The following is a 905320-nucleotide window of genomic DNA, read 5'->3' as shown; positions in this document are numbered from 1 at the left end:
CCCCGCGCCGAACATCGTCGAGCTCGAACCGCTGATCGCCGCCTTCGGCGCCATGTCGCGCCAGCTCACGCAGCGCGAGATGGCACTGCGCGACGCCAACAGCCGGCTCTCCACCTTGGCGAGCCTCGATCCGCTGACCGCGGTCGCCAATCGGCGGGCCTTCGACCAGAAGCTCGAGGCGCACTGGAACGGCAAGGCGCCGCGCATCGCGCTGCTGATGATCGATGTCGACAACTTCAAGGAATTCAACGACCACTATGGCCATGGCGAGGGCGATACGTGCCTGCGCCGCATTGCCGCCTCGCTCGGCGCGGCGGTGCGCGGCTCCGATCTCGTCGCCCGGCTTGGCGGCGAGGAGTTCGCCGTGCTGATGCCGGGCAGCGACCTCACCGTTGCCGAGGAGGTGGCGACCCGCCTTCGCTTCGCTGTCGAGACCCTCGACATCCGCCACGCCAGCGCGCCCGGCGGGCGCGTCACCGTGAGCGTCGGCGTTGCCGCCTGCTGGCTCGACCAGGGCTACACGGAGGCCGATCTGCTCGACGCCGCCGACAAGGCGCTCTATGCGGCCAAGCACGCCGGACGCAACACCGTCCGCTCGGGCAACATGGTGCGTACCGCGCTCGACGACACCCGGCCGGCACGCTCGGCATGAGAGCGGCACGCACGGTTCGCCGACGGCGGCGAACGCCTTGGCACGGCTGACCTCCAAGGTTGACCTGACCTTCGAGTTCGTGTCCTAGTCCGCCGCAAATCGACAGGCTTTATTAGAAAACCGATGAGCACCGAGCGTTACAATGCCCGCGAGGCCGAGCCCCGCTGGCGCAAGGTCTGGGACGACCGCGGCATCTTCCGCACCCGCAATGAGGACGCGCGTCCCAAATATTATGTGCTCGAGATGTTCCCCTACCCGTCGGGGCGCATCCATATCGGCCATGGCCGCAACTATGTGATGGGCGACGTCGTCGCCCGCTTCAAGCGGATGAAGGGCTTCAATGTCCTGCACCCGATGGGCTGGGACGCCTTCGGCCTGCCGGCCGAGAACGCCGCCATCGAGCGCAAGTCGCATCCGCGCGAATGGACCTACGAGAACATCGAAACCATGCGCGAGCAGCTCAAGCTGCTCGGCCTCTCGCTCGACTGGTCGCGCGAGATCGCGACCTGCGACCCCTCCTATTATGGCGAGCAGCAGCGCATCTTCCTGCAGCTGATGAAAGCCGGCTTCGTCTATCGCAAGGAGAGCGAGGTCAATTGGGATCCGGTCGACAACACCGTGCTCGCCAATGAGCAGGTGATCGACGGCCGCGGCTGGCGCTCGGGCGCGCTGGTGGAGCGCCGCAAGCTGGCGCAGTGGTTCTTCCGCATCACCGCGCTCGCCAAGGAGCTGCTGGACGGCCTCGACACGCTGGAGCGCTGGCCGGACAAGGTGCGGCTGATGCAGCGCAACTGGATCGGCCGCTCCGAGGGCCTGCACGTCCGCTTCGGCATCGAGAACCCGCCGGTGGGCGGGCCGAACGAAATCAAGGTCTATACGACGCGGCCGGACACGCTGTTCGGCGCCTCCTTCATTGCGCTGTCGCCGGGCCATCCGCTGGCCGAGCAGCTCGCGCAGCGCTCATCCGCGCTCGGCGCCTTCATCGAGGAGTGCCGGCGTGGGGGCACCTCGACCGCCGAGATCGAGACCCAGGAGAAGATGGGCTTCGACACCGGGCTCAAGGTGCGCCACCCGCTCGGCGGGCCGCATCTGCCGGTCTATGTCGCCAATTTCGTGCTGATGGAATACGGCACCGGCGCCATTTTCGGCTGCCCGGCGCACGACCAGCGCGACCTCGACTTCGCCCGCAAATACGGCCTGCCGGTCACCCCCGTGGTGTTGCCGCCAGGCGCAGACCCGGCCGTCTTCGAGGTCGGCAATATCGCCTATGATGGCGAGGGCACGCTGGTTCATTCCGGCTTCCTGAACGGGCTGTCGATTCCGGACGCCAAGGAAGCGGTGGCGGTACGCCTGGAGAAGGAACCGCTCGGCAATGAGCCGGTCGGCGAGCGTGCGGTGAATTACCGTCTGCGCGACTGGGGCATTTCCCGCCAGCGCTACTGGGGCTGCCCGATCCCGGTGATCCATTGCGAGGCCTGCGGCATCCAGCCGGTGCCGGAAGCCGAACTGCCGGTGCGCCTGCCGGACGACGTCTCCTTCGATGCGCCCGGCAACCCGCTGGACCGCCACCCGACCTGGAAGCATGTCGCCTGCCCGCATTGCGGCGGCGCGGCGGTGCGCGAAACCGACACCATGGACACCTTCGTGGATTCGTCCTGGTATTTCGCCCGCTTCGCCTCCGAGCCGGGCGAGGCGCCGCTCTCCAAGGAAGCCGCCGACAAGTGGCTGCCGGTCGACCAGTATATTGGCGGCATCGAGCACGCTATCCTGCATCTGCTCTATTCGCGCTTCTTCATCCGTGCGCTCAGCACGGTCGGCCGGCTGTCGCTGGAGGAGCCGTTCGCGGGCCTGTTCACGCAAGGCATGATCGTCCACGAGACCTACAAGGACGAGGGCGGCCGCTGGCTGTTCCCCGAAGAGGTGGAGCGGCGCGACGACGGCAGCGCGGTGAAAATCGGCACCAATGAGCCGGTGACGATCGGCGCGCCCGAAAAGATGTCGAAGTCGAAGAAGAACGTGGTGCCGCCGGAGACCGTCGCCGACACTTACGGCGTCGATTGCGCGCGCTGGTTCATGCTCTCCGACACCCCGCCCGAGCGTGACCGCGAATGGACCAGCGCCGGCATCGAGGGCGCCTGGCGCTTCCAGCAGCGCATCTGGCGGCTCATCAATGAGGCCGTCGAGCTGGTGCCGGATGCAGAGCCGACGCACCCCGATGCTTTCGGAGCCGAATCGACCGCGCTGCGCCGCGCCGCCCATACGCTGGCCGCTGAAGTCGAAAGCGACATTGAGCGCCTGCATTTCAACAAGGCGGTCTCACGGGTGCACAGTTTCGTCACTGTGTTCGGCGATGCGCTGGTTGCCGCACGCAATGGCGAGCCGGTGGCCGATCTCGCCTTCGCGGTGCGCGAGGCCGCGCAATTCCTGGCGCTCGCCATCGCGCCCATGGTGCCGCACCTCGCCGAGGAATGCTGGGCTGCGCTCGGCAAGGCCGGCCTCGTCAGCCAGGCCGGCTGGCCCGGCATTGAGCCGGCGCTGCTCGCGGCCGACACCGTTACGCTGCCGATTCAGATCAACGGCAAGCGTCGCGCCGACATCACCGTGCCCGTCGCCGCCACCCCTGCCGAGGTCGAGAACGCGGTGCTCGCGCTCGATGCAGTGGTGAAGGCACTCGACGGACGCGCCCCGAAGCGTATCATCGTGGTTCCTCAGAGGATCGTGAATGTCGTCGCTTGACCGCCGCCCTTCCCGTCCGGCCGCCAGTCGCCGGCGTTTTCTCGGCTTTGCCGGAGCTGGCCTTCTGGCGCTCGCTTCGGCCGGCTGCTTCCAGCCCATGTATGCCGAGAGCACGCCGGGCGGTGGGCCCGGCCTGCGCGACAAGCTCGGCGACGTCGAAGTGGTGTTCGCCGACGGCCGCCTCGGCAATGAGGTGCGCAACGACCTGATCTTCGAGCTCACCGGCGGCTCGGGCAATCCCTCGGGCGCACCCTATCGCCTGGTGATGCGCGTCACCGACAACACCGCAGCCGCCATTGTCGATCCAGTCAGCGGCCTTCCGGAGGTCGAGCTGGTCTCGGTCGACGTCAATTGGCAGCTGTTCGAGGCCGGTGGCGACGAGAAGAACAAGAAGCCGCTCACCCAGGGCAACGCCTTCGGCAAGGCCTCGATCGACAGCGGCTATCAGCGATTCGCGCGCGCCCGCGCGATTCGCGACGCGCAGAACCGTTCCGCCCGCGTCGCCGCCGAAACCATTCGCGGCCAGCTCGCTTCCTGGTTCATGACCCGGACCCCGAAGAGCTGAGCTGGTAGATGACAGCGGTCCGGCCGGCGGAGGTCGATGCCGTCCTCTCCCGCATCGATCCGCTGCGGCCGGTGATCCTGCTCTATGGCCCGGATTCCGGCCTGGTGCGCGAGCGCGCCCAGACCTATCTCAAGCGCGCGCTTGCGGGCACGGATGATCCGTTCGGCCTCATCCGCCTCGATGGCGACGAACTCGCCGGCAATCCGGTCCGGCTGATCGAGGAAGCGTCCACCGTGGCGCTGTTCGGCGGGCGGCGGGTGGTCTCGCTCCGGGTCGGCGGCAAGAACATCGTTCCGGCGCTGGAGCCGGTGCTGGCGTCGCCGCCCTCGGACGCGATCATCGTCATCGAAGCCGGCGACCTCAAGAAGGGCGCGCCGCTGCGTTCGCTCGGCGAATCCTCGCCCCGGGTCGCTGCCATCGCCTGCTATGCCGACACCGATCGAGACGTGGCACGCCTCATCGACACCATGGTCGCGGAGGCCGGATTGTCGATCGAGCGCGATGCCCGCACCGACCTCATGGCGCTGCTCGGCGGCGACCGGCTCGCCTCGCGCGGCGAGATCGCCAAGCTGATCCTCTATGCGACCGGCGATACGCGGATTACCGGCGCTCATGTGCGCGCCATTGTCGGCGACGCCTCGAACCTCGCGCTCGACGATATTTCCGACGCTGCCTTGGCGGGGAATGGGCGCGATGCCGCAAGCGCCTTCGCCAAGGCGATGGGCGAAGGCATCCGCCCCGATGCCGTGCTCGGCGCCACCAGCCGCGCCGCCCAGGGGCTGCATATGCTGCGGCTGAATGTCGAGAATGGCGGCAGTATCGAGCGCGCCATCGAGAGCGCGCGTCCGGCCATCCATTTCCGTCGCCGGCCGCTGGTGGAAGCGGCGCTGCGCAACTGGACCGCGGCGCGGTTGGCGAACGCGTTCGTGACGCTTGACGAGGCCCTGTTGGCGGCCCGGCGCAACGCTGGGCTAGCACCTGCGATCGCCGAGCGGGCCCTGCTCAGCCTCGCCTCTGCGGCACGGCGAGGGTGAGGAATTGGTGGACCGTCATCCTGAGGCGCGAGCGCCAGCGAGCCTCGAAGGATGCTGAAGCAGAAGACGGCCATCGGGACGGACATCCTTCGAGGCTCGGGCGACGCCCGAGCACCTCAGGATGACGTTACACCTCGAGCCGAGATAGATTGTTGCGTAGGCGAATCTATTTCTTAGCCGGCTGCGAGGCGCCGACAGACCTCTTCGAGCTGATCCAAAGAGGAATAGCGGATGCGGATTTCGCCGCCATCGCCTTCATGGCGCAGGGCGACCGCAAGGCCCAGCGCGTCAGACAGCCGCCGCTCCAGAGCGCGGGTATCGGCGTCGAGCTCCATCTTCGGCTTGCGCGGCTTGCCTTCGGCCCTCGCCTTGGCGACAGTCAGTTCCTGGGCCAGCGCTTCGACCGCGCGTACATTCATGCCGCGCTCGACAATGGCGTGCGCCAGTGTCTCAGGGTCCTCCTGGGTAAGCAGCGCGCGGGCGTGGCCGGCGGAGAGCCGGCCATCGGCAAGATAGGCCTTCACCGGCTCGGGCAGCTTCAGAAGCCGCGTCGTATTGGCGACATGGCTGCGGCTCTTGCCGATGATGCGCGCCACTTCATGCTGCGAATAGCCGAACTGGTCGGCCAGCATCTGGTAGCCCGCTGCCTCTTCCAGCGGGTTGAGGTCGGCGCGCTGCACGTTCTCGATGATCGCGATCTCCAGCGCCTGGCGGTCATCGACCTCGACGACGACGATCGGCACCTCGTGCAGGCCGGCGATCTGTGCGGCGCGCCAGCGGCGCTCACCGGCAACGATCTCATAGGCATCGCGCGCATCTTCAACGACACGCACCACGATCGGCTGGATGATGCCGCGCTCGCGGACCGAATTCGCGAGCTCCGCGAGTTCCTCATCGCCGAAGGTCCGGCGCGGATTGCGCGGGTTCGGCCGGAGGAACGCCGCGGGAACCTTGCGCTGACCGCCGCGCGGCTTCTCGGCAACAGCGCTCTCCGCGCCGACATCGCCAATCAACGCTGCGAGCCCGCGGCCTAGCCGGGAGCGCCCACCATCATCCGCCATTGCCATTGGTGATTCTCCCTATGCTGCGCGCAGGCTGCGTTCGCGCTGGATGATTTCGGATGCGAGACGGAGATAGGCCTGCGATCCGACGCACTTCAAATCGTACAGCAGCACCGGTTTACCGTAGGACGGCGCCTCGGACACCCGGACATTGCGCGGAATGATCGTCTCATAGACCTTGTCGCCCATGAATTGACGAACATCGGCAACCACTTGAGCCGACAGATTGTTGCGCGCATCGAACATGGTGAGGACGATGCCGTGGATGGTCAGCTCGGGATTCAACGTCGTGCGCACCTGGTCGACGGTCTTGATCAGTTGCGAAAGCCCCTCGAGCGCGAAGAACTCGCACTGCAGCGGCACCAGAATGGCGTTCGCCGCCGCCATGGCGTTGATGGTGATGAGATTCAGCGACGGCGGGCAATCGATCAGCACATAGGAGTAGCGAACGGAATCGTTTCGCTCTTGAATCGAAGACTCGTCCTGATTGAGGACTCGAATGGCGTTGCGCAGCCGGAACGGCCGATCCCTGGCAGTGGCGATTTCCAGTTCGAGCCCGGAGAGATCCATGGTCGAAGCCGCGATATGCAGCCGCGGCACCGCAGTCTCCAGCACGGCGTCGCGCAGCTTGGCTTCGCCGGTCAGTACGTCATAGGTCGAGATCCGCCGGCTGGCGCGATCAATGCCGAGACCGGTCGACGCATTGCCCTGCGGATCGAGATCGACGATCAGCACCGTCTCGCCGATCGCGGCCAAGGCGGTACCGAGATTAATGGCAGTGGTGGTCTTGCCGACGCCACCCTTCTGGTTGGCGAGTGCCAGTACACGCGGCACGCTGGCCGGCGAGGAAGACAGCTCTGTCATGGCGTCCGTCCTGGGTGAGACCGAAGATGTGAAGCGGCTTCAGTGACGATCCGCTCGGCCCGGCGCACGATCAGCACGCGCCCGCTCCGGTCCGTTCGGCTTTCAACAACCGAGGCATCGACATTCCAAGATTTAGTTGCCTCGGTCAATTCGTTATCAACATCTTGTCCTTTGAGAAAAAGCCCGAGTGCGCCCTGCGCAATGAATGGCTCGGCCAGCGGCAACAACTTCGGCAATGGCGCAAGCGCGCGGGCCGACACCACCTCGACCCCGGCAGCGATCCGCGGCCCCACCTGCTCGATACGAGCCGGCAACACCGTGACAGGAAGTTCGACGATCCGCGCCGCCTCACGCAGGAATGCGGCCTTGCGGGTGTCGCTCTCGACCAATGTCACGTCGGCGTCCGGCAGGTCCGCCAATACGGCCGCGACTACCAATCCGGGGAAGCCGCCGCCGCTGCCGAGATCGACCCAGCGCCTCACCTCCCCGGCCAGCGGGACGAGCTGAAGCGAATCCGCGACGTGGCGGGTCCAGAGCTGCGGCAAGGTCGCAGGCGCTACCAGATTGATGGTGCGCTGCCACTTCTCCAGCAACGCGACGATGGCGTCGAGCCGACCTCCTGTTTCACGTGAAACAGGACACAGCGCGAGAGCATGTTCCCGATCGGACGAATCAGTCGGTGAGATCATGCAACATGTATAACGCAGAACACTCACGCGCGCTCGCGCGCGAGAGGAACTGGCCTGCGTGATTAACGCGCTTTGCGGGCGTGCGCCGCGATGAGCGCCAGGGCCGCCGGCGTCATCCCATCGATGCGTCCAGCCTGGCCGATGGAACGGGGGCGAATCGAATCCAGCTTCGCCTTGATCTCATTGGAGATTCCGCTCATGGCCCGATAGTCCAGCGCGTCCGGCAATTCGGCGCCTTCGTCCCGCCGGTAGGAAGCGATGTCAGCCTGCTGCCGATCAAGATACACCGCATATTTGGCGTCGATCTCGACCTGCTCGCCAATGCTGCCCCGAATCTCCGCCGATTCCGGCCAGATGCGGACGATGTCGGCCCAGCCAAGATGCGGATAGGACAACAGGTCGAAGGCGCTGCGCCGTTGCCCGTCGCGATTCAGAACGAGCCCGAACCGATCGCCTTCGCTCGGGGTGATCGACACCGAACTGGCCCAGGCCCGCGCCGCATCCAGCGCCGTCCGCTTCGCGTCGAACCTGCCGGCCCGCTCCGCTCCGACGCAGCCGAGCGCTGCTCCGCGCTCGGTCAGGCGCTGGTCCGCATTGTCAGCACGGAGCGACAGCCGGTACTCGGCCCGCGAGGTGAACATGCGATAGGGCTCGCTCACGCCGCGCGTTACCAGATCGTCGATCATGACGCCGATATAGGCCTCGGCCCGATCGAAGGTGATGCCATCCGCCGCGCCCGCCCGGCGCGCCGCATTCAGTCCGGCGACGAGGCCCTGGGCAGCCGCCTCCTCATAGCCGGTGGTGCCGTTGATCTGGCCGGCCAGGAACAGGCCGGGCGCGCGCTTCAATTCCAGCGTCGGCTCAAGCTCGCGCGGATCGACATGGTCGTACTCGATGGCATAGCCCGGTCGCAACATGGCCACCCGCTCCAGCCCGGGGATGGTCGCCAGCAGCGCCAGCTGTACATCCTCCGGAAGCGAGGTGGAGATGCCGTTCGGATAGACCGTCGGATCGTCCAACCCTTCCGGCTCCAGGAAAATCTGGTGTCCGTCGCGCTCGCCGAAGCGGACGATCTTGTCCTCGATGGACGGGCAATAGCGCGGGCCGATGCTCTGGATGTTTCCGGAGTACATCGCCGAGCGGCCGATATTGGCACGGATCACGGCGTGGGTTTCCGGCGTAGTCCGGGTTACGCCGCACGAGATCTGGGGCGTGGTGATCCGCTCGGTCAGGGTCGAGAACGGCTCCGGCGGCTCGTCGCCGGGCTGCATCTCCAGGCTGGCCCAGTCGATGGTGCGCCCGTCGAGCCGAGGCGGCGTGCCGGTCTTCAGGCGGCCGAGCTGCACGCCGAGCCGTTCCAGCGTGGTGGAGAGCCCGAGTGCCGGCTTCTCGCCCATGCGCCCGGCCGGCGTCTGCTTGTCGCCGATGTGGATGAGCCCGCGCAGAAAGGTCCCGGTGGTCAGCACCACGGCGCCAGCCGCCAGCTCGCGTCCGTCGAGCAGCCGGACGCCCGCGGCGCTGCCGTCGCTTAGCACCAGATCGTCCGCCTCGCCTTCGACGACGAACAGGTTCGGCTGCGAATCGATCGCCGCCTGCATCGCCGCGGCGTAGAGCTTGCGGTCGGCCTGGGCGCGCGGGCCGCGCACCGCCGGCCCCTTGCGACGGTTCAGCACGCGGAACTGGATGCCGCCGGCGTCGGCGACGCGGCCCATTAGCCCGTCCAGCGCATCGACCTCACGTACCAGATGGCCCTTGCCGAGCCCGCCGATTGCCGGATTGCAGGACATGGCGCCGATGGTGGCGCGCTTATGGGTGACGAGTGCGGTGCGTGCGCCGAGCCGCGCCGCGGCCGCCGCGGCCTCGCAGCCAGCATGGCCGCCGCCGACCACGATCACGTCAAAGGAGAGAGCCACATCGTCCATGGAAGTCGCGCCTGTCGGGATGAGGCATCTCGAAACCCCCTTTCGCGGCCGGCGTCAAGTTGGCCGGGTTAGGCGAGGGTGATTCACGTGAAACAATGGCAATCAGAACCACGTCATCCTGAGAGCCTGATAGAAAATTCGGCGCGATACCGGAACCACCTCATCCTGAGGTGCTCGGGCAAAGCCCGAGCCTCGAAGGATGCTCGTTTGCGGGCACAGGCGCTCTGTTTCAGCATCCTTCGAGGCCGCCTGCGGCGGCACCTCAGGATGAGGTCGTCTATTTTGAGTCAGGCTCTGAGGCGCCGCGAAGCGGCCTCGAAGGATGCCCACCCCGGATGGGGGCCCACTGCTTCAACATCCTTAGGCTCGCTACCGCTCGCGCCTCAGGATGACGTTCTAGCCGGCCAGGCGCTGTTTCACGTGAAACGCGGCGCTCTCACTTCCCAATGCAGAACTCACGAAACACCACGTCGAGCAGATCGTCGGTATCGATCCGCCCGGTAATCCGCCCGATGGCATGGGCGGCGCGGCGCAGTTCCTCAGCCAGCAGTTCGTCGCTCAAGCCATCCCAGGCCGCAAGTGCCTCCGCGAGATGCCCGGCCGCCTCCCCTGCCGCAGCACGATGCCGCTCCCGGATCAGCACCGGATGTTCCGCACCAGCGACGCGCGCCGCGGTCCATTCCGTCAGCGAATCGATGAGCGCCGGAATGCCCACGCCCGTCTTGGCGGAAAGGCTGAGCGTGCAGTTCGCCCAGATTGGGTGGCTCGGCACTGGCGCCCTCGCTGCGTCGCTCTTGTTCGAAACCAGCCACAGCGCCGCGCCCTCGCTCGCCAGCATGTCCGGGTGCGTGCCGGGCGCCGGACCGGCCGACGCATCATGCACCCACAGCACCAGATCGGCCCGCGCAATGCGCTCACGCGCGCGGCGGATGCCCTCGGCCTCGACCACACCCGACGCCTCACGTAGACCGGCGGTGTCGATCAGCGCCACTCGATGCCCGGCGAGGTCGAGCGCCACCTCAAGCACGTCCCGCGTGGTGCCCGGCTCATCGGAGACGATGGCGACGTCCCGCGCCGCCAGCGCATTCATCAGCGAGGACTTGCCGGCGTTCGGCAGGCCGGCAATGGCGATGGTCGCGCCCTCGCGCAGCAGTCCGCCGCGGCGATCGGCGAGTGCGGCCGTGAGTTCGGCGTGCAGCACCTCGACCTCTGGCCGCGCCGCCGCGCGGGTCTCCGCCGGAATGTCGTCCTCATCCGGAAAGTCGATGCCGGCCTCGATCAGCGCCATGGCGCGAACGAGGCGAGCTCGCCACTGCTCGGCGCGCTGACCGAGATGGCCAAAGGCGTGGGCAAAGGCGAGACGGCGCTGGCCCTCGGTGTCGGCGGCGATCAGATCGGCCAGGCCCTCCACAGCGCTGAGGTCCATGCGGCCATTGAGGAAGCCGCGCCGGGTGAACTCGCCAGCGTCCGCCGGCCGCACGCCGGGCACCGCTAACAGCGCGCCGAGCACGGCGGCGACCACGGCACGGCCGCCGTGGATCTGGAACTCCGCCATGTCCTCACCGGTCGCCGAGGCGGGCGCGGGGAACCACAGCACTAGCCCTTCATCGAGCCGCTCGAGGCTCGAAGGGTGCCGCAGCTTCGCCAGCAAGGCGCGGCGCGGCTCGGGCAGCTTGCCCGCGAGCGCCCGCACCGCCTCCCCCGCCTGCGGGCCGGAAACGCGGATCACCGCCACCGCGGCGCGGCCCGAACCCGTCGAGACCGCGGCAATGGTGTCGGGTGAATTCCCGCTTTGCTGATGTGCACGCACCCGCTACGCCCTATCTAACCGCCATATTCCGCTATCCGCGCCAGGAGCCGCCCTTGCCCAACCGCCTGAAGGACGCCGCCAGCCCCTATTTGCTCCAGCACAAGGACAATCCGGTCGACTGGTGGCAATGGGGCCCGGAGGCCTTTGCCGAGGCCCGCGCCAGCGGACGGCCGGTGCTGCTTTCCATCGGCTACGCCGCCTGCCATTGGTGCCATGTCATGGCCCATGAGAGCTTCGAGGACACCGAGACCGCCGCCGTGATGAACGAGCTTTTCGTGAACATCAAGGTGGATCGCGAGGAGCGGCCGGAGGTCGACCAGATCTACATGTCCGCGCTCCAGCATCTAGGTGTGCAGGGCGGCTGGCCGATGACCATGTTCCTTGACGACGAGGGCGCGCCGTTCTGGGGCGGCACCTATTTCCCGAAAGAGGCCCGCTACGGCCAGCCGGCCTTCACCGATGTGCTCGCCACCATGGCCCGGGTCTATGCCGAGCGCGACCCGCGCATCATCCAGAACCGCGCCGCCATCCTCGCCAAGCTGACCGAGAAGGCGCGGCCCGCAGGCAAGGTCACGATCGGGCTCAATGAGCTCGACGACGTCGCCTCCCGCATTTACGGCATCATGGATCCCGAGCATGGTGGGCTGAGGGGCGCCCCGAAATTCCCCAATACGCCGTTCCTGGAATTGCTGTGGCGCGCCCACGAGCGGCGCCCGCGCGAGACGTTCCGCAACGCCGTGCTCGATGCGCTGCACGGCATGAGCGAGGGCGGCATCTACGACCACATCGGTGGCGGCTATGCCCGCTACTCGGTCGATGAGCGCTGGCTGGTGCCGCACTTCGAGAAGATGCTCTACGACAATGCCCAGCTGCTGGAATTGCTGGCACTGGCCTTCAACGCCACTGGCGCTCCCCTCTTCCGCGAGCGCGCCGAGGAGACGGTCGGTTGGCTGCTGCGAGAGATGGTGACGGAGGATGGCGCCTTTGCCGCCAGCCTCGACGCCGATTCCGAAGGCCATGAGGGCCGCTATTATGTCTGGACGCTGAAGGAAATTCTCGCCGCGCTCGGCGCGGAGGATGCCGAGTTCTTCGCCCGCCACTACGACATCCAGCCCTTCGGCAATTGGGAGGGCGTTTCGATCCCGAATCGACTGATGCCCAAGGAGCGCACCGGCGCTGAGGAGATCCGCCTCGCCATGCTGCGCGACAAGCTCCTGAAAGTCCGCGAGGCACGCGTCCGGCCTGGGCTCGACGACAAGGTGCTGGCCGACTGGAACGGGCTGATGATCGCCGCTCTGGCCGACGCCGCGATGCGGCTGGATCGGCCGGAATGGCTGGGGCCGGCCAAGCGCGCCTTCCGTTTCATCGCCGAATCGATGACGCGTGGAGACAATGCCGAGCGCCTCGGCCATAGCTCGCGGGACGGCCGGCTGGTGTTTCCGGGCCTGTCATCGGACTACGCGGCCATGATCCGGGCAGCGCTGGCGCTGCACCAGGCGACCAATGAGACCGACTATCTCAACCTTGCCGTCAAATGGAGCGCATCGCTGGAGGCCCACCACTCCCATCCGGAGGGCGGCTACTTCTTCACGGCGGATGATGCGGAGGGGCTGATCCTGCGCCCGGATTCGACTATCGACGATGCCGTCACCAATCCGAATGCCCTCGCCGCCCGCAATCTGATGCGGCTCGCCGTGGTGACTGGCGACGATGCCTATCTCGCCCGGCTTGATCACCTGTTCGACGGCCTGCTGCCGCGGGTGGCGCCAACCCTCTACAGCCATGCCGGCCTGCTGAACGCGCTCGACACCCGCCTGCGCGCGCCGCAGATCGTCGTGGTCGGTCCGCAAGGCGAGGCCGCCGACGCGCTGCTGGCGGCGTCCTTCCGCCTGCCGCGGGTCGATGTCGTGGTGCAGCGGGTCAGCAATCCCGCGGCGCTCCCCTCGGGCCACCCTGCCCGGGAGAAGGCCGAGGCGGTGGCCGGCGTCGCCGCCTTCGTCTGCGAAGGCACGGTGTGCTCGCTGCCGGTTACGGAACCGAATCGGCTACTCGAAGTGGCGACGTCGGGCTTGGTGTGACGTCACCCCCTGCTCGAACATCGTCGTCCCGGTCCCACGGGTCTTGCCTTAGGCAAGCCCGAGGACAGGCTCCGGCGAAGCCACCGAGCCGGGATCGGCGCCGCTGAAGAGCGTTTGCGCGATCCCGGACCGGCCTCGCGGCCGTCCGGGATGACGTCTCGAAGAGTGGGGACAAGCCTGTGGAAAACTTCGGCATAAAATCACCCGAACCTCACAGCGCCCCGCAAATGGCCCGTGGAGTCACAAGCGCCCTTTCAGGCATCTATCCTCGTCTGACGCCTTAAATCGCCGTCCCGAGTCAATTGTGGGGACCGATATTTCGCAGGCGAATCGAACTAAGAGACTCGCGCTGGTTGCATTGGTGGACGTGACCTCGATGATAAGACGGCTACCTTACTTCGAATCACGTGAACGCATCGCCAATCGTCGCCACGCGGTAATTACTAACGGCACCATCACGGCACCCGATGTCCATAGATAGGCTTGGGCGACGTAGCCTGGACCAAGCTCATTCCTGATTGCAGGACCGAGAGCCGGGTCGTTCAGTTCGACCAAAATTCCGAACGAGGCAACGGAGGCGAACGCGGCCACAACTAGCGGCAGCCACCAGCGCAGCATGCCCGCGCCCCAACTTAGGCAAGCCACCACGACCGCATAAACCCAGAATATCTCCGGAGCAGATTGCTTGTCCGCAACCTCACCCATCGCCAGCGTTGATCCGGAGAATAAGAGAGCAAGGGCAAGTGCGAGTGCGAGTTGTCTGGCCATCGGCCGCTACCCGAACTAACGAAGTCTGGCCATGCGAATATTCGCGAACATCAGCGGCACGACGACCAGCAGCGCACTGCACAGATCGGCCTGAAGTATGTAGCCGGCTCCAAGTTCATCACGAACGGCCGGACCAATGATTGGATCGCCCAGCTCGGCGATCAGCTCGGAGGCGAGGAACGCCACCGGAGCCCAGATCAGCAGCGGCAGCCACCAGCGGCGGCACGCCATCACCCAGCTCATGCCCGCCACGGCGATGACGGCGAGCCATAGCGCCCCGCTCGCCGGCTCCCGATCGGAGACGCCGGCGGCAGCGGGCGCGGCCGAGACGAGCCACGCAGCAAGGATCATCAACATGAACCGCCGCGCGCCCATCCCGCATGCCTCATGTGTTCATGGAGTCGAAGAAGTCGCCATTCGTCTTGGTCTGGCGCAATTTGTCGAGCAGGAACTCGATAGCGTCAACCGTGCCCATCGGATTGAGGATGCGCCGCAACACATACATCTTCTTCAGCACGTCGCTCGGTACCAGCAGCTCCTCCTTGCGGGTGCCGGAGCGGGTGATGTCGATCGCCGGGAACACGCGCTTGTCGGAGACCTTGCGGTCGAGGATGACTTCGGAGTTACCTGTGCCCTTGAACTCCTCGAAGATCACTTCGTCCATGCGCGAGCCGGTCTCGATCAGCGCGGTCGCGATGATGGTCAGCGAGCCGCCCTCCTCGATATTGCGCGCCGCACCGAAGAAGCGCTTGGGGCGCTGCAGGGCGTTGGCATCGACACCGCCGGTCAACACCTTGCCGGAGGACGGCACCACGGTGTTGTAGGCGCGCCCGAGACGGGTGATCGAATCCAGCAAAATGACGACATCGCGCTTGTGCTCGACCAGGCGCTTGGCCTTCTCGATCACCATCTCCGCGACCTGGACGTGGCGGGCGGCCGGCTCGTCGAAGGTGGAGGAGACCACCTCGCCCTTCACCGAGCGCTGCATGTCGGTGACTTCCTCCGGCCGCTCGTCGATGAGCAGCACGATGAGGTAGCACTCCGGGTGATTCGTGGTGATGGACTGCGCGATGTTCTGCAGCAGCACGGTCTTGCCGGTGCGCGGCGGGGCGACGATGAGGCCGCGCTGGCCTTTGCCGATCGGCGCCACGATATCGATGATCCGCGCCGAGAAATCCTTGCGGGTCGGGTCTTCGAGCTCGAGCTTCAGCCGCTCGTCGGGATAGAGCGGCGTGAGGTTGTCGAAATTGATCTTGTGCCGGATTTTCTCCGGGTCTTCGAAATTGATGGTGTTGACCTTGAGCAGGGCGAAGTAGCGCTCGCCATCCTTCGGCGAGCGGATCTGCCCTTCGACGGTGTCGCCGGTGCGCAGGCCGAAGCGGCGAATCTGCGACGGCGAGACATAGATGTCGTCCGGCCCCGGCAAATAATTCGCATCGGGCGAGCGCAGGAAGCCGAACCCGTCGGACAGGATCTCGACCACGCCCTCGCCGATGATGTCGGTCTCGCGGGCGGCAAGCTGTTTCAATATGGCGAACATCAGCTCCTGCTTGCGCAGCGTGCTGGCATTCTCGACCTCAAGCTCTTCGGCAAAAACCAGAAGTTCGGCCGGATTCTTGGACTTGAGGTCCTGAAGTTTCATTTCCCCCATGGGGAAGCCTCGGAAGTTGGGAGAGCGTAAAGGTGGACCTCTAGCGGGCACCCGGACGCGTCAGGAGAAAGGAAGGCGCTGGTCTGCGGAGCGGCACCGGTTTCGTCCGGAACCCGTCCGGCGCACGCGCCGGTGTCTGGAGCGACATCAGGCAGGTCTGTGCGTCAGCCAGCTTGGTGGAAGGCATCGGCAACATAGGCAAAGCAGCGAGTCGGCGCAAGCCCACCGGAAATGTTTAGAAAGGCTTCACCACGACCAGGATGACGATGCCTATCATCAGCACCGTCGGCACCTCGTTGGCGATGCGGTAGAAGCGCGCGGAGCGGGTATTCCGGTCGAGCTGGAAGTCGCGCACCCGGGCGGTGAGGAAACCGTGCACGGCGCTCATCGCCAGCACCAGCAGGAATTTCACGTGAAACCAGCCGGATAGATACCAGCCGCCATCCCAGGCGAGATAGAGCCCGGCCAGCCAGGTGACGCCCATCGCCGGATTGATGATGGCCTTGAGCAGCCGCTGTTCCATCACCTTGAAGGTCTCGGACTGCGGCGAGCCCGGCGGCGCCTCGCAATGATAGACCATCAGCCGCGGCAGATAGAGCATCCCCGCCATCCAGGAGATGACCGCGAGGATGTGCAGCGCCTTGATCCATTCATAGAGCACGGCTCAGCCCCGCAACCGTTTCAGCATGTGCTCGACATGGGAGATCGGGGTTTCCGGACGGATGCCGTGGCCGAGATTGAAGATATGGGCAGCGCCGCGGAAATCGTCGAGGACGCGGTCTATCCCCTGATCGAGCGCCCGGCCACCGGCAATCAGTCGCAGCGGATCGAGATTGCCCTGCAGCGCCACCCGGGCACCAAGGGCCGAGCGCACCGCCCGGCGATCCACGGTCCAGTCGAGCCCGATCGCATCGACGCCCGCCTCATTGACCAGCGCCGTCAGCCCGGGAAGCGTCGCCCCCTTGGGAAAGCCGATCACCTTGGCATCGGGGATTTTCACCCGCACCGCGCGGACGATCCGGGCGATCGGCTGGACGCTCCAGCGCACGAACTCTTCGGGGCTGAGCACGCCGGCCCAGCTGTCGAAGATCTGCACCGCGTCGGCTCCAGCCTTGAGCTGGCCGATCAGATAGGCGCTGGAGGTCTCGACCAGCCGATCGATCAGCGCCTCGAAGAAGATGGGATCGCGCATCATGGCAAGCCGCGCCGGCGCCTGGTCGTCGCTGCCGCGGCCGGCGATCATGTAGGTCGCCACCGTCCAGGGCGCACCGCAGAAGCCCAGCAGCGCGGTCTCCTTCGGCAAGTCCGCGCGGATTCGGGCCACCGCCTCATAGACCTTGCCGACCTTGGCGGGATCCAGCTCGGTGGCGAGGCGGCCGAGATCATCCACGGTCCCGGTGGTGGAAAGCCTTGGCCCCTCGCCGGCCTCGAAGCGCAGCTCGCAGCCCAGCGCATGAGGAACCACGAGGATGTCCGAGAACAGGATCGCCGCATCGAAGCCGAAGCGGCGGATCGGCTGCAACGTCACCTCGGTGGCAAAGTCCGGCGTGTAGCACAGCGTCAGGAAATCGCCGGCCTTCTCGCGCAGCGCCCGATACTCCGGGAGGTAGCGCCCGGCCTGGCGCATCATCCAGACGGGAACCCTCACAGGCACATGGCCGTTGAGGGCCTGGAGCAATGGATTCTCACCCACCCGGAGGCCGGCTTTCTCCTGGTCCTGCGGGAAGCCATCCCCCGGTCTCTTCATCTTTTATAAATCTCTTTCAATGAGAGTCTTTTGAGTCTGTGCCTGCGAATTAGCCGGGTTACGCCGATCCGGCAACCAATCCCCAGCCTGTCCTTTCGCGCGCCCCGCGCTGGGCGGGGAATCTCAATTCCTTAACAAGACGTTACCAGGCCGGCTCGGCTTCTCCCCTGCATTCACGCACAGCCCTTCCACGCCATCCCCAACCGGGTCGCCTGTGGAGGGAAAATGCCACTATCCCCAGCCCGCCCTTGCCAGCCGGGCGATGCCGTGGCTTTTTCGCACCTCTGTACACAGGCCTGTGGATGACCGGCGTGAGCGATGCCGCCCGCACTGCGGAAAGCTATTTCCATCTCCATCTCGTCTCGGATTCGACCGGCGAGACGCTGATCAGCGTCGGCCGCGCCGCCGCGGCGCAGTACAGCCATGTGAAGCCGATCGAGCACATCTATCCGCTGATCCGCACCCAGAAGCAGCTCGACAAGGTGATCGGCGATATCGAGGCCTATCCCGGCATGGTGCTCTATACGATCACCGATATCGAGCTGCGCGAGCGGCTGAAGCTCTATTGCCAGCGCAACGGCGTGCCGGTGCTCTCGGTATTGGCTCCGGTGGTGCGGCTGTTCCAGGCCTATCTCGGCGGTACCCCGACCCCGCGCGTCGGCGGCCAGCACCAGCTCGACGGCGATTATTTTCGCCGTATCGATGCGATGAACTACACGGTGATGCACGATGACGGCCAGCACACGGACGGGCTCGAGGAAGCCGACGTCGTGCTGCTCGGCATCTCCCGTTCGTCCAAGACCCCGACCAGCATCTATCTCGCCAATCGCGGCATCAAGACCGCCAATATTCCGCTGGTGCCCAACATGCCGGTACCGCCCGGGCTGCCGCTGTTGAAGCGACCGCTCATCGTCGGGCTGGTGGCGAGCGCCGAGCGGGTGGTGGAGATCCGCCGCAACCGCCTGCTCGGGCTGAACGCGGTGCAGCCGAACGACGCCTATATCGACCGCGAGGCGGTGGCCGAGGAGATCGCCTTCTCCCGCCGGCTCTGCGCACGCAATGACTGGCCGGTGATCGACGTCACCCGGCGCTCCATCGAGGAAACCGCGGCGGCAATCATCGGCCTGTTGCAGGAGCACCGTCGCAAGGCCGCGGAAGCCGACTGATGACCCACCCGGTAAATCCGCTCTGGCGCGGCACTGCGCCGCTCCTCCTGGCCTCGAAGAGCGCGGCGCGGCGGGCACTGCTGGAAGCCGCGAAGCTGCCGTTCGAGATCCTCGGCGTCGAGGTCGACGAGCGCGCGGTCGAAGCCGAGGCCCCCGAGGACGGGCCGGATGGTGTCGCCCGGCGGCTGGCGCGGGAGAAGGCGCTGGCCGGCAGCCGCCTGCGGCCGGATGCGCTGGTGATTGGCGCGGACCAGACGCTGGCACTCGGCAGCGAGAGCTTCCACAAGCCGGTGGATCGGGACGCGGCGAGGGCCCAACTCGCTCGTCTCGCCGGCCGCACCCATGCGCTGCATTCCGCCGTGGCGCTGGCCCGTGACGGCGCGATCGTGTTTGACACGGTAGAAGCGGCGCACCTCACCATGCGGCCGTTGCAACCATCGAGCCTGGACGCTTATCTCGATGCCGCCGGCGACGCGGTGCTGGGCAGCGTCGGCGGCTACCAGCTCGAAGGGCTGGGCATCCATCTGTTCGAGCGGATCGAGGGGGCGCATTCCGTGATCCTCGGCCTGCCGCTGCTGCCTCTGCTCGGCTTCCTCCGCAGGGAAAGCGTACTGCTGTGAAAGGTGTGCTGCCGTGATTCGCCGCGCCTGCGTCATCGGCCATCCCGTCGCCCATTCCCGCTCGCCGCTGGTCCATGGCTATTGGCTGGCGCAGCACGGCATTGACGGCTCATACGGCCTCGAGGACGTGGCACCGGAGGCGATCGACGGCTTTCTCAACACCTTGAGCGATCGGGGCTATGTCGGCGCCAATGTCACCGTGCCGCACAAGGAAGCCGCCTTCCGTGCCGCCGCGGAGCTGGACAAGGACGCCGCCGCCCTCGGCGCGGTGAACACGCTCTGGTACGAGGCCGGCCGGCTGCACGGCGCCAATACCGATGTCTATGGCTTCCTTGCCAATCTCGATGCCGGCGAGCCGGAATGGCAGCGCGCGCTCGGCGAGGCGGTGGTGCTCGGCGCCGGCGGTGCGGCGCGTGGCATCATTCACGGGCTGCTCGGCCGCGGCGTCGATCGTATCGCGGTGGCCAACCGCACCTTCGAGCGCGCCGAGGCGCTGCGCGCGCAGTTCGGGCCGAAGGTCGTGCCGGTACAATGGCGCGACATGCCCGGCTGGCTGAACAGCACAAGGTTGCTGATCAACACCACCTCGCTCGGCATGAAGGGCCAGCCGCCGCTCGATATCGACTTGTCCCTGGTCTCGCCCGACGCGGTGGTGACGGATGCGGTTTATGTGCCGCTGGAAACGCCGCTTTTGCGTGCCGCCAAGGCCCGCGGCATCGCCACCATTGATGGGCTCGGCATGCTGCTGCACCAGGCGGTGCCGGGCTTCGAGCGCTGGTTCGGGGTGCGGCCGAAGGTGACGCCGGAGCTTCGCGCCCTCGTCGTCGCCGACCTCGCGGCCAAAGGCCAACTCGTGTGACGGCGAAACTCCCGTTCCGGCTCGGCCTGACCGGCTCCATCGGCATGGGCAAATCGACCACCGCCGGCCTGTTCCGCGAACTCGGGGTGCCTGTGCACGATGCCGACGCCGCGGTCCACGAGATTTACGGTGCGGAGGGTGTCGCTCCGGTCGAAGCCGCCTTTGCCGGCGTTGCGGTCGAGGGCCGCATCGATCGCGGCCTTCTCGGCGCCCGCGTGCTCGGCGATGACACGGCGATGAAACGCCTTGAAACCATCGTGCATCCGCTCGTGCGGGCGCGGGAGGTTGCCTTTCTGGAACAGGCGCGGCGCGACGGCGCGCCCATCGCCGTGCTGGACATCCCGCTGCTCTATGAGACCGGAGCCGAGGGCAGGGTCGACGCCGTCGTTGTGGTCTCGGCGCCGGAATCTGTGCAGCGCGAGCGGGTTCTTGCCCGTCCGGGCATGACGGAAGGAAAATTCGCGGCGATTCTGTCGCGGCAAGTGCCCGATTCGGAAAAGCGCCGCCGGGCCGATCATGTCATCGATACCAGCCGCGGCCTGGACGCGGCACGCGCGCAGGTGGCGGCGCTGCTGAAGCAGCTGGCGAAGGATTAGGACGGCAATGCGCGAGATCGTGCTCGATACCGAGACCACCGGCCTCGATCCGCTGCGCGGCGATCGGCTGGTGGAGATCGGCTGCGTCGAGATGCTGAACCGCATCCCCACCGGCCAGAACTACCACGTCTATATCAACCCCGAACGCGACATGCCGATCGAGGCGTTCAACGTTCACGGGCTTTCCGCCGAATTCCTGTCCGACAAGCCGCTGTTCGCGGCGGTGGCGGACGAATTCCTCGCTTTCATCGCGGATTCGCAGCTCGTCATCCACAACGCGTCGTTCGATATCGGCTTCATCAATGCCGAGCTCACCCGTCTCGGCCGCACCGTGCTCGGCTTCGATCGCGTGGTCGACACGTTGGCGTTGGCGCGCCGCCGCCATCCCGGCGGGTCGAACCGGCTGGATGATCTGTGCGCGCGCTACGGCATCGACCTGTCGCGCCGCACCAAGCACGGCGCGCTGCTCGATTCCGAATTGCTGGCGGATGTCTATGCGGAGCTGGCCGGCGGCCGCCAGGCGGCGCTCATCCTCGACTCGGCCGAAGTGAACGCGGCGCGGCAGGCGGGCAACGCCTCGGTACGCCAGCGTCCGGTACCGCTTCCGCCACGCATCTCGGCGGTGGAAGCCGCCGCCCATGCCGCCTTCGTGGCGAGCCTGGGCGAGGGGGCGCTGTGGCGGGCGTACGAAGCGACGGAGCCGGGGGCTGCTGCTGCGGGCTGAACGGCTTCGAAGACCAGAATGAACCACGTCATCCCGAGAGCCTGACTCAGAATTCAACGATGGCAGGTAAAGTGGGCCATTCCCACGTCATGGCCGGCCTTGTGCCGGCCATCTCGGCCCGTGATGTGCTATCCGGAATCGAGATCCCCGGCGCAAGGCCGGGGATGGAGGTCGTTCCGGAAGTTTTCGGTCAGACCCCGAGGGCGAGGCTCGTCCGTCCCTTAAGGGAAAGACTCAGGAGCTGAGCACCGAAGCGGCCGGGGCCTGCTGCGCCATGCGCTGGCGATAGAGCGAGACGAAATCGACCGGATCGATCATCAGCGGCGGGAAACCGCCATTGCGGACGGTGTCAGCGACGATCTGCCGCGCGAACGGAAACAGCATGCGCGGGCACTCGATCATGACGAAGGCGTGCAGCGTTTCCTGCGCCACGTTCTGGGCGCGGAAGATGCCGGCATAGAGCAGTTCGACCGCGAACAGCAGCTTGCCCTGGGTCTCCGCCTTGGCGTCGATCTTCAGCTCGACCTCGAACTCGCCTTCCTTTACCGGACGGGCGTTGACGTTGATCTGGATGTTGATCTGCGGCTGGCCGGACGGTGCGAGCGAGGCCGGAGCACCCGGATTCTCAAACGAAAGATCCTTGGTGTACTGGGCGACGACGTGCAGCGTCGGCATGGCCGTCGCGTTTGCGGCGTTGTCGGTCTCGGTCATTTTAGTCTCCGTTGTCCGCCGTTTGGCGTCGTTCTTCGTGATCGCTTCTTCAGCGCGAGCCGGCGGGCGCCCGGCATGTGGTGAGGCGGCGTGCTGCTATCACGCTTGGGTGTTCCTGCCAAGGCGAGGGACCGGGCCTACTTGCGTTGCGGCGCTTGGCGCGCGGCGTCGCGATGCACTAGTCTCCTTGAGAAATCCATGATTTCGCCTTCACCACGTGATGACGCTGCGGCACAGACGGGCTGGCGAAATCCCGGCGACGGCGTACATAGGATAGGGTGGATGCGTGCAACGCCTTGCGGCAGCGCGTATCGACGGTAACGGCAAACGTGCACGGGGCAGGCGCCTGGCGCCGCATTCCGTGACGAACCACGGCATAGAGCGACGTGTTCGATATTTATACGATCATATTCCTGGCCTTGGCCGTGTTCATTTTCATGCGGCTGCGCAGCGTGCTGGGGCAGCGTACCGGGCGCGAACGGCCGCCCTATGATCCCTATTCGCGGCAGGATCCGGCCAAGGCGCCGGCCGGCACCGATGGGCGCTCGGACAAGGTGGTGAATTTCCCCGAGCGGCCCGGCGAGGCCGTGACCGCGCCGTCAGGACCGGTCGAGGCCGACGCCGACGAGCCGGCCACGCCGCGCTGGTCGGGCGTGGCCGATATCGGCTCGGCGGTGGCCAATGGCCTCGACGCCATCGCCGCCCAGGAGCACGGCTTTGATGTGCAGCATTTCCTTACCGGCGCCCGCTCGGCCTATGAGATGATCGTGCTGGCCTTCGCCAATGGCGACCGCCGCGCTTTGAAGGATCTGCTGGCGAAGGACGTCTATGACGGCTTCTCCGCCGCCATTACCGAGCGCGAGACCCGCGGCGAGACGATGGAGACCCGCTTCGTCGCCATCGACAAGGCAGACATCATCGACGCGCAGGTGAAGGCCCGTACGGCCCAGATCACGGTGCGCTTCGTCTCGCAGCTCATCTCGGTGACGCGCAATGCCGGCGGCGAGGTCACCGACGGCGATCCCGAGACCGTGGCCGACGTCACCGATGTCTGGACCTTCTCGCGGGATCTCGGTGCGCGCGATCCCAATTGGAAGCTGGTCGCCACCGAAGCGGCGGCGTGAGAGAATGCGGGGGTGGACGCATTTCACGCTACCCTCGCCCGCCTTCTCCTTGCAGCCGCCCTGGTGCTCGCGCCAAGCGTGAGCCTGCCGCTCGGCGGGGCTGACGGCGCCCTCGCCAAACCGATTTCCCGCACGCATGAGACGCCGCTGCGGCCGCGTGGGTATGTTGGCCGGGCTAAAACGGGCCAAGCAGCAGCAAGGCCCACGCACCGATCCGCCCACATTGCCACGAAACCCGCCCGCACCGCCGCCGCTCATCTCTTCCGCATGCCGGAGGCGGCGCTGGAGCCGACGGACTATGCCGCGCTGGACGGCTGGGCCGCGGACGACCACGTCGCCGCCCTCGCCACCTTTCGCAAAAGCTGCGTGCCGATCCGGCAAGGTCGCGACCCCGTCCGTCCCGGGCGGCCGGTCTTCGGCGCGTTGCGGGCGATCTGCGCCCGCGCCCACAAGCTGCCGGCAAAGCCGGACGAGGCGGCGGCGCGGCACTTCTTCGAGACCGAGTTCCGCCCTGTCCTGATCTCGGCGGTGGATGCCCGGCATGGCTTCCTCACCGGCTATTACGAGCCCGAAGTCGAGGGCTCGCGCCAGCGCACCGAGGAATACCAGAGCCCGCTCTATCGCCGCCCGCCCGATCTCATCATTCGCTCGCCGAAGAAGGGTTCCCCCTCGAACAAGGGCGAGGCGTTCCGCCGCGATGGCAAGAACCTCGTGCCCTATTACGACCGTGCCGCGATCGAGGATGGCGCGCTCAAGGATCGCGGGCTGGAACTCGCCTGGATCAAGGACCCGGTCGACGCCTTCTTTGCCCATATACAGGGCTCGGTTCGGGTACGCCTGCCCGACGGCGATGTGCTGCGGCTGAACTATGACGGCCATAATGGCCAGACCTACACGCCGATCGGCCGTTTCCTGGTCGATCAGGGCATCGTGCCACGCGAAAAGATCTCGATGGACGCCATCCGTGCCTATATTTCGGCAAACCCCGAAGCCGGGAAGGCACTGATGCGGCAGAATAAATCCTATGTCTTCTTCCGCATCGCGAAGGAACTGTCGAAGGACGACGGCGCCGTCGGGGCGCAGGGCCTGCCATTGACCGCGGGGCGTTCGATCGCGGTCGACCGGGCGCTCCATGTCTATGGCACGCCCTTCTATATCGACGCCAAGCTGCCGATCGACAGCGAGGCGCCGGTAACGCCGTTCCAGAGGCTGATGATCGCGCAGGATACCGGATCGGCCATTGTCGGGCCGGCGCGCGCCGACATCTTTTTCGGCGCCGGCAAGGAGGCCGGCTCCATCGCCGGCCGCATGCAGAATCCCGGCCGCTTCGCCATGCTGCTGCCGCGCGCGCTCGATCCGTCGAAGGCGCCGCCGCCGCCCTTGCCGCTTGCCCGCCCGGCGGACGCGCCGAGAGCGCCTGTAACCGCACCCGAGACCACCGCACCTCCGGCCGCCACACCCGGGACCACGCCCGAGGCCGCGGCGGGCGCGACGCCATGACCGCGGATGGCAATCCCGGTGGCCGGCGCCGGCGGCGGGCGCTCGATGCCGAGGAGCGTGCACTGTGGCAGCATGTGACGCGCTCGATCCGCCCGCTGCATCCCGACGAGCCGACATTGGTGCCGGAGCTACCGCCCGATCCGGAGCCCGCTGCCAAGCCGGGAAAGCCCGCACCGGCGCCGGTCGTCGCCAAGCCGGCAGCGCCACCTGGACCGCCGCCGCTGGCACCGATCGAACCCAAATTGCGCCGCCGGCTCTCCCGCGGCTCCGAGGTCGATGCCCGGCTCGATCTGCACGGCCTGACGCAGGCGGTGGCGCACCGCCGGCTGCACACTTTCCTGCTCGGGGCGCAGGGTGCCGGCCATGTGTTGGTGCTGGTCATCACCGGCAAGGGCGCGGCCAGCGACCAGGGCTTTGCGCTGTCCGGCGAAGGCGGGCGCGGCGTATTGCGCCGCCTGGTGCCGCAATGGCTGGCGGCGCCGGAGATGCGCACTTTGGTGGTGGGTTTCGAGACCGCCGCGCGCGGCCATGGCGGCGAAGGCGCGCTCTATGTGCGGGTGCGCCGTACGCGGGAGCCACGCAGATGACTCCGTTCGGCCGCCGCATGCGCGAGATGCGCGCCGAGCGTGGCGTGACGCTCAAGCAGATGGCGGAAGGCGTCGGGGTCTCCGCTGCTTATCTCTCGGCACTGGAGCACGGCAAGCGCGGCCAACCGACCTTCATCATGCTTCAGCGCATCATGGCCTATTTCAACGTGATCTGGGACGACGCCGAGGCGCTGCGCGCGCTGGCTGAATTGTCCGATCCGCGCGTCGTGGTCGACACCGCAGGCCTCACCCCGGAAGCCACCGAACTTGCCAATCTCCTCGCCCGCGAGATCGCTACCCTGCCGCCGGAAGCGGTGGCCGAATTGCTGGGACGGCTGAAGATATTGCGTCGGCCGGGATGATTTATGATATTAGATCATAGTAGGTGATATATCGGAGCTGGCCATGCCGCGTAGTTTTACCCTTGGCGAGCATTTCGAGCTTTTCATCGATGATCAGCTCGCGAGCGGGCGGTTTAACAACGCAAGCGAAGTGGTCCGCGCCGGATTACGGCTGCTCGAAGAGCAGCATGATCTGCATCGTTTGAAGGTGGAGGATATTCGCCGCTCGATCGCAGAGAGCCGTCAGTCCGGCCGGACAATACCGGCAGACGAGATGTTCGAGCGCCTCGAAGCCCGGATCAGGCGGTTGGAAGATTGAGGTGGCGGCTCGTTGCGCTTTCGCCGCCGCGGCCGAGGTAGACCTCACCGAAATTGCGCTCTTCATCGCGACCGATACCCCGCGGCGAGCACTCACTTTTGTCGCGGAAATCCGCGAGCGCTGCCAAGCCATTGCCGAGCAGCCGGCGGCTTGTCGCTTGCGTGAGGAATATGGCGCGGGCGTTCGCGTGGCCGTGCACGGCCGCTATCTCATCTTCTACGCTGAGCGGGACGAAGCCGTGGTGATCGAACGCATCCTGCACAGCGCCCGTCACCTCGACTGGGTCCAACTCTGAGAAAGGAGATCGTCCCCTACAGGATGAACCGGCTGAGATCCGCGTTCTTGGCGAGGTCGGCGACTCGCTCGCGCACATAGGCGCCGTCGATGGTCACGCCTTCGCCGGAACGGTCCGGCGCGGTGAAGGAGAGTTCGTCCAGCACCCGCTCGATCACCGTCTGCAGGCGACGCGCGCCGATATTCTCGACGCTGGCATTCACCTCCACCGCAATGTCGGCAAGCGCCTCGACCGCGTCCTCGGTGATGGTGAGGCTCACGCCCTCGGTCGCCATCAGCGCCACCGACTGCTTGACCAGGCTCGCCTCGGTCTCGGTGAGGATGCGCTTGAAGTCCTCGCGGGTCAGCGGCTCCAGTTCGACCCGGATCGGCAGGCGGCCCTGCAATTCCGGCAGCAGGTCGGAGGGCTTGGAGACATGGAAGGCGCCGGAGGCGATGAACAATATGTGGTCGGTCTTTACCGCGCCATGCTTGGTCGAGACCGTGGTGCCCTCGATCAGCGGCAGCAGGTCGCGCTGCACGCCCTCGCGGGAGACGTCGGCGCCGGAGCGGCCTTCGCGGCCGGCGATCTTGTCGATCTCATCGAGGAAGACGATGCCGTTCTCCTCCACCGCGCGGATCGCTTCCTGCACGATGGCATCCTGGTCGATCAGCTTGTCGGCTTCTTCCGACAGCAGCAGCGGATGGGCGTCCTTCACGCTGACGCGCCGCGGCTTGGAGCGTCCGCCAAACGCCTTGCCGAGCATGTCGCCGAGCGAGATGGCGCCCATCTGCGCTCCCGGCATGCCGGGGATCTCGAACATCGACATGCCCTGCGCGCCCGTTGAGCTTATTTCGACCTCGATCTCCTTGTCGTCGAGCAGGCCGTCGCGCAGCTTCTTGCGGAAACTCTCCCGCGTTCCGGGCGAGGCGGTTGAGCCGACCAGGGCGTCCAGCACTCGCTCCTCGGCGGCGAGATGGGCGCGGGCCTCGACATCCTTGCGCTTGGCGTCGCGCACCAGGCCGATGCCGATCTCGACGAGATCGCGCACGATCTGCTCGACATCGCGGCCGACATAGCCGACCTCGGTGAATTTGGTGGCTTCCACCTTGAGGAAGGGCGCGCCGGCGAGGCGGGCGAGGCGGCGCGAGATCTCGGTCTTGCCGACGCCGGTGGGGCCGATCATCAGGATGTTCTTCGGCAGCACCTCTTCGCGCAGCTGGCCTTCCAGCTGCTGGCGGCGCCAGCGGTTGCGCAGCGCGATGGCGACCGCGCGCTTGGCCTTGTGCTGGCCGACGATGTAGCGGTCGAGCTCGGAAACGATCTCGCGGGGGGAGAAATTGGTCATGTCGATGATGCGATTCGGGTCGTGGAAAGGACGGTCGGATTCGGCAGCCGGCGCGCCAGGCCGGCCGGCAGCATGGCGAGCACGGCGCGCCGCAGCGGATGCCAGAGCGCGCTGAGCAGTAGGATGAAGGCGCCGAGCACCAATATGGTCAGCGGCGTCGAGCTGCCGGCCACACCGCTGTCGCGCACCAGCGCGGCGAAGGCGATGCCAGCATAGGCAAGGCCGGACACCAGAAGCGCGCGCCGGTCGACCAGCACCGCGACCAGGCCGAGCACGGCGAAGGTGGCGAGCATCGGCCAGGCAGCGGTGCCGGTTGCGCCCGGCGTGCCGTCTGCCCAGACGAAGCCCTGGATCAGCGGATGCACGATCAGCGGCGCTGCCAGCAGATGCAGCCAGAAGGCGATGTCGGTGCGCCGCGTCAGCCGCTGCGGATCGCTGATGTCGAAACTCATGGCGAGCGCGAACACGGCGAGGCCGCAGGCCAGCAGCAATGGCGAGATGATGGTCTCGGCAAGGCCCGGATCCAGCGCGCCGACGAGGCCGATGACCACGGTGACCAGCGCCGCGGCGCCGGCGGCCGGGGTAATCGGCACGCGGAAGCGCCAATAATGCAGCGCCACGGCGGCAAAGGTGCCGAGGCCGGCGATCACCACCGCCATCGAGCCGCTGATCTCCGGCAGCATGGGCAGCACCAGCGCCATTCGCCCCGCGCCTTCGGTGAGCGGATCGGCGAAGCTCGCGCACAGGAAGAACACCGACACCGCGAAGACGATGAGCAGCACGATGCTCGGCAGCGCCATGCGCTGGCGGCGGGTGAAGAACTCGGCAAGCAGCCACGCCGCCGCCGCCATGATCGCCCACACGCCGGTGGCCTCGAACTGCCGTTCGGCGAAATAGCTGAGCGCGCCGAGGAACAGCGCGAGCCCGATGGTGACGAAGATGTCGCCGAAGCCGCTGATGAAGCGCAACCGCTCATCATCGTCGGGCAAAACTTGGGCAAGCGGCGCAGCGACCGGCGCCAGCTCCGCCTCCAGCGCGCGCAGCCTCTCCGCCTGGTCGGGCGTGAGGACGCCGCGCTCGGTGGCGGCGAGGAGCGTGCGCTCGGAGATCACCCGCGGGATCGTCACCCGATCGTCTCCACCACGATGTTGCTGTTGGTATAGATGCAGATGTCCGCGGCAATGCCGAGGCTCTTGCGCACGATCGCCTCGGCATCCTGGCCGCTATCGGACAGCGCGCGGGCGGCGGCGAGCGCATAGCCGCCGCCGGAACCGATGGCGGCGATGCCGCCTTCCGGTTCCAGCACGTCGCCAGTACCGGTGAGCACCAGGGTGATGCTGGCGTCGGCGACGATCATCATCGCCTCCAGCCGGCGCAGATAGCGATCGGTACGCCAGTCCTTGGCGAGTTCGACCGCGGCGCGCTGCAACTGGCCGGGATATTGTTCGAGCTTGGCTTCCAGCCGCTCGAACAGCGTGAATGCATCCGCGGTGGCGCCGGCAAAGCCGCCGATGACGTCGCCACGACCCAGCCGGCGCACCTTGCGGGCATTGGACTTCATCACCGTATTGCCGAGCGTCACCTGGCCGTCGCCGCCAATGGCGACGCGGCTGCCGGAGCGCACCGAGACGATGGTGGTGCCGTAAATGGTGTCGGGGGCGTGGGACATTATGGGCTCCGGTCGAGAGCCCTTACTTAGGCGGTCGCCGCGTGTGTGCAACCAATATCACGCCGGCGCCTGTACCGGGGCGGAGGCGAGCCGCAGCGCCGGGACCAGCCCGGTGAGGATCAGCACGCCGCCCAGCGCAAGGAAGACATCGCTCGACAACACGGTGAGCAGGCTGGTCAGCAGCCCGGCGAGCAGCACGGAAAGCGCGACGCCGGCATTGCCGATGCCCAGCGCCCAGCCGCGCTCGGTCTCGTCCACCGAAGAGGAGATCGCCGCCAGCAGCGTGATGAAGGCGAGGATGTTGCTCATGGTCGAGAGCATGGCGAGCGCCACCTGGCCGAAAGCGGGCACCGGCAGCGCGCTCGCCATGGTGAACAGCCCGCACAGCGCGAGGCCGGTCAGCGTCACCGCGCGGTCGTTGCCGAGCCTGCCCCGCACATAGGCGAAGCCCCAGGCCGAGGAGATGGCGCAGCCAATGCCCATCGCCATCGAGAACAGGCCGAGCTGAGCGGTCGAGAAGCCGTAGGAGCGCTGCATCTCGATGAGGATGAAGGTGTAGTAGATCAGGAAACCGAGCTGGAACAGGAAGAAGGACGCCACCGGCGCGATCACCGCCGGCCGGTCCTTGATGCGCGCCAGCAGCCGGAACGGCTGCTTCCAGTCGAGCCTGAATGCGCGCCTCGCGCTGTCGCCGCTGAAGTTCGCGGTGCGCAGCGCGACCAGCGTGACGAGGCAGAGCACCAGCGCCAAAGCGAGCGGCAGGCGGAAATCCCAATGCCCGAGCAGGCCGCCGACCGCCGGTCCGGCCACCATGCCGAGCGTATTGACCAGGATGATCTGCGCCATGGCGGCGCTGCGCTGGTCGGGGGCGGCATGGTCGATGACCGAGGCCTGCGCGATCGGCGCGGTACCGGCCATCAGCCCGCAGAGCAGCCGACCGGCAAAGAACAGCCAGAGGTGCGAGAGCTCCAGCGCCGACCACATCAGCCCGTAGCCGGCCGCGAGCCCCGCCATGCAGATCATCAGCGTGCGGCGCCGGCCGAGCGCGTCCGACAGGTCGCCGAGCAGCGAGGCGCCGAAGAACATGCCGATCGGAAACAGCGAAAACGCCAGCGACAGCAAGGTGTCGCGGGCGGCCGGCGAATAGGCGCGGACGATCCAGTCGCTCTCGAACAGCCCGACGATCAAGGGATACATCAGGCCGAACGAGAAGATGTCGATGAACACGGCGAGGAACAGCGGCAGTCGCGAGCGCAAGGTGGCGATGTCCATCCGCAGGGCTCCGGGAGATATGGTGCGAAGACGCGTGCGCCGCGGCGCGATGATACGGCTTTCCGCTAGGTGCGCCAGCGGCTTGATGCGGCGCAACCGGCCATATGGCGCGGCGCCGCCATTGCTGCTAAGACGCCGGCCTTCGGGAGCTTTTCACATGCGCACGGCCGAAATCACCCGCGCCACCAAGGAAACGCAGATCCGCCTCTCCGTCGACCTCGACGGTACGGGGAAGGCGTCGATCGCGACCGGTGTCGGCTTCTTCGATCATATGCTCGACCTTCTTGCCCGCCATGCGCGCTTCGATTTGAAGGTGGAAGCCACGGGCGACCTGCATATCGACTTCCACCACACGGTGGAGGATGTCGGCATCGCGCTCGGCCAGGCGGTGAAGACGGCGCTCGGCGACATGCGCGGCATCACCCGCTATGCCAGCCTGCATCTGCCGATGGACGAGACGCTGACCCGTGTCGCGCTCGACATTTCCGGCCGGCCCTTCCTGGTGTTCCGCACCGAGTTCGCGGTGGCGAAGATCGGCGAGTTCGATACCGAGCTGGTGCGCGAATTCTTCCAGGCCTTCGCGATCAATGCCGGGCTGACGCTGCATGTCGAGACTCTGTACGGCGCCAATGCGCACCATATAGCAGAGAGCTGCTTCAAGGGTCTGGCGAGGGCGCTGCGCGCCGCGGTCGCGATCGATCCGGCAGCGGCGGGGGAGATCCCCTCCACCAAGGGCAGCCTCGGCGGCTGAAGGCGAGGACATCATGGCGGTCTGGACGGTGTTCGAGCCGGATGAGGCGAAGGACGGTGCGGCCCCGACGCTCGCCCAATGGGCGGAGCGCGTCGTGTTCGTGCGCGAGAAATTCTCCTGGCTGTCGATCCTGTTCGCGCCGCTGGTGCTGCTGCGCTATCGGCTCTGGCTGGCGCTCATCGTCTATATCGTGCTGCAGGGCCTGATCGGCTTCGCGCTCAATGCGCTGGAACTCGACGGTCCCGCCGGCCTGCTGTTCCTGCTGCCGAATTTGCTGGTGGCGTTGATGTTGTCGGACCTGCGCCGTGCCAAGCTCAGCTGGCGTGGCTATGAGGAGCTTGGCGCCGTGGTGGCGCCCGACCGGGAGTCCGCCGAGCGGCGCTTCTTCGAGGGCTGGCTGTCCACTACCCCGACTGCGGCGAGCGCCATCGCCTTCAGCGCCCCGATACAGGCACCTACCGGCACGACCTCGATGGCGCCAAATCCGGTGCTGGGGCTGTTTCCGGAGGCGCGCGGACGATGAGCGGCGGCAATGTGGTGCTGATCGATTACGGCTCCGGCAATCTCCACTCCGCCGGCAAGGCGCTGGAGCGCGCGGCGCGTGAGAGCGGCACCGGCCAGCGGATCCTCGTCACCAGCGATCCGGACGCGGTGCGCACCGCCGAGCGCGTGGTGCTGCCCGGCGTCGGCGCCTATGCCGATTGCCGCCGCGGCCTCGACGCCGTGCCCGGCATGGTGGAGGCGCTCAATGAGGTCGTCCGGGAAAAGGGACGGCCCTTCCTCGGCATCTGCGTCGGCCTCCAGCTGATGGCGACCCGCGGGCTGGAGCATGGCGTCACCAATGGCCTCGACTGGATTCCCGGCGACGTCGTCAAGCTGGCGCCAGACGACGCCTCGCTGAAGATCCCGCATATGGGCTGGAATTCGCTGGAGGCGCGCCGCCCTCACAAGCTGCTCGACGGCATCCCGACCGGCGAAGCCGGTCTCGACGCCTATTTCGTGCACTCCTACCACCTGGCGGCGTCCGACGATGCCGACATCGTGGCGGTGAGCGAATATGGCCAGCCGGTCACCGCCATGGTGGCGCGCGACAATCTCGCCGGCACCCAGTTCCACCCCGAGAAGAGCCAGACGCTCGGTCTCGCTCTGCTCGCCAATTTCCTGAGGTGGACGCCATGATCCTGTTCCCGGCCATCGACCTGAAGGAAGGCAAGTGCGTGCGCCTGCAGCAGGGCGACATGGCACGCGCCACCATCTTCAACCACGATCCCGCCCAGCAGGCCGGGCTCTTCGAATCGCAGGGCTTCCGCTATCTGCACATCGTCGATCTCGACGGCGCCTTCGCCGGCAAGCCGGTGAACGGCGAAGCGGTGGACCGCATTCTCGAATCCGTGGCAATGCCGGTGCAGCTCGGCGGCGGCATACGCGACATGGCGACCGTCGAGGGCTGGCTGTCCAAGGGTGTCACGCGTGTCATCCTCGGCACCGCGGCGGTCCGCGATCCCGAATTCGTCAAGAACGCGGCGATGCACCATCCCGGCCGCGTCGCCGTCGGCCTCGATGCCAGGGATGGCCGCGTCGCCGTGCAAGGCTGGGCCGAGAGCTCGGACCTTGAGGCGCTGGAACTCGCCAAGCGCTTCGAGGATGTCGGCGTCGCCGCCATCATCTATACCGACATCGCCCGCGACGGCCTGCTCAAGGGCCTCAATCTCGAGGCCACCATCGCGCTTGCGGAGGGCGTGTCGATCCCGGTGATCGCCTCCGGCGGCCTGGCCTCGCTCGATGATGTGCGTGCGCTGCTTGAACCCCGCGCCGCCGGGCTGGAAGGCGCCATCACCGGGCGTGCGCTCTATGACGGCCGGCTCGACGCCCGCGCAGCTCTGTCGCTGATCGCCGGGCTGCCGCTATGAGCGAGAATGAGATGGTGCAGGAATCTCGGCTTAAAGTGCGCGTCATACCGTGCCTCGACGTCAAGGACGGCCGAGTCGTCAAGGGCGTGCGCTTCGTCGATCTGCGCGACGCCGGCGATCCGGTGGAGGCGGCGAAGGCCTATGATGCCGCCGGCGCCGATGAACTCTGCTTCCTCGACATCACCGCCAGCCATGAGGCGCGCGGCACGCTGATCGATGTCGTCAGCCGCACCGCCGAGCAATGCTTCATGCCGCTCACTGTCGGCGGCGGGGTGCGCACGGTGGAGGACATCCGCGCGCTGCTGAACGCCGGTGCCGACAAGGTCTCGATCAACACCGCCGCTGTCTCCAATCGGCAGTTCGTGCGCGAGGCGGCGGAAAAGTTCGGCGAGCAGTGCATCGTCGTCGCCATCGATGCCAAGAAGGTCTCCGCGCCAGGCGAAGAAGACCGCTGGGAGATCTTCACCCATGGCGGGCGTAACCGCACCGGCCTCGATGCGGTGGAGTATGCCCGCGAAGTGGTGGCGCTCGGCGCCGGCGAGATCCTGCTGACCTCGATGGACCGCGACGGCACCGGCGAGGGCTTCGACCTCGCTTTGACCCGCGCCATATCCGACGCCGTGCCGGTGCCGGTGATCGCCTCCGGCGGCGTCGGCACGCTCGATCATCTGGTGGATGGCATCAGGGAAGGCCGCGCCTCGGCGGTGCTTGCCGCCTCGATCTTCCATTTCGGCACCTTCACCGTTGGTGCCGCCAAGCAGCGCCTCGCCGAGGCCGGCCTGCCGGTGCGCCGCAGCGTCGAGGCCGGCCGATGAGCAAATCGCGTTTCACCCTCGACGATCTGGCGGCCTCCATTGCCGCCCGCGCGAGCGGCGGAGGCAAGCCGTCCTATACGCGCAGCCTGCTCGACAAGGGCGTTGCCAAATGCGCCCAGAAGCTCGGCGAGGAGGCGGTTGAGACCGCGCTCGCCGCGGTCGCCGGCGACAGCAAGGCGGTCGTCGGGGAAGCTGCCGACCTGCTTTTCCACCTGCTGGTGGTGCTGAAAGCAAGGGACATACCGCTTGACGAGGTTTATGCCGAATTGGCACGGCGCACAGCGCAATCCGGCATTGAGGAAAAGGCATCGCGCCCGGCGGGCTGAACCTCCTATATTGTCGTGCTGAGCCGGCTGCGCATGGCGGAAAATCGTGGTATACGGTCGACCAACGCCGGGCAACTCCAAGACCCGGGCGATCGGGTGAGGACTGCGCTTATGGAGATGAAGGTCGATCCGGGGCTGTCGCCCTTTCGCAATTTCACGCGCGAGGAATGGGCGGCGTTGCGTGCCGACACGCCGCAGCCGCTGCGCGACGACGAGATTGCGCGCCTGCAGGGTCTCAATGACCGGCTTCATATCGCCGAAGTCGTCGAGATCTATCTGCCGCTCTCGCGCCTGCTGTCGATCTATGTCGGTGCCGAGCAGCGTCTCTATCGACAGATGCAGAAATTCCTCGGCCCCGAGGAAGGCGGCAAGATGCCCTACATCATCGGCGTCGCCGGCTCGGTCGCGGTCGGCAAGTCGACCACCTCGCGCGTGCTCCAGGCGCTGCTGGCCCGCTGGCCGAACACGCCGAAAGTGTCGCTGGTGACGACGGACGGCTTCCTGCTGCCCAATGCGGTGCTGGAACGCGAAGGCCTGATGAGCCGCAAGGGCTTTCCCGAGAGCTACGACGTTCCGACGCTGCTGCGCTTTCTCACCGATGTGAAGGCCGGGCGCCGCCCGGTGCGCGGCCCGGTCTATAGCCACTTCAATTACGACGTGATGCCCAACGAGACGGTCGAGGTCGACCAGCCCGACATCCTTATTGTCGAGGGGCTGAACGTGCTGCAGACCAGCCGCCCGCCCAAGGACGGCAAGGGCATACCGTTCGTCTCCGACTTCTTCGACTTCAAGATTTATATCGATGCCGACGAGGCGATCCTCGAGCGCTGGTATGTCGAGCGCTTCATGCGGCTGCGCGAGACCGCGTTCCGCGACCCCAAAGCTTATTTCCACCGCTATTCGGGCATCACCGACGAGGAGGCGGACGCCACCGCCAAGTCGATCTGGCGCAGCATCAATCTGGTCAATCTGCGCGAGAACATACTGCCCACCCGCCAGCGTGCCGACCTCATCTTGCACAAGGGCGGCGATCACGAGGTCGAGGCGGTGGCGCTCAGGAAATTGTGAGCGGGCAAATGGCGGCCGCGATCGAGATCGCCCCGGGCTGCCTGTGGTGGTCGGGCTGGCTCGACCGCCTGGGGCAGGAGGCGCTCGTCGCCGAACTGCGCGCGCTGCTCGCCGAGGCACCGCTCTTCACCCCGCGCATGCCGAAGACCGGCAAGGCGTTTTCGGTGCGCATGTCGAATTGCGGTCCGCTCGGCTGGGTTTCGGACGAGACCGGCTATCGCTACCAGGAAACCCACCCGGAAACCGGCCAGCCCTGGCCGCCCATGCCGCCGGTGCTCCGCGAGGCCTGGCGGATGCTGGCCGCCGATGCCCCGGAGGCGGAAGCCTGCCTCATCAACTGGTATGGCGAGGGCGCCCGCATGGGGCTGCACCAGGATCGTGACGAGCTGGAATTCGCCGCCCCGGTTCTGTCGCTTTCTCTCGGTGATACTGCGGTGTTTCGTATCGGCGGCACTTCGCGGCGCGATCCGACCCGTTCCATCCGCCTCGAATCCGGGGATGCCCTGCTGCTCTCCGGCTTGAGCCGGCTCGCCTTTCACGGTGTCGATCGGATCGTGCCCGGCAGCTCGACCTTGCTGAATGGGCCTGGGCGCATCAATTTGACACTACGGCGCGTGCATCCGATTGATCGTGCCCTTGAAAATTGAGGAAACGGCATGTTGAGACTTTTTGCGGGCCTGATGGTCGGGCTCTGCCTCATTTTGCCGGCGCATGCCGCCGATCCGGTCTTCGCCAGGGGCGGCTCGGTTGGCCTGGTGCCGCCCGCCGGCATGATTCCGAGCGAAATGGTGCAGGGCTTCGAGGATCGCGGCGCGCGTGCGTCCATCCTCATCGCCGAAATGCCGCCGCCGGCCTATCAGGAGGTGCGGGACAGCTTTTCCAACGCCGCAGCGCTGGCGAAGCAGGGCGTGACCATCGAGAAGCGCCGCGATGTCGAGCTCGCTGGCGGCGTCAAGGGCCAGCTGCTCTCCGGCTTCCAGAGCGTTGGCACATTGGCGCTGCGCAAATGGATCCTGCTGGCGGCCGGCGACGGCACCACCGCTCTCGTCACCGCGCAGCTTCCCGACGAGGCGAGCGCACGCTATCCGGACGCGGCCATCGAGCAGGCCTTGCTCAGCGTGGTGTTCCGTCCGCCGCCGACCACCGAGGAATTGCTGGCCAAATTGCCCTTCCGTGTCTCGCCGCTGGAAGGCTATCGCATCGTGAAGGTGCTCGGCGGTTCCGCGGTACTGCTGACCAAGGGTCCGAACGATGTGCTTGACGGCGCCGACCAGCCTTATTTCGTCGCCGCTTACGGCATGGGCGACGTGCGCGATGATGAGCGGCCGAGCTTCGCGCGGCGCGCCGTCGCCTCGGTGCCGGGCGTGCGCGAGATCAGGCTGGAGCGTGGCGGCCCGCTGCGCATCGCCGGCCAGCCGGGCTTCGAGATCATCGCCAAGGGCGAGGACGTCAAGACCGGCAAGCCAGTGAAGCTGGCGCAATGGATCAGCTTCGGCCGCAGCGGCTATGTCCGCATGATCGGCGTCGCCGCCGCCGAGGGCTTCGACACCGACTTCACAGCCATGCGGGCGCTGCGCGACGGCGTCGAGCCGAGATAAGACGGTTAGGTCGCTTCAGAGCCTGACCGAAAACTTCCAGAATGACCGTCATCCCCGGCCTTGTGCCGGGGATCTCGATCCCGGACAGCGCGTCAGAGGCCGAGATGGCCGGCACAAGGCCGGCCATGACAGGGGAAATGGACCGCTCACCTGCCCGTCGTCGAATTTTGAGTCAGGCTCTCAAGCCGCGTCCGTCTTGTCCGCGGAAGCCTCGGGCGCGGCCTTCGGGCCGCCTTTGGCGACGCCGACCAGCGCCGGCCGCAGCACGCGCCCGCCAATGGTGTAGCCGGGCTGCACCACCTGCACGATGGTGCCCGACGGTACCTCGGGGTTAGGCACCTCGAACATTGCCTGGTGCAGGTTCGGATCGAACTTGGTGCCCTCGGCCTCAATCTTGGCGACGCCGTGCTTGGTCAGCGTCTGCGTCAGCGCCCGGGACGTCAGGTCGATACCGTCCAGCACCGTCTTCAGCGTGCCATCGGCGGTCTCGCGCGCATCGGCGTCGATGGCACCGAGCGCCCGCTCGAAATCATCGGCGACGGTCAGCACGTCGCGGGCGAAATTGGCGATGCCATAGACCTTGGCGTCAGCCACTTCGCGCTCGGCGCGGCGGCGCACATTGTCGGCCTCGGCGAAGGCGCGCAGGAACTTGTCCTTCAGGCTCGCCACTTCCGCGTCGAGCCGCTCTTTCTCGGCGAGCAGCGCGCTGATGGCGTCCTCGGCGGTCGGCTCGGCCTCTTCCGAGGCCGCCGCGTTGGCAGCGATATCAGCCTCTTCCGCCGGATTGCGGTTGTCGTCGCTCATCGGAACCTCATTGGAAAATTGTTGCGGTGACCCGGTCGGGGTTCTCGCCGCACGCCCGCCATATCGGGTCAGGTTGAGGAAAAATCAAGCTGCATCGGCGCCCGGGTCGCCCAGAACGCGGCTGACGACGCGGGCGGTGAAGTCCACCATAGGTACGATACGGGCATAATTCAGCCGCGTCGGCCCGATGACGCCGAGCACGCCGACCACTCGTCCCTGCCCGTCGCGATAGGGCGCGACGATGGTGGAGGAGCCGGACAGCGAGAACAGCTTGTTCTCCGAGCCGATGAAGATGCGCAGCGCCTGCGCCTCCTCGGCGCGGCCCAGCAATTCCGCCACTTCCTGCTTGGATTCGAGGTCGTCGAACAAAAGGCGGATGCGCTCCAGATCCTCGATCGCCCTGAGGTCGTGCAGCAGCTTGGCCTGTCCGCGCACGATCAGCCGGCGCTCCGCCTTGTCGCCGCCGGACCAGCTGGCGAGCCCCGCCGCGACCACACGCGCGGTGATCTCGTCGAGTTCAGCGCGATGGGCGGCGAGCACCTTGTCCACCTCGGTCCGCAGATCCTCCAGCGTGCGCCCGCGGGTGCGGGCATTGAGGAAATTGGTTGCCTCCATCAGCGCCGAGGCCGGCAGGCCGGGCGGCAGCGGTACCAGCCGGTTCTCCACCTCGCCATCTTCGGCTACCAGGATCAGCAGCGCGCGTGAGGGATCGAGCGGCACGAACTCGATATGCTTGAGACGCACGTCGGTCTTGGTGGCGGTGACGACGCCCGCCCCGCGCGACAGGCCGGAGAGCATCGCCGAGGCTTCCGCCAGCACGCCGTCCACGGTCTTGCCGCGGGCGGCGGCGCGCACCTGCGCCTCGATGGAATTGCGCTCATCCTCGGCGATGTCGCCGATCTCCAGCAGCGCGTCGACGAAGAAGCGCAGGCCGCGTTCGGTCGGCAGCCGGCCGGCGCTGGTGTGCGGCGCGAAGATGAGGCCGGCAGCCTCCAGGTCCGCCATCACGTTGCGCACCGATGCCGGCGACAGCGTCATCGGGATGATGCGCGAGATGTTGCGCGACCCTGCCGGCTCCCCGGTGGCGAGATAGGTCTCGACGATCTGCCGGAAGATTTCTCGTGAACGTTCGTCGAGCCGGGCGAGCTCCGGGGCGCGCGCGGCGATTAGGGGGTCGAGAGCCATGATTCAGGCCGCCTTTCGATCTCCTCTATATTCGGCCAATGCGGCGGCGGTTCAAGCTGCCATTCCAAACGTCCTCAACCCTCGGTGCCGAGCAGCCGCAAGCCGGCAACAGCGACCACGATCATGGCGATGCAGGCAAGCCGCGCCGGGGATAGCGAGTCGCCGAACAATACGACGCCGAGCAGCGTGATGCCGGCCGAGCCGATACCGGTCCAGATGGCATAGGCAATGCCGGCCGGCAGCTCGCGCATGGCCAGGGTCAGCAGGAACACGCTGGCGAGCGCCGCGACGACACCGATGACGCTCGGCCCCAGCCGGGTCCAGCCCTCGGCATATTTGAGCGCCAGTGCCATCACGATCTCGACGATGCTGGCCAGCGCCAGGAACACCCAGGCCATCGACCCCTCCTTGCTTGGTTCGGCGCCACTATCGATTTATCATATGCTTCAAACAATTAGGCACCTTCAGGTAACCATGAAGCCAGCACCTGCGAGCCCATCGCCTCTGGACAACGACGCGCTCGTCCCGCCGCGGACCGGGAATGTCTATGACGCCAATTGCACCGCTCGCCATGCGCTGGAGCTGATCTCCGGCAAATGGGCGATGCTGATCCTTCCGGCGCTGGCCGACGGGCCGGTGCGCAATGGCGAACTGCTCCGCCGCATCGGCGGTATCTCGCAGAAGATGCTGACCCAGACGCTGAAGGAGCTGGAGCGCAACGGGCTGGTGATTCGCTGCGATCTCCAGATCATGCCGCTGCATGTCGAATATGAGCTGAGCCCGCTCGGCGCTTCGCTGAGCGATGCGCTCGTGGTGCTCGACCGCTGGGCCGAGCGGCACGGCGACGAGCTGGACGCTGCCCGCGAGCGCTTTGATGCCGGACCAAATCCCGGGTAACGCGCACCCGGCCAGCTTCCACGACTTGCGCCCCTTGCGGCCCACCTTGCGACGCACGTACAAGGGCAGCCGAACAACAAGGAGAAAAGCCATGCGCCCGTCCCGCCGTGCCGCCGACGAGATGCGCGCCGTCAGCTTCGAGCGCGGCGTGCTGCGCCATGCCGAGGGCTCGTGCCTGGTCAAGTTCGGCGAGACCCATGTGCTGGTCGCAGCGACGCTGGAAGAGCGCCTGCCGCCATGGCTGAAGGGCCAGGGCCGCGGCTGGGTGACGGCCGAATACGGCATGCTGCCGCGCGCCACCCATGAGCGTACCCGCCGCGAAGTCACCGCCGGCAAGCCGTCCGGCCGCACCCAGGAGATCCAGCGGCTGATCGGCCGTTCGCTCCGCGCGGTGGTGGACCTGGAGAAGCTCGGCGAGCGCCAGATCACGGTGGATTGCGACGTCATCCAGGCCGATGGCGGCACCCGCACCGCCTCCGTGACCGGTGCCTGGATCGCGCTGCACGATTGCCTCAGCTGGATGAAGGCACGCGGCATGATCCCGGCGCTGCCGCTGCGCGACAATCTTGCCGCCGTCTCCTGCGGCATCGTCGAGGGCGAAGCCCGGCTCGATCTCGACTACGCCGAGGATTCGCAGGCTGAGACCGACGTGAACTTCGTCATGACCGGCTCCGGCGGCTTCGTCGAGGTGCAGGGCACCGCGGAGAAGACGCCCTTCACCGAGGAAGAGTTCAACACCATGCTCGGCCTCGCCCGCAAGGGTGTCGGCAAGCTGGTAGATCTGCAGAAGCTGGCGGTGGCCTGAGCATGGGCGAGCACCGCCGTCTCCAGGGCAAGGTCGTCATCGCGACCCACAATCCCGGCAAGCTCGAGGAGATGCGTGGCCTGCTCGCGCCTTATGGCGTCGATGCGGTGTCCGCTGGCGAGCTCGATCTGCCGGAGCCGGACGAGACCGGGCTCACTTTCGCCGAGAACGCCCGCATCAAGGCCAATTCCGCCGCGCGGCTGGCGGGATTGCCGGCATTCGCCGACGATTCCGGTCTCTGCGTCGATGCGCTCGGTGGTGCCCCCGGCCTGCTCACCGCGCGCTGGGCGGGACCGGAGAAGGACTTTGCCGCGGCCATGGCCAAGGTCGAGGAAGGCTTGAGGGAAGCTGAAGGGACGCTTCCCGAGCAGCGCCGCGCTTACTTCATCTCCGCGCTCTGCCTTGCCTGGCCGGACGGCCATGCGGAGGATTTCGAGGGCGTGGTCGAAGGCACGCTGGTCTGGCCGCCGCGCGGTCCGGCTGGTTTCGGCTATGACCCGATGTTCCAGCCGGATGGGCAACCTGAAAACAATCCGCGTACCTTCGGCGAGATGACCGGCGCCGAGAAGCACGGATTGCCGCCGCTCGGCCGTGGCCTGTCGCACCGTGCCCGGGCCTTCATGGCGCTGGCCGAAGCCTGCCTCGGGGCGGACTTCCCGGAGGCCGATATTGGCTGATGCGATGACGTTGGAACGGCCGCCTTCAAGCCCGCCGCCGCCGCTCGATCCCGGCTTCGGCGTCTATGTGCATTGGCCGTTCTGCCTCGCCAAATGCCCCTATTGCGACTTCAATTCGCATGTCCGGCATTCCCCGCCCGACCAGGCGCGCTTCATCGCCGCCTTCAGGGCGGAGATCGCCAATGTGCGCGAGCGTATCGGCCAGCGCCGCACCGCCAGCGTGTTCTTCGGCGGCGGCACGCCCTCGTTGATGGAGCCGGCGACGGTCGGCGCGATACTCGATGCCGTCAATGAGGCCTGGCCGCTCGATGCCCGTGCCGAGGTGACGCTGGAGGCCAATCCCACCAGTGTCGAGGCCGGCCGCTTCCGCGGCTACCGCGCTGCCGGCGTCAACCGCGTCTCGCTCGGCGTGCAGGCGCTGGACGATGCCTCGCTGAAATCGCTGGGCCGCATGCATACCGCCGACGAGGCGCTGGCCGCGGTGGCGGTGGCGCGCGGCGCGTTCGAGCGGGTCTCGTTCGACCTGATCTATGCCCGCCCGAACCAGACGCCGGATGCGTGGCGCGCCGAGTTGCTGAAAGCGATCTCGGAAGGCTGCGAGCATCTCTCGCTCTACCAGCTCACCATCGAGGAGGGCACGCCCTTCGAGATGCTGTTCCGCGCCGGCAAGCTGAAGATTCCGGACGAAGACGTCGCCCGCGCGCTGTGGGACGTGACGCAGGAGACCACCCGCGAGGCCGGGCTGCCAGCCTATGAGATCTCCAACCACGCCCGTCCCGGCGCCGAGAGCCGGCATAACCTTGTTTATTGGCGCTATGGCGAATATGCCGGCATCGGCCCCGGCGCCCATGGCCGGCTCGATACCCCGGAGGGTCGCCGCGCCACCGCGGTGGAGCGCGGCCCGGAGGCCTGGCTCGGCCTGGTCGAAGCGCAGGGCCACGGCATCATCGTCGATGAGGGGCTGAGCCGGATGGAGCAGTCCGACGAGTATCTGCTGATGGGCCTGCGCCTCGCGGAGGGCATCGACCGCCACCGCTTCGCCCGGCTCTCGGGCCGCGATTTCGAGCCGGCTCGCGTCGCCGCGCTGCTGGCGGAGCGCATGATCGAGGAACTCCCCGACGGCCGCCTGCGCGTTACCCCGCAGGGCTTCCCGGTGCTCGACGCCATCGTCGCCGATCTGGCGGCTTAGTTTCCGAGTGTCATCCCGGCCGGAGGCGAAGCCGTAGAGCCGGGATCGCATGAAGTCCCGCGCATCACCTTCCTACGATCCCGGATATTGCCTGCGGCAATTCCGGGATGACGACATATGGGGAATCTAGAGCCCCGCCCCGGCACCAAAGCTCCTTGGCGCCGGCTCCAGCACGCGGGCGCCGCCGGGCTGCAGCTGCATGATGGCGAGGCCGCGCTGGTTGGTGCCGTCGCTCTTGAAGCGGAAGATGCCGTCGACGCCCGAGAAGCCTGCCGGGCTCTGGATCGCCTGGTCGGTGATGCCCATCGGGCCCTGAGACTTCACGATTGCTACCATCAGCGACACCGCATCGTGCGCCAGCGCCGCTGTGCGCGCCGGCTCGCGGCCATAGCGCGTGCGGTAGCGCTGGGCGAAGGCGCGGAAGCCGGCGGGATCCGGCGCCGCATAGATGCCGCCCGAGAGCGAGGGCGAGGCGGCCATCCTCGGGTCGTCCCACAGTCCGGTGCCCATCAGCTGCATGCGCTTGAGATCGACCCCGGCCGCGGTAAGCGCTTGCGCCAGCTGCGGCACCACGTCCGCGGCGTCGGGCAGGAAGACGGCATCCGCGGCCTGCGCCGCCGCGGCGAGGCGGCGCGCGGCATCGGCATAATTCGGCTTGTCGGTGGCGTAGCGCTCGATGCCGACGATGCGCCCGCCGGCCGCCGGTACCGCCTCGCGGAAGGCGGCCTCCACCACCGAGCCGTAGGCGTTTTCCGGCAGCAGCGCGATGAAGGAACGCTTGCCGCGGGCGGCGGCGAAGCGCACCACGCGCTCGACATCGGTCTCGGGGAGGAAGCTGAGCAGATAGACTCCCTGCGTCGCCACATTGGTGTCGGTGGAGAAGCCGACCAGCGGCAGGCTGCGCGAGCGTGCCACCTGCCCCGCCGCGGCGACGGTGTGGGCGAACAGCGGCCCGATGATCGCCCGGGCGCCCTCGTCCACCGCCTGCTGGGCTGCGGCCTGCGCGCCCTGTGAATTGCCGCCGTCATCCTTGACGATGATCCGTATGTCGGCGCCGCCGCTCTCTTCCATCGCCATCTCGGCGGCATTGCGCAGCGCCTGCGCCGCCAGGGCGGCATTGCCGGAAGCGCCGAGCGGCAGGATCAGCGTGACCGGGGTGCTCCCGGTGCCAATGACATTGGCCGGCTGCTGCTGCGCGAGCGGCTGCTCCGGTGGCAAGGCCGCGGTGGGCGGCGCATCGGAAACGCCGCCGCCGCAGGCCGCGAGCAGCGTGCACGCAATCGCCAGCGCACCGCCGCGCAGCGTGCGACCGAAGGACGGAAGACCGAATATGCTCATCGCCAATGCCTGCCTGCGCCTTCGGCACCTCTGCCCTTTTAGGCTGCCGCGCGCCGTGATGCCACCTCGCAGCTGCGCCGGATTCTTAAAATTTGCCGACATATCCACCCGTTCCGCATCCTGGCGGCACATGACGGCAGCGTTGAGGGGCCTTACAGTGACGGCATCATGAAAGACCCTGCGTCCCCGCCACGCTCCCGCATCTTCCGCCTCGCCGGGCAAGCCCTCCCCGCACCTCGCCTGCAACCGGGCCTGCACGTGGTGGCGACGCCGATCGGCAATCTCGGCGATGTCACGGTGCGCGCGCTGGAGACGCTGGCCGGCGCCGATCTCGTCGCCTGCGAGGACACCCGCATCACCCACCGGCTGATGGAGCGTTACGGCATCGAGACGCCGCTGACCGCCTATCACGACCATAATGCCGAGAGCGCCCGCCCACGGCTGCTGGCCCTGCTCGCCGATGGCGGCACGCTGGCGCTGGTGTCGGATGCCGGCACGCCTTTGGTGTCCGATCCCGGCTTCAAGCTGGTGCGCGCGGCGATCGAGGCCGGGCATCGCGTGGTGCCGATTCCCGGCGCCTCGGCCAGCCTCGCCGCCCTGGTGGCGGCGGGACTGCCGACCGACCGCTTCTTCTTCGAGGGCTTCCTGCCGGCGAAGGGCGGCGCCCGCCGCAGCCGCATCGCCGAATTGCGCGGGCTCGACGCCACGCTGGTGCTCTATGAGACCGGCCCGCGCCTGGCGGAAAGCCTCGCCGATCTCGCCGCCGGCCTTGGTTCCCGCGCTGCCGCGGTGTGCCGCGAACTGACCAAGACCTTCGAGGAGATCAGGCGTGGCCCGCTCGATGCGCTGGCGGCGCATTATGACGAGGCGGGCGCGCCGAAAGGCGAGATCGTGCTGGTGGTCAGCGGCCCGACCGAGGAGGAGGCGAGTGACGCCGACGTCGAGGAGGCGCTGCGCCGCGCGCTGGCAACGCTCTCGCTGAAGGACGCGGCGAGCGCGGTCGCCGCCGCCACCGGCCGGCCGCGGCGCGAAATCTATGCCCTCGCGCTTACTTTGGAGCGCACGAGTGGTGACTGAAGCCCGCCGCGCCGCCTTCACCCGCGGAGTCGATGCCGAAGCCACCGCCTCGGCGCTGCTGGTTTCCAAGGGCTTCAGCATCGTGGCGACGCGGGTGCGCACGCCGCGCGGCGAGATCGATTTGGTGGCGCGGTGCGAATCGCTGCTGCTGTTCGTCGAGGTGAAGGCCCGCGCCCGCATCGACACCGCCGCCGAATCCATCCTGCCGAGGCAAAGGCGGCGCATTGTGGAAGCGGCGGAGATTTTCCTCGCCCGGCATCCCGAATATGCCGGTCTCGACATGCGGCTCGACGTGGTGCTGGTCGCGCCTGGTCGTCCCCCGGTGCACCTAGCCGGTGCGTTCGAGGCGGAATGAGCGGCAACGGCTTGCCATGGCGCTTCGCATCACGAGCCATTAATTACGACGAACATCCGCCGCACGATTTTCCGAGAGCTGACGCGCCATGAGCCTGAACGTCGCCGTCCAGATGGACCCGATCGACCGCATCAATATTGCCGGCGATTCGACCTTCGCGATGCTGCTGGAAGCGCAGGCCCGCGGCCACACGCTTTCCTATTATACCACCGATCGCCTCGCCATGCGCGACGGCAACGTCTTCGCCACCGTCGAGCCGCTTCAGGTGCGTGACGTCAAGGGGGACCATTTCACCCTCGGCGCACCCGAGCGCGTGGCGCTGGAGACGTTCGACGTAATCCTGATGCGGCAGGATCCGCCGTTCGACATGAACTATGTCACCGCGACGCATCTCTTGGAGCGCGTGCATCCGAAGACCCTGGTGGTGAATGATCCCATCCATGTGCGCAACGCGCCGGAGAAGATCTTCGTCACCGAATTCCCTGATCTGATGCCGCCGACGCTGATCACCCGCGACCTCCAGGAGATCAAGGCATTCCGTGACGAGCAGGGCGATATCGTCGCCAAGCCGCTCTATGGCAATGGCGGCGCTGCGGTGTTCCGCCTCACCCGCGACGACCTCAATTTCGGCTCGCTCTATGACCTGTTCGCCACCACCTTCCGCGAACCCTGGGTGATCCAGCGCTTCCTCCCGGAGGTGAAGGCCGGCGACAAGCGCATCATCCTGGTCGACGGCATCTTTGCCGGCGCGGTGAACCGGGTGCCGAGCGAGGGCGATCTGCGCTCCAACATGGTGCGCGGCGGCGCGGCGCGGGAGACCGACCTGACATCGCGCGAGCGCGAGATCTGCGAGCGGCTCGGGCCCTCGCTGCGTGAAAAGGGGCTGCTCTTCACCGGCATCGATGTGATCGACGGCAATCTTACCGAGATCAACGTCACCTCGCCGACCGGCATCCGCGCCATCCGCCGGCTCGGCGGGCCGGACATCGCGGCGCTGATCTGGGACGCCATCGAGGCGAAGCGCGGCTGAAGTTCTGGGCTGAAACGCAAAAACGCCGCCGCCCGGCCGGGCAGCGGCGCCATTTTATTGCGGACCGGCAGCGGCGTCAGTGGACGCTGACCGTCTCCAGCTCGTTCTGCATCGCGCTCGCCAGCGCCGCCTCGCGGCTGTCGGTGAGCATGATCGGGGTGCCGTCGGCAGCGTGCAGCGTGAAAAGCTCGAGGCCGGGCGCGATATGCGGCGCCTGCGGGAACATCTCGGCTACGTCTTCCGAGCGGATCGAGCGCACATAGGCGATCTTGCCGCCGCCGAGGCTCGCAAATGCCTCCTCCGAAAGGGGAGCCGGCGCTGCGCCGACACTGCTGGTGACTTCGAATTCATTTCTCATGGTCCGCGACTCCTTGTGTAGCGGTCGAGACCGGTTGGTGCACCCTCACTCATCGGTCGCAATGACGATACGCTTGACGACCCGTTCCGGTTCCGGCCGTGCCAGGTCCACTGACAGCAGCCCGTTACGGAGATCGGCGCCCAGCACCTGCATCCCGTCGGCCAGCACGAAAGTCCGCTGGAACTGGCGGGCGGCGATGCCGCGATGGAGGTAGGTGCGGCCCGGTTCCTCGGCCTGACGGCCACGGATCACCAGCTCCTTCTCCTCCAGCGTCACCTCCAGCTGCTCGCGGGTGAAGCCCGCGACGGCCAAGGTGATGCGCAGCCGCTCCGGTTGCCCGGCCGCGGCAATGCGTTCGACATTGTAGGGCGGATAGCCGTCCGAGCCTTTGACAACCCGGTCGAGCGCCCGCTCGACCTCGTCAAAGCCGAGCAGAAAGGGGCTCGACAGCGAGGGTATACGCGACATGGTCCCAAAGTCCTTGTGAAGCGACTTTGCATTTCCGGGGCCCTTGGGAGGCACCCCTTCGCATCAGGATATGGGTATCGCAGAGGTCCGCGCAAGTTGGGTCGCCCCTGCGGCCGGCGCAGGGCTCGCAGGTCAGGGGCGCGTATTACGCAGCGTGGCGTTCGGCATTGACGCCGAAATGCTCCACGTAGCGCGGATTGATGCGCTCGATCGGCAGCACAATGAAGACGTCGGTGGTGCCGAACTGGCGGTCGATCACCGCGCCCTGGCCGATCTGCGCTCCGAGGCGCAAATAGCCCTTGATGAGCGGCGGCAATTCGTGGAGCGCGGCCTTGACGTCGATCGCCTCCTTGGCGAGCCGATCCATCCTTGTGCCCCGCCCTGGCAGCGCCGGGGCGCTCCATTCCGCGTCGGTCGGGGCATAATGGTGCAGGAAGGCGAGCGGGCGGGCGAGCGCGTCCGGATCGACACCCTCGAGGCTGGCGCAGCCGAACATCACGTCGATGCCGTGGTGGCGGGCATAGGCCCATACTCCGGCCCACAACAGTTCCACCGTGCGCTTGGTGCGGTAGGGGGCAAGCACGCAGGAGCGGCCCAGCTCCATGAAGCGGCGGCCGGCGTGGCGCGCCAGCATCGGGCCGATATCGAACTCGTCAGCCGTGTAGAAGCCGCCATGCCGCGCGGCGATGTCATGGCGCAGCAGGCGGTAGGTGCCGACTACCTTGGGCTCGTAGCGGCCGAGCACGACGCGGCCGGCATCATGGTCCAGCACCAGTACATGGTCGCAAATGGCGTCGAAGGCATCGAAGTCGCGTCGCGCCAGGCGCGCTGCCGCGGCCGGCGTCGCCGACATCTCCTCGTAGAACACCTCGTAGCGCAGCCGCTGGGCGCGGCGCACTTCGGCGGCGGTGCGGGCGAGGCGGACCTCCAGCGAGCCGATGCGGCCGAGCGTGAGCGGCCCGCCGGGCGTGCGGCTCTCGCGGTGGCGCACCCCGGAATAGGAGCGCAGCGCCGGGATGATGCGGGCCGGCTTGAAGCCGTCGGCAAACTTGCCGGCGAGCTTCGGGCCGAGCTTGTTCGGGCGGAACACCAGCGGCGCCAGCACCGGATTGGCGAGCATCTGGCGCATCAGCTTGGCGGCGGGTCCGGACGAACGCATGGCCGGCGGCGGCACGTCTATTGTATCGCCGGCTAAGTGTTGATCCATGACCGCGCCCTTCAGAACTGCTGCTGTCCTATGAACCCGCAAAGAATCATATTTGTCCGACGCGTATGTGACACCGGAAAACTTGTCCGCAACGCAGTTTGGGCGAGAAATACATCGCGTACCCGGCGGTCGGTCCACACTGTCACATTCTGCGCCGCATTGCCACGGCCCGCGATGCCACAAGCCGGCGATGCATGAAACAGCTTAGCCGTGCCAAGCGCCGAATCGCATGATGCTGATAGCTATATAATTATATTCTCCGGGCCCGGCGCCCGGGCCAGCCCTCACGCCGCGGCCATCATCCGGTCGGCGCTGGCGCGATAGGCGAGGGCTTCGGCGAGATAGGGACGACCGAGCGATTCCGCCCCGGCGAGATCGGCGAGGGTGCGTGCCACCCGCAGCACGCGGTGATAGCCGCGGGCCGAAAGGTGCATGATCCGCGCCGCCTCGGTCAGCAGCCGGGTGCCTGCCTCGTCCGGCGATGCGATCTCCTCCAGCATCGGCCCGGAGGCCTGGGCATTGGTGGAAAGGTCCGGGCGGCCGAGCGCGGTGAAGCGTTCCTGCTGCAGCTGGCGCGCCTGTGCCACCCGCGCGGCGACGCTTGCGCTGCTCTCGGAAGGTGCGCGGCGCACCAGGTCGCTCGCCGCGACCCCCGGCACCTGGAGATGCAGGTCGATGCGGTCGAGGAACGGCCCGGAGAGCCGCGCCTGATACTCGCTGGCGCACCGCGCGCCGCGCCGGCAGGAAAAGCCCGGCTCGCCGGCCCGCCCGCAGCGGCACGGATTCATCGCCGCCACCAGCTGGAAGCGCGCGGGATAGGCCACGCGGTGGTTGGCGCGGGCGATCACGGCTTCGCCGGCCTCCAGAGGCTGGCGCAGCGAATCCAGCACGGCGGGCTGGAATTCCGGCAATTCGTCTAGGAACAGCACGCCATTATGCGCCAGCGAGACCTCGCCGGGCTTGGCCCTTATCCCGCCGCCGACCATTGCCGCCATGCTGGCGGAATGGTGCGGGGCACGGAATGGCCGTCGGCTGGTCAAGGCGCCGCCGTGCAGCGTGCCGGCGACCGACGCGATCATCGAGACTTCGAGCAACTCGGCTGGGGAGAGCGGCGGCAGGATCGAGGGCAGGCGCTGCGCCAGCATCGACTTGCCGGCCCCGGGCGGACCGATGAAGAGGAGATTGTGGCGCCCGGCCGCGGCGATCTCCAAAGCGCGCCGCGCGGTCTCCTGGCCCCGGACGTCGGCGAGGTCGGGCAGGGCAGGGCCCTCGCCTTCGATCCGCGGCACCGGGCGGGACAGGATCTGCCTCCCGGAGAAATGATTGACCAGCTGGATCAGCGAGGTCGGTGCCAGCACCGGCATGTCGGGGCTGGCCCAGGCCGCTTCCGCGCCGCAGGCCGCCGGGCAGATCAGGCCGTGGCCGCGTGCATTGGCGCCGATTGCCGCCGGCAGCACGCCGGCCACCGGGGCGAGCTCGCCGTCGAGGGCCAGTTCACCGACCACGGTGAAGCCGTGGAGCGCGTCCGCCGGTATGGCGCCGATCGCCGCCATCAGCCCGAGCGCGATCGGCAAATCGTAATGGCTGCCTTCCTTCGGCAGGTCGGCGGGGGCGAGATTGACAGTGATGCGCTTGGCCGGCAGCGCGAGGCCGGAGGCGATCAGCGCCGCGCGCACCCGCTCCTTGGCCTCCGTCACCGCCTTGTCGGCAAGGCCGACGAGGTTGAAGGCGGGTAGGCCTGAGGTCACCTGCACCTGCACGTCGACCGGCCGGGCCTCGACACCCTCGAACGCCACCGTCGCCACACGCTGCACCATCGACGCCCCCCGGCGATCTCGCCTGCCCCCCGTTACCGCAGCGTCCGGGAACGCCCCGGATCTGTCAAGAACATATTGCGAACATCGAGGTTTGGGGCGCTCGATAGAATTCTTCTATCATGAGACGAAACCACTGAATTGATTCTGTTTTCCAAAAGGATCAATGTTCCGCTTGGAAAACTTTAAAAGAAGGCCGGAGAGAAATGCCGCATTACGAACCCTGGAGCGAGGCCCGCGGGCGCGCGGTGATCGACGAGTTCGTCGGTCTCGAAGGCCCGCTGATGCCGATGCTTCATGCGGTGCAGGAGACCTTCGGCTATGTGCCGGAGGCCGTGGTGCCGATGCTGGCCGAGACGTTGAACGTGTCGCGCGCCGAAGTCCATGGCGTGGTTACGTTTTATCATGATTTCCGGCATGAGCCGGCGGGTCGCCGGGTGCTCAAGCTGTGCCGCGCCGAAGCCTGCCAGGCCGCCGGCGGCGATGCGCTGGCCGAGCATGCCGAGCACAGGCTCGGCTGCCATCTCGGCGAGACCACCGCGGATGGCCGCGTCACCATCGAGCCGATCTATTGCCTCGGCCTGTGCGCCACCGCGCCTTCCGCCATGCTGGACGGCCGCATCGTCGGCCGTCTGACCGAACGGCGCCTCGACGCCCTGATCGCGGAGGCGCAGTCGTGAGCACCCGTATCTACGTTCCCATCGACGCCGCCGCCGTCGCCTGTGGCGCCGACGAGGTCGCTTCCGCCATCGAGGCTGCAGCGCTGGCGCGGAACGTTCCGGTCGAGATCGTGCGCAACGGTTCGCGCGGCATGCTCTGGCTGGAGCCGATGATCGAGGTCGTCACGAGCGAGGGCCGTATCGCCTACGGCCCGGTGAGCGAAGACGATGTCGAGGGCCTGTTCAACGCCGGCTTCCTTGATGGTGGCGCCCACGCGCTGCGCATCGGCAAGCCGGAGGAACATCCCTTCCTCGCCAGGCAGACCCGGCTCACCTTCGCCCGCTGCGGCATCATCGATCCCGCCTCGCTGACGGATTATCGTGCCCATGGCGGCTATAAGGGCCTGGAGCGCGCCATTGCGCTCGGTTCCACCGACATCATCGAGGAAGTCCGCAAGTCCGGCCTGCGCGGCCGCGGCGGCGCAGGCTTTCCGACCGCCATCAAGTGGAAGACGGTGGCGGACACCAAGGGCGACCAGAAATACATCGTCTGCAATGCCGACGAGGGCGATAGTGGCACCTTCGCCGACCGCATGATCATGGAAGGCGACCCCTTCCAGCTGATCGAGGGCATGACCATTGCCGGCGTCGCGGTCGGCGCCACCAAGGGCTATGTCTACACCCGCTCGGAATATCCGCATGCGATTCGCGCGATGGAGAAGGCGATCAAGGTCGCTCGCGCCGCCGGCATGCTGGGCAAGAACATTCTTGGCTCGCCCTACAGCTACGACATGGAAGTGCGCATGGGCGCCGGCGCCTATGTCTGCGGCGAGGAGACGGCGCTGCTCGACAGCCTGGAAGGCAAGCGCGGCGTGGTGCGCGCCAAGCCGCCGCTGCCGGCGCACAAGGGTCTGTTCCAGAAGCCGACCGTCATCAACAATGTGCTCTCGCTCACCGCGATCCCGCACATTCTCGCCGACGGCGCGCAGAAATACGCCGATTTCGGCATGGGTCGCTCGCGCGGCACCATGCCGATCCAGATCGCCGGCAATGTGCGTTATGGCGGCCTGTTCGAGACCGCCTTCGGCATCCCGCTCGGCGAACTCATCAACGACATTGGCGGCGGCACCGCGTCCGGCCGTCCGGTGAAGGCGGCCCAGGTCGGTGGCCCGCTCGGCGCCTATGTGCCGACCTGGCAGTTCGACCTGCCGTTCGATTATGAGGCCTTTGCGGCCAAGGACGCGCTGATCGGCCATGGCGGCATCGTGGTGTTCGATGACCGCGCCGACATGGCCAAGATGGCGCGTTTCGCCATGGAATTCTGCTCGGTCGAGAGCTGCGGCAAGTGCACGCCGTGCCGCATCGGCTCGACCCGCGGCGTCGAGGTCATCGACCGCATCATGGCGAACGAGCAGCGCGAGAAGAACCTCGAGGTGCTCACCGACCTCTGCCACACCATGAAGCTTGGATCTCTTTGCGCGCTCGGGGGTTTCACCCCATATCCGGTGATGAGCGCGCTGACCCACTTCCCTGAAGATTTCGGCGCGACGCCGCGCCTCGAAGCCGCCGAGTGAGAAGGACGCAGCTAGATGTCTCTCGTTCATGAGATCGACTACGGCACGCCAGCGCCGAAGACCGACAAGACGGTGACGCTGACCATTGACGGCGTCGAGATCAGCGTCGCCGAGGGTACCTCCATCATGCGCGCGGCGATGGAGATGGGGACACAGATCCCCAAGCTCTGCGCCACCGACATGCTGGATGCGTTCGGCTCCTGCCGCATCTGCCTCGTCGAGATCGAAGGCCGTGCCGGTACGCCGGCCTCCTGCACCACGCCGGTCGGCCCCGGCATGAAGGTGCACACCCAGACCGAGCGGCTGAAGCAGCTGCGCAAGGGGGTGATGGAGCTCTATATCTCCGACCACCCGCTGGACTGCCTGACCTGCGCCGCCAATGGCGACTGTGAACTGCAGGACATGGCCGGCGCGGTCGGCCTGCGCGAAGTGCGCTACGGCATGGAGGGCGCGAACCACTTCGCCCCGAAGTCCGAGCTGACGCTGCCGAAGGACGAGTCCAACCCCTATTTCACCTATGACCCGGCGAAGTGCATCGTCTGCAATCGCTGCGTCCGCGCCTGCGAGGAAGTCCAGGGCACCTTCGCGCTGACCATTTCCGGCCGTGGCTTCGACAGCCGCGTCTCGGCCGGCCAGTCGGAAGCCTTCCTCACCTCCGAGTGCGTGTCCTGCGGCGCCTGCGTCCAGGCTTGCCCGACCGCGACGCTCGCCGAGAAGAAGCTGATCGAAATCGGCCAGCCCGAGCATTCGGTGGTCACCACCTGCGCCTATTGCGGCGTCGGCTGTACCTTCAAGGCGGAAATGCGCGGCCAGGAAATGGTGCGCATGGTGCCGTGGAAGGACGGCAAGGCCAATCGCGGCCATTCTTGCGTCAAGGGCCGCTTCGCCTGGGGCTATGCGACCCATCAGGATCGCATCACCAAGCCGATGATCCGCGCCAGCATCAATGATCCGTGGCGCGAAGTGTCGTGGGACGAGGCGATTTCCTACACCGCTTCCGAACTGAAGCGCATCCAGGACACCTATGGCCGCAAGGCGGTGGGCGGCATCACCTCCTCGCGTTGTACCAACGAGGAAGCCTATCTCGTCCAGAAGCTGATCCGCGCCGGCTTCGGCACCAACAATGTCGATACCTGCGCCCGTGTCTGCCACTCGCCGACCGGTTACGGCCTGAACCAGGCGTTTGGTACCTCGGCCGGCACCCAGGACTTCGATTCGGTCGAGGACTCGGACGTCATCCTCGTCATCGGCGCCAACCCGACCGACGGCCACCCGGTGTTCGGCTCGCGCATGAAGAAGCGCCTGCGCCAGGGCGCCAAGCTGATCGTGGTCGATCCGCGCCGCATCGATCTGGTGAAGTCGGCCCACATCAAGGCGGACTACCACCTGCCGCTGCAGCCCGGCACCAATGTCGCGGTCGTCACCGCGCTGGCCCATGTCGTCGTCACCGAGGGCCTGGTCAACGAGCAGTACGTGCGCGAGCGCTGCGACTGGGAAGAGTTCCAGGATTGGGCCGAGTTCGTCGCCGAGCCGCGCCACTCGCCGGAAGAAGTCGAGAAGCTCTCCGGCGTGCCGGCCGAGCTGATTCGCGGCGCTGCCCGGCTCTATGCCACCGGCGGCAATGGCGCGATCTATTACGGCCTCGGCGTCACCGAGCACTCGCAGGGCTCCACCACCGTGATGGCGATCGCCAACCTCGCCATGGCGACCGGCAATATCGGCCGCCGCGGCGTCGGCGTGAACCCGCTGCGCGGCCAGAACAATGTGCAGGGCTCGTGCGACATGGGCTCGTTCCCGCACGAACTGCCGGGCTACCGCCACATCTCCGACGACGCCACCCGCGCCACCTTCGAGGCGATGTGGGGCCGCCCGCTCGATGCCGAGCCCGGCCTGCGCATCCCCAACATGCTGGACGCGGCCGTCGACGGCACCTTCAAGGCGATCTACATCCAGGGCGAGGACATCCTGCAGTCCGACCCGGACACCAAGCATGTCTCCGCCGGCCTCGCCGCGATGGAGCTGGTGATCGTGCAGGACCTGTTCCTGAACGAGACCGCGAACTATGCCCACGTCTTCCTGCCGGGCTGCACCTTCCTTGAGAAGGACGGCACCTTCACCAATGCCGAGCGCCGCATCCAGCTGGTTCGCAAGGTGATGGCGCCGAAGAGCACCTATGGCGACTGGGAGGGCACCCAGCTGCTCGCCCGGGCGATCGGCCTCGACTGGAACTACACCCACCCCTCGCAGATCATGGACGAGATCGCCGCGCTCACCCCGAGCTTCGCCGGCGTGTCGTTCAAGAAGCTCGACGAGCTGGGCTCGGTGCAGTGGCCGTGCAACGACGCCAACCCGGAAGGTGTGCCGATCATGCACATCAACGGCTTCGCCCGCGGCAAGGGCAAGTTCGTGGTGACCGAGTATGTGGCGACCGACGAGCGCTCCGGCGCCCGCTTCCCGCTGCTGCTCACCACCGGCCGCATCCTCAGCCACTACAATGTCGGCGCCCAGACCCGCCGCACCGCCAATGTCGCCTGGCATCCGGAGGATCTCCTCGAGATCCATCCGCACGATGCCGAGCAGCGCGGCGTGCGCGATGGCGACTGGGTGCGGATCGACAGCCGCGCCGGCTCGACCACGCTGCGCGCGGAGATCACCGATCGCGTGGCGCCGGGCGTGGTCTACACCACCTTCCACCACCCGACGACGCAGGCCAATGTCGTGACCACCGACTTCTCGGACTGGGCCACCAACTGCCCCGAGTTCAAGGTCACGGCGGTCCAGGTCGCGCGCTCCAACGGTCCGTCGCAGTGGCAGGAAGAGTATGATGCCTTCGCCCGCCAGAGCCGGCGCATCGCCGTCGAAGCGGCGGAGTGATCAGGCGTCGGCCATGATACCGCCCGTCCGGCGCGTTTCCCGCCTTGCCTGCACCGATGGTTTGGTGCAGGCGGGCGAGCGTGCCATCCCCGAGGAAACGCCGGTCGCTCTCGTCCATAATGGCTCGACCTATGCCGTGATGATGGCGACCCCGGCCGACCTCGAGGATTTCGGCGTCGGCTTCAGTCTCACCGAAGGTGTCATCGGCAAGCCCGAGGATGTGCTCTCGCTCGAGACGCTGGAGTTCGACGACGGCGTCGAGATCCGCATGTGGCTGGACGAGGAGCGAGCCGGCCAGATGGTGGCGCGTCGCCGTCAGATCGCCGGCCCCACTGGCTGCGGCCTGTGCGGCGTCGAAAGCCTGGAGCTCGCGGTGAAGCCGGCCCGGCAGGTCGGTGAGGGGCGCAGCTTCACGTCCACCGAGATATCGCGGGCCATCGCCGCGCTGCGTCCGGCGCAGGTGCTCAACCACGAGACCCGTGCCGTCCACGCCGCCGCCTTCTGGGAGCCGCAGGCGGGGCTGATCGCGGTGCGCGAGGATGTCGGCCGGCACAATGCGCTCGACAAGCTGGTCGGGCACCTTGCCCGCACGGGGCGCGATGCCACCGGCGGCATCGTGCTGCTGACCAGCCGCGTCTCTATCGAGATGGTGCAGAAGACCGCGATTGCCGGCGCCACGGTGCTGGTCGCGGTCTCCGCGCCGACGGCGCTGGCGGTGCGCACCGCGGAGGCCGCCGGCGTCACCCTGGTCGCCGTCGCCCGCGACGACGGCTTCGAGATCTTTACCCACCCGCACCGCATTGCGACCGGGGCAGCACTTCAGGAGACCGTACCCCATGTCGCATAATTCGATGGCCCGCCTCGTCTATATGGCCAATCAGATCGGCAAGTTCTTCGGCTCCCAGAAGCACGGCCGCGTCGAGGGCATCGCCAAGCACATCAAGGCATTCTGGGATCCGCGCATGCGCGCCCAGATGGAGAACCACCTCAATGCGACCGGCGGCGAGGGCCTCGACCCGCTGGTGCTGGAAGCGCTGAAGTCGCTGCCACCGGTGTCGCGCACGGATGTGCTGGTCGCCCCGGAGCAGCCGCTGCACCATTGAAATTCTTGATCGATGCCATCCCGGCCGGATGCCCGCAGGGCGTAGAGCCGGGATGACGGCATCCTTGGCTGCCGCCTCGCCGAAGCCGTCATAAACAAAAGCACTATTCGTCTTTTCCGTTCAGCGGATACCATTATTCCGCCGCGTCCCCACGTTACCCGGCGCACGGGGCAAGTTTCGGACGGGAGACAGCGGGCAATGCAGCACGGCGAGGACATCGGCTTCCTGTTCTCCGCCCTCTCCTTCCTCGCCGCCGCCGTCGGCGCCGTCATTGTCAGCAAACGCCTCGGCCTCTCGCCCATCATCGGCTATCTGTTCGTCGGCATCATCATCGGGCCGTTCGGGCTCGGCGTGTTCCGCGATCCGCACCGCGTCTTCACGCTTGCTGAAATCGGCATCGTGATGCTGCTGTTCGTCATCGGGCTGGAGATGCAGCTCTCGCGCATCTTCGCCCTTCGCTTCGCCATTTTCGGACTGGGGACGGGACAGCTCTTCCTGAGCGGCCTCGGCATCGGCGTCCTGGTCTATTATGGCGGCGAGAATTTCGACTGGCGTGCCTCCACCATTGCCGGCCTTGCCCTGGCGCTGTCCGCGACCTCGATCGCGCTGCAACTGCTGGGTGAACGCAACGGCCTCTCCCAGCCCTACGGCCAGCGCGCCTTCGCCGTGCTGCTGTTCCAGGACATCGCCGTGGTGCCGTTGCTCGCGGTGCTGCCGCTGCTGGCCACCAACGGCAATGGCGACACGCATACGCTGCTCGGGGATCTCACCCATGTCGGCCTGATCGCCGTGGCCATCACCGTGGTGGTGCTGATCGGGCGCTATGTGCTCACCCCGCTGTTCCGCCTGCTGGCACAAAGCGGCGCACGCGAGGCAATGACCGCCGCCGCCCTGCTGGTGGTGCTCGGCGCCGGGACGCTGATGCTCGAGGTCGGCATGTCGATGGCGCTCGGCGCCTTCCTGGCCGGCGTCGTGCTGTCGGAATCGAGCTTCCGCCACGAGATCGAGGCCAATATCGACGCCTTTCGCGGCCTGCTGCTGGCGCTGTTCTTCATGAGCGTCGGCATGGCGGTCGATCTCAATGTGGTGATCGAGAACGCCCCCCGCCTGATCGGCGCGACGCTGCTGGTCACGCTCGCCAAGGCGGCGTTCGTCTGGGCGGTGTTCCGCGTGAACTGCAAGACCGAGGCGGAGGCGATACGCTCGGCGTCGGTGCTGACCCCGGCCGGCGAATTCTCCTTCGTGCTGTTCCCGCTCGGCCTGTCGCTCGGCCTGCTCACCCAGCACCAGACCGACATGCTGGTCGCGGTCGCGGTGATGACCATGCTGCTCGGCCCGCCGGTGGCCGCGCTCGGCGAGCGCCTGGCGCGCCGGCTCGACGTGCCGGCTGAGGAGCCCGACGCGGAGGAGGACTTCTCCGGTGCCAATGGCTCGGTGCTGGTGGTCGGCTTCGGCCGCTTCGGCCAGATCGTCTCGCAATGCCTGCTGGCGCAGGGCATGGAAGTGACCATCATCGACAATGACGTCGAGATGATCCAGAGCGCCGGGCGCTTCGGCTTCCGCATCTATTATGGCGACGGCACCCGGCTCGACGTGCTGCGTGCCGCCGGTGCCGAGCGGGCGCGGGTCATCGCCATCTGCGTCGACCGCCGCGAGACCACCGACCGCATCGTCGACATTCTCACTACCAATGTGCCGGACGCCCGGCTGCATGTCCGCTCCTATGATCGGGTCCACACCCTCGCCTTGCAGGCCAAGGGCGTGGATTACGAGATCCGCGAGACCTTCGAATCCGCGCTTGCCTTCGGGCTGGCGACGCTGCGCGCTGCCGAGGTCGATGCCGAGACTGCGGAAAGCGTCGTCGCCGAGGTGCGGGTGCGCGACCGCGAGCGGCTGCTGCGCCAGGCGGTCGAGGGCATCGATGCGATCCCCGGACGCACGGTGGAGCCGGAGCCGCTCACCTCGCCGGCCAAGACCGCCCGCCCGCTCAACCCCGAAGCCGAGGACGTGCTGGGCCACGAGACGGAATTCTCATCCTGACACCCCATATAAAGGGCGGGCACAGCCGGGAGGACGAGCATGGCGGAAGACATCGAGATGGCGGTCGGCCTGCCGGGCGCGGTGCATCGCGTGGTCATCGTCGGCGGCGGCTTTGGCGGGTTGCAATGCGCGCTCGACCTGAAGGGCGCGCCGGTCCACATCACGCTGATCGACCGCCGCAACCATCATCTGTTCCAGCCGCTGCTCTATCAGGTGGCGACCACCTCGCTCGCCACCTCCGAGATCGCCTGGCCGATCCGCAGCCTGCTGCGCAACCGGCCGGACGTCGAGACCCTGCTCGCCACCGTGACCGGCATCGACGCCGCCGCGCACCGCGTGCTGCTCGATGGCGGCGACAGCGTGCCCTATGACACGTTGGTGCTCGCCACCGGCGCGCGCCACGCCTATTTCGGCCATGACGAGTGGGAGCCCTTCGCCCCGGGCCTGAAGACGCTGGAGGACGCCACCACGGTGCGCCGCCGGCTGCTGCTGGCCTTCGAGCGGGCCGAGCGGACCAAAGACCCCGAGGAACGCCAGGCGCTGCTCACCTTCGTCATCATCGGCGGCGGGCCCACCGGGGTGGAACTCGCCGGCACCATCGCCGAGCTGGCGCACGAGAATCTGCGCGGCGACTTCCGTCATATCGACACCCGTGATTCCCGCGTCGTGCTGGTCGAGGCCGGCCCGCGCATCCTGCCGGCGTTCACCGAGGACCTCTCGGCCTATGCCAAGACCGCGCTGGAAAAGCTCGGGGTCACCGTCGAGCTCGGGCATCCGGTCACCGAATGCAGCGATGCCGGCGTGATGTTCGCGGGCCAGTGGCTGAAGGCGCGGACCATATTGTGGGCCGCGGGGGTCCAGGCCTCGCCCGCCGCGCAATGGCTGGGCGCGCCGGCCGATCGCGTCGGCCGGGTGCTGGTGGCGCCGGACCTCACCGCGCCGGGCCACCCGGATATCTTCGTCGTCGGTGATACGGCAATGGTGAATGCCCCGGATGGCACGCCGGTGCCGGGCATCGCGCCCGCCGCCAAGCAGCAGGGCGGCTTCGTGGCGCGCACCATCCGCGCCCGGCTCGCCAAGGAGGCGTCGCCGGGCGCGTTCCACTATGTCCATTCCGGCAGCCTTGCCACCATCGGCAAGCGGGCGGCGGTGGTCGATTTCGGCTGGCTGAAGCTCACCGGCTGGCCGGCCTGGTGGCTGTGGGGCCTCGCCCACATCTATTTCCTGATCGGCGTGCGCAACCGGCTCGCGGTGGCGCTGAGCTGGCTGTGGATCTATCTGCGCGGCCAGCGCAGCGCCCGCCTCATCACCCAGGGCGATGCCAGTGGCGAAGCTTTAGCAAAGGACTAGAGCCCTTTCCGTTCGGATGGAAACATCCGAACGACAGATGAGTGCTCTCGATTCAATAGACTGGAGCAATTCCTCTTCGATCAGATGATTCCATCTGATCGGGAAATGCTCTAGCGAAGCTGTAGCAAAGCGAGAGCCTTGCCACGGCATTGCCATGGCAAGGCTTGAGCAAGGCCGCCTGCGCTGAACGGTCAGAACAGCTGGCGGAACACCACGAACAGCGTGAACGAGAGCGCCATAGCCGCCGGCAGGGTCAGCACCCAGGCCAGCGCCAGGTTGCGCACCGTGGACCATTGCAGGCCGGAGCGGTTCGCCGCCATGGTGCCGGCGACGCCGGACGACAGCACATGGGTGGTGGAGACCGGCAGGCCCAGATAATCGGCGCCGCCGATCGTCACCATCGCCACCAGTTCGGCCGCCGCGCCCTGGCCATAGGTCAGATGCGTCTTGCCGATCTTCTCGCCGACGGTGATGACGATGCGCTTCCAGCCGACCATGGTGCCGAGACCGAGCGCCAGCGCGATGGCCACCTTCACCCAGAGTGGGATGAACTTGGTCGCGTTGTCGACGGCCGCATGATAGTCGGTGACCACCTTCAGGTCGGCGGTGTCCATCGGCAGCAGCTTCTTCTTGTCGATCAGCTTCAGGGCCTCGCCGATCAGATAGATGTCGTTGCGGGTGTTGGCGACGAGGTCGGTCGGCAGCTGCTCGACGGTAGGATAGGGCGCGATGGTCGCGTCGGTGGCGGCGATGAACTTTTCCAGCGCCACCGTGGTGTCGTCCGACCAGCTCTTGGTGCGTACCGCGGCGCCGACCACGGCCTTGGGATCGGTGACCGTCACGTCCGGCTTCTCATACTTTGTCAGCGTCTGCACCACCGCGGCCGAGGCGGTCTTGTACTGTTCGAGATAATTGATGTCCGGCGTGCGGTTGAGCGCGAAGGCGGTGGGCACCACGCCGATCAGGATCAGCATGATGAGGCCCATGCCCTTCTGGCCGTCATTCGAGCCATGGGCGAAGCTCACCCCGGTGCAGGTGAAGATGAGCAGGGAGCGGATCCACAGCGGCGGCGGCGCGGCACCCTTCGGGGCCTCATAGAGCTGCTTGTTGCGGATCACCAGCTTCATGGCGAGCAGCAGCAGGCCCGCACCGACAAAGCCGACGATCGGCGAGATCAGCAGCGACAGGCCGACATTGGTGGCCTGGGACCAGTCGACGCCGGAGGTGGCCGATCCCGCCGGAGCGAGGAACTGGTTGGCGAGGCCGACGCCGATGATCGAGCCGATCAGCGTATGCGAGCTTGAGGCCGGCAGTCCGAGATACCAGGTGCCGAGGTTCCACAGGATCGCCGCGACCAGCAGCGCGAACACCATGGCGAGGCCGGCGCCGGAGCCGACCTGCAGGATCAATTCGACCGGCAGCAGCGAGATGATGCCGAAGGCGACGGCGCCGCTCGCGGTGAGCACGCCGAGGAAATTGAAGAAGCCCGACCAGATCACCGCCAGTTCGGCCGGCATCGAGTGGGTGTAGATGACGGTCGCCACCGCATTGGCGGTGTCGTGGAAGCCGTTCACGAATTCGAAGCCGAGCGCGATCAGCAGTGCGAGCCCGAGCAGGATCCACGGCACCTGCTTGGCCTCGGTGAGATCCTGGCTCAGCGCGTAGCCGACATAGATCAGGCCGCCGATCACGATGGCGCCGAACAGTGGAAGGAACCACTTTGCGCTGGCGTTCGGCCGATGGAGCGGATGATCCGTGTGCGGGATCTCGATATTACTTGACGTTACGTCAGCCATGGAGGCAGCCCTCGCTGATCAATTGCAAGGGCGACGCTATGAGCCGGCAGTGAAGCTGAGGTGACAGGCAGAAACGCGTCGCATGCGGCCGCAACTACCTTGAGCCGGCCACGGGAATACCAGCACGGCCAAGGAAGCGCTGCTCAAGCTTGCGCGTCAATGGAGCGGGGGATCGCCGGGAGGGGCTTCATGGCTGGCGAGCACTGCCGGGAATTCGAGGGTGGAAACCGAGCAGGACTGGTCGCTGAGGAGCCAACTTGCCACGTTCTGGCTCATGCCGCAGGTGGCGAGACGGGGACCGTCCGGGCCGGACAGGCAGACGCGCTCGCCATGCTGGTAATCATGGCCTCGCGCCCGGCAGGTGCAATCAGCGGCCGCTGCCGCCAGGCTGATCAGCAGGAAAACAAGCGCGAGCCCAGCGATTTCGCTGCCGCGTGCCGCGGAGCGTCGGTAGTCATGATGGGCGTCATGCGCCCGTGAGTCCGAGGAGCGCGCCATGCTCCGAGCGTAGCACGATTACGCAACATTATGGAGTCGCGTCCACGCGCCCCGTGGAGGCTCCTGGTACCCGTTCCGAAGCGGCTGCAACACAGCAGCCGACGTTACTGCCTTGCGGCGCTCAAGTCGTGGATCGCGCGATCAAGACGGCAGCCAGCAACAACACCACTACGGTCCCAAAGGCGAGATACTGGATGGCTAACATGTGTTCGCCTCCCGAGGGGGCGCCCATATCGAGAGGGCGCCTAGCCGATACATGACGGCGGCTCCGGAGGTCCAACAACCGGAGACCGCCGCCTGCCAAGACCCGCCCCCCGGCTATGCCCTGGCGTTCCGACATTGCGACGTCCACGAGGCTGAGGCTGTGATGGCAGTCACAGTTTTCACGCGCGCCGTGCCGATTTGGCCGGTGCGCATGACTTGACGCTATCCCTGTGAGGGCATTCGGACGGCGCACGACGCAATGGCGCAAGCGCAGTATTCGAAGCACCGCCGCTCAGAACGAGGAGGCGCGTGCCTCGGTCAGACGCGCCGCCGCGGCTTCCTTCTCGCCTATCGCCTGCCTGGTCAGGAACGTGACCGCGAGTGCAGCCACCACCGAGAGGCCGCCGCACAGGACGAGGGCGATTTTGAAGTCACCCGTCATGTTGACCAGATAGCCGGTGACGATCGGCCCGATGATGCCGAAGGACACGCCGCCAAGGGTGAAGAAGGCATAGGCGCGGCCGACATCGCCGGTGGTGCGTACCCGGTCATTGGTCAGCGCGAAATTCATGGACTGGGCGAAGGTGTTGAAGGTCAGCGAAATGGTGAGAACGACCATCGCCAGGGAGATCGAGCCGACATAAGGCGTCAGCACGATCAATGCGGACAGGATGGCGCCGAGCGCGACCGCATAGCGCCGCTTGCCTTCATGGAGCGCGGTGGTGTCGAACACCCGGTCGGCCACGCCACTCAGTATGATGCTCAGGACGGCGCTCAGGCCGAAGGGGAGCGCCGTATAGGCGCCCGCCTGCAGCACGGTCAGGCCATAGGAGGCCTGGAGGAAACCAGGCAGCCAGGCGAGGAAGAAATACGAGGTGTAGTTCACGCAGCCCTGGGTGAGGGCAAGGCCCCACATGGTCGGCGTCGTCAGCAGCAAGCCGCGATAGCCGATGGAGGTGCCGGCCTTTGCCTCCGGCTCGGCATCCCGCTCCGCCAGGATCTTCGCGCGTTCCGCCTCGGCGAGCCAGCGGGCCCGCTCCGGCGGGCGATAGAACGGCACCCAGATGGCGACCCAGACGAGGCCCATGGCGCCGGTCACCACGAAGGCCGAGCGCCACCCATGCTCGGTGATGAGCCAGGCGACGAGCGGCGAGCCGAGTGCTGGCCCCGCATTGGTTCCCGCATACCAGATGGCGGTGGCGATGCCGCGCTCGCGGCGCGGCGTCCATTCGCGGATCGCCCGGTGGGCACAGGGATTGGCGGCCGATTCGAACAGGCCGAGGCCGAGCCGCGTCAGCAGCAAGGTGAAGTAGGAAACGGCCGCTCCGCCCAGCGCCTGGCAGATCGACCACATGGTCGCCGCGATCGCCCCGGTCCGCTGCGCGCCGAACCGATCGGTGGCGGCGCCCGCCGGCAGCAGCACGACCGCATAGAGCCAGAGATAGGACGAGAAGAGATAGCCGAGCGCGACCGGGCTCAAGCCCATCTCCTTCGCAACGCTGCTCCCGGCAATCGCCATCGTGACGCGGTCGAGGGAGTAGATGCTCAGGAAGACGAACAGCAAGATATAGATGAGGTATCGCTTATTGTTCTTCATGATGCTCGATCTCTACCAAGGCCAATGCCGATTCATTGCCGCTTCGGTATTGATGGGAAAATTCCCCTGAGGCCCATCGAGTGCCTTGGCCGACGTCAAGACGTGCATCCGCCGACAGCTGAGCGCGTCCAGGCAATCGTAGTTTTAGAATTATAAATAGTGGCCGGCGGAGAATCCTGTCAATTCGCCTTGGCACACTTGCGCGCGGATTCCGGCCCCGACGTCATCGCCGTGAACGCCTTACGTAACGGCACTTTGCGACCTGCCGGCGATCGCAGGGGAATGCTGTTGACAGGTCTATAACCAATCCGGATAGTGACCTTAACAGCCTGGCCAAAGAGGCTGAGCACATGAGGGCGGGGCAACGCATCCCGCCCGATCCGGGAGGTTTGCCAATGGAGCGCGGTCCCTCGCGTCGGACCTGTCTTGCCGGGCTGGCGGCTGGCGTCCTTGCGATGCCATATGTCCGGCGAGCGCATGCCGCGGACCCGATCCAGCTGAAATTCGCCACGGCGGATACCGCGCAGGACAGATCCTATCTGGTCGGGGAGCGCTTCGGCGCGGAAATCGCCGAGAAGACCGGCGGCAAATACCGCGTCCAGATGTATGTCGGCGGGGCGCTCGGCAGCACCGTGAATATCGGCAGCAGCTTGCAGACCGGTATCGTCGACTGCGCCATCCTGACATCGGGATATATGGAAAGCCTGGTGCCGACCGTTCAGGTCATCGACCTTCCGTTCATCTTCAAGGATGAGGCGAGCGTCACCAGGATACTGGACGGCGAGGTCGGCAAGCAGTTGCTCGCCGACATGGAGCCCAAGGGCATTATCGGCCTCTCATGGGGCTGGTACGGCTGGCGCCAGCTTGAGGTCCGCGATCGTGCGGTCAAGACGCCCGACGACATGCGTGGTCTCAAGATCCGGATCCAGCCGGGGCCGGTATTCGCCGCGATGTTCAAGCAGCTCGGCGCCATCCCCATCGTGCTCGACGGCAGCGAGGTCTACCTCGCTTTGTCGCAACGGACCGTCGATGCCGTCGACTTCCCCGTGCCGACGGCGGTGACCTTCAAGGCCTATGAAGTCACCAACAAGCTTGCGCTGACCAGGCACGTCTATAATGCCGGCGCGCTGATGGCCAGCAAGGCGCTCTGGGGACGCCTGTCGCCGGCCGAGCGGGACATCTTCAAGGCGGCAGCCGTCAACGTGCAGCCATTCTGGCGGCAGACCGTCGCCGAAGCTTCCACCAGCGGGCTGGAATTCCTCAAGGCGCACGGCATGGAAGCGACGGAGACGGATTTCCCCGCTTTCCGCGCCAAGATGGAGCCGGTGTTCGCGCAGTTCCGACCGAAGTATCAGGCGCTGTTCGACAAGATCATGGCGCAGCAATGAGCTGAGGCGTCCCCCGTCTTCAATACCGGCTGCCGGACCGTTCCGATCCGTTCGGAGCCATGGCGCATCTTCGACATGACACCTCGGGCACCGTCGGCGGGACCAGACACCATGCATGCACCCACCGCTGAGGTTGGACGGGCTGGCCCGGTCCTGCTGCTCGATCGTGCCCTCGACATCGTGGTCGGGACGGCGTTGCTCGGCGAGCTCCTCGTCGTTATTGGCAATGTGCTCGGCCGCACCTTCTTCGACCTGCCGCTGCTCTGGAGCGACGAGGTCGCCACGCTCGCGCTGTCGACGATCGCCTTCATCGGCGGTGCCGTCGCCTATCGCCGCGATGCCCATATTTCCGTGCGCACGATCGTCAATGCCTTGCCGGAGAGCGCGCAATCCGTCGTGCTTGCCGCCGCCGACTGGCTGGTCTTGGGGCTCGCGCTCGTCAGCCTCTATTTTTCGATCGGGCTCGTGCAGACGCGCTGGGAGGAATTGACGCCGATCATCGAGATGCGGGGCGCCTGGTTTGCCGTGCCGCTGACCATCGGCATGACGGCCCTTGCCATCTACGCCGTCGTCCGGCTGTCCGAGCAGCCGCGGAAAGCCGTGCTGGCGGCACTCGCGGTACTCGTCGTCCTCGTAGTGCCGCTCGTGCTGTTCGGGCTTCTTGCCGAGGCGCCGCTCGCAAACAATGCCGCCATCACCGTGGCATTGCTGGTCGTGCTCGCGACCGTGCTGCTCGGTCTTCCGGTCGGCTTCGCCCTCATTCTCGGCACCATGCTCTTCCTGCACATCGGCACTTATGTGCCGCTGGTGGCGGTGCCCCAGAACATGGTGGACGGCGTCGGGCGCTTCGTGCTGCTCGCTTTGCCGTTCTTCATCTTCGCCGGATTCATCATGGAGGGCGGCGGTATCTCGCGCCGCCTGGTCGTGCTGATAGCCGCACTGGTGGGGCGCCTGCGCGGCGGCCTCATGCAGGTGATGGTCGTCAGCATGTACATCGTGTCCGGCATCTCCGGCTCGAAGGCCGCCGACGTCGCCGCGGTGGGCCTCGTCATGCGCGACATGCTGGACGAGGAAGGCTATGACCGCTCGGAAGCGGCCGCCGTGCTCGCGGCATCGGCCGCCATGGGGGAATGCATCCCGCCGAGCCTCGCCATGCTGGTGCTCGGCTCCGTCACCTCGCTGTCGATCGGCGCCCTGTTCGCAGCCGGGCTGGTGCCCGCGGCGGTGATCGCGCTTTGCCTCATGGCGCTCATCTATGTCCGCGCCGCCAAGTTCCAGACCAGGGAACACGGCACCTGGAACTGGCCGCTGATCCGCCGGCTGGCACTGCGGGCGATCATCCCGTTCTCGATGCCTGCCTTGCTTTTCGCTGGCATCTTCAGCGGTTTCGCCACGCCGACCGAGATTTCGGCGTTCGCCGTGGCCTACGGCCTCGCCATTGCCGTGCTGCTCTATCGCGAGGTCAATCTGCGGCAGTTCGGCCGCATGATCGTCGAGGCCTCGACCGTGTCGGCGATGGTGCTATTCACGCTGGCCGCAGCGCAGACTTTCTCGTGGGTGCTTTCCGCGGCGCAGCTGCCGCATTCGCTGGCCGCCATCGTGGCGACCTGGCACGACGATCCCGCTCTATTCATGCTGGCGTCGATTGCCGCGGTAGTGATCCTCGGCTCCCTGCTGGAGGGACTGCCGGCGTTGCTGATCCTGGCGCCGCTGCTGCTGCCGCTGGCGCCCAATCTCGGGATCGACCCGCTCCATTATGGAATCGTGCTGCTGGTGGCGATGGGGATCGGTGCCTTCCTCCCGCCGCTTGGCGTTGGCTTCTACATTGCCTGCGCCGTCACCCGCGCCCCGGTCGACCGCGCATCGGCGATCATGGTCCCCTATGTGCTCATCCTGCTGGCCGGCTTGCTGCTGGTCACCTTCGTGCCGTGGTTCACGCTTTCCGTCCCGCAGCTTCTAGGCTTCGGCAACTGACCGGGTGAGGAGCAACGGCTTCGGCTTCGGCACAGCGCACATCAAGATTGCCAGGGCACCTTATTGCCGAGCGCGCTGCCAGACCTCGCTGCCGCAAAGAATCATCATGAAGCAGCCTTCCAGCCTCAACCCATTTTCGTTCAGGCTTATGGTGCCAGCGTATCTTTTGCCGCTTTCCACGTCGATGATATCGCCCTTCCAGGTGTCGTTGCCAACGGGTTTGGCGCCATCGACTATGAGCTTGCCTATGGTGTCAGTGTCCGACTTGTCGTCTACTGTAACGATCTTGCCGCACAGATTTCCTCCGCAGTCATAAAAGTCCACGGTTGTCTCGGAGGATGGTCGCGTGAATTTCCCAAGATCGGCGGCTTCCGATCTCGCGCACATTGCCATAGTGAAGAGAACGATTCCGACCGTGCGAGTCCGATGAGCCATTGGCGCCTCCACCTTCCATGTAGAGGCATAATACCGAGCCTCGCCCGACTCCCCTAATCGGGAGTTGATACGGCCGTATGACCTTGCAGAAAGCGTCGTGCACCGCCGATGTCTATCGGAATCGTCACCGCAGCCAGAGCTGCGATGACGCCAGTATGCTCCGTCGTCTGGTCAGGGCGGAAACCTCGCCCCGTTCGCTTTGAAACTAGAGATCAGGGTGAAGATCACGGACGGGGCTCGACCGCTCCAGAAGCGTGGCGATATTCAGTGCCGTCGATTCCGCAAACCACGAGGTAACGATCTGGACGCCGATCGGAAGTCCGTCGCGGCTGGTTCCGAAGCGCATCGACAAGGCCGGCATACCGGTCAGGTTGAACGGTGAGGTCGCACTCATCACGTGAAAGGGCGATACTGTTTCGCCATCAACCACGAGATCATTGAGGCCATGCTTCGTTGCCGGGAACGGCGTCACCGGGCAAAGCAAGGCATCATAACGTTGAAAATACGCGACAAAACTGTCGCGGAGCCGCTCCACTGCCTGCTCCGCGGCGACGAAGTCATCGATCGACGTGTCGGGGGTGCCGAAGATCGCTCTGACATGATGGAAGACCTCGGCCTCGTGGCCTGCCGTGATCTTCTCGAACTCCGATCGCGTTTCCATCTGCTGGAGTTTCCAAAAGATGCCGACGCCATCGGTCTCCTTCAGGATCGGCAGATGCACTTCTTCGACTTGGCAGCCTGCGCCACTCAGCGCCTCGGCCGCTGCCTTCACGGTCGCGACCACTTCCGGGTCGACAGGCCCGAAGAAGCCGGGGGCGGCCAGCCAGCCAACACGAAACGGTCGGTTCGACTCTGCCTCTACGCCTTCATCGAGGCTGACCGATGCGGTGGAAAAGCCATCGGCGCCGTCGGGTCCTGCAAGCAGATGATAGGCAAGCGCCACGTCGCGGACGGAGCGCGCCATTGGTCCAACATGCCAAAAGCGGCGCGGTACACGGGGCCAGTGCCCCGTCATCGGCAAGCGGCCGTGCGTGGCCTTGAAGCCGACAACCCCGGTGTGCGCGGCCGGGCCGCGCAACGAAATAGCCACGTCGCTGCCTAGGCCAAGTGGCGACATGCCGGCGGCTATCGCGGCAGATTCGCCGCCGCTCGATCCGCCAGGGGTGTAGTCGAGATTCCAGGGGTTGTTCGTCCGGCCAGTCAGGAGATTGTCGGTCTCGACGGAGTAGGAGAATTCCGGCGTGTTCGTCTTTGCGATGAGGATGCCGCCAGCTGCCTTCAACCGAGCCACGACGGTGGCATCGGCGTCGGCGACGCGCCCCTTGAAGATCGGAGAGCCGCGCTGCGTCAGCACGCCGGCTGTGTCGAGGGCATCTTTGGCAGTGAACGGAACGCCGTGGAGAGGCCCGACTTTCGTGCCGGATCTGACCGCCGCCTCGGCCCTCTTGGCGACGTCTATCGCGTCGTCAGCCAACGCCACGATAGCGTTTATCTTGGGATTCACCTCGGCGATGCGATCCAGATGGGCCTGTACGACCTCGACGGGGGAAAGCTCCCGACTGCCGATCAGCTTGGCGAGGCGGCTGGCCTCCATGCGCGTAATGTTTTCAGTCATGCTCCAACCTCGTGTGTGTGGTGTCAGTCATGGAACTAACTAACGTTTGGTAGGGAAAAACCTAAGGGCTTTAAATTCGGCAGTCAATCCCCTAACTAACGACTGTTAGAATCAACGTGAGATCACCCGCATGAGTGAAAACGCGAGGGAAGCGATCCTGGAGGCGGCGCGGCGCACGGCGCAGGCGCACGGCTATGTGGGATTAAACATCCGCGATATCGGCGCGCAGGCTGGGATCAAGGCGGCCAGCATCTACTACCATTTTCCTGGCAAGGCCGAGTTGGGCGCAGCGGTAGCGAAGCGCTACTGGGAAGTGACGGCCGCGAATCTCGAAGCTCTTTCAGCGGCGATCAGCGATCCGGTCAAAGTGCTCCAGGCCTATCCCGGCCTCTTCCGCCGATCGCTGGAGGAAGACAATCGGATGTGCCTCTGCGGCTTCATGGCTGCCGAGTATGACGACCTGCCGGACGCAGTGAAGATCGAGGTGCAGACCTTTGCCGATGTCAACGTGGCCTGGCTCACGCGGATGCTCTCCGCAACGTCCCTTCCTGCAAGCCAATGTGAGGCAAGGGCTCGCGCGATCTTCGCGGCCGTTGGTGGCGCGCAGTTGATGGCCCGAAGCCGCGCGGACGTGAGTCTTTTCGACGAGTTGATCGACAATTTCCGTACGGCCGGCCTGATTCCTGGTTGAGAGCATGAAGTGGCACTAGGGCGCTCCGTGCGGGCCCGACTGGCCGGCCTCTAGAGCCCTTTCCGTTCGGATGGAACATCCGAACGATAAGAAAGTGCTCTAGATTCAATAAGCTGGAGCAATTCCTCTTCGATCAGATGATTCCATCTGATCGGGAAATGCTTTAGCAAGATCCGGCGCGTCCGCGCATTCGCGACGGTCGGCGGGCCATAGGCGACGTCGCAAGCGTCCGGCGGGGTGAGCACGCGCGCCGAGAACGCTTCCATCGGCAAACCGAAGATGCCCTCCATTTGCGCGCGCCGAGCGTGCACGACTTCGGCCGCGGTCCGGCACCCGCAATTCGCGCTCGCGAGTGCAGCGATCGCCCGGAGTGATCCGCGCCATAGCCGCCGATCCAGAGACATGCCACTGCTGCATGTTTTCTGGATCGGCGGACGCGAGCTCCCGCTCAGTCGCAGTCACGCGTTGGAGAAGCGCCGGAGGCTGATGGAGGCGTGGGCGGAGTTCATTGAGGGCGCCGATACTCCATGGCAACCCTCACTTCAGCGACAAAGCCAGTCCGCTCAAATCGAGGCTGACGATTACGCCCTTTTGCTCACCACCCAGCTCCAAAATGGCGCCGTTCTGGTTAGTTAGGACGATGACTTGCGCGCCCCTTCCAAGGGCGGCGCCGGCACCGCCCTGGGCATAGACCCCAGAAATGTCGGACGGGCGTCGGATATTTCTGACCCTTCCACGAAATCGGGTCTCTGAAGCGCCGAAGGTGAAGCCATAACTCAGCCCCCCGATCGACAGCGGATATTTGCGGCCCTGAAACGTCAGCACGCCGTCTCCGGCTGATCCGCCGACCACGAACCCGGCCTTGAAGATACGCAGGCTGATAGAGCCGTCAGCGGCACTCGCCATTGATACCGCGCCGAACAGCATTGCCAATGCGAGGAGTCCGCCCTTTAGTCCCGACAAAACTTTCATCGACGATACCTTCCAAACCAAAGCGATGTGCCACGTTGCCCATCGTCAGACGACGTTCACTCTGGCGATTCGTTGCTCAACAATCAACCGCGAGACTGAACGCATCCAGGGCATCGCCGGGCCAGAAGCCTGCCGATCAAAATTCAAGGCCAAAAAATAGGCTAGTCGCATAGGAGAGCCCACCTGCCCACGCCGCGCGTTGGGGGGCTCTCGGGGGCGCCCGAAACCTGAATAGTGTCGATGCTTTGGGATTATGAATTGGTGGAGCCAGGCGGAATCGAACCGCCGACCTCTTGAATGCCATTCAAGCGCTCTCCCAACTGAGCTATGGCCCCACCGGGGGTCGCCGGACGGCGCGAGAGGGAAACCGAGGTTTCGCGTCGCGGCCTGGGACTTTCGTCCGGCTGATCGCTCAGGGGCATCGCCCCGGAGCGGAACGGTCGTAAAGCACATGGGGCGGAAGACTGCAAGCCTCGTCTTGACCAGAAGTCTCGTTTTGCCGGTTACCCGGTTCCGTCCCCATGCCGCAGGCAAAATCCCGTCAGGCCGCGATGGCCCGACGGGAAAAGCGAAAGCTCACGGCTCCAGGCTCACGGCTCTTCGTCGTCCTCGATGCCGTCGCCGATCAGGTCGGTGACGTCGTCGTCGCCGTCCTCATCCTCTTCGAGGAAGGTATCCTCGTCGTCACTCTCGACCTCGTCCTCGACATCGATATCGTCGTCCGGCAGCGCCGCGGTCTTGGTGCTGCTGGCGGCCTCGTCGTCGGCGTCCTCCAGCGAGACGAGTTCGATATCGGCAGTCTCCTCCGGCTCGACATCGGGAGCCGCTGCGACCGGGGCGGCGCGGGCGGCTTCGCTGCTGCGCGAGGAGCGGGAGGCGACCGGCGCTGCGATCGGCACGATCTGCCCGGTATAGGGCGAAATCACCGGATCCTTGTTCAGATCGTAGAATTTGCGGCCCGTCACGGGGCAAATGCGCTTGGTGCCAAGTTCTGGCTTCGCCACTGGCTTTGACCTCGGGAAATGGCTGTGAAAAAGGGTCGCTCCGGATGAACTAAGCTTGTGGCAGAGTCAAGGCCGGAATTGCACGTCGTGACGGCGCTAACACCCCTATGCTAGAGAGCGCCGTTCCGCTCACGCCGAGGCCGCTTTCATGTCCCAGTCCGCCACCGCCAGCCATCATGGCGCCGCCCCTGCCGTTCCGGCGAACGCCAGCGCGACCGGGCCGCTCAAGGGTCGCGTGCGCGTTCCGGGCGACAAGTCGGTGTCGCATCGCGCTCTGATCTTCGGCGCACTTGCCATCGGCGAGACCCGTATCTCCGGCCTGCTGGAAGGCGAGGACGTGCTGAACACCGCGAAAGCCTGCGCCGCTCTGGGTGCGCAGGTGGAGCGGGTTGGCGACGGCGCATGGCGGGTCAACGGCGTCGGCATCGGCGGCCTGCGCACACCCGACGCGCCGCTCGATTTCGGCAATTCCGGCACCGGCGCCCGGCTGATGATGGGCATGGTCGCCGGCAACCCGATCACCGCCACCTTCGATGGCGATGCGAGCCTGCGCCGCCGGCCGATGAAGCGCATCCTCGATCCGCTCGCCATGATGGGCGTGCAGGTGGTCGAGGCCGCCGAGGGTGGGCGGCTGCCGGTCACCCTGAAGGGCCCGCGCGATCTCGCCCCTATCGCCTATGAGAGCCCGGTCGCATCGGCGCAGATCAAGTCGGCGGTGCTGCTCGCCGGGTTGGGGGCGCCGGGCGAGACCAGCGTCACTGAGAAGGAGGCGAGCCGCGATCATACCGAGCGCATGCTCACCCATTTCGGCGCCGAGGTCCGGGTCGAGCCATTCGGCACCCATGGCCGCCGCGTCACCTTGAGGGGCAGGCCGGAATTGAAGCCGGCGCCGATCCATGTGCCGGCCGATCCGTCCTCCGCCGCCTTCCCGCTGGTGGCGGCGCTGGTCGTGCCGGGCTCGGACGTGATCATCGAAGGCGTGATGATGAACCCGCTGCGCACCGGCCTGCTCACCACGCTGCGCGAGATGGGCGGCGATATCGAGGTGCTGGACGAGCGTACCGAGGGCGGCGAGAGCGTCGGCGACCTGCGGGTGCGCGGCTCCGCGCTGAGGGGTGTCGAGGTGCCGCCGGAGCGGGCGCCCTCCATGATCGACGAATATCCGGTGCTGGCCGTGGCGGCGTCCTTCGCGCAGGGCACGACGCGGATGCGCGGTCTCTCCGAATTGCGGGTGAAGGAATCCGACCGCCTCGCCGCCGTCGCCGACGGCCTCGGCGTGAACGGCGTCACATATTTCATCGAGGGTGACGACTTGATCGTCGAAGGAATCGGACGCGTCGCCGGCGGCGGTCTCGTCGCCACCCATATGGATCACCGCATCGCCATGAGCTTCCTGGTCATGGGGCTGGCTGCCGAGAAGCAGGTAGCGATCGATGACATCACCTTCGTCGCCACCAGCTTCCCGGCGTTCGTGCCACTGATGCGCGGCCTCGGCGCGGGCATCGAGGTCGCATGATCGTCGCCATTGACGGTCCCGCCGCCTCCGGCAAGGGCACGCTGGCGCGCCGGATAGCGGCGGATTACGCCTTGCCGCATCTCGACACCGGCCTGCTCTATCGTGCGGTCGGCGCCGCGCGGCTCGCCGCCGGCGGCGATCTCGGTGATGTCTCGGCCGCCGTGGCGGTGGCGCGCACGCTCGATCTGGCGAAATTCACCGAGGAAGCGCTGAAGGCCGGTCCGGTCGGCGAGGCGGCCTCACGCGTTGCCGCGATCCCCGAAGTGCGGTCGGCGCTCTTGAAGCTCCAGCAGGATTTCGCCCGCCAGCCCGGCGGCGCGGTGCTCGATGGGCGCGATATCGGCACGGTGATCGCCCCCGATGCCGAGGTGAAGATCTTCGTCACCGCGACGCCGGAAGCGCGCGCCGAGCGGCGCCTGCGTGAGCTTCTGGATCGCGGCGAGACCGTGACGTTTGACGACGTGCTGGCCGACATCAGGCGCCGCGATGAGCGCGATGCCGGGCGTGGCGCCGCGCCCTTGAAGCAGGCGCCCGATGCGGTGGTGCTCGACAATACCCTGCTGGACAAGGATCAGAGTTGGCTGGTGGCGGTCGCCATCGTCGAGCGCCGCCGTGCGGAGACTGGCACATGAGCGATGAGGATGACCGGCTCGCGCGCGGCCAAGCGCGGCTGAAGGAGATCACCGGCCAGAGCGGCGAGAAGGTGATGGAGGCGATGGCCGAGATCGCCCCGGATTTCGCCCGCTATATCTTCGAGTTCGGCTATGGCGATATCTATTCCCGTCCCGGCCTCGATCTGCGCACGCGAATGCTGGCGACGGTGGCCGGCCTCGTCGCGCTCGGCCATGCCGAGCGCGAGCTGGAAGTGCATATCGGCTCGGCGCTGAATGTCGGGGCGAGCCGCGACGAGGTGGTGGAGGTCATCATGCAGATGGCGCTCTATGCCGGTTTCCCCGCCGCGCTCGACGCCCTCTACATCGCCAAGCGCGTCTTCACCGCGCGCGGGCTGATGCCGGACGCGAAGTAAACCCGGCATGCGGACCATCCTCGTCATCGGTATCGGCGCCGGCAATCCGGACCATATGACGGTCCAGGCGATTGCCGCGCTGAACCGGGCTGAGGTACTCTTCTTCCTCGACAAGGGCGAGCAGGCCGCGGACCTGATCCGGTTGCGCGAGGAGATCTGCACGCGGTTCATCGAGAAGCCGGGCTATCGCATCGTGCGTGCCGACAGCCCGAAGCGCGACGCTGCGCGCCAGGACTACAGGGCCGGCGTCACCGAGTGGCACGATGCGCGGGCCGAGCTCTATGCCCGGCTGATGGCGGACGAACTCGGCGAGGACGGCGTCGGCGCCTTCCTGGTCTGGGGCGACCCCTCACTCTATGACAGCACGCTGCGCATCCTCGATCAGGTCCACGCCGCCGACACGGTTCCCTTCGAGGTCGAGGTGATCCCCGGCGTCTCGGCGCTCCACGCGCTGACCGCCGCGCACCGCATCCCGCTCAACGCCATTGGCGAGCCGGTGCTGGTGACCACCGGCCGCCGGCTTGCCGAGGGCTTTCCGGAGGATTTCAGCACCATCGCCGTGCTGCTCGATGACGGCACCGGCCTCGCCAGCGTGCTGGAGCGCGAGCTCGAAATCCATTGGGGCGCCTATCTCGGCACGCCCGACCAGATGCTGCGCGCCGGGCCGGTCCAGGAGATCGGCGGCGCCATACTGGAAGACCGCCGCGCCGCCCGCCTCCGCAAGGGCTGGATCATGGATACCTACCTGTTGCGCCGGCGGCTTCCCATATAGGGAAGGTCCCGCACGTCCAATTGAACCCGCCGGCGGCCTCAAGGCCCCGCAAAGCGGCTCGGATGCTTGCTCAGGGCGGGCGCTTGCGCTATTGCAGCGCTCGTTCTGGCCACCATCTCACTGGTGACGGCCGATCGGGAGGGCCGGAAGTGCGGTAGACCGCGCTTCCGATGCTGGGAGGCCAGCCCCCCGTGACCGTCATCCGGTGCCGGACACCCGCGACAGCGCAGCCTTCGTTCAGGCCGGCGCCGCCGCAAGCTTAAGACGCACATCTCGATCGACACGGCCACAGCGCCGGGTCCGGCTTTGCTGGATCGCGCCGGGAACGCCAGAACCCGGCGCCCGTGGAGTTCCGAGATTTCATCAACCCCGTGCCGGCGCAATCCACTGGCTGCCAGGAGCTTAAATGTCCGTAACTCAAACCGCCTTCAATCCGAGCCGTGATGATTTCGCCGCGATGCTGGAAGCCAGCTTCGGCGATTCCGAGCTGATGGAAGGTTCCGTCGTAAAGGGCATCGTCGTTGCCATCGAGAAGGACCTCGCCATCATCGATATCGGTCTGAAGACCGAGGGTCGTGTGGCGCTGCGTGAATTCTCCGGCCCCGGCCGTGACTCGGCCCTGAAGGTCGGCGACGAAGTCGAAGTCTATCTCGAGCGTGTCGAGAACGCGCTCGGCGAAGCCGTGCTGTCGCGCGACAAGGCCCGCCGCGAAGAGAGCTGGGTCCGCCTCGAAAAGGCGTTCAATGCCCAGGAGAAGGTCACCGGCGTGATCTTCAACCAGGTGAAGGGCGGCTTCACCGTCGATCTCGACGGCGCCGTGGCGTTCCTGCCGCGCTCGCAGGTCGATATCCGCCCGATCCGCGACGTCGGCCCGCTGATGCACAATCCGCAGCCGTTCCAGATCCTCAAGATGGATCGCCGCCGCGGCAACATCGTCGTTTCCCGCCGTACCGTGCTGGAAGAGACCCGCGCCGAGCAGCGCCACGAGCTGGTGCAGAACCTCGAAGAGGGTCAGGTCATTGACGGCGTCGTCAAGAACATCACCGACTACGGTGCGTTCGTCGACCTCGGCGGCATTGACGGCCTGCTGCACGTCACCGACATCGCCTGGCGCCGCGTCAACCACCCGACCGAGGTGCTGAACATCGGCCAGACGGTGAAGGTCAAGATCATCAAGATCAACCACGAGACCCACCGCATCTCGCTCGGCATGAAGCAGCTGCTCGGCGATCCGTGGGAGGGCATCGAGGCCAAGTACCCGGTCAATGCCCGCTTCAAGGGCCGCGTGACCAACATCACCGACTACGGCGCGTTCGTGGAACTGGAGCCGGGCATCGAAGGCCTGATCCACGTCTCCGAGATGAGCTGGACCAAGAAGAACGTCCACCCCGGCAAGATCGTCTCCACCTCGCAGGAGGTTGAGGTCGCGATCCTCGAGGTGGATCCCGTCAAGCGCCGCATCTCGCTGGGCCTCAAGCAGACCCTGCAGAATCCGTGGGAAGCCTTCGCCGAGAAGTATCCGGCGGGCGCCACCGTGGAAGGCGAGGTCAAGAACAAGACCGAGTTCGGTCTGTTCCTCGGCCTCGACGGCGATGTGGACGGCATGGTCCATCTCTCCGACCTCGACTGGAACCGTCCGGGCGAGCAGGTCATCGACGAGTTCAAGAAGGGCGACATCATCAAGGCGGTGGTGCTCGACGTCGATGTCGAGAAGGAGCGCATCTCGCTCGGCGTGAAGCAGCTGGCTGGCGACCCCTTCGCCGATGCCGGCGAGCTGAAGAAGGGCGCGATCGTCACCTGCGAAGTCACCGACGTGAAGGACGGCGGCGTCGAGGTGAAGATCATCGGCACCGACATGTCGACCTTCGTGAAGCGTTCCGAGCTCGCTCGCGACCGCGGCGACCAGCGCCCCGAGCGCTTCGCCGTCGGCGAGAAGTTCGACGCCCGCGTCACCTTGTTCGACCGCAAGGCCCGCAAGGTCCAGGTGTCGATCAAGGCGCTGGAGATCGCCGAGGAGAAGGAAGCCGTGGCGCAGTTCGGGTCGTCCGACTCGGGCGCCTCGCTCGGCGACATCCTCGGCGCCGCGCTCAAGAAGGCGACCGAAAAGGCCGAGTGATCGCTCTCGCGATCCTCTAGTCTCTATCGGATACGGAACGGCCGGCGCGCGAGCGCCGGCCGTTTTGTTTTGTGGGGTCGGTACTCAAAGCCACGTCATCCTGAGGCGCGAGCAGCGCGAGCCTCGAAGGATGCTCAAGCAGAAGACGACGTTCCGGTGGGCATCTTCCAGGCTCGGGCTTTGCCGAGCACCTCAGGATGACGTGGCTCGGTCAAAAGGTAGCCTCAACCCAACTCCGCCCATCCCGACAATTCCCGACGCACCACCGCCTCCAGCACCTTGATGCCGTCGGCGGTGTCGTTCAGGCACGGGATGAAGTGGAATTTCTCGCCGCCATTGTGGTGAAAGATCTCGGCGTTCTCGCCGGCGATCTCCTCCAGCGTCTCCAGGCAATCGGCGACGAAGCCGGGGGTGATCACCGCCATGCGCTTCACCCCGGACTTCGCCAGCGCTTCGACTGTCTTGTCGGTATAGGGCTGGAGCCACTCCGCCTTGCCGAAGCGGGACTGGAAGGTCAGCTTGAGCCGTCCTTCCGGCCAGCCGAGCCGCTCGTTCAGCAGCCGCACCGTCTGGTAGCAATAGCAGTGATAGGGATCGCCCTTGTCGAAATACTCCTTCGGTATGCCGTGGAAGGAGGCGAGCACGATCTCCGGTTCCCAGTCGAGCGCGGAGAGCCCGCGTTCGATCGAGTTGGCCAGCGCCTCGATATAGGCGGGCTCGGCGGGCCAATGCGGCGCCACGCGCAGAAAAGGCTGCCAGCGCATGGTCTTCAGCGCGTCGAACGCCTTGTCGCACACCGTTGCCGAAGTCGCGGCGGCATATTGCGGATAGAGCGGCACCAGCAGGATGCGATCGCAGCCCTGGCTTTGCAGCGCTTCGAGCCGCGCCGGGATCGAAGGATTGCCGTAGCGCATCGCCCAGTCGAAGACGAGGCGGGGGTCCTTCGGGCCGAGGCTGGCTGCGAGCTTGTCCGATTGCGAGCGGGTAATGGTGCGCAGCGGCCCCTCATTGCGCTCGCGGTTCCAGATGGTGTCGTAATCCTTGCCCTTGGCCTGCGGTCGCCGGGACAGGATGATGACGTTCAAGACGAACCACCACAGCGCGCGATTCACCTCGATGACGCGCCGGTCGGAGAGGAATTCCTTCAGAAAGCGCCGCATCGACCAATAGTCGGTGGCGTCCGGCGTGCCGAGATTGACGATCAGCACGCCGATCTTGCCGGAAGCAACCGGCGGGTGGCCCGCCGGGAGATGCCCGTCCGCGGACGGTGTCCGCGGCGGCATTGTCGTCTGGTCCATGTAAGCCTCAGCCTGTACCTGTCGGCCAAGCATATAGGCTCCTTGCAGGCTCGGGCCTACACCTTGCGACAGTTACTCGCGGCGCTCACCGCACCAGAACGTTGCGGAACTGCCAGGGGTCGGAGGTGTCGATATCCTCCGGGAACAGGCCCGGGCGGTTATCGAGTGGCGTCCAGTCGGTGTAATAGCCCTTCATTGGACCGAGATAGGGCCTCTGCACGTCGAGGCAGCGGCGGAAATCCATCTCGTCGGCTTCGACGATGCCGGCGTCCGGATTCTCCAGCGCCCACACCATGCCGGCCAGCACGGCGGAGGACACCTGCATTCCGGTGGCATTCTGGTAGGGCGCAAGTTCGCGGGTCTCGACGATGTCGAGCTGCGAGCCGTACCAATAGGCGTTCTTGGCGTGGCCATAGAGCAGCACGCCGAGTTCGTCCTTGCCGTCGACGATCTCCTTCTCGGTCAGGATTTTCCAGGAACCCTGCATCCGGCCCTCGGCGCCGAACATCTCGTGCACCGACAGCACGGCGTCGTTCGAGGGGTGATAGGCGTAGTGGCAGGTCGGGCGATAGACCGCCGCCTCGCCTTCGCGCACGGTGAAAAAGTCGGCGATCGAGATCGCCTCATTGTGCGTCACCAGGAAGCCGAACTGCGCGCCCGGTGTCGGGCACCAGGTGCGCACGCGCGTGTTGGCGCCGGCCTGCAGCAGATAGATCGCGGCGCCGCAGCCGGCGTCATGGGTGCGGCCATTCTCCGGCATCCAGGTCTCGTGCGTGCCCCAGCCGAGCTCGGCCGGCTGCAGGCCTTCGGACACGAAGCCCTCGACCGACCAGGTGTTGACGAACACGCCCATCGCCTTCGGATCGCGGGCGCGCTGGGTGTCGCGTTCGGCGATGTGGATGCCCTTCACGCCGGCCTTCTGCATCAGCGCGGCCCAGCCCTCGCGGCTGGTCGGCTCTTCGAAGGCGAGGCCGATATCCTTGGCGACGTCGATGAGCGCCTGCTTGACGAACCAGGACACCATGCCCGGATTGGCGCCGCAGCAGGAAATCGCGGTCGGGCCGCCCGGATTGGCGCGCTTGGCGGCGAGCATGCCCTCGCGCAGCGCATAATTGGAGCGCGCGGCGGGGCCGGCCGACTTGTCGAAATAGAAGCCGAGCCACGGCTCGATGACGGTGTCGATATAGAGCGCCCCAAGCTCGCGGGCGAGTTCCATGATGGCGACCGACGAGGTGTCGACCGAGAGATTGACGATGAAGCCGCGCCCGCCGCCCTCGGTGAGCAGCGCGGTCAGCATTTCGCGGTAGTTCTCACGGGTGACCGACTGCTGCATGAAGCGGATGCCGCGTTCATCGAGCAGCGCCCGATCCTTGTCCACCGGGTCGATCACCGTGAAGCGCGCCTTGTCGAAGGTGAAATGCCGTTCGATGAGCGGGAGCGTGCCGCGTCCGATCGAGCCGAAGCCGATCATCACGATGGGACCATCAATATGGGCGTAGACCGGCCAATCGGTCATTCTATGGAACCTCCTAGGGTTTCGAGGGTAGAAATACAGTCCACAAAGTACCGGCACGGCTATAACGGCCAGCAGCGAACGATGCGGGGGAGAGCGTGCCGCGTCAACCGTGACGTGCGCGTGACGTTAATGCTGCGCGGGTCGAGGGGGCGCGTGCCTTCTACGATGCAACGCACGGTCACGCAAGTACCGCCCGGATGAATTCAGTCGCTCGCCATGAGAATATGGCTGCGCACCAGCGGATAGACTTGGGATTGCCAGCGCCTGCCGCTGAACACGCCGTAATGACCGACGCCGGCCTGCATGTGGTGGCGCTTGCGGTGCGGGCGCAGGCCGGAACAGATGTCCTGCGCCGCCACCGTCTGGCCGACCGCGCAGATGTCGTCGCGCTCGCCTTCCACGGTGAGCAGGGCGGTGCGGCGGATGGCGCGGAAATCCAGCGTATCGCCGCGATAGGTCAGTACCCCGCGCGGCAGGTCGTGTTCCTGGAACACGATGCGGATGGTCTCAAGGTAGAATTCGGCGGCGAGGTCCAGCACCGCGAAATATTCGTCGTAGAAGGTCTTCGAGGTCTGCGCCTTAGCGGTCTCGCCGGAGGCGAGGTTCTCGAACAATTCGACATGCGCCTTCATGTGCCGTTCGAGATTCATGCCCATGAAGGCGGCGACCTGCACGAAGCCGGGATAGACCCGCCGCCCGGCGCCGGCGAAACCGGCCGGCACGGTCGAGATCAGGTTGCGCTCGAACCAGTCGAGCGGCTTCGAGGTGGCGAACTCGTTGACCGTGGTCGGATTGATGCGGGTGTCCACCGGGCCCGCCATCAGCGTCATGCTGTGCGGCTGGGCCGGATTGTCGTCCCGTGCCATCACCGCGGCGGCGGCGAGCACCTGCACGCAGGGCTGGCACACCGCGAGCACATGGGCGCCTTCGCCGATGGCCTCCAGGAACTGGATGATGTGCGCGACATAATCGTCGAAGCCGAACGGCCCGCTGGAAAGTGGCACGTCGCGGGCATTGTGCCAGTCGGTGATGTAGACGTCGTGATCCGGCAGCAGCGTCCTCACCGTGCCGTGCAGCAGCGTCGCGAAATGGCCAGAGAGCGGCGCCACCACCAGCACGCGCGGCTGCGGCTGGTCGACATCCTTCCGGAAGTGCAGCAGCGAGCCGAACGTGGCCTTGAGGCTGACTTCCTCGACAACGTCCACCAGCCGGTTGCCGACCTCGACCGCATCGATGGCGAAGGCCGGCCGGACGTGGCTGAGGCCGGCGCGCTCCACCATTTCGAGGCCGGCGGCGATGTTGCGCAGGAAAGGCGTGTCGCCGAAGCCGTTGAACCCGATATCCATCATGCGCCGCGACATGCGCGCCATCTGGCGCACCGGATCCATCAGGTCGGCCTGCGCCTGGTAGGCGGCATAGATCATGTGATGTCGCCCGTCAGGGTATGGCGAGCGGCCAGGAGCGACCGGGAAGCGGATACCGTGAAAATCGAACTTAATGCATTTCCATTGTTTGCGCGATAACACCAAGGCGCGGCGCACAAAGTCTTTTTTGGTCGGGGACCGGCGATGCGATGCCGACTGTCACGACAGGTGGCACGAACTGTGATTGCACAGAGCTCGCCCACATCCCGCCTTCGCGAACAGGAATCCCCGACCATGCGTGCCCCGAGCTCGAAATCCAAGCCGGCATCATCCAGGCCGGCGTCCGGAGCGGGGACGAAATCCGATGCGAACTCGTCAGCCAAGGCACCTCCGCCGAAAGCGCCCGCAGCGAAAGCTCTTGCGACGAAGGCTGTCAAAACTGCCGCTCCCACAAAACCCGCTGCGCCCAGATCCGCTGCGTCTAAGCCGGCAAAGGCCCCGGCCGCTCCGCCGAAGGCGACGCTCACCCTGAGTAGCAAGAACTATTCCTCGTGGTCGCTGCGCGGCTGGCTGCTGTGCCGCATGGCCGGCCTCGACTTCGCCGAGAAGCAGCTTTCCGCCGACGATCCCTCGATCCGCGCCGAGCTGCTGCTGCAATCCTCGTCCTTCCTGGTGCCCTGCCTGGAACATGAGGGGATGCGCATCTGGGACACGCTGGCGATCGCCGAGTACCTGCACGAGCTGGCACCGGAGGCCGGGCTGCTGCCCAAGGACAAGGCAGCACGTGCCCATTGCCGCTCCATTTGCGGCGAGATGCATTCCGGCTTCGCCAATCTGCGCTCGGCGTTGCCGATGAACATCAAGGCCCAGCACCCCGGCTTCAAGGTGTGGACCGGGGCGCAGGCCGACATCGACCGCATCCTCGCCATCTGGCGCCAATGCCTGAAGACCTATGGCGGGCCCTACCTGTTCGGCGCCATGTCGATGGCGGACGCGATGTACGCTCCGGTCTGCTCGCGCTTCACCACCTATGACGTGAAGCTCGACCCGGCGACCAAGGCCTATTGCAAGCTGGTGCTGTCGCATCCGGCGATCATGGAATGGAGCGCGGCGGCGAAGGTCGAGCCGGACGAGCTGGAGGAGCTCGACGTCGAGTTCTGAGTGCGCCTGTTAACCGTGTCCCCTTGACCGCGCGCTCTGCCGGGGGCACGAAACCTTCGCATGCGCGCACTTCTCGCCCCGCTCCTCCTGATTCTCCTGCTGGCGCCGGCCCGCGCGCAGCAGGCGGAAGGCGCTGCGCCGCCTTACGATACCGACATGATGCACCTCGCCGAGGTGCTCGGCGCGCTGCATTATCTGCGCCCGCTCTGCGGGGCGAGCGAAGGCAATCGCTGGCGCGACGAGATGCAGGGCCTGATCGAGGCCGAGGCGCCTTCCGACGCGCGGCGCGCGCAACTGGTGGCCAGCTTCAATCGCGGTTATTCGAGCTATGCGCAGGTCTATCGGGCCTGCACCCCTTCGGCGCGACTTGCCAGCGCGCGCTACCTCGATGAGGGCGCCAAGCTTTCCCGCGACATCGCGACGCGCTACGGAAGCAATTGATTCAACGTCTAAGCGTCTTTACGTCGAATTCGCGCCTTGATGTTAACCTTCTCTCAAAACTTGGACCGACCGGCCGCTCGGTCGTGCTATGTTTTGATTCGGCACGTCAGCGGCGGCGTGCGGAGGTATGCAGTGTCGAACGTTCCCGACCCGCTCCATTTCGATGGTGAAACCGACCAGGTGCTGGAAGACGAGCGTCATGCCGCGCTCGCCTATCTGGATGAAGCCTGGAACGAGGCGGTCTATGACGGTCTCGATGAAGATTGCCTTGCCCAGGCGGCGCTGTTCACGGCGATCCGCTCGCTGGTCGCCACCTATGGCGAAGAGGCCGCGGCGGGCTTTGCCGAGCGCCTCGCCGGCCGCATCCGCGCCGGCGAATACACGGTGCCGCTGAACCGGCAGTGATCCGGGTTTTGTCTAACGCTGACTGCCAATGAATCCGTCATGCCCGGGCTTGTCCCGGGCATCCTCGTTCTTGACGATGGAGCAACCGTGGACGGCCGGGACAAGCCCGGCCATGACTGCGTCGTTGCAGGCAATCCCGGATACGGCCTTGCGGCCGCTCCGGGATGACGCTGATTAATTCGGATAACGCCTTCAGCGCTGGCCGAACATCGATGCGATCTGGCTGAGATTCGGCAGCTGGCCGTTTGGCGTCATCTTGTCGACTACGCCAGGCAGCACTTGCGAGAGTTGCTGGAGCAGTTCCTGCTCGCTCATGCCGGCGCGCTTGGCGAGATCGCTGATGGTCTGCTGGCCGAGTGCCGAGCCGAGTTGGCCCGGCTGCACCGGCTTGTTCTGCCCGGTGCTGACCCAGCTGTCGGCGGCATCGGCGAGGCCGCCATTCTTCAGCTTGTCGAGCAGGCCGCCAAGGCCGCCGAGCAGGCCGCCATCGGGCGTCGCGCTCGGCGTCTCAGCGGGCGGCAGCGGTTGCGGGTTGAGGGAAGCTTGGTCGGGCTCGCTCTTGCCGGCCAGCATCTTGCTGACGAGGAGAGCGCCGAGCGCGATCATGATCGGTTTGGCGATGTTTCCGCCGGGTACGGCGTCGTCGAACAGTCCCATTATGGCCTCCCGAGGCTGGGCTGAGCGCTATTCAGGCAAGCGAAACGTGGGCCTGCCGCGACAATTTGGCAAGGTGCCATAGCGGGCGTATCGTTACCGCGGTGTTCTCGAATCAAGGCGAGGGGCCTCGCACGGGAGACATCGGCAAAACGCCGGAGTGCCGGCGAGGAGAGGGAACGTCATGTCGGTTATCGCTTGGATTATCCTGGGCCTTATTGCCGGGTGGCTCGGCAGCAAGATCGTCAACAAATCCGGTCAGGGAATGCTGCTCGACATCGTGCTCGGCATCGTCGGCGCCGTCGTCGGCGGCGTCCTGTTCAACTTCTTCGGCGCTGCCGGGGTCACCGGCCTCAACATCTACAGCCTGATTGTCGCGGTGATCGGCGCCGTGATCGTGCTGTGGATTTATCACCAGCTCAGCGGCCGCCGCGCGCTCTGAACGCTTCGGAATATCCTCGCAAACGAAAAGCGCGGCCGGGGCATCCCGACCGCGCTTTCAAATCTGACAAATCCGGCCGGAAAGGCCGGCGATCCCGCCTCAGCGGCCCGGAGCGACCGTCTTCGGCTTGGAGGGGAGCAGACCTTCGCGCTGGGCGCGCTTGCGAGCCAGCTTGCGGGCGCGGCGCACGGCCTCGGCCTGCTCGCGGGCACGCTTCTCGGACGGCTTCTCGTAATGGCCGCGTAGCTTCATCTCGCGGAAGATGCCTTCGCGCTGCATCTTCTTCTTGAGAGCCTTGAGGGCCTGGTCGACATTGTTGTCCCGGACGAGAACCTGCACGTGTGTCCCTCTTTCGAGCGTCGCTTCGAGAGCGTCTGCGTTGATGACAGAGACAAGCGGGGACGCTGAGGCGCCGACGACCGACTTGCCGAGGTGTGCGCAGATAGCAGAAGCACCGCGCCTTGTCCACAGCACGGCGCCAATGATCGCGCCGTTTTGAGTCGTTTGCGGCGACCGTTCCTATTCCGTACCGGGGATCGCGATCACCTCGGCTTCCGCCGAGACGCGGCGGAAGCCATAGGCTTCCTGATATTCCGGGGAACGGTAGCAGGCCAGCGCGGTCTCATGGTCCTTGAAGGCCAGCACCACGTTGCGCGAGCGGGCCGGGCCCTGCACCGCCTCGTGCCTGCCGCCGCGCACCAGGAACCAGCCGCGATACTTCTCGATGGCGATGGCATCGGCCGCGACATAGGACTTGTAGGTCTCCATGTCGTGGACGTCGATGCGCATGATCCAGTAGGCGGTGCCCGGCCCGCTGGCCGGCCCCTCGATCACGCTTGCCGCCGGCTGCGCGCCCTCATAGCCCTCGATGATGAGATGCTCGCCGGTGGATACCGGCAGGCGCTTTACGTAAGCCGCCTGGTATTCCGGGGAATGGAAACAGGCCAGCGCGGTGTCGTAATCCTTGAACTCGACCAGGACATTGCGGCTGCGCGAGGTGCCTTCCAGCGTCTCGAACGCGCCGCCACGCACCAGGAAACGCCCGCCGAACGCGGCGATCGCAGGACCTGCACCCTCCGCATAAGGCTTGTATGCCTCGGCGTCCGACACATCGAGGCGGGCGATCCAGTATCCCTTGGCCATGGTTTCCTGCCGTTCTTCTCGGTTTCAGGGCGTGGCGAGCGCTGCCGCGATCTCCGCCTGCACTGCCCGCGCCGCGCCGGCCGGGTCCGGCGAGGCGACGATGGGCCGGCCGACGACAAGATGGTCCGCGCCCGCCTTGATGGCCGCGGCGGGCGTCGCGATGCGCTTCTGGTCGCCCGCGGCGCTCCCTTCGGGGCGCACGCCCGGCGTCACGATGGCGGGGCGCGCTCCGATGATGCCGCGGACCATCGCCGCGTCGGTCGGGGCGCAGACAATGCCGTCAATGCCGATGTCGCGCGCCTGGCTCACGCGCCGATGCACCGTGTCCGAGACGCCGGCGGCGTAGCTGGCTTCCGCAAGGTCGGCATCGTCATAGGAGGTCAGCACGGTGACGGCGAGAATGCGCAGCGGGCTCGCGCCCTTGCCTTCCATCGCCGCCCGCATGGTCTGCGGATAGGCATGCACGGTAGCGAAGCTGGCGCCGAGCGCGGCGAGGCTGGCGACGCCGCGGGCCACGGTGTTGCCGATATCGTGCAGCTTGAAGTCGATGAAGACCTTCTTGCCCTCGCCGATCAGCTCGCGAGCGAAGCCGAGCCCTCCGGCGAAGCCCAGCTCATAGCCGATCTTGTAGAAGCTCACCGTGTGGCCAAGCCGGGAGACGACGTCCTCGGCCGCACGCAGCGAGGAGAGGTCGAGGGCGACGATCAGCCGGTCGCGCGGGTCGGTCGGGGCAGGGCTCACCACTTCGCCTCTCAAGCGCCGAGAATCCTCATGCGCGCACAATCCTCAGGCGCGCACAATCTTCATGCGCGCAACCCGGCGCGCAGCGCGGAGAGGTCGATAAGCTTCTTGAGCACGCCGCGCAACCGCGCGGTCTGCTTGTCGTCCTTGAAATTGCCGGCCTCGTCGAACGCCTGCGAAGCGTTGGCGACCATGGCCTGCTCGCCGAGGACGAGGCAATTGAGCCCCAGTGCGAGGCTCTGGCGCAGCATCTGCGAGGCACGATAGCCGCCGAGCGCGCCCGGCGAGGTGCAGCCGATGGCCCAGGCGGGGCCGCCAAAGGCATCGCCTTCGCCGCCGCGCACCCGGCTCGCCCAGTCGATGGCGTTCTTGAGCAGAGGCGGCACGCCGGCATTGTATTCCGGAGTGACGATGAACACGCCGTCCGCCGCCGCGAGCTGGTCGCGCAGGCGCCTGGCGTTCTCGGGCACGCCGTCGCGGGCCTCGAGATCCCCGTCATAGATCGGCAGCGGATAGTCGGCGAGCGAGAGATGCACCGGCTCGGCTTCGAGCAGCGCGATTTCCTTCGCCGCCAGGGCGGAGAGAGCGGCCGAATAGGAGCCTGTGCGAATCGAGCCGGCGAAGGTGACGATCTTCGGTGCGCGCATTGGTTTCCGTTCAGCCGTGGGATTTGGCGGAACGATAGACCCAAACCCGCGCCGGCGGGAGGTTCAACCACACGCGCGGGCTGACATGTGCGCTCATGCGCTCCGGCGACAGCGGCATCGGCGAGACCACCGCATAGGTGAACTGGATGAAGGGTGCGTTCGGCCGCGACAGGCTGAAGGCCTGGTCCAGCAGGTCGTGCCGCATCGCCACCGACTTGGTGAACAGCGGCAGGCTGGAGACCACGGCGATGGCCGGGCTTGAAAGCGAGCCGTTCAGCGTCTTCGCCATGTTGTAGGCATCGCCGCGGATCACGGTGGCGCCAGGGAAGCGCGCCTTGAGCATGTTGCAGAATTCGGGGTTGTACTCGATCAGCACCAGCCGCTCGGGAGCGACGCCGCGCGCCACCAGCGCCGCCGTCACCGGCCCGGTGCCCGGTCCGATCTCGATCACCGGCCCGTCATGCGCCGGATCGACATAGCCGGCCATGGTCCGTGCCAGTGCTCGGCCGCTGGGCGAGACAGCGCCGGTTCGCAACGGATCCTGGAGCCAGGAGCCGAGGAAGCGAACCTCGTCGGGAGCGGACTTCTTGGCGGAGCGGTTCTTGGCGAGAGCGTGCAGCATGCCGTTCGGATTCCTTCGGTCCGGCCGGGCGGACCTTCGCGATTAGACGGAAGCAGCGGGACGGGTCAAGCGCCGGGCGACGCGGCGCGCGAATCTGCGCCGATTTGCCTTAAGCGTTCGCAGTGACGGTTCGATAACAAGGAGCGGGCAAACATCGTCTCGTCGCTTCATGCAAGCCCTGCTCCGGGTCATTCCGCCTCGCCGGCGAAGAAGTCCTTCACCTTGGCGAAGAATCCGGCCGACTCGGGATGCGTGTTGGTCGAGCATTCCTTGTCGAATTCGGCGAGCAATTCGCGCTGACGTCGGGTGAGGTTCTGCGGCGTCTCCACCACCACCTGCACATACATGTCGCCGCTGTTGCGGGTGCGCAGCACCGGCATGCCCTTGCCGGCAAGGCGGAAGCGCTTGCCGGACTGGGTGCCTTCCGGAACTTTCACCTTGGTCTTGTCGCCATCGATGGTCGGCACCTCGAAAGTGCCGCCGAGCGCCGCGGTGACCATGGAGATCGGCACCCGGCAGAACAGGTCGGCGCCGTCGCGCTGGAAGAACTCATGCGGCGCGATCGAGAGGAAGATGTAGAGGTCGCCCGGCGGGCCGCCGCGGGCGCCGGCTTCGCCCTCATTGGCGAGGCGGATGCGGGTGCCGTCCTCGACGCCGGGCGGAATGGTGACCTGCAGCGTGCGCTCGCGCGTCGTGCGCCCGGCGCCGGCGCAGGCCGGACAGGGATCCTCGATCACCTGGCCGCGGCCCTGGCAGGTCGGGCAGGTGCGTTCCAGCGTGAAGAAGCCCTGCGCATGGCGAATGCGCCCGGAGCCCTGGCAGGTGCGGCAGGCGGTCGGCTGCGTGCCGACCTTGGCACCGGTGCCCGAGCAGGTCTCGCAGGTGACGGAGGTCGGCAGCTTGAGCGTCGCGTCCTTGCCCTCGAACGCGTCCTCCAGCGTGATTTCCATGTTGTAGCGCAGGTCCGCGCCGCGCTCTCGGCCACCGCCACCACGGCCGCCGCGCCCGCGGGCACCACCCATGCCGAACAGATCATCAAAGATGTCGGAGAAGGTGGAGGCGAAATCGGCGCCGAAGCCCGGTCCGCCGGCCGCGCCATTGCCATTTTCGAAGGCGGCATGGCCGTAGCGGTCATAGGCGGCGCGCTTCTGCCCGTCCTTCAGGATGTCATAGGCCTCGCTGAGCTCCTTGAACCGCAGCTCCGCCTGCGCATCGCCCGGATTCTTGTCCGGATGCCACTTCATGGCGAGCTTGCGGTAGGACGATTTCAGCTCGCCGTCGGTGACCGTGCGGGAGACTTCGAGGATTTCGTAATAGTCGCGCTTGGACATCGCGGGTGCGCGGCTCCAGGTTCAGTGGCAAGCGGGTGCCAAGGGCATCGACGGTAGCATTTCGTGTGCCATTCCGCGGCCGGGCCTACCGGCCATCCACAGCAACCCGCCGTCAAACGGGATGCCCGGGACCAGCCCGGGCATCGTTCTTCCTAGTAAGGCGAAGCGGTCACGCCGACTTCTTCTTGTCGTCGTCGACCTCGGTGAACTCGGCGTCCACCACGTCGTCCTTCGGCGCCGCGCCGCCTTCCTCGCCACCGGACTGCGCGGCGTACATCGCCTCGCCCAGCTTGAGGGAGGCCTGCATCAGCGTGTTGGTCTTGGCAGAGATGGCTTCCGCGTCATCGCCGTCGAGCACACTCTTGAGATCGGTCAGCGCCGTCTCGATCGCCGCCTTCTCGGTGGCGCCGACCTTGTCGCCATGCTCGCCCAGCGACTTCTCGGTCGAATGGACCAGAGCCTCGGCGTGGTTCTTGGCCTCCGCCAGCGCGCGACGCTTCTTGTCTTCCGCGGCGTGGGCCTCGGCGTCCTTCACCATCTTGTCGATGTCGGTGTCGGACAGGCCACCGGAGGCCTGGATGCGGATCTGCTGCTCCTTGCCGGTGCCCTTGTCCTTGGCGGTGACATTGACGATGCCGTTGGCGTCGATGTCGAAGGCGACCTCGACCTGCGGCACGCCACGCGGCGCCGGCGGGATGCCGACGAGGTCGAACTGGCCGAGGATCTTGTTGTCCGCTGCCATTTCGCGCTCGCCCTGGAACACCCGGATGGTGACCGCGGTCTGGCCGTCTTCCGCCGTCGAGAACACCTGGCTCTTCTTGGTCGGGATGGTGGTGTTGCGGTCGATCAGGCGGGTGAACACGCCGCCCAGCGTCTCGATGCCAAGCGAGAGCGGGGTTACGTCGAGCAGCAGCACGTCCTTGACGTCGCCCTGCAGCACACCGGCCTGGATCGCGGCGCCGATGGCGACCACTTCATCCGGGTTGACGCCCTTGTGGGGCTCCTTGCCGAAGAACTGCTTCACCACTTCCTGGACCTTGGGCATGCGGGTCATGCCGCCGACCAGCACCACTTCGTCGATCTGCCCGGCCGAGAGGCCGGCATCCTTGAGCGCCTTGCGGCAGGGCTCGACGGTGCGCTGGATCAGGTCGTCCACCAGCGCCTCGAACTTGGCGCGGGTGAGCTTCATGGTCAGATGCTTCGGCCCGGAGGCGTCGGCGGTGATGAAGGGCAGGTTGATTTCGGTCTGGGTCGCGCTCGACAGCTCGATCTTGGCCTTCTCGGACGCCTCCTTGAGGCGCTGGAGGGCCAGCTTGTCGTTGCGCAGGTCGATGCCCTGCTCCTTCTTGAACTCGTCGGCGAGGTAGTTGACGAGCCGCATGTCGAAGTCTTCGCCACCCAGGAAGGTGTCGCCATTGGTGGACTTCACCTCGAACACGCCGTCGCCGATCTCCAGGATCGAGACGTCGAAGGTGCCGCCGCCGAGATCATAGACCGCGATCACGCCGGCCGACTTCTTCTCGAGGCCGTAGGCGAGCGCAGCGGCGGTCGGCTCGTTGATGATGCGCAGCACTTCGAGGCCGGCGATCCGGCCGGCGTCCTTGGTGGCCTGGCGCTGGGCATCGTTGAAATAGGCCGGAACGGTGATGACCGCCTTGTCGACCTTGGCGCCGAGATAGGCCTCCGCGGTCTCCTTCATCTTCTGCAGCGTGAAGGCGGAGATCTGCGAGGGCGAATAGGGCTTGCCGTCCGCCTCGACCCAGGCGTCGCCGTTCGGCGCCTTCACGATCTTGTAGGGGACGAGCTTCTTGTCCTTCTCGACCATCGGGTCGTCATAGCGGCGGCCGATCAGGCGCTTCACCGCGAAGAAGGTACGCTCGGGATTGGTCACCGCCTGGCGCTTGGCCGGCTGGCCGACGAGACGCTCGCCATCTTCGGTGAAGGCGACGATGGAGGGCGTGGTACGCGCGCCTTCCGCGTTCTCGATCACTTTCGGGGTGGAACCTTCCATCACCGCAACACAGCTATTGGTCGTGCCGAGGTCGATGCCGATGACTTTGGACATATGTTTCTCCTTCCGGCAGGCCGGCCGGGCCTTAATTCTAAGCACCCGAGACGTACGGTGATGGCTCTTCGCCGCCCGTCCCCCGGACCGGCCCCCAAACAAACGGGGTACGACGCTATTCACGCCGTTCGCGCCGGATATAGGGGCAGCCCACAGACGCCGCAAGACATTAGCAGCCACGAAGTGCAGCAGCATTGTCACGGCGCAAACGTAATGGACATGCCGTCCCGAAGGCCGGCGCGGCGCCGGCTGGGCGGTCGCCGCGCGTCGGGACGTCAGGCCGGCTGGGCGGAGGCGAGGCTGAAGCGCGCGGCCAGCGCCCCGAGAACCGGGATCTGGGCGGCCAGCTCGCGCCAGTGGCGCGGGTTCAGCTCCATGATGGCGATGGTTTCCGGCGGGAAATGGCAGGCCTTCGCCAGGGCGTCCCAGTCGATCGAGCCCCAGCCGATCGGAAGGTGCAGGTCGCCCTCGCCGAACGCTACCGCTTCGGCCGGATCGAAGGTCCACATCTCGGTCGGGCGGCCGAACGAATCGTGCAGGTGCAGATGCACCGCGTGCGGCGCCAGCGCGGCGATCTCGGCCAGCGGATCGAGCCGGTTCTCGGCGCAGCGTATGTAAGCGTGGCTGAAATCGAGCGTCGCCTTCACCGCCTTGTGGTCGATGGCCTCGAGCTCGCCGGCCAGCTTGGACGGGGTGGCGGTCTCGCGCGTACCGCCGAAACGGAACACATTCTCGACGCACAGCGTCACGCCGAGGCCGGCGGCGATGTCGCCGGCGCGTTGGAGGGCGTCGCGCTGACGCGAATAGGCGACCTCGAAATCATCGTGCTGATCGCGCACCATGCCGGTGTGCATGACAAGGTGGCCGGCGCCGATCGCACCGCTGATCTCGATGGCGGCCTTGAGAACGGCTTCGTGCCGGCCGAGACGCTCGGGAATATCCATCAGGTTGATCGAGAGCGGGCCGTGCACCGTATAGTCGAGCGCACGTCCGGCAAGCGCTCGGCGGAGGTCGGCGACCCGGTCGTCCAGCAGCGTGCCGCCGACGATGAGATGCCACGCATAGACCGGCAGCTCCACCACATTGACGCCGAGAGCTTCGGCTTCGTCGAGGGCTGGCCCGAGATCGTCGAATTCAGGGCTGCCTTCGCGCAGCGAGTAGCCGGTGGCGCGGACTGCGGAGACCGGGGCGTGCATCAGCATGCGGGGCGTCCTTTCGTGTGGTGTGACCAAGCGCTCGCCGTTTGGAGGGGTTTCTCCAAACGACGGATAACGCTCTTGATTCAACAGGTTGGAGCGTATTTGGAACGCGAGAGCTTGCCGACCCTGCGCTGCCTGCTCCAGGCGCGACGACGAAATTGCGCCCGCAATATGCCACAAGTGTTAAGTCGCGCCGACCCGCCGGAGGTTGCATGCCCTTGCGGGCGTGCACCGTTCCGGCGTCGACCTATTTTTCCGGATCGACCGAGCTGATCCAGCCGTGCCCGGCGCCTTCCGCATCCATGACGATGGCGATGCGCCCGATGCCCGGCACGTCAAAGGCCGGACGAATGACGCGCCCGCCGGCGGCGGCGACGCCCTTCAGCCGCTCGTCAATATCGTCCACCTCGATATAAGGCAGCCAGTGGCTGGGGATGCCGTCGAAATCCGGGCTGCGCAGCGGGAAGATGCCGCCGACCATCTCGCCATCCATCTTGGCGATCCAATAGGTGCCGGTGGGCATCGGCATGGCATCGAAGCTCCAGCCCAGCGTCTCGCCATAGAAGCTTTTTGCCGCCTCGGCGTCCCAGCTATTGAGCTCGTTCCAAACGAAGGATCCGTGCTTCGGCATGGCGGGTCTCCCTGTCCCTACGGCACTTTAAGTGCCGCAGCCCATTATAGCGCGGCTATAGGTCAGCTTGGCGACGGTTGCCCCCTGTTCGTGCCGCGATGGCTTGCGATGTCCGGCGAACCGCACTAGACCGGACGAACTGACCGAGACTTTGCCAGACCGGACTTGCCGCCTGTGTGCGGCCCTCAACGTCCCGAGCGATGCAGCTTCACCATCATCTCTTCTGTCCGCATTCGCGTTTCGTGCGTCTCGCCTTTGGCGAGTACGGAATGGAACCCGCCCTCGTAGAGGAGCGGGTCTGGGAGCGCCGTCCGGACTTCCTCGCCCTCGACCCCGCCGGGGCGACGCCGGTCGTCGTCGAGGACCACGGCCTCGCCGTGCCGGGCGCGACCATCATCGCCGAATATCTCGACGAGACCCGGGGCCTCGCGCTCGGCGACCGCCGGCTGCTCCCCGAGGACCTGCGCGACCGCATCGAGGTGCGCCGGTTGGAGGCCTGGTTCAACGGCAAGTTCTTCGCTGAAGTGTCAGAACCGCTGGTGCGCGAGAAGGTCTATAAGCGCTATATGAACCGCGAGCAGGGCGGCGGCCCGCCGGACATGGCAGCCATCCGCGCGGCGCGCGCCAATATCCGCTATCATCTGCATTACATTGGCTGGCTTCTCAAGGCGCGGAACTGGATCGCCGGCGACCGGCTCTCTTATGCCGATCTCGCCGCCGCGGCCCATATCTCCTGCGCCGACTATCTGGGCGACGTGCCGTGGGACGAGGACGAGACGGCGAAGATCTGGTACGCGCGCATCAAGTCGCGCCCGTCCTTCCGTCCACTGCTGGCGGTGACCATGGCGGGCATGCCCCCGGCCGCGACCTACGCCGACCTCGACTTCTAGATTCTTCCGCCGCGAAAACCCTGCTCGCCGACCTCGCCCGCGAGGAGGGCTTTGACGCGTTCGGCGTCGCCGCCCCGCATTCCATCCCTGAAGCCGCGCCACGCCTCGCCCAATGGATCGGCGAGGGTGCCTATGGCGACATGGACTGGATGCCGCAGACCATGGAGCGCCGCTCCTCGCCCGCGTCGCTGTGGCCCGAAGTCGGCGCGGTCGCCATGCTCGGCCTGAACTACGGCCCGGACGAGGATCCGCGCGAGGTGCTGGCGCAGCGCGGACGCGGTGCGATTTCGGTCTATGCCCGCGGCGACGATTATCACGAGCTCATCAAGGGCAAGCTGAAGCGCATCGCCTCGCGCTTCGTTCCCAGGGCCGGCGGCGACATCAAGGTGTTCGTCGACACCGCGCCCTTGATGGAGAAGCCGTTGGCGCAGGCCGCCGGGCTCGGCTGGCAGGGCAAGCACACCAATCTGGTCGCGCGCGAGCGCGGCTCCTGGCTGCTGCTCGGCGCCATCGCCACCACGCTGCCGCTGCCGACCGATGCGCCGGAGATCGACCATTGCGGCTCCTGCCGCGCCTGCCTCGATGCCTGCCCGACCGCGGCGTTTCCCGCGCCCTACCAGCTCGACGCGCGGCGCTGCATCTCCTACCTCACCATCGAGCACAAGGGCCCGATCCCGCACCAGTTCCGCGAAGCCATGGGCAACCGCATCTATGGCTGCGACGATTGTCTCGCCGCCTGCCCGTGGAACAAGTTCGCTGCGCTCGGCCGGGAGGCCCGGCTCGCCGCCCGCGACGAGAACCGCGCGCCGCCACTTGCCGAACTGGCGCGGCTGGATGACGCCGCCTTCCGCGTCCGCTTCACCAAAAGCCCGATCAAGCGCACCGGACGTATCCGTTTCCTGCGCAACGTGCTGATCGCCATCGGCAATTCGGGCACCGCGGCGCTGGCCCCGGAGGTGCTGCGCCTTCTCGGCGACGAGCACGCGCTGATCCGCGGTGCTGCGGTGTGGGCGCTCTCCCGGCTGGTCGACTGGGAGGCCTTTGCCGAGCTGCGCGCCCTCCATCTTCCCGTTGAGACGGACGAGAGCGTGCGCGCCGAGTGGCGCACCGCCTCGGGCCACGCATGAGAAGCCTGCTTTGCCTCGGCCTCGGCTATTGTGCGTCGCGGTTCATCGAGCTGCATGGCGCGGGCTTTGACCGGCGCCTTGCGACCTCGCGGACCGGGGCGGCGAAGGGCGGCAATGTCGAGATGCTGCGCGTCGGCTCGCCCGAGCTTGAGGGAGCTGCACGCACCGCGGACGTCGTGCTGATCTCGGCCCCGCCCGGCGAGAGCGGCGATCCCTTCCTCGGCCCGCTCGGCGAGGCGATCGCGGTCGGCAGCGGGCCGCTCATCTATCTCTCCACCATCGGCGTTTATGGCAACAGCGACGGCGCCTGGATCGACGAGACCGCGCCGCTCCAGGCCACGGCTCCGCGGGGCCGCCGCCGTATCGAGGCCGAGGCCGGCTGGCAGGAACTCGGCAAGCAGGCCGGCCGGCCGGTAACGGTGCTGCGGCTCGGCGGCATCTATGGCCCCGGCCGCAACGCACTGGCCGACATCGCGGATGGCGACGCCCGCTGCATCGTCCGCGAAGGCCAGATGTTCAACCGCATCCATGTCGACGACATCGCCGGTGCGATCCTCGCCGCCGCCACACGCGGCCATGACGGCGCGGTGAACGTGGTCGACGACGAGCCCGCCGAGGCCTGCGCCCCGGTGCGCTTCGCGGCAATGCTGCTCGGCGCGGAACCGCCGCCGGCGGTGCCGTTCGACGAGGCCGCCCCGCTCATGTCGGCGATGGCGCGATCCTTCTGGGCCGATAATCGCCGCGTGCGCAACCTGCGGCTGAAGCACGAACTGGGGGTGGCGCTGCGCTACCCGAGCTATCGCGAGGGCCTGACGGCGCTGTTCGAGGCCGGCGAGGGGCGTTCCGCCTAGCCCCGTCCCCGCGCGCTCCGCGTCGGCAGCACCTGGCGTTGCAGCCAGTTGGAGATCTCCCGAACCCGTTCCGCCTTGATGCGGATGCTGTCGCCAATGCCGTGGCGCCACGACAGCCGCTGGTCGGCGGGGTTCGCCTCCAGCGCCTCGAGGTCGGCAACGAAACCGTCGCGCTCGGTGATATCGGCAAAGAAGCCTTCCTCGAACACCGCATCGCCGATGCGCCGGACGATCGCCGCCATTTCGCGGAACGGGTATTCGGGATGGTACTGCACGCCCCACGCGACCGTGTGCCCGCGCCGTATCTCCAGCGCCTGCACGCCGCTATGGCCGTTGGTGGCGAGGAGTTCGGCCCCGGCGGGCACGGTTTCCACCTCATCGAGATGGACGGTCATCGCCTCGAACACCGTCGGCTTGCCGGTATAGAGCGCATGCGTGCTGCCGGCCGGGGTGAGGCGGATGCGCCGGCCGAAGCCGAGCTCGCGCCCGCGCGGATTCTTCCGCACCGTGCCGCCCGCCGCCACGGTCAGCACCTGGAGGCCCCAGCAACTGCCGAACAGCGGTGTGCCGGAGGCAAAGCCGGCGCGGATCAGCTCGATCTGCCGCCCGATCTCCGGTCCGCCATTATAGATGTTGAGCGAGGAGCCGGTGATGGCGATGCCGTCATAGGTTTCGAGCCCGACGCCATCGGGCAGATTGGCGCCGACGTCGGCCGGATAGCAGATATCGACCGTGGCGCCCGGCAGCAATTCGCGCAGCAGGCGCGAATAGCCCTCGCTCGGCGCCTCGCCGCCGAAATTGGTATGGCGCGCTCGCGCCGCGGCGGTGTTGCCTTCGACGACGAGGAGACGTGGGGGAGAATTGTGCGTGCTCGGCATGGCGGATCGTGAAAGACCAATGGCTTTCTATGCCATGGGTTCCGCAAGCGGCAAAGCCGGGCAGACACCTAGGCTGGCGGCGCGAAGGCGCGCAGGAACTGAGCCACCGTATGCTCCACCACATGGTCGACGCACTGGCCGGGAGGCGCCGGCGCGCCGCCGAACAGCATGGGCATCACGATCGGCGCGTGGCAGCCGATCAGGAATTGCCATGCCGCCAGCTCGGGATCCTCGATGGCAAGTTCCCCGCTCTCGATCCTGGCTTCCAGCCAGCAGGAAAGCCGCTGCACCCCGACCTCGAGCCCGGCCGAGAGGAAAGCTTTCGAAATCTCCGGAAACTTCTCGCCGACCGCGATCACGATGCGCACCGTGGCGATGTGCTCGGGACGGATCATCGCCTCGATATAGCTGCGTCCCGCGGTGATCAGCGCCGCCTTGAGGTCGCCGTCGCCGGTGCCGAGCACCAGGGTGCGCTCGGCGGTCTGTGCACATTCCTCGTGCACCAGTGCCGCGAACAGATCCTGCTTGGAGCCGAAATAGACATAGAGCGTGCCCTTGGAGACACCGGCGGCGCGAGCAATGTCGCCCATGCTGGCGGCATCGAAGCCGCGGGCCAGAAATACCTCACGCGCTCCTGCCAGAACCTGCCGGCGCTTCTCCGGGTCGTGACCTCCGACCCCCGGCTCTTCTGACGCTATGTAATGGACAACTGTCATGAATCGGCACTGACTCGTCGTACAACGAAGGGATGTTAATTGGAGTGATGCGTGGCGACGGGAAAACTACTCGCCTAGTCTAAACTGGCGCAGTCGGGGGTGATTGCCAAATGCCAAAGCGGCGGGTCTCACCATTTTTTGACCGAACCGTTCGGTTCAGTCTTGAATGTGCACGTCGAAAATTCTATCTAGGAGCTACACCGTCTGGTCGGAATTCGGAAGGCCCCCGCAAGCCTCTGGATATTACCCGGTCGATGGTAGAGGGAGGGGAGTTACATCCGCCCCCCAACTCCCCTCCCTCGTTTCTCTACCGCCAACTTGCGGCCGGCACCCCTTGCGGGGGCCGGAGATATGGGCCTCTCGCATCATTCGAACCTGCGACGCAGCGCGTCACTTGGCGGATCGTCGATCGAAGGCTATTGATGCGGCCGCTCCTTGTCCGGCGTTTCCCGAGCACCGCATGCTCTTGAAGGCCCCCCGCTGTGTTTTACCGTCAACTCGCGGGCCCTCGGCCTGCGGGCGTGCGGATGATCGGTCCGTGGCTTGCATCGGCGGACGCGCCCGCCCCGCCGTTGCGCGGGCGGCATCGGAACCCTCATGACGGAACGCCTCTCCAGGGCTCGTGCCCGCAGCTTGCCCTTCGCCGCAGAGGTCGCCGCTCTTGGCGTCGTCTTCGGCGACATCGGTACCAGCCCGCTTTATGCGTTCCGCCAGGGCCTGCTCGCGGTCGGCGCCGAGACCTTCACCGCGGAAGACGTGCTCGGCCTGCTCTCGCTCATCACCTGGGCGGTGATTCTCTCGGTCACGCTGAAATACGTGACGCTCGTGCTGCGCGCCGACAATGACGGCGAAGGCGGCATCCTCGCGCTGGTGACGCTGCTCGATCTGCACCGCAGCGCGGCCGGCGGCCGACTCTGGCTGCTGATCGCCGGCCTGATCGGCGCCGCCATGCTGATCGGCGACGGCGTGCTCACCCCGGCGATCTCGGTGCTCTCCGCGATCGAGGGTCTCGAAGTGGTGGCCCCGGCGCTCGACCACTGGATCGTCGCCGTCACGGTGCTGGTGATTCTCGCCGTGTTCTTCTCCCAGCAGGCCGGCACCGAGAAGATCGGCGCGCTCTACGGGCCGATCATGCTGATCTGGTTCGTGGCGCTGGGCGGCATCGGGCTCTACGGCATCGTCCAGGCGCCGCAGGTGCTGCTGGCGGCCGATCCGCGCCATGGCATCCATCTGCTGATCGCCCATCCCTGGCTGTCCGGCGCCATACTCGGCGCCACCTTCCTCGCCATCACCGGCGGCGAGGCGCTCTATGCCGATCTCGGCCATTTCGGCCGCCCGACCATCGCCCGGGCGTGGCTGTGCGTCGCCATGCCGGCGCTGCTGCTGAACTATTACGGCCAGGGCGCCACCGTGCTGGTGAACCGCGATGCGGTGCGCAATCCGTTCTACGACCTGTCGCCTGACATCATCGACGTGCCGCTGCTGTTCCTCGCCGCGGCGGCGACCATCATCGCTTCGCAGGCCATCATCACCGGCGTGTTCTCGCTGGCCAAGCAGGCCATCGAGCTCGGCTATCTGCCGCCGATGCGGATACGCTACACCAGCGAACACAACGACCAGCACATCTATGTCGGCCGGCTGAACTGGATGCTGATGCTGGCCTGCATCGCCGTGGTGGTGTCGTTCGGCTCCTCCGATCGCCTCGCCTCGGCCTATGGCATCGCGGTCGCCATGGCGATGGTCGCCACCACCATATTGTTCGTCGCCTATGTCCGGCGCAGCTGGAACTGGCCGTTGCCGGCGCTGATCGGCCTTGCCGGCGGGCTGGCGGCGATCGACGTCTCCTTCGCGCTGTCCAACCTCACCAAGTTGCACGATGGCGGCTGGCTGCCGGTGATGATCGCCGGCATCGTGCTCACCGTCATGGTGAGCTGGCGCCGCGGGCTGGAAGCGCTCGTCATCCAGCAGCGCCGCTTCACCGAGCCACTGGACGAGTTCATCTCCCGCGGGCGGCCGGCGAACTGCGCGACCAGCCCGCGCACCGCGATCTTCCTGTCACGCGCCGGGGCGATGACCCCGGTGGCGCTGAGCCGCCTCGCCGGGCTGATGGATGTGCGGTTCTCCAAGGCGGTCATCGTCTCGGTGTGGATCGCCTCCCGCCCGCGCGTGCAGATGGACGACCGGGTGCGCGTCACCGTGCTCGATCCCTCCCATGTCCGCGTCGATGTCCGTTTCGGCTATATGCAGCAGATCGACGTGCCGGCGGTGCTCGGCCCCGCTCTGCATGCGCAAGGGGTGGATCCGGACGAGGCGATCTACCTGATCGGCCATGAGCGCATCGTGCCGCCGGAGGAGATCAAGTCGCTCCGCGACGTGCTCGCCCACCTCTTCGCCTTCCTCGCCCGCAACGCCGAGCGCTCGGTCGACCGCTTCGGCCTGCCACGCCCTCGCACCATCGAGATCGGCTATCCGGTGCGCTTGTGAGCTTCCCCTGCGGTTTTGCGTTGCGGCAGTCACGCCGCTGCCTTGATGTGCGCGGACAAGACCCCCGCCCACGCCCCATGAAGCGCGCTGCGGACCTCGTCACGCGATTGCGGCGGGTTCGCCGGTTTCGAAACGTCAACGGGTCTGGTACGGGTGCCAGCGATGTGGCCTTGTTGCAGGGCTCGTCGAAATCATGGACGCATCGATGAATGCTTTGAAGGCGGTTGGCCATTTCCTGCGCGAGCGTGTCGGCTGGCACGGCCTCGGCGTGCTGGCCAGCCTCGCCATCATCGCCTTCGCCGCCACCGTGCTCTACGAGATGCTGCGCAACATCCATCCCGGCGAGGTGCTCGATGCGCTGACCGGGACGGCGCCATGGCGCATCGCGCTCGCCGGGCTGTTCGTGGCCTGCGCCTACTTCACCCTCACCTTCTATGATTGGTTCGCGCTGCGCACCATCGGCAAGCCGCATGTGCCGTACCGCACCGCCGCGCTCGCCTCCTTCACCTCCTATGCCATCGGCCACAATATCGGCTTCTCCGCCTTCACCGGTGGGACGGTGCGCTACCGCATCTATTCGGCCTATGGCCTCGGCGCGATCGACGTCGCCAAGCTGTGCTTCGTCACCGGCCTGACTTTCTGGCTCGGCAACATCACCATCCTCGGCCTCGGCATCACCATCGAGCCTTCGGCGGCGAGCGCGGTCGACCAGTTGCCGGCGCTCGCCAACCGGCTGATCGGCGTGGCGCTGCTGGTGGCGCTCGCCGGCTATATCGTGTGGGTCGGCCTCAAGCCGCGCCGCATCGGCGTCGGCGAGGGCCATTGGACGGTGACGCTGCCCGGCTGGCGGCTGACGCTGCTGCAGATCCTGATCGGCATCGTCGATCTCACCTTCTGCGCGGCAGCGATGTACGTCCTGATGCCGCAAATGCCCTTCATCGATCCGATTGCGCTCGGCGTCGTCTTCATCTCGGCGACGCTGCTCGGCTTCGCCAGCCATGCGCCGGGCGGGCTCGGCGTATTCGACGCCGCGATGCTGGTGGCGCTGCCGCAGTTCGAGAAGGAACCGTTGCTCGGTGCGCTGCTGCTTCTGCGCCTGCTCTATTATGTGACGCCGTTCGCGCTGGCGCTGATCGCCCTCGGCGTGCGCGAACTGCTGCTCAGCCGGCGCCACGCTGTTCCCGTGCCGGAACCCGAAGTTTCTCCCGAGCCGCTCGCCGCGATGCCGGTGATCGAGCCGGAGGCGGAACAAGAGATCGAGCCGCACCGCGCCGCGAGCTGAGAGGTCGACCGATAAATCCAGAATCGCCCGTCATCCCCGGCCTCGTGCCGGGGATCTCGATTCCGGACAGGGCGTCAGAGCCGAGATGGCGGGGACGAACCCGGCCATGACGTGAAATGGACGGCTTCTCCTGCCACGGCCGAAACCGCAGGTTACACGCTCTGAGACCGGGATCGCGGAACTACCGTCCCAGTCCCGGGATCATGCCCTGCATGCTCCGCGGCACCTTGGTGATCTTGACGCCCTTGGGTACTTCGAACAGCGCCGGATCCTGCGGGCCCCGCGCCAGCTCGATCACCTCGAACACCACTTGCTCCTTGCCGTTCACCGTTGCCTTCGCCCGCATCACGATGCCGTCCGGCGTGATGCACGCCTCCACCGGGTCGGAGCCGACCTTCTCGCTGGTGCGCCACAATTCGCAGGCCTCGCCGGCCACGGTGTCGTTGCCGAAGCGCGCGCCGTCCGCCGGCAGGTCGGTGAAGGAGAAATCCTCCGGCAGCTCCATCTCGAGCGCCACCTTGTCCATGCCGGGCAGCGCGGTGAGCATCACCATGCGCTTCTTCTTCGGGTCGATCAGCCCGGTCATGGCGCCGGATGAGCCGGCGGCGCCGACCTCGACCCGCATCCGCCCATTGCCGTGCGCGACCTTCATCCGCGTTCCGGTGGCAGGCGTGCGTGCCGTCGCCGCATAGTCGACCGAAGGCCGCGGCAGCGGGTCGGCGCAGGCCGGAGCGAGCGCCGCCACCATGGCAGCAACCCCCAGCGCGATTGCCGGGGAGAGGTCGGAACGCAGCATGTCTTGCCCCCGCAAGTCTTATCCGCAGCGGCAAGTCCTGCTTGCACGCGCGGCCGTTCAGGCCGTCGGGCGTGTGAGGAGCTCCCGACCGTCGAGCACGATGGCGGGGTCCGGCACGCCAATCACCGTGTCGTCGCGCCCATCATACGGCAGATGCGAGAGAATGTGGCGTATCGTGCCGAGCCGGGCGCGCATTTTGTCGTTGGCGAGGATCGCAGTCCACGGCACCGGCTCGTGCGTCGCCGCGATCATCGCGTCGCGGGCGTTCGAGATCGCCTGCCAGCGCGCCGGCGCCGAGAAATCGACCGGCGAGAGCTTCCAGCGCTTCAGCGGATCCAGCTTGCGGGCGAACAGCCGCTTGAGCTGCATCTCGCGGCCGATATCGAGCCAGAGCTTGAACAGCCGGATGCCGTCATCGGCCAGCATCTTCTCGAATACCGGCACCTGTTCGAGGAAATCCGCGGTCTGCTGCGGCGTGCAGAAGCCCATGACCGGCTCGACTACGGCACGATTATACCAGGAGCGGTCGAAGATCACGATTTCGCCGCGGCTCGGCATGTGCGCGACATAGCGCTGGAAATACCATTGCCCGGCCTCGAGCTCGGTGGGCTTGGAGAGCGCGACGACGCGCACCGAACGTGGATTGAGGTGCTGCGTCAGCCGGTGGATGGTGCCGCCCTTGCCCGCGGCATCGCGGCCCTCGAATACGAGCGCCACCCGCTCGCCCTTGTCGCGCACCCAGCTCTGCAGCTTCAGGAGCTCGATCTGCAGCCCCAGCAGGTCCTTCTCGTAGGTCTTGCGCTTCGGCCGGTCGGCGTAAGGGTAGCCGCCGCTGCGATAGGCGCGCGCCTCGATCAGCGGATCGAGCGCCGGCGCATCGAAAGAGAAACTGGCGAGCGCGTTTGCCAATGCGGTGTCGGAGGTGGCGCCGTCGATTTTACCGCCGGGCTTGCCGCCGGTTTTACCGCCGATCTTGCCGCCCTTGCCGGATTTTTCCCCCGATTTGAACTTCTCCGGCTTCTTCTTCGTCATATGGAAGCCTCGCAACGTGGCCGATAAGGGAGGGTGAGGCCCTTTCCGTCCGGATGATTCGACCCGAACGACAGAAAGTGCTCTCGGTTCAAAACGCTGGAGCATGTCCTTTTCGCAAAGGCATTCAACTTTTGCGGAACATGCTCTAGCAGCCGCGCTGCTGCTTCGGAAGCCGGCTTCATAACGCCGGCGGGGCCGATATGGTCCGCGGCGTAGATTGCAGTTAAGGAAAGATGTCCCCGGGAAACGCCAATGGCCCTGCGCGATTCGAGCCCGCTTGCTGACGACACCATGATCGAGAGACTGGTGGCGGCGCGCTGGGTGCTCGCCGCCGGCCTGCTCGGCCTGTTCATCGTCGTCAGCTCCGGCGGGCTCAATGTCGTGCCGGCCATGCTGCTTGGCGCGCTGCTGGTAGCCGCCGCCGCGGTGCCGAACCGGCGCCGGCCGGTCGCCGCGGCGCTGGCCCGGTTCGGCGGCGAGATACGGGCCCCGGTAGCACCGGTTGCCGTCGAGGGGCGGCTGGTCTCGCTGGTGCGCGCATTGCCCGAGGCCGCCTTGCTGCTGGATACCGCCGGCACCGTGCTCGCCGCCAACCAGCTGGCGGCGCAGACGGTTTCCAGCGTGAAGATCGGCGATCCGGTGTCGTTCGCGGTGCGCGTGCCAGAAGTGCTGGAGGCGGTACGTGCGGCAGGTTCGGGCGGTGGGCCGCGCCAGGTCGAGTTCGCGGAGCGGGTGCCGCTCGACCGTGCGATCCAGGCCGACATCGTTCCGGTGCGTTTCGCCGGCCAGGAAGGCGGCCCGCCCGACGTGATCCTGCTCATCTTCCACGACATGACGCAGCAGCGCCGTGTCGAGCAGATGCGGGTCGATTTCATCGCCAATGCCAGCCACGAGTTGCGCACGCCGCTGGCCTCGCTCTCCGGCTTCATCGAGACCCTGCAGGGCCCGGCGCGCAACGACGCGCAGGCGCGCGAGCGCTTCCTCAAGATCATGGCGGCGCAGGCACGGCGCATGTCGCGCCTGATCGAGGACCTGCTCTCGCTGTCGCGTATCGAATTGAACGCGCATATGCGCCCGGAGGCCGAGATCGACCTCGTCGCCGTGGTCGGCCATGTCCGCGACACGCTCGCCCCGCTGGCCCGCGAGCGCGACGTCGAAGTCGGCTTCGAGACGCCGGGCCGGCCGATGATGGTGCGGGGCGATCGCGACGAATTGATCCGGGTATTTGAAAATCTCGTCGAAAACGCTTTGAAATATGGCGGGTCGGGTGGACGGATCGAAATCCGCCTTGCCTTCGAAGCTTCCGATGCGGTAGCGTCCGTGCGTGACTTCGGCCCGGGCATCGCCCCTGAGCATCTGCCCCGCCTTACCGAGCGTTTCTACCGGGTCGACACCGCGCATTCGCGTGAGCAGGGCGGCACCGGCCTCGGCCTCGCCATCGTCAAGCACATAGTGGCACGCCACCGCGGCCGAATGGGCATTGAAAGCGTTCCCGGGGAAGGCGCGACATTTACTGTCCGCCTGGCAGTAATCGCGTCCGGCACACGCTAATTATCTACTAAAATCAACAATCTGACGTGTCATCCGGATGTCATCCGGAAGTCATAGAACCTTGGCGCCGGGCCGTTAAGAGTCCGTTGTGAAGCTTTTTCCGTCGCCTCCGGCCACGCCCGGAACGCAACCGGACACACGAGCTAAGGAGAAGACCCTTGAAATTCGCCAATATTCTCGGCGCTGCCGCGATCGCGGTTGGCAGCCTCGTCTCGGGCGGCGCTTTCGCTGCCGACATCAATGGCGCTGGCGCGTCTTTCCCCGCGCCCGTCTACCAGGCCTGGGCCGCCGGTTATAAGGCGAAGTCGGGCACCGGCATGAACTATCAGTCGATCGGTTCCGGCGGTGGCCAGAACCAGATCGTCAACCGCACCGTCGATTTCGGCGCGTCGGACGCCCCGATGGCTGACGACAAGCTCGCCAGCAACAACCTGCTGCAGTTCCCGACCGTGATCGGTTCGGTCGTCGCGATCGTGAACCTCGAGGGCATCGAGAGCGGCCAGCTGAAGCTCTCCGGCCCGGTGCTTGCCGAAATCTACCAGGGCAAGATCACCAAGTGGAACGACCCCAAGATCGCCGAGCTGAACAAGGGCGTGAAGCTCCCTGAGCTCGCCATCGTCCCGGTCTACCGTTCGGACTCCTCGGGCACCTCCTTCGTGTTCACCTCCTACCTCGCTGCCGCCAGCGCGGACTGGAAGTCGAACGTCGGCGCCGCCACCTCCGTGCAGTGGCCGACCGGCGCGGGCGCCAAGGGCAATGAAGGCATTGCCGGCACCGTGAAGAACACCAAGGGCGCCATCGGCTTCGTCGAGTACGTCTACGCCGCCGCCAACAAGCTGACCACCACCGACCTGATCAACAAGGCCGGCAAGGCCGTGAAGCCGACCGAAGCCGCCTTCATGGCCGCCGCCTCGGCCGCTGACTGGAAGAACGCGAAGAACTTCGCCGCTTCCATGATCGACACCGCCGGCGAGACCGCCTGGCCGATCGTCTCCGCCACCTACATCCTGCTGCCGAAGAACCCGTCCAACGCCGCGCAGTCGGCCGAGGCCATCAAGTTCTTCGACTGGGCGTACGGCAAGGAAGGCGACGAGATCGCCGAGAAGCTGCACTACATCGCGCTGCCGGACTCCGTCGTCGAGGACGTCCGCAAGGCGTGGAAGGCCGAAGTGAAGGCCGACGGCAAGGCCGTCTGGACAAACTGATCAAGACTCGAAGGGCGGCTGGCGCTTCGGCGCGGCCGCCCTTTATTCCTGTCTGATAGGTGCCTGATCGCGTTGCGTGCGTACGAGCGTGCCTGTGAGTGCCTGAAGTTGTTGAGGGTGCCCTGCTCGCCGGGGTGTTGATCGCGGTTACCGGCTGAGGCCGAAGGAATTTTCAAATGGACGCCACTTTGGGCGGAAGTTCCGCCGACACGGCGCTGGTCACGAGCCACAAGCCGACCGGAAAGATCAGCGATCCGATCTTCGTCGGCCTGCTCTGGGCGAGCGGCATTGCCGTTCTGCTCATTCTCGGCCTCATCATCGCGATGCTGTTCGAGGGCGGCCTGCCCGCGCTCCGCGAGTTCGGCATTTCCTTCCTGTGGTCCACGTCGTGGAATCCGGTCACCGAGAAGTTCGGCGCCGGCGTCATGGTGTTCGGCACGCTGCTCAGCGCCATCATCGCCGTCATCGTCGCGCTGCCGCTGTCCTTCGGCATCGCCTTCTTCCTCACCGAGATCGCGCCCGGCCCGCTCCGCCGCCCGATCGGCGTCGCCATCCAGCTGCTCGCCGCCGTGCCCTCCATCATCTACGGCATGTGGGGCTTCTTCGTCGTGGTGCCGCTGATCGCCGCCTACGTCCAGCCGCCGCTGATCGAGTGGCTCGGCCCGATCCCGGTGCTCGGCGCGCTGTTCCAGGGCCCGCCGCTCGGCGCCGGCATGCTCACCGCCGGCCTGATCCTGGCGCTGATGATCCTGCCCTTCATCACCGCGATGTTCGTCGAGGTGCTGGAATCGGTGCCGCCCATGCTGAAGGAATCCGCCTTCGGCGTCGGCGCCACCACCTTCGAGGTCTATCGCAACGTCTCGGTGCCCTATGGCAACACCGCCATGGTCGGCGCGGTGATGCTCGGCCTCGGCCGCGCGCTGGGCGAGACCATGGCCGTCACCTTCGTCATCGGTAACGCCACCCGCATGTCGGCCTCGCTGTTCGCGCCGGGTGCCACCATCGCCTCGACCATCGCCAACGAGTTTCCTGAAGCGTCGATGGGCTCGCTGAAGCTGCAGTCGCTGCTCCAGCTCGGCTTCATCCTGTTCGTCATCTCGTTCATCGTGCTTGCGCTGTCGCGCATGCTGGTGCGCTCGAAGATCAAGGGCTGATCGTCATGGCATCGCTCGCTGCCCGCCGCGCCACCGACTTCACCGTGAAGGCCATCTCCACCGGCTTCGCCGTGCTGTCCCTCGTCATGCTCGCCTGGATCCTGTGGACCCTCTTGTCCCGCGGCCTCCCGGCGCTCGGCCCGCACGTCTTCACCCAGATCACCGCGCCTCCCGGCGCCGGCGGCGGCCTCCTGAATGCCATCGTCGGCTCGCTGATCCAGATCGTCATCGCGCTCTTGATCGGCACCCCGATCGGCCTGATGTGCGGCACCTTTCTTGCCGAGAACGGCAGGGGAACCCGGATCGCCGGCGTGGTGCGCTTCGTCAATGACGTGCTGCTCTCGGCGCCCTCGATCCTGATCGGCCTGTTCGTCTATCAGCTGCTGGTCGTGCCGTTCGGCGGCTTCTCCGGCTGGGCCGGCTCGATCGCACTGGCCATCCTGGTCATCCCGGTGGTGGTGCGCACCACCGAGGACATGCTGAACCTGGTGCCGATCGGCCTGCGCGAGGCAGCCTTCGCGCTCGGCGCGCCGCAATGGAAGGTCGTGACCATGGTGACCTGGCGCGCGGCGCGCGCCGGCATCACCACCGGCATCCTGCTCGCGCTCGCCCGCGCCGCCGGCGAGACCGCGCCGCTGCTCTTCACCTCGCTCGGCAATAACGGCTGGTCGATCGACCTGTCGCGGCCTATGGCCAGCCTGCCGATCGCCATCTATCAATACGCCGCCAGCCCGTTCGACGATTGGGTCGCCCTCGCCTGGGCCGGCGCGCTGATCATCACCGTTGGGGTGTTGACCCTCAACATCCTCTCCCGCCTTGTCCTGGCGAAGATGAAGTGAGCCGGCCATGAACTTTGCACCCGACACCTCCCTCGACATCGCCGCCGCCGTCAACCGCGCCAACGTCGTCGGCTCCGCCGCGACCAAGCTCAAGGTCGAGAAGCTGAATTTCTACTACGGCGACAACCACGCGCTGAAGAACATCAATTTCGAGATTCCCGAGAAGCGGGTTACCGCGATGATCGGGCCGTCGGGCTGCGGCAAGTCCACGCTGCTGCGCATCTTCAACCGCATGTATGCGCTCTATCCGGGCCAGCGCGCCGAAGGCAAGATCAGCTTCGACGGCGTCGACCTGCTCGGCAAGAACCTCGATTCCACCGTGGTGCGCTCGCGCATCGGCATGGTGTTCCAGAAGCCGACGCCGTTCCCGATGTCGATCTACGACAACATCGCCTTCGGCGTGAAGCTGCATGAGAGCCTCGGCAAGGCGGCGATGGACGAGCGCGTCGAATGGTGCTTGCGCAAGGCCGCCATCTGGGAGGAGACCAAGGACCGTCTCCACACTTCCGCCCTCGGCATGTCGGGCGGCCAGCAGCAGCGCCTGTGCATCGCCCGCACCATCGCGGTGAAGCCGGAAGTCATCCTGCTCGACGAGCCGACCTCGGCGCTCGACCCGATCTCGACCTCCAAGATCGAGGACCTGATCGACGAGCTGAAGCAGGACTTCACCATCGTCATCGTGACGCACAACATGCAGCAGGCCGCCCGCTGCGCCGACCTCACCTCCTTCTTCTATCTCGGCGAGCTGATCGAGGTCGGCCCGTCCAACGAGATCTTCACCAATCCGCGCGAGCAGCGCACCCGCGACTACATCACCGGCCGCTTCGGCTGATGCCGGGCGACGTGAGAGGCTTGACCCATGACTGAGCATATCGTCTCGTCCTTCGACGCGGACCTGAAGGATCTTGGCCGCAAGGTCGTGGAGATGGGCGGCCAGGCGGAGCGGCTGGTGGCCGATTCCGTGCAGGCGCTCGTCAAGCGCGACGCCGAGCTGGCGCAGAAGGTCATCGTGCTCGACGGTCCGGTGGACCTGCTGCAGCGCGAGATCGAGGAGAAGGCCATCCTCACCATCGCCCGCCGCCAGCCGCTCGCGCACGATCTGCGCGAGATCGTCGCCGCCATGCGCGTCGCCAACGACCTCGAGCGCATCGGCGACCTCGCCAAGAACACCGGCAAGCGCGTCCTCGCGCTGACCGGCGAGTTCCATCCGCAGAAGCTGGTGCGCGGCGTGGAGCATATGTCGGGCATGGTGCTGGAGCAGCTGAAAGAGGTGCTCGACGCCTATGCCAGCCGCGACGACGCCCGCGCGCTCCAGGTGTGGAAGCGCGACGGCGAGATCGACATTCTCTACACCTCGCTGTTCCGCGAACTCCTCACCTATATGATGGAAGACCCGCGCAACATCTCGCTGTGCACGCATCTGCTGTTCTGCGCCAAGAACATCGAGCGTATCGGCGACCACGCCACCAACATCGCCGAGACGGTGCATTATCTGGTGACTGGCCAGCTTCCCGCCGAGGAACGCCCGAAGCAGGACACCACCAGCATCACCAGCGTGGCGTTCCCTGCTTGATCTGAGCGGAAAGACGGGTCATGCCGACCAACATACTGATCGTGGAGGATGAGGAGCCCCTCACCCTCCTTCTTCGCTACAATCTGGAATCCGAGGGCTACGCGGTCGAAAGCGTCGGGCGTGGCGATGAGGCCGAGACCCGGCTGCGCGAAAGCGTACCGGATCTCGTCATCCTCGACTGGATGCTGCCGGGCCTGTCCGGCATCGAGCTCTGCCGGCGCCTGCGCGCCCGGCCGGAGACCGAGCGCATGCCGGTGCTGATGCTCACCGCCCGCGGCGAGGAGACCGAGCGGGTGCGCGGCCTCGCCACCGGCGCCGATGACTATGTGGTGAAGCCGTTCTCGGTGCCGGAGCTGATCGCCCGCGTGCGGGCGCTGCTGCGCCGCGCCAAGCCGGACCACATCGCCACCCTGCTGCGCGCCGGCGACATCGAGCTCGATCGCGAGACCAAGCGGGTCTACCGCGCGGGACGCGAGCTGCATCTTGGCCCGACCGAGTTCCGCCTGCTGGAGTTCCTGATGCAGTCGCCCGGCCGCGTCTTCACCCGCGAGCAATTGCTCGACGGCGTGTGGGGCCAGGACGTCTATATCGACGAGCGCACCGTGGACGTGCATGTCGGGCGCCTGCGCAAGGCTCTGAATCGCCCGCGCCAGCCCGACCCGATCCGCACCGTCCGCGGCTCCGGCTACTCATTCAACGAGATGTTCGCCCGCGCGCACTGAGCGGGCGTCACCCATCGCTGATGGCGATTGCGCGTCCCGGGCGGACGCTGCGTCACGTGTTCACCGCACATTCAGGCCGTCCACTCCACCCCTTCGCTGGGTCGATACCTAGCGGGGGACCGATGCAGCGCCTTTCCACCGACGACGTGCCGCGCCGGGACCGGCTCGCCTTCGTGCATGACTTTGTCGGCCGCCACGCCGCCGGCATGGAATTCAGTCCCCTGGACCCCGAGAATTTCCGCGTCGAGCTCGCGGCATTCCAGCTGCCCGGCAATGTGCTGGTCGCCGAGGCCAGCTATTCCCCGGTCGCCGGCACCCGCACCCGCGAAATGCTGAATGACGGGCGCGACGCCTATCAGCTGATGATCCACACCACGGAGCATGAGGCCTCGGTCGAGGGCCGCGCCGCGGTGAAGATCGCGCCCGGCGCCCTGATGATCATCGATCAGAGCGCGCACAATTCCTGCCGCCTCCCCGAGACCCGCCTGAAAGTGGTCAATCTCGACCGGACCCGGCTGAAGAAACTGGTGCCGCGCATCGATGAGCGGCCCTGCTACTTCCTCCCCGAGGCGACATCCGGCATGAACCTGTTTGCCGGCTATTCAGACCTGCTCCGCCGCACGCCGCCGCAAGGCGAGAGGGCCGGCCGCGTCGCGGCGGATCATCTTTATGATCTGGTGGCGCTGCTGCTCGACGCCGCCGTTCCAGGCGGCGGCGCCCGCAACATGCGCGGCGTCGGTGCGGCCCGGCTCGAACTGGTGAAGCGGCACATGCGCGCCCGGCTCGGTGATCCCGGCCTCGGCATCGAAGTGGTGGCGCGCCGCCAGGGCATCACCCCGCGCTACATCCAGCGCCTGTTCGAGGCGGAGGGCGCGAGCTTCTCCGAGTTCCTGCGCGACTGCCGGCTGGATTTCGCCTTCCGGCTGCTCGACGCGCCGGACGGCGGGCGCACCATTGCGGCGATTGCGTTCGAGGCGGGATTCAGCGACCTCTCCAGTTTCAACCGCGCCTTCCGCCGCCGCTACGCCATGACCCCCTCGCAGGTACGCGCCGAGGCGATGCACCGGCGTTTTTGAGAGGCGGGTTCAGAGTTCGCTTGAGCCGACTTGGCCCGCTCCATACGCCCTCATGCCCGGGCTTGACCCGGGTACCCAGACTTCGACGAGGTGCGTGCGGCTTCGCTGGATCCCCGGATCAAGTCCGGGGATGAGGGCTGTTCTCAGTTTTCCGCTCATCCCGACCCGCCTGTTCGCCCCCTGCATAGTTCGTTCGCCGGGCGCCGAGACGCTCAACGTTCTGCCGTCGTAGGCATCGCATCGTCGGACGGCGGGCCGCAGGCGCGCCGCGTGGCTGGGTCGGCACCAACCACCGCGGAGGCGGAAGAAAACGACATGAAGGCATGGATACTTCTCGCGCTCGGCCTCGCCACGGCCGCGTGCAACCAGACGCTCGGCACCGCCACAGCGCGCCAATCGAACCCGGAAAGCGCGGCGGCAGCGCCCACAGAAAGCGATGCTGCGTCAGTCAAAGGGTCGGCCACGGGCTCGAAAGCCTCCGCTCAGTCGGCAAAGCAGATCGTAGCAGTGCAATCCGCTGCCCAGCGCTGCGCCGACGCCGCGCAGGAGATGGCGAACAAGCAGACCCAGGCGGCGATGCTCGGGGGTGCGCTCTCCATGGTCGGAGGCTTTGGCGGCATGGCCGGGCAGGGCGGCGCCATCGCCGCGCAGGCGGCTTCGGTCGGCGGTTCGGTCATCCAGTCGCAGGCCGGCGCGCAGGCTCAGGCCGCCATGGCACAGGAGTGCCGCTGATGCGCCGCGCACTCCTGATGATGAAACTCTTGCCGCTGTTCGCCCTGCTGCTCGCCTCGCCGGCCTCCGCACTGACCGCGCAGGAGGCCGGCAAGGTGGTAGGGCTGATCGAGAAGCTGCAACCGAGCTTCGGCACGCTCGCCTATCACGACGAGGTTGCCGACGATTGGTATGAGCGCGACGAGGTCGGGCAGGGTCTCATTGCCCGCGAGGGCTTCAGCAAGGCGAGCTGGAGGACGGCGCTCGACGCCACCATGCGCGGCTATCTCGCCGGCATTCCGCAGAGCGAGATCGATGCGCTGTTCGCCGAGTTGCGCCAGAGATTGGCCAGGAGCCCGAAGATGACCGCCACGCAGAAGAGCGCGGTGGAGAGCTTCGTCGCGGAGGAATATGGCGAGCTGAAACAGCTGCGCACGGAGGGTGCGCCCTATGAGGCCGTGGTGCGGCCCTTCGCGGTTCGGCTGCGTCGCCTGCTGCCCGAGCGCCTCGCTGACGAGTAAGGCGCGAAGCGGATACCGGGCTCGCCCCGGTATCTCGCGTCAATTACTCCACGCCCGCCGGGGCACTGTTGGATTTCTTGTTCGGCCAGTTATTGGAGAGGATGAAGTCGGAGATGCGCGGCGCGATCTCGGAGCGGAAGCGCGAGCCGTTGAACACGCCATAATGCCCCACCGCCGGCTGGAGATAATGCACCCGCTTCTCTTCCGGGATGTTGACGCACAGCCGCTGCGCCGCCTCGGTCTGGCCGACGCCGGAAATGTCGTCATTCTCGCCTTCGACGGTGAGCAGCGCGACATTGCGGATCTTCGAGGGATCGACCGGCAGTCCGCGATGCGTCATGCGGCCGAGCGGCAGATCGTGGCGGATGAACACCGTCTCGATGGTCTGCAGATAGAACTCGGCGGAGAGGTCCATCACCGCCAGATATTCGTCATAGAATTCACGGTGCTTCTCGGCGGAATCGCCGTCGCCCTTCACCAGATGGCGGAACATGTCGGAATGCGCCTGGAGATGCCGCTCCAGGTTCATCGAGACGAAGCCATGGAGCTGCAGGAAGCCGGGATAGACCTGGCGCATCACGCCGGGATGCGGAAACGGCACCGACGTGATGACGTTGCGGCGGAACCAGTCGAGCCCGCGATCGATGGCGACGTCGTTCACGATAGTCGGGCTTTCGCGGGTGTCGATCGGGCCGCCCATCAGCACCATCGAGGCCGGGACGTGCGGGTCGTCCTCCGCCTCCATGCGCGCCACGGCGGCGAGCACCGGCACCGCCGGCTGGCACACCGCCATCACATGCACGCCGCCGCCGAGGCGGTGCAGCATGCTGATGACGTAGTCGATATAGTCGTCGAGATCGAACCGCCCCTCCGTGAGCGGCACCATCTTGGCGTCGACCCAATCGGTGACATAGACGTCGTGGTTCGCCAGCATCGTGCGCACCGTGCCGCGCAGCAGCGTGGCGTAGTGGCCGGACATCGGCGCCACGATCAGCAGTTTCGGCTGCGGCCGGCGCGGCGCGTGCTCGAACACCCGCTCGAAATGCAGCAGCCGGCAGAACGGGCGTTCCCACGCCGCGCTCACCCGTACCGGAACCTGCGTCGCGCCCACGGTGACGCTGTCGATGCCCCAGTCCGGCTTGCCGTAGCGCCGGGTGGCGCGCTCGAACAATTCGCACCAGGCAGCGGCCGACTTGCCGAGCTGAGTGTGCGCCAGCGGATTGACCGGGTTGCGGTAATACAGCCGGCCGGCATCGGCCAGCGCGCGATAGGGGTTCAGCGCCGCCTGCCCCATCTCGAACATCCAGTAGAGCGGGCGTGACAATGCCGATGCCGCCTCGATCGAGGGATCCGGCAATTCATCGGCATGCAATGCGTTGCCGAACACTCCGATTGCCATCTGCGGCTCCACTCCCGTCGCCGGCGCGTCCCGTCGCCAAGCTTGTGCGTTGCAACATAGATAAGCGCTTGGTGCGGCGCGTCAACGCATGCCTGCATTATGGCTAGGCGATAGCGGGCCGACATGCCTGTTCTTGCGCCAGTGCAGCCCGGCACGAGGCCCTTCCCAACCGCTCGCGCGCGTTCTAACGCTTCTTCATGCTGTTCTCGCTCGACCGCCCCATTGGCGAACGTTTCTTCGGCCTCCGGCTCGATACGCTGGTGCGGCTGCGTTGGCTTGCCGTCGCCGGGCAGACGCTCGCCATCATCGTGGTGCAGCTGCTGCTCGGTTTCTCGCTGCCGATCGGCGCCTGCCTTGCCGTGGTCGCGCTCTCCGCCTGGCTCAACCTCGCGCTACGGCTGCGCAATCCCGGCGCGCGCCGGCTGTCGGATGGCGAGGCGGCGTGGCTGCTGGCCTATGACATATTGCAGCTGGCCGCGCTGCTGTTCCTCACCGGCGGCCTCGCCAATCCGTTCGCGCTGCTGTTCCTCGCCCCGGTGCTGATCTCGGCGACCGCGCTGTCGCCGCGCACCACCATATTGCTCGGCCTGCTGGCGGGGCTGTGCGCCGCCATTGTCGGGCTTTGGCAGATGCCGCTGCCCTGGGCGGCGCATGATGCGCTGGGCGCCGCTCCCCAACTGCCGCCGCTCTATCTCGCCGGCATCTGGTGCGCGCTGGCGCTCGCCATCGCCTTCATCGGCGTGCATGCGTGGCGCGTCGCCGAGGAGACCCGCGAACTGTCCGAGGCGCTGGCCGCCACCGAGCTGGTGCTGGCGCGCGAGCAGCATCTCTCCGCGCTGGACGGCCTCGCCGCCGCCGCCGCGCACGAGCTCGGCACCCCGCTCGCCACCATCACCGTCGTCGTCAAGGAACTTGGCCGATCGCTGCCGGCCGAGAGCCCGATGAGCGAGGACATCAAGCTCTTGTCCGAGCAGGTTGACCGCTGCCGGGCGATCCTGCGCACGCTCACCTCGCTCGACGCCGGCGACGCCCCGTTCGACCGCATGCCGATCTCGCACATCATCGAGGATGTGGTCGCCCCGCACCGCAATTTCGGCATCAATATCGCCATCGCGCTGCCGACCGGCGGGTCCGAGCCGGTGATCGCGCGCAATCCCGGCCTGCTCTACGGGCTCGGCAACATCGTCGAGAACGCCGTCGATTTCGCTGCCACCCGGGTCGAGATCGTCGCCAGCTGGACCGACCGCGAGGTCGTCATCACCGTCACCGATGACGGCCCCGGCTTCCCGCCCGAGCTGATCGACCGCATCGGCGCGCCCTATGTGACCAGCCGCGGCCGCCACCGCTGGCGCAAGGGCGGCGATGGCGACGGTGATGGCGACGGTGATGGGCTCGGCCTCGGCGTGTTCATCGCCAAGACCTTGCTGGAGCGCTCCGGCGCCGAGCTCGGCTTCCTGAACCGCGTCGCCCCCGCCCATGGCGCCGAGGTGAGCGTGCGCTGGCCGCGTGCGCTGATCGACATCTCCGACGGGCGCGAGCGGGCGCGGACCATCGACGCCGCATGATCGCGATTTCGGCCCGATCGCACGCTGTTGATGCGGTTTCGGGTTCGCTGCGCGCGCTTGACGCATGGACTCTTTGCGGGAACTTTGCGTGCTCCGTCGCGGGATAGTAGTCTGCGACGAATGTTGAGGCCGTTTCGCGCGTCCCCCACGGGGCGCATCGTCCGGCCAAGGAAGATACGCCATGCTCGACGCCACCTCCGATACCGCCGACCGCTCGCTGCTGATCGTCGATGACGATCGGCCCTTCCTCCAGCGCCTCGCCCGCGCCATGGAATCCCGCGGCTTCGTCGTCACCACCGCCGAGACCGTGGCCGACGGCCTCGCCCGCGTCGAAGGCGGCGCGCCGGCCTATGCGGTGGTGGACATGCGGCTTGGCGACGGAAACGGGCTCGACGTCATCTCCGCCTTGAAGCGCCGCCGTCCCGAAGCGCGCGGCATCATCCTCACGGGCTACGGCAACATCGCCACCGCGGTGAATGCGGTGAAGATGGGCGCGGTCGATTATCTGGCGAAGCCGGCGGACGCCGACGACATCTGCGCCGCCTTGAACGCGCAGGGCGACTACAAGCCGCAGCTCCCCGAGAACCCGATGTCGGCGGACCGGGTGCGTTGGGAGCATATCCAGCGCGTCTATGAATTGTGTGGGCGCAATGTCTCCGAGACTGCGCGCCGCCTCAGCATGCACCGCCGCACGCTGCAACGCATCCTCGCAAAGCGCGCGCCGCGTTAGTCGGCGCCAGGCGAGCATCCTTCGAGGCCCGGCTTTGCCGGGCGCCTCAGGATGAGGTCGCTTTTTAAATGAACCTCATCCTGAGGTGCGAGCGCCAGCGAGCCTCGAAGGATGCTCGCGCCGAGCTACCTCAAACCCTGAGCCCGTTCTCTTCCGCCAGCTCCTTCAGCGAGCGTTCCGGGCGCGCGCCCATATGGCTGATCACCTCGGCCGCGCACAGCGCGCCGAGCCGCAGCGACTCCTCCGGGGAGAAACCGCGGGCGTGGCCGTGCAGATAGCCGGCGGCGAACAGGTCGCCGGCGCCGGTGGTATCGACGACGCTGGCCACCGGGAACACCGGCACCGCAAATGTCTCGGGACCCGCAACGGTGAGCGCCCCGTTCTCGCTGCGCGTCACCACGGCGCGCTTCACGTCCTGGCGGAGCACCGCGAGGGCGGTGTCGAAATCCGCGGTCTGGTAGAGCGACTTCAGCTCGGTCTCATTGGCGAACAACAGGTCCACCGTGCCCTCGCGCATCAATCCGAGGAATTCGGCGCGGTAGCGGTCGACACAGAACGCGTCGGAGAGCGTCAGCGCTACAGTCCGCCCCGCCTTGTGGGCGATGCCGGCAGCCTTGAGGAAAGCCTGCTTCGCCGGCGGCGGATCCCACAGATAGCCTTCGAGATAGGTCACCGCCGCGCTAGCCACCAGCGCCTCGTCGAAATCGTCGGGCACGAGATTCTGCGCCGCGCCGAGATAGGTGTTCATGGTGCGCTCGCCATCGGGCGTCACCAGGATCAGGCAGCGCGCCGTCGCCGGGCCGGTCGCCGCCGCGACGGTGGGAAAGCGCACGCCGGCCGCCTCGATGTCATGGTCGAAGATCAGGCCGAGCGCGTCGTCCTTAACCTTGCCGATGAATCCGGCGCGTCCGCCGAGCGAGGCGACACCCGCCATGCTGTTCGCCGCCGAGCCGCCGGAGATCTCGATGCCCGGCCCCATGGCGGCATAGATCGTCTCCGCCTGCGTCTCGTCGATCAGCGTCATGCCGCCCTTGCGCATGCCGTGGCGGATGAGGAAGTCGTCCTCGGTGCGGGCAAGGACATCGACGATGGCATTGCCGAAGCCGAGCACGTCGAGTTGGGGTGCGCTCACGAGCGGGCCTTTCTTTACTGCCGGGGTGCTGCGACGCGGTAGCAGAGCGGGACAGGCCTCGCAACGCTTCCGGCCGTCACCCGGTCAGGTTAAATATGACCCGCCCATGAGCCCCGCCCCTGAAGCCCCGTTCCGTCATGCCTCGACCGTGGCCGGCCTGACGCTCGCCTCCCGCGTGCTCGGCTTTGTGCGCGACGCCGCGGTCGCCGCCTTGTTCGGCGCCGGCGCGGTGGCGGATGCGGCGGTGGCCGGCCTCGCCGTGCCGCAGCTGGCCCGTCGCCTCCTCAGCGAGGGCGCGCTTAATGCCGCGGTGGTCCCCGGCCTGCTCGATGCCGAGCGCGAGGCGGGAATCGCAGAGGCGCGTGCCCGCGCCGCTGCCGCTCTGGCGCTCATCACCGCCGCGGCCAGCCTGCTTGCCATCGTCATGACGGTGTTGATGCCGCTGGTCATCGCTCTGCTGGCGCCCGGCTTCGATTGGGACGGCGAACGCGCCGCCGGTGCCGTGCTGGTCGGCCGGCTCGCCGTGGTCTGCCTGCCCTTGATGGCGGCGGCCGGCGTGCTGGCGGCGATCGCCAACGCGTCCGGCCGCGCGACCATGCCCGCCTTCGCCCCGGTGCTGAGCAACATCGCCGTGCTTCTCGTGCTCGGCGTAGTGTTCCTGGTGCCGGAGAGCCGTGCACTCGCCTGGCTGGCCGCGGCGAGCGTCGCCGGCGCCCTGGCGCAGCTCGCCTTGATGATCGGCGCGGTCAATGGCAGCCGGTTCGCGCCTTCTGGCGTATCTGGGCAAGCGCTGCGCGCCGCGCTCGGTGCCGCCTGGCCGATGCTTGTCCAATCCGGGCCTTCCTTGCTGGCGGCGGCGCTGCCGCAGCTGCGTTTCCTGGTGGCGGGCGCCGCGGCATCCGGCACGGTCGGAGGCGTCGCCGCGCTGTTCTACGCCGGCCGGCTGATCGAACTGCCGCTCGGCGTGGTCGGCGCCAGCGCCGGTGCGGTGCTGCTGCCCTTGCTGGCGGCGCAGGCGCGCTCGACCCCCGGCAATGCCGGTGCCCGCGCGGCCGAGGCGGCGCTGGCGCTGACCTTGCCGGCCGGCCTCGGGCTGATGGTGCTGGCCGAGCCGATCGTGGTGGTGCTGTTCAAGCGCGGCGCCTTCGATGCCGATGCGGTGGCCGCAACGTCCTATGTGCTGGCTCTGCTTGCGCTCGCATTGCCGGTGCAGGCAGTGGAGAAGATCCTCGCCGCCATCGCCTTCGCCCATGGCGAGGGCCGCCTTGCCACGCGTGCCGGCCTCGCCGCACTGGCGGCCGGCGGCGTTGCTGGTTTCGCACTGGCGGGTCCGCTTGGTGTTGCGGGGCCGGCGCTCGGCATCCTCGTCTCCAGCGCGGTCGGGCTGGCGGGACTGACGCTCGGCCTCGCGCGGCGTGGCCTCCTGAGGCTGGATGGCGCGGTGCGCCGCCGCCTGCCGCGCCTCGCGCTCGCCGCGCTCGCCATGACGGTGGCGGTCATGGGCGCGGCCTGGCTGCTGTCGGACGCACTTGCCGCGCACGGCTTAGCCGGCCTCGCCGCGCTTGCCGGCTGCGTGGTGTTCGGCGTCGCCATCTATGCCGGCGCCGCCCAGCTTTCCGGCGCGCTCGACCTGACGGCGTTGCGCCGCTGAAGGCCGGCACCGGATGCCATCACACCTTGCCGCGCCGGCTTGTGCATGTCATAGCGCCCGCGCTTCGGCGAACTGAGGAACGGCATAAATGGCATTCCAGCAGCGGGTCTTCTCCGGCGTGCAGCCGACGGGCAATCTGCATCTCGGCAATTATCTTGGCGCCATCAAGCGCTTCGTCGAGCTGCAGGCGAGCTATGACTGCCTGTATTGCGTGGTCGATCTGCATGCCATCACCGTCTGGCAGGATCCGGTCGAGCTGAAGAAGCAGATTCGCGAGGTCACGGCTGCCTTCATCGCCGCCGGCATCGACCCGACACGCCACATCGTCTTCAACCAGAGCCAGGTCGCCGAGCACGCCGAGCTCGCCTGGGTGTTCAATTGCGTCGCCCGCCTCGGCTGGCTGAACCGCATGACCCAGTTCAAGGAGAAGGCCGGCAAGGATCGCGAGAACGCCTCGGTCGGGCTCTATGCCTATCCGAACCTGATGGCGGCCGACATCCTGGTCTATCGCGCCACCCATGTGCCGGTGGGCGAGGACCAGAAGCAGCATCTGGAGCTGACCCGCGACATCGCGCAGAAGTTCAACAATGACTTCGCACCCTCCATCGCCGCGGCCGGCTTCGGCGAGGCGTTCTTCCCGCTCACCGAGCCGCTGATCGGCGGCCCGGCGGCGCGGGTGATGAGCCTGCGCGACGGCACCAAGAAGATGTCGAAGTCCGACCCGTCGGATCTCTCGCGCATCAATCTCACCGACGATGCCGACGCCATCGCCTCCAAGGTGCGCCGGGCCAAGACCGATCCGGAGCCGCTGCCCTCCGAGGCGGAAGGGCTGGCGGGACGGCCGGAGGCGGAGAATCTGGTCGGGATCTATGCCGCCCTCGCCGGCAGCACGAAGGCCGAGGTGCTGGGCGAGTTCGGCGGCGGGCAGTTCTCCACCTTCAAGGCGGCGCTGGTCGATCTGGCGGTGGCCAAACTCGGCCCGATCGGCGGCGAGATGAAGCGCCTGGTGGACGATCCCGTCCATATCGACGCCGTGCTGCGCGACGGCGCCGACCGCGCCCGCGTGATCGCGGCCGAGACCATGACCCATGTGAAGGATATTGTCGGCCTGGTGCGGTAGCGCAGGAACCCATCGTCATCCCGGACGGCCGTCAGGCCGAGCCGGGATCGCGCAAACGTGGGAGAGCGATCCCGGCTCTCCGGCTGTGCCTGCGGCCGGGATGACGCCACTATCCTTGGATCGCTGGCGATCCTCGCCCCATATCGAGTGGACCGTCTCGTCAACGAGGCTGTCGCCATGTCGAAGCCCAGACTGGCCCTGTTAACGATCGTCAGCACCCTCGCCTATCTCGCGCTTCCGATCCTCGGCTGGGGCGGTATCGCGCCGTTCTTCGCCGGTCCGGCGCGGATCGCGCTCACCTTGGTGCTGTTCGTGTTCGCACTCGCGGCGCTGTTCACGCAAGGCAATCTCAGCACCGGCGTGCGCGAAGACCGTTCCAATCGCTGGGTGCTCGCGACCTTTGGCGTGCTCGGCCTGCTGGCCGGCTGGATTCCTGCCTATATGGACCGCCTTGATGTGTGGACGCTCGACGGCGACACCATGCGCTGGTTCGGTGTCCTGCTGTTCGCGGTCGGCGGTGCGCTCAGGCTCTCGCCGGTCTTCGTGCTCGGCCACCGCTTCAGTGGCCTGGTGGCGATCCAGCCCGGGCATAGGCTGGTCACCGGAGGCATCTATGGCGTCATCCGCCATCCCAGCTATCTCGGTTTCCTCATCGGCTCGCTCGGCTGGGCGCTCGCCTTCCGCTCCATCGCCGGGGTGGTGCTCGTAGTGCTGATGATCGTGCCGATCATCGGGCGCATCCGCGCCGAGGAGTCTTTATTGCGCTCGGAGTTCGGCACCGCGTACGACGCCTATCGCGCCCGCACCTCCCGGCTGATTCCGGGCCTTTATTGAGGCCGGGCATGTCGTCGCGCTGTTATGATAGAAATGCCCGGGACACCCAGGAGCAGCCATGCCGCGCAGGCGCCAGAGCCATGAGCCGGGCCACCGCCGCAAATTCCTGGTGGTGATCGATGACACCCCGGAATGCGACCGCGCGGTCTATTACGCCGCGCGCCGCGCCGCCCGCACCGGCGGCAGCGTCGTGATGATCGCCGTGCTGGAGCTTGCCGACGTGCAGAGCCAATGGTTCGGCGTCGCCGGGCTGATGCGTGCCGAGGCCACCGACCAGGCGCGCGGACGGCTTGATCATTTCGCCGCCCGTGCCCGCGGCGTCGCCGGCGTGGATACCGAGAGCGTGGTCCGGGAGGGCCGCATCGCCGAGGAGATCGTCCATCTGATCGAGGCCGACGAGGACATCGCCATATTGGTGCTGGCTTCGGGCACCGGCAATGAAGGGCCTGGGCCGCTGGTCTCGGCGCTGGCGCATGGCGCCTGGGCCGGGCTTGCGGTGCCGATCACCATCGTGCCCGGCGCGCTGTCGGACGGCGAGATCGACGCGCTGGCGTGACCGCCAGGCCACTTCCCTCGCGCCCCGCTGGAGCTTATCTAAGGAGAAACCCGTTTTCGGGTGAAAGCCATGCCACCGGGGCCTTGACCCCCGGCCGGAAGGAGAAGACCCGAGATGTTCATCCAGACAGAAGCCACCCCGAATCCCGCCACGCTGAAGTTCCTGCCGGGCCGTACCGTGCTGGGCAACGGCACCTTTGAGGCGCGCGATGCCGGGGAAGCCGTGCGTTCGCCGCTGGCGGCCCGGCTGTTCGAGATCCCCGGCGTCACCGGCGTCTTCTTTGGCTCGGACTTTGTCACCGTGACCAAGGGCGCGGGCGAATGGCCTCACCTCAAGCCCGCCATCCTCGGCGTCATCATGGAGCACTTCGTCTCCGGCCATGCCGTGCTCGGCGAGGAGCATGAGGAGGCCGTGGACGACGCCTTCTTCGAGGCGAAGGATGCCGGGCTGGTCGATACCATCCGCGAACTGATCGATACCCGGGTCCGCCCGGCGGTAGCCAATGATGGCGGCGACATCACCTTCCGTGGCTACAAGGACGGCGTTGTGTTCCTTGCCATGAAGGGTTCGTGCTCGGGCTGCCCGTCCTCGACCGCGACGCTGAAGAACGGCATCGAGAACCTGCTGCGCCATTTCGTGCCGGATGTGACCGAGGTTCGCCCGGTCTGACGCATCGATCAGGCTGAGGTACTCTTTAGCCTGACGTACCGGTCGCTGGCGACTTCTCCGTCCGCCCGATCCATTGCATGGTGGATCGGGGGAGGAATTTTCTTCGCATGTTGATTCTCGCCATAGATACGGCGCTCGAGGCCTGTTCCGCGGCCTTGCACGATGTTGCGACCGACGAGACGCTTGCCGCCGAGCGGCTGCCGATGGCGCGCGGCCATGCCGAGGCGCTGGTGCCGCTGGTGCAGCGGCTGATGCTGCAGGCCGGCAAGGAGTTCAGCGAAATCAGTGCCTTCGCCGTCACTGTGGGGCCGGGCAGCTTCACCGGCCTCAGGGTTGGGCTGTCCGCCGCGCGCGGCTTCGGCCTCGCCACCGGGCGCCCGGTGATCGGCATATCGACGCTGGCGACGCTTGCCGCCCCGCTGCTCGGCAGCGATGACGCGGTGCCCGCGGTCGCCGCCATCGATGCCCGCCACGGAAATCTCTACATCCAGATGTTCGGTGCCGGCGGCCGGGTGCTGATCAGCGCCCGCGCGGTCGGCATCAAGGAGGCGGCGCGGGCAGTGGCGATCGGCCCGGTGCGTATCGCCGGATCGGGTGCGGCGCTGCTGGCGGAGAGCTGGCCGGCCGGCGAGCCGGCGCCGCTGCTGGTCGATGTCAACGCGACGCCGGATGCGATCTGGCTGGCGCGCCTCGCCTCGGTGGCCGATCCCGCCCGTTCCAAGCCGCGCCCGCTCTATCTGCGCGGTCCCGATGCCCGTCCGCAGGATGCCGCGCGCATCGCCCGGCGATGAAGGCCCTCATCGCGCAATGGTTCGGCGCCAAGGAGCCGGTGCTGCGGACCGCGACCAGCGCCGATGCCGCAGCGCTCGCGCTCGTGCACGCCTCGGCATTCCATATCGCCTGGGACGCCGCGGAGTTCGAGCGCCTGCTGGCCGACCGGCTGAGCCGGGCCTTGGTTGCGACGGATGGTCCCGGCGGGGCGCCGATCGGCTTCATACTGGTGCGCGGCGTGAAGCCGGAGACCGAGATCCTCTCCGTCGCCGTGGTGCCGCGCCGGCGCGGGCATGGCCTCGCGCGGCGCCTGCTCGAGCGCCAGCTCGGCCAGCTCGCCGCGGAGGGGTTCACCACGGTTTTCCTAGAGGTTGAGGAAGGCAACGCACCCGCGCGCCGGCTCTATGATCGCAACGGATTCGCGGAAGTGGGTCGCCGCGCCGGCTATTACCGCACCGCGTCGGGAACGCCGGCAACAGCGTTGGTCATGCGGCGGGACATCGCCTAGTAATAAGTTGCCCCTGACCGGCCCCGTGCGTCATAAGGCTGGCTTTGGAAGGGATGAGGCGGCATGAACGACAAGCCGACCGCGATCGAAGAAGCCTGCATGACCCGCGGCCTGCGCATGACCGATCAGCGCCGGGTGATCGCGCGCGTCATCACCGACGCACAGGACCATCCCGACGTCGAGGAACTGCACCGTCGCGCCGCGGCCGTGGACGACCGCATCTCGATTTCCACCGTCTACCGCACCGTGAAGCTGTTCGAGGATGCCGGCATCATCGAGCGCCACGATTTCCGCGACGGCCGCTCGCGCTACGAGCCGGTGCCGGACGAGCATCACGACCATCTGATCGATATGCGCAGCGGCACCGTGGTCGAGTTCCGCTCCGAGGAGATCGAGCAGCTCCAGGAAGAGATCGCCCGCAAGCTCGGCTTCCGCCTGGTCGGGCACCGGCTGGAGCTCTACGGCGTGCCGCTCGACAGGAAAAAGGACTGATTCGTGAGGGCAGGGCCTCCATGAGGGCTTGGCTGGTGCTGGTGCCGGTGGTGCTGGTCACCGTCATCGGCATACCGCTGCAATGGCTCTCGGTTGCCTTGAAGCTGCCGAGCCGGCGCTGGATCCCGCTGGTCTATCATCGGCTGCTCCTCGGGATGATCGGCGTGCGGGTACGCACGGTGGGCGAGCCCGCCTCCGTCCGGCCGCTCATCCTGGTCTCCAACCACGCGTCCTGGCTCGATATTCCCGTGCTCGGCTCTCGGGTTCCGCTCGGCTTCATCGCCAAGAGCGAGGTCGCCGGCTGGCCGGGCATCGGGCTGCTGGCGAAGCTCCAGCGTACCGTCTTCGTCGACCGCGGCAGCCGCAATGCCACCGGCAAGGTGAATGAGGCGATTGCCGCGCGGCTGCGCGACGGCGATCCGGTGGTGCTGTTCGCCGAAGGCACTTCCAGCGACGGCAATCGGGTATTGCCGTTCCGCTCGGCCCTGCTCGGCGCGACCCGCGACGCCTATGGCAGCGGCGCGCCGGCCGGCGTCCAGCCGCTCGCCATCGCCTATGTCGGCCTCGACGGCGTGCCGCTTGGCCGCGCCCGGCGCCCGATGGTGGCCTGGTACGGCGACATGGACCTGGCGCCGCACCTCTTCACCATCCTGCGGCGCGGCGGCGTCGATGTGGAGGTGCATTTCGCCGCGCCATTGACCGGCCCGGACCGCAAGGCGCTCACCACCGAGGCGCACCGGCAATCGCGCGCCATGCTGTCGAGGGCTCTGAGCGGAAGGCCGGCATAAAACCTTTGCGCCGCCTTGCGTGCATTCCCTTTTCGGCGGAATCCGGTTAAACACGGATTCAGGCGTGGCCAAGGAGACGTAGACGATCTCGACCCGGGAACGAACGGCGATTTGCGCGGACGCCTTCACGAAGGCGTCGCAGCCGCGCGCCAGATTCTCACATGGGTCCTGCCGGACGCATCAGCTGTTCCGGCATGGGTCGATCGAAGCGCGATGAGCGAACCCCGCAAGCTGTACGTAAAGTCCTTCGGTTGCCAGATGAACGTCTATGACGCCCAGCGCATGACGGACACGCTGGCGCGCGAGGGCTATGTCGAGACCAATTCGGCCGAAGACGCTGACCTGGTCATCCTCAACACCTGCCACATTCGCGAGAAGGCCGCCGAGAAGGTCTATTCCGAGCTCGGCCGCCTGCGGAAACAGCAGGAGGAGCAGGGCCGCAAGACCATGGTCGCGGTGGCCGGCTGCGTCGCCCAGGCCGAAGGCGCCGAGATCGTCAAGCGCGCCCGCGTCGTCGACCTCGTGGTCGGCCCGCAAAGCTATCACCGCCTGCCGGAGCTCATCGCCAGCGCCGAGCAGAAGCGCGGCGTGGTGGAGACCGAGTTCCCGGTCGAGGACAAGTTCGACTTCCTCGCCCCGCCGACCCGGCAAGCCATCGCCAGGCGCGGGCCTACCGCCTTCGTCACCGTGCAGGAAGGCTGCGACAAGTTCTGCACCTTCTGCGTGGTGCCCTATACCCGCGGCGCCGAGGTCTCGCGCCCGATCGCCAAGATCGTCGAGGAAGTGGCGCGGCTCGCCGATGGCGGGGTGCGCGAGGTCACGCTGATCGGGCAGAACGTCAATGCCTATCATGGCCTTGACGAGCGCGGCCGACCAGCCGGGCTCGCCGAGCTGGTGCGCCGCATCGCCGCCATCGAAGGCATTGCCCGGGTGCGCTACACCACCAGCCATCCGCGCGACATGGATGACGAGCTGATCGCCGCCCATCGCGACATGCCGGCGCTGATGCCCTACCTGCACCTGCCGGTGCAGTCCGGCTCCAACCGCCTGCTGGCGGCGATGAACCGCAAGCATGACCGCGAGCTCTATTTCGAGATCGTCGAGCGGGTGCGTGCAGTGCGGCCGGACATCGCCTTCTCGTCCGATTTCATCGTCGGCTTCCCCGGCGAGACCGACGAGGATTTCGCCGACACCATGGATCTGGTGGAGAAGGTCGGCTTTGCCGGCGCCTTCTCCTTCAAGTACAGCCCGCGCCCCGGCACCCCGGCGGCGACGCATGCGGACCAGATCCCCGAAGCGGTGATGAACGAGCGCATTTATGCGCTCCAGGCCTTGCTGGAGCGGCAGAAGGCGTCGTTCGACGAGGCCTGCCGCGGCAGGCGCTTCGACATATTGCTGGAAAAACCCGGTCGGCTGCCGGGTCAAATTATCGGGCGCTCGCCCTATCTTCAGTCCGTTGTGGTGCTGGCACCGCGCGAGGCCATCGGCACGCTGGCGCGTGTCGAGATCCGCGAAGTCAGCACCAGGAGCCTTGCCGGCGAGGTGCTGGGAGGCGAGTTCTTTGCAGGTGGCGCCGCGGCCAGCGCGGCCCATGTCATGCGAGAGGAGAAGGTGGAGGCTTGAGCGTGCGTCGACCTGGGTCCGATTCCGACCGGCCGCTTGTGGCCGCGCGTGCCTCCGCGTCCTCCAGTTCTGCGTCTTCTTCCAGCCCCAGCCCGTCTTCCACAGCGAGCTGGATGACCCCGGCCTCCGGGGCGCCGGCGCAGATCGTGCTCGCTTTCGACGACAACCGGCTCGCCAGCCTGCTGTTCGGCCATTACGGCCAGAACCTCGCGCTGATCGAGCGCCGGCTCGACGTCGTCGCCGAGCAGCGGGGCAACCATGTCACCATCGAGGGCGCGCGCGAGGCCTGCGACCAGGCCCGTCATGTGCTGGAAACGCTCTATGCCCGTCTCAAGAAGGGCGGCGAGCTTGCCACCGGCGATGTCGAGGGGGTGATCCGCGAGGCGGCTTCGCAGGGCTTCCTGTTCGACTTCGACCCCGCGGCCCGCAAGCAGAGCTTCGACGAGATCCAGCTGCGGCGCCGCCCGGTGCGCGCTCGCACCGCGGCGCAGGATGCCTATATCCGCGCCTTGAAGCGCCACACGCTAGTGTTCGGCGTCGGCCCGGCCGGTACCGGCAAGACATGGCTGGCGGTGGCTTATGCCGTGCACCTGCTGGAGCGCCGCGCGGTCGACCGCATCATCCTGTCTCGCCCGGCGGTCGAGGCCGGCGAGCGGCTCGGCTTCCTGCCCGGCGACATGAAGGAGAAGGTCGATCCGTATCTGCGCCCGATCTATGACGCGCTGCACGATCTGATGGACAAGGCCTTCGTCGAGCGCGCGCTGGCGTCCGGCGAGATCGAGATCGCGCCGCTGGCCTTCATGCGCGGGCGCACGCTGGCCAATGCCTGCGTCATCCTCGACGAGGCGCAGAATACCACCTCGATGCAGATGAAGATGTTCCTCACCCGCCTGGGCGAGAATTCGCATATGATCGTCACCGGCGATCCGAGCCAGATCGACTTGCCGCCCGGCCAGAAGTCCGGCCTGGCCGAGGCCGTCGACCTGCTCGGCAATGTCGAGGGCGTCGAGGTCTGCCATTTCACTGCGGCGGACGTGGTGCGCCACGAACTGGTCGGACGCATCGTCGCCGCCTACGAAAAGCAGGGCCAGACGCAGGCCCAGGGAAACGTCAAGACATGAGCGATGGCAGTACCATCGAGGTGGATGTGCTGGTGGAGGCCGACGCCTGGTCGGGCCTGCCGGCCGCCGCCGAGCTGATCGAAGTCGCGGTTGCCGCGGCCTGCCGTTCCGCCGGAACCGATCTGCCGGAGGAAGCCGAGATCGCGGTGATGCTCACCGACGATGAGGGCATCCGCGCGCTGAACCGCGATTGGCGCGGCAAGGACAAGGCCACCAATGTGCTGTCCTTCCCCTCGCCCACGGTGGCGCGCGAGGGCGGCGATCCCCATCTCGGCGACATCGCCATCGCCTATGAGACCATGGCGCGCGAGGCGGCAAGCGAAGCCAAGCCGCTCGCCAACCATCTGGTCCATCTTGCCGTGCACGGCACGCTGCATCTCCTCGGCCACGACCATGAGGAACCCGGCGAGGCCGAGGCGATGGAAGCGCTGGAGCGCTCCGTGCTGGCGGGTCTCGGCGTGCCGGACCCCTATGCCGAAACCGACCCCGTTCTTTGAACCGAACCATTAGAGACATGTCCGATCCTGCCCACTCCCCTTCGCCGACGCCGACCGAAAGTTCTGGTTCGGCCGACGAACCACGATCTTCCGAGACTCGATCTCCTGAGCCGCGCGGCGGCGGCCTGCTGGACCGCTTGCGCGGCCTGATCGGCGGCTGGCGCTCCTCCGGCTCGCTGCGCACCGACCTCGCGGAGGTGCTGGCCTCCACCAGCGTCGACGCCACCGCTGACCTGTCGGTGACCGAGCGGGCGATGTTGAAGAACATCCTCGATCTGCGCGAATTGCGCGTCGGCGACGTCATGGTGCCGCGCGCCGATATCATCGCGGTGCAGAAGGACGTCGTGCTCGGCGAATTGCTGGCGGTGTTCGCCGATGCCGGCCATTCCCGCCTGGTGGTCTATGACGACACGCTCGACGACCCGGTCGGCATGGTCCATATCCGCGACCTCGTCGCCCATCTCACCCAGCGCGCCATGACGCCGCGCAGAAGGGAAGCGACGCAGGAAGCGACACACGAGGCGGGGACACCGGACGAGCCGGTCCGCGCCGAGGCCAAGGGGCTGCTGCCGGCCTTCAATCTCAAGGCCATCGATCTCGGCGCCTCGCTCGGCTCCGCCAAGCTGATCCGCCGTCTGCTGTTCGTGCCGCCCTCCATGCCGTCGATCGAGCTGCTCGCCAGCATGCAGGCGAGCCGCATCCATCTCGCGCTGGTCATCGATGAATATGGCGGCACCGACGGCATCGTCTCGATGGAGGATCTCGTCGAGGAGATCGTCGGCGACATCGAGGATGAGCATGACGACGAGGAAATGCCGCTGATCGCCAAGCAGGCCGACGGCAGCTACATCGCCGACGCCCGCGCCGGGCTCGAGGAGGTGGCGGAAGAGGTCGATCCGGCCTTCGCCATGGGCGAGGAGGCCGAGGAGGTCGACACGCTCGGCGGCTTGCTGGTCACGCTCGCCGGTCGCGTGCCGGTACGCGGCGAGATCGTCGCCGGCCCTGGTGCCTTCGAGATCGAGGTGCTGGACGCCGATCCCCGCCGGGTGAAGCGGCTGCGCATCGTTCCCGCCCGCGAGGGCACGCGGCCGATGCGCCGTCCCGAGCATGGCGGCACGCCGCCGGCGCGCGGCAGCCTTCCGCCGCCTGCCGAGCAGCAGAGCGGGCCGCGCCCGGTGCTGCGTGATCCGGACGCCGCGTGAGCGCCGCCCGGACTGTCGCGCGCATTCTTCTTCCGAAACATCCGCCGAGACCCGTGCCACCCATGCCGGTGACGCTTCCCGACCGCATCATGCTCGCGACCGGCTGGCGGCGGCTGGCGCTCGCCTTCCTGGCCGGTGCGCTGTCCGCGCTCGCCATGCCGCCGTTCGGCGTGTGGCCGCTGCTGGCGCTGACCTTGCCGGTACTCGTGCTGCTGATCGACGGCGCGGCGATCGCCGGGGGACGCGGCTATTGGGGCGCCTTCACCGCCGGCTGGTGGTTCGGCTTCGGCTATCTGGTCGTGGGCCTGTGGTGGATCGGCGAGGCCTTCCTGGTGCAGGCCGATGCCTTCGCCTGGATGATCCCGTTCGCCATCCTCGGCCTGCCGGCCTATCTCGCCATCCATGTCGGCCTCGGCTGCGTGCTTGCCCGCGCGCTCTGGAGCGAGGGGCCGTGGCGCATCCTGGCGCTGGCGGCCGGCTTGGCTGCCGCCGATTGGCTGCGCGGCATCGCGCTGACCGGCTTTCCCTGGAACAGCTTCGGCTATGCGCTGGCCAATAATCTCGAGCTTGCCCAGGCTGCCTCGCTGTTCGGCCTGTGGGGGCTGAGCCTTATCACGGTCGCGGTGCTAGCAAGCCCGGTGACGCTGCTTGCCGTTCGTTCAAGCAAACGCGTCCGCTGCATTCCGCCACTGATCGGTGTCCTCGTGCTGGCGGGCATGTGGGGCTTCGGCGCCTGGCGGCTGGCGGATACCGAGGTCGGCACGGTGCCCGGCGTCAAGCTGCGCATCATGCAGCCGGACCTGCCGCAGGATCAGAAATTCCGCTACGACGCGCGGCAAACCGTCGTCGACCTCTATCTCAAGACCAGCGTCGAGCAGGGCGGGCTGGCCGGCGTCACCCATCTGTTCTGGCCGGAATCGGCCTTCCCCTTCTTCCTCGAGCGCGAGCCGGACGTGCTGCTGCGCATCGCCGACCTGCTGCCGCCGGGAGCGGTGCTGGTCACCGGCGCCGCGCGTGCTGCCCCGCCTGATCCCGGCCGTACCGGGGCGAAGGTCTATAACAGCCTGCGGGCCATCGGTTCGGATGGCGCCATCCTCGCGACTGCCGACAAGGTCCATCTGGTGCCGTTCGGCGAATACCTGCCGTTCCAGCCGCTGCTGGAGAGCCTCGGCATCGAGCAATTGACGCGGGTGCGCGGCGGTTTCGCGGCTGCGACGGAGCGCCATGCCTTCGCCATTCCCGGATTGCCCAACGCGGCGCCGCTGATCTGCTACGAGGCGATCTTCCCGGGCAACGTGCTCCCGGTGGATGGGCCGCGGCCCGGCTTCCTGCTCAATGCCAGCAACGATGCCTGGTTCGGCCTGACGCCGGGCCCCCACCAGCATTTCGAGCAAGCGAGGCTGCGTGCCGTAGAGGAAGGTCTGCCGCTCGTGCGTGCCACCAATAACGGCATTTCTGCAATCGTCGATCCGGTGGGCCGAATCACCGGTCTGCTACCTCTGGGTGTGCGCGGGGTCCTCGACGGCGCGCTGCCGACTGCGCTGCCTGCAACCTTCTACGGTACATGGGGCAATAGTGTACCGCTATTGATGATAATTCTCACTATTGCCCTCGCGTTTACAATGCGTTGCACGGATACACGCAGAAGTTGATCGACGGTCCCGTACGCATTCCATAGACTATCCAAGGGCTGGGCGTCGCTTCGCCTCTCTGCAAAAGAGAGGGAGGTATTTTTTTACTTGCGAACGGGGAAGTCTATGACGTCCATAACCAAGAAGTCTCCCAATCCGATTGATAAGCACGTCGGAAGCCGAGTGCGTATGCGACGCATGATGGTCAGCATGAGCCAGGAGAAGTTGGGAGAAAATCTCGGGATTACCTTCCAGCAGATCCAGAAATACGAGAAAGGTACCAATAGAATTGGTGCCAGCCGCTTGCAGCATATCTCCAATGTCTTGGGCGTGCCGGTAGCGTTCTTTTTCGAAGGCGCCCCTTCCGGATCGCCCGCGACCGGCTTCTCCGAGGACTCGTCGCCGGCCTATGTGTCCGACTTCCTCGCGACCTCCGAGGGTCTCGCCTTGACGCGCGCCTTCACCCGCATCTCCGATGCCAAGGTGCGCCGCCGTATCGTCGATCTCGTCGAGGCGCTGGTCAACGAAACCCCGGCTTCCTAGAGCCTTCACGCAAGAGTCGGCCGGCTTTTGCGTTCGGACACGCCTTCGTGCATCGAAGCGAGGGCGCTCCCCATCGTTCGGATGGTTCCATCCGAACGCAAAGGGCGTTCGCAAGGCCGCTTCGTGTTTTCCGGCATTAACCCCTGGGGCCTGCCATCGCCGGTGACGACCGGCGTGGCGGACGTGGCGTTCGTTTTTCCGAACAAATTCGTCGGTCCGATCTTGACCCGCAACCCGGCCCTTGCCAGAACGGCGGCCGGGGATCTTGGCGCTGGATCGGGCGCTCGCCCCGGTCGGTTTATTGGAGCGACGTCACGTGTCCCGTCAGGCTTATCTGTTCACCAGCGAATCCGTTTCCGAAGGTCATCCGGACAAGGTCTGCGACCGCATCTCCGATGAGGTGGTCGACGCCTTCTTCCGCCACGGCCCCGAATATGGCTGGGATCCGAGCAATCTGCGCGTCGCCTGCGAGACCCTCGCCACCACCAATCGCGTGGTGATCGCGGGCGAGACCCGCGGTCCCTCCGCCATCACCCGGGATTTCATCAAGCACGTCGCCCGGCTCGCGATCAAGGATATCGGCTACGAGCAGGAGGGCTTCCATTGGGAGACCGCGGATATCGACGTGTTCCTGCATGCGCAGTCGGTCGACATCGCGCAGGGCGTCGATTCCGGCCATAACAAGGACGAGGGTGCCGGCGACCAGGGCATCATGTTCGGCTATGCCTGCCGCGAGACCCCGGAGCTGATGCCGGCGCCGATATATTACGCCCACAAGATCCTGAAGCTGCTGGCCAATGCCCGCCACTCCGGCGAGAGCACCGTGCTCGGCCCCGATGCCAAGAGCCAGGTGACCGTCCGTTACGAAGGCGGCAAGCCGGTGGAGGTCACGCAACTCGTGCTTTCCACCCAGCACCTCGACGCCGATCTGTCGTCGCACGACGTGCAGTCCATCGTTGAGCCCTATATTCGCGAGGCGCTGCCCGAGGGCTGGATCACCCCTTCGACCATCTGGCACGTCAACCCCACCGGCAAGTTCGTCATTGGCGGGCCGGATGGCGATTGCGGCCTCACCGGGCGCAAGATCATCGTCGACACTTACGGCGGCGCGGCGCCGCATGGCGGCGGCGCCTTCTCCGGCAAGGATCCGACCAAGGTCGACCGCTCGGCCGCCTATGCCGCGCGCTATCTCGCAAAGAACGTGGTGGCGGCGGGCCTTGCCCAGCGCTGCGCCATCCAGCTCGCCTACGCCATCGGCGTGTCCGACCCGCTCGCGGTCTATGTCGATCTCTACGGCAGCGGCGAAGTCGACGAGGCGAAGCTGGAGAAGGTGCTGCGCGAGGTGATGAACCTGCGCCCGCGCGGCATTCGCGAGCATCTCCAGCTCAACAAGCCGATCTATGCCCGCACCTCGGCCTATGGCCATTTCGGCCGCACCCCGGAAGCCGATGGCGGCTTCTCCTGGGAGCGCACCGACCTCGCCGACACCCTCCGTTCGGCGATGAGCTGAACGGCCGCCAAGCTTGCCGGATAGAGCTCCGGTCGCTAAGCGGGGCGGATGAAGATCCGTCCCGAGCCTGACATGACCACAGACGTCCGACCGAAGCCGACGCACGAGGGCGCTTTCTATGGCCGGCGCCGCGGCAAGACGCTGCGCTCGATTCCGGCCGGCCATATCGCGCACGATTTGCCGGCCTTCGCGCTCGATCCGGCGGCTCTGCCGGCCGACCTCGCCACACTGTTCCCATTGCCGGTGCGCGCGCTCAGGCTGGAGATCGGCTTTGGCGGCGGCGAACATCTCGTTGCCGAGGCGCAGCGTCACCCGGACGTCGGCTATATCGGCGCGGAGGCCTTCCTCAATGGCCTCGCCAAGGCGACGGCAGCGGTCGCCACCCTCGGGCTGCCGAACATCCGGCTCTATGGCGACGACGTGGTGCCGCTGCTGGACCGTCTCCCCACCGCCGCGTTCGAGCGCGTCGACCTGCTCTATCCCGATCCCTGGCCGAAGCGCCGGCACTGGAAGCGCCGCTTCGTGCGGCCCGACAATCTCGATCGCCTCGCCCGGCTGCTGAAGGCCGGCGGGCATTTTCGCTTCGCCACCGACATTGACGAATACGGCGCCTGGACGCTGCGCCATCTCGCGGCCGATCCGCGTTTCCAATGGCGCGCGCGCCGCGCCGCCGATTGGCTGACACCGTGGGAAGGCTGGCCCGGTACGCGCTACGAGGCCAAGGCGAAGCAGGCCGGCCGTATACCCTGTTACTATGAGTTCCAACGCATCTAAATACCGTGTGCTATTGTCGGAACCGCGTAGGTCGCGGTGCGTTATCCGCGGCAACGGGACCTTAGGAGCGACACATGGCCGAACCGAGCGCGCAGGATGATTTCGCCAAGCTGACCGCGGATCTCGCGACGCTACGTGCCGATGTCGCCAAGCTTGCCGAGACGCTCGCCGCCGTGGCACGCAGCGAAAGCGAGGCGATGGGTGCGGCGGTACGCGACCGGGTGCGGACACGTGCCGCGCAGGCCAGCGCCACCGCCACCGGACTGCTCGATGAAGGCGCCGCCGCGCTCGATGACGCCAAGGCCCGCGCCCAGTCGCTCGGCAATGACGTGACTGCGGCGATCGAGCGCAATCCGCTCGGCGCGGTCGCTGCCGCGCTCGGCATCGGTTTCCTGGTCGGGCTGCTGACCCGGGGTCGCGACTGATGTTCCATTTCCTGCTCGGCCTCGCCGGAGTCGAGCTGCGCGACACCGCTCGCCGCGCGGCGACGACGGCAATCCTGTTTGCGCTCGGCGCCTTGCTGCTGATGATTGCAGTGGTCGGAGTGCTGGCCGCGATCTTCTTCGCGCTGGCGGAGCGCTATGATCCCATAATCGCCGCCTTGCTGGTGGCGGCCATGGCGTTCGTCGTCGCGACCCTATTCCTCATCGTGGGCTATTTGCGGCTGAAGCGCCCGACGCGGCGCCGCGCTCTGCCGCTCGGCGGTCTTGTTCCGCCCGCGGCACCCCTGGCGGCGATGGCACCCGGCGCGGTGCCGCCACCCCGACCCAGGGCGCCGGTGAGCGGCAAGATTCTGGTGGGCGTCGCGGCCGGCGCCGCACTGCTCGGCCTTATTCTTGGCCGACGCATCTGACATCCTCCTGATTCTGGCGCTCCCCGAATCGTGCGCGCTGCACTGCACGCTCCTGCTGTGTCGCGTCCTTGCGGGCGCGTGGAAAAAGGCCCAATGTCGCGGGCCGGGTAGGGTGCAGGCCGCCGCTGGAGGTTTCGAATTTGACGTTTCGTCGTTTGCCGCTGCGGCGGCCCGCTGCCGCCGCGTTCGCCGCATTGCTGGCCTTTGGTGCCGGCGCTCCCGCCTTTGCCGAAGCGCCGCCCGCGAGCGTCATCGCCCGCACCTCGCCCGCCGGCAATTATCTCGCCGCCCGTCTTGCCGGAGCTGAGCGCGACACCGCCGCTGCCGCCGCCTATTATCGCGCGCTGGTGCGTGTGTTCCCGCGCAATGGCGAGATATTGGAGCGCGCCTTCCTGACGCTGCTCGCCGATGGCTCGATCGACGAAGCCGTGCCGCTGGCCAAGCGCATCGTCGAGATCGACCCCGAGCACCGGCTTTCCCGGCTGGTACTGGGCATCGCCGCGATCAAGGCGAAGAAATACACCACGGCCCGCAGCAATCTGCGTCGCGCCGGCCAGGGCGCCATCTCCGAGATGAGCGCCACGCTGCTGGTCGCGTGGACCCAGTTCGGCGCCGGCGACGCGAAGGGTGGCGTCGCCACCATCGACGCGCTGCAGGGCCCGGAATGGTACGCCGCCTTCAAGGATTTCCATGCCGGCCTGATCCTCGACGCCTCCGGCTCCCGCAAGGACGCCGGCAAGCGGCTGGAAGAGGCGCTGAAGATCGATTCGCGCACGCTGCGCGTGGTCGATGCCTATGCCCGCTGGGCCGCCCGCAACGGCGACAAGAAGCTCGCCATCGCCACCTATGAGCAGTTCGACAAGGTGTTGCCGAACGATCCGCTGGTGGAACGCTCCATTTCCGAGATCGAAGCCGGCAAGACGCTGCCGCCGCTCGCCGGCAACCCGTCGCAGGGCGCCGCGGAAGCGCTCTACGGCCTCGGCGCGGCCCTCGGCCGGCAGGGGGGCGAGGATCTGGCCTTGGTCTATCTCCAGCTCGCCCGCTGGCTCGACCCTTCGCACCCGCTTATCGAGATCACCCTCGCCGACCTCTTCGAGAACATGAAGAAGTATGACGAGGCCATCGCGCTGTTCCGCAGCGTGCCGGCGAACTCGCCCCTGAAGGCCAGCGCCGAGATCCAGCTCGGCCTTGCGCTGGAGCGCTCCGACCGCTTCGGGGAGGCCCGCACGGCGCTCGAAGCCGTGGTGGCAAAGAACCCGAAAGACCTCCAGGCGCTCTCCGCGCTTGGCGAGGTGCTGCGCGCCAACGAGAAATATGCCGAGGCCGCCGAGGTCTATACCAAGGCGATCAACCTGCTGCAGGCGCCGACCGCCTCGAACTGGGATCTCTTCTTCTCCCGCGGCACCTCCTATGAGCGCACCAAGCAGTGGGCGAAGTCCGAGGCCGACCTGAAGAAGGCGCTGGAGCTGCGCCCCGACACGCCGGCGGTGATGAATTATCTCGGCTATAGCTGGGTCGACCAGGGCGTGAATCTCGACGACGGCCTGGATCTGATCCGCAAGGCGGTGACGCTGCGCCCGGATGACGGCTACTACATCGACAGCCTCGGCTGGGCCTATTACCGGCTGAAGCGCTACGACGACGCGGTGCGCGAGCTTGAGCGCGCGGTCGAGCTGAAGCCGGACGAGGCGGTCATCAACGACCATCTCGGCGACGCCTACTGGCAGGTCGGCCGCCGGCTCGAGGCGCGGTTCAAGTGGAACCACGCCCGCGACATGAAGCCGGACGCCGTCGAACTCGCCAAGATCGAGCGCAAGATCGCTGTCGGCCTCGACGAGGCTGAGAAGACCACTCCCGAGCAGCCGGCCATGGCGCCGACCGCGCAGAAGCAGGACGGCGGCTGATCGCTGCCTACTCCCCGCGGCCGTCATCCCGGCCGCAGGCGAAGCCGGAGAGCCGGGATCGCGTGACGTTCGAGAACGATTCCGCGATCCCGGATATCGCCTGCGGCCATTCCGGCATGACGCTGTTGGAAGTGCGAGCCGGATAAAGGTTTGCTGAAGCCCTGCTTCAGCCGGCATTCAGCAATGCCACGGCATTGCTCGCTCGCAGGAGGGGCCGCCCGGCCCTGTCGGACCATCGTCCGGCGGGGTGCGCCGATGACGGGCATCGCGGCCGCTGACATATGGGCGAGTTTGCCAGTCTTCTACTGATCATAGCCTTCATACTGTTGTTCGGCGTGCGCCGCCGCGTGAAGCAGCTGGAAGCGCGCATCGCGCTGCTGGAGCGCGCGCAGACCGGCGAAGCGCTCGCCGAGGCCACGCCCGCCCCGGCGCCGATGCCGGTGGAAAAGCCGGCCGGGCTTTCTGTCTTCGCCCCCAAGGATGAAGAAGAGCCGGTCGTGGCACCTTCGCCCGTCTCGCCGCCTCCCGAAATCCCGCACGTCGAGCCGGTGCCCGCCGGTCCCGGCCGGCTGGCCGGCTTCGAGGAGCGTTTCGGTGCGCTCTGGACCGTCTGGCTGGGCGGCATCGCGCTCGCGCTCGGCGGCATCTTCCTGGTGCGCTACGCCATCGAGGCCGATCTCATCGGCCCTGGCGCCCGGCTATCGTTGGGCGGGCTGCTGGCCGCGGCCCTGGTCGGCGCCGGCGAGTGGCTGCGCCGCAAGGGCACCCCTGGCCTCGTCGCGCTACCTTTCGCCGATGTCCCGGCGATGCTGACCGCCGCCGGCACCTCGACCGCCTATGCCGTCATCTATGCCGCCTATGAGCTCTATGACCTGCTGCCGCCCGGCGTCGCCTTCCTGCTGCTGGGCGCGGTCGCCGTCGCCTCGATGGTGGCGGCGCTGCTGCACGGGCCGATGCTCGCCGCGCTCGGCCTCGTTGCCGCCGGCGTCGCGCCGCTGCTGGTCTCGACCGATGAGCCCAGCGCATGGGGCCTTGCGGTCTATATCGCCGTCGTCGCCGCCGCGGCGATCGGCGTCGCCCGCGCCCGGCTCTGGGCCTGGCTGGCGGCGCTGGCGATCGTGGGCACCATCCTGTGGGGCCTCGTCCTGCTGGTCCTGACCGATGGCTCCGGCGACGCCGCCGCGCCCGGCTTCCTTGCCGCCGCCCTGATGGCGTTGACCGGCGGTTTGCTGGTGCCCGGCCTGTTCCGTGGCCCTCCCGCGGGCGAAGCGCCGCGGCCGGACTGGGTCTCGGCGCTCGCCGTCGCCGGCGCGCTCGGCCTCGCTGCCTTGCTCACCGTTGCAGTCGACCAGTCGACGCCGTCGCTCATCCTGTTCGCCGTGCTCGCCTTTGCCGCGGTGGCCATGGCCTGGCGCGCGGAAGCGGCCAGCCACGCGCCGCTGATCCTCGCTCCGGCCAGTGCCTTCGTGCTCGCCGCCTGGGATGTGCTGGCGCAAGGCGGCACTACGGTGGCGCAGCCGGGCGCCATGGAAGGCGTCGTCGCCGGTCCGCCGGTGCTGGCACTCGGTGGCTTCATCGCCTTTGGTGTCGGCCTCGGCGCGCTGCTCGGCGTATCGGGCTTCCTCGGTGCCCGCCGCGCGGAACGCCTGCTGCCGGCGCTCGCCTGGAGCGCCGCCGCAGTGATCGGCCCGCTGCTGCTGCTGATCGCCGCCTATTGGCGGCTCACCGGCTTCGGCATCAGCTATGGCTCGGCTCTGGCCGCGCTGGCGCTCGCCGCGCTGGGCACGCTGGCCGTCGATCGCCTCGCCGGACGCGAAGGCCCGAGCGAGCACGCCGCCACGGTGTTCGCCGCCGGCAGCGTCGCAGCTCTGGCGCTCGGCATGACCATGGCGCTGGAGCGCGGCTGGCTCACCGTCGGTCTGGCGCTGGCGAGCCTTGGCATCGCCTGGATCGCGAGTGCACGGCCGCTGCCCGGGCTGCGTCAGCTCTCGGCGCTCGTCGGCATTGCCGTGCTTGGCCGGGTGATGTGGGACCCGACCATTGCCGGCGGCAATCCCGGCCCGACGCCGGTGTTCAACTGGCTGCTGTGGGGCTATGGCGTGCCGGCGCTCGCCTTCGCGGTGGCGGCATGGAAGCTGGGTGGAGCGGACTGGGCCCGGCGAACCCATGAGAGCCTCGCGCTCGTCTTCGCCGTGCTACTGGCGGTGACCGAGATCCGCCACGCCGTCCAGGGCAACCTGATCGGACCGGAACCCGGCCTTGCCGAGATCGGCGGCTATCTCTGTGTGGCGCTGGCTTATGCCATCGGCCTGGAGCGGCTGCGGCGGGTAAGCACCAGCCCGGTCTATGAGATCGGCTCGCTCGCCGTATTCGCGGGGGCCGTGCTGCTCGGTTTATCGGTGCTCGGCTTCGCCAATCCGGTGGCGACCGGCGACCTCATCGAGGGGCGGTTCGTCAATCTGCTGCTGCTGGCCTATGCCGCGCCGGCGCTGCTCGCCTTCGCCCTCAATCGGGTGACGCGCGAGACCCGCCCGCTTTGGCACTATCGGGCTTCAGGCGCGCTCGCCCTGGTGCTGGCGTTTGCCTATGTGACGCTGAGCGTGCGCCGGTCCTTCACCGGGCCGGACCTTGCTTCGGCCGATATTGGCGGCGGCGAGCTCTATGCCTATTCCGCGGTCTGGCTCGGCTTCGGCATCGCGCTGCTGGTTGCCGGCCTGTTGTCCGGCTCGCGCGAACTCAGGCTCGCCTCGGCCTGCATCGTGATGCTGACCATCCTCAAGGTGTTCCTGTGGGATATGTCGGATCTCGAGGGCGTGCTGCGGGCGCTGTCCTTCATCGGGCTCGGCTTGGTGCTGGTCGGCATTGGCTGGCTCTACCAGCACCTGCTGCTCAGGCCGTTAAACGCGGAAAGGGGGCAGCCTTAGGCTGCCCCCTCGGGATCACGCCGTGACGGGACGGCCGACGAACAGCAGAGGGCGTGAGCGCAGCGCGAAGGCGCCGTCGCCAAGCAGCCAGAGCGCGAAGGACGCGGCGATCAGGAAGGCGGGATATTCCCAGCCGCCGCCGGCGGTCGAGAACAGCCAGCCATTGGGGATGTGTACGCTCATCGCGCCGGCCATCACCGGGATCAGCAGCAGCGCGACATGGCGGGCATAGACGCCGAGCAGGATGAGGATGCCGCCGATGATCTCGGCAAGGACGACTGGCCAGGCGAGCGCCTCCGGCAGGCCCTGGCTGCCGAGGAAGCCGGCAAAGCCGGGCATGGTGAAGACGATGTACTTCAGCAGTGCGTGGGAGATCCACATGGCGCCGAGGGCGACGCGCAGGACGAAGATGCCGTAGGGAGCGGTGCGGGTGTCGAGCATGGCGGTTGTTCCAATGGCCGGTCTGGCGGTTGCGTTGATGTCCGGCCGATGGATCCGATGCGTGGGGCGCCATCTGCCGCTTGGGTAGGGGCAGAAATACCGGCGCCGGGTGCGCAATGCGATAGGGAAAGAAACCAAAGAAACCTTGCAGAAATGCAATCTATCAACGCGACCTCATCCTGAGGTGCTCGGGTGCAGCCCGAGCCTCGAAGGATGCTGAAGCAGAAGATGGCGCACCGAGGCGAGCATCCTTCGAGGCCCGGCTAACGCCGGGCACCTCAGGATGAGGTTCGTCCCATTGGAAGGGGACAGATCAGTTCGCGAAGTCGACCGATGCGGTCGTGGTCTCGGCCTTGCCGCGGCGCTGGGCCAGCTTGGCGCGGCCCGCGCCGCCGCGCTCGAAGGTGCACGACATCTTGTCGAAGCCGGCGAGGCTGCCGCGGAAGCTGGTTGCGCTGATCTTCTCGACCTCGAAGCACGGCTGGAAAGCGACGCCCTTCAGCTTGGCGCAGACCGCCGGGCCCTTGGTGAGCAGCGTGCCGGCGGGCAGCGTCACGTAACGCGTGTTGCCCTGGCCGCGAATCTGGACGGTGCCGGCGACCGAGCCGTCGGGAAGGATGCGGCCGGCGCCGACCGTGCCTTCATAGCATTTGTACGTGAAGGTGCGCCCCATGACGAAGCTCTTCGCAGCGTCGGGGGTCAGCGTCTCGGCCGAAGCCGGAGCGGTGATGGCGGCCACTGTCAGCGCGGCGCAAGCGGCAAGCAGAGCTGAGTTGCGGTGCATATCCAATCCCGTCGATCCCATAGCCTCTACGATGCGCTGCGAAAGGCCGCCCTTGTCAAGCAAAGCGCGGCTGTCCACCGGCCAAGGGCGGCATGCTGCCGCGGCCCTGTGGCCTCACTGCAACGCCCTCACCCATCGAAGCACCGCCATGGTGCGACACAGTTGGTTAACGGACGGGAAATGGAAAAAAGCCGCGGGCGGTATTCACGCCGCCTGCGGACGCGCCACCGGGCGCTCGACGATGGGCAGGTTGATCGCCGCCGAGGCGAAGCTCAGCGCCACCGCCAGCCACCAGACGAAGTCATAGGAGCCGAGCCGCTCATAGAGCAGGCCGCCGAGCCACACGCCGAGGAAGCCGCCGACCTGGTGGCTGAAGAAGGCAAAGCCATAGAGCATGGCGAGATAGCGGGTGCCGAACATCAGCATCACCAGGCCCGACGTCGGCGGCACGGTGGAGAGCCACAACAGGCCGAGCACGATGCCGAAGCCGATCGACGTGACTGGCGAGGCCGGCAGCAGCACGAAGGCGGCGATCGCGATACCGCGGGCGAAATAGATGGCGGCGAGCAGCCAGCGCTTCGGCATGCGCATCGACATCCACCCCGCCGAGAGCGAGCCGACCATATTGGCGAGCCCGATCACCGCCAGCGTCCAGCCGCCGACCGTCACCGACAGGCCGCGATCGGTGAGATAGGCGGGCAGGTGGGTGGTGACGAAGGCGAGCTGGAAGCCGCAGGTGAAGAAGCCCAGCACCAGAAGGATATAGCTCGGATGGCGGAGCGCCTCTCCGAGCGCCTCGCCGATCGACTGCTGTGGTCCATTGGCCCGCGAAGTGGCGGCCGCCGGATTGGCCAGCGCGAAGGCGAACGGCATCACCAGCAGCATGGCGATGCCGAATATGGTCAGGGTCTCCTGCCAGCCGATGGTACCGATCAGCCCCGCGGCCAGCGGCGGGAACAGGAACTGGCCGAACGAGCCGGCGGCAGTGCCGGCGCCGAAGGCGAGCGGACGCCAGCGCTCCGGCAGCAGCTTGCCGAAGGCGGCGAGCACGATGTTGAACGAGCAGCCGGAGAGCCCGAAGCCGACCATCACGCCGGCGGACAGATGCAGCGTTCCCGGCGTCGACGCGTAGGCCATCGCCACCAGCCCGAGCGCATAGAGCAGCGCGCCGACGCACAGCACCCGGACGATGCCGAAACGGTCCGCCACCGCGCCCGCGAACGGCGTGCCGACGCCCCAGAGCAGGTTCTGGATGGCAATGGCGAGCCCGAACGTATCACGGCCCCAGCCATATTCATGGGTCATCGGCAGCAGGAAGATGCCGGAGGAGGCCCGCGGCCCGAAGGTCAGCATGGCGATCATGCAGCCGCACAGCACCACGAAGAGCGGCGCGCGGGCGGCGAGGCTGGGGCGCGGGGCGGGAGCGGATGGGGCGCTTGCAGGCATCGTGACCTCAGGGTGCGGGCGGCGGTTCGACCGAACACTGGCCGGTAAGATGCGGACAGCTACCCGCATCCGCGAACCTATCGTTGCGACAGCACGAGGTGAAACGAATTTTCCTGCGGCTCATCATTCGCGCCGCTGATGGATCACGCGCAGTCGGGCACTTCCCAATAGGGCGGGTCGCCGAACGCGTCGCGCAGGCATTGGGCGAAGGCGCGCAGCTTGGTCGAAGGGTGCCTTCCCTCCGGATGGGCGACATAGATGGATTCCGGCTCCGCCGCGACGCCGATATCGATGATGGCGAGTTCGCCGGCGCGGATCGCCGGGCCGCAGATGAAGGTCGGCAGCAAGGCGATGCCGAGGCCGGCGACCGCGGCGTCGCGCATCATGTCGCCATTGTTCACCCTGAGCGACGCGCGCCCGCGCACGATGATGGTGGCGTCCGGCCCCTGGAAGCGCCAGTCGGCGGCGCCGCGATTGGTGTAGAAGATGCCGGCATGGGCATCCAGCTCTCCGATCTCCTCGGGCGTGCCGTGGCGTTCCAGATAGGCCGGCGCGGCGACCAGCAGCCGGCGCGAGGGCGCAAGGCGCCACGCCGTCAGCCGCGAATCCTGGATCGGTCCGTGCCTCACCACTGCATCATAGCCATCCGCCGCGGCATCGATGCGCCGGTCGTCGAGGTCGAGCGAGAGCTCGACGCGCGGATGCCGGGCGAGGAAGGGGTAGAGCGCCGGGCCGAGATGCAGGCGTCCGAAGGTGACCGGCGCGGAGATGCGCAACGGCCCCGACAGCGTGCCGCGCCGCTCGGTCATCTCGGCCGAGGCTTCCTCGACATCGCGCACGATGCGCGCCGCGCGCTCGAGAAACGCGGCGCCGTCCTCGGTGAGCGTCAGCTTGCGGGTGGTGCGATGGACGAGGCTCGCGCCCAGGCTGCGTTCCAGCTCGGCCAGCCGCTCGCTGACCACGGATTTCGAAAGTCGCAGCCGCCGCGCCGCTTCGCTGATCGAGCCGCCTTCAGTGATGGCGACGAAAGCTGCGATACCGTCGAGCTTCATCATTGTTCGGAAGTCCCGGATAGCAGTTCCGCTATCTCAAGGCTAATCCGCACGAAGCGGCAGCGCCATACTTCCCGGCATGCAAGATCGCAATGCCAATCATGGAGTACTCATCGTGGATAGGCTCAAGGGCAAAAGGACCCTCATCACCGGCGGTACCAGCGGCATCGGCCTGGAAACCGCGCGGCAGTTTCTCATCGAGGGCGCTCGCGTGGCTGTCACCGGCACCAATCCCGATACCATCGCCAGCGCCCGCGCCGAATTGGGGAGCGACGTACTGGTGATCCAGGCGGATGCCGGCGACGTCGCCGCGCAGGCCCATATTGCCGGCGAAGTCGGCAGGGCGTTCGGTGGGCTTGATGCGGTATTCGTCAATGCCGGCATTGCCGCACTCAAGCCGATCGAGCAATGGAACGAGGCCGATTACGATCGCTCCTTCGCCATCAATGTGAAGGGCCCGTTCTTCCTGGTGCAGGCGCTGCTGCCGCTGCTTGCCAATCCGTCCTCGATCGTGCTGAACACCTCGATCAACGCCCGCATCGGCATGCCGAATTCGAGCGTCTATGCAGCGTCGAAGGGTGCGCTCTCCACCTTCATCCGCACGCTGTCCGGCGAACTGATCGGGCGCGGCATCCGCGTCAATGCAGTCAGCCCCGGCCCGATCGCGACGCCGCTCTATTCCAAGTTCGGCATGAGCGAGGAGCAGGCGAAGGCGACCGCCGCGGCCATCAAGAGCCAGATCCCTGCCGGGCGCTTCGGCGAGCCGAGCGAAGTGGCGAAGGCGGTGGTGTTCCTCGCCTCGGACGAGTCGGCCTTTACCGTCGGCAGCGAGCTCGTCATCGACGGCGGCATGAGCAATCTGTGAGTCTCAGGCCCATGAACGTCATCCCGGACGCGCCAAAGGCGCGAGCCGGGATCGCGGGAAGATACTGGCGCGCGATCCCGGCTCTTCGCCCTGCGGGCTACGGCCGGGATGACGACTTCATGGATAGCTCAGGGCATCACCACCGTCATGTAGGGCGCGGTCGCCTTGCCCTGGGCGCCGACCATGGCCGGGGCCTGGTGGGAGATCGGCTTCAGGCTCTTGAGATAGGTGGCAAGGGCGCTGGCATCGGCGTTATTCAGCTTGCCATAGCTGTGATACGGCATCACCGGCACCAGCATGCGCCCGTCCGGCCGCTCGCCGGTGCGCACCGCCTTGATGATGTCCGCCTCGCTCCATTTGCCGAGGCCGGTCTCATTGTCCGGGGTGAGGTTCGGCGGATAGAAGATGCCGAGGCCGGGGATCTGGAAGCCGACCGTCGAGCCGGCGACGTACATCGCCGGATCCGGCTTGCCGATCAGCGCGCCGGTGGTGTGGCAACCGCCGCAGTCCATGATGTTGGCGAGATATTCGCCGCGCTTCACCTTGGCGGCATCGGCATCGGCGGCGGCGAGCGGCGAGGCCGCGAGGCTGAGCGCAAGGGTTGCGCAGGCAAGAAGCAGTGTCCGCATGATGGGAACTTTCCGAAACAGGTTCCGACCCTGATCAGGGAGCGTGCGCAGATAGCGCGCCGAACCTGTACGATTCCTGTACGGACTGGAATCGTTCTCAGAAGACTTTCGAAAAGATTCTCAGGCGACGCGTACCCGGCCTCGGCTCAGCCGAACGTCAGCTCGAACGGCACGCCCTCGAAGGCCAGGTGCCCGGTGCCGATCGCAGCGATGGCGGCATTCATCCGGCCGCGGCGTCCCAGCGCGTTGTCGGCAAGCGAGACCAGCAGCGCGTTCGGCGTGGCGCTCGGCGAGGCGGCACGCAGCCGCTGCGCGATCTCCAGCTCGGAGGCGTCGGGGTTGAGCGCGCAGGCGGCGATGTAGGCGCTCGCGGTGGAACGGCTGATGCCGGCATAGCAATGCACCACCAAAGGCGCCTGCCGCGGCCAGCGCCGCACGAAGCCGAGAATGCCCGCCACATGCTCGGCGGCGGGGTGGATCAGGCCGTCCTGCGGCGCGGTGATGTCGTTGATGCCGACGAACAGATGGTCCTGCGGCAGGATCGCCGCCGGGCGCACCACCTCGGTGCCGAGATTGATGACGCTGAGCAGATGCCGCGCGCCGGTCGCCTCGACCGTCGCCTCGATCTTGGAGAGCGGACAGACATGGATCATGGCGTATCTCCTTTGGGCATCCTTCGAGGCTCGCTACGCTCGCACCTCAGGATGACGTTGTTCTTATTGGACCAGTTCTTATTGGATCAGGAGCGACCTACGTCATGCTGAGGTGCCGGCCGCAGGCCAGCCTCGAAGCACGCAGGCGCCTTCCTCACGGACACAGCTCCCGGAACCGGGCGAGAAAGCGGCCGGAGGCTTCGTCCGCGCTCCAGGGAGCAAGATGGTCGCGCTCGGCGGCGGCTTCCAGCGGGAGGGGCTGGCCGAAGAATTTCTTCGCCTCGTTAATCTCGAAGCCGGCGAGCCGGGTCGCCTCCAGGAAGGCGCTGGCGCGATCCGCCGCCTTGACCAGCTTGACCAGCTCCGCAGGCCACACCGGCGGCAGGCCGAAGCGCAGGCTCACCGCGGCCAGCAGGCGGGCCTCGACTACCTTGTAGTCGCCGCCCAGCACCGCCTTGAACGGGCTGATCATGTCGCCGATCACATATTCCGGGGCGTCGTGCAGCAGCATGGCGAGCCGCCAGCGGCGGTCGAGATCGACGCCGCGGATCTGCGCCTGCCGCTTGGCGATGAACTCCACCAGCACCGAATGCTGCGCCACCGAGAACACGTTCGGCCCGCTGGTCTGGCCGTTCCAGCGCGCGACGCGGGCAAGGCCATGGGCGATGTCCTCGATCTCGATGTCGAGCGGCGAGGGGTCGAGCAGATCGAGCCGGCGGCCGGACAGCATCCGTTGCCAGGCGCGCGCATGCCCGCGCACAGGCGTCACCCGGAAAGTCATTTGCCGGCCCCGGCATATTTGCCGTGGCGGTGGCAGTCGACGACATGGTCGTCCACCATGCCGACCGCCTGCATGAAGGCGTAGACGATGGTCGGGCCGACGAAATTGAAGCCGCGCGTCTTCAGCTCCTTCGACATGGCGACGGCGCTCGGCGAGGTGACGCGCGGTGGATCGCCCTCGGCCACGCGATTATCGACCGGCGCGCCGCCATTGATGTCCCACAGCAGCTTCGAGAAGCCGGGGCCCTTCTCCATGATGTCGAGAAAGACCTGCGCCGAGCGCACCGTCGAGACCACCTTGGAGCGGTTGCGCACGATGCCGGGGTCCTGCATCAGCGCCTCGACCTTGTCGGGGCCGTAGCGCGCGATCACTTCCGGCTCGAAGCCGTCAAAGGCGCGGCGGAAATTGTCCCGCTTGCGCAATATGGTGATCCAGGCGAGCCCGGCCTGGAAGCCGTCGAGGATCAGCTTCTCGAACAGCGCCCGGTCGTCATACTCCGGCACGCCCCATTCCTCGTCATGATAGGCGACATAGAGCGGATCGGTGCCGCACCAGGCGCAGCGCGTCACGCCGTCTTCATGCCGATGAAACTTCACGCCGCGCTCTCCGTGCCGGGGATGACGAAATCGGCCCAGTCGAGGGGCTCCGGCACCAGCGCGGCGCCGTCCGCCTCGATGGCGTGGCCGGCGGCCCGGGCATCGGCAATGCGGTCGAGCCGCACCAGCCCGAGCGCGCGGCCATCGACGCCCGATCCCACGCGGCCCATGATCTTGCCACCCGAAATGATCTCGGTGCCCGGCGGCGGCGGCGCGCCGCACACCGCGAACGGGATGATGCGGGTGCGCGCCGTGCCGCGATGCTGCATGCGGCTGACGATCTCCTGGCCGACGTAGCAGCCTTTGGCGAAGTCGATGCCGTGAAGCTGGTCCATGTCCGCCTCGTGCGGGAAGGCGTCGCCATAGAGGAAGTCCTGCCCGCCCTCCGGCACGCCGAGCTTCACGCGGTGCGCCTGCCATTCGGCCTCCGGCACCATCACGATATGAGCGGCCTCGGCGGCCGGGAGGACGAAGCGGCGCCCAAGCGCCGACAGCCGCGGATCGTCATAGGCGAAGGTGTCGACCAGCGGCTCCGCCCCGCCCCAGGCGACAGCGATGGCGAGATCGTCCAGCGTGCCGAGCTCGACCTTGGCGCGCAGCTTGTAGAGCCGCAGCCGCTTCATCAGCTCGGGTACGGTGCCGCGCGCCACATCGAGCCGGAAGCCGCCCTCGGTGGCGACCACGATCATGTCGGCGACGATCTTGCCCTGCGGCGTCAGCAACGCGGAATAACGCGCCTCGCCGGGGAGGGCGGGCACGTTCGAGGTGAGGAGATTGTCGAGGAAGTGCGTGGCGTCCGGCCCGGCGACCCGAGCCACCGCCCGTCCTTCGAGAATCGCGATCGGCATAAGCTCATCCTTGCCAGTCCGTGTGCCGAGACGTAAAGCGCAGAGGCCTTGGCCGCAAGGCATCAAGCGCGTGGGGGAGCCATGTCCGATACCTTCGACCTCGTCCTCAAGGGCGGCATTGTGGTGAACCAGGACGGCGAGGGCGCCCGCGACGTCGGCGTCATCGACGGCCGCATCGCCGGCATCGGCTCCTTCGGGCGTGAGCAGGCGGGCGAGGTGATCGACTGCACCGGCCTGCACATATTGCCCGGCGTCATCGACACCCAGGTGCATTTCCGCGAGCCGGGGCTCGAGCACAAGGAAGACCTCGAATCGGGTTCGCGCGCCGCGGTGATGGGCGGGGTGACGGCAGTGTTCGAGATGCCGAACACCAATCCGCTCACCACCTCCGGCGACGCGCTTGCCGACAAGGTGAAGCGCGCGACCGGCCGCATGCATTGCGACTTCGCCTTCTTTGTCGGCGGCACGCACGACAATGTGAAGGACCTGCCCGAGCTGGAAATGCTGCCCGGCGCCGCCGGCATCAAGGTGTTCATCGGCTCCTCCACCGGCTCGCTGCTGGTGGCCGACGATCCCGGGGTGAAGGCGATATTGCAGGTGATCCGTCGTCGGGCCTCGTTCCATTGCGAGCACGAGCCGCGGCTCGATGAGCGCCGCGGCCTGCGGGTGCCTGGGGACGCCTCCTCGCACCCGGTGTGGCGCGACGAGGTCGCGGCGCTCACCGCGACGCATCGGCTGGTGAGCCTGGCCAAGGAGGTCGGCAAGCGCGTCCACGTGCTGCACGTCACCTCTGCCGAGGAGATGGAATATCTGCGCAACGTCAAGGATGTGGCGACGGTGGAAGTCACCCCGCACCATCTCACCATGGATGCATCCTGGTACCAACGCCTCGGCACGCTGGTGCAGATGAACCCGCCGGTGCGCGAGGCGCGCCACCGTGACGCGATCTGGCGCGGGCTGGCTGAGGGCGTCGTCGACGTGCTCGGCTCCGACCATGCGCCGCACACGCTGGAAGAAAAGCAGAAGCCCTATCCCGACAGCCCCTCCGGCATGACGGGGGTGCAGACGCTGGTCCCGATCATGCTCGATCACGTGGCGGCGGGACGGTTGTCGCTGGCGCGCTTCGTCGATTTGTCGAGCGCGGGGCCGGCGCGCATCTTCAACATCGCTACCAAGGGCCGGATCGCCGTCGGCTATGACGCCGACTTCACCGTGGTCGACCTGAAGCGCCGCGAGACCATCCGCAACGAGTGGATCGCCTCCAAGGCGGGCTGGACGCCTTATGACGGGGTGGAAGTCACCGGCTGGCCGGTTGGTACCTTTGTGCGTGGCCAGAAGGTGATGTGGCAGGGCGAGCTGACGGCGCCGTCCAAGGGCACGCCGGTGCGCTTCATGGAGGCGCTTCAGCCGTCTTCGTAAACCACGTCATCCTGATTTCTTAACGACGTCATCCTGAGGTGCCCGGCGCTAGCCGGGCCTCGAAGGATGCTCGCCTCCGATGACCGCTACCCTGCTTCAACATCCTTCGAGGCTCGCTGACGCGAGCACCTCAGGATGAGGGCGTGTTGGGATTCTCGGGATACGTGACCTCCGCTAGGTAAAGCCCCGCTGCCGGCGCCATCGGGCCGCAGCGGGTGCGGTCCCTCGCTTCCAGGGCAGCCGACACATCGTCCGGCGTCCAGCCGCCCTCGCCGACCTTCACCAGCGTGCCGACCATCGAGCGCACCTGATGATGCAGGAAAGAGCGCGCTTCGGCATGGATGCGCACCTCGTCCCCGAAGCTGTCGTGACTGAGACGCTCGACATCGAGCCGGTCCAGCGTCTTCTCCGGCGAGGCGGCCTGGCATTCGGCGGCTCGAAAGGTGGTGAAGTCGTGCCGGCCGACGAGGCGCTGCGCCGCTTCGTGCATGGCCTCCGCATCGAGTGGGCGCGGCACCTTCCAGGCGTGGTCGCGATCCAGCGCGAGGTCGGCGCGCCGGCTGATCACCCGGTAGAAATAGCGCCGGCCGGTAGCGGAGAAGCGGGCATGGAAATCGTCGGCCGCCGCTTCCGCAGCCAGTATCGCCACCGGATGCGGGCGCAAATGCGCGTTGAGCGCGTCGCGCACCGTGTCGGGGCGCCATTCCTTCGCAAGCTCGATATGGGCGACTTGCCCGGTGGCGTGCACCCCGGCATCAGTGCGCCCGGCACCCTGCACATGCACGCGCTCCCCTGAGAAGCGCTCCACCGCATCCGCCAGCAGCCCTTGCACGGACAAGCCCGCGGCCTGGAACTGCCAGCCGACGAAGGGCGTGCCGTCATATTCGATGGTGAGCTTGTAGCGGGGCATGGTGGCTCTGTAGCGTCATCGCGGCGGGGCGTCACTCTGCTTGAGCATCCTTCGAGGCCCGGCCGCGCCGGGCACCTCAGGATGAGGTCGTGTTTACAAGAACAACCTCATCCTGAGGCGCGAGCGCCAGCGAGCCTCGAAGGATGCTGAAACAGCGGCCGATTGCCTATCTCGCGCACGATTCCTTAACCCTGCCGCCCCGGCCGCCTTGCGCGCAGCACCATTCCGCGCCAGAAACAGCGATATTAGATGAAAATTCGAACTATCGCGGGCCACCCCATGCCGCAGACCCAGCACCAGGCTTCGCGCGTCGACTGGGTCGACATGGCCAAGGGCTTCTGCATCGTCTTCGTGGTGATGATGCACTCCACCCTCGGCGTGCAGGAGGCGGCCGGGCAGACCGGCTTCATGGATTATGTGGTGGCCTTCGCGCGGCCATTCCGCATGCCGGACTTCTTCCTGATCTCGGGCCTGTTCCTCGCTCGCGTCATCGATCGCGACTGGCGCACCTATCTCGACCGCAAGGTGGTGCATTTCGCGTATTTCTACGTGATCTGGTTCAGCATCCAGTTCATCTTCAAGGCGCCGGGCATGGCAGCCGAGCACGGCGCGGGCGCGTTGCCCGGCCTCTATCTGCTCGGCTTCATCGAGCCGTTCGGCACGCTGTGGTTCATCTATCTGCTGCCGATCTTCTTCGTGGTCACCAAGGCGACGCGGGCGCTGCCCCCAGTGCTGATCTGGCTTGTGGCCGCCGCGCTGGAGATCGCGACCGTCGAGACCGGCTGGACCGTGATCGACGAGTTCTGCGAGCGCTTCGTGTTCTTCTATACCGGCTACCTCTTCGCCCGTTACGCCTTCGCGCTGGCGTCCGGGGCGCAGCGCGTGCCGCTGCTCGGCCTCGCCGGGCTGCTGGCCTGGGGCCTGGTCAATGGCTTCCTGGTGTTCGCCGGCTATGCGCAGCTGCCCGTCGTCTCGCTGCTGCTAGGCCTCGTCGGCGCCGGCGCGGTCATCACGCTGAGCGCGCTGATGGCCAAGGTCGGCGCCAATGGCGGCGTCTTCAGCTGGCTGGAATATGCCGGGCGCAATTCCATCGTGATCTATCTCGCCTTCTTCCTGCCGATGGCGGTCACTCGCGCCGTGCTGCTGAAGACCGGCCTGATCGAGGATATCGGCGTCGTTTCGCTCATCGTCACCGCGGTCGGCGTGGTGACGCCACTGATCTTCCACGCTTTGGTGCGCAGCACGGCGCTGCGCTTCCTGTTCGTGCGTCCCGAGCGCTTCAAGATCGAACGCCGGCCAAATGCCGCGCTCGCCCCGGCGGAGTAGCGGCGCCTTGTTCCCTCCCCCGCAAGCGGGAGAGGGAGTAGAGACGTGCGGGAGAACTGCGCTTGCCCCCGGCTACCGGCTTCGGGCATCGTGCGCGCCCGAACCGGATGCCCGCAATGCCCGAGCACGACCCCCTCGAAGCCGGCGACCATGTCGTCCTGATTGACGGCTCCGCCTATATCTTCCGCGCCTATCACGCGCTGCCGCCGCTGACCCGCACCTCGGACAAGTTGCCGATCGGCGCGGTCGCCGGCTTCTGCAACATGCTGTGGAAGCTGGTGCGGGCGCAGGGCTTCACGCCGGCACCGACCCACCTCGCCGTGGTGTTCGACAAGTCCGAGCAGACCTTTCGCAAGGATATCTACCCGCTCTATAAGGCGCAGCGCCCCGACCTGCCGGAAGACCTCATCCCGCAATTCCCGCTGATCCGCGAGGCGACGCGGGCGTTCGACCTCGCCTGCGTCGAGCAGGACGGTTACGAGGCCGACGACCTGATGGCGACCTATGCCGAGCAGGCCAAGGCCAAGGGCGCGCTCGTCACCATCATCTCCTCCGACAAGGACCTGATGCAGCTCGTCGATGAGCGGGTGCGCATGTACGATCCGATGAAGGACAAGCCGATCGGCACCGCCGAGGTGTTCGAGAAGTTCGGCGTGGCACCCGACAAGGTGATCGACGTGCAATCGCTGGCCGGCGACAGCGTCGACAATGTGCCGGGCGTGCCGGGCATCGGCGTCAAGACCGCGGCGCAGCTGCTCGCCGAATATGGCGACCTCGATACGCTGCTCGCCCGTGCCGAGGAGATCAAGCAGCCCAAGCGTCGGGAAAGTCTCGTCAATTTTGCCGACCAGGCGCGGCTGTCGCGCGAACTGGTGACGCTGAAGCGCGACGTCGCGCTGGACGTCCCACTCGCCGACATCGCGGTGGTGGACCCCGAGGCCAGGCGCCTCGTCGCCTTCCTGAAGGCGATGGAGTTCACCACCCTGACGCGCCGTGTCGGCGAGGCCTATGGCATCGAGATCGGCGAGATCGAGGCGGATCCGAAGCTGAAGGCGGGGGCTTCGCCCGACGGCGTCATCCTCGGGCTTGTCCCGGAGCCGCACGAATCGGGAGCGCTGCCGACCGTGGATGGCGCTGCGGCCGAGGAGCCCAGCCTCACCCCGCAATCCCTCGCCACCGCGCGGGTGCTCGAAGCCACCAACACCCCGGTCGACCGCTCGAAATACGAGACCGTCACCACGCTCGCCCGCCTCAACGAGTGGATTGCCCGCGCCTTTGATCTCGGCCATGTCGCGCTCGACACCGAGACCACCGGCCTCGACGCCATGGCGGTCGACCTGGTGGGCGTCTCGCTGGCCACGGCGCCGAACGAGGCCTGCTACATCCCGCTTGCTCATCGGGGCGGCGGCGACGGCCTGTTTGCCGAAGGGTTGCTGCCGGACCAGATCCCGATCCGCGACGCGCTGGCGGCGCTGAAGCCGCTGCTGGAAGACCCTTCCGTACTGAAGATCGGCCAGAACCTCAAATATGACTGGCTGATCCTGATGCGCCACGGCATCGATGTCGCGCCCTATGACGACACCATGCTGCTGTCCTATGTGCTCGATGCGGGGGCCTCGCCGCACGGCATGGACCCGCTCTCCGAGCGCTGGCTGAAGCACACCCCGATCAAGTACGAGGAGGTCTGCGGCAAGGGCAAGGGCCAGATCTGCTTCGACCAGGCCGCCATCGACAAGGCCACCGCCTATGCCGCCGAGGATGCCGACGTCACGCTGCGGCTGTGGCTGGTGCTGAAGGCACGCCTCGTCGCCGAGGGCAAGGTGAGCGTCTATGAGACGCTGGAGCGCCCGCTGGTCGCCGTGCTCGGCAATATGGAGCGCCGCGGCGTCTCCATCGACCGCCAGATGCTCTCGCGGCTCTCGGGCGAGTTCGCGCAGGGCATGGCGCGGCTCGAGGCCGAGATCAGCGATATGGCCGGCGAGACCTTCAATCCCGGCTCGCCCAAGCAGCTCGGCGATATCCTGTTCGGCAAGATGCAGCTTCCCGGCGGGCGCAAGACCCCGACCGGTGCCTGGTCGACCGGCGCCGACGTGCTGGACGAATTGGCGGAGCAGGGCCATGCGCTGCCGCGCCGCATCCTCGACTGGCGCCAGCTGCAGAAGCTGAAATCGACCTACACGGATGCTTTGCCGACTTATGTGAACAAGGAGACCGGCCGCGTCCACACCAGCTTCGCACTGGCGGCGACCACCACCGGCCGGCTGTCCTCGTCCGAGCCGAACCTCCAGAACATCCCGGTGCGCACCGAGGAAGGCCGCAAGATCCGCCGCGCCTTCATCGCCCAGCCCGGCTACCGGCTGGTCTCGGCCGACTATTCGCAGATCGAATTGCGGCTGCTGGCCGAGATCGCCGATACGCCCTCGCTGCGCCAGGCGTTCCAGGATGGGCTCGACATCCACGCCATGACGGCGTCGGAAATGTTCGGCGTGCCGATCGAGGGCATGCCCGGCGAGGTGCGCCGGCGGGCGAAAGCCATCAATTTCGGCATCATCTACGGCATCTCGGCCTTCGGCCTCGCCAATCAGCTCTCGATCCCGCGCGAAGAAGCCGGCGCCTATATCAAGCGTTATTTCGAGCGCTTCCCCGGCATCCGCGGCTATATGGACGAGACCCGCGCCTTCGCCCGCGCCCATGGTTATGTCGAGACACTGTTCGGCCGGCGCTGCCACTATCCCGATATCAACGCCAAGAACCCTTCGATCCGCGCCTTCAATGAGCGCGCCTCGATCAATGCGCGGCTTCAGGGCACCGCGGCCGACATCATCCGCCGCGCCATGGCGCGCATGGATGCGGCGCTGTCAAAGGCGAAGCTCAATGCCCGCATGCTGCTGCAGGTGCATGACGAACTGATCTTCGAGGTGCCGGAAAGCGAGATCGAGGCGACGCTCCCGGTGATCACCGCCACCATGGAGCAGGCGCCGATGCCGGCGGTCGCGCTGCGCGTACCCTTGAAGGTGGACGCGCGGGCGGCGGATAATTGGGAAGAGGCGCATTAATGAACGCCCCGGAAGACCGTCATGGCCGGCCTTGTGCCGGCCATCTCGATTCCCGATGCTCTGTCAGTAATCGAGATCCTCGGCACGAGGCCGAGGATGACGTCGTTCCAGCCTGAGCGGGCGTTAAGCCTCACTCCGCGACGAGTTCCACCGGGATGTTGCCGCGGGTCGCCTTGGAATAGGGGCACATCTGGTGCGCCGCCTCGAGCACTTCCTCGGTCTGCTCCTTACTCAGCTTCGGCGCCTTGAGCGAGAGCTTCACGCTGAGCCCGAAGCCGCCATCCACCTTGCCGAGCGAGGCGGCGACCGTCACGGCGGAATCCGTCACGTCGAGGCCCTTCTGCTTGCCGACGGCTTCCACTGCCGAACCGAAGCAGGCGGCATAGCCGGTGGCGAACAGGTGCTCCGGGGTAGTTTTGCCCGGCTCCAGTACGCCGTTCTTGGGGAAGCCGAGATTGACCGAGACCGAGCCGTCGCTGGTCTGCGAGTGGCCATTGCGGCCGCCGATTGCAGTGGCGGTGCCGGTGAAAAGCGTTTCGAAGGACATGGACGTCTCCTGATGATGCGCATCGGTGCGCGGTTACTCTGGCAGCCGAGCCTAAAGATGGTGCGACGGCGGCGATGGGCAATGCATGCCCGCCTCAGCAAAGAGTCGAGTTTCAGGAGGGTACGCTACGGTGAGGTAATCGGCGCCGGTGCTGCCTGCGCACGTCGCCGCCCTCTTATGCGCACGCGCCTCTTGTGCATCGCAGCGGACCGTGGCACTTCGCCTCCATGTCCGCGAACCCTGCTCCGAACATGCCGCCGCTGCCGCCGATCGTGCGCTCCTTCGCCGCGCTCGCGCCGCGCTACGATCTCGTGCTGTGCGACATCTGGGGCGTGCTGCACAATGGCATGAAGGGCTCGGCCGCTGCCGCCGATGCGCTGGTGCGCGCCCGCACGGCCGGCACCACCGTCGTGCTGGTGTCCAATGCGCCGCGGCCGAAGGACGGCGTTGCCAGGATCCTCGACGGCTTCGACATCCCCCGGAACGCCTATGACGACATCGTCACCTCGGGCGATGTCACCACCTCCCTGCTGCGCGGCCGCCGCGGGGTGAAGCTGCATCATCTCGGCCCTGACCGCGACCTCGGCATCTATGAAGGGCTTGGCGTCGTATTGACCGGGCTCGACGAGGCCGAGCTGATCGTCTGCACCGGCCTGTTCGACGACACCACCGAGACGCCCGACAGCTACAGGACGACGCTGGCCGCCGCGAAGGCGCGGGACCTGCCCTTCATCTGCGCCAATCCCGATATTGTGGTGGAGCGTGGCGGCGATCTCATCTGGTGCGCCGGCGCCATTGCCGAAGCCTATGCCGAGCGTGGCGGCAAGGTGGTGTATTGCGGTAAGCCGCATCCGCCGGTCTATGAGGCCGCCTTCGAGGTCGCCCGCGGTTTGCGCGGCACGGGCATCGACAAATCCCGCATCCTCGCCATTGGCGACGCGCTGCGCACCGACCTCGCCGGGGCGCTGGGCGCCGGTATCGACTGCCTGTTCGTCGCCGCCGGCATCCATGCCGGCGAACTCGGCCTCGCCCATGGCGACGAGGTGAATCCCGCCGCGCTGGCCAGCCTGTTCGAGGACGGCCCGGGCCTGCCGGTCGCGGTGACCACTCGTCTGGCCTGGTGAGCGCTTGACCCGCGCCGCGTGGCGCGCGAGGTTTCCCGCCCCTTCAGCGTCCCCGACCCATGAATAGTCGCCCACTCCGCACCGCTCCATTCACCGTCCTCGCCGGCGACACCCCGGTACCGGACGAATTGCGTGGCGCCGTGGTCGCCATCGGCAATTTCGACGGCGTGCATCGCGGCCATCGCGCGGTGATCAGCACCGCCATCGAGCAGGCCCACTCGCTCGGTTGCCCGGCGCTCGCCCTGACCTTCGAACCGCACCCGCGCGCCTTCTTCCGGCCGGAGGAGCCGCTGTTCCGCCTGACGCCGCAGCCGATGAAGCTCAAGCGGCTCGAGGAGACCGGGCTCGACGGCGCCGTGGTGCTGGCGTTCGATGCGGCGCTGGCCGCCAAGGACGCCGAGGCGTTCGTGCGCGACATCCTGGTCGAGCGGCTGGGCGTGCGCATGATCGTCGCCGGCTTCGATTTCCATTTCGGCAAGGCGCGCGGCGGCTCGCCGATCTTCCTGCGCGAGGCCGGCAAGCGGCATGGCTTTGCGGTTGAGATCGTGCCGCCCTTGCTTGATGAGGGCGCGCAGATCTCGTCCTCGGCCATTCGCGCCGCGCTGGCGCAGGGCCGCGTCGAGCAGGCCGCGGACATGCTGGGTGCGCCGTTCGCGGTCGAGGCCGAGGTGGTGCATGGCGACAAGCGCGGCCGTGACCTCGGCTATCCCACCGCGAACATGGTGCTCGATCCCTCGATCGCGCTCGCCCACGGCATCTATGCGGTCACCGCCGAGTTCGATGGCGTGGTGCATCCGGCGGTCGCCAGCTTCGGCCGCCGCCCGACCTTCGATGGCGGCGCCCCGAAGCTGGAAGTGTTCGTGTTCGACTATTCCGGCGACCTTTATGGCAAGACGCTGCGCGTCGCCTTCCGCGCCTATCTTCGCCCCGAATTGAAGTTTGACGGCCTCGATGCGCTGATCGCGCAGATGGACAAGGACAGCGCCCAGGCGCGGGCGATTTTGGGGGCGTGAGCAGGGCGTTCTGCGTGAGCATCCTTCGAGGCCCGGCTGACGCCGGGCGCCCCGCAGTTGGCCGTTGGCCAACTGCTAGGGATGACGTCGCTTTTGTAACCACGTCATCCTGAGGTGCGAGCGAAGCGAGCCTCGAAGGATGCCTAAGCGTGCCCTCTCGCAAAAACCCTGCCCTTGCACCCCTCTTCCGCTGCGCTTAAACCTCGCGGCAAGTGAAGGAGCGCGCAATGACGAGCCGAAACAGCGACGGTGGAACTCTGGACGAAGCGGGCACCCCGCCCGTCGTGCATGATTATTCCCCGACCCTGTTCCTGCCGCAGACCGATTTCCCGATGCGCGCCGGCCTGCCGCAGCGCGAGCCGGAGCTATTGGCGCGCTGGGCGCGGATCGATCTTTACCAGCAGCAGCGCAAGGCCGGCGCCGGCCGCGCCCGCTTCGTGCTGCACGACGGCCCGCCCTACGCCAATGGCAACATCCATATCGGCCATGCGCTCAACAAGATCCTGAAGGACGTCGTGGTGCGCTCGCAAGGCGCGCTCGGCCATGATTCCAACTACGTCCCCGGCTGGGACTGCCACGGCCTGCCGATCGAATGGAAGATCGAGGAGCAGTACCGCGCCAAGGGCCGCAACAAGGACGAGGTGCCGGTCGTCGAGTTTCGCCAGGAATGCCGGGTCTTCGCCCAGCATTGGCTCGACGTGCAGCGCGAGGAGTTCAAGCGGCTCGGCGTCGAGGGCGACTGGGCGCATCCTTACGCGACGATGAGCTTCGACGCCGAGGCGCAGATCGCCCGCGAGATCATGAAGTTCGCCGCCAACGGCCTGCTCTATCGCGGCTCCAAGCCGGTGATGTGGTCGGTGGTGGAGCGCACCGCGCTGGCCGAGGCCGAGGTCGAGTATCACGACCACACCTCGACCACGATCTTCGTGAAGTTCCCGGTCACCGGCTATCGCGAGTGCAATTCGACCCATGGCGGCGATCCCGCCGGCCTCCAGGCGCCGGAAGCCGCCGACGACATCCATCTGTTCCCGTCCTATGAGGGCGCTTCGATCGTCATCTGGACGACCACGCCCTGGACCATCCCCGGCAACCGGGCCATCGCCTTCTCGCCGAACGTCACCTATGGCGTCTATGAGGTGACCGAGGCGCCGCACGACAATTGGGCCAAGGTCGGCGAGCATTTCATCCTCGCCGACAAGCTGGCGGCCGACGTGTTCAAGGCCGCACGCGTCGCCGCCTTCGAGCGCCGCGCCGATGTCGATCCGACGCATCTCGTCTGTGCGCATCCGTTGCGCGGCGTCGACGGTGCCAACGGCTATTTCGATTTCCCGGTACCGGTGGTGGCGGGCGACTTCGTCACCGACGACACCGGCACCGGCTTCGTCCACATGGCGCCGGGCCACGGTGCCGACGACTTCAACCTCTATATGTCCGCGCGTCTCGGCGAGGTGCCGCACACCGTCGGCCCGGACGGGCGCTATTACGACCATGTCGCGCTGTTTGCCGGTCACCGGGTGATGGACGACAAGGGCAAGGACGGTGACGCCAACGACGTCGTCATCAAGGCCCTGGTCGCCGCCGACAAGATCATCGCCCGAGGCCGGCTGAAGCATCAGTACCCGCACTCATGGCGTTCCAAGGCGCCGATCGTGTTCCGCAACACGCCGCAATGGTTCATCGCGATGGACAAGGACATCGCGGCGACCGATGGCTCGACCACGCCCGGCGACACGCTGCGCGCGCGGGCACTCGGCGGCATTGCCGGCGTCGACTGGGTGCCGGAGACCGGGCGCAACCGCATCAATGGCATGATCGAGAACCGCCCGGACTGGGTGGTCTCGCGCCAGCGCGCCTGGGGCGTGCCGATCGCCGTGTTCGTCAAGGACAAGGGCGACGGCACGGTCGAGATCCTGCGCGACGACAAGGTGAACCAGCGCATTGCCGATGCCTTTGCCACCGAGGGCGCCGACGCCTGGTACAAGGACGGCGCTGCCCAGCGCTTCCTCGGCAATGACTATTCGGCGGAGGAGTGGAAGAAGGTCGACGACATCCTCGATGTCTGGTTCGATTCCGGCTCCACCCACGCCTTCACGCTGGAGGTCCGCGAGGATCTCAAGGTCGAGCGCGCCTTCGCTGGCGGGCCGGACCGGGTGATGTATCTGGAAGGCTCGGACCAGCATCGCGGCTGGTTCCATTCCTCGCTGCTGGAAAGTTGCGGCACCCGCGGCCGCCCGCCTTACGACGTGGTGCTGACCCACGGCTTCGTGCTCGACGAGGACGGGCGCAAGATGTCGAAGTCGCTCGGCAACGTGGTGGCGCCGCAGGAAGTCATCAAGAATTCCGGCGCCGACATTCTCCGCCTGTGGGTCTGCGCCTCCGACTATGCCGATGACCTTCGCATCGGCCCGGAAATCCTCAAGACCACGGTCGAGACCTATCGCAAGCTGCGCAACACGCTGCGCTGGCTGCTCGGCTCGCTGCACCATTATCGCGACAGCGAGCGCATCGCCTATGCGCAGATGCCGGCGCTGGAGCGCATGGTGCTGCACCGGGTGCACGAGCTCGACCGGCAGGTGCGCGAGGCCTATGCCACCTTCGATTTCAAGCGGGTGAACGCGGCGCTGACCGCCTTCATGACGGCCGAGCTCTCCGCCTTCTATTTCGACGTCCGCAAGGACGCGCTGTATTGCGATCCGATCTCCTCGCAGACGCGCCGCGCCTGCCTCACCGTGCTCGACGAGGTGTTCCGCCGCCTCGTGATCTGGCTGGCGCCGATCCTGCCCTTCACCGCAGAAGAGACCTGGCTCGCCCGCTACCCCTCGGAAGACGGTTCGGTGCACCTCGAGACCTTCCCCGACACGCCGGCGAAATGGCGCGACGAGGCGCTGGCCGACGAGTGGCGCAAGATCCGCAATGTGCGCCGCGTCGTGCTCGGCGCGCTGGAGGTCGAGCGCGCCGCCAAGCGCATCGGATCCAGCCTGGAGGCTGCCCCGGTCATCCATGTCTCGGACCCGGCCTTGTTCGCAGCGGTGAGCGCGGTCGATCTCGCCGAGGTCTGCATCACCTCCGACGCGCATCTGATGCCGGACGAGGGGCCTGCGGACGCTTTCCGGCTCGACGAGGTGCCCGGCGTCGCCGTGGTGCCGGCGCGGGCGGAAGGGCGCAAATGCGCCCGTTCCTGGAAGATCTCGCCGCTGGTCGGCACTGATCCGGACTATCCGGACGTGACGCCGCGCGACGCGCAGGCACTGCGCGAGCTTGCCGCGGCGAAGTTCGTCGGCAAGCGCGGCGCGGCGGAGTAGAGCGCGCGTGAAGCTGATCGGACCGCTGACCGGCTTCGGCACCAGCATCGCGACGAGCGTGCTGGTGATCGACCAGTGCACCAAGCTCTTCGTGCTGCATACGGTCGATTTCGGCGCGGATGGGCTGGTGCGCGTCACCCCGTTCATGGACCTGGTGCAGACCTGGAACACCGGGGTCAGCTACGGCCTGTTCCCGCAAGGCGTCGATGGCTGGTGGATCCTCGGCGGGCTGAAGCTTATCGCCGCCATCGCCTTCTTCATCTGGCTGGCACAGGTCTGGCGTCCGATCGAGGCAATGGCGCTCGGCCTCCTGATCGGCGGCGCGCTCGGCAACGCCATCGATCGCGCGCTCTATGGCGCGGTGTTCGACTTCGTGTCGCTGCACGCCTTCGGCTACCGCTGGTATGTGTTCAATGTGGCGGATATCGCCATCGTTGTCGGTGTGGTGCTGCTTCTGTATGATTCCATGTTGGGCCGCGCCGTAAAATCGCCGCCCTCGAGTGAAAGCTGATGCGCACGTTCGGCAGGAGAACTGTGACGTGATGATGAGACATGCCCTGAGCCGCCGCTTCGCGCGGCCGCATCGCCTGGCGCTTTTCACCGCTGCCCTCCTTGTCGCCGGCGGAGCCGCCCTCCCGGCACAGGCGCAGCAAACGGACGACGGTGACAACAAGAGCCTCACCGAGAGCCTGCTCACCGGCTTCGGCCTGGTCGCCCCGACCCCGCCGGATATCGATTATCGCGAGCGCGCGCCGCTCGTGGTGCCACAGAACGCCGACGTGCTGCCGCCGCCGATGGACGATTCGCTCGCCGCCAATCCGGCCTGGCCGAAGGACGCCGAGGAAGTCGCCCGCCAGAAGCAGGCAGCGGCCGACGCCAAGGTGACCAAGCAGCATTCCCGCTATGACGGCATCGACCCGAGGCCCCTGAAGCCCGGCGAGGTCGCGGGCGGCAAGAGCAGCGGGCGCGTCGCTTCACAGCAAGGCAGCGGTTTTGGACTGAAGGACAGCGACCAGCACATCTCGCCCAGCCAGATGGAATTCAAGGGCTGGGGCAATATCTTCAACGCCGGCGGCGAAAAGCCCCTCGTCTTCAACGGCGAACCGGACCGCGAGTCGCTGACACAGCCGCCCCCGGGCTACCAGACCCCGGCACCCAATGCGGTCTATGGCACGGTCGAGAAGAAGAACGAGGGGTGGAAGCTGCCGAGCTGGTTCGACCGCACGACTCCGAAGAACTGAGCCGAAGAACTGAACGGATCGAACCCCTGATCGGCGGGCGTTTGCCCTCTCGCCTGCCCTCTGCGCCCGTTGCCCGGCTCACATGACGGTGATGCCGGCACGCGGTGCCATCGCGCAATGGCGGCATCGTGGCTACATTGCCGACCAACGCCGCCGCCCTTTCCCCGCTGCGACTGGAAATCTGGTGACTGGAAAATTTATGCCCGCCCTCATGCTGATCGCCGCCGCCGGTGCCGCCACGCTTGCCCCGCCGCGCCCCGCGCAGGCCGCCGACGCCTCCGAATTCACGCTGGCGAACGGGCTGCAGGTGGTGGTGGTGCCGGATCACCGCACGCCGGTGGTGACCCACATGGTCTGGTATCGCGTCGGCTCGGCGGATGAGCAGCCCGGCAAGTCCGGCATTGCCCATTTCCTCGAGCATCTGATGTTCAAGGGCACCGACAAGCATCCGGCCGGGGAGTTCTCGCAGGTCGTCGCCAAGCTCGGCGGCCAGGAGAACGCCTTCACCTCGCAGGACTACACCGCCTATTTCCAGCGCGTCGCCAAGGAGCATCTCGCGACCGTGATGGGCTTCGAGGCCGACCGCATGACCGGCCTCGTGCTCACCGACGACGTCGTGCTGCCCGAGCGCGACGTGGTGCTGGAGGAGCGCCGCATGCGCACCGACAATGATCCGGGCTCGCAGCTCTCGGAGGCCGCGCAGGCGGCGATGTACACCAACCACCCCTACGGCCACCCGATCATCGGCTGGGAAGACGAGATAAAGGGCCTCAATCGCGGCGACGCGCTGGCCTTCTATCGCCGCTTCTACACGCCGAACAACGCCATCCTCGTGGTGGCCGGCGACGTCACCGAAGGTGAGGTGCGCAAGCTGGCGGAAGAGACCTATGGCAAGGTGCAGCGCACCGCCGAGCCCGGCCCGCGGGTGCGGCCGACCGAGCCGGAGCCGCGTGCACAGCGCCGGGTGACGCTGACCGACGCCCGCGTCGCGCAGCCGAGCCTGTCGCGCACCTATCTCGTTCCTCCCTACCGCACCAACAAGAAGGACAGCGCCGCGCTCGACGTGCTGGCTCAGATCCTCGGCGGTGGCTCGACCGGCCGGCTCTATCGCGGCCTGGTGGTCGACAAGGGCCTCGCCGCGGGCGCCAGCGCCTGGTATCAGAGCACGGCGCTTGACGATACCCGCTTCGGGTTCTCGGCCAGCCCGCGTCCCGGCGTCAGCCTCGATACGCTGGAGCAGGGGCTCGACACGGTGATCGCCACCATCGCTGCCGATGGCGTCGACGCCGCCGAGCTGGAGCGCGCCAAGACCCGCCTGGTCGCCGAATCGGTCTATGCGCAGGACAATCAGGCGACGCTGGCCCGCATCTATGGCGCCGCGCTCACCACCGGCACCACCGTCCAGGACGTGAAGAACTGGCCGGACGAGGTGAAGGCGGTCACCGCCGACGAGGTGCGCGACGTGGCGCGCCGCTATCTGCTGCCGGCCCGTGCCGTCACCGGCTATCTCGCCAAGCCGGCCGCGGACGCGGCGAGCGATCCGGCTATGCCGGCTGCCGCGGTGGCGCCGGAGAAGCGCTCGTGAGCGGCGCCGCTGCCGGCTTGCCGCATGCCATTCGCTACCTTGCCCTCTTTTTTGCACTGCCGATCCTCATGACCATTGCACTCCTTAACGTCCCGCCCGCCCAGTCCGAGACGACGCGCATCCAGCGCGTGGTCAGTCCGGGCGGCATCGAGGCCTGGCTGGTGCATGACACCACGCTGCCGCTGGTGGCGATCGAGATCGCGTTTGTCGGCGGCTCGGCGCAGGATCCCGCCGACGCGCCCGGCGTCGCCAGCCTGATGTCCTCGCTGCTCGACGAGGGCGCCGGCGAGTTCGATTCGCATGCCTTCCAGGACAAGCTGGCCGAAAAAGCCATCGAGCTGCGTTTCGACGCCTCGCGCGACACCCTGAACGGCTCGCTGCGCACGCTGTCGGAGAACCTCGATCCGGCTCTTGAACTGCTGCGCCTTTCCGTGACCTCGCCGCGCTTCGACGACGAGGCGGTGGAGCGCATCCGCCAGTCACAGCTTGCCGTGCTGCGCCGCCGCTCGACCGATCCGTCGAGCCTTGCCAGCCTCGGCTGGTCGGCGCGCGCGTTCCCGAACCACCCATACGGGCGCCCGGTCGACGGCACGCTGGCCAGCATTCCCGCCATCACCCGGGCCGATCTCGCGGCGTTCGCCAAGCGGGTGATCGCGAAGGACAACCTCAAGATCGCGGTGGTCGGCGACATCACGCCGGAGCAGCTTGGCGCTGCGCTCGACCGCACCTTTGGCGCGCTGCCGGCCAAGGCGCAGCTGACCCCGGTGCCGGAAGTGGTGCCGCAGGGGCTCGGCTCCATCGTGGTGAAGGAACTGAACGTGCCGCAGGCCTCCATCGTGTTCGGCGGCATCGGCCTCAAGCGCAACGACCCGGACTTCATCCCGGCATTCGTGCTGAACCACATGCTCGGCGGCAGCGCCTTCTCCTCGCGCCTGTTCCGCGAAGTGCGCGAGAAGCGTGGCCTGGCCTATTCGGTTTATAGCCAGCTGGCGCCGCTGGACCATGCCGGGCTGCTGCTCGGGGGCACCGCGACCAAGAATGACCGCGCCGCCGAATCGATCGAGCTGATCCGCGCCGAATATCTGAAGCTCCTGACCGACGGGCCGAGTGAGGAAGAGCTGGCGGACGCCAAGAGCTACCTGATCGGCAGCTTCGCGCTGCGCTTCGACAGTTCCGCCAAGGTCGCGTCGCAGCTGCTGCAGATCCAGCTTGACGATCTCGGCATTGATTATATCGACGTGCGCAACAAGCTGGTGGCGGCGGTGACGCTGGCCGACATCAAGCGTGTCGCCGGCCGCTTCGCCAAGGACCCCGCGCTGCTGTTCAGCGTGGTAGGGCGTCCGGCCGGTATCAGCCCGACGGCCAACTGATTGTTGGCAACCGGCGCGGTGCTGGTGCGCGGCGGGCCGCCATACTCCCGCCCGCGTCGCCGGGCTGTTATAAGGACTTTCGAAGCAACGGGGAAAGGTCCGCCCCTAGGGAGCGCCGGCTCGGTCGGTGGCGGGAGCGGAACGGGGAGTTTGCGTATGACGAACGCCAAACGCGCGTCCGCGCGGCGCAGGGCTGCGGCCACTGGCATCACCATGATTGGCCTGCTGCTTGCCGGCTGCGGCGGCGGGATCGGTGGCGGCAGCGATGTCGGACCGCTCGGCGGCGGCAATGCCGACGGCCAGGGCAATTTCGGCTCCACGATGCAGACCACCACGGTGGCGGCGTCGGCCCCGCAGGACGACAGCTCCCTTAATTGCCCGAAGGTCGAGGTGCGCGGCGGCGCCGCCGCCTGGCAGATCACCGACAAGACCGACGGCGCCCTGCGCTACCAGGCGACGCTCGGCCGCTTCTCCCGCGAATGCCGCTTCACCAGTCCCGAGATGACGATGCGCATCGGCATACAGGGCCGGGTGCTGATGGGCCCGAAGGGCGCCGCGGGCCTCGTCAATGTGCCGATCCGCCTTGCCGTGGTCGAGGAAGGTCCGGCGCCGAAGCCGGTCTGGACGAGGCTCTACATGGTGCCGGTGACGATCGGCGCCGAGGTGATGCAGGTCGACTTCTCCATGGTGGCCGAGGAGCCGAGCTTCCCGAAGCCGGATGCGGCGACGCTGGAACGCTATGTCGTCTATGTCGGCTTCGATTCGCAGGCCGCCGAAGTTGCGGAGAAGCCGAAGCCCAGGCAGGCCAAGCCGAAGCCGGTCGCCGCCGCGCCCGCGTCCGCACCGGCGGCGCAGGCCGCTCCCGCCGCGGCGCCGCGGCCTTCCCAGTCGGCGAACAATGCGCCGATCTACGGCACGCCGCAGCAGCCGGCGCCGCGTGCGGCCGCGCCTCCGGCTACACACAATACCAGCGGCCAGTGGATCGGCACGCAACCGCCCTCAACCGGCGGCTTCATGACGCCGACGCAGTAAGCCGGGCTCAGTCGTCGGGGTGGCCGCGCCGCACCCGGCGCACGCCGAGCCAGATGAAGAACGCCACCACCGGCACCGCGATCGCGGTAGCGAGGCCGGTGTCGATATGCAGGCCGGCTTCCTCCAGCCGGCTGTGCAGCCCTTCCAGCACGTGGCTGAACAGGCTGACGACGTAATAGGTGATGGCCGCCACCGAGAGCCCTTCGACCGTCTGCTGCAGGCGCAGCTGCATGCGGGCACGGGCATTCATGCTGGTGAGCAGGTCGCGATTCTGCTGCTCCAGCTCGACATCGACCCGGGTGCGCAAGAGGTTGGCCGCGCTGGTCAGCTTCACCGAGAGATTGGCCTGGCGCTGCTCGATGCCCTGGCAGGTGCGCATCGCCGGCTGCATGCGCCGGGCGAGGAATTGCGCGAAGGTCGGGAAACCCGGCACCGGCCGCTCGCCGATGGTCTTCAGCCGTAGATTGACGATCTCCTCATAGGCGCGAGCGGCGCCGAAGCGAAACAGCGAGGCGGCGGCATCGGCCTCCAGTTCGGCCGCGAGTGCGGTGAGGTTCTCCAGCAGCTTGTGATTGGCGGCGAGCCCTTCGGTGTTCTTCATCGTCTCGGTCAGCGCCGAGAGCCGCCCCTCGATCTGCGCCACGGTCGGCGCCAGGCGCTGCGCTTCCGGCAGGCCGAGCAAAGCGAGGGTACGGTAGGTCTCGACCTCCAGCACGCGCTGCACCAGCGCGCCGGCGGCTTCCGGCGTCATGCCGCGATCGCGCACCAATATGCGCACGAAGCCCGCGGCGTCCGGCTGGAAGTCGGTGGCGATCTCCGCCATGCCGTCCTCGACATCGGAGCGCGCCAGGCTCGCCCGGTCGAACAGCCGGTCGAGCGGGAGCGCGTCGGCGGTGTCGGTGACGAGATGCAGGTCGACCGCGACCAATAGCGGCCCCGGCTGCGGCACCTCGGCCAGCGTCGCGGCGAGGCTCGCCGAGGCCGGATGGAACGGCAGCCCGCCTTCGATGATGTCCTCGGCCGGCAGCTCCCAGGTGTAGGTGGTGAATTCGGCGTGGCGCTCCCAGCGCAGCGTTGCGCCGCCGAACGACACGCGGTGCTGCTTGGCTCCCGAGGCCGGCCCAGGCTGGCCGCGCGCCGCGCACAGCGCCTTGAAGGCGGCGCGGTCGGCCAGCGCCTGCTCGCGATCGACGATGAAGGCGACATGGAGGATGCGCGCCGGCGTCGCCACAGGGGCGAAGGGCCGGGCATGCAGTTCGCCCAGCACCGCGGCGCGCAGCGGATGGGCCCGGAGCCCGCCGGCATTGCCGGCGATATAGCCGGTCGGCAGCTCGTCGGCTGCTTCCGCCGCTTCAGTGGCGATCCTGGCGAGCGCGCCGGCGCTCGTCTCGACCTCGGCGAAGGGATTCATCGATACTCTCTGGGGAACCTCGAACGGGGGCAGTCGGTTGCATGCGGGCACGGCGCTTTCAAGTCCCGGAAACCGGGGGCCAGTATCCGCTGGCAAGCCTTACCTTGCGACGCTGTTGCGGAAAAGCATCAAGCCCCGCGGCATCTTGGGAGCAAAGAAAAATCCAGTTGCCAGGACAGGGCGGTGCGAGGGATGAAGACTGTTGTGTTACATGGGGTTTGGACATGATGCGGGCTGCGCGTGGCTGGTTTGTCCTTTTTGTTGCGGCGTGTCTCCTCGGCTTTGCCGGCCCGGCCGCGGCACAGTCCAAATCGCCGCCGCCGCGCGTGTATCTGCTGCGCGGTCTCGCCAATGTCTTCTCGCTCGGCATGGACGACCTTACCGCCAAGCTGAATGCCCGCGGCATCAAGGCGACGGTGCATCCCTATACCGAATGGCAGACGCTGGCCCGCTATGCGGCCGAGCAATCGGCGGCGACCGGAGGCAAGCAGATGGCGCCGGTCATCATCATCGGCCATTCGCTTGGCGCCGACGCCGCGGTCTATATGGCCAATCGCGTCACCGAGCTTGGCGCTCCGGTGCCCCTCGTCGTTACCTTCGATCCGGTGACCCCGACGACCGCCTCCTCGAAGATCGGCAAGGTGGTGAATTATTACCAGGCCGGTGGTTCCGGCAAGCCGGTGTCGGGCGCTCGGGTTTCCAATGTCGACCTGACCAACTCCGGTGCGCTGACGCATCTCAACATCGACAAGTCCGCCAACCTGCATGAGCAGGTGATTGCCATGATCGTGAAGGGGACGCCGCGGCCGGCGGTGGCCCGCAAGCCGAAGCCGAAGCCGGCGTCCGCCCCGGCCGACGCGGCTGCCGCCGCCAGCACGACCACGACCGGCTCCATCGCGGCCCCCGCGCCGGCCACGACGGCCTCGGCTCCTGCGGCGCCGGAAGCTGCGCCGCCCACGCCGGCCGCCGCCACAGCGCCGACCGCAGAAGCCAAGCCTGCGTCACCGATGTGATTCGGGTGTCCTGAGCGTCTGATCGATCGTCATGGCCGGGCTCGTCCCGGCCATTTTCGTTTGCGGACTTATGGCGGCTCCACCGCGACCACGCGGAAGGTGTGCATGTCGCCGTCCTCGTCGCGCAGCGAGACATATTCGCCGGGCGCGAAGGCGTGATCGCCGAACCGGTAGCCGGCCTCGTCATCGTCGACCGCGCCCTGGTCATAGTCGAACACCCAGGTGGCGCCGCGCGCGCCGCCGGCCCGATGCACCAGATAGCCGCGCTCCGGCCGCTCATTGCCCCAGAAGCGGCGTACCGTGCATTCGCCGCGCGCCTCCCGCCATGCCGCAAGGTCGATATGCCCGGCCTCATCGAGCGGCGCGACGAACTCATAGCCGTGTCGCGCGCTCCCGTCCGGGAACGCCTTGGAACGAGCCAGATTGAGGCGGATGCGCCTCAGCATGGCGGTAGCGACGTGGTTGGCGGCGGTTGCCATGGCGGTCTCCTCATCGGGGTCTCTTTCGCACCCTCTAGCAATGAGGTGAGTGCCGCTTTGATCCGGCGCAAGACCGCATGTGCGCAGGGTTTCGCTGGTGGCGGCAAAAAAGTGCAAAAAAATCGCGCCGCCCCATGAACCTTTTCCCCCGACGTCGCGACCAATGAGTGTACGGGGCGCAATGACGCGGTCCCCGGAACCTCCAAGGGAGAACGTCAATGTCCAATATTTCCAAGACCCTGCGCATCGCCATCGCCGCCGTTGCCCTCGGCACCGCCGGCTTCGCCGCGAGCGCTGTCTCCACCGCCGGCAATGCCTCCGCCTGGGAAGGCCCCAAGGATTTCAAGAACAATGGCGGCAAGGGCGGTGGCGGCGGTGCCTGGAAGAACCCGAAGGGTGGCCATCACGGCCATCATGGCGGCCACGGCGGCTGGGGCCCGGGTTTCGGCTATGGCTACGGTGCCGGCCTCGTGCTCGGAGCCACCATGCCGATCATCGTCGATGCTCCCGACTGCTACGTCGTCTACCAGAAGAAGTTCATCCCCGGCGTCGGCAAGGTGAAGCAGAAGGTCACGGTGTGCGACTGAATGTGGCCGGGTCGGCCCATGCTTCACGCCTCACACTCCCGATCGCCGATGTTTTCCGGCAGGGCGAGTATAGCGCTCTCCCTGCCGGCGGGCTCCGCCCCACGGCGGCTTGACCTTGCGGCTCCCGCGCCTGAGGCTTCACGGCGCGGAACAAGGGCGGGCGACGCGGTGGTGGAGGCTGGGTTTCTGGCGGCGGATCAGGATTTCCTCCTGATCGATCGCATCGCCAAGGGCGACAAGCTCGCCATGAAGGCATTGTTCGCGCGCCATGAGGTGCGCGTCTTCCGTTTTGCGCTGCGTTTGGTGCGCCGTGAGGACGTTGCCGAGGACATCGTCGCCGACACCTTCCTCGATGCCTGGCGGCAGGCGCCGTCTTTCGAGCGGCGCTCCTCGGTCTCGACCTGGCTGATGGCCATTGCCCGCTTCAAGGCGCTGTCGGAACTGCGCAAGCGCGGCGAGGCAGCGCTCGACGAGGAAGCGGCGGAGGCCATCGAGGACGAGGCCGACACGCCGGAAGTGATCGCACAGAAGAAGGACAAAAGCGCGGTGCTGCGCACCTGCATCGACCGGCTTTCGCCGGAGCATCGCGAAGTGATCGATCTGGTCTATTATCACGACCGGTCGATCGAGGAGGTGAGCCGCATTGTCGGCGCGCCGGAAAATACGGTGAAGACCCGCATGTTCCATGCCCGGAAAAGGCTTTCGGAACTGGCGCGGCTCGCCGGCATCGACAGGGGTTGGCCATGAACACCGCAGACCGCGACGACCGCGCGCCCGGCGAGATCGAGGCGCTGCTGCCCTGGTACGCCGCCGGCACGCTCGCTCCCGAGGAGACGCGCCGCGTCGAGGCGGCGCTCGATCGCGATCCGGAGCTTGCCTCCCATCTCGCCCGTATCCATGAGGAGCGCGACGCCTCGATCCGCTCCGCCGAGGCACTCGGCCTGCCGTCCTCCCGCTCCGCCGCGAAGTTCTTTGCCGCGCTCGATGCCGAGCCGGCGCGGGCGATGGCGGCGAACCCGGCTGTCGGCATGCTGCACCGGGCCGGCGAATGGCTGGCGGCATTGCGTCCGCAGACTTTGGCGCTTGCCGCCGGCGCCGCCATGCTGGCGCTGGTGGTACAAGGCGGCTTCATCACGGGTGAATTGATGCGCGGCGGCGGGAGCTATTCCACCGCCAGCGGTGGTGATCTCGCGGCCGGCGCCTATGTGCTGGTCGCCTTCCAGCCCGAGGCCCGCGCTGCGCAGATCGGCACGCTGCTGCAGAGCATATCCGGCCATATCGTCGACGGCCCCTATCCGGGCGGCCTGTTCAAGATTCGCATCGGCGCTGCGGACATGCCGGCGGCGGAGCGTAGCGCGATGCTCGCCCGGCTGAAGGATGCTGCCGACGTGGTGCGCCTGGCAACGCCGGCGCAATAGGAGGGCGATGTCATGCGACGCCTGCCCTCTCTCTCGGCCCAGATTGCCGCCTGCGGGCTCCTGGCGGCCCTGTTCGCTTCGCCGGCCGCGGCGCAGCGAACCTATATGCCGTCGGGCCCATCGGACGGTTATGGCGGTTCCTCGACGGGCCGGGTGCCGGATCGCACGCCCGAGCGCTATCCAGAACCGCGCCGCCCGCGCCCGCAGGGCTATCCGGGCGGCGGCTTTCCAGGTCCCGGCATCGGCATCATCGTGGCGCCGCCGATCTATGACGCCCCGCCGCTACGCGTCATCTATGAGGATGCCGAGCCGGCGCCCTCGCGTCCCGCGCGCAAGCCCGATAAGCAAAAACAGAAGCAGAAGCCCGCAGTGGCGAAGAAGCCGCCGCCCGCCAGCCCACCTCCCGCCAAACCCGCGACCACCGCGCGCCCGGCCGCGCCGCCACCGCCGGTCCGGGCCGTGGCCGCGCCCGACTATGTGCCGGACGAGGTGGTGTTCGAGCTGAAGCCGGACATCTCCGAGGCCGAGATCGCCGGCGTGCTGCGCCGCTTCGCGCTGACACCGCTGGCGCGCTACGATCTCGCGCTGCTCGGCACCAGCATCCAGCATGCCCGCATCCCGCGCGGCAGCGCGGTGCCGACGGTGGTGCGCCAGCTCGCCGCCGATCCGCGCGTGGCGAGCGCGCAGCCCAATCTCGTCTTCGACGGCCAGGCCGACGAGGCCGTGGCCCCCGTCGCCGGCCGGCCCGAACTCGCCGGCGCGCAATATGCGCCGGATCGCATGAAGATCCCCGAGGCGCACCGGCTGGCCGAAGGCAGGGATGTGCTGGTGGCAGTGATCGATTCGGCGGTCGATCCGGCCCATCCCGAGCTGGCCGATGCGCTGATCGATCCGGACGCCAAGGTAAAGCCGCACACCCACGGCACCGGCATGGCAGGCGCCATCGCCGCGCATGTGAAACTGGTCGGCATCGCCCCCGAGGCGCGGCTCCTCGCGCTCGACGCGCTGAGATACGACACGACCGGCGCGGCCAAGGGCACCAGCATCGACATCATCACCGCGCTCGACATGGCGGGCAAGCGCGGTGCCCGCGTGGTCAATCTCAGCTTTGCCGGCCCGCGCGACGAATTGATGGCCCGCGCGCTGCGCGCACTCCGGCTGCGCGGTGCGGTGCTGGTCGCCGCGGCCGGCAATGAGGGGCCGAAGGCCAAGCCGCTGTTCCCCGCCGCCCATCCCGACGTCATCGCCGTGACCGCGACCGGACCGGACGACGCGCTCTACGCACAAGCCAATATCGGCGCGCAGATTGCGATTGCCGCGCCGGGGGTCGAGGTGATGGTGCCGGCGCCCGGCGGCGCCTATCAGGTGTTGTCCGGCACCTCGCTGGCGAGCGCCCATGTCTCCGGCGTCGCCGCCTTGATGCTGCAGGGCCATCCGGAGCTGACGCCGGCCCAGGTGCGCGAGGCGCTGGTGCGCACGGCGCGCGATCTCGGCAAGCCGGGACGCGACGATCTCTATGGCGCCGGCCTGATCGACGCCGCGGCGGCGGTGGCCGCGGCAAGCGAGGCGGCCGCCACAACACCTGCCGCTGCGTCGCCCGAAGCGGCCGCCATTCGTTGATGGTCTAAAAATTTTACCATGGAGATGGCGCGCGCTTTTCCCTAGAATGCCTTCAAAGACCACTCGGGGAGGAAGCCATGTCCGGGCTCGCCATGCCGGAGCCGGATGCCGGCGTATTGTCGCGCCGCGCCGAGATCATCACGGCGCTCCGCGCCATCGTGCCGGGCGAAGGCGTGATCGACGCCGAGCTGGAAATGCGGCCTTACGAGTCCGACGGGCTCACCGCCTACAAGCAATTGCCACTTGCCGTGGTGCTGCCCTCCGACACCGCCCAGGTCTCGAAGGTGCTCGCCTATTGCCACGAGCATGGGATCCGCGTGGTACCGCGCGGCGCCGGCACCTCGCTCTCCGGCGGCGCACTGCCGCTGAAGGACGCGATCCTGCTCGGCATGGGCAAGTTCAACCGCATCCTCGACATCGATTTCGACAATCGCACGGTGACCGCCCAGCCCGGCGTCACCAATCTCGGCATCACCACCGCGGTCACTGAAAACGGCTTCTATTATGCGCCCGACCCGTCTTCGCAGATCGCCTGCACCATTGGCGGCAATGTCGCGGAGAATTCCGGGGGCGTGCACTGCCTGAAATACGGCCTCACCACCAATAATGTGATGGGCGTCGAGATGGTGCTGATCACCGGCGAGGTGATCCGCCTCGGCGGCAAGCATCTCGATTCCGGTGGGCTGGACCTGCTCGGCCTCATTGTCGGCTCGGAAGGGCTGCTCGGCGTCGTCACCGAGGTGACGGTACGCATCCTCAAGAAGCCGGAGACCGCGCGGGCGGTGCTGATCGGCTTCCCGTCCTCGGAGTCCGCGGGCGAATGCGTTGCCCGCATCATCGGCGCCGGCATCATTCCCGGCGGCATGGAGATGATGGACAAGCTCGCCATTCAGGCGGCGGAAGCCTTCGTCAAGGTCGGCTATCCGCTCGATGTCGGGGCGCTGCTGATCGTCGAGCTGGATGGGCCGGAAGCCGAGGTGAACCACCTGATCGAGCGCGTCGCCGAGATCGCCAACGGCCTGGGCTGCATGACGCTGCGGGCTTCGACCAGCGAGGAGGAACGCGTCGCCTTCTGGGCCGGGCGCAAGGCGGCGTTCCCGGCGGTTGGCCGCATCTCGCCGGATTATTACTGCATGGACGGCACCATTCCCCGCAAGGCGCTGCCGCGGGTGCTGTGGCGCATGGAGCAGCTCTCCGCACAGTACGGCCTCGCCTGCGCCAATGTCTTCCACGCCGGCGACGGCAATCTGCACCCGCTCATCCTCTATGACGCCAACAAGCCGGGCGAGCTGGAAGCGGCGGAATCCTTCGGCCAGGACATTTTGCGGCTGTGCGTCGAGGTCGGCGGCGTGCTCACCGGCGAGCATGGCGTCGGCGTCGAGAAGCGCGATCTGATGCCGACCATGTTCAATGATGCCGATCTCGCCCATCAGCAGCGGCTGAAATGCGCCTTCGATCCCGGCTCCCTGCTCAATCCCGGCAAGATGTTCCCGGTGCTGCATCGCTGTGCCGAGCTCGGCCGCATGCATGTCAGCCGTGGCCAGGTGCCGTTTCCCGATATTCCGCGGTTCTGATGGGATGTTGTTCAGGCGAGCCATGGCGGAAGGCATCGTCGGCGGGCGGGTCACGCTGGCATTCAGGCGCTGGAAGCGGGCGGCGGTGAAGCCCGGTGCGCGCCTGCGTACGATGGCTGGCGTCGTCGAGATCGTCGATGTCACGCCGATCGCCGAGGCCGCGGTGTCCGAGCACGATGCACCGGCCGCGGGCTTCGCCTCGCGCGCTGCGCTGCTGGCCTCACTCGGCAGCCCCGACGGCACACTGTTCCGCATCGCCCTGCGCTTCGCCGGTGAGGATCCGCGCGCGTCGCTGCGCGAGCAAGCCGGTGACGTCGACGCGGTGGCCGAGCATCTCGCCCGGCTCGACGGCGCGAGTCGGCGCGGGCCGTGGACCCATGCGGCGCTGCGTCTCATCGGCTCACGCCCCGGCACCCGCGCTGCGGAGCTCGCCGCCGGGCTCGGGCGCGAGACGCTCGCCTTCAAGCGCGATGTCCGCAAGCTGAAGGAGCTCGGCCTGACGGAGAGCCTCGATATCGGCTACCGGCTTTCGCCGCGCGGCCACGCGTATCTGACGGAACATGATTTCCATAAGCCGGGGGGCTGCCGATGACCACGCTACTCGTGAAGAACGCCCATGTGCTCGTCACTATGGACGGGGCGCGCCGCGAGATTTCCGGCGGCGGACTGTTCGCTCGCGATGGCCTGATCGAGCAGGTAGGGCCGAGCGAGACCTTGCCGGCAAGCGCCGACCAGGTGATCGACCTCGCCGGCCATGTGGTGCTGCCGGGGCTGGTGAACTGCCATCACCACCTTGACCAAACCCTGACTCGCAACCTGCCGGTGGCGCAGAACATCAATCTGTTCCGCTGGCTGAAGGCGCACTACCGGCTCTGGGCGGCGCGCACGCCGGAGGCCTCGCGCACTTCGACGCTGGTCGGCCTCGCGGAGCTGGCCTTGTCCGGCTGCACCACCGCCTTCGACCATGCCTATGTGTTCCGCAATGGCTGCAAGGTCGACGACCAGATCGCCGCCGCCCGCGAGATCGGCGTGCGCTTCATGGTTTCGCGTGGCTCGATGTCGCTCGGCCAGTCGCGCGGCGGCCTGCCGCCGGACGATTGCGTGGAGAATGAGGATGACATTCTCGCCGACAGCGAGCGGGTGATAGGCGCCTATCACGACGCGAAGCCCGGCTCGATGCTGCAGATCGCGCTGGCGCCCTGCTCGCCCTTCTCGGTCTCCGCCGAACTGATGCGCGAGAGCGCGACGATTGCCCGCCGCCATGGCGTGCGCCTGCACACCCACCTCGCCGAGACCATCGATGAGGAGCGCTACACGCTGGAGCGCTTCGGCAAGCGGCCGGTCGACTATATGGACGAGCTCGGCTGGCTCGGCGACGATGTGTGGTTCGCCCACGCGATCCATATCAACCCGCACGAGATCGGATGTTTCGCCGGCGCAGGAGTCGGCGTCTGCCATTGCCCTTCCTCGAACATGCGCCTCGCCTCCGGTATCGCCCCGGTGAAGGCGTATCGCGCCGCCGGGGTAAAGGTCGGCATCGGCGTCGACGGCTCCGCCAGCAATGATGGCAACCACATGCTCGGCGAGGTCCGCCAGGCCCTGCTGCTGGCGCGGCTGAAGATGAGCCTGCGCCCGCCCGAGGGGCCGGACACCACGCTCTCCACCTCCGATCCGTCACGCGACGGCGAATGGATGACCGCCCGCGAGGCGCTGGAGCTGGCGACTTTGGGCGGCGCCGCGGTGCTGGGGCGCAGCGACATCGGCTCGCTCGAGCCCGGCAAGTGCGCCGACTTCTTCGCCGTCCGGCTCGATCATGTCGGCTATGCCGGCGGCCTTGCCGACCCGGTCGCGGCGACGCTGTTCTGCGCGCCGCAGGCGGCGGCCTGGACCGTGGTCGGCGGCCGTCCGGTGGTGGCCAATGGCGAGATCGTGACCATCGATTTGCCGGCGGTGGTGGCCGAGCACAACAGGCACGCGGCACGCATCGCCGCGCTTGCGGAGTGATTCCATGACTGATCGCCTGCGGCCGCGTGACGAGGCCGAACTTGTGGAAGTCGTGCGCTGGGCCGTCTCGGAAGGGCGCACGCTGGAGGTCGCCGGGGCCGGCTCGAAGCGCACGCTCGGCCGGCACATCCAGACCGACGCCACGCTCGATCTCTCCGCGCTCAGCGGCGTCACGCTCTATGAGCCGGAGGAACTGGTGCTCTCCGCCCGTGCCGGCACGCCGCTGATCGAGATCGAGGCGCAGCTCAAGGAGGCTAGGCAGATGCTGGCCTTCGAGCCGATGGATTTCGGTCCGCTGCTCGGCGGGCCGCGCGGTGCCGGCACGCTCGGCGGGCTGATGGCCTGCAACCTCGCCGGCCCGCGCCGTCCCAGCGCGGGCGCCGCCCGCGACCATGCGCTCGGCCTGCGCGCGGTCTCGGGGCGCGGCGAGGCGTTCAAGGCCGGCGGGCGGGTGGTGAAGAACGTCACCGGCTATGATCTGCCGCGCGGCCTCTCCGGCTCCTACGGCACGCTCGCCGCCTATACCGAGCTGACCATCAAGGTGCTGCCGCGGCCGGAGACGGCGCAGACATTGCTCATCCTCGGCCTCGACGATGCCACCGCGGCCAAGGCGATGAGTGCGGCGGTCGGTTCCTATTACGACGTCTCCGGAGCCGCGCACCTGCCGGCCGATATCGCCGCGCGAGTGCCGGCGGTGGCAGCCGTCGGGCGGGCGGTCACCGCGCTGCGGCTCGAGGGCGTGCCGCCGTCGATCCGGCACCGGCGGGCGAAGCTGGAAGCGCTGCTCGGTCCGTTTGGCGCCTTGAGTGCGCTGGAGGCGGAGACATCGGAGTTGTTCTGGATGGCGGTGCGGGATGTGCTGCCGTTCGCGGATGGTGTGACCAAGCCCGTGTGGCGCGTCTCGACCGCGCCGATGCAGGGTGCCGCGATCGGGGCGGCGGCACGCAATGTCGGCGGCACGGCCTTCTATGATTGGGCCGGCGGCCTGGTCTGGATCGAGCTGCCGGACGCCGAGCCGCGTGCCGAGCTGATCCGCGCGGCCGTGAGGGCGTCGGGGGGCCACGCCACCTTGATCCGCGCCAGCGCCGACCGCCGCGCCGCCACCGAGGTGTTCCAGCCGCTCGATCCCATCACCGGCGCGCTGGTGCGCCGGATGAAGGAGAGCTTCGATCCGAGCCGGGTGCTGAACCCGGGTCGCATGTATGCGGGGATGTGAGCCATGCAGACCAATTTCACCCTCGCCCAGCTCGCCGATCCGAACGTCGCCGATGCCGACCAGATCCTGCGGGCCTGCGTGCATTGCGGCTTCTGCACCGCCACTTGCCCGACCTATGTGCTGCTCGGCGACGAGCTGGATTCGCCACGCGGGCGCATCTACCTCATCAAGGACATGCTGGAGAATGATCGCCCGGCGACGCAGGAAGTGGTGAAGCACATCGATCGCTGCCTCTCCTGCCTGTCGTGCATGACGACTTGTCCGTCGGGGGTGCACTACATGCACCTGGTCGACCACGCCCGCGACCATATCGAGACGACCTATCGCCGCCCGCTCGCTGACCGGCTGATGCGTGGGCTGCTGGCGAATGTGCTGCCGCATCGGGGCCGCTTCCGCCTCGCTCTGGCGGGAGCGATGCTGGCGCGGCCCTTCGCCGGCCTGTTCGAGGGCGTGGCCGCCTTGAAGCCGCTCGCCACCATGCTGAAGCTCGCCCCGGCGCGCCCCGTGACCCGCTCGGCGGGCGAGGGCGTGCGTCGCTTCGCGCCAATCGGCCAGCGCCGCGCCCGCGTCGCCATGCTGGACGGCTGCGCCCAGCCGGTGCTGCGCCCGCAAATCGACGAAGCCGCCATCCGGCTGCTCACCCGCATGGGTGTCGAGGTGCTGCGTCCGCAAGGCGCAGGGTGCTGCGGCTCGCTTACCCATCACATGGGCAAGGAAGACCACGCGCTCGCCAATGCCCGCGCCAATGTCGACGCCTGGTCACGCGAGATCGAGGGTGAGGGGCTGGACGCGATCATCATCACCACCTCCGGCTGCGGCACCACGATCAAGGATTACGGCCATATGCTGCGGCTCGACCCGGCCTATGCCGAGCGCGCCGCCCGGGTCTCGGCGCTGGCGAAGGACATCAGCGAGTTCCTGGTCGAGCGCGGCCTGCCGGCGCCGGTGATCGCGAGCGGGCGCCGTGTCGCCTATCACGCCGCCTGCTCGCTGCAGCATGGCCAGAAGGTGCGCACCGCGCCGAAGGCCTTGTTGAACGCGGCCGGCTTCACCGTGCTGGAGCCGGCGGAAGGGCATTTGTGCTGCGGCTCGGCCGGCACCTACAACATCCTCCAGCCGGAGATCGCCGGGAAACTGCGCGAGCGCAAGGTGGCGAACATCGAGCGTACCGCGCCCGAGATCATCGCCACCGGCAATATCGGCTGCATCACCCAGATCGGCGGCGGAACGGCTATTCCCATCCTGCATACCGTCGAATTGCTGGATTGGGCGACGGGTGGGCCGAAGCCGGATATTGTGCCGGAAGCCAGCCCGCTCGCCGCCTGATCCACTGGAACTCCTGCAATGCCGCTTCCTCGCCTGCTCGTATTGTCGCTCGGCGGCACCATCACCATGACCGGGAGCGGGCCGGGCGGCATCCAGCCGAAGCTCGGCGCCGCCGATCTCGTCGCCACCGTACCGGCGCTGGCCGGCATCGCCGAGATCGAGGCACGCTCTCCCTTTCGGGTGGGTAGTTCGTCGCTGAGCATCGAGAATGTCGCGACCGTTGCGGGCGAAATCCGTGCGGGATTCAATGAGGGGTTTGACGCCGCCATCGTCATCCAGGGCACCGACACCATCGAGGAGACGGCGTTCGCGCTCGATTTGCTGGTCGATGATGAGCGCCCGGTGGTGGTGATCGGCGCCATGCGCGGGGCCGAGGCGCCGGGTGCCGACGGGCCGGCCAATCTCTACGCCGCCGCGCTCGTCGCCACGAGCGCTGAGGCGCGAGGGCTCGGCACGCTGGTGGTGCTGAACGACGAGATCCACGCCGCCCGCTTCGTGCGCAAGGCGCACACCGCGCTGACCTCGACCTTCGTCTCGCCCTTCCTCGGCCCGCTCGGGCTGGTGGTGGAAGGTCGCGCGCGGTTCCTCGTGCGGGTGGCGCCGACGCCGAAGCTCGCGCTTCCCGCGGACGCCGCATTGCCGCCGGTCGCGCTCTTGAAGTTCGCCATGGGCGATGATGGCCGCCTCGCCCGCGCTTTGCCTGCTCTCGGTTTCAAGGGCGCGGTGCTGGAAGGCATGGGCGCCGGCCATGTGCCGGGCACCGTTGCCGAACTCGCCGGCGAACTGGCGGCGGCGATGCCGGTGGTACTGGCGAGCCGTACTCTTGGCGGACCGGTCTTCACCCGGACCTATGGCTATCCCGGCTCGGAGATCGACCTCGTCAGTCGCGGGCTCATCCCCGCCGGCTTCCTGCAAGGCCCGAAGGCGCGATTGCTGCTGACCTTCGCCCTTGCCGCGGGGCTTGATAGCGCGGGCGTCGGGCAGGCGTTCGCGCCCTACCAATAGGGGCTTACGAACTGCCGATGAAGATGCCGGTGAACAGCACCAGCAGGCCGCCCAACACCACCTGCACGATGGCCGAGGTGAACGGCGTCTCCATGTAGCGCCAGCGCACATAGGCGATGGCGGCGAGCTCGAAGGCGACCACCACGCCGGCGACCGCCGTCGCCGTCCAGAAATGCGGGATCAGATAGGGCAGCGTGTGGCCGAGCCCGCCCACCGCCGTCATGACGCCGCAGGCGATGCCGCGCGGCCACGGGCTGCCGCGGCCGGTGATCTCGCCGTCGTCGGACAGCGCCTCGGTAAGTCCCATGCTGATGCCGGCGCCGAGCGAAGCGGCGAGGCCGACCAGGAAGGCGGCCCAGCTGTTCTGCGTGGCGAAGGCGGCGGCGAAGATCGGCGCCAGCGTCGAGATCGAGCCGTCGATCAGGCCGGCGAGCCCCGGCTGCACGATCTGCAGGACGAAGAGGCGATGCGCCGTGGCGTCCTCGTCCCGCTTCACCTCGCCGGTGATGATCTGCTGGCCAAGCTGGGCCGCAAGGTCCTCATGCTTCTTCTCCACCTCGGCGAGGTCGGCGAGCAGCTTGCGGACATCGGTGTCATGGGCGCGTTCGGCGGCCTTGGCGTAGAAGCTCGCCGCCTCCAGTTCCATGAACTCGGCTTGCCGCCGCACGGCGTCGATGCGCAGCGTGTCGAGCAGCCAGATCGGATTGCGCTTGAAGAAGCCCTTCACGTCCTGCCGTGTGATGTAGGGCAATTCGGTGCCGAACTTCCTCGTATAGAGGTCGAACAGGCTGTGGCGATGGCCGTGCTCTTCCTCCGCCATGCGCTCGAACAGCGCCGCCGAGGCGGGATAGTCGGCCCTCAACCGGCCGGCGAACTGCAGATAGATGCGGGCGTCCTCCTCCTCATTGGAGATGGCGAGGGCGAGGACTTCCGCTTCGGTGAGGTCGGCAAGGCGCTTCATTAGCGAGGCTCACGGCATTCAGATTAGAATTATTCTAATCATGAGTGTCGGGGCCTGTCGAGCCGCCTTTCGGCGGAAGCGGTATGCGAAAGAGCGTCGCCCCGCTTGAGCATCCTTCGAGGCCCGGCTTCGCCGGGCACCTCAGGATGAGGTTCATCTGAAAACCACCTCATCCTGAGGTGCGAGCGCAGCGAGCCTCGAAGGATGTTCACGCAAAATGTCGACCAAAACGAAACGGGGCGCCCGAAGGCGCCCCGCTCGTTCAATCCGTAGCTGCGATGCCGATTACTCGGCGGCGCCGGCCTCGGTGGCTTCCGCCGACTTGGTCTTGGCCTCGAGGTCCTCGCCGGTTTCCTGGTCGACGACCTTCATCGACAGGCGGGTCTTGCCGCGCTCGTCGAAGCCGAGCAGCTTCACCTTCACCTTGTCGCCTTCCTTGACGACGTCGGAGGTCTTGCCCACGCGCTCCTTGGTGAGCTGCGAAATGTGGACCAGGCCATCCTTGGCGCCGAAGAAGTTCACGAAGGCGCCGAAATCGACCACCTTCACGACGGTGCCGTCATAGATCTGGCCGATCTCCGGCTCGGAGGCGATCGACTTGATCCAGTTCAGTGCCGCCTTGATCGACTCGCCCGAAGCCGAGGCCACCTTCACGGTGCCGTCGTCCTCGATATTGATCTTGGCGCCGGTCTTCTCGACGATCTCGCGGATCACCTTGCCGCCCGACCCGATGACTTCGCGGATCTTGTCGACCGGGATCTGGATCACCTCGATGCGCGGGGCATGCTCGCCGAGCTCGGCGCGGGCGCCGGACAGCGCCTTGCTCATCTCGCCGAGGATGTGCAAGCGGCCGTCCTTCGCCTGGGTGAGGGCGACCTTCATGATCTCTTCGGTGATGCCGGCGATCTTGATGTCCATCTGCAGCGCGGTGACGCCCTTGTCGGTGCCCGCAACCTTGAAGTCCATGTCGCCGAGATGATCCTCGTCGCCGAGGATGTCGGAGAGCACCGCGAACTTCTCACCCTCGAGGATGAGGCCCATTGCGATGCCCGCCACCGGGCGGCGCAGCGGCACGCCGGCATCCATCAGCGCCAGCGAGGTGCCGCAGACCGTCGCCATGGAGGAGGAGCCGTTCGACTCCAGGATCTCCGAGACCGCGCGCAGCGTGTAGGGGAACTCGTGCTGCGGCGGCAGCACCGGGCGAAGGGCGCGCCAGGCGAGCTTGCCGTGGCCGATTTCGCGGCGGCCGGGCGAGCCCATGCGGCCGGTCTCGCCGACCGAGAAGGGCGGGAAGTTGTAGTGCAGCAGGAAGCGCTCCTTGTAGGTGCCTTCCAGGCTGTCGATGAACTGCTCGTCCTCGCCGGTGCCGAGAGTGGCGACCACCAGGGCCTGCGTCTCGCCGCGAGTGAACAGCGCCGAGCCGTGGGTGCGCGGCAGCACGCCGGCTTCCGCCACGATCGGGCGGACGGTCTTGGTGTCGCGGCCGTCGATGCGGATCCCATCGTCGAGGATGGTCCAGCGTACGATCTTGGCTTCGAGTTCCTTCAGCACCTCGGACAGGGTCTGCCCGTCCGGCACATCCTTGCCCTCGGCGGCGAGCGCAGCGTAGTGCTCCTTGGCCTTGGCCTTGGCGGCGCCGACGGCGTCGTAGCGATCCTGCTTGCGGGCGATCTTGTAGGCGGCGCGCAGATCGGCCTCGATCAGGCCGCGCAGCTCGGTCTCCAGCGCCGAATGATCCGGCGCCTGGAAGTCGCGAGGCTCCTTGGCGGCCTTCTCGGCGAGACGGATGATGGCGTCGATCACCGGCTGGAAGTGGCGGTGGCCGAACATCACCGAGCCGAGCATGACCTCCTCGGGGAGTTCCTTGGCTTCGGATTCGACCATCAGCACGGCGTCGGCGGTGCCGGCGACCACGAGTTCCAGCGACGAATCCTTCAACTCGTCGACGGTCGGGTTCAGCACATACTCATTGTCGATGAAGCCGACCCGGGCGGCGCCGACCGGGCCCATGAAGGGCACGCCGGAGAGCGTGAGCGCGGCGGAGGCGGCGACCATGGAGACGATGTCGGGGTCGTTCTCGAGGTCGTGCGAGAGGACGGTGATGACGACCTGGGTGTCGTTCTTGTACCCATCCGGGAACAGCGGGCGGATCGGGCGGTCGATCAGGCGGGAGACCAGCGTCTCCTTCTCCGACGGCCGGCCTTCGCGCTTGAAATAGCCGCCGGGAATGCGCCCCGCAGCATAGGCCTTTTCCTGGTAATTGACGGTGAGCGGGAAGAAGTCCTGGCCCGCCTTCGGCGCCTTGGCCGAAACCACGGTGGCGAGCACGGTGGTGTCGCCGTATTTCGCGAGCACGGCGCCATCCGCCTGGCGCGCCATCTTGCCGGTCTCGAGGGTGAGCGTGCGCCCGCCCCAGTCGAGTTCCTCGCGGTGAATGTCGAACATGTCTGTCTCTGGCTTTCCGAAGCGGAGGCCATGGGCAAGACGGCGAGAGGCTGCATGGTCCGGGGCGTTCCGGGTGTCAGCCTCCGGCGATCCTGCCATGGCCGCCGCTTCTAATCGGACGCGGCGAGCCCCATGCCCGCCGCTCGTATGGTCTTCGCGCACCGGACCATCCGATGCGCGTATCAGGTGGGCCTCAGGCCCATGCAATACGGGCGGGCGGAGGCTTTTGCCCCCGGCCCGCCCGGTAATATGATCAGCGGCGGATGCCCAGCCGCCCGATCAGGCTCTTGTAGCGCGCTTCCTCGGTCTTCTTGAGATAGTCGAGGAGACCGCGGCGCGCGGAAACCATCTTGAGCAGGCCACGGCGCGAATGGTTGTCCTTGGCGTGGCCCTTGAAGTGCTCGGTCAGGTTGGAAATGCGCTCGGTGAGGATCGCAACCTGGACTTCGGCGGAGCCGGTATCGCCCGGCTTGGTAGCATACTCGGTGATGAGCGCCTGCTTGCGCTCGGCAGTGATCGACATCGGGCATCCTTTCTGGTTCAGGGTCTCAGATGAGCGAACGCCCGTTAGGGCCACGTTCGCCCCCGCGCTTCGGCCGGGCCGGGATGTCGTCCAGCACGGTCGAAATAGCTAAGGGTCGCGCGGACGGCAGGTCCGCAACGCGCGGGCAACATACACGAAAACGCCAGTATGGCTAGCGGCGTGTATGCAATGCGATTCTAACCCCCTCTCCCCAACGGGAGAGGGAAATGAAGAATTCACCCCACCGCCCCCGAATGGAAGATGCGGCGCGGATGAACTTCGCCGCCTTCCCCTTCGCCGAGCGCCACCAGCCGGCCCGACGCCATCACCGCGACGAAGCCCTCGATGATCGGCGCGTCGCGCCCGCGCAGGATGATGCTCTGTCCGCGGGCGAGCCGCGCGGCGTCGGCCGGGCTGACACGCAAGGCGGGCAGCGTCTCCAGGCCGATGCCGACCGGACGCAGCGCCTCCATCGGCGCGGCGTCGCCATTGGCCTCGGAGGTGGCGCGCAGTGCATCGAGCGGCACCAGCAACGTCTCCTCGAAGGTGCCGACGCAGGTGCGGCGCAGCGCCGAGATATGGCCGCGCGAGCCGAGAACCCGGCCGAGGTCGCGGGCGATGGAACGCACATAGGTGCCCTTGCCGCATTCCGCCTCGAACACCGCATGGTCGTCGTCCGGCATCGCCACGAGCTCAAGCCGATGGACGATGACAGTGCGCGGCGCGAGCTCGACGACGATACCCTCGCGGGCAAGGTCATAGGCGCGCTCGCCATTGATCTTCAGCGCCGAATAGGCCGGCGGCGTCTGCTGGATCTCGCCGCGGAAGGCACCGAGCGCATCGAGGATCGCCTCGCGCGTCGGGCGCACCTCGGAGGTCGCGACCGGCTTGCCCTCGGCGTCGTCGGTATCGGTCTCGACGCCGAAGCGCACGGTGAAGCGGTAGACCTTGCGGCTGTCCATCACGAACGGCACGGTCTTGGTCGCCTCGCCGAGCGCGATCGGCAGGCAGCCGGAGGCGAGCGGATCGAGCGTGCCGGCATGGCCGGCCTTCTTGGCCGAGAACAGCCATTTCACCGCCCCGACCGCCTGGGTCGAGGTCATGCCGACCGGCTTGTCGAGCAGCACCCAGCCATCGATGTCGCGCTTCGGGCGGCGCTTCTTCTCGGGCGGGCGGGCCTCGATCGCCTCAGCAGGCGCATTCATTCGTCGTCTCCGTCGTTCTTGTCGTCGAGATTGTTCTTGTCGTCGAGGTCGCGGGCAACGTCCGGCGAGCGCAGCAGCGCATCGATGCGCGCCCCCTCGTCGAACGAAGTGTCGAGGCGGAAACGAAGTTCCGGAATGAATTTCAGCTCGAGGCGACGGCCGACCTCGCCGCGCAGCGGCTTGGCATTGGCTTCCAAGGCCGCGACCACCTTTTTCTCGTCCTTGCCACCAAGCGGCATGACGTAACAGGTCGCGATCTTGAGATCCGGGCTCATCCGCACTTCGGGTACGGTGATGAGCGTCTTGCCGAGCGCCGGGTCCGCGTGGTCGCCCCGCGCCAGCACCTCGGCCAGCGCATGGCGCACCAGCTCGCCGACGCGCAACTGGCGCTGCGAGGGACCGGTGGCGGCAGCGGTGTGGGAACCGCGTTTCATGTCGAATATCCTTTCTTATTATCGTTCCCGGGCACCCGCGCCAGCGGCGTGGGCGCCCGCGCTTCCCGCGCCGCTTCATCGGCGACGACGGAGAAGCGCAGCATCTCGTCGTAATTGGCGAAGGCGCGAAGCGGCACGATGATCGCCTGCGTTGGTGCGGTCATCAGGAAGACGTGCTCATCGCCGCGCACCACGGAGCGGATCGCATCCCAGCCATGAGCGCGATGGCCGGCGTCGTCGCTGATGCGCACGCCGGCCGAATTGGCGAGGAGGCGGGTTTCGCCGGGCGACACGCTGGCGAGCCGCACGGCGCGCGCCAGCGCAAGCTTGCGGAACAGCGTCATCAGGATCGCGAGCACGATTACTGCGCTCGCGGTCACGCCGTAGCGCGTCCATTCATTCGCCAGGCCCAGTGCAGCGCCGCCCGCGGTGTCCTTTGCCATATCGATGAGTACGGCGACAGCCACCAGCGGCGCGAGGTAGAGCAGCTTGCGAATGCCGCTCAGCGTGTGCGCACAGGTCTGGAAGGCGCCGATGTCGGCGCGCTCCAGGCTGTAGCGCAGATCATAGCTGCCGCCGGCGGCGGTGTTCGAAGGCATCGGACCTAAACCGTTGCTGCACCCCGCCGGTTGCCCGGCGTGGCGGATGATGTTGTCCGAGCGGAAGAGTCATCACCGAGCCCGCCGGGATACCGGCGGGCTTCAGGGTCATCCCGACAAACGTGGCGTCAGAAGAACGGCTGCACGTCGGCACTGGATGTCGCGTCGCGCGGGCTCGGACCGCGCGGGCGCGTCACATTCCTGATGGCGCGAGAATCGCGCGCCATCCCGTCGGAAGAGGCTTCAACTCACAGCGTACGCTGCACCACCTCGACGCGGTAGCACTCGATCACGTCGCCGGCGCGCATGTCCTGGTAGTTCTCGAAGGACATGCCGCACTCCTGGCCGGCCTGCACCACGTTCACCGCATCCTTGAAGCGGTTCAGCGTGGCGAGCTTGCCTTCGTGGATCACGACGTTGTCGCGGATCAGGCGGACATGCTGGCCGCGCTCCACCGTACCGTCGGTGACGCGGCAGCCGGCGACCTTGCCGACCTTCGACACGGCGAAGATCTCGAGGATCACCGCGTTGCCCAGCATGGTCTCGCGCTTCACCGGGGCGAGCAGGCCGCCCATCGCCAGCTTCACGTCATCCACGAGGTCGTAGATGATGTTGTAGTAGCGGATCTCGATGCCGGCGCGCTCGGCCGCCTCGCGGGCTTCCTTGTTGGCGCGGACATTGAAGGCGATGATCGCCGCGCCCGCCGTCTCGGCAAGCGTGATGTCGCTCTCGTTCACGCCGCCGGCGCCGGAATGGATGATCCGGGCCTGCACCTCGTCGGTGCCGAGCTTCTCCAGCGAGGAGATGATCGCTTCCACCGAACCCGACACGTCGCCCTTGATGATGAGCGGGAATTCCTTCCGCCCGGCCGTCTTGGCCTGGCTCATCATCTGCTCCAGCGAGCCGCGGACGGTGGCGGAACGGGCCGCCGCCTTCTCGCGCTTCTGGCGCTGGCGATAGTCGGTGACCTCGCGGGCGCGGGCTTCGCTCTCGACCACCGCAAGACGGTCGCCCGCCTCCGGCGTGCCGTTGAAGCCGAGCACCTCGACCGGGAAGGACGGGCCGGCGGATTCCACCGGCGCGCCGGTGTCGGAGATCAGCGCGCGGACACGGCCCCATTCGGCGCCGGCCACCACGATGTCGCCGCCATGCAGCGTGCCGCGCTGCACCAGCACGGTCGCCACCGGACCACGGCCGCGGTCGAGCTTGGCCTCGATCACGGTGCCTTCGGCGTCGCGATCCGGGTTGGCCTTCAGGTCGAGCACTTCCGACTGCAGGCTGATGAGTTCCAGCAGCTTGTCGAGATTGGTGTGCGCCTTGGCGGAGACCTCGACTTCGAGGGTCTCGCCGCCGAGGCTTTCCACCTGCACTTCGTACTGCAGCAGCTCGGTGCGCACGCGCTCGGGCTTCGCGTCCGGCTTGTCGATCTTGTTGATGGCGACGATCAGCGGCACCTTCGCCGCGCGGGCGTGGTTGATGGCCTCGACGGTCTGCGGCATCACGCCGTCGTCCGCCGCCACCACCAGCACCACGATGTCCGTCACCTTCGCGCCGCGGGCGCGCATCGCGGTGAACGCGGCGTGGCCGGGCGTGTCGATGAAGGTGATCTTGCCGCCGAGCGGCGAGGTGACCTGATAGGCGCCGATGTGCTGGGTGATGCCGCCGGCCTCGCCGGAGACGACATTCGCCTTGCGGATGGCGTCGAGCAGCGAGGTCTTGCCGTGGTCGACATGGCCCATGATGGTCACGACCGGCGGGCGCGATTCCAGCGTCTCCGGCGCGTCGGGGGTGTCGAACAGGCCCTCTTCGACGTCGGATTCGGCAACGCGGCGCACGCTGTGGCCGAGTTCCTCGGCGATCAGCTGGGCGGTGTCGGCGTCGATCACGTCGGTGATCTTCACCATCTGGCCCTGGCGCATCAGCAGGCGGATGACGTCGACCGCGCGCTCCGCCATGCGGTTGGCGAGTTCCTGGATCGAGATCGTCTCTGGGACGATGACCTCGCGGGCGATCTTTTCCTTTACCTCGGCCTGCCGATGGCCGCTCATGCGCTGGTTGCGGCGACGGTACGAGGCGAGCGAGCGCTGGCGCTCGTCGTCACCGGACAGCGCGGTGACGAGCGTCAGGCGGCCGCGATTCTTCTCCGCGCCGACGGCCGGACGGGTCGGCTTCGGCGGGGGAGCGGGACGCGCCGGAGCGCCACCGGGCCCGCGACGAACGGGACGGCGTTCCTCCTCCTCGGATTCCATGGACGCTGCGCTGCGCGGCGTGGCGACCCGCGGTGCGCCGACGACGGCCGGCGCATTGCCGGGAGCCGGCTGCGGCGCACGGGCTGCCGGGGCACCCGGCGCGGCGGCAGCGGCCGCCGGCTGCTGCGGGGCATCGTCGCCGAAGCGCTTGCGCGCCTCCTGCTCGGACTTGCGCTTGGCCTCTTCCTCGAAGGCGCGGCGGGCTTCTTCCTCGCGCTTGCGAGCCTCGGCGGCCTCGCGCTCGATCTTTTCGCGGGCTTCGCGCTCGGCGCGGCGGCGGGCTTCCTCTTCCGCGATGCGGCGTTCCTCAGCCTCGCGGACGCGGGCATCCTGGAGCGCGGCGGTGCGGGCGCGGGCCTCTTCCTCGGTCAGCGAACGCAGCACGACGCCGCCGGGGCGCGAGCCGGAGGGAGCCGGGCGCGGGCCGGAGATGTTGGCCCCGGGCGATTGCACGGTGCGGTTCGGCGGCGGGGCCGGGGCGCGCGCAGGTGCGGCCGCTGCCGAAGGAGCGGCAGCAGCACGCGTCGGCTGGGCCGAGGGCACAGCGGCGGGGCGCGCGGCCTGGGCAGCAGCGGGGCGCGTGGCCTGGGATGTGGCGGCCTGGGATGCCGTGGCCTGGGGCGCGGCGGCGGGAGCGCTCGGCGCACTCGCGACCGGCGGCCTGGGCTTGTCGCCCGCGCTCACGCCAGTAGGCACACCTGTCCCGGCGCCCGGACCGATTTCCCGGCGCTTTACTTTCTCCACCACGACGGACTTGGACCGCCCATGGCTGAAGCTCTGGCGGACGACGCCCTGCTCAACAGGCCGCTTGAGCGTGAGGGTCTTGCCACCCTGGCCGACCCCTTGACCAACGCCCATCGTCTTCTCGCCTGGATTCTTCGTATCGGTCATTCGGTATCCGTTCCTGAGCATCCGCGCCTCATGCGGGGATGCATCAACCCTGCGCGCCAGCTTGCTTATCCGGCCCGCCAGCGCTCGAGCCTTCTGGTGCGCGAGACAAAGCCCGCGCTCGTTCCGTGCGCGAGCAGCGCAGCATGTACCACATTTGCCCGGCCAAGCGCCAAGTCCAATTGCGCTCCGTCGAGACACCGCACGCGTGTGATTTCGCGGCCCGTGTCCGCGCCGACACGGCGCGCCAGGGAGTCGAGCTTCGACACCCCGTCGGCCTTGGCATCGGCTGCGTGCAGCAGCACGGAAACCTCGCCCCCCTGGAGGGCTTCCGTCACTTTCATATTGCCCGCCACCAGCTTGCCCGCCTTGTTGGCGAGCGCGAGAGCAGCGAGCGCGTCCTTCTCCAGCAGGCCTTCCACCAGATCGGGAAGACCCGCATCCGGCGCCTTGGCCTTGCCCTTGAAGGCACGGCCAAAGGCCTTCTTCTTGATTGCGTCGGTAACGGCGGACCGGGTCGCGGTGACCCAGGCGCCGCGGCCCGGCAATCTGGCGGCGAGGTCCGGCACCAGCGTGCCGTCCGGCGCCACCACGAAGCGCAGCAATTCGTCGACCGGCTTCACGTCCCGCGTGGCGATGCACAGGCGCGTGACGACGCCGCGGCCGGTGCCGGGTCCGGCATCGGTCTCGTCATCCATCATCGCCTCGTCGCGCACCGCCAGCATGCCGGTCGTCGTCTCCTTTAGCCCTGTTGCTCGGCTTCGTCGCCGAGCGTCTCCTCGCCGGCCGGGCCGGCAAGGTCTTCCTCGGTGATCCAGCCGGCCTTGACGCGGGCCCGCATGACCAGCGCTTCGGCCTCCTCGCGGGAAAGCCCGAAGCCTTCCAGCGCACCGGCGATGCGGATGGTCTCGCCATCCTTGCGCTCGGTCCAGCCGATGAGGTCATCGGTGGCGCAGCCCGCGAGGTCCTCGATCGTCTTGATGTCGTTCTCGCCGAACGCGACCAGCATCGGCGAGGTGACGCCCTCGACCTCGCGAAGTTCGTCCTCGACGCCCAGCGCGCGGCGGCGCTCGTCATAATCCGCTTCGATCCGGGCAAGATAGTTCTGCGCCCGGTTCTGCAGCTCCTGCGCGGTATCTTCGTCGAAGCCTTCGATGCTCGACAGCTCGTTGAGCGGCACATAGGCCAGCTCTTCGACGGTGGCGAAGCCTTCGGAGGCCAGCAACTGGCCCATCATCTCGTCGAGGTCGAGGGCCTCGGCGAACATCTTGGTACGCTCGGCGAATTCCTTCTGCCGCCGCTCGCTCTCTTCCGCCTCGGTCATGATGTCGATGTCCCAGCCGGTAAGCTGGGAGGCGAGGCGCACATTCTGGCCGCGGCGGCCGATGGCGAGAGACAATTGGGCATCCGGGACCACGACTTCAATACGCTCGCGGTCCTCGTCGAGCACCACCTTCACGACTTCCGCCGGGGCCAGCGCATTGACGATGAAGGTTGCAACGTCCGGCGACCACGGGATGATGTCGATCTTCTCGCCCTGCAGCTCGTTCACCACAGCCTGCACGCGCGAGCCGCGCATGCCGACGCAGGCGCCGACCGGATCGACCGAGGAATCGCGCGAGACCACGGCGATCTTGGCGCGCGAGCCGGGGTCGCGGGCGACCGCGCGGATCTCGACGATGCCGTCATAGATTTCCGGCACTTCCTGCGCGAACAGCTTCGCCATGAACTGCGGATGGGTGCGCGACAGGAAGATCTGCGGGCCGCGCGGCTCGCGGCGCACGTCATAGACATAGGCGCGGATACGGTCGCCGGTCTTGAAGATTTCGCGCGGCAGCAGCTCGTCACGGCGCAGCGAGCCTTCGCCGCGGCCGAGATCGACGACGACGTTGCCGTATTCGACGCGCTTCACCGCGCCGTTCACGATCTCGCCGATGCGGTCCTTGTACTCGTCATACTGACGGTCACGCTCGGCCTCGCGCACCTTCTGCACGATGACCTGCTTGGCCGACTGCGCAGCGATGCGGCCGAAATCGAACGGCGGCAGCGTGTCGGCGATGGAATCGCCGATCTGCGCGGCCGGGTTCAGCCGGCGGGCGCCGGGCAGATCGATCTCGATGGCGGAATTCTCGACCTGCTCGACTACCAGCAGATGGCGCGCGAGACGCAGTTCGCCGGTGCGCGGATTGATTTCCGCATGGATGTCGGTCTCGGCGCCATAGCGAGAGCGCGCCGCTTTCGCGATCGCGTCTTCCATGGCGGCGATGACGATGCCCCGGTCAATCGACTTCTCACGGGCGACCGCATCGGCGATCTGGAGCAGTTCGAGCCGGTTTGCGCTGACGACAGCCATCAGTGCGTCTCCTTCGCGGTGGATTTCCGGCCAGGTTTGCCGGGCGGATTCTTGGTGGGCGAATTCTTGTTTGCGTGCTTGGCGACGGGCTTGCCGGCCCACGGACTCTTCGCGTCCTTCTTCACCGGCATCTTCTTCGGCGGCAGGATGCGGACGGCGATTTCCTCGCCCGCTTCCTCGGTGCCGCTTTCGTCGTCGCTATCGTCCTCGTCGTCGCCTTCGCGCAGCGCCTTGTCGCGCCGCAATGCTTCGCGGATCAGCGCATCGGTCATGACGAGACGCGCTTCGCCGATATCGGCGATCGGCAGCCGGAAGGTGTCGGGCGCATCGGCCGGCGCGTCCGAGATGCGCACGATGGCGTGGCCGTCCTCGGCGCCGAGCAGCAGGCCGCGGAAGCGCTTGCGGCCATCGAACGGTATCGCCATCTCGATTTTCACCTCGTGGCCGGACCAGCGCAGGAAGTCGCTGAACCGCATCAAGGGCCGGTCGATGCCGGGCGAGGACATTTCGAGATGGTAGGCGCCGGAGATCGGATCCTCGACATCGAGCACCGGGGAGATGGCGCGGCTCGACGCCTCGCACTCGTCGATGCCGAAGCTGCCGTCCGGCCGCTCGGCCATGATCTGCAAGGTGATGCCGTCGCGGCCCGAAAGACGCACCCGCACCAGCCGGAAGCCGAGGCCGTTCAACACCGGCTCGACAATGGCGGCGACACGCGCCGCCGGGCCCGCCTCGGTGATGAGGCGCGGCTCGTCCAGAGTGGCATCTATGGTTGCGGCGACGTTGGTCTCGGTCATGGTCCCCGTTCGGCAGAAGCGGCCGAATGCAAAAAGAGCGGGCCCCGGCGTCGGAACCCACTCTCAATTCGACCTTTTCAGATCGCTATGAGATATGAAGGATGCGTGGCTTATATAGCGAAATCGCTGTTTCGCGCAAGCCGTGATACTTGCGGCGCCGCGGCATGGATCGCATAAGCGCGTGATGTCGCTCTCCCTCCCGCTTTCCGTCGGTGCCGCAGCACTCCATGAGCGCGCACCCGCCAAGGTGAATCTCAGCCTCCGCGTGCTCGGCCGGCGCGCCGACGGCTATCATGAACTCGTCAGCCTCGTCGCCTTTGCCGGTACCGGCGACCGGCTGTCGCTCGAGCCGGGTCCATTGGGCCTGACGGTGGGTGGGCCGAACGCGGCGGAGGCCGGTGCGGAGGCGGACAATCTCGTGCTGCGCGCCGCGACCGCGCTGGCCGCGAAGGTGCCGGGGCTGGCGAGCGGGCATTTCCATCTGGTGAAGCATTTGCCGGTAGCGGCCGGGCTTGGCGGCGGCTCGGCGGATGCGGCGGCGGCGCTGCGGCTGCTGGCGCGGCTGAACGGACTCGCTGCCGACGATCCGCGGCTGCGCGAAGCGGCGCTGGAAACCGGTTCGGACATTCCCGCCTGCCTCAATGGCACCGCCTGCCTGATGACCGGGCGCGGCGAGGGCGTCGCTCCGGTGACGCTGCCGCGGTTCGGCATGGTGCTGGTCAATCCGCGCGTGCCGGTCTCCACTGCCGCGGTGTTCCGGCTGCTGGCGCTGCAGCCCGGTGAGGTGCGCGCCTCGGTGCCGGGCCCGCCGCCGGCAGATCGCGGCGAACTGCTGGCCTTTCTCCAGGGCGAGCCCAACGACCTCGAACCGCCCGCCCACCGTCTTGCCCCGGTATTGGCGGACGTGGCGGGTGCGCTGGAGGCGACACCCGGCCATCGCCTCGTCCGCATGTCCGGCTCGGGCGCCACCATGTTCGCGCTCTATGATGATTGCCGCGCCGCGGCCCGCGCCGCCAGGCTGGTGAAGGCGACGTATCCCGTATGGTGGGTGAAGCCGACCGTACTGGGATGAGCATTCACCGATGACCACGCCGCTCGCTTTCGTGCTCGCCGCTTTTGCCGAGATCGCCGGCTGCTTCGCCTTCTGGGCGGTGGTGCGCAACGGCGCCTCCGCACTCTGGCTGGCGCCGGGCGTGGCGAGCCTCATCGCCTTCGCCTGGCTGCTCACCTTCGTCGATGCGCAAGCCGCCGGCCGCGCCTTCGCCGCCTATGGCGGGGTCTATGTCGCGGCGTCGCTCGCCTGGCTGTGGGCGGTGGAAGGCTTCCGGCCGGACCGCTGGGACCTGATCGGTGGGGTGATCTGCGTTGTGGGTGCAGCCGTCGTGGTGTTCGGGCCGCGCGGGTAGACACTCCAATTGGCCGTCATCCCGAACAATCAGCCGTCATCCCGGACGCGCCGCAGGCGCGAGCCGGGATCGCGTGCAGAATAAGGTGCGCACTTTCGTCACGCGATCCCGGCTCTGCGGCTTCGCCTTCGGCCGGGATGACAGCGAAGTGCTACCGCGCCCGCGCCACGCAGAAATCTACCACGTCGAGCAGTGCGCTCTTCGCCGGCCCGTCGGGGAACAGGCCGAGCGCGTCCTTGGCGATGGCGCCGTAATGCCGGGCGCGGTCGACGGTGTCGGTCAACGCCCTGTGCCGGGCGAGCAATTCCATGGCGTGCTCCAGATCGCCGTCGGTGATCTCGCCCTCCTCGAGACAGCGCTTCCAGAAGGTGCGCTCCTCGTCGCCGCCGCGGCGGAACGCCAGCACGATCGGCAGCGTGATCTTGCCCTCGCGGAAATCGTCGCCGACATTCTTGCCGAGCTTGGCGCGCGAGCCACCATAATCCAGCGCATCGTCGACCAGCTGGAAGGCGATGCCGAGATTCATGCCATAGCTGCGGCAGGCGGCCTGCTCGGCCTTGCTCAACCCGCCGATCACCGGCCCGACCTCGGAGGCGGCGCCGAACAGCTCGGCGGTCTTGCCGCGGATCACGGCGAGATATTCGTCCTCGGTGGTCGCGGTGTTCTTGGCCGCGGCGAGCTGGGCGACCTCGCCCTCGGCGATCACCACGGCGGCGGTGGAGAGGATGTCGAGAGCACGCATGCTGCCCACCTCGACCATCATGCGGAATGCCTGGCCGAGCAGGAAGTCGCCGACCAGCACGCTCGCCTCGTTGCCCCACAGCATGCGGGCGGCGAGCTTGCCGCGGCGCATCTCGCTGTCGTCGACCACGTCGTCATGCAGCAGCGTCGCGGTGTGCATGAACTCGACCGCGGCGGCGAGCTTCACGTCGCCATCGCCCTGATAGGCGGCGAGCTCGGCGGTGGCGAGGGTGAGCATCGGGCGCAGCCGCTTGCCGCCGGAGGAAATCAGATGATTCGCCACCTCCGGGATCATCGTCACCTCCGAGCCGGTGCGCGACAGGATCAGCGCATTGACGCGTTCCATGTCGGCGCGGACGAGCTCGATGATGCCCTCCAGCGAGGGTTCGGCGATGGGATCGAAGGGCAGGACGACGGCCACGGGGATTTCCTCGACATATTGGCGAGGCGCGTGCCCGGGGGCAGTACGCCTGCGGGCGCACCATAAGGAGGAGTGCGCACGCACATCAAGGGGGGCGGGCCGGCGGCGGGATGCTCAGGCGGTTGCGGAGCGAAGTTGCTGCGCCACTGTGGCTTTATCCTCGCGCCCGGTGCTTGTGCGTGACATGATGCACGCATGCGTGAACTGCTGCGCACCAATGACCTCGTCCTGATCTCCGCGGTGGAGGCGCTGCTGAAGGCCGCGCGCATTCCCCATTATGTCGCGGACGGCCATATGAGCGCGCTCGAAGGCTCGATCGGCCTGCTGCCGCGACGGCTCATGGTGGAGGAGGATTATCTGCGCCGCGCCCGCGACCTGCTCGCCGAGGCGGGCCTCGGCCACGTGCTGGCGGACTGACACCTCCTTGACCGGCGAAACTCCCGATATCACCGACGACGCCGTGCTCGGCGGGCGGCTGCGCCTGCTGCAGCCGGCCAAGGGCCACCGTGTCGGCCATGATGCGCTGCTGCTGGCCGCCAGCGTGCCGGTGGAGGCGCGCCACGCGATCGATCTCGGCGCCGGCGTCGGCTCCGCCGGCCTTGCGCTGGCGGCACGGGTACCGGAAGCGCGGGTCGTGCTGGTGGAGATCGACCCGGCCATTGCCGCGTTGGCGCGTCAGAACGCCGCCCGGCAGCAGCCGGACCTCAGTGGGCGCATCGAGGTGGTGACAGCGGATGTGGCATTGCTCGGCCGTGCCTCGGGGCCGGCCGCGCCTGCGATGGGCAGCGCCGATACGGTGCTGATGAACCCGCCCTTCAATGATCCCGCCCGCCACCGGGTCTCGCCGTACGAGCGGCGGGCGCGCGCCCATATGGGTGCCGATGCCGTGCTGGAGGAATGGGTGCGCGCCGCCGATCGCTTGCTGGGTGCCGCCGGCCGGCTCTGCCTGATCCATCGGCCGGAAGCGCTGGAGGCGGTGCTGGCCGCTCTCAAGGGCCGCTTCGGCGCGGCGGCGATCCGCCCGGTGCATCCCTTGCCCGATGCGCCGGCGATCCGCATCCTCATCACCGCGCTGAAGGGTCGCCGCACCCCGCCGAGCCTGTTGCCCGGCTTGGTGCTGGCCGACGCATCGGGCCGCCCGAGCGAGGCGGCGGAGCGGGTATTGCGCGGCGGGGAGGGGATTTAGCCCTTCGGCCGCTCCGGAATGATGAAAACAGGCGCCGGTGCTTGAGGATGGTCCCGCGCCGGCCTATTTCTGCTTGTATGTCCGAACCTTCCCTCCTCATGAAGCTTCGCCGCAGCGTCGAGCCGCTGCTTCCCGTCCGCATGCGCGCCGGCACCGCCATCGTTCCGGTGGTGCGGCTGCACGGCGCCATCGGCATGGCGACGCCGTTCCGGCCCGGCATCACCTTCGCCAATGTGGCGAAGACGCTGGACCGCGCCTTCGCGGTGAAGGGCGCCAAGGCGGTGGCGCTGGTGATCAATTCGCCCGGCGGCTCGCCGGTGCAGTCCCATCTCGTCTACAAGCGCATCCGCCTGCTGGCCGAGGAGAAGAAGCTCCCGGTCATCGCCTTTGTCGAGGATGTCGCGGCTTCCGGCGGCTACATGCTGGCCTGCGCGGCCGACGAGATCGTGGCCGATCCGTTCTCGATCATCGGCTCGATCGGCGTGGTCAGCGCCGGTTTCGGCTTCGACAAGGCGATCGAGAAGCTCGGCATCGACCGGCGCGTCTACACCGCCGGCGAGCGCAAGGTGATCCTCGATCCGTTCCAGCCCGAAAAGCCCGACGACATCAAGAAGCTGAAGACGCTGCAGCGCGAGATCCATGCGCGTTTCGTCGATCTGGTGAAGGAACGGCGTGGTTCGGTGCTGGTCGGTCCCGAGAAAGCCGTGTTCTCCGGCGAATTCTGGGCGGCCGGGCAGGCGCTGGAATACGGACTGATCGACGCCACGGGCGAACTTCGGACGCATCTGAAGGCACGCTATGGCGACAAGGTCGTCACTCCGCTGGTCGCGTCCGGCGGCGGCCTGTTTGGCCGGCGCACGCCGGGCGTCATGGGCCTCGACCCGGTCGGGTTGGGGGCCGGCGCCGCTGACGGGCTGGTCGCCGCCGCCGAGGAACGTGCCTTGTGGAGCCGCTACGGACTTTAGGGATCGGAGAAAATGCCGCCTTTCATCATCGTCGCCATCGGGGCCATCGGCGCCGCTGCCCTGGCGAGGCTGCTCTCGCGGGAATCCCGCCGCATCAATGCAGAGCTTGACGAAGCCCGCCGCGGCACCGGCACGGTAGAGCAACGCAGCGGACAACAGACCCTGAGGCGCGATCCGGCGACGGGTGAATACCGCCCCGGCGGCTCCTGAAATCTCGCGCTGAACTCTCGGAATCTTACCGCGAATTCATTTGGTTCGCCTGTTATTCCAGTCTAACCAACTCATTACGCGGGATTGTGCGCGAAGGGCTGGGGTCATGCTGCAACGGGCTGAAGGCGGTTGGGACGAGACGACGGCGCTGCGTCCACGCCGGCGGCGCTGGCCCTATGCGCTGCTGCTCGCCGCCCTCGCCGCGGGCGCTGGCTTCTATGTCTACCAGCGCGCCGAGCGGGCGCCGTCGACGCCCGCATTCGAGACCGCGGCGGTGGAACTCGGCGACATCGAGACCAGCGTCACCGCCATCGCCAACATGCAGCCGAAGACCTATGTCGATGTCGGCACCCAGGTCTCCGGCCAGCTGCGCACCATCAAGCCGGATGTCGGCGACCTGGTGAAGAAGGATGACCTGCTCGCCGAGATCGACCCCACCGTCTACCAGACCCGCGTTGCCGGCGATCGCGCCAGCCTCGACAATCTGCGCGCCCAACTGGCGCAGGCGCAGGCGCAACTCACTCTCGACAAGCTGCGTAACGACCGCGCCCAGCAGCTCCTCAAGAACCAGACCGGCAGCAAGGATGCAGCGGATGCAGCGGATGCCACCGAGCGGATCAGCGAAGCCAAGATCGATGCCCTGAAGGCGCAGATCGCGCAGACCCAGGCGACGCTCGACGGCGACGTCGCCAATCTTGGCTACACCAAGATCTATGCGCCGATGGACGGTACCGTGGTCTCGATCACCGCCCGCGAAGGCCAGACGCTGAACGCCAACCAGAGCGCGCCCATCGTACTGCGCATTGCCGACCTCGAGACCATGACCGTGACCGCGCAGGTCGCGGAAGGCGATATTCCGAGGATCAAGGTCGGCACCCAGGCCTATTTCTCGACGCTCGGCCTGCCGGACCGGCGCTGGGATGGCACGGTGCGCCAGATCGAGCCGACGCCGACCATCGTCAACGACGTGGTGCTCTACAACGTCCTGATCGACGTGCCGAACGACGACCTGACGCTGATGACCAACATGACGGCGCAGGTGTTCTTCCGGCTCGGCGAGGCCAAGAGCGTGATGCTGGTGCCGACGCCGGCGCTACGGCCCGGCCGCAATGGCGGGCACACCGTGCGCGTCGTTACCGAGACCGGCGCGGTCGAGCCGCGGCGGGTGCGTACCGGCCTCTCCAACCGCTCGATGACGCAGGTGCTCGACGGCCTCAAGGTCGGCGACCGCGTCATCACCGGCAATGGCCCGGCCGGCGGCGAGGGTGGCCGCCCGCAGGGCCGCCCGCCCATGATGCCGCGCCTCGGCTGAGCGGCGACGCCATGAGCGAGATCGCACTCCGCAACGAGACCGCCGCGACAGGCGCCCCCAGCCTGCGCCCGATCGTCGAGCTGGAGGATGTCAGCCGCATCTATCCAAACGGCGAGACCGTGGTGCGCGCGCTCGACCGGGTGACGCTGTCGATCATGCCGGGCGAGTTCATCGCCATTGTCGGCCAGTCCGGCTCCGGCAAGTCGACGTTGATGAACATCGTTGGCTGCCTCGACCGGCCGACGTCCGGCCGCTACCGCGTCGGCGGCACCGATGTCGCGGATCTCGATTCCGACCAGCTTGCCGCATTGCGCTGCTCGACCTTCGGCTTCGTGTTCCAGCGCTATAATCTGCTGCCGACGCTGACCGCCGCCGAGAATGTCGAGATCCCCGCAATCTATGCCGGCGCCAGCAAGGATGATCGCTCGACCCGGGCGCATCGCCTGCTGGCCCGGCTAGGCCTCGGCGATCGCACCGAGCACCGGCCCGGCCAGCTCTCCGGCGGCCAGCAGCAGCGGGTTTCCATCGCCCGCGCGCTGATGAACGCCGCCCCGGTCATCCTCGCCGACGAGCCGACCGGCGCGCTCGACAGCCACAGCGGCGAGGAAGTGCTGGCGCTGCTCACCGAGCTGAACGCCGAAGGCCACACCGTCATCCTCATCACCCACGACGCCGATGTCGCCGCCCATGCACGGCGCATCGTGCGCTTCCAGGACGGGCGCATCGTCGAGGATGAGCGGCGCGTCCCCGAGCCGCCGCGCGCCAGCCTGAAGGCGGTCGGCGGCCTCGGGCGGGGCGGCCTCGCGCGCTTCCTGCCCGATCTCGCCGAGGCGGTGAAGATGGCGTTCTCCTCGATGCACGCCAACATCTTCCGCACTGCGCTGACATTGCTCGGCATCGTCATCGGCGTCGCTTCGGTCATCACCATGCTGGCGGTGGGCGATGGCGGCAAGGCGCAGGTGCTGGAGCGCATCTCGCAAATCGGCACCAACCTGCTGATCGTGCGCCCCGGCGCCGCCGGCATCCGCACCAGCGGCGACAATGCCACGCTGCTGCCGGAGGATTCCGACGCGCTCGCGGTTATTCCCGGCATCGCCGCCATCGCGCCGGAGCGCAGCGGGCGCTACACGCTGCGCTTCGGATCGGAGGATTATTTCACCTCGGTCACCGGCACCGCCGCCGACTATCTCGAATCGCGGGATTGGCCGCTGGCGAGCGGCGTGATGTTCACTGCCGACGATGTAAAGGCCTATGCCCCCGTGGTGGTGCTGGGCCAGACCGTGGTGCGCAACCTGTTCGGCGAAGGCGCCAACCCGGTCGGCAAATATATCCTCATCAAGAACGTGCCCTATGAGGTGATCGGCATTTTGTCCGGCAAGGGCGCCAACGCCTTCGGTCAGGACCAGGACGACACCGCGCTGATCCCGCTCTCCACCGGCTTCATGCGGGTGTTCGGCCGCCGCTTCCTCAACTCGCTGACCGTGAAGGTCGAGAACGCCGACGACATCCCGGCCATCGAGGCCAAGATCACCCGCATCATCGCGGACCGCCACCAGGCCGAGGATTTCCAGGTGCGCAACACCGCGCAGTTCCTCGAGACCGCGGTGGCGACGCAGAACACGCTGACCATCGTGCTCGGCTGCGTCGCCGCGATCTCGCTGCTGGTCGCCGGCATCGGGGTGATGAACATCATGCTGGTGAGCGTCACCGAGCGAACCCGGGAGATCGGCATCCGCATGGCCACCGGCGCGCGCGTCGCCAACATCATGCTGCAGTTCAACACCGAGGCGCTGGTGGTGTGCGGCGTCGGCGGCGCGGTCGGTGTCGCGCTCGGCCTCGGCGCGGCGCTGGGTTTGCAGGCGCTCGGCGTCAATGTGCTGCTCTCGCTGCTGCCGCCGCTGCTCGCCTTTGCCTGCGCCTTCCTCACCGGGCTGATCTTCGGCTACCTGCCGGCCCGCAAGGCCGCGGGTCTCGATCCGGTGGTGGCGCTGGCCTACGAGTAGGACAGGCCTCGCCAGGTCATCGCCCCCTTGCCCCATCCGTCCCGACCCGTTAGGCGAAAGGCGGGGATTGGGGAGACTTCGCCCATGAAGGTACTTTTGCTCGGTTCGGGCGGCCGCGAGCACGCGCTCGCCTGGAAGCTGGCGCAGAGCCCGCGGCTGACCACGCTGTTCGCGCTCCCCGGCAATCCCGGCATCGCCAGATATGCGCGCTGTCTTGAGGGCATCCCGCTCACCGATCACGATGCCATCGTCACCGTCTGCGGCGCCGAAGATATTGACCTTGTCGTGGTCGGCCCCGAGGCGCCCTTGGTCGACGGCATTGCCGACCGGCTGACCGCCGAGGGCATTCCGGTGTTCGGGCCGAAGCAGGTCGCCGCCCAGCTGGAGGGCTCCAAGCTCTTCACCAAGGAGCTGTGCAAGGCGCACAATATCCCCACCGCCGCATTCGGCCGCTTTGCCGAGCCGGCCGGTGCCCGTGCCTTCATCGAGGCGCAGGGCGCACCCATCGTGCTGAAGGCCGACGGACTGATGGCCGGTAAGGGCGTCATCGTCGCCATGACGCTGGATGAGGCGCTGGCCGCGGTGGACGAGGTGTTCGCCATGGGCGTGCCCGGCACCGAGATCCTGATCGAGGAATTCCTGGAAGGCGAGGAGGTCAGCTTCTTCTGCCTGGTCGATGGCGAGACCGTGCTGCCGTTCGGCTCGGCGCAGGACCACAAGCGCGCCTTCGACGGCGACCAGGGGCCGAACACCGGCGGCATGGGCGCCTATTCGCCGGCGCCGGTCTTCACTCCCGAGATCGAGCGCCGCACCCTCGCCGAGATCGTGAAGCCCACTGCCCGCGCCTTGGCCGATGCCGAGGCGGAGTTCCGCGGCGTGCTGTTCGCCGGGCTGATGATCACCTCGGCCGGCCCCAAGCTGATCGAATACAATGTCCGCTTCGGCGATCCGGAATGCCAGGTGCTGCTGCGCCGGCTCGACGGTGACCTGCTGGCGCTGCTGGAGGCCACCGCGAACGGCCGCCTCGCCGGCCATGATGTCACCTTCCGCGACGATGCGGCGCTTGCCATCGTCATGGCGACGCGCGGCTATCCCGGCGACTACGGCAAGGGTTCGGTCATTGCCGGCCTCGACGAGGCCGACGCGGTGGAAGGCGTCACCGTCTTCCACGCCGGCACCCGACTGATCGGAGACCGGCTGACGGCGCATGGTGGGCGGGTGCTGAACATCACCGCGCTCGGCACCGACGTGCGCGAGGCCCGCGCGCGGGCCTATGAGGCGGTGTCGCTGATCGACTGGCCGGAGGGCTTCTGCCGCACCGATATCGCCTGGCGGGCGCTGAAGCTCTGAAGCTCTGAAGCTCTGAATCTTCCGCAACGGCAGCAATGCCGCGGAATTTAAGGCGAGTTTACCCCTCGCATCGCCGCGTCCGCATACCCAGATAAAGGCCGTCTTCAAACAATTGCCGTGGTGTTCTGGCTAAGGTGCCGCCATGGACGACGTCCCCCATCATGTTCACGAACGCCGCCGGTATCCCCGGCCGCCGGCGCCTGCGCCGACGCCCCCGCGTTCATATCCCAGCGTCGCCATTGCCCTCGGTTCGGGCGGCGCGCGGGGGCTTGCGCACATATTGGTGCTGGAAGCGCTCGACGAACTGGGCGTGCGCCCGACCGCCATTGCCGGCGCCTCGATCGGCTCGCTGGTCGGCGCGGTCTATGCGGCGGGCATGCCGGCGCGTGATCTCCATGCCATGGTGCTGTCGCTGCTGCACAATCGCGGCGAGGTGATGAAGCGCCTGTTCGCCGCCCGGGTCGGGCGCATCGCCGATCTGTTCGGCGGGCTCGGCAATCCGGTGCTGCTCGATGCCGAGCTGTTCGTCGAGGGTTTCCTGCCCGACATCGTGCCCGCGACCTTCGAGGAACTGGCCATCCCGCTCCAGGTGGTGGCGACCGATTATTGGGATCGCGGGGAGGCGGTGTTCGACAGCGGCGCCATCCGTCCGGCGCTCGCCGCCTCCGTCGCCATTCCCGGGCTGATCCGCCCGGTGCCGCATGGCGAGCGCGTGCTGGTCGATGGCGGCGCGGTCAATCCGCTGCCCTTCGACCTCCTGCGCGCCAAGGCCGACATCGTGATCGCGGTCGACATCACCGGCGGCCATGCCGGCGAGACCGGCGGCGTGCCGATGCCGTTCGACGTGATGTTCGGGACATTGCAGATCATGGCGAGCAGCATTGTCGGCGAGAAGCTCAAGGCCGGCGCTCCGGACATCCTCATCCGCCCGAACGTCGACGCCTTCCGCGTGCTCGATTTCTTCCGCGCCACCGCCATCCTCAAGGCCTCCGCGCCAGTGAAGGACGAGGTAAAGCGGCGGATGGAGGCGGTGCTGGGGTGAGACGCAAGCACGAGCATCCTTCGAGGCTCGCTGGCGCTCGCACCTCAGGATGACGTTGTTCTTATCGAGTAAAACACCACACGTCATGCTGAGGTGCTGCCCGTCAGGGCAGCCTCGAAGCACGCAGGCCTACCGCCGCTCCCCGAAGAACCCCCGCAGCAGTTCCGCCGCTTCGCTCTCCCTTATCCCACCATAGATTTCCGGCCGATGGTGGCAGGTGGCTTGCGCGAAGAAGCGCACGCCGCTCTCCACTGCGCCGCCCTTGGGATCGGGCGCGCCATAATAGAGCCGGCGCAGCCGTGCCCAGGCCATCGCCCCGGCGCACATGGTGCACGGCTCCAGCGTGACGTAGAGGTCGCAATCGGAGAGCCGGTCGGTTCCGAGCCTCAAAGCCCCGGCACGGATCACCAGCATCTCGGCATGGGCGGTCGGATCGGCATGTTCGCGGGTGCGGTTGCCATTGGCCGCCAGCACCACTGCGTCCCGCACCAGCACCGCGCCGATCGGCACCTCGCCGCGCGCAGCAGCCTGCCGCGCCTCGTCAAAGGCGAGCCCCATGAAATCCGGCCTTGCACCCTTTTGCGTCAAAGGCTCGCCTCGCCCTTCGGGACGTGTTAGCACCGCGGCCCAAATACGGAACGCTCCCCATGCCCAAAAAGCCCCCGCCCCGCAAGGACCAGAACCGCGTGCCGCGCGCACCGCGCAATCTCGCGCCGGCCGAGCCGCGCGAGGCGGAGCGCGTTGCCAAGGTGGTCGCCCGTGCCGGGCTCGGCTCGCGCCGGGAGATCGAGGAGTGGATCGGGGAGGGGCGTGTCGCGGTAAATGGCGAGGTGCTGGAGACCCCGGCGCGGACGGTGACGGCCGAGGACGTCATCACCGTCGATGGCAAGCCGATCCCGGCCAAGGAGCGCACGCGGCTCTATTTGTACCACAAGCCCAAGGGCGTGGTGACGACCAATTATGACCCGGAAGGCCGCCCGACACTGTTCGAGATCCTGCCCGAAGGCCTGCCGCGGCTGGTCTCGGTCGGCCGGCTCGATCTCAATACCGAAGGGCTGATCCTGCTCACCAATGATGGCGGCCTCGCCCGCATATTGGAGCTGCCGGAGACCGGCTGGCTGCGCCGCTACCGCGTCCGCGCCAAGGGCGACATCACCCAGGACAAGCTCGACGCGCTGATCAAGGGCGTCACCGTGGAGGGCGTGCATTACGGCCCGATCGAGGCGGTGCTCGACCGCGTGCAGGGCTCGAATGTCTGGATGACGCTGGCGCTGCGCGAAGGCAAGAACCGCGAAGTGCGCAATGTGCTGTCCGACCTCGGCCTGCAGGTGAACCGGCTGATCCGGCTCTCCTACGGCCCGTTCCAGCTGGCCGAGATCGCGCAGGGCGCGGTCGAGGAGGTGCGCACCCGCGTGCTCTCCGACCAGATCGGTCCCGAACTCGCCGGCGCGGCCGGCGCCGACTTCACGGGCCCGGTGTTCGACTATGCCGCCGCCGAGGAGGAAGAGCGCCCGGTCCGCCCGAAGGCCAAGGCGCCCGACGGCGAGGATCGCCATCGCCGCCGCCCGATCTCGACCGCGCCGTCCGAGGACAGGACGGTGAGCGCGGGCATATTGAGCGACCGCAAGGGCCGTAAATTCCTGGTGCAGCGCGTGCGTTCCAATGAGCCGGAGCACCCTGCCGAGGAGGAGCGCCCCGCCCGCGCGCCGCGCCGTGAACGCGAAGGCGGCGAGCGCAGCTTCCGCCCGCGCGGCGACCGTCCCGCAGCCGACCGTCCGGCAGGTGATCGCCCGCCGCGTCGCGAGCGTCCCGAGGGCGATCGTCCGTTCCGTGCTCGTCCCGAGGGTGATCGTCCGGCCCGTTCGGGCTCTGGCGAAGATCGCCAGTTCCGTCCGCGAACTGAGCGCCCGGAAGGTGACCGCCCGCCGCGTCGCGAGCGTCCCGAGGGCGATCGTCCGTTCCGCCCGCGCACCGAGCGCCCGGAAGGCGACCGTCCGGCGCGTCCGCGTTCCAGCGAAGACCGTCCGTTCCGCCCGCGCACCGAGCGACCGGAAGGGGACCGCCCGCCGCGCCGCGAACGGCCCGAGGGGGATCGTCCGTTCCGTGCTCGTCCCGAGGGCGATCGTCCCGCGCGTCCGCGTTCCAGCGAGGAGCGTCCGTTTCGTCCGCGCACCGAGCGTCCGGAAGGCGACCGCCCGCCGCGTCGCGAACGGCCCGAGGGGGATCGTCCGTTCCGTCCTCGTCCCGAAGGCGACCGGTCCGCGCGTCCGCGTTCCAGCGAGGAGCGTCCGTTTCGTCCGCGCACCGAGCGTCCGGAAGGCGACCGCCCGCCGCGCCGCGAGCGTCCCGAGGGGGACCGCCCGTTCCGGCCTCGTCCAGAAGGTGATCACTCGCTGCGTCGCGAACGTCCGGAGGGGGACCGTCCGTTCCGTTCGCGCACCGAGCGTCCGGAAGGCGACCGCCCGCCGCGTCGCGAGCGCCCCGAGGGCGAGCGCCCGTTCCGCTCCCGATCCGAAGGTGACCGTCCGTTCCGCCCGCGCACCGAGCGCCCGGAAGGGGATCGTCCGCCGCGTCGTGAGCGTCCCGAGGGAGATCGTCCCTTCCGCCCCCGGTCCGAGCGCCCTCAAGGCGATCGCCCGCCGCGTCACGACCGGCCCGAGGGCGACCGTCCGCCGCGTCGCGATCGCCCGGAAGGCGACAAGCCGTTCCGCCCGCGCACCGAGCGCTCCGGCGGCACGTCAGGCGAGCGACCCTATACCGGGCGCGTGAAGTCCGAACGGCCGCGCACGCCCGGCGGCGGCAAGCCGTTTGGCGGAAAACCTGCTGGCGGCAAGAGCTTTGGCGGCAAGCCGGCCGGCGGGAAGACCTTTGGTGGCAAGCCTGCAGGGGGCAAGCCCACCGGCGGCAAGCCTGCTTTCGACAAGCCGCGCGGGCCCGGCAAACCCGGTGGCTCGCGTCCCGGCGGCCCGCGCGGCCCCAAGCCGCGCGGCTGAGCGATAGGCGATGCGCATCGTCGGCGGGCGCTTCCGCGGGCGGACCTTGAAGTCCCCCGCCTCCAACGCCACCCGTCCGACCACGGACCGGCTGCGCGAGGCGCTGTTCAACGTGCTCGCCCATGCCTATGGCGATCCGGCCGACGGCGCGCGGGTACTGGACCTGTTCGCCGGCACCGGTGCGCTCGGCCTGGAGGCGCTGTCTCGCGGCGCCCGCTTCGCCTTGTTCGTCGAGGAGGCGGCGGAAGCCCGCGGGCTGATCCGCGCCAATGTCGAGGCGCTCGGCGTCGGCGGCGTGACCAGGCTGTTCCGCCGCGACGCCACGCGGCTCGGTCCGGTCGAGACCAATGGTGTTTTCGATCTCGTCTTCTGCGACCCGCCTTACGGCAAAGGTCTCGCAGAGCGGGCGCTCATCGGCGCCCGCGATGGCGGCTGGCTGGCGCCCGGGGCGCTGGTGCTGGTCGAAGAGTCGGTGGAAGCCGCGTTCAAGGCGCCGGACGGCTTCGAGGAAACCGAGCGTCGCCGCTACGACACCACCGAGGTGACGTTCCTGCGTCTCATCTGACAACATGTCGTCATCCCGGAACGACCCTAGGCCGCATCCGGGATCGCGCAAACGCTCTTCACCGGCACGCGATCCCGGCTCTTCGCCGAGCCTGTGCTCGGGCTTGCGAAAGGCAAGACCCGTGGGCTACGGCCGGGATGACGTCGTGAGGAGGGAGGAATTAGTGCCCTCCCACTTCCTCCACGGCCGCGACCAGCCGTTCCAGATCCTCCGGGCGCGACAGGCGGTGGTCGCCGTCCTTGATCAGCGTCAGCACCACATCATCCTCGGCGAGGCAGGAGGACAGCCGCACCGCGTGCTGCCACGGCACGTCCGGATCGGCGACGCCCTGGAGGATGCGCACCGGACAGCCCACCGCGAACGGCGTACCGAGCACGAGGTTGGCCCGTCCATCCTCGATCAGGCCGCGGGTGACCGGCTGCGGCGGGCCATATTGCGAGTGGCGATACCAAACCCCCTCGGTGAGGATGGTGTTGCGGACATCCTCGGGCATTGCCTTCCACATCAGCTCTTCGGTGAAGTCCGGCGCCGGGGCGATCAGCACCAGCGCAGCAAGGCGCTTGCTTTTCTTTCGCTTTGCCAGCGCCTTCGCCATCAGCAGCGAGATCCAGCCGCCCATCGAGGAGCCGACCACGATCTGCGGGCCCTTGGTGAAGGCCTCGAGCACCGCCAGCGCTTCCTCGGCCCAGCGCGAGATGGTGCCGTCTTCGAAACGCGCCCCGCTCTCGCCATGGCCGGAATAATCGAAGCGCACCACTTGGCGTCCTGCCCTCACGCCCCACTCGGCCAGCGCTTCCGCCTTGGTACCGCGCATGTCGGAGAGGAAGCCGCCGCACCACAGCACGCCGGGCTTGCGCACCGTCGAGACGCCCTCGGTGACGCGCACCGCGATCCGGCGCTCATCCGCGCCAACGGTCAGGAATTGCGGGGAGGCGTCTGTCATCCTAGCGTTGTCTCCGTCTACTTCGGGTGATTCGCGTTCCTCGCGCGCGCCAGACCGCGCGCTGTTGCGTCCAGTACAGGGTCATGACCCGGGCGAACAGGCAGCGTCGCAAATGAATGCGTCATTTCCTCCCACGGCCGGCAGCGCCATCTCATCCGCGGAGCATCCGCTCCACGGCATGCTCAAGGGCCGCGTCATCCTGCAAGTGGTGCCGGATCTCGACCTCGCATCCGGTGTCGAGGACGATGTGCTCGATGTCGCCGGCGCGCTGGTCGCGGTCGGCGCCCGCGCCATCATTGCCGGTCCCGCCGGCACGCTGGTCGGCGAACTGCAGGCGCGCGGCGCCGAATGGCTGCATCTGCCGACCGAGGATGCCGGCATCGGCCGCACTCTGGCGAATGTGCGCCGCTTGCGGAACATCGTCCGCACCGAGCGGGTCGCCCTGGTGCATGCGCGCTCGCGCGCCCCGGCCTGGAGCGCCTGGCTTGCCACCCACGGCCCCTTCAATCGCAATCGCGGCGTGCCGCTGGTCACCACCTATTCCGGTCCCTATTCGGAGCAGGGCCGCCTGTCGCGCGCCTATAATGGCATCATGGCGAAGGGCGAGGCGGTGATCGCCTCCTCGCAATTCGCCGCGACGCTGCTCGCGCGCCGTCATCCGGAGGCGGCTGAGCGCATCTGCGTGGTGCCGCGTGGCGTCGCGCCGGAGGAGTTCGATCCCGAGGCCGTGCCGCTGCTGCGCATCGCCCGCCAGCGCCATGCCTGGGACGTGCGGGCGGAGGAGCGCATCGTGCTGCTGCCCGGCCGCCTCACACCGTGGAAGGGCCATCTGGTGCTGATCGAGGCGTTCCGGCGACTTGTCGTCCGGCTCGACGAACTCGGCGCGGCGCCGGTGCGGCTGGTGATGGCCGGCGAGGCCAAGCCGGGTGCACACTATCTCCAGCACCTGGCCCGCCGGCTGGAGGCGGTGGGCCTTGCCGAGCAGGCGGTGGTCACCGAGGCGCCTGAGCATTGGCCGGCGGCCTTGATGGCGGCGGACGTGGTGGTGATGCCCTCCACCGAACCGGAAGCCTTTGCCCGCTCCGCGCTGGAGGTGCTGGCGCTGGGCCGGCCGCTGGTGGTGAGCGACCATGGCGCGCTGCGCGAGGTGGTGCGGGTGCCGCCCGAGGCGGCGACCGGCTGGCGCGTGCCGCCCGGCGATCCCGCCGAGCTCGCCCGCGCGCTGCACCAGGCGTTGGAGCGAAGCCCGGAGGAGCGCGAGGCCATGGCGCGGCGTGCGCGGCGCGATGTCGAATTGCGGTTCTCGCGCCGGCAAGAGGTGGCGGCGACGCTCTCGGCCTATGCCCGAGCGGTCACCGGCACCGCCCCGGCCGGGGTTCCGGCGGTGGCCCGCATCCAGATTCTGGATGGCTGACGATCTGGCCAGTTGACAATCTGACGACGATTGGGCAGCGCGCCGTTGACTTCCGATGAGTTTATCACGATGTTCTGCAACCGTTTCACGCGCGCACGATCCCGCGCCCGCCACCGGTCCCGCCCGAGGGTGCCCCGTGAAACGAACCCGAAACGTCAGAGGAGAAGACCGCCATTCGACGCCCTATGAGATCCGTCGCGCCGGAGAAGGAAGGCCCGCGCGTCAACGAAGATATCCGCATCCGTGAAGTCCAGCTCATCGACCAGGACGGCCAGAATCTCGGCGTCGTCCCGACGCGAGATGCCATCCTGCGTGCCCAGGAAGCTGGCCTCGACCTCGTCGAGATTGCCCCGAATTCCGCGCCGCCTGTCTGCAAGATCCTCGATTATGGCCGGTTCAAGTACCAGAACCAAAAGAAGGCCAATGAGGCGCGCAAGAAGCAGCACGTCGTCGAGATCAAGGAAATCAAGCTGCGTCCCGGCATCGACTCGCACGATTACGACGTGAAGATGAAGTCGATCCACCGCTTCTTCGAGGAAGGCGACAAGGTGAAGGTCACCCTGCGCTTCCGCGGCCGCGAGATGGCGCATCAAGAGCTCGGCTTCAAGCTGCTGAACAAGGTGCGCGATGAGCTGACCACCATCGCCAAGGTCGAATCCGAGCCGCAGCTCGAAGGCCGGCAGATGGTCATGGTGCTGGCGCCGCGCTGATTTTTCATGCCGTCGTGAACGGGGTTCCCGCTCACGACGGCCGGAAATTCCGCTAGAGCATTTCCCGATCAGATGGAATCATCTGACCGAAGAGGAATTGCTCCAGCTTATTGAATCTAGAGCACTCATCTGTCGTTCGGACGTTTCCATCCGAACGGAAAGGGCTCTAGGCTGGTGGACGCGTCGAAATCCTCTGGGGGAGTGGCATGCGTTCGAACCGGTCCATGCCCGGCGGCACGGTGATCCCGGAGCTTGCCTATCCCGAAGTCGCCGAGGCCGCTGTATGGCTGTGCGAAGCGTTCGGCTTCACGGTGCGCCTTGCCATTGCCGATCATCGCATCCAGCTCAATGTCGGCGACGGCGCCGTCGTCCTCACCAGGCTTGCGAACGATGTGTCGCTTGAGGCGGTGGTGAGTGGCCACGCCGTCATGGTGCGGGTCGAGGATACTGACGCCCATCACGCGCGCGCCCGACAGGCCGGCGCGGTGATCATCGGTCCGCCAGCGGATTTCCCTTATGGCGAGCGGCAATACACCGTTGCGGATCTGGTCGGCCGCCGCTGGACCTTCTCCCAATCCATCGCCGACGTCGCGCCGGAAGAATGGGGCGGCATGTCCGGCGAGTTCTGGGGCTGAAGCCCGGCTACTCCAGCGTATTCCCGTTTTCTGCCAGCACGGCGCCCGCCAGGTACAGCGAGCCCGCAATCAGCACGCGCGGCGGCGGGGCCACCGGGTAATCCCTGAGCCCATCCAGCGCCTCGCCGACGCTGGCCGCCGTGGAGGCGGCAAGGCCCTGCGCGGCGCCGGCGGCGGCAACTGTCTCCGGCGGCTGGCCCTTGTGCTCGCCCGGCACCGGCACCGCGATCAGCTCGCGCGCCAGCCCGGCGAAGGGTGCGAGGAAAGCCCCGGCGTCCTTGGTGCCGAGCATGCCGACGATCAGCACCAGCGGGCGCGGCGCGCGCTCCTCGATATCGGCGAGCGCGGCGGCGAGCGCCTGCCCGCCGGCCGCATTGTGCCCGCCATCGAGCCAGACATCGGCGCCTTCAGGGGCTCGCGCCACCAGCGTGCCGTGGCCGAGCCGCTGCAGCCGCGCGGGCCATTCCGCCGCGCGTACCCCTTCCTCGAAAGCACGGACCGGCAGTTTCAATCCCGCCATCCGCAGTGCCGCGACCGCGAGGCCGGCATTCTCGATCTGGTGCGGGCCGATCAGGCGCGGGCGCGGCAGATCGAGCAGGCCGTTCTCGTCGGCGACGATCAGCCGGCCGCCTTCCTCATGCGCCTGGAACTGCTCGCCCATGATGGTGAGCGACGCACCGACGCGCGCCGCTTGTCGCTCGATGGCACGCAAGGCCTCGCGGGGTTGCCGGCCGAGCACGGCCGGCACGCCGCGCTTCAGGATGCCGGCCTTCTCGACGGCGATGGCGGCGATTGTGTCACCGAGAAATTCGACATGGTCGATCGAGACCGGGGTGATGACGGTGGTGAGCGGCCGCTCGATCACATTGGTGGCGTCGAGCCGCCCGCCGAGGCCGACCTCCAGCAGCAGCACGTCCGCCGGCTCCTCGGCGAACAGCAGGAAGGCCGCGGCCGTGGTGATCTCGAAGAAGGTGATCGGCGCGCCGTCATTGGCTTTCTCGACGCGGTCGAGCGCTTCCGCCAGGCGCGGCTCGTCGACCAGCCGCCCGGCGAGGCGGATGCGCTCATTGAAGCGCACCAGATGCGGGGAGGTGTAGACGTGGACGCGCTTGCCGGCGGCTTCCAGCACCGCGCGCATGAAGGCGACGGTCGAGCCCTTGCCATTGGTGCCGGCGACATGGATCACCGGCGGCACGCGGCGTTCGGGATGGTCGAGCCGCTCCAGCAGCCGCCACATCCGATCGAGCGAGAGGTCGATCAGCTTCGGATGCAGCGCCAGCAGGCGCTCCAGTATGATGTCCGTGGTCCGCGGCTCGCCTGAGCCGGACGGGCCGGATGCGGCCGGCACGGCCATGCGCTGATCCCCTGCAAGTTAGAGCACCATCTTATCGCGGATGATTCTATCCGCGATAAGATGGTGCTCTAGATTCAATGAGCTGGAGCATGTTCTCATCGCAAAAGTCTCCAACTTTTGCGGAACATCCTCTACTGCGCGGCCACGGCGGCCGGTGCCGGGAGCGCGGCCGTCTCGGGCACGACCGGCTCGGTATGCGGCGTCTCGGTGGTGACGACCGCCGGCTGCGGCACGCGCATCAGCAGGCGGCAAAGCCGTGCCAGCGTGGCGCGCATGTCGTGGCGGTGCACCACCATGTCGACCATGCCGTGGTCGCGCAGATATTCGGCGCGCTGGAAGCCCTCGGGCAGCTTCTCGCGGATGGTCTGCTCGATGACGCGCGGGCCGGCAAAGCCGATCAGCGCGCCCGGCTCGGCGATCTGGATGTCGCCCAGCATGGCGTAGGAGGCCGTGATGCCGCCGGTGGTCGGGTTGGTGAGAACGACAATATAAGGAAGTTTCGCCTCGCGCAGTTCCTGCACCGCGCAGGTGGTGCGCGGCATCTGCATCAGCGAGAGGATGCCTTCCTGCATGCGCATCCCGCCGCCGCACGCGAAGATGATGAAGGGCGTGCCGCGCGAGGCGGCGGTCTCGAGCCCGGTGACGACGGCCTCGCCGGCCGCCATGCCGAGCGAGCCGCCCATGAAGCCGAAATCCTGCACCGCGACGGTCACCGCGAGGCCGTCGAGCTTGCCATAGCCGACCTTCACCGCGTCCTGCGCGCCGGTCTTGGCGCGTGCGTCCTTCAGCCGGTCGACATAGCGCTTTTCATCGCGGAATTTCAGCGGATCGGCGGCCACCGAAGGCAGCGCGACGTCGTACCATTTGCCGCCGTCGAAGACCGAGCGTAGCCGCGCCATCGGCTCCATGCGCATGTGATAGCCGGAACCCGGTATCACATGGAGATTGGCTTCGAGATCCTTGTGGAACACCATCTGCCCGGTCTCCGGGCATTTCACCCAGAGATTTTCCGGCACTTCCCGGCGGTTCAGGAAGCTGTTGATCTTCGGGCGGACGACGTTGGAGATCCAGTTCAAGGCAGTGCTCCCGGCCGGACGCGCCGCTCGCGCGCCCGCCTCATTTAGTCCTGCCGCTACTCCGCGGCAACCTTGCGGGCGTCGGCAACCGCATCGGCCAGCGAGCGCACCAGCGTGGTGACGCACGGCACCGACAACTCGGTCGCCCGGCCCTCTTCGTCGAGGCTGGCGCGCATCACGTCGATCAGGGCCGAGCCGACCACCACGCCGTCCGCATTCTGCGCGATCGCCGCGGCCTGGGCCGGGGTCCTCACGCCGAAGCCGACCGCAACCGGCAGCGGCGTGTGACGCTTGATGCGGGCGACGGCGGCGGCCACGAGGTCCGGCTGCGGGGTCGCCGCGCCGGTGATACCGGTGATCGAGACGTAATAGACAAAGCCCGCCGTGTTCGCGAGCACCGCCGGCAGGCGCTTGTCGTCGGTGGTCGGGGTGGCGAGGCGGATGAAGGCGAGCCCGGCGTCCAGCGCCGGCAGGCACAATTCGGTGTCTTCTTCCGGCGGCAGGTCGACGACGATCAGCCCGTCGACCCCGGCCTCGCGGGCGTCGACGAGGAAGCGATCGACGCCATAGATGTAGATCGGATTGTAATAGCCCATCAGCACGATGGGCGTGGCGTCGTCTTCCTCGCGGAAGGCGCGCACCATGGCCAGTGTCTTCGCCAGCGTCTGGCCCGCCTTCAGCGCGCGCAAGCCTGCCGCCTGGATCGCCGGACCGTCAGCCATCGGGTCGGTGAACGGCACGCCGAGCTCGATGACGTCGGCTCCGGCCGCCGGCAGCGCCCGCAGCAGTTCGAGCGAGGTGTCGTAGTCGGGATCGCCGGCGGTGGTGAAGGTGACCAGCGCGGCGCGGCCCTGGTCGGCGCAGGCGCGGAAGCGGGCGTCGAGGCGAGTGGTGGTGGTCATGCACGGCTCCCGAGGATTTCGGCGACCTGGGGAATGTCCTTGTCGCCGCGCCCGGAGAGCGAGACCACCATCACATGGTCCTTCGGCAGCGTTGGGGCGATCTCCATCACCTTGGCGATGGCATGCGCCGGCTCCAGCGCCGGGATGATGCCCTCGAGCCGGGACAGCAACTGGAAGGCGGCGAGCGCCTCCTCGTCGGTCGCGGAGATGTAGTTCACCCGGCCGATATCGTGCAGCCAGGAGTGCTCCGGCCCGATGCCTGGATAGTCGAGGCCGGCCGAGATGGAATGCGCCTCGGCGATCTGGCCGTCATCGTCCATTAGCAAATAGGTGCGGTTGCCGTGCAGCACGCCCGGGCGACCGCCGGTCAGCGAGGCGGCGTGGAGGCCCGAGGAAATGCCATGCCCGGCCGCCTCGACGCCGTAGATCGCCACTTCCGGATCGTCGAGGAAGGGGTGGAACAGCCCCATGGCATTGGAGCCGCCGCCGATGCAGGCGATCAGGCTGTCAGGGAGCCGGCCTTCGGCTTCCAGTATCTGCAGGCGGGTCTCGTTGCCGATCACCGACTGGAAGTCGCGCACCATGCCCGGATAGGGATGCGGGCCGGCCACCGTGCCGATGCAGTAGAAGGTCGAATGGACATTGGTGACCCAGTCGCGGAGCGCCTCGTTCATGGCGTCCTTGAGGGTCTTGGAGCCCGACTGCACCGGCACCACGGTGGCGCCGAGCATCTGCATGCGGAACACGTTCGGCGCCTGCCGGGCGACGTCGACCGCGCCCATATAGACCACGCATTCGAGGCCGTAGCGCGCGCAGAGCGTCGCGGTGGCGACGCCGTGCTGGCCGGCGCCGGTCTCGGCGATGATCCGCTGCTTGCCCATGCGGCGGGCGAGCAGGATCTGGCCGAGCACATTGTTCACCTTGTGCGAGCCGGTGTGGTTCAGCTCCTCGCGCTTCAGATAGATGCGCGCGCCACCGAGATGCTCGGTCAGCCGCTCGGCGAAATAGAGCGGGCTGGGGCGGCCGACATAATGCTTCAGCCCGGCGTCCATCTCCGCCTTGTAGGCCGGGTCCGCCTTGGCTTCCTTGTAGGCGGCCTCCAGGTCGAGGATCAGCGGCATCAGCGTCTCGGCGACGAAGCGTCCGCCGAAAATGCCGAAATGCCCGCTCTCGTCGGGGCCGGTGCGGAAGGAATTCGGTGCGTTCACGAATGGGCACTCATCTCTTTGGCCGAAGCCTCGGCAGGGTCGGTTTCGCGGCGAGCCTCACAGATGGCGGCCCGCGCGGCTTGAATGAAGGCGACGATCCGTGCCGGATCCTTCACGCCGGGCGCGCTCTCCACACCCGACGATACGTCGACCGCCCGCGCCCGCGTCAGCCTGATGGCCTCGCCGACATTCTCAGGGGTCAGGCCGCCTGAGAGCATGAAGGGCTTGGCGAGGTCAAGCGGAGCATCGGAGTTCGCGATCAGGTTCCAGTCGAACACCAGGCCATTGCCACCGGGATGCCTGGCGCCGGCCGGCGCCTTGGCATCGAGCAGCAGCCGGTCGGCAACCGGGGCATAGAGCGGCACGCGGGCGATGTCTGCCGGCCCGGCAACACCGATCGCCTTCATCACCGGAATGCCGAAGCGCGCGCGGATCTGCGCGACGCGCTCCGGGCTCTCCTCGCCATGGAGCTGGAACACGTCCGGCTTGACCTCACGCGCGATGGCTTCGAGGAGGGCGTCGTCGGCATCGACGCTCAAGGCCGCAACGCCGGCCTTGCCGCGCGCATGCTCCGTCAGCGCCGCGCCGGTGGCGAGATCGATATTGCGCGGGCTCTTCGGGAAGAAGACCACGCCGACCAAATCCGCACCCGCCCCGAGCGCGGCATCGAGCGCGTCGAAGGTCTTCAGGCCGCAGATCTTGATCTCGATGGCCACCTTAGCCGTCTCCTCGGAAAACGCGACCTAGCACGAATTTGGGGCAGGAAGCGAGCAGGCACGTGCCTCGGCGCCCCGGACCCATGGCCGGCGCGAGCCGGCCGCGCCGCACCCAGGCCGAACCTCTCGCGCCGCCTCGCCGTCACCCGTTCGCCAGCTGCCTGCCGGTCGCCGCGCGTGTGGAACGGTGCTGCAGCCACAACAGCAGGAAGCCGAAGAGCGGGATGACGATGTCCATATAGAAGATGACGCCGGCATTGCCCGGCGCGAAATTGTGTTCCGTCACCATCTGGTACACATGCCCCGCCGCGGCGCCCAGCGTGAACACGCTCGGACCGAGGATGGCGGCAAGGCGCAGATCGAAGCTTCGGAACGCCGCGAGGAAGCCGACGACGGCAAAGCCAAGGCTTGCCGTCCCTACTTCGAGCTGGAACGGGCTATCGGCCCAGCCGATGAAGGCGGCCGACATCTTCCCGAAGAACGCATGCATGACGAAATTGTAGAAATTCCCGACGCCGATGACCCAGAACACGTGCCAGGCAAGCAGCTTTTCGATGATGAGCGGCGTGCCGACCGGTTTTTCTGCCCGGGCGATGGCGGCGAGCGCGAACAGCAGGCCGATGACCAGGAAGGTGAACGAATAATTCGATACGATGAAGACGATCGCGGCCTCGATGACGCTTCTCATGTTCGTCCCCGTTCGGGTTGTCCCGGCGCTGTCCTGATGCTGAATATAGTACCATTGAATGTGAGCGCCGTGATCAGCCAGAAACGTTGCGGTCTCCACGCGGGCAGGCGCGACCCGGCGACCGCTCAACAAAGCGACGGGCGCATGGCAGTGTGCCAGCATCCCACCTCATCCCTGCTACGTGAGTGAGCCCGTGCCCGATCTCGACCTTGTCGTGAAGGAAATCGCCGAGGAGATGCGCCAGCGTCCCGACCGCGGCGAGGTCGCGACCTATATTCCCGAATTGGCGCGGGCCGATGCCAATGCCTTCGGTCTCGCAGTCATCGATGCCGACGGCAATGTCGCGCTGGGCGGTGACGCCGAGACGCCGTTCTCGATCCAGAGCATCTCCAAGGTCTTCACCCTGACGCTGGCGCTCGGCAAGGCCGGCGACCGGCTATGGCAGCGGGTCGGCCGCGAGCCGTCCGGCAGCGCCTTCAACTCCATCATCCAGCTGGAGTATGAGCACGGCATCCCGCGCAACCCGTTCATCAATGCCGGCGCCATCGCGGTGACCGACCTGATCCTGTCGGGCCACCAGCCGCGCGAGGCGCTGGGCGAGATATTGCGCTTCCTGCAGTTCCTCGCCGATGACGAGACCATCGCGATCGACGAGGCGGTGGCCGCCTCCGAGCGCCGTACCGGCTTCCGCAATGCGGCGCTGGCCAATTACATGAAGTCGTTCGGCGTGCTGGAAAACCCCGTGGACTTCACGCTCGGCGTCTATTTCCACCATTGCGCCATCGCCATGTCGTGCCGGCAGCTCGCCATGGCCGGACGTTTCCTCGCCCATCAGGGCCGCAACCCCACCACCGGGCGCTCCGTCGTCGTTCCGGAGCGGGCCCGGCGCATCAATGCGGTGATGCTCACCTGCGGCCATTATGACGGCTCCGGAGAGTTCGCCTACCGGGTCGGCCTGCCGGGCAAGAGCGGGGTGGGCGGGGGCATATTGGCGATCGCGCCGGGCAAGGCGTCGATCGCGGTGTGGTCGCCGGGGCTGGACGCCTCAGGCAATTCCCATCTCGGCCGCATCGCACTCGAAGCGCTGACAAAACGGCTGGGCTGGTCGATTTTCGGTGCTTAGGTAATGGGCCGCGTGATTCGGCATGCATCGCAATTGTACATATTTTCGGCACATCGCTGCGGCGCACCGCAAAAGCAAAGAGGGCCGGGCTGTGGGCGCCGGCCCTCTCATTTATGCATGGCTGTGCTGCAGGCGTCCGTTTTGCGAATCATCGGGCAGCTGCGCGCGAACTAGCGCTTGGTCGGACGCTCGGCGTCCCGCACGGCCTCTTCATGATACCAGCTGCCGCCGAATGCAGCGTCGGCAAAGCGCGGCGCGACAGGCGCGGCAGCGCTCTTGGGGTCTTCGCGACGGCTGATGAGGCCGGCCCGGCCACCCTTGGGGAATTCGTAAATCTTGGCGCTGCCGCCATAGGAAGTCATAGTCATCGTCTGTATCTCCGTTGAATGCTGCGCGTTCACGCGTCAGCCCTTAACGTCGATATAGCACGTTTTGCTCCCGCTTTGCGCAGATTGCCTCATTTAAAATCACATGCTGCCTACAATATCAGCATGTCTCTCCATGCTTCTTTGGCTAGCATTCTTGCCCGTGACTAATCGTTGCTGTCGACGTCTGCTGCATTGCACACGCTCCATGGGCTTTCCGAACCGTCGCCTTGTTGCGCGCCCTTGTGGAATTCGGAACGCCGGGGCCGCACGCGGTTCAGCGGTGCCGATGGCACGGTAAATGCTTCCAAGGCTTCAGCCGGTGGCGGCCGGACACGCATCAGGTTTTTCCAGAGTTCGCGTCATCAGCTTATGAGAGACCCGCAATGACAAAGTACAAGCTTGAGTACATATGGCTGGACGGCTACACGCCCGTCCCCAATCTGCGTGGCAAGACGCAGATCAAGGAATTTGCCGAGTTCCCGACGCTCGATCAGCTGCCGCTCTGGGGCTTTGACGGCTCCTCGACCATGCAGGCCGAAGGCCGCAGCTCGGATTGCGTGCTGAAGCCCGTCGCCGTCTATCCGGATCCGGCCCGCACCAATGGCGCGCTGGTGATGTGCGAAGTCATGATGCCGGATGGCGTCACGCCGCATGCTTCCAACAAGCGCGCCACCATCCTCGATGACGAGGGCGCCTGGTTCGGCTTCGAGCAGGAATATTTCTTCTACAAGGACGGCCGCCCGCTCGGCTTCCCGACCGCCGGCTATCCCGCCCCGCAGGGCCCGTACTACACCGGCGTCGGCTACTCGAACGTCGGCGACGTCGCCCGCAAGATCGTCGAGGAGCATCTCGACCTTTGCCTCGCCGCCGGCATCAACCATGAAGGCATCAATGCCGAAGTGGCGAAGGGCCAGTGGGAATTCCAGATCTTCGGCAAGGGCTCCAAGAAGGCCGCCGACGAGGTGTGGATGGCGCGCTACCTGCTGCAGCGCCTGACCGAGAAGTACGGCATCGACATCGAGTATCACTGCAAGCCGCTCGGCGACACCGACTGGAACGGCTCCGGCATGCACGCCAATTTCTCGACCTCCTATATGCGCGAAGTCGGCGGCAAGGAGTATTTCGAGAAGCTGATGGCGGCGTTCGCGGAGAACCTCGACGACCACATCTCGGTCTATGGCCCGGACAACCATCTGCGCCTGACCGGCAAGCATGAAACGGCGCCGTGGAACAAGTTCAGCTACGGCGTCGCCGATCGCGGCGCCTCGATCCGCGTCCCGCACAGCTTCATCCGCAATGACTATAAGGGCTATCTCGAGGATCGCCGCCCGAACTCCCAGGGCGACCCCTACGCCATCGCCTCGCAGATCCTGAAGACCATCTCGACCGTGTCGGTCGCTGCCGCAGCGGCTGCGTGACAGGTGACAAGGACCCCGGCATCGGCTTGGCCGATGCCGGGGTTTTCTTTTGGGGCTGATACGCCCGCTGCGCCTGGCTTGAGCACCATTTGACGCTCGCCGCGCCTTCTTCTTCCGCCCCCAAACCACTCGTCATCCCGGCCGCAGCGAAGCGGAGAGCCGGGATCGCGTGAAGTCCCTGCATCACACCTTCCCGCGATCCCGGATCGGCCTGCGGCCGTCCGGGATGACGGCGTGGTGGAAGGGACCGTGGCGCCGCCCGAGCATTATCCGAAGCCGCCTGTGGCGGACCTCGGCGATGATGCACGCGCCGACTCCCCCTTCCGTCGCGACAATCTTCATGTTAGACAGCTCTAATTGTGAAATATCTTATTTCACACAATAATTCAGATGAATTGCCCCTGGAGATCACCATGCGCCTGTCGCGCCGCCACCTCCTTGCCGCCGCTGCCCTCACCCCCGTACTCGCTGCCGGCTTCACCCCTGGCATCGCCTTCGCGGCCGACCAGCCGGGCTCGATCCTCAACGCCTCGTACGACGTCGCCCGGGAAGTGTTCGAGGCCATCAACAAGAAGTTCGAGCCGGCCTACAAGGCCAAGAGCGGCAAGGACATCAAGGTGAACCAGAGCCACGCCGGCACCTCCAAGCAGGCACGCTCCATCGTCGAGGGGCTGGAGGCGGACGTCGTTACCTTCAACCAGATCACCGACATCACCTTCCTGGTCGACAAGGGTTATGTCGCCAAGGACTGGCAGACCCGGCTGCCGAATGCCGGCTCGCCCTGGTACTCCTTCCCGGCCTTTCTGGTGCGCAAGGGCAACCCCAAGGGCGTGAAGGACTGGGACGATCTGGTCCGTGACGACGTCAAGCTGGTCTTCCCCAATCCGAAGACCTCGGGCAATGCGCGCTACACCTATCTCGCCGCCTATGCCTTCGCGCTCGACAAGTTCAAGGGCGACGAGGCCAAGGCCGACGCCTTCGCCAAGAAGCTGCTGTCGAACGTCGTGGTGTTCGACACCGGCGGGCGCGGCTCGACCACCACCTTTGTCGAGCGTGAGCAGGGCGACGTGCTCATCACCTTCGAATCCGAGGTGCTGGGCGTGCGCGATGCCTATAAGGACAAGGACTTCGTGGTCGTGGTGCCGCCGGTGAGCCTGCTCGCCGAATTCCCCGCCGCGGTGGTCGACAAGGTGGTCGACAAGCGCGGCTCGCGTCAGGTCGCGACCGACTATCTGAACTGGCTCTATTCGCCGGAAGGCCAGACCATCGCCGCCGAGTTCAACAACCGCGTGGTCGACCAGAAGGTCGCCGACCAGTTCAAGGCGAAGTTCGCGCCGGTGAAGCTGGTGAAGGTCGAGGACGTGCTCGGCGGCTGGGACAAGGTGCAGAAGGTGCACTTCGCCTCCGGCGGCAAGCTCGAGACCCTGTTCGTCGCGCCGTGAACTCCGCGGACTAAATACCGTCGGAAGGTGACGCGCCGCCGCGTCGACGCTATAGGGGACGAGGTTTGCCGTCCTCACGCCGTCATGGCCGGGCTTGTCCCGGCCATCTCGATTCCGGGGAGAGCGATCGTTCGTCAGTAGCCGAGATCCCCGGGACAAGCCCGGGGATGACGGGTTGGTAGTTGCCCCGCCCGGGGCGCCCGTGCAGGAGCCCGTTCGTTGAGCCGCGTCATACCGGGCTTCCCGCTCTCCCTCGGCATCACACTGCTCTATCTCAGCCTGATCGTGCTGCTGCCGCTCGGCGCGCTGGTCTGGCAGGCGCTCGGCATCGGCTTCGAGCGCTACATCGCGATCATCACTGGCGCCCGCACGCTCTCCGCCTTCCAGATCACCTTCGGCACCGCCTTCGCCGCCACCGCCTTCAACGCGGTCTATGGCCTCGCTCTGGCCTGGGTGCTGGTGCGTTATGAATTCCCCGGCAAGCGCCTGCTCGACGCGTTGGTCGACGTGCCGTTCGCACTGCCGACCGCGGTGGCCGGCCTCTCGCTCTCCGCTTTGTTCGCCTCTAATGGCTGGTTCGGCGCGCCGCTGGCAGCGTGGGGCATCAAGGTCGCCTACACCCCGCTCGGCATCGCCTGCGCCATGGCCTTCACCAGCCTGCCTTTCGTGGTGCGCACGGTGCAGCCGGTGCTGGAGGATCTGGCCGCCGATGTCGAGGAGGCGGCGGCGACGCTCGGGGCCTCGGACCTGCGCATCTTCCTGAAGGTGATCTTCCCGGCGATCTTCCCGGCCTTCCTCACCGGCTGCGCGCTCGGCTTCGCCCGCTCGCTCGGCGAGTTCGGCGCCATCATCTTCATAGCCGGCAATCTGCCGCTGAAGACCGAGGTGCTCTCGCTGCTGACCTTCATCCGCATCGAGGAATATGACTACCCCGCAGCCGCCGCCATCGCCGCCACGCTGCTCGGCATCGCCTTCCTGCTGCTGATCGCGGTGAACCTGATCCAGGCCTGGCAGGAGCGTCACACCAGCGGGGCGGGAGAGGACTGATGGCGACCGAGCCGAAGCCGCAACCTCATTCCAAGCCGACCCGCCGTGTCGGCGATGGGCCGTTCGCCCGGATTGTGATCATGGGCGGGGTGTTTGTGCTCACCGCGCTGGTGCTGGTGGCGCCGCTCGCCGCGATTTTCGCCGAGGCGTTCCGCCATGGGCAGGCGGCTTATTTCGCCGCCTTCGCGGCGCCCGATACGCAGTACGCCATCCTGCTGTCGCTGTTCACGGCGTTGGTCGTGGTGCCGATCAATATCGGCTTCGGCATCGCCGCGGCCTGGGCGATCGCCAAGTTCCATTTCACCGGCCGCAATCTGCTGCTGGCGCTGGTCGAACTGCCCTTCTCGATCTCGCCGATCATTGCCGGTGTCGCCTATCTGTTCGTCTATGGCGCGCAGGGCCTGCTCGGGCCGTGGCTGGAAGCCTACGACATCAAGATCATGTTCGCGGTGCCCGCCATCGTGCTGGCGAGCCTGTTTGTCACTGCGCCGTTCGTCGCCCGCGAATTGATCCCGCTGATGATCGCGCAGGGCTCGGAGGAGGAGGAAGCCGCGGTAACGCTGGGTGCCGGCGGCTGGCGCATCCTGCGGCTGGTGACGCTGCCCAATGTCCGCTTCGCGCTTCTCTATGGCGCGGCGCTCTGCAATGCCCGGGTGATGGGCGAGTTCGGCGCCGTCTCGGTGGTCTCCGGCAACATACGCGGCCAGACCAACACCCTGCCGCTGCAGATCGAGTTGCTCTACCAGGACAACAACGCCGTCGCCGCCTTCGCGGTCGCGACGCTGCTGACGCTGGTGGCGCTGGTGACCCTCATCGCCAAGGCCATCATCGAGCGCATGGATGCGGCGCGGGCGAAGATTTCAGGCGGCGCGCGGCATTAATTCCCTCAACGTGCCGTCATCCCGGACGGCCGCAGGCCGATCCGGGATCGCGTGACGTTTGGAGGTCGACCAATACTTCCCTCTCCCCATTGGGGAGAGGTGGCCCGCGAAGCGGGTCGGTGAGGGGGAGCACGGTTGCGGAGCGTTGAAGACCCCTCACCCCAACCCTCTCCCCGACGGGGAGAGGGAGCGGCTCAGGCTGCTTCCAGTCTCTTCCAGACCAGCTCGGCCGCGGCGAGATCCTCGATCGCGGTGCCGACCGACTTGAACAGCGTGATCTCGTCCGGTGAGCCGCGCAGCGGCGCCTTGCCGGCGGCGAGCTCGAACAGGTCACCCTGCACATCTTCGGCGCGCAACAGCCCGTTGGCGATGGGGATGACGATGTCGCCACCTTCCTTCAGCGCGCCACCGCGGGTGTCGACAAAGATGCGCGACCGGCGGATCGCCTCGTCATCGGCCTCGCGCATGGTCGGGGTGAAGCCGCCCACTAGGTCGACATGCTGGCCGGGTTTCAGGAATCGGCCTTGCACCAGCGGCGCCGGCGACAGCGTCGCCGAGGTGACGATGTCGGCCCACCCGATCGCCTCCCCGCGATCGGACGTGGCGGACGCATCCAGCCCGTCGGCGCGCAGCTTGGCGGCCATCGCCTCGGCCCGCTCGATCGTGCGGTTCCACACCCGGATTTCCCGGATCGGGCGCACGCTGGCATGGGCGCGGGCCACATAGGGCGCCAGCGCCCCCGCACCGATGACGGCGAGCCTGGTCGAATCCGGCCGCGCGAGGTAGCGCGCGGCGAGCGCGGAGGCCGCCGCGGTCCGCCACAGTGTCAGCACGCGGGCATCGAGCACCGCGAGCGGCACGCCGGTGGCGCCGGAGTTCAGGATGTAAAGGCCATTGATGGTGTCGAGCCCGCGCGCCGCATTGCCGGGCGCGACGGTGACCAGCTTGGTCCCCTGGACATCCTGGTCGGTGCCCTCATTGGTCCAGGCCGGCATCAGCAGCAGCGTTGCGTCGCCGTCGGGCCGCGCCATGGTGTGATGATGGCGCACCGGCGTCACGATGGGGCGACGGAAGGCGGCTTCCAGCGCGTCGATCAGCGTCGGAAAGTCGAGCAGGCCGGCGATCTCGGCCCCGGAGACGAAGCGCATCGCCGGCTATGCCGCCGAGCGCCGGTCGGTCAGCGACGGCATATTGGCATTGTTTGCCGCCGGCAGGCCGGGACGCGTCGGTGCGGAGGCTGCGACGATGGCACGCAGTTCGCTGGCCTGCGCATTGGCGCGGCGCGCCTCGCGGCCGGCCTCGCGCGCGGCGCGCCGGAAGCGGCCCTGCTTCACCCACACCGCCGTGCCGCCGAGCAGCACGCCGAGGATCAGCGAGGCAAAGATGAGGACGAACAGCGGCACATGGACCGAAAGTGCGGCATCGCGCGCGAACGGATCGAGCACGAGGGAAACGTCGTGCCGGTTGGCCACGGCAAGGGCGATGAGGCCGAGCGAGACCGGGAGCACGATGAGGACCAGCAAGATCCGACGAAGCACGCTTAACTCCTGCAATTCCGACTCACGCGAGCCGCTTTCCAGACCAGGCTATTCGAGGTCCTCGCCATCATTGAGGCGCTCGCGCATTTCCTTGCCGGTCTTGAAATAGGGTACCGCCTTGCCGTCGACCGCGACATGGGCACCGGTACGCGGATTGCGGCCGGTGCGCGCCGGGCGCGCCTTCACCGAGAAAGCGCCGAAGCCACGCAGTTCGACACGGTCGCCCCGCGCCAGCGCCGCGACGATCTCGTCGAGGATAGCGTTGACGATATTCTCGACGTCGCGCTGGTAGAGATGCGGATTCGCTTCCGCGATCCGCTGGACCAGTTCAGACTTGATCATCGACGCCCCGCCCCCCTTGACGATCGGCTCGTCGTACAAAAAAACATCATATATTCGAGGCTTTTGACCTAACTAACCACCGGGGCGAGGGTGCCAGAGGGCCAGTAGACCGTCAAGGCGGGCCTGCCCCATCATGCTACCTGCGGTGTCGATGACGAGGCGAGAAAGCGTCTCAAAACCCATGGCCGTGAGCACCGAGGCCGCGGCACCACGCAACCAGCCGATTTCGTCGCCCGCCCGGCGGGTGCGCCAGTCCCGTATGGGAAGGTCCTCGGAGACGTCCTTGTTCTTGGCGAGCCAGGCGCGCGCCGTGCGCTCGTCGCCGATCTCGTCGATGAGCTTCATCGGCAGTGCCTGATGGGCGGTGAAGACGCGCCCGTCCGATGCGCTCGCCAGCGCGTCGCCGGAGATGTCGCGCCGCGTCGCCACCAGGCCCTTGAACCAGTCATAGCTGTCGACCACCAGCGCCTCGATCGCGGCGCGGGCTTCCGGGCTGGTCGGCGTGAAGCCGTTCGGCGCCGCCTTGAGCGGGCTCGACTTGATCTCCTCGACGCTGACGCCGACGGTCTTCAAGAGGTCGGTGAAGTTCGGATACTGGAACAGCACGCCGATCGAGCCGACCAGAGCGTTGCGCGGCGCGACGATATGCTCGGTCCCCAGCGCGGCGATATAGGCGCCGGAGGCGGCGAGCCCCTCGACCACGGCGACCACCGGCTTCTTCTCGTTGAGCCGGCGCAGTCCGTCATAGAGCGCCTCCGAGCCGGTGACGGTGCCGCCGGGGCTGTCGATGGTAACGATCACCGCCCGCGCGCCCGACTTGCCGATCTCGTCGAGCAGATCGAGCCGCTCGCGTTCGTTGCGGATCAGTCCGCCAATAGTGATGCGGGCGACATGGGCCGAAGATTTCGGCAGGAAATCATCGCCCGCCCACCACACGCCGAGGCCGGCAACGCCGCCGACCAGCACGAGGGCGGCAAGGCCCCGCCAGAAGGCGAGCTTGCGTCTCAGGCGCCGGCGATCGACAAGCTGGTCGATCTCGATCGGGCTGTTCGCGGGCGCCATGGCGGCCTCCATTGCAGATATACCGGGGGCAGTTAAGCCGGGCTTTGTGGCGGCGCAAGTGCGCACAAAGACGCCCAAGGGTCCTTTGGAGGGTGGCTCAGCCGTTGTGCTTGTCGAGGAAGGCCTCGATCGACAGCGTGCGGAAGTCCTCCAGCGCGGCGCGCAGGCGGGCATGATCCCAGTCCCACCAGCCGAGCGCCATCAACCGCTCGGCGATGGCATTGGGGAAGCGCTGGCGCACCGGCTTGCCCGGCACGCCGGCGATGATGGTGTAGGGCGGAACGTCCTTGGTCACCACGGCGCCGGCGGCGATCACCGCGCCGTCCCCGATGCGCCGGCCCGGCAGCACGATGGCGCCATGGCCGATCCACACATCGTGGCCGATGACGACGTCGTGCGCGCGGCGCCAGGCGAAGAAGCTTTCCTCGTCCTCGGCATCGTCGAAATAGGCCGAGGCGCGATAGGTGAAATGCGCCTGGCTGGCGCGCTCCATCGGATGATTGCCGGGATTGATCCGCGTCATCGCGGCGATGGAGGTGAACTTGCCGATGCGGGTGTACGCGATGTCGGAATCGTTCACCACGTAGGAATAGTCACCCAGCTCGACCTCGAGCAGCTGGGTGCGGGCGCCGACCTCGGTGTAGCGGCCGAGGCGGCAGCGCCTCACGTCCGCGGTCGGCTCGATGAAGGGCTCGACCCCGAGCTTTCCCATGCTTCACGCTCCGAACGGATAGCGGGCGATGAGGCGGAACGGGCCCTCATCCTGCCGGTAGAGCGCGATCTCCGAGACGATGAGCGAGCCGTCGGCGCCGCTCAGCGCGAAATGCTCGCGCAGCTCGGCCTCGGCGAGGCCGCGCATCTCCTCGTCGAGCGCGCCGGTCAGCGTCATGTGGAAACGGAAATCCTCGAGCACGTAGGGGTAGCCCCAGCGCACCAGATTGTCGCGCTGGCGTTCGCTGAGCGGGGCGCGCAGCCGGCGCTCGATCTCGGTCTCGCTCAACGGAGCGCGGAAATCGTCAAAGGCGGAGACGCAGCCCGCCGCCAGCCGGTCGAGTGCCGTGCAGGGCTGCACGGTCTTGAGCGCCAGGAAGCGGCCGATCGCGGTTACCGCCATGCCGGCGCAGGCGAAGCGGGCGCGCTCTTGCGCAAAGCGCGCGCAGGCGGCGTCGAGTTCCTTGACGGTGCGGCCGGGCACTAGACGGAATGGCGCCTTCAGCGTGCCGTGGAAGCCGTATTTGCGCGGCTCGGCGGTGATGCTCCGCCAGGTCTCGGCATCGAAGCGGCGGAGCGCGGGCGGCGATGACGCTTCGCCGGTCTCGACGTCGAGGCCGAGCACGGAGCAGCCGAAGCGCCACAGCGCGCTCGCCGCCGGCGGCGCGAAATAGACCGCATAGCGCGGCTCGCTGGCACTCATCAGGAGACGCGCCGCCCGCTCAGCGTGACCTCGCGCACCACGGCGGTGCCGTCGAGGTCGTGGAAGCGCACCAGGTCGGCGCGCAGGCCCGGCTCCAGCCGGCCGCGATCGGCAAGGCCGGCGAGTGCGGCGGGATGCGCGGTGACCAGCGCCAGCGCCGCGGGAAGGGTAAGGCCGGGCGAGGTGACGCCGGAACCGCGGGTCAGGGCCAGTGCCGCCTGCAAAAGGCTAGCCGGCACATAATCGGAGGCGAGGGTGTCGAGCAGGCCTTCGCCGGCCAGCTCGCGCATCGAGACGCCGCCGGAATGCGAGCCGCCGCGCACCACGTTCGGAGCGCCGCCCACCGTGGCGAGACCAGCGTGTTTGGCGGCACGCGCGGCCTCGACCGTGGTTGGGAATTCCGAGATGGTGCAGCCGGCGGTCACCGCCTCGGTGACGTGCTCGGGCGTGGTGTCGTCATGGCTCGCCAGCACGATGTGGGAATCGGCGAACAGCGCGACCATGCGGTCGAAATTGCCGGCCACCGCGGCGCGGCCGCGCTCGATGCGGTCCTGCACCTCGCGGTCGAGATCGGCGCCGCCCTTGCCGATGCCGGAGAGATAGATCTTGAGGTGCTCGACATTGCGCCATTGCCGGGCGCCGGGCGTGTGGTCCATCAGTGAGGCGATGCCGAGCGTGGCGCGGCTGAACGCGGTATCGACCAGTTCGGATAGCGCCGGGTCGGTCAATTCGCAGCGAAGATGGATGCGGTGGTCGACGCGGAACAGCGGCCGGCCCTGCTCCACGGCGTCGAGCATCACCTCATAGAGGGCGCGGCGATCGGCCTTGGACTGGTCGAAGCCGCCGGCGCAGATGGCGTCGAACACCGTGGTGATACCGGAGGCGGCGACCTGCGCGTCATGGGCCAGCGCGGCGGCGCGGGCATCCGGCCAGATCACCTTGGGCCGCGGCACGAAATGGCCTTCGAGAGCATCGGTATGCAGGTCGACCAGGCCGGGCGCCAGGTAGGCGCCCTCGCAATCCACCGCCTGGGCGAGATGCGAGCGGCCTTCGTCCACGGCGCGGATGATCCCGCCATCATGGACCAGCGTGCCCTCGACGACGGTGTCGGAGAGCACCAGTCGGGCATTGGTGAGGATGGTTTCCATCGGCGCGGCGTCTCGCATGTTCGTGTGACCGTTCGATGAAAAGCCCGGCCGCAGCTTTGCCATAGCCGAGCCATGGTTGGGCTGTGGCAAGGCTAGAGCCCGGCTGCGCCGCCATCGGCACGCGGGTCATGCGCGCCTTCTACACCGCCCCGCGGATGGATCACCACCGCCCCGGCATGGCCCATGGTATCGGAGAACGGCTCGTTCAAAACTTCGACATCGTGGCCGACGCGGGCGAGATCGTCGACCAGCGCCGAATCGAAGCGCGGTTCGAGCCGCAGGCTGACCACGTCCGAGCCCCAGGTCCGGCCAAGCACCCAGCGCGGCCGCTCGATCGCCTCGCCGAGCGGCACGCCGAACCTGGCATAGCGGGTGAGGACAGCGGCATTGGTCTGCGGCTGGCCCTCGCCGCCCATGCAGCCGAAGGCGACGACGCGCCCGTCCTTCAGCTCCGCCATGCAGGGATTGAGGGTATGGAACGGCCGCCGGCCGGGCTCCAGCGGATTGGCCGCAGCCGGGTCCAGCGAGAAGCTGGAGCCGCGATTCTGCATCAGGATGCCGGTCGAGGGCAGCACCACACCCGAGCCGAACTCCCAGAAGATCGACTGGATATAGGAGACGGCGAGCCCGCTCTTGTCCGCCGCGCCCAGCCAGATGGTGTCGCCGCGCCTGGCCGGCTGCGGCCATGGCAGCGCGCGACGCATGTCGATGCGCGAGGCCTCGCGCTCCAGCGCCTCGGGAGCGAGGAAGGCCATCGGGTCGTGCTTCAGCCGGTCATGGTCGGTGACCACCTTGTCGCGCACCAGGAAGGCGCGCTTGATCGCCTCGATCAGGCCATGGATGTGGCCGAAGCTCTCGGCGTGGTTGACGCCGAGCTTGTCGAAAATGCCGAGGATCATCAGCGTCGCCAGCCCCTGGGTCGGCGGCGGCGAGGACCACACCCGCATGTCCGAGAGCTTCACCACCAGCGGCTCGCGCTTCACCGCGCGATAGGCTTCGAGATCGGCGCGGGTGACCGGGCTGTCGAGGCGCTCGAGATCGGCGGCGATCTCGCGGCCGACATCGCCGCGGTAATAATCGTCCAGCCCGGCACGGGCCAGCTGTTCCAGCGTCTCGGCGAGGCGCGGGAAACGCTGGATGGTGCCGGCCTCAGGCGCCTTGCCGTCATTCAGGAAGGTCTCGGCGAAACCTGGCACGTCCTTCAATTCCGCGAGCTTGTCGGTCGTCAGTTGCTGCTGCGAGCGCGACACCGGCGCACCGTTGCGGGCGTGATGGATCGCCGGCTCCAGCATGCGGCTCGCCGGCAGGCGGCCGCCGAAGGCCTTCGCGGCCTCCATGGCGAGCGCCCATCCCGCCACTTGCCCGGGCACGGTGAGCGCGGCGAGCGGCCCGCGTGTCGGAATGGTATCGTAGCCGGCATCAAGATAGCGCTGGCGGGTCGCCCTGGCACCCGCATAGCCGCAGGCTTCGATGTAATGCACCCGGCCTGAGGGCTCGCGGATCAGCCAGAAGCCGTCGCCGCCCATATGCGTCATGTGCGGATAGACGACGGGGATGGTCATCGCCGCGGCGAGCGCCGCCTCTATGGCGTTGCCGCCTTCCTCCAACACCGCGCGGCCAGCTTCGACGGCGAGGGCATGCGGGGCCGCCACGACGCCGGTTCCGGCGCGAAAACTCTCTTGAGCCAAGGCGGCATTCCTCAAGGTAAGACAGGCCGGCTTGACCCGCAGGGCGCGGCATAGCAGTTTGCGCGCCACGATTTAAGCCGAGACAGAGAATGATGAGCAGTCCCGTCACCCGCACCAGGCGCATCCGCTGGGACCATGTCACCACGGTCGTCAGCGCCGCGATCCTGTTGGGCGCCGAACTGATCGGCGCTGGCCTTGCTGCCGGATGGGCGCTTGCCGCCCTGTTCGAGGCGAGTTGGGAATGGGAGCTCGCCTTCGAAGGCGTGTTCGCCGCGCTCGCCGTCTATGGCATCTACCGCTTCGTGGTGCGCGCCAAGCAGGTCGAGCCCTTCACCGAAGCCTGAGCTGCGTCGCGGCATCCGCGACATCAGCATTTGTGAAAATAGCGATAGGTGTCCGGCGCGCGCATCCAGATGAAGTCGTGCGTCAGCCCGCCATGCTGCGCGATCCACGCCTTGATGTCCGGCGCGTAGCCTTGCTCCAGCGTCGCGGTGGCTTGGGGCTTGTTGGCGAGGTGGAAGCCGAAACTGGCTTGCGGCGTCACTCAGATCTTCTGCCGCGCAATGTGCCCGAGCAACACCGTGCAGGCCGACTGGCACGGCCCGATGATGCGCACATCCACGCCGCGCGTGGCATAAGCCGCCCAGCGCGCATCATAGGCCATGACGCTGCCGCCATGATTGTCGCTGACGTCGATGGTCTCGGCCCACGCCGGGATGGCGGCGAGGGCGAGAAGCGAAGCGAGAAGGATTGTGATCTTGCGCATTGTGTGTCCCCCCAATGGGGCGCGCATTGAAATCCCGCCGCTTGGTAGCGTCCACACACATGGCGGATAGCTGCCTCAGCGGCAGCGCATCGGCTGCAGGGCTAAAATTTGAGAACGGCGCATGACAACCAGCGAGGTCAATCGGCTTACCGCACTGATTGAGGCAGCTTTCGCTCATCGGAAAATGCCGCCATGGGTCTTGTATCACCTGATGCCCTGGCACGACGGCGACGATGATGAGGCGTTGGCATTCACCGGAACGACGTGGCGCGAGGTGACCGTTGAGCATTGGAGAGAGCGTACGGTGGCTCCGTACTTTTTCAACGGCCAGGCGTTCTGCTATTATCTACCAAGTTTGCTTACACTGAGCCTGCAGGAGCCATATCCATATCTTTTGGCATTCGGGAGCGTTCTCTTTTTGCTTCAGCGGTCTGATCCGAACCTGTGGGACGATTATTTCCTAGGGAATATCGGGCAGTTGACCCACGCGGAGATCGCGGCGTTCCAGGCGCTTCTGGTCCACCTGTCGGGCTGCGGACTCGAGGTTCAGGCTGATCTCGACCGTGCGTTCACCACTCTCGAATTGCTCAAAAGACGAGCCAAATCCTGAGCCGGGGCGTGTTTCGCCGGTCACGAAATCCGGCGGTATGCAAAATTCCCCGAAACCTTCTTGCATATGAAGGTGATTAGTCCTACATCACGCCTTGCCCAATATTCGCACGTGCCTGTGGTCGCGTGCCGATCGGCGGAAGTCCGGACAAGAGGCCGGAAAGTCGCCAGAGAAGATCGGTAGCCGGAGGCGAAACCGGCGCACCTCGCTCTCAGCGGGGAACGTGACTTGAAGCAACGACGTAGCGGGCTTTTTTGGTCTCTGCCGACCCTCCAAAGGTCGTCGAAACTGAAGAGGCACTACTTCTTGCCGGGCGTGCGGAAAGGGTAACTCCCAATCCAAGCGAAGGCGACGATCGAACGAGAGCGCTCTCCACACGCGCTCACGAACGTATCGCTGCCACGGCTCCTATCAGCCAGTCGCAAGACTGGCAGGGCGGATGCGAACTCTCGCCACGAACGCGGCCCTATGGCGTCGCGGGCGGGTGATTGCATCCATGGGTCGAAGCTTCGGGTCTGTGGGAGAACGCCATGACCGACCGTATTCGCGAATTCCTTCGCAACCGACGTGAGGATGGTCCTTGCGTCGTCGTCGATCTGGACGTTGTCCGTTCCAATTATTCCGCGCTGGCGCATGCGCTGCCGGACACCCGCGTGTTCTATGCCGTGAAGGCGAACCCGGCGCCGGAAGTTCTGTCGCTGCTTGCCGAGCTCGGCTCGTGCTTCGACTGCGCGTCGGTCGCCGAGATCGAGATGGCGATGGCCGCCGGCGCGAGCCCGGACCGCATCTCCTTCGGCAACACCATCAAGAAGGAGCGCGACATCGAGCGCGCCTTCCGGCTGGGCGTTCGCCTGTTCTCCGTCGACTGCAAGGCTGAGGTCGAGAAGATCGCCCGCGTCGCTCATGGCGCCAAGATCTTCTGCCGCATCCTGTGCGACGGCGCCGGCGCCGAGTGGCCGCTGTCCCGCAAGTTCGGCTGCGTGCCCGAAATGGCCGCGGACGTGCTGGAGCATGGCCATCGCCTGGGCCTGCATGCCTATGGCATCTCGTTCCATGTCGGTTCGCAGCAGAAGAATGTCGAAGCGTGGGATTCGGCGCTCGCCTCCGCCTCGGCGATCTTCCGCGAGTGCGCCGAGCGCGGCATCCAGCTCTCGCTCGTCAATCTCGGCGGCGGCTTCCCGGCTCGCTACCTGCAGGACGTGCCGGCGGCCGAAGCCTATGGCGAGGCGATCTTCCGCGCGCTCAGCCGGCACTTCGGCAACGCGATCCCGGACACCATCATCGAGCCGGGCCGCGGCATGGTTGGCGCGGCGGGCGTGATCGAGGCCGAGGTCGTGCTGATCTCGAAGAAGTCCGAGGATGACCCGGTGCGCTGGGTCTATCTCGACATCGGCAAGTTCGGCGGCCTCGCCGAGACCATGGAAGAGGCGATCCGTTACCCGATCCGCACCCCGCGGGACGGCGACGACGTGGAGCCCTGCGTGCTCGCCGGCCCGACCTGCGACAGCGCCGACGTCATGTACGAGAAGACCCCGGTAATGCTGCCGGTGTCCCTCGCCATCGGCGACAAGTTGCTGATCGAGGCCACCGGCGCCTACACCACCACCTATTCGGCGGTGGCGTTCAACGGCTTCGACCCGCTCCGATCCTATGTGATCTGAGCGGCGGACGGCTCCCTCCCCTCCCTCATGGCCGGGAATTGACCCGGCCGACTGGCGCGCCACGGCGCGATCCGGCCCCTCGGGACGACACCCGGGGATGAGGGAGAAGGGCGGGGACCAGTGGCCGCATGGACTTCCACAATTCCCTTTCCTCTTTTTCCCGCACTGCGGGTTTTTGAGGCCGCCATGGACTTCGCTCGCACCACCCCCGCCATCACCCTCGAGACCAGCGCCGACGTCGCCCAGCGCGAGACGCTGCTCGACCTCGCCTTCGGCCGCGCCGCGCGCTTCGCCAAGACCTCGGAGCGTCTGCGCGAAGGTCGTTTGCCGGCTGATGGCTTGTCCCTTGCCGCGCACGGCCCCGATGGCCGTCTGGTCGGCACGGTGCGGCTGTGGCACGTGACGGCCGGCCCGGCGCGTCCGGCGCTGCTGCTCGGCCCGCTGGCGGTGCACCCGTGGTTCCGCGACCGCGGCCTCGGCAAGGCGTTCATGACGACCGCGATCAACGAGGCCGCGCGCCTCGGCCATGGCGCCATCATGCTGGTTGGCGACGCGCCCTATTATGAGCGCTTCGGCTTCTCCACCGGGCTCACCGAAGGCCTGTGGATGCCCGGCGCCTTCGAGCGCAGCCGCTTCCTCGGGCTGGAGCTGAAGCCTGGTGCGCTTGCCGGCGCCCGCGGCCTCGTCAGCCCGACCGGCGGCGAGATCGCCGCGCCGAGCCTCCCGGAGTTGATCGCCCGCGAGGCCGCGTCGGAGTTCCGCCGCTCGGCGTGACCCCACCCGGCGGTTGCCGTCACAATCGTGCATGCTCTGATCGCGAAAGCTCTTCAGCTTTCGCGGGACATGCGTGCGGCGGCCGCCACCATGCCGGCGAGGCCCTCGGTCATGGGTTCCTGCGTGAGCGTGTCGGGATCGAACCATCCCACCGCCTGCGCTTCCGGACCGATTGCGGCCTCGCCGGCGCGCCATTCTGCCGCGTGGCAGACCACGACGAAATGCGTGGTCAGGTTGCCGTCGGCGTCGCGATGGATGATGTCCAGCGCGCCGGCGACGCCGATGATCGCGCATGCGACGCCGACCTCCTCCATCACCTCGCGGGCCGCAGCGTCGGCGAGCGCCTCCCCCGGTTCGACCCGCCCGCCGGGCAGGGTCCACAGCCCGCGGCCGAGCTTGGCGCCGCGCTGCGCCAGCAGCACCTTGCCGTCGCGAAACACGGCGGCGCTGACGGCGAGAACCGGACGAATGGTGGGACGGATTGGGGAGGTCGGCATTCGAGGTCGCTCCGGTGAATCGGCGCTTCAATCTAGTCGGTAGCGCCGCCCGCGTGATGCCGCAATCGAGGCTAGGCTGCCTTCATTGAGCTGGAGGATGGCATGGCGTCGATACGGAACGGATTCGCGGGCGCGGGCGCTGTCGCGGCGATCGCGGCCATCGCGCTTTCCCCGGCGTTTGCCGCCGGCCCGCAGCCGGTGCCGCGCAACCAGGCACCGCCGCTGCGCCCGGCTCCCGGCCCGTGCCACAGCTACGGCGCGGGCTATGTGCGGATCGAAGGCTCGGACACCTGCATCAAGACCGGCGCCTCGGTAACGACCGATGCGTACAGCGCCGGCAGCTCGTCAAGCGTGTCCGGCAGCGCCATCGCCCCGGCGCTGCGGTCGAAGTGAAACACCCTTCGCGTCTACACATGTCGTCATCCCGGCCGCAGCCCACGGGTCTTGCCTTTGGCAAGCCCGAGGACAGGCTCCGCGGAGAGCTGGGATCGCTGCCCGATGTTTGCGCGATCCAGGATACGGCCTGACGGCCGTTCCGGGATGACGTCTGGGGGATTAACGCCCGAACGTCGCGAAATAGCGGTCCAGTATGCCGCGATAGACGCGGGTGACGGCGCGCAGCTCCTCGACCGGCACCGCCTCGTCGGTCTGGTGCATGCTGCTACCGACCAGGCCGAACTCGATCACCGGGCAATAATCCTTGATGAAGCGCGCGTCCGAGGTGCCGCCGGTGGTGGAGAGCTCGGGCTTGCGCCCGGTCGCGGCCTCGATCGCGGCGGTCACCAGATCGACGAACTCGCCCGGCGCGGTCAGGAAGCTGTCGCTGGAGCGCTCGACGAAATCGACCGACCAATGCACCTCATTGCCGGCCGCGGTGCGCAGCCGGCGCTCGATCTCCGCCCTTAGCGTGGCCGGCATCCACAGCGCGTTGAAGCGGACATTGAAGCGCGCGATGGCCTCCGCCGGGATGACGTTGTAGGCCGGATTGCCGACATCCACAGTCACCACTTCCAGGTTCGAGGCCTGGAAATGTGCGGTGCCTGCATCGAGCGGGTCGGCCATCAGCGCACTCAGCAGCCGCACCATGCCGCGGATCGGGTTCTCCGCGAGGTGGGGATAGCCGACATGGCCCTGCTTGCCGTGCACGGTGAGCGTGCCGGACAGCGAGCCGCGCCGACCGATCTTCACCATGTCGCCGAGCGCCGCGCGGCTTGAGGGCTCGCCGAGCACGCAATGGTCGATGCGCTCGTCGCGGTCGGCGAGCCAGCGCAGCAGCTTCTCGGTACCGTTGATCGCCGGTCCTTCCTCGTCACCGGTGATGAGGAAGGAGATCGAGCCCGGCAATTCTTCGCCCTGCTCGGCGGCGAAATAGAGCGCCGCCGCGGCCATGGCAGCCACGCCGCCCTTCATGTCGACCGCACCACGACCATGCAGCCGGCCGTCCTGGAGCGCGCCCTCGAAGGGCGGGAAGCGCCAGCGCGTCTCATCACCCGGCGGCACCACGTCGGTATGGCCGGCGAAGCAGAAATTCGGCCCCTTGGTGCCGAACCGGGCATAGAGGTTCTCGACATCCGGCGTGTCGGGCGAGGTGAGCTTCACCCGATGCACCGAGAACCCGGCATTGCCCAGCAGGTCCGCCAGATAGGTCAGCGCGCCGCCTTCTTCCGGAGTGACCGAAGGGCAGCGGATCAAGGCACGGGCGATGTCGACGGGATCGGCCGCCATGGCGGACCTCCTCAGTCCCTCAGGAGATCGTTGATCGAGGTCTTGGAACGGGTCTGTTCGTCGACGCGCTTCACGATCACCGCGCAATAAAGCGAGGGACCGGGGGTGCCGTCGGGCAGCGGCTTGCCGGGCAACGAACCGGGCACCACCACCGAATAGGCCGGCACCTCGCCGATGAAGACTTCGCCGGTGGCGCGATCGACGATCTTGGTGGTGGCGGAAATGAACACGCCCATGGAGAGCACCGCGCCGCGGCGCACGATCACGCCTTCGACCACTTCCGAGCGGGCGCCGACGAAGCAATCATCTTCGATGATCACCGGACCGGCCTGCAGCGGCTCCAGTACGCCGCCAATGCCGACGCCGCCGGACAGGTGCACATGCTTGCCGATCTGCGCGCAGCTGCCGACGGTGGCCCAGGTGTCGACCATGGTGCCCTCGCCGACATGGGCGCCGAGATTTACGAAGGACGGCATCAGCACCACGTTCGGCGCGATATAGGCCGAGCGGCGCACAATGGAGCCCGGCACGGCGCGGAAGCCGGCGGCACGAAACTCGCTCTCCCCCCAACCGGCAAACTTCGACGGCACCTTGTCCCACCAGTCGGCGCCACCAGGACCACCGGGAATCGCGCCCATGTCATTGAGGCGGAAGGAGAGCAGCACCGCCTTCTTGAGCCACTGATTGACGGTCCAGTTGCCGTCGCCATCCGGCTCGGCGACACGGACTTCGCCGGAATCGAGCAGGCGCAGCGCCTCGTTCACCGCATGGCGCACCGCGCCGCCGGTCTCGAAATTGATCTCGGCGCGCTTCTCGAACGCATCCTCGATGGTGGCCTGCAACTCGCTCGACATGGACGGCTTCTCCCGATTTCGGGACGGACTTGTCCGGAAGCAAAGGCTTTCTGTCAATCGCCGAGATCGGCGGAAACGCGCACCAGGAAGGCGGTCAGGTCATCGGTGACATGGTCGATATGGTGGGCGTCGCGGCCCTCATGCTCCCACGCCTCGCGGTCGGCTGGGCTGACGCCGAGGCCCGGCGGCACCACCAGCACAGTGCGCATGCCGAGATGCGCGGGCACTTCGAGGTTGCGGGCGAGGTCCTCGAACATGGCGGCGCGGCCGGCGTCGACGCCATGGGCCTTGAGGAAGCGCCGATAGGCCTCCTCGTGCGGCTTGGGATGGAATTCGGCCGCGACGATGTCGTGCACGTCGGCGAAATGCTCGGAAATGCCGAGCTTGGCCAGCACCGCATCGGCATGGGCGCGCGAACCGTTGGTGTAGACCAGCTTGCGGCCCGGCAGCGTGCCGATGGCGGCGCCGAGCGCGGGCGCCGGCTCCAGTTCGCTGAGGTCGATGGCATGGGCTTCGGCGAGGAAATCGTCCGGGTCCATGCCGTGCTCGATCATCAGCCCGCGCAACGAGGTGCCGTAGCGCCGGTAATAATCCTTCTGCAGCGCGAAGGCCTCGTCGAGCGAGAGTTTCAGGTAGCGGGAGATATAGGCGCGCATCCGCACATCGATCTGCCGCCACAGATCGAGGCCGGGCGGATAGAGCGTATTGTCGAGATCGAACACCCAGGTCTCGATATGGGCGAAGCCGGGCGGGGAGGCGGGGGCTGATGAGGACATGCGGCTCTTCTAGGCTTTCCAGCTCGGGCCGTCATCCCGGAACGGCCGTCAGGTCGTATCCGGGATCGCGAAAACGTTCTTCACCTTCGTGCGATCCCGGCTCTTCGGCCGGGATGACGCTACGTGGAGGCGGGGTCAAGGAGTGAACCGCACGGTCGCCCCGCCCGCCTTCGACAGCGCCACCGGGGCGAAGCCGGTCTCATCGAAGCCGCGCGCCTTGCAGTCGGCATGGTCGCGGATCTCGAAGCGATTGGCGCGGGTGCACAGCATCTTGTCCCCGGCCCAGACCAGCGGCGTGCCATCCGGCTTCTTGACCGGCGCGCCGTGGCCGTCGACCGCGGCGCCATGACTGAACAGCTTGCCGGGACGGTCCTCGTCCTGATCGGGGCGCAGGCAGCGACCGGGATCGATCCGCCACCAGCCGCTGGCGACGATGCCGGCCTTCTCCTCGCGGGCAATCGCGGCCATCACCGCGTATGGCGTGTCGTTACACCAGGTCAGGCCGGTGCCTTCGCCGGCGCGCAGCGCGTCGAGCATGCGGGTGGTCAGCCCGCTCTCGGCCGCCTGCGGGCCGAGCTTGCGATCGTCGAGGAACGCGGCGAGCGCGGCTTCGGTCTTGGCCCCGGTGGTGCCGTCGATCGGGCCGGGATCATAGCCGAGCAGATCGAGCAGCCGCTGCACCGCGGCGAGGCGGGCCTGCTCGTCGCTGTATTCGGCTTTCTCGGCGAGGTGCAGGGCAAGCTCGTCGCCGTCGCCGCTCGGCTTCACCTCGGTGAAGGGCAGGCTGGTCTGACCCTCGCCGGTGCACGCCTCCGCCTGCGTGACGAGAAAGTCGCCGGTGCCGGTGCAGAGCGGCACGCCATCGGTCCCGGTCATGGCGACCGAGCCATAGAGCGGCAATGCGCGGGCATGGAGATAGAGATGGTCGGCCGAAACCTCGCCGCGCAGCACGGTCCGGCAGGAACCGGGCTCGATCTGGAACCAGCCGCGCGTCGCCTTCACCCCGCTCTGCTCGATGCCGAGCGCGGCCTCCGCGACGTAGGAGGTGTGGTTGCAGATGGCGAGGTCGGCGGAGGCGGGGGAGGCGACCGCAACGAAGGCAAAAGTGGCGAGCATCACTGCCGTCAAGCGGCGCCAAAAGCCCTCTCCCTGAGGGAGAGGGTTGGGTGAGGGGTTCGGGCTTACACGTTGAACGTGGTCCCCCTCACCCCACCCCTCTCCCGTCAAAGTCGGATGTATCCGACTTTGACCTCTTGGAGTGCTGAACTCGGCAACAGCCGAGTTCAGTCGGGGAGAGGGGGCAAGGTCAGGCTCAACGCCGGATGAGGGTGCCGGCGCCATGGTCGGTGAGCAGCTCCAGCAGCACCGCGTGCGGCACCTTGCCGTCGAGGATGACGACGCCTTCGACACCCTGCTCCAGCGCATAGATGCAGGTCTCGAGCTTCGGGATCATGCCGCCCGAGACGGTGCCGTCGGCGATCAGCCGGCGCGCCTCGGTGATGGTCAGCTCGGGGATGAGCTGCTTGTTCTTGTCGAGTACGCCCGGCACGTCGGTGAGCAGCAGCAGGCGCTTTGCCCCGAGCGCGCCGGCAATGGCGCCGGCAAAGGTATCGGCGTTCACATTGAAGGTGCCGCCTCCCTCGCCGGTGGCGACCGGGGCCAGCACCGGGATCAGCTCGCGGCCGAGGATCTGGTCAAGCACCGTGGTGTCGACCTTGGACGGCTCGCCGACGAAGCCGAGATCGACCACCCGCTCGATATTGGAGTCCGGGTCGATCACCGATCGCGTCGCCTTGGTGGCGACCACCATGTTGCCGTCCTTGCCGGACAGGCCCAGCGCCTTGCCGCCGGCCTCATTGATGAAGCCGACCAGCGCCTTGTTGATGGAGCCGGCCAGCACCATCTCGACGATCTCGACGGTGGCCTTGTCGGTGACGCGCAGGCCGGCAGCGAATTCGGACTTGATGCCGAGCTTTTCCAGCATCTTGCCGATCTGCGGGCCGCCGCCATGGACCACCACCGGGTTCACGCCGGACTGCTCGAGCAGCACGATGTCCTTGGCGAAATCGCGCGCCACATGCTCGTCGCCCATGGCGTGGCCGCCATATTTCACCACGACGATGGTGTCGTCATAACGCTGCATGTGCGGCAGCGCCTGCACCAGCACGCGCGCCTGGGCGTGGACGTCGGTGATCTCGGCTTCAGATCTCGGCGATTCGGTCATGTAGCGATCCGTTGGCGGGCCGACGAAACCGCCGGGCAGGGCCCTTCTAGAGCATGATGCCGAAAAGTGGGAAGCGGTTTTCGGACGACATCATGCTCCAGCTTTATTGACGAGATCACGCTTGTAAGCGTGATCTTGCCGATTTGCATGACCCTTCTCAATCGCCGCTTCTATCCGGCGTCGCGCGATCCGTGGCATAAGCCCGGGCCATGAGCGTGACCCCGCAGTCCGGCGCGACCCCGCACCTCGCCGCCCGCTTCGTCGAAGGCTCGATGATGCGCCACGTCGCCGTGATGGCGGCCACCGGCTCCATCGGGCTGATCGCGGTCTTCGTCGTCGACCTGCTGAACCTGTTCTACATCTCGCTGCTCGGCGAGGCGGAACTGGCGGCCGCCATCGGCTATGCCGGCACGCTGATGTTCTTCACCACCGCTGTCGGCATCGGCGTGATGATCGCCGGCTCCGCCGTGGTCTCGCGTGCCATCGGCGCCGGGCGGCAGGAGGATGGGCGGCGGCTCTCCACCTCCGCCATCATCTATATGGTGCTCGCCACCGCTGCGATGTCGGTGCTCGCCATCGCCGTGCTCGGTCCGCTGCTGCGGCTGCTCGGCGCCAGCGGGCGCACGCTGGAGATCGCGCATGATTTCCTGCTGGTGGTGCTGCCCTCGACGCCGCTGCTCGGCATCGGCATGGCGGCATCCGGCGTGCTGCGCGCCATTGGCGATGCCCGCCGCTCGATGTGGGTGACGCTCGGCGGCGGGCTTGTTACCGCGGTGCTCGATCCGCTGCTGATCCTCGGGCTGGGCATGGGTGTCGAGGGTGCCGCCATCGTCTCGGTGGTTTCGCGCTGCGTCATGGCGGCCTACGGGCTCTATGCGGTGGTGCGCATCCATGACCTCGCCGCCCGCCCGAGCTTGAAGGCATTCCTCGGTGACATCCGCCCGCTTTCCGCCATCGCGGTGCCGGCGATCCTGACCAATGTCGCCACCCCGGTCGGCAACGCCTACATCACCTTCGCGCTGGCGACCCATGGCGATACCGCGGTCGCCGCCTGGGCGGTGATCGGCCGGGTGATCCCGGTCGCCTTCGGGCCGCTGTTCGCGCTGACCGGCGCCATCGGGCCGATCATCGGCCAGAATGTCGGCGCCGGCCGCTTCGAGCGGGTGCGCATGGCGCTGATGGACAGCCTGAAGCTCACGCTCATCTATGTCGGCACCATGTGGGCAGTGCTGGCGCTCGCTCGCCACCTCATCGCGCAGTCCTTTGGCCTGTCGGGCGAAGGCGTCGACCTCGTCGCCTTCTTCTGTCTGTTCGCGGCGGGCAGCTTCATCTTCCTGGGTGCGTTGTTCGTGGCCAATGCGGCGTTCAACAATCTCGGCGCGCCGCTGCTCTCCACCGTGTTCAACTGGGGCCGCGCTACGCTCGGCACCATCCCCTTCGTCTGGCTCGGCGGGCGGATGGCCGGGGCAGAGGGCGTGCTGGCCGGGCAGGCGCTCGGGGCGGTCGCCTTCGGCGTACTGGCGCTCATCTTCGCCTTCCGGCTGGTCGGGCGGCTGGCCAGCGGCTATCGCCCGCCGCCCTGCGAGCCGGTGGTGGCCGGCACCGAACTTCCCGCGCTTTCCCGCGCGGAAGACGCCACTGCCATCGAGCCGTAACAGGATTCGTGACCAATCAAGGCGTTCGGCGTAATGTTCGCGCAGCCGGACGCAGATCCGCCGGGAATGGCCCATCAGGCGAGGAACGCCATGAACTATCTCCAGGACATTCTGGCCCAGGCCCAGCAGGGCCAGGCGATCGACAATCTTGCCCGCAGCTACGGCATCTCATCCGAACAGGCGCAGCAGGCGGTAGAGGCCGTGCTGCCGGCCTTTGCCGTTGGCCTGCAACGCAGCACGCAGACGCCGCAGAACTTTGCCGAGCTGCTCGGCACGATGTCGCGCAATCCCTATGGGCAGGCGTTCAGCGATCCCTCCGCCGGCTTCGGCGAGGATACCCGCGTGCAGGGCAATGACGCGCTCGCCGCCATGTTCGGCTCGCCGGATGTCAGCCGCGCCGTGGCGGTGCAGGCTTCCGCGGCGAGCGGCATCAGCTCGGCGCTGCTGAAGCAGATGCTGCCCGCCATCGCCGCTCTGGTGCTTGGCGGCCTGATGAAAGGCGGCTCCGGCGGAACCGCAAACGCCGGGGCTGGCGGCGGCGGCCTTGGTGGCGGGCTCGGTGACCTGCTCGGCGGCATCCTGGGCGGCGGTGCTGCCGGTGCCGGCACACAGGCCCCGCAGCAGCGTCCGTCCGGCTCGGGCAATCCGCTGGAAGATCTGCTCGGCGGCATTCTCGGCGGCGGCGCCGGTAATGCAGGTGGCGGCACGCAGGCGCCGCAGCAGCGTCCGTCCGGCTCGGGCAATCCGCTCGAAGACCTGCTCGGTGGCATTCTTGGCGGTGGTGCCGGTGGCGGTGCGGGCAGTGGAACGCAGATGCCGCAGCAGCGGCCGTCCGGTTCGGGCAATCCGCTCGACGATCTGCTTGGCGGTATTCTCGGCGGCGGTGCCCCGCAGCAGCGCGGCGCCGGTCCCGACCAGGATGCCGGCCCCGATCCGTTCGGCAGGGGCCAGGCGCCGTCTCCCGGTCAGGCCCGCCCGGGCGCCGGCAATGATCCGCTGGGCGACCTGCTCGGCGGCATATTGGGCGGCATGTTCGGTGGCGGCGGTCCCGGTGGTGGTGCCGGTGGCCCGGCTCAAGGCGGCGGCAGCGCCGGCGGCGGCACCGCGCAGGATCCGCGCCTGCAGCAGTTCCAGGACATATTCGACCAGTTCACCGACAAGAATCCGCGGCGCTAGGTCCAACACCCTCGGGCTTGCAATGGTCGCCGCGTGAACGACATCTCCCGCGAGCATCTGGCGTCGCGATTGCGAGCGGTCGCGGCGCGGGATCAGGCGGCCTTGCGCGAGGTGTATGAACTTACCTCGGCGAAGCTTTTCGGCGTGTGCCTGCGTATCTTGGCCACGCGCGAGGAGGCCGAGGACGTGTTGCAGGAAGTCTATGTGAACGTGTGGAACCGGGCGGCGAGCTTCGATCCCGCCCGCTCCAGCCCGATCACCTGGCTCGCCGCGATCGCCCGCAACAAGGCGATCGACCGCCTGCGCGCGCTTGGCCCCCGTGCCGCCGATCGGCCGCTTCCGGAAGATGACAGCATCGCCGACGGGGCGATGGATGCGTTGTCCCGGCTCGAGGATAGCGAGCAGCACCAGCGCCTGCGCGCCTGCCTCGACGACCTGGAGCCGCGCACCAGGAGCGCCATCGTCGAGGCCTTCTATGGCGGCGAGACCTATGATGCACTGGCGCAGCGCGGCAATGTGCCGTTGAGCACCATGAAGACCTGGATACGCCGCGGCCTGATCGCACTTCGGGGGTGTCTGGACCGATGAGCGATCTTCCCCCGCGCCCCCCGCCTGACGACGGCAACGAGGACATGCTCGCCGCCGAGTATGCGCTCGGCGTGCTCGATACCGATGCGCGCCGGCGCGCCGAACAGTTGCTGCGCGAGCATCCCGGCTTCGCCCGTGCGGTTGCGGTTTGGCAGGAACGTCTCGGGCCGCTCGCGGACACCATCGAGCCGGTGCCGCCACCGAGCCATGTCTGGTCGCGCATCGCGGCGCAGACCCGCCGGAACCGTGCCGTTCGCGCCACGCGACAGGAGGCCGGCAGCGATTTCTGGCGCTGGCTGAGCTATGGCTCGTTGGCGCTGGCCGCCGCCAGCCTCGCCGCGGCGATCTTCTTCGCCTATCCGCGCGGGCCGACGCCAGTTCAGGTCGCCGCCTTGTCGTCGCAGGACGGCCGCTCGCACTTCACCGCGGTCATCGATGTCGCGGGTAGCGAAGCGACACTGGTGCCGCAATCGGCGTGGACCGCGCCCGGCCGTGTTCCCGAGCTCTGGCTGGTGCCGGCGAGCGGCGCCCCGGTCTCCATCGGCGTGTTCGATCCCGCGCAGACGCGCCGGATCGCGGTGCCGCGCTCGGTCATCGACGCTATTCGCGCAGATAGCACGCTCGCAATCTCGGTCGAGCCGCCCGGCGGCTCGCCGACCGGCCAGCCGACCGGGCCGGTCATTGCCGCCGGCAAGGTCCAGATTCTCTAGTTCTGGGAAAAATCGGCGGCCCTGCGTCTTTCGCCGAAACCCTCCGTATCTCCCCGTGACCATGCATCGTCGCATGGCCTGCAACAGGGAGACGTTCGATGAAGATGTCGATCTCGAAGCTCATGGTTTCCGCCGCCATCGCAGGCACCCTCATTGTCGCGCCGGCTTTTGCCGCGACCTCGGTGATCGTCGGCGGCGCGCCGATGATGTCGAACATGAAGATCCCGGAGAATGCCTCGAAGGCCCAGAACCTGACCACGCTCGTCGCTGCCGTCAAAGCCGCCGGCCTCGTCGACACCCTCAACGGCAAGGGTCCGTTCACCGTGTTCGCGCCGACCAATGCGGCGTTCGACAAGCTGCCGGCAGGCACCGTCGACAAGCTGGTGCAGCCCGACATGAAGAAGCAGCTGACCCACATCCTGACCTATCACGTGGTGGCGGGCCGGCTGACGGCGGCGGACCTCAAGGCCGATGCGATGAAGCATGGCGGCACCGCCAAGCTGAAGACCGTCGCCGGTGATACGCTCACCGTCGAGGAGAAGATGGGCAAGTGGGTGGTGGTGGACGAGGGCGGCCACACCGCCATCATCCAGACCGCCGACGTGCTGCAGTCGAACGGCGTGGTCCATGTCATCGACACCGTGCTGATGCCGACCATGTAGTTGAGTCAGAGCAGCCCGAGACCACCCAGCGCACCGCCCAGCGCGAGCATCCATAGGGGATTGATCCGGGTGACGGACAGCGTGACGGCGGCCACCACCGTCACCGCTACCGCCACCCAGCTGCGCGCGGCGGCTTCCGCCAGCAGGAAGCCGCCCGCCGTGATCAGCCCGACGGTGAGCGGCACCAGGCCCGCCTGCACGACGCGGCGCCAGCGGGCATGGCGGAAGCGGTGCCATACGCCGCCGGCAAAATAGGCGAGCACGCAGGTTGGCACGCACATCGCCAGCGTCGTCGCTGCCGCGCCGGCAGCACCGGCGACGTGCCAGCCGATCAGCGTCACCACCAATATGTTCGGGCCAGGGGCCGCCTGCGCGATGGCGAAGGTCTGCGCGAACTGCGCATCGGTCATCCAGCCGGCGACCTCGACCACTTGCCGGTGCATCTCCGGCAGCACCGCATTGGCGCCGCCAACCGCCAGCAGCGACAGCAGCAGGAAATGCAAAGCGAGCGAGCCGACGGGATTGCTGTCCGGGCTCACGGCCAGATCCTCATGGCCAGATCCTCACGGCAACGCCCTCCAGGCCAGCACCACCGAGAGTGGCGCCAGCACCAGCATCACCCAGGGCAGCGGAAAGCCGATCAGCGCCACGCCGGCGAAGGCGGCGAGCGTGATCCCCCAGGTGCGCAGCGTCGGATGGCGCCACATCGGCTCGGCGATGCGCACCACCATGGAGATGATCAGCCCGGCCGCGGCCGCCGCGAAGCCGGCGACCACGCCGCCCAGCGCTTTCACATCGGCGTAGTAGTTGAAGACGATGCCAAGGATGATGACCATGATCGCCGGCACCAGGGTCAGGCCGAGCACCGCCGAGATCGATCCCGCCGGCCCCCGGAAGCGGCTGCCCAGCACCACGGCGAAATTGGTGATGTTCGGTCCGGGCAGGAACTGCGACAGCGACAGCAGCTCGATGAACTCTTCCTCGTTGATCCATTTGTAGCGCTCGACCATCGCGCGGCGGGTGATCGGCAGCACACCGCCGAACGCGATCACGCCAATGGAGAGGAAGCCGACGAACAGCTCGGCGAGGCCAGGATCTGGCCGGTCCGGCTGCGGCGGCTTGGGTTGCGGAGCTGTCATGGAGCGCGAGGCTGGCCGGTCGGGAAGGCGGGAGGAGACAGGCCCCTATAGATCACAGGTGCGTGCTTGGGAACGTGCCTGGCGCGAAGAGGTGCGCGGCACTTTTGGCATGACGGATGGGGCGTTTATGATGCGGGGATGACCGATACCGTGCTCATCATCCCGCTCGACGGCCGCCAGTCGGACGCCGCCCGCGCCATCCAGCGCGGGGCCATGCGCTATCTCGCGGCGTTGGGGCTGTTCGGGGTGTCCGAGCTCTCGCTCGCCTCGGGCCGGCGTGCCGACATCACCGCCATCGATGCCAAGGGCGAGATCTGGATCATCGAGATCAAGTCCTCGGTGATCGATTTCCGCACCGACCGCAAATGGCACGAGTACCGCCAGCATTGCGACCGGCTGTTCTTCGCGGTGGCGCCGGATTTCCCGGTGGAGATATTGCCGGAGGACACCGGCCTGCTGCTCGCCGATGCCTTCGGCGCCGCGCTGATACGCGAGGCGCCGCGCCATCCGCTCCCCGCCCACGTGCGCCGGGCGATGACGCTGCACCTCGCCCGCACCGCGTCGTTGCGCCTGCAGGCGGCCATGGATCCCGAGAGCCTGCTGCCACGCGATCTCTGACAGGGAAAAGCCGAAGCTGCAGTCGGTCTCTCCCTCTCCCCGTTGGGGAGAGGGCTGGGGTGAGGGGTCTTCGCCGCTCCGCAATGGTGCGCCCCCTCACCCCACCGGGGAGAGGGAAATAACGAGTCGGCCTCTTTGAGAGGGTCGATCTCCGACGGGGAAAAGCCGGGTGCGCGGCTTGAGCCGGGCCTCCGTCTCTGCCAGCGTCCCGCCCATGGACGCCTCGCTCAAATCGCCGCTCGCGGACGTCTCGGCCCCGGCCGAGCGCGTCACGCCGATGATGGCCCAGTATCTCGAGATCAAGACCGCCAATCCGGACAGCCTGCTGTTCTACCGGATGGGCGATTTCTATGAATTGTTCTTCGAGGATGCCGAACGGGCGTCCCGCACCCTCGGCATCGTGCTCACCAAGCGCGGCAAGCACCAGGGCGAGGACATCAAGATGTGCGGCGTGCCGGTGGAGCGCGCCGAGGAATATCTGCACAAGCTGATCGCCGCCGGCCACCGTGTCGCGGTGTGCGAGCAGTTGGAAGACCCCGCCGAGGCGAAGAAGCGCGGCGGAAAAAGCGTGGTGCGCCGCGACGTCACGCGCCTCGTTACGCCCGGCACCCTCACCGAGGACGCGCTGCTGGACGCTCGGCGCGAGAACGTGCTGGCGGCGCTAGCCCGGCTACGCGGCAGCGAGCCGGACGGAGCCGTCTATGCGCTGGCCTTCGCCGATATCTCCACCGGCTCGTTCCGCGTGCTGGAAACCGACGCAAGGCGGCTTGCCGCCGATCTCGCGCGCATCGAGCCGGCGGAATTGCTGGTCGCCGACCAGCTCTATGACGATCCCGACCTCCGCGAATTGTGGCGCAGCCTGCCGGCAGTGACGCCGCTGCCTAAGGAGAGCTTCGACGGGGCGGGCGCCGAGCGGCGGCTCTCCGGCTTCTTCGAGGTGGCGACGCTCGACGCCTTCGGCAGCTTCTCGCGCCCGGAGCTGGTCGCGGCCGCCGCCGTGGTCGCCTATGTCGAGCGCACCCAGCTCGGCCATCGCCCGCCTTTGGTGCCACCGGTGCGCGAGGCCGGTGCTGACATCATGGTGATCGACGCCGCAACGCGGGTGAACCTCGAGATCCTGCGCACCACCACCGGCGAGCGCACCGGCAGCCTGATCGCCAGCATCGACCGCACCGCGACCTCGGCGGGCGCGCGCCTGCTCGGCCGCCGCCTCGCCGAGCCGCTGACCGCCCCGGCGCTGATCGACCGCCGGCTCGATGCCGTCGCCCATCTGGTCGAGAATGCCGAATTGCGGGCACGCCTGCGCGGACATCTCGCCGGCGCGCCGGACCTCTCCCGTGCGCTCACCCGCATCGTGCTCGGCCGCGCCGGGCCGCGCGATCTCGCCGCCATTGGCCGCGGCCTCAAGGAAGGCACAGAGGTCGCCCGCCTGATCCGCATTGCCGCCTCTCCGGAAGAATTGGAGATGGCGGCTGCGGCACTGGCGGCGGTCGATGATGCATTGCCGGCTCTGCTTGGCTCCGCGCTCGCCGACGAGCTCCCTGCCTATCGCCGCGACGGCGGCTTCGTGCGGACCGGCTTCGATGCCGATCTCGACGCCACCCGCGCGCTGCGCGACGAAAGCCGGCGCGTGGTGGCGGCGCTGGAGCGGCGCTATGTCGAGGAGACCGGCGTCCGCACCTTGAAGATCCGGCACAATGCCGTGCTCGGCTATTTCGTCGAGGTCTCGGCGGCAAATGCCGACCGGCTGCGCGAGCCGCCTTTTGCTTCCATCTTCGTGCATCGCCAGACCATGGCGGGCGCGATGCGCTTCACCAGCGTCGAGCTCGGCGAGCTGGAGGCCAGGATCGCCAGCGCCGGCGAGCGCTCGCTCGCTCTGGAGCAGGCGATCTTCGATCGGCTGGCGGCCGAGGTGACCAATGCCGGCATGAGCATCCGCACTGCGGCCGAAGCGCTGGCTGCGATCGATGTCGCCGCCGGGCTGGCGACGCTGGCGATCGAGCAGAATTATGTGCGCCCGGAGATTGATGGCGGGCTCGCCTTTGCCATCGACGGTGGCCGCCATCCGGTGGTCGAGCAGGCGCTGCGCCGCGACGGCGGCCCGTTCGTCGCCAATGATTGCAACCTGTCGCCTCCGGAGCGGGAAAAAGCCGGTCGCATCTGGCTGGTCACTGGCCCGAACATGGCGGGTAAATCGACCTTCCTGCGCCAGAACGCGCTGATAGCCATCCTCGCCCAGGCCGGCAGCTTCGTGCCGGCACGCGCCGCCAGGCTCGGCGTGGTCGACCGGCTGTTCTCCCGCGTCGGCGCGGCGGACGATCTCGCGCGCGGGCGCTCGACCTTCATGGTGGAGATGGTCGAGACCGCCGCCATCCTCAACCAGGCGACCGAGCGCTCGCTGGTCATACTGGACGAGATCGGCCGCGGCACCGCGACTTTTGACGGCCTCTCCATCGCCTGGGCCAGCCTCGAGCATCTGCACGAGACGAACCGCTGCCGGGGGCTGTTCGCCACGCATTTCCACGAGCTGACCGCGCTGTCGCAGCGCTGCCGGCGCCTCGTCAACGCGACGGTGAAGGTGAAGGAGTGGGAAGGCGAGGTGATCTTCCTGCACGAAGTCGTGCCGGGCGCCGCCGACCGCTCCTACGGCATCCAGGTGGCGAAGCTCGCCGGCCTGCCGGCCCCAGTGGTGGAGCGGGCGAAGGCGGTGCTGGCCGAGCTGGAATCCACCGAGCGCAGCGCGCCTACCCGGCGCATCCTCGACGACCTGCCGCTGTTCGCGGCCTTGAGCCGTCCCGCGCCGGCACCGGCAAAGGCCGATCCGGCGGCGGAGGCGGTGAAGACGGCGCTGGCGGAGATCGATCCCGACGAGATGACGCCGCGCGAGGCGCTGGAGGCGCTCTATCGGCTGAAGGCGGCGGCGCGGGGCGGGTAAGAGATCAACACTTAAGAGGTCATCCCGGCCGAAGCGGAGCTGAGCGCCGGGATTGTTCGCCATTTTGGGTGCCGGCTAAGAGGCGCACCCGGACTTCATTCGCGATCCCGGATATGGCCTGCGGCCATTCCGGGATGACGGCTTCAAGTGGACCGGATGCGGCTCACACCCGCGCGGCGCGGGCGTGGGTGCGGCGACGGTCCTGCACCGGCTGATAGGCGATGCGGGAGTGGTAGGCGCAATAGGGCAGGCCGATCTTGGTGTGGCTGCCGCAATAGAAGAAATCCGGCTTGCCGGGATCGCCCACCGGCCAGCGGCAGGTGAACTCGGTAAGGTCGAGAATGGTGCAGCGGTCGGCCATCGGAATGACGTTGGCGACCGGATCCGGCAGGTCTTCCGGCTCCTGCTCGATCACCGGGTGATACACCGGGGCGAGCGCGGTATTGCCGTGGACCATCGGACGCGGGCGCGCTTCGGTGACCGGGCGGGGCTTGCGCGGGCGGGGCGCAGGCGAGGAAACCGTCTTGGCGCGGCCCGACAGGCCGAGGCGGTGCACCTTGCCGATTACCGCGTTGCGGGTGATGGAGCCGAGCTCAGCCGCAATCTGGCTTGCCGAAAGTCCCTCAGCCCAAAGCTTTTTCAGGAGTTCGACGCGCTCGTCGGTCCAGTTCATCATGTGCCTCCTTCGTGTTCGAGGCGGAATCCCTCACCCGCGCCAAATCGGTGACCCGACTGGCTCAACGCCGCCAACGCTACAGGGAGATATCCGCCGCACGAGATGTCGTATCTGACGAGACGGAGGCTACAATAGGAGCGGACTCCCGGCGAGATGCGTTCCCTATGAAAGCACCGTTTTCCCCAATTGAGAGTCCCCGCTGCAACACTTCGATGCTACCGCCGTACCATGGCTGAATCCGTTACCGCGCGATGCGCGCGACGCGGCGGTTGACCCGCCGGGCCGATCCGATAAAATTCCGGCCATAAGGGTGCCGCCCCCAGCAAGGGCGGCACGTTTCGTTTTGGACCCAGCAATGCCTCATCGAGGCAGTCGCGCCGGAAAGACCGGAGGGGAATGTGATCGACCCCATCCTGCCGACCTATAATCGGATTGACCTCGTGTTCGAGCGCGGCGAAGGCGCCTGGCTCATCACGGAGGACGGCGAGCGATATCTCGACTTCACCGCCGGCATCGCGGTGAACGTGCTCGGCCATGCGCACCCCTATCTGGTGGCGGCGCTCACCGAACAGGCCGGCAAGCTCTGGCACACCTCGAACCTGTTCCGCATGGAAGGCGGCGAGAAGCTGGCCAGGCGGCTGATCGCGGCCACCTTCGCCGACACCATGTTCTTCACCAATTCGGGCGCCGAGGCGCTGGAATGCGCGATCAAGATGGCGCGCAAGTACCAGTACGCCAACGGCCAGCCCGAGCGTAACCGCATCATCACCTTCGAGGGCGCCTTCCACGGCCGCACGCTGGCGACCATCGCCGCCGGCGGCAATGCGAAGTATCTGGAGGGCTTCGGCCCGGCGATGCCCGGCTTCGATCAGGTGCCGTTCGGCGACCTGGAGGCGGTGAAGGCCGCCATCACGCCGGAGACCGGCGCCATCCTGATCGAGCCGGTGCAGGGCGAAGGCGGCGTGCGTGGCGCGTCCTGGCAGTTCCTGCGCGATTTGCGCGCGCTCTGCGACGAGCACGGCCTGCTGCTGGTACTCGACGAGGTGCAGTGCGGCGTCGGGCGCACCGGCAAGCTGTTCGCCTATGAGTGGGCCGGCATCGAGCCGGACATCATGGCGGTCGCCAAGGGCATTGGTGGCGGCTTCCCGGTCGGCGCCTGCCTCGCCACCGAAGAGGCGGCCAAGGGCATGACCGCCGGCACCCATGGCTCGACCTATGGCGGCAACCCGCTCGCCATGAGCGTCGCCAACGCCGTGCTCGACGTCGTGCTGGAAGACGGTTTCCTCGACAAGGTGCTGGCCACCGCCTCGCGGCTGCGCCAGCGCCTCGCCGAGCTGAAGGACCGCCACCCGGCGGTGATCGCCGAAGTGCGCGGCGAGGGCCTGCTGCTCGGCCTGCGCACGCTGGTGCCGAACATGGAGCTGGTCGCCGCCATGCGCGAGGAGCACATGCTGGTGCCGTCCGCGGCCGACAATGTGGTCCGCCTCTTGCCTCCCCTGAACATCGGCGAGGCCGAGATCGAGGCGGCGTTCACCCGCATCGACGCTGCCTGCGCGAAGATCGAAGCCGGATTGAAGGCGGACGCCGTGAAGGGGGCCGCGGCATGAATGATATGGGTAACGGCAATGGCGGCGGCGGAGCCCACGGGCTCCGGCACTTCCTCGATATCGACCAGGTGTCGTCGGGCGAACTGCGTCATCTGATCGACCTGTCGCGCGACCTCAAGAGCCGCCGCAAGGCGGTGGCGGCGGAGAAGCCGTTCGCCGGCAAGGTGCTGGCCATGGTGTTCGAGCAGCCCTCGACCCGCACCCGCATCTCCTTCGACGTGGCGATGCGCCAGCTCGGCGGCGAGACCATCATGCTCACCGGCGCCGAGATGCAGCTCGGCCGCGGCGAGACCATCGCCGACACCGCGCGGGTGCTCTCGCGCTATGTCGACGCCATCATGATCCGCATCCTCGATCACGATGCACTGGCCGAACTTGCCGCCAATGCCACCGTGCCGGTGATCAACGGCCTGACGCGGCTCTCGCATCCGTGCCAGATCATGGCCGACGTCATGACCTTCGAGGAGCACAAGGGGCCGATCCGGGGGCGCACCGTCGCCTGGACCGGTGATTCCAACAATGTGCTGGCCTCCTGGATCCACGCCGCGCAGCGCTTCGACTTCGCGCTCAACGTTGCCACCCCGCCGGAGCTGGCGCCGCGCGCACCGCTGATCGACTGGGTGCGCCGCAGCGGCGCGCGGGTGACATTCGGCGCCGATGCGGAAGCGGCGGTCGAAGGCGTGGATTGCGTCGTCACCGACACCTGGGTGTCGATGGGCGACGAGGAGGCCGAGCGCCGCCACAATCTCTTGAAGCCGTATCAGGTTAACGGCGCTTTGATGAAGCGCGCGGCGCCCGGCGCCATCTTCATGCATTGCCTGCCCGCCCATCGCGGCGAGGAAGTCACCGACGAGGTGATGGACGGCCCGCAATCGGTGGTGTTCGACGAGGCGGAGAACCGGCTGCACGCGCAGAAGGGCATCCTCGCCTGGTGTCTGGAGAATGCGGGGGCCTAGATGGTCCCATCGATTGCCGTCATCCCCGGCCTTGTGCCGGGGATCTCGATGCGAAAGGCGCAGGATTACTGACGCGCCGGCGGAATCGAGATGGCCGGGACAAGCCCGGCCATGACGTTATGACGGATCGCAGGGGCTGTGCAGGCAGCCCTCGCGCATCGCAATTGGCGCACCTATATGGGCGGGCGACATGACATCACAGACCTCCCCCGCCCGCTCGCCCCGTCCCGACGTTGTCGATGACCGGGTGACGCCCTTCCACGTGGACGCGCTCGACGTGCGCGGCCGCATCGTACGGCTCGGGCCCTCGCTCGACGCTGTGCTGGCCCATCACAAATACCCGCCGGCGGTGAAGCGCCTGCTCGGCGAGGCGGTGGCGCTGACTGTGCTGCTCGGCTCGACGCTGAAGATCGACGGCCGCTTCATTCTGCAGACCCGCACCGACGGGCCCGTGGATTTGCTTGTGGTCGATTTCACCGCGCCCTCCAGCGTGCGCGCCTATGCCCGCTTCGATGCCGAGCAATTGGCGGCGCTGCCCGAGCGCACTGACAGCGGCGCGCTGCTCGGCCGCGGCCATCTCGCCATGACCATCGACCAGGGCGTCCAGCTCAATCGCTACCAGGGCGTCGTGGCGCTGGAGGGCGGTGGGCTGGAGGAAGCCGCGCACCAGTATTTCCGCCAGTCCGAGCAGATCCCGACCAAGGTCCGACTTGCGGTCGCCGAGGAGGTGCATGCCGGCGGTGCCGCCTCCTCCTGGCGGGCTGGCGGCTTGATGGTGCAGTTCCTGCCGACCGAGGGCGGGCGCATCCGCACCGTCGATCTCGATCCTGGCGACGCCCCGGAAGGCACCGAACTGCCCGAGGTCACCGAGGACGACGCCTGGATGGAGGCGCAGTCGCTGGTCGGCACCGTCGAGGATGTCGAGCTGGTCGACGTCGATCTCTCCAGCGAGCGGCTGCTCTACCGGCTGTTCCACGAGCGCGGCGTGCGGGTCTTCGAGCCCGAGCCGATGGAAGCCCGCTGCTCCTGCTCGCGCGAGCGCGTCATGAACGTGCTGGCAAGCTTCCCGCAGGAAGAGCGTGCCGAACTGGTCGAGGACGGCAAGGTCACCGTCACCTGCGAGTTCTGCGGGCGCGGGTACGAGTTCAAGGCTGAAGAGGTTGTGGGGGCAAACTAGCCCTCGCACTCCACAATCACGCCCTTCAGGAACCGCTCGCACGCCCGCAGCTGCGCCACGTCGATGAACTCGTCCGGCTTGTGGGCCTGGTCGATCGAGCCGGGGCCGCACACCACGGTGGGTATGCCCTGCGCCTGGAAGTGGCCGCCTTCTGTGCCGTAGGCGACCGTGTAGGTCTGGTTCTGGCCGGCCAGCCGCAAGGCGAGTGTCTCTGCTTCCGAGCCGGGCTCGGGGGCGAGCGGGGGGACCTTGTAGGTGAAGTCGGTGACGATGGAGGCCTCCGGCGCCGTGGCGCGCAGTTTCGGCAATACGGTCGCGTTGGCGAAAGCCATGAAGCGCGCCACCAGCGCGTCCTCGTCGAAGCCGGGCAGGCCGCGCACGTTCCAGCGCACCTTGCATTCGCGCGGCACGATGTTGCTCGCCGTGCCACCGTCGATCATCACCACCTGCACCGTGGAACTTGCCGGGCTGAAGCGGCCGGACGGGTCTCCGAGCTCGATCAGCTCGGCGCGGTAGCGGTCCAGTTCGCCGATCAGCTCGGCCGCGGCGAAGATGGCGTTGGCGCCGAGTTGCGGCATGGAGGAATGCGCCTCGCGGCCGGTCACCGTGGTGACGTAGCCGATGCCGGACTTGTGGGCGTCGACCACCTTCATCAGGGTCGGCTCGCCGACGATGCAGGCTCTCGGCTTCGGCAGGTCGACGCCGAGCCGCCGCACCGCGGGCACCACGCCGGTGCAGCCGAGTTCCTCGTCATAGGAGACGATAAGGTGGAGCGGGGTGGCGAGTTTTGCCGCCACCATGTCCGGCACCAGAGCGAGGCAGGCGGCGACGAAGCCCTTCATGTCGCAGGAGCCGCGGCCGTAGAGCCGCTCGCCCTTCGGCGTCAAAGTGAAGGGATCGGTGGTCCAGGGCTGGCCGTCGACCGGCACCACGTCGGAATGGCCTGAGAGGCAGATACCTGAACGATCGGACGGACCGATGGTGGCGAACAGGCTGGCCTTGTTGCCTTCCTCGTTCGGGATCAGCGTGCTGGCGACGCCGTACGCCTCCAGATAGTCGCGCACAAAGCCGATCAGCGGCAGGTTCGAATTGCGGCTGGTGGTGTCGAAGGCGACCAGATGCGCCAGGATTTCCTCGGTGCTGGTGCGAGCTTCGAGCATGAACATTCCCCTCTAGAGAGGAACACCATAAGGGCACGCCGAGGCTCGTCCAGCGCTCCTTTCAGCGCACCCAGAAACGCGGCAGGAACAGCACCAGCACGGTGAAGAGTTCGAGGCGCCCGAGCAACATGCCGAAGGACAGCAGCCAGATCACATGGTCCGGCAGCGCCGAGAAGTTCATTGCGGGCCCGATCACCTGGCCGATCCCCGGACCGACATTGGCGACTGCGGTGACGGCCGCGGAGAACGAGGTAGCGAGGTCGAAGCCGAGCGCGTTCACCGCGATGCCGATCGCCATGAAGCAGGTGAGATAGAGGAAGACGAAGGAAAGCACCGACGTCACCACCTCGTCGGAAATCGGCGCGCCGCCATAGCGCACCGGGAACACGCCGCGCGGATAGACGATCCGCTTCATGTGCTGCACCAGCGCCGAGCCGACAATGGCGAGGCGGAAGGTTTTCAGGCCGCCGGCGGTGGAGCCGGTGCAGGCGCCGAGGAACAGCAGGATGAAATAGAGCGCGTCGGTCGGTGGGCCCCAATTCGTATAGTCGACCGTGACGAAGCCGGTGGTCGACATGATGGAGACGACATTGAACAGCGCCCAGCGCAGCGCCGTCTCGCCATGAGCGATGCCGCCGCGTACCTCCTCGAAAAAGCCGATGAAGGTGAAGGCGGCGACCAGGCAGAAGAACAGCCGGACCTCGGTATTGGCGACGAGGCGCGAGAAATCGCCTGCCAGTACGCGGACATAGAGCACGAAGGGCAGCGAGCCGGCGAGCATGAAGACGATCGCCGCATAGTCCACCGCCGCACTCTTGAAATAGCCGAGCGAGGCGTCGTGGGTGGAGAAGCCGCCGGTCGAGATGGTCGACATGGCGTGCGCTACCGCATCGAACGCGCTCATGCCGCAGAACATGTAGGTGATGGCGCAGAGCAGCGAGAGCACGAGATAGGTGCCGAGTATGCTCTTGGCCATCTGCGCGGCGCGCGGCAGCAGCTTCTCCGACTTTTCTGAGGATTCCGAGCGGAACAGCTGCATGCCACCGACCTGCAGCATCGGCAGGAAGGCGATGGCGAGCACGATGATCCCGATGCCGCCATACCAGTGCAGGAAGGCGCGCCAGATCAGCACGCCGGGCGGGCGGGTGTCGAGGTTCGAGACCACGGTGGCGCCGGTGGTGGTGAGCCCGCTCATCGCCTCGAAATAGGCGTCGGTGAAAGTGAGGTGGGTCTGCGCCCACATGAAGGGGATGGCGGCAAAGCCCGAGAGCACCACCCAGCTCAGCGTGGTGAGCAGGAAGGCCTGGCGCAAATCGAGTTTTTCCACCGCGCCGGAGCGCCCGGAGAGCCAGAGCGACAGCCCGACGAAGACGGTGACGGCGGCCGAGCCAACATAGACGATGAAGTCCGGCTGCCCGGCGACGAGGTCGACCAGCGCCGGTATCATCATCGTGGTGCCGAGAATGGCGAGCAGGACGCCGAGCACGGCGGCGATCGGGCGGAGATCGATCACGGTCTGTCCGGCATCGCGCGTTCGGCTACGGGGTTCTCGGCAAAAAGGGGCTGGCGAGAGGCGGCTGGGGAAGTGTGCGGCGACCATAGCCGCTTCGCTTCTGGCGCGGAAGGGAGCGGCGGCCTCTCCGGCCGCGTCATCCCATTCTGGTCGTCAGCCCGGACGACGCGAAGCGTCGAGCCGGGATCGCAGGAAGGTGAAGAGCGTTTGCGCGATCCCGGCTCGGCCTGCGGCCGTCCGGGCTGACGGCTAGGTGACGGCAAGCTCTTTCAGTTCAGCGTCCGCGTCGCGTCCGGCAGGTCGAGCGAGAAAGCGGGCACCTCGGCGGAGAAGATCTCGCCGCCCTCGGTCACCAGCGAATAGGAGCCTTCCATGATGCCGGTCGAGGTCGGCAGCGGCACGCCGCTGGTATATTCGAAATGCGCGCCGGGCGGCAGGATCGGCTGCTCGCCGACCACGCCGGCGCCGCGCACCTCCTGCACCCGGCCGAGCGCATCGGTGATCAGCCAGTGCCGGCTCTTGAGCTGCACCGTCTCGGCGCCGAGATTCACGATCTCGACCGTATAGGCCCAGAAATACTGGCTGCGATCGGGATCCGAACGCTCCGGCGCGAAGCGCGGCGTGACGGTTACCTGAACGCCTCTGGTGGTCGCCCGATACATGCCGCCTCCTGCACTCGCCGCCGCCTCGGCAGTGAAGGGCTTTTGCGCGGCGAGGGCAAGGCGGCGAATCCCCACGGCGATTTGCACGCGGTCAAAATCCCCCACGCCGTCATGGCCGGCCTTGTGCCGGCCATCTCGGTTCCCGATGCGCTGTCCGGAATCGAGATCCCCGGGACGAGCCCGGGGATGACGGTTGTGAGGGACGTATAGGCTGCCTTCACACCGCCTTGAGCGCGCCGGCGAGGTCTTCCGCAAGGTCCTCGACATGCTCCAGCCCGACCGAGAGCCGCACCATGCCGTCGGTGATCCCCATCTCGGCTCGTGCATCCGGGGTGAAGCGCTGGTGGGTCGTGGTCGCCGGGTGGGTGACCAGGCTCTTGGCGTCGCCGAGATTGTTGGAGATGCGAGCAATGCGCAGCGCGTTGAGGAAACGGAACGCGCCGGCCTTGCCACCCTCCACCTCGAAGGTCACCAGCGTGCCGCCGCCCAGCATCTGCTTGCGGGCGAGCGCCGATTGTGGGTGATCGTCGCGGAACGGGTAGATCACCTTGGTGATCTTGGCCGCGACGGCCAGCCGGTCGGCGAGGTTGGCCGCGCTTGCCTGCGAACGTTCGATCCGCAGCGGCAGCGTCTCCAACCCCTTCAGCATCACCCAGGCATTGAAGGGCGATACTGAAGGACCGGTCTGGCGCAGGAAGGTCTGCAAATGGTCGGTGAGGAATTGCTGTGAGCACAGCACCGCGCCGGCGAGGCAGCGGCCCTGGCCGTCAATGTGCTTGGTCGCGGAATAGACCACGATGTCGGCGCCGAGCGTCAGCGGGCTCTGCAGCATCGGGGTAGCGAACACATTATCGACGATCAGCTTCGCGCCGGCCGCCTTCGAGATCGCGGCGACGCCGGCAATGTCGATGATCTCCAGCGTCGGATTGGTCGGGCTCTCCAGGAAGAACACCTTGGTCTCCGGCCGCACCGCCGCCTGCCAGGACGCGAGATCGGTGCCGTCGACCAGTGTCGAGGCGACGCCGAAGCGCGGCAGCAGCTCCTCGACCACATAGCGGCAGGAGCCGAACAGCGCGCGCGCCGCCACTACATGGTCGCCGGCCTTGAGCTGGCAGAGCAGCGCGGCGGTCACCGCCGCCATGCCGGAGGCGGTGGCGCGGGCCACCTCGGCGCCTTCCAGCAGCGCGAGGCGGGTCTCGAACATCGAGACCGTCGGATTGGAGTAGCGCGTATAGATGAAGCCGGGATCTTCGCCCTTGAAGCGCGCTTCCGCCTGCTCGGCGCTGTCATAGACATAGCCCTGCGTCAGGTACATCGCCTCCGCGGTCTCGCCATAGGGCGAGCGCAAGATGCCGCCATGGACCAGGCGGGTATCGGGACGCAGCGCGGCGATATCGGCGGGGGAAAGCTTCTCGGAATTGGACTCTGCGGTCATGGGCGGCTCCGGTGGGCGCATACAGGCCGGAGCTATCGCGCATGTGCTGCGCCGCCCCGACCTTTTAGCATCCTTGTTTAGCGTGGCGGCAAGCCGGTCGGCTCAAATTGACCACGTATGGCCGGGGATTACTCCCGGGCGCGCCTTGGCGTCAAGAGCCGCGTCCGTTAAACCGAACGACATTGGACGTTTAGGAGATCGGGCATGGCCGGGGCGATCCCCGAAGCGGTGCTGCCGCAGACGGGCGAGGGCATCTTGCCCGGTCATGCGATCGAGGCGCTCGCCGGACGCGGCGCGATCCGCACCGTGCGCCCGTTCGATGCCGACCAGGTGCAGCCGGCGAGCCTCGACCTGCGCCTCGGCGCCGTGGCCTGGCGCATCCGCGCCAGCTTCCTGCCCGGCCCCGGCGTGAGCGTTGCCCAGCGGCTGGACCAGCTTGCCTTGCATCAGCTCGATCTCAGCAAGGGCGAAGTGCTGGAGACTGGCTGCGTCTATCTGGTCGAGCTCCAGGAGGCGCTGGCGCTGACGCCCGATATCGCCGCCTCCGCCAATCCGAAAAGCTCCACCGGCCGGCTCGACATCTTCACCCGGGTGATTGCCGACCGTACCCGCGCCTTCGATGTCATACCGGCTGGCTATAATGGTCCGCTCTACCTTGAGATCAGCCCGCGCACCTTCCCGATCCTGGTGCGCGAGGGCTCGCGGCTGTCGCAGATTCGCTTCCGCCGCGGCGACGCCCGGCTCGACGAGGCCGCGCTCGGCGCACTGAACCGGCGCGAGCGGCTGGTCGATGGCGCGAGCGCCGACGTGTTGGGGGGCGGCATTGCGGTCAGCGTCGATCTCTCGGGCGACGGTTTCGGCGGCCTGCTCGGCTTCCGCGCCAAGCGCCATACCGGACTGATCGATGTCGACGCCCGCGCCGCCTGCGATGTCGAGGATTATTGGGAGCCGTTGGCGACACGCGGCCGGCGCGAACTCATCCTCGATCCCGATGCCTTCTACATCCTGGCTTCGAAGGAGGCGGTGCATGTGCCGCCCGACCATGCGGCGGAGATGGTGCCGTTCGACCCGCTGGTCGGCGAATTCCGGGTGCATTACGCCGGCTTCTTCGATCCCGGCTTCGGCCATGAGGCGGCCGGCGGGCGCGGCGCCCGCGCAGTGCTGGAGGTGCGCTCGCGCGAGGTGCCGTTCATCCTGGAGGACGGCCAGATCGTCGGGCGCCTGGTCTATGAGCGCATGCTGGAGCGCCCGCGCGTGCTCTATGGCGAGGGACTCGGCTCGAACTACCAGGCCCAGGGCCTGAAGCTTTCCAAGCATTTCAAGGCGTGGCGTTGACAGTTAAGTCCGTCATCCCGGCCGGAGGCGAAGCCGCAGAGCCGGGATCGCGTGACGGGAGTGCGCCCGGATTCCGCGGACGATCCCGGATCGGCCTCCGGCCGTCCGGGATGACGACCGGATTTAAGGTGTCAGTCTCGCCCCGGCCGCAGCACGGCCATGAGCCGGGTGCGCACGCCTTGCGGCAGCGCGAGATAGGTGGCCTTCACCAGCGGGCGCAGCATCTGGTCCCACAGATGGACCCGGGCGCGGCCCTTGAGGCTCACCGGCACTGCGTAATCCTGCACCTCGGTGACGCCGCTGGCCCAGGTCAGCTTGTACGGCATCACCGGCACCAGCAGGTCGACGGTTGAAAGCCCGCGGGCAAAGCCGGTCTCGATCACGTTCTTCAGATGCAGCTTGCCCGGGCTCTCCTCGCCCATGGTGAAGTCGCGGCTCGCCACGAAGGCGTAATAGCGCCCACCATGGACGAAACCCCATTGCTCGGCGATCGGCGTGCCATTGTGAGTGAGCGACATGGCGAGCAGTTCGAGGTCGCTATCCACCAGCGACAGGCAGAAATCGAGGAAGTTCTGGTCCTGGAAGGCGCGCGAGGTGAGCCCCTGGTCTTCCAGCCGCTGCGCCCGGCCGAGCACGGTGCGCCCGATCACGCCCATCGTTTCGATGTGGTTCGCTGCCACGCTGTGCTCCACCGGGCCGCTGCGCTCCAGCCGGTTGCGGGCGTTGCGCATGTTCTTGCGGGTCTTCGCCTTCACCGTGGCGTGGTATTCGGCGAAGTCCTCGAAGCTGGAGAGCGCAACGAACGGGGCGCCGGCACTCGCGCCGGTGCGCACATGGCGAGGTGGCAGGCCCTGGCGCAGCGCGCTGTCCTCGCGCACCTTGAGCAGCGAGACCACGTCGCAGCGCGCCTCGCGCACCGCCGCCGCCAGCATCTCGCGCACCGCTTCCGCCGGATCGACATCAGGCGCCAGCAGCACGTCGGAATATTGCTGGAAGCCGTCGCCGAGCGCGACCAGCAGCGTGCAGCCCTGCGCGCGCACCCGCTCCAGCGGCAGCACGCCCTTCAATTCGCCGTCGCGGCGCAGCGTGACGATGAAAGGGTCGAACCCGGTATCGCGCCGGCCTGAGAAATCGAACACCGCGCGGCACCAGCCGACGCTCTGGAACAGCACGGCGTGGGCGGAGCCTGCCTCAAGCGCAGCCCATTCCGGTGCGACCGCCTCGAACGCCTCGCGCGAACGCACGAGGCGTGCGGCCAACCGCGAGCCATCGGTGCGCGCGCCAGTGACGCTCGCGGGCGCGGAATGGAACTCGGCGGCGAAGCTCATCTCGGCGGTGCCTTACTTCACGAAGGCGTAGGAGGGGATGTCGCGGATGCTGTCGGGAAGGCCGGGCGCGACGCGGAAATCCACCTCGTAGCGCTTCTGCTTCTGCGGGTTCAGCGGCGAGAACTTCACCGCGCCGGCGAGCGCCAGCTTGCCGTAATAGCCCAGCCCTTCGGTGCCCTGCGACAGCGGCGCGGTGGTGCCGGTGACCTTGCGGATGATGCCATTGGCATAGTTCACCGCATAGGAGCGACGCAGCTCGTCGGTCCAGTGCTCGGTGGTGAAGGAGACATTCAGCACATTCTCGTTCACCACGCGGTGCGGGCCGTTGAGCGGCCAGTGCAGCATGGTGCCGGGGGTGAGCTCATAGATGGTGGCGAACTCGTCGAACCACGGTTCGAACGGCATGTCGGTCTCGCGCAGTTCGCCGAGGATCAGCCGCTCCAGAGCCGGCTGCGAGATGAAGGGTGCGCCCGCCGGATAGACATAGAGCTTCTTGGCGCCGCGCACTTGCCAGAGCGTCTGGCCGGGCACGTCGGAATGATACTTCACCGAGACGCCGGGCGAGGAGATCAGCAGTGTCAGCCGGCGCTTGTAGGTCTTGAGCCCCGGCACATGGGCCTCGAACTCGGCATAGATGTCGTCGACCAGCTTGCCGTAGGACGGGTCGAGCCGGTCGGGCGCGGTGAGGTTGATCCAGATATTGCCGTCGCGCACCGCGTCCAGCACCTCGCGGCCGGCAAGGTCCTTGATCTCGCCTTCGCGGCGCCGCGGCGGATTGCCGGGGGTCTTCTGGCTGTAATTGACGTGATAGGCATCGCGCGGCGCGCTCTCGATCAGGCGGGCGAGCGCGTCGTCGGTAAACAGCGGCGATTCCGCCAGCCGATGGTTGAGCTGTAGCGCATGCCGGCCGAACAGCTTGGCGTGATGGTCCTGCCAGTTGGTGATGATCGCGGCCACATCGGCCTCCCGTAACGTTCCAAGCCGTACGCTATACGATGTAGAGAATTTATCTCGAAATTCGAACTAAAGAAATGTTTAACGGAAATTTGACGGTTGCATGACCGCAGCCGGTATAATTTCACCGTTAGCCAGCCGGTGGATCGCGCCCCTCGACGAAAGCGCGGATCAGATGGTGGGCGATCGCCATCGGCACTGGCGCGACGAGGCCGTCCGGATGGGTGCGGGCGAGCATGAGCGCCGCCTCCTCGCGGCTGAACCAGCGGGCGCCTTCCAGCTCGTTGGCGTCGATGGTGATATCGCGCGAGAGCGCCTGCGCCTGCATGCCGATCATGATCGACATCGGGAACGGCCAGGGTTGGGAGGCGAGATAACGCACCGCGCCGGTCTCGATGGCAGCCTCTTCCTTGACTTCGCGACGCACCGCGGCCTCGAAGGTCTCGCCCGGCTCGACGAAGCCGGCGAGCGCCGACCACATGCCGGGCGCGAAGCGCGGCGAGCGGCCAAGCAGGCAATCGTCGCCATCGGTCACCAGCATGATGACCACCGGGTCGGTGCGCGGGAAATGCTGGGCGCCGCAATTCGGGCAATCGCGCCGCCAGCCGCCTTCACCGACCGCGAGCCGCTCGCCGCAATTCGAGCAGAAGGTGCGCCGTGCATGCCAGGCCAGCATCGCCTTGCCGGTGGCAAGCAGGCCGAGCTGGTCCGGCGGTATCAGGGCCTCCACTGCGAGGCTGCGCAGGTCGGTAAGCAGAAGGTCGTCGCGCTCAGTCAGTTGCGCGAGCGCCGCGGCATGCAGCGGCAAGGCGAAGCGCGGCGCGCCACCCGTCGCGAGGCCGAGCAGGCAGGCCTCGTCGGTGCGCCCGCCATAGCCGGCGGCAACCTCGAGGTCGAACAGCGCGTCGAGCGCGGAGTGCTTCGCAAGCACCATGGTGTCGCCGGCCATGAGGCAGGCTTTCGCCCCGGGGTGGCGCAGGAAGGCCGGGGTCTCGCCGCGCCGCTCGCTGGCGCGGTCGAGATCGAAGCCAGTATAGCCGAGGTGCGGCCAGTCACCGAGGGTGCCCGTTGCCATCACGCCAATCCGAAGCCGGCGCGCAGCCGGGTGATGAGGGTGTCGGCGGTGGCGGGGTCATAGGAGGCGGCGGCCCCAATGCCCCAGACCGGCTTCGGCCAGGCCGGATCGTCCTCGAAGCGGGCGATGACATGGACATGAAGCTGGCGCACGGCATTGCCCAGAGCGGCGACGTTCAGCTTGTAGGGCGAAGTCAGCTCGCGCAGCACGCGGGAAGCCTGCCGGATCTCGGCATTCATCGTCACCGCGTCGGCGTCGGAAAGGTCGACCAGGTCCGCGAGGCCGGCGCGCTTCGGCACCAGGATCAGCCACGGGAAGCGGGCGTCATCCATCAGCCGGACGGTGGAAAGCGTGAGCTCGCCGACCGCAAAGGTGTCGTCGTCGAGGCGGGGATCGAGGATGAAAGCGGGGTCTGGCATAAGGCGGGTTCCGGCGGGCGGCTAGCTATAGACCACGCCGGACTTCTTGGCACCGTTCAAAAACAGGTGGTCACATGCAGATGTCATCCCGGCCCCACGGGTCTTGCCTCCGGCAAGCCCGAGGGCAGGCTCCGCGAAGCGGAGAGCCGGGATCGTACGAAGATGAAGAGCGTTTGCGCGATCCCGGATCGGCCTGCGGCCGTTCGGGATGATGTCCAGTTTGGATGACATTGGACAAACGCCGCCGGCCCTTGCGTCGCGTCCCGGATCATCCGATATAGGGGCCGGGAGGTTGGCGGTGGACGAGCCACTCGCCAACCGGGTCAGGTCCGGAAGGAAGCAGCCCCAACGAGCCCGTCTCGGGTCGCATGTCAGCCTCCCACCCTATTCCCGAGCCATGGATGCGCGATGAGCGAGGGCGCCGCTCCTGATGACGACGCCCCCGGGTTTGCATTGCCCGGGCTGGATGTGCCGGCAATCGCCGCTCCCTATCGCGTGCTCGCCCGCAAATACCGTCCGCAGAGCTTCGATGACCTGATCGGCCAGGAAGCGATGGTGCGCACGCTGAAGAACGCGTTCGCCTCCAACCGCATCGCGCAGGCCTATATCCTCACCGGCGTGCGCGGCGTCGGCAAGACCACCACCGCCCGCATCCTCGCCCGCGCTTTGAACTATGAGCCGCCGGAAGGCGGGGGCGCCCCCACGCTCGATATGCCGGTGCTCGGCCGGCACTGCCGTGACATCATCGAGAGCCGCCATGTCGACGTCCAGGAGATGGACGCCGCCTCCAATACCGGCATCGGCGACATTCGCGAGATCATCGAGGCGGCGCGCTACAAGCCGGTCCTGGCGCGCTACAAGGTCTTCATCATCGACGAAGTGCACATGCTCTCCACGGCGGCCTTCAACGGGCTCTTGAAGACGCTCGAAGAGCCGCCCGAGCATGTGAAGTTCATCTTCGCCACCACCGAGATCCGCAAGGTTCCGGTGACTGTGCTGTCGCGGTGCCAGCGCTTCGATCTGCGCCGGGTCGATGCCGGCGTGCTCGCCGGGCATCTGCGCACGATCTGCGAAGCGGAGCATGTGAGCGTCGCGCCCGAGGCACTCGGCCTCGTCGCCCGCGCCGCCGAGGGCTCGGTGCGCGACGCGCTTTCGCTGCTCGACCAGGCGATCGCGCACGGTAGTGGTACCGTGCATGCTGACGAGGTGCGTTCGCTGCTCGGCCTTGCCGACAAGGCCCGCGTCATCGACCTGTTCGAAGCGCTGATGAAGGGCGATATCGGCGCCGCGCTGACCGAGCTGCGCGAGCAATATGACGCCGGTGCCGATCCGGCGGTGGCGATCTCCGACCTCGCCGAATTCACCCATTTCGTCACGCGGCTGAAGATCATCCCGGAGACCGCCACCGATCCCTCGCTGATCGAGGCCGAGCGGGTGCGTGGCGCGGATTTCGCGTCCAGGCTTTCCATGCGCGTGCTGGCGCGGGCCTGGCAGATGCTGACCAAGGGCCTCGCCGAGGTGCAGCAGGCGGCCAAACCCATGCAGGCGGCGGAGATGGTGCTGGTGCGCCTCGCCTACGCCGCCGATCTGCCGACGCCGGACGAAGCGCTGCGTCGTCTGAAGGAAGATGCATCGAACGGCGAGGGCACACCATCCGCACAGCGCCCGGCACCGCCGTCCGGCCCGAGCGCCTCCAGTGGTGGCGGGGCGCGTCTCGCCTTGGCGACGCAGAATTCGGCGCCGCGGCCGCAGCCGGTCGAACGCGCGCCGGAGCCGGTGCCCGCCGGTCCCAGGCTCTCCACCATGGTCGACCTCGCGGCGCTGGCCTCCGCGCAGCGCGATCTCAGGATGAAGCACGCCATCGAGAACCAGATGCGTCCCGTTGCCTTCGAGGAAGGGCGGATCGAGATCGCGCTGGTGCCTGGCGCCTCGCCGGCGCTGGTGCAGGAGCTGCAGAACAAGATCTCCAACTGGACCGGCCGGCGCTGGCTGATCGCGCTGTCGCAGCAGGAGCCGGCCGAGCCGACGCTGGCCGAGCAGAAGGACGCCGAGCACGCCTCGATGATGACCGGCGTGCGCGCCGATCCGCTGGTCGCCGCGGTGCTGGAGCGCTTTCCGGGCGCTTCCATCGTCGATGTGCGCACCCGGCTCAGTGAGGAAGCGGCGCCGGAGATGTCGCCGGAAGAGTATGAAGGGCTGGTCGCCGCGCTCAATGAAGGGCCGGGACCGGACGACGAGATCGAGTTCTAGAAGTTAAAGAGGACGTTCCATGAAAGACCTTCTCGGCATGATGTCCAAGCTGAAGGACATGCAGGCGCGCATGGAGCAGCTTCAGAACGAGCTGGAGGCGACCGAGGTCGAAGGCGTCTCCGGCGCCGGCATGGTCAAGGTGACGCTGACCGCCAAGGGTTCGCTGAAGGGCCTCTCCATCGATCCGAGCCTGCTCAATCCAGACGAAGCGGAGATACTGGAAGACCTGATCATCGCCGCCCACGCCGACGCCCGCACCAAGGGCGACCGGCTGATCCAGGAGAAGACCCAGGCGCTGACCGCCGGCCTGCCGATCCCACCGGGCATGAAGCTGTTCTGATCGACTTCCCTCTCCCGCAAGCGGGAGAGGGAGTCGGTCGCGATCGCGGGCGGCTTCCACAATCCCACAAGGAACGAGCATGAGCGCCGACATCGTCATCCGCCCGATCGAAGCCGACCAGCAATCGTCATGGCTGCCGCTCTGGCGCGGCTACCAGGCGTTCTACAAGGTCGACATTCCCGACGACGTCTCGGCGGTGACCTGGGCACGCCTGCTGGATGCTGGCGAGCCGGTGCATGGTGCGTTGGCGTGGCAGGGTGAGCGGGCCGTCGGCCTTGTCCACTACATCTTCCACCGCTCGACCTGGATGGCGGAGAATTATTGCTACCTGAACGATCTCTTCGTCTATCCCGAGGTGCGCGGCGGCGGCATCGGCCGCGCGCTGATCGAGCATGTCTATGCCGCGGCGCAGGCGAAGGGAACCAGGCGCGTCTATTGGCTGACGCATGAGACCAATTCGACCGCGATCAAGCTCTATGAGCAGGTCGCGCAGCGTCCCGGCTTCGTCCAGTTCTACCGGATCCTTCCGTGACGACGTCATCTCGGACGGCTGAAGGCCGATCCGGGATCGCGCAAACATCGGGGAGCGATCCCGGCTCTCCGGCTACGCCTGCGGCCGGGATGATGATGCATTGACTGCGGCCAGCACCGCCTGAGTGATCCGCTCCGCGTGCCGCATCAGCGGGCCCTCCAGGCGCCCGTAAAGCACGAACACCGCCGGCTGCACCACGCAGCCGAGCGCCAGCGCGCTGGCGAGCGCGACGTCCTGCTCCGGCACCTCGCCGCGCGCGATGCCCTCGCGCAGCAACCCCGCCAGCGCTTCCACCACATTCTCGGCCGGCTCGATCGGCACCGCGCCGAGATGGTCGTGCTGGCTGATGAGCAGATAGGCGAACAGCGCCGGCTCGGCGTCGAACAGGGAGCAGGCATGCTCGGCCACGGCGCGAATGCGGCCGGCAAAGTCCGGCACCACGCGCGCCACCTCATCGATGCCACGCGCGAGCTCGGCATAGCGGCCGAGGAACAGCTCGCGCGCCAGCGCCTCCTTGGAGACGAAATGGCGGTAGAGTGCGCCTTCCGCCACGCCGACCGCCTGGGCGATATCGCGCACCGAAGTGCCGTGAACGCCTTTCGAGGCGAACAGCCGCAACGCTTCCGTCTCGATGCGCGCGCGCGTCTCGGTGCCGTCGCGGCCCCGGCGGACGACTGCCGGGCGGCTCATGACGCCGCCCCCGCCGCCGTTGTCGCCCGGGCGGTGATGATCTCCATGGCGAGCCGCCGCGCCGCCATGAAGTCGACCTTGCCGGAGCCGAGCAGCGGCAGCGCATCCATCGGCAGTATTTCCGCCGGGATCATCAATTCGGTGGCGCCGAGCTCGCGGAAATGCGCCTGCAGCGCCGCGCGGTTGAGGTCCGACGCGGTGGTCATCAAAACAAGCCGCTCGCCCTTGCGCGCGTCCGGCACCGCCACCGTGACATGCTCGGCATCGGGACGCAGCGTGCCGACCATGGCGTCGACAGCGGCGAGCGAGACCATCTCGCCGGCGATCTTGGCGAAGCGCTTCACCCGGCCGCGAATGCCGACGAAGCCCTCGCCATCGATGGCGACGATGTCGCCAGTGTCGTGCCAGCCGCCCTCGGGCTTCTCGATCACACCCGGCGCCTCGGTGCGCAGATAGCCGAGCATGATGTTCGGCCCGCGCACATGCAGCTTGCCGGCATCCTCGATGCCCGGCATCGGCTCGAGCCTGAGCTCGATGCCCGGCAGCATGCGGCCGACCGTGCCGGCGCGGTTGAACATCGGCGTGTTCACCGCCAGTACCGGCGAGCATTCGGTGACGCCATAGCCCTCCAGGATGCGGTGGCCGAACTTCTCCATCCACACCCGGCGCGTTTCCGCCTTCACCGGCTCGGCGCCGGCGACGACGAAGCGCAGCGAGCGGAAGTCATAGGGGTTCGCCGTGCGGGCATAGCCCATCAGGAAGGTGTCGGTGCCGAAGATGGCGGTGGCATTGGTGCCGTAGACCAGCTCCGGAATGATCCGGTAGTGCAGCGGGGACGGGTAGAGGAAGGTCTTGGTGCCGGAGACCAGCGGCAGCACCAAGCCGCCGGTCAGCCCGAACGAATGGAACACCGGCAGCACGTTGAAGATGATGTCGGCCGGCGAGAAATCGATCCGCGCCGCCACCTGCGCGACGTTTGCGAGCAGATTGCGATGCGAGAGCACGACGCCCTTCGGCGTGCCCTCCGAGCCGGAGGTGAACAGCACAAAGGCGGGATCGTCCGGCGTCGCGGTGGTCGGCGCCTTCGCCGGTAGCATCGCCTTCAGCTTGTCCATGGTGCCGACGCCGGCGCGGATGTCCTCGGTCAGCAGGATGCGGACATGCTTGGAAAGCTCCGCCACCTCGTCTTCGAGCCGCGCCTTCTCGATGAAGGCCTTCGAGGCGATGACGGTCCGGATCTGCGCAGCCTTGCAGGCCGCGACGAGGTTCGCGGCGCCGGCGGTGTAGTTCAGCATCGCCGGCACCCGGCCATGGCGATGCAGGCCGAGCAGCACCACGGCGACGCCGGCGGCGTTCGGCAGCAGTACGCCGACGGTCTCGCCGGGTTGCGTCACCGCCGCCAGCTTTTCGCCCAGCACCTTGGTGCCCAGCAGCAGCTTGCGATAGGTGAGCCTGGTGCCCAGCGGATCCTCGACGATCATCCGGCCCTTGCCGAGGCGCTCCGCTGTCTCCTCCACTGCGTGATAGAGCGTGGTGGCGGTGTGGCTGGTCTCGAACACGAGATCGCTCATCACGTCATAGAGCGCTGCGCCTGCCGCCTGCCGGCGCTTGCGGCCGAACAGGTCCGGGTCGACCTCCAGCTTCACCGGCGGCAGGATGGTGACGTGTACCTTGGGGAACCAGCGCTTGCGGGTCTGGTCCGGCGAGAGGCGGGAGAACGGCGTCTGCTCCAGCCCCTCGATACGCACCGGGATGACCTCGGCCTCCGCCTTGTCGGCGATCATCGCCGAGCCGTCATAGATCTTCATGATCGAGCCGGTGACGGTGATGCGCCCCTCCGGAAAGATGACCAGCGGATTGCCTTCCTTCACCAGCTTGATGAGGTCGCGCGTCGCCAAAGGCCGCGTCGGGTCGAGCGGGAAGGCGCGTACCAGCTTGAGGAACGGCTTCACCCACCAGCGCTGCGCGATCCAGGAATCGATGGCGAAGATCGGATCGTTATCGAGCAGCGCCATCACCAGCGGCGCGTCGAGGAAGCTCACATGGTTGATGGCGATCACGGTGCGCGGCCCGGCGGTCTTCAGGTGCTCGGCGCCCTTCACCTCGACGCGGAACGCCACACGGAAGATCAGCTTGATCAGGTCGCGCAGCACCTGGCCCTGGAAGGCGTGGCCGACCAGCAGCGCGACGAAGAGGCACGCCACGCCGATCAGCGCCACCAGCGCCGGCGCCTTGAAGCCGGCGACCTGCAGCACGCCGATGATCACCGCGCCGCTCACCATGAAGGCGGCGTTCAGCACATTATTGCCGGCTATGACGCGGGCACGCTGTTCCTCGCCGGCCTCGCTCTGCACATAGGCGAAGGTCGGCACCACGAACATGCCGCCGGCCGCTGCCAGCCCGATCAGGCCAATGAAGGCGTGGATGCCGAGGCCGGAGGTGAGGAACTGATACCAGCCGATCGGAGCCGGGCCGGGGGTGACGTTCCACATCACCAGCCCGAAATAGATGGCGAACAGACCCATCATCACGCCGGCGAACGGCACCAGCGCCAATATGATGCGCCCTTCGGAGAGCCGCGCCGCCAAGGTCGAGCCGATGGCGACGCCGACCGTGAACAGCACCAGGAACAGCGTGACCACGCTCTCCGCGCCACCGATGTCTTCCTTCACCAGCGTGGGCAGCAGCGAGAGCACCACCGCGCCCACCAGCCAGAACCAGCTCACCACCAGAGAGCCGACCCAGGTCGGGCGATTGGCCTTGAGCTCCTTGAGCAGCGCCGTAGTGCCGCGCACGATGTTGAAGTCGATCCTCAGCTCGGGCGCCCGCTCGCCGGTGCGCGGAATCTGCCGCGCCGCGATCCAACTGATGACGCCGAACACGAAGGTGAGGCCGGCCACCGCCCAATTGCTCCACTCGGCAATGGCGATGCCGCCGCCGACCGTGCCGGCGAGGATGGCGAGGAAGGTCGCGGTCTCCACCAGCGCATTGCCGGCGACCAGTTCGTTCTTGGCGAGATGGTCCGGCAGGATGCCGTATTTCAGCGGCCCGAACAGTGCGCCGAGCGTGCCCATCAGGAACAGCGCGGTGAGCAGCACCGGGAGCGAATGCAGCGTGAAGCCGACGCTCGCCAGCAGCACCACCCAGATCTCGGTGAACTTCAGCCGCTTGGCGATCACCGCCTTGTCGTAGCGGTCCGCCAGCTCGCCACCCAGGCTGGAGAACAGGAAGAAGGGCAGGATGAACAGCCCGCCGGCGGCGGTGACCAGTGCCCCGCCATGCTCCTCGCCGAGCTGGTAGAGGATAAGTAGAGCCAGCGCGTTCTTCACGAAATTGTCGTTGAAGGCGCTGAAAAACTGGCACCAGAACAGCGGCGCGAAGCGCCTCGTGGACATCAGCCGCGTGAACATCGGGGTTCGTTTCCTCGTCTCCGGGTGCCGACCCGGATGATTATGTAAGTGAACGATCACTCACATAATATGCGGCGCCTGTCAATAGGTCGTGCAGTTCGACGCGCGTACCTAGCGGGAACTTGCGCGCCGGCCCGTCGACACTTACACGAAGCATGGTTAAGGCCGGGACGAGCCTGAGGGATGAGCGACGCATGATCCGTTTCCTGGTGCGCTTTATCGGACTGTGGCTGCTCGCCGGTGGTTTCGTCGCCTTCGTGGTCGACGGTACACGCTCCATCGCCTCGTCCGATATCGTGATGACGCCGCTCGGCGAGGCCTGGTTCGCCACCAATGAGGCGAGCCTCGGCCACTTCCAGACCCTGGTCGAGACGCACCTCTCGCCGGAGATCTGGGAACGCTTCATGGTCCCGCTGCTGATGGCGCCGCTCGCTGCCGTGCTCGGCGGGCTCGGCTTCATCCTGCTGCTGCTCGGCCGCACGCGCGAGGTGCGCGAGCCGTCCTTGCGCGCATAAGCATACCTTTGCAGGTGGGCAGAGCCCGGCTTGCGCCCGCGCCTTCTGGCGACGAGGGGTGCGGATGCTTACATTGGGGCCATCCAAAGCGAGGGATACCTGATGTTCTTCTTCAAGAAAAATCTCGAGCTTCCCACCACTGAGACCGCCCTTGCCGGTCGCGCGACGCCGTTGCGCACGGCGGAGCGGCATTTCGTGAATGGCCATCCGTTGAAGGGGCCGTACCCCGAGGGCTTCAAGACCGCGATCTTCGCGCTCGGCTGCTTCTGGGGTGCCGAGCGGCGCTTCTGGCAGACCAGGGGCGTATGGGCGACCGCGGTCGGCTACATCAACGGCCCGACGCCGAACCCGACCTATGAAGAGGTGTGCTCGGGCCGCACCGGCCACACCGAGGCGGTTCTGGTGGTCTATGACCCCTCCGTCATCACCTATGACGAACTGCTGAAAGTGTTCTGGGAAAGCCATAATCCGACCCAGGGCATGCAGCAGGGCAATGATGTCGGCACCCAGTACCGTTCGGGGATCTATGTCGCCAATGATGCCCAGCGCGAGGTGGCCGAGCGTTCGAAGGCTTCCTTCGAGGCGGCCTTGAAGGCGAAGGGCTTCCCGGCGATCACCACCGAAATCGTGCAGGCCCCGGAATTCTATTTCGCCGAGGACTACCACCAGCAGTATCTCGCCAAGAATCCGAACGGCTATTGCGGCCTTGGCGGCGTCGGCGTGACCTGCCCGATCGGAGAGGGCGTCGGCGCCTGAATCTCTCCTAACGTAAGACAATGCGAGGGGCGCGGTCATCCGCGCCCCTTTTTCGCACCTCGAAACCGGCCCGTTTTGCCGCAGCGGCGTGTCGTCCGGCTATTGCCTGCCGCAGCGCATCATGGCACCCATCGCAGGATTGGACGTGCACGGGCTGGCCATGGAAAAAATTATCGTACGCTTCATCCTCATCAGCCGCTGGATCATGGCGCCGTTCTATTTCGGCCTCGTCATCGCGCTGGCGGTGGTGCTCTTCAAGTTCGGTGCCGAACTCCTCCACTTCGTCCTTCACGCTTATGATTCGAGCGAGACCGACGTCATCCTCGGCATACTGGCGCTGATCGATCTCACTTTTACCGGCAGCCTGGTCGTCATCGTCATCTTCTCCGGCTACGAGAATTTTGTCTCCAAGATCGACGTCGAGGGCCATGCCAACTGGCCGGAGTGGATGACCAAGGTCGATTTCGCCGGACTGAAGCAGAAGCTGCTCGCTTCCATCGTCGCCATCTCCGCCATCGCGCTGCTGAAGGCGTTCATGAGCATCGACAAGGGCGGCATCGACGAGAAGGTGCTGTACTGGATGGTGGTCATCCACATTGTCTTCGTCGTCTCCGGCGTGGTGCTGGCCTGGACTGACAAGATTGCCGACAAGGGCAATCACTGAGTCTGGAGCCAGCTTGTCGCGCTCATCCCCGCCGCCCGCTCCCGGTGGCGAGGCGGCGATGCAGGCGGTGGGTGCCGACCTCGATCAGCGCGCGATATCGCAGGCGCGCATCCGTTGCAGTGCCGGCATCGGTGATCGCGGCTTCCTGGAGCTCCGCGAGCAGACGCGGATCCGGGATGCGGGGCACCAGCGCGTAATCCGGCAGCATTTTCTCCACCAGCATGACGATATCGATCGGGCTCAGCCCCTCGATGCCGTGCGCAGCGACATCCATCTGATAGGAACGCCGCTCGCGGGATAGTGCTTCCCACGGCTCCAGCAGCGGGAAGCACCGTTGCGCGAAGCGGTGCGAGGCGATGGCGACGCGTTCGATCAGTCGCGCGGGGAGCATGAACGCCTCCGTCGATTAAGCAGGCCAAATTGTCGTTCGGAGCGGCGGCGCGCATGCCCGCCGGATCGGCGCGAGGCGCCCTTCAGGCTTGTTTTTGCAAACGAATCATCTGTTCCCGATTCTATGACGCTCTGATTCCCTAGGGGTGAGAATCGGCTGGAAATGGTTTGTTGCCGCTTAAATCAATCATTAAAATTTTAGCGACCTTTGAGATAATTCCTTACCATCCACCGCCGTCGCGCAAAAAATGCCGCGCTCGCTTAATCACGTCATAGCTGTGGCTAATTCCTCATTCATCACATATATCGCGTGATTAAGAGTGCCCACTTGATGCGGCACGCGATTTGCGTTTCCTGAATGGTGACGCAGCAAGGAATCCGAAATGACGCAGGACAGGGGGCCGATTGAGCATGACGGCGAGCGCATGGCGCCGCTGGCGCGCCTGCCGCTGTTCTTCGCGCTGGAAGGACGCAGGGTGGTGCTCGCCGGCGGTTCCGCGGCCGCCGCCTGGAAGGCCGAGCTGTTGCTCGCTGCCGGCGCCGCGCTGGAGCTTTATGCCAGTGAGATGGTGGCGGAGATAGCGGCCCTCGCGGATAGCCCGCCCGGCGGGCAACTCACCATCCATCACCGCGAATGGGCAGCGGACGATCTTGATGGCGCGGCGATCGCCATCGGCGCCATCGAGGATGACGCGGAGGGCGCGCGCTTTGCCGCCGCTGCCCGCGCGCATGGCGTGCCGGTGAACGTGGTCGATAAGCCGGCCTTCTGCGACTTCGCCTTCGGTGCCATCGTCAATCGCTCGCCACTGGTGGTCGGCATCTCCACCGACGGCGCCGCCCCGGTATTCGGGCAGGCGGTGCGCGCCAAGATCGAGGCAATCATCCCGCAGGGCTTCAAGGCCTGGGCCGAGGCGGCGCGGCAGTGGCGGCCGGCGGTCTCGGCGCTCGGCCTCTCCCATCATGGCCGCCGCCGCTTCTGGGAGCGCTTCACCGCCCGTGCGCTGGAAGCACCCAATGACGAGCCGGCGGATGGCTTGCGCGCCTCGCTCATCGCCCAGGCCGAGCTCGAGCAGCGCGGGCCGGAGCATGGCAGCATCGCGCTGGTGGGCGCCGGGCCCGGCGATCCGGAATTGCTGACACTAAAGGCGGTGCGGCTGCTGCAGGCCGCCGACGTCGTGCTCTATGACGACCTTGTCGCGCCCCTGGTTCTCGATGTCGCCCGGCGCGAGGCGAAGAAGATGCTGGTCGGCAAGACCGGCTATCGCCCCTCCTGCAAGCAGGACGACATCAATGCGCTGATGGTCGGCCTCGCCAGGCAGGGCAAGCGCGTGGTGCGGCTGAAGGGCGGCGATCCGCTGATCTTCGGCCGGGCCGGCGAGGAGATCACGGCCGCGCGCAATGCCGGCATTCCGGTCGAGATCGTGCCCGGCATCTCCTCGGCGCAGGGCGCGGCGAGCCGGCTCGGCGTCTCGCTCACCCATCGCGACCATGCGCGCCGGCTGCAATTCATCACAGCCCATGCCCGCGACGGCAAGCTGCCGCGCGACCTCGACTGGGGCGCGCTGGCCGATCCCGCCGCCACCACGGTCGTCTATATGCCGCAGCGTACCTGGGCTGAGCTTGCCGGCAAGGCGATGGCCGCCGGACTGGGTGCCGAAGTGCCGGCGCTCGCCGTGTTCTCGGCCACCCGTCCCGAGGAGCGGCGCGTCGCCGCCACCGTGGGCACGCTGGCGCAAGCGCTGGCGCGGGCGGTAGAACAGGGCGCCAGCGGGCCGTGCCTCATCCTGTTCGGCCATGCTATCGGCGAAGCCGCCGAATATGCTGAGGCTCAGCCGAGCCGGGCTTCCAGCTTCTCGTAGAGCGGGTTTTCCGCCGCGAACACATAGTCGAGCGGGCCGACCGAGACGCTGGCCGCGCCCTTTTCGCGCAGATACACGGCAAGGCCGTGCAGCGTGTCCGGTGGGCAATGCAGCGTCACCATGCCGGACGAGGTCGGCGCGCCGAACGGCGCCGTGCAACGAAAGCGCTGCACCGCCTCCTCGATCATCGCCGCATCGCAGCCGGCAAAGCGGCTTTTCACTTCGCGCATCGTCGCCGCGCGCTTGGCGGCGGTGACGCGGTCGAGCAGCGCCCGCGCCGCCGCCCGCGCGGCCTCGTTCCAGTCGGCCCCGAGCGAGGCGACGAGGTTTGCTTCCGAGCGCAGCATCACGCCGTCATCAACCACCTTCAGCGCATTCGCCGAAAGCGTCGCCCCGGTGGTGGTGATGTCGACGATCAGCTCCGCGGTGCCGGCCGCCGGCGTGCCTTCTGTGGCGCCGAGGCTCTCGACGATGCGGTAATCGACAATGCCGTGGCGCTCGAAGAAGCCGCGAGTGAGGTTGAGATACTTGGTGGCGACGCGCATGCGCCGGCCGCGGCTGGCGTGGAAATGCGTAGCCACATCATCGAGGTCGCGCATGGTGCGCACATCGATCCAGGCCTGCGGCACCGCCACCACCACATTGGCGAAGCCGAAGCCGAGTCCTTCCACCAGCAGCACCTTGGCGTCGGCGTCGGGAATGGTCTCGCGGACCAGATCCTCGCCGGTGACGCCGAGATGCACCGCGCCCGAGGCGAGCTGGCTGGCGATCTCCGAGGCCGACAAATAGGCGATCTCGACCTCCGGCAGGCCGGACAGCGCGCCGCGATACTCGCGCGCGCCGCGCGACTGCGTCAGCGCCATGCCGGCGCGAGCGAAGAAGGCGGAGGCATTCTCCTGCAGGCGGCCCTTGGAGGGAACGGCGACGATCAGCGCGCTCATCGTGCGGCCTCCGATGCCGTCGCTTGCAGCCCATCGAGCCGTGCTGGCCATACCGCGAAGCCGACCGCCGGGATCGGCGCAGGGGCGCCGAGGCGGGCGAGCAGCCCGTCATAGCGCCCGCCGCCGACCAGCGGGGCCGGGGCGCCATCGGCGTGCAGTTCGAACACCATGCCGGTGTAGTAATCGAGCGGGCGGCCGAAGGCGCTGGCAAAGCGCAGCCTCTCCACCTCGACGCCCTGGGCGGCAAGGAAATTGGTGCGCTGCTCGAAGGCGTCGAGTGCGGCCGCGAGATCGAGACCGGCATCCGCCGCCAGGGTCCGCAACGCGCTCGCCGCGCTGTCCGGATCGCCCTCGACGGCGAGGTAGCGCTCCAGCACGTCGACCTTTTCCGCCGGCAGTCCCTCGGCATCGCCCGAGGCGGCCTGTTCGAGGAAGCGTTCGGCAATCTCCGAGACGGTGCGCCCGCCCACCGTCGATATGCCGGCTATGGAGAGCAAATCGGTCACCAGCGCGTGGGCTGCCTCGGGGTCGGAGCCGGCAAGCGCCGAGAGCACGCCGGCATGGGCGGAGACACCGCCGGCTTCCGGGCGCTGCTTCAGGGCGGCGAGATCGGCGCCGAGACTGCCGGAGCGGGCGAAATCCTTGACCAGGCGCCGCTTCCACCCCGGCGGGAGAGCGAGCGCGCCGAGCAGCGCGGCGAACAGCCCGGCATCGCCGAGCCGTACCACCGGGCTGGTGACGCCCCACAGCGCCGCAGTTTCAAGGGCGAGGGCGAGGATCTCCGCATCTGCGGCTTCGCGGTCGGCGCGGCCGAAAGATTCAATGCCGGCCTGGAGGAATTCGCCGCTGGGCTCGCTGGAGCGGAACACCGGGCCGAGATAGCAGAAATCGCGCGGGCGTTCGGTGCCCTGCTCCAGATAGAGCCGGCACACCGGCAGCGTGATGTCGGGCCTGAGGCACAATTCGCGGCCGTTCGCATCGGTGGTGAGGTACATCAGCCGGCGCATTTCCTCGCCGGACAGGTCGAGGAACGGATCGGCCGGCTGCAGCACCGGCGGCGCGACATGCGTGAAGCCGGCGCGCGCATAGAGCGCCAGCATCACGTCGAGACGCGGGGCTTCGGTCTTCAGGTCACGCACATCGGTCACGCGGGTTGTCCGTTCAATCGCCGCGCGCTTCTAGCAAAGCCCCCGCGTGCGGTCCATGCGGCGGTGCGGACATGGTTTCAAGGCGTCGCTCTGCGTGGGCATCCTTCGAGGCTCGCTGCGCTCGCACCTCAGGATGACGTAGTCTTATAAACGCGACGTCATCCTGAGGCGCCCGGCAAGGCCGGGCCTCGAAGGATGTTCAAGCAGAACGGACTCACCCGATCCCGTGCCGCGCCAGCACCTCGCGGACCTTCTCGACCAGCTCGGTCTCCTTGCACGTGAACTGGGCCGGGCGGACCTCGACCCATTCGGCGCGGTCGGTGATGGCCGCGGCCGCCTTGGCGCCCTCGATCAGGTCCTTGATCTGCACCTCGCCGGCCTCGCGCTCATTGGAGCCCTGGATGACGACGCAGGGGCTGTTGCGGCGGTCGGCATATTTGAACTGGTTGCCGAGATTCTTCGGGTTGCCGAGATACATCTCGGCGCGGATGCCGGCTTCGCGCAGCGCCCTGGCGAGGCCCATATAGCGGGCCGTCTGGTCCCGATCCATCACCAGCACCACGACCGGACCGTATTCCTTGGCGCCGCCCTGCTTGCCGAGCGCGGCAAGTGCGGCGGCGAGCCGCGAGACGCCGATGGAGAAGCCGGTCGCCGGCACCGGCTCGGAACGGAAGCGTCCGACCAGCCCGTCATAGCGCCCGCCGCCGCCGACCGAGCCGAAGCGCACCGGGCGGCCATCCTCGTCCTTCACCTCGAAGGTCAATTCGGCCTCGAACACCGGGCCGGTATAATATTCCAGGCCGCGTACTACGGACGGGTCGATGCGCACGCGGTCGGAATAGCCGGCGGCCTCGATGTAGCTGGCGATCTCGCCAAGCTCATTCATGCCCTGCAGGAACGAGTCGTTCGAGACCAGCGCCGCCGCCGCACCGACATCGCCGCCCGAGAGTTCGATGCGCGCGCCGCCATCCCCGCCGCCGCGCAGCGTGTCGAGCACGATCGCGGTCTGCTTCTCGTCGAGCCCGGCGCCCTTGGTGAAGTCGCCGCTCTCATCCTTGCGGCCGGGGCCGAGCAGCAGGCGCACGCCGTTGAGCCCGAACTTGTCGAACTTGTCGATGGCGCGCAGCACGGTGAGCCGGCGGCCGGCATTCTCGTCGCCGCCGAGGCCGATGGCCTCCATCACGCCGTCCAGCACCTTGCGGTTATTGACCTTCACCACATAGTCGCCGCGCGCAATGCCGAGCGCCTCCAGCGTGTCGGCCGCCATCATGCAGATCTCGGCATCGGCCGCGACCGAGGGCGCGCCGACGGTGTCGGCGTCGAACTGCATGAACTGGCGGAAGCGGCCGGGGCCGGGCTTCTCATTGCGGAACACCCAGCCCGCCCGATAGGAGCGGAAGGGCTTGGCCAGCCGTTCGAAATTCTCCGCCACATGGCGTGCCAGCGGAGCGGTGAGGTCGTAGCGCAGCGACAGCCACTGCTCGTCATCGTCCTGGAAGGAGAACACGCCCTCGTTCGGGCGGTCCTGGTCGGGCAGGAACTTCCCGAGCGCGTCGGTATATTCGATGAACGGCGTCTCCAGCGCCTCGAAGCCGTAGCGCTCATAGACCTGCCGGATGGTCTCCATCATGGCGCGGGTGGCGGCGAGCTCGCTCGGAGCCCGATCGGCGAGGCCGCGCGGCAGGCGGGCTTTGAGCTTGTTGATCTTGTCGTTGGCCATTGGCGCCATTCCTTGCAGTGATTGGCGCGGGTTTAGAGGACGGCGCGGGGCGCGGCAACCTTCAGGGCTTTGCGCCCGCAGCCAGCCGGGCCTCGATGGCGTCGAGCACCGGGAGGAGATCGGCCACGGTGTCGATCACATAATGCGCGCCGGCGCGGAACAGCTTGTCGTTTGCCCTGGCGCGGACGTCCGCCAGTTCGGCCGGCGAAAGCGCGTCAAGTTCGGTCCTGGAGTAGCCCGCGGCATTGCCGGAGAGCGCGAGGCCCACCGTCCATGTGCCGGCGGCCAGCCCCTCGGCGATGCCGGGCTCTGTGTCGTCGAGCTTCACGCAGGCCTCGGGCGGCCACGCCCCGATATCGGCGAAAGTGCGGTACATCATCAGCGGCGTGGGGCGCCCCGCCGCGAGGTCGCCGGCGCACACGACATTGTCCGGCGCATAGCCGGCGCTCGCCGCCAGCGGCATCAGGCGCTCCATGATCGGGCGGGTATAGCCGGTGGTAGAGCCGATCTTCATGCCGCGCCGGCGGGCTTCAGTGACCACGTCCAGCAGGCCGGGAATGAGGTCGGCATGCTGCGGGATGACCTCGACGTTCAGCGGCTCGAAGATGGCGAGCACATGGTCGATGTCGGCCTCGGTCGGCGCCGCGCCATGGGCGGCGACCCAGCGCGCGGAAATGGCAGGTTCGCGCATCAGGCTGGCGACATGGTCGCGCTTCGGCAGGCCCATTGGGCCGCGGGCTTCCTTGATCGAGATGGTGACGCCGACGCGTGAGAACGCCTCGACGAAAGCGCCCATCGGCGCCCGCGAGCCGAAATCGACCGCCGTGCCGGCCCAGTCGAGGATGAGCGCTTTCAGCATCTTTGTTTCGTCCTTCTAGCAACCTCATCCTGAGGTGCGAGCGAAGCGAGCCTCGAAGGATGTTCATCTGGGCTGGCATCCTTCGAGGCCGGCCTGCGGCCGGCACCTCAGGATGAGGGGCTCTTTAAGGGTCGAAGCACTTCAATCGAACAGCTCCGCCACCGCCTCCTCGGCGATGGCGAAGCCGGTGGAGGCGCCGGTGCCGCTCGTCACCATGACGAGGCGGATGGTCTCGTCCGGCCGGTCGATGAAGGCGAGCCGGTCCGGCGCCGAGGCGTAGGTGCCGGTCCAACGTTCCAGCACCCGCGCCGGGCGGCCGTCGAAGGTCGCGGCGTATTCGTCGAGGATGAGGTCGTCGACCGTCTCCGGCGCGAACGGGTCGGGCGTCGCCGCATAATGATGGCTGTCGCCGACCACCAGCGAGCCGTCCGCCGACTGCACCACGATGAGATGCACGCCATTGGCCAGATGCTCGGCCTGCTCGGCGGCAAGCCGCGCCTTCAGCGGTTCGGCCTCGGGGAGTTCAGCATAGCCGAGATAGCGGCCGAGCGAGAGATCGGTCATCACCGAGCCGGGCAGCGTTCCCACCGCCGGATCGGCCACGCGCATCATGTGCAGCTTACAGCGGGTCACCCCATAGGCGGCGATGCGATCCTCGAACAGCGTGTGGAAATCATCGCCCGGCGCCACCACGATGCGCGCGGCGCGGATGGTGCCGGACGAGGTACGCACCGTGCCGGGCGCGACGCCGAGCACCGCGGTCTCGCGGCGGAATTCGATGCTTTTAGCCTCATGGAGCCAGCGCGCCAGCTTCGGGATCGCCTCGCGCGATTCCACCCGCATGTCGTGCGGGCTCCAGAGAGCACCCGCCAGTTGCGTGCCGAGCGCCGGCAACCGGGCGCGCGCCGCTTCCGCGTCCAGCACTTCGCAGCCTTCGCCCATCTCGGTCTTGGCGAAGGCGTCGAGCACCGTCATCGCCTCGGGCCGGCGCACCGCGACCATGAGCCCGCGATGCACCACCTCGATGCCGGCCTCGGGCGCGATCTCCGCCCAGATGTCGCGCGAGCGCATGGCGCGGCGCCAGCATTCGCCGCGCTGCTGGCCGGTGACGGTGATGAAGCCGAAATTGCGGATCGACGCGCCGTTGGCCTGCGCATCGCGATCGATGACCACGACCTTGAGGCCGCGCCGGCTCGCCGCCAGCGCATGGCCGAGCCCGACCACGCCGGCCCCGACAATGGCGAGATCGTAGCTGTCGGGCATGAGAGGCATCCCGCTGGAGGACTATGCAAGGCTCATAGCCGGTTCGCCCGGCGTGCGCCACAGGACCAATTGCCTTTGCAGGGACAATTGCCTTTGACCGTGAGGGCTGCTGTTCTCGGCTCTCCCGCCACAGGTGATCCCATGACCGAACTGCGCACGCTCTATCCGCCGATCGAGCCCTATGAGACCGGCATGCTCGATGTCGGCGACGGGCACCGCATCTACTATGAGCGCTGCGGCACGCCGGGCGGAAAGCCCGCAGTGTTCCTGCACGGCGGACCGGGCGCCGGCGCCTCGCCCGATCATCGGCGCCAGTTCGACCCGGCGCTCTACGACATATTGCTGTTCGACCAGCGCGGTTGCGGGCGCTCCACCCCCTATGCCGGGCTGGAGGCCAACACCACCTGGCATCTCGTCGCCGATATCGAGCGGCTGCGCGAACTGGCCGGCGCCGAGAAATGGCTGGTGTTCGGCGGCTCCTGGGGCTCGACGCTGGCGCTGGCTTATGCGCAGACCCACCCCGAGCGGGTCAGCGAACTGGTGGTGCGTGGCATCTACACCGTCACCCGGGCGGAACTCGCCTGGTACTATCAGTTCGGCGTCTCCGAGATGTTCCCGGACAAATGGGAGCGGTTTCTGGCCCCGATTCCGGAGGATGAACGCGGCGACCTGATCGCCGCCTATCGCCGCCGGCTTACGGGTGATGATGAAGCCCTCCGGATCGAGGCCGCCAAGGCATGGAGCTTGTGGGAGGGCGAGACCATCACGCTGCTGCCCAGCGAGGAAATGTCCGCGCATCATGCAGACGCGCACTACGCGATCGCCTTCGCCCGGGTCGAGAACCATTATTTCACCCATGCCTGCTGGCTGGACGAGGGCCAGCTGCTGCGCGACGCGCACCGGCTCAGCGGCATTCCCGGCACCATCGTGCATGGCCGCTACGACATGCCGTGCCCGGCGCGCTACGCCTGGGAACTGCACAAGGTCTGGCCGCGGGCGGATTTTCACCTGATCGAAGGCGCCGGCCACGCCTTCTCCGAGCCGGGCATACGCGATGCGCTGATCCGGGCGACGGATCGGTTCGCGGGGAAGGACTGAGAGAGCTACCGCGCCGCGGCTTCCGCCGGCAGGCCGAGCGAGGCGAGATCGGTGCGCACCCGCTTGGCGATGGTCGGATCGGGGAAGAATCGGGCGATCATCGCGTCGGTATCGGTGCCCCAGGCCGGCGCCAGCAGCACCAGGCGGCGCAGGTCGGCGCGCGCTGCGTCGTCCTCGCCGGAGAGCTTGCCGGCCAGCGCCCGCGCCAGCAGGCCCGGCGCATAGCCCTCGCCCATCAGATGGTCGGCGGCGGCCGAGGCGGCGGCGACGTCGCTGCGCAGATAGGCGGCGATCACCCGGTGATAATCCACCCAGGGCGGTGCGCCGGGCGCCGTGCTGTGGGCGCTCGCCAGCAGCGCCTCGCCGCGCTCGATGTCGCCGAAGGCGATCAGCCGGCCGCCGACATCGGCGATGACGTCGACATCATAGGGGTTGAGCTCGATCGCCGCGTCGCCGGCGGAAATCGCCTGGCCGCGCTCGCCGCGGAAGAAGTGCACATCCATCAGCACGCGCCGCGCATAGGCGCTGGTCGGCGCCAGTTCGACCGCCTGCTCGGCCTCGGTCAGCGCCCGGTTCAGCGCCGGGGTCGGCGCGCCGGCGGGTGCGCCGGTGCGCATCTCGTCGAGATAGAGCTCGGCCAGCAGCGCGTGGCCCAGCGCGAAGGTGTCGTCGGCGGCGAGCGCACGCTCCAGGCATTCGCGGGCGGTGGCATGTTCGGCCGGGGCATAGCTGCGCCAATAGCCATAGGCCAGCAGCACGCAGCCATAGGGCCCGGCGGCATTCACCCCGCCGCCGGCGGCGGTGCGGGCGCGGGCCCGCGCCTGGATGATGCCATAGGGTTCGGCGATGGCCGACATGATGTCGCGCACCAGCGCCACCTCGGTGCCGGTGGGATCGCCGCGCTTCAGGCTTTCGAACTCGCGGGACCAGACGATGGTGCCGTCGCACACGTCGGAAAGCCGCAGCAGCACCGAGACCGAGCCGTCCTCATGGTTCTCGACCAGCCCGCCGAGCGAGAAGGCGGAGGAAGCCGCGGCGTTGCCGCAATCCTGCGCCGGGCGGGCGTCCGGGGTCGCCAGCACGTCGACCAGGTCGAAGCGGGCGAGGGCGTCGCGCACCCGTACTTCCAGCGCGCGGGGGTCGAATTCGGGGGGACCGCTGGCATTGGCCGGCGTCGGGGTGCCGGTGGCCTCGAAGGTGCGCACCTCGACCATCGGGATGCCGAGCCGGTTGGCGCGCTCCACCGGGTGCGGCTCGGGAGCCGCGATCAATGCCCGCCAGCCGAGCGGATCCAGCGCTTCCATCACCCCACCGGCGGCGACCGCGAGGATGAGCAGCGCGAACAGCGCAATGAGCGGCCAGCGCGGCCGCCAGCGATCAGCAGCGGGCGTGGCGGCGGGCGCGTCGGCGGGGATATCATCCGCGCCCGGCGTCAGGGTCGGCGCCAGACCCGGCGCAACGCCGGCACCCTCGCGGCGCGAGCGGAACTGCGGCACGTAGCTGCCGCGCGGCACCATGATCTCGATATCGTCACCCGCGCCGGCGCCGGCGTAGTAGCGCTCCAGCGCCCGGCGCAGCCGCGTTGCCTCGACGCGCACGATCGGATCGGCCTGCGGATCGAAGGACGGATCGCGCCCCAGCGCCTCGACCGCGATGGTGTAGCCCTTGATGGCGTCCTGCCGGCCGTCCAGCGTCGCCTCGACGACGAAGCGCAATATGTTGGAGAGCTGCGGCGAAGGACGCAGTTCGTCGGCCTCCAGCACCCGCGCCAGCGCCTCGCGCACCACCTCGGCGGTGACGCCGGGCGGCAGGGGCTGAGATTCCGCCGGCCCGTTACCGAGCGGCTCGATGACGACGCTGTCCGACACTCGCGGATCCTGCTTCGCGCCTTCCCGCGCCCGGACGGCGTGAAAAGGGAGATGACGTTGGGTGACTGTAGCACGCTTGCGGCGAGTTGATGGCGGCGCGGGGGCAGGAACGTCAAGTCCGACGTCGGACGCGACGTCAAGGGGCAGAAACGAACGCGATCACTTCATCACATTTTCTCGTGAGGCGGTTGTTGCTGGTTTATTGTACATGACCAGAAACGCAGCTGTTGCGGGCCGTGCATTGGCCCGCCGGCGCTATCGACCCGCGCGAGACCGCCGTACCCGACCGGAGACCCCGATGTCCCTCGCCTATGATCACGACGTCACCGCCGCCGCCGCTCCGAACGACCTTGAAGCCTTCTGGATGGGGTTCACCGCGAACCGGGCCTTCAAGCGCCGCCCGCGCATGATCTCGCGCGCCAAGGACATGCACTATTACACGCCGGAAGGCCGGCCGGTGCTGGACGCCGCCGCCGGCCTGTGGTGCGCCAATGCCGGCCACAACCGCGATCCCATCGTGCAGGCGATCCAGAAGCAGGCCGCCGAGCTCGATTTCGCCCCGACCTTCCAGTACGGCCATCCGAACGCCTTCAAGGCCGCCTCGCGTATCGCCGAGCTGGCGCCGGGCGATCTCGACCATGTGTTCTTCTGCAATTCCGGCTCGGAAGCCGGCGACACCGCGCTGAAGATGGCGCTCGCCTATCATGCGGTGCGCGGCAACGGCACCCGTACCCGGCTGATCGGCCGCGAGCGCGGCTATCACGGGGTCGGCTTCGGCGGCATCTCGGTCGGCGGCATCTCGCCGAACCGCCGCTTCTTTGGCGGCCTGCTGCCCGGCACCGATCACCTGCCGCACACCTATGACCGCGAGAAGCAGGCCTTCTCCAAGGGCGAGCCGGAATGGGGCGCCGAGCGCGCCGACGCGCTGGAGAGCATCGTCGCGCTGCACGATCCGCAGACCATCGCCGCGGTGATCGTCGAGCCGATGGCCGGCTCCACCGGCGTGCTGCCGCCGCCCAAGGGCTATCTGCAGCGGCTGCGCCAGATCTGCGACAAGTACGGCATCCTCTTGATCTTCGACGAAGTCATCACCGGCTTCGGCCGCCTCGGCTATCCCTTCGCCGCCGAGCGCTACGGCGTGGTGCCGGACATGATCACCTTCGCCAAGGGGGTCACTTCCGGTTCGGTGCCGATGGGCGGCGTGATCGCGCGCAAGCACGTGCATGACGCCTTCATGAACGGCCCCGACCACGTCATCGAGTTCTTCCACGGCTACACCTATTCGGCGCATCCGCTGGCCTGCGCCGCCTCCCTGGCGACGCTCGACCTCTATCGCCAGGAAGGCCTGTTCGAGCGCGCCCGCGCGCTGGAGCCGGCCTGGGCCGATGCCATGATGTCGCTGAAGGGCAAGCCGGGGATTCTCGATATCCGCACGCTGGGCCTGGTCGCGGCATTCGACATGGCCTCGCGCCCCGACGCCGTCGGCAAGCGCGGCTATGAGGCGATGGAGACCGCCTTCCACGACGAGGGCATGATGATCCGCGTGACCGGCGACACCATCGCCGTGACCCCGCCGCTCATCATCTCCGAGAGCCAGATCGGCGAAATCGTCGAGAAGATCGGCCGCACCATCGATTCGGTGATGTGAAAAGACGTTCGACTTGAAGTGAACCACGTCATCCTGAGGTGCGAGCAACAGCGAGCCTCGAAGGATGCTGAAGCAGAAGACGGCCGTCGGGGATGGGTATCCTTCGAGGCCGCTTCGCGGCACCTCAGGATGACGTGGTTCTGGACTTGAGAGCGCCTTGCCGCGACGACTGGTCATCGGCCACACAGGCCGCTAAGCCTCGCGCATGCCGCTGCCCGACCTTCCGCCCCTCCCGATCGACGACGTCCTGCCGGAACTGACCGGGACCTTGCGCGCGCGCTCATCCGCGGTCCTCGTTGCCCCGCCCGGCGCCGGCAAGACCACGCGGGTGCCGTTGGCGCTGCTGGACGAGCCTTGGGCCGTGGGGCGCCGCATCCTTGTGCTGGAGCCGCGCCGGCTCGCCGCCCGCGCCTCGGCCGAGCGCATGGCGAAAACGCTCGGCGAAGCGGCCGGGCAGACCGTCGGCTATCGCACCCGCCTCGGCTCGAAGATCGGCCGCGCCACCCGCATCGAGGTCATCACCGAGGGCATCTTCACCCGCATGGTGCTCGACGATCCCGAGCTGTCCGGGGTCGCCGCCGTGCTGTTCGACGAGTTCCACGAGCGCGGCCTCGATGCCGATCTCGGCCTTGCGCTTGCCCTCGATGCTCAAGGAGCGCTGCGCGAGGATTTGCGGCTTCTCGTGATGTCGGCGACGCTCGACGGCGCCCGCGTCGCGCGCCTGATGGGGGAAGCCCCGGTGATCGAGAGCCTGGGTCGCGCCTTTCCGGTCGAGACCCGCTATCTCGGCCGCGATCCGCGCGCGCCGATCGATCGGCAGATGGCGAACGCCGTGCTGCGCGCGCTTGGCGAGGAGAGCGGCTCGATCCTCGCCTTCCTGCCCGGCGCCGGCGAGATACGACGCACCGAGACGCTGCTGCGCGAGGCGGTGCGCGATCCGGCGGTCGAGATCGCCCCGCTCTACGGCACGCTGGACGCCCGCGAGCAGGACCGCGCCATCGCTCCCGCAGCGAAGGGCATGCGCAAGGTGGTGCTCGCCACCTCCATTGCCGAGACCAGCCTCACCATCGAGGGCGTGCGCCTCGTGGTCGATTGCGGCCTTGCCCGCGTGCCGCGCTTCGAGCCGGGCGTCGGGCTGACGCGGTTGGAGACGGTGCGGGTCTCGCGTGCCTCTGCCGACCAGCGCCGGGGCCGCGCCGGGCGCACCGAGCCGGGCGTGTGCTGGCGGCTGTGGAACGAGGCGGAGACGGTGAGCCTGCCGGCTTTCGCAACGCCGGAGATCCTCGCCGCCGACCTTTCCCGCCTGGTGCTCGACCTCGCGGTGTGGGGCGTTGGCGACCCACTGAGCCTCGCTTTCCTCGATCCGCCGCCCACCGCCGCTTTGGCCGAGGCGCGAGCCTTGCTGCATGCGCTCGGCGCGCTCGACGCGGAGGGGCGGCCGACCGAGGCGGGACGGCTGATGGCCCGCCTGCCGCTGGAGCCGCGCCTTGCCTGCATGGTGGTGGAGGGTGCGAGGCGCGGTGCCGGGCGGCTTGCCGCCGAGATCGCGGCCGTCGTCTCCGAGCGCGGGCTCGGAGGCGATGGCGTCGATCTCATGCACCGGCTCGGCGACTTCGCCCGCGACCGCTCCCGCCGCGCCGAAGAGGTGCGCCGTCTTGTCGCGCGGTGGGCCGACGAGGCGGAACGAGCCGTACGCGCCTCGTCGGACGAGGCACCGTCGCCCGCCTTGCTGCTGTCATCCGCCTTCCCGGACCGCGTCGCGCGGGCCCGCGGCGACGGGCGGCGCTTCGTGCTGGCCAATGGCCGCGGCGCCGCGGTCGAGCCCTCATCCTCGCTTGCCCGTGCCCGTTTTCTCGCCGTGGCCGAACTCACCGGCGTCGCCGAGGAGGCACGCGTCCTGCTCGCTGCCGAACTGACACTGCCGGAGATCGAGGCCGAGTTCGGCGACCGCATCAGCGAGGGCGTCGAGACGGCGTTCGATCCTGCCGCCGGAGCGGTACGGGCGCGCCATGTGCGCCGGCTCGGCGCCCTGGTGCTCGGCGAGCGCACCGCTCCGGTCGAGCCGGGACCGGAGACCGCCCGCGCGCTCGCCCGTGGCGCCGCGCTGCGCGGCATCGCCCGGCTGCCCTTCTCGGCCGCACAAGCGCAATGGCTCGACCGCGTGCGCTTCCTCCATGCCAGCGCCCCCGACATCTGGCCGGACCTTTCCGAGGCGCGTCTTGTCGAGACCGCGGAGGAGTGGCTGGCGCCGGCGCTCGACGGCCTCACCAGCCTTGGCGCCATCGATGCCGGCGTGCTCGGCAATGCGCTGCAGTCGCTGCTCCCCTGGGAGCTGGCGCGCCGCATCGAGGAGGAGGCGCCGACCCATTTCGAGGTGCCGACCGGTTCGCGCCTGCCGATCGACTACGCGGCCGAGGGCGGGCCGACTTTGGCGGTACGGGTGCAGGAACTGTTCGGCCTTGGTGTCCATCCCGCCATTGCCGCGGGCCGGGTGCCGCTGGTGCTGGCGCTGCTTTCGCCCGCGCATCGGCCGATCCAGCTGACGCGTGATTTGCCGGCCTTCTGGCGCGGCTCATGGCGTGACGTGCGCGCCGACATGCGCGGCCGCTATCCCAGGCATCCCTGGCCGGAGGATCCGGCAAGCGCCGAGCCGACACGTCGTGCCAAGCCGCGCGGGACGTGAGGCTTTCACCTCGCTCGACTGGTCGTGATCCCGGCCGCAGCGAAGCGTAGAGCCGGGATCGCGTGAAGTCCCGCTCGGCACCTTCCTGCGATCCCGGATCGGCCTGCGGCCGTCCGGAATGAGGGCTGCATCAAGGTGAACTTTCTGCGGTTCGTGCAAGCAAGCCTTCACCTCGAGCGGGTAAGGTCCGGGCATGCTCCGGTCTGTCCTGTTGCTCGCCGCGGTGGCGATGGCGATCGCCTATTTCGCCCCACAGTATCTCGATTTCGCTGGCCGCGAGCCGGCGCGCGCTGCCACGAGCGCGTCGCCGCGCGGGGCGTTGGACAATGATGAAGGTGGGACCGGTCGCCGCTTCCGCATCGCCGCCGATCCGAGCGGCCATTTCCTGGTCGACGCTTTGATCGATGGCCGCAATGTCGATGTGCTGGTCGATACCGGGGCGACCGCTGTGGCGCTGCGCTACGAGGATGCGCGTGCGATGGGGCTGATCCGCCCGTCCGACGATTTCGATGCCCGCGTCTCCACGGCCAACGGCATGGCCCGCGCCAAGAAGGTGCGGCTGTCGCGGGTACGGGTCGGGACCATCACGGTGAGCGACGTCGATGCGCTGGTGACCGAACCGGGCGCGCTCGGCGTCAACCTGCTCGGCATGAGCTTCCTGCGCCGCCTCGCCCGCTTCGAGGTCAGCGGCGGCACGCTGCTGCTGGAGCGCTAGAGCCCTTTCCGTTCGGATGAAAACATCCGAACGACAAGAAAGTGCTCTAGATTCAATAAGCTGGAGCAATTCCTCTTCGATCAGATGATTCCATCTGATCGGGAAATGCTCGAGCGCATGTTCCGCAAAAGTTAGAAGACTTTTGCGATAAGAACATGCGCCAAAGTACAACTCAGCAGCTCACATAGCACACGGTGTTCTGCGTGCGCGGGCGCATATAGGACTGCTCGCCGAGATTGACGGTGGCGGTGTCGAATACGGTGCGGAACAGCGTCGTGTAGTCGTAGCTGGCGCTCGCCGAGATCAGCGAGGCACCATTGACCGCGAGCCCGGTCGGCAGCGAGACCACCGACCCCGCGGCGAGCGGGCCGGTACCGGCGGCGCTGGAGCTGCAATTGCCGTTCAAGAAGACGCGGGTCCAGCCGATGGTCGACTTGCCGGTGGCGGAGGTCACGATGCTGGAGATGGTGATGTTCAGCGTCCCGGTCGGAAATGGCGCGAGCATTGCCAGCGTGCCCTTGCACACCGTGGTGAGCTTGGTCTCGCTGATCGCGGCGCTCTCGCGCGCCACAAGGTCGGCGGCTACGCGCGAAGCGAGGCTCACCTTGCGGTCGGCGCCGATCACCCGCGTCAGCTCGACGCCGCCGAGATAGAGCACCACCATCACCGGGGCGATGAGCGCGAATTCGACGGCGGCAACGCCGCGCGTATCGTGCCGAAGCCGGCTAAAAATCTTTGGCAAAGCGCGGCGGGTCATTGATAGGGCTCGTTCCTGAACACCATGGTCGCCGTCTCCAGCGTGGATCCGTCAGCCTGGTTGCTGAGATCGAGCCCGAAATTCTTGGTCACCGAGGCGACCAGTCCTGCCCATTTGTAATAGACCCGCACCATGACGATGCTGTCAGGGCCGCCGGCGTCGAACTTGAATCCGGAAGGGTCGAGATTTCCTTCCTTCATCGGTGTCGTCACGCTGGTGTCGTAGGCGTCGAGCACCTGGACATCGACATAGACCTTGCCGGAACAGTCGATGAAGGACGGCAGCGTGTTGCACACCGCGGTCTTGAAGGTGTCCTTGTTCATCTTCTGCGTCTGTGCCTGGCCGGTGAGGATCAGCCGGCTGGCATCGATCGTCGCGGTCTCTATGAGCTGGCTCGAGAGCATGGTGAAGGCGGTCTCGAATATGGCGAACAGCAGCGCGAAGAAGATCGGCCCCACCATGGCGAACTCGACGGCGGTAACGCCCTCGCATGCGCGCCCGAACCGCGCGATCGTGCGCGGCAAAGGAACGGGCAAGGCGAATCTCATCGTGGCAGCCTGTCTGGGAAATGACGGACGCGGGGTCTCGCGTCGGAGCGCCGGCCGGGCTCCGCTATCGTGTTTAAGCCAGGCGGCTTGATGATCGGTTGCGGGCGATGCGGAAAAGCCGAACGGGCCGCTCAGGAATTCATTAACCATTGCTGCCGGCGCGCAGCAGGCTATTTCTGCCCGGACAGCGCGTTGCGGTCATTGATCTGCTTCACCGCGGGATCGAACACCTCCGGCGCGTCGCCCGCCGTCACCGTCGGCTCGCACACCGGCGCGCAATCGAGAGTCTGGCGCCCGCCGGTCGGGCCGCGATAGACAGTGACGATCTCGCTGCCGCGCTGCACCACCGCGACCTCATGTTCCATCAGCACCGTGCCGCGGGAATCCAGCGCGATCAGATTGGTGCGCCCGAAGCTCTTGCCGGTGATCACCAGCAAGCCACCCGCCTGGAGCGTGGCATCGGCGATGGCGGGATTGCCGATGACGAGGGTGGCGACGCCGTCCGGCAGCTTCAAAAGCCGCGCCTGGTTCATGGCAACGGAAAGATCCTGCGCTGCGGCGGGCGAAGCGATGAGGAGCAGCGCTGCGGCAAGCGTGGCGCGCCGCCGCGCGCGAAGATCGCGGGAGGAAATGGTCAACACGGCGGGTGTCCCAATATGGTTTCAGCGCTATTTCGGCACGGAAATGGTGAAGATCGCGCTAACGCCAGGCGCGCCGTTAACCATATGGCGTGGCCTCGATCCATGTAGCGGGAGAGGTGGCTGAATGGGGAGCGGGCGCCAAGCATTTGCAGCAGCTACAATTGAAGTAATTTCAACGCTTTTGTTTCAGGATTCTTTAACCAGACATTGGCGGCGGTGTCGTTTAGGAGATTGCGTGATGCGATTTAACTTCAAAGAAAGAGCTGTTCTCTAGGTTCGCCACATCACCGAGCGGGCGCCGGCACAACGAACGCACGACGGTCGAGTGCAAAACAGTGGATCCAGGAGAATTCCAAATGAAGAACCTTTTCAGCCGTTTCGCGAAGGACGAGTCCGGCGCGACCGCCATTGAATACGGCCTCATCGCCGCGGGCATTGCCGTGATCATCGTCGCCGCCGTGCAGCTCACCGGTACCAATCTCGATGCCACCTTCGACAAGATCGCGAAGGCTGTTAATGGTGAAGCCGTTAACTGATCGGCCTGATAGGCAGCGCTATAGAAAGGGCCCCGATCCGGGGCCTTTTTTATTCATGTTGGAATTACAGAGAGATTCGAGATGCTGCTCGCCCAAGTCCTGGTTCTCGGGTTTTTTCCCGCCGCCATGGCCTATGCTGCCGCAAGCGACCTTCTCACTATGACCATCTCCAATAAGCTCTCGATCGCGCTGGTCCTGGGCTTCTACGTCGTCGCCCTGCTGCTGGGCATGCCGGCCACCGCCATCGGCATCCACAGCGCGGCTGGGTTCGTGGTGTTGGCGGTTTCGTTCTCGATGTTCGCGGCGGGCTGGATCGGTGGCGGCGACGCCAAGCTGGTGGCGGCGATCGCACTCTGGCTCGGCTTCGATCAGCTGATGTCCTATCTCATCCTCGCCAGCATCTTCGGCGGAATTCTTACGTTTACCCTGCTCGCGGTGCGGCGCTATGCGCTGCCGATCGCCCTCCAGGAACAGCAATGGGCCGTGCGCCTGCATGCCCCGGGCGCCGGAGTACCGTATGGCATTGCGCTCGCCGCGGCCGCGCTCATCACCTATCCACACGGCGCGGTGATGAAGGCCCTTGCTCATCTCGCGCTGTGACGCGGGCTGCAAAGCATTAACCACAGGACACGGCCCGCTTCTCGCCTCCGTTGCTTTTAACCTGTGGTCAATACGTCCGGCTCTAACGTCAAATCACAATAGATCTGTCTGAAGACAGACGTATTCACAGATGAGCGCAAGCAGAGGATTCGTGATGAGACACATGGCTCATCGGCGCCGGAGCGCCGTCGCCCGCCGCACGCAGGAAACCGGCCTGGAATATGGCCTGATCGCCGCGGCTCTCGCCATCGCTATCGTAACCGTGGTCGCCGGGCTCGGCGCTCGCTATGGCGGCCTCGGGGCGCCGGCCCCGGTCGGCATGGAGCGTGTGGTAGCCCGCTGAGTCGCGACCGGCCGCAGCATTCTCGAAAATCTGCGGCCGACCATTCCCTCCATTACCATTAGTTTCGAAATAGATACTCGTCGTTAACCATGAATTGACGTTTGCCTGCTCGAATGGCGTCAAGGCCGAAACGGCCGCTGGACCGCTGTGGGAGCCGTCATTTCATGAAAGCCGCGCGCATTGTCGTGCTGATGATTGCCATAGGCGCCGGAGGCGTCGCCTATGTGCTGTCGCGCGGCCGCCCGGCACCTGCCCCGACCCCGGCTCCCGTCGCAAAATCCATCGACACGGTCGATATCCTCGTCGCCAAACGCGACATCGGGGTAGGCCAGAGGCTCGTCGCTGACGATCTTGGCTGGCAGAACTGGCCGCTCGCCGCGGCCGGCGACGGGATGATCCGCCAATCCAGTCGGCCGGATGCCGTCAAGGACTTCACCGGTGCGGTGGCGCGCGGCACCTTCACCGGCGGCGAGCCGATCCGCGAGCAGAAGCTGATCCGCGCCGATGGCTCCGGCTTCATGTCCGCCATCCTGCCCGAGGGCATGCGCGCGGTGTCCGCCGAAGTGGCGGAGGAAAAGCGCGCCGGCGGCTTCGTGCTGCCGAATGACCGCGTCGACGTCATGCTGACGCGCACCGATCCGGAATCGCAGAAGAACGGCACCGGTCTCGTCACCGAGACCATCCTCACCAATGTGCGGGTGCTCGCCATCGGCCAGGTGATCGAGGACAAGGAAGGCCAGCGCTCGGTCGCCGGCAAGGCGACGGCAACGCTGGAGCTCAGCCCGCGCCAGTCGGAGATCCTCGCCTCGGCTAGCGAGAACGGCACCCTCTCGCTGGCGCTGCGCAGCCTCGCCGATTCGTCGCCCAGTGCCCCGGGTTCGCCGGAGCGCGAAGCGAATTCCCTCAACATCGTGCGCTACGGCGTGCCTTCCATCGCCACCACACGATGAGGACGGAACACATGCGGCTCCGCTCCCGAAAGGATCGCGCGCTCGGCGCCTGGCGCCGTTCGGCTTTCATCGGTCTCCTTGCCATATCGGCCTGCGCCGGCATTGTGCCGCCGGTGCACGCCGCCGATCCGGCCTATGGCGACTATGCCGGCACGCCGGGGCGCTCCAAGGTACTGCCCATCGGCATCGGCAAGTCGGTAGTGATCGACCTGCCGCGCGAGATCAAGGACGTGCTGGTGGCGAATCCCGCCATCGCCAATGCCGTCGTGCGCTCGGCACGCCGCGCCTATCTGATCGGCGTCGCCCCGGGCCAGACCAGTATCGTCTTCTTCGACGCCGAGGGCCGGCAGATCGTCGGCTATGATGTCGAGGTCGGGCGCGACGGCACCGGCATGAAGGCGGCGCTCGCCAAGATCATTCCCACCGCTTCGGTCAGCGTCGATGTCGTCAATGACAGCGTGGTGCTGTCCGGCCAGGTGGCCAATGCCGGCGAGGCGCAGACCATTGTCGATGCCGCCGCCAAGCTGGTCGGCGATCCCAACAAGGTGGTGAATGGCCTCACCATCCGCGACAAGGAGCAGGTGTTGCTCAAGGTCTCGGTCGCGGAAGTGAACCGCACCGTCATCAAGCAACTCGGCGTCGACTGGAACGCGGAGAACCTCAACATCGGTGGCATGGTGTTCACTGCTGCGACCGGCTTCCCGTTCCCGGTGAACGGCGATCTTGGCTCAGTGATCGGCGGCGACCGCGTCAAGAACATCACCGTGCCGGATTATGGCGGCGATGCCGGGAAGATGCTCAATGCACGTGACTCGATCGGTGCGACGGTCAAGGCGCTGGAGCAGACCGGCATCTTTCGTACCTTGGCAGAGCCGACGCTCACCGCAATCTCCGGCGAATCCGCCGAGTTCCTCGCCGGTGGTGAGTTCCCTTATACGGTATGTTCGGCAGCCGATGGCGGCTATACCTGCAGCACCGAGTTCAAGCCGTTCGGCGTGAACCTGAAATTCACCCCCGTGGTGCTTTCCTCCGGTCGCATCAGCCTGCGCGTCTCCACCGAAGTCAGCGAGATCGACCCCACCATCTCGCCGACCCGCGTCATCACCAACGGCACCACCACCATCTCCAACAGCACACCGGCGCTCGCGGTACGGCGCGCCACCTCGACCATCGAACTGCCCTCCGGCGGCTCGATGGCGATGGCCGGCATGATCCAGAACAAGACCCGCCAGACTGTCTCCGGTCTGCCCGGCCTGCTGAGCCTCCCGGTGCTCGGCACGCTGTTCAAGAGCCGTGACTACCAGCGCGGCGAGACCGAGCTGGTGATCCTGGTCACGCCCTATCTCGCCAAGCCGGTGGCTACCAGCCAGCTCGCCCGTCCGGATGATGGCTTCGCCGATCCGTCCGACCCGTCCACAATATTTCTTAGCCGGCTGAATCGTATCTATGGCGTGCCGGGCACCACGGCGGACCCCAGAAGATTCGAGGGCCGCTATGGCTTCATCATCGATTGAGGGCAGGCAGATCATGACCGCATCCGCCGTCCTCCGCCGCCTCGCTCTCCCATTACCCGTGCTGGCCGCGCTGCTCGCTGGCGCCTGCACGCCGCAGCTCGCCGATCGCGACATCACCGGCTCGATCTCGTCCGACTACCGCGTCAACCATCCGATCCGCATGGTGGAAGGCGACCGCTCGATCGACATCTTCGTCGGCTCCGGCCGCGGCGGGCTGATGCCGGAGCAGCGGGCGCAGGTCGGCGCGTTCGCCTCCGCCTGGCGGCGCGAGAGCTCGGGCGTGCTGTTCATCGAAGTGCCGGCCGGCACCCCGAACGAGCTTGCGGCGCGCTCGACCGCCAAGGAGATCCGCAGCGTGCTCGCCGCCTATGGCGTACCGGCCAGCACCATCCAGATGCGGGTGGCGCAGCTTGGCGGGATTGCCAGCGACCTGCCGCCGATCCGGCTCTCTTATGCGCTGGTCCAGGCCAGGGTCGACCAATGCGGCCTGTGGCCGGACGATCTCGGGCCGACCGCGGCCCGCTCCACCTTCGAGAACCGGCCCTATTACAATTTTGGCTGTGCCAGCCAGCAGAACTTCGCTGCCATGGTCGCCAATCCCGAGGACCTGGTGCAGCCACGTCCCGAGACACCGCCCATGGCGGCGCGACGGCAGGTGGTGCTCGACAAGTACCGCCAGGGCCAGGACCCTTCGACCCAGTACGAAGAGGGCCAGGCGAAGGTCGATTCCAGCAATGTCGGTTCGCAGTGAGGCCGGCATGATGGCACCCTCGCACTCGACCGCCACCGCCGAGCAGATGGCGCAGCGCGCCAGCGTGCGGGCGGCCGAGACCAATCTCGCCATCCATGTGCCGCCGCTGCCGCGGGTCTCGGTCCAGGCCTTCTGCGAGAGCCCGGCGATCGCGGGCGCAGTGCAGGCGGCGGGCAGCGACCGCCGCATGGCGCGCGCCAATCTCAAGCTGCAGATGGGCGGGCTCACCGCTGCCGAGGAAGCCTATCGCCACGCCTCGACCCCGAACGTGATCCTGATCGAGAGCCCGGCGACCCGCGAAGCGTTGTTCTCCGGGCTCGAACGGCTCGCCCAGCATTGCGACCACGGCACCAAGGTGGTGGTGATCGGCCGGCAGAACGACATCATGCTCTATCGCGAGCTGATCCGCCGCGGCGTCTCCGACTATCTGATCGAGCCGGTGGAGCCGCTCGACATCGTCGCCGCGCTTTCGGGCCTCTATGCGACGCCGGATGCCGAGCCGCTCGGGCGCACGCTGGCGGTGTATGGCGCCAAGGGCGGCGTCGGCGCCTCCACCATCGCCCACAATGTCGCTTTCGCCATTGCCCGGCATTTCGACATGGAGACGGTGATCGCCGATCTCGATCTGCCGTTCGGCACCGCGGGCCTCGACTTCAACCAGGATCCCCCGCAGGGCACCGCCGACGCCGTGCTGTCGCCGGAGCGCGTCGATGCCGCCTTCGTCGAACGCCTGCTGTCGAAATGCGCCGACCGCCTCAGCTTGCTGGCGGCGCCGGCGACGCTGGAGCGAACCTACGATCTCACCCCTGAAGCCTTCGATCCGCTGCTCGACGTGCTGCGCGCCGCCGCGCCGATGATCGTGCTCGACGTGCCGCATGTGTGGAACGCCTGGTCGCGCCACGCTTTGCTTGGCGCCGACGAGGTGCTGATCGTCGCCGCGCCCGACCTCGCCAATCTGCGCAATGCCAAGAACCTGATGGACCTGATGCGCACCGCGCGGCCGAATGACAAGCCGCCGCGCTATGTGCTGAACCAGGTCGGCCTCGCCAAGCGCCCGGAGATCCGCGCCGGCGATTTTGCCAAGGCGCTCGCCGCCGAGCCGCTGGCCGTGCTGCCGTTCGAGGCGGCGCTGTTCGGCACCGCGGCCAATAATGGCCAGATGATCGCCGAGGTGAATGCCGGCCACAAGGCGGTGGAGTCCTTCCGCGCCATCGCCCGCTCCGTCACCGGGCGGATCGACCAGCGCGGCAGCAGTGGCTCCATGATCGCGCCGCTGATCGCGCGGCTGCGCAGGAAATAGGGGCGCGGACGCGATGTTCGGCAAGCGAGGCACGAGCGGAGGGGCCCTACCGGTCAGCAGACCCACTGCGACGCCGCAGGTCGCCCCGCCGCGCGACCCGGCCGCCCCGGTACCGGGAGCCTATGCGTCGGCGCCCGCCGCCTATGTCTCGGCGTCGGCCCCGCCACCGCCGCCGCGGCGCTCGGACGGTTTCTACGAGACCAAGAGCCAGATCTTCGGCGCGCTGATCGAGGCCATCGACCTCACCCAGCTGGCCCGGCTCGACGCGGCTTCCGCGCGCGAGGAAATCCGCGACATCATCAACGAGATCATCGCGATCAAGAACATCGTGATGTCGATCTCCGAGCAGGAGGAACTGCTCGAGGACATCTGCAACGACGTGCTCGGCTATGGTCCGCTCGAGCCGCTGCTGGCGCGCGACGACATTGCCGACATCATGGTGAACGGCGCCGACACCGTTTACATCGAGGTGCAGGGCAAGATCGAGCGCAGCCATGTCCGGTTTCGCGACAATCAGCAGCTGCTCAATATCTGCCAGCGCATCGTCAGCCAGATCGGTCGCCGCGTCGATGAATCGAGCCCGATCTGCGACGCCCGCCTGCCGGACGGCTCGCGCGTCAACGTCATCGCCCCGCCGCTCTCCATCGACGGACCGACGCTGACCATCCGCAAGTTCAAGCGCGACAAGCTGACCCTCGACCAGCTGGAACGCTTCGGCTCGATCTCGCCGGAAGGCGCCGAGGTGCTGAAGATCATCGGCCGCTGCCGGGTCAATACGTTGATCTCCGGCGGCACCGGTTCCGGCAAGACCACGCTGCTCAACTGTCTCACCCGCTATATTGACGACGACGAGCGCGTCATCACCTGCGAGGACGCCGCGGAATTGCAGCTCCAGCAGCCGCATGTGGTGCGGTTGGAAACGCGGCCACCGAACCTCGAAGGCGAGGGCCAGGTGACGATGCGCGATCTGGTGCGAAACTGCCTGCGCATGCGGCCCGAGCGCATCATCGTCGGCGAGGTGCGCGGACCCGAGGCATTCGACCTCTTGCAGGCGATGAACACCGGCCATGACGGCTCGATGGGCACGTTGCACGCCAACTCGCCGCGCGAGGCGATGTCGCGTCTTGAATCCATGATCACCATGGGCGGCTTCGCGCTGCCCTCGCGCACGCTGCGCGAGATGATTGTCTCCTCCATCGACATCATCGTGCAGGCGGCGCGCCTGCGCGACGGCTCGCGCCGCATCACCCACATCACCGAGGTGCTGGGGATGGAGGGCGACGTCATCATCACCCAGGACCTGTTCGTCTACGAGATGCTCGGCGAGGACGCCCACGGCCGAATCCTCGGCCGTCATCGTTCGACCGGCATCGGCCGGCCGCGCTTCTGGGACCGCGCCAGATATTATGGCGAGGATGTGCGGCTGGCGAAGGCGCTCGACGCCGCCGAGCTCGCCGAGCCGATACGGAGCTGAGCGCCATGGAGGGGCTCTGGGTTCCGCTGCTCGCCACGCTCGCTGCCGGCGGCCTCGCCTATGTCTTCATCTTCCCGCTGCTCTCCGGGGAGCGGGCGGCCGAGCGGCGCATGCGCGACGTCGCCATGACCGACGCCGTGGTGCGCCGGACCAAGCGCGGCGCGCCTGATCCTGCTGTCACGCGCCGCCAGCAGGTCGAGGAATCGCTGAAGGAGCTCGATGCGCGGCGCCGCAATGCGCGCCGACCGCCGCTGCAGGTGCGCATCACCCAGGCCGGGCTGACCTGGAGCCGTCAGCGCTTCCTCATCATCAGCGTGGTGCTCGGCATCCTCGCTCTGCTGCTGGCCGTCATCTTCCGCTGGCCGATCTATCTCGCCCTCGGTGTGGGCTTCGTCGCCGGCTTCGGCCTGCCGCGCTGGCTGCTGAACTGGCTGAAGAAGCGGCGCGAGCAGAAATTCCTGCGTGAATTCCCCAATGCGGTGGATGTCATCGTGCGGGGCGTGAAATCCGGCCTGCCGCTCGGCGACTGCATCCGCGTCGTCGCCTCCGAATCCCAGGAGCCGGTGCGCGGCGAATTCCGCCACATCGTCGAGACCCAGGCGCTCGGCATTCCGCTGTCCGATGCCTGCGCCCGGCTGTTCGAGCGCGTGCCACTCGCCGAGACCAGCTTCTTCACCATCGTCGTGTCGATCCAGGCGAAGTCCGGCGGCAATCTTTCCGAGACGCTCGGCAATCTCTCCCGCGTGCTGCGCGAGCGGCGGAAGATGCAGGAGAAGATCCAGGCGATGAGCATGGAGGCCAAGGCTTCCGCCGCCATCATCGGCTCGCTGCCGATCGCGGTGATGCTGCTCGTCTATCTCTCGACGCCGTCCTACATCGCGCTCTTGTGGACCGAGCCGCTCGGCCGGTTGATGCTCGCAGGATCAGCGTTCTGGATGTTCACCGGCATCCTCGTGATGCGCAAGATGATCAATTTCGACTTCTGAGCATGACGCCGAAAACATCATGCTCTCCTTCGCAGTAGTCTAGGCGCCACCCATGGTCGATGCGATCATCGATAAGCTGCACGACGTCCAGTTCATGGCGACGCTGTTCACCATGATCGCGGCGGTGGCGACGGTGTTCACCTTCGCCATGCCCTATCTGTCGGATGATCTCGAGAAGCGCATGCGCACCGTCGCCATCGAGCGCGACCGTATCCGCGCCCGGGAGCGTGAGCGCCTCGCCCGCGGCCAGGAGAAGATCGAGCTGCGCAAGGCGCCTAAGGCCTACATGCAGCAGGCAGTGGAGCAACTGAACCTGCGCAAATGGCTGGGCGAGGAGCATGTCCGCCTCACCTTGATGAAGGCGGGCTATCGGGGGCAGAGCCCCTATGTCGTCTATCTGTTCTTCCGCATGGTGGTGCCGATCGCGCTGATCCTGGTGTCGGCGCTCTATCTCTTCGTGCTGGCGCCGCCGGATTATCCGGCCATCATGCGGCTCGGCGCCGTCATCTTCGCCGCGTATCTCGGCCTCAAGGCGCCGGACCTGTTCCTCGCCAACAAGATCCAGCGCCGGCAATTCTCCATCCGCCGGGCCTTCCCGGATGCGCTGGACCTGATGCTGATCTGCGTCGAATCCGGCATGTCGATCGAGACCGCCTTCCAGCGGGTGAGCAAGGAGATCGGCGCGCAGTCGGTCGATCTCGCCGAGGAACTGACGCTGGCGACTGCCGAGCTGTCGTTCCTGCCGGATCGCCGGCAAGCCTATGAGAATCTCGCGCAGCGCGTTGACCTCGAAGGGGTGAGGGCAGTGTGCACCGCGCTGATCCAGTCTGAGCGCTACGGCACCCCGCTTGGCCAGACGCTACGCGTGCTGGCGCAGGAGAATCGCGACCTGCGCATGAGCGCGGCGGAGAAGAAGGCGGCTGCGCTGCCGCCTCAGCTCACCGTGCCGATGATCCTGTTCTTCCTGCCGGTACTGTTCATCGTCATTCTCGGCCCGGCGGCCATCAAGCTGATGGCCATTCGCTGACGGATGTCACCCGGCGACCGGTGCCCTGCGGCGCGCCGGGACGGCGCGCGAGACCAGCAATTTGTCGATGCGTCGCCCATCCATGTCCACCACCTCGAAGCGCCAGCCATTGGTCTCGAACGCGGTGCCCTCCTGCGGCAGCGACTTCAGCACATTGAGCGCGAAGCCGGCTGCGGTGTGGAACCCGGCGTCGCTCGGAATGCGGATGGCGAGCAGGTCGGCGAGTTCGTCGGTCGGCGTGGCGCCGGCGACCAGATAGGAACCGTCGGCGCGCTCCACCACATGCGGGCCGGGGTGGCCCTCCTCGCTGAGGATCACCGTGCCGGCAATGGCGTCGAGCAGGTCCGCCGGGGTCAGCACCCCGACCATCGAGCCGTACTCATCGACCACCAGCGCAAGCGGGGAGGCGGCGTTGCGCAGCACCTTCATGGCGTCGAGCGCGCCCGCCGTCTCCACCAGCACTGCGGCCGGCTTGACGAACTGGCGGGGGTCGGGCGTAGCGCCGTCGAGATAGGCTTCCAGCAGGTCGCGTATGTCTATGACGCCGATGGATTCCTCCGGCGTGCCCTCACAGGCCGGCATGCGGGTGTGCTTGGTCTCGCGGATGGTACGGCGGACGTCGTCCGGATCGTCGGTGAGGTCGATCCAGTCGACGTCGGTGCGCGGCGTCATCACCGCGCGCACCGGCCGGTCGGCCAGGCGCATCACGCCGGCGATCATGCGGCGCTCGTCGGGATCGATGACGCCGGCGGTCTCGGCCTCGGCGACGATGGCGCGGATCTCCTCGTCGGTGACGTTGTTGGCCTGGTCGGCGTTCGGGTCGCCAAGCAGGCGCAGCACCAGGCGGGTCGAGATGTCGAGCGCCCATACCGCGGGTGCGGAGATCCGGGAGAGCACCACCATCGCCGGCGCTACCAGGATGGCGAGCTTCTCCGGGCTCTGCAGAGCCAGGCGCTTCGGGATCAGTTCACCGACGATGAGCGAGAAATAGGTGATGGCGGCGACCACCAAGACGTAACCGGCACCCTGGGCGACGCTTGGGGAGAGGCCCTGCGTCTGCAGCCAGTTGCCCAGCGATTCGCCGAGCGTGGCGCCGGAGAAGGCGCCGGCGAGGATGCCGATCAGCGTGATGCCGATCTGCACGGTGGAGAGGAACCGCCCGGGATCGGCGGCGAGCCCGAGCGCGGCGCGGGCGCCCTTCGAGCCCTGGTCGGCGCGCGCACGCAGCCGCGCCGGGCGCGAGGAGACGACCGATAATTCGGCCATGGCAAGGACGCCGTTCACGAGAACGAGCAGGACGACGACGGCGATTTCGAACAGCGGCATCTAGGGTCGCAAGCAGCCTCAATATCCGCCACCTTTAGCACGGCTGCGCGGTTTGGCGATGCGCGCCATTGCCGCCTATACATGATGAGTAACGTGGCCCGCGGTTTGACGCTTCCCCGCAACCCGCCTAGAACGCGGCGATCCCGCCTCTGCTTGCCGCTGGAACGCCATGTCCCACAACACGTTCGGCCATTTGTTCCGCGTTACCAGCTTCGGCGAAAGCCACGGTCCGGCAATCGGCGGCGTCATCGATGGCTGCCCGCCGAACATCGCCTTCCGGCTGGAGGATATGCAGGGCGCGCTCGACAAGCGACGGCCCGGCCAGTCGCGCTTCACCACCCAGCGCCGCGAGCCGGACGAGGTGAAGATTCTGTCCGGCGTGCTGCCGGGCGAGGACGGATTGTTCATCACCACCGGCACGCCGATCGCCTTCCTGATCGAGAATGTCGACCAGCGCTCCAAGGATTATTCCGAGATCGCGGCGAGCTATCGCCCCGGCCATGCCGATTACGCCTATGACGTGAAATACGGCATTCGCGACTATCGTGGCGGCGGGCGTTCCTCGGCGCGCGAGACCGCGATCCGCGTCGCCGCCGGCGCCATCGCCCGCAAGGTGCTGCCCGAGGTCACCGTGCGCGGCGCGCTGGTGCGCATGGGCGAGATCGCCATTGATCGCGGCAAATGGGACTGGGACGAGATCGACCGCAATCCCTTCTTCTGCCCGGACGCCGAAGCCGCGGCAAAGATGGAGCCCTATCTCGACGGCATCCGCAAGGCCGGCTCCTCGGTCGGCGCGGTGATCGAGGTGGTGGCCGAGGGCGTGCCGCCCGGCCTCGGCGCGCCGATCTATGGCAAGCTCGATTCCGATCTCGCCGCAGCACTGATGAGCATCAATGCGGTGAAGGGCGTCGAGATCGGCGAGGGCTTCGAGGCCGCGACGCTGACCGGCGAAGCCAATGCCGACGAGATGCGCATGGGCAATGACGGCCGCCCGATCTTCCTCGCCAATCATGCCGGCGGCATTCTCGGTGGCATCTCCACCGGCCAGCCGGTGGTGGCGCGCTTCGCGGTGAAGCCGACCTCCTCCATCCTCAACCCGCGCCGCACCGTGACGCGCTATGGCGAGGACGCCGAGATCGTCACCAAGGGGCGCCACGACCCGTGCGTCGGCATCCGCGCCGTGCCGGTCGGCGAGGCCATGGTGGCTTGCGTGCTGGCCGACCACCTGCTGCGCCAACGCGGCCAGGTCGGTGAGCCGGTGGCGTGGCCGTTCTCCAGGTAATTCCAGGCGTCATCCCGGACGGCCGCAGGCCGATCCGGGATCGCAGGAAGGTGCCGAGCGGGACTTCACGCGATCCCGGCTCTCGCTCCGCTCGGCCGGGATGACGTCTTTCGGCGGCATTGCGCCTCGGCATTTTCAGCATTGCTGAAAACATTTCGCGCCTTCATTGCCGCCGAAGGCGCGCCCTTCTATACTCCTTCGTATGAAGCTTACGGATTGGCTCCGCTCCACCGGCACTACGCGCAGCGCGTTCGCACGCGCGGCGGGCTTGTCGCCGGCCAGCATCACCGCGCTGTGCAAGGACGAGCCGGCCTGGGTATCGCGCGAGGCTGCCGCGCGCATCGCCACCGCAACCGACGGCGCCGTCACCCCTAACGACTTCCTCGGGCTTGAGGGCTTGGGCCTCGAAATCCAGAAGGTGAAGACCATGAACGACACCATTCGCTCCCGCATCGACGCGGCGATCGAGGCTTTCGCGCAGGGTGAGATGCTGGTCGTCACCGATGATGACGACCGCGAGAATGAAGGCGACCTCATCGTCGCCGCGCAGTTCGCCACGCCCGAGAAGCTTGCCTTCATCGTGCGCCACACCTCCGGTATCGTCTGCACCCCGCTCACCGCCGAGCACGCGCGGCGCCTCAGGCTCTCGCCGATGGTGACCGAGAATGATGCGCCGCATTCCACCGCCTTCACCGTCTCGGTGGATTATCGCCACGGCACCACCACCGGCATCTCGGCCGAGGACCGCACCGCTACCGTGCGCGGCCTCGCCAATCCGAATGCCGGCGCCGCCGATTTCGTCCGTCCAGGCCATATCTTCCCGCTGATCGCCCGTGAGGGCGGGGTGCTGATGCGCTCCGGCCATACCGAGGCCGCGGTTGATCTCTGCCGGCTGGCCAACCTCGAGCCGGTCGGCGTCATTTGCGAGCTGGTCAATGATGACGGCACGGTGATGCGCGGGCCGCGGGTTGCTGATTTCGCGAGCACCCATGGCCTCAGGCGCATTTCGGTCGCCGACCTCATCGCCTATCGCCAGGCGCGCGAGAAGCTGGTCACCCGCGCCGCCGAATTCGACGCCCCGACCGCGGTCGGCGAGATGCACGCCATTTCCTATGTCACGCCGTTCGATCCGGTGAACCATCTCGCTCTGGTGCATGGCCGCATCGGCGACGGGCGCGACGTGCTGGTCCGGCTGCATCGCGCCGATCCGATCGGCGACGTCTTCACCGGTGGCAACGCCATTCGCTGCTCGCTGGAGCGTATCAAGGCGGAGGGCCGGGGCGTGCTGGTCTATCTGCGCGACGGCACCTCCGGTGTGCCGGCCACCGCGCTCGGCGACAAGACCGATTCAGCCAAGCTGCGCGACGAGAACTGGCGCGAGGTCGGCCTCGGCGCGCAGATCCTGAAGGACCTCGGCATTTCCTCGATCCGCCTCATCGCTTCGCGGACCCGCACCTATGTCGGCCTTGCCGGTTTCGGCATCGAGATTACCGGCACCGAGCCGCTGGACGTCTGACGCTACCCCATATCGGGGTAGTGTAGATCACGCGATCGGCACGTGCTGCCTGCAATTTCGGCTTCTGGCGACTCGGAGCCCGTGCCACCATCGTCGCAGACGGGTCCCCGACACGTCGGGGTTCCGTCCGAGACGGAGGTCGCGATGGTGCGCATGCGCATGCGGCCTGCTGGAACCCTGTTCCTCCAGGCTGTGCTCTCGGCTCTGATTCTGGCCCTCTGGGCCGCCATCGTTCCGGCCGGAGCGGCGGATGAACAGGTGGATGTCGAGCTGGTGCTCGCGGTCGACGTCTCCTACTCGATGGACCTCGACGAACTGGCGCTGCAGCGCGAGGGCTATATCGGCGCCGTCACCTCGCCCGAATTCCTCAATGCCTTGAAACTCGGGCCGAACGGCCGCGTCGCGCTGGCCTATATGGAATGGGCCGGTGTCGACGAGCAGAAGCTGGTGGTCGACTGGACCATCGTCGATGGCCCGGCCAGCGCCGCCCGTTTCGCCACCGCCATCCAGGAAGCGCCGCTGCGCCGCGTCTATCGCACCTCAATATCCGGGGCGATGAATTTCGGCGCCGCGCTGTTCGACAATAACGGCATACGGGGCCTGCGCCGCGTCATCGACATATCGGGCGACGGCACCAACAACCAGGGGCCATTGGTGGAGCCGACCCGCGATGGCCTCGTCTCGCGCGGCATCACCATCAACGGCCTGCCATTGCTCCTGAAGGAGCCGGCCGGCTCGATGCTCGATATCGAACAGCTCGATGTCTATTACGAGGATTGCGTGATCGGCGGGCCGGGCGCCTTCGTCATCCCGATCCGCGCCAAGCATGAATTCGCCGATGCCATCAAGACCAAGCTGGTTTTGGAAGTCGCTGGCGTGAAGCCGCCGCCGCACGTCATGGTGCTGCCGGCGGTAAGCCCGCCGCGCATCTCCTGCACCATCGGCGAGCGCATGTGGATGGACCGCTGGGGGAATTAGTTCTCCCCCCTCGCTACCGGGTGGTCATCCCGGCCGTCCGGGATGACGATGCTGGGAGGGAGACGCCGAGCGCCCTACCTCCGGAACACCCCCACCATCTCGACATGCGCCGAGTACAGGAACTGGTCGATCGGCGTCACGCTCTCCAGCCGATAGCCGCCCGCCGCCAGCAGCGCGGCGTCGCGGGCGAACGTCACCGGATCGCATGACACCCCCACCACCAGCGGCACCTTGCTCGCCGCCAATTGCTGCGCCTGCGCTTCCGCACCCTGGCGCGGCGGATCGAACACCACGGCGTCGAACGCCTTCAGCTCCAGCGGCAGCAAGGGCCGGCGGAACAGGTCGCGTGCTTCGGGCGTGACCGGCTTCAGCCCGGCCACGCCGCGCACCGCGCGGCCCAGCGCCTCCACTGCCGCCTCATTGCCCTCGACCGCTGTCACCCGCGCGGTCTCGGCGAGCCGCAGCGCAAAGGTACCGACGCCGCTGAACAGGTCAGCGACGCGGCCCGCTTTCCCTACCGCTTCGACCACGTGGCGAGCCAGTACGTGCTCGCCCTCGAGCGTGGCCTGAAGGAACGAGCCTGGTGGCAGCACGACCCTGGCGCGGCCCATCGTCACCATCGGCGACTCGCGCTGCAGCACGAGCTCGCCGTGGCGCGTCAGCCGGGCGAGGCGGTGCTGTCCGGCCACCTCCGCCAGCATCGCGATACGATTCGGCTTCAACGGACCGCTGCCGCGCACATCCATGTCGAGCCCGGTCTCGGTCGCGGTTACTTGCAGGTCCAGCGGCTTGGCGAGCGGGGCGAGCACGCCGGCGACCGCCCAGGCGGCTGGCAGCGCGCCCTTGAGCGCCGGCGCCAGGATCGGACAGGCGTCGATCGGCACGATGGCGTGGCTGCGCCGCCCGGCGAAGCCGACCGTGAGCACGTCGCGTCCCGGCCTGGCGCTGCCGCCGGTGCCGCGGGCATGGAAAGTAACGCGCCGCCGCCCCTCGCCATGCGCCGGGACAAGTTCGCCCACCGGCGCATCGAGCCCGGCGCGGGCCAGCGCCTCGAACACGAGGCCGCGCTTCCAGGCACGATAGGGCGCTGCGCTCCAATGCTGGAAGGCACAGCCGCCGCACGCCCCGACATGGCGGCAGCCGGGCTCGATCCGCTCGACGCTGGGCACGACGACATGCAGCAGCCGCCCGCGCTCGCCCTCGCGCTCGATCTCGACCTGTTCGCCGGGCAGCGCGAGCGGCACGAACACCGGCCCCTCCGGCGTCTCGGCAATGCCGTCGCCGCGATGCCCGAGCCGATCGATGCTGACGGCAATGGTGCTCCTTTGCGGAAGACTCATGCCGTGTGCCATGCCGTATTATGCATTCGCCTAATAATCAGGTGTGACAATTTATCATCTCGATTGTGACGTTATGCGCATTGCTTCGAATCAGCGTAGTATTCGTGCGGCTGATTCCCATTTTTAAAACGGACAGCCATATTTACTTAGCACGCGCACATAATAATAAGTCGCGAAGCGCACGCAAAGGGGGAAAGGGATGTCGCTTATCTCTGCGCTTGCCATCAGTATCGGCCTACTCGGAGGATTGGCCACCTGGCTGTTCCTCGGACCTCTTGCCGGCGGTCTGCAGATCTGGGCCGCTTTCATCGCTTGGGCCTGCTTCTTTCACTGTGGGGGGAAGGAAGCCGGCCTCAAGGCAACCATCATGGCGAATGTCGCCGGCTGCATCATGGCGGGGCTCACACTCCTCGCGGTGAGCCGCGGCGGCATGGGCAGCAGCCTCGGTCTGCCGCTCTGGGCCGGCATCTGCGTCGGTGTCGGCGTCCTGGTCATGATCATGCTGGCGAATATGCCGGCCTTCGCCGCCATTCCGGCGCTGGTCTACGGCTTTGCCGCCACTGCCGGCTATGCACTGCTGACCGCTGACGGCCTCGCCATGCTCACCTCGGCGTCGCTGGGCAATCCGGTAGTGACGATCGCGCTCTCCATGATCGTCGGCGCCGTGCTCGGCTATGTCTCCGAAAAGGTCGCGGCTGCGCTGCTCGGCAATGCCGGGCAGGCTCGCCGCCACGCCTGACGCCAGGCCGCCTGACACTGGTTGCTCCTGCGACCTCATCATGTCGCCGCAGCCGCCACGATCAGAGTCTCCACATTGCCGTCGCCGCCCGCGATTGGGGACGGCAATGTGTGGAGCGTTCGCCACCCGAGCTGGGCCAGGCACCCCGCCACGGCCGCCACGGCGCCGGCTCGGGCGGCGGCGTCCTTCACGATGCCGCCTTTGGACAATTTATCCCTGCCGACCTCGAATTGCGGCTTGACCAGCGCCACCAGCACCGCGCCCGGTGCAGCATGGGCTAGCGCGGCAGGCAGCACCTGCGCGAGGCCGATGAAGCTGACATCGATGGTGATGATGTCGGCAGTGGGGATGGCGCCCACCGGCAAGGTACGGATATCGGTTTCCTCCAGCGAGACCACGGCGGGATTGGTGCGCAGGCGAGCATGGAGCTGGCCGCGCCCGACATCGACCGCGTGGACCCGCTTCGCGCCGCGCGCCAGCAGCACCTCGGTGAAGCCGCCGGTAGAGGCGCCGACATCCAGCGCCTCCTTGGTAGTAACGTCGATGCCGGCGGCGTCGAGCGCCGCTTCCAGCTTCACGCCGCCGCGCGAGACCCAGCGGAAGGCCTCCTCGGCATCCAGCGTGGCATCGACGGCGAGCATGTCGGACGCGCGCGCAACCGTGCGCCCGCCGGCGCGCACCAGGCCGGCCTCGATGGCCGCCTGGGCCCGCGCGCGGCTCTCGAACAGCCCGCGTTCGACCAGAAGACGGTCGGCACGCAGCCGTTTCGCGCTCCGGTCATCATCCCGCCCGCGTTCTGTCACAATCGGTCACCACCCATTCATCACCTGCACGGCACTATGCGGCCGTCTTCCCATAGCTAATCCCGCCGAGGCGCCCCGTTAAGCCATGCGTCGCTTGTCGAACTTTGTGCGCCTTGCGTTCCTGCTGCTCGCCGTCGGCGCGCTGGCAGCATCGCCGGCCGATGCGGCCTCCAAGAAGGAGGCCAAGGCGAAGGCGAAGCTGGAGGCGAAAGCCAAGGCTGATGCCAAGGCCAAGGCGGACGCCGCCAAGGCCGACACCAGGCCCAAGCCCCCGCCCGGCATCTGGAGCTATGGCCGCGACGACGAGGCCTTCGTGCTGCAATACGGCGTCGCCAAGGCGCCGGCGCCGTTCCTCGTTGCCACTTGCCGGCCCGGCTCCGGCCTGTTCCAGATCGTTGCCGAGCTCTCTCCGCCCAAGGCCCAGGCCGGCGACGCGGTGCGCCTCACCCTCGGCAATGGCAAGACCGTGGTCGAGTTCGCCGCCAGCACCTTCCCGTCCGTGACCGAGGGCCGGCGCGCCGTCGAGGCGCAGGTGAAGCTGGAGCCCAAGCTGATCGAGGTGTTCAAGGTCGGCGACCAGCTCAGGGTGACGGTGCCCGGCGCCAGCGAGACCCTCCCCATGATCTCGGCGCAGAAGCGCCTGCCGGCCTTCGAGGCCGGCTGCCTGAAGGCGAAGATCCTGCCGTCCTCGGTGAAGTGATCGCTCTAGCTTCAATAAGCTGGAGCAATTCCTCTTCGACCAGATGATTCCATCTGATCGGGAAATGCTCTAGCCGCTCAGCAGCGCCGCCTGGACGTCCGCTTCGGCGCGGCCGAGCGCGCCAAGCACGCCGGCGACGATGCTGCGCGCATCGAGCCCGGCGGCGGCGAGCTGCACGGCCGGTGAATCATGTTCCAGGAAGCGGTCCGGCAGGGTGAGGGTGCGCACCTTCAGCCCGCGATCGAAGGCGCCGACCTCGGCGAGCAGCCCCAGCACCTGGCTGCCGAAGCCGCCGGAGGCGCCTTCTTCCACCGTCACCAGCACCTCATGCTCGCGAGCGAGGCGCAGGACCAGTTCGCGATCGAGCGGCTTGACGAAGCGCGCATCGGCCACCGTGGTGGAAAGCCCAAAGCCGGCGAGCTGGTCGGCGGCGGTGAGGCATTCCGCCAGCCTGGTGCCGAGCGAGAGCAACGCCACCGCCGCGCCCTCGCGCACCACGCGGCCCTTGCCGATCGGCAGCACCGAACCACGCGCCGGGCGCTCGACGCCAACACCCTCGCCGCGCGGATAGCGGAAGGCGATGGGGCCTTCATCATAGGCGGCGGCCGTGGCCACCATATGCACCAGCTCCGCCTCATTGGCCGGCGCCATCACCACCATGCCCGGCAGGCAGGCCAGCATCGGCAGGTCGAAGCCGCCGACATGGGTGGCGCCGTCCGCTCCGACCAGCCCGGCGCGGTCGAGCGCGAAGCGGACCGGGAGATTCTGGATCACCACGTCATGGACGATCTGGTCATAGGCGCGCTGCAGGAAGGTTGAATAGATGGCGCAGAACGGCTTGTAGCCTTCGGTGGCGAGGCCGGCGGCGAAGGTCACGGCGTGCTGCTCGGCAATGCCGACATCGAAGGTGCGGGTCGGAAACGCCTCGCCGAACAGATCGAGCCCGGTGCCGGCCGGCATGGCGGCATTGATGGCGACGATCTTGTCGTCGTGCCGCGCTTCCTCGATCAGCGCGTCGGCGAACACCCGCGTATAGGTCGGGGCGTTGGAAACGGCCTTCTTCTGCGCGCCGGTGGCGACGTCGAAGCGCTGCACGCCATGATATTTGTCGGCCGAGGCTTCCGCCGGCGGATAGCCCTTGCCCTTCTGGGTGACGACATGGACCAGGATCGGCCCGGTCTGCATGTCGCGCACATTGCACAGCACCGGGAGCAGATGGTCGAGATTATGGCCGTCGATCGGGCCGACATAATAGAAGCCGAGTTCTTCGAACAGCGTGCCGCCGGTCCAGAAGCCGCGGGCATATTCCTCGGCGCGGGCCGCCTTCTGGCCGAAGAATTTCGGCAGGTTGCCGGCGAGCTGCTTCGCCGTCTCGCGCAGCGTGCGGTAGGTCGGCCCGGAGATCAGCCGGGCCAGATAGGCCGACATGGCGCCGACCGGCGGCGCGATCGACATGTCATTGTCGTTGAGGATGACGATGAGGCGGGAATCCATCGCCCCGGCATTGTTCATCGCCTCATAGGCCATGCCGGCCGACATGGCGCCGTCGCCGATGACGCAGACCACGTTGCGCTTCGCAGACCCTTCGCCACCATCGAGATCGCGGGCCACCGCCATGCCGAGCCCGGCGGAGATCGAGGTCGAGGAATGCCCGGCACCGAACGGGTCGTATTCGCTCTCCGCCCGGTTGGTGAAGCCGGAAAGCCCGCCGCCCTGGCGCAGCGTGCGGATGCGCTCGCGGCGCCCGGTGAGGATCTTGTGCGGGTAGCTCTGGTGACCGACATCCCAGACCAGCCGGTCGTACGGGGTATCGAACACGTAGTGCAGGGCGAGCGTCAATTCGACCACGCCGAGCCCGGCGCCGAGATGCCCGCCGGTGACGGAGACGGCGTCGATGGTCTCGGCGCGCAACTCCGCGGCCAGCTCGCCCAGGCGTTCCTCGGGCAGGCGGCGCAGGTCGGCCGGTGCATGGACAGTGTCGAGAAGCGGGGTCGAGGGGCGGGTCAAGGACGTCTCCGATGCGGTGCACGGCCGGAAGGCCGCGCACCCGCGCCTGTGCAGAGCGTGGAAGACTGCACGTCCTCTGGGATACACAATGGCAAGGAAGCGCGCAACGCACCGGGATTCAGCCCTTTGGCACGCAACGGCATGGCGGTACCGGAACGGCGCCGGATTGGCGCAACAGATGTGGAGAGAGCCCCCGCCTGTGCGGCCCGGCATTGGCGCGCATGGCGTGCATCCGCTAGAACCACGCAATGAAGGGCGAAGCCGGGAGCGAAGCGAGGAATGACAGCACGGCGCCGGCGCGCCGTCTGATGTTGTTCATGCCCGGCCATGACCCGACCGACATGGACTACCATTACGGCCGCTTCGTCTATCAGGCCGGCAAGTTCGCCAAGCTGTGGTCGTTCGATGTCCGAGTGTCGGAGCGTCTCGATGATGGCACGCTTGAAGGCGAGATGGGTCCCTCGGCGCGCTGGCGCGTGACCGCCTCCGGGCCGAACTGGCAGCGCGAGACCGATTACGAGATCCTGCGCTGGGACGATATCGTCGTCGCGCTCGACGAGCGGCCGAATCCGGTGCGGCTGGGGCGCGGCTTCTACGCGCTGAGCGACTTCTTCTTCACCGGCACGGCATGGCGCTACCTGAAGGCCTGCGTGCGCTACGGCCTGTTCTTCTTCTTCCCCTATCTCATCACCGGCCTGTTCGCCGGGGTGGCATGGCTCGCCGGCTGGCTGGCAATGCTTGGGCTCGGCTATGGCCTGGCTACGCCATGGCCAGAGATCGGCGGCGTGCTGGTGGGGATCGGCGTGTTCTTCGCGCTGTTCCACCAGCCCGGGCGGCGCTGGCGGCTGCACCAGGCGCTCGATGACTGGGATCTTGCCCGCAACTACATGTACGGCCGGACCCCGACGGTGGATGCCCGGCTCGATCGGCTCGGGGAATTGCTGGTGCAGCGCGTCGCCAGCAAGCGCTATGACGAGATCGTCCTGGTCGGCCACAGCCTGGGGGCGACGCTGGTGCTCAGGGTGATCGGCCGCGCGCTCGATCTCGACCCGAAGCTGTGCGAGCGCGGCACGCGCATCTGCCTGCTCACCTGCGGCGCCACCATTCCCAAGCTCGCTTTGCATCCCTCGGGCGGGCGGGTGCGGGCGGAGGCGGCGCGGCTGTCGAACCTGCCGGGCCTCGCCTGGGCGGAATACCAGGCGCGGCACGACGCCATCAATTTCCACAAATTCCACCCCGTGCTGCTGCGTCGCACCGGCTTCGACCGCCGCTTCAGCCTCGACGGACCGCGCCCGCTGCTGCGCGATGCCAACATCAAGCATATGGTCATGCGGGAGAATTTCCGCCGGCACCGCTGGAGCCCGATGCGCATCCACTACCAGTTCATGCTGGCGAACGAGAAGCGTGCTTCCTACGACTATTTCATGATCGCGCTCGGCCCGGTGCCGTTCGCCGTGCTCGCCACCGACAAGGACGGTGCGATAAACCGCTTCACGCCCGACGGCCGCCTGCTGTCCGTCGCGCCGTTCGAACCACAGCCTCCCACCTCCGCAGCCCTGGACGCCGCATGAATCTCCTTATCGCCACCAAGATCGTCTGGGCCATCGGCGTCGTTGGCTGGTACGCCATACGTTTCCCGTTCGAGCGCCGGGTGAAGCGCGAGCGGGTGGTGGATGCCCGCGACCGGCTGCGCGAGCGCATATTGCTGTTCTGCTCGACCATGGGGCTCGGCATTATTCCCGGCATCTGGGTGTTCACCGGCTTCCCGAAATCCGCCAACTACCCGTTCTCGATCGCGCAGCTGGTGCTCGGGGCGCTGGTGTTCGGCTTCTCGCTCTGGCTGTTCCGCCGCACCCACAAGGACCTCGGCAAGAACTGGTCGGTGACGCTGGAGATCAAGGACAAGCACAAGCTCATCACCGGTGGCGTCTACCGCTATGTGCGCCACCCGATGTATTCCGCCTTCTTCCTGTGGGCGCTGGCGCAGCTGATCCTGATCCCTAACTGGATCGCCGGACCGGCCGGCTTCATCGGCTTCGGCATATTGTTCGCGTTCCGCGTCGGACGCGAAGAAGGCATGATGCTCGACACGTTCGGCGAGGAATACCGCGCCTATAGCGCGCGCACCGCGCGCATCGTGCCGGGGATATTCTGAGAAGGGGCGGGCATGCTGGAACTGAGGCCGAGCTGCGAGTGCTGCGACCGCGACCTGCCGGCTGACAGCCCCGACGCCATGATCTGCACCTTTGAATGCACCTTCTGCGCGACGTGCGCCGCCGAGGTGCTGGATGGGATCTGCCCGAACTGCTCCGGCGAACTGGTCCGCCGGCCGATACGCCCGGCGGTCGCGCTGGCGCGCAATCCCGCTTCCACCGAGCGGGTGTTCAACCCCGCTTGCCGCGAGCGCCTCGCCGGTTGAGAGCTTCTTGCGCGCCGCGCAACCGCGCGCCGGCGAACGCGCTTCCGGCGATGCCGGTGCAGAGCGCCGACCATTCGCAGCCCGCGTAGGCCTGGCGCGTGGCGTTGGCGGCGAAGCCTGACCGCATGAGCCGAACCAATGCGGCGTCAAGTGCCAGTGTCATGCCGGAGGCAAGCGGTCGTTCGAGCAGCATCGCGACATCGTCCATCGCCTGCCGGTCGCGCTCGACGATGCTGGCATTGAGGCAATGGTGGCCATCAGCCAGCATCGGGGCGCAGATGTCGTCCGGGCCCTCGACCAATTGCACGTTCTCGCCGGCATTCAGCCGGGCGACGACCACGTCGTAATTGGTGGTGAAGGCCGGCGTATAACCCTTGCCGACATAAGTGAGCAGGCACAGCAGATGATGGGCGCGCAGCCGGACGGTCACGGCGAGCGCTGCCGCTCACTCGCCATCCAGCGGCACGGTGCCGGCCGGCTTGCCGTCGGCACTGAGCGTGATCTTCTCGACGCGGGCCTCGGCGTCTTTCAGCAGTGCGTCGCACCGCGCCTTCAGGGCTTCACCACGCTGATAGAGCGTGATCGATTCCTCCAGCGGGACATTGCCGCTTTCCAGCTTGCCGACGATTGTCTCGAGCTCGGCCAGCGCCTTCTCGAAGCTCAGCGTCTTCACATCCGAAGCGTCGGTCATCATGCTCTCCCGCCTCACCCGCGCATCAGCGCCATGACATGCGCCGACGCCGAGCGGGCCAGTCCTTCGAGGTCATAGCCGCCTTCCAGCACCGAGACCAGCCGGCCGCCCGCGTGCTTTTCAGCGAGGTCCATCAGCTTCTTCGTCACCCACGTATAATCGTCCTCGAGCAGGTTGAGGTTCGCCAGCGGGTCGCGGGTGTGGGCATCGAAGCCGGCGGAGATGATCAGGAGTTCCGGCCCGAACGCCTCCAGCCGCGGCAATATGCGGTCCTCGAAGGCCTGCTTGAAGCGCTCGCCACCGTCGCCGGCGCGCAGCGGAGCATTGACGATATTGTCCGAGAGGCCGCGCTCGCCGACCGATCCGGTGCCGGGGAACAGCGGCATCTCATGGGTCGAGGCGTACATCACGGTCGGGTCGTTCCAGAAGATCTCCTGCGTGCCATTGCCGTGGTGCACGTCGAAATCGACGATGGCGACGCGGCCGATGCCGTGCACCTTCTGCGCATGGCGGGCGGCGATGGCGACATTGTTGAACAGGCAGAAGCCCATCGGGGTGCGGGTCTCGGCATGGTGTCCGGGCGGGCGCATGGCGACGAAGGCGTTCTTCGCCCTGCCGGCCAGCACCTCGTCGACCGCCAGTACCGAGCCGCCGACGCCGCGCCAGATCGCCTCGCCGGTGCCGGGGGACATCACGGTGTCGCCGTCGATGCGCACCAGGCCCTCTTCCGGCATCGCCTCGTCGAGCGCGGCGACATAATCCTCCGGATGGACGCGGACGATGTCCTCGCGCGCACCCATTGGCGCCTGCTCGCGGGCGAGGGTGGCGAACTGCTCCTGCTCGAACACCCGGTTCAGCGCCCGCACGCGGTCCGGCCGTTCCGGATGGCCCGGCGGTGTCAGGTGGTTGAGGCTGGCATCATGGGCAATCAGCAGGGTCGACATCAGGGCAGTCCTCGTCGGCGGTGCCTTTGGGCGTGGCAGCTCATGGTCTTATAGGGTTGCGGTGCACGATATGCCACGTTTGGCCGCAGCCGCTCGGGGATTTTTGAGGGCCGCCTTGACCCCGCCGCGGCGGGCGCCTATCGAGCCGCGCTTCAACGGGGATCGCCGATGGCCGCGATGGCGCAGACACGGATCGGGACACGGCTGGTGCCGGCGGATGCTGCGGGCATCCATGAGGCCGCGCGCCTGCTGCGCGCCGGCGGCCTCGTCGCGTTGCCGACCGAGACGGTCTACGGCCTCGCCTGCGACGCCACCGATCCGCGCGCCGTGGCGCGGCTCTATGCCGCGAAGGGGCGGCCCTCGTTCAATCCGCTGATCGCCCATGTGCCGGACCTTGCCGCGGCGCGGCGCATCGGCGTCTTCAGCGCCGAGGCGGAAGCACTCGCCGCCCGCTTCTGGCCTGGGCCGCTCACACTGGTGGTGCCGGCGCGCGAAGGCGCGGTCTGCGATCTCGCCCGTGCCGGGCTTTCGACGCTTGCCATCCGCGTGCCGGCGCATCCTGTCGCCCGCGCGGTGCTGGAGGCGGCGGGGCGGCCGATCGCGGCTCCGAGCGCCAATCGCTCCGGCCATGTCTCGCCGACCAGCGCCGACCACGTGATGGCCGATCTCGACGGACTGATCGAACTGGTGCTGGACGCCGGGGCGAGTGCGGTCGGCATCGAATCGACCATTCTCGATTGCTCCGGTGAGCGCACCATTCTGCTGCGGCCGGGCGGCCTTGCCCGTGGGCCGATCGAGGCGGCTTTGGGCCATGTGCTGGCCCGCCGGACGACACACAAGGGCGCCGCCGGGGAGGCCCCGATCGCTCCGGGCATGCTGGCCTCGCATTATGCGCCGTCCGTCCCGGTGCGGCTCGATGCCGCCGAGGTGCGGCCCGGCGAAGCGCTGCTCGGCTTTGCCGGCGCCCGCCCGGCGGGGAGCGAAGCTGCGGTCGCCGTTCTCGACCTCAGCCCGACCGGCGATCTGGTCGAGGCGGCGGCGAACCTGTTCGCGCACCTGCGTGCGCTGGACGCCCCCGGTGTCACCGGCATCGCGGTGGCGCCGATCCCGCATGAGGGGCTCGGCGAGGCGATCCGCGACCGGCTCAATCGCGCCGCCGCGCCACGCTGATTTTCCGACTCATCTCCATTGTGTCGTCATCCCGGACGGCCGTCAGGCCGATCCGGGATCGCGCAAACGCACTTCATCGTCACGCGATCCCGGCTCTCCGCTGACGTTGTTATTGAACGGTAATTCCGCTTTGCTTGCCCCGTCGAATCCCTTTCGCCGACACGGTTCGGCCATGCCGACGCCCTCTCGTTAACCCGCCCGCAAGGTTAATGCGCGACAACCAAGATGTCCGGCATTCGAGGCATTGCCTGTGATCGGCAAGCCACGGTCCGGATCATGTGTGTCCTGTTGCGTAGGCGTTGCGTCCATGCGTGTCTCACGTCGGCGTCGGCGGCACGGCGTCCTGTTTGGCTCATTGGTGCTGCTGATCGCCGGCGCGAGTACCAGCGTCGGCTATCAGGACTTCGCCGGCCTCCTCGCCCACCGACCTGAAGTTACCGAGCGCGCCCGCATCTTCGTGGTGGGCAGTTCGCTCACATCGCTGAAGACCGCGACCTTTGCCTGGCCGGCGCCGCAGGAGGGCCCGCTCGGCGCCGCCATCCCCGAGCCGCCGCGCGTGCCGCTGGCGGTCAGCGTCAATCGCGACGCCAAGGCCGACCGGCTGCCGCTCGCGCTCGCCGCCCGCCCCGTCGATCCCTCGCCAGGCACCAATAGCGCGGGCCCGGCCTCAGTAGCCGCGGGTAGCGGCACGGCCGGCATCGGGACCGATCCTGCCGAGGCCAGCGACGCCGAGGTCGCGGCAATCGAGGCCGGCGATCCCACCGGCGACGCCTCCGAATATGATGACTTCGCCCAGGACAATGGTGAGGAACCGGGCGCCGGGGCACCGGCGCCCGCCGGCGACGAGGCGGTCGCCATGCTGCCGGGCGACGTGGTCGATATAGGGGGCGCGCCGGAGACACGGACCGCCGCCGCAACACCACCTGCGCCTGCCTCGGCAGCTGCGCCGCCCGCGCGGCCGATCTATCACGAGACCGCCTTCATCTTCGGCGCCGATCCCACGGCCTTGCCGCCGCAGCCCTTCCATTATCTCGACGATGGCGGCATCAGCGTCGCCGCCAAGGGCGAGGTGACCGGCGAGGACGCAACCCCGTCCAGTCCGGCGGAGCGGCTTGGCCTCGAGGGCAAGCGCCGGGCTAGGGCGGAGAAGTGTCTCGCCGAGGCGGTCTATTTCGAGAGCCGCGGCGAGCCCGAGCGGGGCCAGGTGGCGGTGGCGCAAGTGGTGATGAACCGGGTGTTCTCGGGCTATTACCCGGCCGATGTGTGCCGCGCGGTCTACCAGAACGCCAACCGCAAGCTGGCCTGCCAGTTCACCTTCGCCTGCGACAATATCCGCGATGTCGTCACCGAGCCGGAATTGTGGAAGCAGGCGACCCGCATCGCGGCCGACATGCTCGACGGCAAGGTATGGGACGAAAAGGTCGGTAAGGCGACGCACTACCACGCCCAGTCGGTGCATCCGCGCTGGGTCCGCGAGATGCGCAAGCTCGACCGCATCGGGGAGCATACGTTCTACCGGCCGAGGCGCTGGGACAGCTGAGGCGCTTTTGAGCGGTGCTCTGCTTGAGCCTCCTTCGAGGCTCGCTGTGCTCGCACCTGAGGATGACGTGGTTCATATAAAGCGTCATCCTGAGGCGCCCGGCAAAGCCGGGCCTCGAAGGATGCTGAAGCAGTGCGCAGCCCCGCCCGGCAGCGCCAACAGCCCAAAACAAAAATGCCCGGCTCTCGCCGGGCATTCGAAACGTCGGACCCGTGGGTCGATCTCAGTTCAGCTTCGCCTTCACGTCGCGCACCGCTGCGTCGAGCAGGCGGTCGGCGGTCTGGCCCACCACCTGCGCCTTGAGCAGGCCCTCGGCGGCGGTCGCCGCGACTTCGGCAGCGGCGGCACGCACATCGGCGACGGCCTGTGCCTCGGCCTGGGCGATCTTCTGCTCGGCCATCTTGGTGCGGCGGGCGATCATGTCTTCCAGCTTGGTCTTGGCCTCGGTGGCGAGACGCTCGGCCTCAAGCTTGGCGGTGGTGACGATGGCCTCGGCCTCCGCCTCGGCCTCACGCTGGCGGCGCTGATATTCGGCGACCAGCTTCTGCGCTTCCTCGCGCAGCCGGCGGGCCTCTTCCAGCTCGGTACGGATGCGATCGCCGCGGGAATCCAGCGAGCGGAGGATGCCCGAGAAGGCGCCGGCCTTGGCCAGGATGGCCATGAAGATGACGAAGGCGACGGCGACCCAGAGTTCTGCGCTACCCATATCGCGGCCCTCAGCTCTTGATCGCGGTGTCGACCGCGGCTTCCACCGCGTGCGCGGCCGGCGCTTCGCCGACCAGCTCATTGACGATGGCGCCGGCGGCGTCGATGGCGATGCCACGGACATTGGACATCGCCGCATCCTTGGTCGCGGAGATCTGTGCTTCCGCCGCCGACAGCTTGGCGGACAGCTCGGATTCCAGCGACTTGCGCTTGGTCTCGGCCTCGGCTGCGAGCTTGTCGCGGGTCTCGCCGGCAATGCCCTGGGCCTTGCCGCGAGCGCTGGCGAGCGCCTTCTCATAGGCTGCGGCAGCGGCTTCGCTCTCGGCGGTGAGGCGCGCGGCCTCTTCCCGGTCGTCGGCGACGCGGTCGTGCCGCTCTTCCAGGATATTGGCGATGCGCGGCAGCGCGATGCGGCTCATCAGCAGATAGAGCGCGCCGAAGGCGATGGCGAACCAGATCAGCTGCGAGGGGAAGGTATGGGCATCGAACGGCGGGAAGCTCGAACCGTGCGCTTCTTCGCCCGGCGTCCCGATCTCGACGCCATGGACGACGCCGCCGGCTTCATGCGCGCCGGCCTCGGTGCCGACACCCGCACCGGGTGCCGGGACTTCCGCCTGGGCGATGATGTAGGTGACGGCCGGACCGCTGGTCTCGGACATGGTTCAGGCTTCCTCGGGTTCGATCCGCTGCGTAGAAAGATGAGGGCGGGACCGGATGCACCGGTCCCGCGCCGTACATCAGGCCACGAACAGCAGGACGAGCGCGACGACGAGCGAGAAGATGCCGAGACCTTCCGCAAGCGCCGCACCGATGAAGGCGCGGGCGAACTGGCCGTCGGCGGCCGACGGGTTGCGCAGCGCACCGGAGAGGAAGTTGCCGAAGATGTTGCCGACGCCCATGGCGGCAAGGCCCATGCCGAGGCAGGCGATACCGGCGCCGAGGAACTTGGCGGCTTCCGCTTCCATGATCTTCTCCTGTTGAATTCGACTTGATTGGTTGAAGGACTGGTTGGTTTCCCGCGAGCGCGCCGATCAGTGGCCCGGATGCAGCGCGTCGTTGAGATAGATGCAGGTCAGCACCGCGAAAACGTAAGCCTGCAGGGCAGCGACCAGGAACTCGAGCGCGGTAAGCGCGACGACCATGAAGAGCGGCAGCGTCGCCCCAAGGGTGCCAAGCACGCCGCCGGCGCTCATCATCACTATGAAGCCGGCGAACACCTTCAGGGCGATGTGGCCGGCCAGCATGTTGGCGAAGAGGCGCAGCGAGAGGCTGATCGGGCGCGAGAGGAAGGAGATGACCTCGATCACGACCATGAAGGGCAGCAGGAAGGCCGGTACGCCCGACGGCACGAACAGATGCAGGAAGTGGGTGCCGTGGCGCACGAAGCCGTAAATGATGACGGTGCCGATGACGATGGCGGCGAGCGCGGCGGTCACGATGATGTGGCTGGTGACCGTGAAGGTATAGGGGATCAGCCCGATGAAGTTCGACATCAGGACGAAGATGAAGAGCGAAAACACCAGCGGGAAGAACTTCATGCCGTCATTGCCGGCGGTGGTTCGTATCGTCGAGGCCACGAATTCGTAGCTCATCTCCGCCAGCGACTGCAGGCGGCCCGGCACCAGAGTGCGGCCGCGGGTGGCGAAGGTGAGAAAGAAAAACACCAGGGCGACGATGCCCAGCATGAAGGCGGCGGAATTGGTGAAGGCGAGCTGCACGCCGCCCGGCGCCCCCAGATCCACGATCTTGATGATCTCGAATTGATGGATCGGATCGATCTCGGTCGCCATCGCCGGTCGCTGCCCTTGTCACGACGCCCGTTGCAGGCGCCTTCCCCGTGTCAATCCCGCGCCGCCCGCGCGGCGGCGCCGTCCCGAATTCCGTGGCGGTACTGGCCGTAAGGCCGCACTGCGCTTTCTATGCACCGCCTTGCGGCGGGTGGTTTAGGCCCCGCCTTGCGGCGGTTTCTTGCGCCCGGTCTCGCCGGCGGCGCGCATCATGTTCATGATGCCGGCGCCGAAGCCGAGCAACAGGAGCACGATCATCGCCCAGGGCGTGGTGCCGAGGACCCGGTCGATAGCCCAGCCCAGCCCAGCCCCGACCAGCACTCCGGCGACGAACTCGCTCCCAAGGCGGAAGGCGAGGGTCATCCCGGCCGTGGCCGACGTCTTGTTTGGTCCCGCCGCGGCTGCGGCGTCTTCCGCCTGCTGCTCCGAGCGCACCTTCCTGACGGCGGCGTCGAGAGTTTTCAGGCGGTTGGCAAGTTCGGCGTCGGTGGCTTGCCGAGGCTGCCCGCCGTCTTGGCCGTCCGTCGGTTTGCGGTCGTCCATGATTGCGTTCGGCCCTGACCGGAGATGAGCTTCCCCAAAACCCCGAAACCGCGCCGCACCATAGTGATCGGCCCTAGGGGTGTCAAGGATGTGATCGTTAGTGTCAACCCATTGTAGTTACAAGACAAAATCATGACGCGGACGCTCTGTCGCAGGCGCTTTTGAGCCGGTCCGGCACCAAGGGAAGGCATTCTGGCATGCCAGGGCGACGCTGCCGTGGCGCGATTGCCGCGCGCCACACGGGCACCGCCGTTCCCAGGGCTTGACGTTAGGGATGGTCCTTTATATAGATGAATAGCAATATAGATGAATGGCGATATTAAAATGACCCCTGCCGCCGCGCCGCTCGATCGCGTCTTCGCCGCGCTCGCCGACCCCACCCGTCGGGCCATTCTCGCCCGGCTGGCTGAGGGCGAGGCGACGGTGAACGAACTGGTCGCCCCCTTTGCGCTGAGCCAGCCGACCATCTCCAAGCACCTCAAGGTGCTGGAAGGCGCCGGCCTGGTCGCACGCGGCCGCAGTGCGCAGTTCCGCCCGGTGCGGCTGGATGCCGCCCCGCTGCAGGAGGCCGCCGGCTGGCTCGGCGGCTATCGCCGCTTCTGGGAGACCAGCCTCGACCAGCTCGACGCCTATGTTCAGGAGATGAAGGAGAGAGAACGCCATGGAAGCGACGGCACTGACCGCGAATAAGACGACAATATCGGAGGCCGACCGCGAGGTCGTCATCACCCGCGTCTTCGACGCCCCGGCGCGCCTGCTGTTCGCCGCGTTCAGCAAACCGGAGCATCTGATGAGGTGGTTCGGCCCGGGCGAATATCCGCTGAGCCTGTGCGAGGTGGATTTTCGCGTCGGCGGGCGTTTCCGCTTTGCCATGACCGGCCCGAGCGGCGTGCAGGAGCCCCCGTTCGGCGGCGCATATCGCGAGATCGTGCCGAACCGGAAGATCGTCTTCGACAATGGCTTCCTGGCCGAAGGCGCCGGTCGGATGGTGGTGACCGTCACTTTCGAGGAAGCTGGTGATCGGACCACGATGAAGGTTCGCACCGTGTTCGACAGCGCCGAGTCCTATGATTTCCACGTGAACCAGGGCTTCGCCCAGGGTTTCGGCATCGCGCTGGACCAGCTCGCGGCGCATCTGGCGCAGGTGCAGGCGTAGGCTTCCGACGATGCGTCATCCCGGAATGGCCGCCAGGCCATATCCGGGATCGCGCAAACGCTCTCCACTTTCATGCGATCCCGGCTCTACGGCTTCGCCTTCGGCCGGGATGACGCCTTTTGAAAGGGCAGGTGACGACTGGCGTGCCTACTTCTCCATCCCGGCGTCACGGGCGGCGAGCATGCCCACTGCCGACCAGTCGATGCTCTCGCCATAGATGGCGCGCAAATTGAGCAGGCGGTCGCGCAGCAGGCTCGCCACCGGCATAGGCACTTGCAGCGTCTCCGCCGCCGCCAGCACCAGGCGGATGTCCTTCTGCGCCAGCGGCGCGGTGAAGCCGGCCGGCTCGAAGGCGCGGTCCGCGATCAGCGTGCCATAGGTCTTGTAGACCGGTGCGCCGAACAGCGTGGAGGTGAGGAACTCCAGATACTGGTGCGGATCGATGCCATCCTTGCCCACCAGCGCCATGGCCTCGCCCAGCGTCTCGATCACGCAGGCGATGAGAAAATTGCCGGAGACTTTCACCAGGTTCGCCGCGCTCGGCTTGTCGGAGAGCGTGAAGGTGCGCTGACCGATCGCCGCGAAGATCGGCCCGGCATCGGCGATCGCGCCCGCTTCGCCGGCGGCGGCAACGAAGAGCTGCCCGGTGGCTGCAGCCGGCGGGCGGCCGAACACCGGGGCTGCCACATAGCGCTGGCCGGCCTTGGCATGGTCGGCGGTCAACCGTTCCGACAACGCCACGCTGATGGTGCTGCACGAGATATGGAGCGCGCCCTTTGGCAGCGCCGCCAGGATGCCGTCCGTGCCGTAGACCACCGTCTCCAGCGCGGAATCCTCCGCCACCATGGTGACGACGGCATTGCCCGTGGAAGCGTCTGCGGGTGTCGCGGCAAGGCGGGCACCTTGCGCCACCAGCGGCTCTGCACGGGCCGGCGAGCGATTATAGACGCTCACCTCATGGCCGGCGCCGATGAGCCGCCCCGCCATGCCCGCACCCATCTGTCCGAGCCCGATGAAGCCTATCCGCATGTCCGATCCTCCACAGTGAGTGCCTGGCCGAGCTCATTCCTGACGTTAGAACCACGTCATCCTGAGGTGCTCGGGCGCAGCCCGAGCCTCGAAGGATGTTCATCATCAATGGCCATTGCTCTGCTTCAACATCCTTCGAGGCTCGCTGCGCTCGCGCCTCAGGATGACATGGTGGGGCAGGATAGCGCCGTCAGCTCGCTTCGAGGAAGCGCTCGGCGGTGGCGAGGTCGACCGAGACCAGCTTGGAGACGCCGCGCTCGGCCATGGTGACGCCGAACAGCCGGTTCATCCGGCTCATGGTGATCGGATTGTGGGTGATGGTGACGAAGCGCGTCTCGGTGAGGCGGCGCATTTCGTCCAGCAGATTGCAGAAGCGTTCGACATTGGCGTCGTCGAGCGGCGCGTCGACCTCGTCGAGCACACAGATCGGCGAGGGGTTGGTGAGGAACACCGCGAAGATCAGCGCCATGGCGGTCAGCGCCTGCTCGCCGCCGGAGAGCAGCGAGAGCGATTGCGGCTTCTTGCCGGGCGGCTTGGCGATGATGTCGAGGCCGGCTTCCAGCGGATCCTCGGAATCGGTGAGCACCAATTGGGCCTCGCCGCCGCCGAACAGCGTGCCGAACAACTGGCGGAAATGCCCGTCGACGATGATGAAGGAGGCTTGCAGCCGCTCGCGCGCCTCGCGATTGAGCGAGGTGATACCCTGGCGCAGCCGCTTGATCGCCTCGGTGAGGTCGTCGCGCTCGCCGGTGAGACCGGCCTGCTGGGTCTCGACCTCGCCAAGCTCCTCCTCGGCGCGCAGGTTCACCGCGCCGAGCCGTTCGCGCTCGCGCTTCAGCCGGTCGAGTTCGGCTTCTACGGCTACGGGGTCGGGTAACGGCGCGGCCGGATCGAGCGCGGCGGTCTCGCGGGCGAGGTCCGGCGGGCCGTCCAGCATTTCGGCAATGGCGTTGATGAGGTCGGTCCGGCGCTGGCGTGAGCCTTCGAGCCGGGCTTCGGTGCGCGCCGCCTCCTCGCGGGCGCTGGCGAGCCCGTCCAGCGCCGCGCGCGCCGTCTTGTCGGCATTGGCCTGCGCGGTTTCGGCGGCTGCGAGCCGGTCGGCCGCGACGCGGCGCACCTCCTCGGCCTTGGCAGTCTCGTTGAGCAGGTTGCGGCGGCGGGCGGCGAAGGCGTCGGGCGCTTCCTCCAGCTCGGCGCGCTCGATCGCGGCTTCCTCGCGCCGCGTCTCGATGGCGGCGAGCCGTTCGCCGGTGCCGCCGGCGCGAGCCTCCCAGGAGGCACGCTCGGCGGCGATGGCCTGCAGGCGCCGGACACGCTGCTCGCGCTCGCGCATCAGCCCGTCGGCGGCGGCGCGCGCCTCCGCCAGCGCCGCCCGCTCCTGCGCCACGCGGGTGCGGATGGCGGCGAGCACTCTCTCCTCGTCGGCCGCCGGCGGCAGCGCTTCCAGCGCGGCTTCGGCTTCGACCTGCCGCGCGGCGGCGGTCTCCAGCTCCTCCTCCATCCGCGCGCGGGTATCGGCGAGGGCGGCGAGCCGGGCGACCTCCTCGGCGGCGGCGCGCTCGATATGGGACAGTTCGTTGCGCGCCTGTTCGGAAGCGCGGGCGGCACCACGGCGTGCCTCGCGGGCGGCATTCTCGCGGGAGCCGGAAGCACGCAGCGCGGCTTCCGCCGCTTCGACGCCCTTCCGGGCGCTCGCCACCCCGGCGCGGGCGGCGGCGAGCTCGGCCTCGACATCGGCCAGCCGGTTGCGCTCGGCGAGCCGGCGGGCAGCCGCGGTCGGCGCATCGGCAGCGGCGTGGAAGCCATCCCAGCGCCACAGATCGCCCTCGCGGGACACCAGCCGCTGGCCGGGCCTGAGCAAGGGGGCGAGGCGCGAGCCCTCAGTACGGGTGACGACACCGATCTGGTTGAGACGGCGCGCCAGCGCCGCCGGCGCCTGCACCGAGGCGGCGAGCGGCTCGGCGCCTTCGGGCAGCGTCGGGTCGTCGGCGTGCGGCACGCCATCACCCCAATGCACCGGGGCCGCCGCGTCGGCCGGGGCGTCGAGATCGTCGCCCAATGCCGCGCCGAGCGCCGCCTCGAAGCCGCGGGCGACGCGAATGGCGTCGATCACCGGCGGCCATTTCTTGGTGCCGACATCGAGCAGCTTGGCCAGGGTGCGCGCCTCGGCCTCGAAGCGCTGCACGGCTTTCTCGGCCTCCGCCAGCGGGCGGCGCGACTGGTCGAGCCCGGCACGGGCCTCACTATGGGCGGCCTCGGCTTCCATCGCCGATGCCTCGGCGGCCTCGAGCCGCTCCTGGGCGATCTCGGCGGCCTCGCGGCGGCGCGCCAGCTCGGCGGTGTTGCCGCCGGCTTCCAGCACGCGCTGCTGCTCGGCGATTGCCGCCAGCTCGCGCTGGAAGCGGGTGACGCGGCCGGTCTCCTCGCGCAGCGTGCGCTCCAGCGCGCCGCGCCGGGCGATGCGTTCGGCGCCGGTCGAGGTGGCATCGGCGAAGGCGCGCTCGGAAGCCACCAGCGCTTCGCTCGCCTCATCGCGGCGAACGCTGGCGTCCTCCTCGGCGATGCCGGCGTCCTGCTGGGCGAGGTCGAGTTCCTCGGCTTCCGCGGCGAGTCGATCGAGCACCGAGGAGGCGTCGGCGGCGAGCGCACGCTCGCGCTCCATGTCGCCGCCGAGCTGGGCAAGGCGGCGATCCAGCTCCTCGCGCCGCGCGCTGGCGCGGGCCTCGTCACGGTCGAGTTCGCCCCGGGCCAGAGTGAGGCGCTGCAAGGCCGCCGCTGCCACGGCGTCCCGTTCGCGCAGGCCAGGCAGCTCGTGCGCGGCGAGCGCCGCAAGCCGGTTCGTCTCGGCCTGGGCACGAGTGCGCTCGGCCACTTCGCGTACCGCGAGGTCGAGCGCTTTCTCGGCTTCCGCCAGCGCGCCGGAGGCTTCCACCCAGCGCAGCCAGAGCAGCGTCGCCTCGGCCTTGCGGATGTCGCCGGAGAGCACGCGATAGCGCACCGCCTGGCGCGATTGGCGGCGCAATGCGTCAAGCTGGGTGCCGATCTGGCCGATGACGTCTTCAAGTCGAGCGAGGTTGGTCTCGGCGGCGCGCAGCCGCATCTCCGCCTCGTTGCGGCGGGCGTGCAGGCCGGCAACGCCGGCGGCCTCCTCGAGGATGCGCCGGCGCGCGGAGGGTTTGGCGCCGATCAACTCGCCGATCTGGCCCTGGCGCACCATGGCCGGCGAGCGCGAGCCGGAGGAGGCGTCGGCAAACAATATCTGCACGTCGCGGGCGCGCACCTCGCGGCCATTGATGCGATAGGCCGAGCCGGATTCGCGCTCGATGCGGCGCGAGATCTCCAGCAGGTCGGAATCGTTGAAGACGGCGGGGGCGTTGCGATCGAGATTGTCGACGGTGAGCACCACTTCGGCGTGGTTGCGCGCGGGGCGGGTGGTCGAGCCGCCGAAGATGACGTCGTCCATGCCTTCGGCGCGCATCGCCTTGTGCGAATTCTCGCCCATCACCCAGCGCATCGCCTCGACGAGATTCGACTTGCCGCAGCCGTTCGGGCCCACAATGCCGGTGAGGCCGGGCTCGATCAGCATTTCGGTCGGCTCGACGAAGGTCTTGAAGCCGGTAAGGCGCAGGCGGGTGAACTTCATGGCACCGAGCGTGACGCTCCTTAACCACAAGTTCAAGTGGGGAGCGGCCCGTGATCCACGAGATGTTGCGCGAACCCTAGGTCAGAACACCCTTCGCCCGATGCGGTCCAGCCCCAGCGCCACCATGGCGAAGGCGCAACCGACCGCGACGTCGACGAGGCGGGCCTGCATGTCCGCCTCGGCCTGGCCGACCGAGCCGGCGACCAACTCCAGCAGCAGCATGATGAAGGCGGTGAGCACCGCCATCCCGAGCGCGCCGTGCACCTGCTGCGCCGGCCAGCGCAGCAGCGCCGCCACCAGCATGCCGACGAGCAGACTCCAATGCCCAAGTCCCATCTGATCGGTGACGAGCCCGTAGCCGAGCGCACAGGCGATGCCGAGCACGGTGCCCGCCAGCATCTCGAAGATCAGCCGGCCACTCGACAGCACGTCGGCGCGCAGCACGATGACGATGGCGATCATGGCCCAATAGGGCCGGTGCAGCCCTGCCCCGGCACTGGTGAGATAGGCCAGCGGCACCGCGATGGCGACGGCGCCGGCGAAGATCCAGCGCTCGCGCATGGTGGCGCGTAGCTTGTGCATGATCTCGCCGAGGTCCGGGGCGCTCGACATGCGCATCACGCCGATCGACAGGTCCCATGCCAGCGAGACACACCAGCCGAACAGCGCAGCGAGCACGGTGACACCGACCTCCAGCCTGCCCAGCGGCAGATAGAGGCCGCCGACCGCCAGTGTGAAGCAAAGGAAGCGTGCCGCCATGGCGGCACGGTCGGACAGGCTCTCGACAAGCGCGTAGATCGCCCCGGCAAGCGCGAAGCCCAGCACGATGAGGATCGGGTGGCCCGCGAACAGCGTGCCGAGCCCGGCGCCGACGATAATCACCAGCGCGGCGCCGGCGAACCAGCGCAGGCGCAGGCCGGGCGATCCGCCGGGGTCGAGCCCGTAGGCCAGGATCGAAGTGATCATCGCATAGATCAGCCAGGGCGCGATGCCGAGCACGAGGCCGGCAACCACAGGCCCCATGATGGCGAGCGTGAAGCGCACCGAGCGCGCGATGATCTCGTCGCCATGCAGCGCGGCGGTGTCGAAACGCGGGGCCGGGGCCGGCGGATTGCTCTGGTCGTCCAAGGCGAGGCTCCGGATTGATGTCGCTCGGGCGCGGGCAAACGCGGTAACTTTACCCGGTCTTTACCGTGAGCGACGGAGATTGTGGATGAGTTCCGTTGCGTCCCCTTTGTTGCGTACAAGCGTCGGGTCCGGTCCCATGAAAGTCATCCGTAACGTGGAATCCCTGAGGATTCCGCGCGCCTCCCGCGGTTCGTCCGCTGCCGGCCCCGAACTGCCGCTCGACACCGTGCTGCGCGGCGACTGCGTGGCCGAACTCTCCAAGCTGCCGGCGCAATCGGTCGACCTGGTCTTCGCCGACCCGCCTTACAATCTCCAGCTTCAGGGCGAGTTGCGCCGCCCCGACGACAGCCGGGTTGATGCGGTCGATGATGCCTGGGACAAGTTCGAGAGCTTCGAGGCCTATGACGCCTTCACCCGCGCCTGGCTGCTGGCGGTGCGCCGCGTGCTGAAGCCGACCGGCACGATGTGGGTGATCGGCTCCTACCACAACATCTTCCGCGTCGGCTCGATGCTGCAGGACCTGAATTTCTGGATCCTCAACGACATCGTCTGGCGCAAGACCAATCCGATGCCGAATTTCCGCGGCCGGCGCTTCACCAATGCGCACGAGACACTGATCTGGGCGGCGCGCGAGCCCGGCGGCAAGGGGTACACCTTCAATTATGAAGGGCTGAAGGCCGGCAATGACGATGTGCAGATGCGCTCCGACTGGCTGTTCCCGATCTGCTCGGGCGGTGAGCGGCTGAAGGATGGCGAGGGCCGCAAGGCGCACCCGACGCAAAAGCCGGAAGCGCTGCTGGCCCGCATCCTGATGGCGTCCTCGAAGCCCGGCGACGTGGTGCTGGACCCGTTCTTCGGCTCCGGTACCACCGGGGCGGTGGCCAAGCGCCTGCGCCGCCATTTCATCGGCATCGAGCGCGACGGCGATTATTTCGAGGCGGCGAAGGCCCGCATCGCGGCGATCGAGCCGCTGCCCGAGGCGGCGCTGCTGCCGGCGCCCTCGGCCCGCGAGGCGCCGCGCGTCGCCTTCTCGTCGCTGGTGGAGCGTGGCCTGGTCTCCGCAGGCACGCTGCTTACCGATGCCAAGAGCCGTAGCCGCGCCATGGTGCGCGCCGACGGCACGCTGTCGCTGGAGACTGCGCCGGGGCTGGGGCAGGTGGCCTCGATCCACCGCGCCGGCGCCATCGCCCAGGGGCTGGAGGCGTGCAATGGCTGGACCTATTGGCATATCGAGACCGGCAGCGGCCTGATGCCGATCGACCAGCTGCGCGCCGTGGTGCGCTCTGAGATGGCGATGGCGGCGGAGTAGGGTTCTCCGCTTGCGAAAGGCCATCTGCATGAACATCCTTCGAGGCTCGCCTTGCGAGCACCTCAGGATGACGTCGCTTTTATAACCACGTCATCCCTAGCAGTTGGCCAAATGGCCAACTGCGGGGGTGCCGCCATAGCGGCCTCGAAGGATGCTGAAGCAGAGCAACTCCATGATCACCCTCTACGAACAGGCCACCTCCGGCAATTGCTACAAGGTGCGGCTGGTGTTGACCCATACCGGCCGGCCGTTCCGCCGCGTCGAGGTCTCGGCGCGCGACGGCTCGACCCGCAGCGCCGAATTTCTCCAGCGCAACCCGATCGGCAAGGTGCCCACCGTCGAACTCGATGACGGCCGCCCGCTCGGCGAATCCAATGCGATCATGCTGCATTTCGCCGAGGGTTCGCCGCTGCTGCCGAGCGACGCCTATGATCGCGCCAAGGTCTATGAGTGGCTGTTCTTCGAGCAATACAGCCATGAGCCGATGATCGCGGTGCGCCGGGCGCTGTTCCTGTATGAGGAGCGGCGGCACCTCGCCACGCCGGAACGCCTCGCGCAATTGCTGGAAGGTGGCGACAAGGCGCTGAACGTGATGGAAGGGCGGCTCGCCGCCGCGCATTGGCTGGCCGGCAACGCCTTCTCCATCGCCGACATCGCGCTCTACGCCTATACCCACACCGCCGAGGAGGGCGGCTACGATCTCTCGGCATTCCCGGCGGTGCAGGCCTGGCTCGGCCGGGTCGCGCGGGTGCCGGGGCATGTGCCGCTGGAGGCGTAAGCTAGATCCGCGCCAGCACCTTGCGCATTACGCTCGGAAACGCCTCGTCGTCGATCCCGCGCACCGGCACCCAGCGATGCCCGGCCGGTGCTGCCGTGCCCGCGGGCACATCCGCCCGCCACACCGACAGCTCCAGCGCGAAATGGCTGAACACATGGGTGACGGGCGTGTTGAGCGCCGTCCACGCCGTCTTCAAGGGGGCATGCCGCGTGGGGTCCGCAGGCAGTGTCTCCTCCCAGGGAGTCGAGGGCACCTCGGTCATGCCGCCCAGCAGCCCTTCCATCGGCCGCGAGCGCGCCAGCACCGCGCCGTCCGCCCGCACGGCGAGGAAGGCGACGCCGCGCCGGGTCGGCCGCGCCACTTTCGCGAGCTTCACCGGATAGCGCTCCGGCTCGCCTGCCGCCCGCGCCGCGCAAACGTCGTTCCACGGGCAGAGCGCGCAGGCGGGCTTGCGCGGCGTGCAGATGGTGGCGCCGAGATCCATCATCGCCTGCGCGAAGTCGCCATAGCGGGCATCGGGGAGTAGCGTCTCGGCGAGCGCGCGCAGCCGCGGCCTGGCCTTGGGCAATGGTTCATCGACGGCGAACAGCCGGGAGACCACGCGTTCCCAATTGCCGTCGACCGGCGCCGCCCGCTGCTCGAAGGCGATGGAGGCGATGGCGGCAGCCGTATAGGGACCGATGCCGGGCAGCGCGATCAGTTCCTCGACACTCATCGGGAAGCGCCCGGCAAAGCCCTCCGCCACCGCCTTGGCACCGGCATGGAGGTTGCGGGCGCGGGCATAGTAGCCGAGGCCGGCCCAAGCCGAGAGCACCTCACTGAGCGGGGCATTGGCCAGCGCTTCGACGCTCGGCCAGCGGGCGAGGAAATTGGCGAAATAGGGCGCCACCGCCGCGACCGTGGTCTGCTGAAGCATGATCTCGGACAGGAACACCCGGTACGGATCCTGCCGCTCGCCGGGTGGCGCCCGCCAGGGCAGGCGGCGGCGATGGCGGTCGTACCATGCCAGCAGCCGCGCCGGGTCGGGCCGACCCCGCGTGCCGGCCTTGTCGTCCTCGACAGCCTTTCCGGCGGCGACGCCGGCTGCTAGCCTCACACTCGATTGTCGTGCCAAACCGCGCTCTCCCGGCGCCAAGGTGGCGGCCTCCCGCCCCACCCGCAAGCCGGCTTCGAGGGCTGCGCACAGGAACCAGATGCGCAAGCCATATGCCGCCCTGCCGCTTGCCGACCTGATCGGCGCCACCATCGCCGAGAGCTGCGCCCGCCGCGGCCTCGCCTCGGTGGAGATCGTCACCCATTGGGCGGACATTGTCGGCGACGCCTTGGCCGCGCGCGCCTTGCCAAGCCGGCTGGCCTGGCCCTCGCGCCCGGATTCCGACGAGCCGGGCGTGCTGCATGTGCGTGTCGAGGGCGCCTATGCCATTGAATTGCAGCACGATGCGCCGATCGTGATCGAGCGTATCAACCGTTATTTCGGCTGGCGTTGCGTCGCCCGGCTGGCGCTGCGCCAGGGGCCGGTGACGAGCGCCCGTCCGCGCCGCAAGGTGCGCCAGGAGCCGGATGCCGCCGCGCTGGCGGCGGTGGCGGAGCGGCTCGGCCCGTTCGAGGACGAGGCGCTGGCCGCTTCGCTGGCCCGGCTCGGCGCGCTGGTGCGGCGCGACACAAGCGCGCGCAAGCGCGGAGGCGGCGCCTGATCCATCACGCAGCGGTGACGACGGGCCACCTCGCCGCACCGTTGCCATGATCGCGCGGTCGCTGTACGCGCTACGTCAATCACAGCGCGCGCTGCGCCAGGCCCCGGAGACCGTTCATGCTCGACCGCCGCCGTTTCCTCGAAGGGGTTGGAGCCGCCGCCCTGACCGCGGCTGCCCTGCTCGCGCTGGCGAGCCCGGGCGGGCTCGGCAATTCGCCGATCGCCTTCATCGGCAGGGCTGAAGCGCAGACGGTGAGCGCGGACAAGCTGATGGCGCCCGGCCCGCTGCCGGACATCGTGCTCGGCAAGGCGGACGCGCCCGTCACCATCGTCGAATATGCCTCGATGACCTGCGGCCACTGCGCCCATTTCCACACCACCACCTTTCCGGTGCTGAAGGAAAAATACATCGACACCGGCAAGGTGAAGCTGATCCTGCGCGAGTTCCCGCTCGACATCGTCGCCAAGGCCGCCTTCATGGTCGCGCGCTGCTCGGGGGACGCGAAATATTATCCGCTGGTCTCGACCCTGTTCGAGACCCAGAAGGACTGGGCGTTCGGCAATAATCCGGCGCAGGCTTTGCTAGCGGTGGCCAAGCAGAGCGGCATGACGGAGGAGCAGTTCAACGCCTGTCTGTCCGACACCAAGCTCGCCGGCGAGATCGACCAGCAGGCCAAGCGCGGCGCGGAACTCGGCGTCGATGCCACGCCGACCTTCTTCATCAATGGCAAGAAGATCAGCGGCGCGCTGAGCCCCGAGGACCTCGCCAAGGAAGTCGACCCGCTGCTGGGTTCGAACTGAGCCTGCGTTGCTCTAAAGGCACCACCTTTCCGCCCTCATGGCCGGGCTTGACCCGGCCACCCGGACTTCGACCGGGTGGATGCGGCGTGGCTGGGTCCCCGGGTCAAGCCCGGGGATGAGGTCAACTGGGAATTACGAATGAGCCTCCCAGCCGGCCCGCTCGTTCGAGTGGGCTTCGTCAGTTGATGGCCGCGCCTTCATCGGCGGCAACCGGCGCTGCACCGGTGAGGGCTGGATGATCGAGATATTGGTCATCGAATAGGGGATGAGCTGGTCGATCAGCTGCTCCGGCGCCTCGACGCTCGCGACATGGGCACGGGCGATGAAGCAATCCTCCCCGGTGACGCGGTCGCATTCGACCACCTCCGGAATGTCCCGCAGGATCTCCGCCACCTTCTGCAACTGGCCGGGGATCGGCCGGATGCGAAGCCACGCCGCGAGCGGCAGGCCGAGCGCCTCGGGTTGATCTTGACGGTATAGCCCTCGATCACTCCCGCTTCCTGCAGCCGCCTGATCCTTTCGGATACGCTCGGCGATGAGAGGCCGACGAGACGGGCCAGATCGAACTGGTGCTCGCCGGCATCGCTGTCGGGGTGTGCTCATCGGTCATCCCCTACATCTCCGACCAGCTCGCCATGTCTCGGTTGCCGCGCGCCACCTTCGCGCTCTTCCTGGCGATCCTGCCGGCAACCGCGACCGTGATAGCGGCGATCGTGCTGGCGCAGATTCCGACGGCGAAGGGTGTGCTGGTGTGGCCCTGGTCATGGCCGTCGTCGCGATTCACTCGCCGCCGAAGGTGCGGCCGGACGCAGACGACTTGTCCGAAGCTCCCCGACAGGCCTGACGGACCTCTTCCCGGGGCAAGCAATCTCACCTCAGGCCGAGCCGCCGCCTTGAGCGGTCGGTCTCGCAGCCCGGCCGGTGGCGCCTGGTTGCGTCCCATGCGCTCTCTAAAGTTGTGCCAGATAACATAGACAATCTGTAGGCGTTCAACTGCGTGCGCGCCCATCTCCGGCCACTCGCCATCCGTACCGCGATGCCGAGACGGAACATCACCGCAGCCCGCACCTGTTCTCCGGCTATTCAGATAAGCCGAGTTGATAGTTCAGTGATTTAAGTAAAATTTAATAATTGTTAAAATTTTCCGAAAATTTTAACAATCGGGCATCGGCCAAATCGAGTGATTCGGTACGCCGCGCCTCCGGGAAAGGCGCGCCAGGGGGGATGGCGATGGCAGACCAGAAAGTGACGTCGACCAAGCAATCGGAAGGCGCGCAGCGGCCGGGGAGCGTCGACGGATCGGCGCAGTTCCAGGCGGCGCGGGGGGCGGCGCCGCGCACCGATACGATGACCATCGTGCTGCACTGGGTCACCGCCATCGGCATGGTGACAAGCCTCGTCACCGGGCTGCGCATCGCCGCCGACAATCCGCGTGCCGTGGTGTCGAAATGGTTCGAGCCGATCCTGCCGCAGGGCGAGATCTGGACCGTGCATTTCGCCGCCGGGCTGGCGCTGTTCTTCTGCGTCACCGCCTATGCGCTCTATATGACGCGCAGCGGCCTCGCCAACCGGGTCTCACCGAAGCGGGTGCAGGTCTTCATGATGACCAACGCGGCGAAGCTGCGCTGGAACGCTTTCAACGTCTCGATGAACTGGATGTTCTACGCTCTGGTCGCGGTGCTCACCGTGACCGGCGTGATGCTATACATCGGCTATGGCGGCTGGATCGTCACCATCCACAACGCCGCCGCTTTCGGCACCATCTTCTATCTGCTGGCCCATCTGGTCGGGCATTTTGGCTATGGCGGGCTGCCGCAATGGCTGCGGGTGTTCCGCCCGTCGCGTCTCGCCCGCACCGCCGCCACCCGCCGCTGGCCGATCCTGGTCGGCACCCTCGCCGGCGTTGCGGTCGCCATCGGCCTGGTGACGCTCGATTTCGGCACCCGCGACCATCTGGTCATCGGCAAGGTCGACCAGCCGCCGAAGCTCGACGGTGTGCTGGATGATCCGGCATGGAAGAATGCCAAGGTCGTCTCGGTACGCACCCAGCAGGGCGAGAATCTCGCCGGCGGCTCGGGCGAATCCACCGTCGAGATCCGCGCGGTCCATGATGACAAGAACGTCTATTTCGCCTTCCGCTGGGAAGATCCGACCCGCTCGCTGCGCCGCTTGCCGCTGATCAAGAAGGACGATGGCTGGCACCTCGTGCAGGACGATGCCGACATCGCCGATGTGAAGCTGTTCTACGAGGACAAGCTCGCCATCCTGTTCTCGACCTCGGACGCCTTCGGCGGCGGCGGCTCGACCCATATGGGTCCGAAGCCATTGGCCGATAAGCCGGCACCGCTGCACAAGCGCGGCTACCACTACACCGAGGGCGACATTGCCGACCTCTGGCAATGGAAGGCGGCCCGCGGCGGCCATCTCGGCATGCTGGATGACCAGTATTTCGGCCCGCCGCGTCCGGCGACGGAAGCCGAGAATGCCGGCACCGCCCGCCACCAGGCCGGCTATTGGAATGATCCCGGCCGTGCCTTCTATGTCTACAATTTCAAGGCCCAGCCGCCCGGCGGCTATCGCGGCACCGTCGACCTGCTGCGCCTGCCGACCGACTGGAAGGCGACCGAGGCCAAGCTTGGCAAGATCGACCTCTCGCCCGAGGCCATCGACCCCGAGGGCGCGCAATGGTGGATGACCGAGGCCGAGACCGCGCCCTATTCCAAGGAACTCGATGCCACGATTCCCGTCGGCGCCGTGCTGCCCGGCGTGCTCATCATGGGCAATTACGAGGGCGACCGCGCGCAGGTGCACGGCACGCCGAAATGGGCGGACGGCCACTGGACGCTGGAGGTCACCCGGGCGCTGACCACCGGCTCGGAATTCGACCAGGACTTCGTGCCGGGCCGCCCGCTCTATATGTGGGTCTCGGTCTTCGACCATAACCAGACCCGCCACACCCGGCATGTCCGCCCGGTGGTCGTCGAGCTCGACTGAGCGAGGCGGCCGCATGAGCGGGGTGAAGTGCCGGCTGACCATCAATGGCCGGTCCGTCGAGGCCGCCCCCGGCACCACGCTGGTCGATGCCGGGCTGGGCGGGCGCATATTGGTGCCGCACGACTGCCTCACCGGCCAGTGCGAGACCTGCCGGGTGCGCGTTCTCTCGGGCAGCGTCGACGATCGCGGCACCCGCATCGCCGACACCGTTCTGGCCTGCCAGGCGACGCTGACCGGGGACGTGGCGATCGCCTATGACGAAGTGCCGCCGGTGCTGCGCGTCGGCGCCACGGTGAGCGCGATGCACGCGCTCGCCCCGGACATCGCCGAGGTGGTGCTGGCGCTGAATGCGCCTCTGGAGATGCTGCCGGGACAGTACCTCAATGTCCGCTTCGCCGGCTTCCCCGGCCGCGACTACAGCCCGGCACCGGATCTCGACGGCGGCTACGATCCCGGCGAGGCGCGCCTGCATGTGCGCCTGCTGCCGGGCGGCATCGTCTCCGGCGCCATCGGCCGCGCCATCCGCCCCGGCCACAAGGCGCAGATACGCGGCCCGCTCGGCGCTGCCTTCCTGCGCCCGGGGGCGGGGCCACTGATCCTGATCGGCGGCGGCACCGGCTTCGCGCCGGTCTGGTCGGTGGCGCGGGCCGCACGGCTCGGCCAGCCGGGTCGCGACCTGTTCCTCGTCACCGGCATGCGCCGGCGCGAGGAGGTCTATATGGAAAGCGCGCTCGACTGGCTGGTCGACCATGGCGCCCTCGAGGCCTTCGCCACCGTGGAGGAGGATCCCGGCAACCGCTTCCGCCCCGGCCGGCCGACGCATTACCTGCCATCGCTCGGGGTCGACGACACCGTCATCGTCGCCGGCGCGGCCGGCCTCGTCGAGGCGGTGCGCCGCAAGGCTGTGGCGGTGGGCGCGCGGGTCCATGCCGATCCGTTCGTCGCCAGCCGCGAGACGCTGTCCATGGTCGGGCGGCTGATGCAGTCGCTGCGCGGCGGGGCGCCGGCCGAGAGCATCCTGTCGCCGCGCCCGCGCGGGGCCGTTGCAGAGACCGGGCCGCTGCCTGGCGGCCGGCGCTACGAGCCTTCGGCCGAGCCCGCCGAACGTCGCCCGGCGGCGACGGGGCGGCGCGCCGGCGAGGGGGGCAGCTGAAACTCATTCCGTCATCCCGGAATGGCCGTCAGGCCGTATCCGGGATCGCGTGACGCTTGAGCTTGGCCCAGCAACCAGAACTGCCTCATTCCCGGGCTTGACCGGGGGACCCAGCCTATCCGCATGCACCCTGCCGAAGTCTGGATCCCCGGGTCAAGCCTGGGGATGAGGGTGGAAAGGGTGGGTTCCTACGTCGTCACCTCGCGCAGGAACGACTTCACGGTGATGTCGAGCCGGCGGGCCTCGTCGGCCATGTCGGTCGCCTGGTCGACCACCTTCTGCGCGGAGCTGCGGGCTTCCTCGATGGTCGCCTTCAGCCGGCGCAGGCTGGCGGCGACATTCACGCTGCCGCCGGCGGCAGCGGTGATGCCGTCCGCTATGTCGCGGGTGGCGCGGTCCTGGCGCTCCACCGCGCTCGCGATCGCCCGCGCCTCCTCTAGCAGCGTGCCGAAGGTCTGGGAAACGCCGTATATGGCGTTCGAGGTCTCGTCCGCGGTGTCGCGTATGCCGACGGCGCAGGAGCCGATGTCGAGCACCACGCCGTCCATGCGCGCCGCGAGTGCGTTGAGGTCGGCGACCATCGGCGCGAAACCGGCGCCCTGCGTGCCGGCGCGGCTCGCCTGCATGGTGGCGTTGAGTGCGATCACGTTGATGCGCCGCGCGGCATCCTCGAACGAGCCGGAGAGCTCCGCGACGCCCTCGGTCAGGCCGGCGAGTCGGCGCAGCGAGGAGCCGGCGGCCTCGGTGACATTGGCATCGGCGGCGAGCGCGGCGCTGCGCAGATGGGACACGGTCTCGGCGAGCGAGGCGTTCAACCGCTCGGTCGCCTGCTGCACGGTGGCGACGCCTTGCAGCGTGCTCTCGGAGACGAAGGTCGCCTCCGCCGCCTCGCCCTCGGCGACCGCCGAGACCCGGGCCAGTTCGTGCGCGGTCTCGTCCATGCTCTCGGCGCAATCGCCGACGGTGAGCAGCACCGAGCGCATCACCCGGTCGAAGCGGGTGATCGCGGATTCCAGTTCCTCGCGGCGCTGGCGCACCACATTGGCGTCGGCGACGTCGGCACGCAGTTGGTCGCGCTCTTCCATCGAGTGCTGCAGCGACACCACCGCGCGGGCGATGTCGCCGATCTCGTCGGATCGGTCCTGCCCGTCGACATGGGCCTTCCAGTCGCCGCGCGAGACCGCCCGCACCGCCTCGGTAATGATCTCCAGCGGCCGGGTGATGCGGCGCGAGGCGATCAGCATGATCAGCGCGAACAGGGCAAGCGAACTCACCGCCGCCAGCAGCAGCCATGAAGTCAGCGACTTGCCCTCGCGCTGGCCGACCCGCACCAGCTCGTCGCGCAAGGCGTGCAGTTCGCCGAGCGGCGTCAGCGCGCAGATGCGGTAATCCTCGTACATCGCGACGCAGCGCGCCCAGTAGCGCCCATCGCCGGTGCGCAGCAGGTCGGTCCCCGCGACCGTCTCGATGGTGGCATCGGGGTCGTTGATGCCGGCGACGGAGATGGTCTTCCCCTGATACTGGACGATGAGGCCGGCACCTTCGAGCCGGGAGAATTCGGCGAGTGTCTCCTCGCGCGGCCGCAGCACCCGATGGGTGACGATCGCCGCCGAGACGTCGCCGAAATCGTCGAACAGCGGATCGACGGTGACGAACACCATGGCGGCGCGCTGCTTCGAGCCGAATGCGGTCGCAGTGCGCTGGTCGAAGGCCAGCACGCGGCGCAGATTGCGCGGCGCCTTGCGATCATTGTTCTGCAGCAGCGGCAGGATGTCGTCCGCGATCGGCAGCAGGTTCAGCGCCTCGTTCGCCGCCAGCAGGTCGACGTCGCCGCTATGGGCGCCGACGACGCGCAGCTTGGGATCGATCACCAGCACGCCGTCAAGGTCCAGCGCGCCGATGCTGCGGCCGAGCGACTCGCTCATGGCGACGATGTTGTTGCTGGAGACCGCCTCGGCGATATCAGCCCGCTGGGCAAGGCTTTCCACCAGCCGGCCCATGGTGTTGAACATCATCTGCACGCGGGCGCGGGCGAGGCGGGCCTCGCCGTCCAGCTTCTGCGTGATCCGCGTCTCCGACAGGCGCGTGAGTTCCTCCGCCTGCCGTTCCAGCCCGAGATCGAGCCGCCACACGGCCAGGGCGACGAAGCCGGCAAAGGCGATCGTCGCCGTCGCCACGACGGCGAGGATCAGGCGGGCGCTGAGGGAAGCAAGACGAAGCACGGGGATAACGCTCACTCTGCGGCCGGGACGCCGCCCATCGAGCTTAGCAAGGTGCGGGCCTTGGCGCTCTTGGCGAAGCTCACGAAACTCTGTGCCGCCGGTGTGACGGTCGATTTCTTGTAGGCGAGCGCGAGCACCACGGCGGAGGGATAGCCGGCATCGGTCGGTGCCCGGCCGTCGATGCGCAGCACGGAGAGGCCGTCGCCGAGCGCGCTGGTGAACGGACCGAAGCCGATGGCGCCATCCACCGTGCGCACCGTGTCGACGCTTTCCTGCGTCGTGGTGGCGGTCTTGGACTTCTCGGTGAGGACAAGGTCCTTCCAGCCCGGCATGCTCTGGCGCAGCACCTGCAGGGTGCTGTCATGGTCCTCGCGGCGGACCACTTTCACGCGCAGGTCGGCGCCGCCGAGGTCCTTCCAATTGGTGATATCACCGCGATAGATCCGCAGCAGCTGTTCGCTGGTGACGCCGGTGACGCCGGCCGAGGGGTTGACGTAGAACGCCGACGGCAGCAGTACGACGGGCTCGGCGATGATGCCGAGTGACTTCTCGGTATCGTTCAGCGGACGGGCGATGCGCGCCAGCACCTCTTTGTCGCTGCCGATCGCCGCCAGCCCGCCGCCGGAGCCGATGCTCGGCGGCACCAGGATGACGGTCTCAGGGTGGTCCGCGGTGAAGGCCGCGCCGATTGCGCGCAGCAGCTCGATGCCGTCGCCCGTGCCCACAATCGGAAGTTCATCCGCCCACGCCCCGCGGAGCCCCGGCACCGTGGCCAGCACAACCGCGAGTACGCATGTCCAACGCTTCATGACATCAGCCTCCTTTGTTCTTTGAGGCGACGATCTAGGTCGCAACTACGTAACGGAGCATGAAGACCAGGGTGCCGATGCTTCGTTCCGCGTGGGATGGTTTGAGATTTATTAACCCGCATGCCACAAAATAACGAAATGACGAGAGAGTCCGGTTACTTTCGGCACGGCATCCCGGCGGCCGATCTCGATGAATCTGGATCTGCGCGATCCAAATTCGTGATCGATTCCACCGGGCTGGAGCATCATGCGCCGGCCCGGTGCCGCGCCTATGTCGCGTCTCATCTCAAGGGGTTTGCGGAGCGCCGTCCGTGACCGGCCTTGCCGTGGCGTTCGCCATGCTCGGCGTCGCCGTGCTCGCCGTGGCATATCTGCATGCCCGCGCCCGCGCCGCCACCGCGATGGCGGAAGCCCGGCATGCCCGCCTCGCCATCGAGGCGCTTCCCAACGGCATCATCCTATGCCGTGGGTTGCAGATCGTCGAATTCAACAGCGCCTTCCGGACCATTGCCGGTATCGACCGCGAGGCCGGCGGCGATCTCCTCGTCACCAGGCTGCTCGCCGACCGCGGCGCCATCGACCGGCTGTTGAGCGGCGATGAGGTAAAGCTGGAGACCGAATTGGTGCGCCCCGACGGCGCCCTGCACCGCGTCGCGATCGCCGCGCGGCCCTTCGATGTCGGCGGTGGCTCCGGCCATCTGCTGGTGGTCGACGACATTCACGACCGCGAGGACGCCGACCACCGTATCAGTTTCCTCGCCCATCATGATGCGCTGACGCGCCTGCCGAACCGTGAGGTGCTGCGCGCGCGGCTCGATGCCGCCATCGCCCGCTGCGATGAAACCGGCTCGCTGTGCGCGGTGCTGTGGATCGATCTCGACCACTTCAAGGAAGTGAACGACCTCAAGGGCCACACGGTCGGCGACCGCCTGCTGTGCTATGTCGCCGACAAGCTGCGCTTCGAGGTCCCTTCGGACGGCCTGGTGGCGCGGGTCGGCGGCGATGAGTTCGTCGTGCTGTGCGAGAACATCGCGGATGCCAGCGAGGTGAAGCTGATCGCCCAGCAATTGCGGCGCCGGCTCAACCGGCCATTCCTGTTCGAGGAGCAATTGGTGCCGGTCGGCGCCTCGATCGGCGTCGCGGTCTATCCGCGGGACGCCGCCAGCGCCGAGGAATTGCTGCACAATGCCGACCTTGCGCTTTATCGCGCCAAGGCGGAAGGACGCGGGCGCAGCCGCCATTTCTCCTCCGCGCTCGGCGAGGAGATCGCCCGGCGTTCCAACCTAGCCCAGCAGATCGACGGCGCCATCACTGACGGCCAGATCGAAACCTGGTTCCAGCCGGTGGTCGACGCCCGCACCGGCACAATCAGCGCCTTCGAGGCGCTGGCACGCTGGCCGCATCCCGACTACGGCATGGTGGGGCCGCTCGAATTCATCCGTATCGCCGAGGAGACCGGTGCCATTCCGGCGCTGACCGACCTGGTGATCCGCAATTCCATCAAGGCGGCCGCCAATTGGCCCCAGCACGTGCGGGTCGCCGTCAATGTCTCGCCGAGCCAGATCAACAGCGAACTGGTCGACCAGGTGCGCACCCTCATCCAGGCCAGCGGCTTCGATCCGCGCCGGCTGGAGCTGGAAGTCACCGAGGATGTGCTGATCAAGGATTTCGACCAGGCCTCCAGCATGTTCGCGCGACTGCGCGCGCTCGGCGTGACGGTGGCGATGGACGATTTCGGCGCCGGCTACACCTCGATCTCCAATCTGCGGCAGCTCAATTTCGACCGCATCAAGATCGATCGCATCTTCACCTCGGACCTGCCCAACCACCGGCGCTCGGTCGCCATCGTGCGCGGCATTGTCGGCCTCGCCCGGCACCTCGACCTCCGGGTGACGGTGGAAGGGGTCGAGACCGCCGAGCAGGTCGCCTTCCTGCGCGGCCTCGGTTGCGACGAACTGCAGGGCTTCCTGTTCTCGCGCCCGCTCCCGGCCGCCGAATTCGCCGATGTCGCGGATTGGCGCCACTCGAGCTTTGCCGCGCCGCTGCCGCGCCAGATGATCAATGCGGTCGACGCCGCCGAATAGCGCGCGCAATAGCGGCCTGTGATAGGAGAGCATAGCCCTCTCGTCCCCGGAAGCCGCCCTTGCGCATCCATCTGGTCAATCCCAACACCACCGTCTCGATGACCGACAAGATCGCCGCCGCCGCCCGCGCGGTGGCGCGGCCCGGCAGCGAGATCCTGGCCCGCACCTCGGCGATGGGGCCGGCCTCGATCGAGGGCTATTATGATGACGCCCTGGCGCTGCCCGGCCTGCTCGCAGCTATTGCCGAGGCCGAAAGCGACGGTGTCGACGGCCACGTCATCGCCTGCTTCGACGATACCGGCCTGGAGGCCGCGCGGACGCTGGCGCGCGGGCCGGTGGTCGGCATCGGCGAGGCCGGCTTCCATTTCGCCAGCCTGATCGCCCATCGCTTCGCCGTGGTGACGACGCTCTCGCGCTCGATCCCGGTGATCGAAGCCAACCTGGTGCGCTATGGCCTCGACCGGCGCTGCTGCGCGGTGCGGGCCTCCGAGGTGGCGGTGCTGGAGCTGGAGGACGCTGCCTCCGGCGCGCGCGGACGCATCTCGGCGGAGATTGCGCGCTCGGTGGCGAAGGACGGTGCGGAGGCGGTGGTGCTCGGCTGCGCCGGCATGGCCGACCTTGCCCGCGCACTCACCGAGGAACACGGCGTGCCCGTGATCGACGGCGTGGCGAGCGCGGTGACGCTGGTCGAGGCGCTCGTCAGCACCGGCCTCGTCACTTCCAAGCACGGCGCCTATGCGGCGCCGCGGCCCAAGGCCTACACCGGCCTGCTCAAGGATTTCGCGCCACGCGAAAGTTAGCTCAGCCGAGCTTCTTCAGCAGCTCGATGATCTGCCGGCGCTCTTCGGCACTGAGCGGCGCCAGCGTTGCCTCGGAGATGTCGGCCGCGACTTCGACCGCGGCATTCGCCACCGCACGGCCCTGTTCGGTGAGCGCGACCGCTCGCCGACGGCGGTCATAGGGATCGTCGGTGGCGACCACGAAGCCGCGTGCGCCGAGCCGGTCGACAATGCCCTTGATGGTGGCGGCATCGAGGAAGACCAGCCGGCCGAGCTTGTTCTGCGAGCAGGGGCCGACCTCGCGCAGCTTGGCCAGCGTCGCGAATTGCGGCGGCGTGAGCCCCTCGATCATGCGCGTGGCGAAGATCGCGGTGTGGCGCTGGCTGGCGACGCGCATCAGGAACCCGATCTGCTCGTCGAGCATATAGGGCGGCCGTCCGGACGCCTTAGTCTCGAAGAGTTCAGTCGGGCCGTCGGTCGCCATGAATACACCCCCAGGTCGTCTAATGGACTATACCATTATACATGAAGCGTAAGGCAACAGTTTTCGCCACCCCTTTACGATAGCCTACTAGACTGACAGGTAATCATGCATTGCATCAGGCGAATTGCGCAGTGCACTCATCGTCCCGCTCCAGCGCAACTCGCCATGTTCTATCACATAAGCACGATCGCAAATCATTTCGCAGAATTGGAAATTCTGTTCGCATAAAAGAATTGACAAGCCTTTCTTCTTCAACGCGGCGATTGCCAGCGCAAGCTGCTCGACGACGACCGGGGCAACGCCTTCCGACGGCTCGTCCAGCAACACCAATAGCGGGTTGCCCATCAGCGTGCGCGCCACTGTGAGCATCTGCTGCTCACCGCCCGACATATGATCACCCCGGCGGTCCAGCATGCCTGCCAGATTGGGAAACAGTTCGAGCAGCCGCTCCTGCGTCCAGGCCGGCGCCGGGCGCCCGTCGGGGAGCAGGCGCGGTATCTGGCGGCCGATATCGAGATTCTCCCGTACCGTGAGATCCGTGAAGATGCGCCGATCCTCCGGCACGTAGCCGAGGCCGAGACGCGCGATGGTGTGGGTCTGCGCCCGCGCGATGTTCGTGCCGGCAAAGCCGAGGCGCCGCGCACGGCGGGCGACGAGGCCCATGATCGCCTTGAGCGCGGTCGACTTGCCGGCGCCGTTGCGGCCCAGCAGCGCCACCGCCTCGCCCTCGCCGACGCTCACCGACAGCCCGAACAGCACCTGCGCCGCGCCATACCAGGCATCGAGCGCCTCGATCTCCAGCAGCGGCGTGGTGTTCGGCATCGCCGGCTTGAACGGGGCGGTCATGGCACGCCCTCGGTCATGGTGCCGAGATAGGCGGCGCGCACCGCCGGATCGGCTCGGACCTCCTCGACCGTGCCGTTGGCGATGATCCGCCCGCGCGCCAGCACCACGACCCGATCGGCATGGGCGAAGACCACGTCCATCGAATGCTCGGTGAACAGCACGGCGAGCTTGCGCTCGACCGTCAGCTGCTTCACCAGCGCGATCATGGCGCCGCGCTCGCTTGCCCCCATGCCGGCGGTCGGCTCGTCCATCAGCAGCAGGGAAGGCTCGCCGGCGAGGGCGATGGCGAGTTCCAGCCGCTTCACGTCGCCATAGGCCAGCGCCGCGGCGGGCCGCTCGGCCGCCGCCTCCATGCCGACCTGGGCGAGGCAGGCGAGCGCCCGCTCGCGATGCAGGCCGCTGGCCAGCCGGTGCACCGCGAAGACCTGCCGCGCCGCGGCGATCATCGCCATCTGCACGTTCTCCAGCACCGTCATCGAGCCGAACACCGCGGCGATCTGGAAGGTGCGCCCGACGCCGCGCCGGGCGATGCGGCGCGGCGATCGGCCGGTAATGTCGCGCTTGTTGAGCAGCACGGTGCCGGAATCCGGACGCAGCTGGCCGTTTATGATGTTGAAGCAGGTGGATTTGCCGGCGCCGTTCGGCCCGATCAGCGCCAGGAACTCGCCGGCCGCGACCTCGAAGCTGACATCGTCGAGCGCCTGCACGCCGCCATAGGATTTCGTCAGGGAACGGATGGAGAGGACGCTCACGGCAATCCCCGTCGGCGCAGGCCGCCCATCAGGCCGCCGGGAAACAGCAGCACCATCACCAGGATGAGCCCGCCGAGCAGTGCCCGCCAATAATCGGTCTCGCGCATCACCGTATCCTGCAGCAGGGTGAAGGCGGTGGCGCCGAGGATCGGCCCGGAGGGGCTGTACACCCCGCCGAGCAGCACCATGACGAGGCCATCGATCGAGCGCCCGACCGAGATCGCCTCCGGCGAGATAGAGCCCTTGGCGAAGGCGAACAGGGCACCGGCAATGCCGCAGACCGCCCCGGCAAAGCCGAACGCGAACCATTGCACGCGGCCGGTGGCGATGCCGATCGCCTCAGCGCGCAGGGCCGAGTCCCGTGCCGCGCGCAAGGCGAGGCCGAACGGCGAGAACAGCATCCGTCGCAGCAGCACGAGCCCGGCGACTACCAGCGCCAACGTGAAGAGATAGAAGCCGGGCCGGCTGTCCAGCGGCCAGCCGGGCCAGATGCCGAACAGGCCGTTCGAGCCGCCGGTGACCTCTTCCCATTGATAGACCGTCGCCCACACGATCTGCGCGAAGGCCAGCGTCAGCATGGCAAGATAGACCCCGGACAGCCGGACGCAGAACCAGCCGAACAGCAGCGCCCCGGCACCGGCCACGCCGACGCCGAGCGCCATGGCCGGCAAGGTCGCGGCACTGAGCGTGCTCGCCGCATAGGCCGCGCCATAGGCCCCGAGGCCGAAATAGGCAGCGTGGCCGAACGAGTGCATGCCGCCGGGACCCATGACGAAATGCAGCGAGGCGGCGAACAGCACCGCGATCAGCACGTCGGTCGCCAGCACGGGGAGATAGCTCCAGAAGAGGCCGGTGAGCGGCAGCACGATGAGCACGCCGACCAGTATCGCCATGGCGTTGCGGGCGAGCGTCGACATCGGCCGCAGCGGCGGCTCGATGCCGGCGAAGCGCGGGCGAACGCTCGATTGCGGCCGGCCGAACAGGCCGTGCGGGCGAACGATCAGCACCACCGCCATCACCAGGAACTCGGCGACCAGAGTCAGCTTCGACATGTTGAAGCTGAAGCCGGCGATCTCGACCGTGCCGAGCGCGATGCACAGCGCCTTCACCTCGGCCACCAGCAGCGCGGCGACATAGGCGCCGGGGATCGAGCCCATGCCGCCGACCACGACGACGACGAAGGCATCGCCCAGCACCGCCAGATCAAGGCCGAGGCTCGCCGGCTCGCGGGCGAGCTGGAGCGCGCCGCCAAGGCCGGCGAGACCGGCGCCGAGCGCGAACACCGCGGTGAACAAGAGCGCTTCGTTCACCCCGAGCGCGGCGACCATCTCGCGGTCCTGCGTCGCTGCCCGCACCAGCCGGCCGAAGCGGGAGCGCTTCATCAGCACATGCAGCGCGATGAGGATGACGGGGCCGATCGCGGCGAGGAAGATGTCGTAGCTCGGCATGTTGCGGCCGAGCAATTCGACCGATCCCTTCAGGCCGGGCGCGCGGGGCCCCAGAATGTCCTCCGGACCGAACAGCCAGAGCACGGTGTCGTTCAGCACCAGCAGCAGCCCGAAGGTGGCGAGCAACTGGTAGAGCTCCGGCGCCCGATAGACCCGCCGCAGCAGCAGGAATTCCACCGCGGTGCCGAGCAGCGCGACCAGCAAGGCGGCGATGATGATGCCAGGCCAATAGCCGAGGCCCCCGGCCACCCAGCCGGCGAGATAAAGCCCGATCATGTAGAAGGAGCCGTGCGCGAGATTCACGATCCGCGTCACGCCGAAGATGATGGACAGCCCCGCCGCCACCAGGAACAGGCCGGACGCCGAGGCGAAGCCGTTCACCGCCTGAAAGACCAGCGCCTCGACCGACATCGCCGCCCCCGCTCGCCTGCCCCGCTAGCCGCCCCCGCAGCCGAATCAATCCGCCGGTCGCAGCTTTGATACCTCGGCGTCGGAAGGTAGCACGCTCGCCCCGTCGACATATTTGGCATCGATCATGATGCCGGCGCCGTCCTTCAGGCCGAGCTTGCCGACAAAGGCACCCATGGTCGCCTGGTGGTCGCTGGCGCGGTACTCGAACGGTCCGAATGGCCCGGTAAGTTTCAGCCCCTTGAAGGCCTCGACCAGTTTCTCGGTGTCGGTGCTGCCGGCCTTGGCGATGCCGGCGGCGGCGGACTTGATGGTGGTGTAGCCGACCACGGAGCCGAGCCGCGGATAGTCGTCATATTTCTTCCGGTAGGCGTCGAGGAAGGCCTGGTGCTCGGGTGTCGCGATCGACTGCCAGGGATAGCCGGTGACCACCCAGCCTTGCGGCGTCTCGTCCTTCAGCGGGTCGAGATATTCCGGCTCGCCGGACAGCAGACTGACGACAAAGACGCCGTCGAGCGCGCCGCGGGTCGTCGCCTCGCGCACGAACTTGGCGAGGTCCGGCCCGAACTCGACATTGAAGATGGCGTCCGGCTTGGCGTCGGCGATGGCCTGCACCACCGGGCCGGCATCGAGCTTGCCGAGCGGGGTCGCCTGCTCGGCAACGAACTCGACATCGGGCTGCGCCGCCTTCAGCTTGGCCTTGAAGGTCTCGGCGGCCGACTGGCCATATTCATAGTTCGGATAGACGATCGCCCAGCGCTTCTTGTTGGCGGCGATGGCCTCGGGCAGCAGCATCGCCACCTGCATATAGGTCGAGGCGCGCAGCCGGAAGGTGTAGCGATTGCCGTCCTCCCAGGTGATCTTGTCGGTCAGCGGCTCGGCGGCGAGGAAGAACACCTTGCGATTGGCGGCATAGCCGGAGACCGCGAGACCGATATGGGAGAGGAAGGTGCCGGCGATCAGGTCGACCTTCTCGCGCGTCACCAGATCCTCGGCGACGCGGATGGCATCGCCCGGATTGCCGCCGTCATCGCGCGAGATCAGCTCCAGCGGCCGCCCATTGACGCCGCCCGCAGCATTGATCTCCTCGACCGCCAGTTCCATGCCTTTTCGGTATGGGTCCAGGAAGGCCGGCTGCGCCTTGTAGCTGTTCAGCTCGCCGATGCGGATCGGCTCGACGGCGCCGGCCGGCAGCGCGAACAAGGTGAACGCCAGTGCCGCGGCAAGACGGCGCCTGGAGGGAAGGGACAGCATCGCGGCACCTCGTCTTCGAGCCGGATAGAGGGGATCGCAAAGGAAACTATCGCCTCGGCGAGGGGCGTCCACCGATTTCGTGCGAAAAGGCGCAGCCTAGAGCCCTATCCGCTGGGATGGAATCATCCGAGCGAAAGATAGTGCTCTAGAGTCAACAGCTTGGAGCATGTTCTGATCGCAAAAGTCTTCCAACTTTTGCGGAACATGCTCTAAGGACCGATCTCCACCTCGGGCTCGTGCACTGCTTTTGCCTTGGTGCCGCCTGAGACCAGCATGGCGCCGCCGACGATAAGCGTGGCGCCGAGCAGGGTGCCCAGCGTCGGAATCTCCGCAAAGACCAGAAAGCCGATCGCCACTGCCCAGACGAAGGCGGTGTATTCGAACACGCCGAGCCGGCTGGCATCGGCCCGGCCATAGGCCCAGGCCATGCACAGGTGGCCGCATGAGCCGAGGATGCCGATGAACAGGAAGACGAGGAGCTCGACGCCGCTCGGCATGGTGAACTGCGTCGCCGCCACCGGAGCCAGCAGCAGGCCCGCAAGGGCGTTCTGCAGCAGCACGATGGTGGTGATGGGATCGCGCGACGCGCGGCTCTTCAGCGCCACCATGGAGAGCGCGTAGGAGACCGAGGAGACCAGTGCCGCGGCGATGCCAGGCACCGAGGCGCCGCCCGCGGTGTCGAGCCGGTCCCACAGCACCACCAGCACGCCGGCGAAGCCGAGCCCGAGCGCGAAGACGATCTGGCCTCCCGGCCGCTCGTGCAGCAGCAGCGCCGCGAACAGCGCGATGAAGATCGGCGAGGTGAAGGAGAGCGTGAGCGCCACCGCCAGCGGCAGCGTCATGATCGAATAGAAGAAGGTGACGCTCGTCACCGCGACTACGACGGAACGCCAGGCGTGCGGCTTGAAGGTCGCAAGGTTCGGCCAGGGCGTGCGCGCGGCGCGGAAGATGGCGAAGGCTATAGTGGCGCCGAACGCATAGCGCAGTGCCGCCACCTGGAAGGTGGAATGATTGGCGCCGACGAACTTCACCAGTCCGTCCATCACCGAAAGCAGCCCGATCCCCGCCACGGCACTGGCGGCGGGCCCAAAACGCGAGGGGAGCATGGCTTAGCGCGCTCCCGGCAGGCTGAGGCGGTATGGGTATTCGAAACTGTTGGAGATGTCGTTGAGCGGCCGCGAGCCGGGCAGGCGCTGGAAGCCGTGACGCTCATAGAAGCGATGGGCGTCGAGGAAGCGGGTGTCGGTGAACAGCCGCACGGCGCTTGCGCTACGCTCCCGGGCGAAGCCGAGCACATGGTCCAGCAGCGCACGGGCAAGGCCCCGCCCGCGCATCTCGCGGGCGACATAGAGCTTGAACAGTTCGACCGTGCCGGCGTCTTCGGTGGGGGCGCAGGCGATGGAGCCGACGATGCCCCCATCATGCTCGGCGACCCATATGGCGCCGCCTTTGTCCTGGAAATGCGTGGCGATGGCGTCGAGTTCAGGGAATTCGGCGGCGCGGTCGAACAGGCAGCCCTCATATTCGGCAAAGCAGCCTGAAATGAGCACGGCAAGCCCGTCACCGTCGGCATCGGTGGCTGGGCGTATCGTCAGGTCGGTCACGAGAAACTCCGTCCGCGGTGGCGGCGGCACGCAGGGATTGAGGCGGGATTGGTCGATGTCGCGGCGGGGCGGACTATGTTCGCACCGGAACCGGGCGTAAAGCTTCTACATCATGTCGCGCGCGCTTTAAATCTTGCCGGTTTTGCGCGCCGCTGGCGTGTGTTCCCCTTGGGTTGCGTGTCTTCCATGCCGCGCATGGGCGCCAGCCTATTGAATCCGAGCACTTTCTTGTCGTTCGCATGGTTCCATGCGAGCGCAAACGGCTCTAGGGTTGATGCTTGCCGGCATGGATACTCGCCGGCTTGCCGCCCGCGCTGTCCACCCGCCTGCCTGCGTTCCGTCTGTCCGGAGTTCCCGATGACCCCTCCCCCTCGCTTTGGGCGCATCCTTGTTGCCGGCACGCTTGCCGGTCTTCTCGCCGCCTGCGCCGGCCAGCAGCCGCGCGCGGTGACGCCCGCCGCGCCGCAATACTCATCGCCGATCACGGCGGACCAGGTGGTGGGCAAATGGGGCCTCGCCGCCTATCACCGCCCGGACGATGCCGGCCGCACCGAGGCGCAGGCCCGCCAGGGCTGCCGCCAGCCTTACGTCATCAATCGCGGCCAGTCCGGCGGCTTCATGATGTACCTCGCCGACCAGTCGCAGCCCTCCGAGGTGGTGTCGAAGCAGATCCCGCCGGGCCCGACCTTCATCGGCCTGCCGGAAGATGCACCGGGTTCGGAGAGCGACCGCGAGGTGCTGCGTTTCGACGGCAACATCATGGTGCTGAGGTGGGTCGACAAGGAAGTCGCCGGCCGCTACGGCACCATGGTCTATGTGCGCTGCCCGAGCTGATCGGGTAGCCACGTAACGGGGAATTAACCACTGCGCGCGGAAGCGCGCCGGCGTTTACCGGCTTCTCAGCGGCGCGTGCACAGATGGCGGAACTCTTTTCGGGAGCTCGGTCATGCTTCTTCCTCGCCTTTGCGCAGCCGCGCTGCTCGCCGTGCTGGCTTCTCCCGCCGGCGCCCAGATCTATCCGAACGGCGGCTATCCGGATTTCGCCCGGCCCGGCTATGGCTATGTCCCGCTGGCACCCGCGCCCCGCGCCGATCTCGGCGGCGGCTTCATCGAATATATGGTGACCGGCCGCGAGTCGCGCCGGCGCGTCGATCCCGCCAACACCGATCCCAACGCCTATGGGCTGCCGCGCTCCGCCTATCAGCGCGCATGGCGGGAGCAGGATTCCGGGCGCGAGCAGGATCGCGCCGCCACCGGCTGGCAGCCGCGCTCGGGCTATGCCTATCCGCCGGATGCCGGAAGCGGCCGCCGCGTCGTCGCGGTGCCGCGCAACGGCTATGAGGCCGCGGCCTATTCGCCGGGCGGGGAGACCTACAAGCCCGAGCCGCAAGCGATCGACGGCCATCAGCGCCGCGAGGTGGTGAGCTACATGACCGACGCCGCGCCCGGTTCGATCGTCATCGATACCGGCGAGCGCTACCTCTATCTGGTGATGGAGGGCGGCAAGGCCATGCGCTACGGCGTCGGCGTCGGCAAGGAAGGCTTCGAGTGGAGCGGCACCGAGAAGATCAGCCGCAAGCGCGAATGGCCGGACTGGCGCCCACCGGAGGAGATGCTGGCGCGCCGCCCCGATCTGCCGCGCTATATGCCGGGCGGGCCGGACAACCCGCTTGGCGCGCGCGCCATGTATCTTGGCGACACGCTGTACCGCATCCACGGCTCCAACGAGCCGGATACCATTGGCCGGGCGGTTTCCTCCGGCTGCATCCGCATGCGCAATGAGGACGTCATGGACCTCTATGAGCGGGTGCCGGTGGGCACCACGGTGCGGGTGATCTGAAGGGAGAGCGCGGCACGCGATCCCGGATCGGGCCGATGGCCCGTCCGGGATGACGTCACTGGTTTGGCCGATCAGGCCCAGCTGTCGTCGGAATCGCCGCCGTCGAAATCGCTGTCAGAGTCGTCGGAATCGTCCGACGCGACATCGTCCTCGTAGGGGAACGGGTCCGCCTGGTCGTTGCCGGCACCGGTGTCCGCGGCCGCGGTCTTGTCGTCGGCACCGCTCTTGTCGTCCTTGGAGCTGTCGCCCCAGGGATTGCTCCAGAAGCTGCCGCTGTCACCCGAGCCGGCATCGGTCTTGTCGGTGGCATCCGCAGCCGGCGTCGCCGCAGCAGCGGTCTCGGCGGCCTTGGCCTCGCCGAACGGGCTGCCGGAGCCGCCCATCATCGATTTGATGCCGTCGAACAGCAGCGCGCCGCCGGCGACGCCCGCCGCCGTGGTCAGGGCGGACGACAGGAAGCCGCCGCCACCCATGCCGCCGCCGAAGCGGCCCGTGGGCGGCTGCTGGCCGAAGCCTTGCTGACCCTGCGGGAAGCCTTGCTGGCCGTATCCTTGCTGGCCGTATCCCGGCTGGCCCTGCTGGTAGGCCTGCTGGCCATAACCCGGCTGCTGGCCGGGATTGTCATAGCCGACGGGGCGCTGGCCGGCGGTCGGCACCGAGGTGCCGCGCGAGCCGCCGAGCAGGCCGCCAAGGAAGGAGCCGCGCTCCTCCTGCGGGGGCGGCTGGCGCACCTGCGCTTCCAGTTCCTCGATGCGGGCGTTTGCCGCCTGCAGCGCATGGTCCTGCACCAGCACGGTCTGCGCCAGCACATAAGGAGCGTGCGGCGCATCGCGCAGCCGCTGGGCGATAAGGGCTTCGGCCTCGGGATCGCGCGGGGCGTTCTCCACGCTGCGCATGCGGTCGAACAGGCCGTCTATGAGGGCGCGTTCCTCGGCGTTCATGGCTCTCGCTCCATGGTTGTCGTGAGGGCGATATGACGAGCCGAACATGGCACGGTAAGAGCGCCCCCTTATGAAATTTTCGTAAGGTCAGTGCTGCTGACCCGCCTCGTCCATGGGTGGGGATCGGGATTGGCGTGCCGCGCGGCTCTCCGCTATGGTCCGCGCCGCCGACGCATCGTTGCGAAAACCTGCTGACCTTCGAGAGAGAACATGGCCGAAGCCGACCCGACCGCGACTGCTGCCGATACCCATTTCGGCTTCCGCAGCGTGCCGCTCGGCGACAAGCAGCGCCTGGTCGATGAGGTGTTCCATTCGGTCGCCCGCCGCTACGACCTGATGAACGACCTGATGTCGGCGGGCCTGCACCGGGTGTGGAAGGACGCGCTGGTCTCCAAGCTCCGCCCGCCCAAGGGCGACCGTCCGTTCCGCCTGCTTGATGTTGCCGGCGGCACCGGCGACGTCTCGTTCCGCACCGTGGAAGCCGGCGGGCCGAATGTCACCGCGGTGGTGGCCGACATCAATGCCGAGATGCTCAGTGTCGGGCGCGAGCGCGCTGAGAAGCGCGGGCTGGCGGACCGGGTAGAGTTCGTCGAGGCCAATGCCGAGGACCTGCCTCATCCCGACAAGTCATTCGATGCCGCGACCATCGCATTCGGCATCCGCAACGTGCCGCGCATGGAACTGGCGCTGGCCGGCATGCGCCGCGTGCTGAAGCCGGGTGGGCGCTGCCTCATACTGGAATTCTCCCGCGTCGACGTCCCCGGCCTAGACGCCATCTATGATGCCTATTCCTTCCGCGTCATCCCCGGCCTCGGCCGGCTGGTGACGGGGGACGCCGAATCCTACCGCTACCTCGTCGAATCGATCCGCAACTTCCCGCCGCCGGAAGTCTTTGCCGACCTCATGCGCAAGGCCGGGTTCGCCCGGGTCGGCTACACGCCGATGACCGGCGGCATCGTCGCATTGCATTCCGGCGTGCGGATCTGAGGGCGTAGCTTGGGCACCCCACTTGGAGATGCGCTGCGGCTCGCCCGCGCCGGATTCGTGTTCGCCCGCGAGGGCGTGCTGGCGCGGCTCGATCCCGCCGGCCTGCCCCCCGGCGCCGCGCCGGCCTTCAAGCTCGCGCGGCTGATCGAGCGGCGCCACGCCGGCACCGGCGCGGCGCGGGTCTCCGCCGCCCTGACTCGGCTCGGCCCGTCCTATGTGAAGCTCGGCCAGTTCCTGGCGACCCGGCCGGACGTGGTCGGCCCGCAACTCGCCAAGGACCTCGAGACGCTCCAGGACCGCATGCCGCCCTTCGCGCAGGGCGTGGCCGAGGAGACCATTGCCCGCAACTTCGACCGGCCTGCCGGGGAGGTCTATGCCAGCCTCGGCCCGCCGATCGCCGCCGCCTCGATCGCGCAGGTGCACAAGGGCGAGACCTTCGACGAAGGCGTTCGGCGTGCGGTGGCGGTGAAGGTGCTGCGGCCGGACGTGCAGCGCCGCTTCCACACCGATCTCGCGGCCTTCTATCGTGCCGCCCATATCGGCGAGAAGGCGTCGCCGGAAGGCCGCCGGCTGCGGCTCGTCGCTATCGTCGACACGCTCGCCCGCTCGGTGGCGATGGAGATGGACTTGCGCCTCGAGGCGGCGGCGCTGTCCGAACTCGCCCAGAACACCGAGGGTGAGGCCGATTTCCGGGTGCCAGCGGTCGATTGGGACCGCACCGGGCGCGAGGTGCTGACCACCGAGTGGATCGACGGCATCAAGCTGAACGATCTCGACGCGCTGCGCGCCGCCGGCCACGATCTGCCGACGCTGGGGCGCATCGTCATGCAGTCCTTCCTGCGCCACGCGCTGCGCGACGGCTTCTTCCATGCCGACATGCACCCGGGGAACCTGTTCGTCGATGCCGAGGGCCGGCTGGTGGCGGTCGATTGCGGCATCATGGGCCGGCTCGGCCACAAGGAGCGGCGCTTCCTCGCCGAGATCCTGTTCGGCTTCATCAGCCGCAACTGGCGGCGCACCGCTGAAGTGCATTTCGAGGCCGGCTATGTGCCGCCGCACCATTCCATCGACGATTTCGCGCAGGCGATCCGCGCCATCGGCGAGCCGATCCATTCGCGCCGCGCCGACCAGATCTCGATGGCCAAGCTGCTGACGCTGCTGTTCGAGGTGACGTCGCTGTTCGACATGAAGACCCGGCCGGAACTGCTGCTGCTGCAGAAGACCATGGTGGTGGTGGAGGGCGTCGCCCGCACGCTCGACCCGCATCTCGACATGTGGAAGACCGCCGAGCCGGTGGTGCGCACCTGGATCGAGCGCAATCTTGGCCCTGCCGGACGCATCGAGGATGTCGCAGGCGGCCTCGCCGCGGTGGCGCGCAGCGTCAACGCGCTGCCCGAGCTGATCGCGCAGGGCCAGCGCATCGCCGCCCAGCTCGATGCCGCGACCCGCGACGGGCTGGCACTGGCGCCGGAATCGGTGGAAGCCATCGGCCGCGCGGAAGGCCGCGGCAATCGCTGGGGCACGATCGCGCTCTGGGTGATCGCCGGGCTACTGGCGTGGTGGGTGTTGCGTTAAACGCGTGTGTATAAAGTGAGTACGCCGCCGTACGCGGCGATGGTGATGAGGATCACTCATGCTGGCCGGCAAGCGCATCCTGCTCGTCATCGGCGGCGGTATCGCCGCTTATAAGAGCCTCGATCTGATCCGCCGGCTCAAGGAGCGCGGCGCCTCGGTGCGCGTGGTGATGACCAGCGCCGCACAGCACTTCGTCACCCCGCTCGCCGCCGGCGCGCTGGCCCATACAAAGGTCTTCACCGAATTATTCGACCGCGAGGCCGAGCAGGATGTCGGTCATATCCGCCTGTCCCGCGAGGCGGATCTCATCATCGTCGCGCCCGCCACCGCTGATCTGATGGCGAAGATGGCGAACGGGCTCGCCGATGATCTCGCCAGCGCCGTGTTGCTGGCGACCGACAAGCCGGTGCTGGTCGCCCCCGCCATGAACCCGTTGATGTGGAGCCATCCGGCGACAAAGCGCAATGTCGCCCGGCTCACGGTCGACGGCATCGCCTTCATCGGTCCGAATGCCGGCGCCATGGCCGAGCGCGGCGAGGATGGGCCGGGCCGCATGGCCGAGCCGACCGAGATCGCCGACGCCGCGGAGCGTCTGCTCGCCGGCGGCGAGCGCCCGCTGGCCGGCCGGCGCCTGCTGGTCACTTCCGGCCCGACCCATGAGCCGATCGATCCGGTGCGCTACATCGCCAATCGCTCCTCCGGCAAGCAGGGCCACGCCATTGCCGCGGCCGCGGCAAGCGCCGGCGCCCACGTCACGCTGGTCAGTGGGCCGGTGAACCTGCCCGACCCTGCCGGCGTCGAGGTTCGGCGCGTCGAGACCGCGCGGCAGATGCTGGCCGCGGTCGAAGGCGCGCTGCCGGTTGACGCAGCCGTCTTCGCCGCCGCGGTGGCGGACTGGCGAACGGCCGGCGAGGCGGGCCAGAAGATGAAGAAGGATGGCGGCGGGCTGCCGGAACTGACCCTTGTCGAGAATCCGGACATCCTCGCGACCGTGGCAAGGCTCGGCAATCGCCGGCCGCGCCTCGTCGTCGGCTTCGCCGCCGAGACCCAGAACGTCGTCGCCTATGCGCAGGCCAAGCGGGCGCGCAAGGGCTGCGACTGGATCGTCGCCAATGACGTGTCGAAGGGCAGTGGCATCGCCGGCGGGGTAATGGGGGCCGACGAGAACGCCGTGCAACTCATCACTGCCGATGGCGTGGAGGACTGGCCAACCGCCTCCAAGACAGAGGTGGCGCGCCGCCTCGTCGCCCGCATCGCCGACACGCTTGGAGCTACCTCGTGAGTTTGACCGTTCCTGTCGTCCGCCTCGATCACGGCGCCGATCTGCCTCTGCCGGACTACGCTACCGCAGGCGCCGCCGGCCTCGACCTGATGGCGGCGCTGCCCGAGGCCGAGCCGCTGACGCTGCCCCCGCTCGGCCGCGCCGCGGTGCCGACCGGGCTCGCGATCGCGCTGCCGGACGGTTTCGAGGCGCAGGTGCGCCCGCGTTCCGGCCTCGCGCTGAAGAACGGCCTCACCGTGCTGAACGCGCCGGGCACGGTCGACGCCGACTATCGCGGTGAGATCAAGGTGATTCTCGTCAATCTCGGCTCCGAGCCGGTGACGCTGGCGCGCGGCCAGCGCATCGCCCAGCTGGTGGTGGCTCCGGTCACCCGCGTTTCGCTCATCGAATCCGGTGATTTGCAAAAAACAACACGGGGGAGCGGTGGATTCGGCTCGACGGGTCTCGACGGCGGCGTCGGATCGCGCTAGCCAAGACGCATGCCCCGTCTGTCCGACAAGAGCCTGCTCGCCATTGCGGCCGTCGTCGACGTCGCGCTTCACGCGCGCGGCACGCCCGTCGCTGCCAAGGCACTCGCCGCCCGGCACGAATTGCCGCCCCGCCATCTCGAGCCCGTGCTGCAGGCGCTGGTGCATGCCGGCGTGCTGAAGGGCGTGCGTGGTCCACGCGGCGGCTACGAGTTGGCCCGCGAACGGCGGCGCATCACCGTCGCCGATGTGGTGCGGGTGGTGGAACAGGATGCCGAGGACGCGATCGGCAATTTCCCGCCCATCGTCCGCGAGATCGTGCAGCCGGCGGTCGCCGAGGCGGAGCGCGGCTTCGAGGTGGCGCTGGACGGCGTTACCATCGAAGAGCTGTGCCGTACCGCCGCCCAGGACGGCGCCAGGCGCGGCTTGCCGGAAGGCATAGATTTCACCATCTAGATTTGTTGATAATCTCGTTTCTCGACGTCTCGACGTGGATATGGTAGGCACGCTGCCGACGAGAATAATCGTTCCGGTCCGCCGGACACGTTGGAGATATCCATGGCCGAGCCCGCATTGAAGCCTGCCGTCCCCGCCGCCAATGTGGGGCGCGGGCGCGTCTACAACTCCATCACCGAAACCATCGGCGACACCCCGCTGGTGCAGCTCAACCGCCTGCCGCAGCAGCGCGGGGTTCACGCCCGCATCCTCGCCAAGCTGGAGTTCTTCAACCCCATCGGCAGCGTGAAGGACCGCATCGGCGTCTCGATGATCGAGGCGATGGAAGAGGCCGGCGTGCTGAAGCCGACCACAGTGCTGGTCGAGCCCACCTCCGGCAATACCGGTATCGCGCTTGCCTTCGTGGCGGCATCGCGGGGCTACCGGCTGATCCTGGTCATGCCGGAATCGATGTCGGTGGAACGCCGCAAGATGCTGGCGCTGCTGGGTGCCGAGCTGGTGCTGACGCCGGCGGCGCAGGGCATGCGCGGCGCGGTGGCCAAGGCCGAGGAACTGGTGAAGGAATTGCCCGACGCCATCATCCCGCAGCAGTTCAGCAATCCGGCGAACCCCGCCGTCCACCGCCGCACCACGGCGGAGGAGATCTGGAACGACACCGACGGCGCGGTCGACGTGGTGGTCTCCGGTGTCGGCACCGGCGGTACCATCACGGGCGTCGGCCAGGTGCTCAAGGCCCGCAAGCCCGGCCTGCGCATGGTCGCTGTGGAGCCCGAGGACAGCCCGGTGCTGTCCGGCGGCCAGCCCGGTCCGCACAAGATCCAGGGCATCGGCGCCGGCTTCGTGCCGGAGGTGCTGGACCGCTCGGTGATCGACGAGGTGGTCACCGTCGGCAACCAGACCGCTTTCGAGACCGCCCGCGCGGTGGCACGGCTGGAAGGCATTCCGGTCGGGATCTCCTCGGGCGCGGCGCTCGCCGCCGCCTTCGAGGTCGGCGCGCGCCCGGAAATGGCCGGCAAGACCATCGTTGTCATCATTCCGTCCTTCGCCGAACGCTATCTGTCGACCGCGCTGTTCGAAGGGCTCTGATCGCCTCTTCCAGGATCGCCCCTTCTAGGCTTGGACCCCCTTCGGTAAAGTCAAGACTGATTCGCGCCGGCGGGAGCTTCCCGGCCCCGCTTGCGCATCGGTGACTGGGGCGAGGGGGAACCGGGGCGATATGGCGCGACCGGCCGGGATGAGGGGTGCGCGGGACGCCGCACGAGCGGGGCGGCCGGCGGGCCGCCTTCCGGCCGTGCTATGCCGTGCCTCGCGCCACGCCACAATGGCGCTGTCGCTGCTGGGCGCCGGTATCGCGCCGGCCCATGCGCAGAATTCCGTCCAGGACATGCTTTCCGGCGCGGCGATGTCGCTGGGCGCGCTCGATCGCGGCGCGCTGATCGCCTTTGCGCTGTTCGTCGGCGTCATCGCCTTCGCCACCACCACTGCCATCGTCCATGTCCGCTACCGCATGGGCGCGTCGCGGCGCGAGGCGGCGACGCTGAGCGAGATCGCCCGGCTTGAGGCGCAGATCGAGGAAGGCCGCGCGCTGCTGCTGGCCGAGCCGCAGATCATCGTGGTGTGGCGCGATCCCGGCGCCGACCCGGAGATCATTGGCAATACCGCCGCCTTCACCGGCGTGGTCGCGCCATCCCGCCTGCTCGCTTTCGGCGCCTGGCTGGCGCCATCCTCGGCGCGCGAGGCCGACGAGGCGGTGGACCGGCTGCGCCGGCGCGGCGTGGCGCTCTCGCTGTCGCTCGTCACCCACGATGGCCGGCATGTCGAGGCGGAAGGCCGCCCGGTCGGCAGCGCCGTGGTGCTGCGGCTGCGCGAGGTGACCGGCGTGCGCGGGGATCTTGCCCGGCTGATCGAGGCGCATCGCCGGCTGGAAGCGGATTCCGCGGCGCTGCGGACGCTGCTGGAGGCGTTGCCCGCTCCGGCCTGGGTGCGCGGCAGTGACGGCCGCCTCGCCTGGGGCAACGCCGCCTATGTCCATGCGGTGGAGGCCCGCGACGTCGCGGATGCCGGCACCCGGGCGCTCAGCCTGCTCGACGCGCCGACCCGGCAGGCAGCGGGCAAGGCGCAGGAGACGGGCCACGCCTTCTCGCAGCGCCTGCCCGTGGTGGTCGCCGGCAAGCGGCGCATGCTCGACGTGCTGGAGGTCGCCGTCGGCGGCAGCTCCGCCGGCATTGCGCTCGACGCCACCGAGACCGAAGCGGTACGCGCCGAGCTCGCCGCGGTGATCGGCGCGCACCGGCGCACGCTGGATCATCTCTCCACCGCGGTGGCGATCTTCGACCGCGACCGCCGGCTCGCCTTCCACAATGCCGCCTATGCCCGCCTGTTCGAGCTCGACCCGGCCTTCCTCGACGACCGGCCGACCGACGGCGCGGTGCTCGACCGGCTGCGTGCGGCGCGCCGGCTCCCCGAACAGGCGGATTTCCGGGCCTGGCGCGAGGAATTGCACGAGGCCTATCGCGCCATCGAGCCGCGCGAGCATTGGTGGCATCTGCCGGGCGGGCGCACGCTGCGTGTCGTCACCGCGCCGAACCCCGAAGGCGGCGTCACCTATCTCGCCGACGAAGTGACCGAACGGCTCGCGCTGGAGAGCCGGTACAACGCGCTCACCCGCATCCGCAGCGAGACGCTGGATGCGCTCGCCGAGGCGGTGGCGGTGTTCCACAGCGACGGCCGGCTCGATCTGTTCAATTCCGCCTTCCTCGATCTGTGGCGGCTGCAGCCGATGGCACTGAAGGAGCGCCCGCACATCGATGCCGTGGTGGCGCTGTGTCGGCCGCTCGGCGCCGACCCGCAGCTCTGGACCACGCTGCGCGCTGCGGTGACGACGATCGAGGACCGCCGCCCCAGCAATTTCCGCATGGAGCGCACCGACGGCACCATTCTCGACGGCTCGACCCAGCCATTGCCGGATGGTGGTACGCTGGTGACGTTCCGAAATGTCACCGACACCGTCCATGTCGAGCGCGTGCTGGTGGAGCGCAACGAGGCGCTGGTAGCGGCTGACCACCTCAAGAGCACCTTTGTCAGCCATGTCTCCTATGAGCTGCGCTCGCCGCTCACCACCATCATCGGCTTCGCCCAGCTGCTCGACGATTCCGGCATCGGCGGGTTGAACGAGAAGCAGCGCGCTTATGTGAGCCACATCACCGAATCCAGCGCCGCGCTGCTCGCCATCATCAACGACATCCTCGATCTCGCCACCATCGACGCCGGCGCGATGACGCTCGACCTCGCCGAGGTTGACGCCCGCGCCGTCATGGAAGGCGCCGCCGAGGGCGTACGCGATCGCCTGGCCGAGGGCGGGGTGAAGCTCGCCATCCAGGCGCCGCAGGGCCCGGGCGACTTCCGGGCGGACGCCAAACGGGTGCGGCAGATCCTCTATAATCTGCTCTCCAATGCGGTCGGCTTCGCGCCCACCGGCTCGACGGTGACGCTCGCCGCGGAGCGTCTGAACGGCACCATGCTGTTCCGCGTGCGCGACGAGGGGCCGGGCATCTCGCCCGAGCTCGGTACCCGGGTGTTCGACCGTTTCGAGAGCCACACCAACGGCTCGCGCCATCGCGGTGTCGGGCTGGGGCTTTCCATCGTGCGCTCGCTTATGGCACTGCACGGCGGCACCGTGGCCATCGAGCCGGCACCGGGCGGCGGCACGCTGGTGACGTGTCGCTTCCCGCTCGACGGCGGCGGGCAATAGGAAGGCGGGCGGGATGAACGAAGCCGCAACCGTGAACGTGACCAGCTGGGACGTCGTGTTGCCCGACGAGGGGGCGACGTCGCGCCTCGCCATGGACCTCGCCAGCATGCTGATGCCCGGCGACATGGTGGCGCTGTCCGGCGAGCTCGGCACCGGCAAGACCACCATCGCCCGCGCGCTGGTGCGCGAGATCGCCGCCGACGAGCGGCTCGACGTGCCGAGCCCGACCTTCACCATTCTCCAGCTCTATGAGCTGCCGCGCGCCCGGCTGGTGCATGCCGATCTTTACCGCGTCGCCGATCCGTCCGAGCTCGAGGAGATCGGCTGGGACGAGTTGCGCGACGGCGCCATCACGCTGGTGGAATGGCCGGATCGCGCCGGCGGCGCGGCGCTGGCGCCGGACCGGCTCGACATATCGCTCTCCATGCCGCCGGGCGCGGCGCCGACAGTGCGGCGCGTCCGCCTCATCGGCCATGGCCGACTGGCAACCGCCTTGATGCGGATGCGGGCGACGCGGGCGCTGATCGACCTCGCCGGCTTCGGCCCCGCCCGCCGCCGGCATCTGCAGGGCGACGCTTCTTCGCGCACCTATGAGCGCCTGGTCGGCACGAGGCGCACCGCCGTGCTGATGGATGCGCCGCGCCGACCGGACGGCCCCCCGGTGCGCGACGGCCTGCCCTACAGCGCCATCGCCCACCTCGCCGAGGATGTCCGTCCCTTCGTTGCCATGGCGAGGGGCCTGAAGGCGCGCGGCTTCTCGGCGCCGGTCGTGAACGCCGCCGACCTCGAGGCCGGTTTGCTGGTGATCGAGGATTTCGGCACCGGAGCGGTGGTGGAGGGCACCCCGCCGGCCCCGGTGGCGGAGCGCTACGAGGCGGCGACCGACGTGCTGGCGGCGCTGCACAGGCTCGATTTGCCGGCTACGCTCCCGGTGGCGCCGAATATCGAGCATACGCTGCCACCCTATGACATCGGCGCCTTCCTCATCGAGGCCGAACTGCTGGTCGACTGGTATCTGCCGCACCAGGGCCTGCCGCCGACCTCGCCCGAGCAGCGCGAGCTGTTCCGTTCGCTCTGGACGGAAGCGCTCAGCGGCCCGATGGCGATGAAGCCGGTCTGGACGCTGCGCGACTTCCATTCGCCGAACCTGATGTGGCTGCCCGAGCGCGAAGGGCTGGCCCGTGTCGGCCTGCTCGATTTCCAGGACGCGCTGATGGGCCCGCCGGCCTATGACCTGGTCTCGCTGGCGCAGGATGCCCGGATCGATGTGCCGGAGGAACTGGAGCTTTCGCTGGTCGGGCGCTACGCCAAGGCGCGCCGCGAGGCCGACCCGCATTTCGATGTCCGCGGTTTTGCGGGAAGCTACGCCATACTCGGCGCCCAGCGCGCCACCAAGATCCTCGGTATCTTCGCCCGGCTCGATAAGCGCGACCGCAAGCCGCATTATCTGCGCCACATGCCGCGCATCTGGAGCTATCTCGACCGTTGCCTTGCCTTCCCCGATCTGGCCGGATTGAAGGCGTGGTATGAGACGCATGTACCACCGCCGAGCCTGCCGACCCCCAGCCTGACCTCGCCGGACATGTCGCCGAATCTGCCACCGCCGACCCTGTCACCGCCGGATCCGCCGGAGCCGGAGCCTGGTTCCCCGCCCGCCGAACCGGCGGGTGAGGCCGCTTCGGCACCATCGTCAACCCCAGAGACCTCGGCAAGCTGATGAGCCCGATCCGATCCGCCATGGTGCTGGCTGCCGGTATCGGCACCCGCATGCGCCCGCTCACCGACACCCGGCCGAAGCCGATGGTCGAGGTTGGCGGCCGTGCGCTGATCGACCATGTGCTCAATCGGCTGGCGGAGGCCGATATCGACACCGCGGTGGTGAATCTGCACCACCATGCCGACCTCATGGAGCGCCATCTGCGCCAGCGTAGGGGGCCCCCTGATATCGTGTTCTCCGACGAACGCGACGCGCTGCTGGAGACCGGGGGCGGCATTCGCCGCGCACTGCCGCTGCTCGGCCCCGCGCCTTTCATCTCGATCAATGCCGACACTATCTGGATCGAAGGCATCCGCCCCAATCTCCCGACCTTGATCGACGGCTTCGATCCGGAGCGGATGGACGGGCTGCTGCTGCTCGCCCCCACCTCGGCCTCGATCGGCTATGACGGGCGCGGCGATTTCGTCATGGATGGCCAGGGCGCGCTGACCTTCCGCGGCGAGCGCAGCGTCGCCCCCTTCGTCTATGCCGGAGCCGCAGTGCTGCGGCCCGAGCTATTCGACGATTCCCCGGAAGGTCCGTTCTCGCTCACCTACCTGTTCCGGCGGGCGGCGGAGGAAGGCCGCCTGTTCGGGCTGCGGCTGGAGGGCGTGTGGATGCATGTCGGCACCCCGGAAGCCATTGCCGAGGCGGAAGAGGCGATCCTGCATTCGGTGGATTGAGCTTGTCCTCAAAAATCGTCATCCCGGAACGGCCGCAGGGCGTATCCTGGATCGCGTGAGGAGAGGGGCGCACCGTCGGCGCGCGATCCCGGCTCTCCGGCTGCGCCTGCGGCCGGGATGACGACAATCCCGTATGTAAAACGGCTATAAGCGGGGCCGAACCGGGAGGACACATGAGTCGCACGCCGCGCCTCTTCACCGTGCCGGCCTCCGCGCCGTTCCTGGCGACGCTGGCCGGGGCGCTGCTGGACGGTGATCTAGTGCCCGGCTTCGCGCCGAGGGGTGATCCGCTCGCGCTCGCCTCCGCCACCGTGTTCCTGCCCACCCGCCGCGCCGGCCGGCTCCTCGGTGAGGCGCTGCTGGCGCAGACCAGTGGTGCGACGCTGCTGCCGCGCATCGTACCGCTCGGCGATGTCGACGAGGACGCGCTGGCCTTCGCCGAGGAATTCACCGAGCCCCCCTCCTCGGTTCCCGCCACGACGCGCCGCCTCGCCCTCGCCAACCTTGTCGGGCGCTGGCGCGACCTGCTGCGCGACGATGACGGGCGGGCCGCGGTTGCAGCCGGCCCGGGCGCCGGCCTCGCGCTCGCCGATGCGCTGGGCCAGCTGATTGACGAGATGGCGGCGCAGGAAGTGCCATGGGAGCGGCTCGACGACCTCGTTCCGGGCGAGCACGACCGCTATTGGGACATGGCGCTCGATTTCCTGAAGATCGCGCGCGAGGCCTGGCCGGCATTGCTCGCCGCGATGAATGCCATTGACGGCAGCGTGCGGCGCGACCGGCTGATCGCCGCCGAGGCCGCCCGCCTTGCCGCGCTCGGGGAAGATGCCGGCCCGGTGATCGCGGCCGGCTCGACCGGCTCGATGCCGGCGACCGCCCGCCTGCTGGCCAGCGTCGCCCGGCTGCCGCTTGGCGCGCTGGTATTGCCCGGCCTCGACACCGATCTGGACGAGGCGGCGTGGCGCGGCCTGATCGACAAGGAGCAGCCGGCGCCGAGCCACCCGCAATATGGTCTCGCCCGGCTGCTGGCGCTGGTCGGCGTCGAACGCGAGGATGTGAAGGTGCTCGGCGCGCCCGCCCTTTTTGGCCGCGAGCGCCTGCTGTCCGAGGCGCTGCGCCCCGCGCTCGCCACCGACGCCTGGGCCAGCCTTGGCAATGCCTGGCCGGCGACGGTCGGGACAGCGTTGGCGGATGTCGCGGTCATCGAGGCGGACGATGCCCGCGAGGAGGCGCTCACCATCGCCATCGCCTTGCGCGAGACGCTGGAGACTGCGGACAGGACCGCGGCTCTGGTGACGCCGGACCGCGATCTCGCTCGCCGTGTCGCGGCGGAACTGCTGCGCTTCGGGATCGCGATCGACGATTCCGCCGGCGAGCCGCTGTCCGAGAGCGTTGCCGGCCGGCTCGCCCGGCTGGTCGCCGACGCTGCGGCGGACGAACTGGCACCGGTGCCACTGGTGGGGCTGCTGCGTCATCCGCACGCCCGCTTCGGGCTGGAGGCAAGCGCGCTGGCGAGTGTCACCGACGCGCTGGAATTGATGGTGCTGCGCGGCCCGCGCCCCGCCGCGGACGCGGATGGGCTGATCGCCGCCGTGGCCGGGTTCGATCCGCGCAATTTCCACCGCACCGATCCGCGTCGCGGCATTGGCGACAGCGAGCGCAGCATCGCCGCCGATCTCGCGGGCCGCATCGGTGCGGCGCTGACGCCGCTGCTCGCTCTCGGGCGCTGCTCGCACCCTTTCGCCGATCTCGTCGCCGTGCACCGTGCGGCGTGCGACGCGGTGCGCGAGGGTTTCGCCGCGGCTCCCGGCGATGCGGCAACGCTTATCCTGGCGGAGGCCTTCGATGCGCTCGGCGAGGGCGGACCTTACGCCTCGGACATGACGTTAGCCGACTATGCGTCGGCTTTGCCGGATCTGTTCTCGGCCTGGTCGGTGCGCCCGCCGCTCGACGCCAACGCCCGGCTGCGCATCCTCGGCCCGCTGGAAGCCCGTCTCGTCGCGGTCGACCGCATGGTGCTGGCGGGGCTGGTCGAGGATGGCTGGCCGGCGGCGGTGCGCTCCGATCCCTGGCTCAGTCGGCCGATGCGTGCGGCACTCGGGCTGGAGGCGCCGGAGCGGCGCATCGGCCTGTCTGCCCATGACTTCGCGCAGTTCTGCGGCGCGCCGGAACTCATCCTCGCCCGCGCCGCCAAGGTCGGCGGTGCGCCGACCGTGCCCTCGCGCTTCCTCCAGCGGCTGGCGGCGGTGAGCGGTGAAGTGCGCTGGCATGACACGCTCGCGCGTGGCGAGCGTTTCCGCCGGCTCGCCCGGTTGATCGATGCCGACCCGCCCGCCGCGCGCATCTCCCGGCCGGCGCCGACGCCGGCTGTCGAGCTGCGCCCGACCATGCTCAGCGTGACCGAGATCGAGACCTGGCTGCGTGATCCCTATTCCATCTATGCGCGCCACATATTGAAGCTGCGCCCGCTCGACGGGCTCGACGCTGCCCCGGGTGCCGCAGAGCGTGGCAGTGCGGTGCATGAAGCGCTGGGCGATTTCGCGCAGGCCTATCCCGAGGCGCTTCCGGCGAACGCCGAGACCGCGCTGCGCGATTTCGGCCGGCATGCTTTCGCGCCGCTGGAGGCATTTCCCGCCGAGCACGCGCTGTGGTGGGCGCGCTTCGAGCGGCTGATCCCGGCCTTCCTCGCCTGGGAGCGGATGCGGCGCGCCGAGCTTTCCCGCATCGTCGCCGAAACGGGCGGGCGCATCAGCCTTGCCGGCACCCGCGGGCCGTTCCGGCTCGCCGGCTATGCCGATCGCATCGAAGTGCGCCGCGACGGCGCGCTGGCGATCCTCGACTACAAGACCGGCGTCGTGCCGACGGCAAAGCAGACCGCCGCGCTCTATTCGCCGCAATTGCCGCTGGAAGCCGGCATCGCCGCGCGCGGCGGCTTCGATGGGGTGCCGCCGGCGCCGACGGCGGACCTCGTCTATGTCCGGCTGCGCTCCGGCAACCCGCCGCTCGAAGAGAAGAGCGTGGTCGGCACCGATGCCAGCGCAGCGACGCTCGCCGATGCCACTCTGGAGCGGCTGGAGACGCTGGTGCGCGCCTTCGAGAACCCGGCGCAGGGCTATGTCGCGCTGCGCCGGCCGATGTTCCGCGGCAATACCGGCGATTACGGCCATCTGGCGCGGGTCGGCGAATGGTCGATCAGTGGCGAGGGTGAGGGCGAATGAGCGTGATTCCGCCTTCCGCCCAGGCGCGCGCGGCCACCAACCTGCAGACGCAGGCTTCCGATCCCGGCATCTCCGCCTGGGTCTCCGCCAATGCCGGCTCGGGCAAGACCCATGTGCTGGCGCGCCGGGTGATCCGCCTCTTGCTCAGCGAGGTGCCGCCCGGGCGCATCCTGTGCCTGACCTACACCAAGGCGGCAGCAGCCAATATGGCCAACCGCGTGCTCGGCGAACTGCGCAAATGGGTGAGCCTCGACGATGCCGCGCTCGACCGCGCCATCGAGATCACCGACGGGCGCCCGGCCAACGCGCGGCGCCGGGCATTGGCGCGCCGGCTGTTCGCGCTGGCGCTGGAGACGCCGGGCGGGCTGAAGATCCAGACCATCCACGCCTTTTGCGGCGCGCTGCTGCATCGCTTTCCGTTCGAGGCGGGGGTGCCGGCCGGCTTCGGCGAGATCGAGGAGGCGGCGCGCCTTGAACTGCTCGCCCGCATCCGCGCCGAAGTGGTGCTTGCCGCCTCGAGCGCGCCGGATAGCGATCTCGGTCGCGCGCTGGCCCTGCTGATCGACGAGACCGCGGACGGCGGCATCGATGCGCTGATCGCCGCCCTGGTCGCCGAGCCGGAGGCGCTGGCGGCGACATCCGGTGAGATCGACCGGCTGGTCGGCCGTACGCCGGGCGACGACGAAGCCGGGCTCGCCCGCACTCTCGTCGAGCAGGCGGAAATTCCCCGGGGCGCCTGGCGGGGCCTCGCCGAGGAGCTGATCGCCAATGGCGGCAATTGCGCGCGGCGCGGCCACGCACTGCTGGAGGCCGCCATCGCGCCCGACGAGGAATTGCCGGAGCTCTATGCCGCAGTGTTCCTGAAGGACGATGGCCAGCCCTACGGCGACACCCAGTTCGGCTCCGCCAAGGTGCGTGAGCGCTTTCCTGCGCTGCTCAATGAGCGCGACCGCATAGCGCCGCTGATGATGCGGCTGAAGGCGGTGCGTGCCGCAGAGCGCACGCGCTCCGCGCTCACCCTCGGGCGCGAGGCGATGCGCCGCTACGAGGCGGCCAAGCGCGCCCGCGGCGTGCTCGACTTCGCCGATCTCGTCACCGCGGCGCGCCGGCTGCTCTCCTCCGGCGCCTCCGCCTGGGTGCACTACAAGCTCGACCAGGGCATCGACCATGTGCTGGTCGACGAGGCGCAGGACACCAGCCCGGAGCAATGGGAGGTGATCCGCCCGCTGGTCGCCGAATTCTTTGCCGGCACGGGTGCCCAGGAGAAGACGCGCACGCTGTTCGTGGTCGGCGACGAGAAACAGTCGATCTTCTCATTCCAGGGCGCCGATCCGCGCCGCTTCGAGGATATGCGCCGCACCTTCGAGCGGCTGGCGCCGGAAGGCGGGTTCCGCCGGCTGGAGATGCAGCATTCCTTCCGTTCGGCGCCGGGCATACTCGGCGCCGTCGACACGGTGTTCGGCCGCGCCGAGGCCTATGTCGGCCTCTCCGCCGATACCGTCGGCACCCATCACGAGGCGATCCACGCGCTGCTGCCGGCGCTCGTCGAGGTGTGGGAGCCGGAGGCGCCGGGCGAGAAGATCGAGCTCGATGCCTGGCAGAAGCCGCTCGATGCGCCGAGCGAGGACGATCCGGCGAGCCGGCTCGCCCGCAACATTGCCGGCCATATCGGCGCCCGCATCCGCGACGGTTTCCGCGTCCATGCCCGCGAGGGCGCGCGCCCGGCGCGGCCCGGCGATTTCCTGGTGCTGGTGCGCCGGCGCGGCGCGCTGTTCGAGGCGATCATCCGCGCCTTGAAGCGCGAGGGCGTCGAGGTCGCCGGCGCCGACCGCCTGGTGGTCGCCGAGCACATCGCGGTGCAGGACCTGATGGCACTCGGCGACGCGCTCATCTCGCCCGATGACGAACTTGCGCTGGCCTGCGCGCTGAAGAGCCCGCTGTTCGGCTTTGACGATGGCGACCTCATCGAGCTCGCCGCCAATCGCGCCCCCCGTCGGCTTGATGCCGAACTGCGGGCGCGGGCGGACGAGCAGCCCAAATGGCGCGGCGCCGCCGACATGCTGGCGCGCCTGAAGCCGGAGGCGCTGGCGCTGCGGCCGTTCGATTTCTATGCGCGGGTCCTGGGCCGCGAACGCGGCCGTGCCCGCATGCTGGCGCGCCTCGGTGCCGAGGCGTCGGATGCGCTCGATGAAATGCTGGCGCTGGCCCGCGCCTATGAGCGGGCAGCGACGCCGTCGCTCGCCGGCTTCCTCGCCTTCCTGCGGCGCGGCGGCGTTGACACCAAGCGCGACATGGAGGCCGGTCGCGATGAGGTCAGGGTGATGACGGTGCACGGTGCCAAGGGGCTGGAGGCGCCCTATGTCATCCTCGCCGACACCACCAGCGGGCCGCTGCTGCGCAACGATGCCGGCCTGCTGCGCGCCGAGACGCCGGCCGGCCGGCGGGCGATGCTGCTGGCGCCCTCGAAGAAGACCGACACCCCGGCCATGGACGTGCTGCGCCAGCGTGCCGAGGCGCTGGCCATGGAGGAGTATCGCCGGCTGCTCTATGTGGCGCTGACCCGCGCCGAAAGCGCGCTGGTGGTCTGTGGCGCCGATGGCCGCCGGCAGCGACGGCCGGATTGCTGGTACGACCTGGTGCGCGGCGCACTCGATGCCGAGGCGGTGGAAGTGCCGGCGGTGGGGTTTGCCGGCACGGTGCGGCGCTGGCGCGGACCGCAGGAGGAAGTCGCGGCGGCACCGATCTCGCCGCCGGCACCGCGCACGGTCCCGGACGAGGAACGCGCGCTGCTCGCTGCACTGGTGAAGCCGGTGGCGGCGCCCGTGCATCCGCGGGCGCTCGCACCTTCTCAGGCGGTCTCCAGCGGTGGACCGAGTGCCGCCGCGCTCACGGCCATGCGTCGCGGCGAATTGATGCATCGCCTGCTCGTCGGGCTCGCCTTGCGCGATACGGCCGAACGAGCGGCGGCCGGCCGGCGGCTGCTCGGCGCGCAGGCGGCGGACTGGGACGAGGGCACCCGCGAAGCGCTGCTCAACGAAGCGCTGGCGACGCTGGAGCTTCCCGGCATCGCCCCGCTATTCGCCCCGGACAGCCGCGCCGAAGTGCCGATCGTCGGCGAGATCGCACCCGGAATCACCGTCTCGGGGCGAATCGATCGCATGGCGGTGCAGGCCAGCCATGTGCGGCTTGCAGACTTCAAGACTGACGCCCGGGCGCCGGCGCGCCCGCTCGAGGGCCACGTGACACAGCTCGCGCTCTATGCCGCGCTGCTGGAAAAGCTGTTTCCCGGCAAGGTGATCGAGGCCAGCCTGGTCTATACGGCGGGACCGCTGGTGCATCTTGTGGGGCGAGAGGAGATGGCGGCTGCGCTGGCCCGCCACACGTCAGTGTGACGCCAGCTTGACGGCGCGCCTTGGCGATACCACCTTGGCTGCAACTTCCGTTGTCTAAGACAGAAAGGTCACGCCAATGGGCGTCGAAAAAGTGTCGGACCAGTCGTTTGACTCCGACGTCATCAATGCCTCCGAGCCCGTGCTCGTCGATTTCTGGGCCGAATGGTGCGGTCCCTGCCGCATGGTCGCGCCCGTGCTCGACGAAGTCTCCGGCGAACTCGAAGGCAAGCTGAAGATCGTGAAGCTGAACGTCGACGAGAACCCGGCCACCGCTTCCAAGTACGGCATCATGTCGATCCCGACCTTGCTGCTGTTCAAGGACGGCAAGCTCGCTTCGCGCCAGGTTGGCGCTGCGCCGAAGGCCAAGCTCGTGCAGTGGATCAACAGCGCCATCTGACGCTGCCCGCGATCTAACCGACTGAATGAAACGCCCCGGAACGCACGTTCCGGGGCGTTTGTCTTTGTGCCGGTTACCTGGTGCCATTCGACTGTGGCGGATCTGCATCAGTCGGCAGAAGATTCGCATGCGTACGATCTCGGAAACCCGCGTGCTGCTTTGCAGCATTGATAGCCCTATCAAATCGATCCCTTGAGAACCGTTCAAAAGATTGAAGATCGTTGCGATTTGCAGCCAACTTGCAATCGTCAAGGTACCATATTGACTGCTGCGCTGCACAACCATTCGGGGTGGTGACTCCGTTACGGTAGCCATGATTGAATATGGCACTGATACTTGGGGTTGTGGGGCCGGCTTATGTTGGAACGTTTTCATGGGGTTGGGGCCGTGCGCTCCAGCCGGCGGACGGGTTTGGCCGTCTCTCGTCAGCTGCTTTCCAGCACCACGGCATTGGTCCATCCAAGTGCTATAGCCGCACTGGCCTTCGTCGCCGGCCTCTCGCTCTGGCTGCCGTCGCCGGGCCACGCCGATGAGTTCACGGTCTCCAACCAGGTGGAGTTCGACGCCGCCGTCGCAGCCGCCATCACCAACGGCGTTGCGAACATCATCAATCTCGAAGGTGCCGCCGTGGTTGCCCCCGGCAGCGGCCTGACGTCCCCGGTCGGCGGCCAGCCACTCGACCTGAACGTCGGTGCCGGCGGTACGCTTGGTGTCGACGGCGTCAGCGCCTATGTCAGCGCCCTCTCGGGCTCCGGCACCATTGATCTCGGAACCGGCAAGCTCACCGCGACCGTCGGGGCCGGCGACACCAGCTCCTTCTCCGGCACCATCAATTCCCTCAATTACAGCTACACCAACCCGTATGGCAGCTTCGTCAAGCTCGGCGCGGGCACCCTCATCATCGACGATTCCGACATGAACCGGGGCGAAGGCGCGGTGAACCAGGGCGCCTTCGCCGTCACCAGCGGCACCGCCAACTGGGACACCATGATGGTGGGCAGCGGCGCGGGCGCCGATGGCCACCTCAATGTCTCCGGCGGCACGCTGAACATCGGCGTCGCGCTGCGGGTGGGCGATTTCGGCGGTACCGGCACCGTCACCCAGACCGGCGGCACGGTGGATCTCAAGGCTGACTGCCCCACCATCGCCAATTGTGTCGCACTGAACATCGGCAATCAGGGCGGCACCGGCACCTACGACATCAGTGGTGGCCAGCTGATCCTGGAAGGTGGCAGCCATTCCATCGGCCGCAATTCAGGAGCCAATGCCGCGGGCACGGGTTTCCTGAACATTAGCGGCGACGCCTTGGTGGAGCTGCGGCCGAATGCCGACATCATCAATGATCGCGGCTTCATGGTCATCGGCGATCGCGACAAGAGCAATGATGGTGTCGCGAACAGCAACGGCACCATCGACCAGACCGGTGGCACCTTCCGCGTCATGGCCGGCTCGGAGCTTTACCTCGCCGGTTGGGGCCACGGTACCTACAACCTTGACGGCGGCACGCTGGAGATCGGCGGCGACAGCCTCAAGGGCGTCTACAACAGTGTAGGCGGCACTTACGATTTCAATCTCGGCGGCGGCACCATCAAGGTGATTGGCTCCCAGCTTGTCACCTCGGTCGATGCCGAACTGACTGGCGGCACCTCGACGATCGATACAAACGGCCTAGGCGCCACCTGGAACGGCACGCTAAGCGGCGCCGGGAACCTGACCAAGACCGGGGCCGGCACCCTTCTGCTTAACGCTGCCAACAGCTTCACCGGCGACGTCGGCATCGATGCCGGCTCGCTCCAGCTCGGCAATGCCAGCGCGCTCAATGCGCAGAACGATGTGAACATCGCCACCGCCGGCACGCTCGACGTCAATAATTTCGTAACGCAGATCGGCGCGCTTTCGGGCTCCGGCACCATCGACCTCGGCACCGGCACGCTGGTGACCACCATCGGCGAAAACGAGGCCCGGTCCTTTTCCGGCACCATCAAGTCCGACAATTACAGCTACACCAATCCCTACGGCACCTTCGCCAAGAATGGCGCCGGCACCCTCATCATCGACAACTCGACCATGGAAAAGGGCGAGGGCGCGGTGACCGCAGGCGCCTTTGCCGTCACCAGCGGCACCGCCAAGTGGGACACCATGATGGTGGGGACCGGATCGGGTTCCGCAGAGCTCAACGTCTCCGGCGGCACGCTGAACATCGGCGTCGCGCTCCGGGTAGGCGATTTCGGCGGCACCGGCACGGTGAATCAGACCGGTGGCACGGTGATGCTCAAGGCGGCCTGCCCGACCATCGCCAATTGCGTCGCGCTGAACGTCGGCAACCAGGGCGGCACCGGCATTTATGACATCAGCGGCGACGGCAAGCTGATCCTCGAAGGCGGCAGCCATTCCATCGGCCGCAATGAGGGCTCACGGGCCGCCGGCAACGGTACGCTCAACATCAGCGAGAATGCCCTGGTGGAACTGCGGCCCAATACCGAGAACCCGGACACGGACCGCGGCTTCATGGTCATCGGCGACCGCAGCCAGAGCAATCAGGGTATCGATAACAGCAGCGGCACCATCAACCAGAGCGGCGGGACCTTCCGTGTCATGGCCGGCTCGCAGCTTTACCTCGCCGGCTACGGCAAGGGGACCTACAACCTCGACGGCGGCACGCTGGAGATCGGCGGCAGCAGCCTTATGGGCGTCTACAACAATGTAGGCGGCACCTACGACTTCAACCTCGGCGGCGGCACCATCAAGGTGATCGGCTCCCAGCTCGTCACCTCGGTCGACGCCGAACTTACCGGCGGCACCTCGACCATCGACACCAATGGCTTCGGTGCCAGCTGGACTGGCGCTCTCACCGGCGCCGGCGCGCTACGCAAGACCGGGACCGGAACACTCGTCCTGGGCAATGCCGGCAACAATTATGCGGGCGGCACGGTGTTCGATGGCGGCACCATCCAGGCCAACAATGCCGGCGCCATCGGCACCGGCGCCTTCTCCGTCGTCTCCGACAGTACGCTGGCCTTTGGCAGCGCCTTCGCGCTTGGCAATACCGCGAGCATTGCCGAGGGCGTGACCGCCACCATCGACACCAGCCTCGGTGCGGGCACCCTGAACGGCGTGATCTCCGGCGCCGGTGGGCTCACCAAGACCGGCGCCAACAGCCTGACGCTCGGCGCCGCGAACACCTATAGCGGCGCGACCACGATCAACCAGGGCACGCTCGCCACCGCAGTCGCCAATGCGCTGTCCACCAGCACGGCGGTGACCATCGCCAGCGGCGCCGCTCTCGATCTTCAGGGCAACAGCCAGACCATCGGCTCGCTCAACGGCGCCGGAAATGTCTCGCTCGGCGCCGGCTTCCTCACCACCGGCAGCGACAACGCCAGCACGAGCTTTGGCGGGGTCATCTCAGGCAGTGGCGGTCTCACCAAGACCGGCACCGGCCGCTTCGAGCTCTTCGGTGACAGCCTCTATACCGGCGACACCAATATCAATGGCGGCATCCTCGCCGTGAACGGCAGCATCACCTCCGACGTGTTCGTCAATGCCGGCGGCACGCTGGGCGGCAAGGGCACGACCGGCGACATCACCGTGCTGTCGGGCGGCATCCTCGCGCCCGGCAATTCGGTCGATACGCTGCACGCGGTCGGCAACGTCACCCTGAGCGATGGCGCGCTCTACGAGGTGGAGACCAATGCGCTGACCAGCGACCGCACCGAGGCCACCGGAAATGTGACGGTCGACGGTGATCTGCAGATCAATACCGCCGCCGGTTACACGGTGGGCCGGGAATACAAGATCTTCACCGCCAACGGCGCCGTCAGTGGCAAGTTCGACACGGTAGACGTGCTGCAGGACCTACCCTTCCTGGTGGCGGACATCGACTACAATGCCCAGGACGTGGTGCTGACCTTCAACCCGCTGGCCACGGCTTGGTCGGCCTTCGCCGACACCTCCAACCAGGCCGGTGTCGCCAAGGCCGTGCAGTCACTCGGCCTCGGCGATCTCGTGTTCGACACCATCCTCGGCCTGAATGCGGCGCAGGCGAACCAGACCTTCGACCGGCTCTCCGGCGAGGTCCATGCCTCCACCTCGACCATGCTCATCAGCGACAGCCGGTTCGTGCGCGAAGCGGCTCTGGAGCGGGCGCGCGCGCCGATCGAGCGGCTCGCGCCGGTTCCCGCCATGCCGGTCAAGGCCGCGCCGCCGCCGCAGGCTGTCGACCAGTCGAACGGCGTCTGGGCCAAGGGCTTCGGCTCCTGGGGCGACTGGGACGGCAATGGCAATGCCGCCAGCCTCGACCGCGACATTGGCGGCATCTTCGTCGGCTATGACCGGGTGATCGGCGAGACCTGGCGCTTCGGCGTCGCCGCCGGCTATTCGGAGGCAGACTTCCACGTCTCCGACCGGGCTTCCTCCGGCAATGCCAAATCCTATCACGTCGCCGGTTATGGCGCGGGCAATTGGGGCGACTTCGGCGTGCGCTTCGGCGGCGCCTATAGCTGGAACGACATCTCGACCGACCGCAGCGTCGTTCTCGCCGACGGCGTCAATTCGCTCTCGGCCGACTATTCGGCCAGCACCGCTCAGGTGTTCGGCGAGGTCGGCTACACGTTTGCCGCCGCGCTCGCGAACTTCGAGCCGTTCGCCAGCCTCGCTTATGTCAATCTCGACACTGACGGCTTCACCGAGAATGGTGGCGCTGCCGCCCTTACCACGCGCGACGCCAGCGAGGGCGTGACCTACTCCATCCTCGGCGTGCGCGTGGAAGCCCAGCTCGCCCCGACGGCCACGCTGAAGGGGTCGTTGGGTTGGCAGCATGCTTTCGGCGACACCACGCCGGAGCGCGAATCCGCCTTCGCCAGCGGCAGCCTGCCTTTCATCGTCACCGGCGTTCCGATCGCCGAGGATGCGCTGGTCGTGGAAGCCGGGCTCGACTACGCGATCCTGCCGAACACCGTGCTCGGCGTCTCCTATTCCGGCCAGTTGGCGGACGAGGCCACCGACAACTCGCTGAAGGGCAGCGTCGTCGTCAAGTTCTGAGCGCGCGGGCATTAAGCAACGTCATTCTGAGGTGTCGCCACCGGCGGCCTCGAAGGGTGTTGAAGCAGAAGGCGCCCCACTGGGGTGGACATCCTTCGAGGCTCGCTTCGCTCGCGCCTCAGGATGACGCGGCTCTAAAAAGGGCCGCGCAGAGATATCTGCGCGGCCCTTGTGTTTAGTTGCTCACACTGTCTCCAGCGGCACCAGGCCGGCCTCGATCGCTTTGCGGCGTGGCTCGAGGAAGGGCGGCAGCGCCAGCTTTTCGCCGAGGGCTTCCGCCGGCTCGTCCTGCGCGAAGCCGGGGCCGTCAGTGGCGATCTCGAACAGGATGCCGTTGGGCTCGCGGAAATACAGGCTGCGGAAATAGAAGCGGTCCACCGGCCCGCTCGACGGTATCCGCAGCTCGTTCAGGCGCGCAGCCCAGGCGCGATACTGTTCCTCGTCAGGCGTGCGGAAGGCGACGTGATGCACGCTGCCCGCGCCTTGGCGCGAGCGCGGCAGATGCGGCTCGACCGCGACATGGAGTTCCGCCGCCGGCCCGCCTTCGCCCATCTCATAGACATGGACCGCGGAGCCCGCCAATTCATAGGTCCGTGCCGGGCGCATGTTCATCACCTGGGTGAGCACCACGTCGGTCGGCGCCAGGTCCGGCACGCTCATCACGATCGGGCCGAGGCCGCGGATCTGGCGCTCGGCCGGAACCGGGCTGCGCTCCCAGGGATGCGCGTCGCCGGCACCGCCATCATCGATCAGGCTGAGGCGCTGGCCCTCGAAATCCTCGAAGTCGAGGGTGAGCCGGCCGTCGCGGGTGACGATGCCGTCATGCTTCACGCCTTCGCTGGCGAGGCGTTCCGCCCACCAGTTCAGCGTGCCCGCGCCGGAGACGCGCAGCGAAGTGCGAATGATCGCATTGGTGCCGCGGCGCTCGCGGGGCACGCGCCAGTCGAAGAAGGTGAGGTCGGTGCCGGGAGACGCCTCCTTGTCGGCGTAGAACAGGTGATAGGCCGAGACGTCGTCCTGGTTCACGGTCTTCTTCACCAGCCGCATGCCGAGCGTCTTGGTGTAGAAGGCGTGGTTGCGGGCGGCCTCGGCCGTCACTGCGGTAAGATGATGAATGCCAGTGAGTTGCATGGTTCGATCCTCCTGGCGCAAAGATAGGCTGCTTCTCGTCGCAATACGATTGCAAGGGTGCAATGCGGCTTTGCCGAATTCAGGGTTCAGACCAGACCGAGGCCGGTCACCCCATCGAACACCAGTTTGAGCGACAGCAGGAACAGCGCGGCGACGACGACACGGTAGAAGATAAGCTCCGGTATCCGGCGTGTCAGCCATACGCCGAGGAAAGTGCCGGCGATGGCGATCGGCAGCAGCATGGCGGCGATCCTGAGATTGCCGATGCCGAGCTGCCCCAAGGCCCAATAGGGCGGCAGCTTCATCACATTGATGGCCGCGAACAATATGGTCGAGGTGCCGGCATAGACCATCTTCGGCAGGCGCTGCGGCACCACGTACATCTGGTAGGGCGGCGCTCCGGCATGACTGACGAAGCTGGTGAAGCCGCTGAGCGCCCCCCAGAACACGCCGCGCGGCACGTCCGCCGGCTTTGCGGTTCCGCCGCCGCTCCAGAACCAGCGATACATGCAAAAGGACAGGCCGATGACGCCGACCAGCAGCATCACCAGCGGTTCGGACACGATCGAGGCGGTGGCCCAGCCGATGCCGACGCCAAGCGCGGCGGCCGGCATCAGGATCGCGAGGTTTCGGCGCGAGAACTCGCGCCGATACGCATAGACGCCGAACATGTCGCTGACGACATAGACCGGCAACAGCAGCCCGGCGGCGGCGATGGGCGACATCACCAGCGACATGATCGGCACGGACAGCATGCCGATCATCGGCACGCCGCCCTTGCCGGTGCCCACCGCAATCGCCGCCAGCATCGCGGCGACGATGAACGCCGGCTCCAACTCGCTGATCACTGAAGTGCCTGATGCTAGGCGCTGTTCCTCACGCCGCCGTCTTACGCCGCCTTGGCACCTTGCAGCCGCTTCGCGACGGTGGCGCGCAGCGTGTTCAGGTCGTGGACGAAGTTGCGGATGCCCTCGGAGAGCTTCTCGGTCGCCATCGGGTCTTCGTTCATGGCGAAGCGGAACGCCTTCTCGTCAAAATCGAGCTTGGCCGGCGCGCCCTCGGTGTTCGACGGGTCGAGCCTGCGGACCAGAGTGCCTTCGTCCGCTGCCAGCTGGTCGAGCAGCGAGGGGCCGATGGTAAGGCGGTCGCAGCCCGCCAGCGCCTCGATCTCGCCGGTGTTGCGGAACGAGGCGCCCATGACCACGGTCTTGATGCCGTGCTTCTTGTAATAGGCGTAGATGTTCCGCACCGAGACCACGCCCGGATCGGTCTCGGCGGTGAAGGGGCCTTCGCCGGCCTTGACGTGCCAGTCGAGGATGCGCCCGACGAAGGGCGAGATCAGGAAGGCGCCGGCATCGGCGCCCGCGGCGGCCTGCACCAGCGAGAACAGCAGGGTGAGGTTGCAGTCGATGCCTTCCTTCTGCAGCACTTCCGCGGCGCGGATGCCTTCCCAGGTCGAGGCCACCTTGATCAGGATGCGCTCACGCCCGACGCCGCGCTCCTCATAGGATTTGATGAAGGCGCGCGCCTTGTCGAGCGTCGCCGCGGTGTCGAAGGAGAGATCGGCATCGACCTCGGTGGAGACCCGGCCGGGGACGATGGTGGTCAGCTCGGAACCGAAGTTCAGCGCCAGCCGGTCGCATACCGCCTTGGTGACGTTCTCCAGGCTGCCGCTCTGCTTCTGGCCCCATACGATGGCCTCGTCGACCAGATGGGCATAAGCGGGCTGCTCGGAGGCTTTCAGCAGCAGCGTCGGGTTGGTGGTGCAGTCCTGCGGCTTCAGGCGCCGCACCGCCTCGATGTCACCGGTATCGGAGACGACCACGGTCATGGTGCGGAGCTGGTCGAGCTTTGAGGTCATCGTCGCGCTCTCTCATCTGGCGGCGCCCCGGGCAAGATCACGGGGCCGATTGCTGCGGAAGGTTGGACCACATATCGCCGGTCCGCTTCAAGCGGTCGCGGGCCGGCAAGGCTGTTGCGCTGCCAATTATTTACACGAAGGCAATGACAGTGTGACCATGCGTAGGTTTGTACGCCGGTTGCTGAATTCAAGTTCGGCGCGGACCGGTCAGCGGCGGCGGAAGCCGACATAGCCGGCATCGGCGTCGTACAGCACGTCGAAGCCGTTCAGCAGGTGGAAGCTGGTATTGACGAAGGGCTTGGCCTCGCTGGAGACGCGCAGATGCGTGCCTTCCGGCGCCAGCGGCGAGCCGTCGCCGACGGTGAAGCCGTAGAGATCGATGTCGCCGGCGCGGATCGCCACCTGCGTGCCCGGCGGCAGCGTGCGCTCGGCCCCTTGCGCCTGTTCGGGCGGCACGGTCATGAACATGGCGCTGACGCCGGTGTCGACCAGCATCGAACCGCAGGCCGGCGGGCTCGCGCCGTTCAGGGTGATGCAGGCGGGCGTGGCGGCCCAGTCGGGCCGGTCGGGCTGGCGTTCCAGCTTCAGGAAGCGGAAGTCGCCGCGCGTATTCTCGCGCGTCAGCCCGACATGGACGCCCTCCGCCGCGAGGATGTAGCCGCGCCGGCGCGGCCCGTCGCCGCCGGTGACGCGCAGCAGCGGATTCTTCTCCGGGGTGGACTGGCCTTGCCGGTCGCCCTCGCGGGCGAAGCCGACGCCGACCATGGCGATGCCGGAGGGATCGTCATGGGGCGTGCAGTTACGGGCATTGTCCAGGCAGCGCACCTCGCTCACCGCCAGCACCGGCATCGGCTCGGTGGAGACGCTGCCGCCCTCCTGCCCGGTCAGTGTGACCGGGGTCACCACCCATTGGCCGATCATGACGCGGCCGGAGCTGGTATAGGTCAGCCGCCCGTCGCCCTGCACCGGCAACTGGTCGAGATTGGGGATATAGCGCGCGGCGACGACGATGCCGGTCGAGCCGGAATCGATCACCGCCCGGATTGGTTCGCCGCCGAACGACAGGCCGATGCGCGGCACCGCGCGGATGCCGCCGGCCTCCGCGTTCAGATAGCGCAGGAACTTGCCCTCGCCGAACATGGCGTAGTCCGGCCGCTCATCGGCCGCCAGCGGCCGGATGAGGAAGGCCAGGCCGACCATGGCTACCAGGATGGCACGGCTCGTCGTACTCGTCCGCTGCCTGACACGCATATGGCCTGCCTCCCGATCCCGCCGTCTTGTCGCGAGGTTAGGTCGCTCATCCCTTAATTTGGCTTGTCGGCGGTACGCAACTTTTAGCCATCGCAAAATTTAGCTCTCGCAAGCAGGCTCCAGGGCCTTCCAGAGGTCGGGGAAACCCTTCCGCGGCAAGGAAAACATGGCACACTCACGGGCGTCACACCGCAAGCTCGGGAGAGCATCGATGAGTGCGTTCCGTAAAGCCTCTATTGCCGCTGCCTTTGCCTTGACGCTAAGCCTCGCCGCCGGCAGTGCCGAAGCCGCCATTGCCACCCCCGCCACCGGCGCGGCGGTTCCTGCCAATGTCGGCACCGTCACCGAGAATGTCCGCTGGGTCTGCGGCGCGTTCCATTGCTGGTGGCGTCCCAACTTCCCCGTCTGGTGGGGAACGCCGGGCTATGCGCGCGGCTGGGCACCGCCGCCGGGTCCGCGCTGTTTCTGGCGTCGTGGCTGGGGTGGGCAGTGGGTTCAGGTCTGCCCGTGAGCATTTGGCTTCTCTGATTGCTCAATTGCATCCCGGACGGGCGTACCAGCCACCCGGGATGCCTACTTCAGTCGCGCGCCCATCCGGAAGAGATCACTCGCCGTTCACGTCGGCGAGGTAAGCGCGCAGCTCATCCCTGAAATGCCGGTCATCCCTGAAGTACCTGGACGTCTTGTCCTTGCCTTCGAGTTCCGGGGCTTCCTTCCAGCCCGGATCCACCCCTGTCATGTCGGGCAATTGGTGGGCGATACCCTTGTGGCAGTCGATGCAGGTGCGCTGCCCGGTGAGCAGATAGCGACCATGGATGTCGGCCGCCCGGCGCGTCTGCTTGGTGAAGTCCATGGCGACCGCCGAGTGGCAGTTCCGACATTCCAGCGAGTCATTGGCCTCGAGCCGCGCCCATTCGTGCTTGGCCAGCGTCAGCCGCATGTCGAGGAACTTCTCGCGCGTCGAGATGGTCCCGAAGATCTTGCCCCACACCTCCTTGGACGCCTGCATCTTGCGGGCGATCTTGTCGGTCCAGTTGTGCGGCACGTGGCAGTCCGGGCAGCTTGCGCGAACCCCGGACCGGTTGGTGAAGTGCACCGTCTGCTGCAGCTCCTGATAGACGTTGTCGCGCATCTCGTGGCAGGAGGTGCAGAACTTCTCGGTGTTGGTGACTTCCAGCGCGGTGTTGAAGCCGCCCCAGAATATGACGCCGCAGATAAAACCGCCGAGCGTCAGGAAGCCGAGCGGAAGATAGGCGCTGGGCCGGCTGATGATCTGCCAGAACCGCACCACGATGCGCCAGGCGGCAAGGAAGAGAGCCTTCAGCATCCCCATCGCGCCGGCCTATCGCTTGCGGCCGACATCGTCGGCATCGACGAAATCATTCGGCACCAGCACCCTCGCATCGGTCTGCTGGACATGGCACTCGGTGCAGAAATAGCGGCGGGGCGTCACGTCCACGAGCACCTGGCCGTCGCGGTCCTGGAAGTGGGTCACGCTGATCATCGGCGCGCCCGAGCCTTCGGTGAACTCGCGCCGGTGACACTCGAGGCAGCGGTTCGCATTGATGGTGAGCTGATAGCCGTCGATCGAATGCGGGATGATCGGCGGCTGCTCGGGATAGTTCCGCATCCGCCGCATGTCGTCGACGATCGGGCGATCGAGCGGCGGGACGGGGACCTGCCCCATCGGGTTGGCTGCTCCGGTGAGCCGGGGCACCAGCGTGACCGGCGCCGCCTCCTGCGAGCGGGCACCGAACACGGCGAGCGAAGAGCCGGCGCACGCCGCGACGGCGATCACCAGCAGGGACATGGCGTTCAGACGGGGACGATCTTCACCGCGCATTTCTTGAAATCCGTCTGCTTGGAGATGGGATCCGTCGCGTCGAGTGTCGTCTTGTTGATGAGCTGGCTGGCGTCGAACCAGGGGACGAACACGACGCCGACCGGCATGCGGTTGCGTCCACGCGTCTCGATCCGGGTCCGCATCTCGCCGCGCCGCGAGATGATGCGCACCTCGGCGCCCTGGTTGAGCCCGCGCTTGCGCGCGTCCTCGGCATGCATGAAGCAGCGGGCGCCCGGGAACGCCTTGTAAAGCTCCGGCACCCGCATGGTCATGGAGCCCGAGTGCCAGTGTTCGAGCACCCGGCCGGTGACCAGCCAGAAATCATATTCCGCGTCCGGCACCTCGGCGGGGGGCTCGTAGGGCACCGCGATGATCTTGGCGCGGCCGTCGGCGTTGCCGTAGAATTCGACACCCTTGCCCGCCTTCACATAGGGGTCGAGCCCCTCGCGATAGCGCCAGCGCGTCTCCTTGCCGTCGACCACCGGCCAGCGCAGGCCGCGCACCTGGTGGTAGGTGTCGAACGGCGCGAGGTCGTGGCCGTGGCCGCGCCCGAAGGCGGCATATTCCTCGAACAGGCCCTTCTGGACGTAGAAGCCGAACGCCTTCGCCTCGTTGTTGGCGTAGTCCGGGCTGGTCTCGCTCATCGGGAAGCGGTCGACATTGCCGTTCTTGAACAGCACCTCGAACAGCGTCTTGTCGCGATAGTTCGGATTGGCGTCGAGAAGCTCCGCCGGCCAGACCTCGTCGGTGGTGAACCGCTTCGAGAACTCCATCATCTGCCATAGGTCGGAACGCGCCTCGCCCGGTGCCTGCACCAGCTGGTGCCAGAAATGGGTGCGGCGCTCGGCATTGCCGTAGGCGCCCTCCTTCTCCACCCACATCGCCGCCGGCAATATGAGGTCGGCGGCCATGGCGGTCACCGTCGGATAGGCGTCGGAGACGACGATGAAGTTCTCCGGGTTGCGATAGCCGGGATAGGCCTCGTTGCTGTTGTTCGGCGAGGCCTGGAGATTGTTGTTGACCTGTATCCAGTAGAAATTGAGCTTGCCGTCGCGCAGCATGCGGTCCTGTTCCACGGCGTGATAGCCGGGCTTGGCCGGAATGATGCCGTGGGGAATGCGCCAGATCTCCTCGGCATGCTTGCGATGCTCGGGATTGACCACCGTCATGTCCGCCGGAAGCCGGTGGGCGAAGGTGCCCACCTCGCGCGCCGTGCCGCAGGCCGAGGGCTGGCCGGTGAGCGAGAACGGGCTGTTGCCCGGCTCGGAGATCTTTCCCGTCAGCAAATGCAGGTTGTAGACGAGCTGGTTCGCCCACACGCCCCGCACATGCTGATTGAAGCCCATGGTCCAGAACGAGACGACCTTGCGCTGCGGATCGGCATAGAGCTCGGCGAGCTGCTCCAGGAAGCCGGGCTCGACGCCGCTGAGCTTGGAGACCTTGTCGAGCGTGTAGTCCTTCACGAAGGCGGCGTAGGCGTCGAAGTCGATCGGCTCGGTCGCCGCGACATCCTTGGCCTTGCGCGCCGCGATCTCGCGCGGATCGTCCTCCCTCAGCCCGTAGCCGATCTCGGTCGCGCCGCGCACGAAGGCGGTGTGGTTGCGCACGAAGTCCTGATTGACGCGGCCGGTCGTGATGATGTGGTTGGCGATGTAGTTGAGGATGGCGAGGTCGGTCCCGGGCTTGAAGACGATCGGGATGTCCGCGAGGTCCGAGCTGCGATTGGTGAAGGTGGAGAGCACCGCGACCTTCACATGCGGATTGCCGAGCCGGCGGTCGGCGACGCGGGTCCACAGGATGGGGTGCATCTCCGCCATGTTCGAGCCCCAGAGCACGAAGGCGTCCGTGACCTCGAAATCGTCATAGCAGCCCATCGGCTCGTCCATGCCGAAGGTGCGCATGAAGGCGTAGGCGGCCGATGCCATGCAGTGGCGCGCATTGGGGTCGAGATTGTTGGAGCGCAAGCCCGCGCGCATCAGCTTGGTCGCGGCGTAGCCTTCCCAGATGGTCCATTGCCCCGAGCCGAACATACCGACCGCGGTCGGGCCCTTCTCCTTCAGCACGCGCTTGGCCTGTTCGGCCATGACGTCGAACGCCTCGTCCCAGCTTACCGGGGTGAATTCGCCGTCCTTGGCGTAGGCGCCGTTCTTCTTGCGCAGCAGCGGCTGGGTGAGGCGGTCCCCGCCATACATGATCTTGGAGAGGAAATAGCCCTTCACGCAGTTGAGGCCGCGATTGACCTCGGCGAGCATGTCGCCGTGGGTGGCGACCACGCGCCCGTCCTTGACGCCGACCATGACGCCGCATCCGGTGCCGCAGAAGCGGCAGGGCGCCTTCGACCACTGGATCTTCAGCGCCTCGACGCCACCGGCAACGGGCTGGGCGCCCGCCGGCAGGCTGATATTGGCGGCAAGCGCGGCGACGCCGGCGGCCTGCGCCTTCAATATTTCGCGGCGTGACAGGCTCATGGGACAACTCCGGGATCGTCCAGGATGTCGATCTGTTCGAAGACGAGATTGGCGGCGAGGACGCCGTCCATCAGCCCGATCGCGGCGAGCCGCGCGCCGATCTCACCCGTGGTCGCACCTTCGAGGACGAGCACGATCTTGCCGTTCTCGACATAGTGGACCTCGGTATCCGGCAATGTGCGCAGCTGTGCCACGACCTCGGCGCAGCGATGCGGGAAGGCGACGACGACGGCGCTCGATATGTGAAGGACAGCCTCAGACATGCGGCGCCTCCCTCTTGGGGACGGTCGCAGCAATGGCGTCCGCCGGGCATGCCGCGATGCAGGCGCCGCAGCCCGTACATCGATCCGCGGCGATGAACGGCAGCGCGGGCCCGCCGAGCCGCAGCCGGAAGCTGATCGCCATCTCGGGGCAGGCGTCGCCGCAGCTCTGGCACACGATCCCGCGTGCGGGAAAACACGTGTCCCCGATGACGGCGATGTGCGGGAACGGGGCGATGCTACGGTCGAAGACCGGCTCCGGACACGCATCGGCACATCGCCCGCAGAAAGTGCACTCGCCAGCATCGAACTCGACCACCGGCCGCCGACGGCGATCCAGCGAAATGATCGATTGCGGGCAGGCGGGGATGCAGGCGCCGCAGCCGGAACAGGCCTCAGCGATGACGGAATCGCGTGTCCAGGGCGGACGGACCAGATGCTCGGCGGCGAAGCCGCCGCTCAGAAAGGTCCGCCTGTCGAGCCCCTGTCTGCCCATGGCTCACCTAATGATGTGGGGGGCCGGGCGGGCCGTAGATCAGCTGGAACATCCAGATGATGAAGCCGTAGCCGCCGACGACGCCGACAGCGAGGATCGGCCAGATGATGATGGCGAGCACGATGAAGGCGACGATTTCCTCGCGCCGCGATGGGGGCGGAACCGCGTTCCGCGCCATAGCGTGATCTTCGGAGATGATCGGAGCCATTGTCGGCCTCGACACGCGCCTGCAGAGCCAGTTTGAAGCTCTTCAAAAGAAGTAGCGCGATCTTGCCGCAATGTCGATGGAACGGCGGCCACTATCTCGGTAGGGAAACTGGCTGGGGCGGGAGGATTCGAACCTCCGTATGGCGGAATCAAAATCCGCTGCCTTACCACTTGGCGACGCCCCAACGGCCTGCGCGGCGCAGCCACGCGTGCGGGCGCGGACATAGCCACAGTCCGGCGGCGCTTTCAACTCATGCGTCACCCACAGCTCGTTTTGATCGCCGCATCAGAATGCTGTCGCATCGCCCTTGCCGCGTGGCTGTTTGCCGTGCTAGAGGCTCGCGCCGCGGCGGAGTGTAGCGCAGCCCGGTAGCGCACCTCGTTCGGGACGAGGGGGTCGCAGGTTCAAATCCTGCCACTCCGACCAGCATTTACAAGGGTTTCCCGGACCCAACAGACATCATTCCGATAAGTATCGTGGCAGGTTTCGGCGCTCGTCCGCGGGCCCGTCGATGGCGGGCATGCCGCGTTGGTCTGGCGTCGGCTCAGTTCGAACGGCGACTGGAAATCAAGGGTCGCAAAGAGACAGAAGACGAGTTCCTCGATCGGCCGAATAGCTCGGAACGCGCTCCCCGACAGCGCTGGCGCCCCCACGCAGTGTGACGTCAAAACCTCGCGGCCTGCAGATCCCGTCCGAGCCCCAGGCGGCCGGTGAGGCCGTAATTGTTGGGACTCATCGCAATGTGCCTGACCGCAGCATGTACGTCCTGAACGCAGCGCGTGAGGGCCTCGGCTTCGAAGATCGCCGAAGCCCCGGCGAGTGCCGCCAACGAATCGACGATATGGACTGCGCTTTCTGCAGCAAACGCGCACGCCGCGCGCAGGTTGATGCGCGCGCGGACAAGGCGCTCGCCCCCTTGACCAGTCGCTTGCATAAGCTCCGTCATGGCAGCCACGAGCAGGGCGCGTGCCGCCGCGTGGCGCGTGTCTGCCCGTCCGACGGCATCCTGTACGATCTCCCGGTCGGCGAGAACGCCACTGGTGCCTGGCCTCGATTTCTGGGTGGCCAAGACCTTGAAGCGTTCGATTGCGCAGTGTGCGATCCCCAGCGGCACCACGGAAACCGTCCAGGCAAAAACCGAGAGGCCCGGCATGCGGTAGAGCAGGCCGGGCTGCGTCGCATGGGGATCGGGGAAGGCGTGCGTATGCTCGAGCGGAACGAACACGTCGTTCACCGCCCAATCGCAACTCCCCGTCGCCCGCAGGCCGCTGACGTGCCAGGTATCGAAGGTGACGATGTCGGCAGGGGAAAAATAGCAGGCGATCGTCTTCTGTCCCTTCCCGTCATCGGGATCGGGCACCGCGCACAAGCCCATCAACCTTGATGCGTGATGGACACCGCTGCCGAAGGGCCAGCGGCCCGTGACCCGGTACCCACCGTTCGTCGAGACCGCTTGGCCCACCGCGCCGGTGGCGCCGACCACGAAGCTGTTGGGCTTTGCAAACCACTCCCGGGCGACCGCCTCGTCGAGATATCCGGCCACGCGGCTCATCCCCGCGCCGTTGCCGACCAGCCATCCAATCGAAGCATCGACCGCCGCCGCCGCTTCGACGATCTCCATGAAGTCGAGCGGCGACAATTCAAGTCCGCCCAGGCCCTCGGGAAGCCACAGCCTCATAAGGTCGGCATCCGCGAGTGCGTCGAACACGCACGATGGCAGACGCCGGTCATTGGCTGCTGCCACGCGATGCCGCTCGATCAGAGGCGCTAATGCCTGTACGGCAGCTTTAAGCGGGGCGACGTGTTGCGGGTTGCGGGGTCTCTCGGCAAGGGCTGTGTTTGCGTCACGGCTGGCCATCTGTCCCCCAGGCGATTGCGGAGCAAGGTGGCAGTATAGCGGCGCGGCCGATGGCCGCGAATGGCCGGAGCCTCGACGGCGCCACTCGCCCGCGCTCCGGCAGCTCAGCCCGGCGCCTTGTGGATAGGGTCGATCCAGAGCACGTCTTCCGGCGCCTCCACCGGCTCGATGTCCGGCAGGTTCACCACCACCGCCTCATTGTCGGAACGCACCACCACGCATTCCAGCGGTTCCCCGGGATCGGCGTTGATTTCCTGGTGCGGCACATAAGGCGGTACGAAGATGAAGTCGCCGGGGCCGGCCTCGGCGACATATTCCAGCTTCTCGCCCCAGCGCATGCGGGCGCGCCCGCGCACCACATAGATCACGCTCTCCAGCGCGCCGTGATGGTGGGCGCCGGTCTTGGCGTTCGGCTCGATCCGCACCGTGCCGGCCCAGATCTTCTGCGCGCCGACACGGGCAAGATTGATCGCCGCCTGCCGATACATGCCGGGCGTCTGTGCGGCGTTGGGATCGAGCTTGTCGCCGGGGATGACGCGCACGCCGTCATGCTTCCAGCGCTCGTGCTCGTGCGGGTGGTCGTGAACATGGTCGGGATGATCGCGCATGGTCTCGCCTCCTCATGCCGGCCCGAAGGTGCCGTCGGGGCGCAGGCGCTCCAGCACCCCGGTCGCCACCGCGAAATAGGCGCCGTGCATGGTGAGCCGGCCATCGGCGACGCGTTCGCTGATCCAGGGAAAGGTTTCCAGATTGCGCAGCGAGAGTTTCACGCAGGCATATTCGGCAACGCGCCGGCGCTCTTCCGGATCCTTGGTCAGGTTCTCCGCCACCACGATCGCCGGATCGGCGATCTTGATCCAGTCCGGCAGGAAGTCCTGTGCCACCGCCGGCCCGCCCTCAAGCGCGGCGCGCACGCCGCCACACAGCGCGTGGCCGAGCACGACGATGTTGGCCACCTCCAGCACCTTCACCGCGAACTCCAGCGCCGCGCTGGTGCCGTGATGGGCATGGTCCGGCGTCTGGTAGGGCGGCACGAGATTGGCGACGTTGCGCACCACGAACAGTTCGCCCGGCCCGGCATCGAAGATCATGGACGGGTCGACCCGGCTGTCGGAGCAGGCGATCACCAGGGTCTGCGGCCGCTGCCCGCGCGCCGCCAACTTCTCGAACAGTGCCTTGCGCTCGGGCCATGCAGTGGCGCGGAAGCGGCGATAGCCATCCAGAAGCTCGTCCATCAACTCTCCCCGGTGCCAGACGACAAATGCGTGACCGCGCGCACCATCGCCCCCGCGCTGCGCCGCGGCAATACCCTACGCATCGTCACCTCGACGGTCGCGCATACGTGCGCTAATGCGGCGAGGGTCCTCGCGGGAGCGCCGTCATGGCTGATGAAATCGCCTTCAATCGCCGCTTCGAGGCTCTACCCGGCGTGGTGGAGACCGTGGCGGCAGGCGTGCGCCGCGTGCTGGCGCCCAATCCCGGCCCGTTCACCTTCACCGGAACCTGCAGTTATATCATCGGCGTGGGCGAAGTGGCGGTCATCGACCCCGGCCCGGACGACGCGCGGCACGTCGCCGCGCTGCTCGGTGCGGTGCGCGGCGAAAAGGTGACGCACATCGTGCTGACCCATGCGCACCGCGACCATGTCGGCGCCCTGCCGGCATTCCAGGCCGCGACCCGCGCGCCGACTTATGCGGAGGGCCCGCACCGCCCGGCGCGGGTGCTGCATCTCGGCGAGGCCAACCCGCTCGACGCCAGTTCCGACCATCGATTCCAGCCCGACGTCGTCGTGCCCGATGGCGGGCGCATCGAGGGCCGCGGCTGGGAACTCATCGGCGTTGCGACACCGGGCCATGCGGCGAACCACATGGCCTATGCGCTCGACGGCACCGACATGCTGTTCTCGGGCGACCATGTGATGGGCTGGTCGACCTCCATCGTCGCCCCGCCGGACGGTGCGATGAGTGACTACATGGCCTCGCTGCACAGACTGCTGGCGCGTCCGGAACGGCTCTATCTGCCGGGCCATGGCGATGTGGTGCCGGATGGGCCGGGTCTGGTGCGCGGTCTCATCCGCCACCGCGAGGCCCGCGAGCGGGCTATACTGGACGCGCTGGAGGCGGGTCCGCTGGCGATCCCGGAGATTGTCGAGCGGGTCTATGTCGGGCTCGATCCGCGCCTCAAGTCCGCGGCAGGGCTGTCGGTGCTGGCGCATCTGGAAGAGCTGGTGGCGGAGAGCGTGGTGACGACGGACGGCGCGCCAGCGATCGGCGGCACATATCGGCCTAAGTAACAACAATAAGCGTCATCCCGGCTCGGCCTTCGGCCGTCCGGGATGACCGCTCAATTGAAGCTCACCGCCGGCGGCGGCCGCGTTCGTCGGAGAGCTCGGCGAATACGTCGTCGATGCGGCCGGCATTCAGCCCGAGATCGCGGTCGCCATGGCGCGAGACCGAGCGCATGTCGACCTTGGCGCCGTTCGGCGTCGGCCGTACCCGGATCACGATGTCCCAGCGCATGGCGAGCACCAGATTGCTGGTCACCGCCTCGATGCGCCCGTCGCGCAGGCCACCACGCGGCGGCGTGGCGTCGACGATCTGCCATTTGCGCCGGTTCGCCAGCGCCAGCAGCGAATTATAGATCTCGTCCGGCGTCGAATCGAACTCGATGGTCTTGATCTGCGGATAGGCGTCCGCCTGCTGCTTGGCGACGTCCTCGCCGCCATAATCGAGCGGATTGGCGGTGCGCGAGCGGGCGAAGCCCAACGCACGGAACACCGGCGGATCCTCGGTGTCGGTCGAGATGTCGTGGATCGCCGGCAGGCGCGAGGTATAGGCGGCGACCGCGGCCGGCGGCAGCAGCAGTGCCAAGGCGAGGGCGGCGGCGCCGACGACGCGCCCCAGCCCCTTCAGCCCGTCATTCCAGATGACGATGAAGGCGGCGATGGCGAGCAGCAGCGCCAAAGCGGCGAGGCCGAGCCCGGCCAGCATGGTGCGCAGCGAAGTCTCGAAATCGAGCGTCTCGGTCCAGTAGAGCACGAAGCCGAGCAGTGTGACGGGAATCGCGAACACCGCCGTGCGCAGGCTCCACACCGCCAGCCGCGACATGCGCTCTTCGATATAGAGCCGCCGGCGGATCATGACGTCACTGCCTCGCGCGCCTGCGTCAGCAGGTCGGCCAGCGCGTCGACATCATCGATGATGAGGTCGGCCTCGTTCGCGAATGGGTCGACCGCAGCCGGCCCGCTGCGCACCAATATGGCGTTGGCGCCCGCAGCCTTCGCTGCGACGAGGTCGTGATGGGTGTCGCCGATCAGCGCGACCTGGTGCGGGGCCAAGCCGGAATCGCGGCAGAACGCCTCGATCATGCCGGGGCCGGGCTTGGCGCCGTGGCCGGAATCATAGCCATAGACCCCACTCAGCAACCCGGTGAGGCCGAGCAGTTCGGCCTGCAGCCTGGTGTTTGCCTCGGCGTCGTTGCTGGCAATGCCAAGCTCGAAGCCGGCCGCCCTCAGCCGGGTGAAGGCCTGTTTGGGGGTGCCGATCGGCGTGATGAAGCGCCGGCCCTCTTCCCTGAACAGGACATCGATCTCGGTGAGGAAGGCGCGGTCCGGGGTGCGGCCGAGGATCTCCGCCCAGAGCGGCCCATACTCCGCGGATGAGCCGGCAAGCAGCGGCGAGGTGGGCAGGAAGCGATCCTCATCGGGCAGGAAGTGGCTCACATCCTGGAGCCTGGCGATGTGGTCGGCATTGCCGTTGGCGATGCGGCGGATCACTTCGCCGGCCGCCGGACCCCAGGTGCGGTCGAAGTCGACGAGCGTGCCGTCCTTGTCGAACAACAAAGCGCGCAGGGCGTTCACGTCATGTGGTCCCGGAATAGGCGAGGCGAAGAGTGGCTGATATCATGAAAACCACGGCGCTCCCAAGAACCCTGAATTCGTTTCCGAATTCGACCATCAATTCCATGTGGCGCCCTGACAGGACGGGCGTGGTTTGGATTGGGATGTGAGGGGGCTTCGCCCGGCGGCAAGGGTTATGCCGACAAGGGTTATGCCGGCGCGGGTTCTGGCGGCGTGTGCCGGGCTGGCTGTGCTGCTCGGCTCCTCCGCTGGCGCTTTCGCGCAGGAATCGCTGCCGCAGGCCCTGGATCGCGCCGGCAACGCGGCGAACCGCGCGCTCGGCGAGATGCTGGGGGTGAGGCCGGCCAAGCCTCCCGCCAAGCGCAAGCCGGTGGCGCGGCAAGGCACCAAGCCGGATGCCAAACCCGACGCCGCGCCAAAGCAGGCTGATCCCGTGCCGAAACCGCCGGATACAGCCGCCAAGATCGATAGCCCGAAGTCCGATAGTCCGAAGTCCGATAGTCCAAAGTCCGATAGTCCGAAATCCGCTACCGCGAAATCCGGCAAGGCGGCCGGGCCGGCGGCAAGCGTCGACGTGCCGTTGCCGCCCGAACCGCCGGTGTCACGTGCCGCCACGCTGGCTCCGAAGCAGGAGCCTGCTGCGGCGCCCAATCCGCGCCCCGCCCCGCTTACTGCCCCGGCCCCGCCAGTTGCATCGAAAGAGGTGATCCCGGCGCCGGCCCCCGTGGCCCCTCCGGTGCCACGTCAGACGGGTTCGCAGAAATCCTCCGCCGCGCCGAAGCCTTCCCTCGTTCCGCCTCCGGCACCTCAGCCTGCGCCTGTGGTCGAGGTCGCGCCGCCGCAGCGCACCGCGCTTGCCATCGTGCCGTTGCCGCCGCCGCGTCCTGCGCTCGCCACCCCGGTTGCCTTGCCGCCGCCGTCCGCGCCCGCCGAACCCGCTGCTCCAGCGGCCGCGCCTCCTGAGGAGCCTGCGCCGGCATCAGGTATTGCGACCGGCTGTGCGGAACTGGCGGAAGCCGGCATCGCGACATTCGCTGTCGCCGATCCGCCGGCCGCCATGGGGGCATGCGGCATCGAGCGGCCGGTACGGCTCGCCGCGGTACGCCTGACCGGCGGCCAACTGGTGCCGCTGGAGCCGGCGGCGCTGCTGCGCTGTGACATGGCCTTCGCCGTGGCGCGCTGGATTCGCGAGGAGGTGGCGCCGACGGTCGCCACGCTCGGCTCGCCGCTGGACAAGGTGATGGTCGCCGCCTCCTATGATTGCCGCCCGCGCAACCGCGTCTCCGGCGCCAAGATGAGCGAGCATGGCCGCGGCAATGCCATGGACACGAGGGGCTACAAGCTCGAGGACGGCCGCATTGTGGAGATTGGCGGCAAGGGCAAGGAGGCGATGCCGGTCGCCTTCCAGGAGCGGCTGAAGGCGAGCGCCTGCGGGCGCTTCAAGACCATCCTCGGGCCAGGCTCGGACGGCTATCACGAGGAGCATCTGCACGTCGATCTGCAGCCGCGGCGCAGCAACACCGCGCTCTGTCATTGGGCGGTGCGCGACATGGATGCGCCCAAGCCCGCGCCCGCCACCGATCCGAAATCTTCGTCGGAAGACGCCGCGAAGACGGACGGCTCTGCGGCAGCGGGTGACACGGCGCCGGATGCCAAGCCGGCGCCGCCGGCCGCCGCACCTGCCGCGGATGCCAAGCCGGCGGCTGCGTCCAAGCCGAACGCACGCGCCGCGTCCTCCGGAAAGCCGAAATCCGCATCGGCGAAGCCTGATGCGGCCAAGCCGCCGCAGGCAAAGCCGCCTTCCGTCAAACCCCGGCCGGCGCCCGCCGCCGGGCAATAAGTCGCTCAGAATCGTTCGTGTCGAGCCCTCTCCGACGAACAGCCGGCTTCCGGGCGGCGCCGAGGGGCTCTAGGGTAGGCGCTCGCTGGTCCTTCCGGAGTTCCGCCATGCTTACAAACCTTCAGGCTCGCGACGTCGAGACCCTGGTGCATCCCTATACGAACCTCGTCGCCATCCGCGAGGTCGGCCCGCTGGTGCTGGAGCGCGGCCAGGGCGTTTGGGTGCACGATTCCGAAGGCAAGCCGTATCTCGAAGGCATGGCCGGCCTGTGGTGCACGGCGCTCGGCTACGGCAATGAGGAACTTGTGGAAGCCGCGGCGACGCAGATGCGCAAGCTGCCCTACACCCACATCTTCGGCGGCAAGAGCCATGATCCGGCGATCGAGCTCGCCGAGAAGCTGAAGGATATGGCGCCGGTGCCGATCTCCAAGGTGTTCTTCACCTGCTCGGGGTCGGAGGCCAACGACACCCAGATGAAGCTCGTCTGGTACATGAACAATGCGCTCGGCCGGCCGAACAAGAAGAAGATCATTTCGCGCATGCGCGCCTATCACGGCGTGACCATTGCCTCGGCCTCGCTCACCGGCCTGCCCGGCAACCACACCGATTTCGACCTGCCGATCGCCGGCATCCGCCACACCACCTGCCCGCATCATTACCGGCTCGCCGAGCCCGGCGAGAGCGAGGAGGATTTCGCTACCCGCCTCGCCGCCGATCTCGAGGCGCTGATCGTGGCGGAGGGCCCGGAGACGGTGGCCGCCTTCATCGCCGAGCCGGTGCTCGGCGCCGGCGGCGTCATCGTGCCGCCGAAGACCTATTACCCGAAGATCCAGGCGGTGCTGGAGAAGTACGACGTCTTCTTCATTGCCGACGAGGTCATCACCGGTTTCGGCCGGCTCGGCACCGCCTTCGGCTGCACCGCACTCGACATGCGCCCGAACTCCATCTCCATCGCCAAGGCGCTGTCCTCCGCTTATCAGCCGATCGGCGGCGTGATGATTCCGGAAGACATGTACCAGGCCATGCTGGAGGAGAGCCGCAAGCTCGGCTCGTTCGGCCACGGCTACACCTATTCCGCCCATCCGGTGGCGGCGGCGGTGGCACTGAAGACCCTGGAGATCTATGAGCGCGAGAGCGTGTTCGAGCGGGTGCGGGCCAAGATCCCGCACTTCTCGGCGCGCCGCGCGGCGCTGGAGGATCACCCGCTGGTCGGCGAGGCGCGCGGCATGGGGCTGGTGGCGGGCATCGAGATCGTCGCCAACAAGACCACCAAGGCGCAGTTCGACCCCAAGCTCGGCGTGGCCGCCAAGTGCGTCGCCTTCGCCCAGGAGGAGGGATTGATCGTGCGCAGCGTGTTCGGCGACGCCGTCACCATCTGCCCGCCGCTGGTCATCTCCCCGGCCGAGATCGACGAGTTGTTCGACCGCCTGACCCGCGCGCTCGACAGGACGCTGGACTGGGCAAGCCGGGAGAAGCTGCTGGCGGCGTGACCGCTCATCGAGCGACGCGCCTTCGGAAAGTCACGACGCGCGACGCATAGCTTGTTGACTGTCGGACGCGGCGGGAAAGTTCCGCCGCGTCGCCCAGCCTCGTCGATTCCCTCCGATGCCGCAGTTCATCACCCGTCGGACCTTGCTTGCCGGCACCGTCACAGTGCTCGCGACGGGCGCGGCGACCTTGGGCTATGCGCGCTATGTCGAGCCGTCGATGCGCCTGGTGGTCACCACCTATCGGCCGCAGGCGCGCTGGCCCGACGATTTTCCGCTGACCATCGCGGCGCTGGCCGATTTCCATGTCGGCGAGCCGGTGATGGGGCTGGCGCGCATCGAGGAGATCGTCGCCCGTACCAATGCGCTGCGGCCCGATCTCATCGTGCTGCTTGGCGACTACACGCCGAGCATGCGCTCCATCACCCGGCACGTGCCGCTGCCCGAGGCGGCGCGTGCACTTGCCGGGCTCAAGGCGCCGCTCGGCGTCTGGAGCATCCTCGGCAATCACGACTGGTGGAACGACGCGGATGTGCAGCGCCAGCGCCGCGGCCCGCCTCCCGTGCACCGCGTGTTGGAGGCGGCCGGAATCCCGGTGCTGGAGAACAAGGCGCAGCGGCTGAACAAAGGCGGGCGCGCCTTCTGGCTCGCCGGGCTCGGCGACTCCTGGGCCTATATACTTCCCGGGTTTCGGAACTTCCGCGGCGTCGATGACCTGCCGGGGACGCTTGCCCAGCTCGACGCGCATACGCCGGCCATCCTGCTGGCGCATGAGCCCGATGTCTTCGTGCGCGTCCCGGACCGAATCGCGCTCACTCTGTCCGGTCACACCCATGGCGGACAAGTGCGGATCGCCGGCTGGTCGCCGGTGGTGCCGTCCGAGTTCGGCAATCGATTTGCCTATGGCCATGTGGTGGAGGATGGCCGCCATCTCATCGTATCGGGTGGGCTTGGCTGCTCCGGCAAGCCGCTGCGCATCGGCGTGCCGCCGGAGATCGTGCTGGTGGAGCTGGGATCGCGCCCGGGCACCGGGCCGGGTTAGACTGCCGGCGTCATGATGCCTCTTCGAAGAGCGTGCCTTCAGAAAGTCACAACGCTCGACGCATAGCTTGTTTGAATCTTCCACAGGTGATCTGTCCGATGCCGCGTCTCATCAGCCGCCGGGTCCTGCTGGCCGGCACCGTCACCATGCTCGGCACCGGTGCGGCGACGGCCGGCTATGCGGGCTATGTCGAGCCGTCCATGCGCCTCGTCGTCACCACCTATCGGCCGCAGCCGCCCAACTGGCCGGCGGACTTGCCGTTGTCCATCGCCGTGCTGGCCGACCTGCATGTCGGCGAGCCGGTGATGGGACTGGCGCGCATCGAGGAGATCGTCGAGCGCACCAACGCGCTGAAGCCGGATCTCATCCTGCTGCTCGGCGACTACATGCCGAGCATGCGCATCATCACCCGCTATGTCCCGCTGCCGGAGGCGGCGCGCGTGCTCGCCGGGCTGAAGGCGCCGCTCGGCGTCTGGAGCGTCCTCGGCAATCATGACTGGTGGGACGATTCGAACGTGCAGCGCGATCGCAAGGGCTGGCCGCTCGTCCGCCGCGCTCTGGAGGGGGCCGGCATACCCGTCCTGCACAACAAGTCGCTGCGGCTGGAAAAGGACGGGCGCGGCTTCTGGTTGGCCGGGCTCGGCGACACCATCGCCTATGTGCTGCCGGGGCACGGCAACTTCGCCGGTGTCGACGACCTGCCCGGCACGCTCGCCCAGATCGATGGTGACGAGCCGGCCCTCATGCTGGTGCATGAGCCGGACGCCTTCGTCCGCATGCCGGAGCGGATCGCGCTCACCTTGTCCGGCCACACCCATGGCGGGCAGGTGCGGATCGCCGGCTGGTCGCCGGTGGTGCCGTCCGAATACGGCAATCGCTTCGCCTATGGCCACGTGGTGGAGGGCGGCCGCCATCTCATCGTCTCGGGCGGGCTCGGCTGTTCCGGCCTGCCGGTACGCATCGGCGTGCCGCCGGAGATCGTGATGGTGGAACTGGGGACGGGCGCGGCACCCATATCCTGACGCGGCCGGTTTTCAGGGCCTGAAAGCAAGGAAGCGCAGCCCGGAGAGGGACTGCGCTTCCAAGGCCCCCAAGGCCCCCGGTATTCGAGTTAGAGAACGACGTCCTAGAGCATTGCCCGATCGGATGGAATCATCTGATCGAAGAGGAATTGCTCCAGCTTATTGAATCTAGAGCGCTTTCTTGTCGTTCGGATGTTTCCATCCGAACGGAAAGGGCTCTAGAGGACGACGACTTCGGTGCCCTGCGGCACGCGGTTGTAGAGGTCGATCACGTCTTCGTTCAGCATGCGGATGCAGCCCGACGAGATGGCCTGCCCGATATATTCCGGCTGGTTGGTGCCGTGGATGCGGAACAGCGTGTCCTTGTTGCCCTGGTACAGGTAGAGCGCGCGGGCACCCATCGGATTGTGCGGGCCGGGACCGACGAAATTCGGGATGCCGGTGAGCCGCTGCTTGATCTCCGGCGTCGGCGTCCAGGTCGGCCATTCGGTCTTGCGACCGACCTTGGCTTCGCCCTTGAAGGCGAGGCCTTCTTCACCAACGGTCACGCCGTAGCGGATGGCCTTGCCGCCGTCCTCGACGTAGTAGAGCCACTTCTTGTCGGTATCGACCACGATGGTGCCGGGCTTCTGGCTCCCGGTGTAGTCGACGATGCTGCGCTGGTACATGTCCGGCGGCAGCACCTTCTTGTACGGCGCATTGGCCAGCAGCTGCTTGTCCCGAGGCTTCATCGAGGCTTCGGGGGCTGGTTCCTTGGTCGCCACACTGCAGGCGCCCAAGCACAGCGCGATAAGCACCGCACCCACCCTACGCAACGTCATGTCAAGCCTCTCCAAAATGCCGTGTTTTCGCCGGTCCGCGGCCAGCGAACGTCAGTCATTATCGGATAGCTTAAGTCGCGATTGCCTTGAAGAGGCCACGATGCAGCGCGATGCGTCTGGCGCCCAACTGTTGCGGAAATGCCGCAGTTTTGGTCGATAGAGCCGAAGTGGTTCCAGATACGTCCTGGGGCCTTATCCAAGCCCATGAAGTTGCATATTTTTGACGCAGTCGCTGCCCATCTCATTGGCAACCCGAACTGGATGCAGGGAGGGCGGCGTATGGAGGAAGTCATGTCTGTCGACGAGTCCCGGGAATTCGAGCCCGGCAGCGAGCGCTGGGAGCGTTCGGAGCAAAGCGCACACTGGCGTGAGATCGGCATCTCCGCGGTCGCGGCCGCGGCGCGCTATTCCTATGACAAGCCGGCTGTCGAGCTCCCCGCCAAGGGCGAGACGAAGGCCGAGGACGCGAAAGTCGTAACGATTCGCGACATCGAGTATTTCGCGGCCTGATCCCCGCCGGCCAAGGCGCCCTTGAGGGCTGCCCCCACTTGGCCGAGCCGGCATCGCCCGATGCTCCCTGCCCCCTATCGACGCGAACGAAAAAAGCCCGCATGAGTCGCGCGGACACGGGACCGTGTCCGCCCACTGACTGATTCGGCGTGTATTCGAGCGACTGGCCGCCCGCGTCGGAGGGGACATGCTCAAAGCCTATTGCCTGCGCGGCGCGGCACTGCAGGAGGTCCTCGTCATCGGCGACGGCCCGGTGCCGGAGGATGCGATCTGGCTCGACCTGGTCTCGCCGGCCGAAGGCGAGGACAAGCTGGTCGAGCAGGCGCTGCACATCCTGGTGCCGACCCGCGAGGAGATGGTCGAGATCGAGCCGTCCAGCCGGCTCTATGTCGAGGACGGCGCGCGCTTTATGACCGGCAGCGTGGTGTGCTACGCCGAGACCGAGCGTCCCACCCTTGCGGCGGTGAGCTTCATCCTCGCTGGCGGCAAGCTGGTGACGGTGCGCTATGACGAACCCAAGCCCTTCCGCCTGCTGATCGCCAAATTCGGCCGCACCTGCCCGCAGCAGATCACCGGCACCGCGCTGCTGTTCGAGCTGCTCGATGCCATCATCGATCGCGCCGCCGACATCATCGAGCATCTCGGCAGCGAGATCGACGCCACCTCGCAACGCATCTTCGAGCGTAATGGCGGGCGCACCGACCAGAACACGCGCTATCGTGCGCTTCTGCGCATCATCGCGCGAAAGGGAGACCTCGCCTCCAAGGTGCGCGAGAGTCTGGTTTCGATGGCCCGGCTGGTCACCTTCCTTGCCGGCGAGAACGGCGGGGCGGGTTTCACCAAGGACCAGAAGGCGGCGCTGAAGAGCATGCAGCGCGACGTCTCCTCGCTGACCGACCATCTCAGCTATCTGGCGAACAAGATCACCTTCCTGCTCGACGCCACGCTCGGCCTCGTCAGCATCGAGCAGAACAACATCATCAAGATCTTCGCCGTGCTCTCGGTGGTGTTGATGCCGCCGACGCTGATCGCCTCGATCTACGGCATGAACTTCCAGCACATGCCGGAACTCGCCGAGCGCTGGGGCTACCCGGTAGCGCTGCTCGCCATGCTGGTGGCGGCGATCGTGCCCTATTGGTTCTTCAAGTGGAAACGCTGGCTGTGAGTGCCGGGGACGGAAGCGGGCTCGGGCCGCGCTCCAGATAGGTCGTCAGCGCGATGTAGCTGCGCGTGCCGGTGAAGCCTTCGATGGCGTGGATCTTTTCCAGCAGCGCCTCCAGTGTCCGCGTGTTCTCGGTACGCACCTTCAGCAGCATGGCGCTCTCGCCGGTGACTGTGTGGATCTCCTCCACCTCCGGAAACTCCTGCAGCGCGAGCAGATGGCGAGTCACTGCCCAGCTCGTGGTGTCGACATGGACGAAGGCCAGCAGCGGGCGGCCGACCTTCTCGCCGTCGAGCCGCGCCACCACGCCGGTGATGATGCCGTCGGCCTTCAGTCGCTTCACCCGCTCATGCACCGCGGGCGGCGACAGGTGCAGCGCCCGGCCGAGCTCGGCATAGCCCTGCGACGCATCCTGCGTGAGCAGGGCTAATAATCTTCGGTCGACCTCGTCGAGCCGGGCACTGGCGGGGGCTTTCTGCCGAACCACTTTCGTATTTTCGGGTGCCATGGGTCGCGGACCTTTCGACCGACGATGGTTCGGCCTAGATATCGCTTCACCTTATCACATTCGGTCAATCGCCATGTTCGACACCAAGGTCGCGATCCTCGTGCTGGACGATCTCGCCGTCTGGCAGAAGCTGAACGTCACCGCCTTCCTCGCCACCGGCATTGCCGGGGCGGCGCCGGAAGCCATGGGTGAGCCCTATGAGGACGCCGCCGGCCGCCGGCACGCCCGCCTGCTGGGCCAACCCATGCTGGTGTTCGCGGCGACGCCGGAAGTGATGCGCCGGGCCTATGCGCAGGCGATCGAGCGCGGCCTGACGCGCGCCGCCTATGTGCGGGCGATGTTCGAGACCGGCCACGACGCGGCCAATCGCGCGGCGTTCAAGGCCGAGCCGGCCGATGCCCCGGATCTGGTCGGGCTGGCGCTGCGCGGCATGAAGAAGGACGTCGACAAGGCCACCAAGGGCGCGCGGCTGCACCCGTGAAATGACGCTCTGTGTGAGCATCCTTCAAGGCTCGCTACGCTCGCACCTCAGGATGACGTGGTTCTTGAAAGAACGACTTCATCCTGAGGCGCCCGGTGACGCCGGGCCTCGAAGGATGCCCACGCCAAGCGCCGCTCAGACGTGCTGCCCGCCATTGATGTGGATCTCGGCGCCGTTCAGATAGGACGAGGTCTCGGTGCACAGCACATAGATGATCTTCGCCACCTCGTCCGGCGTGCCGAGCCGCTGCATCGGGATCTGCTCGACGATCTTCTCGGTGCCGGGGGAGAGGATCGAGGTGTCGATCTCGCCCGGCGCGATGGCGTTCACCCGGACGCCGAGCGGGCCGAAATCGGCCGCCATCTCGCGGGTCAGCCCGGCCAGCGCCGCCTTGGAGGTGGCATAGGCCGCCCCCGCGAAGGGATGCACCCGCGAGCCGGCGATGGAGGTGACGTTCACCACCGCGCCATGGGTGCGCTTCAGCTCCTCAAGCAGGCCGCGGGCAAGCAGGATCGGCGCGAAGAAATTCACCTGGAACACCCGGCGCCAGTCTTCCTCCGGCGTATTGAGCGTGCCGAGCCGCTCGCCGCCCTTGCTCTTCGGCGAGATGCCGGCATTGTTGACGAGGGCGTGCAACTCGCCCGAGGTGAGCCGCTGCCTGATCTCCTCCACCGCCCGCAGTGTGTCCGCCGGATCGGAGAGGTCGACCTGGATATGGTCCTCCGGCCCCATCTCCCACGGACAATTCTCCGGGAAGGCGTGCCGCGAGCAGGTGATGACCCGCCAGCCTGCCGCCGAGAAGCGCTTCACCGTCGCATGGCCGATGCCGCGGGAGGCACCGGTAAGCAGCAGCGTACGGCGCGGCTGGTTGGAAGCTTGAGGCTGTGCCATCAGGATCTCTGGGTTGGGAATCTATCTAGCTCACGGATAGAGCCGTGTCTTGCTCCACGCACCGCCCACGGTGTCGCGCCGGAACATGATGCGGTCGTGCAGGCGGAACGGGCGGTCGGCCCAGAATTCGATCTGCACCGGGCGGATGCGGTAGCCGTTCCAGTGCGGCGGGCGCGGTACGGTGCCGAGCGCATAATGCGCCGTCACCTTCGCCACCGCCGTCTCCAGCGCGAAGCGTCCTTCCAGCGGGCGCGACTGCTGGCTGGCCCAGGAGCCGATCTGCGACAGGCGGGGGCGGGTGGCGAAATAGGCGTCGGCCTCCTCCGCGCTCACCTGCTCCACCGGCCCGCGCACCCGGATTTGCCGGCGCAGGGACTTCCAGTGGAACACCACGGCGGCCTTGGGCTGGCCGCCGAGCTCCACGCCCTTGGCGCTTTCCGAATTGGTGAAGAACACGAAGCCGCGCTCGTCGCGGGCGTTCAGCAGCACCATGCGCACGTCCGGCAGGCCGTCGGCATCGACGGTTGCCAGCGCCATGGCGTTCGGATCGTTCGGTTCCGCTCCCTTCGCTTCGGCAAACCATTCCTCGAACAGCAGAAACGGTTCCGTAGCGCCGGTGAAATCACCGGAAATTAACTCTTCTCGGGTTTCCATCATCACGTCGAATGGTTGTGCGCTGGGGAGAAATCCCGGCGCCGGTTTGCGGGCGGCGAACGGTGGCGACGAAGTCTCGGACACGAAGCACTTATCTGTGGTCATATAAATACCCGCATGACATCCGCCCAGTCCTGAAGCTCCTCCTCGTCGCGGGCATTGGTGCCATGGCAGCTGGCTGTGCCAGCTTCAGCGCGATGCCCGACGACATCGTCACCGGCTCGGCCACGGTGAAGCCGGCCTCGCTGCAAAGCGAGCCGGTGCCGGAAGGTGTCGCCTCCGGCGACTGGGCCGTTGCCCGCCTGGCCTTGGGTGAAGCCTTGCGCACCAAGACCGGCGCGCCGAGCGTGCCCTGGGAGAACCTCGCCAGCGCCACGCGCGGCACCGTGACCCCGATCGGCGAGCTGGCGCAGCGTGACGGCGCCAGCTGCCGGGAGTTTCTGATGAGCTTCGTGCGCGACAGCGAGGAGAGCTGGCTGCAGGGCGAGGCTTGTCGCAAGGGGCGCAGCGGCGCCTGGAAGGTCGATCAGGCGAGGCTCCTGCAGCGGACCTGACCGTTGCGCTGCTGCAACACCATGCCTACATGAGCGGCGACAGACCGGAACCGCCGGCCGAGACGGATATCCATGCGCGACCCCTATGACGTGCTCGGCGTCGCCAAGAACGCCGATCAGAACGAGATCAAGCGTGCTTTTCGCAAGCTCGCGAAGAAGCTGCACCCGGATGCGAACACCACGGATCCGAAGGCGCAGGAGAAGTTTGCCGAGCTGAACGGCGCCTATGAGATATTGGGCGAGCCGGACAAGCGCGCGCAATTCGACCGCGGCGAGATCGACGCCGAGGGCAAGCCGCGTGGCTTCGAGGGCTTCGGCGCCGGCGGCGGTGGCCCGGGCGGCTTTGGCGGCTTCCGCCGCGGCCAGCAGGGTGGCAATTTCCGCCAGGGTCCGCAGGGCGAGACCATTTTCGAGAGCTTCTCCTTCGGCCCCGAGGGCATGCGCCGCGGCGGCGCGCAAGGCGGAGGCGGCCACGGCGGCGGCTTTGACGACGTCATCTCCGACATTCTCGGCGGCTTCGGCCGTGGACGGGGCCAAGCCGGCGGCCACCCGGGTGGCGCGGATGCCCACGCGACGCGCGGCGGCGACATCGAGATCAGCGTACCGGTGCCACTTGAGCGCGTGGTCGAAGGCGGCCCCGTCAAGGTGCATTTGCCGAACGGCCGCGCCGTCGAGGTCAAGGTGCCGGCCCGCGTTGCCGAGGGCTATCGCCTGCGCCTGAAGGGGCAGGGCGAGCCGAGCCCGTTCGGCGGCGCGCCGGGTGACGCCTATGTCGTCGTTGCCTATGCCCCGCATCGCCAGTTCCGGGTGGAGGGCACGGACCTGCGTACCGATCTGCCTGTGCCGCTCGCCGACGCCGTGCTCGGCGCCAAGGTACGGGTGCCGACGCTGGCGAGCGCGGTCGACTTGTCGATCCCGGCCTGGACCAATTCCGGCCGCACCTTCCGCCTGCGCGGCAAGGGGCTGCCGAAGGAGGGCAGCAGCGAGAATGGCGACCTGCTGGTCACCGTGCGCGTCTCGCTGCCGGACACGCCCGACGCCGAGCTCGAAGCGCTGATGCGCCGCCGCCGCGACGGCGGGGAGTGAGCGTCGGCGCCGCCTGCCCGCTGCCTGGCCTATTGGTGTCATCCCTGAACCGCCGCCAGGCGGTATCCGGGACAGGCTGAGGCTCTGCACTTTCCTACGATCCCGGCTCTGCGCTGCGCTTCGGCCGGGATGACGCCGTATCCTATTGGCGCAACGTCTCCCTTCGCCTCGCTTGAGCGCACCTTGCCGCTGTGCGATAGGAACCTTCCCGCATTGGGTTGGTGAAGTTCGGACGGAGCGGCAGCGCGTGACTCAGGGCATGGCATCGGGCGGCATCATGAGCGGCAAGCGCGGCCTAGTGATGGGCGTCGCCAATAACCGTTCCATCGCCTGGGGCATCGCCAAGGCGGCTCACGCGCAAGGCGCCAAGCTCGCCTTCACCTATCAGGGCGAGCCGTTGCGCAAGCGTGTCGAGCCGCTGGCGGGCGAACTCGACGCCGCCGTGGTCGGCCATTGCGACGTCACCGATCCGGCGAGCATCGATGCGGTGTTCGCCGAGACCGAGCGCGTGCTGGGCGGGCTGGACTTCCTGGTCCACGCCATCGCCTTCTCCGACAAGAACGAGCTCGACGGGCGCTACATCGATACGTCCGCGGAGAATTTCAGCCGCACCATGCTGATCTCCTGCTACAGCTTCACCGCGGTCGCGCAGCGCGCCGAGAAGCTGATGACCAATGGCGGCTCGATGCTGACCCTGACCTATTACGGCGCCGAGAAGTGGATGCCGCATTACAATGTCATGGGCGTCGCCAAGGCCGCGCTGGAGGCGAGCGTGCGCTACCTCGCCGCCGATCTCGGCCCGAAGAATATCCGCGTCAACGCCATTTCCGCCGGCCCGATCAAGACGCTCGCCGCATCCGGCATCGGCGATTTCCGCTACATATTGAAGTGGAACGAACTGAACGCGCCGCTGCGCCGCACCGTCACGATCGACGAGGTCGGCGATGCCGGCATGTATCTGCTGTCCGATCTCGGCCGGGCTGTGACCGGCGAGGTACATCATGTCGATGCCGGGTATCATATTGTCGGCATGAAGAATCCCGAAGCGCCCGATCTCACGCTCGAGCGTGACTGAGATTTTAATCCGAGCTGGAGTGACACGGATGTCGTCGGCCCCGGTTTCCCTCGCTTCGCGTCTTGCCATCGCCGGCGCGGCGCTCGCCATGCTGGCGGCGTCGGTCGATCTTGCCCTCGCGCAATCCTCGGTCACCGTCTACCCGCGGTCGAAGATCGATCGTGGCCCGCCGCCGGATTTCCAGACCTACCCGCTGTGGGAGCGCATCTTCGGCTTCGGCGGCATGATCTATCCGGATTATGTGAGCCCCGACAACGGCGCGAAGCACCCTGCCCAGCTCGCTTACCTCACCGGCGGGGGAGAGGGGAATCTGGTGTTCGCGGCCGCGACCGTCGACCGCCTGTGCCAGATGGAGCAGGCGCCCGAGATAACCGTGCTCGATCCCCCCGCGGGAGGGAAGCTCAGCTTCGATCTCGGCCACTTTACCGCGACGCGGCCGGACGGCGGCTCCCATTACTGCCTCGGCCGGCAGGTCGAAGGCTGGCGCGTGACCTATAGGGGCCGTCCGCCACGCGGCGGCACCAGCGCCACGCTGCGGGTTGCCTATCCGCATAAGGGGCTCAGCTACACCCACGTGGTGGCCATCCCCGCCCGATGAGCAAGCGCCGCATCTTCCTGGTCCGGCACGGCGAGACCGACTGGAACCTCGCCGGTCGGCTGCAAGGCAGCCACGACATTCCCTTGAACGATCTCGGCCGCGAGCAGGCGGCACAGACCGCCCGCGTCATCGAGCGGCTGAGCGGCGATCCGCTCCCCCTCGGCTATGTCGCAAGCCCGCTGGGGCGCGCCGCGCAGACCATGGCGATCCTGCGCTCCGAACTCGGCCTGCCGCCCGACAGTTTCCGCCGCGACGATCGGCTGAAGGAGGTCTCGTTCGGCCGTTGGGAAGGCTCGACCTGGCCGGATCTGCGGCGCCGCGACCCGGTGAGTGTCGCCGCGCGCGATGCCGATCCGTGGAACTATGTGCCGCCCGGCGGCGAGAGCTACGCCATGCTGATGGCGCGCGTGCTCGCCGCCATAGCCGATATCGCGCAGGACACCGTCGTCGTCACCCATGGCGGCGTGGTGCGGGTGCTGCTGCACGCACTGGCCGGCATGCCCGAGGCCCAGGCGACCGAGCAGCCGGTGCGCCAAGGGGCCGTCTATCTGGTGGAAAACGGCGCGTTCGAAATGGCGATGGCCTAGTTTACCAGCTCATCTGCCGTCATTCCGGCCTTCATTCCATTGCGTCGTCATCCCGGCCGCAGCGAACCGGAGAGCCGGGATCGTAAGAAGGTGAAGCGCAGGACTTCACGCGATCCCGGATATGGCCTGACGGCCATTCCGGGATGACGGCTTCGATAAGCCTCACTCTGCCGGCAGCGCCGCGACCTTGGCGCCGGAGGTCGGCGCGGACGCTTGCGTCGGTGCCGCCTTCGAGCTTGCCGCCATCCGGCGCAGATCATCGATGCTGGCCTGCGCCTCGCCGGGCGGCAAGTCGGCGCGGGCGAGGCTCTCGGCTTCACCGATGCGGCCTTCGAGGCTCAGTACCAGGGCAAGGTTCTGCCGTACCCGGGCATCGGCCTTCGGGCTGGCGACGGCCTGCCGCAGCGTCGCCTCGGCACGCGGCAGGTCCTTCGCCAGCGCATAGGACAGGCCGAGATTGGACAGCACGGAGGGCTCGCCCGGCGCGATCCGCAGTGCCGTCTCGTAATAGCCCTGCGCCTCGGCGTTGCGGCCCATCTGGTCCAGCACTGCGCCCTGAACATTGAGGATGCGCCAGTCCGGCCGATCGGGCGTATGGGCGCGCGAGAGCACGTCGAGCGCCTGCTGGAGCTGGCCGGTATCGGCGAGGGCACGGCCATAGGCGCCGAGCACTGCTGTGTCCTTCGGATTGCGCATCGCCGCCTGCTGCAGCACCGCTGCGCTCTGGGCGCGCTGGCCGCTCGCACGCAGCGCCGCGCCATAGGCGATCGCGGTCTGGGCGTCGCCGGGATTCTGCTCGTAGCGCTTCTGCAGGTCGGAGAGCTGGGCGCGGTTGGCGCCGGGGCCCTGGGGAATGGAGCCGGTGACATCGCCGCTGACCGGCCGCTGGCTCGTCGAGCAGGCGCCGAGCGCGGCGCAGGCGAGCGCGACGGCCGCAAGACGCGCAACGCCAGCGGCGCGGCGGGACGCAATGGAACGCATGACGACCTCCGGTCGGCACCACTTGCTCACCCGTCCAAACGGTAACGGGCGAAGCGCGGCGCCAGGCTCCCCTTGCCCTCCTTCATGGAACATTAACCCTAATGGTCGGTTAAAATCGCCCGTCTTCCGCCCCGCCTAACCGCGTGCTAGGCCGGAAGGCGCGACTTTCCCGGCGTTTATTTCGGAGCTCCCGCCATGACCGACCGTCTGATCCTCAAGGATGAGGCGCGGCAGCCGCGCCCGATCTTCGCGGTCGGCCCGCAGGACTGGCGCGGCGCGATCGCGGGCCTGCCGGGGATCGCCACCTCCTTTGCCGAGACGTCGGGATTTCGCGGCGAGCGCGGCGCCGTGCTGGTGCTGCCCGACGATCAGGGTGGCATTGCCGGCGTGCTGTTCGGCCAGGGTGAGAACGCCGACGATCCGCTGGCCTTCGGCAAGCTCGCCGGGGCGCTGCCGGAGGGCGACTACAGCATTGCCCAGGCGCCGGCCGATGTGCGTCTCGCCGTGCTCGGTTTCGCGCTCGGCGCGTACCGCTTCGAGCGCTACCGCAAGCATAACGGCGCGAAGCCGCGCCTCGTGGTTCCGGACGGCGTCGATATCGCTGAAGTCCGCCGCACCGTCGAGGCGGTGACGCTGACCCGCGACCTCGTCAACACCCCGGCCAACGATCTCGGTCCGGCGGAGATCGAGGCGGCAGTGCGAGCGCTTGCCGCCCGCTTCGGCGCTGCCGTCACCGTGACCACCGGCGACGATCTGCTCGCCGCCAACTTCCCGATGATCCATGCGGTGGGCCGCGCCAGCCCGCGCGCGCCGCGGCTGATCGACCTTGTCTGGGGCGACCCGGCGCACCCTAAGGTGACGCTGGTCGGCAAGGGCGTGGTGTTCGACACCGGCGGGCTCGACATCAAGCCGTCGAGCGGCATGCTGCTGATGAAGAAGGACATGGGCGGTGCCGCCAATGCCCTCGGCCTCGCGCTGATGGTGATGGCGCGCGACTTGCCGGTGCGGCTGCGTCTGCTGATTCCCTCGGTGGAGAACGCGATCGACGGCACCGCCTTCCGCCCCGGCGATATCCTCGCCTCGCGCAAGGGGCTCTCGGTCGAGATCGGCAACACCGATGCCGAGGGCCGGCTGATCCTCGCCGATGCGCTGGCTTTGGCGGACGAGGAAGCGCCGGACCTCATCATCGATTTTGCGACGCTAACAGGCGCCGCGCGCGTTGCGCTCGGCCCGCAGTTGCCGCCGGCCTATACCGACGACGAGACGCTGGCCGCCGACCTTGCCCGCCACGCGGCGCGCGAGGCTGATCCCTCATGGCGCTTGCCGCTCTGGCAGCCTTACATGTCGATGCTCGACAGCCCGATCGCCGACATCAACAACGCACCGGGCAGCGGCTTTGCCGGCTCCATCACCGCGGCGCTGTTCCTCAAGCGCTTCGTCGAGCGCGCCACTTCGTGGCTGCATCTCGACATCTACGCCTGGAACCCGTCCTCCCGCCCGGCCCGGCCGGAAGGCGGCGAGGCGCAGACCATCCGCGCGCTCGACGCGCTGCTGGCGGAGCGGTTCGGGTAGGGGTGATTTGCTTCAGGATCCTTCGAGGCCGGCCTTTGGCCGGCACCTCAGGATGACGTTGCTTTTACAACCACGTCATCCTGAGGTGCCCGCGAAGCGGGCCTCGAAGGATGCTCACTCATGCCGACTTTCCCCAGCGCCCTTAAACATTTGTTGCCGGCTCGCCGCCATAGTGGGAGAAACAATACGCACCCGTAACGATCGCGAACCTGACCCACCGCCGGAGCGACCATGGCCGTCGAGATGCGCCCGTCCCAGGCGCTGCGCCTGCTGCACGAGCTGGCGCTGACCCAGGTGCGCGACGATAGTCCCGACCTCAGCCAGCGCCAGCTCGCGGTATTGCTGACGGTCTATCTGGAAGCACCGCCGCATACCGTGCGCGGGCTCGCCGCCAAGCTCGGCGTCACCAAGCCGGTTATCACCCGCGCGCTGGACAGCATGGGCGAACTCCGCCTCGTCTCGCGCCGCCGCGACGAGGCCGACCGCCGCAATGTGGTAATCCAGCGCACGGTCGAGGGCGCGCTCTATCTGGAGCGCCTTGGCGATCACGTCGTCGCCATCGCCAAGGCGCTTCCCCGATGACGGCGCTTCCGCGATGAATCTGTGAGATAATGTCCGCCATGAACGCTTTCGATCCGCGCCTGACGCCTGCCCGCCCTGACCTTGCGAGCGCCCGTCTCGCCGGCACGGTGGAAGCCGCGCGCTTCGTCGAGGGCACGCGGCACGTCATCGCGTGGCCGGTCGCGCCGATGAAGGCGCAGCCCTCGCCGGAAGCCCCGCTGGTCACCGAGGCGCTGTTCGGCGAGAGCGTGACGGTGTTCGAGATCACCGAGGAGGGCTGGGCCTGGGGCCAGCTCGATGCCGACCACTATGTCGGCTGGCTCTCGGCCGAGGCGCTGGCGCCGCTCGATGGAGCGCCGACCCACAAGGTGACGGCGCTGCGCACCCCGGTGTTTCCCGGCCCGAGCATCAAGCTGCCGCCGACCGCATTGCTATCGTTCGGCAGCCGGCTGGTCGTCACCGGCACGCGGGAACGCTTTGCGGTGACCGAGGGCGGTTTCATCTTCGCCGGCCATCTCGCGCCGCTGGAGGCGAAGGAGACGGATTTCGTCGCGGTTGCGGCACGTTTCCTCGGCCTGCCCTATCTCTGGGGCGGTCGTTCCGGCGCGGGGATGGATTGTTCCGGCCTGGTGCAGGTCGCGCTCACGGCCTGCGGCATAGCCTGCCCGCGCGACAGCGACATGCAGGAGGCGGCTTTGGGCAAGGCGGTGCCGTTCTCCGGTGACGCCACGGAACTGAAGCGCGGCGACCTGATCTTCTGGCCCGGCCATGTCGGCATTGTCGAAGACGAGGCAACGCTGCTGCACGCCACCGCCTTCTTCATGGCCGTGGTGCGCGAGCCGCTGTCCGAAGCGCTGCTGCGCATCGAGGCCGCCAGCGCGCCGGTGCGTACGGTGAAGCGCCTGGACTAATATCCCGCCGCCCGATCCACCACATTCGCCAGCCCTTCCCCGGCCTCGAAGCGGTGGACCTGGCCCATGAGATAGCGCGCCAGTGCCTCGGGATCGCTGTCGGCACCGACATGCGGAGTGACGATCACCTTCGGATGCGTCCAGAACGGGCTCGTCTCCGGCAGCGGCTCGGTCACGAACACGTCGAGCGAGGCGGCGAGCAGCGTGCCATCGTCGAGCGCAGCGAGCACATCCGCCTCATTCTGCAGCCCGCCGCGCCCGGCATTGATCAGCACCGGCGCGCCCAGCGCGCCGTCCTGCGCGAGTCCACGCAGCAGCGCGGCGTCGATGATGCCGGTGGTCGCGGGGGTCAAGGGCAGCAGCACGACGAGGATATCGGTACGGCCAAGCAATTGCTTGAGCCCGGCTTCACCCGAATAGGTGGCAATGCCAGCGCATTGCCTGGCGCTGCGGCTCCAGCCGGCAACCTGGAACCCCATCATCGTCAGCTTGCGCGCGGCGTCGAGACCGAGCTCGCCAAGGCCGAGTATGCCGACCCGCACGCTGGAGGCCGCCGGCTGGTCGCGCGGCTCCCAGCGCCTGGCCCGCTGGTCGTCGAGCGCCCGCAGCATGTGGCGATGGTGCAGCAGCACATTCAGCACGACGAATTCCGACATGCGCATGGTGAGGTCGGGGTCGACCACGCGCACCAGCGGCACGTCGGGCAGGCCGTCAATGGCGAGCAGCGCATCGACACCGGCGCCGAGCGAGAACACCGCCTTGAGGTTGGTAAGCCCGTCGAGCGCGCCGGTTTCGGGCTTCCAGGCCATCGCATAGGCGATCTCCTGGGGATTACCGACCTCCGGCCACGCACGGACGTCGCGATCCGGGTCGAGCGCCTTGAGGCGCGCAACCCAGGTTTCGGGCTCCATGCCCGTCATGGCGAGGAGGATGGCGTTCAAGTCCGGCCTTCGATCAATGAGGCGATGCGAGCGGGGTTCAGCGCATACCATTGCAGCGCGCTGATGAGGAAGAGATTGCCGGCCGCCCCGGCCTCGACTGCCGCCAAAGCATCAGTGACCGGCACCGTGAAGGGGTGGGTCGCTTCGGTCTCGTCGGCGAGGCCGGCGTGCGCCGGAACCTTCGTGGAATCGACCAGCGCAAGGAACAGCGTGCATCGTTCGTCGGTCACGCCCGGCGTCGGCAAGTAGCTGAAGACGCGCAGCAGCGCGCGTGGTGCCACGCCGATCTCCTCCCGGCATTCGCGCCGCGCCGCGGCTTCCGCGCTCTCGCCCTCATCGACGCGGCCGGCGACCAGTTCGACGATGTCGCCCCTGCCGGTGGCGAGATGGGCGGCGAGCCGGAATTGGCGGATCAGCACGAAGCGTTCGCGCACCGGGTCGAGCGCCAGCACCGCCACCACATCGCCGACCCGCAATATGTCGCGGGTGAAGTGGGCGCTGCCGTCGCGCACCTCGAAGCGGTCATAAGGCCGGAAGCCGTCGGCGAGCGGCTGCGCCGGGCCGACCGCGACATCGGCGACGCGATCCTCGATCGCGCCGTCGACGGCATGGGGCTGGAAGGGAACGTTCATTGCGCCACCGCGGCGCCCGGCGCCGTCTCGAGATTGAAGGCCGCCGCAAACAGCGCTCGCGTGTAGTCGCTTTGCGGGTTCTTGAAGATGTCGACGGCAGCGCCCTGCTCCACCACCTTGCCGTAGCGCATCACCAATATGCGCGAGGCCAGCGCGGCGACGACGCGCAGGTCGTGGCTGATGAACATGTAGGTGAGGCCGCGCCGCTGCTGGAGATCGCGCAGCAGGTCGACGATCTGCGCCTGCACGATCATGTCGAGCGCGCTGGTCGGCTCGTCGAGCACGATGAAGGAGGGCTCCAGCACCGCGGCGCGGGCAATGGCGACGCGCTGGCGCTGGCCGCCGGAGAATTCGTGCGGGTAGCGGTGGCGGCTCGACGGGTCGAGCCCGACATCCTTCAAGGCAGCGACCACCTTGTCGTCGCGCTCGGTGGCGGACAGCTTCGGCTGGTGCACCCGCAGACCCTCGCCGATGATATCGGCAATGGACATGCGCGGGCTGAGCGAGCCGAACGGGTCCTGGAACACGATCTGCATCTCGCTGCGCTGCGGGCGCATCTCCTTGAAGCCGAGCGTATCCACCGGCTTGCCCATGAAGACGATCGGCCCGTTGCTGGAGATCAGCCGGATCAGCGCGAGGCCGAGCGTGGTCTTGCCGGAGCCGCTCTCGCCGACCACGCCGAGCGTCTCGCCCTTGCGGACGGCAACCGAGACGCCGTCCACCGCCTTGATATGGCCGACGGTCTTGCGCAGCACGCCGCGCTTGATCGGGAACCAGACCTTGAGGTTCGTGGTCTCCATCACCACCGGCTCGTTGGGGTGCGGCAGCGCCGGGTCGCCCTTGGGCTGGGCTGCGATCAGTTCGCGCGTATAGGGATGCTGCGGGGCGCGGAACACCTCCGCGACCGGGCCGGTCTCGACGATCTTGCCATTGTTCATCACGCAGACCCGGTCGGCGATCTTGCGGACGATGCCGAGGTCATGGGTGATGAACAGCATCGCCATGCCGAGCCGGCTCTGCAATTCCTTCAGCAGCTTCAAAATCTGCGCCTGCACAGTGACGTCGAGCGCTGTGGTTGGCTCGTCGGCAATCAGGAGCTTCGGCTCGTTGGCGAGCGCCACGGCGATCATCACGCGCTGGCGCTGCCCGCCGGAGAGCTGGTGCGGATAGGAGCCGAGCCGGGTCTCGGGCTCGGGAATGCCGACTTCGGTGAGCAGCTCGATCACGCGCTTGCGGGCGGCGTCCCCGGTGATGCCGCGATGGATCGACAGCACTTCCGCGATCTGCCGCTCCACCGTGTGCAGCGGGTTGAGCGAAGTCATCGGCTCCTGGAACACCATGGTCACGTCGTTGCCGCGCACCTTGCGGATCTGGCGCTCATTCATGGCGATGAGGTTCTCGCCATTGAACCGCACCTCGCCCGAGGGGTGGGTGGCGGAGGGCGGCAGCAGCTTCAGCACCGAGAGCGCGGTGACCGACTTGCCGGAGCCGGATTCGCCCACCAGCGCCACCGTCTCGCCGCGACGGACATCGAACGAGACACCGTCGACGGCGAGCACGGTGCGCTCTTCTGAGGCGAAGGCGACGGAAAGGTCGCGAACCGAGAGCAGGGGAGTGTCGTCAGCCATCACCGGAATGTCTTTCTCGGGTCGAACGCGTCGCGCACCGCTTCGCCGATGAAGATCAGGAGGCTCAGCATGATGGCGACGGTGAAGAAGCCGGTCAGCCCCAGCCACGGCGCCTGGACATTGGCCTTGCCCTGCGCCAGCAATTCGCCGAGCGAGGGCGAGCCGGGCGGCAGGCCGAAGCCAAGAAAGTCGAGCGCGGTCAAGGTCATGACCGAGGACGAGACGATGAAAGGCAGCATGGTCAGCGTCGCCACCATGGCGTTGGGCAGCATGTGCCGCCACATGATGACGCCGTTGGAGACGCCGAGAGCGCGAGCAGCCTGCACATATTCGAAATTGCGCGCCCGCAGGAATTCGGCGCGCACCAGCCCGACCAGCGCCACCCAGGAGAACAGCAGCAATATGCCGAGCAGTACCCAGAAGCCCGGTACCAGCACCGAGGAGATGATGAGCAGGAGGTATAGTGCCGGGATCGAGGTCCAGATCTCGATGAAGCGCTGGAAGATGAGGTCGGTCCAGCCGCCGAAATAGCCCTGCACTGCGCCGGCCGCGACACCGATGATGGAGGAGATGATGGTGAGGATCAGCCCGAACAGCACCGAGATGCGGAAGCCGTAGATCAGCCGGGCCACCACGTCGCGGCCCTGGTCGTCGGTGCCGAGCCAGTTCCATTCCAGCGCCCCGCAGCCCTTGCCGCCGAGCTTGGTGGCGATCGGCTCGCATTGCGCATCGGTGAGCATCCAGGTCGGCGGCGAGGGGGCCGGCGTCGGCAGATCGAGATTGTGGGTGTCGTAGCTGTAGCGGATCGGCGGCCAGATCATCCAGCCACCCTTTTCAGTGATCAGCTTCTTCAGATAGGGGTCGCGATAATCCGCCTCGGTCTCGAAGTCGCCGCCGAAGGTGGTCTCCGGATAGGCCTTGAAGCCGGGGAAATAATAGCCGCCGTCATATTCGACCAGGAACGGCTTGTCGTTGGCGATGAACTCGGCGCCAAGGCTCAGCACGAACAGCACGGCGAAGAGCCAGAAGCTCCACCAGCCGCGCCGGTTGCGGCGGAAATTGGCGAGCCGCCGCTTGTTGAGTGGCGACAACCGGTCCGGCTTTGCGGGCGCGGTTTCGATAGGGAGCACGCCGGCGTCCACTCAGACCTCCCGCGTCTCGAAGTCGATGCGCGGATCGACCCACGTGTAGGTGAGATCGGAGATCAAATTCACCGCGAGGCCGACCAGCGAGAAGATGTAGAGATTGGCGAACACCACCGGATAGTCGCGGTTGAGCACGCTCTCGAAGCCGAGCAGGCCGAGCCCGTCGAGCGAGAAGATGGTCTCGATCAGCAGTGCGCCGGTGAAGAAGGCGCCGACGAAGGCGCCGGGGAAACCGGCAATGACGATCAGCATCGCATTGCGGAACACATGGCCATAGAGCACGCGCCGCTCCGACAGCCCCTTCATCCGCGCGGTGACCACATACTGCTTGCGGATTTCGTCGAGGAACGAATTCTTGGTGAGCAGGGCGGTGGTGGCGAAGGCGCCCAGCACCATGGAGGTGATGGGCAGGATCAAATGCCAGAAATAATCCAGCGCCTTGCCCACCAGCGAGAGCTGGTCCCAATTGTCCGAGGTGAGGCCGCGCAAGGGAAAGAAGGAGAAGAAGGAGCCGCCGGCGAACAGGATGATCAGCAGGATGGCGAACAGGAAGCCCGGTATCGCATAGCCGACGATGATGACCGCCGAGGTCCACACATCGAAGCGCGAACCGTCGCGCACCGCCTTGGCGATGCCGAGCGGGATCGAGATGCCATAGCTGATGAACATCATCCAGAGGCCGAGCGAGATCGAGACCGGCATTTTCTCCTTGATGAGGTCCAGCACCGAGATGTCGCGGAAATAGCTGCGCCCGAAATCGAAGCGGGCATAGTTCCACATCATCAAGCCGAAGCGCTCATAGGCCGGCTTGTCGAAGCCGAACTGCTTTTCCAGCTGCTTGATGAAGGCGGGGTCCAGCCCCTGCGCGCCGCGATATTTCGAGGACGTCGCGTCGCCGGCCGGCGCGCCTTGCTGCATGCCGCCGAAATCACCGCCACCGCCGGAGATGCGCTGCGTGGCGGACGAGCCCTCGCCGGTCAGCTGGGCGATGACGCGCTCCACCGGGCCGCCCGGTGCGAACTGCACCACCACGAAGGAGATCAGCATGATGCCGATGATGGTCGGCACCATGAGCGCAATGCGGCGGATGATGTAGGCGAGCATGTGTTCGGGCGTCCTCCCGAGGAGACGGCAAGGTGGCGGGTGGTGGCGACGGCGTCAACTTAACGGTTATTTAGATGCAACGTCATTCATCCCGACTTTGCCCACCAGGTCAGCGGGATCGCCCGGTCGTATTTCGGCGCCGGCATGTCGGGATGCTCGAAGCTGTCCCAGTAGGCGATGCGGTGTGCTCCCGAGTACCATTGCGGCACCCAATAGCGCCCGGCTCGCAGCAGCCGGTCCAGTACCTTGCAGGCGGTGCGCAGATCCTCGCGGTTGTTGGCGGCGATCACGGTATCGACCAGCGTGTCGATCGCCGGGTCGGCGATACCGGAGAGGTTGTTCGAACCCGGCGTCGCCGCCGCCTGCGAGCCCATGAAGGCGCGCAGCGATTCCCCCGGCACGGTGGAGACCGAGAAGCGTCGCACCGTGGTGTCGAAGTCGAAATTGTTCAGCCGGCGCTCATACTGCGGCGGGTCGACCAGGCGGAACGAGGCGGAAATGCCAAGCACCTTCAAATTCTTGATGAACGGCGCGGTGTGCCGCTCCAATGAGCCCTCATCATCGAGGAACTCGATGGTCATGGGCTCGCCCTTGCGATCGACCAGGCGGCCGTCCTTGATCACCCAGCCGGCATCGCGCAGCAATTGCGTCGCCTTGCGCAGCAAAATGCGGTCCTGGCCCGAGCCGTCGGAAACCGGGGGCGACCAGGGATCGCCCTTGAGCTCCTCCAGCGCCTGCGGGCTGAGCTTGTCGCGGATCTGCTCGATCAGCGCGACTTCGTCCGGGCCGGCGGGGCCTTCCGCCTTGAGGTCGGAATTCTCGAAGAACGAATGCGTCCGCTTGTAGATGCCGAACATCAGGTTCTTGTTGGTCCATTCGAAATCGAACGCATAGGACAGCGCCTCGCGCACCCGGCGGTCGGCGAATTGCGGGCGGCGCAGATTGAGGAACCAGCCCTGCGCGCCGGACGGCGTCTCGTCCGGAATCTCGGTCTTCTTAACCCGGCCATCCTGGAGCGCCGGGAAGTCATAGCCGGTCGCCCAGGTGCGCGAGGTGAACTCCTCGCGGAACAGATAGGCCTTGCCCTTGAAAGCCTCGAAGCCGACATCGCGGTCGCGGAAATACTCGAAGCGCACCGTATCGAAATTATTGGTGCCGCGATTGACCGGCAGGTCGGCGCCCCAATAGTCCGGGACGCGGTCATAGGCGATGAAGCGCCCGACCTCGAACTTGCCGACCTTGTAAGGTCCGGAACCGAGCGGCGGCTCCAGCGTGCTCTCGTCGAACGGCTTGGCCGAATAAAAGGCCTTGGAGAACACCGGCAATTGCGCCGCCAGCAGCGGCACGTCCCGCGCCCGCTTGGGCGTGAAGCGCACCACGGCTATGTCGGCGCCGTCGGCTTCCGCGCCGGTCATCTCGCGCAGGCTCTGCGCGATGATCGGATGGCCCTTCTCCTTGAGGATGTTCAGCGAAAAGGCGACATCCTCGGCGGTGAGCCTGGAGCCGTCATGGAAGCGTGCCTCCGGGCGCAGGCGGAAACGGTAGAGCGTGCCGCCATCGGATACGGCGACCGACTGCGCGATCAGCCCATAGACCGCATCCGGCTCGTCGAAGGCGCGCGACATCAGGCTGTCGAAGATGAGGTCGATGCCCTGCGCGCCGTCGCCCTTGAGGATGTAGCCGTTCAGCGAATTGAAGGTCTGGAACGCCTGATTATAGGCGGCGGTAGGACCGATCTGCGAGAAGATGCCGCCCTTCGACGCCTTGGGGTCGACATAGTCGAAACGGGCGAAATCGGCCGGATATTTCAGGTCACCGAAGGCAGACATGCCATGGCGCTCGGCGGCGGTGGCCACTTGTGCGAGGCTGCGCCGGGCGAGCAGCGGGGCAGCCAGCACACCGGCGCCAAACGCCAGAATATGGCGGCGCGTCACTCCGCCGTCATCCCGGACGGCCGGCACGGCCGATCCGGGATCGCGTGCAGAAGAGAGCGCACTATCGGCACGCGATCCCGGCTCTCCGCTGCGCTCCGGCCGGGATGACGAGGACCTTGGACCGGTCCTCACTTCGCGCCTCCGGTCGCCTTGGCCTTGGCGTCGTCCCACCACCAGATGGTAGGGAAGGCGCCGCTGCCGTATTCCGGCAGGGTCTCGGGCCGCGAGAAGCGGTTCCAGCGCGCCGTCCGGGTGTTGGGGTAGTTCCAGCTCGGCACCACATAATCGTGGGCAAGCAGCACGCGGTCGAGCGCGTGGGTGGCCGCCACCAGTTCCTCGCGGTCCCTGGCGTAGATCACCTTTTCGATCAGCGCGTCGATGCCGGGATCCTTGATGCCGGCATAGTTGGTGGAGCCCTCGCGGTCGGCCGCCGCCGAGCCCCAGAAATCGCGCTGCTCGTTGCCCGGGGAGAGCGACTGGCCCCAGCCGGTGATGATCATGTCGAAATCACGCGCCCGGATGCGGTTGATGTATTGCGAGGTGTCGACCTGGCGCACATTGACGGTGACGCCAAGCCGCTCCAGCGTCGGCTTGTAGAACAGCGCGACGCGCTCGAACGCCGGATTGGCGATCAGTATCTCGATGGTGAAGGGCTCGCCCTTGGCGTTGACCAGCTTGCCGCCCTTCACCTCATAGCCTGCTTCCTTGAACAGCCGTGCCGCCTCGCGCAGATTGGCGCGGCGCACATCCTCGCCACCGGTCGGCGGATTCTCGTATGGGGTGGTGAACACGCTGGCGGGGACAAGGTCCTTCACGCCCTGCAATATCTCCAGCTCCTTGCCCTGGGGCAGGCCGGAGGAAGCGAGCTCGGTGTTCTGGAAATAGCTGGAGGTGCGCTTGTACTGGCCGAAGAACAGCGTGCGGTTCATGCCGTCGAAATCGAGCGCAAAGTTCAGCGCCCGGCGCACCCGCTGGTCCTGGAACTTGTCGCGCCGCAGATTCGGGATAAAGGCCTGCATCGAGCCGGAAGCCCGGTTCGGGAATTCCTCGAGGATCACCTTGCCGGCCTTCACAGCCGGGAAGTCATAGGCGGTGGCCCAATCCTTGGCGGAACTCTCGATGCGATAATCATACTGGTCGCCCTTGAAGGCCTCCAGCTCGACGGTCTCGTCGCGGAAATAGTCGTAGCGCTGCTCGTTGAAATTATTGGTGCCGACATTCACCGGCAGGTTGGCAGCCCAATAGTCCGGCACCCGCTCGTAGGAGATCGAGCGGCCGGGCACCATCTGCTTGATCTTGTAGGCGCCGCCGCCGAGCGGGATCTCCAGCGTGCCCTGCGAGATGTCGCGCGCCTTGCCGGAGGCGTCGTTCGCGGTCCACCAATGCTTCGGCATGACACGCAACTGGCCGACGATCTGCGGCAGTTCGCGATTGCCGGTCTGGTCGAAGGTGAAGGTCACCTCGCGCTCGCCGGTCACCTCCGCCTTCTTGACGTGGCTGTAATAGAAGGCCTGGCGCGGATTGTTCTTGGTCAGCGCCTCGAACGACCACACCACGTCATCCGCTGTGACCGGCTGGCCATCATGCCACTTCGCCTCGGGGCGCAGGCGATAGGTGACGGAGGAGAAATCCGCCGGATAGCGCACCGCCTCGGCCAGCAGCCCATATTCCGTCGCCACCTCGTCGAAGGACGGCGTCATCAGCGTATCGTAGATCAGGCTGATGCCGGCCGCCGGATTGCCGCGCGGAACGATGTCGTTGAGCGAATCGAAGGTGCCGTTGTCGGAGAGCCGCACCAGCCCGCCCTTTGGCGCGTCCGGGTTCACATAGTCGAAATGCTTGAAGTCCGGCTGGTATTTCGGCGTGCCGAGCAGCGCGACGGCGTGGCGCCATTGCGGCGGCGCGTCGGTCGGAGCGAGGGCGGGCGGCACCGCGGCCGGCGGCGGCATTTCCGAGGGCGGCGCCTGCGGATCGCCGGCGGCGGGTGGAGCGGTGGTTTGCGCCGTCGCGGCCGGTGTGGTCTGGGCAGAGGCCGGCGTGGCGAGGCCACCGAGCGCGAGCATCAGCGTGACGCAGGCGAGCATGGGCGTCCTGTTGCGGCTCATCATCCAGTGGCATCCCTCTGCTGTTGGCGGACCTCGGGTCGGCAAAGCGGCCCCGGCCATCGGTCATTATGGCAAGTTACGTTCCGAAAAGAATAAGGCCGGGGCGCGAAGCGCCACCGGCCTGACGTGATCGTGAAAAACATGAACGCCGCGCAATGTTTAGCGCGGCGCCACCGCCTCACTGGGCGGGCGCGGTCGCCGGGGGCGTGGCCGGAGCTTCCGGAGCGGGGGCCGGCGCCGGAGCAGCGGGCGCTTCCGGAGCCGGGGCCGGTGCTGCGGGAGCCGGTGCCGCAGGTTCGGCCGGCTTGGGATCCGCGGCCACCGGAGCGGCAGGGGCGGGCGCAGCGGGAGCCGGGGCAGCGGCGGGAGCCGGAGCGGCAGCAGGAGCCGGAGCGGCAGCAGGCGCGGCCGGCTTCGCTTCAGCAGGCTTGGCTTCCGCCGGCTTGTCGCCAGCTGCGGGTGCCGCGGCCGGAGCGGCCGCAGGCGCGGCGACCGGCTGGGGCAGCGGCAGCGGGCTGTGCGACAGCGTGTTCAGATAGACCAGCAGGTCGGCGCGATCGGTTTCCTTCGGCAGGCCGGCGAAGCCCATCGCGGTGCCGGGAATATCGCCCTTCGGGTTCTTGATGAAGTCCGACAGCTCCTGGAAGGTCCACGTGCCGCCATGCGCCTTGATCGCGGCGGAATAGGCGAAGCCGGCAGCGCTGGCGACCGGGCGGCCAACCACGCCGTAAAGGTCCGGGCCGACCTTGGGGCCGGCGCCCTCGACGAAATTGTGGCAGGCGCCGCACTTCTTGGCCTGCGCCGCGCCACGCTCGACGCTGGCGGCGGCGAGCAGATTGGCGATCGGCACATCGGCCGGCGCCGCGGCCTGGGCTTCGCCGCTGGAAGCCTCCTTCACCACGATCTCGAAGCCCGGCTTCGCCGGCGGATGCTGCGAGAAGATGATATCGGCAACGATGCTCAATCCGAGCGTGAAGGTCAGCGTGCCAAGTATGGCACCAGCGATCTTGTTCAGCTCGAAGCTGTCCATCGAAATTCGGCTCCCTCGAAGAGCGGGAAGCGGGCACCTCCGGCAGGTCCGCACCCCGCGCCGCTCAATGGTAACAGCCGCCCTTATCGGGCGCCAACGGCGGGCGGAACTAATCATTTTGACGGTGGCCGTGCAACCCGTATAAGCCGCCCGCGGTTGCTACGTTTCGCCACCGGGCGGAAGCGCGGCGCCATCCCCGAATCTACTTCGCCGAGGCGGGCAAATGCCCTCATCCGATACGCTGATACTTGTTCCCGCGCGCATGGCGTCGACCCGCTTGCCGGGAAAGCCGCTGGCCGATGTCGGCGGGCGGCCGATGATCGTCGAAGTGGCGCGGCGTTCCGCCGCGGCAAATATCGGCCGCGTGGTGATCGCCACCGACACGGAGAGCGTGCGCGAGGCGGTGGTGAAGGCCGGCTTCGAGGCGGTGATGACGCGCACCGACCATCCGTCGGGCTCCGACCGCATCTTCGAGGCGCTGAACATCGTCGACCCCAACCGTACCGCGAAGCGCGTGGTGAATGTGCAGGGCGATCTGCCGACCATCGACCCGGCACTGATTCGCGCCGCGCTCGCGCTGCTGGACGAGGCCGCGGTCGATATCGGTACGCTCGCCGCCGAGATCCGGGTCGAGGAGGAGCGCGCCAATCCGAACGTGGTGAAGGCGGTCGGCAGCCCCTTGGGCGACGGCCGGCTGCGCGCACTGTATTTCACCCGGGCCACTGCGCCCTGGGGCAAGGGGCCACTCTATCATCATATCGGCCTCTACGCGTATCGGCGTGCGGCGCTGGAGCGCTTCGTCGCCTTGCCGCCCTCCGCGCTCGAGAGCCGCGAGCGGCTGGAGCAACTGCGAGCGCTGGAAGCCGGCATGCGCATCGATGTCGCCATCGTCGATACCGTGCCGCTCGGCGTCGACACGCCGGATGATCTGGTGAAGGCGCGGGTGCTGCTCGCGCGTGAGGACGTGCGTTCCAGGGAAGGACCTGCAAAATGACCAGCCGCCGCACCGTCGTGTTCCAGGGCGAGCCGGGAGCCAACTCCCACATCGCCTGCCGCGAGGTCTATCCGGATTTCGAGCCGGTGCCGTGCGACACCTTCGAGGACGCCTTCGCCGCCATCCAGAACGGCGAGGCCGATCTCGGCATGATCCCGATCGAGAACTCGGTCGCCGGCCGGGTGGCGGACATCCACCATCTGATGCCGACCTCCGGTCTCAACATCATCGGCGAGTTCTTCCTGCCGCTCTCCCACCAGCTGATGGCGGTGAAGGGCGCGAGCCTCGCCACCATCAAGACCGCGCAGAGCCACGTGATGGCGCTCGGCCAGTGCCGCAACATCATCCGCAAGCTCGGGCTGAAGGCGGTGGTCGGCGCCGACACCGCCGGCTCCGCCCGCCAGATCGCCGAGGCCGGCGACATCACCCAGTCGGCCATCGCCTCGCGCCTGGCCGCGGAGATCTATGGGCTCGACATCGTCGCCGAGAACATCGAGGACGAAGCGCATAACACCACGCGCTTCATCATCCTCTCGAGGGAGGCCGACTGGGCGCCGGCCAATAATGGCCCGACGGTGACGACCTTCGTGTTCCGGGTGCGCAACGTGCCGGCCGCGCTCTACAAGGCGATGGGCGGTTTTGCCACCAATGGCGTGAACATGACCAAGCTGGAATCCTACCAGCTCGACGGCGAGTTTTTCGCCACGCAATTCTATGCCGATGTCGAGGGCCACCCGGACGACCGGCCGCTGAAGCTGGCTTTGGAGGAACTGGCCTTCTTCTCCAAGGAGTTGCGCATCCTCGGCGTCTATCCCGCGCACTCCTACCGGATCGCGCTGGCGGCGAAGGGCTGATCTGGTTGGCATCGGCAATCGCGGCTTGATGAGTTGCTTAAAGGGCGCTTCCTCGTACTGTCGCGCGACCGGGGCGGTTGGGGGCGAGCATGTTTTCCTGCACATCGGCTGACGACGTATCGGGCCACACTGGTTGCCTGTGCCACCGGCCGGAGATCCGGGCGCTCACGCGGCGCATCGATGCGGACCTGACCCGCCGCGGCTTTGTCGCCGGCATGGCAGCATCGGTCGCGGCCATGGGCTTGTCGAAGCCGGCTTTGGCGCAGGCGCCGCCGGCGCCGCCACGGCCCATCCTCTTCACCAATGTCCGGCTGTTCGACGGCAAGTCCGCGACCCTTCGCGAAGGCGTGAGCCTGCTGGTCGAGGCCGGCCGCATCAAGGACATCGCCAACGGCACCCCGGCGGCGCCGGAGGGCGCGCGGGTGATCGACGGCAAGAGCCGGGTGCTGATGCCCGGCCTGATCGACATGCACTGGCACGCCATGTTCGCTGCGCTGTCGATCCCGGCGCTGATGACCGCCGATATCGGCTATGTGCATCTCGCCGCCGCGGCGGAGGCGGAGCAGACGCTGCTGCGCGGCTTCACCACCATACGCGACCTCGGCGGCCCATCCTTCGCGCTGAAGCAGGTGATCGACGAGGGCCTGGCTACGGGGCCGCGCATCTATCCCTGCGGCGCCATGATCACCGGCAGCGGCGGCCATGCCGATCTGCGCGCGGTTGGCGAATTGCCGCGGGCGGCCGGAACGCCGGGCACGGCGGAGCAGACCGGCGGCATGGCGATCGCCGACGGCGCCGACGAGGTGCGGCTGCGGGTACGCGAGCAGATGCTGCAGGGCGCCTCGCAGATCAAGATCGTGGGCGGCGGCGGCGTCTCCTCGCCGCGCTCGCCGCTCGACGCCACCACCTTTTCCGAGCCCGAGGTGCGCGCCGCCGCGGAGACCGCCGCCGACTGGGGCACTTATATCGCGGTGCACGCTTATGCGTCGCCGACCATCCAGCGCGCGATCATGGCCGGCGCCGCCTGCATCGAGCACGGCCACCTGATGGATGACGCCACCGCGGCGCTGCTGGCCGAGCGCGGCCTCTGGCTGAGCACCCAGCCCTTCGTCGGCGATGACGATTCGGTACCGCTGACCGGCCCGAGCCGGGCGAAGCAGATCCAGGTGTTCGCGGGCACCGACAACGTTTACCGGCTGGCGAGGAAATACGGCATCCGGACGGCGTTCGGCTCGGACCTCTTATTCTCGGCGCGGCTGGCGCGGCGCCAGGGCACCATGCTCACCCATCTCGCCCGCTGGTACAGCGCGGCCGAGGCGCTGACCATGGCGACCGCCACCAATGGCGAGTTGCTGGCGCTGTCCGGCCCGCGCAATCCCTATCCCGGCAGGCTGGGCGTGCTGGAGAAGGACGCGTTCGCCGACATGATCCTGGTCGACGGCGACCCGCTCGCCAATCTCGCGCTGATCGGGGATCCGGAGAAGAACTTCGTCCTCATCATGAAGGACGGGAAGATTTACAAGGACACGATCGGCTAGTCCGTTATCCCGGACGGCCGAAAGCCGATCCGGGACCGCGGGAAGGTGTGGCGCGAGACTTCGCGCGATCCCGGCTCTTCGCTGCGCTGCGGCCGGGATGACGGCTGAATCGAGCCGAAAAAGAGAGATTACTCCGCCGCGACCTCGCCGCCGGCGGCGCGTTCCTCCGCGTCCTCGATGGTCTTGAGCGCGTCGGGGTGCGGCATCGAGATGATGTTGTAGCCGGAATCGACGAAATGCACCTCGCCGGTGACGCCGCTGGCGAGCTCGGAGAGCAGGTACAGCGCGGCGCCGCCGACTTCCTCGATGGTCACGGTGCGGCGCAGCGGGGCGTGGCGCTTCTGGTAGTTGAACATCAGCCGCGCATCGGTGATGCCGGCGCCCGCCAGCGTACGGATCGGCCCGGCCGAGACCGCGTTCACCCGCACGCCCTGAGGGCCGTAATCGGCGGCCAGATAGCGCACGCTCGCCTCCAGCGCGGCCTTGGCGACGCCCATGACATTGTAGTTCGGCATCACCCGGGTCGAGCCGCCATAAGTCAGCGTCAGGATCGAGCCGCCGCGCGGCATCAGGGCCGCGGCGCGCTTGGCGATCTCGGTGAAGGAGAAGCAGGAGATCACCATGGTGCGGGTGAAATTGGTCCGCGTGGTGTCGGCGTAGCGCCCCTTCAACTCGTTCTTGTCGGAGAAGCCGATGGCGTGCACGACGAAATCGATGGTGCTCCATTTGGCTTTCAGCGCGTCGAACGCAGCGTCCACCGAAGCGAGGTCCTCGACGTCGCAGGGCAGCACGGTGTCGGAGCCGAGGCTCTGGGCCAGCGGCTTGACGCGGCGGCCGAGCGCCTCGCCCTGATAGGTGAAAGCGAGTTCCGCTCCCTGCGCGGCCAGCGCCTTGGCGATGCCCCAGGCGATGGAATGGTCGTTGGCGACCCCCATCACCAGACCGCGCTTGCCCTGCATCAGGCTCATCGAAGAACTCCTTCGCCCGGACATGGCGGGCAACTTATTGATCTGGAGTACTTATCTGTCGTCAACATGACGACGTGCGAACGCATAAAGTTCCCGTCAGGCGTCGGGATGCTGCAGGACGAGCACGGCATTGGTGCCGCCGAAGCCGAAGCCGTTGGAAAGCACGCGTTCCAGCTTCGCATTGTCGATGCGCTCACGCGCGATCGGCATGTCGGCGAAGACCGGATCGAGTTCCTCGATGTGCGCGCTCTCGGTGATGAAGCCGTTCTGCATCATCAGGATGGAGTAGATCGCCTCGTGCACGCCGGTGGCGCCCTGGGAGTGGCCGGTCAGCGCCTTGGTGGCGGAGATCGGCGGGCACTTGTCGCCGAACACCGCGCGGATCGCCTCGATCTCCTTGAGATCGCCGATCGGCGTCGCGGTGGCGTGGGGGTTGATGTAGTCGATCGGTCCCTTGACGCTCTGGAGCGCCAGCTTCATGGCGCGCGCCGCACCTTCGCCGGAGGGCGCCACCATGTCGGCGCCGTCCGAGGAGGTGCCGTAGCCGACGATTTCGGCATAGATGCGCGCGCCGCGGGCCTTGGCGTGCTCCAGCTCCTCGAGCACCAGCACGCCGGCGCCGCCGGAGATGACGAAGCCGTCGCGGTTCTTGTCATAGGGGCGGGAGGCGACCGACGGGCGATCGTTGAAATCGGACGACATGGCGCCCATGGCGTCGAATAGCACGGACAGCGTCCAGTCGAGGTCCTCGCAGCCGCCGGCGAACACGATGTCCTGCTTGCCCCACTGGATCTGCTCGGCGGCGTTGCCGATGCAGATATTGGTAGTGGCGCAGGCAGCGGAGATCGAATAGCTGGCGCCCTTGATCTTGAACCAGGTGGACAGCGTCGCCGAGGCGGTGGAGCTCATCGCCTTGGGCACCGCGAACGGGCCGACCCGCTTGGGGCCCTTCTCGCGGGTGATGTCGGCGCTCTCGACGATGGTGCGGGTGGAGGAGCCGCCGGAGCCCATGATCAGCCCGGTGCGCTCATTGCTCACTTCGTGCGGCTCCAGCCCGGAATCGCGGATCGCCTGCTCCATCGCAACATGGTTCCAGGCGGTGCCGCCGCCGTGGAAGCGCATGGCGCGGCGATCGACGATCGCGGCGGCGTCGAGCTGCGGGGCGCCATAGACCTGGCTGCGGAAACCGAGATCGGCATAGGACTGCGAGCGGCTGATGCCGCTCTTCGCCTCGCGCAGGGAGGCGAGAACCTCCTGCGTCGAGTTGCCGATGGACGAGACGATGCCCATACCGGTGACGACGACACGGCGCATAGGCTTCCTACTCCTCAAGGGTCACGGCGGGCGGCGGAGAAGGCCGACGGACGCCCGCGGACGCGATCTTCCTGTGCGATCATTTCAGATCAGAGACGAACCGGCGAGATGGTCGCCGCCGGTGCGGACTGCAAGTGTTCGGATGGCGAATGCGAGGCCCGGTCGCGATCGCCGCGCTCAGGTCTGGAACAGCCCGACCTTGAGATCGCTGGCCCGGTAGATCACCTCGCCGTCGGCAGCCAGCCAGCCATCGGCGATGCCGAGCACCAGGCGCGAGCGCATCACCCGCTTGAAGTCGATGCCGTAGACCACCTTCTTCATCGTCGGCAGCACCTGGCCGGAGAATTTCACCTCGCCGAGGCCAAGCGCCCGCCCGCGGCCCGGCGCGCCGAGCCAGCCGAGATAGAAGCCGACCAGCTGCCACATGGCGTCGAGGCCGAGGCAGCCGGGCATCACCGGGTCGCCCTGGAAGTGCACCGGGAAGAACCAGAGGTCCGGCTTCACGTCGAGCTCGGCGCGCACATGGCCCTTGCCGTTCTCGCCGCCGGTCTCGGAGATTTCGGTGATGCGGTCGAACATCAGCATCGGCGGCAATGGCAGCTGCGCATTGCCTTGACCGAACAGTTCGCCTCGTCCGCATGCGAGAAGGTCTTCGTAATCGAAGCTCGTACGCCGCTCGTCCATCTTCCCCGCACACCGTTCGCAATTCTAGAAGACATGCCGATCCGGCACGCCCGTGTCGATCACTCCCGACCGTTCGGCGCTTCCTAACACAGCCCCAATCGCGCTCAAAGCCACCAACCGGGCCTTGATACGCAAGATGTCACGCGATCGTCACGCGATAATTGCCGGCGTCGGGCCGGCCTTGCATCGTGTCACAGATTGGAATCGTTACGATTATCGGCAGTTCGGTTGCCGAGTGTGCCCGCCTGCCGTTATTATGTAGCCGAAAACCGCTGGCTGGCGGCTGCAAGGTTGCTGGCCACTCATTATATTATGGAAGCCGGCCGCTGGTTCCGTGAAACGCGCCGCCTTCCTTTAGGGACTTGTCGGAAGCCGAGATGAACGAGACCGTCCGTACCGTGCACATGGCAACGCCGCGGGTGATCGTGGAAGACCACGACGTCGCGCTTCCGGTCGCCAAGCTGCGCGACAGTTCGGCCAGCCGCACCGGCTGCCCGTTCCACGACGTGCGCCACATGCTGCGCGACGTCGGCCTGCGGCCCACCCGGCAGCGCCTGGCGCTCGGCTGGCTGCTGTTCGCCAAGGGCGATCGGCACGTGTCGGCGGAAATCCTGCACGAGGAAGCCATCAAGGCGCGCTTCCCGGTGTCGCTGGCCACCGTGTACAACACGCTGCACCAGTTCACCGAAGTCGGCCTGCTGCGCGAGCTCGCGGTCGACGGCTCGAAGACCTATTTCGACACCAATCCCTCGGATCACCATCACTTTTTCGTCGAAGGCGAGAACAATCTCGTCGACATTCCGAGCGCGCATGTCGAAGTCGAGCGCATACCGGAGCCGCCGGAAGGCTATGAGGTAGCCCGCATCGACGTGGTGGTCCGCCTGCGGCCCAAGCGCCGCGCCTGAGATATCGCGTCGCGGCCGAGAAATCGCCGATCATCCTGAAGGCCGGTCGCAGCGACCGGCCTTTTTCATTGGGTGACGCCCAGTCCTTCCAGGCCCCGGGCGATTTCGTCGGGCGTGACATCGCGGATCACGGCGGCTTCGACAACGAAGCCGAGGATCAGCGCCAGCAGCGCTTTTGCCACCAGTCCGCAATCCGCCTCCGCCGCGAGCAGCCGCTCCGAGCGCCAGACCGCCGCGACCTCCATGAGCTGGTCGCGAAAGGCGCGATAGAAGCCGCCCATGGTGGCGCGCAGGGTCTCGTTGCGCTGTGATTCGCTCCAGCCAAGCAGCGCGATGCGCTTCAGGTCGAAGCCCTCCCGCTCGGTGAATGCGACGATCTCGGCCAGGATCGCGGCGACCAGCACGGTCGGCGCCGGGGCCGGGCGGGCGCCGATGACCGGCAGCAGCCGCTCGCGCAGCCCGCCCAGCGATGTCGTCAGCGCGGCCAGGATCAGCTCATCTTTGTTCTTGAAGTAGCTGTACACCGCCCCGGCCGAGAGGCCGGAAGTGCGCACGATGTCGTCCATCGTGGTGGCGTGGAGCCCTTCGCGCTCGAAGCAGCGCCAGGCTGCCTCGAGAATCTGCAGGCGGCGCGCACTGCGCTTCTCATCGGAAATCTTTGGCATGGGATTTAATAAAACGAGCGCTCGTTCTTTACAAGTTTGAAGCTTAAATCTATAAAAGAACGGTCATTCGTTTTTTATGGAGGGCGCGATGATCCGCGTCACGGCGATAGAAACCGGCAAGGCGCGCATGAAGACGGCGCAGCGCACCGGACAGGACGGGCGTAACGGCTTCCAGCGCAAGATCGACATCTTCCGTGATCGCAACTGGGTCAGCCCGTTGCCGATCCTGTGCTTTCTTATCGAGCATCCCGAAGGCCGGTTCCTCGTCGACACCGGCGACACCTGGCGTAACTCGGTGCCCGGATATCTCCCGCGCTGGAATCCCTTCTTCACCAAGGAGGTCTCAATCCGGGTAGCTCCCCAGGAGGAGATTGGCCCGCGCCTCTCCGCCCTCGGCCTCGACCCCGCTCGCGACCTGGAAGCGGTGATCCTCACCCACTTCCACCACGATCACACCGGCGGGCTGGACCATTTCCCGCACAACCGGATCATTGCGCCGCGCGAGAATTACGAGGTCTCGAAGGGCCTGAAGGGCATGATGATGGGCTGCCTGCCGCAGCGCTGGCCGATCTGGTTCCGCCCCGAACTGGTGGAGATGGATGGTCCACCGGTCGGCCCGTTCGCCTCGTCGCACCCCATTACGGAGGATGGGCGCATCTTCCTGGTGCCGACGCCCGGACACGCTAGGGGTCATGTGGCGGTGGTGGTGCGGGCCGAGGACGTCACGTACTTCCTCGCCGGCGACGCCACCTATGACGAGGCGAATCTGCGGGCGGAGAAGGCGGACGGGGTCACCAACGATCCCGCGCTTTCCGTCGCGACCCTGAAGGCCATCAAGGCTTTCGCCACCAACGAACCGACCATCATTCTTCCGGCGCACGACCCGGAAGGCCCGTCGCGTCTCGATCACCGCCAGGTCTTCGCCTAGTGGATGTTATCTCACTCGAATTTTTCGTTCGGATAGACGCCCCACAGCTTCTCCTGCTCGATGAAGCCGTCGAAGCCGTCGCCGAAGAAGCGGCACCAGTGGCTGTCGCAATCCTTGACGCTGCCGAGCACGCCCGGCTCGACCTTGGCCTTGACGCCGGAACCAACGTCGGCCTTGGCGTGCAGCGCCACCGCGCTGTCCTTCAGCCAGGGCCCGACCACGGCGGTGCGCCGGCTGGAGAGCATGGAGTGATAGACCCAGCCTTCGGCGCCTTCCGAATCACGGATGCGCCGCCAGGTTTCGAACTCCGCAGTGATTTCCACTGGCAGGCCGGCGCGGGTAAACACCCAGGCGACGCCCTGGTCCTTGCTCGGGCCGGAGCGGACATTGACCTTGTCGGCCTTGAGGCTGACGAATCGCGGCACCGGCAAGCCGCTGGTGCGGCCCACCGGGCCATTGTCCTGCGCCTGCGCGCGCGCCGCGTGGGAATCGGCAAGGCTGAGCAGCGGCTCCGAAAAAGCCAGCAGCGCCAATGCCATGACGCAGCCTCGCGCCGAGAGGAAGAGCCTCGACGCCTGCCTGTTCCTGCCATTCCGCATGGTCAAACCACCTGTCCGTCCGCCGGCTGAGCGCTGCGAAAGGAGCCCGCCCCGGAGGCTCCGTCAAGACGGCAGCCTGCCGCCCCTCGCACTTTTGTCTTTAGCCGACCCGTCTGCTAAGGAACCCCATCCCGACAGCGGCCGAGTGTCGGCTTTTAGCGTTAACGGGACCTTGATCGCCGACGGGGATTGCAATGGCCCGCAAGAAGCCGCTCGTGGTTGTTACGCGCAAGCTGCCCGACAAGATCGAGACGCGGATGCGCGAATTATTCGACGCCCGGCTGAACGTCGAAGACACTCCGATGACGCAGGCCCAGCTCATCGAGGCGGTCAACACCGCCGACGTGCTGGTGCCGGCCATCACCGACCGCATCGACGCCACGGTGATCGGCCAGGCCGGCCCGAATTTCAAGCTGATCGCCAATTTCGGCAACGGCGTCGATCATATTGACGTCACCGCCGCCACCACCCGCGGCATCACCGTGACCAACACGCCCGGCGTCCTCACCGAGGACACCGCCGACATGACCATGGCGCTGATCCTCGCCGTGCCGCGCCGCCTCACCGAAGGTGCTGCGCTGCTCACCGAGGAGGATGGGGTGTGGCCCGGCTGGTCGCCGACCTGGATGCTCGGCCACCGCATCTGGGGCAAGCGTCTCGGCATCATCGGCATGGGCCGCATCGGGCAGGCGGTGGCACGCCGCGCCAAGGCGTTCGGCCTGCAGATCCACTACCATAATCGTCGTCCGCTGCCCGCGGCGATCGAGGAGGAGCTGGAAGCCACCTATTGGGACAGCCTCGACCAGATGCTGGCCCGCATGGACATCCTCTCGGTCAATTGCCCGCACACCCCGGCGACCTATCATCTGCTCTCCGCCCGCCGGCTGAAGCTGGTGCGGCCGGACGCCTACATCGTCAACACCGCGCGCGGCGAGGTGATCGACGAGAGCGCACTGGCCCGCATGATCGAGACCGGCGAGATCGCCGGCGCCGGGCTCGACGTGTTCGAGCAGGAGCCGGCGGTAAGCCCGAAGCTGCTGAAGCTCGCCCGGCAGGGCAAGGTGGTGCTGCTGCCGCACATGGGCTCGGCGACGGTCGAGGCCCGCATCGACACCGGTGAGAAGGTGATCGTGAACATCAAGACCTTCATGGACGGCCACCGGCCGCCGGACAAAGTGCTGCCGTCGATGATCTAGTCCGTCCGGGCGCCTTGGGATGAGGTCGCTATTGCGAGGCGGGTCACTCACGTTTCCGCCATTAAGCCCTTGCAAACACCGTTCGGAAGAGAGGCGCCGCTGTGGCCGCAGTGTCACAGCGCACGGCGCCAAGCTGCGTTAATTTGCATCTCCTGATCATAGCAAGGTCTCGTCCTCCCGCCCGAGTGTCCCGCATGTTCCTCGCCCGGCTGCGTTCCTTGCCCCGCCTCGTCGGCGCGCTCGCTCTGCTCGTCGCGGTGACGGCGTGCTCCTCGCTGCCGCGTACCCCCTACACCGAAGCCGATGCCACCATGGGCTTGCCCATGGGCATTCCGCATGTGCGCATCTGGGCCGATGGCTCGATGGCGGAACTTGCGCCGGCGCTGCGCCAGTTTCGCGCCGCGCGCGACCGCGCCGGCTTCCGCGACTACTCCATCATGGCGATCTCGGGTGGCGGCGAGGACGGCGCTTATGGCGCGGGGCTGCTGAACGGCTGGTCGGAGCAGGGCAGCCGGCCACGGGAATTCTCCGTAGTGACCGGCGTTTCCACCGGTGCGCTGATCGCGCCCTTCGCCTTTCTCGGCTCGGCCTATGACCACATGCTGACCGAGGTCTATACCCAGACCGATTTCAACGACATCCTCTCCGGCAACCCGATCGCCGGGCTGTTCCGTGAGGGCGTCTACAGCACCGATCCGCTGCGCCGCATGGTGGCGAAATATGTCGATGCCGCCTTCCTGGCACGGGTCGCCGAGGAACACCGCAAGGGCCGGCGGCTCCTGGTGCTGACCACAAATCTCGACGCCCAGCGCCCGGTGATGTGGGACATGGGTGCCATAGCGGACAGCGGAAACCCGCGTTCGGTCGACCTGTTCCGCCGCGTGCTGGTGGGCTCGGCGAGCATTCCCGGCGCCTTCGAGCCAATGATGATCGACGTAGTGCGCGACGGGCGCACCTTCCAGGAGATGCATGTCGACGGCGGCACTACCATGCAGGTGCTGGCGGTGCCGACCAAGGTGGCGGCGGCCGGCGGCGATTTCGTAGGTACGGCGCAGTCGCGCAGCTTCTACGTGCTGCTCAACAAGAAATTCTCGCCGGACTTCGACCTGACCAAGCGCTCGACCTTCGCCATCGCGGCACGCGGCTTCGACACGCTGATGAAGAGCGACACCTACGGCACCGTGCTCGACAGCTACCGCTTCGCGCAGAAGTTCAAATACAAATTCCAGCTCGGCTTCATCCCCGACAGCTTCACCATGAAGGAGCAGGGTGTGTTCGAACGCTCCTACATGAACGCGCTCTACCAGGTCGGGTACGAGGCCGGCCGCCGCGGCGGCGACTGGCACGACGTGCCGCCGGGTTTGTATAATTGAGAGGCTTTTCCGGCTTCAGCATCCTTCGAGGCCCGGCTTTGCCGGGCGCTTCAGGATGAGGTCGTATTTAAGAGCGACCTCATCCTGAGGTGCTCGCGCAGCGAGCCTCGAAAGATGCTCAAGCAGTAAGCGCTCAGCGCCGGTGCGCCGACAGATCCGTGATCGTCGGCGTCTCGCCGGTGAGCGGGTTGTCCGGATCCCAGGCATAATCCAGCGTTTCGAAGCGCATGGTCAGCGTGTCGATCATCAACAGCCGGCCGACCAGCCCCTCGCCGAAGCCAACAATGGCGCGGATCGCCTCCAGCGCGATGAGCGAACCGGCGATGCCGGCAAGCGCGCCGAGAATGCCGGCTTCCGCGCAGGTCGGCACCGTTCCGGGCGGCGGCGGTTCGGGGAACAGGCAGCGATAGGTTGGGTTCGGCGTGCCGTCGGCGCGCGTCTCGTGGGCGCGGATCGTGGTCACGGTGGCGTCGAAGCGCCCGAGCGCGGCGGTGACCAGCGGACGCTTCGCCAGAGCGCAGGCATCCGCCACCAGATAGCGCGTGGAGAAGGTGTCCGAGCCGTCGATCACGACATCGGCGGCGGCGATGCGCTCCAGCGCGTTCTCCGCGGTGATGCGCTCGGCCACTGCCTCCACCACCACATGCGGGTTGAGAGCCGCGATCATCTCCGCCGCGCTCGCCGCCTTGGGCTGGCCGACATTCGGGGTGGTGTGGATAACCTGCCGCTGCAGATTGGACAGCGAGACCTCGTCATCGTCCATCACGGTGAGATGGCCGATGCCGGCGGCGGCGAGATAGAGCAGCGCCGGGGCGCCGAGCCCGCCGGCGCCGATCACCAGCACATGGGCGCGCTTCAGCTTCTGCTGGCCGGGACCGCCGATCTCCCTGAGGATGATATGGCGGGCATAGCGCTCCACCTCCTCGGGCGAGAAGGCGGCGGCGCGGGCGGGCGGGGATGAGCTGGCGGGGGCGTCAGTGGACATGCCGCCTATATAGCCACACCTGCGCCGGGCACCAGACTCAGCGCGCGCCACGCTCCGGATGGAGGCGCGCCATCACCGCCTGCGGGCTGGAATAGGCCTCCTGCAGGTCGACGCTCCAATAGCGCAGCTCGTCGAGCGGGATGGGCTGGCCGGTCACCGCGCAGCGCACGAAGGTGCCGGGCCGCACGACGCGGAAGTCGCCATCGAGATAACGCACCTCGGCTTCGCGCGAGGAGGAGGGAAAGCGTTCGAAGCGGTTCATCCGCTATAAGTTCCTGATATCGATCTGATCCCAGCATAAAGCGCCGGGGCAGGCGGCGACAAGCGCCTGTCAATTCTCGAACAAGGTGGGTTGGTCGGGCGGCGAGCGCAAGCCCGTCTCGCGCGCGTCCTTGTCGCGGGCTTTCGCCGTTCGGCGGCGTGGGGGCGTAGGCGGTTTCACGACGGTTCCCGGCCCGCCGACCACGGCCGGCACGGAGCCATCCGCGAACTGGATATCGAGCGCGTCGCCATTCTGGAGGCTGGCGGCAAGGCGCACCGGGGTGCCTGAGGCATCGCGCACCAGGGCGAAGCCGCGCGCCAGCACGCCCTGATAGGAGAGGGCGTTCAGCATCTTGCCCAGTGCATCGAGGCGGCGTCCGCGCTCGCTAAGCTGGCGGGCGAAGGCGAGGGGCAGCCGCTCGCCCGCCGTGCCGAGCCGCTCGCGGGCGCGGCCGATACGCTCGCCATGCGCGCGGGCATTGGCCTTGAGCGCACTATCGAGCCGCCCGGCAAACAGCGTGAAGCGCTCGCGCCGCCGCTCGATCAGCGCATTGAGCCGGCCGACGCCGAAGCGCGCCTCGACACGGACCAGCATCAACCGGTGCGCCGCGGTATTGGCGCGCAACGCCTTGGGCAGGCGCTGCGAAGCGATGTCGAGCCGCTGCCGGGGCACCGCCAGCAGCGCCTCGCCGCTCGGCAGATGCCGGGCGATCGCCTTCAGGTCGGCCCGGCGCCGGTCATGGCCGCGGGTCATGCAGGCCCGCATCCGGGCACGCAGGCCCTCCACCTCGGCGACGAGTTCCGCGCGCACCGGCACCGCCATCTCGGCGGCGGCGGTCGGGGTCGGCGCCCGCACATCGGCGGCGAAGTCGATCAAGGTCACGTCGGTCTCGTGGCCGACCGCGGCGATCAGCGGGATGTCGCTCTCGGCGGCGGCGCGCACCACCGCTTCATCGCTGAAGCCGAGCAGGTCTTCCAGCGAGCCGCCGCCGCGGGCGACGATCAGCACGTCCGGCCGCGGCACCACGCCGCCGGGGGCAAGCGCGTTGAAGCCGCGTATCGCCGCGGCGACCTCCGCCCCGCAGGTGTCGCCCTGCACCCGCACCGGCCAGACGATGACCCGGCGCGGGAAACGGTCGTTCAGGCGATGCAGTATGTCGCGGATCACCGCGCCGGTCGGCGAGGTGACGACGCCGATCACCGCTGGCAGGAAGGGCGGGCGGCGTTTGCGCTCCGTGGCGAACAGCCCCTCGGCGGCGAGGCGGCGCTTACGCTCTTCCAGCATCGCCATGATGGCGCCGGCACCGGCATAGTCGATCTGCTCGATGACGATCTGGTAGGACGACTTGCCGGGGAAGGTGGTGACGCGCCCGATGGCGACCACTTCCAGCCCTTCCTCCGGTCTCACCCGGAGCCGGCCGAAATTGCCCTTCCACACCACCGCGTCGAGCCGGGCGCCGGCGTCCTTCAGCGAGAAATAGGCGTGGCCCGAAGAGTGCTGGCCGCGAAACCCGGAGATCTCGCCGCGCACGCGCACATGGCCGAAGGCGTCCTCCACGGTGCGCTTCAGCGCCCCGGAGAGTTCCGACACCGTCCAGTCGGGATTGTTGGAAACCGGCGATTCGATAGGGTCGACCATGGATGCAGTCTTAGATGTTTTGGCCGCAAGCGGAAACCAAGGGGCGGGAAGACGCCGCCTTGATCCCTTGCCCGGCGCGGAATAGGTTGCGCCGCCTCAATGAACCCGCCTGGCGCCAATTTCATGATCGACCCTTCGCTGCCGCCTCACATGCGACCCGACCGGTCGTTCCAGGGCCTCATTCTCGCGCTGCAACGCTTCTGGGCGGACAAGGGCTGCGTGATCCTGCAGCCCTACGACATGGAGGTCGGCGCCGGCACCTTCCATCCGGCCACCACGCTGCGCGCGCTCGGGCCGCTGCCGTGGAAGGCGGCCTATGTGCAGCCCTCGCGCCGCCCGAAGGACGGGCGCTATGGCGAGAACCCCAACCGGCTGCAGCATTATTACCAGTACCAGGTGATATTGAAGCCTTCGCCGCCGGACCTTCAGGAGCTCTATCTCGCCTCGCTCGACGCCATCGGCATCGACCTGCATCTGCACGACGTGCGCTTCGTCGAGGACGACTGGGAAAGCCCGACCCTGGGCGCCTGGGGCCTCGGCTGGGAATGCTGGTGCGACGGCATGGAAGTCTCGCAATTCACTTACTTTCAGCAGGTCGCGGGCTTCGAATGCGCCCCGGTCTCCGGCGAACTGACCTATGGGCTCGAGCGCCTCGCCATGTATGTGCAGGGCGTCGAGAACGTCTACGACCTGAACTTCAATGGCCGCGAGGGGGCAGAGAAGGTCAGCTATGGCGACGTCTTCCTGCAGGCCGAACAGGAATATTCGCGGCACAATTTCGAGCACGCCGACACGGTGATGCTGCTGGAGCAGTTCCGCATGGCGGAGGCCGCGGCGGCGAAATATCTCGAAGCCGGGTGGGCCGACGGATCGAAGACCCGCCATCTCATGGCGCAGCCCGCCTATGACCAGTGCATCAAGGCGAGCCACGTCTTCAATCTGCTCGATGCGCGCGGCGTCATCTCCGTCACCGAGCGGCAGAGCTACATATTGCGCGTGCGCGAGCTGGCGAAGGCCTGCGGCGCCGCCTGGCTGGCGACCGCCGCGGGTGGTGCGGGCGCCTAAACCCGCCCTAAGCCCGTGCCGCAGCCGCGGCTGCGGCGCCGTCGAAGATCTCGGTCCACTCCACCGCCTTGCCGTCCTCGAAGCGCCAGAGGTGCGCTATGCCGACCGTTGCGGTCTTGCCGGTGGCGTTGAAGGTCCAGCTGGCCCGGCCGAACATCGCCACCTTGTCGCCATCGGCGATGAACACCTCGGGGCGGAAGAATTGCATCGTCCAGGTGTCGCGCAACTGGTCGAGATAGGCGCTCAGCCGTTCGCGGCCCTGTCCCGGCCGGGTGAATTCGAGCCCGACCTCGTCTGCGCCGATCGTGTTGAGGCGGACATTATCATCCACGATTGCATGCCACATGCTGCAATCGCCGGCCTTGCAGGCATCCCACGCTATGTAAGCGCGCTTCACGCGCGCAACATTGTCTTCACTCCCCACGTCGCTCATGGCTAGCCTCCCCCAGGATCATGTTCGTGAACATGATCGATTCCCAAAGTGGGCGCATGATGTCGTCCGAAAACCGCGTCGCACTTTTCGGCATCATGCCCCAGGTCGCGAACGCGGGATTATCGCGCCAAACGTGCAGCGCCGTCCAATCAAACCCTGTTAGCGTGGTCCCTGGCCTTGACGGCGCGCTGAAGCTGGGCAATTTCGCCCCCGACTTCTCCGGCAACCCTGTCGGGGGTGCCGACATGGTGGCCGCCGCAATGCCTGATCTCCTGCTCGAACTGTTCTGCGAGGAAATCCCTGCGCGCATGCAGGCCACCGCGGCGGACAATCTCAGGAAGCTGGTGACCGATGCGCTGGTGGAGCGCGGCCTGGTCTATGAGGGCGCCAAGGCCTTCGTAACGCCGCGCCGTCTCGCGCTCGCCGTGCATGGCCTGCCTGCCGGCCAGCCGGACACCCATGAGGAGCGCAAGGGCCCGCGCGTCGGCGCGCCGGAGGCGGCGATCCAGGGCTTCCTCAAGGCGGCGGGGCTGGCTTCACTCGATGAAGCGATCGTTGAGTCCGATCCGAAGAAGGGCGAGTTCTATGTCGCCCGCATCCACAAGCACGGCCGGCCGACGCCGGAGGTGATCGCCGACATCGTGCCGGAGATCGTGCGCACCTTCCCCTGGCCGAAATCCATGCGCTGGGGCGAAGCATCCGCGAAGCCCGGCAGCCTTCGTTGGGTGCGCCCGCTGCAATCCGTACTCTGCACCTTCGGTCCGGAGACCGAGGAGCCGGAGGTGGTGCGCTTCGAGATTGACGGGCTGAAGTCCGGCGATGTCACCCGCGGCCACCGCTTCCTCAGCGAGGGCGAGATCAAGGTCCGCCGGCTCGACGACTGGATGGCCAAACTGGAAGCCGCCCATGTCGTGGTCGATCGCGAGCGGCGCAAGGACATCATCCTCAACGACGCCAAGGATCTCGCGCTGGCGCAGGGACTGGAACTGGTCGAGGACGCCGGCCTGCTGGAGGAGATCGCGGGGCTGGTGGAATGGCCGGTGGTGTTGCTGGGCGAGTTCGAGGAGCGCTTCCTCGACATTCCCGACGAGGTGATCCGCGCCACCATCCGCGCCAACCAGAAGTGCTTCGTGCTGAAGGATCCATCGAGCGGCCGGCTGGCGAACCGCTTCGTGCTGGTGTCGAACCTCGTCGCCAGCGATGGCGGCACGGCGATCGTCGCCGGCAATGGCCGCGTGATCCGCGCCCGCCTGTCCGACGCCAAGTTTTTCTGGGACACGGATCGGAAGACGACGCTAGAGAGCCGGCTGGGCAAGTTCGAGAGCATCACCTTCCACGAGAAACTGGGCTCGCAGGCGGAGCGCATCGCGCGCATCGTCAGGTTGGCGCGTGAACTGGCGCCGCGGGTTGGCGCCGATCCAGACCTAGCCGGGAAGGCCGCCCGCCTCGCCAAGGCGGACCTACTGACCGAGGTAGTCGGCGAGTTCCCTGAGGTGCAGGGCCTGATGGGCAAGTACTACGCTCGGCTCGAAGGCCTGCCCGAGGAGATCGCGGCAGCGTCCGAGGAGCACTACAGGCCGCAGGGGCCGTCGGATCGCGTGCCAACCGCGCCGGTCTCGGTGGCGGTGGCGCTTGCCGACAAGATCGACACGCTGGTCGGCTTCTGGTCGATTGACGAGAAGCCGACGGGGAGCAAGGACCCCTATGCGCTCCGCCGTGCGGCGCTCGGCGTGGTGCGGATCGTGCTCGAGAATGGGCTGCGCTTGCGGCTCGGTGCCTTGGTCGATGTCGACCTCCTCTCCTTCTTCGCCGATCGCCTGAAGGTGCACCTGCGCGAGCAGGGTGCCCGGCACGATCTCGTCGACGCTGTCTTCGCGCTCGAAGGCCAGGACGATCTGCTCATCGTCGTTCGCCGCGTCGAAGCGCTCGGGCGCTTCCTCGCCACCGATGACGGCAAGAACCTGCTGGCCGGCTACAAGCGCGCCGCCAACATCCTTCGCATCGAGGAGAAGAAGGACGGCGTCTCCTATGCGGGCCTCGTCGACGCCGACTTGCTGCAGGAGCCGGAGGAGCGCGCTTTGGCCGATGCCATCGCCAGCGCCGTTCCGCGCATCAATGTCGCTTTGGAGCGGGAGGATTTCGAGGGCGCGATGAGTGTCATCGCCACGCTGCGCGCCCCGGTCGATGCCTTCTTCGAGAAAGTGACGGTGAACGCCCCTGACGCCGTGCTGCGCGCCAACCGCCTGCGCCTGCTCGCCGACATCCGCACCGCGACCCGGTCGATCGCCGATTTCGACCGCATCGAGGGTTGAAGCGAACGTCATCCTGAGGTGCCCGGGCAAAGCCCGGGCCTCGAAGGATGCTCACACAGATGGGCGTCTTCTGCTCAGCATCCTTCGAGGCTCGCTTTGCTCGCGCCTCGGGATGACGTCGTAAAATAAGGCGTCAGGGAACCTTCCCTTACCTGCGGCCGTTCTCCGCAGGCCACCCCGCGGAGCCCGTCCCCATGCACCTCGACATCATCACGATTCAGCCGATCGTTGCCCTCATCGCCGGCATCCTGATCCTGGTCATGCCGCGCCTGCTGAACATGATCGTCGCCATCTATCTGATCTTTATCGGTGTCGTCGGGCTCATGGGCAAATTCTAGCTCTGGTCACTTCTTCAGCTGCGCGTCGAGGCTCCACGGCCCGGGGCCGGCGAAGAACAGGTAGAAGAAGACGAAGCAGTACAGCGCAGCCAACTCCCCGCCATTGATGATGGGGAAGAAATTCTGCGGCGCATGCACCATGAAATAGGCGACCGCGGTAAAGCCCGAAGCTATAAAGGCGGCTGGCCGCGAAAACAGGCCGAGCACCAGCAATGTGCCGCAGACCAGCTCGATGAGGCCTGACACGCCAGTCAGCGAGGCGATCTCGACGGGTGGCCGCCCGCTTGGCGGGAAGGACAGGATCTTCTGGGTGCCGTGCTGCAACAGCAGCAGCCCCGACATGAAACGCAAAAGGCTCAGCACGCGCGGCGTCCAGCTCGCCAAGGTCGTTTCCATGGACATGCACAATCCCCGATTATGTTGCACTGGCTCCCGGCCGCTTGCGAAGGTGCCGTAACGCCGCTTCCGCGACAACGCGCCGCGTGCTCACGTTCCGGTGCGCACGTCTGTCTCGCTGCAGTGCGAAGGGATGGATTGAACCGGAACGCGTGAACGGCTAGACCGTATGGTGGAAAAGCCGTCCGGGCGGGTTGCCTGGGCGGGCACCATAGCCTTGATACGACGAGATTTATCGCCGTTTCCGGAATTTCCATTCCACGCCGCGTAAAGGCCGCCGGCCTTGCGCCAACGGGGCATCCACCACATGACGAAATGGGTCTACACCTTCGGCGACGGCACCGCGGAAGGTGCGGCAGGCATGCGCAACCTCCTGGGTGGCAAGGGCGCCAACCTCGCGGAGATGTCCAATCTCGGCCTGCCGGTGCCTCCCGGCTTTACCATCTCGACTGAGGTGTGCACCTGGTATTACGCGCACGGCAACGCCTATCCGGACGAATTGAAGACGCAGGTCGCGGACGCCCTCGCCGATGTCGGCCGGCTCACCGGCCGCACCTTCGGCGATGCGGCGAGCCCGCTGCTGGTCTCGGTGCGCTCCGGCGGCCGGGCCTCCATGCCCGGCATGATGGACACCGTGCTGAACCTCGGCCTCAATGACGGGACGGTGGAAGCGGTGGCCGCCAGCTCCGGCGATGCCCGTTTCGCTTATGACAGCTACCGCCGCTTCATCCAGATGTACTCGAACGTGGTGCTCGATTTCCCGCACCATCATTTCGAGGAGGTGCTGGACGGCTTCAAAGCCGACAACGGCTATAATCTCGATACCGATCTTTCCGCCGATGACTGGAAGGAAATCGTGAAGCGCTACAAGGCGCTGGTCCAGCACGAGCTCGGCACGCCGTTCCCGCAGGATCCGCACGCCCAGCTCTGGGGCGCCATCGGCGCGGTTTTCGGTTCCTGGATGAACCAGCGCGCCATCGTCTATCGCCGCCTGCATTCCATCCCCGAGAGCTGGGGCACCGCGGTGAACGTGCAGGCCATGGTGTTCGGCAATATGGGCGACACCTCCGCCACCGGCGTCGCCTTCACCCGCAATCCGTCCACCGGCGAGAACGCGCTTTATGGCGAGTTCCTCATCAATGCCCAGGGCGAGGACGTGGTGGCCGGCATCCGCACCCCGCAGAACATCACCGAGATCGCGCGCAAGGCGGCCGGCTCCGACAAGCCGTCCATGGAAACCGCGCTGCCGGAGGTGTTCACCGAGTTCACCCGCGTCGCCGGCGTGCTGGAGCAGCACTATCGCGACATGCAGGACCTCGAATTCACCGTCGAGCGCGGCAAATTGTGGATGCTGCAGACCCGCTCCGGCAAGCGCACCGCCAAGGCCGCGCTGCGCATCGCGGTGGAACTCGCCGAAGCCGGCGTCATCACCCGGGAAGAGGCGATCTCCCGCGTCGAGCCGGCCGCGCTCGACCAGCTGCTGCATCCGATGCTCGATCCCAAGGCCGAGCGCCAGGTGATCGGCGGCGGCCTGCCGGCATCCCCCGGCGCCGCCTCCGGCGAGATCGTGTTCTCGGCGGACGAGGCCGAGCGGCTGAAGGCGCAGGGCCACAAGGTGATCCTGGTGCGCATCGAGACCTCGCCCGAGGACATTCACGGCATGCACGCCGCCGAGGGCATCCTGACCACGCGCGGCGGCATGACGTCGCACGCCGCCGTGGTGGCGCGCGGCATGGGCAAGCCCTGCGTGTGTGGCGCCGGCACGATCCGGGTCGATTATGCCGCAGGTACCATCACCTCCGGCGGGGTGACGCTGAAGAAGGGCGACATCCTCACCCTTGATGGCGGCAATGGCCAGGTGATGGCCGGCGCGGTGCGCATGCTCCAGCCCGAATTGTCCGGCGAGTTCGGCACGCTGATGGGCTGGGCCGACAGCGTGCGCCGCCTCAAGGTGCGCGCCAATGCGGAGACCCCGCTCGATGCCCGCACCGCCAAGGAGTTCGGCGCAGAGGGCATCGGGCTCTCCCGGACCGAGCACATGTTCTTCGATGCCGGGCGCATCCGCTCGGTGCGCGAGATGATCCTGGCCGACGACGAGAGGGGCCGCCGCGCCGCTCTCGCCAAGCTGCTGCCGTTCCAGCGACAGGATTTCACCGAGCTGTTCGAGATCATGGACGGCCTGCCGGTGACGATCCGCCTGCTCGATCCGCCGCTGCACGAATTCCTGCCGCACACCGAGGCCGAGATCGCCGAGGTGGCGGAAGCCCTGGGCGTGAGCGTCGCCAAGCTCACCGCCCGCAAGAAGGAGTTCGAGGAATTCAACCCGATGCTCGGCTTCCGCGGCTGCCGGCTCGCCATCGCCTTCCCGGAGATCGCGGAGATGCAGGCCCGCGCCATCTTCGAGGCGGCAGTTGAGGCCGAGAAGACCACCGGCAAGCCGGTGGTGCCCGAGGTGATGGTGCCGCTGATTACCGGCAAGCGCGAGTTCGACATCGTCAAGGACGTGATCGACGCCACTGCGCGGAAGGTCGAGGCCGAGACCGGCGCGAAGCTGGTCTATCAGGTCGGCACCATGATCGAATTGCCGCGCGCCGCGCTGAAGGCGGACGAGATCGCCGAGACCGCGGAGTTCTTCTCCTACGGCACCAATGACCTCACCCAGACCACCTATGGCATCTCGCGCGACGACGCCGGCACCTTCCTCAGTGCCTATGTGCAGAAAGGCATATTGGAGGCCGATCCGTTCGTGACGCTCGATCGTGACGGTGTCGGCGAACTGGTGAAGATCGCCACCGAGCGCGGCCGCAAGGTGCGCCCGGACATCAAGCTCGGCATTTGCGGCGAACATGGCGGCGATCCGGCCTCGGTGGCCTTCTGCGAGGAGGTCGGGCTCGATTACGTGTCGTGCTCGCCCTTCCGCGTGCCGATTGCCCGCCTCGCCGCCGCGCAGGCGGCGCTGAAGAGCAAGTCGACAGGGAAGGTCAAGGAGACCGCCGGGACCGCGTGAGGTCGCGCGGCTTCAACATCCCTTGAGGCCCGGACTGCGTCCGGGCTAGTAGTCCTCTATTGGCCGACTACGAGGGATGAGGCTTGCTCCCGGTACCACTTCATCCTGAGGTGCGCGCGGGGCGAGCCTCGAAGGATGCTCGCCTCGGCCGGCGCTTTGACGATTCGGTACTATAAGACCTTCGTCGTACAAAGCCGCGCGGCGGTCATCATTCGGTGCCACACTGGTTCGGTCGTCTTGCCGAGTCGTCCCATGCTGTTCCGAGCCACTCGCCCCGCCGCGCCGGAGCCCGAGCAATTCATGCTGCGGGTCGATGGTGAGGACATACCCATCAGCCTGCGCCGCAACCCCCGCGCGCGCAGGTACACGCTGCGCGTGCGCACTGCCGAGCGTGACGTGGTGCTTACCATGCCACCGCGGGGCTCGGCGCGGGAAGCCTTTGCCTTCGCCCAGCGCTACCGGGAATGGATCACCCACCGCCTGGCCCGGCTGCCCAAGGCGATTCCCTTCGAGCCCGGTGCCCTGATCCCGTTGCGCGGCGAGCCGCATCGGCTGGTTCACCGTACCAATGCTCGCGGCACGGTGTGGATCGAAGCCACGCCCGGCGGGCCACTGCTGTGCGTCGCCGGCGAGCTCGCCCATCTGTCCCGGCGGGTGCACGATTTCCTGAAGCGCGAGGCCCGGCGCGATCTCACCGAGGCGTCGCGCCGGTATGCAGCGGGGCTCAATGTCAGCATCGGCCGCATCACGCTGCGCGACACCGCGAGCCGCTGGGGGTCCTGCTCGTCCAGCGGGGCGCTGTCCTATTCGTGGCGGCTGATCTTCGCGCCCCCTTTTGTGCTCGACTATCTCGCTGCGCATGAGATCGCGCATCGGCGCGAGATGAACCACGGGCCGCGCTTCTGGAAGGCGGTCGACATGCTGTATCCCAATCGCGAGCGGGCCGAGCGCTGGCTGAAGGTGCACGGGCCCGAATTGCACCGCTACGGGGTTGAGACGGATTAGGCCTCGCCCACTCCACCGGCGTCATCCTGGCCGCAGCGCAGCGGAGAGCCGGGATCGCAAGAAAGTCCCGCGCAACACCTTCGTGCGATCCCGGACCGGCCTTCGGCCGTCCGGGATGACGACTATGGGGAATCGGGCTTCAGCCGTTGCCGCCAAACAGCTTGTCGAGCAGCCAATTGTCGAGGCCGGGAGCGCGTGACGCAGGCGTGTCGCCGCCCACGTCGCCGGGCGGGCGCGGATAATAGGACGGCCCGCCGGTAACCACCGGCTCCTCCGGCACGTCGCCGGCCGGCGGCGGCCCGTAATCCTGCATGTAGTCGCCGCCCGGCAGCGGCGCGATCGGCACGCCGTCATGCGCGGTGCGCATCACCCGGCTCCAGATCTCCACCGGCAGGCCGGAGCCGGAGGCTTTCTTGGTCGGCGAGGAATCGTCATTGCCGAGCCAGACGCTGGTGATGTAGCGCGAAGTGTAGCCGACGAACCAGGCATCGCGGAAATCCTGGCTGGTGCCGGTCTTGCCGGCCGCCGGCCAGCCGGGAAGCTCGGCTCGGCGCGCGGTGCCGGTCACCAGCGTCTCACGCAGCATGCGGTTCATCATGGCGACGTGCGGCGGCGCCATCACCTGGCCGCGGTTTTGTCCGGCATAGGAATAGAGGATCTTGCCCTTGGCATCGCGCACCCGGTCGATGATGTGCGGGGTCACGCCGATGCCGCCATTGGCGAACGGCGCATAGGCGGCCGCCATCTCCAGCGGCGAGACCTCCGAGGTGCCGAGCGCGATGGAGGGGTTCGGGTCGAGCTTGGAGGTGATGCCGAGCCGCTTCGCCGTCTTCGCCACCTCGGCCGGGCCGACCTCAAGCGCGAGGCGCACCGCCACCGTGTTCAGCGACAGCGAGAGTGCGGTGGTCAGCGTCACCGGCCCGCGATACTCGTGGGAGAAGTTCTCCGGCTTCCAGCCCTTCAACTTGATCGGCGCGTCCTCGCGCACGCTGTCGGGTGTGAGGCCCCGCTCCAGCGCGGTGAGGTACACGAACGGCTTGAACGCGGAGCCGGGCTGGCGCCGGGCGCTGACGGCGCGATTATACTGGCTGTCCTCATAGGATTTGCCACCGACCAGCGCCTTCACCGCGCCGTCGGTGTCCATCAGCACGATCGCGCCCTGCTCGACGCCGTAGCGCGCGCCATTGCGATTGAGCGAGTCAGTCAGCGCCTTCTCGGCGGCCGCCTGCATATTGCTGTCGAGGCTGGTCTGCACGATGACGTCGTGCTCGATGGTGCCGATCAGCGGCTCGAGCTGCTCCATGATCCAGTCGGCGGCATAGGCGGCGGGCTCCTGGCTCTGGTTCTTCGCCAGCACCGCCGGGCGTGCGGTCGCCGTCGCCGCCATGGCCGGCGTGATGAAGCCGGCATCCTGCATCGCTGCGATCACCAGCTCGGCGCGCTCCTGCGCGCCTTTCAGGTTGCGCGTCGGGGCAAGCGCGGAGGGCGATTTGACGAGGCCGGCCAGCATGGCGGCTTCCGAGAGCGTCACCTGCCGCGCCGACTTGCCGAAATAGCGCTGCGCCGCGGCCTCGACGCCATAGGCGCCGGCACCGAAATAGACGCGGTTCACATAGAGCTCGACGATCTCGTTCTTCGAATATTTGGCCTCCAGCCACAGCGCCAGGATCACTTCCTGGATCTTGCGGGAGAGGGTGCGCTCCTGGGTCAGGAACAGGTTCTTGGCGAGCTGCTGGGTCAGCGTCGAGCCGCCCTCGCGTAGCCGGCCGGAGGTGAGGTTCACCACCACGGCGCGGGCGAGGCCGAGCAGGTCGATGCCGAAATGGCTGTAGAAGCGCCGGTCCTCGATGGCGATGAAGGCTTGCGGCAGATAAGGCGGGAGCGCCCGCAGCGGCACCGCGGCGCCGCGCATGTCGCCGCGCGCAGCGATGGTCTTGCCGTCCTGGGCCTGGATGATGACGGTCGGCGGGCGCTCGGGGATGGCGAGGTTCTGGATGGCGGGCAGCTGGCTCGCCTCATAGGCGACGAGGCCGGTCAGGCCGATCACGCCCCACAGGCCGAGCACGAAGACCCAATAGAACAGCCGCCTCCAGCCCCGCTTGCGGCGCGGTGCGGTGCGGCTGCGCGCGCGGGGCTTCACGACGGGCAGGGGCAGAGCGGGCGGGAATGGCCTCGATCCTCGGTTCGCTGTCACGGGGCGCCCGCGGCGAGGATCGCGTGTCCGGGCCGCGGATCACCGCTGGCCGATCGTCAGGGCCGAGCCGCAGATCGACGATGGCGCCGGGCGCGCTCAATACCGGCTCGCGCCGACCCTCGCCCTTGCGCCGTCTCATCTATCCCGCTTCCCTCACGCCACCGGCGGTAAACGAACCCTAAATCGGACCGTTTAAAGGGCGGGTTAATGGCGGGATTTTGCGGACGCTGCGTCAGGCCGGCGTCCACTCTCGGTCAGCTCGCCCGGGCGGCCTCGGTGTCGTCATCGGCGTCGAGCACCTGGAGCAGCGCGCGGCGTATCGCGGAGTGGCGCGCCGCGCCGATGATCTTCGCGCCCATCAGGTCGGTGACGTAGAACACGTCGACCGCGCGCTCGCCGAAGGTCGCGACATGCGCCGAGGCGATGTTGAGATTGAGCCGTGACAGCGTCTGCGTCAGCCCATAGAGCAGGCCCGGCCGATCGAGCCCGGACACCTCGACCACGGTGTGGCGGTTCGACCAGGAATTGTTCAGCGTCACTTCCGGTTCGACGGTGAAGGCACGTGGGCGCTTCGGCATCTTCTTCGCCACCACTTCCGGCAGGCTGATTTCGCCGGAGAGCGACTTCTCGATCGAGGCGGAGATGCGCTCGGCGCGGCGGATCTCGTCGGAATCCTGCTCGAAGGCGCGGGTCAGCGCGATGGTGTCGAGCGCGCGGCCGTCGGTGGTCGTGCTGATCTGCGCGTCGACGATGTTGGCCCCGGCCGCCGCGCAGGCCCCGGCGATCACCGCCAGCAGCTTGGGATGATCCGGCGCCAGCACGGTGAGCTCGGTGATGCCGCGCTGGGCGTCGATATTGGTCGCGGTGGCGAGCGCACGGCCGGCCGTTTCCGCCTCGGTGACGAAGCGGGCATGGGCGAGCTTGTGGTCGAGGTCGGCGCGCAGCCAATAGGCCGGGTAGTGCCGCGCCATGTAGCGCTCGACCTCGTCCGGGCTCCAGTCCGGCACCGCGGCGCGGAACTCGGCCTGGGCGCGGGCGACGCGGCGGGCGCGGTCGGTCTCGGAGAACCCTCCGGTGACCACCGGCTCGGTCTCGTAATAGAGCGTGCGCAGCAGCTGGGACTTCCAGTTGTTCCACACTCCCGGGCCGACCGCGCGGATATCGGCGGTGGTGAGGATCAGCAAGAGCTTCATCCGCTCCAGGTTTTGCACCACGGCGCCGAAATTCTCGATGGTCTTGCGGTCGGAGAGGTCGCGCGACTGCGCGATGGTCGACATGGTCAGATGATGCTCGATCAGCCAGGCCACGGTGTCGATGTCGGCGGCATTGAGGCCGAAGCGCGGGCCGAGCCGCCGCGCCACCTTGGCGCCGGCGGTCGAGTGGTCCTCCGGCCGGCCCTTGGCGATGTCGTGCAGGAAGGTCGCGACGTAGAGCAATTGGCGGTTCTTGATCTGCGCCATCAGCTCATTGGCGATGCCATATTCGGGGCGGTCGCCACGCTCGATCTCGGAGAGCACGCCGATCGAGCGGATCAGATGCTCGTCCACCGTGTACGAGTGGTACATGTTGAACTGCATCATCGCGACGACACGGCCGAACTCGGGCACGAAGCGGCCGAGCACGCCGGTCTCGTTCATGCGCCGCAGCACGATCTCCGGTTCGCGCTTCGAGCAGAGTATGTCGACGAACAGCCGGTTCGCCTCGGCATCCTCGCGCACCCGCTGGTCGATCAGCTTGAGCGAACGGGTAGCGAGGCGCATCGCGTCGGGGTGGAAGGCAAGGCCGTGCCGGTCGGCGAGGTGGAATATGCGGATCAGATTGATCGGATCGCGACCGAAGGCGCTGGCATCGGCGACATTGATGCGGTCATTGTCGACGATGAGGTCGTTGGTCTCCTTCAGCGCGCGCCGCGGCGAACGCTTCAGCCGCGCGATCATGCGGTTCAGCCGCGGCACCGGCTTGTCGTGGCGTTCCTCGAGCGCCGCGGAGACGATGGCGGTGAGATCGCCGACATCCTTGGCGACGAGGAAATAGTGCTTCATGAAGCGTTCCACGTCCTTCAGGCCGGGATGCTCGGTATAACCGAGCCGCTCCGCCATCTCGCGCTGCAGGTCGAAGGACAGCCGCTCCTCGGGCTTGCCGGCTAGGAAGTGCAGATGGCAGCGCACCGACCAGAGGAAATCCTCGCAGCGGCGGAAGATCGCCGCCTCCTCGTCGGTGAACATGCCCTTGGCGACCAGTTCCTTCGTCTCGTGGACGCGGTAGACATATTTGGCGATCCAGAACAGCGTGTGCAGGTCGCGCAAGCCGCCCTTGCCGTCCTTGACGTTCGGCTCGACCAGATAGCGCGACTGGCCGGCGCGCTTCAGCCGCTCCTCGCGCTCGGCGAGCTTGGCGGCGACGAACTCCACCGCGGTGCCTTCCACAACGTCGCGGTCGAAGCGCTGCGCCAGCTGGTCGAACAGCGCCTTTTCGCCGAGCAGGAAGCGCGCTTCCAGGAGCCCGGTGCGGATCGTCATGTCGCCGCGCGCCTGGCGGATGCATTCGTCGACCGAGCGGGTGGCGTGGCCGACCTTCAGTCCCATGTCCCACAGCACATAGAGCATCGCCTCGGCGACGCTCTCGCCCCAGGCGGTCTGCTTGTAGGGCAGCAGGAACAATATGTCGGTGTCGGAGCCCGGCGCCATCAGCCCGCGCCCATAGCCGCCGACCGCGACGATCGCCATGCGCTCGGAGGTCGAAGGATTATCCGAGGGATAGAGGAAGCGCACCACCAGCTCATAGACCAGGCGGATGATCTCGTCCTGCAGGCGGGACAGCCGCTCGGCGCAGCGCCGGCCGGAGCCGTCCAGCGTCAGCCACAGCTCGGCCGTGGCATGGCCTTCCGCATAAGCCCGCTTCAGCCGCTTGGCGACTGCGGCGCGCAGTTCGGTTTCGCGGCCTGCCTTGGTGTGGGCGAGCACCGATGTCGCCAGCGCGGTGAGTTCAGCCCGCATGGCCTCGATGTCGAACATGTCCTTGAAGTGGAAATCGGAGCGGCGGCGACGGCGGATTTCGTTCATGGGGCGGCCCGGCTGATTAGTCCTCCGCTTTATCCGATCGGGCCGCTCGCGTCATCGTGCGGCGCGGGAGAGCGGCGGGGTCCCGGCACGAAAAACATGCCCGGCACGAGGCCGGGCATGTCGTTCCAGATCAAACGTGTCGGGCGGATACTACTGCGACGGCGCGCCGCTCGCCGAGCGGGCTTCCGCCATCGTCTTGAACTGCGGCGCGGTGTTCAGCTCTTCCTTGGTCATGGCGACGACGAGCTTCTGGCCGCTGTCGGTCGGCGCCATGGTCAGCGAATCGAAGGATATCGCCACCGCTTTGGCGCCGATGCCGAGGAAGCCGCCGACATCGATCACCGCGGCGACCGCCTTGCCATCCTTCTCGAACAGGATGTCGCTGATATCGCCGAGCTTCTCGTCGTTTGCGGTCACCACGTCGGTGCCGATCAGGTCGGAGCTGAGCATCTGCCCGCCGGCCTGCGCATCAACGAATCTGGGGGTGTTCGGGGCGATGGTGGTGGTCGCCGGCGGCGTCGCCATTTTCTCGGCCGGCGCCGGAGTCAACGGGGGCGTGACCGGATCGGTCGCAGCCGGCGGCGTAGTGTCGGGTGCTGTCGGGCTCTGCGCCAGCGCCACGGCGGGGCTGAGAGCCAGGGCGGCAAGGGCGGTCAAGGTAGCCAGCTTGTTCGTCATCACAAATCTCCCAGTCAAATGTCGATAGCGTCGCGGCCATATGGCCGTCTGCTTCGACAATCGCCCGATAGAAGATTTGGTTCCCCAGTATATGTTCTAGAAATGGATGCTTATGGATAAAAATGCCGCAAGGGAACATAAGCAAGTCAAATATGAGATGCGCGCCGGCATCGAGAATAAATCAAGACGATAATCAATTGATCGTCGAAATATCGGCGACGCACACTGTCATTTCTTCAGTGGCGATGCTGGAATTCAGGCCGCCTACGGCAGACAGGCACCCGCGCGGTGTCGGGCCGTTGCTGCGCGTCCGCGCCTTTTCCCGCTCGCCCTTGATGACGACCGACGTCGCCGTATCGGAAACCGTGCGCACCGACGCCGGCTGCTGGCCGCTGAACGCGACCGGAACCGGCAGGCGGGAGGTCTTTGCCGTACGGTTCACCATTGTCGCCGATGAACTGTCTGCCGGGCTCGCGTGCACGGCAGCCTGCGTCTGCGCGCCCGCAAGCCGGGACGCCGCGATCGCGCTGACCCAGCTCCCGGAGAGCGCGAGCGGCAAAGCGATGACGAGGCCGGTGAGGACGCCGGAAGCGAAGCGGGTGTTCGGAAGGCGAAGCATGATCGTGCCCTCGTCGAGGTCGGCTCATGCCCACGGCACGCACTACGAAGCCCGGCGCAATACACCGCGCCGCCGCAGATCCGCGAGCGTCAAAAAGATTCGGGTGCGCCAGTTGCACGGCGCACCGGCAACAACGCACAAATATTTACGCGGTTCCGGGATATCCACGGCTTGAGCGGGTTCTCGTTGCAAAAGTCGTTCAACTTTTGCGGAACAGGCCCCGGCGGCGTGAGGATCAGCGACCAGGCGAGAGGTGCTGCTCGGGCACGGTGACGCGGCAGACCAGTCCGTCGGGCGCGAATTCGAGGCTGACCTCGCCATCGAGGGCGCGCGAGAGATTCCGCTCGATGACGAGCGAGCCGAAGCCGCGGCCTTCGGGCTTGGCAACCGGCGGGCCGCCGGTCTCCTTCCATTCCAGCCGGATGCCTCCGCCCTTCTCGATCGGCCGGTGCGCCCAGATGATGTCGACATGGCCGCCCGGCACCGACAACGCGCCGAACTTCGCCGCATTGGTCGAGAGTTCATGCAGGGCGAGGCCAAGATTCTGCGCCGCTTCCGGACGCAGCAGGATGTCGGGTCCGGTCACCGACACCTGGCTGTTGTCGCGGTCAAGATGATGGCCGAGCTGCGAGCGCACCATGTCGTTCAGCGAGGCTCCGTGCCAGCTCTCCTGCACCAGCAGGTCGTGGGAGCGGGCAAGCGCCTGCAACCGGGCGCTGAACTGCTCGACGAAATCGTCCGTGGTGCCGGCATGGCGTGCGGTCTGGCGGGCCATCGCCTGGATGACGGCGAGCAGGTTCTTGGAGCGGTGCGTCAGCTCACGCATCAGGAGCCGCAGATGCCGCTCATTCTCCTTGCGCTCGGTGACATCCACCGCTGCCCCGGTGAGGCCGACCGTATGGCCGGCAATGTCGCGCAGCGATTCGATGTGCAGGTCGTACCAGCGCGGGCCGCCTGGCTCGGCGATCTCGACCTCGCCCTTGCGCGGTTCGCTGGTGCTGATCGCCTCGCGCTTGAGCTGGTTGGCGGTAAGCGAGGAGGCCGCACCGAGCAATTCGCCATCGGTGGCGCCGAGCACCTTCTCCACCGGAAAGCCGAACAGCGGCTTGCTCACCGAGGTATAGCGCAGGTCGCGGTCCTGGGTGAAAATCGCGACGTTCGAGCCGCGCAGCGCCATTTCATAGCGTTGCAGCGCGCTTGCCAATTCCAGTGCCAGGCGGCGCTGCTCGCTCGCCACATAGCCCGGCGAGGGCAACCGCAGCAATGTGCCGAGATTGAGCCAGAGCGTGACGGCGGCGACCAGCGTCAGCGCCGCCACCCCGATGCGCGCCGCCGACTGCAGCCACGGCACATAGGTGGTGCCGTCCAGATTGGCGAGGAAGGACAGCAGCCCGACGCAGAGCACCAGCGCCGCGAACAAGGCGGCGAGCCAGCGCGCCCGGATCGAGAGATCCGGCCGCGCCCGCATGAAACGCAACAGCGCAAACGCGATCGCCACCGAGCCGATCGCTGTCACCAAGCGTGCGGCATCGTCAATGCCGCTGATGAACGAGTCCATAGTCGATCAGGCGGTGGCCCGCTGCTCCCGGGGGCGGGCCTTGCGTTCGAAGAATAGCGCCTGGCTGATGACCGCGGCCACTGTCGCCGGCTGGAACGGCTTGGCGATGAGGAAGGCCGGCTCCGGCCGCACGCCGGTCAGGAAGCGCTCGGGATAGGCAGTGATGAAGATGACCGGCACTTCCACGCTCTCGATCAGTTCATTGACCGCATCGAGGCCGGAGCTGCCGTCGGCGAGCTGGATGTCGGCGAGGACGAGACCTGGGATCTTGCGCCGGGCCAGCGCGACCGCTTCCGTATGGGTGCGGGCAATGCCGGTGACGCGGTGGCCGAGACTTTCCACCAGCCCTTCGAGATCGAGAGCGATGAAGGGCTCGTCCTCGATGATGAGCACATCGGTGGCGATCTCGGAGGCGAGCTCACGGCCGGCCTCTTCGACGAGGCTGCGCAGCCGCGCGACGCTGATGTCGAGAATCTCCGCGGCGTCTTCCTCGTCGAAGCCTTCAAGCGACACCAGGAGGAACGCCTGCCGTACCATTGGCGTTATGTGTCCGAGGCGCTCCTCGGCCTTGGCCGGAGCAGGGCCCTTATCTACCTCGCCATTGATGGAAACCGAATTCCACAGGCTGGTGAGCAGCTTATAGAGGCCTACCCGGGGATCGAGCTCGGCTTCGAGCGATTGCGGATCGGCAATCAGCATCTCCAGCATGGCGGTGACATAGGCGTCGCCCGCGGCCTGGGTGCCGCTGAGAGCGCGGGCATAACGGCGTAGGAAGGGAAGGTGCTGTGCAACAAGTTGGGATGTGCTCACAAGTGTCTCCCCCACGCTGGAGCATGTGCGATAAAGCCCAACCTAACGCGCATCGCCGGCTTTGTGTTCCTCGCGCGGGTGGAAAAAATCAGTCGGAAATTTTTACCAGTGGGCGGAACCCATTGCCAACCGGCTTGTTATTGTGCGCACCAAAGAGCCGGGGACGCCCCCTCGCCGGCATGCTCGGAGGCTCAATGACGGGAAGAAAAAGCATGGAAGACGAGCAGTCTGGAGCCGGCGCGGAGAATGACGCCGGAGCTACGGTTTCGGTGCTGCGGCGCGGTTCGCCGGGCACTTCGGGAAATTCGCGGAATTCCGATTCAACCCTTGGAAATGACGTTCAGGCGAAGATCGGCCAGCATTTGCGTGCCATGTATGACGACGTGGTCCGGCAGGGCGTGCCGGATCGTTTCATGGACCTGCTCGCGCAGCTTGATCGACCCGATGCCGATCGACAGGCCGAGCAGCGCCCGGCCTCGCGTAGTCGCGAGGAGGGGTCTGAACAGTGAAGACAGTCGATCCGACACTACGCGACGACATCATAGCGGCAATCCCCAATCTGCGCGCTTTCGCGATCTCGCTGAGCGGCAGCGTCGACCGGGCGGACGATCTGGTGCAGGAAACCCTGCTGCGGGCCTTCGCCAACATCGGCAGCTTCCGGCCGGGCACCAACCTCTCGGCCTGGCTGTTCACAATTCTTCGCAACCTGTTCCGGTCGGAATACCGCAAGCGCCGCCGTGAAGTGCCGGATTCCGACGGCGCCTTTGCCGCGACGCTGACGACACATCCCGACCAGAACACGCATCTCGATTTCGAGGATTTCCGCGCCGCGCTCGACCGGCTGCCGGCAGATCAGCGCGAAGCCCTGGTTCTGGTCGGTGCTTCCGGCTTCTCCTATGAGGAGGCGGCGGACATCTGCCAGTGTGCGGTCGGCACCATAAAGAGCCGCGTCAATCGCGCCCGCCGCCGGCTCGGCGAAATGCTCTCCATCGACACTGCCGAGGATTTCGGCCCCGACCGGCCGACTCGCGCCATATTGACGGCGACCGATCGGCCCTGAGAGCCGCTCGCGTCTGCGTGTGAATAAACAAAAACGCCCCCGGAAGGGGGCGTTTTCGGGTGGGAAGCGGCAGCTGCCGCTATGGCGTGCCGCGCCGCATGAAGCCCATCACCGCCGAGATCAGGAACAGGATGATGGCGACGAAGAAGATGATCTTCGCGATCTCGATCGCCGTTCCGGCAATGCCGCCAAAGCCGAGCACAGCCGCGATCAAGGCGACGACCAGGAACGTAAGCGCCCAACCAATCATGTGAACCTCCGGTATGTGTTCCGGCAAGAACAACGAGTGATCGGGACGGTGGTTCCGCAGTAGTCGGCTAAAGGCGCTGCGCCAACTCCGGGCCGATCGCCTTCGCCTCGGCCACGAGCGCGGCGGCGATCGGCGTCATCGGCTCGCGGTCGAGCACCACGAGGCCGATCTCGTGCAGCACTTCGGGCTCGACGATGGGGATGGAGCGGATCGTCTTGGGAAAGGCGAACACGTCGGCCAGCGTGGTCGGCACCACGCTCGCCCATTCCCCGGTACGCACATGGGCCAGCAGCGCGATGGTGGAATTGGATTCCAGCATCGGCGCCGCAGTGTGGCCGGAGCGTTGCAACTGGCCGTCGACGATGCGCCGGTTCTGCATGTCGGGGGTCAGCAGGCAGAGCGGCACCTCGGCGATCTCCTCCCACGTCACCGACGCGCGCTCGCCGAGCGGAGCATCCACCGAGGTGATGAAGCGGTAGCCCTCGCGATAGAGCGGCACCGATTTCACCCGTCCGAGCGGATCATTGTCGAGATAGGTGACGCCGGCATCGACCTCGAGATTCTCGATCAGCCGCAAGATTTCGTTCGACGTCGCCGAGGTCAGGGTGAAGCGAACATTGCTATGCTTGTTGCGGAACGGCGTCGTCAGCTCGACCAGCATCGGCATGGCGGTGGGGATGGCGGCGATACGCAGATGCCCGCTCAGCCCCTTGCGCAGCGCCGCGATCTCCTGGCGCATCGCCCGTGCGTCGCCGACGATGCGCCGCGCCCATTGCAAGGCGCGCTCACCTTCCGGCGTGAAGCCGATGAAGCGCGAGCCGCGCTCGACCAGGCGCACGCCGAGCACTTCCTCGAGCTGTTTCAGCCCTGCGGAGAGCGTCGGCTGGGTGACGCCGCAGGCTTCCGCCGCCCGGCCGAAATGGCGCTCCTTGGCGAGCGCGAGCAAAAGTTCGAATCGGTCGAGCACGCGGAACGCTTCCCGGCAACAACGGTAAACCTCGCTTGTATCAGAAGCGCCCGGGTATGCGAATTGGAGCGATGTAACTCTGCGGCAGTCGTCCCGGCTCGGTAAAACAGCGATGTCATCCAGGCGGGTATAGCGCCGTCATCCCGGATCGGCCTTTGGCCGTCCGGGATGACGGCAACATCTGGAAAGTCTATTCGGCTGCGCCCCGCAGCAGGTCCGCGGGCGCTGCGGTGTCGGGTCGCTCGCCGTCGAATTCCAGCTGCTCGATGCGCGCGCCGCGCCGGGCGATCTTGTCGGACGAGATCAGCACCTGCGCAACATCGTCGCCCACCTGGGTGAAATGCTTCTGCAGATTGCCGACGCGGTCACGCAGCCGGACGATGTCGGCAACCAGCGCGCCGCATTCGGCGCGGATCAGGTCCGCCTGTTCGCGCATCCGCGCATCCTTGACGATGGCCTGCACCACCTGGATCGCCAGCATCAGCAGCGAGGGCGAGACCAGTATGACCCGAGCGCGGAAGGCGCGCTGGATCACGTCGTCGAAATGCTCATGGAGTTCGCCGTAGACCGACTCCGACGGCACGAACATCAGTGCCACGTCCTGGGTGTCGCCGGCCACTACATAGCGCTCGGCAATGTCGCCGATGTGCCGGGCGACATCCTGCTTCACGCGGGTCTCCGCCTGCTTGCGGGCCTCCCCGCTCGCGGCCTCGCGATAGGCGGTCACCGCTTCCAGCGGGAATTTGGAATCGACCAGCAGCGGGCGCCGGTCGCCCGGCAGGAAGATGGCGCAGTCCGCCCGCCGCCCGTTCGGCAGCGTGTGCTGGAAGGCGAAGCTGTCGCGCGGCAGCCCGTCGGCGACGATGGCCTGCAGCCGCCCCTCGCCGAAAGCGCCGCGCGCCTGCTTGTTGGCGAGCGTCTCGCGCAGCGAGATCACCTGGTCGGACAATTCGCCGAGGCTCGCGCGCGCCTGGTCGACCAGGGCAAGGCGCTCATTGAGCTTGACGAGGTTCTCATGCGTCGCCTCGCTGGCACGGGCAATGCTCTCGCCGACACGGTGCGAGGAGGCGTCGAGCCGCTCGGCCACCGCGCGGGCGAGGTCGCTCTGGCGCTGGGACAGCACCTCCGCCATGGTCTGCACCCGGCCCGAGGTCTCCGCCTGTATCCGCGCGAGCTGGAGCAGGCGTTCCTCCAGCCCATGCGCGCGCTCGGCCTGCGCGTGGGCCTCCTCGGCGCGATCGCGCGCGCTGCGCGACACCGAGACCAGCACGCCGATCAGCAGCAGAAATGCGAACGCCGCCGCGCCGATGACGAGCTCAGCGAGCGTGATCGCATAGGCGCCGAGCGTGAACACGATCTGTCCCATGGGACCCCTTCTAGCGCGATTCGAATACCGGCGCGAACGAAAAGGGAACATGCGCCGGTATACTCCGTTGACCGGCGCGATCTCCTCGCTTATTTCGCTGTCATGTCTGTCCGTCCGCTCGTCATCATTCCAGATTCGCGTCTGCGTCTCGTCTCCGATCCCATTGTCCGGGTCGATGCGAAGGTGCGCGCGCTGGTCAGCGACATGTTCGAGACCATGTACGACGCCCCCGGCATCGGGCTGGCGGCAATCCAGATCGGCGTGCCGGAGCGTGTCGTCACCATCGACACCGCGCGCGAGGACGAGGAGAAGTCCCCGCTGGCGCTGATCAACCCGGAGATCGTCACCGCCTCCGAGGAGTTGTCGGTCTATCAGGAAGGCTGCCTCTCGATCCCCGAATATTATGAGGATGTCGAGCGGCCGGCGCGCGTCACCGTGCGCTTCATGGACCTGAACGGCGAGATCCGGGAGATCGAGGCCGACGGCCTGCTCGCCACCTGCGTCCAGCACGAGATCGATCACCTGAACGGCGTGCTGTTCATCGACCACATCTCCAAGCTCAAGCGCGACCGCGTGGTGAAGAGATTCACCAAGGTGGCGAAGGAGAAGGAGCGCGAGGGCGGGGCCTGAGCTCCTACCCCCGCCGCGGGATCCGCCATGCGCATCGTCTTCATGGGAACGCCGGACTTCGCGGTGCCGACGCTGGCCGAGATCGTCGGCCGCGGCCACGAGGTGGTCGCCGTCTATACGCGAGCACCGGCGGCCGGCGGGCGGCGCGGGCTCGATCTGGTGCCCTCGCCGGTGCACCGCACCGCCGAGCGCCTCGGTATCCCGGTGCTGCACCCGAAGACGCTGCGCACGGAGGAGGCTGCCGAGACCTTCCGCGCCCATGAGGCTGACCTCGCTGTGGTGGTCGCCTATGGCATGATCCTTCCGCGCGCCATTCTCGACGCACCGCGACTCGGCTGCGTGAACCTTCATGCTTCACTCTTGCCGCGCTGGCGCGGTGCTGCGCCGATCCAGCGCGCCATCATGGCCGGCGATGCCGAGACCGGTGTCGCGGTCATGCGGATGGAGGAGGGGCTCGATACCGGGCCGGTCGGCCTCGTCGAGCGTGTCACCATCGCCCCCGACATGACGGCCGGCGAGCTGCACGACCGGCTGATGCTGGTCGGTGCCGACCTGATGGGCCGGGCGCTGGCAGCGCTGGAGCGCGAGGCGCTCGGCTTCACGCCGCAGCCGACCGATGGCGTGACCTATGCCGCCAAGATCGACAAGGCCGAGAGCCGCATCGACTGGTCCCGCCCGGCGCAGGCTGCGCACGACCATATTCGCGGCCTGTCGCCCTTCCCCGGTGCCTGGTTCGAGCTGGACGGCGCGCGGGTGAAGGTGCTGCGCTCGACGCTCGCCCCCGGCCACGGGGCGCCGGGCGAGCTGCTCGACGACGCGCTCGCCATCGCTTGCGGCGCGGGGGCGGTACGCCTCGTCGAGGTGCAGAAGGCCGGCAGCCGGGCCATGCCGGCGGCCGAATTCCTGCGCGGAACGCCGCTCGCCAAGGGTACCCGGCTCGGCTGAGATCGCGAATTCCTCGAGACCGCCTTGCTCTAGCCCCCTCCAGCCTCGCTCCGACCCACCCCTGACCATACGGGAACCATGCCGGCTCCATGGCGTTGACGCGCCGGGGTCAGCCCCGCCTGACGACGGTACGCATGAGAGAGGGATGCCATGTTCAAGATCATCGCCGTATCCGCCTTGGCGCTCAGCGCCGCGGCCTGCACCACGACTGAGCGCTATGCCGGTACCGGCGCGCTCATAGGCGGCGGCACTGGCGCCATCATCGGCGGAGCGACGGGTGGTGGCACGGGAGCTGCGGTCGGCGCCGCGGTCGGTGCTGGCACAGGCGCCCTCGTCGGCGCGGCGGTCTCGCCCGGCGACTGCTGGACCCGCGACCGCTGGGGCAATCGCATCCGCGTCCGCTGCTGACGACACGATCCATTGCGAAAGAGCGGGCCCGGCAGGGCCCGCTTTTTTGTGCAGCGCTTGCGCGCGACCGGCACGACAGCTAGTCCTCGCCGCATGACAGCGCTCAATGGCCGGTCGGCCCACATCTATAAAATCTGTTCGCGCACGCTCTGGAATGCCGCGGAAGCCGCCGGCCGTTTCGAGGGGGCGCCGGTCGATCTCGCCGACGGCTATATCCATTTCTCGACGGCGATGCAGGTCGCCGAGACGGCTGCCAAGCATTTCAAGGGACAGGGCGACCTCGTCCTGGTCGCCATCGATCCCGCCGTGCTCGATCCGACGGCCTTGCGGTGGGAACCCTCGCGTGGTGGGCATCTGTTCCCGCACCTTTACGCCGCCCTGCCGCTGGCGGCGGTGGCCTGGGTGCAACCGCTTCCCCTCGATGCCGACGGCGCCCACCGCTTCCCGGAACTCGCATGAGCTCCCTGCTCGATCTCGCCCTTCCCTTCGCGCGGCTGCTCGATCCGGAAACGGCGCACGGCCTCTCCATTCGCGCGCTCGCCTGCCTCCCGCCGCGCGTCGCGCCGGCGGATGACAAGCGGCTCGCGGTCGAGGCGTTCGGCCTGCGCTTCCCCAATCCGGTCGGGCTCGCCGCCGGCTTCGACAAGGAGGCCGAGGTGCCGGATGCCGGCCTTGGTGCCGGCTTCGGCTTCGTCGAGGTCGGCACGATTACGCCACGCCCGCAGCCGGGCAATCCGCGCCCGCGCAATTTCCGTCTGGTCGAGGATCGCGCCGTCATCAACCGCTACGGCTTCAACAGCGGCGGCCATGGTCCCGCCCGGGCGCGCCTCACCGCGCGCAAGGGCCGTCCGGGGATCGTCGGCGTCAATGTCGGTGCCAACAAGGACGCCGCCGACCGCGCCGCCGACTATGCCGCCGGCATCACCGCCTTTGCCGGCGTCGCCTCCTATTTCACCGCGAACGTTTCTTCGCCCAATACGCCCGGCCTGCGCGACCTCCAGGAGGAGCGCGCGCTCGACGACCTGCTTGCGCGCGCCCTGGAGGCGAGAGACCGCGCGGCCCCCGGCGTGCCGGTGCTCTTGAAGATCGCACCGGACCTTGCGCTGCCGCATCTCGATGCGGTGGTGGGCGTGGCGCGCCGACGCGGCGTCGAGGGCATGATCGTCTCCAACACCACCATCGCGCGCCCGGCGAGCCTGCGCTCGCCGCACCGCGGCGAGGCCGGCGGCCTGTCGGGCCGGCCGCTGTTCGCGCTGTCGACGCGGATGCTGGCGGAGACCTATGTGCGGGTGGAAGGCGCCTTTCCGCTGGTTGGTGCCGGCGGCATCGACAGCCCCGAGACGGCCTTCGCCAAGATCGAGGCGGGGGCCAGCCTGATCCAGCTCTATTCCAGCCTGGTCTATGAGGGGCTCGGCCTGGTGCCGCGGATCAAGGACGGTCTGCGGCGCCGGCTGGCGCGAGAGGGCGTGGCCTTGAAGGACGTGGTCGGCCGCGCCGCCCCGCGCCTCGTCGCCGAGCCGTTCCCGGCTTGAGGTAACTCCTCTCCCCGCGGGGGAGAGCGAAGTGAGAACCCTCCGCTACCCGAACGTCCTTCGCACCAAAGCCGGCATGCGCCAGGCCTGGAACAGGCCGCGTCCGGCCATGAAGGACAGATAGGCGCACCACAGCCCGGTATTGCCGAAGCTAAGCGTCGCCGCCCATACCACGAAGAATAGCGTGACGGCCGGCAGCATCAGGTTGCGCATGTCGCGCGACCAGGTGGCGCCGGAATAGATGCCGTCATAGGAGAAGGCGGCGACGCCGAGGATCGGCGTCAGCGCCGCCATAGGCAGGAAGGCGCGCGCCACCTCGCGCACCTGTTCATTGGCGGCGAGCAGGTCGATCACCGCGCCGCCGCCCAGCACCAGCAAGAGGCTCGCCGGCACCGCGAAGCCGAAGCCCCACATCAGCACCATGCGTACCGCGCGCATGAAGCCGGGCCGGTCGCGCGCCCCGACGCTCTGGCCGCAAATCTGTTCGGCAGCGGTCGAGAAGCCGTCGAGAAAGAAGGCGGTGACCATGACGATGTTGTAGAGCACGGCGTTCGCCGCCAGCGTCACATCGTCATGGCGGGCGCCCTGTGCGGCGAAGAACAGCAGCACCAGCATCAGCAGGCCGGTGCGCACCATGATGTCGCTGTTCACCGCCACCGTCTCGATCACGCGGCTGCGGTCGAGCACGATCGGCATCGGCACGCGCCAGCCGCGGCCGAGCAGGCGGCGGGCGGCGGTGAGGCCGGCAACGGTGCCGATCACTTCCGCCAGCAGGTTCGCCAGCGCGGCGCCGGCGACGCCGAAATCCCAATGCAGCACGAGCAGCAAGGTGAGGCCGCCATTGGCAATGGCGATCAGGATTTGCAGGCCGAGCCCGATATCGGTGCGGGCGACGCCGACGAGCCAGCCGAGCACGGAAAAATTGGCGATGGCGAAGGGGGCAGAGAGGATGCGGATGGAGAAATAGACGCCTGCCGCCGCGGTCACTGCGGCGCTGGTGCCCATCAGCGTGAAGGCGAGGTGCGCCACCGGAACATGGACGGCGACCAGCACAAGGCCGATGGCGAAGGAGATCAGCACGGCGCGGATCAGCGCGGCGCGCACCTCGGTCGGATCGTTGCGGCCGAGCGCCTGCGCGGTCAATCCGGCGGTGCCCATGCGCAGCGAGCCGAACACCCAGAACAGGAAATCGAACAGCAGCGCGCCGACCGCCACCGCGCCGAGCAGCACGGCGTCGCCGAGCCGGCCTATGGCGCCGGTGGCGACGAGGCCGAGCAGCGGCGTCGTCATCTGCGCCAGCGTCGCCGGCAGCGCGATGGCGAGGAAGCGCCGGTGGGTGACGGTCGCGCCGTCAGCGCCGATCGCGATGCTCATGGGAGACTCGTGGCGTGTGCCTGGCGGGCCTGGAGCATGTTCCGCAAAAGTTGAATGACTTTTGCGATCAGAACATGCTCCAGCGTATTGAATCTAGAGCACTTTCTTATTGTTCGGATGGTTCCATCCGAACGGAAAGGGCTTTAGTGCCCGCTGCGCGCCACCCGCATGATCAGCCAGAGCGGAATGACGATCACCGCGCCGAGCAGGAAATAGCGCCACAGCCGCTCGAACGCCTCGAAGCTGAAATTGAACAGATTGCGCACCAGCCGCTCGATGCTCTGCAGGATATTGAGCGGATCGAGGCCGAGCGCGCTCAATATCACGCCCACCACCACCGACAGCAGGATCAGGCGCACCAGCACCCAGACGGGAGAGCCGCCCATCCAGCGGGCGACCTGATTGTCGGACATCGAGCGAACTCCTGCGACCTGACTGTGTGCACTCACCTAGCACGACGCGCAGCGCGGCGGGAGACGGCGGCCGCATCGGAAGGTCTTGCAGCCTCGGAAGCCGCGCTGTCGTCGCCGAGCATGCGCTCCAGCGTCTCCAGCCGGTCGGCCTCGCCCGGCGGCTTGTCCCAGCGCAGCCGCGCAATGCGGGGAAAGCGCATGGCAAGGCCGGAACGATGGCGGGTGGAGCGCGCCAGCCCCTCGAACGCCACCTCCAGCACCAGCCCCTCGGTGGCGGTGTGGGTGACTTCCCGCACCGGGCCGAAGCGGTTGACGGTGTGGCGGCGCACGAAGCGGTCGATCTCCAGCAATTCCTCGTCGGTGAAGCCGAAATAGGCCTTGCCGACCGGCACCAGCTCGCCCTCTTCGGTCCAGACGCCGAAGGTGTAGTCGGAATAATAGGAGGAGCGCTTGCCGTGGCCGCGTTGCGCATACATCAGCACGGCATCGACGGTGTGCGGATCGCGCTTCCATTTCCACCACGGCCCCTTGGGCCGTCCCGGCAGATAGAGGCTGTCGGCACGCTTCAGCATCACCCCTTCCACCGCCTCGGCATCCGCGCCGGCACCATGCGAGGCAGGGTCGGCGCGAGCGGCCGCCAGGTCCTCCCAGCTGCCGAACGCCACCAGGGGCGAGAGGTCGAGCGGGCTTTCCAGATGCACGGCGATCAGCGCCTCCAGCCGCGCGCGGCGCGCCTCGAAGGGCAGGTTGCGCATGTCCTCGCCGGCCTCGAACAGCAAATCATAGGCGCGGATATGGGCCGGGAATTCCGCGATCAGCTTGGGCGTCACCGTCTTCCGGTTCAGCCGCTGCTGCAGCACGTTGAAGGACTGTACCCGCCCGTCGCGCAGGATCAGCAACTCGCCATCGACCGCGCCGTCAAAGGCCAGTGCCTCGGCGAGATCGGGGAAGGCGGGCGAGATGTCTTCGCCGGTGCGGCTATAGAGCCGCGCCACATGGCGCCCGGTATGGTCGGCGCCGCGCACCGCCTGCACGCGGATGCCGTCCCATTTCCACTCGCCCCGGAACGCGGCGGGATCGAGCGCGGCGAAGTCCGATTCCTCGATAGCATGGGACAACATCACCGGCCGAAACGGCGCCGGGTCCTCGGTCTCGGGGCGCGGTCCGCGGCCCTCGGCCCAGGCGAACAGTTCGGTGTAGGGCGGCTCCAGCCCGGGCCAGACCAGTTCTATCGCGTCCGGCTCCAGCTCACCCAGCGCCGCCACCGCGGTCTTGGCGAGCCGCGCCGAGACGCCGATGCGCAGGCTCCCGGTGATGAGCTTCAGCAGCGCCCAGCGTCCGGTCTCGTCGAGCCGATCGAGCAGCGCCGCGAGCACGGCCGGAAGCTCGGCCTTGCCGAGGGTGGAGAAGGCATGCACCACGGCGGAAAGTGACGGCGGCTCCGGATCGTTGCGGCCGTGCGGCGCCGGCCACATCAGCGCCACCGTCTCCGAGAGGTCGCCGACATAATCATAGGACAGCGCGAACAGCACCGGATCGGTGCGCTCGCTGATAAGCTGGCGGATCAGCCCGGCCTTGGCATTGCGGAACGACAGCGCCCCGGTGAGCGCAGCGAGCGCCCAGCCGCGCTCCGGATCCGGCACGTGGCGGAAATAATCGGTGATCAACCGCAGCTTGCCATTGCGGCGCGGCTCATAGGCGAGACGGTCGAGCAGCGCGGCGAAGCGGTTCATGCCGGCGCTCCCGGAGTCCCCTGTGGCTCCATGGCGGGCGCCGCGAGCTCACCCTCCTCCTCGCCATAGCCCACCATATGCAGCGGGCGGGCGCGCAGGCCGGCGAGCAGTGCCCAGTGCACCAGCGCGTCCTCCTGGCCGTGCGTCACCCACAGTTCCTCGCAGCCGGTGGCGAGGATCGAAGCTTGCAGGTCGTCCCAATCGGCATGGTCGGAGACGATCAGCGGCAGCTCGACGCCGTTCTGCCGGGCGCGGGCGCGGATGCGCATCCAGCCCGAGGCGAAGGAAGTGACCGGATCGGGGAATTTGCGTGACCACAGGTCGGTCAGCGAGCTTGGCGGGCAGATGGCGACGCGGCCGGCCAGCTCCGAGGGCTTGGCCTCGCGAGCCGGCAACACCTCGCCGAGATCGATGCCCTGCGCGATGTAATAGGCGGTCAGCCGCTCCATGGCGCCGTGCAGATAGATTGGCTGCGCATAACCGGCGGCGCGCAGCAGCGCGATCACCCGCTGCGCCTTGCCCAGCGCATAGGCGCCGACGAGGTGCGCCCGCTCCGGGAACAGCGCCAGTGAATCCATCAGCTTGCCGATCTCCGCCATCGGCTCGGGATGGCGGAATACCGGCAGGCCGAAGGTCGCCTCGGAGATGAAGACGGTGCACGGGATCGGCTCGAACGGCGTGCAGGTCGGGTCGGTGCCGGGCTTGTAGTCGCCGGACGCGACGATACGGCAGCCCTTGCACTCCACCGCGATCTGCGCCGAGCCGAGTATGTGCCCGGCCGGATGCAGCGTGACATCGACCCCGTCGATATGGATGGTCTCGCCATAGGCGGCGACCTGGGTTTTTCCCGCGAAATCCTGGCCATAGCGGATCGCCATGATGTCGAGCGTCTCGCGCGTCGCCAGCACCGCGCCATGGCCGGCGCGGGCGTGATCGGAATGGCCGTGGGTGATGATGGCGCGCTTCACCGGCCGGTGCGGATCGACATGAAAGTCGCCGGCCGGCGAATAAAGTCCCTCGGGCGTTGGCAGCAGCAGGTCTTCCGGGCGCATTGCGGAGAAGATATAGGGCGGCCAACGGATTGCGCGAGTTCCCAATGAGCAATGGCCCCTTGCATGTGTCTTCCGGCGATCCGGTGGTCGACCGCCGCCTCGAATGGGCGCGGGCGTTGATCGAGGAGGGCAATGCCGCGGATGCGGCGCACTTGCTGCTGGAGGTGACCGCGCGCGCCCCGGAATTCCTGCCACTGTGGTTCCTGCTTGCCGAGGCGCGCGAGAAGGCCGGCGACCCGGTCGGCGCCGCCGGCGCCTATGTCCGTGCGCTGCGCGCCGACCCCGCCGATCCGCTCGGCGCCGGGGTGCGGCTCGCCCGGCTCGGCGGCAATCGGGTCGAGGCGAAGATGAGCGAAGCCTATGTGCGCACGCTGTTCGACCAATATGCCGGCCGCTTCGACGAAGCGTTGGCGCGGCTGGATTATCGCGGTCCGGAGCTGATCCATGACGCGCTGGAGGCGGCGTGCGTCACGCTCGGCCGGCCTTTCGCCTTCGGCCGCGCGCTCGATCTCGGCTGCGGCACCGGGCTTGTCGGCGAGCGGCTTGCCGGCAAGGTTGGCAGGCTCGAAGGCGTCGATCTCTCGCCGAACATGATCGAGCAGGCCCGGCATCGCGGCGGCTATGACGCGCTCGAAGTCGGCGACATGCTGTCCTTCGTCGAACAGCAGGTGGCGGACACCGCCGAACTGATCTTCGCCGGCGACGCCTTCTGCTATCTCGACGACCTGGCGCCGATCTTCCATGAGAGTGCCCGGGCTCTGCAATCCGGCGGGCTGTTGGCCTTCACCGTCGAGACCCATGAAGGCGAGGGCGTCATCCTGCGCGACACGCTGCGCTATGCCCATGCCGAGGGCTATGTCCGCGAGAGGCTGGCGGAGGCCGGGGTAACGCTGGTCTCCAGCGAGCACGCCTCGACCCGCAAGGAAGGCACCGTGCCGGTGCCCGGACTGGTCGTGGTGGCGGTGAAGCGCTATTAGCACTTCCCAAACGACGTCATCCTGAGGTGCCGCGCAGCGGCCTCGAAGGATATCCGTCCCCGATGAACGCCATCTGCTTCAGCATCCTTCGAGGCTCGCTTACGCTCGCACCTCAGGATGACGTTGATCTTCAAAGTCGTGAATTTCCAGCGAGCCTCGAAGGATGCACGCACAAGCACTATCTTTCCCGCCGTGCCCCGCTCGCTCGCGATACCGACGCCGGACGAACTCCCCGACCGCTTCCGGCGCTGGTTCGCCTCGCGCGGGTGGGAGCCGCGTGCGCATCAGCTGGAACTGCTGGCCCTCGCCCGCGAGGGGCGTTCGGTGCTGCTCATCGCCCCGACCGGCGCCGGCAAGACATTGGCCGGCTTCCTGCCGACCCTGGTCGAACTCTCCGGCAACCGCAACGCGCCGCGCGGCCTGCACACGCTCTATATCTCGCCCTTGAAGGCGCTCGCCGTCGATGTCGCCCGCAATCTGGAGCGGCCGGCCGCCGAGATGGAATTGCCGGTGCGCATCGAGACCCGGACCGGCGACACCCCGGCCTCGCGCCGCCAGCGCCAGCGTCGCGACCCGCCGGACATATTGCTGACCACGCCGGAGCAGATCGCGCTGCTGCTGGCCTCCGCCGATGCGCCGCATCTGTTCAAGAACCTGCGCCGCATCGTGCTGGACGAACTGCACGCGCTGGCCGGCTCCAAGCGCGGCGACCTGCTCTCGCTCGGCCTTGCCCGGCTGCGCGCTCTGGCGCCCGAAGTGCAGACCGTCGGGCTTTCCGCCACGGTCGCCGATCCCGATACGCTGCGCCGCTGGCTGGTGCCGCAGACCGCCGCGAATGAGATGGGGGACCTTGTCATCGCCGAGGCCGGCGCCGCGCCGGACCTGTCAATGCTCGATACCGCGCGGCATCTGCCCTGGGCCGGGCACAGCGCGGTGCATGCGCTGCGCGAGGTCTATCAGCTCATCAAGGCGCACAAGACGACGCTGGTCTTCGTCAATACCCGCATGCAGGCCGAGCTGCTGTTCCAGGAGCTGTGGCACATCAATGACGACAATCTCCCGATCGCGCTCCATCACGGCTCGCTCGACGTCGCCCAGCGCCGGCGGGTGGAGGCGGCGATGGCGGATGGCGTGCTCAAGGCGGTGGTCTGCACCTCCTCGCTCGATCTCGGTATTGATTGGGGCGATGTCGATCTGGTGGTGAATGTGGGCGCGCCCAAGGGCTCGTCCCGCCTGATGCAGCGCATCGGCCGCGCCAATCACCGGCTCGACGAACCGAGCCAGGCCGTGCTGGTGCCGGCCAATCGCTTCGAGGTGCTTGAATGCCGCGCGGCCATGGAGGCTGTGCGCAACGGCGAACAGGATTCGGCCGTGATCCGTTCCGGCGGGCTCGATGTGCTGGCCCAGCACGTGCTCGGCATGGCCTGCGGCGCGCCGTTCGATGCGCTTGAGCTCTATAACGAGGTCGTCTCCGCCGAGCCTTATGCCGATCTCGATTGGGAGAGCTTCGAGCAGGTGATCGATTTCGTCGCCACCGGCGGCTATGCGCTGCGCGCCTATGAGCGCTTCGCCCGTATCCGCCGCACCAAGGATGGCCGCTGGCGCGTCGCCAATCCCATGGTGGCGCAGCAATACCGGCTGAATGTCGGCACCATCGTCGAGGCGACCATGCTGAAGGTCCGGCTCGCCAAGCCGAAATCCCGCTTTGGCGGGCGGGTGCTGGGAGAGGTGGAGGAGTATTTCGTCGAGACCATGAGCCCCGGCGACACCTTCGTCTTCGCCGGCGAGGTGCTGGAGTATCAGGCCATCATCGGCGAGGAGGTCTATGTCCAGCGCTCCTCCTCGAAGGACCCGCGCGTGCCGTCTTACGAGGGCGGCAAGTTTCCGCTCTCCACCTTCCTGGCCTCGCGCGTGCGCGCCATGCTGGCGACCCCGGAGCGCTGGAGCGCCCTGCCGGACCAGGTGCACGAATGGCTCGCCTATCAGCAGGAGCGCTCGCGCCTGCCGGGCCGCGAGGATCTGCTGGTCGAGACCTTTCCACGCGGCTCGCGGCATTATCTCGTCGCCTATCCGTTCGAGGGCAGGCTCGCCCACCAGACGCTCGGCATGCTGCTGACACGGCGGCTGGAGCGCGCCAAGCTGCGCCCGCTCGGCTTTGTCGCCAATGATTACGCCCTCGCTGTCTATGGCATGTCCGATCTGTCGATCGCCGTCCAACAGGGCCGGCTCGATCTCGACGCGCTGCTCGACGCCGACATGCTGGGCGACGACCTTGAGGAATGGCTGGCGGAATCCTCGCTGATGAAGCGCACCTTCCGGCAATGCGCGGTCATTGCCGGCCTCATCGAGCGGCGTTTTCCCGGCAAGGAGAAGAACAGCCGGCAGGTCACCATGTCGACCGACCTGATCTATGACGTGCTGCGCTCGCACGAGCCGCAGCATCTGCTGCTGCGCGCCGCCCGCTCCGACGCCGCCACCGGCCTGCTGGACATTCGCCGTCTCTCCGACATGCTGGCGCGCATTAAGGGGCGGATCGACCATGTGATTCTCGATCACGTCTCGCCGCTTGCCGTGCCGGTCATGCTTGAGATCGGCCGCGAGATGATCCATGGCGAGGCGGCGGATGCCTTGCTGGCGGAGGCCGAGGCGGAGCTGGTCAGGGAGGCGATGAGTGCTGGACGGCCACTACAATGAGCTTGGCGGCGAGGCAGAGGAGCGGACCGACGAGATCGACCTCGCCGGCGCGCGCCTCGTGCTCGATCCGGCCGGCGCGCTGTTCTGGCCCGATGAGCGCATCCTCATTGTCGCCGACCTGCATCTGGAGAAGGGTTCGGCCTTTGCCGAGCGCGGCGTGCCGCTGCCGCCCTACGACACCCGCGCCACGCTGACGCTGCTCGCCACCATCATCGCGCGCTGGCGCCCGCGCGCGCTCATTGCGCTCGGCGACAGCCTGCATGATCGCCGGGCCGCGCATCGCTTGGGCGCGGTCGAGCGGGAGGCGTTGGCCGATCTGGGCCGCGGCCGCGACATCATCTGGATCGCCGGCAATCATGATCCGGAGCCGGTGCCGCAACTCGGCGGCGTCCATGCCGATGAACTGACCATCGGGCCGCTGACCTTCCGCCACGAGCCGGTGGCCGGCGCGGCTGCGGGGGAAGTGGCGGGACATTTCCATCCCGTCGCCCGCATCGTGCGGCGCGGGCGCGGCATCCGCCGGCGCTGCTTCGCCGCGGACGCGACGCGCCTGGTGCTGCCGGCGCTCGGCGCCTATGCGGGCGGGCTCAATGTGCGCGATCCCGCGCTCGAAGCGCTGTTCACTGGTGCATATGCCGCGCATCTGGTCGGCGGCGCGCGGACCTATCGCATCGCCCACCACGCCTGCCTGGCCGATCGGGGTTGAGGTTGTCACGCGCTTCACAATCCGTCATGGCCGGCCTCGTGCCGGCCATCTCGATTCCGGATGCGCTGTCGGGAATCGAGATCCTCGGCACAAGGCCGAGGATGACGTTGCTATGGAATCGAGCGACGTTCTGATTAAACCCGCGACGCGGTCTTCTTCTTCGTCACCGGCACTTCGGTGCGGTCCCAGTCCGGGCTGGAAAGCGCGACATTGGCCTTGTCGTCGGTCAGTACCGCGCTCCAGGTCTGCACCGCGAAACGCAGCGTGATGAGTTGCTGCTGGTCGAGCCGGCTCGCCACCTCGTCGCGCTTGCGGCCGGCCTCCTGGTCGCCCTGCGCCGCGGCGAGCGAGAACCATTTCCAGCTCTCGCCGAGATCCTGCTTCACTCCGAGCCCGCGGGTATAGAGCACACCGAGATTATACTGGCTGTCGCGCACCCCGCGCTCGGCCGCCTTGCGGAACCACATCACCGCCTGGGTGTAGTCCGGCTGGCCGTCGACGCCCTCGGCGAGCAGCACGGCGAAATTGTGCATCGCCCGGACATTGCCGGCCTGCGCGGCGCTCGCATAGAGGTTGCGGGCGCGGGCGACATCGCGGCTGAGGCCCTCCGAGCCCTTCTCCAGCAGCACGCCGAGCCGGTAGGCCGCCGGGATCGAGCCGCGGGAGACGGCGAAGGCGAACCAGTCGGCAGCGCGGGCGGCGTTGGGGCCGACGCCGCGGCCTTCCGCGAAGCGGGCGCCGACCTCATAGGCGGCGGCCGGGTCGCCGGCCAGCGCGGCCGCGCGCAGCGCCGGCCCGCCAATGACGACCGGCAGATCCCCGGTCGGCGCGGCACCCGTCGGCTTGCCGAGCGACGAGGAGGGCGAAGCGCCGGGCGCCGGGGTCGGCAGCGGCGTGCCGACCGAGCCGGTGATGTCGGACGGATTCGGCGCACTGGGTGCCGCCGGGGCGGCGCCGAAGGTGGTTTCCCCGCCGACGACGCCGGAGGACGGCAGCGTGTCGGCGAACGGCACCTGCGCGGTGGAGCTCGCCGGGGGCGATGCGGTGATGGTGAGGCTGGGCTGCACCGGCGCGGCGGGCGTCGCCGCGGGCACGGGCTTCAAGCTGTCCTGGGCCGGCTGGGCGGCGCCGAGTTGCACCTCATGCAGCGTACCGGCGAGATGCCAGGCGCCGAACGCCAGCGCCGAGCCGCTCACCGCGACCAGCAGCGGCAGGCGGGCGCGCGAGAGCAGGCGCGACAGGCGGGAGGGGCCGGCATCTTTCGGTGCGCTGTCGTCCGCCTTGGGCTTGGTGGCGCTGGCGGATTGCGCGGCGCGGCGTGCGGCGGCGATGAAGTCGGCACGGCTCGGCGCCGGCTGTGCGTCTTCGCTGGCCGGGCGGCCGATGAGATCGTCCACCGTGGCTTCCGACTGGGCGATGCGTGCCGCCGTTGCCGCCGCGCGCTGGCGCGGCAGGCCGGAGCCGGGCTCCAGCGGGAAATCGTCCGGGAAGGCCGGCTCTTCATTGTCTTCCGCCGGCATCACCACCGGGGGCACCATGCCGGGCGGCACGGCCGGGTGGCGCAGCGGCGCGGTGGCCGCCACGGATGCGGGAGGCGACACGACCTGCGGGCGCGGCGCCGGCTCGACCGGTGCCGGCGTCTCGAACATGGGCTGCGGTTCGGCCGGCGTCGCGGGTACGGTGTCCAGCGAGGCGATGCGCTCGACGACACGCCCCAGCGTCTCGTGCACGGCTTCCAGCGTGTCGTAGGTGCGCCGTTCGCTGTTCACCTGCCGCGTGCCGAGATCGGCAAGCTCGCGCTGGATCAGCGCCATGCCGTCATTGTTCGTGGTGGCGCCGGCATATTCGGCGGCGGCGCTGCGGGCGCTGTGCTCGGCCGCGGCGATGGCGCTGGCGCGCGCCTCCTCCATCTGCACGAACAGGTCGCTCAGCGCGCGCTCGATGCCCGTGAGTTGGTCGAAGCGGCTGTCATTGGCGTTGATCCGCTCGGCGATCGATGCGATTTGCCGGCCGAGCGCCTCCACCGAGCCGCCGAGCGCGGCATCCGGGCGCGACATGCGCTCGATGCGCTCCACCAGCCCATCGAACAGCGTGTCCATACCGTCGGGCGCGGCGCGCGCCGCGCCGGCCACCGCACCATGCAGTTCGTCGAGGCGGCGAACGATATCGTCGAACGGTGCCGGGTCGTTGCCGGTCGCCGCCGCATAGGTGTCGATGCGGGCCGCAAGCTGGTCGATGCGCCGGCCGAGCGCTTCCACCACTTCGTGGGCGAGCCGCTCGTCCGGATTGGCGAAGCGCTCGATCTTGCCGACCAGCAGCGCCACCTGCTCGGCGAGCATGCGGACGGAATCATTGGAGAGCGCGCGGCCGAGCAGGTCGCGGATCTCGGAGGTCTGTGCCTGCAGGCGGGCCACCGTGGCGCCGTCGACGGTCTTGGCACTGACGATGTCGAGCTTGCGGGAGAGTGCCTCGATCTCGCGCTCGAGCGCCTCGGAGTTCTCCGGCGGACGCAATTCCTCCATCACGTCGCGCAGCCCGGCAAGGGTACGGACGATCTCGGCATTGGCCTCGCCGGAGCCCTGGCGCTCGATGCGCTGGGCGATCAGCCCGACCGCGCGCTCCAGTTCCTCGACAGCGCGGCGCGGCGCCAGTTCGGCCAGCGAGCGCTTGATCTCCGCCACGTCGCCACGCAGCGCCCCCACCGCCTCGCCTTGCGGCGCGGTGCGGGTGAGTTCGTTCATCTGGTCGGCGATGATGTTGAGCTGGCGCTCCAGCCCGGACAGATCGACCTCGCGCACGACCGGAGCCGGCGGCGGCACCGGAGCCTGTGGCGCGGGGGGCGGCAGGGCAGCCTTGGCCTGGCCGGCGGCGTCGAGCAGGCGCTGGCGCGCGGCAATCTCGGCCACCGCCGCGTCGAGCGCGGCATTGCGGCCCGGCGCGGCTGGGGAAGGCTGGGGCGGCGCGCTACGGTCGAGCTTGCGATTCAGCGTGTCGACGGTGCGGGCGATCTCGCTCATGCGCCGTTCAAAGCTGTCGGCCGGCGGCGCCTCGGTAGCCTGGGTCTCCGTGCGCTTCTCGTCGATCCGCTTTTCGTCGCTACGCTTCTCTTGCGCCAGCGATTCCAGGCGCTCGTTCAGCCGGCGAATGGTCTCGTCGAGATGAGTGGCCGCGGCGGCGCTGCCCTTGTCCGGGTCCTGCAGCAGCTTCTCGACCCGGGCATTGAGCGCGTCGAGCGCGGAGACCAGGCCCTCGCCATGCGGCGAGGCGATGCGGCTGCCGCGGTGCGGTGTTGCCGGAGGCTCGGCCCGGGCCAGGCGGTCGATCTCGCCGGCAAGGTCGCTGACCCGTCGCTGCAGGTCGCCGACCGCGACGGTGCCGCCGCGCGCAGTTGACGCGGCGGGCGCGGGCAGGTCGGCGGTGCCGGCCAGCAGCTTCGCCTTCAGCCATTCGCCGAACGGCATGCCGGACCGTCGCGCGGCCTCGCGCAGGGCCGCCCAGGCTTCCGAGTCGATGTGCTCGGGATTGGTCGGGGCGCCTTGCCTCACCTTGAAATCTCCGTCGCGGTCGGCGCCCATGCCGGTCGCGAAAGACACCAAAACGGTGCGAATCGCCGGACGGAACGCGAAAGGCCGTGTTTCCGCGACTTTTCCGTTTCTTGGTAAATGGCGCGTTAACATTCTCGAAATCCATAGGCCCGCCCGATACCTGCGCGAGGTCGGCGGCGACCGTCCTGCCGGAGCGGCAGGAGACGGTGCGAGCGGCTTTCCCGGGAGGCGATTCGACCTTACGTCACCCTTTGTGTGCGTCGCGGCATCGCGATGGCGCGATGCGAGATGTTTAGAATCAAGGAGATAGGCGGCGTTTAACAGTAAGTTGCCCTAACGTAGGGTGCGACTTTCTCCCCTTGCGGCAACCCACCTGCAACACTCCGGTCACGTTCACCCGATGCCCGTAACCAGCCGGAGTTGCCGAAATGGATTTCACCCACGCTGTCGACACCGATCGCCGCACCGATACGCACTCCGCGGTCGTTGCCGACGCACAGATTTTCACCATCGGTGACCTCGCCCGTGAGTTCGGCGTCACCCTGCGCGCCCTGCGCTTCTATGAGGACAAGGGCCTTCTCGAGCCGCGTCGCGAGGGCCTTACCCGGCTCTACAGCGCCGCCGAGCGCTCCCGCCTCGCCATCATCCTCAAGGGCAAGAAGCTCGGCTTCACCCTCGCCGAGATCAAGAGCATGGTCGCGTTGCGCGAAGGCGGCCCGATGCCCGCCGGTGGCCTCGCTCTGACCGCCGAGAAGTGCGTCGAGCAGGTGGCGCTCCTCGAGCGTCAGCGCACCGACATCGACGAGGCGATCGGCGAGCTCCGCCAGATGATCGCCGCTTTCCCGACCCGTACCGCAGCCTGATACGGATCGACTTTCCTCCTCCACACGTGCCGTGCCGTTGACGTTTCAGCCCAGACGGCGTCCTCCCCCGAGGGCGCCGTTTCTTTTGAAGGTTCGGACCCCCTCTGTGGCCATGCCGCCGCGCCGGCGCGGATTCGCACCGGGTGGCATCCACTTTCGCCATAAAAGCGATACTGTCCGGCGCCATGAGCCCTGACATGACCGCCCCCCGCACCGTCGTCCACTATTTCTCCATCCATAGCCCCTGGGCCTTCCTCGGCTACGCGCCTTTCGCCGAGATGGTCCAGCGCCATGGCGTGAAGGTCGAGCATCGCCCGGTTCTGCTCCCCGAGCTGTTCTCGCAGACCGGCGGCCTGCCGCTGGCCCGCCGCCACCCGGCCCGCCAGCGCTACCGCATGACGGAGCTGAAACGCTGGCGCGACAAGCGCGGTGCCGATTTCCACCTCAAGCCCGCCTTCTGGCCCTATGAGCCGGCTTTGGCCGACCGTGCCATCATCGCCGCCATTGCTGCCGGGATCGATCCGGACCCGCTGATCCGCCGCTTGTTCGCTGGTGTCTGGCAGCAGCAGGAGAACATGGCGGATCCGGCAGCGCTGCTCGGCGTGCTGGCCGAACTCGGCATATCCGCCGATGTCCTGATCGAGGCCGCGGGCACCGCCATCGCCGGCACCTATGCGGCCAACCAGAACCGGGCGATCGAGGCCGACGTGTTCGGCTCGCCCTCCTATGTGCTCGACGGCGAGGTGTTCTGGGGGCAGGATCGGATCGATCTGCTCGACGATGCGTTGTCATCGGGTCGCGCCCCCTTCACCTCGGAGGCGTGAGGCGCGCTGCCGGGAGGAGGCTCTCATGTCGACGGTTCGCAGAACCCCGGGTGTGGCTGCCTTTGCGCTGCTCGCCACAATGGCGGCGTCCCCCGTCTTCGCCCAGCAATCGCCGGCAAAGCCCGCTGCGCCGGTCGATCCGCAGGCAAACTTCACCATGCTGCAGGTCGAGGGCGGGCTGATGAAGCTCGACACCCGCACCGGCAAGCTCAGCTTCTGCTCGACCCGCGCCGGCGGCTGGGCGTGCGAACTGGTGCCGGAAGAGCGCTCGGCCTATGAAGACGAGATCACCCGGCTGAATAACCGCATCGCCACGCTGGAACGCGGCAATGTACCGCCCGGCGTGCCGGACATCGCCAAACCGCCTTTGGCGGGCCCGCCCACCGCGGGCGCACCCGAGCCGAAGGCCGGCCAGGGCAGTGGCGAGACCGCGCAAAAGAAGCCCGATGCCGGCGATTCCACCGACGACGAGGATGTGCGCAGCCACGTGGACCGCGCCATGGACATGGCCGAGCACGTGTTCCGCCGCTTCTTCGAAATGGTGCAGCGGCTGAAGGGCGAGACCGAGAAGCTGTAGGAGCCGCTCCCTCCAAACCGTCATCCCGGCCGGAGCGCAGCGCCGGGATCGTAAGAAGGTGAAGAGCGTTTGCGCGATCCCGGATCAGCCTGCGGCCGTCCGGGATGACGGCATATGGAAAATGGCCTCAACAACCCGCTATGAAGCCGTGGATCCGCGCCAGCGCCTGATCCGCCAGCGTTCCCGGGAAGCCGATGAACACGTGTGCGCCGCCCGGATAGACGGCGAGTTCGGTCGCATTGCCGGCGGCGAGCCAGCGCGGCGCCATGAACAGCGTATCGTCGACGAGCGGATCGCGGGTGCCGACCGAGAACAGCGCCGGTGGCAGGCCCGTGAGGCCGGCATAGAGCGGCGAGATGTCCGGGCTGGCCAGCGAGGCGTCCGCCACCTCGGTCATCGCCCGCAGATAGTGGCCGACGAACACATTGATATCGCGGGTGTTCAGCACCAGCGGCTCGTCGCCCCAGGCGCGCGCGCTCGGCGTCAGAGCGAGGTCGTAGCAGCCGGCATGCAGGCTGGCGGCGCGGAACGGCATGATGGCGTGCTTGTCGCGCAGCCGCAGCAACGTCGCCACCGAGAGATTGGCGCCGGCCGATTCGCCGCCAATGGCATAGCGCTCGGTGCCGAAGCGGGTCGGGCCCTCGCGCAGCAGCCAAAGCGCCGCCGCCTCGCAATCGTCCGGCCCCTTCGGCCAGGGCTCCTCCGGCGCGAGCCTGTAGTCAACCGAGACCACGGCAAAGCCCGTGCGTTCGACGAAGCGATGGTTCAGCCCGTCATTCTCTCGTGCCGAGCCCAGCGTCCAGCCGCCGCCATGAAGGTGCAGATAGACGCCTTTCGGCTCCGGGGGCGACAGCACGCGCAGCGGTATGGGGCCGTGCGGGCCGTCGATCTCGATCGCCTGCGCATAGGGGCTTTCCGGCGCCAGCGGAAACGGGCCCTTGCCTTCCAGCCGCAGCTTGCGGAGCATCGCCATCGGGAACACCCAGCGGTCCGGCACCGCGCCGAGCGCCTTGACGATGCCGGCATTGATCGCGCGGGTCTCGGCGGAGATGGCCGCAGGGTAGAACACCGCGGGATCGAGCGTGAGCGCGCCGCGCGGCTCCGTGGCAGGCTGGATGACGGTAGAGAAGGTCGGCATTCAAGGCTCCGCTGGTTAAGGGCGGGTGTCCGGTGCTGGCTGCGTGGGCTGGATAGGCCTATCCAAGCCCGGAACGGCCTGCCCGTCCAGCCGTGACGGTGCGGAAAAGAGGTTGCGCATGGCACGTATCAACCGCTCTCAAGCTCGCGAGACCCGGATCACCCGCCGTGTCACCGCGACCTTCGAGGTCGCGACCTCTGGTGCCGGCTTCACCGAGCTCACCGGCGCGGTGGTGGATTTCCTCAAGGAGATCAGGGCTGGGGACGGCGAGGCGACGCTGTTCTGCCGGCACACCTCGGCCTCGCTGACCATCCAGGAGAATGCCGATCCGGACGTGCGCACCGATCTCCTCACCGCGCTTCGGCACCTCGCGCCGGAGGATTTCGGCTGGGTTCATGACCTTGAAGGCCCGGACGACATGCCGGCGCATGTGAAGACCATGCTGACGGGGGTGTCATTGGCCATCCCGGTGATCGCCGGGCGCATGACACTCGGCACGTGGCAGGGCATCTATCTCATCGAACACCGGACAAAGCCGCATGTTCGCCAATTGATTGTGGCCTTCGCCGGCAATGAAGGATAGGAAGCGCCGCCCCGCGCCTTGCGCGGCGGGCCTCGCACAACCATGATCGCCGCGCAGCGCACGTGCCGAGTGCGGCGCGGGTGGAAAGGGCCGGTGTCAGGTGGACACGAATATGAGTTTCCGGCTGGTGATCGCCGATGATCACCCGCTGTTCCGCGGTGCCCTTAGGGAAGCAGTGGCGCGGCAATTCCCCGCCGCCGAGCTCTTCGAGGCCGGGGGCTTCGACGATCTCCAGGCGCTGCTGGAGCGCGAGGCCGATATCGACCTCGTGCTGCTGGATCTCGCCATGCCCGGCGTGCGCGGCTTCTCCGGGCTGATGTATCTGCGCGCGCAATATCCCGGCGTGCCGGTGGTGGTGGTCTCGGCCCATGAGGAAGCGGCGACCATCCGCCATTGCATGGATTTCGGCGCCTCCGGTTTCATCCCCAAGACCAGCGCGGCGGACACGATGCGCGGCGCGCTTGCCGCCGTGCTGGAGGGCCGCACCTGGACGCCGCCTGATGTCGATCTCGACGCCGGCGTTGACAAGGAGACGAAGGCGCTGGCCGGCCGGCTGGCGACGCTCACGCCGCAGCAGGTGCGGGTGCTGATGATGCTGTCGGAAGGCCTGCTCAACAAGCAGATCGCCTATGAGCTCGGGGTTTCCGAGGCGACGGTGAAGGCGCACGTCTCGGCGATCCTGCAGAAGCTCGGCGTCGAGAGCCGCACCCAGGCGGTGATCGCCGCCGCCAAGATCGAAGGCGGCCAGTGGGCGCCGGCGGCGGGGTGAAGAGGCTGTTTGCCGACTGGAAATTGCCAACGTCAGCCTGAGGTGCGAGCGCAGCGAGCCTCGAAGGCTGAAGCGGGGCGACGGTCATCCTTCGCGAACATCCGTCGAGGCTTGGGCTATGCCCAAGCACCTCAGGATGACGTGGTCTAAACCGGCACTCGGCGCGTCTCACGCCTTCTTGGCGAGGATGTCCCGGATCTCGGTCAGCAGCACCTCCTCCTTGGTCGGCGCCGCCGGCGCGGCTGCCGCCTCGGCGGCCTTGCGGCGCAGCCGGTTGATGCCCTTCACCACCAGGAACAGGATCCAGGCGATGATGAGGAAGTTGATCACCACGGTGATGAAGCTGCCATAGGCGAACACCGCGCCCTGCTTGCGCGCTTCGGCCAGCGAGCCTGCGGTGACGCTCGGCGACAGGCCGAGGAAGTAATTGGAAAAGTCCAGCCCGCCAAGCAGCGCGCCGACGATCGGCATGAACAGGTCGGAGACGATGGATTCGACGATGCGCCCGAAGGCGGCACCGATGATGACGCCGATGGCGAGATCGACGACATTTCCCTTCACCGCGAACTCGCGGAACTCCTTCAGCATGCGGCACCCCCAAGATTGAAGCCGGCGTCACGACATCACTGCCCTCGCACCCATTGCAGGGCGCGAAGGATAAGTCTGCTTCCGGCCGATTGCGGCTTCAAGCCGATTTTGCCATCGCGTTCTTGATGATACCGACAATCGCCAGCAGCACCGCGCCGCCGACGCCGCCGCCCGCGACCTGCTGTATGATCGAACCGATGTCGAGCCCGCCGCCGCTGGCCGCGCCGGCGCCGAGGACCGCGGACAGTATCTGCCCGCCGATGCCGCCGCCGACAATGCCAGCCACCGAGTTCCACAACGTGCCGAGATCGATATTCTTCGATGCTGCGCCGGCAAGGTTGCCGCCGACCGCGCCCGAAATAAGCTCGATGACAAGTTTAATAAGAGCCGGATCCATGCGCTTTTCCCTGGAATGCCAGCGCCGCTTGTCGGCGCACTGCGTAAAATAGCATAAGAGTAGGGCACTTGCCTGAAATACCAGCAGGCGAATACTAGGAGTCCCCATGCTTCAGGGCTGGGTCATCATTGCCGTCGCGCTCACCTACATCGGCCTGTTGTTCGCCGTGGCGAGCCTTGGCGACCAATGGCGCCCGCGCGCGGCGAAGGGCCGTGGCCGGCCCTACATCTATGCGCTGTCGCTCGCGGTCTATTGCACCTCCTGGACTTTCTTCGGCTCGGTCGGCCTTGCCACTACGCAGGGACTGAACTTCCTCGCCATCTATATTGGCCCGGTGATCGTCTTCACTCTGGCAACGCCGTTCCTGCTGCGCATCATCCGTCTCGCCAAGGCGCAGAACATCACCTCGATTGCCGATTTCATCGCTGCGCGCTACGGCAAGAGCCAGGGCGTCGCCGCGCTGGTGGCGGGCGTCGCCATTATCGGCGCGCTGCCGTACATCGCGCTCCAGCTGAAGGCGGTCTCCGCGTCGCTGCTGGCGTTGCTCGGCGACTTCGAAGGGCTCGGGCTCAGCTATCCCGTGGTCGGCGACCTTGCGCTGTTCGTGGCGGTGGCGATGGCGGCGTTCGCGGTGCTGTTCGGCACCCGCCACATCGACGCCACCGAGCATCAGGAAGGGCTGATGCTGGCGATCGCGACCGAATCCATCGTCAAGCTGGTCGCCTTCCTCGCCGTCGGGCTGTTCGTCACCTTCGTGATGTTCTCGGGCCCCGCCGACCTGTTCGCGCAGGCTGACGCGCGCGGCGTGCTCCCGGTGCTGACCGACGGCTTCTCGCCGGCAAACTGGGTGACGATGACGGTGCTGTCCTCGCTCGCCATCCTGATGCTGCCGCGCCAGTTCCATGTCGCCGTGGTGGAGAACACCTCCGAGCAGGAATTGCGCACCGCGCGCTGGCTGTTTCCGCTCTATCTGGTGCTCATCAACCTGTTCGTGGTGCCGATCGCCATGGCCGGGATGATTTCGTTCCCGCCCGGCTTCATCGACGGCGACATGTTTGTGCTCGCTCTGCCGCTCTCGGCGGGCGCCCGGGTGTTCGCGCTGCTCGCCTTTGTCGGCGGGCTTTCCGCGGCCACCGCCATGGTGATCGTCGAGACCGTGGCGCTCGCCGTCATGGTCTCCAACGATCTGATCATGCCGCTGATGGTGCGAAGCCGCCGCAGCCGCGCCGCCGTGCCGGACAGCGGCCAGCCGGATCTCGGCCAGGGACCGGACGGCGGCGGCGACATGGGCACCGTGCTGCTCACCGTGCGCCGGCTCGCCATCTTCGTCATCCTGCTGCTGGCCTATCTCTATTACCGTATCACCGGCGAGGCGCAGCTTGCGCAGATCGGCCTGCTGTCCTTCGCCGCCGTGGCGCAGTTCGGCCCGGCCTTTCTCATCGGCCTGATGTGGCGGCGCGCCACCGCGCTCGGCGCCATTGCCGGCATTGCCGCCGGTGTCGTGCTCTGGGCCTACACGCTGCTGCTGCCCAGCCTCGCCGATTCCGCCCAGTTCGGCTCCGCCTTCCTGGCGCAAGGCCCGTTCGGGTTCGAATTGCTGCGGCCGCAGGCGCTGTTCGGCCTGCATGCCGCCCCGCTCACCCATGGCGTGATCTGGAGCCTCGGCGTCAATCTCATCGGCCTCGTCGTCGTCTCGCTCTTGACGCAGCCGGCGCCGATCGAGCGCCTGCAGGCAAGCGTCTTCGTCGAGGCCGACCGCGCGCCGTCGGCGCCGAGCTTCCGGCTGTGGCGCTCGCCGGTGACGGTGGAGGAACTGATCGGCACCGTCTCGCGCTATCTCGGCGAGGAGCGCACCCGCGCCTCGTTCGAGAGTGTCTCGGCGATGCGCGGCGTCTCGCTGGAGCCGGGCCGCGAGGCCGACTTCCAGCTCATCCGCTATGCCGAGCATCTGCTCGCCTCGGCCATCGGTGCCGCCTCCTCGCGCCTGGTGCTGTCGCTGCTGCTGAGGAAGCGCACCGTCTCCACCAAGGCGGCGCTGAAGCTGCTCGACGATGCCTCTGCCGCCATCCAGTACAATCGCGAGATATTGCAGACCGCGCTCGACCATGTGCGCCAGGGCATTGCGGTGTTCGACCGCGACCTGCGCCTGGTGTGCTGGAACCGCCAGTTCGGCGACATGCTGGACCTGCCGCCGGAGATCGTGCGCATCGGCATCGGCATCGACGACATATTGCGCTTCAATGCGCGCGCCGGCCTGTTCGGGCCGGGCATGGTCGAGGAGATCGTGCGCGAGCGGCTCGGGCGCTACTCCCAGCGCAACGCCACCTTCCTGGAGCGGCTCGCCCCGCGCGGCGTGGTCATGGAAGTCCGGGTGAACGCCATGCCGGACCATGGCGCGGTGGTCACCTTCACCGACATTACCCCGACGGTGGAGGCCGCCGAGGCGCTGGAGCGCGCCAACGAGACGCTGGAGAAACGGGTGCGCGAGCGCACAAAGGCGCTGGAACACCTCAACGCCCAGCTCGCTCTGGCGAAGTCCGAGGCCGAGGAAGCCAATATCTCCAAGACCCGCTTCCTCGCCGCGGCGAGCCACGACATCCTGCAGCCGCTCAATGCCGCCCGGCTCTACGCCACCAGCCTGGTCGAGCGCGCCGCGGAGGGCGAACCGGGCCGCCTCGCCGAGAATGTCGATGCCTCGCTGGAGGCGGTGGAGGAGATCCTTGCCGCCCTGCTCGACATCTCCCGGCTCGATGCCGGCGCCATGAAGCCGGAGGTGGCGCCGTTCCGCATCGACGACATCTTCCGCCAGCTCGAACTGGAATTCGCGCCACTGGCGCGTGAGAGAGGTCTCGACCTCACCTTCGTCACCTGCTCGGCCTCGGTGCGCTCCGACCGTCGGCTGTTGCGCCGGCTGCTGCAGAACCTCGTCTCAAACGCCATCAAATACACCCCCAAGGGCCGCGTGCTGGTGGGTGCGCGGCATCGGCGCGGCAAGCTGCGCATCGAGGTGCTGGATACCGGCCCGGGCATACCGCAGGGCAAGCAGAAGCTGGTGTTCAAGGAGTTCCAGCGGCTCGACCAGGGCGCCAAGGCGGCACGGGGATTGGGATTAGGGCTCTCCATCGTCGAGCGGCTTGCCCGTGTGCTCGACCATCCGGTCGATCTCTCCTCGACCCCACCCAATGGCAGCCGCTTCGCTGTGGAGGTGCCGCTTGCCCCCGCCGTGCCGGTGCAGATCCGGCCGATGGCGCCGTCCTTCGCGCCCTCCGCCGCGCTCGACGGGCTTACCGTGCTGTGCATCGACAATGACCCGACAATTCTCGACGGCATGGAGACGCTGCTCACTGGCTGGGGCTGCCGGGTGGTGAAGGCGCCGGGCGCGGCGAGCGCACTCGGCACCTTGCGCGAGGCCAGGCTTGCCCCCGACGTGCTGCTGATCGACTACCATCTCGACGAGGGCGACGGCATCGAGGCGGCACGGAACCTGCGCTGGAAGCTCGGCCGCACGCTGCCCGCCGTGCTCATCACCGCCGACCGCTCCAAGACCGTGCGCGACGCCGCCCGCACGACCGGCATGGAAGTGCTGAACAAGCCGGTGCGCCCGGCGGCGCTGCGCGCCTTGCTGGCGCAATGGCGGGTGGCGCGGACGGCGGCGGAGTAGGCGGGCCGCGCCCTGCTGCAGCATCCTTCGAGGCTCGCTCTGCTCGCACCTCAGGATGACGTGGTCTTTAGAAGCAACCTCATCCTGAGGTGCCCGGCGCCAGCCGGGCCTCGAAGGATGCTGAAGTCGGACGCCGCTCCCCGGACATCGCTCGGGGCTTGGCCACAAAGATGAACGCTGCCTGAAGCTGGCATTCACGATGGATTCCCGCTGGCGCTCCTAAAACCACAACACACCGCCGGTGACCCGGCATTGACCCACCGATCATCAAGCCTAGGGGGGCTACCATGATCACTCACGTTATCGCTGAAACAGCGATGGAGACCGCCCGCGGCCGCACCCGCACCGGCTATGCCGAGGATTTCATCACCCGCTTCTGGGTGTGGAGCTACCGCGCCTATGTGCGCGCCCGCAGTCGCCGCGAATTGCGCGCCCTGCCGGACGAGTTGCTGCACGACATGGGCCTCACCACCGCGGACGTCGAGCGCGAAGCCTCGAAGCCGTTCTGGCGCTGAGGAGATCGGCGGTCGATCCTTGCGGAGGATCTGCCGCCGATCTTGCTGGGCCGACATCTGCGCAAGACAAATCCATTGATGGCCGGGTTCGCCCCGGCTGTTGCCGTTTGCGGGTGGCGGCGGCGTCGCTCTTGCATCCATAAGTGTCACCGATTGGCGCCATGATGCCTTTTGATGAAATTCCGCCGTCTTCGCCGCTATGCTGACCGCCTCCCGCTCATGACCTGAGAATCCCATGCTCGCCGAACCCGCGCGTTTTGTTCCGCCGACCTCGCTGCTCGATCACGTGCGTCCCGCTGCGCTCGCCTTGCCCGAGAGCGGCATTGTCGAGGTGATGAATTACGGGCGCGAACGGCCGGGCATGATCCCGCTCTGGGCCGGCGAGGGCGACCTGCCGACGCCATCCTTCATCGCCGAGGCTGCCACCCGTTCATTGGCGGCCGGCGAGACCTTCTACACCTGGCAGCGCGGCATCCCAGAGCTGCGCTCCGCCATCGCCCGCTATATGGCCGGGCTCTACGGCGTGCCCGAGGATCCCGAGCGCTATTTCGTCACCGGCTCCGGCATGCAGGCGATCCAGATCGCCATGGCGCTGACGCTGTCCGCCGGCGACGAGGTGCTCATCCCCTCGCCGGTATGGCCAAACGCGGCGGCTGCGGCCGACGTGATCGGCGCCCATCCGGTCTATGTGCCACTCAGCTTCGACGACGTGCACGGCTTCTCGCTGGAGCTCGACCGGCTGGAAGCCGCGGTCACGCCGCGCACCCGGGTGATCTTCATCAATTCGCCGGCCAACCCGACCGGCTTCGTCGCATCGCACGAGGTGCTGAGGGGCGTGCTCGACATCGCACGCCGCCACGGCCTCTGGATCATCGCCGACGAGATCTATGGCCGCTTCTATTACGAGGCCGGGCTGGCGCCGTCGTTCCATGATGTGATGGTGCCTGACGACCGCATCCTGTTCGTGCAGACCTTCTCCAAGAACTGGGCGATGACCGGCTGGCGCATGGGCTGGATCGAGGCCGATCCTTCGCTCGGCGCCGTGCTGGAGAATTTGATCCAGTATTCCACCTCCGGTGTCGCCGCGTTCATGCAGCGTGCCGGCGTGGCGGCGCTGGAGCGCGGCGAGAGCTTCGTCACCCACCAGATCGAGCGGGCGCGGCGCGGCCGTGACATCGTCGCCGATGCCATCCTGCCGACCAACCGGGTGCATCTGGTGAAACCGCCGGGGGCGTTCTACCTGTTCTTCGGTGTCGAGGGCGAAACCGACATGCGCGCCCTCGCCTTGAGGCTGGTCGACGAGGCCAATATCGGCCTCGCGCCCGGCACCGCGTTTGGCCCGGGCGGCGAGAAATATATCCGCATGTGCTTCGCCCGTGGCGAGGCGCAACTCACCGAGGCCGCCGACCGCCTGGCGCGCTGGCTGCGCAAATAACAGCAGCGTATGCCCCGTGCTGAGCGCATGAAAGCGCCGGATGCTATGCATGCATTCGGTTTGACCCAGCGAGATGTCGGGTGCATTCAGGGCTCCTAGCCCCGCCCGAGCCCATGCCGCTTTTGTCCGTCAGCAAGCCCGATCTGTCGCGCCGTGCCCTGCTTCGTCTCGGCGTGACGCTGCTGTTTGCCGCCACGGGCGGCTCGCTCTTCGCCTGGTCCGGCATGCCCGCGGGCTGGCTGTCCGGTGCCCTGGTGTTCACCGCAATCGCGGCATTGGCTGGCGTGAATGTCGGCGTCGCCGGATGGCTGCGCCAGCCGACCTTTGTCGTGCTCGGTACCTCCATGGGCTCGGCGATGTCGCCGGACACGTTGCAGGGCATCACTACCTGGCCGGTCACCATGCTGGCGCTGCTGCTCTCGGTGCCGGTGATGATGACGGCGGTCGTCGTCTATCTCGAGAAGGTCGCCGGCTGGGACCGGCGCAGCGCCTTCTTCGCCGCCGTACCAGGGGCGCTCTCCGCGGTGCTGGCCATGGCGGAATCCGTGGGCGCCGACACGCGCCGCGTGGTGTTCGGCCAATCCTTGCGGCTGTTTGCGCTGGTGGCCCTGCTGCCATTGGCGCTCGGCGGGTTCGGCCATCAGACGGCAGCAGCGATGCCGGTCGCCGCCGCGGCGCCGGATGCCGCCAGTTTCATGACGTCGATGCTGGTCGGCATCACCGGCGCCTGCCTGTTCGAGCGCTTGAAGTTCCCGGGCGACGCCATTGTTGGCGCCATGCTGGCGAGCGGCGTGGCGCATGGTTCCGGCCTGATCGAAGGCCGGCTGCCGGACATGTTCCTGATTGTCGGCTTCATCGTGCTCGGCGCCAATACCGGCAGCCGCTTCGCCGGCACGCCGCTGGAGACGCTCAAGCGCTTCTTCGTCGATGCCCTGATGGCGCTCATCATCGCCACCGCGGTGACCGCCTCCTTCGCCGTCCTTGCCGCCTGGCTGTCCGGCGAATCCCATGTGAAGGTGATGGTCGCCTATGTGCCGGGCGCGGTGGAGGCGATGACCATCATGGCCTTCGTGCTCGGGCTCGATCCGGCCTTCGTGGTGGCGCACCACCTCGCCCGCTTCCTCGGTATCTCGCTGGCGATCCCGCTGATCACGCGGCTGTTCTTCCCACCGGCCGCGGTGCCGTCGGAGAGCGTCGATCCCGATCCGACCGACACGAAGGATTAGCCATTTCCCCAAAGTACACCGAGATCCCCGGCCTTGTGCCGGGGATCTCGATTCCCGACGGTGCATCGGAGGCCGAGATGGCCGGGACAAGCCCGGCCATGACGTGGTTCTTGGTGGAAGCCTCGACTACTCCGCCGCTTCGGCTTGCGGGACGAAATCCAGCCCGAGCCGCGTCCACACATCCGCCAGTGCCTGCGCGAGGTGCGCCACCAGCGCGTCGTCATGGAACGGGCCGGGGGTGATACGCAGCCGTTCGGTGCCGCGCGGCACGGTCGGATAATTGATCGGCTGGATATAGATGCCGTGATCGGCGAGCAGCATGTCGCTCGCCGCCTTGCAGGCTTCGGCATCGCCCACCATCACCGGCACGATGTGGGTGTCGGTGATGAGCTGCGGCAGGCCGGCGGCCTCGAATGCCCGCTTCACCTTGGCGACCTGCGCCTGCTGGCGCTCGCGCTCGGCGGATGAGGCCTTGAGGTGCCGCACCGAGGCGGTGGCCGCGCTCGCGATCGCCGGCGGCAAAGCCGTGGTGAAGATGAAGCCCGGCGCATAGGAGCGCACCGCGTCCATCACCGCCCGCTTTCCGGTGAGGTAGCCGCCGACCACGCCGAACGCCTTGCCGAGCGTGCCCTCGATGACGTCCACCCGGTGCATGACGCCGTCGCGCTCGGCGATGCCGGCGCCGCGCGGGCCGTACATGCCCACCGCGTGGACCTCGTCGAGATAGGTCATGGCGCCGTACTTCTCGGCGAGATCGCAAATGTCGGCGATGGGGGCGACGTCGCCATCCATCGAATAGACGCTCTCGAACACCACGAGCTTCGGCCGGTCGCCGGCGGCGCGCAGCAGCTCCTCGAGATGGACGAGGTCGTTATGGCGGAAGATCGCCTTGTCGCGGCCGGCGCGGCGCACGCCCTCGATCATCGAATTGTGGTTCAGCGCATCGGACAGCACCACGCAATCCGGGATCAGGCGCGCCAGCGTGGCGATGCCGGTCTCGTTGGAGACATAGCCGGAGGTGAAGACCAGGCCGGCTTCCTTGCCGTGCAAATCGGCAAGCTCGCGCTCCAGTTCGACGATGGCGTGGCTGTTGCCGGAGATGTTGCGGGTGCCGCCGGCGCCGGCGCCGGCCGCACGCGCGGTGGCGCACATCGCCTCGACCACGGTGTCGTGGCAGCCCATGCCGAGATAATCGTTCGAGCACCAGATGACGATCTCGCGCGGCCCCTGCGGCGAATGCCAGGTGGCGCGCGGAAAGCGCTGCGTGTCGCGCTCGATCTCGGCGAAGGTGCGGTAGCGCCGCTCGGCCTGGAGCGCTGCGACCGCGCCCGCGAAGATGCCTTCATAATCCATGGATGCGTCCGTCCTTTCCTGCCCGAAGGTCAACCCGGGCAGGCACGGTGGCACCTTGGACTTTGGAGCCGTTCCGATCAAGCAGCGCCGGGCCAAGCGCGGCGATCCGGCGCGGCATTTTGGAAATGTGCCGGCTCACAGTTCCGCGAGCGCGCGCACCTCGGCGAGGCTCAGCGAACGCGGTGCGTTGCCGTCGAAATAGAGGAAGCGCAGGCGCTTGCGGCGCGACGCCATGGCCGCGGGCAGCGGGTCATAACGGAAGCTGCCGCCGCCCAGATGCGGCATCACGGCGCCGATATCGGTGACGTCCTCGGTCTCGACCCGTAGCAGGCTCAGCCGTGTGCCGTCGGCATCGGTGGCATCGAATGGCACGCGGGCGAGGCGCAGGAAGCTGGTCGGGTCGCTGGCCGTAGCGAAGCTCTCGACGAAGGCGGTTTCGACCAGATCGAGATCCGCCTCGGCATGGCTGTGTGCCGGCTCCACTGGGGGTTCCGGCAGATGCGGCGTCTGCCACTGCGCGGTGCGCTGCGGGCCATGGCCGTGATTGTGGCCGGGCCCATGGGAATGATCGGCATGGGAATGGGCATGCGAATGCCCGCCCGCGCCGTGGTCGTGATGATGATGGTCGTGCCCGCGATGCATGCGGCCCTCTCCTGCGCGCTTCGAGGCCGCCCTGCGGGCGGCACCTCAGCATGACGTAGGCTTGCAATAGCAACGTCATGCTGAGGTGCCCGGGCAGCGCCCGGGCCTCGAAGGATGTTGAAGCCGAACGTCAGTAGCTCACCGGCTTGTCGATCATGTGCTTGTGGCTGCCCAGCTTGCCATGGGCGACCATCGAGCCGAGCGCCTCGACGACGACGCGCAGGCCGAACAGGGAGGTGATGTCCGAGGTGTCGTAGGGCGGCGAGACCTCGACCACCTCCAGACCGCACAGCCCCTCGGCCGCCACCAGCCCGAGGATCTTCAGCGCCTCGCGCGGCAGGAAGCCGCCCGGCTCCGGCCAGCCGGTGCCCGGCACGAAGCCGCAATCGATGCTGTCGACGTCGAACGAGATATAGACCGCGTCGGCGTCCTTCCAGGCGAGTTCCAGCGCGATCTCTGCGGCCTTCTCCAGGCCGATCTTCTCGATGTCGGCGATGGTCAGCACATTGGTGCCGCGCTTCCGCGCTTCCTCGACGCCGTAGCGCGGCACTTGCCAGCCGCCAATGCCGAGCTGCACCAGGTTCTTCGGCGAGACGTTCGGCAGATTGGTCGCCCAGTACCAGGGCGTGGTGTGCATGCGCTCATCGAGATCCTTCTCCTGGATGTCGATGTGGCGGTCGAAATGGATGATGCCGATGCGCTTGGAGGTGCACTCGGCAATGCCGCGCACACAGGGAAAGCCGATCGAATGGTCGCCGCCCAGCATGATCGGCAGCGCTCCGGACGAGAACACGTGGCCGACACCGCGGCTGATCTGGTCGAAGCTCTTTTCGAGGTTGGCGGGAATGGTGAACACGTCGCCGGCATCGCACAACGTCATCTGCTCGCGCAGGTCCACGCCCAATTCGTAATTGTACGGCGTATAGAGCGCGGAGATGCGGCGGATGCCCTGCGGCCCGAAGCGGGTGCCGGGGCGATAGGTGGTCCCGGAGTCGAACGGAATGCCGAGCACCGCGGCATCATATTTGCCGACATCGCGGACATTCTCGACATAGGGCGCCTTGAGGAAGGTGTTGATGCCGGCGAAGTGCGGCAGCTCGCCCCGCGCGAAGGTCGGGATCGACTTGTCGGTGATGGAGTCGGCGCCGGGCAGGCCCATGTCGAGCGCCCATTGCTGCTCCTTGCGCCAGCCGTCGGAGGAGAGATTCCCCTCGGCCTCCAGCGCCTTCCAGCCCTGCGTCTCGCGGATTTCGAAGTTCGGGTGGTGGCGTCGGGCGCGGCTGGGCGCGGGGGCAAGGCCGGCATAGCGGGTCGGATAGGCGCGCATGAGGAGGCTCCTCACTGATGTGCCGCGTCGTCGCGGGCGGGCTGGGGATTTTCGATCGGCCTCGTTCCAATTGGCTTGGAGAAGCCGAACACTGGCACCGGGCCGTCCCGGGTCAGGTCGAGGTCGTAGGTAATCCGGGCGCCGAAGCGGTTGGGCTCCTGCGGGTCGATGCGGCGCTTGTCGAAGGCGATGAGCCGGGTGCCGAGCCCGAACGCTTCCTTCAGATCGTGCGTCACCATTATCACCGTCATGCCGTGTTCGCGCCAGAGCGGCTTGATCAGCTGGTGCATCTGGGTGCGGGTGCCGGGGTCGAGCGCGCCGAACGGCTCGTCGAGCAGCAGCACCTTCGGCTCCTTGGCGAGCGCCTGGGCGATGGCGAGCCGTTGCTGCTGGCCGCCGGACAGCGCGCTTGGATATTTCCCGGCATGCGCGCCGAGCCCGACGGCATCGACCAGCGCCTTGGCCTTCTCCAGGGCGGTGCGACGCCTCAATCCGAACAGCTTGGCGAGGAACGGGCTCTCCGCGAACTCGTAGGAGGCCAGCACGTTGCCCAGCACGGTCAGATGCGGGAACACCGAATAGCGCTGGAACACCACGCCGCGGTCGGGCCCGGGCTCGGCGGGCAGCGGCGTGTCGTCCAGCGTGAGCTTGCCGCGGCTCGGTGCTTCCTGCCCGAGCACGAGGCGCAGGAAGGTGGACTTGCCGCAGCCGGACGGGCCAACCACGGAGACGAAGGCGCCGGAGGCGATGTCGAGATTGATGCCTTCGAGCACGATCTGGTCGCCATATTCGACCCAGACATCGCGCACCTTGATCTCGCTCATCACACCCGCTCCCCGACATAGGCCCAGGGGAATCCCTTGCGGGCGATCCTGGCGAGCGCGAAGTCGAACAGGAAGGCCAGCAGCGTGATCCAGGCGACGTAGGGCAGGATCACGTCCATGGCGAGATAGCGCCGCACCAGGAAGATGCGGTAGCCGAGCCCGTTCTCGGCGGCGATGGCCTCGGCCGAGATCAGGAACAGGAAGGCCGGGCCGAGCGAAAGCCTGAGTGCCTCGATGAGGCGCGGCATGGCCTGCGGCAGCGCCACCCGCAGCACGGTCTGCCAGGTCGAGGCGCCCAGCGTCTGCGCCTTCACCATCTGCTCGATCGGGATGGCGCCGACCGTCATGGCGAGGTCACGCACCAGGAACGGCGCGATGCCGATGACGATGAGCACCACCTTCGAGACCTCGCCGAGCCCGAACACGATGAAGAGGATGGGTAATAGCGCCATGGGCGGGATCATCGAGATCACCCCGACCAATGGCGCGAAGGTGCCGCGTACCAGCGGCAAGATGCCGAGCGCGAGGCCGAGCACCAGGCCGGTGAGCGTGGCGAAGCCGAGCCCGAGGCCGAGCCGCTGCAGCGAGGCGCTGGTGTCGGCCCACAGCACGATCGAGCCGGTACGCTTGTCCGGCTCGGTCGCCATGCGGGTCATGGTCGCCGCCATTTGCGACAACGGCGGCAGCAGCTTGTCGTCGGGATTGGCCGCGCGCCGCTCCGCCGAGCCGAGCACATAGACGAAGGCGAGCAGCGCGAACGGCAGCATGGCGAGCAGCACCCGCGTCCCGCGTCCCGGCACGATGTTCATGGCACGGCGCATGCGGGTTCCTTCTTTCTCACCCGAACCACGTCATCCTGAGGCGCGAGCGTAGCGAGCCTCGAAGGATGCTTATCGGGGGCGGGCATCCTTCGAGGCCCGAGCTGCCGCCCGGGCACCTCAGGATGACGTCGTTATTGCGTGCGTCGCTCACAGCTTCCCGTCGGCGGCCAGCTTCATGAAGCTGGCGTCGAAGCGCAGCTTCACGTTCGCCTTGTTGCCGAGGATCTCGCCGCTCGGGAACTGCATGCCGACCGCGTCCTTGCTCTTGGCGCCGTCGCCGAGCAGGCCGTGGTCGAACGAGAAGGTGCGCACCAGGTCCATGGTCTTGGGCAGCGCCGCCGAGGTGGTGAACTCCACCGCCTCCTTCGGCGTCGCGAACAGCTTGGTCGCGGCGAGCTGGGCGTCATAGCCGGCGAGGTCGGTGCCGGAGAGCTTGCCGAGCTCGGTGCGCACCGCCTTGCCCTTCTCGCTCTGGTCGACGACGAGCGCCAGCGTCTCGTACCAGATGCCGACCAGCGCCTTGCCGAAATCGGGATTGTCCTTGAGCGTCGCGGTGTTGACGCCGAGCATGTCGATGATCTCGCCGGGGATCTGCGACGAGTTGAACACCAGGCTGACGCCGGGCTCGGCCTTCACCTCGGCGAGCAGCGGGTTCCAGGTGACGACGGTGGACACGTCCGCCGACTTGAAGGCCGCCACCATGTCGGCGTCGGAGGTGTTGACCACCTTGACGTCCTTCTCCGCCATGCTGGATTTGTCCAGCGCGCGGGCCAGCAGATAGTGCGAGACCGAGAGCTCGACGAGATTGATGCTCTCGCCCTTCAGCCCTTTGATGTCCTTCGCCTTCTTGGCGACGATGCCGTCATTGCCGTTCGAGAAGTCGCCGATGATGAGCGCGGTGGTATCGACGCCGCCGGCAGCGGGGATAGTCAGCGCGTCCATATTGGTCAGCGTCACGCCGTCGAACTTGCCGGCGGTGTACTGGTTGATCGATTCCACATAGTCGTTGATCTGGGTGACGTCGATGGTGATGCCGTATTTGTCGGCCCACTTCCTGACGATGCCGTTCTCGGCCGCATAGGCCCAGGGCATCCAGCCGACATAGATGGTCCAGGCAATGTTGAATTCTTTCTTCGGCGCAGCCTCGGCGGCGGCGAAGGGCATGCTCAGCGCGGCCATGCAGGCGGCGCCGGTGATGAGGGCACGCAGGGTACGACGCATCGTGGTCTCCCGTGTTCGGGAAAAGCCCGCGCGCTCGGCAGCTCGGAGGAAGGATACAGGCACACAGCCGGCGGCCTTCGCTGCGACCTTGTCGCACGAGCCTCCCGGGCTTTTGTCCCGCCGTGGACCCGGCGAATGTCTCGCCACCGGGCTGCTCCTCTCGGTCCAGCCGCATCGCTTTCGATGCCGGAACCCTAGGAGCCCTGAAAGGTTAGCAGCGGTTGCGGGGCAACCGAAGCCTCGATTAGCGGCAGAAACGCCGAAACCGCGCCGAAAGATTCGGCGCGGCGCTCAGGCTTGAGGCAGTTTCGGGAGGGCGGCTTCAGATCACCCCGGCCAGCAGGCCGACGCCGGCCACCGCCACCACGGCGCCAAGCGCCTGGGTGAAGCGCGGCGCATTGGCGCCGACCCGGCCGATGGCGATGCCGGCACCGATGCCGACCGCGTGCAGGACAGCGGTCGCGAGCAGGAAGCCAGCCGCATAATTCAGGCCGGACGCGTCCGCCGGCATCTCGGCGCCATGGGCGAAGCCGTGGAACACCGCGAAGGCGCCGACCATCGCCATCGCCGCACCCAGCGGCCAATTGGTCGAGCGCAGCGCCACGACGCCACCCAGCACGATGACCGAGGCGGCGATGCCGATCTCGACGAACGGGATCGCGACGCCGGACATGCCGAGCGCACCGCCAACGGCCATCAGCGCGACGAAGGTCGCCGGCACCGCCCACAGCGCGCGCCCGCCGAGATTGGCGGCGAAGATGCCGACCGCGACCATGGCGAGCACGTGGTCGAGCCCGCTGAGCGGATGCATGAAGCCATGGGCGAAGCCGACCGCCTCGCCATGCCCCGGATGGGCGAAGGCGAGCGTCGGGCTGAGCGCGAGAAGCGCGGCGAGCGAAGTGCGAAGGACGGCCTTGTTCATGTGCGATGATCCCCGGAAGCGGCGGCCTCGCGTATGCGACGCGCGCTCGCGTATGACGTTTTTATGGAAACAGCATACGGCGGGAGTCGGAGGCGTCAATCGGCTTTTCGCGCCTGCGAACGGCTTTTGTGCGGGTGCGGATGCTCGTGGCCATGGTCATGGGTGTGCCGATGCTTCGCCGGCTTCCCATTCCCTTCGGGCTGGGATTTGGCATCTCCTTCGGGAAGGATATGCAGATGCCCATAGCGCACGCCGCGCTGGGTGGTGACGCTGTCGGCGAGCGCCTTTACCTCCGCGGTCGGGCCGCGCAGCACCGCTACCTCGAGGCAGGTGTCGTGGTCGAGATGCACATGCAGCGAGGCCACGGCCAGGTCGTGATGGCCGTGCTGCACCTGCGTCAGCCGGCGCGCCAGCTCGCGCTTCTCGTGGTCGTAGAGATAGGACAGCGTGGCGTGGCAATGGCCGGTCTGCGCCCCCACGGCCGGTGCCGCGGTGCCGCCCAGTGAGGCGCGGAGCATGTCGCGCACCGCCTCCGAGCGGCTCGCATAGCCATGGCGCGCGCCATGCGCGTCGATGGCGGCAAGCAGGTCGTCATCGATGGTGAGCGTCACGCGCTGCATGGCGTTTTCTTTCCCAAACGACCTCATCCTGAGGTGCGAACGAAGTGAGCCTCGAAGGATGATGAAGCAGAAGACGGCGCTCGGCTTGAGCATCCTTCGAGGCCCGGCTTTGCCGGGCACCCCAGGATGAGGTCGGGGACCTCACTTGGTCCCGAAGATGCGGTCGCCGGCGTCGCCGATGCCCGGCACGATATAGCCGTGCTCATTGAGGTGGCTGTCGACCGCCGCGGCATAGACCGGTACGTCCGGGTGCGCCTCGTGAAACGTCTTGAGGCCTTCCGGCGCGGCGATCAGGCAGACGAACTTGATCGACTGGCAGCCTGCAGCCTTGACCTCGGCGACCGCGGCGGCGGCGGAATTGCCGGTGGCCAGCATGGGATCGAGCACGATGGCGGTGCGCTCCGAGATGTCGCGCGGCAGCTTGAGATAATATTCCACCGCGGCCAGCGAGACCGGGTCGCGATAGAGCCCGATATGGCCGACGCGGGCAGCGGGCAATATATCCAGCATGCCTTCCAATATGCCGCCGCCGGCACGCAGCACCGAGACCAGGCAGAGCTTCTTGCCCGCCACCACCGGTGCCATCATCTTGGCCAGCGGCGTCTCGATCTCCACCATCTCCATCGGCATGTCGCGCGTCACCTCATAGGCGAGCAGCATGCTGATCTCGCGCAGCAGCAGGCGGAACTCATTGGCCGCGGTCTTGGTGCGGCGCATCAGGGTCAGCTTGTGCTGGATCATCGGGTGGTCGACGACGATGGTCGGACCGGGATCGGTGGGGCTTGTCATGAGGGCGTCGGCTCACTCGGGAAGGATATGATCGGGCATGCGAAACGCGTGCCGCCTCTAGGCATAGCGCAATCCACCGGGAAGGGTAGCCGATACGTGAAGGGCGCGGTGAGCCCGCCACTTGCGGTGGCGCGCAATTCGCGCTCTCATATGTTGCTTCCTGAGGCCGGCGACAGCGCCGTGCCAGCAAAGAGAAGCCAAATGTCCGTCAATGCCGGTTCCGGCAGCCGTCCCCGCAGCCACATCGTCCTGACCTCGCACGGCGCCTCGAGCGGTGTCGCCGCGGATGCGCCGGTGCTGAACTGGGGCGCGCTCGATCCGAAAGTGCGCGGCCCGGTGGTCGCCACCCTCACCGATCCCAAGCGTCGCAACGCCATCGGCACCCATGCCGGCGGCTATGCGGTGTATCGCGCGCTCGCCATTTCCGCCGGCGCGCTGCCGGCCGACTTCAAGGCCGACCTCACCAATACCGCGCCGTCCGATCGCATCGGCCCGCACCCGCAATGGGGCGACCCGAAAAAGATCGTCTCGCTCGACCCGTTCGGCCACATGGTCGGCGAGGTGTTCGCCGACGAGATCGCGGCAGGTCTCGATGTGCGCCCGACCATCGCGGTGACCCGCGCCCATATCGACATGCCGGAGATCCGCGATGCCATCCGCCTCGGACGGCTGAAGATCGACGGTGACATCATCGGCCCCAAGGGCGATGTGCGCGTTACCAAGGCGGCGATCGATCCGGTCTGGTATCTGCCCGGCATCGCCGAGCGCTTCGACGTCTCGGAAGGCCAGTTGCGCCGCGATTTGTTCGAATATACCGGCGGCATGTTCCCGGAACTCGTCACCCGCGGCGACCTCAAGGCCTTCCTGCCGCCGATCGGCGGCATGACGCTCTACATGTTCGGCGACGTGTCGAAGATCGGCGACGGCGTCACCCCGCTCGCCTGCCGGGTGCATGACGAGTGCAACGGCTCGGACGTGTTCTCCTCCGACATCTGCACCTGCCGGCCCTATCTCGCCCATGGCATCGAATTGTGCGTGGAGATGGCGCAGCAGGGTGGCACCGGCCTCGTGGTCTATAACCGCAAGGAAGGCCGCGCACTTGGCGAGGTGACGAAGTTCCTCGTCTACAACGCCCGCAAGCGGCAGGAGGGCGGCGACCGTCCGGACGCCTATTTCAAGCGAACGGAATGCGTCGCCGGCGTGCAGGACATGCGCTTCCAGGAGTTGATGCCGGACGTGTTCCAGTGGCTGGGGGTCACCCGCATCGACCGTTTCGCCTCGATGAGCGACATGAAATTCAACGCGCTGGAGCGGGCCGGCATCGAGATCGGCGAGCGCGTGCCGATCCCCGAGGACCTGATCCCACCGGATGCGCGCGTCGAGATGGAGGCGAAGGTTTCAGCCGGCTATTATTCCGGCGGCGCCTTCAACAGCACCTATGACGAGACCCAGGGGCGAGGGCTGAAGGAGTAGTGTCTCTGACACCACGTCATCCTGAGGTGCCCGGCGCCAGCCGGGCCTCGAAGGATGCCCATCTCAGATGGCCATCTGTTTCAACATCCTTCGAGGCCGGGCTGGCGCCCGGCACCTCAGGATGACGTTGCACTGTGAAAGCCCAGGCATGACCCCACCCGAACTCCTCGCGCTCCGTTCTCCCGCCGCTGTCCGCGCCCGCTCGCACCAGGTGCTGGATCACGTGCTCGCCGGCAATTCCCCGCATTTCACCATCGACGAAGCGGCGCTGGGCGGCGTGGCGGATTATGTGGCGAAGGTGACGCGTCAGGCCTATCCGGCGCTCGACATCCCCTATCACAGCCGCTGGCGCCACTTCGCGGCCGGCGGCGTCGACCGCTGGGCGAAGCTGGAGGCGACGCTCGAGGCGCGGGGCGCGCTGGATCGCGCCCACATCATGGTCGACCTTGCCGTCGTCAGCGTGCTGCTCGATGCCGGCGCGGGCGATGCGTGGCGCTACAAGGAAGGTGAGACGGGCCTCACGCTGAGCCGCTCGGAAGGGCTGGCGGTGGCGAGCCTGCGGCTGTTCGAGGCCGGCGGTTTCTCATCGGACCCCGGCGACAGGCTGCGGGTCGACGCGCCCGGCCTGCTGCGCCTCGATGCCGGCAAGCTCGGCGAGGCGTTCCAGGTCGATGCCGACAATCCGCTGGTCGGCGTCGATGGCCGGGTGTCGCTGCTGAACCGACTCGGCCAGGCGCTCGCCGCGCGTCCGGACCTGTTCGGCGCCAGCCCGTCGCGGCCGGGCGGCCTGATCGATGCGCTGCTGCCCGCGGCGACGCGCGAACGCCTGCCGGCGCGCCGCATCCTTGAAGCGCTGCTCGACGGCTTCGCGCCGATCTGGCCGGCGGGGCTGACGGTCGACGGCGTTGCGCTCGGCGATGCCGGGCGCCATCCGGCGGCGGTGGCGCCGGACCGCTCCAACGGCATCGTGCCGTTCCACAAGCTCTCGCAATGGCTGACCTATTCGCTGCTGGAGCCGTTCGAGGCTGCGGGGCTCGCCGTCACCGATCTCGATGACCTCACCGGCCTGCCGGAATATCGCAATGGCGGCCTCCTGATCGACCTCGGCCTGATCGTGCCGCGCACGCCGCTCGACCCGGCGCAGACGCATCCGGTGACGTCGGAGATGGTGGTGGAATGGCGCGCGCTCACCGTCGCGCTGCTGGATCGGCTCGCCGATCCGGTGCGCGAGCGGCTCCGGCTTGACGCCTCGCAGTTCCCGCTGGCCAAGATGCTGCAAGGCGGCACGTGGGCAGCTGGCCGGCGCATCGCCGCCGAGCGCCGCCCGCCCAGCGGCGCCCCGCCGCTCGCCATCGCCGCGGATGGGACGGTATTCTAGGTCTCGCCGACATCGTCTCCGGGATCGCGCAAACGCTCTTCAATGTCACGCGATCCCGGCTCTCGGCTCTGCGGGCTCCGCCCGGGATGACGACAGATGTGGACGGCCAATTGGATGCTATCTGACAATAAATTGTATCCAATGAAGGCAGCGCACTGTGTGCGTGCCTAGAAACTGAGCGCCGCGCCTGCCGAGCTCTCAGCGACTCTTGCGGAAACCACGCCCGGGCGCAGCGCTCGCACTTCGCCGTGTTTTGGCACATGCTTTGCGACAGGTCGGCGGGCCCGATGCAGCGGGCGGCGGCGGACGAGGCGCGGGGCATGAGCAAGGGCGCGGATATCGAGCTGATCGACGTCACCAAGCGCTATGGCGCCGCGCTCGCCGTCGACCGCGTCTCGCTCAAGATCCCCGCCGGCACCTATTGCTGCCTGCTCGGCCCCTCGGGCTGCGGCAAGACCACGACGCTGCGCATGATCGCCGGCCACGAAAGCATCACCGAAGGCGATGTCCGGCTCGGGCCCACGGTGGTGACCGACCTGCCGCCGGCCAAGCGCGGCACCGCGATGATGTTCCAGAGCTACGCGCTGTTCCCGCATCTCGACACCGTCGACAATGTCGCCTTCTCGCTGAAGATGAAGGGCACGGAGAAGATCAGCCGCCGCGCCAAGGCGCTGGAGATGCTGAAGCTGGTCCAGATGGACCACCTCGCCGAGCGCCGCCCGGCGCAGCTTTCCGGCGGCCAACAGCAACGCGTCGCGCTCGCCCGCGCGCTGATCACCGACCCGCAGGCGCTGCTGCTCGACGAGCCGCTCTCCGCGCTCGATCCGTTCCTGAAGATCAAGGTGCGCCAGGAACTGAAGCGGCTGCAGAACCAGCTCGGCATCTCCTTCATCCATGTCACCCACAGCCAGGAGGAGGCGATGGCGCTCTCCGACCTCGTGGTGGTGATGAATGGCGGGCGCATCGAACAGGCGGCGACGCCGCGCGAAGTGTTCAACCGCCCCTCGACCGCCTTCGTCGCCCGCTTCATGGGCGACCACAATGTCCTTGCCGGGCGCGTCACGTCGCTTGGTGACGGCACTGTCACCTTCGAGGTGCCGGGCGGCGCCTCCTTCCGGGCGCCCGCCGAGGAAGGGCTGGAGCCGGGCGCGCCAGTGGAGATCGCGGTGCGCACCGACCGGGTGCGGCTGGCCGACACCGTGATGCCCGGCTGCGGCCTCACCGGCCTGGTGCAGAACATCGAATATCACGGCCAGAAGGTGCAACTCGCGCTATCCGCCCCCGGCGTCGACGAGTTCTCGGTGCAGGTGCCGGAGACCGCCTTTTTCGAGACCCCGCTTTCCGTCGGCGACGCCGTACCGCTCGCCTGGACGCCGCAGGACGTCCACATCCTCCGACCCTCGCCGACCGCCTGAACATCCGCCGCCTGAGCGCCGACCGCCAAAACAGCAACGACACCTTCGGAGAACAGTCATGAGCAAGATCGAGAAGGGAACCAAGGGGATCAGCCGCCGACAGGCGCTCAAGGGCGCCGGCGCGCTCGCCGGCCTCGCCGCGGGCGGCGGGGTCGTTACCGGCTTCCCCACCATCTGGGCACAGAACCCGATCACGCTGCGCCAGTTCGGCACCGGCGTGTCGAACCTCAATGCCATCGCCGAGAAGTGCAAGGCCGATCTCGGCATCACCCTGCAGATGACCGCGCTGGATTCCGACGCGGTGTCGCAGCGCGTGGTGACGCAAGCCAACAGCTTCGACATCGCCGACATCGAATACTGGATCTGCAAGAAGGTGTTCCCGGCCGGCACGCTGCAGCCGATGGATGTCAAGAAGATCAAGTATTACGACCAGATCGTGCCGATCTTCATCACCGGCAAGCTGACGCCGGAATCCAAGATCGCGCAGGGCACCGCCCCGCACAGCGTCACCTTCGTCGACGGCCCGGACTCCAAGAAATTCTCGAAAGAGCCGACGCAGTGGATGACGCTCATCCCCACCATCTACAATGCCGATACGCTCGGCATCCGGCCTGATCTTGTCGGCCGGCCGATCAAGAACTGGAAGGACATTCTCGACCCGGCCTTCAAGGGGAAGACCTCGATCCTGAACATCCCGTCCATCGGCATCATGGACGCGGCGATGATCTGCGAGAGCGCCGGGCTGATCAAATATGCCGACAAGGGCAACATGACCAAGGAAGAGATCGACAAGACGATCGCGTTCCTGATCAAGACCAAGAAGGATGGCCAGTTCCGCGCCTTCTGGAAGACCTTCGACGAGAGCGTGAACCTGATGGCCTCCGGCGAGGTGGTGATCCAGTCCATGTGGTCGCCGGCGGTCGCCGCCGTGCGCTCCAAGGGTATTCCCTGCGTCTACCAGCCGCTGGAAGAAGGCTATCGCGCCTGGGGCGGCGGCCTCGGCATCGCCAAGCATTTGAAGGGCGCGAGCCTCGACGCGGCTTACGAATACATCAATTGGTACCTGTCCGGCTGGGTCGGCGCCTATCTCAACCGCCAGGGCTATTACTCCGCCGTACTCTCCACGGCCGAGAAGAACATGACGCCGGACGAATGGGCGTTCTGGATGCTCGGCCAGCCGGCCAAGACCGACATCCTCTCGCCCGAGGGCAAGGTGATGTACACCGCTGGCGCGGTGCGCGACGGCGGCTCGTTCAAGGAGCGCATGGGCGCGGTGGCATGCTGGAACTCGGTGATGGATGAGGACCGCTACATGGTCCGCAAGTGGAACGAGTTCATCGCGGCGTGAGGTGTTTGGTACGCCGTCATGGCCGGGCTGCTCCCTCTCCCCGACGGGGAGAGGGGTGGGGTGAGGGGGACACACAGATCGCCCGCCTCATGGCCCCTGACCCAACCCTCTCCCGTCGGGGCGAGGCCTTTAGATCCCCAGCAGCATCGCGGACGCTCATGACGCTCTCACGCCTTGCGCCCTATCTCCAGGCGACGCCGCTGTCGCTGATCCTGCTGGCCTTCCTGGTGCTGCCCATCGCCACCATCGTGATGGTGAGCTTCTGGGACTATGATTCCATCCAGATCTTCCCGGCCTTCGTCTTCACCAATTACGAGGAGACGATCACCTCGCCGGTGACCTGGAACACCTATATCAACACGCTGAAATACACTCTCATCGTCTGGGCGATCACGTTGTTCGTCGGCTTCTGGGTGGCCTACTACCTGGCCTTCCACATCCGCACGGCGACGACGCAGATGGTGCTGTTCCTGGTCTGCACCATCCCGTTCCTCACCTCGAACATCATCCGCATGATCTCCTGGATCCCGTTCCTCGGGCGGAACGGGCTCCTGAACCAGTCGATGATGTCGATGGGGCTTATCAACCAGCCGCTGGAGTTCCTGCTGTTCTCGGACTTCGCGGTGGTGCTCGCCATGGTGCACCTCTACACGCTGTTCATGGTGACGCCGATCTTCAACACGCTGATGCGCATCGACCGCGCGCTGATCGAGGCGGCGCGCGATGCCGGTGCCAGCGGCTTCCAGATCCTCACCAATGTCATCATCCCGTTGGCCAAGCCCGGCATCGCCATCGGCTCGATCTTCGTCGTCACGCTGGTGATGGGTGATTTCATCACCGTGCGCTTCATGTCCGGCGGCCAGTCAGCCTCGGTCGGCCTGATGATGGCGAACCAGATCGCGCTGCTGCAATACCCGGCGGCGGCGGCCAACGCGGTGATCCTGCTGATCCTCGTGCTGCTGCTGGTCGCCGGCATCCTGCGCATCGTCAATATCCGCAAGGAGCTCTAGAGATGAATGGCGATCGCCGCGGCCCCGGATTCTGGATACTCACCGCGTTCTTCGCGCTGTTCGTGCTGTTCCTCTATGGGCCGCTGACCACCATCTTCATCCTGTCGTTCCAGGGCCCCAATGGCGGCCTCACCTTCCCGATGAACGGCTCGTCCTTCCACTGGTTCAACAATCTGCTGTTCGAGCAGCAGGCGGTGGGTGATTTCGGCGGCGCCTTCTCGCGCTCGCTGCTCCTCGGCCTGATGACGATGGCGGCCACCGTCGTGGTCTCGCTGCTCGCCGGCCTCGCCTTCCGGCGTCGCTTTCTCGGTTCCGGCCCGCTGTTCTATCTCGCCATTGCCAGCCTGATCGTGCCCTCGATCCTGATCTCGCTCGGCATCGGCCTCGCCTTCCAGGTCTTCGGGCTGGAGCCGGCCTGGTACAGTTCCGGCTTCGGCGCGCACCTGACCTGGACGCTGCCCTTCGGCCTCTTGATCATGTTCGCGGTCTTCAACCGCTTCAATCCGGCCTATGAGGAAGCCGCGCGCGATCTCGGTGCCACGCCGTGGCAGACCTTCGCTCATGTGGTGCTGCCAATCATCCTGCCGAGCCTGGTCGGCGTCGGCCTGTTCGGCTTCACGCTGTCCTATGACGAGTTCGCTCGTACGCTGATGACCGCCGGCACCTTCAACACGCTGCCGCTCGAAATCTACGGCATGACCACCAATGTCACGACGCCGGTGCTCTATGCGCTGGGCACGGTGACGACGCTCTTCTCGATGTCGATCATCGTGATCGCGCTTGCCGCCATCGCCGTGCTGCGGTTGCGCCGCGCCCGCAAACTCGCCGGATAGGCGCCATCTTAACCCAACGGCACGCAAAAAACCGGTGCGCATCACGGACTTGTGGGAACCTGCTACCCCTTCACGCGTCTTGTTATTTGACGCCCTTGGTGCGTCAAATGCACACAGGGGCAGGGGAGATAGACGCCATGAACATCTGCACGACCAGCCGCACCATCTGCGATCTGCTTCAGGAAGTGGCGAAGGACGATCGCAAGCACGCGCTGACCATCAAGCTGCGCAGCGGCGACACCGTCACCGCCTATGGCCCGATCGAGGTCGCCGACCGCTTCATGCTGTGCCGCCTTCACGACGGCAATTACCAGGGTAGCCAGCTGATTTCGCTCGACACCATCGAGTTCATCCGCTGAACGCCTGAAGCGAAGAATAAGCGGCGGACGCAGCGTGCGTTCGTCCGCGATTGCCGTGCCCGATTGGCTGGGCAAGCGGTCGACATTTCGCCCGAGTGCCTCACAGGCCGGGCCGGCAGACCTTGAGCAAACACTGTCACAATTATCGCCCATTGTAGCGTAGCGAGCTTGGCGGCGGGGTCATTCCCGAGCGGCCGCGCCCGGCCGCGCCGCCGTCGCATTGGCTCTCCGAATGTCTGCGATCTACGCAGCTTCGATTTATGCCTAAAATTCTTGCATTATGGATACAATTGCATACAACGGGATATGCCTTCCGCACGGTTGATCCCGCAATGACCATCGAGCCTGCCCGACCCATCGCCGCGTTCCTGGATCCGGCGCTCAGGGAGCATGACGAGATTTACTCGCGCGATGGAGCGCGCCTCGCAGCGGGGATGTCGAGCGTCCCGGCGCGGGCGGCGGCCGACGATCTTGCCGGCAAGCTGCATCTCACGCGCATTGCCCTGGGCTGCTCCACCCACAAGGAACTGGCGGCACGCTTCGCCCAGGTGAACCGCTCCACCGCCTTCACCACGCAGAGCGCCTATAAATGGCTGCGCGGCAAGGCGACGCCGCGCACCTCGAGTATCTATCAGGACTGGTCGCGGCTGCTCGACGGCAAGCTGGCGCCGCCTTTCGTCGCCGCCGCCTCGTTCGAGGAGTTTGCGCAGGCGCTCTGCCGCCATTTTACCGTGCCCGAGGCCGCCATGGCCAAGCTGCGCGGCGCGCCGTCGCTGCGGGTGCGCACGCCGGTGCCCGAGGCACGGCGGGACATCGAGCCGGCGCGGCGCGTCGGGTTCGTCGGCAGCGAACTGCTGCGCGCTGGACCCGGCCGACGGACGTCACTGCTGCCGGGTGCGTTCCTCGCCGTGACGCCGGCGTGGTCGCGCAGGCAGGCCGGTCAACTCAGCCTGTCCGCGATCCGCATCAGCGAGGCGCCTGATGGAGCGCTGGCCATTGAACATTGCGAACGTGTGCTTGGCCATATGGTGGCCTCACGCGGGACGCTGGGCGGCGAGGGACGCACCGTGCACGGTGCACTGCACTGCCCGCACACCGGGCGCATCCAGTTCCTGAGCCTGCATGTGCCGACCTTCCCCGCCCATGTCATTATCGGACTGATGTGCGGCACCGCGCTCCACGATGCCGATGCCCGTTCGGTCGGCTCGCGCATCCTGCTGCTGCGCAGCCTTGCGCCGGGCTGGGAGGCGCTGACGCCGCGCACCGGCACGCTGGCGCCTGATACCGGGGGGCTGTCGCGCGAACTCGATGCGCTCGGCTATGGCACCGGGCGGCACGGCGTCGATGAGGCGAGCGAAACCCTGTTGCGCTTCTTCGCGGCCCGCGCTGATGCTGGCGCCATCGAGGTCGCCGGCGCGGATTTCCGCGCCGTCAGCGACGCCATGGCCGGCCTCATCGATTAGGCCCGCCGAACGCGCCTATTGGCTCACACCGCCCAGCACGCCACCAGCCGGCCGGCTTTCTCCTCCAGCGGCGGCGATTCCACCTTGCAGCGGTCGAACGCCAGCGGGCAGCGCGGGTGGAAGACGCAGCCATGCGGCGGATTGAAGGGCGACGGCAATTCGCCCTCCAGCACGATGCGCTCGCGCTTGGCGCCGGGATCGGCCACCGGCGTCGCCGAGAGCAGCGCGCGCGTATAGGGATGCTTCGGACTGTCGAAGATGATGTCGCGGGTGCCATGCTCGACGGCGCGGCCGAGATACATCACCATCACCTCGTCCGCCATGTGCCGCACCACGCCGAGGTCGTGGGAGACGAACACATAGGCGACGCCGAGCTGCTCCTGCAACTCCACCAGCAGGTTGAGCACCTGCGCGCGCACCGAGACGTCGAGCGCCGAGACCGGCTCGTCCAGCACCAGTATCTTCGGCCGCAGCACCAGCGCGCGGGCAATGGCGATGCGCTGGCGCTGGCCACCGGAGAACATGTGCGGGTAGCGCCCATGATGCTCGGGCCGAAGTCCGACCCGCGCCATCATGTCGAGCGCCCGTGCCCGCCGCTCCGCGGCGTTGAGGCTGGTATTGACCAGCAGCGGCTCCTCGATCGCCTTGCCGATGGTCTGGCGCGGATTGAGCGAGCCATAGGGGTTCTGGAACACCATCTGCACTTCGCCGCGATAGCGCTTCAGCGTTGCCGTGCTGGCGTCGGCGACATCGGCGCCATCGATGATGAGCGCGCCGGTGCCTGGCCGCTCGATCATGGTAAGCATGCGAGCGAGGGTCGACTTGCCGGAGCCGCTTTCGCCGACCACGGCGAGCGTCGAGCGCGGCGCGAGGCGGAAGCTGATGCCCGTCACCGCCTTGACGGACGCCTTCCTGCCGAGCCCGCGCGAGACCTCATAGGTCTGGGCGAGGTCGACCGCTTCCATCACCGCATCGCGGGCCTTCACCTCATTGGCAAGGATCTCATTCATGCCGCCACCTCGGCGCGTTGGGGCACGCCATTCATCAGCGGCGTGTGGCAGAGCGCATAGCCGAGCTCGGCGCCGTGGCGCGGCGGCGGCACGTTGCGGCAGCGATCCGTGGCGAAGCGGCAGCGCGGCGAGAACAGGCAGCCTTTCGGCCGGTCCGCCAGCCCCGGCACCATGCCGGGGATCGACGGCAGCAGGCGCCCGCTAGCCCGCTCGGGGAGGGCGGCGAGCAGCGCCGCGGTGTAGGGATGGTGCGGATCGCGGAACAGCCCGTCGGTCGGCTGCATCTCCACCTGCTGGCCGGCATAGTGCACGCATACACGCTGCGCGGTCTCCGCGACCACGCCCATATCGTGGGTGATAAGCACCAGCCCGACGCCATTGTCGCGCTGCAGCCGCATCAAGAGGTCGAGGATCTGCGCCTGGATGGTGACGTCGAGCGCCGTGGTGGGCTCGTCGGCAATGATCAGCTTGGGCCGGCAGGCGAGCGCCATGGCGATCATAACGCGCTGGCTCATGCCGCCGGAGAGCTGGTGCGGAAAGGCTTTCAGGCGCCGCTCGGGCTCGGGTATGCCGACCTCGTTCAGCAGTTCGATGGCGCGGGCATGACGCTCGCTGCGCGACAGGCCGAGATGGGTCTTCAGCGCCTCGCCGATCTGGAAGCCGACGGTGAAGCACGGATTGAGGCTCGTCATCGGCTCCTGGAAGATCATGGCGAGGTCGCGCCCGATGATCTTGCGCCGCTCACGGGCGGACATGGCCAGCATGTCGCGGCCGTCGAACTCGAGCTTGTCGGCGGTGACGCTGGCGGTCCACGGCAAGAGGCCCATCACCGCGAGCATGGCGACCGACTTGCCGGAGCCGCTTTCGCCGACGATGGCGACGACCTCGCCCGGCGCGACGTCGAGATTGACGCCGTCGACGGCGCGGAACGGCCCGCGCCCGGTGGCGAAGGCGACGCCGAGATTGCGGATGGAGAGCAGGGACATGCTCAGCTCCTCCTCAGCTTGGGATCGAGGGCGTCGCGCAGGCCGTCGCCCATCAGGTTGATGGCGACCACCGTCGACAGGATGGCGAGGCCGGGCAGCGTCACGATCCAGGGCGCGGCGCGGATGAATTCACGGCTGTCGGCGAGCATGGCGCCCCATTCCGGCGTCGGCGGCTGTGCGCCGAGGCCGAGGAAGCCAAGCGCGGCGGCCTCCAGTATCGCGTCGGAGATGCCTAGTGCCGCCTGCACGATCAAGGGTGCCAGGCAGTTCGGCAGCACGGTGACGAACATCAGCCTGAGCTTGCCAACGCCGGCGACGCGAGCGGCGATGACATACTCCTTGGAGAGTTCAGACAGCGCCGAGGCCCGTACGATGCGCACATAGCGCGGCAGATAGACCACGGTGACGGCGACGATGGTGTTGGTGAGGCTCGGCCCCAGCACGGCGACCACGAGGATCGCCAGCACCAGGCTCGGTATCGCCGTCACCAGATCCATGATGCGCATCACCACGGTCTCGACGATGCCGCGCATGAAGGCGCTGGCGAGGCCGAGCACGATGCCGACCGCCACCGACACCAGCATCACCGAGAGGCCGATGCCGAGCGAGATGCGGGCGCCATAGATCAGGCGCGAGAGCACGTCGCGCCCGACCGCGTCGGTGCCGAATGGGAAGTCCCAGCCGCCGCCGGCCCAGACCGGCGGGCGCTGCACGAATGCGCGGAACTGCTCGACCGGCGAGTGCGGCGCCACCCAGGGCGCGAACAGAGCGAGGAACGCGATGAAGACCACGAAGACCAGGCCGGCGACGGCGCCGCGGTTCTCGCTGAAGGCGTTCCAGAACGCCTTCAGCGGCGAAGGCTCGGGGCGCACCGGCTCGGCGTTCGCAAGCGATACCGTGGCCTGGCTGAGCGTACCCTGGGTGTCGAGGTCCAGCATTGCTATGGCTGGGCCAGTCGGGATCGGATCGTCGATGGCCCGTTCGTCAACCATGCCGGATCCTCGGATTGATCGCGACATAAGTGAGGTCGACGATGAGATTGACCAGGATGACGATGCCGGAGATCAGCATGATCCCGCCTTGCAGCGCCGGATAATCGCGCCGCGCGATTGATTCGATGAGCCATTTGCCGACCCCGGGCCAGGCGAAGATGGTCTCGGTCAGCACCGCGCCGGCGAGCAGCGTTCCGGTCTGCAGCCCGATCACCGTCACCACCGGGATCAATGCGTTGCGCAGCGCATGCAGGCCGACCACGCGCAGCGGCGAGAGCCCCTTGGCGCGGGCGGTGCGCACATAATCCTCGCCCAGCACTTCCAGCATCGAGGAGCGCGTCATCCGCGCGATCACCGCGAGCGGGATGGTGCCGAGCACGATGGACGGCAAGATGAGATGGCTGACCGCCGCCCAGAAGGCACCGTCCTGTTCGGAGAGCAGACTGTCGATCAGCATGAAGCCGGTCACCGGCTCGAAATAGTAGTTGATCAGGTCCATGCGGCCGGAAACCGGCGTCAGGCCGAGATACTCGGACATGAACATGATGAGCAGCAGGCCCCACCAGAAGATCGGCATCGAATAGCCGGCGAGCGCAACCGACATAACTGCATGGTCGAGCACGCTGCCGCGCTTCACCGCCGCCAGCACGCCGGCCGGAACGCCGAGCACGATGGCGAAGATCAGCGCGCAGATGGACAGCTCAAGCGTCGCCGGGAACAGCGTCAGGAATTCCTGCAGCACCGGGGTCTTGGTGACGATGGACAAGCCGAAATCGCCGTGGATCAGGCCGTTCGCATAATGCAGGAATTGCTGCCAGATCGGCTGGTCGAGGCCGAGCTCGTGGCGGAACTGGGCGAGGCGTTCCGGCGAGATGCCGCGCTCGCCGGTGCGGACCTCGATCGGATCGCCCGGCACCATGCGCACCGCAACGAAGGTGACGAACATCAGCGCGATGAAGGTGGGGACCGTCAGCGCGACGCGGCGGATGAAGAAACGGAGCATGGGGCTCGCCTGTTCGAGGAGCCGTGTGTCAGCTGGAGCATCCTTCGAGGCCCGGCGTCGCCGGGCACCTCAGGATGAGGTGGTGCTTTAAATGCGACCTCATCCTGAGGTGCTCGCGCAGCGAGCCTCGAAGGATGCTCCAGAGCACGCGATTGCCGCTTTCCGCCGAAGCGGAAAGCGGCAGCCGATGGCGTTTACAAAGGTCGCCCGCTCACTTCAGCGACACGCCGTAGAATTCGTGACGGCCGAAGGGGCTGACCTTGTAGTCCACCACTTCCTTGCGGATCGGCTCATAGACCACCGAGTGCGCAATGGTGAACCACGGCGCCTCTTCCTTCACGATCACCTGCGCCTGCTCATAGAGCTTGGTGCGCTCGGCCACGTCCGAGATGTTGCGCGCCTTGGTGATCAGGTCGTCGAACGACTTGTCGCACCACTTGGCAAGGTTCTGGCCGCCCTTGCGGGCCGCCGGACAGCCAAGCAGGAAGAAGAAGTTGTCGGGATCGCCATTGTCGCCGGTCCAGCCGAGCTGGCCGGTCATGTGCTCGCCTTCCTGCATGCGCTTGCGGTACTCGCCCCATTCATAGGAGACGAGCTTGGCATTGATGTTCAGCTTGGCGAGGTCGGCCTGCATCATCTCGGCGATGCGCTTGGCGTTCGGATTATACGGACGCTGCACCGGCATCCACCACAGATCGATGTCGAGCGGCAGCTTCACCCCGGCGCTCTCCAGCATCTGCTTGGCCTTGCCGGGATCGTACGGATAGTCCTTCACGTCCTTGTTGTAGGACCAGATGGTCGGCGGGATCGGGTTGACCGCGCCCTGGCCGGCGCCCTGATAGACGTCCTTGATGATCGCGGCCTTGTCGATCGCCATGTTGAAGGCCTGGCGGACCTCCTTCTTGTCGAACGGGGGCTTCTGCACATTGAACGCCCAGTAGGCGATGTTGAGGCCGGGCTGCGAGAGCAGGTTGATCGCCGGATCGGTCTTCATCGCCGCGATGTCGGCCGGGTTCGGCGCGATCATCACATGGCATTCGCCCTTCTTCACCTTGGCGTAGCGGGCGGTCGGGTCCGGGGTGATGGCGAACACCAGGTCGTCGATCGCCGCCTTGCCCTCGAAATACTCCGGGAAGGCCTTGTAGCGGATCACCGCGTCCTTCTGGTAGGTCACGAAGCTGAACGGACCGGTGCCGACCGGGATCTGGTCGAGCTGCTCGGGCGAACCCTTCTTCAGCAGGAAGTCGGCATACTCCTTCGACATGATGGTGCCGAAGTCCATGGCGAGGTTGGCGAGCATCGGCGCGTTCGCTTCATTAAGCGTGAACTTCACCGTGTAGTCGTCGACCTTGTCGATGCTCTTGAGCAGGTCCGGCATGCTCATGTCGTTGAAGTAGTCGTAAGCGCCGCCGGAGACCTTGTGGTAGGGGTTGTCCGCCTTCCACTGCCGCTCGAACGAAAACAGCACGTCGTCGGCGTTGAAGTCGCGGGTCGGCTTGAAGCCATTGACGCCGGAATGGAACTTCACGCCCTTGCGCAGCTTGAAGACGATCTCCTTGCCATCCGGGCTGACCGTCCAGCTCTCGGCGAGGCCGGGGACCACCTTGGTGGTGCCACGCTCGAACTCGACGAGCTGGTTATAGACCGGACGGGCGGCATCGAAGCTGGTGCCGGTGGTGTTGAGCGCCGGAGTGAAATTCTCCGGGCTGCCTTCCGAACAATAAACGAGCGTTTTCGCATAAGCGGGGACCGCGAGCACGGCCATCACGGCCGCGGCGGCTAGTCCGGTCTTAAGAACGCGCATGTTGATCTTCCCTCTCTGGACCGGGCGCCACGGACCCCCACTTCGATGCGGGTGGTTTTCGGTTCCGTCGGCGGCGGTCGACCGAGCGGACTCAATCACGCCCGAAGAAGCGGCGCAATCGTCCCGACACACGACGAACGTCCTATTGCGCGAATGCTGCCACATAGGCGTCGAAATGCGTGACGCTAGGTAAATAGACCATGGTTCAACGTGCGCGGTGGGCGCAGGCTTCGACAAAGGCGCGCAGCTTCGGCTGGTTGCGGCTGGCCTGCGGGAAGCAGATGAACAGCGCGTCGCGGGCCGGGGCGAAATCTTCCAGCACCGGCTCCAGCAGTCCGGCTGCCATCTCGGCCTCGGCCTGCAGGCCCGACGTATAGATCAGGCCCATGCCACGCACCGCCAGCGCCCGCAACAGCGTCGCATCGTTCGCCACCAGCGCGCCCGGCGGATCGATGGAGAGCGCCTGGCCGTCGCGCTCGAACTCCCAGCGATAAATGTCGCCGACATCCGGCCGGCGATAGCGGATGCATTCGTGGCGCGCTATGTCCTCGATCACCCGCGGCCGGCCGCGGGCCGCGAAATAGGACGGCGCGCCGAGTACCGTCCAGGCGAAGGACGGCGACACCCTGACCGCGATCATGTCGCGGTCGATATATTCGCCGATGCGGATGCCGGCATCATAGCCGCCCTCCACCAGCTCGGCGTGGGTGTCGTCGACCGTGATCTCCACCTTGATGTCCGGCCACGTGGCGCGGAACGCCGGCAGCACCGGCTCGATCACGTGGGGCAGGGCGATACGATGCACGAGCAGTCGCAGCGTGCCGGACGGCTGGGCGCGCAACAGGGTCAATGCGTCGAGCGTGCCGGTGATCGCCTCGGCGGCGGGACCGAGCTGCGCCAGCAGCCGCTCGCCCGCTTCGGTGAGTGCGACCCTGCGCGTGGTCCGGTGCAGCAGCGGAAGGCCGAGCCGGCGTTCCAGCGCCTGCATCGCCTGGCTCACCGCGCCCGGCGTCACTCCGAGCTCGATCGCCGCGCCGCGGAAGCTGCCGCGCCGCACGATGGCGAGGAATTCCGAGAGGCCGTCGAACGGATCGGTGCGTGCCATGGTCGAATGTTTAATGCCGCGTCACTCGATCATATAGCACACCTATATGGACTGTGCAGTGCAAACGGCATTATGTGCGCCGCAACACGGCCTACATAGGGTCAGGCGGCGTGGCCGCACGCCCGCCCCGAAATTCCAGCTTCCTTCTCGCCCCGGACTTCCTCAACAGCGCCCCGGGGCCTATTCGTCCACGAGACATCGACAGGTGACGACATGCGCTACAAGACACTCGGCGGCACGGGGCTTCTGGTCTCGGAAATCTGCCTCGGCACCATGACCTTCGGCGGCGGCGGCTTCTGGACCGCGATCGGCACACTCGACCAGTCGGTCGCCGACCGTATCGTCGCCCGCGCACTCGACGCTGGCGTGAACTTCATCGACACCGCTGACGTCTATTCGGCCGGCGTGTCGGAGGAGATCACCGGCCGGGCGATGCTCAATTCCGGCCGCAAGCGCTCGGACATCGTGCTCGCCACCAAGGTGTACAGCCAGGCCGGGCCCGGTCCGAACGATCGCGGCGCTTCGCGCGGCCATATCATGGATGGCGTCAAGGCCAGCCTGAAGCGGCTCGGCACCGACTATATCGACCTCTACCAGATCCACGGCCTCGATCAGGTCACCCCGGTCGAGGAGACGGTGCGTGCGCTCGACGATCTCGTGCGGCAGGGCCATGTCCGCTATGTCGGGGTCTCCAACTGGCCGGCCTGGCGGATCATGAAGGCGCTCGGCGTCGCCGAGCAACATGGCTGGGCCCGCCTCGCCACGCTCCAGGCCTATTACACCATTGCCGGCCGCGACCTCGAGCGCGAGATCGCCCCGCTATTGGAGGCCGAGAAGCTCGGACTGATGGTGTGGAGTCCGCTTGCGGGCGGTCTGCTCTCCGGCAAGTACGATCGCGAGGGCAAGGGCCCGCAGGGCTCGCGCCGCGTCACTTTCGACTTCCCGCCGGTGAACCGCGACCGCGCCTTCGATTGCATCGACGTCATGCGCGAGATCGCCGATGCGCGCGGCGTGTCGGTGGCACGCATCGCACTCGCCTGGATCCTGCACCAGCGCTTCGTCATGTCGGTGATCATCGGCGCCACGTCGCCCGAGCAGCTTGACGACAATCTTGCCGCGGCCGACGTCCGTCTCACGCCGGAGGAACTCGCAAGTCTCGACAAGGTCAGCGCGCTGCCTCCCGAATATCCGGGCTGGATGGTCGAGCGGCAGGGCGCCGCGCGACTGCCGTCCTGAGCGGAGCGCGATGATGCTGGAACGCACGCCGCCGGTCTCGGCACAGGAAACCGAGCAGGGTCCCTCGCCGGCCCTGGTCACAACGCTCGCGGTGGCGGCGGGCGCGCTGGTGGCGAACCTCTATTATGCCCAGCCGCTCGTCGCTTCCATCGCACCGGAGATCGGGGTCGGCCCCGATCTCGCCGGCTCGCTGGTCAGCGTCACCCAGATCGGCTACGGCCTCGGCCTGTTCCTGCTGGTCTCGCTTGCCGACCTGGTCGAGAACCGGACGCTGGTGCTCACCACGCTCGCCTTCACCGCGCTCGGCCTCGTCGGCGCGGCGACGGCGGGCAGCGCGGCGCCGTTCTTCGCCGCCTCGCTGCTGATCGGCATCGCCTCCTCGGGGGCGCAGGTGCTGGTGCCTTTCGTCGCCCATCTCGCGCCGGAGAAGCGGCGCGGCCGGCTGATCGGCAATGTCATGGCGGCGGTGCTCACCGGCATCATGCTGGCACGGCCGGCCTCGCTGTTCATCGCTGCCAATTTCGGCTGGCGTGCGGTGTTCTTCGCCTCCGCGGCGCTGATGGTGGTCATCGGCGTGCTGCTGGCGAAGATGATGCCGCGCTACACGCCGCGCGGGGGCATGCATTATGGCCGCATCCTCGCCTCCATGCCCAAGCTGCTGCGCGACATTCCGGTGCTGCGCTGGCGCGCCGCCTACCAGGCGCTGCTGTTCGGCGCCTTCAACATGTTCTGGACCGCGGCACCCTTGATGCTCGCCGAGCGTTTCGGCATGAGCCGCGAGGGCATCGCACTGTTCGCGCTGGCCGGCGCCGGCGGCGCGCTCGCCGCCCCGCTGGCTGGTCGGCTCGCCGACCACGGCCTCGCCCAGGCGGCGACCGCGGGGGCGATCCTCGCCATGGGCCTGTCGTTCTGGGCGAGCGAATGGGCGGTGGTGGCGTTGGCGCTGATCGCGCTGGTGGTGCTGACGCTGATCATCGATGCCGCGGTGCAGACCAACCAGGTCATCAGCCAGCGCATCATCTTCTCGGTGCCGGCGGAGATACGCGGCCGGGTCAATGCGCTCTACATGACCTTTACCTTCGCCGGCGGCGCGGCGGGTTCGGTGCTCGGCACCGTCACCTATCATGCTGGCGGCTGGACCATGACGGCCTTGGCCGGCGCCGGCATCGGCCTGATCGCGCTTGCGCTGTTCGCGCTCGAGCGCTGGGGTGCCGCCAAACCGTGAAGTCCGACGTGTGGCGAAAAGCGCGTAGCTCCCTCTCCCCCACGGGGAGAGGGTTGGGGTGAGGGGGCTCTACGGCTCCGCAATGGTGTCACCCCTCACCGACCCGCTTCGCGGGCCACCTCTCCCCAATGGGGAGAGGGAATTCCAGGGCAGACCTGAGGGAACGGACGGAGGAGCCGCGTGGAACGTATAGATCCGTCCAAGGCCTATCTGCTGCTCGAGGCCGGCCCGATCGTGCTGGTGACGACCGCCGATGAAGGGCGGGCGAACATCATGACCATGGGCTTCCACATGATGGTGCAGCATGCGCCGCCGCGCATCGCCTGCATCATCGGGCCATGGGACCATAGCTACAAGGCGCTGAGCGCGACCGGCGAATGCGTCGTCGCCATTCCCACCATCGACCTCGCGAGGACGGTGGTCGATATCGGCAATTGCTCCGGCACCGAGGTCGACAAGTTCGCAAAGTTCAAGCTCACCGCGCAGCCCGCGGCCAAGGTGTCGGCGCCGTTGATCGCCGAGTGCCTCGCCAATATCGAGTGCCGGGTGGCGGACACCGCCCTGGTCGATAAATACGGGCTCTTCATCCTCGAGCCGGTAGCGATCTGGATCGACCGCGACCGCAAGGAGCGGCGCACGCTGCATCACAATGGCGACGGTACCTTCACGGTGGATGGCCGCGTGCTGGACTTGAGGGAACGCATGGTGCTGTGGAAGGCGTTCCAGGTCGCGCTTTGACGGGGTTCCTCAAGACATCGTCATCCCGGCCGGAGCGGAGCGCAGAGCCGGCATCGCGCGCCGATGGGGGCTCTCCCCTTCCCGCGATCCCGGATACGGCCGGCGGCCGTTCCGGGATGACGACGGCGGGTAGAGGCCGGATGACTACGCCGGCACGTTGAGCACGATGGCCGCGTGCTCCAGCTTGCCATCGGAGAACACGTCCCATTTCAGCCAGCGCGAATTGAGGTTGGTGACTTCGCTCTTGTCGGTCTTGGTCATGACCAGCGAGATCTTTGCCGGCGTATAATTATCCGAATCGTCGATGATCTTCTTGGCCATGGCCTCGAGCTCGCGGGCCTGTTCGGTCTTGCCTTCGCGCTTCAGGCTCTTCACCTGGTCGAGCAGCGTATTGGCCTCCAGCAGCGCGTCGGACTTCAGGTTGTAGGTGACGGCCAGGAAGTCGTCCTGGCCCATATGCGCCAGCAGCCCCGCGAGATTGTCGCCGAACTCCTGGTCCTTCTCGATCTTGGCGTTGATATCGTCATTCGAGATGGTCATCATCGACTTTATCTTGTCGACGTTCAGATTGGTCTGGCGAACGACTTCAGCCTTGGTGTAGAAGCCCTGGTCGTCCTGGACCTGCTTCCACTTTTGCGTATAGGTCGCCACCACGCCGACCGAGAGGCTCACCAGATCGGTGTTCTGCGTGCCGCCCACATCGTAATTCTTGTCGATGGAGGCGCCCGAGCCGGTGGCCGTGGCGCCGCCAAGCGCGTTCACCGCGTTGAACAGGCGCTCATAGACGGCGGTGTTCAGGGTGACGCCGCCGGAGACTTCGACCTCGCCCTTGTGGGTGTATTCGCGCTGGCTGCGCATGTCGGTGGACTTGCCGGAGATGCCCGCGGTCACGGCGAGTTCGGCCATGGCACCGACGCCGTATTTGTCGCCGCTCGGGGCGGGCGTCATCAGTTCGGCGCGCATGACGGCGCGCCCGGTCGCCGAGCCCTTGACGATGCCCTCCGAGCTCATCGCGACGTCGATCGCGCTCGACCAGTCGGAGACGCCGATATCCTTCTCGTCGATCATCTTGCCGAGCAGCTCGATCAGCGATTTGCGCCCGGCCTCGTCGGGCTTGAAGGTGAGGGAGACTCCGCTCATCAGGTTCACCGAACCCTCGACGCCGGCGCCGACCTCCGCCTTGACGTTCTCGGTCAGCTTGTAGCCGAGCGCGTAGTCGACATTGGCCTTGCCCTCGCCGCCGGAGCGCACATGCAGCTTGTAGCCGTCTGAGCCGCGCTCGATCTCGATATGGCCGAGCGAGGCGCCGGCAAGCCGGACGCGCAGCGTATTGGCGCCCGTGGGATCGAGCGGCACCTTGGAGGTATCGAGCGTGACGCGGTTGCCGGCCTTCAGGCTCAGCTTGCCGCCTTCGCTCATGGTCTCCAGCGAGGAGATGAGGGCGCGCTTGGTCGGCTCGTCCATGTCCCGCTTGCCGGTAATGGATTCGGTGCCGAACAGCAGGCTCGACGCCTTGAAGCTGCTCTCGCGCGAGAAGCTCGGCGAGAACATCGTCTCGCTGCTCCAGCGCTGGACGTCAGCCAAGGTCAGCGTGCCATAGATCGCCTGCTCGATCTCGGGGGCGAAGCGCTCGACATCGACACCCCAATCCTTGAGTTGCGCCTCGATCTCGCCGCGCTTGCTCGCCGGGTCGTAGCCATTGACGGCCTGGCCCTTGGACATGGTGAAGTCGCGCCCGCCCTGCGGCCAGGAGGCCAGCACCGCGGTGCGGATGATCTGCCGCACTGCCGACACCTCGATCGGATTGTCGCGCATACGCTCGACGAGGATGCCCTCCATCGCCTTGCCCTGCGTCTCGATCTGCTTGTCGAGCGTGCCGCGGTCTTTGGAAGCGCCCTCGCGCAGATAGATGATCGCCTGCGCCGCTGTGCGCAGCCGGGCGATGTCGTCGATGCCAGGATTGCTGCCGCGGCCGAAGGCGGCAGCGACCTTCTGGTGCCAGGGCCGGTGCATGCGCGTGCTGTCGAAGCCCTTCAGCTTCTCCAGCGCGTCGTCCCGTTTCTTGATGAGGTCCGCATCGCCCTTGTGCGTGGTCTCCAGCAGATCGTGCGCCTCGAGCGCATCGACGATGGCGTGCGCGCTTTCGAGGCCGCGCGGATTGGTGGGATCGAGATCGAGTCCGAGCCCACCCTCCTTCTCCGGCTTGCCCATCTCCTTGAGCAGTTCCCGGTACCGCGTCTCCTTCTCGCCGACCTTGGCATGGTCCCCGAGCAGGGTGACGATCTCGAGCGTGGCGTCGCGATAATTGTCGGCGCCGGTCGAAAGCTTGTCCCACTCGGCTTGATCGCGGGTCTTGATGCGCTTCTCGGCTTCCGAGCTTTGCCATTTGAAGCGGGTGACGACATCCGGATCCTTGGTGCCGGCGACGTGCCCGGTCGGCAGCTTGCCGGTCTGTGCCAGATGGGCGTCGACCAGCATTTCGTTGAGCAGCAGGCGGGCCGAGGCTTGGGTCGATTCCTGGTTGAAGCGACCGATCGTGTCCTGCGCCAGTTCGCTGCGGACGACCTGGTTGATGCCCTTGTTGATGGCGCGCGTGGTCTCGCGCACCTCCTGCACGCTGCCCATGCCCTTGCGGTTGAGGTCGACGACGAGGTTGCCGAGATCGTCGCGATCCTTGCCGGAGAGCCCCATCTTCTCGATGTCGGTATCGCTGAGGCCGGCGTGCTCCAGCAGTTCCGACGGAGTCGGCACGGTAGTGCTCTGGGTGCCGGACGGCGGGATCGGCTTGAATGTATTGACGTCGAGGTGCTCGTGCAGGCCGAGCGCGCTCTTCTCCAGCGCGAAGGTCTTGGATTCGAGATCCGAGATGCGCGCCAGCAGGAAGGCGACCTCGCGGCCGGTCTTGCTGCCGCCATAGTTGCGCAGCGCGTCGATGAAGACCTTGTCCTTGCGGATGCTGGAGGCGCCGCCATGGCCGAAGAAGCGACCATTGTCGCCCCAGGTGTTCGGCTTGTACCAGACCCGGCGATCGACCTTGAGCAGGCCTTCGAGCCGCCGGTTCAGGATCGTCATCTCCTGGCGCAGCGCTACCGCCTTGCGGCGCTTGCCGTAGTCGATCAGCTCCTGCTTGGTGAGCGGCGGGGTGTCGCCGGCGGCGCGCTCCTGCTTGATGGCGAGCAGGCTGGCGTCGAGTGCCGGGCTGTGGCCGAGCAGCATGTCCGGCGGATCGCCGTCGACGATGAGCTGGCTGAAGGTGGACAGCGCCTCCAGCGCATTGCGCCGCTGCGAGACGGTCGCGTTCTCCGGGTCGAGATTGAGCGAGGGCAGGGCGGTGCCCATGGCGCGCAGCAGCGCGCCGAGCGAGGGCGGCTCGCTGCCGCTGCGCCCCTTGGGGTCGATGTCCTGCTTGGTGAGACCTTCGGCCTGCAACTCGCCATCGGTGATCTGGCCGAGCGAATTGGTCTGCGTCTGCTTGTCGACGTCGCTCAGCTTGGGTGAAGGCACCGTCTGCAGCTTCTCTAGCGCCTCCAGCGCCTGCGGCATGGCGATGTGCGCGGCGACCTCACGCGACAATTGCGCGAGGCGGCGCACCGCGACGTCGATGGCGCTGCTGTATTCGAGCGAGCGGCCCGGAGCGATCGAGCTTTCCAGTTCGGACATGAACTTTTCGAGCGTGGTGGCGAACTCGGCGATGCCGACCTTGAGACCGCCTTCCATCTCCACCGGATCGTGGCCGGCATTGATGCCGTCGATGAAGGCCTCGATGTTCTTCGCCGACTGCGCCAGGCTGAGGCGAAGCGTGCCGTCGTCGAAGCCCTTCTGCGGGGGAATGTTGGTGATGCCGCGCAGCGCCGCGCCGATGCCGTCCTTCGTCAGCTTGGTCGATTGCGACAGCAGGCCGGGGAACTCGACCTCGACAGCGAGCTTGGTAAGTTCGCTGCGCAGCGCCTTCAGGCCGGCGACCTCGGTGGTCTTGGTCGGATCCTTGCCGTGGGCGGCGATGAGCTTGTTGACCTCGCCGAGCGCCTTGTTGATCTCCGCATGCGCCTTGAGCTTCTGGCCGGTGAGCGAGGCCTGGCGCTCCGCCCACTTGCCGGCCTTGTCGGTGCCGGTCGTGGTGGTCTGCAGCTTGGCGATGCCGTCGGCGAGCCTGGCGATCTCGTCACGCTTGGTTTCGAGCCGCGTGACGGCCTTGTCGACGGTTTCGGGCGGCGGCTGCGTCGAGGTGCTCGATGGCGGCGGGCTCTTCGGCAGTGGCGGCTTGCTCGCGTCGAGCTTCAGCCCGATACGCGACGACAGGTCCTTCAGTTGCGCGACGGCGGCGTCGACATGGCCGTCGACTGTCGCATTCTCGCCCTTGAGGGCGCCTTCGAGGTGGACGACGTAGTCGTCGATCAACTTCTGGAACTCGGCGAGAGTGATCGGCGTGCCGTCGCGAAGGTCCGACTTCAGTGGATCCGCATGGAAGCCGTCGATGATGTGCCCGAATTCGAGGATCTCATCCGCGAGCTTGTCACGCAGCGGAGAGGCGGTGGCGCCGTGCAGCGTCTGCAGCGCAGTGGTCAGGCCGTCCTTCGGCAGCGGATCCTTGGTCCTGGCGCCCTTGATCTTCTCCGCTTCGGCCTTGGCCTTGCCGGTCTCGGTCTTGAAAATGCGCGCGAGATCGAGCGTCGCCGGGGACTTGGAGAGTTTCAACCGGTGCAGGTCGCCGTTCTTCGCTCCGCCCTTGACCTTGGGATCTTCGGGCGGCTTGTTGCGGCGGAACAGGGCGATGAACTTCTTGAAGCCCGGCCCGACCGTGCCGCTGGTGGTGCTCTTGCCGCCAAGCAAAGCCGACGTGCCGAGCGCGTGGCCGCCGCTGATATTGATGCCTGCCATGGTCCCCGATCCCCCGGAATGCCGGCGGCTTCGGAGACCCCTCCCTTAGCCGCGGAAGAACAATGTGGAGGCGTCGAAAGCCGGCCTGTCTTGCCCGGTATCCGCGCCCGAATCATCGTGCTTGAGCAACAAGCGCCGCAACTCGCCGGCTTCGGTGACGAGGGCGAGCAACGTGTCGGGGAGGCTATCGAGGTCGGCCGGCTGAGTGGGTGCCGAACAGCACAGCAGGATGTGCTCGCCATCGGAATCGAGCGCGAGCCAGGCGCCCGGGACGGCGATCTCGAACAGATTGCGCTTGAGCATCCGCGTCAGCATGGCCTCGCGCCCTTCGCGCGGCACGCGATCGACCAGCGCATGCATGAATATGCGGTTCGCCCCGTCCGGGACCTCGATGGTGCAGGTGATGTCGTCGGCGAATTCGAGCGCGATCAGCCCTTCGGCATTGAGGCGCAGCGGCGTGCCCACGGCGGCGCCGAGTTCGGAGAGGACGCGATCGACCTCCTGCCGTATTGCCTGCATGCGCGATGTCTCCCGACCAGACCAGCCAGGATTACGGACGCCTGACCGTTGGTAAGAGCTATCGGGCAAGTATTGCCGCCGTACGACAAACTGTTCAGCGCGGCCGTGCCAGCAGCGTCTCGATCTTGCCGAGCAGGCGCGGCAGGTCGACCGGCTTGGTGTCGAAGTCGTCGCAACCGGCGGCCAGCGCCCGTTCGCGGTCGCCAGCCATGGCGTGGGCGGTAAGCGCGATGACCGGCAGGCCGGCCTGGCCGTCTTTGGCGCGGATGCGCCGCGTGGCTTCCCAGCCGTCGATCTTCGGCAGGCTGAGATCCATCAATATGAGGTCCGGCGTCTCGTCCACCGCCTTGACGATCGCTTCCTCGCCGTCCGCCGCGTGCACGATCTCATAGCCGGCACGCGCGAGCCGCCTCGTCAGCATGTCGCGGTTCATCTCATTGTCCTCGACGAGCAGGATCTTCGGCATCGTCAGGTCACCTTGCCGGCTAAGGAGCGCGTGGCCTGCGCGGTGATGTTGCGGATCGCCTGGCTGAGCTCGACATGCGCCGCCTGCCCCTTGGCGATCACCAGCTGGGCGTTCTTGCCGAGGATCTGGCGCTCGCGCGCCGAGAGTTCCTGCGCGGTGCAGACGATGACCGGGATATTGGCCCAGCGCTCGTCGCCGCGCAGGTGGCGCAGGAAGCCGAAGCCGTTCAGCTCCGGCATGTTGAGGTCGAGCAGAATGGCGAGCGGCGGCTCGTTGTCGGCGAGCCAGTCCATGCCCTCGCGGCCATTGCTGAGGGCGACCGCTTTGAACTCCAGCTTCTCCACTGCGCGCGTCATGATCTCGCGCGTCGCCGGATCGTCCTCGACGATGAGTATCGGGGCGTCCTTCGCGGCGGTTCCGGCGATCGGCGTGAGGTGGCGCTTCAGCACCTCGATCAGCTCGTTGCGGTCGACCGGCTTGGTCAGCATGGCCGAGGCGCCGAGATTGAAGCCGAGGCTGCGCTCATTGGTGATGGAGATGATCACCACCGGGATCTCGGCGAGTTCCGGGTCCTTCTTCAGCGCCACCAGCACCGACCAGCCATCGACCTGCGGCATCATGATATCGAGCGTGATGGCGTCTGGCTTGTGCAGCCGCGCCATCTCGATCGCCTCGGGCCCGGACTTGGCATAGAGCAGGCTGTACCCCTCGCGGGCGAGGTGCGAGCCGATGATGTGGCCGGCCGAGGGGTCGTCATCGACCACCAGCACCCGCGGCGCCGAGCCGTGCTCCGGCACGGCTTCGGCCGGGGCGGCAGCCGGCTCGGCCGTGCCCTCTTCCTTCGCTTTCGGCGCCTCGGCGGGCAGCGTGAGGGTGAAGCAGGAGCCTTTGCCCGGCTCGCTCGACACCGTGAGGTCGCCGCCCAGCGTGCGGGCGAAGCTGCGCGAGATGGCGAGACCGAGGCCGGTGCCGCCGAAGCGGCGCGTGGTGGAGTTATCGGCCTGCGAGAAGGCCTGGAACAGCCGGCTCATCTGCTGCTCGCTCATGCCGATGCCGGTGTCGGTCACCGAGAAGGCGAGCTTGTGCCCGGCGACGCCCGACGTGCGCTGCACCTTCAGCGTCACCGTGCCGTCCTGGGTGAACTTGGTGGCGTTGCTGAGCAGATTGAGCAACGCCTGCTTGACCTTGGTGATATCGGACGACACCTGGCCGATATCCGCCGGGCAGTCGACCACGAGTTGGTTGCGATTGTTGGTCGCCAGCGGCTGCACCAGGGTCTGGACGTCGCGCACCAGGCCCGCAATGTCGAAGGTCTCGACATAGACCTCCATGCGCCCGGCCTCGATCTTCGACAAATCGAGTATGTCGTTGATCAGATGCAGCAGGTGGTTGCCGGCATTCTCGATCTTCTGCAGGTCGGGAATGGTGTCGGTATTGCCGGCATCGGTGGCGTCTTCCTGGAGGATCTGGCTGTAGCCGATGATGGCGTTGAGCGGGGTGCGCAACTCGTGGCTCATATTGGCCAGGAACTCGGACTTCACCTGCGTCGCCCGGTCGGCTTCTTCCTTGGCGGTCTCCAGCTGGGCCTGGCGGAGCTGGAGTTCGGTGACGTCGGTATAGACCGCGACGATGCCGCCATCATGGGTGCGGCGTTCATTGATCTGGATCCAGCGCCCTTCGGCGAACAGCTCCAGCCGCCCGGTCTCCTCGCCGCGGTGGCGCAGCCGCTCGGCGATCCACTCCTCTTCCGGCCGGTCGGTGTGGATGCCGAGCTTTACCGCCACCCGTAATATGTCGGCGAAGGTCATACCCGGCGCGATGTGATCGCCAAGGCCGGGCTGGAGCTGGCGGTAATGGCTGTTCACCAGCTGCAGCCGGTCGTCCTTGTCATAGAGCGCGAAGCCCTGATTGATGCTCTCTATGGCGTCGAACAGCGTGCTGCGCTGGCGCCCGGCCTCTTCCGCCAGCTTCTGGCGCTCCTCATAGCTGTCGCGCAGCAGCTCCAGCGCCTCGGTCATCTTGCCGAGTTCGTCGCGCGAGGGCGGCGGCAGTTCGACATCGGCATCACCACGCGTGATGCCGCGGATCGCCGCCGAGAGCCGGTGCAGCGGCGTCAGGATCGACGACAGGATGATGTAGGTGAGGAAGCCGCCGAGCAGCACCGCGCCGATCGTCATCAGCATCGAGAAGCGGGCGCCGGAGCTGAACTCATCGAGCACGCCCTGCCGTGCCGCCTGGGCCTTGGCGCGCAGGTCGCCCTCTATGTCGGTCAGGATGCGGTCGACATCCATGCCGTCCTGGCGGGCCTGCGCAAACAGCGTGTTGCCGATCACCCGCTGGTCGTCGGTATAGGCGTCGACCGCCTGCTTGGCGACGGCGTCGAAGCGCTGGTAGCTCTGGCGCAGCGCCTCCGCCTCGGTCGGCATGCTGGCCTTCAGCCGGTCGAGCTCGCGATCGAGCCGCGCCCGCGCGTCGGTGGCGTTGTTCTCGGCGAGGTTGAGCAGGCTCACCGCGAGGTCGGTCTGCCAGTAGCGCAGATCGTGGAAAGCGGCCCGCACCCCGGCGATGATGTCGAGCTGGTCGGAGACCTTCTGCGCGTCCTCGGTGGTCTGGGAGGCCTGGCCCAGCGTGCGCATCAGATAGAGGCTGCTGCCGACCATGGCGACCAGCAGCACCACGAACAGGAACACCAGGCGGGCCGAAATGGAGAACCGGCCGAGGAAGTCCAGCCGCCCGCTTTCCATCTCGCCGCTCACTCGTTGGGCAGGATGACGCTGATGACGCCGCCGAGATCGTGTTCGGCCGCGCCCTCACGCGGATAGCCGGTGACGTCGAGCGTGCCCTTCGGCGTGCCGTGGCAGCTGAGGCACGACGCCGCGTAATATTCCGGCACCATCATGCGGAAGGCCGGCTTGCCCTTGACCTCGACGGTTTCGGCATAAGGCGTGCCCGCCTTCCAATCCGGCTTCAAGAAGCGGGTCTTGATGACGTCCACTTCCCATTCGTCCGGCCGGGCCTTGCGGTTGCGCACCAGTTCGGGCGGCGCCGTCACCTTTATGGTGGCGCCGCCCTCGACCTTGCGGGCGAACGCTTCATTGACCAGGCGCGCGAAGGTGGCGGGGATGAAGCCCTTGAAGCCGAGACCCTCGCGATTGATGATCGCCTGGTTGTCGTTGATCACCTCGACGATGGCATCGCGCTGCGCCTTGAGCATGCGGCCCTGGCGCGTCGCCGGGTCATAGCTCGCGGGGTCGATGCCGGTCGCTGCTTTGTAATTGGCGTCGGCCTCGGCCAGCACCACGGCGGCGGTCAGCCCCTTGTCGCCGCGCTTGGGGTCGTTGATGTCTTCCTGGTGCTTGGAGATCACCGCGCGGGCGGATTGCAGCATTTTCGCCAGGCTGTCGGCCACGGTGCGCGACTCGGTGGCATCGTTTGCCGCCCCCAACCCGGCAACGCCGGAGATCAGGATGGACGATGCAACCAGCAATAGCGAAAGGCCCCGCGCAATGCAGCGCGTGGGCGCCTGCGAATTGATAGAGTTCAAGGACTCCCCCCCGGGCTGGTCCGCCGCGTTTTCCTGTATCTCCTTGATCATCCTATGTGCAACACGCATGCGCAAGTTTCTGCATGCAGAGTTGATTTTCCGCGACGGAAAATACGTTGCCGCTCCGTAAGACGGGGCATCCGCCACGGAGTGCAACTGTCAGCCCGGGTCCGCCTGGCGAGGCGGGCGGTCTAGTGCCCTTCGGTCAGCATCGTCTCGTTGGCCTTGAAGGCGAGATAGGCCTGCCGGCGCTGCTCCGGCGGCGCCATGCATACCCCGGCCCGCAGGCCCATCGCATAGCCGACAATGTCCTGCACGGTCAGGTCGTCGGCCTGCGTCGAGAGGTCGATCACGTCGTCGTCCTCGAACCAGCCGAGGAAGGCATGGCCGACGACGATGCGCGCCGGCTCGCCATTGGTGACCTCCACCCGGAGCCGTTCGACGGAACCATTGCCGTTCCGTGAGATGACCTCCATGGTTCCGCGATTCTCATCGTCGCATTTCAGCGAAATGGGGAGCATCTGCTCGCCACTGACGATAGAGCCGGTAAAGGTTGGCGCTGCGTGCGCAGCCGACACTCCAAGCAGCAGGCATGCTGCCAGACAAACAATCCTCGTCATCTAGATCGTTCCCCGAATACCGCCCCTCTAAGCAGGCTTATTCCAGTCATATTGGCGTATTGTCGAGGGTGCAGGCAAGCAAATTCCAAGCCATTGCTTGGTCGATGCTGGTAGGATGCGGCCGTGCCCCGGTATCAGCGCGCTGCCGTGGCGAAAATTCTGTTGAAATGCCAAACGGTCCGGAGGGCGCGCGAAAACACCGTCGCCTGATCGTATGTGGTCTCTCGGATTTGAATTGTATCAATTCGTATCTGCTGGCGGCCCCGGCAGACTCTGCGACAATCACCCGACGCCCCGGACAAGCTTCCGTGGCCACTGGGGGCTAGGCTTCCCCTCATCGCTGTCGCCGAGATGTCCGGCGCCAAGGCTGCCCGCGCCGCATCCTGCCCTTTCATGCTGAGGAGTTCGACATGGCTCGATTGACGATCAATGGCGAGATCCGCGAAGTCGAAGCGGAGCCCGACACGCCGCTGCTCTGGGTGATCCGCGAACAGGTCGGGCTCACCGGCACCAAGTTCGGCTGCGGCATCGCGCAGTGCGGCGCCTGCACCGTGCACATTGACGGCGTTCCCACCCGCTCCTGCGTTATGCCGCTCAGCAGCATCGAGGAAGGCTCGAAGATCGTCACCATCGAGGGGCTCTCGCCAGACGGCTCGCACCCGGTGCAGAAGGCCTGGCTGGCGCTTGACGTTCCGCAATGCGGCTATTGCCAGTCCGGCATGATCATGGCGGCGGCGGGCCTGCTCGAGGCCAATCCGAAGCCGAGCGACGCCGACATCAGCAACGAGATCACCAATATCTGTCGCTGCGGTACCTATAACCGCGTCCGCGCCGCCATCCACATGGCGGCCGGCGACAAGGCCGGTTGAGGGAGGCAGCGATGAATTACGTTCCGACCGTTTCCCGCCGTAACTTCCTTGTCGGCTCCGCGGCCACGCTCGGCGGCCTGTCGCTGGGCTTCCATGTGCCGCTCGACAATGGCCCGTTTGCCGGTGAGGCACTCGCGCAGGGTGCCGCCAAACCCGAGGTCAATGCCTGGGTCGTGGTAAAGCCGGACGACACCGTCATCATCCGCGTCGCCCGTTCCGAGATGGGGCAGGGCACGCTGACCGGCCTCGCCCAGCTCGTCGCCGAGGAACTGGAATGCGACTGGTCGAAGGTGACTACCGAATATCCGACCCCCGGCCAGAATCTCGCCCGCGACCGCGTCTGGGGCAGCTTCTCCACCGGCGGCAGCCGCGGCATCCGAGATTCCAATGAATATGTCCGCAAGGGCGGCGCCGCCGCCCGCGAGATGCTGATCGCCGCCGCTGCTGCCGAGTGGAAGGTGCCGGCAAGCGAGTGCAAGGCCTCGAATAGCGTCATCACCCATCAGGCCAGCGGACGCACCACCACCTTCGGCAAGGTGGCGGACGCCGCGGCGAAGATGAACCCGCCGAGCGAGATCAAGCTCAAGGATCCGAAGGACTGGAAGATCGCCGGCAAGCCGCTGCCGCGGCTCGACACCGTCGAAAAGCTCACCGGCCGCCAGGTCTATGGCGCCGACCTGAAGCTGCCCGGCATGCTCAACGCCGCGGTGAAGGCCTGCCCGGTATTCGGCGGCAAGGTCGCGAGCTTCGATGCCTCGGCCGTCGAGAAGATGCCGGGCGTGCGCAAGGTGGTGAAGGTCGACGACACCGCCGTCGCCGTGGTCGCCGATACCTGGTGGCGCGCCAAGACCGCGCTCGACGCGCTGCCGATCACCTGGGACAACGGCCCCAACAAGGACCTGACCAGCGCCGCCATCGCCGAGACGCTGAAGGCGGGCCTGGACGCCAAGGACGCCTTCGTCGGCAACACCCGCGGCGATGCCAAGGGTGCGCTCGCCGGTGCGCTGGCCGGCGCGGCCAAGGTGGTGACCGCCACCTACGCCTTCCCCTACCAGAACCACGCCACCATGGAGCCGATGAACGCCACGGCGATCTACACCGCCGACAAATGCGAGGTGTGGGTGCCGACGCAGAATGGCGAGGGCAGCCTCGCCGCGGTGTCGGAGGCCTCCGGCCTGCCGATCCAGCAGTGCGACGTCTATAAGATCAATCTCGGCGGCGGCTTCGGCCGGCGCGGCAATTTCCAGGACTATGTCCGCCAGGTGGTCAGCATCGCCAAGACCATGCCGGGCACGCCGGTCAAGCTGATCTGGTCGCGCGAGGAGGACATGCTCCACGGCGCCTATCATCCGACCACGCAGGCCAAGCTGACCGGCGCGCTCGATGCGCAAGGCAATGTCACCGCGCTGCATATGCGCATTTCCGGCCAGTCCATCCTTGCCGCGGTGCGCCCCGAGGGCATGCAGGGCGGCATGGACCCGGCGGTGTTCCAGGGCCTCACCGAGAAGAGCCCGGAAGGCCATCTCGGCTACACCGTGCCGAACCTGCTGATCGACCACGCCATGCGCAACCCGCCGATCCCGCCGGGCTTCTGGCGCGGCGTGAACCTCAACCAGAACGCCGTCTATGTGGAGTGCTTCATCGACGAGATGGCGAGTGCCGCCGGCGTCGATCCGCTGGTCTTCCGCCGCAAGCTGATGGCCAACCATCCCAAGCACCTGGCGGTGCTGGAGGCGGCCGCCAAGGGCATCGGCTGGGGCACCCCGCCGGAAAAGGGACGTGCCCGCGGCCTCGCCCAGATCATGGGCTTCGGCAGCTATGTCGCCGCCGCCGCCGAGGTCTCGGTCGATGGCGGGCAGCTGACCATCCACCGCATCGTCGCCGCCACCGATCCGGGCCACATGGTGAATCCGGCCCAGATCGAGCGGCAGGTCGAGGGCTCCTTCGTCTATGGCCTCTCGGCATGCCTCTACGGCGAGTGCACGGTGAAGGGCGGGCGCATGGAGCAGGAGAACTTCGACACCTATGAGGTGATGCGCATGGCGCAGATGCCGAAGGTCGAGACCATCATCATCCCCTCCGGCGGCTTCTGGGGCGGCGTCGGCGAGCCCACCATCGCGGTGGCGGCGCCGGCGGTGCTGAACGCCATCGCCGCGGCCACCGGCAAGCGCTTCCGCACCTTGCCGCTCAAGAACCACGAGCTCGCCTGATGCGTCTTTCGTTCCTGCTGTTGCCGGCGCTGTGGCTGCTCGCCACCGCGCCGGCGGAAGCCGCGCCGCCGCGCGGTGCCACCTCCTGCACCGGCTGCCATCCGCGCACCGCTACCAAAGGCCCCGTGCCGACGCTGACGGGACGCCCGGCGGATGACATCATCACCCAGATGAACGCCTTCAAGACCGGCGAACGGCAATCGACGGTCATGGTTCGCATAGCCAAGGGCTTCTCCGATGAGGAAATCCACGCCCTCGCAGACTGGTTCGCCAATGGGGGCACCAATGCCAGCCCCGCTCAGCCAGCAGCACCCGCTGCACAGCGGCAGCCTGCCCAGCCGTAGGCGCGTGCTCGGCGGCCTTGCCGCCGGCGCCGCCACGGCAATGCTAGGGGCGCCGGCCGCGCTCGCCCAGGCCGCGCCGAGGGTCGTCGTCATTGGCGGCGGCTTCGCGGGTGCGAGCTTTGCCCGCGCTTTGAAGCAGAAGGACGCGGGAATAGCGGTCACGCTGGTCGAGCCCAATGCCCGCTACACCGCTTGCCCGCTCAGCAATGCGGTCATTGCCGGGCTGCGTGAGATCGACGCCCAGCAATTCGGTTATGACGGGCTGGCGAGGGACGGCATCACGGTCGTCACGCAGTCGGCCGCCGGCGTCGAGCCACAGGCACGCCGCGTGCGCCTCGCCGACGGTGCGAACCTCGATTATGACCGCCTCGTCGTCGCCCCCGGCATCGATCTGCGCTTCGACGCCATCCCCGGCTATGATGCGGCGGCGGCCGAGCAGATCCCCCATGCCTGGAAGGCGGGCGAACAGACCTTGCTGCTGCGTCGCCAATTGGAGGCGATGGAGGATGGCGGGCTCGTCGTCATTTCCGCCCCGGCCAACCCGTTCCGCTGCCCGCCCGGCCCCTATGAGCGGGCGAGCCTGATCGCGCATTTCCTGAAGACGAAGAAGCCGCGCTCAAAGCTCATCATCCTCGATGCCAAGGACGCCTTCTCCAAGCAGCGCCTCTTCGAGGCGGCGTGGCTGGAACTCTATCCCGGTCTCGTCGAGTGGGTGGGGCTATCCTCCGGCGGGCGGGTCACCGAGGTCGATCCGGCGACCAGGACGCTGACGACCGAGTTCGGCAGTCACAACGTCGCGGTCGCCAATATCATCCCGCCGCAGCGCGCCGGCACTATTGCCGCGACAGTGGGCGTGGCAGACCAGACCGGCTGGTGTCCGATCGATCCGGTGAGCTTCGAATCCCGCCTGGTGCCCGGCATCCATGTCATCGGCGATGCCGCCATCGGCGGCGCCATGCCGAAATCCGCCTTCACCGCCAATGCGCAGGCCAAGGTCTGTGCCGGCGCGGTGGCGAGCCTGGTGCGCGGGCGCGAGCCTGAGGCGCCCAAGCTGATCAACACTTGCTACAGCCTGGTGGCGCCGGACTACGGCATCTCCATCGCCGGCGTCTATCGGCCCAAGGACGGCCTGCTGGCCGAGGTCGAGGGCGCCGGCGGCACCAGCCCGCTCAACGCGCCACGCTCGGTGCGCTCCGAAGAGGCGGCCTATGGCGAGGCCTGGTTCGCCACCATCACCACCGAGGCCTTCGGATGAAGGCGGCCGGCATTTGCGCGGCGTTGCTCGGGCTGCTGCCACCGGGCGCCGGTGCCGCGGAAGGACTAGCCGCCTACAAGATCGAGGGCGATGCGATCGCGCTGCCGCTTGGCGGCGTGCTGGGCAATGCCGCCAAAGGCGAGAAGCTGATGGGCGAACGCCAGCGCAGCCTCTGCGTGCTGTGCCATTCCGGCCCGTTCCCCAATCCGCATCTGCAAGGCACGTTGGCGCCCAGCCTCGGCGGCGTCGGGGCGCGGCTGTCGGAAGGCCAGATACGGCTGCGCATCGTCGACATGAAGCATCTGAACCCGGAGAGCATCATGCCGGCTTATTATGGTCTGGCAGCCGGCGAGCGCGTCGCGGGAGGCTGGCGCAGCAAGCCGGTGCTGGAGGCCGGCGAGATCGAGGATCTCGTCGCCTATCTCGTGACCTTGAAGGATTGATTGATGGCGGATGAAACCCCGGCCGAGATCGCGCAGAAGACGCGGCCCTCGCTCAACGAGGTAGTCCGCGCCTTCACTGGCGGCCGGCCGGTGCAAGCGGGACGGGTGACGCTAAGCGTGCCGCCACTGGTCGAGAACGGCAACGCGGTCGGTGTCACCGTCACCGTCGACAGCCCGATGACGGCGAGCGACCATGTCCGCCGCATTGCGCTGTTCAACGAGAAGAACCCGCAGCCCGATATCGCGGTGTTCCACCTCGGCGCGCGCGCCGGGCGCGCCCGGGTGGCGACGCGCATCCGGCTCGCCACCTCGCAGACCATGGTTGCGGTCGCGGAACTGAGCGACGGCAGCTTCTGGTCGGCGAAGGCGAACGTCATCGTGACGCTGGCCGCCTGCATCGAGGACCTGTCATGACCCGCGCGCTCATCAATGTGCCGAAGACGGCGAAGCGCGGCGACGTCATCGAGATCCGTGCCATGATCGCCCACCCGATGGAGACCGGCTACCGCATGGGGCCGAACGGCGTTGCCATTCCGCGCAACATCATCAAGCGCTTCGCCTGCGCCTATGACGGGGCGGAGGTCTTCGCCGCCGACTTCTTCCCGGCCATGTCCGCCAACCCGTTCGTCGCCTTCAGCACGGTCGCGACGTCGAGCGGCACGCTGACCTTCAGCTGGACCGACGATGCCGGCAACACCGAGACGGCAACTGCCGAGATCGCGGTCGGTTGATGAACGGGCTGCGCGCCCTCATCGTTTGCGGCGCCGCTCTCGCGGGCACAGCGCTCGCGGGTGAGATTCCGTCGACTGAACGGCGTTCTGGAGCCGCCTTCATGGCGCCGGAGACGCAGGCGATGCAGGCCGACGATAGTGAGAACCCCGGCATGCTCTGGGTGCTCCAGGGCGAGCGGCTCTGGAGCGAGCCGGCGGGTTCATCGGGCAAATCCTGCGCCTCCTGCCATGGCGAGGCTTCGGCCAGTATGCGCGGCGTCGCCGCGCGCTATCCGGCCTCCGACGTGGCCGCCGGAGGGACGATCGACCTCGCCGGACGCATCGCCTTGTGCCAGCGGGACAAGCAAGGCGCTCCCGAGCCGGCGCGCGAGAGCGACGAACTGCTGGCGCTCACCGCTTTTGTCGGCCACCAGTCCCGCGGCCTGCCGGTGGCACCGCCGGACGATCCACGCCTGGCCTCATCGCGCGCGAACGGCAAGCGCCTGTTCGAGGCCCGCATGGGCCAGCTCGATCTCGCCTGCGCCTCCTGCCATGACGACAACTGGGACAAGAAGCTCGGCGGCAGCGCGATAACCCAGGCGCACCCGACCGCCTATCCGCTCTATCGGCTCGAATGGCAGGCGCTCGGCTCGCTGCAGCGGCGCATGCGCAACTGCATGATCGGCGTGCGCGCCGAGCCGTTCGCTTATGGCGCGCCGGAGTTCGTCGATATCGAGGCGTATCTGATGTCGAGGGCCGCCGGCCTCCCGGTGGAGACGCCGGGCGTGCGGCCCTGAGCCGCGACGTCATCCTGAGGCGCGAGCAATAGCGAGCCTCGAAGGATGCTGAAGCAGGTGGCCGCCTTCTGGGGCGGGCATCCTTCGAGGCTCGGGCTTTGCCCGAGCGCCTCAGGATGACGTGGTTATATCGAGCACTCTCAAGCCGGCGAGCGCTTGCCGAGCGGCAGGCCGACGGTGCGCGCGGGTTTCGGCGCACCCTTGCCCTCCGCCGGGACCTCGGCGTGCGGCAGGCTGATGATGGCGCACAGGCCGCCGCCGGTATTTGCCAGGGTGACGTCGCCGCCATGGTGGCGCACGATGTTGCGGGCGATGGAGAGACCAAGCCCAATGCCGCCGGTCTCGCGGTTGCGCGAATTCTCCAGCCGGAAGAACGGCGCGAACACCCGTTCGATCGATTCCGTCTCGATACCCGGCCCGTCATCCTCGACCACGATCTCGATCGCCGCCGCCCCGGAGCGCAGCGAGACCCGTGCGCGCTCGCCGTAGCGCACCGCATTCTCGACCAGGTTGCGCACCGCGCGCTTCAGGGCGTCGGCGCGGCAGCGATATCCGATCTTCGGGGCATCAAGGCAGGTGACGTCATGACCGAGCTCGACGAGGTCGTCGCACAGGCTCTCCACCAGAGCGGTGAGATTGACATTGCGGGTCACCTCCTCGGTCGCCTGATCGCGCGAGAAGGCGAGGGTTGCTTCCGTCATGGCGCGCAGCTCGTCGAGCGTCGACAGCATCTTTTCACGCGTCTCGTCGTCGGTGACGAACTCGGTCCGTAGCCGCAGCGAGGTGATGGGGGTGCGCAGGTCATGGCCGATTGCCGCCAGCATTCGGGTGCGGTCCTCGACGAAGCGCTGCAGCCGCGCCTGCATCAGATTGAACGCCACGGCGGTCTGGCGGATGTCGTCCGGGCCGCTCTCCGGCAGCGGTGTCACGCTCTCGCCGCGGCCGAGCGCCTCCGCCGCCACCGCGAGCCGGCGCATCGGCCGCGTCATGCCGCGCGCGATGAAGGCGGCGCAGATGGAGAGGATCACGGCGGTAACCGCGAGCGAGATGATGGACTGCGTGGTCCACATGCTGTTCACCAGCTTCTTGGCGAAAGCGGTGTTGAGCCAGGACCCGTCCTTGAGCTGCACCGCCAGCCCCATGCCATTGTCCTCGCCGAGATAGAGGAACTTGGCTGGCCGTGACAGCGGCCAGGCATGCGGCGGCATCTCGGTCCAGGTGGGCTGCGCGCTGTCGATGCCCGCCGTGGCGGGAGGCGGCAGCGGCGCCGGAGTTGTGGACGCGACCGTGGGCAGGCCGGCGAGGCTGGCCACGGTCGGCAGCGGCTCTGCAAGGCGGTGAAGGGCGTCGTGGCGCCAGGCCGAGACGTCGGATGGGAAGTCCCGCGACACCCAGAAGCGCGTGTAGCCGGTGGCGCTCGCGCTCAGTATGTCGTCCTGCAGGGCCGGCGGCGTGGTTTCGAGCAACTGTGCCACCGAGGCACTGCGGCTGAGGAATTCCGTCTTTGCCGCCTTGATCAGCGCCTGGCCGCGTTCATCCAGGAACAGCAGGAAGCTGATGCCCTGCGACAGCGCGAGAGCGAGCAGCATGATGGCGACGAAGCGCGCGGTGAGGCTGCGGTTCCACAGGCCGATCATTGTGGCGCGACCTCTGCCGAGAAACTGTAGCCGCCGCCCCAATGGGTCTTGATCAGGGTCGGCGACTTCGGATCGGCCTCGATCTTCTTGCGCAGCCGGCTGACCTGGTTGTCGATGGCGCGGTCGAACGGCTCGGCGTTGCGCCCGACCGTGAGGTCGAGCAACTGGTCGCGGCTCAGCACCAGCCCGGCATGGTCGAGGAACACGCTGAGCAGGCGGAATTCCGCGGTGCTGAGCGGCACGGCGAGGCCATCCTCGCCGACCAGTTCGCGCCGGCCGACATTCAGCGACCAGCGGTCGAAATGCACCTCTTTCGCCTTGAGCTGTCCGCGCTGCGGCGGCAGGCTCTGCACCCGGCGCAACACCGCCTTGATGCGCGCCAGCAATTCGCGCGGATTGAACGGCTTGGAGAGATAGTCGTCGGCGCCCAGCTCCAGCCCGACGATGCGGTCGGTCTCCTCCGCCATGGCGGTGAGCATGATGACCGGCAGATTGGTCGATTCCCGCAAATAGCGGCACAGCGACAGCCCGTCCTCGCCCGGCATCATCACGTCAAGCACGACCAGATCGATAGCATTGCGCTCGAGCAGACGGCGGCACGCCGCCGCATTCTCTGCAAGGCTTGTGCGATAGCCATGCCGATGAAGGTATTTGCCGACCAGATCGCGAATGTCGCGATGGTCATCGACGATGGCAATGTGCGGCGCTGCGTCCATGAGGTGTCTCCGTGCGATGTACATACCGCTAACGGTCTCGGCGTGCCCCGGAAAAAATGTATCAAACCTTGCGGCATTCCCGAAGCGCGACACTGCACGACATTCCGGTCGGTGTTCTGCGAAAGAGTTGCGACATCCGCGGCCTAACGTTCAAGCATTCGAAGGCAGCTGCTCAGAGGCGCCTTGGATTCTCGAAGATGGCGCCGGTAATGATCGCTCCCGATCGTTCGCGTCATCAGGCAAACAATGCATCGCGGCGCAGGTCGGATGCTGGAACATTGGGAATTGACTGATGAACAAGATCATCACGACTTTTGGCCTGGCGGCCCTGCTTGGCGGCTTTGCCCTGTCCCCGGCCCATGCGGAGCGCGACGCGCAGGAGCGGGAAGCCTACCGTGACACCCAGCGCCAGCAGGGCACGCTGGTCTCGCCACTGCCGACCGGCCCGGTGATCGAGGGTCGCAACGTCTATATGGCGCCGTCCCCGAACGGCAACGTCGAGCCCTACATCCGGCGCGCCGAAGAGGCCGACCGCCGCGGCAAGTGAGAACTGGCTAACAGTTCGTCGTCATCCCCGGCCTTGTGCCGGGGATCTCGATTCAGGGCAGCGCATCAGAGACCGAGATGGCCGGCACAAGGCCGGCCATGACGACCTGTGTGTGGTCGTTCGCCGCTTATGCCGCTCAATCTGCCGCCGCAAAGCGGCGAAGCGCGTCGCGGTCGACTTCAATGCCGAGGCCGGGGCCGGTCGGTATGTCGACCCAGCCATCCTTGTGCTCCAGCGGCTCGGTCAGCACCGCCTGGCGGAACGGGTGCTCGGAGCGGTCGAACTCGAGCAGCGGCTCGCGCGGCCGCAGCCGGGCCGGGGTGTGCGGCACCACCGCCAGCAATTGCAGGGCCGCCGCAAGCGCGATGCCGCTGCCCCAGACATGGGGGATGTAGCGGATGCCGAAGGCGGTCGCCATGTCGGCGATCTTCTTGCATTCGGACAGTCCGCCGGCAGCGCAGGTATCCGGCTGGATGATGTCCATCGCGCGCGAGGTGAAGATGTTGATGAAGCCCCAGCGCGTATAGTCGCATTCCCCGCCCGCGACCGGGATCGGCTGGCCGGCCTTCACTTCTCGATAGGAAGCAAGGTCCTCGGGCACCACCGGCTCCTCGAACCAGTCGATATTCTGGTCGGCGACGCGGCGGCCGAGCGCGATCGCCTCGGTGGCATCATAGGCATGGTTGGCGTCGAGCATCAGCCGACGCTCCGGCCCGATCGCCTGGCGTGCCGCCTTGATCAGCGCGATGTCCTCCTCGAAATCGATGCCGATCTTCAGCTTCACGCCGTGGAAGCCTTCCGCCATGCGCTCGCGCACCTCGCGGATCACATAGTCGAGCGGGTCGGCATCATCGAGGCGGTAGGTGCCGGTGGCATAGGCCTGCACCTTCGTGCGCATCGGCCCGCCCATCAGCTGGTGCACCGGCGCACCGAAATGCTTGCCCCTGATGTCCCACAGCGCGATGTCGACGCCGCTCAGCCCGCTGATGACGAGGCCCTTCTGGCCCTGATCGCGGAAGCGGTTATAGAGGTTCTGCCAGATGACGTCGCCGGCCAGCGGATCGGCGTCGATCAGCAGATGGCGGAACGCGTTCACCACCGCCGCATTGGGCCGCGCGGGGCCGAAGCATTCGCCCCAGCCGGTGAGGCCGGTGTCGGTGACGATCTCGACGAGGCAGGACTTGCGCACCGTGGTGCGGTCGACCGACCAGCCGAACGGCTGCTGCAGCGGCGCTTCCAGCACATGGGTGTGCAGTTCCGCAATCCTCATCGTCCCGTCCTTCAGTCCGCGAGGGTGAGTGTGCCGAAGCCGTCCACACCGATGGAGACGGAGCGGGCCGGCAGCTTGATCGGGGTCGGAACCACCAGCGAGCCGGTGAGCACGATCTCGCCGGCGCCGAGCGTCTTGCCGTGCCGGGCGAGCTTGCCGACCAGCCAGCGCAACGCCTCGAACGGACGCAGCACATCGGCCGTGCTGCCCTTCACCACCTCGCCATCGATCTCGATGAAGCCGGCACGGTCGGTGCGCAGCAGATCCTGCCAGCCGGCCTGGGAGGGGCCAAGCGCGAAGGCGGCGTTGAAGAAATCGTCGGTGAGGATGGTGGGAATGCCCACGTCGAGCGGCACGCCATAGCGGTTGTCGACGATCTCGCAGGCGAGATGCGCCGAAGCGATGGCATCGCGCAGCGCGTCGTCGGAGAGATTGCTGGCCCCGCCGAGCTCGGTGCGCGTGACGAAGGCGATCTCGCATTCGACCTTGGGCTCCCTCAAGGGCCGGTCGAGCGCGGCGCGCAGCGTCGGTGCCTGCACGTCGTCATACATGCCGGCATAGGCCGGTTCGGACAGGCCGAGCGCGCGCTGGCCCTCGACCGAGGTCGAGGCGATCTTGTAGGCGGCGCGCTTGATCCCGGCGTCCGCCAGCGCGTCTCGGACAAGGTCCTGGAACTTGTAGCCCTCCGCCTCGTCCCTCGGGCGCCGGTCGGCCGCAAAGGCGTGGAATTGGGGGCGGTTCTTGCGCGCCGCGACGAGGCGGGCGAGGTCATCGGGGGAAATGCTCATGTCTCTGTTCCGATCCTAGGCTTTGAGGGCGCGCAGGTCGCCGGCGGCGCGGGTCGCCCCGGCCATCAGGAAGGCGCCGTCCGACTGTGTCGGGATGAATTGCGAGCCCAGCTCGATATAGATCTTCTGCCGTTCGAGATTGGTGTCGCCGCCCACCCCGAAGAAGGTGCCGCTTGCCTTGCAGGCCGCTGCGATGCGTTCCACTGCCGCCATGGCTTCGGGGTCGCCGAGCGCCCCGGGCTTGCCCATGCTGGTCAGCAGGTCGGTGAGGCCGACGAGCAGCACGTCGACGCCCTCGACCGCAGCGATCTCCTCGACATTGGCGAGGCCCTCCAGCGTCTCGATCATGCACACCACGAGGGTGTTCTTGTTCATGATGGAGATCGCCTGCGCCTGCGGCACCGGCTTGAAGTCGAACAGCGGATAGCCCGAAGTGGCCGATCGGCGTCCGATCGGCGCGTATTTGCAGGCGTTCACTCCGGCGCGGGCATCGTCCGCCGTGTTCACGTCCGGGAACACGATGCCGGTGACGCCGCCATCGAGCAGCACCGAGACGTCCGGATCGCGGCAACTGCGCATGCGCACCATCGCCGTGATGCCGCAGCCGAGGGCGGCTTGCGCGATATGGCTGATGGTCTCCAGCGAATAGATGGCGTGCTGGATATCGATGAACACGAAGTCGAGCCCGCTCGACCTGGCGAGGCGGGCGACGTCGCCGGAGCGGGCGAGGCGCACGATCAGCCCGAGCGCGAGTTCGCCCGCCTCCAGGCGTTCCTTGGCCGGATTCCTTATGTCGGCGATGTCAGGCATGGATGGCGCTCCCGGTGCGGGTCGACGCCGGCTCCGGCGCCATGATCTGGAATTGCGAGCCGCGGTGCATCAGGCAATGCGGGCCGATCTCGGCGAGGCTGGTGCGGCCCATCTGCGCGAGGTTCAGGTCGATCTCGTTGCGCAGGATACTGATCGCCTTTTGCGCGCCCGGCAGGCCATAGGCGGCGATGCCATAAAGCGTCGAGCGGCCGATGAAGCAGAACTGCGCGCCAAGGCACAGCGCGATCAATATGTCCGAGCCGCGGCGGATGCCGCTGTCCAGCATCAGCACCTGCTTCTCTCCGACTGCGGCGCGGATCAGCGGCAGCACCTCGATCGGCGAGGGCGCCATGTCGAGCTGCCGTCCGCCATGGTTGGAGACGATGATGCCGTCGACGCCGATATTGTTGGCGCGCACCGCATCCTCGGGGTGCAGCAGGCCCTTGATGACGAGGTTGCCGGGCCAGAGCTTGCGATAGTGCTCAAGGTCGGCCCAGGTCTGTTCGGAGGCCGGGGTCTGCCCGGCGAAGAAATCCGCGACCTCGTCGGGGGTGGCGCCTTCCTTCGCATAACGCTGCCAGTTCGGCATCATCGGCGTGCCGCCGCCGGCCTGGAGATAGCCGGCGAGCCAGCCGGGACGCGACAGGCCGTCAATGATGGTCGACATCTTGAAGCGCAGCGGGCGGGTGAAGCCATTGCGCATGTTGCGCTCGCGCTTCGGCGCGATCGGCACGTCCGCGGTCAGCACCAGCGTCTCGATGCCGACGCTCTCGACATGGCCGACGAGGCGCCGGCCAAGCTCGCGGTCGCGCGTGCTGTAGAGCTGGAACCACATATTGTTCGGCGCCCGCGCCACCACGCTCTCCACCGAGGAGTTGCTGGCACAGGACTGCGCGAACGGGATGTTCGCCGCCGCCGCCGCCTCGGCCAGCATGTCGTCGGCACCGGTGCGCCACAGCCCGGCAAGGCCGGTCGGGCAGATGCCGAACGGACTGTCATAGGTCTTGCCGAAGATGGTGGTCTTCTGGCTGCGCTTGGAGACATCGGCGAAATAGCGCGGCAGCAGCCGGTATTCGAGAAAGGCCTCGCGGTTGCGGGTGAGGCAGTGCTCGGCCTCGACGCCACCATCGATGAAGTCGAAGGCGATGCGCGGCAGGCGGCGCCGGGCCGCCTCACGCAAATCGTCGATGGTGACGATCTTGTCGATTTTCATGGGTATGTCTCGGATATCCGGTGACGGGCGCGATATGTGGAACGTGCGACCGTTGCCGGCTCGAACGCCCCGTCTCGCGGCGGAGCGTCCGGTGTTTATAGATCTATAATAATACGGCGCAACGCATTGGTGTCAATCAATGGCCGGCATGCTTTGGTTCATGAGGCGCGCAGGCGCTCCAGTGCGCCGCGGTCGATCTCGATGCCGAGGCCCGGCCCTTCGGGCACCGCGACGCGGCCCTCCTTGTGCTCGATCGGGGTCTTGAGGATGGCCTGGCGGATCGGGTGCTCGGTGCGGTCGAACTCCAGCATCGGCTCCACCGGCGCCAGCGAGGGCGGCGTGGAGTCCGGCAGCACGGAGAGCAGTTGCAACCCGGCGGCGATGGCGATGCCGGTGCCCCAGACATGGGGCGCGTAGCGGATGCCGTGGGCCGATGCCATGTCGGCGATCTTCTTGCACTCGGAGATGCCGCCGGCGGCGCAGGTGTCCGGCTGCACGATATCGACCATGTGCTTTGCCAGCAGGTCGCGGAAGCCGTAGCGGGTGAATTCGCACTCGCCGCCGGCGATCGGCATCTTGAGCGCCGCCTTCACCTGGAGATGGCCGGCAATATCCTCGGGCGGCACCGGCTCCTCGAACCAGCCGATGTCATATTGTTCGATGGCGCGGCCGAGCCGGATCGCCGCGATCGCGTCATAGGCGTGATTGGCGTCGATCATCAGCCCGATATCCGGGCCGATGGTCTCGCGGATAATACGCGTCATCAGGATGTCCTCCTCGACGCCGAAGCCGACCTTGAGCTTCACCGCCTTGAAGCCCTGCGCGACGTACTCCGCCGCTTCCTCGGCGAGATAGGCGACCGGATCGCCGCCCTTGCGGCGATAAAGGCCGGTCGCATAAGCCGGCACGTCGCTGCGGATCGGGCCGCCGAGCAGGCGATGGATCGGCTGGTTGAAGAACTTGCCCTTGAGGTCCCACAGCGCGATGTCGATGCCGCTCAGGCCCTGGATGATGACGCCCTTCTGCCCATGGTCGCGGTAGCGCGCATAGATCTCCTGCCACAGCCACTCGGTGCGCAGCGCGTCCTGGCCGACCAGCGCCGCCTTCATCGCCTGCACCACGGCGGTGTTGATGCGCGCCGGGCCGTAGCACTCGCCCCAGCCGACCAGCCCCTGGTCGGTCTCGATCTCAACCAGCATCGCGGTCCGCGTCGAATACCACGCGCGGGAATAGGCAAAGGGCTGCGAAAGCGACGCTTCCAAGACGTGGGTTTTGACGTCAGTGATTTTCATAGTCGTTCCTGCGCGAGGTCTTGACGAGGTCTTGGATGAGATGCTGGACGAGAGCTTGGGTATTCCGAATATTGACAGTCTTTATATTTATGATAGTAATATCATATGACGAATTCATCCGTAGCCATTGGCCGAACGCTCAAGAGAAATCTGCGGGAGCAGATCGTCGACGGCATCGGCAGCGACATCGTTTCGGGCCGGCTGAAGCCCGGCGAACTGCTGCCGAGCGAAGACGTGCTGCTCGGCCGCTACGGGGTGAGCCGCACCGTGCTGCGCGAGGCGCTGAACGTGCTTGCCGGCAAGGGCATGCTCGACGCCCGCCCGAAGCGCGGCACCGTGGTGACGCCGCGCAGCGCGTGGAACCAGCTTGATCCGGTGGTGCTGAGCTGGCGCGGCGGGGCGAGTGGCGGCGAGACCCGGCGCGAGGGCGGGGTCGACGCCCTGATGGAGGTGCGGCGCATCGTCGAGCCCGGCGCCGCCGCGCTTGCGGCGCGGCGCGGCACCGAACGCGACTTCGCCGAGATCAGGGCCGCCTATGAAGCGATGGAACGGGCGGGGGATTCGCCCGAAGCCTTCATGGAGGCCGATCTCGCCTTCCACGTCGCCTGCCTCTATGCCGGCAAGAATGATTTTCTGGCGCCGATCGCCCACGCCATCCGCACCGAGATGATGGCCTCGCTGCGCATCACCAATCGCGATCCGGTGCTGAACCGCAGCGTATCGCTGCCGCTGCACAAGGCGATCCTCGACGCCATCCTCGCCCGCGATCCGGATGAGGCCGCCGCCGCCATGAAGCGGCATCTCGACGACACCGAGCACCGGCGCGCGCAGTCGCAACGTTAGCCGACGCTCCCCGCATCGCATCACCGCCTCCCGCGATCGGGGACGAGAAAGGCCGGGCTGAGCGAGGCGAGGTCCGTGCAGCCGAGGAGTGCGAGGTTGCGGTCGATCTCCTCGCCCAGCACGTTGATGGCGTGGCTGACACCGGCCTCGTCGCCCACCGCGGCGGCGAACAGGAACGGACGCCCGAGGAAGACGAAGGAGGCGCCGAGCGCCAGCGCCTTTACCACATCGGTGCCGCGGCGGATGCCGCTGTCCAGCATCACCGTCAGGCCGCCGGCGGCGGCGACGACATCCGGCAGGGCGCGCAGCGACGCGATCGCGCCGTCGAGCTGCCGGCCGCCATGGTTGGAGACGATGATGCCGTCGGCGCCGATGGCGGCCGCCTTGCGCGCATCCTCCGGCGAGAGGATGCCCTTGATGATGAAGGTGCCTTTCCAGCGCTCGCGGATCCAGGCGATGTCGTCCCAGGAGAGCGAGTCGCGGCGGCCGAAGGAGCGCTGCGCGGTGGCCGAGATCAGCGGCGGGCCGCGTCCGTCGGTGACGTTCTCGAAGTGCGGCATGCCGTTGCGCCACAGGGTGCGCAGCAGCGTGTGCACCAGCCAGCGCGGATGGGTGATGCCATCCCATGCGAGGCGTGGCGTCGGGCGTAGCGGCATCGAGAAGCCGTTGCGGATGTTGTTCTCGCGATTGCCGTTGACCGCGACGTCGGCCGTCACCACCAGCGTGCCGTAGCCGGCGCGCTCGACACGGTCGATGAGGCGGCTGACCAAGGGGCGGTCGCCGGGGATATAGGCCTGGAACCACGCCTCCGGATTGGCGGCGATGACCTTTTCCATCGCCATCAGTGCGGCGCCGCTGAGCATGAAGGGAATGCCGGCATTGCGAGCACCGGCCGCCAGCACGCGTTCGCACTCGAAGGCGCCGAGCGCGATCGAGCCCATCGGCGAAATGCCGAACGGCGCGTTGTAGTGCTTGCCGAACAGCGTGGTCGCCTGGCTACGTGCCACCGTATTGACGAGGACGCGCGGCACGAAGGCCCAGTCGGCGAATGCCTCGCGATTGGCATCGCGCGAGGAATTGCTCTCCACCCCGCCCGAGACGAAGCCGAAGATGCAGCGCGGCAGCAGTCGCTTGGCCTCGATCTCGAAATCGTCGAGCGACAGCACATTGGCGAGCCGACCCATCGAGGCTGCGGCCTTGGGGTCGGCCCATCGGAATTCGGGTGCTGAGAAGGAGGGGGTGGCGGGTCTTTCCGGCGCCTCCGGAAGCTGCTCGGCTGCACTCACGCTGGTTTCCTACCCTGTTGAACGGCCGCTCTTCTGAAGCTGAACGGCGGCGGCCGGTGTCGTGCGCAATAAATACCTGTACTCGTCATCGGTTATTTCAGAAATGTTCGATGCGGGGCATATCGATATTAGAGTGTATTCTTTTCTTGCAACTCATCCCTGCATCCGAGCGGCCGCCCGGGATGGTGATATGCGCTCACCGAGCGCGCCCATGGATCTCCTCTGCAAATTTCCAGGCGCGACTTGAATTTAAGAATATAATAGTATTTATTGCCCCCTCGTCAATCCCCTCCTGTCCCGCCGCGTAGCGGGTTGGCGGGGATGGCAGAGCCGACAAGGGCGCGTAGGCGCTTGACAGAGTTGAGGTTTTCGACCGCCCTGGCGGTTTGGAGGAGCGCTGTGGATCCGGGGACGTGCCGCCTCTTATCCCTCGGTGCGCTCGCAGCCGATGACGCGCGGTCGCCTGCCCGGCGGCGGCTTCGGAACGCGGCCGCTCCAGCGGAGATGACCTAGAGGAAGATCTGGCGCCAGCGCTATATATAACCCTATCATTAAAAGTCGATTTCCAGTATCCCTGGTTCCCGAGAAGGGGATGACGGAATCTCTCCAAACAAGCCGGACAAGACATGTCGAAGCCCGTCGTGCTCATCACCAGCCGCTATTCCGATGATCTGGTCGCCAAGCTGGAGCCCTATGCCACGGTCAGGCTGGGCGCCGACCAGTTCAAGGGCACGCCGCGCGCGGAGATCCTCGACGTGGTGGGCGATGCCGTCGGCCTCATCACCCAGAACGAGCTGAAGATCGACCGCGAGCTGCTGGAGCGCGCCAGAGCGCTGCGCGTCGTCGCCAATTCCACCGCCGGCTTTGACAATATGGACATCGCCGCGATGCGCGAGCGCGGCATCTGGGGCGCCAATTGCCCGGACAGCTATTCCGCCGACACCGCGAGCCACACCATCGGCCTGCTGCTCGCTTTGTCGCGGGGCATATTGGCGGCGGATCGCTATGTGCGCTCGGGCCAGTGGAAGGTTGAAGGCTGGATGCCGGGCGGGCGCTGGGACGGCGTCGCGCTCGACGGCAAGACCATGGGCATCATCGGCATGGGCCATATCGGCTATCAGGTCGCCCGCCGCGCCGAAGCCTTCGGCATGAAGATCCGCCACCATTCCCGTTCCAGCCAGGACAAGCCGGGCTGGCGCCCGCTCGACGACCTGCTCGCCACCTCCGACGTCGTCAGCATCCACTGCCCGCTGAATGCACAGACCCGCCATCTGATCGACGCCAATGCGTTCGCCAGGATGAAGCGCAGCGCCATCCTCCTGAACGTCTCGCGCGGCGCGGTGGTGAAGGTGGATGACCTGGTCGCCGCCCTCCAGAGCGGCGAGATCGCCGGCGCCGGGCTCGATGTCTTTGAGTTCGAGCCCGACGTGCCGCCTGCGCTGTTTGACATGCCGAACGTCGTGCTCTCCCCGCACATGGGCGGCTGCACCGCCGAGGCGCGGGTGTCGGCCTGGCGCCAGAGCGTCGATAACGTCATTGCCGTGCTCAAGGGCGGCGCGCCGGAGACCCCGGCCTTCGCCTTGTCCTGATCAGCCCACCACGCCCGAGAACATGCAGATCGTTATGCAGACCAACCGCATCAATCTTGAAGACCGCGTCGCCATCGTCACCGGCGGCGCGCAGGGTATCGGCTTCGCCATCTCCGAGCGCTTCCTCGACTCCGGCGCGAAGCTGGTGATCTGGGACATCAATGAGGAGGGGCTCGCCACGGCCAAGGCCGAGCTGGAAAGCCGCAGCGGCAAGCCGGTGCTTACCCACAAGGTCGATATCGCCGACTACGGCAACGTCGCCGCCGCCACCGACGCGGCGCTTCAGGCGCTCGGCCGCATCGACATATTGGTGAACAACGCCGCCATTGTCGGCCCGAACGCCAGGCTGGTGGATTATCCGCTCGATGCCTGGCACGACGTCATCAATATCGACGTCAACGGCACCTTCCATTGCTGCCGCGCCGTGGTGCCGGCGATGAGCCGGCAGAATTACGGGCGCATCGTCAACATCGCCTCGGTCGCCGGCAAGGAAGGCAATCCCAACGCGGCGGCCTACAGCACGGCCAAGGCCGCGGTGATGGCGCTGACCAAGTCGCTCGGCAAGGAAGTCGCCGGCCAGAACATCGCCGTCAATTGCGTGACGCCGGCGGTGGCGCGCACGCCTGGCGCCATGCTGCAGGCGCCCGAGCACATCGAATACATGCTCGCCAAGATCCCGCGGGGCCGTTTCCTCGAACTGGAAGAGGCGGCGGCGATGATCGCCTGGCTGGTGAGCGAGGAGAATTCCTTCACCACCGCGTCGGTGTTCGACCTGTCCGGCGGCCGGGCGACCTATTGAGGCGACGGAAAGTCGAGACGAGGGGAGGGAGGCAGCATGACGAACGCACGCACACCCTGGCCCAGATTGCGCCGCCCGCTGGTGGCGATCCTGCGCGGCCTTCGCCCCGAAGAGGCCGAGGCGGTCATCAGCGCCCTGATCGAGGAAGGCTTCGAGGCAATCGAGATCCCGCTCAATTCGCCCGATCCGTTCCGCTCCATCGAGATGGCAGCGCGAATGGCGCCGGCTAATTGCCTGATCGGCGCCGGCACCGTCCTGACGGTGGAGGACGTCGAACGCCTCGCCGCCGCCGGCGGACGGCTGATGGTCAGCCCCAATGTCGAGCCGGAGGTGATCGTGCGCGCCACCTCGCACGGCATGGTAACGATGCCCGGCGTGTTCACCCCGACCGAGGCGGTCGCCGCGGTGCGCGCCGGCGCCTCGGCGCTGAAGTTCTTTCCCGCCAACGTGCTCGGCCCGGCCGGCATCGCCGCGATCCGCGCGGTGCTGCCACCCGGCATGGAGCTAGGTGCCGTCGGCGGCGTCTCCGACTCGACGTTTGCCGACTATGCGAAGGTCGGTATCCGCACCTTCGGCCTCGGCTCCAGCCTCTATGCACCCGGCAGCGATGCCGCGACGGTGGGAACAAGGGCGCGTGCTGCCATCGCTGCCTATGACCACGTGTTCGGGGGCTGAGATGAAGACGCCCGTGAGCACGCCGCGGACCGGCACGGATCAGGTGGAACGCGGCGCCCGCGGCGCGCGCTTGACGCTACGCGGCGGGCTTACTAGTGATAGAACTATATATAACGTTCTCGACGATGCGCAGACGTGGCGCTTGCGGACCGCGGGAGCGAACCATGGGAGGCGCCGTTGAGCGTGATCGTCGGGAGCGGTGATTTCACCTACCGCGTCGAGGAAGGCTGGGGGAAGCTGCCGGAGGGCTGGAGCCTCGGCGATGTCGGCGGCGTCGGCGTCGACCGGCAGGATCGCCTCTATGTCTTCAATCGCGGCGGCCACCCGATGGTGATCTTCGACCGCGACGGCAACTTCCTGAAGTCTTGGGGCGAAGACACGTTCGAGCGCCCGCACGCCATCTATATGGCGCCCGACGACACCGTCTGGTGCGTCGATGACGGCGACCACACCGTGCGCAAATGCACGCTGGACGGCGAGGTGCTGTTCACGCTCGGCACGCCGCACCAGCCGGCGCCGGAATTCAGCGGCCAGCCCTTCAACCGCCCCACCCATATCGCCTTCGCGCCGGAGGGCGACTTCTACGTCGCCGACGGCTACGGCAATGCCCGCGTGCACAAATACACCGCGGACGGCGAGCACATCCTCTCCTGGGGCGAATACGGCACCGATCCCGGCCAGTTCAATATCGTCCACAATATCTGCTGCGACAGCGCCGGCCTGGTCTATGTGTCCGACCGCGAGAACCATCGCGTCCAGGTATTCGACGGCGACGGCACGTTCGTCGAGCAGTGGAACAACCTGCACCGCGCCTGCGGGCTGACCATGCACAATCCGGACGATCCGATCTTCTTCGTCGGCGAGCTCGGGCCGTTCCTCGCCATCAACCGTTCCTATCCCAATCTCGGCCCGCGCGTGTCGGTGGTCGACAAGCACGGCAAGCTGCTGGCCCGCCTCGGCGGCCCGCATGCCGGCACCGAGCCCGGCACCTTCATCGCCCCGCACACCGCCGCCGTAGATTCGCACGGCGATCTCTACGTCGGCGAGGTCTCGTTCTCGGCCTGGATCCCGGTGTTCCAGACCCAGCGCCCCGCTTTCGTGCGCAGCCTCCAGAAGTTCACCAAGGTCAAGGCGTCATGACTTCCGAAGCCACCATCAACCGCAAGCCACTGGTCTTCTTCGAGCGTTTCTTCGATCCGGTCGCCGAGACCATCCTCGGCGCGCAGGACGACATCGACCTGGTGAAGCTGCGCTATGACGGCCCGCAGCCGGACAATTGGGCGGCGTTCTCACGAGCCTGCGCCTATCAGATCGGCGCCCGCACCGAGCTGATCGAGCCCTGGTTCGGCAATGCCGCGCTCATCGCCCGCTCGCCGCAGTTGCTCGCCATCTGCTCGATCGGGGCGGGCTATGACGTGATCGACGTCGATGCCTGCACCGAGGCGGGCATCATCGTGTGCAGCCAGTCCGGCACCAATTTCGAGCCGGTCGCCGAGCACGCCATCGGCATGATTCTCAACCTGTCGAAGAAGATCAGCCTGTCGAACCGCGCGCTGCTGCGCGGCGGCGCCGCCGACCGCATGGATGTCGCCGGCAACGACGTCGTCGGCAAGACCGTGGGCATTGTCGGCATCGGCGCCATCGGCACCCGCACCGCCACCTTCTGCCGGGCCTTCGACATGACGGTGCTGGCCTATGATCCCTACCTCACCGCCGAGCAGATCGCCGCACGCGGTGCCGAGAAGGTCGAGTTCGCCGAGTTGCTGGCACGCTCCGACTTCATCACCACGCACTGCCCGCGGACGTCCGAGACGCTCGGCATGTTCGACGAGGCGGCCTTCGCGCAGATGAAGCCGACCGCCTATTACATCAACACCGCGCGCGGCCGCATCCATAGCGAAACCGCGCTGCTCGATGCGCTCAGGCGCGGGGTCATCGCCGGCGCCGGCATCGACGTCTTCGATCACGAGCCGCCGCCGCCGGACCACCCGCTGCTGCTGCTCGACAACGTCATCGCAACGCCGCACACCGCCGGCATGACCGCGGAGACCTTCTACAACATGTCGGTGAAGACCGCCGAGCAATGGATGGAGCTGCTGCGCGGCCGCGTGCCGCCGCGGCTCGTCAATCCCGAGGTCTGGCCGCATTACTCCGACCGGTTCGAGAAGATCATCGGCTTCCGCCCCGATCCTCTCGGCTGACGCGTGACGAACCGGCCCGAGTGGCCGGCATTTTCCCAGAACAATGGCCACAAGAAACCGGGCCGATCGATCCAGGAGGAAACCAGAAATGTTCCGCATCAAGACGTTTGTCATGTCCATGGCGCTGCTGCTTCCGGTCCTCGTCGCCGGCAGCCAGGCGCAGGCCGGTGAAGTGCTGCAGCGCGTGATCTCGAGCGGCAAGCTCCGGGTCGCGGTGATGGGTAGCCTGCCGCCCTACACCAACATGAAGCCCGACGGCACGATGGAAGGCTATGACGTCGACCTCGCCAGGAAGCTGGCCGAGGCGCTGAAGGTCGAGCCGGAATTCGTCGTCGTCGACAGCGCCGGCCGCGTCGCCGCGCTGCAGACCGGCAAGGCCGACATCACCATCTCCGGCTTCGCCCGCAATGTGCAGCGCTCGCTCACCATCGCCTTCTCCGACCCCTATCTGATCGTGCCGGGCCGCATCCTGGTGAAGACCGACAGTCCGCTTAAGAAGGTCGAGGAGATCAATGATCCGAAGTGGAAGCTGTCGCTCAATCGCGGCGGCAATTCCGAGCCGATCATTGCCGCGAAGTTCCCGAACGCCCAGCGCATGCGTTTCAACACCAATGCCGACGGCCTGAACGCGCTGATGTCCGGCCAGGTCGACGCCATGGCGCAGGACGCCTTCTACCACGCCGAGCAGATCGCCAAGTATCCGGGCCAGCTGCGCATGCTGGAGGGCACCTATTCCCGCCAGGAAGACGCCATCGGCGTGCCGGCCGGTGACCCCGACTGGCTGCGCGTGATCAATCTCTGGCTGGAACAGGCCAACGCCACCGGCGAGAACAAGGAAGCGTTCAAGAAGTGGTTCGGCTTCGATCCGCCGAAGATCACCGCCGACTACTGATCCCGCTACGGATGGGCGGCATGACGCCGCCCATCCGTGCCTCGTGGCGACAACCCGCGGCGACCGCTCCAGAAAAGCGATCCATGAACTCATACAATTTCAGCCTGCGTGCCATCGTCCCCTATCTGGGGGATCTGAAGATGGCCGTGGTCGGTACCATCACGATCTCGCTCGCGACGATCCTGGTCAGCCTGCTGCTCGGCCTGTTCTTTGCGATCATGCGCCAGAGCCGTTCGCGCCCGCTGCGCTGGCTGGCGACCGCCTATGTCGAGTTCTTCCGCAACACGCCGTTGCTGGTGGCGCTCTACTTCATCTACTTCATGATGCCGACCATCGGGCTGAAGATGTCGCCGTTCCAGTCCGGCCTGGTCGGCATGTCGCTGCACTTCGGCGCCTACATGACCGAAATCTTGCGCGCCGGGCTCATCGCGGTGCCGCACGGCCAGTATGAGGCGGGCCATTCGCAGGGCATGACCGGATTGCAGATCCTGCGCCACATCGTGCTGCCGCAGGTGTTCCGCACCATCTATGCGCCGTTCGGCAATCAGCTCATCAACATCATCCTCGGTTCGTCGCTCACCTCGGCGATCGCGGTGAACGAGGTGGCATCCTGGATGCAGACCGCGGGTTCCGACACCTTCCGCTATTTCGAGACCTTCCTGGTCGCGGCGATCGTCTACGCGGTGCTGTGCCAGACCATCAACATCGCGCGCATCTATGCCGGACGCGCGCTGTTCCCGGACAATCGGTGACAAGCATGTACAGTCTGATGGACTATATGCCCGCCGTGTTCCGGGCACTCGGCCTCACCATCTGGCTCAGCTGGCTGTCGCTGATCATCGGCGCCTTCGGCGGCCTGCTGCTGGCGCTGATGCGGACCTCGAATTTCCGCGTGCTGCGCCTGATCGCGCTGCTCTACACCGAGTTCTTCCGCTCGATCCCGATCCTCATCATCCTGTTCTTCTTCTTCTACGGCGCGCCCATGCTGCTGGGCCTCAACCTCACCGCCTTCGCGGCGGCGACCGCGGCGCTCTCCGCCCATGCCAGCGCGCTGATGTCGGAAGTCGTCCGCGCCGGCATCGAGAGTGTCGGGCGCGGCCAGTGGGAGGCGGCGCAGTCGAGCGGCATGACCTATCGCCAGGTGATGCGCCATGTCGTCGGGCCGCAGGCGATGCAGGTCATCCTGCCGCCCTCGGTCAATATCTACATCATGATCCTCAAGGAATCCTCGATCGCCTCGATCATCGGTTATGTCGAATTGACGGCGACCGGCCTGCTGATCCGCGAGGCCCATGGTGGTGGCTTCGCCATCCTCGGCATCGTCGCGATCCTCTATTTCATCGTCTGCTACGCCATCTCGCTGGCGGGCGGCGTGCTCGAGCGGAAAATGAAGATCGCCGGAAGCGGCCTGCAATTGGACGAGATACGATGACCACAGCGCCCGTCCTGAAAATCGCGAACCTCACCAAGCGGTTCGGCACCCGCACCATCATCGACGGCATCAATATGGATGTGGTGCCGGGCGAGATCGTCTGCCTCGTCGGGCCGAGCGGCACCGGCAAGTCGACGCTGCTGCGCTGCGTGAACGGGCTGGAGGACATCCAGGGCGGCGAGATCCGCTTCGAGGACCAGCCGGTACGCGCGCATGCCAAGGACATCATCGCGGTGCGCAAGCGCATCGGCATGATCTTCCAGCAGTTCAACCTCTACCCGCACCTCACCGCTCGGCAGAACGTGATCCTGGCCCAGGTCGTGGTGCACGGGGTCGATCGCAAGGTCGCCGAGGAGCGTGCCAGCCAGTTGCTGGAGCGGGTGCGGCTGTCGCATCGCGCCGATGCCTATCCGGCGCGGCTGTCCGGCGGCGAGCAGCAGCGCGTCGCCATCGCCCGGGCGCTCGCCACCAACCCGCATATGCTGATGTTCGACGAGCCGACCTCGGCGCTCGATCCGGAGACGGTCGGCGAAGTGCTGGCGGTGATGCGTGACCTCGCCCAGGAAGGCCGCACCATGCTGGTGGTGACGCACGAAATGCGCTTCGCCGGCGATGTCGGCACCCGCATGGTGTTCATGGACCAGGGCAAGATCGTCGAGGAAGGCCCGCCCCGCGAATTGCTGGCTCACCCCAAGACCGAGCGCGCGCAGCGCTTCCTGCAGACCATCCACCACGCATGAGCGCCCTCGGAGCCGCGTCATCCTGAGGTGCTCGGGCGCAAGCCCGGGCCTCGAAGGATGCCCGCCTCCGATGGCAGTCTTCTGCTTCAACATCCTTCGAGGCTCGCTTTGCTCGCACCTCAGGATGACGTCACTCTTAAGTTTCAGAAGGCAAAAAGCGGCTCCGGCAGGCCGCGCACACCCGGCTCCAGCGCCAGCAGCGCGCCCGCCAGCGGCTGGCTGGCGCGCCCCTCCGCAGAGAGCCGCTGCGCCGCGCTGGTGATGTAGAGCGTCGACAAGTTCGGGCCGCCAAAGGCGAGGCAAGTCGGCTGGCTGACCGGCATCTCGACGGCCCGCTCGATCGAACCATCGGGCCGGTAGCGGGTGATGCGGGAGCCGCCATAGTGCGCGCTCCACACGCAGCCCTCGGCATCGACTGTGGCGCCATCCGGCAAGCCGGCATCGAGCCGCGCGAATTCCCGGCGCGGGCCGAGCTCGCCGTCCGCGGAGAACGGGAACGACCAGATCACCGGCTCGACACCGTCGGAGAAATACATGGTGCGTCCGTCCGGCGACCAGGCAAGGCTGTTCGGCACCGCGACGCCGCCCAGCATCGGCACGCAGCCACGCGCATCGAGCCGGTATAGCGTGCCGGTCGGCTGGCGATCGTTGTCGTGCATCGAGCCGACCCAGAACCGTCCCTCGCGATCGCATCTGCCATCATTGAAGCGCATGCCGTCCTCGCCCCTGTGAGGCGCGGCGATGGCTTCCAGCGAACCCCGGGCCGGGCGGAACAGCACGATCTGCGAGGCCAGCGCGACCAAGATGTTGCCATCGGGCCGTAATGCCAGGCTGCCGACCGGTTCCGGCATCGGCCAGGAATCCAGTTCGCCATTCTCTACATCCAGCCGGCGCACCAGCCGGCCGCGGATGTCGATCCAGTAGAGCGCCTGTTCCCGCTCGCTCCAGACCGGGGATTCGCCGAGCAGATCGACCGTGCCGCCGATCCGCCGCACGGTGCCCGCAACGCTTGCCAGCATGGCTGGCCTCACTTTGCCGGTGCGCGGAATTCCGGATAGTCGGCTTCCAGCGTCACCTGCTCCCAGGCGTCGAAGTCGCGCGCCATGAGATTGATCTTGGCACGGGCATCGCGCAGCGCATTGGCGCCGAGCAACAGGCGCAGCGGCGGCGCCTCGGCGGTCACCGCGGTGATGATCGCCGCCGCGGCGCGCACCGGATCGCCCGGCCGATTGGCGGTCTCGCGCAGCCGCTTGATGCGTGCGCCCGCGGTCTGCTCATAGTCGGCGATGAGATTGTCGGCGCGCACCGTGGAGCCGGTGAACGAGGTGCGGAACGGTCCCGGCTCGACCAGCAGCACATGGATGCCGAGCGGTTCGAGCTCCTTGGCGAGGGCATCGGACAACCCCTCCACGGCGAATTTGCTGGCGGCGTAATAGCCGGTGCCGGGATTGCCGAACAGGCCGGCCTGCGAGGAGAGGTTGACGATGGTTCCGCTGCCCTGCGCGCGCAGGATCGGCAGCACCTTGCGGACCACTGCGGCGAGGCCGAACACATTGGTGTCGAACATTGCGCGGACCTGTGCGTCCTCGCCTTCCTCGATGGTCGAGGCATAGCCATAGCCGGCATTGTTCACCAGCACATCGATCCGGCCAAAGCGGCGCTTGGCTTCCGCGACGGCCGCCTCGATCTGCTCCGGCTTGGTCACGTCGAGCGGGAGCGCGACCGCGCGATCGCTGCTGCCCGCGACGAGATCGGCGATCTTGCAGGAATCGCGCGCGGTGGCGACGACGCGCCAGCCCTTGTCGAGCACCCCTTTCACCAGTTCCCGCCCGAAGCCGGAGGAGCAGCCCGTGATGAACCAGACCGGGGATTGCTGTTCAGCCATGGCGATGCTCCATCGTGCAGGTGAGGTGAATTAGTAGTCTATAACCAATGTATGTGGCGAGACAATTACTTGTACGCAAATGATGATCATCAACCGGCGACGGGCGCGAGCGGTTCGAGGAAGCGGCCGAGCTGGGCGCGGCGCTCATAGGCTGCTGGGTTGTAGACGAAGGCCGGCCGCCGGCCGGCGAGATCGTCGATGATCGAATACGCTGCGGCGACGCCGACGCGGATCACCGCTTCCTCGGTCTGGCCGGCGACATGGGGCGACAGCACGACATTCGGCAGGCTGCGCAGCGGTGAATCCGCCGTCAACGGCTCTTGTGCGAACGTATCCAGCGCGGCGCCACCGAGCCGGCCGGACGCCAGCGCCGCGATCATCGCCGGCTCGTCGATCAGCTCGCCGCGCGCGGTGTTCACCAGCAGCGCGCCAAGCTTCATCGTGGCGAGCGCTTGAGCATCGATCATCCGGTTGGTGTCGTCGGTCAGGCGGGTATGCAGCGTGACGATGTCGGCGGCTGCCAGCACCTCGGACCTGCGCGCGAGCTGGACGCCCTCGATCGGCGAGCGCGTCAGCATCGGATCGCAGGCGATGACCCGCATGCCGAAGCCGAGCGCCTGCCGCGCCACCCGGCTGCCGATGGCGCCCAGGCCGAAGATGCCGATAGTCCGGCCGTCCAGCTCCGCCCCCACCAGGGGGTCGCGTTGCCACAGCCCGGCGCGCATGCCGCGGTCGGCCTCCGCGGTCTTGCGCACCAGCGTCAGCAGCAGCGCGAAGGTATATTCCGCGACTGCCGCGGCATTGGCCGCACCCGTCGTGGTGACGACGATACCGTGCTCGGTCGCGGCATCGAGGTCCACCGCATCGACCCCGACGCCGTGACGCGCCACGATGCGCAGCTGCGGCGCCGCCTCGATGACGGCGCGCGTCACCGTGCCGAGCCGCGCCAGTATCGCGCTCGCCTCGCGCGCCGCCGCGGCGAAGCGCTGCTCGGACGGATAGGCTTCGAGGATCATCACCTCGAAATGCTCGCGCAGCAGCGCGACCGCCTCATGACGGATGCTCGGATCGCTGAGGACGACGAGGGGTCGATGCGCGGCCATGCGGGGACTGACCTTCAGATGCCTTCCAGCTCGTAATCATGGTCCATGACGACGAGACGATGCTCGAAGCGCCACTCGCCGTCGGCTTCCTTGCGCAGCTTGCACTCATAGCGACCGGGACCGAGCAGCTTGCTGGCGCCGCCTCGCACCTGGAACACCACCAGATAGCACTTGGCGAAGCCGGTATCGCCGTCGACCTCGATCAGCATGTTGGAAAGCACATGGCGCAGCTCGGTGCCACGGTTGCGGAACTCGGCGAAGCGGGTGGCGAAGGCGCGGATATTGTCCCGGCCGGAATATTTGCCGACCGCCGGGCTCTCCAGCGCGCCGTCCGGCGTGAAGCAGGAGACCAGCGTCTCGACATCGCCACCGTCAATGGCCCACATATAGCGCGCGAACAGGTCGGCGATCGCGAAGCGATCTTCCGCGGACGGTTTCGCCATCGGGAAATTCCTCTTTCAACAGGGTTTGCCGGACGCGCTCAGGTGCGGCGCATTCTTTATTGTCCTATAAACAACGATTGACACTCCCGGTCAATCGGGCTTCCATGCCCGCCCGATTTGAGCCACGGAACCCGATCCGCTTGAGCCAGCAGCGTCCGAAAACGGTCATTTTCCACCCGAGGGCCGAGCTCTATCGCACACTGCTGGGCGAGGCCGGCGCGGATTCCGAACTGCGCGCCGTGACCGACGAGGCACAACTGGGCGAGGCGATCGCGGACGCCGACATACTGATCACGCTGGGCTGTCCGCCGGTCGTCATCGAGCGCGGCCGCGCGCTGCGCTGGATCCAGACCGTAAGCTCGGGCGTCGACACGCTGTTGCCGCATCGCGACGCGCTACGCAATGTCATCGTCACCAATGCCCGCGGCATCCATGTCGACCAGATCGGCGACTATGCGATGACGGCGATGCTGATGCTGCAATGGGATCTCCCGCGGATGCTGCGTAGCCAGGCCGCCCGCCGCTGGGACCGCGACGGCAAGATGCCGCTCGCCGGCCGCACGCTCGGCATCATCGGCCTCGGGGCCGTAGCGCAGGGTGTCGTGCGCCGGGCGCTGGCGAGCGAGATGGAGGTGATCGGCCTCAGCCGCAGCGGCGCTCCGGTCGAAGGAGTCTCCAGCGTCTACACGCCGGACCGGTTGCACCAGATGCTGCCGCGCTGCGATTTCGTGCTGCTCATCGTGCCCGCCACCGCCGAGACCGAGCGGATGATCGACGCTGCCGCGCTCGCGGCGATGAAGGATAGCGCCTTCCTCCTCAACTTCGCCCGCGGTTCGATCGTCGACGAGAAGGCGCTGATCGCCGCCCTGGCAGACGGCGTCATTGCGGGGGCGGCGCTTGACGTCTTCGCCGTCGAGCCGCTGCCGTCGGACAGCCCGCTCTGGACCATGCCGAACGTCATCATCACCCCGCACCTCGCCGGCATGAGCGCCGATTACGAGGAGAGGGTGGTGCGTTCCTTCCTCGACAATCTCCCGCGCTTCCGGCGCGGTGAGGCGCTCCGCAACCGTGTCGATCTTTTCCGGGGGTATTGAGATGGCAGAAAACAGGATCGCGATGCGCGGCATCTGCGACAGCCACATGCATGTGTTCGGCCCGATCGACCGCTATCCCGGCGCGCCGGATCGCACCTACACGCCGGCGCAGATGGGGCTTGCGGAGTATGCGCCGATCGCCGCCAGACTCGGCGTCGAGCGCATCGTCATCGTACAGCCGAGCGCCTATGGCACCGACAACCGCGCGACGCTCGACGGCATGCGCGCCTTTGGCGACAACGCCCGCGCCATCGTGGTGATCGATGACGGCTTCTCCGACGAGACACTGGCCGATCTCGACCGCGATGGCGTGCGCGGCATAAGGCTCAATCTGATGACGCCGCGCATCAAGGATTCGCTCGCCGCCGAGGCGACCCTGCTGCGCGCCGCCGAACGCATCGCCGGGCTCGGCTGGCACATCCAGATCTATGCCGATCTCGAACTCGTCGCTTTGCTGGCCCCCGCCGCGCGCAAGTCGCGGGTGCCGGTGGTGTTCGACCATATGGGCGGTTCGAGCGAGAAAGGCGGCACTGACGTCCCCGGCTTCCGTGCCTTGATCAGCCTGCTGCGCGATGGCCATTGCTGGGTGAAGCTGTCCGGCGCCGACATCGTGACCTGGCAGAACAGTGACTTCACGGGCGCGACGCCGTTCGCCCGCGCCATCATCGAGGCCAACGACACCCAGCTGGTCTGGGGCAGCGACTGGCCGCATCTGGTGCACCAGCACGCCGGCACCGGCGACGCCGCCCCGCCCGCCGCCTATCGCCCGGTGGTCGAGCAAGCGCTGCTCGCCGCGCTCGCCGGGTGGGCCGGCGACGAGGACACGCTGCGCGCCATCCTGGTCGAGAACCCGGCGCGGCTCTATCGGTTCTGAGCGACTGACATCGTCGTCCCGGACGGCCAAACGCCGATCCGGGCTCGCGAGAATTCCGGGTGCGAGGGTGAATTCCTCCCTCTCCCCGTTGGGGAGAGGGTTGGGGTGAGGGGGCTCTGCGGCTCCGCAATCGCGTAGCCCCTCACCGACCCGCTTCGCGGGCCACCTCTCCCCAACGGGGAGAGGGAAGTAGATGCTGGCGCGGTAGGTGGCTCGCGATCCGGGGCCGGTCGCACGATGCCATTCCTTGATCCCCGCCCTCACGTCCCCTTCGGATATGCCCCTGCCAGGCGGCGCTCATAGCGCGTATAGACATTCACCAGATCGAGATGGCGCTTGGCCGCGCCGAACGCGGCCACCGCGCCGGCCGGCGGTGTCCACGGCGCGTGAAGCTCGATCATCCCGATCAGGTCGGTGCCATCCGGCTGCTGCGCCTCGAACACGCGGATCTGCGCGGTTTCCGGCTGACCCTCATAGATGGCGCGCAGGCCGTCGATGATCTGCGGCCCGGTGTCTTCGGGCACCTGCCGGAACCGCCACAGAGCAAGGCGCGAGAAGCTGCCATTCCGCCCGAGCAATGCATTGCCGGGATAGATCTGCCGCGCCCCGGCGCGGTACTGGCCCCACACCTTGGAGACCACGCGCTCGGTCCAGAGCGTGTAGTTCTGACCGGCGATCTTCGCATACTCCGGACCGTCCAGGACCTCGACATTCTCAAGGTCATAGAGCGCGATATAGCGCGGCCAGCCCTCCAGGCAGACCATGCGGACGGCGGTGAGGAAGCCGATGGTGTCGCGGCGCTCGGGAAAGTGCTCGGTGTCGTACCATTGCTGGAACTCGTCCTCGAGCCCGGCGGGCGGCTCCATGGTGGCGAGGAGAAGGCCCGTCTGCGCCGATGTGCTGGTCATGCGCCTTGATCCGATCGGTCTGAAATCATTTATGGAATCGTCAATTGAACCAAGGCGCTGCCGTCACTGCACCGGCGAGAAGTTGGTCGGCGTGATGAAGCGGTTCTCGGTGTGCACCAGCAGCCCGCCTTCGCCGAGGCGCCGCAGATACTCCTGCCAGGCCGGATCCTTCGCCAGTTCGGCGCGCCGGCTCTCGCGGTCGGCCTGGCTGTCAAAGGCCCAGAGGTGAACCACCTGGTTGAGCTGGCCCTCGAGGCCGGTGTACCAGCCGAGGCAGCGGCCAAGATATTTCTGGTGCAGCGGCCAGGCGAATTCCTTGTAGAACGCCACGAAATCCCCGACGCGGCCGGGTTTCACCGTGTAGATGCGCATATCGACGATCATGTCTTCCCCGTCCGCGATTCCGCGGCAGCGACTTTTCTCGCGCGCCGTACGCTGCCGGCTTGACGCGCGCTAATTCATAGACCACTCAATAAAGGGTCTCAATAGCCGCGGCGAAATTCAGGGGGAACGATTCATGGAGCCATGCCAAGGACCGCGCGAGGTTACCAGTGCGCCGCGGTTTTCCGTGCCTGCGCTCGCCTGCGATTGCCATTCGCACATTCTCGGGCCGACCGATCGCTACCCCTATGTGCCGAACCGCAGCTTCACGCCGCCGGATGCCTCGCCGGCCTCCTATCTCGCCATGCTCGACGCGCTCGGCATCGAGCGCATGGTTGTGGTGCAGCCAAGCGTCTACGGTTCCGATAACCGCCGCACTGCCGACGCTGTGGGCGAACTCGGCGTCCACCGTGCCCGCGGCGTCGCCATGGTCGGCGAGAACGTCACCACGGCCGAACTGAAGGCGCTGGACGATGCCGGCATCCGCGCCACGCGCTTCATCACCACGGCGGGCGGCGGCCCCTCGCTCGACAATCTGCCCGGCGTCGCCCGCAAGATCGCCGATTTCGGCTGGCACATCGAGATGTATGTGCCGCTCGACACCTGGCCGAAGGTGCTGCCGGTGATCGAGACGCTGCCGGTCCCGGTGGTGTTCGACCACATGGGTGGGCTGAAGGCGGACGTCGCCGCGGACGACCCGCTGATGGTCGAGATCCTGCGGTTGCTCAAGACCGGCAAGCACTGGGTGAAGCTGTGCGGCTATCGCAACTCGCAGACCGGCCACCCCTATGCCGACGTCGCCAATCTTGGGCGGCGTTTCGTCTCGGCGGTGCCGGATCGCTGCGTGTGGGGCACCGATTGGCCGCACACCTCGATCAAGGGCTATATGCCGGATGATGGCGACCTGATGAATCTTCTGGAAGATTGGGCCCCGGACGCGGACATTCGCCACAAGATACTGGTCGATAATCCGGCCCGGCTCTATCGCTTTAGCTAGTGCCATGAGGACAGTACGATATGGGTGGCTTTCCTTTCGGTCGGAGGACTGCTAGCGCTTAGGTAAAGCACCGTTTGTGCAAGGTAGAGCGAGATTTCCAGCGTGGCCGCAAAGTCTAGACAGCGACGCCAGCCGACAGATGACGCCTCCGGTGAAGTGAAGCCGGAAGCGCCGGGCGAAGGCCGCCCGCGTCGGCGCATGCTGGCCTCCGAGCGCGAGGAGCTGATCCTGGTGCAGGCGACGCGCTATTTCGCGGAGTTCGGCCTCAGCGCCGGCACCATCGAGCTGGCGCGGCGCATCGGCATCACCCAGCCCCTGCTCTATAAATACTTCCCGACCAAGGAAGCTCTTCTCATCAAGATCTACGACCGGCTGTTCCCGCAGAATTGGAGCCCGGCGCTGGAGACCTTGCTGGAAGACGAGACGCTGTCGGTGCGCAAGCGGCTGACGCAGTTCTACCAGCAGTTCACCGAAACCGTGCTCACTTACGACCACGTCCGGCTGTTCCTGTTCAGCGGCCTGACCAACAGCGCGCTGAATGCGCGCTATTACAGCATCCTCACCGAGCGGATTTTCACGCGCGTCGTTGCCGCGCTGCGGACGGAAAGCCTTGGCGAGAAGGTGGACGGCCCGATCACCGACTTCGAGATGGAACTGGTGCAGTCGCTCCACGCTGCCGTCTACCACGTCGCCTTCCGGCGCTGGCTGCATGGGCTGACCGTGGAATCCGACCTCAATGAGCTGATCGCGCGCAAGGTCGATTTCTACCTCGACGGCGCTACCAGGAGCATGAAGGCGCTCCACACCGTCAAGCCCAAGCTCGCCACTGCGAAGCCGGTGACGAAAAACCCGGCCCCGGTTTCGCCCGCGAAGAAGGCTGGGCCGAAGCGCCGAGGGACTTGAGCGAAGTCTCCCGAGACCAGCAACGTCATCCTTCGAGGCTCGCTACGCTCGGACCTGAGAGGCTGACCGAAAACTCCAATTTGCCCTCATCCCCGGGCTTGACCCGGGGATCCAGCCCCTCCGCATGCACCCGGTTGAAGTCTGGATCCCCGGGCTTGATGTTTGTTCTGGATACATGGCTGACAGGTGTTCGGAGACATGCCTGACACTTTTGGGGCTTTTGGCCCTGGGAGGTCGGGATGGTCTGGCGGGAGGCATCTGTGGCGGATCAGCGGCGGGAGTTCTGTTTGCTGGCGAGCCTTGAGGGGGCAAACGTCTCGGCGCTGTGCGCGGGCTTCGGGATCAGCCGGCAGACCGGCTATGTGTGGCTGCGCCGCTACCGCGCCGGCGAGGCGCTGACGGAGCGCTCGCGGCGCCCGCATGCGAGCCCGCGGCGTAGCGCGGCGGATCTGGAGGCCCGGATCCTGGCGCTGCGCGATGCCCATCCGGCGTGGGGCGCGCGCAAGCTGGCGCGGCTGCTGGAGGACGCGGCGGCCCCCTCGACGGTGCATGCGGTGCTGGCCCGCCATGACCGGATCGCGCCGGCCGCGCGCCGGCCGCAGGCCTATGGCCGGTTCGAGCGGGCGACGCCGAACGAGCTGTGGCAGATGGATTTCAAGGGGCGGGTGCAACTCGCCTGCGGCACGTGGTGCCATACGCTGACGGTGATCGACGATCATTCGCGCTACGCCGTGGTGCTGGAGGCGTGCGCCGACGAACAGACCGCCACGGTGCGCGCCCGGCTGGAGCCGGCGCTGCGCCGCCACGGCCTGCCGCAGGCCATCTATGTCGACAATGGCGCGCCTTGGGGCGGCGGCCGCCCGGGGCAGTGGACGCCGCTGCGGGTCTGGCTGCTCAAGCTCGGCATCCGCACCATTCCGGCCCGTCCCCACCACCCGCAGGGCCGCGGCAAGAACGAGCGCTTCCACCGCAGCCTTGCCGACGAGGTGTTCGACCTCGCCATCCTGCGCGGCCTCGATCAGGCCCAGGCCGCGCTCGAAGCCTGGCGCGAGGACTACAACCATGTCCGCCCGCACCAGGGGATCGGCCTCGCCGTGCCGGCCAGCCGCTACCGACCCTCGCCGCGGCCCTTCCCGGAGCGCCTGCCCACACCGCACTATGACAGCGCCGAGATCGTCCGCCGGGTCGGCACCACCAAGGCCTATGTCGGCTTCAACAACCGGCTCTGGAAGGTGCCCAAGGCGTTCCGCGGCGAACTCCTCGCCATCCGCCCGCACAAGCGCGACGGCCTTTATGCCGTCTGCTTCGGCGCCACCAGAATCACAACCATCGACCTCAAAAAGCCCCCACACGACCCGCCCTGACTGTCAGGCATGTCTCCGAACACCTGTCAGGGATGTCTCCGGTCTTTACATCAAGCCCGGGGATGAGGGTGGAAAGGGGCTCCTCTCAACGGATACGTCGAATTTCGAGTCAGGCTCTCAGGATGACGTCGTTGGGTAATCTGCCCCTCGTACAGGCCCTTCCCGTGGGCCTCGTGAAATGTCGCGCAGAAGACTTTGTCGGCGCGCCTATCCATGCTATTTCGCGAGCTATAATTAAGCCGCGTCCGCGCGCCCAGGGCAATCGGGAAACGCCATGAAAAAGCTGATGAATACGGCCGATCGCTTTGTCGACGAGATGCTCGACGGGCTGGTCGCCGCGCATCCCTCGCTCAAGCGCACCACGCCCGGCAGCCGGGTCATCGTGTCGAGCGCCGGGGCGCCTTCGGGCCGCGTCGGCATCGTCTCCGGTGGCGGCTCGGGCCATCTGCCGCTGTTCACCGGCTATGTCGGTCCGGGCCTTCTCGACGCGTGCAGCATCGGCGACGTGTTCGCCGGCCCGACCGTCGATGCCTGCGAAGAGGCGATGCGCGCCGCCAGCGGCGGGCGGGGCGTGCTGCGGCTCTATGGCAATTATGGCGGCGACCGCATGAATTTCGACCTCGCCGGCGAGCTGCTGGAAGCCGAGGGCATCGAATCCACCACGGTGCTCGGCACCGACGACATCGCCAGCGCCGGCCCTGGCGAAGCCGAGAAGCGGCGCGGCGTCGCCGGCATCATCTATGCCTACAAGATCGCCGGCGCGGCGGCTGCCACCGGAGCGGACCTTGAGGAGGTGACGCGGCTCGCCCAGAAGGCGGTCGACCGCACCCGCACCATCGGCATCGCGCTCGCCCCCTGCCAGGTACCGGGCGCTGACAAGCCGACCTTCAGCATTGCCGATGACGAGATCGAGATGGGCATGGGCATCCATGGCGAGCCCGGCATCTGGCGCGACAAGATCAAGCCGGCCGACGCCATCGCCGACGAGATGGTCGAGCGCCTGCTGGCCGAGACCCCGGAAGGCGCCGAGGGCCGCGTCTCGGTGCTGGTCAACAGCCTTGGCGCGACGCCGCTGGAAGAGCTGTTCATCATCTATCGCCGGGTGCGCGAGGTGCTCGGGCGCGAGGGCTACGAGATCGACCGGCCGCTGGTCGGCCATTACGTGACCTCGATGGAGATGGCCGGCTGCTCGATCAGCCTGTTCCATAGCGACCGCGAACTGGCGCCGCTACTCGCGGCTCCGGCCCGCTGCCCGTTCTGGACGGTGTGACCATGGGGCTGAGCGTTGCCGATCTGCGCCGCGCCTGCGCCGATATCGCCGCCCGCATGCCGTCTCTGGAGCCGATGCTGAACGAGGCGGACAGCCGGCTTGGCGATGGCGATACCGGCATCATGCTGCGCCGCGTGTTCGAGAAGGTGGCGGAAGCCGCCTCGGGCGCGCCGGACGATGTCGCCGGCTTCTTCCGTGCCATCGGGCGGGCCAGCGCCGGCGCCACCGGATCGAGCCTCGGCACGCTGCTGACCACCGCCTTCCTCACCATCGCCAAGGCCGGCGAGGGGAGGTCCGAGATTGCCTGGAACGACCTCGGTGCCCAGCTCGGCGCGGCGCGCGACGCCATGATGGCGCGCGGGCGTGCCTCGCTGGGTGACAAGACCGTGCTCGATGCGCTCGACGCGGTGGCTCAGGCGATCGCCGGGCTCGATGATCCCGAAGCCATCAAGCGCGCCGCGCTCGGGGCGGCGCAGGGCGCGCTCGACACCTTCCGCGACCGGCCCTGCAAGATCGGCCGCGCCCGCATGTTTGCGGAGAAGAGCATCGGCATGGACGATCCCGGCATGCTGGCCTTCGTCCGCCTGGTCGAGACGCTCTGCGCTACGCGGTGAAATCGAGCCTCAGCTTGCCGAACGGGCCGACATCGGCTTCCACCAGGTCGCCGGGCTTGGCATACAGCAGGCCGGTATAGGTGCCGGTGGTGAGGATGGTGCCGCGCGGCAGCGTGCGCGCGCGCAGCGGCGCGTTGAGGAAGGCCAGCGCCGGCAGCCTCGGATCGCCGGCCGCATGTCCGCCGACCACATCCGCCACGATCTGCCCGCTGAAGCTCAGCGTGATCGCCAGCTTTTCCAGATTGATGGAACGCCAGTCGGCCAGCGGCGCGCCGCAGACGATGCCGCCATTCGACATGAGGTCGCCGGCGCGGTGCAGCGGCGGCGTGCCGGTGTAGCTGGTGAAGCGGCTATCCACGATTTCCAGCAGCGGCAGCGCGGTGGCCGCCTCGTCGAAGCGCGCCTTGGTCCAGTCGAGATCGTCGGCGGCGACGTCCCGGTCGAGCCGGAAGGCGATCTCCACCTCGACGCCGAGCAGCGGCACCAGTGCCGCCTCCACTCGCGCCGGACTGGTGAACACGCGCGAGCCGAGCACGGCGCCCCACATTACCGAGGCGCTGCCGGTGCCGGCGATCTTGTAGCCGGCAATCGTCTCGCCGAGCTGCGCGACGGTGCGGTCCTGCACCGCCGCCGCATCCGCGAAGGATTGCGGCTGCGCGGCTTCCGGCAGAGCCGGCAAAAGCTGCCGCTCGCGCCGTGCCGCGATCAGCAGGCGGGCGGCTTCGTCAATCTGCGTCTGGTCCACGATGCGCCTGCTTTCAATAGGCCTTGCCGGTCGGCGTCTCGATCAGCTGCCGGGCACCGGCGAGGATGACCTGGTTGATCCAGGCGAACTTCATGAAGTCCTCGCGGATCGGCTTGCCGGCGGCACGGATACGCTCCGCACCTTCCTTGTAGCGGCGCTGCACTTCCGGGTGGTTCGGCTCGCCGGGATAGCCGAGATCCTGCGCGAAGTCGTTCATGCCGAAGCTGAGATAATCGACCCCCGGAAGCGCGGCGATGGCGGGGGCGGCTTCGAGGCCGGATTCCGTCTCGATCATGATGCCGACCGAGACCGCCCCGTTGCACATGGCGAGATGCGCCGGCAGGTCGGCGATGGTGAGGAAATGCGGGCGCCCGCCGCCGAACGAGCGGTTGCCGAGCGGACGGAAATAAATGGCGTCGAGCGCCTCTTTGGCGTCGTCGACCGAGCAGACATGCGGCACCACGATGCCGCGAAGGCCACGATCGAGGAAATGCGTGATGGTGCTGGACTTGCGATCCGGCACGCGGGCGATCGGCACCATGCCGTGCCGCTCGGCGGCAATGCAGGAGGCCTCCAGATCACGCGTCTCGAACGAGCCGTGCTCGCCGTCGAGATAGACGAAGTCCAGCTCCAAGGGCGCCAGCACCTCGATGCCGGTTGCCGAGGGGAAGGTGAAGTGCATGCCGCGTATGATCTCCCGCGAGGCGGCAGCCTTCTTCACGGCATTGGAATGCCAGCTCGTGTCACGTGCGGTCATGGGTCGGCCCTGTTGGGTATGGGATCAGGCGGGAGGCGGCATCAGCCGGATCGGCGCGCCGGCGAGGAAGGCGAGGGTATTCTCGACCGACTGGCGGTAGAACACCTCGAACGTATGGCGTACGCCGAAGCCGAGATGCGGGGAGAGCACCGCGTTCGGCGCGTCCATCAAGGGATGGCCGAGCGGGAGCGGTTCCTGGCCATAGACGTCGAAGGCACCGATGATCGCACCGCGCTTCAGCGCGTCGAGGAGCGGGGCTTCCTCGATCAGCGGCCAGCGCGAGGTGTTGACCAGGATGGCGCCCGGCTTCATCAGCGCGAGGTCTTCCGCACCGAGGATGCCGCGGGTCGCCGGCGCCAGCACCAGATGCATGCTGACGACATCGGCCTGGCGCAATAGGTCGGCCTTGTCGGCGAATTCGACACCGGCCGCACTCGCCCGCTCCGGCGTGAGGTTCGGGCTCCACGCCACCACCTTCATGCCGAGCGCCTTGGCATAGCCGGCGACCATGGTGCCGAGCTTGCCGAGCCCGACCAGGCCGAGCGTGCGGCCCTTCAGCGCGAAGCCGGCGGGAATGCCGCTCTGGAAGCGCCCAGCGCGTAGCGCGGCGTCGCCGGCGGGAACCTGCCGGGCGGCGCACAGCATCAGGCACAGAGCGAGTTCTGCGGTGGCTTCGCCGCCTTCGCCAGCCTCGGTCCGGCACACCGTCACGCCGCGCGCCATCAAGGCACCGATGTCGACGGATGGGTTGCGCATGCCGGTGATGTTGAACAGCCGCAGCTTCGGCAGCCGCGCGATCACGCTTGCCGGAAAGCGGGTGCGCTCGCGCAAGGTGAGCAGGATGTCGAAGTCGGCGAGGCGCGCCACCAGCGCGTCCTCGTCGAACAGCGTGTCCTGGAAGAACACCACTTCGGCCTGGGCCTTGAGCGCCGACCAGTCGGCGCAGTCGGCGGCAATGCCCTGCCAGTCGTCGAGAACGGCGACCCGGGTCACGAGACGAACCTGCCGGCGGCGAGCTGTCCCGGCGTATGCTCGATCAGGAAGTCGCGGGCGCGCTCCAGCGCGGCGTCGCAATGCGCCTTGCCCTTCCAGGGATTGACGACCTCGGCCTTCATCAGCCGCGCGAGACTGGCCGAGACCAGCGGCGGGTGCATGCGGTCATTGCCCGGCATCAGCAAGGTCGGCGCACTGACGCGCCCCGCCGCGTTGCGGGTGATGCTGAAGACGAAGTCGCGGCCGAACATGCGCGGCCCCACCGCCCGCAAGGCCGAGGGTGAAACATCCGGCCGCGCGGCAAGGCCGCCGGACCATTGTGCGATCTGCTCGTCGAGCACGGTGCGGTTCTCTCCGGAAAGGCCGATGGGATTCTGCAGCACCAGCGAGGCGATCCGCCCCGGCGCGGCGTGCGCGAGAGCAAGCGCAAAGGAAACGCCGATGCAGGTGCCCAGGACATGGCACTTGTCGATGCCGAGCTCGTCCAGCAAAGCCAGATGGTCGGCAGTGTAGCAGGGCCAGTCATAGTCCGGCCCGATCTCGGCCCAGGAGCGTCCGGCATTGCGGACGTCGAGGGTGATGACCTTGAAGTCGCGGGCCAGCGCAGGAATCGGATTACGCCATTCCGGCACGGCGCAGTGCCCGGCGCGCGGTTTGCGCCAATGCTCGATGCGCGAGCCGAGGAAACCCGGCGCAAACAGCAGGACCGGGAAGCCCTTCCCGCTCACTTCATAATAGATCTCGCCGCGTTCGACGGAGAGTATCGGCATGGTTCGGCTCCAGAAGCGCTTGGCGTCGCCCTGCAGCCGTCGGATGAGGTGGATGGGGGAGGTGGCATCGGCATCGTGCCCGTACGTGCACGCCTTTGTCGCCGACCTTGCGAAGTCCTCCCGCATCCGCCGTGTTGTTGGTTCCGACGGTTTGCTGAAAGCAGCCTAGCAGCCTCCTACCTGTGGCAAAAATCGATTGTTTTTGACCATTATGATAGGTAAAAACTCTCATGACCGTCACATTGGCGCAGTTGAAGGCTTTCGAGCGCATCGCCCGGCTGGGCAGCTTCCACGCCGCCGCCAAGCATATCGGCATCACCCAGCCCAGCATCTCCCAGCGCATACGCGAGCTCGAGGCGACGCTCGGCGTCGCGCTCTTCACCCGCAACGGGCCGCGCGTCGCCATGACAGCGGAGGGCCACGCCCTCATCGAATATGCCGAGCGCGTGTTGGGCGCCGCGGACGATGTGGTGACCCGCTTCAGGAGCCGCGATCCGCTGCTCGGCCTGCTGCGGCTTGGTGTCAATGAGAGCTTCGCCCTGATCTGCCTGCCCGACCTGATGCGCCGGCTGGAACAGCGCTATTCGAAACCGAAGATCTCGGTGATGGTCGGCGACACCGGCGTGGTCAGCGGCCTGCTCAACAACCACCAGCTCGACCTCGCCGTGGTGTCGCAGCCGAATGTCGGCGCCCATATCAGGCAGATACCGGTTGGGCAGCATGAGCTGGCATGGATCGCCGGCCGCGGCTTCGACACGGGTTCCGGGCCGCTGGCGCCGGCGCAGATTGCCGGCCACCATCTCATCTGCAGCCCGCAATCGGCGCGGCTCTACGCCACCATGACCTCATGGTTCGCGAACGCCGGCGTGACGCCGGAGCGCGTCAGCATATGCAACAGCCTCTCCGTCACCATCCGGATGGTGCTGAGCGGCCTTGCCGTCGGCATGCTGCCGGTGCGCATCCTCGCCGCGGAGCTGGAGCGTGGTGATGCGGTGCGGGTGCCGGTCACCACACCGATCCCGGCGCACCGCGTCTCGCTCTGCTATCAGATCGCCGATTTCGGCCCCAATCTGCAGGCGGTGGTGGACCTGACCCGCGACCTGATCGTCGAGCACCGGCTGTTCCGGTAAGGACGGTCGACGCTAGAGCATTTCCCGATCAGATGGAATCATCTGATCGAAGAGGAATTGCTCCAGCTTGTTGAATCTAGAGAACTTTCTTGTCGTTCGGATGTTTCCATCCGAACGGAAAGGGCTCTAGGCCGTCGTGCTCTTGCGCAGGCGCTCGGTGATTTCCTTCAGGTCGCGCAGCATCGGCAGTTCGGTATGCTCGGGCGGCTGGTCCCATTTGATGTCGGACGACAGCAGCCGATCGCGCGCCGCGACGATGTGGCGCCGCATCAGTATCTCCGCCATCTCGCCGTCGCGGTCATAGATGGCGTCGACGATGCGAACATGGTCGCGGAAGGCCGGCACCTGGTCGGGACCGGTGGTGCGGTAGCGGCACAGCCGGATCAGCGAATAGAGGTCGCCGCACAATAGCCGCTTGAGCAGATAGGAGCCGGCACCGCTGGCGATGCGGTAATGGATATCTTCGTCGCCGAACGCCTGCGGATAGATGCGTCCCTCATGGGTGGCGAGATCCAGATGCTGTTGCAGCAGCTTCTTGAGGTTCTCCCGCTCCTCCGTGCTCATGCGCTCGGCGGCGAGGCGGGCAGCCAGCCCTTCCAGCACTTCGCGGATCTCGTAGATCTCGGCGAGGTCCGAGGGCGAGAGCGTGGTGACGCGCACGCCCAGATGCGGCAGCCGGACCACCAGTCCACCACCTTCCAGCCGGCGCAGGGCCTCGCGCAACGGGCCGCGACTGACGCCGAAGCGGGCGGCGAGCACCTCTTCACCAAGCTTGGTGCCCATCGGCAACCGGCCGCTGACGATCTCGAATTCGAGATCGCGGAAAATCCGGTCACCGCGCGTGAAGGTCTCCTCGCCCGGCATTCTCTCCCTGGTCTCCAATCACCTCTCCGGATTCTAGGATATCGGACCGGCCGAAGCAAAATACGAGCTGCCGTCGCAATGGGTCATTGCACCGGCAGCCGCCGGCTCAGCTCACATATTCGCCCATGCGGGCCAGTTTCTCACGCCCGTCGACCATGTCCTGCAACGTGCCGAAGGCGTTCATGTAATGGCCTTCGAAGCCGAGAGTGTCGAGCTTGCGGAACAGGCCGGGAAAGTCGAAATCGCCCTGGCCCGGCGAGAGGTGCTCCTCCTTGCCGTTGCGCCAGCAATCGGCGAGCCGCACCTCGTCGCAGCGGCGAATATCGAACGCGGCAAGGAAGGCATCGACGCCGTCCTCGACGATATGGGCATGGTTGGCGGTGAAGGCCCAGCGCAGCCGCGGCGAATCCAGCCGATCGAAATAATACAGCGTCTCTTCGACATTGTGCGCCAGGTAATGCACCTCGGCGTCGTCCGGCTCCCAGTTCATGTTCTCCAGTAGCAGCGTCAGCCCGATCTCCTCGGCATAGCCGACCAGGCGCTTGATGCGCTCCAGGCCCGCTTCCATGCGCAATTTGACATCGGAGGTGAAGTGGTAGCCGGCGTGGATCACCATCCACTCGCCGCCGAGCAGCTTGCAGGCATCCATATGGCCGCGCAGATAGCGCTCGACGCCGTCGCGCACATGAGGCGCGATCTCGGCGACATTGACGGCGGACATGGTGTGGATGCCGACATGGATGCCATTGATGTCGCATACGTCGCGGATGCCGCGCACGCGCTCCGGCGTCAGCGTCTCGATGGCGTTGGGCGCGACGTCGATCTTCAGGTCGAGATAGCGAATGCCGTGCTCGACCGCGGCCTTGAGGCCATCCTCGATCTTGTTGCGCTGGCCGAGGTCAACGCCGATCCTGTCCCGCAAATTCATCCCTGAACCCTCCCAAAGCGATCATTTCACAGGCGCGTGGGCCGCGCGGCCGAGCGTGGCGGCCGGCGATTGCCGATGTTCCGCGGCGCCGTCGCGGGTCGCAGCTTCGGCGGCCCATACATTCATCGCTCGCCATTCATTGTCAACAACGACAATTCAACGGAATGATTGCGGGCGCTGAAAGTCGGGTAATTTTCGACCGTTATCAAATGAATACAACAAAACTCCGATCTTTCTCGCTCTCATTCGTGGATTCGTTGTTGACAATGAAAACGGAGGCGTCGCATCCTCGGACACAGGAAACGTCATCGACCGGCCGCAAGAGCCGGAACCTCCGGAGAGCGCGCGGCATGCCGCGCGGCCCTCCGCGCTCGGAGCGGGGAATGAGGATCGGTTTCGTCGGGCTCGGCGCCATGGGCGGCCCCATGGCCCTGAATCTTCTGGACGCTGGCCACACCGTCCATGTGCACGCGCGCCGCCGTAGCTCGGCGGACGCCGCACTTGCCAGGGGCGGCATCTGGGCGGAGACGCCGAAGCAACTCGCCGGCGCGACTGATGTCGTCTTCGCCTCGCTACCCGGCCCTGCCGACGTCGAGGGTGTGGTCGAGGGCGAGAACGGTCTCGCCGCCGGCTTCCGGCCCGGCGCCGCCTTCATCGACCTTTCCACCAATTCGCCTGCCGTGGTCCGGCAGCTTCATGCCCGCCTCGCCGGCATCGAGGTCGCCATGCTCGACGCTCCGGTGAGCGGCGGTCCGAAAGGCGCCGCTTCGAAGAAGCTCGCCATCTGGACCAGCGGCAGCGCTGAAGCGTTCGAAACATTTCGCCCGGTGCTCGAACAGATGGGCGACCAGGTGCGCTATCTCGGCGAGATCGGCAGCGCCACCATCGCCAAGCTGGTCCATAATTGCGCGAACTACACCATCAATCTCGTCCTCGCCGAGGTCTTCACCTTGGGCGTGAAGGCCGGCCTCGATCCGCTGGCCCTGTTCGCCGCAGTCCGCCAGGGCTCGCTCGGGCGGCAAAGCACGATCGACCGCCTCGCTGACCATTTCCTGCCGGCCGAGTTCGACGTGCCGTCCTTCGCGCTCGCCTTGGCGCACAAGGACATCGCGCTCGCAACCGAACTCGGACGCATCCACGGCGTGCCGATGCGCCTCGCCAATCTGGCCTTTGCCGACATGACCGAGGCGCTCAACGAGGGCTGGGGGGCGCGGGATTCCCGTTCCCCGATGCTGCTGCAGGAGCGCCGCGCCGGCGTCGATATCCGCGTGCCGCGCGAGGCGCTCCAGGACCTCATGCAGAAGGAGAGACTGAACCGCGGGTGAGCATCCATCCCGTGCAAGGTCCGTAACGGACATCGCTCACGGTAATAGTCGGGGCGATATGAAGACCAACAACATCTATGGGAGGAAGACATGAAGCACGTATCCACCGGGCTGGCGGCGCTATCGTCCTTCGCGATGCTGGCGCTGACCTTGCCGACCCACGCTCAAGACCGAATTCCCTATCCGGTGAAGACCGTGACCATGGTCATGCAGTCGAGCCCCGGCTCGGGCGGCGACCTGTTCCTGCGCGAAGTCGCCAATACCGCCAACAAATATCTCGACGGCAATTTCGCGGTGGAGAACGTCACCGGCGGCTCCGGCGCCAAGGCCATGGCCTTCACCAACAAGGCGCCCGGCGACGGCAGCGTCCTGATGGGCGTGTCGCCGACCTACATCAACACCTCGATCATCAGCAAGCCGCCTGTGGTCTATGGCGACCTGCAGCCGATCGTTCGGCTGTTCCTCGATTCCGTCATCGTGTTCGTGAAGTCGGACAGCCGCTTCAAGTCGCTGACCGACGTGGTCAACGAAGCCAAGAAATCCCCGATGGGCGTGAAGGTGGCGGTCGGCGAGCCGGGCGGCCTCGAGACCCAGACCATGGTGGAACTGCAGAACAAGGCCGGCATCAAGCTCACCGTCATCAGCCACGATGGCGGCGGCGACGCGCTGATGAGCGTGCTCAACGGCACCGGCGACCTCGGCATCGGCGAGGCCGCCGAGCTCAAAGGTCAGCTCGATGCCGGTGCCATCCGCCCGATCGTGACCTATTCCGAGCGGCGCATCGCCGGCTTCCCCGATCTGCCGACCGCGCGCGAGCAGGGCATCGACATGGTGGTGCGCAAGTTCCGCGGCATCATCGGGCCGAAAAAGGTGACCCCGGAAGTCATCGCCGCCTGGGAGAAGGCGGTGCCGAAGATGCTGGAGGATCCCGCGTTCAAGGCCTGGTACACCGCCGGCTCGCTGACCCCGGCCTTCCAGCCGCATCAGGAATTTACTGCCTTCATCAACGAGTTCGGCGCGAACCAGAAGGCGTTTTTCCTCGCCAACAACATCATCAAGGATTGAGCGGAGGATAGCGCCATGCCGACCTCCGCCATTGCAGGCGTCTTCCTGCTGATCCTGTCGGGTCTCTACTGGATCGGCTCCGACGCCATCCCCAAGAGCGCCATGAGCGGCAGCGTCGGCGCCGACGGCCTGCCCAAGCTCCTCGCCGTGGTGCTGGCCGGCCTGTCGCTCATCCTCATCTACCAGTCCCTCGTGGTGCGGCCGTCGACGGCCGCACCCGAGGCGTTTCCGGAAGACGAGGATGGCGAATTCACGCGGCGGGGGCACTTCCTCGCCGCCGGGCTGCTCGCCATCGCCATCCTCTATGTTGTGATCCTTCCCTATGCCGGCTATGCGATCTCTGTCGGACTGCTGCTGCTCGCGGTGGCGATGTTCTACGGGCGGCGCCCGACGCTCGGCGTCATCGCCTTCGCGGTGATCGCGGCCGGCATCTTCTACCTGCTCTTCGTCACGGTTCTCGGCGTGCGCATGCCGGCGGGCGTGCTGCCCGATTTCATCGGCTGGCACTGACGGCGCCGGAAAGGATCACGCTGTGAACGAACTCTATTATGTCTGGCAGGGGATGACGTCCCCGACCGTCCTGATGGCGGCGATCGCCGGCGTGCTCTGGGGCATGTGCGGCGGCGCGCTGCCCGGCATCTCCACCGCGATCGCCATGTCGCTGGTGCTGCCCTTCACCTATGGCATGGACCCGTCCGCCGCCCTGGTGCTGCTCGGCGCCATCTATATCGGCTCCGAATATGGCGGCTCGATTCCGGCCATCCTGATCCGGACGCCGGCGTCCGGATCGTCGGCTGCCGCGGTGATTGACGGCTATGCCATGCACCGGCAGGGGCGGGGCGGGGAAGCGCTCGGCCTGTCGCTGGTGGGTGGCACCATCGGCGGCCTGATCGGCCTGCTGCTGCTGACGCTCTCGGCGCAGCAACTTTCCAAGGTGGCGCTGTTCTTCACGCCGCCGGCCTATTTCGCGCTCGGCATACTCGGCATCAGCGTCATCGCCTCGCTGTCCTCCGGCCAAGTGGTGAAAGGCCTGATCGCCGGCGTGCTCGGCCTGATGCTGGCGACGGTGGGCACCGACCCGGTATCCGGCGTCACCCGCTACACCTTTGGCTACGCCGAACTGCTCGGCGGCATCCCGGTCATCGTGGTGATGATGGGCATGTTCGCCATCAGCGAACTGATGATCCAGGCCCGCGAACGCGATTGGCCGGAACAGGTCACCGAGCGCTCCACGCGGCTGAAGTTGCCGAGCCTGAGGAAGCTCTGGCAATTGCGGGTGCCGCAGTTCATCGCCGTGGTGCTCGGCCTCATCGAGGGGCTGACGCCGGGCGGCGGCGGCTCGATTGCCGCCTTCATGTCCTACAACGAGGCCAAGCGCTGGTCGAAGGAGCCGGAGAAGTTCGGCAAGGGCTCCGAGGAAGGCGTGATCGCGCCGGAGACCGCGAACAATGTGGTCGCGCTCACCGCACTGATCCCGACGCTGAGCTTCGGCATTCCCGGCACCAGCACCGCGGCGATCCTGCTGGCGGCGCTGCTGATCCATGGCCTGCATCCCGGGCCGATGCTGTTCAGCAGCCATCCGGATGTCGTCTACCGGCTGTTCGGCGGGCTGTTCGTCGCCAATATCGGCATGTTCGTGTTCGGCCTCATCATATTGAGCCCGATCATCTGGCTGGTGAACCGGCCACGCGCTTTCCTGCGCGCCGGCATTTTCGCCCTGATCTTCTCCGGCATCTATTCGGTCGATGGCAGCGAATTCGACCTCTATCTCGTGCTGGCCATCGGCGTCGTCGGCTATCTGCTCAGGGCGCTCGACTTTCCCTTCCTGCCCTTCGTCCTCGCCGTCGTGCTCGGCTACATGATCGAGGCGAATTACCGCCGATCGCTGCTCATCTCCAATGGCGACCACCTGGTGTTCCTGCAGAACCCGATCAGCGCGTGCCTCCTGGCGCTCGCCGCAATCTTCGTCCTGGCGCCGCTCTACCGGCAGCTCCGCACCGGCCGCAGGCCCGCCGCGGATCCCGCAACCACGCCTCCACTGAAAGGATAGCAGGCATGTCGAAGAAGAAGTTCATCATCCTCGCGCGCGTGAACGAGTACAAGATGCGCGACCTCAATCCGCACATCCCGTTCACGCCCGAGGAGATCGCACGCGACGCGGTCGAGTGCGAGAAGGCCGGCGCCGCCATCATCCATTTCCATGCGCGCCAGCCTGACGGCGCGCCGAGCTACGAGCCGGAGGTCTATCTCGACATCGCGCGCCGCATTCGCGAGCGCACCGACCTCATCATCGATTCCACCCTCGGCCAGAACACCATCAAGGGCGACGAGGCGCGCTCGGCCCATATCGTGCGCATGGGCGAGGATCCCAACGCCCGCGCCGACATGGCGGCGATCGATGTCGGCAGCACCAATCTCGACGTCTATGACGCCGCCAACAAGCGCTTCGAGACCACCGAGCACACTTACGTCAATACCGTGAAGACCACGATGTTCCTGGCCGAGCGCATGCACGCGAATGGGGTGCGGCCGCATCTGTCCTGCTGGGGCATCCCGTTCCTGCGCCAGGTCGACGCTCTGCTCGACATGGGCGTGTTCCGCGAACCCGGCTTCGTCCAGCTCTGCTTCTCCGGCGGCGGCATCGTCGGCGGCCATCGCTGCACCACGGACGATGCGCTGGCCTATATCCGCGCCCTGCCCACCAGCAAGAAGATCGAATGGACGGTGAACGGCAAGGAGTGCAACCTGCTGCCGGCGGCGACGCTGGCCATGGAACTCGGCGGGCACGTCTCGATCGGCATCGGCGATTACGAATATGCCGAGCTCGGTTATCCCACCAATGGCGAGATCGTCGCCTATTTCGCCAAGCTCGCCCGGGCCTATGGCCGCGAGCTCGCGACGCCGGCGGAAGCGCGCGCCATGCTCGGCCTGCCGCCGCTCGATCGCGCCATCACCCGGGTTGCGAGCTGACCCTGCGGCCGGTATGACCCGGATGGGGTCGGACGCTGATTCCGGCCCCATCCATTCCTGCCGCTGTCAGAGCGGACGGTCGCCAGAATTCCGCGGCGGCCTGCCGGTGATTCATGGCCAAGACGCATTTCATGGACGCGATGCGCGACACGCTCATCGCCCTCGTCATCGGCACGGCCGGCGGCTATCTGTTCTTTCTCCTGCACACGCCCCTGCCCTGGACGCTCGGCTCGCTGTTCGCCACCGCAGCGGCGGCGCTCGCCGGCGGGCGCTGGTTCCTGCCGAAGCTCGCCTGGAACCTCGCGCGGCCCTTCGTCGGCGTGCTCGCCGGCAGCGCCTTCACTTTGCCGGTGCTGATGTCGATCCTCGGCTGGTGGGATGTGCTGCTGGCGCTGCTGGTCTATTCGGTCATCGTCACCATTATCGGCTGGTACTATTTCACGCGGCTCTGCCGCTTTGACCACGTCACCGCTTTCTTCGCCTCGGCACCGGGCGGGCTCGGCGAGCTGACGCTGCTCGGCAGCACGCTGGGCGGCAGCGTGCGGCTGCTGGTGCTGGTGCACGCGGTGCGCATCGTTGTCGTGGTCTTCACCGTGCCGTTCTTCGTGCAGTTCGTGCTGCTGCCGCCCGGCGCGCTGAACGGCGCGGCTGCCGCCGCCGCCGGCCATGTCTCCGAGGCCGCCGCGCTCGACTGGGCGATCCTCACTGCGTGCGGCGCCATCGGCTTCTTTGTCGGGCGGCCTTTCACCGCGCTCGGCGGCGTGATGCTGGTGCCGATGCTGCTCAGTGCCGCCGTTCATGTCGCCGGGCTGACCAGCGTGTCGCCGCCTTATTGGCTGGTCGCCTTCGTGCAGGTCATGATCGGCTCGATCTCCGGCTCGCGCTTCGCCGGCACCAATTTGCGGGAGATCCGCACCACCGCGGTGCAGGCGCTCGGCTGGATCATCATCCTGCTGATCGCCACGCTCGCGGTCGCCTGGCTGTGCACGCTGTTCACGGATTTCCCGCTCGCCGCGCTGATGCTCGCCTTCTCGCCCGGGGGGATCGTCGAGATCACGGTGATGGCCTATGCCATCGGCTTCCATGTCGCTTTCATCGTGACGTGCCAGATCCTGCGGGCGACGCTGGTGCTGCTGGTGACCCCGACCTTGTTCCGTCTCGCCAGACGGACTGGCGCAATCGACTCCCGCGATGGCGATTTGCCGGATTAGAGTGTGACGATGAGCGAGCATCCTCCCGATCAGCCTCCGGTCATCCGCACCATCGCGATGCCCGCCGACACCAATCCGGCCGGCGACATCTTCGGCGGCTGGCTGATGGTGCATATGGACCTTGCCGCCGGCAGCGTCGCCACAAGAACGGCGCGCGGGCGCGCCGCGACGGTCGCGGTCGAGGCCATGACCTTCCACAGCCCTGTGCTGGTGGGTGACGAGGTGAGCTTCTACGGCACCGTCATCAGCGTCGGCCGCACCTCGATCCGCATCCGCATCGAAGCCTGGCGGCGCAAGCGCGAGGACGATGTCGTGGTGAAGGTGACCGAGGCGACCTTCACCTTCGTCGCCATCGACGAGCACCGGCGGCCGCGTCCGGTCAATCCCGGATAGCGATGCGATGGAGCGCCGCGCACCTGCCGATCGGCATCTCCTGGTGTGTGGACGCTGGGATCCCTGGCTGAGCGTCGTCAGCCTCGATGATGCGCTCGATCCGGCGCATTGGGGAACCGACCGCGCCGTCATCAATCGCCTGCGCGTCACGCCGGACGTCGCCGGTCCCGACGGCGCGCCCGCGCCGGCCTGCGGCCTGCCGGTCGGCGTCGCGGTCTCGCGTGAACTCGAACGCTTGTTCGTCGTCAACCATGCCGGCAGCGCCAGCGCAGCCGAGACCGCGCGCATGCCCCACGGCCATGCCGGATCGGTCACAGTGCTGGACATCAAGGCCGCGCTGGACCGCGGCAATACCGGCACCTTGAACGCGGTCTCGCGCATCATCGCCACCGGCACTTATGGGCCGGTCGGCAGCGTGCTGACGCCGGATGGCGCGCATCTGCTGGTCGCGGCTGGGGAGGGGAACGGCACCGAGGACGGCGGCTGCGCCATCACCGTCATCCGCGCCGCCGACGGGACGGTGCTGCACAATTATCCGCTCGCCGCTGAGGGCGTGCCGAGCGCCCATCCCTCGCCGCATGAGGATTTCGGCCGCTACCCGGATCCAGCCGGCATCGCGGTCACCGCGGCGCATGGCGGCCTTGTGTTCACCGGCAATGGCGGCACCGATGATGTCTCGGTGCTGCGCCTGTCGGCCGTGCTGGCCGGCGATCGCGGCGGCGAGATCGCTCGCATCCCGGTTCGCCATGGTCCATTCGGCATCGCGGTCAGTGTCGACGAGCGGCTGCTCGCCGTCGCCAATCGCGAAAGCGCGCGCACCGGGATCGAGGGCAACATCATCTCGCTGATCGACATTGCCCGGGCGGCGAGCGATCCAGCGCCCGCGGTCACCGCCGAGGTGCTGGTCGGCACCGACCGCGACGACGAGCCGACCCGGCCGATGAGTTGCGCCTTCGCCCCAGGCGGCGAACTGTTCGCGGCGTCGTACCGGACCGGCACAGTCTCCCGGATCGACACCACGGCGGCACGCGAGGTCCGGCGCATCACCCTCGTGGCACCGGACGGTTCCCCTGCCTGCCCGCGCGGCGTGTGCGTGGTCGGCGCCTATGTGGCGGTCTCCGGTGGGGCGAAGTCGCGTTCCGGCAGCAGCTGGCTGTGGATCCTCGACGCTGCGTCGCTGGAGACAGTCGGGCTGGTCGGCGGCGTCGGCAACGAGGCTTATCTCGTCGCACCACTTTGAGCGTTCGACATTCTCCTGAGAGCCCGATTCAGAATGACATCCTCATGGCGCGAGCGCAGCGAGCCTCGAAGGATGCTGAAGCAGGGGAACGGCCATCGCTAGCGGGCATCCTTCGAGGCCCGGGCTGCGCCCGCGCACCTCAGGATGAGGTGGTTCTGCTAAGGGGGCCCAGTTTTGGGTCGGGCTCCGAGGCGTGAGCCTACAGGTCCTGCTCAGGCGGGCCCAAGGGCAAGCTCCGCGAGCCTCGGGTAGGTCGAAGCAGAGGGTGACCACTCTTCAAGATAACGTTGTCTAGCGAGCTGCCTTCCCAAGAGTACGCTACACTCTAAAAAGTCTATTGCATTCCGTGCGCAGCCTGCCAAACTGAATTCATAATTCAGATAAGACGCAAAAGCGTCGCTGAACTGGTTCTTGGGAGGAACCGCAAATGACACCATCTCGTCGAGAGGTGCTCCTTGGAGCATCAGCTGCGTCACTTGCCCTGTCGTCTGGCCTCGGATTCGCGCAAGGCGCCTGGAAGCCGACACGCGACGTAGAGTTCGTCATCCCCTTCGCCGTCGGCGGCGGGTCTGACCTGCTGGCCCGCATCATCGGCAAGATCATCGTCGAGGAGAAGCTGATCCCGACGCCCCTGGTGCTGAACAACCGCCCGGGCGGCGGCGGCGCCGTCGGCATCGGCTATGTGGCGGCGAGCCGTCGCGCCGATCCTCACACCATCATCCTGGTGAACGGCACCACCCAGATCACCCCGATACTGACTCCGGCGGCGCGCACTCTCAGCGAAGTGCAGCCCATCGCCAATGTCATGCTCGACGACTTCCTGCTCTTCGTGAAGAGCGACTCCAAATACAAGACGGTGCAGGAATTCGTCGCCGACGTCCGCTCCAAGCCGGACAAGACCTTCAATTTCTCCACCGGCGGCACCACCGACGTGATGGCCATCACCATCTTCTCGCGGGCCATCGGCAAGGAAATCAACGCCGTCAACTTCAACAGCGGCGGTGAATCGCTGACCGCGCTGCTCGGCGGCCATGTCGACGGCTCGATCGGCAATCCGCTGGAATTCATGGGCCATATCGGCCCCAACGGCCCGATCCGTCCGCTCGCGGTGTTCCGCGACGACCGGTTCAAGGCGTTCCCGAACGTGCCCACCATGAAGGAGAGCGGCATCAATGCGCCGAACTTCCAGATGTGGCGCGGGCTCGCCATGCCGAAGGGCGTCGATGCGGCGTCGCAGGTCTATTGGCAGGATATCATGCGCAAGGTGAACGCATCGCCGACGATGAAGAAATACATCGCCGACAACGTCGCCACCGAAGCGCCGCTTTACGGCAAGGACTTCGAGACGTTCCTCGCCAATCAGGAACGGCTCTATCGCGATCTGCTCGGCAAGCCGGCCTGAAGCCATGAAACACTCCGCGCTCTCCGGCGAATTGCTGTTCGCCCTGATGTTCGCGGTGCTCGGCCTGGTCTGGATGGTGGGGTCGTTCGACCTCCCCCTCTGGGCCGGCTTTGCGCCGGATTCCGGCTTCCTGCCGCTGATCTACGGCATCTTGCTGTTCGCCCTCTCGGCCTGCGTCGTCGTCGCGGCGTTCCGCCATCCGACCGACACATCCGAGCGCGAGCCGATCCGCAAGTCGATGGAGATCCTGCTGGCGCTCGTCGTCGCCGTCGCCGCCTGCAGCTTCATCGGCTTCGTCATTCCGCTCTTCGGCATGATGCTGTTTCTCTACGCCTATGTGGAGAAGCTGCCGCTGATCCGGTCCGCCATCGTCTCGGCCGGCACCACCGCCGCGCTCGCCTTCATCTTCGAGTATCTGCTCGAAGTCCCGCTGCCGCTCGGTCCGTGGGGCACGTAAGATGGATTCGCTGATCAACCTGATGGGCGGCTTCGCCACTGCGCTGACCCCCAACAACGTGCTGATGTGCTTCCTCGGCGTGTTCCTCGGCCAATTGGTCGGCGTGCTGCCGGGCATCGGCCCGGCGGCGGCCATCGCGCTGCTGCTGCCGCTGACCTTCGGCGCCGATCCCACGGCCTCGCTCATCATGTTCGCCGGCATCTATTACGGCGCGCAGTATGGCGGCACCATCACCTCGGTGCTGATCAGCGTGCCGGGCGAATCCTCGACCGTGATGACCAGCATTGACGGCTACCAGATGGCCATCAAGGGCCGCGCCGGCGCCGCGCTCGGCATCGCCGCCATCGGCTCCTTCATCGCCGGCACCATCTCGACGCTCGGCCTCACCTTCCTCGCCCCGCCTCTGGCAACCGCGGCGCTCTCCTTCGGGCCGCCGGAATATTTCTCCCTCGTCGTCCTCGGCCTCGTCGCGCTCGCCGCTGTGAGCGGCGGCTCGGTGGTGAAGGGGCTCGCCTCGGGCGTTGCCGGTCTGGTGCTGGCGACCATCGGCATCGATCCGCAGACCGGGGTCAGCCGCTTCGATTTCGGCGCGGTCTGGCTGCTCGACGGCATCGAGTTCATCGTGCTCACCGTCGCCCTGTTCGGCATCGGCGAAGTGCTGGCGGGCTGCACCACCGCGGTCGCGCGCCCGGTCGCCAAGGTGAAGAACGTGATCCCGACGCGGGAGGATTGGCGGCGCAGCCGCATGCCGATCCTGCGCGGCTCGCTCATCGGCTTCGTCGTCGGCGTGCTGCCGGGAACGGGGGCGACCATTGCCAGCTTCGTCGCCTATATCACCGAGAAGAAGGTCTCCAGGCACCCCGAGGAGTTCGGCCACGGCGCCATCGAAGGCGTCGCCGGGCCGGAGGCTTCGAACAACGCTGCCGCGGCCGGCGCCATGGTGCCGATGCTGGCGCTGGGCGTGCCGGGCTCCGGCACCACGGCGATCATCCTCGGCGCGCTGGTGATGTTCGGGCTCAGGCCCGGGCCGGAGTTGTTCACCCAGAACACCACGCTGGTCTGGGGCGTCATCGCCAGCATGTATATCGGCAACCTCTTGCTGCTGATCATGAACCTGCCGCTGGCCGGCCTGTTCGCGCAGCTCTTGAAGGTGCCGTACAAGTGGCTCTATCCGCCGATCCTGGCGGTGTGCCTGGTCGGCGTGTTCTCGCAGTCGAACAGCCTCGAGGATTGCTGGCTGCTGGTCGGCTTCGGCGCACTTGGCTGGGCGATGAAGCGGTTCGACTGGCCGGCGCCGCCGATGATCCTTGGCCTCGTGCTCGGCCCGATGTTCGAGAGTTCGCTGCGCCAGTCGCTCACCATCTCCCACGGCACGGCCGGCATCTTCATTACGCGGCCGATCTCGGCGGCGCTGATGCTGTGTGCGGTTCTGTTCGTGCTGGTGCCGGTGGTGGCGGCGCTCTACGCCCGGCGCACCGCGCCGGCGACCGCTGGATGAGGAGGACGGCCTTGAACATGAAGCAACGCATCGGGGTCGATCTCAACCGGCGCATCGGGCTGGAGCCGGGGCTCGACTGGGCCATCCGCAATAATGTGCGTTATCTGAATATCTGCCTCGATCCCGATCCGGAGCTGTTCGATGCCGGCAATCCGCGCCTCGCCGAGGCGGGCCGGCGGCTGCGCGACAACGGCATCACGCTCGGCCTGCATACGCTCTCCGCGGTGAATGTCGCGGAGAACAGCCGCTTTTTGTCGGAGGCGATGGATGAGTATCTCATCGCCTACCTCCGTTCGGCCCGCGCCATCGGGGCGGGCTGGGTCATCATGCATGGCGGCTACCACTTCACCGCCGACAAGCAGGAGCGGATGGAGGTTGCCGTCGCGCGCCTCGATCGCATGTGCCGGATTGCCGAGGATGAGGGCGTCACCATCCTCCTGGAGAACATGAACCCGGAGCCGGCGGACGCCGAGGTGAAGTACCTGGTCCATGATGTCGAGGAGGCGAAGTTCTATTTCGCCAATCTCACCTCGCCGATCCTGCGCTGGGCCTTCACCTCAAACCACGCGCATATGCTGGACTACGGCATCCAGGGTTTCCTCGACCAGATGCAGGCGGCCGGTATCGGCGCCGACCGCATCGGCGAGATCCGGCTCGCCGACAATCGCGGCGTGATCGAGGAGCATCTCTATCCCGGCACCGGGAACCTCGATTTCGTCGGCCTCTTCACGACGATGGAAGCCCGCGGCTATCGCGGCCACTACATGCAGGACTACACCACGATCGAGGACATGCTGTCCGGCCGTGATGTGGTCGTCGAGATGATCGAGCCCGCTCTGGAGCGGGCGTAGCAACCACGTCATCCTGAGAGGCTGACCGAAAACTCCAATTTGCCCTCATCCCCGGGCTTGACCCGGGGATCCAGCCCCTCCGCATGCACCCGGTTGAAGTCTGGATCCCCGGGTCAAGTGTTTGTTCTGGATACATAGCTGACAGGTGTTCGGAGACATGCCTGACACTTTTGGGGCTTTTGGCCCTGGGAGGTCGGGATGGTCTGGCGGGAGGCATCTGTGGCGGATCAGCGGCGGGAGTTCTGTTTGCTGGCGAGCCTTGAGGGGGCAAACGTCTCGGCGCTGTGCGCGGGCTTCGGGATCAGCCGGCAGACCGGCTATGTGTGGCTGCGCCGCTACCGCGCCGGCGAGGCGCTGACGGAGCGCTCGCGGCGCCCGCATGCGAGCCCGCGGCGTAGCGCGGCGGATCTGGAGGCCCGGATCCTGGCGCTGCGCGATGCCCATCCGGCGTGGGGCGCGCGCAAGCTGGCGCGGCTGCTGGAGGACGCGGCGGCCCCCTCGACGGTGCATGCGGTGCTGGCCCGCCATGACCGGATCGCGCCGGCCGCGCGCCGGCCGCAGGCCTATGGCCGGTTCGAGCGGGCGACGCCGAACGAGCTGTGGCAGATGGATTTCAAGGGGCGGGTGCAACTCGCCTGCGGCACGTGGTGCCATACGCTGACGGTGATCGACGATCATTCGCGCTACGCCGTGGTGCTGGAGGCGTGCGCCGACGAACAGACCGCCACGGTGCGCGCCCGGCTGGAGCCGGCGCTGCGCCGCCACGGCCTGCCGCAGGCCATCTATGTCGACAATGGCGCGCCCTGGGGCGGCGGCCGCCCGGGGCAGTGGACGCCGCTGCGGGTCTGGCTGCTCAAGCTCGGCATCCGCACCATTCCGGCCCGTCCCCACCACCCGCAGGGCCGCGGCAAGAACGAGCGCTTCCACCGCAGCCTTGCCGACGAGGTGTTCGACCTCGCCATCCTGCGCGGCCTCGATCAGGCCCAGGCCGCGCTCGAAGCCTGGCGCGAGGACTACAACCATGTCCGCCCGCACCAGGGGATCGGCCTCGCCGTGCCGGCCAGCCGCTACCGACCCTCGCCGCGGCCCTTCCCGGAGCGCCTGCCCACACCGCACTATGACAGCGCCGAGATCGTCCGCCGGGTCGGCACCACCAAGGCCTATGTCGGCTTCAACAACCGGCTCTGGAAGGTGCCCAAGGCGTTCCGCGGCGAACTCCTCGCCATCCGCCCGCACAAGCGCGACGGCCTTTATGCCGTCTGCTTCGGCGCCACCAGAATCACAACCATCGACCTCAAAAAGCCCCCACACGACCCGCCCTGACTGTCAGGCATGTCTCCGAACACCTGTCAGGGATGTCTCCGGTCTTTACATCAAGCCCGGGGATGAGGGTGGAAAGGGACTCCTCTCAACGGATACGTCGGTTTTCGTGTCAGGCTCTGAGGTTCGAGCGATAGCGAGCCTCGAAGGATGTGCAAGCAGAAGACCCCATCGGGGGCGGGCATCCTTCGAGGACGCTTCGTGGCACCTCGGGATGACGCGGTTCTCTTGTGGGCGCTCTACTTCAGCGACACCCAGATTGTCTTGGTCTGCAGATACTGGTCCACCGCCTCGGTGCCATTGTCGCGGGTCAGCGAGCCGGAGCGCTTGTAGCCGCCGAACGGCGTCGTCACATTGCCCTCGGTGAAGCCGTTCACCGCCACCGTGCCGCACGGCAGGCGCTTGGCGAGGTGGAAGGCCTTGTCGATGTCGCGGGTGAAGATGGTGGCGTGCAGGCCGTAATCGGTATCGCGGGCGATCCTCAAGGCCTCGTCGACACCATCGACGCCGATGACACCAAGCACCGGCCCGAAGATTTCCTCCTTCGCCACCCGCATCGACGGGTCGACGCCATCGAACACGGTGGGATCGACGAAGGAGCCGGCCAGCCCCTCGCTGGCGCCGCCGCCCGCCAGCAGTTGCGCGCCCTCGCTTTTGCCGATCTCGATATAGGAGAGCACGCGCTCCTTGTGCTCGGCACTGACCATCGAGCCGAGGTCGGTCGCCGGATCGAGCGGGTTGCCGACCTGCAGCGCCCGGGTCTTCTCCAGCACGCGGTCGAGGAAGACGTCCTTCACCTTGCGGTCGACGATCTGGCGCATGTTGGCCGAGCAATTCTGCCCGCCATTCCAGAAGGCGGCGCTGATGGCGGATGAGACCAGCGCGTCGTCGATGTCGGCATCGTCGAGCACGATCAGCGGGCTCTTGCCGCCCATCTCCAGCCCGACCGGCTTGAGATTGCTCTCGCTGGCATATTTCAGGAAATAGGCGCCGACCTCGGTCGAGCCGGTGAAGGACACCGCGTCGATGTCATTGTGCCGGCCGATGGCCTGGCCGGCGGTCTCGCCGAAGCCCGGCACCACATTCAGCACGCCCGCCGGCAGGCCGGCTTCCATGGCGAGTTCGGCAAGGCGCAGCGCGGAGAGCGGTGTCTGCTCGGCCGGCTTCAGCACTGCCGAGCAGCCGGCGGCAAGCGCCGGGGCGAGCTTCCAGGCCGCCATCAGCAGCGGGAAGTTCCACGGCAGCACCAGCCCGACGACGCCGATCGGCTCCTTGACGATCATGGCGACCACCTTCTCGGCGGTCGGCGCCACCTTACCGAACGTCTTGTCGGCAAGCTCGCCGTACCACTGGAAGAAGGTCGGCACCTCGTTGCCGATTTCGTTGAGGCAGTCCTTGATGGTCTTGCCGCTGTCGAGGCTCTCCAGCACCGCCAGCTCTTCGGCATTGGCGCGCACCAGGTCGGCGAGGCGCAGCAGCACCGCCTTGCGTTCTTCCGGCGCCGCGCGCGACCAGCCGCCATCCTCGAAGGAGCGTCGTGCCGCGCTCACCGCACGATCCACATCGGCGCCGTCGCACGAGGCGACGAGGCCGAGGATCGTGCCCGTCGCCGGGTCGATATTCTCGAAGACCTTGCCCGAAGAGGCCGCCTGCCACGCGCCGTCGATAAAGGCCTTCGACGGGATCGCCAGGCGGCCGGCGACATCGCGATACTGCTCGGCGGATTTATAGGCGCTCATGGGCGGTGGTCTCCTTTAGTGCGATCAGGCGGGAACGGTGAGGGGAACGGGAGCCGGCAAGCCGAACCGGGCGGCGAGCTTGCCGAGATCGTCGGCAATGCCGGCATGCAACGCGACACCCTCCGCGAGCGCGCGCCGCTTGCGGCCGAGCGCAGCCTCGCCCGGTAGCCGCACCCGTGGCGCGCCCTCCGGCACGCGGGCAGCGCGGCAGGCCTCCGCCAGCCAGCCGGTCTGGCGGGTGAAGCCGTCGAGGCCGCCGAACGCGGCGGGAGAGAGCGCCAGCACCAGCACGCCGGCGCCCCAGTCGCGCGGCGCATCCGCCCTTCCATAGCCGCCGAGGCCCTGCGTCAACGCCTCCACCATCAGGGAGAGGCCATAGCCCTTGTGGCCGTGGTCGAGCCCGCCGATAGGCAGGATCGAGCCGCCCTCCTTGAAGGCAATGGGATCGTCGGTGGCATTGCCGTCGCGGTCCTTTACCCAGGCGCCCTGGAGCCGACCGCCGGCGGCGCGGGTGCGCCCGCACATCGCCGCCGTGGTGATGGAGGTGGATACGTCGATCAGGATCGGGTCGGGCGCGGCCGGAATGCCGGCGGCGATCGGGTTCGGCGTCATCACCGGGGTCAGCCCGCCAAAAGGCGCGACATGGGCGTCGCTGGGGTCGGACGAGAATACCAGGACGAAGGTGCCCGCCCGCGCCGGGGCTTCGAGGAAGGTGGCGAGGCAGGCAATGTGGTGGCTGCGCCGGATCGCCACCGCCCCGATGCCGAAGGTGGTGGCGCGCTTCGCCGCGTCCTCGACGGCGAGCGCCGTGGTCCACACCCCTGGCAGGCGCCGTGCGTCCCAAGTCGCCACCGCCGCATGGTCGCTGACGATGGCAGGCCGACCTTCGCGCTCCATGGTGCCATTGTCGAGTTCCTCGACATAGTCGGGAAGCAGAGCGAGGCCATGGGTGGTGTGGCCGAGCAGGTCGGCCTCGGTGAGCCCGCGCGCCACCGCCGCCGCCGGCTCGGCCGGCAGGCCGGCGTGCTCCAGCACGCTGGCGGCAAGGTTGGTGAGCTCGGGGTACGCGTAACGCGGCTCCATCGGTAATCCTTCGGTCACGTCGATCAATGACGGCGCTGCGAGATGTGCCAGGGAATGAGCAGCTTCTCGGCCAGCGTCACGCAGCCGAACAAGGCCAGGCCGAGCAGCGTCAGGAAGAAGATGCCGGCAAAGGCGAGGTCGGGCCGCATATTGCCGGTGGCGATGTTGATGTAGAAGCCGAGGCCCTGGTCGGAACCCATGAACTCGGCGATGGTAGCGCCGACCGTGGCGTTCAGCGCGGCGTATTTGAAGCCGACGAAGCATTGCGGGAGCGCCGCCGGCAGCCGCACCTTCCAGAAGGTACGCAGTCGCCCGGCGCCGGTGGAGCGGCAGAAGCGGGTCAGTTCGTCGGATAGCGAGCCGAACGCATGGATCGAATTCAGCGCCACCGGGAAGAAGCACACCAGCACGACGATGATGATCTTCGGCAGCAGGCCGAAGCCGAGCCAGGCGATGAACAGCGGCGCGAAGGCGATCTTCGGCACCATCTCGAGGCTGACGAAGAACGGATAGACGGTGCGGCGCAGCGGCGTCCAGAAGGCGATGGCGATGCCGACCGGCACGCCGACCAGAATCGCGAGCAGATAGCCGAGCACGCTCTCCACGCCGGTGATGACGGTATAGTCGAGCAGCCGGGGAATGTCGGCCCAGCCCCGCCGTACGATCTCGGACGGTGTCGGCAATATGTAGCCGGGGACCTTGAAGAGGATGACCGAGTATTCCCAGACCAGGAAGAAGCCGACGAAGAAGGCGAGGAATGGCCAGGAGCGCCAGATCGCGACGCCCGTCGCGGTGATCGCGCGCGCGATCGGGCCGGGTTCCGGCGGCATTCTAGAGGACACCATAGTCATGGAAGATCCCCTGGATTTCGCGGACATAATGGGTGAAGGCGGGACTTGCCTTGACTTCGAGGTCGCGCGGCCACGGCAGGTCGATATCGATGGTGCGCTCGATGCGCCCGGGCCGCGGCGTCACCACGCACACCGTGGATGAGAGCTGCACCGCTTCCTCGATGGAATGGGTCACGAACACCACGGTCGGGCGCTGCTTCATCCACAGCGTCTGCAGGTCGTTGCGGATGCTCTCGCGGGTCATGGCGTCGAGCTTGCCGAGCGGCTCGTCGAACAGCAGCGTATCCGGTTCGTGCACCAGCGCCTGGCAGAAGGCCGCGCGCTGCTGCATGCCGCCGGAGAGCTCGTAAGGATGCCGGCCGCCGAAGCCGTCCAGCTTCACCGAATGCAGCAGGTCGCGGATGCGCTCCGCATAGGCCTTGGGGTCGAGCCCGCGCAGTTCGAGCTGCAGCGCGACATTGCCCTCCACCGTGCGCCACGGAACCAGCGTATTGTCCTGGAACATGATGCCGATATCGGTGCGCGGCGCGTCGACCTTCTCCTCGTCGAAGTACACCGCGCCCTCGCTGGCATCCAGCAGCCCGGCGATCATCAGCATCAAAGTGGACTTGCCGCAGCCCGAGGGGCCGAGCAGCGAGACGAAGCTGCCGGAATTGATCGTGAGATCCACCGGCCCGAAAGCGTGCACCGCGCCCGGCCCGACGCCGAATGTCTTCGCCAGCGACCTTATCTCGATCGTCGCTCCCATGACGTGCCTTGATCCTTCAACTCGAACAATGCGGCCGGCGGACGAATGCGTCCGCCGGCCAGAGGCTAGGCTGGCTTTACTTCGGCAGGAAGTCGTTGGTGTAGAAGAAGGTCGCCGGCTCCTTGGTCTCGAGGCCATTGTACTTCTTCATCAAGTCGACCATGTCGACCCAGTCCTGCGGCTGATTGAGGCCCAGCACCTTGCCGGTATTGGCCTTGGAATAGAGCACGTCGAGCGTGACCTTCTGCACCTCGGCGGCCTGCTTCTTGCCGGCGTCCTCGTTCATGGTGCCGCCGACGATGTCGCCCATGGCGTTGATCGCCGCCTGCGGATCGGCTTCTGCCGCCTTGTAGGACTTGACCGTGGCGGCGACGAAGCGCTTCACCAGGTCCGGGTTCTTGGCGACGGTGTCCTTCGTGGTCACGATGCAATAGCCGACCTGGTTCACGCCATAGTCGGAATAGGGGAAGGTGACGGGGGCGGCGCCGCCGGCGGCCTTGATCTCGGCCGGCTTGTCGTCGAGGCCGCCGAGCAGGCCGACGGTACCGCCCGCGCCCTGCAGATAGCTCGACACCAGCGCGCCGTCCGGCACATTGATGATGCCGACATCGGCTTCGGTAAGTCCGGCATTCTTCAGCACCAGCGGGAAGAAGGTATTCACGCCGGCATTGGAGGTGGTGAGCAGCTTCTTGCCCTTGAGATCGGAGATCTTCGAGACGCCGGCATCGGGGCGCACGATGATGGCCTCCGTGCCCATGGCGTCGATCACCGCCACCGAGACCAGCGGCGCGCCCTTGGCGGCGAGGTTCACGAGGCCGGCGCAGGAGCCATAGGAGAAGGTGCTGTCGCCGTTCGCCACCAGGCGATGCGCCGAGCCGGAGCCGTTGCCGGAGCGGATGTCGAGATTGATGCCGGCGTCCTTGAAGTAGCCCCGGTCCTTGCCCAGCGCGAAGGCGGCGTGGGAGCCGTACCACATCCAGTTGAGGCGCAGGCGCACATCGTCGAGCGCTTTGGCTTCGCCGGCAGTGAAGATGCCGACGGCGAGCAGCACCGCTGTCGCCATCCGTTTTCCGAATAGGTGCGAGAGTGTCATGACGATCCCCTTTGGTTTTTGCTTGATGCCAGACGCGTAAGGCGTGCCGCTCAGACCGGCAGGCAGCCGGGGCCGAGCGGTTCGTAGGTCTTGTAGGCGAGCACGAATTCCTGGTGCCCCAGCGCCTCCGACTTGGTCGGCTCGCCCGAGGCGGCGGCGATGATGGCGTCGACCAGATGGCGGCCGACGTCCTCGACGGTCTCGACCCCGTCGGCGATGGTGCCGCCATTCACATCCATGTCGCCTTCCATGCGGTGATAGGTGCGCGAATTGGAGACGCCCTTGATCACCGGAGCCACCGCCTGCCCGACCACCGAGCCGGCGCCGGTGGTGAACAGGATCAGATGGCAGCCGCTCGCCACCATCTCGGTGATGGTCTGGGTGTCGTTGATGTTGGGGATGCCGAAGCGCACCGGCCCGTCATTGACGGTGTCCATCAGATAGAGACCACCGGACGGCGGGCGCACGCCGGGCTTCAGCACGCCGCGGATCGGCCGCGAGCCGCTCTTGGCATAGGCGCCGAGCGACTTTTCCTCCAGCGTCGACAGGCCGTATTTGATGTTGCCGCCGCCGAAGCTGCCATGCCCCAGCGCGGTGTAGTATTCGTCGGCCTTGCGCACCGCCGCGCGCAGCGCCTCGGCGAGTTCGGGCGTCACCGCACGGGACGCCATGTGCTCCTCGCAGCCGATCAGTTCGCAGGTCTCCTCGAACATCACCGCGGCGCCGGCATCGACCAGGAGGTCCGATGCAAAGCCGACCGCCGGATTGATGGTGACGCCGGAAAGCCCGTCCGAGCCGCCGCATTTGGTGCCGATGACAAGGTCGGAAAGCCCGACCGGCACGGTAGGCGCCGCGGTGAGCGAGACCAGCTGTTGCTCGACCCACTCCCGCCCGCGCGCCACCGTGCCGGCGGTGCCCCCGCAGGCCTGGATGGTGAGCAGTTCCACCGGCCGTCCGCTCGCCGCGATGGCGGCCTTCAGCCGGGTGCGCTGGAACTCCTCGCAGCCGAGCGACACCAGCAGCACCGCGCCCACATTTGGGTGGGTGGCGATGTCGGTCATGACACGGTCGGCATAGTCGCTCGGATAGCAGCCGGGGAAGCCGACCAGTTGCACGCCGCCTTGCTGGTGGGGCGCCGCGATCATGCGCGCGACATGGTGCGCGCACTCCACCAGATAAGCGACCAGCAAGTAATTGCGGATGCCCTTGCGCCCGTCCTGGCGCGCATAGCCGCGCATGCGGTTCGCGATCACCGGGCTCGCCACGGACGGGGCAGGAGTTTCGATGCCGAGGCTACTCATAATGGTCCTCGTCATTATTGAGATAGCGGCTCGCGACATTGTGGACATGGACCAGATGGCCCCTGGCGATCGCTTCCCTGGTGATGGCGACCGGCATGCCGAGCCGCACCACGTCCTGTTGCGCGGCGATGTCGTGAAGCGCGATCTTGTGGCCCTGCGGGATCGGCTCCTCGGCCAGCAGCGACAGGCCGGCCAGCGTCGCCGCGACGTCCCCCGCGGGGATGTCGCGCAGCGCGATGCCGACATTGTCGCCGGCCGCCAGCACGATGAGGTTCGCCGCGCCCGCCATCATGCCTCCTCGAACTGGACCAGATTGGGAGTGCCGATGCGGCGCATCATGTCGAGCGTCGCCGCCCGGTAGCGTTCGCGCACGTCACGCGTCGGTGGGCGGCAGCGGCTGGAGGGCAGTCCCACCAGTTCCATGCACAGCTTGTCGAGATAGCCGTCACCGCTGGTGAAATCGCGCTCGATCTCGACCCAGAGCTTGTAGAACGGCATGGCTTCATCGACGAGCATGCGCGCGACCTCGACATAGTTGGCGGCGCCGATCTCGCGGACCAGCTTAAGCCCCCATTCGGGCCAGAAGTTGCACAGGTGCACTTCGAACGCCTTGGCGCCGAGCGCCGGCATGGCGCTGAAGGCGAAGAACAGATTGTTGTCGATGATGGTGAAGCGCTTCGAGAAACGCGCCGCGACGCTCTCGAACTCCATGGCGTCGGTGCGCGGCGTCGCCCATTTCAACCCGACCACGTTCGGGATTTCGGCGAGGCGCTCCACCATCTCGAACGAGATGTTCGTGGTGGTCCAGAAGGTGTTGTAGACGATCAGCCCGATATCCGGCGCCGCATCGGCGGCCGCCCGCACGAACTCCTCGAAGTCGCCTTCGGTATGGGTGAAATAGAACGGGCACGACACCTGGATGAAGTCGGCACCGATGCGGTGTGCGGCCTTCGCCAGCTCGACCAGTTCCAGCGTGCTGGTGGTCTGCGCGCCCATCGCCACCGGCACCCGGCCGCCGACCTCGTCGACCACGATCTCAGCGACGCGCACCCGCTCCTGAAAGCTCATGGTGGAGAAGTCGCCCGCTGCGCCGCCGGCGAGGAAAGTCGCGGTCTCAGCGGTCAGGCCGCCCTCGATCAGGAAACGTACATAGGTGCGCAGCGCCGCCTCGTCGACGGGAAATCCCGCCTCGTCGCGGAACGGCGTCGGCACCGTGACGTAGCAGCCTTCGAGCTTCTTCTTCAACGCTTCGGTCTGCACGTCGGCAACCTCGTTCCTGCGGGCAAAGACGGGCCGTGGCCGGCGCGAGCGGGAGCGCTCACGGACGACGGCGTCGCGTGCCAGATGCCAGTGATGTCAACGGATCAGGGATTCTGGCCGCCTCGTCGCAGGCGGCGGCCCGGTGCCCTGAAAACATTTCTTGTATCGATACTTCCCGGCATTTGGTCGGATCAATTGACGAAAACGGACTTGTTATTAACATTGTGGGACAAGCAGCCGCCGGCAGTGTGATTGGGGTGAACAGGATGGAGGCGCAGGCCGAGAAATCTTCGGGCACCCATGTCCCGACCTTCAATCTCATCCTCCAGCCGGAATTTCCGCTGAACGCGCTGGTGCTCGCCAGCGAGGCGTTGCGCATCGCCAACCAGAATAGCGGCCGCGAGATCTTCCGCTGGCGCTTCGTCTCCGAGGACGGTGCGCCGGTGCGGGCCAGCAACGGGCTATGGATGTCGGCGGACGACAGCCTGCAGACCATGGTGCAGGCGGATTTCTATCTGGTGTTCGAGGGCAACCTGCCGATGCAGCGCAATTCGCCCAAGCTGCTGAACCAGCTGCGCACCGCCGCCCGCTTCGGCGCTTCGATCGGCGCGGTCGACACCGGCGCCTTCGCTTTGGCGCAGGCCGGCCTGATGAGCGGGCGGGACGTGGTGCTGCACTGGGAGGCGGTGCCGACCTTCCGCGAGCGTTTCCCCGAGCTCAACGTCAACGGCCAGCTCTATCTGGTCGACGGCCAGCGCGTCAGCTGCGCCGGCGGCATCGCCACGCTCGACATGATGCTGGACCTGATCGCACGGCTGGAGACCTCGACGCTGGCGAGCGAGGTGGCCAATGCCCTGGTCTATGTACCGCGCGCCGCCACCGCCGCGCAGCGTCCGGATGCGCCGTCCACACCGGTGGCCCAGCCGGCGCTGTCGGACCGCATCGTGGGGCTGATGGAGCAGAACCTCGATTTCCCGCTGGCACTGGAGGACATCGCCGAGCGGCTCGGCGTCTCGGCGAAGACGCTGCTGCGCGAATGCCGCCGCCGTTTCGACGAGACCCCGGCACGGCTCTATCTGCGCATCCGGCTCCAGGCTGCCCGCAACATGCTGTTCTATGAGGAGTTCGGCATCAAGGACATCGCCACAGCCTGCGGCTTTTCCTATCCCGGCGTGCTGTCGCGCACCTTCCGCGCCCAGTTCGGCATGACCCCCCGCGACTTCCGTGCCTCGCTGCGCCGCCAGCAGAACCAGGCCTACCGCCCCGAAGTGCGCCGGCTATCGACCGTGCCGCCGCGTGTTTAGGGCAGACCAAAACTCACTCCCGAAACGAGAGCCACGTCATCCTGAGGTGCCGCGAAGCGGCCTCGAAGGATGCCCGTCCCGATGACCGACCTCTGCTTCAACATCCTTCGAGGCTCGCTACGCTCGCACCTCAGGATGACGTGGCGGCGGAATGCTCGGCTAACCGGCCACCACATGCTCCTCGCAGGGCAGCGCCTCGCATTGCGAAGCAAACAGCCGCTCGCCGAGAAAATCCACCATCACCCGCACCTTGGGCGACAAATGGCGGTTCGAGGGCCACAGCAGATGGAACTGCGCCGGACCATCTATGTGGTCGACCAGCAAGGCACGCAGTTCGCCGCGCGCCAGCGGCTCGTGCGCCAGGAAATCCGGCATGCAGCCAATGCCGAGGCCGCGCACCGTGGCGCCGCGCAGCGCTTCCATGTTGTTGCAGGTGATAATGGTGCGGGTGCGCAGCTCCGGCTCGCCCGGCGGCAATGTCAAAGGCCAGTCCTGGAGCTTGCCGCTGTTGGGAAAGCGGAAGCGTATGGCGAGGTGACGGTCGAGATCGCGCGGACAGTCCGGCACGCCGTGACGCGCGAGATATTCGGGCGAGGCGCACAGCAGCAGCTGGAACGGCCGGAGCGCCCGCGCCATCAATCGTGAATCCGGCAGGTCACCGCTGCGGATCGCGACGTCGACGCCTTCCTCGATCAGGTCGACGATGCGGTCATTGAAGTCGAGGTCGAGCTCGATCTCTGGATAGCGGGCGACGAAATCAGGCAACACCGGCAGCAGCAGATGGTAGCTGACGATTGGCGCGCTCAGCCGCAGCCGACCGCGCGGCGCCTCCATCGCCCGGGCGAGCGCGGCGCGGGCATCGTCCAGCTCGTCAAGGATGCGCCGGCAGCGCTCATGGAACAGCCGGCCCTCCTCGGTCAGCCTGATGCTGCGCGTCGAGCGCTGGAACAGCCGGACGCCGAGCTGGTGCTCGAGCTTGGTCACCGACTTGCCGACCGCGGACGCCGACAGGCCGAGCACCCGCCCGGCGGCGACGAAGCTGCCGAGATCCGCGGTGCGCACGAAGGCGATCAAGCCGCTCAACCCATCCATGGCGGTACCCATTCGAGCGTTCTGTTCCGGGATGAGCGGAAGAACAGCCTCGTTTCTCCCTCATTGCCGCAAATCTATCCTGCACTGCAGCAAGGCGCCAGACCGGCGCTCCCTCGATCACAGCGGCTAACATGACCGACAGCACCATCGAACCGGGCGCGGCCCGGAAGCGCCTGCTCCTGCTTGCCGTCTGCCTCGCCGCGGCGGCGATGCCTCTGACCTTCACCGGCTCGGCGGTGGCCCTGCCGGCCATCGGCCGGGCGCTCGGCGGTAGCCCGGTTGCCCTCAACTGGGTGACCAACGCCTTCATGCTCACCTTCGGCTCCAGCCTGATGGCGGCCGGTGCGCTCGCCGATATTTATGGCCGCAAGCGCGTCTTTCTCACTGGCGTCGCCGCCTTCGGCCTATTCTCGCTGGCGCTGGTCATCGCGCCTGGGATCGTATGGTTCGACCTGATGCGCGCCGGCCAGGGTATCGGTGCCGCAGCCGCCTTCGCCGGCGGCATGGCGGCACTGGCACAGGAATTCGAGGGCACGCCGCGCCTGCGCGCCTTCAGCGTGGTCGGCTCCAGCTTCGGCGTCGGCCTGTCCTTCGGCCCGATCTCCTCCGGCCTGATGATCGACAATTTCGGCTGGCGTTCCATCTATCTGCTGGTCGTCGCCCTCGCCGCGCTCGCCTTCCTGCTTGGCGCGCGCACCTTGCGCGAGACCCGCGATCCCGATGCTGCCGGCCTCGACTGGCCGGGCGCCATAAGCTTCACGAGCGCGCTGACGCTCTTCACCTATGGCGTGCTGCAGGCGCCCGAGAGCGGCTGGAGCGATCCGCTGGTGGCCGGCGCGCTTGCCGGCGCGGCGCTGCTGTTCGCCGCCTTCATCATCATCGAGCAGCGCGTGGCGCGGCCGATGCTGGACCTCTCGCTGTTCCGCTATCCGCGCTTCGTCGGCGTGCAATTGCTGGCGGCGGCGCCGGCCTATGCCTTCGTGGTGCTGCTGATCCTGCTGCCGGTGCGCTTTGTCGGCATCGAGGGTATGAGCGAGGTCGCCGCCGGGCGCCTGATGATCGCGCTGTCCGCGCCGCTGCTCATCCTGCCGATCGCCGCCGGCCTGCTGACGCGCTGGTTCGCGCCTTCCGCGATCTGCGGCTCCGGGCTGATGATCGCCGCCGCCGGCCTGTTCTGGCTGAGCCAGATGCCGATGGGTGGCAATGCTCTGGCATTGCCGATGCTGGTGATCGGCATCGGCATCAGCCTGCCCTGGGGCCTGATGGATGCGCTGGCGGTCAGCGTGGTGCCGACCGAGCGCGCCGGCATGGCCACCGGCATCTTCAGCACCACCCGCGTCGCCGGGGAGGGCGTGGCGCTGGCCCTGGTCAGCGCGGTGCTGTCCGCGCTCACCGCCTCGCAACTCGCGACCGCTGGGGCGCCGGGGCCGACAACCGGGGCAGCGCAGCGCCTGGTGACCGGCGATCTCGCGGGCGCCGCCTCCGCTCTGCCAAATGCCGTAGCCATACTGGTGCCGAGCTATGGCAATGCTTTCGCAATGCTGCTGTGGCTGCTCACCGCCATCACCGTGCTGACCGCCGGGGTGGTCTTCCTGTCGCTCGGGCGTACCGGGATGCACGGCAATGCGGAAGACGATGAGCCGGTATCCGAGGCCGCGCAGCAGGTGCTCTGCACATCGGAGGCCGGGCAGGCCTGAGCGAACCGCGCCGTGCCTGTTCAGCAGGCGCGCGATGGATGATAGACGACCTCCAGCAACGATGCGCGCACAGCCGGCGTGTCGGAACCGGAGGAACCATGCCCGATCATCCGCAACATGCGCTCAATGAACTCGCCCCCACCGGCCGCCTGCGGGCGGCCGTCGCGGTCGGCGCAGCGGCTTCCGCGGTGTGGAACACCCGCGATGCCGCAAACGGCGAACTCAAGGGCGTCGCCGCCGATCTGGCGCGGGCGATGGCCGAATGGCTCGGCCTGCCGCTGGACCTCATCGGCCACAAGAGCTCGGCCGCCATCATCGAGGCGGCGGACAGCGGAAGCTGGGACGTCGGGTTCACCCCGGTCGATGCCGAGCGCAAGAAGCATGTGGATTTCAGCACCGATTATTTCCTCGGCGACAGCACCTATATGGTGCGCGCCGGCTCAACGATTTCGACGCTGGCACAGGCCGATTCCGCAGCGGTGCGCATTGTCGGGGTCGAGGGCACGGCGACGCTGCGGGCCGCCCGCGCTTCGCTCCGCAACACCACGGCACAGGGCTTCGCGCAGCTTGATGAGGCGCTCGCCATGTTCGAGCGCGACGAGATCGACGCGCTGGCGCTCGGGCGGGAATCCATCCTCAGCCTGCTGCCGCGCTTTCCCGGCGCCCGCGTCCTGAAGGAGCATTTCCTGGCGACCGGCACCGCGGTCGCCGTGCCGAAGGGACGGCCGGAGGCGCTGGCGCTGGTGACGCGCTTCATTGAAGACGCCAAGACCAATGGCACGCTGCGCGCCATATTGGATCGCAACAGCCTCTCCGGAGCTGCCGTGCCGCCGCTGGGGTCGCGGGCCTGAGCCGTCAACTCCGATCCAGCCGCGCCGTCCGCACGAAATCCAGGAAGGCGCGCAGCTTCGGCGGAGCCAGCCGGCGGCTGGGATAATAGAGGTGCAACGGCTCATAGGTCGGGCAATACGCTTCCAGCACCTTGACCAGCGTGCCGGCGCGCAACGCCTCCACCACCAATTGCTCGGCGAGGAAGGCGAGGCCGGCGCCCTGTGCCGCCATGCTCGCCGCGAACGACATGGTGTTGGCGGCGAGCCGCGGCTCGGGCGTGAAGGCGACGTCGCGGCCCTCAATGATGAATTCCCATGACGCGACCACGCGCGTCGAGGCGAAGCGGTAGGCGATGCAGTCGTGGCCGGCGAGATCGGCCGGCCGCTTCGGCGTGCCGCGACGCGCGAGATAGGACGGGCTCGCCAGCACTGTCATGCGCAGCGGCTCACTGACGCGCAGCGCAATCATGTCCCTGTCGAGCAGTTCGCCGATGCGGATACCGGCATCGAATCCCTCGGCGGCAAGGTCGACGAAATTATCATCAAACACGATGTCGAGCCGCACATCGGGATAAGCGGCGAGGAACGGCGTGGCCAGCGCCTCCATCAGCATCGGCCCGGCGATCCACGGCACATTGAGCCGTAGCAACCCGGCCGGATGGTCCTTCGCCTCCTTCAAGGCGGTGCCCGCGGTCTGGATCTCCTCCGCCGCCGGGCGCACGCGGTCAAGATAGGCGGCGCCGGCCTCGGTGAGGCCGACGCTGCGCGTGGTGCGGTTCAGGAGCCGCACGCCGAGCCGCGCCTCAAGCGCCCGCACCGCTTCGCTGAGCGAAGGCGGCGCGACGCCGAGCTCGGCCGCGGCCCGCGTGAAGCTCCGCGTCTCCGCGACCTTGATGAAGGCGATGACGCCGCTGAGCTGGTCGAGCCGCATTGTGAGGTTTTTCCGAATACGCAGATCGGACATTGCCGGTTTTTCGCATCCCTGGAAAGGTCCATGGTTTACGCAGCGGCATATCACGCCGCCGGAGACGAACATGACGAAGGACGCCCTTCAGGCGACCCGGCGCGCGCTCATCGTGGGATCGGCGGCCGTTTCGCTCGCCGCGCTGCACGCCGGCCCGGTCGCTGCCGAGTCCACCATGAATCCGCGGCTGGCGAGCCGGCTCGCCGTGGTGCGCAGCTTCTTCGAACTGCTGCATCGCAAGGAGATCGAGAGCTGGGGCAATCTCTGGGCGGATGAGGGCCGCATTCTGATCCCCTATCCGCCGGCAGGGCTCAGTACCAGCATCGACGGCAAGGCGGAGATAGTGCGCGCCTTTCGCGGCCTGTTCGCCAATTTCGACGCCTTCGATGTCGAGCTGACCGCGCTCTATCCGGCCGCGGATTCAGATGCCGTATGCGTCGAATACCAGGTGCGGGCACGGATCGTCGGCGGCGTGGAATACGCCAACAGCAACATCGCGGTGTTCCGCTTCGACGAAGCCGGGCAGATCCGCGCCTATCACGATTATTTCGATCCGCGCCGCTTTCAGGCCGTCGTGAACGCGCTGCCGAAGCCGTGACGCGAAAGCCCCTCCACCGAGACCGGAGCGTTGAGATGAGTCCGACCAGCCGTCTGCTTCAACCGACACGTCGCCTCTTCCTCGGGCAATGCGCCCTTGTCGCGATGGTCGCGGCTTTTCCCGGAGCTTCCATGGCCGCTAATCTGTCCGCCACCGAAGGCCCGCCGCCGGAGAAGGTCCGCTTCCCCGCGGGCGACAGTTTCATGGTCGGCAATCTCTACGCCCCGCCGGGCTACAGCGCGGATCGCCGCTATCCCGCCGTGGTGGTGGGCGGCTCGCTGACCGCGGTGAAGGAGCAGATGGGCGGCATCTATGCGGCCGAGATGGCCAAGCGCGGCTTCCTCGCTCTGGCGATCGACTATCGCCACTATGGCGAGAGCGGCGGCGCGCCCCGGCAATATGAGCACCCTGAGACCAAGGCGGAGGATCTCTCCGCAGCGGTCTCCTTCCTCTCGGCCCGGCGGGACGTGCGGACCGACGGCATCGCGCTGCTCGGCATCTGCACCTCGGGTGGCACGGTGCTCTATGCGGCGGCGCGCGACCAAAGGGTTGCCGCCGTCGCCTGCATCGCCAGCCATCTGGCCGAGCCGGCGATCACGCCGCTGCTCTATGGCGGCCCCGAGGGGGTCGAGCGCCGCCGTGCTGCCGGCCGCGCCGCCCGTTCCGAGTATGAGCGCACCGGCACCAACGCGATGATCCCGGCCTATCACGACACTGACCGGAACGCGTCGCATGTCGGGTCGATGGAGTACTACATGGATGCCGCGCGCGGTGGCGGGGTGCATGCCTGGACTAATCGCTTCGCCGTCATGTCCTGGGGGCCGTGGCTCGATTTCGATCCGATCAGCGAGGCCGCGCGCGTGACCGCCCCTGCGCTTATCGTCCATTCCGACGGCTGCGCGCTGCCCGATCAGGCGCGCAAGGCGCATGCATTGCTCAAGGGGCCGAAGGCACTGCATTGGACCACTGGCGGCCATTTCGAATTCTATGATGGTGCGGCGAAGGTCAATGAGGCCGCCGACGCCGCCGCCCACCATTTCCGCACCCACATCGCCTGACGAGCCACGAGTCACGGGAGACACGCCATGACCGATCATGCGGCGCGTGATGAATACATTAGCCGGCGAGATATCATGATGGCCGCACCACTTGCCGCGGCTGCCACGCTGGGTGCTTCTCCCGCAGGCGCCCAGTCGCCGGCCGGCGCCGGCAGCAGCGTCCCTCGCCGAATGCAGGGCAGGGTCGCGCTGGTCACCGGGGCGGCGCGGGGCATCGGCCGGGCCTGCGCGCTGGCGCTCGCCGTGGAGGGCGCCGACATCGTGGCGCTGGATCTCGCCGGGCCGGTGGAGAGCGTCACCCATTATCCGCCGGCGACCCCGGCCGATCTTGCGGAGACGGTGCGCCGCGTCGAAGCCACCGGCCGGCGCTGTCTCTCAGTCCAGGCGGACGTGCGCGACCTCGCGGCGCTTCGCTCTACGGTCGAGCGCAGCGTGCGCGAACTCGGCAAGCTCGACATCGTGGTGGCCAATGCCGGCATCGGCATGTGGGGGAACCTGGCGGCGATGCAGGATCGGCAATGGCGCGATGTCATCGACATCAACCTCACGGGCGCCGCCAACACCATGCGCGCCGCGCTGCCGCACATGATCGAGCGCCGCGACGGGCGCATCGTCGCCATCGCCTCGGTGGGCGGGCGCGCCGGCTTTCCCGATGTCAGCGCTTATTGCGCCAGCAAATGGGGGGTGATGGGCCTCGTCAAATCCGCGGCGCTGGAACTCGGCACATCGAATGTCCGCGTCAATGCGGTATGCCCGACCGCCGTCGACACCCCGATGTTCCGCAGCCCCGAGGGCCAATACCGCTCGATCCTGCCGAACCTCGGCCGCACCCCGACCGACGACGACATCATCCCGCTGATGCGGCAGGTTCATGCCTTGCCGGTGCCCTGGGTGTCGCCCGAGGACGTCGCCGCTGCCGTCACCTTCCTCGCCTCCGACGACGCCCGCCACATCACCGGCAGTGCCATCGATGTCGGCGCCGGCAGCAATGCGCGGTACACCGCCTGACATGCCTGCCTGGCCACATTCCGCCGACAGGAGGGCAAGCGTGCTGCTTGCCGGCCTGTCGCGCTTGACACGGGGCAGTCGCGGCGTCGTAGACTGGATCAGTGGATACACATATTCAGCAGTGCGATGCCCAACTTCGGCACGGCAGTTTCCAACGGCACGGCGGAGGAGGAAGCCTATCGCCACGTGCTGGCCGGCATTCGCACCGGCCGCTTCAAGGCCGGCGAGCGGCTGATACCTGAGGGCATCGCAAGCGAGATCGGCATGAGCCGCATGCCGGTGCGCGAGGCGTTCCGCCGCCTTGCCACCGAGGGGCTGGTGGTGATCCGGCCGAACCGCGGCTGCATGGTCGCCGGCCTCACCGTCGAGGAGATGTACGAGGTCTTCGAGATGCGCTCGGTGCTCGAGGGCCTCGCCGTGCGTCTCGCCTTGCCGCGGCTCGATACCGAGGCCTTCCTCGAGCTCGAGCGCCTGCTCGAGCGCATGGTGCGCAGTGGCGCCGCCGGAAACTGGGTGAGCCGGCATCGCGAATTCCACGAATATATCTGCGCCTTCAGCCGGCGGCCGAAGCTGGTGCGCCAGATCGCCTCGCTCCACGTCACCCTCGAGCCTTATCTGCGCATCTGGTTCGACCATGTGGAGAAGCCGCTATCGGCGGAGGCGGAGCACCGTGCCATCATCGACGCGCTGAAGACGGGCGATGCCGGCCATGCCGAGCGGCAGATGGCTGAGCACATCCTCACCACCGCGCCCGACCTTGCGGCCTTCGCCTTCGGCGGGGGAGGACCGGCCTGACCGACCAGCCCAACCAACAAACGGCACACAAGTGCAAACAGAGGGAAAGAGCATGAAACCGATCCGCAACATCCTGGCCGCCGGCCTCGGGCTGGCGCTGCTGGCCTTCGCGCCGGGCGCGCAGGCGCAGGACAGGCCGACCGCCATCACCATCGCCACCGAGGGCGCCTACGCCCCGTGGAACTTCACCGCTCCGGACGGCAAGGCGGCGGGCTTCGAGGTCGATCTCGCGCAGGACCTGTGCGCGCGCATGAAACTGACCTGCACCGTTGTCATCCAGGATTGGGACGGGCTGATACCGGCGCTCAATGTCGGCAAGTACGACGTCATCATGGCCTCCATGTTCATCACCGACAAACGTCTCGAGGTCATCAATTTCAGCCGGCCCTACGCCATCGATCCCTCGGGCTTCGCGGTCTCCAAGACCAGTGCGCTCGCCAAATCGGGGCTCACCGGCAAGTTCGATCTCAACAATGAAGCTGCCGCGCTGCCGATGATCGAGAAGATGAAGCCGCTGGTGAAAGGGCAGATCGTCGGCGTGCAGGCGGCGACCACCAACCTCGCCTTCGTGAAGAAGTATTTCGAGGGCGTCGTCGATATTCGCGAGTACAAGACCACCGAGCAGCACGACCTCGATCTCGCTGCCGGGCGGGTCGACGCCCTTTTCGCCCAGAACACCTCGCTCACGGCGACACTGGAGAAGCCGGAGTTTGCCGAGTTCACCTTGGCAGGCCCGAGTTTCCTCAATGGCGTGTTCGGCCGCGGGACCGGCGCCGGCTTCCGCAAGAAGGACACCGTGCTGCTCGGCATGTTCAACGAGGCGATCGGTGCGGCCATTGCCGACGGCACCATCAAGAAGCTTTCGATGAAGTGGCTGAAGTCCGACGTCACGCCTCCGCAGTGATACAACACGGCTCCGGCGCCTGGAGCCCTATCCGCTCGGCTGGAATCATCCGGGCGACAAGATAGTGCTCTGGATTCAACGAACTGGAGCATGTTCCCATCGCAAAAGACTTCCAACTTTTGTGGAACATGCTCTAGTGGGCCGGAGCTGTCGCCGGAGGTTGTCATGGGTTTTCCGGAGATCATTGCGCTGCTCGGCGTCGGGCCGGGCGGCTGGGGCGGCGCGCTGCTCAAGGCAGCATTGGTCACGCTCGCGCTCTCCGTTGCCGGCTTCGCGCTCGGCGCCGTGTTCGGTGCCCTCGCGGCCTTCGGGCGGCTGAGCGGCAGCCTGGTCGCCCGTGGCCTGTCTGACGCCTACTGCACGCTGTTTCGCGGCGTGCCGGACCTGCTCACCATCTACCTGCTCTATTTCGGCGGCAGCGTCGTGCTCACCTCGATAGGGCAGACGTTCGGCGCGCAGGGCTTCATCGGCCTGCCGACATTTGCGACCGGCGTGCTGGCGATCGGCGTCATCTCCGGCGCCTATCAGGCGGAGGTCTATCGCGGCGCCTTCCTCGCCATCCATCGCGGCGAGCTCGATGCGGCGCGGGCCTACGGCATGTCGGGCCTCTTGATGCTGCGCCGGATCGTGGCGCCGCAGGTGCTGCGCTATGCCATTCCCGGGCTCGGCAATGTCTGGCAGCTCGTGCTGAAGGATTCCGCGCTGATCTCGGTGATCGGCCTGGTCGAGCTGATGCGCCAAGCCCAGGTCGGCGCCGGCTCCACCCGCCAGCCCTTCGTCTTCTATATCAGCGCCGCGGCGCTCTATCTCATCATCGCGCTTGTCAGCGGCGCGCTGTTCCAGCGTGCGGAACGGCGCAGCATGCGCGGCGTGAGGAGGGCGTGATGGATCTCGCCTTCTTCTCTGAAGTGTTCGTGCGGCTGCTGGGCGGCGTGCCGCTGACACTCCAGCTTGCCGGCATATCGGTGGCCGCCGGGCTGGTGCTTGCGGTGACGCTGGCACTTGCGCTGCAGACCGGGAATTCCGCCGTGACCTGGCCGATCAAGGCCTATGTCACGGTGTTCCGCGGCACGCCGCTGCTGGTGCAGATCTTCCTCATCTATTACGGCCTCGGTCAGTTCCGGCCATCCTTGCAGGCCATGGGGCTGTGGGGCTTCTTTCGTGAGCCCTATTGGTGCGCCATCCTCGCGCTGACGCTCAACACCGCGGCCTATGGCGCGGAGATCATCCGCGGCGGCCTGCAATCGGTGCCCTATGGGCAGATCGAGGCGGCGCGGGCGTGCGGGATGTCGCGCTTCCTGGTCTATCGGCGGGTGGTGTTCCCGATCGCGCTGCGCCAGGCACTGCCGAGCTACGGCAATGAGATCATCCTGATGGTGAAGGGTACTTCGCTCGCCTCCATCGTCACCCTGCTGGAGGTCACTGGCATCGCCCAGCAGATCATCTCCCAGACCTATAGGGCGATGGAGGTGTTCATCTGCGCGGGCGCGATCTATCTGACGCTGAACTTCATCATCACGCGCCTGCTGGGGCTGCTGGAATGGCGGCTTTCCGCGCATTTGCGACCCGCTCCCGGCACCGTGGCCCTGAGCGCGCCGCAAGGAGCCGCATCGTGAGCGAAGTCCTCAACACCGCCACGGGAAGCACCGCAATGGAGCCGGCCATCATCGTCGAGGATCTGCACAAGAGCTTCGGCAGCCTGGAGGTGCTGAAAGGCGTTTCGCTCACCGCGCAGCAGGGGGACGTGGTCTCCATCCTCGGCTCGTCCGGCTCCGGCAAGTCGACCATGCTGCGCTGTCTCAATCTGCTCGAAGTGCCGGATTCGGGCAGTATCAGCGTCGGCGGGGAGACGCTGCGTTTCCACAGGGACAGGCACGGCCGCGTCAACCGGCCCGACCATCGGCAGGTCGACCGGTTGCGCCGCTCGATGAGCATGGTGTTCCAGAGCTTCAATCTGTGGACCCACATGACCATTCTGGAGAACGTCATCGAGGCGCCGGTGCATGTATTGAAGCGCCCGCGCGCCGAGTGCATTGCCGAGGCCGAGCAATTGCTGGCCAAGGTCGGCATCGCCGAGCGGCGCCATCATTATCCGGCGCATCTGTCCGGCGGCCAGCAGCAGCGTGCGGCGATCGCCCGCGCGCTCGCCATGCGCCCGAAAGTGATGCTGTTCGACGAGCCGACTTCTGCGCTCGACCCCGAACTGGTCGGCGAGGTGCTGCGGGTGATGCGCGCGCTGGCCGAGGAGGGCCGCACCATGCTGGTCGTCACCCACGAGATGGCATTCGCCCGCGATGTCTCCTGCCGCGTGCTGTTCCTGCACAAGGGCGGCGTGGAAGAGGATGGCACGCCGGCCGAGGTGTTCGGCAATCCGCGCTCCGAGCGCTTCCGCCAGTTCATCTCGGCGCAGCGGTAAAGGCGAGACGTGACTTTTGGGCGCGCATGAAGTCTCGAACAAGCTTTTCCATGCGTTGCGGATCTCGGCTCCGGGCCGCATCATCGACGCCGAGCCTGCCGCACTGTACGCGACGCGACAAACTTGCGGACATGTCCAGCCACCAGTAGATGCCGGGACACGCTCTGGTCATCCGTGCGTGTTCCCGACTTCGCCAAGGTGGAGGCCCAAGCACAAAGCGGGTTTGTGCAGATTACACCCTGTAGGCCAGGAGGATGCGGACGAGTGCTATCATCTTGTCGCGCGGCAATTGCAGGACTGCCTGATACACGGCGGTGTACAGGTCGCAATAATCGGCATACTGGTCCGCGCGAGGCACCGTGCCGAAAAAGATGAGGTTCTTCTTCTGCGGGCCTGCCTCTAGAATCTTGAACAGGTCGCTCCAGCCTGCATCAACCATGTCCTGTGGCGCCGGTGGCCGCTGCGCGGCAGTATTAATGATCCGTGCCTGGAGGTCGAGCCACCGTTTATTCAGCTCAGGTGTCAAATATTCCGAGATATCTCTTTCCTGAGCGGAAGCATATCTGAAGCATACCTGCTTGTTCAGCTTGGACAGATGGCGATATTCGTCGGCATACAGCCGCGCGATCAGCAGGATGGTTTCGTCATCGGCAAGGGGGCGGTATTTCCCGATTTCCGCGTCAAGTCGCTCGCGGATTGCCGCGATGGCCTCACTTGTCGAGTTGCCGTCGAGGTACATCTGGTGAAATTTCTGCACGATTGCCTTCGCCGTGTCCGGATCCCGATCGCCAATAGCAGCTACCGGCGGGGCGATCTCTTTCACGACATCGCTCGCCATCGCCTCGGTGAACGGCGCTGCCAGTCCTGAGATCGCGAACTTCTCGGGCGAGGCGATATTTGTGACAACACGCGCGGCGAGCAGTTCCTGGTTGGTCGGTATCAGCATGGAGGTCGAAGGCGTCGACAGGGCACGGGCGACGAAATAAGGATCGAAACCATCACGCACGAACAAAACCTTCTGGTCGTTGACGGTCGACGCCAGATCCGCAGAGGTCATTCCCGAAAAGGCCGGGGCGTGGAAGCCGAGCCTGCCGGCATCGCCCAGCCACCGCTCCCTGCCGCCGGCAAAGGCGATGGTGCAGGCAGACAGGCACTGATTGGCGACGTAAGTCACCAGTCTTCGCTGCTGGATGATGTCATGCACCTGCATCGCTTCGGCGATGCGCCCGCCTGTGCTGTCGAGATGGACGACGGCGACCTGCGGCGCCGCCTTGAGCAGACGGTCAAGATCGGCGCTCAAGCCATATTTGAAGCCGCCGACAATCTCGATCTCGGTGCCGTTGCGCATGATGCGCAGCGAGTAGTCGGGAAGATCCGGATCGCCGAGGAAGGCCATGCGATAGACTTCCCCCATCTGGGGAATGGCATTCCTGCCGATATCGGCAATGGTGCCGAGCACCGAGAAAGCGACGATCACCTTGACCACGCCGCCCCAGAAGCCGCTTCTGTCCTGCTTCCGGCGTTCGGACATATAGCGGCCGGCCGAGCGCCAGAGGCCGACCACCTTCCAGATTGTCAGCAGCGTGACGGAGGTCCAGGTCAACGCGTAGAAGCAGAAGATCGTTCTGGGTTTATATTCGCCCGAGACGTCCAGCAGCACGCTCAGGGCGACCGTGACCAGAGCGGCCAGGAGGGAAACAAGAACTCCGACGGTCCAGAAGCTGAAGGCTAGCGAGAGTTTCCCACGCCAATAGCGCAGCAGAAAGTTTCGATCGACGTCATCCGGGGGCAAATCATCATAGATTGCGTCGGCCGGATTTCGCTCCGGATGGCCATTGTTCGCCGCGACATGAGCCGGCTTTCCGAATGACGGTTCGATCCGGTCCGATCCCAGCGCAACCGAATCACCATGGGCGGGAAATACTACCCGACGGGCCGACCTCGATGAGTCGATCCAGATCCAGAACAGCCCGACAAAGAGCATAAGAACTTGCATCGGGAGAAGGTGTTTTACTGTGTCCCAGTCATGTTGAGAAGATTCAACGGAAACAAAACTGTATAAGATAGTGATATCCGCGGCCGAAAATATCAAAAAAATTGAAATTATGTTTGCAATAATGAAACTCAGATACCGATTTAACCACTTGCTCAAGACCAAATGCAAGCAGACCGGTAGGGATAGGGCCCCTATCAGGGCAATGATAGCCAACATGATTCAGGCCTCTTGAAAGTTTGTGTCTTCAAGCCGAAGCTCGATCTGCCCCCGTAAGCGTCATTGCTGTAACTTCTCAAGGGCTTCGGCCGGAAATGACCGGGCGTTCCAGAAATTGTGCCGGTCGGGCGCGAAAATCCCTCGTTATTTCAACGCCCATCACGCACTTGATGCATGCGCGATCTTTATTGCCACGATGCTCATCTTCAATCCCCAACCCCGACCGAATGCTCGCGTACCGTCAACCGCAAGTCGAGTCGGGCTGTTCGAATTTCGAGGAGAAATACCGCGACCGATCGTCCATCCTGGCGTGTCGCCAGGGTGAACTTCGCGCGCCCCACAAGGCAGGATTGTTCCTTCTTTGTTCCTTGCCGTCAAGTGCCCCGGTACCGGCTCGGCGTCAAATTGCCGAGCCGTCCGTCTCCAGGCTGTTGGTCAGCGTCGCGATGAAACGCTTGGTCCGCGCCTGCGTCGGATTGGTGAACAGCTCCCGGGACGGGCCGGCCTCGACGATCTCGCCGGCATCCAGCAGCACCGCCTCCTGCGCAACGCTGGCGGCGAGGCGCAGATCATGGGTGGCGATCAGCATCGTGGTGCCTTCCCGGGCCAACTGAGCCAGCACCTCCACCACCTCTTCGGCCAGTTCCGGGTCGAGCGCGGAGGTCGGCTCGTCGCACAGCAGCACGCGCGGCGAGGAGGCGAGCGCGCGGGCGATGGCGACGCGCTGCTGCTGGCCGCCGGAGAGCTGCGACGGCCACGCTTCCGCCTTGTGCGCCAGCCCCACCTTGTCGAGCAGCTCCATCGCGCGCGTCCGCGCTTTAGCCTCCGGCCAGCGCAGCACGGTGACGAGGCTCTCCATGACATTGCCGAGCGCGGTGCGGTGCGGGAACAGCTGGAAGTTCTGGAACACCATGCCGGTCTGCCGCCGCATCCTGAGGATCACCTCGCGCGGGATGTGCTGCCCGGTGAAGCGCACCTCATCCTCGCCGATGACCAGCGTGCCGGATTGCGGGATCTCCAGCAGGTTCACGCAGCGCAGCAGCGTGCTCTTGCCGGAGCCGGAAGGGCCGATCAGCGCGGTGACCGAGCCCTCGCGGACGCTCACGCTCACCCCGTTGAGCACGACGAGCGGCTCGAAGCGTTTCACGATGTCGGTGAGGCGGATCATGTCGCCGGCTCCAGATAGCCGCCGGAGCGGGAGAGGTAGCGCTCGAGCCGGACCTGCAAGGCGGAGAGCACCGAGCTCAGCGCCAGATAGATCAGCGCCGCCTCGATATAGATGATCAGCGGCTCATAGGTGGTGGCGACGATGCGCTGTGCCGCCTGGAACAGCTCCGGCACCGTCACCGCGGCGGCGAGCGAGGTGTCCTTCACCAGCGAGATGAAGGTGTTCGACAAGGGCGGCACCGCGACGCGCGCCGCCTGCGGCAGCACGGTGCGGCGCAGCGCCTGCGACCAGGTCATGCCGATCGAATAGCTCGCCTCCCACTGCCCCTTCGGGATCGAGCCGATCACCGCCCGCAATATCTCCGAAGTGTAGGCGCCGACATTGAGGGTGAAGCCGATCAGGGCCGCCGGAAACGCATCGAGCAGGATGCCGACGCTCGGCAGGCCGTAGAAGATCACGAACAGCTGCACCAGCAGCGGCGTGCCGCGGATGATCCATACATAGAAGCGCGCGATCGCCACCAGCGGCCTCGCGCCGAACAGCCGCACGAGCGCGGTGAGGAAGCCGAGCGCCAGTCCGAACGTGAAGGACAGCAAGGTCAGCGGAACGGTGAAGATGAGGCCGGCCCACAGCAGCGGGACCAGCGAATCCACCATCAGTTGGAGCCAGTGGGGCACGGCCAGCCTTCCCTGAAAAGCAAACGGGACCGGCCGGAAGTCCGGCCGATCCCGCAAGGATCATGAATGGACGCCTGAGATCAATTCGAGACGTCGGCGCCGAAATACTTTTCGGAGATTTTGGCGTAGGTGCCGTCGGATTTGATGGCGTCGAGTGCCTGGTTGATCGCCGCTACCAGCTCGGGATTGCCCTTGCGCACGATCACGCCGGAATAGTCGGCGTCCTTCTGCGTGGCGACGATGCGTACCTTGGCGTCCGGCTTGTGCTTCTTGAAGTCGAGGAAGGACAGGCTGTCATTGATGGTGGCGTCGGCGCGCCCGGTCAGTACCAGCTGGATCGACTGGTCGAAGCCGTCGGTGCCGACCAGGGTGGCGCCGCTCGCTTCGGCCAGCTTGCCGAAATTGCTGGTCAGCGACTGCGCCGCCTTCTTGCCCTTCAGGTCCGCGAAGCCTTTGATCGCGCTATCGTCGTCGCGCACGATCAGCACCGCCTTGGAGGCGATATAGGGCTGGGAAAAATCGTACTTTGCCTTGCGCGCGTCGGTGATGCCGACCTGGTTGATTACGGCGTCGTAGCGGCGGGAATCGAGGCCGGCGATCAGCCCGTCCCATTTGCCTTCGAGGAACTCGGCCTTCACGCCTAAGCGTTTGGCGATCTCCCGGCCAATCTCGACGTCGAAGCCGACCAGCTGGTTCGAGCCGTCATGATAGGTGAAGGGCGCGTAGGTGCCCTCGGTGCCGATCTTGATGGCGCCGGCCGCCTTGATGGTGGCGAGGTCGTCGGCGCGGGCGCCGGCCGCAGCGCCGAGCTGGAGCGCCGCGGCGAGGCCGAGCGCGAGCAATGTCTTCGTCACGTTCATGTTCAAGCTCCCCGGCAGTGTGCTGCCGTACTTTCGAGGTTCAGGGCGCGCAGGCAGGTGTCTCAGCAAATAGGTGCGCCGTCCCGTTCCGTCACGGGGCGGGCGTGGGAATCCAATGTCGTCATCCCGGCCGCAGCGAAGCGGAGAGCCGGGATCGCGCGCAGGTAAAGCGCGTTTGCGCGATCCCGGATACGGCCTGCGGCCGTTCCGGGATGACGAAATAGGTCCTCACAGCCCGCTGCGCCGCACCGCATCGGCGACGACGATCTTCTTCGGCAGCAGGCCGAGCCCCTGGAAGGTGTCGGCGACCAGCTGCTGGTCGGCGATCACCTTGTCGGTCAGCGGTCCGACGCCGAAGCTCTGGCGAGCGATAGCGACGGCGAGCACCGGCGCCGGAATGCCGGTCGAAGGCGCCAGTTCGGCGACCGCGGCAGTGGGGTCTTTCTGGATCCAGGCATTAGTCTCGCCGATCGAGGCGATCAGCGCGTCGATCACCTTGGGATTGGCGTCCGCGAATTTCCGCGAGCCGAGATAGAACTGGTAGTTCGGCACGATGCCCTCGGCGGTGGTGAGGGTGCGTGCCTTGATGGCGACTTCGGCCGCCGCCTGGAACGGATCCCAGATCGCCCAGGCATCGATGGCGCCCTTCTCGAAGGCGGCGCGGGCGTCGGCCGGCGGCAGGAAGGCGGTCTTGATGTCGGAATAGGCGAGGCCTTCCTTCTCCAGCGCCTTCACCAGCAGGAAGTGCACGTTGGAGCCCTTGTTGAGGCCGACCGTCTTGCCCTTCAGCTCCTTGACCGACTGGATCGGGCTGTCCTTCGGCACCAGGATCGCCTCGCCCTTCGGCGCCGGCGGCTCATTGGCGAGATAGAGCAGGTTGTCGCTCGCCGCCTGGGCGAAGATCGGCGGCGCCTCGCCGGTCTGGCCGATATCGATGGCGCCGGCGTTCAGCGCCTCCAGCATTTGCGGGCCGGCGGCGAACTCCGCCCATTTCACCGAAATGCCGAGCGGCTCCAGTTTCTTCTCCAGGATGCCGCGGCTCTTCAGCAGCACCAGCGTGCCGTATTTCTGGTAGCCGACGCGGACCTGCGTGTCCGCGGCGAAGGCGCCGCGGGTGCCGAGCCCGAGAGCAAGGCTCGCCAAAGTGGCGCTCGCGGCGCCGGCGAGCGCGGTGCGGCGGGTGATGATGGTCATGATGGTTCGCCCCTTTCAGCGTGGGATAGGTGTCAGGCGGAGAACAGCCGCTCCAGGATCTGCCCTTCCAGCCGGGCGATCTCCGCCGAGCCGCGGCGGCGCGGGCGCGGCAGCGGCACGTCGAGATCGAGCGCGATGCGCCCGCCATCGATCAGGATCACCCGGTCGGCGAGCGCCAGCGCCTCGGCGACGTCGTGCGTCACCAGCACGGCGGTGAAGCCCTGCTCCAGCCAGATGCGCTCGATGAGGCTCTGCATCTCGATGCGGGTCAGCGCATCGAGCGCGCCGAGCGGCTCGTCGAGCGCCAGCACGCGCGGCCGGCTGGCGAGCGCGCGGGCCAAAGCGACGCGTTGTTTCTGCCCGCCGGACAGCACCGAAGGCCACTCGCCGGCACGATCGGCGAGCCCGACCTCGGCAAGGATGGCGCCGGCGCGGTCACGGCGTACGTCGCCGGTCACGGAGGGCGGCAGCCCGACCTCGACATTGGCGACCACGCGCTGCCAGGGCAGCAAACGCGGCTCCTGGAACATGATGCGGATCGAGGCGGCGTCATGCGCACCGCTGAAGGCGATGCGGCCGCTGGTCGGCTCATCGAGCCCGGCGAGCAGGCGCAGCAGCGTGCTCTTGCCGCAGCCGCTCTTGCCGATGACGGCGACGAACTGGCCGGCGGGGATGTGGAGATTGACACCTTCGAGCACCCGCTTGGCGCCGAAGCTGCGGCCGAGATTTTCGAACGACAGCCCCAAGCCAGCGGTGTGGTGAGTGACTGGCGGTGCAACGGCGATGTTCATCGCTCGCCCTCCTTGTTCTGGAAGGCGGGGTGCCATTGCAGGCAGATCCGCTCCAGCCAGCGGGTCAGCACGTCGGCGAGCTTGCCGAGCAGCGCATAGATCAGGATCGCCAGCACCACGATGTCGACCAGCAGGAACTCGCGCGCCTGCATCGCCATGTGGCCGAGCCCGGATTCGGCGGCGATGGTCTCGGCGACGATCAGCGTCAGCCACATGATGCCGAGCGCGAAGCGCAGCCCGACGAAGATCGAGGGCAGCGCGCCGGGCAGGATAACCTTTCGGAACAGCGTGAAGGGCGACATGCCATAGACCCGGCCCATCTCGATGAGCTGCGGATCGACCGTGCGCACGCCGTGCAGCGTGTTGATATAGATCGGGAAGAAGACGCCGAGCGCCACGAGGAAGAGCTTGGCCTCCTCATCGATGCCGAACCACAGGATCACCAGCGGGATCAGCGCCAGATGCGGCACGTTGCGGATCATCTGCAGCGTGGTGTCGGTGTAGCGGTAGGCGACGCTCCACAGGCCATTGGCGATGCCGAGCGCAAAGCCGATGGCGCCGCCGACGGCGAGGCCGGAGAGGGCGCGCAGCGTACTCACGCCCATGTTGCGCAGGAGTTCACCGGATTTCAGCGCCTGCCAGCCGGCGAGCGCGACGGCGGAGGGCGCCGGCAGCACGTTCGGTGCGATGACGCCGAGGCGCGACAGCAACTCCCACGCCGCGACCAGCACGATCGGCAGCACCCAGCCGGCCAGCTTCGCCTCGATGGCGGCGAGGCGCTTCGGGCGTACCGTGGCCGGTGCCGCGGGCGCATCGGCGGACGCGCGGAAACTTGAATCCGTCTGGACGAGCGACATGTCAGGCCCCCGCTCCGTGCGAGCGGGGAGGTGTGCCGACGGTCTTCAGCTCAGCCATGAACCCTTCCCTCGTGTCAGGAGGAAAGGCGTGCCACAGCTTAAGCTAATTGTCTATGTGTAATGTAGATTAATTAATTCAACAGAGCGCCGACGGCCATTGTCGGTAGTTCGCACCGGTCAATGGCCGGCTCCGGCATCTCGCCGGCTGCGGCCCAAAGCACCTTTGCCCACCGCAGGTCGGCCGGCAACGCCGGGCGAAGGCCGCAGCGGGCGGGCAGGAACGGGCCGATCCCGGGAGCGCGTCGCGCTCTGCAACGCCACCGCTCGCGCCAATGTGGTGATCAGCTCCATCTGCGCGCGCATCTTGAGATGGAGATTGAGCAGCACGATCAGGCTGATCGCTACCCAGACATAGATCACCAGGTCGACGCCGCGGCCGATGCCGACATGCGCGGCGAGCCACGTGGCATGCGACGGCACCAGCACGAAATAGAGGCCGGCGAGTGCCGCCATCATCGAGAGCAATCCGACCAGCGGCGCGTGCCGATATTCCCGCCATGCATAGAGCACGACGGTGAGCAGCAGCACGATGAAGACGAGCTTGGCGATCATCGGCGTAGCCTCCGCGCGAACAGATCGACGAGGATGGTGAGTGCGTCGCTGGTCCGCTGGCCCTTGGCGAGCGAATAGGCGCTGTATTCCACCGTCACCGGCGCCTCGACATAAATGAGGCCGCTGGCGGCGATCTGGTGCAGGATCTCCGAGGCATGGGCCATGCGGTTCTGGTGCAGCCGGATGGCGCCGGCGCCGCGACGCGTCATGGCGCGCAGGCCATTATGGGCGTCCGTCACCGCAAGGCCGGTGGTCATCCGCGTGAACCAGGTCGCCGCCCGCAGCAGCCACCGGCGGCGCGGCGGCAGGTTGACGGTGGCGCCGAGGACGCGGCTGCCGAGGGCGAAGTCGGCATCATTGCGCGTCAGCGCGTCGAGCAGCGCCGCGATGTCGCTGGTGCGGTGCTGGCCATCGGCATCGAAGGTGACGACGAAGCGCGCACCCTGGGCGAGCGCGAACTCGATGCCCGTCTGCAGCGCCGCGCCCTGGCCGAGATTGAACGGATGGCGCACCACATCGGCGCCTGCCGCAGCGGCCAGCTCCGCCGTCGCATCCGCCGATCCATCATCGACCACCACCAGCGCGTATCCGGTCCGCCCGATCTCGCGGACGACATCGGCGATGGTGCGGGCCTCATTATAGGCGGCGACCACGATCCAGACGCCGCTATTGGACCGGGGCTGCATCGCTAGCCTCCCACCAATATGAGCCCGAGCAGGATCATGGCGATGCCGCCGACCAGGCGGGCCGAGAGCGGTTCGGAAAAGGCGAAGGCGCCGAGCAGCGGGGTGATGGCGAAGGCCAGCGCCACGAACGGATAGGCACGCGATAGCGGGGTGAAGCCGAGGATCCACACCCAGACCACCGAGAGCGCGAAATAGAGCGCCAGCGCGGCAAGGAAGAAGCCGTTCGCCAACAGCTGCGGCAGGCGCTCGGCCAGTCCGGCGCCGGCCGTGCGCAGCGCGGCGAGCTTGAACAGCATCTGCCCGCCCGCCATCCCCAGGGCATAGAGGCCGAGCAGGACGATCTGCGCGGTGGACAGTCGGTCGCTCATGGCGCCCTCCTGAGGACCACGCGCATGGCGTCGAACAGATTGATGGGGATGCCGATCGCGCTCGCCGCAGGAGCGCCCGCCCGCCGGCTGAACATGCGGCCGAGCTGGAACAGCACCAGCGAGGCCGGCACGATCTTCCACGGATGGTCGAGCGCCTCGACATACATGGCGAAGCGTGCCGACAGCCGCTCCAGGCTCACGGGGGTGAAGAACCACAAATGCTGCGGCGGCGTCATCAGGCGCCACGAGGCGCCGGTGAGGCGGGCAAGCGGCGAGCCGAAATCGCCGGTGGTGACCACGATGATGCCGCCCGGCCTGAGGTGCCGGGCGCAGAGCGACAGCGTCGCATGGGGATCGGGCAGATGCTCGATGACGTCGAGCAGGACGATGACATCCATTCGGCCGAGCCTGGCGAGCTTCTCCTCGTCGACGGCGCCGGTGAGCACGCGCAGCCCGTTGCGGCGGCAGTGCTCGGCGGCGTCTTCGGCCAGCTCGATGCCGGCGACCTCGAAATGCCGGCGCGCTTCCTGGAGGAAGAAGCCATAGGCACAGCCGATTTCGAGCAGCCGGCCCGCGTGGCGATGGCGGCGGATGAAATCCACCGTGCCGGCAAACTCCCGGCGCAGCACATGTTCGGTGGCGAGATAGTCGGCATAGCCGTCGGCACGCCGGCCGGAGAAATAGTCCTCGGTGTAATAGGTTTCGGGATCGAAGCTGGCGGCGTCGGTGCGACCGAGGCCGCAGCCCTCGCATTGCCAGATGTCGTAGCCGGCCTTGGTGTAGAGGCAATGCTGGAGCATGGCTTCAGCACAGGCAGGGCAATGCCAGAGACGAGGGTCGGCGCGCTGAAGCATGGCTACCACCCCCAATCGAGGCGGCCTACGGCCTCGAACGTCGCCGCGGCAGAGAGGATGGAGCCGGCGGTTGCGATCCAGATCATCAGTGCCGGCGGCGGCGTCCGGTCGATGAGGGCGGCGACCACCGCCGCCGCCACCGGCAGCAGCACGACGAAATATCGACCCTGAACGCCGTAAATGAAGCCGTCCGCGATCGGCGACCAGGCGAGGAAGAAGACCAGATAAACGCTGACCACATAGGCCAGGATGGTGAGTATGCCGATGGCGGCGATGCGCATGCGGGTGGCGCGGTCGAGTTCCAGTCGCGCCACGAAGCTCGCCACGAGGCCGGCGCCGAGCAGCGGATAGGCGAGAGGTTGCAGCGGGGTGTCGCCCCAGCCGAGCACGCCGATCAGCTGCGGCCACAGCGCGAGGCAGTCGCGGTTGAGCGTTGCAGCCAGCATCTGCGGAAACAGCAGCGGATTGAGTGCCATCTGGCCGAGCTTCCATAGCGGATCGAACTGTTCCGCCGGCAGGTTCGAGCCGTCGCTGATGCGCCATGTCCCGGCGTCGCCGGATACGGCGATAACCCACAATGGCAACAGGATGAGGCCGGGCAGCACTACGACGCCAAAGCTGCGCCAGGCGCGCGGCAGCTCGCGAAGCGATACGCGCATGGCTTCCAGCAAGGCAAACACGATCTGCGGCGGCTTGCTGAGGATGCACAAGGTCATCCAGACCATGCGTTGCAAAAGCCCAGCATCCTTGCCGGCGGCGTGGACGGGGATGGCGCGTGATGCGCCGGCAAGGCTGAGGGCCAGCACCAGCATGGTGAAGCCGAGCGTGCAGCCATCGGCACTCACGATCGCGCGGCCATAGAGCGAAGCGGGCAGCATGGCGACGAAGAGAAACGCCCAGCCGAGGGCCGGCACGAGCGTTATGGCATAGGCGACGAGCGCGGTTGTCGCGGCCAGCCCGGCGAAGCGCATCAGATAGAGCGTGCCGAGGAAATCGAGGCCGGCCAGCCGGGCGAGGCCTGCGGCGGCGATGTAAGGCAGATAGGCGGCCGGCGTGTAGCCTTCCGAGCCCTCATAGAGCACGAAGACCGGTGGGCGCGGTGCGCCGGTTGCCGGCTGGGCGGAGTACCGCCGCATGAAGTCGGTCAGCACATCGCCATAGGTGAAGCCCGGCGTCCCGATCTTGTAGCGGGCCTGCTGGAAATAGGTGAAATCGGCCGCCAGGGCGGCGGGAAGCAGGATGCCCTTGCGCCCTCTTTCGTCGACATCGAGGGAGAGGATCTCGCCGCGCGAGAGGCCATAGGCGCGCAGGAAATGCGCCGGCTCGTCGGCGCCCCGCAGCGGCGGCACGAGGATGGCGGTGAGCGTGCCGAACAGCACCGAGAACACCACCAGCAGCCAGGCTGGCCGGGTGATCTGCGTCCATGCGCGGGCGGGCGCATATCCAGCCCCGATGCCGCCGTCGAGGACGGCAGCCCTGGGTGGGCCCTGGTGGAAGCGAAACATACCTTCCTCGACCGTTCGACGACGCAGGCCGGTCGGCACGCTTCCCTAACGGAGTGATGGTGATTTCGGTTCCCTGAGAGGGGCAAACATTTGCGGGAATACCATGTCCAGGCGATCAATGGTTGCGCGTCGCCGGGGAATGCGAAGGCGTCAGGACGCCGCCGCCCGCGGCCGGACCACGCAATCGGCGATGCGGTCGATCTCATTGAGCTCGGCGGCATGGCGTTGTCCCCAGTCGCACAGCGCCAGCAGCACCGGCTCCAGGCTGAGCCCGAGCGGCGTCGCCGAATAGTCGACGCGCGGCGGCACCTGCCGGAACACCTCGCGATGCACCAGCCGGTGCTCCTCCAGTTCGCGCAATTGCTGGATCAGCACTTTCTGGCTGATGGCCGGGATCAGCCGCCTCAGCTCGGACAGCCGCTGCGGCCGGTCCAGCAGATGATAGAGGATCACCGCTTTCCAGCGACCGGAGATCACCGCTAGTGCGCGTTCGACCGGCAGCGCCGGCAAGCGCTTGATCACATCGTGCATGGTTACCTCCTGGTCGGTATGGCACCAAAGAGTGTGTAGTTCCGACCCGGGAATATTTGGCACAAGGCCGGCCTTGTCATGTCAAGCGAGGTCGCTGATGCGCGCCGTCCAATTCAGCCGTTTCGGCGATCCCGATGTGCTGGAGATCGTCGAGACGCCCAGGCCGGTCCCGGGCCGCGGTGAGGTGCTGGTCCGGATCCATGCCGCCGGGGTCAATTTCTTCGAGACACTGATGCGCCGCGACCGCTATGCGGTGACGCCGGAACTGCCGATGATCCCTGGCGTCGAGGTGGCCGGCGTCGTCCATGAGGTCGGCGAGGGCGCGGACTTTCCGGCGCCTGGCGCCCGGGTCGCGGTGCCGCTGTTCGCCTTCGGGCGCGGGTCGGGCGGCTACGCCGACTATGTCGCGGTGGATGCGAAAGCGCTGGTACCGCTGCCGGATACGCTGGCGTTCGAGGATGCCGCGGCACTGCTGGTGCAGGGGCTGACCGCGCTCCATTTGCTGCGGAGCGCCGAGGTCGCCGACAAGACGGTGCTGATTGGGGCCGCGGCCGGCGGCGTCGGCTCGCTGCTGGTGCAATTGGCGAGGCGCGCCGGCGCAGGTCTCGTGGTCGCCGCGGCGGGTTCGCCGGCGAAGCTGGACCTTGCGCGCTCGCTCGGCGCCGATATCGGGGTTGATTACACCGAGGATGATTGGCCTCGCCGGGTGCGCGAGGCGACCGACGGCAGGGGCGTTGATCTCGCCTTCGAGCTGGTCGGCGGCGAGCTGACCAAACCCTGCGTCGAAGCGTTGGCGCCCGGCGGCGAACTGGTGTTCGGCGCGCTCGGACGGTTCGACCTGGCCCCGAGCGATCTCGAGACGATGTTCTCCAGGAACCAGTCGTTGCGCGGCTTCGCTTTGCTGCCTCTGCTGACGCCGATTAATGTGCGCGCCGATCTCGCTGACCTGTTCGGTCTGGCCGTCACGGGCGCGCTACGCGTGGTGCGCGGCGGCGACTATCGGCTCGACCAGGCACCCGAGGCGCATCGCGCGCTGGAGCAGCGCCGCTCCAGCGGCAAGATCATCCTGGTGCCGTGATCCTGCCGCCGGAGCTTTCGCACCCTCAATCGAGCGTGACGACGATCTTGCCCAGTTGCTGGTTGGATTCGAGATAGCGGTGGGCCTCGACGATGGCGTCGAACGGGAAGGTCCGGTCGATGATCGGCCTCAAGGCCCCCGAGCCGAGGCCGTCGAGGATGAACGCCTTGGCGGCGGCGAGCTTGGCCGGATCCTTGACGATCTCGCTATAGACGTAGCCGCGCACGGTGAGGCTCCGGGTCAGCGCCTGGAACAGTGGGAATGGCGTCGGCTCGCCGCTCAGCAGGCCGTACTCGATCAGGATGCCGCCATCCGCCATGGCTTCGGCGAGAGTTTCCACCACCGGCCCGGCAATGGGATCGAACACCACCCGGGCGCCGCGTGACGCCGTGATATCGCGTACCCGCGCCACCAGGTCCTCTTCGTCGGTGACGACGACATGCGCCGCGCCGGCGTCCAGAATGGCCTGGCGCTTGGCCTGCGTGCGCGTCGTGGCGATCGGGATGGCGCCGATCCTGTTGGCGATCTGGATCGCGGCGAGGCCGACGCTGCTGGACGCGGCGGTAATGACGACGAACTCGCCTTTGGCAAGCCTCGCGACATCGACCAGGGCGCCATAGGCGGTGACGTACTGCATCCACGAGGCCGCCGCCTCCTCCATCGATAGCGACGAGGGATGCTTGACGACAAGCTCGGCCGGGAAGGTCGCCAGCTCGCCATAGGCCGGCCAGCGCGGCATCAGCAGCGGCGGGATCACGCTGACCACGTCGCCCAGTGCGAAGCCTTCGACGCCGACTCCCAGCGTCTCGACGATACCCGCCGCCTCATAGCCGAGCCGCTCGGGGAATTGCGGCGCCACCACATAGATGCCTTGCCGGAACATCGACTCGGCACGGTTGAGGCCGAGCGCGCGGACGCGGATGCGAATCTCGCCGGGTCCCGGCGGCGGGACGTCGATGTTGTCGATCCGCAAGACTTCGGGACCGCCGATTTCATGGAAGCGAACCACACGGGTCATTGCCAGGCTCCAGATTGAAAAGCAGAATGCTCGTCCGGATGTATGATCCGTGGCCAAATCCGGATAAATGGCGCTTTCGGCACGATTATCGGAACCAATGGTTTTCAATCATGGACCGCCTCACCAGCATGTCGGTATTCGCCAAGGTCGCCGAGGTCGGCTCCTTCGCCGCCGCCGCCGACCTGTTCGGCCTCTCCGCGCCGATGGTCGGCAAGCATGTGCGGGCCCTGGAGGAGCGGCTCGGCGCGCGGCTCATCAACCGCACGACGCGGCGCCAGAGCCTCACCGAGTTCGGCCGGGTCTATTATGAGCGCTGCAAGCTGGTGCTCACTGAAGCCGATGCCGCCGATGCGCTGGCGGACGAGTTGCTCGGCGTGCCGCGTGGTCCGCTGCGCGTCAGCGTGCCGGTGCTGTTCGGCCGGCGCTGCGTCGTCCCGGTGCTGCTCAAGCTGGCGAGGCTGCATCCCGAGCTGGAACTGAGCCTCTCCTTCAGCGATCGCCCGGTCGATTTGATCGAGGACGGTTTCGATCTCGCCATCCGCAACGGCGCCACCGGCGACGGCGTCGGGCTGATCAGCCGCCGCGTCGCCCGTCAGCACATGGCGGTGTGTGCATCGCCCGCCTATCTCGACGCGCACGGCGTGCCGCGAACGATTGCCGAGCTGGAGGCGTACGAAGCGATCATCTATAGCCGCTCCGGCCGGGCGCGCTCCTGGCTGTTTCCGCAAGGCGAGGGCGCGCCGATCGCGGTCACCCCGAAGAGCCGGCTGCGGCTCGATGACCTCGAGGCCATTGCCGATGCCGCCGTCGCCAGCATGGGCCTCGCCTGGCTGCCCTGCTGGCTGGTCCGCGACCATGTCACCTCCGGCGCGCTGGTCCGCGTGCTGGCCGATACGCCCAATATCGCCTTCGACAGCCATGCGCTCTGGCTGCAGACCCCGCATCTGCCGCTGCGCATTCGCCTTGCGGTCGACGCGCTGGCAGCTGAACTGCCGAAATTCATGGATTAGCGAATTCAGGCGCCGGAACCCTTGGCCGCAATGCTCCCGCAATGTTCGTTCAATAGCGAACTCGTTCGAGCCGCGGCCGGAGACAGCCTTGCGCATATTGCTGGTGGAAGACGAGCCGGAAATGGCGAGCGCCCTCGGCACGGCGCTGAACCGGCACGACATCGTGCTCGACCATGTGCCGACGCTGGCGCAGGCGGAAGAAGCCTTGGCCGACCGCGTCCATGATGCCGTGCTGCTCGACCGCCAATTGCCCGATGGCGACGGCCTCTCGCTGCTTGCGCAGCTGCGCGCCCGCACGGCGGAGGTGCGCAATACCCCGGTGATCTTGTTGACCGCCCGCGGCGAAGTCGCCGACCGCGTCGCCGGCCTCGACGCCGGCGCGGACGACTATCTCGCCAAGCCGTTCGCGGTGGAGGAATTGCTGGCCCGCCTGCGCGCCGTGCTGCGGCGGCCGGGCAATGTGCCGAACCGTGTCGTGCGCCTCGGCCGGCTCGCCTTCGACTGCGAACATCGCGAAGCCAGCGTCGAGGGCGCGGGGCTCGATTTGCCGCGTCGCGAGCTGCTGGTGCTGGAGACGCTGCTGCGCCGCGCCGGCCGCACCGTGATGCGCGCGGCGCTGGAAGAGGCGGTCTACGGCTTCGACGACGAAGTCCAGTCCAACGCGCTCGACGCCCATATCTCGCGGCTGCGCCGCAAGCTCGGCGAGGCCGGCGCCGGTATCGAGATCCACGGCATTCGCGGCGTCGGCTATCTGCTGCGGGCGCTCGCATGAGCACCTGCACGCAATGTTCGCTGCGCTGGCACCTCGTGGTACGGCTCGTCGGCTTGCAGGCGGCCCTGCTCACCTTGTTCATGCTGGCGACGCTGGTCGCGCTGTGGGCGTCCGGCTGCCTCGTCAATCTCGAGCCGGAGGACAACGTCGTCGATACGCTCGCGGCGGCGGTGGGGCGCGATGCGCAGGGCGGCCTGGTGATCAATGCAACCCCCGAGCTGGCGCGCCTGCGCGAGGCTACACCGTCCTTGTGGTTCACGGTCCGCGACACTGAGGGCGATGTGCTGAGCGAAGGCGAGGTGCCGGCCAAGTTCGCCGGTGTCGGCAAGGCGCTCGGCGAGGTCGGCCAGGCTCGGCTCGGCTGGCGGCTCGGCGATCCGCCGCGCTCCGGCGCGCGAATGAAGCAGGTCGAGACCGCCGCGGGAAACGTGCAGATCATGACCGGCTATGGCGGCCGGGTGCCGATCCTGTCGGTGATCTGGGCTGTGCTCGCCATCTCCGTCAGCGTCATGCTCCCCGTGCTGGCGCTGATGGCGGTAGCGACGCTGATCGCGACCCCGATCGTGGTGCGGCGGGCGCTGGAGGGGCTGAACGCCGCCGCCGCCGAGGCCGAACTGATCGAGATCAGCGAGCGCGGCGCGCGGCTGTCGCTGGAGAATGTGCCGGCCGAGGTGGTCCCGCTGGTCGATGCGGTGAACGATGCGCTCGGTCGCCTCGATGAGGGCTATGAGCGCCGCCAGCGTTTCCTCATGGACGCCGCCCACGAACTGCGCACGCCGATCGCCATACTGACCACCCGCCTCGAAGGCCTGGAGGACGGCACGCAGAAGACCCGTCTCGTTGCCGACGCGGCGCGGCTCGCCAATCTCGCCGAGCAATTGCTCGACCTGCAGCGTGTCGACCAGGACCGGCAAAGCTTCGTGCCGGTGGACCTGGTCAATCTCGGGCGGCAGGTCGCGGCCGACCTCGCGCCGCTCGCCATCGCGGCCGGCTTCGAATTGTCTTTCGAAGCCGATGCCGAGTACCTCAACGTCTCCGGCGATCCGCTGTCGCTGGAGCGGGCGCTCACCAATCTGGTGCAGAACGCCATCGAGCACGCTGGCCGGCGCGGCGCCATCACCATCCGCGTCGAGCGCAGCGGCGTGGTGGAAGTGGTGGATGAGGGCAAGGGCATTCCCGAAGAGCATCGCCGGCAGATCTTCGAGCCGTTCCAGCGCCTGCAGCCGCGCGACCGCGGCGCCGGGCTTGGCCTGACCCTGGTCAGCGAGATCGTCCGGCTGCATCGCGGCTCCATCACCGTACTCGACGGGCCGGGCGGCGGTGCGCGCTTCCGTATCCTGCTGCCGATGCCGCAGGCTGGTCTCATGCCGGGCTGACGGGCGCGGCCGCGTAATGCTGCCGCAACCCGGATGCCCGACATGAAGGAGGGTTTCGCTCCATATCGCCCCCCGATGCGGGCGAAACCCTCCACTCTTTCGCTTGCCGATGGATCGCCGCCACATGGGCCACACCCACACCGATTCCTTCCACTTCCTGCGCGCCTGGATCGCCGATCCGCGCGGCGTCGGCGCGCTGGCGCCGTCCGGGCGTGCGCTCGCCGAGCTCATCACCAGCGACGTGACGGAAGCGACCGGGCCGGTCATCGAACTGGGGCCGGGGACCGGCGTGTTCACCCAGGCGCTGGTCGATCGCGGCGTGCGCGAGGAAGACATGACGCTGGTCGAGTTTGGCTCCGATTTCGCCCGGCTGTTGCGGGCGCGTTATCCCGAGGCGCGGGTGCTGTGCATGGATGCGGGCCGCCTCAGCCAGCATCATTTGTTCGAGGGCGCGCCGGTCGGCGCCGTCATCAGCGGCCTGCCGCTGCTCAATATGGGCACGCGCAAGGTGATGGCGATCCTCGATGGCGCCTTCTCCTACATGCAGCCGCGAGGCGCCTTCTATCAGTTCACCTATGGTCCGCGCTGCCCGGTGCCGCGCGCGATACTGGAGCGCCTTGGCCTCAAGGCGACGCTGCTCGGCCGCGCCATCCGCAACATTCCACCGGCGGCGGTCTATCGCATCACGGCGCGGCCGGCCCGCCAGAACCGCCGGGGCGTCCCGGCGCTGGCTGAAGCCTGAGACCACGGGAAGCGAGACGTCCCATGGTCGGTTCGTGGTGGCTGGAGTTTCGTCGGTCACTCGGCCGGCAGCGCCGTCGCGACGCTGCGGCGGCGCAGGCCGCTCGCGGTGACCAGCACGCTGAGCGCGGTCGCCGCCACCGGGACGATGAGGGCGATGCGCAGCGCTTCCAGCCGCTCGTCGGGCAGCAGCCCGGCGCCGAGGCTGATGATGCTGATGGCGCTCACCGCTGAGAGCCCCAGGGCCGCGCCGAACTGGAAGGCGGTGTTGACGAGGCCGCCAGCGAGGCCCTGTTCGCTCTCGTCGATGCCGTCGGTAGCGGCGATGGTGAGCGGCCCATAGGCCAGCGCGAAGGCGAGGCCGAGCAGGATCATGCTCGGGAACATCGCCGCATAGGTCCAGTCGAGGCTGAGCCGCAGGAACAGCGCGTAGGACGCCGCGGCCAGCACCAGCCCGCCGAGGATGACGCGGCTATTGCCGAAGCGGTTGACCAGCCACGGCGTGACGGTCGGCGCCAGCATGACGTCGACGCCGATGGCGAGCAGGGCAAGGCTGGTCTGCATCGGTGTCCACCCCATGATCTCCTGCAGATAAAGCGAGACGACGAACTGGAAGCCGAAGAACGAGCCGGCGAACAGCAGGGCTGTGAGATTGGCCCGCACCAGCGGACCCGAGCGCAACAGGCCGAGGCGGACCAAAGGCGAACAGGACGAGCGTTCGATCATCACGAACAGCATCCACAGCATGGCGCTGGTCGCGAACACCGCTAACGTCCAGCCCAGTTCCTCGCTGGGGCGCTCCAATCGGGTGACGCCATAGGTGACGAGCAGCATCGCTCCGGTCAGCGTGACCGCGCCGGGCACGTCGAACGTATCGCGGCTCTCGGTCGACCCGTCATCGACGATGAGGCGCGGCGCCAGAACCAGCAGGATCGCGGAGAGGATCACCGGCGCGAAGAACACCCAGCGCCAGTCGATCGCGGCGAGGAAGCCGCCGGCGACGAGGCCGAGCGAGAAGCCGGCCGAGCCGGTGGCGGCATAGATCAGGATCGCCTTGTTGCGCTGCGGACCCTCCGGGAAATTGGTGGTGATCAGCGAGAGGCCTGCCGGCGTCATGAAGGCGGCGGCCACCCCGGTGAAGAAGCGCGCCACCAGCAGCATCCAGCCCTCGGTGGCAAGGCCGCCGAGCCCGGAGAACAGCAGGAACACGGCAAGGGCGAGGAGGAACATGCGGCGCCGGCCGAACAGGTCGGCGGCGCGCCCGCCGAGCAGCATGAAGCCGGCATAGCCCAGCACATAGGCGCTGACCACGGCACTGAGCGTGGTGGTGGAAAGGCCGAGTTCGGCGCGGATCGCCGGCAGCGCGACATTGAGCATCGCGACATCGATGCCCTCAAGGAAGATGGCGCTGCACAGCACCAGGAGGGCGCCCTTGGCGCGGCCGCTCAGATGGCCGGCCTCGCTCGATGGAGACGGAGAAGTGGGCATGTCGTCAGGCTCCTCGGAGGGAATGAAACAGAGGAGGCGCTGAGCCGGTTACATGTTTGCCGGTCAGTTCCCTCTTGTAACTGTGACTGACGTAAGGCAAGGTTCGCTTCCATGGAAGAAGGCACTTCAAACTCACCGAGTGCGTGCGAAAGCACCGTGGACGATTACGGCGTGCTGCAATGGGACACGCGCGAGGATTGCGAGGTGCGGCAGATCCTCGACCGGATCGCCGACAAATGGTCGCTGCTGGTCATTGCGCTGCTCGACAAGCGCACGCTGCGCTTCACGCAACTGCGCAACAGCATCAAGGGCGTCAGCCAGCGCATGCTGACCACGACGCTGCGCCATCTGGAGCGTGACGGCATCATTCAGCGCACCGTGTATCCGGTGGTGCCGCCGCGGGTCGACTATGCGCTGACCCCGCTCGGCGTGACACTGCACGAGACCATCCAGTCGCTGGTCGCCTGGACCGAGCGCTACCAGAACGAGATCGCCGCCGCCCGCGCCCGCTACGATGCGCGGGAGCGCGGCGAGTAGGTCTGCTTGAGGGTTGGATCTCGATGAGGAATGGACCGTCATGGCCGGGCTTGTCCCGGCCATCCACGGTTGCTCATTCGTCACGGGCGTGGATCCCCGGGACAAGCCCGGGGATGACGGCAATCCAATCCGGATTCTTAGTCGGTTTCGGATCCGGCACCTCGCCGATCGAGACGCCACGCTTCATCGCCGAATGACTGGCGATTCGCTTGGCTAGTTGCACGATCGACAGCTCTTCAACGGCAAACATCTAATTGCGGCGTCATCAATACGGCATATATCGAATTGCGGTCGCCGCAATAACTGCGCCGACGAAGGTCTGGCCGCCCCGGCGGCGATCCTGACCTTACGTACACCAATGATTTTTGGGCGACTCTGCAACTGTTTCCCCGGATGACATCGGACTGTCATCAGGGCATGGTTGCTGGCGCCGGCCGGCGGTGGGGCCGCCTATCCCCGATGCTGAGGCGCTAAGATCAACGAGGCGAGCAAAATGAAAAACGTGCTGAGCCGTACTCTCTCCATTTCCATCCTGGCCCTGTGCGCCTCGAGCGGCGTCGCGTTCAGCCAGTCGTTGGACAAGCTGGTTGCGGCAGCCAAGGCCGAAGGCCAGCTCACCGTCATCGCGTTGCCCCACGACTGGTGCAACTACGACGAGGTGCTGAGCACCTTCAAGTCGAAGTATGGCATCCAGGTGAACGAGCTCAACCCGGACGCCGGTTCGGGCGACGAGGTCGAGGCGATCAAGGCGAACAAGGGCAACAAGGGCCCGCAGGCTCCCGACGTGATCGATGTCGGCCTGTCCTTCGGCCCGACCGCCAAGGCCGAAAACCTGCTGCAGCCCTACAAGGTCTCGACCTGGGATTCGATCCCGGCCGAGGCGAAGGATGCCGATGGTCACTGGTATGGCGACTATTACGGCGTGCTGGCGTTCCAGGTGAACACCGACATCGTGAAGAACGTGCCGAAGGATTGGGCCGACCTTCTGAAGCCGGAATACGCCAATTCCGTCGCTCTGGCCGGTGACCCGCGCACCTCCAACCAGGCGATCCAGGCGGTCTATGCCGCTGGTCTCTCCACCGCCCCCGCTGGCGGCGCGGAAGCCGGCAAGGCTGGCCTCGAATTCTTCAAGAAGCTGAACGCCGGCAATTTCGTCCCGGTGATCGGCAAGGCCGCTTCCATCGCCCAGGGCTCGACCCCGATCGTCGTCCGCTGGGACTACAACGCGCTCGCCGACCGCGACAAGCTGGCCGGCAACCCGCCGACCGAAGTCGTGGTGCCGAAGAGCGGCGTCGTGGCCGGTGTCTATGTGCAGGCCATCAGCGCTTACGCCCCGCACCCGAACGCCGCCAAGCTGTGGATGGAGCACCTCTACTCCGACGAAGGCCAGCTGCTGTGGCTGAAGGGCTACTGCCACCCGATCCGCTTCAACGACCTTGCCGCCAAGGGCAAGATCCCCGCGGACCTGCTCGCCAAGCTGCCGCCGGCCGAAGCCTACAAGGCCGCGGTGTTCCCGACCCTCGACCAGCAGAACGCCTCCAAGGCGGTCATTGCCGGCGAATGGGACAAGATCGTCGGCGCCAACGTGAAGTGAGCTGACGCTCCTTCCTATGATCGGGTTGCCGACGCCGCCTGGTGTCGGCAACCTTCTCCCTCGGCCTTACTCGCGAACTGAAGAGATCCCATGGTCGAGAATGTCGGTGTAGCCACTATGGACGGCAGTACTGTCGCCGCACAGCGCAAGCGTCTGCCGTTGTCGTGGCTCGGTGTGGTGCCGTTCTTCGTCTTCGCCTTGCTGTTCCTGATCCTGCCGACCGTCGATCTGATGATCGGCGCGTTCCAGACCCCGACCGGCGAGTTCACCTTCCAGAACATCGCCAATCTCAACCAGCCGAGCATCATCTCGGCCTATAAGATCTCGATCCAGGTCTCGCTGGCCTCGGCCGTGTTGGGCGCCCTGTTCGGCTTCTTCCTCGCCCATGCCGCGGTGATGGGCAATCTGCCCTCCTGGATGCGCCCGACGCTCACCACTTTTTCCGGCGTCGCCTCCAATTTTGCCGGCGTGCCGCTGGCCTTCGCCTTCATCTCCACGCTCGGCCGCACCGGCCTGGTGACGACCCTGCTCTACAGCTATTTCGGCTTCAATCTCTACTCCACCGGCTTCAACATCCTGAGCTTCTGGGGCCTCACCATCACCTATCTGTACTTCCAGATACCGTTGATGGTGCTGATCCTGATGCCGGCACTGGATGGCCTGAAGAAGGAGTGGCGGGAGGCCGCCTCGATCCTCGGCGCCACCAAGCTGCAGTTCTGGACCCACGTCGCCTTCCCGGTGCTGTGGCCAAGCCTGCTCGGCGCCACCATGCTGCTGTTCGCCAATGCCTTCGGCGCCATCGCCACGGCCTATGCGCTCACCGGCTCCTCGCTCAACATCGTGCCGATCCTGCTCTATGCGCAGATTCGCGGCGACGTGCTGCATGACCCCAATCTCGGTTATGCGCTGGCGCTGGGCATGATCTTGATCACTGCCGTATCCAACATCACCTATATCTGGCTGCGTGCGCGCAGCGACCGGTGGCTGCGATGAAGAGTGAACGGCTCGGCCCCTGGCTGGCGATGATCCTTGGCACGCTGTATTTCGTCATACCGCTCATCGCCACCTTCGAATTCTCGCTCCGCAAGCGGCGTGGCGTGTATTCGTTCGACGCCTATGCTTCAGTGTTCAGCGACAATCGCTTCATCGAGAGCTTCGGCTATTCGACGCTGATCGCGCTGATCACCATCGTCGTCGGCGTGCTGCTGGTGGTGCCGACCGCCTATGTCATCCGGCTGCGGATGCCGCGCATCCGCCCGGTGGTCGAGTTCATCACTTTGCTGCCGCTGGTCATCCCGGCCATCGTCATCGTGTTCGGCTATCTCCGGCTCTATAATTCCTCGTCCTTCCTGCCGCTGACCGCGAGCACGCGCACCACCGACCTGCTGCTGGTCTTTGCCTATGTCGTGCTGGCGATGCCCTACATGTACCGCGCCGTGGATACCGGGCTGCGCTCGATCGACGTGAAGACGCTGACCGAAGCCGCCGAGAGCCTGGGCGCCAGCTGGTGGACCATATTGTTCAACGTGATCCTGCCGAACGTGCGGGTCGCGGTGCTGTCCGGCGCCTTCCTGACCTTCGCCATCGTCATCGGCGAGTTCACCATGGCGAGCCTGCTCAACCGGCCGGCCTTCGGCCCCTATCTGCAGAATGTCGGCGCCAACAGCGCCTATGAGCCTTCGGCGCTGGCGGTGATAGCCTTCGTCGTCACCTGGGCCTGCATGGGCCTGATCCAGCTCTTCGGGCGTGGCGCCCGCGGTTCGTCCGCGGCGACGCGCTAGAGCATGATGCCGGATAACATCATGCTTGACCTGTCTAGACACGAACCGGAACGATCCTGAGGGGAATCCAAATGGCATTTCTGGACATTTCCGGCGTTCGCAAGACCTACGGCACCAACCCGGTGGTGCGGGAATTCGATCTCGCGGTCGAGCGCGGCGAGTTCGTCTCGTTCCTCGGGCCGTCGGGCTGCGGCAAGACCACGACGCTGCGCATGGTCGCCGGCTTCGAGCATCCCACCGTCGGCACCATCAAGATCGGCGGCAAGGATGTGACCAATCTGCCGCCGAACCAGCGCAATATCGGCATGGTGTTCCAGGCCTATGCGCTGTTCCCGAACATGACGGTGGCCGACAATATCGGCTTCGGCCTCAAGGTGGCGAAGAAGCCGTCGGCGGAGATCGGCCCGCGGGTGAAGGAGATGCTGGAGCTGATCAAGCTGCCGCACCTCGCCGACCGCTACCCCTACCAGCTCTCCGGTGGCCAGCAGCAGCGCGTGGCGCTCGCCCGCGCCATCGCCAACAAGCCGCAGGTGCTCCTGCTCGACGAGCCGCTCTCCGCGCTCGACGCCAAGATCCGCGTGTCGCTGCGCGAGGAGATCCGCAGCCTGCAGAAGGCGCTCGGCATCACCACCATCTTCGTCACCCATGACCAGGAGGAAGCGCTGTCGATGTCCGACCGCGTCGTGGTGATGAGCGAAGGCCGGATGGAGCAGGTCGGCAATCCGTTCGAGATCTATAATTACCCGAAGACCCGCTTCGTCGCCGGCTTCGTCGGCACGCTGAACACCTTGAAGGCGCAGGTGGTCGATCCTTCGTCCGGACGCCTGAGCATTGACGGCCAGGAAGCCGTCACCACGCGCCCGCTCAATGGCAGCGCGGCCGGCGCCGAGCGCACCGTCGCGCTGCGCCCGGAAGCGGTGGCGCTCGGCGAGCGCACCGAGGGGCGCAACAGCCTCTCCGGCACCATCGACGAGGTCGGCTTCCTCGGCTCGGTGGTCCGCATCAAGGTCCGGCTCGGCGAGAACGCGGTGTCGCTCGACACCTTCAACTCATCGAGCGTCAGCCCGCCCAAGCGCGGCGACACCGCCTCGATCGTCTTCGCCCGCGAAGACCTGCTGGTGCTGGAAGACGCGTAGTAAAGCCGAGACCCCAAAGGCACCACGTCATCCTGAGGTGCGAGCAAAGCGAGCCTCGAAGGATGTCCGCCCCCGAGGATCGTCTTCTGCTTCAGCATCCTTCGAGGCTCGGGCGTTGCCCGAGCACCTCAGGATGACGTCGTTCGGGAGACGGCGCACAGCGTTCAGCTACAGCCACTCCGCCATCGGCCGCACCGCGTAGCCGGCTTCGGTGAGCCGCGCCTTCACCTTGCGCGCCATCGCCACAGCGCCGGCGGTGTCGCCATGGACGCACACGCTATCGGCCCGCACCGCGATGCGCTTGCCGGTGATGGACGTGACCTCGCCGCTCTCCACGATCTGCAACACGCGCTCCGCCGCCTCGTCGGCATCGTGCAACACCGCGCCCGGCAACTTGCGCGAGGCGAGGTTGCCGTTGTCGGCATAGGCTCGGTCGGCATAGATCTCGCGCGCCAGCTTGAGGCCCGCCTCTTCACCGGCGCGCTCGGTGGGCAGGCCCGGCATCACCACGAAGATGAAATCGGGATCGACCGCCTTGATGGCGCGCGCCACCGCGCGGGCGAGGTCGATATCCTCGTTCGCCATGTTGCCGAGCGAGCCGTGGGTCTTGATATGGCCGAGCTTGAGGCCTTGCGCGTGTGCCAGCGCCTGCAAGGCGCCGATCTGGTAGATGATCTGCTTCTCCACCTCGGCCGGACTCTGCCCGAGGATCGGCCGGCGGCCGAAGCCCCACAGATCGAAGAAGCTCGGATGCGCGCCGACGCCGACGTCGCGCGCCTTGGCGGCCTCCAGCGTCGTCGCCATGACCAGGGGATCGCCGGCATGGAAGCCGCAGGCGATGTTGGCAGAGGTGACGATGTCCAGCATGGCCTCGTCATCGCCGAGCGAATAGACGCCGAAGCCCTCGCCCATGTCGCAATTGAGATCGATGGTCTTCATGGTTGCTCCAATACTTCTTCGAAGGCCGAACAGACGCCGCTGACCAGATTGTGGGCGAGCAGTCGCTCCGTCGAAACTTCTCCCGCCGGCGATCCTGCGTCGCTCATCGCTTCCAGCATGGCCGCGATCATGGCGCGATGCGCGTGCGCGGCGGCCTCCGCTTCCTCGGCGGTTACCTGCCGGAAGCGGATCAGGTCGCCGGGCCGCCGCTGGCCGAGGCGGAACAGGTCCGGCCCGATGACGGTGGCGATCTTCGGATAGCCGCCGGTGGTCTGCCGGTCGGCGAGCAGGACCAGCGGCCGACCATTGCCGGGCACCTGGATGCTGCCATTCATGATGCCGTCGGAGACGATGTTGAAGCCGCCCGCGTGCTCGATCGTCGGTCCGTCGAGCTGCGTGCCCATGCGGTCGGTCTTGTCGGTCACGCGATAGTCCGAGGCGAGGAAGGTGGCGATCCCGGCGGGCGTGAAATAATCGTCCTGCGGTCCGAGCACGACGCGGATCGGCCCGGCGCTCGATGGCCGATATTCTCGCGGCAGCGCCAGCAATGGCCCAGCCGGCTCATCCACCAGCGACAGCCGGTCGCCGGGCCGCAATGCCCGCCCTTCCAGCCCGCCGATGCCGGAGCGCGAATGGGTGGAGAGGCTGCCGAGCGTCGGCACCACGTCGAGCCCGCCGGCGATGGCGAGATAGCCACGCATGCCGGATTTCGCGCCGCCGATCTCGAAGCGGTCGCCATCCTTCAGCTCATGAGCGCGCCAGCTTTCCACCGGGTGGCCATTGATGGCGAGCGGCATGTCGGCACCCGCGAGCGCGAGGCGGCAGCGCTCGGCCTTCACGGTGGCGGCGAGCCCGAGCATGGTCATCTCGATCACGGCGGTCCCGGGTGCGTTGCCGACCAGCGCATTGGCCGCCTGCATTGCCACCGTGTCCATGGCACCCGAGGCCGAGATGCCGAAATGCTGATAGCCGAAGCGGCCGAAATCCTGGAGGCTGGAGAACAGGCCGGGACGCTCGATGAGGAGATGGCCGACCATCACGCCGGCTCCCACAACGCGACCTCGGCGCCGGCCTCGGCGGCCGCGCACATGTCGCAATAATCGCCCGGTGTGATCGGCATGAAGCGGATGACGTCGCCGGCGGCGAACAGGAACGGCTTCTCGGCGCGGCGCGGATCATAGGAGCGCACCGGGGTCTGGCCGAGCAGATGCCAGCCGCTGGGGATCTCCAGCGGCGGCGAGATGGCGGTCTGCTGGCCGCCAATGGAGATGCTGCGCGGTGGCGTCTTTAAACGTGGATCGGTGCGCCGGCTGGTGTGGATCGCCTCCGGCAGTCCGCCGAGATAGGCGAAGCCCGGCGCGAAGCCGATCATGTAGACGCGATACTCGGCCCCGGAATGCAGCGCCACGACCTCGTCCGTCGCCAACTCGTGGCTACGCGCGACGCCTTCAAGGTCGACGCCGTGTTCGCCGCCATAGAGCACCGGCACGCGCCAATGGCCGTGTCGCGCGCTGTCTGCGACGCGCGGCGGCCACAGAAGGTGGACCTCGTCGCGCAAGGTGGCGCGGGGAAGCGCGAGCGGATCGAACAGGATCAGCAGCGAGCGGTAGGTCGGCACGATCTCGATGATGCCGGGCAGCGCAAGCCGGCCGAGCGCATCGCCGAGTGCGATCACCTGGCGATTGGTCGCCTCGCTGATATCGCTGCCCAATTCGACTACGAGGCCGCCATCACCGGCGTCGAGCAGGCGGGGCAAATGAGGCGGCTCGGCGGGCCGCTCGTCGGCGTGGTCGTTCCGCATGCGCATTCTTCCATCAATCAAGGCGAGGCCGCTCCGCCAATACCAGATGCGTGCCAGCGGTCATGCGCCGGTAGGCGCGTTTACGCCGGCTGCGGCGGTCGAACCCTTGGCGCCGTTGAGAGTGAGCCTGCGGCGCCGGGGCGCACCCGTCCCTTGAAGCCACCATCCGTGATCGCTCTCCCACGACGCACCCTTGCCGCTGCGCTCACTATTTGAGCAGGCCTGCCGAAAAATTCCACTTGAATTCCTCCGGTATACCCAACAACATCAGAAAGTTAGCGGCTGGCTTGTCAAGGACAGAGCATGGACTACCAGATCGATGAATCCTTCGTGCTGCCCGCGGGTTACGGCAAGGCGGTGCGGCTGAAGACGGGCCAGCGGCTGCGCCTCACCAATCCGTTCGGCACGCAGGCCATCGACTTTTGGGCGTTCGTCGACCGCGATCAGTACGAGTTCATCTCGACCGACAATTTCCGCTCCGTGCACAGCACCATCTTCGCCAGCAAGGAGACGCCGCTGGTCAGCACCCGCCGCCGTCCGCTGGTGACGATCGTGGAGGACACCTCCTCCGGCAAGCACGACACCCTGCTCTGCGCCTGCAATGCCGACATCTACCGCCAGCTCGGCGTCGAGGGCTATCACCGCAGCTGCGCCGACAATATGCACGAGGCCCTCAGTGAACTGTCGATCAGGATGCCGTTCACGCCGTCGCCGGTGAACCTGTTCATGTGCGTCGCGGTGCGCGCCGACGGCTCGCTCGACCGCCTGCTGCCGGTCTCGAAGCCCGGCTCCTATGTCGTGCTGCAGGCCGAGGACGATGTCGTCATGGCTTTCTCCTGCTGCCCGCAGGACGTCACCACCATCAATGGCCCGGAGCGCACGCCGCGCGATTGCCAGATCGAGATCCTCTCGCCCGCCGGGGCAGCCTGATGGCAGGCGAACCCCTCATCCGCATCCGCGATTTGCGCAAGAGTTTCGGCGCACACGAGGTGCTGAAGGGAATCTCGCTCGATGTTCATGCCGGCGAGGTGGTGTCCATCATCGGCGCCAGCGGATCGGGCAAGAGCACCTTCCTCCGCTGTGTGAATGTGCTGGAGCGGCCCAATGCCGGCACAATGGAGTTCGGGGGCGTCCAGTTCGACTTCGAGGCCGGCGCCCGCCGCCAGCCGACACCCGCGCAACTGCGCGAATTGCGCACCCGCATCGGCATGGTGTTCCAGAGCTATAATCTCTGGCCGCACATGACGGTGCTGGAGAATGTCGTCGAGGCGCCGATCCGGGTGAAGGGCGTCAAACCGGCCGAGGCCATCGCCCAGGCCGAGGCGCTGCTCGCCCGCATCGGCCTCGCCGAGAAGCGCCATGCCTATCCCTCCAAGCTCTCCGGTGGCCAGCAGCAGCGCGTCGCCATCGTGCGTGCGCTCGCCATGGCGCCGAAGCTGATGCTGTTCGACGAGGTGACCTCGGCGCTCGATCCGGAACTGGTCGGCGAGGTGCTCTCGCTGATGGCGGCGCTCGCCGGCGAGGGCATGACCATGCTGCTGGTCACCCATGAGATCGGCTTTGCCCGCGAGGTCAGCAATCGCACCATCTTCTTCGACCAGGGCGTCATCGCTGAGGACGGCCCGCCGCGCGAGGTGCTGCGGGAGCCGAAGAGCGACCGGCTCCGGCAATTCCTCAAGCGCGTGCTGCATGAGGATGCCTGGCGCGAGGCCCCGCAGATACCATTGAACATCGCAGGGGGCGCATGATGGCCGCTTGGTGGGAAGGCTTCGCCCCCTATGTGCCGGGTTTCCTCAGTGCCAGCTGGCTGGTGCTGGTGCTCTCGCTGCTTGCCATTGTGGTGAGCTGGGCGTTCGGGCTGCTGGCGGCGCTCGGCAAGGCCTCGCGTTTCGCCGCGTTCCGGCAGGCCAGCAATTTCTACATCTGGTTCATCCGCGGCACGCCGACCCTGATCCAGATCTTCATCGTCTATTTCGGCTTCCCGCAATTCGGCATCCGCCTCTCGCCCTTCGTCGCTGGCGTGCTGGCGCTCGGCTTCAATGGCGGCGCCTATATTGCCGAGATCGTCCGTGCCGGCCTGATCTCTATTCCAAAGGGCCAGATGGAATCGGCGCAGGCGCTCGGCATGGGACGTCTGCAGATGATGACGCGCATCATCCTGCCCCAGGTGTTCCGCGTGATCCTGCCGCCCGTCACCAACGAGGCGATCACCATGGTCAAGAACACCTCGCTGCTCTCCACCATCACCGTGGTCGAGCTGACGCTGTATTCGCAGACCATCATCGCCACCACCTTCCGCCCGTTCGAATTCTACATCGCCACCGCCATCATTTATCTGCTGATGACCACGATCATCTCGCAGGCGGCGGGGCACATGGAGCGGCACTATGCCCGCTCGGCCTGAGAGGACGCCGATATGAGCGTGCTACCCATCGACTCGCTGGAAACGCCGCGCTTCTGCGGGGTGCCGACCTTCATGCGACTGCCGCAGGCGACAACGCTTGAGGGGATCGACGCCGCCATCATCGGCCTGCCCTCGGATTCCGGGGCGCCGTTCCGCACCGGCGCGCGCTTCGGGCCGAATGCGGTGCGTGCCATGTCGATCATGCTGCGGCCAATCAATCCCTATCGGAACATCCATGTGTTCGAGACGCTGCGCTGCGTCGATGCCGGCGATGCCGCGGTGGTGCCGGGCTATCTCGAAGAATCGCTGGCGCGGCTGGAAGCCTCGGTGCGCGCGCTGGTCGAGGCCGGGGTGACGCCGTTCGGCATTGGCGGCGACCATTCGGTCACGCTCGCCGGCCTGCGTGCGGTGGCGGCGAAGCATGGCCCGCTGGCGCTGATCCAGTTCGATTCCCACAGTGACACCTGGGACAAATATTTCGCCGGCAAGAAATACAGCGCCGGCACGCCGTTCCGCCGCGCCGTGGAGGAAGGCATCGTCGCGCCCGAACATTCGATCCAGGTCGGCATGCGCGGCTCGCTGTTCATGCCGGACGATGTGAACCAGTCGGTGAAACTCGGCTACGAGGTCGTCACCACCGATGAGATGTTCGAGATGGGCATTCCGGCGCTGGCCGCGCGCATCGCGGCGCGCACTGCCGGGCGCCCCGCTTATCTCACCTTCGATCTCGATTTCATCGACCCGGCCTTCGCCCCGGCGGTGCAGACCCCGGAAGCGGGCGGGCCGAGCGCGCGCGAGACGCTCGACCTGCTGCGGCGGCTGAAGGACATCAATCTCGTCGGCTGCGACGTCGTCGAGCTGAGCCCGATGTTTGACGGCCCGGCGCAGACAACGGCGCTGCTGGCCGCCACCGTGATGGCCGAATTGCTGGCGCTGCGCGCCGCCATGAAGGCCTGAGACGGAGCAAATCCTGAGATGGAGCGCTCCAGCGCCCCGTCTCGCAGCGGACCGGTGCCGCCCCGGCGGCCCGTTGAAGGCCAATGAAACGCAGACGACAGAGGGGATAAACACATGCGTCTGACACTTCTTCCCGTGCTCGCCGCCGCTCTCGTCGGCAGCCTCATCGCCAACGCCCTCACTACGGATTCCGCAAGCGCCGCGGACCTCGAACTCGTCAAGCCCGGCAAGCTGCTGGTGGCGACCGAGGGCACCTACCCGCCCTTCAGCATGCGCTCGCCCGACGGCCAGCTCGACGGCCTCGAGATCCGCGTCAGCAAGGAGATCGCCAAGCGGCTGAATCTCGAATACGAGCCGGTCGTCATCAAATGGGAAGCGCTGCTCGTCGGTCTCGCCGCCGACCAGTACGACTACGCCTCCGCGGCCATGGACATCACTGCCGAACGCCAGAAGCAGGTGACCTTCGCCGATGGCTGGCTGGAATCCGGCGGGCGCATCGTCACCAAGAAGGGTTCGCCGATCAAGACGGCGGCGGACATCAAGGGCAAGACGGTGGGCGTGCTGGTCTCCTCGACCTGGCAGAAGCTCGCCGAGGACCGCGGCGCCACCGCCAAGGCCTACAAGGCGGAATCCGACGCATTGCAGGATCTGGTGAACGGCAATATCGACGCGGTGATCACCGATTCGATCGCCGCGGCCTATGCGATCGAAGCTTCCAAGCTGCCGCTGGTGCTGGTCGATGAGTATCTCAGCCACATCCAGAAGGGTTTCCCCTTCAAGAAGGGCAAGCCGAACCTGGTCAAGGCGGTGAACAAGGCGCTCGCCGACATGATCGCCGACGGCACCTACGCCAAGCTCACCACGCCGCTCATCGGCTATTCCCCCGCCCCGAAGGATCCGATCAAGAGCCAGTTCTGATCCTCCATCGATCGAGCCCGGCCACGTGAAAACGTGGTCGGGCGTCCACCTTTGCAGAGCACCTTATGCCCAACCCCGTCCGCCGCACGCCCGTCGCCGGCCCGCTGGAAGAGCGCGAGGAAAGCCTCAGCCAGATGGCCTATAACGACCTGCTGGACCGGCTGATCAAGCGCGAGATCCCTGTCGGCTCGGTGCTGCAGGAGCGCCGTCTTGCCGAGGCGCTGGCCATCTCCCGCACCCCGGTGCGCGACGCCCTCAACCGGCTGGAAAGCGAAGGCTTCATCACCCGCAAGTCCGGCGGCGTGCTCGTCGTCAAGGAATTCTCCACCCGCGAGCTGATCGAGACGCTGCATGTGCGCCAGGTTCTGGAGATGGAGGGCGTGAGGCTCGCCACGGGCCGCATCCCGCCCGCCGAGCTCGACGAGGCCGAGGTCGCCATCCGCGCGCTGCTGGCGGCGGACGAGCCCAGCGCCGAAGAGGATTGGGAGGTCGACAGCCGCGTCCACCGCATGATCGCGGAGAAGAGCGGCAATGCCGTGCTCGCCAAGCACATCCATGATCTCCGGGTGAAGACCCACATGTTCAACATGGACCGCGTGCCCGAGCGCTTCGAGATCGGCCATCGCGAGCATCTCGCCATCATCGAGGCGCTGCGCCGCGGTGATCGCGACGCTGCCCGCGCCGGCATCCAGGCTCACATCGAGAACGTCAAGCTGAGCATCATCGAGAAGCTCCGCATCATCTGAGGAACGACCATGGCGGCTGAGAAGATCAACGAACGGACGCGCGGCGTCTATATCATTTCCCCGACCCCGTTCACCGAGACCGGCGAGATCGACTATGCGAGCACGGATTCGCTGATCGATTTCTATTTCGAGACCGGCGTCACCGGCATCACCATACTCGGCGTGCTCGGCGAGGCGCCGAAACTGGCACCGACCGAATCCCGCGCCTTTCTCGAACATGTCATGAAGCGCGTCGACGGCCGCAAGCCGATCGTGGTCGGCGCCAGCAATCCCGGCACCGACAATCTGGTGCGCTTCGCCAAGGAGGCGATGGACCTCGGCGCCGCCGGCCTGATGATTGCCCCGCAGGCGGGCCTCAAGACCGATGACCAGGTGTTTTCTTATTGGGACGGCGTGCTGAGCCGGCTCGGCGACGATGTGCCGGTCTGCTACCAGGACTATCCGCAGACCACCAACACGGTGAGTTCGGTTGCCGTGCTGCACCGGCTGATCGACGCCTTCCCGAACTTCGTCATGCTGAAGCATGAGGAGGGTTCCGGCCTGCCCAAGATCACCCGCATGCGCGAGCGTTCGGACAAGGGCGAGGGCCGGCGCGTCAGCATCCTCGTCGGCAATGGCGGGCTTTATCTGCCGCAGGAACTGAGGCGCGGCGTCGACGGCGCCATGACCGGCTTCGCCTATCCGGAAATGCTGGTCGGCGTCTGCGAGAAGTTCTTTGCCGGTGATGTCGAGGGCGCCGAGGACCTGTTCGACCTCTATCTGCCGATGCTGCGGCACGAGCAGCAGATGGGCTTCGGCCTCGCCGTGCGCAAGGAAGTGCTGCGCCGGCGCGGCGCCATCAAATGCTCCATCACCCGCCATCCCGGCCCGAAGCTCTCCGCGCGCGATCACCAGGAGATAGGCGAGCTGATGACGCGCCTCGAGCACAAGCTGAAGGGCTGAGGCGATGGATCTCGGAATAAAGGGCCGCACCGCCCTGGTGCTGGGCTCGAGCCGCGGGCTCGGCCTCGCCATCGCGCAGACGCTTGCGGCCGAGGGCGCCAGCGTCATCCTCGCCGGGCGCAATGTTGCGGCGCTGGAAGAGGCCGCCGCCGGCATCCGCGCCGCGGGCGGCACCGCCTCGGTGCAGTTGCTTGATCTCGCCGACCGGGCTTCGGTGCTGGCGGCGCTCGATGTGCTGGAGGGCCAGCCGATCGACATGCTGGTCAATAATAGCGGCGGCCCGCCGCCGGGGCCGGTCTCCACTGTTGCTCCCGAACAGTGGAGCCGCCAGTTCGAGACCATGGTGAGCGCCATCTTCCTGGTGACCTCGCGCCTGCTGCCGGGCATGCGCGCCCGCAAGTTCGGGCGCATCGTCAATGTGGTCTCGTCCGGCGTTGCGCAGCCGATCCCCAATCTCGGCATCTCGAATGCCCTGCGCGCCTCCATCGTCGGCTGGGCCAAGACGCTCGCTGCCGAGGTTGCGTCCGAGGGCATCACCGTGAACTCGGTGCTGCCCGGCCGCATCCACACCCAGCGGGTCGACGAACTCGATACCGCTGCGGCGGCGCGTACCGGCTCGAGCGTGGAAGCCGTCGCCGAGGCTTCGAAGGCCACCATCCCGATGGGCCGCTATGGCGCGCCGCAGGAGTTCGCCGATGTCGTCGCCTTCCTGGCGAGCGCGCGGGCGAGTTATGTCACCGGATCGACCGTCCGCGTCGACGGCGGCGCAATCCGGGGCATTTGACGATGGGGAGCCGTGAAGCGGGGGGCGTCTGCCTCGTTCTCCAGGCTATCCACGCGGCCGGGATCGAGCGGCTGCGCAAGGCCGGCTGCAAGGTGCGCTTCGCCTCCTCGCTCGATCCTGCGGTGCTTGCACGCGAGATCGCGGACGCCTGCGCGGTGCTCACCCGCGATGCACGGGTCGACGATGCCTTGATGGCGGCCGCGCCGCGGCTGGCGGTGATCGGCGTCCACGGCACCGGGGTGGACAATATCGCTGTCGAGGCGGCCACCGCGCGTGGCATTGCCGTCGTCAACACACCCGGCGCCAATGCGCGCTCGGTGGCCGAGCATGCGCTGGCGCTGACCTTCCACCTTGCCAAGTCCATCGGCATCGGCGATCGCGCGGCGCGGCAGAGCGACGGCACGTTCAAGTACAGCAGCCGGCTTGTCGAGCTCGACGGCGCCACCTTCGGCGTCATCGGCTTCGGCGCCATCGGCCGGGCGACGGCGCGGCTCGCGAAAGCGCTCGGCATGGAGGTCATCGGCTGGTCGCGCAGCCAGGATGATGACGCCTTTGCGGCCGAGGGCGTGCGGCGGGTGCCGAGCCTCGATGATGTGCTCAGCGAGAGCGACGTCGTCTCGCTGCATGTGCCGAGCAACCCTGCCACGCGTGGCATGATCGGCCGCGACCAGCTGGCCCGGATGAAGCCGAACGCCTACCTCATCAACACCGCGCGCGGCGCGCTGATCGACGAGGCTGCCCTGGCCGAGGCACTGGTTGCGGGCCGTATCGCCGGCGCCGGGCTCGATGTGTTTGCGGTCGAGCCGCTGCCGGCGTCCTCGCCGCTGATCGGGCTCGACAATGTCGTGCTGACCCCGCATGTCGGCGGCTCCACCGAGGCGGCGCTCTATCGCGCGGCCACCACGCTCGCCGACGAGGTGCTGGCGGTGCTGGAAGGGGCGAAGCCCGACCATCTGGTGAACGAGGCGGTCTGGCCGCGTATCGCCTCCGGGGAACGGGCGCTATGAGCGCAGCGCTGCGCGCCGCCGTGGCGTTGGCCGAGCGGCTGTTCGACGAATTGCGCGCGCGCACCACCGACGAGCCGGGCATCACCCGCGCTGCTTATGGTGAGGGCGAGGAATTCGCCCATGCCGTGCTGAAGCGCACCGCGCGCGAACTGGAACTGGCCGAGGCGGTCGACGCCGCCGGCAACCTCTATCTGACGATGGTCGGGGAGGAGCCTGATCTGCCCGGCTGGATCATCGGCTCGCACATCGATTCCGTGCCGCATGGCGGCAATTTCGACGGCGCTGCCGGCGTATTGGCGGGCATTGCGGTTGCCGCCGCACTGAAGGCCGAGGGCCGGCGGCTGGCGCGCAACCTCACCATCATGGTGATCCGCGCCGAGGAGAGCACCTGGTTTCCGGTCTCCTATCTTGGCAGCCGCGCCGCCTTCGGCATCCTGCCCGCGACGGCGCTGGAGACCTGCCGGGCCGACACCGGCCTGACGCTGCGCGCGCACATGGAGGCGCTCGGCTTCCGGCCGGACGCGGTGGCTGCAGGTGAGGCCTGGCTCGATCCCGCGCGCATCCATGGCTTCATCGAGCTGCATATCGAGCAGGGTCCGGTGCTGGAGCGCGAGGACGCGCCGATCGGCCTTGTCACCGGCATTGCCGGCTCGTTCCGCTATCGCAAGGCCCGCTGCCTCGGCTCCTATGGCCATTCCGGCGCCGTTCCGCGCGCCTATCGCCAGGATGCGGTGGTGGCGTTCGCCGAATTCGTCGCCGCCATGGAGCAGGTCTGGGATGGGCTGGAGCGCGACGGCCAGCGCGCCACCATCACGTTCGGTGAGGTCGGCACCGATCCGGCGCAGCATGCCTTCAGCAAGGTACCGGGCGAAGTCGGCTTCTGCCTCGACGTGCGCACCGAGAGCGCGGCCTGCCTTGAGCGCATCCACGCCGAGCTGCTGCAAGCCGTCGCCGTGATCGAGCAGCGCCGCGGCGTACGCTTCGATCTCGGCGAGCGCACCGGGAGCAGCGCCGCGGTGCTCGACGCTGCACTGCGCGGACGGCTCGCTTCGAGCGCGGATCAGCTCGGCATCCGCGCCATCGAGATGCCGAGCGGCGCCGGCCACGACACCTCGGTCTTCGCCAACAAGGGCGTGCCCGCCGCTCTGGTGTTCGTGCGCAACCAGAATGGCAGCCACAATCCGGAAGAGGCGATGCGGATGGAGGATTTCGCGACAGCGGTCGAACTGATCCACCGATGCGTCGTCTCCGAGACGGCGCGGTAAAATTTGCTAAGGTCGCGGTATCCGCCACGCCGAGACCAAGCTCATGCGTTCCTTCGCGATGCTCGCCATGACCGCCTTGCTGCTGTTCGCGCCGGCCGCGCTGGCGCAGTCGCTGAAGCCCGACGAGGTCTTCAGCTCCATCGCCGTCCGGGCGATCAGCGACCCCAATCCGGTGCTCGGCACCGACGGGCGCGTGCACCTCGCCTATGAGCTGTTCGTCACCAATCCGAGCCGGCTGTTCGTCTCGCTGGACAAGGTCGAGGCGGTGGACGAAGCCGGCCAAAGCCGGTGGACGATCGAGGGCGACGGCCTCGCGGCGATGACGGCGATGTATGGCGGCGAGGGCCGCATGTTGTCGCCCGGCGGGTCCGCCAGCGTTTTCATGGATGTCAGTTTCGCGGATGGCGAGGCGCCGCCCCCAAGCGTGAAGGCGCGCATCACCGCGACGCGGCAGGCCGCCGGCAAAGACGGCAAGCCGATGGCGCAGCCGGCGGACGCCCCGCTGCCGAGCACGTTCAGCTTCATTGGCGCCGCCGTTACGATCGGAAAGCCCGCCGTGGTCGTGGAGCCGCCGCTCAAGGGAGCGGGCTGGATGGCGCTCAATGGCTGCTGCGACGCCGTCACCTCGCACCGCGGCGCGGTGATGGCCATCAATGGCCGGCTGCGGGTGCCCGAGCGCTTCGCCATCGACTGGATCAAGCTCGACGATGCTGGCCGGGTCTTCACCGGCGATGCCTCGAAGCTGGACAGCTACGCCTATTACGGCACCCCGATCCACGCCGCGGCCGATGGTGTCGTGGTCAATCTCTATGACGAGGCCGATGAGCAGGTGCCAGGCATGGACGCCAGGGGCATCACCCCGGAGAGTATCGGCGGCAACATGCTGGTGGTCGATATCGGCGGCGGCGCCTACGCCTTCTACGCCCATTTGCAGCGCGGCAGCCTCAAGGTGAAGCTCGGCGATCGCGTGAAGGTCGGGCAGGTCATCGGCCTGTTGGGAAACACCGGCAATACCGACGCCCCGCATCTGCATTTCCACGTCATGGACGGACCCTCGCCGCTGGACGCGAACGGGCTGCCCTTCGTGTTCACGCATTTCTCCAGCCGCGGGATACTTTCATCCGGTCTGGACGATTTGCTCGAAAAAGGTAAGCCGGCAAAAATCGATCCTCGCTTCACCGGCGAGCACAGGAACCAGCTGCCGCTGAACAACGAGGTGGTGGACTTCGACTGAATCCCCCCGGCGCCCGCGCCTAACGTACGATCGGACCGTCGGCCTTCTTCCAGGCGTCGATGCCGCCCTCGATATGGCAAGCGCCGGTCAGGCCGGCATCCTGCGCCGCCTGCACTGCCATCGCCGAGCGTTCGCCGAAGGCACAGTAGAAGACGATGCGCTTGCCGGTCGCCGCCGCCAGCTCATGCAGCATGCCGCCGGCGCCGATATTCTCCAGCAGGTCCGGATAGGGGGCGTGCAGGGAGCCGGGAATGACGCCGTGCCGCTCGCGCTCGCTCTTCTCGCGCAGGTCGACGATGGCGATGTCGGGCCGGCCACGCAGTTGCATCGCCTGCGCCGCCGTGACCGCCCAGCCCTTGCGCGCGATCTCCTCCTGGTGGAGTCCGACATGGACATTGGCCGGCACCGCCACGTCCATCATCTTCGGATTGGGCAGCTTCAGATTGTTCATCAGGTCGACATACTCATCGACCGACTTCACCCGCAGCCGCGGGTTGAAGTGCTTCTCCTCGCCGATGGTCGAGACGGTGTCGCCCTTATAGTCGTGCGCCGGATAGACCAGCGTCTCGTCGGGCAGGCGCAGCAGCTTGTTGAAGATGGAATCATACTGCGCGCGCGGATTGCCGTTCTGGAAATCGGTGCGGCCGGTGCCGCGGATCAGCAGGGTGTCGCCGGTGAACACCCGGCCGCCCATCAGGAAGGAATAGGAATCGTCGGTGTGGCCGGGCGTATAGAGCACGTCGAGGCTGAGCCCCTCGATCGCCACCCGGTCACCTTCCGCCACCCGCATCGCGACGACATCGGCCTGGCTCTGCTCGCCCATCACCGTGATGCAATGCGTATGGTCGCGCAGCGCACCGAGGCCGGTGATGTGATCGGCGTGCAGATGGGTGTCGATGGCCTTGACCAGCTTGAGGTCAAGCTCGCGCACCAGTTGGAGATAGCGATCGACCTTCTCGATCACCGGATCGATGATGAGAGCCTCGCCACCCTTTCGGCTGGCGAGGAGATAGGTGTAGGTGCCGGAGACGCTGTCGAAGAGCTGACGGAAGATCATCGGCACCTCCGTGCGCGAATGCGTGCACGCGCCGCCTCGGCGCTGTTCAGCCCTTCGGCTGCGGCACGATGCGGATATAGGGCTTCGGCGCGTGCCAGCCTTCAGGATACTTCTGCTTGGCTTCGTCGTCGCTCACCGAGCCGGCAATGATCACGTCCTCGCCCTGCTTCCAGTTCACCGGCGTTGACACCTTGTGCCTGGCGGTGAGCTGGAGCGAATCGATCACCCGCAGCACTTCGTCGAAGTTGCGGCCAGTGGTCATCGGATAGATCAGGATCAGCTTGATCTTCTTGTCGGGACCGACGACGAAAACGTTCCGCACTGTCTGGTTGTCGGCCGGGGTGCGTTGGAGCGGATCGCCCGACACCGGCGCCGGCAGCATGCCGTAGAGCTTCGACACGTTGTAATCGATATCGGCGATCATCGGATAGTTCGGCGCGTAGCCCTGCGTCTCCTTGATGTCGTTCGCCCAGCCGGAGTGCCGGTCGAGCGGATCGACGGAGAGGCCGATGATCTTGACGTTACGTCTGTCGAACTCGGGCTTTATCTTGGCCATATAGCCAAGCTCGGTGGTGCAGACCGGCGTGAAATCTTTGGGGTGCGAGAACAGCACCGCCCAGGAATCACCGATCCAGTTATGGAAATTGATCTTACCTTCGGTCGTTGCCGCCTCGAAGTCCGGCGCGACGTCGTTGATCGCGAGTGTCATTGCACATTCCTCACGCTTATTGGAAGCTTCCCGGTCAGATTTACACCCATTGCATACGTAAGCAATATGAACGCACAGGGAAGTGGTACCATGACGCAGCCGCGGCCGGTGGCGCAGTAGGCCCAGCCTGAATTTCGGACGAGGCCCTGCGCTCGTGGAATTGCTGGGGCGCGCAATCCGGCAGCGTTTTTTAACGGACATCCATGGTTGCGTGATCGCAACCTCTTGAGGCGGGGTAGCCACGGGCTTTCTCGAGGAATACGACGGCGTTGCCGGCCGATCAGCCGGCAGTGAAGGTACAGCAGCCGGGGGGCAGCATGAACTACCAGCGAAACAAGAGCAGCGACAGACTTTGGCCTCGGCTGCGCAGTTATCTACTGCATAATTTCGAGCCGGTTTGGCGATTTGTTCAAAGCGTGCCGTTCCTGGCGCGCATCTTGAACGCCTTCATGATCAACACCGCGGTCAACGCCTCGCGCGCGCGGCCGCATGCGTTCAGCACGCTCACGCCCTACACCTCGTGGTCGTCGCTGACTGACCGGACCTATTTCGCCAGGCACCTGCCTCCGGAGGACGGATCTGCCGCGCCGCTGCCGCCGCTGCCGAGCGTGCTTGACCTGTTCAGGCGTGACGGGACGTCGGTGCGGGAATGCCCGAAATCCACATTACTGTTTCCGGTTTTCGCCCAGTACCTGACCGACGGCTTCCTGCGGACCAATATGGTCGACCGGAGGCGGACCACGTCGAACCACGAGATCGACCTCTCCACGCTCTATGGCCGCACGCCGGCCCAGACCGCCGTGCTGCGCAGCGGTCTGCGTGGACGGATGAAGTCCCAAATGATCGGCGACGAGGAATACCCGCCGTTTCTGTTCGAGGCCGACGGAAGAACCATCCGCGCGGAATTCCTCGACGCGGCGGGTCAAAGCGTTCTCGATCCGCCTCTGGGCCTCGACAAGTTTCCGGGCGCCGGGTTCGAGCGTCAGCTCTTCGCGGTCGGCGGCGACAGGGCCAATGCCACGCCGCTGGTGAGCATGTTCAACACCCTGCTGCTGCGCGAGCATAATCGGCTTGCCGCCGAGCTGGAGAAACGCAATCCGGGGTGGGATGACGAGCGGCTGTTCCAGACGGCGCGGAACATCCTGGTCGCGATGTACATCAAGATCGTCATCGAGGAATACATCAACCATATCTCGTCGGCCTGCTTCAAGCTGGCTGCAACACCGGCAGTAGCCTGGACCGCCGGGTGGAACCGTCCGAACTGGATGACCGTGGAGTTCGCCCTGCTCTATCGCTGGCACTCCCTCATTCCGGACCGCATTGCGTGGGACGGCGCCGAGATCGACGCATCTCAAATGGTGCTCGACAACCGGTTCCTGACATCGGTCGGGCTGGCGAAGGGGTTCCAGTTCACCAGCGCGCAGAACGCCACGGCCATCGGCCTCCACAACACCGCGGCATTCCTGGAGCGCGTGGAAGAGGCCGCCCTGAACCAGGGGCGCAACATGAAGGTGGCGCGGTACAATGCCTACCGGGAAGCCATGAGCATGAACCCGGTCACCTCGTTCGACCAGATCACGGGCGATCCCAAACGGCAGCAGGAACTGAAGGCCGTCTATGGCACGCCTGACGCGCTCGAATTCTACACCGCGCTGTTCGCCGAGGACGTGAATCCCAACACCCCCATGCCGGGCCTTATGGGGGCCATGGTGGCGCTGGACGCGTTCTCCCAGGCGCTGACCAACCCCTTGCTCTGCGCGTCGGTCTTCAACACAACCACCTTCACCGAATGGGGCATGGAGCAGATCGAGGCCACGCCCTCGGTCTTCCAACTGGTGGCGCGCAACGTGCCGGGCGCCCTGGCGCCCGGCGTGACCCGCAAGACGCTGGGCATGACCCGGGGAGACTGGGTGCGGAGCTGGGCAAGTTTCTAGGGCTTGGGCCGGTCGTTCGGATGGTGCGATCCGAACGACCGGAACGCACGCTACGGCGCGCCGATGCCCAACTCGTGTCGGACAGAATCGAGGTCGTCCAGATAGAGGGTGAGCGCGGCGGTGAAACCCGGATAGGAGAGGCCCTGCAGGGGCATCTCGCGGATGAGGACCAGAGCGCCACTCTCGCCGTCCTTGCCGAGGCGGGTGTTGCGACGGGCCAGCCGGCTGCCGAGGCGGAACGGCCGGAACGCATCACCAAGCGCCCTTTCCGCGTCAAGCGCCAGGACGGCGATAAGGAACGCCGCGTTCCAGCTTGCCGAGAAGCCGAGGGCGACGGATTCGCCGTCGAAATCGATCACGATCAGGCCGTCGGCGTCGGGTTCGAGCCGGCCGACGCCATGGTCATGCGCAAGCGAGGCAATGAGGGCCTCGGCATGGAGCGTCAGCTTGTCCACGGATTGGTCTCCGTGTTGACCTCTTTCACCAGCAGGTTCACCCGGAAGTCGAAGACCGGATTTTCCTTCGTGCCTCCGACTTGCGTCGGCTTGTTTGCATTGTCGCGCAGCAGGACTTCGAACTGGCTGCCCGGCGGGAACAGCGATTCGTCCTCGCCCTTGGTGGCTGACAGCCAGCTGACGTCGCGCGCCAGCGTATTGTCTGACGGGATGACCGTGATGACATGCGACTGCTGGTCACCGCCGAAGACGTTGCCGACATTATGCGCCGCCGAGCCGATGCCCGGATCCGTCACCGTCTTGCCCTTCTGATACATCGCATCGATCGAGGACGGCAGGTTTACCAGCCGGTTGGTCACGTAGACCGGCTTGTCGAGCTTGTCCCAGGCGTCGCGCATCGTGTTGCAAAGCTCCGTCACGAAGCCGCAGGGCTGGCCGGTCCTGAGCTCGGAGTTGATGCCGCCATAGGCCTGCGTGGTGTACAGATGCAGCGCGACAAGCTGGTCGATCGATATGCCTTTCTGCCGTGCCTCCGCGATGACACCGGGCGTGGTCATCAGGCTGTTGAAGGCCTCCAGCACGCAGTCGCTGACGTCGGTGGCGTAGGCCACCTCGCTATTGTGCAGGATGTTCTGCTTGGGCTCGTTCTGCGACGCCTGCATCAAGGGAGAATTGTTCAGCTCCTTCAGCAGGGCCTTGCGCATCTCCTGTCTTGCAGTCTGCAGGGCGTCCTTGGTCGCCTGGGTCGGATTGGACTGATTTGCGGCCCTCGCGGCAATGTAGCGATCGATCGCCTTGCCGGCGGCCTTGCTGTACCCCTTGGACACCGCGGTGTCCTGCTTCGGGCCGAGCTTCGAGAGGTTCTTGCCGATCGACTTGAAGGCGCTGGTCAGGCCCTTGGCGACCTGCTTGAAGAATTTCGGCGTCTTGCCGCCCACCGGACGCCCGTTCACGGGGGCCTGCTGGTCCGTCGGCTTCGGCGTCTGCGAGCCGATCGGCGGGGTGCCTGCCGTCAGCCCGACATTCGATGTCCCACCCATGTCAGTGCGTCTCCATGGCTTCCTGGAAGTGGGCATCGAGCCGCTCGCCGATCGTCAGCGCCGCGGCGCAGTGGTCGAGCACCAGTTGCTCGAGGTCCGAGCTGGCGAGGCTCTCCAGGGGAAGCGTCCCCGTCAGTTCGAGCCGGCCCGGGCCATGCCCCTCGGCGAGGAAGAACGGGCCGGTCATGTCGTTTGGCAGATTCAGCTCCAGCAGGTCCATCAGCCGGGCGCGCGGCAGGCCGTCATGCGCGTCGCGCACGCGGGACGAAAGCGTCATGCTTGCGCCGTCCGGGTCGATCTCGACCCGGACGTCGAGGTCCTCGATCGTGCCGATGAACACAGTGTCCTGCACGGTGAACTGCACGCCGAACAGGTCCTGGAAGACTTCGATGAAGATATGGTGCGGCACGCCCGCCTCCCGGGAACGACTGCTGGGTCGATGCAGGCAAGGGAAGCTAGAGCATTTCCCGATCAGATGGAATCATCTGATCGAAGAGGAATTGCTCCAGCTTATTGAATCTAGAGCACTTTCTTGTCGTTCGAATGTTTCCATCCGAACGGAAAGGGCTCTAGGGTCGGAAGATGATCGGCTGCACGTCGTCCGTCACGACCGGCGCTTCGGGAGCTGCGAACGGATCGGCGATGCTCGACGTCATCCGGTTCAGGAACGTCCTGCTGAACGGCTTGCCGGGCCCTGCCGTTGCCTTGCGCCGCTCATGCTCGGCCAGCAACTGCCGCTGGCGTTCGGTCAGATTGTCGATCATGCGATGCCTCCTTGAGTTCTTGGCTTCGCTTCGCGCTTCACCGACCTTCATTGAGCCAGCTAGTCTTCGTCGACGACGCTCGGACGCGTTGTCATGAACATGACAGATCTTGATCCGCCCGGCGGAAAAGCCCGCGGAGCGGGACGGGGACTGCGGCGAGGCCGTCCGAAATCACAGGCGCACATACAATTCCATGGGCAGCGCCAGTTTGCTCGCGCACCGGCTGATTGGACCTAGCCGAGCGGCAGGAACACCGGAACCAGCAGCACGCTGACGATCGCCACGACAATGGCGAACGGTACACCGACCTTCACGAAGTCGCCGAAGCGGTACTGGCCGGGGCCGACCACCAGCGTGTTCACCGGCGAGGAGATCGGCGTCATGAAGGCGGTGGAGGCGGCGAGCGCGATGATCATTGCGAACGGATAGGGCGAGGCGCCGAGATCCTTGGCGATGGCCAGCGCCACCGGCGCCATCAGCACCGCCGTGGCGGTGTTGGAGATGAACAGGCCGAGCAGGGCGGTAATGATGAACAGCGTCGCCAGCACCAGGCGCGGCGAGGCGCCGCCGACCAGGTGCAGCACCGCGTCCGCCGCCAGATCGACGCCGCCGGTGCGCTGCAGGGCGAGCGAGAAGGGCAGCATGCCGACGATCAGGATCAGCGTCTTCCAGCTGATCGAGCCATAGGCGCTGTTGAAGTCGACGCAGCCGAGCAGCCCCATCAGCAGGCAGCCGATCAGCGCAGCCTGCACGTTCGGCACCACGCCGCTCACCATCAGTACCACCACCAGGCCGAGCACGCCGAGCGCATAGGGCGCGCGGCTGGCGGCCGGGAGCACCTCTTCGAGCTCGGCCGGCATGTTCAGCACCACCATGTCATGGGTGTCGTCCTGAAGATCGCGGATGTCCGACCAGAAGCCGACCAGCAGCAGCGTGTCGCCGAGCTTGAGCCGCTCGGTCAGCAGGCCTTCCGTCACCACCTTGTCGCCATGGCGCAGGCCGATCACGGTGAGCCCGTATTCGGAGCGCATCCGCGCTTCGAGCACGGTCTGGCCGATCAGCCGCGATTCTGCCGGCAGGATGATCTCGGCCATGCCGATCTCCTGCGAGCGATCGGTGAAATAATCCTTGCCCTCACCGAACGGACGCGATTCCAGCGCATAGGCCTGGCGCAGCGCCTCGACATCGTGCGCGGGCGCATTGGCGTCGACCAGCAATATGTCGCCGGCCATGATCTGGGTCTGCGCGGTGGGGCGGAGCATCTTCGCGGACAGGCCGGTGCCGCGCTCGATCGCCAGCAGGTTCACACCCGAGGCGCGCGCCGGGATCTCGTCGAGCCGCTTGCCGATCAGCGGGGAGCGTTCGGTGACGAAGACGCGCTGTTCGCGCTCGGCCAGCCGGTAGCGCTCGATCCATTCGCGCAAGGTGGGGCGGCGGCTGGAGGCGATGTCGGCCGGCCTGCCGGCCAGCAGCCGGCGCGCCACCAGCATATAGAGGATGCCGAGGACCAGCAGCGGCAGGCCGAACGGCGTGAAGCTGAAGAAGCTGAACCCTTCCGCGCCCTGGCGCATCAGCTCCGCGTTCACGACCAGGTTCGGTGCGGTGGCGACCAGTGTGAGCATGCCGCTGATGAGGGCGGCAAAACTAAGCGGCATCATCAGCCGGCCCGGCGACATGCCGCGATTCTGCGAGATGCGCAGCACCACGGGGATGAAGATGGCGACCACCGCGGTCGAGCTCATCAGCGAGCCGAGCCCGCCGACCGATGCCATCAGCAGGACCAGCAGTCGGTTCTCGCTGGTGCCGGCAGTGGCGTCGAGCCAGTCGCCGAGCCGGCGCGCCACTCCGGTGCGCACCAGTCCTTCACCGATCACGAACAAGGCGGCGATGAGGATGATCGAGGAATCGCTGAAGCCCGCCAGGGCCTCGTTCATGGTAATGATTCCGGTGAACGGCATCGCCACCAGCACGAGCAGCGCCACGGCATCCATGCGCGGCCGGTTGATCACGAACATGACCACCGCGGCCGCGAGCATGAGCAGGACGAGGGCGAGTTCGAGATTCATGGGTTTCACTCTGGTGGTGACAAGGCCAGGCAGCCGGGACGGAAGCAGATGGCGCGGATCAAGATCGTACACACGACCGAATATACCTACCGCAATCCGGTGGGCCTGACGCGCCATCGCCTGATGGTCCGGCCGGACGACAGTCACGACCTGAGATTGCACAGCGCCGACCTCAAGATCGAGCCGGAACCGGCAGCCGTGCATTGGAAGCACGACATGTTCGACAACTCCGTCTGCTTCGTCGAATGGCCGGAAACGCTGAAGACCGAGCGCCTCAGCATCGTCTCGACGCTGGATATGACGCATCATCCCGATGGTCCGCCGCTGCCGCACTACACCGTCGAGCCGACCGCCGAGACGTTTCCCTTCTCCTATGCGCAGAACGAGATTCCCGATCTCGGGCGTCTCACTGAGCGGCAAATGCCGGACCCGGACCGGAAGGTCGATGCCTGGGCACGCCGCATCGTCGCCGACGCCGGCAGCAACAACACGCTGAAGGTGCTGGAGGCGATGACGCACGCCATCAAGCAGGAGTTCGGCTATGGCGCGCGCCATGAGGAGGGGACGCAGACCGCGGCGCAGACCATCGAGCTCGGCACCGGGACCTGCCGCGACTTCGCGGTGCTGATGATGGAGGCGCTGCGCAGCTACGGCCTCGCCACCCGCTTCGTCACCGGCTACCTCTATGACGACACCTCGGGCACCACGCGGGGCGGCGGCAGCACCCACGCCTGGTGCGGCGTGTATGTGCCGGGCGCCGGCTGGATCGAATACGACCCGACCAATGGCCTTGTCGCCGGCGCCAATCTGGTCCGCGTCGGGGTCACCCGCGAGGCGTCGCAGGCGATTCCGATCTCCGGCGGCTTTGTCGGCAGCTCGGACGATCCGCTCGGCATGCATGTCGACGTCTCGGTCGGTGCGGTTCCGATACGCTGAGTCGACCCGCCTCGGCGTATTGGGAGCGATGCATGAGTTTCGATCCGGAAGCGGACAAGGCCGCGACGCCGTCATATGTCTCCACCGGCCGCCTGCCGCCGTCGGACGTGGTGGCGGCGCTGGTCCGCGCCGCGCATGAGCGGTTCAGATCAAATGCGGATGGCCGCAACTCGGCCGTCTATCCGTCGCTCGCCACCATGCCCGGCGAACTGTTCGGCATCTGCGTGGTGGGCACCAACGGCGCGTGCCACGCAGCCGGCGATTGCGAGCGTGATTTCACCATCATGAGCGTGTCGAAGCCGTTCGTCTTCGCGCTGGTTTGCGAGGCGATCGGCGCCGAAGGGGCGCGCACCGAGCTCGGCGTAAACGCGACCGGGCTGCCCTTCAATAAGCTGGAAGCGATGGAGCGGGCCGGGGACGGCCGCACCAATCCGATGGTCAATCCCGGCGCCATCGCCACCACCAGCCTGGTGCCGGGAGCGAACCGCGCGGAGAAATGGCAACGCATCCGCGAAGGGCTGTCGCGCTTTGCCGGCCGCGACCTGTCGATCGATGACGAGATCTATCGGTGCGCGATCGAAAGCAATTCCCGCAACCAGGCGATCGCCCGGCTGCTCGAGACCTATGGACGGCTGCATGCCGACCCGGTGGAGGCGATCGATCTCTACACCAGGCAATGCTCGCTCAGGGTCAATGCGAGGGACCTCGCCGTCATGGGGGCGACATTGGCCGATGGCGGCCTCAATCCGCTGACCAAAGAGCGCGTGATCGACGCCGATACGTGCCGCTTCGCCTTGGCGGTGATGGCGACGGCGGGATTGTACGAGACCTCGGGTGATTGGCTCTATCAGGTGGGACTGCCCGGCAAGAGCGGCATTGCCGGCGGCCTTGTCACCGTGGCGCCCGGCAAGGGCGGCCTCGGTACCTTCTCGCCGCGCCTCGATGCCGCCGGCAACAGCGTCCGCGGGCAACTCGCTGCGCGCTTCCTGTCGGAGCAACTGGGCTTGAGTCTGTTCGCCTCGAACGCCGAGCTCTAGCAACGGCCCGCCGCTGCCGCGCCGACACACGCGGCGGCGCCGAAATTGATCTCATGAGGGCGGCACTTAATAGCACAGTTTTTTATTGACCAATTGGTATACCATTGGCATGATAACCGCATGCCGATGGAAAACACCGACCCCGCCACCACCTATGATCGTCTCAAGTCCCTGATATTGAGCGGGGAAATGGAGGTTGGGCAGCCGCTGGTCGAGCGTTCGCTGGCGGCGCGCCTGGGGGTCAGCCGGACGCCGGTGCGCGAGACCATCTTCAAGCTGGCGCGCGAGGGGCTGGTCAGGATCGTTGAAGGCAAGGGCGCCTTCGTCGCGACCTACACGCTCGAGGACATGATCGAGATCTATCATGTGCGCGAGGGGCTGGAGCCGATCGCTGCGCGGCTTGCCTGCGCGAATGTCACGCTCTCCGAGCTCGATTACTTCAATGACGAGCTGGAGAGGCTGAAAGCCCATCCCGAACTGCGCTTCGAGGCGCCGGACGAATGGATGCGCATCGGCCACGACTTCCACATGATGTTCATCCGCGCCTCTCATAACTCGCGGATCATCCAGACCATTGCCGGCTTCCAGGAGCAGATCGACCTGTCTCGCGGGCTCGGCCGTATCATCGTGCGGACCGACAGCGACAGCGCCGCCGCCGAGCATCTCGCCATCCTGCATGCCCTGCGGGCTCGCGATCCGGCCGCCGCCGAACACGCCGTGCGCATCCATCTGCAGAACGGACTGAAGCATCGTCTCAGCCGCTTTGCGCAGGGGCGCGGTCCCGCGGCGACCAGGATTCTCTGAGTCTCAGGAAGGACAAGAACAATGGCCCCGAAGGCGGTCGAGGAGGAGACGGTCGAGACTCACGAAGTCTGGGAGAGCATCCCGGTCGGCGATGATCTCGGCACGATGGATTATGTAATGACCGAGCAGATGGTCTCGGATTATCGGCGCGTCGTGGGAAATCCGACGGCCGCATTTCCGACCGTTGCTGCGCGCCACCCGGCAAATCTGTTCTATCGCAAATACGCCAAGGTCATGCGCGTGCCGAATGCCGGGCACGATTCCGAGTATTTCAACCCGCCGATTCCGGGCAAGCGCATCTTCGTCTCGGCCCGCATTGCCGACAAATATGTTCGCCGCGGCAAGCCCTATCTGGTCGTCGAAGCCACCGCCACCGACGAGGACGGCCGGCTGATCGAAATCAGCCGCCTGATTGGCCTGGCGCGACAGGTGGGCCTGCTGGCGCATGGGGAGCTGGTACGCAAATGGGAAAAATAGAACCGAAGCAACTCAAGGTCGGCGACCGGCTGGAGACCTTCTCCAAGCCGGTAACCGAGCCGATGATGGTGGAATTCGAGCGGGTGGTGTGGGATCGCGGCAAGAATTCGCACAGCGATCCGGAGGCGGCAAAGGCCGATGGGCTGTCGCGCACCATTGCTTCAGGCCAGAACCAGATGGCCTTCATGCATGAGCTTCTGGAGAAGAATTTCGGCGATGCCTGGGTGTATGGCGGCAAGATCTCCATCCGCTACATCCGCCCGGTCTATGCGCACGACGTGCTGACCCCGAACGCCGTGGTTACCGACGTCATCGAGGAGGATGGCCGGTCACGCGTGCTGCTCGACGTGTGGTGCGAGAACCAGGACGGCAACAAGACCTCGATCGGCACCGCATCGGCGGGCCAGCCTTCCGCAAAACGCAGCTGGACTGCATCCGAGCCCGAGAGGATCGCATCATGACGACCGGACCTCTTGAAGGCATTCGCGTCCTTGAACTCACCCATGCCTGGGCCGGCCCGTATTGCGGCATGATGCTCGGCGACATGGGTGCCGAAGTCATCAAGGTGGAAAGCCCGCGGCAAGTGCCCGAGGCGCGCGGTGGCTACCCTTATGTGAACAATGAGAGCGTCATCTTCATGATGCTCCACCGCAACAAGAAGAGCCTGACCCTTGATCTGAAGAACCCGAAGGGCAAGGCGATCTTCCATGATCTGGTCCGCACTTCCGACGTGCTGATCCAGAATTTCCGCCCCGGGGTGGTGCAGAAGCTTGGCCTTGATTACCAACATCTCAAGGAGATCAATCCCGGGCTGATCTACGCCAATCTTTCCGGCTACGGCACCACCGGGCCGAAGTCCGATTTGCCGGGCGTCAACATGATCGCGCTCGCCGAGAGCGGGCTCGCCTCGACCACCATCTCCGAGGGGCGCGCCCCGGAACCGCTCGGCTATGCGCTGTGCGACGTGGTTGCCTCGATGTGGACGGCCTTTGGCATCCTCTCCGCTTACATAAGGCGCGAGAAGACCGGCCGGGGACAGGAGGTCGACATGTCCCTGCTGGAGGCCGGGGTGTCGCTGATGTTCAGCCCGGTCGCCCAGCATTATTACGGCGCCAAGGACTGGGTCGCACTCAACCGCCGCAACGACGCCAACGCCCCGGCGGGATTCTTCAAGACCCGCGACGGCAGCTATGTCGCGGTCTTCGCCAGCTATCCCGCGCTTTGGGAGCGCTTCATCGAAGCCATGGGCGTGCAGCATCTGGCGAGCGACCCGCGCTTCGTGTCGCGCAACAAGCGCACTGCCAACTCGCCGGTCCTGCACGAGATCATGGGCGAGATCTTCGCCACCGAGGACACCGATCATTGGGTCGAACTGCTGACCAAGGCGGGCGTCCCGACCGCGCCGGTGCGTACCGCGGGCCAGATGGTCGAGAACGACCAGGTGCTGGCGCGCGACCTCATCGTCGACCAGGAGCACCCGACCGCCGGCCCGATCCGGGTCATCGGCGTGCCGGTGAAGCTATCGGAGACGCCGGGGAAAGTGCGCACGCCGGCGCCGCTGCTTGGCGAGCACACCCGCGAGATCGTGGCCTCGCTCGGCCATGGCGACGAACTGGAAGCGCTGGAGAAGTCCGGAGTGATCTGAACGCAGACACAACGTCACCGGAAAAATCCGGGACGATTTGGGAGGACTATCATGCTCAAGGCAAGTAAATCCCAGGTAGAATTTAATCACCGCGTGAAATCCAATGCCCATTCAACATGGGCGCATATCGCCTTGCTTTCGGCCGCGGCCGTTTCCCTGTCTGCCTCCGCACTATTGGCAGAAGATTTGCCGGCGAATTATCCGGCCAAGCCGGTCGAGATGATCATTCCGTTCGCGCCGGGCGGCGGGGTGGACCTGTTCGGCCGCACCGTCGCGCGCATCCTGAACGACGAGCATATCGTTCCGGCGCGCATTGTGGTCACCAACCAGCCGGGTGCCGGCGGCGCGCTCGGCATCGCCGAGATGGTGCAGCGCGAGGGCGATCCCTACAGCCTGCTCGGCATCGCCATCCACATCCATGTGACGCCGCTGACGCTGGGCACGCAGTACACCTACAAGGACGTCACGCCGATCGCCAAACTGTACTCCGAGTACGATATGATGGTGGTGCGGCAGGAATCACCCTTCAAGACCTTGAAGGATGTCGCCGATGCCCTGAAGAAGGATCCGGGCAGCCTCAAGATCGGTGGTGCCTCGCTCGGCAGCGGCGATCATCTGTCGATCTCGCGCTTCGCCCAGACGCTCGGCATCGATCCGGCCAAGCTCACCTATATCTCCTATTCGGGCGGCGAGGCGAACGCGGCGATCCTCGGCGGCCATGTCGATATCGGCCTCGGCGGCCTCGATCTCATGGACATCGTGCAGAGTGGCAAGATGCGCGCGCTGGCTGTGACGTCGCCGAAGCGGCTCAGCGGCGCCTTCAAGGACGTGCCGACCTATGTCGAGCAGGGCTATGACGTCATCAACGAGAATTGGCGCGGCATCTTCGCCCCTCCCGGCGTTCCTCCGGCCGAGGTGAAGTATTGGCAGGACGCCATCGTCAAGATGTCCAAGACCGAAGCCTGGAAGAAGGAACTGGAGGCCCACCAATGGTTCTCCACCGTCGAGACCGACACCTTCGCCCCGGACCTGGCCAAGGAAAATGAGATGTACCGCAATCTTCTCCAGCAGCTGAACCTGGTGAAGAAGTCATGAGCAAGCTCTCTTTCCTGAATGGGAAGAGAGACGGCGCAGCAATGGTCGAGCTCGGCTTTACATTGCTGCTGCCGGTCTTCTCCGCCCTCTATATCTGGCAGGCGAACAAGCTGCCGGATCCGCCCGGCGGCAATATCCTGATCGGCCCGCGCACCTTCCCGATGCTGATCGGCGAGCTGATGCTCATCACTTCGCTCGTTCTGGTCTGGCAGGCGCTCCGGCCGCCGACGCCCGACGTGCCGGTCGAACTCGACCTGATCGCCGAGGCGACCTATGAGCCCGAGGACGCCTCGATCCGCGACTGGACCGGCGTTTCGGTCGTGCTCGGCGCGATGCTGTTCCTTGGGGCGACGCTGCGCCCGCTCGGCTTCGTGCTGTCGATCACGCTGATGCTGTTCGGCCTTTCGACCTTCTTCGCGCCGCGCAGCTGGTTGCTCAACCTCATCGTCGCGGTCTGCTTCGGGGTCGGCTCCTATCTGGTGTTCACCGAAATCCTCATGATCCCGTTGCCCAACGGCATCCTGCGTTCCGTCTTCTGATCGGGAATTGCCGCTATGGACAGCTTCTCAGGCATTCTCGGCGGCTTCGCCGTCGCTCTGCAACCGGAATATCTCGGGCTGGCCCTGCTCGGTGCGCTGCTCGGCACCGCGATCGGCGTGCTGCCGGGAATGGGTGCTTCGCTCACCATCTCGCTGCTGCTGCCCTTCACCTTCAAGCTGGTCGATCCGGTCGGCGCCCTCATCCTGTTCGGCGGCATCTTCTATGGCGCGCAGTATGGCGGCTCCACCACCAGCATCCTCATCAACACGCCGGGCGAGAGTTCATCCGTCGTCACCGCGATCGACGGCTATCGCATGGCGCGCAAGGGCCGCGCCGGGGCGGCGCTCGCCTGCGCCGCCATCGGTTCCTTCTATGCCGGAACCATCGCCACCTTCCTGATGATGGTGCTGGCGCAGCCGCTGGTGAACATCGCGCTGGACTTCGGCCCGTCGGAATATTTCGCCATCATGGTGCTGTCGCTGGGCTCGGTCACCGCACTCGGCAGCGGCCACCCGATGAAAGCGGCGTTCTCGACGCTGCTCGGCCTGATGATGGCCACCATCGGCATCGATGCCACCAGCGGGCAATTGCGCTTCACCTTCGGCGAGCCATCGCTGTTCGACGGCATCGATGTCGTGGTCTGCGCCATCGGCCTGTTCGCCATCAGCGAGGTGATCTTCTCGCTCGGCAATCTGCGCAGGCAGGAACCCTCCGGCCTGATGGAGACCGGCAAGCTGTTCATGACCAGGGAAGAATGGCGCCGCTCATTCTGGCCGTGGACCCGCGGCACGGTGATCGGCTTCATCATCGGCGTCCTGCCCGGCGTCGGCGCTACCATCGCTTCCTTCATGTCCTATGGCATCGAGCGGAAGGTCTCGAAGCACCCCGAGGAATTCGGCAAGGGCGCGATCGAAGGCGTTGCCGGTCCCGAGGCGGCCAACAACGCCTCGGCGGGCGGCGCGCTCGTGCCGCTGCTTACCCTCGGCATCCCGGGTTCGGCGACCGCCGCCGTCATGCTCTCCGCGCTGCAGGGTTACGGCATCGTGACGGGGCCGCTGCTGCTGGACAAGCATCCGGAGATCGTCTGGGGCCTGATCGCCAGCCTCTATATCGGCAATGTCATGCTGCTGGTCCTGAACCTTCCGCTGGTCGGCATGTGGGTCAAGCTCTTGAAGGTTCCGGAGACCATCCTCTATCCGATCATCATCGCCATCAGCACGATCGGCGCCTACAGCCTCAGCCGCAACGTGATGGACGTGTACATCATGTTCGGCATCGGCATCGTCGGCGCCATCCTGCGTGCCTATGCCTTCCCGCTTGCCCCGATTGTCCTCGGCCTTGTGCTGGGTGGCCAATTGGAGACCGAGTTCCGCCGGGCGCTGATCGGCTCGCGAGGCGACTGGTGGGTGTTCGTGGATCGCCCGCTGGCCGCATCGATCCTGCTTTGCGCGGTCGCCGTCGTGCTGCTGCCGGTGGTGACGCGCTTGCGCGCCTTCTGGCGCGCCCGGAGGGCGGCGCTGACCTAGCCAGGAGGACACCCGCCGTTGACGATCTGCCGGATGGTGATGATGACGAACTCGGCCGGCTTCAGCGGGGCGAATCCGACGACGATGTTCATTGCCCCGCGATCGATGTCGTCCTGCGTCGTCGTCTCGGCATCGCATTTGACGAAATAGGCGTCGCGCGGGGTTGCCCCCTGGAAGGCGCCTTGCCCGAACAGGTTGTGCATGAACGCACTGACGCTCAGGCGGATCTGCGCCCAGAGCGGTTCGTCGTTCGGGGAGAACACCGCCCACCGTGTGCCGCGCACCAGGCTCTCCTCGATGAACAGAGCAAGCCGTCGCACCGGAATGTATTTGTACTCGTCGGCGAACTGGTCCGCGCCGCGCAACGTGCGCGCGCCCCACACCACGTAGCCGACAGCAGGGAAACCGCGCAGGCAATTCACGCCGATCGGGTTCAGCAGCCCGTTCTCCGCGTCGGTGAGCTTTACAGTCAGGGCGTCGGCGCCCGAGAGCGTCGCCTCTAGCCCGGACGCGGCCTTCCACACACCGCGCGCGGCATCGGTGCGCGCCATGATGCCGGCGATCATGCCCGAGGGCGTGGACGTCGCAATCTGGCCGCCGTTCAACGGATCGCGCCGGCCGTAGCGCGGAAAGAACAGCGCGGCATGCGATGCGTGAGCGGGTGGTATGATGGGACTGGCCCGCTGCGCCTCGATCACGGTCCGCACGGCGATGTCCGGCCTGTCGTCCCATTCGGCGGGCGGGTCGATCAGCACGAAAGCGCGGCGTTCGGCGCAGAACTCGGCGGCCTGCTCCCACACCGCAGGCTCGATGGTGCCGCCGTTCGTATCGGGCGGGATGACCAGCACATTGAAGATGTCGGTCTTGAGCAAGGCGTGGAGGCCGCTTTTCTCGTCCGCGTCGCCGATCATGTCAGCGGTGGTCAGGCCGTCGCCATCATTGCCGCCCGTGCCGTTGCCGGCGGCGTTCTCGGCGGGCCGGGTATCGGGCAATTGCGGCGACCCGCCACTCTGCGCCACGCGGACGAGGCTTGATTCAGCTTCGAGCACGCGGTCGAGACGGCGGACGCCGCCATCGGTGTTCACCGTGACATTGGAGAACACCTCGCGCTGATTGGTCGAGCCGTCGACGACGGTCAGGTCGAACAGGTCGGTGGCGACGAGACCATGCTGGACGGCGATGTCCTCCACCGCCTGCGCGTCGGCCGGGTAGGTGACCACGGCGCTGAGCCCGTTGCCCCACTCGCCCGGATCGGTCGCGACCAATGACAGATTGCCGACCGCGAGCATTGCGACGCCATCATCATTGGCGTCCCGCGGCCGAAACAGACGAACGATGATCGCTTGTGAGCCGCCATTGGCGAAGAAGTCCTCGACGGCGTAGGACGCCGGGCTCGGTGCCCACAGCCCGCCGAAGCGCCGCGCGAACTCGCCGAAATTCGGGGCGCTGGCCGGCTCATCGATGGGACCACGCCGAAACCGCCCGAGAATCGCCGTGACCGAGGTGGGAACGCCCTGGATGCTACGAACGCCGCTCGCAGTCTCGCTGATATAGACGCCGGGATAGCTTGGCCGAACCGGCATGCGCCTCTCCTTGCCGCCGCTGCCTTGGTCTTTGCCGTGCGATTTAGAAATGCACTAAGCTAGGCGGAAGGCTAGCCTACCCACGGACAGCTGTCGGCATGGAACCATCGCTCGGCAGAGATTCAAGTCGGACCAACAGAGGGTGTTGAATGGCCCAGCCGTCTCCATCGCCACCGCGTCCCGCGCTCGGATCGCTGGCACTCATCGCGGTCATCGTCGCCGCCGGTGCCGGTGCCTTCGCCTTTACGGCGGGATGGCTCTCGCCCGATCGCATCACGCCGACCAAGCTGGTCGATGCGCTGGCTCCGCCCACGGGGCCGGCTCTCGGCCATCGGCGCAATCATGCCAAGGGCATCTGCTTCACCGGGGTATTCGAAGCCAACGGCAACGGCACCCAGCTCTCGCGAGCGCAGGTTTTCGCAACCGGCCAGTATCCGGTGCTCGGCCGCTTCAATCTCGGCACGCCGGATCCGAACGCGCCGGATGCGACGGTCCGGGTGCGGGGCATGGGCCTCCAGCTCTCGACCCCGGGCGGCGAAGTGTGGCGCACCGCCATGATCGATCTTCCATTCTTCCCGGTGGCAACGCCGGAGGCGTTCTATGAGCTGCTGCGGAACTCGCACAGCAAGGATCCGGAGGCGATGAAGAATTTCGCCGCCGCGCATCCGGAGTTTGTCGCCTTCGGCGATTGGGCCAAGAGCGCGCCCTGGACCGCCAGCTACGCGGAAGACGCCTTCCACAGCCTCAATAGCTTCATCTTCACCGACACGTCCGGCGGCGAGCACGCGGTGCGCTGGTCGCTGCTGCCGCAGGCGCAGGTCACCTCGATCACCGAGGCCGATCTCGCCAAGCTCGGCCCCAACCATCTCGAACAGGACATCACCGACCGGGTCGCCAAGGCGCCGCAGCGCTGGACCCTGTTGGTGACGCTCGCCAATCCGGGCGATCCGACGGCCGACCCCAGCAAGGCCTGGCCGGAGGGACGGCGTACCGTCGAGGTGGGCACGCTGGTCGTGCAGAAGATCGAAGCGGAAAGCGACGGCCCGTGCCGTGACATCAATTTCGATCCGACGATCCTGCCCAGCGGCATAAAGGTGTCGGACGATCCGTTCCCGGCGGCGCGCTCGTCAGCTTACGCAAAATCGTACGATCTGCGCACCTCCGAGGCCAAGTACTATCCCTATCAGCCGCAAACCGCGACGGGTGCCCAGCCATGAGCAGCAGTGGCAAGCGATTCACCGTTCTTCAGCGTTCGCTGCACTGGCTGATGGCTGCCTGTATTCTGGCGATGCTGTTCATCGGCGTCGGCATGGTGTCCACCATCATGCCGAAATACGTCCCCCTGCTGGCGACCCACAAGACGCTGGGCATCACCATCCTGGTGCTCGCGCTGATCCGCCTCGCCGTCCGCGCCCGCTATGGCGCGCCGGCCTTGCCGGCGGATCTGCCGGAGCCGATGCGGCTCGCGGCGCATCTGTCCCATTACGCGCTCTACGCGCTGATGATCGGCATGCCGCTGATCGGCTGGGCGATGATGTCGGCCGGCGCCTATCCGGTCGTGCTGTACGGCGGCATACGCCTGCCTGCCATCCTCCCGCAGAGCGACGAGCTGCATGCACTGCTCTGGAGTGCGCACTTCTATCTGGCGTTCGCCTTCTTCGCGCTGGTGCTGCTGCACCTCGCCGCCGCACTGTTCCACGCATTGGTTCGGCGGGACGGCGTCTTCGAGAGCATGGCACCGGTGCCATCCCGCGACGACGCCGCTCCCGCCGAGTGAGGCTTAGCCGGCCGCGACCACCCCGCTTGCAGGGGCGGGCGCGGCGTCGGTCACCACCAGCGCCTCGACCGCCCCGGCGCCATCGCCTGCAAGGGCACGGCGCAGCTGATGCATATCGAGTTCGCCCTCCCAGCGCGCCACGACGATCGTCGCCACCGCATTGCCGACGAAGTTGGTCAGCGCCCGGCACTCGGACATGAAGCGGTCAATGCCGAGGATCAATGCCATGCCGGCCACCGGCACCGAGGGCACCACCGATAGCGTCGCTGCGAGCGTGATGAAGCCGGCTCCGGTGATGCCGGCGGCGCCCTTCGAGCTCAGCATGGCGACGAGCAGCAGCAGCACCTGGTCCCAGAGGCTGAGCTCGATGCCGGTCGCCTGCGCGATGAACAGCGCGGCGAGCGTCATATAGATGTTGGTACCGTCGAGATTGAAGGAATAGCCGGTGGGGATGACGAGGCCGACGACCGACTTGCGGCAGCCGGCACGCTCCATCTTCTCCATCAGGCTCGGCAGCGCCGCTTCCGAGGAGGAAGTGCCGAGCACCAGCAGCAGCTCCTCCTTGATGTAGCGGATCAAGGCGAGGATGGAGAAGCCGTTGTAGCGGGCCACCGCGCCGAGCACGACGAACACGAAGAGCAGGCTGGTGATGTAGAAGGTGCCGACCAGCATGGCGAGGTTGGCGACCGAACCGATGCCGTATTTGCCGATGGTGAAGGCCATGGCGCCGAAGGCGCCGATCGGGGCGGCCTTCATCAATATGGCGACGAGGCGGAACATCGCCTGCGACAGCGAGCCGAGCACCTCCATCACCGGGTGGCCGCGCTCGCCGATGCTCGCCAGCGCAATGCCGAACAGCACCGCGAAGAACAGCACCTGCAGGATGTCGCCGGAGGCCAGCGCGCTCACCGGCGTGGTCGGGATGATGTTGGTGAGGAAGCCGACAATGGTCTGCTCATGCGCCTTGACCGCATAGTCGGCGACCGCCTTGGCATCGAGCGAGGCCGGATCGATGTTGAGGCCGGCGCCGGGGCGGATGACGTTGCCGACAATGAGGCCGATGACGAGCGCCAGCGTCGAGAAAGTAATGAAATAGAGCATCGCCTTGCCGGCGACGCGCCCGACCTTGCCGAGATCGCGCATGCCGGCGATGCCGGTGACGACGGTGAGGAAGATCACCGGCGCGATGATCATCTTCACGAGCTTGATGAAGGCATCGCCCAGCGGCTTCATGTCGGTGCCGAGCGAGGGATAATAGTGGCCAAGCAGGATGCCCGCCGCGATGGCGACGAGGACCTGGACATAGAGGTGCTGGTAGAATTTCCGGGGCGTGGCCGGAACCGTCGCGGGAATCGCGTGGGCCATGGTGTCTTCCTCCTTGGAGCCGCCGGCGCCTCTTTGCTCGAGCGTCGTTGGGAACCGGAACATGTCGGGATCTGGCGCAAGGCGCGCCGCAGTGATCCCTCTTGCGCAAGGCGCATGCCAAACATGCCGATTTGTCGGGCGAAGAATAAGATTATGATTTTACTGTATTATTTCTAGCATTACCTACCGGCCTCTCGACATTCTGTGTGGAATTCCGCACAGTCGTCGCGGGTCGCGTGCGGAGAACCGCACGCCTGTTCCGGCGGAGAGGCGGATTGCCATGTCCGATACAAGCCACGGAAGGCGGGCGTTGCGCCTCGGCGCCGCGCTGCTCATCAGCTTCGGCCTGCTCCTCGCGCTTGACGCGCTCGCTCGCTTCGGCGCCGAGCGCTGGGCGCTCGGGCAGGTGCGCTCCGGAGCAGAGGCTGCGGCCGAATTCCGTGCGGCGATGCTGCGCAGCGAGATCGAGAAGCAGCGCACGCTCCCCGTCGTGCTGGCGCAGGACCCCGACGTGCGCGCGGTGCTGGAGGCGCGCGACCCGGCTCGGATCGCCGCACTCAATGCCAAGCTCGAGACGCTCGCCGCCGGCACCCGCGCCGGCGTGATCTATCTTCTCGACACCAAGGGCATCACCCTCGCCGCCAGCAATTACCGTTCGCCCGCGAGTTTCGTTGGCAGCGACTATTCATTCCGGCCATACTTCGCCAGCGCCATGTCGGAAGGCACCGCCGAGCATTTCGCGCTCGGTACGGTGAGCCACCAGCCCGGCCTCTACATCACGCGGCGCCTCGACGGCGCGGACGGCCCGCTCGGCGTGCTCGTGGTGAAGGCGGAATTCGGCGCGGTGGAGACGGACTGGCGGCGCGCCAGCGACCCGACCTTCGTGACCGATCCGCGCGATATCGTGCTGGTGACCAGCGTGCCGGACTGGCGCTTCCACGCCACGACGCCGATCCCAGACGCACAGCGTGACGCGATCCGCGCCAGCCTGCAGTTCGGCGACGCCGCGCTCGACCTGCTGCCGTTGCGTCGGGCGCGCAGCGATGATGCAGAGGTAAGCTGGCCGGGAGCGCCCGGCGGCTCGGCCTTCGTCGAGGCCACCGTCGATGTTCCCACCACATCATGGCGGCTCCACGTGCTGGCGCCGCTCGCAGGCACGGTGCAACTCGCCGCCCTCGCCGCCCGCTCGCTCGCACTGCTCGCCGGCATTATCGCCCTCGGTGCCGCGGCGTTCTTCCTCGCCCGCCGTCGCCGCCTCGCGCAGGAGCGGCGACAACAGGCCGAGATGCGCCGCGAGCTCGAAGCGCGCGTCACCGCCCGCACTGCTGAACTCAGCGACGCCAATGATCGGCTGCGCGCCGAGATGGAGGAGCGCCGCCGGGCGGAAGCCACGGCGCGGGAGATGCAGGACGAACTGGTGCAGGCGAGCAAGCTCGCGGTGCTCGGGCAGATCGCCGCCAGCGTCGCGCACGAGGTCAACCAGCCGGTCTCCGCCATCCGCACCTTCGCCGAATCCGGGAGCATATTGCTGGGCCATGGACAGACCGAGACCGCCCGGGACAATTTCGCGACCATCGCATCACTGACCGACCGTATCGGCGCCATCACTGGCGAATTGCGGGCCTTCGCCCGCAAGAGTCCCGGCCAGGTCGGGCCGGTGCCGCTGCGCGCGGCGATCGAAGGCGCGCTGCTCCTGATCGGTCATCGCCTGCGCCAGAACGCGGTCGAGCTCGTGCTGGACCTCCCGGCGGAAGAGGTGACGGTTGCGGCAGAGCGCTGGCGTCTGGAGCAGGTCTTCGTCAATCTGCTGCAGAACGCCGTCGAGGCGCTGGCGGGGCGGGCGGATGGCTGCATTCGCATCACCGCGCGGGCGGAGGACGGCCAGGTTGTCGTGCGCATCGCCGACAATGGCCCGGGGCTCGCCCCCAAGATCCTCGACAGCCTGTTCCTGCCCTTCACCACCACGAAGCCGGAAGGGCTCGGCCTCGGCCTCGTCATCTCGCACGACATCGTCGCCGAGTTTGGCGGCCGCCTCCGCGCCAGGAACGAAGATGGCGCGGTCTTTACCCTCACCTTGCCGAGGCTCGACTGATGGACGTCGCCTTCATCGACGATGACGAGGCGCTGCGCGCGGCCAACGTGCAGGCGCTGATGCTGGCCGGCTTCACCGTCGCGTCCTACCCGTCCGCCATGGCCGCGCTGGACGATCTCGATGCGGATTTCCCAGGGATCGTGGTCAGCGACGTGCGCATGCCGCGGATCGACGGCCTCGAACTGTTCCGCCGGCTGAGGCGGCTGGATGCCGAGCTGCCTGTAATCCTGATCACCGGCCATGGCGACATCTCCATGGCGGTCGAAGCGATGCGCGAAGGCGCCTACGACTTCATACCCAAGCCCTACGCGCTCGACCGGCTGCTCGTGGCGGTCCGCCATGCGCTCGACAAGAGGCGCCTCGTCCTCGAGAACCGCGCGCTCCGCCGCAAGGCGGAGGCTGCGACCCTCGATCTGCCGCTGCTCGGCCATGCGCCGGAGATGGAGCGGCTGCGCCAGCGGGTGCGGCAGATCGCCGACGCCGACATCGACGTGCTGGTGGAAGGCGAGACCGGCAGCGGCAAGGAGGTGGTGGCGCAGACGCTGCACCGCTGGAGCCCGCGCGGCACCCGCCCCTTCGTCGCGGTGAATTGCGGGGCGCTGCCGGAGAACGTCATCGAGAGCGAATTGTTCGGCCATGAGGCAGGCGCCTTCACCGGGGCGCTCAAGAAGCGGATCGGCCGTGTCGAGCACGCCAGCGGCGGCACTCTGTTTCTCGACGAGATCGAGGCGATGTCGCCGGCGCTCCAGGTGAAGATGCTGCGCGTGCTCGAAGCGCGGGAAATCATGCCGCTCGGCACCAACGAGGTTCGCCGCGTCGACATCCGCGTGGTGGCGGCCTCGAAGGTCGATCTGCAGGATCTGGTCCGGCGCGGCGGCTTCCGCGAGGATCTCTATTACCGCCTGCACGTCGCCTTCATTCGCATCCCGCCGCTGCGCGAGCGGCGCGAGGATGTCGCGCTGCTGTTCGGCCACTTCCTCGCCCGTGCCGCCAAGCGCTTCCGCCGCGAACCGCCGCTGATCGAGGAGGCGATGCGCCGGCATCTCGACACGCATGAGTGGCCGGGAAATGTGCGCGAGCTCGCCCACTATGCCGAGCGCGTCGCCCTCGGCCTCACGCCCGAGAACGGCCCGGCGGCACCCCCCGGCGGGTCGAGCCTGCCGGAGCGGGTCGATGCCTTCGAGGCTGCGCAGATCAGGGAAACGCTCGCCGCCTGCCGCGGCGACATCCAGGCGACGCTGCGCGCGCTCGGCATCCCGCGCAAGACGCTCTACGACAAGCTGCGGCGCCACGGCATCGACCAGGCACGCTTCCGCGCGTCAGGCCCGAGCTGACAGGATCAGCCGACGAGATCGGCTCGATAGGTCTCGACGAAGCTGGTGAGCGCGCGGCCCTCGGTGAACAGCGGGTGGGCGACGACGCGGTCGAGGAAGGCGAGGTTGCAGACGAACTCGCCGACGCCGGTGGCCGCGATCGCGCGCCGTGCCCGCTCGATCGCCTCGCTGCGGGTTTCGCCATGGACGATCAGCTTGGCGATCATCGGGTCGAAATGCGGGGTGATGCGGTCGCCCTCGCGCACACCGGTATCGACGCGCAGGCCCTCCATCTCGGGAAAGGAGAGCGTCGCCAGCAGGCCCGGCGAGGGCAGGAACATGCGCGCCGGGTTCTCCGCATAGAGCCGGAGCTCGATGGCATGGCCGCGCTGCGAAATGCCGGATTGCGGCAGGTCGGCGCTGGCGAGCTCGCCGGCGGCAAGGCGCAGCTGGAGCGCAACCAGATCTGCGCCCGTCACCGCCTCGGTCACCGGGTGCTCGACCTGGATGCGGGTGTTCATTTCGAGGAAATAGAAGTGCTCGGTGTCGGCATCGACCACGAACTCGACGGTGCCGGCGCCGCGATAGGCGGCCGACTTCGCCAGCGCCACCGCCGCTCCCGTCATCGCCGCCCGGGTTGCCGGAGAGATGCCGGGGGAGGGGCTCTCCTCGATGATCTTCTGGAAGCGGCGCTGCACCGAGCATTCGCGCTCGAAGAAGTGCACCGCCTCGCTATTCCCGAAGCCGAACACCTGCACCTCGACGTGACGGGCGTTGCGGATATAGCGCTCCAGGAAGATGGCGCCGTCGCCGAACGAGCGCTGCGCCATGCCCTGCGTCGCCTCCGCCACCGCGCGCAGCCCGTCGGGCGCATCGACGACGCGCATGCCGATGCCGCCGCCGCCGCCGGACGCCTTGACCAGCAGCGGGAATCCGACCGCCTCGCCCGCGGCTTCCAGCCCGTCGAGCGCGCCCGGCTCGAAGCGTTGGCTGCCCGGCAGCACCGGCACGCCGGCACTCTCGGCAATGGCGCGTGCCCGCGCCTTGTCGCCCATCGCGGCGATGCTCTCGGGCCGCGGGCCGACGAAGATCAGCCCGGCGGCCTCCACCGCACGAGCGAATTCGGCATTCTCCGACAGGAAGCCGTAGCCGGGGTGAACGGCGTCGGCGCCCCGCGCCTTCGCCGCGGCGATGATGGCACCCGCATCGAGATAGCTGGCGACGGGCTTTGCCGCCTCGATGGCGACCGCCTCGTCGGCCATGCTGACATGCATCGCATCCGCCTCGATGGGCGGGTGGATGGCGACGGTGGCGAGACCGAGACTGCGGCACGCGCGTATGATGCGGCAGGCGATCTCGCCCCGGTTCGCGATGAGCACCTTCTTCATGCCGATTTCCAACTGTGAGGTGGGTGCGAAACGGCGGTAAATCGCCATGGCGTTCGCTGAAACATGATATATGATGCACGATGAAATCGGGCAAGACAAGGCGCCGTTGCTGGGTTTGGTGCGGTGAGATCGTTGGCTAAGGAGGCTCCGCCATGGGAAATGTGACGATCAATTGCGACATGGGCGAAGCCTTCGGCATCTATCGCTTCGGCGATGACGAGACCTGCATGCCCTTCGTCACCCACGCCAATATCGCCTGCGGCTTCCATGCCTCCGACCCCTCGGTGATGTGGCGCACCGTGCGCGCGGCAAAGAAGCACGGCCTGAAGATCGGCTCGCATCCCGGCCTTCCGGATCGCGAGGGCTTCGGCCGCCGCGAGATGAAGCTGACGCGGGACGAGGTGGCGGCGCTGGTGCTCTACCAGACCGGCGCGCTGCAGGCCTTCGCGGGCGCTGAGGGCGTGGCGCTCTCCCATATCAAGCCGCATGGCGCGCTGTTCGGCATGGCGCAGCGCCAGGAGCCGGTGGCGGATGGCATCGCCGATGCCGCGCTCACCCTCGGCCTGCCGGTGATCGCCTATTCGGACTGCGCGATGTCGGAGGTGTTCACCCGGCGCGGCGTCCCGTTCTCCTGCGAGTTCTATGCCGACCTCGACTATGACGATGACGGCCGCCAGCTCATCACCAAGGAGCATCACGCCGTCGCGCCGGATGAAGTGGCGATCAAGGTGCTGCGCGCCGTGACCGAGGGGCTGACTTCCTCGCTCAACGGCAAGGATGTGCGGGTGGTTGCCGATTCCATCTGCGTGCATTCCGACACCCCCGGCGCCATGGAGGTCGCGAAAGCCGTCCATGGCGCGCTCCGCCATTTGCTCTGAGCGCGTTCCCGATGCGTATCTCGGCCGGCGCTGATGTCGGTCCCACCCTTGCCCGTTCGCTGGAGCCGGCGCTGCGCGCGCTGCGAGCCTGCGCCGGCGCACAGGGCGGCGCCTGCCTCTATGAGCAGGACGGAGCGGTGTCGCAGGCGTCAAGCGCGCTCGATATCGTCCGCCAGGTCGCCGGCGCGCGGCATGCGGAAGGCGCCGCGGCGCTGATCCTGCGTGAGACGCTGTTCGATGCCGACCGCGATCTCGGCGACGGCGGCGCCCGGCTCGCCTTGCTGCTCGGCGCCCTGTTCCGCGAAGGCGTGAGGCTGGTCGCCGCGGGCGTGCCCGCGCCGGCACTCGCCGACGCGCTGCTGGCGCTCGGCGCCACGTTCGATCTGGTGCTGGCGGAGAGCGCTGTTCCCTGCGCCGACGAGCCCACGCTGGCAAAGCTAGCGCACGCCTGTGGTGCCGCACCGGAGCTTGCCGCCGATCTGGCGCGGCTGGTTCTTTCGGTCGGCGCTGAGGGCCATGCCGAGATCGTCACCGGCCGCGAGCGCGGCGGGCGTATCGAACTCGGCATCGGCTTTATCTTCGAGGCGCAGGCGGTGGCCGAGATCTTCGCCAGCGCCGCCTTCGATCCGGTGCATTTGCTGGTGGCCGACGAGATCATCGACGATTTCGGCCCGCTGGTGCCGCTGCTGGAAGGTTTCGCCACCCGCGGCAAGTCATTGCTCGTCATCGCGCGCGACGTCACCGGCACCGCCTTGCAGACGCTGATCGCGAACCGTCGCGACAATGGCCTGCGCACCGCCGCGCTCAAGCCGGCGGCGGTGTCGCAGCAGGCCGCGGACGCGCTGGAAGACCTCGCCATCGCCACCGGCGCCACGCTGGTGGCGGACCGCTTCGGCACCAGCCTCAAGGCACTGCGCCCCGGCATGCTGGGCCGCGCCGCGCGCTTCGGCTTCAGCCAGGGCCGCATGCTGCTGGAAGCGCCGGAGGGCGATGCCGCCGCGGTCGAGAGCCGCAGGCGCGTGCTGCTCGCCGAGGCGGAACGGCAGAAGTATCTCTCGCTCGACCGGGAGCGGCTGGAGCGCCGCGCCGCGCGTCTCAGCGGCCGCTGGGGCCGCCTGCACATCCATGAGGCCACCGGCCGCGAGACCGACGCCGCTCTCGCCCGGGCCAGGCGCGCGCTCGCCTCGATGCGCATGGCGCTGGAAGGCGGCGGCGCGCCCGGCGGCGGCATTGCCTTTGTGCGCGCCTTCGACCGGCTGCCGATGCTAGCCGGTGTGAGGGGGTTGGACCCGGAGACGGCCGCGCGGCGCTGCCTGGCCGTGGCGCTGGCCGAGCTGGTCCGCGGGCTCGATGCCGGTCGATCCAACGAGCCGGCGTCGCGCCTGTCGATCGCCGATGGCGCCAGTCTGGCTGAGCGGCTCGGCATGGCGCATGATGCGCCGGCCGCGGTGCTCGATCCCGTGCCGCTGCTGCGCCAGGTGAGCCGCCGCGCCATCTCAGGGGCCGCGACCATGCTGCGGATTGACGCGATTATAGGCAGCTGAGTGCAGTGCTTCTGTGCAGGCCAGACGCTTGGCACCATCAGGCTTTTGATGATATATCATATAGCACCCTAGGAGCCCGAAGAGATGAATGCGAACGGCCGGGTGCCCATGCTGGAGATCGTCAGCCTGCGCCATCAATATGGCGCGGTGGTCGCCGTCGACGACGTGTCGCTGGCGGTCGCGGCGGGCGAATTCCTGACCATTCTCGGTGAGAGCGGCTCCGGCAAGACCACCATATTGCGCGTCATCGCCGGGCTGGAGCGGCCGACCTCGGTGGCCCGCCTCGCCATTGCCGGCGAGGACGTGCGCGAGTTGCCCGCCGCCAAGCGCAACTGCACGACGGTGTTCCAGAACTACGCGCTGTTCCCGCATATGTCGGTGGGCGAGAACGTCGCCTATGGCTTGAGCGTGCGCGGCGTGCCGGCGGCGCAGGCCCGCGAGGAGGCGATGAAGGCGCTGGAGATCGTGCGGCTGTCCGGTATGGCCGACCGCCGCATCGCCCAGCTTTCCGGCGGCCAGAAGCAGCGCGCGGCGCTGGCGCGCTGCCTCGTCACCCGTCCCGCCATAATGCTGCTCGACGAGCCGCTCGGCGCGCTCGACGAGCGGCTGCGGCTCGACATGCAGACCGAGTTGGTGGAACTGCGCCGGCGGCTCGGCATGACCTTCATCTACATCACTCACAGCCAGGAAGAGGCGCTCACCATGAGCGACCGCATCGTGCTGATGAGCCGCGGGCGCATCGCCCAGAGCGGCACGCCGGTCGAACTGTTCGACCGGCCGGTGAGCCGCTTCGCCGCCGCCTTCATGGGTTTCGAGAACATCTTGCCGGGCGCGGTGGCCGAGATCCGCGACGGCACCGTCGCCGTTGATCTGGAGGGCGCCGGCCGCGTCACCGGGGTTTGGACCGGAGCGGGTGCGCCCGCGCTCGGCCAGCCGGCGAGCATCGCGCTACGCGCCGAGCGCGCTGCGCTGGCGGCCTCGCCGGAGGTGGCCGCGCCCGGGCTGAACGTGCTGCCCGGCCGGCAGGTGGAGCGGCTCTATCGCGGCAAATATGTCGACCAGACGCTGGAATCCGGAGCCGGGCGGCTGAAGGTACGCACTTTCGACCGCGAGACGCTGGGCGAACCCGGCGCCGTGGTCTGGAAGCCGGAAGATTGCGTGGTTCTGGCCGCCTGAGGCCGGACGCGAGGAGGGGAAAATGAAAGATAAATTCTCGACGACGTCGCAGTTCGAATTGTCCCGCCGTGACTTGATGAAGAACATCGCGCTGGCCGGGACCGCCGCCGCGGTGCTGCCGGCCATCGGCGTCGGGCCTGCCTATGCCGCCGATCCGGTGGTGCATGGCTATGGCGTCACCACGGCGCAGCTCAAGGACTGGTCGGTCATGACCAAGTCCATCGGCGTGCAGATGGATTTCACCGGCACCAATAATTCGGTCGGCGTCTTCCTGCGCGACGTCGTCGCCTCCCAGCTCGGCGACAAGGTCGACATCTACATCTTCGAGTCCGGCACCGAGGACATTCTCGGGCCGCAGGGCCTGTATCTGAAGATCGACGAGGACAATCCCGAGCTCACGCTTTGGAAGCGCACGCCCGACGAGTGGAAGCGCTCCGAGGTGGTGAAGGGCAAGGACGGCGTCCAGTACGGCGTGCCGGTGATCGGCAATGCCGACAGCTTCGGCTATTTCCCCGACAAGGTCGGCGCCAACCCCGACGGCATGGAGGAACTCTCCTGGTCGCTGATGTTCGACAGCGACAAGACCCGCGGCCGGGTCGGCTATGACCAGACCTGGACCTATTCGATCGGACCGGCGGCGCTCTATCTGATCGGCCAGGGCAAGGCCAAGGTCGCCGATGTCGCCGACATGACCGGGCCCGAAGCCAAGGTCGTCGTCGACTTTCTCATCAGCCGCAAGAAGGCCGGCCAGTTCCGCACCCTGCAATCCGCCTTCGAGGAGCAGGTTCAGCTTCTGACCAACCGCGAAGTGGTGGTGCTGAACTGCTGGGAGCCGGCGGTGCGCGAGGCCAACAAGGCGCTCGGCGACGGCACCACGCGCTACGCCTATACCAAGGAAGGCTACTTCAAGTGGGGCCACGGCGCCTACATCGCCTCGCAGGCGAAGGACCGCGGCAACCTGCCGGCGATCTACAAGGTGCTGAACTATTTCCTCGGCGGCGAGTATCGCGCGCTGCAGGCCCGTGATCGCGGCTATGCCGGCCCGAACATGGATCTCGGTGTCGAATACGCCACCAAGCAGGGCTGGCCGGAGGCCGATATCGCGGCGCTGAAGGCGACCGAGCAGAAGGTCGCCCGCAAGTTCGCCAAGCCTTTCGTCAGCACGACGACGCCGACCAATTCGAGCGCCATCGAGGAAGAGTGGCAGCGCTTCCTCAACGCGTGAGGACAACATTGCCGTCGTCCCCGGGCTTGTCCCGGGGATCCACGGTTTCAGAGGTCGTCATGGCTGGGAAAAGCTTGGCCATGACGGTGTTGAACAGCCCATTCCACCCTCATCCCCGGGTCAAGCCCGGGGATGAGGGCCAATCGGGACATACGTGTCGGACTCTGAAGCCCCGCGCTTCGCAATGCACCGCCTGAACGGATGACGATGACCGACGACAGCTTGCCCCTCGCACCTTCCGTATCCCGCTCGTTGCTGGCGCGGATGACGTCGGGCGGCTGGGTGATCCCGGCCTTCCTCGTGGTGTGGTTCGCGCTGGTCATCGTGCCGCTGCTCGTGCTGTTCGCCTACAGCTTCTTCGAGACCAGGAACTACGCGACGATCTATGAGCCCTCGCTCAACACCTGGATCTCGCTGCTCGAATCCGGCCGGCTCGGCGTCAGCCTGCGCACGCTGCGCATCGCGCTGACCGTGACTGTGATCGACCTCGTCATCGCCTTCCCGTTCGCGCTGTGGCTCGCCAAGGGCGGTGCCTCGAAGAGCACGCGCGCCGTGGTCATCGCGTTGCTGACCATCCCGTTCTTCCTCGACATCTCCTCGCGCACCATCATCTGGCGCGCCATCCTCGGCGAGAACGGCGCCATCAATGCGCTGCTGATGCAGATCGGCGTGATCGAGACGCCGATGAGCTGGATGCTCTACACCGAATGGTCCGTGCATTTCGGCCTGATCATCGCGTCGTTTCCGACCATGGTGCTGCCGATCTATCTCGCCATCAGCATCATCGACGACGCGCTGATCCAGGCCAGCGGCGACCTCGGCGCCTCGCCGGCGCAGACCCTGTTCCGGGTCATCGTGCCGCTCGCCATGCCCGGCATTACATTACCGCCGGCATCCTGCTCACGCTCGGCATGGTGCTGGCGGCCTGGATCGAGCCGAGCATGCTGGGCGGCGGCTTCGTCAACCTTTTGAGCAACTCCGTGGAGAGCGCCTATACGGCGCTGCGCTACCCGGTGGTGGCGGCGCTGTCGACCTTCGTGATCGTGCTGCTGGTGCTGCTGCTCGTTATCCTGCTGGCCGTGGCGCGGCGGTTCGGCGACGTGCTGTCAAGCTTCCGCGTGCTGAAGAACTGATGATGCATATTTCGACCGAGACCCGCACCTCGACCGAGACCCGGCTGAACCCCGCGGCGGATGCCCGCCCGGTCGGCGCCGCGCACCCCTGGAGCTACTGGCGCGGCTGGCCGGCGCTCGCCCGCTGGGGCGGCATCATCCTGTTGTTCCTCATCTATTTCCCGCTGGCCTGGCTCGCTCTGATGTCGGTGAGCGAGCGCCCGCTGTCGGGCATTCCGCTGCCGCTCACCACCCGGCATTACGCTGCGCTGTTCGAGGACACGCGCTGGATGAAGCCGTTCGGCGCCAGCCTCATCATCGCGCTGCTGGTCGGGCTCATCTGTGCCGTGGTGGCGACAGCGGTCGGCCGTGCCTTGCCGCACGCACGCAGCCCCGGCAAGCTTTTGCTGCTCTGCCTGCTGCCGCTGTTCGTGCCGGGCATGTCGATGGGCGCGGCGCTGTTCCTGTTCCTGCGCGCCGTGCTTGGGCTCAAGCTCGGCTTCGCCTCGATCTTTGCCGGGCACTTCGTCTGGGCCTTCCCGTTCGCGCTGCTCATCGTGCTGGTGCTGACGACGCGGTTCGACCATCGCCTGGTGGAAGCCTCGTCAGACCTCGGCGCCTCGCGCTGGCAGACCTTCTGGCGCGTCGAGTTCCCGCTGCTGCGCCCCGCCATCATCGGCGCCGGGCTGTTCGGCTTCCTGCTGTCGTTCAACGAGGTGCTGCGCACCATCTTCCTGCGCGGCACCGAGACCACCATGCCGGTCTATAACTGGACCATGGCGGCGTCCCAGCAATCGCAGGTGCCGATCATCTTCGCCCTGGCGACCATCGTGCTGGCAGTGACCCTGCCGTTGCTCGCCGGGGCGTTCTGGCTGCTCTATGCCCGCATGGACCGGGACTAGGCCGGTGCAGGGCAAGCTTCCGGCCGGGGCCGTGTCAGGCCGAGGCGGCGGCCTTCTCGCCCTCGATCAGGCGCGGGATGAGATGGTCGCCCGCCACCGTGATGTCGGTGGCAAGATGGCGGCGCACCGCGGCTGCGTCGCCATCCCTCATGGCGGCGATGATATGCCGGTGCTGCTCATTGGCCACCGCGACGAAGCCGGCATCCTCGGTCAGCTCGTTGAAGAACGGGCCGACCTGCGTCCACATGTTCTGGATCAGCTGGAACAACACCGGGGCGCCGGCCCGCTCATAGATCGCGAAGTGGAACTTGTTGTTGAGCGCCTGATACTCGGCGCCGGCTTCTTCCTGGATGGTGCGGTCCATGGCGTCGATCATCGCCTGCAGCCGGGTGATGTGGCTGGCGCGGATATTCGGCGTCGCCAGTTCGCCGGCGAGGCCTTCGAGCTCGCGGCGGATGCGCACCAGCTCGATGAAGCGCTCGGCCGAGAGGAACGGCACCACGATCGAGCGATTCGGCAGCAGTTCGAGGTTCCGCTCGGCGACCAGGCGCTGCAGCGCCTCGCGCACCGGCGTGGTGGAGATGCCGTAGGTGTCGGCGAGGCTGCGGATCACAAGGGTCTGGCCGGAACGGAAGGCACCGGAAATCAAGCCCTTCTTGATCTGCTCATAGGCGCGATCGTTCAGCGTGCGGTATTCGATCTTCGCCATTCCCGGTCCCCGTTCCCCGCTATCTCATATACCAAAACGGCACGGCGCGAACCACTGCGCGCCGAGGCGCCCGTTGCGGCTCCCGGCGATATATCGTATATCATTTTCACCCGGCTTTCATCACGTCCGCGGGCTATCTTCCGATGATCTATGACGCTCCGCGATTCTACCCTGGCGGCGATCGCTACATTGAAGTCGAGCTCGGCGACGAGATGGGCTTCGAGCTGAATTTCCGCGTGCACAGCCTCGCCGCGGCGATCCGGCAGGCGGGCATTTCCGGCATGGTCGAACTGATCCCGGAAATGGCCTCGCTGCAGGTCTCCTACGATCCCGATTGCATCTCCTATGACGACATGGTGCGCGAGGTGACGACGCTCGCCGCCTCGGCTGGCGGCAGCGAGGACGTCGAGCTCGACAGCCGGCTCTATTACGTCCCGGTGCTGTATTTCGACCCGTGGACCACCGCCTGCGTCGAGGATTATCGCGCCAAGATCGCCGACAAGACGCCGGATCCCGAGCTGCTCTGCGAACTGAACAATCTCGCCGGGCGCCGCGAGCTGGTGCGGCATCATTCGGGGACGGAATACTGGGTGGCCGCGCTCGGCTTCTGGCCGGGCCTGTGCTCGCTGATGCCGCTCGATCCGGCGCATAATCTGGTGGCGCCGAAATACAATCCGCCGCGCACCTGGACGCCCAAGGGCACCATCGGGCTCGGCGGCGCCATCACCTGCATCTATCCGGACCAGACGCCGGGCGGCTACCAGATCTTCGCCCGCACGCCGATGCCGATCTGGGACCGCGAGCAGAAGCTGCCGGCGTTCCGCGAAGACCTGGCGCTGTTCCGCGCCGGCGACCGGGTGCGCTTCATCCCGATCGACCGCGAGGAGTGGGACCATATCGACGCGCAGGTGACCGCCGGTACCTACCAGCACCCGGACATCGGCTATCAGCGCTTCTCGCTGCGGAAATATCGCGGCTGGCTTGCCGAGCGTGCAGCCCGTGGAGGCGCGCATGTTTGAGGTCGTCAAGCAGGGGCTGGAAACCTCGGTCCAGGAATTGCCGGGGCGCATCGGCTATTGGGAGCAGGGCTTCCCGCCCTCCGGCCCGGCGGATGCATGGTCGTTCCGCCTTGCCAACCTGCTGGTCGGCAATGACCGCGACACCGCGGCGCTCGAATGCCAGTTCATCGGCCCGACGCTGCGCTTCGGGCGCGACGGCGTGATTGCGCTCACCGGCGCCGACATGGCGGCCAAGCTCGATGATGCGCCGGTGCCGACCTGGCAGACCATTCCCGTGCGCGCCGGACAGATGCTGACGCTCGGCCCGGCCAAGGGCGGGGTGCGTGCCTACATCGCCTTTGACGGCGGCATCGACACCCCAGTCGTGCTCGGCTCGCGAGCGACCTTCCACATGGCCGGGGTCGGTGGTGTCGACGGCTATGCGCTGAAAGCCGGGCAGAGCATTCCGCTCGGCGCGCCGGCGAACGCCGCGCTCCGCCGGGTCGGCGAGGCGAGGCGCCCGGTGATCGCGGCGAACGGTCCGCGCGTGGTCGAATGCATGCTCGGCCCGAACGACGACTGGCTGGACGCACCGGGAATAGACCGCTTCTTCTCGGCGGACTGGTTAGTGCAGGCGAAGAGCAACCGCACCGGCATGCGCCTCACCGGGCCGGAGTTCACCTTCAGCGCCCGCGCCCACGACAAGCGGCCGGAGCATGGGCGCGACCCCTCCAACATCCTCGACCACGGCTATCCGCTAGGCGCCATCAACCTTGCCGGCCAGACCCCGATCATCCTGATCCAGGACGCGCCGAGCACCGGCGGCTTCATCAACCCCTTCACCGTGCCGAGCGCGGCATTGTGGAAGCTCGGCCAGACCCGGCCCGGCGAGATCATCCATTTCCGGCGCGTGGACATGAGCGAGGCGCAGGCGATGCGCCGTGCGCTCGACGCCGCCTGCACCGACGCGAGCCTCGATCCGCTCGCGTGACCGGCGGCTGGCCGCATGGCCGCCGTCCAATTCTGGGAAGTCGACATGTCGCTCCACGCCGCCCACGGCGCCAATAATCTTCTGATCACCACGGCGCCCGCCGCCGATGCCGACAATGCGGCGGCGATCGCTCGGGATCATTTCGGCATCGAGGCCGAGGTCAGCCTGCTCACCAGCGAGCGCGACAAGAATTTCCACCTCGTCGCGGCGGACGGGCAGGAATATGTGCTGAAGATCACCAATTCGGCCGAAGACCCCGTCGTCACCAATTTCCAGACCGAGGCGCTACTGCATATCGAGGCGCGCGACGCCGGCCTGCCGGTGCCGCGGGTGTGCCGCACCGTCGACGGCCGCACCGAACTGGCCTTGCCGCTGGGCGGCGAGACCCACACGGTGCGCCTGCTCACCTATCTCACCGGCGAGCCGCAATACCGCGCGCCGCCCTCCGCCCCGCAGCGCGAGGACCTCGGCCGCTGCCTCGCCCGGCTCGGCCTCGCTCTGCGCGATTTCCGCCATCCGGGGGCGACGCACGATCTGTTGTGGGACATCAGCAATGTCGGCCGGCTGCGCGACTGGCTGCCCAATATCGGCGATACCGAGCTTCGGGAACTCGCGACCGGCTTCCTCGACCGGTTCGAGGACGAGGTGCGCCCGGTACAGCAGCGCCAGCGCCGGCAGGTGGTGCACAATGACTTCAACCCGCACAATGTGCTGGTCGATCCCGCCAATCCGGTGCGGGTCACCGGCGTGCTCGATTTCGGCGATATGGTCGAGACCCCGCTGGTCAATGACGTCGCCATCGCCGCTTCCTACCAGGTCGCCGGCGCGCACTCGCTGGTGCGGGCGGCGGACTTCGTAGCCGCCTATCATTCGGTGCTGGCGTTGCACGCCGAAGAGATCGACATCCTGTTCGACCTGATCGCGATGCGCCACGTCACCACCATCACCATCACCGAGTGGCGGGCGCGGCTCTATCCGGAGAATCGCGCCTACATCATGCGCAACCATCCCCGCGCGGCGGAGGGACTGCGGGCCTTCGCCGCCATCGATCGCGACGCCGCGCGCCGCGTCTTCCGCCAAGCCTGCGGCATGGAGTGAGAGAGATGAGTGACACCGCCTTCCTGCCCGGCATGGTGAATGCCTATGTGCCCGGCGCCTCGAACGCGCTGCCCGAGCGCGAGCGCACGATGATCGAACGGCGCGAGCGCCTGCTCGGCCCGGCCTACCGGCTGTTCTACGAGGAGCCGGTGCACATCGTCCGCGGCGAGGGCGTGTGGCTCTATGATCCGGACGGTAACGCCTATCTCGACGTCTACAACAATGTCGCCTCGGTCGGGCATTGCCAGCCGGATGTGGTGGCCGCCATCACCAGGCAGGTGGCGACGCTGAACACCCATACGCGCTATCTGCACGAGCTGATCCTCGATTATGCCGAGCGCTTCCTCGCCACCTTCCCGGCGCCGCTCGGGCACGTGATGTTCACCTGCACCGGCAGCGAGGCCAACGACCTCGCCTATCGCATCGCCAAGGCGCAGACCGGCGGCACCGGCATCATCGTCACCTCGCTCGCCTATCACGGCATCACCGATGCGGTGTCGCAATTCTCGCCCTCGCTCGGCCGCCATGTGCCGATCGGCGCGCATGTGCGTGCGGTGCCGGCGCCCGACGCCTATCGGCGCGGCGCGGAGGGCCTCGGGGCCGCCTTCGCCGCCGACGTGCGGGCCGCCATCGCGGACATGCGCGCGCACGGCGTCGAGCCGGCGATGATGATCTGCGATACCATCTTCTCCAGCGATGGCGTGTTGTCCGATCCCGCCGGCTTCCTGAAGGAGGCGGTGGACGTGGTGCATGCCGAGGGCGCGCTGTTCGTCGCCGACGAGGTGCAGCCGGGCTTCGGCCGCACCGGTGCGGCGCTCTGGGGCTTCCTGCGCCACGGCATCCGGCCGGACATGGTCACGGTCGGCAAGCCGATGGGCAATGGCCAGCCGATCGCCGCGGTGGTGATGGATCCCGAGGTGGTCGACGAATTCGGCCGCAAGGCGCGCTATTTCAACACCTTCGGCGGCAATCCGGTCTCCTGCGCCGCCGGCAATGCGGTGCTCGAGGTCATCGAGCGGGACGGGCTGGTGGCGAACGCCGCCAATGTCGGCGCCTATATGATGGCGGGGCTGCGCGAACTCGCTACCCGCTTTGAGGCAATCGGCGACGTGCGCGGCGCCGGCCTGTTCGTCGGGCTGGAACTGGTGCGCGACCGTGCAACCAAGGAGCCGGATGCGGGCCTGACGGCGCGAATCGTCAACGGACTGCGCCAGCGCCGCGTGCTCATCAGCGCTTCGGGCCCTTACGCGAACGTCCTGAAGATCCGGCCGCCGCTGGTGTTCGGGCGCGAGCATGCCGACACCTTCATCAGCGCGCTTGACGACGTGCTCGGCGAAACCGCGAACTGACCCGTCCGCTCATCAGGAGACAAGCCATGGCCGAAGAGGTCCGCACCCAGGTTCCCGGCAATATCTGGAAGGTGCAGGTAAAGCCCGGCGACACCGTAGCCGCCGGCGACCTGCTGTTCATCATGGAAGTCATGAAGACCGAGGTCGAGCATCGCTCCGAAACCGCCGGGACCGTGAGCGCCGTCGCCATTGAAGAAGGCCAGGAAGGCGTCGAGGCCGACCTGGTGGCGGTCGTCATCAGCTGAAGGCCGAAGCCGCTCAAGAGGACGCTTGTGCGGCGCGTGACAGACTATTCGTCAGCTGCGCCAGCGCGGCGGGCGTTTCTCGAAGAAGGCCGTTACCCCTTCCTGCGCCTCGGGGGTCTCCCAGATGTCGGCCAGCCGGGCGATGGTGGTTTCGATCACCGCATCGTCGATCTTCGGGCCGAGCCGACGCAGCAGGTCCTTGGCGGCGGCCACCGCCCCGGGCGCGGCGACAAGATAAGGCGTCACCTCGGCCTCGATCGCGGCATCGAGTTGGCCGGCATCGACCACGGCATTAGCCAGGCCAAGCGCCGTCGCCTCGGCAGCGTCGAAGAAGCGGCCGGACATGAACACCCGCCGGGCGTCGGCGTGACCGATCCGCGCCACCACATAGGGCCCGATCGTCGCCGGGATGAGGCCGAGCCGGGTCTCGGTCAAGGCGAAGCGGGCACCAGAAGCGGCGATCGCGACATCGCAGACGCTGATCATGCCGATACCGCCGCCGAACGCCTGGCCCTGCACCCGTCCGATCAGTGGCTTCGGCAGGCTGTAGAGCGCATTCAGCATCCGCGCGAGGCGGCGCGCCTCCTCGATGCGCTGGGTGCGCGGCGCGGCGAACTGTTCCTTCATCCAGCCGAGATCGGCGCCGGCGCAGAAGCTCTCGCCTTCGGCGGCGAGCACCACCACCCGCACCGCCGGATCGCCGCCGAGCTGGGACGCGGCCTGTGCCAATTCGCCGATCATCGCCGCTGAGAGGGCGTTGTGCCGCTCCGGCCGGGCGAGGGTCAGGGTGGCGACACCGCGCTCGTCGGTGGCAAGCCGGATCGTCTCGAAGTTCATCGGATGCTCTCCCCTGGCTGTGCACTGACCAGAGCGCGGGCGAAGGCCGCCGCTTGCGCCAGGGCTTGCGGAACGAGCCCGGTCTCATGGCCTAACTCCGCCAGCAGGGCGGCGACGCCAAGCGTATCGACATTGCCCCTGGCACCCGGCGCATAGGGGCAGCCGCCAAGGCCGGCGACGGCGGCATCGAAGGTCCGCAGCCCCTTGTCCAGGGCGACCCGGATATTGGCGAGCGCATGGCCGCCGGTGTCATGGAAATGGCCCGCCAGCTGGGCCGGCTGGGCAACCTCGAGCACGGTGTCGAGCATGACGGCTACCTCCTCCGGCCTGCCATGGCCCGTGGTGTCGCCGAGGCTGACCTCGTGGCAGCCCATGGCGAGCAAGGCGGTGGTCACCGCCCCGACCGCGCCCGGCGGCGTCGGCCCATCATAGGGACAATGCACGACGCAGCTCACATAGCCGCGCACCGCAATGCCGTCGGCCTTCGCCGCCTCGACCACGGGGCCGAACCGCTCCAGGCTCTCGGCGATCGAGCAATTGATATTGGCGCGGCTGAAGCCTTCCGAGGCCGAGGCGAACACCGCCACCTCGTCGGCACGAGCGGCGCGGGCGGCCTCGTAGCCCCTGAGGTTCGGGGTCAGCGCGCTGTAGGTGACGCCGGGCCGGCGGGCGATGCCGGCCATCACCTCGGCGGCGTCGGCCAGCTGCGGCACCCATTTCGCGCTGACGAAGCTGGTGGCTTCGATCTTCTCGAAGCCGCAGGCGGACAGAAGGTCGACCAAGTGGATCTTGTCCGCGGTCGCAATGGTGCGCTTCTCGTTCTGCAGGCCGTCGCGGGCGGCCATTTCGACGATGCGGACCCGCATCATGCCTCCTTCGCCGCGAGGCTCAGCAATGTAGTCCCCTCGGTGACCTGATCGCCGACCGCGACGCCGATCTCGCCGATGGCGCCGTCGCGCGGCGCGGTCAGGGTCAGCTCCATCTTCATCGCCTCCATGACGATCAGCGCCTCGCCTTTGGCGACCGGGCTGCCGCATATGGCGGAAATGGCGGTGATCCGGCCCGGCATCGGCGCGACGACATGGTCGCCGGCGGCATGCTCGGCGTGCGTGGCATCGAGCGGATCGGGCACCTTGAAGCCATGGGTGGCGCCATCCATGAAGATCGTCAGGTCTTCGCCGCGGCGCGTGAAGGCTACGCTGGCGATGCGATCGCCGAGGTCGATCTGCACATCGCCGCCCGCCTGGCGCTGGAGCACCGCGAGATGAAGCGCCTTCCCCTGGATCTCAGCCTCGAAGCGGTCCGCTTCCTGCGGCAGGATAGCCACTTCCAGCGGCTCGGCGCCTTGTTCGAGCACGGCGAAATGCGGCGTAGCCCCCCACAGCCGCCATCCTGTCAGCGCCTGCCACGGTTCGCGCGTCTCCGTCGGAGAGAGATGACCGAGCGCGGCGAGCGCCGCGACGGCGACCGCCTCCGCGGGCGGCGAGGGCTCCTGTGCCAATGCGGGGAGCCCGCAATCGATGATCCCGGTGTCGACGTCGCCCGCGGCGAAGCTCGGCTCGGCTAAGAGCCGGCCGAGAAAGCCCACATTGGTCACGACGCCGGCAATACGGCAGCGCGCGAGCGCGTCGGACAATCCGGCAAGGGCCTGCGCGCGCGTCGGCGCATGGACGATCAGCTTGGCGATCATCGGGTCGTAGAACGGCGTGACCTCGTCGCCTTGCCGTACCCCGGAATCGACGCGGACATTGCCGTCCGGCGCGTCGAACCGTGTCAGCCTGCCGGTGGACGGCAGGAAGCCGCGCGCCGGGTTCTCGGCATAGACCCGCGCCTCGAAGGCGTGGCCGTTCAGGGTGATCTCGTCCTGTCCGAGCGGCAGGGGCTCGCCGGCGGCGACGCGCAACTGCCATTCGACGAGATCGAGCCCAGTGATCGCCTCGGTGACCGGATGCTCGACTTGCAGCCGCGTATTCATCTCCATGAAGAAGAAGCGGTCGGCTCTCAGCCCCTCCGAGACGTCGGCAATGAACTCGACCGTGCCGGCGCCGACATAGCCGATAGCCTTCGCCGCGCGCACCGCCGCCGCGCCCATCGCGCGCCGCATCTCGTCCGGCATGCCTGGCGCGGGGGCTTCCTCGATCACCTTCTGGTGGCGGCGCTGGAGCGAGCAGTCGCGCTCGAACAAATGCACGGCATTGCCGTGCCGATCGCCGAACACCTGGATCTCGATGTGGCGCGATCGTTCGAGATATTTCTCGATCAGCACGGCGCCGTCGCCGAACGCGGCCCGAGCCTCGCGACCGGCGCCGTCGAGCGCGGCGCGGAAGGCGGCCGGCTCGTCGACCCGCCGCATGCCCTTGCCGCCGCCGCCGGCCCGGGCCTTGATCAGTATCGGATAGCCGATCGCAGCGGCGCGTTCGGCGAGGACTCCCGCATCCTGCTCGTCGCCGTGATAGCCGGGGACGATCGGCACTCCCGCCTGTTCCATCAGCGCCTTGGCGGCATCCTTGAGACCCATGGCGCGGATCGCCGCGGCCGGCGGCCCGATGAAGACGAGGCCGGCGGCCTCCACCGCCTCGACGAAGGCCGGGTTCTCGGAGAGGAAGCCATACCCCGGATGCACCGCTTCAGTGCCGCTCGCCCGGCAGGCCTCGATGATGCGCTCGATACTGAGGTAGCTCTGCGTCGCCGGCGCGGGCCCGACATGAAAGGCTTCGTCCGCGCTCTCGACATGGAGCGCGGTGCGGTCGGCATCGGAATAGATGGCGACGGTGCGGATGCCGAGGCGCCGCGCGGTGCGGATCACCCGGCAGGCGATTTCGCCGCGATTGGCGATGAGGATCTTCCCGAACACGCGCGCGCTCCTCACATCCGGAACACGCCGAAACGGGTCTCGTCGATCGGCGCGCTGAGCGCCGCCGACAGCGACAGGCCGAGCACGTCGCGGGACTTGCGCGGGTCGACGATGCCGTCGTCCCACAGCCGCGCCGAGGCGTAGAGCGGGTGGCTCTGCCGCTCGAACATGTCGAGCGTCGGCCGCTTGAAGGCGGCCTCCTGTTCGGCGCTCCAGCTCTTGCCGTCCCGCTCGAGGCTCTCGCGCCGCACCGTCGCCAGCACGCCCGCCGCCTGCTCGCCGCCCATCACCGAGATGCGGCTGTTTGGCCAGGTCCAGAGGAAGCGGGGCGAATAGGCCCGGCCGCACATGCCGTAATTGCCGGCGCCATAGGAGCCGCCGATCAGCATGGTGACCTTCGGCACCTGCGTGGTGGCGACCGCGGTGACCAGCTTGGCGCCGTGCTTGGCGATGCCTTCGGCCTCGTAGCGCTTGCCGACCATGAAGCCGGTGATGTTCTGCAGGAACACCAGCGGGATCTTGCGCTGCGAGCAGAGCTCGACGAAATGCGTGCCCTTCAGCGCGGCCTCCGAGAACAGCACGCCATTATTGGCGAGGATCCCGACCGGGATGCCGTGGATCTGGGCGAAGCCGCAGACCAGCGTGGTGCCGAAGCGGGCCTTGAACTCGTCGAAGCGCGAGCCGTCGACGATGCGGGCGATGACCTCGCGCACATCATAGGGCGTGCGCGGATCGGCCGGCACGATGCCGAGGATCTCGTCCGGATCGAACAGCGGCGGCTCGCTCGCGCCGAGCGGGAGGTCGACGCGCTTGACCCCGCTGAGGTCGGCCACCGTGCGCCGCGCCAGCGCCAGCGCATGGATGTCGTCGCGGGCGAGATGGTCGGCGACGCCGGATAGCCGGGTATGCACGTCGCCGCCGCCGAGTTCCTCGGCCGAAACCACCTCGCCGGTGGCGGCCTTCACCAAAGGCGGACCGGCGAGGAAGATGGTGCCCTGGTTCTGCACGATGATCGCTTCGTCGCTCATCGCCGGCACATAGGCGCCGCCGGCGGTGCAGGAGCCCATCACCACGGCGATCTGCGCAATGCCCTGCGCCGACATGCGTGCCTGATTGTAGAAGATGCGGCCGAAATGGTCGCGATCGGGAAACACCTCGTCCTGGTTCGGCAGATTGGCGCCCCCGGAATCCACCAGATAGATGCAGGGCAGCCGGTTCTCCGCGGCGATCTCCTGGGCGCGCAGATGCTTCTTCACGGTGATCGGGAAATAGGTGCCACCCTTCACCGTGGCGTCGTTGCAGACGATCATGCACTCGCGGCCCGACACCCGGCCGACGCCGGCGATCAATCCCGCGGCAGGCGTCGCGCCATCATTGAGGCCATGGCCGGCGGTGAGGCCGATTTCGAGAAAGGGCGAGCCAGGATCGAGCAGGCGGGCGACACGCTCGCGCGGCAGGATCTTGCCGCGGCCGACATGGCGCCGGCGCGCCTCCTCGCCGCCGCCGCCATGGGCGGTCTGCACCGCGGCCTCGACCACCGCCATGCTGGCGAGCATGGCTTTCCGATTGGTCTCATAGGCGGCACTGCGGGCGACGACGTTCGAGGCGAGGACCGCCATCAAAGGCTCTCCTGGAACATCTCGCGGCCGATCAGCATGCGCCGGATCTCCGAGGTGCCGGCGCCGATCTCATAGAGCTTGGCGTCGCGCAGCAGGCGCCCGGTGGGAAAATCGTTGATGTAGCCATTGCCGCCGAGCGCCTGGATGGCCTGCAGCGCAACCTGCGTCGCCTGTTCGGCGGCGTAGAGGATGCACCCGGCGGCGTCCTTGCGCGTGGTCTCGCCGCGGTCGCACGCTGCCGCCACGGCATAGACATAGGCGCGCGACGTGTTGAGCGCGACATACATGTCGGCGAGCTTGCCCTGCATCAGCTGGAAGGTGCCGATCGGCTCGCCGAACTGGCGCCGGTCGTGCACATAGGGCACCACCACGTCGAGGCAGGCCGCCATGATGCCGACCGGGCCGGCGGCGAGCACGACGCGCTCAATGTCGAGCCCCGACATCAGCACGCCGACGCCGCGTCCCACCGCGCCGAGCACATTTTCGGCAGGCACCTCGCAATCGGCGAACACCAGTTCGCAGGTGTTGGAGCCGCGCATGCCGAGCTTGTCGAGCTTCTGCGCGGTGGAGAAGCCCTTGAAGCCCTTCTCGATCAGGAAGGCGGTGATGCCGCGCGAGCCGGCTTCCGGGTCGGTCTTGGCATAGACCACCAGCACGTCGGCATCCGGGCCGTTGGTGGTCCACATTTTGTTGCCGTTCAGCACATAGATGTCGCCACGGTGCTCGGCGCGCAGCTTCATCGACACCACGTCCGATCCGGCACCGGGCTCCGACATCGCAAGCGCGCCGACATGCTCGCCCGACATCAGCTTCGGCAGATATTTCCGCTGCTGCGCGGCCGTGCCGTTGCGGCGGATCTGGTTCACGCAGAGATTGGAATGGGCGCCGTAGGAGAGCGCGACCGCGGCGGAGGCTCGGCTCATCTCCTCGATGGCCACGCAATGGGCCAGATAGCCCATGCCGGCCCCGCCGAGCTCTTCGGGAACGGTGATGCCGAGCAGGCCGAGCTGGCCCATCTCACGCCAGAGATGGTGCGGAAAGGCATTGGTCCGGTCCACCTCGCTGGCAATCGGCGCGATCCGCTCCTGCGCAAAGCGCCGCACGCTGTCGCGCAGCGCATCGATGTCCTCGCCGAGTCCGAAGCTCATCTCGGCCGCGTACATGTTCGTCCTCCCCGGTTCGGCGTGCTTATGCCGCCGCTTTTGGTTCTTGCGTCGCCTGCATCTCGAAGGCGGCCAGCAATTCGGGCTCGCGGGCCTTGGCCGTCAGCATGGCCGCGTGCTTCACCGGCCCATAGCCGCGTATGTCGCCATAAAGCGCCAGCAGATCGGCCGCCGCGGGTTCCGACGCCGCGGTTAGCTCGCCAAGGACCCGTTCCACCAGCATGACATAATCGGCGATCAGTGCACGCTCCGCGCGACGCTCAGTGGTCCGGCCGAACGGATCCCACGGTGTGCCGCGCAGCCACTTCATGCGGGCGAGCAGGCGGAACGCCGGCATCATCCACGGCCCGAAGCGACGCTTCTTCGGCCGTCCGATCGCGTCCTTGCCCGGGAGCATGGGCGGGGCGAGGTGGAAGGCGATCGAATAGTCGCCGTCGAACTGCCGCTCGAGCTGGGCCTTGAAGGCGGGATCGGCGAACAGTCGCGCCACCTCGTACTCGTCCTTGTAGGCCAGCAGGCGCGCATGGACATGGGCCACGGTGCGCGCCAGGCGCTCGCCGAGACCAAGTGCCTCGGCGCGTTGCCGGACCCGCGCCACCAGCGCGAGGTAGCGCGCGGCAAGGTTTTCGTCCTGATAGGCCGCCAGATGCGCCGCGCGGTGGGCGATCAGTTCGTCGAGGCTCATCTCCTCGAGCGTCGTCTGCATCGGAGCGGAGGTGAGCAGCGGCGTGACGCAGGCCGGATCGGCCGCCAGCAGCCGGCCCCAGTCGAACGCAGCGCGGTTGGCGTCGACCGCGACGCTGTTGAGCGAAATCGCGTGATCGATCGCTTCGCGCGACAGCGGGATCAGGCCCTTCTGCCAGGCAAAGCCGGTCATCATGATGTTGGTGGCTATGGCATCGCCGCAGACCGCCTCGGCGACGGCAGTGAAGTCGATGAAGTGGGAATTGGCGGCGACGGCGCGGCGCACTGTCCGTTCGACCGACTTCGCCTTGAAGTCGAAGTCGCGCTGCCGCACGAAATCAGCGACCGGGATGGTGTGGGTGCTGACGACGCCGACGGTGCGCTTCGGTTCGCACAGGGTGACGGCGTCCTTCGAGGCAGCGACGACGTCGTCGGCAGCGATGATGAGGTCGGCGCCACCGGTCATGATGCGGGGCGAGGTGACATCCTCGTGCCGCAGGCCGATCCGGATGTGGCTCATCACCGCCCCGCCCTTCTGGGCCAGGCCCGCCATGTCCAGCACCATCGGCGCCTTGCCGTCGATATGCGCCGCCATGCCGAGAATGGCGCCAATGGTCAGGATACCGGTGCCACCGACCCCGGCAATGGCGATGTTCCACGGATGCGGGCCGAGCGAGGGCAGGGTCGGCTCGGGCAGGCCGGACACGTCGGGCGCGGTCGCGGCGCGCTTGCGCGGCTTGCCGCCCTCCACCGTGACGAAGGAGGGGCAGAAGCCCTTGAGGCAGGAATAGTCCGTGTTGCAGCTCGACTGGTTAATCCGCCGCTTGCGGCCGAAGGCGGTCTCCAGCGGCTCGACCGAAACGCAGTTGGACTGCACCGAACAATCGCCGCAGCCCTCGCACACCGCCGGGTTGATGTAGACCCGCTTTGCCGGCTCCTCCATCAGCTTGCGGGCGCGCCGCCGGCGCTTCTCGGCCGCGCAGGTCTGCACATAGACGATGGCGGAGCAGCCGGGCGTCTCGCGCAGCTCCCGCATCACCGTGTCGATCTCGTCGCGGTGGCGGACGATGACGCCGGGCGCAAGCTCGGGCGCCACATAAGCTTCGGGGGCATCCGACAGCAAATAGATCGGGCTGACTTCCTCGGCATGCAGCTGATGGGTGACGAGCTGCGGGGTGAGATGCCCGTCGACCTGCTGGCCGCCGGTCATGGCCACCGCATCATTGTAGAGCAGCTTGTAGGTGACGTTCACCTTGGCGGCGACGGACTGGCGGATGGCCAGGATGCCGGAATGGAAATAGGTGCCGTCGCCGAGATTGACGAAGATGTGCTTCTCGTCGGTGAAGGGGGCGATGCCGGTCCATGGCACGCCTTCCGCACCCATATGGCTGAAGGTCTCGGTGTTCCGATCCATCCACTGGACCATGTAGTGGCAGCCTATGCCGGCCAGCGCCCGGCTGCCTTCCGGCACCCGGGTCGAGGTGTTGTGCGGACACCCCGAGCAGAAATAGGGCACCCGGATCAGCGGCGCGACGTGGCCCCCGACCATCTCGTTGCGCCCGGTGACATAGGCGAGCTCGTCCTCGATCTTGCGCTTGAGGCCCTTGTCGAAGTCGAAGCGCAGCACCCTCGCGGCGATGGCGCGGGTGACGGTGCCCACCGTGAGCGCCTCCGACAGCGGCAGGAACGGGCGGTCGCGATCGTCGAACTTGCCGATGATGCGCGGGCGCACATCGGCGCGCCAGTTGAAGAGCTGCTGCTTGATCTGGTTTTCTATGATCTCGCGCCGCTCCTCGACGACAAGCACCTCTTCCAGCCCCTCGGAGAAGTGCCGCACCGCCTCGGGCTCCAGCGGCCAGGGCATCCGCACTTTGAGGATGCGCAGGCCGATCTCGCGCATCTCCTCCGGCCCGATCGACAGCTCCTTCAGCGCCTGCAGCACGTCCTCATAGGCCTTGCCCGAGGCGATGATGCCGATGCGGGCACGCGGCACATCGAACGTCACTTCGTCGACATGGTTGGCGCGGGCGAAGGCGACCGCGGCATAGCCCTTGTGGGCCTGCAGCCGCTCGTCCTGCACCAGCGGCGGATCGGGCCAGCGCAGATTGAGCCCGCCGGGCGGCAGCTCGAAATCGGCCGGCAGGGCGAAGCGGCGCTGTTCGCCGTCGAGCGAGACCGAGGCGGTGGTCTCGACCGTGTCGGAAATGAACTTCATCCCGACCCAGCAGCCCGAATAGCGCGACATGGCGATGCCGAGCAGGCCGTACTCGACGAATTCATGGATCGAAGAGGGATAGAGCACCGGCATCAAGGCCGACATGAAGGCATGGTCGGATTGATGCGGGATCGAGGACGACTTGCAGGAATGATCGTCGCCGGCGAGGCAGAGCACGCCGCCTAGGCGCGACGAGCCGGCCGCATTGCCGTGCTTCAGCACATCGCCCGAACGGTCGACGCCTGGACCCTTGCCGTACCAGATGCCCACGACGCCGTCCCTGCGGGCGCCGGGAGAGAGATGCAACTGCTGCGAACCCCAGACCGCGGTCGCCGCCAAGTCCTCGTTGAGGCCGGGCCGGAACACCACGCCATGCGCGTCGAGATGCTTGCGGGCGGCCGCGAGCTGCTGGTCGTAGCCGCCGAGCGGGGAACCGCGATAGCCGGAGATGAAGACGCCGGTGTTCAGTCCGGCCGCACGGTCGCGGCGCATCTGCACCAGAGGCAGGCGGACCAGAGCCTGCGTGCCAGACAGGAAGACCCGGCCCTGTTCAGCCAGATACTTGTCGTCGAGCGTCAGCAACACGGCAGCCCCCTTATGAGTCGGGACCCAAGTGCGTATGCCGATAGTGCAGCCTGGGACGTGGACTGGGGTCCCTTTCTCGGGCTCCGCGGAGGGGCTTGCGAGGATGGCGTCCTAATAACAACGCTCGAATGAGGAATTCGGTCCGCTTTTTCGTCGGGACCGCTAGATGGGAAGCTCCGAGGTGTTTTTCAGCTCATCCAGCGCGAAGCTGGAATTGACGAAACCGACGCCGGGCAGGTGCAGGAGCGAGCGCTTCAATATCTCCTCATACTCGCGCACGCTCTTGGCCAGGATACGCAGCACATAGTCGTGGTCGCCGGTCATCGAATAGCACTGCACCGCCTCCGGCATGGCGCGGACCGCCTTCTCGAAGGCGAGCAGCGTCTCTTCGTCATGCTGTTTCAGCCGGATGAAGCAGAACACCGAGACATCGAAGCCGAGCGCCCGCGCATCGAGGCGGATGGTCCGGCCCATGATGACGCCGTCGCGCTCCATCTCCTTGATGCGACGCCAACAGGGCGTATGGCTGAGCCCGACGCGCTCGCCGATCTCGGCGACCGTCAGATCCGGCTGCTTCTGAAGAATCCGCAGGATCTTCAGGCTCATCTCGTCCATGACGACCCCGCCGCTCCTCGCCGACGCGCTCAATGCCGTCGGCGAATCTGCTGGAAGCCGAGTCTCTCGCGCTTCGGTCAAGCCATCAAGGCCGCCACGCGCCGCCGCCGATGTCACCCGAACGGCCGGCACCGGGGACGATATCCCGCGCTACTGCACAAATGATTCATGAAGCAGATCAAGATATTCCTTGGGAGCGGTATCCGCCGCGGCCTTGATGAGATCGGCGACCTCCTGGCCCGGGAGCGGTTCGACCGGCCGGTTCAACTGCCTGGACTCGGCCAGGAACGCCGCGCTCGCCATCGTCCTGTCGAAGGCGTTGCGCAGGCACGCCAGGCGGTCTTCGGGAAGCTTCGGCGGGGCGGCGAGCGCGCGGCCCGCGGCGATCACATCGGCCTGCACCTTGATCAGCGGCAGGAACTTGGCGTCGACGACCTCGGAAAGCGGCTTGAGCTCCGGCCGGCCGGGAACGCTTTCGGTGCCGAACACCAGGATCATCCGCCCGGTGTGCGCCTTCTCCGCCGCATCGGCGGCGCTGAGCGAGGAAGCAAAGAGATCGAGCTCGCCGCGACCCAGCGAGGCATAGACCTCGGGGGCACCGCTGAAGCCGGTGATCAAATCGGCATTGGTCTCGAGGAAGGTCGCGAGCAGGCGCGCGCTGACATACTGCGGCGAGCCGAGCCCGGTGGAGCCGATACGCACTTTGCGCTGGGTCCCGATGGCCTTTATGTCGGCCAGGCTCTGGATCTTGCTGTCCGGCCCGGTCGCGATCACGTCCGGTTCCCCTGAGACCCGCCCGATCCAGGAGAACTCCTTGGTCTTGAAGGCAACGCCGGCGGCACCACCGAACTCGGCGGCCACCATGCCGCTGACGGCGATAAGTTGGATGCGCAGGCCGTCGGGCTTCGCGCTCCAGGTCTGGTTGGTGGCAAGCAGGCCGCCTGCGCCAGCCTGATTGCGCACGATCATGTTCGCCGCGCCAAGCTCGCCGCCCATGAACTTCGCCACCATGCGTCCATAGACGTCGAAGCCGCCGCCGGGAGAGAACGGAATGACCAGCTCGACGGTCTTGCCTTTGAAGAAATCGCAGGCCCCGGCCGCTCGGGCGGCGTCGGGCCCGACGGCCACAATGGCGAGAGGTGCCATCAGCGACAGCACGAGCGTGCGGAGCATCCGGCCGAGCCGGGGAGTTTTCATTTCTTGAAAGGAACTCAACATGTCCAATTTCTTCTCCCGCTTAATAATTCCTGGAAGGATTATGGCATTTCGGCATTATTGCGTGTGCAGCTAACGCTACAAATTGATAATAGTACTAGATTATTCGTTTTTGATTATATATCCTGTTCATTGCGTCCGTTGATCGTGAAGCCGATACCAATGGTTGCTTCGTTTGCTGCGCCCAATTCCCCACTGCCTTGGGTCATGACAGTGCTGTTCGCTGTAACCATCCCGGCCGCTCGACTTTAGAGGAGACGCAGCATGGATCGCTTCACCGGCGGTTGCCTCTGCGGCAACGTCCGCATTGCGGCGTCGGGACACCCATACCGGGTCGGCCTTTGTCACTGTCTCGACTGCCGCAAGCATCATGGGGCGCTTTTTCACGCTTCCGCGGTGTTCCCCCAGGATGCGGTGACGATCGATGGGGAGACACGCGACTACGCCGGGCGGTTTTTCTGTCCCCGCTGCGGCTCGCCCGTTTTCGCACGCCTGGCAGACGAGATCGAAGTGAACCTGGGATCCCTGGATATCCCTGACCAGCTGATGCCGACCTACGAAAGCTGGATCATCCGTCGCGAGTCCTGGTTGCCGCCGTTTCCGCTGACCAGACGATACGAGCGTGATCGTGACGCCACCACGCGCTTTGAGGAATAGGTACCCGGATCCTTCACTCCGGAAGGCCGGCCTTGCGGTAGCCTTCAACGAAATGCTCAAGCGTCGCAGCGTCGCGGAATGGCTCCGTCTCGGCCCAGTGGCGGGTTGTGAAATGCGGGTTGCCGACGAGGAACAGTTCGGCCTCTGCCCGCGCCTCGTCGAGCCGGCCCAGCTGGGCAAGGCTTGCCGCCAGGAAGCGGCGTGAGCTCGTACGATAAGTCTCGTCCCTGCGCAGCGTTTCGACGGCGGCTTGGTAGTCGCCGGCCGCATATTGCGCCTGGCCGAGCGTCAGATAGTACCAGCTCGCCGGAAACGGGTTCAGCCGGAACGCCTTGCGGATATGCTCAAGGCCCTCCTCGACCCGCCCGGCCAGGACCGCGATGTCGGATAATGCCGCCCAGGCGTCGGCCTCGTTCGGGTCGAGCTCGATCGCCCTGGCGAATTCCGCATCCGCCTCGGTGAAGCTGCGCTCATAGGCAAGCAGGTAAGCCAGGACCCAATGACAGCCCGCATTGTCGGGATCGATCGCTACAGCCTCGCGTGCCAGTTCCAGGGCAACGCCACGAGACGATTCAGTTGGTCCGCCGGAATGCACCCATCCCATCCAGTGGTTCATGGCGAGCCAGCGATAGGCCTCGGCGTATTCCGGATCGAGGATGACCGCGCGCGTGAGCATCAGGTGCGCTTCCTGCGCCATCTGCGGTGAATCATCCATCAGCTTGCGTGCCCGCACGCAAAGATCGTGGGCCTCGGGATTGCTGGGCCGATTGCGCGGCGGCGGCGCGCGCAGCCGGCCGAGCAGCGCTTCCACGATCTTGGCCGTCACCTCGTCCTGAACGGCAAAGATATCTTCCACGCTGCGATCGAAGCGTTCCGCCCAGAGATGATCGCCACTCGCCGCGTCGACCAGCTGGGCATTGATGCGCACGCGTCCCGCGGCGTGTCGGGCGCTGCCCTCCAGCAAATAGCGCACGCCAAGGTCCTGTGCGATCTCGCGCACGTCCATCGCCTTTCCTTTGTAGGCAAAGGCCGAGTTGCGGGCGATGACGAACAGGCCGGGGATCCTGGACAGGTCGGTGATCAGGTCCTCGGTCATCCCATCCGCGAAGGATTCCTGCTCGGGATCGTTGCTCACATTCACGAAGGGCAGCACGGCTATCGATGGCTTGTCGGGCAGCGGCAAAGTTTTTCGCTTCGCGCCGCCGAGCTGTTCGATGGCTCCCGTGAAGCGGTAGCCGACGCGCGGAACCGTGGAGATCCATTCGCCGCCGTCGGCGGCCGGACCAAGCAGCTTCCGCAGCTGCGCGATCTGGACGGTGAGGTTGCCTTCCTCGACGGCCGTGCCCGGCCACGCCGCGTCCATCAACTCGGCCTTGCCCAGGATTTCGCCGGGCCGTCCGACCAGCGCCGCAAGCAGCTTCAGGCCGCGATAGCCAACGGCAACGGGGTCATGGTTCCGAAGGAGCGTTCCCGCACCCGGATCGAGCACGAACGGACCAAATGCAAAGCGCGATCCCTGCATACGGCGCATCTATAGCCCGTTTGGAACTTTTGAGAACTATTTGGGAGAGCTTAATTACGACGCTGTCCGTATCCCGCACACTTCATCCTCTTTCAGGTCAAGGGCCCACCGGACCCTCGAACCAGATGGAGGTTGCCATGAAGGATACTTCCACCCTTGCATCGGCCCCGCACCACGCAGCGCGGCCGGGAACGCCCGTCGGGCAGGCGGAGGCGTCGCGTCGGCACGACAGCCTGGCGACCCTGCGAAGCATTGTCGCGACCTGGCGCTGGCGGATACGCTTTCGCCGGGAACTTGAGCTGAAGTCGCTGGCCAGTCCCCATTTGCTCGACGACATCGGCGTGACGAGACGGCAGGTCGAGGCAGAGATCGCCAAGCCCTTCTGGCAACGCTAAGGCGGACGCTGCAAAGACACAGCGTCGGCGGTATCTGCACAAGGTGCGCGCGCGATGCCCGGTCGCAATTCGTGTATCCCCGGGCTATCAGGTCTCGCAAGGCCGGCTAGTCGCGTGCGTACCCGCTTTTCGGCTGGTGCCTGCACACCGCGGTCCGGGCCCGTTGTGTCGGGCCCGTTCTGGCCATAGTCTGCCGATGGAGGATTGTCAGGGTGGGTACGCGATCGGATGTCACCTTGGTGACGGGCGCGACCGGCTTTGTGGGTTCGGCCGTGGTACAGGCGTTGGGCGCAGCAGGGCGGCCGATGCGTGCGTTCGTCCGCAATCGCAATGGTTCGGCGGGAATTGCGCATGCATACGAGCTGTTCGAAGGCGACCTGCGCGATGCCGCCAGCGTCCGGCGGGCGATGGAGGGCGTCCGCCATGTCTTCCACGTCGCGGCCGACTACCGGCTTTGGGCGCGCGATCCCGAAGAGATCGTCCGCAATAATCGCGAGAGCACGCGCAACGTGATGGAAGCGGCGCTTGCCGCCGGCGTCGAGCGGATCGTCTACACCAGCAGCGTCGCCACGCTGCTGCCCGATCCCACTGGTGCCGCAGATGAGACCCGCCCGGCCAGCGAGACCACGGTGATCGGCGCCTACAAGCGCAGCAAGGTGGTGGCCGAGCGGCTGGTCGAGGCGATGGTGGCGGAGAGGGGGCTTCCCGCGGTGATCGTCAATCCCTCGACACCGATCGGCCCGCGCGATCCACGGCCGACGCCGACCGGCCGGATCGTCGTCGAGGCCGCCAATGGCAGGATGCCGGCCTATCTGGACAGCGGCCTCAATCTGGTCCACGTCGACGACGTCGCGGCGGGCCATCTGGCTGCGCTCGAGAAAGGGCGGATCGGCGAACGCTATGTGCTGGGAGGGCAGGACGTGAGCTTGGCCGAGATGCTGCGCGAAATTGCAGCGCTGGTCGGTCGCCGCCCGCCGACGCTGGCCCTGCCGCGCGCGCCGTTATTTCCGCTTGCCTGGGCCAATGAGCAGGTCGCGCGCGTCACCGGGCGCGAGCCGTTCCTTACGCTTGACGGGCTGCGCATGTCGAAGCACCGGATGTTCTACAGTTCGGCCAAGGCGGAGCGCGATCTGGGCTACCGTGCGCGGCCTTATGCCGAGGGGCTTGCCGACGCGATTGCCTGGTTCCGCGGTGCGGGGATGGTGCGTTGATCGGCATTGCGATCGGTATCGCCGCACTGGCGATCTGGTGCGGGCTGCTGGCCGCGAATGGCGGCTTCTGGCTGGCGCGCGAGCGCGACACCGCCCCGCTGCCGGCACTTGCCGCCTGGCCCGAGGTGGTGGCGGTGGTGCCTGCGCGCGATGAAGCCGACGTGATCGCTGACTCCATCGGCAGCCTGGCCGCACAGGACTATCCGGGGCCGTTCCGCATCGTGCTGGTCGACGACGGTAGCAGCGACGGCACTGCTGAGCTGGCGCGCAGGGCTGGCGGCGCGCGGCTGACGGTGTCCACCGGCGCGCCGCTCCCGCCCGGCTGGACCGGCAAGCTCTGGGCGGTTTGCCAGGGCGTCACCGCCGCCGGCGTGCCGCGTTACCTGTGGCTGACCGATGCCGACATCGTCCATGCGCCGGAGACCTTGCGCTCGCTGGTGGCGCGGGCGGAGCCGAACGGGCTGGCGCTCGTCTCGCTGATGGCGAAGCTGCGCTGTGCGACGCTTGCCGAGCGCGCGCTGGTGCCGGCCTTCGTGTTCTTCTTCCAGATGCTCTATCCGTTCGGCCGGGTGAATCGGTCCGGCCGTACCGCCGCGGCGGCGGGAGGCTGCATGCTGGTGCGGCGGGACGCGCTCGAGCGTACCGGCGGCATCGCCGCGATTCGCGACGCGCTGATCGACGACTGTGCATTGGGGGCGCGGCTCAAGCAGCAGGGGCCGATCTGGCTCGGCCTCACCAACCGCTCGCAGAGCATTCGCGCCTATGATGATTGGGGCTCGATCGCCGACATGATCGCGCGTTCCGCCTATGCCCAGCTCGGCTACAATCCGCTGGCGCTGCTCGGCACGCTGCTCGGCCTCGCTCTGGTCTATGCCGCGCCGCCCTTGCTCGCCCTGTTCGGCCACGGTCTCGCGCAAGGGCTCGGCCTTGCCGCATGGCTCATGATGGCGATCTCGTTCCAGCCGATGCTGCATTTCTATCGCCGCTCGCCGCTATGGGGCATGGCGCTTCCGCTCATCGCCGCCTTCTATGCCGGCTGCACTTTCCTCTCGGCGCTACGGCACTGGCAGGGACGCGGCGGCATGTGGAAGGGGCGCGTCCAGGCGGCGGCAGGCCGATGAACGCCCGCGCCGCCGACTTCGCCTCGGGCAAGGGGCATCGCGACGAGAATTTCCCGGTCGCCAGCTGGCTGCTTGCGCCGGCCCATCGCGCGCCGATCATGGCCTTCTATCGCTTCGCCCGCGCTGCCGACGATATTGGCGACCACCCGACCGCCAGCGCCGAGGACAGGCTGGCGGGGCTGGCGGCGATGCGGGCCGGGCTGGGCGGCACAGGGGCAACGGAAGCCGAGGCGCTGCGCGAGGTGATGGCGGCGCATGGCATCGACCCGGTGCATGCCCACGAATTGCTCGATGCCTTCGAACAGGATGTGCGGGTCAGCCGCTATGACAATTGGCAGGGCCTGATGGCCTATTGCCGGCTGTCGGCGGCGCCGGTCGGGCGCTTCGTGCTCGACGTGCATGGCGAGGACCGCGCATGCTGGCCGGCGTCCGACGCGCTGTGCGCGGCGTTGCAGGTGATCAACCATTTACAGGATTGCGGCAAGGATTACCGGGCGATCGATCGCGTCTATCTGCCGCTCGATCTTGTTGCCGCGAACAACGCGCGCATCGAGGATCTCGGCGCGGCCGCGGCGACGCCGGAGCTGCGTGCGACGATCGCGGCGCTGGCGGCGCGGACGCAGGGATTGCTCGCCGCGAGTGCGCCGTTCGCGTCCATGATCCGGAGCCGACGGCTGGGGATGGAAGTGGCGGTGATCCAGCGGCTCGCCGAGAGCCTGGTCGAGCGGCTGCTCGTCCATGATCCATTGAGGGAACGCGTACATCATCGCAAGGCCGAGGCTGGTCTGCTGGCGCTGGGCGCGGCAGCGCGGCGCTGGCTCGCGGGAGGACCGAATGAGTGCCGAAATGTCCCTGGCGACCGTGCACGCGCGCGTCCGCGGTAGCTCCTTCTATGCCGGCATGCGCGTCCTGCCGCTGGCCGAGCGGGAGGCGATGTATGCGATCTACGCGTTCTGCCGCGAGGTCGACGACATCGCCGACAATGAAGAAGGGACGCGCGAGGAGCGCGCGGCCGCGCTCGAAACCTGGCGTGCCGATATCAACTCGCTCTATGCCGGCGGAGAACCGGGGCAGGCTGCGCTGGTCGCTGAGGCGGTGCGGCACTTCGGGCTGGAACGCGCCGACTTCCATGAAGTGATCAATGGCATGGCGATGGACGTGGCGGGCGACATACGCTGGCCCCCTGCCGCGGAACTCGACCTCTATTGCGATCGCGTCGCCTCTGCGGTCGGCCGGCTGTCGGTGAAGGTCTTCGGCATGGAGGACGCGCCGGGTAAGGCGCTGGCGCATCATCTCGGCCGCGCGCTGCAACTCACCAATATCCTGCGCGACATCGACGAGGATGCCGCGATCGGCCGCGTCTATCTGCCGGCGGAAGGGCTGGCGGCCGCGGGGATCGAGCCGGCCACGCCGGCGCAGGTTATCGCCGACCCGCGCATCGATGGCGTCGCGCGCGGCCTTGCCCGGCAGGCGCAGGCCCATTTCGTGGAGGCGCGGGCGATCCTGGCAGGGCGGCCGCGTGGCCATCTGATCGCGGCGCAGCTGATGGCGGCGGCCTATTCCCGCCTGCTCGGCGAGATGATCAAGGCCGGATGGGTGCCGCCGCGCCGGCGGCTGAAGGTCTCCAAGCCGCGGCTGCTGCTGACCGTCCTGTGGCTGCTGGTGGCGCGTTGAGCTTCCGGCATGTGACAGTCGCGGGGGCCGGCCTCGCCGGCCTGTCGGCCGCGGTGGCGCTGCGCTCCGCAGGGCTGGAGGTCGCGATCGCCGATTCCGCGGCGCAGGCGGGCGGACGCTGCCGCTCCTACGACGACCCGCAGATCGGCCGTACCATCGACAATGGCAACCATCTGGTCCTGTCGGGGAACCAGGCGGTTGCGCGCTTCCGTGCCGCGATCGGCGCGAGCGTGCCGCTGGCGGGGCCTGAGCACGCCGACTTCGCCTTCCTCGATCTCGCCGACCGCACGCGCTGGACCGTGCGCATCAATGACGGCCCGCTTCCCTGGTGGATCGCCGCGCCTTCGCGCCGCGTGCCCGGCAGCACGCTCGCCGACTATCTGCCGCTGGTCGCGCTGCTCCGCGGCGGCGAGGGGCGGCTCGACGCCCGCATCGCGACGCGCGGGCCGGTCTGGGAGAAGCTGCTCGCGCCGGTGCTGCTCGCTGCGCTCAACACCGCGCCGGGCGAGGGGTCCGCCCGGCTTACCGCGGCAGTGCTGCGCGAGACGATTGCCAAGGGTGGGAGGGCGATGCGCCCGCTCATCGCGCATCCCACGCTATCGGCCGCCTTCATCGATCCCGCGGTGGACTGGCTCGCCCGGCACGACAGCCCGCTCGCGCTTGGCCGGCGGCTGCGGGCCATCGGGTTCGAGGGTGATCGGGTGGCGAGCCTCGATTGGGGTGCCGGGCCGGTGCCGGTTGGCCCGGACGCGGCCGTGGTGCTTGCGGTGCCGCCCTCGGTGGCGGCCAGCCTGGTGCCCGGCCTCGTGGTGCCCGATGCGTTCCGCACCATCGTCAACGCCCATTTCGACTTCGCGCCGCCCGCCGGGACGCCGCCGATGCTCGGCCTCATCAACGCCACCGCGGAATGGATCTTCGCCTTTCACGACCGGCTTTCGGTGACGGTGAGCGCCGCCGACCGCCTGCTCGACACCGACCGCGAAACGCTGGCGCGGACGTTCTGGGCTGATATCTGTTCCGCGCTCGGCATCACCGCGCCGCTGCCGCGCTGGCAGATCGTCCGGGAGAAGCGCGCGACCTTCGCCGCGACGCCCGAGCAGGATGCCAGGCGCCCGCCCGCGCGCACGCAATGGCGCAATCTGTTCCTCGCCGGCGACTGGATCAACACCGGCCTGCCGGCGACGATCGAAGGTGCGCTGCGCTCCGGTGAAGCCGCAGCAGGCTTGGCATTGGCCCACGGATCGGCATAAGGGCAGTCATGTTCGACACTCTCGCCGCCGCACCGTCGCTCGATACCGTCGACCGCGCCGTTGATCGCGCCGCCGAGGCCTTGGCGGCGGCACAACGCCCGGACGGGCATTGGGTATTCGAGCTGGAGGCGGACTGCACCATCCCCTCCGAGTACATCCTGCTCCGCTATTATCTCGCTGAGCCGGTCGATGCGGTGCTTGAGGCCAAGATCGGCCGCTATCTGCGCCGCATCCAGTCCGGCGCGCATGACGGCTGGCCGCTCTATCATGACGGCGCCTTCGACATCAGCGCGAGCGTGAAGGCCTATTACGCGCTCAAGATGATCGGCGACGACATCGACGCACCGCACATGGCGCGCGCCCGCGCGGCGATCCGGGCGAAGGGCGGCGCCGAGGCGGTCAATGTCTTCACCCGCATCCAGCTTGCCTTGTTCGGTGCCGGCTCGTGGCAGGTGGTGCCGACCATGCCGCCCGAGCTGATCCTGCTGCCGCGCTGGTTCCCGATCCATCTGTCGAAGATGAGCTATTGGGCACGCACGGTGGTGGTGCCGCTGCTGGTGCTCGGCGCACTCCAGCCGCTCGCGCGCAACCCGCGCGGCATCAAGGTGGACGAGCTCTATACCGGCCGCGCCGCGCGCCGCACCTCGCAGGCGGCGGATCCGAAATGGATCTGGACCAAGGGCTTCAACGGGCTCGACTGGCTGCTCAAGGCCGGCAACGGGCTATGGCCGAAAAAGCTGCGCGCGCGGGCGATCCAGGCCTGTGCCGACTGGGTGGTCGAGCGGATCAACGGCGTCGACGGGCTCGGTGCGATCTATCCGGCGATGGCGAACAGCGTGATGATGTTCGACTGCCTGGGCTATGCCGAGGACCATCCGGCGCGCGCCGCCGCGCGGCAATCGGTCGAGCGGCTGCTGGTGGTCGGCGCCGAGGAAGCCTATTGCCAGCCCTGCGTCTCGCCGATCTGGGACACCGTGCTCGCCGCGCATGCGATGATGGAGGCGGGCGGCGACGCCAATGAAGCGCGTGCCGATGCCGCGCTCGCGTGGCTGGAGCCGCGGCAGGTGCTCGACGTCGCGGGTGACTGGGCGCAGGAGCGGCCCGGCGTACGTCCGGGCGGCTGGGCCTTCCAGTACAATAACGACCATTATCCCGACCTCGACGACACTGCGGTGGTGGTGATGGCGATGGACCGGGCGAGGCATCGCACCGGCGGTTACAGCGAGGCGATCGATCGCGGCGTCGAATGGACAGCCGGCCTGCAGAGCAAGGATGGCGGCTGGGGCGCGTTCGACGCCGACAATGCCTACCACTATCTCAACAACCTGCCCTTCGCCGATCATGGCGCGCTGCTCGATCCGCCGACCGCCGATGTGACGGCGCGCGCGGTCTCGATGCTCGCGCAATTGGGCGAACGCGAGGGGCCGCGGATGCAGGCGGCGCTCGCCTGGCTGGAGCGCGCGCAGGAGCCGGAGGGCAGCTGGTTCGGCCGCTGGGGCGTGAATTATGTCTATGGCACCTGGTCCGTGCTGTGCGCGCTCAACGCGGCGGGCCTGCCGCCGAGCCATCCGATGGTGGCGCGCGCCGTTGCCTGGCTCAGCGCGATCCAGAACCCCGATGGGGGGTGGGGCGAGAGCTGCGACAGCTATGCGCTCACCCGCACCGGCCATGTTCCCGCGCCGTCGACCGCCTCGCAGACCGGCTGGGCGCTGCTGGGGCTGATGGCGGCAGGTGGGGTGGATGCGCCCGCGGTCGAGCGCGGCGTCGCCTGGCTCGCGGCCAACCAGGAGGCGGACGGCCTCTGGGGCCAGGAGATGTACACCGGGGGCGGCTTCCCGCGCGTCTTCTATCTGCGCTACCACGGCTATACGAAATACTTCCCGCTCTGGGCGCTGGCGCGCTACCGCAACCTGAAGCGCTCCAACCACGCGGTGGTGGAGCACGGGATGTGAGCCGGATCCTCGTCGCCACCGGCACGAAGCAGGAAGCCGCGACGCTGCGGTCCCCGGCGCTGGTGGTGATCGCAGGGGGCGGTGATGCGGGGGGCCTGCGTGCGAAGCTGGGGGCGGCGGCCGGCGGGGCGGCGGGCATCATCAGCTTCGGTATGGCCGGTGCGCTGGCCGATGGCCTCGCGATCGGCGACTGGGTCGTGGGCGACCGGCTGACCGGTGCTGCCGAGCGGGGCTGCGATCCGGCCTGGCGCGATGCGTTGCTGGCGAGGCTTCCGGGCGCCCGCGCCGGTATTGCCTATGCCGACGGGCGGATGATCGACACGGTCGCCGGGAAGCGCGTGCTGGCGGCGCGGCACCATGCCCTTGCCGTAGACATGGAAAGCCATGTCGCCGCTGCCGTTGCCGCCGCGAATGGCCTGCCCTTCGCGATCGCGCGCTGCATTTCCGACGGGCCCGACCACGCCTTGCCGCATGCGATCACGGTGGCGATGCGCCCCGATGGCGGCCTCGCCTTGCCCGCGATGCTGCGCTCGCTCGCAGGGCGCCCCGGCCAGATCGTGGATATCGCGCGGACCACCGTCGGCTTTGCCAAGGCAATGCGCGAATTGAAACGCGGCGCCGCCCGGCTCGGACCGCGGATGGCGCTCGAGGGCAGGTGAGCGCTATACCTGAGCCCTACGCCGCGCGCTCGGTCCGTTTCGCCCCCTTGGGGTTCTCCGCGATGATGCGCGCCAGCTCACGCTCGACGTGGGTCGAATAGACGTTCTCCGCCGGCCGCTGGTTGCTCAGGTCGATGTCCGGCGCCATCTCGCCTTCGGTGCGCACGCCCTTGCGCGCCACGCTGAACATCTTGAGCGGATGGCGGATCGCATCGGTCGCCGCCGTGCCCTCGAAGCCGCAATGGACCATGCAGTTGGCGCACTTCTCGTACTTGCCGACGCCGTACTGTTCCCAGTCGGTGCCTTCCATCAGCTCCTTGAAGGTCGAGACATAGCCTTCGCCGACGAGATAGCAGGGCTTCTGCCAGCCGAACACGGTGCGCAGCGGCATCGACCACGGCGTGCACTCATAGGTCTGGTTGCCGGCAAGGAAGTCGAGGAACAGCGGCGAGTTCGTGAAGTCCCAGGCCTTGCCGTCGTCGCCGCGCTTGAACACTTCGCGGAAGAAGTTCTTGGTGCGCTGGCGATTGAGGAAATGCTCCTGGTCGGGAGCGCGCTCATAGGCATAGCCCGGCGAGACCGTGATCTCGACGCCCTGCGCCTTCATCACGTCGAAGAAGGCGGCGAGCCGGTCGGGGCTCGCTCCGTCGAACACCGTGCAGTTGATCTGTACGCGGAAGCCCTTGGACTGTGCGAGCTGGATCGCCTCGACCGCGACTTCATAGGTGCCCTTCTGGTCGACGGCATGGTCGTGCATGGCCTTGTCGCCATCGAGATGGATCGACCAGGTGAAGTAGGGCGAGGGCTTGTAGTCGTTGATCTTCTTCTTGAGCAGCAGCGCATTGGTGCAGAGGATCACGAGCTTCTTCTTCTCGAGATAGCCCTGCACGATCTTCGGCATGTCCCGGTGCAGCAGCGGCTCGCCGCCGGCGATCGAGACCGCGGGCGCACCGCATTCGTCGATCGCGTCCATGCACTGCTGGTAGCTCAGCCGCTGGTTCAGGATCGGATCGGGATAATCGATCTTGCCGCAGCCGGGGCACGCGAGATTGCAGCGCAGCAGCGGCTCGAGCATCAGCACCAGCGGATAACGTCCGCCCTTCAGGTGCTGGAGAACCGTGTAGGTAGCGATACGCAGCATGGGAGCGACGGGAAGTGCCATGCAATCAGGTCCTTTGCGCGGCAAGGGGGGCAGCAAGAGGGAACGCCTCTTCGTGCCGCAATTCGGGGGGCTGGCTGAACTCGATATTCTCTTCGACGCCATCGAGCTGCGTCACTTCGATGCTGCGGAGACGGCCGAGCGCGGCAATCACGCTCTCGACCAGCGCGTCGGGCGCCGAGGCGCCGGCGGTGATGCCCACCGTCTTCACATCGGTCAGCCAGGCCGGATCGACGCCGCTGCCATCGTCGACGAGATAGCTCGGCACGCCCATCTCGACGCCGATCTCGCGAAGCCGGTTGGAGTTCGAACTGTTGCGGGCGCCCACCACGATCAGCAGATCGCAGTGCGGGGCGAGCTCGCGCACCGCGGTCTGGCGGTTTTGCGTCGCGTAGCAGATTTCGGAGACGTCCGGCCCAACCATGTCGCTGAACCGTTCGGCGAGGGCGGCGATGATGGCGCGCGTATCATCGACGCTCAGCGTCGTCTGGGTGATATAGGCGATCGGCGTATTGGTCGCGAGCGGAAGCGCGGCGACGTCGGCGACGGTCGAGACCAGATGGATCGGCCCATCGACCTGGCCCATCGTGCCGATGACTTCGGGATGGCCTTCATGCCCGATCAGCACCAGCGTGCGCCCTGATTTGGCGTAGCGCCGGCCCTGGACATGGACCTTGGTGACCAGCGGGCACGTGGCGTCGATCACCGGGAGCTCACGGTCGCGCGCCTCGTCCTGGACGGAGCGGGCCACGCCGTGCGCGCTGAAGATGGTCAGCGCACCGGTCGGGATCTCGGAAAGTTCCTCGACGAAGACCGCACCCTTTTTCCGCAAGCGCTCCACGACATGGCGGTTGTGAACGATCTCATGCCGGACATAGACAGGCGCCTGCGCCCGCTCCAGCGCGCGCTCGACGACCTCGATCGCGCGGACCACGCCGGCACAGAATCCCCGCGGCTTGGCGAGAATAATTCGAAGAGCAGTCCGCGGCTCATGCTCCGTCTGCACCATCCGGCGCGCCTTTCGCGGTTGTTCCGGGCAAGCTTTGATCAACACAATGTAGGACATCAGGGGTTCAAGCGCAAAATCCGGGATTTTAATTTCGAACGATAATTAAGAAGTGTAACCCGAATGACGCCGCGGTCATATTGACGTTAGGTCATGAAGCTCGGCTCGTCTCGCGCCCGAAAACTGCGGAGACCCTCGATATCCGGCAGCAGGTCGCGCGTGAAATCGTCATTACACGCGAGCCTGCTGCCGCGGCCGCGGCGGGCCAAGCAGGGCTGGCTCGAAGATCAGCGCGCAGATCAGCGTCCAGACCAGCGAGATCATCAGGATCTTGCCCATGCTGGCCGTGCCGGGATGGTGCGACAGCCACAGGCTGCCGAACGCCGTGCCGGTGGCAAGCGCGCTGAACAGCACCGCGCGGGCCAGACTCGATTGCAGCAGATTGGTCGCGCCGGCGCGCCAGGCCATCACGAAATAGATGTGAAACGCGACACCGACGCCGAACAGCAGCGGAAAAGCGATGATGTTGGCGAAGTTGATCGGCTGGCCGATCAGCACGCAGGTTCCCAGCGTGAGGAAGATCGACAGGATCACCGGCGCCAGCGTGAACGCGACCTCGCGCAGGTCGCGCAGCACGGCGATCAGCAGCAGGCTGACCAGCACGAAGGCGATCACGCCCGCCTGGACAAAGGCCCCGGCGATTGTCGATGCGGCGGCCTGGGTCACGACGGGCAGGCCCGATATTGCCGGGGTCACCTCGACGACGGCGTCGCGGAAGCGGCGCAGGATGCTGTTGTCGTCGGCCTCGCCCGAAGGGAACACCTCCAGGCGGTAGCGGCCGTCGGGCGTGCGCCAATCGCGGGTCAATTCGGCGGGCAGGGTGTCGAGCGTGACCGGCTGCGCCTGCATTGCCGCGCGCAGTTGCCCGAGCATCATGTCGAGTGGCTGGCTGAGCATGGCATTGAGCGCCGTGCGCTGCGCCGGCGTGCCCTGTGCGAGGCGCTGCAGCGCCGCCGACAGCTGTTGTGCGGTCTCGGCGCCGGGGCCGGGATGTGCCGCCGCGGCGCTGGCGAGCTTCGGAGCGAGGGCCGCGAGCGACTGCACCAGCGTTGCGTCGTCGGGGGTCGGCGTGCCCACGCGATCGGCGGCGAGATCGAGCAGTTTCGAGGCGTCGCCGATCGCGGCGAGCTTCGGCGCCTGATCCTCGGGCACGAAACTTTCGAGCCAGACGACTTGCCGCACGTCCGGCAGCGCCGAGAGGCGGCTTGCGAGCTGCTCCGCTGCGGTGCGGTTCGGCGCCAGCACGCTGATCGTGTTCGGCGTGCGATCGCGGTCGCGGGTGAGATCGGTCAGCGTGCGCATCGCCGGGCCATCGGCATTGCGCATATGCAGCGGGTTGAAGTCGAACACGACCCAGGGCAGCAGCGCGATGCTGGCGGCCATCGACACCCCGAAGGCCCAGAGCACGGCCTTGCGCCGGGTGACCAGCAGCCGGTCGACCGGGGCCAGTTCGGCAAAGCCCACTTCCCCGCGCGGCGCGCCGGGATTGAACAATGTCACCAGCGCCGGCAGCACCGTCACGCTGAAGGCAAGCGCGACCACCATGCCGATGCCGGAGATCACGCCCAGTTCGGCAATGCCGACATAGGCGGTGGGCAGGAACGCGCCGAAGCCGAGGAAGATTGCGGCCGCCGCCAGTGACAGCGGCGCGGCAAGCGCTGTGGCGGCGCGGTGCAGCGCGTCCGGCGTCGATGCCCCCTCGGCGCGCTCGGCACCGAAGCGGACGCAGATCTGGATACCGAAATCGACGCCCAGCCCGACGAACAGCGGGATGAACGCGATCGAGATGAGATTGAGCGATCCGACCGCCAGCAGCCCGATCGCCAGGGTGGTGATCAGCCCCAGTATGATCGTCACGAGGATCGCGCCGACCTGTCGCACCGATCGCGTCGCCAGCCACAATATGAGGAGCATGGCGCCCAGCATCACCATCGCGACCAGTCCGATATTCTCCTCGAGCGAGGCAAACTCCTCGTCGGACAGCGGCACGTCACCGGTGAGCCGCACCGAGACGCCATTCGCCGCGTCGAGCCCGAGCTTCACCGCGGCGGCCTGTACGGCCTCGCTTGCCGCCGCGCCGGGCGTGATCGAATCGAACTCCAGCACCGGGCGGGCGAGGATCAGCCGCCGTGTCGGCGGGTCGAGCGCCGAGGCGTCGCTGGCGAACAGCCATTGCCAGGAGAAGAATCCCGGCTTGCCGGCGAGCGCCTGGTCTGTCGCTTCGGTCAGCGCGCCCATCGGCTTGTCGATGTCGGCGAGCTTCACGAAGCCCATATCGACGCCGTCGAGCATGGTCGAGAACAGGGTGGCGATGCCGCGCAGTGTCGGGTCCGCGGCAAGCGGCGTCAGCAAGGGCTGCGCCTCGGTCAGCGCCTCCGTCGCGGTCTTCACCTCGGCCGTGGAGCCGAACAACAGGCCCTGGCGGGCGAAGAATTCGCCGCCGTCCGGACGGCGGACGGAACGGAAATGGGCCGGGTCGGCATTCATCGCTTCGGCAAGGCGCGCGGCGCCGTCTTCCGCCAGTTCGGGCGTGGCGCCGTCGACGACCACCACCATGGAATCGCGCAGTTGCGGAAAGGCATCGTCGAACGCGCTCTCGCGCATGCGCCACTCGACATCGGGCGAGATCAATGCCGCCGTGTCGGTGGACATGTCGAAATGACCGGCGACATGGAACAGCGCTGCTATGGTGACCGCGAGCGCCGCCACCAGCGTCATCCAGGGATGGCGGGTGGTCCACGCGACGGTGCGGGGAATGAACTGCCTCATATGCCCTCGGTGTGCCTCCGGGCTGGATGCGTCGGGGCGCGCCAAGGACTAGACCGCACTGACATCATTGTAGCGCAGCGCCTTGAGCACACTGTCGACGATGTGCTCGGCATCGAGCCCGGCCTGGGTATATTGGAGCTCCGGCTTGTCCTGGTCCTGGAACAGGTCGGGCAGGCGCATGGTCCTGAGCTTGAGCCCGGCGTCGATCAGCCCGGTGTCGCTGGCGAGCGTAAGGACATGTGCGCCGAAGCCGCCAATGGCGCCTTCCTCGATGGTGATGGCCACTTCGTGCGTGGTCAGCAGCCGTCGGGTCAGCTCTTCGTCGAGCGGCTTGGCGAAGCGCATATCGGCGACGGTGGTCGAAAGCCCCCTGGCGTCGAGTTCGTCGGCCGCCTTGAGCGCTTCGGCCAGCCGCGTGCCGAGCGACAGGATCGCGACCTTGCGCCCGGTGCGCAGGACCCGGCCCTTTCCGATCTCGAGCCGCTCCGGCACCTTCGGCAGCGGCACGCCCACGCCGCGGCCGCGCGGATAGCGCACCGCGATCGGGCCGTCGTCGTGCAGCGCCGCCGTGTGCGTCATGTGCACCAACTCGGCTTCGTCGGCCGCCGCCATCACCACGAAATTGGGCAGGGTCGCGAGATAGGTCACATCGAAGCTGCCGGCATGGGTTGCACCATCGGCGCCGACAAGGCCGGCGCGGTCGATGGCGAAACGCACCGGCAGGTTCTGGATGGCCACATCGTGCACCACCTGGTCATAGGCACGCTGCAGGAAGGTCGAGTAGATCGCGCAAAACGGCCGCATGCCCTGTGCGGCGAGCCCTGCGGCGAACGTCACCGCATGCTGCTCGGCAATGCCGACATCGAAGAAGCGCTCGGGATGGACCTTGGCGAATCGGTCGAGCCCGGTACCCGACGGCATGGCGGCGGTGATGGCGACGATGGTGGGATCGCGCGTCGCGTCCCGGATCAACTGGTCGGCGAAGACATTCTGATAGGCCGGCGGTCCCGGCGGCACATTCGCCTGAATGCCGGTGATGACGTCGAACTTCTGCACGCCGTGATATTTGTCCGCGGCATTCTCGGCAGGCGCATAGCCCTTGCCCTTCCTGGTCACGACATGGACCAGGATCGGACCTTCCTCCGCGTCGCGGACATTCTCCAGGATCGGGATCAGATGGTCGAGATTATGCCCGTCCACCGGCCCCACATAATAGAAGCCCAGTTCCTCGAACAAGGTACCGCCGGTCGCCATGCCGCGCGCGAACTCCTCGGCCTTGCCGGCGGCCGCGCTCAGGCGGCGCGACACTTTCTTGGTCAGGCGTTTGGCCAGATTGCGAAAGCCCAGATACTCCGAGGACGAGATCAGCCGTGCGAGATGGGCTGAGAGCCCGCCCACCGGCGGGGCGATCGACATGTCGTTGTCGTTGAGGATCACCACCAGCCGGTTACCGGCGGTGCTGGCATTGTTCATCGCCTCATAGGCCATGCCGGCGCTCATGGCGCCGTCGCCGATCACCGCGATCGCCTTGCGGGGGGTGTCGGAGAGCTTGCTGGCAACGGCAAAGCCCAGCGCCGCTGAGATCGAGGTCGACGAGTGTGCCGCGCCGAACGGGTCATACTCGCTCTCGCCGCGCTTGGTGAAGCCCGAAAGCCCGCCGCCCTGGCGCAGCGTGCGGATGCGATCGCGGCGGCCGGTCAGGATCTTGTGCGGATAGACCTGGTGCCCGACATCCCAGATCAAGCGGTCATGCGGCGTCTCGAACACGTAATGGAGCGCCACGGTCAGCTCGACCACGCCCAGTCCCGAACCCAGATGGCCGCCGGTCACTCCGACCGCCGAAATGGTCTCCGCACGCAGTTCGTCAGCCAGCTGGCGCAACTGCTCGGGCTGCAGCCTGCGAAGCGCATCAGGCATGCCTACGGTGTCGAGCAACGGCGTCTGTGGAGGCTCGTTTGACGTCACTTGCGTTCCTCGCCCTTGGTACGAGCTTGTTCTGCAATGGGTTTTACGGCGCAATTTTGGCGCAGCCAACGCTGGGCCGGGCTCGATCGGGTCGCGCTGAGCGCGCGCGCCTCGCTGGCCTGCCACGCGACCAGTGCCGGAATCCCGATCGCGAGGTCGCGCGCGCGCTTGGCGAGCGACAAGGCAAGGGCCTCTTCGGCAGGCAGGCCGAGCAGCGGCCCGAGCAGGACATAGGCGACTTCCTGAACGCCGATCGCGCCCGGCAGCGCGAAGGCGACGCTGCGCAGCACGAAGATCAGGCTCTCCATCACCAGCACCGTGACGAGCGGCAGTTTCACGCCCATCAGCTCCAGCGCGATCCAGGCACCCGCCGCGGATGCGACCCAGGCGGCGAGATTGAAGGCGAGCGCAAGAGCGACCCGCGTGGGCTGCGCATAGATCCGCGCCAGCTCGGCGCGCGCATCCGCGATGCCCCCGCTCACGGCCGGAAGCATGCGCTCGAGCAGGACTTCCGCGACGCGCAGCATGCGGCTCTGCGCGAGGAAGAAGGCGGCCATCAGCCCGGTCATCACCAGAGTACCGATGATGATCGGCGTCATCAGCGTGTCCGGATCTGTCCCGCCCGAGCGCAGCACGACGAAGCCGGCAATGCCGAACAGGGTGAAGACGACCTGGGCTGCCATCTCGGTGGCAAGATCGACCAGGACGGACGCATTAACCAACGGTGCAGAAATACGCCGTGCGATCAGCAGGCGGATCCCGATCACCAGCCCGCCGACCTGCGAAAACGGCAGGACGTCGGCCGCAGCTTCGCGCACCAGCCGCGCCCAGCCGAACAGCAGGAAGGTGGCGCGAATGCCGAGCGGCGGGGCGGCACTGGCCCAAGCGCCGCCGAGCAGCGCGACGGTGCCGAGCGAATAGGCGCAATAAGCGAGAAACCCGCCGACGCCGAAGCGGCCGATGATCTCGAGCACCTTGTCCATGCCGGTCGCGCTCAGCATGAAGCCCGCGACCACGAGCCCGCCGATGGTGGCCAGCAATAGCCAGAATCGTCCCCCGCTCATCAGGCGACGGCCTCCTTCACAGGCGTCACGCGTGCGCCCCGACAAAATCCGCAAAGCAGCCGAGCCGCACGCCCCTCGCCGAAAGCGCCGCGCGCGTGGCGGGCGCGACCAGCGCGTCGAGTTCGGCCCGGTAGCGATAGCCCGGGGCATGGCCCGGCCAATCGTCTCGCGTCGCGGGGTGCAGGTAGAGCTCGTTGAGGCCCGGCGAAAGCCCTGCGACCGCGCGTTCGGTACGCACTGTGTCCATATGGCCACTATTGGCGAGGCCGAATACCGTTTCGGGTGCCATCAGGCCGGCCCGCGCGGCGCGGCGGCGCAGCCGGCGGGCGAAAGCCACCGCCAGCCCGGCCGATCCCCACGGCCGTCCCGGCTCGATCGGAGCGCGGATCGCGCGGGCGCCGTAGCGGCGCGCCGCATCGATCACCATCCGGCCGATCACCGGATGGACGTGGAAATGCTTGTGCGAATTGACGTGGTCGAGCGGCAGGCCGGTCGCCGCGAAGGCGGCGAACTGCGCGTCGATCTCGTGCGCGAGCTGGCGCCGGGCGCGCGGGCTCAAGGCGAAGCGCAGCCCCGCCAGTGCCATATTGCCGTGGAATTCGCCACTGGCATCGACCAGTTCGGGCACCTCGTCGGGCGGCAGCACCGGCCGGCCCTCGACCAGCACCACGTGCAGGCCCACGCCGAGACCCGGCAGCCCCCGCGCGCGGTCAACCGCGTCGCCGGCGGCCTTGCCCGCCACCATCAGGCTTGCCGCCGTCAGCACGCCTTCGCGATACGCCGTCTCGACCGCTTCGTTGACTGCCAGATCCGCGCCGAAATCGTCGGCCGTGACGACCAGCTCGATCAAGCGGCTTCCTTCCGCTGGCGCAGGAAGTCGAAGAACTCCACGCCCTCGCGCAGGCGCCGCTTCATCATGTCCCAGTCGCGCAGCATCTCGCCGACGATCGCCCCGATCTTGCGTGGGCGGAAGTAGAAGCGCTTGTAGAACTCCTCGACCTTGTCGAAGATCACCGGCGCCGGCAGATGCGGATAGCTGAGCTGGGCGATCTGGGTACCGCCGTCGGTCAGAAGATGGTCGGTGCCGTCGAACCAGCTGTTCTCCACCGCCTGCTTGTAGAGGAAGGTGCCTGGATAGGGCGCGGCTAGGCTCACCTGGATGGTGTGCGGGTTGATCTCGATGGCGAAGCGGATGGTCTCCTCGATCGTTTCCAGCGTCTCGCCCGGCAGGCCCAGGATGAAGGTGCCGTGGATGACGATGCCGAGCTCGTGGCAGTCCTTGGTGAACTGGCGCGCGACATCGACGCGCAGGCCCTTCTTGATGTTGATCAGGATCTTCTGGTTGCCGCTCTCATAGCCGACGAGGAGCAGCCTCAGGCCGTTCTCGCGCAGCACCTTGAGCGTCGCGTGGGGCACGTTGGCCTTGGCGTTGCAGCTCCAGGAAACGCCGAAGCCCGGCTTGCCGAAGCCGATCTCACCAAGCGCGCGAGCGAGCTCTTCCACGCGGGGCAGATTGTCGGTCAGCGTGTCGTCGTCGAAGAAGATCTCCTTCACGCTGGGCATTTCGCGCAGGACGTATTTCACTTCCTCGATGACATGGGGGATCGAGCGCGTGCGGTAATTGTGCCCTCCCACTGTCTGCGGCCAGAGGCAGAAGGTGCAGCGGCTCTTGCAGCCGCGCCCGGTGTAGAAGCTCACATAAGGGTGCTTCAGATACCCGCCGAAATATTTCTCGATGGTCAGGTCGCGCTTGTAGATCGGCGCCACGAACGGCAGCAGGTCCATGTTCTCGACGACGGCGCGGTCCTTGTTGTGGATGATGGTGCCGTCGGCCGCCCGATAGCTGATGCCGTCGACCTCGGTGAGTGGCATGCCGTTGGCGACGTCGACGATGGTGAAGTCGAACTCGTTGCGGCAGACGAAGTCCACCGAACGCGCAGCAAGCAGCGACTTCTCGGCTTCCACCGCCACCTTGGCGCCGATCATGCCGATCAGCGCCTTGGGATTGCGTTCGCGGATCAGGTCCGCGGTATGGGAATCCTGGCGGAAGCTCGGTGTCGAGGTGTGGAGGATGACCAGTTCCTTGTCGTCCACCTCGTGCTTGATGTCGTCCCAGCCGAGATCATGGGCCGGCGCATCGATCAGCCGGGAGCCCTCGACCATCGCCGCAGGCTGGGCGAGCCAGGTCGGATACCAGAAGGAGCGCACTTCGCGCTTCATCTGGTAGCGCGCACCCGCACCGCCGTCATAGCCATCGAATGAGGGCGCCTGGAGAAAGAGCGAGCGCATCATCGTCATATATCCTCTGGACCCGAGATCCGGCCCTTGCGTCCAAGCTTAATGCCCGCGCCGCGCCAATCAACCGATCGGGCGACGAAGGCAACCACGAACATAGCGAAGGAAAGCAGATCACGCATTGGAATCAATAAAATCGGGGCAAAACGGTAACCGGCGGGGCGTCCCGCAACGTCAAGGCGCGCCGTCGCGAGCGCCACGCTCGCGCGTGCCGCGAGTGCCAGCACGGTGGCGCCCGCGGCAAGCATGCCGCCGCCCGCGGCCCAGCCGATGAGCGCGAGCGGCAGCGGATGGAGGATGATGCTGCCGGTATAGCCTGCCGGGTCGATCCCCAGAATGGTGGCGTTCCAGCGCAATTCCTGGCGGACCACATGGGTGAGGCTCGTCTCGGCGCAGGCGTGGGTCAGGACCATCGCCGGCACCACCACCGTCCGCCCGGTGGCGCGGACGGCCTCGCCCAACGCATAGTCATCTGCCAGCGTGTCGGCGAAGCGGATGAAGCCGCCGATCTCGGCCAGGGTGTCGCGACGCAGCGCGATGGTCGAGCCCATGGATGGCTTCCCGAGCCCCGTCGCCAGCGCGATCATCGTGGCGGGCACGAAATGGGTATCGATGCCGGCCGCGACCAATCGCGACCAGTAGCCGGCATCGCCGCGCCCCACATAGAGGCAGCTCACCGCGCCGGTGCCGGGCTGGTCGAGCACGCCGACGAGCCGTGCGACATAGTCTGGCGGCACCACCATGTCGCTGTCGGCCAGCACCAGCACGTCATGGCGCGCTTCGGCCATGATGTTGATGAGGTTCGAGACCTTGGCATTGGCGCCCCAGCGCCGGGAATTGACGATAAGCCGAAGCTCGGCAGCGGGAAAGCTCGCGCGCAGCGATTCGACCGCCGCAACGGCGGGATCGTCGGCGCGGGCTACCCCGCAGAGCATCTCGATGCGGCCTGGATAGTTCTGCGCAACCGCCGTCGCGAGATTGTCAGCCAGGAGCGGCTCGGCACCGTGAAGCGGCTTGAGCAGGCTGACGGTCGGCACGTCGCGGGCGCCATGTGGATCGACGGCCGCGGCGCGGCGACGAATGAGCCAGGCTGCCCAGGACAGCAGGGCCGATCCGATCAGCGAAAGGAGGAGTGGCAGCGACGCGACGACCATGGACAAGACAAGTGTGATCCACTTGGGCTGACGAGCCAATAGCGCCTTGGTCACACGGGAACGACTGCCAGTGGACTTGCGCGCAATACAAGCGAGCCTGCGTCGCGTTTTCGTTGTGTGGGACGGCTCTGGGGGGAAGGACCTGATCGGGCTGTATTATAGCTACAAGCTATTGAAATGATTGGCGCACCCGGCACGATTCGAACGTGCGACCTTTGCCTTCGGAGGGCAACGCTCTATCCAGCTGAGCTACGGGTGCGTGGCAATGGGCCTCAAGCGAGAGCCTTGATAATCGAACCGCAGGCCAGCGGCAACCGTCCCGATCCATCATCGTTCCGATCATCGCTCCTCGCCGAACAGCGATAATTGCTCGCCCGGCCTCGGCGGGCGGCGGAAATGGCGGTTGGTCAGGCGCAGATGGCGCTTGTTGAGGCCGAGCCGCTCCGCCGCGATCTCGAAACGCCGCGCCACGGTCCAGGCATAGGGGCCGGAGCCGCTCATGCGCTGGCCGAAGGTCGAATCATACTCCTTGCCGCCATGCATCTCCTTCACCAGCGACAGCACATGGCGGTAGCGGTCGGGGAAATGCGTCAGCAGCCACTCCTTGAACAGGTCGAGGATCTCCAGCGGCAGCCGGATCATCACATAGCCGGCCTCGGTCGCGCCTGCCGCCGCCGCGGTGTCGAGGATGCGCTCCAGCTCGGCATCGTTGATCGCCGGGATCATCGGGGCCGCCAGCACGGCGGTGGGCACGCCGGCCTCGCTGAGGCGGCGTATGGTCTCGATGCGGCGCATCGGCGTCGCCGCCCGCGGCTCCATGATACGCGCCAGCTTGTGGTCGAGCGTGGTGACGGAGAGCGCGACCTTGGCGAGCCCGCGCTCGGCCATCGGCCCAAGTATGTCGAGGTCGCGCAGCACCAGCGCCGATTTCGTCACGATGCCCACCGGATGGCCGAAATCGCGCAGCACTTCCAATATGCGTCGGGTCAGCCGCCATTCGCGCTCGATCGGCTGATAGCCGTCGGTGTTGATGCCGAGCGCGATGGTACGCGGCTCATAGCCGGGCTTGGACAATTCCTTGGCGAGCAATTCCGGCGCGTCGGGCTTGGCGAACAGCTTGGTCTCGAAATCGAGCCCTGCGGAGTAGCCCTGATAGGCGTGGGTCGGGCGCGCGAAGCAATAGACGCAGCCATGCTCGCAGCCGCGATAGGGATTGATCGAGCGGTCGAAGCCGACATCCGGCGAGTTGTTGCGATTGATGATGGTGCGCGGCTTCTCCACCGTGACGCTGGTCTGGAATACCGGTAATTCGTCGAGGCTCTCCCAGCCATCGTCGAACGCTTCGCGCGCATGCGGCTCGAAGCGGCCGGCGGCGTTGGAGACCGCGCCACGCCCGCGCCGGCGCTCGCCGTCCACCCCCGGCGCCGGCCCGTCTGCTACCCCGATATCGGAGATGCCGGTAAGGTCGCGCGCGGCCGCAGCGCGCTCCTGCTCCTGCTTGAGGCGGCGCTCTTCGCGGAGTCGGCCGACGATGCGCTCCGGCTTGCGCGGCGGCTGGGGCGCCTGAGCCTTCGCGGCGCGGCCGGGAGCGGATGGCGGTGTCTGTTCCATGGCGGAGTCATAGCGCAGCAATGAGAACATAACAAGAACATAGGCAAGTGAGTGCAGCTTTCGCTATGCGCCGCGATAACGCATGCTATAGGCAGGACAAGGGTTTGAAGCGGCTTCGGACGAGAGTCGAAGCGTTACTTCGGCGGGTCAGGGGCAGGCAAGACGCGTGATTTCGGTCGTCATACCCACGCAGGAAACGGAGCGCCTGCTGATCCCGGCGCTGGCGGCGCTGGTGCCGGGCGCGGCGGCTGGCGTGGTGCGCGAGGTACTGCTGGTGGATGGCGGCAGCAACGGCGCGGTCGAGGAGATCGCCGATGCCGCCGGCTGCGAATATCTGCGCGGGCCGGCTGACAGCGGCGCCCGCCTGCGCCAGGGCGCTGAGGCGGCGCGGGGTCCCTGGCTGTTGTTCCTCGAGCCCTGCGGGCTGCTGCAGGAAGGCTGGGCGCGCGAAGTCCGCAACTTTACCGACCAGGCCGAGCGCAATGGCAGCACCGAGCACCGTGCCGCCACCTTTCGCCTCGCGCTGGATGGTTTCGGCGTCGCTCCGCGCCTCAAGGAAGCCGCCGCCGTGGCGCGCCACGCGCTCACCGGGCGCCCTCGGCCGGAGCAGGGGCTGCTGATCCATCGGCGTTTTTACGAGGCGTTGGGCGGGTACGGCTCCGGCGCTCGTTCCGCCCGCAAGCTATTGGCACGGATCGGTCGCGGGCGGCTGGTGCTGCTGCGCTCGCAGATGCTGCTGCCGGAAGACTGAGACTCCCGAACGCCGATGCGCCCTTTGGGCCGCGGCCGGGATTACGCCAATGGAGATGGTGCTCCTAAACCGTCGCGCCCTTGGCCTTGGCGCGCTTCAGGTGCTCGTCGAGGCGCGGCAGGATCTCGACGAAATTGCACGGCTTGTGCCGCACATCGAGCTGGTGGACGAGGATCTCGTCCCAGGCGTCGCGGCAGGCGCCGGGGGAGCCCGGCAGGCAGAACACGTAGGTGGCGTTGGCGACGCCGGCCGTGGCCCGGCTCTGCAGCGTCGAGGTGCCGATCTTCTGGAACGACACCATGTGGAACACTGTCGAGAAGCCTTCCATGCGCTTCTCGAACAGCGGCTCCACCGCTTCCGGGGTCACGTCGCGGCCGGTAAAGCCGGTGCCGCCGGTGGTGATCACGACATCGATCGCCTTTTCGGCGATCCACGCCTCGACCCGCTCGCGGATCGCCGGCACATCGTCCGGCACGATGGCACGGTCCGCGAGCGTGTGGCCCGCGGCCGCGATCCGCTCCGCCAGCGTGGTGCCGGAGCGGTCGTCCGCGAGGGTGCGGGTGTCGGAGACGGTGAGCACCGCGATGTTCAGCGGCACGAAAGGCTTGTCGGGGGCGTCGGTCATGCGTTGCAGATAAGCGTCAGATGGCGCCCTGGAAAGTGTTGCACTGATTCATGTCGCCGCCCTTCAGCCCGCGCGTGAACCATTGGGTGCGCTGCGCCGACGTGCCATGGGTGAAGCTGTCCGGCACCACATAGCCCTGCGCCTGCTTCTGCAGCCGGTCGTCGCCGATCGCCGAGGCGGCATTCAACGCTTCCTGCACGTCGCCCTCCTCGAGGATCTTCCACTGCGTATTGGCGTGATTGGCCCACACGCCGGCAAGGCAGTCGGCCATCAACTCGACGCGCACCGAGAGCTCGTTCGCTTCGGCCTTGGAGACCTGGCGCTGGCGCTCCTGCACCTTCGGCAGCAGCCCCATCTCGTTCTCGACATGGTGGCCGACCTCATGCGCGATCACATAGGCCGCGGCGAAGTCGCCGGGGGCGTTGAAGCGGGTCTTCATCTCCTGGAAGAAGGAGAGGTCGAGATAGACCTTCTGGTCGAGCGGGCAATAGAACGGCCCCATCGCCGACTGCGCCGAGCCGCAGGCCGAGCGCGTGAAGCCGGAGAACAGCACCATGCCGGGCTTGTCGTAGGTCTTGCCCATCTGCTTGAAGATCGGCGTCCACACGTCTTCGGTCTGGGCCAGCACGGTGGCGGCGAACTTGCCGAGCTGGTCGGACGGGGCACCCTTCTGGCCGGCGGGAGCGGTGGTCTGCTGGGTCTGGCTGGAGCTGCCGCCGCCGAACAGGATCTCCGCTCCGCCCATCAGCAGCGCCGGATTGATGCCGGTCGCCCAGGCGATGAGGCCGACGACGATGATGCCGCCAATGCCGAGCCCGCCGCGGCGCATGCCTCCGCCGCCGCCACCGAACCCGCCCGAGCCGCCGTCGCCCCGGCGATCCTCGACATTGTCGCTCCGCCGGAAGTCTTCCCACTTCATCGCCGCCTCCAATACGCGCGCCGCCGACGCCCAGGCCGATTATATTGTGATCGGGGCGTGTTGTCCCGATAACGTCGGTGTTTGCCTAATTGTGCCATGTCCCGGCAACGTGACGATCAAATGACCAAATTGCCGGAGAGGAAGGCCGTCTCGACGATGCCGAGCCCCTTCATGTCGATACCGCCCCGCATCTGGTAGGCGAAGGCTTCGCCGGCCAGCGCGCGAAACGCCGGCGTCACCTGGATGCGCCCGGCCTCGCCATAGCCCTCCATCCGGGCCGCGGTGTTCACCGCGTCGCCCCATACATCATAGGAAAACCGCGTCTCGCCGATGACGCCCGCGGTGGCTGGCCCGGCATGGATGCCGATGCGCAAGGCGAGACGCGTGCCGCCGAGCGGCGGCAGCCGCGTCGCCTCGTCGAGGAGCGCGAGCGCGAACCGCGCCGTCGCCGCGGCGCCGGCCTCGGCGCCCCCGTCGAGCCCGCCCACCGCCATGTAGCTGTCGCCGATGGTCTTGATCTTCTCGACGCCGTGCCGCTCGGCGAGTTCGTCGAAGCGGCGCACCACGGCGTCGAGGAAGGCCACCACCTCTTCCGGCGGCAGGTTCCGTGCCGCGCTGGTGAAGCCCGCGAGATCGGCGAACAACACGCTGAGATTGTCGATGCGATCTGCGATGCGGTTCGCCCCCGCCTTCAGCCGCGCCGCAACGGCGTGGGGCATCAGCGCCGTCAGCAGCGCCTCGGAGCGGGCATGCTCCGCCTCGCGGCCGGCCTCCGCCTGCCTGAGCGAGCTCAGCGCATAGAAGATCAGCAGCGCATTGATGGCGATGGTGTTGAGCATGGCGTGCGAGGACAGCAGGCGGTGCAGCGGGTCGTCCTCGCCGAGCAGCATTCCGTGCTCGGGCGCCAGCACCACGGTGACACCCAGCACCAGCGCGACGAGGATGAACCAGCCAAGGAACAGCCGCCAGCGCTCGACGCCGAACATGAACAGCATGGCGCCGGCAAGGGTGAGATACACATGCAGTGCGCTCTCGGTGCCGAGCATCCAGACGACATAGGTGTTGCCGGCGAGGATGAGCAGCACCAGGCAGAAGGCGCCGACATCCGGCCCGAAGCGGTGCAGCAGCGGCACCATCAGCGTCGCGATGACGAAGGCTGCATTGTAGAACTGCACCGGCATCAGGCTCGCCGGGCCGTTCATGGCATTGATCACGAGGTGCGAACCGGCATTGGCCGCCGCGGCATAGGCGCCGAGATTGGTGAAGCGCTGGCGGCGCACCACCTGCGGATCGTCGCTGACGATGCCGCATGAGGTGATGCGCTCCAGCCAGCCGGGCATCGCGAAGCCGGGTCGCTCCGCTGCCCGCATCAGGTCGCGCAGACGCGCCATGCTGCCTCGCCTTCATCCACGTCGTGCGCTTGTTAAGGGGAATTTGGCGGATGCGCAAAAGCGTGATCGCCATCACATCGGCAGCAAACTGGATTCCCTAAGGTTGGATCATCACGAAACAAGTTGTTTCGGATCTCAATCAGGACGATCACCATGTCGAACACCCAGTCGAGCAAGGTTCGCAAGATTCTCTCCGCTGCCGTCGCCGTTGTCGCGCTCAGTGGTGCGATGGTCATTACTTCCGGCGAAGCCTTCGCCGGTGGCAAGCACGGTCATGGCGGCCATCACGGCCATCGCGGCCACGGCTTTTATGGCAGCCACTTCAAGAATTTCTATTATGACGACTACTACGCCTATAATGGCCCGCAGTGCTACTATGTGAAGAAGTGGTATGGCGGCTACAAGCGGGTCATCAAGGTGTGCGACCGGCCCTATTTCTGAGATCACGCACATGTCGGCCACGTGCCCGTCCGAATCTCCGTTCGGACGGGTTTCGTGTCTGAGCCAGCCTTTGCTAACGTCGCCGCCCCGAAACCTTCTGGGATTCGCCCATGCCGGGCCCGGCGGCTCTGCCCGACAATCTGTTCGCTGCGTTGCCCAAGGCGCTCTCCGAGGCGCTGCTGGCGCATGCCCGCCCGGTCGAATTGCAGGCCGAGCAGACGCTGTTCGTCGCCGGGGATGCGGGCGACGGCTGCTACAGCATCGAGAGCGGTTTGTTGAAAGTCTCGGTGGTCTCCGCCGCCGGAAATGAGCGCATCCTTGCCATATTGGGTGCAGGCGCGCTGGTCGGTGAGCTGTCGCTGCTCGATGGCAGGCCACGCTCGGCCACCGTCACCGCATTGCGCCCGAGCCGGCTCGGCTTCATCGGTCGCGGCGCCTTCGATGCCGTGCTGGAAGACGACCCCGAGCTCTGGCGCGAGGTCGCCTTCATGCTGGCGATTCGCCTGCGCGAATCCAATCTGGCGCTGGCCGCGACCAGCTTCCTGCCACTGCAGGGCCGCGTCGCGCGGGCGCTGCTCGCTCTGGCCGATGCGTTCGGCGAGAAGCTGGCACATCCCCCGGGCGCCGGGCGCGTGCTGGTGCGGCAGAAGGTGACGCAGTCCGACCTCGCCGCCATGGCCGGCATCGCGCGTGAGAATGTCAGCCGCATCCTGAATGGCTGGCAGCGTGACGAAGTGGTCAGCCGCATCTCCGGCTATTACTGCCTGGAGAAGCCCGCGGCGCTGGCCGCGCTGACCAAGGATTAGGCCTTCCAGCCATCGTCATCCCGGTCGGCCTTGCGGCCGTCCGGGATGACGACGTTCTTGGGGAAGGGCGTATCAGGCCGCCTCGGCCCTCAGCTCCGCCAGGAACTGCCGCGCCAGATTGGCGTCGGCCTGCGACAGGCCGTGGCCCGCCGGCAGCACGCGGTGCTCGACCGTCGCGCCGGCAGCGGAGAGCTGCGCCGCCAGCCGGCGGGCATTTTCCTCCGGCACGATCGGGTCGGCGACGCCGGACAGCAGCAGCACCGGCGTGCCGGGGATGCTCGCCGCGGGAGGATCGGTCAGTGGCACCATGGCGCGCAGCAGCACCGCGCCCGAAAGCGTCTCGGGACGCCGCAGCAGCATGGCCGCGGCGATATTGGCGCCGTTGGAGAAACCGACCGCGACCGGCGCCTTGAGCCCATGGACGGCACGCGCCTCCTCGACGAAATCGGCGAGCTCATCGGCGCGCCGGCGCACGTCTTCCTCGTCGAACACGCCTTCGCGCAGCCGGCGAAAGAAGCGCGGCATGCCGCCTTCCAGCACCTTGCCGCGCGGCGACAGCAATGCCGAACCCGGCGCGATCATCTGTCCGAGGCCGATCAGGTCGTTCTCGTCGCCGCCGGTGCCGTGCAGCAGCAGGAGCGGGGGGCGGCCGGTGTCGGTCGCCGGCTCGAAGCGATGGATGAAGGACAGCGACGTGTTGGTGGCCATGGGACCTCCTCCGGACCCAGCGGGTCCGTAACTCGAACATGAGGGAAAGCCCCTCCCGGTGAGGGGAGGGGCGCAATGTCAGGCGACTTCGGGCAGCACCGCTTCGATCTGTGCGCGGCGGCCTTCGAGGAAGGACGGCAGCTTCAACGCCTCGCCGAGGCTCGCCACCGGCTCGTCCGCGGCAAAGCCGGGGATGTCGGTCGCGATCTCGAACAGCACGTGGCCGGGTTCACGGAAATAGACGGAGCGGAAATAGTTCCGATCCTTCTGCTCCGTGGTGCGGATGCCGTGGTTCTGGATGAGCTTCCTCGCCATCTCGGCCTCGGCCGCATCGTCCGCGGCACGGAAGGCGATGTGGTGCACCGAGCCGCCGCCCATGCGGGCCGGCAGGAAGCCGCCGGCAGCGTGGATGTCGACGATGCCGCCGATAGCCGTGCCTTCGACCTTGTAGCGCACCAGCGTTCCATCGCGCCCAAGCTCGGTGAAGCCGAGCACGTCGGTCAGGATGGCGCCGGTGGGCTCCGCGTCCGCCAGCAGCAGGTTCACGCTGTGGAAGCCGCGAATGGCGTGCTCGGCCGGGATGTCGCCGTTCGACCACGCCGGCTCATTGGCGATGCCGGGCACCGCGACCAACGCAAGGCGCATGCCGTGCGGATCCTTGAAGGAAAGCACGGTCTCGCCGAAGCGCTTCACCGGCGCCTGGTGGGCGACGCCCTTGTCCACGAAGCGATGCGTCCAGTAGCCGATGGCGCCTTCCGGCACCCGGAACACGGTTTCCTGGGTCTCGCCGATGCCGAGCCGGCCCGGCGCCACATGGTCCCACGGGAAGAAGGTGAGGATGGTGCCGGGCGCGCCGGTCTCGTCGCCATAATAGAGGTGATAGGTGCCGGGATCGTCGAAATTGACGGTCTTCTTCACCAGCCGCAGGCCGAGGGTCTGGGTGTAGAACTCGACATTGCGGCGCGCATTGCCGGCAATCGCGGTGACGTGGTGGATGCCATGGTGGTTCATTATTCAGCCCTCCGCTTTGGGCGGCTTGAACGCCCGGTGTGGCCTTTCAAATAAGCCAACTCTGAAGACATTCCATCAAAGTTCGATTGCATTGACGCAATGACGGAAGTGCCCTTATATCGGCACCGACGGCAGGTTGACCGATGCAGCGGAGTGGATGATGGCGGAGCCTTTCAAGAACCTCGCCTGGGATGATTTCCGGCTCATCAAGGCCGTGGCGGACGCGCGTGGCCTGCCTGCCGCGGCGGCTCAGATCGGCGTCAATCATTCCACCGTGTTCCGCCGGCTGAAGCAGATCGAGGACACGCTCGGCAATGCGTTGTTCGAGCGCCACCGCACCGGCTACGCGCTCACCCCCGCCGGCGAGGAGATGGTGGCGCTGGCCAACCGGCTCGACGACGAGATCACCGCGGTCGGGCGCAAGCTGGCCGGGCGCGAGCCGACGCCGGCGGGCGAACTGCGCGTCACCACCAATGACTCACTGCTGATCCATCTGCTGATGCCGCTGCTCGCCGGCTTCCGCGAGCGCTACCCCGAAGTGCGGCTTGATGTGGTGCTGACCAACCAGGCGCTGAACCTCTCGAAGCGCGACGCCGACGTCGCCATCCGCGCCACCGACCAGCCCCCGGAGAATCTCGTGGGACGCCGCGCCGCGCGCATCGCCTGGGCGCTCTATGGCCGCGCCATCGACTTTCCCGAGCCCGGCGACGTCGACCAGGAGGAACTCAAGACCCGCAACTGGGTCTCGCTCGGCGACAACCTCGCCCAGCTGAAAGCGGTGAAGTTCGTGCAGGAGAATGTCGCGCCGGAGCGCATCGCCTACAAGATCAACACCGTGCTGGGGCTCGCCGAGGCGGTGGAGGTCGGGCTCGGCATCGGCCATCTGCCGTGCCTGATCGGGGATTCCCGGCCGACTCTGGTGCGCCTTGCCCCGCCCGATCCGGCCTACGCCGCTGATCTGTGGCTGCTCACTCACCCGGACCTGCGCCACGCCCCACGGGTGCGCGCCTTCCTCGATTATCTCGCCGTGGAGTTCGGCAAGCTGCGTCGCTTCATCGAGGGCAATCCCCCCGAGCCGGTGGTGGAAGCCGTCGCGGCGGAGGTTTAATCACTCGAGTCAGTCGTCATCCTGGACGCGCCGAAGGCGCGAGCCGGGATCGCGTGAAAGTTCGGCGCGCGATCCCGGCTCTCCGCTTCGCTACGGCCGGGATGACATCTGTGATGGGACCGGAATCTAAGCCTTCGCCTTCGCCAGCAGCGCGTCGCGCAGGCTGGTGATGTCGCCGGTCAGCTTCTCGATGCGCGCGCGGTCGTGCTCGAAGCAGATGCCGACCTCGTTGGGAATCGAGCGCGCCTTCTCGCGCAGTGCCTTGCCCTTGTCGGTGAGGTGCACCAGCACCTGGCGCTCGTCCGCCTTGCAGCGCGTGCGCAGCACCAGGCCGGCGGCTTCCATGCGCTTCAAGAGCGGCGTCACCGTATTGGTCTCGAGCAGGATCCGCTCGCCGATCTGCCCGACCGTCAGCCCATCCTCACGCCACAGCGTCACCATCGTGACATACTGCGGATAGGTCAGGCCCAGTTCGTCGAGGATCGGCTTGTACAGCCGGTTGAAGGCGTGATTGGCCGAATAGACCGCGAAACACAGCAAATTGCTGAGCTTGAGGCCTTCCAGATGGGGGGAAATCTCACTCTCGGACATGATGGGGACCGCGCGGAACCGCAAGCGTCAATTTGGATCGTGCGCGACCTAATCACAAGGGCGTTCCTGCAATAACCAACGCGTGACAGGGCGAAATCGTAAGGCTCCGGCGCCTCTTTATGCTTCCCTTATGCCAGCCTACGGCATTCCGGATCGAACCCTTATCGGGCCGCGCTTAACTGCTGCGACAACCCCAGAAGGAGGGCCTGTTCCATGATGGACATCATTTATATCGTCGTCGGCGTCGGCTTCTTCGTGCTGATGGCCTCCTATGCGCGCTTTACGGCGAAGGGGTGAGGCCATGCTCGACCTTGTCCTTGGTGCCGTCGTCTCGCTCGGCCTCGCCGGCTATCTCGTGATCGCACTGCTGCGGCCCGAGAAGTTCTGACGCACGCCGCTCCAGTCATCTCCAGAGAAGAAACCCGCCATGACCGCAATCGGCTGGCTACAGATAGCCATCATCCTAGCGCTCGTGCTCCTCGCCGCGGTGCCGCTCGGCGCCTTTATGGCCCGCCTCTATGCGGGCGAGCGCACATTCCTCACCCCTGTCCTCGGGCCGATCGAACGCCTGCTCTACCGCGTCTGCGGGGTCGACGAGACCAAGGAGCAGAGCGCGCTCGGCTACACGCTCGGCATGCTCGCCTTCAGCGCCGCCGGCTTCGCCCTGCTCTATGCCATGCTGCGCCTGCAAGGCGTGCTGCCGTGGAACCCGCTCGGCTTTGCCGGCCTCACGCCGGATCTCGCCTTCAACACCGCGGCGAGCTTCGTCAGCAACACCAACTGGCAGTCCTATGGTGGCGAGACCACCATGAGCCTGTTCAGCCAGATGGCCGGGCTCACGGTGCAGAATTTCGTCTCCGGCGCGACCGGCCTCGCTCTGGCCGTGGCGCTGGTGCGGGCATTCTCGCGCTCCGGCGCGGCGACGGTCGGCAATTTCTTCGTCGATCTGACGCGTTCCACGCTCTATGTGCTGCTGCCGCTGGCGATCATCACCGCGCTGGTCCAGGTGTGGATGGGCGTGCCGCAGACCATGGACGCCGCGACCGCCGTGACCACGGTGGAAGGCGCGCAGCAGACCATCGCGCTCGGCCCGGTCGCCTCCCAGATGGCGATCAAGCAGCTCGGTACCAATGGCGGCGGCTTCTTCAACGTCAATGCCGCGCACCCCTTCGAGAACCCGACCGCACTCTCCAATGCCCTTGAGATCTGGCAAATGCTGGTGATCTCCGTGGCGCTCGTCTTCGCCTTTGGCCGCCTGATCGGCGACAAGCGGCAGGCGCGCGCGCTGATCACCGTCATAGCCCTCATCCTCGTGGCCGGCATCGGCATCTGCTATTGGGCCGAGGCCGCCGGCACGCCGATCCTGCATGCCGCCGGCATCGATCCCACCGGCGGCAATATGGAAGGCAAGGAGGTCCGCTTCGGCCTCGCCGCGTCTTCCCTGTTCGCGGCGGTCACCACCGGCGTGTCGGACGGCGCCGTGAACGCCATGCACGGCTCCTTCACCCCGATCGGTGGACTGGTGCCGCTGTTCCTGATGCATCTCGGCGAGATCCTGCCGGGCGGCACCGGTTCGGGCCTCTATGGCCTGCTGGTCATGGCCATCATTGCGGTGTTCGTCGCCGGGCTGATGGTGGGCCGCACCCCGGAATATCTCGGCAAGAAGATCGAGGCCAAGGAGGTGAAGATGGCGGTGCTCGCCGTGCTGATCCTGCCGATCACCATTCTCGGCTTCTCCGCGGTCGCCGCCGTACTTCCGGTCGCGCTCGCCGGTCTCGGCAATGCCGGGCCGCACGGGATGTCCGAGATCCTCTATGCCTATACTTCGGGCGCCGCAAACAACGGCTCGGCCTTCGGTGGGCTCTCTGCCAACAGTCCGTGGTGGAACACCACGCTCGGGCTGGCCATGCTGCTCGGCCGCTTCACCTACATTGTCCCGATGATGGCAATCGCAGGCTCGCTGTCGGCCAAGACCCGGCTGACCGCCTCGTCCGGCACCTTCCCGACCCATGGGCTGCTGTTTGTCGGCCTGATGGTCGGCGTCATCCTCATCCTCGGCGGTCTCCAGTTCTTCCCCGCGCTCGCCCTCGGCCCGATCGCCGAACAGGTGCAGATGCTGGCCGGCAAGACCTTCTGATCATCGCCGTATCGGAGAAAACCAATGTCCACCAAATCCCTGGCGGCGAAATCAGGCTCCGCCTTCGCCTCGCCCGAATTGATCGTGCGGGCGGTGCGCGACGCCTTCGTCAAGCTCAACCCCGTAGCCCTGATGCGCAACCCGGTGATCTTCGTCACCGAGGTGGTGGCGGCGCTCGTCACCGTGCTGTTCGTGCGTGACTTCCTCGCCGGCAACCCGCTGTCCTTCACCGGCCAGATCATGGCCTGGCTGTGGTTCACCGTGCTGTTCGCCAACTTTGCCGAGGCCATCGCCGAAGGGCGGGGCCGCGCGCAGGCCGACACGCTGCGCAAGGCGCGCACCGATACCGTGGCCCGTCGCATGCGCGATCCCAAGGACCGCATGCGGCTCGAAAAGGTCTCGGCGCTGGACCTCAAGGTCGGCGACCTTGTCTTCGTCCAGGCCGGTGACCTGATCCCCGGTGACGGCGAGATCGTCGAGGGCATCGCCTCGGTCAACGAGGCCGCCATCACCGGCGAGAGTGCGCCCGTCATCCGCGAGAGCGGCGGTGACCGCTCGGCGGTGACCGGCGGCACCACCGTCATCTCCGACTGGCTCGTCGTGCGCATCACCGCGGCGGCCGGTTCCTCCTTCCTCGACCGCATGATCGCGCTGGTCGAGGGCGCCGAGCGGCAGAAGACGCCGAACGAGATCGCGCTCTCCATCCTGCTGGTCGGCATGACGCTGATCTTCCTGATCACCGTGGTCTCGCTGGCCGGCCTCGGCCGCTATTCGGCGGCCGAAGTGCCGGTGCCGATCCTGGTCGCGCTGCTCGTCACCTTGATCCCGACCACGATCGGCGGCCTGCTCTCCGCCATCGGCATTGCCGGCATGGATCGGCTGATCCGTCATAACGTGCTGGCCATGTCGGGCCGCGCCGTGGAGGCGGCGGGCGACGTCGACACGCTGCTGCTCGACAAGACCGGCACCATCACCTTCGGCAACCGCATGGCCACCGAGATCCTCCCGGTGCCCGGCGTGAGCGAGCAGGAGGCCGCGACGATCGCGGTGCTGGCGAGCCTCGCCGACGACACCGCGGAAGGCCGCTCCATCCTGACGCTGGCCCGCGAGAAGTTCGGCGTCAGCATCCCCCAGGAGGCGCCGGAAGGGGCCAGCTTCATCCCCTTCTCGGCCACGACCCGGCTGTCCGGCGTCGATATCGGCGAGCGGCGCATCCGCAAGGGCGCCATCGATGCGGTGAAGCGCTTCGTCATGAGCGTCACCGATCGCGCCGCGCCGGAGATCCCGGTCTTCAGCGCCGCGGTGGAGCGCATCTCGCGCTCGGGCGGCACGCCGCTCGGCCTGGTCGAGAATGACCGGCTGCTCGGCGTCATCCACCTCAAGGACGTGGTGAAGCCGGACATCAAGGAGCGCTTCGCCGAATTGCGCCGCATGGGCATCCGCACCGTGATGGTCACCGGCGACAACCCGATCACCGCCGCGGCCATCGCCTCCGAAGCCGGCGTCGACGATTTCATCGCCGAGGCCACGCCGCAGGACAAGCTGGCTTACATCCGCAACGAGCAGCGCCAGGGTCGGCTGGTGGCGATGTGCGGCGACGGCACCAATGACGCGCCCGCACTGGCGCAGGCCGATGTCGGCGTCGCCATGCAGACCGGCACCCAGGCCGCCCGCGAGGCCGGCAACATGGTCGATCTCGACAGTGATCCGACCAAGCTCATCGAGATCGTCGGCATCGGCAAGCAATTGCTGATGACGCGCGGCGCGCTGACCACCTTCTCCATCGCCAACGACGTGGCGAAGTACTTCGCCATCATCCCGGCGCTGTTCATCACCGCGATCCCGGAACTGGGCCTGTTGAACGTGATGGGCCTGCACTCGCCGCAGAGCGCGATCCTCTCCGCGGTGATCTTCAACGCGCTGATCATCATCGCGCTGATCCCGCTCGCCTTGCGCGGCGTCGAATACAAGGCTCGCGAGGCCGGCTCCGTGCTCGCTCGCAACCTGCTCATCTACGGCGTCGGCGGCATCATCCTGCCGTTCGTCGGCATCAAGCTCATTGACCTCGTCGTCGCCGCCGTCGGCCTTGCGTGAGGATAGGACCATGCTCGAATTTCTTCGCCCGGCGATCGGAATGATCGTGCTCTTCACGCTGATCACCGGCATCGCCTACCCGCTCGCCATGACCGAGGTGGCGGAAGCCATCTTCCCGGCCCAGGCGCGCGGCAGCCTCATCGAGCGCGACGGCAAGCCCGTCGGCTCCGAACTGATCGGCCAGAACTTCGCCAAGGACGAATACTTCCGCCCTCGGCCTTCGGCGGCGGGGACCGGCTATGATGCCTCGGCCTCGTCCGGCACCAATCTCGGTCCGACCAGCGCCAAGCTGGCCGACCGCCTGAAGGCGGATAGCGACGCCATGCGCGCCAGCGGCATCGCCAACCCGCTGCCGGCGGACGCCATCACCACCTCGGGCAGCGGCCTCGACCCGCACATCTCGCCGGCCTATGCGCTGGCGCAGGTACCGCGCGTCGCCAAGGCCCGCGGCGTCGACGAGGCGCTTGTCCGCAATCTCGTGACGGCGCACATAGAAGGACGCCAGCTCGGTGTCTTTGGTGATCCGCGCGTCAATGTGCTCGAACTCAATCTCGCGCTCGACATCGCCGTCCGGCCGACCGGTACCCCGCCGGCCGGAGGGGCGAACAGCACGCCGAGCTCCTGAGAGACTGACCAATGACTTCCCTCTCCCCAATGGGGAGAGGTGGTCCGCGAAGCGGGTCGGTGAGGGGGGACACGATTGCGGAGCGGCGAAGACCCCTCACCCCAACCCTCTCCCCAATGGGGAGAGGGAGAAGAAAGCCGTGCCGCCCGCTTGTTTCGATCATGGGTCAGGCATTGACCACATGCGCTTGAAGCGCCGTTCCATGCGGGCCGCGGCATGAGCTCAGACGAGACGCCGCGTGCCTCGCCGGACGCCCTGCTTGCAGCGGCGGAACGGGAGTCGCGCGGCAAGCTGCGTATCTTCCTCGGCGCCGCCCCCGGCGTCGGCAAGACGTTCTCGATGCTCTCCGCCGCCCGTGTCGCCAAGGCGGCCGGCCGAGACGTCGTGGTCGGCATCGTCGAGACCCATGGCCGCGCCGAGACCGAGGCGCTGGTGCAGGGCCTCGATGTCCTGCCCCGCACCGGCATTGCCTATCGTGGCCGGCTGGTGCCGGAATTCGATCTCGAGGCCGCGCTGGCCCGCCATCCCGGCCTGCTGCTGGTCGACGAATACGCCCATTCCAACATCGACGGCAGCCGCCATCCCAAGCGCTGGCAGGACGTGCAGGAATTGCTCGCCGCCGGCATCGATGTCTGGACCACGCTCAATATCCAGCATGTCGAGAGCCTGAACGACGTCGTGCAGCGCATCACCGGGGTGCGGGTGCGCGAGACGGTGCCGGACACGGCGCTGCAGAAGGCCGACGAGATCATCCTGGTCGACCTGCCGTCCGACGAGCTGATCAAGCGCCTTGCCGACGGCAAGGTCTATGTCGAGGACACCGCGACCCGCGCGGTGGAGAGCTTCTTCAAGCCGAGCAACCTCACCGCGCTGCGCGAGCTCGCCTTGCGACGCGTCGCCGCCCGGGTCGACAGCGACCTGCTGGAGCGCATGCAGGGCTCGGCGATCGAAGGGCCGTGGGCCGCCGGCGAGCGCCTGCTGGTCTGCGTCGGTCCGGATGTCGCCGCCGAGCGCGTGGTGCGCGAGGCGAAGCGCTTGGCGGACCTGCTCGATGCCTCCTGGTTCGCGGTGACGGTGGAGCGCCCCGGCCGCACCTTTTCCGCCGCCGACCGGGCGCGGCTGGAGGCCGGCATGCGGCTCGCCTCCAGCCTCGGGGCGGAGACCCATTCGCTGGTCGCCTCCGACATTGCCGCTGAGCTGCTGCGCTTCGCCCGTTTCGAGAACATCACCCAGATCGTCGTCGGCAAGGCGCGTCCCCGCCGTTTGCACTTCTGGCCGCGGCACACGCTGGTGGATGCGCTGGTGAAGGCGGCGAGCGGCGTCGCGGTCCATGTCGTCACCGCCGAGGCGCCGGACACCGGCCGGCGCGGGACCTGGCGCCTGCCATCCCCCGGGCCCATCACCGGCTATGTCGCCGGGGCGCTCTGCGTCGCGCTGGCGACCATCACCGGTCTTGGCCTGACCGAATTCATCGCCTTGCCGAACGTCTCGATGCTCTATCTGCTGGCGGTGCTGGTACCGGCGATCGGCTATGGGGTCTGGCCGGCGATCTCCGCCTCGGTGCTGTCCTTCCTCGCCTATAATTTCTTCTTCATCGAGCCGGTCGACACCTTCACCGTGGCGCGCCCGCACGAATTGCTGGCGCTGGTCATTTTCCTCGGTGTCGCGGTGCTGATCTCGACCATTGCCGGCCGGGCACGTGAGCAGGCCCGAGCGGCGGCGCAGCGGGTGCGGGCGACGCGCCGGCTCTACGAGTTCACCCGCAAGCTCTCGGCGCTGCCGGATGGCGCCTCGGTCGCCGAGGCCGCGGCGGTCGAGCTGCACGCCGCGCTCGGCCGCGCCAGCGTGATCCTGCTCGCCAATGGCGGCGATATCGCCATCGCCAGCGCGTGGCCGCCGGAGGACCGGCTGGATACCGCCTCGATGACCGCCGCGCGCTGGACCTTCGACCACGGCGACCCGGCCGGTGCCGGCACCGCCACGCTGCCCAGCGCGCCCTGGTATTTCCTGCCGCTTGCCGGCCCGGCCGCGGATCGACGCATCGGCGTCATCGGTATCGAACGCCCGCCGTCGCTGCCGCCGGACGCCGAAAGCGACACCTTGCTGGCGACGCTCGCTGAGCAGACCGCTGCGGCGCTGGTGCGCACCAATCTCTCGCTCGAAGTCACCAATGCCCGCACCGCGGCCGAGACCGAGCGGGTGCGCAACATATTGCTCGCCTCCATCAGCCATGATTTCCGCACCCCGCTCGCTTCCATCCTCGGCGCGGCGACCAGCTTGATCGACTATGGGAACGAGATCCCCGAGGCGCAGCGCGGCGACCTGCTGGTGCATGTGCGCGAAGAGGCCGAGCATCTCGACCAGATGGTGCGCAATCTGCTCTCCATGACCCGGCTGGAGGCCGGAGCGCTCGACATGCGCAAGGACTGGATCGACGTGGTCGAACTGATGAACCGCACCGTGGCGGCGGCCCGCAAGCGCGGCGCGCCGCAGAAGTTCGTGGTCACCGCTGCGCCCGAGCTGCCCTTGATCGAGGCCGACCAGAGCCTGCTCGACCAGGCGCTGGCCAATGTGGTCGGCAATGCGGTGCGCTATGCCGGCACCGATGCCCGCATCGGCCTGTCGGCGACGGTGATCGACGGCCAGATGGTGATCGCGGTGACCGACGACGGACCTGGTATTCCGGCCGAGACGCTCCCGCACGTCTTCGAGAAGTTCGTGCGCGCGGCGCGAAACGGCGGCACCGAGGGCGGCTCCGGCCTCGGCCTCGCCATCACCAAGGGCATTGTGGAAGCCCATGGCGGCGCCGTGTCTGCGCGAAGCCCGGCACCCGGCCAGCGCAGCGGCACCCGCGTCGCCTTGCGGCTGCCCATTGCGCCGGCGCCGGCGGGGGAGGAGTAGGCGATGCATCCGGTCCGCGTCCTCGTCGTCGATGACGAGCCCGCCATCCACCGCTTCATGGGCCCGGCGCTGGCCGCGAACGGCTATGAGAGCCTGCGCGCCGAGACCGGCACCGAGGCATTGGCGATGGTGGTCAATCGCCGCCCGGACATCGTGGTGCTTGATCTCGGCCTGCCGGACATGGACGGCAAGGAGGTGCTCCGGCGCCTGCGCGAATGGTCGGACGTGCCGGTGGTGGTGCTCTCCGCGCGTGATCGCGAAGCCGAGAAGATCGAGGCACTGGACCTTGGCGCCGACGATTTCGTCAACAAGCCGTTCGGTATCGGCGAACTGATGGCGCGGCTGCGCGCGGCGCTGCGCCACCGCATGCAGGAAAAGGGCGAGACCCCGGTGCTGCGCATCGGCGATGTCGAGATCGACATTCCCCGCCACCGCGTCGCCCGTGCCGGCGAGGAGATCAAGCTGACGCCGAAGGAGTTCGACCTCATCGCCTTCCTCGCCCGCCATGCCGGCAAGGTGGTCACCCACCGCCAGATATTGAAGGAGGTGTGGGGGCCGGCGCATGAGCACGACACGCAATATCTGCGCGTCTATGTCGGCCAGCTCCGCGCCAAGCTGGAGCTCGATCCCGCGAACCCGACCCTCGTGATCACCGAGCCCGGCGTTGGTTATCGGACCGGGGAGTGAAGGCGCCATAGCGACCTCATCCTGAGAGCCTGACCGAAAACTCCAATTGGCCCTCATCCCCGGGCTTGACCCGGGGATCCAGCCCCTCCGCCTGCACCCGGCCGAAGTCTGGATCCCCGGGTCAAGCCCGGGGATGAGGGTGGAAGGAGGCTCTTTCAACGGATACGTCGAATTTCGGGTCAGGCTCTGAGGTGCTCGCGTAGCGAGCCTCGAAGGAGGTTCAAGCAATGCAACCGCCATCGGAGACGGAGCGGCCAAGCTCCCTCTCCCCGACGGGGAGAGGGTTGGGGTGAGGGGCCTACGGCTCCGCAACCACGTCGCCCCTCACCGACCCGCTTCGCGGGCCACCTCTCACCAATGGGGAGAGGGAAGTCTGGTCGTTCGGTGTGGCCGGGCGCATGCGCCGCACCCCGGTACGGTTTGAACGAAGGCCGGTATTTTCTATACGATCGCCGTTTCGCGGGCGGGGAGGATCATGTCGGAGCGCGCCATCAAGACCGCCGGTACCATGGACGATGTGTCTGCCGGGCGCCGCTCCGCGCGGCTGCGGCTGCGCGCGGCCTGGATGTACTATGTCGAGGGCATGACGCAGAGCGCCATCGCCGAGGCGCTCGACATCGGCCGCGTCACCGTGGTGCGCCTGCTCGCCGACGCCCGTGCCATGAATGAGGTGAAGATCTCGCTCAGCCGCGAGATCGCCGAATTGCCGCGTCTCGAAATGGCGCTGCAGAAGACCTTCGGCATACGCGAAGCCGTCGTCGCACCATTCTCCGGCGTCGGCGGCGATCCGACCGCGGCGATCGGCGCCGCGACCGGGCAATTCATCTCGCAGCTCATCGCCTCCGACATGAAGATCGGCTTCGGCTGGGGCCGCACGCTGATGCGCGCGCTCGGCTTCATCGACGAGAAGGCGGTGGCGAACCTCTCGGTGATCTCGCTGCTCGGCGGTATCACCAAGGCCAAGCAGTACAACCCCTCCGAATTCGCCTGGCAACTCGCCCGCATGTTCCAGGCCGACTGCCACCTGATCGCCGCCCCGGCGCTGGTCGACAGCGTCGAGACCAAGCAGGCGCTGATCGAGCGCTGCGGGCTCGGCACCGTCTATGCGCTGGCGCAGGAGATGGACGCCGTGGTGATGACCGTCGGCGAGATGGCCGCCTCCAGCACCGCGTGGCGCTTCGGCTTCTTCACCGAGGCCGACTGGAGCTCGCTGATCGCGGCCGGCGCGGTCGGCGACGTGCTCTATAATTTCCACGATATCGAGGGCCGCCTGGTCGACCACCCGATCAACAGCAGGGTGATGTCGATCCCGATGGAGACGATGCAGGCGACGCCGGAGCGCATCCTTACCTCCGGCGGGCCGGAAAAGACCCAGGCGATCATCGGTGCGCTGCGCCTGCTCAAGCCCACCGTCTTCATCACGGATGAGCTTACCGCGGCTGTGGTACTGGCGGCAGTCGGCGCCGAATTCTGATCCGTTCTTCTCTAGAACCCTTTGATGTCAGCGCAATGTCGGCTACCCAAGGGCGGCTGAGAGGGAGAAATGTCCGATGTTCGTCCAGACCGGGATCGTCCGCACCGGCATCGCCGCCGAGCTGGCTGCGCACGCCGCGATGCACGGGCCGATCACTCTCGGCCTCGTCGGGGCCGGGCAGATGGGCACCGATCTGGTGGTGCAGGCGGCGCTGATGCCGGGTGTGCGCATCGGCGCGGTGTGCGAGCGAAACCCCGAGAAAGTCGTCGATGCGGCGCTGATGTCCGGTCATGATCGCAGCCACGTCGTCGTCGCCTCCTCCGCGAACGATATCGACCGCATCATCGAGGCTGGGCGCATCGCGGTGACCGACGACTACATGGCGATGTGCGCGGCCGGGCGCATCGATGTGGTGATCGATGCCACCGGCAGCCCGAACATGGGCACCCTCGTCGCGCTGGAGGCGATCCGCAACGGCAAGCATGTGGTGCTGCTCAGCGTCGAGGCCGACATCACCATCGGCCGTTACCTCAAGCAGGAAGCGAAGAAGGCCGGCGTGGTGTTGACCGGCGCGGCGGGCGACGAGCCGGCGGCCACCATCGAGCTGATCGGCTTCGCCCAGGCGCTCGGCTTCGAGATCGTCGCCGCCGGCAAGGCCAAGAACAACACCTTCAAGATCGACGCAACGCCGGACGAGTTCGCCGAGGAGGCGAAGGCGCGCAACATGAATCCGCGCATGCTGGTGGAGTTCGTCGACGGCTCCAAGACCATGGTGGAGATGACCGCGCTCGCCAACGCCACCGGCCTTGTGCCGGACGTCGCGGGCATGCACGGTCCCGCCGCCGATCGCGACGTGCTGGCGCAGGTGCTCTGCACCAAGGAAGACGGCGGCATCCTCAGCCGCTCCGGCGTGGTCGATTTCACCCTCGGCAAGGACATCGCGCCGGGGGTGTTCTGCATCATCAAGCCGCGCCATCCGCGCATGATCGAGCGCATCGCCGATCTGAAGGTCGGCCCCGGCCCGTGCTTCGCGCTGATCCGCCCCTTCCATCTCACCAGCCTCGAAGTGCCGCTCTCCGCCGCCCGCGCCGTGATCTACGGCCGGCCGGACATGGAGGTGCTGGATCATCCGGTGGCGGAATGCACGGCAGTAGCCAAGCGCGATCTCGCGCCGGGGCAGAAGCTCGGCAAGATCGGCGAGTATGATTATCGCGGCTACACCATGGCATGGCGCGACGCCCGCGACAGCTTCGCGCTGCCGCTGGGCCTGGCCGAGCGCGCCCAGGTGCTGAAGCCGATCAGGAAGGGCGAGCGCCTGACCTATGATAATTGCGCGCCCGACGACGAACTGGTGGTGACGCAGATCCGCCGCCGCATGGACCAGGCCGATTCGGTGTATCTGGCGGCGTAAGCCTTCTCCACATGTCGTCATCCCGGCCGAAGCGCAGCGTAGAGCCGGGATCGCACGAAGGTGTTGCTCGGCTCCTTCCTACGATCCCGGATCGGCCTGCGGCAGTCCGGGATGACGCCTGAAAAGCTTGGGGCTCACACCTGCCGGTCCAGCCGTCCCAGCGTCCCCAGCCGCTCGCGGGCCTCTTCCAGCGCCTCGGCCAGTTGCTGCACCTGTTCCGGCCGCAGCACCAGCTGGAGTGCCGGCACCTGCTCGCCGGGCTTGGGCGGCGCGCTGCCGATCTCGAGCCTGAGGCCCACCGCCTCCTCGCCGAACAAGGCGGTGGTGAAACCCAGCAACGGCCACACTTTCAGATGGCCCACGCCGTCCTTTTCCCACTCGTCGAACTCGCCGGTCATCGGTCTCTCCACATACAATTTGCGCCGCCCTGACGTTAGGAATCGGCATTCGTCATGATCACCAGTATCATTCCATTCGGCCCATGTGGCGGCCCGATAAGGCTGCGGCCTTCCGGCGAGGCGGGACCTCGCCCAATCGAACAATGCCGCGAAACGCGCGTTCCCATATCGATGACGTTAGGCAAGGGGGAGACGCCATGGACACGCCGACCCGCAAGGCGCTGGAACTGCTGATCGAGATCGCCGAAGAGCGCCGCTTCCACGAAGCCGAAGACGAGGAGATCGAGTTCGCCGGCCGCATCGCCGATGCCATCACCCAGGTACGCACACTGCTTGCGGTGATGGGCGACGCGGCCAGCTAAACTCAACCTGCGCTAGAGCAATGCTACACCATTGCTCTAGCGCAACTCGGGGAAATACTCCGCGGCTTCAGGCGTCAGCAGCGCTTTCAACTCATTAATCGGCATGTCGAACAGGTCGCCCTCGCAGGCGGCGATGACGTGCGGCAGACCTTCGAGCGCGAACACGACCCGCTCACCCAACACACCCCGTTCACCCCTGGCGAAGCGGATGGCGAGGTTGGTCGCCACCAGGTCTTCGAGCCCGCAATCCTTCTCGGTCTCGGCGTCCTGCTTCTCGCGATGCGTCTCGACAAAGGCAACGAGAGCCTTGTCCGGTCCCCAGACATAGGCGTCGGGCGCGCCTGCGCGTGCGGTGGCGAGCACGACCGCCTGGCCGGCCGCCTCGCCGGACTTGTGCGCCACCCAGCCCTTGAAGATGCGGCTGAGATCGAGCGGCGCGCCCTTCGCCACGTCGAGCGTGTAGGATCTGGTGAAATTCTCCGGGTGCGCCCCGCCGCAGAACAGGCTGCCGGATTCGGTCCAGCTCATCAGACGGGGCGAGAGATAGCTGACCTCGATGGTCTGCTCGTCGAAACCGCCGAGCGTGCCGGCGGAATCGGCATACACCTCGCGCCAGCCGAAGCCCTGATACTGCTGGGCCTTGCAATCGAGCGCGCCGATGTTCAGCGCCCAGTGCCGGCCTTGCAGATAGCGATTGGCGGGGATGCCGGCGACGTCCGCGACGCCCGGCAGGCGCGAGATGCGCGGATAATGGAACTTGGTGCGGGGATCGACGACATAGCGAAAGGCGACATCGCCCCACGCCGTCTCCGGCCCGAGCGTCAGCGTTGCCTGCATCTTCAGGAAATCATAGGGCGTCGCCTGTCGGCTGATCGAAGGATCGTCCGACCACAGGCGCTGGTCGGTGAGTTCGACCAGCGCCTGCGGCGTATCCTCGAAATCCTTGCCGGTAGGCCGGCTGCCGACACGCTTGAGCGTCACCGGCTGCGATGCGCCGCCCGTGGCCTTCCAGATGCCGGTGAGCGCACCGGCAGCGTCGGCCTTCAGCGACCAAGTCGCGCCGATCGGCGGCTTCGCGGTCTGCCCGTCCGGCGGATCCTTGCAGATCTTCACCGTGCACGGCTTCTCCTCATTGAGCGCGATCACCCCGCCGCTGCCGGGCTGCAGCGGGATATCGATACCCTGCGCGGGGTAGAAATAGCGCCCCGCCAGCGGCTTGCCGGCAGCGGTCGGATCGCGGGTGAATTCGACGACGATCGGCGTCTTGCCGAGCGTGCCGCCATAGGTCCAGGCATCCGCTTGCGCGGCGCCCGCAAAGGCGAGCAGCGGCAAGCTCAGGGCCGCAAGGCGAGCGGCGACGGCACGAGCGATCACGGACGGCCCTATGGTAATGCCAAGGTTGCACCTTGGTAGCGCCATAGCACCGCTTCGCAAAGTGAGCCCGAAGTTCCTGCCTCAGCGCCCCGTGTGCCAGCGCACATGATGGTGCACGTGCCGCGACCCGCCAGCGGCGGCGTCGGACGTCGTCGCATTTCGGCCTTCGATCACCATCGGCGGCGGGGTCTGTTGCGGCGGGGGCGCTGCCGAGGACGCCGCGAAGCCGAAGACCAGCAAATTGGACCAGACGGAAAGGGCGCTCATCATCGCCTCCTTGCCGCCCCCGCGTAGGATCAAACAGTGAAAGCAACCCCGCCGGCCCCATGCGGGGTCGGCGGGACGGGTATTCGGGGGTCAGCCGGCGGCACGCAGCGGTGCAGCGGCTTCCGCCGGCTCCAGCACCGCGGCGACGGCGTCGTCCACCTTCTCCAGCCAGACGAACTCCAGCCGGTCGCGGACATCCTGCGGGATGTCCTCATAGTCGCGCCGGTTGCGCGCCGGCAGCATCACGCGCGTGAGCCCGGCACGTGCAGCCGCGACCACCTTCTCCTTGATGCCGCCGACCGGAAGCACCAGCCCGCGAAGGCTGATCTCGCCGGTCATGGCGGTGTCCTTGCGCACCGTGCGGCCGGTGAGCAGGGAGACAAGCGCGGTGAACATGGCGACACCCGCGCTCGGTCCGTCCTTCGGCGTAGCGCCGGCGGGGACATGGACGTGGACGTCGTTCTTCTCGAAGATCGCCGGATCGATGCCGAGCTCGCTGGCGCGGCTCTTCACCAGGCTCATCGCCGCCTGCGCGCTCTCCTTCATCACGTCGCCGAGCTGGCCGGTGAGGATCAGCCCGCCACGCCCACCGGGTATCTTCGTCGCCTCGATGAACAGGATGTCGCCACCGACCGGCGTCCAGGCGAGGCCGGTCGCCACGCCCGGCACGCTGACGCGCAGCGCCACCTCGTCCTCGAAGATCGGCGGCCCGAGCAGTTCGGGCAGCTTGTCGGCGCTGATCCGGGCCTCGCTCGCGCTGCCCTCGGCGATGTCGACCGCGACATGGCGCACTGCCCGCCCGATCTCGCGTTCAAGGTTGCGCACGCCGGCTTCCCGCGTATAGGCGCGGATGATCGCCTGCAGTGCGCTGTCCTCGATCTCGACCTGCTCCGGCTTCACGCCATTGGCTTCCAGCTGACGCCGCACCAGATAGCGCCGCGCGATCTGCAGCTTCTCCTGGTCGGTGTAGCCGGAGAGCGTGATGATCTCCATGCGGTCGCGCAGCGGCCCCGGTATGGTGTCGAGCATGTTCGCGGTGGCGATGAACACCACGCGCGACAGGTCGAACGTCACGCCGAGATAATTGTCCCGGAACGTGCCGTTCTGCTCGGGGTCGAGCACTTCCAGCATGGCGGCCGACGGGTCGCCCTGTATGCCGGAGCCCATCTTGTCGATCTCGTCCAGCATCATCACGCAGTCGCGGGTGCCCGCCTTGCGGATGCCCTGGATGATGTTGCCGGGCAGCGCGCCGACGTAAGTGCGCCGGTGGCCGCGGATCTCCGCCTCGTCATGAAGGCCGCCGAGCGACACGCGCACGAACTTGCGGCCCATGGCGCGGGCGATCGACTGGCCGAGCGAGGTCTTGCCGACGCCCGGAGGCCCGGCGAAGCACAGGATCGGTGCGTTGCCGTTGGGCGCCAGCTTGCGCACGGCGAGATATTCGACGATGCGCCGCTTGATCTTGTCGAGGCCGAAATGGTCCTCGTCGAGGATGCGGCGCGCCTCGGCGATGTCGATCGGTGCTTCCTCGGGTAGCCGCCACGGCAGCGCGATCAGCCAGTCGAGATAGGTGCGGATGATGCCGTATTCCGGGCTGGCGTCCTGCATGCGGCGCAGCCGGCCCAGCTCCTTGCGGGCCATCTGCTCCACATCCTCGGGCATGCCGGCATCGACGACCGCCTTTTCGAGATCGGCGATCTCCTGGGCATTGCCGCCTTCACCCTCGCCGAGCTGGCGCTGGATCGCGGCCATCTGCTCGCGCAGCAGCACCTCGCGCTGGCGCTCGTCGATCTGCGCCTTGGTCTGGCGGCCGATCTCCTGCGACAGGCGCAGCACCTCGATGCGGTGCGCCAGCAGGCGCGCCACCTTGTTCATGCGGGCGACGACGTCGACCGTCTCCAGCAGTTCCTGCTTCTCCTCGGGAGACACGTCGATATAGGCGGCGACGAGATCGGCGAGCGTGGTGGGCGAGGACGCCCCGCGCACCGCCGCCAGCAGTTCCGGCGGCACCTGCGGCAGCAATTCCAGCGCCTCGGTCGCCTGGCCCTGGAGATGGACGAAGCGGGCTTCGACATCGGAGGTCTGCTCGTCCTCTTCCTCGATCCGCCGCACCCGGGCGGTGATGAAGGGCTTTTCCTTGACGAACTCCTCGACATGGAAGCGCTGCTCGCCCTGGCAGACCAGGTGGTGCGTGCCGTCGGGCGCGGTGACATAGCGCAATATGTTGGCGACGACGCCCATGCGGTGCAGGTCCGTCGGACCGGGCTCTTCCTGGGCGGGATCGCGCTGCATCAGGATGCCGACCGGGCGGCCCTCGCGGATCGCCTGCTGGGCAGCGGCGACCGAACCGGGACGCGCCACGGCGACCGGCATGACGACGCCGGGGAACAGCACGAAGCTGCGCACGGGCAGGATGATCAGCGTGTTGTCGGACGCGGCAGCGACAGTGGCGTCGCTATTCGGCGTGAACGGTGCCGTCCCACTGCCGGCATCCGCCGCGAAGTGAGGGAAGGAACGCGTGTAGACGGGGTTCTTCATTTTCTATGCCCCCTTGTCAGACCAGCTTGCGCAGGACGATGGCGAGCGTGCCATTGACGATGGATGGACGGGAAACCTCATAGCGACCGGGCGGCAGCGCTACCTGTCGCTCGAAACGGCCCTGCGGCAGCTCCATGCGATGGATGGTGGCGGTACGCAGTTCGGCCGGCAGCGAACGCTCGCCGGTAATCGAGAGCGCGCCATTGTGGATCGCGACATGGATGTGCTCTGCGTCGACGCCCGGCAGCGCGGCGAATACCAGGAGCTCGCGCTCGGTCTCCAGCACATCGACCGGGGGCTCCCAGCAAGGCATGCGCTGGCGCGATGCGGACTGCGCCGGGGCGTGTCCCGGCTGGAACATCTGCCGGTGCATCCGCTCGGCGCGGCTGAGCATTTCGAGAGCGTCCGACCACATCCAGGCGTGGGGGTCAGTCTTCTTCATCGGCGTCTCCGTGGGCCGGCCGGGTTTCTAACCGGACTTGGCCAGCGGCGGAGATATGGGTTGCTGGAGTGCAACACGCCAGTGTGAGGCGCAGCGCGCGGCTGCAAGACCGTGCGTTGGCGAAACACCTGACCGGTCACCGCCGCGCCTTGCGGCGGCCATCTCGACCGCCGATGCGCCCGCGGGTATCAAAATCCCCGGGACAAGCCCGGGAATGATGGCATTTACGAAATCCGCTGTCGGCGATTACGCCGTCTTCGCCTCGCGGAAGGTCCAGAGCGTATTGCCGGCATAGTGCCAGAACAGCACCAGCCCGGTGGTCAGCACCTGTGCGAGGAGATAGGGCAGGCCGAGCCCGGCGATGAAGCCCGTCATCAGCAGCGCAGTGAGGCAGAGCCCGACGCCGGCGACGAGGAAGAATTTCGTCGCCGCCTCATGATGGGGCTTGGAGGAACGGAACGCGATGGTGCGGGCAAGCATGTAGTTGACCACGGCGCCGGCGAGGAAGCCGAGCGTCGAGGCCAGCACCGGATTGGCGCCGGTGCCCTGCACGAGAGCGACCAGCACCGTGTACTGCATAAGCGTTCCGACCACGCCGAGCGCGGCGAACAGCAGGAAATGCCGTATCCGTGCGACCATCATGGCTTCTTCTGCGCCACCGTCATCGAGCCCGGTCCGTTGAAGGACACAGCCGGGGTGTCCGGATTGTCGTCATCGTCCCACGGCAGGGGCTGGATCAGCTCCTCGTTCTCGTGCTTGGCGCGCAGGTCGACTACCATGGCAAGCGGCACACCCTTGCGGCTGATGGTGCGGTAGGTCATGCCAGGCACCAGGTTGTCACAGCCGATATTGGTGGCGGTGATGAGGAAGTCGGCATCGTCCCACTCGTCGGTCACGGTGAAGTTCGGGCCGAGATAGGTCGAGATCTGCAGCGGTTCGGCGCAGACCGCGACCTCGTAAGGCTTGGCCGGCGGCTTGCCACTGTGCTCGACGCCGTAGCGCAGGTCCAGCGCCGCCTCGCGCAGCGAATCCGACCAATAGTCGCCCTCGAACCGACCGGTGGCGCCCTTCAGGCCGCCGACCAGCTGGTTGTAACCGACATATTCGTAAGGATGCAGCTCGACGAAGTTCACCGCATTGAGCGCGAACAGGCCGCCCGCCACTGTTGCGAAGCCGAGCCCGAGCAAGGCCGAGCGCCGCATCGACCAGCGCCACAGTGCGCAGAGACCGATGGCGGCAACCACCGTCGCTGCGGGGATGACGAACAGGAAGTGGCGGATGCCGTTATAGAGCGGCGGCCGATCGAGGAGGGTGAAGACCACCGGCACTATGAGCGCCAGCGCCACCGGCAGATGGGCGACCAGCCGGCGCCGCCAGATGCCGTGCCATGCGCCTTTGGCGCCGGCCCCCTTGGTGCCGCCGATGAGGCCGGCAATCGCGAAGGCCAGTGCCGCCAATATGCCGGCCAGCGTCAGCTCCGGCAGCTTGATCAGCAGATATTCCGACATATAGGTCGCCGGCACCTGGTCGATCGGCACTTCCTGGCCGTTGATCAGCGTGCTGAGATCGAAGGCGAAATTGCTGAAGGTGCCCATCGCGGTGAGAAGGTTGGTCGGGGGCAGCACCGACCACGGCCAGGTCACCGCCATGATCACGAAAGCGATGAGGCCCGCGGGGACTAGGCGTAGCACCAGCCAAGGGAAGCGGCGCCATTCGCCGAGCAGCGCGGTGCCGGCCAGCAGCGTCAGCGCCAGATAGAGCCCGGCGAACACGCCGCCGACGCGAAGCCCCATCGCGCAGCCGACCGCGACGCCGAGCCCGATGACGGTGCGCCATGCCGGCAGCTCCGGCATGCGGCGGGCGATGACGGTGATGAAATAGAGGCTCCACACCATCGCCGCGGCAAACGGCACGTCCTTGGTGTGGGTGAACATGGCGCCGCCATACATGCCGGTGAGAGCGAGCAGCAACGCGGCCACGATGCCGGCCTTCTCGCCCGCCAGCAGCCGGGCGAGGTTCCAGGCTCCGAAGATGCCCACAAGCCCGAAGCTTGCCGAGAGCAGGTGCCGCAGCTCGAAAGTATCGAGCGGCACATGATGGTCGAGCCCGGCCGCGATCAGGTCGAACAGGCCGCCATAGAGATAGAGATTGATGTAGTGGAACGCCCCGTCATCGGTGAAGCCGCTCCTGTACCAGGACCAGAGCAACTGCCCGTAGGTGTGCTGCACCGGCTCGTCATTGCTGATGCCGTAGTCGCGGAACACCAGCAGCACCCAGGCGATGAGCGCGGCGAACAGCACAAGGCTGACCACTCGCGTCGCGGATGTCGATTGCCAGCTCGCGCGCACGGCGCGCAGGAAGCGGGCGACGACGCCGTTGGACGTCGTCGTATCAAGGTCGGAAACCTGCAATGTCACGAAGCGATCTCGTCGAGCGCGGGGGAGAGGGAGACGGGCGAGGCAGGAGGCAGGGTGGATTGGGCCTGGCGCTGGCCACCGATCTCGTCGGCGACCAGATAGAGCGGACGGTGTTTCACCTCGGTGAAGATGCGGCCGATATATTCGCCGATGACGCCGAGGCTGATGAGCTGCACGCCGGAGAGGAACAGCATGCCGACCATGATGGAGGCGAAACCCGGCGTGCGCACGCCGAGGAACAGTGTCTCGCCGATGAGGTAGATACCATAGAGCGCCGACATTACGGCGAGCCCGACGCCGGCCAGCGACCAGACCCGCAGCGGCACCATTGAGAAGCTCGACAGGCCGTCGATGGCGTAGCGCAGCAGCCGGATGAAGGAGAAGGAGCTGACGCCGGCGGCGCGCTCGGCCACCTCGAACTCGACCTCTTCCTGGCGGAAGCCGACCCAGGAGGTAATGCCCTTCATGAAGCGGTTGCGCTCGGGCAGCGAGTTGATGGCGTCGACGACGCGGCGGTCGAACAGGCGGAAGTCGCCGGCGCCCTCGGGGATATGCACGTCGCACATCATGCGGAAGAAATGATAGAAGCCGCGGCTGAACAGGCGACGGCTGAGCGGATCGGTATCGCGCGAATGGCGCACCGCATTCACCATCTGGGCGCCGCGCCGCCACGCCTCGATCATTTGCGGGATGACCTCCGGCGGATGCTGGAGATCGGAATCCATCAGCACCACGATTTCGCCGCGGGCGGCGCGAAGACCCGCCGCCATGGCGGCCTCCTTGCCGAAATTGCGGGCGAATCGCAGCGCCCGGATCGCCGGATCGTGGGCGCCGAGCATCGCCAGAGTGGCGAAACTGTCGTCGCGGCTGCCATCATCGACGAATACGAACTCTCGCTCCATGTCGGGATAGGCATCAAGCGTAAGGGAAAGACGTCGGTGCAGTGCTTCCAGGCAGCCTGATTCGTTATAGACCGGCACCACAATTGAAATGAACCGAGCTGCCCTTGCGTGAGGAACATGGACGGATTCTTCTAGGTCTTCTTGTCTCATGTGCAACATCAGAGGCCGCCGGGTTCTGGTTATTACATAAAAGTAATTTACGCCTGAGCTAAAGCGAGACTATAGATCGATTGTGATAATTGTTTGGCCTGCGAGGACCCGGTGCGCCAACGGCAAACGATAGTATTATGTGCCGATGACTACGGTATGAGTGGCGGCGTAAGCGACGCCATAGAAGAACTCATCGTGCACAAACGACTTTCAGCGACTGGGGCGATGACCGGCTTGCCGGCCTGGCGCCGCCGCGGCGAGGGCCTGCGACGGCTGGTCGCCGCGCATCCCGCGGATGTCGGCCTGCATCTCACCTTGACCGACCAGCATCCGCTGACGCGCGCCCTCGGCCTCGCTGTCGACGGGCGACTGCCCTCCATCGGGCGGCTGATGCGCCGCGCCTTCGCCCACACCTTGCCGCTCGACGCGGTGCGCGAGGAACTGCGTGCGCAGCTCGACGCCTTCGAGGAGGTGTGGGGCGGGCCGCCGGATTTCATCGACGGCCACCAGCATGTCCATGTGCTGCCGGGCGTGCGGACCGTGGTGATCGAGGAGATGGCGCGTCGCTATACAGGGGCCGCCTTCTGGCTGCGCTCCTGCCATGAGCCGGTCGCGCAGGCGCGGGCGCGCGGCGTCGGCTTCGGCAAGGCGCTGACCATCGGCACGCTCGGGCTTGGCCTCGAGGCACAAGCCGCCCGGTTCGGCATTCCCACCAATGACAGCTTCCGCGGTCTCTATGATTTCTCCGAGCGGCCGGCCTATGCCGAAGTGTTCCGCCGCAGCCTCACCGGGCCGGGGAACCGCATCCTGGTGCATTGCCATCCCGGCCATGTCGACGAGGAACTGCGCGCGCTTGATCCGCTGCTGGAGCCGCGCGAGCGCGAGTTCGCCTACCTCTCCTCGCCGGAATGCGGCGAGGCCCTGGACGCCGCCGGCATGCAGCTCGGCCGCTTCCGCGACATCGCACCAGTGCCCTTTCGCAACGCCGCCTAGCCCAGACTTCCCGCAAAACGCTCGGCGAGGCGCTGCCGCCGGAAGGCCTCGGTGACGAAATCGACGAAGGCGCGGGTCTTGGCCGGCAGCAGCGTGCGCCCGGCATAGTAGACCGAGACCGGTCCGGCATCGGCGTACCAGCGCGGCACCAGGCGTATCAGCGCGCCGCTCTCCAGATGCTCGAGTGCGTCCGGCACCGCGACCAGCGTGACGCCGAGCCCGAGCAGCGCCGCCCGCACCATGGCGGCGGGATCGTTGAATACGATGCTCTCCGGCAGTTCTGCCGCCATTTCCCGCCCATGGACATCACGCATGGTCCAGCGCCGCACCCGCCCGGTGCCGATCGAGCGCATGACGATGCCGTCGAGGCTTGCAAGGCCGGCCGGATCGGCCGGCGGCGTGCGATTTGCCATATAGGCGGGGGAGGCGACGGCGATGATGTGTGCCGGCGCCAGCACGCGGGAAATGATACCCGGTGCCAGTTCGAAGCCGCCGCCGATGGCGGCGTCGATGCCTTCCGCCACGAGGTCGACCGGACGGTTCTCGAAGCGCCAGTCGATCCGCACCTTCGGATAGCGGGCGAGGAAATCCGGCAGCAGCGGCACGATATAGTTCGGCCCGAAGCTCAGGCTGAGGCTTACCTTCAGCACGCCGGCCGGCTGGCCGCCGCCGCTTGTGGCCTCCACGATCGCCGCCCGCAGCCCGTCGAGATTGCCGCCGATGGCGAGGAGGAAACGCTCGCCGGCCTCGGTGAGGGCGAGCTTGCGGGTCGAGCGCTGGAACAGCCGCACGCCCAGGCTCCGCTCCAGCGCCGCCACGTTGCGGCTCACCGCGGCGGGAGTGAGCGCGAGCCGCCGCGCCGCCGCCGAGAAGCTGCCGGCCTCGGCGCTGCGCACGAAGGATTCGAGGGTGGCCAAACTTTCCATCGAAGCCGCCATGCCGATATCTTCAAGGAATGCTTGAAAGTGATATCCGACATTACCGGCTAATCGGCAGGGAATAAACCGACCATCTTCACTCCAGCAAACGCAACGGAGTGACCGACATGACCACCATCGGCATCATCGGCGCCGGCAATATCGGCACGGCCTTCGCCAAGGCGCTGGCCAGGCACGGCATCGCGGCCACCATCGCCAATAGCCGCGGCCCGGAAACCCTCGCGGAACTCGCCCAAAGGCTCGGTCCGACCATTACCGCCGGCACGCGTGAAGAGGCTTCGGCCAAGGACATCGTGCTGGTCGCGGTGAACTGGTCGAAGCTGCCGGCCGCGCTCGAAGGCCTCGATCTTTCCGGCCGCATCGTGATCGATGCCAGCAACCCGATCGAGGCGCCGCTGTTCAAGCCTGTCGACCTCGGCGGGCGGGTGTCGAGCGAAGTGTTCGCCGAACTCGTCCCCGGCGCGCGGGTGGTGAAGGCCTTCAACCACCTGTTGGCCCCCCTGGTCGCCGGTGATCCCGCCGCCGAAGGCGGCAAGCGTGTGCTGTTCTATTCGAGCGACGATGATGCCGCGAAAGCCGAGGTCGGCGCGCTGATCGACGAGCTCGGCTTTGCCGGCATCGACCTCGGCAGCCTCGCCGTCGGCGGCCGGCTGGCGCAGTTCCCCGGCGGCCCGCTGCCGGCGCTGAACCTGGTGAAGTTCGGGTAAACTCGTTCGTTTCCATTAAGCCGTCATCCCGGCCGAAGGCGGAGCCGTAGAGCCGGGATCGCGTGACAATAGAGAGCGTGGCGCGATCCCGCCTCGCCGCTGGCGCGGCGTCCGGAATGACGGCCTGGGGGAAGCTATTAATCCCGCCGGCACCTTCCGCTTCCGACGACGCACACTTTCGCGCATTGTGGCGGCCCCAAAACGGGAGCCGATCCATGAAGCCAGCCGTCCTCGCCGCCCTTCTTCTCCTGGCTGCCGCCCCCGCGCACGCCGAAGATCTGCCGTCGCCACCCGAGTTCTCGGTGGTGCCGGTGCCGCCGGGCCAGTTCGAGAAGGCGCTTGACCGGCTTGATGCGCTCGCCGGCGACATCATGGGCAAGACCGGCATTCCCGGCATGGCGGTCGCCGTGGTGAAGGACGGCGTCACCGTCTATGCCAAGGGCTTCGGCGTGCGCAAGAATGGTGAGCCGGCAAAGGTCGACGCCGACACCGTGTTCCAGATCGCCTCGCTGTCGAAGTCGCTCTCCGCCACCGTGGTCGCCCATGAGGTCGGCACCAGCGCGGTCACCTGGGACACGCCGGTGGTGAAGCACCTGCCCTGGTTCGCGCTGGCGGACCCGTGGGTGACGCAGCACGTCACCATCGCCGATCTGTTCGCCCACCGTTCCGGCCTGCCGGACCATGCCGGCGACGTGCTGGAAGATCTCGGCTACGACCGCAAGCAGGTGCTGGAGCGGCTGCGCCTGTTGCCGCTGGCCAGCTTCCGCGACACCTATGCCTATACCAATTTCGGCCTCACCGCCGCGGCCGAGGCGGTCGCCGCCGCCGACGGCAAGGACTGGGCAAGCCTGTCCGACGAGGTGCTGTACCAGCCGCTCGGCATGAACGCGACCTCCTCGCGCTTCGCCGATTTCACCGCCCGGCCAGACCGCGCCGTCGGCCATGTGAAGGTCGGGGGCAAGTATGAGGCGAGATACCAGCGCCAGCCGGACGCGCAGTCGCCCGCCGGCGGCGTCTCCTCCAATGTGCGCGACCTGGCCCGCTGGATGGCGATGGTGCTGGGCGGCGGCCAGCTCGACGGCGTGCGCATCATCAAGGAGGACGCGCTGTTGCCGGCCATCACCGGGCAGATGATCGCCACGCCCTCGACCACGGCTGCGGCGCGCCCCAGCCTCTATGGCTATGGCTTCGGCGTCGGGGTCGGCGCCTCCGGTCGGGTGACGCTCAGCCATTCCGGCGGCTTCGCACTCGGCGCCGGCACCAATTTCTTGATGATCCCCTCGCTCGGCTTCGGCATCGTCGTGCTCACCAATGCCGCGCCGATCGGAGCGGCGGAATCGCTCGCCATGAGCTTTGCCGACCTTGTGCAGTACGGCGACGTGACGCGCGACTGGCTCGCCGCCTATGCGCCGCTGTTCGCGCCGATGGTGGCGCCGGAGGGCCGGCTTGTCGGCGCGCCGCCGCCGGCCAATCCCGCGCCCGCCGCTAGTCTCAGCGCCTATGCCGGCACCTACGCCAACGCCTATTTTGGCGATGCCGAGGTCGCGCTGAAGGATGGGCGGCTGGCCCTCAAGCTCGGCCCGGCCGGCGTCACCTACCCGCTCAGCCATTGGGACGGCGACACCTTCGTGTTCCGTCCGTCGAGCGAGAATGCCCCGCCGGGCTCGATCTCGACCGCGAAATTCAGCCGCGGCAATCCGGCGACGCTCGCCATTGAATATCTCGACGAGGACGGGCTCGGGACTTTTTCCAAAAAATGAAGCGTCGTCATCCCGGAACCGTCGTCAGGCGAAATCCGGGAACGCTGGAAATCCGAGAGCGATCCCGGCTCTTCGGCCGGGATGGCGGCTACAGGGAACGGTTGCCGTTCAGCGTCAGCCGCGGATCGATCCGCGCGCCGGGAGCGAGCAGGTCACCGGTCAGCGGTTTCTCCCAGGCGAGGCCGACAATGGCGCCGTCCCTGGCTCCGGAGATCAGATTGTCGGCGATCACCGCCGAACCCGCGCCCTCGACCAGCGACACGCCGATGCCGATGCCGGCATTGCGCACCACGTTGCCGGTGATGCTCACGTCGCGCAGATAGGGTCCGTAGCCGAGCCGGATGCCGGCGGAAGGCGCGCCCTCCACCACATTGCCGCTGACCGCGCTGTCGGCCTCGACGACGATGCCGACGCCGCTGGCGCCGCCGGGATCATTGCCCGGCGGCAGGCCGGTCCTGAGGTTGCGCACCAGATTGCCCTGCACCACGGCCAGGCGGCCGCCTTCCTTGAAATTGGTGATGCAGATGCCGACCGCGGCGTCCTCGACGATATTGCTCGCCACCACCGCGCCCTGGAAGCCGAACTCGACGAAGATCGCCACCTCGCCCATCCCCGAGCAGTTATTGCCCAGCACCTGGAGGTTCGAGGCGGCATTGCCGCGCACAGCTGAATACGCGCAGCCGCTGATGCGGTTATTGGCGACGATCACATTGCCGGCGCGGAAGATGTTGATGCCGTTGCCATATTGTCCCGATCCGCCGGACTTCATGCCGATGCCGGAGATCCGGTTGCCGCTCACCAGCGTGCCGTCCGGACCCGGCGTGGAGCGCCAGACCAATATGCCGTTGTCGGCGGCGCCATCGACGTTGTTGCCCTCGATGCGCAGTCCCCTGGAATCCTGCGCGAACAGCGCCGCCTTGCCGGCCCTGGCGATGGTGCAGCCGGAGACCTCGCCGGCAACGCCGGTGAGCGCGATGGCATTACCGGGAGCACCGGTCACCACGCAGTCGCGGATGCGCACGCCGCTGCCGCGATCCACCGACAGGCCGCCGCCCTCGAAGGCGAGCCCGTCGAGCACGAGGCCGTCGCCGCCGCTCAGCAGCACGGCGTCGCCGGTCGAGACCAGCCGGCTCGCGCCTGGAGCGCCGGCAAGGCGGGTGCCGTTCGCCGCCTTCAAGGCGCTGGTGCGATAGATGCCGGCGGGCAGATAGAGCGTCTCGCCGCTGATGGCCACGGTGTCCAACGCCTTCTGCAAGGCGCGACCCTGGTCGGCGGCGACGCCCGGCTTCACCCCGAACTCGGTTACCAGGCGCAAGGCAAGCGGCGCAGCAAGCGCCGGGCGAGCCGCCGCCACGCCGGCAAGCGCGCCGGCGAGGGCGAGGAAATGTCGTCTGGTCTGGGAACGAGGCGTCAAGGAAGATCCTCCGGCGGATGCGGCCTGCCGATGCTTCGAGGCTCGCTCCGCTCGCACCTCAGCATGACGGGAGGTTGTTAAAGCCACGTCATCCCGAGGTGCTCCGCATAGCGGAGCCTCGAAGGATGCTGAAGCAGAGCGTCCCATCCATTGTGCGCCCACTCCTGCACGCATACATTCCTGCGCATTGCATGGAGACGCTGGTGCAGCTCGACACCACCCGCCCGCACTGGATGCCGGCGCTCGATCATGATGGCGCGCCGCTCTATCTGCAGATCGCCGGCGCGCTGGAGGCGGCGGTGGCGGATGGGGCGCTGCGTCCCGGCGACCGGCTGCCGCCGCAGCGTATGCTGGCGGGCGCGCTGGGTGTCGATCTAACTACCATCACCCGCGCCTATGACGAGGCGCGGCGGCGCAGGCTGCTCGACGCGGTGACCGGGCGCGGTTCGTTCGTGGCCTCGCGCGGCACGCATCCGGACGAGACCATCGATCTCGGCATGAACATCCCGCCGGCGCCGCGCGGCATGAGCCTCGCCGAGCTGATCGGGCGCGATGTCGCGAGCCTGCTGCGCGGCACCGATGCCGACCGGCTGATGACCTATCATGTCGGCCCCGGCACCGAAGTCGACCGGGCGGCGGGGGCGCTGTGGCTGGAGCCGTTGCTGGGCAAGCTGCCGGTCGGGCGCATCGTCGTCGCCCCGGGCGCGCAGGCGGCGCTTGCCGCGGTGTTGTCGCTGCGCGCCAGGGCCGGCGACACCATACTCGCCGAGCAGCTGACCTATCCCGGCCTCATCAGCGCCGCCGCGCAACTGGGTTTGCGTGTGGTCGGCGTCGAAACCGATGGCGAGGGACCGCTGCCGCAGGCGCTGGAGGCCGCCTGCCGGCTGCATGCTCCGCGCCTCGTCTATCTGCTGCCGACCATGCAGAACCCCACCACCGTCACCACGCCGGAGCCGCGCCGCCGCGAGATCGTGCGCATCGCTGCGCGCATGCGGCTGCCGATCCTGGAGGACGATCCCTACAGCCTGCTGGCGGGTAACGCGCCGCCGGCCTTCGCGACGCTGCTGCCGCAGCAGACCACCTATATCGCCACCGTCTCCAAGACGCTGACGCCGGGGCTGCGGCAAGCCTATGTGGTGTTGCCGGCGGGTGAGGGCGGAGAAGCTCTGGTCGGCGCGCTCCGGGCGCTCGACCTGATGCCGGCGCCGCTGATGACGGCGCTGCTGACGCGCTGGATTCGCGAGGGCACAGCGGCGCGGATACTGGAAGCGGTACGCTCCGAGGCGGCGCTGAGGCAGCGCCTCGCCACCGAACTATTGCCGAGCGCCGCCGGCCACCGGAATGGCCTGCATGTCTGGCAGGCCTTGCCACAGCACTGGAACCGTCATCGCCTGATCGAGGCGGCGCGGCGCCACGGGCTCGGGGTCACCCCGTCTGATGCCTTCGCGGTGGAAGCCCCAGCGCCGGATGCGGTGCGCATCTCGCTCGGTGCGGTGCCCGATCGCACCAGGCTGCGCGACGCATTGGCCACGCTTGCCGCCATCATCCGCGAGGAGCGGCCGGGCGGCTATCGGGTGGTGTGAACGGGCTTCGCGGCCGGGGCGGTCGCCAGCACGCGCTGGCCCTCCTCGGCCTTGTAGTAGTATTGGCTCGCCACCAGCCAGCCCTTCAGCGGCCGCAGCGGCGGCACGCAGGTGAGCAGCAGGAAGGGCAGCGTGGTCACCAGATGCACCCAATAGGGCGCCTGGAATGCCACCTCGATCCACAGCCCGAACATCACCGCGGGTATGCAGCCGAAGCAGATGACGAAGAAGGCCGGTCCGTCCGCCGGGTCGGCGAAGGAATAATCGAGCCCGCAGGATTCGCAGCGCGGCGCGAGGGTGAGGAAGCCCTTGAACAGCCGGCCCTGGCCACAGCGCGGACAGCGGCCGCGAATGCCGGTCTCCATGGGAGACAGCTTCGGCCAGCGGGTTTCCGATGTGACGGTGTTGGACATGACGGGTCCCTTTCGTTCGTGCACGGAACGTGGGACGGAGCCCGGATGCTGTAAAGACAATCCGATTTATTGTATGGCATAAAAAGGCAGATTGTATGCGTTCATCGTCATCCCGGCCGGAGGGCCGGGATCGCGTGAAAGTCCTTCTCGCGATCCCGGATACGGCCTCCGGCCGTTCCGGGATGACGTGGATTTTCAGCCCGCCAATCTCTCCCGAATGAACCGGCCGGCGCTGGCGATTGCCTGCCGCCCCGCCGCCAATCGCTGCCACCAGAGCGGCCAGGCGTGGATCATGTCCGGCCAGATCTCCAGCGTCGCCGGCACATTGGCGGCGCCGAGCTCGCCGGCGATGCGTACCGCGTCGTCGAGCAGCGTCTCGCAGGCGCCGACCTGCACCAGCGTCGGCGGCAGGCCGGCGAGATCGGCGTGAAGCGGCGAGACCAGCGGGTCGCGGCGGTCGGCATCAGCGGCATAAGCTTCGGCCAGCCCCACCAGATAGTCGTGATGGATCAGCGGATCGACGGTGTCCTTCGAGGCCATGCTGGCGCCGGTCATCTCCAGATCCACCCAAGGGGAGAGCAGCCAGAGCAGGCCGGGCAGATCCTCGCCCGCGGCACGCAGGCTGAGCGTGGTGGCGAGGCTGAGCCCGCCGCCGGCACTGTCGCCGCCAATGACGATCCGCGCCGCGGGGATGCCGCTTGCCCGCAGGAAGCGGAAGGCGGCCAAAGCGTCATCGAGCGCGGCGGGGAAGGGGTGCTCCGGCGCGAGGCGGTAGCCCAGCGCCAAGGTGCGCACGCCTGCAGTGCGGCCGATCTCGGCGACCATACCGCGATGGCTGCGGATCGAACCGGAGCAATAGCCGCCGCCATGCAGATAGAGCAGCACCTTGCCCGGATCAGCACCGGGCGTCAGCGACCATTCGGCCGGAATCCCGCCGATCTCCTCGGCCGAGAAGGTAATGTCGCCAACCGGCGGATCGATCGCGCAGATCTCGTCCATGCGCTGCCGGCGCTCGGCCCAGCCGACCGGCCGCGGCTTGCCGGCGAGCAATGCCCGCACACTCTCGATCTCGCTCGCCATGAAAACGTCCCCCCATCGAAGGCACACGATAACACCGTGGCGGGCGCAGCTAAATCGTACTCACCATTAACCATTTCCCGCCATCGTGACCGAACCTCACGCCGCGATTCGCGCACGGCCTTCGATCATCCGGGTTGGTTCATGAGTAATGTGATTCCGTTTCCTGTCCGCGTTCCCGCCTATGAAGCCGAGCCCGAGATCGATCTTTATACCGCCGTCGATGTCGCCATTCGCGACCTGCGCGACATTGCCCGCCGCCTTGCCGCCGACGATGCCGGCCGCGAGCAGGCCACAGAGTGCCTGAACATGCTCGCCCGCGCGCTGGCCTCGGCGCAGGCGACCGGCTGAGGCGCCCCGTTCAGCCGAAGAAGCTGGTGATGACGTAGAGCGCCGAGCGCACCAGCGCCCAGACCACGCCCCACACCACGCCGAGTGACCCCAGCGCGATCGTCATGCCGGCGATCACCCACACGCCGTCGCGCTCCAGTATGCCGAGCGCGAGCACGCATACCGCAAGCGCGGGCAGCATGTTGCCGAGCGGGATCGGCAGCACCAGCACCACCGCCAGTATGAAGCACATGATGCCGACGATATTCTCGCCCGGCGGGTGGGCGAGAAAGCCGAGCCTTGGGCGCAGCAGCTTCTCCGCCTTGGCGAGCCAGGGCGCGGCCTTCTCGATGAAGCCGGCGAATTCGCGCCGCCCGATCGAGCGGTCGGCGATGAAGCGCGGCAGCCATGGATCGCGACCGAGCGCAAGCTGGAGCGTGAGGAAGATCAGTGGCGCGCCGAGGACCGTGGAGGTGCCGGGCGGCGTCGGCAGCACGTTCGGCAGCGAGAAGATGAACATCAGCGGGCCGAAGGCGCGCTCCTCCATCACATTGACCAGGTCGCCAATGGCGATGCGCTCGCGGCTGGTGTCGTTGGCGATGGCGCTCAGCATGTCCGACAGCCGCGTGGCGGCCGGCTCGGTGGCGCCCGCCTCGGGCGCGGCACTGTATGGGCTTTCGGACGACACGAGGCGGCACACTCCGGATGCGCGGCGGGGATGCCGGCAACGGCTAAATAGGTGGCGAATGTGACGACAACCAGAAGACTGACCTAAGGTTCATCTCAGATGGAGCACAGACGAACCACGTCGTACCTAGCAGTTGGCCCTTGGCCAACTGCGGGAGGTGCGAGCACAGCGAGCCTCGAAGGCAGAAGAAGGCGGCCATCGGGAACGGGCATCCGTCTAGGCCGCTGCGCGCGCCTCAGGATAACGTCGCTGGGGAGGCGTCGCGATCAGGTCCAGCTGAACAGGAAGGCGCCGACTGCCACTACCAGGATCACCGCCACGGTGATCCAGTGCTTCGCCGTAAAGTCATGCATCGTCATGGTATGCCCCTCTTCCCGAGGGGGAATTAGCCCGAAAAGCCGCCGCCGTCGAGGAAGGCCTGCTCCTCCGCCCTGGTCTCGCGTCCGAGCAGTGCATTGCGGTGCGGAAAACGGCCGAAGCGGGCGATGACGTCGCGATGCACGATCGCCCATTCGAGATCGTCGCTGCCGAGCGCCGTGTAGAGCGCGACGGCGCGCTCCTGGTCCGCGGGCGCCTCGGAATGGCTGAACGGCAGATAGAGGAACGCCCGCACCTCAGGTTCGAGCTGCTGGTCGAGGCCGCGGTCAATCGCGCGATCGGCGAAGTGCCGCGCCAGCGGGTCGGTGGCAAACATGTGCGCGCTGCCGCGGAAGGCGTTGCGGGGGAACTGGTCGAGCAGGATCATCAGCGCCAGCGCACCCTCGGCGCCGTCGATCCAGGAATCGAGCTCGCGTTGCGCGGCGGCGAAGTGCGCGTCCCGGAAGCGTGACCGGAAGGCGGCATCGAACGCCTCGTCCTTGGCAAACCAGCGATCCGGCCCGGCCTCGCGCCAGAAACCGCAGACGGAAGGGACGCTATGGCTCATCCGTAACTCCTTCACCCCGGCAGCTTGTGCCGTAGATGGAAGGATTTCGGCCGCGTCAGCATCTCGAAGCCGATGCGCGACAGCGAGGCGCCGCGACCGGTGTCCTTGACCCCGGTCCACGCAAGTCCTGGATCGAGATAGTCGCAGCGGTTCATGAACATCGTGCCGGTCTCCACCTCGCGGCCGATGCGCTCGGCGGCGTCGAGGTCGGCGGTCCAGATCGAGGCGGTGAGCCCATAGATGCTGTCATTCATCAAGGACAGCGCCTGCGCATCGTCCTTCACCTTCATGATGCCGACCACCGGGCCGAAGCTCTCCTCGCGCATCACCGACATCGAATGGTCGACGCCGGTGAGCACCTGCGGTGCCAGATAGGGCGTACCCTCGCGATTGGCCGGGAAGGTGGCATGCTCGATATGGGCTTTCGCGCCCTTCGCCACCGCCTCATTGGTCTGCCGGCGCACCAGATCGGCAAAGCGCGGCTGCGCCATCGGGCCGAGCGTCGTCGCCTCGTCGAGCGGATTGCCGAGCACATAGTTGCGCGTCAGCGCCACATAGCCCTCGAGGAAGCGGTCATAGAGGCTTTCATGCACATAGATGCGCTCGATGCCACAGCAGCACTGGCCGGAATTGTAGAAGGCGCCGTCGACCAGGTTCTCGACCGTGAAATCGAGGTCGGCGTCGGCACGTACATAGGCCGGGTCCTTGCCGCCCAGCTCCAGCCCAAGGCCGGTGAAGGTGCCGGCGGCCGCGCGCTCGATGGCGCGTCCGCCTTCCACCGAACCGGTGAAGTTCACATGGTCGACCGCGCCAGAGCCGAGCAGGCGTGAGGTCTGCTCGTGCGTCAGCACCAGATTGGTGAACAGCCCCTTCGGGATGCCGGCACGATCCATCGCCATCTGGAAGCGCTCGCCGACGAGGATGGTCTGCGCCGCGTGCTTGAGAATTACCGCATTGCCCGCGATCAGCGCCGGGGCGATGGTGTTCACCGCGGTGAGGTAGGGGTAGTTCCACGGCGCCACCACGAAGACGATGCCGACGGGATCGCGGCTCACATAGCGCCGGAAGCCTTCGCGCGCATCGTGCGGCACCACCGGGGCAAGGGCGTCCTCGGCCATGTCGACGACATAGCGCACCCGCTCCTCGAAGCCGCGGAACTCGCCGCCATAGCGCACCGGCCGGCCCATCTGCTGGGCGAGTTCCGGCACGATCTCCTGGTTCATCGCCAGCATGGCGTCGAGGAAGGCGAGCACATGGGCCGAGCGCTCGGCAATGGGCAGGCGCGCCCATTCCCGCTGGGCGGTCCGTGCCGCGGCCAGCGCGGCGGCGATGGCGGCATCCGATGCAGCCGGGCGGCGGGCGAGTTCCTGCCCGTCAATGGGGGAGATGCAGACGATGTCGCTCATGGATGTTCACCACGCGTTACCTGTAATTTCGAAATGATGCATGCGAACGGAATTATCTCTATAAGCGGATACTGCACGCGACGCACCCGTGGCCTCTCCCAGAGGATACCGGCGTCGGCGACAGTCGCAATCCGGTGGTTGTTCGGCGGGAATTTACCGCTTGCGGCAAGCATTCCTAAATCGCTTCAGGCGTAGACTTGCCGCGGACTTCTATTTCCATGACCGACTCGCGTGACGACATGCTGCATGTGGAAGGCCCGGGCCTTGCCGACGAGATGGCGGGCGCGCTGGCCACGCGCGACGACGCCGAGATGTTCGAGCTCGCGCCCGTCGCGCTCTGGGTCGAGGATTTCAGCGGCGTACGCGCGCAGTTCGAGGAATGGCGCGCGCAGGGCGTCACCTCGCTGCGCGATCATCTGCGCGGCCGGCCGGCTCTGGTGCGGCAATGCTCCGAGCGCATCCGCATCGTCAAGGTGAACCGCCGCACGCTGGAGCTGTTCGCCGCCCGCGACCTCGATCACCTCATCGCCAATATTGGCCGCGTGTTCCGCGACGACATGCTGAAGACCCATATCGAGGAGCTGTCCCAACTCTGGGACGGGCGCACCGAGTTCCGCAGCCACGCGGTGAACTACACGCTCGACGACCACCGGCTCGACGTCCAGCTCAAGGGCACCATCCTGCCCGGCTATGAGGAGAGCTGGGAGCGCATATTGCTCTCCACCGAGGATGTCACCGAGCGCGAGACCGCGCGCCGCCAGATCGCGCAGGCCGAGACCTATGCCCGCGGTCTGTTCGAGCACTCTCCGATTTCGCTCTGGGTCGAGGATTTCTCCAGCGTCAAGCAACTGGTCGACGATGTGCGCTTCCGCGGCATTTCCGATTTCCGGGTGTTCACTGACGTGCACCCCGAATTCGTGCAGCGCTGCATCAGCGAAATCCGCGTCATCGACGTCAATCGCCATACGCTGGAGATGTTCGGCGCCCCGGACAAGCCGACGCTCCTGAACAATCTCGGCTCGGTGTTCCGCGACGACATGCTGCGGCACTTCCGTGAGCAGCTCATCGATCTGTGGAGCGGCAAGCTGTTCCATCAGCGCGAGGTGATGAATTATCGGCTCGATGGCGAGGAACTGCATGTCCATCTGCAGTTCTCGGTGCTGCCCGGCCACGAGCACGACTGGTCGCTGGTGCAGGTGGCGCTCACCGACATCACCGCGCGCAAGAAGGCGGAAGCCTATCTCGAATATCTCGGCAAGCACGACGTACTGACCAAGCTCTATAACCGCTCCTTCTATATCGACGAATTGAATCGGCTGGAGCGCAAGGGCCCGTTCCCGGTCACCATCATCATGATCGACCTCGATGACCTGAAAGCGGTCAATGACCAGCTCGGCCATGCCGCCGGCGACACGCTGCTGCGCCGCGCCGGCGAGGTGCTGGCCAAGGCGGTGGACAAGCCGAATTGCGCCGCCCGCATCGGCGGCGACGAGTTTGCCGTGGTGCTGCCGGGCACCGAGGCCGCCGCCGGCCTAACGGTGATGGAGAACATCGAGAAGCTGGTGGAGCTCAACAACCAGTTCTATTCAACCACGAAGCTGAAGCTTTCCATGGGGCTTGCCACCAGCGAGGCCGGCGAGCGGCTGGAAGCCGTGGTGAAGCGCGCCGACCTCGAAATGTACGAGGCCAAGCGCGCCGTCGCCAGCGCCCGCCCGGGTCCTGCGAAGCGCCGGGCGGTGTCTTAAGGGAGCTCGGTTTCAGCATCCTTCGAGGCCCGCTGCGCGAGCACCTCAGGATGAGGTTCCATTTTAGTACGACGTCATCCTGAGAGCCCGACCGAAAATTCCAATTGGCCCTCATCCCCGGACTTGATCCGGGGATCCAGCCCATCCGCATGCACCCGGTCGAAGTCTGGATCCCCGGGTCAAGCCCGGGGATGAGGGTGGAAAGGTAGCTCGTTCAACGGATAAGTCGAATTTTGGATCAAGCTCTGAGGTGCCCGGCAAAGCCGGGCCTCGAAGGATGTTCAAGCGGGGCGCCGGCTACATCCCGCCCGCATGCACGAAGCAGAGCTTGTTGCCTTCGGGATCGCGGCAATAGGCGCCGTAATAGTCCGGGGCGTAATGCGCGCGGATGCCCGGCGCGCCTTCATCGACGCCGCCACGGGCGAGCGCCGCCTGCCATGCCGCATCGACCGCGGCCGGCGAGGGCGCCATGAAACTCACTTGCGTGCCGTTGCCCCAGGTCGCGGGCAGGCCGTTGAAGGGCAACTGGACGAAGAATTGCGGCCAGTGCCGGCCCGGGATGACCCAGCCGATGCCGGGCGGGCCGCCATCATCCTCTTGCCCCATGCGGACGAGGCCGAGCGGGGCAAGCACCGCGTCATAGAACCGGCCCAGCAGTTCGAGGTCGCGGGCGCCGAGGATGATGTGGCTGTACATGCCGGCCTGCCCGTTCATTGCGAAAGACGCTTGCTGGTGCCGCAGGCGAAGCCGGCGGCGCGCTGGTCGACGAGGCGCCGCGCCTTGGCATTGGCGTCCGCCCCGCCGGCGACTTCGCCCATGATGCAGGATTTGCCGCCCGGCTCCAGCCGGTAGACGACGAGCAGCGTGCGGCTCAGCTTGCCGATCCGCGAGCCGACCCGGTAGCGCAGGATCGCGGCAACCGGCGCGCCGGCATTCGGGCCGCGCCATTCGACCCGCTCGCCTGCCTCGAAGAAGCTGGCAAAGCCATACTCCTCCTTAAGCGGGGCGGTACCAAAGCCAACCCAGGAGCCGTCTTCCTCGCCGGTCCAGACGACGTCGAAGCCACCGAGGCCGGGGCATTTGTGGACCGTCACGATGTCGGGTTCCGGCGACTCATCGGCCGGGCATTTCTCCCAGTCGTGCGTCGTATAGGCGCTCTCATGGTCGGCGGCTCCAGCTGGCACGAGGGTGGCGAGAAACAGGACCGGGACGGCGAGAAGGCGTATCATGGCGCATGCCTTGCTGGGTTCGCGGACGGCCTCCTATCCGCCGTCTCGCCTGAACGTCGCCCGAACGTCACACCCGATGAAAAAGCATGGCTGATCAAGGCTCGACTTCGCGCCGTTTGCGCAGTAAACCCGTCGCGAGGAATTACATAGGCTTCCAGTTTGTATGGAAGTTTTACAAAGACGGATTGTAGATGAGCAATCTCAACCACGAGAAGGTCCTGAGCGTCCATCACTGGACCGACAACCTGTTCACCTTCACCACGACCCGCGATCCCTCGCTGCGCTTCAAGAACGGGCAGTTCGTGATGCTGGGGCTGGAAGTCGCCGGGCGGCCGCTCTTGCGCGCCTACAGCGTCGCCAGCGCCAATTACGAGGAAACGCTGGAGTTCTTCTCCATCAAGGTGCCGGATGGCCCGCTCACCTCGAAGCTGCAGCATCTGAAGGTCGGCGACGAGGTGCTGGTCGGCCGCAAGCCCACCGGTACGCTGCTGGTGGATTATCTGGTGCCCGGGCGCCGGCTCTATCTGCTTGCCACCGGTACCGGCCTCGCCCCCTATCTGAGCCTCATCAAGGATCCCGAGACCTACGAGAACTATGAGAAGGTCATCCTGGTGCATGGCGTGCGCACCGTGGCCGAACTCGCCTATGAGGATCTGATCACCAGGGAACTGCCGGAGAACGAATATTTCGGCGAGCTGGTGCAGGAGAAGCTGATCTATTACCCGACGGTGACGCGCGAGCCGTACCGCAACCAGGGTCGCATCACCGACCTCATCACCTCGGGCAAGCTGTTCGCCGATATCGGCCTGCCGCCGCTGAACAAGGAAGACGATCGGGTGATGCTGTGCGGCAGCCCGCAACTGCTCGACGACATGCGCATGATCATGAAGGACCTCGGCTTCGAGGAGGGCAGCACCACCGAGCCGGGCGACTTCGTGATCGAGAAGGCGTTCGTCGAGAAGTGATCAGCGCGAACTGATCAGCGTACTCGCCGGCCTGTTCCGCCGTCGTGGCGGATCTCGTCCGGCGACAGCACGCGGTATTCGGCATCGATCACGGTGACGCCGGGCCGGCTGCGCACCGGCTTGCGGCCGCCGAACAGCTTGTAGGCGAGGCCGCTCAGCAGCACCACGGGGGCGACGACCAGGAACACGCTTGCCGCCACCAGCGCCAGCGCGGTGCCGATCGCGAGCGCCCCGGCGATCACCAGCGCGATCTGCCACCAGCTCACGCGGCGCACGGTGAAGCGCATTTGGCTGAAATCGTTCGGGTTCATGTCCTGCTTTCCTGAGAGCGTGTTCCGCAAAGGTTGGAAGAGCTTTGCGACGACAACATGCTCAAACGTATTGTCCCTCGTGCACTATCTTGTCGTTTGGATTTTCCATCCGAGCAGATAGGGCTCTCGCGGTTGCCCGCTATCGGCCATCATATGGGGCGCCTGCCGGCGGGCGCCAACCACAAGCGCGCTAGTTTGCGAGGAAGCGGTTTCAGCGCCGCCTGCGGCTCACCCGCACCTCGGGGCGCGGCAAGGGCAGCGGCACGGCAGCGGAAGCCGGGCCGGGGACCGGCAGCGGAACCGCAGCCGCCACCGGCGCCGGGCTACTCCCTGCCGGCGTATCGGTATTGCGCACCGCGACCATGATGTGCGGCGAGGCGGCCTGCGTGTCGAAAGCGGTGAAACTTGATGGCAGGGCCACGGCGGCATTGGCCATCAAAGGCAGCGGACCCGCCGCCGACGACGCCGGGGAGGTCGCAATGCTGGTCGGCGCGGAAGCCGGGCGCTCCTGCGTCTTCGATGCCGACTCGGCCGCGTCCGACGGCTCGGCCAGCGCCAGCATGGCGGCGTTCTCAGCGCTTTCCAGCTCGGGCGTCAGTTCGGGGATGTTGGCCCACGCCGCCATCGCCACCACGCCGGCGCAGAGCGCACCGGCGATGCGGCCGGGCACGGCGAGGTTGCGGCGGCGCTGCGTCAGCGGTGCCTCGATGCCGAGCGCCGCGATCTCCGCACGGTCGGCGTCCGACCATGGCGCGTCCTCGGGATTGGCCGCCTCGATCTCGATGGTGATGGATTTCAGCCGCGAACCGGTGAGGGAGCGTTCATGCTTGAGCGCCAGCACGAAGGCGCGAGCGCGGCCGCCACGGTCAAGAAGCTTGGCAATCGGGCGGGCGTCGGGCTTGGGAAGATAGCCGATCAGGACACCGCGGCGGTGTACGGCAACGGCGAAAGGCCGGCCCATATCCGCCGGCTGCCGAATCAATTCCAGTTCAAGCCCGGACCTCAGCAGCGCTGCCGGATCGGCCGCGCAACCTTCTCGTCCAAGGCCGTCTATGTAAGACGACCACGTCTCCATGGCCCGCCCCATACCGCCGTTGCGCGTGAATCGCAACCTTTCCACAGAGAAAGTGCCGAGCATGGCAGAATAACGTCAAGGCCATGACGTACCTGTGGCGCGCTTTTCCGGTCCCCTGTCACCGCTTTTCCGCAGTCCCGCAATGGGCTATGCGGCGGCATTCCAGAGCCGCCTCTTCAGAGCGAGAGCCCGATGACCCGACTGCGAGCCGCCACCGAGGCCGACCTTCCCAGCATTCTCGCCATCTATAATGACGCCGTGCTCAATTCGACGGCGATCTGGAACGACAATACGGCGGATCTCGCCAATCGCCGCGCCTGGCTGGCGGACCGGCGGGCGAAATCCTATCCGGTGATCGTGGCGGTCGATGAGGATGAGGCCGTGCTCGGCTATGCGAGCTTCGGCGATTTCCGCCCGTTCGAGGGCTTCCGCATCAGCGTCGAGCATTCGGTCTATGTGGCGGATGCCGCGCGCGGGCAGGGACTCGGCCGCGCTCTGCTGGAGGCGCTGTTCGAGCCGGCGCGGGCGCTGGGCAAGCAGGTGATGATCGGCGGCATCACCGCGGGGAACGAGGCATCACTGGCGCTGCACGCGAAGCTCGGCTTCGTCGAGACCGGCCGCATGCCCGGCATCGGCACCAAGTTCGGCCGCCGGCTCGATCTGGTGCTGGTGCAGAAGGAACTGTGAGGAGACCGGCGTCCTGCGTGAGCATCCTTCGAGGCCGCTACGCGGCACCTCGGGATGAGGTCGCGTTGAGAGAACAACCTCATCCTGAGGTGCCCGGCAAAGCCGGGCCTCGAAGGATGCTGCAACAAGGCCTCAATACCGGTAGTGGTCCGGCTTGAACGGGCCGTCGACGGTCACGCCGATATAGGCGGCCTGCTCCGGCTTCAGCTTGGTCAGCTTCACGCCGAGCTTGTCGAGGTGCAGCGCGGCTACCTTCTCGTCGAGCACCTTCGGCAGCGTATAGACCTGCCTGTCGTACTTGCCGGCATCGGCATAGAGCTCGATCTGCGCCAGCGTCTGGTTGGAGAAGGAGGACGACATCACGAAGGACGGGTGGCCCATCGCGTTGCCGAGGTTCACCAAGCGGCCTTCGGACAACAGGATGATGCGGTTGCCCGACGGGAACTCGATCTCGTCGACCTGTGGCTTGATGTTGTTCCACTTGAAGTTCTTCAGGCCGGCGACCTGGATCTCATTGTCGAAGTGGCCGATGTTGCAGACGATCGCCCGGTCCTTCATGCCGCGCATGTGGTCGACCGTGATGATGTCGCGATTGCCGGTGGCGGTGACATAGATGTCGGCGCGGCCGAGCGCATCCTCGATGGTCGCGACCTCATAGCCCTCCATCGAGGCCTGCAGCGCACAGATCGGATCGACTTCGGCGACGATGACGCGGGCGCCGGCCTGGCGCAGCGAGGCAGCCGAGCCCTTGCCGACATCACCGAAGCCGGCGACGAAGGCAACCTTGCCGGCCAGCATCACGTCGGTACCGCGGCGGATGGCGTCGACGAGGGACTCGCGGCAGCCATAGAGATTGTCGAACTTCGACTTGGTGACGCTGTCGTTCACATTGATCGCCGGGAACAGCAGCTTGCCCTGCTCGGCCAGCTTGTAGAGCCGGTGCACGCCCGTGGTGGTCTCTTCCGATACGCCCTTGATCGAGGCGGCGACTTCGGCGAACCAGCCCTTCGGCTTCTCGGCCAGCAGGCGCTTGATCAGGGCGAAGAAGATTTCCTCTTCTTCGGAGCCGGGCGCGTCGAGGAAGGCGGTGTCGCCCTGCTCGGCGGTAAGACCGTGATGCACCAGCATGGTGGCGTCGCCGCCATCGTCGAGGATCATGTTAGGAACGCCGCCGCCGTGCCAGTCGAACAGGCGGGCGGTGTAGTCCCAATATTCCTTGAGCGTCTCGCCCTTGAAGGCGAACACCGGCGTCCCGCCGGCGGCGATGGCGGCAGCGGCGTGGTCCTGCGTCGAGAAGATGTTGCAGGACACCCAGCGTACATCGGCGCCCAGCGCCTTCAGCGTCTCGATCAGCACCGCGGTCTGGATCGTCATGTGCAGCGAGCCGGCGACGCGCGCGCCCTTGAGCGGCTGCGACGGGCCATATTCGGCGCGGATCGCCATCAGGCCCGGCATTTCCGTTTCGGCGAGATCGATCTCCTTGCGGCCGAAATCGGCGAGGGCGAGATCCTTGACGATGTATTCGCTGGCGACGGGCATGTCGGTCTTCCCCTGGCACAAGTGAGCGTCCGGCGGGTGATAGCAGCCCGCCGCCAGGAAGACAATAACGATATAAAGATGTCTTTATGTGACAGGAGAGGCGGACGCTATTCGCCCTCGCCGAAGCGGTCCGACACGAGGGCGTCGAGCGCGTCGATTACCGCCTGCGCCTCGGCGCCGGTGGCCTCGACCAGGATGGTGGTGCCCGGCGCCGCGGCCAGCATCATCAGCCCCATGATGGAGGTGCCGCCGACGGTCTCGCCGAGCCGGGTCACGCGGACATCGGCATCGAAGCGCTCCACCGTCTGCACGAACTTTGCCGAGGCGCGGGCATGCAGGCCGCGCTTGTTGCAGATCGAGAGCTCGCGCTTCAGCGCGGCGGAGGTATCGGCCTGGTCCTCGGTCATTTCCCGGCGAGCACGCGGCTGGCGATGTTGATGTATTTGCGCCCCGCCTCCTGCGCCTGCGCGACCGCATCGCTCAGGGGCACATCGGCGCGGACGGTGGCGAGCTTCACCAGCATCGGCAGATTGATGCCGGCCAGCACTTCGATATCAGGCGCGTTCATCACCGAAATGGCGAGATTGGACGGCGTGCCGCCGAACATGTCGGTAAGGATGACGACGCCATTGCCGGTGTTCACGGCCTCGACCGCGGTGAGGATATCCTTGCGCCGCTGCTCGATATCGTCGTCCGGGCCGATGGTGACGCTTTCGATCTGGGACTGCGGCCCCATCACATGTTCCAGCGCGGCGTGGAATTCGCTGGCGAGGCGGCCGTGAGTTACGAGTACGAGACCGATCATTCTGCTCCGCCGTCCGGTTGACGGCCCGGCTTCGGGAAGGGCGTGCGCGGCGCGCCACGCTGCGGGGCGCACATCATCGTTGCACTGCACACGAATGGCAAGGCCCGTACCGGAGATGCGCCGAAATTCGGAGCATTTGCCTGCGGAACGTTCAGGGACCTGATCGAGCCGAACCCAAAATTACCACGTCATCCTGAGGTGCGAGCGTAGCGAGCCTCGAAGGATGGAAGCAAAGGCCGGCCATCGGGGAGGGGCATCCTTCGAGGCCCGGCTGAAGCCGGGCACCTCAGGAATGACGTTGTTTATGACTTAGCCCTCACGGCGACGCATCCTGCGTCGTCAGGAGGGCGATCACCGGCAGTAGCGGGTCGGCGCCGGGAGCGATCGGCAGGCGCGGCACGATGACGCCGTCCAGCACGGTACGTAGCGCCTCCGGCTGTGGCAGCCGCGCCCCGTCGGGCGCCGCGAGGTCGATGACAAGGCCAATAACCGCCTCGCTGGCGAACGGCAGGCGCCGGATGCCGATGCCGCGGACCTCGATCAGCCCGGCAATGGCGTCGGGCACCGCGGCCAGGAGTCGTCCGTCGCGCACTGTGACGATCACCCGGTCGTCGGCGACGAGCCGCACCGGGGGGATGACGCCGCTGCGCCCGGCCAGGATCAGGGCGAAGGCAAGCTCGGACTTGCCGGCGCCGGACGGTCCGCGGATCAGCACCCCGGTTTCGCCGACCACGACGCACGATCCATGGATACTGGCGGGATCGTCGGACATTTCGGGCCTCAGGCGGCCGGCAGGCGGACGATGAAGCGCGCGCCGACATGGTCCCTCGGCGGCGCCTGGATCTCCGCCTCGGCCGGCACGGTATCGGGCACAGTGGCGAGTTCCTCGCCGGCCTCCGTCTTCACGGCCTCCGCCTTGGCCTTTGCCGCCCGGGTCTTGCGCTTGGGCTTCGGCTTTGGCTTCGCCGTCTCGGCGACTCGGTTCTCGGCCCAGATGCGCCCGCCATGGGCGTCGACGATCTGCCGCGAGATGGAAAGCCCGAGCCCGGAATTCTGGCCGAAACCCTGCTCCTCCGGGCGGTCGGTGTAGAAGCGCTCGAAGATGCGGGCCAGCGCGTGCGGCGGGATGCCGGGGCCGTCATCATCGACCACGATCTCCACTGTCTCCTTGTGCCGCCGACAGGTGACCCGCACCTCGCCGCCACGCGGCGAGAAGGAGCGGGCATTGTCGATCAGGTTATTGATGACCTGGCCGAGCCGGGAATCGTGGCCCGGCACCACGAACTCGCCGCTGGCGCCCGGCGCGTGCTCGAATTCGAGGTTGACGCTCACCCCGTCGCCGCGGCGCACATCGTTCTGCACCCCGACCACGGTCTTCAAGAGGCGCGTGAGGTCGACCGGCTCCGATTCCTGCCGCTGCAATTCGGCGTCGAGCCGGCTGGCGTCGGAAATATCGGTGATGAGGCGGTCGAGCCGCCTCACATCGTGCTGGATCACCTCCATCAGCCGGCCGCGGGAGATGTCGTTTTTGGCCAGCGGCAGCGTCTCGACCGCGGAGCGCAGCGAGGTGAGCGGGTTCTTCAGCTCGTGCGAGACGTCGGCGGCAAAGCTCTCGATCGCCTCGATGCGGGTATAGAGCGCGTCGGTCATGTCGCGCAGCGCGCCGGACAGATGCCCGATCTCGTCCGAGCGCTGGGTGAAATCCGGGATCTCGACGCGCGAACGGGTGCGGCGGCGCACCCGCTCCGCCGCGTCGGCGAGCTTGCGCACCGGCCCGGCGATGGTGCCGGCGAGCAGGAAGGACAGCACCACCATCACCGCCATGGCGACGAGGAACACGCGCACGATGACGAAGCGCTCCGCCGCTACCGCCTCGTCGATCTCGCCGCCCTGGGTGGACAGCAGCAGCGCGCCGAGAATGGCGCGGAAGCGCTGCACCGGCACCGCGACCGAGACGATGACCTGGCCGCGGTCATTGACCTGCACGGCGCTCGACTTCTGCCCGGAGAGCGCGGCGACGACCTCCGGATAGCCCTTGCCGTTATTGGGGCCTAGCTCCTTGTAGAGCGGCAGGTCGCCGCGCGAGAACCACATCTGGACGCTGTTCCAGCCGCGCTCCATCCAGTTCGGCTTGCGCGTGGTGGGGGCGGGCAATTCGAAGCGCAGGATCTCGCCGCGCGAATAGAGCGAGCGGGAATCCAGGAGCAGCGCGCCGTCGCGGTCATAGATGCGAGCCCGGGTGCCGGTCGGCTCCACCAGGCGCTTCAGCACCGGCGCGACGCGTTCGGGATTGATCGGGAACTCCAGCGGCGCGAAGCCTTCCTCACCTGGCCCGTAGCTCTCGCCGGCCTGCAACTCCAGCAGGCGCTCGGGATCGATGGTGATGGCGTTGGTCTCGACCTGCGCGGAGGCGGCGATGGCGCCGGCGATGATCTCGCCCTGCACCAGGAGGCTCTGCACCCGGGCGTCGATCAGCCCGGCGCGGAATTCGGAGAGATAGAGGATGCCCGATACCAGCACGCACATGCCGGCGAGGTTCAGCAGGACGATGCGGCGGGTGAGGCTGGAGAAGCTCTTGAAGGCCACGAAGCGCCGCATGCGGCGCAAGGCGGCAAGCATGTCGGCGATCCGGCCGAAATGGACCATTGCGCCGTGCCGCTTCGGCATGACGTCCCGTTCGTCCCCACCCTCGTCGTCGTCGACGGAAGTGGTCCGCGCGGAGTCCGGATCGAGCAAAGCGGCGCTACTCCTTGAAGCGATAGCCGACGCCGTACAGCGTCTCGATCATCTCGAAATTATCGTCGACGACCTTGAACTTCTTGCGAAGCCGCTTGATGTGGCTGTCGATCGTGCGGTCATCGACATAGACCTGATCGTCATACGCCGCATCCATCAGGGCGTTGCGGCTTTTCACCACGCCGGGGCGGGTCGCCAGTGCCTGCAGGATGAGGAACTCGGTGACCGTGAGGGTGACGTTCTCGCCCTTCCAGGTGCAGGTGTGGCGCTCCGGGTCCATGCGCAGCTGGCCGCGCTCCAGCACCTTGGCGCTGTCGGTCTCGCGCGGCAACGTGCCGTCCTTCGGCGCGAAGCGGCGCAGCACCGCCTTCACCCGTTCGACCAGCAGGCGCTGCGAGAACGGCTTCTTGATGAAGTCGTCGGCGCCCATCTTGAGGCCGAACAATTCGTCGATCTCGTCATCCTTGGAGGTGAGGAAGATCACCGGCATGTCGCTCTTCTGGCGCAGCCGCCGCAGCAGCTCCATACCGTCCATGCGCGGCATCTTGATATCGAAGATGGCGAGGTCCGGCGGATTGGTCTTGAAACCGTCGAGCGCGGTGGCGCCGTCCGTATAGGTCTGGATCCGGTAGCCTTCCGATTCGAGCGCAATCGACACGGAGGTCAGGATGTTGCGGTCGTCGTCGACGAGGGCGATGGTCGGCATGAGCAAACTTTCCTGTTCGGCCGCGGCGTTGCGCTTATGGCGGTGAACCGTGCCGGCGTGGCCATAATGTGACACGCAATGGCCATCGCTTGAAAATAGCGCGTTTTCAGCGGCAAGGCCAAGAAGTTGCCATTCCGAGCGAATCCGGGAAGGCATGTACAGCAATGTTCACCGACGGAGATGACGCAGATGAGCGGCGAATCAGCGCCCGCCTTCAAGGCCGCCGACGCGGCAAAACGCTTGCTGCGCGAGGCACGTACCGCGGCGCTGGCGACGCTGGATCCCGATGGCGCGCCCTATGCCTCGCTGGTGCAGGTTGCGACGCTCACTGACGCCACGCCGGTGCTGCTGCTCTCCAATCTCGCTCGCCACACCCGCAATCTGAAGACTGATTCGCGCGCCAGCCTGCTCTTGGAGGAGCGCCGCGACGGCAGCGAACTGGAGGGCGCGCGCATCAGCCTGAAGGGGCGGGTGACGCCGGAGGCCGGCGAAGAGGCGCGCCGGCGCTATCTGCTGCGTCATCCCGACGCCGCCGGCTTTGCCGGCTTCGCCGATTTCGGCTTCTACCGTCTCGAACTGGAGGACGCGCATCTCGTCGCCGGCTTCGGTCGCATCGTCGATCTCGTCCGCGACGACCTCCTCACCGACCTTGCCGGCGCCGAATCGATGCTGGCGGCGGAGGCGGGGGCGGTGGAGCACATGAACGCCGACCATGCCGATGCGATCGCGCTTTACGCCACGGTGCTGCTCGGCGCCCCGGCCGGGGCATGGCGCATCATCGGGCTCGATCCGGAAGGCTGCGACCTGATGCTGGACGCCCGGGTGCGGCGCCTCGACTTCCCGCGCCGCATCACTGGGCCGGGAGAATTGCGCGCCGCTTTGGTGGAATTGGCGCACCAGGCGCGCGGCGCCTGAGCCGGGGATCCCGACGCTGCCACGGAGCCTTGTATCATATGGCTTCCGCGGCGGCGGCACCGGGATGCAGCAGATTTGTATGTAAACTCATTATTCTCATAATTCTGCGGTGTGGCGACTCGGTCTTTCGCGATGCAGCATGCCAAACGTTTGAACGCGGCAAGCATCGTCCCAAGCATCCACAGATTCATCTGTCTGTTGACGGCTTGGCATGGTCCGGCTCAACGTGACATATGCGCGACGGCGTGCCACAAAATCAGCACAAGTCGCAGCGAAGACGTTATCAGGGGCGATTCTAGGGTCATGCGGATAAGGCAATGATGCGGTCGGCATGACAGGGCGCGGCTCCCGCGCAGCCCCTGGGTGGAGGAGGAAACCATGCAGGAAACCGGTTTGCGCAATCCGCGGCTGAGCACCCAGTCCTTTGGCCTCGAGGGGCCGGGCATGGTGTTCTTCAACCTTACCGAGGCCGCGCTCTATGAGCGCTCCATTGCCCGTGGCGAGGCGCGGCTGACCGCTGACGGCGCGCTTGCCGCCGAAACCGGCATCCACACCGGCCGCAGCCCCCGGGACCGCTTCATCATCCGCGACGAGGCGACCGAGAACGAGATCTGGTGGGACAACAACAACGCCATCAGCCGTGAGCAGTTCGACCTCCTCAAGCAGGATTTCCTCGCCTTCGCCAGCACCCGCTCGCTGTTCGCGCAGGACCTTCATGGCGGCGCCGATCCCGCCCACCGCATCAATGTGCGGGTCTATTGCGAGCATGCCTGGCACGCCCTGTTCATCCGCACCGTGCTGCGCCGGCCGGACCGCGCCGAGATCGAGGATTTCGACCCCGGCTTCACCATCCTCTGCCTGCCGAGCTTCCGTGCCGATCCGGACCGGCACGGCGTGCGCACCGAGACCATCATCGCCTGCGACTACACCAACGGCCTGGTGCTGATCGGCGGCACCTCCTATGCCGGCGAGATGAAGAAGTCGGTGTTCAGCTATCTGAACTATTTGCTGCCTTCGAAGGACGTGCTGCCGATGCACTGTTCCGCCAATGTCGGCGACCATGGCGACAGCGCGGTGTTCTTCGGCCTGTCCGGCACCGGCAAGACCACGCTTTCCGCGGATGCCTCGCGCACGCTGATCGGCGATGACGAGCATGGCTGGAGCGACGAGGGCATCTTCAATTTCGAGGGCGGCTGCTACGCCAAGACCATCCATCTGTCGAAGAAGGCCGAGCCGGAAATCTATGCGGCGGTAACGCGCTTCGGCGCGGTGCTGGAGAACGTGGTGATCGACACCGACACGAGGGTACCGAACTTCGACAGCGCCGCGCTCGCCGAGAATGCCCGCGCCGCCTATCCGCTGGACGCCGTCGCCAATGCCAGCCGCACCGGTCGCGCCGCGGCCCCGAAGAACGTCGTGATGCTGACCTGCGACGCCTTCGGCGTGATGCCGCCGATCGCCAAGCTCACCCCGGCGGAGGCGATGTACCACTTCCTGTCCGGCTATACCGCCAAGGTCGCCGGCACCGAGAAGGGCGTGAGCGAGCCGCAGGCGACCTTCTCCACCTGTTTCGGCGCGCCCTTCATGCCGCGGCACCCCTCGGTGTACGGCAATATGCTGCGCGACCTCATTATCCTGCACGATGTCGATTGCTGGTTGGTCAATACGGGCTGGACCGGCGGCAAGTACGGCGTCGGCCGGCGCATGCCGATCGAGGTGACACGGCGCCTGCTGAATGCCGTGCTCGACGGCTCGCTGAAGGAGGCGGACTTCCGCACCGATCCCTATTTCGGTTTTGCGGTGCCGACTTCGCTGCCCGGCGTCGAGCCGCATCTGCTCAACCCGGCCAAGAGCTGGGTCGACCCGGCCGAGTTCGAGGAGACCGCGCGCAAGCTGGTCGGCATGTTCGCGGAGAACTTCACCCGCTTCGAGACTGAAGTGGACGACGAAGTCCGCGACGCCCAGCCCCGCGTGGCAATCGCCGCGGAGTGATTTCTAGAGCATTTCCCGATCAGATGGAATCATCTGATCGAGGAGGAATTGCTCCAGTCTATTGAATCTAGAGCACTTATCTGTCGTTCGGATGTTTCCATCCGAACGGAAAGGGCTCTAGGGGCTGACCGGAAATCCTGAGAACACCGTCATCCCCGGCCTTGTGCCGGGGATCTCGATTCCTGACCATGCATCAGAGGCCGAGATGGCCGGGACAAGCCCGGCCATGACGGTGGAAATGGCCTGCTACCCCGGTGGGCGCCAGCCGGGGGCACAGTTCGCGCCGCCTACACGAAAAACAGCCAGGTCAGCAATGCGAAGCACGGCAGCAGCACGGCGCCGGACCAGGCCATGTAGCCGAAGAAGCTCGGCATGGCTACGCCGCGGCTCCTAGCGATGGCGAGCACCATGAAGTTCGGCGCGTTGCCGATATAGGTCATCGCCCCCATGAACACCGCGCCCGCCGAGATCGCCTCCAGCGTCACCCGATACTCGTTCATCAGATGCTGCGCGTCGCCGCCGGCAAGGTTGAAGAAGACCAGATAGGTCGGCGCATTGTCGAGGAAGGCGGACAGCAGGCCGGTCAGCCAGAAATACCCGGCGTTCACCGGCCCACCGGCATCGTTGGTCACCAGATCGACCAGACCCGACATCGGCCCGGCCGTGCCGGCCTTCAGGATCGCGATCACCGGGATGATGGTGAGGAAGATCGACGCGAACAGCTTCGCCACTTCGCGGATCGGCTCCCAGTCGAAGCCGTTGCGCTCGCGGATGAAGGTCGGGGTGATGGCGAGCGAGATGCCCGCGAGGATGACGAGGATCACGTCGCGGGCGACCGAGGGCAGTTCGACATGGGTGCCGAGCACGTCGAAGGCGATGCCCGGCTTCCACAGCGCGCTGAGCAATATGGCGCCGATGACACCGGCCAATAGCGGAATGTTCCTGACGCCGCGCAGGCCGAGCTTTTCGCTGTCCGGCGTAGGATCCACCAGATGCTGGAGGTTCTCTTCCTTGGCGTAGAAATACCGGTCGAGCAGATAGAACACCGGCAGCAGGATCGCCACGAGCACGCCGGTGTCGTGGAACAGGTGCTCCGTGGTCCAGAAGAAGTCGACCCCCTTGAGGAAGCCGAGGAACAGCGGCGGATCGCCGAGCGGGGTCAGCGAGCCGCCGATGTTCGACACCAGGAAGATGAAGAACACCACGGTGTGGACATTGTAGCGCCGGTCGTCATTGGCCCGCAGCAGCGGGCGGATCAGCACCATCGAGGCGCCGGTGGTGCCGATCAGGCTCGCCAGCACGGTGCCAATGGCGAGGATCGACGTGTTCACGCCCGGGCTGCCATGCAGGTTGCCGGTGACCAATATGCCGCCGGAAATGGTGAACAGCGTGAACAGCAGGATGATGAAGGGGATGTATTCGAGCAACGCAGCGTGGCCGACCTCATAGATGGCGAGATCGCCGCCCTTCAGCAGCACGAACGGCACCAGGAAGGCGAGCGCCCAGAACAGCGCCACCTTGCCGTAGTGATGGTGCCAGAAATGCCCGGCGGCGAGTGGCATGATGGCGATGGAGAGCAGCATGCCGGCAAACGGCAGGCCCCAGAGCAATGAGATTGACGCACCGTCAAGGGCGGCGCCTTCGGCGGCGAAGGCCGGCGTAACCGCGGCGACGAACATGGCCGCAGCGAGCAGCGCGCGCATTCGCATCATCGTTGGTTCCCCAGTGCGGCTTTGCGCCTTGTCCCCACCTCCCGGTAGCAACGAGGTTCCACGGTGTCGAGCAAAACCGGCCTTCAAGTAGGCACGTCATCCTGCGATGTCGGCAGTGCCGACATCGCGAGGCGCCCGGCGCAGCCGGGCCTCGAAGGATGCCCATCCCTGATGGCCGTCTTCTGCTTCAGCATCCTTCGAGGCTCGCTTTGCTCGCACCTCAGGATGACGTGGTTCGTTTTGAGACAGCCTCCGCGGACCATGGTGTCCGGCGCCGGCCTGCGCTAGAGGGAGCGGGAAGAGGATTCCATGGCACGTGCCGTCGCCGGCCCCGAGATCGAACGCCTGATCCAGTTGCTCGCCCGCGTGCCGGGGCTCGGCCCGCGCTCGGCGCGGCGTGCCGCGCTTACCCTGATCAAGAAGCGCGAGGCGCTGATGGCGCCGCTCGCCGGCGCGCTCGACGAGGCGCTCGCCAAGATCACGGTGTGCCGCACCTGCGGCAACATCGATGTGCGCGATCCCTGCACCGTCTGCTCCGACCCGACCCGCGATCCGGCGCTGCTGGTCGTGGTCGCCGATGTCGCCGACCTGTGGGCGCTGGAGCGCGCCAGTGCGGTGAATGCCCGCTACCATGTGCTTGGTGGCACCCTCTCGCCGCTCGACGGCGTCGGGCCGGATGACCTCAATCTGGAGAGCCTGGTCACCCGCGCGCATGACGCGGCGATCAAGGAGGTGCTGCTGGCGCTGCCGGCCACCGTCGACGGCCAGACCACGGCGCACTACATCACGGACCTGCTGCGCGGCGCCGAGGTGAAGGTGACACGGCTTGCCCACGGCGTGCCGGTCGGCGGCGAATTGGATTATCTCGACGAGGGCACGCTGGCCGCCGCCATCCGCGCCCGCACGACCTTTTAGGGCGCCGATGACTTTCCCTCTCCCCGATGGGGAGAGGTGGCAGAGAGCCTGTCGTTTCGGGTCGTGACGGAGTTTAAAGTTTCTGCGCCGCCAGTTCGCGGAAATGCCCGCGCGACTGCAGGAAGGCGAGCACCGCGAGCCCCGGCAGTGCCGCTATTGACGTGACGGCGAAGAACCACGCCCATCCGGTCTCGGTCGCGACGAAGCCGGCGGTCGAGGCGAGGAAGGTGCGCCCCACCGCGGCGAGCGCGGTGAGCAGGGCATATTGCGTGGCGGTGTGAGCCCGCGCGCCGCACAGTGCCGAGAGATAGGCGACGAAGATCACCGTGCCGATGGCCCCGGTGAAGTTCTCGATCACGATGGTCAGTGTCAGCGCCGGCAGGTTCACGCCCATATAGGCCTGCCAGGAGAAGGCGAGGTTCGAGGCCATCTGCAGCACGCCGGCAATCCAGAGGCTGGTCGAGAGCGGCAGAGCGCGGGCGATGAAACCGCCGGCAAAGCCGCCGAGCAGCGCTGCCGCGAAGCCGACTCCCTTGACGACGCCGGCATAGGTGGCCCTGTCGAAGCCGATATCGATGACGAAGGCGCCGGTCAACACGCCGGCAAAGGCGTCGCAGAATTTGAACAGCACGACGAACAGCAGGATCGCCACCGCGAGGTGGCGCGACAGGAATTCGCCGAAGGCGCCGATTGCGGTCTGTACCACGCGCTTGGCGACATTCTCCTCGCGCGGCAGGACGTTTTCGGGCGGCGGCGGTTCCTTGGCCAGCAGCGCGGCGATCAGCCCGACGCCGACCATCAGCGCAGCTGCCACATAGCCCCAGAACCAGACGTCTGCGCGCGCCACGCCGATGGCCTCGAACCAGGTCACCAGCAACAGCACGCCGGCACCCGAGGCCAGCATGCCGACCCGATACGCCGCGACATAGCCGGCCATGCCGGCAGCCTGCTCGCGGGTCTCGAGACTCTCGACACGGAACGCGTCGACCACGATGTCCTGCGTAGCGGACGCGCAGGCGACCAGCAGTGCGCCGAGCGCCACATGCCAAGGCGAGGCTACCGGATCCTGGAGGCCGAGCCAGACGATGGCGACCGCCAGCAAGAGCTGGGTGAACACCAGCCAGCCGCGCCGCCGCCCGAGATGGCGGCTCAGGAACGGCACGTCGAGGGCATCGACCAGAGGCGCCCAGGCGAATTTGAAATTGTAGGGAACGCCGACCAGAGCGAAGAGGCCGATAGTGGCGAGATTCACCTTGGATTCGGCCATCCAGACGGTAAGCGTGTTGCCGGAGAGTGCCAGCGGCAGGCCCGAGGAGAAGCCGAGCAATATGACGATCAGCACCCGCGGCCGCAGATAGACGGCGAGCCCCGCCAGGAAGCCCGCATTGCCTTCTACCGTCTCGGTCTCGTCAGCCCGGCGTGTGGTGTCGGTCATGGCCCGCGATTCGTTCTCTCGCCTCGCTTTACCTAGCTTGGCACGATCGACCTGTCGCGTCCCCGCGATCGCCAACGCCATACGGCGGTTGCCGAGCGCGCCGGCAACGCTCCATCGCCGCCATTCAGTCTGACCTTGCGGCCGACGTCAAATTCCGGCTGCGGCCTTCACCCGCTCCGGCGAGAGCGGCAAGTCCCTCAGCCTGACACCGATGGCGTTGGCGATCGCATTGCCCAGGGCCGCGCTCGCGGGTCCCTGTCCGGTCTCGCCCGCACCCAGGAAGGGCAGTCCCGGCCGCTCGATGAGATGGACCTCGATGCTCTCCGGCACCGCGTTGAAACGCATGATCGGATAGCTCGACCAGTCGACCGAGGTGATGCGGGAGGTGTCGAAGGCGACGCTTTCATACAGCGTCCAGCTCGCCGACTGGATGATCGCGCCTTCCATCTGGTTGCGGACGCCATCCGGGTTCACGATCTCCCCGGTGTCGACCGCCGCGACCGCACGAACGAGACGCACCTGGCCGGTCTCCCGTTCCACCTCCACTTCCATGGCGACGGCACTATAGGCGGCGAGGTTCTTGTAGCGGGCAAAGGCGAAGCCGTAGCCCCGGCCGACCAGGGCCTTCTGGCCCGGCTTCCAGCCGAACTTCTCGGCTGCCAGCTTGATGACCTCGCGCCCGCGTGGATCCTCCAGATGGGCGAGGCGGAACTCCACGGGATCGGCATGGGCGGCGATGGCCAGCTCGTCCATGAAGCTCTCGATCGAGAAGATGTTGAAATAGGCCCCGAGCGAGCGCAGCGCGGATACCCGCAACGGCATTTCCGGCAGGAAGAAGTGGTCGACCTTCGCGTTCGGAAAGACGTAGAGAGGGATGCCGTTGCGATCGCCGCCGCCTTCCGGCTGCGGCAGCGGCGCGGGCGGCGGCGGCTGGAACGCCTTGGACATCAACTGGCCGGCGAGCAGCGAGCCGGCATTGCCCGGCCGCATATTGTGGGTATTGCTCCATACGCTGTAGTGCCAGTCGACGATCTTGCCAGTGGCATCGAGCCGGGCCTCGGCCTTGGTCACCATGGCGGGACCATAGGGCTCCCAGGCGTGCTCCTGCTCGCGCATCAGCTGCACCTTCAAGGGGCGGCCCGGCAGCTGGGTGGCGATGAGGGCCGCGTCGGCGCCCGCGTCGTCGGCTCCATTGTGGCCGTAGCAGCCCGAGCCCGGGGTGTGGATGCAGCGCACCTTCTCCGGCGGCAGGCCGAGCATCTCGGAAATCGCCTTGCGGTCGGGAAAGACGCCCTGCGTGTGGGTCCAGACCGTGACCATGTCGCTGTCCGACAGGGCGACCGCGCAGGATGGGCCGATCGAGCCATGGGACACATAGGGGCGGGTGAAGGTCGCCTCTATGGTCGGGCCGGGAAGCGGCGGCGCCGTGTGCTTGTCGAGAATGGTGTATTCCCGCGCCGCAAGCCCGAGCACGGTCTGCGGCAACTGCTTGGCATCGGGCAGCTTTGCCACCTCTTGCCATTCCGCGGCCGCCGCGAGCGCCCGCATCGCCTTGATGGCCTGGTATTCCCTCTGCGCCACGACGGCGAGGAAATTGCCGTCGCGCACTACCTTGACCACGCCGGGAAGGCGTTCCACCGCGCCGCTGTCGACCGAGACCAGCGTGGCGCCATAGCTCGGCGGGCGCACCACACGGGCATGCAGGAGCCCCTCGGGGCGCATGTCCTGGACATAATAGGCGGTGCCCGTGACCTTGGCGGGAATGTCCAGCCGGTGGACCGGCTTGCCCATGACGCGGAACTGCTCGGCCGGGGTAAGCCTGGAGCGCGGCGCAGCCATGACATGGAGATCGAGCCCGGCGGCGAGATCGCCATAAGTGAGGCTGGTGCCATCGGGTGCGATGGCGGTGCCGTTGTCCGCCTTCATCTCTTCGGGCGAATGGCCGAGACGGCGGGCCGCCTCGGCCAGCAGGATCTCGCGCACCTGCGCCGCCGCATTGCGGATCGCGGTGCCGCTGTCCTGCAGCGTATGGCTGCCCGCGGTGTAGCCTTCATTGGCGGTCAGGCCGGTGTCGGCGGTGATCATCTCGATCCGCGCCATGGGCAGCGCCAGTTCCTCGGCGGCGACCTGGGCGAGCGCAGTCCTGATGCCCTGGCCCAGTTCCGCCTTGCCGGTGAAGACCGTCGCCTCGCCCTTGGCGTCGATGCGGATCCATGAGTCGAGGAACGGCGCCTGGTTGAGGCTGCCCGGCAGCTTGGCATTGGCGTCGCCGCCGGTCTGGGTCTCGGTCTGGACCGCCTGCGCCATCGCCTCGGGCGCGAGTGCGAAGCTGACCACGACCGCGCCGGCACCCTGCAGCAGGGCACGGCGCGACACGCCCTTCATGGCGAGGTCGTTCATATCAGGCTCCCGGAGGATGGCGGGTTGGCGGGTTGCCGCATGAGTTCGGCGGCGCGGTGGACGGCGCGCAGGATCCGCATATGGGTGCCGCATCGGCACAGATGAGGGAGCAGGGTCTTGCGGATGTCGGCGTCGGTCGGCGCCGGGTTCTTTTCCAGCAGCGCCTGCGCCCGCATCATCATGCCGGGAATGCAATAGCCGCACTGCGCCGCCTGTTCCTCGACAAAGGCACGCTGGATCGGGGCTGGGCTCTCGATCGTGCCGAGCCCCTCCAGCGTCGTCACCGAACGCCCTTCCAGCAGCAATATCGGCGTGACGCACGAGAACACCGCCTCGCCATCGACCATGACGGTGCAGGCACCGCATTGCCCGAGCCCGCAGCCATATTTCGCGGCGTTCAGTTTCAGGTCGTCCCTGAGCACATACAGCAGCGGGGTGTCGGGATCGGCATCCAGCTGATGGATCGTGCCATTGACCTTGAGTTCCATGGGTTCCGTCCTTCACGGCCTGGCGGCGGAAGCCTGCCGGCCCGCTTTCGGGTTCATGTCAGTGCGCACTTGCGACAGCGTCGCCGGCAGGTCGTCCCACCCCGGGCGCTGTCCGCCGAAGCGACCGCGCAGATAGGTGGCAAGCGCGAGGATCTGCGGATCGGACATGGTGTTGGCGAAGCCGGGCATGATGGGATTGCGCTGCCCGTCGCCCTTCGCCGGAATTCCCGTCAGCAGGATGCGCAGGAGATTGTCGGGGCTGGCACCGGTGATCGAGCTGCTGAGTGCCAGATTGATGGCGCCGATCGGCACCGCACGGCCGGCCTCGTGGCAGGCGGCGCAACTCGCGGCATAGAGGCGGGCGCCGAGATCGCTCGCCGTCGCGGCGTCGGGTGCGATGGGCGGCAAGGTCTGGCTTCCCGCCGATTGCGGACGGGCGCCGGACTGGTTCATGGCGACGGCCGGCGCCTGCGGAGCCGACGGGGGCTGCAGCTTCGGCACGCCCATGATCCCTGCAATATAATGGGCGATGGCGCGCACATCGTCGTCGGGAACCGAGGCGAGATTTTCGACCACCGGCGCCATCGGGCCACGGGCGACGCCGTGATCGCCATGCCAGCCACTGCGCAGATATGCGTAGATGGCGTCTTCGCTCCACGGAACGTGGGCATCCGCTGTCGAATCGAGCCGATAGGCGTGCCAGCCATCTATGTCGGCGCCGGCATAGCGCCGGCCGCTATCCTCCGCGCCGAAGGCGTTGCGCGGCGTGTGGCAGGCGCCGCAATGCCCGAGGCCTTCCGCCAGATAGGCGCCGCGGTTCCATAGCTCGTCGCGGTCCGGCTGCGCCTGATAGGGGCCGGGGCTCACGAAGAGCAGCTTCCACCCGGCAAGGAGGACGCGGTGGTTGAGCGGGAAGACGAGCTCGTTGGCCGACGCTTCCTGGCGCGCCGGCTCGCGCGTCATCAGGAAGGCGTAGAGCGCACCGATGTCGTCGTCCCGCGTCAGGGTGAAATGGTCATAGGGAAAGGCGGGGTAGAGGTAGTTTCCCTCGCGGTCCACGCCCTCGCGCATGGCGCGCTGGAATGCCGCCAGCGACCAGTTGCCGATGCCGGTCTCGGCGTCCGGCGTGATGTTGGTGGAATAGATGGTGCCGAACGGCGTGACGAATGCCCGGCCGCCGGCAAAGAGCTTGCCGTTCTCGGCGGTGTGGCAGGTGTTGCAATCGCCGATCGCGGCCAATTGCGCGCCGCGCTCCACCTCGCCCGCTTTGAAGCTCGCGGGCTCGGGCTGGGCAATGGCCGCGATCGGCGAGCGCCACGCATAGGCGACGAAGCCCGCACCGAGCGCGGCGATGACAATCACCGCGGTCAAAACAGCAATTCTTATGGGGTGTCTGGAACTCATCACGCAGTACCGACCGCCCTGCCAATCCTGCGGCGGGTATAGTCGTCAGCGAATTATTGGCACAATGAAATGGACGTTATTCCGCGAGTGGTCGCGTTACACTTTTGATTTATTACCGAACGGTAGTATTTAGGCGGACATAACGAACGTGCGGGACGGCGCGTCAGCTTCTTACCTTCCGCACGGTCTTCTTCTCGCCCATCGGTACGACGTCGACGGCGACCGAGAGCTTCTGCTTGCCGGAGCCGAACAGCACGCCGCCGACCGGAGCGACGTCGGAATAATCGCGGCCATTGGCGAGCACGACATGGTCGGTCGAGACCCGCAATGCATTGGTGGGATCGAGCCCCTGCCAGCCGAGCGCTTCCCCGCACCACACCGAGACCCAGGCATGGGTGGCGTCGGCGCCTTGCAGCCGCTCCTTGCCCGGCGGCGGCTCGGTGCGCAGGAAGCCGCTGACATAGGCGGCGGGCAGGCCGAGCCCGCGCAGGCCCGCGATCATGATGTGGGCGAAGTCCTGGCACACGCCGCGGCGGATGGCAAAGGCCTCCGCCGGCGGCGTCGACACGTCGGTCGCCTTGGGATCATAGGTGAATTCGTCGTGCAGCCGGTCCATCAGATCGATGGCGCCGGCGAGCATCGGCCGCCCCGGATGAAAGCTCTTTGCCGCCCATTCGGTGATGGTGGCCGTCAGCGGCACCGCCGGGCTGGCATAGAGATGGTGCACCGGCGAGGCAGGGCTGAGGTCGAAGCTGTTGGCGGCCTCCTCGCGTACCTCTTCCCAGGTCGGCCCCTGCTCCGGCTCGGGGAATTCGGCGGGCGCGACATCGACCCGCGCGCTGGTGCGCACGGTGAAGCGGGTATGCGGGGTCTCGATGCGGATGATGGCGACGCGATTGCCGAAGAAATCGGTCGCCTCGCTCCATTCCACCGGCTCGGGCTCGACGCTGAAATGGCTCGCGATCACCCGCTGCCGAGGACGGTCGACCGGCACCATGCGCACCACATGGCGCGCCACCGGCACCGGATAGGCATAGACGTAACCGGTGGTCTGCGAGATGTCGTAGATCATTCCGGCTGCTCCCACGGCGTCTCGACCGGCGAGCGATGGATGAAATAGCGCTCCGCGACGTCGTTTGACAGCTCCATGAGCTGCGCTTCCACGGTGCGCAGCCGCTCATCGTCGAACTCATTGGCCTCGAAGGCGCGCATGGACGCGGCGAGGCGGGCGGCGAGGCGCTCCTCGGCCGGCGGCGGCTCGTCGCCATGATGGCCGGGCAAGGCGTCGAGATGCTCGTTGATGCGGTCGATCTGGAAGGCCAGCGCGCGCGGATTGACCGGGTCGAGCAGCACGAGGTCGAGCACCGGGGCGCGGCTTTCCACCATCACATAGCGCGAGCGATAGGTGATCTGGCTGTCGCAGAGCTCCAGCAGCACGTCGAGCGTGCCGGCGGTGGGATTCTGGTTCACCAGCGAGCGGGTAAAGCGGCAAGTGACGATCGAACGCTCGATGCGCCGGCCGAGGTCGAGGAAGCGCCAGCCGGCGAGCCGGTTCATGTTCTCCGAGGCGAGGCCGGAGAAGGCGGCGAGCGCGCGCAGCGCCCGGTCCGCGCGTTCATAGGCATCGGGTTCGGCGCTGCTTGCCGGCACCGGCTCCGCCACCATCAGAGCGAGGTCGGCGAGGGTGCGCCAGGCATCCGGCGAGAGCCGATCGCGGATCACCGAGGCGGTGTGGCGTGCCGATTCGATGAGGCCGGGTACGCCGCCCGGCAGATCCTTGCGGGTAAGCGCTCCGAGCGCGTGGCGGGTCGGCTTGGCGCGGACCATGTCCTCCGGCACCGCGCCCCAGCTTTGCAGCAGCCCGAGCATCTTGCTGACCGAGGCGGCGCCGCCCTCGGCTGAGGAGGAGAGGCGGCCGACCAGCGTGCGGATCAGGCGCAGCGTCGCCTCGGCGCGCTCCACATAGCGACCCAGCCAGAAGAAATTGTCGGCGGCGCGGCTCGGCAGCGGTCCGGTCTGGCGGCGCACATCGACCCGGCCGGGCGCCGGCAGCAGCGTGGTCTGCTCGACCGGGCCCTCGTCCAGCACCCAGACGTCGGCCGAGCGCCCGCCGCTCTGCATGGTGACGGCGCGCGAATCCAGGCTGTCCGAGACCCGGCAGAAGCCGCCGGGCATCACCTTCCAGCCCTCCTCGGTTGCGGCCAGGAAGATGCGCAGGATGAAGGGCCGTGGCTCCAGCTTGCCGTTGCGCCAGACCGGCATGGTGGAGAGCCGCACCGTCTCCTGCCCGACAATGTCGATGCCGCGCGAGCGGATCGCCGCCTCGAAGGCAACCCGCTGCTCGGCCTTCAGGTCGGCGCCGATCACCGGGCCGTTCTCCATCAGGCCGGGGATGGCGCGCTGGAACGCCGGAGCCAGCACGAAATCCTCCATGCCGTCGAGCACGATCTCGCGCTCGGCCGGCTGGCCGCACCACCAGGTGGCGACGTTGGGGAGCAGCGGCTTCTCGCCCAGCACCTGCGCGCCGATCTTCGGCAGGAAGCTCATCATGGCGGGGGCCTCGACGAGGCCCGAGCCCAGCGCATTGACCACGGCGACGCCGCCGGCGCGCACCGCCTGCACCAGCCCCGGCACGCCGAGCCGCGAGCGCGAGTTCAGTTCCAGCGGATCGGCAAAGTCGGCATCGAGGCGGCGCACCAGCACGTCGGCGCGCTTGAGGCCGGCCACCGTGCGCACATAGACCGCATTGTCGCGCACCGTGAGGTCTTCGCCCTCCACCAGCACGAAGCCGAGATAACGGGCGAGATAGGCGTGCTCGAAATAGGTCTCGTTCAGCGGGCCGGGGGTGAGAAGGCCTACCCGGCCTTCGCCGGAGCGGTCGAGCTTGGTGAGGCTCGCCCGCAGCGACTGGAAGAAGCCGGCGAGCCGGACCACGTTCAACGAGCGGGCGAGGTCCGGCATGGCGCGGGCGAGCGCGATGCGGTTTTCCAGCGCATAGCCTGCACCCGATGGCGACTGCGTGCGGTCGGACAGCACCCACCAGCGTCCATCCGGCCCGCGGCCGAGATCGGCGGCATAGAGCTTGAGGAAGCTGCCGCCATGCGGGTCGACGCCGACCAGCGGGCGCAGGAATTCCGGATTGCCGGCGATCGCTGCCGCGGGCAAGGCGCCGGAGCGCACCAGTTCGGCCTCGCCATAGAGATCGGCGAGCACGCCCTCCAGCATCTGCGCGCGCTGCACCAGCCCCTTGGCGAGGCTGCGCCACTCCTCGGCGCTGATGACGAGCGGCAGATGCGAGAGCGGCCAGGGCCGCTCGCCGCCGTTCGGATCGTCATAGACGCGGTAGAACACGCCGGAGCGGTAGAGGTGGCGGTCGACCGCCTTGAAGCGCCGGGCCACCTCGTCGACGCCCATCTCGGCCAAAGCGGCGAGCATCGGCGTCCAGTGCGCCCTCGGCTTGCCCTCGGCGTCGACCATCTCGTCATAGGCGCCCGGCAGCGGGCGATAGCCGGCCAGCAGCGCTTCGACGGCTTCCGCCTCGAATCGCTGTGACAGCGCCTTCGTCTCGCTCCCGGCTCGGGCCATGGATTCCTCAAGGTCGCGCCGTGGTCGGCGTTCTCAGAAGTTAGACGGCATCGCAGATTGCGCGAAGCGCGCGCATGCGCTCTCCACCGTAAAGCGTCGCTTTGTTCGAGGGCGAGGCTCCTGCGTCACGCTCCTGGCGGTCACGTGCCGGGTGGGCGCCGCAGGTCCAGCGTCGTCGGAAATTCCGCGACGGGCTCCTCCGGCGGCACGAACAGATAGCCCGGGGTGTGGCCCCAATTCTGGAAGCGCGCCAGCCGGCGCGCCTGCGCCTCATAGGAATTGACCGGGAAGGTCTCGTAATTGCGGCCGCCCGGATGCGCGACGTGATAGACGCAGCCGCCGAGCGAGCGGTTCGACCACAGATCGACGATGTCGAAGGTCAGCGGCACATGCACCGGTATCGTTGGGTGCAGGCCCGAGGCCGGCTGCCACGCCTTGTAGCGCACGCCGGCGACAAATTCTGCGAAGCGGCCGGTCGGCTGCAGCGGCAGGCGCCGCCCGTTGCAGGCGACGACATGGCGGGTAGGGTTCAGCCCCTCGACGCGCACCTGCAGGCGCTCGACCGAGGAATCGACGAAGCGCACGGTGCCGCCGACCGCGCCCTCTTCGCCCAGCACGTTCCACGGTTCCAGCGCCTGGCGGATCTCCAGCGTCACGCCGCCATGCTCGACCTGGCCGTAATAGGGGAAGCGGAACTCGCGCTGCGCCTCGAACCACATCGGGTCCATGCGGTAGCCGGCGCGGCCGAGATCGTGCAGCACATCCATGAAGTCCGCCCAGACGAAGTGCGGCAACATGAAGCGGTCGGTGAGCGCGGTGCCCCAGCGCGTCAGCCGGCCTTCCTGCGGCTCGCGCCAGAACCAGGCGATGAGCGCGCGCAGCAGCAATTGCTGGGCGAGGCTCATGCGCCAGTCCGGCGGCATCTCGAAGGAGCGGAACTCGACGAGGCCGAGCCTGCCGGTCGGCCCATCCGGCGAGAACAGCTTGTCGATGCAGATTTCCGAGCGGTGGGTGTTGCCGGTGGCGTCGGTGAGCAGATTGCGGAACAGCCGGTCGACCAGCCAGGGCGGCGGCGCATAGCCCTTGCCCGGTGCCGGCACATTGGCCATGGCGATCTCGATCTCATAGAGCGAATCGTGGCGCGACTCGTCGATGCGCGGCGCCTGGCTGGTCGGGCCGATGAACAGGCCCGAGAACAGATAGGACAGCGCGGGATGGCGCTGCCAATAGGTGACGAGGCTCTTGAGCAGGTCCGGCCGGCGCAGGAACGGGCTGTCCGGCGGCGTCGCGCCACCGACCACGACGTGGTTGCCGCCACCGGTTCCGGTGTGGCGCCCGTCCACCATGAACTTCTCGGTGCCGAGCCGCGAGAGCCGTGCCTCGTCATAGAGGTCGCGGGTGATCTCGACGCAGGTCTTCCAGTTCTGTGCCGGATGGACGTTCACCTCGATGACGCCGGGATCGGGCGCGACGCGGATGACGTTGAGCCGCGGGTCGACCGGCGGTGTGTAGCCTTCGATATGCACCGGCAGCTTCAGCTCGGCGGCGGTCACCTCCACCGCGGCGAGCAGTTCCAGATAGTCTTCCAGCCGCTCGGTCGGCGGCATGAATATGCACAGCCGCCCGTCGCGTGGCTCGATGGAGAGCGCGGTGCGCACCGCGCCGGTGCCGGTGAGGATCTGGTCGACCTGCTCCTGCGCGGTGTCGTCGGTGCCGGTGCGCTGGTAGAGCTGGTGCAGCGCCTCGACATCCGGCAGGTCGCCGCTGATGGTCATCGGGTCGGCTGGATTGACGTAAGGGTAGGCCGCGGGCGGCACCCAGGGCAGCGTCGCCAGCGGCAGGCGATAGCCGACCGGCGAGTCGCCCGGCACCAGGAACAGCTTGCCGCGCCGGAAGCGCCACTTCTCGCTGACCCAGCCGCGCTTGGAGCGCGCCTGCCAGCGCTGCACCGGAAGCACGAAGCCGCTCGGCCGGCTGAGGCCCCGCTCGAACACGCGGGCGATGCGGGCGCGCGCCTCCGGATCCTCGATCTTGGAATCCAGCGGATCGACGTTTTCCGGCAGTTCGCCCTCTTTCAGGATCCAGTGCGCCGGATCCTCGAAGGCGGGTTCGACGAATTCCTCGCCGACGCCGAGCCGCTCGGCCAGATTGTCGGCGAATTCCTCGGCCCCGGTGATGGAGGCGGCGGAATAGTTCTCCATGGCGATCAGGCTGGGATCGCGCCAGATCGGCTTGCCGTCGCGGCGCCAATAGAGCGAGAAGGTCCAGCGCGGCAGGCTCTCGCCGGGATACCATTTGCCCTGGCCATAATGCAGCATGCCGCCGGGCGCGAAGCGCCGGCGCAGCCGCCGGATCAGGTCGTCCGCCCGCATCCGCTTGGTGGGGCCGACCGCCGAGGTGTTCCACTCCGCGCTCTGATAGTCGTCGATCGAGATGAAGGTCGGCTCGCCGCCCATGGTGAGGCGCACATCCTGCGCCGCGAGGTCGCCGTCGACGCGCGATCCCAGCGCATCGAGCGCTGCCCAGGCTTCATCGGAGAAGGGCAGGGTGACGCGCGGCTTCTCGGCGACGCGGGTGACCGACATCTCGAAATCGAAGGTCACTTCGGCCGGATCGACCATGCCGCTGATCGGCGCGGCCGAGACATAGCTCGGCGTCGCGCACAGCGGCAGATGGCTCTCGCCGCAGAGCAGGCCCGAGGTCGGATCGAAGCCGATCCAGCCGGCGCCGGGCAGATACACTTCGCACCAGGCGTGCAGATCGGTGAAGTCGACTTCGGTGCCGGTCGGACCGTCGAGCGCCTTCACGTCGGGCTTCAGCTGGATCAGATAGCCGGAGACGAAGCGGGCGGCGAGGCCGAGCCGGCGCAGTATCTGCACCAGCAGCCAGCCGGAATCGCGGCACGACCCGGCAGCAAGGCGCAGCGTCTCGTCGGGCGCCTGCACGCCCGGCTCCATGCGGATCAGGTAATTGACGTCCTGCTGGAGCTGCTGGTTGAGCGCGACCAGGAAATCGACGGTCGGCGTCTCGCCCTTCGGGCGGGCCGCCTCGACATAGGCGTCGAGCAGCGGGCCACCTTCCTCGGCTTCGAGATAGGGGGCAAGCTCCTTGGCGAGGTCCGGCGTATAGGCGAAGGGCAGGGTGTCGGCATATTCCTCGACGAAGAAATCGAACGGGTTGTAGACCGTCATGTCCGCGATGAGGTCGACTTCGATGCGGAACTCGGTCGTCTGCTCCGGGAAGACGTAGCGCGCCATCCAGTTGCCGAACGGATCCTGCTGCCAGTTCACGAAATGGTTCGCCGGCGTGACCTTCAGCGAATAGCTCTTCACCGGGGTGCGGCAGTGCGGCGCCGGCCGCAGCCTTATGATCTGGGGCCCCAGCGTGACCGGCTTGTCGTAGCTGTAGGCGGTGACGTGGTGAAGGCTGGCGAAAATGGTCATGGGCACCGACTGAAAACTGCGTGACGGCCCGCCACGCCAAGCGAGGTTACGCGGCTGTCTCCGCGGAACAAAGTCTTGGCCGGCGAGCGCGCTGATGGAACGCACGAATCGTGCCGCGAAACTGCCGCGGTCGGCGGTCCCGCCAACCCAAGTGCCACCCGCGCGCGCTGCGCCGGCCGATGATACCGCCGGGACGGCGGCAACGGCGGGCGCCTAGGGAAGCGCCGCCGCCTGCCGCTTTATCGGGCGGGCGAGCGCGATTCCCGGTGCGCCCGGTTCATGGTGCCGGGTGAGCTTCACCCGCTGCCGGCTCGATCGGCGGCTGGCTTGCCTGCTTCTTGCGCTTGCCGCGCTCCTCGAAGCGCTGGAGCACCGTGTAGAAGGACGGCACGAACAGCACGGCGAGGCAGGTGGAGGCCAGCATGCCGCTGAAAACCGCGATGCCGATCGACTTGCGCGAGTTGGCGCCGGCGCCGGTGGCGAGCACCAGCGGCAGCACGCCGAGGATGAAGGCGAAGGAGGTCATCAGGATCGGGCGGAAGCGCAGCCGTGCCGCCTCGGTCGCCGCTTCCATGATCTCCATGCCCTCCGCCCGTTTCTCGCGGGCAAACTCGACGATGAGGATGGCGTTCTTCGCCGAGAGCGCAATCAGCAGGATGAGGCCGATCTGGGTGTAGAGATTGTTGGCGACGCCGAGCCCGGTGAGCGCGCCGACGGTGCCGAGCAAGGCGAGCGGCACCGCGAGCAGCACCGCGAACGGCAGGATCCAGCTCTCATACTGGCCGGCCAGCACGAAATAGACCAGCAGGATAGCGAGGCCGAACACGTAATAGATCTGATTGCCGACCGCCTTCTCCTGATACGACATCGCCGACCAATCGAAGCCCATGCCCGGCGGCAGCGCCTGGTTGGCGGCCTGCTCCATGAGCGAGAGCGCCTGGCCGGAGGAGAAGCCGGCGGCCGGTACGCCGACGATGGTCGAGGCCGGGTAGAGATTGTACAGCGTGATCAGCGAGGGGCCGAACACCTCCTTGATCTGCGCGAGCGTGCCGATCGGCACCATCACGCCGGAGGGCGTCTTGACCTTGAGATCCAGGATTTCCGCCGGTGTCCGGCGATGGTTCGCATCGGCCTGGATATAGGCCTGGAAGGTCTGGCCGAACTTGTTGAACTGGGTGACGTAGCTCGAGCCGACATAGCCCTGCAGCGTGCCGAACACCTGGCCGACGGTCACGCCGAGCGTCTCCGCCTTGATGCGATCGACCGAGATGAAGAGCTGCGGCACCGATGCCCGGAACGAGGTGCTCAGATGCCCCAGTCCCGATTGCGTTGAGGCGTTCTTGACGATGGTCTGCGTCACGCTCTGCAATTCCGGGAAGTCGAAGCTGCCGTCCTTCGACTCCACCATCATGGTGAAGCCGCTGGCATTGCCGATGCCCTGGATAGGCGGCGGCACCAGCACGAAGGTGAAGGCCTCCATCTCGGACTGCAGCGCCTGGTTGAGCGAGGTATACACCTCCAGCAGCCCCTGGCCGGCCTTGTCGCGCACGCCCCAGTCCTTGAGCATCACATAGGCGACGCCGCCATTGGGCAAGGTGGCACTGTTGTCGAGCACCGAGATGCCGCTGATGGCGATGACGTTCTCGACCGCCGGATTCTTCGAGGCAAGGGCGGAGATGCGGTCCATCACCCGCTGGGTGCGCTCCAGCGAGGCGCCGTCGGGCAGTTGCGCGCCGATCAGCACATAGCCCTGGTCCTCGGTCGGCAGGAAGCCGGTCGGCACCTTGGTGAGGCCCCACATGGCGAGGCCGATCAGGCCGAGGCCGACCAGCACGATCAGATAGCTGGCATGGACCATATGGCGGATCAGTCCGGCATAGGCATGCTCGGCTCGGTCATAGACCCAGTTGAAGCCGCGATAGAAGAAGTTGCGCTTTTCCGGCGGCACCGGCGGGCGCAGCCACAGCGCGCACTGCGTCGGCTTCAGCGTCATCGCATTGATGGCGGAGATGAAGGCGGTGGCCGCGATCACCAGGGCGAATTGCTGGTAGAGCTGGCCGGTGAGGCCCGGCAGGAAGGCCGCTGGAATGAACACCGACATCAGCACCAGCGTGATGCCGATGATCGGGCCGAACAATTCGTCCATCGCCTTCTCGGCCGCCTCGCGGTTCGGCAATCCGCGCTCGATATGCCGCGCCACGCCTTCGACGATGACGATGGCGTCGTCGACCACGATGCCGATGGCGAGCACGATGGCGAACAGCGTCGAGAGGTTCACCGAGAACCCCATCGCCGCCATTGCCGCGAATGTGCCGATGATGGTCACGGGAACCGTGGTCGCCGGCACCAGCGTCGCCCGCCAGTCCTGGAGGAAGACGAGGATGACGATCAGCACCAGGATGCCGGCTTCGAACAGCGTCTTGTAGACCTCGGTGATCGAGGCATTGACGAACACCGTGGTGTCGAACGGAATCTCGTAGGAGAGGCCGGGCGGGAAGCTCTTGGCCAGCTCCGTCATCTTGGCGCGGACTTCGGTCGCCACCTGGAGCGAGTTCGCCTCTGGCAATTGATAGATGCCGAGCGCCGCCGCCGGCTTGCCGTTGAAGGTGAAGATCTGGCTGTAGGTCTGCGCCCCGATCTCGACCCGCGCGACATCGCGCAGGCGGGTGATGCGCCCGCCATTCTGGTTATCGACCTTGACGATGATATTCTCATAGTCGGCGGCATCGTTCAGCCGGCCGGCGACGTTCAGCGTGAACTGGAAATTCTGGCCGCTCGGCACCGGCGGCGCGCCCACCACGCCGGAGGCGACCTCCTGGCTCTCCTGCTGGATCGCATTGGTCACGTCCTCCGGCGTGAGGCCGCGCGCCTGCAACTGGTTCGGATCGAGCCAGACCCGCATGGCGTATTGGCCGGAGCCGAAGATGTTCACATTGCCGACGCCGGGCAGGCGGGCAATCTCGTCCTGCAGGTTGATGACGCCGTAATTGGCGAGGAACAGGCTGTCGAATTTGTTGTCCGGCGAGAACAGCGTGACGAACTGCAGGATGGAGGTCGACTTTTTCTGCGTCGTCACGCCCTGCACCTGCACCGCCGTCGGCAGCGACGACATGGCGATGGCGACACGGTTCTGTACCAGCACCTGCGCCATATCCGGATCGGTGCCGATGGCGAAGGTGACGGTGAGCGTATAGCTGCCGTCGCTGGCGCTTGTGCTCTGCATATAGAGCATGCCCTGGACGCCGTTCACCTGCTGCTCGATCGGCAGCGCGACAGTATCCACCAGGGTGCGGGCGCTGGCGCCGGGATAGCGCGTGGTGACCTGCACCGTGGCCGGCACCACGTTCGGATATTGCGACACCGGCAGGCCGAACAGCGCGACCGCTCCGATCAGCACGAAGACCAGCGCCAGGACGTTGGAGAGGACCGGCCGTTCGATGAAGAAGCGGGAGATCATGGGACGGGCCTTGGTTTGCGGGCGGGCCGGAGGGCGGAACTCACGGCACTTACGGCGTGGCGGGCTGCGCTTCCGGGTCGACCTTGGCGCCCGGCGCGGCGCGCTGGACGCCGCCGGTGATCACCTTGTCGTCGGCTGACAGTCCGCTCTCGACAACGCGGAACTGGCCTTCGAGCTGGCCGGGGACGATGTCCTTCTGCTGCACCACATTGTCCTTGCCGACCACCATCACGTAGCTGCCCTGCTGGCTGGAGCCGATGGCGGTGTCGTCGACCAGCAGTGCATCGGGGATGCGCTGGGTCGGCACCCGCACCCGCACGAACAGGCCGGGCAGCAAAGCGAGATTCTGGTTATCGAAGAGGCCGCGTACCTGCAGCGTGCCGGTGGACGGATCGATCTCCGGTGAGATGTAGTCGATCTTGCCCTTGTGCGGATAACCGTCCTCGGTCTGCAGGCCGATATCGACCTCGACCTCGCCGATATCGCGCAGCGTCTTGCCGCGCTTTGCCAGCGCCTCCTTGATGCGGAGCACCTGGTTCTCGTTGACGTTGAAATAGACGTAGATCGGGTTGACCTGGACGATGGACGCGAGCTTGGTCGGGTCGCCATGGCCGACCAGCTGGCCGACATCCGCAAGGTGGCGGGTGACGACGCCGTCGAACGGGGCCGCGACCACGGTGTAGCCGAGATTGATCTGCGCCAGCTCGACATTCGACTTGGCCGAATCCACCGAGGCGGCGGCCTGCTGCATGTTGGTGCGGGCCTTGTCGACCACGGCCTGCGAGGAGAAGTCCTGCTTACCGAGCGTGGCCTGGCGATTATATTCGGTCTCGGCGTTGGTGTACTGCGCTTCGGCCGAAGCCTGCGCTGCTTTGGCACCGTCGAGATTGGCCTGGTAGGTGTCCTGCTGGATCACGAAGAGCCGGTCGCCCTTCTTCACCACGGAGCCGTCCTTGTAGTTGATGGAGGTCAGGAAGCCCTCGACACGGGCGACCAGGTCCACCTGGTTGATGGAGTCGGTGTTGCCGGTGAATTCGAGGTAGCGAGTGACCTCCTCCTTCTTCGGCAGCACATAGGTCACCTTCGGCGGCGGTGGCGGCACATATTCGTTGCGCTCACCGCAGCCGGCCGCGAAAAGGGCCAGGGCGCATACCGCCGAGGCGCTCGCTAAGCGATGCCGAAGCACCTGCGGGCGCACGTCCCACACCATGACCATCCCCCTAATGAATCGGCATGCCGGATCGCCCGCAATATACAGCGGTGCGAATACCTGTCTAGGCGGCCTGACTAGACTACATCAATTCGTCATGAATTTCCCATTTCATGGGCATGACGTTGGTTCTTCGATGTAATCGTGCGTTAATGTTTCAATAGATGCTTGGGGAGAGGGCGTGATGCGGGTTTTAGGCAATGAACGCGGCGAGCAGCGCCGGGTACTCGTCGCGCGTCGACGAATCTTGTCAGGCGGAGATTCTAAGGCTTTGATGGCGCGCGCTTTCGATTTGCTTCCAAAGCGCGCGGGAATCATCGCGGTGCGGACGGATGGCTGCCGAAACGCCTGCCTGCGGTATCCGCGGGCTTCCATGTCCAGGGGAGATAGTTCGATGATGGCACTGCGGCATGTGATCGCCGTGTCCGCCGTTTTGTTCGCCAACGCGGCTCTCGCGGACAACACGGCGCTGACACTCAGTCAAGGTGACCTCAATTCAGACGATATCGGCACGGTGATCGATGTGGCGATCGTCAATGACGGCGCGCTCACCTACGATTCCGCGGTGGTGACGTGCAGTTTCACCGCCAGGGGCAAGGAGACCGGGAGCGCCAGCACGACGCTGTTCAACCTGTTGCCCGGCAGCAAGGGGCAGGACCAGGTGCACATGTTGGGACCGCGCTCCGACAAGGCGGCCTGCCGCATCTCCGCGACCACGCCCGCGGCGCCGTGAGGACATTGGCGGCGGCGCTTGTTGACGAACGCGGTTATTAAGCCGCGCCACCGGCTTGCCAGAGCGACGCGCTTCGCTATATTCCGCGCCTCTCCGGAGGGGTCTGCCCTTTCGGCGAGGCGTGCGTAGTGATGCGTGCGCCACGGAGGGGTGGCCGAGTGGTTGAAGGCGCACGCCTGGAAAGTGTGTATACGGGAAACCGTATCGCGGGTTCGAATCCCGCTCCCTCCGCCAAACTGCCCTCCTTGTTCGTACGTCGCCGTACGAAGCGTATTTTATTTCAATGGAATAGTGGCAGCGGCCTCATTGCGGGCGTTCATGCCAGTTCGCTACAATCCACAAATTCGGGTGGGGTAGCGGGTGGGGTAGATGGCCACGGCAGTGAACAAGCTCTCGGCGCGGGCGGTGGCGACCATCCGTGACGCTGGCCGACATTCGGACGGCGCTGGGCTTTATCTCCAGGTGAGCCCCACCGGTGCCAAGTCGTGGCTGTTCATGTTCAAACGCGACGGCAAGCGACGGGAGATTGGCCTCGGGTCGGTACGAGACGTCTCATTGGCTGATGCCCGCCAAAAGGCCGCTGAGGCGCGTAAGTTGATCGATGCTGGCAAAGACCCGTTGGCAGAGCGACGGGCCACTGCGGCCGCAGAGAGAGCTTTAGAGGCCAAGCCCACCTTCGCTGCCGTGGCGGATAGCCTCATTGCGAGCATCGCCCCTGGCTTTCGCAATGCCAAGCATCTTGAGCAATGGCGCACGACGCTTGGTGCGAGCTACTGCTCGTCGATCCGTGATATTGCAATTGACGAGATTACTACCGAGGACGTGCTTCGCGTCCTCCAGCCGATCTGGTCGACGAAAGCCGAGACGGCCTCTCGTGTTCGCGGCCGCATCGAACGTGTGCTTGATGCCGCGAAAGCCAAGGGGCTGCGCCTGGGAGAAAACCCAGCACGGTGGCGTGGTCATCTAGATAGTCTCCTGCCGAAGCGTCAGAAGCTGCAGCGTGGCCATCACGCGGCCATGCCTTATGCGAGCGTCTCAGCATTCGTGGCCCGACTGCGAGCCAGTGAGGGGATCTCGGCATGCGCTCTTGAATTTCTTATCCTGACTGCTGGCCGCTCGGGGGAGGTGATGGGTGCGAGATGGGCCGAGTTCGATCTCAGGGCGAAGGTGTGGACCGTGCCGGCGGAGCGTATGAAGGCTGGCCGCGAGCACCGGGTGCCTCTCTCTGCTCGTGCTATCCAGATTGTCACCGGGTTAAAAGAACATCGCCCGAATAACGATGGCGGATCGGCGTTCGTATTCCCCGGTGCAAAGCAAGGCGCGTCGCTCTCAGTCATGGCACTGGATATGCAGATGCGCAGACTGAAGTCCACCGACACGGTTCATGGCTTTCGATCATCATTCAGGGATTGGGTAGGGGAGGAAACCACCTTCCCGCGTGAGGTTGCTGAAGCAGCGTTGGCTCACACGGTCGGCAACGAGGTCGAGCGTGCCTACCGTCGCGGCGATGCTCTGGAGAAGCGCCGCAAACTTATGGACGACTGGGCACTTTATTGCGAGCGTGATGAGACGACGGTTGGTTCTTGATTGGGCGTACTATCGCGCGAATGCGACATCCTCCCGCCGTTAGTGCCGATAGCGCCAGAAGGCGAGTTCCATCGATCTTCGGCGCCATACGCAATTTCGAGCGGGCACTAAGCGCGATCGGGTGATGGGCGCCCCTGGTAGACGCGGTTAGCGCGGGTACGGGGACATTGCGCTCGTTGATGTGGTCATCGATTTGTACTCGGTACATCGATCTGCACGGTAGTGGTCATGCCGGCCGCCAGGACGACGCCTGACGGCACCTTGTCAGGGTGGATTCGTCCCGGGATGCGCTGGCTGAGCGCACCCATGTGAAGATGGGGTTTACAGTCGCAACGCCCTGATTGTCGGGTTGTACCCTATCGACGCTCTCGACATTTCGGAGCACAATCTGGCTGTGGTCCGTCAGCTTGGTGTCCGCGGAATCCATCTCGCGGATCGGGGCGAGATTGGTTTCTGGGAGTAGCGGTCGACGTACAACGGAATCGGCGTCGACGACCGAGATGGTGTTCGAGGCAACAGACACCCGCTCGGCACGTCGCGAGGCGACGCCCGGGTCAGTTCGGGCTACCCGCCTGACTGAGCGGGGGGCCGATACAAGGCGACGCCACCGCGCTGCCTGCCTGCCTGGATGGAGCTGAGCGAGGATGCCACCGAGGCAAGCGAACTCGCGTTCCTTCGGTTCGAGAGGACGCGCAAGGCGCTGATCCGCACAGAACGCGGCATGCCCTTATTGGCGCTACACCGAACTGCGGCTTGCGACTATGCTCGAATAGGGAACAAGTCGGGAACCCACTTGATCCTTTCGGACATTCGGCAGGACTACGCAGCAAACGCGGTCCTTGCAAGACCGTCAGTTTAGCGCACCCCCATGGTGGGCGTCCGTCACACGGTTATCGGGCGCAGAAACGTTTTTGACAGACGGCATGTGATAAGCCGAGCGGTGGATTGCCTGGCTGAGAGGCCGTCGACACAGGCCCTATTTTGTCATTCCGATAGAGCAAGCAGCGAGCTCGCTCCGATCCGCGCGCCATCGCGACCCCCAGCGTGGCAGCGGCGCTTGAATTGGCGGACTCGTTTGGCAGCCCTCCTGGGCCGGGGTGCTCGCGGTTGTCTAGGCAGGCGATTGGCCGATGGTCCTCGCCCGATACGGCGAAACCGGGGGCGAGGGTGAGAAACTGAAAGCACGGCTTCCGGTGAGTCCGGCAGCATCTGGGGTGCAGTATCTCGGAGGTCGCTAGGCGTCCGAGTGTTGGCGCCACTCCCTTCCCGGCCCAGCCCCCCAGGGAGTGGCGCCATGCATTTCACTCAATAATCCGTGCTTGGCGCTCGTTCTTGTTTCGTTGCCATGAAATCAATCTGCGGACCCAGCCGGAGAACGCCGCCGAAAAGCCTGCTTCCGTAAGATGCCAACTGTGATTGAGATGATCGGATCGTAAATCAAATAGATCGCGTAAGAGGCATTATCGAGAAAATGCAGATAACGAGGTGCTGCAAGAGGCCCAGATATTTCTATGCGGACTAGCCCCGCGATTACAATCGCCACACTACTCCAAACCATACTCGCAAAATTTCCTCGATTGCGAAGAACCCGACGAGTCCGGTTATACCGACCACCAGCACAACGCGCCCACACTAACGCGAGAGACCTGACCGCGACCGCCGCAATCATGCCGGCAACGAACTCGATATTTATCGGAGCCAGAAACGCTTTAAGGGTCGCTTGTAGCGCGGGCGGCGAGTTGACCTCAGCTATGATGATAGGCAGATGGTTGGTCACTCCGATCAGGGCTACCCAAACAGCCATTGGAATTTCGGTGTGCGATACGAGAGCAAGAAGGTCGCGTAGAACATTACTTCATGAATGAGGGTCCAGGCGGCCGAAAGGGCCGGCGCTGGCGGCCACTCGGCCACGATCAACTTGAGGATGTGAAAAAACTCCAGCTGTTCAGATCTTACCTATAATCTGAACGGAAACATTATATTCTGACGTATTGTAAGCAGTATACTTGAATGCTAAAGATTTTTGCTGAATTAATTCTTCAAAAGCGCGATGTTCGTGGTCTTTCCAGCCGTAATAATTGAAATATTCGTCGAAAAGTATTATACTTCCGGGGATCAATCTATCACCGACATTATCGAATATTGTTTTTGTGCTTGAATATAAATCGCAGTCGATATGCAAAAAGGATATCGTATCGGCTGACATTTCCATGAATTTCGGTAGGGTGTCGCTGAACCAGCCTACGTGCAATTCTACATTATGACGAACGTTTGGGAGCTTACCGTGAAAGTTGAAGGTGCCTTTTCGATAGCCGTCCGTCCAATCTTCCGGCAAGCCTTCAAATGAATCAAAGCCGTGTACGGTTCGCGATGAGCCTACATGATCAGCTATGCGATTAATCGTATCTCCGCTCCAGACACCAAATTCCATTAGCAATCCATTTGGAGGCGCTAATGCTAAACTGTGGTAGAAAACGTCTCTAGTTATTGGACTTGAAAATGCGCCTTTCATATTGCTTCGCGCGTACTCGCCGCTCTCGAGTAGCGCACTGAGCCGCCTTGCGCTCTCATGGCTATGGACATTCCATGAGATGAACTTTTTAGCTAATTCATCTGCATAGCCGCCCTTAAATTTTTTGTAAAATTTCAGAAGATCCATCTGCGAACCCCATGGTTTTCAGCATGACAGACGTGACCACGCCTGGCTCATCCCGCATAGCGGACCACCCCCCGCGTCTCCGGCGCCGGACCGGTGTTCCATTCTGGCGCTGCTCGGTGCTCTTAAAAGGGAGTGCAGGCGGCTTATTGACCGCTATCAAGTTCTGCGGGTTCCGCTGACGCGCAGAACCGCACCGGGTCAAAATCCGCGAGCTACGGCGCTCGGTGCGCGTCGAGCCAGCAAGCATGATCTGCAAGCGGCGGTGCGCGCCGACGGCAAGGACACCGCCGTGGCCGCGCGTTGCCGAGGGAGGCCAGCCAGCTTTGAATTAAGGCGCGGACTAGAGCCGGAGGACAACGTCGGTGTAGCGAAAATGGGACCGGATCAAAGCCAACAATGCATTAGATTTGAACCGGGCCACCTAATGGGAGCAGGCCAACACCCCGGTCGAACGACGCGTCACGAGAGAGCGTGATCTGCACTTGGATCATGCGGGCTCCTGGGCCAGCACCTCGAGCAAGCCTTCCTGGCAGAGGGCTCGCCGAGCTTCCTTCACGCTTTGCCACGGGAGGCCTGCCCTGGCGGCGATATCCAGGAGGCTGTTCGTTCCGTCGCTCATGTTGAGGAGCCAAAGCATCGCAAGCCGAAAGTCGCTCGCGATCTGACCGCCCAGGCTCTCGTAGAGGCCACGGCGCCCGAGCTGCGGCTCCCCGAAGGGCTGAAGGTTGCGGTAGATCCGATTATTCTCGATCACATCGATCACCTCCAGGCACGTCAGGGCGGAATCCGCCAGGGCGGCCGGGCGCACGAAGTTCGGGTCATCGGCGGAGGTGTGGTATTCCGGGAATACGCCGTGAGGCGTCCGCATGAGGCAGCCGACCGGAAGATTGAAGCCGGGCGATCCGTATTGACGCTCGTCGTATCCGTCCGGAGAGAAATCCCGGATCGCGAATTCCGAAGCCTTCTGCTGAAGCACGTAGGCGACAGCACGATCGATCTCGGCGTCGCCGCCTCGGCTCTTCTTGTAGGTGATGCGGCCCGCGTCGCCGAGACACGTCAGAACGAGACCGTGCTTCACCCGCTCCAGAACAGATCGGTTCCGCGCGAGCCATGTGATCGCGCCGATCGTGCCTGGCACGAAGACGAAGCGGTAGCTATAGCGGGTCGGGCGTCGTGACAATTCTTGGGCAAGCGCCGCTGCAACGACGATACCGGACAGGTTGTCGTTGCAAAGCGACGGGTGGCAGACGTGGCATGAGATCAGGACCTCGTCCGAACTTTCGCCCTCGATCAGGCATTCGCCATAGGTGAGGGACCCATCCTCCAGGGTTGAATCGATGCAAACTTCGTAGACCTCGTCACCGAGGCTTTCGAACTGGTTGTGCGAAAGGCAGAAGCCCCATGTCTCGGCGTAATAGGACGTCCGATAAGGGATCCAGTCGGGCTGGGCGGGGAGGGTATGCAGATGTGAGCGGAGGTCGGCCAAACTCATCAGGGCGCAAACCGGAGCGCTGTAGCCCACGACATGCAGGTTGGAGTTCCCAAAATCGACGACTCTCTCTCCCGAGAGCCGTTTGATGAAAGCGTCGCGGATGTTCCACTCCCGCGGTATCGTCCAGTCTAGGACCTGTGTTCCGGTCGGGATCTCCACGATCTCCAGCGGAAGATACGGCGCCAGGCAGCCGAGCGTGGCGCGCACCCCGTCGCCAGTGATACTGCGGCAGATGGGATAAAGCTCTTTGATCAGGCTGTGCATGGCGCCGCCCGAATCCGAAGCTAGATGCGGCGCTTCTCGTCGTGGCGTCCTACTTCCGTGGCTGGCGGCAGGCTGGCCCGCCTGCTCTGCCTTCGACACGCCGAAGCGATCCTGTTCGAGAGAATCCCGCTGGTAAGCCGCCAGTTTCTCAATCATGACGTTTGCCCCGCCGGTGTCGTTCTCCTAATCGATCACCTGCGCGAACGGGATGGGCACGAGGAATCTCCCGCCCCAATCGCGGATATATGCCATCTGCTCCATGATCTCGTCCTTCAGGTTCCAGGGAAGAATGAGGACGTAGGCTGGCTGAGTCTCCCGGATGCGGCTCGGGTCGTCGATATAGATGTGCGTTCCCGGGAGAAAATGGCCCTGCTTGTGGGGACTGCGATCCACCGTGTAATCGATGAAATCGGAGCGGATCCCGCAATAGTTCAGGAGCGTATTGCCCTTGGCCGGCGCCCCATAGCCGACGACGCGCTTGCCGGATCGCTTCGCCGCAATCAGGAGTTCGAGGAGCCTGCACTTCGTCTCGTGCACCCGGCCCGCGAATGCGAGATACCGTTCGAGGCTCGCGAGCCCGAACTCTGTCTCGCGTCGACGAAGGTTGGCCACGCTTGGGCTGACGGGGCGGGCGTCGATCCGATCATGGCGGGCATAGATCCGCAAGGAGCCCCCGTGGGTCGGCAATTCCTCCACGTCGAACAGACACAGACCTCGCGCGGCAAATATCTTTTCGACCGCTAGAAACGAAAAGTACGAAAAGTGCTCATGGTAGATCGTGTCGATCTGGTTCTCTGCCATGAGCCTCATGAGGTGCGGAAATTCAAGCGTGGCCACGCCATCGCCGGCGAGCAGGATTTTCAGGCCGCGCACGAAATCGTTGAGATCTGGAACATGCGCGAGGACGTTGTTCCCGATCAGCAGATCGGCCCGGATACCCTCCCGCACCAGTTCGCGCGCCGTCTCCTGGCCGAAGAATTTCACATGGGTTGGAACTCCACGTCGACGCGCTGCCTCCGCGACGTTCCCGGCCGGTTCGATGCCGAGGACCGGCACGTTCCGCTCGACGAAATATTGAAGCAGATAGCCGTCGTTGCTGGCAATCTCGACGACTTGGCTCTGCTCTCCTATGGCGAACCGTTCGGAGATGTCGCGGACATAGCGCCGGGCGTGATCGAGCCATGAATTCGAGAACGACGAAAAATACGCGTAGTCGCTGAAGATAGTTTCGGGACTCTCGTAATCCTCCAGCTGTACAAGAAAGCATTCAGCACAGACATACGCTCGTAACGGGAAGAAACGTTCGGGCTTGCCGAGATCGTCGCGCCGCAGATAGGAGTTGGCGAGCGGCGACATTCCGAGATCGACAAACACATGCTTGAGAGCTGTCCCACAGAAGCGGCACCCCTTCTTGGGTTGGAGGGTCGAAATCGTCGTGCCGACATCGACCCTCGGGAGGCCCCCCGCTTTGACACCGAGTGCTTCAAGCATCTCTCTCGTCTCCCGTTAAGTCGGCACCGCCCGCAGCGGACGCCGCTCCCCGTATCTCTCCAGATCCGGCCAGGACGCGTCTTTTTCGGAGATTGCGGTCACCGGCTCGGGCCAGGCGATCGCGATAAGTGGGTCGTCGTATCGGATCCCGGCGGCGGCGTGCGCGGCGTAAGGCGCCGAGATTCGATACTGAACGACAGTCGCGTCTGCCAGCGTCTGGAACCCATGGGCAAGGCCTTCCGGAACGTAGACAGCCTTGCCGTTGCTAGCGGAGAGCTCGAAGCTCTGCCAGGCCAGATATGTCTTCGAGCCGGGCCGCATGTCGACGAGTACGTCGTAGATCGCGCCCTGCACGCAACGGACGATCTTCGTCTCGGCGCAAGGAGCATTCTGGTAATGCAGGCCTCGCAGGGTTCCACGTATCTGGTTGAAGGACATACTGTCCTGTGCGTAGTCGACAACCAGGCCCCGAGACGTGAACTCGTCTCGACACATCGTCCGCGCGAAGTAGCCGCGACTGTCGTGTTGCATCTCGATATCGATCGCAATCACGCCCTCCAGATCTGTCGCCGAGAAGATCAATGCTGCACTCCGTCAGGCGGCGACCGACTCGGGCCGAACAGCCCCAGTCGTCCAGCGCAAGGCTTCATTGATCTGCCCCGTCCGCCTGAGATGCTTGAGCTCCTCGAGACGCGTGAACGGAGGCGCGTTGAGCGTTGCAAGATCCAACTGAATTCTTTCGAACACAGAGCGCAACTGAAGCGCCCCGCGTTCGGCACTCCAGGCGCAGCGGAATCGCGGCATGCGCTCCCTGATCTTGTCGAAGCAGACACGGTAACTGCGATTGTCCCCGCTCGCTGGTCCGTAGGTGACGCGGCAGTTCGGGAACGCGGCGCCGACAATCTCGGCAATGTCCCGCACTGTATAGTTTTGGTCGTTATCGCCGACGTTGAAGGCTTCCCCGGCCACGGCTTCTCGCGGCGCTTCCAGCGCGCAAAGAACCGCCGAGCAAATATCCTCGACATGTACCAGCGGTCGCCAAGGCGTGCCGTCGCTCGTCATCCGGATTTCACCGGCGGCATGAGCCCAAGCCGCGAGGTTGTTCAGCACGAGGTCGAAGCGCTGGCGCGGGCTCGCGCCAAAAGCCGTGGCGTTGCGGAGGAAAACCGGCACGAAGTCGATGCCCGAAAGCTTGCGGACTTCCTCCTCCACGAGGATCTTGCACCTCGCATAGGCCGTCTGCGGATGAAGGCTCGAGAGCTCCGTTTTGGCTTCGCTCCCGCCCGCGCCATAGATGCTGCACGACGATGCGTAGACGAAGCGGGCGACCCCGGCCGCCTTGCACAGGCGAGCGAGGCGAACCGAGCCTTCGTGATTGATTGCGAATGTGACCGAAGGATCGTTCTCGCCGAGCGGATCGTTCGAGAGCTCCGAGAGGTGGACGACCGCCTCGACGCCCGCGAGATCTTCCAGGCCAATGTCGCGCAAGTCCTTCGTGAGAACGGACGGCCGGGTCAAGCCATCCTCGAACAGCCAGCCGCGCCGATAAAAGCCGGTATCGAGCCCAGCCACGTAGTGGCCTCGATCGAGCAGCCTGGCGCCGAGAACGGCCCCAATGTAACCGTCGGCACCCGTGACAAGAACTCTCATCGGCGTGAGCCTATGTCTGTGGTCATTCTGGGGCCAGGATTCGGGGCGTTGCGCGGTTTGGCCTGCGTTTCGGGGCGCTGCCAGACACGCCACGGCGGTTGCCCCGAATCCCAGATCTCCTGGAGCAGAACCTTGTCTCGCAAGGTGTCCATGCTCTGCCAGTATCCCTCGTGCCGGTAGACCGCGAGTTGATCGTTGGCGACGAGCCGGCGCATGGGTTCCTGCTCCCAGACCGTCTCCTCTCCGTCGATCAGGTCGAGGGCATCGGGCTCGACGACGAAGAACCCGCCGCTGATGGTGTGGCCGTCGCCACTGTCCTTCTCCCGAAAGCCTACGACTCGCGGTCGGTCGGAGGAAAGATTCAGCGCACCCCAGCGGCCCGGGAGCTGAACGGCCGTGACGGTCGCCAGCGCGCCCTGCTGGTGGTGGAAGGCGATCAGGTCGCGGATGTTCACGTCGGCGACGCCATCGCCGTAGGTCAGGCAGAACGTTTGCTCGCCAAGATGCTCACGCACCCGCTTCAAACGGCCGCCGGTCATCGTCTTCTCGCCCGTGTCGACGACGGTCACACGCCAGGGCTCGCGCGGGGATTGGTGCGTTACCAACGTGTTATCGGCGAGGTCGATGGTAAAATCACAGTTTCGATGAAAGAAGTTTCGAAAGTAGTCTTTGATAAGCGAGCCCTTGTGCCCGCAGCAGATGACGAAGTCATTCAGCCCATAATGCGAATAGATCTTCATGATATGCCAGAGGATCGGGTACCCGCCGATCTCGACAAGCGGCTTCGGGACGACGGTGGTCTCTTCGCTCAGGCGCGTGCCATAGCCTCCTGCCAAGATGACGACTTTCATGGCGCTGCTCCGACCGGCAAGGAGCCTAGGAAAATCTAGGCATGACGAGGAGCATGCAGCGTCGCTTCGACGCCGAGTTGAGGCCCATCAAGAACGGCCCCGGCGCGAGCCGGCGAAATTTCAGTGCGGCCCGCCGGGCGCCCGACGTCGAAGGCGCGGCACTTCTCTCATCTGACGCAGGACTTCGCGGGCTCGGCCTCCCGAAGTCTGGTGGACCAGCGTCGGTTCGGCCTAGTCGGCCCGTCTGGGCATCCGGCACCCACGGGGCGAGTGAAGCCGGCGCTCATCTTTCTCGGAAAGCGCGCGCGACCTGGTCCGCGAGGGGCTTGGTAAAATAGGTCAGGACGGTCCGCTGCTGCGTCTGCAGGAAGACTTCCACTGGCATGCCCGGCGTCAGCTTCGCCCCGTTGAGCCGTGCCAGCTCGTCGTCTGCGACGGCGATCCGAACCGTGTAGAAGCCTTGGCCCGACCGCTGGTCAACCGTCAGGTCGGCAGACACGAGCGAGACCACGCCACCAACCTCGGGCGTGGTGCTGTGGTTGAGGGCAGAAAAGCGCAACATAGCGTGTTGCCCCTGGTGGATCTGCTCGATCTCCTGGGGTGCCACCTTGGCCTCGACCGCCAGCCGCTCGGATGTCGGCACGATCAGCATCAGGGTTTCCCCGGGTGCGACAACGCCCCCGACCGTGTGGATGGCGAGCTGATGAACCGTCCCGTCCCGAGGCGCCCGGATATCGACCCTCTTGAGTTGATCCTCAGCCGCGATCTTTCGCTCGACCAGCTCCGAAAGCTTGCCTCGAAGCTCGGCGAGTTCCTTGCCGACTTCGGTCCGAAAATCCTGGTCGATCTGCAGTATCTGGAGCTCAGTCTCCGTAATCTTACCCTTGGTTTGAGCGACTGCTGAAGCAAGAGATCCTCGCTCACCGCTGAGGCGTGCGCCTTCGCGTTCCAGTGCATTCGCGCGGCCGACCGAAACGAGTTTCTTGGCAAGCAGGTCTCGTACACCTTCGAGCTCCTGCTGAATGAACCCGATTTCGCGATCTTTCGCAGCAATCTGCTCCGTATATGATTGGATCTGGTCCCCGAGTTGCCCGATCCGTTCGGTGTACTGAGACTTTATCCCGGAGCGCGAGGCCTTGCGCATGCCGAGAAGCTTCAGCTCTCCGTCCATTAGTGCCTTCACATCCGGCGTGGTGGCCAAAGACAGCAATTCGTCCGGGAACAGGATCTCCGAGGCATCTTCTTGTTCGGCGCGGAGGCGGGCTTGCCTCGCCATCGCCTCGTTCAGCGCCTTCTGCACGATCGCAAGGCTGGCTTGAGTCACGGTCTCGTCCAGACGGATCACGACGTCCCCAGCCGAAACCCGGTCGCCATTGCCAACAAGCAGTTCGCGAACCACGCCCCCGGTCAGATGCTGCACCTTCTTCACGTCGGATTCCACGACGAGCGAGCCCGAAGCCACGACTGCACCCGAGAACTCAGTCGTCGCGGCCCACCCGCCGACAGCGATGAGAAAAAAAGCCACGCCGGCGCCGGCGGCAAGAAGGAGTCTGTTGATCGAAGCGACCGTCCGCTGAGAGACGTCACTCATGCGATGCGCTCCCCCGCTTCGTCATCGCTCCACCATGTACCTCGGTGGATTTGGGCACAGCCTTGAGTGAGGTGAAGAGGACCTGTTCCTTCGGCCCGAAGGCTTGCATCCGGCCGTCCGCCATGACCATCGCCTGGTCGAGAGCGGCGAATGCGCTCGGTCGATGGGCAATGACGACGACGATGCCGCCTCGCTCGCGCACACCGAGAATGGCTTCGGTCAAAGCCTCCTCGCCATCGGCGTCGAGGTTCGAGTTGGGCTCATCGAGAACGACCAGGAAGGGTTCGCCGTACAGCGCACGAGCCAACGCGATCCGCTGCCGCTGCCCCGCCGAGAGGGCGGCGCCCCTGTCGCCGATCTGTGTCTGGTAGCCGTTCGGAAGGCGCTGGATGATGTCGTGGACGCCGGCCGCCGTCGCGGCGCGGACGATCTCGGCAGCCGTCGCATCACTGCGAAAACGCGCGATATTCGCCGCCACGGTACCCGAGAAGAGCTGGACCTCCTGCGGCAGGTAGCCGACGTGACGTCCCAAAGCCTCGGCTTGCCAGTGCTGGATCGACGATCCATCGAGTCGGACCGTGCCTCGGAGCGGCTGCCAGATGCCGACCAGCATGCGGGCCAACGACGACTTTCCGGAGGCGCTGCGTCCGATCACACCCAGGCCTTGCCCGGCCCGAAGAGAGAAGGCGACGTCGATGACCGTCAGGCGCTGCACGCCGGGTGGCGTCGCCGAGGCGGTCTCCACCGCAAGGCATTCCCGGGGCCCAGGCAATGCCAAGGCCGGCGGCGCCGGCGGATGCGCGGCGAATAGCTCCGTCAAGCGCGCCCAGCCTTGGCGAGCCTTGACGAACCCGCTCCAGTTGCCGATCGCCAAGTCGACCGGCGCGAGAGCACGTGCGGTGAGGATCGAGCTGGCCACGATGATGCCGCCCGTCGCTTCCTGCCTGATCACGAGATAGGCTCCGACACCAAGCATCATGGATTGCAGCAGCAGGCGGAGCACTCGCGCGCCGGCGCTGAAACCGCTGGAGACCTCCGCGGCGCGTTGCTGATGACGGCGGTGCTCGTCGTTCACAGCCGTCCACAGGCCCGTCATCTCGCTACCCATTCCCATCGCCTGGACGGTCTCGGCATTCCGGGACCCGATTTCTGCCACGTGCAGTCTTTGCGCGGCCGCCTCGCTCGCCGCCCTAGCTGGCGAACGGGAAAGACGCTCGGTCAGAACCGTCAAGGCGACGAGAATGATGGTACCGACGAGAGCGGTGGCACCGATCCAGAAGTGGAACAGGAAGCACAAGCCGAGATAGAGCGGCATCCACGGCAGGTCGAACAGCGCCCCTGGGCCGCTGCCGGATAGGAATGCGCGCACCTGATCCAGGTCGCGCACCGGTTGCATGCTCTCCCCCGGCGACCGTGAAGTCAACGAACCCGCCAGGACGGCCCGAAACACTCTCGAAGTCATCGCCTCGTCGAGGGCGCCGCCAATCCTCAACAGGAGGCGGCCTCGGAGGATATCGAAGAAGGCGTGGAAGAAGAACAGCATCACGACGAGCAGAGTGATGCCGATTAGGGTCGGGACGCTTCGGCTCGGCAGGACGCGATCGTAGATTTCAAGCATATAGAGCGAACCGGCCAATGTCAGGATGTTCAACATGCCGCTGAGTATCGCGATCGTGACGAGCGCGCCGCGCCATCGGCGGAGTGCCTCCGTGAGCGGAGACGGCGATGCAACCGATCGGCCGCTGATTCCAAATGTCGCCATCGAGATCGGAGCCGCCGACATGCCCTCCAGCCGCGTCCCCAAAAGAACGCGGAAAGCTCGCCAGGAAAGAACCACCTTCTCCCAGGCGTTCAACCACATCCTCAACAGAAAGTGGAAAGCTCGCGCGGCGTGACCCGCAGCCGCATCGCGCACACTGATGTCGCGGGCCGGTGCGGCCGGCTGCGTCCGCGATGCAGGCTCAGCTTTGGCGGGTTGGGATGCCGGCGCGGCGAAGAGCGCCTCAGCGACGGCCGCCTCGGCGCGGTCGGAGACGCGCGACCCGCGTTCGACGGCTTGCGCCTCAGGCTCGCGGACGGGACGCCTCGTAGGCTGGGCAGGTTCCTGGTCGCCGCGCGGCTCGCTCTGGCGCGGGATCGGTTCGGCAGAGATTTCGGCGGCGGGCGCGGAGAAGGGGCCTGGCGCCGGGCGCGAAGGCTCGTGACGAACCGGCGGCGTCTCGTGACGAACCGCCTCCTGACGAACGGGCTCGTGACGGACCGGCTGGTGACGCACCGGCTCAGAACGCGCCGGCTCCGCGTGGGTGGAGCGCGGCGCCGGTGCGGCCGGCTGCGTCCGCGATGCAGGCTGAGCCTGGGCGGGCGGGGATCCCGGCGTGCCGAAGAGCGCCTCGGCGACGGCCGCCTCGGCGCGGTGGGAGACGTGCGGCCCGCGCTCGACGGCGGGCGCCTCAGGCTCGCGGACGGGACGGCTCGTGGGCCGGGGAGGCTCCTGGTCGCCGCGCGGCTCGGTGCGCCCACGCGGCTCGCTCTGGCGCGGGATCGGCTCGGCAGAGATTTCGGCGGCGAGCGCGGAGAAGGGGCCGGGCGCCGGGCGCGAAAGCTCATGACGAGCCGGCGCCTCGTGACGAGCCGGCTCGTGGCGTACCGGCTCGGAACGCGCCGGCTCCGCGTGGGTAGAGCGCGGCGCCGGTGCGGCCGGCTGCGTCCGCGATGCAGGCTGAGCCTGGGCGGGCGGGGATCCCGGCGTGCCGAAGAGCGCCTCGGCGACGGCCGCCTCGGCGCGGTCGGAGACGCTCGGCGCGCGCTCGACGGCCCGCGGCGCCTCAGGCTCGCGGACGGGACGGCTCGCGGGCCGCGGAGGCTCCTGGTCGTCGCGCGGCTCGGTGCGCCCACGCAGCTCGCTCCGGCGCGGGATTGGCTCGGCGGCGCCTTCGGCGGCGAGCGCGGAGAAGGGGCCGGGCGCCGGGCGCGAAGGCTCATGACGAGCCGGCGCCTCGTGACGAACCGGCTCGGCATGGGTGGAGCGCGGCGCCGGATCGGCGGGACGCGAACTGCGTGGAGCGGGCGCAGGCGGGCCGCCGGCGTCGGCGTTCTCGCAGACGAATTCGGCGAAGGGGGCTTCTTGGCCGATCCGCCGGGCCAGCCGGGCCAACTCGGCAAGCGGGTCATCCGCGGACGGCCGTGCTCCGGCGGAGCGCTGCCCGTAGGCTGCCTCGTCCCGCGTGCGCATCCTGCTCTCGTTACTCATTGCACCGAACCCCTTATACTAACCGCATGAATCCCGATCCTTGCGAACCGACATCAGACGGCGGCGGTCGGACCGGATCGGCTAACGCGGCACACTCACCGCATTTCTTCGGGGGCAGCGACGCCGCGGATCGCGAGTCCTGAAGCGATAACCAGCGCGCGGGAAAGAAGCGTCTTCTTCCAGGCATTCAACGCGACGACACCTCGCTCTCGCCAAGAATCCAGGGAGAAAGCCGGCCTACCAAGGGGTGGGGAGTCGGACAGTTCGAATACCTCTCGATTATAAGCGGCGGGAGCAAATCTGGTGTGCCAGGTCGACTCGGGAAGGTCGACCTGGCCTGACTAGGGTATTCGCCGATCAGAGGGCGAAGTCAGATCGATGGAGAGACAGTTTACTGTTCAACTCGATCTGAAAGTCAGCCGTACTGTCTCCATTGATATCTCCCTGGATAATGGTAGAGCCGCCTTCGTGGAAAAATGAAATCGAGTGGGCTTGGACAGAATGTGTCTCACCCGCGAATTTGAACACCTGATCCCCCGCAATCGCGGTGTTCGCATCGATCAAGTGGAGATCGAGGGTGTCGAGCCCTTGCTGGAACCATTGTATGGTGTCGTGATGACCTGGGCCGACGCCGCTCTCGTTTGCAGTCCTGAACACGAAGGTGTCTCGACCGTCGCCGCCGTGCATGAGGTCGGCACCAAGACCACCCGTCAGGCGATCATTGCCGCTTCCACCACGGAGCTCGTCGTTCCCGGCGCCGCCATCCAGGCGATCGGAGCCGCTGTTGCCGTGAATGTAATCGTTCCCGGCCGTACCTTTGAGCGAATCGGCCCGCTCCGTGCCGTACAGTTTTGTAACAACCGGAGCCGGCGCTGGTGCCGGCTCCGAATGAGTGGGAGCCGGTGGTGTCGTGGCTACCGGCTCCGAGGGAGCGGGAGCCGCAGGCGCCGGCGCACTGCCGGTGTCAGGCGTCCCGGGAGCCGCCCCCTCGTGGGTGACAGGCAGCGACCCATCGGCACCACGATCGGCGCGCCCCAAGCCGCCCTCCAGGGACGCAAAGTCGTTGCTCACGGGAGCCGCCCCGGCGTTCCACGAGTTGCCCGATGCCGTTCCGGACACCGCAACTTCGCCATGACCAAACGCAGCGTTGTCGTAGAGGCTGCTTTTCCCGGACCAGAAGCCGTAATTGTAGGTGCCGTTGTCGTAAGCCGTATTGTCTCTCAGCGTGATCCCGGTTCCAGTATTCTCGTCGAAACCGCTCGACAGGTTTCCGTAGGCGACGTTGTCGACGACGATGTGACCGCCGGAGGAACCGCCACTGCCCTGCCGGATACCGCCGAGCTTGAACCCGTTGCCATCGCCCGAAGGTTGGCCGTTCGCGTCGTAGCCGTTGTCGAATGCCCAGTTGCCCTCTATCCGAACCGGCGCATTCCGCGTGCCGTTTTGGATATTGAAGAAGTCGAAACCATCGTCGGAGTTGCCCCAGGCGCGGTTGCCGCGCAGGACATTGCCGGCACCGCTGGTGCTGACCTGGAAGCCGTCGGCATTGTCGCCCGCCAAGTCATGATTGTCATGGGAGTCGTTGTTGAGGAAAAGGTTGTTCGAGCTGGCTCCGTACAACGAAATGCCTTTGCCCTCTGAGCCAGCCCGGCCATTGTCGTGCACGTCGAGGCGCTCGATGACGTTGTTGTGCGACTCATCCCGCAACACGAAGCCGCCCATCGGCCCGCCGCGAATTTCCAGCCCGACGATGTGGTTGTAGGAGATGCTCGAGCCGTCGAGCACCCAGCCACCAGCCCCGGTGCGGCCGTAATAGTCAGTCGACGTCATTCTGGACCCATCCAGGATCGGCGTCTCGCCCGGGTAGTTGGCGATCGTAATCGGCGCCCCGCTTGTACCATCTCGGGTCAGCTGGATGCCTTCGGTGAGCGCGTATACGCCGCCCCGGAGATAGATTGTATCACCTGGCTTCGCTAGGTCATGAGCATATTGCAGGGATGCAAACGGCTGTCCGATGGTTCCGGTCTGGCTGTCAGATCCGGTCGGCGATACGTAGTATACTGTCATGAACTCACTTTCGCTGGGTGGACATGCGAAGCCGCTCAAGAAGAGACGGCCCCGCCGTGGACCGGCCGAAGTGGCTAGCCGGCGGCTGGATTACGCAGATGCGACGATTGGAGAAGGGAGAACGCGCAGAGGCGATCCGGATGCTACCGTCAAACTTCAGAGAACGGAAACAATCCGCAGCTTGATCCAGAGTTCATTTCAGCTTCCCCAAGCCGTACTCAGGCGGCACACAGATTATATACCGCTTCATCAGAGCAACGAGGCCCCACATGTCATGCCTATTTTGTCGGCGTGCTGATTCGCACGCCTCAAAGGCACGGCGATACTATGTATAGGTGAAAGGCGGCGGGCACGTCATAGCTTCGCCCGCCAAATCATTGCTTTTTCCCGCCAATGGGCAGCGCGCCAATGTGCAGCCGCAGCGGCTCCCCCGAGTCAGGTGTCATCGAACTTTCCTCGCCTGAGCTCACTCCGAAGCTCCGAGGGCGTCTTGCCTGTGCATCGCTTGAACGCCCGGACCGAGGTGCTCGGCTCGCGATAGCCCAGCAGCCAGGCGAGCTGCGACATGGTGAGTTCGTCGTCAAAGGCTTGGGCATCGGTCACGGCGACCTCCCGAACGAGCCGGTTCTCTACTGTCAGGAGGGTCCGGCCCCCACGGTCAATCAAGCGAGGTTGTGTCCAATGGGCAACACGCCGTCGCCGGCCGGCAATGAGGCGCTGGTGGGGTGAGAGCGTCGAGCGAAAAGCCCCAACCCTTCTTGACGGATATCAAGAGGGCCACGCAGCCGACGTGGGACCCCTTGGGCGTGGTGTGCCAACGACCAATGGCGCGCTAGCCTTCGTTTGAGCCAGAAGGCAGAACGACTAAGAAAGATGCTGCCATGGATCGAGGATCGGTTGGATTGAGCCGCGGCGATGCGAATGATCTTACATTTTTTCAAGAACTCATAACTTACTTTAGGTTTAAGGTAAGGTATGCGGTTTCTGTCATTCTTAATCCAAACATGTACATGTATGAAAATATTCGCATTCCATTTGGATCATCGCCTGTTCTTCGATCTCGTCGACGCGATTTCTACCGAGGGCTGCACGAGCGCGGCGAAATGGAAACGATAAGGCACTTGATCCGGCCTGACGATATCGTCCTGGAGCTCGGGTCGGGCCTTGGGGTCGTGTCGACGTTCATCGCGCAGCGGCTTTCCGACAGCAGGAATCTCCATACGTTCGAGGCAAATCCCGAACTCTTGGGGACGATTAAATCCGTCTTTGAGGCGAATGACGTGAAACCAAACCTCCACAATATTGCGGTTGGACAGGAGGATGGCTGCCGAGAGTTCTTCTTCAACGTGAATAATTTGTCGTCGTCCGTTCATCGTCGAGAAGGCGCCGCGAAGTCTGAGCTGGTCGCCATGATTTCCATGTCACGTTTGCTTCGGGAGATCCGTCCCACGTTTGTGGTCTTCGATGTCGAAGGTGCGGAAGCCGAGATTTTCAATGTCGCGATTCCGCCGGAGGTCCGGGTGCTGTGCGGAGAGTTGCATCCGAGCATCATCGGCGATGACGGCGTGTCGACAGTGATCCGCACGATCCTGGCTTCAGGATTCGATTTTATTGCTGACAGGTCATGCGGACGGATGGTCGCCTTTGCGAGGCCTAAGAGTCCGTCTCGAAAGGGTTGAGCTGCTGGGGCGCTCGTGATTCCAGCGGGTTGTTCAGGCCATCTTGGTATGAGCGGTGTGGACCCACCCGCTGGCAGCATAGTCACGCGGGACCTAGATACAAACGGATTTAACGGATGCGGAGTGGCGGCTGCTTGCGCCGTTGCTGCCGGCGCTGAAGCGGACGGCCGCCCCGAGTCAGGTGTCGTCGAACCTGCCTCGCCGGAGCTCACGCCGAAACTCCGTGGGCGTTTTGCCCGTCCATCGCTTGAATGCCCGGACCAAGGTGCTCGGCTCGCGATAGCCCAGCAGCCAGGCGAGCTGCGACATGGTGGGCTCGTCGTTTCGCACGTATCGAACAGCGATGGTGGCTCGCACGCCGTCGAGAATGCCGCTGAAGCTCATTCCACCCTCTGCAAGCTTCCGTGTCAGGGTGCGTGCGCTCGTTCCGAGGTCCCTTGCGACGGCGTCGACCGTGGCCGTCCCGTAGCGTAGACGTGCGGCGATCGCCTTTTCCACGCGAAGCCGCAAGGAATCGGGCTCCGGAGCGCGCATCGTGGTCTCGCTGCTTTGCAGCCGCCTCAGAAGCTGATGCAGGTACGGATCGTGAGTGACGAGCGGGAGGTCGCCCGCGTCCTTTCCGAATTCGAGAAGGTCCCTGTCCGCGCCGAAGACGACCTCCCGACCGAAATAGCGGTCCATCTCAGGCACTTTGCCTGCCCGCAGATGGGCCATGGTCGCGGAGGTCGGGACCAACTCGCGGCTCGTGAAGTCGCGGCACAGCCTAAGCGTGCCCGTGATCCAGAACTCCGAGAAATGGCGGTCCGGATGCGGATCCAGACCTTCGTAACTCAGTTCGACGGACACACCGCTCGTTCTGCCGCTTCGGAGCCGCACCGGTTCGTTCAGGGAAGCTGAGTATTCTTCCCCATTTGCGAGCGCTTCCCCAAGGTTTTCAGCAGAAGCTATTAAGTAATAAATAAAACCAAGTGTCCGAAAATCAAAGCTCAGCGCAAGATGGAAGCCGAGTAAATCGTCCTTAAGGGCATCGGCGGCCAAATCAAGAAAGATCGACTGACTACGAACAGGGGCGCGCCACAACGTGTGGCTGGAAAGAGGGGATGGCAGCCGCGATTTCGTGAGCAGTGGCGTAGGGTCAATGCTACTGGCGACCAGTTCTTTGGCCGCTAGCATCGTTACAGCTGATACATCAGTATCGGGATTATTTGTGTATTCAGTTGTTGTATCTAGTTGCCCTCGAATCATGCCTGCCTCACGTAGTGTTTTTCAGCTGATTCGAACCATAAGGACTATTACTTGCCCTTCGTCGCGAGTGTATCCCTCATTGTTCGGCTTGCGCGGTTGAGAGCGTTCGGGAGATTAACCGCATCACATCTTTCAACTTGATCGGCATCAAGATGGGAAGCAGTGACTGAAAGTGCGTTCAGCCGACGGCGGTGAATCGCACCTGCGGCGCGATCTCCCCCGGTCTCTAACTACGAGGCGCTAGCCGCTGTTCGGGCCAGATCCGACGGCACTTTCCGAAAGGCTCGATAACCGAGCGCCGAGGCCTCATTTTACAAAGGCGCGCGCCCTGCGATAGCGCTCGTGGCTGCGGGCGCCAGGTCGCGTTGCGGGAAGTCTATCAAGTTCGGACTCGGGAAAAAAGAACGCGTCCGTCCAGAGATGCGATACCCGAACAAGCCAAGCCACTCCTTGGCGGCCATATCCAGCCGCTGAAGGCCGTGTCCCACGATGGTGAACGGTCGAAGCGAATCCATTGGTCCACGGGTCTGGTAGTCGACCGGATAAGGGATGACCGCCAGCCCGACCGTCTGAAAGCAGCCCATTGCGCGCGGCATGTGCCATGCGGACGTTATGAGAACCCATCGACCTTGCGCCCGTGCACCCAAAAGAGCTTTCGTGTTCCGCGCGTTGTCCCAAGTCGTCCGCGACGCCGTCTCGATGAGGAGGCGTTCCGTCGACAATCCCAGCCTCTCCATCTGCTCGGCCGCCAGTTGCGCTTCCGATCGCGACGGATCACCTAAGCCTCCCCCAGTATAAACCAGGCGTGCCTCCGGATGGCGCCGGGCCATCTCCAGAAAATACACGAACCTCTCGGCCGCCCCATTCAGAGAAAACTCGTCTCGATCAAGCGATTTCGCTAGGTCCACGGCGCCTGACAAGACGATGATGCCGTCGATCGGGCGCCCGTCTTCCTGATACTTTGGAAAGCGCTCCTCTAGTGGACGGATCATTATATTGGCAATCGGCAGGATTCCAGCAATCAGTGTCCCGCCGATGCCTAGGCAGGCTAGCCAAAGGCCACCACGCCCCCGGCGAGCGAGTGCGATGAGCACGCCGAGCAGGCCGATCGCGGGAAGAAGGTTAGAGGGCGCAGCTGCGAATGCCGCGATCTGAGAAATCGTCGCGAACATGGGTTTCCGTCCGCTCACCGTCCAATAAGGAGCCCGTAGCGCGGACGGAGCGCGTCAGGAAAGCATTAGGACAACAACTTGGCCTCCGGTCTCGTCCGATGGTCGTACAAGAATTCGGCTGCATCTCCGGGCCGATACCGCACATAGGACTTGAGGTCGACGAGGGTCAGCACGGCCAAAACGTTCGGCGGGGGCTCCCCTCCGATGGTCGCCAGCTTCCTCAGCAACGCCAACGCGTTCGCAGCAACGTCGCGGGTCGTACTCCCCCATCTCACCGCGAAGAGGACCGCGTCGGCCATGCTCGCGAGTACGGGAACGCCGGGCGATACGAACACCGCCGGGGCGTCCATGACAATATAGTCGTAACGCTCCTGCACCCCTTTCAGGCCTGCGATCAACGTCGCGCCAACGAGCAATGTCGTGTCACCGCCAGTGAGTTCCGTCACGCTCAGGCGGTCGAAACCCAAGTCTTGTTCGCCCGAATAGGACGGGGCGGTAAAACCCTCGTCGGGGCCACTCGGTGTCCCGCCTGGCGGCGTCGGATGAATGCGCTCTTGCGAGGCATCCGCGCTGACGAGGAGAACACGTTGCCGCAGGCTCCGGAGACAGGACGCGAGTCCTTCCGCGAGCGCCGTAGTGCCCTCGGCGGGATGACTTGAAGTTAGGAGGATGATCTTGCCGCCCTCCTTGCGGTGCCTGGTGACGGCCAGCGTCATGGCGCACGCGGTCCCAATCGCGAACGCATTCCGATAGGCAAAGGCCTTGAGCGCGCGCCGGCGCAGCCGATTGGGCGAGCGACGAGCATCGGGGATGAGACCGATGCATGGAACGCCCAGCACGCTCTCGATTTCACGGGGCTGCCGGAACGTCCGGTCCCAATGCTCTCGCGTTGAAGCGGCTACCCCGCCCAGCACGGCGAAGGCTATGACCGCAGCGGGGATATAGAGGTAAGGACTGAGCGAGCTCGGGTGCAGGGGCACGGAGGCACGCGCAAGCAACTGCACTCCGGTTGCGGGAGGATCCTTGTACTCTCCTCTGAGCCGGCTGAGCTCCTTGACGCTGTCCGCCGCCGAAGCGGCTCTTCGTTCAAGGGTTTGAAACTCCTTCCGCTGGGCGAGGATAGATCCCGATACGGTCTGCAGCGACGCGGCGTGTTCCGCGAGCGAGCGCGCCTGAATCCGCAGCACGCCGACGTCGTGCTCGAGCCGCTCCACCTCGACCTCGACCCCTCGAGCCAGGGCCGGCCGCGACTCCGAAATGCCCTGGGGCACGGTCGCAGTGGTGTCCGGCACATCGGATACGGGGGCGTCCTGCGCGACGCGTGCGGTCCGAGACGGGGAAGTCAGGGGGGCGATCAGGGTGTCCGCACCCGCTTCCGCGCTCCGCAGACTCCTGACGCGTTCCAACTCAGCCTCCCTTTTCGCCAGCTCGTTCCGGACACCCTCGAGCCGTTGGACGATCTCCGCGATCGGCTCTCCCTTCACGCCCTCCGGGATGCCGGCTCCATGGACCGACGCGTAGGCGCGCAGCGCCTCGTCCGCGGCGTCCGACTCGAGTTGCGCCTGGACGAGGCGCTGATCCAACCATTGCTTCGAATTTTCCAGCTCGAGCTGCTTGCGCTGCGACAGTGTATTCAAATGAAAGGCGGTGATCTGGTTGGCGATCAGGGCGGCTCTGACCGGGTTGGGACTCGTGTAGCTAATCGAAACAACGCTCGAGCGCCGCTCTTGCCGAACCAGGAGTGAGAGCTTCGCCTCGTCGAGACTGGGAGGCGCGAGCCCTATTGGGCCATCCGACTGCACCTGATTGACTGGAGGTGTCGAGACCGCCGCTCGGAGCTGCGCCACGGCGTCGAGCAGCCATTCGCGCAGGCGAGCCTCGAATGCAGGCTCGGACTCGGTTGAACTCGAAGGCGCTGTCGCCTCGTACTCCGGCAGACCTGACAGGCTCGCCAGCACCGCGCGCAGGCGAGCATCCGACGTGATGGTGGCGATATGAGTGTCGACGACTGCATCCAACACGCCGGCCGCGATCTGGGCCTGCGTAGGCTCGATCACGAATTGTGACGTAGCGGTGTATTTCGGCGGCAAGACGAACGCCGCGACGCCAGTCAGGAGCGCTCCCGCAAGTGCGAAATAGGCGATGAGCGCCTTGCGCCGCCAGACGAGAGCTAAAATGTTATGGATCTTGACATCCCGATTGCGCGGCGTTTCGTCCGAAAGCTCCGAGAAGGCCGCTCCCGAGGAGCGACCGGCTGAGATAAACTCGGTCGCACCAAGTCTCATCACATGGACTCTTTTCTGCTCGTGCGGAAAGGACGTCTAGACCTTGTGGTGTAAGTCATCGACATGGTGAGCGCCGCACCCTCTGCCTGCGCATCCAGCAGAAGGACGCACTAGCGTAGACGCAACACTCGACCGAACGCTAGCGTGCGCTCATCCGATGCAACTTGATGGCGATCAAGACGGGCAGATTTTGCCGGACATAACGTCGCGTCACATCAGAGGAGGCACAAGTGAAAGCTGTCATTCAAGCAGGAGGTAGGGGCACACGGCTGATGCCTTACACTTCGGTCCTTCCGAAACCGCTCATGCCGATCGGCGCGCGGCCGGTTCTGGAGCTTCTGCTGCAGTGGCTCCGACGGAACAACGTGGAAGACGTCTACATTACCACGGGATATCTCGGTCATTTGATCAGGAGTTTCTGCGGTGACGGACAACAGTGGGGCATCAACATCAAGTATACGCAAGAAATAGAGCCGCTCGGGACTGTCGGGCCACTCACCCTGTTGCGCGAGGCCCTGGACAGCACGTTCCTGATGTTGAACGGCGACATTCTCACGGATCTCAGCCTGCATGCGCTCGCCATGACCCACCGAAAGCACGGCGCCCTCCTGACCATCGCGACGACTGCCCGTTCCACGCGGATGGACTTCGGAATCATCGAAGATCAGGATGGTACCGTTACGAAATTTACAGAAAAGCCGACGCTTTCGAACTGCGTCAGCATGGGTGTGTACTGCATGGAGCCGGACATTATCAAATATATACCGTCAGGCATAGCCTTTGGACTTGATGATCTTGCGCATTGCTTGTTGGACAAGGGCGTGCCGATCCATGTCTACAAGCATGAGGGGCTCTGGCTCGATGTCGGCCGGGTCGAAGATTTTCACAGCGCCCAGGAAATCAAGTGGGAAGAGCGGGCGCCGTCCATTGTCGCGATGGCGGGCTAGCCGTCCTCGCAGCTGCCGCAACCCGCGCGCCAAAAATGCGAGATCATTCCATGTTGCTTGTCTCGGAGCCTACGCTCGGATGGGAAGAGAAAGCTGCCCTGGCCGAGGTCATCGACAGCGGCTGGATCACGATGGGTGACAGGGTCAACGCCTTCGAACGGGCGTTCGCCCAGGCGCACGGTGCCGACGATGCCGTGGCGGTGAGTTCCTGCACGGCTGGCCTCCATTTGATCCTGCACGCGCTTGGGATCGGTCCGGGCGACGAGGTGCTCGTGCCCGCGCTGACCTTCGTGGCGACTGCGAATTGCGTCCTCTATGTCGGAGCGAAGCCGGTTTTTGTCGATATTGAGTCGACGGATACGCCGCTGATGTGCCTGCAGGATGCGGCCGCGAAGTGCACCAGTCGAACGAAGGCGATCATCCTCGTGCACTTCGCCGGCTACCTTATCGATCCCAAGCCATGGCAGGCGTTCGCGTCGGAACGTGGCTTACTGATCGTCGAGGACGCGGCGCATGCCACCGTGCTCCCGGGGGTCGGCACCCTGGGTGTCGCGGCCGCCTTCAGCTTCTACGGCAACAAGAACATGACCACGGCGGAGGGTGGAGCGATCCTGGCCGGCGATGAGAAGCTTCGCGACGGGATTCGACGGGCACGCGGGCATGGGCTGACCAGCGGCACCTTTCAAAGACGGTCGGGCAAAAACCCGATCTATGACGTGACGATGCTGGGTTTCAACTATCGATTGGACGAATTGAGGGCTGCAATCGGCCTTGTTCAACTCGGTCACGTCCAGCGGTGGAACGCGAAGCGAAAAGACCTTGCGCAGTTCTATCGGCGCTCGATCGAAGCCCGATGCCCCATTGTGTCGGTCCCGTTCGATGCCGGACGGGCCTCTGTGCACCATATCATGCCGGTTCTGCTGCCGCGGTCGGTAGAACGGCAGAACGTCATCGATCGTCTGCGTGAGGCTGGAATCCAGACGACCATCCATTATCCGCCGACGCACCGTCTCTCCTACTACCGCGATCTCTATCCGAACGTGTCGCTACCGAAGACGGAGGATTTTACAGCACGCGAACTCACATTGCCGCTGCATCCACGTATGGAGGCCGCGGATGTCGAGACCGTCACGTGCTGTCTCGCCGAAGCTTTGGAGGCCGAGCCGGGATTTGCCGGAGCAGCCTCTTTTCAGAGCCTCCATGCCGCTGCTTCATCGAACTTGTCCGTGAGGGTGTCGTCATGATCGCAACGACCTTGTCCGAGGATGAAGACCTAGGGACCGCCGCGGAACGTGTGCGCCGTGCGCTCGACATCTGCCTGATCTGCGTGGCCGTGCTGTTTCTGGGGCCGCTCTTGCTGCTGGTCGCAGCCGCGGTTTGGCTCGAATCCAGAGGCCCGATCCTGTTTTGCCAGGTTCGGATCGGCAAAGGCGGCAGACACTTCTGCATGTACAAGTTCAGAAAATTTCATGCCGATGCGGGGATCGCAGGTAGCCCTCTGACGCTTAAGAAGGACCCTCGGCTCACGTTTGTCGGAAGCATTCTCGCGGCTACGAAGCTCGACGAGTTGCCTCAACTCTGGAACGTGCTGAGAGGAGACATGTCGATCGTTGGGCCACGTCCAGAAAGCCTAGCTTTCGCTGATTGCTTTCAGAACGGCTGGGAAGAGTTGTTGAGATTCAAGCCTGGCCTGATCGGCCCTTGTCAAATCATATTTCGAAATGAAGCTGATGCATTCCCGGGCGACGTAGCACCTGATATATTCTATAGGACCGTACTCTTTCCGTTGAAAGCGAGTATCGATCTGGAGTATTTCAAAAGCAGGACCTTGGCGAGGGATTTCATTATTGTGTTACGAGGCGCCATGGCGGTGGGCGGTTACGTTCCACCACTGCAAGCCGGCCTGAGCGCAATCAAGGAGCCGCAGGTTCGGGCCGCGAGCGCGAGCGCCAGGCAGGCCTCCGTCTTGCGAGGAGGGCTCGTGCGATGACCTATGACGGTATCAATGTCTTGGTCACCGGGGCCGACGGGTTCATCGGCTCGCATCTGACTGAGGCCCTTGCAAGTCAAGGAGCCAAAGTCACCGCGCTGACCCTGTACAACTCCTTCGACAGTAACGGTTGGCTTGACGAGGTGCCGAACGATGCCAGGGGTCGCCTAGATCTCGTGCGGGGTGACGTTCGAGATGCGGCCTTCGTCGGGCGGATCATGCCGGGCCAAGACATCGTCTTCCATCTCGCGGCGCTGATCGCCATTCCGCATTCCTATGCGGCGGCACAGACCTACGTCGAGACAAACGTCTTAGGCACACTAAACGTGCTTGAAGCCGCCCGTCGGTTGGGAACGGAGCGCATTGTTCACACCTCGACGAGCGAGGTTTACGGCACCGCGCTCAGGATGCCGATCTCGGAGGACCACCCGCTACAGGGACAGTCGCCCTATTCGGCCTCCAAGATCGGAGCCGACATGATGGCGGAGGCCTTCGCGCGATCATTCGGCCTACCGGTCGTAACGCTCCGTCCATTTAACACCTTCGGCCCCCGCCAAAGCGAGCGTGCGCTCATATCGACGCTCATCCGGCAAGCGCTCGATCCGAGTTGCGAGGTTGTGAGGGTCGGAGATACGACGCCGGTTCGAGACCTCACCTACGTCCAAGACACGGTGTGCGCCTTCTTGAGTGCGGGCCTCGCGACTAACCTCGAGTTCGGGCGGGCCTACAACGCGGGCAGCCAAAGGGCCGTGACGGTGGCTCAAGTCATCGATCTCGTTCTCGAACTGTGTGGAAGTTCCAAGACTGTGGAGCAGGAAAGCATCCGCATGCGCCCTGTGAACTCCGAGGTGCGCGCTCTCTTAGCCGATAGCAGCCGCTTCGCGGCCGCCACAGGATGGGGTGCGCAGGTCAGCCTGCGTGAGGGCCTCGACCGAACGATTGAATGGTGGCGCGGTCGTCTGGCAGCGGGGCAAGTGCGCCGGCACAGCCATTTCATGACGTGAGCGGAGCGGATGCCGGGCGGGTCTCAGAAGACGATGTTCCGCGACGTCCGCTTCTCACGCAAACCGGGGCATTCACATGATGCGTCGATATATGCGCGGCGGTCGAACTGGGGCACTCCTGGCCGCAATCGGGCTGGCGCTCCTCAGCGCGACCGTTCCGTGCCGAGCGGAATATCTGCTCTCGCCCGGCGACGTCATCGAGATCACCGTTGCCGGCATGCCGGACCTGAAACAACGCGCTCCAATCCAACTCGACGGCACGATCACGCTTCCGATGGTTGGCTCCATCGTCGCGGCGGGCTCTACGTCCACGGACGTTCAGGCTCGGGCCGAGATGGCACTGGCTTCGAAAGTCATTCGCCAGACAACACCCGACGGGCGCGACCGCATCGTGCTGATCCAGCCCGGCGACGTCGCCGTGGCGGTCGTCGAATACAGGCCGATCTATGTGAACGGCGACGTCTTTCAACCGGGCCAGCACCCTTATCGACCCCAGATGACCGTCAGACACGCGATTGCCCTTTCGGGCGGCGTCAGTACGGTCCGGGGGCGCTCGGCGACGATGGGCGTGGAGGTCGTAGAGGTCGACCGCGAATACCGTACCACTGTCCTTGCCCTGGCCAAGGAACACGTTCACGCGTGGCGGCTTACGGCGGAGCTCGAGGGATCGGAGGACATCAAGGAACAACGGCTCGTGGATGCTCCTATACCGGCTGCGACATTGAGCGAATATCTCCGGATAGAATCCAGCTACCTGAACATTCGGCTGCTCGAGTACAGAAACGAGAAGGTTCATTTGCAGAACGCGGCGCGCCTCGCCGGCGAGCAGATTGAAACGTTGACGACCCAGGAGAAGCAGGAGGCGCAAGGCCTTCAATCCGACATCGACGAACTGGACCGGATTAACAAGCTCTACAGTTCGGGCAGTCTTATCAGCCCGCGAGTGACAGAGGCCCGAAGGGCACTTTTGCTGTCGTCGACCCGCCGCCTACAGACGACAGCGACTTTGAGCCAGGTGAAACAGCAGCGGGAGGAACTCCTGTTCCGCTTGGAAAAGCTCGACACGCAGCGCCGCTTGGAAGTTCTGCGGGACATGAACGAGTCACAAGCGCGAGCCGCCGAGCTGAGAACGAGGCTCGAAGCGGCGGCTCAGAAGTTACAGGTCTTCGGACGAATAATAGCCGCCGATGCCACCAGCACTGGAGCGCGCCCGGAAATCACGATCATCCGTAGGAGCGGGGAGGGATGGGATCGTCTCTCCGTGTCGGAAGATGCTGACCTGTTGCCGGGAGATGCGATCGAGGTCGTCGCTCGCCCCGATCTACTCGAGACTGCGGCAGGGCAATGAGCCCCCGCGCTCCAGAATCAGTAGGCCCTTCGGCGCCCTTGCCAACGCTTTCATGAATGAAGGCGCCACGGCCAAGGCCAATGTACAAAGTCGTGAGGCTCCCAAAAAACGTACGCCAGCGCACACAAAAATGCGTTAAAATGTACGGAACTATGATGTGTGCTGTCAGTTTGGGGGGTGTTCCATGCGGAGCTCCGCCATGACCGACGTTGAGATCACCGGGCCCGAGGATACCGCTTCTCACTACTCTAGGTTCGATCTGCGGCGTCGCCTGGAAGCGCTTGAGAGAGAGAACAGGGAACTGCTGCATAGGCTGCAGAATTACCCGGCGCTCGTCTTGTCCGTAATCAGCCTCACGGCCGAAAGCAGCCAGAGTGTCGAGCATTTTCGCCGCGCCCTCGAAGGTCGAATTCGTGCCATTTCCGTGGGCGCGGCAATTGACCGGGAACCGGACGGTAATTGCTCGCTCGAGCGTCTCGTCAACGCCACGCTCGCCCCGTTTTGCCGCGCGGACCAATTCACCGCAGTTGGCCCTTCCGTCAGGCTTTCGAGGACGCGCGCGGAAAATTTTACCATTATTCTTCACGAGCTTGCGACGAACGCGATCAAATACGGGGCCTTAAGGTGCTGCGGGGCCTCAAATTGCCCGAGCGGAAGGGTGCAGGTGACATGGAGCGTCCGGAAGAACGGAAACGCTCCGGAACGTCTCCGCATGCAGTGGCTGGAGCGCGGCGGCCCGCCCGCAACTCCCACCCAAAGGCGGGGGTTTGGCATGACGATCCTGTGCGATCATGGGAAGGCCATTACGAACGACGAGGCGCGCCTCGTATTTGAGCCTGCTGGGTTGCGCTATGTGGTGACCGCTTCCTTGGAGCGAGATGGGAGCCGGGCGAGTGAAATTGCGGAACCAAAACACGCTCGAACGGCGATCCGGCGGGTCACCCAATAGAGTGAGGCGGCCGGTGGCCGCTGGCGCGGCATCAGGTAAATTGGCGAGCATGTAAACAGCTGCCATTTGAGGGCAGCCATCGCACAGCGACCTGTGAAAACTGTGCCGCCGCCGACGAAGATGACAGCGGTCGTGACCGGGGGCGATTGGCCCGCTTCCGCTTTTTTCCGCGCGCGCAGTCCTCATAAGCAGGGAATCGCCCGCCAAAAGGTAATCTTCGCGCTGGAGCTTCTGCCGGCAGCCGAATGCGCGCCTGCAAATTCACCGACGTGCAAGGCCCAGTGACGGCTATTGTCCCCGGTCAAGTATGCACCGTTCCGGAGCGCTAGAACTTTTCCTACCGACATGCGCTAGCTCGGCGACATGCCTTTGGAAGGCGATGTCGCAATTCAAGGTTGTTCGATCAGATGATGAACTTTCTCAAGCAAGCAGGCGAGATCATACTCCCACGCCGTGTTTTTGGGGCTCTCCAGATCCGACGTGAACGCCTCCGTCTAGCGAAAATTTCGGGGGAGGCGTTCGATGCCGAGCGGCTCGGAACAATGACACGTCGCTCCCTCATGCAGGCTCTCTCCAGCCCGTCGATATCAAGCGAATGGCTTCGAGATGAAGGCCAGCTCTCCCACGTCATGCCGTTCGCGGATATCGATGGCGGTATATGTCCCGGGGAACGACGCGCGCTCTATCAGTTGGTCGCGTCGTTCAAGCCAGCAAGGGTGCTCGAGATCGGCACCCATATCGGTGCGTCGACCTTGGCGATCGCCCGCTCACTCGCAACTAATTCGGGCCCTGGCGCGCATCTGACCACGGTCGACATCGCGGATGTCAACGATCCGGCACTCGGGGCCTTCGCGCGTCTCGGGCTCGATTCCCCGCGCGAGAGCCTCGCGCGCGCTGGCCTGTCCGATCGGGTGACGTTCATCACAAGGCCTTCGTCAGAGTTCCTTCGGGAGACCGACGACAGGTTCGACCTGATCTTCCTCGACGGCGATCACGCCGCGCCTGCTGTCTATCGCGAGTTTGCCCAGGCACTGAACTGCCTGACCCCAAACGGCACGATTCTGCTCCACGATTTCTACCCGGACGGCAGGCCTCTCTATCCGAACGGGGCGATCGAGCCCGGGCCTGTGGTCGCGGCCGAGCGGATCACGGCAGAGTGCGAGGACATCCGATTTCTGCCTCTTGGTGAACTGCCTTGGGAATCCAAGCAAGGCGTGCGCGCGACATCTCTGGCACTCGCGACGAATTGCGTTGGTACGGACCGGCACGGCGGTATGCAGGTCCATTGATGGACCTAAGACGGGAGCGCCCGCATGTCGTCGATCGCAGCCTCGGATCTTCCGAAGGAGAGGAAGAAGCATCGGTTTTTGTCGACGCTGTGGTACCCAGGGTGGGAAGGCCGGATCCGCGCGCTGGAGCTGCCATATCCCCGATCCGGACCTCATGCTCCCTACAAGGAGCTGACCACCTTGGCGAGGATCCTGCGCTCTGCCCGTCACGCGCGGGTTCTCGTGCTGAACAGCTCGTCAGGCGTCATCCACCCCGACCTTCTGGCCTGTGTCATCCTCGGCTTCCTTCCTCGGCGATACCGAGCGGCGCTGATGCTCGTCGGCGACATGTGGGAGCCGAGCACGGGGCCCAGGGGGCTCGTTGAAAGGCTCGCAGTTTGTCTCGCAGACCGGGCAGTGGATCGGTATGTGGTCTACTCTCGGGACGACAAAGAGGCGTTCTGCGCCTTGTGGGGAATCGACCCGGACAAGGTGGGGATAGCCTTGTGCTACTATCATCTGTCCGCGCAGGAGCTCGAAGGACCGCCCCCTCCGAACGAAGGACATATCTTCGCCGGCGGGGATAGCGGACGCGATTATGCGCCTCTGGTCGAGGCCACGCGCCAGTTTCCGGATACGCGGTTCATCCTGGCAACAGCCTGGACGAGTTCGAAACCCGTGCCGCCGAATGTCGACATAGTCCTCGCCAAACGCACCCGCACGTCGCACGCCGAGTTTATTCGTCTGCTCCGCACGGCACGCGCCACCGTAGTTCCTCTCCGACAGGGGATGAAGTGCTCGGTCGGACAGCAGACCTACCTCAACAGCATGTACCTGGGTAAGCCCACCGTGGTCGCGCGCGCGCTGGGGATCTCGGAGCACGTCGAGGACGGCGAGCACGCGCTCGTAGTGGATGGGACGACGTCTGGGTATGTCAGCGCGCTCACGTGGCTTCTTGACCCCCAAAACCAGGAGAACGTCGCCGCGATGGCGGAGCGAGGACGCGTCTGGGCCGCCTCGTTCACCTCCGATCGACTTGCCGCGGATCTGTGCCGTCAGGCCGAACTGGTTCTGCGGAAGTATTCGCTTTCGGAAAGTTGCGCGCAAGATGATGCCGATCGCGTCTAGGGCATGGACGCCCACCGAGTCAGAACACCGCGAAGACCGCAACTGTAATGCTAGCCACAGCCAAGTTCTCCACACCAGATATTTCAGATCTTGCCTATAATCTGAACGGCAGTGTTATATTCTGAAGTATTGTAGCGGGGGTTGAGCGCATATTGGGGCTTCACGGGTCCCGCCGAGGTAGAGGCTTCGGCTTGATCCTCTGGCGGCTGCTAATGTTCGACGCCTGGTCCCGCCATTACGCGAACGCCCCCAAGAGCGCTGGCAGGCCTCATCGACACCAAGCGGCTCACGCGTGACCGAACGCGCTCAGAGCCCAGCCTACAGCTCGTAGATTGCACATGCGGGGGTGCCAGCTGCGGTGTGGGAAGCGCTGATCCATGGCGGGTCGGCACTTGTGTCGATCGCCTGTTCGCCTACGACTTCCGCGCGCACTCGGATGCAGCTTACGGCATTCGCAAACCACGCAGGCCATGGGTCGTGTCCGTCGCGGTCCAACAGAAGATCGATCAGGTGCCCGGCTGCATAATTTCCATTGAGATCGATCTCCACGCCACCTGCTCCCGATGTCGCGGCGCGGTCTTCGGAAAGCGCGACGCGAAGGTAACGCCGCTCGCCGCTCTCGATGTCATACGCCGCCGGATACGGCGGGTAGGTTCGCGCGCGCAATAGGTTCAGCAAGTCGCGTGCCTGGTACGTCCGTGCTCGGTCGATCTCATCGAGCTCGGCGAGGTCGCGGCGCCTATGTGAGGTCGCAAGCGCGTGATTCTGCGGAGTCCTGCGATTCGTGCCGCCGATGATCGCCGGCCAGATGCTCTCGAAGAGAGAGATGAGCGCGAGCGTGAGCTTCCGATGGAGCGAGCCGCCCGTGTCGGTGGCAGTGACAGGAACGCACGCCTGCGCGATCAGATCGCCGGTATCGACGCCCTGGTCAATGTAGTGCACCGTGACCCCGGCGGGCGATCCATCGAGTATCGGCCAGACATTGGTGTGCCAACCGCGATTCCAAGGCAGATAGGCGGCGTGGAGGTTGACGCAGCCATGGCTGAACAGCTCGAGCAACTCTGGCTTGAGCACATAGCCGAACCAGGCCGAGACGCCGATCTGCGGCTTCGCGCTACGGATAGCGTCGAGAAAATGACGACCGCCGAGTTCCGAAGCGCGCCAGATCTGGTCTGCCGGCAAGTTGACGGCCTCGCAAATCTCGGCAGCAAAGCGTTGGTTGGACTCGGGCTGGACCACGAGGCCGACAATCTCATTCTGCTGCTTGCGAAGCCATTTCGCGACCTGCCAGCCGCCCCAGTTGTTCATGAAGAGGACGATCCGCATGGTTCGCACCCGACGTTGAGGGAGAGAGCGTGAGTTGCACGGAGGGATGCGGTTCACGCCCTCGCACGGCCGCAAAGTAGCGAGCTTGGATGGTCCGCAGCAGCGTGGGTGGGGAGCGCAGCGCCTGCCCCTCAATGGTGGCGACAGGCACCATCTCGGCGAGTGTGCCGCACAGCGCTAACTCGTCGGCAACGAGCAACTCGGTGCGGTCGATCGGCCGACGCACGAAATCGATTCCGAGCGAGCGCGCAAGCGACTCGATGACGTCGACGGTAATGCTTTCGAGCGCGCCCTCGCTGGGCGGGGGCGTATACACTGTGCCGTTCCGCACCATGACGATGCATGAGCCCGTCGTTTCCGCGACTCTTCCCCACTGGTTCAGCAACACCATGTCCGTGCAGCCGCAGCGCCGACCCTCGATGCGGGCGAGGCGGCCCACCTGATAATTAGCACCTGTCTTGATCCGTGCCGGCATGGAAGCATCCGCGCTACGCCGCCACGTGCTGACCCCGAGATGGATCGCCTCAGGCGCGGTCGCCTCCGTCTGATACCCGGTTATGATCAAATCGGCTTTGGTATCCTCGCCCCAATATCCATCGGTCACGCACAAGGTAGTGCGAAGCCACATCTCTTTATCCGGCTGCAGCAACGTCTCGACGAGACCGCAGGCCGCAGCCTCGTATTCCTCGAAGCATGTCTCGAACGGAATGTGAAGCAGGCGGGCAGATCGCGCCAGCCGCTCATAGTGCTGTCGCACGAGGACGATGCCTAGGGAAGCATCGGGCTGGCGATATCCTTTGAGGCCCTCGAACACCGTCAAGCCGCGCGTGACGGCTTCGCAGCCGACGTGAAGGACGGCTTCGTCCCAAGGCCGCTGGCGGCCGTTCATGTATACAAAGGGAGGTCGCTGGAGTTTCATAGCGTGCAATCTCGCTCGCGTGGTCGCGATGAGAGCTCGGCTCGAGCTCGCCCCCGCTGTCGAAGCTCATTCTTCCCGCCGCTCCGGGCGGCTGACTTGACCGCTATCAAGACGCTGGACGGCGTGGTCGCGCTCCGCTGTCTCGTGCCGCTCGCTTCAACCCCGATTCGTGAACGGCCGGCGACGGCCTATTCGGCCGCGAGAGGCGCATCCACGCCGAATTCGGCAAGGCCATGCAAGCTCGCCAATCGCACCAGCCCTTGTGGGGTGCCGACGTCGAGGTAGCGATGCTCCGGGAACGCGATACTTTGCGTTTGCAGGCCGGCCCGGATAGCTGCCTGGATCACGTGTCCGACCGTCAGCTCATGAACGAGGCCGGCTCCGCTGTCCTGTGCGGCGGTCCTTGGAACAGTCAGATACTCGTGCATGAACTCGGTGAACGTCGGCGTCCAGACGGCAAAGATCCAAGTCCACACCAGGCGGGTGTGGTGCGGCTGGATCAATAGTTTCCGGATGCGTCCGCGGCTGTCGATATCGACGAGGTCGGAAGCGCTTTCGTCATGAGGACGAAACAGGCCAAGGACCAGATCGGCTCGGCTTTGCGACAATGCCTCGAGGCCCCGGGCGTAGGCGTCAGTGGGTCCAAAGAGGATGTCTGGGAATCCAAACGCAATCCGGGCGCCGCGGATGAACGGATAGGCCTCGTCGATTGTGTACGGCGGCCCGTATGTTCGACGCACGACGAGATAGGCGAGGTTTACTCCGACCTCTGCGCCGTCGCCATAGTAATCGGGAATGTCCCACTTCCCCTTGCGTAGGATAAGAAAAGCTCTGCGGATCCCGGCAGTCCGGAGCTTGTGAAGCAAGTAACTCGAAACGACCTTCACCGGCGGCGCTTCCGCCGTCGAACGATCGAGGGCGACCGGAAGCAGTTCCTTGCTGCAGGGAAGAGGCGCGATGCGGGTGGCGTGCCCGGCGCAGGGAACGACAGCGATGACCTCAGGAACTGGTGCTTGATCGTCAGACACGGGTCTTTTTTCCTTCGAATCGTGCACGGTAGATCATTCCTTCGCGGTCGGGTGGGTTCTCCAACCGGAAGCCCTAACCGCCGTAAGGGGCGCCCTGCAAACCCCGGCAATTATGAAATTTGCGGAAGTGAGAACTCGATCTGCTTCGCAGCGATCGGAGCGTTCCGACTTGACGGGTGTCAAATGTTTCTCCCACGTTACTGGGATATGTTCTGCAAGTTGCGGCCGCCAAATAGTGATAGATTTCCGAAGTCCGCGACCATGTCTTTTGAAGGCCTCGCCGTGCAAGTATCGCCCGTGATTGCCTCGACTCTGCGGTTCCATGATTGGGGCGAGCGTGTCCGCACACTCGATCGCGCGCTCCCGCGCTCCCCGCTCTGGAAAGAGGTGATGACGACTTGGGAGATCTTGAAAGCTTCACGAAAGTACTCCGCGTTGCTGCTCAACGGCTCGTCCGGTCGGATTCACCCCGACTTGATCGCCTGCATTCTTCTCGGCCTGATCGGGAAGCGTCACCGCCCGCCGGTCGTTATCGGGGGCGACATCTGGGAGCCCGCCCGCGGGCTGCGGCGGTTCATCCAGAAGGTTGTCGTCCGTCTCGCCGACCGCGGCATAGACCGTTACGTCGTGTGGTCCGCGGACGACCGCGATCTCCTCGCGGGTCTGTGGGGGGTTAGCGCCAGCAAGATCGGTGTGTGCCTCTGTTACCACCACGTCACCGACAAAGAGCTCGCGGGGGAGGAAGCGCCCACCAGCGGGCATATTTTCGCAGGCGGGGACAGCGGGCGGGATTATTTGCCGCTCGTCGAAGCAGCTCGATGCTTTCCGCAAACCCGTTTTGTGCTTGCGACCGCGTGGACCAGCCCGACCCCGCTTCCGTCAAACGTGGAGCTTGTGCTTTCAAAGCGAACCCGGACATCGCATGCCGAGTTCATCCGTCTGATGCGGACAGCGCGTGCCGTCATTGTGCCACTGCGGCGTGGAATGCGCCGATCGATCGGACAGCAAACGCTTTTGAACAGTATGTACATGGGCAAGCCTACGATTGTGGTAGGCACCCTCGGGGTGCGCGATTACGCGAGCGACGGTGAAAACGCGCTTGTCGTAGATGGGACGGTAAAGGAATACGTAATGGCGATTGGCAGGATTCTCGATCCTGAGAACCGAGCCGCAGTGAACTACATGGCGGAGCAGGGCAGGGTCCGGGCGCGCGCATTCAGTCCCGCCGCGACGGCCGAAACCCTTTATGCAGAAGTTTCCGCGCTCGTCTCCGAACGGACGGAAACTTGACGCTCCTCAGCCGGACTAAGCTCGCCGGCACAAACTCTCCAACCATGTCGCGTCAGCGCGCCTGATCACCGATCGTCACGGACGACTACAATGGAGCCGCGCCTGGTCCCGTCTTCCGCAGGTTTGACCCGGCGGCCAACCGGAGAAACGCCGTTTCGGGCAAGGATCCGTCCGCCATCCGTCGACCCGTCGCAGCAGCGTCGGCGAGCGAGACGAAGCTTGCCGAGGACACGGGAGGCGATTGCGTCCAGGAGTTGTTTCGGTCGGTATTCTCGGCCGCAACCCACGCCTCTCGGCCAGCCGGTTGAAACGCGACGTTGCCCGTCAGCACGTGTCCTGCCGGCGTCGGAAAGTAGAAATCGTATGTCCAGGTCTCCGACGGGCGTCCGTTCTCGTCCGTGCTGCGGCAATTGTCGTAGGCGGTGCAGTTTACGACCGAGTTGGCGATCGTCGCGGAATTATCCGTGAAGCCGTTCAGAACGTTGCTCCAGGCGTAGCAGTCGGTCACGGTATGCCCGCCGGAGGTTCCGCTGGTGTTGCCCTTGGCCGCTTGCCGTTGACCGCCCAGCTTGAAGCCGTTCCCTTCGCCCTTGCCCTGCGATCCATCAGCAAGGAAGCCGTTCCTCCACGCCCAACAGCGGCTCAGCACGACGGGCGAGGGCAGGGTATTGTCGTTCACGTTGAACAGATCGAAGCCGTCGTCGGAGTTCTGCCAGGCACGGCAGCCTCTCAGGGCGTTGCCCGTCGAAGCCGGGCTCCAAGGGCTGATCTGATATCCGTCCGCGTTGGTCTGCGCGAGATCGGCGTTGAAGTAACTATCGCAATTCACCAGCAGATTGTCGGTCGCGTAGCCGAACAGCGAAAAGCCCTTGCCCTCCGATCCATTCCAGCCATTGCCATGGATTGTGAGGTCCTGAAAAATATTGCTGTGCGACCCTTCAGCGAGCGAGCGTCCCCCATTGAGGATGACGCCCCCCATGGGTCCATTGCGGATGTCCAGGCCTCTGATGATGATGTTGGACACGTTGTAGAGCGATATTACGTAGCCACCCGCATTGGTCGGGCTGCTGAAGCTATCCCTGGCCGAGGCCAGGCCGGAACCATTCAGGACGACGACTTCGGCGGCGTGGTTCCGGATCGTGATGGGATTTTTGGATGTCCCGGAGTGGCCGGTGAGATGGATGCCGGACGGGCCGGTGAGATCGTAGGTCCCGCCGCGCAGGAGGATCGTGGCACCGGCCCGCGCGGCCGAATAGGCCCTTTGCAAGGTCGCCCAAGGCGACTCGATCGATCCATCACCAGCAACGTCGTCACCGGTCGGCGCGACGTAGTGGGATGTCTTGTCACGACCGTTGGCGCTCACGGCAGAGCACGCCTCCAAACCACTGGAGGCCAGTAGTCCCGTACCCACGCTTCGGATAAGTGAACGACGCGATAGCACGTAGCGGCGCTTCATGCTGGGGCCTCCAAGTTCTTGCCTGTCACACCGACAGCCAGTCGCATGTCCGACGGGTGGGGCTCTTGACGCTCGTCAACAAGGTCCGGCGCGGTCCCGCCGGCCAGAGCTCGTCGGGGGCCGAACAGCCGCGGTCGCGCTACAGACCCGCTCGTTCACGCGATTGTCCTGCAGGGATGCGGGTGCCCTTGCCCGGGCTCATTCGGTCGAACGCGCCCCGAACGAACCCCCAGCTCGTCCCCAATCCATAGCTGAGATGGAGCGTCGCCAGCACCGCTGGAAGGAGCGCGAGGTGACGGGCCGGCTCTTTGCGCCCTGCAATCAGCACGGACAGGAGCAGGACGGCCCCGTAGCCGAGCAGGGCTGTCTCTGCGACGAGCAGCGCCGGCGGAGAAACCAACGAAAGCAATGCCGGCAGGCCCACAAGCAGGACCAGACCGAGCGGCGCGAAGTGTCGCATCGTCACCGCTCCCGAGCTGTTGAGGGCTGCCCGCGCGACCCCCACGCCATTGGCGAAATACTGTCGCCACAAGCCCCCTAACGTATGCCGTGGCTGATAGAGGGCGCGAATGTCGGGAGACAGATAGAGCCCGTAGCCGAGGCCGCGAACACGGGCGTTGAAATCATTGTCTTCGGCCCGGTGAAGATCTTCGCGCAGAGGCCCGACCCGATCGACGACGTGCCTCCAATAACAACCGTTCCAGACCGTATCCGTCCAGCCCTCGGCCCCCTCCTTGCGAAACTTCGCAACCCCGATCCCGAACGGGCTTCTATGCGCACTCACGATGGCGCGACCGACGAGCGTCCGACTCTCGGCCGGACGCGCGATCGCGCCCACGCCCGCAGCCCCCGTTCGCAAGAGGCTTTCCACGCTCTTGCAAACCACGTCAGGCTCGAAGCGGGCATGAGCGTCGAGGCGTATCACCACATCGCCGGTCGCCTGGCCGAAGGCCAGATTGATGCCCGCTGCAGTCTGCCCCTTACTATTGCGCAAGACGCGGAACGTCCGATTCCGACCGCCCAGGGCGAACAAGGTCTCGTACGTTCCGTCTATCGAGCAACCATCGACGAAGAAGATCTCGACGATCCGATCGTAATCCTGGGCGATGATGTCGCTGACGAGTTGCTCCAGCCCCGAGGCTTCATTGTGGGTCGGAACCACCAGGCTAACCGTCGGGCGGGCCGGAACGATCCCGCCGGGATAGTCCTGGAGGGCTGACCGATAGCTATGCTTTGTGCCGAGCGATTTCCTCACGGACGCCCTCCAAGATTCGGTCGCGATTGGCTTCGAGCGTATTGTCGCGCATCAGAGCGCGCCCACGATTCCTGAGCCGCTCTCGCAATTCGGCATCGCGAACGAAGCTTTCGATCGCGCTGGCGAGGGCCGATGGATCACGGGGCGGAACCAAGAGCGCGGTTTCGCCGTGCGTCAGAAAGGAGGGTATCCCTCCCACTCTGGTCGCGATCGTCGGAAGCCCAATGGAGAGCGATTCATTGATGACCTGAGGGAATCCCTCGGTTGTCGACGACAAAACGAGGGCGCCTGCCTTTTGGTACAAATCGAACAAGGACGGGCCATAGGGAACATAGCCGTGAAATGTGACCTGCTCGGTTATTCCGAGTTTTGCGAGGATCGCTCGCAATTCCTGCTCGATGGGCCCCGTGCCGACGATATCGACGTGACACCGCAGACCGCGCTGGTTCAGCTCGACGAGCGCTGCGAAGAGATACTTGTGTCCCTTCTCGGGGGCCAGCCGGCAGACCTTAATAAGACGCGTGGGATCGGAGCCTGCCGACATCTTCGAGAAGACCTCGAACTGGGCGCTGTCCACCAGACACGGGAAGTGGTTGTGAACCCGGCCGCTCAACGGGGCATACTCGGCGGCCATCTCCTTGCCGACCGTGAATACCGTCCGGTCGCGAGCGATGCGCCTAAAATCCCATTCCAGGATCCGGGCCGCCGCCAGGGCTGCTAGGCGCTTGACGCCCCGATGAGCACTCATCTGTTCGATGAAGTTCTGGCGCACGATCGGCAACACGGGAACGCCGAGCGCGATGCATGCCCGGGCGATGATGTGTCCGATCGGATGGGGTCCGCAGACCAGGAGCGCATCCCAGGTCTTTGCTTGCTGGCGGGCAGCTTTCGCTATTTCCCAGTATACACGGGGGTCATTGCGCCAGAGCTGATAGAGATTTTTGTAGAACGGCATGGCGAATAGGGAAAATCTTCCTCCCTCCAGAGGATAAGGAGCTCGCCCGGCGGCTGGCGAGAGCCGGCCGATAAAGACGATTTCATCGACGAACTCTTTGAAGCTGGCGGGAAACAGGATGTAGGACTCGTCGGTGGAGAGCCGAGAGCCATCAAGCCAAAACACTTGATCAACGAAGATGGCGAGTCTCATCTCGTTAAGCCCCAGTGTCTCTAGCGCCGCACAACGCCCAAAGCTGATGGGCGATGGCGCGGGAACCGTACCGGAGCATGACGGCGGAACGTGCGCGTTCGCCGACGTGGCGACGAAGCCCGCAGTGCGTGGCCAGACGAACCACATGCCGCGCGAGATCGTCTGCGTCGTGATCTGCAATGAAGCCAGTTTCTCCGTGCTCGATCAGATCGGCCACAGCGTTAACCCGGGTGACGACGGTCGGCACGCCCGCCGACATGGCCTCCAGCACAACATTGGGCATGCCTTCGTGGTCGGATGACAGCAAGAGGATGTCCGCGGCAGAAATCAGTTCCCGGGCGTCGGGGATCGCTCCGATGAATCGAACCACCTCATTCAAGTTCGACTGAGCGACTTGGCGCTCAAGGTCCCGAAGGCAGCCAAAATCTTTGCCAGCGACAACAGCCTCCACGGGGAATTCCTTGCGCGCCCTCTCGATAACCTCGATGAATCGATCGAACCGCTTCTGCTTCACGAGGCGGCCAACGCCCACCACGAGGACCACGTCATCTCCAATGCCGAGCCGCGCGCGCCACGCCGCGCGCCAGACGGCGATCTGATTGGTCGCTGGTGCCTCGACGCCGTTGGGAATGTAAACCGGCTTGGGACGCGCGGCTTTTCTCAGCGCGATCTCGTCGTAGGTTTCCTTGGAGTTGCAAACGGCGAGGGATATCGCCGAAAGGCTCGCCCAGGCCCAAGCTGGCCTGAGGCGAGCGGGCAGATCGGCGAACAGAGCGTTCCGGAAGGAGCCGATGCGCCAAACGCCCATGCCCAGAAGGGCCAGGCCGAACGGGTTCGTGTAGGACGACCACGAGAAGAAGTACCTCGTGCCCTGAGCTGCACAGGCCGCACGAAGCTGGCGCATCTTCGCGAACCGGCCACCCGTGAGGAGCCGTACCGGGATGCCGAGGGCGCGGATATGCTCTTCCCAGAACCCGAGCTCGCCCGACACGTAGACAACCGGAGCCCAGCGCGTGCGATCGCAATGGGTCAGAAACATGAAGAGCTGGCGTTCGCTGCCGCCTTGCGACAGCTGGCCGATCAGCACTGCGACCGGCTCGGGCCGGCCCTCGGAGCTTTCGCAATGCATATCCGCCGCGCTCGGCATTGCTATGCCCCGCAATGTCGGCAGCTGGAAGCGTCGCACCGGCGCGGCGTGGCCCGGAACTCGGGTCCTCGGGTCGGGACTCATGACGCGTTCCTCCTCGCAAGGACGCTCGACACCAGCTCGCGATCGGCCTTTGTCATGAAGATGAAGTAGGCGAACGCGCCATAAGCGAGGGCGATCACGGCCGCGAATGAGGCGAGCGACAGATGCGCTCGCGGCTCCATGAGATGGAGGAACGCGGCGATGACGACTGCCAACAAAATCCCGGCTGCGAGAGTGCCGAACATCGCGCCCCGCGCCGCCAAGGTCCTGGCGCTCATGGCATTGCGTCCTGCAAATGAGCGGCTCCGTCGAGGGGGACGCTCACCGGCCGGCCTAGAGCTGCCGATTCCAGCATATCGCAGACCGTCGGCGCGTTGTGGCGGCGCCGCACATAATCCAGTGCGCGTTCGCCCATTTCGCGGTTCAGGATGCCGTTCTTCGTGAGCACGTGCAGATCGCTCAGCAAACCCGCGGCCGTCCTGCTGACCCGTCCCAACCCCTGCGTTTCGATCACGTGTCCGGGGTCAACCGAGAAAGACAAAACCGGAACGCCGACGCTCCAAGCCTCCAGCATCGTGTTGGGAAAGCCTTCTGCGTCGGACGTATTGACCAGAACCTTGCTGCCCTCGAGGAGCGCAATGATTTCAGTGGCTTGCCTCGGGCCCAGGAAGTCGACGTTGCTCAGCGAGCACATCTTGCGTTCGAGATCCGACCGCGTCGCGCTGGGCAAGGTCGGATCCAGGCCGCCAACGACGCTGAAACGGAGATCCGGGCACGATGCGGCGAGGTCGAGGAACCGATCGATGCGCTTCTCGGGGCGGATCTGCGCAACCCAGAGGGCGTCGATCTGGGCGTCCTCCAGGGGTCGAGGCCGGGAAGCGAACGACCTCAGGAGGTTCGGCACAGGGAAGGTTCGCCCTCGTAGCCGATGCGACAGCCGGGTCCGTTGCCCCTCATGCTGGATCGCGATCGCATCCGCGTTGTGCAGCCCGAGCGCATAGAGTGGATTATGAAGCCAAGGTCGATGCCTGTAGGTGGACCAGGGCTTGCAGTGATCGTCATGCGCGAGGGCGTACACGAAGCGCGTTTGGCTGCGGAGCCGGCTCATCAGCCCAACCATCCAGAGAAAGTCGTCGGGCAGGCGCGCATAGAGAACGGTTGGCGAAACGGCCTTCAATGCCCGCCACAGCCGGGCCGTGCTCGAAGGCCTGCGCCATGAGGGCGCGGCGTCGAGACAGAGAACGCCTGCAATGGTCGTTGGCGGCGAGCGCCCCTCTCCATCGCCATAGATCAGGCTCACCTCGTGTCCGAGCCGCGCCATGGCGGCCGCGAGATGAGCCACTTGCGCCTCCGCGCCGCCCGACATGCGCGTATCGCCGCCTAACACTCTCACGGAGCGGTGGCCGGGCGAATAGAAGCACCATCGTATCCGTCGATCGGTGGACTTGAATTCGCCCTCGGTTTCCGCGGACGCAGAGGAGTTGCGCATGGCGGTCGCTCGGCTGGCCGGAGCTCTGGACGCAATCGTGGCTTCGGGCATGATCCGGACTGCTCCTGGCTCGCAAATGCGTGCTCAGACGGGGTTCGATGCCCCGTTTGGCATGATTGCGCGCGTCGGCACCCAAACTGACGGGATTCCGCGCCGCAGAGTTGACGCGCGTCATATCCACATCTTCGTCCATGACGCCTGCTTGCCCGATCGAGGCTGCCTGATCGCCAGACTGAGAGGTGCAGACGATCGGCCCGCGTGGCGCGTCTCAGGAAATATAAAGGCAATCACCGATGTGCGGCATTTGCGGATGGTTCGGACGACGTCCTCAGGGGGCGCATGGTCAAGCCAGGGTCGTGAATGCCGCTCGCGGTCTTGACATCGGTCAAGACGGCTTCCCTTTTGCGATCTACTGACAAGGAGCGTAGGGGCTGCTGCGCTCCAGGAAGCCGTCTCACTGACCGACACGCGACGCGGGGGCGGTGCAGTTTCCACCTTGAGAGGACGCTGATGTCCGGAAACGAGGAGCTCGACGCGATCAGGCAGCGCTACGCCCGCCGCAAAGACGGGACGCGCTACGAAATGAGCCAGCCCGCAATGAGGCTGTTGCTCAAGGAGCGCCGCTGCGCGATGCAGGACCTGCTGCGATCCGGAGGCTGGAGCGATCTGAGCAACCGGCGCGCCGCCGAGATCGGTTGCGGGGAAGGAAACGTCCTCGCCGAATTGCTCCAGCTCGGCTTCTCGCCGGAACACCTCACCGGGATTGACCTTCTGCCGCAGCATGTCGAGCAGGCCCGCCGAAAACTCCCTCCCGCGGTCAAACTCTCCGCCGGCGATGGACGAGCAGCCGCGATCGAGGAAGCCAGCCAGGATCTGGTGCTGCAGTTCACGGTGTTCTCCTCGATTCTCGATGATCAGTTCCAGCAGGAACTTGCCGCGATAATGTGGAGCTGGCTCAAGCCTGGGGGCGCCGTTCTCTGGTACGATTTCGCGTTCAACAACCCTCGCAATCCTGACGTACGAGGCGTTCCGCTGAAGCGAATTCAACGGGTCTTCCCGTCGGCTCGCATTAGCTCCCGGCGCGTCACGCTGGCGCCGCCACTTGCGCGTCTGCTGTGCCGGCTCAGCCCCTTGCTCTACCCAATCTTCAACAGCCAGCCGCTGCTGCGAACACATCTCATGGCGTGGATCGAGAAGCCGCTGTCGCCTGGCAGAAGTTAAATGTAAGAATGCGCCAGTGTAGTACCGGAATTGGCATTTAATTGTGAGAATATAACGGCATTCAGATTCTCGAATTAACTGCATCTGTGCTAAACGTCTCCTTGGTCATTTGCGGCCAAGAATGGCAACGCCCGCGGATCGAAACGCCTTCGGTTCAGATCAAACGCCGAGGGCTGCGCTATTCAAGCGATCTGAACGATCGGGAATGGGCGCTGATTTCCGTGTCCTGCCCGAGTCGAGACCGATCGGCCGCCCCCGACGACGGATCTGCGGGAGTTCATGAACGCGATCCTCTATCTGGCGTCGAGCGGCTGTGCGTGGTCGCTGCTGCCCAGGGACTTCCCGTTTACACCACGGTTCAGCGCTACTTCTACGATCGGCGCGACCTCTGGTCGATTTACAAGCGAAACTACGTAGCTGTACTTTCCCGATTTCTGGGCGGGAATATCGTGCAGCGTCTCGAAGCTAATGCTGCACGAATGGCCCAGCAAAATCCGAAGCGAGGCTACGATCTCGTCCAAAGCGGATTGCGCGGGAGCCGTCTTCACGACCATCTTGACGACGACGTCGTCGTAGTCGCGCTGCACGATCTGCGTCTTACGAAGCCAACCGGCCTCGTGAACGACTGCGAGAAAATGAACGAAGAAATAACCCGGTACGGTCGACCCATCCCTCATGATAAACGCGTCCGTCCAGCGTCCCGACACCGTCTGCAATCGTTCGACGAACGTTAAGGGACCGTCCGAGGACTTGCTCACCACGGCGCGATCCCCGAGTCTGTACCTGATGAGCGGCATCGCGAAATTCGTGAGATTAGTGACGAGGACGTCGCCCTCCTCACCTTCCTGGCAGGGCCGACCGTCAGCCTTCACGACCTCGACGAGGTTGCAGTAGTCAAACACCTCCAGTCCGCCGTTCGGGGCCCGCTCCCCGGCGATGTCGCCAACTTCGCGACACCCGTATCTGTTGAGCGTTGGACAGCCGAACGCGCGCGAAATCTCGTCTCTCATGAACGGGTGCAGCGTGCCCGCGCCGGTAATGACGTGCCTCACGCCGGAAATCTCGATCCCGCGGGCATTCGCGAAGCGAGCAAGCTCGAAGGCGCTGTCCGCGTATGCCTCGATGAGAACGGGACGATGTCGCCGGATCCAATCCAAATAGCGCAACATCGCCGTTTCGCCCATCTTAAAAGAGTTCGCCCATCTATGATTGCGAATAAAACCGCCCAACTTGTTGCGCCACCCCAGAGTACCGAGCAGCACGTCCCGATCTGACCCCCAAAGCTTAATCATGGACTCGCCGGAGTTCCTTCCGACCCAGGCGAAGTGCGTCTCGGTCATGGCCATACCCATCGCGTTGTAATCCTGGTCCTGGATTACGGCGACGGGCTCACCGGTACTTCCCCCGGAGCTGTTCCTGTACCAATGTCTCGAACTCAAGTCGTCGCTCTTCAACGTCTCATAGGAGTTCTGCAGGACGCTTCTGGATAGGGGCGGCACGTCCCCGAAGCGGTCAAGATCAACGACATCACCCCGCACGATCTCTCGATCGACCAGCAGCTTTCGGTAGTGCGGCACGCGTCGAGCTGCGTGCCAGAGCAGTTGCGTCAGGCGCTGCGTCCGCAGGCTTCGCCTCGTCTCGCCCGGCAGGGCGTAGAAGTCCGAGATCAGAGTGCAGCATCGCGGGATCGGGCTCTTCGCGATGCGCTCGTCGTACAACTTCAGCACGGGTCGGCGCCAATTAGCCATGTGTCCTCCGAAATATGAGCCGCGAGATCAGCCTGCGATCGTCGGGGCGGATGACGAGAGCCAGGAGCGTTATCGCGTAAACTGCCGATATCGCACCGGCCATTGCCGCGAGACCGATCCAATCAAGCGGTGACCACATTGCGGTGAGCGCCCTGCCGGCCAGCGCTACCACGAGCACCGCCGCGGCTCCTCCCGCGAGGCGGGGCAGGAACGCCCACCACACCAACCCGAGCACGCGCGCGGCGTACACGGGAAGGAAGAGCGTATTCTTCAAGGTCCAAACGATCGCGGTCGCCGCCGCTATGCCGAGCACGCCCCATTTGGCCCAGAGGGCGAGCGTGACCGCCAGCACAATGTTCACGACGCCGAGCGCCAGCGTTACCAAACCCTGCTGCTTCACCTTGTTGTGCGCGCTGAGGAGGTAAGCGAGCGGCCGGCCCGCTAGATTCACCGCCAGATGAGCCACGAGGATGGCGAGGAGCGCGTCGAGTTCGGCGAAGTCCGGCCCGAGCCACAACGACAGGAGCGGGCGGCCGAGCCCGCAGAGGAGCCCGACCGGCAGGGCCAGCCCGAAGGCGAGAAGCCCGATGGCGGATTGCAGCAGCCAGCGCAGACCCGTGAAGTCGTCGATGGCGTAGCGGGCCATGATCGCCGGGTTGAAAATCGGTACAACCACCTCGGCCAGCGTGTGGATGAGCACGGCGAAGGCTAGCAATGCGCCATAACGACCGGTCATGGTCGGGCCGAACAATGCGTTCACCATGAGGAGGTCGACCTGCATGAGCAGCAGCATCCCGGCCGTGTTTACCGCCGACCAGACGCCAAAATTCAAGAGCGGCCGGAAGCGGTGGAGGTCCACAGCCCCGAGTTGCAGGCGCAACTGCGGCGTCAGCCGCCGCCACGCGATCACGCAACCGCCCAGGCCGAGGAGGGCGGAGGCGATCACGCCGAGTCCGACGTGCACGAGGCTCGCCGGCCAGACATGGAAGCACAGGGCCACGATCCCGACCTTGCTCAAGGCGACCGCGGACCGAACGGCGTTGCGGACGTCGAACCGGTGAGTGATCAGGCTCGACGCGTCGAAGGGGCTGCCGATGATAAATATCAGGGCGGTGAAGAAGGAGCCCGCGATCAGGAACCGCGTCGCGCGCTCGAGGTCCGGCGGCACCTCGAAGAGTTGGGGAAAGAGCCAAACCAGCGGGACGATCGGGATCAGCAGGAAGCAACTGACCGCGATCGTCAATATCACGGCGCTGTTGAACGTTCTTTGCGCGGCGGACAGATCTCCACGGTTAAGATCGATCGCCAGGTTGCGGTAGATCGCCCCGTTCACGCCCTCGCATACGATAGCCGCGAACATGACAAACGCGGACGTCAGAGGGACCATCCCGTAGGCCGCCACCCCGAGATGCTTCAGCAGGAAGGGGATGTACCAGAACATTATGCCGGTGTTCAGCACGGCGTAGACTAGGCTGCTGCCGACGTTGACTACGAAACGCCTGCTGGCCTCGTCAGGCGGCAGGGAGGCTGCACGCGAGGTCATCGTCCCCTCGCTAGCCGCGGTCATGACTACGCCTCGACAGCCCCAGTCCGGGATGTTCCTCCAGCGCGATTCGATCGGCGGCCTGCTGCACCAAGGACGGGATCAGGAGAAGGGCGAGGATCGTGATGAGGCTAGCGTGGTTTTCCAGCCCTCCTGCCTTGACCCACGTGGCCCCGTACGCCGCCGTCGCTCCGATCACGACCAAGTGGTATCCGTCCGGACAGGAGGGAGACAGCAACCGGCAGGAGCGAGACCGCGCGAAATCCAGTATCGCTGATCCGATCACACAGAAGTAGATGATCAGCCCGACCAGACCCGTATCGACAGCGACCTCGAGGAACGGCTGGTGACTGGGCAGATCCAATCGATCGTTCTCCCAGCTCGTCAGCGACGCGATGTATGGGTGCAGCCCGAAGGGACCGTTTCCGATGCCGGCTCCCGTCAGCGGATTGTCGCGCATGAACAGCAGACTCGCCTCCCACAACATAGGACGCCCGCCGAACTCGCCGCCCTCTTCTTCGGTGGCCCTCTGAATGAGCACCTCAAAGAGGAACGGGGCGGTGATGAACAAGCAGAGGATGAGCGCGACGCCGATGAAAGCCCACTTTCGCGTGGATTTGGAGAACAGCAGCGTCAACAGCAGGAGACTGACGGAAATGGCGCCTCCCCGCGAACCGCTCAGTGCGATCAACAACACGGCGCACAGGATGTAGGCTATCGCCAGGGCTAGCATGGACCTCCTACGGCGCCCGACGCTTCGCAGAACCGGCCACATGACCGCCGGGAGCGCGACAATCAGCATGACGCCCAAGGTGTTCTCATTGATGTTGAAGCTTTTCAGTCGGGTTTCAAAGTCGAAATCGGTGAACAGCACCGTGTACGTCCCGCAGAAGATCATGAGCCAGCCCATCAAGGCTAACATCCGCATGAAGCGGTCGACGGCCGACAGCGACCTCACCTGGTTGCAGATCAGAAGAAGCAGGATCAGGCTGAAGGTCCAGGCGATCAGCTTACGGCGACTTTCGACGAGATCCGGCGCCCAGAGCAGCGTCACGACCCCCCACGCGATGTAGAGCGCGACGAGAAGGCAGGTGGGGTTCCATTTGAACGTCTCGGTCGCGTTCAGCGCCCGGACGAGCCAGACCCCAAGAGCCGCCGCGACCGCGCAGTTGGCGGCGAGCGTGTAGATCCCCTCCACCCGAAGGTCCCCAGGCGGCAGAAGGAGCAGGAACGCGGCAAGCAGGGTCGCGGTGAGCGGGTTTGGCAATAGCAGCAGGCCGATCGTCGCCGCGATGGCCACGCCGATGACCAGTATGGGACCGAGGGGGTCCTTCAGGACCACGAGTCCCAGAGCAACGAGCGACAGGAGACCGACAACGCCGACTGAGAACGCGAAATGCGCGAGCGATTGCCGCAACGTGCCGGCCGTCACGGCGCAACCTCCCGAGGTCGCCCGTAGGTCCCGTGCGGTGCACGACGCCGAGGCGCGTCCGCGGCGGCGAGCAGGCTGTCTAGGATAACTGCCAAGCCGTGATGGGGGGCCACATGGACGAGCGCGCGCGTCCCCGCTTCCCGGTTCATGGCGTCACCGCCAAGTGTTCCCAAGTCGTGCGCCAGCTGTGCTTCAGCGCTGCTCAACAGGCCCAGCCCATGCCGTTCGAACACGCCGCCCGGATCGACCGTCAGCGGCAGGACGGGCACGCCGACAGTCCAGGCTTCGAGCGTAGCGTTCGGAAAGCCTTCCGCATCCGAGGTGTTGACCATTATCTTGGCGCCGCGGAGCATCGCCAACACGTCGTCCGGTCGGCTGAGATCAGTCAGAACGTCGGCGTTCAGCATCAGGTAGGTACCTTTTTGCGCGCGTTGGCATCCAAACTGACGGGATTCCGGACCGCAGAGTTGACGCGCGTCATATCCATATCTCCGTCCATGACGCCTGCTTGCCCGATCGAGGCTGCCTGATCGCCAGACTGAGAGGTGCCGACGATCGGCGTGCGTGGCGCGTCGGCAGGAGACATCGAGGCAATCACCGATGTGCGGCATTTGTGGATGGTTCGGACGACGTCCCCAGCGGGCGCATGAAGCCACCCTACGGATGGTCGAACAACTGCGTCATCGCGGTCCCGACGATGCCGGGATTGAGAGCGGGGAGGGCTGGGGGCTCGGCTTCCGGCGTCTCAGCATTCTCGATCTCAGCCCGTCGGGCCATCAGCCGATGCGAAGCGAGGACGGGCGCTATTGGCTCGCCTTCAACGGCGAGATCTACAACTATCTCGAACTTCGCCAGGATTTGGAGCGCGCCGGAGAACACTTCCGAAGTGGTTCCGACACGGAGGTTCTGCTTCGGCTGCTGATGCGGTCTGGCGCGGACGCGCTTCCGCTGCTGAACGGAATGTTCGCGCTCGCGTTTGTGGACACCGAGGCCCGCAGCTTCGTGCTGGCTCGGGACCGGCTGGGAGTGAAGCCGCTCTATTACACGGCCACTGATGGCTGCCTCCGTTTCGCGTCCGAGCTGAAGGCGCTTGTCGCGGAGCCGAATGCCCATCCGAGCGTCGACGGCAACGCCGTCGCGCAATACCTGGCGCTCGGCTATCTGCCGAGCGAGACTTGCATATTCGAGGGCCACAGCAAGCTATCGCCAGGCCACGCTCTCTCGGGTTCTCTAGACCGGCCGGATGCTGCGTATCCGACGCCCTACTGGAACTTGGTGCTCAACGACGATCCCGGGCGGCGGCTCATCACACCGGCGGAATTGGAGGAGCTCGAAAGTCTGCTCCTCGACGCTGTCCGCATCCGCCTTCGAAGCGACGTTCCGGTAGGTCTTTTTCTCTCGGGCGGCCTGGATAGCGGGCTGGTTGCCGCCATGGCGGGAAAGTTTGAGGTGGCGCCGCTTGCCCTCACGATCGGTTTTGCGGAGGAGGGTTGGGACGAGAGCAAGCTCGCCTCCGTCACTGCGAACCATGTGGGATTGCAGCACCGTATCGTCCCGCAGCGGTCCGGCGGGCTCGCCGACGTGGACCGTCTGTCCTGGTTTTTCGACGAGCCCTTCGGCGACCCCTCTGCGCTGCCCTTTTTCACGCTGTGCGAGGCGGCGGCCGGGCACGCCACGGTGTTCCTGTCCGGAGATGGCGGCGACGAGACGTTCGCCGGCTATCGCCGCTACATCGAGGCCGTAAACCGTGCCGGCGTGATCAAAGCCGCCGGACGGGTGGGTGGCGCGCTTCGGACGGCAAGCCGGCTTCTGCCACAAGGCTCGCTCGCCCGATACCGACTCTCGAAGCTCGCCCTATCTGACCACGGCTGTGCGGCCGCGTTCGACGAAATGCCGGACGATCCGGTATTGGACGGAATCGTTCATCCGGACTTTCGGCCCAGCATGCGGATTGCGAGTGGACCGATGTGGGCGAGATGGCAAAGAAGCAGCGGTGCCGGCGTAACGACGCGCCAGCAGCGGCTGGATTACGGGCTTTATCTGCCGGATGACGTGCTGGTGAAGGTCGACCGGGCCTCCATGGCACATTCCATCGAGGTTCGTTCCCCGTTTCTGGATGTCAGGCTGGTCGAGTGGGCAGCGCGGCTTCCGCGCTCGGCGCTTCTCCATCGCACACGTGGGAAACTTCCGCTCAGAGCGCTCGGCGCCCGGCTGCTTCCCGAAGCGACCCTTCAGGCCCAAAAGCGCGGCTTCGGTGTACCGTTAGATGATTGGTTCCGAAGCTCAGTGGGCAGAGTGATGGTCCAAGACCGGCTCCTCGCCCCAGAAAGCTGGGCAAGTCAGTACTGGAACGCGCCAGGGGTGGAGCGCATATTGGGGCTTCACGGGTCCAGCCGAGGTAGAGGCTTTGGCTTGATTCTCTGGCGGCTGCTTATGTTCGACGCTTGGTCCCGCCACTACGCGAACGCCCCCAAGAGCGCCGGCGGGCCTCATCGACTCCAAGCGGCTCACGCGTGACCGAACACGTTCAGGGCCCAGCCTACAGCTCGTAGATTGAAATGCGGCGGTGCCGACGCGAGCTCCACGGCTCTCGTTCCACGATCCGTCGCCCGTACGTCTTCGTAAACCGGCTTTCAGCAGAGGAACACGTCGCGGTAGCAGGCGAGCGCCGCTGACGACCCACCCATTTCCTATGTCACGTTAAGGAGCTCGGCCGCTACAACCTGTGGTATAGCCCTAAAGGCTAACGCTATAGTCTAGCCCCAAAGAGCTACCCCAATAGTCTAGACCTAAGGATCTACCCCTTTAGCCTTAGGTTAGCCCTTTAGGGGTAGCTCGGAAGCTCAATTGAGAGCCGCCACGGCGAGGAGTATAAGTTCTTGCGGTGTTGAGATTTGACAGTTGCGGCAATGAGGTTAGTCACATGTTGCTAACGCTCGATGACTCACAGCACACAAATTATTCTGGATTTTTAGCTACGAAAAGTCCGATCCGGCCACCGGCTCGAGATCCTCGAGTTCGGCTCGTTCCGGGCAACGTCGTTCTTTTCTGGCAAGACGAGCACCAACCCCACGCCATCGAAGTGATCGATGGTGCGATCCGGGCAGTTCGGCTTTGGAGCGATGGGACTCGCCAAATCGTGACGTTCTTTTGGCCCGGAAGCATCATCGCGCCTGCAGCCTTGCAGCGCTACACCGCTGAAACACTGACGCGATGCACCTTGCGACCGCGTGAGGATGTTGTCGCAGACGAACCGGGCGGGACCGATCAGGCTCTCCTGGCTTCCCTCCGCCTCTTGGCGGCGACGGGAAAAAATAGTGCGACGATCCGAATGGCTTGGTTCTTGCTCCAGATCCGCGAACATCTTCCGCGGGATACTGTGCGCTCAAATGCATTTCGTGTCGTTATTCCGCGCAACGATATCGCGGATTATCTTGGAATGACGTTAGAAACTGCTTGTCGGACGCTCGCTACATTTCGCGCACAAGGATTAATCGACTTGCCGACTCGTAAAACGATCTGTTATATCGACATTCCGCGGTTAATTCGGATTGCCTCGTCGCAGTCGGAAGGCGCTACTGCGTGATACAGTAAGCCGATAACACCCCGTTGGCGCGATCATTGTCCGAATCTTCAAACACTTGTGCAGGTTGTGCTGATGGACGTTGGAGAGGGCATGATGCATCTCGCTCGGTCGGCAGCTATCCGCTGATGCTTGCTGGGGCGGCGCCATGCCACGCATTCTCCTAGCAGACGACCACGGGCTTTATCGAAAGGGCTTGCAAGCAGCGCTGCTTCGCGCGTTTTCTGACGCGACGCTGGAGGCGGCCGAGTCGCTTGAGGCCGCTCTCGCTTGCATTGAACGCACTCCCAATTTTGATCTGCTCATCATTGATCTCCACTTGCCCGGGCGGCTTTCGGGAGAAGATCTCCTTCGCCTCAGTAAATCTCATGGCGGCATGCGTGTCGCTGTTCTGTCGGCTTCCGAATCCCGGACCGATATTCTGGAGTGCCTCGCTTGTGGCGTGCACGGCTACATGTCAAAAGGAGAGACCGAAGACGAGATCATATCGGGGATCAATTATATTCTGAGCGGAAAAATATACGTGACACCTCGTCTTATATCTGCAGACAAAAAATCGCCGCCACTCTCGATTGGAAGAAATATTGAGTTAATTAAATTTCAGATGTCAAATTTAACTCCACGACAGAACGATGTTTTGGTGTTGCTGTCCATCGGAAAAAGTAACAGAGAAATTGCGCAAGAACTTAAGATTTCAGAAGCAACTGTAAAAATCCATACCGCGGCCGTCATGCGAGTGTTGGGAGCAAAAAATCGTGCCGTGGCGGCGCTCATGGCGCAAGAATTACTCGACAGGAGCCGATAACCGGTTGCTCGGTTCAGCAATTTTTTTTGTCTACCTAACGAGCCGAGTTCGTGATCATAGTTGGCAGGAATGCTTGCGGACTTCTGCCGCATGCATCTGCGCGATCTCGCCAAGCCGGGCACCGGTGTGGAGACCTATGAGCGGGATCCAGTAATGCCAGTCGCGCATGGCAACGGAGCCCCGTTCATGCTCGCGCTTGCCGGCCGCGCACAGATGGAGCAGCGATGAACTGACCAACTGGTCGAACTGCTCATCGGTGCCTGGGAGCAATTGCAAGCGCGCGATCCTCTCACAGCGGCCGCCGGACTTACGGCGAATGGTACAGAAGAATTTTTGAACCAGACGCTCCGCGCTGGAGAGGACGCACTTCGGCAGAAACTGCGCGCGCCCTTGGCCGCAACGGTTGCTGCCGTCCTACTGCTCAAAGGTAATCAGTCCGACCGGTTGCACGATTGGGCCCCGGCGGGCCGAAATCCCTGCTTCATCGCGCTGATCCTTGTGGAAACCAGCGCACGCACAGCCGTTACCTGCTGTGGATTTGAGTCAAACTCAAACTACGGTGTCGTTTGCCAGACGGATAGGCGCCGGCGAGGCGCCCCTACACCGGGAATGACGTCAGGCGCATAACGCGCCGCCGCAGATGCCCCTTCGAGCGAGTAGCGGATCCTTCGGAGTCCTCCGGAGCGGGCCAAATTTAATATTGGGAAATCGCAATTTATACTCGTACGGCTGGGGGGAGGCAGAATGCAAGTCTATGTAAAATTACCCATTTTACTGTCGGCATATTGCCGGAGCCTCTATGCGCCCTTAGAGTCCTACGAACGCGCGCGAATGCGAAGCGCCATCCAGCGGTGTGAGGCTCAAATGCAAATCTCGTACACGATCTCCGAAGCTTCGAAGGCGACCGGCATTGGTCGCACCACTTTGTTCGAAGCCATGAAGTCCGGCGAGCTTCCGGCGCGAAAGCTCGGCGTCAAGAACCTGATTCTTGCATGCGACCTCGAAGCGTACATTAAAAGCCGACCCACTCGTTTGCCGTCGCGGAACGAAGCGCGCTGAGAATCTTGAAAAGATCTCGGCAATGGAGGCTCTGCAGGGGACATCACGAAATCCAAGTGAAAACCAAACGTCTTCGACCGGATCTGCCCTTTGAGCGAACGGTGGACCCGATTCTTTTGTCCCATTTCAAAGAGCTACTTTGATGGCTGACCTCGGCTTTGACTTTGAGTTTCGAGAATACCTGCTCTACGCCGGCGACGGCGAACCCATGTCGGCGTTCGACGAGCTGCGCCAACACCGGCAATGGGTGGCGTGGAAATATGTGACGCGGGCCGGCTCCGAGAAGCCGACTAAGCCGCCTATAAACCCGCACAACGGCTTGTTCGCAAGCACTTCGGATCCCAACCAGTGGGGTGCCTATGAAGAAGCGGCGGCGTGCGCCAAATCGCGCGGCCTGTCGGGCGTCGGATTCGTTCTCCTCAAAGAGCAGAGAATCATCGGTATCGACCTCGACAACGTGCGGGATCCTCAAACCGGCGAGATTGTGCCATGGCTGAAAGCGATTCTCGGCTTCGCCGAAACGTACTCAGAAGTAAGTCCTTCCGGCAGAGGCATCCGAATTCTGGCCAGAGGAGTGATCGACAGGGCTGTCGTCTGCCACGATGCGCAGGTAGAGATGTACAGTTCCGGCCGCTATCTTACGATCACGCAGGCGCAGATCGACGGCTCGCCCGTGTCGATCTTGCAAGCCCCGAAGATGCTCGCTGCCCTGCTGGCGCGCGTCGAGGCCATTAAGCCGACACCGGTCATGCCCGCGGCCTTGCCGACGGTACTGCCGCAGCCGGTGCATCCCTCGACGGTCACGATGCCGCCGCCCGCGAATTGCGGCGACTTCTTTCAAAACGTCAATGATGCCGCACTCGCCAACCTCGACGCCTGGGTGCCGGTGCTGTTCTCTTTCGCTAAACGGCAGGCGAGCACGGGCGGCTATCGGATCACGTCCAAGCAACTCGGACGTAGCCTTCAGGAAGACCTGGGCATCACGCCGCAGGGCATCAGGGATTTCGGGCTGGAGAGCCCGAGTACCTCGATCAACGTGGTCATGGACTTCGGCGGAGCGCCCGATGCGATTACGGCGGCGAAGTGGCTATGTGAGTGGATCGGCATCGATCGGGAGAGCCTTGGCTATCAGCGCGAAGATCCGGCGCTCGCAGCGCTCGGCAACACGATGGCAGAGGGGCTACTGGCTGGCACCGACGGCACCGATGCGGCAACGTCAGCTTGGAATTCTCCCGATCTCTCGGTTCTTTCCAACGGCCGCCGCCCGCCTCCGACCTTTGACCCCGTTTGGCTGGGCGCGCCGTTGAAATCTTGGGCGGAGCTTCAGGCAAAGGGTGCCTCCGCGCCCCTCGATTATGTGGGGGTCTCGATGCTTAGCCTGGCCGCCGCCGTGCTTGGCAATGCTCGCTGGCCGCAAGCGGGGGCCGGATGGTGGGAGCCTCCAATCCTTTGGTGTGTCCTCGTCGGCTCCCCCTCGTCGGGCAAGAGCCCGGCGATGAGCGGTGTCACCAGCTTGCTTGAGGAAGCCGAGCGGCTCATGGCCAAAAACCACGATCAGGGGGTCAGTGATTACGAGGCAAAGAAGATTATCGCTGTCAGCGCCAAGGAAAAATGGGAAGCCACAGTTCGCCTCTGCGAGAAGGAAGGCAGGCGGAATGACATTCCGGACATGCCGCCCGAAGCGAAGGAGCCTTCCGAGCCGATTTGCCCGAAGATCAAGGTCGGAGATGCCACCACCGAAAAACTTGGGCTGATGGCCGCGGGCATGCCCAACGGCCTGTTGTTGGCACGTGACGAGCTTGATGGCTGGTACGCTTCCTTTGGCCGCTACGGGAGTGCGGGCACAGACCGAGCGTTCGCGCTCGAGATGTACGGCGGGCGGAGCTACTCGATCGAACGGGTCAAACACCCGGCTCCGATCCGGATCGACCACCTCTCGATCGGGGTGCTGGGCGGAATTCAGCCTGACAAGGTCGCGGCTATCCTCACATCCGTTGACGATGGCCTCGTCGCCCGATGCCTGTGGTGCTTTCCTGAGCCTATGGCGACCTTTTCGATTTCCCGTGACACGGTGCCGGCAGCTGCGGCACGCGCAGTAATCACGCGGCTGTCGAAGCTGCCGATGGGACTGAATGAGGCGGGAGAGTCTGCACCGGTCCGGGTCGCCTTGGAACGCGAAGCGGTGGATCTGCTGGAAAAATTCGGGCAGGAAATCGCTGAGAGGGCGCGCGAAACGACCGGCGTGTTCGCGGGTGCTCTGGGCAAGGCGCGGGGGCATGTGCTCCGCCTTTCCTGTGTTCTCGAACATCTCTGGTGGGCAACGTGGGACGGCGTGTCCAGCCCGCCGACTGGTATCTCCAAGCGCGCTGTGTCAACCGCGATCGAGATGATGGACGAGTACTTCCTGCCGATGGCGGAGCGCGTTCTCGGTGACGCGACCATCTCGGTCGCCGAGCGCGATGCCACGACCGTTGCTCGAGAGCTCAAGAAAAAGGGCCTGAGCTCCTTCAATGCTCGTTCGCTCCGCCGCGAGATTGGACGCGGCATTGACGACGCTGCAGCAATGGACGCCGCCTGTGCTGTCCTCGAGGAGGCTGGCATCGTCCGCGCCCGCCCCACGCGGAATGGTCCCGGAAAGGGAAGGGCCGCGAAGAACTACGAAGTCAACCCCGCGCTCCACGGTGCGCGCTGATGGGGAAGTGGGGAGATCTCGCCCGTTCGCTCCGAGCCAGCGCACAGCAAACGGTGGCTACAACCGACATTGGCGCGCGAGCGCCATGGCACAAACGGCACTCCGCCGAGGCTATCGGCGCTAATGTCACGATTGGCGCAGGGGGACCCGATCAATTGGGAACCGCGTCGCCCAAACTGTCCGCCGAGGATGTAGCCGCATTCGAAGAACGCGCCGCCATTTGTGAGTACGAGGGCCGATTGCCTCGCGCGTCGGCAGAGGTACTGGCCGCGCTTCAGTGCGCTAATCTGGGTGCGGACAGCGCCAAATTCCTGAATCTCGCAGCGCTTTACCTCGAGGCGCTGACCAAAACGCAGGACCAGTCCAGTGACAAACCGTAACCTCACCCCGAAGCGCCGGGCATTCATCGATGAATACCTCGTGGATCGGAATGGGAAACAGGCCGCTATCAGGGCCGGATACTCGCCGAACGCCGCTGAGCAGACCGCCTCGGTTTTGCTGAGGAATCACAAGGTTTCATCCGCTATTGAGGCTCAGATTTCAGAACGATCGCTGAGGACACGCGTTGACGCTGACCGCACTCTGACGGAGCTGGCGCGAATTGGCTTCAGCGATGTCCGCAAGCTCTTCACCCATGACGGGAAACTCAAGAAACTCCACGAGCTGGATGCAGACACCGCGGGAGCGGTTGCGAGCGTCAAGGTGGTGACCCGCAGCCTCGGGGACGGCGAGGTTGAGTACGTCCACGAAATCAAGATGTGGGACAAAAACACCGCGCTGGACAAGATCGCCAAGCATCTGGGTCTCTTGTCTGAAAAGCTCATCCTACGAGGCCAGGTGGAGAACCCTCTGACGGCGCTCATAATGAGTGTCCAAGGGACGGCACTGCAGCCGGTGCCCACCCATTTGATTGAGCATGACGATGAAGATGACGAGTGACCGTTCACGTTCGCTCGGGTTCGCCCCAAACCCACCCTCTGGGTGGGGTCTACGGTGGGGTAGTTAGATGTATGATTAATATTCTTTAGCGACTTCAGGTGGTTAGCTGTATCAATAGGCGGACGCTCCCTCCGCCAAATAGCTGTCTCCCAGCCTCCCGGCATCCTACGCAGCCACTGAGATACCTAGACTATTCTCCTCCAAGCATCTTCCGCTCTCTCCAATCGTCCCAAACTACCCCAATCCTAAAAGGGGGCCTGATGTGGGGCCGGCAGTCTAGGCCCCAAGGCTCCGGCACGGCGCTTATGGAGTTCGGCCGGCATTCAGACGGCGGCGGGCTCTACCTCGTCATCGACGGCGAAGTCGGGATGGGGTCCGGTCGGCGTCGGTGGCTGTATTTTTTCCAGTGGAGCGGCAAGCGGCGTGAGATGGGTCCGGGCGGCTATCCCGCTGTCAGCCTCGCCCATGCCCGCCGGGCGCGTGACGAAGCCGAGAAGCTGGTGCGGCAGGGAGTAGGCCCTATCGTCCGACGCGATGACGAGCGGCAGCCCGCAGGATTCAGAAACTCTATCATAGAGCACCACCGTCCTCTTCTCGAACCTTCAGTATGTTCCTGGCACCAGGATCGAGCGGTCGACGCTGGCAAGGCGGGTGTGCCCGCAGTGCGCCATGGTGACGTCTAACTCCTTGTGCAGCATCTGGAGTGCCTTTGTGACACCGGCCTCTCCCAGCGCACCCAATCCGTAGACGGCTGCGCGACCTATTAGGGTGCCGCGCGCGCCGAGCGCCCAGGCCTTGAGAATATCCTGTCCGGTACGAATTCCGCCGTCCATCCAGACCTCCGTCGTCGAGCCGACAGCCTCGGCGATCGGCGGTAGCGCACGGATCGTCGAAGGCGCGCTGTCGAGGACACGACCGCCATGGTTGCTGACGACGATAGCATCGGCGCCATGGGCTGCGGCCAGCTTCGCATCCTCCACATCCATGATGCCCTTGAGGATCAGCTTGCCGTTCCATTGGCGGCGCACCCAGTCGACATCCTGCCACGACACGCGGGGATCGAACTGTTCGGTCGACCACGCGGAGAGCGAGCGCATATTGCTGACCGCCTGCACGTGACCGACCAGGTTTCCGAAGCTGCGCCGTTTCGTGCGCGACATGTTCCAGCACCAGCGAGCCTTGGTCGCCAGATCGATGAGCGTCGCCAAGGTCGGCTTCGGTGGAACAGTCAAACCGTTTCTGAGATCCTTGTGGCGCTGCCCCGGAACTTGCAGGTCCAGCGTCAGCACAAGGGCAGAGCATCCGGCGGCCTTGCAGCGGCCGATCATGCGGGTCATCGCGTCGCGATCGCGCATCATGTAGAGCTGAAACCAGAAGGGGGCGGTCGTTGCCTCGGCGATGTCTTCGATGGAGCAGATGCTCATCGTCGACAGGGTGAACGGGATTCCGAATTTTTCCGCGGCGCGCGCAGTGAGTATTTCACCATCGCTGTGCTGCATTCCCATCAGCCCGACTGGAGCGATCGCAACGGGCATCTTCGCGGTCTGACCCGCCATGCTCACCTGCGTGCTGCGATTCTCAAGATTAACCGCGACGCGCTGGCGTAGAAGTATCCCCCTGAAATCGGCCTCGTTGGACCGATACGTGCTCTCCGTCCAGGAGCCGCTGTCTGCATAGTCGTAGAACATGCGGGGGACGCGCCGTTCCGCGAGCTTTCGCAGGTCTTCGATGCATGTCACGACAGGCATTGTGCAGATATCCGATCAGTTCAGCATGCCCGCTAGAGCCCTTTCCGTTCGGATGGAAACATCCGAACGACAAGAAAGTGCTCTAGATTCAATAGACTGGAGCAATTCCTCTTCGATCAGATGATTCCATCTGATCGGGAAATGCTCTAGCTCTGGCGCACCGTCCCGATCATGAGAGCGCATTGATCGCGTCGACGACGCGGTCAGCGGCGCGATCGATGACGTCGTCGTGCATCACGGTGCTGATGGCCGCGACGCCGTGTTTGGCGACGAGGACGCCGCGGCCGTAGAGCTCCCACCATAGCCGCCGCTGAAGTTCGCCCACTTCTGCGCTGCCACGCGCGAAGGATGGGTAAAGCCGGGACAGCGAACCTTGCCCTCGGGGCTCCCACCCACGCCGCCCGAGCGGCTCGATGAGTTGCTCGCGGAACCGGCAGCCGAGCGCAGCAATGCGACCGAGCGCGGCCTCGTCGAGAAGGTCGAGAGCTGCGATCCCCGCCACCATGCTCAGCGGGTTGGCCGAAAACGTACCGCCATGTTCGAGGCCGCTGGCGCTCGACGGATCAAGCCCGCCCATCCATTCCGGCTTGCCGACGAGGGCGCCTATCGGCAGCCCGCCGCCGATCATCTTGCCGAGGCAGACGAGGTCGGCGTCGACGTTGCGTGACGCCGTCAAGCCACCTTTGGCGAGCCGGAAGCTGATGATCTCGTCGACGACGAGTGCCATGCCGTAACGGCGGCACAATCGGCTGGCCGTCTCCACAAAGGCGTCGCCAGGCGGGATCATCCCCACGCGGTTCGGCAGCAGATCGAGCATGATGGCGGCGAAGCGCTCCGGCGCGCTCTCCACGACCGCTTCGAGCCCGGTCGCGTCGTCGAACGCCACCATCACAGTCTCGGTGCGCATGCCGGCCGGAATACCCCGTTCGGCGCGCGCGCCGAGGGTCGGAAGCACCGCCTCGCCCCAGCCATGATAGGCGCCTTCGGTGACAATCACGCCCGAGCGCCCGGTGTGCGCCCGAGCCAGGCGGACTGCGAGCTGCGTCGCTTCTGTCCCGGAGTTCGTGTAGCGCACCTGGTCGAGCCCGGGCAGGCACTCGACCAGCCGGCGCGCATGTTCGGTCTCGCCGCGATTGGGGAGCCCGAAAGACAGCCCCTTCGCAGTCGCCGCCTGGACCGCCGCCACGATCGAGGGATGCGCGTTGCCGTGCACGTTCACGGTGAAGTTGCCGTGGAAGTCGAGGAGTTCGCAGCCTTCCTCGTCCCACAGCAGCCAGCCCTCGCCGCGCGCGGCCAGCGGGGACCAGGGACCGACCGCCGTCATGGCCTTGCCGAACCCGCCGGGGAGCAGGCTGTGGCCGCGCGGCCCGACAAAGCTCTCGGCGAAGGGGCGCGGCATCAAGGTCGAAGCATGAGACGACAAGTGACCGCTCCTGGTCTTTGGTTCGCGACCGGGTGCGCGCGAAACGGCGGTTGCCAACGGCCCGCCACCCGTTCGCGACGGCTGATCCGGGCAGCGGGCGATCATCACCGCGGCTAATTGCATGGCGCCGTGCCGGACCACGCCATCCTGGCACGAGCTTTGGCAGAAGCGCAAGAAGAAACGTTTCTTCTGCAGAGATGAGCCGCCTCGACAAGGAGTCTGGCGCCTGCTACTTCCCGTTCATGTCCGGCAAGCGCAGAACGACGATCAGGGACGTGGCCGCCGCCGCGGGTGTGTCGGTGACGACGGTGTCGGACGCCCTGTCGGGCAAGGGCCGACTGCCCGAGCCGACCCGCCTGAAGGTCAAGGCCGTCGCGGAGAAGCTGAACTACCGGCCGAGCGCGATCGCGCTGGGGTTGCGCGAAGGCGGGCTCGGCATGGTCGGGATCTGCATCGCGCCCGCCGCGGGCAATGCCATATTGACCGATGTCGGCTATTGGGCGGCGATCGTCACCCATGCGAGCCAGGCAATCCTTGCGGAGGGGCTTGCGCCGGTGTTGCTTCCGCACAGCGTCGACCTGCTGGGGAAGCTGAAGATCCCGCTCGACGGCGCCATCGTGGTGGATCCTCTCGAGAACGATCCGGTCCTGAGCTTCTTCGAGAAGCGAAAGGTTCGCTACGTCACCATCGGCCGGGACCTTGGCCGGAAGGCGCTGTTCTGGGTCGATGACGACAACGAGACCGGCATCTCGCGCCTGCTGGAGCGCACCGTCGCGCCCGGTACGCCACTCGCATTCATCACTGTCGGCCCGAAGAAGAGCTACGTCGCCGACGCGCTCAACGGGGCAAGGCAATGGGCGCGCGATCATCGATCGCCCATCGACATCCATCATTGCGAGGGCCTGGAGAGCCGGCAGGTCGATGCGGCGGTCGGCCGGGCGCTGGACGGTGGCGCCGGCGCCCTGATCGCCCAGGTCGACCGACTGGCGCTGCGCATCCTCGCTTCGCTCAAGGAGCGTAAACTGCGCGTGCCCGACGATGTGAGGCTGCTGTCCGCCTCGGACGGACCTGAACTCGACCAGACGTCACCGCCTATCTCCGCGGTCCGCCAGCATCCCGGCGTCCTGGCCGACCTCGCCGCCGCCGCGCTGCTGGGACTTATCAGGGGCAAGATCGAGGTGAAAAGCGGGACCATTCCCATGGAGACCGTGGTTCGGCCGTCGGCTCCCGAGGTCAGCGCCTAGAGCATATCCCGATCAGATGGGATCGTCTGATCGAAGAGGAATTGCTCCAGTCTATTGAATCTAGAGCACTTTCTTATCGTTCCGATGTTCCATCCGAACGATAAGGGCTCCAGGCCATCTTCCGCAAAAGTTGAAGAATTTTCGCGATGGGGCGCAGGCCGGCAGTGGGAGGCTCACCCCCTCGCCCAGGGGCGCTCCGCTGCCGCCGACGTGATGATCTCGATTCCGGTCTCGCCGATATGGACGACATGTTCGAAGCCGGCTCCTTCGCCGGCCTCTCCGCCCAGGAAGCACTCGATCGCCAGCACCATGCCGGGCCCGATGATCTCCTGCGCCGAGGAGGTGATGAAGGGGCTTTCGCAGTCGAGGCCCAGCGAATGCCCGAAGAAGGGAATCATCGCCGAGAAGCCGGACGCGCCGCCTCCGCGCCTCGCCATGGCCTGCGCGCCTGCGGCGTGGAGGTCGGCGAGACGGCGTCCGGGTTCGATCTCGGCGATCACGCTCTCGACGATCGCGATGGAATCCTCCAGCACCCGCTCCTGGGCGGCGGTCGCGCGGGCGCCGACGACCGTCGACCGGGTGAGGTCGCAATAATAGCCGTGCGCGACGGGGCCCCAGAGGTCGAAATGCAGCATGTCGCCGGGCTGCAGGCGGCGCGTGCTGTCCCAAGTCGGCAGCGCCTGGCGATGACGGTAGCGATGCGCCACTGGGCCGCTGGCGACGGCGACGTCGTATGCCCATCCCCCACTGGCAGCGAGGAAGCGCAGGCCATCGCCGACGATCTCGCCCTCGGTTCGGCCCGGCTGCGAAGCCTCCAGCATCACCTCCATCCAGTCGCAGCCGATGCGCGACGCCTCGCGCAGCAGCGCGACCTCGTGCGCGCTCTTGAACAGCCGAAGCGCGGTCAGGATGTGGTCCGCGGGGACCAGGACCGTCGAGCCGCCGAGTTCGGTTGCAATGCATGTAGCGGCGCTGTGCAGCAGCCCGGTCTGACCGGCCAGTCCCACACGGCCCCCGCGCAGCCCGAGCTCGGTGGCGACGCGGGCCGCGTCGCGGTCGACGAAGGTCGAAAGGCGGACATCGGAAACGGGCACCTCCGCCCGATCGATGTCGTAGGAATCGGTGACCAGCACCGGATCCCGGCCGTGCGCGAGCACGAGCGCCGCGTGCCCGCGGGCGCGATGTGCCTCGCTATCGGGAATATGGCTGACGGCGGACATATGGTTGGCGAGGTAGAGCAGGTCCTGGCAGCCGTCGGAATTGGTCGAGCCGCGGCCCCAGACGATGAGCCCGTCGAGCCCTTCCCGCCGGGCGGCATCGAGCGCTCGCGCCTGACGCTCGGTAAACTCGGCATTGCCCGGGCGCGGCAGCGAGGTCGGACGCGCGGCGACCGGCGTTTGGCTCGATCGGCGTTCGGCTTTTATCAAGGCACTGCCTCCATGGACCTGGTTCATGGCTCCTGCACGCCTTTCCCATCGGCGGCGGCGGCGCGGCGCCGTTCCACCGCCAGCGCGGCGATCACGCAGGCGATGACGAAGCCGAGTTGGATCGTTGCGACCGCCGCGATGGTCGGATCGATGGTGTCCGTCATGCGCCGGTAAAGCAGGACCGGAAGCGTCACGAGCGAGGGGGATTGCAGGAAGAGCGCGAGCACCAGCTCGTCGAAGGAGCCGAGAAAGGCGAGGATGGTTCCGCTCAGTATGGCCGGGCGGATGATGGGAAACGTCACTTGGAAAAAGGTGGCGAGCGGGCCGGCTCCGAGGCTCGCCGACGCCCGTTCGAGGCTTCTGTCATAGGTCTGCAGGGAGGCCGCGACAGGAATGACGACGAAGGGCAGCGCCAGCGTCGCGTGAGCGAGCACGAAGCCCGTGATCGTTCCGGTGATGTGCCAGCCTAGGAATACGAGGTATATGCCCAGTCCGACGATGATGATCGGGACCACCTGGGGCGCCAGGATCAGCAGTCGCAGCAGTTCCATCAGCCGGGACCGGCTGCGGATGATGCCGAACGCGGCCAGCGTGCCGAGAACCGCGCAGACCAGGGAGACGAGGATGGCGATGGCGAGGCTGTTGAACAGCGCCTGCGTCCATTGCGGGGTCGCGAGGCTGGCGTAGCGATCGAGGGTCCAGGATCGCGGCGGGAAGGCGAAGCTGTCCTCCGCGCTGAAGCTGATGGGCACGATCACGGTGAGGGGAAGGATGAGCCAGATCGCGATGACGCAACAGGCGACGCCGAGGAGAGGGGTCGAGAACCGCTTTTCCGATCGATCGCTCATGGCGCCGCCTCATAGGCCCGGCTCCTGCGTGACAGCGCGCGCGCCAGCAGAAGGACGAGAACGGTTGCGGCCAACAGGACGATGGCCATGGCGCCGGCCCTTCCGAACGCGGCCTGGCGGTAGAACTGGGCGTACATCAGCTGCGAGATCAGCGACTGCTGCGGCGAGCCGAGCACCGCCGGCGTGATGAAGAAGCCGAGCGCGAGCACGAAGACGAGCAATGCGCCAGCAAAGAATCCTGGCAGCGAGAGCGGGATGTAGATCTGCCAGAAAGCGCGCCGCGGCGTGGCCCCGAGGCTCTCGGCGGCCAGCACAAGGCGCGTGTCGATGCCGCGAAGCACCGCATAGAGCGGCAGCACCATGTAGGGGAACAGCACGTGCGTCATGCCCATCAACACGGCGGGCATCGTGCCGAGGAAGCGCTGCCGCTCGAAGCCGAGCATCTCGATGACGTCGTTCAGCGGGCCCTGAACCTGGAGCAACACCACCCATGCGAAGTTGCGCAGGAGAATCCCGAAGAACATGGAGACCAGCACAATGCCCAGCATGAGCGTGCGCACCGATGGCTGGACCCGCGTCATCAGATAGGCATAGGGAAAGGCGAGCAGGCTGGTGAGGATCGTGCTGAGGCCCGCGACGAGGAAGGTGCGCACCAGGATCGTCCGGTTCGCATCCCGGCTGAAGAACCACACTAGATTGTCCAGCCCGCCCGTCTGCGGCGGATCGAACTTGGTGAATGTCCGAAACAGGATGGTTGCGGACGGATAGACGAAGAAGACGGCCAGGAAGGCGAGAACCGGCAGGGCGATCAGCCACCAATGCTCGACACGGCCCCGTTTGCGGGGCACGTCCGACGCCGTCATCGATGCGCGACTGTCCGTCCGGCTCATGCCATCCCCCTTCCGCTTGGGGCTATTGCGCGAACACCGAGGTGAGGCGCTCGCCGACCGCCGCCTCGTTGGCTCCCCACCACTTCGCGTCCTGGATCAGCAACTGGTCGGTGAAGCTGTCGGGATAGAAGCCCTTCGCCTTATCGTCGAGCTTCGGCGCCTCTCCCTTGGTGCCGACGCCATAGGGAAAGCGCTTCGCCAGCTCGAGCTGCGTGCCGTGGGTGGCGGTATACTGCAGGAAGGCCTTCGCTGCGGCCTCGTTCTTCGCTCCGGTCGGGATGGCGAGATTGTCGTAGAGCGTCACCGCTCCGACGAAGACGGCCTTGATGTCCGGATTGGTCTTCGATGCGTTGAAGGCCCGGCCATTCGGCAGCAACACCATGTCGAATTCGCCATTGGCGAGCCCGTCCTGCAGCGGCGCGAACGTGTCCTTCAGGATGATGGAGTCCTTCACCGTCTCAATCTTCTTGATCGCCCGGTCGACGTCGATCGGATAGACCTGCGCCGGCTTGACGCCGTCGGCCAGCAGCGCGGCCTCGACCATGCCGACATTGGCGCCGGTGCGGGCCGCCCGCTGGCCCGGAAATTTCTTCACATCGAAGAAATCGGCCACGCTCGTCGGTGGCGTCGGATACTTCTTGGCGTTGTAGGCCAGCACGTACGAGAATTTGACGACGGGAACGCCACATTTGTTGGTGTCGTAGGTCGGGCTGAGCTGCGAGCGGTCGATTTCGACCTGCTTGAACACCGCCCCGCAATTGGCGTCCACGGTGCTGGACTCGATCTCGACGACATCGACACCGACGTTCTTGGCTTCCTGCTGAGTCTGGATCTTCGCCAGATCCGGCGCGTCGGTCTGCTCGATCTTGACGCCGGTGGCGGCCGCGAAGGGCTGCAGCCATGCGGCGTCCTGGTTCTTCTGCAGGTCGCCGCCAAAGCCGGCGAACACGAAGCTCTTGCCCTTCAGATCAGGAAGGGAGCTTGCGGCGACCACGGGCGAGGCGAGGGCGAGCGCGGTGATCAGCGCGAGACCGGAGGATTGCACGCGGAGGGTCATTTTCATCTGAAGTTCCCCTTTATTGTGCGCCTTGAAAACCGAAGACGGCCGACGCAGAAACGTTTCAGCAACGTGAAGGAACGTTTTTTCATTGTCAAGCAGATGGCGTATGCGCCGGGACCGCCCGTGCCGCCGAAATCGGGAAAGTCACGTTCACCGCCGGATCCGACGGGATCGCCGCTTCAGGGGGGCAGGTCACGACTGCGGTACCGCCTGCATCAAGGTCCACCACGAGCTTGCGGAGGGAGCCGAGATACACGACCTCGCGTAACCGTCCGGGTACCGCATTACATTCTCCGGGACTCTCTCCGTGCGGTACCACCCGGCATCGTTCGGGCCGGACGACGATGGCGCCCCGGCCGGACGAGGGCGTTTGCGCCGTCGTGCTCCCCGCGACCTTCCAGCCCGCGCCCGATACCACGGTGATGTTGCCCGAGCGGTTCTCGATCTCGCCGGCCCAGCAGTTGGATTCTCCCAGGAACTGAGCGACGAACTGGGTTTGCGGGAAGTCGTAGAGTTCCTCCGCCGTTCCCACCTGCTGGATCCGCCCGGCATTGAAGACGGCGATCCGGTCCGACATCACCAGCGCCTCCTCTTGATCGTGAGTGACGAACACGATCGTCGCGCCGAGTTCGCGATGGATGCGCTTGAGTTCGAGTTGCACGGTTTCCCTGAGCTTCCGGTCGAGCGCACCGAGCGGCTCGTCCATCAGCAGGAGGCGCGGCTCGAAGACGATTGCGCGCGCGACGGCGACGCGCTGCTGTTGGCCTCCGGAGAGCTGGCGGGGCATCCGCTCCGCAAACGCCTCAAGCGAGACCATGCGCAGCACGTCGTCGATCCGACGTGCCATCTCCGCCTTCGGGACGCGTCGTTGCTTCAGCGGATAGGCGATGTTCTCGCGCACGGTCATGTGCGGGAACAGCGCGTAGTGTTGGAATACGAGGCCGATATTCCTCTTGTGCGCCGGAACCCGGCTGACATCCTCGCCGTCGATGAGGATCTGTCCGCGCGTCGGCTCCTGAAAGCCGGCAAGCAGATTGAGCGCCGTCGTCTTGCCCGAGCCGCTCGGGCCGAGCAGGGTGATGAACTCCCCGCGGCGGATGGTGAGATCGAGGTTCTCGATCGCGACCGGGCCAACCCCGTACTGCTTGGCGACAGCGACGAAACGAACCTCGGCTGCCTTGCTCGACGATGCAGTCATGGGCTTTTCCAGTTCCTTTCCCTCATGCCGGACGTCCGCGGTCGCGCCATGCAACGAGCGTGTGCGATGCGCCAGACCGGCCGCCGATGCCGAACACCCGCAACGGCGCCGCGGCAGTCGTCGGCCGGTGAGATTGGGCGGTCATTCCCGGACGCTCCTTGACAGCGCGGACATCATCATCTCACATGCAGAAACGTTACTTCAAGTGAAAATCACGGGGAGCCGAGTGAGGCGCCATGGGAAGGACCGCATGTGATGCGACCGCCATTTCCTGAAACCGGACGGCCGCGGGAGACCGTCCTCGACGAGTTGAAGCAGGCCAAGGCCCGCGATGTCGACTGGCGCAGCGGAAAGACCAATTTCTACGTCCAGTTCGGCGGCGATGATGTGCTGGAGGTGGCCCGGCAGGCCGCCGACCTGTTCTTCTCCGAGAACGCCCATGGGGTCGCGGCCTTTCCGAGCGTCGAGCGACTGCAGACGGATGTTGTCGCCTGGCTGCTCGACCTGGTCGAGGCGGGGCCGATGGCCGATGGCTGCCTGACGGCGAGCGGCAGCGAGAGCATACTTTTCTGCCTGAAAGCGGCCCGCGATTGGTCCAGAACACGTCGGCCCGACCTCGCGATCCCGAAGGTCGTCGTACCCCGTAGCGCTCATCCCGCCTTCGACAAGGCTGGCGGCCTCCTCGGCATCGAAGTGGTCCGCACGCCGCTCCGCGCGGACCTTCGCGCCGACGTCGAGGCGATGCGCCGGCAGATCTGCGCGCGCACAATCCTGGTCGCCGGCTCCGCGCCGCAATTCGGCCACGGCGTCGTCGATCCCATCCCGGAGATCGCGGCGCTCGCGATCGAGACAAATCTCTGGGTGCATGTCGATGCCTGTGTCGGCGCGCTGTTCGCCCCGTTTGCGCGAGCGGCCGGCGCGACCATTCCGCCGTTCGATTTCAGCATCGACGGCGTGCGGTCGATCTCGGCGGATATCCACAAATACGGCTTCGGCGCCAAAGGCGCGTCCGCGGCGCTGTTCCGGCATTCCTGCTGGCGGCCCTCCTACGTCTTCACGTTCGACGACTGGCCAATCGGCTCCTACGCATCGAGCGGCCTCGCCGGCACGCGGTCGGCAGCTCCCATCGCCGCTGCATGGGCGGTGATGCGCTATCTGGGCCATGACGGTTATGTCCGAATCGCCAGGCAGATACTGGAGGCTTTTGGCCGACTCAGGGATGGGCTTGAAGCCATTGAGGGTATCGAGGTCGTCGGCGATCCGGATCTGCCCGTCCTCGCCTGGCGCTCCGCCGACGCTCCTCTCGACGCAATCGTCTCCGCGATGACGCGGCGGGGCTGGTTCGTGCGGACGATGACGACGCCCCGCGCGGTGCATATGGGCATGATCACGTTGCATCAGGCTCCCGTCGTCGATGCATACCTCGAGAGCCTCCGAGAAAGCGTTGCCGAGTCCCGTGCTCGTTGAATTCGGGTTGCCGACTGCAAAACTAACTTGCCGATCAAGGGTTTGTGAGAAGTATATGTCATGGATGCAACCGATAATCTGCGGCTGATGGAACTACATTGCGACGCGTGGAACTCGCACAGAATCGAAAGGCTGATGGCGTTGTTTGCCGAAGACTGCGTGTTCGAGGCCGCTGCCGGCAAGCACGCGTTCGGCGAGCGCTATTCCGGGTTCGATTCGGTTAAGCGTGCCTTCGCAGCAATCTGGGAGGCATTCCCGGATTCCCGATGGGAGGAAGCCCAGCACGTCGTGTGCGGCGACCAAGGCTTCAGCGAATGGACGTTTCGCGGCACGCGAGCCGACGGCGTGTTCGTCACCGTCAGGGGTGTCGATCTGCTCCGATTCAAGGATGGGAAGATTGCGCGTAAGGACACCTTCCGGAAAGCCGTGACAGCATAGACCGGTATGGGCGCTTGTCTTCGCACTTGCTTTATCGCGGAGCCATATGGTCGTGCGCGCCGGACGAAATACCTGAAAAATGGCAAGTCTGTCTTGAAGGAAACATCGTGAGCGAAATAGGGCCTTGGTCTCCCGTCTCCACAATCGCTGCCGCCGTGCGAAATGGAGAGGCGCGTGCGATCGATATCGCGGAGGCTGCGATTGCTCGCTCTATCGAGGTTCAGGCGGAACTGAACTGCTTCGCGCAGATCGATGCCGAAGGCATGCGGGCGGCGGCGCGCCATATCGACCGCCGCCGCGCCACAGGCGAGCGACTCGGCGCGCTTGCCGGCGTGCCGGTCGCCATCAAGGACTGCACCCCGGTCAAGGGTCTTGGCAATCGCTTCGGCTCTTATGCCTTTGCCGAAAATATCGCGCGGTCCGATGCCGTCGTGGTGCAGCGCTTCCGCCATGCCGACGCCCTGATTCTCGGGAAGACCACGCTCTCCGAATGCGCATCGAGCAGTTTCTGCGATAGCCCGCTGCACGGGGTCACGCGGAATCCGTGGAACGATGAACGAACGCCGGGCGGATCGTCGGGAGGATCGGCGGTAGCGGTCGCGACCGGTTGCGTCGCTGTCGCCGAAGGCACCGACATGGGCGGTTCGGTTCGCATTCCGGCGGCCTGCACGGGCCTCGTCGGAATAAAGCCGGCGGCGGGCCGCATCCCGCTCGACGACCAGCCTTCCTTCGTCGACGACATCCAGCACCATGGATTACTGACGCGGACGGTCGCTGACCTTACGTATAGCCTGCCACTGGTGTGTGGATCGACGCCATCCGATCCCAGGACCTTTATTCCCGATCTTCCGAGCCTGGACCCTGGCGCCGGCGTCAAGGGGCTAAGGATCGCGGTGAGCGACGACCTGGGATTCTTCGCTGTTCAACCCGAAGTGCGCTCGCGCCTTTCCGAAGTGGCCGCGTCCCTGGAGCGGGCCGGGGCCGTGGTCAGCTATTTGAACCTCGGCTGGACCCGCGCTATTGCCGACGGTTGGGTCCGCCATTGGCACGTCTATCTCGCGGCGTTTATCGGCGACGCCCTTGATAAGATTGGGCCTCTCGCCGACCCGCGGCTCTCCGCCGTGATCGCGCGAGGACGGACCTACGACGCCGTGTCGATCAAGGAACTGGATGTTCTGCGCAAGCAGCAATGGGATGTTCTGTCCGAACTATTCCGCAACTATGACGTCCTCCTCAGTCCAACCATGACCCGTCCGGCCGTTTGCGCGGACGAGGATGACGCCCGCTATCATCTGGTCACGCCGGACGGCCGCAAGCACGGCCTCGACATGACCTCGATTTTCAATTGGGTGCCCTGGTGCCCGGCGCTCAGCGTACCCGCGGGCCTTTCCGCTGACGACCTGCCGATCGGAGTTCACATTGCGACCCCCACACAACGGGAGGACCTTGCAATCCGCGTCGCCGCTGCGATTGAAGTAGATTACCCGTACCGGTGGCCTCCACGTTGGCAACCTGCAGCGACCGGACGTACTACCGAAGCGGGGGCGTAGCCAATCGGCCGCTCCACGGGAGCGAGACGCGTATAATCCTTCGCTTGGTAGGAGCACCTGCACGCCCCCAGCCCACTCGAGTTAAGCTGTCGGGGCATCCGACAAACCAACATCACGTTTGCTCAATCTAAACATCGCCCCATCTGCTCCGTCGAGAGACTTCTAATCCGGATCTTGCTTACGGGCTAAGAATGCACCCCGATTGAGAGCAGTCGCTCAGACGAGAAAAAGCGCCCGCGGGCGTCATAGAACCCCCACGTACAATCCGATGCCAACGATCGAGCAGATAAGACCAACGAAACGATTCACCGACTCCGAGGCCGCCGCACGCCGTAATGTGAACGCGAGGCTGATGCCGACTGCGTGCAATGTCGCTGTAGCAAGCGCGAAACCCGCCATATACTCAAAACCGCCTCCCAAACTGGAACCTTCGACTCCGTGCACGTGACCATGCAGCAGTGCGAAGATGCTTATGATTACGACCCCTACCCATATCGGCGGGTCGGTCGCGAACGCCACCATAAGCCCCAGCACTACGACGGAGGCCAGGATCCCAGGTTCAACAAAGGGTAAGCTGATATGCGCAAAACCCAGCGCAGCTCCTATCAACATGACCGCGACAAAGGTTACGGGCCACACCCAGAGGGCGCGGTTGCCTTTGATAGCCGCCCAGAGGCCAACTGCCACCATTGCAACAATGTGATCAAGCCCGGCAAGAGGATGAGCCACGCCCGCTGCAAAGGAAATTCCATGCAAAATGCTCGGATGCGCTGCGGCTGGAGTCATAAATACTATCGCCAAAACGCCACTTATCAGGAGCGATCGCATCTTAATCTCCTAGGTGGTTTTGATGATCAAACTCGCTCGCCGCTGGAGGAACGACTCGCGCCAACATGAATGACCGATGGCTCACTCAGCCGCGTAATGCGGCGGCGCCAAATAGGGAAAGTCAGGAAGGAGATCGGCGTGCGGACCCACGCCGTCACCCTTTAGTCTACCATTCGTAAGTATTGCGATAAACGTATCTGCAGCATCGTCGGTCAGCGTTCTACCGTTCTTGGGAAATGACGCCGGTCGTGTGGGATCGTAGGCAAGAATATCAGGCAGCAACGTCCTGGCGACCGCTTCCGCTTCGTCGGGCGCATATCCACCCGTGTGCTCAAGAGCATGCGCGAAAGTCGAGATAAACCGGCCGTCGTCGGCGGGCTGGCCAGCGAGATAGGACTCGCGTTCGTCACCGGGCAGAAATACGGCCTGCTGGGGGCGTGCTCCACGTTCGACCTGTACCCAACCTTCGCCTTGTTTGTCCAATACCCGAGCCCACAGGCCAACGGACATAGACCCCAACGCGGAGTTGGGCATTTCTAGTACGATGCTGCACACATTCTTGTCTGCGAAGAAATCAGCACCGGTGAAGTTAAGATTATCCACCGCGCCTAACGTGTCGAAGAAGAACGGCTCACTGCGCCAACCTGCAAAAAGTCGGTAATCTCCAGCTGTCGTTATTTGGGCGTGCCTGCCTGTCGAAACCGGCGCCCCCATAATCACAATCCGCTCGCGGTCGCCCGACTCCGCGGTCGCCTCCGCCTCTATGCGGCGAACCGTGGCTATCTGCACACCTTGTGATGACGGCGAAACACTTACTCGATACGAAATGTCGACCACCGCATCACCATTGGTATCAATCATAACCTCGTAAAGGGCATCGGGCGCAAACGGCTCGACAGTTGTGACTTCCGAACCAATCAGTGTGGCGGACGGATGCACATTCACGATCAATATGGACTTCTCAGGGTCTCCCGGTTTGGGAAATGCATAGAGATCGGTTAAATCTAGACGCGCATCCGCCTTGGGAAAACCAAAGTTGGGACCTGAATAATGATGCGACATCTTCACGTGCTCCTTGGCGCGAGAATCGATAGTAGCGGTAAAACCACAGGGCGACGGAAATCGCGGCGCAGGACAGAAGTGACAGCGGCGAAAGTAAGAAGATATTGAACGAAGGTATTTGCGATACGTTGGTATAGAACGGATCAATTGCTCGCGGTTCGAGTCTCCGCCGGCGATTCAAGGTTCACCATCCTCGCGAGGCCTAGCAGCCGTACGGTAGGATCGAACTCCATCGCGCGTCGTGGATCGCGTCGAGTTTCCACCATGTTCGACCCCTAGCCCGGCTTCATCTCACCCAGCATGGTGGGGATGAGTTCGGAGACGGTCGGGTGGATCGGCACGGCGCGCTGCAGCGTCGTGTACGGTGCGCCGGCATTCATCATGTCCAGTATGCCGTGGATCGCCTCATCGCCGCCGGTGCCGAGGATCGCGGCGCCGAGGATCCGCTTGGTCTCGGCGTCGACGGCGACTTTCATGAAGCCCTGCGTCTCGCCTTTCTCCACCGCGCGGCCGACCCGCGTCATCAGTCGCTTGCCGATGAGCAAGGGGCGACCGGTGGCACGCGCCGCCGTCTCGGTCATGCCGACCCGCCCGAGCGGCGGATCGGTATAGAGCGCGTAGCCCGGCACCCGTTGGCTTAGCTTCCAGTCCTGCCCGTCAAGCAGATTGGCAGCGACGATCTCGAAGTCGTTATAGGCGGTATGGGTGAAGGCGCCGCGGCCGTTGCAATCGCCCATCGCCCAGATGCCGGGCACGTTGGTGGCGAGGTGGTCGTCGACCTTGATGTAGCCGCGCGCATCGGTCTCGACGCCGGCGATCTCCAGGCCGAGATCGTCGGTATTGGGCCGGCGACCGACCGCCAGCAGGACGTGCGATCCCATGATCTCCGGCGCGCCGCTCACGCAGTCGACCGCGACCGCCACCCCTTCGCCATGCGGTGCGAGCCGGATGCACTTGGCACCAACGCGGATGCCGACGCCTTCCGCCGCCAATATGTCGGCGATCGCTGCCGAGACGTCCTCGTCCTCGCGCGAGACCAGGCGGTCATTCATCTCCACGACTGTGACATCGGCGCCGAAGCGGCGATACATCTGCGCGAATTCGAGCCCGATATAGCTGCCGCCGATCACCACGAGATGCTTCGGCAGATGGTCGAGTTCGACCATGTTGCTGTTGGTCAGGAACGGCACGGTGTCGACGCCGGGCATGTCCGGCACCGCGGCGCGCCCGCCGACATTGAGGAAAATGCGCGGCGCGGTGAGCATCTCGTCGCCGACCCGGAGCCTGTCCGGTCCCTCGAAGCGGGCATGGCCACGCAGCACGGCACAATTTGCCATGCCGCCCAGCCAGCTCTCGATCCCCTGGCGCGAGTCGGTGATCACTTTGCCGGCACGCGCCTTCACGCGCGCCATGTCGATGCGCGGCGGCCCATCGATGACTACGCCATACTCCGCCGCGCGGGCGGCCATGCGGGCCGCATAGGCGCTTGCCACCAGTGTCTTAGTCGGCTTGCAGCCGGTGTTGACACAGGTGCCGCCAAAGAACTTGCGCTCGACGATGGCGACGCTCATGCCGGCGTCGGCAAGGCGGCCGGCAAGCGATGGCCCGGCCTGCCCGGCACCGATGATGATCGCGTCGAAGGTAAGGCTCATGGCAATCCGGCCCCACAATCCAGATTGCTGAATCTGACGTCGGTCACCTCTATTTTCATGAACTCAAAGGCAGATCCGTCCAACGTAATATCCCACATCGTCTCGACCTTGCCCCGCTGGTGAAACCCACAGTCATCGACTTATTTATTCGCTTCCGGGCAGCCGGTCGGTTCAGTGCGCCAAGCAAAGCCACGCCACCCGGGTGCGATTTTCGGAACCCGGGGCTAGGCTCGTGATGTCGACCAGTCGCTTCGTCTCAACAATAGCCTCCCGATCGAAGGTCGAAATTCGGTTCGAGAGCGCATCGTTAGCTCTTCCAACGAGAGCGCTTCACCACCGCGTGGGAACCATGCGCCAACCGCGGTCTGGTGGCCGATAGTACCTTGGTATCGGTTTGAAGTTTTTTGCTTTGGTGAGCCGTCTTGGCGCCCATGCGGAGGGTCGCCAGCCGATATCAAGGTATTGGCGATACCATCGTGCAATCGCCATTCGGCGATCGATGGCCGAGCGTGACGTGCGGCCGCCTTATCCGGCCGAGGCCGCGGCCACGGAGGACAGACTGCCATGTCGGACCCACACTCGTACCTCACGCGACGTGATGTGCTTGTCGCCGCCGCCGCTACCGGTGCTGCAAGCCTGTTCCCGTCGCCCTCGCTCGCCGCCGCGGCGGGCGACCAGATTCGCCCGTTCACCATCAGCTTCCCGCCGGAGGACGTCGCCGATCTGCGCCGGCGCGTGGCCGCAACCCGCTGGCCGGACAAGGAGACGGTGACGGACACCACGCAGGGCGTGCAACTCGCCACCGCCCGCAAGCTCGCGCAATATTGGGCGAGCGACTATGACTGGAGCAAATGCGAGGCGCAGTTGAAGGCGCTGCCGAACTTCGTCACCGAGATCGACGGGCTCGACATCCACTTCATCCATGTCCGCTCGAAGCACGACAAGGCGCTGCCGGTGATCATCACCCATGGCTGGCCCGGCTCGATCATCGAGCAGATCAAGATCATCGCGCCACTCACCGATCCCACGGCGCATGGCGGGAGCGCAGCGGACGCGTTCGACGTGGTGATCCCCTCGCTGCCCGGTTACGGCTTCTCCGGCAAGCCGACGGCGCCCGGCTGGACCCCCGTGCGCATCGCCAAAGCCTGGGCGACGCTGATGCAACGCCTCGGCTACACCAAATATGTCGCGCAGGGCGGCGACTGGGGCAACGCGGTCACCGAACTGATGGCGGTGCAGGAACCGCCGGGATTGCTCGGCATCCACACCAACATGGCGGCCACCGTTCCTGCCGACATCTCGAAGGCGCTCGCCGCCGGCGGCCCGCCGCCGGCCGGCCTGTCGCCGGACGAAAAGCGCGCCTGGGATCAGCTCGACGATTTCTACAAGAACGGGCTGGGCTACGCGATCGAGATGAACAACCGCCCGCAGACGCTCTACGGCATCGTGGACTCGCCGGTCGGACTGGCGGCCTGGATGCTCGACCACGACATCCGCAGCTACGAGCTGATCGCCGGCGTGTTCGACGGCAAGTCCGAGGGCCTGACCCGCGACGACATCCTCGACAATGTCACCCTGTACTGGCTGACCAACACCCCGATCTCCTCGGCGCGCCTCTATTGGGACAATGCGCACTTTCCGACGGGAGGCTTCTTCGACCCCCGCGGCATCAAGATCCCGGTCGCCGTGAGCGCCTTCCCGGACGAGATCTACCAGGCGCCGCAGAGCTGGGCGCAGAAGGCGTATCCGAAGCTCATCCATTACAATCGGCTGCCCAAGGGCGGCCACTTCGCCGCCTGGGAACAGCCCGCGGCCTTCAGCGCCGAGCTCAGGACGTCGTTCCGTCCGCTGCGCCAGCAAATCTGAACCGGACGGGGCGGGCAGGATCAGGCCCACCCGCATGGAAAAGGAAACGGCCATGTCAGACACCGCAAGTGCGCGTCCCGTCGACCTGAAGCTCGAGGTCGTCGTCATTCCGGTCGCGGACGTCGACCGCTCCAAGCAGTTCTACGCAGGCCTCGGCTGGCGGCTCGATGCCGACTTCCCGGTCGGCGACACGTTCCGGGTGGTGCAGTTCACGCCTCCCGGCTCGCCGGGCTCGATCCACTTCGGCAAGGGCGTCACCGCGGCCGCGCCGGGCTCGGCGCAGGGGCTCTATCTCATCGTGTCGGACATCGTGGCGGCGCGCGCCGACCTCGTCGCCCACGGCGCCGATGTGAGCGACGTGTTCCACCGTGCCGGACCGGGACAGCCGGCCATCAATGGCCGGGATCCGGAGGGACGCAGCTACGTCTCGTTCGCGACGTTCAACGATCCCGACGGCAATGGCTGGCTGCTCCAGGAGATCACCACCCGGTTTCCGGGGCGGATCGACTCGAAGGCGACCAGCTTCGGCTCCGGAGCCGACCTCGCGGCAGCGCTGCGGCGCGCCGCAACCGCGCATGGCGAGCATGAAAAGCGCACCGGCGGCCGGCACGACGAGACCTGGCCGGACTGGTACGCGCAATACATGGTGGCCGAGCAGCTCGGCCGGGAACTGCCGAAGTAGAACGCGCTTCACGGGAGGCACGCTAGCCCGGCCTGACGTGGCGATCGGAGGATCCATGAGCACCTCGGCAATCCCCATGCGGCGCAAGCCCGAACTGCTCGGACAGACCGTCATCGTCATCGGTGGCAGCGCCGGCATCGGGCTGGAGACCGCCCGGCGTGCCCGCACTGAAGGCGCCGGAATCATCCTTGCCGGGCGCAATCGCGACCGGCTCGATCAGGCGGCGCGCGAGGTCGGCGCGGAGCGCACCGCCGCCTTCGATGCCAATGATCCGTCCGCCCTGGAGTCGTTCTTCCGGGATCTGCCGGAACCGGTCGACCACGTCATGGTCACCGCCGGCGCCCCGCACTACCGTTCCCCGCTCGAAATGCCTCCCGAGGAGGCGCGGCGCGATCTCACCGAGCACCTGCTGCTCGCGCTCAATGTCGCGCGCAGCGCTGCCGGAAAGGTCAGGCCGGCCGGCTCGCTGATCTTCATGGGCGGCACCGGCGCGCGTCGCCCACGGCCGGGCCTCGCCATCGTCTCGACGGTTACCGTGGCGTTTCCCGCGCTCATCGCCAATCTGGCGCTCGAACTGGCGCCGGTCCGCGTCAACCTGATCGCTGCCGGCTTCGTCGACACCCCGCTGTCGGCATCGCTGCTCGGCGAGAATCTCGACAAACGGCGCGAGGAACTGCGCGCGACACTACCGATCCGGCGCGTCGTTGGACCCGCCGACATCGCCGCGCTCGCTGTTCACATCATGAGCAACACCGCGCTGACGGGCGCGACCTACGACATTGACGGCGGCCAGCAGCTCGTCTCGTGACGTCCGGACGCATCAGGACTTCAAAGCGCATTGCCGCACCTAGAGAGGCATCACCATGAACACCGTCAGTTTTCCGGAGACGATCGATGAGCGCCGTCGTCACATGATCGGCGCCGCGGCAGCGGCGTCGGCGAAAGATCTTTGGACAAAGCGAATCTATGAGAAGGCGGACACCGATGATGGCGCTCGCGTGCTGGTCGATCGCATCTGGCCGCGGGGACTGACAAAGCAAACCGCGGCCCTGACCCTGTGGCTGAAGAACATAGCGCCGAGCACCTCCCTACGAAAATGGTTCGGCCATGACCCAGATCGCTGGGAGGAATTTTGCCGGCGCTACTATATAGAGTTGGCGCAGGACGAACGCGCGCTCGGCCAACTTTGTGACCTTCTCAAGAACGGCAAAGTGACATTGCTGTACGGGGCCAAGGACACCGAGCATAATCAGGCCGTGGCATTAAGAAATTACCTTGTCTCCATACGCTAATCCGCAACGACGGTGGGGCCGAAATTGTGAGGCATACCCATGGCCAAACCGCTCGCTGATATCATCGCCCCGCACCTTTCCGTGGTCTTCTGCGGGATCAATCCCGGAATCTCCGCAGCCGCCTCGGGGCATCATTTTGTCGGGAGGAACAATCGCTTCTGGCGCGCGATCCACCTTGCCGGCTTCACTCCGGAGGAAATCCTTCCTGAGAACGACCGTGCGATCCTGGACTACGGTTGCGGTCTGACCGTGGTCGTTGAGCGGCCGACGGCGCGGGCAGATGACCTTTCGGAACAAGAATTCATCGCGGCCGCCATGGAATTTGAACGAAAGATCGTTCACTTTGCACCTCGCTTTGTCGCTTTTCTCGGCAAGGCAGCCTATGCGGCGCTATCCGGCCAACGGGAGATCGCGTGGGGACCCCAGCAGATCACAATCGGCGGCGCTGCAGTGTGGCTCTTGCCAAATCCGAGTGGACGAAATCGCGCGTTTGGCCTCGATCAATTGGTCAGCGCCTACGGTCAACTCAATCAAGCGGTAAAGCAGCGCTGCCCAAGAACCTGAATTGTGCAGTGCGCCATTACGCCAGAGTCAGAGACCGGTGCGACTCCCGAAAGTAAAAATCGGCGAATTGGGTGCAGTCTCCACTTATTAGAGATGTCGTCGTCGGGCAGCGCCAGAATAGGCAGATGATGGTGTTCAGCACCTTTCCACTATGAGGATTCAGTGCCCCATGGTGGGCAATTCGCAATCACGCTCACGAGAGGCGGCGGAACACAAAGCTATCGCGTACCAAAACAGGGAGCCGAAAGGCTAGCCAGGGCCCTGGCTGGCGGACCTGCGAGGCCTGAAAGTCGGATGGGCATGGGATTGCGCCGCTGTCGCCGCCCGGTTGCCTAGCCCAGGTGGCGAAGGGCGTGCAGTCCCGTGTGAGCAACGTCATTGCGCCGACGACGTGACAACTCGACGTGCCGATGTCTTGGTTGCCTGAACTTCCAAATGTTGGAAGTGAGGCCGCGAAAGGAACACCCCGCTCGACTTGGGTCGCGGACCTATACGAAGGTACTGGCCATACCTAAGTGCAATCGTCGCTTTACGGCTCTTGAGCGAATATATCCCCGGCGGGCACGAGGACACGGGGTTAACCGGTCAGCTACGCCACGGGTCTCCCGAGGAAGTCGGTTTTATTGCATAGATGTAGAGGGCTCTCGATGGCAGCGACCGTTAAGACGATCGATACATGGGCGGAGTCCGCCACGGAGTCGTCGGCAGGGCGATTCAGCCACGTACGCGCCTTAAGTCTCGCGCTCGCGGAGAATCTTTCCGACGCCGATGCGTCTGTGCAATCGATGCCGGATGCGTCCCCGGTAAAATGGCATTTGGCGCATACGACGTGGTTCTTCGAGACGTTTGTGTTGGCCGAATTCGTTCCTGGATACCGCCTCTTCGATGCTCGCTTTCCTTTCCTGTACAACAGCTACTATGAGGCGAAAGGGGCCCGGATTGGTCGAGCGTCTCGCGGACTTATAACTCGTCCGTCGCTTGACGAGACACGCGCCTATCGCCTCCACGTCGATGATGCGGTTCGATCAGCAATCGGCCTGCTGCCTCTTGAAGCCCTCGAACTCTTGACTTTGGGCTGCCACCATGAGGAACAGCATCAGGAACTCCTTCTCACTGATCTTCTCAATCTTTTCGCCCAGAACCCGCTTGCGCCGGCTGTCTGGCCATCACGCGGGCCGAGGCCCCTCGATGTTTCCCGGCCGGTCAGGTGGATCGAAGGGCGTGAAGGGCCGGTGAACGTCGGGCATGCCGGTCGCGGTTTCGCTTTTGACTGCGAATGCCCGCGTCACAAGACCTGGCTCACGCCTCACGCCATAGCTGATCGTGTGGTCACCAACGGAGAATGGCAGGCCTTCATTGAAGATGGAGGGTACGTCACAGTAGGCAATTGGCTGGCGGACGGCTGGGCCTGGGTTAGACAAAATGCAATCGACGCGCCTCTCTATTGGCGGCGAGACGAAGGTGGCTCGTGGGGTCAATTTGGACTGGACGGCGTAACGGCCTTGGACGAGAGCGCTCCGGTTCAACACATCAGCTTCTATGAGGCCGACGCTTTCGCTCGCTGGGCAGGGGCGCGCCTGCCGACGGAAGCCGAATGGGAAAGCGCGGCCGAGAATCTCAACGACACCGAGGGCAATTTACTCGATCGCGCAGAAGCGGTCCGCGCATGGCCGGCCAGTCACGCCGATGGTGTCGCCCAGATGTTCGGTGACGTCTGGGAATGGACCGCCTCGGCGTATCTCGCCTACCCAGGCTTTCGCGCGGCACCCGGAGCCGTTGGCGAATACAATGGAAAGTTCATGTCCGGCCAATTCGTTCTGAAGGGCGGAAGTTGTGCAACTCCACGCGGTCACGTCCGCGCCAGCTATCGCAATTTCTTCTACCCACATCAGCGCTGGCAGTTCACTGGCGTCCGTCTTGCGAGGGACATCTGATGCTTGTTCGGTCGATCGAGACACGCCACAATGCGCCCTTCCTGCCTGACCCCGCGTTTCGCGAAGACGTTATTGCTGGTCTCAGTCAGCGGCGGCGGGCGATCCCTGCTCGATGGTTCTACGATCTTCGCGGATCCAGAATTTTCGAGCGGATCACTGCACTGCCGGAGTACTATCCGACGCGTACAGAGCGTGAAATTCTGGCCAACGCGGTAAACGCTATCGCGACGCTGACTGGGCCGCGCCGAGCGGTGGTCGAATTTGGTTCGGGTTCATCGGCAAAGACGCCAATGCTGCTCTCAGCCATCGAGCCATCCGCATACGTGCCGATCGATATATCTGGCGAGTTTCTACATGCATCGGCGGCGCTTATTCGTTCTGCGTTCCCAACGCTTCCCGTACATGAGGTCGAGGGGGACTTTACCAGACCGCTGAAACTCCCTGGCTCCATTGACGGCCTGCCAAGGCTCGGGTTCTTTCCGGGGTCAACGATCGGCAACATGCTCGTACCCGCGGCGGTCGACCTCTTGCGAGGCATGGCCGGGATACTCGGCTCGGATTCTATGCTGCTGATTGGCATAGACCGAACGAAAGACAGCAGCACCCTTCTGGCCGCCTACGATGATGCGGAGGGAGTCACCGCTGATTTTAACCTCAACCTTCTCCGGAGGATTAATCGCGAACTACTGGGTTCCATCCCGGTTGACGCCTTCAGGCATCGGGTTCGCTGGAACGAGGACGAGTCGCGGATTGAGATGCACCTTGAAGCAACGCGTGATGTGGAATTTATCATCGATGGCGAAATCTTTGCGATGTCGCTGGGAGAGACGATACACACGGAGAACAGCCTGAAGTACGGCGTGCGCGAGGCGCGCTTGTTGCTGCGGGCCGGTGGTTGGACGCCGGTTGGCGAGTGGACAGATGCGCGCGAGTATTTTTCACTCATCCTCGCGAAGCTGACTTCGCCGTCGCCCGCACCCTGATCCAAAGCGGCTACAGCGAGAGATGGCTCCATGTCGTTCCTCACCTCGGTCAATGTAGGGCTGCCGCGCGATATCCAATGGCAGGGTCGGACGGTTCGGACTGCAGTCTGGAAGTCGCCGGTCCCTGGGCGGGTTTTCGTTCGTCGGCTAAATATTGACGGTGACGGGCAGGGCGACCGTGATGGTCACGGTGGGGAGCAACGTGCTGTCATGGTTTACCAGCTGGAGTCATATCACTACTGGGAGGAATACCTCGGTAGACCCGGGATGGAGCCCGGGAGTTTTGGCGAGAATTTTACCGTCACCGGTCTTGCCGATGCCGACGTTTGCATAGGCGACCAGTATCGCATCGGCGGCGCGCTCTTCGAAGTCAGCCAACCCCGCGTCACATGCTACAGGGTCGGTATCCGACTCGAGCATGCCCAGTTGCCGTCGCTCTTGGTTGCGCATCGTCGGCCGGGATTTTATTTCCGCGTCATTGAAGAAGGCTTCGTGGCGGCAGGGGATCCAATCGTGAAGGTGGCCGACGGGCCGGAACAGATGACGGTAGCCGACATCGACACCCTTCTTTATTCGTCTGATCACCCAATTGAAAATCTTGAGCGAGCGCTGCGTATCCCGATGCTGAGCGTCGGTTGGCAAAGCTCCTTCAAATCACTGTTGGAGATGAAGAGCAAAACGGGTTTGAGCGGGAACGCGGGCCTTGTCCCTCCTGAGCCCAAGGCCGCCTGGACCGGGTTTCGGCCGCTGCGGGTGGTCACGATGTCCCAAGAAAGCGATGACATTCGTTCGTTCACGCTGGAAGCAATCGACCGGTCGGCGCTTCCGACCTATCTTCCCGGGCAGCATCTCGTTTTCCGTCTGCCGGCAACGGGCAGCGCCTCGATCGTCTCCCGCATCTATTCACTCTGCGGGGCGCCCGACGCCGGCGTTTATCGTATCGCCGTCAAGAATGAAGGTGGGCCAGGCAGTAGCTATTTCCACAAGCGGGTCGAGATTGGCAATATTCTCGAGAGCAGTGCGCCGCGCGGAACCTTCACCCTGGACCAGAGCGACTCGCCCCTCGTCCTGCTGAGTGGAGGGGTTGGCATCACGCCCGTCCTTGCCATGCTGTACGCGGCGGTCGCATCTCAATCACGTTTGAGAAGAGAGCTTTGGTGGATTCATTCAACGCGAAACGGTGAAAGCGAGGTCTTTGGCGTGGAGGTCAAGGCGCTGTTGGCCGGTTTGAAAGAAGTCCATTCCCGCATCGTCTTCAGTCGACCGGGCCCGAGCGACCGAGCAGGTGTCGACTACGACCAGCAGGGCCACGTCAACGCGTCGTGGCTTCGCGAGATTGGCGTTCCACCCTCGGCGGATTTCTACTTGTGCGGTCCGCCCACCTTCCTCGCGGACTTGCGTTCCGGCCTCGATGGTTGGGGTGTGAGCAAATCCCGAGTCCATGTCGAGCTCTTCGGAGCGGCTCCCTCGCTCGCACCGGGCGTCGTATCCGACGCTGATGGTGCGCCACACCAACCGGCAGGCCCGAGAGGCTCGGGTCCCTCGGTCACATTCGTGCGCAGTGGCGTGACGACGCCTTGGGCGGAACGCTACAGCAGTCTTCTTGAACTTGCGGAGGCATGCTCGGTGCCGGTTCGTTGGTCGTGCCGGAGTGGCGTGTGCCACACCTGCGAAACGGGCCTGATCGATGGCGATGTAAATTACGACCCCCAGCCTCTCGAGGAAGCGGCCGATGGATCGACCCTCATATGTTGTGCGCGGCCTATTTCAGATGTCCAGCTCGATCTCTAAGTGTGCGCCTGATAAACTAGTTATGCTATGGGTCAGCTTATAATTGCTTCACGTCCATTTTCGACCTGCGGCGAGTGCTCACCGCTGAAGCCGCGGCAGAACAATGTGAAAAGCGGCTCCGTGGCCATCATTGTTCTCGGCCCAAATCGACCCTCCATGTAGTTCGACGATTGCCCGACACAGTGACAGCCCGACTCCCATTCCATTAGCCTCGGTAGTAAAGAATGACCTGAATGGCAGATCGAGGTCCCTACCGTCCATTCCGACTCCGTTGTCCGTCACAGTCACACGTACTCCCCTGGCATCCCAACACGACCGCAAGCGAAGCTCTAGCGCCCGATCGTCCACCCGCGCCATCGCCGAAAGGCCATTGCGTAGTAAGTTAAGAATGGCCGTTGCGAGCATCATGCTGTCGCCGGACACACGTGGCGCGGCTTGTGAATAGGTGACGCACAGACGTACATTGTTCCAGATGAGTTCGCTCTCAATCGTCGCCGCGCACGTCGCCATGAGTTCGTTGAGATCAAGTTCCACCAATTCGAGCTCTCCGCTTCCAGACAGCGCGCGAATGCGACGAAGGATCTCACCAGCTCGCAGTGCGTTCTGGACTATTTCATCGATGTTTGCGCGAGCCTCCTCATGGGCGAGTTCGATGCCATCCAACCACTGCTTGCTGGCCTGACCATGCAATGCGATCGCGGCGATCGACTGAGCGAGCTCATGACTGAAAGCGATGATCCAACCATCGCCCCTCGGCTGCTGCGTGCCGCAGTTGTTCGGATGGAGGTGCGTTTGAGAACCGATGCCAATGCCGTGCATGAATTGCCCCCAAATAGCCGTACCGGCACTCCCGGCTGGCTCTGCACTGCCGGGGCCAGGGGGAGGCGATCGCAGCATATGCCAGGCCGGCTGAATGCCGGCCCGGTAGGATTGGAGAGGATGACTTGAAGCGCCGCGCGGTATTGTAGATGGCGGCCGAGTAGCATCAGTCACGCGGCGTTTGAGGTGTGCTCCGAAGTCTTCAACTGGGAGACCAGCCGTAGCAGGGCCTCGGCGCCATCGGTCGAGGAAGCTGGGTTCTGTCCCGTGATCAGTCGCCCATCGGTAATGACGAAACTCTGCCAATTCGGCGCCTTTTCAAAGAGTCCACCGAGGCGCTTGAGCTCATCCTCGACAAGAAATGGGACGACATGGGTGAGTTGAACTTCTTCTTCTTCGCTATTGGCGAAGCCCGTGACGCGTTTACCTCGCACGATCGGCTCGCCCCGGAATGTAACGCGATGAAGCACCGCCGGAGCATGGCAGACGGCGGCCACTGGCTTGCCAGCGTTGTAGAAGGATTCGATCAGTGCAATGGAGACCAGACTGTCTACCAGATCCCACATTGGCCCGTGGCCACCAGAATAGAAGATCGCGTCAAAATCCTCCGAACGCATATTTTCGAGCTTTTGGGTGTTGGCAAAGTCCCTCTGTGCTGCGAGATCCTGCTTGAACCGCGCCATAGCCGGCGTCTGGTTCTCGGGCAGGTCGCTCTTCGGATCAATCGGCGGTTCACCCCCCTTGGGGGAGGCGAGTGTCAAGGCGACGCCGGCATCACGGAACACGTAATACGGGGCGGCCCCTTCCTCGAGCCAGAAGCCGGTCTTGCGGCCGGTATCACCGAGCTTGTCGTGCGACGTCAATACCATCAGAACCCTCATCGTCCTTCTCCAGTGTATGAGGCGGAACCGGCGGCTGTCATTCCGCCACAGGTTCCGAGCAAAAGCAGTTGCACGTTGGTATCGGTGAGACCATCGTATCAATTCGCGAAGGAACGATCGTGATTTAACTTTCACAAGCGAAGAAGCGGGAGGTGGTTGCGATCGCGGTATAATTGCGCCCGGGCGCGAGTTGCGCGAGACGGGTGCACCAAGAAAGGCAGACGACAGGGAAAAGTCGGTTCGGCTTCGACCAGCCGGCCAGCCGTACTCTGCGAGAGTGTGCCAAGTACAGCGGTCGGCATTCTGAGGTCGACGGCCATGGTCAAGGAGATCTGATATGAAGGACGCAGAAATTCGAGCGGCCTTGGATCGCCACTGGGTTGCCTCCGATGCGAACGATCTCGAGGCGGAGCACAAGCTTTATCGGGAGGATTCAGTGCTTGAGTATCCGCAATCCGGCGAGCGCATCCGCGGGCGCCGGAATATCCAGGCCTCCCGCGCCGCCCAGCCGAACCGGAAACGCTTCACAGTACGGCGGATAACCGGCGCTGGTAATCTCTGGGTCACTGAATTTGTCCTCAGCTATGACGGGCGGCCCTCTTACACCGTGAGCATCATGGAGTTCCGCGATGGGAAGGTGGCTCACGAAACTCAGTACTTCAGCGATCCGTTCGAGCCAGGACCCTCACGCGCGGAATGGGTCGAGCGGATGCCCTGAACCGATTGCGTCTGGGGTCGCCTTCGGCCGCTTGCTCGGCCGGAGCAGCCGGTCGATACGGCCACTCTCGCCCACCACCTCATTGGCAAGGTAGGTAGGAGCGCTGGCCAACGGTATCGTCAACGGCCGTATTGTTGAGAGCGGGTGTATGTCGTTGGCGACGCGCCGGGAATGCCTATCGAGGTTTACCAAGCGTAATCGCCGCTCTTTCTCGGGTCCGCCCACTACCGCTTACTCATAGCGCTACGGTGCCGCTCCCGCGATTCGCTGCCTCAGCGAGCGAGGGGTGCAGACCCATGGTCTCCTTGGCCTAATACGAAGGTACCGGCGACACCAATGTACAGTCGCCTCAATAGCTGTCATGGCCGTACATGGAAACGACTAGCTAGGCAATGACGCGCCAAGAGGAGAAACGTCATGTCCTACACTTGGTCATTACCCGTCCGGCGCAGGATTCTCGTCACAAGTAACATCAACGGAAAGGATTCGGTGATCTTGGATGATCGGTATTTTTTGACCATTGACCGGGGAGCCCGACGGTTAAACCGGACCAGCACAAACGAGGAGCACGGGCGGCGAGACATACGTCGCCTGATCCATTCCGATCGATCGTCCGCCGGTCATCCGCAGATGACATCCACTGCCTTTCGCGCAATCTCCCTTAGATCGGCGAGGTTGACGCCTGCTCGGGCACGGATCGCAAGGGTATGTAGCGTAGCGGATGCCAGGACTGCCAGCGCCGCGGGATTGGCGTCGTTCTTCAGTTCACCTCTCTGGTGCGCTATTTGGAGACGGGCTTCGAAGTCAGCATCGAGCCCGCGAAGTCCCTCCGCGAGGACATCCCGGATCTCACGATCCTCGGCGGCCTCGGTTGTGGCGGTGCCGATTGCAAAGCAGCCGCGCGACGAACCGTCTTCAGAGAAGTAGATTGATAATTGCTCGTCATACGCGCGCATTAGGGCCTCGCGCAGTGTTTGGTCGCTGTCTTGGAGCGCCCCTGTCGTCGCTCCAAGAACTAGGCTCCAATATTGTTCGAGCGCCTTCAGATAGAGCGAATGCTTATCGCCGAAAGCCGCGTAGAGGCTCGGCCGGTTCATTCCGGTCGCGGCGCAAATTTCGTCAAGGGATGTTCTGGAGTATCCACTCATCCAGAATTTGTCTCTCGCTCGCTGCAGTGCCGCTTGGGGGTCATACGCGCGTGGCCGCCCTCGACGCGTAGTCTTCGTGTCTCTATTTTGTACCATTTCGCACAAAAACCTTGACGGCGATTTCAGTCGTCCATATTTATGCGACGCAGTACAAAATTCAATGCCTATGAGACCCACCATGCACTCCTCGCCTGCGCCACACGGCTGTTTGACGATTTCCGAAATCGCTGGGGACGCGGAGAATGTGGCGCGGCTCTCACAGATCAGTGTGCAGTCGAGGGAGGGAATAGATGGTCCCGGAGTGGGCCAAGGCGCTTTGATACCGAGTAGGACCCTACGGGAGCGCCTGCGCCGTCCCTTGCTAATCATCCTTCCACTAATTGCGGCTTCTGTCGGTGCGGGATTCTATTTGAGTGAGGAGCCCTATGTGTCGACGGATGATGCCTTTGTCCGGGTTGCAAAGGAAACGATCAACGCGAGGGTCGCTGGCCAAGCAATCGAAATTGCCATCGTGGACAATCAGCGCGTCCGACGAGGCCAACTCCTGTTCCGTATCGATCCGGAGCCGTATCAGATCTCAGTCGATCAGGCGGAGGCGCGGCTGGGCAGCGCGCGTCTCGAGGTTGGCGGGCTTAGGGCGACCTATCGTCGGCAACTGACGGAGCTCCAATCGGCAAAGGATTCCGCGGAATTCGCTGAACGCGAGTTCGGCCGCAAGAAGTCGCTTGTTGCTTCTGATTGGACACCACGCGCTGCCTATGAGAGAGCCGAGACCGACCTGAAGGTCGCCCGACAGCACATCGCATCGATCGAACAGCAGATCGCCAGCACCGTGGTTGCGTTGAATGGCGATCCGAATATCGAGGTAGATCGCCATCCGTCGGTTCGCGCAGCGAGGGCCGAGCTAGATCGGGCCAGGCTCAACCTCTCTTATGCTGCGGTGACGGCGCCCGATGACGGCATCGTGACAAGAGTCGATGACCTTCAAATCGGCGACTTTGTTAGTCCCGGTGCAGCCGTGTTTTCGCTGATGTCTAGCCGACACATCTGGATCGAGGCGAATTTCCGGGAGACGGGCCTGACACATATGCGTCCGGGGCAGGAGGCAGCAATCGACGTTGACGCCTATCCGGACCATACCTTTAGGGCTCACATCGTCAGTATGAGCCCGGGAACCGGATCAGATTTTGCGGTCCTCCCGCCCGAGAACGCGACGGGTAATTGGGTTAAGGTCGTCCAGCGTCTGCCGGTCCGCCTTGAGCTCGATGAGGTCGATCCGAGCCTACCGCTGTTCTCCGGCGTCAGTGCCAACGTGAGGGTGGATACGGGCTATCGGCGCACGTGGCGCCATCCCTTCCAGGCTGTCCTCGCGGTGGAGGCGGCCAAATGAGTGTCCTGATGGAATCGAACGCTGCAGCCGACGGCCGCCGCGCCCTTACAGTTGCGGCACTAGCAGCGACTTATATTCAAGCGGTCAATGTCTCACTGCCAAATGCGGCCTTGCTTCATATCCAAGGTACCCTTTCGATGGCCGACGACGAGGCCGGTTGGGTATTTTCCTCATACCTCGCGGCGAGCATCGTCACCATGCCGTTGGCACATTGGCTCGCGAGCCGCTATGGGCGAAAGGCCGTCTATCAGGTCTCGATCGTCGTTTTCGCTCTTGGCCTTGTGCTTGCCACGCGTGCGGACACGTCGCTGCAGTTCATCGCCGCCCGCTTCGTCCAAGGCGGCGCGAGCGGCATCCTAGCTCCGCTATCCTTGGCGATCCTGCTCGACATAGCGCCGCCTGTGCGACGGGCCGGCATAAGCTTGGTGTGGACAGTGATTTCCGTGCTGGGCATCGTGAGCGGCCCAAGCATCGGCGGCTGGCTCTGTGAGTATCACGATTGGCGCTTGATCTTTTATGTCAGTCTACCGATTGCGGGGCTAATTTCTTTCACAGTGGCGCTCACGCTTCGGGAGAAGCGGGTCGAGCAAACACTGCCCTTCGACTTCTTCGGCCTGGCAGCGTTCTCGCTAGGCTTGATTGGTCTGCAGCTGCTGCTTGACCGTGGTGAACGTATGGAGTGGTTCAACTCAGCCGAAATATGGGCAGAGGCGACTGCTTCGGCACTCGGTTTCTATCTCTATTTCGTGCATGTCCTGACCGCAAAGGTCCATTATCTCGATAAAGCCTTGTTCAAAGATCGAAATTTCATTATTTCTACGATCATGTACTTTGCAGTTGGCCTTGTGCTGCTGCCGACAATGGCATTGACGTCGCCGATGCTTGACGAGCTACTTGGCTACCCGGCTGACACCACAGGCTATATGGCAATTCCGCGCAGCATCGCGCTCGTGGGCGCGCTGATACTGACGGTCCGCATTCCAGCGCGAATCGACAAGCGGCTGCTTGTGGCCGTCGGGCTGGTTCTCGTGATCTACGCGAATTGGCGAATGCTCGGCTATTCACCGGCGATGGACTGGCGGCCCGTCATCGTCGCTGGCGTGTTCCAGGGAGCGGGCTTAGGCATCTTGTTGCCTGCGCTCACGAATACGGCTTTCGCTACGCTCGATCCGGCGTTCCGCGCAGATGGCACAATGCTCTTCAATCTCTCCCGCCTTTACGGCAGCACGATCGGCATCGCGTTGGTCCAGATATTCTTTTACGACACAACCCAGGCGATGCACCTGGCGCTCGCAAAGAACCTTACGCCGTTCCGTGCAGCCGCTCACCCTACCGGGGAGATCACCGGGCCTGCCCTCGCGACACTGAATCATTTGGTTACTCACCAGGCAGCATTTGTCGGGATCATCGACCAGTTCGAGCTAATGATGATCGCGATGCTGATCGTGAGCCCACTCGTGCTGCTTTTGCGCAATCCACGCTTGGCCACGTGACATTCGAGGACCGCGGCAACGACGGCGTTCTCTTCGACTTTGGGGGCCGGGCTATGCGGATGCGCGGGCTCTTCCAATCGACCGCGTGTTCTGAGGCGCGGTCGCCACAGAAATCCGGTCCGCGCTTCATTGGGCCACAGCACCGCCAAAGGAGTATGAAATGACATCCCCCGATATGCTCCGCTATACGCGGATTCCCCTGGCTAATGGATCCGGCTCGATCCCCGCGGTTGGTTTCGGGACGCTGATCCCGGATCTCCTGGCAACAAGGCAAGCTACACAGACTGCATTGGAAGTGGGATTTCGACATCTCGATTGTGCGGAACGCTACCGTAACGAAGGTGCGGTTGGCGATGCGATGCGGGCTGCTTTCGATGCGGGTATAACGCGACGAGAGGATGTCTTTGTTACTACGAAGCTATGGAACACCAATCATCGCCCCGAGCGGGTCAGAGCTGCCTTCGACGCTAGCCTTCGGCGGCTACAGATTGACTATCTGGATTGCTATCTCATCCACACTCCGTTTGCCTTTCGGCCGGGTGATGAGCAGGATCCGAGGGATGAGCGCGGTCAGGTAATCTATGATTCTGGCGTGACTTTAATCGAGACGTGGCAGGCACTCGAGCGACTGGTCGACGACGGTCAGTGCAGGTCAATCGGCTTATCGGATATCACTTTAGAAAAGCTACGCGAGATCGTTGCTTCGGCGCGGATCAAGCCTGCGGTGGTGCAGGTTGAGTCCCATCCTTATCTGCCCGAATGGGAGCTGGTCGATTTCTGTCGCGAGCACGGGATTGTCCTTCAGGCGTTTGCGGCATTGGGGCACAACATGGATCCGAGGGTGGTGGACGACCCCGTGATTACGGCCATCGCAGGGCGGGTCGGCAAGACGCCGGCGCAGGTTGCGCTTGCTTGGGCTATACAACGCGGCACCGCCTTCCTTACCACCTCCACCAGGCTCGGCCATATCCAAGAGAACTTCGATGTCTCCACCCTGCCGCAAGATGCCCTCCAGGAGATTCGTAACGGCATAACCACGAATGTCCGATTCAACGCTGTGGTCGAAACTGGCGTACCCGGCTTCATCCCCCGGGCGACCTGAGCCCCAGCCTTCGATGCCGCCAGCGGATGTAAATGTTTCGCGATTGTGATCGTCGCGACGACATTGCATGTAGTTGGGCATTGGCTTGGAGCGCGCCTCGCGACGCGCAGCCTCAGATTCGGTCAATCGCTTTCCTGGTCTAATCTTCTAAGTGGTGGCTAGCGCCGGATTGTGCGCGGGAGTTTTCTGGCGCAGTCGATCGAACCTTCCGGGGGGGCACGGAACCAATGATGGCTGCCATTGAAGTGGCTCATCTTGAAACCGGCACCCTTGAGGGATAGTCGGCTAAACGCCAGCGGCCGTCGCATCGAGCGACAGCGCGAAGTTGAACACGGCGCCTTGAGGGGTGTTCGGCGCAACCCAGATGCGTCCGCCGTGCGCTTCTATGATGGAGCGGCAGATCGGGAGACCCATGCCCATACCAGTAGTTTTTGTTGTGAAGAGCGGATTGAAGATTCGCTCGATGTTTTGTGGGCTGATGCCGGTTCCTGTGTCAGCGACCGATACCACGACTTCGTTATTGTCGCGGAGCTCTGTCCTCACTGTAAGGACCCGAGTTCCACGGGCGGCTGCCATCGATTCCGCCGCGTTCGAGACCAAATTCAAGAGCACATGTTGTAGCTGGGTTCTGTCGCCGGAAACATCCAACCGATTGGAGTTGAGCTCAATCTTAAGCGCGATCCGCTGCTTTTGCAGTTCGTCGCGAATCAGGACCGTCGTGTCTGCGATCAGGTTGTGGACGTCTAAGGCTGCCCGCATCCTCTGGTCTTTCTTGAAATTCGCGCGGATGCTGTCGATGATATCTGCTGCTCGATATCCATCGGCGGTGATCTGTTTGATGTCATCCTTCGCCTTGTCGAGCTCTGGCGCGGAGCGCTCCAACCTTCGGAGGCTCGCCTCGGCGCGCGTAATCATGGCCGCAAGTGGTTGTTTCACTTCGTGCGCGATCATGGCGGCCACGGCGTCACCGGTGACCAGGCGCGCCTCTCGCTCGCGTTGCTGCGCACGAACCGCCAGCAAGACGTGGGTGTAGAGCGTCGAAATCTGGACGAGGAGAATAATGAGAACCAGGCTATTCGCCGTTAGGTTGGTCATCACGACGGTATACCATCCCACGCTGAAACGGCTCGACGATGGGAAGAAGCTGAGCGGGATTCCGGCGAGGTGGACAAAGGCCACAACAATTAGCCACAGGCCCAGTACGGTGCGTCGCTGCCGCCAGAGAAGCATCATAGCAAGTCCATAAAATGACGCCGTCGGCGCCCCGGCGTAGTAAAACCAGCTTGAACCGAAGCGTATATTGTCGGCCGTGGCCGTAGGCAGTAAAAATTGACCCCAAAGGCACAAGGCGGAGACAGCAAGGACGATTACGATCGTTGCACTTATACTTAGAAAAATGGCCTTGCGCACGCCACTGCGCACGGTGGCATTTTTGGCATCACTGTTCGAGAGCGCAAATGCGCTCATATACGCGGCAAGGCCGCAATGCCTGAGGATGTAGATCCAAGCCGTGCTTTGCAGGCCGCCAACTAAGACTGTGCCTGACTCGAATAGCCCGGGAAACGATAAGGCATACGGAATTAGGACCAGCGCTGCGAATACGTATCCGTTCGCAATAATCAATAGGCCGCGCGTGCGCAGAATTGAAAATTGCGAGAACAGGATGACGGCGGTAACGACGTCTGTCACAAAAATTGTCGTTACGTAGAACGGCACGAAGGCCTCGATCGGGCGCAGTTGCACGGTTGCGAATGGTCGGGCGACACAGAACGCGAGTGCCAACATCGTGGGCACGACGCCCAGCGCGACCAGCTTCTGCGCCCGGCTTGGCGGAGCTCCTGTGAGGACCAGGGCATTGTCGCCTGGTAGAGTGCGCGGACTGTTCGCATACATTGCGTATTCGAAGCCGTTAAAGCTGCGCGAGTTGGTGTTCGGATAGCCAATCCGGTCGCACGCCGCCGGCGCGTGTGAGCACCATAGTCTCCCCTGCTTCGAAAGCTAGCTGCTCGTACGCGGCCAGAGGTCGCCGCGTGGACGCCGGCGTGTATATGTGGGGGCAGTCCCGCGAGAAGGCAGCACTTCCGTCCCTACGGCTTTAGCGCGGCTTCAATGCAAGCTATCAAGGCCCCGGATTCGAAGGGCTTCTTGAGCAGGCAGGTGGCTCCGCTCGCCAAGGCTTGCGCCTCAAGCCCCGGTTCGGCGCGGGCAGTGATCATTATCATTGGTACTTTGGAGTTGCAGCTCAAGAGCAGCCGCTGAAGGTCAAAGCCGTTCATCCCCGGCATGTGAACGTCGGTGATCACGCAGTCGCACGATATGTCAGCGCGCGCAGCAAGGAAGGCCTCAGCCGACGCGAACCCTTGTGCGTCATAATCCATAGAATCAAGCAACGCGACAAGTGCATTGCGAAAAGACACATCGTCATCGACAACTATTAATGAATGAATTCTCGGCACGAGCCGTCCTTATTTTGATGTAACAATTGAATAAAATAGATATACGTAGTCGCGACGCATGCGCGCGGTGAGATGCGGAATTGGCTTTCTAGTCAGTTCAGTGACGAGCGATCAAATCAGCCATTCTGACTAGTTCAGGCAAGGTCCGCGCTTCCATCTTTCTCATGGCGCCGCCTCGATGGACCTTAACCGTGATCTCGCTAATTCCGAGTTCCCAGGCTGCCTGCTTATTGAGCCTTCCTTTTGTTACCAGCGACATGACCTGCTGTTCCCGGCACGAGAGCGTTGCGAACCGCTTTTGCAACTCCGAAAGATTGCCCTCAAGCTCGAGCTCGTGGCGATCGCGATCGATTGCAGCCATGACCGCGCACAGCATGTCTTGGTCATGGAAAGGTTTGGGCAGGAAATCCACGGCTCCGAGCTTCATGGCTGAAACCGACATTGGGATGTCGCCATGCCCTGTCATGACAACAACCGGAAGACGAATGCCAATCTGAGTTAGCTTGACCTGAAATTCGAGACCGTTCATGTCGGGGAGGAGCACGTCAATGACAATGCATCCGGGACGACAAATATAGCCGCTGTTCAGGAAATCCTGAGCTGTTCCATAGGTGCGAGCGCAAAGTTCCACAGAATCAAACAGACTCTCAAGCGCGCCACGCATTGAGGCGTCGTCGTCTACAACATGAACGATCGGCCGTTCGCCGGTCTCTATCGGCATTTGGCATGGCCCTCACATTGATCGGCCACGGTAGCACCGCCGGAGGCCCGCTGCGGCTTATACCAACGTATGCGCCAGCCGCTTCCAACCTGTTTGGCTTTTGGGTGCTACAGGCTTGCGTGGCGCTCGAGGCTAAGCGTCAGGCACTGCTCCTCGAAGGACGCTCGCCCGATTGAAGGTAAGGCCGCGAGGGACTTGGGATGCCAGTGCAGGCTCGTTCTGGTTTTCGTGTTGTCTCCCTAATCTTCGGCGAGCCGCTCCTGGGGCGTGACGCACCCGGGGCGTGACGCACCATTCAGCGAAGCTGGCTCACGCGTCGCCGCTCCCAACAAATCTCGATTTGCCTGACAGATTCAGGGCATCGCCGAGCCGTTGATCGGATTGTAGGGCCAACATTCGATATCTTGATCACGCCAAAGACTCGTCCGGCAAATGCGCGGTTCCTACTTCCATCGCGTGACAACATGAACGCCCGACGTCACACGCGACCAATCGGACGTCGACGGCGTGGCGAGTCCGCGCAGAGAAGGAAGGGCTGCCACTCGAACCCTTCACCAAAGTAAAGGCGGTCTGGCCATAAGGGTCGGAGTGCTTATTGGACCGACTCAAGTCGGATAGGGCGATGCATCAATGGGGCAGGCGGTCCTCGACCCTCGATACGCCTGCCCTCGCGCAAACCTCGTCTTTGTCGCCACCCGGCGCGCCGCCGACCCCCAACGCGGCGACGATCGCGCCGGCCGCGTGAAAGGCGACCGCGCCGGGGAGTGCCATAACGTGGTGGACCTGCGCCAGGCGCGGCGCGTATGGATTGGTCTTGACGAGCTCGAAGAGCGCGGCGGATGTGTCGAAGTTGAATTCCGGGCCGAGCGTGACGACCGTGAACGCTTTCTCAAAACTCGATTCGCGCGTGTGGACTGTGGCGCCATCGCCGCGGAGCACGACCTTCGGGATGCCATCCATGTCAACGACCGTCGCTGTGACCCGATAGCCCTGGAGGCCGCATACACTCACCGCTTCCGTAGCCGCCTCAACGGCGAGGTCCAGGGGGAGCACATACTGATAGGCGCTCGCCCGCTGCGGTTCAGACAGGGCCGGCGGGCCGAACGCCGTGACGCCATAGAGAGCGACCGCTACAATTAACGTCTTCATGCTGTCTCCTATAGCTTGGGGGGCGCCGAGGGGGTCGGCGACTAACGTTGCGGAAGTTCGCCGAGATGGAAGGCAAGTCGGTTCTCGACATCACCGGGCGTTTGGAAGCCTCTGTCGGTAAGGGCCTTGATTCCGTCCTGCGCCGCCGGGCGGCCAAGAGAAGCAACGCACGCCTCCCAGCCGGCTCCAAGTTCCACGTCCGGTGGCAGGCTGGTGTTGACCAGGCGCTTGGTCTGGGCGAGCGCCCACTTGTCGAACTTGGCGATCCGGTTCGCGATCGCGTCAACGTAGTCATCCAGTCGGGCGTCGGGCAGGGCCCGATTGATATAACCGTAGGCTTCGGCCTGATCGGCGCTGATGTCCTCCGAGGTGAGCAGCACCTCCATTGCGCGATTCCGCCCTATGAGTTGCGGCAGTCGGGCCATTGGGCCGCCGCCGGCAACCATGCCCACACCGACTTCCCACTGCGAGATGATGGCCTTTTCCAGGCTGGCGAACGCCATGTCACATGCCAGCGTGATCTCGCTGCCGTTGCCAGTAGCGCGTCCGCGGATCAGGGCGATCGAAGCAACCGGAGCCCGGGTCAGGCGCACGAGGAAATCCGGCCACGGCGGCAAGCCCGTTGGTCCCGGCGGCAATGACAGGATATCCGCGATCCGAGCCTTGAAGTAGGAGTGGTTAAGGAAAAAGCCCTCGACTGCGCTATCAAACACTAGGACGCGCAGTTCGTCGTCGGCTTCGATGGCGTCGATCAGCGTCGTGAATTCACGGACCATCTGCGGCCCCATCACATTGAGCGGTGGGTTTTCGAAGGTGACGCGCCAATATGCGGGCGTGCGCCGAAGCACTCGAAGCTGTGCGGGGGTTACATTGCCGTCCACGGGACCCTCCTGGATCGCTTCACGGAAGAGCCCCTGTTAGATGTTGTTTATCTCTCGGGCGCGATTGGACGAAGGTGTCACCGATACCAAGGTTTCTGTTCTCCACGTCCTGTGCCTTTTGCGGCGTACAGCGTGGTCACAGGTCCGGATTCCGGCGGAGGGGTCTTCTTGCGACGGGTAGTCCACCGTGCTCTCGAGCGACGGCAGGCGGACGGCGCTCCGGGCCACGCGGATGTTGTACCCGCTCGGCCTCAAGCCGCAGGTCCCGCCCGGCTGCCTTGTTCGGGCGCTTGATAGGTTCATCGACCTATCAAGCGCCGTGAGGAGGTCGACACGGGAGAGCGCAGCCTGCGTTGGTCTCGAAAGACCCATATCGAAGTACAGGCTGGAAGGCTCCGCGCACCGCCGCAGGCTTCCAAGGAACTGCCTTGAAGTCCATCACCAAACCGGGCAGGAGGGACTGCACCCTCCAAGCAGCGTCCTGCGCTCGCTGCAAACTGCCCATGTTGACCCTCTCTATCTCAAGACAGAAATGGGGCCAGAAGTGGGGCAGTGATCAAAATCAAAATGACCCACCCGAGCGCCCACGGGGCCACGAAATGCCCCAAGCATCCGCCGCAAGGTCGGGGGCTTTTGGCAGCGGTGCGCTGATGGGGTCACAGGCCCACGCAAACCGTCGTCCCAAGGTACCGAGCATCAGATGTGGTACATCAGGTCGGGATCACGGACGCGGCCGTACATGATCATCTCGTCCAGCGTCATCCGGTCGAGGATATCGGAGGCGGCGTCGCGGACCTTGGTCATGGTGATGCGCACCGCGCAGGCTTCGAGATCGGGGCAGTCTTCGCAGGGAAGATAGGCGCTCTTGCTTGCACAATTGATCGGCGCCAGCGGCCCGTCCAGCGCTCGGATGATATGGCCGACGTGGATGTCCTTGGGCCGCCCGGCCAGACGGTAGCCGCCGCCGGGCCCCTTCTTCGATCGCACCATGCCGGCATTCTTCAGTTCCAGAAGTATGGTGTCGAGGAACTTCTTGGGAATGCGGTTGGCGAGCGCGATTTCCGCGCCGCCGCCTATTCCGCCGGCGCCATCGCGCTGCACGCAGCCGGTTCGCTGCAGTGCACCTTCGATGCCCGCTTCGCCGGGGACGACGCGGCGGAGGAGGCAGCGAACGCCATCGCCGAGCTGGAGACCGCACAGGCCCAGAGCGTGGTGACGAGACTCGTGCTCGACGCCTCGACCCTCCTGTTCGACGCGCTCGGCGCCTCGGCGACGCGCAAGCCGCTTGGCCTCGACCGTCACTGGCGCAACGCCCGCACGCTCTCCTCGCACAATCCGCGCATCTACAAGGACCGGATCATCGGCGACTTCGCGGTCAACGGCACGCTGCCGCCCTACCAGTGGCGCATCGGCCAGGCGCCCGAGACGGTACGGCGGGCCGCCAAATAGATGTCTGCGCCTCTCCTCGACGGGGGTTTTAGACCCCCGTCAACATGAGAAGACTGCCCAGCGCGAGGAGCGCCAGGCCAGGCCAGTTTCGCGACAGCCCAAAGACGCTGATGCCGCGCTCCGGCGGTTCGAGGGTATCACTTGCTGCCGCCGAACGGCGCGAACGGCTCAGAGGGCCGTTCAAGATTGCCGCGACGCCCAAATAGAGGACGCCAGCAAGAATGAAGAGCGCACCAGACAGGATGACGAGCATCGGACCCTCGACGGTAGGAGCCCCTCTTCGTATGCCGTCTACTGCGTGCTGGCGCCAAAGTTCCGCCTGGCTCGCGGTGCCCCCACGGTTTCGGCTCTGACAGGCGCCGGAAATTGGGGGCTGATCGTTTGTGCGCTGGCCTCGAAGCTGGCGCAGCGAGGCCAGCCTGCGCCATTCTCGTTGGATGGCGGGGCTTTTGCCCGGCGGGGATATGGCGGCGCCTCCGGGGGTCGGCTAACCGGAGGACGCCGCCAGCTCAAGACAACTCCCGTCGCCTTGGCCCAATGAAATTGAAACATTCGCGCGAGCGATGCTGTGACCGCCATCACAGTTTGAGCGCTTTGTGGCGCCGCCCCTTGGCTTGCTGCAATGACAAACTTTGCGGAGACCGAACGCGGCCGGCAGGAACGGCGTTCCGTATCCAGTCAGGCAAGAATTTTGCCCGACAACCGTGAGGCGCTGGCACTCGGGAGGAGGCGAAGATGAAAAGCGCGATAGTCGCAGCTGTGCTGCTGATGGGCGCGGGAGCGCAAGCCGACATCCCAGAACTGAATGCCTCTTGTCCCGGGAATATCGACGTACGCACGGAGGAGGGCGGCCCGATCTATATCAACGGAAAGGAGGCTGATCTGAAGAAGGTCAGTGACCACCATTACGAGGCCCAGAGTGCGGGCGTAATCGTATCGGTGACCATCAATGCCGATGGGTCCCCTTCAATCTCGTATAAGGGCCTTGGCGCAGCCAACGCGGTCTGCGTCATTTCCGGTGGAACGCGCGCCTGAATCGGCCCGAGGCCGGCCGTCATGCCTCCTGGCGGGAACCAACGAGCCCAGGCATGCGCCGCCGATTGAGAATGATGGACATGCAAGCTCCCGAGCTTGGGCAAAGGGTGGAACGGTTCATGGCAGGTATTATGGTAGGATTGGGTTTTTCCACAAGCCGCTAGCCGCCAGTTTCCGGCGGATGGCGAGGGCGCCGGACCAGCCTCGTCACGCAACCTTTGCGATGGACGGGTAGGCCCACATTATCGGCGCCGCCCCTCGACGATACGCTATATTTTAAGCGAATTCGGGAGATCCGCGCGGTGGCGTGCTCAAATTGGGCGCGATATTCGTGGCGACCGGCGCCGCCGATCCAGCTTACACTTTGTCCGCGGCGGCGACTGCTCGCGCAGGAGTAGGCAATATATAAGCAAAAACGAATAAGCCAGAAATATTATCCATTTGTTCCGATGCCTGCGCGGGCCATAATAGCCTTTAGACACACGCACGATGTGTATCAGGCAAAAATGAGGGGAACCAATGGCTATTGTTCTGGGAGCTGCGTCGATTACATGCGCTTTACGCAGCGATTCCGTAGCATTTGCAGTTGAGGCGAAGACGTATTTTCTCGCGCCATTGCAAAGCTGGACGTTGTCATAATTTCTCCGTCCGATTGATCGCGCGGCAAGTCGTATCAGCACGACTTGCCGGATGATGCAGTCGTCCTTCCAATCCATGAGCGGAGAAGTCGATGTACGCGCTTTCAGCGTCCGGTAGAATTGAAGTTACCAAATTCGGTCGAAGCTTGCGCCGGTTCGCGCTGCCACTGGTTGCATCCCTTGCCGTTGTGACCGGCGCCGCCGGCAATGCGCAGGCGGATGACGCGTGCGCATTCTTCAAGAACAAGACTGTCGAACTCATCGTCCCGTTCTCCCCCGGCGGCGGTTTCGACGTCTATGGGCGCATGGTCGCGAAGTTCATGGGCGGCGAGCTTGGCGCGGCGAACATGATCGTGCGCAACCAGCCCGGCGCCGGCGGACTGCTGGGCACCAACCAGACCTGGAAGGCAAAGCCGGATGGCCTCAGGATCCAGCTGATGTCCGCCAGCGGCATGGTAACCTCCGAGCTTGGCGGCGCCGATGGCGTCGAGTTCAAGAGCGGCGAATTCTCCTGGATCGGCCGGGTCTCCGGTGAGCCGGACGTGATCGCGACCTCGCCCGGCAGCCCGGTGAAGACCGTCGAAGACCTCAAGAAGCTGGGGACTGAGCGCAAGGTCCGCATCGGTTCCTCTGGCGTCGGTGACATCGACTACATCGAAGCCTCGCTGCTGACCAAGGTCCTCGAACTGAATGCCGACGTCATCACCGGCTTCAGCGGCGCGCCCGAGGTCTATGCCTCGCTGGGCCGCGGCGAGCTGGACCTGTTCTCGTCCTCGCTCAGCGCCGCGCAGGTGGCCGAGAAGGCCGGCACCGCACGCATCCTGTGGGCCTATGGCACCGGCGACATACCGGGCGAGATGAACGTGAAATCGCTGTCCGACGTCGTCGATGCCAAGCACGCACCCATGGTGAAGGCGCAATCCGACGTCGTCGCCGCCGGCCGGTCGCTGGCGGGTCCGCCCAAGATACCGGAAGATCGCCTGAAGTGCCTGCGCGACGCCTTCGATCGGACCATGGCAAGCGCGCCGCTGCTCGAGGAGTCCAAGAAGCTGAACCGTCCGGTGGCTCCGCTCAGCGGCCAGCAGATCGCCGGCCTGATCCGCGGCGTCACCGAAGGGGCTCCGAAGGACTATCTTGAGCTGCTTCGCAAGTCGTATGGCAAGTAACTGCGGCACGTAACTGCAGCACGTAACCGCGGCGCGTAAGGCGACGTCCGTTCAGGCGTTTTCCCGGCAATCGGCTGCTTCATCGGGCGGGCATATCCCTGCCGGCTCGGTGAGCATCCGCTCTACCATATGCGGATAGGACTAACTCATGCTCGATGCAGCGCTTTCCGGCCTGCTCCAGGTTCTCAGCCCGGGCTCGATGGGGTTGATGCTGATAGGCATCTTCATCGGCTTCATTGTCGGCATCCTGCCGGGGATCGGCGGGCCGGTCGCCATGGCCCTCATGCTCCCCTTCACCTTCGGCATGGAGCCGATCCATGTGTTCTCCTTCCTGCTCGGCATGAAGGTCGTCACCTCGACGACAGGTGACATCACCTCGGTGCTGTTCGGCATTCCAGGCGAGGCGACATCAGCCGCGGTGGTGCTCGACGGCCATCCGATGGCGAGAAAGGGCCAGGCCGGACGCGCTCTCGGCGCGGTGCTGATGAGTTCGCTGCTCGGTGCCGTGATCGGTGCCGCGTTCCTGGCGCTCTCCATCCCGATCATCCGGCCGATGGTCATGGCCTTCGGGCCGCCCGAATTCTTCATGCTGACCCTGGTGGGCATGGTGTTCATCGCCTCGCTGTCGCGCGGGCAGATGCTCAAGGGCATGATCATGGGCACGTTCGGCCTGTTGATCGCCCTGGTCGGCATCGATCCCCAGGCCGGCGTGCCGCGCTATGTGTTCGGCCAGCTCGATCTGTGGGAAGGGCTCGGCATCATCCCGATCGTCATCGGGTTGTTCGGCGGTCCGGAAATCCTTCAGCTGATGCTGAGCAAGGAGAGCATCGCCGGCAAGGCCGCCAGCCGGCAGATCGTCGGGGTCGGCGAGGGCGTTCTCGACACCTTCCGCTATTGGAAGACCGTCGCCGTCGCCGGCCTGATCGGCTCTGGCATCGGCGTCATCCCCGGCGTCGGCGGGTCGGTCTCGCAGTTCATCGCCTATGGCCATGCCAAGCAGACCTCCAAGACCCCCGAGCAGTTCGGCAAGGGCAGCATCGAAGGGCTGCTCGCCGCAGCGGGCAACAACAACGCCAAGGACGGCAGTTCGCTGGTGCCGATGATCGCCGTCGGCCTTCCCGGCAGCGTGTCCACCGCCATTCTGCTCAATGCGTTCCTCATCACCGGGCTCAATCCGGGACCGGAGATGCTGACGACGCATCTCGACGTGACCTTCTCGATGGTCTGGATCACCATCATCGCCAACATCATCGTGGTGATCGCGGCGCTGCCTTTGCTCAAGCCGCTGGCGCGCCTGACCTTCACCGAAGGCCCTATCCTGGTTCCGTTCCTGCTCATCGTCGTCGTGCTCGGCGCCTATTCCGAGAACAACAGCATGTTCGATGTGTGGATCATGCTCGGGGCCGCAATCCTCGGCGTGGTCTGCCTCAGATGGAACTGGCCGCGCGTGCCGTTCCTGCTCGGCGCCGTGCTGGGCGATCTCTGTGAGCGCTATCTGTTCCTGTCGACCTCGCTCTATGGCTGGAGCTGGATACAGCGCCCGCTCGTCATGCTGCTTGCCGCGGCGGTGGCGGTGATCCTGTTCAAGACCGGGTGGGCCACCCTGAAGAGTTCGCGCCGGCCCAAGGACCAGCTCAAGGAAGTGCAGTCATGACCAGCTCACGCGTGCACGCAACCTCTCGCAAGGCCATCGACTATGGCGATTGGGTCATCACCCTGGTCCTGCTGGTGCTCATGGTCAGCGCCTATGTGCTGACCCTGGGCTGGCCAAGCGGCACCGCGTTCTTTCCGCGGCTGCTGAGCGCGACCAGCACCATCTTCATCCTGCTCAAGCTGGCCTCGCTGGTGTGGAACCTGTTTGCTGCGGCCCCGATGGTGGTCGCCAGCCCGGCACCCCCGGTCGTGGCGCAGAGCCTCGCCGCCGATGGTGCTGCCAAGGCGGATGGCGAAATCACCCTCGTCGCCGATGTCGACGAGGACCAGGGCAATGAGGATGAGTTCCACAAGATCTTCGCCCGTGCCGACGGGCGCATGTGGGCCGAATCCATCGGCTGGATCGTGCTGTTCTTTGTCGGGCTGTATCTGTTCGGGCTGCTCGTCACCTTGCCGATCTTCACGGTGCTGTATCTGCGCTTCGTGGCCAAGTCGTCGTGGCTGGTGTGCTTCCTCTATGTGCTGGGCACCGCAGGGGTGATCTTCCTACTGTTCGATCAGGTCCTGCATTTGCCGCTGCCGCCCGGCATCTTCCCGCTGTTCGGCGAGTGATCGAGCTTGAACCGCCGGAGCATGTTCCCGTCGCAAGAGTCTCTCGACTGACGCGGAACATGCTCCGGCATCTCCTGGATTCAAAAGAGGAGGGCCACGCGAAGCCCATTGCTCCGGACACATTGTGAAATATCGAGAGAATACATCTAGTTATATTTTGATTTATCGTTCCCGCCTTTCTTGCTCGCTTTCTTTAGGAACACGAAAACTGACGCCCTCTTGGTTCAATTGCGGACCGAGCGTGCGCCGTATGTTTCTAATGATATTCGGAGTGAAGGCAGAATGACTATCAAACCTCGCATTGGTTTCATCGGTGCGGGCCGGATGGGGCGTCCCATGTCCGGCCATATCGTTGCCGCGGGCTTCGAACTCACCGCATATGACCCGGTCCCCGAGGCGGTCGCGGCCGTCGAGACGCTTGGCGGCAAGGGGGCGGCGTCGGCCAGCGCTGTCGCCGCCGCGTCGGACATCATCTTCGTCATGCCGGGCTTCTATGACGAGGTCGAAGCCGCGATCTGTGGTCCCCAAGGGATCCTTGCCGGTGCCGCGAAGGGCGCCATTGTCGTGGTCGCCAGCACCATCACGCCTGCACAGGCCAAGGATCTGGCGGCCCGCTGCGCGGAGCGCGGCGTCCGTTTCGTCGATGCGCCGGTGTGCCAGGGCGAGCGCGGCGCGCAGGAGGCCTATCTCGTATGGCTGGTCGGCGGTGCCGACGACGTGGTCGAGGAGGTCCGTCCGGTCATGGAGCCGTGCGGCAAGGAGATCTTCCACCTCGGCGAGGTCGGCGCCGGCATGGTCGGCAAGGCCATGAACAACATGCTGCTGTGGGCGGCGCTGGTCGCCGACCATGAGGCGCTCGCCATTGCCGAGAGCCACGGCGTGCCGAAGGAAAAGCTGATCCCGGCGCTGCTGCGCTCCAGCGGCACCAACTGGCCGCTCGAGCACTGGAAGGACATGCACCGGATCCCGTGGGCTCACAAGGACATGCAGATCGTGCTGGAGATGGGCGACCAGGCCCGGCTGACGCTGCCGATCGCCGGCCTGCTGCGCGAGCAGGTGAAGCCGATCATGCGCAAGGCCGGCATCTCCGAGGATCTCATTCGATGAGCGAGGCGAAATACGGTTCCGACCTGATGGTCGACGTCATCCGCTCCTTCGGCATCCCCTATATCAGCCTGAACCCCGGCGCCTCCTTCCGCGGCCTGCACGACTCGCTGGTCAATTGGGAAGGCGGCGGCCCTGAGCTGATCTGCTGCCAGCATGAGAAGGTCGCCATCGGCGTCGCCCATGGCTACGCCAAGGCGACGGGCCGGCCGATGGCGGTGGCCCTGCACGATCTCGTGGGGCTGCTCCAGGCGACCATGGGCATCTATTACGCCTTCCATGATCGCGTGCCGATGCTGGTGCTCGGCGGTTCCGGTCCTGCCGATACCGCACGCCGGCGCCCGGCGATCGACTGGTTCCACAGCGCCAACGTCCAGGGCAACGCGGTACGCGACTATGTGAAATGGGATGACGAGCCGCGCTCGCTGGCCGCGACCCCGGAATCGCTCATCCGCGGCTGGAACATCGCGCAGTCCGGTCCTGCCGGCCCGGTCTACATCTCGCTCGACGCGGACCTGCAGGAGCAGGCGCTGACCGAGCCGATCGCGCTGCTGGATCCCGCGCATTTCAGCCTGCCGGCGCCGCAGGGTGCCGATCCCGCGGCACTGGCGAAGCTGGCGGCGGCGCTGATGGCGGCCGAGCGTCCATTGATCGTGGCCGGTTTCGCCGGCCGCGATCCCAATGCCTTCACGCTGATCCCCGAACTCGCCGAAATCACTGCCTCGGGGGTGATCGACACCGGCGCGCGCCTCAACATGCCCAACCGGCATCCCTTGAACCTGACGGGCACGGACATCGTCAAGGAAGCCGATCTGGTGCTGTTCCTCGACTGCAAGGACGGCGAGGCGGCCGTCACCTCGGTCGATTCGGCGACGCGGGTGGTGACCTCGCACATCCCCGAGGGCGCCCGCTCGATGTCGCTCGGCTTCAGCTATTCGGGCATCCGTGGCTGGTCGCACGATTATGGCCGGCTGCTGCCGCTGGAGCTCGACGTCGCCGCCGACACCGTCTCGGCGCTGCCGCAACTGGTGGAACTGTGTCGCGCACTCAGGGCGCAGTCCGACGCTGCCAGTGAACAGCGTCGCGCCGCGCGTCGCGAGGCTCTGGCTGCCAGGCACGACAAGCGCTGGGCGTCCTGGCAGGCGCAGGCCGACGCGGTGGCGGATGAGACGCCGCTATCCACGGCGCGGCTCGCCAGGGAGGTCTGGGAGGTCGTGCGCAATTACGATTGGGTGCTCACCGCCGGCACCTCGCGGGGGTGGGCCCGGAAGATCTGGGATTTCGACAAGCCCTATCGCCATCCCGGCGACAGCCTCGGCACCGCCACCCAGATCGGCATCTCGCTCGGCGTGGCGCTCGCCTATAAGGGCACCGGCCGGCTGGTGGTGGATCTGCAGCCCGATGGCGACCTGATGTTCGATCTCGGCACGCTGTGGGTGGCGGCTTACTACAAGATCCCGATGCTCGTCGTCATGGTCAATAACCGGGCCTATTACAATGACTGGGCGCATCAGGAGCACATGGCGCATCAGCGCGCCCGTCCGGTGGAGAACGCCTATATCGGCATGGAGATCGACGGCCCGGCGCCGGATTTCGCCAGCATCGCCCGGGCGCAGGGCTGGTGGGCCGAGGGTCCGATCGACAAGCCCGAAGCGGTGAGGGCGGCCTTGGCGCGCGCCGCCGAGATCGTGGCGACGACAGGCCAGCCGGCATTGGTGGACATCATCACCCAGCACGACTGAGCAGCGTCTGTCCGGCGCTTTGCGCACGGGGCTATTCGCAGAACTGTTCGCGGGGCGACGCCGGATCCGGCGTCGCCCCGCGCGTGTGTGGAGTAGTCGACGTCATCCTGAGGTGCGAGCGCAGCGAGCCTCGAAGGATGGTCAAGAAGAGGGCCGTCATCGGGGACGGGCATCCTTCGAGGCCGCCGTGCGGCACCTCAGGATGACGTTCATCTCCAGGGGACAGCGGAGCCGCGACCACGCATATCCACATGCTCCCAGCGCTTTCGCGTTCTTTGACACCCTTCTTGGATTCGTTTCATGGTAGGTCGTTGCGCGGTAATCAGGGTGAAGGCCTAGGACGGAATGGGCGCACGAATTTCGCTTCGGCATCTGCGGTGCTTCGTGGCCGTGGCCGAAACCGGATCGTTCACATTGGCGGCGCACCGGCTGTTCCAGACGCAGTCCTCGCTCACGGCGACCATCAAGCAGCTGGAGGAATCCGCCGGGCTGAAGCTGTTCGACCGGACCACGCGCCGCGTCGAGCTGACCAAGGACGCGGTCTGGTTCAAGGTCGTGGCCGAGCGGGTGCTGCGCGACTTCGACAATGCGATCACGGATCTGCAGGCGGTCTCGAAAAGCCAGCGCGGCCATATCAGGATCGCCGTCGCGCCGTCGATGATGACCCATGTGCTGGCGCCGACCTTGCGGGCCTTCCGGCGGCAGTATCCGCACGTCACCATATCGGTCTATGACCAGGGCTCGGACAAGATCGAGCGTTCCGTGCTGGATGGCGAAAAGGACTTCGGCCTTTCCAGCCGGCTGAACAATTTCCCCGATCTCGACTACATGCCGGTCATGACCGACCCGTTCGGCGTCATCTTTCCGCCCGACCACCCGCTGGCCGAGCGCAAAGGCAAGCTGACCTGGAGCGACCTCCAGCCCTACGAATATATCGGGCTGACCGAGGATACCGGGATCGGTGCCATGCTGGCCTCCCACCCGGGGCTCGGGCTGACGGAGCGGACCGAATCCTACGATCACGCATCGAGCACGACGTCGCTTTATGCGCTGCTGCAATTGGGCGGCAAGATCTCGGTGCTGCCATCGCTCGCCGCACGCACCGGGCCGCTGGCCGAGTTCGAATTCCGCGAACTGCACGATCCCTCGGTCACGCGGGAGATCTGCCTGATCACCCGGCATCTGCGCTCGCATTCGCCGAGCACGCAGCGGATCCTCGAAATACTGATGGCAACCATCAAGTCCGCCGACCAGATGTACGGCGCCAAGGTTTTCTGATCGCGCACGTACGTCATCCTGAGGTGCTCGCGAAGCGAGCCTCGAAGGATGCTGAAGCAGGAGATGCTCTGGGACGGCATCCTTCGAGGCCCGGCGTTGCCGGGCACCTCAGGATGACGTGGCTGCAGTCCTTACGCCCGCGCCCAGAGCCGCCGCAGGCTTTGCCAGAGCACGCTGAAGATCAGCGAGAAGCCGCCGATCGGCTTGACCGCGGCCGGTGCCGGTTGCACGGGAGCCGCGGCCATGGGCTTGCCATCCCCGGAGACCGGCGCTGAGCTCGCCTCGATCAGCGCCCGCAGATTGGCGGCGAACTGATTGACGATCTGGGTCGCCACCCCCTGGATGACGCCGGCGCCGCGGCCATATTGCGCCACCAGTCCCGACAGCGTCACATCGGTGGAGATATCGGCCTTTGAGCCGGCCCCGCTCGGCGAGAGCTGGAAGGTCACGAGTGCGCTCGCACCGCCGCGCCCCTTCAGGTCCGAACCCTGGGCCTTCACCAGCGCGCGCTTGGCCTGGTCGTCGCGCTCCACGAAATGCGCGACCCCGCTGAACGACAGCGCCACCGGACCGAGCCGGACCGAGACCTTGCCGTCATAGCCGCCATCCGCCGTCTGGCCGGTCAGCTCGGCGCCGGGCATGCAGGGGGCGATGCGGGGAATGTCCATCAGGACCTTCCAGGCCGCATCCGGGGCCAGCGGGATCTCGAAGCTGTTCTTGATTTCCATGATCCATCTCCCCTCAGGTGCGGAACTTGCCGCGCTTGCGGCCCTGCGACACCGGCAGGAACAATTCATCGAGCGGGATGTGGCGGCTGATCAGTCCCTGATCATGCGAATACCCCACCAGCGTGTCGAAGTTCCGGCTGTTCGCATCGCTCAGGCCGTATTCCCACGGGTCCGGCCCGAGCAGCTTCTCCTGCTCGTCCCAGGCTTCCTGATACCAGGCGAGCGGCACCAGGCGCGGATTGCGCATGCGCTTCATCGCGATGTTCTTCGCTTCGTCGAACGCCTGGTAGAGATTGGGAACCACCCAGGGGTGGGTTTCGACCAGCTCCTGCTTCAGGCCGAGCACGTGCATGATCGGGAAGATGCCGGTCCTGGCGAAATAGGCTTCTTCCTCTGCCTTGTAGTTCGGGAACAGGCGCCCGACGCGCGGATCGTTCTGGACGATCGGGTCGATGATGTCGGGATGCAGCACCGCATCGAGTTCGCCCTCGGCCAGCATGGCCTCGACCGACTTGTCGTCGGGCAGACGGGTCAGCTTCAGGCCGGGCGGCGGCGTGAAGCTGATGTCCTCGTCGAGCTCGGCGAACCATTCGATCGACTGATGCGGGACACCGTATTCGCGCTCGAGAATGCCGCGCAGCCAGAGCGTCGCGGTGACCAGATAGAACTTCACGCCGACCTTCTTGCCGATCAGGTCGGTCGGCTTGGTGATGTTCTTAGAGGTGTTGGTGAAGATGAAGCCGTGGCGGAAGCGCCGATGCGGGAACACCGGCAGCGCGCGGAACGGCATGTCGCGATCGCGCGCGGCGATGTAGGAGGAAGCCGAGCATTCGGCGATGTCGTACTCGTTGCCGCGGAAGAAACGCCAATGGCGCGTGGCGGAATCGGCCTTGGTCAGGATGTTCAGCTCGATGCCGTCCGGCTGGACGATGCCTTCCTTCAGCGGCCGGATGATCTCGTAGTCGCCGCAGGCGAGGGTGAGTTCGAGTTTCTTCGGCATCTTGGCAATCCTCGCTTCATGCAGGCGATCCGGCGCGCGACCGGCGCGCGGCTTCGATCAGGTTGAACAATGTCTCGGGAGGGATGGGGGTCTGGGAAATGCGGATGCCGAACGGCGAGAGCGCATTCTCCACTGCGGAGATCACCGCGGCGGCGGCCGGAATGGTGCCGGTCTCGCCGACACCCTTGGCGCCGATCGGATTCTTCGGCGAGGGGGTCTCGCGATAGATGGTCTCGAGCGTCGGCAGCTCGGTGGCGGTGACCAGCAGATATTCCTGGAAGGTCGTCGTCACCGGCTGGGCGGCGGCGTCATAGCCCATGAGCTCGTAGAGCGCGTTGCCGATGCCATGGACGATGCCGCCATGGATCTGGCCCTCGACGATCATGGGATTGATCATGCGGCCGGAATCGTTCAGCGCCACGTAGCGGGTCAGCACCACGTGGCCGAGTTCCGGCTCGACCTCGACCTCGACCACATGGCAGGCATTGGCATAGGCGAGCGCATCGGTCTTCCACTGCACGCTGGCCTCCAGCCCAGGCTCCAGCTGGGCCGGAAACGCATAGCCGGGCGCGCCGCGCAGCATCTGCGCGAGTTCGGCGAGGCTGATGCTGCGATTGCCGCCCTTGACGCTGACCCGGCCATCGCCGAGCTCGAGCTGGTCCTCGCTCACCTCCAGCAGCACGCTCGCCGCCTTGATGGCCTTACCGGCAACCGCCTTCGAGGCGAGGTGGACGGATGAGCCCGCGGTGACGAGCTGGCGGCTGGCGAAGCCGCCGAGCCCGAACGGCGTTGTGGAGGTGTCGCCGGCGATCACCGTCACGTCTTCCGGCGGTATCGCCAGCTCGTCCGCGCAGATCTGCGCCAGCGCGGTGGCGAGACCCTGTCCCATCGCCGCGGCGCCGGTGAAGACGCTGACCTTGCCGTTCTGGCCGACGCGCACCACCCCGCTCTCGAACGGCCCGCGGCCGGTGCCCTTCACCGCATTGGCGAGGCCGATGCCGATATAGCGGCCCGCCGCGAGCGCACGCCGCTGGCGTTCGGGAAAATCATCCCAGCCGGCGGCGGCCAGCGTCTCGGCCTGGGAGGCGAGATAGTCGCCGCTGTCATAGACCATGGCGGCGCCGGAGCGGGCCTTGAGCTTCTTGGTGTAGGGCATCTTCTCCGGCGGGATCAGGTTCCGCCGGCGGACCTCTGCCCGGTCCAGCCCCAGCTTGACCGCGATCAGGTCCATCGTCCGCTCCATGGCGAACACCGCCTGCGGATAGCCGGCGCCGCGCACCGAGGAGACCGGGACCTTGTTGGTGTGAACGACATGCACGTCCATGCTGTAGGCGGGCAGCATGTAGGGTCCGCTCATCGAGGTCGCGGAGTTGTAGGGCAGGTTGACGGGTTTGGGCGCATAGGCGCCCTGGTCGTGCACCATGCGCCCGCGCACCCCGAGCAGGTGGCCCTCAGCGTCGGCGGCGACCTCTACCGACCAATACTGGTCGCGCTCCTGGATCGAGGAGATGAAGGTCTCGCGCCGGTCCTCCACCCATTTCAGCGTGCGCTTGAGCAGCAGCGTCGCGGCGGGGATCGCGGCCTCTTCCGGATAGAGGCAGTATTTCGGGCCGAACCCGCCGCCCACATCCGGGGTGATGACGCGCAGCGCGTTCTGGTCGATGCCCAGCATGGCGGCGAGCATGTAGTAGACATCGTGCGGCATCTGCGTCGACGACCAGACGCACAGCCCGTTGTCCGGCCTGATCTCGGCGAGAACGCCGCGCCCTTCCATCGAATGACCGCAGCCGCGATGCTGCCAGAGATCGTCGGAGAAGACGTGGGCGGCCTTGGCGAAGGCCTCCTCGACCTCGCCATAGCCGACATTGAACGAGTTGAGCAAGTTGCTCTTCAGCTCGGTGCGCACCACCGGCGATCCGGGCTCCATCGCCTCGCGGGCATCGCAGACCACCGGGAGCGGCGTCAGCTCAAGCTGCACCAGAGCCGCTGCGTCCTCGGCGAGATAGCGCGATTTGGCGACCACCAGCACGATCGGCTCGCCGACATAGGCGACTTCCTTGTTCGACAGCACGAAGGGGGTGCTGCTGTTCTCGCCCTTGATCGGGCTCGCCCCCAGCGGCATACGCCCCGAGGCCAGCATCGGCAGCAGGTCGGCAAGGGTCAGCACGGCATGGACGCCGTCCAGCGCACGGGCGGCCCCGACATCGATCCGTTCGATGCGGGCATGGGCGAGCGGGCTGCGCACGAAGGCGCAATGCAGGATGTCCGGCAGCACGATGTCGTCGAGAAAGCGACCCCGCCCGGTGAGCAGCGCCGGGTCTTCCAGCCGCGGCACCGAGCGGCCGACCGCAGCGTGCGTGACCACATTGGCGTCCGTGGGCGTGCTGGTCCCGGTCATGGCGCTTCGCCCTCGATCGTGCACGATCCGGAGGCGCGCAGCGCCGCGTTGACGATGCTCTGATAGCCGGTGCAGCGGCAGATATTGCCGGAGATCGCCTCGCGCACTTCCCCTTCCGTGGGAGAGGGGGTCTCGCGCAGCAATTCGACCAGCGTCATCAGCATCCCCGGCGTACAGAAGCCGCATTGCAGGCCATGGGTGTCGCGAAACGCCTGCTGGAGCGGATGCAGGGTGCCGTCCGGCCGGGCGAGCCCTTCGACGGTCTCCACGATCGCCCCGTCGGCCTGCACGGCGAGCATCAGGCAGCCGCGGGCGCTGACCCCGTCGACCAGTATGGTGCAGGCACCGCACACGCCATGCTCGCAGCCGAGATGCGTGCCGGTCAGTCCGAGCGAGTGGCGCAGGAAGTCCGCCAGCGTGGTCCGGGATTCCGCCGTGCCGCGATAGGGGCGGCCATTCACCAGGAGTTCGATCTCGTACATTATCAACGCGTCGCCCGGTCCGATGCGCGAGCCAGAGCAATGCTCAAGCTCTTGCGGAGCATTGCTCGAGCGACGCTCAAGCGGTACTCCGCGCTGCCATGGAAATCGCCGAGCGCCTCGAGTTCCGAGCAGCTCTCAAGCGCGAGATTGATCGCCTCCGCACCGCCATCGGTGCCGATCAGCGACGCCTCGCCGGCGGCATGGCGCTGCGGCACCGAGCCGATGCCGCCGATGGCGATGGCGGCGCGCCCGATGATGCCGGTGGCGTTGCGCTCCACCAGCACCGCGGCGGAGGCGACCGCGAAATCGCCGTGGCGGCGGGCGAATTCCTGGAAGGCATGGCCGTGCGTCGCGCTCCACGGCGCGAACTCGATCGCGGTGACGATTTCGTCGGCCGCGATCCCCGGCATCATGAAGCCGGTGATGAACTCGCCGACCGGGATGCGGCGGGGGCCGTGCGGTCCGGTGGCCTCGATCTCGGCATCGAGCAGCAGCGCCAGCGTCGGCAGTTCGGAGGCGGGATCGAGATGGCAGAGGCTGCCGCCGATCGTGCCCCGGTTTCGCGTCTGGCGGTGGCCGACCAGCTTGAGCGCCTCCCGGAAGATCGGCGTCACCTCGAACAGGGCGTCGTCGATCTCGATGCGCCGCTGCCGGGTCATCGCGCCGATCCGGACCCTATCGGGGCGGATCTCGATGCCGGCAATGTCGAACAGGTTGTTGATGTCGACCAGCGCATCGGGAAACACGTAGCGCAGGTTCAGCATGGCCATCAGCGACTGGCCGCCGGCGAGCACCTTCGCATTCTCCGTCCGCGCCAGGATGGCTATCGCCTCCTGGAGCGTGTCGGGACGGAAATAGGTGAAAGGCGGCGGCTTCATAGGCTTGCTTCGGCTGGTCGTTGAAGGCCGCCGCTGCGGCTTTCGCACGCGATTGACGGTCATTATGGCACAGACGGGCAGATTGTTAGGGGCGCCGTCCCATCGCCGCAAATAACTAATTCCGTTCGATTATTGCGTTCTAAAAATATGTTGAAAGCCTCGCCGGGAAGCTGCCGAGGAAGCAGGCGGCGATTGCCTGCGGGCTGTTCAATCTGACCGTTTGCCGGGCACCTTCAATCCGCATGCAAAGCCGGAAGATCCCCGGCAAGGGGCTGGATAAACCTTATATTGCAACCATTTGTCCGGGCGCGCCGGTCGCCTGGATATATTGCGGAATATGAACAGTCGAAAGTATTTAACAATTTGTAGCCCCGGAATCTTCGCCTTATCCATGGCTCCACGAACGATGAGACGCAGATACGGGGCCGAATCCGGATGGCGATGAATGCGACGATGAAGGTTGTCGCCCTGCAACAGCATGGCGGCATCGAGCAGCTCAAATTCGAGGAATGGCAGAGGCCCGTCCCCACTGATGGCCAGGCGCTCATCGAGATCAAGGCCTGCGGCCTGAACTACATGGATGTGTTCGTCATGCACGGCATGCCGGACATGCCGACGCAGATGCCGCGCATCCCCGGTGGCGACATCGCCGGCATCGTGCGCGAAGTCGGCAAGGACGTGGATGCGAGCTGGGTCGGCAAACGCGTCGTGCTGTTCCCCCGCTTTCCCACCGGCGGCGTGCTGGGCGAGAACGGCAATGGCGGGCTGTGCGAGTTCATCGCGGTCGACCACCGCCAGCTGATCGCCATCCCCGATGCCGTCGGCTTCGAGGAAGCCGCGGCTTTGCCGATCGCCTACGGCACCTCGCACCGCATGCTGTTCACCCGCGGCCACATCAAGGCCGGCGAGAAGGTGCTGATCCTCGGCGCCAGTGGCGGCGTCGGCGTATCCTGCCTGCAATTCGCCAAGATGGCCGGCTGCGAGGTCTATGCCTGCACCTCCAGTGAGGAGAAGGGGCGCAAGCTCAAGGAGCTCGGCGCCGACCACATCATCGATTATGTCGAGACCCCCGAGTTCTCCCGCGCGGTGTGGACCGCCAGTGGCAAGAAGGGGGTCGATGTCGCCATCAACTTCACCGGCGGCGACACCTGGATCCAGACCCAGCGCTGCATGGCGGTGGGTGGGCGGATCCTCACCTGCGGCTCGACCGCCGGGCATATCAGCAGCATCGATGTGCGCTTCCTGTGGCACCGCGAGACCGAGATCATCGGCAGCCGCGCCTATGTCGCCGAGGACATCGTGGCGTGCCTCGATTATGTCGCCTCCGGCCGGCTCAAGCCGGTGATGGAAACCCGGCTGCCGCTGGAGCGGGCGGCCGAGGGCATCGCGCTGTTGGAAGGCCGCCGTATCTTCGGCAAGGTGATCGTGACGCCATGAGCGACGCCATCCGAAACCTCGGCAGCCTTGGCGGCAATTGCCGCGACAAGGGCCACCTCGCCATCATCGACCTGTGGGATCCGCAGAACCCCCGCGAGATCGATTATCCGACCTACCACGCTTCCTGCGACGCCGTCGCCCGCGGGCTGGTGAAGCGCGGTTTCAAGCCGGGCGACCGGATCGGCGTGTTCTGCTCCAACCGTGCCGAGTTCCTCGAAGTGTTCTACGGCGCGATGCGCGCCGGCGTCGTCCCGGTGATGATGGGCATCCTGCTGCCCAGGGACACCATTGCCTGGATCATCGAGGATTCCGGCATCAAGCTGGTATTCTGCGAAGCCAATCTGAAGGGCAATCTGCCGGCCGACGCACCTGCCGTGCTCGTCGATGTCGAGGACGGGCTCGCCGCCTTCAAGGATCCCGGCCCCTTCGAGCCCTTCGTGCCGGCTTACGATTCCGTCGCCTTCCAGCCCTACACGTCGGGCTCGACCGGGCGTCCGAAGGGCGTGCTGCTGTCGCACCGCGCGCACAGCTGGGTGGCCCAGACCATCGCGCAGGACCGCGACTTCTCGCCGGCCGACCGCATGATCGTCGCCGCCCCGCTCTATCACAAGCACGCCATGAACTCGATCAAGTGCGTGCTGTTCGGCGGCGCCACCGTCGTGCTGATGCGCAAGTTCGACGCGCGCGTCTATATCGAGGCGATCAACCGCTACCACACCACGGTGGTATCGGGCGTTCCCACCATCTTCGCGATGATGCTGCAGCAGCGCGACCTGCTGAACGGGCACGACTATTCCTTCGTCCGCCTCGCCACCATGGGTGGCGCCCCGGCCTCCGACGAGCTGATCGACCAGGTGGCCGAGCTGTTCCCCAATGCCAGGATCAATCTGATCTTCGGCATCACCGAGACCAGCGCGGCGCTATTCGGCCGTCATCCGGAAGGCGCGTTGCGCCCACGCCATTCGATCGGCTGGCCGATTGCCGGCAACGCGTTCCGCCTCGTCGGCGGCGATGACGAGAATTTCGGCACGCTGCACGTGCGCGGCCCCGGCATGATGAACGGGTATCACAACAATCCCGAGCAGATGGCCAAGCGCTTCGACGCGGAAGGCTGGTTCAATACCGGCGACATCCTGCGGCGCGACGAGATCGGCTGGTACTATTTCGTCGGCCGCTCCGACGACATGTTCACTTCGAGCGGCCACAACATCTATCCGGCCGAGGTCGAACTCATGCTGGAGCGTCACGACGACATCGAGCAGGCCATCGTGGTGCCGGCGCCGGACGAGATCAAGCACTGCGTGCCCTATGCCTTCCTGGTGAAACGGGTGGGATCGAACCTGTCGGAAGAGGAGGTCAAGCAGCACGCGCTGCAGAACGCGCCTCCCTATCAGTATCCGCGCAAGGTGATCTTCCTCGATGCGCTGCCGATGACCGGCGTCGGCAAAATCGACCGCCGCTCACTGGAGGCCGAGGCACGCCGGCTGCGCGAGGCGGCAAAGGCGGAAAGGCAGGGCGCATGAGCATCGAGAAACTCGACAAGACGGTTGCCGACGTCCAGGCCATCGTCGATCGCAGCGCCTATCTCACCTGGCTCGGCCTGAAGATACTGGAGCTCGGCGACGACACCATCGAACTGAAGGCGACCTGGCGCCCGGAATGGGTCGCCAATCCCGTCATCGGCCAGACCCAGGGGGGCATCCATGCCGCCCTGATCGATTTCGCCGCGAACCTTGCTCTGATGAACAGCATGGGGCGGCCGGTGCTGACCATCGATCTTCGCGTCGATTATCACCGCCTGGCGACCAAGGGCGATCTCATCGCCAAAGGGCGGGTCATCAAGCTCGGCAAGCAGGTCTCGACCTGCGAGGCGGAGATCTTCGACGAGGCCGGCCGGCTGCTCGCCAGCGGCCGGGGCAGCTTCCTGACCGCTCCGGCCAAGGACGCCGGATAGGCCTGGATCACACCTAGCTCGGATCGATCGAAGGGCCGGCCGCTTTTGTGCCCGGGACGGCTGGCTGCGTGCCGGGACGACCGGCAGATCGTCTGGGCAGGCCAAGATCTCCTCGATCGCCGAGGCCGGAGCCGCAAGTAAATAATCGGAAAAACCGAATAATGGACAAAAATTAGCAATTTGCGCCGGCAGTTGGCGACAACTAGCGTTCACGACAAGCAGGGCGAGGGAAAAGCTCGCCTTCCATGATCAGCAGCCGGTCAAGGCGCTGCGATCCCTTCACGAAATCTGGGGCTGGAATACGGATGTCTGGCGAAGCGACCACGGAAACCTGGGAAGACATCGTCGTTCGAGTACTGAAGGAAAACCAGGTCAGTCTCATCACCTATGTCCCCGACAATGTGCTTGCGCGGCTGATCCGCCTGCTCCAGGCGGATGCCTATTTCACGCTGGTCTCGCCGGCCCGCGAGGAAGAAGCGGTGGCGATCGCCACCGGTGCCTATATGGGCGGCAAGCGCGGCATCGTGCTGATGCAGACCAGCGGCTTCGCCACCATCGTCAACGCGCTGGCCTCGCTGGCCTGTCCGTTCCAGATCCCGCTGCTGATGATGATCTCGGAGCGCGGCACGCTCGGCGAATTCCAGCAGGGCCAGGCCATCGTCTGCCGCACCATGCGCCCGGTGCTGCAGAGCCTCGGCATCGAGCATTTCGCCATCCAGGAAATGGACCAGGTCGAGTTCGTCGTCAGCGGCATGGTCAAGCAGGCCTTCGCCACCCAGGCGCCGGCCGCGATGATCCTGTCTCCGCTCCTGACCAAGCGCGCCGCGTAAGGGGAGGGAACACGCAATGTCGAACATCGAACCCAACGTCGATCGTCACTCCGCCAAGCTGATGAACCGCACGGTCCTGACTCGTCGGTTCGTCGCCAAGCTCAAGTCGGAGGAGGCGGTCGTCGCCGGCATCGGCAACACCAATTTCGACCTCTGGGCGAGCGGTCAGCGGCCGCAGAATTTCTACATGCTCGGCAGCATGGGCCTTGCGACCCCGATCGCGCTCGGCGTCGCGCTGGCGCAGCCGCAGCGCAAGGTGTTCGCGCTGGATGGCGACGGCTCCATCCTGATGCAGCTCGGCACCTTCGGCACGGTCGCGAGCACCGCGCAGAAGAACCTCGCCATCATCATCTGGGACAATGGCGCCTACCAGATCACCGGCGGGCAGAACACCCTCACCTCGACGACGACCGACATTGTCGCGGTCGCCCGCGGCGCCGGCCTGGCGCAGAGCGCATGGGCGGCGGACGAGGAGCATTTCGATGCGCTGGTGGACCGGGCGCTGGCCGGCGACGGCCCCTGGCTGATCGTCGCCAAGATCGACGGCGAGAAGCCGGCCGGCACTACCGAGCGCGACCCGGTCAAGATCCGCCTCAACTTCATGAGTGGGCTGAGCAACAAGATCTGACGGCGAATATTTGGGTTTGGTGATGTCGAAGCTTCTGATTGGTGGCCGCTGGGTCGACGGTGTCTCGACCGACCGCCTCGCCGACAAGTATCGCGGCGAGATCTTCGGCGAGATGGCCGTCGCCTCGCTCGAGCAGGTCGATGAGGCCGTGGCCGGCGCCTATGCCGCCGTCTCGGCATCGAAGCTGACGCCGTACGACCGCTACCTCATCCTCTCCAAAGCCGCGGTTCTGCTTGAGGAACGCGTCGAGCCCTTGATCGCGCTGATGCGCGATGAGGCCGGTTTCACCCGCGCCGACGGCGACAATGAAGTGCGCCGCTGCATCCAGACGCTGCAGCTCTCCGCCGAGGAAGCCAAGCGGCTGAATGGCGAACTTGTGCCCATGGAATCCGGCGCGGGCGTGCGCGATCGCATGGGCTTCACCATCCGCGTGCCGCGCGGCGTGGTCTGCGCCATCACGCCGTTCAATTCCCCGCTGAACGTGGTGGCGCACAAGGTCGCCCCCGCGCTCGCCGGAGGCAATGCCGTGGTCCTCAAGCCTTCGGATCACACGCCGCTTTCCGCGGTCGAATTGTGCCGCGTGCTGATCGATGCCGGCCTGCCGGCGGAACTCCTCGCTTTGGTGCATGGCCCGGGCGCCACTATCGGGCGCCGTCTGCTCGCCGATCAGCGCATCGCCTTCTATGCCTTCACCGGCAGCACGCGGGTCGGGCGCGAGATCCAGGCGGCGGCGGGCCTGCGCGGCGTGCAGCTGGAGCTCGGCAGCATCGCCAGCACTATTGTCTGCCACGATGCCGATATCGATCGGGCGATCCCGCGCATCCTCAATGCCGGCTTCCGCAAGGCCGGTCAGGTCTGCACCTCGGTGCAGCGCCTGTTCGTCGACCGCCGCATCGCCGGAACCTTCGTTCCCAGGCTGCTGGAGGCGGTACGCGCCACCAAGGTTGGCGATCCCGCCGATCCGTCCGTCGTCATCGGTCCGATGATCACGCGCGAGCATGCCGAGCGGGCGGCATCCTGGGTGAAGGAGGCGGTCGAGGGCGGCGCGCGCATCCTGACCGGCGGCACGCATGAGGGAGTGGTCTTCACCCCTACGGTGCTCGACCGGGTCAATGACACGATGCGCGTCGTCTGCGAGGAGATCTTCGCGCCCGTGGTCTGCGTCATCGAGTTCGACGATCTGGGCGAGGCCGTCGCGCGTGCCAATGCCAGCCCGTTCGGCCTCTCCGCCGGGCTTTTCACCTCGGATCTCAGCACCGCCATGCGCACCGCCCGCGCGCTGCGCTTCGGCGGCGTCCACATCAATGAGGCGTCGAGCGCCCGCGTCGATGCCATGCCGTTCGGCGGCGTGAAGGACAGCGGCTTCGGGCGCGAAGGGCCGGCCTACGCCATTCGCGAGATGACCGAGGAACGGCTCATCACCATCGCCTACTGAACACAGCCCGTACTTCCGCTCAGAGACGACGCCCTGACATGAACAAGCCTGTCGCATTCGACAATACTTTGCGCGTAGCCGTCGATATTGGTGGAACCTTCACCGACGGCGTCGCGACCTTGTCACCCCGGGGGCGGATCTGGGTGGCGAAGTCACCGACCACGCCGGCCGATCCCGGCGAGGCGGTGACGACGGTCATCAAGGACCTGCTGCGCCAGGTCGAATTGTCCGACAAGGACACAGCGCCGGCTTTGGCGGAAGTGGTGCACGGCACGACGCTCATCACCAATACTTTGATCGAGCGCAAGGGCGCGAAGACCGCGCTGGTCACCAGCAGCGGCATGCGCGATGCGCTCGATATCGGCCGCGAGTGGCGCTACGACATTTATGATCTCGATATCGAGCTGCCGAAGCCGCTGATCGAGGCGGAACACCGCGTCGAGGTCGATGAGC

At 66.5% G+C, this 905320-nt stretch carries 836 protein-coding genes, 5 tRNA genes, 1 other RNA gene, 7 pseudogenes and 2 riboswitches (2 of these 851 running past the window's edge); of the genes and pseudogenes, 450 read left to right on the top strand and 399 right to left on the bottom strand.

Annotation, left to right across the window (positions count from 1 at the left end):
• The 4 genes from G3545_RS18820 to holA all read left to right on the top strand — a co-directional run.
• A protein-coding gene (locus tag G3545_RS18820; protein WP_170014791.1) for a sensor domain-containing diguanylate cyclase crosses the window boundary here: on the top strand, nt 1–652 show its 3' portion. The gene continues 1061 nt to the left of window position 1, outside the view; the window shows 652 of its 1713 coding nt (coding positions 1062–1713); its start codon lies off the left edge, out of view; its stop codon occupies nt 650–652.
• A 123-nt stretch (nt 653–775) separates the two neighbouring features.
• Nucleotides 776–3388 carry a leucine--tRNA ligase gene (gene leuS, locus G3545_RS18815; RefSeq protein WP_170014790.1) on the top strand — a complete coding sequence of 871 codons (2613 nt, stop codon included), beginning with the start codon at nt 776–778 and terminating at the stop codon, nt 3386–3388.
• Nucleotides 3375–3953, top strand: a complete 579-nt coding sequence (locus G3545_RS18810; RefSeq protein ID WP_170014789.1) for a hypothetical protein — start codon at nt 3375–3377, stop codon at nt 3951–3953. Before leuS ends, G3545_RS18810 begins: the two co-directional genes overlap by 14 nt.
• Nucleotides 3954–3961: 8 nt before the next feature.
• On the top strand, nt 3962–4987 hold the full coding sequence (gene holA / locus G3545_RS18805; RefSeq protein WP_170014788.1) for a DNA polymerase III subunit delta: 1026 nt from the start codon (nt 3962–3964) through the stop codon (nt 4985–4987).
• Nucleotides 4988–5160: 173 nt separating this feature from the next.
• On the opposite strand, the gene G3545_RS18800 is transcribed toward holA, so the two are convergent.
• The 5 genes from G3545_RS18800 to mnmE all read right to left on the bottom strand — a co-directional run bounded on the left by G3545_RS18800 (nt 5161) and on the right by mnmE (nt 11333).
• Nucleotides 5161–6048: a ParB/RepB/Spo0J family partition protein gene (locus G3545_RS18800; protein WP_170018157.1), complete on the bottom strand. Its 888-nt coding sequence runs from the start codon at nt 6046–6048 to the stop codon at nt 5161–5163.
• Nucleotides 6049–6066: 18 nt separating this feature from the next.
• Nucleotides 6067–6912: a ParA family protein gene (locus tag G3545_RS18795; RefSeq protein WP_281411681.1), complete on the bottom strand. Its 846-nt coding sequence runs from the start codon at nt 6910–6912 to the stop codon at nt 6067–6069.
• Nucleotides 6909–7601, bottom strand: coding sequence for a 16S rRNA (guanine(527)-N(7))-methyltransferase RsmG (gene rsmG, locus G3545_RS18790; protein WP_170018155.1), 693 nt, complete (start codon nt 7599–7601; stop codon nt 6909–6911). Before rsmG ends, G3545_RS18795 begins: the two co-directional genes overlap by 4 nt.
• Nucleotides 7602–7663: 62 nt before the next feature.
• Nucleotides 7664–9523, bottom strand: a complete 1860-nt coding sequence (gene mnmG / locus G3545_RS18785) for a tRNA uridine-5-carboxymethylaminomethyl(34) synthesis enzyme MnmG (RefSeq protein WP_246702475.1) — start codon at nt 9521–9523, stop codon at nt 7664–7666.
• A gap of 436 nt (nt 9524–9959) precedes the next feature.
• A complete protein-coding gene (gene mnmE, locus G3545_RS18780; RefSeq protein ID WP_170014787.1) occupies nt 9960–11333 on the bottom strand; it encodes a tRNA uridine-5-carboxymethylaminomethyl(34) synthesis GTPase MnmE in 1374 nt (457 codons plus the stop codon).
• A 53-nt stretch (nt 11334–11386) separates the two neighbouring features.
• On the opposite strand from mnmE, the gene G3545_RS18775 reads away from it, so the two are divergent.
• Nucleotides 11387–13411: a thioredoxin domain-containing protein gene (locus G3545_RS18775; protein WP_170014786.1), complete on the top strand. Its 2025-nt coding sequence runs from the start codon at nt 11387–11389 to the stop codon at nt 13409–13411.
• Between the two features lie 393 nt (nt 13412–13804).
• Here G3545_RS18775 and G3545_RS18770 read toward each other — a convergent pair whose 3' ends face one another.
• From G3545_RS18770 to hemE, 5 genes are all read right to left on the bottom strand, one after another.
• Nucleotides 13805–14179, bottom strand: coding sequence for a hypothetical protein (locus G3545_RS18770; protein WP_170014785.1), 375 nt, complete (start codon nt 14177–14179; stop codon nt 13805–13807).
• A gap of 15 nt (nt 14180–14194) precedes the next feature.
• Nucleotides 14195–14554, bottom strand: coding sequence for a hypothetical protein (locus G3545_RS18765; RefSeq protein ID WP_246702474.1), 360 nt, complete (start codon nt 14552–14554; stop codon nt 14195–14197).
• A gap of 10 nt (nt 14555–14564) precedes the next feature.
• Nucleotides 14565–15830 carry a transcription termination factor Rho gene (gene rho / locus G3545_RS18760; protein WP_170014784.1) on the bottom strand — a complete coding sequence of 422 codons (1266 nt, stop codon included), beginning with the start codon at nt 15828–15830 and terminating at the stop codon, nt 14565–14567.
• A gap of 235 nt (nt 15831–16065) precedes the next feature.
• Nucleotides 16066–16440 (bottom strand): CopD family protein, encoded by a 375-nt coding sequence (locus tag G3545_RS18755; protein ID WP_246702917.1) that lies wholly within the window; start codon nt 16438–16440, stop codon nt 16066–16068.
• A 54-nt stretch (nt 16441–16494) separates the two neighbouring features.
• Nucleotides 16495–17577 (bottom strand): uroporphyrinogen decarboxylase, encoded by a 1083-nt coding sequence (hemE, locus tag G3545_RS18750; RefSeq protein WP_170014782.1) that lies wholly within the window; start codon nt 17575–17577, stop codon nt 16495–16497.
• Between the two features lie 302 nt (nt 17578–17879).
• On the opposite strand from hemE, the gene G3545_RS18745 reads away from it, so the two are divergent.
• Genes G3545_RS18745 through dnaQ form a run of 5 tightly spaced genes read left to right on the top strand, consistent with a single transcriptional unit; the run spans nt 17880 to nt 21542 of the window.
• Complete coding sequence (locus G3545_RS18745) at nt 17880–18743, top strand: pyruvate, water dikinase regulatory protein (RefSeq protein WP_170014781.1); 864 nt, start codon at nt 17880–17882, stop codon at nt 18741–18743.
• Nucleotides 18743–19363: a Maf family protein gene (locus G3545_RS18740; RefSeq protein WP_170014780.1), complete on the top strand. Its 621-nt coding sequence runs from the start codon at nt 18743–18745 to the stop codon at nt 19361–19363. The genes G3545_RS18745 and G3545_RS18740 overlap by 1 nt, the downstream gene beginning before the upstream one ends.
• 13 nt (nt 19364–19376) lie before the next feature.
• Complete coding sequence (locus G3545_RS18735; RefSeq protein WP_170014779.1) at nt 19377–20222, top strand: shikimate dehydrogenase; 846 nt, start codon at nt 19377–19379, stop codon at nt 20220–20222.
• A complete protein-coding gene (coaE, locus tag G3545_RS18730) occupies nt 20219–20818 on the top strand; it encodes a dephospho-CoA kinase (RefSeq protein ID WP_170014778.1) in 600 nt (199 codons plus the stop codon). The genes G3545_RS18735 and coaE overlap by 4 nt, the downstream gene beginning before the upstream one ends.
• A gap of 7 nt (nt 20819–20825) precedes the next feature.
• Nucleotides 20826–21542, top strand: a complete 717-nt coding sequence (gene dnaQ, locus G3545_RS18725) for a DNA polymerase III subunit epsilon (protein WP_170014777.1) — start codon at nt 20826–20828, stop codon at nt 21540–21542.
• Nucleotides 21543–21776: 234 nt separating this feature from the next.
• Here dnaQ and secB read toward each other — a convergent pair whose 3' ends face one another.
• Nucleotides 21777–22253, bottom strand: coding sequence for a protein-export chaperone SecB (secB, locus tag G3545_RS18720; protein WP_170014776.1), 477 nt, complete (start codon nt 22251–22253; stop codon nt 21777–21779).
• Between the two features lie 386 nt (nt 22254–22639).
• On the opposite strand from secB, the gene G3545_RS18715 reads away from it, so the two are divergent.
• The 6 genes from G3545_RS18715 to G3545_RS18690 all read left to right on the top strand — a co-directional run bounded on the left by G3545_RS18715 (nt 22640) and on the right by G3545_RS18690 (nt 26419).
• A complete protein-coding gene (locus G3545_RS18715) occupies nt 22640–23377 on the top strand; it encodes a Tim44/TimA family putative adaptor protein (protein ID WP_170014775.1) in 738 nt (245 codons plus the stop codon).
• 267 nt (nt 23378–23644) lie between these two features.
• Nucleotides 23645–24877, top strand: coding sequence for a murein transglycosylase A (locus G3545_RS18710; protein WP_170014774.1), 1233 nt, complete (start codon nt 23645–23647; stop codon nt 24875–24877).
• Entirely contained in the window at nt 24874–25464 is a 591-nt protein-coding gene (locus G3545_RS18705; RefSeq protein ID WP_170014773.1) for a Smr/MutS family protein, read from the top strand. Before G3545_RS18710 ends, G3545_RS18705 begins: the two co-directional genes overlap by 4 nt.
• Nucleotides 25461–25826 carry a helix-turn-helix domain-containing protein gene (locus G3545_RS18700; protein WP_170014772.1) on the top strand — a complete coding sequence of 122 codons (366 nt, stop codon included), beginning with the start codon at nt 25461–25463 and terminating at the stop codon, nt 25824–25826. The genes G3545_RS18705 and G3545_RS18700 overlap by 4 nt, the downstream gene beginning before the upstream one ends.
• 43 nt (nt 25827–25869) lie before the next feature.
• Entirely contained in the window at nt 25870–26124 is a 255-nt protein-coding gene (locus G3545_RS18695; protein ID WP_170014771.1) for a type II toxin-antitoxin system ParD family antitoxin, read from the top strand.
• 1 nt (nt 26125) lies between these two features.
• Nucleotides 26126–26419, top strand: a complete 294-nt coding sequence (locus tag G3545_RS18690) for a type II toxin-antitoxin system RelE/ParE family toxin (protein WP_170014770.1) — start codon at nt 26126–26128, stop codon at nt 26417–26419.
• A gap of 16 nt (nt 26420–26435) precedes the next feature.
• Here the strand turns inward: G3545_RS18690 and hslU are convergent, their stop codons facing one another.
• The 4 genes from hslU to G3545_RS18670 are packed head-to-tail and all read right to left on the bottom strand — an operon-like array spanning nt 26436 to nt 30687.
• Nucleotides 26436–27746, bottom strand: coding sequence for an ATP-dependent protease ATPase subunit HslU (gene hslU, locus G3545_RS18685; RefSeq protein ID WP_170014769.1), 1311 nt, complete (start codon nt 27744–27746; stop codon nt 26436–26438).
• A complete protein-coding gene (locus G3545_RS18680; RefSeq protein ID WP_170014768.1) occupies nt 27743–28873 on the bottom strand; it encodes a hypothetical protein in 1131 nt (376 codons plus the stop codon). Before G3545_RS18680 ends, hslU begins: the two co-directional genes overlap by 4 nt.
• Complete coding sequence (gene hslV, locus G3545_RS18675) at nt 28870–29415, bottom strand: ATP-dependent protease subunit HslV (protein ID WP_170014767.1); 546 nt, start codon at nt 29413–29415, stop codon at nt 28870–28872. Before hslV ends, G3545_RS18680 begins: the two co-directional genes overlap by 4 nt.
• Nucleotides 29416–29472: 57 nt before the next feature.
• Nucleotides 29473–30687 (bottom strand): MFS transporter, encoded by a 1215-nt coding sequence (locus tag G3545_RS18670; protein ID WP_170014766.1) that lies wholly within the window; start codon nt 30685–30687, stop codon nt 29473–29475.
• A gap of 157 nt (nt 30688–30844) precedes the next feature.
• Between G3545_RS18670 and hisB the strand changes: the two genes are divergently transcribed.
• The 9 genes from hisB (at nt 30845) to G3545_RS18625 (ending at nt 37155) form a co-directional block, all read left to right on the top strand.
• Nucleotides 30845–31438 carry an imidazoleglycerol-phosphate dehydratase HisB gene (gene hisB / locus G3545_RS18665; protein WP_170014765.1) on the top strand — a complete coding sequence of 198 codons (594 nt, stop codon included), beginning with the start codon at nt 30845–30847 and terminating at the stop codon, nt 31436–31438.
• A 13-nt stretch (nt 31439–31451) separates the two neighbouring features.
• Nucleotides 31452–31961 (top strand): DUF2628 domain-containing protein, encoded by a 510-nt coding sequence (locus G3545_RS18660; RefSeq protein WP_170014764.1) that lies wholly within the window; start codon nt 31452–31454, stop codon nt 31959–31961.
• Complete coding sequence (hisH, locus tag G3545_RS18655) at nt 31958–32617, top strand: imidazole glycerol phosphate synthase subunit HisH (RefSeq protein ID WP_170014763.1); 660 nt, start codon at nt 31958–31960, stop codon at nt 32615–32617. Before G3545_RS18660 ends, hisH begins: the two co-directional genes overlap by 4 nt.
• Complete coding sequence (gene hisA, locus G3545_RS18650) at nt 32614–33348, top strand: 1-(5-phosphoribosyl)-5-[(5-phosphoribosylamino)methylideneamino]imidazole-4-carboxamide isomerase (protein WP_170014762.1); 735 nt, start codon at nt 32614–32616, stop codon at nt 33346–33348. The genes hisH and hisA overlap by 4 nt, the downstream gene beginning before the upstream one ends.
• 11 nt (nt 33349–33359) lie before the next feature.
• The gene (gene hisF, locus G3545_RS18645; protein ID WP_170014761.1) at nt 33360–34163 is read left to right on the top strand and encodes an imidazole glycerol phosphate synthase subunit HisF; all 804 of its coding nucleotides are present in this window, start codon (nt 33360–33362) and stop codon (nt 34161–34163) included.
• Complete coding sequence (locus G3545_RS18640) at nt 34160–34489, top strand: phosphoribosyl-ATP diphosphatase (protein ID WP_170014760.1); 330 nt, start codon at nt 34160–34162, stop codon at nt 34487–34489. Before hisF ends, G3545_RS18640 begins: the two co-directional genes overlap by 4 nt.
• Nucleotides 34490–34600: 111 nt before the next feature.
• On the top strand, nt 34601–35557 hold the full coding sequence (gene coaA, locus G3545_RS18635; RefSeq protein ID WP_170018152.1) for a type I pantothenate kinase: 957 nt from the start codon (nt 34601–34603) through the stop codon (nt 35555–35557).
• A gap of 8 nt (nt 35558–35565) precedes the next feature.
• A complete protein-coding gene (locus tag G3545_RS18630) occupies nt 35566–36204 on the top strand; it encodes an alpha-ketoglutarate-dependent dioxygenase AlkB (RefSeq protein WP_170014759.1) in 639 nt (212 codons plus the stop codon).
• 9 nt (nt 36205–36213) lie between these two features.
• On the top strand, nt 36214–37155 hold the full coding sequence (locus G3545_RS18625; RefSeq protein ID WP_170014758.1) for a hypothetical protein: 942 nt from the start codon (nt 36214–36216) through the stop codon (nt 37153–37155).
• A 180-nt stretch (nt 37156–37335) separates the two neighbouring features.
• Here the strand turns inward: G3545_RS18625 and grpE are convergent, their stop codons facing one another.
• The 3 genes from grpE to G3545_RS18610 form a co-directional block, all read right to left on the bottom strand.
• A complete protein-coding gene (gene grpE / locus G3545_RS18620) occupies nt 37336–37959 on the bottom strand; it encodes a nucleotide exchange factor GrpE (protein ID WP_170014757.1) in 624 nt (207 codons plus the stop codon).
• An 84-nt stretch (nt 37960–38043) separates the two neighbouring features.
• Entirely contained in the window at nt 38044–39144 is a 1101-nt protein-coding gene (hrcA, locus tag G3545_RS18615; RefSeq protein WP_170014756.1) for a heat-inducible transcriptional repressor HrcA, read from the bottom strand.
• Between the two features lie 74 nt (nt 39145–39218).
• Nucleotides 39219–39542 (bottom strand): multidrug efflux SMR transporter, encoded by a 324-nt coding sequence (locus G3545_RS18610; RefSeq protein ID WP_170014755.1) that lies wholly within the window; start codon nt 39540–39542, stop codon nt 39219–39221.
• A gap of 76 nt (nt 39543–39618) precedes the next feature.
• On the opposite strand from G3545_RS18610, the gene G3545_RS18605 reads away from it, so the two are divergent.
• From G3545_RS18605 to hemW, 4 genes are all read left to right on the top strand, one after another.
• Nucleotides 39619–40041, top strand: a complete 423-nt coding sequence (locus G3545_RS18605; RefSeq protein ID WP_170014754.1) for a helix-turn-helix domain-containing protein — start codon at nt 39619–39621, stop codon at nt 40039–40041.
• 91 nt (nt 40042–40132) lie between these two features.
• Nucleotides 40133–40846 (top strand): ribonuclease PH, encoded by a 714-nt coding sequence (rph, locus tag G3545_RS18600; protein WP_170014753.1) that lies wholly within the window; start codon nt 40133–40135, stop codon nt 40844–40846.
• Between the two features lie 2 nt (nt 40847–40848).
• On the top strand, nt 40849–41523 hold the full coding sequence (locus G3545_RS18595; RefSeq protein ID WP_170014752.1) for a non-canonical purine NTP pyrophosphatase: 675 nt from the start codon (nt 40849–40851) through the stop codon (nt 41521–41523).
• 4 nt (nt 41524–41527) lie between these two features.
• Nucleotides 41528–42712, top strand: coding sequence for a radical SAM family heme chaperone HemW (hemW, locus tag G3545_RS18590; protein WP_170018151.1), 1185 nt, complete (start codon nt 41528–41530; stop codon nt 42710–42712).
• A 126-nt stretch (nt 42713–42838) separates the two neighbouring features.
• On the opposite strand, the gene G3545_RS18585 is transcribed toward hemW, so the two are convergent.
• Nucleotides 42839–44050, bottom strand: a complete 1212-nt coding sequence (locus G3545_RS18585) for a penicillin-binding protein activator (RefSeq protein ID WP_170014751.1) — start codon at nt 44048–44050, stop codon at nt 42839–42841.
• 168 nt (nt 44051–44218) lie between these two features.
• On the opposite strand from G3545_RS18585, the gene rsmI reads away from it, so the two are divergent.
• From rsmI to gshB, 3 genes are all read left to right on the top strand, one after another.
• The gene (gene rsmI / locus G3545_RS18580; protein ID WP_170014750.1) at nt 44219–45127 is read left to right on the top strand and encodes a 16S rRNA (cytidine(1402)-2'-O)-methyltransferase; all 909 of its coding nucleotides are present in this window, start codon (nt 44219–44221) and stop codon (nt 45125–45127) included.
• Nucleotides 45117–45482 (top strand): YraN family protein, encoded by a 366-nt coding sequence (locus G3545_RS18575; RefSeq protein ID WP_348644583.1) that lies wholly within the window; start codon nt 45117–45119, stop codon nt 45480–45482. Before rsmI ends, G3545_RS18575 begins: the two co-directional genes overlap by 11 nt.
• Nucleotides 45483–45570: 88 nt before the next feature.
• On the top strand, nt 45571–46512 hold the full coding sequence (gene gshB, locus G3545_RS18570; RefSeq protein WP_170014748.1) for a glutathione synthase: 942 nt from the start codon (nt 45571–45573) through the stop codon (nt 46510–46512).
• Between the two features lie 76 nt (nt 46513–46588).
• Here the strand turns inward: gshB and G3545_RS18565 are convergent, their stop codons facing one another.
• The 4 genes from G3545_RS18565 to G3545_RS18550 form a co-directional block, all read right to left on the bottom strand.
• Complete coding sequence (locus G3545_RS18565) at nt 46589–46870, bottom strand: DUF1150 domain-containing protein (protein ID WP_170014747.1); 282 nt, start codon at nt 46868–46870, stop codon at nt 46589–46591.
• 45 nt (nt 46871–46915) lie between these two features.
• On the bottom strand, nt 46916–47338 hold the full coding sequence (locus G3545_RS18560; RefSeq protein WP_170014746.1) for an Hsp20 family protein: 423 nt from the start codon (nt 47336–47338) through the stop codon (nt 46916–46918).
• A 145-nt stretch (nt 47339–47483) separates the two neighbouring features.
• Nucleotides 47484–48545: a GNAT family N-acyltransferase gene (locus tag G3545_RS18555; RefSeq protein ID WP_170014745.1), complete on the bottom strand. Its 1062-nt coding sequence runs from the start codon at nt 48543–48545 to the stop codon at nt 47484–47486.
• Nucleotides 48546–48829: 284 nt separating this feature from the next.
• A complete protein-coding gene (locus G3545_RS18550) occupies nt 48830–50362 on the bottom strand; it encodes a YifB family Mg chelatase-like AAA ATPase (RefSeq protein WP_170014744.1) in 1533 nt (510 codons plus the stop codon).
• A gap of 203 nt (nt 50363–50565) precedes the next feature.
• On the opposite strand from G3545_RS18550, the gene G3545_RS18545 reads away from it, so the two are divergent.
• The 7 genes from G3545_RS18545 (at nt 50566) to G3545_RS18515 (ending at nt 59959) form a co-directional block, all read left to right on the top strand.
• Nucleotides 50566–51039: a formate dehydrogenase subunit gamma gene (locus tag G3545_RS18545; protein ID WP_170014743.1), complete on the top strand. Its 474-nt coding sequence runs from the start codon at nt 50566–50568 to the stop codon at nt 51037–51039.
• The gene (locus G3545_RS18540) at nt 51036–52592 is read left to right on the top strand and encodes an NADH-quinone oxidoreductase subunit NuoF (RefSeq protein WP_170014742.1); all 1557 of its coding nucleotides are present in this window, start codon (nt 51036–51038) and stop codon (nt 52590–52592) included. Before G3545_RS18545 ends, G3545_RS18540 begins: the two co-directional genes overlap by 4 nt.
• A gap of 15 nt (nt 52593–52607) precedes the next feature.
• Nucleotides 52608–55466: a formate dehydrogenase subunit alpha gene (gene fdhF, locus G3545_RS18535; protein WP_170014741.1), complete on the top strand. Its 2859-nt coding sequence runs from the start codon at nt 52608–52610 to the stop codon at nt 55464–55466.
• A 13-nt stretch (nt 55467–55479) separates the two neighbouring features.
• Nucleotides 55480–56313 carry a formate dehydrogenase accessory sulfurtransferase FdhD gene (gene fdhD, locus G3545_RS18530; protein ID WP_170014740.1) on the top strand — a complete coding sequence of 278 codons (834 nt, stop codon included), beginning with the start codon at nt 55480–55482 and terminating at the stop codon, nt 56311–56313.
• Nucleotides 56303–56569: a formate dehydrogenase subunit delta gene (locus G3545_RS18525; protein WP_170014739.1), complete on the top strand. Its 267-nt coding sequence runs from the start codon at nt 56303–56305 to the stop codon at nt 56567–56569. The genes fdhD and G3545_RS18525 overlap by 11 nt, the downstream gene beginning before the upstream one ends.
• 198 nt (nt 56570–56767) lie before the next feature.
• Nucleotides 56768–58609 carry a monovalent cation:proton antiporter-2 (CPA2) family protein gene (locus G3545_RS18520; protein WP_170014738.1) on the top strand — a complete coding sequence of 614 codons (1842 nt, stop codon included), beginning with the start codon at nt 56768–56770 and terminating at the stop codon, nt 58607–58609.
• A 39-nt stretch (nt 58610–58648) separates the two neighbouring features.
• Nucleotides 58649–59959, top strand: a complete 1311-nt coding sequence (locus tag G3545_RS18515; protein WP_246702473.1) for an NAD(P)/FAD-dependent oxidoreductase — start codon at nt 58649–58651, stop codon at nt 59957–59959.
• Between the two features lie 191 nt (nt 59960–60150).
• Here the strand turns inward: G3545_RS18515 and G3545_RS18510 are convergent, their stop codons facing one another.
• Nucleotides 60151–61755 (bottom strand): inorganic phosphate transporter, encoded by a 1605-nt coding sequence (locus G3545_RS18510; RefSeq protein WP_170014737.1) that lies wholly within the window; start codon nt 61753–61755, stop codon nt 60151–60153.
• Nucleotides 61756–61944: 189 nt separating this feature from the next.
• On the opposite strand from G3545_RS18510, the gene G3545_RS18505 reads away from it, so the two are divergent.
• Nucleotides 61945–62235: a hypothetical protein gene (locus G3545_RS18505; RefSeq protein ID WP_170014736.1), complete on the top strand. Its 291-nt coding sequence runs from the start codon at nt 61945–61947 to the stop codon at nt 62233–62235.
• A 514-nt stretch (nt 62236–62749) separates the two neighbouring features.
• On the opposite strand, the gene G3545_RS18500 is transcribed toward G3545_RS18505, so the two are convergent.
• On the bottom strand, nt 62750–64054 hold the full coding sequence (locus G3545_RS18500; RefSeq protein WP_170014735.1) for an MFS transporter: 1305 nt from the start codon (nt 64052–64054) through the stop codon (nt 62750–62752).
• A 395-nt stretch (nt 64055–64449) separates the two neighbouring features.
• Here G3545_RS18500 and G3545_RS18495 point away from each other — a divergent pair, with 395 nt between their 5' ends.
• Together G3545_RS18495 and G3545_RS18490 are read left to right on the top strand one after the other, a co-directional pair.
• A complete protein-coding gene (locus G3545_RS18495; RefSeq protein WP_170014734.1) occupies nt 64450–65442 on the top strand; it encodes a TRAP transporter substrate-binding protein in 993 nt (330 codons plus the stop codon).
• Nucleotides 65443–65553: 111 nt separating this feature from the next.
• Complete coding sequence (locus G3545_RS18490; protein WP_170014733.1) at nt 65554–67416, top strand: TRAP transporter large permease subunit; 1863 nt, start codon at nt 65554–65556, stop codon at nt 67414–67416.
• A 60-nt stretch (nt 67417–67476) separates the two neighbouring features.
• On the opposite strand, the gene G3545_RS18485 is transcribed toward G3545_RS18490, so the two are convergent.
• Entirely contained in the window at nt 67477–67803 is a 327-nt protein-coding gene (locus G3545_RS18485; RefSeq protein ID WP_281411736.1) for a DUF2147 domain-containing protein, read from the bottom strand.
• 253 nt (nt 67804–68056) lie between these two features.
• Entirely contained in the window at nt 68057–69466 is a 1410-nt protein-coding gene (locus G3545_RS18480; RefSeq protein ID WP_170014731.1) for an amidase, read from the bottom strand.
• A 130-nt stretch (nt 69467–69596) separates the two neighbouring features.
• On the opposite strand from G3545_RS18480, the gene G3545_RS18475 reads away from it, so the two are divergent.
• Nucleotides 69597–70157 (top strand): TetR/AcrR family transcriptional regulator, encoded by a 561-nt coding sequence (locus tag G3545_RS18475; RefSeq protein WP_170014730.1) that lies wholly within the window; start codon nt 69597–69599, stop codon nt 70155–70157.
• Between the two features lie 50 nt (nt 70158–70207).
• Here the strand turns inward: G3545_RS18475 and G3545_RS18470 are convergent, their stop codons facing one another.
• The 4 genes from G3545_RS18470 to G3545_RS18455 all read right to left on the bottom strand — a co-directional run bounded on the left by G3545_RS18470 (nt 70208) and on the right by G3545_RS18455 (nt 72133).
• Nucleotides 70208–70447: a hypothetical protein gene (locus G3545_RS18470; RefSeq protein ID WP_170014729.1), complete on the bottom strand. Its 240-nt coding sequence runs from the start codon at nt 70445–70447 to the stop codon at nt 70208–70210.
• A 247-nt stretch (nt 70448–70694) separates the two neighbouring features.
• A complete protein-coding gene (locus G3545_RS18465) occupies nt 70695–71129 on the bottom strand; it encodes a hypothetical protein (RefSeq protein ID WP_170014728.1) in 435 nt (144 codons plus the stop codon).
• A 259-nt stretch (nt 71130–71388) separates the two neighbouring features.
• Nucleotides 71389–71464, bottom strand: a tRNA-Ala gene (locus tag G3545_RS18460).
• Nucleotides 71465–71719: 255 nt separating this feature from the next.
• The gene (locus G3545_RS18455) at nt 71720–72133 is read right to left on the bottom strand and encodes a TIGR02300 family protein (RefSeq protein WP_170014727.1); all 414 of its coding nucleotides are present in this window, start codon (nt 72131–72133) and stop codon (nt 71720–71722) included.
• Nucleotides 72134–72281: 148 nt separating this feature from the next.
• On the opposite strand from G3545_RS18455, the gene aroA reads away from it, so the two are divergent.
• From aroA to rpsA, 5 genes are all read left to right on the top strand, one after another.
• Nucleotides 72282–73649: a 3-phosphoshikimate 1-carboxyvinyltransferase gene (gene aroA / locus G3545_RS18450; RefSeq protein ID WP_170014726.1), complete on the top strand. Its 1368-nt coding sequence runs from the start codon at nt 72282–72284 to the stop codon at nt 73647–73649.
• Nucleotides 73646–74281, top strand: coding sequence for a (d)CMP kinase (gene cmk / locus G3545_RS18445; RefSeq protein ID WP_170014725.1), 636 nt, complete (start codon nt 73646–73648; stop codon nt 74279–74281). The genes aroA and cmk overlap by 4 nt, the downstream gene beginning before the upstream one ends.
• Nucleotides 74278–74676, top strand: coding sequence for a carboxymuconolactone decarboxylase family protein (locus G3545_RS18440; RefSeq protein ID WP_170014724.1), 399 nt, complete (start codon nt 74278–74280; stop codon nt 74674–74676). The genes cmk and G3545_RS18440 overlap by 4 nt, the downstream gene beginning before the upstream one ends.
• Nucleotides 74677–74683: 7 nt before the next feature.
• Nucleotides 74684–75448 (top strand): precorrin-6A synthase (deacetylating), encoded by a 765-nt coding sequence (gene cobF / locus G3545_RS18435; protein ID WP_170014723.1) that lies wholly within the window; start codon nt 74684–74686, stop codon nt 75446–75448.
• Between the two features lie 406 nt (nt 75449–75854).
• Nucleotides 75855–77564 carry a 30S ribosomal protein S1 gene (gene rpsA / locus G3545_RS18430; RefSeq protein ID WP_170014722.1) on the top strand — a complete coding sequence of 570 codons (1710 nt, stop codon included), beginning with the start codon at nt 75855–75857 and terminating at the stop codon, nt 77562–77564.
• A 224-nt stretch (nt 77565–77788) separates the two neighbouring features.
• On the opposite strand, the gene hemH is transcribed toward rpsA, so the two are convergent.
• The 3 genes from hemH to phaZ (G3545_RS18415) all read right to left on the bottom strand — a co-directional run bounded on the left by hemH (nt 77789) and on the right by phaZ (G3545_RS18415) (nt 81802).
• Nucleotides 77789–78862, bottom strand: a complete 1074-nt coding sequence (hemH, locus tag G3545_RS18425; RefSeq protein ID WP_206151276.1) for a ferrochelatase — start codon at nt 78860–78862, stop codon at nt 77789–77791.
• 85 nt (nt 78863–78947) lie between these two features.
• The gene (locus tag G3545_RS18420) at nt 78948–80378 is read right to left on the bottom strand and encodes a homospermidine synthase (RefSeq protein WP_170014721.1); all 1431 of its coding nucleotides are present in this window, start codon (nt 80376–80378) and stop codon (nt 78948–78950) included.
• Between the two features lie 203 nt (nt 80379–80581).
• Nucleotides 80582–81802, bottom strand: a complete 1221-nt coding sequence (gene phaZ, locus G3545_RS18415; RefSeq protein ID WP_170014720.1) for a polyhydroxyalkanoate depolymerase — start codon at nt 81800–81802, stop codon at nt 80582–80584.
• A gap of 468 nt (nt 81803–82270) precedes the next feature.
• On the opposite strand from phaZ (G3545_RS18415), the gene G3545_RS18410 reads away from it, so the two are divergent.
• The 3 genes from G3545_RS18410 (at nt 82271) to G3545_RS18400 (ending at nt 83749) form a co-directional block, all read left to right on the top strand.
• Nucleotides 82271–82903: a glutathione S-transferase family protein gene (locus G3545_RS18410; RefSeq protein WP_170018148.1), complete on the top strand. Its 633-nt coding sequence runs from the start codon at nt 82271–82273 to the stop codon at nt 82901–82903.
• Between the two features lie 60 nt (nt 82904–82963).
• On the top strand, nt 82964–83344 hold the full coding sequence (locus tag G3545_RS18405; RefSeq protein ID WP_170014719.1) for a TIGR02301 family protein: 381 nt from the start codon (nt 82964–82966) through the stop codon (nt 83342–83344).
• Between the two features lie 132 nt (nt 83345–83476).
• On the top strand, nt 83477–83749 hold the full coding sequence (locus G3545_RS18400) for a hypothetical protein (RefSeq protein WP_170014718.1): 273 nt from the start codon (nt 83477–83479) through the stop codon (nt 83747–83749).
• 192 nt (nt 83750–83941) lie between these two features.
• Here G3545_RS18400 and G3545_RS18395 read toward each other — a convergent pair whose 3' ends face one another.
• Complete coding sequence (locus G3545_RS18395; RefSeq protein WP_170014717.1) at nt 83942–84406, bottom strand: YidB family protein; 465 nt, start codon at nt 84404–84406, stop codon at nt 83942–83944.
• A gap of 181 nt (nt 84407–84587) precedes the next feature.
• Here G3545_RS18395 and G3545_RS18390 point away from each other — a divergent pair, with 181 nt between their 5' ends.
• The gene (locus G3545_RS18390) at nt 84588–84845 is read left to right on the top strand and encodes a GlsB/YeaQ/YmgE family stress response membrane protein (protein ID WP_170014716.1); all 258 of its coding nucleotides are present in this window, start codon (nt 84588–84590) and stop codon (nt 84843–84845) included.
• Nucleotides 84846–84944: 99 nt separating this feature from the next.
• Here the strand turns inward: G3545_RS18390 and rpsU are convergent, their stop codons facing one another.
• The 10 genes and pseudogenes from rpsU to G3545_RS18345 all read right to left on the bottom strand — a co-directional run bounded on the left by rpsU (nt 84945) and on the right by G3545_RS18345 (nt 93224).
• Complete coding sequence (rpsU, locus tag G3545_RS18385; protein ID WP_170014715.1) at nt 84945–85184, bottom strand: 30S ribosomal protein S21; 240 nt, start codon at nt 85182–85184, stop codon at nt 84945–84947.
• A 180-nt stretch (nt 85185–85364) separates the two neighbouring features.
• Nucleotides 85365–85676 carry a DUF1330 domain-containing protein gene (locus G3545_RS29765; RefSeq protein ID WP_281411735.1) on the bottom strand — a complete coding sequence of 104 codons (312 nt, stop codon included), beginning with the start codon at nt 85674–85676 and terminating at the stop codon, nt 85365–85367.
• 39 nt (nt 85677–85715) lie between these two features.
• Nucleotides 85716–85988: pseudogene (locus G3545_RS29760) on the bottom strand (DUF1330 domain-containing protein); the annotation flags it as partial.
• Nucleotides 85989–86012: 24 nt separating this feature from the next.
• Nucleotides 86013–86732, bottom strand: a complete 720-nt coding sequence (gene pyrF, locus G3545_RS18375) for an orotidine-5'-phosphate decarboxylase (RefSeq protein ID WP_170014713.1) — start codon at nt 86730–86732, stop codon at nt 86013–86015.
• Between the two features lie 59 nt (nt 86733–86791).
• Nucleotides 86792–87376: an NADPH-dependent FMN reductase gene (locus G3545_RS18370; protein WP_170014712.1), complete on the bottom strand. Its 585-nt coding sequence runs from the start codon at nt 87374–87376 to the stop codon at nt 86792–86794.
• 10 nt (nt 87377–87386) lie between these two features.
• Nucleotides 87387–87998 (bottom strand): rRNA adenine N-6-methyltransferase family protein, encoded by a 612-nt coding sequence (locus G3545_RS18365; protein WP_170014711.1) that lies wholly within the window; start codon nt 87996–87998, stop codon nt 87387–87389.
• A 188-nt stretch (nt 87999–88186) separates the two neighbouring features.
• The gene (dnaJ, locus tag G3545_RS18360) at nt 88187–89329 is read right to left on the bottom strand and encodes a molecular chaperone DnaJ (protein WP_170014710.1); all 1143 of its coding nucleotides are present in this window, start codon (nt 89327–89329) and stop codon (nt 88187–88189) included.
• A gap of 169 nt (nt 89330–89498) precedes the next feature.
• Nucleotides 89499–91589, bottom strand: a complete 2091-nt coding sequence (gene dnaK / locus G3545_RS18355; protein WP_281411680.1) for a molecular chaperone DnaK — start codon at nt 91587–91589, stop codon at nt 89499–89501.
• Nucleotides 91590–91669: 80 nt separating this feature from the next.
• Entirely contained in the window at nt 91670–92596 is a 927-nt protein-coding gene (locus tag G3545_RS18350) for a sugar phosphate isomerase/epimerase family protein (protein WP_170014708.1), read from the bottom strand.
• 244 nt (nt 92597–92840) lie between these two features.
• On the bottom strand, nt 92841–93224 hold the full coding sequence (locus tag G3545_RS18345) for a VOC family protein (protein WP_170014707.1): 384 nt from the start codon (nt 93222–93224) through the stop codon (nt 92841–92843).
• Nucleotides 93225–93424: 200 nt separating this feature from the next.
• Between G3545_RS18345 and G3545_RS29755 the strand changes: the two genes are divergently transcribed.
• From G3545_RS29755 to G3545_RS18335, 3 genes are read left to right on the top strand one after another with little or no spacing between them, the layout of a single operon-like run.
• On the top strand, nt 93425–94114 hold the full coding sequence (locus G3545_RS29755) for a glutathione S-transferase family protein (RefSeq protein ID WP_246702471.1): 690 nt from the start codon (nt 93425–93427) through the stop codon (nt 94112–94114).
• 20 nt (nt 94115–94134) lie between these two features.
• Nucleotides 94135–95241, top strand: coding sequence for a tRNA epoxyqueuosine(34) reductase QueG (queG, locus tag G3545_RS18340; protein ID WP_246702913.1), 1107 nt, complete (start codon nt 94135–94137; stop codon nt 95239–95241).
• Nucleotides 95238–96092 (top strand): NAD-dependent epimerase/dehydratase family protein, encoded by an 855-nt coding sequence (locus G3545_RS18335; RefSeq protein ID WP_170014705.1) that lies wholly within the window; start codon nt 95238–95240, stop codon nt 96090–96092. Before queG ends, G3545_RS18335 begins: the two co-directional genes overlap by 4 nt.
• Here G3545_RS18335 and G3545_RS18330 read toward each other — a convergent pair.
• Nucleotides 96089–96970, bottom strand: coding sequence for a type 1 glutamine amidotransferase (locus tag G3545_RS18330; protein WP_170014704.1), 882 nt, complete (start codon nt 96968–96970; stop codon nt 96089–96091). The genes G3545_RS18335 and G3545_RS18330 overlap by 4 nt on opposite strands.
• A 68-nt stretch (nt 96971–97038) precedes the next feature.
• Nucleotides 97039–97560, bottom strand: coding sequence for a TetR/AcrR family transcriptional regulator (locus G3545_RS18325; protein ID WP_246702470.1), 522 nt, complete (start codon nt 97558–97560; stop codon nt 97039–97041).
• Between the two features lie 723 nt (nt 97561–98283).
• Here G3545_RS18325 and G3545_RS18320 point away from each other — a divergent pair.
• Both G3545_RS18320 and G3545_RS18315 read left to right on the top strand, forming a co-directional pair.
• Nucleotides 98284–100170 (top strand): KUP/HAK/KT family potassium transporter, encoded by a 1887-nt coding sequence (locus tag G3545_RS18320; RefSeq protein WP_170014703.1) that lies wholly within the window; start codon nt 98284–98286, stop codon nt 100168–100170.
• A gap of 205 nt (nt 100171–100375) precedes the next feature.
• On the top strand, nt 100376–101452 hold the full coding sequence (locus G3545_RS18315) for a lysylphosphatidylglycerol synthase domain-containing protein (RefSeq protein ID WP_170014702.1): 1077 nt from the start codon (nt 100376–100378) through the stop codon (nt 101450–101452).
• A gap of 181 nt (nt 101453–101633) precedes the next feature.
• On the opposite strand, the gene G3545_RS18310 is transcribed toward G3545_RS18315, so the two are convergent.
• Both G3545_RS18310 and ppk2 read right to left on the bottom strand, forming a co-directional pair.
• Nucleotides 101634–102248, bottom strand: a complete 615-nt coding sequence (locus G3545_RS18310) for a hypothetical protein (protein WP_170014701.1) — start codon at nt 102246–102248, stop codon at nt 101634–101636.
• A gap of 57 nt (nt 102249–102305) precedes the next feature.
• The gene (ppk2, locus tag G3545_RS18305) at nt 102306–103280 is read right to left on the bottom strand and encodes a polyphosphate kinase 2 (protein ID WP_170014700.1); all 975 of its coding nucleotides are present in this window, start codon (nt 103278–103280) and stop codon (nt 102306–102308) included.
• 252 nt (nt 103281–103532) lie between these two features.
• Here ppk2 and G3545_RS18300 point away from each other — a divergent pair, with 252 nt between their 5' ends.
• From G3545_RS18300 to G3545_RS18255, 10 genes are all read left to right on the top strand, one after another.
• Nucleotides 103533–104831 (top strand): ATP-binding protein, encoded by a 1299-nt coding sequence (locus tag G3545_RS18300; protein WP_170014699.1) that lies wholly within the window; start codon nt 103533–103535, stop codon nt 104829–104831.
• A 158-nt stretch (nt 104832–104989) separates the two neighbouring features.
• Complete coding sequence (gene pstS, locus G3545_RS18295) at nt 104990–106036, top strand: phosphate ABC transporter substrate-binding protein PstS (protein ID WP_170014698.1); 1047 nt, start codon at nt 104990–104992, stop codon at nt 106034–106036.
• A gap of 176 nt (nt 106037–106212) precedes the next feature.
• Nucleotides 106213–107190 (top strand): phosphate ABC transporter permease subunit PstC, encoded by a 978-nt coding sequence (gene pstC / locus G3545_RS18290; protein WP_170014697.1) that lies wholly within the window; start codon nt 106213–106215, stop codon nt 107188–107190.
• Between the two features lie 5 nt (nt 107191–107195).
• Nucleotides 107196–108029: a phosphate ABC transporter permease PstA gene (gene pstA, locus G3545_RS18285; RefSeq protein WP_170014696.1), complete on the top strand. Its 834-nt coding sequence runs from the start codon at nt 107196–107198 to the stop codon at nt 108027–108029.
• A gap of 7 nt (nt 108030–108036) precedes the next feature.
• Nucleotides 108037–108861 carry a phosphate ABC transporter ATP-binding protein PstB gene (gene pstB, locus G3545_RS18280; RefSeq protein WP_170014695.1) on the top strand — a complete coding sequence of 275 codons (825 nt, stop codon included), beginning with the start codon at nt 108037–108039 and terminating at the stop codon, nt 108859–108861.
• A 27-nt stretch (nt 108862–108888) separates the two neighbouring features.
• The gene (phoU, locus tag G3545_RS18275) at nt 108889–109602 is read left to right on the top strand and encodes a phosphate signaling complex protein PhoU (protein WP_170014694.1); all 714 of its coding nucleotides are present in this window, start codon (nt 108889–108891) and stop codon (nt 109600–109602) included.
• A gap of 20 nt (nt 109603–109622) precedes the next feature.
• On the top strand, nt 109623–110324 hold the full coding sequence (phoB, locus tag G3545_RS18270) for a phosphate regulon transcriptional regulator PhoB (RefSeq protein ID WP_170014693.1): 702 nt from the start codon (nt 109623–109625) through the stop codon (nt 110322–110324).
• Between the two features lie 122 nt (nt 110325–110446).
• Nucleotides 110447–111400 carry a helix-turn-helix transcriptional regulator gene (locus G3545_RS18265; protein ID WP_170014692.1) on the top strand — a complete coding sequence of 318 codons (954 nt, stop codon included), beginning with the start codon at nt 110447–110449 and terminating at the stop codon, nt 111398–111400.
• Between the two features lie 270 nt (nt 111401–111670).
• Nucleotides 111671–112132 (top strand): hypothetical protein, encoded by a 462-nt coding sequence (locus G3545_RS18260; RefSeq protein WP_170014691.1) that lies wholly within the window; start codon nt 111671–111673, stop codon nt 112130–112132.
• Nucleotides 112132–112632 (top strand): hypothetical protein, encoded by a 501-nt coding sequence (locus G3545_RS18255; RefSeq protein WP_170014690.1) that lies wholly within the window; start codon nt 112132–112134, stop codon nt 112630–112632. Before G3545_RS18260 ends, G3545_RS18255 begins: the two co-directional genes overlap by 1 nt.
• Before the next feature lie 43 nt (nt 112633–112675).
• Here the strand turns inward: G3545_RS18255 and phaZ (G3545_RS18250) are convergent, their stop codons facing one another.
• Entirely contained in the window at nt 112676–114031 is a 1356-nt protein-coding gene (gene phaZ / locus G3545_RS18250) for a polyhydroxyalkanoate depolymerase (RefSeq protein ID WP_170014689.1), read from the bottom strand.
• 197 nt (nt 114032–114228) lie between these two features.
• Here phaZ (G3545_RS18250) and G3545_RS18245 point away from each other — a divergent pair, with 197 nt between their 5' ends.
• Together G3545_RS18245 and G3545_RS18240 are read left to right on the top strand one after the other, a co-directional pair.
• A complete protein-coding gene (locus G3545_RS18245) occupies nt 114229–115596 on the top strand; it encodes an ActS/PrrB/RegB family redox-sensitive histidine kinase (protein ID WP_170014688.1) in 1368 nt (455 codons plus the stop codon).
• A gap of 181 nt (nt 115597–115777) precedes the next feature.
• Entirely contained in the window at nt 115778–116326 is a 549-nt protein-coding gene (locus G3545_RS18240) for an ActR/PrrA/RegA family redox response regulator transcription factor (protein ID WP_170014687.1), read from the top strand.
• A 130-nt stretch (nt 116327–116456) separates the two neighbouring features.
• Here G3545_RS18240 and G3545_RS18235 read toward each other — a convergent pair whose 3' ends face one another.
• Nucleotides 116457–117458 (bottom strand): adenosine kinase, encoded by a 1002-nt coding sequence (locus tag G3545_RS18235; RefSeq protein ID WP_170014686.1) that lies wholly within the window; start codon nt 117456–117458, stop codon nt 116457–116459.
• A gap of 106 nt (nt 117459–117564) precedes the next feature.
• Here G3545_RS18235 and G3545_RS18230 point away from each other — a divergent pair, with 106 nt between their 5' ends.
• The 21 genes from G3545_RS18230 to G3545_RS18130 all read left to right on the top strand — a co-directional run bounded on the left by G3545_RS18230 (nt 117565) and on the right by G3545_RS18130 (nt 139429).
• On the top strand, nt 117565–119109 hold the full coding sequence (locus G3545_RS18230; protein WP_170014685.1) for a lipid II flippase MurJ: 1545 nt from the start codon (nt 117565–117567) through the stop codon (nt 119107–119109).
• 88 nt (nt 119110–119197) lie between these two features.
• On the top strand, nt 119198–120229 hold the full coding sequence (gene trpS / locus G3545_RS18225) for a tryptophan--tRNA ligase (RefSeq protein WP_170014684.1): 1032 nt from the start codon (nt 119198–119200) through the stop codon (nt 120227–120229).
• A 177-nt stretch (nt 120230–120406) separates the two neighbouring features.
• On the top strand, nt 120407–121063 hold the full coding sequence (locus G3545_RS18220; RefSeq protein WP_170014683.1) for an isoprenylcysteine carboxylmethyltransferase family protein: 657 nt from the start codon (nt 120407–120409) through the stop codon (nt 121061–121063).
• Between the two features lie 58 nt (nt 121064–121121).
• Nucleotides 121122–121619, top strand: coding sequence for a universal stress protein (locus G3545_RS18215; protein ID WP_170014682.1), 498 nt, complete (start codon nt 121122–121124; stop codon nt 121617–121619).
• Nucleotides 121620–121733: 114 nt separating this feature from the next.
• Nucleotides 121734–122288 carry a NifU family protein gene (locus G3545_RS18210; protein WP_170014681.1) on the top strand — a complete coding sequence of 185 codons (555 nt, stop codon included), beginning with the start codon at nt 121734–121736 and terminating at the stop codon, nt 122286–122288.
• A gap of 107 nt (nt 122289–122395) precedes the next feature.
• Nucleotides 122396–123079, top strand: coding sequence for a tRNA (adenosine(37)-N6)-threonylcarbamoyltransferase complex dimerization subunit type 1 TsaB (gene tsaB, locus G3545_RS18205; protein WP_170014680.1), 684 nt, complete (start codon nt 122396–122398; stop codon nt 123077–123079).
• Nucleotides 123076–123567, top strand: a complete 492-nt coding sequence (locus tag G3545_RS18200) for a GNAT family N-acetyltransferase (RefSeq protein ID WP_170014679.1) — start codon at nt 123076–123078, stop codon at nt 123565–123567. Before tsaB ends, G3545_RS18200 begins: the two co-directional genes overlap by 4 nt.
• 63 nt (nt 123568–123630) lie before the next feature.
• On the top strand, nt 123631–124059 hold the full coding sequence (locus tag G3545_RS18195) for a Fur family transcriptional regulator (protein ID WP_170014678.1): 429 nt from the start codon (nt 123631–123633) through the stop codon (nt 124057–124059).
• Between the two features lie 20 nt (nt 124060–124079).
• A complete protein-coding gene (locus G3545_RS18190) occupies nt 124080–124847 on the top strand; it encodes a lysophospholipid acyltransferase family protein (protein ID WP_170014677.1) in 768 nt (255 codons plus the stop codon).
• A gap of 213 nt (nt 124848–125060) precedes the next feature.
• Entirely contained in the window at nt 125061–126470 is a 1410-nt protein-coding gene (miaB, locus tag G3545_RS18185) for a tRNA (N6-isopentenyl adenosine(37)-C2)-methylthiotransferase MiaB (protein WP_170014676.1), read from the top strand.
• 113 nt (nt 126471–126583) lie between these two features.
• The gene (locus G3545_RS18180; protein ID WP_206151274.1) at nt 126584–127591 is read left to right on the top strand and encodes a PhoH family protein; all 1008 of its coding nucleotides are present in this window, start codon (nt 126584–126586) and stop codon (nt 127589–127591) included.
• Nucleotides 127588–128088, top strand: a complete 501-nt coding sequence (gene ybeY, locus G3545_RS18175) for an rRNA maturation RNase YbeY (protein ID WP_170014674.1) — start codon at nt 127588–127590, stop codon at nt 128086–128088. The genes G3545_RS18180 and ybeY overlap by 4 nt, the downstream gene beginning before the upstream one ends.
• 17 nt (nt 128089–128105) lie before the next feature.
• Nucleotides 128106–129290: a hemolysin family protein gene (locus G3545_RS18170; RefSeq protein ID WP_170014673.1), complete on the top strand. Its 1185-nt coding sequence runs from the start codon at nt 128106–128108 to the stop codon at nt 129288–129290.
• 62 nt (nt 129291–129352) lie between these two features.
• On the top strand, nt 129353–130942 hold the full coding sequence (gene lnt, locus G3545_RS18165; protein WP_170014672.1) for an apolipoprotein N-acyltransferase: 1590 nt from the start codon (nt 129353–129355) through the stop codon (nt 130940–130942).
• Between the two features lie 114 nt (nt 130943–131056).
• Entirely contained in the window at nt 131057–131464 is a 408-nt protein-coding gene (locus tag G3545_RS18160; protein WP_170018147.1) for a helix-turn-helix domain-containing protein, read from the top strand.
• A 316-nt stretch (nt 131465–131780) separates the two neighbouring features.
• Entirely contained in the window at nt 131781–132974 is a 1194-nt protein-coding gene (gene metK, locus G3545_RS18155; protein WP_170014671.1) for a methionine adenosyltransferase, read from the top strand.
• Nucleotides 132975–133046: 72 nt separating this feature from the next.
• The gene (locus G3545_RS18150) at nt 133047–133748 is read left to right on the top strand and encodes a tRNA (guanine(46)-N(7))-methyltransferase TrmB (RefSeq protein ID WP_170014670.1); all 702 of its coding nucleotides are present in this window, start codon (nt 133047–133049) and stop codon (nt 133746–133748) included.
• Nucleotides 133749–133822: 74 nt separating this feature from the next.
• Nucleotides 133823–134173 carry a DUF883 family protein gene (locus tag G3545_RS18145; RefSeq protein WP_170014669.1) on the top strand — a complete coding sequence of 117 codons (351 nt, stop codon included), beginning with the start codon at nt 133823–133825 and terminating at the stop codon, nt 134171–134173.
• Complete coding sequence (locus tag G3545_RS18140) at nt 134173–134601, top strand: phage holin family protein (protein WP_170014668.1); 429 nt, start codon at nt 134173–134175, stop codon at nt 134599–134601. Before G3545_RS18145 ends, G3545_RS18140 begins: the two co-directional genes overlap by 1 nt.
• Nucleotides 134602–134741: 140 nt before the next feature.
• Complete coding sequence (locus tag G3545_RS18135) at nt 134742–136505, top strand: tetratricopeptide repeat protein (protein ID WP_246702469.1); 1764 nt, start codon at nt 134742–134744, stop codon at nt 136503–136505.
• A gap of 281 nt (nt 136506–136786) precedes the next feature.
• On the top strand, nt 136787–139429 hold the full coding sequence (locus G3545_RS18130; RefSeq protein WP_170014667.1) for a DUF2339 domain-containing protein: 2643 nt from the start codon (nt 136787–136789) through the stop codon (nt 139427–139429).
• A 15-nt stretch (nt 139430–139444) separates the two neighbouring features.
• On the opposite strand, the gene G3545_RS18125 is transcribed toward G3545_RS18130, so the two are convergent.
• The 4 genes from G3545_RS18125 to G3545_RS18110 all read right to left on the bottom strand — a co-directional run bounded on the left by G3545_RS18125 (nt 139445) and on the right by G3545_RS18110 (nt 143155).
• The gene (locus G3545_RS18125) at nt 139445–139870 is read right to left on the bottom strand and encodes a DoxX family protein (RefSeq protein ID WP_170014666.1); all 426 of its coding nucleotides are present in this window, start codon (nt 139868–139870) and stop codon (nt 139445–139447) included.
• A 313-nt stretch (nt 139871–140183) separates the two neighbouring features.
• On the bottom strand, nt 140184–140654 hold the full coding sequence (locus tag G3545_RS18120; RefSeq protein ID WP_170014665.1) for a hypothetical protein: 471 nt from the start codon (nt 140652–140654) through the stop codon (nt 140184–140186).
• 204 nt (nt 140655–140858) lie between these two features.
• Entirely contained in the window at nt 140859–142100 is a 1242-nt protein-coding gene (locus tag G3545_RS18115; protein ID WP_170014664.1) for an MFS transporter, read from the bottom strand.
• A 143-nt stretch (nt 142101–142243) separates the two neighbouring features.
• Nucleotides 142244–143155, bottom strand: coding sequence for a LysR family transcriptional regulator (locus G3545_RS18110; RefSeq protein WP_170014663.1), 912 nt, complete (start codon nt 143153–143155; stop codon nt 142244–142246).
• Nucleotides 143156–143267: 112 nt separating this feature from the next.
• Here G3545_RS18110 and G3545_RS18105 point away from each other — a divergent pair, with 112 nt between their 5' ends.
• Nucleotides 143268–144017 carry an SDR family oxidoreductase gene (locus G3545_RS18105; protein WP_170014662.1) on the top strand — a complete coding sequence of 250 codons (750 nt, stop codon included), beginning with the start codon at nt 143268–143270 and terminating at the stop codon, nt 144015–144017.
• 128 nt (nt 144018–144145) lie between these two features.
• Here G3545_RS18105 and G3545_RS18100 read toward each other — a convergent pair whose 3' ends face one another.
• From G3545_RS18100 to G3545_RS18080, 5 genes are all read right to left on the bottom strand, one after another.
• The gene (locus tag G3545_RS18100) at nt 144146–144646 is read right to left on the bottom strand and encodes a c-type cytochrome (RefSeq protein WP_170014661.1); all 501 of its coding nucleotides are present in this window, start codon (nt 144644–144646) and stop codon (nt 144146–144148) included.
• Nucleotides 144647–144792: 146 nt separating this feature from the next.
• A complete protein-coding gene (locus G3545_RS18095) occupies nt 144793–145299 on the bottom strand; it encodes a tyrosine phosphatase family protein (RefSeq protein WP_170014660.1) in 507 nt (168 codons plus the stop codon).
• A 154-nt stretch (nt 145300–145453) separates the two neighbouring features.
• Nucleotides 145454–146080, bottom strand: coding sequence for an HD family hydrolase (locus tag G3545_RS18090; RefSeq protein WP_170014659.1), 627 nt, complete (start codon nt 146078–146080; stop codon nt 145454–145456).
• Entirely contained in the window at nt 146077–146676 is a 600-nt protein-coding gene (locus tag G3545_RS18085) for a DNA-3-methyladenine glycosylase I (protein WP_170014658.1), read from the bottom strand. Before G3545_RS18085 ends, G3545_RS18090 begins: the two co-directional genes overlap by 4 nt.
• On the bottom strand, nt 146673–147524 hold the full coding sequence (locus tag G3545_RS18080; RefSeq protein ID WP_170014657.1) for a folate-binding protein YgfZ: 852 nt from the start codon (nt 147522–147524) through the stop codon (nt 146673–146675). The genes G3545_RS18085 and G3545_RS18080 overlap by 4 nt, the downstream gene beginning before the upstream one ends.
• Before the next feature lie 81 nt (nt 147525–147605).
• Between G3545_RS18080 and G3545_RS18075 the strand changes: the two genes are divergently transcribed.
• A complete protein-coding gene (locus tag G3545_RS18075) occupies nt 147606–148943 on the top strand; it encodes a dihydroorotase (protein WP_170014656.1) in 1338 nt (445 codons plus the stop codon).
• Between the two features lie 130 nt (nt 148944–149073).
• Here the strand turns inward: G3545_RS18075 and truA are convergent, their stop codons facing one another.
• Nucleotides 149074–149853 (bottom strand): tRNA pseudouridine(38-40) synthase TruA, encoded by a 780-nt coding sequence (gene truA, locus G3545_RS18070; RefSeq protein ID WP_170014655.1) that lies wholly within the window; start codon nt 149851–149853, stop codon nt 149074–149076.
• A 249-nt stretch (nt 149854–150102) separates the two neighbouring features.
• Here truA and G3545_RS18065 point away from each other — a divergent pair, with 249 nt between their 5' ends.
• On the top strand, nt 150103–151179 hold the full coding sequence (locus tag G3545_RS18065; RefSeq protein ID WP_246702468.1) for an acyltransferase family protein: 1077 nt from the start codon (nt 150103–150105) through the stop codon (nt 151177–151179).
• A gap of 116 nt (nt 151180–151295) precedes the next feature.
• Complete coding sequence (gene polA / locus G3545_RS18060; RefSeq protein ID WP_170014654.1) at nt 151296–154235, top strand: DNA polymerase I; 2940 nt, start codon at nt 151296–151298, stop codon at nt 154233–154235.
• Between the two features lie 130 nt (nt 154236–154365).
• Here polA and G3545_RS18055 read toward each other — a convergent pair whose 3' ends face one another.
• A complete protein-coding gene (locus tag G3545_RS18055) occupies nt 154366–154782 on the bottom strand; it encodes an Ohr family peroxiredoxin (protein WP_170014653.1) in 417 nt (138 codons plus the stop codon).
• A gap of 227 nt (nt 154783–155009) precedes the next feature.
• Here G3545_RS18055 and G3545_RS18050 point away from each other — a divergent pair, with 227 nt between their 5' ends.
• The 8 genes from G3545_RS18050 (at nt 155010) to G3545_RS18015 (ending at nt 165449) form a co-directional block, all read left to right on the top strand.
• A complete protein-coding gene (locus tag G3545_RS18050) occupies nt 155010–155906 on the top strand; it encodes a TIGR01459 family HAD-type hydrolase (RefSeq protein WP_170014652.1) in 897 nt (298 codons plus the stop codon).
• A gap of 59 nt (nt 155907–155965) precedes the next feature.
• The gene (locus G3545_RS18045; protein ID WP_170014651.1) at nt 155966–156919 is read left to right on the top strand and encodes a bifunctional riboflavin kinase/FAD synthetase; all 954 of its coding nucleotides are present in this window, start codon (nt 155966–155968) and stop codon (nt 156917–156919) included.
• Nucleotides 156920–157146: 227 nt separating this feature from the next.
• Nucleotides 157147–160221, top strand: coding sequence for an isoleucine--tRNA ligase (ileS, locus tag G3545_RS18040; protein ID WP_170014650.1), 3075 nt, complete (start codon nt 157147–157149; stop codon nt 160219–160221).
• Between the two features lie 7 nt (nt 160222–160228).
• On the top strand, nt 160229–160732 hold the full coding sequence (gene lspA / locus G3545_RS18035; RefSeq protein ID WP_246702467.1) for a signal peptidase II: 504 nt from the start codon (nt 160229–160231) through the stop codon (nt 160730–160732).
• Between the two features lie 31 nt (nt 160733–160763).
• Nucleotides 160764–161462: a hypothetical protein gene (locus G3545_RS18030; RefSeq protein WP_170014649.1), complete on the top strand. Its 699-nt coding sequence runs from the start codon at nt 160764–160766 to the stop codon at nt 161460–161462.
• 199 nt (nt 161463–161661) lie between these two features.
• Nucleotides 161662–163047: a pitrilysin family protein gene (locus tag G3545_RS18025; protein ID WP_170014648.1), complete on the top strand. Its 1386-nt coding sequence runs from the start codon at nt 161662–161664 to the stop codon at nt 163045–163047.
• Nucleotides 163044–164417 (top strand): pitrilysin family protein, encoded by a 1374-nt coding sequence (locus G3545_RS18020; protein ID WP_246702466.1) that lies wholly within the window; start codon nt 163044–163046, stop codon nt 164415–164417. Before G3545_RS18025 ends, G3545_RS18020 begins: the two co-directional genes overlap by 4 nt.
• A 156-nt stretch (nt 164418–164573) precedes the next feature.
• Nucleotides 164574–165449, top strand: a complete 876-nt coding sequence (locus tag G3545_RS18015; RefSeq protein WP_170014647.1) for a hypothetical protein — start codon at nt 164574–164576, stop codon at nt 165447–165449.
• A 7-nt stretch (nt 165450–165456) separates the two neighbouring features.
• Here the strand turns inward: G3545_RS18015 and G3545_RS18010 are convergent, their stop codons facing one another.
• On the bottom strand, nt 165457–166860 hold the full coding sequence (locus G3545_RS18010; protein ID WP_170014646.1) for a DUF3422 domain-containing protein: 1404 nt from the start codon (nt 166858–166860) through the stop codon (nt 165457–165459).
• A gap of 224 nt (nt 166861–167084) precedes the next feature.
• On the opposite strand from G3545_RS18010, the gene G3545_RS18005 reads away from it, so the two are divergent.
• Nucleotides 167085–167873, top strand: a complete 789-nt coding sequence (locus G3545_RS18005; RefSeq protein ID WP_206151272.1) for a hypothetical protein — start codon at nt 167085–167087, stop codon at nt 167871–167873.
• A gap of 68 nt (nt 167874–167941) precedes the next feature.
• Here G3545_RS18005 and G3545_RS18000 read toward each other — a convergent pair whose 3' ends face one another.
• Nucleotides 167942–168352 (bottom strand): hypothetical protein, encoded by a 411-nt coding sequence (locus tag G3545_RS18000; RefSeq protein WP_170014645.1) that lies wholly within the window; start codon nt 168350–168352, stop codon nt 167942–167944.
• 218 nt (nt 168353–168570) lie between these two features.
• Between G3545_RS18000 and G3545_RS17995 the strand changes: the two genes are divergently transcribed.
• From G3545_RS17995 to G3545_RS17950, 10 genes are all read left to right on the top strand, one after another.
• A complete protein-coding gene (locus G3545_RS17995; protein WP_170014644.1) occupies nt 168571–168939 on the top strand; it encodes a hypothetical protein in 369 nt (122 codons plus the stop codon).
• 246 nt (nt 168940–169185) lie between these two features.
• On the top strand, nt 169186–169686 hold the full coding sequence (locus G3545_RS17990; protein WP_246702911.1) for a sigma-70 family RNA polymerase sigma factor: 501 nt from the start codon (nt 169186–169188) through the stop codon (nt 169684–169686).
• Nucleotides 169683–170357, top strand: coding sequence for a zf-HC2 domain-containing protein (locus tag G3545_RS17985; protein ID WP_170014642.1), 675 nt, complete (start codon nt 169683–169685; stop codon nt 170355–170357). The genes G3545_RS17990 and G3545_RS17985 overlap by 4 nt, the downstream gene beginning before the upstream one ends.
• 12 nt (nt 170358–170369) lie before the next feature.
• Nucleotides 170370–171977, top strand: a complete 1608-nt coding sequence (locus G3545_RS17980; protein WP_170014641.1) for a S8 family serine peptidase — start codon at nt 170370–170372, stop codon at nt 171975–171977.
• 77 nt (nt 171978–172054) lie between these two features.
• Nucleotides 172055–173551, top strand: coding sequence for an FAD-linked oxidase C-terminal domain-containing protein (locus G3545_RS17975; RefSeq protein WP_170014640.1), 1497 nt, complete (start codon nt 172055–172057; stop codon nt 173549–173551).
• Between the two features lie 22 nt (nt 173552–173573).
• Nucleotides 173574–174143, top strand: a complete 570-nt coding sequence (locus tag G3545_RS17970; RefSeq protein WP_246702465.1) for a hypothetical protein — start codon at nt 173574–173576, stop codon at nt 174141–174143.
• Nucleotides 174140–175555 (top strand): 8-oxoguanine deaminase, encoded by a 1416-nt coding sequence (locus G3545_RS17965; protein WP_170014638.1) that lies wholly within the window; start codon nt 174140–174142, stop codon nt 175553–175555. The genes G3545_RS17970 and G3545_RS17965 overlap by 4 nt, the downstream gene beginning before the upstream one ends.
• A gap of 4 nt (nt 175556–175559) precedes the next feature.
• Nucleotides 175560–176771, top strand: a complete 1212-nt coding sequence (gene glcE / locus G3545_RS17960) for a glycolate oxidase subunit GlcE (protein ID WP_170014637.1) — start codon at nt 175560–175562, stop codon at nt 176769–176771.
• Nucleotides 176772–176774: 3 nt separating this feature from the next.
• A complete protein-coding gene (gene glcF, locus G3545_RS17955; protein WP_170014636.1) occupies nt 176775–178097 on the top strand; it encodes a glycolate oxidase subunit GlcF in 1323 nt (440 codons plus the stop codon).
• A gap of 18 nt (nt 178098–178115) precedes the next feature.
• Entirely contained in the window at nt 178116–179102 is a 987-nt protein-coding gene (locus G3545_RS17950) for an asparaginase (protein ID WP_170014635.1), read from the top strand.
• A gap of 4 nt (nt 179103–179106) precedes the next feature.
• On the opposite strand, the gene mbfA is transcribed toward G3545_RS17950, so the two are convergent.
• The 10 genes from mbfA to rimP all read right to left on the bottom strand — a co-directional run bounded on the left by mbfA (nt 179107) and on the right by rimP (nt 191556).
• Nucleotides 179107–180063, bottom strand: a complete 957-nt coding sequence (gene mbfA / locus G3545_RS17945; protein ID WP_170014634.1) for an iron exporter MbfA — start codon at nt 180061–180063, stop codon at nt 179107–179109.
• Between the two features lie 285 nt (nt 180064–180348).
• Nucleotides 180349–182508 (bottom strand): polyribonucleotide nucleotidyltransferase, encoded by a 2160-nt coding sequence (gene pnp / locus G3545_RS17940; protein WP_170014633.1) that lies wholly within the window; start codon nt 182506–182508, stop codon nt 180349–180351.
• A 253-nt stretch (nt 182509–182761) separates the two neighbouring features.
• On the bottom strand, nt 182762–183085 hold the full coding sequence (gene rpsO / locus G3545_RS17935) for a 30S ribosomal protein S15 (protein WP_246702464.1): 324 nt from the start codon (nt 183083–183085) through the stop codon (nt 182762–182764).
• Between the two features lie 182 nt (nt 183086–183267).
• Complete coding sequence (truB, locus tag G3545_RS17930; protein WP_170014631.1) at nt 183268–184236, bottom strand: tRNA pseudouridine(55) synthase TruB; 969 nt, start codon at nt 184234–184236, stop codon at nt 183268–183270.
• Entirely contained in the window at nt 184233–184670 is a 438-nt protein-coding gene (gene rbfA, locus G3545_RS17925) for a 30S ribosome-binding factor RbfA (RefSeq protein ID WP_170014630.1), read from the bottom strand. The genes truB and rbfA overlap by 4 nt, the downstream gene beginning before the upstream one ends.
• Nucleotides 184667–185269, bottom strand: a complete 603-nt coding sequence (locus G3545_RS17920) for a YcxB family protein (protein ID WP_170014629.1) — start codon at nt 185267–185269, stop codon at nt 184667–184669. Before G3545_RS17920 ends, rbfA begins: the two co-directional genes overlap by 4 nt.
• A 248-nt stretch (nt 185270–185517) precedes the next feature.
• Nucleotides 185518–188409: a translation initiation factor IF-2 gene (gene infB, locus G3545_RS17915; RefSeq protein WP_170014628.1), complete on the bottom strand. Its 2892-nt coding sequence runs from the start codon at nt 188407–188409 to the stop codon at nt 185518–185520.
• 65 nt (nt 188410–188474) lie between these two features.
• Nucleotides 188475–189131: an RNA-binding protein gene (locus tag G3545_RS17910; RefSeq protein ID WP_170014627.1), complete on the bottom strand. Its 657-nt coding sequence runs from the start codon at nt 189129–189131 to the stop codon at nt 188475–188477.
• A gap of 17 nt (nt 189132–189148) precedes the next feature.
• A complete protein-coding gene (gene nusA, locus G3545_RS17905) occupies nt 189149–190759 on the bottom strand; it encodes a transcription termination factor NusA (protein ID WP_170014626.1) in 1611 nt (536 codons plus the stop codon).
• Nucleotides 190759–191556 (bottom strand): ribosome maturation factor RimP, encoded by a 798-nt coding sequence (gene rimP / locus G3545_RS17900; RefSeq protein ID WP_170014625.1) that lies wholly within the window; start codon nt 191554–191556, stop codon nt 190759–190761. The genes nusA and rimP overlap by 1 nt, the downstream gene beginning before the upstream one ends.
• A gap of 184 nt (nt 191557–191740) precedes the next feature.
• On the opposite strand from rimP, the gene G3545_RS17895 reads away from it, so the two are divergent.
• Both G3545_RS17895 and G3545_RS17890 read left to right on the top strand, forming a co-directional pair.
• A complete protein-coding gene (locus G3545_RS17895) occupies nt 191741–192628 on the top strand; it encodes a 4-(cytidine 5'-diphospho)-2-C-methyl-D-erythritol kinase (protein ID WP_170014624.1) in 888 nt (295 codons plus the stop codon).
• 10 nt (nt 192629–192638) lie between these two features.
• Complete coding sequence (locus tag G3545_RS17890) at nt 192639–192962, top strand: YnfA family protein (RefSeq protein ID WP_170014623.1); 324 nt, start codon at nt 192639–192641, stop codon at nt 192960–192962.
• Between the two features lie 151 nt (nt 192963–193113).
• Here the strand turns inward: G3545_RS17890 and G3545_RS17885 are convergent, their stop codons facing one another.
• Entirely contained in the window at nt 193114–194124 is a 1011-nt protein-coding gene (locus G3545_RS17885) for a polyprenyl synthetase family protein (protein ID WP_170014622.1), read from the bottom strand.
• Between the two features lie 195 nt (nt 194125–194319).
• Between G3545_RS17885 and G3545_RS17880 the strand changes: the two genes are divergently transcribed.
• From G3545_RS17880 to G3545_RS17845, 8 genes are all read left to right on the top strand, one after another.
• Nucleotides 194320–194541, top strand: coding sequence for a DUF2007 domain-containing protein (locus tag G3545_RS17880; protein ID WP_170014621.1), 222 nt, complete (start codon nt 194320–194322; stop codon nt 194539–194541).
• 7 nt (nt 194542–194548) lie between these two features.
• On the top strand, nt 194549–195310 hold the full coding sequence (locus G3545_RS17875; RefSeq protein WP_246702463.1) for a methyltransferase: 762 nt from the start codon (nt 194549–194551) through the stop codon (nt 195308–195310).
• 98 nt (nt 195311–195408) lie between these two features.
• Entirely contained in the window at nt 195409–196275 is an 867-nt protein-coding gene (locus G3545_RS17870; RefSeq protein WP_246702462.1) for a S49 family peptidase, read from the top strand.
• Between the two features lie 12 nt (nt 196276–196287).
• Nucleotides 196288–196485, top strand: a complete 198-nt coding sequence (locus tag G3545_RS17865) for a hypothetical protein (RefSeq protein WP_170014619.1) — start codon at nt 196288–196290, stop codon at nt 196483–196485.
• A gap of 106 nt (nt 196486–196591) precedes the next feature.
• The gene (locus tag G3545_RS17860) at nt 196592–197797 is read left to right on the top strand and encodes an efflux RND transporter periplasmic adaptor subunit (protein WP_170014618.1); all 1206 of its coding nucleotides are present in this window, start codon (nt 196592–196594) and stop codon (nt 197795–197797) included.
• Between the two features lie 11 nt (nt 197798–197808).
• Nucleotides 197809–199800 carry a MacB family efflux pump subunit gene (locus G3545_RS17855; RefSeq protein ID WP_170014617.1) on the top strand — a complete coding sequence of 664 codons (1992 nt, stop codon included), beginning with the start codon at nt 197809–197811 and terminating at the stop codon, nt 199798–199800.
• A gap of 84 nt (nt 199801–199884) precedes the next feature.
• Entirely contained in the window at nt 199885–201150 is a 1266-nt protein-coding gene (gene purD / locus G3545_RS17850; protein ID WP_170014616.1) for a phosphoribosylamine--glycine ligase, read from the top strand.
• A 142-nt stretch (nt 201151–201292) separates the two neighbouring features.
• Nucleotides 201293–202192, top strand: a complete 900-nt coding sequence (locus tag G3545_RS17845) for a patatin-like phospholipase family protein (protein ID WP_170014615.1) — start codon at nt 201293–201295, stop codon at nt 202190–202192.
• A 129-nt stretch (nt 202193–202321) separates the two neighbouring features.
• On the opposite strand, the gene G3545_RS17840 is transcribed toward G3545_RS17845, so the two are convergent.
• Complete coding sequence (locus G3545_RS17840; protein ID WP_170014614.1) at nt 202322–202750, bottom strand: nucleoside deaminase; 429 nt, start codon at nt 202748–202750, stop codon at nt 202322–202324.
• A gap of 89 nt (nt 202751–202839) precedes the next feature.
• Between G3545_RS17840 and G3545_RS17835 the strand changes: the two genes are divergently transcribed.
• Nucleotides 202840–205185 carry a pseudouridine synthase gene (locus tag G3545_RS17835; protein WP_170014613.1) on the top strand — a complete coding sequence of 782 codons (2346 nt, stop codon included), beginning with the start codon at nt 202840–202842 and terminating at the stop codon, nt 205183–205185.
• 10 nt (nt 205186–205195) lie between these two features.
• Nucleotides 205196–205750 carry a 16S rRNA (guanine(966)-N(2))-methyltransferase RsmD gene (rsmD, locus tag G3545_RS17830; RefSeq protein ID WP_170014612.1) on the top strand — a complete coding sequence of 185 codons (555 nt, stop codon included), beginning with the start codon at nt 205196–205198 and terminating at the stop codon, nt 205748–205750.
• A gap of 160 nt (nt 205751–205910) precedes the next feature.
• On the opposite strand, the gene G3545_RS17825 is transcribed toward rsmD, so the two are convergent.
• Nucleotides 205911–206693 carry an alpha/beta hydrolase gene (locus tag G3545_RS17825; RefSeq protein ID WP_170014611.1) on the bottom strand — a complete coding sequence of 261 codons (783 nt, stop codon included), beginning with the start codon at nt 206691–206693 and terminating at the stop codon, nt 205911–205913.
• Between the two features lie 112 nt (nt 206694–206805).
• Between G3545_RS17825 and G3545_RS17820 the strand changes: the two genes are divergently transcribed.
• The 3 genes from G3545_RS17820 (at nt 206806) to G3545_RS17810 (ending at nt 209452) form a co-directional block, all read left to right on the top strand.
• Entirely contained in the window at nt 206806–208107 is a 1302-nt protein-coding gene (locus G3545_RS17820) for a glycosyltransferase (RefSeq protein ID WP_170014610.1), read from the top strand.
• Between the two features lie 185 nt (nt 208108–208292).
• Nucleotides 208293–208817, top strand: coding sequence for a translation initiation factor IF-3 (infC, locus tag G3545_RS17815; protein WP_170014609.1), 525 nt, complete (start codon nt 208293–208295; stop codon nt 208815–208817).
• A 206-nt stretch (nt 208818–209023) separates the two neighbouring features.
• The gene (locus tag G3545_RS17810) at nt 209024–209452 is read left to right on the top strand and encodes a VOC family protein (protein ID WP_170014608.1); all 429 of its coding nucleotides are present in this window, start codon (nt 209024–209026) and stop codon (nt 209450–209452) included.
• 7 nt (nt 209453–209459) lie between these two features.
• On the opposite strand, the gene G3545_RS17805 is transcribed toward G3545_RS17810, so the two are convergent.
• From G3545_RS17805 to G3545_RS17780, 6 genes are all read right to left on the bottom strand, one after another.
• Nucleotides 209460–210806 (bottom strand): folylpolyglutamate synthase/dihydrofolate synthase family protein, encoded by a 1347-nt coding sequence (locus G3545_RS17805; protein WP_170014607.1) that lies wholly within the window; start codon nt 210804–210806, stop codon nt 209460–209462.
• Nucleotides 210807–210937: 131 nt separating this feature from the next.
• Nucleotides 210938–211882 (bottom strand): acetyl-CoA carboxylase, carboxyltransferase subunit beta, encoded by a 945-nt coding sequence (gene accD, locus G3545_RS17800; protein WP_170014606.1) that lies wholly within the window; start codon nt 211880–211882, stop codon nt 210938–210940.
• Between the two features lie 56 nt (nt 211883–211938).
• A complete protein-coding gene (gene trpA, locus G3545_RS17795; protein ID WP_170014605.1) occupies nt 211939–212784 on the bottom strand; it encodes a tryptophan synthase subunit alpha in 846 nt (281 codons plus the stop codon).
• Nucleotides 212781–213992, bottom strand: coding sequence for a tryptophan synthase subunit beta (gene trpB / locus G3545_RS17790; RefSeq protein ID WP_170014604.1), 1212 nt, complete (start codon nt 213990–213992; stop codon nt 212781–212783). Before trpB ends, trpA begins: the two co-directional genes overlap by 4 nt.
• Nucleotides 213989–214708 carry a phosphoribosylanthranilate isomerase gene (locus tag G3545_RS17785; RefSeq protein ID WP_170014603.1) on the bottom strand — a complete coding sequence of 240 codons (720 nt, stop codon included), beginning with the start codon at nt 214706–214708 and terminating at the stop codon, nt 213989–213991. The genes trpB and G3545_RS17785 overlap by 4 nt, the downstream gene beginning before the upstream one ends.
• 142 nt (nt 214709–214850) lie before the next feature.
• Entirely contained in the window at nt 214851–215396 is a 546-nt protein-coding gene (locus G3545_RS17780) for a DUF6790 family protein (protein ID WP_170014602.1), read from the bottom strand.
• A gap of 193 nt (nt 215397–215589) precedes the next feature.
• On the opposite strand from G3545_RS17780, the gene G3545_RS17775 reads away from it, so the two are divergent.
• Nucleotides 215590–216519 carry a glutaminase gene (locus G3545_RS17775; protein WP_170014601.1) on the top strand — a complete coding sequence of 310 codons (930 nt, stop codon included), beginning with the start codon at nt 215590–215592 and terminating at the stop codon, nt 216517–216519.
• 170 nt (nt 216520–216689) lie between these two features.
• Here G3545_RS17775 and G3545_RS17770 read toward each other — a convergent pair whose 3' ends face one another.
• A complete protein-coding gene (locus tag G3545_RS17770) occupies nt 216690–216887 on the bottom strand; it encodes a DUF2735 domain-containing protein (protein ID WP_170014600.1) in 198 nt (65 codons plus the stop codon).
• A 383-nt stretch (nt 216888–217270) separates the two neighbouring features.
• On the opposite strand from G3545_RS17770, the gene G3545_RS17765 reads away from it, so the two are divergent.
• From G3545_RS17765 to cysW, 4 genes are all read left to right on the top strand, one after another.
• Nucleotides 217271–218305 carry a glutamine synthetase beta-grasp domain-containing protein gene (locus G3545_RS17765; RefSeq protein WP_170014599.1) on the top strand — a complete coding sequence of 345 codons (1035 nt, stop codon included), beginning with the start codon at nt 217271–217273 and terminating at the stop codon, nt 218303–218305.
• Between the two features lie 413 nt (nt 218306–218718).
• Nucleotides 218719–219747, top strand: coding sequence for a thiosulfate ABC transporter substrate-binding protein CysP (gene cysP / locus G3545_RS17760; RefSeq protein WP_170014598.1), 1029 nt, complete (start codon nt 218719–218721; stop codon nt 219745–219747).
• Between the two features lie 219 nt (nt 219748–219966).
• A complete protein-coding gene (cysT, locus tag G3545_RS17755; protein WP_170014597.1) occupies nt 219967–220794 on the top strand; it encodes a sulfate ABC transporter permease subunit CysT in 828 nt (275 codons plus the stop codon).
• A complete protein-coding gene (gene cysW, locus G3545_RS17750) occupies nt 220794–221675 on the top strand; it encodes a sulfate ABC transporter permease subunit CysW (protein ID WP_170014596.1) in 882 nt (293 codons plus the stop codon). The genes cysT and cysW overlap by 1 nt, the downstream gene beginning before the upstream one ends.
• Before the next feature lie 194 nt (nt 221676–221869).
• On the opposite strand, the gene G3545_RS17745 is transcribed toward cysW, so the two are convergent.
• The 8 genes from G3545_RS17745 to G3545_RS17710 form a co-directional block, all read right to left on the bottom strand.
• Complete coding sequence (locus G3545_RS17745; RefSeq protein WP_170014595.1) at nt 221870–222823, bottom strand: ornithine cyclodeaminase family protein; 954 nt, start codon at nt 222821–222823, stop codon at nt 221870–221872.
• Nucleotides 222824–222829: 6 nt separating this feature from the next.
• Nucleotides 222830–223213, bottom strand: a complete 384-nt coding sequence (locus G3545_RS17740; RefSeq protein ID WP_170014594.1) for a LapA family protein — start codon at nt 223211–223213, stop codon at nt 222830–222832.
• 48 nt (nt 223214–223261) lie between these two features.
• Nucleotides 223262–223555 carry an integration host factor subunit beta gene (ihfB, locus tag G3545_RS17735; RefSeq protein WP_170014593.1) on the bottom strand — a complete coding sequence of 98 codons (294 nt, stop codon included), beginning with the start codon at nt 223553–223555 and terminating at the stop codon, nt 223262–223264.
• Between the two features lie 72 nt (nt 223556–223627).
• Nucleotides 223628–224617 (bottom strand): signal peptide peptidase SppA, encoded by a 990-nt coding sequence (gene sppA / locus G3545_RS17730; RefSeq protein WP_170014592.1) that lies wholly within the window; start codon nt 224615–224617, stop codon nt 223628–223630.
• Between the two features lie 97 nt (nt 224618–224714).
• A complete protein-coding gene (locus G3545_RS17725) occupies nt 224715–225329 on the bottom strand; it encodes a DapH/DapD/GlmU-related protein (RefSeq protein WP_170014591.1) in 615 nt (204 codons plus the stop codon).
• A gap of 3 nt (nt 225330–225332) precedes the next feature.
• Nucleotides 225333–226031, bottom strand: a complete 699-nt coding sequence (locus tag G3545_RS17720) for a DUF1045 domain-containing protein (RefSeq protein ID WP_170014590.1) — start codon at nt 226029–226031, stop codon at nt 225333–225335.
• Nucleotides 226031–227179: an alpha-D-ribose 1-methylphosphonate 5-triphosphate diphosphatase gene (locus G3545_RS17715; RefSeq protein WP_170014589.1), complete on the bottom strand. Its 1149-nt coding sequence runs from the start codon at nt 227177–227179 to the stop codon at nt 226031–226033. Before G3545_RS17715 ends, G3545_RS17720 begins: the two co-directional genes overlap by 1 nt.
• 92 nt (nt 227180–227271) lie before the next feature.
• A complete protein-coding gene (locus G3545_RS17710; protein WP_170014588.1) occupies nt 227272–228867 on the bottom strand; it encodes a gamma-glutamyltransferase family protein in 1596 nt (531 codons plus the stop codon).
• Nucleotides 228868–228956: 89 nt separating this feature from the next.
• Here G3545_RS17710 and G3545_RS17705 point away from each other — a divergent pair, with 89 nt between their 5' ends.
• Nucleotides 228957–229211: a hypothetical protein gene (locus G3545_RS17705; protein WP_246702461.1), complete on the top strand. Its 255-nt coding sequence runs from the start codon at nt 228957–228959 to the stop codon at nt 229209–229211.
• A 23-nt stretch (nt 229212–229234) separates the two neighbouring features.
• Here the strand turns inward: G3545_RS17705 and G3545_RS29750 are convergent, their stop codons facing one another.
• Together G3545_RS29750 and G3545_RS29745 are read right to left on the bottom strand one after the other, a co-directional pair.
• Entirely contained in the window at nt 229235–229411 is a 177-nt protein-coding gene (locus G3545_RS29750) for a hypothetical protein (protein WP_246702460.1), read from the bottom strand.
• On the bottom strand, nt 229412–229633 hold the full coding sequence (locus tag G3545_RS29745) for a hypothetical protein (protein WP_246702459.1): 222 nt from the start codon (nt 229631–229633) through the stop codon (nt 229412–229414).
• 121 nt (nt 229634–229754) lie between these two features.
• On the opposite strand from G3545_RS29745, the gene G3545_RS17695 reads away from it, so the two are divergent.
• The 3 genes from G3545_RS17695 to G3545_RS17685 all read left to right on the top strand — a co-directional run bounded on the left by G3545_RS17695 (nt 229755) and on the right by G3545_RS17685 (nt 232678).
• On the top strand, nt 229755–230243 hold the full coding sequence (locus G3545_RS17695; protein WP_170014587.1) for a hypothetical protein: 489 nt from the start codon (nt 229755–229757) through the stop codon (nt 230241–230243).
• A gap of 530 nt (nt 230244–230773) precedes the next feature.
• The gene (locus tag G3545_RS17690) at nt 230774–231904 is read left to right on the top strand and encodes a type III PLP-dependent enzyme (RefSeq protein WP_170014586.1); all 1131 of its coding nucleotides are present in this window, start codon (nt 230774–230776) and stop codon (nt 231902–231904) included.
• A gap of 186 nt (nt 231905–232090) precedes the next feature.
• Nucleotides 232091–232678, top strand: a complete 588-nt coding sequence (locus tag G3545_RS17685) for an N-acetyltransferase (protein ID WP_170014585.1) — start codon at nt 232091–232093, stop codon at nt 232676–232678.
• A 53-nt stretch (nt 232679–232731) separates the two neighbouring features.
• On the opposite strand, the gene G3545_RS17680 is transcribed toward G3545_RS17685, so the two are convergent.
• On the bottom strand, nt 232732–233175 hold the full coding sequence (locus G3545_RS17680) for an NUDIX hydrolase (protein WP_246702458.1): 444 nt from the start codon (nt 233173–233175) through the stop codon (nt 232732–232734).
• 102 nt (nt 233176–233277) lie between these two features.
• Between G3545_RS17680 and G3545_RS17675 the strand changes: the two genes are divergently transcribed.
• Nucleotides 233278–233568 (top strand): hypothetical protein, encoded by a 291-nt coding sequence (locus G3545_RS17675; protein WP_170014584.1) that lies wholly within the window; start codon nt 233278–233280, stop codon nt 233566–233568.
• 162 nt (nt 233569–233730) lie between these two features.
• Here the strand turns inward: G3545_RS17675 and dapE are convergent, their stop codons facing one another.
• The 5 genes from dapE to argB form a co-directional block, all read right to left on the bottom strand.
• Complete coding sequence (gene dapE, locus G3545_RS17670) at nt 233731–234900, bottom strand: succinyl-diaminopimelate desuccinylase (protein ID WP_170014583.1); 1170 nt, start codon at nt 234898–234900, stop codon at nt 233731–233733.
• 11 nt (nt 234901–234911) lie between these two features.
• Nucleotides 234912–235754 carry a 2,3,4,5-tetrahydropyridine-2,6-dicarboxylate N-succinyltransferase gene (gene dapD / locus G3545_RS17665; protein ID WP_170014582.1) on the bottom strand — a complete coding sequence of 281 codons (843 nt, stop codon included), beginning with the start codon at nt 235752–235754 and terminating at the stop codon, nt 234912–234914.
• 53 nt (nt 235755–235807) lie between these two features.
• Nucleotides 235808–236530: a pyrimidine 5'-nucleotidase gene (locus G3545_RS17660; RefSeq protein WP_170014581.1), complete on the bottom strand. Its 723-nt coding sequence runs from the start codon at nt 236528–236530 to the stop codon at nt 235808–235810.
• A 135-nt stretch (nt 236531–236665) separates the two neighbouring features.
• Nucleotides 236666–237646 carry a DUF1036 domain-containing protein gene (locus G3545_RS17655; protein WP_170014580.1) on the bottom strand — a complete coding sequence of 327 codons (981 nt, stop codon included), beginning with the start codon at nt 237644–237646 and terminating at the stop codon, nt 236666–236668.
• A 196-nt stretch (nt 237647–237842) separates the two neighbouring features.
• Nucleotides 237843–238754, bottom strand: a complete 912-nt coding sequence (gene argB, locus G3545_RS17650) for an acetylglutamate kinase (protein ID WP_170014579.1) — start codon at nt 238752–238754, stop codon at nt 237843–237845.
• 209 nt (nt 238755–238963) lie between these two features.
• Here argB and G3545_RS17645 point away from each other — a divergent pair, with 209 nt between their 5' ends.
• The 5 genes from G3545_RS17645 (at nt 238964) to G3545_RS17625 (ending at nt 243545) form a co-directional block, all read left to right on the top strand.
• Nucleotides 238964–240409, top strand: a complete 1446-nt coding sequence (locus tag G3545_RS17645) for an MATE family efflux transporter (protein WP_170014578.1) — start codon at nt 238964–238966, stop codon at nt 240407–240409.
• 90 nt (nt 240410–240499) lie between these two features.
• A complete protein-coding gene (locus G3545_RS29920; protein ID WP_170014577.1) occupies nt 240500–241585 on the top strand; it encodes a DUF937 domain-containing protein in 1086 nt (361 codons plus the stop codon).
• A 33-nt stretch (nt 241586–241618) separates the two neighbouring features.
• Entirely contained in the window at nt 241619–242173 is a 555-nt protein-coding gene (locus G3545_RS17635) for a sigma-70 family RNA polymerase sigma factor (RefSeq protein WP_170014576.1), read from the top strand.
• Nucleotides 242170–242883, top strand: a complete 714-nt coding sequence (locus G3545_RS17630; protein WP_170014575.1) for an anti-sigma factor — start codon at nt 242170–242172, stop codon at nt 242881–242883. Before G3545_RS17635 ends, G3545_RS17630 begins: the two co-directional genes overlap by 4 nt.
• Before the next feature lie 98 nt (nt 242884–242981).
• Nucleotides 242982–243545, top strand: a complete 564-nt coding sequence (locus G3545_RS17625; RefSeq protein WP_170014574.1) for a fasciclin domain-containing protein — start codon at nt 242982–242984, stop codon at nt 243543–243545.
• 5 nt (nt 243546–243550) lie between these two features.
• On the opposite strand, the gene G3545_RS17620 is transcribed toward G3545_RS17625, so the two are convergent.
• Complete coding sequence (locus tag G3545_RS17620) at nt 243551–244084, bottom strand: chromate transporter (protein WP_170014573.1); 534 nt, start codon at nt 244082–244084, stop codon at nt 243551–243553.
• Nucleotides 244085–244108: 24 nt separating this feature from the next.
• A complete protein-coding gene (locus G3545_RS17615) occupies nt 244109–244684 on the bottom strand; it encodes a chromate transporter (protein ID WP_170014572.1) in 576 nt (191 codons plus the stop codon).
• A 138-nt stretch (nt 244685–244822) separates the two neighbouring features.
• Here G3545_RS17615 and G3545_RS17610 point away from each other — a divergent pair, with 138 nt between their 5' ends.
• Both G3545_RS17610 and mutS read left to right on the top strand, forming a co-directional pair.
• Entirely contained in the window at nt 244823–245302 is a 480-nt protein-coding gene (locus G3545_RS17610) for an MmcB family DNA repair protein (RefSeq protein ID WP_170014571.1), read from the top strand.
• 214 nt (nt 245303–245516) lie between these two features.
• Nucleotides 245517–248237 carry a DNA mismatch repair protein MutS gene (gene mutS, locus G3545_RS17605; RefSeq protein WP_170014570.1) on the top strand — a complete coding sequence of 907 codons (2721 nt, stop codon included), beginning with the start codon at nt 245517–245519 and terminating at the stop codon, nt 248235–248237.
• Nucleotides 248238–248400: 163 nt separating this feature from the next.
• Here the strand turns inward: mutS and G3545_RS17600 are convergent, their stop codons facing one another.
• Nucleotides 248401–248910: a GcrA family cell cycle regulator gene (locus tag G3545_RS17600; RefSeq protein WP_170014569.1), complete on the bottom strand. Its 510-nt coding sequence runs from the start codon at nt 248908–248910 to the stop codon at nt 248401–248403.
• A 401-nt stretch (nt 248911–249311) separates the two neighbouring features.
• On the opposite strand from G3545_RS17600, the gene G3545_RS17595 reads away from it, so the two are divergent.
• The 3 genes from G3545_RS17595 (at nt 249312) to G3545_RS17585 (ending at nt 252653) form a co-directional block, all read left to right on the top strand.
• Entirely contained in the window at nt 249312–250520 is a 1209-nt protein-coding gene (locus tag G3545_RS17595; protein ID WP_170014568.1) for an aspartate aminotransferase family protein, read from the top strand.
• A gap of 5 nt (nt 250521–250525) precedes the next feature.
• Nucleotides 250526–251476: an ornithine carbamoyltransferase gene (gene argF, locus G3545_RS17590; protein WP_170018139.1), complete on the top strand. Its 951-nt coding sequence runs from the start codon at nt 250526–250528 to the stop codon at nt 251474–251476.
• A gap of 190 nt (nt 251477–251666) precedes the next feature.
• The gene (locus G3545_RS17585) at nt 251667–252653 is read left to right on the top strand and encodes an Hsp33 family molecular chaperone (protein WP_170014567.1); all 987 of its coding nucleotides are present in this window, start codon (nt 251667–251669) and stop codon (nt 252651–252653) included.
• Here G3545_RS17585 and argE read toward each other — a convergent pair.
• From argE to G3545_RS17565, 4 genes are all read right to left on the bottom strand, one after another.
• Complete coding sequence (gene argE, locus G3545_RS17580) at nt 252650–253813, bottom strand: acetylornithine deacetylase (protein ID WP_170014566.1); 1164 nt, start codon at nt 253811–253813, stop codon at nt 252650–252652. The two genes, G3545_RS17585 and argE, sit on opposite strands and share 4 nt — an antisense overlap.
• Nucleotides 253814–253874: 61 nt before the next feature.
• The gene (locus tag G3545_RS17575) at nt 253875–255326 is read right to left on the bottom strand and encodes a TrkH family potassium uptake protein (protein ID WP_170014565.1); all 1452 of its coding nucleotides are present in this window, start codon (nt 255324–255326) and stop codon (nt 253875–253877) included.
• Between the two features lie 269 nt (nt 255327–255595).
• Nucleotides 255596–255988, bottom strand: a complete 393-nt coding sequence (gene apaG, locus G3545_RS17570) for a Co2+/Mg2+ efflux protein ApaG (protein ID WP_170018138.1) — start codon at nt 255986–255988, stop codon at nt 255596–255598.
• A 217-nt stretch (nt 255989–256205) separates the two neighbouring features.
• On the bottom strand, nt 256206–257423 hold the full coding sequence (locus G3545_RS17565; RefSeq protein ID WP_170014564.1) for an O-succinylhomoserine sulfhydrylase: 1218 nt from the start codon (nt 257421–257423) through the stop codon (nt 256206–256208).
• Between the two features lie 44 nt (nt 257424–257467).
• Nucleotides 257468–257548, bottom strand: a riboswitch (SAM riboswitch).
• Between the two features lie 79 nt (nt 257549–257627).
• Between G3545_RS17565 and G3545_RS17560 the strand changes: the two genes are divergently transcribed.
• The gene (locus G3545_RS17560) at nt 257628–258758 is read left to right on the top strand and encodes a 2'-deoxycytidine 5'-triphosphate deaminase (RefSeq protein ID WP_170014563.1); all 1131 of its coding nucleotides are present in this window, start codon (nt 257628–257630) and stop codon (nt 258756–258758) included.
• Between the two features lie 131 nt (nt 258759–258889).
• On the opposite strand, the gene G3545_RS17555 is transcribed toward G3545_RS17560, so the two are convergent.
• The 4 genes from G3545_RS17555 to G3545_RS17540 form a co-directional block, all read right to left on the bottom strand.
• On the bottom strand, nt 258890–260086 hold the full coding sequence (locus G3545_RS17555; RefSeq protein ID WP_170014562.1) for a GNAT family N-acetyltransferase: 1197 nt from the start codon (nt 260084–260086) through the stop codon (nt 258890–258892).
• Nucleotides 260087–260098: 12 nt separating this feature from the next.
• On the bottom strand, nt 260099–261043 hold the full coding sequence (locus G3545_RS17550; RefSeq protein ID WP_170014561.1) for a hypothetical protein: 945 nt from the start codon (nt 261041–261043) through the stop codon (nt 260099–260101).
• A gap of 127 nt (nt 261044–261170) precedes the next feature.
• Nucleotides 261171–262115: an NAD(+) diphosphatase gene (gene nudC, locus G3545_RS17545; protein WP_170014560.1), complete on the bottom strand. Its 945-nt coding sequence runs from the start codon at nt 262113–262115 to the stop codon at nt 261171–261173.
• Nucleotides 262115–262534, bottom strand: a complete 420-nt coding sequence (locus tag G3545_RS17540; RefSeq protein ID WP_170014559.1) for an HIT family protein — start codon at nt 262532–262534, stop codon at nt 262115–262117. Before G3545_RS17540 ends, nudC begins: the two co-directional genes overlap by 1 nt.
• Nucleotides 262535–262821: 287 nt before the next feature.
• Between G3545_RS17540 and ffs the strand changes: the two genes are divergently transcribed.
• The 4 genes from ffs (at nt 262822) to G3545_RS17520 (ending at nt 265656) form a co-directional block, all read left to right on the top strand.
• Nucleotides 262822–262917: signal recognition particle sRNA small type (gene ffs, locus G3545_RS17535), an RNA gene on the top strand.
• Between the two features lie 25 nt (nt 262918–262942).
• On the top strand, nt 262943–264784 hold the full coding sequence (locus G3545_RS17530) for a DNA polymerase III subunit gamma/tau (RefSeq protein WP_170014558.1): 1842 nt from the start codon (nt 262943–262945) through the stop codon (nt 264782–264784).
• Nucleotides 264785–264803: 19 nt separating this feature from the next.
• Nucleotides 264804–265124 carry a YbaB/EbfC family nucleoid-associated protein gene (locus G3545_RS17525; protein WP_170014557.1) on the top strand — a complete coding sequence of 107 codons (321 nt, stop codon included), beginning with the start codon at nt 264804–264806 and terminating at the stop codon, nt 265122–265124.
• Nucleotides 265125–265203: 79 nt separating this feature from the next.
• Nucleotides 265204–265656, top strand: a complete 453-nt coding sequence (locus tag G3545_RS17520) for a GNAT family N-acetyltransferase (protein ID WP_170014556.1) — start codon at nt 265204–265206, stop codon at nt 265654–265656.
• Between the two features lie 72 nt (nt 265657–265728).
• Here the strand turns inward: G3545_RS17520 and G3545_RS17515 are convergent, their stop codons facing one another.
• Nucleotides 265729–266346, bottom strand: a complete 618-nt coding sequence (locus G3545_RS17515; protein WP_170014555.1) for a TetR/AcrR family transcriptional regulator — start codon at nt 266344–266346, stop codon at nt 265729–265731.
• Nucleotides 266343–269756, bottom strand: coding sequence for an acyl-[ACP]--phospholipid O-acyltransferase (locus tag G3545_RS17510; RefSeq protein ID WP_170014554.1), 3414 nt, complete (start codon nt 269754–269756; stop codon nt 266343–266345). The genes G3545_RS17515 and G3545_RS17510 overlap by 4 nt, the downstream gene beginning before the upstream one ends.
• A 194-nt stretch (nt 269757–269950) precedes the next feature.
• Between G3545_RS17510 and G3545_RS17505 the strand changes: the two genes are divergently transcribed.
• The 3 genes from G3545_RS17505 (at nt 269951) to G3545_RS17495 (ending at nt 271691) form a co-directional block, all read left to right on the top strand.
• Nucleotides 269951–270271 carry a hypothetical protein gene (locus G3545_RS17505; protein ID WP_170014553.1) on the top strand — a complete coding sequence of 107 codons (321 nt, stop codon included), beginning with the start codon at nt 269951–269953 and terminating at the stop codon, nt 270269–270271.
• Between the two features lie 102 nt (nt 270272–270373).
• Nucleotides 270374–271027, top strand: coding sequence for a peptide-methionine (S)-S-oxide reductase MsrA (msrA, locus tag G3545_RS17500; RefSeq protein ID WP_170014552.1), 654 nt, complete (start codon nt 270374–270376; stop codon nt 271025–271027).
• 160 nt (nt 271028–271187) lie between these two features.
• Nucleotides 271188–271691 carry a TIGR00645 family protein gene (locus tag G3545_RS17495; RefSeq protein ID WP_170014551.1) on the top strand — a complete coding sequence of 168 codons (504 nt, stop codon included), beginning with the start codon at nt 271188–271190 and terminating at the stop codon, nt 271689–271691.
• 22 nt (nt 271692–271713) lie between these two features.
• Here the strand turns inward: G3545_RS17495 and G3545_RS17490 are convergent, their stop codons facing one another.
• Complete coding sequence (locus G3545_RS17490; protein WP_170014550.1) at nt 271714–272082, bottom strand: hypothetical protein; 369 nt, start codon at nt 272080–272082, stop codon at nt 271714–271716.
• Nucleotides 272083–272464: 382 nt separating this feature from the next.
• Here G3545_RS17490 and cysG point away from each other — a divergent pair, with 382 nt between their 5' ends.
• Nucleotides 272465–273940 (top strand): siroheme synthase CysG, encoded by a 1476-nt coding sequence (cysG, locus tag G3545_RS17485; RefSeq protein ID WP_170014549.1) that lies wholly within the window; start codon nt 272465–272467, stop codon nt 273938–273940.
• Here the strand turns inward: cysG and hisG are convergent.
• From hisG to G3545_RS17460, 5 genes are all read right to left on the bottom strand, one after another.
• Nucleotides 273910–274881 carry an ATP phosphoribosyltransferase gene (hisG, locus tag G3545_RS17480; protein ID WP_170014548.1) on the bottom strand — a complete coding sequence of 324 codons (972 nt, stop codon included), beginning with the start codon at nt 274879–274881 and terminating at the stop codon, nt 273910–273912. The genes cysG and hisG overlap by 31 nt on opposite strands.
• Nucleotides 274878–276029 (bottom strand): ATP phosphoribosyltransferase regulatory subunit, encoded by a 1152-nt coding sequence (locus tag G3545_RS17475; RefSeq protein ID WP_281411679.1) that lies wholly within the window; start codon nt 276027–276029, stop codon nt 274878–274880. The genes hisG and G3545_RS17475 overlap by 4 nt, the downstream gene beginning before the upstream one ends.
• Before the next feature lie 214 nt (nt 276030–276243).
• Complete coding sequence (hisS, locus tag G3545_RS17470; RefSeq protein ID WP_170014547.1) at nt 276244–277749, bottom strand: histidine--tRNA ligase; 1506 nt, start codon at nt 277747–277749, stop codon at nt 276244–276246.
• A 61-nt stretch (nt 277750–277810) separates the two neighbouring features.
• Nucleotides 277811–278608, bottom strand: coding sequence for a phosphonoacetaldehyde hydrolase (gene phnX, locus G3545_RS17465; RefSeq protein ID WP_170014546.1), 798 nt, complete (start codon nt 278606–278608; stop codon nt 277811–277813).
• A gap of 141 nt (nt 278609–278749) precedes the next feature.
• Nucleotides 278750–279871, bottom strand: a complete 1122-nt coding sequence (locus G3545_RS17460; protein ID WP_170014545.1) for a TIGR03364 family FAD-dependent oxidoreductase — start codon at nt 279869–279871, stop codon at nt 278750–278752.
• Between the two features lie 141 nt (nt 279872–280012).
• Between G3545_RS17460 and pip the strand changes: the two genes are divergently transcribed.
• The gene (pip, locus tag G3545_RS17455) at nt 280013–280969 is read left to right on the top strand and encodes a prolyl aminopeptidase (protein WP_170014544.1); all 957 of its coding nucleotides are present in this window, start codon (nt 280013–280015) and stop codon (nt 280967–280969) included.
• Nucleotides 280970–280974: 5 nt separating this feature from the next.
• Here the strand turns inward: pip and G3545_RS17450 are convergent, their stop codons facing one another.
• Nucleotides 280975–282837: a tetratricopeptide repeat protein gene (locus G3545_RS17450; protein ID WP_246702457.1), complete on the bottom strand. Its 1863-nt coding sequence runs from the start codon at nt 282835–282837 to the stop codon at nt 280975–280977.
• Between the two features lie 298 nt (nt 282838–283135).
• Between G3545_RS17450 and G3545_RS17445 the strand changes: the two genes are divergently transcribed.
• The 3 genes from G3545_RS17445 to G3545_RS17435 all read left to right on the top strand — a co-directional run bounded on the left by G3545_RS17445 (nt 283136) and on the right by G3545_RS17435 (nt 287883).
• Nucleotides 283136–284485, top strand: coding sequence for an aspartate aminotransferase family protein (locus G3545_RS17445; RefSeq protein ID WP_170014543.1), 1350 nt, complete (start codon nt 283136–283138; stop codon nt 284483–284485).
• Nucleotides 284486–284690: 205 nt separating this feature from the next.
• The gene (hrpB, locus tag G3545_RS17440) at nt 284691–287168 is read left to right on the top strand and encodes an ATP-dependent helicase HrpB (protein WP_170014542.1); all 2478 of its coding nucleotides are present in this window, start codon (nt 284691–284693) and stop codon (nt 287166–287168) included.
• 193 nt (nt 287169–287361) lie between these two features.
• Entirely contained in the window at nt 287362–287883 is a 522-nt protein-coding gene (locus G3545_RS17435; RefSeq protein WP_170014541.1) for a TIGR02281 family clan AA aspartic protease, read from the top strand.
• 172 nt (nt 287884–288055) lie between these two features.
• Here the strand turns inward: G3545_RS17435 and G3545_RS17430 are convergent, their stop codons facing one another.
• The 3 genes from G3545_RS17430 to G3545_RS17420 all read right to left on the bottom strand — a co-directional run bounded on the left by G3545_RS17430 (nt 288056) and on the right by G3545_RS17420 (nt 289829).
• Nucleotides 288056–288640, bottom strand: a complete 585-nt coding sequence (locus G3545_RS17430) for a TadE/TadG family type IV pilus assembly protein (protein WP_170014540.1) — start codon at nt 288638–288640, stop codon at nt 288056–288058.
• The gene (locus G3545_RS17425) at nt 288637–289176 is read right to left on the bottom strand and encodes a TadE/TadG family type IV pilus assembly protein (protein WP_246702456.1); all 540 of its coding nucleotides are present in this window, start codon (nt 289174–289176) and stop codon (nt 288637–288639) included. The genes G3545_RS17430 and G3545_RS17425 overlap by 4 nt, the downstream gene beginning before the upstream one ends.
• 182 nt (nt 289177–289358) lie before the next feature.
• On the bottom strand, nt 289359–289829 hold the full coding sequence (locus G3545_RS17420) for a pilus assembly protein N-terminal domain-containing protein (RefSeq protein ID WP_170014538.1): 471 nt from the start codon (nt 289827–289829) through the stop codon (nt 289359–289361).
• Between the two features lie 356 nt (nt 289830–290185).
• On the opposite strand from G3545_RS17420, the gene G3545_RS17415 reads away from it, so the two are divergent.
• The 10 genes from G3545_RS17415 (at nt 290186) to G3545_RS17370 (ending at nt 299310) form a co-directional block, all read left to right on the top strand.
• Nucleotides 290186–290365: a Flp family type IVb pilin gene (locus G3545_RS17415; RefSeq protein WP_170014537.1), complete on the top strand. Its 180-nt coding sequence runs from the start codon at nt 290186–290188 to the stop codon at nt 290363–290365.
• An 81-nt stretch (nt 290366–290446) separates the two neighbouring features.
• Complete coding sequence (locus tag G3545_RS17410) at nt 290447–290965, top strand: prepilin peptidase (protein WP_170014536.1); 519 nt, start codon at nt 290447–290449, stop codon at nt 290963–290965.
• Nucleotides 290966–291128: 163 nt separating this feature from the next.
• Nucleotides 291129–291308, top strand: coding sequence for a hypothetical protein (locus tag G3545_RS17405; RefSeq protein ID WP_246702455.1), 180 nt, complete (start codon nt 291129–291131; stop codon nt 291306–291308).
• 164 nt (nt 291309–291472) lie between these two features.
• The gene (cpaB, locus tag G3545_RS17400) at nt 291473–292258 is read left to right on the top strand and encodes a Flp pilus assembly protein CpaB (RefSeq protein WP_170014534.1); all 786 of its coding nucleotides are present in this window, start codon (nt 291473–291475) and stop codon (nt 292256–292258) included.
• A gap of 11 nt (nt 292259–292269) precedes the next feature.
• On the top strand, nt 292270–293772 hold the full coding sequence (locus G3545_RS17395; protein WP_170014533.1) for a type II and III secretion system protein family protein: 1503 nt from the start codon (nt 292270–292272) through the stop codon (nt 293770–293772).
• Between the two features lie 13 nt (nt 293773–293785).
• Nucleotides 293786–294523 (top strand): CpaD family pilus assembly protein, encoded by a 738-nt coding sequence (locus G3545_RS17390; RefSeq protein ID WP_170014532.1) that lies wholly within the window; start codon nt 293786–293788, stop codon nt 294521–294523.
• Between the two features lie 46 nt (nt 294524–294569).
• Nucleotides 294570–295823 carry an AAA family ATPase gene (locus tag G3545_RS17385; RefSeq protein WP_246702909.1) on the top strand — a complete coding sequence of 418 codons (1254 nt, stop codon included), beginning with the start codon at nt 294570–294572 and terminating at the stop codon, nt 295821–295823.
• Between the two features lie 13 nt (nt 295824–295836).
• Nucleotides 295837–297297 carry a CpaF family protein gene (locus G3545_RS17380; protein ID WP_170014531.1) on the top strand — a complete coding sequence of 487 codons (1461 nt, stop codon included), beginning with the start codon at nt 295837–295839 and terminating at the stop codon, nt 297295–297297.
• Nucleotides 297298–297302: 5 nt separating this feature from the next.
• Nucleotides 297303–298283, top strand: coding sequence for a type II secretion system F family protein (locus G3545_RS17375; RefSeq protein WP_170014530.1), 981 nt, complete (start codon nt 297303–297305; stop codon nt 298281–298283).
• A gap of 52 nt (nt 298284–298335) precedes the next feature.
• Nucleotides 298336–299310, top strand: coding sequence for a type II secretion system F family protein (locus tag G3545_RS17370; protein WP_170014529.1), 975 nt, complete (start codon nt 298336–298338; stop codon nt 299308–299310).
• Nucleotides 299311–299316: 6 nt separating this feature from the next.
• Here G3545_RS17370 and G3545_RS17365 read toward each other — a convergent pair whose 3' ends face one another.
• Nucleotides 299317–300636, bottom strand: a complete 1320-nt coding sequence (locus G3545_RS17365; protein ID WP_170014528.1) for a hemolysin family protein — start codon at nt 300634–300636, stop codon at nt 299317–299319.
• Nucleotides 300637–300805: 169 nt separating this feature from the next.
• Here G3545_RS17365 and aroC point away from each other — a divergent pair, with 169 nt between their 5' ends.
• From aroC to G3545_RS17350, 3 genes are all read left to right on the top strand, one after another.
• Nucleotides 300806–301918 (top strand): chorismate synthase, encoded by a 1113-nt coding sequence (aroC, locus tag G3545_RS17360; RefSeq protein WP_170014527.1) that lies wholly within the window; start codon nt 300806–300808, stop codon nt 301916–301918.
• Nucleotides 301919–302120: 202 nt separating this feature from the next.
• The gene (gene ribB / locus G3545_RS17355; protein ID WP_170014526.1) at nt 302121–303434 is read left to right on the top strand and encodes a 3,4-dihydroxy-2-butanone-4-phosphate synthase; all 1314 of its coding nucleotides are present in this window, start codon (nt 302121–302123) and stop codon (nt 303432–303434) included.
• 144 nt (nt 303435–303578) lie between these two features.
• On the top strand, nt 303579–304412 hold the full coding sequence (locus tag G3545_RS17350) for a DUF1194 domain-containing protein (protein WP_246702454.1): 834 nt from the start codon (nt 303579–303581) through the stop codon (nt 304410–304412).
• Between the two features lie 74 nt (nt 304413–304486).
• Here G3545_RS17350 and G3545_RS17345 read toward each other — a convergent pair whose 3' ends face one another.
• Nucleotides 304487–305752 carry a class I SAM-dependent RNA methyltransferase gene (locus tag G3545_RS17345; RefSeq protein ID WP_246702453.1) on the bottom strand — a complete coding sequence of 422 codons (1266 nt, stop codon included), beginning with the start codon at nt 305750–305752 and terminating at the stop codon, nt 304487–304489.
• Nucleotides 305753–305951: 199 nt separating this feature from the next.
• Between G3545_RS17345 and G3545_RS17340 the strand changes: the two genes are divergently transcribed.
• Nucleotides 305952–306491, top strand: a complete 540-nt coding sequence (locus G3545_RS17340; protein WP_170014524.1) for a DUF1097 domain-containing protein — start codon at nt 305952–305954, stop codon at nt 306489–306491.
• Between the two features lie 38 nt (nt 306492–306529).
• On the opposite strand, the gene G3545_RS17335 is transcribed toward G3545_RS17340, so the two are convergent.
• Nucleotides 306530–307294: a TlyA family RNA methyltransferase gene (locus G3545_RS17335; RefSeq protein ID WP_170014523.1), complete on the bottom strand. Its 765-nt coding sequence runs from the start codon at nt 307292–307294 to the stop codon at nt 306530–306532.
• 85 nt (nt 307295–307379) lie between these two features.
• On the opposite strand from G3545_RS17335, the gene G3545_RS17330 reads away from it, so the two are divergent.
• Complete coding sequence (locus G3545_RS17330; RefSeq protein WP_170008856.1) at nt 307380–307994, top strand: hypothetical protein; 615 nt, start codon at nt 307380–307382, stop codon at nt 307992–307994.
• 69 nt (nt 307995–308063) lie between these two features.
• Here G3545_RS17330 and dxs (G3545_RS17325) read toward each other — a convergent pair whose 3' ends face one another.
• On the bottom strand, nt 308064–310001 hold the full coding sequence (dxs, locus tag G3545_RS17325) for a 1-deoxy-D-xylulose-5-phosphate synthase (RefSeq protein WP_170014522.1): 1938 nt from the start codon (nt 309999–310001) through the stop codon (nt 308064–308066).
• A 317-nt stretch (nt 310002–310318) separates the two neighbouring features.
• On the opposite strand from dxs (G3545_RS17325), the gene G3545_RS17320 reads away from it, so the two are divergent.
• The 3 genes from G3545_RS17320 to G3545_RS17310 are packed head-to-tail and all read left to right on the top strand — an operon-like array spanning nt 310319 to nt 312420.
• On the top strand, nt 310319–311572 hold the full coding sequence (locus G3545_RS17320; RefSeq protein WP_246702452.1) for a hypothetical protein: 1254 nt from the start codon (nt 310319–310321) through the stop codon (nt 311570–311572).
• Nucleotides 311569–312156 (top strand): protein-S-isoprenylcysteine O-methyltransferase, encoded by a 588-nt coding sequence (locus G3545_RS17315; protein ID WP_170014520.1) that lies wholly within the window; start codon nt 311569–311571, stop codon nt 312154–312156. Before G3545_RS17320 ends, G3545_RS17315 begins: the two co-directional genes overlap by 4 nt.
• A 12-nt stretch (nt 312157–312168) precedes the next feature.
• Nucleotides 312169–312420, top strand: coding sequence for a DUF1272 domain-containing protein (locus tag G3545_RS17310; RefSeq protein ID WP_170014519.1), 252 nt, complete (start codon nt 312169–312171; stop codon nt 312418–312420).
• On the opposite strand, the gene G3545_RS17305 is transcribed toward G3545_RS17310, so the two are convergent.
• Genes G3545_RS17305 through G3545_RS17295 form a run of 3 tightly spaced genes read right to left on the bottom strand, consistent with a single transcriptional unit; the run spans nt 312386 to nt 314055 of the window.
• Nucleotides 312386–312850 (bottom strand): DUF1284 domain-containing protein, encoded by a 465-nt coding sequence (locus G3545_RS17305; protein ID WP_170014518.1) that lies wholly within the window; start codon nt 312848–312850, stop codon nt 312386–312388. The two genes, G3545_RS17310 and G3545_RS17305, sit on opposite strands and share 35 nt — an antisense overlap.
• A 15-nt stretch (nt 312851–312865) precedes the next feature.
• Nucleotides 312866–313111, bottom strand: coding sequence for an exodeoxyribonuclease VII small subunit (locus G3545_RS17300; protein WP_170014517.1), 246 nt, complete (start codon nt 313109–313111; stop codon nt 312866–312868).
• 14 nt (nt 313112–313125) lie between these two features.
• Entirely contained in the window at nt 313126–314055 is a 930-nt protein-coding gene (locus tag G3545_RS17295; protein WP_170014516.1) for a histone deacetylase family protein, read from the bottom strand.
• A 168-nt stretch (nt 314056–314223) separates the two neighbouring features.
• On the opposite strand from G3545_RS17295, the gene G3545_RS17290 reads away from it, so the two are divergent.
• Together G3545_RS17290 and G3545_RS17285 are read left to right on the top strand one after the other, a co-directional pair.
• Nucleotides 314224–315225 (top strand): L-threonylcarbamoyladenylate synthase, encoded by a 1002-nt coding sequence (locus tag G3545_RS17290; protein WP_170014515.1) that lies wholly within the window; start codon nt 314224–314226, stop codon nt 315223–315225.
• Between the two features lie 307 nt (nt 315226–315532).
• The gene (locus G3545_RS17285) at nt 315533–316765 is read left to right on the top strand and encodes a cell wall hydrolase (protein WP_170014514.1); all 1233 of its coding nucleotides are present in this window, start codon (nt 315533–315535) and stop codon (nt 316763–316765) included.
• 223 nt (nt 316766–316988) lie between these two features.
• Here G3545_RS17285 and G3545_RS17280 read toward each other — a convergent pair whose 3' ends face one another.
• From G3545_RS17280 to G3545_RS17260, 5 genes are all read right to left on the bottom strand, one after another.
• Complete coding sequence (locus tag G3545_RS17280; RefSeq protein WP_170014513.1) at nt 316989–317471, bottom strand: ATP F0F1 synthase subunit B; 483 nt, start codon at nt 317469–317471, stop codon at nt 316989–316991.
• A gap of 10 nt (nt 317472–317481) precedes the next feature.
• Nucleotides 317482–318129, bottom strand: coding sequence for a F0F1 ATP synthase subunit B (locus G3545_RS17275; protein ID WP_170014512.1), 648 nt, complete (start codon nt 318127–318129; stop codon nt 317482–317484).
• Nucleotides 318130–318207: 78 nt separating this feature from the next.
• Nucleotides 318208–318435 carry a F0F1 ATP synthase subunit C gene (locus tag G3545_RS17270; RefSeq protein WP_170014511.1) on the bottom strand — a complete coding sequence of 76 codons (228 nt, stop codon included), beginning with the start codon at nt 318433–318435 and terminating at the stop codon, nt 318208–318210.
• Between the two features lie 66 nt (nt 318436–318501).
• Nucleotides 318502–319260, bottom strand: a complete 759-nt coding sequence (locus G3545_RS17265; protein ID WP_170014510.1) for a F0F1 ATP synthase subunit A — start codon at nt 319258–319260, stop codon at nt 318502–318504.
• Nucleotides 319261–319413: 153 nt separating this feature from the next.
• Nucleotides 319414–319800, bottom strand: coding sequence for an AtpZ/AtpI family protein (locus G3545_RS17260; RefSeq protein ID WP_170014509.1), 387 nt, complete (start codon nt 319798–319800; stop codon nt 319414–319416).
• 324 nt (nt 319801–320124) lie between these two features.
• Between G3545_RS17260 and G3545_RS17255 the strand changes: the two genes are divergently transcribed.
• Nucleotides 320125–320490, top strand: coding sequence for a metalloregulator ArsR/SmtB family transcription factor (locus G3545_RS17255; protein WP_170014508.1), 366 nt, complete (start codon nt 320125–320127; stop codon nt 320488–320490).
• Nucleotides 320462–320956, top strand: coding sequence for an SRPBCC domain-containing protein (locus G3545_RS17250; protein ID WP_170014507.1), 495 nt, complete (start codon nt 320462–320464; stop codon nt 320954–320956). Before G3545_RS17255 ends, G3545_RS17250 begins: the two co-directional genes overlap by 29 nt.
• 147 nt (nt 320957–321103) lie before the next feature.
• On the opposite strand, the gene G3545_RS17245 is transcribed toward G3545_RS17250, so the two are convergent.
• The 3 genes from G3545_RS17245 to G3545_RS17235 all read right to left on the bottom strand — a co-directional run bounded on the left by G3545_RS17245 (nt 321104) and on the right by G3545_RS17235 (nt 326756).
• The gene (locus G3545_RS17245; RefSeq protein ID WP_170014506.1) at nt 321104–321985 is read right to left on the bottom strand and encodes an NAD(P)-dependent oxidoreductase; all 882 of its coding nucleotides are present in this window, start codon (nt 321983–321985) and stop codon (nt 321104–321106) included.
• Nucleotides 321986–322175: 190 nt separating this feature from the next.
• Complete coding sequence (locus G3545_RS17240) at nt 322176–325628, bottom strand: AAA family ATPase (RefSeq protein ID WP_170014505.1); 3453 nt, start codon at nt 325626–325628, stop codon at nt 322176–322178.
• 81 nt (nt 325629–325709) lie between these two features.
• Nucleotides 325710–326756, bottom strand: a complete 1047-nt coding sequence (locus G3545_RS17235; protein WP_170014504.1) for an FUSC family protein — start codon at nt 326754–326756, stop codon at nt 325710–325712.
• 136 nt (nt 326757–326892) lie between these two features.
• Here G3545_RS17235 and G3545_RS17230 point away from each other — a divergent pair, with 136 nt between their 5' ends.
• A complete protein-coding gene (locus G3545_RS17230) occupies nt 326893–328065 on the top strand; it encodes a site-specific DNA-methyltransferase (protein ID WP_170014503.1) in 1173 nt (390 codons plus the stop codon).
• A gap of 172 nt (nt 328066–328237) precedes the next feature.
• Nucleotides 328238–328843: a glutathione S-transferase family protein gene (locus G3545_RS17225; RefSeq protein WP_170014502.1), complete on the top strand. Its 606-nt coding sequence runs from the start codon at nt 328238–328240 to the stop codon at nt 328841–328843.
• A 1-nt stretch (nt 328844) separates the two neighbouring features.
• Here the strand turns inward: G3545_RS17225 and mutY are convergent, their stop codons facing one another.
• Nucleotides 328845–329855 carry an A/G-specific adenine glycosylase gene (mutY, locus tag G3545_RS17220; RefSeq protein ID WP_246702908.1) on the bottom strand — a complete coding sequence of 337 codons (1011 nt, stop codon included), beginning with the start codon at nt 329853–329855 and terminating at the stop codon, nt 328845–328847.
• 181 nt (nt 329856–330036) lie between these two features.
• On the opposite strand from mutY, the gene G3545_RS17215 reads away from it, so the two are divergent.
• Both G3545_RS17215 and G3545_RS17210 read left to right on the top strand, forming a co-directional pair.
• Nucleotides 330037–330537, top strand: a complete 501-nt coding sequence (locus tag G3545_RS17215) for a DciA family protein (protein ID WP_170014500.1) — start codon at nt 330037–330039, stop codon at nt 330535–330537.
• Nucleotides 330538–330653: 116 nt separating this feature from the next.
• Nucleotides 330654–331337, top strand: coding sequence for a DsbA family protein (locus G3545_RS17210; RefSeq protein WP_170014499.1), 684 nt, complete (start codon nt 330654–330656; stop codon nt 331335–331337).
• A gap of 132 nt (nt 331338–331469) precedes the next feature.
• Here G3545_RS17210 and G3545_RS17205 read toward each other — a convergent pair.
• Nucleotides 331470–331900: pseudogene (locus G3545_RS17205) on the bottom strand (Lrp/AsnC family transcriptional regulator); the annotation flags it as partial.
• 3 nt (nt 331901–331903) lie between these two features.
• Here G3545_RS17205 and G3545_RS29735 point away from each other — a divergent pair.
• From G3545_RS29735 to G3545_RS17195, 3 genes and pseudogenes are all read left to right on the top strand, one after another.
• A pseudogene (locus G3545_RS29735) lies at nt 331904–332181 on the top strand (EamA family transporter); the annotation flags it as partial.
• Between the two features lie 386 nt (nt 332182–332567).
• The gene (locus G3545_RS17200) at nt 332568–334331 is read left to right on the top strand and encodes an ethylbenzene dehydrogenase-related protein (RefSeq protein ID WP_246702451.1); all 1764 of its coding nucleotides are present in this window, start codon (nt 332568–332570) and stop codon (nt 334329–334331) included.
• Between the two features lie 13 nt (nt 334332–334344).
• Nucleotides 334345–335484 (top strand): 2Fe-2S iron-sulfur cluster binding domain-containing protein, encoded by a 1140-nt coding sequence (locus G3545_RS17195; RefSeq protein ID WP_246702450.1) that lies wholly within the window; start codon nt 334345–334347, stop codon nt 335482–335484.
• A gap of 188 nt (nt 335485–335672) precedes the next feature.
• Here G3545_RS17195 and G3545_RS17190 read toward each other — a convergent pair whose 3' ends face one another.
• Together G3545_RS17190 and G3545_RS17185 are read right to left on the bottom strand one after the other, a co-directional pair.
• Nucleotides 335673–337706 (bottom strand): methyl-accepting chemotaxis protein, encoded by a 2034-nt coding sequence (locus G3545_RS17190; RefSeq protein WP_170014498.1) that lies wholly within the window; start codon nt 337704–337706, stop codon nt 335673–335675.
• Between the two features lie 11 nt (nt 337707–337717).
• Nucleotides 337718–338515 (bottom strand): substrate-binding domain-containing protein, encoded by a 798-nt coding sequence (locus G3545_RS17185; protein WP_170014497.1) that lies wholly within the window; start codon nt 338513–338515, stop codon nt 337718–337720.
• Between the two features lie 311 nt (nt 338516–338826).
• Between G3545_RS17185 and G3545_RS17180 the strand changes: the two genes are divergently transcribed.
• The gene (locus tag G3545_RS17180) at nt 338827–340599 is read left to right on the top strand and encodes an EAL domain-containing protein (protein ID WP_170014496.1); all 1773 of its coding nucleotides are present in this window, start codon (nt 338827–338829) and stop codon (nt 340597–340599) included.
• A gap of 59 nt (nt 340600–340658) precedes the next feature.
• Nucleotides 340659–341399, top strand: a complete 741-nt coding sequence (locus G3545_RS17175; RefSeq protein ID WP_170014495.1) for an aspartate/glutamate racemase family protein — start codon at nt 340659–340661, stop codon at nt 341397–341399.
• 1 nt (nt 341400) lies between these two features.
• Here G3545_RS17175 and G3545_RS17170 read toward each other — a convergent pair whose 3' ends face one another.
• From G3545_RS17170 to G3545_RS17140, 7 genes are all read right to left on the bottom strand, one after another.
• Entirely contained in the window at nt 341401–341862 is a 462-nt protein-coding gene (locus G3545_RS17170; RefSeq protein ID WP_170014494.1) for a MarR family winged helix-turn-helix transcriptional regulator, read from the bottom strand.
• An 87-nt stretch (nt 341863–341949) separates the two neighbouring features.
• A complete protein-coding gene (locus G3545_RS17165) occupies nt 341950–342708 on the bottom strand; it encodes an ABC transporter ATP-binding protein (protein ID WP_246702449.1) in 759 nt (252 codons plus the stop codon).
• Nucleotides 342705–343466: an ABC transporter ATP-binding protein gene (locus G3545_RS17160; protein ID WP_246702907.1), complete on the bottom strand. Its 762-nt coding sequence runs from the start codon at nt 343464–343466 to the stop codon at nt 342705–342707. The genes G3545_RS17165 and G3545_RS17160 overlap by 4 nt, the downstream gene beginning before the upstream one ends.
• Complete coding sequence (locus G3545_RS29730; protein ID WP_170014492.1) at nt 343457–345319, bottom strand: ABC transporter permease; 1863 nt, start codon at nt 345317–345319, stop codon at nt 343457–343459. Before G3545_RS29730 ends, G3545_RS17160 begins: the two co-directional genes overlap by 10 nt.
• A 45-nt stretch (nt 345320–345364) precedes the next feature.
• Entirely contained in the window at nt 345365–346570 is a 1206-nt protein-coding gene (locus G3545_RS17150) for an ABC transporter substrate-binding protein (RefSeq protein WP_170014491.1), read from the bottom strand.
• Nucleotides 346571–346779: 209 nt separating this feature from the next.
• On the bottom strand, nt 346780–347676 hold the full coding sequence (locus G3545_RS17145) for a DMT family transporter (protein WP_170014490.1): 897 nt from the start codon (nt 347674–347676) through the stop codon (nt 346780–346782).
• 3 nt (nt 347677–347679) lie between these two features.
• Nucleotides 347680–348174: a GNAT family N-acetyltransferase gene (locus G3545_RS17140; RefSeq protein ID WP_170014489.1), complete on the bottom strand. Its 495-nt coding sequence runs from the start codon at nt 348172–348174 to the stop codon at nt 347680–347682.
• A 357-nt stretch (nt 348175–348531) separates the two neighbouring features.
• Here G3545_RS17140 and G3545_RS17135 point away from each other — a divergent pair, with 357 nt between their 5' ends.
• Together G3545_RS17135 and G3545_RS17130 are read left to right on the top strand one after the other, a co-directional pair.
• Nucleotides 348532–349008 carry a hypothetical protein gene (locus G3545_RS17135; RefSeq protein WP_170014488.1) on the top strand — a complete coding sequence of 159 codons (477 nt, stop codon included), beginning with the start codon at nt 348532–348534 and terminating at the stop codon, nt 349006–349008.
• A gap of 112 nt (nt 349009–349120) precedes the next feature.
• Complete coding sequence (locus tag G3545_RS17130; protein ID WP_170014487.1) at nt 349121–350014, top strand: L,D-transpeptidase; 894 nt, start codon at nt 349121–349123, stop codon at nt 350012–350014.
• Nucleotides 350015–350085: 71 nt separating this feature from the next.
• On the opposite strand, the gene G3545_RS17125 is transcribed toward G3545_RS17130, so the two are convergent.
• The gene (locus G3545_RS17125; protein WP_170014486.1) at nt 350086–350955 is read right to left on the bottom strand and encodes a DUF2076 domain-containing protein; all 870 of its coding nucleotides are present in this window, start codon (nt 350953–350955) and stop codon (nt 350086–350088) included.
• Nucleotides 350956–351165: 210 nt separating this feature from the next.
• On the opposite strand from G3545_RS17125, the gene ubiE reads away from it, so the two are divergent.
• The 13 genes from ubiE (at nt 351166) to G3545_RS17060 (ending at nt 373959) form a co-directional block, all read left to right on the top strand.
• Nucleotides 351166–351942, top strand: coding sequence for a bifunctional demethylmenaquinone methyltransferase/2-methoxy-6-polyprenyl-1,4-benzoquinol methylase UbiE (ubiE, locus tag G3545_RS17120; RefSeq protein WP_170014485.1), 777 nt, complete (start codon nt 351166–351168; stop codon nt 351940–351942).
• Nucleotides 351943–351951: 9 nt separating this feature from the next.
• Nucleotides 351952–353517 (top strand): 2-polyprenylphenol 6-hydroxylase, encoded by a 1566-nt coding sequence (gene ubiB / locus G3545_RS17115; RefSeq protein ID WP_170014484.1) that lies wholly within the window; start codon nt 351952–351954, stop codon nt 353515–353517.
• A gap of 58 nt (nt 353518–353575) precedes the next feature.
• Nucleotides 353576–354799 carry a bifunctional phosphopantothenoylcysteine decarboxylase/phosphopantothenate--cysteine ligase CoaBC gene (gene coaBC, locus G3545_RS17110; protein WP_170014483.1) on the top strand — a complete coding sequence of 408 codons (1224 nt, stop codon included), beginning with the start codon at nt 353576–353578 and terminating at the stop codon, nt 354797–354799.
• On the top strand, nt 354796–355269 hold the full coding sequence (gene dut, locus G3545_RS17105) for a dUTP diphosphatase (protein ID WP_170014482.1): 474 nt from the start codon (nt 354796–354798) through the stop codon (nt 355267–355269). The genes coaBC and dut overlap by 4 nt, the downstream gene beginning before the upstream one ends.
• A 9-nt stretch (nt 355270–355278) precedes the next feature.
• Entirely contained in the window at nt 355279–355722 is a 444-nt protein-coding gene (locus tag G3545_RS17100; protein WP_170014481.1) for an Rrf2 family transcriptional regulator, read from the top strand.
• A gap of 102 nt (nt 355723–355824) precedes the next feature.
• Nucleotides 355825–356808 carry a cysteine synthase A gene (cysK, locus tag G3545_RS17095; RefSeq protein ID WP_170014480.1) on the top strand — a complete coding sequence of 328 codons (984 nt, stop codon included), beginning with the start codon at nt 355825–355827 and terminating at the stop codon, nt 356806–356808.
• Nucleotides 356809–357043: 235 nt separating this feature from the next.
• Nucleotides 357044–359473, top strand: coding sequence for a PAS domain-containing sensor histidine kinase (locus G3545_RS17090; protein WP_246702448.1), 2430 nt, complete (start codon nt 357044–357046; stop codon nt 359471–359473).
• 13 nt (nt 359474–359486) lie between these two features.
• Complete coding sequence (tsaE, locus tag G3545_RS17085) at nt 359487–361190, top strand: tRNA (adenosine(37)-N6)-threonylcarbamoyltransferase complex ATPase subunit type 1 TsaE (RefSeq protein ID WP_170014478.1); 1704 nt, start codon at nt 359487–359489, stop codon at nt 361188–361190.
• Nucleotides 361190–361912, top strand: a complete 723-nt coding sequence (locus G3545_RS17080; protein WP_170014477.1) for a nucleotidyltransferase family protein — start codon at nt 361190–361192, stop codon at nt 361910–361912. The genes tsaE and G3545_RS17080 overlap by 1 nt, the downstream gene beginning before the upstream one ends.
• A 173-nt stretch (nt 361913–362085) precedes the next feature.
• A complete protein-coding gene (gene addB / locus G3545_RS17075) occupies nt 362086–365130 on the top strand; it encodes a double-strand break repair protein AddB (protein ID WP_170014476.1) in 3045 nt (1014 codons plus the stop codon).
• Nucleotides 365127–368522: a double-strand break repair helicase AddA gene (gene addA, locus G3545_RS17070; protein ID WP_170014475.1), complete on the top strand. Its 3396-nt coding sequence runs from the start codon at nt 365127–365129 to the stop codon at nt 368520–368522. The genes addB and addA overlap by 4 nt, the downstream gene beginning before the upstream one ends.
• A gap of 76 nt (nt 368523–368598) precedes the next feature.
• A complete protein-coding gene (trxA, locus tag G3545_RS17065) occupies nt 368599–368919 on the top strand; it encodes a thioredoxin (protein ID WP_170014474.1) in 321 nt (106 codons plus the stop codon).
• A gap of 411 nt (nt 368920–369330) precedes the next feature.
• Nucleotides 369331–373959 (top strand): autotransporter domain-containing protein, encoded by a 4629-nt coding sequence (locus G3545_RS17060; protein ID WP_170014473.1) that lies wholly within the window; start codon nt 369331–369333, stop codon nt 373957–373959.
• Between the two features lie 183 nt (nt 373960–374142).
• On the opposite strand, the gene G3545_RS17055 is transcribed toward G3545_RS17060, so the two are convergent.
• From G3545_RS17055 to G3545_RS29725, 4 genes are all read right to left on the bottom strand, one after another.
• Entirely contained in the window at nt 374143–375090 is a 948-nt protein-coding gene (locus G3545_RS17055) for a ring-cleaving dioxygenase (protein WP_170014472.1), read from the bottom strand.
• 86 nt (nt 375091–375176) lie between these two features.
• On the bottom strand, nt 375177–375935 hold the full coding sequence (locus G3545_RS17050; RefSeq protein ID WP_170018130.1) for a sulfite exporter TauE/SafE family protein: 759 nt from the start codon (nt 375933–375935) through the stop codon (nt 375177–375179).
• Nucleotides 375936–375979: 44 nt separating this feature from the next.
• Nucleotides 375980–376951: a transaldolase gene (tal, locus tag G3545_RS17045; RefSeq protein WP_170014471.1), complete on the bottom strand. Its 972-nt coding sequence runs from the start codon at nt 376949–376951 to the stop codon at nt 375980–375982.
• A 207-nt stretch (nt 376952–377158) separates the two neighbouring features.
• On the bottom strand, nt 377159–378202 hold the full coding sequence (locus G3545_RS29725) for a hypothetical protein (RefSeq protein ID WP_246702447.1): 1044 nt from the start codon (nt 378200–378202) through the stop codon (nt 377159–377161).
• A 211-nt stretch (nt 378203–378413) separates the two neighbouring features.
• On the opposite strand from G3545_RS29725, the gene G3545_RS17035 reads away from it, so the two are divergent.
• Nucleotides 378414–378713 (top strand): hypothetical protein, encoded by a 300-nt coding sequence (locus tag G3545_RS17035; RefSeq protein ID WP_246702446.1) that lies wholly within the window; start codon nt 378414–378416, stop codon nt 378711–378713.
• 93 nt (nt 378714–378806) lie between these two features.
• Here G3545_RS17035 and G3545_RS17030 read toward each other — a convergent pair whose 3' ends face one another.
• The 7 genes from G3545_RS17030 to G3545_RS17000 all read right to left on the bottom strand — a co-directional run bounded on the left by G3545_RS17030 (nt 378807) and on the right by G3545_RS17000 (nt 383661).
• Nucleotides 378807–379535, bottom strand: coding sequence for a cytochrome c3 family protein (locus G3545_RS17030; protein ID WP_170014469.1), 729 nt, complete (start codon nt 379533–379535; stop codon nt 378807–378809).
• Nucleotides 379536–379544: 9 nt separating this feature from the next.
• Nucleotides 379545–380045, bottom strand: a complete 501-nt coding sequence (locus tag G3545_RS17025) for a nitrate reductase cytochrome c-type subunit (RefSeq protein ID WP_170014468.1) — start codon at nt 380043–380045, stop codon at nt 379545–379547.
• The gene (napA, locus tag G3545_RS17020) at nt 380018–382513 is read right to left on the bottom strand and encodes a periplasmic nitrate reductase subunit alpha (protein WP_170014467.1); all 2496 of its coding nucleotides are present in this window, start codon (nt 382511–382513) and stop codon (nt 380018–380020) included. The genes G3545_RS17025 and napA overlap by 28 nt, the downstream gene beginning before the upstream one ends.
• A complete protein-coding gene (locus tag G3545_RS17015) occupies nt 382510–382776 on the bottom strand; it encodes a chaperone NapD (RefSeq protein WP_170014466.1) in 267 nt (88 codons plus the stop codon). Before G3545_RS17015 ends, napA begins: the two co-directional genes overlap by 4 nt.
• Nucleotides 382769–383269, bottom strand: coding sequence for a ferredoxin-type protein NapF (gene napF / locus G3545_RS17010; RefSeq protein WP_170014465.1), 501 nt, complete (start codon nt 383267–383269; stop codon nt 382769–382771). Before napF ends, G3545_RS17015 begins: the two co-directional genes overlap by 8 nt.
• A gap of 7 nt (nt 383270–383276) precedes the next feature.
• Nucleotides 383277–383447: a periplasmic nitrate reductase, NapE protein gene (gene napE / locus G3545_RS17005; protein ID WP_246702906.1), complete on the bottom strand. Its 171-nt coding sequence runs from the start codon at nt 383445–383447 to the stop codon at nt 383277–383279.
• Between the two features lie 139 nt (nt 383448–383586).
• Nucleotides 383587–383661 (bottom strand) — tRNA-Gln (locus G3545_RS17000).
• 165 nt (nt 383662–383826) lie between these two features.
• Here G3545_RS17000 and G3545_RS16995 point away from each other — a divergent pair.
• A tRNA-Pro gene (locus tag G3545_RS16995) sits at nt 383827–383903 on the top strand.
• A 238-nt stretch (nt 383904–384141) separates the two neighbouring features.
• On the opposite strand, the gene G3545_RS16990 is transcribed toward G3545_RS16995, so the two are convergent.
• From G3545_RS16990 to G3545_RS16980, 3 genes are all read right to left on the bottom strand, one after another.
• The gene (locus G3545_RS16990; RefSeq protein WP_170014463.1) at nt 384142–385335 is read right to left on the bottom strand and encodes an acyl-CoA dehydrogenase family protein; all 1194 of its coding nucleotides are present in this window, start codon (nt 385333–385335) and stop codon (nt 384142–384144) included.
• Between the two features lie 104 nt (nt 385336–385439).
• Nucleotides 385440–385943 carry a cupin domain-containing protein gene (locus G3545_RS16985; RefSeq protein WP_170014462.1) on the bottom strand — a complete coding sequence of 168 codons (504 nt, stop codon included), beginning with the start codon at nt 385941–385943 and terminating at the stop codon, nt 385440–385442.
• 12 nt (nt 385944–385955) lie between these two features.
• Nucleotides 385956–386570: a carbonic anhydrase gene (locus G3545_RS16980; protein WP_170014461.1), complete on the bottom strand. Its 615-nt coding sequence runs from the start codon at nt 386568–386570 to the stop codon at nt 385956–385958.
• Nucleotides 386571–386716: 146 nt separating this feature from the next.
• Between G3545_RS16980 and G3545_RS16975 the strand changes: the two genes are divergently transcribed.
• Entirely contained in the window at nt 386717–387628 is a 912-nt protein-coding gene (locus G3545_RS16975; RefSeq protein WP_170014460.1) for an MBL fold metallo-hydrolase, read from the top strand.
• 61 nt (nt 387629–387689) lie between these two features.
• On the opposite strand, the gene G3545_RS16970 is transcribed toward G3545_RS16975, so the two are convergent.
• A complete protein-coding gene (locus G3545_RS16970; RefSeq protein WP_170014459.1) occupies nt 387690–388475 on the bottom strand; it encodes a DUF1499 domain-containing protein in 786 nt (261 codons plus the stop codon).
• Nucleotides 388472–389194, bottom strand: coding sequence for an HAD-IA family hydrolase (locus G3545_RS16965; RefSeq protein ID WP_170014458.1), 723 nt, complete (start codon nt 389192–389194; stop codon nt 388472–388474). The genes G3545_RS16970 and G3545_RS16965 overlap by 4 nt, the downstream gene beginning before the upstream one ends.
• Nucleotides 389195–389369: 175 nt before the next feature.
• On the opposite strand from G3545_RS16965, the gene G3545_RS16960 reads away from it, so the two are divergent.
• The 4 genes from G3545_RS16960 (at nt 389370) to G3545_RS16945 (ending at nt 394585) form a co-directional block, all read left to right on the top strand.
• Nucleotides 389370–391034, top strand: a complete 1665-nt coding sequence (locus tag G3545_RS16960; RefSeq protein ID WP_170014457.1) for an extensin family protein — start codon at nt 389370–389372, stop codon at nt 391032–391034.
• 107 nt (nt 391035–391141) lie between these two features.
• Nucleotides 391142–392524: an aminotransferase gene (locus G3545_RS16955; RefSeq protein WP_170014456.1), complete on the top strand. Its 1383-nt coding sequence runs from the start codon at nt 391142–391144 to the stop codon at nt 392522–392524.
• A gap of 115 nt (nt 392525–392639) precedes the next feature.
• Nucleotides 392640–393563 carry a metallophosphoesterase gene (locus G3545_RS16950; RefSeq protein WP_170014455.1) on the top strand — a complete coding sequence of 308 codons (924 nt, stop codon included), beginning with the start codon at nt 392640–392642 and terminating at the stop codon, nt 393561–393563.
• A gap of 98 nt (nt 393564–393661) precedes the next feature.
• Nucleotides 393662–394585 carry a metallophosphoesterase gene (locus G3545_RS16945; protein ID WP_170014454.1) on the top strand — a complete coding sequence of 308 codons (924 nt, stop codon included), beginning with the start codon at nt 393662–393664 and terminating at the stop codon, nt 394583–394585.
• Between the two features lie 218 nt (nt 394586–394803).
• On the opposite strand, the gene G3545_RS16940 is transcribed toward G3545_RS16945, so the two are convergent.
• Nucleotides 394804–395406, bottom strand: a complete 603-nt coding sequence (locus G3545_RS16940) for a L,D-transpeptidase (RefSeq protein WP_246702445.1) — start codon at nt 395404–395406, stop codon at nt 394804–394806.
• A 291-nt stretch (nt 395407–395697) separates the two neighbouring features.
• Here G3545_RS16940 and G3545_RS16935 point away from each other — a divergent pair, with 291 nt between their 5' ends.
• Nucleotides 395698–395916 (top strand): hypothetical protein, encoded by a 219-nt coding sequence (locus G3545_RS16935; protein ID WP_246702444.1) that lies wholly within the window; start codon nt 395698–395700, stop codon nt 395914–395916.
• Between the two features lie 187 nt (nt 395917–396103).
• The gene (locus tag G3545_RS16930; protein ID WP_170014451.1) at nt 396104–397081 is read left to right on the top strand and encodes a magnesium transporter CorA family protein; all 978 of its coding nucleotides are present in this window, start codon (nt 396104–396106) and stop codon (nt 397079–397081) included.
• Here the strand turns inward: G3545_RS16930 and G3545_RS16925 are convergent.
• Entirely contained in the window at nt 397059–397586 is a 528-nt protein-coding gene (locus G3545_RS16925; RefSeq protein ID WP_170014450.1) for an Lrp/AsnC family transcriptional regulator, read from the bottom strand. The two genes, G3545_RS16930 and G3545_RS16925, sit on opposite strands and share 23 nt — an antisense overlap.
• A gap of 73 nt (nt 397587–397659) precedes the next feature.
• Between G3545_RS16925 and G3545_RS16920 the strand changes: the two genes are divergently transcribed.
• Nucleotides 397660–398067 carry a DUF2000 family protein gene (locus G3545_RS16920; RefSeq protein WP_170014449.1) on the top strand — a complete coding sequence of 136 codons (408 nt, stop codon included), beginning with the start codon at nt 397660–397662 and terminating at the stop codon, nt 398065–398067.
• 135 nt (nt 398068–398202) lie between these two features.
• Here G3545_RS16920 and G3545_RS16915 read toward each other — a convergent pair whose 3' ends face one another.
• Together G3545_RS16915 and pdxH are read right to left on the bottom strand one after the other, a co-directional pair.
• A complete protein-coding gene (locus G3545_RS16915; RefSeq protein ID WP_170014448.1) occupies nt 398203–398958 on the bottom strand; it encodes an SDR family oxidoreductase in 756 nt (251 codons plus the stop codon).
• Nucleotides 398959–398988: 30 nt separating this feature from the next.
• On the bottom strand, nt 398989–399615 hold the full coding sequence (pdxH, locus tag G3545_RS16910; RefSeq protein WP_170018128.1) for a pyridoxamine 5'-phosphate oxidase: 627 nt from the start codon (nt 399613–399615) through the stop codon (nt 398989–398991).
• A gap of 164 nt (nt 399616–399779) precedes the next feature.
• Between pdxH and G3545_RS16905 the strand changes: the two genes are divergently transcribed.
• The 5 genes from G3545_RS16905 (at nt 399780) to G3545_RS16885 (ending at nt 403512) form a co-directional block, all read left to right on the top strand.
• Complete coding sequence (locus G3545_RS16905) at nt 399780–400166, top strand: RT0821/Lpp0805 family surface protein (protein ID WP_170014447.1); 387 nt, start codon at nt 399780–399782, stop codon at nt 400164–400166.
• A 72-nt stretch (nt 400167–400238) separates the two neighbouring features.
• Nucleotides 400239–401252 (top strand): J domain-containing protein, encoded by a 1014-nt coding sequence (locus G3545_RS16900; RefSeq protein WP_170014446.1) that lies wholly within the window; start codon nt 400239–400241, stop codon nt 401250–401252.
• A 277-nt stretch (nt 401253–401529) separates the two neighbouring features.
• Nucleotides 401530–402327: an enoyl-ACP reductase FabI gene (fabI, locus tag G3545_RS16895; RefSeq protein ID WP_281411734.1), complete on the top strand. Its 798-nt coding sequence runs from the start codon at nt 401530–401532 to the stop codon at nt 402325–402327.
• Nucleotides 402328–402355: 28 nt separating this feature from the next.
• Nucleotides 402356–402925, top strand: a complete 570-nt coding sequence (locus tag G3545_RS16890; RefSeq protein WP_170014445.1) for a hypothetical protein — start codon at nt 402356–402358, stop codon at nt 402923–402925.
• Nucleotides 402922–403512, top strand: coding sequence for a histidine phosphatase family protein (locus G3545_RS16885; protein ID WP_170014444.1), 591 nt, complete (start codon nt 402922–402924; stop codon nt 403510–403512). The genes G3545_RS16890 and G3545_RS16885 overlap by 4 nt, the downstream gene beginning before the upstream one ends.
• A 162-nt stretch (nt 403513–403674) precedes the next feature.
• On the opposite strand, the gene G3545_RS16880 is transcribed toward G3545_RS16885, so the two are convergent.
• Nucleotides 403675–404493, bottom strand: a complete 819-nt coding sequence (locus tag G3545_RS16880) for a tetratricopeptide repeat protein (RefSeq protein WP_170014443.1) — start codon at nt 404491–404493, stop codon at nt 403675–403677.
• A gap of 195 nt (nt 404494–404688) precedes the next feature.
• Here G3545_RS16880 and G3545_RS16875 point away from each other — a divergent pair, with 195 nt between their 5' ends.
• From G3545_RS16875 to G3545_RS16865, 3 genes are all read left to right on the top strand, one after another.
• Nucleotides 404689–406065, top strand: a complete 1377-nt coding sequence (locus tag G3545_RS16875) for a leucyl aminopeptidase family protein (RefSeq protein WP_170014442.1) — start codon at nt 404689–404691, stop codon at nt 406063–406065.
• A 231-nt stretch (nt 406066–406296) separates the two neighbouring features.
• A complete protein-coding gene (locus G3545_RS16870; protein ID WP_170014441.1) occupies nt 406297–406647 on the top strand; it encodes a MarR family transcriptional regulator in 351 nt (116 codons plus the stop codon).
• Nucleotides 406648–406676: 29 nt separating this feature from the next.
• Nucleotides 406677–407537 carry an NlpC/P60 family protein gene (locus tag G3545_RS16865; protein WP_170014440.1) on the top strand — a complete coding sequence of 287 codons (861 nt, stop codon included), beginning with the start codon at nt 406677–406679 and terminating at the stop codon, nt 407535–407537.
• On the opposite strand, the gene G3545_RS16860 is transcribed toward G3545_RS16865, so the two are convergent.
• From G3545_RS16860 to G3545_RS16825, 8 genes are all read right to left on the bottom strand, one after another.
• Nucleotides 407534–408478: a glyoxylate/hydroxypyruvate reductase A gene (locus G3545_RS16860; RefSeq protein ID WP_246702443.1), complete on the bottom strand. Its 945-nt coding sequence runs from the start codon at nt 408476–408478 to the stop codon at nt 407534–407536. The genes G3545_RS16865 and G3545_RS16860 overlap by 4 nt on opposite strands.
• A complete protein-coding gene (locus G3545_RS16855) occupies nt 408475–409110 on the bottom strand; it encodes an NUDIX hydrolase (protein ID WP_170014439.1) in 636 nt (211 codons plus the stop codon). The genes G3545_RS16860 and G3545_RS16855 overlap by 4 nt, the downstream gene beginning before the upstream one ends.
• Entirely contained in the window at nt 409107–410738 is a 1632-nt protein-coding gene (locus G3545_RS16850; protein WP_170014438.1) for an ABC transporter ATP-binding protein, read from the bottom strand. Before G3545_RS16850 ends, G3545_RS16855 begins: the two co-directional genes overlap by 4 nt.
• Nucleotides 410738–411868, bottom strand: a complete 1131-nt coding sequence (locus G3545_RS16845) for an ABC transporter permease (protein WP_246702442.1) — start codon at nt 411866–411868, stop codon at nt 410738–410740. The genes G3545_RS16850 and G3545_RS16845 overlap by 1 nt, the downstream gene beginning before the upstream one ends.
• Nucleotides 411869–411880: 12 nt before the next feature.
• Nucleotides 411881–412987: a microcin C ABC transporter permease YejB gene (locus G3545_RS16840; protein ID WP_170014436.1), complete on the bottom strand. Its 1107-nt coding sequence runs from the start codon at nt 412985–412987 to the stop codon at nt 411881–411883.
• Between the two features lie 86 nt (nt 412988–413073).
• Nucleotides 413074–414921 carry an extracellular solute-binding protein gene (locus G3545_RS16835; protein WP_348644581.1) on the bottom strand — a complete coding sequence of 616 codons (1848 nt, stop codon included), beginning with the start codon at nt 414919–414921 and terminating at the stop codon, nt 413074–413076.
• A 128-nt stretch (nt 414922–415049) separates the two neighbouring features.
• Nucleotides 415050–416870, bottom strand: coding sequence for an extracellular solute-binding protein (locus G3545_RS16830; protein WP_170018125.1), 1821 nt, complete (start codon nt 416868–416870; stop codon nt 415050–415052).
• Nucleotides 416871–417204: 334 nt separating this feature from the next.
• Complete coding sequence (locus G3545_RS16825; protein ID WP_170014434.1) at nt 417205–418056, bottom strand: cytochrome c family protein; 852 nt, start codon at nt 418054–418056, stop codon at nt 417205–417207.
• Between the two features lie 223 nt (nt 418057–418279).
• Here G3545_RS16825 and G3545_RS16820 point away from each other — a divergent pair, with 223 nt between their 5' ends.
• The 3 genes from G3545_RS16820 (at nt 418280) to G3545_RS16810 (ending at nt 421442) form a co-directional block, all read left to right on the top strand.
• Nucleotides 418280–419050 carry a 3-deoxy-manno-octulosonate cytidylyltransferase gene (locus G3545_RS16820; RefSeq protein WP_170014433.1) on the top strand — a complete coding sequence of 257 codons (771 nt, stop codon included), beginning with the start codon at nt 418280–418282 and terminating at the stop codon, nt 419048–419050.
• On the top strand, nt 419047–419904 hold the full coding sequence (locus tag G3545_RS16815) for a prephenate dehydratase (RefSeq protein WP_170014432.1): 858 nt from the start codon (nt 419047–419049) through the stop codon (nt 419902–419904). The genes G3545_RS16820 and G3545_RS16815 overlap by 4 nt, the downstream gene beginning before the upstream one ends.
• An 89-nt stretch (nt 419905–419993) precedes the next feature.
• Nucleotides 419994–421442, top strand: coding sequence for an amidohydrolase family protein (locus G3545_RS16810; protein WP_170014431.1), 1449 nt, complete (start codon nt 419994–419996; stop codon nt 421440–421442).
• Between the two features lie 128 nt (nt 421443–421570).
• On the opposite strand, the gene fabI (G3545_RS16805) is transcribed toward G3545_RS16810, so the two are convergent.
• The 3 genes from fabI (G3545_RS16805) to fabA form a co-directional block, all read right to left on the bottom strand.
• A complete protein-coding gene (gene fabI, locus G3545_RS16805; protein ID WP_170014430.1) occupies nt 421571–422410 on the bottom strand; it encodes an enoyl-ACP reductase FabI in 840 nt (279 codons plus the stop codon).
• A 96-nt stretch (nt 422411–422506) separates the two neighbouring features.
• Nucleotides 422507–423724, bottom strand: a complete 1218-nt coding sequence (gene fabB / locus G3545_RS16800) for a beta-ketoacyl-ACP synthase I (RefSeq protein WP_170014429.1) — start codon at nt 423722–423724, stop codon at nt 422507–422509.
• 177 nt (nt 423725–423901) lie between these two features.
• The gene (gene fabA, locus G3545_RS16795; RefSeq protein ID WP_170014428.1) at nt 423902–424408 is read right to left on the bottom strand and encodes a 3-hydroxyacyl-[acyl-carrier-protein] dehydratase FabA; all 507 of its coding nucleotides are present in this window, start codon (nt 424406–424408) and stop codon (nt 423902–423904) included.
• Nucleotides 424409–424785: 377 nt separating this feature from the next.
• Between fabA and irrA the strand changes: the two genes are divergently transcribed.
• Entirely contained in the window at nt 424786–425313 is a 528-nt protein-coding gene (gene irrA / locus G3545_RS16790; RefSeq protein WP_170014427.1) for an iron response transcriptional regulator IrrA, read from the top strand.
• 65 nt (nt 425314–425378) lie between these two features.
• On the opposite strand, the gene G3545_RS16785 is transcribed toward irrA, so the two are convergent.
• The gene (locus G3545_RS16785) at nt 425379–425978 is read right to left on the bottom strand and encodes a TetR/AcrR family transcriptional regulator (protein WP_170014426.1); all 600 of its coding nucleotides are present in this window, start codon (nt 425976–425978) and stop codon (nt 425379–425381) included.
• 88 nt (nt 425979–426066) lie between these two features.
• Between G3545_RS16785 and G3545_RS16780 the strand changes: the two genes are divergently transcribed.
• Entirely contained in the window at nt 426067–426906 is an 840-nt protein-coding gene (locus tag G3545_RS16780; RefSeq protein ID WP_170014425.1) for an N-acyl homoserine lactonase family protein, read from the top strand.
• A gap of 11 nt (nt 426907–426917) precedes the next feature.
• On the opposite strand, the gene G3545_RS16775 is transcribed toward G3545_RS16780, so the two are convergent.
• On the bottom strand, nt 426918–427445 hold the full coding sequence (locus G3545_RS16775) for an SH3 domain-containing protein (protein ID WP_170014424.1): 528 nt from the start codon (nt 427443–427445) through the stop codon (nt 426918–426920).
• A 254-nt stretch (nt 427446–427699) separates the two neighbouring features.
• Here G3545_RS16775 and G3545_RS16770 point away from each other — a divergent pair, with 254 nt between their 5' ends.
• Together G3545_RS16770 and G3545_RS16765 are read left to right on the top strand one after the other, a co-directional pair.
• The gene (locus tag G3545_RS16770) at nt 427700–428701 is read left to right on the top strand and encodes a D-glycerate dehydrogenase (RefSeq protein ID WP_170014423.1); all 1002 of its coding nucleotides are present in this window, start codon (nt 427700–427702) and stop codon (nt 428699–428701) included.
• A gap of 194 nt (nt 428702–428895) precedes the next feature.
• Nucleotides 428896–430074: a patatin-like phospholipase family protein gene (locus G3545_RS16765; protein WP_170014422.1), complete on the top strand. Its 1179-nt coding sequence runs from the start codon at nt 428896–428898 to the stop codon at nt 430072–430074.
• A gap of 133 nt (nt 430075–430207) precedes the next feature.
• Here G3545_RS16765 and moeB read toward each other — a convergent pair whose 3' ends face one another.
• The 3 genes from moeB to xseA all read right to left on the bottom strand — a co-directional run bounded on the left by moeB (nt 430208) and on the right by xseA (nt 432959).
• Nucleotides 430208–431059 (bottom strand): molybdopterin-synthase adenylyltransferase MoeB, encoded by an 852-nt coding sequence (moeB, locus tag G3545_RS16760; RefSeq protein WP_170014421.1) that lies wholly within the window; start codon nt 431057–431059, stop codon nt 430208–430210.
• A gap of 37 nt (nt 431060–431096) precedes the next feature.
• The gene (locus tag G3545_RS16755; RefSeq protein ID WP_170014420.1) at nt 431097–431321 is read right to left on the bottom strand and encodes a DUF2093 domain-containing protein; all 225 of its coding nucleotides are present in this window, start codon (nt 431319–431321) and stop codon (nt 431097–431099) included.
• Between the two features lie 69 nt (nt 431322–431390).
• Nucleotides 431391–432959 carry an exodeoxyribonuclease VII large subunit gene (gene xseA / locus G3545_RS16750; protein ID WP_170014419.1) on the bottom strand — a complete coding sequence of 523 codons (1569 nt, stop codon included), beginning with the start codon at nt 432957–432959 and terminating at the stop codon, nt 431391–431393.
• Nucleotides 432960–433082: 123 nt separating this feature from the next.
• Between xseA and G3545_RS16745 the strand changes: the two genes are divergently transcribed.
• Nucleotides 433083–434024, top strand: a complete 942-nt coding sequence (locus G3545_RS16745; protein ID WP_170014418.1) for a glycine--tRNA ligase subunit alpha — start codon at nt 433083–433085, stop codon at nt 434022–434024.
• A 7-nt stretch (nt 434025–434031) separates the two neighbouring features.
• Here G3545_RS16745 and G3545_RS16740 read toward each other — a convergent pair whose 3' ends face one another.
• On the bottom strand, nt 434032–434457 hold the full coding sequence (locus G3545_RS16740) for a nuclear transport factor 2 family protein (protein WP_170014417.1): 426 nt from the start codon (nt 434455–434457) through the stop codon (nt 434032–434034).
• Nucleotides 434458–434717: 260 nt separating this feature from the next.
• Here G3545_RS16740 and glyS point away from each other — a divergent pair, with 260 nt between their 5' ends.
• Complete coding sequence (gene glyS / locus G3545_RS16735; RefSeq protein WP_170018124.1) at nt 434718–436769, top strand: glycine--tRNA ligase subunit beta; 2052 nt, start codon at nt 434718–434720, stop codon at nt 436767–436769.
• 194 nt (nt 436770–436963) lie between these two features.
• Nucleotides 436964–437107 (top strand): DUF3096 domain-containing protein, encoded by a 144-nt coding sequence (locus G3545_RS16730; RefSeq protein WP_170014416.1) that lies wholly within the window; start codon nt 436964–436966, stop codon nt 437105–437107.
• Between the two features lie 6 nt (nt 437108–437113).
• Here the strand turns inward: G3545_RS16730 and G3545_RS16725 are convergent, their stop codons facing one another.
• A complete protein-coding gene (locus G3545_RS16725; RefSeq protein ID WP_170014415.1) occupies nt 437114–437509 on the bottom strand; it encodes a DoxX family protein in 396 nt (131 codons plus the stop codon).
• 301 nt (nt 437510–437810) lie between these two features.
• Between G3545_RS16725 and ppdK the strand changes: the two genes are divergently transcribed.
• Both ppdK and G3545_RS16715 read left to right on the top strand, forming a co-directional pair.
• Nucleotides 437811–440510, top strand: a complete 2700-nt coding sequence (ppdK, locus tag G3545_RS16720) for a pyruvate, phosphate dikinase (protein WP_170014414.1) — start codon at nt 437811–437813, stop codon at nt 440508–440510.
• Nucleotides 440511–440762: 252 nt separating this feature from the next.
• Nucleotides 440763–441515, top strand: a complete 753-nt coding sequence (locus G3545_RS16715; protein WP_170014413.1) for a SprT family zinc-dependent metalloprotease — start codon at nt 440763–440765, stop codon at nt 441513–441515.
• A 139-nt stretch (nt 441516–441654) separates the two neighbouring features.
• Here G3545_RS16715 and G3545_RS16710 read toward each other — a convergent pair.
• The 6 genes and pseudogenes from G3545_RS16710 to G3545_RS16685 all read right to left on the bottom strand — a co-directional run.
• Nucleotides 441655–443655 (bottom strand): annotated as a pseudogene (locus tag G3545_RS16710) (penicillin-binding protein 1A); the annotation flags it as partial.
• 308 nt (nt 443656–443963) lie between these two features.
• Entirely contained in the window at nt 443964–446771 is a 2808-nt protein-coding gene (locus G3545_RS16705; RefSeq protein WP_170014411.1) for a [protein-PII] uridylyltransferase, read from the bottom strand.
• 150 nt (nt 446772–446921) lie between these two features.
• Nucleotides 446922–447449: a PRC-barrel domain-containing protein gene (locus G3545_RS16700; protein ID WP_170014410.1), complete on the bottom strand. Its 528-nt coding sequence runs from the start codon at nt 447447–447449 to the stop codon at nt 446922–446924.
• Nucleotides 447450–447642: 193 nt separating this feature from the next.
• Nucleotides 447643–448068, bottom strand: a complete 426-nt coding sequence (locus tag G3545_RS16695; protein WP_170014409.1) for a hypothetical protein — start codon at nt 448066–448068, stop codon at nt 447643–447645.
• Between the two features lie 235 nt (nt 448069–448303).
• The gene (locus G3545_RS16690; protein WP_170014408.1) at nt 448304–449626 is read right to left on the bottom strand and encodes an HWE histidine kinase domain-containing protein; all 1323 of its coding nucleotides are present in this window, start codon (nt 449624–449626) and stop codon (nt 448304–448306) included.
• Nucleotides 449627–449632: 6 nt separating this feature from the next.
• The gene (locus tag G3545_RS16685) at nt 449633–450436 is read right to left on the bottom strand and encodes a response regulator (RefSeq protein WP_170014407.1); all 804 of its coding nucleotides are present in this window, start codon (nt 450434–450436) and stop codon (nt 449633–449635) included.
• Between the two features lie 212 nt (nt 450437–450648).
• On the opposite strand from G3545_RS16685, the gene G3545_RS16680 reads away from it, so the two are divergent.
• Both G3545_RS16680 and G3545_RS16675 read left to right on the top strand, forming a co-directional pair.
• On the top strand, nt 450649–450945 hold the full coding sequence (locus tag G3545_RS16680) for a NepR family anti-sigma factor (RefSeq protein ID WP_170014406.1): 297 nt from the start codon (nt 450649–450651) through the stop codon (nt 450943–450945).
• Nucleotides 450942–451496, top strand: a complete 555-nt coding sequence (locus tag G3545_RS16675) for a sigma-70 family RNA polymerase sigma factor (RefSeq protein ID WP_170014405.1) — start codon at nt 450942–450944, stop codon at nt 451494–451496. The genes G3545_RS16680 and G3545_RS16675 overlap by 4 nt, the downstream gene beginning before the upstream one ends.
• Nucleotides 451497–451575: 79 nt before the next feature.
• On the opposite strand, the gene G3545_RS16670 is transcribed toward G3545_RS16675, so the two are convergent.
• The 3 genes from G3545_RS16670 to rmuC form a co-directional block, all read right to left on the bottom strand.
• Nucleotides 451576–451746 carry a DUF1328 domain-containing protein gene (locus G3545_RS16670; protein ID WP_170014404.1) on the bottom strand — a complete coding sequence of 57 codons (171 nt, stop codon included), beginning with the start codon at nt 451744–451746 and terminating at the stop codon, nt 451576–451578.
• 67 nt (nt 451747–451813) lie between these two features.
• Nucleotides 451814–452713 (bottom strand): LysR family transcriptional regulator, encoded by a 900-nt coding sequence (locus G3545_RS16665; protein ID WP_170014403.1) that lies wholly within the window; start codon nt 452711–452713, stop codon nt 451814–451816.
• A 190-nt stretch (nt 452714–452903) separates the two neighbouring features.
• Nucleotides 452904–454079: a DNA recombination protein RmuC gene (gene rmuC / locus G3545_RS16660; protein ID WP_170014402.1), complete on the bottom strand. Its 1176-nt coding sequence runs from the start codon at nt 454077–454079 to the stop codon at nt 452904–452906.
• A gap of 102 nt (nt 454080–454181) precedes the next feature.
• On the opposite strand from rmuC, the gene def reads away from it, so the two are divergent.
• From def to G3545_RS16635, 5 genes are all read left to right on the top strand, one after another.
• Nucleotides 454182–454709 (top strand): peptide deformylase, encoded by a 528-nt coding sequence (gene def / locus G3545_RS16655; RefSeq protein ID WP_170014401.1) that lies wholly within the window; start codon nt 454182–454184, stop codon nt 454707–454709.
• A 27-nt stretch (nt 454710–454736) separates the two neighbouring features.
• Nucleotides 454737–455654, top strand: coding sequence for a methionyl-tRNA formyltransferase (gene fmt / locus G3545_RS16650; protein ID WP_170014400.1), 918 nt, complete (start codon nt 454737–454739; stop codon nt 455652–455654).
• 150 nt (nt 455655–455804) lie between these two features.
• Nucleotides 455805–456062, top strand: coding sequence for a glycine zipper domain-containing protein (locus G3545_RS16645; protein ID WP_170014399.1), 258 nt, complete (start codon nt 455805–455807; stop codon nt 456060–456062).
• A gap of 93 nt (nt 456063–456155) precedes the next feature.
• Entirely contained in the window at nt 456156–456521 is a 366-nt protein-coding gene (locus G3545_RS16640) for a DUF952 domain-containing protein (RefSeq protein ID WP_170014398.1), read from the top strand.
• On the top strand, nt 456518–457594 hold the full coding sequence (locus tag G3545_RS16635) for a quinone-dependent dihydroorotate dehydrogenase (protein WP_170014397.1): 1077 nt from the start codon (nt 456518–456520) through the stop codon (nt 457592–457594). Before G3545_RS16640 ends, G3545_RS16635 begins: the two co-directional genes overlap by 4 nt.
• A 45-nt stretch (nt 457595–457639) precedes the next feature.
• On the opposite strand, the gene G3545_RS16630 is transcribed toward G3545_RS16635, so the two are convergent.
• The 4 genes from G3545_RS16630 to G3545_RS16615 form a co-directional block, all read right to left on the bottom strand.
• Nucleotides 457640–458968 (bottom strand): MATE family efflux transporter, encoded by a 1329-nt coding sequence (locus G3545_RS16630; protein ID WP_170014396.1) that lies wholly within the window; start codon nt 458966–458968, stop codon nt 457640–457642.
• Between the two features lie 143 nt (nt 458969–459111).
• Nucleotides 459112–459381, bottom strand: coding sequence for a DUF6460 domain-containing protein (locus tag G3545_RS16625; RefSeq protein WP_170014395.1), 270 nt, complete (start codon nt 459379–459381; stop codon nt 459112–459114).
• 32 nt (nt 459382–459413) lie between these two features.
• Entirely contained in the window at nt 459414–461114 is a 1701-nt protein-coding gene (locus G3545_RS16620; protein ID WP_170014394.1) for a cisplatin damage response ATP-dependent DNA ligase, read from the bottom strand.
• Entirely contained in the window at nt 461111–462166 is a 1056-nt protein-coding gene (locus G3545_RS16615) for a ligase-associated DNA damage response exonuclease (RefSeq protein ID WP_170018123.1), read from the bottom strand. The genes G3545_RS16620 and G3545_RS16615 overlap by 4 nt, the downstream gene beginning before the upstream one ends.
• Before the next feature lie 44 nt (nt 462167–462210).
• On the opposite strand from G3545_RS16615, the gene G3545_RS16610 reads away from it, so the two are divergent.
• The 3 genes from G3545_RS16610 (at nt 462211) to pdeM (ending at nt 466543) form a co-directional block, all read left to right on the top strand.
• Nucleotides 462211–463143, top strand: a complete 933-nt coding sequence (locus G3545_RS16610) for a methyltransferase domain-containing protein (protein ID WP_170014393.1) — start codon at nt 462211–462213, stop codon at nt 463141–463143.
• A gap of 117 nt (nt 463144–463260) precedes the next feature.
• On the top strand, nt 463261–465837 hold the full coding sequence (locus G3545_RS16605) for a ligase-associated DNA damage response DEXH box helicase (protein WP_170014392.1): 2577 nt from the start codon (nt 463261–463263) through the stop codon (nt 465835–465837).
• On the top strand, nt 465818–466543 hold the full coding sequence (gene pdeM / locus G3545_RS16600; protein ID WP_170018122.1) for a ligase-associated DNA damage response endonuclease PdeM: 726 nt from the start codon (nt 465818–465820) through the stop codon (nt 466541–466543). The genes G3545_RS16605 and pdeM overlap by 20 nt, the downstream gene beginning before the upstream one ends.
• 134 nt (nt 466544–466677) lie before the next feature.
• Here the strand turns inward: pdeM and G3545_RS16595 are convergent, their stop codons facing one another.
• Complete coding sequence (locus tag G3545_RS16595) at nt 466678–470088, bottom strand: SEL1-like repeat protein (protein WP_170014391.1); 3411 nt, start codon at nt 470086–470088, stop codon at nt 466678–466680.
• A 428-nt stretch (nt 470089–470516) separates the two neighbouring features.
• On the opposite strand from G3545_RS16595, the gene G3545_RS16590 reads away from it, so the two are divergent.
• The 3 genes from G3545_RS16590 (at nt 470517) to G3545_RS16580 (ending at nt 472352) form a co-directional block, all read left to right on the top strand.
• A complete protein-coding gene (locus G3545_RS16590; protein ID WP_170014390.1) occupies nt 470517–470951 on the top strand; it encodes a MerR family DNA-binding transcriptional regulator in 435 nt (144 codons plus the stop codon).
• A 197-nt stretch (nt 470952–471148) separates the two neighbouring features.
• Entirely contained in the window at nt 471149–471775 is a 627-nt protein-coding gene (locus tag G3545_RS16585) for a 2-hydroxychromene-2-carboxylate isomerase (RefSeq protein WP_170014389.1), read from the top strand.
• A gap of 25 nt (nt 471776–471800) precedes the next feature.
• Nucleotides 471801–472352 (top strand): hypothetical protein, encoded by a 552-nt coding sequence (locus tag G3545_RS16580; RefSeq protein WP_170014388.1) that lies wholly within the window; start codon nt 471801–471803, stop codon nt 472350–472352.
• A gap of 127 nt (nt 472353–472479) precedes the next feature.
• Here the strand turns inward: G3545_RS16580 and G3545_RS16575 are convergent, their stop codons facing one another.
• On the bottom strand, nt 472480–473490 hold the full coding sequence (locus G3545_RS16575) for an alpha/beta hydrolase (RefSeq protein ID WP_170014387.1): 1011 nt from the start codon (nt 473488–473490) through the stop codon (nt 472480–472482).
• A 118-nt stretch (nt 473491–473608) separates the two neighbouring features.
• Here G3545_RS16575 and G3545_RS16570 point away from each other — a divergent pair, with 118 nt between their 5' ends.
• Nucleotides 473609–474073 (top strand): secondary thiamine-phosphate synthase enzyme YjbQ, encoded by a 465-nt coding sequence (locus G3545_RS16570; RefSeq protein WP_170014386.1) that lies wholly within the window; start codon nt 473609–473611, stop codon nt 474071–474073.
• 112 nt (nt 474074–474185) lie between these two features.
• Nucleotides 474186–474842: a response regulator transcription factor gene (locus G3545_RS16565; RefSeq protein ID WP_170014385.1), complete on the top strand. Its 657-nt coding sequence runs from the start codon at nt 474186–474188 to the stop codon at nt 474840–474842.
• 168 nt (nt 474843–475010) lie between these two features.
• On the opposite strand, the gene mscL is transcribed toward G3545_RS16565, so the two are convergent.
• Entirely contained in the window at nt 475011–475430 is a 420-nt protein-coding gene (gene mscL / locus G3545_RS16560) for a large conductance mechanosensitive channel protein MscL (RefSeq protein ID WP_170014384.1), read from the bottom strand.
• 97 nt (nt 475431–475527) lie between these two features.
• Complete coding sequence (locus tag G3545_RS16555; RefSeq protein ID WP_170014383.1) at nt 475528–475827, bottom strand: hypothetical protein; 300 nt, start codon at nt 475825–475827, stop codon at nt 475528–475530.
• 106 nt (nt 475828–475933) lie between these two features.
• Between G3545_RS16555 and G3545_RS16550 the strand changes: the two genes are divergently transcribed.
• From G3545_RS16550 to G3545_RS16535, 4 genes are all read left to right on the top strand, one after another.
• A complete protein-coding gene (locus tag G3545_RS16550; protein ID WP_170014382.1) occupies nt 475934–479488 on the top strand; it encodes a NahK/ErcS family hybrid sensor histidine kinase/response regulator in 3555 nt (1184 codons plus the stop codon).
• Nucleotides 479489–479775: 287 nt separating this feature from the next.
• A complete protein-coding gene (locus G3545_RS16545; protein WP_246702438.1) occupies nt 479776–480003 on the top strand; it encodes a DUF1127 domain-containing protein in 228 nt (75 codons plus the stop codon).
• A 235-nt stretch (nt 480004–480238) separates the two neighbouring features.
• The gene (locus G3545_RS16540) at nt 480239–481438 is read left to right on the top strand and encodes a pyridoxal phosphate-dependent aminotransferase (protein WP_170014381.1); all 1200 of its coding nucleotides are present in this window, start codon (nt 480239–480241) and stop codon (nt 481436–481438) included.
• A 113-nt stretch (nt 481439–481551) separates the two neighbouring features.
• Nucleotides 481552–482664: an AbrB family transcriptional regulator gene (locus tag G3545_RS16535; RefSeq protein WP_170014380.1), complete on the top strand. Its 1113-nt coding sequence runs from the start codon at nt 481552–481554 to the stop codon at nt 482662–482664.
• Nucleotides 482665–482790: 126 nt separating this feature from the next.
• On the opposite strand, the gene hemA is transcribed toward G3545_RS16535, so the two are convergent.
• The 9 genes from hemA to upp form a co-directional block, all read right to left on the bottom strand.
• Nucleotides 482791–484017 (bottom strand): 5-aminolevulinate synthase, encoded by a 1227-nt coding sequence (gene hemA / locus G3545_RS16530; protein ID WP_170014379.1) that lies wholly within the window; start codon nt 484015–484017, stop codon nt 482791–482793.
• 135 nt (nt 484018–484152) lie between these two features.
• Nucleotides 484153–484659 (bottom strand): hypothetical protein, encoded by a 507-nt coding sequence (locus tag G3545_RS16525; protein WP_170014378.1) that lies wholly within the window; start codon nt 484657–484659, stop codon nt 484153–484155.
• A gap of 130 nt (nt 484660–484789) precedes the next feature.
• The gene (locus G3545_RS16520; protein ID WP_170014377.1) at nt 484790–485986 is read right to left on the bottom strand and encodes an agmatinase family protein; all 1197 of its coding nucleotides are present in this window, start codon (nt 485984–485986) and stop codon (nt 484790–484792) included.
• Between the two features lie 11 nt (nt 485987–485997).
• Entirely contained in the window at nt 485998–486810 is an 813-nt protein-coding gene (locus G3545_RS16515) for an ABC transporter ATP-binding protein (protein ID WP_170014376.1), read from the bottom strand.
• Nucleotides 486810–487631, bottom strand: a complete 822-nt coding sequence (locus G3545_RS16510) for an ABC transporter permease (RefSeq protein WP_170014375.1) — start codon at nt 487629–487631, stop codon at nt 486810–486812. Before G3545_RS16510 ends, G3545_RS16515 begins: the two co-directional genes overlap by 1 nt.
• A 147-nt stretch (nt 487632–487778) precedes the next feature.
• Entirely contained in the window at nt 487779–488810 is a 1032-nt protein-coding gene (locus tag G3545_RS16505; RefSeq protein ID WP_246702904.1) for a putative urea ABC transporter substrate-binding protein, read from the bottom strand.
• A gap of 141 nt (nt 488811–488951) precedes the next feature.
• Nucleotides 488952–489061, bottom strand: a riboswitch (guanidine-I (ykkC/yxkD leader).
• Between the two features lie 113 nt (nt 489062–489174).
• The gene (locus G3545_RS16500; protein ID WP_170014373.1) at nt 489175–489774 is read right to left on the bottom strand and encodes a HupE/UreJ family protein; all 600 of its coding nucleotides are present in this window, start codon (nt 489772–489774) and stop codon (nt 489175–489177) included.
• Between the two features lie 95 nt (nt 489775–489869).
• On the bottom strand, nt 489870–490394 hold the full coding sequence (nikR, locus tag G3545_RS16495) for a nickel-responsive transcriptional regulator NikR (RefSeq protein ID WP_170014372.1): 525 nt from the start codon (nt 490392–490394) through the stop codon (nt 489870–489872).
• A gap of 141 nt (nt 490395–490535) precedes the next feature.
• The gene (upp, locus tag G3545_RS16490; RefSeq protein WP_170014371.1) at nt 490536–491183 is read right to left on the bottom strand and encodes a uracil phosphoribosyltransferase; all 648 of its coding nucleotides are present in this window, start codon (nt 491181–491183) and stop codon (nt 490536–490538) included.
• Nucleotides 491184–491384: 201 nt separating this feature from the next.
• Here upp and G3545_RS16485 point away from each other — a divergent pair, with 201 nt between their 5' ends.
• From G3545_RS16485 to G3545_RS16450, 8 genes are all read left to right on the top strand, one after another.
• Nucleotides 491385–492656 carry a GTP cyclohydrolase II gene (locus tag G3545_RS16485; protein WP_170014370.1) on the top strand — a complete coding sequence of 424 codons (1272 nt, stop codon included), beginning with the start codon at nt 491385–491387 and terminating at the stop codon, nt 492654–492656.
• Nucleotides 492657–492804: 148 nt separating this feature from the next.
• Nucleotides 492805–494034 carry a URC4/urg3 family protein gene (locus G3545_RS16480; protein ID WP_170014369.1) on the top strand — a complete coding sequence of 410 codons (1230 nt, stop codon included), beginning with the start codon at nt 492805–492807 and terminating at the stop codon, nt 494032–494034.
• Nucleotides 494035–494354: 320 nt separating this feature from the next.
• Nucleotides 494355–495449: an ABC transporter ATP-binding protein gene (locus G3545_RS16475; protein ID WP_170014368.1), complete on the top strand. Its 1095-nt coding sequence runs from the start codon at nt 494355–494357 to the stop codon at nt 495447–495449.
• Nucleotides 495450–495507: 58 nt separating this feature from the next.
• Nucleotides 495508–496797 (top strand): PotD/PotF family extracellular solute-binding protein, encoded by a 1290-nt coding sequence (locus G3545_RS16470; RefSeq protein ID WP_170014367.1) that lies wholly within the window; start codon nt 495508–495510, stop codon nt 496795–496797.
• Nucleotides 496798–496955: 158 nt separating this feature from the next.
• Entirely contained in the window at nt 496956–497807 is an 852-nt protein-coding gene (locus G3545_RS16465) for an ABC transporter permease (protein WP_170014366.1), read from the top strand.
• Between the two features lie 2 nt (nt 497808–497809).
• Nucleotides 497810–498640 (top strand): ABC transporter permease, encoded by an 831-nt coding sequence (locus tag G3545_RS16460; RefSeq protein WP_170014365.1) that lies wholly within the window; start codon nt 497810–497812, stop codon nt 498638–498640.
• A 137-nt stretch (nt 498641–498777) separates the two neighbouring features.
• Entirely contained in the window at nt 498778–498999 is a 222-nt protein-coding gene (locus tag G3545_RS16455; protein WP_170014364.1) for a hypothetical protein, read from the top strand.
• 332 nt (nt 499000–499331) lie between these two features.
• On the top strand, nt 499332–500462 hold the full coding sequence (locus tag G3545_RS16450) for a hypothetical protein (RefSeq protein ID WP_170014363.1): 1131 nt from the start codon (nt 499332–499334) through the stop codon (nt 500460–500462).
• 23 nt (nt 500463–500485) lie between these two features.
• Here G3545_RS16450 and G3545_RS16445 read toward each other — a convergent pair whose 3' ends face one another.
• The 6 genes from G3545_RS16445 to G3545_RS16420 form a co-directional block, all read right to left on the bottom strand.
• On the bottom strand, nt 500486–501472 hold the full coding sequence (locus tag G3545_RS16445; RefSeq protein WP_170014362.1) for a dipeptide ABC transporter ATP-binding protein: 987 nt from the start codon (nt 501470–501472) through the stop codon (nt 500486–500488).
• Nucleotides 501469–502458 carry an ABC transporter ATP-binding protein gene (locus G3545_RS16440; protein WP_170014361.1) on the bottom strand — a complete coding sequence of 330 codons (990 nt, stop codon included), beginning with the start codon at nt 502456–502458 and terminating at the stop codon, nt 501469–501471. Before G3545_RS16440 ends, G3545_RS16445 begins: the two co-directional genes overlap by 4 nt.
• A gap of 2 nt (nt 502459–502460) precedes the next feature.
• Complete coding sequence (locus G3545_RS16435) at nt 502461–503396, bottom strand: ABC transporter permease subunit (protein ID WP_246702903.1); 936 nt, start codon at nt 503394–503396, stop codon at nt 502461–502463.
• Between the two features lie 46 nt (nt 503397–503442).
• A complete protein-coding gene (locus G3545_RS16430) occupies nt 503443–504453 on the bottom strand; it encodes an ABC transporter permease subunit (protein ID WP_170014359.1) in 1011 nt (336 codons plus the stop codon).
• A gap of 211 nt (nt 504454–504664) precedes the next feature.
• A complete protein-coding gene (locus G3545_RS16425; protein WP_170014358.1) occupies nt 504665–506257 on the bottom strand; it encodes an ABC transporter substrate-binding protein in 1593 nt (530 codons plus the stop codon).
• 205 nt (nt 506258–506462) lie between these two features.
• Nucleotides 506463–507362, bottom strand: coding sequence for a LysR family transcriptional regulator (locus tag G3545_RS16420; RefSeq protein WP_170014357.1), 900 nt, complete (start codon nt 507360–507362; stop codon nt 506463–506465).
• Between the two features lie 213 nt (nt 507363–507575).
• Here G3545_RS16420 and G3545_RS16415 point away from each other — a divergent pair, with 213 nt between their 5' ends.
• The 3 genes from G3545_RS16415 to G3545_RS16405 all read left to right on the top strand — a co-directional run bounded on the left by G3545_RS16415 (nt 507576) and on the right by G3545_RS16405 (nt 510561).
• Complete coding sequence (locus G3545_RS16415) at nt 507576–508598, top strand: aldo/keto reductase (RefSeq protein WP_170014356.1); 1023 nt, start codon at nt 507576–507578, stop codon at nt 508596–508598.
• Nucleotides 508599–508611: 13 nt separating this feature from the next.
• Entirely contained in the window at nt 508612–509823 is a 1212-nt protein-coding gene (locus G3545_RS16410; RefSeq protein WP_170014355.1) for an MFS transporter, read from the top strand.
• Nucleotides 509824–510003: 180 nt separating this feature from the next.
• On the top strand, nt 510004–510561 hold the full coding sequence (locus G3545_RS16405; protein ID WP_170014354.1) for a flavin reductase family protein: 558 nt from the start codon (nt 510004–510006) through the stop codon (nt 510559–510561).
• A gap of 144 nt (nt 510562–510705) precedes the next feature.
• Here the strand turns inward: G3545_RS16405 and G3545_RS16400 are convergent, their stop codons facing one another.
• From G3545_RS16400 to G3545_RS16375, 6 genes are all read right to left on the bottom strand, one after another.
• A complete protein-coding gene (locus G3545_RS16400; RefSeq protein ID WP_170014353.1) occupies nt 510706–515439 on the bottom strand; it encodes a hypothetical protein in 4734 nt (1577 codons plus the stop codon).
• A gap of 45 nt (nt 515440–515484) precedes the next feature.
• The gene (locus G3545_RS16395) at nt 515485–515958 is read right to left on the bottom strand and encodes a CesT family type III secretion system chaperone (protein ID WP_170014352.1); all 474 of its coding nucleotides are present in this window, start codon (nt 515956–515958) and stop codon (nt 515485–515487) included.
• A 94-nt stretch (nt 515959–516052) separates the two neighbouring features.
• Complete coding sequence (locus G3545_RS16390) at nt 516053–516424, bottom strand: response regulator (protein WP_170014351.1); 372 nt, start codon at nt 516422–516424, stop codon at nt 516053–516055.
• A gap of 2 nt (nt 516425–516426) precedes the next feature.
• Nucleotides 516427–519168: a response regulator gene (locus G3545_RS16385; protein ID WP_170014350.1), complete on the bottom strand. Its 2742-nt coding sequence runs from the start codon at nt 519166–519168 to the stop codon at nt 516427–516429.
• 8 nt (nt 519169–519176) lie between these two features.
• Nucleotides 519177–519968, bottom strand: coding sequence for a DUF3365 domain-containing protein (locus G3545_RS16380; RefSeq protein ID WP_246702437.1), 792 nt, complete (start codon nt 519966–519968; stop codon nt 519177–519179).
• A 191-nt stretch (nt 519969–520159) separates the two neighbouring features.
• Nucleotides 520160–520444, bottom strand: a complete 285-nt coding sequence (locus G3545_RS16375; protein ID WP_170014349.1) for a hypothetical protein — start codon at nt 520442–520444, stop codon at nt 520160–520162.
• 554 nt (nt 520445–520998) lie between these two features.
• On the opposite strand from G3545_RS16375, the gene G3545_RS16370 reads away from it, so the two are divergent.
• The 8 genes from G3545_RS16370 to soxA are packed head-to-tail and all read left to right on the top strand — an operon-like array spanning nt 520999 to nt 527216.
• Nucleotides 520999–521457, top strand: a complete 459-nt coding sequence (locus G3545_RS16370; RefSeq protein ID WP_170014348.1) for a (2Fe-2S)-binding protein — start codon at nt 520999–521001, stop codon at nt 521455–521457.
• Nucleotides 521458–521468: 11 nt separating this feature from the next.
• A complete protein-coding gene (locus G3545_RS16365; protein ID WP_170014347.1) occupies nt 521469–523667 on the top strand; it encodes a molybdopterin cofactor-binding domain-containing protein in 2199 nt (732 codons plus the stop codon).
• Nucleotides 523667–524011, top strand: a complete 345-nt coding sequence (locus G3545_RS16360) for a cytochrome C (RefSeq protein ID WP_170014346.1) — start codon at nt 523667–523669, stop codon at nt 524009–524011. The genes G3545_RS16365 and G3545_RS16360 overlap by 1 nt, the downstream gene beginning before the upstream one ends.
• A 40-nt stretch (nt 524012–524051) precedes the next feature.
• Nucleotides 524052–525266, top strand: coding sequence for an NAD(P)/FAD-dependent oxidoreductase (locus G3545_RS16355; protein ID WP_246702902.1), 1215 nt, complete (start codon nt 524052–524054; stop codon nt 525264–525266).
• A complete protein-coding gene (gene soxX / locus G3545_RS16350) occupies nt 525263–525709 on the top strand; it encodes a sulfur oxidation c-type cytochrome SoxX (RefSeq protein WP_170014344.1) in 447 nt (148 codons plus the stop codon). Before G3545_RS16355 ends, soxX begins: the two co-directional genes overlap by 4 nt.
• Before the next feature lie 3 nt (nt 525710–525712).
• Entirely contained in the window at nt 525713–526123 is a 411-nt protein-coding gene (locus tag G3545_RS16345; RefSeq protein ID WP_170014343.1) for a SoxY-related AACIE arm protein, read from the top strand.
• Nucleotides 526120–526440 carry a thiosulfate oxidation carrier complex protein SoxZ gene (soxZ, locus tag G3545_RS16340; protein WP_170014342.1) on the top strand — a complete coding sequence of 107 codons (321 nt, stop codon included), beginning with the start codon at nt 526120–526122 and terminating at the stop codon, nt 526438–526440. The genes G3545_RS16345 and soxZ overlap by 4 nt, the downstream gene beginning before the upstream one ends.
• The gene (soxA, locus tag G3545_RS16335; RefSeq protein WP_170014341.1) at nt 526440–527216 is read left to right on the top strand and encodes a sulfur oxidation c-type cytochrome SoxA; all 777 of its coding nucleotides are present in this window, start codon (nt 526440–526442) and stop codon (nt 527214–527216) included. Before soxZ ends, soxA begins: the two co-directional genes overlap by 1 nt.
• Nucleotides 527217–527356: 140 nt before the next feature.
• Here soxA and G3545_RS16330 read toward each other — a convergent pair whose 3' ends face one another.
• Nucleotides 527357–528853 carry an ATP-binding protein gene (locus G3545_RS16330; protein ID WP_170014340.1) on the bottom strand — a complete coding sequence of 499 codons (1497 nt, stop codon included), beginning with the start codon at nt 528851–528853 and terminating at the stop codon, nt 527357–527359.
• On the bottom strand, nt 528850–529569 hold the full coding sequence (locus tag G3545_RS16325) for a response regulator (protein WP_170014339.1): 720 nt from the start codon (nt 529567–529569) through the stop codon (nt 528850–528852). The genes G3545_RS16330 and G3545_RS16325 overlap by 4 nt, the downstream gene beginning before the upstream one ends.
• 292 nt (nt 529570–529861) lie before the next feature.
• Here G3545_RS16325 and G3545_RS16315 point away from each other — a divergent pair, with 292 nt between their 5' ends.
• Nucleotides 529862–530116: a hypothetical protein gene (locus tag G3545_RS16315; protein WP_170014337.1), complete on the top strand. Its 255-nt coding sequence runs from the start codon at nt 529862–529864 to the stop codon at nt 530114–530116.
• A 136-nt stretch (nt 530117–530252) separates the two neighbouring features.
• Here G3545_RS16315 and G3545_RS16310 read toward each other — a convergent pair whose 3' ends face one another.
• The 5 genes from G3545_RS16310 to G3545_RS16290 form a co-directional block, all read right to left on the bottom strand.
• The gene (locus G3545_RS16310) at nt 530253–531386 is read right to left on the bottom strand and encodes a mandelate racemase/muconate lactonizing enzyme family protein (RefSeq protein WP_170014336.1); all 1134 of its coding nucleotides are present in this window, start codon (nt 531384–531386) and stop codon (nt 530253–530255) included.
• 11 nt (nt 531387–531397) lie between these two features.
• On the bottom strand, nt 531398–532174 hold the full coding sequence (locus G3545_RS16305) for a hypothetical protein (protein ID WP_170014335.1): 777 nt from the start codon (nt 532172–532174) through the stop codon (nt 531398–531400).
• Between the two features lie 15 nt (nt 532175–532189).
• Nucleotides 532190–532984: an aldolase/citrate lyase family protein gene (locus G3545_RS16300; protein WP_170014334.1), complete on the bottom strand. Its 795-nt coding sequence runs from the start codon at nt 532982–532984 to the stop codon at nt 532190–532192.
• Nucleotides 532977–534197 (bottom strand): alpha-hydroxy acid oxidase, encoded by a 1221-nt coding sequence (locus G3545_RS16295; RefSeq protein WP_170014333.1) that lies wholly within the window; start codon nt 534195–534197, stop codon nt 532977–532979. The genes G3545_RS16300 and G3545_RS16295 overlap by 8 nt, the downstream gene beginning before the upstream one ends.
• Before the next feature lie 158 nt (nt 534198–534355).
• A complete protein-coding gene (locus G3545_RS16290; RefSeq protein WP_170014332.1) occupies nt 534356–535489 on the bottom strand; it encodes a mandelate racemase/muconate lactonizing enzyme family protein in 1134 nt (377 codons plus the stop codon).
• A 105-nt stretch (nt 535490–535594) separates the two neighbouring features.
• On the opposite strand from G3545_RS16290, the gene G3545_RS16285 reads away from it, so the two are divergent.
• Nucleotides 535595–536332: a FadR/GntR family transcriptional regulator gene (locus tag G3545_RS16285; RefSeq protein ID WP_170014331.1), complete on the top strand. Its 738-nt coding sequence runs from the start codon at nt 535595–535597 to the stop codon at nt 536330–536332.
• A gap of 20 nt (nt 536333–536352) precedes the next feature.
• Here G3545_RS16285 and G3545_RS16280 read toward each other — a convergent pair whose 3' ends face one another.
• The gene (locus G3545_RS16280; RefSeq protein WP_246702436.1) at nt 536353–537618 is read right to left on the bottom strand and encodes an alpha-hydroxy acid oxidase; all 1266 of its coding nucleotides are present in this window, start codon (nt 537616–537618) and stop codon (nt 536353–536355) included.
• Nucleotides 537619–538244: 626 nt separating this feature from the next.
• On the opposite strand from G3545_RS16280, the gene G3545_RS16275 reads away from it, so the two are divergent.
• The 9 genes from G3545_RS16275 to G3545_RS16235 all read left to right on the top strand — a co-directional run bounded on the left by G3545_RS16275 (nt 538245) and on the right by G3545_RS16235 (nt 545946).
• Nucleotides 538245–539207, top strand: a complete 963-nt coding sequence (locus G3545_RS16275; protein ID WP_170014330.1) for a D-glycerate dehydrogenase — start codon at nt 538245–538247, stop codon at nt 539205–539207.
• A 22-nt stretch (nt 539208–539229) separates the two neighbouring features.
• Complete coding sequence (locus tag G3545_RS16270) at nt 539230–540006, top strand: SDR family NAD(P)-dependent oxidoreductase (protein ID WP_246702435.1); 777 nt, start codon at nt 539230–539232, stop codon at nt 540004–540006.
• Between the two features lie 36 nt (nt 540007–540042).
• Nucleotides 540043–540681, top strand: coding sequence for a 2-dehydro-3-deoxy-6-phosphogalactonate aldolase (locus G3545_RS16265; protein ID WP_170014329.1), 639 nt, complete (start codon nt 540043–540045; stop codon nt 540679–540681).
• Nucleotides 540682–540858: 177 nt separating this feature from the next.
• Nucleotides 540859–541821 carry a peptidyl-alpha-hydroxyglycine alpha-amidating lyase family protein gene (locus tag G3545_RS16260; protein ID WP_170014328.1) on the top strand — a complete coding sequence of 321 codons (963 nt, stop codon included), beginning with the start codon at nt 540859–540861 and terminating at the stop codon, nt 541819–541821.
• The gene (locus G3545_RS16255) at nt 541818–542882 is read left to right on the top strand and encodes an NAD(P)-dependent oxidoreductase (protein WP_170014327.1); all 1065 of its coding nucleotides are present in this window, start codon (nt 541818–541820) and stop codon (nt 542880–542882) included. The genes G3545_RS16260 and G3545_RS16255 overlap by 4 nt, the downstream gene beginning before the upstream one ends.
• Nucleotides 542883–542970: 88 nt before the next feature.
• Nucleotides 542971–543774, top strand: coding sequence for a transporter substrate-binding domain-containing protein (locus G3545_RS16250; RefSeq protein WP_170014326.1), 804 nt, complete (start codon nt 542971–542973; stop codon nt 543772–543774).
• 83 nt (nt 543775–543857) lie between these two features.
• Nucleotides 543858–544526 carry an amino acid ABC transporter permease gene (locus G3545_RS16245; protein ID WP_170014325.1) on the top strand — a complete coding sequence of 223 codons (669 nt, stop codon included), beginning with the start codon at nt 543858–543860 and terminating at the stop codon, nt 544524–544526.
• Nucleotides 544527–544531: 5 nt separating this feature from the next.
• Nucleotides 544532–545206, top strand: a complete 675-nt coding sequence (locus G3545_RS16240) for an amino acid ABC transporter permease (RefSeq protein WP_246702434.1) — start codon at nt 544532–544534, stop codon at nt 545204–545206.
• The gene (locus tag G3545_RS16235; protein ID WP_170014324.1) at nt 545203–545946 is read left to right on the top strand and encodes an amino acid ABC transporter ATP-binding protein; all 744 of its coding nucleotides are present in this window, start codon (nt 545203–545205) and stop codon (nt 545944–545946) included. The genes G3545_RS16240 and G3545_RS16235 overlap by 4 nt, the downstream gene beginning before the upstream one ends.
• A 143-nt stretch (nt 545947–546089) precedes the next feature.
• On the opposite strand, the gene G3545_RS16230 is transcribed toward G3545_RS16235, so the two are convergent.
• The 4 genes from G3545_RS16230 to G3545_RS16215 form a co-directional block, all read right to left on the bottom strand.
• Nucleotides 546090–546965 (bottom strand): SMP-30/gluconolactonase/LRE family protein, encoded by an 876-nt coding sequence (locus G3545_RS16230; protein WP_170014323.1) that lies wholly within the window; start codon nt 546963–546965, stop codon nt 546090–546092.
• Nucleotides 546966–546973: 8 nt separating this feature from the next.
• Nucleotides 546974–547831 (bottom strand): oxidoreductase, encoded by an 858-nt coding sequence (locus G3545_RS16225; protein WP_170014322.1) that lies wholly within the window; start codon nt 547829–547831, stop codon nt 546974–546976.
• An 89-nt stretch (nt 547832–547920) separates the two neighbouring features.
• Entirely contained in the window at nt 547921–548934 is a 1014-nt protein-coding gene (locus G3545_RS16220; protein ID WP_170014321.1) for a hydroxyacid dehydrogenase, read from the bottom strand.
• A 14-nt stretch (nt 548935–548948) separates the two neighbouring features.
• Nucleotides 548949–549377 carry a nuclear transport factor 2 family protein gene (locus tag G3545_RS16215; protein WP_170014320.1) on the bottom strand — a complete coding sequence of 143 codons (429 nt, stop codon included), beginning with the start codon at nt 549375–549377 and terminating at the stop codon, nt 548949–548951.
• Nucleotides 549378–549517: 140 nt separating this feature from the next.
• Here G3545_RS16215 and G3545_RS16210 point away from each other — a divergent pair, with 140 nt between their 5' ends.
• Together G3545_RS16210 and G3545_RS16205 are read left to right on the top strand one after the other, a co-directional pair.
• A complete protein-coding gene (locus G3545_RS16210; RefSeq protein ID WP_170014319.1) occupies nt 549518–550471 on the top strand; it encodes a D-2-hydroxyacid dehydrogenase in 954 nt (317 codons plus the stop codon).
• A 1-nt stretch (nt 550472) separates the two neighbouring features.
• Nucleotides 550473–551345, top strand: coding sequence for an amidohydrolase family protein (locus tag G3545_RS16205; protein ID WP_170014318.1), 873 nt, complete (start codon nt 550473–550475; stop codon nt 551343–551345).
• A gap of 260 nt (nt 551346–551605) precedes the next feature.
• Here the strand turns inward: G3545_RS16205 and G3545_RS16200 are convergent, their stop codons facing one another.
• Both G3545_RS16200 and G3545_RS16195 read right to left on the bottom strand, forming a co-directional pair.
• A complete protein-coding gene (locus G3545_RS16200) occupies nt 551606–552253 on the bottom strand; it encodes a hypothetical protein (protein ID WP_170014317.1) in 648 nt (215 codons plus the stop codon).
• A 63-nt stretch (nt 552254–552316) separates the two neighbouring features.
• Entirely contained in the window at nt 552317–552637 is a 321-nt protein-coding gene (locus G3545_RS16195) for an NIPSNAP family protein (protein ID WP_170014316.1), read from the bottom strand.
• A gap of 184 nt (nt 552638–552821) precedes the next feature.
• Here G3545_RS16195 and G3545_RS16190 point away from each other — a divergent pair, with 184 nt between their 5' ends.
• From G3545_RS16190 to G3545_RS16170, 5 genes and pseudogenes are all read left to right on the top strand, one after another.
• A complete protein-coding gene (locus tag G3545_RS16190; protein WP_170014315.1) occupies nt 552822–553631 on the top strand; it encodes an amidohydrolase family protein in 810 nt (269 codons plus the stop codon).
• Between the two features lie 102 nt (nt 553632–553733).
• Nucleotides 553734–554534: a TetR/AcrR family transcriptional regulator gene (locus G3545_RS16185; protein WP_170014314.1), complete on the top strand. Its 801-nt coding sequence runs from the start codon at nt 553734–553736 to the stop codon at nt 554532–554534.
• Between the two features lie 239 nt (nt 554535–554773).
• A pseudogene (locus tag G3545_RS16180) lies at nt 554774–555871 on the top strand (IS481 family transposase); the annotation flags it as partial.
• 301 nt (nt 555872–556172) lie between these two features.
• A complete protein-coding gene (locus tag G3545_RS16175) occupies nt 556173–557168 on the top strand; it encodes a dihydroxyacetone kinase subunit DhaK (protein WP_170014313.1) in 996 nt (331 codons plus the stop codon).
• A 2-nt stretch (nt 557169–557170) separates the two neighbouring features.
• Nucleotides 557171–557782: a dihydroxyacetone kinase subunit L gene (locus G3545_RS16170; protein WP_170014312.1), complete on the top strand. Its 612-nt coding sequence runs from the start codon at nt 557171–557173 to the stop codon at nt 557780–557782.
• Here G3545_RS16170 and G3545_RS16165 read toward each other — a convergent pair.
• The 4 genes from G3545_RS16165 to G3545_RS16150 are packed head-to-tail and all read right to left on the bottom strand — an operon-like array spanning nt 557772 to nt 561047.
• The gene (locus tag G3545_RS16165; protein WP_170014311.1) at nt 557772–558527 is read right to left on the bottom strand and encodes a hypothetical protein; all 756 of its coding nucleotides are present in this window, start codon (nt 558525–558527) and stop codon (nt 557772–557774) included. The two genes, G3545_RS16170 and G3545_RS16165, sit on opposite strands and share 11 nt — an antisense overlap.
• A 13-nt stretch (nt 558528–558540) precedes the next feature.
• On the bottom strand, nt 558541–559284 hold the full coding sequence (locus G3545_RS16160; RefSeq protein ID WP_170014310.1) for an aldolase/citrate lyase family protein: 744 nt from the start codon (nt 559282–559284) through the stop codon (nt 558541–558543).
• Between the two features lie 24 nt (nt 559285–559308).
• Nucleotides 559309–560277 (bottom strand): D-2-hydroxyacid dehydrogenase family protein, encoded by a 969-nt coding sequence (locus tag G3545_RS16155; protein WP_170014309.1) that lies wholly within the window; start codon nt 560275–560277, stop codon nt 559309–559311.
• The gene (locus G3545_RS16150) at nt 560274–561047 is read right to left on the bottom strand and encodes an alpha/beta hydrolase (RefSeq protein WP_170014308.1); all 774 of its coding nucleotides are present in this window, start codon (nt 561045–561047) and stop codon (nt 560274–560276) included. Before G3545_RS16150 ends, G3545_RS16155 begins: the two co-directional genes overlap by 4 nt.
• Before the next feature lie 230 nt (nt 561048–561277).
• Here G3545_RS16150 and G3545_RS16145 point away from each other — a divergent pair, with 230 nt between their 5' ends.
• Nucleotides 561278–562177, top strand: a complete 900-nt coding sequence (locus tag G3545_RS16145) for a LysR family transcriptional regulator (RefSeq protein WP_170014307.1) — start codon at nt 561278–561280, stop codon at nt 562175–562177.
• A gap of 126 nt (nt 562178–562303) precedes the next feature.
• On the opposite strand, the gene G3545_RS16140 is transcribed toward G3545_RS16145, so the two are convergent.
• Together G3545_RS16140 and G3545_RS16135 are read right to left on the bottom strand one after the other, a co-directional pair.
• Nucleotides 562304–563059 (bottom strand): GntR family transcriptional regulator, encoded by a 756-nt coding sequence (locus tag G3545_RS16140; protein WP_206151266.1) that lies wholly within the window; start codon nt 563057–563059, stop codon nt 562304–562306.
• Between the two features lie 88 nt (nt 563060–563147).
• On the bottom strand, nt 563148–563969 hold the full coding sequence (locus tag G3545_RS16135) for a sugar phosphate isomerase/epimerase family protein (protein WP_170014306.1): 822 nt from the start codon (nt 563967–563969) through the stop codon (nt 563148–563150).
• A 383-nt stretch (nt 563970–564352) separates the two neighbouring features.
• On the opposite strand from G3545_RS16135, the gene G3545_RS16130 reads away from it, so the two are divergent.
• The 13 genes and pseudogenes from G3545_RS16130 to G3545_RS16070 all read left to right on the top strand — a co-directional run.
• On the top strand, nt 564353–565294 hold the full coding sequence (locus tag G3545_RS16130) for an NAD(P)-dependent oxidoreductase (protein ID WP_170014305.1): 942 nt from the start codon (nt 564353–564355) through the stop codon (nt 565292–565294).
• Nucleotides 565295–565384: 90 nt separating this feature from the next.
• Nucleotides 565385–566359, top strand: a complete 975-nt coding sequence (locus tag G3545_RS16125) for a tripartite tricarboxylate transporter substrate binding protein (RefSeq protein WP_170014304.1) — start codon at nt 565385–565387, stop codon at nt 566357–566359.
• A 15-nt stretch (nt 566360–566374) separates the two neighbouring features.
• Nucleotides 566375–566869, top strand: coding sequence for a tripartite tricarboxylate transporter TctB family protein (locus G3545_RS16120; RefSeq protein WP_170014303.1), 495 nt, complete (start codon nt 566375–566377; stop codon nt 566867–566869).
• 22 nt (nt 566870–566891) lie between these two features.
• A complete protein-coding gene (locus tag G3545_RS16115; RefSeq protein WP_246702433.1) occupies nt 566892–568409 on the top strand; it encodes a tripartite tricarboxylate transporter permease in 1518 nt (505 codons plus the stop codon).
• Between the two features lie 5 nt (nt 568410–568414).
• Complete coding sequence (locus G3545_RS16110; protein ID WP_170014302.1) at nt 568415–569329, top strand: 3-keto-5-aminohexanoate cleavage protein; 915 nt, start codon at nt 568415–568417, stop codon at nt 569327–569329.
• Nucleotides 569330–569442: 113 nt separating this feature from the next.
• Nucleotides 569443–570540 carry an AbrB family transcriptional regulator gene (locus tag G3545_RS16105; RefSeq protein WP_170014301.1) on the top strand — a complete coding sequence of 366 codons (1098 nt, stop codon included), beginning with the start codon at nt 569443–569445 and terminating at the stop codon, nt 570538–570540.
• A 9-nt stretch (nt 570541–570549) separates the two neighbouring features.
• The gene (locus G3545_RS16100) at nt 570550–570933 is read left to right on the top strand and encodes an acyl-CoA thioesterase (RefSeq protein WP_170014300.1); all 384 of its coding nucleotides are present in this window, start codon (nt 570550–570552) and stop codon (nt 570931–570933) included.
• A 7-nt stretch (nt 570934–570940) separates the two neighbouring features.
• The gene (locus G3545_RS16095) at nt 570941–572173 is read left to right on the top strand and encodes a YncE family protein (protein WP_170014299.1); all 1233 of its coding nucleotides are present in this window, start codon (nt 570941–570943) and stop codon (nt 572171–572173) included.
• Nucleotides 572174–572600: 427 nt separating this feature from the next.
• Entirely contained in the window at nt 572601–573575 is a 975-nt protein-coding gene (locus tag G3545_RS16090) for a tripartite tricarboxylate transporter substrate binding protein (protein ID WP_170014298.1), read from the top strand.
• A gap of 4 nt (nt 573576–573579) precedes the next feature.
• Complete coding sequence (locus G3545_RS16085) at nt 573580–574032, top strand: tripartite tricarboxylate transporter TctB family protein (RefSeq protein ID WP_170014297.1); 453 nt, start codon at nt 573580–573582, stop codon at nt 574030–574032.
• A 1-nt stretch (nt 574033) separates the two neighbouring features.
• Nucleotides 574034–575530 carry a tripartite tricarboxylate transporter permease gene (locus G3545_RS16080; RefSeq protein WP_170014296.1) on the top strand — a complete coding sequence of 499 codons (1497 nt, stop codon included), beginning with the start codon at nt 574034–574036 and terminating at the stop codon, nt 575528–575530.
• A gap of 17 nt (nt 575531–575547) precedes the next feature.
• A complete protein-coding gene (locus G3545_RS16075; protein ID WP_170018114.1) occupies nt 575548–576381 on the top strand; it encodes a sugar phosphate isomerase/epimerase family protein in 834 nt (277 codons plus the stop codon).
• 198 nt (nt 576382–576579) lie between these two features.
• Nucleotides 576580–577677 (top strand): annotated as a pseudogene (locus tag G3545_RS16070) (IS481 family transposase); the annotation flags it as partial.
• Between the two features lie 263 nt (nt 577678–577940).
• Here G3545_RS16070 and G3545_RS16065 read toward each other — a convergent pair.
• From G3545_RS16065 to G3545_RS16030, 8 genes are all read right to left on the bottom strand, one after another.
• On the bottom strand, nt 577941–579440 hold the full coding sequence (locus tag G3545_RS16065) for an aldehyde dehydrogenase (RefSeq protein ID WP_170014295.1): 1500 nt from the start codon (nt 579438–579440) through the stop codon (nt 577941–577943).
• A 24-nt stretch (nt 579441–579464) separates the two neighbouring features.
• Nucleotides 579465–580523 (bottom strand): Ldh family oxidoreductase, encoded by a 1059-nt coding sequence (locus tag G3545_RS16060; protein ID WP_170014294.1) that lies wholly within the window; start codon nt 580521–580523, stop codon nt 579465–579467.
• Between the two features lie 23 nt (nt 580524–580546).
• The gene (locus G3545_RS16055) at nt 580547–581374 is read right to left on the bottom strand and encodes an ABC transporter permease (protein WP_246702432.1); all 828 of its coding nucleotides are present in this window, start codon (nt 581372–581374) and stop codon (nt 580547–580549) included.
• Nucleotides 581355–582122: an ABC transporter ATP-binding protein gene (locus G3545_RS16050; protein ID WP_170014293.1), complete on the bottom strand. Its 768-nt coding sequence runs from the start codon at nt 582120–582122 to the stop codon at nt 581355–581357. Before G3545_RS16050 ends, G3545_RS16055 begins: the two co-directional genes overlap by 20 nt.
• A 76-nt stretch (nt 582123–582198) precedes the next feature.
• Entirely contained in the window at nt 582199–583185 is a 987-nt protein-coding gene (locus G3545_RS16045; RefSeq protein ID WP_170014292.1) for an ABC transporter substrate-binding protein, read from the bottom strand.
• 80 nt (nt 583186–583265) lie between these two features.
• Entirely contained in the window at nt 583266–584516 is a 1251-nt protein-coding gene (locus G3545_RS16040; RefSeq protein ID WP_246702431.1) for a UxaA family hydrolase, read from the bottom strand.
• The gene (locus G3545_RS16035) at nt 584509–584805 is read right to left on the bottom strand and encodes a UxaA family hydrolase (RefSeq protein WP_170014291.1); all 297 of its coding nucleotides are present in this window, start codon (nt 584803–584805) and stop codon (nt 584509–584511) included. The genes G3545_RS16040 and G3545_RS16035 overlap by 8 nt, the downstream gene beginning before the upstream one ends.
• The gene (locus G3545_RS16030) at nt 584805–585776 is read right to left on the bottom strand and encodes a dihydrodipicolinate synthase family protein (RefSeq protein WP_170014290.1); all 972 of its coding nucleotides are present in this window, start codon (nt 585774–585776) and stop codon (nt 584805–584807) included. Before G3545_RS16030 ends, G3545_RS16035 begins: the two co-directional genes overlap by 1 nt.
• Nucleotides 585777–586042: 266 nt before the next feature.
• Here G3545_RS16030 and G3545_RS16025 point away from each other — a divergent pair, with 266 nt between their 5' ends.
• Complete coding sequence (locus G3545_RS16025) at nt 586043–587080, top strand: helix-turn-helix domain-containing protein (RefSeq protein WP_170014288.1); 1038 nt, start codon at nt 586043–586045, stop codon at nt 587078–587080.
• A gap of 159 nt (nt 587081–587239) precedes the next feature.
• On the opposite strand, the gene G3545_RS16020 is transcribed toward G3545_RS16025, so the two are convergent.
• Nucleotides 587240–588172, bottom strand: a complete 933-nt coding sequence (locus G3545_RS16020; protein ID WP_170018111.1) for a LysR family transcriptional regulator — start codon at nt 588170–588172, stop codon at nt 587240–587242.
• A gap of 131 nt (nt 588173–588303) precedes the next feature.
• Between G3545_RS16020 and G3545_RS16015 the strand changes: the two genes are divergently transcribed.
• A complete protein-coding gene (locus tag G3545_RS16015; RefSeq protein ID WP_170014286.1) occupies nt 588304–589869 on the top strand; it encodes an MFS transporter in 1566 nt (521 codons plus the stop codon).
• Nucleotides 589870–589967: 98 nt separating this feature from the next.
• On the top strand, nt 589968–590720 hold the full coding sequence (locus G3545_RS16010) for a transporter substrate-binding domain-containing protein (protein WP_170014284.1): 753 nt from the start codon (nt 589968–589970) through the stop codon (nt 590718–590720).
• A 4-nt stretch (nt 590721–590724) separates the two neighbouring features.
• Here G3545_RS16010 and G3545_RS16005 read toward each other — a convergent pair whose 3' ends face one another.
• Nucleotides 590725–591630 carry a LysR family transcriptional regulator gene (locus G3545_RS16005; protein ID WP_170014282.1) on the bottom strand — a complete coding sequence of 302 codons (906 nt, stop codon included), beginning with the start codon at nt 591628–591630 and terminating at the stop codon, nt 590725–590727.
• 103 nt (nt 591631–591733) lie between these two features.
• On the opposite strand from G3545_RS16005, the gene G3545_RS16000 reads away from it, so the two are divergent.
• From G3545_RS16000 to G3545_RS15965, 8 genes are all read left to right on the top strand, one after another.
• Nucleotides 591734–592261 carry a nuclear transport factor 2 family protein gene (locus G3545_RS16000; RefSeq protein ID WP_170014280.1) on the top strand — a complete coding sequence of 176 codons (528 nt, stop codon included), beginning with the start codon at nt 591734–591736 and terminating at the stop codon, nt 592259–592261.
• Between the two features lie 131 nt (nt 592262–592392).
• Entirely contained in the window at nt 592393–593319 is a 927-nt protein-coding gene (locus G3545_RS15995) for an alpha/beta fold hydrolase (protein WP_246702430.1), read from the top strand.
• Between the two features lie 78 nt (nt 593320–593397).
• Nucleotides 593398–594327, top strand: a complete 930-nt coding sequence (locus tag G3545_RS15990) for a mycofactocin-coupled SDR family oxidoreductase (RefSeq protein ID WP_206151262.1) — start codon at nt 593398–593400, stop codon at nt 594325–594327.
• Nucleotides 594328–594453: 126 nt separating this feature from the next.
• Nucleotides 594454–595122: a GntR family transcriptional regulator gene (locus G3545_RS15985; protein WP_170014276.1), complete on the top strand. Its 669-nt coding sequence runs from the start codon at nt 594454–594456 to the stop codon at nt 595120–595122.
• 52 nt (nt 595123–595174) lie between these two features.
• Nucleotides 595175–596026: a transporter substrate-binding domain-containing protein gene (locus G3545_RS15980; RefSeq protein ID WP_170014274.1), complete on the top strand. Its 852-nt coding sequence runs from the start codon at nt 595175–595177 to the stop codon at nt 596024–596026.
• Between the two features lie 165 nt (nt 596027–596191).
• The gene (locus G3545_RS15975) at nt 596192–596911 is read left to right on the top strand and encodes an ABC transporter permease subunit (protein WP_170014272.1); all 720 of its coding nucleotides are present in this window, start codon (nt 596192–596194) and stop codon (nt 596909–596911) included.
• Nucleotides 596911–597642, top strand: coding sequence for an ABC transporter permease (locus G3545_RS15970; protein ID WP_170014270.1), 732 nt, complete (start codon nt 596911–596913; stop codon nt 597640–597642). The genes G3545_RS15975 and G3545_RS15970 overlap by 1 nt, the downstream gene beginning before the upstream one ends.
• A 35-nt stretch (nt 597643–597677) precedes the next feature.
• A complete protein-coding gene (locus tag G3545_RS15965; RefSeq protein WP_170018109.1) occupies nt 597678–598442 on the top strand; it encodes an ATP-binding cassette domain-containing protein in 765 nt (254 codons plus the stop codon).
• A gap of 232 nt (nt 598443–598674) precedes the next feature.
• Here the strand turns inward: G3545_RS15965 and G3545_RS15960 are convergent, their stop codons facing one another.
• The 13 genes from G3545_RS15960 to G3545_RS15900 all read right to left on the bottom strand — a co-directional run bounded on the left by G3545_RS15960 (nt 598675) and on the right by G3545_RS15900 (nt 610757).
• Nucleotides 598675–600426, bottom strand: a complete 1752-nt coding sequence (locus G3545_RS15960; RefSeq protein WP_170014268.1) for a hypothetical protein — start codon at nt 600424–600426, stop codon at nt 598675–598677.
• Nucleotides 600427–601054: 628 nt separating this feature from the next.
• The gene (locus G3545_RS15955; protein ID WP_170014266.1) at nt 601055–601822 is read right to left on the bottom strand and encodes an amino acid ABC transporter ATP-binding protein; all 768 of its coding nucleotides are present in this window, start codon (nt 601820–601822) and stop codon (nt 601055–601057) included.
• Nucleotides 601819–602499, bottom strand: coding sequence for an ABC transporter permease subunit (locus tag G3545_RS15950; RefSeq protein ID WP_170014264.1), 681 nt, complete (start codon nt 602497–602499; stop codon nt 601819–601821). Before G3545_RS15950 ends, G3545_RS15955 begins: the two co-directional genes overlap by 4 nt.
• 80 nt (nt 602500–602579) lie before the next feature.
• Nucleotides 602580–603359 carry an amino acid ABC transporter substrate-binding protein gene (locus G3545_RS15945; protein ID WP_170014262.1) on the bottom strand — a complete coding sequence of 260 codons (780 nt, stop codon included), beginning with the start codon at nt 603357–603359 and terminating at the stop codon, nt 602580–602582.
• Nucleotides 603360–603587: 228 nt separating this feature from the next.
• A complete protein-coding gene (locus G3545_RS15940) occupies nt 603588–604553 on the bottom strand; it encodes a sulfonate ABC transporter substrate-binding protein (RefSeq protein WP_170014260.1) in 966 nt (321 codons plus the stop codon).
• 32 nt (nt 604554–604585) lie between these two features.
• On the bottom strand, nt 604586–605344 hold the full coding sequence (locus tag G3545_RS15935; RefSeq protein WP_246702429.1) for an ATP-binding cassette domain-containing protein: 759 nt from the start codon (nt 605342–605344) through the stop codon (nt 604586–604588).
• The gene (locus G3545_RS15930; protein ID WP_170014256.1) at nt 605341–606201 is read right to left on the bottom strand and encodes an ABC transporter permease subunit; all 861 of its coding nucleotides are present in this window, start codon (nt 606199–606201) and stop codon (nt 605341–605343) included. Before G3545_RS15930 ends, G3545_RS15935 begins: the two co-directional genes overlap by 4 nt.
• Before the next feature lie 177 nt (nt 606202–606378).
• A complete protein-coding gene (locus G3545_RS15925; RefSeq protein WP_170014254.1) occupies nt 606379–606813 on the bottom strand; it encodes a DUF2304 domain-containing protein in 435 nt (144 codons plus the stop codon).
• Nucleotides 606810–607499, bottom strand: coding sequence for a glycosyltransferase family 2 protein (locus G3545_RS15920; RefSeq protein ID WP_170014252.1), 690 nt, complete (start codon nt 607497–607499; stop codon nt 606810–606812). Before G3545_RS15920 ends, G3545_RS15925 begins: the two co-directional genes overlap by 4 nt.
• Before the next feature lie 2 nt (nt 607500–607501).
• Nucleotides 607502–607867, bottom strand: coding sequence for a hypothetical protein (locus tag G3545_RS15915; protein ID WP_170014250.1), 366 nt, complete (start codon nt 607865–607867; stop codon nt 607502–607504).
• Complete coding sequence (locus G3545_RS15910) at nt 607864–608667, bottom strand: class I SAM-dependent methyltransferase (RefSeq protein WP_170014248.1); 804 nt, start codon at nt 608665–608667, stop codon at nt 607864–607866. The genes G3545_RS15915 and G3545_RS15910 overlap by 4 nt, the downstream gene beginning before the upstream one ends.
• Before the next feature lie 56 nt (nt 608668–608723).
• Entirely contained in the window at nt 608724–610226 is a 1503-nt protein-coding gene (locus tag G3545_RS15905; protein ID WP_170014246.1) for a DUF2142 domain-containing protein, read from the bottom strand.
• Between the two features lie 150 nt (nt 610227–610376).
• Nucleotides 610377–610757, bottom strand: a complete 381-nt coding sequence (locus tag G3545_RS15900; protein ID WP_170014244.1) for a helix-turn-helix domain-containing protein — start codon at nt 610755–610757, stop codon at nt 610377–610379.
• A 97-nt stretch (nt 610758–610854) separates the two neighbouring features.
• Here G3545_RS15900 and G3545_RS15895 point away from each other — a divergent pair, with 97 nt between their 5' ends.
• Entirely contained in the window at nt 610855–611835 is a 981-nt protein-coding gene (locus G3545_RS15895; protein WP_170014242.1) for a zinc-binding alcohol dehydrogenase family protein, read from the top strand.
• A 25-nt stretch (nt 611836–611860) separates the two neighbouring features.
• On the opposite strand, the gene G3545_RS15890 is transcribed toward G3545_RS15895, so the two are convergent.
• Nucleotides 611861–612853 carry a zinc-dependent alcohol dehydrogenase family protein gene (locus tag G3545_RS15890; RefSeq protein WP_170014240.1) on the bottom strand — a complete coding sequence of 331 codons (993 nt, stop codon included), beginning with the start codon at nt 612851–612853 and terminating at the stop codon, nt 611861–611863.
• Between the two features lie 110 nt (nt 612854–612963).
• Here G3545_RS15890 and G3545_RS15885 point away from each other — a divergent pair, with 110 nt between their 5' ends.
• From G3545_RS15885 to G3545_RS15870, 4 genes are all read left to right on the top strand, one after another.
• The gene (locus G3545_RS15885; RefSeq protein ID WP_170014238.1) at nt 612964–613863 is read left to right on the top strand and encodes a LysR family transcriptional regulator; all 900 of its coding nucleotides are present in this window, start codon (nt 612964–612966) and stop codon (nt 613861–613863) included.
• Between the two features lie 88 nt (nt 613864–613951).
• Entirely contained in the window at nt 613952–614635 is a 684-nt protein-coding gene (locus G3545_RS15880) for a response regulator transcription factor (protein ID WP_170014236.1), read from the top strand.
• Nucleotides 614632–616011, top strand: a complete 1380-nt coding sequence (locus G3545_RS15875; RefSeq protein WP_170014234.1) for a HAMP domain-containing sensor histidine kinase — start codon at nt 614632–614634, stop codon at nt 616009–616011. The genes G3545_RS15880 and G3545_RS15875 overlap by 4 nt, the downstream gene beginning before the upstream one ends.
• A 124-nt stretch (nt 616012–616135) precedes the next feature.
• Nucleotides 616136–616753, top strand: coding sequence for an SAM-dependent methyltransferase (locus tag G3545_RS15870; protein ID WP_170014232.1), 618 nt, complete (start codon nt 616136–616138; stop codon nt 616751–616753).
• A 56-nt stretch (nt 616754–616809) separates the two neighbouring features.
• On the opposite strand, the gene G3545_RS15865 is transcribed toward G3545_RS15870, so the two are convergent.
• The gene (locus G3545_RS15865) at nt 616810–618240 is read right to left on the bottom strand and encodes an MFS transporter (RefSeq protein ID WP_170014230.1); all 1431 of its coding nucleotides are present in this window, start codon (nt 618238–618240) and stop codon (nt 616810–616812) included.
• A gap of 111 nt (nt 618241–618351) precedes the next feature.
• On the opposite strand from G3545_RS15865, the gene G3545_RS15860 reads away from it, so the two are divergent.
• Nucleotides 618352–618777 carry a helix-turn-helix domain-containing protein gene (locus G3545_RS15860; RefSeq protein WP_170014228.1) on the top strand — a complete coding sequence of 142 codons (426 nt, stop codon included), beginning with the start codon at nt 618352–618354 and terminating at the stop codon, nt 618775–618777.
• A 73-nt stretch (nt 618778–618850) separates the two neighbouring features.
• Here G3545_RS15860 and G3545_RS15855 read toward each other — a convergent pair whose 3' ends face one another.
• On the bottom strand, nt 618851–619027 hold the full coding sequence (locus G3545_RS15855; protein WP_170014226.1) for a hypothetical protein: 177 nt from the start codon (nt 619025–619027) through the stop codon (nt 618851–618853).
• 243 nt (nt 619028–619270) lie between these two features.
• Here G3545_RS15855 and G3545_RS15850 point away from each other — a divergent pair, with 243 nt between their 5' ends.
• The 4 genes from G3545_RS15850 to G3545_RS15835 all read left to right on the top strand — a co-directional run bounded on the left by G3545_RS15850 (nt 619271) and on the right by G3545_RS15835 (nt 623288).
• A complete protein-coding gene (locus G3545_RS15850) occupies nt 619271–620371 on the top strand; it encodes an ABC transporter substrate-binding protein (RefSeq protein ID WP_170014224.1) in 1101 nt (366 codons plus the stop codon).
• A gap of 117 nt (nt 620372–620488) precedes the next feature.
• Entirely contained in the window at nt 620489–621364 is an 876-nt protein-coding gene (locus tag G3545_RS15845; protein ID WP_170018108.1) for an ABC transporter permease subunit, read from the top strand.
• Nucleotides 621361–622152: an ABC transporter permease gene (locus tag G3545_RS15840; RefSeq protein ID WP_170014222.1), complete on the top strand. Its 792-nt coding sequence runs from the start codon at nt 621361–621363 to the stop codon at nt 622150–622152. Before G3545_RS15845 ends, G3545_RS15840 begins: the two co-directional genes overlap by 4 nt.
• 71 nt (nt 622153–622223) lie before the next feature.
• The gene (locus G3545_RS15835) at nt 622224–623288 is read left to right on the top strand and encodes an ABC transporter ATP-binding protein (protein ID WP_170014220.1); all 1065 of its coding nucleotides are present in this window, start codon (nt 622224–622226) and stop codon (nt 623286–623288) included.
• Nucleotides 623289–623456: 168 nt separating this feature from the next.
• On the opposite strand, the gene G3545_RS15830 is transcribed toward G3545_RS15835, so the two are convergent.
• The 3 genes from G3545_RS15830 to pxpB are packed head-to-tail and all read right to left on the bottom strand — an operon-like array spanning nt 623457 to nt 626028.
• A complete protein-coding gene (locus tag G3545_RS15830) occupies nt 623457–624227 on the bottom strand; it encodes a 5-oxoprolinase subunit PxpA (RefSeq protein ID WP_170014218.1) in 771 nt (256 codons plus the stop codon).
• A complete protein-coding gene (locus G3545_RS15825) occupies nt 624224–625264 on the bottom strand; it encodes a biotin-dependent carboxyltransferase family protein (RefSeq protein WP_170014216.1) in 1041 nt (346 codons plus the stop codon). The genes G3545_RS15830 and G3545_RS15825 overlap by 4 nt, the downstream gene beginning before the upstream one ends.
• Nucleotides 625264–626028, bottom strand: coding sequence for a 5-oxoprolinase subunit PxpB (gene pxpB, locus G3545_RS15820; RefSeq protein WP_170014214.1), 765 nt, complete (start codon nt 626026–626028; stop codon nt 625264–625266). Before pxpB ends, G3545_RS15825 begins: the two co-directional genes overlap by 1 nt.
• A 303-nt stretch (nt 626029–626331) precedes the next feature.
• On the opposite strand from pxpB, the gene G3545_RS15815 reads away from it, so the two are divergent.
• The 11 genes from G3545_RS15815 to G3545_RS29915 all read left to right on the top strand — a co-directional run bounded on the left by G3545_RS15815 (nt 626332) and on the right by G3545_RS29915 (nt 636285).
• Nucleotides 626332–626958 (top strand): urea carboxylase-associated family protein, encoded by a 627-nt coding sequence (locus G3545_RS15815; protein WP_170014212.1) that lies wholly within the window; start codon nt 626332–626334, stop codon nt 626956–626958.
• Nucleotides 626958–627776, top strand: a complete 819-nt coding sequence (locus tag G3545_RS15810) for an amino acid ABC transporter ATP-binding protein (protein WP_170014210.1) — start codon at nt 626958–626960, stop codon at nt 627774–627776. The genes G3545_RS15815 and G3545_RS15810 overlap by 1 nt, the downstream gene beginning before the upstream one ends.
• A complete protein-coding gene (locus G3545_RS15805; RefSeq protein ID WP_170014208.1) occupies nt 627776–628432 on the top strand; it encodes an amino acid ABC transporter permease in 657 nt (218 codons plus the stop codon). The genes G3545_RS15810 and G3545_RS15805 overlap by 1 nt, the downstream gene beginning before the upstream one ends.
• A 12-nt stretch (nt 628433–628444) precedes the next feature.
• On the top strand, nt 628445–629389 hold the full coding sequence (gene speB, locus G3545_RS15800; protein ID WP_170014206.1) for an agmatinase: 945 nt from the start codon (nt 628445–628447) through the stop codon (nt 629387–629389).
• A 114-nt stretch (nt 629390–629503) separates the two neighbouring features.
• Nucleotides 629504–630307 carry a transporter substrate-binding domain-containing protein gene (locus G3545_RS15795; protein ID WP_170014204.1) on the top strand — a complete coding sequence of 268 codons (804 nt, stop codon included), beginning with the start codon at nt 629504–629506 and terminating at the stop codon, nt 630305–630307.
• Nucleotides 630308–630372: 65 nt separating this feature from the next.
• Nucleotides 630373–631053: a GntR family transcriptional regulator gene (locus G3545_RS15790; RefSeq protein ID WP_170014202.1), complete on the top strand. Its 681-nt coding sequence runs from the start codon at nt 630373–630375 to the stop codon at nt 631051–631053.
• 9 nt (nt 631054–631062) lie between these two features.
• Entirely contained in the window at nt 631063–631995 is a 933-nt protein-coding gene (locus G3545_RS15785; RefSeq protein ID WP_170014200.1) for a dihydrodipicolinate synthase family protein, read from the top strand.
• Between the two features lie 4 nt (nt 631996–631999).
• A complete protein-coding gene (locus G3545_RS15780) occupies nt 632000–632779 on the top strand; it encodes an SDR family oxidoreductase (protein WP_170014198.1) in 780 nt (259 codons plus the stop codon).
• Nucleotides 632780–632781: 2 nt separating this feature from the next.
• A complete protein-coding gene (locus G3545_RS15775) occupies nt 632782–633786 on the top strand; it encodes a hydroxyacid dehydrogenase (RefSeq protein WP_170014196.1) in 1005 nt (334 codons plus the stop codon).
• Nucleotides 633783–635051 carry a Zn-dependent hydrolase gene (locus G3545_RS15770; RefSeq protein ID WP_170014193.1) on the top strand — a complete coding sequence of 423 codons (1269 nt, stop codon included), beginning with the start codon at nt 633783–633785 and terminating at the stop codon, nt 635049–635051. The genes G3545_RS15775 and G3545_RS15770 overlap by 4 nt, the downstream gene beginning before the upstream one ends.
• 43 nt (nt 635052–635094) lie before the next feature.
• Entirely contained in the window at nt 635095–636285 is a 1191-nt protein-coding gene (locus G3545_RS29915; protein WP_170014191.1) for a M23 family metallopeptidase, read from the top strand.
• 19 nt (nt 636286–636304) lie between these two features.
• Here the strand turns inward: G3545_RS29915 and G3545_RS15760 are convergent, their stop codons facing one another.
• Entirely contained in the window at nt 636305–637342 is a 1038-nt protein-coding gene (locus G3545_RS15760; RefSeq protein WP_170014189.1) for an MBL fold metallo-hydrolase, read from the bottom strand.
• Nucleotides 637343–637388: 46 nt separating this feature from the next.
• Nucleotides 637389–638051 carry a peroxiredoxin gene (locus tag G3545_RS15755; protein WP_170014187.1) on the bottom strand — a complete coding sequence of 221 codons (663 nt, stop codon included), beginning with the start codon at nt 638049–638051 and terminating at the stop codon, nt 637389–637391.
• A 317-nt stretch (nt 638052–638368) separates the two neighbouring features.
• Here G3545_RS15755 and G3545_RS15750 point away from each other — a divergent pair, with 317 nt between their 5' ends.
• Complete coding sequence (locus G3545_RS15750; RefSeq protein WP_170014185.1) at nt 638369–639985, top strand: peroxidase family protein; 1617 nt, start codon at nt 638369–638371, stop codon at nt 639983–639985.
• Between the two features lie 50 nt (nt 639986–640035).
• On the opposite strand, the gene G3545_RS15745 is transcribed toward G3545_RS15750, so the two are convergent.
• The 5 genes from G3545_RS15745 to G3545_RS15725 form a co-directional block, all read right to left on the bottom strand.
• On the bottom strand, nt 640036–640440 hold the full coding sequence (locus tag G3545_RS15745) for a type III secretion system chaperone (protein WP_170014183.1): 405 nt from the start codon (nt 640438–640440) through the stop codon (nt 640036–640038).
• Complete coding sequence (locus G3545_RS15740; protein WP_170014181.1) at nt 640428–641480, bottom strand: hypothetical protein; 1053 nt, start codon at nt 641478–641480, stop codon at nt 640428–640430. Before G3545_RS15740 ends, G3545_RS15745 begins: the two co-directional genes overlap by 13 nt.
• Before the next feature lies 1 nt (nt 641481).
• Nucleotides 641482–641889, bottom strand: coding sequence for a type III secretion system chaperone (locus G3545_RS15735; RefSeq protein WP_170014179.1), 408 nt, complete (start codon nt 641887–641889; stop codon nt 641482–641484).
• Between the two features lie 160 nt (nt 641890–642049).
• The gene (locus G3545_RS15730; protein ID WP_170014177.1) at nt 642050–642244 is read right to left on the bottom strand and encodes a hypothetical protein; all 195 of its coding nucleotides are present in this window, start codon (nt 642242–642244) and stop codon (nt 642050–642052) included.
• 233 nt (nt 642245–642477) lie between these two features.
• Nucleotides 642478–644310: an SLC13 family permease gene (locus G3545_RS15725; RefSeq protein ID WP_170014175.1), complete on the bottom strand. Its 1833-nt coding sequence runs from the start codon at nt 644308–644310 to the stop codon at nt 642478–642480.
• A gap of 48 nt (nt 644311–644358) precedes the next feature.
• Here G3545_RS15725 and G3545_RS15720 point away from each other — a divergent pair, with 48 nt between their 5' ends.
• From G3545_RS15720 to G3545_RS15680, 9 genes are all read left to right on the top strand, one after another.
• On the top strand, nt 644359–645246 hold the full coding sequence (locus G3545_RS15720) for a transglutaminase family protein (RefSeq protein WP_170014173.1): 888 nt from the start codon (nt 644359–644361) through the stop codon (nt 645244–645246).
• A gap of 32 nt (nt 645247–645278) precedes the next feature.
• The gene (glsA, locus tag G3545_RS15715; RefSeq protein WP_170014171.1) at nt 645279–646283 is read left to right on the top strand and encodes a glutaminase A; all 1005 of its coding nucleotides are present in this window, start codon (nt 645279–645281) and stop codon (nt 646281–646283) included.
• Nucleotides 646284–646403: 120 nt separating this feature from the next.
• Nucleotides 646404–647087: a GntR family transcriptional regulator gene (locus G3545_RS15710; protein ID WP_170014169.1), complete on the top strand. Its 684-nt coding sequence runs from the start codon at nt 646404–646406 to the stop codon at nt 647085–647087.
• A gap of 117 nt (nt 647088–647204) precedes the next feature.
• Nucleotides 647205–647564, top strand: coding sequence for a hypothetical protein (locus tag G3545_RS15705; protein ID WP_170014167.1), 360 nt, complete (start codon nt 647205–647207; stop codon nt 647562–647564).
• Entirely contained in the window at nt 647552–648025 is a 474-nt protein-coding gene (locus G3545_RS15700; RefSeq protein WP_170014165.1) for a MaoC family dehydratase, read from the top strand. The genes G3545_RS15705 and G3545_RS15700 overlap by 13 nt, the downstream gene beginning before the upstream one ends.
• The gene (locus tag G3545_RS15695) at nt 648022–649209 is read left to right on the top strand and encodes a CaiB/BaiF CoA-transferase family protein (RefSeq protein WP_170014163.1); all 1188 of its coding nucleotides are present in this window, start codon (nt 648022–648024) and stop codon (nt 649207–649209) included. The genes G3545_RS15700 and G3545_RS15695 overlap by 4 nt, the downstream gene beginning before the upstream one ends.
• A gap of 186 nt (nt 649210–649395) precedes the next feature.
• On the top strand, nt 649396–650304 hold the full coding sequence (locus G3545_RS15690; RefSeq protein WP_170014161.1) for a tripartite tricarboxylate transporter substrate binding protein: 909 nt from the start codon (nt 649396–649398) through the stop codon (nt 650302–650304).
• Complete coding sequence (locus G3545_RS15685; RefSeq protein ID WP_170014159.1) at nt 650301–650843, top strand: tripartite tricarboxylate transporter TctB family protein; 543 nt, start codon at nt 650301–650303, stop codon at nt 650841–650843. The genes G3545_RS15690 and G3545_RS15685 overlap by 4 nt, the downstream gene beginning before the upstream one ends.
• A 15-nt stretch (nt 650844–650858) precedes the next feature.
• Nucleotides 650859–652370, top strand: coding sequence for a tripartite tricarboxylate transporter permease (locus G3545_RS15680; protein ID WP_170014157.1), 1512 nt, complete (start codon nt 650859–650861; stop codon nt 652368–652370).
• On the opposite strand, the gene G3545_RS15675 is transcribed toward G3545_RS15680, so the two are convergent.
• Nucleotides 652367–653953, bottom strand: coding sequence for a phage tail sheath C-terminal domain-containing protein (locus G3545_RS15675; RefSeq protein ID WP_170014155.1), 1587 nt, complete (start codon nt 653951–653953; stop codon nt 652367–652369). The two genes, G3545_RS15680 and G3545_RS15675, sit on opposite strands and share 4 nt — an antisense overlap.
• Before the next feature lie 149 nt (nt 653954–654102).
• Between G3545_RS15675 and G3545_RS15670 the strand changes: the two genes are divergently transcribed.
• Complete coding sequence (locus G3545_RS15670; RefSeq protein WP_170014153.1) at nt 654103–655170, top strand: catalase family peroxidase; 1068 nt, start codon at nt 654103–654105, stop codon at nt 655168–655170.
• Nucleotides 655167–655730 carry a cytochrome b gene (locus tag G3545_RS15665; protein ID WP_170014151.1) on the top strand — a complete coding sequence of 188 codons (564 nt, stop codon included), beginning with the start codon at nt 655167–655169 and terminating at the stop codon, nt 655728–655730. Before G3545_RS15670 ends, G3545_RS15665 begins: the two co-directional genes overlap by 4 nt.
• Before the next feature lie 3 nt (nt 655731–655733).
• On the opposite strand, the gene G3545_RS15660 is transcribed toward G3545_RS15665, so the two are convergent.
• On the bottom strand, nt 655734–657095 hold the full coding sequence (locus G3545_RS15660) for a dicarboxylate/amino acid:cation symporter (RefSeq protein WP_170018107.1): 1362 nt from the start codon (nt 657093–657095) through the stop codon (nt 655734–655736).
• A 280-nt stretch (nt 657096–657375) separates the two neighbouring features.
• Here G3545_RS15660 and G3545_RS15655 point away from each other — a divergent pair, with 280 nt between their 5' ends.
• Together G3545_RS15655 and G3545_RS15650 are read left to right on the top strand one after the other, a co-directional pair.
• On the top strand, nt 657376–659187 hold the full coding sequence (locus G3545_RS15655) for an ATP-binding protein (RefSeq protein ID WP_170014149.1): 1812 nt from the start codon (nt 657376–657378) through the stop codon (nt 659185–659187).
• Entirely contained in the window at nt 659187–660521 is a 1335-nt protein-coding gene (locus G3545_RS15650; RefSeq protein ID WP_170014147.1) for a sigma-54 dependent transcriptional regulator, read from the top strand. The genes G3545_RS15655 and G3545_RS15650 overlap by 1 nt, the downstream gene beginning before the upstream one ends.
• Before the next feature lie 5 nt (nt 660522–660526).
• Here the strand turns inward: G3545_RS15650 and G3545_RS15645 are convergent, their stop codons facing one another.
• A complete protein-coding gene (locus G3545_RS15645) occupies nt 660527–661888 on the bottom strand; it encodes a biotin carboxylase N-terminal domain-containing protein (RefSeq protein WP_170014145.1) in 1362 nt (453 codons plus the stop codon).
• A 152-nt stretch (nt 661889–662040) separates the two neighbouring features.
• Between G3545_RS15645 and pxpA the strand changes: the two genes are divergently transcribed.
• The 7 genes from pxpA (at nt 662041) to G3545_RS15610 (ending at nt 668725) form a co-directional block, all read left to right on the top strand.
• Entirely contained in the window at nt 662041–662766 is a 726-nt protein-coding gene (gene pxpA / locus G3545_RS15640; RefSeq protein WP_170014143.1) for a 5-oxoprolinase subunit PxpA, read from the top strand.
• Between the two features lie 11 nt (nt 662767–662777).
• On the top strand, nt 662778–664310 hold the full coding sequence (locus G3545_RS15635) for a hypothetical protein (protein WP_170014141.1): 1533 nt from the start codon (nt 662778–662780) through the stop codon (nt 664308–664310).
• A gap of 84 nt (nt 664311–664394) precedes the next feature.
• A complete protein-coding gene (locus G3545_RS15630) occupies nt 664395–665486 on the top strand; it encodes an ABC transporter ATP-binding protein (RefSeq protein WP_170014139.1) in 1092 nt (363 codons plus the stop codon).
• Between the two features lie 22 nt (nt 665487–665508).
• A complete protein-coding gene (locus G3545_RS15625) occupies nt 665509–666711 on the top strand; it encodes a PotD/PotF family extracellular solute-binding protein (RefSeq protein WP_170018106.1) in 1203 nt (400 codons plus the stop codon).
• A gap of 207 nt (nt 666712–666918) precedes the next feature.
• Nucleotides 666919–667683, top strand: a complete 765-nt coding sequence (locus tag G3545_RS15620) for an ABC transporter permease (protein ID WP_170014138.1) — start codon at nt 666919–666921, stop codon at nt 667681–667683.
• A gap of 8 nt (nt 667684–667691) precedes the next feature.
• On the top strand, nt 667692–667844 hold the full coding sequence (locus tag G3545_RS15615) for a hypothetical protein (protein ID WP_170014137.1): 153 nt from the start codon (nt 667692–667694) through the stop codon (nt 667842–667844).
• Nucleotides 667844–668725, top strand: coding sequence for an ABC transporter permease (locus G3545_RS15610; protein WP_170014136.1), 882 nt, complete (start codon nt 667844–667846; stop codon nt 668723–668725). The genes G3545_RS15615 and G3545_RS15610 overlap by 1 nt, the downstream gene beginning before the upstream one ends.
• A 34-nt stretch (nt 668726–668759) precedes the next feature.
• On the opposite strand, the gene G3545_RS15605 is transcribed toward G3545_RS15610, so the two are convergent.
• Nucleotides 668760–669434 (bottom strand): GntR family transcriptional regulator, encoded by a 675-nt coding sequence (locus G3545_RS15605; RefSeq protein ID WP_170014135.1) that lies wholly within the window; start codon nt 669432–669434, stop codon nt 668760–668762.
• Nucleotides 669435–669577: 143 nt separating this feature from the next.
• Between G3545_RS15605 and G3545_RS15600 the strand changes: the two genes are divergently transcribed.
• From G3545_RS15600 to G3545_RS15580, 5 genes are read left to right on the top strand one after another with little or no spacing between them, the layout of a single operon-like run.
• Nucleotides 669578–670453, top strand: coding sequence for an allophanate hydrolase subunit 1 (locus G3545_RS15600; protein ID WP_170014133.1), 876 nt, complete (start codon nt 669578–669580; stop codon nt 670451–670453).
• Nucleotides 670446–671423, top strand: a complete 978-nt coding sequence (locus tag G3545_RS15595) for a biotin-dependent carboxyltransferase family protein (protein WP_170014131.1) — start codon at nt 670446–670448, stop codon at nt 671421–671423. The genes G3545_RS15600 and G3545_RS15595 overlap by 8 nt, the downstream gene beginning before the upstream one ends.
• Nucleotides 671424–671438: 15 nt before the next feature.
• Nucleotides 671439–672521 (top strand): phosphotransferase, encoded by a 1083-nt coding sequence (locus G3545_RS15590; RefSeq protein ID WP_206151260.1) that lies wholly within the window; start codon nt 671439–671441, stop codon nt 672519–672521.
• A 32-nt stretch (nt 672522–672553) separates the two neighbouring features.
• Entirely contained in the window at nt 672554–673870 is a 1317-nt protein-coding gene (locus G3545_RS15585; RefSeq protein WP_170018104.1) for an aspartate aminotransferase family protein, read from the top strand.
• Nucleotides 673871–673896: 26 nt separating this feature from the next.
• Nucleotides 673897–674115 carry a biotin/lipoyl-containing protein gene (locus G3545_RS15580; protein WP_170014129.1) on the top strand — a complete coding sequence of 73 codons (219 nt, stop codon included), beginning with the start codon at nt 673897–673899 and terminating at the stop codon, nt 674113–674115.
• 51 nt (nt 674116–674166) lie between these two features.
• On the opposite strand, the gene G3545_RS15575 is transcribed toward G3545_RS15580, so the two are convergent.
• The 8 genes from G3545_RS15575 to G3545_RS15540 form a co-directional block, all read right to left on the bottom strand.
• On the bottom strand, nt 674167–674952 hold the full coding sequence (locus G3545_RS15575) for a crotonase/enoyl-CoA hydratase family protein (protein ID WP_170014127.1): 786 nt from the start codon (nt 674950–674952) through the stop codon (nt 674167–674169).
• The gene (locus G3545_RS15570; protein ID WP_170014125.1) at nt 674949–675821 is read right to left on the bottom strand and encodes a hydroxymethylglutaryl-CoA lyase; all 873 of its coding nucleotides are present in this window, start codon (nt 675819–675821) and stop codon (nt 674949–674951) included. The genes G3545_RS15575 and G3545_RS15570 overlap by 4 nt, the downstream gene beginning before the upstream one ends.
• Entirely contained in the window at nt 675818–677806 is a 1989-nt protein-coding gene (locus G3545_RS15565) for an acetyl/propionyl/methylcrotonyl-CoA carboxylase subunit alpha (RefSeq protein ID WP_170014123.1), read from the bottom strand. The genes G3545_RS15570 and G3545_RS15565 overlap by 4 nt, the downstream gene beginning before the upstream one ends.
• Nucleotides 677807–677817: 11 nt before the next feature.
• Nucleotides 677818–679425, bottom strand: coding sequence for a carboxyl transferase domain-containing protein (locus tag G3545_RS15560; RefSeq protein ID WP_170014121.1), 1608 nt, complete (start codon nt 679423–679425; stop codon nt 677818–677820).
• Complete coding sequence (locus G3545_RS15555) at nt 679425–680573, bottom strand: isovaleryl-CoA dehydrogenase (RefSeq protein WP_170018103.1); 1149 nt, start codon at nt 680571–680573, stop codon at nt 679425–679427. Before G3545_RS15555 ends, G3545_RS15560 begins: the two co-directional genes overlap by 1 nt.
• A gap of 40 nt (nt 680574–680613) precedes the next feature.
• Complete coding sequence (locus G3545_RS15550; RefSeq protein ID WP_170014119.1) at nt 680614–684072, bottom strand: indolepyruvate ferredoxin oxidoreductase family protein; 3459 nt, start codon at nt 684070–684072, stop codon at nt 680614–680616.
• A 162-nt stretch (nt 684073–684234) separates the two neighbouring features.
• A complete protein-coding gene (locus tag G3545_RS15545) occupies nt 684235–684687 on the bottom strand; it encodes an Lrp/AsnC family transcriptional regulator (RefSeq protein ID WP_170014117.1) in 453 nt (150 codons plus the stop codon).
• 150 nt (nt 684688–684837) lie between these two features.
• Complete coding sequence (locus tag G3545_RS15540) at nt 684838–685905, bottom strand: tripartite tricarboxylate transporter substrate-binding protein (RefSeq protein ID WP_246702900.1); 1068 nt, start codon at nt 685903–685905, stop codon at nt 684838–684840.
• A gap of 261 nt (nt 685906–686166) precedes the next feature.
• Between G3545_RS15540 and G3545_RS15535 the strand changes: the two genes are divergently transcribed.
• Entirely contained in the window at nt 686167–686559 is a 393-nt protein-coding gene (locus G3545_RS15535; RefSeq protein WP_170014113.1) for a GFA family protein, read from the top strand.
• Nucleotides 686560–686572: 13 nt separating this feature from the next.
• Here the strand turns inward: G3545_RS15535 and G3545_RS15530 are convergent, their stop codons facing one another.
• A complete protein-coding gene (locus G3545_RS15530) occupies nt 686573–688081 on the bottom strand; it encodes a winged helix-turn-helix domain-containing tetratricopeptide repeat protein (protein WP_170018102.1) in 1509 nt (502 codons plus the stop codon).
• A 137-nt stretch (nt 688082–688218) separates the two neighbouring features.
• On the opposite strand from G3545_RS15530, the gene G3545_RS15525 reads away from it, so the two are divergent.
• The 8 genes from G3545_RS15525 (at nt 688219) to G3545_RS15490 (ending at nt 696343) form a co-directional block, all read left to right on the top strand.
• A complete protein-coding gene (locus G3545_RS15525) occupies nt 688219–688476 on the top strand; it encodes a DUF1127 domain-containing protein (RefSeq protein WP_170014111.1) in 258 nt (85 codons plus the stop codon).
• Nucleotides 688477–688688: 212 nt separating this feature from the next.
• On the top strand, nt 688689–689687 hold the full coding sequence (gene hpnA / locus G3545_RS15520; RefSeq protein WP_246702428.1) for a hopanoid-associated sugar epimerase: 999 nt from the start codon (nt 688689–688691) through the stop codon (nt 689685–689687).
• Nucleotides 689684–690808 carry a glycosyltransferase gene (locus G3545_RS15515; protein WP_170014108.1) on the top strand — a complete coding sequence of 375 codons (1125 nt, stop codon included), beginning with the start codon at nt 689684–689686 and terminating at the stop codon, nt 690806–690808. Before hpnA ends, G3545_RS15515 begins: the two co-directional genes overlap by 4 nt.
• The gene (gene hpnC / locus G3545_RS15510; protein WP_170014106.1) at nt 690805–691692 is read left to right on the top strand and encodes a squalene synthase HpnC; all 888 of its coding nucleotides are present in this window, start codon (nt 690805–690807) and stop codon (nt 691690–691692) included. Before G3545_RS15515 ends, hpnC begins: the two co-directional genes overlap by 4 nt.
• Entirely contained in the window at nt 691643–692482 is an 840-nt protein-coding gene (gene hpnD / locus G3545_RS15505) for a presqualene diphosphate synthase HpnD (protein WP_170014104.1), read from the top strand. The genes hpnC and hpnD overlap by 50 nt, the downstream gene beginning before the upstream one ends.
• Before the next feature lie 11 nt (nt 692483–692493).
• Nucleotides 692494–693732 (top strand): hydroxysqualene dehydroxylase HpnE, encoded by a 1239-nt coding sequence (hpnE, locus tag G3545_RS15500; protein WP_246702427.1) that lies wholly within the window; start codon nt 692494–692496, stop codon nt 693730–693732.
• 8 nt (nt 693733–693740) lie between these two features.
• The gene (gene shc / locus G3545_RS15495) at nt 693741–695684 is read left to right on the top strand and encodes a squalene--hopene cyclase (RefSeq protein WP_170014100.1); all 1944 of its coding nucleotides are present in this window, start codon (nt 693741–693743) and stop codon (nt 695682–695684) included.
• Complete coding sequence (locus tag G3545_RS15490) at nt 695681–696343, top strand: hypothetical protein (RefSeq protein WP_170014098.1); 663 nt, start codon at nt 695681–695683, stop codon at nt 696341–696343. Before shc ends, G3545_RS15490 begins: the two co-directional genes overlap by 4 nt.
• 16 nt (nt 696344–696359) lie before the next feature.
• On the opposite strand, the gene hpnH is transcribed toward G3545_RS15490, so the two are convergent.
• The 10 genes from hpnH to G3545_RS15440 all read right to left on the bottom strand — a co-directional run bounded on the left by hpnH (nt 696360) and on the right by G3545_RS15440 (nt 709426).
• Nucleotides 696360–697505: an adenosyl-hopene transferase HpnH gene (gene hpnH / locus G3545_RS15485; protein ID WP_170014096.1), complete on the bottom strand. Its 1146-nt coding sequence runs from the start codon at nt 697503–697505 to the stop codon at nt 696360–696362.
• Between the two features lie 4 nt (nt 697506–697509).
• The gene (ispH, locus tag G3545_RS15480) at nt 697510–698511 is read right to left on the bottom strand and encodes a 4-hydroxy-3-methylbut-2-enyl diphosphate reductase (protein ID WP_170014094.1); all 1002 of its coding nucleotides are present in this window, start codon (nt 698509–698511) and stop codon (nt 697510–697512) included.
• Nucleotides 698512–698739: 228 nt separating this feature from the next.
• Complete coding sequence (locus G3545_RS15475; protein ID WP_170014092.1) at nt 698740–701337, bottom strand: MMPL family transporter; 2598 nt, start codon at nt 701335–701337, stop codon at nt 698740–698742.
• Between the two features lie 48 nt (nt 701338–701385).
• Nucleotides 701386–703302, bottom strand: a complete 1917-nt coding sequence (gene dxs / locus G3545_RS15470; RefSeq protein ID WP_206151259.1) for a 1-deoxy-D-xylulose-5-phosphate synthase — start codon at nt 703300–703302, stop codon at nt 701386–701388.
• Nucleotides 703299–704366, bottom strand: coding sequence for a lysylphosphatidylglycerol synthase domain-containing protein (locus G3545_RS15465; RefSeq protein ID WP_170014088.1), 1068 nt, complete (start codon nt 704364–704366; stop codon nt 703299–703301). The genes dxs (G3545_RS15470) and G3545_RS15465 overlap by 4 nt, the downstream gene beginning before the upstream one ends.
• 25 nt (nt 704367–704391) lie before the next feature.
• Nucleotides 704392–705216 (bottom strand): hopanoid biosynthesis-associated protein HpnK, encoded by an 825-nt coding sequence (gene hpnK, locus G3545_RS15460; protein WP_170014086.1) that lies wholly within the window; start codon nt 705214–705216, stop codon nt 704392–704394.
• A complete protein-coding gene (gene hpnJ / locus G3545_RS15455) occupies nt 705213–706655 on the bottom strand; it encodes a hopanoid biosynthesis associated radical SAM protein HpnJ (RefSeq protein ID WP_206151457.1) in 1443 nt (480 codons plus the stop codon). The genes hpnK and hpnJ overlap by 4 nt, the downstream gene beginning before the upstream one ends.
• Before the next feature lie 5 nt (nt 706656–706660).
• The gene (gene hpnI / locus G3545_RS15450; RefSeq protein ID WP_246702899.1) at nt 706661–707815 is read right to left on the bottom strand and encodes a bacteriohopanetetrol glucosamine biosynthesis glycosyltransferase HpnI; all 1155 of its coding nucleotides are present in this window, start codon (nt 707813–707815) and stop codon (nt 706661–706663) included.
• 182 nt (nt 707816–707997) lie between these two features.
• A tRNA-Arg gene (locus tag G3545_RS15445) sits at nt 707998–708074 on the bottom strand.
• Between the two features lie 80 nt (nt 708075–708154).
• Nucleotides 708155–709426: a PA0069 family radical SAM protein gene (locus G3545_RS15440; RefSeq protein WP_246702426.1), complete on the bottom strand. Its 1272-nt coding sequence runs from the start codon at nt 709424–709426 to the stop codon at nt 708155–708157.
• Nucleotides 709427–709592: 166 nt separating this feature from the next.
• On the opposite strand from G3545_RS15440, the gene G3545_RS15435 reads away from it, so the two are divergent.
• Entirely contained in the window at nt 709593–710177 is a 585-nt protein-coding gene (locus G3545_RS15435) for a glycosyltransferase (RefSeq protein WP_170014080.1), read from the top strand.
• Nucleotides 710178–710241: 64 nt separating this feature from the next.
• Here G3545_RS15435 and moaB read toward each other — a convergent pair whose 3' ends face one another.
• From moaB to G3545_RS15420, 3 genes are all read right to left on the bottom strand, one after another.
• Nucleotides 710242–710802 carry a molybdenum cofactor biosynthesis protein B gene (gene moaB, locus G3545_RS15430; RefSeq protein WP_170014078.1) on the bottom strand — a complete coding sequence of 187 codons (561 nt, stop codon included), beginning with the start codon at nt 710800–710802 and terminating at the stop codon, nt 710242–710244.
• A gap of 16 nt (nt 710803–710818) precedes the next feature.
• Nucleotides 710819–711721 carry a neutral zinc metallopeptidase gene (locus tag G3545_RS15425; RefSeq protein ID WP_170014076.1) on the bottom strand — a complete coding sequence of 301 codons (903 nt, stop codon included), beginning with the start codon at nt 711719–711721 and terminating at the stop codon, nt 710819–710821.
• A 116-nt stretch (nt 711722–711837) separates the two neighbouring features.
• Entirely contained in the window at nt 711838–713112 is a 1275-nt protein-coding gene (locus tag G3545_RS15420; protein ID WP_170014074.1) for an adenylate/guanylate cyclase domain-containing protein, read from the bottom strand.
• Between the two features lie 153 nt (nt 713113–713265).
• Here G3545_RS15420 and G3545_RS15415 point away from each other — a divergent pair, with 153 nt between their 5' ends.
• Nucleotides 713266–713553, top strand: coding sequence for a hypothetical protein (locus G3545_RS15415; protein WP_170014072.1), 288 nt, complete (start codon nt 713266–713268; stop codon nt 713551–713553).
• 110 nt (nt 713554–713663) lie between these two features.
• Complete coding sequence (locus G3545_RS15410; protein WP_170014070.1) at nt 713664–714359, top strand: Crp/Fnr family transcriptional regulator; 696 nt, start codon at nt 713664–713666, stop codon at nt 714357–714359.
• Between the two features lie 72 nt (nt 714360–714431).
• Here G3545_RS15410 and G3545_RS15405 read toward each other — a convergent pair whose 3' ends face one another.
• Complete coding sequence (locus G3545_RS15405; protein WP_170014068.1) at nt 714432–715067, bottom strand: alpha/beta hydrolase; 636 nt, start codon at nt 715065–715067, stop codon at nt 714432–714434.
• Nucleotides 715068–715145: 78 nt separating this feature from the next.
• Entirely contained in the window at nt 715146–716078 is a 933-nt protein-coding gene (locus G3545_RS15400) for a ring-cleaving dioxygenase (RefSeq protein WP_170014066.1), read from the bottom strand.
• A gap of 160 nt (nt 716079–716238) precedes the next feature.
• Here G3545_RS15400 and G3545_RS15395 point away from each other — a divergent pair, with 160 nt between their 5' ends.
• Nucleotides 716239–717186: a LysR family transcriptional regulator gene (locus tag G3545_RS15395; RefSeq protein WP_170014064.1), complete on the top strand. Its 948-nt coding sequence runs from the start codon at nt 716239–716241 to the stop codon at nt 717184–717186.
• Between the two features lie 126 nt (nt 717187–717312).
• Here G3545_RS15395 and G3545_RS15390 read toward each other — a convergent pair whose 3' ends face one another.
• A complete protein-coding gene (locus tag G3545_RS15390; protein WP_170014062.1) occupies nt 717313–717777 on the bottom strand; it encodes a MarR family transcriptional regulator in 465 nt (154 codons plus the stop codon).
• A gap of 271 nt (nt 717778–718048) precedes the next feature.
• Between G3545_RS15390 and kdpF the strand changes: the two genes are divergently transcribed.
• The 8 genes from kdpF to G3545_RS15350 all read left to right on the top strand — a co-directional run bounded on the left by kdpF (nt 718049) and on the right by G3545_RS15350 (nt 729106).
• Nucleotides 718049–718165, top strand: a complete 117-nt coding sequence (gene kdpF / locus G3545_RS15385) for a K(+)-transporting ATPase subunit F (RefSeq protein ID WP_206151258.1) — start codon at nt 718049–718051, stop codon at nt 718163–718165.
• A gap of 39 nt (nt 718166–718204) precedes the next feature.
• Nucleotides 718205–719914: a potassium-transporting ATPase subunit KdpA gene (gene kdpA / locus G3545_RS15380; protein WP_170014060.1), complete on the top strand. Its 1710-nt coding sequence runs from the start codon at nt 718205–718207 to the stop codon at nt 719912–719914.
• Between the two features lie 24 nt (nt 719915–719938).
• Entirely contained in the window at nt 719939–722008 is a 2070-nt protein-coding gene (kdpB, locus tag G3545_RS15375; RefSeq protein ID WP_170014058.1) for a potassium-transporting ATPase subunit KdpB, read from the top strand.
• Nucleotides 722009–722018: 10 nt separating this feature from the next.
• On the top strand, nt 722019–722633 hold the full coding sequence (gene kdpC / locus G3545_RS15370) for a potassium-transporting ATPase subunit KdpC (protein ID WP_170014056.1): 615 nt from the start codon (nt 722019–722021) through the stop codon (nt 722631–722633).
• A gap of 216 nt (nt 722634–722849) precedes the next feature.
• Entirely contained in the window at nt 722850–725534 is a 2685-nt protein-coding gene (locus G3545_RS15365; RefSeq protein ID WP_170014054.1) for a sensor histidine kinase KdpD, read from the top strand.
• A gap of 3 nt (nt 725535–725537) precedes the next feature.
• Entirely contained in the window at nt 725538–726221 is a 684-nt protein-coding gene (locus G3545_RS15360; RefSeq protein ID WP_170014052.1) for a response regulator, read from the top strand.
• 475 nt (nt 726222–726696) lie between these two features.
• On the top strand, nt 726697–727695 hold the full coding sequence (locus G3545_RS15355) for a sugar-binding transcriptional regulator (protein WP_170014050.1): 999 nt from the start codon (nt 726697–726699) through the stop codon (nt 727693–727695).
• Between the two features lie 76 nt (nt 727696–727771).
• Nucleotides 727772–729106: a homoserine dehydrogenase gene (locus G3545_RS15350; protein WP_170014048.1), complete on the top strand. Its 1335-nt coding sequence runs from the start codon at nt 727772–727774 to the stop codon at nt 729104–729106.
• 134 nt (nt 729107–729240) lie between these two features.
• Here G3545_RS15350 and G3545_RS15345 read toward each other — a convergent pair whose 3' ends face one another.
• Nucleotides 729241–729504: a hypothetical protein gene (locus tag G3545_RS15345; protein WP_170014046.1), complete on the bottom strand. Its 264-nt coding sequence runs from the start codon at nt 729502–729504 to the stop codon at nt 729241–729243.
• Between the two features lie 197 nt (nt 729505–729701).
• Here G3545_RS15345 and G3545_RS15340 point away from each other — a divergent pair, with 197 nt between their 5' ends.
• Nucleotides 729702–729866, top strand: a complete 165-nt coding sequence (locus G3545_RS15340; RefSeq protein ID WP_170014044.1) for a hypothetical protein — start codon at nt 729702–729704, stop codon at nt 729864–729866.
• 36 nt (nt 729867–729902) lie between these two features.
• Here the strand turns inward: G3545_RS15340 and G3545_RS15335 are convergent, their stop codons facing one another.
• The 7 genes from G3545_RS15335 to G3545_RS15305 form a co-directional block, all read right to left on the bottom strand.
• A complete protein-coding gene (locus tag G3545_RS15335) occupies nt 729903–731240 on the bottom strand; it encodes a hypothetical protein (RefSeq protein ID WP_170014042.1) in 1338 nt (445 codons plus the stop codon).
• 81 nt (nt 731241–731321) lie between these two features.
• Nucleotides 731322–731507, bottom strand: a complete 186-nt coding sequence (locus G3545_RS15330; RefSeq protein WP_170014040.1) for a hypothetical protein — start codon at nt 731505–731507, stop codon at nt 731322–731324.
• Nucleotides 731508–731597: 90 nt separating this feature from the next.
• Complete coding sequence (lon, locus tag G3545_RS15325; RefSeq protein WP_170014039.1) at nt 731598–734045, bottom strand: endopeptidase La; 2448 nt, start codon at nt 734043–734045, stop codon at nt 731598–731600.
• 16 nt (nt 734046–734061) lie between these two features.
• Nucleotides 734062–734487, bottom strand: a complete 426-nt coding sequence (locus tag G3545_RS15320; RefSeq protein WP_170014037.1) for an Hsp20/alpha crystallin family protein — start codon at nt 734485–734487, stop codon at nt 734062–734064.
• 246 nt (nt 734488–734733) lie between these two features.
• Nucleotides 734734–735126, bottom strand: coding sequence for a GtrA family protein (locus G3545_RS15315; RefSeq protein WP_246702425.1), 393 nt, complete (start codon nt 735124–735126; stop codon nt 734734–734736).
• A complete protein-coding gene (locus G3545_RS15310; RefSeq protein WP_246702424.1) occupies nt 735126–736904 on the bottom strand; it encodes a glycosyltransferase family 39 protein in 1779 nt (592 codons plus the stop codon). The genes G3545_RS15315 and G3545_RS15310 overlap by 1 nt, the downstream gene beginning before the upstream one ends.
• Nucleotides 736901–737956: a glycosyltransferase family 2 protein gene (locus G3545_RS15305; protein ID WP_170014033.1), complete on the bottom strand. Its 1056-nt coding sequence runs from the start codon at nt 737954–737956 to the stop codon at nt 736901–736903. The genes G3545_RS15310 and G3545_RS15305 overlap by 4 nt, the downstream gene beginning before the upstream one ends.
• Before the next feature lie 111 nt (nt 737957–738067).
• Here G3545_RS15305 and G3545_RS15300 point away from each other — a divergent pair, with 111 nt between their 5' ends.
• The gene (locus tag G3545_RS15300; protein WP_281411678.1) at nt 738068–738949 is read left to right on the top strand and encodes a ChbG/HpnK family deacetylase; all 882 of its coding nucleotides are present in this window, start codon (nt 738068–738070) and stop codon (nt 738947–738949) included.
• Here the strand turns inward: G3545_RS15300 and G3545_RS15295 are convergent.
• Nucleotides 738946–739875 carry a LysR family transcriptional regulator gene (locus tag G3545_RS15295; protein ID WP_170014029.1) on the bottom strand — a complete coding sequence of 310 codons (930 nt, stop codon included), beginning with the start codon at nt 739873–739875 and terminating at the stop codon, nt 738946–738948. The genes G3545_RS15300 and G3545_RS15295 overlap by 4 nt on opposite strands.
• Nucleotides 739876–739994: 119 nt before the next feature.
• On the opposite strand from G3545_RS15295, the gene G3545_RS15290 reads away from it, so the two are divergent.
• Nucleotides 739995–740594 (top strand): NAD(P)-binding domain-containing protein, encoded by a 600-nt coding sequence (locus G3545_RS15290; RefSeq protein WP_170014027.1) that lies wholly within the window; start codon nt 739995–739997, stop codon nt 740592–740594.
• A 215-nt stretch (nt 740595–740809) separates the two neighbouring features.
• Nucleotides 740810–742354, top strand: a complete 1545-nt coding sequence (locus G3545_RS15285; protein ID WP_206151257.1) for a serine hydrolase — start codon at nt 740810–740812, stop codon at nt 742352–742354.
• Nucleotides 742355–742442: 88 nt separating this feature from the next.
• On the opposite strand, the gene G3545_RS15280 is transcribed toward G3545_RS15285, so the two are convergent.
• Nucleotides 742443–743768 carry a TIGR03808 family TAT-translocated repetitive protein gene (locus tag G3545_RS15280; protein ID WP_246702423.1) on the bottom strand — a complete coding sequence of 442 codons (1326 nt, stop codon included), beginning with the start codon at nt 743766–743768 and terminating at the stop codon, nt 742443–742445.
• 203 nt (nt 743769–743971) lie between these two features.
• On the opposite strand from G3545_RS15280, the gene G3545_RS15275 reads away from it, so the two are divergent.
• Nucleotides 743972–745351, top strand: a complete 1380-nt coding sequence (locus G3545_RS15275; RefSeq protein WP_246702422.1) for a PLP-dependent aminotransferase family protein — start codon at nt 743972–743974, stop codon at nt 745349–745351.
• On the opposite strand, the gene G3545_RS15270 is transcribed toward G3545_RS15275, so the two are convergent.
• Nucleotides 745336–745764: a DUF983 domain-containing protein gene (locus tag G3545_RS15270; protein WP_170014018.1), complete on the bottom strand. Its 429-nt coding sequence runs from the start codon at nt 745762–745764 to the stop codon at nt 745336–745338. The two genes, G3545_RS15275 and G3545_RS15270, sit on opposite strands and share 16 nt — an antisense overlap.
• A 195-nt stretch (nt 745765–745959) precedes the next feature.
• Nucleotides 745960–746844 carry an alpha/beta hydrolase gene (locus tag G3545_RS15265; protein WP_170014016.1) on the bottom strand — a complete coding sequence of 295 codons (885 nt, stop codon included), beginning with the start codon at nt 746842–746844 and terminating at the stop codon, nt 745960–745962.
• 141 nt (nt 746845–746985) lie between these two features.
• On the opposite strand from G3545_RS15265, the gene G3545_RS15260 reads away from it, so the two are divergent.
• Nucleotides 746986–747192: a hypothetical protein gene (locus G3545_RS15260; protein WP_170014014.1), complete on the top strand. Its 207-nt coding sequence runs from the start codon at nt 746986–746988 to the stop codon at nt 747190–747192.
• 10 nt (nt 747193–747202) lie between these two features.
• On the opposite strand, the gene G3545_RS15255 is transcribed toward G3545_RS15260, so the two are convergent.
• From G3545_RS15255 to G3545_RS15245, 3 genes are all read right to left on the bottom strand, one after another.
• Entirely contained in the window at nt 747203–747859 is a 657-nt protein-coding gene (locus G3545_RS15255; RefSeq protein WP_246702421.1) for an exopolysaccharide biosynthesis protein, read from the bottom strand.
• Between the two features lie 385 nt (nt 747860–748244).
• On the bottom strand, nt 748245–748784 hold the full coding sequence (locus tag G3545_RS15250) for a DUF924 family protein (RefSeq protein ID WP_170014012.1): 540 nt from the start codon (nt 748782–748784) through the stop codon (nt 748245–748247).
• A gap of 11 nt (nt 748785–748795) precedes the next feature.
• Nucleotides 748796–750190, bottom strand: a complete 1395-nt coding sequence (locus G3545_RS15245) for an aldehyde dehydrogenase family protein (protein WP_170014010.1) — start codon at nt 750188–750190, stop codon at nt 748796–748798.
• Nucleotides 750191–750465: 275 nt separating this feature from the next.
• Here G3545_RS15245 and G3545_RS15240 point away from each other — a divergent pair, with 275 nt between their 5' ends.
• The gene (locus tag G3545_RS15240; protein WP_170018096.1) at nt 750466–751935 is read left to right on the top strand and encodes a sensor domain-containing diguanylate cyclase; all 1470 of its coding nucleotides are present in this window, start codon (nt 750466–750468) and stop codon (nt 751933–751935) included.
• 297 nt (nt 751936–752232) lie between these two features.
• On the opposite strand, the gene G3545_RS15235 is transcribed toward G3545_RS15240, so the two are convergent.
• Both G3545_RS15235 and G3545_RS15230 read right to left on the bottom strand, forming a co-directional pair.
• Nucleotides 752233–752631, bottom strand: coding sequence for a VOC family protein (locus tag G3545_RS15235; protein ID WP_170014008.1), 399 nt, complete (start codon nt 752629–752631; stop codon nt 752233–752235).
• A 14-nt stretch (nt 752632–752645) separates the two neighbouring features.
• Entirely contained in the window at nt 752646–753164 is a 519-nt protein-coding gene (locus G3545_RS15230) for a hypothetical protein (RefSeq protein ID WP_170014006.1), read from the bottom strand.
• Between the two features lie 191 nt (nt 753165–753355).
• Between G3545_RS15230 and G3545_RS15225 the strand changes: the two genes are divergently transcribed.
• A complete protein-coding gene (locus tag G3545_RS15225) occupies nt 753356–754129 on the top strand; it encodes a ferredoxin--NADP reductase (RefSeq protein WP_170014004.1) in 774 nt (257 codons plus the stop codon).
• Between the two features lie 14 nt (nt 754130–754143).
• Here the strand turns inward: G3545_RS15225 and G3545_RS15220 are convergent, their stop codons facing one another.
• Both G3545_RS15220 and G3545_RS15215 read right to left on the bottom strand, forming a co-directional pair.
• Nucleotides 754144–754440, bottom strand: coding sequence for a hypothetical protein (locus tag G3545_RS15220; RefSeq protein ID WP_170014002.1), 297 nt, complete (start codon nt 754438–754440; stop codon nt 754144–754146).
• A gap of 211 nt (nt 754441–754651) precedes the next feature.
• Entirely contained in the window at nt 754652–755401 is a 750-nt protein-coding gene (locus G3545_RS15215) for a hypothetical protein (RefSeq protein WP_170014000.1), read from the bottom strand.
• A gap of 306 nt (nt 755402–755707) precedes the next feature.
• Here G3545_RS15215 and G3545_RS15210 point away from each other — a divergent pair, with 306 nt between their 5' ends.
• The gene (locus G3545_RS15210) at nt 755708–756202 is read left to right on the top strand and encodes a GNAT family N-acetyltransferase (RefSeq protein WP_170013998.1); all 495 of its coding nucleotides are present in this window, start codon (nt 755708–755710) and stop codon (nt 756200–756202) included.
• Nucleotides 756203–756334: 132 nt separating this feature from the next.
• Here the strand turns inward: G3545_RS15210 and ahcY are convergent, their stop codons facing one another.
• The 6 genes from ahcY to G3545_RS15180 form a co-directional block, all read right to left on the bottom strand.
• Nucleotides 756335–757741: an adenosylhomocysteinase gene (gene ahcY / locus G3545_RS15205; protein WP_170013996.1), complete on the bottom strand. Its 1407-nt coding sequence runs from the start codon at nt 757739–757741 to the stop codon at nt 756335–756337.
• Between the two features lie 107 nt (nt 757742–757848).
• Nucleotides 757849–758148, bottom strand: coding sequence for an HPr family phosphocarrier protein (locus tag G3545_RS15200; protein ID WP_170013994.1), 300 nt, complete (start codon nt 758146–758148; stop codon nt 757849–757851).
• Nucleotides 758145–758546 carry a PTS sugar transporter subunit IIA gene (locus G3545_RS15195; RefSeq protein ID WP_170013992.1) on the bottom strand — a complete coding sequence of 134 codons (402 nt, stop codon included), beginning with the start codon at nt 758544–758546 and terminating at the stop codon, nt 758145–758147. Before G3545_RS15195 ends, G3545_RS15200 begins: the two co-directional genes overlap by 4 nt.
• Before the next feature lie 316 nt (nt 758547–758862).
• The gene (locus G3545_RS15190; RefSeq protein ID WP_170013990.1) at nt 758863–759318 is read right to left on the bottom strand and encodes an HPr kinase/phosphatase C-terminal domain-containing protein; all 456 of its coding nucleotides are present in this window, start codon (nt 759316–759318) and stop codon (nt 758863–758865) included.
• 8 nt (nt 759319–759326) lie between these two features.
• Nucleotides 759327–761165: a sensor histidine kinase gene (locus G3545_RS15185; RefSeq protein WP_246702898.1), complete on the bottom strand. Its 1839-nt coding sequence runs from the start codon at nt 761163–761165 to the stop codon at nt 759327–759329.
• Between the two features lie 124 nt (nt 761166–761289).
• Complete coding sequence (locus tag G3545_RS15180) at nt 761290–761988, bottom strand: response regulator transcription factor (RefSeq protein ID WP_170013988.1); 699 nt, start codon at nt 761986–761988, stop codon at nt 761290–761292.
• Between the two features lie 189 nt (nt 761989–762177).
• Between G3545_RS15180 and G3545_RS15175 the strand changes: the two genes are divergently transcribed.
• Together G3545_RS15175 and G3545_RS15170 are read left to right on the top strand one after the other, a co-directional pair.
• The gene (locus G3545_RS15175; RefSeq protein ID WP_170013986.1) at nt 762178–762903 is read left to right on the top strand and encodes a DUF2470 domain-containing protein; all 726 of its coding nucleotides are present in this window, start codon (nt 762178–762180) and stop codon (nt 762901–762903) included.
• A 378-nt stretch (nt 762904–763281) separates the two neighbouring features.
• Nucleotides 763282–764895 carry a phosphoenolpyruvate carboxykinase gene (locus G3545_RS15170; protein WP_170013984.1) on the top strand — a complete coding sequence of 538 codons (1614 nt, stop codon included), beginning with the start codon at nt 763282–763284 and terminating at the stop codon, nt 764893–764895.
• Between the two features lie 287 nt (nt 764896–765182).
• On the opposite strand, the gene G3545_RS15165 is transcribed toward G3545_RS15170, so the two are convergent.
• Entirely contained in the window at nt 765183–766604 is a 1422-nt protein-coding gene (locus tag G3545_RS15165) for a sodium:proton antiporter (RefSeq protein WP_170018095.1), read from the bottom strand.
• A 312-nt stretch (nt 766605–766916) separates the two neighbouring features.
• On the opposite strand from G3545_RS15165, the gene recR reads away from it, so the two are divergent.
• Complete coding sequence (gene recR / locus G3545_RS15160; RefSeq protein ID WP_170013982.1) at nt 766917–767522, top strand: recombination mediator RecR; 606 nt, start codon at nt 766917–766919, stop codon at nt 767520–767522.
• Between the two features lie 73 nt (nt 767523–767595).
• On the opposite strand, the gene G3545_RS15155 is transcribed toward recR, so the two are convergent.
• From G3545_RS15155 to G3545_RS15115, 9 genes are all read right to left on the bottom strand, one after another.
• Nucleotides 767596–768957 (bottom strand): MFS transporter, encoded by a 1362-nt coding sequence (locus G3545_RS15155; RefSeq protein WP_170013980.1) that lies wholly within the window; start codon nt 768955–768957, stop codon nt 767596–767598.
• A 147-nt stretch (nt 768958–769104) separates the two neighbouring features.
• Entirely contained in the window at nt 769105–771357 is a 2253-nt protein-coding gene (locus G3545_RS15150) for a molybdopterin cofactor-binding domain-containing protein (RefSeq protein ID WP_246702420.1), read from the bottom strand.
• Nucleotides 771354–771845 (bottom strand): (2Fe-2S)-binding protein, encoded by a 492-nt coding sequence (locus G3545_RS15145; RefSeq protein WP_170013978.1) that lies wholly within the window; start codon nt 771843–771845, stop codon nt 771354–771356. The genes G3545_RS15150 and G3545_RS15145 overlap by 4 nt, the downstream gene beginning before the upstream one ends.
• Nucleotides 771846–771857: 12 nt before the next feature.
• Nucleotides 771858–773207 carry a cytochrome c gene (locus G3545_RS15140; protein ID WP_246702897.1) on the bottom strand — a complete coding sequence of 450 codons (1350 nt, stop codon included), beginning with the start codon at nt 773205–773207 and terminating at the stop codon, nt 771858–771860.
• A gap of 205 nt (nt 773208–773412) precedes the next feature.
• Entirely contained in the window at nt 773413–774321 is a 909-nt protein-coding gene (locus G3545_RS15135; RefSeq protein ID WP_170013974.1) for a transglutaminase family protein, read from the bottom strand.
• Nucleotides 774318–776834: a circularly permuted type 2 ATP-grasp protein gene (locus tag G3545_RS15130; protein WP_170013972.1), complete on the bottom strand. Its 2517-nt coding sequence runs from the start codon at nt 776832–776834 to the stop codon at nt 774318–774320. The genes G3545_RS15135 and G3545_RS15130 overlap by 4 nt, the downstream gene beginning before the upstream one ends.
• Before the next feature lie 140 nt (nt 776835–776974).
• Complete coding sequence (locus tag G3545_RS15125; protein WP_170013970.1) at nt 776975–780277, bottom strand: transglutaminase family protein; 3303 nt, start codon at nt 780275–780277, stop codon at nt 776975–776977.
• Nucleotides 780278–780554: 277 nt separating this feature from the next.
• A complete protein-coding gene (locus tag G3545_RS15120) occupies nt 780555–783734 on the bottom strand; it encodes a multidrug efflux RND transporter permease subunit (RefSeq protein ID WP_170013968.1) in 3180 nt (1059 codons plus the stop codon).
• A gap of 49 nt (nt 783735–783783) precedes the next feature.
• Entirely contained in the window at nt 783784–784944 is a 1161-nt protein-coding gene (locus G3545_RS15115) for an efflux RND transporter periplasmic adaptor subunit (RefSeq protein WP_246702419.1), read from the bottom strand.
• A 394-nt stretch (nt 784945–785338) separates the two neighbouring features.
• Here G3545_RS15115 and G3545_RS15110 point away from each other — a divergent pair, with 394 nt between their 5' ends.
• The 3 genes from G3545_RS15110 (at nt 785339) to G3545_RS15100 (ending at nt 787264) form a co-directional block, all read left to right on the top strand.
• On the top strand, nt 785339–785677 hold the full coding sequence (locus tag G3545_RS15110; RefSeq protein WP_170013964.1) for a hypothetical protein: 339 nt from the start codon (nt 785339–785341) through the stop codon (nt 785675–785677).
• Nucleotides 785678–785821: 144 nt separating this feature from the next.
• Nucleotides 785822–785911, top strand: a tRNA-Ser gene (locus G3545_RS15105).
• A 135-nt stretch (nt 785912–786046) separates the two neighbouring features.
• On the top strand, nt 786047–787264 hold the full coding sequence (locus G3545_RS15100) for a site-specific integrase (protein WP_170013962.1): 1218 nt from the start codon (nt 786047–786049) through the stop codon (nt 787262–787264).
• A 1945-nt stretch (nt 787265–789209) separates the two neighbouring features.
• Here G3545_RS15100 and G3545_RS15095 read toward each other — a convergent pair.
• The 10 genes from G3545_RS15095 to G3545_RS15050 all read right to left on the bottom strand — a co-directional run bounded on the left by G3545_RS15095 (nt 789210) and on the right by G3545_RS15050 (nt 803182).
• Nucleotides 789210–789923, bottom strand: a complete 714-nt coding sequence (locus tag G3545_RS15095) for a class I SAM-dependent methyltransferase (RefSeq protein WP_170013960.1) — start codon at nt 789921–789923, stop codon at nt 789210–789212.
• 487 nt (nt 789924–790410) lie between these two features.
• Nucleotides 790411–791835: a DUF4910 domain-containing protein gene (locus G3545_RS15090; RefSeq protein ID WP_246702418.1), complete on the bottom strand. Its 1425-nt coding sequence runs from the start codon at nt 791833–791835 to the stop codon at nt 790411–790413.
• A gap of 27 nt (nt 791836–791862) precedes the next feature.
• Nucleotides 791863–793170 carry a class I SAM-dependent methyltransferase gene (locus G3545_RS15085; RefSeq protein WP_170013958.1) on the bottom strand — a complete coding sequence of 436 codons (1308 nt, stop codon included), beginning with the start codon at nt 793168–793170 and terminating at the stop codon, nt 791863–791865.
• 15 nt (nt 793171–793185) lie between these two features.
• Nucleotides 793186–793752, bottom strand: a complete 567-nt coding sequence (gene rfbC / locus G3545_RS15080) for a dTDP-4-dehydrorhamnose 3,5-epimerase (protein ID WP_170013956.1) — start codon at nt 793750–793752, stop codon at nt 793186–793188.
• Nucleotides 793753–793764: 12 nt separating this feature from the next.
• On the bottom strand, nt 793765–794820 hold the full coding sequence (locus tag G3545_RS15075; protein WP_170013954.1) for an SDR family oxidoreductase: 1056 nt from the start codon (nt 794818–794820) through the stop codon (nt 793765–793767).
• The gene (rfbF, locus tag G3545_RS15070) at nt 794817–795671 is read right to left on the bottom strand and encodes a glucose-1-phosphate cytidylyltransferase (protein WP_170013952.1); all 855 of its coding nucleotides are present in this window, start codon (nt 795669–795671) and stop codon (nt 794817–794819) included. Before rfbF ends, G3545_RS15075 begins: the two co-directional genes overlap by 4 nt.
• Nucleotides 795672–795954: 283 nt before the next feature.
• On the bottom strand, nt 795955–797262 hold the full coding sequence (locus tag G3545_RS15065) for an HlyD family type I secretion periplasmic adaptor subunit (RefSeq protein ID WP_170013950.1): 1308 nt from the start codon (nt 797260–797262) through the stop codon (nt 795955–795957).
• Nucleotides 797255–800494, bottom strand: a complete 3240-nt coding sequence (locus tag G3545_RS29715; protein ID WP_246702417.1) for a type I secretion system permease/ATPase — start codon at nt 800492–800494, stop codon at nt 797255–797257. The genes G3545_RS15065 and G3545_RS29715 overlap by 8 nt, the downstream gene beginning before the upstream one ends.
• Before the next feature lie 375 nt (nt 800495–800869).
• The gene (locus G3545_RS15055; RefSeq protein WP_170013948.1) at nt 800870–802579 is read right to left on the bottom strand and encodes a right-handed parallel beta-helix repeat-containing protein; all 1710 of its coding nucleotides are present in this window, start codon (nt 802577–802579) and stop codon (nt 800870–800872) included.
• 435 nt (nt 802580–803014) lie between these two features.
• Nucleotides 803015–803182 carry a hypothetical protein gene (locus G3545_RS15050; RefSeq protein ID WP_170013946.1) on the bottom strand — a complete coding sequence of 56 codons (168 nt, stop codon included), beginning with the start codon at nt 803180–803182 and terminating at the stop codon, nt 803015–803017.
• Nucleotides 803183–803481: 299 nt separating this feature from the next.
• On the opposite strand from G3545_RS15050, the gene G3545_RS15045 reads away from it, so the two are divergent.
• On the top strand, nt 803482–804258 hold the full coding sequence (locus G3545_RS15045) for an FkbM family methyltransferase (RefSeq protein ID WP_170013944.1): 777 nt from the start codon (nt 803482–803484) through the stop codon (nt 804256–804258).
• Between the two features lie 177 nt (nt 804259–804435).
• Here the strand turns inward: G3545_RS15045 and G3545_RS15040 are convergent, their stop codons facing one another.
• From G3545_RS15040 to G3545_RS15030, 3 genes are all read right to left on the bottom strand, one after another.
• Nucleotides 804436–805503, bottom strand: a complete 1068-nt coding sequence (locus tag G3545_RS15040) for an AraC family transcriptional regulator (RefSeq protein ID WP_170013942.1) — start codon at nt 805501–805503, stop codon at nt 804436–804438.
• A 311-nt stretch (nt 805504–805814) separates the two neighbouring features.
• The gene (locus G3545_RS15035; RefSeq protein ID WP_170013940.1) at nt 805815–806675 is read right to left on the bottom strand and encodes a YdcF family protein; all 861 of its coding nucleotides are present in this window, start codon (nt 806673–806675) and stop codon (nt 805815–805817) included.
• Nucleotides 806676–806740: 65 nt separating this feature from the next.
• Nucleotides 806741–808960 (bottom strand): Wzz/FepE/Etk N-terminal domain-containing protein, encoded by a 2220-nt coding sequence (locus G3545_RS15030; RefSeq protein WP_170013938.1) that lies wholly within the window; start codon nt 808958–808960, stop codon nt 806741–806743.
• Nucleotides 808961–809190: 230 nt separating this feature from the next.
• Between G3545_RS15030 and G3545_RS15025 the strand changes: the two genes are divergently transcribed.
• The 8 genes from G3545_RS15025 (at nt 809191) to G3545_RS14990 (ending at nt 817594) form a co-directional block, all read left to right on the top strand.
• Nucleotides 809191–809907: an NDP-sugar synthase gene (locus tag G3545_RS15025; protein ID WP_170013936.1), complete on the top strand. Its 717-nt coding sequence runs from the start codon at nt 809191–809193 to the stop codon at nt 809905–809907.
• 50 nt (nt 809908–809957) lie between these two features.
• Nucleotides 809958–811151, top strand: coding sequence for a DegT/DnrJ/EryC1/StrS family aminotransferase (locus tag G3545_RS15020; protein ID WP_170013934.1), 1194 nt, complete (start codon nt 809958–809960; stop codon nt 811149–811151).
• Nucleotides 811148–811897: a sugar transferase gene (locus G3545_RS15015; RefSeq protein WP_170013932.1), complete on the top strand. Its 750-nt coding sequence runs from the start codon at nt 811148–811150 to the stop codon at nt 811895–811897. The genes G3545_RS15020 and G3545_RS15015 overlap by 4 nt, the downstream gene beginning before the upstream one ends.
• Complete coding sequence (locus tag G3545_RS15010; RefSeq protein WP_170013930.1) at nt 811894–812901, top strand: SDR family NAD(P)-dependent oxidoreductase; 1008 nt, start codon at nt 811894–811896, stop codon at nt 812899–812901. The genes G3545_RS15015 and G3545_RS15010 overlap by 4 nt, the downstream gene beginning before the upstream one ends.
• 76 nt (nt 812902–812977) lie before the next feature.
• On the top strand, nt 812978–814249 hold the full coding sequence (locus tag G3545_RS15005) for a polysaccharide biosynthesis/export family protein (RefSeq protein ID WP_170013928.1): 1272 nt from the start codon (nt 812978–812980) through the stop codon (nt 814247–814249).
• A 199-nt stretch (nt 814250–814448) separates the two neighbouring features.
• Entirely contained in the window at nt 814449–815198 is a 750-nt protein-coding gene (locus G3545_RS15000) for a sensor histidine kinase (protein WP_170013926.1), read from the top strand.
• Between the two features lie 410 nt (nt 815199–815608).
• Nucleotides 815609–816487: a class I SAM-dependent methyltransferase gene (locus G3545_RS14995; protein ID WP_170013924.1), complete on the top strand. Its 879-nt coding sequence runs from the start codon at nt 815609–815611 to the stop codon at nt 816485–816487.
• Nucleotides 816488–816511: 24 nt separating this feature from the next.
• Complete coding sequence (locus G3545_RS14990) at nt 816512–817594, top strand: hypothetical protein (RefSeq protein ID WP_170013922.1); 1083 nt, start codon at nt 816512–816514, stop codon at nt 817592–817594.
• Between the two features lie 318 nt (nt 817595–817912).
• Here the strand turns inward: G3545_RS14990 and G3545_RS14985 are convergent, their stop codons facing one another.
• The 3 genes from G3545_RS14985 to G3545_RS14975 form a co-directional block, all read right to left on the bottom strand.
• A complete protein-coding gene (locus G3545_RS14985; protein WP_170013920.1) occupies nt 817913–818920 on the bottom strand; it encodes a formyltransferase family protein in 1008 nt (335 codons plus the stop codon).
• Nucleotides 818847–819809, bottom strand: coding sequence for an aminotransferase class IV (locus G3545_RS14980; protein WP_170013918.1), 963 nt, complete (start codon nt 819807–819809; stop codon nt 818847–818849). The genes G3545_RS14985 and G3545_RS14980 overlap by 74 nt, the downstream gene beginning before the upstream one ends.
• Before the next feature lie 218 nt (nt 819810–820027).
• The gene (locus G3545_RS14975) at nt 820028–820894 is read right to left on the bottom strand and encodes a dTDP-glucose pyrophosphorylase (protein WP_170013916.1); all 867 of its coding nucleotides are present in this window, start codon (nt 820892–820894) and stop codon (nt 820028–820030) included.
• A 363-nt stretch (nt 820895–821257) separates the two neighbouring features.
• Between G3545_RS14975 and G3545_RS14970 the strand changes: the two genes are divergently transcribed.
• The gene (locus tag G3545_RS14970; protein ID WP_170013914.1) at nt 821258–822157 is read left to right on the top strand and encodes a hypothetical protein; all 900 of its coding nucleotides are present in this window, start codon (nt 821258–821260) and stop codon (nt 822155–822157) included.
• A gap of 85 nt (nt 822158–822242) precedes the next feature.
• Here G3545_RS14970 and G3545_RS14965 read toward each other — a convergent pair whose 3' ends face one another.
• From G3545_RS14965 to G3545_RS14940, 6 genes are all read right to left on the bottom strand, one after another.
• A complete protein-coding gene (locus G3545_RS14965) occupies nt 822243–823613 on the bottom strand; it encodes a right-handed parallel beta-helix repeat-containing protein (RefSeq protein WP_170013911.1) in 1371 nt (456 codons plus the stop codon).
• A 139-nt stretch (nt 823614–823752) separates the two neighbouring features.
• A complete protein-coding gene (locus G3545_RS14960; RefSeq protein ID WP_170013909.1) occupies nt 823753–824868 on the bottom strand; it encodes a glycosyltransferase in 1116 nt (371 codons plus the stop codon).
• Complete coding sequence (locus G3545_RS14955) at nt 824840–826015, bottom strand: glycosyltransferase (protein WP_170013907.1); 1176 nt, start codon at nt 826013–826015, stop codon at nt 824840–824842. The genes G3545_RS14960 and G3545_RS14955 overlap by 29 nt, the downstream gene beginning before the upstream one ends.
• Before the next feature lie 4 nt (nt 826016–826019).
• Nucleotides 826020–827246: a glycosyltransferase family 4 protein gene (locus G3545_RS14950; protein WP_170013905.1), complete on the bottom strand. Its 1227-nt coding sequence runs from the start codon at nt 827244–827246 to the stop codon at nt 826020–826022.
• Nucleotides 827243–827482, bottom strand: coding sequence for a hypothetical protein (locus tag G3545_RS14945; protein ID WP_170013903.1), 240 nt, complete (start codon nt 827480–827482; stop codon nt 827243–827245). The genes G3545_RS14950 and G3545_RS14945 overlap by 4 nt, the downstream gene beginning before the upstream one ends.
• Nucleotides 827479–828744, bottom strand: coding sequence for a glycosyltransferase family 4 protein (locus G3545_RS14940; protein ID WP_170013901.1), 1266 nt, complete (start codon nt 828742–828744; stop codon nt 827479–827481). The genes G3545_RS14945 and G3545_RS14940 overlap by 4 nt, the downstream gene beginning before the upstream one ends.
• A gap of 459 nt (nt 828745–829203) precedes the next feature.
• Here G3545_RS14940 and G3545_RS14935 point away from each other — a divergent pair, with 459 nt between their 5' ends.
• The gene (locus G3545_RS14935; protein WP_170013899.1) at nt 829204–829914 is read left to right on the top strand and encodes a class I SAM-dependent methyltransferase; all 711 of its coding nucleotides are present in this window, start codon (nt 829204–829206) and stop codon (nt 829912–829914) included.
• 293 nt (nt 829915–830207) lie between these two features.
• On the opposite strand, the gene G3545_RS29710 is transcribed toward G3545_RS14935, so the two are convergent.
• From G3545_RS29710 to G3545_RS14915, 4 genes are read right to left on the bottom strand one after another with little or no spacing between them, the layout of a single operon-like run.
• Nucleotides 830208–831662, bottom strand: a complete 1455-nt coding sequence (locus G3545_RS29710; protein ID WP_246702840.1) for a hypothetical protein — start codon at nt 831660–831662, stop codon at nt 830208–830210.
• The gene (locus G3545_RS14925) at nt 831655–833205 is read right to left on the bottom strand and encodes a hypothetical protein (protein WP_170013896.1); all 1551 of its coding nucleotides are present in this window, start codon (nt 833203–833205) and stop codon (nt 831655–831657) included. The genes G3545_RS29710 and G3545_RS14925 overlap by 8 nt, the downstream gene beginning before the upstream one ends.
• Nucleotides 833206–833215: 10 nt before the next feature.
• Nucleotides 833216–834637, bottom strand: a complete 1422-nt coding sequence (locus G3545_RS14920; RefSeq protein WP_170013894.1) for an O-antigen ligase family protein — start codon at nt 834635–834637, stop codon at nt 833216–833218.
• The gene (locus tag G3545_RS14915; protein ID WP_170013892.1) at nt 834634–835044 is read right to left on the bottom strand and encodes a glycosyltransferase; all 411 of its coding nucleotides are present in this window, start codon (nt 835042–835044) and stop codon (nt 834634–834636) included. The genes G3545_RS14920 and G3545_RS14915 overlap by 4 nt, the downstream gene beginning before the upstream one ends.
• A 193-nt stretch (nt 835045–835237) precedes the next feature.
• Between G3545_RS14915 and asnB the strand changes: the two genes are divergently transcribed.
• The 3 genes from asnB (at nt 835238) to G3545_RS14900 (ending at nt 839025) form a co-directional block, all read left to right on the top strand.
• Nucleotides 835238–837154: an asparagine synthase (glutamine-hydrolyzing) gene (gene asnB / locus G3545_RS14910; RefSeq protein ID WP_170013889.1), complete on the top strand. Its 1917-nt coding sequence runs from the start codon at nt 835238–835240 to the stop codon at nt 837152–837154.
• Nucleotides 837155–837560: 406 nt separating this feature from the next.
• A complete protein-coding gene (locus G3545_RS14905; protein ID WP_170013887.1) occupies nt 837561–838223 on the top strand; it encodes a Crp/Fnr family transcriptional regulator in 663 nt (220 codons plus the stop codon).
• A gap of 145 nt (nt 838224–838368) precedes the next feature.
• Nucleotides 838369–839025 carry a response regulator transcription factor gene (locus tag G3545_RS14900; RefSeq protein WP_170013885.1) on the top strand — a complete coding sequence of 219 codons (657 nt, stop codon included), beginning with the start codon at nt 838369–838371 and terminating at the stop codon, nt 839023–839025.
• A gap of 54 nt (nt 839026–839079) precedes the next feature.
• On the opposite strand, the gene G3545_RS14895 is transcribed toward G3545_RS14900, so the two are convergent.
• Nucleotides 839080–839301, bottom strand: a complete 222-nt coding sequence (locus G3545_RS14895; RefSeq protein WP_170013883.1) for a hypothetical protein — start codon at nt 839299–839301, stop codon at nt 839080–839082.
• 468 nt (nt 839302–839769) lie between these two features.
• Here G3545_RS14895 and G3545_RS14890 point away from each other — a divergent pair, with 468 nt between their 5' ends.
• The 4 genes from G3545_RS14890 to G3545_RS14875 all read left to right on the top strand — a co-directional run bounded on the left by G3545_RS14890 (nt 839770) and on the right by G3545_RS14875 (nt 844398).
• On the top strand, nt 839770–840084 hold the full coding sequence (locus tag G3545_RS14890) for a helix-turn-helix domain-containing protein (protein WP_170013881.1): 315 nt from the start codon (nt 839770–839772) through the stop codon (nt 840082–840084).
• Between the two features lie 142 nt (nt 840085–840226).
• Entirely contained in the window at nt 840227–842776 is a 2550-nt protein-coding gene (locus G3545_RS14885; protein WP_170013879.1) for a DUF3987 domain-containing protein, read from the top strand.
• Between the two features lie 366 nt (nt 842777–843142).
• Complete coding sequence (locus G3545_RS14880) at nt 843143–843715, top strand: terminase small subunit (protein WP_170013877.1); 573 nt, start codon at nt 843143–843145, stop codon at nt 843713–843715.
• Nucleotides 843716–843975: 260 nt separating this feature from the next.
• The gene (locus G3545_RS14875; RefSeq protein ID WP_348644651.1) at nt 843976–844398 is read left to right on the top strand and encodes an Arm DNA-binding domain-containing protein; all 423 of its coding nucleotides are present in this window, start codon (nt 843976–843978) and stop codon (nt 844396–844398) included.
• On the opposite strand, the gene G3545_RS14870 is transcribed toward G3545_RS14875, so the two are convergent.
• Complete coding sequence (locus G3545_RS14870) at nt 844318–845463, bottom strand: alpha-hydroxy acid oxidase (RefSeq protein ID WP_170013873.1); 1146 nt, start codon at nt 845461–845463, stop codon at nt 844318–844320. The two genes, G3545_RS14875 and G3545_RS14870, sit on opposite strands and share 81 nt — an antisense overlap.
• Before the next feature lie 169 nt (nt 845464–845632).
• Nucleotides 845633–846886: an aminotransferase class III-fold pyridoxal phosphate-dependent enzyme gene (locus tag G3545_RS14865; protein ID WP_170013871.1), complete on the bottom strand. Its 1254-nt coding sequence runs from the start codon at nt 846884–846886 to the stop codon at nt 845633–845635.
• A gap of 197 nt (nt 846887–847083) precedes the next feature.
• Here G3545_RS14865 and G3545_RS14860 point away from each other — a divergent pair, with 197 nt between their 5' ends.
• A complete protein-coding gene (locus tag G3545_RS14860) occupies nt 847084–848130 on the top strand; it encodes a LacI family DNA-binding transcriptional regulator (protein ID WP_170013869.1) in 1047 nt (348 codons plus the stop codon).
• A 173-nt stretch (nt 848131–848303) separates the two neighbouring features.
• Here G3545_RS14860 and G3545_RS14855 read toward each other — a convergent pair whose 3' ends face one another.
• From G3545_RS14855 to G3545_RS14835, 5 genes are all read right to left on the bottom strand, one after another.
• Nucleotides 848304–849557, bottom strand: a complete 1254-nt coding sequence (locus G3545_RS14855) for a M24 family metallopeptidase (RefSeq protein WP_170013867.1) — start codon at nt 849555–849557, stop codon at nt 848304–848306.
• Nucleotides 849558–849580: 23 nt separating this feature from the next.
• On the bottom strand, nt 849581–850405 hold the full coding sequence (locus G3545_RS14850; RefSeq protein ID WP_170013865.1) for an ABC transporter permease: 825 nt from the start codon (nt 850403–850405) through the stop codon (nt 849581–849583).
• Nucleotides 850402–851253, bottom strand: coding sequence for an ABC transporter permease (locus G3545_RS14845; RefSeq protein WP_170013863.1), 852 nt, complete (start codon nt 851251–851253; stop codon nt 850402–850404). The genes G3545_RS14850 and G3545_RS14845 overlap by 4 nt, the downstream gene beginning before the upstream one ends.
• Before the next feature lie 64 nt (nt 851254–851317).
• Nucleotides 851318–852358: an extracellular solute-binding protein gene (locus tag G3545_RS14840; RefSeq protein ID WP_170013861.1), complete on the bottom strand. Its 1041-nt coding sequence runs from the start codon at nt 852356–852358 to the stop codon at nt 851318–851320.
• An 88-nt stretch (nt 852359–852446) separates the two neighbouring features.
• Nucleotides 852447–853553 (bottom strand): ABC transporter ATP-binding protein, encoded by a 1107-nt coding sequence (locus tag G3545_RS14835; RefSeq protein WP_170013859.1) that lies wholly within the window; start codon nt 853551–853553, stop codon nt 852447–852449.
• A gap of 309 nt (nt 853554–853862) precedes the next feature.
• Here G3545_RS14835 and G3545_RS14830 point away from each other — a divergent pair, with 309 nt between their 5' ends.
• From G3545_RS14830 to G3545_RS14820, 3 genes are all read left to right on the top strand, one after another.
• Nucleotides 853863–855020 carry an aminotransferase class V-fold PLP-dependent enzyme gene (locus tag G3545_RS14830; protein WP_170013857.1) on the top strand — a complete coding sequence of 386 codons (1158 nt, stop codon included), beginning with the start codon at nt 853863–853865 and terminating at the stop codon, nt 855018–855020.
• A 60-nt stretch (nt 855021–855080) separates the two neighbouring features.
• Nucleotides 855081–855458 carry a nuclear transport factor 2 family protein gene (locus tag G3545_RS14825; RefSeq protein WP_170013855.1) on the top strand — a complete coding sequence of 126 codons (378 nt, stop codon included), beginning with the start codon at nt 855081–855083 and terminating at the stop codon, nt 855456–855458.
• Between the two features lie 107 nt (nt 855459–855565).
• On the top strand, nt 855566–857008 hold the full coding sequence (locus G3545_RS14820; protein WP_170013853.1) for an amidase: 1443 nt from the start codon (nt 855566–855568) through the stop codon (nt 857006–857008).
• A 243-nt stretch (nt 857009–857251) separates the two neighbouring features.
• Here G3545_RS14820 and G3545_RS14815 read toward each other — a convergent pair whose 3' ends face one another.
• From G3545_RS14815 to G3545_RS14805, 3 genes are all read right to left on the bottom strand, one after another.
• On the bottom strand, nt 857252–857794 hold the full coding sequence (locus G3545_RS14815) for a HupE/UreJ family protein (protein ID WP_246702894.1): 543 nt from the start codon (nt 857792–857794) through the stop codon (nt 857252–857254).
• A gap of 123 nt (nt 857795–857917) precedes the next feature.
• Nucleotides 857918–858898, bottom strand: a complete 981-nt coding sequence (locus G3545_RS14810) for a DUF4331 family protein (protein WP_170013849.1) — start codon at nt 858896–858898, stop codon at nt 857918–857920.
• Nucleotides 858899–859173: 275 nt separating this feature from the next.
• The gene (locus G3545_RS14805; protein ID WP_170013847.1) at nt 859174–860550 is read right to left on the bottom strand and encodes an FAD-containing oxidoreductase; all 1377 of its coding nucleotides are present in this window, start codon (nt 860548–860550) and stop codon (nt 859174–859176) included.
• 564 nt (nt 860551–861114) lie between these two features.
• On the opposite strand from G3545_RS14805, the gene G3545_RS14800 reads away from it, so the two are divergent.
• The 8 genes from G3545_RS14800 to G3545_RS14765 all read left to right on the top strand — a co-directional run bounded on the left by G3545_RS14800 (nt 861115) and on the right by G3545_RS14765 (nt 869662).
• Entirely contained in the window at nt 861115–862416 is a 1302-nt protein-coding gene (locus tag G3545_RS14800; RefSeq protein WP_170013845.1) for an epoxide hydrolase family protein, read from the top strand.
• 52 nt (nt 862417–862468) lie between these two features.
• Nucleotides 862469–863098, top strand: coding sequence for a VOC family protein (locus G3545_RS14795; RefSeq protein WP_348644650.1), 630 nt, complete (start codon nt 862469–862471; stop codon nt 863096–863098).
• Nucleotides 863099–863153: 55 nt separating this feature from the next.
• Nucleotides 863154–863906 carry an SDR family oxidoreductase gene (locus tag G3545_RS14790; protein ID WP_170013841.1) on the top strand — a complete coding sequence of 251 codons (753 nt, stop codon included), beginning with the start codon at nt 863154–863156 and terminating at the stop codon, nt 863904–863906.
• Between the two features lie 103 nt (nt 863907–864009).
• Entirely contained in the window at nt 864010–864390 is a 381-nt protein-coding gene (locus G3545_RS14785; RefSeq protein WP_170018091.1) for a DUF488 domain-containing protein, read from the top strand.
• Nucleotides 864391–864429: 39 nt separating this feature from the next.
• Entirely contained in the window at nt 864430–864954 is a 525-nt protein-coding gene (mug, locus tag G3545_RS14780) for a G/U mismatch-specific DNA glycosylase (RefSeq protein ID WP_170013839.1), read from the top strand.
• Nucleotides 864955–865601: 647 nt separating this feature from the next.
• On the top strand, nt 865602–866888 hold the full coding sequence (gene egtB / locus G3545_RS14775; RefSeq protein ID WP_170013837.1) for an ergothioneine biosynthesis protein EgtB: 1287 nt from the start codon (nt 865602–865604) through the stop codon (nt 866886–866888).
• Nucleotides 866888–867871: an L-histidine N(alpha)-methyltransferase gene (gene egtD / locus G3545_RS14770; RefSeq protein ID WP_170013835.1), complete on the top strand. Its 984-nt coding sequence runs from the start codon at nt 866888–866890 to the stop codon at nt 867869–867871. Before egtB ends, egtD begins: the two co-directional genes overlap by 1 nt.
• A 30-nt stretch (nt 867872–867901) precedes the next feature.
• Nucleotides 867902–869662, top strand: a complete 1761-nt coding sequence (locus tag G3545_RS14765; RefSeq protein ID WP_170013833.1) for an MOSC and FAD-binding oxidoreductase domain-containing protein — start codon at nt 867902–867904, stop codon at nt 869660–869662.
• Between the two features lie 78 nt (nt 869663–869740).
• Here the strand turns inward: G3545_RS14765 and G3545_RS14760 are convergent, their stop codons facing one another.
• Both G3545_RS14760 and G3545_RS14755 read right to left on the bottom strand, forming a co-directional pair.
• The gene (locus G3545_RS14760) at nt 869741–870481 is read right to left on the bottom strand and encodes a HAMP domain-containing sensor histidine kinase (protein ID WP_170013831.1); all 741 of its coding nucleotides are present in this window, start codon (nt 870479–870481) and stop codon (nt 869741–869743) included.
• A 170-nt stretch (nt 870482–870651) separates the two neighbouring features.
• Nucleotides 870652–871362 carry a type 1 glutamine amidotransferase domain-containing protein gene (locus G3545_RS14755; RefSeq protein ID WP_170013829.1) on the bottom strand — a complete coding sequence of 237 codons (711 nt, stop codon included), beginning with the start codon at nt 871360–871362 and terminating at the stop codon, nt 870652–870654.
• A 337-nt stretch (nt 871363–871699) separates the two neighbouring features.
• Here G3545_RS14755 and G3545_RS14750 point away from each other — a divergent pair, with 337 nt between their 5' ends.
• Nucleotides 871700–872080 (top strand): nuclear transport factor 2 family protein, encoded by a 381-nt coding sequence (locus G3545_RS14750; RefSeq protein ID WP_170013827.1) that lies wholly within the window; start codon nt 871700–871702, stop codon nt 872078–872080.
• 620 nt (nt 872081–872700) lie between these two features.
• On the opposite strand, the gene G3545_RS14745 is transcribed toward G3545_RS14750, so the two are convergent.
• A complete protein-coding gene (locus G3545_RS14745) occupies nt 872701–873324 on the bottom strand; it encodes a TetR/AcrR family transcriptional regulator (protein WP_170018090.1) in 624 nt (207 codons plus the stop codon).
• Between the two features lie 331 nt (nt 873325–873655).
• On the opposite strand from G3545_RS14745, the gene G3545_RS14740 reads away from it, so the two are divergent.
• The 3 genes from G3545_RS14740 to G3545_RS14730 all read left to right on the top strand — a co-directional run bounded on the left by G3545_RS14740 (nt 873656) and on the right by G3545_RS14730 (nt 877213).
• Complete coding sequence (locus tag G3545_RS14740; RefSeq protein ID WP_246702837.1) at nt 873656–874618, top strand: HlyD family secretion protein; 963 nt, start codon at nt 873656–873658, stop codon at nt 874616–874618.
• The gene (locus G3545_RS14735; RefSeq protein WP_170013823.1) at nt 874615–876111 is read left to right on the top strand and encodes a DHA2 family efflux MFS transporter permease subunit; all 1497 of its coding nucleotides are present in this window, start codon (nt 874615–874617) and stop codon (nt 876109–876111) included. Before G3545_RS14740 ends, G3545_RS14735 begins: the two co-directional genes overlap by 4 nt.
• Nucleotides 876112–876271: 160 nt before the next feature.
• Nucleotides 876272–877213 (top strand): aldo/keto reductase, encoded by a 942-nt coding sequence (locus G3545_RS14730; protein WP_170013821.1) that lies wholly within the window; start codon nt 876272–876274, stop codon nt 877211–877213.
• A 285-nt stretch (nt 877214–877498) separates the two neighbouring features.
• On the opposite strand, the gene G3545_RS14725 is transcribed toward G3545_RS14730, so the two are convergent.
• From G3545_RS14725 to G3545_RS14700, 6 genes are all read right to left on the bottom strand, one after another.
• Nucleotides 877499–879106, bottom strand: a complete 1608-nt coding sequence (locus tag G3545_RS14725) for an ATP-binding protein (RefSeq protein ID WP_170013819.1) — start codon at nt 879104–879106, stop codon at nt 877499–877501.
• Between the two features lie 194 nt (nt 879107–879300).
• Nucleotides 879301–879669 (bottom strand): response regulator, encoded by a 369-nt coding sequence (locus G3545_RS14720; RefSeq protein WP_170013817.1) that lies wholly within the window; start codon nt 879667–879669, stop codon nt 879301–879303.
• Nucleotides 879670–879766: 97 nt separating this feature from the next.
• Entirely contained in the window at nt 879767–880390 is a 624-nt protein-coding gene (locus G3545_RS14715) for a response regulator (protein ID WP_170013815.1), read from the bottom strand.
• Nucleotides 880391–881017: 627 nt separating this feature from the next.
• Nucleotides 881018–881539 carry a heme-binding protein gene (locus G3545_RS14710; protein WP_170013813.1) on the bottom strand — a complete coding sequence of 174 codons (522 nt, stop codon included), beginning with the start codon at nt 881537–881539 and terminating at the stop codon, nt 881018–881020.
• Between the two features lie 41 nt (nt 881540–881580).
• Complete coding sequence (locus G3545_RS14705; RefSeq protein WP_170013811.1) at nt 881581–882420, bottom strand: enoyl-CoA hydratase/isomerase family protein; 840 nt, start codon at nt 882418–882420, stop codon at nt 881581–881583.
• A gap of 696 nt (nt 882421–883116) precedes the next feature.
• A complete protein-coding gene (locus G3545_RS14700) occupies nt 883117–883521 on the bottom strand; it encodes an Rrf2 family transcriptional regulator (protein WP_246702836.1) in 405 nt (134 codons plus the stop codon).
• On the opposite strand from G3545_RS14700, the pseudogene G3545_RS14695 reads away from it, so the two are divergent.
• A pseudogene (locus G3545_RS14695) lies at nt 883483–883869 on the top strand (monooxygenase); the annotation flags it as partial. The gene G3545_RS14700 and the pseudogene G3545_RS14695 sit on opposite strands and share 39 nt — an antisense overlap.
• Before the next feature lie 28 nt (nt 883870–883897).
• Here the strand turns inward: G3545_RS14695 and G3545_RS14690 are convergent.
• The gene (locus G3545_RS14690; protein WP_170013809.1) at nt 883898–884122 is read right to left on the bottom strand and encodes a hypothetical protein; all 225 of its coding nucleotides are present in this window, start codon (nt 884120–884122) and stop codon (nt 883898–883900) included.
• A gap of 482 nt (nt 884123–884604) precedes the next feature.
• Here G3545_RS14690 and G3545_RS14685 point away from each other — a divergent pair, with 482 nt between their 5' ends.
• The 7 genes from G3545_RS14685 (at nt 884605) to G3545_RS14655 (ending at nt 893097) form a co-directional block, all read left to right on the top strand.
• Nucleotides 884605–884904 (top strand): hypothetical protein, encoded by a 300-nt coding sequence (locus G3545_RS14685; RefSeq protein ID WP_170013807.1) that lies wholly within the window; start codon nt 884605–884607, stop codon nt 884902–884904.
• A 784-nt stretch (nt 884905–885688) separates the two neighbouring features.
• A complete protein-coding gene (locus G3545_RS14680; protein WP_170013805.1) occupies nt 885689–886708 on the top strand; it encodes a tripartite tricarboxylate transporter substrate-binding protein in 1020 nt (339 codons plus the stop codon).
• A gap of 148 nt (nt 886709–886856) precedes the next feature.
• Nucleotides 886857–888362, top strand: coding sequence for a tripartite tricarboxylate transporter permease (locus G3545_RS14675; RefSeq protein WP_170013803.1), 1506 nt, complete (start codon nt 886857–886859; stop codon nt 888360–888362).
• Nucleotides 888359–888973 (top strand): tripartite tricarboxylate transporter TctB family protein, encoded by a 615-nt coding sequence (locus G3545_RS14670; protein WP_170013801.1) that lies wholly within the window; start codon nt 888359–888361, stop codon nt 888971–888973. Before G3545_RS14675 ends, G3545_RS14670 begins: the two co-directional genes overlap by 4 nt.
• Before the next feature lie 282 nt (nt 888974–889255).
• Entirely contained in the window at nt 889256–890080 is an 825-nt protein-coding gene (locus G3545_RS14665; RefSeq protein ID WP_281411723.1) for an NAD(P)-dependent oxidoreductase, read from the top strand.
• Nucleotides 890077–891819 carry a thiamine pyrophosphate-binding protein gene (locus G3545_RS14660; RefSeq protein ID WP_170013797.1) on the top strand — a complete coding sequence of 581 codons (1743 nt, stop codon included), beginning with the start codon at nt 890077–890079 and terminating at the stop codon, nt 891817–891819. The genes G3545_RS14665 and G3545_RS14660 overlap by 4 nt, the downstream gene beginning before the upstream one ends.
• 345 nt (nt 891820–892164) lie before the next feature.
• Entirely contained in the window at nt 892165–893097 is a 933-nt protein-coding gene (locus tag G3545_RS14655) for a LysR family transcriptional regulator (protein WP_281411722.1), read from the top strand.
• Between the two features lie 131 nt (nt 893098–893228).
• Here G3545_RS14655 and G3545_RS14650 read toward each other — a convergent pair whose 3' ends face one another.
• From G3545_RS14650 to G3545_RS14630, 5 genes are read right to left on the bottom strand one after another with little or no spacing between them, the layout of a single operon-like run.
• Nucleotides 893229–893825 carry an SRPBCC family protein gene (locus tag G3545_RS14650; protein WP_170013793.1) on the bottom strand — a complete coding sequence of 199 codons (597 nt, stop codon included), beginning with the start codon at nt 893823–893825 and terminating at the stop codon, nt 893229–893231.
• A 13-nt stretch (nt 893826–893838) separates the two neighbouring features.
• Nucleotides 893839–894825, bottom strand: a complete 987-nt coding sequence (locus G3545_RS14645) for an ABC transporter substrate-binding protein (RefSeq protein WP_170013791.1) — start codon at nt 894823–894825, stop codon at nt 893839–893841.
• A 16-nt stretch (nt 894826–894841) separates the two neighbouring features.
• A complete protein-coding gene (locus tag G3545_RS14640; protein ID WP_170013789.1) occupies nt 894842–897223 on the bottom strand; it encodes a xanthine dehydrogenase family protein molybdopterin-binding subunit in 2382 nt (793 codons plus the stop codon).
• Nucleotides 897220–897705 (bottom strand): (2Fe-2S)-binding protein, encoded by a 486-nt coding sequence (locus tag G3545_RS14635; RefSeq protein ID WP_170013787.1) that lies wholly within the window; start codon nt 897703–897705, stop codon nt 897220–897222. Before G3545_RS14635 ends, G3545_RS14640 begins: the two co-directional genes overlap by 4 nt.
• A gap of 2 nt (nt 897706–897707) precedes the next feature.
• Nucleotides 897708–898583, bottom strand: a complete 876-nt coding sequence (locus G3545_RS14630; protein ID WP_170013785.1) for an FAD binding domain-containing protein — start codon at nt 898581–898583, stop codon at nt 897708–897710.
• Nucleotides 898584–899036: 453 nt separating this feature from the next.
• Between G3545_RS14630 and G3545_RS14625 the strand changes: the two genes are divergently transcribed.
• The 7 genes from G3545_RS14625 to G3545_RS14595 form a co-directional block, all read left to right on the top strand.
• Nucleotides 899037–900020 (top strand): zinc-binding dehydrogenase, encoded by a 984-nt coding sequence (locus G3545_RS14625; protein WP_170013783.1) that lies wholly within the window; start codon nt 899037–899039, stop codon nt 900018–900020.
• On the top strand, nt 900017–901543 hold the full coding sequence (locus G3545_RS14620) for a class I adenylate-forming enzyme family protein (RefSeq protein WP_170013781.1): 1527 nt from the start codon (nt 900017–900019) through the stop codon (nt 901541–901543). Before G3545_RS14625 ends, G3545_RS14620 begins: the two co-directional genes overlap by 4 nt.
• Complete coding sequence (locus tag G3545_RS14615) at nt 901540–901974, top strand: PaaI family thioesterase (RefSeq protein ID WP_170013779.1); 435 nt, start codon at nt 901540–901542, stop codon at nt 901972–901974. The genes G3545_RS14620 and G3545_RS14615 overlap by 4 nt, the downstream gene beginning before the upstream one ends.
• A gap of 305 nt (nt 901975–902279) precedes the next feature.
• Nucleotides 902280–902804 (top strand): thiamine pyrophosphate-binding protein, encoded by a 525-nt coding sequence (locus G3545_RS14610; RefSeq protein WP_170013777.1) that lies wholly within the window; start codon nt 902280–902282, stop codon nt 902802–902804.
• A 16-nt stretch (nt 902805–902820) separates the two neighbouring features.
• Nucleotides 902821–903432, top strand: a complete 612-nt coding sequence (locus G3545_RS14605; RefSeq protein ID WP_170013775.1) for a thiamine pyrophosphate-dependent enzyme — start codon at nt 902821–902823, stop codon at nt 903430–903432.
• Nucleotides 903433–903454: 22 nt separating this feature from the next.
• The gene (locus G3545_RS14600; protein WP_170013773.1) at nt 903455–904867 is read left to right on the top strand and encodes an aldehyde dehydrogenase family protein; all 1413 of its coding nucleotides are present in this window, start codon (nt 903455–903457) and stop codon (nt 904865–904867) included.
• Between the two features lie 38 nt (nt 904868–904905).
• On the top strand, nt 904906–905320 hold the 5' portion of the coding sequence (locus tag G3545_RS14595) for a hydantoinase/oxoprolinase family protein (RefSeq protein WP_170013771.1). Its footprint extends 1700 nt past the window's final position; only the first 415 of its 2115 coding nucleotides appear in the window; the start codon lies at nt 904906–904908; its stop codon lies off the right edge, out of view.

Source organism: Starkeya sp. ORNL1, assembly GCF_012971745.1.
Taxonomy (GTDB): domain Bacteria; phylum Pseudomonadota; class Alphaproteobacteria; order Rhizobiales; family Xanthobacteraceae; genus Ancylobacter.
Note: the sequence above shows the minus strand (reverse complement) of the source record. Positions and strands in the feature narration are given on the sequence as shown.

What these genes read in the sequence shown, in the direction of transcription:
- G3545_RS16780 (WP_170014425.1), top strand. Translation starts at nt 426,067, where the DNA reads ATGATCCGCGTCACGGCGATAGAAACCGGCAAGGCGCGCATGAAGACG.
- G3545_RS15130 (WP_170013972.1), bottom strand. Translation starts at nt 776,834, where the DNA reads ATGGCCCGAGCCGGGAGCGAGACGAAGGCGCTGTCACAGCGATTCGAG.
- dnaK (WP_281411680.1), bottom strand. Translation starts at nt 91,589, where the DNA reads ATGCTGCTGCACTTCGTGGCTGCTAATGTCTTGCGGCGTCTGTGGGCT.
- ppk2 (WP_170014700.1), bottom strand. Translation starts at nt 103,280, where the DNA reads ATGACGAAGAAGAAGCCGGAGAAGTTCAAATCGGGGGAAAAATCCGGC.
- G3545_RS18490 (WP_170014733.1), top strand. Translation starts at nt 65,554, where the DNA reads ATGCATGCACCCACCGCTGAGGTTGGACGGGCTGGCCCGGTCCTGCTG.
- G3545_RS14685 (WP_170013807.1), top strand. Translation starts at nt 884,605, where the DNA reads ATGAAAAGCGCGATAGTCGCAGCTGTGCTGCTGATGGGCGCGGGAGCG.
- kdpA (WP_170014060.1), top strand. Translation starts at nt 718,205, where the DNA reads ATGACCGCAATCGGCTGGCTACAGATAGCCATCATCCTAGCGCTCGTG.
- leuS (WP_170014790.1), top strand. Translation starts at nt 776, where the DNA reads ATGAGCACCGAGCGTTACAATGCCCGCGAGGCCGAGCCCCGCTGGCGC.
- G3545_RS15150 (WP_246702420.1), bottom strand. Translation starts at nt 771,357, where the DNA reads ATGAACGACCTCGCCATGAAGGGCGTGTCGCGCCGTGCCCTGCTGCAG.
- G3545_RS16915 (WP_170014448.1), bottom strand. Translation starts at nt 398,958, where the DNA reads ATGGCACAGCCTCAAGCTTCCAACCAGCCGCGCCGTACGCTGCTGCTT.
- napE (WP_246702906.1), bottom strand. Translation starts at nt 383,447, where the DNA reads ATGGCGCGGAACGCGGTTCCGCCCCCATCGCGGCGCGAGGAAATCGTC.
- G3545_RS15350 (WP_170014048.1), top strand. Translation starts at nt 727,772, where the DNA reads ATGTTCGTCCAGACCGGGATCGTCCGCACCGGCATCGCCGCCGAGCTG.
- G3545_RS16465 (WP_170014366.1), top strand. Translation starts at nt 496,956, where the DNA reads ATGACGCTCTCACGCCTTGCGCCCTATCTCCAGGCGACGCCGCTGTCG.
- G3545_RS15610 (WP_170014136.1), top strand. Translation starts at nt 667,844, where the DNA reads ATGATGCATATTTCGACCGAGACCCGCACCTCGACCGAGACCCGGCTG.
- G3545_RS17810 (WP_170014608.1), top strand. Translation starts at nt 209,024, where the DNA reads ATGCGTTCGAACCGGTCCATGCCCGGCGGCACGGTGATCCCGGAGCTT.
- G3545_RS15395 (WP_170014064.1), top strand. Translation starts at nt 716,239, where the DNA reads ATGGCGGAGCCTTTCAAGAACCTCGCCTGGGATGATTTCCGGCTCATC.
- G3545_RS17280 (WP_170014513.1), bottom strand. Translation starts at nt 317,471, where the DNA reads ATGGGTAGCGCAGAACTCTGGGTCGCCGTCGCCTTCGTCATCTTCATG.
- G3545_RS17490 (WP_170014550.1), bottom strand. Translation starts at nt 272,082, where the DNA reads ATGCTCCCCGCGCGACTGATCGAACGCGTCGCCATCGCCTCGCACCGC.
- G3545_RS18405 (WP_170014719.1), top strand. Translation starts at nt 82,964, where the DNA reads ATGCGCGCACTTCTCGCCCCGCTCCTCCTGATTCTCCTGCTGGCGCCG.
- hisA (WP_170014762.1), top strand. Translation starts at nt 32,614, where the DNA reads ATGATCCTGTTCCCGGCCATCGACCTGAAGGAAGGCAAGTGCGTGCGC.
- G3545_RS15390 (WP_170014062.1), bottom strand. Translation starts at nt 717,777, where the DNA reads ATGTCCGAGAGTGAGATTTCCCCCCATCTGGAAGGCCTCAAGCTCAGC.
- G3545_RS16095 (WP_170014299.1), top strand. Translation starts at nt 570,941, where the DNA reads ATGGAGCGCCGCGCACCTGCCGATCGGCATCTCCTGGTGTGTGGACGC.
- G3545_RS18470 (WP_170014729.1), bottom strand. Translation starts at nt 70,447, where the DNA reads ATGGAGGGCATCTTCGGTTTGCCGATGGAAGCGTTCTCGGCGCGCGTG.
- G3545_RS16400 (WP_170014353.1), bottom strand. Translation starts at nt 515,439, where the DNA reads ATGGCAGGCATCAATATCAGCGGCGGCCACGCGCTCGGCACGTCGGCT.
- G3545_RS17185 (WP_170014497.1), bottom strand. Translation starts at nt 338,515, where the DNA reads ATGAAGCGTTGGACATGCGTACTCGCGGTTGTGCTGGCCACGGTGCCG.
- hslV (WP_170014767.1), bottom strand. Translation starts at nt 29,415, where the DNA reads ATGTCCCACGCCCCCGACACCATTTACGGCACCACCATCGTCTCGGTG.
- G3545_RS18565 (WP_170014747.1), bottom strand. Translation starts at nt 46,870, where the DNA reads ATGAGAAATGAATTCGAAGTCACCAGCAGTGTCGGCGCAGCGCCGGCT.
- G3545_RS17565 (WP_170014564.1), bottom strand. Translation starts at nt 257,423, where the DNA reads ATGACCGCAGAGTCCAATTCCGAGAAGCTTTCCCCCGCCGATATCGCC.
- G3545_RS16255 (WP_170014327.1), top strand. Translation starts at nt 541,818, where the DNA reads ATGACTTCCGAAGCCACCATCAACCGCAAGCCACTGGTCTTCTTCGAG.
- cpaB (WP_170014534.1), top strand. Translation starts at nt 291,473, where the DNA reads ATGAAAGCCGCGCGCATTGTCGTGCTGATGATTGCCATAGGCGCCGGA.
- soxX (WP_170014344.1), top strand. Translation starts at nt 525,263, where the DNA reads ATGAAGGCGGCCGGCATTTGCGCGGCGTTGCTCGGGCTGCTGCCACCG.
- G3545_RS16975 (WP_170014460.1), top strand. Translation starts at nt 386,717, where the DNA reads ATGGCTGATGAAATCGCCTTCAATCGCCGCTTCGAGGCTCTACCCGGC.
- G3545_RS16150 (WP_170014308.1), bottom strand. Translation starts at nt 561,047, where the DNA reads ATGCCGATACTCTCCGTCGAACGCGGCGAGATCTATTATGAAGTGAGC.
- G3545_RS15090 (WP_246702418.1), bottom strand. Translation starts at nt 791,835, where the DNA reads ATGATTGAGAAACTGGCGGCTTACCAGCGGGATTCTCTCGAACAGGAT.
- G3545_RS17585 (WP_170014567.1), top strand. Translation starts at nt 251,667, where the DNA reads ATGACATCACAGACCTCCCCCGCCCGCTCGCCCCGTCCCGACGTTGTC.
- G3545_RS16205 (WP_170014318.1), top strand. Translation starts at nt 550,473, where the DNA reads ATGGCAGAAAACAGGATCGCGATGCGCGGCATCTGCGACAGCCACATG.
- G3545_RS15320 (WP_170014037.1), bottom strand. Translation starts at nt 734,487, where the DNA reads ATGAAGAAGACTGACCCCCACGCCTGGATGTGGTCGGACGCTCTCGAA.
- G3545_RS17530 (WP_170014558.1), top strand. Translation starts at nt 262,943, where the DNA reads ATGAGCGAGGGCGCCGCTCCTGATGACGACGCCCCCGGGTTTGCATTG.
- upp (WP_170014371.1), bottom strand. Translation starts at nt 491,183, where the DNA reads ATGACAAGCCCCACCGATCCCGGTCCGACCATCGTCGTCGACCACCCG.
- rsmD (WP_170014612.1), top strand. Translation starts at nt 205,196, where the DNA reads ATGCGCATCGTCGGCGGGCGCTTCCGCGGGCGGACCTTGAAGTCCCCC.
- G3545_RS15665 (WP_170014151.1), top strand. Translation starts at nt 655,167, where the DNA reads ATGAGCAGCAGTGGCAAGCGATTCACCGTTCTTCAGCGTTCGCTGCAC.
- napA (WP_170014467.1), bottom strand. Translation starts at nt 382,513, where the DNA reads ATGAGCCTGTCACGCCGCGAAATATTGAAGGCGCAGGCCGCCGGCGTC.
- G3545_RS15930 (WP_170014256.1), bottom strand. Translation starts at nt 606,201, where the DNA reads ATGTCGCTCGTCCAGACGGATTCAAGTTTCCGCGCGTCCGCCGATGCG.
- egtD (WP_170013835.1), top strand. Translation starts at nt 866,888, where the DNA reads ATGCTTGTTCGGTCGATCGAGACACGCCACAATGCGCCCTTCCTGCCT.
- G3545_RS15410 (WP_170014070.1), top strand. Translation starts at nt 713,664, where the DNA reads ATGCCGGGCCCGGCGGCTCTGCCCGACAATCTGTTCGCTGCGTTGCCC.
- G3545_RS18560 (WP_170014746.1), bottom strand. Translation starts at nt 47,338, where the DNA reads ATGTCGCGTATACCCTCGCTGTCGAGCCCCTTTCTGCTCGGCTTTGAC.
- G3545_RS16620 (WP_170014394.1), bottom strand. Translation starts at nt 461,114, where the DNA reads ATGAACCGCTTCGCCGCGCTGCTCGACCGTCTCGCCTATGAGCCGCGC.
- apaG (WP_170018138.1), bottom strand. Translation starts at nt 255,988, where the DNA reads ATGTATCGGGCGACCACCAGAGGCGTTCAGGTAACCGTCACGCCGCGC.
- G3545_RS15420 (WP_170014074.1), bottom strand. Translation starts at nt 713,112, where the DNA reads ATGGCGCGTCTGCGCGACCTGATGCGGGCAGCGGAGCGACCCGGCTTC.
- G3545_RS15740 (WP_170014181.1), bottom strand. Translation starts at nt 641,480, where the DNA reads ATGGGTGGGACATCGAATGTCGGGCTGACGGCAGGCACCCCGCCGATC.
- G3545_RS18090 (WP_170014659.1), bottom strand. Translation starts at nt 146,080, where the DNA reads ATGACTTTCCGGGTGACGCCTGTGCGCGGGCATGCGCGCGCCTGGCAA.
- G3545_RS14625 (WP_170013783.1), top strand. Translation starts at nt 899,037, where the DNA reads ATGAAGGTTGTCGCCCTGCAACAGCATGGCGGCATCGAGCAGCTCAAA.
- G3545_RS15980 (WP_170014274.1), top strand. Translation starts at nt 595,175, where the DNA reads ATGAAACCGATCCGCAACATCCTGGCCGCCGGCCTCGGGCTGGCGCTG.
- G3545_RS18705 (WP_170014773.1), top strand. Translation starts at nt 24,874, where the DNA reads ATGACCGCGGATGGCAATCCCGGTGGCCGGCGCCGGCGGCGGGCGCTC.
- G3545_RS16040 (WP_246702431.1), bottom strand. Translation starts at nt 584,516, where the DNA reads ATGAGTAGCCTCGGCATCGAAACTCCTGCCCCGTCCGTGGCGAGCCCG.
- G3545_RS15860 (WP_170014228.1), top strand. Translation starts at nt 618,352, where the DNA reads ATGGAAGAAGGCACTTCAAACTCACCGAGTGCGTGCGAAAGCACCGTG.
- msrA (WP_170014552.1), top strand. Translation starts at nt 270,374, where the DNA reads ATGTTCTTCTTCAAGAAAAATCTCGAGCTTCCCACCACTGAGACCGCC.
- hisS (WP_170014547.1), bottom strand. Translation starts at nt 277,749, where the DNA reads ATGGCCAACGACAAGATCAACAAGCTCAAAGCCCGCCTGCCGCGCGGC.
- G3545_RS17525 (WP_170014557.1), top strand. Translation starts at nt 264,804, where the DNA reads ATGAAAGACCTTCTCGGCATGATGTCCAAGCTGAAGGACATGCAGGCG.
- G3545_RS15775 (WP_170014196.1), top strand. Translation starts at nt 632,782, where the DNA reads ATGGGGAGCCGTGAAGCGGGGGGCGTCTGCCTCGTTCTCCAGGCTATC.
- G3545_RS15145 (WP_170013978.1), bottom strand. Translation starts at nt 771,845, where the DNA reads ATGGAACTCAAGGTCAATGGCACGATCCATCAGCTGGATGCCGATCCC.
- G3545_RS15845 (WP_170018108.1), top strand. Translation starts at nt 620,489, where the DNA reads ATGGACGGCAGTACTGTCGCCGCACAGCGCAAGCGTCTGCCGTTGTCG.
- G3545_RS15530 (WP_170018102.1), bottom strand. Translation starts at nt 688,081, where the DNA reads ATGCAGGGATCGCGCTTTGCATTTGGTCCGTTCGTGCTCGATCCGGGT.
- G3545_RS18110 (WP_170014663.1), bottom strand. Translation starts at nt 143,155, where the DNA reads ATGATGAAGCTCGACGGTATCGCAGCTTTCGTCGCCATCACTGAAGGC.
- rho (WP_170014784.1), bottom strand. Translation starts at nt 15,830, where the DNA reads ATGGGGGAAATGAAACTTCAGGACCTCAAGTCCAAGAATCCGGCCGAA.
- G3545_RS14840 (WP_170013861.1), bottom strand. Translation starts at nt 852,358, where the DNA reads ATGAAAATGACCCTCCGCGTGCAATCCTCCGGTCTCGCGCTGATCACC.
- G3545_RS16220 (WP_170014321.1), bottom strand. Translation starts at nt 548,934, where the DNA reads ATGGCCGCGCATCGACCCCTCGTCGTCCTCAGCGATCCGAGCATCCGT.
- G3545_RS17600 (WP_170014569.1), bottom strand. Translation starts at nt 248,910, where the DNA reads ATGAACTGGACCGACGAGCGCGTCGAACTCCTGAAAAAGCTTTGGGCT.
- G3545_RS15885 (WP_170014238.1), top strand. Translation starts at nt 612,964, where the DNA reads ATGGACCGCCTCACCAGCATGTCGGTATTCGCCAAGGTCGCCGAGGTC.
- G3545_RS17655 (WP_170014580.1), bottom strand. Translation starts at nt 237,646, where the DNA reads ATGCTCGCCACTTTTGCCTTCGTTGCGGTCGCCTCCCCCGCCTCCGCC.
- hpnJ (WP_206151457.1), bottom strand. Translation starts at nt 706,655, where the DNA reads ATGCGCTCGCTCTTTCTCCAGGCGCCCTCATTCGATGGCTATGACGGC.
- G3545_RS18220 (WP_170014683.1), top strand. Translation starts at nt 120,407, where the DNA reads ATGTCGAAGCCCAGACTGGCCCTGTTAACGATCGTCAGCACCCTCGCC.
- G3545_RS15170 (WP_170013984.1), top strand. Translation starts at nt 763,282, where the DNA reads ATGCAGGAAACCGGTTTGCGCAATCCGCGGCTGAGCACCCAGTCCTTT.
- G3545_RS17025 (WP_170014468.1), bottom strand. Translation starts at nt 380,045, where the DNA reads ATGCGCGGTGAAGATCGTCCCCGTCTGAACGCCATGTCCCTGCTGGTG.
- G3545_RS15590 (WP_206151260.1), top strand. Translation starts at nt 671,439, where the DNA reads ATGGCCGCCGTCCAATTCTGGGAAGTCGACATGTCGCTCCACGCCGCC.
- G3545_RS17170 (WP_170014494.1), bottom strand. Translation starts at nt 341,862, where the DNA reads ATGGCGACCGACGGCCCGACTGAACTCTTCGAGACTAAGGCGTCCGGA.
- G3545_RS17330 (WP_170008856.1), top strand. Translation starts at nt 307,380, where the DNA reads ATGCGTCGCTTGTCGAACTTTGTGCGCCTTGCGTTCCTGCTGCTCGCC.
- G3545_RS15055 (WP_170013948.1), bottom strand. Translation starts at nt 802,579, where the DNA reads ATGACAGTATACTACGTATCGCCGACCGGATCTGACAGCCAGACCGGA.
- G3545_RS16945 (WP_170014454.1), top strand. Translation starts at nt 393,662, where the DNA reads ATGCCGCGTCTCATCAGCCGCCGGGTCCTGCTGGCCGGCACCGTCACC.
- G3545_RS17015 (WP_170014466.1), bottom strand. Translation starts at nt 382,776, where the DNA reads ATGTCTGAGGCTGTCCTTCACATATCGAGCGCCGTCGTCGTCGCCTTC.
- G3545_RS17520 (WP_170014556.1), top strand. Translation starts at nt 265,204, where the DNA reads ATGAGCGCCGACATCGTCATCCGCCCGATCGAAGCCGACCAGCAATCG.
- G3545_RS15685 (WP_170014159.1), top strand. Translation starts at nt 650,301, where the DNA reads ATGAGCAAGCTCTCTTTCCTGAATGGGAAGAGAGACGGCGCAGCAATG.
- G3545_RS15710 (WP_170014169.1), top strand. Translation starts at nt 646,404, where the DNA reads ATGCCGATGGAAAACACCGACCCCGCCACCACCTATGATCGTCTCAAG.
- xseA (WP_170014419.1), bottom strand. Translation starts at nt 432,959, where the DNA reads ATGGTCGACCCTATCGAATCGCCGGTTTCCAACAATCCCGACTGGACG.
- G3545_RS17370 (WP_170014529.1), top strand. Translation starts at nt 298,336, where the DNA reads ATGGTCGATGCGATCATCGATAAGCTGCACGACGTCCAGTTCATGGCG.
- G3545_RS18755 (WP_246702917.1), bottom strand. Translation starts at nt 16,440, where the DNA reads ATGGCGGGGATGCTCTATCTGCCGCGGCTGATGGTCTATCATTGCGAG.
- G3545_RS17295 (WP_170014516.1), bottom strand. Translation starts at nt 314,055, where the DNA reads ATGTCGACCCTGCTGATTGCCCATGATGCCAGCCTCAACCACCTGACA.
- aroA (WP_170014726.1), top strand. Translation starts at nt 72,282, where the DNA reads ATGTCCCAGTCCGCCACCGCCAGCCATCATGGCGCCGCCCCTGCCGTT.
- G3545_RS14605 (WP_170013775.1), top strand. Translation starts at nt 902,821, where the DNA reads ATGTCGAACATCGAACCCAACGTCGATCGTCACTCCGCCAAGCTGATG.
- G3545_RS17385 (WP_246702909.1), top strand. Translation starts at nt 294,570, where the DNA reads ATGGCGCAGCGCGCCAGCGTGCGGGCGGCCGAGACCAATCTCGCCATC.
- G3545_RS16545 (WP_246702438.1), top strand. Translation starts at nt 479,776, where the DNA reads ATGATCACTCACGTTATCGCTGAAACAGCGATGGAGACCGCCCGCGGC.
- nusA (WP_170014626.1), bottom strand. Translation starts at nt 190,759, where the DNA reads ATGGCTGTCGTCAGCGCAAACCGGCTCGAACTGCTCCAGATCGCCGAT.
- G3545_RS16525 (WP_170014378.1), bottom strand. Translation starts at nt 484,659, where the DNA reads ATGCATCGCGGGCACGACCATCATCATCACGACCACGGCGCGGGCGGG.
- G3545_RS16865 (WP_170014440.1), top strand. Translation starts at nt 406,677, where the DNA reads ATGTCCGCCATGAACGCTTTCGATCCGCGCCTGACGCCTGCCCGCCCT.
- G3545_RS18125 (WP_170014666.1), bottom strand. Translation starts at nt 139,870, where the DNA reads ATGCTCGACACCCGCACCGCTCCCTACGGCATCTTCGTCCTGCGCGTC.
- egtB (WP_170013837.1), top strand. Translation starts at nt 865,602, where the DNA reads ATGGCAGCGACCGTTAAGACGATCGATACATGGGCGGAGTCCGCCACG.
- ribB (WP_170014526.1), top strand. Translation starts at nt 302,121, where the DNA reads ATGAAGCTTACGGATTGGCTCCGCTCCACCGGCACTACGCGCAGCGCG.
- G3545_RS17845 (WP_170014615.1), top strand. Translation starts at nt 201,293, where the DNA reads ATGGACGACGTCCCCCATCATGTTCACGAACGCCGCCGGTATCCCCGG.
- G3545_RS16990 (WP_170014463.1), bottom strand. Translation starts at nt 385,335, where the DNA reads ATGGCCAGCCGTGACGCAAACACAGCCCTTGCCGAGAGACCCCGCAAC.
- G3545_RS15030 (WP_170013938.1), bottom strand. Translation starts at nt 808,960, where the DNA reads ATGAGACTTGGTGCGACCGAGTTTATCTCAGCCGGTCGCTCCTCGGGA.
- G3545_RS17615 (WP_170014572.1), bottom strand. Translation starts at nt 244,684, where the DNA reads ATGACAGCTCCGCAACCCAAGCCGCCGCAGCCGGACCGGCCAGATCCT.
- G3545_RS17495 (WP_170014551.1), top strand. Translation starts at nt 271,188, where the DNA reads ATGGAAAAAATTATCGTACGCTTCATCCTCATCAGCCGCTGGATCATG.
- G3545_RS18055 (WP_170014653.1), bottom strand. Translation starts at nt 154,782, where the DNA reads ATGTCCTTCGAAACGCTTTTCACCGGCACCGCCACTGCAATCGGCGGC.
- truA (WP_170014655.1), bottom strand. Translation starts at nt 149,853, where the DNA reads ATGCCCCGCTACAAGCTCACCATCGAATATGACGGCACGCCCTTCGTC.
- G3545_RS17275 (WP_170014512.1), bottom strand. Translation starts at nt 318,129, where the DNA reads ATGTCCGAGACCAGCGGTCCGGCCGTCACCTACATCATCGCCCAGGCG.
- G3545_RS29745 (WP_246702459.1), bottom strand. Translation starts at nt 229,633, where the DNA reads ATGCGCAAGATCACAATCCTTCTCGCTTCGCTTCTCGCCCTCGCCGCC.
- G3545_RS14990 (WP_170013922.1), top strand. Translation starts at nt 816,512, where the DNA reads ATGTCGTCGATCGCAGCCTCGGATCTTCCGAAGGAGAGGAAGAAGCAT.
- G3545_RS16200 (WP_170014317.1), bottom strand. Translation starts at nt 552,253, where the DNA reads ATGACCAGCACATCGGCGCAGACGGGCCTTCTCCTCGCCACCATGGAG.
- G3545_RS15855 (WP_170014226.1), bottom strand. Translation starts at nt 619,027, where the DNA reads ATGTTTGCCGTTGAAGAGCTGTCGATCGTGCAACTAGCCAAGCGAATC.
- G3545_RS15315 (WP_246702425.1), bottom strand. Translation starts at nt 735,126, where the DNA reads ATGGTCGCACGGATACGGCATTTCCTGCTGTTCGCCGCGCTCGGCGTG.
- G3545_RS14985 (WP_170013920.1), bottom strand. Translation starts at nt 818,920, where the DNA reads ATGCGGATCGTCCTCTTCATGAACAACTGGGGCGGCTGGCAGGTCGCG.
- G3545_RS15425 (WP_170014076.1), bottom strand. Translation starts at nt 711,721, where the DNA reads ATGAAGTGGGAAGACTTCCGGCGGAGCGACAATGTCGAGGATCGCCGG.
- mbfA (WP_170014634.1), bottom strand. Translation starts at nt 180,063, where the DNA reads ATGAAGCGCCTTGCCGACCTCACCGAAGCGGAAGTCCTCGCCCTCGCC.
- G3545_RS15290 (WP_170014027.1), top strand. Translation starts at nt 739,995, where the DNA reads ATGACCACCATCGGCATCATCGGCGCCGGCAATATCGGCACGGCCTTC.
- coaBC (WP_170014483.1), top strand. Translation starts at nt 353,576, where the DNA reads ATGCTGGCCGGCAAGCGCATCCTGCTCGTCATCGGCGGCGGTATCGCC.
- G3545_RS15960 (WP_170014268.1), bottom strand. Translation starts at nt 600,426, where the DNA reads ATGCTCTTTGTCGGGCTGTTCTGGATCTGGATCGACTCATCGAGGTCG.
- G3545_RS15240 (WP_170018096.1), top strand. Translation starts at nt 750,466, where the DNA reads ATGGCGGGCGCGCTGGCCACGCGCGACGACGCCGAGATGTTCGAGCTC.
- G3545_RS15135 (WP_170013974.1), bottom strand. Translation starts at nt 774,321, where the DNA reads ATGATCTACGACATCTCGCAGACCACCGGTTACGTCTATGCCTATCCG.
- G3545_RS16425 (WP_170014358.1), bottom strand. Translation starts at nt 506,257, where the DNA reads ATGCGCGTTCTTAAGACCGGACTAGCCGCCGCGGCCGTGATGGCCGTG.
- G3545_RS18520 (WP_170014738.1), top strand. Translation starts at nt 56,768, where the DNA reads ATGCAGCACGGCGAGGACATCGGCTTCCTGTTCTCCGCCCTCTCCTTC.
- G3545_RS15990 (WP_206151262.1), top strand. Translation starts at nt 593,398, where the DNA reads ATGGCCGCACCACTTGCCGCGGCTGCCACGCTGGGTGCTTCTCCCGCA.
- G3545_RS15755 (WP_170014187.1), bottom strand. Translation starts at nt 638,051, where the DNA reads ATGACACTCGCGATCAACGACGTCGCGCCGGACTTCGAGGCGGCAACG.
- G3545_RS15680 (WP_170014157.1), top strand. Translation starts at nt 650,859, where the DNA reads ATGGACAGCTTCTCAGGCATTCTCGGCGGCTTCGCCGTCGCTCTGCAA.
- G3545_RS14715 (WP_170013815.1), bottom strand. Translation starts at nt 880,390, where the DNA reads ATGCCGATAGAGACCGGCGAACGGCCGATCGTTCATGTTGTAGACGAC.
- G3545_RS15955 (WP_170014266.1), bottom strand. Translation starts at nt 601,822, where the DNA reads ATGATCCGCCTCACCGACATCGTGAAACGCTTCGAGCCGCTCGTCGTG.
- G3545_RS15630 (WP_170014139.1), top strand. Translation starts at nt 664,395, where the DNA reads ATGAATGCGAACGGCCGGGTGCCCATGCTGGAGATCGTCAGCCTGCGC.
- G3545_RS18525 (WP_170014739.1), top strand. Translation starts at nt 56,303, where the DNA reads ATGTCGCATAATTCGATGGCCCGCCTCGTCTATATGGCCAATCAGATC.
- mutS (WP_170014570.1), top strand. Translation starts at nt 245,517, where the DNA reads ATGGACGCCTCGCTCAAATCGCCGCTCGCGGACGTCTCGGCCCCGGCC.
- G3545_RS16765 (WP_170014422.1), top strand. Translation starts at nt 428,896, where the DNA reads ATGTTCCTCGCCCGGCTGCGTTCCTTGCCCCGCCTCGTCGGCGCGCTC.
- G3545_RS17150 (WP_170014491.1), bottom strand. Translation starts at nt 346,570, where the DNA reads ATGCTGTCCCTTCCCTCCAGGCGCCGTCTTGCCGCGGCACTGGCGTTC.
- G3545_RS15405 (WP_170014068.1), bottom strand. Translation starts at nt 715,067, where the DNA reads ATGGCCACCAACACGTCGCTGTCCTTCATCCATCGCTTCGAGCCGGCG.
- G3545_RS16755 (WP_170014420.1), bottom strand. Translation starts at nt 431,321, where the DNA reads ATGAACCGCTTCGAACGCTTTCCCTCCTCCTCGCGCGAAGCCGAGGTG.
- G3545_RS14850 (WP_170013865.1), bottom strand. Translation starts at nt 850,405, where the DNA reads ATGAGCGATCGATCGGAAAAGCGGTTCTCGACCCCTCTCCTCGGCGTC.
- G3545_RS16690 (WP_170014408.1), bottom strand. Translation starts at nt 449,626, where the DNA reads ATGGACTCGTTCATCAGCGGCATTGACGATGCCGCACGCTTGGTGACA.
- G3545_RS14750 (WP_170013827.1), top strand. Translation starts at nt 871,700, where the DNA reads ATGAAGGACGCAGAAATTCGAGCGGCCTTGGATCGCCACTGGGTTGCC.
- G3545_RS29755 (WP_246702471.1), top strand. Translation starts at nt 93,425, where the DNA reads ATGCAGCTTCACCATCATCTCTTCTGTCCGCATTCGCGTTTCGTGCGT.
- fdhF (WP_170014741.1), top strand. Translation starts at nt 52,608, where the DNA reads ATGTCTCTCGTTCATGAGATCGACTACGGCACGCCAGCGCCGAAGACC.
- G3545_RS15110 (WP_170013964.1), top strand. Translation starts at nt 785,339, where the DNA reads ATGATGGCACTGCGGCATGTGATCGCCGTGTCCGCCGTTTTGTTCGCC.
- G3545_RS18395 (WP_170014717.1), bottom strand. Translation starts at nt 84,406, where the DNA reads ATGGGACTGTTCGACGACGCCGTACCCGGCGGAAACATCGCCAAACCG.
- G3545_RS17410 (WP_170014536.1), top strand. Translation starts at nt 290,447, where the DNA reads ATGCTGCTCGCCCAAGTCCTGGTTCTCGGGTTTTTTCCCGCCGCCATG.
- G3545_RS17510 (WP_170014554.1), bottom strand. Translation starts at nt 269,756, where the DNA reads ATGTTCACGCGGCTGATGTCCACGAGGCGCTTCGCGCCGCTGTTCTGG.
- G3545_RS16855 (WP_170014439.1), bottom strand. Translation starts at nt 409,110, where the DNA reads ATGAACGTTCCCTTCCAGCCCCATGCCGTCGACGGCGCGATCGAGGAT.
- G3545_RS16000 (WP_170014280.1), top strand. Translation starts at nt 591,734, where the DNA reads ATGACGAAGGACGCCCTTCAGGCGACCCGGCGCGCGCTCATCGTGGGA.
- G3545_RS16550 (WP_170014382.1), top strand. Translation starts at nt 475,934, where the DNA reads ATGCTTCAGGGCTGGGTCATCATTGCCGTCGCGCTCACCTACATCGGC.
- G3545_RS15475 (WP_170014092.1), bottom strand. Translation starts at nt 701,337, where the DNA reads ATGAGGCAGTTCATTCCCCGCACCGTCGCGTGGACCACCCGCCATCCC.
- G3545_RS16475 (WP_170014368.1), top strand. Translation starts at nt 494,355, where the DNA reads ATGAGCAAGGGCGCGGATATCGAGCTGATCGACGTCACCAAGCGCTAT.
- G3545_RS16285 (WP_170014331.1), top strand. Translation starts at nt 535,595, where the DNA reads ATGACGAATTCATCCGTAGCCATTGGCCGAACGCTCAAGAGAAATCTG.
- G3545_RS17895 (WP_170014624.1), top strand. Translation starts at nt 191,741, where the DNA reads ATGTCGCTCTCCCTCCCGCTTTCCGTCGGTGCCGCAGCACTCCATGAG.
- G3545_RS17695 (WP_170014587.1), top strand. Translation starts at nt 229,755, where the DNA reads ATGACAACCAGCGAGGTCAATCGGCTTACCGCACTGATTGAGGCAGCT.
- G3545_RS16090 (WP_170014298.1), top strand. Translation starts at nt 572,601, where the DNA reads ATGACACCATCTCGTCGAGAGGTGCTCCTTGGAGCATCAGCTGCGTCA.
- tal (WP_170014471.1), bottom strand. Translation starts at nt 376,951, where the DNA reads ATGACCTCAAAGCTCGACCAGCTCCGCACCATGACCGTGGTCGTCTCC.
- G3545_RS16005 (WP_170014282.1), bottom strand. Translation starts at nt 591,630, where the DNA reads ATGCGGCTCGACCAGCTCAGCGGCGTCATCGCCTTCATCAAGGTCGCG.
- G3545_RS15250 (WP_170014012.1), bottom strand. Translation starts at nt 748,784, where the DNA reads ATGAGCCATAGCGTCCCTTCCGTCTGCGGTTTCTGGCGCGAGGCCGGG.
- G3545_RS18150 (WP_170014670.1), top strand. Translation starts at nt 133,047, where the DNA reads ATGACCACAGACGTCCGACCGAAGCCGACGCACGAGGGCGCTTTCTAT.
- G3545_RS16515 (WP_170014376.1), bottom strand. Translation starts at nt 486,810, where the DNA reads ATGAGCGAGATCAAGGTGCGCGATGTCTGGGTCGAATATGGCGACCAG.
- G3545_RS14995 (WP_170013924.1), top strand. Translation starts at nt 815,609, where the DNA reads ATGAACTTTCTCAAGCAAGCAGGCGAGATCATACTCCCACGCCGTGTT.
- G3545_RS16290 (WP_170014332.1), bottom strand. Translation starts at nt 535,489, where the DNA reads ATGAAAATCACTGACGTCAAAACCCACGTCTTGGAAGCGTCGCTTTCG.
- G3545_RS14795 (WP_348644650.1), top strand. Translation starts at nt 862,469, where the DNA reads ATGTCAGACACCGCAAGTGCGCGTCCCGTCGACCTGAAGCTCGAGGTC.
- G3545_RS16925 (WP_170014450.1), bottom strand. Translation starts at nt 397,586, where the DNA reads ATGGCACCCGAAAATACGAAAGTGGTTCGGCAGAAAGCCCCCGCCAGT.
- G3545_RS15010 (WP_170013930.1), top strand. Translation starts at nt 811,894, where the DNA reads ATGACCTATGACGGTATCAATGTCTTGGTCACCGGGGCCGACGGGTTC.
- G3545_RS17555 (WP_170014562.1), bottom strand. Translation starts at nt 260,086, where the DNA reads ATGAGCTTCGCCGCCGAGTTCCATTCCGCGCCCGCGAGCGTCACTGGC.
- G3545_RS18080 (WP_170014657.1), bottom strand. Translation starts at nt 147,524, where the DNA reads ATGCCGATCGCGATTCTCGAAGGACGGGCGGTGGCTCGGGTCGCCGGG.
- G3545_RS16060 (WP_170014294.1), bottom strand. Translation starts at nt 580,523, where the DNA reads ATGGAGCCGCGTTACGCGTACCCCGAGCTCACCAACCTTGCCGCCAGC.
- G3545_RS14665 (WP_281411723.1), top strand. Translation starts at nt 889,256, where the DNA reads ATGACTATCAAACCTCGCATTGGTTTCATCGGTGCGGGCCGGATGGGG.
- G3545_RS18745 (WP_170014781.1), top strand. Translation starts at nt 17,880, where the DNA reads ATGACCGGCGTGAGCGATGCCGCCCGCACTGCGGAAAGCTATTTCCAT.
- G3545_RS17660 (WP_170014581.1), bottom strand. Translation starts at nt 236,530, where the DNA reads ATGTCCTCATCAGCCCCCGCCTCCCCGCCCGGCTTCGCCCATATCGAG.
- hrcA (WP_170014756.1), bottom strand. Translation starts at nt 39,144, where the DNA reads ATGGCTCTCGACCCCCTAATCGCCGCGCGCGCCCCGGAGCTCGCCCGG.
- G3545_RS15525 (WP_170014111.1), top strand. Translation starts at nt 688,219, where the DNA reads ATGAAGGATACTTCCACCCTTGCATCGGCCCCGCACCACGCAGCGCGG.
- G3545_RS16330 (WP_170014340.1), bottom strand. Translation starts at nt 528,853, where the DNA reads ATGATCGGCCTGTGGAACCGCAGCCTCACCGCGCGCTTCGTCGCCATC.
- G3545_RS18500 (WP_170014735.1), bottom strand. Translation starts at nt 64,054, where the DNA reads ATGAAGAACAATAAGCGATACCTCATCTATATCTTGCTGTTCGTCTTC.
- G3545_RS18170 (WP_170014673.1), top strand. Translation starts at nt 128,106, where the DNA reads ATGTCCGATCCTGCCCACTCCCCTTCGCCGACGCCGACCGAAAGTTCT.
- hpnC (WP_170014106.1), top strand. Translation starts at nt 690,805, where the DNA reads ATGAACGCCCGCGCCGCCGACTTCGCCTCGGGCAAGGGGCATCGCGAC.
- G3545_RS15465 (WP_170014088.1), bottom strand. Translation starts at nt 704,366, where the DNA reads ATGAGCGGGGGACGATTCTGGCTATTGCTGGCCACCATCGGCGGGCTC.
- infC (WP_170014609.1), top strand. Translation starts at nt 208,293, where the DNA reads ATGAGATCCGTCGCGCCGGAGAAGGAAGGCCCGCGCGTCAACGAAGAT.
- G3545_RS16725 (WP_170014415.1), bottom strand. Translation starts at nt 437,509, where the DNA reads ATGTCCATGGAAACGACCTTGGCGAGCTGGACGCCGCGCGTGCTGAGC.
- ahcY (WP_170013996.1), bottom strand. Translation starts at nt 757,741, where the DNA reads ATGCCCGTCGCCAGCGAATACATCGTCAAGGATCTCGCCCTCGCCGAT.
- soxA (WP_170014341.1), top strand. Translation starts at nt 526,440, where the DNA reads ATGAACGGGCTGCGCGCCCTCATCGTTTGCGGCGCCGCTCTCGCGGGC.
- G3545_RS14785 (WP_170018091.1), top strand. Translation starts at nt 864,010, where the DNA reads ATGATCGGCGCCGCGGCAGCGGCGTCGGCGAAAGATCTTTGGACAAAG.
- G3545_RS14810 (WP_170013849.1), bottom strand. Translation starts at nt 858,898, where the DNA reads ATGTCGCATCATTATTCAGGTCCCAACTTTGGTTTTCCCAAGGCGGAT.
- def (WP_170014401.1), top strand. Translation starts at nt 454,182, where the DNA reads ATGTCTGTCCGTCCGCTCGTCATCATTCCAGATTCGCGTCTGCGTCTC.
- G3545_RS14735 (WP_170013823.1), top strand. Translation starts at nt 874,615, where the DNA reads ATGAGTGTCCTGATGGAATCGAACGCTGCAGCCGACGGCCGCCGCGCC.
- G3545_RS15115 (WP_246702419.1), bottom strand. Translation starts at nt 784,944, where the DNA reads ATGGTGTGGGACGTGCGCCCGCAGGTGCTTCGGCATCGCTTAGCGAGC.
- G3545_RS17035 (WP_246702446.1), top strand. Translation starts at nt 378,414, where the DNA reads ATGAGTGCGTTCCGTAAAGCCTCTATTGCCGCTGCCTTTGCCTTGACG.
- G3545_RS15865 (WP_170014230.1), bottom strand. Translation starts at nt 618,240, where the DNA reads ATGCCCACTTCTCCGTCTCCATCGAGCGAGGCCGGCCATCTGAGCGGC.
- G3545_RS16680 (WP_170014406.1), top strand. Translation starts at nt 450,649, where the DNA reads ATGGAAGACGAGCAGTCTGGAGCCGGCGCGGAGAATGACGCCGGAGCT.
- G3545_RS16730 (WP_170014416.1), top strand. Translation starts at nt 436,964, where the DNA reads ATGCACCTCGACATCATCACGATTCAGCCGATCGTTGCCCTCATCGCC.
- G3545_RS16450 (WP_170014363.1), top strand. Translation starts at nt 499,332, where the DNA reads ATGACCATCGAGCCTGCCCGACCCATCGCCGCGTTCCTGGATCCGGCG.
- G3545_RS16555 (WP_170014383.1), bottom strand. Translation starts at nt 475,827, where the DNA reads ATGGATCCGGCTCTTATTAAACTTGTCATCGAGCTTATTTCGGGCGCG.
- G3545_RS16055 (WP_246702432.1), bottom strand. Translation starts at nt 581,374, where the DNA reads ATGACTATGGTGTCCTCTAGAATGCCGCCGGAACCCGGCCCGATCGCG.
- glsA (WP_170014171.1), top strand. Translation starts at nt 645,279, where the DNA reads ATGAGTTTCGATCCGGAAGCGGACAAGGCCGCGACGCCGTCATATGTC.
- G3545_RS17880 (WP_170014621.1), top strand. Translation starts at nt 194,320, where the DNA reads ATGCGTGAACTGCTGCGCACCAATGACCTCGTCCTGATCTCCGCGGTG.
- G3545_RS17245 (WP_170014506.1), bottom strand. Translation starts at nt 321,985, where the DNA reads ATGCGGATAGGCTTCATCGGGCTCGGACAGATGGGTGCGGGCATGGCG.
- G3545_RS14755 (WP_170013829.1), bottom strand. Translation starts at nt 871,362, where the DNA reads ATGAGGGTTCTGATGGTATTGACGTCGCACGACAAGCTCGGTGATACC.
- G3545_RS17505 (WP_170014553.1), top strand. Translation starts at nt 269,951, where the DNA reads ATGATCCGTTTCCTGGTGCGCTTTATCGGACTGTGGCTGCTCGCCGGT.
- G3545_RS16635 (WP_170014397.1), top strand. Translation starts at nt 456,518, where the DNA reads ATGAGCTCCCTGCTCGATCTCGCCCTTCCCTTCGCGCGGCTGCTCGAT.
- ppdK (WP_170014414.1), top strand. Translation starts at nt 437,811, where the DNA reads ATGACGAAATGGGTCTACACCTTCGGCGACGGCACCGCGGAAGGTGCG.
- G3545_RS14905 (WP_170013887.1), top strand. Translation starts at nt 837,561, where the DNA reads ATGTTGCTAACGCTCGATGACTCACAGCACACAAATTATTCTGGATTT.
- G3545_RS15925 (WP_170014254.1), bottom strand. Translation starts at nt 606,813, where the DNA reads ATGATCGCCAAGCTCGTCTTCATCGTGCTGCTGCTCACCGTCGTGCTC.
- G3545_RS15365 (WP_170014054.1), top strand. Translation starts at nt 722,850, where the DNA reads ATGAGCTCAGACGAGACGCCGCGTGCCTCGCCGGACGCCCTGCTTGCA.
- G3545_RS15235 (WP_170014008.1), bottom strand. Translation starts at nt 752,631, where the DNA reads ATGTACAGCCACATCATCCTCGGCGCCCGCGACCTCGAACTGCTGGGC.
- G3545_RS14950 (WP_170013905.1), bottom strand. Translation starts at nt 827,246, where the DNA reads ATGAGTCCCGACCCGAGGACCCGAGTTCCGGGCCACGCCGCGCCGGTG.
- tsaB (WP_170014680.1), top strand. Translation starts at nt 122,396, where the DNA reads ATGTTGATTCTCGCCATAGATACGGCGCTCGAGGCCTGTTCCGCGGCC.
- G3545_RS17745 (WP_170014595.1), bottom strand. Translation starts at nt 222,823, where the DNA reads ATGCGCTTCGTCTCCGGGGCCGAGATCGCCGGCCTGCTCGACTTTCCG.
- G3545_RS18710 (WP_170014774.1), top strand. Translation starts at nt 23,645, where the DNA reads ATGCCGGAGGCGGCGCTGGAGCCGACGGACTATGCCGCGCTGGACGGC.
- G3545_RS16580 (WP_170014388.1), top strand. Translation starts at nt 471,801, where the DNA reads ATGTCGACGGTTCGCAGAACCCCGGGTGTGGCTGCCTTTGCGCTGCTC.
- G3545_RS18610 (WP_170014755.1), bottom strand. Translation starts at nt 39,542, where the DNA reads ATGGCCTGGGTGTTCCTGGCGCTGGCCAGCATCGTCGAGATCGTGATG.
- G3545_RS16250 (WP_170014326.1), top strand. Translation starts at nt 542,971, where the DNA reads ATGTTCCGCATCAAGACGTTTGTCATGTCCATGGCGCTGCTGCTTCCG.
- G3545_RS16065 (WP_170014295.1), bottom strand. Translation starts at nt 579,440, where the DNA reads ATGAGCGCCTATAAATCCGCCGAGCAGTATCGCGATGTCGCCGGCCGC.
- G3545_RS17415 (WP_170014537.1), top strand. Translation starts at nt 290,186, where the DNA reads ATGAAGAACCTTTTCAGCCGTTTCGCGAAGGACGAGTCCGGCGCGACC.
- fabB (WP_170014429.1), bottom strand. Translation starts at nt 423,724, where the DNA reads ATGCGCCGTGTCGTCGTCACCGGTATGGGCATCGTCTCGTCCATCGGC.
- G3545_RS14980 (WP_170013918.1), bottom strand. Translation starts at nt 819,809, where the DNA reads ATGAACGGCCGCCAGCGGCCTTGGGACGAAGCCGTCCTTCACGTCGGC.
- G3545_RS18475 (WP_170014730.1), top strand. Translation starts at nt 69,597, where the DNA reads ATGAGTGAAAACGCGAGGGAAGCGATCCTGGAGGCGGCGCGGCGCACG.
- G3545_RS15915 (WP_170014250.1), bottom strand. Translation starts at nt 607,867, where the DNA reads ATGAGCGACCGACTGTCCACCGCGCAGATCGTCCTGCTCGGCCTCTAT.
- G3545_RS16535 (WP_170014380.1), top strand. Translation starts at nt 481,552, where the DNA reads ATGCCGCTTTTGTCCGTCAGCAAGCCCGATCTGTCGCGCCGTGCCCTG.
- kdpF (WP_206151258.1), top strand. Translation starts at nt 718,049, where the DNA reads ATGCGCGCTTTACGGCGAAGGGGTGAGGCCATGCTCGACCTTGTCCTT.
- phaZ (WP_170014689.1), bottom strand. Translation starts at nt 114,031, where the DNA reads ATGGCAATCGGAGTGTTCGGCAACGCATTGCATGCCGATGAATTGCCG.
- G3545_RS14915 (WP_170013892.1), bottom strand. Translation starts at nt 835,044, where the DNA reads ATGCTGAACGCCGACGTTCTGACTGATCTCAGCCGACCGGACGACGTG.
- G3545_RS15875 (WP_170014234.1), top strand. Translation starts at nt 614,632, where the DNA reads ATGAGCACCTGCACGCAATGTTCGCTGCGCTGGCACCTCGTGGTACGG.
- G3545_RS29915 (WP_170014191.1), top strand. Translation starts at nt 635,095, where the DNA reads ATGCGTTCCTTCGCGATGCTCGCCATGACCGCCTTGCTGCTGTTCGCG.
- G3545_RS15165 (WP_170018095.1), bottom strand. Translation starts at nt 766,604, where the DNA reads ATGCGAATGCGCGCGCTGCTCGCTGCGGCCATGTTCGTCGCCGCGGTT.
- G3545_RS14935 (WP_170013899.1), top strand. Translation starts at nt 829,204, where the DNA reads ATGTCCGGAAACGAGGAGCTCGACGCGATCAGGCAGCGCTACGCCCGC.
- G3545_RS18550 (WP_170014744.1), bottom strand. Translation starts at nt 50,362, where the DNA reads ATGGTGCAGCGTGTGGCGACGGTGGCGTTCGAGGGTGTCGAGGCCCGG.
- glcE (WP_170014637.1), top strand. Translation starts at nt 175,560, where the DNA reads ATGACTGATCGCCTGCGGCCGCGTGACGAGGCCGAACTTGTGGAAGTC.
- G3545_RS17340 (WP_170014524.1), top strand. Translation starts at nt 305,952, where the DNA reads ATGTCGCTTATCTCTGCGCTTGCCATCAGTATCGGCCTACTCGGAGGA.
- addB (WP_170014476.1), top strand. Translation starts at nt 362,086, where the DNA reads ATGAGTCGCACGCCGCGCCTCTTCACCGTGCCGGCCTCCGCGCCGTTC.
- G3545_RS15180 (WP_170013988.1), bottom strand. Translation starts at nt 761,988, where the DNA reads ATGCCGACCATCGCCCTCGTCGACGACGACCGCAACATCCTGACCTCC.
- G3545_RS17375 (WP_170014530.1), top strand. Translation starts at nt 297,303, where the DNA reads ATGGAGGGGCTCTGGGTTCCGCTGCTCGCCACGCTCGCTGCCGGCGGC.
- hemH (WP_206151276.1), bottom strand. Translation starts at nt 78,862, where the DNA reads ATGGACCAGACGACAATGCCGCCGCGGACACCGTCCGCGGACGGGCAT.
- G3545_RS15995 (WP_246702430.1), top strand. Translation starts at nt 592,393, where the DNA reads ATGGCCGCTAATCTGTCCGCCACCGAAGGCCCGCCGCCGGAGAAGGTC.
- G3545_RS18640 (WP_170014760.1), top strand. Translation starts at nt 34,160, where the DNA reads ATGAGCAAATCGCGTTTCACCCTCGACGATCTGGCGGCCTCCATTGCC.
- G3545_RS18545 (WP_170014743.1), top strand. Translation starts at nt 50,566, where the DNA reads ATGCCGCATTACGAACCCTGGAGCGAGGCCCGCGGGCGCGCGGTGATC.
- G3545_RS17685 (WP_170014585.1), top strand. Translation starts at nt 232,091, where the DNA reads ATGGACTTCGCTCGCACCACCCCCGCCATCACCCTCGAGACCAGCGCC.
- G3545_RS14690 (WP_170013809.1), bottom strand. Translation starts at nt 884,122, where the DNA reads ATGCTCGTCATCCTGTCTGGTGCGCTCTTCATTCTTGCTGGCGTCCTC.
- G3545_RS16485 (WP_170014370.1), top strand. Translation starts at nt 491,385, where the DNA reads ATGTCCGTCAATGCCGGTTCCGGCAGCCGTCCCCGCAGCCACATCGTC.
- G3545_RS16160 (WP_170014310.1), bottom strand. Translation starts at nt 559,284, where the DNA reads ATGACCGCACGTGACACGAGCTGGCATTCCAATGCCGTGAAGAAGGCT.
- phnX (WP_170014546.1), bottom strand. Translation starts at nt 278,608, where the DNA reads ATGCTGAAAGCGCTCATCCTCGACTGGGCCGGCACGGCGGTCGATTTC.
- G3545_RS18800 (WP_170018157.1), bottom strand. Translation starts at nt 6,048, where the DNA reads ATGGCGGATGATGGTGGGCGCTCCCGGCTAGGCCGCGGGCTCGCAGCG.
- G3545_RS16355 (WP_246702902.1), top strand. Translation starts at nt 524,052, where the DNA reads ATGCTAGGGGCGCCGGCCGCGCTCGCCCAGGCCGCGCCGAGGGTCGTC.
- G3545_RS16440 (WP_170014361.1), bottom strand. Translation starts at nt 502,458, where the DNA reads ATGTCCCTGCTCTCCATCCGCAATCTCGGCGTCGCCTTCGCCACCGGG.
- G3545_RS14655 (WP_281411722.1), top strand. Translation starts at nt 892,165, where the DNA reads ATGGGCGCACGAATTTCGCTTCGGCATCTGCGGTGCTTCGTGGCCGTG.
- pxpA (WP_170014143.1), top strand. Translation starts at nt 662,041, where the DNA reads ATGGGAAATGTGACGATCAATTGCGACATGGGCGAAGCCTTCGGCATC.
- G3545_RS15650 (WP_170014147.1), top strand. Translation starts at nt 659,187, where the DNA reads ATGGACGTCGCCTTCATCGACGATGACGAGGCGCTGCGCGCGGCCAAC.
- G3545_RS14970 (WP_170013914.1), top strand. Translation starts at nt 821,258, where the DNA reads ATGACGACTTGGGAGATCTTGAAAGCTTCACGAAAGTACTCCGCGTTG.
- G3545_RS15195 (WP_170013992.1), bottom strand. Translation starts at nt 758,546, where the DNA reads ATGATCGGTCTCGTACTCGTAACTCACGGCCGCCTCGCCAGCGAATTC.
- G3545_RS16305 (WP_170014335.1), bottom strand. Translation starts at nt 532,174, where the DNA reads ATGAGCATTTCCCCCGATGACCTCGCCCGCCTCGTCGCGGCGCGCAAG.
- napF (WP_170014465.1), bottom strand. Translation starts at nt 383,269, where the DNA reads ATGGGCAGACAGGGGCTCGACAGGCGGACCTTTCTGAGCGGCGGCTTC.
- G3545_RS16880 (WP_170014443.1), bottom strand. Translation starts at nt 404,493, where the DNA reads ATGCGTTCCATTGCGTCCCGCCGCGCCGCTGGCGTTGCGCGTCTTGCG.
- G3545_RS16435 (WP_246702903.1), bottom strand. Translation starts at nt 503,396, where the DNA reads ATGCTGGACCTCGACACCCAGGGTACGCTCAGCCAGGCCACGGTATCG.
- mug (WP_170013839.1), top strand. Translation starts at nt 864,430, where the DNA reads ATGGCCAAACCGCTCGCTGATATCATCGCCCCGCACCTTTCCGTGGTC.
- G3545_RS16395 (WP_170014352.1), bottom strand. Translation starts at nt 515,958, where the DNA reads ATGCAGGCAATACGGCAGGAGGTCGATCGCGTCCTCTCCGAACTCGGC.
- G3545_RS15920 (WP_170014252.1), bottom strand. Translation starts at nt 607,499, where the DNA reads ATGCAGCCCCGGTCCAATAGCGGCGTCTGGATCGTGGTCGCCGCCTAT.
- G3545_RS18390 (WP_170014716.1), top strand. Translation starts at nt 84,588, where the DNA reads ATGTCGGTTATCGCTTGGATTATCCTGGGCCTTATTGCCGGGTGGCTC.
- G3545_RS15265 (WP_170014016.1), bottom strand. Translation starts at nt 746,844, where the DNA reads ATGGCGAGCGAGATCGAGAGTGTGCGGGCATTGCTCGCCGGCAAGCCG.
- trxA (WP_170014474.1), top strand. Translation starts at nt 368,599, where the DNA reads ATGGGCGTCGAAAAAGTGTCGGACCAGTCGTTTGACTCCGACGTCATC.
- argB (WP_170014579.1), bottom strand. Translation starts at nt 238,754, where the DNA reads ATGACCGAATCGCCGAGATCTGAAGCCGAGATCACCGACGTCCACGCC.
- G3545_RS16575 (WP_170014387.1), bottom strand. Translation starts at nt 473,490, where the DNA reads ATGCCGACCTTCTCTACCGTCATCCAGCCTGCCACGGAGCCGCGCGGC.
- G3545_RS16010 (WP_170014284.1), top strand. Translation starts at nt 589,968, where the DNA reads ATGCCCGATCATCCGCAACATGCGCTCAATGAACTCGCCCCCACCGGC.
- mscL (WP_170014384.1), bottom strand. Translation starts at nt 475,430, where the DNA reads ATGCTGAAGGAGTTCCGCGAGTTCGCGGTGAAGGGAAATGTCGTCGAT.
- G3545_RS17985 (WP_170014642.1), top strand. Translation starts at nt 169,683, where the DNA reads ATGAACACCGCAGACCGCGACGACCGCGCGCCCGGCGAGATCGAGGCG.
- G3545_RS16385 (WP_170014350.1), bottom strand. Translation starts at nt 519,168, where the DNA reads ATGGAAAGCGGGCGGCTGGACTTCCTCGGCCGGTTCTCCATTTCGGCC.
- G3545_RS18095 (WP_170014660.1), bottom strand. Translation starts at nt 145,299, where the DNA reads ATGATCCATGTCTGTCCGCTCTCCAAGATCGAGGCGACGGTCGAGGCG.
- G3545_RS16630 (WP_170014396.1), bottom strand. Translation starts at nt 458,968, where the DNA reads ATGAGCATCGCGATCGGCGCTGACGGCGCGACCGTCACCCACCGGCGC.
- G3545_RS16590 (WP_170014390.1), top strand. Translation starts at nt 470,517, where the DNA reads ATGGATTTCACCCACGCTGTCGACACCGATCGCCGCACCGATACGCAC.
- G3545_RS16430 (WP_170014359.1), bottom strand. Translation starts at nt 504,453, where the DNA reads ATGCTCCGTTTCTTCATCCGCCGCGTCGCGCTGACGGTCCCCACCTTC.
- dnaQ (WP_170014777.1), top strand. Translation starts at nt 20,826, where the DNA reads ATGCGCGAGATCGTGCTCGATACCGAGACCACCGGCCTCGATCCGCTG.
- trpS (WP_170014684.1), top strand. Translation starts at nt 119,198, where the DNA reads ATGGCATTCCAGCAGCGGGTCTTCTCCGGCGTGCAGCCGACGGGCAAT.
- G3545_RS18630 (WP_170014759.1), top strand. Translation starts at nt 35,566, where the DNA reads ATGGCGGCCGCGATCGAGATCGCCCCGGGCTGCCTGTGGTGGTCGGGC.
- nudC (WP_170014560.1), bottom strand. Translation starts at nt 262,115, where the DNA reads ATGGCAACGGGCACCCTCGGTGACTGGCCGCACCTCGGCTATACTGGC.
- lon (WP_170014039.1), bottom strand. Translation starts at nt 734,045, where the DNA reads ATGAAGAACCCCGTCTACACGCGTTCCTTCCCTCACTTCGCGGCGGAT.
- argF (WP_170018139.1), top strand. Translation starts at nt 250,526, where the DNA reads ATGGGTAACGGCAATGGCGGCGGCGGAGCCCACGGGCTCCGGCACTTC.
- G3545_RS17240 (WP_170014505.1), bottom strand. Translation starts at nt 325,628, where the DNA reads ATGAAGTTCACCCGCCTGCGCCTTACCGGCTTCAAGACCTTCGTCGAG.
- hisH (WP_170014763.1), top strand. Translation starts at nt 31,958, where the DNA reads ATGAGCGGCGGCAATGTGGTGCTGATCGATTACGGCTCCGGCAATCTC.
- G3545_RS17290 (WP_170014515.1), top strand. Translation starts at nt 314,224, where the DNA reads ATGGCCGCGATGGCGCAGACACGGATCGGGACACGGCTGGTGCCGGCG.
- G3545_RS18625 (WP_170014758.1), top strand. Translation starts at nt 36,214, where the DNA reads ATGTTGAGACTTTTTGCGGGCCTGATGGTCGGGCTCTGCCTCATTTTG.
- G3545_RS17230 (WP_170014503.1), top strand. Translation starts at nt 326,893, where the DNA reads ATGAAAGTCATCCGTAACGTGGAATCCCTGAGGATTCCGCGCGCCTCC.
- G3545_RS16980 (WP_170014461.1), bottom strand. Translation starts at nt 386,570, where the DNA reads ATGGACGAGCTTCTGGATGGCTATCGCCGCTTCCGCGCCACTGCATGG.
- G3545_RS16875 (WP_170014442.1), top strand. Translation starts at nt 404,689, where the DNA reads ATGACCGACCGTCTGATCCTCAAGGATGAGGCGCGGCAGCCGCGCCCG.
- G3545_RS16890 (WP_170014445.1), top strand. Translation starts at nt 402,356, where the DNA reads ATGTCGTCGGCCCCGGTTTCCCTCGCTTCGCGTCTTGCCATCGCCGGC.
- G3545_RS16705 (WP_170014411.1), bottom strand. Translation starts at nt 446,771, where the DNA reads ATGAACGAAATCCGCCGTCGCCGCCGCTCCGATTTCCACTTCAAGGAC.
- G3545_RS15005 (WP_170013928.1), top strand. Translation starts at nt 812,978, where the DNA reads ATGATGCGTCGATATATGCGCGGCGGTCGAACTGGGGCACTCCTGGCC.
- kdpB (WP_170014058.1), top strand. Translation starts at nt 719,939, where the DNA reads ATGTCCACCAAATCCCTGGCGGCGAAATCAGGCTCCGCCTTCGCCTCG.
- G3545_RS17805 (WP_170014607.1), bottom strand. Translation starts at nt 210,806, where the DNA reads ATGGCCGTGCCGGCCGCATCCGGCCCGTCCGGCTCAGGCGAGCCGCGG.
- fabI (WP_170014430.1), bottom strand. Translation starts at nt 422,410, where the DNA reads ATGAGCCTGATGCAGGGCAAGCGCGGTCTGGTGATGGGGGTCGCCAAC.
- hemW (WP_170018151.1), top strand. Translation starts at nt 41,528, where the DNA reads ATGACGTTGGAACGGCCGCCTTCAAGCCCGCCGCCGCCGCTCGATCCC.
- hemA (WP_170014379.1), bottom strand. Translation starts at nt 484,017, where the DNA reads ATGGATTATGAAGGCATCTTCGCGGGCGCGGTCGCAGCGCTCCAGGCC.
- cmk (WP_170014725.1), top strand. Translation starts at nt 73,646, where the DNA reads ATGATCGTCGCCATTGACGGTCCCGCCGCCTCCGGCAAGGGCACGCTG.
- fmt (WP_170014400.1), top strand. Translation starts at nt 454,737, where the DNA reads ATGCGCATCGTCTTCATGGGAACGCCGGACTTCGCGGTGCCGACGCTG.
- G3545_RS18255 (WP_170014690.1), top strand. Translation starts at nt 112,132, where the DNA reads ATGCGCCGCGCACTCCTGATGATGAAACTCTTGCCGCTGTTCGCCCTG.
- G3545_RS17100 (WP_170014481.1), top strand. Translation starts at nt 355,279, where the DNA reads ATGCCCCGTCTGTCCGACAAGAGCCTGCTCGCCATTGCGGCCGTCGTC.
- G3545_RS16370 (WP_170014348.1), top strand. Translation starts at nt 520,999, where the DNA reads ATGGCTCGATTGACGATCAATGGCGAGATCCGCGAAGTCGAAGCGGAG.
- ileS (WP_170014650.1), top strand. Translation starts at nt 157,147, where the DNA reads ATGACGAGCCGAAACAGCGACGGTGGAACTCTGGACGAAGCGGGCACC.
- G3545_RS15415 (WP_170014072.1), top strand. Translation starts at nt 713,266, where the DNA reads ATGTCGAACACCCAGTCGAGCAAGGTTCGCAAGATTCTCTCCGCTGCC.
- truB (WP_170014631.1), bottom strand. Translation starts at nt 184,236, where the DNA reads ATGAATGCGCCTGCTGAGGCGATCGAGGCCCGCCCGCCCGAGAAGAAG.
- G3545_RS15215 (WP_170014000.1), bottom strand. Translation starts at nt 755,401, where the DNA reads ATGGGCCGGCCTTTCGCCGTTGCCGTACACCGCCGCGGTGTCCTGATC.
- G3545_RS15970 (WP_170014270.1), top strand. Translation starts at nt 596,911, where the DNA reads ATGGATCTCGCCTTCTTCTCTGAAGTGTTCGTGCGGCTGCTGGGCGGC.
- G3545_RS18140 (WP_170014668.1), top strand. Translation starts at nt 134,173, where the DNA reads ATGTTCCATTTCCTGCTCGGCCTCGCCGGAGTCGAGCTGCGCGACACC.
- ubiE (WP_170014485.1), top strand. Translation starts at nt 351,166, where the DNA reads ATGGCCGAAGCCGACCCGACCGCGACTGCTGCCGATACCCATTTCGGC.
- G3545_RS16715 (WP_170014413.1), top strand. Translation starts at nt 440,763, where the DNA reads ATGCTGTTCCGAGCCACTCGCCCCGCCGCGCCGGAGCCCGAGCAATTC.
- G3545_RS15015 (WP_170013932.1), top strand. Translation starts at nt 811,148, where the DNA reads ATGATCGCAACGACCTTGTCCGAGGATGAAGACCTAGGGACCGCCGCG.
- hrpB (WP_170014542.1), top strand. Translation starts at nt 284,691, where the DNA reads ATGCCGCTGCCCGACCTTCCGCCCCTCCCGATCGACGACGTCCTGCCG.
- ybeY (WP_170014674.1), top strand. Translation starts at nt 127,588, where the DNA reads ATGAGCGATGGCAGTACCATCGAGGTGGATGTGCTGGTGGAGGCCGAC.
- G3545_RS17970 (WP_246702465.1), top strand. Translation starts at nt 173,574, where the DNA reads ATGGCGGAAGGCATCGTCGGCGGGCGGGTCACGCTGGCATTCAGGCGC.
- G3545_RS16245 (WP_170014325.1), top strand. Translation starts at nt 543,858, where the DNA reads ATGAACTCATACAATTTCAGCCTGCGTGCCATCGTCCCCTATCTGGGG.
- G3545_RS18075 (WP_170014656.1), top strand. Translation starts at nt 147,606, where the DNA reads ATGTCCGATACCTTCGACCTCGTCCTCAAGGGCGGCATTGTGGTGAAC.
- G3545_RS15230 (WP_170014006.1), bottom strand. Translation starts at nt 753,164, where the DNA reads ATGATACGCCTTCTCGCCGTCCCGGTCCTGTTTCTCGCCACCCTCGTG.
- G3545_RS17560 (WP_170014563.1), top strand. Translation starts at nt 257,628, where the DNA reads ATGGCCGGGGCGATCCCCGAAGCGGTGCTGCCGCAGACGGGCGAGGGC.
- infB (WP_170014628.1), bottom strand. Translation starts at nt 188,409, where the DNA reads ATGACCGATACGAAGAATCCAGGCGAGAAGACGATGGGCGTTGGTCAA.
- G3545_RS16035 (WP_170014291.1), bottom strand. Translation starts at nt 584,805, where the DNA reads ATGGCGGGCGCGGCGAACCTCATCGTGCTGGCGGCCGGCGACAATGTC.
- G3545_RS16415 (WP_170014356.1), top strand. Translation starts at nt 507,576, where the DNA reads ATGCGCTACAAGACACTCGGCGGCACGGGGCTTCTGGTCTCGGAAATC.
- G3545_RS16130 (WP_170014305.1), top strand. Translation starts at nt 564,353, where the DNA reads ATGAGGATCGGTTTCGTCGGGCTCGGCGCCATGGGCGGCCCCATGGCC.
- G3545_RS14945 (WP_170013903.1), bottom strand. Translation starts at nt 827,482, where the DNA reads ATGAGCGCCAGGACCTTGGCGGCGCGGGGCGCGATGTTCGGCACTCTC.
- rsmI (WP_170014750.1), top strand. Translation starts at nt 44,219, where the DNA reads ATGAAAGACCCTGCGTCCCCGCCACGCTCCCGCATCTTCCGCCTCGCC.
- G3545_RS29725 (WP_246702447.1), bottom strand. Translation starts at nt 378,202, where the DNA reads ATGCGTGTCAGGCAGCGGACGAGTACGACGAGCCGTGCCATCCTGGTA.
- G3545_RS14650 (WP_170013793.1), bottom strand. Translation starts at nt 893,825, where the DNA reads ATGGAAATCAAGAACAGCTTCGAGATCCCGCTGGCCCCGGATGCGGCC.
- G3545_RS17725 (WP_170014591.1), bottom strand. Translation starts at nt 225,329, where the DNA reads ATGGGAAAGCTCGGGGTCGAGCCCTTCATCGAGCCGACCGCGGACGTG.
- G3545_RS18010 (WP_170014646.1), bottom strand. Translation starts at nt 166,860, where the DNA reads ATGAATCCCTTCGCCGAGGTCGAGACGAGCGCCGGCGCGCTCGCCAGG.
- G3545_RS15910 (WP_170014248.1), bottom strand. Translation starts at nt 608,667, where the DNA reads ATGCTCCAGCATTGCCTCTACACCAAGGCCGGCTACGACATCTGGCAA.
- hisB (WP_170014765.1), top strand. Translation starts at nt 30,845, where the DNA reads ATGCGCACGGCCGAAATCACCCGCGCCACCAAGGAAACGCAGATCCGC.
- G3545_RS15605 (WP_170014135.1), bottom strand. Translation starts at nt 669,434, where the DNA reads ATGGCGAAGATCGAATACCGCACGCTGAACGATCGCGCCTATGAGCAG.
- G3545_RS14600 (WP_170013773.1), top strand. Translation starts at nt 903,455, where the DNA reads ATGTCGAAGCTTCTGATTGGTGGCCGCTGGGTCGACGGTGTCTCGACC.
- G3545_RS16300 (WP_170014334.1), bottom strand. Translation starts at nt 532,984, where the DNA reads ATGCCTGACATCGCCGACATAAGGAATCCGGCCAAGGAACGCCTGGAG.
- G3545_RS15805 (WP_170014208.1), top strand. Translation starts at nt 627,776, where the DNA reads ATGGCCGCTTGGTGGGAAGGCTTCGCCCCCTATGTGCCGGGTTTCCTC.
- G3545_RS29730 (WP_170014492.1), bottom strand. Translation starts at nt 345,319, where the DNA reads ATGTCGGTCGAGGCGCTGGTCTTTCAGGCGGTGAACGGCTTCGCCTCG.
- hisG (WP_170014548.1), bottom strand. Translation starts at nt 274,881, where the DNA reads ATGAGCGCGCTGATCGTCGCCGTTCCCTCCAAGGGCCGCCTGCAGGAG.
- hslU (WP_170014769.1), bottom strand. Translation starts at nt 27,746, where the DNA reads ATGACCAATTTCTCCCCCCGCGAGATCGTTTCCGAGCTCGACCGCTAC.
- G3545_RS15295 (WP_170014029.1), bottom strand. Translation starts at nt 739,875, where the DNA reads ATGGAAAGTTTGGCCACCCTCGAATCCTTCGTGCGCAGCGCCGAGGCC.
- G3545_RS17090 (WP_246702448.1), top strand. Translation starts at nt 357,044, where the DNA reads ATGGCGCTGTCGCTGCTGGGCGCCGGTATCGCGCCGGCCCATGCGCAG.
- G3545_RS14800 (WP_170013845.1), top strand. Translation starts at nt 861,115, where the DNA reads ATGTCGGACCCACACTCGTACCTCACGCGACGTGATGTGCTTGTCGCC.
- G3545_RS16745 (WP_170014418.1), top strand. Translation starts at nt 433,083, where the DNA reads ATGATCGACCCTTCGCTGCCGCCTCACATGCGACCCGACCGGTCGTTC.
- G3545_RS15830 (WP_170014218.1), bottom strand. Translation starts at nt 624,227, where the DNA reads ATGAAGACCATCGATCTCAATTGCGACATGGGCGAGGGCTTCGGCGTC.
- G3545_RS18210 (WP_170014681.1), top strand. Translation starts at nt 121,734, where the DNA reads ATGTTCATCCAGACAGAAGCCACCCCGAATCCCGCCACGCTGAAGTTC.
- G3545_RS16955 (WP_170014456.1), top strand. Translation starts at nt 391,142, where the DNA reads ATGCTTACAAACCTTCAGGCTCGCGACGTCGAGACCCTGGTGCATCCC.
- G3545_RS15225 (WP_170014004.1), top strand. Translation starts at nt 753,356, where the DNA reads ATGAGCAATCTCAACCACGAGAAGGTCCTGAGCGTCCATCACTGGACC.
- G3545_RS16215 (WP_170014320.1), bottom strand. Translation starts at nt 549,377, where the DNA reads ATGGCGAAACCGTCCGCGGAAGATCGCTTCGCGATCGCCGACCTGTTC.
- G3545_RS16270 (WP_246702435.1), top strand. Translation starts at nt 539,230, where the DNA reads ATGCAGATCGTTATGCAGACCAACCGCATCAATCTTGAAGACCGCGTC.
- cysK (WP_170014480.1), top strand. Translation starts at nt 355,825, where the DNA reads ATGGCCGAGCCCGCATTGAAGCCTGCCGTCCCCGCCGCCAATGTGGGG.
- G3545_RS16785 (WP_170014426.1), bottom strand. Translation starts at nt 425,978, where the DNA reads ATGCCAAAGATTTCCGATGAGAAGCGCAGTGCGCGCCGCCTGCAGATT.
- G3545_RS18030 (WP_170014649.1), top strand. Translation starts at nt 160,764, where the DNA reads ATGATGAGACATGCCCTGAGCCGCCGCTTCGCGCGGCCGCATCGCCTG.
- G3545_RS17145 (WP_170014490.1), bottom strand. Translation starts at nt 347,676, where the DNA reads ATGCTCCCCTCGCGTTTTGGGCCCGCCGCCAGTGCCGTGGCGGGGATC.
- G3545_RS15725 (WP_170014175.1), bottom strand. Translation starts at nt 644,310, where the DNA reads ATGAATCTCGAACTCGCCCTCGTCCTGCTCATGCTCGCGGCCGCGGTG.
- G3545_RS18200 (WP_170014679.1), top strand. Translation starts at nt 123,076, where the DNA reads ATGAAGGCCCTCATCGCGCAATGGTTCGGCGCCAAGGAGCCGGTGCTG.
- cysP (WP_170014598.1), top strand. Translation starts at nt 218,719, where the DNA reads ATGCGCCTGTCGCGCCGCCACCTCCTTGCCGCCGCTGCCCTCACCCCC.
- asnB (WP_170013889.1), top strand. Translation starts at nt 835,238, where the DNA reads ATGTGCGGCATTTGTGGATGGTTCGGACGACGTCCCCAGCGGGCGCAT.
- G3545_RS17995 (WP_170014644.1), top strand. Translation starts at nt 168,571, where the DNA reads ATGTCCAATATTTCCAAGACCCTGCGCATCGCCATCGCCGCCGTTGCC.
- G3545_RS17865 (WP_170014619.1), top strand. Translation starts at nt 196,288, where the DNA reads ATGCCGCCTTTCATCATCGTCGCCATCGGGGCCATCGGCGCCGCTGCC.
- G3545_RS18370 (WP_170014712.1), bottom strand. Translation starts at nt 87,376, where the DNA reads ATGCGCGCACCGAAGATCGTCACCTTCGCCGGCTCGATTCGCACAGGC.
- G3545_RS15440 (WP_246702426.1), bottom strand. Translation starts at nt 709,426, where the DNA reads ATGGAACAGACACCGCCATCCGCTCCCGGCCGCGCCGCGAAGGCTCAG.
- G3545_RS17820 (WP_170014610.1), top strand. Translation starts at nt 206,806, where the DNA reads ATGAATGCGTCATTTCCTCCCACGGCCGGCAGCGCCATCTCATCCGCG.
- G3545_RS17975 (WP_170014640.1), top strand. Translation starts at nt 172,055, where the DNA reads ATGTCCGGGCTCGCCATGCCGGAGCCGGATGCCGGCGTATTGTCGCGC.
- G3545_RS15000 (WP_170013926.1), top strand. Translation starts at nt 814,449, where the DNA reads ATGACCGACGTTGAGATCACCGGGCCCGAGGATACCGCTTCTCACTAC.
- G3545_RS29715 (WP_246702417.1), bottom strand. Translation starts at nt 800,494, where the DNA reads ATGCGCACGCGGGACGAGGCAGCCTACGGGCAGCGCTCCGCCGGAGCA.
- G3545_RS18100 (WP_170014661.1), bottom strand. Translation starts at nt 144,646, where the DNA reads ATGCGGACACTGCTTCTTGCCTGCGCAACCCTTGCGCTCAGCCTCGCG.
- G3545_RS15345 (WP_170014046.1), bottom strand. Translation starts at nt 729,504, where the DNA reads ATGACCGGCGAGTTCGACGAGTGGGAAAAGGACGGCGTGGGCCATCTG.
- G3545_RS17630 (WP_170014575.1), top strand. Translation starts at nt 242,170, where the DNA reads ATGAGCGATCTTCCCCCGCGCCCCCCGCCTGACGACGGCAACGAGGAC.
- G3545_RS17395 (WP_170014533.1), top strand. Translation starts at nt 292,270, where the DNA reads ATGCGGCTCCGCTCCCGAAAGGATCGCGCGCTCGGCGCCTGGCGCCGT.
- G3545_RS18495 (WP_170014734.1), top strand. Translation starts at nt 64,450, where the DNA reads ATGGAGCGCGGTCCCTCGCGTCGGACCTGTCTTGCCGGGCTGGCGGCT.
- G3545_RS15670 (WP_170014153.1), top strand. Translation starts at nt 654,103, where the DNA reads ATGGCCCAGCCGTCTCCATCGCCACCGCGTCCCGCGCTCGGATCGCTG.
- shc (WP_170014100.1), top strand. Translation starts at nt 693,741, where the DNA reads ATGTTCGACACTCTCGCCGCCGCACCGTCGCTCGATACCGTCGACCGC.
- G3545_RS18145 (WP_170014669.1), top strand. Translation starts at nt 133,823, where the DNA reads ATGGCCGAACCGAGCGCGCAGGATGATTTCGCCAAGCTGACCGCGGAT.
- G3545_RS18300 (WP_170014699.1), top strand. Translation starts at nt 103,533, where the DNA reads ATGGCCCTGCGCGATTCGAGCCCGCTTGCTGACGACACCATGATCGAG.
- G3545_RS16100 (WP_170014300.1), top strand. Translation starts at nt 570,550, where the DNA reads ATGAGCGAGCATCCTCCCGATCAGCCTCCGGTCATCCGCACCATCGCG.
- G3545_RS14730 (WP_170013821.1), top strand. Translation starts at nt 876,272, where the DNA reads ATGACATCCCCCGATATGCTCCGCTATACGCGGATTCCCCTGGCTAAT.
- G3545_RS18120 (WP_170014665.1), bottom strand. Translation starts at nt 140,654, where the DNA reads ATGCACCGCAACTCAGCTCTGCTTGCCGCTTGCGCCGCGCTGACAGTG.
- G3545_RS15560 (WP_170014121.1), bottom strand. Translation starts at nt 679,425, where the DNA reads ATGGCGGTCCTCGCCTCGAACGTCGTCGCCCGCAGTGCCGCCTATGAG.
- G3545_RS16960 (WP_170014457.1), top strand. Translation starts at nt 389,370, where the DNA reads ATGCCGACAAGGGTTATGCCGGCGCGGGTTCTGGCGGCGTGTGCCGGG.
- G3545_RS15200 (WP_170013994.1), bottom strand. Translation starts at nt 758,148, where the DNA reads ATGACCGAGGACCAGGCCGATACCTCCGCCGCGCTGAAGCGCGAGCTC.
- G3545_RS14900 (WP_170013885.1), top strand. Translation starts at nt 838,369, where the DNA reads ATGCCACGCATTCTCCTAGCAGACGACCACGGGCTTTATCGAAAGGGC.
- G3545_RS18555 (WP_170014745.1), bottom strand. Translation starts at nt 48,545, where the DNA reads ATGGATCAACACTTAGCCGGCGATACAATAGACGTGCCGCCGCCGGCC.
- G3545_RS14955 (WP_170013907.1), bottom strand. Translation starts at nt 826,015, where the DNA reads ATGAGACTCGCCATCTTCGTTGATCAAGTGTTTTGGCTTGATGGCTCT.
- G3545_RS18310 (WP_170014701.1), bottom strand. Translation starts at nt 102,248, where the DNA reads ATGCTGCGTTCCGACCTCTCCCCGGCAATCGCGCTGGGGGTTGCTGCC.
- G3545_RS15100 (WP_170013962.1), top strand. Translation starts at nt 786,047, where the DNA reads ATGGCCACGGCAGTGAACAAGCTCTCGGCGCGGGCGGTGGCGACCATC.
- G3545_RS16020 (WP_170018111.1), bottom strand. Translation starts at nt 588,172, where the DNA reads ATGGATGGGTTGAGCGGCTTGATCGCCTTCGTGCGCACCGCGGATCTC.
- G3545_RS17980 (WP_170014641.1), top strand. Translation starts at nt 170,370, where the DNA reads ATGCGACGCCTGCCCTCTCTCTCGGCCCAGATTGCCGCCTGCGGGCTC.
- G3545_RS15035 (WP_170013940.1), bottom strand. Translation starts at nt 806,675, where the DNA reads ATGTTCGCGACGATTTCTCAGATCGCGGCATTCGCAGCTGCGCCCTCT.
- G3545_RS16740 (WP_170014417.1), bottom strand. Translation starts at nt 434,457, where the DNA reads ATGAGCGACGTGGGGAGTGAAGACAATGTTGCGCGCGTGAAGCGCGCT.
- G3545_RS18605 (WP_170014754.1), top strand. Translation starts at nt 39,619, where the DNA reads ATGAAGCCAGCACCTGCGAGCCCATCGCCTCTGGACAACGACGCGCTC.
- G3545_RS17780 (WP_170014602.1), bottom strand. Translation starts at nt 215,396, where the DNA reads ATGAGAAGCGTCATCGAGGCCGCGATCGTCTTCATCGTATCGAATTAT.
- G3545_RS14645 (WP_170013791.1), bottom strand. Translation starts at nt 894,825, where the DNA reads ATGCCGAAGAAACTCGAACTCACCCTCGCCTGCGGCGACTACGAGATC.
- hisF (WP_170014761.1), top strand. Translation starts at nt 33,360, where the DNA reads ATGGTGCAGGAATCTCGGCTTAAAGTGCGCGTCATACCGTGCCTCGAC.
- tsaE (WP_170014478.1), top strand. Translation starts at nt 359,487, where the DNA reads ATGAACGAAGCCGCAACCGTGAACGTGACCAGCTGGGACGTCGTGTTG.
- rsmG (WP_170018155.1), bottom strand. Translation starts at nt 7,601, where the DNA reads ATGATCTCACCGACTGATTCGTCCGATCGGGAACATGCTCTCGCGCTG.
- G3545_RS14965 (WP_170013911.1), bottom strand. Translation starts at nt 823,613, where the DNA reads ATGAAGCGCCGCTACGTGCTATCGCGTCGTTCACTTATCCGAAGCGTG.
- G3545_RS15790 (WP_170014202.1), top strand. Translation starts at nt 630,373, where the DNA reads ATGCCCAACCCCGTCCGCCGCACGCCCGTCGCCGGCCCGCTGGAAGAG.
- pnp (WP_170014633.1), bottom strand. Translation starts at nt 182,508, where the DNA reads ATGTTCGACATTCACCGCGAGGAACTCGACTGGGGCGGGCGCACGCTC.
- G3545_RS17460 (WP_170014545.1), bottom strand. Translation starts at nt 279,871, where the DNA reads ATGCCCGACAGCTACGATCTCGCCATTGTCGGGGCCGGCGTGGTCGGG.
- G3545_RS15075 (WP_170013954.1), bottom strand. Translation starts at nt 794,820, where the DNA reads ATGAGAGTTCTTGTCACGGGTGCCGACGGTTACATTGGGGCCGTTCTC.
- rbfA (WP_170014630.1), bottom strand. Translation starts at nt 184,670, where the DNA reads ATGAAACGCGGTTCCCACACCGCTGCCGCCACCGGTCCCTCGCAGCGC.
- G3545_RS15330 (WP_170014040.1), bottom strand. Translation starts at nt 731,507, where the DNA reads ATGAGCGCCCTTTCCGTCTGGTCCAATTTGCTGGTCTTCGGCTTCGCG.
- G3545_RS16075 (WP_170018114.1), top strand. Translation starts at nt 575,548, where the DNA reads ATGAAGCAACGCATCGGGGTCGATCTCAACCGGCGCATCGGGCTGGAG.
- secB (WP_170014776.1), bottom strand. Translation starts at nt 22,253, where the DNA reads ATGACCGAGACCGACAACGCCGCAAACGCGACGGCCATGCCGACGCTG.
- miaB (WP_170014676.1), top strand. Translation starts at nt 125,061, where the DNA reads ATGAGCGAACCCCGCAAGCTGTACGTAAAGTCCTTCGGTTGCCAGATG.
- G3545_RS15185 (WP_246702898.1), bottom strand. Translation starts at nt 761,165, where the DNA reads ATGCTTGCCGCCTTGCGCCGCATGCGGCGCTTCGTGGCCTTCAAGAGC.
- G3545_RS18005 (WP_206151272.1), top strand. Translation starts at nt 167,085, where the DNA reads ATGATGCGGGCTGCGCGTGGCTGGTTTGTCCTTTTTGTTGCGGCGTGT.
- G3545_RS17920 (WP_170014629.1), bottom strand. Translation starts at nt 185,269, where the DNA reads ATGCCTTCGAACACCGCCGCCGGCGGCAGCTATGATCTGCGCTACAGC.
- G3545_RS17680 (WP_246702458.1), bottom strand. Translation starts at nt 233,175, where the DNA reads ATGCCGACCTCCCCAATCCGTCCCACCATTCGTCCGGTTCTCGCCGTC.
- G3545_RS16540 (WP_170014381.1), top strand. Translation starts at nt 480,239, where the DNA reads ATGCTCGCCGAACCCGCGCGTTTTGTTCCGCCGACCTCGCTGCTCGAT.
- G3545_RS15870 (WP_170014232.1), top strand. Translation starts at nt 616,136, where the DNA reads ATGGGCCACACCCACACCGATTCCTTCCACTTCCTGCGCGCCTGGATC.
- G3545_RS15575 (WP_170014127.1), bottom strand. Translation starts at nt 674,952, where the DNA reads ATGAACTTCGAGACGATCCGGCTTGCCACCGACGAGCGCGGTGTCGCC.
- G3545_RS17690 (WP_170014586.1), top strand. Translation starts at nt 230,774, where the DNA reads ATGACCGACCGTATTCGCGAATTCCTTCGCAACCGACGTGAGGATGGT.
- sppA (WP_170014592.1), bottom strand. Translation starts at nt 224,617, where the DNA reads ATGGCGCCCGCGAACAGCCCGATCGAGATCGACCAGCTTGTCGATCGC.
- G3545_RS17540 (WP_170014559.1), bottom strand. Translation starts at nt 262,534, where the DNA reads ATGCCAGACCCCGCTTTCATCCTCGATCCCCGCCTCGACGACGACACC.
- G3545_RS15065 (WP_170013950.1), bottom strand. Translation starts at nt 797,262, where the DNA reads ATGAGTGACGTCTCTCAGCGGACGGTCGCTTCGATCAACAGACTCCTT.
- G3545_RS16670 (WP_170014404.1), bottom strand. Translation starts at nt 451,746, where the DNA reads ATGATTGGTTGGGCGCTTACGTTCCTGGTCGTCGCCTTGATCGCGGCT.
- G3545_RS18130 (WP_170014667.1), top strand. Translation starts at nt 136,787, where the DNA reads ATGGGCGAGTTTGCCAGTCTTCTACTGATCATAGCCTTCATACTGTTG.
- G3545_RS16605 (WP_170014392.1), top strand. Translation starts at nt 463,261, where the DNA reads ATGACGTTGATCTTCAAAGTCGTGAATTTCCAGCGAGCCTCGAAGGAT.
- G3545_RS18180 (WP_206151274.1), top strand. Translation starts at nt 126,584, where the DNA reads ATGACCCCGGCCTCCGGGGCGCCGGCGCAGATCGTGCTCGCTTTCGAC.
- G3545_RS18025 (WP_170014648.1), top strand. Translation starts at nt 161,662, where the DNA reads ATGCCCGCCCTCATGCTGATCGCCGCCGCCGGTGCCGCCACGCTTGCC.
- G3545_RS16390 (WP_170014351.1), bottom strand. Translation starts at nt 516,424, where the DNA reads ATGCCGAAGATCCTGCTCGTCGAGGACAATGAGATGAACCGCGACATG.
- G3545_RS15245 (WP_170014010.1), bottom strand. Translation starts at nt 750,190, where the DNA reads ATGAGCGACATCGTCTGCATCTCCCCCATTGACGGGCAGGAACTCGCC.
- G3545_RS17210 (WP_170014499.1), top strand. Translation starts at nt 330,654, where the DNA reads ATGCTCGACCGCCGCCGTTTCCTCGAAGGGGTTGGAGCCGCCGCCCTG.
- G3545_RS17855 (WP_170014617.1), top strand. Translation starts at nt 197,809, where the DNA reads ATGAGCGAGATCGCACTCCGCAACGAGACCGCCGCGACAGGCGCCCCC.
- hpnD (WP_170014104.1), top strand. Translation starts at nt 691,643, where the DNA reads ATGAGTGCCGAAATGTCCCTGGCGACCGTGCACGCGCGCGTCCGCGGT.
- G3545_RS15835 (WP_170014220.1), top strand. Translation starts at nt 622,224, where the DNA reads ATGGCATTTCTGGACATTTCCGGCGTTCGCAAGACCTACGGCACCAAC.
- G3545_RS18765 (WP_246702474.1), bottom strand. Translation starts at nt 14,554, where the DNA reads ATGGGCGCGCGGCGGTTCATGTTGATGATCCTTGCTGCGTGGCTCGTC.
- moaB (WP_170014078.1), bottom strand. Translation starts at nt 710,802, where the DNA reads ATGACCGACGCCCCCGACAAGCCTTTCGTGCCGCTGAACATCGCGGTG.
- G3545_RS14640 (WP_170013789.1), bottom strand. Translation starts at nt 897,223, where the DNA reads ATGACCGGGACCAGCACGCCCACGGACGCCAATGTGGTCACGCACGCT.
- G3545_RS15940 (WP_170014260.1), bottom strand. Translation starts at nt 604,553, where the DNA reads ATGACCATCATCACCCGCCGCACCGCGCTCGCCGGCGCCGCGAGCGCC.
- pstA (WP_170014696.1), top strand. Translation starts at nt 107,196, where the DNA reads ATGGCATCGCTCGCTGCCCGCCGCGCCACCGACTTCACCGTGAAGGCC.
- aroC (WP_170014527.1), top strand. Translation starts at nt 300,806, where the DNA reads ATGTCCCACAACACGTTCGGCCATTTGTTCCGCGTTACCAGCTTCGGC.
- G3545_RS15975 (WP_170014272.1), top strand. Translation starts at nt 596,192, where the DNA reads ATGGGTTTTCCGGAGATCATTGCGCTGCTCGGCGTCGGGCCGGGCGGC.
- G3545_RS15220 (WP_170014002.1), bottom strand. Translation starts at nt 754,440, where the DNA reads ATGAACCCGAACGATTTCAGCCAAATGCGCTTCACCGTGCGCCGCGTG.
- G3545_RS18480 (WP_170014731.1), bottom strand. Translation starts at nt 69,466, where the DNA reads ATGACTGAAAACATTACGCGCATGGAGGCCAGCCGCCTCGCCAAGCTG.
- G3545_RS18350 (WP_170014708.1), bottom strand. Translation starts at nt 92,596, where the DNA reads ATGCTGATGCACGCCCCGGTCTCCGCAGTCCGCGCCACCGGCTACTCG.
- G3545_RS18510 (WP_170014737.1), bottom strand. Translation starts at nt 61,755, where the DNA reads ATGGCTGACGTAACGTCAAGTAATATCGAGATCCCGCACACGGATCAT.
- G3545_RS18700 (WP_170014772.1), top strand. Translation starts at nt 25,461, where the DNA reads ATGACTCCGTTCGGCCGCCGCATGCGCGAGATGCGCGCCGAGCGTGGC.
- G3545_RS16275 (WP_170014330.1), top strand. Translation starts at nt 538,245, where the DNA reads ATGTCGAAGCCCGTCGTGCTCATCACCAGCCGCTATTCCGATGATCTG.
- soxZ (WP_170014342.1), top strand. Translation starts at nt 526,120, where the DNA reads ATGACCCGCGCGCTCATCAATGTGCCGAAGACGGCGAAGCGCGGCGAC.
- G3545_RS15895 (WP_170014242.1), top strand. Translation starts at nt 610,855, where the DNA reads ATGCGCGCCGTCCAATTCAGCCGTTTCGGCGATCCCGATGTGCTGGAG.
- G3545_RS18000 (WP_170014645.1), bottom strand. Translation starts at nt 168,352, where the DNA reads ATGGCAACCGCCGCCAACCACGTCGCTACCGCCATGCTGAGGCGCATC.
- G3545_RS15600 (WP_170014133.1), top strand. Translation starts at nt 669,578, where the DNA reads ATGATCTATGACGCTCCGCGATTCTACCCTGGCGGCGATCGCTACATT.
- G3545_RS17265 (WP_170014510.1), bottom strand. Translation starts at nt 319,260, where the DNA reads ATGGCGACCGAGATCGATCCGATCCATCAATTCGAGATCATCAAGATC.
- G3545_RS17430 (WP_170014540.1), bottom strand. Translation starts at nt 288,640, where the DNA reads ATGACCCGCCGCGCTTTGCCAAAGATTTTTAGCCGGCTTCGGCACGAT.
- G3545_RS14710 (WP_170013813.1), bottom strand. Translation starts at nt 881,539, where the DNA reads ATGAAGACGTTAATTGTAGCGGTCGCTCTCTATGGCGTCACGGCGTTC.
- G3545_RS17840 (WP_170014614.1), bottom strand. Translation starts at nt 202,750, where the DNA reads ATGGGGCTCGCCTTTGACGAGGCGCGGCAGGCTGCTGCGCGCGGCGAG.
- G3545_RS15850 (WP_170014224.1), top strand. Translation starts at nt 619,271, where the DNA reads ATGAAAAACGTGCTGAGCCGTACTCTCTCCATTTCCATCCTGGCCCTG.
- G3545_RS16410 (WP_170014355.1), top strand. Translation starts at nt 508,612, where the DNA reads ATGCTGGAACGCACGCCGCCGGTCTCGGCACAGGAAACCGAGCAGGGT.
- G3545_RS18230 (WP_170014685.1), top strand. Translation starts at nt 117,565, where the DNA reads ATGAGCCCCGCCCCTGAAGCCCCGTTCCGTCATGCCTCGACCGTGGCC.
- G3545_RS17260 (WP_170014509.1), bottom strand. Translation starts at nt 319,800, where the DNA reads ATGGACGACCGCAAACCGACGGACGGCCAAGACGGCGGGCAGCCTCGG.
- G3545_RS15655 (WP_170014149.1), top strand. Translation starts at nt 657,376, where the DNA reads ATGTCCGATACAAGCCACGGAAGGCGGGCGTTGCGCCTCGGCGCCGCG.
- G3545_RS14615 (WP_170013779.1), top strand. Translation starts at nt 901,540, where the DNA reads ATGAGCATCGAGAAACTCGACAAGACGGTTGCCGACGTCCAGGCCATC.
- G3545_RS15125 (WP_170013970.1), bottom strand. Translation starts at nt 780,277, where the DNA reads ATGACCATTTTCGCCAGCCTTCACCACGTCACCGCCTACAGCTACGAC.
- G3545_RS15540 (WP_246702900.1), bottom strand. Translation starts at nt 685,905, where the DNA reads ATGTTGAGTTCCTTTCAAGAAATGAAAACTCCCCGGCTCGGCCGGATG.
- G3545_RS18050 (WP_170014652.1), top strand. Translation starts at nt 155,010, where the DNA reads ATGTCCGCGAACCCTGCTCCGAACATGCCGCCGCTGCCGCCGATCGTG.
- G3545_RS16500 (WP_170014373.1), bottom strand. Translation starts at nt 489,774, where the DNA reads ATGAACAAGGCCGTCCTTCGCACTTCGCTCGCCGCGCTTCTCGCGCTC.
- G3545_RS17320 (WP_246702452.1), top strand. Translation starts at nt 310,319, where the DNA reads ATGCCCGGCCATGACCCGACCGACATGGACTACCATTACGGCCGCTTC.
- G3545_RS16850 (WP_170014438.1), bottom strand. Translation starts at nt 410,738, where the DNA reads ATGGCTGACGACACTCCCCTGCTCTCGGTTCGCGACCTTTCCGTCGCC.
- G3545_RS14885 (WP_170013879.1), top strand. Translation starts at nt 840,227, where the DNA reads ATGGCTGACCTCGGCTTTGACTTTGAGTTTCGAGAATACCTGCTCTAC.
- G3545_RS17825 (WP_170014611.1), bottom strand. Translation starts at nt 206,693, where the DNA reads ATGACAGACGCCTCCCCGCAATTCCTGACCGTTGGCGCGGATGAGCGC.
- G3545_RS17195 (WP_246702450.1), top strand. Translation starts at nt 334,345, where the DNA reads ATGAGCGGGGTGAAGTGCCGGCTGACCATCAATGGCCGGTCCGTCGAG.
- G3545_RS14635 (WP_170013787.1), bottom strand. Translation starts at nt 897,705, where the DNA reads ATGTACGAGATCGAACTCCTGGTGAATGGCCGCCCCTATCGCGGCACG.
- G3545_RS18515 (WP_246702473.1), top strand. Translation starts at nt 58,649, where the DNA reads ATGGCGGAAGACATCGAGATGGCGGTCGGCCTGCCGGGCGCGGTGCAT.
- G3545_RS16830 (WP_170018125.1), bottom strand. Translation starts at nt 416,870, where the DNA reads ATGCCGCCGCCGGCCGCGGTGCCGCCCGCCCTCGCTCCGACCGACGCG.
- polA (WP_170014654.1), top strand. Translation starts at nt 151,296, where the DNA reads ATGCCCGAGCACGACCCCCTCGAAGCCGGCGACCATGTCGTCCTGATT.
- G3545_RS14860 (WP_170013869.1), top strand. Translation starts at nt 847,084, where the DNA reads ATGAGCCGCCTCGACAAGGAGTCTGGCGCCTGCTACTTCCCGTTCATG.
- G3545_RS18795 (WP_281411681.1), bottom strand. Translation starts at nt 6,912, where the DNA reads ATGACAGAGCTGTCTTCCTCGCCGGCCAGCGTGCCGCGTGTACTGGCA.
- G3545_RS15675 (WP_170014155.1), bottom strand. Translation starts at nt 653,953, where the DNA reads ATGCCGGTTCGGCCAAGCTATCCCGGCGTCTATATCAGCGAGACTGCG.
- G3545_RS18335 (WP_170014705.1), top strand. Translation starts at nt 95,238, where the DNA reads ATGAGAAGCCTGCTTTGCCTCGGCCTCGGCTATTGTGCGTCGCGGTTC.
- G3545_RS16870 (WP_170014441.1), top strand. Translation starts at nt 406,297, where the DNA reads ATGGCCGTCGAGATGCGCCCGTCCCAGGCGCTGCGCCTGCTGCACGAG.
- G3545_RS17950 (WP_170014635.1), top strand. Translation starts at nt 178,116, where the DNA reads ATGCCGCTTCCTCGCCTGCTCGTATTGTCGCTCGGCGGCACCATCACC.
- G3545_RS16365 (WP_170014347.1), top strand. Translation starts at nt 521,469, where the DNA reads ATGAATTACGTTCCGACCGTTTCCCGCCGTAACTTCCTTGTCGGCTCC.
- G3545_RS15810 (WP_170014210.1), top strand. Translation starts at nt 626,958, where the DNA reads ATGGCAGGCGAACCCCTCATCCGCATCCGCGATTTGCGCAAGAGTTTC.
- G3545_RS15155 (WP_170013980.1), bottom strand. Translation starts at nt 768,957, where the DNA reads ATGACCGACACCACACGCCGGGCTGACGAGACCGAGACGGTAGAAGGC.
- G3545_RS16225 (WP_170014322.1), bottom strand. Translation starts at nt 547,831, where the DNA reads ATGGCTGAACAGCAATCCCCGGTCTGGTTCATCACGGGCTGCTCCTCC.
- G3545_RS17365 (WP_170014528.1), bottom strand. Translation starts at nt 300,636, where the DNA reads ATGCCGCTGTTCGAAATCGCCGTCGTCGTCCTGCTCGTTCTCGTGAAC.
- G3545_RS17765 (WP_170014599.1), top strand. Translation starts at nt 217,271, where the DNA reads ATGACAAAGTACAAGCTTGAGTACATATGGCTGGACGGCTACACGCCC.
- G3545_RS18595 (WP_170014752.1), top strand. Translation starts at nt 40,849, where the DNA reads ATGGGCGAGCACCGCCGTCTCCAGGGCAAGGTCGTCATCGCGACCCAC.
- rph (WP_170014753.1), top strand. Translation starts at nt 40,133, where the DNA reads ATGCGCCCGTCCCGCCGTGCCGCCGACGAGATGCGCGCCGTCAGCTTC.
- phoB (WP_170014693.1), top strand. Translation starts at nt 109,623, where the DNA reads ATGCCGACCAACATACTGATCGTGGAGGATGAGGAGCCCCTCACCCTC.
- G3545_RS18670 (WP_170014766.1), bottom strand. Translation starts at nt 30,687, where the DNA reads ATGGACATCGCCACCTTGCGCTCGCGACTGCCGCTGTTCCTCGCCGTG.
- G3545_RS16230 (WP_170014323.1), bottom strand. Translation starts at nt 546,965, where the DNA reads ATGCTGGCAAGCGTTGCGGGCACCGTGCGGCGGATCGGCGGCACGGTC.
- rfbF (WP_170013952.1), bottom strand. Translation starts at nt 795,671, where the DNA reads ATGAAAGTCGTCATCTTGGCAGGAGGCTATGGCACGCGCCTGAGCGAA.
- G3545_RS17270 (WP_170014511.1), bottom strand. Translation starts at nt 318,435, where the DNA reads ATGGAAGCGGAAGCCGCCAAGTTCCTCGGCGCCGGTATCGCCTGCCTC.
- G3545_RS17225 (WP_170014502.1), top strand. Translation starts at nt 328,238, where the DNA reads ATGATCACCCTCTACGAACAGGCCACCTCCGGCAATTGCTACAAGGTG.
- G3545_RS15260 (WP_170014014.1), top strand. Translation starts at nt 746,986, where the DNA reads ATGAGTAATGTGATTCCGTTTCCTGTCCGCGTTCCCGCCTATGAAGCC.
- G3545_RS17645 (WP_170014578.1), top strand. Translation starts at nt 238,964, where the DNA reads ATGAGCGTGACCCCGCAGTCCGGCGCGACCCCGCACCTCGCCGCCCGC.
- G3545_RS16625 (WP_170014395.1), bottom strand. Translation starts at nt 459,381, where the DNA reads ATGTCCGACAATCAGGTCGCCCGCTGGATGGGCGGCTCTCCCGTCTGG.
- G3545_RS15555 (WP_170018103.1), bottom strand. Translation starts at nt 680,573, where the DNA reads ATGAGCTTCGGACTCGGCGAGGACATCGATGCGCTGCGCGACAGCGTG.
- G3545_RS16375 (WP_170014349.1), bottom strand. Translation starts at nt 520,444, where the DNA reads ATGGAGGTCATCTCACGGAACGGCAATGGTTCCGTCGAACGGCTCCGG.
- G3545_RS15720 (WP_170014173.1), top strand. Translation starts at nt 644,359, where the DNA reads ATGGCGCGGATCAAGATCGTACACACGACCGAATATACCTACCGCAAT.
- G3545_RS15770 (WP_170014193.1), top strand. Translation starts at nt 633,783, where the DNA reads ATGAGCGCAGCGCTGCGCGCCGCCGTGGCGTTGGCCGAGCGGCTGTTC.
- G3545_RS18320 (WP_170014703.1), top strand. Translation starts at nt 98,284, where the DNA reads ATGACGGAACGCCTCTCCAGGGCTCGTGCCCGCAGCTTGCCCTTCGCC.
- G3545_RS18770 (WP_170014785.1), bottom strand. Translation starts at nt 14,179, where the DNA reads ATGGCCAGACAACTCGCACTCGCACTTGCCCTTGCTCTCTTATTCTCC.
- G3545_RS16505 (WP_246702904.1), bottom strand. Translation starts at nt 488,810, where the DNA reads ATGGCCGCGCTGAGCATGCCCTTCGCCGCCGCCGAGGCTGCGCCGAAG.
- G3545_RS15795 (WP_170014204.1), top strand. Translation starts at nt 629,504, where the DNA reads ATGCGTCTGACACTTCTTCCCGTGCTCGCCGCCGCTCTCGTCGGCAGC.
- G3545_RS16770 (WP_170014423.1), top strand. Translation starts at nt 427,700, where the DNA reads ATGGCCCGCAAGAAGCCGCTCGTGGTTGTTACGCGCAAGCTGCCCGAC.
- purD (WP_170014616.1), top strand. Translation starts at nt 199,885, where the DNA reads ATGAAGGTACTTTTGCTCGGTTCGGGCGGCCGCGAGCACGCGCTCGCC.
- G3545_RS18315 (WP_170014702.1), top strand. Translation starts at nt 100,376, where the DNA reads ATGAATGCTTTGAAGGCGGTTGGCCATTTCCTGCGCGAGCGTGTCGGC.
- fabI (WP_281411734.1), top strand. Translation starts at nt 401,530, where the DNA reads ATGAGCGGCAAGCGCGGCCTAGTGATGGGCGTCGCCAATAACCGTTCC.
- G3545_RS16985 (WP_170014462.1), bottom strand. Translation starts at nt 385,943, where the DNA reads ATGCGCGATCATCCCGACCATGTTCACGACCACCCGCACGAGCACGAG.
- G3545_RS18465 (WP_170014728.1), bottom strand. Translation starts at nt 71,129, where the DNA reads ATGAAAGTTTTGTCGGGACTAAAGGGCGGACTCCTCGCATTGGCAATG.
- G3545_RS15785 (WP_170014200.1), top strand. Translation starts at nt 631,063, where the DNA reads ATGGCGGCTGAGAAGATCAACGAACGGACGCGCGGCGTCTATATCATT.
- G3545_RS15360 (WP_170014052.1), top strand. Translation starts at nt 725,538, where the DNA reads ATGCATCCGGTCCGCGTCCTCGTCGTCGATGACGAGCCCGCCATCCAC.
- G3545_RS15730 (WP_170014177.1), bottom strand. Translation starts at nt 642,244, where the DNA reads ATGATCGACAATCTGACCGAACGCCAGCGGCAGTTGCTGGCCGAGCAT.
- G3545_RS17715 (WP_170014589.1), bottom strand. Translation starts at nt 227,179, where the DNA reads ATGGAAACCATCCTCACCAATGCCCGACTGGTGCTCTCCGACACCGTC.
- G3545_RS15935 (WP_246702429.1), bottom strand. Translation starts at nt 605,344, where the DNA reads ATGAACATCGCCGTTGCACCGCCAGTCACTCACCACACCGCTGGCTTG.
- holA (WP_170014788.1), top strand. Translation starts at nt 3,962, where the DNA reads ATGACAGCGGTCCGGCCGGCGGAGGTCGATGCCGTCCTCTCCCGCATC.
- gshB (WP_170014748.1), top strand. Translation starts at nt 45,571, where the DNA reads ATGAGCCTGAACGTCGCCGTCCAGATGGACCCGATCGACCGCATCAAT.
- G3545_RS15095 (WP_170013960.1), bottom strand. Translation starts at nt 789,923, where the DNA reads ATGGATCTTCTGAAATTTTACAAAAAATTTAAGGGCGGCTATGCAGAT.
- kdpC (WP_170014056.1), top strand. Translation starts at nt 722,019, where the DNA reads ATGCTCGAATTTCTTCGCCCGGCGATCGGAATGATCGTGCTCTTCACG.
- G3545_RS16105 (WP_170014301.1), top strand. Translation starts at nt 569,443, where the DNA reads ATGGCCAAGACGCATTTCATGGACGCGATGCGCGACACGCTCATCGCC.
- G3545_RS16640 (WP_170014398.1), top strand. Translation starts at nt 456,156, where the DNA reads ATGACAGCGCTCAATGGCCGGTCGGCCCACATCTATAAAATCTGTTCG.
- G3545_RS16825 (WP_170014434.1), bottom strand. Translation starts at nt 418,056, where the DNA reads ATGGACAGCTTCGAGCTGAACAAGATCGCTGGTGCCATACTTGGCACG.
- G3545_RS15945 (WP_170014262.1), bottom strand. Translation starts at nt 603,359, where the DNA reads ATGAACGTGACGAAGACATTGCTCGCGCTCGGCCTCGCCGCGGCGCTC.
- G3545_RS17135 (WP_170014488.1), top strand. Translation starts at nt 348,532, where the DNA reads ATGACCCCTCCCCCTCGCTTTGGGCGCATCCTTGTTGCCGGCACGCTT.
- G3545_RS16360 (WP_170014346.1), top strand. Translation starts at nt 523,667, where the DNA reads ATGCGTCTTTCGTTCCTGCTGTTGCCGGCGCTGTGGCTGCTCGCCACC.
- G3545_RS16045 (WP_170014292.1), bottom strand. Translation starts at nt 583,185, where the DNA reads ATGGCGACAGCGGTGCTGCTCGCCGTCGGCATCTTCACTGCCGGCGAA.
- G3545_RS16480 (WP_170014369.1), top strand. Translation starts at nt 492,805, where the DNA reads ATGACCCCACCCGAACTCCTCGCGCTCCGTTCTCCCGCCGCTGTCCGC.
- G3545_RS15580 (WP_170014129.1), top strand. Translation starts at nt 673,897, where the DNA reads ATGGCCGAAGAGGTCCGCACCCAGGTTCCCGGCAATATCTGGAAGGTG.
- G3545_RS16510 (WP_170014375.1), bottom strand. Translation starts at nt 487,631, where the DNA reads ATGCGCCGTGCCATGAACATCGTGCCGGGACGCGGGACGCGGGTGCTG.
- G3545_RS18330 (WP_170014704.1), bottom strand. Translation starts at nt 96,970, where the DNA reads ATGCCGAGCACGCACAATTCTCCCCCACGTCTCCTCGTCGTCGAAGGC.
- G3545_RS17860 (WP_170014618.1), top strand. Translation starts at nt 196,592, where the DNA reads ATGCTGCAACGGGCTGAAGGCGGTTGGGACGAGACGACGGCGCTGCGT.
- G3545_RS15535 (WP_170014113.1), top strand. Translation starts at nt 686,167, where the DNA reads ATGGATCGCTTCACCGGCGGTTGCCTCTGCGGCAACGTCCGCATTGCG.
- G3545_RS29710 (WP_246702840.1), bottom strand. Translation starts at nt 831,662, where the DNA reads ATGGCTAATTGGCGCCGACCCGTGCTGAAGTTGTACGACGAGCGCATC.
- G3545_RS18695 (WP_170014771.1), top strand. Translation starts at nt 25,870, where the DNA reads ATGCCGCGTAGTTTTACCCTTGGCGAGCATTTCGAGCTTTTCATCGAT.
- G3545_RS17345 (WP_246702453.1), bottom strand. Translation starts at nt 305,752, where the DNA reads ATGAGTCTTCCGCAAAGGAGCACCATTGCCGTCAGCATCGATCGGCTC.
- G3545_RS16645 (WP_170014399.1), top strand. Translation starts at nt 455,805, where the DNA reads ATGTTCAAGATCATCGCCGTATCCGCCTTGGCGCTCAGCGCCGCGGCC.
- G3545_RS18215 (WP_170014682.1), top strand. Translation starts at nt 121,122, where the DNA reads ATGCCGCGCAGGCGCCAGAGCCATGAGCCGGGCCACCGCCGCAAATTC.
- G3545_RS16445 (WP_170014362.1), bottom strand. Translation starts at nt 501,472, where the DNA reads ATGAATGAGATCCTTGCCAATGAGGTGAAGGCCCGCGATGCGGTGATG.
- G3545_RS16950 (WP_170014455.1), top strand. Translation starts at nt 392,640, where the DNA reads ATGCCGCAGTTCATCACCCGTCGGACCTTGCTTGCCGGCACCGTCACA.
- G3545_RS14940 (WP_170013901.1), bottom strand. Translation starts at nt 828,744, where the DNA reads ATGCCCGAAGCCACGATTGCGTCCAGAGCTCCGGCCAGCCGAGCGACC.
- G3545_RS15570 (WP_170014125.1), bottom strand. Translation starts at nt 675,821, where the DNA reads ATGATGCGGGTCCGCATCGTCGAAATGGCCGCCCGCGACGGCCTGCAG.
- G3545_RS16585 (WP_170014389.1), top strand. Translation starts at nt 471,149, where the DNA reads ATGACCGCCCCCCGCACCGTCGTCCACTATTTCTCCATCCATAGCCCC.
- G3545_RS16325 (WP_170014339.1), bottom strand. Translation starts at nt 529,569, where the DNA reads ATGGACGCAGCGCCGCACATTGCCATCGTCGATGACCATCGCGACATT.
- G3545_RS15750 (WP_170014185.1), top strand. Translation starts at nt 638,369, where the DNA reads ATGAACTACCAGCGAAACAAGAGCAGCGACAGACTTTGGCCTCGGCTG.
- G3545_RS14835 (WP_170013859.1), bottom strand. Translation starts at nt 853,553, where the DNA reads ATGACTGCATCGTCGAGCAAGGCAGCCGAGGTTCGTTTCGTCGCTGTC.
- G3545_RS16315 (WP_170014337.1), top strand. Translation starts at nt 529,862, where the DNA reads ATGAACAAGATCATCACGACTTTTGGCCTGGCGGCCCTGCTTGGCGGC.
- G3545_RS16840 (WP_170014436.1), bottom strand. Translation starts at nt 412,987, where the DNA reads ATGCTCGCCTACATCATCCGCCGCATTGCGCTCATGGTGCCGACCATC.
- G3545_RS17080 (WP_170014477.1), top strand. Translation starts at nt 361,190, where the DNA reads ATGAGCCCGATCCGATCCGCCATGGTGCTGGCTGCCGGTATCGGCACC.
- dapD (WP_170014582.1), bottom strand. Translation starts at nt 235,754, where the DNA reads ATGTCGAGCGAGTTGCAGGCCACCATCGAGGATGCGTTCGAGAAGCGC.
- G3545_RS16145 (WP_170014307.1), top strand. Translation starts at nt 561,278, where the DNA reads ATGACCGTCACATTGGCGCAGTTGAAGGCTTTCGAGCGCATCGCCCGG.
- G3545_RS17770 (WP_170014600.1), bottom strand. Translation starts at nt 216,887, where the DNA reads ATGACTATGACTTCCTATGGCGGCAGCGCCAAGATTTACGAATTCCCC.
- G3545_RS16815 (WP_170014432.1), top strand. Translation starts at nt 419,047, where the DNA reads ATGACCAGCCGCCGCACCGTCGTGTTCCAGGGCGAGCCGGGAGCCAAC.
- G3545_RS18195 (WP_170014678.1), top strand. Translation starts at nt 123,631, where the DNA reads ATGAACGACAAGCCGACCGCGATCGAAGAAGCCTGCATGACCCGCGGC.
- G3545_RS15190 (WP_170013990.1), bottom strand. Translation starts at nt 759,318, where the DNA reads ATGTCCGACGATCCCGCCAGTATCCATGGATCGTGCGTCGTGGTCGGC.
- cysW (WP_170014596.1), top strand. Translation starts at nt 220,794, where the DNA reads ATGGCGACCGAGCCGAAGCCGCAACCTCATTCCAAGCCGACCCGCCGT.
- G3545_RS14620 (WP_170013781.1), top strand. Translation starts at nt 900,017, where the DNA reads ATGAGCGACGCCATCCGAAACCTCGGCAGCCTTGGCGGCAATTGCCGC.
- G3545_RS17125 (WP_170014486.1), bottom strand. Translation starts at nt 350,955, where the DNA reads ATGAACGCCGAGGAACGCGCCCTCATAGACGGCCTGTTCGACCGCATG.
- G3545_RS17315 (WP_170014520.1), top strand. Translation starts at nt 311,569, where the DNA reads ATGAATCTCCTTATCGCCACCAAGATCGTCTGGGCCATCGGCGTCGTT.
- G3545_RS15355 (WP_170014050.1), top strand. Translation starts at nt 726,697, where the DNA reads ATGTCGGAGCGCGCCATCAAGACCGCCGGTACCATGGACGATGTGTCT.
- G3545_RS16455 (WP_170014364.1), top strand. Translation starts at nt 498,778, where the DNA reads ATGAACATCTGCACGACCAGCCGCACCATCTGCGATCTGCTTCAGGAA.
- G3545_RS17300 (WP_170014517.1), bottom strand. Translation starts at nt 313,111, where the DNA reads ATGACCGACGCTTCGGATGTGAAGACGCTGAGCTTCGAGAAGGCGCTG.
- G3545_RS16120 (WP_170014303.1), top strand. Translation starts at nt 566,375, where the DNA reads ATGCCGACCTCCGCCATTGCAGGCGTCTTCCTGCTGATCCTGTCGGGT.
- G3545_RS15620 (WP_170014138.1), top strand. Translation starts at nt 666,919, where the DNA reads ATGACCGACGACAGCTTGCCCCTCGCACCTTCCGTATCCCGCTCGTTG.
- G3545_RS16820 (WP_170014433.1), top strand. Translation starts at nt 418,280, where the DNA reads ATGCCCTCATCCGATACGCTGATACTTGTTCCCGCGCGCATGGCGTCG.
- G3545_RS18265 (WP_170014692.1), top strand. Translation starts at nt 110,447, where the DNA reads ATGCAGCGCCTTTCCACCGACGACGTGCCGCGCCGGGACCGGCTCGCC.
- recR (WP_170013982.1), top strand. Translation starts at nt 766,917, where the DNA reads ATGGCACGTGCCGTCGCCGGCCCCGAGATCGAACGCCTGATCCAGTTG.
- G3545_RS16310 (WP_170014336.1), bottom strand. Translation starts at nt 531,386, where the DNA reads ATGAGGATTGCGGAACTGCACACCCATGTGCTGGAAGCGCCGCTGCAG.
- G3545_RS16085 (WP_170014297.1), top strand. Translation starts at nt 573,580, where the DNA reads ATGAAACACTCCGCGCTCTCCGGCGAATTGCTGTTCGCCCTGATGTTC.
- G3545_RS16460 (WP_170014365.1), top strand. Translation starts at nt 497,810, where the DNA reads ATGAATGGCGATCGCCGCGGCCCCGGATTCTGGATACTCACCGCGTTC.
- ihfB (WP_170014593.1), bottom strand. Translation starts at nt 223,555, where the DNA reads ATGATCAAGTCTGAACTGGTCCAGCGGATCGCGGAAGCGAATCCGCAT.
- G3545_RS18660 (WP_170014764.1), top strand. Translation starts at nt 31,452, where the DNA reads ATGGCGGTCTGGACGGTGTTCGAGCCGGATGAGGCGAAGGACGGTGCG.
- G3545_RS16570 (WP_170014386.1), top strand. Translation starts at nt 473,609, where the DNA reads ATGGCACGTATCAACCGCTCTCAAGCTCGCGAGACCCGGATCACCCGC.
- pxpB (WP_170014214.1), bottom strand. Translation starts at nt 626,028, where the DNA reads ATGCGGAACGACCACGCCGACGAGCGGCCCGCCGAGCCGCCTCATTTG.
- G3545_RS18045 (WP_170014651.1), top strand. Translation starts at nt 155,966, where the DNA reads ATGAATAGTCGCCCACTCCGCACCGCTCCATTCACCGTCCTCGCCGGC.
- G3545_RS14765 (WP_170013833.1), top strand. Translation starts at nt 867,902, where the DNA reads ATGTCGTTCCTCACCTCGGTCAATGTAGGGCTGCCGCGCGATATCCAA.
- G3545_RS15645 (WP_170014145.1), bottom strand. Translation starts at nt 661,888, where the DNA reads ATGAAGAAGGTGCTCATCGCGAACCGGGGCGAGATCGCCTGCCGCATC.
- G3545_RS15815 (WP_170014212.1), top strand. Translation starts at nt 626,332, where the DNA reads ATGGACTACCAGATCGATGAATCCTTCGTGCTGCCCGCGGGTTACGGC.
- G3545_RS15085 (WP_170013958.1), bottom strand. Translation starts at nt 793,170, where the DNA reads ATGCTTGAAGCACTCGGTGTCAAAGCGGGGGGCCTCCCGAGGGTCGAT.
- G3545_RS16920 (WP_170014449.1), top strand. Translation starts at nt 397,660, where the DNA reads ATGTTCGACACCAAGGTCGCGATCCTCGTGCTGGACGATCTCGCCGTC.
- G3545_RS17835 (WP_170014613.1), top strand. Translation starts at nt 202,840, where the DNA reads ATGCCCAAAAAGCCCCCGCCCCGCAAGGACCAGAACCGCGTGCCGCGC.
- G3545_RS16885 (WP_170014444.1), top strand. Translation starts at nt 402,922, where the DNA reads ATGAGCAAGCGCCGCATCTTCCTGGTCCGGCACGGCGAGACCGACTGG.
- G3545_RS17130 (WP_170014487.1), top strand. Translation starts at nt 349,121, where the DNA reads ATGCTTCTTCCTCGCCTTTGCGCAGCCGCGCTGCTCGCCGTGCTGGCT.
- cysG (WP_170014549.1), top strand. Translation starts at nt 272,465, where the DNA reads ATGACGCAGGACAGGGGGCCGATTGAGCATGACGGCGAGCGCATGGCG.
- G3545_RS14725 (WP_170013819.1), bottom strand. Translation starts at nt 879,106, where the DNA reads ATGTATGCGAACAGTCCGCGCACTCTACCAGGCGACAATGCCCTGGTC.
- trpA (WP_170014605.1), bottom strand. Translation starts at nt 212,784, where the DNA reads ATGACCACCACCACTCGCCTCGACGCCCGCTTCCGCGCCTGCGCCGAC.
- G3545_RS14875 (WP_348644651.1), top strand. Translation starts at nt 843,976, where the DNA reads ATGTGGGGCCGGCAGTCTAGGCCCCAAGGCTCCGGCACGGCGCTTATG.
- G3545_RS16900 (WP_170014446.1), top strand. Translation starts at nt 400,239, where the DNA reads ATGCGCGACCCCTATGACGTGCTCGGCGTCGCCAAGAACGCCGATCAG.
- G3545_RS17705 (WP_246702461.1), top strand. Translation starts at nt 228,957, where the DNA reads ATGATGAGCAGTCCCGTCACCCGCACCAGGCGCATCCGCTGGGACCAT.
- G3545_RS16610 (WP_170014393.1), top strand. Translation starts at nt 462,211, where the DNA reads ATGAGCAATGGCCCCTTGCATGTGTCTTCCGGCGATCCGGTGGTCGAC.
- G3545_RS18585 (WP_170014751.1), bottom strand. Translation starts at nt 44,050, where the DNA reads ATGAGCATATTCGGTCTTCCGTCCTTCGGTCGCACGCTGCGCGGCGGT.
- fabA (WP_170014428.1), bottom strand. Translation starts at nt 424,408, where the DNA reads ATGGACGAGCGGCGTACGAGCTTCGATTACGAAGACCTTCTCGCATGC.
- G3545_RS15985 (WP_170014276.1), top strand. Translation starts at nt 594,454, where the DNA reads ATGCCCAACTTCGGCACGGCAGTTTCCAACGGCACGGCGGAGGAGGAA.
- G3545_RS14660 (WP_170013797.1), top strand. Translation starts at nt 890,077, where the DNA reads ATGAGCGAGGCGAAATACGGTTCCGACCTGATGGTCGACGTCATCCGC.
- G3545_RS18505 (WP_170014736.1), top strand. Translation starts at nt 61,945, where the DNA reads ATGGCTGGCGAGCACTGCCGGGAATTCGAGGGTGGAAACCGAGCAGGA.
- G3545_RS16970 (WP_170014459.1), bottom strand. Translation starts at nt 388,475, where the DNA reads ATGATCCGCCGGCGGCTCTATATCGAAGAGCGCATGTCGCGGCTGGCG.
- G3545_RS15270 (WP_170014018.1), bottom strand. Translation starts at nt 745,764, where the DNA reads ATGTCCAACACCGTCACATCGGAAACCCGCTGGCCGAAGCTGTCTCCC.
- G3545_RS18420 (WP_170014721.1), bottom strand. Translation starts at nt 80,378, where the DNA reads ATGACCGATTGGCCGGTCTACGCCCATATTGATGGTCCCATCGTGATG.
- G3545_RS16345 (WP_170014343.1), top strand. Translation starts at nt 525,713, where the DNA reads ATGGCGGATGAAACCCCGGCCGAGATCGCGCAGAAGACGCGGCCCTCG.
- G3545_RS14870 (WP_170013873.1), bottom strand. Translation starts at nt 845,463, where the DNA reads ATGCCTGTCGTGACATGCATCGAAGACCTGCGAAAGCTCGCGGAACGG.
- G3545_RS15840 (WP_170014222.1), top strand. Translation starts at nt 621,361, where the DNA reads ATGAAGAGTGAACGGCTCGGCCCCTGGCTGGCGATGATCCTTGGCACG.
- addA (WP_170014475.1), top strand. Translation starts at nt 365,127, where the DNA reads ATGAGCGTGATTCCGCCTTCCGCCCAGGCGCGCGCGGCCACCAACCTG.
- G3545_RS16295 (WP_170014333.1), bottom strand. Translation starts at nt 534,197, where the DNA reads ATGAAAATCGACAAGATCGTCACCATCGACGATTTGCGTGAGGCGGCC.
- G3545_RS15705 (WP_170014167.1), top strand. Translation starts at nt 647,205, where the DNA reads ATGACCGAGCAGATGGTCTCGGATTATCGGCGCGTCGTGGGAAATCCG.
- G3545_RS17380 (WP_170014531.1), top strand. Translation starts at nt 295,837, where the DNA reads ATGTTCGGCAAGCGAGGCACGAGCGGAGGGGCCCTACCGGTCAGCAGA.
- G3545_RS15595 (WP_170014131.1), top strand. Translation starts at nt 670,446, where the DNA reads ATGTTTGAGGTCGTCAAGCAGGGGCTGGAAACCTCGGTCCAGGAATTG.
- G3545_RS14745 (WP_170018090.1), bottom strand. Translation starts at nt 873,324, where the DNA reads ATGGTACAAAATAGAGACACGAAGACTACGCGTCGAGGGCGGCCACGC.
- G3545_RS16905 (WP_170014447.1), top strand. Translation starts at nt 399,780, where the DNA reads ATGGCAGCTGGCTGTGCCAGCTTCAGCGCGATGCCCGACGACATCGTC.
- G3545_RS14760 (WP_170013831.1), bottom strand. Translation starts at nt 870,481, where the DNA reads ATGCACGGCATTGGCATCGGTTCTCAAACGCACCTCCATCCGAACAAC.
- G3545_RS16025 (WP_170014288.1), top strand. Translation starts at nt 586,043, where the DNA reads ATGGAGGCGCAGGCCGAGAAATCTTCGGGCACCCATGTCCCGACCTTC.
- G3545_RS17255 (WP_170014508.1), top strand. Translation starts at nt 320,125, where the DNA reads ATGACCCCTGCCGCCGCGCCGCTCGATCGCGTCTTCGCCGCGCTCGCC.
- G3545_RS17055 (WP_170014472.1), bottom strand. Translation starts at nt 375,090, where the DNA reads ATGCAACTCACTGGCATTCATCATCTTACCGCAGTGACGGCCGAGGCC.
- pdxH (WP_170018128.1), bottom strand. Translation starts at nt 399,615, where the DNA reads ATGATGGAAACCCGAGAAGAGTTAATTTCCGGTGATTTCACCGGCGCT.
- G3545_RS18325 (WP_246702470.1), bottom strand. Translation starts at nt 97,560, where the DNA reads ATGGGCGACATTGCTCGCGCCGCCGGTGTCTCCAAGGGCACGCTCTAT.
- G3545_RS15825 (WP_170014216.1), bottom strand. Translation starts at nt 625,264, where the DNA reads ATGGTCGGCCATCTCCTCATCGAGCGTCCCGGCCTGTTCTCCAGCCTC.
- G3545_RS16700 (WP_170014410.1), bottom strand. Translation starts at nt 447,449, where the DNA reads ATGACGAACAAGCTGGCTACCTTGACCGCCCTTGCCGCCCTGGCTCTC.
- dnaJ (WP_170014710.1), bottom strand. Translation starts at nt 89,329, where the DNA reads ATGTCCAAGCGCGACTATTACGAAATCCTCGAAGTCTCCCGCACGGTC.
- G3545_RS15305 (WP_170014033.1), bottom strand. Translation starts at nt 737,956, where the DNA reads ATGAGACAAGAAGACCTAGAAGAATCCGTCCATGTTCCTCACGCAAGG.
- G3545_RS17390 (WP_170014532.1), top strand. Translation starts at nt 293,786, where the DNA reads ATGACCGCATCCGCCGTCCTCCGCCGCCTCGCTCTCCCATTACCCGTG.
- G3545_RS16110 (WP_170014302.1), top strand. Translation starts at nt 568,415, where the DNA reads ATGTCGAAGAAGAAGTTCATCATCCTCGCGCGCGTGAACGAGTACAAG.
- G3545_RS15625 (WP_170018106.1), top strand. Translation starts at nt 665,509, where the DNA reads ATGAAAGATAAATTCTCGACGACGTCGCAGTTCGAATTGTCCCGCCGT.
- G3545_RS17965 (WP_170014638.1), top strand. Translation starts at nt 174,140, where the DNA reads ATGACCACGCTACTCGTGAAGAACGCCCATGTGCTCGTCACTATGGAC.
- G3545_RS29920 (WP_170014577.1), top strand. Translation starts at nt 240,500, where the DNA reads ATGAACTATCTCCAGGACATTCTGGCCCAGGCCCAGCAGGGCCAGGCG.
- G3545_RS16940 (WP_246702445.1), bottom strand. Translation starts at nt 395,406, where the DNA reads ATGACGTTGCGTAGGGTGGGTGCGGTGCTTATCGCGCTGTGCTTGGGC.
- G3545_RS16420 (WP_170014357.1), bottom strand. Translation starts at nt 507,362, where the DNA reads ATGGCACGCACCGATCCGTTCGACGGCCTCTCGGAATTCCTCGCCATC.
- G3545_RS14825 (WP_170013855.1), top strand. Translation starts at nt 855,081, where the DNA reads ATGGATGCAACCGATAATCTGCGGCTGATGGAACTACATTGCGACGCG.
- G3545_RS16775 (WP_170014424.1), bottom strand. Translation starts at nt 427,445, where the DNA reads ATGGCATTGGCGCTGCTGGCTTTTTCGGAGCCGCTGCTCAGCCTTGCC.
- grpE (WP_170014757.1), bottom strand. Translation starts at nt 37,959, where the DNA reads ATGAGCGACGACAACCGCAATCCGGCGGAAGAGGCTGATATCGCTGCC.
- G3545_RS15890 (WP_170014240.1), bottom strand. Translation starts at nt 612,853, where the DNA reads ATGACCCGTGTGGTTCGCTTCCATGAAATCGGCGGTCCCGAAGTCTTG.
- G3545_RS15175 (WP_170013986.1), top strand. Translation starts at nt 762,178, where the DNA reads ATGAGCGGCGAATCAGCGCCCGCCTTCAAGGCCGCCGACGCGGCAAAA.
- G3545_RS16015 (WP_170014286.1), top strand. Translation starts at nt 588,304, where the DNA reads ATGACCGACAGCACCATCGAACCGGGCGCGGCCCGGAAGCGCCTGCTC.
- pstC (WP_170014697.1), top strand. Translation starts at nt 106,213, where the DNA reads ATGGACGCCACTTTGGGCGGAAGTTCCGCCGACACGGCGCTGGTCACG.
- G3545_RS16195 (WP_170014316.1), bottom strand. Translation starts at nt 552,637, where the DNA reads ATGATCGTCGATATGCGCATCTACACGGTGAAACCCGGCCGCGTCGGG.
- G3545_RS18240 (WP_170014687.1), top strand. Translation starts at nt 115,778, where the DNA reads ATGCTCGACGCCACCTCCGATACCGCCGACCGCTCGCTGCTGATCGTC.
- G3545_RS18740 (WP_170014780.1), top strand. Translation starts at nt 18,743, where the DNA reads ATGACCCACCCGGTAAATCCGCTCTGGCGCGGCACTGCGCCGCTCCTC.
- coaA (WP_170018152.1), top strand. Translation starts at nt 34,601, where the DNA reads ATGGAGATGAAGGTCGATCCGGGGCTGTCGCCCTTTCGCAATTTCACG.
- G3545_RS16695 (WP_170014409.1), bottom strand. Translation starts at nt 448,068, where the DNA reads ATGCTTCGCCTTCCGAACACCCGCTTCGCTTCCGGCGTCCTCACCGGC.
- G3545_RS16080 (WP_170014296.1), top strand. Translation starts at nt 574,034, where the DNA reads ATGGATTCGCTGATCAACCTGATGGGCGGCTTCGCCACTGCGCTGACC.
- hpnH (WP_170014096.1), bottom strand. Translation starts at nt 697,505, where the DNA reads ATGGCACTTCCCGTCGCTCCCATGCTGCGTATCGCTACCTACACGGTT.
- G3545_RS16050 (WP_170014293.1), bottom strand. Translation starts at nt 582,122, where the DNA reads ATGGGAGCGACGATCGAGATAAGGTCGCTGGCGAAGACATTCGGCGTC.
- G3545_RS14630 (WP_170013785.1), bottom strand. Translation starts at nt 898,583, where the DNA reads ATGAAGCCGCCGCCTTTCACCTATTTCCGTCCCGACACGCTCCAGGAG.
- G3545_RS17720 (WP_170014590.1), bottom strand. Translation starts at nt 226,031, where the DNA reads ATGAGTGCCAGCGAGCCGCGCTATGCGGTCTATTTCGCGCCGCCGGCG.
- G3545_RS15020 (WP_170013934.1), top strand. Translation starts at nt 809,958, where the DNA reads ATGTTGCTTGTCTCGGAGCCTACGCTCGGATGGGAAGAGAAAGCTGCC.
- G3545_RS17890 (WP_170014623.1), top strand. Translation starts at nt 192,639, where the DNA reads ATGACCACGCCGCTCGCTTTCGTGCTCGCCGCTTTTGCCGAGATCGCC.
- G3545_RS16175 (WP_170014313.1), top strand. Translation starts at nt 556,173, where the DNA reads ATGAAAAAGCTGATGAATACGGCCGATCGCTTTGTCGACGAGATGCTC.
- G3545_RS15780 (WP_170014198.1), top strand. Translation starts at nt 632,000, where the DNA reads ATGGATCTCGGAATAAAGGGCCGCACCGCCCTGGTGCTGGGCTCGAGC.
- G3545_RS15695 (WP_170014163.1), top strand. Translation starts at nt 648,022, where the DNA reads ATGACGACCGGACCTCTTGAAGGCATTCGCGTCCTTGAACTCACCCAT.
- G3545_RS16265 (WP_170014329.1), top strand. Translation starts at nt 540,043, where the DNA reads ATGACGAACGCACGCACACCCTGGCCCAGATTGCGCCGCCCGCTGGTG.
- G3545_RS17250 (WP_170014507.1), top strand. Translation starts at nt 320,462, where the DNA reads ATGGAAGCGACGGCACTGACCGCGAATAAGACGACAATATCGGAGGCC.
- G3545_RS16235 (WP_170014324.1), top strand. Translation starts at nt 545,203, where the DNA reads ATGACCACAGCGCCCGTCCTGAAAATCGCGAACCTCACCAAGCGGTTC.
- phaZ (WP_170014720.1), bottom strand. Translation starts at nt 81,802, where the DNA reads ATGATCTATGCCGCCTACCAGGCGCAGGCCGACCTGATGGATCCGGTG.
- G3545_RS15900 (WP_170014244.1), bottom strand. Translation starts at nt 610,757, where the DNA reads ATGCACGATGTGATCAAGCGCTTGCCGGCGCTGCCGGTCGAACGCGCA.
- G3545_RS17200 (WP_246702451.1), top strand. Translation starts at nt 332,568, where the DNA reads ATGGCAGACCAGAAAGTGACGTCGACCAAGCAATCGGAAGGCGCGCAG.
- G3545_RS16470 (WP_170014367.1), top strand. Translation starts at nt 495,508, where the DNA reads ATGAGCAAGATCGAGAAGGGAACCAAGGGGATCAGCCGCCGACAGGCG.
- G3545_RS16170 (WP_170014312.1), top strand. Translation starts at nt 557,171, where the DNA reads ATGGGGCTGAGCGTTGCCGATCTGCGCCGCGCCTGCGCCGATATCGCC.
- G3545_RS14675 (WP_170013803.1), top strand. Translation starts at nt 886,857, where the DNA reads ATGCTCGATGCAGCGCTTTCCGGCCTGCTCCAGGTTCTCAGCCCGGGC.
- G3545_RS17910 (WP_170014627.1), bottom strand. Translation starts at nt 189,131, where the DNA reads ATGCTGGCGGTGCGCGACGAGGCGATGATGGATGACGAGACCGATGCC.
- G3545_RS15585 (WP_170018104.1), top strand. Translation starts at nt 672,554, where the DNA reads ATGGTGAATGCCTATGTGCCCGGCGCCTCGAACGCGCTGCCCGAGCGC.
- cobF (WP_170014723.1), top strand. Translation starts at nt 74,684, where the DNA reads ATGCGGACCATCCTCGTCATCGGTATCGGCGCCGGCAATCCGGACCAT.
- G3545_RS14805 (WP_170013847.1), bottom strand. Translation starts at nt 860,550, where the DNA reads ATGAGCCTTACCTTCGACGCGATCATCATCGGTGCCGGGCAGGCCGGG.
- G3545_RS15660 (WP_170018107.1), bottom strand. Translation starts at nt 657,095, where the DNA reads ATGGCCCACGCGATTCCCGCGACGGTTCCGGCCACGCCCCGGAAATTC.
- G3545_RS16125 (WP_170014304.1), top strand. Translation starts at nt 565,385, where the DNA reads ATGAAGCACGTATCCACCGGGCTGGCGGCGCTATCGTCCTTCGCGATG.
- argE (WP_170014566.1), bottom strand. Translation starts at nt 253,813, where the DNA reads ATGCTCGAAGCTCGCACCAGCACCGAGGAAATCCTGGCGCATCTGGTC.
- G3545_RS17405 (WP_246702455.1), top strand. Translation starts at nt 291,129, where the DNA reads ATGGCTCATCGGCGCCGGAGCGCCGTCGCCCGCCGCACGCAGGAAACC.
- G3545_RS15760 (WP_170014189.1), bottom strand. Translation starts at nt 637,342, where the DNA reads ATGATCTTCCGTCAGCTCTTCGACAGCGTCTCCGGCACCTACACCTAT.
- rpsA (WP_170014722.1), top strand. Translation starts at nt 75,855, where the DNA reads ATGTCCGTAACTCAAACCGCCTTCAATCCGAGCCGTGATGATTTCGCC.
- G3545_RS18115 (WP_170014664.1), bottom strand. Translation starts at nt 142,100, where the DNA reads ATGCCTGCAAGCGCCCCATCCGCTCCCGCCCCGCGCCCCAGCCTCGCC.
- G3545_RS18015 (WP_170014647.1), top strand. Translation starts at nt 164,574, where the DNA reads ATGACGAACGCCAAACGCGCGTCCGCGCGGCGCAGGGCTGCGGCCACT.
- G3545_RS15700 (WP_170014165.1), top strand. Translation starts at nt 647,552, where the DNA reads ATGGGAAAAATAGAACCGAAGCAACTCAAGGTCGGCGACCGGCTGGAG.
- G3545_RS17675 (WP_170014584.1), top strand. Translation starts at nt 233,278, where the DNA reads ATGGCGTCGATACGGAACGGATTCGCGGGCGCGGGCGCTGTCGCGGCG.
- G3545_RS17215 (WP_170014500.1), top strand. Translation starts at nt 330,037, where the DNA reads ATGCGCAAGCCATATGCCGCCCTGCCGCTTGCCGACCTGATCGGCGCC.
- dapE (WP_170014583.1), bottom strand. Translation starts at nt 234,900, where the DNA reads ATGGCGGCCGATCCCGTCGACATCGCCCGTGCCTTGATCCGCTGCCCT.
- glcF (WP_170014636.1), top strand. Translation starts at nt 176,775, where the DNA reads ATGCAGACCAATTTCACCCTCGCCCAGCTCGCCGATCCGAACGTCGCC.
- G3545_RS14790 (WP_170013841.1), top strand. Translation starts at nt 863,154, where the DNA reads ATGAGCACCTCGGCAATCCCCATGCGGCGCAAGCCCGAACTGCTCGGA.
- G3545_RS16930 (WP_170014451.1), top strand. Translation starts at nt 396,104, where the DNA reads ATGCTCAAAGCCTATTGCCTGCGCGGCGCGGCACTGCAGGAGGTCCTC.
- glyS (WP_170018124.1), top strand. Translation starts at nt 434,718, where the DNA reads ATGCCTGATCTCCTGCTCGAACTGTTCTGCGAGGAAATCCCTGCGCGC.
- G3545_RS17435 (WP_170014541.1), top strand. Translation starts at nt 287,362, where the DNA reads ATGCTCCGGTCTGTCCTGTTGCTCGCCGCGGTGGCGATGGCGATCGCC.
- G3545_RS17285 (WP_170014514.1), top strand. Translation starts at nt 315,533, where the DNA reads ATGCGTGTCTCACGTCGGCGTCGGCGGCACGGCGTCCTGTTTGGCTCA.
- G3545_RS15545 (WP_170014117.1), bottom strand. Translation starts at nt 684,687, where the DNA reads ATGGACGAGATGAGCCTGAAGATCCTGCGGATTCTTCAGAAGCAGCCG.
- G3545_RS15040 (WP_170013942.1), bottom strand. Translation starts at nt 805,503, where the DNA reads ATGATTCGAGGGCAACTAGATACAACAACTGAATACACAAATAATCCC.
- G3545_RS17445 (WP_170014543.1), top strand. Translation starts at nt 283,136, where the DNA reads ATGTCCCTCGCCTATGATCACGACGTCACCGCCGCCGCCGCTCCGAAC.
- mnmG (WP_246702475.1), bottom strand. Translation starts at nt 9,523, where the DNA reads ATGGACGATGTGGCTCTCTCCTTTGACGTGATCGTGGTCGGCGGCGGC.
- moeB (WP_170014421.1), bottom strand. Translation starts at nt 431,059, where the DNA reads ATGTCCACTGACGCCCCCGCCAGCTCATCCCCGCCCGCCCGCGCCGCC.
- G3545_RS15120 (WP_170013968.1), bottom strand. Translation starts at nt 783,734, where the DNA reads ATGATCTCCCGCTTCTTCATCGAACGGCCGGTCCTCTCCAACGTCCTG.
- nikR (WP_170014372.1), bottom strand. Translation starts at nt 490,394, where the DNA reads ATGCAGCGCGTGACGCTCACCATCGATGACGACCTGCTTGCCGCCATC.
- G3545_RS18245 (WP_170014688.1), top strand. Translation starts at nt 114,229, where the DNA reads ATGCTGTTCTCGCTCGACCGCCCCATTGGCGAACGTTTCTTCGGCCTC.
- lnt (WP_170014672.1), top strand. Translation starts at nt 129,353, where the DNA reads ATGCCGGTGACGCTTCCCGACCGCATCATGCTCGCGACCGGCTGGCGG.
- G3545_RS15905 (WP_170014246.1), bottom strand. Translation starts at nt 610,226, where the DNA reads ATGTTTCGCTTCCACCAGGGCCCACCCAGGGCTGCCGTCCTCGACGGC.
- G3545_RS17310 (WP_170014519.1), top strand. Translation starts at nt 312,169, where the DNA reads ATGCTGGAACTGAGGCCGAGCTGCGAGTGCTGCGACCGCGACCTGCCG.
- G3545_RS14670 (WP_170013801.1), top strand. Translation starts at nt 888,359, where the DNA reads ATGACCAGCTCACGCGTGCACGCAACCTCTCGCAAGGCCATCGACTAT.
- G3545_RS15400 (WP_170014066.1), bottom strand. Translation starts at nt 716,078, where the DNA reads ATGAACCACCATGGCATCCACCACGTCACCGCGATTGCCGGCAATGCG.
- pstB (WP_170014695.1), top strand. Translation starts at nt 108,037, where the DNA reads ATGAACTTTGCACCCGACACCTCCCTCGACATCGCCGCCGCCGTCAAC.
- rmuC (WP_170014402.1), bottom strand. Translation starts at nt 454,079, where the DNA reads ATGGGACAGATCGTGTTCACGCTCGGCGCCTATGCGATCACGCTCGCT.
- irrA (WP_170014427.1), top strand. Translation starts at nt 424,786, where the DNA reads ATGAACGAGACCGTCCGTACCGTGCACATGGCAACGCCGCGGGTGATC.
- G3545_RS17165 (WP_246702449.1), bottom strand. Translation starts at nt 342,708, where the DNA reads ATGACCGCCCCGTTCAAGCCGGCGATGCCGAACACCACGCCGCTGCTG.
- G3545_RS18365 (WP_170014711.1), bottom strand. Translation starts at nt 87,998, where the DNA reads ATGCTGCACGCTCTCGCCAAGAACCGCTCCGCCAAGAAGTCCGCTCCC.
- phoU (WP_170014694.1), top strand. Translation starts at nt 108,889, where the DNA reads ATGACTGAGCATATCGTCTCGTCCTTCGACGCGGACCTGAAGGATCTT.
- G3545_RS17625 (WP_170014574.1), top strand. Translation starts at nt 242,982, where the DNA reads ATGAAGATGTCGATCTCGAAGCTCATGGTTTCCGCCGCCATCGCAGGC.
- G3545_RS15210 (WP_170013998.1), top strand. Translation starts at nt 755,708, where the DNA reads ATGACCCGACTGCGAGCCGCCACCGAGGCCGACCTTCCCAGCATTCTC.
- G3545_RS14815 (WP_246702894.1), bottom strand. Translation starts at nt 857,794, where the DNA reads ATGACTCCAGCCGCAGCGCATCCGAGCATTTTGCATGGAATTTCCTTT.
- G3545_RS16810 (WP_170014431.1), top strand. Translation starts at nt 419,994, where the DNA reads ATGTTTTCCTGCACATCGGCTGACGACGTATCGGGCCACACTGGTTGC.
- G3545_RS17870 (WP_246702462.1), top strand. Translation starts at nt 195,409, where the DNA reads ATGAAGCTTCGCCGCAGCGTCGAGCCGCTGCTTCCCGTCCGCATGCGC.
- G3545_RS16565 (WP_170014385.1), top strand. Translation starts at nt 474,186, where the DNA reads ATGAGTTTCCGGCTGGTGATCGCCGATGATCACCCGCTGTTCCGCGGT.
- pip (WP_170014544.1), top strand. Translation starts at nt 280,013, where the DNA reads ATGACCGAACTGCGCACGCTCTATCCGCCGATCGAGCCCTATGAGACC.
- fdhD (WP_170014740.1), top strand. Translation starts at nt 55,480, where the DNA reads ATGATACCGCCCGTCCGGCGCGTTTCCCGCCTTGCCTGCACCGATGGT.
- hemE (WP_170014782.1), bottom strand. Translation starts at nt 17,577, where the DNA reads ATGAAGAGACCGGGGGATGGCTTCCCGCAGGACCAGGAGAAAGCCGGC.
- ispH (WP_170014094.1), bottom strand. Translation starts at nt 698,511, where the DNA reads ATGGTGCAGACGGAGCATGAGCCGCGGACTGCTCTTCGAATTATTCTC.
- G3545_RS16240 (WP_246702434.1), top strand. Translation starts at nt 544,532, where the DNA reads ATGTACAGTCTGATGGACTATATGCCCGCCGTGTTCCGGGCACTCGGC.
- G3545_RS17515 (WP_170014555.1), bottom strand. Translation starts at nt 266,346, where the DNA reads ATGAGCCGCCCGGCAGTCGTCCGCCGGGGCCGCGACGGCACCGAGACG.
- rimP (WP_170014625.1), bottom strand. Translation starts at nt 191,556, where the DNA reads ATGACCGAGACCAACGTCGCCGCAACCATAGATGCCACTCTGGACGAG.
- G3545_RS18190 (WP_170014677.1), top strand. Translation starts at nt 124,080, where the DNA reads ATGAGGGCTTGGCTGGTGCTGGTGCCGGTGGTGCTGGTCACCGTCATC.
- G3545_RS15965 (WP_170018109.1), top strand. Translation starts at nt 597,678, where the DNA reads ATGGAGCCGGCCATCATCGTCGAGGATCTGCACAAGAGCTTCGGCAGC.
- G3545_RS15340 (WP_170014044.1), top strand. Translation starts at nt 729,702, where the DNA reads ATGGACACGCCGACCCGCAAGGCGCTGGAACTGCTGATCGAGATCGCC.
- G3545_RS18345 (WP_170014707.1), bottom strand. Translation starts at nt 93,224, where the DNA reads ATGCCGAAGCACGGATCCTTCGTTTGGAACGAGCTCAATAGCTGGGAC.
- G3545_RS17610 (WP_170014571.1), top strand. Translation starts at nt 244,823, where the DNA reads ATGACCGATACCGTGCTCATCATCCCGCTCGACGGCCGCCAGTCGGAC.
- G3545_RS15635 (WP_170014141.1), top strand. Translation starts at nt 662,778, where the DNA reads ATGCGTATCTCGGCCGGCGCTGATGTCGGTCCCACCCTTGCCCGTTCG.
- G3545_RS18485 (WP_281411736.1), bottom strand. Translation starts at nt 67,803, where the DNA reads ATGTGCGCGAGATCGGAAGCCGCCGATCTTGGGAAATTCACGCGACCA.
- G3545_RS14925 (WP_170013896.1), bottom strand. Translation starts at nt 833,205, where the DNA reads ATGACCTCGCGTGCAGCCTCCCTGCCGCCTGACGAGGCCAGCAGGCGT.
- G3545_RS14890 (WP_170013881.1), top strand. Translation starts at nt 839,770, where the DNA reads ATGCAAGTCTATGTAAAATTACCCATTTTACTGTCGGCATATTGCCGG.
- G3545_RS16935 (WP_246702444.1), top strand. Translation starts at nt 395,698, where the DNA reads ATGTCTGTCGACGAGTCCCGGGAATTCGAGCCCGGCAGCGAGCGCTGG.
- G3545_RS15285 (WP_206151257.1), top strand. Translation starts at nt 740,810, where the DNA reads ATGAAGCCAGCCGTCCTCGCCGCCCTTCTTCTCCTGGCTGCCGCCCCC.
- G3545_RS16615 (WP_170018123.1), bottom strand. Translation starts at nt 462,166, where the DNA reads ATGCGCCCGGAAGACCTGCTGCTGCCAACGCCCGAGGGACTTTATTCG.
- G3545_RS16135 (WP_170014306.1), bottom strand. Translation starts at nt 563,969, where the DNA reads ATGAATTTGCGGGACAGGATCGGCGTTGACCTCGGCCAGCGCAACAAG.
- hpnI (WP_246702899.1), bottom strand. Translation starts at nt 707,815, where the DNA reads ATGGTCGTCGCGTCGCTGCCACTCCTCCTTTCGCTGATCGGATCGGCC.
- G3545_RS18065 (WP_246702468.1), top strand. Translation starts at nt 150,103, where the DNA reads ATGAAAATTCGAACTATCGCGGGCCACCCCATGCCGCAGACCCAGCAC.
- G3545_RS18810 (WP_170014789.1), top strand. Translation starts at nt 3,375, where the DNA reads ATGTCGTCGCTTGACCGCCGCCCTTCCCGTCCGGCCGCCAGTCGCCGG.
- G3545_RS18440 (WP_170014724.1), top strand. Translation starts at nt 74,278, where the DNA reads ATGAGCGATGAGGATGACCGGCTCGCGCGCGGCCAAGCGCGGCTGAAG.
- G3545_RS17030 (WP_170014469.1), bottom strand. Translation starts at nt 379,535, where the DNA reads ATGGGGATGCTGAAGGCTCTCTTCCTTGCCGCCTGGCGCATCGTGGTG.
- G3545_RS17350 (WP_246702454.1), top strand. Translation starts at nt 303,579, where the DNA reads ATGGTGCGCATGCGCATGCGGCCTGCTGGAACCCTGTTCCTCCAGGCT.
- G3545_RS17990 (WP_246702911.1), top strand. Translation starts at nt 169,186, where the DNA reads ATGAAGGCATTGTTCGCGCGCCATGAGGTGCGCGTCTTCCGTTTTGCG.
- G3545_RS14610 (WP_170013777.1), top strand. Translation starts at nt 902,280, where the DNA reads ATGTCTGGCGAAGCGACCACGGAAACCTGGGAAGACATCGTCGTTCGA.
- G3545_RS16520 (WP_170014377.1), bottom strand. Translation starts at nt 485,986, where the DNA reads ATGCGCGCCTATCCGACCCGCTATGCCGGCCTTGCCCCCGCGCCCAGC.
- speB (WP_170014206.1), top strand. Translation starts at nt 628,445, where the DNA reads ATGAGCGTGCTACCCATCGACTCGCTGGAAACGCCGCGCTTCTGCGGG.